General features: G+C 68.4%; 865 protein-coding genes, 5 tRNA genes, 42 pseudogenes, 7 riboswitches and 1 other annotated feature (2 of these 920 only partly in view). Of the genes and pseudogenes, 384 read left to right on the top strand and 528 right to left on the bottom strand.

Going from position 1 to position 922746, the window contains the following annotated elements:
- Positions 1-323 carry the end of an acyl-CoA carboxylase subunit beta gene (locus KXD97_RS15080; protein WP_260757660.1) on the top strand. The gene continues 1318 nt to the left of window position 1, outside the view, so the window shows 323 of its 1641 coding nt (coding positions 1319-1641); the start codon falls outside the window, past its left edge; the stop codon is at positions 321-323.
- Between the two features lie 37 nt (positions 324-360).
- Complete coding sequence (locus KXD97_RS15075) at positions 361-642, top strand: acyl-CoA carboxylase subunit epsilon (protein ID WP_260757659.1); 282 nt, start codon at positions 361-363, stop codon at positions 640-642.
- 69 nt (positions 643-711) lie between these two features.
- Here the strand turns inward: KXD97_RS15075 and KXD97_RS15070 are convergent, their stop codons facing one another.
- On the bottom strand, positions 712-1122 hold the full coding sequence (locus KXD97_RS15070; RefSeq protein WP_260757658.1) for a hypothetical protein: 411 nt from the start codon (positions 1120-1122) through the stop codon (positions 712-714).
- Between the two features lie 328 nt (positions 1123-1450).
- Here KXD97_RS15070 and KXD97_RS15065 point away from each other — a divergent pair, with 328 nt between their 5' ends.
- A complete protein-coding gene (locus tag KXD97_RS15065) occupies positions 1451-2077 on the top strand; it encodes a nucleoside triphosphate pyrophosphatase (RefSeq protein ID WP_260757657.1) in 627 nt (208 codons plus the stop codon).
- A gap of 58 nt (positions 2078-2135) precedes the next feature.
- Here the strand turns inward: KXD97_RS15065 and KXD97_RS15060 are convergent, their stop codons facing one another.
- From KXD97_RS15060 to KXD97_RS15050, 3 genes are all read right to left on the bottom strand, one after another.
- On the bottom strand, positions 2136-2477 hold the full coding sequence (locus KXD97_RS15060) for a hypothetical protein (RefSeq protein WP_260757656.1): 342 nt from the start codon (positions 2475-2477) through the stop codon (positions 2136-2138).
- Between the two features lie 516 nt (positions 2478-2993).
- The gene (locus KXD97_RS15055; RefSeq protein WP_260757655.1) at positions 2994-3362 is read right to left on the bottom strand and encodes a hypothetical protein; all 369 of its coding nucleotides are present in this window, start codon (positions 3360-3362) and stop codon (positions 2994-2996) included.
- 94 nt (positions 3363-3456) lie between these two features.
- Positions 3457-3828, bottom strand: coding sequence for a hypothetical protein (locus KXD97_RS15050; protein WP_260757654.1), 372 nt, complete (start codon positions 3826-3828; stop codon positions 3457-3459).
- A 373-nt stretch (positions 3829-4201) separates the two neighbouring features.
- Here KXD97_RS15050 and KXD97_RS15045 point away from each other — a divergent pair, with 373 nt between their 5' ends.
- The 7 genes from KXD97_RS15045 (at position 4202) to KXD97_RS15015 (ending at position 11209) form a co-directional block, all read left to right on the top strand.
- Positions 4202-5398: an acyltransferase gene (locus KXD97_RS15045; RefSeq protein ID WP_260757653.1), complete on the top strand. Its 1197-nt coding sequence runs from the start codon at positions 4202-4204 to the stop codon at positions 5396-5398.
- A gap of 272 nt (positions 5399-5670) precedes the next feature.
- Entirely contained in the window at positions 5671-6561 is an 891-nt protein-coding gene (locus tag KXD97_RS15040; protein ID WP_260757652.1) for a sulfurtransferase, read from the top strand.
- A 26-nt stretch (positions 6562-6587) separates the two neighbouring features.
- Positions 6588-6998 carry a SufE family protein gene (locus KXD97_RS15035; protein ID WP_260757651.1) on the top strand — a complete coding sequence of 137 codons (411 nt, stop codon included), beginning with the start codon at positions 6588-6590 and terminating at the stop codon, positions 6996-6998.
- Between the two features lie 85 nt (positions 6999-7083).
- Positions 7084-7410 (top strand): hypothetical protein, encoded by a 327-nt coding sequence (locus KXD97_RS15030; RefSeq protein ID WP_260757650.1) that lies wholly within the window; start codon positions 7084-7086, stop codon positions 7408-7410.
- A 146-nt stretch (positions 7411-7556) separates the two neighbouring features.
- Positions 7557-8678, top strand: a complete 1122-nt coding sequence (locus KXD97_RS15025; protein WP_260757649.1) for a GGDEF domain-containing protein — start codon at positions 7557-7559, stop codon at positions 8676-8678.
- A 158-nt stretch (positions 8679-8836) separates the two neighbouring features.
- Entirely contained in the window at positions 8837-10639 is a 1803-nt protein-coding gene (locus tag KXD97_RS15020; protein WP_260757648.1) for an acetyl/propionyl/methylcrotonyl-CoA carboxylase subunit alpha, read from the top strand.
- Between the two features lie 252 nt (positions 10640-10891).
- Positions 10892-11209, top strand: a complete 318-nt coding sequence (locus KXD97_RS15015) for a hypothetical protein (protein ID WP_260757647.1) — start codon at positions 10892-10894, stop codon at positions 11207-11209.
- A gap of 47 nt (positions 11210-11256) precedes the next feature.
- Here KXD97_RS15015 and KXD97_RS15010 read toward each other — a convergent pair whose 3' ends face one another.
- Complete coding sequence (locus KXD97_RS15010) at positions 11257-11796, bottom strand: NTP transferase domain-containing protein (protein ID WP_260757646.1); 540 nt, start codon at positions 11794-11796, stop codon at positions 11257-11259.
- Positions 11797-12074: 278 nt separating this feature from the next.
- Here KXD97_RS15010 and KXD97_RS15005 point away from each other — a divergent pair, with 278 nt between their 5' ends.
- Positions 12075-12509 (top strand): STAS domain-containing protein, encoded by a 435-nt coding sequence (locus tag KXD97_RS15005; protein ID WP_260757645.1) that lies wholly within the window; start codon positions 12075-12077, stop codon positions 12507-12509.
- On the opposite strand, the gene KXD97_RS15000 is transcribed toward KXD97_RS15005, so the two are convergent.
- Both KXD97_RS15000 and KXD97_RS14995 read right to left on the bottom strand, forming a co-directional pair.
- Positions 12480-13202: an RNA polymerase sigma factor SigF gene (locus KXD97_RS15000; protein ID WP_396885267.1), complete on the bottom strand. Its 723-nt coding sequence runs from the start codon at positions 13200-13202 to the stop codon at positions 12480-12482. The genes KXD97_RS15005 and KXD97_RS15000 overlap by 30 nt on opposite strands.
- Before the next feature lie 62 nt (positions 13203-13264).
- Complete coding sequence (locus KXD97_RS14995) at positions 13265-13699, bottom strand: ATP-binding protein (protein WP_260757643.1); 435 nt, start codon at positions 13697-13699, stop codon at positions 13265-13267.
- Positions 13700-13808: 109 nt separating this feature from the next.
- Between KXD97_RS14995 and KXD97_RS14990 the strand changes: the two genes are divergently transcribed.
- The 3 genes from KXD97_RS14990 to KXD97_RS14980 all read left to right on the top strand — a co-directional run bounded on the left by KXD97_RS14990 (position 13809) and on the right by KXD97_RS14980 (position 15786).
- A complete protein-coding gene (locus tag KXD97_RS14990; RefSeq protein WP_260757642.1) occupies positions 13809-13937 on the top strand; it encodes a hypothetical protein in 129 nt (42 codons plus the stop codon).
- 319 nt (positions 13938-14256) lie between these two features.
- On the top strand, positions 14257-14493 hold the full coding sequence (locus KXD97_RS14985) for a CsbD family protein (protein ID WP_260757641.1): 237 nt from the start codon (positions 14257-14259) through the stop codon (positions 14491-14493).
- 393 nt (positions 14494-14886) lie between these two features.
- On the top strand, positions 14887-15786 hold the full coding sequence (locus KXD97_RS14980; protein WP_260757640.1) for a DUF1028 domain-containing protein: 900 nt from the start codon (positions 14887-14889) through the stop codon (positions 15784-15786).
- 151 nt (positions 15787-15937) lie between these two features.
- Here KXD97_RS14980 and usfY read toward each other — a convergent pair whose 3' ends face one another.
- Entirely contained in the window at positions 15938-16246 is a 309-nt protein-coding gene (gene usfY, locus KXD97_RS14975; RefSeq protein ID WP_260757639.1) for a protein UsfY, read from the bottom strand.
- Positions 16247-16278: 32 nt separating this feature from the next.
- The gene (locus KXD97_RS14970) at positions 16279-16653 is read right to left on the bottom strand and encodes a hypothetical protein (RefSeq protein ID WP_260757638.1); all 375 of its coding nucleotides are present in this window, start codon (positions 16651-16653) and stop codon (positions 16279-16281) included.
- 100 nt (positions 16654-16753) lie between these two features.
- Here KXD97_RS14970 and KXD97_RS14965 point away from each other — a divergent pair, with 100 nt between their 5' ends.
- Positions 16754-17308, top strand: coding sequence for a restriction endonuclease (locus KXD97_RS14965; RefSeq protein ID WP_260757637.1), 555 nt, complete (start codon positions 16754-16756; stop codon positions 17306-17308).
- Here KXD97_RS14965 and lat read toward each other — a convergent pair.
- The gene (lat, locus tag KXD97_RS14960; protein WP_396885414.1) at positions 17295-18650 is read right to left on the bottom strand and encodes an L-lysine 6-transaminase; all 1356 of its coding nucleotides are present in this window, start codon (positions 18648-18650) and stop codon (positions 17295-17297) included. The two genes, KXD97_RS14965 and lat, sit on opposite strands and share 14 nt — an antisense overlap.
- 295 nt (positions 18651-18945) lie before the next feature.
- On the opposite strand from lat, the pseudogene KXD97_RS14955 reads away from it, so the two are divergent.
- A pseudogene (locus tag KXD97_RS14955) lies at positions 18946-23358 on the top strand (cation-translocating P-type ATPase); the annotation flags it as partial.
- A gap of 18 nt (positions 23359-23376) precedes the next feature.
- On the opposite strand, the gene KXD97_RS14950 reads toward KXD97_RS14955, so the two are convergent.
- The gene (locus tag KXD97_RS14950) at positions 23377-23511 is read right to left on the bottom strand and encodes a hypothetical protein (RefSeq protein WP_260757631.1); all 135 of its coding nucleotides are present in this window, start codon (positions 23509-23511) and stop codon (positions 23377-23379) included.
- A 62-nt stretch (positions 23512-23573) separates the two neighbouring features.
- On the opposite strand from KXD97_RS14950, the gene KXD97_RS33110 reads away from it, so the two are divergent.
- On the top strand, positions 23574-24071 hold the full coding sequence (locus KXD97_RS33110; protein ID WP_313901377.1) for a hypothetical protein: 498 nt from the start codon (positions 23574-23576) through the stop codon (positions 24069-24071).
- Positions 24072-24117: 46 nt separating this feature from the next.
- On the opposite strand, the gene KXD97_RS14940 is transcribed toward KXD97_RS33110, so the two are convergent.
- Positions 24118-24588, bottom strand: a complete 471-nt coding sequence (locus KXD97_RS14940) for an Lrp/AsnC family transcriptional regulator (protein ID WP_260757630.1) — start codon at positions 24586-24588, stop codon at positions 24118-24120.
- A gap of 23 nt (positions 24589-24611) precedes the next feature.
- On the opposite strand from KXD97_RS14940, the gene KXD97_RS14935 reads away from it, so the two are divergent.
- From KXD97_RS14935 to KXD97_RS14925, 3 genes are all read left to right on the top strand, one after another.
- Positions 24612-24782, top strand: coding sequence for a hypothetical protein (locus tag KXD97_RS14935; RefSeq protein WP_260757629.1), 171 nt, complete (start codon positions 24612-24614; stop codon positions 24780-24782).
- A complete protein-coding gene (locus tag KXD97_RS14930) occupies positions 24779-26323 on the top strand; it encodes an aldehyde dehydrogenase family protein (RefSeq protein ID WP_260757628.1) in 1545 nt (514 codons plus the stop codon). The genes KXD97_RS14935 and KXD97_RS14930 overlap by 4 nt, the downstream gene beginning before the upstream one ends.
- 89 nt (positions 26324-26412) lie before the next feature.
- Positions 26413-27222: an SDR family NAD(P)-dependent oxidoreductase gene (locus tag KXD97_RS14925; RefSeq protein ID WP_260757627.1), complete on the top strand. Its 810-nt coding sequence runs from the start codon at positions 26413-26415 to the stop codon at positions 27220-27222.
- Between the two features lie 12 nt (positions 27223-27234).
- Here KXD97_RS14925 and KXD97_RS14920 read toward each other — a convergent pair whose 3' ends face one another.
- Complete coding sequence (locus tag KXD97_RS14920; RefSeq protein ID WP_260757626.1) at positions 27235-28605, bottom strand: cytochrome P450; 1371 nt, start codon at positions 28603-28605, stop codon at positions 27235-27237.
- A 49-nt stretch (positions 28606-28654) separates the two neighbouring features.
- Here KXD97_RS14920 and KXD97_RS14915 point away from each other — a divergent pair.
- The 5 genes and pseudogenes from KXD97_RS14915 to KXD97_RS14895 form a co-directional block, all read left to right on the top strand.
- Positions 28655-28843 (top strand): annotated as a pseudogene (locus KXD97_RS14915) (helix-turn-helix domain-containing protein); the annotation flags it as partial.
- Between the two features lie 197 nt (positions 28844-29040).
- Positions 29041-29661: a helix-turn-helix domain-containing protein gene (locus KXD97_RS14910; RefSeq protein ID WP_260755034.1), complete on the top strand. Its 621-nt coding sequence runs from the start codon at positions 29041-29043 to the stop codon at positions 29659-29661.
- A gap of 89 nt (positions 29662-29750) precedes the next feature.
- Positions 29751-31240 (top strand): annotated as a pseudogene (locus tag KXD97_RS14905) (DDE-type integrase/transposase/recombinase).
- 38 nt (positions 31241-31278) lie between these two features.
- On the top strand, positions 31279-32052 hold the full coding sequence (locus KXD97_RS14900) for an ExeA family protein (protein ID WP_260757981.1): 774 nt from the start codon (positions 31279-31281) through the stop codon (positions 32050-32052).
- A 154-nt stretch (positions 32053-32206) separates the two neighbouring features.
- A pseudogene (locus KXD97_RS14895) lies at positions 32207-32680 on the top strand (TetR/AcrR family transcriptional regulator); the annotation flags it as partial.
- Between the two features lie 2 nt (positions 32681-32682).
- Here KXD97_RS14895 and KXD97_RS14890 read toward each other — a convergent pair.
- Genes KXD97_RS14890 through KXD97_RS14880 form a run of 3 tightly spaced genes read right to left on the bottom strand, consistent with a single transcriptional unit; the run spans position 32683 to position 33746 of the window.
- Positions 32683-32991, bottom strand: a complete 309-nt coding sequence (locus tag KXD97_RS14890; RefSeq protein ID WP_260757980.1) for a heme-binding protein — start codon at positions 32989-32991, stop codon at positions 32683-32685.
- Between the two features lie 42 nt (positions 32992-33033).
- Positions 33034-33372 (bottom strand): heme-binding protein, encoded by a 339-nt coding sequence (locus tag KXD97_RS14885; RefSeq protein ID WP_260757625.1) that lies wholly within the window; start codon positions 33370-33372, stop codon positions 33034-33036.
- A gap of 17 nt (positions 33373-33389) precedes the next feature.
- Positions 33390-33746, bottom strand: coding sequence for a hypothetical protein (locus KXD97_RS14880; RefSeq protein WP_260757624.1), 357 nt, complete (start codon positions 33744-33746; stop codon positions 33390-33392).
- A gap of 249 nt (positions 33747-33995) precedes the next feature.
- Here KXD97_RS14880 and KXD97_RS14875 point away from each other — a divergent pair, with 249 nt between their 5' ends.
- Genes KXD97_RS14875 through KXD97_RS14865 form a run of 3 tightly spaced genes read left to right on the top strand, consistent with a single transcriptional unit; the run spans position 33996 to position 36929 of the window.
- Positions 33996-34553, top strand: coding sequence for a hypothetical protein (locus KXD97_RS14875; RefSeq protein WP_260757623.1), 558 nt, complete (start codon positions 33996-33998; stop codon positions 34551-34553).
- Between the two features lie 28 nt (positions 34554-34581).
- Positions 34582-35904: a peroxidase gene (locus KXD97_RS14870; protein ID WP_260757622.1), complete on the top strand. Its 1323-nt coding sequence runs from the start codon at positions 34582-34584 to the stop codon at positions 35902-35904.
- Positions 35905-35912: 8 nt separating this feature from the next.
- Positions 35913-36929, top strand: coding sequence for a hypothetical protein (locus KXD97_RS14865; protein ID WP_260757621.1), 1017 nt, complete (start codon positions 35913-35915; stop codon positions 36927-36929).
- Here the strand turns inward: KXD97_RS14865 and KXD97_RS14860 are convergent, their stop codons facing one another.
- Positions 36930-39122: an AAA family ATPase gene (locus tag KXD97_RS14860; RefSeq protein WP_260757620.1), complete on the bottom strand. Its 2193-nt coding sequence runs from the start codon at positions 39120-39122 to the stop codon at positions 36930-36932. It abuts the gene before it with no gap.
- Positions 39123-39220: 98 nt separating this feature from the next.
- Here KXD97_RS14860 and KXD97_RS14855 point away from each other — a divergent pair, with 98 nt between their 5' ends.
- The 3 genes from KXD97_RS14855 to KXD97_RS14845 all read left to right on the top strand — a co-directional run bounded on the left by KXD97_RS14855 (position 39221) and on the right by KXD97_RS14845 (position 45634).
- Positions 39221-43771, top strand: coding sequence for an ATP-dependent helicase (locus tag KXD97_RS14855; protein WP_260757617.1), 4551 nt, complete (start codon positions 39221-39223; stop codon positions 43769-43771).
- The gene (nei2, locus tag KXD97_RS14850) at positions 43771-44523 is read left to right on the top strand and encodes an endonuclease VIII Nei2 (protein WP_260757616.1); all 753 of its coding nucleotides are present in this window, start codon (positions 43771-43773) and stop codon (positions 44521-44523) included. The genes KXD97_RS14855 and nei2 overlap by 1 nt, the downstream gene beginning before the upstream one ends.
- Before the next feature lie 184 nt (positions 44524-44707).
- Positions 44708-45634, top strand: coding sequence for a hypothetical protein (locus KXD97_RS14845; RefSeq protein WP_260757614.1), 927 nt, complete (start codon positions 44708-44710; stop codon positions 45632-45634).
- A gap of 33 nt (positions 45635-45667) precedes the next feature.
- Here the strand turns inward: KXD97_RS14845 and KXD97_RS14840 are convergent, their stop codons facing one another.
- The 5 genes from KXD97_RS14840 to KXD97_RS14820 all read right to left on the bottom strand — a co-directional run bounded on the left by KXD97_RS14840 (position 45668) and on the right by KXD97_RS14820 (position 51994).
- On the bottom strand, positions 45668-46093 hold the full coding sequence (locus KXD97_RS14840; RefSeq protein ID WP_260757613.1) for a hypothetical protein: 426 nt from the start codon (positions 46091-46093) through the stop codon (positions 45668-45670).
- A gap of 262 nt (positions 46094-46355) precedes the next feature.
- Positions 46356-47750, bottom strand: coding sequence for an IS1380 family transposase (locus KXD97_RS14835; RefSeq protein WP_260752496.1), 1395 nt, complete (start codon positions 47748-47750; stop codon positions 46356-46358).
- Positions 47751-47871: 121 nt separating this feature from the next.
- A complete protein-coding gene (locus tag KXD97_RS14830) occupies positions 47872-49518 on the bottom strand; it encodes an IS1634 family transposase (RefSeq protein ID WP_260757611.1) in 1647 nt (548 codons plus the stop codon).
- Between the two features lie 198 nt (positions 49519-49716).
- Positions 49717-50853 carry a fatty acid desaturase gene (locus tag KXD97_RS14825; protein ID WP_260757609.1) on the bottom strand — a complete coding sequence of 379 codons (1137 nt, stop codon included), beginning with the start codon at positions 50851-50853 and terminating at the stop codon, positions 49717-49719.
- A gap of 100 nt (positions 50854-50953) precedes the next feature.
- Positions 50954-51994 carry a ferredoxin reductase gene (locus KXD97_RS14820; RefSeq protein ID WP_260757608.1) on the bottom strand — a complete coding sequence of 347 codons (1041 nt, stop codon included), beginning with the start codon at positions 51992-51994 and terminating at the stop codon, positions 50954-50956.
- 69 nt (positions 51995-52063) lie between these two features.
- Between KXD97_RS14820 and KXD97_RS14815 the strand changes: the two genes are divergently transcribed.
- Positions 52064-52732: a TetR family transcriptional regulator gene (locus tag KXD97_RS14815; protein ID WP_260757607.1), complete on the top strand. Its 669-nt coding sequence runs from the start codon at positions 52064-52066 to the stop codon at positions 52730-52732.
- A 10-nt stretch (positions 52733-52742) separates the two neighbouring features.
- Positions 52743-53522: an enoyl-CoA hydratase/isomerase family protein gene (locus tag KXD97_RS14810; RefSeq protein ID WP_260757605.1), complete on the top strand. Its 780-nt coding sequence runs from the start codon at positions 52743-52745 to the stop codon at positions 53520-53522.
- 135 nt (positions 53523-53657) lie between these two features.
- Here the strand turns inward: KXD97_RS14810 and KXD97_RS14805 are convergent, their stop codons facing one another.
- The 6 genes from KXD97_RS14805 to KXD97_RS14780 all read right to left on the bottom strand — a co-directional run bounded on the left by KXD97_RS14805 (position 53658) and on the right by KXD97_RS14780 (position 60589).
- Entirely contained in the window at positions 53658-54803 is a 1146-nt protein-coding gene (locus KXD97_RS14805; RefSeq protein ID WP_260757604.1) for an aromatic ring-hydroxylating dioxygenase subunit alpha, read from the bottom strand.
- A 111-nt stretch (positions 54804-54914) separates the two neighbouring features.
- Positions 54915-55685 carry an SDR family NAD(P)-dependent oxidoreductase gene (locus KXD97_RS14800; protein ID WP_260757979.1) on the bottom strand — a complete coding sequence of 257 codons (771 nt, stop codon included), beginning with the start codon at positions 55683-55685 and terminating at the stop codon, positions 54915-54917.
- Positions 55685-56002, bottom strand: coding sequence for an RNA-binding protein (locus KXD97_RS14795; RefSeq protein ID WP_260757602.1), 318 nt, complete (start codon positions 56000-56002; stop codon positions 55685-55687). The genes KXD97_RS14800 and KXD97_RS14795 overlap by 1 nt, the downstream gene beginning before the upstream one ends.
- A gap of 475 nt (positions 56003-56477) precedes the next feature.
- On the bottom strand, positions 56478-57341 hold the full coding sequence (locus KXD97_RS14790; protein WP_260757601.1) for a pseudouridine synthase: 864 nt from the start codon (positions 57339-57341) through the stop codon (positions 56478-56480).
- Positions 57338-59083 (bottom strand): glycerol-3-phosphate dehydrogenase, encoded by a 1746-nt coding sequence (gene glpD, locus KXD97_RS14785; RefSeq protein ID WP_396885258.1) that lies wholly within the window; start codon positions 59081-59083, stop codon positions 57338-57340. The genes KXD97_RS14790 and glpD overlap by 4 nt, the downstream gene beginning before the upstream one ends.
- A gap of 90 nt (positions 59084-59173) precedes the next feature.
- Positions 59174-60589, bottom strand: coding sequence for an NAD(P)H-quinone dehydrogenase (locus KXD97_RS14780; RefSeq protein WP_260757600.1), 1416 nt, complete (start codon positions 60587-60589; stop codon positions 59174-59176).
- An 83-nt stretch (positions 60590-60672) separates the two neighbouring features.
- Between KXD97_RS14780 and KXD97_RS14775 the strand changes: the two genes are divergently transcribed.
- On the top strand, positions 60673-61146 hold the full coding sequence (locus KXD97_RS14775; RefSeq protein ID WP_260757599.1) for a gamma-glutamylcyclotransferase: 474 nt from the start codon (positions 60673-60675) through the stop codon (positions 61144-61146).
- Positions 61147-61711: 565 nt separating this feature from the next.
- Here KXD97_RS14775 and KXD97_RS14770 read toward each other — a convergent pair.
- Positions 61712-62092: a hypothetical protein gene (locus KXD97_RS14770; RefSeq protein WP_260757598.1), complete on the bottom strand. Its 381-nt coding sequence runs from the start codon at positions 62090-62092 to the stop codon at positions 61712-61714.
- A gap of 198 nt (positions 62093-62290) precedes the next feature.
- Here KXD97_RS14770 and KXD97_RS14765 point away from each other — a divergent pair, with 198 nt between their 5' ends.
- Positions 62291-62950, top strand: a complete 660-nt coding sequence (locus KXD97_RS14765; protein WP_260757594.1) for an SDR family oxidoreductase — start codon at positions 62291-62293, stop codon at positions 62948-62950.
- A 15-nt stretch (positions 62951-62965) separates the two neighbouring features.
- On the opposite strand, the gene KXD97_RS14760 is transcribed toward KXD97_RS14765, so the two are convergent.
- Entirely contained in the window at positions 62966-65839 is a 2874-nt protein-coding gene (locus KXD97_RS14760; RefSeq protein ID WP_260757593.1) for an RND family transporter, read from the bottom strand.
- 218 nt (positions 65840-66057) lie between these two features.
- On the opposite strand from KXD97_RS14760, the gene KXD97_RS14755 reads away from it, so the two are divergent.
- A complete protein-coding gene (locus KXD97_RS14755) occupies positions 66058-66630 on the top strand; it encodes a TetR/AcrR family transcriptional regulator (RefSeq protein WP_260757592.1) in 573 nt (190 codons plus the stop codon).
- Between the two features lie 81 nt (positions 66631-66711).
- Here the strand turns inward: KXD97_RS14755 and KXD97_RS14750 are convergent, their stop codons facing one another.
- A complete protein-coding gene (locus tag KXD97_RS14750; protein WP_260757590.1) occupies positions 66712-67887 on the bottom strand; it encodes a M20 family metallopeptidase in 1176 nt (391 codons plus the stop codon).
- Positions 67884-69065 (bottom strand): M20 family metallopeptidase, encoded by a 1182-nt coding sequence (locus KXD97_RS14745; RefSeq protein WP_260757588.1) that lies wholly within the window; start codon positions 69063-69065, stop codon positions 67884-67886. Before KXD97_RS14745 ends, KXD97_RS14750 begins: the two co-directional genes overlap by 4 nt.
- Positions 69066-69103: 38 nt before the next feature.
- Between KXD97_RS14745 and KXD97_RS14740 the strand changes: the two genes are divergently transcribed.
- A complete protein-coding gene (locus KXD97_RS14740; RefSeq protein WP_396885411.1) occupies positions 69104-69907 on the top strand; it encodes a purine-nucleoside phosphorylase in 804 nt (267 codons plus the stop codon).
- Here the strand turns inward: KXD97_RS14740 and KXD97_RS14735 are convergent.
- Positions 69853-70989: an AbrB family transcriptional regulator gene (locus tag KXD97_RS14735; protein WP_260757584.1), complete on the bottom strand. Its 1137-nt coding sequence runs from the start codon at positions 70987-70989 to the stop codon at positions 69853-69855. The two genes, KXD97_RS14740 and KXD97_RS14735, sit on opposite strands and share 55 nt — an antisense overlap.
- Before the next feature lie 88 nt (positions 70990-71077).
- On the opposite strand from KXD97_RS14735, the gene KXD97_RS14730 reads away from it, so the two are divergent.
- Together KXD97_RS14730 and KXD97_RS14725 are read left to right on the top strand one after the other, a co-directional pair.
- A complete protein-coding gene (locus KXD97_RS14730) occupies positions 71078-71536 on the top strand; it encodes a MarR family winged helix-turn-helix transcriptional regulator (protein ID WP_260757582.1) in 459 nt (152 codons plus the stop codon).
- Between the two features lie 29 nt (positions 71537-71565).
- Entirely contained in the window at positions 71566-73185 is a 1620-nt protein-coding gene (locus KXD97_RS14725; RefSeq protein WP_260757580.1) for a phospho-sugar mutase, read from the top strand.
- Between the two features lie 68 nt (positions 73186-73253).
- Here the strand turns inward: KXD97_RS14725 and upp are convergent, their stop codons facing one another.
- Positions 73254-73877, bottom strand: a complete 624-nt coding sequence (upp, locus tag KXD97_RS14720) for a uracil phosphoribosyltransferase (RefSeq protein WP_260757579.1) — start codon at positions 73875-73877, stop codon at positions 73254-73256.
- 51 nt (positions 73878-73928) lie between these two features.
- Here upp and KXD97_RS14715 point away from each other — a divergent pair, with 51 nt between their 5' ends.
- Together KXD97_RS14715 and KXD97_RS14710 are read left to right on the top strand one after the other, a co-directional pair.
- A complete protein-coding gene (locus tag KXD97_RS14715) occupies positions 73929-74237 on the top strand; it encodes a type VII secretion target (protein ID WP_260757578.1) in 309 nt (102 codons plus the stop codon).
- Positions 74237-75352, top strand: a complete 1116-nt coding sequence (locus KXD97_RS14710; protein WP_260757577.1) for a C40 family peptidase — start codon at positions 74237-74239, stop codon at positions 75350-75352. The genes KXD97_RS14715 and KXD97_RS14710 overlap by 1 nt, the downstream gene beginning before the upstream one ends.
- A gap of 16 nt (positions 75353-75368) precedes the next feature.
- Here the strand turns inward: KXD97_RS14710 and KXD97_RS14705 are convergent.
- Positions 75369-75562, bottom strand: a pseudogene (locus tag KXD97_RS14705) (glycerol acyltransferase); the annotation flags it as partial.
- A 227-nt stretch (positions 75563-75789) separates the two neighbouring features.
- On the opposite strand from KXD97_RS14705, the gene KXD97_RS14700 reads away from it, so the two are divergent.
- Complete coding sequence (locus KXD97_RS14700) at positions 75790-75933, top strand: hypothetical protein (protein ID WP_313901376.1); 144 nt, start codon at positions 75790-75792, stop codon at positions 75931-75933.
- Here the strand turns inward: KXD97_RS14700 and adhE are convergent.
- Together adhE and KXD97_RS14690 are read right to left on the bottom strand one after the other, a co-directional pair.
- Positions 75930-78550 (bottom strand): annotated as a pseudogene (adhE, locus tag KXD97_RS14695) (bifunctional acetaldehyde-CoA/alcohol dehydrogenase). The gene KXD97_RS14700 and the pseudogene adhE sit on opposite strands and share 4 nt — an antisense overlap.
- Complete coding sequence (locus KXD97_RS14690) at positions 78547-78981, bottom strand: hypothetical protein (RefSeq protein WP_260757576.1); 435 nt, start codon at positions 78979-78981, stop codon at positions 78547-78549. Before KXD97_RS14690 ends, adhE begins: the two are co-directional and overlap by 4 nt.
- A 252-nt stretch (positions 78982-79233) precedes the next feature.
- Between KXD97_RS14690 and KXD97_RS14685 the strand changes: the two genes are divergently transcribed.
- On the top strand, positions 79234-80142 hold the full coding sequence (locus KXD97_RS14685; RefSeq protein WP_260757575.1) for a 2-oxo acid dehydrogenase subunit E2: 909 nt from the start codon (positions 79234-79236) through the stop codon (positions 80140-80142).
- A gap of 38 nt (positions 80143-80180) precedes the next feature.
- Here KXD97_RS14685 and KXD97_RS14680 read toward each other — a convergent pair whose 3' ends face one another.
- The gene (locus KXD97_RS14680; RefSeq protein ID WP_260757977.1) at positions 80181-81050 is read right to left on the bottom strand and encodes an LLM class F420-dependent oxidoreductase; all 870 of its coding nucleotides are present in this window, start codon (positions 81048-81050) and stop codon (positions 80181-80183) included.
- Between the two features lie 136 nt (positions 81051-81186).
- Between KXD97_RS14680 and KXD97_RS14675 the strand changes: the two genes are divergently transcribed.
- Positions 81187-82434 (top strand): primosomal protein, encoded by a 1248-nt coding sequence (locus tag KXD97_RS14675; protein WP_260757573.1) that lies wholly within the window; start codon positions 81187-81189, stop codon positions 82432-82434.
- A gap of 7 nt (positions 82435-82441) precedes the next feature.
- On the opposite strand, the gene KXD97_RS14670 is transcribed toward KXD97_RS14675, so the two are convergent.
- From KXD97_RS14670 to KXD97_RS14660, 3 genes are read right to left on the bottom strand one after another with little or no spacing between them, the layout of a single operon-like run.
- A complete protein-coding gene (locus tag KXD97_RS14670; RefSeq protein WP_260757572.1) occupies positions 82442-83530 on the bottom strand; it encodes an adenosine deaminase in 1089 nt (362 codons plus the stop codon).
- Positions 83531-83541: 11 nt separating this feature from the next.
- The gene (locus KXD97_RS14665) at positions 83542-84843 is read right to left on the bottom strand and encodes a thymidine phosphorylase (RefSeq protein WP_260757570.1); all 1302 of its coding nucleotides are present in this window, start codon (positions 84841-84843) and stop codon (positions 83542-83544) included.
- Entirely contained in the window at positions 84840-85262 is a 423-nt protein-coding gene (locus KXD97_RS14660; RefSeq protein ID WP_260757569.1) for a cytidine deaminase, read from the bottom strand. Before KXD97_RS14660 ends, KXD97_RS14665 begins: the two co-directional genes overlap by 4 nt.
- A gap of 218 nt (positions 85263-85480) precedes the next feature.
- Here KXD97_RS14660 and sdhC point away from each other — a divergent pair, with 218 nt between their 5' ends.
- Genes sdhC through KXD97_RS14640 form a run of 4 tightly spaced genes read left to right on the top strand, consistent with a single transcriptional unit; the run spans position 85481 to position 88935 of the window.
- Complete coding sequence (gene sdhC, locus KXD97_RS14655) at positions 85481-85909, top strand: succinate dehydrogenase, cytochrome b556 subunit (protein ID WP_260757568.1); 429 nt, start codon at positions 85481-85483, stop codon at positions 85907-85909.
- Positions 85910-85923: 14 nt separating this feature from the next.
- Positions 85924-86397, top strand: a complete 474-nt coding sequence (locus KXD97_RS14650) for a succinate dehydrogenase hydrophobic membrane anchor subunit (protein ID WP_260757976.1) — start codon at positions 85924-85926, stop codon at positions 86395-86397.
- Positions 86398-86410: 13 nt separating this feature from the next.
- Positions 86411-88165, top strand: a complete 1755-nt coding sequence (gene sdhA / locus KXD97_RS14645; protein ID WP_260757567.1) for a succinate dehydrogenase flavoprotein subunit — start codon at positions 86411-86413, stop codon at positions 88163-88165.
- A complete protein-coding gene (locus KXD97_RS14640) occupies positions 88165-88935 on the top strand; it encodes a succinate dehydrogenase iron-sulfur subunit (protein WP_260757566.1) in 771 nt (256 codons plus the stop codon). The genes sdhA and KXD97_RS14640 overlap by 1 nt, the downstream gene beginning before the upstream one ends.
- Before the next feature lie 58 nt (positions 88936-88993).
- Here KXD97_RS14640 and KXD97_RS14635 read toward each other — a convergent pair whose 3' ends face one another.
- Both KXD97_RS14635 and KXD97_RS14630 read right to left on the bottom strand, forming a co-directional pair.
- Positions 88994-90178 carry an AI-2E family transporter gene (locus tag KXD97_RS14635; protein ID WP_260757565.1) on the bottom strand — a complete coding sequence of 395 codons (1185 nt, stop codon included), beginning with the start codon at positions 90176-90178 and terminating at the stop codon, positions 88994-88996.
- A gap of 85 nt (positions 90179-90263) precedes the next feature.
- Positions 90264-91130 carry an alpha/beta fold hydrolase gene (locus KXD97_RS14630; protein ID WP_260757564.1) on the bottom strand — a complete coding sequence of 289 codons (867 nt, stop codon included), beginning with the start codon at positions 91128-91130 and terminating at the stop codon, positions 90264-90266.
- 126 nt (positions 91131-91256) lie between these two features.
- Here KXD97_RS14630 and KXD97_RS14625 point away from each other — a divergent pair.
- Positions 91257-92662: pseudogene (locus tag KXD97_RS14625) on the top strand (IS1380 family transposase).
- A gap of 249 nt (positions 92663-92911) precedes the next feature.
- A complete protein-coding gene (locus KXD97_RS14620; RefSeq protein WP_260757563.1) occupies positions 92912-93424 on the top strand; it encodes a CGNR zinc finger domain-containing protein in 513 nt (170 codons plus the stop codon).
- A gap of 4 nt (positions 93425-93428) precedes the next feature.
- On the opposite strand, the gene KXD97_RS14615 is transcribed toward KXD97_RS14620, so the two are convergent.
- Complete coding sequence (locus KXD97_RS14615) at positions 93429-94655, bottom strand: glycosyltransferase (protein ID WP_260757562.1); 1227 nt, start codon at positions 94653-94655, stop codon at positions 93429-93431.
- Between the two features lie 47 nt (positions 94656-94702).
- On the opposite strand from KXD97_RS14615, the gene idi reads away from it, so the two are divergent.
- On the top strand, positions 94703-95263 hold the full coding sequence (idi, locus tag KXD97_RS14610; RefSeq protein ID WP_260757561.1) for an isopentenyl-diphosphate Delta-isomerase: 561 nt from the start codon (positions 94703-94705) through the stop codon (positions 95261-95263).
- Here the strand turns inward: idi and KXD97_RS14605 are convergent.
- The 6 genes from KXD97_RS14605 to KXD97_RS14580 all read right to left on the bottom strand — a co-directional run bounded on the left by KXD97_RS14605 (position 95245) and on the right by KXD97_RS14580 (position 103786).
- The gene (locus KXD97_RS14605) at positions 95245-96264 is read right to left on the bottom strand and encodes a Rieske (2Fe-2S) protein (protein WP_260757560.1); all 1020 of its coding nucleotides are present in this window, start codon (positions 96262-96264) and stop codon (positions 95245-95247) included. The genes idi and KXD97_RS14605 overlap by 19 nt on opposite strands.
- Positions 96261-97790 (bottom strand): FAD-dependent oxidoreductase, encoded by a 1530-nt coding sequence (locus KXD97_RS14600; RefSeq protein WP_260757559.1) that lies wholly within the window; start codon positions 97788-97790, stop codon positions 96261-96263. The genes KXD97_RS14605 and KXD97_RS14600 overlap by 4 nt, the downstream gene beginning before the upstream one ends.
- A gap of 84 nt (positions 97791-97874) precedes the next feature.
- Positions 97875-98822 carry a phytoene/squalene synthase family protein gene (locus KXD97_RS14595; protein WP_260757558.1) on the bottom strand — a complete coding sequence of 316 codons (948 nt, stop codon included), beginning with the start codon at positions 98820-98822 and terminating at the stop codon, positions 97875-97877.
- Entirely contained in the window at positions 98822-100327 is a 1506-nt protein-coding gene (gene crtI, locus KXD97_RS14590) for a phytoene desaturase family protein (protein WP_260757557.1), read from the bottom strand. The genes KXD97_RS14595 and crtI overlap by 1 nt, the downstream gene beginning before the upstream one ends.
- Positions 100327-101424 carry a polyprenyl synthetase family protein gene (locus KXD97_RS14585; RefSeq protein WP_396885244.1) on the bottom strand — a complete coding sequence of 366 codons (1098 nt, stop codon included), beginning with the start codon at positions 101422-101424 and terminating at the stop codon, positions 100327-100329. The genes crtI and KXD97_RS14585 overlap by 1 nt, the downstream gene beginning before the upstream one ends.
- 94 nt (positions 101425-101518) lie before the next feature.
- Positions 101519-103786, bottom strand: coding sequence for an MMPL family transporter (locus KXD97_RS14580; protein ID WP_260757974.1), 2268 nt, complete (start codon positions 103784-103786; stop codon positions 101519-101521).
- 108 nt (positions 103787-103894) lie between these two features.
- On the opposite strand from KXD97_RS14580, the pseudogene KXD97_RS14575 reads away from it, so the two are divergent.
- Positions 103895-104506, top strand: a pseudogene (locus KXD97_RS14575) (carboxymuconolactone decarboxylase family protein); the annotation flags it as partial.
- A 6-nt stretch (positions 104507-104512) separates the two neighbouring features.
- Here KXD97_RS14575 and KXD97_RS14570 read toward each other — a convergent pair.
- Positions 104513-105409 (bottom strand): sigma-70 family RNA polymerase sigma factor, encoded by an 897-nt coding sequence (locus KXD97_RS14570; protein ID WP_260757555.1) that lies wholly within the window; start codon positions 105407-105409, stop codon positions 104513-104515.
- 102 nt (positions 105410-105511) lie between these two features.
- Here KXD97_RS14570 and KXD97_RS14565 point away from each other — a divergent pair, with 102 nt between their 5' ends.
- From KXD97_RS14565 to KXD97_RS14550, 4 genes are all read left to right on the top strand, one after another.
- On the top strand, positions 105512-107023 hold the full coding sequence (locus KXD97_RS14565; RefSeq protein WP_260757553.1) for an APC family permease: 1512 nt from the start codon (positions 105512-105514) through the stop codon (positions 107021-107023).
- Between the two features lie 15 nt (positions 107024-107038).
- Entirely contained in the window at positions 107039-107902 is an 864-nt protein-coding gene (locus KXD97_RS14560) for a universal stress protein (RefSeq protein WP_260757552.1), read from the top strand.
- A 65-nt stretch (positions 107903-107967) separates the two neighbouring features.
- A complete protein-coding gene (locus KXD97_RS14555) occupies positions 107968-109515 on the top strand; it encodes an IS1182 family transposase (protein WP_260753369.1) in 1548 nt (515 codons plus the stop codon).
- A gap of 473 nt (positions 109516-109988) precedes the next feature.
- On the top strand, positions 109989-115115 hold the full coding sequence (locus tag KXD97_RS14550) for a PE family protein (protein WP_260757551.1): 5127 nt from the start codon (positions 109989-109991) through the stop codon (positions 115113-115115).
- A 71-nt stretch (positions 115116-115186) separates the two neighbouring features.
- On the opposite strand, the gene KXD97_RS14545 is transcribed toward KXD97_RS14550, so the two are convergent.
- The gene (locus tag KXD97_RS14545; protein ID WP_260757550.1) at positions 115187-116683 is read right to left on the bottom strand and encodes a gamma-aminobutyraldehyde dehydrogenase; all 1497 of its coding nucleotides are present in this window, start codon (positions 116681-116683) and stop codon (positions 115187-115189) included.
- A 123-nt stretch (positions 116684-116806) separates the two neighbouring features.
- Between KXD97_RS14545 and KXD97_RS14540 the strand changes: the two genes are divergently transcribed.
- The 3 genes and pseudogenes from KXD97_RS14540 to KXD97_RS14530 all read left to right on the top strand — a co-directional run bounded on the left by KXD97_RS14540 (position 116807) and on the right by KXD97_RS14530 (position 119825).
- Positions 116807-117328 (top strand): Lrp/AsnC family transcriptional regulator, encoded by a 522-nt coding sequence (locus KXD97_RS14540; protein ID WP_260757549.1) that lies wholly within the window; start codon positions 116807-116809, stop codon positions 117326-117328.
- Positions 117325-118713, top strand: coding sequence for an aspartate aminotransferase family protein (locus tag KXD97_RS14535; RefSeq protein ID WP_260757548.1), 1389 nt, complete (start codon positions 117325-117327; stop codon positions 118711-118713). The genes KXD97_RS14540 and KXD97_RS14535 overlap by 4 nt, the downstream gene beginning before the upstream one ends.
- Positions 118714-118829: 116 nt before the next feature.
- Positions 118830-119825, top strand: a pseudogene (locus KXD97_RS14530) (SMP-30/gluconolactonase/LRE family protein).
- Between the two features lie 72 nt (positions 119826-119897).
- Here the strand turns inward: KXD97_RS14530 and KXD97_RS14525 are convergent.
- A complete protein-coding gene (locus KXD97_RS14525; RefSeq protein WP_260757546.1) occupies positions 119898-120740 on the bottom strand; it encodes a LuxR C-terminal-related transcriptional regulator in 843 nt (280 codons plus the stop codon).
- Between the two features lie 60 nt (positions 120741-120800).
- Between KXD97_RS14525 and KXD97_RS14520 the strand changes: the two genes are divergently transcribed.
- Positions 120801-122492, top strand: a complete 1692-nt coding sequence (locus KXD97_RS14520; protein WP_260757544.1) for an AMP-binding protein — start codon at positions 120801-120803, stop codon at positions 122490-122492.
- The gene (locus KXD97_RS14515) at positions 122492-124108 is read left to right on the top strand and encodes an AMP-binding protein (RefSeq protein WP_260757543.1); all 1617 of its coding nucleotides are present in this window, start codon (positions 122492-122494) and stop codon (positions 124106-124108) included. The genes KXD97_RS14520 and KXD97_RS14515 overlap by 1 nt, the downstream gene beginning before the upstream one ends.
- 57 nt (positions 124109-124165) lie before the next feature.
- On the opposite strand, the gene KXD97_RS14510 is transcribed toward KXD97_RS14515, so the two are convergent.
- Both KXD97_RS14510 and KXD97_RS14505 read right to left on the bottom strand, forming a co-directional pair.
- The gene (locus KXD97_RS14510; RefSeq protein ID WP_260757542.1) at positions 124166-124345 is read right to left on the bottom strand and encodes a hypothetical protein; all 180 of its coding nucleotides are present in this window, start codon (positions 124343-124345) and stop codon (positions 124166-124168) included.
- A 98-nt stretch (positions 124346-124443) separates the two neighbouring features.
- Complete coding sequence (locus KXD97_RS14505) at positions 124444-125604, bottom strand: metallophosphoesterase (RefSeq protein WP_260757541.1); 1161 nt, start codon at positions 125602-125604, stop codon at positions 124444-124446.
- A gap of 206 nt (positions 125605-125810) precedes the next feature.
- On the opposite strand from KXD97_RS14505, the gene KXD97_RS14500 reads away from it, so the two are divergent.
- Positions 125811-126968 carry a D-alanyl-D-alanine carboxypeptidase family protein gene (locus tag KXD97_RS14500; protein WP_396885408.1) on the top strand — a complete coding sequence of 386 codons (1158 nt, stop codon included), beginning with the start codon at positions 125811-125813 and terminating at the stop codon, positions 126966-126968.
- Here KXD97_RS14500 and yhjD read toward each other — a convergent pair.
- Together yhjD and trpS are read right to left on the bottom strand one after the other, a co-directional pair.
- Positions 126965-128011, bottom strand: coding sequence for an inner membrane protein YhjD (gene yhjD / locus KXD97_RS14495; RefSeq protein ID WP_260757538.1), 1047 nt, complete (start codon positions 128009-128011; stop codon positions 126965-126967). The genes KXD97_RS14500 and yhjD overlap by 4 nt on opposite strands.
- A gap of 16 nt (positions 128012-128027) precedes the next feature.
- A complete protein-coding gene (trpS, locus tag KXD97_RS14490) occupies positions 128028-129041 on the bottom strand; it encodes a tryptophan--tRNA ligase (protein WP_260757537.1) in 1014 nt (337 codons plus the stop codon).
- Between the two features lie 94 nt (positions 129042-129135).
- On the opposite strand from trpS, the gene KXD97_RS14485 reads away from it, so the two are divergent.
- Positions 129136-130161, top strand: coding sequence for an alpha/beta hydrolase (locus KXD97_RS14485; RefSeq protein WP_260757536.1), 1026 nt, complete (start codon positions 129136-129138; stop codon positions 130159-130161).
- A 6-nt stretch (positions 130162-130167) separates the two neighbouring features.
- On the opposite strand, the gene KXD97_RS14480 is transcribed toward KXD97_RS14485, so the two are convergent.
- Entirely contained in the window at positions 130168-130980 is an 813-nt protein-coding gene (locus tag KXD97_RS14480) for an exodeoxyribonuclease III (protein WP_260757973.1), read from the bottom strand.
- 88 nt (positions 130981-131068) lie between these two features.
- Here KXD97_RS14480 and KXD97_RS14475 point away from each other — a divergent pair, with 88 nt between their 5' ends.
- The 6 genes from KXD97_RS14475 to KXD97_RS14450 all read left to right on the top strand — a co-directional run bounded on the left by KXD97_RS14475 (position 131069) and on the right by KXD97_RS14450 (position 137677).
- Positions 131069-131926 carry an alpha/beta fold hydrolase gene (locus KXD97_RS14475; RefSeq protein WP_260757535.1) on the top strand — a complete coding sequence of 286 codons (858 nt, stop codon included), beginning with the start codon at positions 131069-131071 and terminating at the stop codon, positions 131924-131926.
- A 116-nt stretch (positions 131927-132042) separates the two neighbouring features.
- Positions 132043-132162, top strand: a riboswitch (SAM riboswitch).
- A 35-nt stretch (positions 132163-132197) separates the two neighbouring features.
- On the top strand, positions 132198-133538 hold the full coding sequence (locus tag KXD97_RS14470; protein WP_260757972.1) for a bifunctional o-acetylhomoserine/o-acetylserine sulfhydrylase: 1341 nt from the start codon (positions 132198-132200) through the stop codon (positions 133536-133538).
- Positions 133538-134665 (top strand): homoserine O-acetyltransferase, encoded by a 1128-nt coding sequence (locus tag KXD97_RS14465; RefSeq protein ID WP_260757534.1) that lies wholly within the window; start codon positions 133538-133540, stop codon positions 134663-134665. Before KXD97_RS14470 ends, KXD97_RS14465 begins: the two co-directional genes overlap by 1 nt.
- Positions 134662-135402, top strand: coding sequence for a class I SAM-dependent methyltransferase (locus KXD97_RS14460; RefSeq protein ID WP_260757533.1), 741 nt, complete (start codon positions 134662-134664; stop codon positions 135400-135402). The genes KXD97_RS14465 and KXD97_RS14460 overlap by 4 nt, the downstream gene beginning before the upstream one ends.
- A gap of 510 nt (positions 135403-135912) precedes the next feature.
- On the top strand, positions 135913-136776 hold the full coding sequence (locus KXD97_RS14455) for a glycosyltransferase family 2 protein (RefSeq protein WP_396885236.1): 864 nt from the start codon (positions 135913-135915) through the stop codon (positions 136774-136776).
- 97 nt (positions 136777-136873) lie between these two features.
- Complete coding sequence (locus KXD97_RS14450; RefSeq protein WP_260757532.1) at positions 136874-137677, top strand: class I SAM-dependent methyltransferase; 804 nt, start codon at positions 136874-136876, stop codon at positions 137675-137677.
- A 9-nt stretch (positions 137678-137686) separates the two neighbouring features.
- Here the strand turns inward: KXD97_RS14450 and KXD97_RS14445 are convergent, their stop codons facing one another.
- Both KXD97_RS14445 and KXD97_RS14440 read right to left on the bottom strand, forming a co-directional pair.
- A complete protein-coding gene (locus tag KXD97_RS14445; RefSeq protein WP_260757531.1) occupies positions 137687-137980 on the bottom strand; it encodes a DUF3017 domain-containing protein in 294 nt (97 codons plus the stop codon).
- The gene (locus KXD97_RS14440) at positions 137977-138834 is read right to left on the bottom strand and encodes a bifunctional methylenetetrahydrofolate dehydrogenase/methenyltetrahydrofolate cyclohydrolase (RefSeq protein ID WP_260757530.1); all 858 of its coding nucleotides are present in this window, start codon (positions 138832-138834) and stop codon (positions 137977-137979) included. The genes KXD97_RS14445 and KXD97_RS14440 overlap by 4 nt, the downstream gene beginning before the upstream one ends.
- Before the next feature lie 58 nt (positions 138835-138892).
- Here KXD97_RS14440 and KXD97_RS14435 point away from each other — a divergent pair, with 58 nt between their 5' ends.
- Positions 138893-140098, top strand: coding sequence for an NADH:flavin oxidoreductase (locus KXD97_RS14435; RefSeq protein WP_260757529.1), 1206 nt, complete (start codon positions 138893-138895; stop codon positions 140096-140098).
- Here the strand turns inward: KXD97_RS14435 and KXD97_RS14430 are convergent.
- Positions 140082-140645, bottom strand: coding sequence for a TetR/AcrR family transcriptional regulator (locus KXD97_RS14430; RefSeq protein ID WP_260757528.1), 564 nt, complete (start codon positions 140643-140645; stop codon positions 140082-140084). The two genes, KXD97_RS14435 and KXD97_RS14430, sit on opposite strands and share 17 nt — an antisense overlap.
- 376 nt (positions 140646-141021) lie before the next feature.
- Between KXD97_RS14430 and KXD97_RS14425 the strand changes: the two genes are divergently transcribed.
- Positions 141022-143583: an FHA domain-containing protein gene (locus KXD97_RS14425; protein WP_260757526.1), complete on the top strand. Its 2562-nt coding sequence runs from the start codon at positions 141022-141024 to the stop codon at positions 143581-143583.
- A 227-nt stretch (positions 143584-143810) separates the two neighbouring features.
- On the top strand, positions 143811-144128 hold the full coding sequence (locus tag KXD97_RS14420) for a TetR-like C-terminal domain-containing protein (protein WP_260757525.1): 318 nt from the start codon (positions 143811-143813) through the stop codon (positions 144126-144128).
- Here the strand turns inward: KXD97_RS14420 and KXD97_RS14415 are convergent.
- On the bottom strand, positions 144117-145763 hold the full coding sequence (locus tag KXD97_RS14415) for an IS1634 family transposase (protein ID WP_260756015.1): 1647 nt from the start codon (positions 145761-145763) through the stop codon (positions 144117-144119). The genes KXD97_RS14420 and KXD97_RS14415 overlap by 12 nt on opposite strands.
- 97 nt (positions 145764-145860) lie before the next feature.
- On the opposite strand from KXD97_RS14415, the gene KXD97_RS14410 reads away from it, so the two are divergent.
- The 3 genes from KXD97_RS14410 (at position 145861) to KXD97_RS14400 (ending at position 147113) form a co-directional block, all read left to right on the top strand.
- On the top strand, positions 145861-146256 hold the full coding sequence (locus KXD97_RS14410; protein WP_260757524.1) for a TetR-like C-terminal domain-containing protein: 396 nt from the start codon (positions 145861-145863) through the stop codon (positions 146254-146256).
- 177 nt (positions 146257-146433) lie between these two features.
- On the top strand, positions 146434-146805 hold the full coding sequence (locus KXD97_RS14405) for a hypothetical protein (protein WP_260757523.1): 372 nt from the start codon (positions 146434-146436) through the stop codon (positions 146803-146805).
- Positions 146805-147113 carry a hypothetical protein gene (locus KXD97_RS14400; RefSeq protein WP_260757522.1) on the top strand — a complete coding sequence of 103 codons (309 nt, stop codon included), beginning with the start codon at positions 146805-146807 and terminating at the stop codon, positions 147111-147113. Before KXD97_RS14405 ends, KXD97_RS14400 begins: the two co-directional genes overlap by 1 nt.
- A 221-nt stretch (positions 147114-147334) precedes the next feature.
- Here KXD97_RS14400 and KXD97_RS14395 read toward each other — a convergent pair.
- Positions 147335-148629 (bottom strand): IS3-like element ISMysp3 family transposase gene (locus tag KXD97_RS14395; RefSeq protein ID WP_260757521.1). Its coding sequence is split into 2 segments (ribosomal slippage): positions 147335-148356 and positions 148356-148629, totalling 1296 coding nucleotides; the frame shifts between segments, so codons are not numbered across the junction.
- A 101-nt stretch (positions 148630-148730) separates the two neighbouring features.
- On the opposite strand from KXD97_RS14395, the gene KXD97_RS14390 reads away from it, so the two are divergent.
- From KXD97_RS14390 to KXD97_RS33290, 6 genes and pseudogenes are all read left to right on the top strand, one after another.
- Positions 148731-149054 carry a transposase gene (locus KXD97_RS14390; protein WP_396884579.1) on the top strand — a complete coding sequence of 108 codons (324 nt, stop codon included), beginning with the start codon at positions 148731-148733 and terminating at the stop codon, positions 149052-149054.
- Positions 149051-149749 carry an IS3 family transposase gene (locus KXD97_RS14385; RefSeq protein WP_260757520.1) on the top strand — a complete coding sequence of 233 codons (699 nt, stop codon included), beginning with the start codon at positions 149051-149053 and terminating at the stop codon, positions 149747-149749. Before KXD97_RS14390 ends, KXD97_RS14385 begins: the two co-directional genes overlap by 4 nt.
- An 83-nt stretch (positions 149750-149832) precedes the next feature.
- The gene (locus KXD97_RS14380; RefSeq protein ID WP_260754055.1) at positions 149833-150915 is read left to right on the top strand and encodes a tyrosine-type recombinase/integrase; all 1083 of its coding nucleotides are present in this window, start codon (positions 149833-149835) and stop codon (positions 150913-150915) included.
- The gene (locus tag KXD97_RS14375; RefSeq protein WP_260757518.1) at positions 150881-152797 is read left to right on the top strand and encodes a site-specific integrase; all 1917 of its coding nucleotides are present in this window, start codon (positions 150881-150883) and stop codon (positions 152795-152797) included. The genes KXD97_RS14380 and KXD97_RS14375 overlap by 35 nt, the downstream gene beginning before the upstream one ends.
- Positions 152794-153093 (top strand): hypothetical protein, encoded by a 300-nt coding sequence (locus KXD97_RS14370; protein WP_260754051.1) that lies wholly within the window; start codon positions 152794-152796, stop codon positions 153091-153093. Before KXD97_RS14375 ends, KXD97_RS14370 begins: the two co-directional genes overlap by 4 nt.
- A 55-nt stretch (positions 153094-153148) precedes the next feature.
- A pseudogene (locus tag KXD97_RS33290) lies at positions 153149-153352 on the top strand (integrase core domain-containing protein); the annotation flags it as partial.
- On the opposite strand, the gene KXD97_RS33105 reads toward KXD97_RS33290, so the two are convergent.
- The gene (locus KXD97_RS33105; protein WP_396885229.1) at positions 153333-153671 is read right to left on the bottom strand and encodes a type II toxin-antitoxin system death-on-curing family toxin; all 339 of its coding nucleotides are present in this window, start codon (positions 153669-153671) and stop codon (positions 153333-153335) included. The pseudogene KXD97_RS33290 and the gene KXD97_RS33105 overlap by 20 nt on opposite strands.
- Complete coding sequence (locus KXD97_RS14360; RefSeq protein WP_260757517.1) at positions 153668-153910, bottom strand: ribbon-helix-helix domain-containing protein; 243 nt, start codon at positions 153908-153910, stop codon at positions 153668-153670. Before KXD97_RS14360 ends, KXD97_RS33105 begins: the two co-directional genes overlap by 4 nt.
- A 108-nt stretch (positions 153911-154018) precedes the next feature.
- Here KXD97_RS14360 and KXD97_RS14355 point away from each other — a divergent pair.
- Positions 154019-154378, top strand: a pseudogene (locus KXD97_RS14355) (HNH endonuclease); the annotation flags it as partial.
- A gap of 40 nt (positions 154379-154418) precedes the next feature.
- Here KXD97_RS14355 and KXD97_RS14350 read toward each other — a convergent pair.
- From KXD97_RS14350 to KXD97_RS14330, 5 genes are read right to left on the bottom strand one after another with little or no spacing between them, the layout of a single operon-like run.
- Complete coding sequence (locus tag KXD97_RS14350; RefSeq protein ID WP_260757516.1) at positions 154419-154970, bottom strand: pentapeptide repeat-containing protein; 552 nt, start codon at positions 154968-154970, stop codon at positions 154419-154421.
- Positions 154970-155536: an ATP/GTP-binding protein gene (locus KXD97_RS14345; protein ID WP_260757515.1), complete on the bottom strand. Its 567-nt coding sequence runs from the start codon at positions 155534-155536 to the stop codon at positions 154970-154972. The genes KXD97_RS14350 and KXD97_RS14345 overlap by 1 nt, the downstream gene beginning before the upstream one ends.
- A complete protein-coding gene (locus KXD97_RS14340) occupies positions 155517-155894 on the bottom strand; it encodes a DUF742 domain-containing protein (RefSeq protein WP_260757514.1) in 378 nt (125 codons plus the stop codon). The genes KXD97_RS14345 and KXD97_RS14340 overlap by 20 nt, the downstream gene beginning before the upstream one ends.
- A gap of 7 nt (positions 155895-155901) precedes the next feature.
- Positions 155902-156291 (bottom strand): serine protease inhibitor, encoded by a 390-nt coding sequence (locus KXD97_RS14335; RefSeq protein WP_260757513.1) that lies wholly within the window; start codon positions 156289-156291, stop codon positions 155902-155904.
- Positions 156288-158603 (bottom strand): ATP-binding protein, encoded by a 2316-nt coding sequence (locus KXD97_RS14330; RefSeq protein WP_260757512.1) that lies wholly within the window; start codon positions 158601-158603, stop codon positions 156288-156290. The genes KXD97_RS14335 and KXD97_RS14330 overlap by 4 nt, the downstream gene beginning before the upstream one ends.
- A 312-nt stretch (positions 158604-158915) precedes the next feature.
- Between KXD97_RS14330 and KXD97_RS14325 the strand changes: the two genes are divergently transcribed.
- Positions 158916-159068 carry a hypothetical protein gene (locus KXD97_RS14325; protein WP_260757510.1) on the top strand — a complete coding sequence of 51 codons (153 nt, stop codon included), beginning with the start codon at positions 158916-158918 and terminating at the stop codon, positions 159066-159068.
- A 96-nt stretch (positions 159069-159164) separates the two neighbouring features.
- Here KXD97_RS14325 and KXD97_RS14320 read toward each other — a convergent pair whose 3' ends face one another.
- Positions 159165-159770 (bottom strand): bifunctional 2-polyprenyl-6-hydroxyphenol methylase/3-demethylubiquinol 3-O-methyltransferase UbiG, encoded by a 606-nt coding sequence (locus tag KXD97_RS14320; protein ID WP_260757509.1) that lies wholly within the window; start codon positions 159768-159770, stop codon positions 159165-159167.
- 17 nt (positions 159771-159787) lie between these two features.
- Between KXD97_RS14320 and KXD97_RS14315 the strand changes: the two genes are divergently transcribed.
- The gene (locus KXD97_RS14315; RefSeq protein ID WP_260757508.1) at positions 159788-160252 is read left to right on the top strand and encodes a tRNA (cytidine(34)-2'-O)-methyltransferase; all 465 of its coding nucleotides are present in this window, start codon (positions 159788-159790) and stop codon (positions 160250-160252) included.
- Positions 160253-160257: 5 nt separating this feature from the next.
- On the opposite strand, the gene KXD97_RS14310 is transcribed toward KXD97_RS14315, so the two are convergent.
- From KXD97_RS14310 to KXD97_RS14295, 4 genes are all read right to left on the bottom strand, one after another.
- Positions 160258-160899, bottom strand: a complete 642-nt coding sequence (locus tag KXD97_RS14310) for a nitroreductase family protein (RefSeq protein ID WP_260757507.1) — start codon at positions 160897-160899, stop codon at positions 160258-160260.
- Between the two features lie 110 nt (positions 160900-161009).
- Positions 161010-164303, bottom strand: coding sequence for an error-prone DNA polymerase (locus KXD97_RS14305; RefSeq protein WP_260757506.1), 3294 nt, complete (start codon positions 164301-164303; stop codon positions 161010-161012).
- 32 nt (positions 164304-164335) lie between these two features.
- Positions 164336-165484: a diguanylate cyclase domain-containing protein gene (locus tag KXD97_RS14300; protein ID WP_313901374.1), complete on the bottom strand. Its 1149-nt coding sequence runs from the start codon at positions 165482-165484 to the stop codon at positions 164336-164338.
- Between the two features lie 126 nt (positions 165485-165610).
- Positions 165611-166477, bottom strand: a complete 867-nt coding sequence (locus KXD97_RS14295; RefSeq protein ID WP_260757970.1) for a MaoC/PaaZ C-terminal domain-containing protein — start codon at positions 166475-166477, stop codon at positions 165611-165613.
- Positions 166478-166531: 54 nt separating this feature from the next.
- Here KXD97_RS14295 and KXD97_RS14290 point away from each other — a divergent pair, with 54 nt between their 5' ends.
- On the top strand, positions 166532-168466 hold the full coding sequence (locus KXD97_RS14290; protein ID WP_260757504.1) for an SDR family oxidoreductase: 1935 nt from the start codon (positions 166532-166534) through the stop codon (positions 168464-168466).
- Entirely contained in the window at positions 168463-169512 is a 1050-nt protein-coding gene (locus KXD97_RS14285; protein WP_313901373.1) for a nucleoside hydrolase, read from the top strand. Before KXD97_RS14290 ends, KXD97_RS14285 begins: the two co-directional genes overlap by 4 nt.
- Positions 169513-169595: 83 nt before the next feature.
- Here the strand turns inward: KXD97_RS14285 and KXD97_RS14280 are convergent, their stop codons facing one another.
- Positions 169596-171134, bottom strand: a complete 1539-nt coding sequence (locus tag KXD97_RS14280; RefSeq protein WP_260757968.1) for a DNA polymerase Y family protein — start codon at positions 171132-171134, stop codon at positions 169596-169598.
- Positions 171135-171171: 37 nt separating this feature from the next.
- A complete protein-coding gene (locus tag KXD97_RS14275) occupies positions 171172-171873 on the bottom strand; it encodes a hypothetical protein (protein WP_260757500.1) in 702 nt (233 codons plus the stop codon).
- Between the two features lie 166 nt (positions 171874-172039).
- Between KXD97_RS14275 and KXD97_RS14270 the strand changes: the two genes are divergently transcribed.
- From KXD97_RS14270 to KXD97_RS14250, 5 genes and pseudogenes are all read left to right on the top strand, one after another.
- Positions 172040-172876 carry an SDR family oxidoreductase gene (locus KXD97_RS14270; RefSeq protein WP_260757498.1) on the top strand — a complete coding sequence of 279 codons (837 nt, stop codon included), beginning with the start codon at positions 172040-172042 and terminating at the stop codon, positions 172874-172876.
- Between the two features lie 11 nt (positions 172877-172887).
- Positions 172888-173807: pseudogene (locus KXD97_RS14265) on the top strand (ferritin-like domain-containing protein).
- Between the two features lies 1 nt (position 173808).
- Positions 173809-175257, top strand: a complete 1449-nt coding sequence (locus KXD97_RS14260; RefSeq protein WP_260757497.1) for an NAD(P)/FAD-dependent oxidoreductase — start codon at positions 173809-173811, stop codon at positions 175255-175257.
- Between the two features lies 1 nt (position 175258).
- Entirely contained in the window at positions 175259-176125 is an 867-nt protein-coding gene (locus KXD97_RS14255) for a MerR family transcriptional regulator (RefSeq protein ID WP_260757496.1), read from the top strand.
- Positions 176126-176146: 21 nt separating this feature from the next.
- The gene (locus KXD97_RS14250; RefSeq protein ID WP_260757494.1) at positions 176147-176707 is read left to right on the top strand and encodes a TenA family transcriptional regulator; all 561 of its coding nucleotides are present in this window, start codon (positions 176147-176149) and stop codon (positions 176705-176707) included.
- Here KXD97_RS14250 and guaA read toward each other — a convergent pair whose 3' ends face one another.
- The gene (guaA, locus tag KXD97_RS14245) at positions 176708-178267 is read right to left on the bottom strand and encodes a glutamine-hydrolyzing GMP synthase (protein ID WP_260757493.1); all 1560 of its coding nucleotides are present in this window, start codon (positions 178265-178267) and stop codon (positions 176708-176710) included.
- Between the two features lie 170 nt (positions 178268-178437).
- Positions 178438-179118, bottom strand: a complete 681-nt coding sequence (locus KXD97_RS14240; protein WP_260757492.1) for a response regulator transcription factor — start codon at positions 179116-179118, stop codon at positions 178438-178440.
- 228 nt (positions 179119-179346) lie between these two features.
- Here KXD97_RS14240 and KXD97_RS14235 point away from each other — a divergent pair, with 228 nt between their 5' ends.
- A complete protein-coding gene (locus KXD97_RS14235) occupies positions 179347-181554 on the top strand; it encodes a sensor histidine kinase (protein WP_260757491.1) in 2208 nt (735 codons plus the stop codon).
- On the opposite strand, the gene KXD97_RS14230 is transcribed toward KXD97_RS14235, so the two are convergent.
- Positions 181518-183254: an FAD-dependent oxidoreductase gene (locus tag KXD97_RS14230; RefSeq protein WP_260757489.1), complete on the bottom strand. Its 1737-nt coding sequence runs from the start codon at positions 183252-183254 to the stop codon at positions 181518-181520. The two genes, KXD97_RS14235 and KXD97_RS14230, sit on opposite strands and share 37 nt — an antisense overlap.
- A gap of 72 nt (positions 183255-183326) precedes the next feature.
- Here KXD97_RS14230 and KXD97_RS14225 point away from each other — a divergent pair, with 72 nt between their 5' ends.
- Complete coding sequence (locus KXD97_RS14225; RefSeq protein ID WP_396885218.1) at positions 183327-183935, top strand: TetR/AcrR family transcriptional regulator; 609 nt, start codon at positions 183327-183329, stop codon at positions 183933-183935.
- A gap of 3 nt (positions 183936-183938) precedes the next feature.
- Here KXD97_RS14225 and KXD97_RS14220 read toward each other — a convergent pair whose 3' ends face one another.
- On the bottom strand, positions 183939-185066 hold the full coding sequence (locus KXD97_RS14220; protein ID WP_260757967.1) for a GuaB3 family IMP dehydrogenase-related protein: 1128 nt from the start codon (positions 185064-185066) through the stop codon (positions 183939-183941).
- 40 nt (positions 185067-185106) lie between these two features.
- Entirely contained in the window at positions 185107-186660 is a 1554-nt protein-coding gene (guaB, locus tag KXD97_RS14215; RefSeq protein ID WP_260757487.1) for an IMP dehydrogenase, read from the bottom strand.
- A 147-nt stretch (positions 186661-186807) separates the two neighbouring features.
- Between guaB and KXD97_RS14210 the strand changes: the two genes are divergently transcribed.
- Positions 186808-187212, top strand: coding sequence for a DUF5319 domain-containing protein (locus KXD97_RS14210; RefSeq protein ID WP_040540522.1), 405 nt, complete (start codon positions 186808-186810; stop codon positions 187210-187212).
- Between the two features lie 28 nt (positions 187213-187240).
- Here the strand turns inward: KXD97_RS14210 and KXD97_RS14205 are convergent, their stop codons facing one another.
- The 3 genes from KXD97_RS14205 to KXD97_RS14195 all read right to left on the bottom strand — a co-directional run bounded on the left by KXD97_RS14205 (position 187241) and on the right by KXD97_RS14195 (position 189883).
- The gene (locus tag KXD97_RS14205; RefSeq protein WP_260757486.1) at positions 187241-188359 is read right to left on the bottom strand and encodes an anti-sigma-D factor RsdA; all 1119 of its coding nucleotides are present in this window, start codon (positions 188357-188359) and stop codon (positions 187241-187243) included.
- Positions 188352-188930 (bottom strand): sigma-70 family RNA polymerase sigma factor, encoded by a 579-nt coding sequence (locus KXD97_RS14200; RefSeq protein ID WP_260757485.1) that lies wholly within the window; start codon positions 188928-188930, stop codon positions 188352-188354. The genes KXD97_RS14205 and KXD97_RS14200 overlap by 8 nt, the downstream gene beginning before the upstream one ends.
- A gap of 152 nt (positions 188931-189082) precedes the next feature.
- Positions 189083-189883 (bottom strand): hypothetical protein, encoded by an 801-nt coding sequence (locus KXD97_RS14195; RefSeq protein ID WP_260757484.1) that lies wholly within the window; start codon positions 189881-189883, stop codon positions 189083-189085.
- 392 nt (positions 189884-190275) lie between these two features.
- Here KXD97_RS14195 and KXD97_RS14190 point away from each other — a divergent pair, with 392 nt between their 5' ends.
- The 4 genes and pseudogenes from KXD97_RS14190 (at position 190276) to KXD97_RS14175 (ending at position 192660) form a co-directional block, all read left to right on the top strand.
- A complete protein-coding gene (locus tag KXD97_RS14190; protein WP_260757483.1) occupies positions 190276-190566 on the top strand; it encodes a WhiB family transcriptional regulator in 291 nt (96 codons plus the stop codon).
- A 137-nt stretch (positions 190567-190703) separates the two neighbouring features.
- A pseudogene (locus tag KXD97_RS14185) lies at positions 190704-191543 on the top strand (SH3-like domain-containing protein).
- A 79-nt stretch (positions 191544-191622) separates the two neighbouring features.
- A complete protein-coding gene (gene scnC / locus KXD97_RS14180) occupies positions 191623-192285 on the top strand; it encodes a thiocyanate hydrolase subunit gamma (protein ID WP_396885405.1) in 663 nt (220 codons plus the stop codon).
- An 18-nt stretch (positions 192286-192303) separates the two neighbouring features.
- The gene (locus KXD97_RS14175) at positions 192304-192660 is read left to right on the top strand and encodes a thiocyanate hydrolase (protein ID WP_260757481.1); all 357 of its coding nucleotides are present in this window, start codon (positions 192304-192306) and stop codon (positions 192658-192660) included.
- A 12-nt stretch (positions 192661-192672) separates the two neighbouring features.
- On the opposite strand, the gene KXD97_RS14170 is transcribed toward KXD97_RS14175, so the two are convergent.
- Both KXD97_RS14170 and KXD97_RS14165 read right to left on the bottom strand, forming a co-directional pair.
- Positions 192673-193212, bottom strand: coding sequence for a hypothetical protein (locus tag KXD97_RS14170; RefSeq protein WP_260757480.1), 540 nt, complete (start codon positions 193210-193212; stop codon positions 192673-192675).
- Positions 193213-193317: 105 nt separating this feature from the next.
- Complete coding sequence (locus KXD97_RS14165) at positions 193318-194370, bottom strand: 3-deoxy-7-phosphoheptulonate synthase (RefSeq protein WP_260757966.1); 1053 nt, start codon at positions 194368-194370, stop codon at positions 193318-193320.
- A gap of 253 nt (positions 194371-194623) precedes the next feature.
- Here KXD97_RS14165 and KXD97_RS14160 point away from each other — a divergent pair, with 253 nt between their 5' ends.
- Positions 194624-194902 carry a hypothetical protein gene (locus KXD97_RS14160; RefSeq protein WP_260757479.1) on the top strand — a complete coding sequence of 93 codons (279 nt, stop codon included), beginning with the start codon at positions 194624-194626 and terminating at the stop codon, positions 194900-194902.
- A gap of 346 nt (positions 194903-195248) precedes the next feature.
- Here the strand turns inward: KXD97_RS14160 and KXD97_RS14155 are convergent, their stop codons facing one another.
- The 3 genes from KXD97_RS14155 to groES form a co-directional block, all read right to left on the bottom strand.
- Positions 195249-195509: a hypothetical protein gene (locus KXD97_RS14155; RefSeq protein WP_260757477.1), complete on the bottom strand. Its 261-nt coding sequence runs from the start codon at positions 195507-195509 to the stop codon at positions 195249-195251.
- A 138-nt stretch (positions 195510-195647) separates the two neighbouring features.
- Positions 195648-197273 (bottom strand): chaperonin GroEL, encoded by a 1626-nt coding sequence (groL, locus tag KXD97_RS14150; protein ID WP_260757476.1) that lies wholly within the window; start codon positions 197271-197273, stop codon positions 195648-195650.
- An 88-nt stretch (positions 197274-197361) separates the two neighbouring features.
- Positions 197362-197664, bottom strand: a complete 303-nt coding sequence (groES, locus tag KXD97_RS14145) for a co-chaperone GroES (RefSeq protein ID WP_003929249.1) — start codon at positions 197662-197664, stop codon at positions 197362-197364.
- A gap of 243 nt (positions 197665-197907) precedes the next feature.
- On the opposite strand from groES, the gene KXD97_RS14140 reads away from it, so the two are divergent.
- Positions 197908-198897 (top strand): 13E12 repeat family protein, encoded by a 990-nt coding sequence (locus tag KXD97_RS14140; RefSeq protein WP_260757472.1) that lies wholly within the window; start codon positions 197908-197910, stop codon positions 198895-198897.
- 98 nt (positions 198898-198995) lie between these two features.
- On the opposite strand, the gene KXD97_RS14135 is transcribed toward KXD97_RS14140, so the two are convergent.
- On the bottom strand, positions 198996-199571 hold the full coding sequence (locus KXD97_RS14135; RefSeq protein ID WP_260751629.1) for a DUF6431 domain-containing protein: 576 nt from the start codon (positions 199569-199571) through the stop codon (positions 198996-198998).
- 343 nt (positions 199572-199914) lie between these two features.
- On the opposite strand from KXD97_RS14135, the pseudogene KXD97_RS14130 reads away from it, so the two are divergent.
- The 9 genes and pseudogenes from KXD97_RS14130 to KXD97_RS14090 all read left to right on the top strand — a co-directional run.
- Positions 199915-200169, top strand: a pseudogene (locus KXD97_RS14130) (HNH endonuclease signature motif containing protein); the annotation flags it as partial.
- A 54-nt stretch (positions 200170-200223) separates the two neighbouring features.
- Positions 200224-201122: pseudogene (locus KXD97_RS14125) on the top strand (IS3 family transposase); the annotation flags it as partial.
- Positions 200493-200627 (top strand) — a sequence feature (AL1L pseudoknot). Its footprint overlaps the pseudogene before it by 135 nt.
- Before the next feature lie 80 nt (positions 201123-201202).
- Positions 201203-202606: an IS1380 family transposase gene (locus KXD97_RS14120; RefSeq protein WP_260752814.1), complete on the top strand. Its 1404-nt coding sequence runs from the start codon at positions 201203-201205 to the stop codon at positions 202604-202606.
- 133 nt (positions 202607-202739) lie between these two features.
- Positions 202740-202928, top strand: a pseudogene (locus KXD97_RS14115) (IS3 family transposase); the annotation flags it as partial.
- Between the two features lie 101 nt (positions 202929-203029).
- Positions 203030-204112, top strand: a complete 1083-nt coding sequence (locus KXD97_RS14110) for a tyrosine-type recombinase/integrase (protein WP_260754055.1) — start codon at positions 203030-203032, stop codon at positions 204110-204112.
- Positions 204078-205994, top strand: coding sequence for a site-specific integrase (locus KXD97_RS14105; RefSeq protein ID WP_260754053.1), 1917 nt, complete (start codon positions 204078-204080; stop codon positions 205992-205994). Before KXD97_RS14110 ends, KXD97_RS14105 begins: the two co-directional genes overlap by 35 nt.
- Positions 205991-206290 (top strand): hypothetical protein, encoded by a 300-nt coding sequence (locus KXD97_RS14100; RefSeq protein WP_260754051.1) that lies wholly within the window; start codon positions 205991-205993, stop codon positions 206288-206290. Before KXD97_RS14105 ends, KXD97_RS14100 begins: the two co-directional genes overlap by 4 nt.
- A gap of 43 nt (positions 206291-206333) precedes the next feature.
- Positions 206334-206576 (top strand): annotated as a pseudogene (locus KXD97_RS14095) (integrase core domain-containing protein); the annotation flags it as partial.
- Positions 206577-206602: 26 nt separating this feature from the next.
- A pseudogene (locus KXD97_RS14090) lies at positions 206603-207037 on the top strand (HNH endonuclease); the annotation flags it as partial.
- Here the strand turns inward: KXD97_RS14090 and KXD97_RS14085 are convergent.
- The 11 genes from KXD97_RS14085 to glmS form a co-directional block, all read right to left on the bottom strand.
- Positions 207010-207471 (bottom strand): nuclear transport factor 2 family protein, encoded by a 462-nt coding sequence (locus KXD97_RS14085; protein ID WP_260757471.1) that lies wholly within the window; start codon positions 207469-207471, stop codon positions 207010-207012. The pseudogene KXD97_RS14090 and the gene KXD97_RS14085 overlap by 28 nt on opposite strands.
- Positions 207468-208490, bottom strand: coding sequence for a tRNA (adenosine(37)-N6)-threonylcarbamoyltransferase complex transferase subunit TsaD (gene tsaD, locus KXD97_RS14080; protein ID WP_260757470.1), 1023 nt, complete (start codon positions 208488-208490; stop codon positions 207468-207470). The genes KXD97_RS14085 and tsaD overlap by 4 nt, the downstream gene beginning before the upstream one ends.
- Positions 208487-208939, bottom strand: a complete 453-nt coding sequence (rimI, locus tag KXD97_RS14075) for a ribosomal protein S18-alanine N-acetyltransferase (protein ID WP_260757469.1) — start codon at positions 208937-208939, stop codon at positions 208487-208489. The genes tsaD and rimI overlap by 4 nt, the downstream gene beginning before the upstream one ends.
- A complete protein-coding gene (gene tsaB / locus KXD97_RS14070; RefSeq protein ID WP_260757468.1) occupies positions 208936-209568 on the bottom strand; it encodes a tRNA (adenosine(37)-N6)-threonylcarbamoyltransferase complex dimerization subunit type 1 TsaB in 633 nt (210 codons plus the stop codon). The genes rimI and tsaB overlap by 4 nt, the downstream gene beginning before the upstream one ends.
- Positions 209565-210029: a tRNA (adenosine(37)-N6)-threonylcarbamoyltransferase complex ATPase subunit type 1 TsaE gene (gene tsaE / locus KXD97_RS14065; RefSeq protein ID WP_260757467.1), complete on the bottom strand. Its 465-nt coding sequence runs from the start codon at positions 210027-210029 to the stop codon at positions 209565-209567. Before tsaE ends, tsaB begins: the two co-directional genes overlap by 4 nt.
- Positions 210022-211110, bottom strand: a complete 1089-nt coding sequence (locus KXD97_RS14060; protein ID WP_260757466.1) for an alpha/beta fold hydrolase — start codon at positions 211108-211110, stop codon at positions 210022-210024. Before KXD97_RS14060 ends, tsaE begins: the two co-directional genes overlap by 8 nt.
- On the bottom strand, positions 211107-212252 hold the full coding sequence (gene alr / locus KXD97_RS14055) for an alanine racemase (protein ID WP_260757965.1): 1146 nt from the start codon (positions 212250-212252) through the stop codon (positions 211107-211109). The genes KXD97_RS14060 and alr overlap by 4 nt, the downstream gene beginning before the upstream one ends.
- 32 nt (positions 212253-212284) lie before the next feature.
- Positions 212285-213691: a glutamate decarboxylase gene (locus KXD97_RS14050; protein WP_260757465.1), complete on the bottom strand. Its 1407-nt coding sequence runs from the start codon at positions 213689-213691 to the stop codon at positions 212285-212287.
- A gap of 10 nt (positions 213692-213701) precedes the next feature.
- On the bottom strand, positions 213702-215114 hold the full coding sequence (locus tag KXD97_RS14045) for an NAD(P)H-hydrate dehydratase (RefSeq protein WP_260757464.1): 1413 nt from the start codon (positions 215112-215114) through the stop codon (positions 213702-213704).
- Between the two features lie 29 nt (positions 215115-215143).
- On the bottom strand, positions 215144-215515 hold the full coding sequence (locus KXD97_RS14040) for an STAS domain-containing protein (protein ID WP_260757463.1): 372 nt from the start codon (positions 215513-215515) through the stop codon (positions 215144-215146).
- Between the two features lie 138 nt (positions 215516-215653).
- The gene (gene glmS, locus KXD97_RS14035) at positions 215654-217519 is read right to left on the bottom strand and encodes a glutamine--fructose-6-phosphate transaminase (isomerizing) (RefSeq protein ID WP_260757462.1); all 1866 of its coding nucleotides are present in this window, start codon (positions 217517-217519) and stop codon (positions 215654-215656) included.
- A 55-nt stretch (positions 217520-217574) separates the two neighbouring features.
- On the opposite strand from glmS, the gene KXD97_RS14030 reads away from it, so the two are divergent.
- Positions 217575-218420 (top strand): dienelactone hydrolase family protein, encoded by an 846-nt coding sequence (locus KXD97_RS14030; RefSeq protein ID WP_260757461.1) that lies wholly within the window; start codon positions 217575-217577, stop codon positions 218418-218420.
- Between the two features lie 61 nt (positions 218421-218481).
- Positions 218482-219522: an LLM class F420-dependent oxidoreductase gene (locus KXD97_RS14025; RefSeq protein WP_260757964.1), complete on the top strand. Its 1041-nt coding sequence runs from the start codon at positions 218482-218484 to the stop codon at positions 219520-219522.
- 1 nt (position 219523) lies between these two features.
- Here the strand turns inward: KXD97_RS14025 and KXD97_RS14020 are convergent, their stop codons facing one another.
- A complete protein-coding gene (locus KXD97_RS14020; protein WP_260757963.1) occupies positions 219524-220108 on the bottom strand; it encodes a TetR/AcrR family transcriptional regulator in 585 nt (194 codons plus the stop codon).
- Between the two features lie 35 nt (positions 220109-220143).
- Between KXD97_RS14020 and KXD97_RS14015 the strand changes: the two genes are divergently transcribed.
- Positions 220144-221286 carry an acyl-CoA dehydrogenase family protein gene (locus tag KXD97_RS14015; protein ID WP_260757459.1) on the top strand — a complete coding sequence of 381 codons (1143 nt, stop codon included), beginning with the start codon at positions 220144-220146 and terminating at the stop codon, positions 221284-221286.
- Here KXD97_RS14015 and KXD97_RS14010 read toward each other — a convergent pair.
- From KXD97_RS14010 to adh, 8 genes are all read right to left on the bottom strand, one after another.
- A complete protein-coding gene (locus KXD97_RS14010; protein ID WP_260757458.1) occupies positions 221261-221875 on the bottom strand; it encodes a hypothetical protein in 615 nt (204 codons plus the stop codon). The genes KXD97_RS14015 and KXD97_RS14010 overlap by 26 nt on opposite strands.
- An 11-nt stretch (positions 221876-221886) precedes the next feature.
- The gene (locus KXD97_RS14005) at positions 221887-223338 is read right to left on the bottom strand and encodes a hypothetical protein (RefSeq protein ID WP_260757457.1); all 1452 of its coding nucleotides are present in this window, start codon (positions 223336-223338) and stop codon (positions 221887-221889) included.
- Between the two features lie 5 nt (positions 223339-223343).
- On the bottom strand, positions 223344-223649 hold the full coding sequence (locus KXD97_RS14000) for an ESX-1 secretion-associated protein (protein WP_260757455.1): 306 nt from the start codon (positions 223647-223649) through the stop codon (positions 223344-223346).
- Positions 223650-223692: 43 nt separating this feature from the next.
- A complete protein-coding gene (glmM, locus tag KXD97_RS13995; RefSeq protein ID WP_260757454.1) occupies positions 223693-225030 on the bottom strand; it encodes a phosphoglucosamine mutase in 1338 nt (445 codons plus the stop codon).
- 140 nt (positions 225031-225170) lie between these two features.
- On the bottom strand, positions 225171-225689 hold the full coding sequence (locus KXD97_RS13990; RefSeq protein ID WP_260757453.1) for a hypothetical protein: 519 nt from the start codon (positions 225687-225689) through the stop codon (positions 225171-225173).
- A gap of 299 nt (positions 225690-225988) precedes the next feature.
- Entirely contained in the window at positions 225989-226402 is a 414-nt protein-coding gene (gene rpsI, locus KXD97_RS13985) for a 30S ribosomal protein S9 (RefSeq protein WP_260757962.1), read from the bottom strand.
- A gap of 86 nt (positions 226403-226488) precedes the next feature.
- The gene (gene rplM / locus KXD97_RS13980; protein ID WP_260757452.1) at positions 226489-226932 is read right to left on the bottom strand and encodes a 50S ribosomal protein L13; all 444 of its coding nucleotides are present in this window, start codon (positions 226930-226932) and stop codon (positions 226489-226491) included.
- 272 nt (positions 226933-227204) lie between these two features.
- Positions 227205-228728 carry an aldehyde dehydrogenase gene (gene adh, locus KXD97_RS13975; RefSeq protein WP_260757451.1) on the bottom strand — a complete coding sequence of 508 codons (1524 nt, stop codon included), beginning with the start codon at positions 228726-228728 and terminating at the stop codon, positions 227205-227207.
- A 138-nt stretch (positions 228729-228866) separates the two neighbouring features.
- Here adh and KXD97_RS13970 point away from each other — a divergent pair, with 138 nt between their 5' ends.
- Complete coding sequence (locus KXD97_RS13970) at positions 228867-229421, top strand: TetR/AcrR family transcriptional regulator (RefSeq protein ID WP_260757450.1); 555 nt, start codon at positions 228867-228869, stop codon at positions 229419-229421.
- Here the strand turns inward: KXD97_RS13970 and KXD97_RS13965 are convergent.
- The 6 genes from KXD97_RS13965 to eccCb form a co-directional block, all read right to left on the bottom strand.
- A complete protein-coding gene (locus KXD97_RS13965) occupies positions 229387-230298 on the bottom strand; it encodes an alpha/beta hydrolase (protein WP_260757449.1) in 912 nt (303 codons plus the stop codon). The genes KXD97_RS13970 and KXD97_RS13965 overlap by 35 nt on opposite strands.
- 87 nt (positions 230299-230385) lie before the next feature.
- Positions 230386-231684, bottom strand: coding sequence for a helix-turn-helix domain-containing protein (locus KXD97_RS13960; RefSeq protein ID WP_260757448.1), 1299 nt, complete (start codon positions 231682-231684; stop codon positions 230386-230388).
- 128 nt (positions 231685-231812) lie between these two features.
- Positions 231813-232109 (bottom strand): WXG100 family type VII secretion target, encoded by a 297-nt coding sequence (locus tag KXD97_RS13955; RefSeq protein WP_260757447.1) that lies wholly within the window; start codon positions 232107-232109, stop codon positions 231813-231815.
- Positions 232110-232118: 9 nt separating this feature from the next.
- Positions 232119-232451, bottom strand: a complete 333-nt coding sequence (locus KXD97_RS13950; RefSeq protein WP_260757445.1) for a WXG100 family type VII secretion target — start codon at positions 232449-232451, stop codon at positions 232119-232121.
- A gap of 81 nt (positions 232452-232532) precedes the next feature.
- The gene (locus KXD97_RS13945) at positions 232533-233648 is read right to left on the bottom strand and encodes a type VII secretion-associated protein (RefSeq protein WP_260757443.1); all 1116 of its coding nucleotides are present in this window, start codon (positions 233646-233648) and stop codon (positions 232533-232535) included.
- Positions 233645-237169 (bottom strand): type VII secretion protein EccCb, encoded by a 3525-nt coding sequence (gene eccCb, locus KXD97_RS13940; RefSeq protein ID WP_260757442.1) that lies wholly within the window; start codon positions 237167-237169, stop codon positions 233645-233647. The genes KXD97_RS13945 and eccCb overlap by 4 nt, the downstream gene beginning before the upstream one ends.
- A 58-nt stretch (positions 237170-237227) precedes the next feature.
- Here eccCb and eccD point away from each other — a divergent pair, with 58 nt between their 5' ends.
- Positions 237228-238484: a type VII secretion integral membrane protein EccD gene (gene eccD / locus KXD97_RS13935; protein ID WP_260757440.1), complete on the top strand. Its 1257-nt coding sequence runs from the start codon at positions 237228-237230 to the stop codon at positions 238482-238484.
- 47 nt (positions 238485-238531) lie between these two features.
- Positions 238532-239815 (top strand): type VII secretion-associated serine protease mycosin, encoded by a 1284-nt coding sequence (gene mycP, locus KXD97_RS13930; RefSeq protein WP_260757961.1) that lies wholly within the window; start codon positions 238532-238534, stop codon positions 239813-239815.
- Here the strand turns inward: mycP and eccB are convergent.
- Both eccB and KXD97_RS13920 read right to left on the bottom strand, forming a co-directional pair.
- Positions 239789-241171, bottom strand: coding sequence for a type VII secretion protein EccB (eccB, locus tag KXD97_RS13925; RefSeq protein WP_260757439.1), 1383 nt, complete (start codon positions 241169-241171; stop codon positions 239789-239791). The two genes, mycP and eccB, sit on opposite strands and share 27 nt — an antisense overlap.
- 44 nt (positions 241172-241215) lie before the next feature.
- Complete coding sequence (locus tag KXD97_RS13920; protein WP_260757438.1) at positions 241216-241767, bottom strand: CGNR zinc finger domain-containing protein; 552 nt, start codon at positions 241765-241767, stop codon at positions 241216-241218.
- A gap of 106 nt (positions 241768-241873) precedes the next feature.
- On the opposite strand from KXD97_RS13920, the gene KXD97_RS13915 reads away from it, so the two are divergent.
- The 4 genes from KXD97_RS13915 to KXD97_RS13900 are packed head-to-tail and all read left to right on the top strand — an operon-like array spanning position 241874 to position 244964.
- Positions 241874-242908 (top strand): DMT family transporter, encoded by a 1035-nt coding sequence (locus tag KXD97_RS13915; protein WP_260757437.1) that lies wholly within the window; start codon positions 241874-241876, stop codon positions 242906-242908.
- A 12-nt stretch (positions 242909-242920) separates the two neighbouring features.
- Positions 242921-243583, top strand: coding sequence for a cutinase family protein (locus KXD97_RS13910; protein WP_260757960.1), 663 nt, complete (start codon positions 242921-242923; stop codon positions 243581-243583).
- 51 nt (positions 243584-243634) lie between these two features.
- The gene (locus KXD97_RS13905) at positions 243635-244273 is read left to right on the top strand and encodes a cutinase family protein (RefSeq protein WP_260757959.1); all 639 of its coding nucleotides are present in this window, start codon (positions 243635-243637) and stop codon (positions 244271-244273) included.
- Between the two features lie 28 nt (positions 244274-244301).
- A complete protein-coding gene (locus KXD97_RS13900; protein ID WP_260757435.1) occupies positions 244302-244964 on the top strand; it encodes a cutinase family protein in 663 nt (220 codons plus the stop codon).
- On the opposite strand, the gene truA is transcribed toward KXD97_RS13900, so the two are convergent.
- The 9 genes from truA to dosR all read right to left on the bottom strand — a co-directional run bounded on the left by truA (position 244965) and on the right by dosR (position 250507).
- Complete coding sequence (gene truA, locus KXD97_RS13895; protein WP_260757429.1) at positions 244965-245867, bottom strand: tRNA pseudouridine(38-40) synthase TruA; 903 nt, start codon at positions 245865-245867, stop codon at positions 244965-244967.
- Positions 245851-246438 (bottom strand): 50S ribosomal protein L17, encoded by a 588-nt coding sequence (gene rplQ / locus KXD97_RS13890; RefSeq protein WP_260757428.1) that lies wholly within the window; start codon positions 246436-246438, stop codon positions 245851-245853. Before rplQ ends, truA begins: the two co-directional genes overlap by 17 nt.
- A 57-nt stretch (positions 246439-246495) precedes the next feature.
- The gene (locus tag KXD97_RS13885; RefSeq protein ID WP_260757427.1) at positions 246496-247548 is read right to left on the bottom strand and encodes a DNA-directed RNA polymerase subunit alpha; all 1053 of its coding nucleotides are present in this window, start codon (positions 247546-247548) and stop codon (positions 246496-246498) included.
- An 83-nt stretch (positions 247549-247631) separates the two neighbouring features.
- On the bottom strand, positions 247632-248237 hold the full coding sequence (gene rpsD, locus KXD97_RS13880) for a 30S ribosomal protein S4 (protein WP_067963613.1): 606 nt from the start codon (positions 248235-248237) through the stop codon (positions 247632-247634).
- 19 nt (positions 248238-248256) lie between these two features.
- Positions 248257-248667, bottom strand: a complete 411-nt coding sequence (gene rpsK, locus KXD97_RS13875; protein ID WP_260757419.1) for a 30S ribosomal protein S11 — start codon at positions 248665-248667, stop codon at positions 248257-248259.
- A gap of 6 nt (positions 248668-248673) precedes the next feature.
- The gene (rpsM, locus tag KXD97_RS13870; RefSeq protein WP_003929501.1) at positions 248674-249048 is read right to left on the bottom strand and encodes a 30S ribosomal protein S13; all 375 of its coding nucleotides are present in this window, start codon (positions 249046-249048) and stop codon (positions 248674-248676) included.
- 194 nt (positions 249049-249242) lie between these two features.
- Positions 249243-249356: a 50S ribosomal protein L36 gene (gene rpmJ / locus KXD97_RS13865; protein ID WP_003879483.1), complete on the bottom strand. Its 114-nt coding sequence runs from the start codon at positions 249354-249356 to the stop codon at positions 249243-249245.
- A 47-nt stretch (positions 249357-249403) separates the two neighbouring features.
- Positions 249404-249625 carry a translation initiation factor IF-1 gene (gene infA / locus KXD97_RS13860; RefSeq protein ID WP_003418601.1) on the bottom strand — a complete coding sequence of 74 codons (222 nt, stop codon included), beginning with the start codon at positions 249623-249625 and terminating at the stop codon, positions 249404-249406.
- Positions 249626-249862: 237 nt separating this feature from the next.
- Positions 249863-250507 carry a hypoxia response regulator transcription factor DosR/DevR gene (gene dosR / locus KXD97_RS13855; protein WP_260757417.1) on the bottom strand — a complete coding sequence of 215 codons (645 nt, stop codon included), beginning with the start codon at positions 250505-250507 and terminating at the stop codon, positions 249863-249865.
- Positions 250508-250639: 132 nt separating this feature from the next.
- Between dosR and KXD97_RS13850 the strand changes: the two genes are divergently transcribed.
- The 5 genes from KXD97_RS13850 to KXD97_RS13830 all read left to right on the top strand — a co-directional run bounded on the left by KXD97_RS13850 (position 250640) and on the right by KXD97_RS13830 (position 255723).
- Complete coding sequence (locus KXD97_RS13850; RefSeq protein WP_260757416.1) at positions 250640-252019, top strand: wax ester/triacylglycerol synthase family O-acyltransferase; 1380 nt, start codon at positions 250640-250642, stop codon at positions 252017-252019.
- Positions 252016-253017 (top strand): magnesium transporter, encoded by a 1002-nt coding sequence (locus tag KXD97_RS13845; RefSeq protein ID WP_260757415.1) that lies wholly within the window; start codon positions 252016-252018, stop codon positions 253015-253017. The genes KXD97_RS13850 and KXD97_RS13845 overlap by 4 nt, the downstream gene beginning before the upstream one ends.
- A 120-nt stretch (positions 253018-253137) precedes the next feature.
- Positions 253138-254013, top strand: coding sequence for a universal stress protein (locus tag KXD97_RS13840; protein ID WP_260757414.1), 876 nt, complete (start codon positions 253138-253140; stop codon positions 254011-254013).
- A gap of 40 nt (positions 254014-254053) precedes the next feature.
- Positions 254054-254278, top strand: coding sequence for a cation:proton antiporter (locus KXD97_RS13835; protein WP_260757412.1), 225 nt, complete (start codon positions 254054-254056; stop codon positions 254276-254278).
- On the top strand, positions 254224-255723 hold the full coding sequence (locus KXD97_RS13830) for a cation:proton antiporter family protein (protein ID WP_260757410.1): 1500 nt from the start codon (positions 254224-254226) through the stop codon (positions 255721-255723). The genes KXD97_RS13835 and KXD97_RS13830 overlap by 55 nt, the downstream gene beginning before the upstream one ends.
- On the opposite strand, the gene KXD97_RS13825 is transcribed toward KXD97_RS13830, so the two are convergent.
- From KXD97_RS13825 to KXD97_RS13805, 5 genes are all read right to left on the bottom strand, one after another.
- Positions 255702-257357 carry an HAD hydrolase family protein gene (locus tag KXD97_RS13825; RefSeq protein WP_260757406.1) on the bottom strand — a complete coding sequence of 552 codons (1656 nt, stop codon included), beginning with the start codon at positions 257355-257357 and terminating at the stop codon, positions 255702-255704. The genes KXD97_RS13830 and KXD97_RS13825 overlap by 22 nt on opposite strands.
- 86 nt (positions 257358-257443) lie before the next feature.
- A complete protein-coding gene (locus KXD97_RS13820) occupies positions 257444-257842 on the bottom strand; it encodes a hypothetical protein (protein ID WP_260757403.1) in 399 nt (132 codons plus the stop codon).
- Positions 257839-258747, bottom strand: a complete 909-nt coding sequence (locus KXD97_RS13815) for a universal stress protein (protein WP_260757402.1) — start codon at positions 258745-258747, stop codon at positions 257839-257841. The genes KXD97_RS13820 and KXD97_RS13815 overlap by 4 nt, the downstream gene beginning before the upstream one ends.
- 41 nt (positions 258748-258788) lie before the next feature.
- The gene (locus KXD97_RS13810; protein ID WP_260757401.1) at positions 258789-259067 is read right to left on the bottom strand and encodes a DUF1876 domain-containing protein; all 279 of its coding nucleotides are present in this window, start codon (positions 259065-259067) and stop codon (positions 258789-258791) included.
- Positions 259068-259150: 83 nt separating this feature from the next.
- Positions 259151-260857 (bottom strand): GAF domain-containing protein, encoded by a 1707-nt coding sequence (locus KXD97_RS13805; protein WP_396885195.1) that lies wholly within the window; start codon positions 260855-260857, stop codon positions 259151-259153.
- A gap of 126 nt (positions 260858-260983) precedes the next feature.
- Here KXD97_RS13805 and KXD97_RS13800 point away from each other — a divergent pair, with 126 nt between their 5' ends.
- Positions 260984-261232 (top strand): hypothetical protein, encoded by a 249-nt coding sequence (locus tag KXD97_RS13800; protein WP_260757399.1) that lies wholly within the window; start codon positions 260984-260986, stop codon positions 261230-261232.
- Here the strand turns inward: KXD97_RS13800 and KXD97_RS13795 are convergent.
- The 6 genes and pseudogenes from KXD97_RS13795 to KXD97_RS13770 all read right to left on the bottom strand — a co-directional run bounded on the left by KXD97_RS13795 (position 261229) and on the right by KXD97_RS13770 (position 266679).
- Positions 261229-261489, bottom strand: coding sequence for an acyl carrier protein (locus KXD97_RS13795; protein WP_260757397.1), 261 nt, complete (start codon positions 261487-261489; stop codon positions 261229-261231). The two genes, KXD97_RS13800 and KXD97_RS13795, sit on opposite strands and share 4 nt — an antisense overlap.
- A gap of 4 nt (positions 261490-261493) precedes the next feature.
- A pseudogene (locus tag KXD97_RS13790) lies at positions 261494-262701 on the bottom strand (dihydrolipoamide acetyltransferase family protein).
- Positions 262698-263675, bottom strand: a complete 978-nt coding sequence (locus tag KXD97_RS13785) for an alpha-ketoacid dehydrogenase subunit beta (protein ID WP_260757395.1) — start codon at positions 263673-263675, stop codon at positions 262698-262700. Before KXD97_RS13785 ends, KXD97_RS13790 begins: the two are co-directional and overlap by 4 nt.
- On the bottom strand, positions 263672-264646 hold the full coding sequence (gene pdhA, locus KXD97_RS13780) for a pyruvate dehydrogenase (acetyl-transferring) E1 component subunit alpha (protein WP_260757393.1): 975 nt from the start codon (positions 264644-264646) through the stop codon (positions 263672-263674). Before pdhA ends, KXD97_RS13785 begins: the two co-directional genes overlap by 4 nt.
- Positions 264646-266410: pseudogene (acsA, locus tag KXD97_RS13775) on the bottom strand (acetate--CoA ligase). The gene pdhA and the pseudogene acsA overlap by 1 nt, the downstream one beginning before the upstream one ends.
- Complete coding sequence (locus tag KXD97_RS13770) at positions 266407-266679, bottom strand: hypothetical protein (protein ID WP_260757390.1); 273 nt, start codon at positions 266677-266679, stop codon at positions 266407-266409. The pseudogene acsA and the gene KXD97_RS13770 overlap by 4 nt, the downstream one beginning before the upstream one ends.
- Positions 266680-266837: 158 nt before the next feature.
- Between KXD97_RS13770 and KXD97_RS13765 the strand changes: the two genes are divergently transcribed.
- Positions 266838-267266 (top strand): nitroreductase/quinone reductase family protein, encoded by a 429-nt coding sequence (locus KXD97_RS13765; protein WP_260757388.1) that lies wholly within the window; start codon positions 266838-266840, stop codon positions 267264-267266.
- Positions 267267-267449: 183 nt separating this feature from the next.
- Here KXD97_RS13765 and KXD97_RS13760 read toward each other — a convergent pair whose 3' ends face one another.
- Positions 267450-268277 carry a universal stress protein gene (locus tag KXD97_RS13760; protein WP_260757386.1) on the bottom strand — a complete coding sequence of 276 codons (828 nt, stop codon included), beginning with the start codon at positions 268275-268277 and terminating at the stop codon, positions 267450-267452.
- A gap of 176 nt (positions 268278-268453) precedes the next feature.
- On the opposite strand from KXD97_RS13760, the gene KXD97_RS13755 reads away from it, so the two are divergent.
- From KXD97_RS13755 to KXD97_RS13745, 3 genes and pseudogenes are all read left to right on the top strand, one after another.
- Positions 268454-268888, top strand: a complete 435-nt coding sequence (locus tag KXD97_RS13755) for a CBS domain-containing protein (protein ID WP_260757385.1) — start codon at positions 268454-268456, stop codon at positions 268886-268888.
- A 52-nt stretch (positions 268889-268940) separates the two neighbouring features.
- Positions 268941-269681, top strand: a complete 741-nt coding sequence (locus tag KXD97_RS13750) for a GAF and ANTAR domain-containing protein (protein WP_260757383.1) — start codon at positions 268941-268943, stop codon at positions 269679-269681.
- 107 nt (positions 269682-269788) lie between these two features.
- Positions 269789-270379 (top strand): annotated as a pseudogene (locus tag KXD97_RS13745) (dienelactone hydrolase family protein); the annotation flags it as partial.
- A 9-nt stretch (positions 270380-270388) separates the two neighbouring features.
- On the opposite strand, the gene KXD97_RS13740 reads toward KXD97_RS13745, so the two are convergent.
- The 6 genes from KXD97_RS13740 to KXD97_RS13715 form a co-directional block, all read right to left on the bottom strand.
- Positions 270389-272479 carry an adenosylcobalamin-dependent ribonucleoside-diphosphate reductase gene (locus tag KXD97_RS13740; protein ID WP_260757382.1) on the bottom strand — a complete coding sequence of 697 codons (2091 nt, stop codon included), beginning with the start codon at positions 272477-272479 and terminating at the stop codon, positions 270389-270391.
- Between the two features lie 12 nt (positions 272480-272491).
- A complete protein-coding gene (locus KXD97_RS13735) occupies positions 272492-272758 on the bottom strand; it encodes a DUF1918 domain-containing protein (RefSeq protein ID WP_260757381.1) in 267 nt (88 codons plus the stop codon).
- A 124-nt stretch (positions 272759-272882) separates the two neighbouring features.
- Entirely contained in the window at positions 272883-274307 is a 1425-nt protein-coding gene (locus KXD97_RS13730; protein WP_260757378.1) for an HNH endonuclease signature motif containing protein, read from the bottom strand.
- Between the two features lie 65 nt (positions 274308-274372).
- Positions 274373-276082, bottom strand: coding sequence for a GAF domain-containing sensor histidine kinase (locus tag KXD97_RS13725; protein ID WP_260757377.1), 1710 nt, complete (start codon positions 276080-276082; stop codon positions 274373-274375).
- Positions 276083-276139: 57 nt separating this feature from the next.
- Entirely contained in the window at positions 276140-277084 is a 945-nt protein-coding gene (locus tag KXD97_RS13720; RefSeq protein WP_260757376.1) for a 1-phosphofructokinase family hexose kinase, read from the bottom strand.
- Positions 277081-279138, bottom strand: a complete 2058-nt coding sequence (locus tag KXD97_RS13715) for an erythromycin esterase family protein (RefSeq protein WP_260757375.1) — start codon at positions 279136-279138, stop codon at positions 277081-277083. The genes KXD97_RS13720 and KXD97_RS13715 overlap by 4 nt, the downstream gene beginning before the upstream one ends.
- A 102-nt stretch (positions 279139-279240) precedes the next feature.
- Here KXD97_RS13715 and KXD97_RS13710 point away from each other — a divergent pair, with 102 nt between their 5' ends.
- The 5 genes from KXD97_RS13710 to KXD97_RS13690 are packed head-to-tail and all read left to right on the top strand — an operon-like array spanning position 279241 to position 283802.
- Positions 279241-280347, top strand: a complete 1107-nt coding sequence (locus KXD97_RS13710; RefSeq protein ID WP_260757374.1) for a 4Fe-4S dicluster domain-containing protein — start codon at positions 279241-279243, stop codon at positions 280345-280347.
- Entirely contained in the window at positions 280340-281179 is an 840-nt protein-coding gene (locus KXD97_RS13705; protein WP_260757373.1) for an FAD/NAD(P)-binding protein, read from the top strand. The genes KXD97_RS13710 and KXD97_RS13705 overlap by 8 nt, the downstream gene beginning before the upstream one ends.
- The gene (locus tag KXD97_RS13700; RefSeq protein ID WP_260757372.1) at positions 281180-281968 is read left to right on the top strand and encodes an oxidoreductase; all 789 of its coding nucleotides are present in this window, start codon (positions 281180-281182) and stop codon (positions 281966-281968) included.
- On the top strand, positions 281965-283266 hold the full coding sequence (locus KXD97_RS13695; RefSeq protein ID WP_260757370.1) for a Ni/Fe hydrogenase subunit alpha: 1302 nt from the start codon (positions 281965-281967) through the stop codon (positions 283264-283266). Before KXD97_RS13700 ends, KXD97_RS13695 begins: the two co-directional genes overlap by 4 nt.
- Positions 283263-283802 carry a hydrogenase maturation protease gene (locus KXD97_RS13690; RefSeq protein ID WP_260757369.1) on the top strand — a complete coding sequence of 180 codons (540 nt, stop codon included), beginning with the start codon at positions 283263-283265 and terminating at the stop codon, positions 283800-283802. The genes KXD97_RS13695 and KXD97_RS13690 overlap by 4 nt, the downstream gene beginning before the upstream one ends.
- Here KXD97_RS13690 and otsB read toward each other — a convergent pair.
- A complete protein-coding gene (gene otsB, locus KXD97_RS13685; protein WP_260757368.1) occupies positions 283761-287705 on the bottom strand; it encodes a trehalose-phosphatase in 3945 nt (1314 codons plus the stop codon). The two genes, KXD97_RS13690 and otsB, sit on opposite strands and share 42 nt — an antisense overlap.
- A 168-nt stretch (positions 287706-287873) precedes the next feature.
- Here otsB and ppsA point away from each other — a divergent pair, with 168 nt between their 5' ends.
- The 5 genes and pseudogenes from ppsA to KXD97_RS13660 all read left to right on the top strand — a co-directional run bounded on the left by ppsA (position 287874) and on the right by KXD97_RS13660 (position 294412).
- On the top strand, positions 287874-290153 hold the full coding sequence (gene ppsA, locus KXD97_RS13680) for a phosphoenolpyruvate synthase (protein WP_260757366.1): 2280 nt from the start codon (positions 287874-287876) through the stop codon (positions 290151-290153).
- Positions 290150-290572: a hypothetical protein gene (locus tag KXD97_RS13675; protein WP_260757364.1), complete on the top strand. Its 423-nt coding sequence runs from the start codon at positions 290150-290152 to the stop codon at positions 290570-290572. Before ppsA ends, KXD97_RS13675 begins: the two co-directional genes overlap by 4 nt.
- Positions 290573-290600: 28 nt before the next feature.
- A complete protein-coding gene (locus KXD97_RS13670) occupies positions 290601-291173 on the top strand; it encodes a universal stress protein (protein WP_260757363.1) in 573 nt (190 codons plus the stop codon).
- Between the two features lie 41 nt (positions 291174-291214).
- Positions 291215-292093 (top strand): universal stress protein, encoded by an 879-nt coding sequence (locus KXD97_RS13665; protein WP_260757362.1) that lies wholly within the window; start codon positions 291215-291217, stop codon positions 292091-292093.
- Position 292094: 1 nt separating this feature from the next.
- Positions 292095-294412 (top strand): annotated as a pseudogene (locus KXD97_RS13660) (heavy metal translocating P-type ATPase).
- A gap of 12 nt (positions 294413-294424) precedes the next feature.
- On the opposite strand, the gene KXD97_RS13655 reads toward KXD97_RS13660, so the two are convergent.
- Positions 294425-295894, bottom strand: a complete 1470-nt coding sequence (locus KXD97_RS13655; protein ID WP_260757361.1) for an AAA family ATPase — start codon at positions 295892-295894, stop codon at positions 294425-294427.
- Positions 295895-296021: 127 nt separating this feature from the next.
- Between KXD97_RS13655 and KXD97_RS13650 the strand changes: the two genes are divergently transcribed.
- Both KXD97_RS13650 and KXD97_RS13645 read left to right on the top strand, forming a co-directional pair.
- On the top strand, positions 296022-297005 hold the full coding sequence (locus tag KXD97_RS13650) for an Acg family FMN-binding oxidoreductase (protein ID WP_260757360.1): 984 nt from the start codon (positions 296022-296024) through the stop codon (positions 297003-297005).
- Between the two features lie 3 nt (positions 297006-297008).
- A complete protein-coding gene (locus KXD97_RS13645; protein WP_260757359.1) occupies positions 297009-297872 on the top strand; it encodes a universal stress protein in 864 nt (287 codons plus the stop codon).
- Here the strand turns inward: KXD97_RS13645 and KXD97_RS13640 are convergent.
- Genes KXD97_RS13640 through KXD97_RS13620 form a run of 5 tightly spaced genes read right to left on the bottom strand, consistent with a single transcriptional unit; the run spans position 297836 to position 301636 of the window.
- Complete coding sequence (locus KXD97_RS13640) at positions 297836-298585, bottom strand: universal stress protein (protein WP_260757358.1); 750 nt, start codon at positions 298583-298585, stop codon at positions 297836-297838. The genes KXD97_RS13645 and KXD97_RS13640 overlap by 37 nt on opposite strands.
- Entirely contained in the window at positions 298582-299169 is a 588-nt protein-coding gene (locus KXD97_RS13635) for a hypothetical protein (protein ID WP_260757357.1), read from the bottom strand. Before KXD97_RS13635 ends, KXD97_RS13640 begins: the two co-directional genes overlap by 4 nt.
- Before the next feature lie 29 nt (positions 299170-299198).
- Positions 299199-300092 carry a universal stress protein gene (locus KXD97_RS13630; RefSeq protein WP_260757356.1) on the bottom strand — a complete coding sequence of 298 codons (894 nt, stop codon included), beginning with the start codon at positions 300090-300092 and terminating at the stop codon, positions 299199-299201.
- 45 nt (positions 300093-300137) lie between these two features.
- Positions 300138-300938, bottom strand: a complete 801-nt coding sequence (locus KXD97_RS13625) for an HPF/RaiA family ribosome-associated protein (protein ID WP_260757355.1) — start codon at positions 300936-300938, stop codon at positions 300138-300140.
- A 32-nt stretch (positions 300939-300970) separates the two neighbouring features.
- Positions 300971-301636 (bottom strand): SRPBCC family protein, encoded by a 666-nt coding sequence (locus KXD97_RS13620; RefSeq protein ID WP_260757354.1) that lies wholly within the window; start codon positions 301634-301636, stop codon positions 300971-300973.
- Positions 301637-301796: 160 nt separating this feature from the next.
- On the opposite strand from KXD97_RS13620, the gene KXD97_RS13615 reads away from it, so the two are divergent.
- Entirely contained in the window at positions 301797-302468 is a 672-nt protein-coding gene (locus tag KXD97_RS13615) for a hypothetical protein (protein WP_260757353.1), read from the top strand.
- Here KXD97_RS13615 and KXD97_RS13610 read toward each other — a convergent pair whose 3' ends face one another.
- Complete coding sequence (locus tag KXD97_RS13610; protein WP_260757957.1) at positions 302469-303320, bottom strand: universal stress protein; 852 nt, start codon at positions 303318-303320, stop codon at positions 302469-302471.
- Positions 303321-303468: 148 nt separating this feature from the next.
- Between KXD97_RS13610 and KXD97_RS13605 the strand changes: the two genes are divergently transcribed.
- From KXD97_RS13605 to KXD97_RS13590, 4 genes and pseudogenes are all read left to right on the top strand, one after another.
- The gene (locus tag KXD97_RS13605) at positions 303469-305133 is read left to right on the top strand and encodes an FAD-dependent oxidoreductase (protein ID WP_260757352.1); all 1665 of its coding nucleotides are present in this window, start codon (positions 303469-303471) and stop codon (positions 305131-305133) included.
- A gap of 83 nt (positions 305134-305216) precedes the next feature.
- On the top strand, positions 305217-306695 hold the full coding sequence (locus tag KXD97_RS13600) for an ATP-binding protein (RefSeq protein WP_260757351.1): 1479 nt from the start codon (positions 305217-305219) through the stop codon (positions 306693-306695).
- A 79-nt stretch (positions 306696-306774) separates the two neighbouring features.
- Positions 306775-306948: pseudogene (locus tag KXD97_RS13595) on the top strand (LLM class F420-dependent oxidoreductase); the annotation flags it as partial.
- Between the two features lie 3 nt (positions 306949-306951).
- Complete coding sequence (locus tag KXD97_RS13590) at positions 306952-307809, top strand: LLM class F420-dependent oxidoreductase (RefSeq protein WP_260757350.1); 858 nt, start codon at positions 306952-306954, stop codon at positions 307807-307809.
- A gap of 3 nt (positions 307810-307812) precedes the next feature.
- Here the strand turns inward: KXD97_RS13590 and KXD97_RS13585 are convergent, their stop codons facing one another.
- A complete protein-coding gene (locus tag KXD97_RS13585; RefSeq protein WP_260757349.1) occupies positions 307813-308490 on the bottom strand; it encodes an LpqN/LpqT family lipoprotein in 678 nt (225 codons plus the stop codon).
- A gap of 90 nt (positions 308491-308580) precedes the next feature.
- On the opposite strand from KXD97_RS13585, the gene rfbB reads away from it, so the two are divergent.
- Both rfbB and KXD97_RS13575 read left to right on the top strand, forming a co-directional pair.
- On the top strand, positions 308581-309588 hold the full coding sequence (rfbB, locus tag KXD97_RS13580) for a dTDP-glucose 4,6-dehydratase (protein WP_260757348.1): 1008 nt from the start codon (positions 308581-308583) through the stop codon (positions 309586-309588).
- Positions 309585-310214, top strand: coding sequence for a dTDP-4-dehydrorhamnose 3,5-epimerase family protein (locus KXD97_RS13575; RefSeq protein WP_260757347.1), 630 nt, complete (start codon positions 309585-309587; stop codon positions 310212-310214). Before rfbB ends, KXD97_RS13575 begins: the two co-directional genes overlap by 4 nt.
- Before the next feature lie 18 nt (positions 310215-310232).
- On the opposite strand, the gene KXD97_RS13570 is transcribed toward KXD97_RS13575, so the two are convergent.
- Complete coding sequence (locus KXD97_RS13570; protein ID WP_260757346.1) at positions 310233-310988, bottom strand: HTTM domain-containing protein; 756 nt, start codon at positions 310986-310988, stop codon at positions 310233-310235.
- Positions 310985-311359, bottom strand: coding sequence for a hypothetical protein (locus KXD97_RS13565; RefSeq protein WP_260757345.1), 375 nt, complete (start codon positions 311357-311359; stop codon positions 310985-310987). The genes KXD97_RS13570 and KXD97_RS13565 overlap by 4 nt, the downstream gene beginning before the upstream one ends.
- A 327-nt stretch (positions 311360-311686) precedes the next feature.
- Here KXD97_RS13565 and KXD97_RS13560 point away from each other — a divergent pair, with 327 nt between their 5' ends.
- Genes KXD97_RS13560 through mmsB form a run of 3 tightly spaced genes read left to right on the top strand, consistent with a single transcriptional unit; the run spans position 311687 to position 315285 of the window.
- Positions 311687-313222, top strand: a complete 1536-nt coding sequence (locus tag KXD97_RS13560) for a CoA-acylating methylmalonate-semialdehyde dehydrogenase (protein ID WP_260757344.1) — start codon at positions 311687-311689, stop codon at positions 313220-313222.
- 8 nt (positions 313223-313230) lie between these two features.
- Positions 313231-314394 (top strand): acyl-CoA dehydrogenase family protein, encoded by a 1164-nt coding sequence (locus KXD97_RS13555; RefSeq protein WP_260757343.1) that lies wholly within the window; start codon positions 313231-313233, stop codon positions 314392-314394.
- 18 nt (positions 314395-314412) lie between these two features.
- Entirely contained in the window at positions 314413-315285 is an 873-nt protein-coding gene (gene mmsB, locus KXD97_RS13550) for a 3-hydroxyisobutyrate dehydrogenase (protein WP_260757342.1), read from the top strand.
- Positions 315286-315301: 16 nt separating this feature from the next.
- Here mmsB and KXD97_RS13545 read toward each other — a convergent pair whose 3' ends face one another.
- Positions 315302-316060 carry an HAD family phosphatase gene (locus KXD97_RS13545; protein WP_260757341.1) on the bottom strand — a complete coding sequence of 253 codons (759 nt, stop codon included), beginning with the start codon at positions 316058-316060 and terminating at the stop codon, positions 315302-315304.
- A gap of 105 nt (positions 316061-316165) precedes the next feature.
- On the opposite strand from KXD97_RS13545, the gene KXD97_RS13540 reads away from it, so the two are divergent.
- Positions 316166-316825 carry a response regulator transcription factor gene (locus KXD97_RS13540; protein WP_260757340.1) on the top strand — a complete coding sequence of 220 codons (660 nt, stop codon included), beginning with the start codon at positions 316166-316168 and terminating at the stop codon, positions 316823-316825.
- The gene (locus KXD97_RS13535) at positions 316822-318045 is read left to right on the top strand and encodes a GAF domain-containing sensor histidine kinase (protein WP_260757339.1); all 1224 of its coding nucleotides are present in this window, start codon (positions 316822-316824) and stop codon (positions 318043-318045) included. Before KXD97_RS13540 ends, KXD97_RS13535 begins: the two co-directional genes overlap by 4 nt.
- A gap of 12 nt (positions 318046-318057) precedes the next feature.
- Here the strand turns inward: KXD97_RS13535 and KXD97_RS13530 are convergent, their stop codons facing one another.
- From KXD97_RS13530 to secY, 6 genes are read right to left on the bottom strand one after another with little or no spacing between them, the layout of a single operon-like run.
- A complete protein-coding gene (locus KXD97_RS13530) occupies positions 318058-318555 on the bottom strand; it encodes a MarR family transcriptional regulator (RefSeq protein ID WP_260757338.1) in 498 nt (165 codons plus the stop codon).
- Positions 318556-318585: 30 nt separating this feature from the next.
- A complete protein-coding gene (locus KXD97_RS13525) occupies positions 318586-319206 on the bottom strand; it encodes an anti-sigma factor (RefSeq protein WP_260757956.1) in 621 nt (206 codons plus the stop codon).
- Positions 319206-319715, bottom strand: coding sequence for a sigma-70 family RNA polymerase sigma factor (locus tag KXD97_RS13520; protein ID WP_260757336.1), 510 nt, complete (start codon positions 319713-319715; stop codon positions 319206-319208). Before KXD97_RS13520 ends, KXD97_RS13525 begins: the two co-directional genes overlap by 1 nt.
- A gap of 52 nt (positions 319716-319767) precedes the next feature.
- Positions 319768-320565 carry a type I methionyl aminopeptidase gene (map, locus tag KXD97_RS13515; protein WP_260757334.1) on the bottom strand — a complete coding sequence of 266 codons (798 nt, stop codon included), beginning with the start codon at positions 320563-320565 and terminating at the stop codon, positions 319768-319770.
- Complete coding sequence (locus tag KXD97_RS13510; protein ID WP_260757333.1) at positions 320566-321111, bottom strand: adenylate kinase; 546 nt, start codon at positions 321109-321111, stop codon at positions 320566-320568.
- The gene (gene secY, locus KXD97_RS13505; RefSeq protein WP_260757332.1) at positions 321108-322445 is read right to left on the bottom strand and encodes a preprotein translocase subunit SecY; all 1338 of its coding nucleotides are present in this window, start codon (positions 322443-322445) and stop codon (positions 321108-321110) included. Before secY ends, KXD97_RS13510 begins: the two co-directional genes overlap by 4 nt.
- A 243-nt stretch (positions 322446-322688) precedes the next feature.
- Between secY and KXD97_RS13500 the strand changes: the two genes are divergently transcribed.
- The 4 genes and pseudogenes from KXD97_RS13500 to KXD97_RS13485 all read left to right on the top strand — a co-directional run bounded on the left by KXD97_RS13500 (position 322689) and on the right by KXD97_RS13485 (position 326325).
- On the top strand, positions 322689-323615 hold the full coding sequence (locus KXD97_RS13500; protein ID WP_260757331.1) for an SAM-dependent methyltransferase: 927 nt from the start codon (positions 322689-322691) through the stop codon (positions 323613-323615).
- Between the two features lie 12 nt (positions 323616-323627).
- Positions 323628-324279 (top strand): annotated as a pseudogene (locus KXD97_RS13495) (class I SAM-dependent methyltransferase); the annotation flags it as partial.
- 211 nt (positions 324280-324490) lie between these two features.
- On the top strand, positions 324491-325402 hold the full coding sequence (locus KXD97_RS13490; RefSeq protein WP_260757330.1) for a class I SAM-dependent methyltransferase: 912 nt from the start codon (positions 324491-324493) through the stop codon (positions 325400-325402).
- A 5-nt stretch (positions 325403-325407) separates the two neighbouring features.
- Positions 325408-326325, top strand: a complete 918-nt coding sequence (locus KXD97_RS13485) for a class I SAM-dependent methyltransferase (RefSeq protein ID WP_260757329.1) — start codon at positions 325408-325410, stop codon at positions 326323-326325.
- Between the two features lie 22 nt (positions 326326-326347).
- Here KXD97_RS13485 and KXD97_RS13480 read toward each other — a convergent pair whose 3' ends face one another.
- Positions 326348-327391 carry a LacI family DNA-binding transcriptional regulator gene (locus tag KXD97_RS13480; RefSeq protein ID WP_260757328.1) on the bottom strand — a complete coding sequence of 348 codons (1044 nt, stop codon included), beginning with the start codon at positions 327389-327391 and terminating at the stop codon, positions 326348-326350.
- Positions 327392-327592: 201 nt separating this feature from the next.
- Here KXD97_RS13480 and KXD97_RS13475 point away from each other — a divergent pair, with 201 nt between their 5' ends.
- From KXD97_RS13475 to KXD97_RS13455, 5 genes and pseudogenes are all read left to right on the top strand, one after another.
- Positions 327593-328750 carry a Gfo/Idh/MocA family protein gene (locus tag KXD97_RS13475; protein WP_260757327.1) on the top strand — a complete coding sequence of 386 codons (1158 nt, stop codon included), beginning with the start codon at positions 327593-327595 and terminating at the stop codon, positions 328748-328750.
- Positions 328751-328785: 35 nt separating this feature from the next.
- Positions 328786-329736 (top strand): sugar phosphate isomerase/epimerase, encoded by a 951-nt coding sequence (locus tag KXD97_RS13470; protein ID WP_260757326.1) that lies wholly within the window; start codon positions 328786-328788, stop codon positions 329734-329736.
- Between the two features lie 37 nt (positions 329737-329773).
- Positions 329774-330779 (top strand): annotated as a pseudogene (locus tag KXD97_RS13465) (substrate-binding domain-containing protein).
- Between the two features lie 5 nt (positions 330780-330784).
- The gene (locus tag KXD97_RS13460) at positions 330785-331816 is read left to right on the top strand and encodes a Gfo/Idh/MocA family protein (RefSeq protein WP_260757325.1); all 1032 of its coding nucleotides are present in this window, start codon (positions 330785-330787) and stop codon (positions 331814-331816) included.
- Entirely contained in the window at positions 331813-332796 is a 984-nt protein-coding gene (locus KXD97_RS13455) for a Gfo/Idh/MocA family oxidoreductase (RefSeq protein WP_260757324.1), read from the top strand. Before KXD97_RS13460 ends, KXD97_RS13455 begins: the two co-directional genes overlap by 4 nt.
- 80 nt (positions 332797-332876) lie before the next feature.
- On the opposite strand, the gene KXD97_RS13450 is transcribed toward KXD97_RS13455, so the two are convergent.
- Positions 332877-334112: an HNH endonuclease signature motif containing protein gene (locus KXD97_RS13450; RefSeq protein ID WP_260757322.1), complete on the bottom strand. Its 1236-nt coding sequence runs from the start codon at positions 334110-334112 to the stop codon at positions 332877-332879.
- A gap of 127 nt (positions 334113-334239) precedes the next feature.
- Between KXD97_RS13450 and KXD97_RS13445 the strand changes: the two genes are divergently transcribed.
- The gene (locus KXD97_RS13445; protein ID WP_260757320.1) at positions 334240-334695 is read left to right on the top strand and encodes an alpha/beta hydrolase; all 456 of its coding nucleotides are present in this window, start codon (positions 334240-334242) and stop codon (positions 334693-334695) included.
- Positions 334688-334918 (top strand): alpha/beta fold hydrolase, encoded by a 231-nt coding sequence (locus KXD97_RS13440; protein ID WP_260757319.1) that lies wholly within the window; start codon positions 334688-334690, stop codon positions 334916-334918. The genes KXD97_RS13445 and KXD97_RS13440 overlap by 8 nt, the downstream gene beginning before the upstream one ends.
- A 34-nt stretch (positions 334919-334952) precedes the next feature.
- Here KXD97_RS13440 and KXD97_RS33285 read toward each other — a convergent pair whose 3' ends face one another.
- The 14 genes from KXD97_RS33285 to rplN all read right to left on the bottom strand — a co-directional run bounded on the left by KXD97_RS33285 (position 334953) and on the right by rplN (position 342119).
- Entirely contained in the window at positions 334953-335135 is a 183-nt protein-coding gene (locus KXD97_RS33285) for a PIN domain-containing protein (protein ID WP_396885171.1), read from the bottom strand.
- A gap of 198 nt (positions 335136-335333) precedes the next feature.
- Complete coding sequence (locus KXD97_RS13435) at positions 335334-335561, bottom strand: type II toxin-antitoxin system Phd/YefM family antitoxin (protein ID WP_260757318.1); 228 nt, start codon at positions 335559-335561, stop codon at positions 335334-335336.
- Positions 335562-335603: 42 nt separating this feature from the next.
- Positions 335604-337379 (bottom strand): signal peptide peptidase SppA, encoded by a 1776-nt coding sequence (gene sppA / locus KXD97_RS13430; RefSeq protein ID WP_260757317.1) that lies wholly within the window; start codon positions 337377-337379, stop codon positions 335604-335606.
- A gap of 30 nt (positions 337380-337409) precedes the next feature.
- Positions 337410-337757, bottom strand: coding sequence for a DUF732 domain-containing protein (locus KXD97_RS13425; RefSeq protein ID WP_260757316.1), 348 nt, complete (start codon positions 337755-337757; stop codon positions 337410-337412).
- A 109-nt stretch (positions 337758-337866) separates the two neighbouring features.
- Positions 337867-338310, bottom strand: a complete 444-nt coding sequence (gene rplO, locus KXD97_RS13420; protein WP_260757315.1) for a 50S ribosomal protein L15 — start codon at positions 338308-338310, stop codon at positions 337867-337869.
- 5 nt (positions 338311-338315) lie between these two features.
- Positions 338316-338495 (bottom strand): 50S ribosomal protein L30, encoded by a 180-nt coding sequence (gene rpmD / locus KXD97_RS13415; protein WP_003929541.1) that lies wholly within the window; start codon positions 338493-338495, stop codon positions 338316-338318.
- Between the two features lie 3 nt (positions 338496-338498).
- Complete coding sequence (rpsE, locus tag KXD97_RS13410) at positions 338499-339173, bottom strand: 30S ribosomal protein S5 (RefSeq protein WP_260757314.1); 675 nt, start codon at positions 339171-339173, stop codon at positions 338499-338501.
- Between the two features lie 34 nt (positions 339174-339207).
- Positions 339208-339621, bottom strand: coding sequence for a 50S ribosomal protein L18 (gene rplR / locus KXD97_RS13405; protein WP_260757312.1), 414 nt, complete (start codon positions 339619-339621; stop codon positions 339208-339210).
- Between the two features lie 3 nt (positions 339622-339624).
- Positions 339625-340164, bottom strand: a complete 540-nt coding sequence (rplF, locus tag KXD97_RS13400; RefSeq protein WP_260757311.1) for a 50S ribosomal protein L6 — start codon at positions 340162-340164, stop codon at positions 339625-339627.
- Positions 340165-340179: 15 nt separating this feature from the next.
- A complete protein-coding gene (gene rpsH / locus KXD97_RS13395) occupies positions 340180-340578 on the bottom strand; it encodes a 30S ribosomal protein S8 (RefSeq protein WP_067961986.1) in 399 nt (132 codons plus the stop codon).
- A gap of 74 nt (positions 340579-340652) precedes the next feature.
- Entirely contained in the window at positions 340653-340838 is a 186-nt protein-coding gene (locus KXD97_RS13390) for a type Z 30S ribosomal protein S14 (protein ID WP_260757310.1), read from the bottom strand.
- Between the two features lie 4 nt (positions 340839-340842).
- Positions 340843-341433, bottom strand: a complete 591-nt coding sequence (gene rplE, locus KXD97_RS13385; RefSeq protein WP_260757308.1) for a 50S ribosomal protein L5 — start codon at positions 341431-341433, stop codon at positions 340843-340845.
- Positions 341433-341750 carry a 50S ribosomal protein L24 gene (gene rplX / locus KXD97_RS13380; protein ID WP_260757307.1) on the bottom strand — a complete coding sequence of 106 codons (318 nt, stop codon included), beginning with the start codon at positions 341748-341750 and terminating at the stop codon, positions 341433-341435. Before rplX ends, rplE begins: the two co-directional genes overlap by 1 nt.
- Positions 341751-342119 (bottom strand): 50S ribosomal protein L14, encoded by a 369-nt coding sequence (gene rplN / locus KXD97_RS13375; RefSeq protein WP_014814254.1) that lies wholly within the window; start codon positions 342117-342119, stop codon positions 341751-341753.
- 263 nt (positions 342120-342382) lie between these two features.
- On the opposite strand from rplN, the gene KXD97_RS13370 reads away from it, so the two are divergent.
- Complete coding sequence (locus KXD97_RS13370) at positions 342383-342976, top strand: RNA polymerase sigma factor (protein ID WP_260757305.1); 594 nt, start codon at positions 342383-342385, stop codon at positions 342974-342976.
- Between the two features lie 139 nt (positions 342977-343115).
- Here the strand turns inward: KXD97_RS13370 and KXD97_RS13365 are convergent, their stop codons facing one another.
- The 14 genes and pseudogenes from KXD97_RS13365 to KXD97_RS13300 form a co-directional block, all read right to left on the bottom strand.
- Positions 343116-345467 carry an arylsulfatase gene (locus tag KXD97_RS13365; protein WP_260757304.1) on the bottom strand — a complete coding sequence of 784 codons (2352 nt, stop codon included), beginning with the start codon at positions 345465-345467 and terminating at the stop codon, positions 343116-343118.
- A 245-nt stretch (positions 345468-345712) separates the two neighbouring features.
- Positions 345713-347605, bottom strand: a complete 1893-nt coding sequence (locus KXD97_RS13360) for a hypothetical protein (protein ID WP_260757303.1) — start codon at positions 347603-347605, stop codon at positions 345713-345715.
- A 178-nt stretch (positions 347606-347783) separates the two neighbouring features.
- A complete protein-coding gene (gene rpsQ, locus KXD97_RS13355) occupies positions 347784-348092 on the bottom strand; it encodes a 30S ribosomal protein S17 (RefSeq protein ID WP_260757302.1) in 309 nt (102 codons plus the stop codon).
- Positions 348092-348325, bottom strand: a complete 234-nt coding sequence (gene rpmC / locus KXD97_RS13350; protein WP_067962002.1) for a 50S ribosomal protein L29 — start codon at positions 348323-348325, stop codon at positions 348092-348094. Before rpmC ends, rpsQ begins: the two co-directional genes overlap by 1 nt.
- Positions 348325-348741 (bottom strand): 50S ribosomal protein L16, encoded by a 417-nt coding sequence (gene rplP, locus KXD97_RS13345; RefSeq protein ID WP_067962004.1) that lies wholly within the window; start codon positions 348739-348741, stop codon positions 348325-348327. The genes rpmC and rplP overlap by 1 nt, the downstream gene beginning before the upstream one ends.
- Positions 348742-348743: 2 nt before the next feature.
- Entirely contained in the window at positions 348744-349571 is an 828-nt protein-coding gene (gene rpsC / locus KXD97_RS13340; RefSeq protein WP_260757300.1) for a 30S ribosomal protein S3, read from the bottom strand.
- 31 nt (positions 349572-349602) lie between these two features.
- A pseudogene (rplV, locus tag KXD97_RS13335) lies at positions 349603-350047 on the bottom strand (50S ribosomal protein L22); the annotation flags it as partial.
- A gap of 2 nt (positions 350048-350049) precedes the next feature.
- Complete coding sequence (gene rpsS / locus KXD97_RS13330) at positions 350050-350331, bottom strand: 30S ribosomal protein S19 (RefSeq protein WP_003892827.1); 282 nt, start codon at positions 350329-350331, stop codon at positions 350050-350052.
- Between the two features lie 11 nt (positions 350332-350342).
- Positions 350343-351179: a 50S ribosomal protein L2 gene (rplB, locus tag KXD97_RS13325; protein WP_260757296.1), complete on the bottom strand. Its 837-nt coding sequence runs from the start codon at positions 351177-351179 to the stop codon at positions 350343-350345.
- A gap of 23 nt (positions 351180-351202) precedes the next feature.
- Positions 351203-351505, bottom strand: a complete 303-nt coding sequence (gene rplW / locus KXD97_RS13320; RefSeq protein ID WP_260757295.1) for a 50S ribosomal protein L23 — start codon at positions 351503-351505, stop codon at positions 351203-351205.
- Entirely contained in the window at positions 351505-352170 is a 666-nt protein-coding gene (gene rplD / locus KXD97_RS13315; protein WP_260757294.1) for a 50S ribosomal protein L4, read from the bottom strand. Before rplD ends, rplW begins: the two co-directional genes overlap by 1 nt.
- Entirely contained in the window at positions 352167-352847 is a 681-nt protein-coding gene (rplC, locus tag KXD97_RS13310; RefSeq protein WP_260757293.1) for a 50S ribosomal protein L3, read from the bottom strand. Before rplC ends, rplD begins: the two co-directional genes overlap by 4 nt.
- A 15-nt stretch (positions 352848-352862) precedes the next feature.
- Complete coding sequence (gene rpsJ, locus KXD97_RS13305; protein ID WP_003883485.1) at positions 352863-353168, bottom strand: 30S ribosomal protein S10; 306 nt, start codon at positions 353166-353168, stop codon at positions 352863-352865.
- Between the two features lie 286 nt (positions 353169-353454).
- Positions 353455-355041 carry a carboxylesterase/lipase family protein gene (locus KXD97_RS13300; RefSeq protein ID WP_260757261.1) on the bottom strand — a complete coding sequence of 529 codons (1587 nt, stop codon included), beginning with the start codon at positions 355039-355041 and terminating at the stop codon, positions 353455-353457.
- A 137-nt stretch (positions 355042-355178) separates the two neighbouring features.
- Here KXD97_RS13300 and KXD97_RS13295 point away from each other — a divergent pair, with 137 nt between their 5' ends.
- Positions 355179-356441 (top strand): cytochrome P450, encoded by a 1263-nt coding sequence (locus KXD97_RS13295; protein ID WP_260757260.1) that lies wholly within the window; start codon positions 355179-355181, stop codon positions 356439-356441.
- Here KXD97_RS13295 and KXD97_RS13290 read toward each other — a convergent pair.
- Positions 356407-357039 (bottom strand): TetR/AcrR family transcriptional regulator, encoded by a 633-nt coding sequence (locus KXD97_RS13290; RefSeq protein ID WP_260757259.1) that lies wholly within the window; start codon positions 357037-357039, stop codon positions 356407-356409. The two genes, KXD97_RS13295 and KXD97_RS13290, sit on opposite strands and share 35 nt — an antisense overlap.
- A gap of 113 nt (positions 357040-357152) precedes the next feature.
- Between KXD97_RS13290 and KXD97_RS13285 the strand changes: the two genes are divergently transcribed.
- Positions 357153-358745 carry an MFS transporter gene (locus KXD97_RS13285; protein ID WP_260757258.1) on the top strand — a complete coding sequence of 531 codons (1593 nt, stop codon included), beginning with the start codon at positions 357153-357155 and terminating at the stop codon, positions 358743-358745.
- Here KXD97_RS13285 and mftG read toward each other — a convergent pair.
- The 7 genes from mftG to mftA form a co-directional block, all read right to left on the bottom strand.
- Positions 358742-360151, bottom strand: coding sequence for a mycofactocin system GMC family oxidoreductase MftG (gene mftG / locus KXD97_RS13280; RefSeq protein WP_260757257.1), 1410 nt, complete (start codon positions 360149-360151; stop codon positions 358742-358744). The two genes, KXD97_RS13285 and mftG, sit on opposite strands and share 4 nt — an antisense overlap.
- Entirely contained in the window at positions 360151-361563 is a 1413-nt protein-coding gene (gene mftF, locus KXD97_RS13275; RefSeq protein ID WP_260757255.1) for a mycofactocin biosynthesis glycosyltransferase MftF, read from the bottom strand. The genes mftG and mftF overlap by 1 nt, the downstream gene beginning before the upstream one ends.
- Positions 361560-362324, bottom strand: coding sequence for a mycofactocin biosynthesis peptidyl-dipeptidase MftE (gene mftE / locus KXD97_RS13270; protein WP_260757254.1), 765 nt, complete (start codon positions 362322-362324; stop codon positions 361560-361562). Before mftE ends, mftF begins: the two co-directional genes overlap by 4 nt.
- Before the next feature lie 101 nt (positions 362325-362425).
- Entirely contained in the window at positions 362426-363601 is a 1176-nt protein-coding gene (gene mftD, locus KXD97_RS13265) for a pre-mycofactocin synthase MftD (protein ID WP_260757253.1), read from the bottom strand.
- A 6-nt stretch (positions 363602-363607) separates the two neighbouring features.
- Entirely contained in the window at positions 363608-364795 is a 1188-nt protein-coding gene (gene mftC, locus KXD97_RS13260) for a mycofactocin radical SAM maturase (RefSeq protein ID WP_260757252.1), read from the bottom strand.
- Positions 364792-365082: a mycofactocin biosynthesis chaperone MftB gene (gene mftB, locus KXD97_RS13255; RefSeq protein ID WP_260757251.1), complete on the bottom strand. Its 291-nt coding sequence runs from the start codon at positions 365080-365082 to the stop codon at positions 364792-364794. Before mftB ends, mftC begins: the two co-directional genes overlap by 4 nt.
- A 2-nt stretch (positions 365083-365084) precedes the next feature.
- Positions 365085-365177 carry a mycofactocin precursor MftA gene (gene mftA, locus KXD97_RS13250; RefSeq protein WP_222880338.1) on the bottom strand — a complete coding sequence of 31 codons (93 nt, stop codon included), beginning with the start codon at positions 365175-365177 and terminating at the stop codon, positions 365085-365087.
- Positions 365178-365281: 104 nt separating this feature from the next.
- On the opposite strand from mftA, the gene mftR reads away from it, so the two are divergent.
- The 3 genes from mftR to KXD97_RS13235 all read left to right on the top strand — a co-directional run bounded on the left by mftR (position 365282) and on the right by KXD97_RS13235 (position 367714).
- Positions 365282-365896, top strand: coding sequence for a mycofactocin system transcriptional regulator (gene mftR, locus KXD97_RS13245; protein ID WP_260757250.1), 615 nt, complete (start codon positions 365282-365284; stop codon positions 365894-365896).
- A 16-nt stretch (positions 365897-365912) separates the two neighbouring features.
- Complete coding sequence (locus tag KXD97_RS13240) at positions 365913-366437, top strand: RNA polymerase sigma factor (protein ID WP_260757249.1); 525 nt, start codon at positions 365913-365915, stop codon at positions 366435-366437.
- A 143-nt stretch (positions 366438-366580) separates the two neighbouring features.
- Positions 366581-367714: a VOC family protein gene (locus tag KXD97_RS13235; protein WP_260757248.1), complete on the top strand. Its 1134-nt coding sequence runs from the start codon at positions 366581-366583 to the stop codon at positions 367712-367714.
- On the opposite strand, the gene KXD97_RS13230 is transcribed toward KXD97_RS13235, so the two are convergent.
- The 4 genes from KXD97_RS13230 to KXD97_RS13215 form a co-directional block, all read right to left on the bottom strand.
- A complete protein-coding gene (locus KXD97_RS13230) occupies positions 367711-369357 on the bottom strand; it encodes a DUF222 domain-containing protein (RefSeq protein ID WP_260757247.1) in 1647 nt (548 codons plus the stop codon). The genes KXD97_RS13235 and KXD97_RS13230 overlap by 4 nt on opposite strands.
- A 326-nt stretch (positions 369358-369683) precedes the next feature.
- The gene (locus tag KXD97_RS13225) at positions 369684-371231 is read right to left on the bottom strand and encodes an IS1182 family transposase (protein ID WP_260753369.1); all 1548 of its coding nucleotides are present in this window, start codon (positions 371229-371231) and stop codon (positions 369684-369686) included.
- A gap of 65 nt (positions 371232-371296) precedes the next feature.
- Positions 371297-372505, bottom strand: coding sequence for an NAD(P)/FAD-dependent oxidoreductase (locus KXD97_RS13220; RefSeq protein ID WP_260757246.1), 1209 nt, complete (start codon positions 372503-372505; stop codon positions 371297-371299).
- A 41-nt stretch (positions 372506-372546) separates the two neighbouring features.
- Positions 372547-372993 carry an Lrp/AsnC family transcriptional regulator gene (locus tag KXD97_RS13215; protein ID WP_260757245.1) on the bottom strand — a complete coding sequence of 149 codons (447 nt, stop codon included), beginning with the start codon at positions 372991-372993 and terminating at the stop codon, positions 372547-372549.
- A 113-nt stretch (positions 372994-373106) separates the two neighbouring features.
- Between KXD97_RS13215 and ddaH the strand changes: the two genes are divergently transcribed.
- Entirely contained in the window at positions 373107-373955 is an 849-nt protein-coding gene (gene ddaH, locus KXD97_RS13210; protein ID WP_396885155.1) for a dimethylargininase, read from the top strand.
- A complete protein-coding gene (gene rocD, locus KXD97_RS13205; RefSeq protein WP_260757244.1) occupies positions 373952-375160 on the top strand; it encodes an ornithine--oxo-acid transaminase in 1209 nt (402 codons plus the stop codon). The genes ddaH and rocD overlap by 4 nt, the downstream gene beginning before the upstream one ends.
- On the opposite strand, the gene KXD97_RS13200 is transcribed toward rocD, so the two are convergent.
- The 10 genes from KXD97_RS13200 to KXD97_RS13155 form a co-directional block, all read right to left on the bottom strand.
- Positions 375157-376008, bottom strand: coding sequence for a mycofactocin-coupled SDR family oxidoreductase (locus KXD97_RS13200; protein ID WP_260757243.1), 852 nt, complete (start codon positions 376006-376008; stop codon positions 375157-375159). The two genes, rocD and KXD97_RS13200, sit on opposite strands and share 4 nt — an antisense overlap.
- A 48-nt stretch (positions 376009-376056) precedes the next feature.
- Positions 376057-376884, bottom strand: a complete 828-nt coding sequence (locus KXD97_RS13195) for an SHOCT domain-containing protein (RefSeq protein ID WP_260757242.1) — start codon at positions 376882-376884, stop codon at positions 376057-376059.
- Positions 376885-376909: 25 nt separating this feature from the next.
- The gene (locus KXD97_RS13190; protein WP_396885401.1) at positions 376910-377689 is read right to left on the bottom strand and encodes a cutinase family protein; all 780 of its coding nucleotides are present in this window, start codon (positions 377687-377689) and stop codon (positions 376910-376912) included.
- A 210-nt stretch (positions 377690-377899) separates the two neighbouring features.
- Positions 377900-379090 carry an elongation factor Tu gene (gene tuf, locus KXD97_RS13185; protein ID WP_067961228.1) on the bottom strand — a complete coding sequence of 397 codons (1191 nt, stop codon included), beginning with the start codon at positions 379088-379090 and terminating at the stop codon, positions 377900-377902.
- Between the two features lie 85 nt (positions 379091-379175).
- Complete coding sequence (gene fusA / locus KXD97_RS13180) at positions 379176-381278, bottom strand: elongation factor G (RefSeq protein WP_396885152.1); 2103 nt, start codon at positions 381276-381278, stop codon at positions 379176-379178.
- Between the two features lie 81 nt (positions 381279-381359).
- Positions 381360-381830, bottom strand: a complete 471-nt coding sequence (gene rpsG, locus KXD97_RS13175) for a 30S ribosomal protein S7 (protein WP_260757240.1) — start codon at positions 381828-381830, stop codon at positions 381360-381362.
- On the bottom strand, positions 381830-382204 hold the full coding sequence (gene rpsL / locus KXD97_RS13170; protein WP_003929602.1) for a 30S ribosomal protein S12: 375 nt from the start codon (positions 382202-382204) through the stop codon (positions 381830-381832). Before rpsL ends, rpsG begins: the two co-directional genes overlap by 1 nt.
- 285 nt (positions 382205-382489) lie before the next feature.
- On the bottom strand, positions 382490-383065 hold the full coding sequence (locus KXD97_RS13165; RefSeq protein ID WP_260757207.1) for a TetR/AcrR family transcriptional regulator: 576 nt from the start codon (positions 383063-383065) through the stop codon (positions 382490-382492).
- Positions 383066-383121: 56 nt separating this feature from the next.
- Positions 383122-383652, bottom strand: coding sequence for a DUF3558 domain-containing protein (locus KXD97_RS13160; RefSeq protein WP_260757206.1), 531 nt, complete (start codon positions 383650-383652; stop codon positions 383122-383124).
- Position 383653: 1 nt separating this feature from the next.
- Positions 383654-384205: a DUF3558 domain-containing protein gene (locus tag KXD97_RS13155; protein ID WP_260757205.1), complete on the bottom strand. Its 552-nt coding sequence runs from the start codon at positions 384203-384205 to the stop codon at positions 383654-383656.
- Positions 384206-384323: 118 nt separating this feature from the next.
- Here KXD97_RS13155 and KXD97_RS13150 point away from each other — a divergent pair, with 118 nt between their 5' ends.
- The gene (locus KXD97_RS13150) at positions 384324-384650 is read left to right on the top strand and encodes a DUF3060 domain-containing protein (RefSeq protein WP_260757952.1); all 327 of its coding nucleotides are present in this window, start codon (positions 384324-384326) and stop codon (positions 384648-384650) included.
- 2 nt (positions 384651-384652) lie between these two features.
- Entirely contained in the window at positions 384653-385063 is a 411-nt protein-coding gene (locus KXD97_RS13145; RefSeq protein ID WP_260757204.1) for a DUF3060 domain-containing protein, read from the top strand.
- A 6-nt stretch (positions 385064-385069) separates the two neighbouring features.
- Here KXD97_RS13145 and KXD97_RS13140 read toward each other — a convergent pair whose 3' ends face one another.
- From KXD97_RS13140 to KXD97_RS13130, 3 genes are read right to left on the bottom strand one after another with little or no spacing between them, the layout of a single operon-like run.
- Positions 385070-385828 (bottom strand): crotonase/enoyl-CoA hydratase family protein, encoded by a 759-nt coding sequence (locus KXD97_RS13140; RefSeq protein ID WP_260757203.1) that lies wholly within the window; start codon positions 385826-385828, stop codon positions 385070-385072.
- Positions 385825-386538 carry a PaaX family transcriptional regulator C-terminal domain-containing protein gene (locus KXD97_RS13135; RefSeq protein ID WP_260757951.1) on the bottom strand — a complete coding sequence of 238 codons (714 nt, stop codon included), beginning with the start codon at positions 386536-386538 and terminating at the stop codon, positions 385825-385827. Before KXD97_RS13135 ends, KXD97_RS13140 begins: the two co-directional genes overlap by 4 nt.
- A gap of 9 nt (positions 386539-386547) precedes the next feature.
- Positions 386548-387486, bottom strand: a complete 939-nt coding sequence (locus tag KXD97_RS13130) for a crotonase/enoyl-CoA hydratase family protein (RefSeq protein ID WP_260757202.1) — start codon at positions 387484-387486, stop codon at positions 386548-386550.
- A 179-nt stretch (positions 387487-387665) separates the two neighbouring features.
- Between KXD97_RS13130 and KXD97_RS13125 the strand changes: the two genes are divergently transcribed.
- The gene (locus tag KXD97_RS13125) at positions 387666-388043 is read left to right on the top strand and encodes a DUF2267 domain-containing protein (protein WP_260757201.1); all 378 of its coding nucleotides are present in this window, start codon (positions 387666-387668) and stop codon (positions 388041-388043) included.
- Positions 388044-388058: 15 nt separating this feature from the next.
- Here the strand turns inward: KXD97_RS13125 and KXD97_RS13120 are convergent, their stop codons facing one another.
- Positions 388059-389744, bottom strand: coding sequence for an acyl-CoA dehydrogenase family protein (locus KXD97_RS13120; protein ID WP_260757200.1), 1686 nt, complete (start codon positions 389742-389744; stop codon positions 388059-388061).
- Between the two features lie 86 nt (positions 389745-389830).
- Between KXD97_RS13120 and purU the strand changes: the two genes are divergently transcribed.
- Positions 389831-390712, top strand: coding sequence for a formyltetrahydrofolate deformylase (gene purU / locus KXD97_RS13115; RefSeq protein ID WP_260757199.1), 882 nt, complete (start codon positions 389831-389833; stop codon positions 390710-390712).
- On the opposite strand, the gene KXD97_RS13110 is transcribed toward purU, so the two are convergent.
- The 13 genes and pseudogenes from KXD97_RS13110 to KXD97_RS13050 form a co-directional block, all read right to left on the bottom strand.
- The gene (locus tag KXD97_RS13110; protein WP_396885146.1) at positions 390644-391780 is read right to left on the bottom strand and encodes a phosphatase PAP2 family protein; all 1137 of its coding nucleotides are present in this window, start codon (positions 391778-391780) and stop codon (positions 390644-390646) included. The genes purU and KXD97_RS13110 overlap by 69 nt on opposite strands.
- Before the next feature lie 106 nt (positions 391781-391886).
- Positions 391887-392636: a deoxyribonuclease IV gene (locus KXD97_RS13105; protein WP_260757198.1), complete on the bottom strand. Its 750-nt coding sequence runs from the start codon at positions 392634-392636 to the stop codon at positions 391887-391889.
- A gap of 37 nt (positions 392637-392673) precedes the next feature.
- On the bottom strand, positions 392674-393660 hold the full coding sequence (locus KXD97_RS13100; RefSeq protein WP_260757197.1) for a calcium/sodium antiporter: 987 nt from the start codon (positions 393658-393660) through the stop codon (positions 392674-392676).
- A gap of 93 nt (positions 393661-393753) precedes the next feature.
- Positions 393754-397704, bottom strand: coding sequence for a DNA-directed RNA polymerase subunit beta' (locus KXD97_RS13095; RefSeq protein ID WP_260757196.1), 3951 nt, complete (start codon positions 397702-397704; stop codon positions 393754-393756).
- A gap of 65 nt (positions 397705-397769) precedes the next feature.
- Positions 397770-401273: a DNA-directed RNA polymerase subunit beta gene (locus tag KXD97_RS13090; protein ID WP_260757195.1), complete on the bottom strand. Its 3504-nt coding sequence runs from the start codon at positions 401271-401273 to the stop codon at positions 397770-397772.
- A gap of 285 nt (positions 401274-401558) precedes the next feature.
- A complete protein-coding gene (locus tag KXD97_RS13085; protein WP_260757194.1) occupies positions 401559-403199 on the bottom strand; it encodes a hypothetical protein in 1641 nt (546 codons plus the stop codon).
- 70 nt (positions 403200-403269) lie between these two features.
- On the bottom strand, positions 403270-404937 hold the full coding sequence (locus KXD97_RS13080; protein ID WP_260757193.1) for an alpha/beta hydrolase: 1668 nt from the start codon (positions 404935-404937) through the stop codon (positions 403270-403272).
- Between the two features lie 324 nt (positions 404938-405261).
- Entirely contained in the window at positions 405262-406335 is a 1074-nt protein-coding gene (locus tag KXD97_RS13075) for an ABC transporter ATP-binding protein (protein WP_260757192.1), read from the bottom strand.
- A 188-nt stretch (positions 406336-406523) separates the two neighbouring features.
- Positions 406524-406916: a 50S ribosomal protein L7/L12 gene (rplL, locus tag KXD97_RS13070; protein ID WP_260757191.1), complete on the bottom strand. Its 393-nt coding sequence runs from the start codon at positions 406914-406916 to the stop codon at positions 406524-406526.
- A gap of 40 nt (positions 406917-406956) precedes the next feature.
- Positions 406957-407496 (bottom strand): 50S ribosomal protein L10, encoded by a 540-nt coding sequence (gene rplJ / locus KXD97_RS13065; RefSeq protein ID WP_260757190.1) that lies wholly within the window; start codon positions 407494-407496, stop codon positions 406957-406959.
- A gap of 254 nt (positions 407497-407750) precedes the next feature.
- On the bottom strand, positions 407751-408674 hold the full coding sequence (locus KXD97_RS13060) for an ROK family protein (RefSeq protein WP_260757189.1): 924 nt from the start codon (positions 408672-408674) through the stop codon (positions 407751-407753).
- A complete protein-coding gene (locus KXD97_RS13055; protein ID WP_260757188.1) occupies positions 408674-409279 on the bottom strand; it encodes a malonyl CoA-ACP transacylase in 606 nt (201 codons plus the stop codon). Before KXD97_RS13055 ends, KXD97_RS13060 begins: the two co-directional genes overlap by 1 nt.
- Positions 409276-413411: pseudogene (locus KXD97_RS13050) on the bottom strand (NEW3 domain-containing protein). Before KXD97_RS13050 ends, KXD97_RS13055 begins: the two are co-directional and overlap by 4 nt.
- Positions 413412-413572: 161 nt before the next feature.
- Between KXD97_RS13050 and KXD97_RS13045 the strand changes: the two are divergent.
- Positions 413573-413923: a hypothetical protein gene (locus KXD97_RS13045; protein ID WP_260757186.1), complete on the top strand. Its 351-nt coding sequence runs from the start codon at positions 413573-413575 to the stop codon at positions 413921-413923.
- 16 nt (positions 413924-413939) lie between these two features.
- Here the strand turns inward: KXD97_RS13045 and KXD97_RS13040 are convergent, their stop codons facing one another.
- Positions 413940-414893 (bottom strand): YafY family protein, encoded by a 954-nt coding sequence (locus KXD97_RS13040; RefSeq protein ID WP_260757185.1) that lies wholly within the window; start codon positions 414891-414893, stop codon positions 413940-413942.
- A 62-nt stretch (positions 414894-414955) separates the two neighbouring features.
- On the opposite strand from KXD97_RS13040, the gene KXD97_RS13035 reads away from it, so the two are divergent.
- Positions 414956-415492: a DinB family protein gene (locus KXD97_RS13035; RefSeq protein ID WP_260757184.1), complete on the top strand. Its 537-nt coding sequence runs from the start codon at positions 414956-414958 to the stop codon at positions 415490-415492.
- A gap of 1 nt (position 415493) precedes the next feature.
- Positions 415494-416099 (top strand): DinB family protein, encoded by a 606-nt coding sequence (locus KXD97_RS13030; RefSeq protein ID WP_260757183.1) that lies wholly within the window; start codon positions 415494-415496, stop codon positions 416097-416099.
- Between the two features lie 94 nt (positions 416100-416193).
- On the opposite strand, the gene KXD97_RS13025 is transcribed toward KXD97_RS13030, so the two are convergent.
- Entirely contained in the window at positions 416194-416790 is a 597-nt protein-coding gene (locus KXD97_RS13025; RefSeq protein WP_260757949.1) for a TetR/AcrR family transcriptional regulator, read from the bottom strand.
- Positions 416791-416925: 135 nt separating this feature from the next.
- Here KXD97_RS13025 and KXD97_RS13020 point away from each other — a divergent pair, with 135 nt between their 5' ends.
- From KXD97_RS13020 to KXD97_RS12995, 6 genes are all read left to right on the top strand, one after another.
- On the top strand, positions 416926-417936 hold the full coding sequence (locus KXD97_RS13020) for an oxygenase MpaB family protein (RefSeq protein WP_260757182.1): 1011 nt from the start codon (positions 416926-416928) through the stop codon (positions 417934-417936).
- Positions 417937-418001: 65 nt separating this feature from the next.
- Positions 418002-418319, top strand: a complete 318-nt coding sequence (locus KXD97_RS13015; protein ID WP_260757181.1) for a hypothetical protein — start codon at positions 418002-418004, stop codon at positions 418317-418319.
- 74 nt (positions 418320-418393) lie between these two features.
- Entirely contained in the window at positions 418394-419749 is a 1356-nt protein-coding gene (locus KXD97_RS13010; protein ID WP_260757180.1) for an AarF/ABC1/UbiB kinase family protein, read from the top strand.
- Positions 419750-420039: 290 nt separating this feature from the next.
- Positions 420040-420942, top strand: coding sequence for an alpha/beta fold hydrolase (locus KXD97_RS13005; RefSeq protein ID WP_260757179.1), 903 nt, complete (start codon positions 420040-420042; stop codon positions 420940-420942).
- Between the two features lie 107 nt (positions 420943-421049).
- The gene (locus KXD97_RS13000; protein ID WP_260757178.1) at positions 421050-421919 is read left to right on the top strand and encodes a cyclopropane mycolic acid synthase family methyltransferase; all 870 of its coding nucleotides are present in this window, start codon (positions 421050-421052) and stop codon (positions 421917-421919) included.
- A 143-nt stretch (positions 421920-422062) separates the two neighbouring features.
- The gene (locus tag KXD97_RS12995) at positions 422063-422959 is read left to right on the top strand and encodes a cyclopropane mycolic acid synthase family methyltransferase (protein ID WP_260757177.1); all 897 of its coding nucleotides are present in this window, start codon (positions 422063-422065) and stop codon (positions 422957-422959) included.
- 69 nt (positions 422960-423028) lie between these two features.
- On the opposite strand, the gene KXD97_RS12990 is transcribed toward KXD97_RS12995, so the two are convergent.
- Positions 423029-424603: a PE-PPE domain-containing protein gene (locus KXD97_RS12990; RefSeq protein ID WP_260757176.1), complete on the bottom strand. Its 1575-nt coding sequence runs from the start codon at positions 424601-424603 to the stop codon at positions 423029-423031.
- A 128-nt stretch (positions 424604-424731) separates the two neighbouring features.
- On the opposite strand from KXD97_RS12990, the gene KXD97_RS12985 reads away from it, so the two are divergent.
- Positions 424732-425031, top strand: a complete 300-nt coding sequence (locus KXD97_RS12985) for a hypothetical protein (protein WP_260757175.1) — start codon at positions 424732-424734, stop codon at positions 425029-425031.
- A 368-nt stretch (positions 425032-425399) separates the two neighbouring features.
- On the opposite strand, the gene rplA is transcribed toward KXD97_RS12985, so the two are convergent.
- The 11 genes from rplA to KXD97_RS12930 form a co-directional block, all read right to left on the bottom strand.
- Positions 425400-426107 (bottom strand): 50S ribosomal protein L1, encoded by a 708-nt coding sequence (gene rplA, locus KXD97_RS12980; protein ID WP_260757174.1) that lies wholly within the window; start codon positions 426105-426107, stop codon positions 425400-425402.
- 64 nt (positions 426108-426171) lie between these two features.
- A complete protein-coding gene (gene rplK, locus KXD97_RS12975; RefSeq protein ID WP_260757173.1) occupies positions 426172-426600 on the bottom strand; it encodes a 50S ribosomal protein L11 in 429 nt (142 codons plus the stop codon).
- A 54-nt stretch (positions 426601-426654) separates the two neighbouring features.
- Complete coding sequence (gene nusG / locus KXD97_RS12970) at positions 426655-427470, bottom strand: transcription termination/antitermination protein NusG (RefSeq protein WP_260757172.1); 816 nt, start codon at positions 427468-427470, stop codon at positions 426655-426657.
- Between the two features lie 37 nt (positions 427471-427507).
- Positions 427508-427963 carry a preprotein translocase subunit SecE gene (gene secE / locus KXD97_RS12965; protein ID WP_260757171.1) on the bottom strand — a complete coding sequence of 152 codons (456 nt, stop codon included), beginning with the start codon at positions 427961-427963 and terminating at the stop codon, positions 427508-427510.
- Positions 427964-428067: 104 nt separating this feature from the next.
- Positions 428068-428140: transfer RNA gene (locus KXD97_RS12960), tRNA-Trp, on the bottom strand.
- 125 nt (positions 428141-428265) lie between these two features.
- Positions 428266-428793 carry a (3R)-hydroxyacyl-ACP dehydratase subunit HadC gene (gene hadC / locus KXD97_RS12955; protein ID WP_260757170.1) on the bottom strand — a complete coding sequence of 176 codons (528 nt, stop codon included), beginning with the start codon at positions 428791-428793 and terminating at the stop codon, positions 428266-428268.
- 14 nt (positions 428794-428807) lie between these two features.
- Positions 428808-429236, bottom strand: a complete 429-nt coding sequence (hadB, locus tag KXD97_RS12950; protein ID WP_260757948.1) for a (3R)-hydroxyacyl-ACP dehydratase subunit HadB — start codon at positions 429234-429236, stop codon at positions 428808-428810.
- Positions 429223-429702: a (3R)-hydroxyacyl-ACP dehydratase subunit HadA gene (hadA, locus tag KXD97_RS12945; RefSeq protein ID WP_260757169.1), complete on the bottom strand. Its 480-nt coding sequence runs from the start codon at positions 429700-429702 to the stop codon at positions 429223-429225. The genes hadB and hadA overlap by 14 nt, the downstream gene beginning before the upstream one ends.
- A gap of 16 nt (positions 429703-429718) precedes the next feature.
- Entirely contained in the window at positions 429719-429886 is a 168-nt protein-coding gene (rpmG, locus tag KXD97_RS12940) for a 50S ribosomal protein L33 (RefSeq protein WP_003929651.1), read from the bottom strand.
- 39 nt (positions 429887-429925) lie between these two features.
- Positions 429926-429999, bottom strand: a tRNA-Met gene (locus KXD97_RS12935).
- Between the two features lie 49 nt (positions 430000-430048).
- Positions 430049-430121: transfer RNA gene (locus KXD97_RS12930), tRNA-Thr, on the bottom strand.
- Between the two features lie 142 nt (positions 430122-430263).
- Between KXD97_RS12930 and KXD97_RS12925 the strand changes: the two genes are divergently transcribed.
- On the top strand, positions 430264-430989 hold the full coding sequence (locus KXD97_RS12925; RefSeq protein ID WP_260757161.1) for an MBL fold metallo-hydrolase: 726 nt from the start codon (positions 430264-430266) through the stop codon (positions 430987-430989).
- Between the two features lie 23 nt (positions 430990-431012).
- On the opposite strand, the gene KXD97_RS12920 is transcribed toward KXD97_RS12925, so the two are convergent.
- Positions 431013-431147 (bottom strand): hypothetical protein, encoded by a 135-nt coding sequence (locus KXD97_RS12920; protein WP_260757156.1) that lies wholly within the window; start codon positions 431145-431147, stop codon positions 431013-431015.
- Positions 431148-431314: 167 nt separating this feature from the next.
- Between KXD97_RS12920 and KXD97_RS12915 the strand changes: the two genes are divergently transcribed.
- Positions 431315-432016, top strand: coding sequence for a crotonase/enoyl-CoA hydratase family protein (locus KXD97_RS12915; protein ID WP_260757155.1), 702 nt, complete (start codon positions 431315-431317; stop codon positions 432014-432016).
- 19 nt (positions 432017-432035) lie between these two features.
- Here the strand turns inward: KXD97_RS12915 and KXD97_RS12910 are convergent, their stop codons facing one another.
- A complete protein-coding gene (locus tag KXD97_RS12910) occupies positions 432036-433139 on the bottom strand; it encodes an NAD(P)/FAD-dependent oxidoreductase (protein ID WP_260757153.1) in 1104 nt (367 codons plus the stop codon).
- A 42-nt stretch (positions 433140-433181) separates the two neighbouring features.
- Between KXD97_RS12910 and KXD97_RS12905 the strand changes: the two genes are divergently transcribed.
- The 9 genes from KXD97_RS12905 to KXD97_RS12865 all read left to right on the top strand — a co-directional run bounded on the left by KXD97_RS12905 (position 433182) and on the right by KXD97_RS12865 (position 450303).
- Positions 433182-433841: a DUF3060 domain-containing protein gene (locus tag KXD97_RS12905; protein ID WP_260757152.1), complete on the top strand. Its 660-nt coding sequence runs from the start codon at positions 433182-433184 to the stop codon at positions 433839-433841.
- Positions 433842-433896: 55 nt separating this feature from the next.
- A complete protein-coding gene (recC, locus tag KXD97_RS12900) occupies positions 433897-437160 on the top strand; it encodes an exodeoxyribonuclease V subunit gamma (RefSeq protein WP_260757151.1) in 3264 nt (1087 codons plus the stop codon).
- A complete protein-coding gene (gene recB / locus KXD97_RS12895) occupies positions 437157-440471 on the top strand; it encodes an exodeoxyribonuclease V subunit beta (RefSeq protein ID WP_260757150.1) in 3315 nt (1104 codons plus the stop codon). The genes recC and recB overlap by 4 nt, the downstream gene beginning before the upstream one ends.
- The gene (recD, locus tag KXD97_RS12890; protein ID WP_260757148.1) at positions 440468-442123 is read left to right on the top strand and encodes an exodeoxyribonuclease V subunit alpha; all 1656 of its coding nucleotides are present in this window, start codon (positions 440468-440470) and stop codon (positions 442121-442123) included. The genes recB and recD overlap by 4 nt, the downstream gene beginning before the upstream one ends.
- 165 nt (positions 442124-442288) lie before the next feature.
- The gene (locus KXD97_RS12885; RefSeq protein WP_260757147.1) at positions 442289-442600 is read left to right on the top strand and encodes a hypothetical protein; all 312 of its coding nucleotides are present in this window, start codon (positions 442289-442291) and stop codon (positions 442598-442600) included.
- 95 nt (positions 442601-442695) lie between these two features.
- On the top strand, positions 442696-445083 hold the full coding sequence (locus tag KXD97_RS12880) for a lysylphosphatidylglycerol synthase transmembrane domain-containing protein (RefSeq protein ID WP_260757146.1): 2388 nt from the start codon (positions 442696-442698) through the stop codon (positions 445081-445083).
- Positions 445084-445134: 51 nt separating this feature from the next.
- On the top strand, positions 445135-447855 hold the full coding sequence (locus KXD97_RS12875; protein ID WP_260757145.1) for an HAD-IC family P-type ATPase: 2721 nt from the start codon (positions 445135-445137) through the stop codon (positions 447853-447855).
- A gap of 85 nt (positions 447856-447940) precedes the next feature.
- On the top strand, positions 447941-449116 hold the full coding sequence (locus KXD97_RS12870; protein WP_260757144.1) for an LLM class flavin-dependent oxidoreductase: 1176 nt from the start codon (positions 447941-447943) through the stop codon (positions 449114-449116).
- A complete protein-coding gene (locus KXD97_RS12865) occupies positions 449113-450303 on the top strand; it encodes an SfnB family sulfur acquisition oxidoreductase (protein ID WP_260757143.1) in 1191 nt (396 codons plus the stop codon). The genes KXD97_RS12870 and KXD97_RS12865 overlap by 4 nt, the downstream gene beginning before the upstream one ends.
- A gap of 7 nt (positions 450304-450310) precedes the next feature.
- Here the strand turns inward: KXD97_RS12865 and KXD97_RS12860 are convergent, their stop codons facing one another.
- On the bottom strand, positions 450311-450532 hold the full coding sequence (locus tag KXD97_RS12860; protein WP_260757142.1) for a hypothetical protein: 222 nt from the start codon (positions 450530-450532) through the stop codon (positions 450311-450313).
- Positions 450533-450706: 174 nt separating this feature from the next.
- On the opposite strand from KXD97_RS12860, the gene KXD97_RS12855 reads away from it, so the two are divergent.
- The 5 genes and pseudogenes from KXD97_RS12855 to KXD97_RS12835 all read left to right on the top strand — a co-directional run bounded on the left by KXD97_RS12855 (position 450707) and on the right by KXD97_RS12835 (position 456374).
- Positions 450707-451429, top strand: a complete 723-nt coding sequence (locus tag KXD97_RS12855) for a M15 family metallopeptidase (protein WP_260757947.1) — start codon at positions 450707-450709, stop codon at positions 451427-451429.
- Positions 451430-451528: 99 nt separating this feature from the next.
- Positions 451529-453764, top strand: a pseudogene (locus tag KXD97_RS12850) (MMPL family transporter).
- Positions 453765-453772: 8 nt separating this feature from the next.
- Entirely contained in the window at positions 453773-454834 is a 1062-nt protein-coding gene (locus tag KXD97_RS12845; protein WP_260757946.1) for a type III polyketide synthase, read from the top strand.
- 5 nt (positions 454835-454839) lie between these two features.
- Positions 454840-455355 (top strand): isoprenylcysteine carboxyl methyltransferase family protein, encoded by a 516-nt coding sequence (locus KXD97_RS12840; protein ID WP_260757945.1) that lies wholly within the window; start codon positions 454840-454842, stop codon positions 455353-455355.
- Positions 455352-456374 (top strand): NAD(P)/FAD-dependent oxidoreductase, encoded by a 1023-nt coding sequence (locus KXD97_RS12835; RefSeq protein ID WP_260757141.1) that lies wholly within the window; start codon positions 455352-455354, stop codon positions 456372-456374. Before KXD97_RS12840 ends, KXD97_RS12835 begins: the two co-directional genes overlap by 4 nt.
- On the opposite strand, the gene KXD97_RS12830 is transcribed toward KXD97_RS12835, so the two are convergent.
- Positions 456339-458234: a diguanylate cyclase gene (locus KXD97_RS12830; protein WP_260757140.1), complete on the bottom strand. Its 1896-nt coding sequence runs from the start codon at positions 458232-458234 to the stop codon at positions 456339-456341. The two genes, KXD97_RS12835 and KXD97_RS12830, sit on opposite strands and share 36 nt — an antisense overlap.
- A gap of 150 nt (positions 458235-458384) precedes the next feature.
- Between KXD97_RS12830 and KXD97_RS12825 the strand changes: the two genes are divergently transcribed.
- Positions 458385-460910: a glycogen/starch/alpha-glucan phosphorylase gene (locus KXD97_RS12825; RefSeq protein WP_260757138.1), complete on the top strand. Its 2526-nt coding sequence runs from the start codon at positions 458385-458387 to the stop codon at positions 460908-460910.
- Positions 460911-461061: 151 nt separating this feature from the next.
- The gene (locus KXD97_RS12820; RefSeq protein WP_313901371.1) at positions 461062-462120 is read left to right on the top strand and encodes an esterase family protein; all 1059 of its coding nucleotides are present in this window, start codon (positions 461062-461064) and stop codon (positions 462118-462120) included.
- Here the strand turns inward: KXD97_RS12820 and KXD97_RS12810 are convergent, their stop codons facing one another.
- Both KXD97_RS12810 and KXD97_RS12805 read right to left on the bottom strand, forming a co-directional pair.
- Complete coding sequence (locus KXD97_RS12810; RefSeq protein ID WP_260757944.1) at positions 462121-462942, bottom strand: DUF4344 domain-containing metallopeptidase; 822 nt, start codon at positions 462940-462942, stop codon at positions 462121-462123.
- A gap of 88 nt (positions 462943-463030) precedes the next feature.
- Positions 463031-463462 (bottom strand): nitroreductase family deazaflavin-dependent oxidoreductase, encoded by a 432-nt coding sequence (locus KXD97_RS12805; RefSeq protein WP_260757137.1) that lies wholly within the window; start codon positions 463460-463462, stop codon positions 463031-463033.
- Positions 463463-463510: 48 nt separating this feature from the next.
- On the opposite strand from KXD97_RS12805, the gene KXD97_RS12800 reads away from it, so the two are divergent.
- Both KXD97_RS12800 and KXD97_RS12795 read left to right on the top strand, forming a co-directional pair.
- On the top strand, positions 463511-464524 hold the full coding sequence (locus KXD97_RS12800; protein WP_260757136.1) for an acetamidase/formamidase family protein: 1014 nt from the start codon (positions 463511-463513) through the stop codon (positions 464522-464524).
- An 11-nt stretch (positions 464525-464535) separates the two neighbouring features.
- Positions 464536-465264, top strand: coding sequence for an SDR family NAD(P)-dependent oxidoreductase (locus KXD97_RS12795; protein WP_260757135.1), 729 nt, complete (start codon positions 464536-464538; stop codon positions 465262-465264).
- 14 nt (positions 465265-465278) lie between these two features.
- Here KXD97_RS12795 and KXD97_RS12790 read toward each other — a convergent pair whose 3' ends face one another.
- Positions 465279-466109, bottom strand: coding sequence for a sulfurtransferase (locus KXD97_RS12790; RefSeq protein ID WP_260757134.1), 831 nt, complete (start codon positions 466107-466109; stop codon positions 465279-465281).
- Positions 466110-466215: 106 nt separating this feature from the next.
- Here KXD97_RS12790 and KXD97_RS12785 point away from each other — a divergent pair, with 106 nt between their 5' ends.
- The 4 genes from KXD97_RS12785 to KXD97_RS12770 are packed head-to-tail and all read left to right on the top strand — an operon-like array spanning position 466216 to position 470629.
- Positions 466216-466899 (top strand): TVP38/TMEM64 family protein, encoded by a 684-nt coding sequence (locus KXD97_RS12785; RefSeq protein ID WP_260757132.1) that lies wholly within the window; start codon positions 466216-466218, stop codon positions 466897-466899.
- The gene (locus KXD97_RS12780; RefSeq protein WP_260757131.1) at positions 466896-469280 is read left to right on the top strand and encodes an AAA family ATPase; all 2385 of its coding nucleotides are present in this window, start codon (positions 466896-466898) and stop codon (positions 469278-469280) included. The genes KXD97_RS12785 and KXD97_RS12780 overlap by 4 nt, the downstream gene beginning before the upstream one ends.
- Before the next feature lie 58 nt (positions 469281-469338).
- A complete protein-coding gene (locus tag KXD97_RS12775; RefSeq protein WP_260757130.1) occupies positions 469339-470370 on the top strand; it encodes a low specificity L-threonine aldolase in 1032 nt (343 codons plus the stop codon).
- A 43-nt stretch (positions 470371-470413) separates the two neighbouring features.
- A complete protein-coding gene (locus KXD97_RS12770; RefSeq protein WP_260757129.1) occupies positions 470414-470629 on the top strand; it encodes a hypothetical protein in 216 nt (71 codons plus the stop codon).
- Here KXD97_RS12770 and KXD97_RS12765 read toward each other — a convergent pair.
- Positions 470626-471279 carry a DUF6766 family protein gene (locus tag KXD97_RS12765; protein ID WP_260757128.1) on the bottom strand — a complete coding sequence of 218 codons (654 nt, stop codon included), beginning with the start codon at positions 471277-471279 and terminating at the stop codon, positions 470626-470628. The two genes, KXD97_RS12770 and KXD97_RS12765, sit on opposite strands and share 4 nt — an antisense overlap.
- 67 nt (positions 471280-471346) lie before the next feature.
- On the opposite strand from KXD97_RS12765, the gene KXD97_RS12760 reads away from it, so the two are divergent.
- On the top strand, positions 471347-472165 hold the full coding sequence (locus tag KXD97_RS12760) for a CHAD domain-containing protein (protein ID WP_260757126.1): 819 nt from the start codon (positions 471347-471349) through the stop codon (positions 472163-472165).
- 202 nt (positions 472166-472367) lie between these two features.
- Here KXD97_RS12760 and KXD97_RS12755 read toward each other — a convergent pair whose 3' ends face one another.
- A complete protein-coding gene (locus KXD97_RS12755; protein ID WP_260757125.1) occupies positions 472368-473114 on the bottom strand; it encodes an alpha/beta fold hydrolase in 747 nt (248 codons plus the stop codon).
- Positions 473115-473173: 59 nt separating this feature from the next.
- Here KXD97_RS12755 and KXD97_RS12750 point away from each other — a divergent pair, with 59 nt between their 5' ends.
- From KXD97_RS12750 to KXD97_RS12725, 6 genes are all read left to right on the top strand, one after another.
- Complete coding sequence (locus KXD97_RS12750) at positions 473174-474103, top strand: nitronate monooxygenase family protein (RefSeq protein ID WP_260757943.1); 930 nt, start codon at positions 473174-473176, stop codon at positions 474101-474103.
- A gap of 193 nt (positions 474104-474296) precedes the next feature.
- Positions 474297-475769 carry a DUF3375 domain-containing protein gene (locus KXD97_RS12745; protein ID WP_260757124.1) on the top strand — a complete coding sequence of 491 codons (1473 nt, stop codon included), beginning with the start codon at positions 474297-474299 and terminating at the stop codon, positions 475767-475769.
- Positions 475766-476458, top strand: coding sequence for a DUF4194 domain-containing protein (locus KXD97_RS12740; RefSeq protein WP_260757123.1), 693 nt, complete (start codon positions 475766-475768; stop codon positions 476456-476458). The genes KXD97_RS12745 and KXD97_RS12740 overlap by 4 nt, the downstream gene beginning before the upstream one ends.
- Positions 476451-479825, top strand: a complete 3375-nt coding sequence (locus KXD97_RS12735) for an ATP-binding protein (RefSeq protein WP_260757122.1) — start codon at positions 476451-476453, stop codon at positions 479823-479825. The genes KXD97_RS12740 and KXD97_RS12735 overlap by 8 nt, the downstream gene beginning before the upstream one ends.
- 35 nt (positions 479826-479860) lie before the next feature.
- The gene (locus tag KXD97_RS12730) at positions 479861-480919 is read left to right on the top strand and encodes a TIGR03617 family F420-dependent LLM class oxidoreductase (protein ID WP_260757942.1); all 1059 of its coding nucleotides are present in this window, start codon (positions 479861-479863) and stop codon (positions 480917-480919) included.
- Positions 480920-481003: 84 nt separating this feature from the next.
- Positions 481004-482596 (top strand): MFS transporter, encoded by a 1593-nt coding sequence (locus KXD97_RS12725; protein ID WP_260757121.1) that lies wholly within the window; start codon positions 481004-481006, stop codon positions 482594-482596.
- Between the two features lie 131 nt (positions 482597-482727).
- Here KXD97_RS12725 and KXD97_RS12720 read toward each other — a convergent pair whose 3' ends face one another.
- The 5 genes and pseudogenes from KXD97_RS12720 to fdh all read right to left on the bottom strand — a co-directional run bounded on the left by KXD97_RS12720 (position 482728) and on the right by fdh (position 489428).
- Entirely contained in the window at positions 482728-483273 is a 546-nt protein-coding gene (locus tag KXD97_RS12720; RefSeq protein WP_260757120.1) for a YceI family protein, read from the bottom strand.
- A 21-nt stretch (positions 483274-483294) separates the two neighbouring features.
- A pseudogene (locus tag KXD97_RS12715) lies at positions 483295-484262 on the bottom strand (NAD(P)/FAD-dependent oxidoreductase).
- Positions 484259-485200 carry an NrfD/PsrC family molybdoenzyme membrane anchor subunit gene (gene nrfD, locus KXD97_RS12710; protein WP_260757119.1) on the bottom strand — a complete coding sequence of 314 codons (942 nt, stop codon included), beginning with the start codon at positions 485198-485200 and terminating at the stop codon, positions 484259-484261. The pseudogene KXD97_RS12715 and the gene nrfD overlap by 4 nt, the downstream one beginning before the upstream one ends.
- Positions 485197-486129, bottom strand: coding sequence for a 4Fe-4S dicluster domain-containing protein (locus tag KXD97_RS12705; protein WP_260757118.1), 933 nt, complete (start codon positions 486127-486129; stop codon positions 485197-485199). The genes nrfD and KXD97_RS12705 overlap by 4 nt, the downstream gene beginning before the upstream one ends.
- Positions 486126-489428: a formate dehydrogenase gene (fdh, locus tag KXD97_RS12700; RefSeq protein WP_260757117.1), complete on the bottom strand. Its 3303-nt coding sequence runs from the start codon at positions 489426-489428 to the stop codon at positions 486126-486128. The genes KXD97_RS12705 and fdh overlap by 4 nt, the downstream gene beginning before the upstream one ends.
- Positions 489429-489510: 82 nt before the next feature.
- Between fdh and KXD97_RS12695 the strand changes: the two genes are divergently transcribed.
- Positions 489511-490536, top strand: a complete 1026-nt coding sequence (locus KXD97_RS12695) for a TerC family protein (protein WP_260757116.1) — start codon at positions 489511-489513, stop codon at positions 490534-490536.
- Positions 490537-490606: 70 nt separating this feature from the next.
- Here KXD97_RS12695 and KXD97_RS12690 read toward each other — a convergent pair whose 3' ends face one another.
- From KXD97_RS12690 to KXD97_RS12680, 3 genes are all read right to left on the bottom strand, one after another.
- The gene (locus tag KXD97_RS12690) at positions 490607-492301 is read right to left on the bottom strand and encodes a selenocysteine-specific translation elongation factor (protein ID WP_260757115.1); all 1695 of its coding nucleotides are present in this window, start codon (positions 492299-492301) and stop codon (positions 490607-490609) included.
- Positions 492289-493596, bottom strand: coding sequence for an L-seryl-tRNA(Sec) selenium transferase (gene selA, locus KXD97_RS12685; RefSeq protein ID WP_260757114.1), 1308 nt, complete (start codon positions 493594-493596; stop codon positions 492289-492291). Before selA ends, KXD97_RS12690 begins: the two co-directional genes overlap by 13 nt.
- A tRNA-Sec gene (locus KXD97_RS12680) sits at positions 493596-493690 on the bottom strand. Before KXD97_RS12680 ends, selA begins: the two co-directional genes overlap by 1 nt.
- Positions 493691-493730: 40 nt before the next feature.
- On the opposite strand from KXD97_RS12680, the gene selD reads away from it, so the two are divergent.
- Both selD and KXD97_RS12670 read left to right on the top strand, forming a co-directional pair.
- Positions 493731-494735 carry a selenide, water dikinase SelD gene (gene selD / locus KXD97_RS12675; protein WP_260757113.1) on the top strand — a complete coding sequence of 335 codons (1005 nt, stop codon included), beginning with the start codon at positions 493731-493733 and terminating at the stop codon, positions 494733-494735.
- A gap of 46 nt (positions 494736-494781) precedes the next feature.
- Positions 494782-495351 (top strand): TetR-like C-terminal domain-containing protein, encoded by a 570-nt coding sequence (locus tag KXD97_RS12670; protein ID WP_260757112.1) that lies wholly within the window; start codon positions 494782-494784, stop codon positions 495349-495351.
- Here KXD97_RS12670 and KXD97_RS12665 read toward each other — a convergent pair.
- Positions 495327-496172, bottom strand: coding sequence for a helix-turn-helix transcriptional regulator (locus tag KXD97_RS12665; RefSeq protein ID WP_260757111.1), 846 nt, complete (start codon positions 496170-496172; stop codon positions 495327-495329). The two genes, KXD97_RS12670 and KXD97_RS12665, sit on opposite strands and share 25 nt — an antisense overlap.
- A gap of 90 nt (positions 496173-496262) precedes the next feature.
- Between KXD97_RS12665 and ilvD the strand changes: the two genes are divergently transcribed.
- Positions 496263-498104, top strand: coding sequence for a dihydroxy-acid dehydratase (gene ilvD / locus KXD97_RS12660; protein WP_260757110.1), 1842 nt, complete (start codon positions 496263-496265; stop codon positions 498102-498104).
- Positions 498105-498135: 31 nt separating this feature from the next.
- On the opposite strand, the gene KXD97_RS12655 is transcribed toward ilvD, so the two are convergent.
- Positions 498136-498543, bottom strand: coding sequence for a RidA family protein (locus tag KXD97_RS12655; protein WP_260757109.1), 408 nt, complete (start codon positions 498541-498543; stop codon positions 498136-498138).
- Positions 498544-498902: 359 nt separating this feature from the next.
- Between KXD97_RS12655 and KXD97_RS12650 the strand changes: the two genes are divergently transcribed.
- From KXD97_RS12650 to KXD97_RS12640, 3 genes are all read left to right on the top strand, one after another.
- The gene (locus KXD97_RS12650; protein WP_260757108.1) at positions 498903-499481 is read left to right on the top strand and encodes a TetR/AcrR family transcriptional regulator; all 579 of its coding nucleotides are present in this window, start codon (positions 498903-498905) and stop codon (positions 499479-499481) included.
- 97 nt (positions 499482-499578) lie between these two features.
- Positions 499579-500157, top strand: a complete 579-nt coding sequence (locus KXD97_RS12645) for a TetR/AcrR family transcriptional regulator (protein WP_396885115.1) — start codon at positions 499579-499581, stop codon at positions 500155-500157.
- A 164-nt stretch (positions 500158-500321) separates the two neighbouring features.
- The gene (locus KXD97_RS12640) at positions 500322-500570 is read left to right on the top strand and encodes a hypothetical protein (RefSeq protein WP_260757106.1); all 249 of its coding nucleotides are present in this window, start codon (positions 500322-500324) and stop codon (positions 500568-500570) included.
- Positions 500571-500573: 3 nt separating this feature from the next.
- On the opposite strand, the gene KXD97_RS12635 is transcribed toward KXD97_RS12640, so the two are convergent.
- From KXD97_RS12635 to KXD97_RS12615, 5 genes are all read right to left on the bottom strand, one after another.
- On the bottom strand, positions 500574-502730 hold the full coding sequence (locus tag KXD97_RS12635) for a molybdopterin-dependent oxidoreductase (protein WP_260757105.1): 2157 nt from the start codon (positions 502728-502730) through the stop codon (positions 500574-500576).
- 104 nt (positions 502731-502834) lie between these two features.
- Positions 502835-504337 carry a SulP family inorganic anion transporter gene (locus tag KXD97_RS12630; protein WP_260757104.1) on the bottom strand — a complete coding sequence of 501 codons (1503 nt, stop codon included), beginning with the start codon at positions 504335-504337 and terminating at the stop codon, positions 502835-502837.
- Between the two features lie 21 nt (positions 504338-504358).
- Complete coding sequence (locus KXD97_RS12625) at positions 504359-505114, bottom strand: ABC transporter ATP-binding protein (protein ID WP_260757103.1); 756 nt, start codon at positions 505112-505114, stop codon at positions 504359-504361.
- Positions 505111-505992 carry an ABC transporter permease gene (locus KXD97_RS12620; RefSeq protein WP_260757102.1) on the bottom strand — a complete coding sequence of 294 codons (882 nt, stop codon included), beginning with the start codon at positions 505990-505992 and terminating at the stop codon, positions 505111-505113. Before KXD97_RS12620 ends, KXD97_RS12625 begins: the two co-directional genes overlap by 4 nt.
- A gap of 37 nt (positions 505993-506029) precedes the next feature.
- Positions 506030-507487, bottom strand: coding sequence for an ABC transporter substrate-binding protein (locus tag KXD97_RS12615; protein WP_260757100.1), 1458 nt, complete (start codon positions 507485-507487; stop codon positions 506030-506032).
- Positions 507488-507759: 272 nt separating this feature from the next.
- On the opposite strand from KXD97_RS12615, the gene KXD97_RS12610 reads away from it, so the two are divergent.
- Positions 507760-508125, top strand: coding sequence for a YidH family protein (locus tag KXD97_RS12610; protein WP_260757098.1), 366 nt, complete (start codon positions 507760-507762; stop codon positions 508123-508125).
- A complete protein-coding gene (locus KXD97_RS12605) occupies positions 508122-508442 on the top strand; it encodes a DUF202 domain-containing protein (protein WP_260757097.1) in 321 nt (106 codons plus the stop codon). Before KXD97_RS12610 ends, KXD97_RS12605 begins: the two co-directional genes overlap by 4 nt.
- Before the next feature lie 16 nt (positions 508443-508458).
- Here KXD97_RS12605 and gyrB read toward each other — a convergent pair.
- The 6 genes and pseudogenes from gyrB to KXD97_RS12575 all read right to left on the bottom strand — a co-directional run bounded on the left by gyrB (position 508459) and on the right by KXD97_RS12575 (position 514773).
- A pseudogene (gyrB, locus tag KXD97_RS12600) lies at positions 508459-510414 on the bottom strand (DNA topoisomerase (ATP-hydrolyzing) subunit B).
- An 8-nt stretch (positions 510415-510422) separates the two neighbouring features.
- The gene (locus tag KXD97_RS12595) at positions 510423-511778 is read right to left on the bottom strand and encodes an arylsulfatase (RefSeq protein WP_260757095.1); all 1356 of its coding nucleotides are present in this window, start codon (positions 511776-511778) and stop codon (positions 510423-510425) included.
- Between the two features lie 64 nt (positions 511779-511842).
- Positions 511843-512643 carry a GntR family transcriptional regulator gene (locus KXD97_RS12590; protein ID WP_396885109.1) on the bottom strand — a complete coding sequence of 267 codons (801 nt, stop codon included), beginning with the start codon at positions 512641-512643 and terminating at the stop codon, positions 511843-511845.
- A gap of 132 nt (positions 512644-512775) precedes the next feature.
- Positions 512776-513654, bottom strand: coding sequence for a formylglycine-generating enzyme family protein (locus KXD97_RS12585; RefSeq protein WP_260757093.1), 879 nt, complete (start codon positions 513652-513654; stop codon positions 512776-512778).
- A gap of 89 nt (positions 513655-513743) precedes the next feature.
- Complete coding sequence (locus KXD97_RS12580) at positions 513744-514487, bottom strand: MBL fold metallo-hydrolase (protein ID WP_260757091.1); 744 nt, start codon at positions 514485-514487, stop codon at positions 513744-513746.
- Entirely contained in the window at positions 514471-514773 is a 303-nt protein-coding gene (locus KXD97_RS12575; protein ID WP_260757090.1) for a hypothetical protein, read from the bottom strand. Before KXD97_RS12575 ends, KXD97_RS12580 begins: the two co-directional genes overlap by 17 nt.
- 133 nt (positions 514774-514906) lie before the next feature.
- Here KXD97_RS12575 and KXD97_RS12570 point away from each other — a divergent pair, with 133 nt between their 5' ends.
- On the top strand, positions 514907-516310 hold the full coding sequence (locus KXD97_RS12570) for an IS1380 family transposase (protein WP_260752814.1): 1404 nt from the start codon (positions 514907-514909) through the stop codon (positions 516308-516310).
- Between the two features lie 162 nt (positions 516311-516472).
- Here the strand turns inward: KXD97_RS12570 and KXD97_RS12565 are convergent, their stop codons facing one another.
- Together KXD97_RS12565 and KXD97_RS12560 are read right to left on the bottom strand one after the other, a co-directional pair.
- On the bottom strand, positions 516473-516814 hold the full coding sequence (locus KXD97_RS12565; RefSeq protein ID WP_260757089.1) for a hypothetical protein: 342 nt from the start codon (positions 516812-516814) through the stop codon (positions 516473-516475).
- Entirely contained in the window at positions 516778-517254 is a 477-nt protein-coding gene (locus KXD97_RS12560; RefSeq protein WP_260757088.1) for a hypothetical protein, read from the bottom strand. Before KXD97_RS12560 ends, KXD97_RS12565 begins: the two co-directional genes overlap by 37 nt.
- Before the next feature lie 112 nt (positions 517255-517366).
- Between KXD97_RS12560 and KXD97_RS12555 the strand changes: the two genes are divergently transcribed.
- Entirely contained in the window at positions 517367-518602 is a 1236-nt protein-coding gene (locus KXD97_RS12555; protein WP_260757087.1) for an alpha-hydroxy acid oxidase, read from the top strand.
- 341 nt (positions 518603-518943) lie between these two features.
- Here KXD97_RS12555 and KXD97_RS12550 read toward each other — a convergent pair whose 3' ends face one another.
- Together KXD97_RS12550 and KXD97_RS12545 are read right to left on the bottom strand one after the other, a co-directional pair.
- Positions 518944-520470 carry an HNH endonuclease signature motif containing protein gene (locus KXD97_RS12550; RefSeq protein ID WP_260757086.1) on the bottom strand — a complete coding sequence of 509 codons (1527 nt, stop codon included), beginning with the start codon at positions 520468-520470 and terminating at the stop codon, positions 518944-518946.
- Between the two features lie 207 nt (positions 520471-520677).
- Positions 520678-522831 (bottom strand): EAL domain-containing protein, encoded by a 2154-nt coding sequence (locus tag KXD97_RS12545; protein WP_260757085.1) that lies wholly within the window; start codon positions 522829-522831, stop codon positions 520678-520680.
- A 261-nt stretch (positions 522832-523092) separates the two neighbouring features.
- On the opposite strand from KXD97_RS12545, the gene KXD97_RS12540 reads away from it, so the two are divergent.
- The 4 genes from KXD97_RS12540 to KXD97_RS12525 are packed head-to-tail and all read left to right on the top strand — an operon-like array spanning position 523093 to position 525630.
- The gene (locus tag KXD97_RS12540; RefSeq protein ID WP_260757084.1) at positions 523093-524583 is read left to right on the top strand and encodes an EspA/EspE family type VII secretion system effector; all 1491 of its coding nucleotides are present in this window, start codon (positions 523093-523095) and stop codon (positions 524581-524583) included.
- A 24-nt stretch (positions 524584-524607) separates the two neighbouring features.
- Positions 524608-524916: a hypothetical protein gene (locus KXD97_RS12535; protein WP_260757083.1), complete on the top strand. Its 309-nt coding sequence runs from the start codon at positions 524608-524610 to the stop codon at positions 524914-524916.
- Positions 524913-525173: a hypothetical protein gene (locus KXD97_RS12530; protein ID WP_260757082.1), complete on the top strand. Its 261-nt coding sequence runs from the start codon at positions 524913-524915 to the stop codon at positions 525171-525173. The genes KXD97_RS12535 and KXD97_RS12530 overlap by 4 nt, the downstream gene beginning before the upstream one ends.
- A gap of 40 nt (positions 525174-525213) precedes the next feature.
- Positions 525214-525630, top strand: a complete 417-nt coding sequence (locus KXD97_RS12525) for a hypothetical protein (RefSeq protein ID WP_260757081.1) — start codon at positions 525214-525216, stop codon at positions 525628-525630.
- Here KXD97_RS12525 and KXD97_RS12520 read toward each other — a convergent pair.
- The 5 genes from KXD97_RS12520 to KXD97_RS12500 all read right to left on the bottom strand — a co-directional run bounded on the left by KXD97_RS12520 (position 525627) and on the right by KXD97_RS12500 (position 531423).
- Entirely contained in the window at positions 525627-527282 is a 1656-nt protein-coding gene (locus tag KXD97_RS12520; RefSeq protein WP_260757080.1) for an NERD domain-containing protein, read from the bottom strand. The genes KXD97_RS12525 and KXD97_RS12520 overlap by 4 nt on opposite strands.
- Before the next feature lie 87 nt (positions 527283-527369).
- A complete protein-coding gene (locus KXD97_RS12515) occupies positions 527370-528917 on the bottom strand; it encodes an adenylate/guanylate cyclase domain-containing protein (RefSeq protein ID WP_260757079.1) in 1548 nt (515 codons plus the stop codon).
- A 123-nt stretch (positions 528918-529040) separates the two neighbouring features.
- Positions 529041-530342, bottom strand: a complete 1302-nt coding sequence (locus tag KXD97_RS12510; RefSeq protein WP_260757078.1) for a sensor histidine kinase — start codon at positions 530340-530342, stop codon at positions 529041-529043.
- Positions 530324-530758, bottom strand: coding sequence for a response regulator transcription factor (locus tag KXD97_RS12505; RefSeq protein WP_260757077.1), 435 nt, complete (start codon positions 530756-530758; stop codon positions 530324-530326). Before KXD97_RS12505 ends, KXD97_RS12510 begins: the two co-directional genes overlap by 19 nt.
- Positions 530755-531423, bottom strand: a complete 669-nt coding sequence (locus tag KXD97_RS12500; RefSeq protein ID WP_260757076.1) for a response regulator transcription factor — start codon at positions 531421-531423, stop codon at positions 530755-530757. Before KXD97_RS12500 ends, KXD97_RS12505 begins: the two co-directional genes overlap by 4 nt.
- 115 nt (positions 531424-531538) lie before the next feature.
- Between KXD97_RS12500 and KXD97_RS12495 the strand changes: the two genes are divergently transcribed.
- The 4 genes from KXD97_RS12495 to KXD97_RS12480 all read left to right on the top strand — a co-directional run bounded on the left by KXD97_RS12495 (position 531539) and on the right by KXD97_RS12480 (position 536198).
- A complete protein-coding gene (locus KXD97_RS12495) occupies positions 531539-534070 on the top strand; it encodes an SEC-C domain-containing protein (RefSeq protein ID WP_260757075.1) in 2532 nt (843 codons plus the stop codon).
- A 103-nt stretch (positions 534071-534173) separates the two neighbouring features.
- Positions 534174-535100, top strand: coding sequence for a ribonuclease HI (locus tag KXD97_RS12490; RefSeq protein ID WP_260757074.1), 927 nt, complete (start codon positions 534174-534176; stop codon positions 535098-535100).
- Positions 535101-535188: 88 nt separating this feature from the next.
- Positions 535189-535578, top strand: a complete 390-nt coding sequence (locus KXD97_RS12485; RefSeq protein WP_260757073.1) for a ParD-like family protein — start codon at positions 535189-535191, stop codon at positions 535576-535578.
- 38 nt (positions 535579-535616) lie between these two features.
- Positions 535617-536198, top strand: a complete 582-nt coding sequence (locus tag KXD97_RS12480; protein ID WP_260757072.1) for a zeta toxin family protein — start codon at positions 535617-535619, stop codon at positions 536196-536198.
- Positions 536199-536222: 24 nt separating this feature from the next.
- On the opposite strand, the gene KXD97_RS12475 is transcribed toward KXD97_RS12480, so the two are convergent.
- The gene (locus tag KXD97_RS12475) at positions 536223-537905 is read right to left on the bottom strand and encodes an SWIM zinc finger domain-containing protein (protein WP_260757070.1); all 1683 of its coding nucleotides are present in this window, start codon (positions 537903-537905) and stop codon (positions 536223-536225) included.
- A gap of 65 nt (positions 537906-537970) precedes the next feature.
- Here KXD97_RS12475 and KXD97_RS12470 point away from each other — a divergent pair, with 65 nt between their 5' ends.
- The gene (locus KXD97_RS12470) at positions 537971-539299 is read left to right on the top strand and encodes a plasmid pRiA4b ORF-3 family protein (protein WP_260757069.1); all 1329 of its coding nucleotides are present in this window, start codon (positions 537971-537973) and stop codon (positions 539297-539299) included.
- 157 nt (positions 539300-539456) lie between these two features.
- Here the strand turns inward: KXD97_RS12470 and KXD97_RS12465 are convergent, their stop codons facing one another.
- Genes KXD97_RS12465 through KXD97_RS12450 form a run of 4 tightly spaced genes read right to left on the bottom strand, consistent with a single transcriptional unit; the run spans position 539457 to position 545986 of the window.
- A complete protein-coding gene (locus KXD97_RS12465) occupies positions 539457-540611 on the bottom strand; it encodes a Wadjet anti-phage system protein JetD domain-containing protein (protein WP_260757068.1) in 1155 nt (384 codons plus the stop codon).
- Positions 540608-543979 carry an ATP-binding protein gene (locus KXD97_RS12460; protein WP_260757067.1) on the bottom strand — a complete coding sequence of 1124 codons (3372 nt, stop codon included), beginning with the start codon at positions 543977-543979 and terminating at the stop codon, positions 540608-540610. The genes KXD97_RS12465 and KXD97_RS12460 overlap by 4 nt, the downstream gene beginning before the upstream one ends.
- Entirely contained in the window at positions 543972-544550 is a 579-nt protein-coding gene (locus tag KXD97_RS12455; RefSeq protein ID WP_011778402.1) for a DUF4194 domain-containing protein, read from the bottom strand. Before KXD97_RS12455 ends, KXD97_RS12460 begins: the two co-directional genes overlap by 8 nt.
- Complete coding sequence (locus KXD97_RS12450; protein ID WP_260757066.1) at positions 544547-545986, bottom strand: DUF3375 domain-containing protein; 1440 nt, start codon at positions 545984-545986, stop codon at positions 544547-544549. Before KXD97_RS12450 ends, KXD97_RS12455 begins: the two co-directional genes overlap by 4 nt.
- Before the next feature lie 124 nt (positions 545987-546110).
- Here KXD97_RS12450 and KXD97_RS12445 point away from each other — a divergent pair, with 124 nt between their 5' ends.
- Both KXD97_RS12445 and KXD97_RS12440 read left to right on the top strand, forming a co-directional pair.
- Entirely contained in the window at positions 546111-546338 is a 228-nt protein-coding gene (locus KXD97_RS12445) for a hypothetical protein (protein WP_105387169.1), read from the top strand.
- Positions 546329-546742 (top strand): annotated as a pseudogene (locus tag KXD97_RS12440) (PIN domain-containing protein). The gene KXD97_RS12445 and the pseudogene KXD97_RS12440 overlap by 10 nt, the downstream one beginning before the upstream one ends.
- Positions 546743-546878: 136 nt before the next feature.
- Here the strand turns inward: KXD97_RS12440 and KXD97_RS12435 are convergent.
- A pseudogene (locus KXD97_RS12435) lies at positions 546879-547899 on the bottom strand (patatin-like phospholipase family protein).
- A gap of 120 nt (positions 547900-548019) precedes the next feature.
- The gene (locus KXD97_RS12430) at positions 548020-548964 is read right to left on the bottom strand and encodes a hypothetical protein (protein ID WP_260757062.1); all 945 of its coding nucleotides are present in this window, start codon (positions 548962-548964) and stop codon (positions 548020-548022) included.
- Between the two features lie 231 nt (positions 548965-549195).
- Here KXD97_RS12430 and KXD97_RS12425 point away from each other — a divergent pair, with 231 nt between their 5' ends.
- Entirely contained in the window at positions 549196-549861 is a 666-nt protein-coding gene (locus KXD97_RS12425) for an RNase H family protein (protein WP_260757061.1), read from the top strand.
- Here KXD97_RS12425 and KXD97_RS12420 read toward each other — a convergent pair.
- Positions 549825-551555 carry a VanW family protein gene (locus KXD97_RS12420; RefSeq protein ID WP_260757060.1) on the bottom strand — a complete coding sequence of 577 codons (1731 nt, stop codon included), beginning with the start codon at positions 551553-551555 and terminating at the stop codon, positions 549825-549827. The two genes, KXD97_RS12425 and KXD97_RS12420, sit on opposite strands and share 37 nt — an antisense overlap.
- Positions 551556-551791: 236 nt before the next feature.
- On the opposite strand from KXD97_RS12420, the gene KXD97_RS12415 reads away from it, so the two are divergent.
- Positions 551792-552790, top strand: coding sequence for a hypothetical protein (locus KXD97_RS12415; RefSeq protein ID WP_260757059.1), 999 nt, complete (start codon positions 551792-551794; stop codon positions 552788-552790).
- Between the two features lie 4 nt (positions 552791-552794).
- Here the strand turns inward: KXD97_RS12415 and KXD97_RS12410 are convergent.
- Positions 552795-553071 (bottom strand): annotated as a pseudogene (locus KXD97_RS12410) (patatin-like phospholipase family protein); the annotation flags it as partial.
- Positions 553072-553178: 107 nt separating this feature from the next.
- On the opposite strand from KXD97_RS12410, the gene KXD97_RS12405 reads away from it, so the two are divergent.
- Positions 553179-554219, top strand: coding sequence for an HNH endonuclease (locus KXD97_RS12405; RefSeq protein WP_260757940.1), 1041 nt, complete (start codon positions 553179-553181; stop codon positions 554217-554219).
- A 282-nt stretch (positions 554220-554501) separates the two neighbouring features.
- Here KXD97_RS12405 and KXD97_RS12400 read toward each other — a convergent pair whose 3' ends face one another.
- The 3 genes from KXD97_RS12400 to KXD97_RS12390 all read right to left on the bottom strand — a co-directional run bounded on the left by KXD97_RS12400 (position 554502) and on the right by KXD97_RS12390 (position 557289).
- Entirely contained in the window at positions 554502-555077 is a 576-nt protein-coding gene (locus KXD97_RS12400) for a DUF6431 domain-containing protein (RefSeq protein ID WP_260751629.1), read from the bottom strand.
- 268 nt (positions 555078-555345) lie between these two features.
- Positions 555346-556233: a DUF732 domain-containing protein gene (locus KXD97_RS12395; RefSeq protein ID WP_260757058.1), complete on the bottom strand. Its 888-nt coding sequence runs from the start codon at positions 556231-556233 to the stop codon at positions 555346-555348.
- An 81-nt stretch (positions 556234-556314) separates the two neighbouring features.
- On the bottom strand, positions 556315-557289 hold the full coding sequence (locus tag KXD97_RS12390) for an IS630 family transposase (RefSeq protein WP_260757939.1): 975 nt from the start codon (positions 557287-557289) through the stop codon (positions 556315-556317).
- Here KXD97_RS12390 and KXD97_RS12385 point away from each other — a divergent pair.
- Positions 557227-557361 (top strand): hypothetical protein, encoded by a 135-nt coding sequence (locus tag KXD97_RS12385; RefSeq protein ID WP_260758300.1) that lies wholly within the window; start codon positions 557227-557229, stop codon positions 557359-557361. The genes KXD97_RS12390 and KXD97_RS12385 overlap by 63 nt on opposite strands.
- 27 nt (positions 557362-557388) lie before the next feature.
- Here the strand turns inward: KXD97_RS12385 and KXD97_RS12380 are convergent.
- From KXD97_RS12380 to KXD97_RS12370, 3 genes are all read right to left on the bottom strand, one after another.
- Positions 557389-558614, bottom strand: a protein-coding gene (locus tag KXD97_RS12380) for an IS3 family transposase (protein ID WP_260757937.1) whose coding sequence is annotated in 2 segments (ribosomal slippage) — positions 557389-558383 and positions 558383-558614 — 1227 coding nt in all. Because the reading frame shifts where the segments join, the coding sequence is not laid out codon by codon here.
- Positions 558615-558801: 187 nt separating this feature from the next.
- The gene (locus tag KXD97_RS12375) at positions 558802-559830 is read right to left on the bottom strand and encodes a hypothetical protein (RefSeq protein WP_260757057.1); all 1029 of its coding nucleotides are present in this window, start codon (positions 559828-559830) and stop codon (positions 558802-558804) included.
- 529 nt (positions 559831-560359) lie between these two features.
- Positions 560360-561331, bottom strand: a complete 972-nt coding sequence (locus KXD97_RS12370) for an IS630 family transposase (RefSeq protein WP_260757938.1) — start codon at positions 561329-561331, stop codon at positions 560360-560362.
- Here KXD97_RS12370 and KXD97_RS12365 point away from each other — a divergent pair.
- Both KXD97_RS12365 and KXD97_RS12360 read left to right on the top strand, forming a co-directional pair.
- Positions 561272-561439, top strand: a complete 168-nt coding sequence (locus KXD97_RS12365; protein ID WP_260758298.1) for a hypothetical protein — start codon at positions 561272-561274, stop codon at positions 561437-561439. The genes KXD97_RS12370 and KXD97_RS12365 overlap by 60 nt on opposite strands.
- A gap of 60 nt (positions 561440-561499) precedes the next feature.
- Entirely contained in the window at positions 561500-561805 is a 306-nt protein-coding gene (locus tag KXD97_RS12360) for a DUF732 domain-containing protein (protein WP_260757056.1), read from the top strand.
- A gap of 24 nt (positions 561806-561829) precedes the next feature.
- Here the strand turns inward: KXD97_RS12360 and KXD97_RS12355 are convergent.
- From KXD97_RS12355 to KXD97_RS12340, 4 genes and pseudogenes are all read right to left on the bottom strand, one after another.
- Positions 561830-562051: pseudogene (locus KXD97_RS12355) on the bottom strand (CoA transferase); the annotation flags it as partial.
- Between the two features lie 28 nt (positions 562052-562079).
- Positions 562080-562970, bottom strand: a complete 891-nt coding sequence (locus KXD97_RS12350; RefSeq protein ID WP_260754047.1) for an IS3 family transposase — start codon at positions 562968-562970, stop codon at positions 562080-562082.
- Positions 562967-563290, bottom strand: a complete 324-nt coding sequence (locus KXD97_RS12345) for a transposase (RefSeq protein ID WP_396884579.1) — start codon at positions 563288-563290, stop codon at positions 562967-562969. Before KXD97_RS12345 ends, KXD97_RS12350 begins: the two co-directional genes overlap by 4 nt.
- Before the next feature lie 120 nt (positions 563291-563410).
- The gene (locus KXD97_RS12340; protein ID WP_260757055.1) at positions 563411-566497 is read right to left on the bottom strand and encodes a DUF3427 domain-containing protein; all 3087 of its coding nucleotides are present in this window, start codon (positions 566495-566497) and stop codon (positions 563411-563413) included.
- Between the two features lie 339 nt (positions 566498-566836).
- On the opposite strand from KXD97_RS12340, the gene KXD97_RS12335 reads away from it, so the two are divergent.
- A complete protein-coding gene (locus KXD97_RS12335; RefSeq protein WP_260757054.1) occupies positions 566837-567214 on the top strand; it encodes a hypothetical protein in 378 nt (125 codons plus the stop codon).
- Here KXD97_RS12335 and KXD97_RS12330 read toward each other — a convergent pair.
- Together KXD97_RS12330 and KXD97_RS12325 are read right to left on the bottom strand one after the other, a co-directional pair.
- Positions 567211-568084, bottom strand: a pseudogene (locus KXD97_RS12330) (IS5 family transposase). The gene KXD97_RS12335 and the pseudogene KXD97_RS12330 overlap by 4 nt on opposite strands.
- A 193-nt stretch (positions 568085-568277) precedes the next feature.
- Positions 568278-568853 (bottom strand): DUF6431 domain-containing protein, encoded by a 576-nt coding sequence (locus KXD97_RS12325; RefSeq protein ID WP_260751629.1) that lies wholly within the window; start codon positions 568851-568853, stop codon positions 568278-568280.
- Between the two features lie 366 nt (positions 568854-569219).
- Between KXD97_RS12325 and KXD97_RS12320 the strand changes: the two genes are divergently transcribed.
- Positions 569220-574031, top strand: a complete 4812-nt coding sequence (locus tag KXD97_RS12320) for a RecQ family ATP-dependent DNA helicase (RefSeq protein WP_260757053.1) — start codon at positions 569220-569222, stop codon at positions 574029-574031.
- A 68-nt stretch (positions 574032-574099) separates the two neighbouring features.
- Here KXD97_RS12320 and KXD97_RS12315 read toward each other — a convergent pair.
- A protein-coding gene (locus KXD97_RS12315; protein WP_260757937.1) for an IS3 family transposase occupies positions 574100-575325 on the bottom strand; the annotation gives its coding sequence in 2 pieces (ribosomal slippage) (positions 574100-575094 and positions 575094-575325; 1227 coding nt in all).
- 41 nt (positions 575326-575366) lie between these two features.
- On the opposite strand from KXD97_RS12315, the gene KXD97_RS12310 reads away from it, so the two are divergent.
- The 5 genes from KXD97_RS12310 to KXD97_RS33280 all read left to right on the top strand — a co-directional run bounded on the left by KXD97_RS12310 (position 575367) and on the right by KXD97_RS33280 (position 585408).
- Positions 575367-581402, top strand: a complete 6036-nt coding sequence (locus KXD97_RS12310; RefSeq protein WP_260757052.1) for an SNF2-related protein — start codon at positions 575367-575369, stop codon at positions 581400-581402.
- A gap of 92 nt (positions 581403-581494) precedes the next feature.
- Entirely contained in the window at positions 581495-582853 is a 1359-nt protein-coding gene (locus tag KXD97_RS12305; protein WP_313901315.1) for an IS1380 family transposase, read from the top strand.
- A gap of 169 nt (positions 582854-583022) precedes the next feature.
- The gene (locus tag KXD97_RS12300) at positions 583023-583448 is read left to right on the top strand and encodes an FYVE zinc finger domain-containing protein (RefSeq protein ID WP_260757051.1); all 426 of its coding nucleotides are present in this window, start codon (positions 583023-583025) and stop codon (positions 583446-583448) included.
- Positions 583449-583619: 171 nt separating this feature from the next.
- Complete coding sequence (locus KXD97_RS12295; protein WP_260757050.1) at positions 583620-584933, top strand: IS256 family transposase; 1314 nt, start codon at positions 583620-583622, stop codon at positions 584931-584933.
- A gap of 178 nt (positions 584934-585111) precedes the next feature.
- Positions 585112-585408: a DUF732 domain-containing protein gene (locus KXD97_RS33280; protein WP_396885096.1), complete on the top strand. Its 297-nt coding sequence runs from the start codon at positions 585112-585114 to the stop codon at positions 585406-585408.
- Here KXD97_RS33280 and KXD97_RS12290 read toward each other — a convergent pair.
- Together KXD97_RS12290 and KXD97_RS12285 are read right to left on the bottom strand one after the other, a co-directional pair.
- Positions 585389-585637: a hypothetical protein gene (locus tag KXD97_RS12290; RefSeq protein WP_260757049.1), complete on the bottom strand. Its 249-nt coding sequence runs from the start codon at positions 585635-585637 to the stop codon at positions 585389-585391. The genes KXD97_RS33280 and KXD97_RS12290 overlap by 20 nt on opposite strands.
- A 301-nt stretch (positions 585638-585938) precedes the next feature.
- Positions 585939-587174 (bottom strand): IS256 family transposase, encoded by a 1236-nt coding sequence (locus tag KXD97_RS12285; RefSeq protein ID WP_260757048.1) that lies wholly within the window; start codon positions 587172-587174, stop codon positions 585939-585941.
- Between the two features lie 158 nt (positions 587175-587332).
- Between KXD97_RS12285 and KXD97_RS12280 the strand changes: the two genes are divergently transcribed.
- Both KXD97_RS12280 and KXD97_RS12275 read left to right on the top strand, forming a co-directional pair.
- Positions 587333-588223, top strand: a complete 891-nt coding sequence (locus KXD97_RS12280) for an alpha/beta fold hydrolase (RefSeq protein ID WP_260757047.1) — start codon at positions 587333-587335, stop codon at positions 588221-588223.
- Between the two features lie 131 nt (positions 588224-588354).
- On the top strand, positions 588355-591309 hold the full coding sequence (locus KXD97_RS12275) for a serine/threonine-protein kinase (RefSeq protein ID WP_260757046.1): 2955 nt from the start codon (positions 588355-588357) through the stop codon (positions 591307-591309).
- Here KXD97_RS12275 and KXD97_RS12270 read toward each other — a convergent pair.
- A complete protein-coding gene (locus tag KXD97_RS12270) occupies positions 591302-591919 on the bottom strand; it encodes an FHA domain-containing protein (RefSeq protein ID WP_260757045.1) in 618 nt (205 codons plus the stop codon). The two genes, KXD97_RS12275 and KXD97_RS12270, sit on opposite strands and share 8 nt — an antisense overlap.
- A gap of 129 nt (positions 591920-592048) precedes the next feature.
- Positions 592049-592456: a hypothetical protein gene (locus KXD97_RS12265; RefSeq protein ID WP_260757044.1), complete on the bottom strand. Its 408-nt coding sequence runs from the start codon at positions 592454-592456 to the stop codon at positions 592049-592051.
- 341 nt (positions 592457-592797) lie between these two features.
- Here KXD97_RS12265 and KXD97_RS12260 point away from each other — a divergent pair, with 341 nt between their 5' ends.
- The 3 genes from KXD97_RS12260 to KXD97_RS12250 all read left to right on the top strand — a co-directional run bounded on the left by KXD97_RS12260 (position 592798) and on the right by KXD97_RS12250 (position 594946).
- A complete protein-coding gene (locus tag KXD97_RS12260; protein WP_260757043.1) occupies positions 592798-594273 on the top strand; it encodes a hypothetical protein in 1476 nt (491 codons plus the stop codon).
- Positions 594274-594407: 134 nt separating this feature from the next.
- A complete protein-coding gene (locus tag KXD97_RS12255) occupies positions 594408-594692 on the top strand; it encodes a type II toxin-antitoxin system Phd/YefM family antitoxin (protein WP_260757042.1) in 285 nt (94 codons plus the stop codon).
- The gene (locus KXD97_RS12250; protein WP_260757041.1) at positions 594689-594946 is read left to right on the top strand and encodes a Txe/YoeB family addiction module toxin; all 258 of its coding nucleotides are present in this window, start codon (positions 594689-594691) and stop codon (positions 594944-594946) included. The genes KXD97_RS12255 and KXD97_RS12250 overlap by 4 nt, the downstream gene beginning before the upstream one ends.
- A 32-nt stretch (positions 594947-594978) precedes the next feature.
- Here KXD97_RS12250 and KXD97_RS12245 read toward each other — a convergent pair whose 3' ends face one another.
- The 5 genes from KXD97_RS12245 to KXD97_RS12225 form a co-directional block, all read right to left on the bottom strand.
- A complete protein-coding gene (locus tag KXD97_RS12245; RefSeq protein WP_260757040.1) occupies positions 594979-596124 on the bottom strand; it encodes a serine hydrolase in 1146 nt (381 codons plus the stop codon).
- Positions 596125-596239: 115 nt separating this feature from the next.
- Positions 596240-596707: a hypothetical protein gene (locus KXD97_RS12240; protein ID WP_396885091.1), complete on the bottom strand. Its 468-nt coding sequence runs from the start codon at positions 596705-596707 to the stop codon at positions 596240-596242.
- A 169-nt stretch (positions 596708-596876) separates the two neighbouring features.
- Positions 596877-597686: a DUF1206 domain-containing protein gene (locus KXD97_RS12235; protein WP_260757039.1), complete on the bottom strand. Its 810-nt coding sequence runs from the start codon at positions 597684-597686 to the stop codon at positions 596877-596879.
- A 91-nt stretch (positions 597687-597777) separates the two neighbouring features.
- A complete protein-coding gene (locus KXD97_RS12230) occupies positions 597778-599121 on the bottom strand; it encodes an MFS transporter (RefSeq protein WP_260757038.1) in 1344 nt (447 codons plus the stop codon).
- 73 nt (positions 599122-599194) lie between these two features.
- Positions 599195-600049 (bottom strand): SPFH domain-containing protein, encoded by an 855-nt coding sequence (locus KXD97_RS12225; protein WP_260757037.1) that lies wholly within the window; start codon positions 600047-600049, stop codon positions 599195-599197.
- A gap of 320 nt (positions 600050-600369) precedes the next feature.
- Between KXD97_RS12225 and ponA2 the strand changes: the two genes are divergently transcribed.
- Positions 600370-602850 carry a transglycosylase/D,D-transpeptidase PonA2 gene (gene ponA2, locus KXD97_RS12220; protein ID WP_260757036.1) on the top strand — a complete coding sequence of 827 codons (2481 nt, stop codon included), beginning with the start codon at positions 600370-600372 and terminating at the stop codon, positions 602848-602850.
- 99 nt (positions 602851-602949) lie between these two features.
- Here ponA2 and KXD97_RS12215 read toward each other — a convergent pair whose 3' ends face one another.
- Together KXD97_RS12215 and KXD97_RS12210 are read right to left on the bottom strand one after the other, a co-directional pair.
- The gene (locus KXD97_RS12215) at positions 602950-604443 is read right to left on the bottom strand and encodes a serine/threonine-protein kinase (protein WP_260757035.1); all 1494 of its coding nucleotides are present in this window, start codon (positions 604441-604443) and stop codon (positions 602950-602952) included.
- Positions 604444-604519: 76 nt separating this feature from the next.
- Entirely contained in the window at positions 604520-605890 is a 1371-nt protein-coding gene (locus KXD97_RS12210; RefSeq protein ID WP_260757935.1) for a wax ester/triacylglycerol synthase family O-acyltransferase, read from the bottom strand.
- A gap of 170 nt (positions 605891-606060) precedes the next feature.
- A riboswitch (Fluoride riboswitch) is annotated at positions 606061-606135 on the top strand.
- 102 nt (positions 606136-606237) lie between these two features.
- Between KXD97_RS12210 and crcB (KXD97_RS12205) the strand changes: the two genes are divergently transcribed.
- The 3 genes from crcB (KXD97_RS12205) to KXD97_RS12195 are packed head-to-tail and all read left to right on the top strand — an operon-like array spanning position 606238 to position 607648.
- Entirely contained in the window at positions 606238-606780 is a 543-nt protein-coding gene (gene crcB, locus KXD97_RS12205) for a fluoride efflux transporter CrcB (RefSeq protein ID WP_260757034.1), read from the top strand.
- On the top strand, positions 606777-607145 hold the full coding sequence (gene crcB, locus KXD97_RS12200; protein WP_260757033.1) for a fluoride efflux transporter CrcB: 369 nt from the start codon (positions 606777-606779) through the stop codon (positions 607143-607145). Before crcB (KXD97_RS12205) ends, crcB (KXD97_RS12200) begins: the two co-directional genes overlap by 4 nt.
- Positions 607146-607162: 17 nt before the next feature.
- A complete protein-coding gene (locus KXD97_RS12195) occupies positions 607163-607648 on the top strand; it encodes a universal stress protein (RefSeq protein ID WP_260757032.1) in 486 nt (161 codons plus the stop codon).
- 71 nt (positions 607649-607719) lie between these two features.
- On the opposite strand, the gene KXD97_RS12190 is transcribed toward KXD97_RS12195, so the two are convergent.
- From KXD97_RS12190 to KXD97_RS12180, 3 genes are all read right to left on the bottom strand, one after another.
- Positions 607720-608496 (bottom strand): hypothetical protein, encoded by a 777-nt coding sequence (locus tag KXD97_RS12190; protein ID WP_260757031.1) that lies wholly within the window; start codon positions 608494-608496, stop codon positions 607720-607722.
- A complete protein-coding gene (locus tag KXD97_RS12185) occupies positions 608484-609854 on the bottom strand; it encodes a hypothetical protein (RefSeq protein ID WP_260757030.1) in 1371 nt (456 codons plus the stop codon). The genes KXD97_RS12190 and KXD97_RS12185 overlap by 13 nt, the downstream gene beginning before the upstream one ends.
- Before the next feature lie 123 nt (positions 609855-609977).
- Positions 609978-610649, bottom strand: a complete 672-nt coding sequence (locus tag KXD97_RS12180; protein ID WP_260757029.1) for a TetR/AcrR family transcriptional regulator — start codon at positions 610647-610649, stop codon at positions 609978-609980.
- A 285-nt stretch (positions 610650-610934) separates the two neighbouring features.
- Here KXD97_RS12180 and KXD97_RS12175 point away from each other — a divergent pair, with 285 nt between their 5' ends.
- Together KXD97_RS12175 and KXD97_RS12170 are read left to right on the top strand one after the other, a co-directional pair.
- Positions 610935-611360, top strand: coding sequence for an MmpS family protein (locus KXD97_RS12175; protein ID WP_260757028.1), 426 nt, complete (start codon positions 610935-610937; stop codon positions 611358-611360).
- Entirely contained in the window at positions 611357-614278 is a 2922-nt protein-coding gene (locus tag KXD97_RS12170; protein WP_260757027.1) for an RND family transporter, read from the top strand. The genes KXD97_RS12175 and KXD97_RS12170 overlap by 4 nt, the downstream gene beginning before the upstream one ends.
- Here KXD97_RS12170 and KXD97_RS12165 read toward each other — a convergent pair.
- Positions 614268-615377 carry an acyl-CoA desaturase gene (locus KXD97_RS12165; protein WP_260757026.1) on the bottom strand — a complete coding sequence of 370 codons (1110 nt, stop codon included), beginning with the start codon at positions 615375-615377 and terminating at the stop codon, positions 614268-614270. The two genes, KXD97_RS12170 and KXD97_RS12165, sit on opposite strands and share 11 nt — an antisense overlap.
- A 412-nt stretch (positions 615378-615789) precedes the next feature.
- On the opposite strand from KXD97_RS12165, the gene KXD97_RS12160 reads away from it, so the two are divergent.
- Together KXD97_RS12160 and KXD97_RS12155 are read left to right on the top strand one after the other, a co-directional pair.
- Positions 615790-617424 carry a fatty acyl-AMP ligase gene (locus KXD97_RS12160; protein ID WP_260757025.1) on the top strand — a complete coding sequence of 545 codons (1635 nt, stop codon included), beginning with the start codon at positions 615790-615792 and terminating at the stop codon, positions 617422-617424.
- 19 nt (positions 617425-617443) lie between these two features.
- Positions 617444-618244, top strand: coding sequence for a GAF and ANTAR domain-containing protein (locus tag KXD97_RS12155; RefSeq protein ID WP_260757024.1), 801 nt, complete (start codon positions 617444-617446; stop codon positions 618242-618244).
- Here the strand turns inward: KXD97_RS12155 and KXD97_RS12150 are convergent.
- The 5 genes from KXD97_RS12150 to KXD97_RS12130 all read right to left on the bottom strand — a co-directional run bounded on the left by KXD97_RS12150 (position 618241) and on the right by KXD97_RS12130 (position 621823).
- Positions 618241-618996 (bottom strand): GAF and ANTAR domain-containing protein, encoded by a 756-nt coding sequence (locus KXD97_RS12150; protein WP_260757934.1) that lies wholly within the window; start codon positions 618994-618996, stop codon positions 618241-618243. The two genes, KXD97_RS12155 and KXD97_RS12150, sit on opposite strands and share 4 nt — an antisense overlap.
- 8 nt (positions 618997-619004) lie before the next feature.
- Complete coding sequence (locus KXD97_RS12145; protein ID WP_260757933.1) at positions 619005-619733, bottom strand: GAF and ANTAR domain-containing protein; 729 nt, start codon at positions 619731-619733, stop codon at positions 619005-619007.
- 122 nt (positions 619734-619855) lie between these two features.
- Positions 619856-620053 carry a hypothetical protein gene (locus KXD97_RS12140; RefSeq protein WP_260757932.1) on the bottom strand — a complete coding sequence of 66 codons (198 nt, stop codon included), beginning with the start codon at positions 620051-620053 and terminating at the stop codon, positions 619856-619858.
- A gap of 33 nt (positions 620054-620086) precedes the next feature.
- Positions 620087-620245: a DUF6307 family protein gene (locus KXD97_RS12135; RefSeq protein WP_260757023.1), complete on the bottom strand. Its 159-nt coding sequence runs from the start codon at positions 620243-620245 to the stop codon at positions 620087-620089.
- Between the two features lie 477 nt (positions 620246-620722).
- A complete protein-coding gene (locus tag KXD97_RS12130) occupies positions 620723-621823 on the bottom strand; it encodes a glycosyltransferase (RefSeq protein WP_260757021.1) in 1101 nt (366 codons plus the stop codon).
- 278 nt (positions 621824-622101) lie between these two features.
- On the opposite strand from KXD97_RS12130, the gene KXD97_RS12125 reads away from it, so the two are divergent.
- On the top strand, positions 622102-622245 hold the full coding sequence (locus KXD97_RS12125; RefSeq protein WP_260757020.1) for a hypothetical protein: 144 nt from the start codon (positions 622102-622104) through the stop codon (positions 622243-622245).
- 139 nt (positions 622246-622384) lie between these two features.
- Here the strand turns inward: KXD97_RS12125 and KXD97_RS12120 are convergent, their stop codons facing one another.
- The 9 genes from KXD97_RS12120 to KXD97_RS12080 all read right to left on the bottom strand — a co-directional run bounded on the left by KXD97_RS12120 (position 622385) and on the right by KXD97_RS12080 (position 632399).
- Positions 622385-623743, bottom strand: coding sequence for an IS1380 family transposase (locus KXD97_RS12120; protein WP_313901315.1), 1359 nt, complete (start codon positions 623741-623743; stop codon positions 622385-622387).
- Between the two features lie 189 nt (positions 623744-623932).
- The gene (locus KXD97_RS12115; RefSeq protein ID WP_260757019.1) at positions 623933-625411 is read right to left on the bottom strand and encodes a wax ester/triacylglycerol synthase domain-containing protein; all 1479 of its coding nucleotides are present in this window, start codon (positions 625409-625411) and stop codon (positions 623933-623935) included.
- Between the two features lie 20 nt (positions 625412-625431).
- Positions 625432-625884 carry a DUF5994 family protein gene (locus KXD97_RS12110; RefSeq protein WP_260757018.1) on the bottom strand — a complete coding sequence of 151 codons (453 nt, stop codon included), beginning with the start codon at positions 625882-625884 and terminating at the stop codon, positions 625432-625434.
- 181 nt (positions 625885-626065) lie between these two features.
- Positions 626066-628642, bottom strand: a complete 2577-nt coding sequence (locus tag KXD97_RS12105; protein ID WP_260757016.1) for a CocE/NonD family hydrolase — start codon at positions 628640-628642, stop codon at positions 626066-626068.
- A 105-nt stretch (positions 628643-628747) separates the two neighbouring features.
- Entirely contained in the window at positions 628748-629824 is a 1077-nt protein-coding gene (locus tag KXD97_RS12100) for a fatty acid desaturase (protein WP_313901370.1), read from the bottom strand.
- Between the two features lie 114 nt (positions 629825-629938).
- Complete coding sequence (locus tag KXD97_RS12095) at positions 629939-630142, bottom strand: cold-shock protein (protein WP_260757014.1); 204 nt, start codon at positions 630140-630142, stop codon at positions 629939-629941.
- Between the two features lie 141 nt (positions 630143-630283).
- The gene (locus tag KXD97_RS12090) at positions 630284-630769 is read right to left on the bottom strand and encodes a DUF5994 family protein (protein WP_260757013.1); all 486 of its coding nucleotides are present in this window, start codon (positions 630767-630769) and stop codon (positions 630284-630286) included.
- Positions 630766-630906, bottom strand: coding sequence for a hypothetical protein (locus tag KXD97_RS12085; protein WP_260757012.1), 141 nt, complete (start codon positions 630904-630906; stop codon positions 630766-630768). Before KXD97_RS12085 ends, KXD97_RS12090 begins: the two co-directional genes overlap by 4 nt.
- Positions 630907-631055: 149 nt before the next feature.
- Positions 631056-632399: a cytochrome P450 gene (locus tag KXD97_RS12080; RefSeq protein WP_260757011.1), complete on the bottom strand. Its 1344-nt coding sequence runs from the start codon at positions 632397-632399 to the stop codon at positions 631056-631058.
- A 161-nt stretch (positions 632400-632560) separates the two neighbouring features.
- On the opposite strand from KXD97_RS12080, the gene KXD97_RS12075 reads away from it, so the two are divergent.
- Both KXD97_RS12075 and KXD97_RS12070 read left to right on the top strand, forming a co-directional pair.
- Positions 632561-634756 carry an MMPL family transporter gene (locus KXD97_RS12075; RefSeq protein ID WP_260757010.1) on the top strand — a complete coding sequence of 732 codons (2196 nt, stop codon included), beginning with the start codon at positions 632561-632563 and terminating at the stop codon, positions 634754-634756.
- Positions 634757-634807: 51 nt separating this feature from the next.
- The gene (locus KXD97_RS12070) at positions 634808-635245 is read left to right on the top strand and encodes an ATP-binding protein (protein ID WP_260757009.1); all 438 of its coding nucleotides are present in this window, start codon (positions 634808-634810) and stop codon (positions 635243-635245) included.
- Here KXD97_RS12070 and KXD97_RS12065 read toward each other — a convergent pair.
- The 5 genes from KXD97_RS12065 to KXD97_RS12045 form a co-directional block, all read right to left on the bottom strand.
- Positions 635242-635481: a DUF6480 family protein gene (locus tag KXD97_RS12065; protein ID WP_260757008.1), complete on the bottom strand. Its 240-nt coding sequence runs from the start codon at positions 635479-635481 to the stop codon at positions 635242-635244. The two genes, KXD97_RS12070 and KXD97_RS12065, sit on opposite strands and share 4 nt — an antisense overlap.
- Complete coding sequence (locus tag KXD97_RS12060; protein ID WP_260757007.1) at positions 635478-636155, bottom strand: IF2 family translation initiation factor; 678 nt, start codon at positions 636153-636155, stop codon at positions 635478-635480. The genes KXD97_RS12065 and KXD97_RS12060 overlap by 4 nt, the downstream gene beginning before the upstream one ends.
- 24 nt (positions 636156-636179) lie before the next feature.
- Positions 636180-636716 carry a CsbD family protein gene (locus KXD97_RS12055; protein WP_260757006.1) on the bottom strand — a complete coding sequence of 179 codons (537 nt, stop codon included), beginning with the start codon at positions 636714-636716 and terminating at the stop codon, positions 636180-636182.
- A 73-nt stretch (positions 636717-636789) separates the two neighbouring features.
- Complete coding sequence (locus tag KXD97_RS12050) at positions 636790-638547, bottom strand: bifunctional serine/threonine-protein kinase/transporter substrate-binding domain-containing protein (protein WP_260757005.1); 1758 nt, start codon at positions 638545-638547, stop codon at positions 636790-636792.
- A 301-nt stretch (positions 638548-638848) separates the two neighbouring features.
- The gene (locus KXD97_RS12045) at positions 638849-639046 is read right to left on the bottom strand and encodes a hypothetical protein (RefSeq protein WP_260757004.1); all 198 of its coding nucleotides are present in this window, start codon (positions 639044-639046) and stop codon (positions 638849-638851) included.
- Between the two features lie 291 nt (positions 639047-639337).
- On the opposite strand from KXD97_RS12045, the gene KXD97_RS12040 reads away from it, so the two are divergent.
- The 4 genes from KXD97_RS12040 to KXD97_RS12025 all read left to right on the top strand — a co-directional run bounded on the left by KXD97_RS12040 (position 639338) and on the right by KXD97_RS12025 (position 643963).
- Positions 639338-640006, top strand: a complete 669-nt coding sequence (locus KXD97_RS12040) for a winged helix-turn-helix transcriptional regulator (RefSeq protein WP_260757003.1) — start codon at positions 639338-639340, stop codon at positions 640004-640006.
- A gap of 133 nt (positions 640007-640139) precedes the next feature.
- Positions 640140-641738 carry an aldehyde dehydrogenase (NADP(+)) gene (locus KXD97_RS12035; RefSeq protein WP_260757002.1) on the top strand — a complete coding sequence of 533 codons (1599 nt, stop codon included), beginning with the start codon at positions 640140-640142 and terminating at the stop codon, positions 641736-641738.
- A 32-nt stretch (positions 641739-641770) separates the two neighbouring features.
- Entirely contained in the window at positions 641771-642700 is a 930-nt protein-coding gene (locus tag KXD97_RS12030) for a 5-dehydro-4-deoxyglucarate dehydratase (protein WP_260757001.1), read from the top strand.
- Between the two features lie 3 nt (positions 642701-642703).
- Positions 642704-643963: a glucarate dehydratase family protein gene (locus KXD97_RS12025; RefSeq protein ID WP_260756999.1), complete on the top strand. Its 1260-nt coding sequence runs from the start codon at positions 642704-642706 to the stop codon at positions 643961-643963.
- A gap of 28 nt (positions 643964-643991) precedes the next feature.
- Here KXD97_RS12025 and KXD97_RS12020 read toward each other — a convergent pair whose 3' ends face one another.
- The gene (locus KXD97_RS12020) at positions 643992-644894 is read right to left on the bottom strand and encodes a metal-dependent hydrolase (RefSeq protein WP_260756997.1); all 903 of its coding nucleotides are present in this window, start codon (positions 644892-644894) and stop codon (positions 643992-643994) included.
- A gap of 138 nt (positions 644895-645032) precedes the next feature.
- Between KXD97_RS12020 and KXD97_RS12015 the strand changes: the two genes are divergently transcribed.
- The 3 genes and pseudogenes from KXD97_RS12015 (at position 645033) to KXD97_RS12005 (ending at position 647672) form a co-directional block, all read left to right on the top strand.
- Positions 645033-646052, top strand: a complete 1020-nt coding sequence (locus tag KXD97_RS12015) for a hypothetical protein (protein WP_260756996.1) — start codon at positions 645033-645035, stop codon at positions 646050-646052.
- Positions 646053-646084: 32 nt separating this feature from the next.
- Positions 646085-646630, top strand: a pseudogene (locus KXD97_RS12010) (TetR/AcrR family transcriptional regulator); the annotation flags it as partial.
- Positions 646631-646772: 142 nt separating this feature from the next.
- Positions 646773-647672, top strand: coding sequence for a LysR substrate-binding domain-containing protein (locus KXD97_RS12005; RefSeq protein ID WP_260756995.1), 900 nt, complete (start codon positions 646773-646775; stop codon positions 647670-647672).
- 308 nt (positions 647673-647980) lie between these two features.
- On the opposite strand, the gene KXD97_RS12000 is transcribed toward KXD97_RS12005, so the two are convergent.
- A complete protein-coding gene (locus tag KXD97_RS12000) occupies positions 647981-648934 on the bottom strand; it encodes a 2-hydroxyacid dehydrogenase (protein WP_260756993.1) in 954 nt (317 codons plus the stop codon).
- A gap of 309 nt (positions 648935-649243) precedes the next feature.
- On the opposite strand from KXD97_RS12000, the gene KXD97_RS11995 reads away from it, so the two are divergent.
- The 10 genes and pseudogenes from KXD97_RS11995 to KXD97_RS11950 all read left to right on the top strand — a co-directional run bounded on the left by KXD97_RS11995 (position 649244) and on the right by KXD97_RS11950 (position 660272).
- Positions 649244-650818, top strand: a complete 1575-nt coding sequence (locus KXD97_RS11995; protein ID WP_260756992.1) for an ABC transporter substrate-binding protein — start codon at positions 649244-649246, stop codon at positions 650816-650818.
- Positions 650819-650845: 27 nt separating this feature from the next.
- Positions 650846-651775, top strand: a complete 930-nt coding sequence (locus KXD97_RS11990; protein ID WP_260756991.1) for an ABC transporter permease — start codon at positions 650846-650848, stop codon at positions 651773-651775.
- Positions 651776-651796: 21 nt separating this feature from the next.
- Complete coding sequence (locus KXD97_RS11985) at positions 651797-652786, top strand: ABC transporter permease (protein WP_260756990.1); 990 nt, start codon at positions 651797-651799, stop codon at positions 652784-652786.
- 11 nt (positions 652787-652797) lie between these two features.
- Positions 652798-653820 carry an ABC transporter ATP-binding protein gene (locus KXD97_RS11980; protein WP_260756989.1) on the top strand — a complete coding sequence of 341 codons (1023 nt, stop codon included), beginning with the start codon at positions 652798-652800 and terminating at the stop codon, positions 653818-653820.
- Positions 653813-654826 carry an ABC transporter ATP-binding protein gene (locus KXD97_RS11975; RefSeq protein ID WP_396885075.1) on the top strand — a complete coding sequence of 338 codons (1014 nt, stop codon included), beginning with the start codon at positions 653813-653815 and terminating at the stop codon, positions 654824-654826. Before KXD97_RS11980 ends, KXD97_RS11975 begins: the two co-directional genes overlap by 8 nt.
- Positions 654823-655545: a sulfite exporter TauE/SafE family protein gene (locus KXD97_RS11970; protein ID WP_260756988.1), complete on the top strand. Its 723-nt coding sequence runs from the start codon at positions 654823-654825 to the stop codon at positions 655543-655545. The genes KXD97_RS11975 and KXD97_RS11970 overlap by 4 nt, the downstream gene beginning before the upstream one ends.
- A 10-nt stretch (positions 655546-655555) precedes the next feature.
- Positions 655556-656356, top strand: a complete 801-nt coding sequence (locus KXD97_RS11965) for an IclR family transcriptional regulator (RefSeq protein ID WP_260756987.1) — start codon at positions 655556-655558, stop codon at positions 656354-656356.
- A 16-nt stretch (positions 656357-656372) separates the two neighbouring features.
- The gene (locus tag KXD97_RS11960; RefSeq protein WP_260756985.1) at positions 656373-657710 is read left to right on the top strand and encodes an enolase C-terminal domain-like protein; all 1338 of its coding nucleotides are present in this window, start codon (positions 656373-656375) and stop codon (positions 657708-657710) included.
- Between the two features lies 1 nt (position 657711).
- Positions 657712-658677 carry a 2-hydroxyacid dehydrogenase gene (locus KXD97_RS11955; protein ID WP_260756984.1) on the top strand — a complete coding sequence of 322 codons (966 nt, stop codon included), beginning with the start codon at positions 657712-657714 and terminating at the stop codon, positions 658675-658677.
- Between the two features lie 190 nt (positions 658678-658867).
- Positions 658868-660272 (top strand): annotated as a pseudogene (locus KXD97_RS11950) (IS1380 family transposase).
- Between the two features lie 179 nt (positions 660273-660451).
- On the opposite strand, the gene KXD97_RS11945 reads toward KXD97_RS11950, so the two are convergent.
- Positions 660452-661621: a hypothetical protein gene (locus KXD97_RS11945; RefSeq protein WP_260756983.1), complete on the bottom strand. Its 1170-nt coding sequence runs from the start codon at positions 661619-661621 to the stop codon at positions 660452-660454.
- Between the two features lie 104 nt (positions 661622-661725).
- On the opposite strand from KXD97_RS11945, the gene KXD97_RS11940 reads away from it, so the two are divergent.
- A complete protein-coding gene (locus KXD97_RS11940; RefSeq protein ID WP_260756982.1) occupies positions 661726-662829 on the top strand; it encodes a DUF2855 family protein in 1104 nt (367 codons plus the stop codon).
- Here the strand turns inward: KXD97_RS11940 and KXD97_RS11935 are convergent.
- Positions 662779-663198, bottom strand: coding sequence for a helix-turn-helix transcriptional regulator (locus KXD97_RS11935; protein ID WP_260756981.1), 420 nt, complete (start codon positions 663196-663198; stop codon positions 662779-662781). The two genes, KXD97_RS11940 and KXD97_RS11935, sit on opposite strands and share 51 nt — an antisense overlap.
- A gap of 14 nt (positions 663199-663212) precedes the next feature.
- Positions 663213-663737, bottom strand: a complete 525-nt coding sequence (locus tag KXD97_RS11930) for a cupin domain-containing protein (protein WP_260756979.1) — start codon at positions 663735-663737, stop codon at positions 663213-663215.
- Positions 663738-663902: 165 nt separating this feature from the next.
- Here KXD97_RS11930 and KXD97_RS11925 point away from each other — a divergent pair, with 165 nt between their 5' ends.
- Positions 663903-664124 (top strand): hypothetical protein, encoded by a 222-nt coding sequence (locus KXD97_RS11925; protein ID WP_260756978.1) that lies wholly within the window; start codon positions 663903-663905, stop codon positions 664122-664124.
- 17 nt (positions 664125-664141) lie between these two features.
- On the opposite strand, the gene KXD97_RS11920 is transcribed toward KXD97_RS11925, so the two are convergent.
- The 4 genes from KXD97_RS11920 to KXD97_RS11905 form a co-directional block, all read right to left on the bottom strand.
- Positions 664142-664882: an SDR family oxidoreductase gene (locus tag KXD97_RS11920; RefSeq protein WP_260756977.1), complete on the bottom strand. Its 741-nt coding sequence runs from the start codon at positions 664880-664882 to the stop codon at positions 664142-664144.
- Positions 664883-664969: 87 nt separating this feature from the next.
- Positions 664970-666409 (bottom strand): UDP-glucose/GDP-mannose dehydrogenase family protein, encoded by a 1440-nt coding sequence (locus tag KXD97_RS11915; protein WP_396885070.1) that lies wholly within the window; start codon positions 666407-666409, stop codon positions 664970-664972.
- Between the two features lie 207 nt (positions 666410-666616).
- Positions 666617-667441, bottom strand: a complete 825-nt coding sequence (locus KXD97_RS11910) for a response regulator transcription factor (RefSeq protein WP_260756975.1) — start codon at positions 667439-667441, stop codon at positions 666617-666619.
- A 595-nt stretch (positions 667442-668036) separates the two neighbouring features.
- Positions 668037-669332, bottom strand: coding sequence for a PE-PPE domain-containing protein (locus KXD97_RS11905; protein ID WP_260756974.1), 1296 nt, complete (start codon positions 669330-669332; stop codon positions 668037-668039).
- Between the two features lie 188 nt (positions 669333-669520).
- Between KXD97_RS11905 and KXD97_RS11900 the strand changes: the two genes are divergently transcribed.
- Together KXD97_RS11900 and KXD97_RS11895 are read left to right on the top strand one after the other, a co-directional pair.
- Positions 669521-671299: a PQQ-dependent sugar dehydrogenase gene (locus KXD97_RS11900; protein WP_260756973.1), complete on the top strand. Its 1779-nt coding sequence runs from the start codon at positions 669521-669523 to the stop codon at positions 671297-671299.
- Positions 671300-671352: 53 nt separating this feature from the next.
- On the top strand, positions 671353-671511 hold the full coding sequence (locus tag KXD97_RS11895) for a DUF3349 domain-containing protein (RefSeq protein WP_260756972.1): 159 nt from the start codon (positions 671353-671355) through the stop codon (positions 671509-671511).
- On the opposite strand, the gene KXD97_RS11890 is transcribed toward KXD97_RS11895, so the two are convergent.
- Both KXD97_RS11890 and KXD97_RS11885 read right to left on the bottom strand, forming a co-directional pair.
- Positions 671477-671899 (bottom strand): nitroreductase family deazaflavin-dependent oxidoreductase, encoded by a 423-nt coding sequence (locus tag KXD97_RS11890; RefSeq protein WP_260756971.1) that lies wholly within the window; start codon positions 671897-671899, stop codon positions 671477-671479. The two genes, KXD97_RS11895 and KXD97_RS11890, sit on opposite strands and share 35 nt — an antisense overlap.
- An 80-nt stretch (positions 671900-671979) precedes the next feature.
- A tRNA-Tyr gene (locus KXD97_RS11885) sits at positions 671980-672062 on the bottom strand.
- A gap of 154 nt (positions 672063-672216) precedes the next feature.
- Between KXD97_RS11885 and KXD97_RS11880 the strand changes: the two genes are divergently transcribed.
- Positions 672217-672708 (top strand): YajQ family cyclic di-GMP-binding protein, encoded by a 492-nt coding sequence (locus KXD97_RS11880; protein ID WP_260756970.1) that lies wholly within the window; start codon positions 672217-672219, stop codon positions 672706-672708.
- 8 nt (positions 672709-672716) lie between these two features.
- Here KXD97_RS11880 and KXD97_RS11875 read toward each other — a convergent pair whose 3' ends face one another.
- Positions 672717-673193 carry a WXG100 family type VII secretion target gene (locus KXD97_RS11875; RefSeq protein ID WP_260756969.1) on the bottom strand — a complete coding sequence of 159 codons (477 nt, stop codon included), beginning with the start codon at positions 673191-673193 and terminating at the stop codon, positions 672717-672719.
- Between the two features lie 111 nt (positions 673194-673304).
- Here KXD97_RS11875 and KXD97_RS11870 point away from each other — a divergent pair, with 111 nt between their 5' ends.
- Positions 673305-674330 (top strand): NAD(P)H-dependent glycerol-3-phosphate dehydrogenase, encoded by a 1026-nt coding sequence (locus tag KXD97_RS11870; RefSeq protein WP_260756968.1) that lies wholly within the window; start codon positions 673305-673307, stop codon positions 674328-674330.
- 2 nt (positions 674331-674332) lie between these two features.
- Here KXD97_RS11870 and KXD97_RS11865 read toward each other — a convergent pair whose 3' ends face one another.
- From KXD97_RS11865 to grcC1, 3 genes are all read right to left on the bottom strand, one after another.
- Complete coding sequence (locus tag KXD97_RS11865) at positions 674333-674869, bottom strand: hypothetical protein (protein ID WP_260756966.1); 537 nt, start codon at positions 674867-674869, stop codon at positions 674333-674335.
- Between the two features lie 77 nt (positions 674870-674946).
- Positions 674947-675825 (bottom strand): zinc metalloprotease HtpX, encoded by an 879-nt coding sequence (gene htpX / locus KXD97_RS11860; RefSeq protein WP_260756965.1) that lies wholly within the window; start codon positions 675823-675825, stop codon positions 674947-674949.
- A 78-nt stretch (positions 675826-675903) separates the two neighbouring features.
- The gene (gene grcC1, locus KXD97_RS11855; protein WP_260756963.1) at positions 675904-676911 is read right to left on the bottom strand and encodes a nonaprenyl/(2E,6E)-farnesyl/geranylgeranyl diphosphat synthase; all 1008 of its coding nucleotides are present in this window, start codon (positions 676909-676911) and stop codon (positions 675904-675906) included.
- 21 nt (positions 676912-676932) lie between these two features.
- Between grcC1 and menJ the strand changes: the two genes are divergently transcribed.
- Entirely contained in the window at positions 676933-678189 is a 1257-nt protein-coding gene (menJ, locus tag KXD97_RS11850) for a menaquinone reductase (RefSeq protein ID WP_260756962.1), read from the top strand.
- 88 nt (positions 678190-678277) lie between these two features.
- Complete coding sequence (locus tag KXD97_RS11845; RefSeq protein ID WP_260756961.1) at positions 678278-678694, top strand: GAF domain-containing protein; 417 nt, start codon at positions 678278-678280, stop codon at positions 678692-678694.
- Positions 678695-678807: 113 nt separating this feature from the next.
- On the opposite strand, the gene KXD97_RS11840 is transcribed toward KXD97_RS11845, so the two are convergent.
- Together KXD97_RS11840 and KXD97_RS11835 are read right to left on the bottom strand one after the other, a co-directional pair.
- Positions 678808-679494, bottom strand: a complete 687-nt coding sequence (locus KXD97_RS11840; RefSeq protein WP_260756960.1) for a demethylmenaquinone methyltransferase — start codon at positions 679492-679494, stop codon at positions 678808-678810.
- Positions 679495-679600: 106 nt separating this feature from the next.
- The gene (locus KXD97_RS11835) at positions 679601-680845 is read right to left on the bottom strand and encodes an IS110 family transposase (RefSeq protein ID WP_260751312.1); all 1245 of its coding nucleotides are present in this window, start codon (positions 680843-680845) and stop codon (positions 679601-679603) included.
- Positions 680846-681102: 257 nt separating this feature from the next.
- On the opposite strand from KXD97_RS11835, the gene KXD97_RS11830 reads away from it, so the two are divergent.
- A complete protein-coding gene (locus KXD97_RS11830; RefSeq protein ID WP_260756959.1) occupies positions 681103-681927 on the top strand; it encodes an SDR family oxidoreductase in 825 nt (274 codons plus the stop codon).
- Positions 681928-681955: 28 nt separating this feature from the next.
- Here KXD97_RS11830 and KXD97_RS11825 read toward each other — a convergent pair whose 3' ends face one another.
- Positions 681956-683083, bottom strand: coding sequence for a glycosyltransferase family 1 protein (locus tag KXD97_RS11825; RefSeq protein WP_260756958.1), 1128 nt, complete (start codon positions 683081-683083; stop codon positions 681956-681958).
- 117 nt (positions 683084-683200) lie between these two features.
- On the opposite strand from KXD97_RS11825, the gene KXD97_RS11820 reads away from it, so the two are divergent.
- On the top strand, positions 683201-683887 hold the full coding sequence (locus tag KXD97_RS11820) for a thioredoxin domain-containing protein (protein WP_260756957.1): 687 nt from the start codon (positions 683201-683203) through the stop codon (positions 683885-683887).
- On the opposite strand, the gene KXD97_RS11815 is transcribed toward KXD97_RS11820, so the two are convergent.
- The 23 genes from KXD97_RS11815 to KXD97_RS11705 all read right to left on the bottom strand — a co-directional run bounded on the left by KXD97_RS11815 (position 683848) and on the right by KXD97_RS11705 (position 705972).
- Positions 683848-684366: a DUF3592 domain-containing protein gene (locus KXD97_RS11815; protein ID WP_396885391.1), complete on the bottom strand. Its 519-nt coding sequence runs from the start codon at positions 684364-684366 to the stop codon at positions 683848-683850. The genes KXD97_RS11820 and KXD97_RS11815 overlap by 40 nt on opposite strands.
- 5 nt (positions 684367-684371) lie before the next feature.
- A complete protein-coding gene (gene menD / locus KXD97_RS11810) occupies positions 684372-686009 on the bottom strand; it encodes a 2-succinyl-5-enolpyruvyl-6-hydroxy-3-cyclohexene-1-carboxylic-acid synthase (protein WP_260756955.1) in 1638 nt (545 codons plus the stop codon).
- Between the two features lie 2 nt (positions 686010-686011).
- Positions 686012-686794 carry an alpha/beta fold hydrolase gene (locus tag KXD97_RS11805; RefSeq protein WP_260756953.1) on the bottom strand — a complete coding sequence of 261 codons (783 nt, stop codon included), beginning with the start codon at positions 686792-686794 and terminating at the stop codon, positions 686012-686014.
- 75 nt (positions 686795-686869) lie between these two features.
- Entirely contained in the window at positions 686870-687601 is a 732-nt protein-coding gene (locus KXD97_RS11800) for a DJ-1/PfpI family protein (RefSeq protein ID WP_260756952.1), read from the bottom strand.
- Between the two features lie 17 nt (positions 687602-687618).
- Positions 687619-688584, bottom strand: coding sequence for a GlxA family transcriptional regulator (locus KXD97_RS11795; protein ID WP_260756951.1), 966 nt, complete (start codon positions 688582-688584; stop codon positions 687619-687621).
- 53 nt (positions 688585-688637) lie between these two features.
- A complete protein-coding gene (locus KXD97_RS11790) occupies positions 688638-689594 on the bottom strand; it encodes an o-succinylbenzoate synthase (RefSeq protein WP_396885063.1) in 957 nt (318 codons plus the stop codon).
- 14 nt (positions 689595-689608) lie between these two features.
- Positions 689609-689983, bottom strand: a complete 375-nt coding sequence (locus tag KXD97_RS11785) for a multidrug efflux SMR transporter (RefSeq protein ID WP_260756950.1) — start codon at positions 689981-689983, stop codon at positions 689609-689611.
- Position 689984: 1 nt separating this feature from the next.
- Positions 689985-690299, bottom strand: a complete 315-nt coding sequence (locus tag KXD97_RS11780; protein ID WP_260756949.1) for a multidrug efflux SMR transporter — start codon at positions 690297-690299, stop codon at positions 689985-689987.
- 11 nt (positions 690300-690310) lie between these two features.
- A riboswitch (guanidine-III (ykkC-III) riboswitch) is annotated at positions 690311-690377 on the bottom strand.
- A 128-nt stretch (positions 690378-690505) separates the two neighbouring features.
- Positions 690506-692068, bottom strand: a complete 1563-nt coding sequence (locus tag KXD97_RS11775) for a long-chain-fatty-acid--CoA ligase (RefSeq protein WP_260756948.1) — start codon at positions 692066-692068, stop codon at positions 690506-690508.
- A 73-nt stretch (positions 692069-692141) separates the two neighbouring features.
- Positions 692142-692729: a TetR/AcrR family transcriptional regulator gene (locus KXD97_RS11770; RefSeq protein ID WP_260756947.1), complete on the bottom strand. Its 588-nt coding sequence runs from the start codon at positions 692727-692729 to the stop codon at positions 692142-692144.
- A 7-nt stretch (positions 692730-692736) separates the two neighbouring features.
- Complete coding sequence (locus tag KXD97_RS11765) at positions 692737-693696, bottom strand: oxygenase MpaB family protein (RefSeq protein ID WP_260756946.1); 960 nt, start codon at positions 693694-693696, stop codon at positions 692737-692739.
- Positions 693697-693902: 206 nt separating this feature from the next.
- A complete protein-coding gene (locus KXD97_RS11760) occupies positions 693903-694463 on the bottom strand; it encodes a hypothetical protein (RefSeq protein WP_260757928.1) in 561 nt (186 codons plus the stop codon).
- 23 nt (positions 694464-694486) lie between these two features.
- A complete protein-coding gene (locus KXD97_RS11755) occupies positions 694487-695230 on the bottom strand; it encodes a mannan-binding protein (protein WP_396885388.1) in 744 nt (247 codons plus the stop codon).
- Positions 695231-695301: 71 nt separating this feature from the next.
- Complete coding sequence (locus tag KXD97_RS11750; protein WP_260756944.1) at positions 695302-695913, bottom strand: tetratricopeptide repeat protein; 612 nt, start codon at positions 695911-695913, stop codon at positions 695302-695304.
- Positions 695914-695940: 27 nt separating this feature from the next.
- On the bottom strand, positions 695941-697191 hold the full coding sequence (locus KXD97_RS11745) for an MlaD family protein (RefSeq protein WP_260756943.1): 1251 nt from the start codon (positions 697189-697191) through the stop codon (positions 695941-695943).
- Complete coding sequence (locus KXD97_RS11740) at positions 697188-698456, bottom strand: MCE family protein (RefSeq protein ID WP_396885057.1); 1269 nt, start codon at positions 698454-698456, stop codon at positions 697188-697190. Before KXD97_RS11740 ends, KXD97_RS11745 begins: the two co-directional genes overlap by 4 nt.
- Entirely contained in the window at positions 698456-699574 is a 1119-nt protein-coding gene (locus KXD97_RS11735) for an MCE family protein (protein WP_260756942.1), read from the bottom strand. Before KXD97_RS11735 ends, KXD97_RS11740 begins: the two co-directional genes overlap by 1 nt.
- Before the next feature lie 22 nt (positions 699575-699596).
- Positions 699597-700643: an MlaD family protein gene (locus KXD97_RS11730; protein ID WP_260756941.1), complete on the bottom strand. Its 1047-nt coding sequence runs from the start codon at positions 700641-700643 to the stop codon at positions 699597-699599.
- Positions 700636-701691, bottom strand: coding sequence for an MCE family protein (locus KXD97_RS11725; protein WP_260756940.1), 1056 nt, complete (start codon positions 701689-701691; stop codon positions 700636-700638). The genes KXD97_RS11730 and KXD97_RS11725 overlap by 8 nt, the downstream gene beginning before the upstream one ends.
- Positions 701688-703361 (bottom strand): MlaD family protein, encoded by a 1674-nt coding sequence (locus KXD97_RS11720; protein ID WP_260756939.1) that lies wholly within the window; start codon positions 703359-703361, stop codon positions 701688-701690. Before KXD97_RS11720 ends, KXD97_RS11725 begins: the two co-directional genes overlap by 4 nt.
- Positions 703362-704129: an ABC transporter permease gene (locus KXD97_RS11715; RefSeq protein ID WP_396885385.1), complete on the bottom strand. Its 768-nt coding sequence runs from the start codon at positions 704127-704129 to the stop codon at positions 703362-703364. It abuts the gene before it with no gap.
- 88 nt (positions 704130-704217) lie between these two features.
- On the bottom strand, positions 704218-705063 hold the full coding sequence (locus KXD97_RS11710) for an ABC transporter permease (protein WP_260756937.1): 846 nt from the start codon (positions 705061-705063) through the stop codon (positions 704218-704220).
- A gap of 255 nt (positions 705064-705318) precedes the next feature.
- Positions 705319-705972 carry a TetR/AcrR family transcriptional regulator gene (locus tag KXD97_RS11705; protein WP_260756936.1) on the bottom strand — a complete coding sequence of 218 codons (654 nt, stop codon included), beginning with the start codon at positions 705970-705972 and terminating at the stop codon, positions 705319-705321.
- A 47-nt stretch (positions 705973-706019) separates the two neighbouring features.
- Here KXD97_RS11705 and KXD97_RS11700 point away from each other — a divergent pair, with 47 nt between their 5' ends.
- The 3 genes from KXD97_RS11700 to fadD8 are packed head-to-tail and all read left to right on the top strand — an operon-like array spanning position 706020 to position 709839.
- Positions 706020-707240, top strand: a complete 1221-nt coding sequence (locus KXD97_RS11700; protein WP_260756935.1) for an oxygenase MpaB family protein — start codon at positions 706020-706022, stop codon at positions 707238-707240.
- A complete protein-coding gene (locus tag KXD97_RS11695; protein WP_260756934.1) occupies positions 707215-708117 on the top strand; it encodes an oxygenase MpaB family protein in 903 nt (300 codons plus the stop codon). Before KXD97_RS11700 ends, KXD97_RS11695 begins: the two co-directional genes overlap by 26 nt.
- Before the next feature lie 57 nt (positions 708118-708174).
- Entirely contained in the window at positions 708175-709839 is a 1665-nt protein-coding gene (fadD8, locus tag KXD97_RS11690; RefSeq protein WP_396885052.1) for a fatty-acid--CoA ligase FadD8, read from the top strand.
- Here fadD8 and KXD97_RS11685 read toward each other — a convergent pair.
- A complete protein-coding gene (locus tag KXD97_RS11685) occupies positions 709828-710499 on the bottom strand; it encodes a FadR/GntR family transcriptional regulator (RefSeq protein ID WP_260756932.1) in 672 nt (223 codons plus the stop codon). The genes fadD8 and KXD97_RS11685 overlap by 12 nt on opposite strands.
- Positions 710500-710546: 47 nt before the next feature.
- On the opposite strand from KXD97_RS11685, the gene KXD97_RS11680 reads away from it, so the two are divergent.
- Entirely contained in the window at positions 710547-711770 is a 1224-nt protein-coding gene (locus KXD97_RS11680) for an MFS transporter (RefSeq protein WP_260756931.1), read from the top strand.
- Between the two features lie 172 nt (positions 711771-711942).
- On the opposite strand, the gene KXD97_RS11675 is transcribed toward KXD97_RS11680, so the two are convergent.
- The 4 genes from KXD97_RS11675 to KXD97_RS11660 are packed head-to-tail and all read right to left on the bottom strand — an operon-like array spanning position 711943 to position 715020.
- Entirely contained in the window at positions 711943-712530 is a 588-nt protein-coding gene (locus tag KXD97_RS11675) for a nodulation S family protein (protein ID WP_260756930.1), read from the bottom strand.
- A gap of 32 nt (positions 712531-712562) precedes the next feature.
- Positions 712563-713330 carry a PIG-L deacetylase family protein gene (locus KXD97_RS11670; protein WP_260756929.1) on the bottom strand — a complete coding sequence of 256 codons (768 nt, stop codon included), beginning with the start codon at positions 713328-713330 and terminating at the stop codon, positions 712563-712565.
- Positions 713327-714268, bottom strand: coding sequence for an acyl-CoA dehydrogenase (locus KXD97_RS11665; protein WP_260756928.1), 942 nt, complete (start codon positions 714266-714268; stop codon positions 713327-713329). The genes KXD97_RS11670 and KXD97_RS11665 overlap by 4 nt, the downstream gene beginning before the upstream one ends.
- Positions 714265-715020 (bottom strand): glycosyltransferase family 2 protein, encoded by a 756-nt coding sequence (locus tag KXD97_RS11660; RefSeq protein ID WP_260756927.1) that lies wholly within the window; start codon positions 715018-715020, stop codon positions 714265-714267. The genes KXD97_RS11665 and KXD97_RS11660 overlap by 4 nt, the downstream gene beginning before the upstream one ends.
- 51 nt (positions 715021-715071) lie before the next feature.
- Here KXD97_RS11660 and KXD97_RS11655 point away from each other — a divergent pair, with 51 nt between their 5' ends.
- The 6 genes and pseudogenes from KXD97_RS11655 (at position 715072) to KXD97_RS11630 (ending at position 719686) form a co-directional block, all read left to right on the top strand.
- A complete protein-coding gene (locus KXD97_RS11655; RefSeq protein WP_260756925.1) occupies positions 715072-715779 on the top strand; it encodes an HAD family hydrolase in 708 nt (235 codons plus the stop codon).
- Between the two features lie 10 nt (positions 715780-715789).
- A pseudogene (locus tag KXD97_RS11650) lies at positions 715790-715867 on the top strand (deazaflavin-dependent nitroreductase); the annotation flags it as partial.
- A gap of 3 nt (positions 715868-715870) precedes the next feature.
- Positions 715871-716794 carry a 1,4-dihydroxy-2-naphthoyl-CoA synthase gene (locus tag KXD97_RS11645; protein ID WP_260756924.1) on the top strand — a complete coding sequence of 308 codons (924 nt, stop codon included), beginning with the start codon at positions 715871-715873 and terminating at the stop codon, positions 716792-716794.
- A gap of 56 nt (positions 716795-716850) precedes the next feature.
- A complete protein-coding gene (locus tag KXD97_RS11640; RefSeq protein ID WP_396885048.1) occupies positions 716851-717735 on the top strand; it encodes an SDR family oxidoreductase in 885 nt (294 codons plus the stop codon).
- Positions 717736-717741: 6 nt separating this feature from the next.
- On the top strand, positions 717742-719277 hold the full coding sequence (locus KXD97_RS11635) for a long-chain-fatty-acid--CoA ligase (RefSeq protein WP_260756923.1): 1536 nt from the start codon (positions 717742-717744) through the stop codon (positions 719275-719277).
- A 22-nt stretch (positions 719278-719299) separates the two neighbouring features.
- Entirely contained in the window at positions 719300-719686 is a 387-nt protein-coding gene (locus KXD97_RS11630) for a VOC family protein (RefSeq protein ID WP_260756922.1), read from the top strand.
- 107 nt (positions 719687-719793) lie between these two features.
- On the opposite strand, the gene KXD97_RS11625 is transcribed toward KXD97_RS11630, so the two are convergent.
- The 3 genes from KXD97_RS11625 to KXD97_RS11615 are packed head-to-tail and all read right to left on the bottom strand — an operon-like array spanning position 719794 to position 721666.
- Complete coding sequence (locus KXD97_RS11625) at positions 719794-720093, bottom strand: DUF3349 domain-containing protein (protein WP_260757925.1); 300 nt, start codon at positions 720091-720093, stop codon at positions 719794-719796.
- An 11-nt stretch (positions 720094-720104) separates the two neighbouring features.
- On the bottom strand, positions 720105-720392 hold the full coding sequence (locus tag KXD97_RS11620; protein ID WP_260756920.1) for a hypothetical protein: 288 nt from the start codon (positions 720390-720392) through the stop codon (positions 720105-720107).
- Positions 720389-721666 carry an inorganic phosphate transporter gene (locus tag KXD97_RS11615; RefSeq protein ID WP_260756919.1) on the bottom strand — a complete coding sequence of 426 codons (1278 nt, stop codon included), beginning with the start codon at positions 721664-721666 and terminating at the stop codon, positions 720389-720391. The genes KXD97_RS11620 and KXD97_RS11615 overlap by 4 nt, the downstream gene beginning before the upstream one ends.
- 224 nt (positions 721667-721890) lie before the next feature.
- Between KXD97_RS11615 and KXD97_RS11610 the strand changes: the two genes are divergently transcribed.
- The 4 genes from KXD97_RS11610 to KXD97_RS11595 all read left to right on the top strand — a co-directional run bounded on the left by KXD97_RS11610 (position 721891) and on the right by KXD97_RS11595 (position 725429).
- Positions 721891-722220: a DUF3349 domain-containing protein gene (locus KXD97_RS11610; protein WP_260756917.1), complete on the top strand. Its 330-nt coding sequence runs from the start codon at positions 721891-721893 to the stop codon at positions 722218-722220.
- A 44-nt stretch (positions 722221-722264) separates the two neighbouring features.
- Positions 722265-723344 carry an o-succinylbenzoate--CoA ligase gene (menE, locus tag KXD97_RS11605; protein WP_260757924.1) on the top strand — a complete coding sequence of 360 codons (1080 nt, stop codon included), beginning with the start codon at positions 722265-722267 and terminating at the stop codon, positions 723342-723344.
- A gap of 42 nt (positions 723345-723386) precedes the next feature.
- A complete protein-coding gene (locus KXD97_RS11600; protein ID WP_260756916.1) occupies positions 723387-724001 on the top strand; it encodes an MSMEG_1061 family FMN-dependent PPOX-type flavoprotein in 615 nt (204 codons plus the stop codon).
- An 81-nt stretch (positions 724002-724082) separates the two neighbouring features.
- A complete protein-coding gene (locus tag KXD97_RS11595) occupies positions 724083-725429 on the top strand; it encodes a hypothetical protein (RefSeq protein WP_260756914.1) in 1347 nt (448 codons plus the stop codon).
- 4 nt (positions 725430-725433) lie between these two features.
- On the opposite strand, the gene KXD97_RS11590 is transcribed toward KXD97_RS11595, so the two are convergent.
- From KXD97_RS11590 to KXD97_RS11580, 3 genes are read right to left on the bottom strand one after another with little or no spacing between them, the layout of a single operon-like run.
- A complete protein-coding gene (locus tag KXD97_RS11590) occupies positions 725434-726060 on the bottom strand; it encodes a bifunctional 2-polyprenyl-6-hydroxyphenol methylase/3-demethylubiquinol 3-O-methyltransferase UbiG (RefSeq protein ID WP_260756912.1) in 627 nt (208 codons plus the stop codon).
- On the bottom strand, positions 726061-726729 hold the full coding sequence (locus KXD97_RS11585; RefSeq protein ID WP_260756911.1) for a DUF2064 domain-containing protein: 669 nt from the start codon (positions 726727-726729) through the stop codon (positions 726061-726063).
- A complete protein-coding gene (locus KXD97_RS11580) occupies positions 726726-727382 on the bottom strand; it encodes a glycosyltransferase family 2 protein (protein ID WP_260756910.1) in 657 nt (218 codons plus the stop codon). Before KXD97_RS11580 ends, KXD97_RS11585 begins: the two co-directional genes overlap by 4 nt.
- Before the next feature lie 102 nt (positions 727383-727484).
- Here KXD97_RS11580 and KXD97_RS11575 point away from each other — a divergent pair, with 102 nt between their 5' ends.
- Both KXD97_RS11575 and KXD97_RS11570 read left to right on the top strand, forming a co-directional pair.
- The gene (locus KXD97_RS11575) at positions 727485-728168 is read left to right on the top strand and encodes a response regulator transcription factor (RefSeq protein WP_260756908.1); all 684 of its coding nucleotides are present in this window, start codon (positions 727485-727487) and stop codon (positions 728166-728168) included.
- The gene (locus KXD97_RS11570) at positions 728155-729180 is read left to right on the top strand and encodes a sensor histidine kinase KdpD (protein WP_260756907.1); all 1026 of its coding nucleotides are present in this window, start codon (positions 728155-728157) and stop codon (positions 729178-729180) included. The genes KXD97_RS11575 and KXD97_RS11570 overlap by 14 nt, the downstream gene beginning before the upstream one ends.
- An 80-nt stretch (positions 729181-729260) precedes the next feature.
- On the opposite strand, the gene KXD97_RS11565 is transcribed toward KXD97_RS11570, so the two are convergent.
- The 4 genes from KXD97_RS11565 to KXD97_RS11550 form a co-directional block, all read right to left on the bottom strand.
- Positions 729261-730391 (bottom strand): nitronate monooxygenase family protein, encoded by a 1131-nt coding sequence (locus KXD97_RS11565; protein WP_260756906.1) that lies wholly within the window; start codon positions 730389-730391, stop codon positions 729261-729263.
- A gap of 87 nt (positions 730392-730478) precedes the next feature.
- Positions 730479-731525 (bottom strand): NAD(P)-dependent oxidoreductase, encoded by a 1047-nt coding sequence (locus KXD97_RS11560; RefSeq protein ID WP_260756905.1) that lies wholly within the window; start codon positions 731523-731525, stop codon positions 730479-730481.
- A complete protein-coding gene (locus KXD97_RS11555) occupies positions 731522-732298 on the bottom strand; it encodes an S-methyl-5'-thioadenosine phosphorylase (protein ID WP_260756902.1) in 777 nt (258 codons plus the stop codon). The genes KXD97_RS11560 and KXD97_RS11555 overlap by 4 nt, the downstream gene beginning before the upstream one ends.
- Before the next feature lie 4 nt (positions 732299-732302).
- Entirely contained in the window at positions 732303-732515 is a 213-nt protein-coding gene (locus tag KXD97_RS11550) for a hypothetical protein (protein ID WP_260756901.1), read from the bottom strand.
- A gap of 42 nt (positions 732516-732557) precedes the next feature.
- Between KXD97_RS11550 and KXD97_RS11545 the strand changes: the two genes are divergently transcribed.
- The 7 genes from KXD97_RS11545 (at position 732558) to KXD97_RS11515 (ending at position 738418) form a co-directional block, all read left to right on the top strand.
- Positions 732558-733427 carry a 1,4-dihydroxy-2-naphthoate polyprenyltransferase gene (locus KXD97_RS11545; RefSeq protein ID WP_260756899.1) on the top strand — a complete coding sequence of 290 codons (870 nt, stop codon included), beginning with the start codon at positions 732558-732560 and terminating at the stop codon, positions 733425-733427.
- Between the two features lie 84 nt (positions 733428-733511).
- Positions 733512-734501 (top strand): MoxR family ATPase, encoded by a 990-nt coding sequence (locus tag KXD97_RS11540; RefSeq protein WP_260756898.1) that lies wholly within the window; start codon positions 733512-733514, stop codon positions 734499-734501.
- Positions 734502-734514: 13 nt separating this feature from the next.
- Positions 734515-735375, top strand: a complete 861-nt coding sequence (locus KXD97_RS11535; protein WP_260756897.1) for a DUF58 domain-containing protein — start codon at positions 734515-734517, stop codon at positions 735373-735375.
- Positions 735365-735838, top strand: coding sequence for a hypothetical protein (locus tag KXD97_RS11530; protein WP_260756896.1), 474 nt, complete (start codon positions 735365-735367; stop codon positions 735836-735838). Before KXD97_RS11535 ends, KXD97_RS11530 begins: the two co-directional genes overlap by 11 nt.
- Entirely contained in the window at positions 735829-736788 is a 960-nt protein-coding gene (locus tag KXD97_RS11525; RefSeq protein WP_260756895.1) for a hypothetical protein, read from the top strand. The genes KXD97_RS11530 and KXD97_RS11525 overlap by 10 nt, the downstream gene beginning before the upstream one ends.
- Positions 736785-737705 (top strand): VWA domain-containing protein, encoded by a 921-nt coding sequence (locus KXD97_RS11520; protein ID WP_260756894.1) that lies wholly within the window; start codon positions 736785-736787, stop codon positions 737703-737705. The genes KXD97_RS11525 and KXD97_RS11520 overlap by 4 nt, the downstream gene beginning before the upstream one ends.
- Positions 737702-738418: a hypothetical protein gene (locus KXD97_RS11515; protein ID WP_260756893.1), complete on the top strand. Its 717-nt coding sequence runs from the start codon at positions 737702-737704 to the stop codon at positions 738416-738418. The genes KXD97_RS11520 and KXD97_RS11515 overlap by 4 nt, the downstream gene beginning before the upstream one ends.
- Before the next feature lie 12 nt (positions 738419-738430).
- Here KXD97_RS11515 and KXD97_RS11510 read toward each other — a convergent pair whose 3' ends face one another.
- Together KXD97_RS11510 and KXD97_RS11505 are read right to left on the bottom strand one after the other, a co-directional pair.
- On the bottom strand, positions 738431-738808 hold the full coding sequence (locus tag KXD97_RS11510; protein ID WP_260756892.1) for an ester cyclase: 378 nt from the start codon (positions 738806-738808) through the stop codon (positions 738431-738433).
- Positions 738809-738920: 112 nt separating this feature from the next.
- A complete protein-coding gene (locus KXD97_RS11505; protein ID WP_260756891.1) occupies positions 738921-739259 on the bottom strand; it encodes a DUF4229 domain-containing protein in 339 nt (112 codons plus the stop codon).
- A gap of 49 nt (positions 739260-739308) precedes the next feature.
- Here KXD97_RS11505 and KXD97_RS11500 point away from each other — a divergent pair, with 49 nt between their 5' ends.
- Positions 739309-739488, top strand: coding sequence for a hypothetical protein (locus KXD97_RS11500; protein ID WP_260756889.1), 180 nt, complete (start codon positions 739309-739311; stop codon positions 739486-739488).
- Positions 739489-739513: 25 nt separating this feature from the next.
- Here the strand turns inward: KXD97_RS11500 and KXD97_RS11495 are convergent, their stop codons facing one another.
- From KXD97_RS11495 to KXD97_RS11455, 9 genes are all read right to left on the bottom strand, one after another.
- Complete coding sequence (locus KXD97_RS11495; protein WP_260756888.1) at positions 739514-740566, bottom strand: MinD/ParA family protein; 1053 nt, start codon at positions 740564-740566, stop codon at positions 739514-739516.
- A gap of 72 nt (positions 740567-740638) precedes the next feature.
- The gene (gene ccsB / locus KXD97_RS11490; RefSeq protein WP_260756887.1) at positions 740639-741613 is read right to left on the bottom strand and encodes a c-type cytochrome biogenesis protein CcsB; all 975 of its coding nucleotides are present in this window, start codon (positions 741611-741613) and stop codon (positions 740639-740641) included.
- 28 nt (positions 741614-741641) lie between these two features.
- Positions 741642-743234, bottom strand: coding sequence for a cytochrome c biogenesis protein ResB (locus tag KXD97_RS11485; RefSeq protein ID WP_260756886.1), 1593 nt, complete (start codon positions 743232-743234; stop codon positions 741642-741644).
- The gene (locus tag KXD97_RS11480; protein ID WP_260756885.1) at positions 743234-744022 is read right to left on the bottom strand and encodes a cytochrome c biogenesis CcdA family protein; all 789 of its coding nucleotides are present in this window, start codon (positions 744020-744022) and stop codon (positions 743234-743236) included. The genes KXD97_RS11485 and KXD97_RS11480 overlap by 1 nt, the downstream gene beginning before the upstream one ends.
- A complete protein-coding gene (locus KXD97_RS11475; protein WP_396885383.1) occupies positions 744019-744600 on the bottom strand; it encodes a TlpA disulfide reductase family protein in 582 nt (193 codons plus the stop codon). The genes KXD97_RS11480 and KXD97_RS11475 overlap by 4 nt, the downstream gene beginning before the upstream one ends.
- A 17-nt stretch (positions 744601-744617) precedes the next feature.
- Complete coding sequence (locus tag KXD97_RS11470) at positions 744618-745229, bottom strand: histidine phosphatase family protein (protein WP_260756883.1); 612 nt, start codon at positions 745227-745229, stop codon at positions 744618-744620.
- Positions 745226-746524 (bottom strand): glutamate-1-semialdehyde 2,1-aminomutase, encoded by a 1299-nt coding sequence (gene hemL / locus KXD97_RS11465; protein ID WP_260756882.1) that lies wholly within the window; start codon positions 746522-746524, stop codon positions 745226-745228. Before hemL ends, KXD97_RS11470 begins: the two co-directional genes overlap by 4 nt.
- A gap of 52 nt (positions 746525-746576) precedes the next feature.
- Positions 746577-746957 carry a nitroreductase/quinone reductase family protein gene (locus KXD97_RS11460; RefSeq protein ID WP_260756881.1) on the bottom strand — a complete coding sequence of 127 codons (381 nt, stop codon included), beginning with the start codon at positions 746955-746957 and terminating at the stop codon, positions 746577-746579.
- Positions 746958-747011: 54 nt separating this feature from the next.
- Entirely contained in the window at positions 747012-748460 is a 1449-nt protein-coding gene (locus KXD97_RS11455) for a cytosine permease (RefSeq protein ID WP_260756880.1), read from the bottom strand.
- 133 nt (positions 748461-748593) lie between these two features.
- Here KXD97_RS11455 and KXD97_RS11450 point away from each other — a divergent pair, with 133 nt between their 5' ends.
- Both KXD97_RS11450 and KXD97_RS11445 read left to right on the top strand, forming a co-directional pair.
- On the top strand, positions 748594-748740 hold the full coding sequence (locus KXD97_RS11450; RefSeq protein WP_260756879.1) for a hypothetical protein: 147 nt from the start codon (positions 748594-748596) through the stop codon (positions 748738-748740).
- 1 nt (position 748741) lies between these two features.
- Positions 748742-749122, top strand: a complete 381-nt coding sequence (locus KXD97_RS11445) for a nitroreductase family deazaflavin-dependent oxidoreductase (RefSeq protein WP_260756878.1) — start codon at positions 748742-748744, stop codon at positions 749120-749122.
- On the opposite strand, the gene KXD97_RS11440 is transcribed toward KXD97_RS11445, so the two are convergent.
- The 14 genes from KXD97_RS11440 to KXD97_RS11375 form a co-directional block, all read right to left on the bottom strand.
- The gene (locus tag KXD97_RS11440) at positions 749123-750487 is read right to left on the bottom strand and encodes a cytochrome P450 (RefSeq protein WP_260756877.1); all 1365 of its coding nucleotides are present in this window, start codon (positions 750485-750487) and stop codon (positions 749123-749125) included.
- Positions 750471-750971 (bottom strand): pyridoxamine 5'-phosphate oxidase family protein, encoded by a 501-nt coding sequence (locus tag KXD97_RS11435; protein ID WP_260756876.1) that lies wholly within the window; start codon positions 750969-750971, stop codon positions 750471-750473. Before KXD97_RS11435 ends, KXD97_RS11440 begins: the two co-directional genes overlap by 17 nt.
- 46 nt (positions 750972-751017) lie before the next feature.
- The gene (locus KXD97_RS11430) at positions 751018-751353 is read right to left on the bottom strand and encodes a hypothetical protein (protein ID WP_260756875.1); all 336 of its coding nucleotides are present in this window, start codon (positions 751351-751353) and stop codon (positions 751018-751020) included.
- Positions 751354-751395: 42 nt separating this feature from the next.
- On the bottom strand, positions 751396-751989 hold the full coding sequence (locus KXD97_RS11425; protein ID WP_260756874.1) for a TetR/AcrR family transcriptional regulator: 594 nt from the start codon (positions 751987-751989) through the stop codon (positions 751396-751398).
- Positions 751976-752872 carry an oxygenase MpaB family protein gene (locus tag KXD97_RS11420; protein WP_260756873.1) on the bottom strand — a complete coding sequence of 299 codons (897 nt, stop codon included), beginning with the start codon at positions 752870-752872 and terminating at the stop codon, positions 751976-751978. Before KXD97_RS11420 ends, KXD97_RS11425 begins: the two co-directional genes overlap by 14 nt.
- A 103-nt stretch (positions 752873-752975) precedes the next feature.
- On the bottom strand, positions 752976-753254 hold the full coding sequence (locus tag KXD97_RS11415; RefSeq protein WP_260756872.1) for a hypothetical protein: 279 nt from the start codon (positions 753252-753254) through the stop codon (positions 752976-752978).
- Positions 753251-753742: a DUF3093 domain-containing protein gene (locus tag KXD97_RS11410; protein ID WP_260756871.1), complete on the bottom strand. Its 492-nt coding sequence runs from the start codon at positions 753740-753742 to the stop codon at positions 753251-753253. The genes KXD97_RS11415 and KXD97_RS11410 overlap by 4 nt, the downstream gene beginning before the upstream one ends.
- Positions 753739-754185: a hypothetical protein gene (locus KXD97_RS11405; RefSeq protein WP_260756870.1), complete on the bottom strand. Its 447-nt coding sequence runs from the start codon at positions 754183-754185 to the stop codon at positions 753739-753741. Before KXD97_RS11405 ends, KXD97_RS11410 begins: the two co-directional genes overlap by 4 nt.
- Before the next feature lie 20 nt (positions 754186-754205).
- Positions 754206-754643, bottom strand: coding sequence for a hypothetical protein (locus KXD97_RS11400; RefSeq protein WP_260756869.1), 438 nt, complete (start codon positions 754641-754643; stop codon positions 754206-754208).
- Positions 754640-755620 carry a porphobilinogen synthase gene (gene hemB, locus KXD97_RS11395; RefSeq protein ID WP_260756867.1) on the bottom strand — a complete coding sequence of 327 codons (981 nt, stop codon included), beginning with the start codon at positions 755618-755620 and terminating at the stop codon, positions 754640-754642. Before hemB ends, KXD97_RS11400 begins: the two co-directional genes overlap by 4 nt.
- 77 nt (positions 755621-755697) lie before the next feature.
- The gene (locus KXD97_RS11390) at positions 755698-757413 is read right to left on the bottom strand and encodes a bifunctional uroporphyrinogen-III C-methyltransferase/uroporphyrinogen-III synthase (protein ID WP_260756866.1); all 1716 of its coding nucleotides are present in this window, start codon (positions 757411-757413) and stop codon (positions 755698-755700) included.
- Positions 757410-758348 (bottom strand): hydroxymethylbilane synthase, encoded by a 939-nt coding sequence (gene hemC / locus KXD97_RS11385; protein WP_260756865.1) that lies wholly within the window; start codon positions 758346-758348, stop codon positions 757410-757412. The genes KXD97_RS11390 and hemC overlap by 4 nt, the downstream gene beginning before the upstream one ends.
- A 25-nt stretch (positions 758349-758373) precedes the next feature.
- Positions 758374-759744, bottom strand: a complete 1371-nt coding sequence (locus KXD97_RS11380; RefSeq protein WP_260756863.1) for a glutamyl-tRNA reductase — start codon at positions 759742-759744, stop codon at positions 758374-758376.
- A gap of 145 nt (positions 759745-759889) precedes the next feature.
- A complete protein-coding gene (locus KXD97_RS11375) occupies positions 759890-760144 on the bottom strand; it encodes a glutaredoxin family protein (protein WP_260756862.1) in 255 nt (84 codons plus the stop codon).
- Between the two features lie 39 nt (positions 760145-760183).
- Between KXD97_RS11375 and KXD97_RS11370 the strand changes: the two genes are divergently transcribed.
- Positions 760184-761089, top strand: a complete 906-nt coding sequence (locus KXD97_RS11370) for an HAD family phosphatase (protein ID WP_260756861.1) — start codon at positions 760184-760186, stop codon at positions 761087-761089.
- A gap of 38 nt (positions 761090-761127) precedes the next feature.
- Complete coding sequence (locus tag KXD97_RS11365; protein WP_260756860.1) at positions 761128-761670, top strand: MaoC family dehydratase N-terminal domain-containing protein; 543 nt, start codon at positions 761128-761130, stop codon at positions 761668-761670.
- Positions 761671-761678: 8 nt separating this feature from the next.
- Here KXD97_RS11365 and KXD97_RS11360 read toward each other — a convergent pair whose 3' ends face one another.
- From KXD97_RS11360 to KXD97_RS11320, 9 genes are all read right to left on the bottom strand, one after another.
- The gene (locus KXD97_RS11360; RefSeq protein WP_260756859.1) at positions 761679-762746 is read right to left on the bottom strand and encodes a lysophospholipid acyltransferase family protein; all 1068 of its coding nucleotides are present in this window, start codon (positions 762744-762746) and stop codon (positions 761679-761681) included.
- 51 nt (positions 762747-762797) lie between these two features.
- Positions 762798-763910 (bottom strand): SDR family oxidoreductase, encoded by a 1113-nt coding sequence (locus KXD97_RS11355; protein ID WP_260756858.1) that lies wholly within the window; start codon positions 763908-763910, stop codon positions 762798-762800.
- 30 nt (positions 763911-763940) lie between these two features.
- Complete coding sequence (locus KXD97_RS11350; protein WP_003402602.1) at positions 763941-764042, bottom strand: 30S ribosomal protein bS22; 102 nt, start codon at positions 764040-764042, stop codon at positions 763941-763943.
- 133 nt (positions 764043-764175) lie between these two features.
- Entirely contained in the window at positions 764176-764448 is a 273-nt protein-coding gene (locus KXD97_RS11345) for a helix-turn-helix domain-containing protein (protein WP_260756857.1), read from the bottom strand.
- 139 nt (positions 764449-764587) lie between these two features.
- A complete protein-coding gene (gene proC, locus KXD97_RS11340; RefSeq protein ID WP_260756856.1) occupies positions 764588-765460 on the bottom strand; it encodes a pyrroline-5-carboxylate reductase in 873 nt (290 codons plus the stop codon).
- 80 nt (positions 765461-765540) lie between these two features.
- A complete protein-coding gene (locus KXD97_RS11335; RefSeq protein ID WP_260756855.1) occupies positions 765541-766413 on the bottom strand; it encodes a thioesterase family protein in 873 nt (290 codons plus the stop codon).
- Between the two features lie 20 nt (positions 766414-766433).
- A complete protein-coding gene (locus KXD97_RS11330) occupies positions 766434-767279 on the bottom strand; it encodes a sugar phosphate isomerase/epimerase (protein WP_260756854.1) in 846 nt (281 codons plus the stop codon).
- Between the two features lie 14 nt (positions 767280-767293).
- Complete coding sequence (locus tag KXD97_RS11325; protein ID WP_260756853.1) at positions 767294-768592, bottom strand: hypothetical protein; 1299 nt, start codon at positions 768590-768592, stop codon at positions 767294-767296.
- Positions 768593-768619: 27 nt separating this feature from the next.
- On the bottom strand, positions 768620-769657 hold the full coding sequence (locus KXD97_RS11320) for a Ppx/GppA phosphatase family protein (RefSeq protein WP_260756852.1): 1038 nt from the start codon (positions 769655-769657) through the stop codon (positions 768620-768622).
- 12 nt (positions 769658-769669) lie between these two features.
- On the opposite strand from KXD97_RS11320, the gene KXD97_RS11315 reads away from it, so the two are divergent.
- Complete coding sequence (locus KXD97_RS11315) at positions 769670-770473, top strand: hypothetical protein (RefSeq protein ID WP_260756851.1); 804 nt, start codon at positions 769670-769672, stop codon at positions 770471-770473.
- A gap of 10 nt (positions 770474-770483) precedes the next feature.
- On the opposite strand, the gene KXD97_RS11310 is transcribed toward KXD97_RS11315, so the two are convergent.
- On the bottom strand, positions 770484-771863 hold the full coding sequence (locus tag KXD97_RS11310) for a glutamate-1-semialdehyde 2,1-aminomutase (protein WP_396885381.1): 1380 nt from the start codon (positions 771861-771863) through the stop codon (positions 770484-770486).
- Positions 771864-771932: 69 nt separating this feature from the next.
- A pseudogene (locus tag KXD97_RS11305) lies at positions 771933-772916 on the bottom strand (class I SAM-dependent methyltransferase); the annotation flags it as partial.
- A 14-nt stretch (positions 772917-772930) separates the two neighbouring features.
- Here KXD97_RS11305 and KXD97_RS11300 point away from each other — a divergent pair.
- Entirely contained in the window at positions 772931-773485 is a 555-nt protein-coding gene (locus tag KXD97_RS11300) for a dTDP-4-dehydrorhamnose 3,5-epimerase family protein (protein ID WP_260756850.1), read from the top strand.
- On the opposite strand, the gene KXD97_RS11295 is transcribed toward KXD97_RS11300, so the two are convergent.
- The 16 genes from KXD97_RS11295 to KXD97_RS11220 all read right to left on the bottom strand — a co-directional run bounded on the left by KXD97_RS11295 (position 773469) and on the right by KXD97_RS11220 (position 791881).
- Positions 773469-774503 carry an NAD(P)-dependent oxidoreductase gene (locus KXD97_RS11295; RefSeq protein ID WP_260756849.1) on the bottom strand — a complete coding sequence of 345 codons (1035 nt, stop codon included), beginning with the start codon at positions 774501-774503 and terminating at the stop codon, positions 773469-773471. The genes KXD97_RS11300 and KXD97_RS11295 overlap by 17 nt on opposite strands.
- A complete protein-coding gene (locus KXD97_RS11290) occupies positions 774500-775159 on the bottom strand; it encodes a PIG-L deacetylase family protein (RefSeq protein WP_260756848.1) in 660 nt (219 codons plus the stop codon). The genes KXD97_RS11295 and KXD97_RS11290 overlap by 4 nt, the downstream gene beginning before the upstream one ends.
- Positions 775156-775956 (bottom strand): glucose-1-phosphate cytidylyltransferase, encoded by an 801-nt coding sequence (locus KXD97_RS11285; protein ID WP_260756847.1) that lies wholly within the window; start codon positions 775954-775956, stop codon positions 775156-775158. Before KXD97_RS11285 ends, KXD97_RS11290 begins: the two co-directional genes overlap by 4 nt.
- The gene (locus KXD97_RS11280; protein WP_260756846.1) at positions 775953-777197 is read right to left on the bottom strand and encodes a class I SAM-dependent methyltransferase; all 1245 of its coding nucleotides are present in this window, start codon (positions 777195-777197) and stop codon (positions 775953-775955) included. Before KXD97_RS11280 ends, KXD97_RS11285 begins: the two co-directional genes overlap by 4 nt.
- The gene (locus KXD97_RS11275) at positions 777194-779302 is read right to left on the bottom strand and encodes a hypothetical protein (RefSeq protein WP_260756845.1); all 2109 of its coding nucleotides are present in this window, start codon (positions 779300-779302) and stop codon (positions 777194-777196) included. Before KXD97_RS11275 ends, KXD97_RS11280 begins: the two co-directional genes overlap by 4 nt.
- The gene (locus KXD97_RS11270) at positions 779295-781367 is read right to left on the bottom strand and encodes a family 16 glycosylhydrolase (RefSeq protein WP_260756843.1); all 2073 of its coding nucleotides are present in this window, start codon (positions 781365-781367) and stop codon (positions 779295-779297) included. Before KXD97_RS11270 ends, KXD97_RS11275 begins: the two co-directional genes overlap by 8 nt.
- Positions 781364-782662, bottom strand: coding sequence for a glycosyltransferase family 2 protein (locus KXD97_RS11265; protein WP_260756842.1), 1299 nt, complete (start codon positions 782660-782662; stop codon positions 781364-781366). Before KXD97_RS11265 ends, KXD97_RS11270 begins: the two co-directional genes overlap by 4 nt.
- Before the next feature lies 1 nt (position 782663).
- Positions 782664-783653: a glycosyltransferase family 2 protein gene (locus KXD97_RS11260; protein WP_260756841.1), complete on the bottom strand. Its 990-nt coding sequence runs from the start codon at positions 783651-783653 to the stop codon at positions 782664-782666.
- The gene (locus KXD97_RS11255) at positions 783643-784545 is read right to left on the bottom strand and encodes a glycosyltransferase (protein WP_260756840.1); all 903 of its coding nucleotides are present in this window, start codon (positions 784543-784545) and stop codon (positions 783643-783645) included. Before KXD97_RS11255 ends, KXD97_RS11260 begins: the two co-directional genes overlap by 11 nt.
- A 23-nt stretch (positions 784546-784568) precedes the next feature.
- On the bottom strand, positions 784569-785402 hold the full coding sequence (locus KXD97_RS11250) for a glycosyltransferase family 2 protein (protein ID WP_260756839.1): 834 nt from the start codon (positions 785400-785402) through the stop codon (positions 784569-784571).
- A 477-nt stretch (positions 785403-785879) separates the two neighbouring features.
- Positions 785880-786566 carry a two-component sensory transduction protein RegX gene (gene regX, locus KXD97_RS11245; RefSeq protein ID WP_260756838.1) on the bottom strand — a complete coding sequence of 229 codons (687 nt, stop codon included), beginning with the start codon at positions 786564-786566 and terminating at the stop codon, positions 785880-785882.
- Between the two features lie 7 nt (positions 786567-786573).
- Positions 786574-787767: a cell wall metabolism sensor histidine kinase WalK gene (locus tag KXD97_RS11240; RefSeq protein WP_260756837.1), complete on the bottom strand. Its 1194-nt coding sequence runs from the start codon at positions 787765-787767 to the stop codon at positions 786574-786576.
- Between the two features lie 137 nt (positions 787768-787904).
- Complete coding sequence (locus KXD97_RS11235) at positions 787905-788657, bottom strand: phosphoglyceromutase (protein WP_260756836.1); 753 nt, start codon at positions 788655-788657, stop codon at positions 787905-787907.
- Positions 788658-788669: 12 nt separating this feature from the next.
- Positions 788670-789230, bottom strand: coding sequence for a YbjN domain-containing protein (locus KXD97_RS11230; protein ID WP_260756835.1), 561 nt, complete (start codon positions 789228-789230; stop codon positions 788670-788672).
- Positions 789227-790549 (bottom strand): D-inositol-3-phosphate glycosyltransferase, encoded by a 1323-nt coding sequence (mshA, locus tag KXD97_RS11225; protein WP_260756834.1) that lies wholly within the window; start codon positions 790547-790549, stop codon positions 789227-789229. The genes KXD97_RS11230 and mshA overlap by 4 nt, the downstream gene beginning before the upstream one ends.
- Before the next feature lie 36 nt (positions 790550-790585).
- On the bottom strand, positions 790586-791881 hold the full coding sequence (locus tag KXD97_RS11220) for an ROK family protein (RefSeq protein ID WP_313901369.1): 1296 nt from the start codon (positions 791879-791881) through the stop codon (positions 790586-790588).
- A gap of 225 nt (positions 791882-792106) precedes the next feature.
- Between KXD97_RS11220 and KXD97_RS11215 the strand changes: the two genes are divergently transcribed.
- Positions 792107-792865, top strand: coding sequence for an SDR family oxidoreductase (locus tag KXD97_RS11215; protein ID WP_260756833.1), 759 nt, complete (start codon positions 792107-792109; stop codon positions 792863-792865).
- Positions 792866-792942: 77 nt separating this feature from the next.
- On the opposite strand, the gene KXD97_RS11210 is transcribed toward KXD97_RS11215, so the two are convergent.
- Both KXD97_RS11210 and KXD97_RS11205 read right to left on the bottom strand, forming a co-directional pair.
- Positions 792943-794241 (bottom strand): Ig-like domain-containing protein, encoded by a 1299-nt coding sequence (locus tag KXD97_RS11210; protein WP_260756832.1) that lies wholly within the window; start codon positions 794239-794241, stop codon positions 792943-792945.
- Between the two features lie 15 nt (positions 794242-794256).
- Positions 794257-795306 carry a UDP-N-acetylmuramate dehydrogenase gene (locus tag KXD97_RS11205; RefSeq protein WP_260756831.1) on the bottom strand — a complete coding sequence of 350 codons (1050 nt, stop codon included), beginning with the start codon at positions 795304-795306 and terminating at the stop codon, positions 794257-794259.
- A gap of 26 nt (positions 795307-795332) precedes the next feature.
- Between KXD97_RS11205 and KXD97_RS11200 the strand changes: the two genes are divergently transcribed.
- Complete coding sequence (locus KXD97_RS11200; protein WP_260756830.1) at positions 795333-795839, top strand: DUF2505 domain-containing protein; 507 nt, start codon at positions 795333-795335, stop codon at positions 795837-795839.
- A gap of 22 nt (positions 795840-795861) precedes the next feature.
- The gene (locus tag KXD97_RS11195) at positions 795862-796659 is read left to right on the top strand and encodes a class I SAM-dependent methyltransferase (RefSeq protein WP_260756829.1); all 798 of its coding nucleotides are present in this window, start codon (positions 795862-795864) and stop codon (positions 796657-796659) included.
- Here KXD97_RS11195 and KXD97_RS11190 read toward each other — a convergent pair.
- Positions 796652-798175, bottom strand: coding sequence for a sodium:solute symporter family protein (locus KXD97_RS11190; RefSeq protein ID WP_260756827.1), 1524 nt, complete (start codon positions 798173-798175; stop codon positions 796652-796654). The genes KXD97_RS11195 and KXD97_RS11190 overlap by 8 nt on opposite strands.
- A 49-nt stretch (positions 798176-798224) precedes the next feature.
- Positions 798225-798334: riboswitch (guanidine-I (ykkC/yxkD leader) on the bottom strand.
- Between the two features lie 118 nt (positions 798335-798452).
- A riboswitch (guanidine-III (ykkC-III) riboswitch) is annotated at positions 798453-798521 on the top strand.
- Between the two features lie 10 nt (positions 798522-798531).
- On the opposite strand from KXD97_RS11190, the gene KXD97_RS11185 reads away from it, so the two are divergent.
- The 3 genes from KXD97_RS11185 to KXD97_RS11175 are packed head-to-tail and all read left to right on the top strand — an operon-like array spanning position 798532 to position 801396.
- The gene (locus tag KXD97_RS11185; RefSeq protein ID WP_260756826.1) at positions 798532-799680 is read left to right on the top strand and encodes an agmatinase family protein; all 1149 of its coding nucleotides are present in this window, start codon (positions 798532-798534) and stop codon (positions 799678-799680) included.
- A gap of 13 nt (positions 799681-799693) precedes the next feature.
- Complete coding sequence (locus tag KXD97_RS11180) at positions 799694-800524, top strand: carbon-nitrogen hydrolase family protein (RefSeq protein ID WP_260756825.1); 831 nt, start codon at positions 799694-799696, stop codon at positions 800522-800524.
- A complete protein-coding gene (locus KXD97_RS11175) occupies positions 800521-801396 on the top strand; it encodes a DUF2993 domain-containing protein (RefSeq protein WP_260756824.1) in 876 nt (291 codons plus the stop codon). Before KXD97_RS11180 ends, KXD97_RS11175 begins: the two co-directional genes overlap by 4 nt.
- A 19-nt stretch (positions 801397-801415) precedes the next feature.
- Here the strand turns inward: KXD97_RS11175 and deoC are convergent, their stop codons facing one another.
- From deoC to KXD97_RS11145, 6 genes are all read right to left on the bottom strand, one after another.
- Positions 801416-802096 (bottom strand): deoxyribose-phosphate aldolase, encoded by a 681-nt coding sequence (gene deoC / locus KXD97_RS11170; RefSeq protein ID WP_260757921.1) that lies wholly within the window; start codon positions 802094-802096, stop codon positions 801416-801418.
- Positions 802093-802503 carry a DUF2599 domain-containing protein gene (locus tag KXD97_RS11165; RefSeq protein WP_260756823.1) on the bottom strand — a complete coding sequence of 137 codons (411 nt, stop codon included), beginning with the start codon at positions 802501-802503 and terminating at the stop codon, positions 802093-802095. The genes deoC and KXD97_RS11165 overlap by 4 nt, the downstream gene beginning before the upstream one ends.
- Complete coding sequence (locus KXD97_RS11160) at positions 802503-802784, bottom strand: DUF2516 family protein (protein ID WP_067958449.1); 282 nt, start codon at positions 802782-802784, stop codon at positions 802503-802505. The genes KXD97_RS11165 and KXD97_RS11160 overlap by 1 nt, the downstream gene beginning before the upstream one ends.
- A gap of 62 nt (positions 802785-802846) precedes the next feature.
- Positions 802847-803506 (bottom strand): heparin-binding hemagglutinin, encoded by a 660-nt coding sequence (locus KXD97_RS11155; protein WP_260756821.1) that lies wholly within the window; start codon positions 803504-803506, stop codon positions 802847-802849.
- Positions 803499-804032: a helix-turn-helix domain-containing protein gene (locus KXD97_RS11150; RefSeq protein ID WP_260756820.1), complete on the bottom strand. Its 534-nt coding sequence runs from the start codon at positions 804030-804032 to the stop codon at positions 803499-803501. Before KXD97_RS11150 ends, KXD97_RS11155 begins: the two co-directional genes overlap by 8 nt.
- 92 nt (positions 804033-804124) lie before the next feature.
- Positions 804125-805468, bottom strand: coding sequence for a DUF445 domain-containing protein (locus tag KXD97_RS11145; RefSeq protein WP_260756819.1), 1344 nt, complete (start codon positions 805466-805468; stop codon positions 804125-804127).
- An 84-nt stretch (positions 805469-805552) separates the two neighbouring features.
- Here KXD97_RS11145 and KXD97_RS11140 point away from each other — a divergent pair, with 84 nt between their 5' ends.
- Both KXD97_RS11140 and KXD97_RS11135 read left to right on the top strand, forming a co-directional pair.
- Complete coding sequence (locus tag KXD97_RS11140; protein WP_260756818.1) at positions 805553-806257, top strand: TetR/AcrR family transcriptional regulator; 705 nt, start codon at positions 805553-805555, stop codon at positions 806255-806257.
- A 7-nt stretch (positions 806258-806264) separates the two neighbouring features.
- Entirely contained in the window at positions 806265-807134 is an 870-nt protein-coding gene (locus KXD97_RS11135) for a polyphosphate kinase 2 family protein (protein ID WP_260757920.1), read from the top strand.
- 36 nt (positions 807135-807170) lie between these two features.
- Here KXD97_RS11135 and KXD97_RS11130 read toward each other — a convergent pair whose 3' ends face one another.
- From KXD97_RS11130 to KXD97_RS11115, 4 genes are all read right to left on the bottom strand, one after another.
- Positions 807171-808046 carry a cyclopropane mycolic acid synthase family methyltransferase gene (locus tag KXD97_RS11130; RefSeq protein ID WP_260756817.1) on the bottom strand — a complete coding sequence of 292 codons (876 nt, stop codon included), beginning with the start codon at positions 808044-808046 and terminating at the stop codon, positions 807171-807173.
- Between the two features lie 171 nt (positions 808047-808217).
- Positions 808218-809072, bottom strand: a complete 855-nt coding sequence (locus KXD97_RS11125) for a 3-hydroxybutyryl-CoA dehydrogenase (protein ID WP_260756814.1) — start codon at positions 809070-809072, stop codon at positions 808218-808220.
- 264 nt (positions 809073-809336) lie between these two features.
- A complete protein-coding gene (aceA, locus tag KXD97_RS11120; RefSeq protein WP_260756813.1) occupies positions 809337-810623 on the bottom strand; it encodes an isocitrate lyase in 1287 nt (428 codons plus the stop codon).
- A gap of 265 nt (positions 810624-810888) precedes the next feature.
- Positions 810889-811665 carry an acyl-[acyl-carrier-protein] thioesterase gene (locus tag KXD97_RS11115; protein WP_396885379.1) on the bottom strand — a complete coding sequence of 259 codons (777 nt, stop codon included), beginning with the start codon at positions 811663-811665 and terminating at the stop codon, positions 810889-810891.
- A gap of 129 nt (positions 811666-811794) precedes the next feature.
- On the opposite strand from KXD97_RS11115, the gene ramB reads away from it, so the two are divergent.
- From ramB to KXD97_RS11100, 3 genes are all read left to right on the top strand, one after another.
- The gene (gene ramB / locus KXD97_RS11110; RefSeq protein ID WP_260756811.1) at positions 811795-813234 is read left to right on the top strand and encodes an acetate metabolism transcriptional regulator RamB; all 1440 of its coding nucleotides are present in this window, start codon (positions 811795-811797) and stop codon (positions 813232-813234) included.
- The gene (locus tag KXD97_RS11105; protein WP_260756810.1) at positions 813231-813773 is read left to right on the top strand and encodes a carboxymuconolactone decarboxylase family protein; all 543 of its coding nucleotides are present in this window, start codon (positions 813231-813233) and stop codon (positions 813771-813773) included. The genes ramB and KXD97_RS11105 overlap by 4 nt, the downstream gene beginning before the upstream one ends.
- A gap of 64 nt (positions 813774-813837) precedes the next feature.
- Positions 813838-814878 (top strand): alpha/beta fold hydrolase, encoded by a 1041-nt coding sequence (locus KXD97_RS11100; RefSeq protein WP_260756809.1) that lies wholly within the window; start codon positions 813838-813840, stop codon positions 814876-814878.
- Here KXD97_RS11100 and KXD97_RS11095 read toward each other — a convergent pair.
- The 14 genes from KXD97_RS11095 to KXD97_RS11030 form a co-directional block, all read right to left on the bottom strand.
- Positions 814860-815864 carry a diguanylate cyclase gene (locus KXD97_RS11095; protein WP_260756808.1) on the bottom strand — a complete coding sequence of 335 codons (1005 nt, stop codon included), beginning with the start codon at positions 815862-815864 and terminating at the stop codon, positions 814860-814862. The genes KXD97_RS11100 and KXD97_RS11095 overlap by 19 nt on opposite strands.
- 14 nt (positions 815865-815878) lie before the next feature.
- Complete coding sequence (locus KXD97_RS11090) at positions 815879-816157, bottom strand: hypothetical protein (RefSeq protein ID WP_260756807.1); 279 nt, start codon at positions 816155-816157, stop codon at positions 815879-815881.
- Positions 816158-817552 (bottom strand): dihydrolipoyl dehydrogenase, encoded by a 1395-nt coding sequence (gene lpdA / locus KXD97_RS11085; RefSeq protein WP_260756806.1) that lies wholly within the window; start codon positions 817550-817552, stop codon positions 816158-816160.
- A gap of 5 nt (positions 817553-817557) precedes the next feature.
- On the bottom strand, positions 817558-818175 hold the full coding sequence (locus tag KXD97_RS11080) for an ABC transporter ATP-binding protein (RefSeq protein ID WP_260756803.1): 618 nt from the start codon (positions 818173-818175) through the stop codon (positions 817558-817560).
- A complete protein-coding gene (locus KXD97_RS11075) occupies positions 818172-819017 on the bottom strand; it encodes an ATP-binding cassette domain-containing protein (RefSeq protein ID WP_260757919.1) in 846 nt (281 codons plus the stop codon). The genes KXD97_RS11080 and KXD97_RS11075 overlap by 4 nt, the downstream gene beginning before the upstream one ends.
- Entirely contained in the window at positions 819011-819811 is an 801-nt protein-coding gene (locus tag KXD97_RS11070; protein WP_260756802.1) for an ABC transporter permease, read from the bottom strand. Before KXD97_RS11070 ends, KXD97_RS11075 begins: the two co-directional genes overlap by 7 nt.
- Positions 819808-820866, bottom strand: coding sequence for an ABC transporter permease (locus KXD97_RS11065; protein WP_396885376.1), 1059 nt, complete (start codon positions 820864-820866; stop codon positions 819808-819810). Before KXD97_RS11065 ends, KXD97_RS11070 begins: the two co-directional genes overlap by 4 nt.
- The gene (locus KXD97_RS11060) at positions 820863-822437 is read right to left on the bottom strand and encodes an ABC transporter substrate-binding protein (protein WP_396885012.1); all 1575 of its coding nucleotides are present in this window, start codon (positions 822435-822437) and stop codon (positions 820863-820865) included. Before KXD97_RS11060 ends, KXD97_RS11065 begins: the two co-directional genes overlap by 4 nt.
- A gap of 57 nt (positions 822438-822494) precedes the next feature.
- A complete protein-coding gene (locus tag KXD97_RS11055) occupies positions 822495-822884 on the bottom strand; it encodes a hypothetical protein (RefSeq protein WP_260756801.1) in 390 nt (129 codons plus the stop codon).
- On the bottom strand, positions 822877-823155 hold the full coding sequence (locus tag KXD97_RS11050) for a putative holin (RefSeq protein WP_260756800.1): 279 nt from the start codon (positions 823153-823155) through the stop codon (positions 822877-822879). The genes KXD97_RS11055 and KXD97_RS11050 overlap by 8 nt, the downstream gene beginning before the upstream one ends.
- A 103-nt stretch (positions 823156-823258) precedes the next feature.
- Positions 823259-823750: a DUF779 domain-containing protein gene (locus KXD97_RS11045; protein WP_396885010.1), complete on the bottom strand. Its 492-nt coding sequence runs from the start codon at positions 823748-823750 to the stop codon at positions 823259-823261.
- The gene (locus tag KXD97_RS11040) at positions 823743-825077 is read right to left on the bottom strand and encodes a helix-turn-helix domain-containing protein (RefSeq protein WP_260756799.1); all 1335 of its coding nucleotides are present in this window, start codon (positions 825075-825077) and stop codon (positions 823743-823745) included. Before KXD97_RS11040 ends, KXD97_RS11045 begins: the two co-directional genes overlap by 8 nt.
- 23 nt (positions 825078-825100) lie before the next feature.
- Positions 825101-825880, bottom strand: coding sequence for an acetoin reductase (locus KXD97_RS11035; protein WP_260756798.1), 780 nt, complete (start codon positions 825878-825880; stop codon positions 825101-825103).
- Entirely contained in the window at positions 825877-826929 is a 1053-nt protein-coding gene (locus tag KXD97_RS11030; RefSeq protein ID WP_260756796.1) for a 2,3-butanediol dehydrogenase, read from the bottom strand. The genes KXD97_RS11035 and KXD97_RS11030 overlap by 4 nt, the downstream gene beginning before the upstream one ends.
- A gap of 141 nt (positions 826930-827070) precedes the next feature.
- On the opposite strand from KXD97_RS11030, the gene KXD97_RS11025 reads away from it, so the two are divergent.
- The 4 genes from KXD97_RS11025 to KXD97_RS11010 all read left to right on the top strand — a co-directional run bounded on the left by KXD97_RS11025 (position 827071) and on the right by KXD97_RS11010 (position 832002).
- On the top strand, positions 827071-828903 hold the full coding sequence (locus tag KXD97_RS11025) for an NAD(P)/FAD-dependent oxidoreductase (RefSeq protein WP_260756795.1): 1833 nt from the start codon (positions 827071-827073) through the stop codon (positions 828901-828903).
- An 89-nt stretch (positions 828904-828992) separates the two neighbouring features.
- Positions 828993-831029, top strand: a complete 2037-nt coding sequence (locus tag KXD97_RS11020; RefSeq protein WP_260756794.1) for a prolyl oligopeptidase family protein — start codon at positions 828993-828995, stop codon at positions 831027-831029.
- Positions 831030-831031: 2 nt separating this feature from the next.
- Complete coding sequence (locus KXD97_RS11015; RefSeq protein WP_260756793.1) at positions 831032-831685, top strand: LpqN/LpqT family lipoprotein; 654 nt, start codon at positions 831032-831034, stop codon at positions 831683-831685.
- Positions 831682-832002, top strand: a complete 321-nt coding sequence (locus KXD97_RS11010; protein WP_260756792.1) for a hypothetical protein — start codon at positions 831682-831684, stop codon at positions 832000-832002. The genes KXD97_RS11015 and KXD97_RS11010 overlap by 4 nt, the downstream gene beginning before the upstream one ends.
- Positions 832003-832060: 58 nt before the next feature.
- Here the strand turns inward: KXD97_RS11010 and KXD97_RS11005 are convergent, their stop codons facing one another.
- Positions 832061-832384 (bottom strand): hypothetical protein, encoded by a 324-nt coding sequence (locus KXD97_RS11005; protein WP_260756791.1) that lies wholly within the window; start codon positions 832382-832384, stop codon positions 832061-832063.
- 111 nt (positions 832385-832495) lie between these two features.
- On the opposite strand from KXD97_RS11005, the gene KXD97_RS11000 reads away from it, so the two are divergent.
- Positions 832496-835108, top strand: coding sequence for a LuxR C-terminal-related transcriptional regulator (locus tag KXD97_RS11000; RefSeq protein WP_260756789.1), 2613 nt, complete (start codon positions 832496-832498; stop codon positions 835106-835108).
- A 124-nt stretch (positions 835109-835232) separates the two neighbouring features.
- The gene (locus KXD97_RS10995) at positions 835233-835388 is read left to right on the top strand and encodes a hypothetical protein (RefSeq protein ID WP_260756788.1); all 156 of its coding nucleotides are present in this window, start codon (positions 835233-835235) and stop codon (positions 835386-835388) included.
- Between the two features lie 73 nt (positions 835389-835461).
- Here the strand turns inward: KXD97_RS10995 and KXD97_RS10990 are convergent, their stop codons facing one another.
- The 6 genes from KXD97_RS10990 to KXD97_RS10965 form a co-directional block, all read right to left on the bottom strand.
- A complete protein-coding gene (locus KXD97_RS10990; protein WP_260756786.1) occupies positions 835462-836328 on the bottom strand; it encodes a hypothetical protein in 867 nt (288 codons plus the stop codon).
- A 61-nt stretch (positions 836329-836389) separates the two neighbouring features.
- Positions 836390-837247 (bottom strand): polyphosphate kinase 2, encoded by an 858-nt coding sequence (gene ppk2 / locus KXD97_RS10985; RefSeq protein WP_260756785.1) that lies wholly within the window; start codon positions 837245-837247, stop codon positions 836390-836392.
- Positions 837248-837309: 62 nt separating this feature from the next.
- Complete coding sequence (locus KXD97_RS10980) at positions 837310-838839, bottom strand: aldehyde dehydrogenase family protein (protein ID WP_260756784.1); 1530 nt, start codon at positions 838837-838839, stop codon at positions 837310-837312.
- A complete protein-coding gene (locus tag KXD97_RS10975; protein ID WP_260756783.1) occupies positions 838823-839374 on the bottom strand; it encodes a PA-phosphatase in 552 nt (183 codons plus the stop codon). Before KXD97_RS10975 ends, KXD97_RS10980 begins: the two co-directional genes overlap by 17 nt.
- Before the next feature lie 47 nt (positions 839375-839421).
- On the bottom strand, positions 839422-839934 hold the full coding sequence (locus KXD97_RS10970; RefSeq protein WP_260756782.1) for a mycothiol transferase: 513 nt from the start codon (positions 839932-839934) through the stop codon (positions 839422-839424).
- Positions 839935-839944: 10 nt separating this feature from the next.
- Positions 839945-840322, bottom strand: coding sequence for a VOC family protein (locus KXD97_RS10965; RefSeq protein ID WP_260756781.1), 378 nt, complete (start codon positions 840320-840322; stop codon positions 839945-839947).
- A gap of 22 nt (positions 840323-840344) precedes the next feature.
- Between KXD97_RS10965 and KXD97_RS10960 the strand changes: the two genes are divergently transcribed.
- From KXD97_RS10960 to KXD97_RS10950, 3 genes are all read left to right on the top strand, one after another.
- Positions 840345-842102 carry an amidohydrolase family protein gene (locus KXD97_RS10960; protein ID WP_260756780.1) on the top strand — a complete coding sequence of 586 codons (1758 nt, stop codon included), beginning with the start codon at positions 840345-840347 and terminating at the stop codon, positions 842100-842102.
- Between the two features lie 46 nt (positions 842103-842148).
- Positions 842149-842520 (top strand): pyridoxamine 5'-phosphate oxidase family protein, encoded by a 372-nt coding sequence (locus KXD97_RS10955; protein ID WP_260756779.1) that lies wholly within the window; start codon positions 842149-842151, stop codon positions 842518-842520.
- A gap of 135 nt (positions 842521-842655) precedes the next feature.
- Complete coding sequence (locus tag KXD97_RS10950; RefSeq protein ID WP_260756778.1) at positions 842656-843969, top strand: MFS transporter; 1314 nt, start codon at positions 842656-842658, stop codon at positions 843967-843969.
- Positions 843970-843986: 17 nt separating this feature from the next.
- Here KXD97_RS10950 and KXD97_RS10945 read toward each other — a convergent pair whose 3' ends face one another.
- The 3 genes from KXD97_RS10945 to KXD97_RS10935 form a co-directional block, all read right to left on the bottom strand.
- Positions 843987-844844: an endonuclease domain-containing protein gene (locus tag KXD97_RS10945; protein ID WP_260756777.1), complete on the bottom strand. Its 858-nt coding sequence runs from the start codon at positions 844842-844844 to the stop codon at positions 843987-843989.
- A 139-nt stretch (positions 844845-844983) separates the two neighbouring features.
- On the bottom strand, positions 844984-846609 hold the full coding sequence (gene groL, locus KXD97_RS10940) for a chaperonin GroEL (RefSeq protein WP_260756776.1): 1626 nt from the start codon (positions 846607-846609) through the stop codon (positions 844984-844986).
- A 177-nt stretch (positions 846610-846786) separates the two neighbouring features.
- The gene (locus KXD97_RS10935; RefSeq protein ID WP_260757915.1) at positions 846787-847347 is read right to left on the bottom strand and encodes a TetR/AcrR family transcriptional regulator; all 561 of its coding nucleotides are present in this window, start codon (positions 847345-847347) and stop codon (positions 846787-846789) included.
- Between the two features lie 118 nt (positions 847348-847465).
- On the opposite strand from KXD97_RS10935, the pseudogene KXD97_RS10930 reads away from it, so the two are divergent.
- Both KXD97_RS10930 and KXD97_RS10925 read left to right on the top strand, forming a co-directional pair.
- Positions 847466-848370: pseudogene (locus tag KXD97_RS10930) on the top strand (SDR family NAD(P)-dependent oxidoreductase).
- Between the two features lie 153 nt (positions 848371-848523).
- Positions 848524-850248 carry a DEAD/DEAH box helicase gene (locus KXD97_RS10925; protein ID WP_260756775.1) on the top strand — a complete coding sequence of 575 codons (1725 nt, stop codon included), beginning with the start codon at positions 848524-848526 and terminating at the stop codon, positions 850246-850248.
- 41 nt (positions 850249-850289) lie between these two features.
- On the opposite strand, the gene KXD97_RS10920 is transcribed toward KXD97_RS10925, so the two are convergent.
- The 5 genes from KXD97_RS10920 to KXD97_RS10900 are packed head-to-tail and all read right to left on the bottom strand — an operon-like array spanning position 850290 to position 854533.
- Positions 850290-850760 carry an SRPBCC family protein gene (locus tag KXD97_RS10920; protein ID WP_260756774.1) on the bottom strand — a complete coding sequence of 157 codons (471 nt, stop codon included), beginning with the start codon at positions 850758-850760 and terminating at the stop codon, positions 850290-850292.
- Positions 850761-850789: 29 nt separating this feature from the next.
- Positions 850790-851722 (bottom strand): TIGR03621 family F420-dependent LLM class oxidoreductase, encoded by a 933-nt coding sequence (locus tag KXD97_RS10915; protein WP_260756773.1) that lies wholly within the window; start codon positions 851720-851722, stop codon positions 850790-850792.
- Positions 851723-852538 (bottom strand): HAD-IIA family hydrolase, encoded by an 816-nt coding sequence (locus KXD97_RS10910; protein ID WP_260756771.1) that lies wholly within the window; start codon positions 852536-852538, stop codon positions 851723-851725.
- A 46-nt stretch (positions 852539-852584) separates the two neighbouring features.
- Positions 852585-853994, bottom strand: a complete 1410-nt coding sequence (locus KXD97_RS10905; protein WP_260757914.1) for a PH domain-containing protein — start codon at positions 853992-853994, stop codon at positions 852585-852587.
- Between the two features lie 56 nt (positions 853995-854050).
- Positions 854051-854533 carry a PH domain-containing protein gene (locus KXD97_RS10900; RefSeq protein ID WP_260756770.1) on the bottom strand — a complete coding sequence of 161 codons (483 nt, stop codon included), beginning with the start codon at positions 854531-854533 and terminating at the stop codon, positions 854051-854053.
- Between the two features lie 42 nt (positions 854534-854575).
- On the opposite strand from KXD97_RS10900, the gene KXD97_RS10895 reads away from it, so the two are divergent.
- From KXD97_RS10895 to KXD97_RS10870, 6 genes are all read left to right on the top strand, one after another.
- Positions 854576-855493: an SDR family NAD(P)-dependent oxidoreductase gene (locus KXD97_RS10895; protein WP_260756769.1), complete on the top strand. Its 918-nt coding sequence runs from the start codon at positions 854576-854578 to the stop codon at positions 855491-855493.
- Positions 855493-856701, top strand: a complete 1209-nt coding sequence (gene glp, locus KXD97_RS10890; RefSeq protein ID WP_260756768.1) for a gephyrin-like molybdotransferase Glp — start codon at positions 855493-855495, stop codon at positions 856699-856701. The genes KXD97_RS10895 and glp overlap by 1 nt, the downstream gene beginning before the upstream one ends.
- A gap of 50 nt (positions 856702-856751) precedes the next feature.
- Entirely contained in the window at positions 856752-857453 is a 702-nt protein-coding gene (locus tag KXD97_RS10885) for a phosphatidylserine decarboxylase (RefSeq protein ID WP_260756767.1), read from the top strand.
- Positions 857450-858301: a CDP-diacylglycerol--serine O-phosphatidyltransferase gene (pssA, locus tag KXD97_RS10880; protein WP_260756766.1), complete on the top strand. Its 852-nt coding sequence runs from the start codon at positions 857450-857452 to the stop codon at positions 858299-858301. The genes KXD97_RS10885 and pssA overlap by 4 nt, the downstream gene beginning before the upstream one ends.
- A gap of 1 nt (position 858302) precedes the next feature.
- The gene (locus KXD97_RS10875) at positions 858303-860525 is read left to right on the top strand and encodes an AAA family ATPase (protein WP_260756765.1); all 2223 of its coding nucleotides are present in this window, start codon (positions 858303-858305) and stop codon (positions 860523-860525) included.
- A 147-nt stretch (positions 860526-860672) separates the two neighbouring features.
- The gene (locus tag KXD97_RS10870; RefSeq protein ID WP_260756764.1) at positions 860673-861104 is read left to right on the top strand and encodes a DUF1707 domain-containing protein; all 432 of its coding nucleotides are present in this window, start codon (positions 860673-860675) and stop codon (positions 861102-861104) included.
- Here the strand turns inward: KXD97_RS10870 and KXD97_RS10865 are convergent.
- Positions 861101-862597: a potassium/proton antiporter gene (locus tag KXD97_RS10865; protein WP_260756763.1), complete on the bottom strand. Its 1497-nt coding sequence runs from the start codon at positions 862595-862597 to the stop codon at positions 861101-861103. The genes KXD97_RS10870 and KXD97_RS10865 overlap by 4 nt on opposite strands.
- A 52-nt stretch (positions 862598-862649) precedes the next feature.
- Here KXD97_RS10865 and KXD97_RS10860 point away from each other — a divergent pair, with 52 nt between their 5' ends.
- The 8 genes from KXD97_RS10860 to KXD97_RS10825 all read left to right on the top strand — a co-directional run bounded on the left by KXD97_RS10860 (position 862650) and on the right by KXD97_RS10825 (position 870331).
- The gene (locus tag KXD97_RS10860; RefSeq protein WP_260756762.1) at positions 862650-863345 is read left to right on the top strand and encodes a TrkA family potassium uptake protein; all 696 of its coding nucleotides are present in this window, start codon (positions 862650-862652) and stop codon (positions 863343-863345) included.
- A gap of 87 nt (positions 863346-863432) precedes the next feature.
- On the top strand, positions 863433-866342 hold the full coding sequence (locus tag KXD97_RS10855; RefSeq protein ID WP_260756761.1) for a Na+/H+ antiporter subunit A: 2910 nt from the start codon (positions 863433-863435) through the stop codon (positions 866340-866342).
- Positions 866339-866806: a Na(+)/H(+) antiporter subunit C gene (locus KXD97_RS10850; RefSeq protein WP_260756760.1), complete on the top strand. Its 468-nt coding sequence runs from the start codon at positions 866339-866341 to the stop codon at positions 866804-866806. The genes KXD97_RS10855 and KXD97_RS10850 overlap by 4 nt, the downstream gene beginning before the upstream one ends.
- Positions 866803-868419 (top strand): Na+/H+ antiporter subunit D, encoded by a 1617-nt coding sequence (locus tag KXD97_RS10845; RefSeq protein ID WP_260756759.1) that lies wholly within the window; start codon positions 866803-866805, stop codon positions 868417-868419. Before KXD97_RS10850 ends, KXD97_RS10845 begins: the two co-directional genes overlap by 4 nt.
- Entirely contained in the window at positions 868416-868955 is a 540-nt protein-coding gene (locus KXD97_RS10840; protein WP_260756758.1) for a Na+/H+ antiporter subunit E, read from the top strand. The genes KXD97_RS10845 and KXD97_RS10840 overlap by 4 nt, the downstream gene beginning before the upstream one ends.
- Positions 868952-869239 (top strand): monovalent cation/H+ antiporter complex subunit F, encoded by a 288-nt coding sequence (locus KXD97_RS10835; RefSeq protein ID WP_260756757.1) that lies wholly within the window; start codon positions 868952-868954, stop codon positions 869237-869239. The genes KXD97_RS10840 and KXD97_RS10835 overlap by 4 nt, the downstream gene beginning before the upstream one ends.
- On the top strand, positions 869236-869604 hold the full coding sequence (gene mnhG / locus KXD97_RS10830; RefSeq protein WP_260756756.1) for a monovalent cation/H(+) antiporter subunit G: 369 nt from the start codon (positions 869236-869238) through the stop codon (positions 869602-869604). Before KXD97_RS10835 ends, mnhG begins: the two co-directional genes overlap by 4 nt.
- The gene (locus KXD97_RS10825) at positions 869585-870331 is read left to right on the top strand and encodes an SAM-dependent methyltransferase (RefSeq protein ID WP_260756755.1); all 747 of its coding nucleotides are present in this window, start codon (positions 869585-869587) and stop codon (positions 870329-870331) included. The genes mnhG and KXD97_RS10825 overlap by 20 nt, the downstream gene beginning before the upstream one ends.
- Positions 870332-870372: 41 nt before the next feature.
- Here the strand turns inward: KXD97_RS10825 and KXD97_RS10820 are convergent, their stop codons facing one another.
- Genes KXD97_RS10820 through KXD97_RS10800 form a run of 5 tightly spaced genes read right to left on the bottom strand, consistent with a single transcriptional unit; the run spans position 870373 to position 873656 of the window.
- Entirely contained in the window at positions 870373-871005 is a 633-nt protein-coding gene (locus KXD97_RS10820) for an LON peptidase substrate-binding domain-containing protein (protein ID WP_260756753.1), read from the bottom strand.
- Between the two features lie 3 nt (positions 871006-871008).
- Positions 871009-872151: a glutamate--cysteine ligase gene (locus tag KXD97_RS10815; RefSeq protein ID WP_260756751.1), complete on the bottom strand. Its 1143-nt coding sequence runs from the start codon at positions 872149-872151 to the stop codon at positions 871009-871011.
- Complete coding sequence (gene sodC, locus KXD97_RS10810; protein ID WP_260756750.1) at positions 872132-872836, bottom strand: superoxide dismutase[Cu-Zn]; 705 nt, start codon at positions 872834-872836, stop codon at positions 872132-872134. Before sodC ends, KXD97_RS10815 begins: the two co-directional genes overlap by 20 nt.
- Positions 872837-872846: 10 nt before the next feature.
- Positions 872847-873305, bottom strand: a complete 459-nt coding sequence (locus KXD97_RS10805; RefSeq protein ID WP_260756748.1) for a LytR C-terminal domain-containing protein — start codon at positions 873303-873305, stop codon at positions 872847-872849.
- Between the two features lie 42 nt (positions 873306-873347).
- Positions 873348-873656, bottom strand: coding sequence for a DUF3263 domain-containing protein (locus tag KXD97_RS10800; protein ID WP_067955004.1), 309 nt, complete (start codon positions 873654-873656; stop codon positions 873348-873350).
- Positions 873657-873806: 150 nt separating this feature from the next.
- Between KXD97_RS10800 and KXD97_RS10795 the strand changes: the two genes are divergently transcribed.
- The 3 genes from KXD97_RS10795 to KXD97_RS10785 are packed head-to-tail and all read left to right on the top strand — an operon-like array spanning position 873807 to position 876132.
- Positions 873807-874400 carry a peptide deformylase gene (locus KXD97_RS10795; protein ID WP_260756745.1) on the top strand — a complete coding sequence of 198 codons (594 nt, stop codon included), beginning with the start codon at positions 873807-873809 and terminating at the stop codon, positions 874398-874400.
- A 3-nt stretch (positions 874401-874403) separates the two neighbouring features.
- The gene (locus KXD97_RS10790) at positions 874404-875309 is read left to right on the top strand and encodes a GNAT family N-acetyltransferase (protein ID WP_260756744.1); all 906 of its coding nucleotides are present in this window, start codon (positions 874404-874406) and stop codon (positions 875307-875309) included.
- 4 nt (positions 875310-875313) lie between these two features.
- The gene (locus KXD97_RS10785; RefSeq protein WP_260756742.1) at positions 875314-876132 is read left to right on the top strand and encodes an exodeoxyribonuclease III; all 819 of its coding nucleotides are present in this window, start codon (positions 875314-875316) and stop codon (positions 876130-876132) included.
- Positions 876133-876202: 70 nt separating this feature from the next.
- Here the strand turns inward: KXD97_RS10785 and KXD97_RS10780 are convergent, their stop codons facing one another.
- Entirely contained in the window at positions 876203-876502 is a 300-nt protein-coding gene (locus KXD97_RS10780) for a hypothetical protein (protein ID WP_260756741.1), read from the bottom strand.
- Between the two features lie 395 nt (positions 876503-876897).
- On the opposite strand from KXD97_RS10780, the gene KXD97_RS10775 reads away from it, so the two are divergent.
- The gene (locus KXD97_RS10775) at positions 876898-877278 is read left to right on the top strand and encodes a hypothetical protein (RefSeq protein ID WP_260756740.1); all 381 of its coding nucleotides are present in this window, start codon (positions 876898-876900) and stop codon (positions 877276-877278) included.
- Here KXD97_RS10775 and KXD97_RS10770 read toward each other — a convergent pair.
- Positions 877278-877673 (bottom strand): annotated as a pseudogene (locus tag KXD97_RS10770) (hypothetical protein); the annotation flags it as partial. The gene KXD97_RS10775 and the pseudogene KXD97_RS10770 sit on opposite strands and share 1 nt — an antisense overlap.
- A gap of 171 nt (positions 877674-877844) precedes the next feature.
- A riboswitch (TPP riboswitch) is annotated at positions 877845-877955 on the top strand.
- On the opposite strand from KXD97_RS10770, the gene thiC reads away from it, so the two are divergent.
- From thiC to KXD97_RS10745, 5 genes are all read left to right on the top strand, one after another.
- Complete coding sequence (gene thiC / locus KXD97_RS10765) at positions 877946-879496, top strand: phosphomethylpyrimidine synthase ThiC (RefSeq protein ID WP_260756739.1); 1551 nt, start codon at positions 877946-877948, stop codon at positions 879494-879496. It overlaps the preceding riboswitch by 10 nt.
- The gene (gene thiD, locus KXD97_RS10760; RefSeq protein WP_260756737.1) at positions 879493-880329 is read left to right on the top strand and encodes a bifunctional hydroxymethylpyrimidine kinase/phosphomethylpyrimidine kinase; all 837 of its coding nucleotides are present in this window, start codon (positions 879493-879495) and stop codon (positions 880327-880329) included. The genes thiC and thiD overlap by 4 nt, the downstream gene beginning before the upstream one ends.
- Complete coding sequence (locus KXD97_RS10755) at positions 880326-880952, top strand: alpha/beta family hydrolase (protein WP_260756735.1); 627 nt, start codon at positions 880326-880328, stop codon at positions 880950-880952. The genes thiD and KXD97_RS10755 overlap by 4 nt, the downstream gene beginning before the upstream one ends.
- A gap of 14 nt (positions 880953-880966) precedes the next feature.
- Complete coding sequence (locus tag KXD97_RS10750) at positions 880967-881605, top strand: DUF4190 domain-containing protein (RefSeq protein ID WP_260756734.1); 639 nt, start codon at positions 880967-880969, stop codon at positions 881603-881605.
- Between the two features lie 30 nt (positions 881606-881635).
- Entirely contained in the window at positions 881636-883126 is a 1491-nt protein-coding gene (locus KXD97_RS10745) for an NAD(P)/FAD-dependent oxidoreductase (protein WP_260756732.1), read from the top strand.
- Here the strand turns inward: KXD97_RS10745 and KXD97_RS10740 are convergent.
- Entirely contained in the window at positions 883123-884184 is a 1062-nt protein-coding gene (locus KXD97_RS10740; RefSeq protein WP_260754080.1) for an IS630 family transposase, read from the bottom strand. The genes KXD97_RS10745 and KXD97_RS10740 overlap by 4 nt on opposite strands.
- 56 nt (positions 884185-884240) lie before the next feature.
- On the opposite strand from KXD97_RS10740, the gene KXD97_RS10735 reads away from it, so the two are divergent.
- Positions 884241-884507: a hypothetical protein gene (locus KXD97_RS10735; protein WP_260756730.1), complete on the top strand. Its 267-nt coding sequence runs from the start codon at positions 884241-884243 to the stop codon at positions 884505-884507.
- Here KXD97_RS10735 and KXD97_RS10730 read toward each other — a convergent pair.
- A complete protein-coding gene (locus KXD97_RS10730) occupies positions 884474-885700 on the bottom strand; it encodes a TetR/AcrR family transcriptional regulator (RefSeq protein ID WP_260756729.1) in 1227 nt (408 codons plus the stop codon). The genes KXD97_RS10735 and KXD97_RS10730 overlap by 34 nt on opposite strands.
- A gap of 22 nt (positions 885701-885722) precedes the next feature.
- Here KXD97_RS10730 and KXD97_RS10725 point away from each other — a divergent pair, with 22 nt between their 5' ends.
- A complete protein-coding gene (locus tag KXD97_RS10725) occupies positions 885723-886955 on the top strand; it encodes an APC family permease (protein WP_396884985.1) in 1233 nt (410 codons plus the stop codon).
- Between the two features lie 19 nt (positions 886956-886974).
- A complete protein-coding gene (locus tag KXD97_RS10720) occupies positions 886975-888252 on the top strand; it encodes a uracil-xanthine permease family protein (RefSeq protein ID WP_260757912.1) in 1278 nt (425 codons plus the stop codon).
- Here the strand turns inward: KXD97_RS10720 and KXD97_RS10715 are convergent.
- The 9 genes from KXD97_RS10715 to thiO form a co-directional block, all read right to left on the bottom strand.
- Entirely contained in the window at positions 888218-889675 is a 1458-nt protein-coding gene (locus tag KXD97_RS10715; protein WP_260756728.1) for a M20/M25/M40 family metallo-hydrolase, read from the bottom strand. The genes KXD97_RS10720 and KXD97_RS10715 overlap by 35 nt on opposite strands.
- A complete protein-coding gene (locus KXD97_RS10710) occupies positions 889672-891147 on the bottom strand; it encodes a M28 family metallopeptidase (protein WP_260756727.1) in 1476 nt (491 codons plus the stop codon). The genes KXD97_RS10715 and KXD97_RS10710 overlap by 4 nt, the downstream gene beginning before the upstream one ends.
- Positions 891148-891181: 34 nt before the next feature.
- The gene (locus KXD97_RS10705; protein ID WP_260756726.1) at positions 891182-892093 is read right to left on the bottom strand and encodes an alpha/beta fold hydrolase; all 912 of its coding nucleotides are present in this window, start codon (positions 892091-892093) and stop codon (positions 891182-891184) included.
- Positions 892094-892103: 10 nt separating this feature from the next.
- On the bottom strand, positions 892104-892859 hold the full coding sequence (locus tag KXD97_RS10700) for an ABC transporter permease (RefSeq protein ID WP_260756725.1): 756 nt from the start codon (positions 892857-892859) through the stop codon (positions 892104-892106).
- Entirely contained in the window at positions 892856-893761 is a 906-nt protein-coding gene (locus KXD97_RS10695; protein WP_260756724.1) for an ATP-binding cassette domain-containing protein, read from the bottom strand. The genes KXD97_RS10700 and KXD97_RS10695 overlap by 4 nt, the downstream gene beginning before the upstream one ends.
- The gene (locus KXD97_RS10690) at positions 893758-894522 is read right to left on the bottom strand and encodes an SGNH/GDSL hydrolase family protein (RefSeq protein WP_260756723.1); all 765 of its coding nucleotides are present in this window, start codon (positions 894520-894522) and stop codon (positions 893758-893760) included. Before KXD97_RS10690 ends, KXD97_RS10695 begins: the two co-directional genes overlap by 4 nt.
- Complete coding sequence (locus KXD97_RS10685; RefSeq protein WP_396884983.1) at positions 894519-895289, bottom strand: thiazole synthase; 771 nt, start codon at positions 895287-895289, stop codon at positions 894519-894521. Before KXD97_RS10685 ends, KXD97_RS10690 begins: the two co-directional genes overlap by 4 nt.
- Position 895290: 1 nt before the next feature.
- The gene (gene thiS / locus KXD97_RS10680) at positions 895291-895488 is read right to left on the bottom strand and encodes a sulfur carrier protein ThiS (protein ID WP_260756722.1); all 198 of its coding nucleotides are present in this window, start codon (positions 895486-895488) and stop codon (positions 895291-895293) included.
- Positions 895485-896501, bottom strand: a complete 1017-nt coding sequence (gene thiO, locus KXD97_RS10675) for a glycine oxidase ThiO (RefSeq protein WP_260756721.1) — start codon at positions 896499-896501, stop codon at positions 895485-895487. The genes thiS and thiO overlap by 4 nt, the downstream gene beginning before the upstream one ends.
- A riboswitch (TPP riboswitch) is annotated at positions 896492-896602 on the bottom strand. It overlaps the preceding gene by 10 nt.
- Positions 896603-896637: 35 nt before the next feature.
- Here thiO and thiE point away from each other — a divergent pair.
- Positions 896638-897300, top strand: coding sequence for a thiamine phosphate synthase (gene thiE, locus KXD97_RS10670; protein WP_260756720.1), 663 nt, complete (start codon positions 896638-896640; stop codon positions 897298-897300).
- Here thiE and KXD97_RS10665 read toward each other — a convergent pair.
- Entirely contained in the window at positions 897284-897775 is a 492-nt protein-coding gene (locus KXD97_RS10665; protein ID WP_260756719.1) for an NUDIX hydrolase, read from the bottom strand. The two genes, thiE and KXD97_RS10665, sit on opposite strands and share 17 nt — an antisense overlap.
- 157 nt (positions 897776-897932) lie before the next feature.
- On the opposite strand from KXD97_RS10665, the gene glnX reads away from it, so the two are divergent.
- The 4 genes from glnX (at position 897933) to KXD97_RS10645 (ending at position 903238) form a co-directional block, all read left to right on the top strand.
- The gene (glnX, locus tag KXD97_RS10660; protein WP_260756718.1) at positions 897933-899252 is read left to right on the top strand and encodes a protein kinase G-activating protein GlnX; all 1320 of its coding nucleotides are present in this window, start codon (positions 897933-897935) and stop codon (positions 899250-899252) included.
- Positions 899252-900226, top strand: coding sequence for a glutamate ABC transporter substrate-binding protein (locus KXD97_RS10655; RefSeq protein ID WP_260756717.1), 975 nt, complete (start codon positions 899252-899254; stop codon positions 900224-900226). Before glnX ends, KXD97_RS10655 begins: the two co-directional genes overlap by 1 nt.
- Positions 900226-902514 (top strand): serine/threonine-protein kinase PknG, encoded by a 2289-nt coding sequence (locus KXD97_RS10650; RefSeq protein WP_260756716.1) that lies wholly within the window; start codon positions 900226-900228, stop codon positions 902512-902514. Before KXD97_RS10655 ends, KXD97_RS10650 begins: the two co-directional genes overlap by 1 nt.
- Before the next feature lie 265 nt (positions 902515-902779).
- Positions 902780-903238, top strand: coding sequence for an STAS domain-containing protein (locus KXD97_RS10645; RefSeq protein ID WP_260756715.1), 459 nt, complete (start codon positions 902780-902782; stop codon positions 903236-903238).
- Here the strand turns inward: KXD97_RS10645 and KXD97_RS10640 are convergent.
- Genes KXD97_RS10640 through fgd form a run of 4 tightly spaced genes read right to left on the bottom strand, consistent with a single transcriptional unit; the run spans position 903158 to position 908400 of the window.
- A complete protein-coding gene (locus KXD97_RS10640; protein WP_260756714.1) occupies positions 903158-904300 on the bottom strand; it encodes an acetate kinase in 1143 nt (380 codons plus the stop codon). The two genes, KXD97_RS10645 and KXD97_RS10640, sit on opposite strands and share 81 nt — an antisense overlap.
- A 6-nt stretch (positions 904301-904306) precedes the next feature.
- Positions 904307-906385, bottom strand: a complete 2079-nt coding sequence (pta, locus tag KXD97_RS10635; protein ID WP_260756713.1) for a phosphate acetyltransferase — start codon at positions 906383-906385, stop codon at positions 904307-904309.
- A 17-nt stretch (positions 906386-906402) separates the two neighbouring features.
- Complete coding sequence (locus tag KXD97_RS10630) at positions 906403-907374, bottom strand: endonuclease/exonuclease/phosphatase family protein (protein ID WP_260756712.1); 972 nt, start codon at positions 907372-907374, stop codon at positions 906403-906405.
- 15 nt (positions 907375-907389) lie between these two features.
- Positions 907390-908400: a glucose-6-phosphate dehydrogenase (coenzyme-F420) gene (fgd, locus tag KXD97_RS10625; protein WP_260756711.1), complete on the bottom strand. Its 1011-nt coding sequence runs from the start codon at positions 908398-908400 to the stop codon at positions 907390-907392.
- A gap of 23 nt (positions 908401-908423) precedes the next feature.
- On the opposite strand from fgd, the gene KXD97_RS10620 reads away from it, so the two are divergent.
- Entirely contained in the window at positions 908424-909176 is a 753-nt protein-coding gene (locus KXD97_RS10620; RefSeq protein WP_260756710.1) for an MBL fold metallo-hydrolase, read from the top strand.
- A gap of 61 nt (positions 909177-909237) precedes the next feature.
- On the opposite strand, the gene KXD97_RS10615 is transcribed toward KXD97_RS10620, so the two are convergent.
- The 5 genes from KXD97_RS10615 to KXD97_RS10595 all read right to left on the bottom strand — a co-directional run bounded on the left by KXD97_RS10615 (position 909238) and on the right by KXD97_RS10595 (position 912518).
- On the bottom strand, positions 909238-910842 hold the full coding sequence (locus KXD97_RS10615; RefSeq protein WP_260756708.1) for an alpha/beta hydrolase fold domain-containing protein: 1605 nt from the start codon (positions 910840-910842) through the stop codon (positions 909238-909240).
- Positions 910843-910966: 124 nt separating this feature from the next.
- On the bottom strand, positions 910967-911230 hold the full coding sequence (locus KXD97_RS10610; protein ID WP_260757910.1) for a hypothetical protein: 264 nt from the start codon (positions 911228-911230) through the stop codon (positions 910967-910969).
- A 37-nt stretch (positions 911231-911267) separates the two neighbouring features.
- Entirely contained in the window at positions 911268-911759 is a 492-nt protein-coding gene (locus KXD97_RS10605; protein ID WP_260756707.1) for a GNAT family N-acetyltransferase, read from the bottom strand.
- Positions 911752-912189, bottom strand: a complete 438-nt coding sequence (locus KXD97_RS10600) for an SRPBCC domain-containing protein (RefSeq protein WP_260756706.1) — start codon at positions 912187-912189, stop codon at positions 911752-911754. Before KXD97_RS10600 ends, KXD97_RS10605 begins: the two co-directional genes overlap by 8 nt.
- Complete coding sequence (locus KXD97_RS10595) at positions 912186-912518, bottom strand: helix-turn-helix transcriptional regulator (RefSeq protein WP_260756704.1); 333 nt, start codon at positions 912516-912518, stop codon at positions 912186-912188. Before KXD97_RS10595 ends, KXD97_RS10600 begins: the two co-directional genes overlap by 4 nt.
- 87 nt (positions 912519-912605) lie before the next feature.
- Between KXD97_RS10595 and KXD97_RS10590 the strand changes: the two genes are divergently transcribed.
- Positions 912606-913334 carry a DUF899 domain-containing protein gene (locus KXD97_RS10590; RefSeq protein ID WP_260756703.1) on the top strand — a complete coding sequence of 243 codons (729 nt, stop codon included), beginning with the start codon at positions 912606-912608 and terminating at the stop codon, positions 913332-913334.
- 20 nt (positions 913335-913354) lie between these two features.
- Positions 913355-914203 carry an SDR family oxidoreductase gene (locus tag KXD97_RS10585; RefSeq protein WP_260756702.1) on the top strand — a complete coding sequence of 283 codons (849 nt, stop codon included), beginning with the start codon at positions 913355-913357 and terminating at the stop codon, positions 914201-914203.
- Between the two features lie 124 nt (positions 914204-914327).
- Here the strand turns inward: KXD97_RS10585 and KXD97_RS10580 are convergent.
- From KXD97_RS10580 to KXD97_RS10550, 7 genes and pseudogenes are all read right to left on the bottom strand, one after another.
- Positions 914328-915201 (bottom strand): annotated as a pseudogene (locus KXD97_RS10580) (IS5 family transposase).
- A 46-nt stretch (positions 915202-915247) separates the two neighbouring features.
- On the bottom strand, positions 915248-915652 hold the full coding sequence (locus tag KXD97_RS10575; protein WP_260756701.1) for a hypothetical protein: 405 nt from the start codon (positions 915650-915652) through the stop codon (positions 915248-915250).
- Positions 915653-916864 carry an O-succinylhomoserine sulfhydrylase gene (locus KXD97_RS10570; protein ID WP_260756700.1) on the bottom strand — a complete coding sequence of 404 codons (1212 nt, stop codon included), beginning with the start codon at positions 916862-916864 and terminating at the stop codon, positions 915653-915655.
- Positions 916861-917274, bottom strand: coding sequence for a rhodanese-like domain-containing protein (locus KXD97_RS10565; RefSeq protein ID WP_260756699.1), 414 nt, complete (start codon positions 917272-917274; stop codon positions 916861-916863). Before KXD97_RS10565 ends, KXD97_RS10570 begins: the two co-directional genes overlap by 4 nt.
- A 19-nt stretch (positions 917275-917293) precedes the next feature.
- Positions 917294-917749, bottom strand: a complete 456-nt coding sequence (locus KXD97_RS10560; RefSeq protein ID WP_260756698.1) for a lumazine-binding protein — start codon at positions 917747-917749, stop codon at positions 917294-917296.
- Positions 917746-918873 carry a formate-dependent phosphoribosylglycinamide formyltransferase gene (purT, locus tag KXD97_RS10555; protein WP_260756696.1) on the bottom strand — a complete coding sequence of 376 codons (1128 nt, stop codon included), beginning with the start codon at positions 918871-918873 and terminating at the stop codon, positions 917746-917748. The genes KXD97_RS10560 and purT overlap by 4 nt, the downstream gene beginning before the upstream one ends.
- Positions 918870-919385 (bottom strand): MarR family winged helix-turn-helix transcriptional regulator, encoded by a 516-nt coding sequence (locus KXD97_RS10550; RefSeq protein ID WP_260756695.1) that lies wholly within the window; start codon positions 919383-919385, stop codon positions 918870-918872. Before KXD97_RS10550 ends, purT begins: the two co-directional genes overlap by 4 nt.
- A gap of 62 nt (positions 919386-919447) precedes the next feature.
- On the opposite strand from KXD97_RS10550, the gene KXD97_RS10545 reads away from it, so the two are divergent.
- The 3 genes in view from KXD97_RS10545 to KXD97_RS10535 are tightly spaced (at most 9 nt apart) and all read left to right on the top strand, a layout consistent with a single transcriptional unit that may run on beyond the window.
- On the top strand, positions 919448-921484 hold the full coding sequence (locus KXD97_RS10545; protein WP_260756694.1) for an MMPL family transporter: 2037 nt from the start codon (positions 919448-919450) through the stop codon (positions 921482-921484).
- Positions 921485-921493: 9 nt separating this feature from the next.
- Positions 921494-922735 (top strand): cytochrome P450, encoded by a 1242-nt coding sequence (locus tag KXD97_RS10540; RefSeq protein ID WP_260756693.1) that lies wholly within the window; start codon positions 921494-921496, stop codon positions 922733-922735.
- 7 nt (positions 922736-922742) lie between these two features.
- Positions 922743-922746: the beginning of a ferredoxin gene (locus tag KXD97_RS10535; protein ID WP_260756692.1), read on the top strand. 200 nt of this gene lie beyond the right edge of the window; 4 of the gene's 204 nt are visible here — the first part of the coding sequence; the start codon lies at positions 922743-922745; its stop codon lies beyond the right edge, outside the window.

The raw sequence follows: 922746 nt of genomic DNA, 5'->3' as shown, positions 1-922746 counted from the left end.
AGGACATGGGCGCCGACGTGGTAGTCGCCTGGCCGACCGCCCAGATCGCGGTGATGGGCGCCTCCGGCGCGGTCGGGTTCGTCTACCGACAGAAGCTCAAGGAAGCCGCCGCCAACGGCGAGGACGTCGACGCGCTGCGCCTGCAGCTGCAGCAAGAGTACGAGGACACCCTGGTGAACCCGTACATCGCCGCCGAGCGCGGCTACGTCGACGCGGTCATCCCGCCCTCGCACACCCGCGGCTACGTCGCCACCGCGCTGAAGCTGTTGGAGCGCAAGGTCGTTCAGACCCCGCCGAAGAAGCACGGCAACATCCCGCTGTAATCCGGCCTGAACGCCTTCCCAGACAAGGACTTTGCGCATGAATCACGACTCCGACATCGTCGAGGTCTCCGACCCGCGCGAGATGACTATCGACGACCCACCCCCGCCCGACCCGCACTTCCAGGTGCTCAAAGGCGAGCCGACGCTCGAAGAGCTCGCCGCACTGGTGACCGTCCTGGGCGCAGCCGGTGGCGGCGCCCCAGCCGACCCCGGCCCGCAGGAACTCAACCCGTGGGGCCACCCGGTGGACAAGCTGCGCTACGACGTCACCAGCTGGCAGCGCGTCACGCTGCTGGAGCGCATGCACATGCGGCGATGAGCGAACCAGGACGCACGAAACTCCAGGCAGCGGTTCTCCGCTGCCTGGAGCTTTTTCGTGGGAAGAGTGTCAGCAGCCCCGGCTGTAGCCGAGCTTGGTGGTGCCGTAGGGGCCGATCGACAGCGTGATCCCGAAGATGCACGTCGAGAAGTTCAGGCTCTGGGTGAACCAGCTGTAGAGCGATTTGATCCAGTTCGGAATCAACGCCAACGGCGTGAAGGTGAAGAACGTGGTGGGGCCGTCCTCACCCGGGCCGGGGCCGTGGAGCCACCACCACTGCTCGGGAACGGCCGCGGCGCCCAGCGCCTGTGCGGCCATGATCTCGGAGATCATCGGAGCCGACGGGGCGGGCAGGGTGACGATATCGGCCTGCGCGGCGACGGCCGGCGTCAGGACCGCGGCCCCCGCAATGGCGCATGCGGCGGCGCCCACCTGAAACTTGGTGCCGACCGTCGAAAATCGCGTTGCCTCAGCAGACATATCGCCCGCCTTCCATTGTCGGGGCTGTAGGAAAAATGTTGGCAGAGGGTTGCGGCGACGTCAAAAGAAGGGACGGCGACGAAAAATCGGCACCGACGCGACTCTTTCTGACCGCTCTACCTGCGACAACGCTGCGGATCAAGGTGCTGCACGGGATGCCCGCCCACGCTTTTCGCGCATTATTTGCGGCCGGGGATTCGGAGAATTAATCTCGCGCAACCAACAATTAATCTGCCGTGCAGGCGAAAAGACCTCCGGCCCACTGATGTGCGGGAAATCCGTCGCACCGCGCCGGATAACATCGCCGCATGACCAGCGTGACTGATCGATGACGCGCGTCGTTCTCGCGTCGGCATCCCAGGGCCGGCTCGGTGTCCTGCGCCAGGCCGGTATCGACCCACAGGTGATCGTCTCCGACGTCGACGAGGACGCGTTGATCGCGTCCTTGGATCCGGAGATGCCACCCGAGGCGGTGGTGGCCAAGCTCGCCACAGCCAAGGCGGTCAGCGTGGCCGCGGCACTACCGGAGGATCTGCTCGCCGACTGCGTGGTGATCGGCTGCGACTCCATGCTGTTCCACGACGGAAACCTGCGCGGCAAGCCGGGATCGGCGGATGCGGCGCGCGCGCAGTGGGCGTCGATGGCCGGCACCACCGGGCATCTGCTGACCGGACACGCGCTGCTGCGCATCGCCGCCGGCGTGATCACCCACACCGAGGGCGACACTGGCAGCACCGCAGTGCATTTCGGAACCCCGACCGCTGCGGAGCTGACCCGCTACATCGACAGCGGTGAACCCCTTTATGTGGCAGGCGGGTTCACCCTCGACGGCCTCGGCGGCTGGTTCATCGACCGCATCGAAGGCGACCCGTCCAACGTGATCGGACTCAGCATGCCGTTGGTGCGCCGCATGCTGCAGGTTGCCGGCCTGTCGATCGCCGAGCTGTGGACGTGATGCGTCAACGCAAAAGGGACTGCCCGTGCGGACAGTCCCCATTGGTGAAGCTCGGCGATCAGCAGCCTCGGCTGAAACCGACCGATAGCGTGCCGTAGGGCCCGATCCTGGCGTTCAGGCCGAGGAAGCAGGCGGTGAAGTTGATGTTGGCGAACCACGAGAACAGCGGCTGGAGGAACCCCGGCACCAGAGCCAGCGGCGAGAACGACGCTACCGAAGTGTAGGTGGGGCCGTCATCCTTGGTGCGGCCGAACCAGATCCACGACCCCTGTTCGGCCACACCGACCGACGAGATCATCGGCGCGGTCACGAGGTCCGACATCGCCGGCGCAGCAGGCACCGGCAGCGCGATGTCGGCTTGCGCAGCCACCGCCGGCGTCAGCACGGCCGCGGCGGCCACCGCACACGCGGCGGTTCCGACCTGGAACTTGGTCCCTACCCTTGAGAATTTTGCAGCGACAGCGGACATGACCCCCCACTTCCTCCCGATTTAGTTAGCTGCAACCATCCCACTCGGGAAGCCCGATGTCAACCGTGAACCGCTGCGGGGACGGGTTCCGCCTATGCGCCGAAAAGTGCTGTTGCTAACGCCTTTTCACGTTACGAACGCCCTGGAGCCGGCCTTTGGACTGACGACGTGGGAACGCGTCACGAGTGCGACCCCGGCCATCGCTAAATGTTTGCTGGTTCGTCTGCGGCACCGCTTCGGGCGAGGTAGCGGGAGTGTTGAGGGCGCAGCACCGATCGCCATCGACGCATGGCGCGGTGCACGCAGGCGACGGCTGCGGATTCATGCACCCCAATGCCGTAAGTGCACATACGCGACAAAATCGATACGCGACCGCGCATCGGCACGACCATTGGGCGCGGGCGGTCGCCGCCTCAGTGCACCGGTCAGTGGAACAGGATCGGCGAATCAGCAGCCCGAGAAACGCCGCGCCAACGCGAAGGTTACCGTCCGCGGCTTCTCGCCGACCTTCACCGTGCTGCCGGCCGACGGCGACTGCCCGCACACCACCCAGTTGGTGTAGTTGTAGATCACCTGGTTCAGGTCTCGGTTGTACAGGTTGAAGCGGACGTTCTGTTCCCCCGCGTTCGCGATGACGTCGTCGATGGCGCGCTGCAGGACCTCATTCCGGTAGGTGCCCATCTCCCACGTGTCCCCCACGGTGGGCGCCGCCCCCGCGGTCGGCGCACCGATGCCGATACCCGACGCAAACATCCCGGCCGCCACCGCCGCGACCGCCATGCTTCGCCGCTGCCTCCTGAACCCCTTCAGCTCCATGCCGAGAAGCTTAGAGGTGCCTGGAAGCTCAACCCAAAGCGTTAGGTAACGATTTGCTCACGCCGGTTCCGCAGCCCGGTGGCGCAACCCCTCGTTACGCGCCGCAGGCCTTCCCGCCGGGCCGCTCGACCAGCAGCGTCACCGACCTCGTCTTCTCCTTCGACAGCGCGCTGCCCGCCTTCGGCGACTCACCGCACACCACCCAGTCCTCCAGGTTGTAGACGGCCTCGTGATTGGGCGCCAGGGTCTTGAACTTCAACGGCATGTTGTCGACGACGCCCTCAACGTCCTGTTCGGCGCGGTAAAGCACCTCATCCTTCAGGTCCGGCATCACCCACGCCGCGTTGGGCTCCTTGTACTGGATCTGCGCGTCGTCGGCGTGCGCTGACGCCGGCCCGGCACCCGCGACGGCGCCCGCCGCAACGGCACACATCGTCATGGTTGTCGCCACGATCACTCTGTTCATCACGGTCCCTTGCTGCCAATCGTCTTTCGCCCCAAGAGATCCGACGCCCCTTTGCTGGGAGTCTCGTGGAGACTGCCTGATCAGGCTAAGGCCGGAGGCACGCCAGCGGCCCGACCTCAAGCACACCGGCAGGATCTCCCCAGGAAGCACGCAGCCGCCGACAGTTGTCTCTCAGGCGTTGCGCGCGCATTTCCCGGCCGTGACGCGGAACACCTCGAGTTGCCAAAACTCCCGGAACCGGAATGATGGCGAAGAACTGTCGATGGCTTGCCGGGGGGCGAACATGGTGACAAGGCTCGATCAATGGCGTCAATCGGAAATTCGGCGACGCCGCCGTGCGAAACGAGCAAACCATCGACTGGACGTTCAAGGATTGCGCGCCGTCGCGGTCCTGGCCGTGTTCGCGCATCATCTGTGGGGCGCGCCCAGCGGCGGCTTCGTCGGTATCGACGTCTTCTTCGTCATCACCGGCTTCTTCGTCACTGAGAGTTTGCTGCGAATGGCCGCCGACGGCGGCGCACCCTCGCTGCGCAGCTACTACTGGGACCGCCTGCGCCGCATCGTCCCGGCCGCCACCGTCGTGCTCGTCGCGACCCTCGTCGCCGTCGTGTACGTGCTGCCGCCGCCGGCGCTGCGCACCACCGGCATCGACGCGCTGTTCGCGTTCTTCTTCGCCGCCAACTGGCATTTCATCGGCACCGACGTGCTGGCGGCGACCGACACCGCATCACCGCTGTTGCACTACTGGCCGCTGTCGATCGAGGAGCAGTTCCTGCTGGTCTGGCCGCTCGTGATCGTCGGGATCACCGTGGTGGCCATGCGCGGCGCCTGGAGCCACAACCGCAGGCTGGCGCGGATCGCCGCGGCCACCGGCCTGCTCGTCCTCGCGTCGTTCGTCTGGGCGGTGTACGCCACCTCGGCGTCGCCGGCCGCGGCGTACCTCGACACCGCGGCCCGCGCCTGGGAGCTCGGCGTCGGCGCGCTGCTGGCCACCGCGGCCGGTGCGTTGTCCCGCTTGCCCGACCCGGTCCGCCCGCTGCTGTCCTGGACCGGCGTCGCGCTGGTCGGCGCGAGCATGGTCGTCATCGACGGGTCGGCCGGGTTCCCCGCGCCGTGGGCGCTGCTGCCGGTGGCCGGCACCGCGCTGGTGATCGCGGCCGGGGTGGGGCACGAGCCCGCGCTGCAGGGTTTCCTGCGCAACCGGGCCATCACCTACGTCGGCGACGTGTCCTATGCGCTGTATCTGACGCACTGGCCGGTGATCGTGCTGCTGGCCGCGATGATGGAACCCGACGCGTACTTCTATGTCAGCGTGCTGACGCTGGCGTTCGGCTTGGCGCTGGCGCTGCATCACCTGGTCGAGAACCCGCTTCGCCACGCCGGTGTCGCCGCGTGGCGGCAGGCCCGCGAGGACATGCGGCACGGCCTCTACCACGCCGAACTGCGCACCAAGATCGCCGTCGTCGCCGCGCTGATCCTGTGCACGCTCAGCGTCATCAGCTACGCCATGCGCCCCGACGCGCTGCAGGACGCGCCGGCACTGACCGAGACGAGCAGCATCGGCCCGTGAGCCCATACCCTTGTGGCCATGGGCATGGATCAGCGCCCCGCTCAACATCCTGATGACTCCGCGAACCGGCAGGCGCATAAAGCCCGGGTCGCGAGGGCACTTCACCAAGTGCTGCGCTCGGAGTCCAGGCTTCTGGCCCGACTGAAGGACGCGTGAACTTCGCTGCGGCTCCCGATCCCCAGCGACCATGGCTGCAATCTCGTCCTCAGCTTCGAAAACTGGACACGCCGTCGCCCAAAACCACGCCCCACCTCCCCGGTAGGCTCGAAGACGTGCCGCTACCCGCTGATCCCAGTCCTGCTCTGCAGTCCTACGCCCACCCGGAACGGCTCGTCACCGCCGACTGGCTGTCGGGCAACCTCGGCCGGCCCGGGTTGGCCATCGTCGAGTCCGACGAGGACGTGCTGCTCTACGACACCGGCCACATCCCCGGTGCGGTGAAGATCGACTGGCACACCGACCTCAACGACCCGCACGTGCGCGACTACATCACCGGCGAGCAGTTCGCCGAGCTGATGGACCGCAAAGGCATCTCCCGCGACGACACCGTCGTCATCTACGGCGACAAGAGCAACTGGTGGGCCGCCTACGCGCTGTGGGTGTTCACGCTGTTCGGCCACCCCGACGTCCGCCTGCTCGACGGCGGCCGCAACCTGTGGATCTCCGACGGCCGCGACACCACCCTCGACGTGCCGACCAAACAGACCACCGGCTACCCCGTCGTCGAGCGCAATGACGCCCCGATCCGCGCCTTCAAGGAGGACGTGCTGACCGTCCTGGGCGAGCAGCCGCTGATCGACGTGCGCTCCCCGCAGGAGTACACCGGCGAACGCACCCACATGCCCGACTACCCCGAAGAGGGCGCGCTGCGCGGCGGCCACATCCCGACCGCGGTGTCGATCCCGTGGGCCAAGGCCGCACTCGACAACGGCAAGTTCCGCAGCCGTGCCGAACTCGAAGAGCTCTACGCCGACTTCCTCGATCCCGAGAACAAGACGGTGGTGTACTGCCGCATCGGCGAACGCTCCAGCCACACCTGGTTCGTGCTGACCCATCTGCTCGGGCTGCCCGGCGTGCGCAACTACGACGGCTCCTGGACCGAGTGGGGCAACGCGGTGCGGGTGCCTGTGGCCGTGGGTGACGAGCCCGGCCAGGCGCCGTAAGCGACCTAGCGAGAAACGATGAACCGATGAGTATGCCCCCCGCACTGGCCGAGGTGGTCTCCGACTTCAAAGAGGTTGAGGGACAAGACAAGTTGGCCCTGCTGCTGGAGTTCGCCGGTGAATTGCCGCCGCTTCCCGACGAACTCGAAGAGGCCGCGATGGAACCGGTGCCCGAATGCCAGTCACCGCTGTTCCTGCACGTCGACGCCGCCGACCGCGACAACGTGCGACTGTTCTTTAGCGCGCCCGCCGAGGCCCCCACCACCCGCGGGTTCGCCGCGATCCTGGCCGCCGGCCTGGACGGGCAGTCCGCCGACGACATCCTGGCCGTGCCCGACGACTTCTACAGCGACCTCGGCCTGGCCAAGCTGATCAGCCCGCTGCGGCTGCGCGGCATGTCGGCGATGCTGGCCCGCATCAAGAATCGCTTGAAGTAACACTCCCCTCCCGCCCGCGCGATAGCTCAGTGACCGGGCGCGACAACAGCATTCCCCCCGGGAATGCGCAGGGAGGGTTCAAGGAATGGCGAAGACCACCAGGGGGCGCGACCGCGCGCGCAAGATTGCGGCGTGGACGGCGGTGTTCGCCGCACCGGCCGCGCTTGTCGCGCTCTCCAACGCCACCGCGTCGGCCAAGGAGATCGGCGTCGACCGCACCGTCACCAGCCGTCAAGCCGGATCCGTCTCCGGCGACGCCACTTTCGGTGAAGTCCGCGGCCCCGACGGCGGCATGCTGGCCCAGGGTGAGATCAAAGAGTCCATGAAGGCCGTCCCCGACCGGATGGGCGGCACCCGCGCCCGGCCGTTCAACCCGAACTGGAAGCCGGGCCCCGGCATGGGCAACTGGTGAACTGACCCGCCAGTCGTTCGACACGCAAGCAGATTTGATCTTCTGTTCACTATCCGTTTTGGCGCCCGCTAGGCTCTAGCAAACCGCTCACACCGTCTGGACCACGGACCGGGGTGAGCGGTTGTGGGATCCGAGCGGGGGGTTTCGTGGGGGCGATCAGACGCTGGTGGCAGCAGCCGGATCAATACGACTGGCTGTCGAGCTACATGCATGCCCGCGGCTTCACCCGCCCGGCCCAGACCCTGATGGCGATCGTCGCCGGCTCCGGCGCGCTCGTTCCGCTCAACGCGATCTGGGGTCCGCCGCCAACCAACCGCGCCTTCCTGATCACCCTCGGCGCGGTCGCGGGCGTGGTCGGACTCGGCTACGCGGCGCTCTGGCTCACCCGCTGGCCCACCCGCGGCCAGTCCATCGGTTTCGCGCTGTTCCTCTGTGCGTGCGTCGGGCTCGGCAGCTGGACCGCCGCCCAGCCTGAGATCGGCTTGATGGCGTGTGCGGCGCTCGCGGTGTCCGGCGGCTATCTGGCCTTCTTCCACTCGGCCCAGCTGGTGGCCGTCAATCTGTTCGTCGCGCTCAGCGTGGCGTCGATGCACGTGATGCATCTGGTCGCCGACGGCGAAGCGGTGCTGGCGCTGACGATGTTTTTCCTCGTCCTCGAACTCAACGCCGGTGTCCCGCTGGCGATCCAGATCATGGTGCACGCGCTGGGCCTCGACCTGATCCAGTCCGACCGTGATCCGCTGACCGGGCTGCTCAACCGTCGCTCGTTCGAACGCACCGTCGTCGCGGCCGTCCTCGACGGCAAACGCATCGGCAGCCACCTGGCCTTCGCGATGATCGACCTCGACCGGTTCAAAGTGCTCAACGACACCCTCGGGCACAGCGCCGGCGACGACGCGCTCGTCGCGGTCGGCCGGGAACTGTGTGCGCACCTGCCGGATACGGCGATCGTCGGCCGCGTCGGCGGCGAGGAGTTCCTGGTCGCCGACATCATCTCCAGCCCCGTGGCCGAGGCCCTCGGCGAGCAGGCCCGCGAAGCCGTCGCCGCCACGCCCTACGAGCTGACCGGCAGCGTCGGCACCGCCACCGTCGCGGTCGGCACCCTCGACACCGGCACCATCGTCGACTCGCTGCACTGGCTCACCGTCCAGGCCGACGTGGCGATGTACAGCGCCAAGCGCGCCGGCGGAAACCGCGTCCGCCACCACGGTGTGTCCCTCCGGTGCGATCAGGACAGCCCTAGGGAAGGGGCGCAGCGAGGGCCCTGACCCGATGCGCCCACCGGTCGGCCGTCCTTACTCGGCGGTAACCGACACCGCTTGGCGGGGGCACGGCGACGGCGCTTAAACTGCCCGATAGATTCTTAAAGACGTTTCTTAGAGATGGCCGTTTTCGGCCAACAGAACCACGCCATCAGGAGGCGCCAGTGGCCAGTCACGCCAGCTCGAAGATCTCCAAGGTGCTTGTCGCCAACCGCGGAGAGATTGCCGTCCGAGTCATCCGTGCAGCAAGAGACGCCGGACTGGCCAGCGTGGCCGTGTACGCCGAGCCCGACGCCGACGCCCCGCACGTGCGGCTGGCCGACGAGGCGTTCGCTCTGGGCGGGCAGACCTCGGCCGAGTCCTACCTGGTGTTCGAGAAGCTGCTCGACGCCGCCGCCAAGTCCGGCGCCAACGCCATCCACCCCGGCTACGGATTCCTGTCCGAGAACGCCGATTTCGCCCAGGCCGTGCTCGATGCCGGGCTGATCTGGATCGGGCCCAGCCCGCAGTCGATCCGCGACCTCGGCGACAAGGTCACCGCCCGCCACATCGCCGCCCGCGCCAACGCCCCGCTGGTGCCCGGCACCTCCGAACCGGTCAAGGACGCCGACGAGGTCGTCGCCTTCGCCAAGGAGTACGGCGTGCCGGTGGCCATCAAGGCCGCCTTCGGCGGCGGCGGACGCGGCATGAAGGTCGCCCGCACCATCGAAGAGATCCCCGAGCTCTACGACTCGGCCGTCCGTGAGGCCGTCGCGGCGTTCGGCCGCGGCGAGTGCTTCGTCGAGCGCTACCTGGACAAGCCCCGCCACGTCGAGGCCCAGGTCATCGCCGACACCCACGGCAACGTCGTGGTCGCCGGCACCCGCGACTGCTCGCTGCAGCGCCGCTTCCAGAAGCTCGTCGAAGAAGCCCCCGCGCCGTTCCTGACCGACGCCCAGCGCAAAGAGATCCACGAGTCGGCCAAGCGGATCTGCAAAGAGGCCGGCTACTACGGCGCGGGCACCGTCGAGTACCTGGTCGGCCAGGACGGGCTGATCTCCTTCCTCGAGGTCAACACCCGCCTGCAGGTCGAGCACCCGGTCACCGAGGAGACCTCCGGCATCGACCTGGTGCTGCAGCAGTTCAAGATCGCCAACGGCGAGGCCCTCGACATCACCGAGGACCCCACCCCGCGTGGGCACTCCATCGAGTTCCGCATCAACGGCGAGGACGCCGGCCGCGGTTTCCTGCCCGCCCCCGGCCCGGTCACCAAGTTCGTCGCCCCCACCGGCCCCGGTGTGCGCATGGACTCCGGCGTGGAGAGCGGCTCGGTCATCGGCGGCCAGTTCGACTCGATGCTGGCCAAGCTGATCGTCAGCGGCGCCACCCGCGAGGAGGCGCTGGCCCGCTCGCGGCGCGCCCTTGACGAGTTCACCGTCGAAGGCCTGGCGACGGTCATCCCGTTCCACCGCGCCGTGGTGTCCGACCCCGCGTTCATCGGCGACGGCACCAAGTTCGACGTCCACACCCGCTGGATCGAAACCGAGTGGAACAACACCGTCGAACCCTTCACCGGCGGCGACCCCATCGATGAAGAGGACACCATCCCGCGGCAGACCGTCGTCGTCGAGGTCGGTGGCCGCCGCCTCGAGGTGTCGCTGCCCGGCGATCTCGCGATCGGCAACGGCGGCGCCCCGGCGCACGGCGCGATCCGTAAGAAACCCAAGCCGCGCAAGCGTGGCGGTGGCGGCGGCGCCGCGGCCTCGGGTGACGCCGTGACCGCCCCGATGCAGGGCACCGTGGTCAAGGTCGCCGTCGAGGAAGGTCAGACCGTGGCGGCCGGTGACCTGGTGGTGGTGCTGGAGGCCATGAAGATGGAGAACCCCGTCACCGCCCACAAGGACGGCGTGGTCACCGGGCTGTCCGTCGAGCCCGGCGCGGCCATCACCCAGGGCACCGTGATCGCGGAGCTCAAGAGCGCCGAATAAGTCTCACTTACTCGAAGAACGGGGCGCCATCGTCTGATGGCGCCCCGTTTTCAGGTTTTTTTGTCTTCACCGAAATTTGCTTGTTTTCACCAAAGAAACGCTGCGGTGACCCCGGTGGCGTTATGGTTTGCCCCAGAGTGGGTTCGTCGGGTTGCTGCACACAGGCAGTCAGAAGAGCCGAGGGGTGGGAACGGCCCCGCTGCCACGGCAGCGGGGCCGAGCCTCGTTTCGGGCCCATGGCAAGCTGTCGGGGTGGAGCCCGTCGAGATCAATGCCGGCGCCTGGTACCTGCGGGCGCTACGCGCCGATGACCGCGTCGACGACCGTCCCGCCCTCGCCGAGCTCGGCGAGCGCCGCGCTGACTACGTGGAAACCCTTGCTTCACAATGGTCTTCGGAGACCCTCTACTCCTGGGCGGTGTGTGAGCCGACGACCGGCGAACTGCTGGCCGAGGTGACCCTGGACCCGTCCACGCGCGAGATCTCGACGCGGGCCCGGCCCGGCCAGGACGACGCCGCCCGCACCGGCGCGGAGGCCGTGGCGCGGTTCGCCGCGGCGATGCTGGGCTGAGACATCCGCCGCCGCCGGCGCTGGTCAACGCTGAGCCCAACCGTGTGTCAGCGCGTGTCGATGTCGCGCCCGCTGCCCAGATGGGCGCAGTCGACGGCGACGGCGTCGTTGCGGCCGTTCAGGAACGGTCCGGCGCCGACGTCACCGGACAGCGTGTCCAGCAGGGCGGCCCAGTGCCGGCGCGCGATCGCCACCGGATGACCCGGTCGGCCGCCGTACCGCGCCCGCGCCAACCCCGACTCCTGCGCCGCCACCAGCACCCTTCGCACCGCCTCCGCGCCGACATCCGGGGTGTCAACGGTGGTCAGCACAACGAAATCCGTCGTGCCCGCGGCCCGCACTCCGGCCCGCACCGAGGCACTCAATCCGTCGGCCCAATCCTCGGCGACGACCGCGCGCGCGGGCGCGGGGACCTCGACGACCGCGGCGCCCAGCACCACCACCACGTCGTCGCAGCCGCCGCCGGCCAGCGCGGCGACGCTCGCCCGCAGCCAGGCGCCACCGTCGGCCAATACCTTCGGCATCCCGAAGCGTGTGCCCGCGCCCGCGGCGAGCACCACACCGGTAACCGAAATATTCTGTGCCACAGCTATTTACGACCTACCCGTGATCGTCATCGACTGTTCATGCCCTGCCCGTGATCGTCTGTACGCAGTGACGACGTTCTGCTGAGGATTTGCTTAAAGCTGGCATATTCGGGGTCCAAGATCACCGGATGAGCGTATGGTTCAAAGCAGGTTGATTTCCCAGCCTTTGAAAAGGTCATCGTCACCACACGGGGCTCCCAGGCTCCGTGGAGGCTTTGAGAACTAGGGCCCCACCTTGGCGTGAACCACCGCACCCGTGCTCCTGATCGGAGGCCATCGTGCATCACGTCCCAGAACACTCCCCTAATGAGGGCCGCGATAGCTTCGTCTGCCATACGGCGCTCTTCGAAATCAGTTGGCCCGAACCGTCCACCGTCGTCGTCGCGGGACACGGTGAACTCGACGCCGCCAACGGCAACGAATTCGTCAACTACGCGCTGCGTCACCCCGACAAGACACACTGGCTGGTCGTCGACCTGTCCGAACTGACGTTCTTCTCCACCGCCGGATTCTCGGCGCTGCACACCCTCAACGTGCAGTGCGTCAGCGGCGACATCCGGTGGGCGCTGGTGCCCGGTAACGCGGTCAACCGGGTACTGCGCATCTGCGACCCGGATTCCGCGCTGCCGATCTGCGAGGACGTTCCCGCCGCGCTTACTGAGGTGCGAAAAGACCCACCACAGTCACTCAAGCTGGTCGCGGAGCCGCGCTAGCGACTTCGCGAGCAGCCGCGAAACGTGCATCTGTGAGATGCCGACCCGCTCGGCGATCTGCGTCTGCGTCATCGACTCGAAGAACCGCAGCACCAGCACCGTGCGCTCGCGCTCCGGCAGCTGTGCCAGCAGTGGTCGCAGCGCCAAGCGGTTCTCGATCTGGTCCAGCGTCAGGTCCACATCGCCGAGCGTGTCGGCGATCGCAGGGGCGTCCTCGTTGCCGCTGCCGCCGCTGTCGATCGACAGCGTGTTGTAGGAGCTGCCCGCGACCAGACCCTCGATGACCTCGTCGCGGTCCATCTCCAGCTCGGCGGCCAGTTCGGTGGCCGTCGGGGCGCGGCCCAGCCGCTGCGACAGCTCAGCCGTCGCGGCGCCCAGCCGCAGATGCAGCTCCTTGAGCCGCCGCGGCACCTTCACCGACCAGCTGTTGTCACGGAAATGGCGGCGGACCTCGCCCATGATGGTCGGCACCGCGAACGACACGAAATCGGAGCCGGCATTGACGTCGAACCGGATCACGGCGTTGACCAGCCCGACACGGGCCACCTGGACGAGATCGTCACGCGGCTCGCCGCGGCCGTCGAACCGGCGCGCGATGTGGTCGGCCAGCGGAAGGCAGCGCTCGACGATGCGGTCACGCTGCCGTTGGAACGTTTTCGAGCCCTCTTCGAGCTCGGCGAGCGCGCGGAACATCTCGGCAACGTCCGCGTATTCAGAGCTCGACCGTGACGACGAACCCTGGGACGACGACCGGGTCACTGCAACGAACTCGCTCGCCTCGTCGTCATGGAGATGCCGAATACCTCGCTGTCACCGGAGGGCTGGCCGTCGGAGAACGTCGTGACCTCGTCGGTCAGCGAGCTCAGCACATGCCAGCTGAAGCTGCCCGGCGCGAGGATGTCCGTGTTGTCGCAGGTCGTCGATGCGTGCACGACCAGTGCATCGGGCTGAGGATCGACCACGACCAACAACGTCGAGTTGGGCAGGGCCGACCGGATCAGCCGGGTACAGGCCTCGTCGACAGCGAGCCGAAGGTCGGCGACGGCGTCGAAATCGAGGTCCTCGAAGGTGCCGATGGCGGCCACCAACGTGCGCAGCACCGCCAGGTTTTCCAGGGTGGCGTTCACACGCAGCTCTACCGACTGCGCGCCGCGACCCTGTCCATTGATGTGGCTCGCAACATCGGCCATCTGACCTCCCAGAAACTTGCCAGCGAGATTACCCCAGGCTGCGTCGCCGTTATTCATGGGCGCACCGCGGGGCCGTTACCAGCCTCCCCGTCCCGGGTAGCCCGAAAACATGAATCAGCACACCAACCCGCTGCGCCGGATCCTGGTGGCAGCCGGCATCGCCCTGGCGGTTCTGATCCTGACGTGCGTGGCGATCTATGTCGGCGCCTTCCTGATACTGGCGCCGATGATGCAGTAAGGCCTGCGGTGGGGAGCTTCTCATGGTGCCGCTTCCATACCCCGCGGTCCGTGCAGGCCAAACCCCTTTGTCGTGCGGGGTTTTTACGGTTGTGGCGCGACGCCGTCACCGGCAAACCCGTTGCCGCTGAGAGCGGTTCGCTGGAATGCGCTGAGAACGCTCTGCTGACATGCCGGCGAGAGCGGTTGCTGAGATGCCGCTGAGAGGGTCCCGTGAGACGCCGGTCACTCGTTTAGCGCCAGAGGGCTTCGGGAAGCCAGGGGGTGGCTCAATGACGGGGCGCTCCCGCCCCAACTCATCCATCCAGCGGAAGGCAGCCATGACTGAGAAGAACAGTGGTCCCGAAGAAGGCATCAAGGGCGTCGTCGAGGACGTGAAGGGCAAGGCCAAGGAAACCATCGGCACCGTCACCGGCCGCGACGACATGGTTCGCGAAGGCAAGGCCCAGCAGGACAAGGCAGACGCGCAGCAGGAAGTCGCCAAGAAGGAGGCCGAGGCCGAGTCGGCCCGCGCCGGCGCCAAAGCCGCCGAGAAGCGCCAGGAAGCCAACCAGTAGACGTCCAGACGTTGCCCCGACGGGCCCGACCGGGAGACCGGTTGGGCCCGTTGCGTCGTTCGGCCCTTTTTCGTGATGCTGTCCGTCCGGTCCTGTGGTGGCCAATCGTCGGCCCGGGGAGTGGCACGCCGCACCCCTCTTGCCCCTCTGGCGGGCGCTTCGATCACGCGGACCCACGCCAGATCATAGCCCGTTCGGGTTAGGAAATCGTGCAGTTGCGTTCCCGCGCAACGACATTCCGCGCTCTTGCCGAGCTGGAGAACCGCCATCCGCCCTCAGGTTGAGCACCAAGAGGAAGGCCGAAGATCGCGCCCCCTAGGCGCACGCCGGCGGGCTTGAGCACCGCCGGCCCGGGAGCGGTTTAATCCACCTTGGACCGGGTAGTGCACACGGGTGACGTACTCAATCATCGGCCGCGACGCCGACACCGGCGAAATGGGCGTCGCCACCCAATCACAGGCGTTCGCCGTCGGCAACAGCGTGCCGTTCGCCATGCCCGGTCACGGTGTGATCGCCACCCAGTCGATGGCCGAGCCCATGTACGGCGACGTCGGCCTCGACCTGCTGCGCAGTGGGTTCACCGCCGAGGAGTCGTTGACCGCCCTGCGCAGCGTCGATCCGCATCCGGAGCGGCGGCAGGTCGCCATCCTGGCGGTGACAGGAGAAATGGCCGTCTACACCGGCGATGGCTGCGTCGCTGAGGCTGGCCACCTTGTGGGCGAGGAATGCGCCGCTCTGGCGAACATGGTCGTCTCGCCCGACGTGTGGGAGGCCATGCGGAAGTCTTTCGAGTCGCACCCGGAACCACTCACCCAGCGGCTGCTGCGCGCCTTGCACGCCGCGGAGGACGCCGGGGGCGACTTCCGGGGGCGTCGGTCGGCCGCGGTCATGGTGGTTCGCGCCCACACCACGGGGCGACCCTGGCACGACCGGGTGGTGGACCTGCGCGTCGACGACTCCACCGACCCGGTCACCGAGCTCGACCGCCTGACCACCAAGTGGGAGCGCTATCAGCGGGTAGTCGCCGCCTTCCAGCTAGCGCTGAACGGGGATCCGGACACGGCCGACCGACAACTGGAGGAACTGCGCCCACAGGACCCCGAACTCGAGCCCGACCAGGCGCTTTGGCGGGCGGTCGTCGCGGCCCTAGCCGGACGGGAGGATGCCGCGCGGGAGATAGTCGAGCACCTCGGTGCCACCGCACCGCAGTTCGTGGAGGCGGCCCGTCGCTTCGCACCCGCGGGGCTGCTCCCCCGGGATGTGGTGGAACGAATACTGCCGCAGGCGCCCTGACTGCGGCCCGGCCGACCGGCACGGGCCCCGACAGTCCCCGTCCGCCACGGCACCTCGGCGGTGCTGTCTGGTCAGAAGACGGCGCCTCGGACAGCTGGTGCAAAAGCCGTCCGACCCGCGCGGGACTTGCCCGACGCATAGCGGCAGATGCTCAGCTGGTGGGGCGCTGCCTCGTGGTGCCGGGATGCTCGGCGTACCAGAGCTCCTCGAGGCGGCGGACGCGGTGATGTTCGAACATCAGCCAGCCGGCTCCGACCAGGAAGCCGGTGCCGGCGATCCCGGCGAGCACCAGACCAGAATCGTGATGCGACGTGGCGAAGGCCGCCAACGACGCGACGAAACTGACGAGGGCGAGACCGATCACCACAAGGCCCGGCATGATCTTGTTGTCCTTCATCGACTCACCCGCGTGCGTCCGCGTGGTGCGTGCATGGTCGACTGGATCGTTGGGACCCTTCATCTGAGACTCCTTAGAACTGCCCCCTCAGTGTGCTACCGACCGGGCAGAGAAGGAAGACTCACGACGGCACTGAGCACCATCAAAGCCAGCAGCGACCACCCGGCGCCCTGCCACGCCCACCGAGCATGCCCGTGCCGGACGCGGAAGCTGCGGACCAGCGACCACAGTCCGCCGACGAGCAGGATGGCCGGCGCGCCCAGCGCGAGCATCGTGCGCTGCGGGGCGCCGCAGCCGGCCGCCTCCGCGAGCGACCCGGTGCATGTCCCGATCCACACCATCGCCACGAAGAGGAACGTCGCGCCCGCGGCGGCGAAACCGAACCCGGCCCGGACGGCGTCGCGCACACCCGGTTCGGCATAGCTCGCGCCAGGCCGCAACTCCCGGGTGTGGTGGGACAGGTCCGTCATCGTGTCTTCTCCCGGTCGCGCAGTCGGTGATTTGCGGGGAGTTCCCGGGCGTCGACGTGGATAAACGCGAGCTGTCGGTGCTGCTGCCTACGATTCGGCCGTGACGAGGCTCAGGTGGAAGCTCTGTGCGGCCCTCGGTGTCGCCGCCGGGGCCACCGCCCACCTGGCCGGCGCAGACCTCGGCCTCAGCGCCGCGGTGGCATTGCTGGCTCCGGGGGTTGCCGTCGCCGCACCGCATTTCCTGCGCGCCGTGATCGTCGGGGCGGCCACCCCCACTGCGCGCGAACATCCCGTCGACGCGGACATGTCGGGCACCGAGTTCGAGGACTACATCGCACGGATCGCGCGCAGCTGCGGCGTGCCCGTGATCATGACGCCGCTGACCGGCGACTGGGGCGTCGACCTCATCGTCGGGCATCGGCCGAACCGGCTGGCCGTGCAGTGCAAACGCCAGTCACGACCCGTGGGCGCCGGAGCCGTGCAGGAGGTGGTCGCCGGGGCGCCCATGCAGGACTGCACGCAGACCATGGTCGTCACGAACCACCAATTCACGCCTGCGGCACGCAAACTCGCCGAACTTCACGGCTGCGAGCTGGTGGGCGGGGCGGACCTGCCGCGGCTGCGGTCGACGATCCGCCGGCTCACATCGACCTGAGCACCGCGCGCACCGCGTCGACCGCCGAGTCGAGCTCGGCCGTCGACACCGTCAACGCCGGCCGGAACCGCACGCTGTCCGCGCCGGAGCCGAGCATGATCACCCCGCACTCCCAGAGTCCGGCGATCAGCGCGTCGCGCTGCGCCGGGCTCGGCACGCTGAACGCGCACATCAACCCGCGGCCACGCACGTCGCGCACCAGCCCGGGAAATTCGAGTGCCAACCCGTCGAGCCGGCCGAGTAGATGGCGTCCGCTGTCGGCGGCACGCTCGAACAAGCCGTCGACCTCGATGACCTCCAGGATCCGGCGGGCGCGCACCATGTCGACCAGGTTGCCGCCCCACGTCGAATTGATCCGGGAGCTGGTGTGGAAGACGTTGGCGGGTACCTCGTCCACCCTGGTCCTGAACTGCTGCCCGTGTGCGCGGCCGCCCGCCATGATGCCGCACACCTGGGTCTTCTTGCCGAACGCGACCACATCGGGTTGAACACCCAATTGCTGGTAGGCCCAAGCGGTTCCGGTGATCCCGCACCCGGTCTGCACCTCGTCGAAAATCAGCAGCGCGTCGAACTCGTCGCACAGCTCCCGCATGGCGGCGAAAAACTGCGGCCGGAAGTGGCGGTCGCCGCCCTCTCCCTGGATCGGTTCGGCGATGAAACAGGCGATGTCGTGCGGGTGAGCCTCGAAGGCCGCGCGGGCCTGCCGCAGGGATTCGGCTTCCACCGAGTCCATGTCGGCACCTGGCCGCAGGTACGGGGCCTCGATGCGCGGCCAGTCGAACTTCGGGAACCGCGCCACCTTGTTCGGGTCGGTGTTGGTCAGCGACATCGTGTAACCGCTGCGCCCGTGGAAGGCGCCCGTCAGATGCAGCACCTTGGTGCCGAGTTCGGCGCTGCGGCCGTGCGCCTCGTTGTGGCGGCTCTTCCAGTCGAACGCGACCTTGAGCGCGTTCTCGACGGCGAGCGCGCCGCCGTCGACGAAGAACAGATGCGGCAGCTGCGGGTCACCCAGCACACGGGCGAACGTGTCGACGAAACGCGCCATCGGCACGCTGTAGACATCGGAGTTGCTGGGCTTGTTCAGTGCGGCGGCGGCGAGTTCGTCGCGGAAATCGTCGTCGCCGGCGAGCCCCGGATGGTTCATGCCCAGCGCCGAGGACGCGAAGAACGTGAACATGTCGAGATAGCCGCGGCCGGTGCGGGCGTCGACCAGGTGAGAACCGTTCGAACCGTCGAGATCGAGGACCAGGTCCAGTCCGTCGGCCAGAATGCTGCGCGCCAGCACCGCGTGCACGTCGGCAGGTGCGATGGCGGCGGCCCCTGACCGGACTGCAGCGCTGATCGACGGAAAAGTAGCGGTCATGGATCCACTTTAACGCATTTTTTACGGCACTGATGCCTTCTAGGGCGAATTTCATCGAAGTTGCAGCGGCCAGTCCGCTCGTGTCGGCAGGCGCTGCGTGTTTTCCGGGCCTAAAATCGGGCATCCGGCGCGACGATGCGTGCGGCGACTCGAAGCGCGGCCCGGATCGGCCGATGGTCGCGAGCGAAACTGGTCTTACGGTGGTGGTCGAGGTGGCTCAGTCCGCGCAGGCACGAAGCGCATCGATGCCGCGCGAGACGACAGGCCGACCGTCATGAATCTGCTCGGATCTTCACTCAAGCTGGCCCAAATCGCCGCCGGGACAGCACTTTTGGCCGGCGATGCCGCTCTCGGCGCCGGACGCGCCATCGCCGGCGTGGTCACCGATGCCGCGACAGGCGCAGCATCGACCGCCCACGCCGCAGCCGAGGCGGTCCAGGACGCGGCGGCCGGCGCGCCGGCGGCGCTGCAGACCGCCGTCGCGATCACGACCGAGGCGCTGGGCGGCCACCCCGTCAAACGCACCAGCCGGCTGAACTCGCACCACTGGATCGAGGTCTGCGGTCTGAGCGGTCCCGACGCCGACGCGATCGCCGCCGAGGTGCTCGCCGCCGTGACCGCCGTCGACGGGGTCAAGCACGCCGAAATCAACCGGTCGGTGGCGCGCGTCATCGTCACCACCGAGCCGGAAGGACCCGCCGAAGACCTGGCCGAGGTGGTGCTCGCCGCCGAACGTCGCGTCCGCACCGCACCCTGCGGTGAGCGGCACCGACCCCTCACCCTGCCCGGCGACGACGCGCTGCTGGCGGCACGGACCATCGGCGCGGTGGCCGCCGCCGTCGGCTTCGGCCTGTCCGTGACCGGCAGGGCGCTGCACGGGCCGAAAGTGTCGGAGCTGCTGTCGGTGGTTCCGACCATGGCCGCCAACGTTCCTCAGCTGCGCCGCCAGCTCGAACACCGGCTCGGGCGCGACAGCACCGACCTGCTGTTGAGCCTGATGGAAGCCGCGACGTCCGCACTGACCGCCTCACCGGCGTCCGCGGCCGCCGACGCCGCGACGCGCGCCTTGCTTGCCGCCGAGGCGTGGGATGCCCGCCTCGCGTGGCGCCGCCACGAGCCCCGACTGGCTGCTTATCCCCCCGACGGCGGCTTCCCCGATCGCGGCACCCTGGAGTGGAACTACGGCCCCGGCGAGCGCTACTCCGAGCGGATCGGCGAGGCCGGCATGGCCGCCGCGACGCTCATCGGGGCGGTCACCGGAAACCCCACGATCGCAGGCACTGCCGCGTTGGTGACCGCCGCCAAGCCGTCGCGAGCGGCGCGTGAAGCGTTCGGCTGCGCGATGACCCGCGGACTGACCGGCCGGCACGACGTCGTCGTCGTCCGCCCGCGAGCGCTGAGGCACCTGGACCGGCTCAACGCGATCGTCATCGACCCCCGCGTGCTCTATACCGACAAGCTCACCGTGACTCGCGTTGTCGGAGTGGCGAATTCGGGGCGAGCCCCGGCCTGGGAGGCGGTCCGGACGGCACTGGACACCGACGGCCTGGCGGCCGGCTGGCACAAGCTGTCCACCATCCCGGGAGCGGGGCGGGCGGGCAAGGCGCTGGTGAGCCCGGTGCGCGACCCCCTCGCCAGCGCCGTGGTCACCGAGGCGCGGCGCACCAAACCGCGGGTGGTGTCGGTCGCCGACGACGGGCTGCGCTCGCTGGCCCAAGGTTTCGATCGGCTCTATCCCGTCGACGGTTCGATCGACGAGGCGCTGGCCTCGGCGCTCGCCGAACTGAAAGCCGACGGCGCCACCGTCGCGCTGATCACCACGCCGGACATGGCGATGAACCAGGACGCCGACCTGACGATCGGGCTGGAACGTCCCGACTGGCGGCCGCCGTGGGGCGCCGACGTGTTCGTGCCGGACCTGCTGTCGGTCTGGCGCATCCTGCACTCGCTACCGACCGCGCGCGCCGTCACCGCCCGCGGTATCCGGTTATCGGTATCGGCCACCACGCTCGGCGCGCTGATGTTGATACCGAGCGTGCCGGGCAGCGGTCCGGAATCGGTGAACGTCGGCGTGGTGGGCGCGCTGTGGTCGGGGTTCACCGCGGGAAGCAAAGTGTTCAACGACCCGCCGCCCGAACCGGAGGTCGCGCACGACTGGCACGCCATGCCGGCCGACGAGGTGCAGCGACTGTTGCCCCGTCCACCCGACGAAATACCCGATGAGACAACAGGTTTGGCCGACCTCCTCGCGTTACGCGTGCTCGCGCGTGCCGGCTCCTGGGCATGGCACCTGACCCGCGATTTCGTCGGCGAGATGCGGACGGACCTCTCCGATCCCATCACGCCGCTGCTGGCCACCGGGGCGGTGGCCAGCGCCCTGCTCGGCTCCCCGCTGGATGCCGCGCTGGTCGGGGGCGTGCTGCTGGCCAACGCCGCGCTGTCGGCCGAACAGCAGCTGCACGCCGAGCGGATCCTGCGGCGGCTCATGGCCGTCGAGGAGCCGCTGGCCCGCCGGCGGACCGGTCCGCTCGATCAGCACGGCCACGAGAAGGTGTCGGCGCGCCGCCTGCGACCCGGCGACATCATCGAGGTCCACGCCGACGAGGTGGTCCCCGCCGATGCGCGGCTGATCGAGGCCACCAACGTCGAGGTCGACGAGTCGACGCTGACCGGCGAGTCGCTGCCGGTGCCCAAACAGACCGATCCCACGCCAGGAGCTGCACTGGCCGAGCGGGCCTGCATGCTCTACGCGGGCAGCACGCTGGTGGCCGGCACCGCGGTCGCGGTCGTTACCGCGGTGGGGTCCCGCACCGAGATGCGCCGCGCGCTGGCGATGGCTCCCGAGAAATCCCGGGAGATCGGCCTGCAGCGCCAACTGAGCCGGGTCACCAAGCGCGCCTTGCCGTTCAGCATGGGCGGCGGCACTCTGGTCGGGTTGCTCAGCGTGGCCCGCGGCACCCCGCTGCGCGAGGCCGTCAGCAGTGCGGTCGCGCTGGCGGTGGCCGCCGTCCCCGAAGGACTTCCGCTGGTGGCCACGCTGGCGCAACTGGCCTCGGCCCGTCGGCTCACCGGCGAGTCGGTGCTGGTGCGCAACGCGCAGTCGATCGAGGCGCTGGCCCGCCTGCAGGTGGTGTGCTTCGACAAGACCGGCACGCTCAGCGAGAACCGGCTGAGGGTCAAGGCCGTGTCCCCGGTCGACGGCTTCACCGAGGACCAGGTGCTCGACTCGGCCCTGAGCACGATCTTCGTCCAGCCCGGTCACCGTGCCCACCACGCCACCGACGACGCGATCCGCCGCGCCGTCCACGGCGAGGAGAACGCCGCGGACACCACCGCGATCAAGCGCGACGCGTTCCTGCCGTTCCAGGCCGGCCGGCCGTTTGCGGCCGCGATCGTCGGCCATCGCCTGACCATCAAGGGTGCACCGGAGGTACTCGCGTCGGCGCTGACCCGGGCCAACGGTCCGGTGGTGGCCGCCATCGACGACATGGCCGCCAAGGGACTGCGGGTGATCGCTGTGGCCGAGCGTCAGCTCACCCCGGAGCAGGCCGCCGCCGCGGCCGCCGACGCCGCCGCGTTCGAGGCGTTGTGCCGTTCGGAGCTGACGCCCATCGGCTTGCTCGGCCTGGCCGACACCCCCCGGGCCAGCGCCCGCCAGGTCCTTGAGGGGCTCACCGACCGGGGTATCGGGGTCCGTCTGATCACCGGCGACCATCCGGTGACCGCGATGGTGATCGCCGGCGAGCTCGGCCTCGACGTCACCGCCGAACAGGTGATGACCGGCACCGAATGGGAGCATCTGTCCGCGGACGAACGCGCCGACGCGGTCTGCTCGCGACTCGTGTACGCCCGCATGTCGCCCGAGCACAAGATCGACGTGGTGCAGACGCTGGAGCGCATCGGCATGGTGACGGCCATGGTCGGCGACGGCGCCAACGACGCCGCAGCCATCCGGGCGGCCAGCGTCGGGGTCGGCGTGGCCGCCCGCGGCAGCGATCCGGCGCGCACCGCCGCGGACGTGGTGCTGCTGGACGGCCGGATCGAGGCCCTGCTGCCGGCCCTCGATGAAGGTAAGCAGCTGTGGCGCCGCGTGCAGTCGGCGGTGTCACTGCTGCTGGGTGGCAACACCGGTGAGATCGCGTTCGCGCTCCTGACCAGCCTGCTGACCGGGCGATCGGCGCTCAACGCCCGACAGATGCTGCTGGTCAACATGCTGACCGACGCACTGCCGGCCGCGGCGCTGGCGGTGAGCCGGCAGACCGACACGACGGGACAGGTCGACCTGGACGAGGCGGCGATGTGGCGGGTGATCGGCGTGCGGGGTGCTGCCACCACGGTCGGCGCCAGCGCAGCCTGGCTGATGGCGAGCGTGACGGGCACCCCGCAGCGCGCGTCGACCGTCGCGCTGATCGGGCTGGTGTCGACGCAGCTGGCCCAGACTCTGGTCGACTCCCGCAGCCCGCTGGTGGTGGTGACCGCGCTGGGCTCGTTCGCGACGCTGGCGGGGATCATCAGCGTGCCGGTCGTCAGCCAGGTCTTCGGCTGCACGCCGGTGGGCCCGCTCGGCTGGGGTCAGGCATTCTCGGCCACGGCGGTGGCGACACTGCTGTCGGTCGCGGCGCCGGGACTGCTCAGCCGGGCCACCGACGCTGTGCGGGAGCGCGTCGCCGCCATGGTGGACGACGAGTAAGGTGTGGAGGACGAGTCAGTCCGCGTCGTCCACGACGACGATGCCGGCTTGGACGAGGAGGGCGTAGACCGCGCGGATCGGCGGCGTCAGCAGATGGACTCCGGCGGCGATCAGCGTGTCAGGGCCGGCGCTGCGCGAAAAGTCGGACACGCCCCGAAACGTAACGCCACCCGAGGGTGAATCCGGGGACATCCAGTTGAACGGGGTGCGAAATGTTCGATAAGGCGCGGTCGTTTGTCGCTTCTCACCGCGACGCCTCCCAACTCGTCAAGGACGCCGAGAAATTCGCGGTCCGGCTCCCGCTGATCGGTCGGCTCCCGGTCCCGCCGCCCGATCAGCTCGCGTTCTTCGGAGTGCTGGGCGCACTGGCGGCCATCGGTGCGATCGAATGGCCGGTGGCGGCGGCCATCGGTGTCGGGCAAGTGGTGGTCGCGCGACACTTCCACGACACGAAGCCGGCCGGACCGCCGCGTCCGGGCGCGGCGGCGAATGCCATCGTTGCCGGTCCCCCGCCGGCGAAGGCCGACGCCGAGCCGGCCCCGGCCACACAGGCACCCGCCAAGAAGTCCGCGGCCAAAAGGTCCGCAGTCAAGAAAGCGACCGCCACCAAGGCCGCGGCGCAGAAGACCAGTGCGAAGAAGGCACCAGCCAAGAAATCACCTGCCAAGAAGTCAGCCCCGAAGAAGGCGGGCGGCAGTTCCGCGTCGTGACGGCGGCACACCGTGCATTTTCGCTCATCAGGACTATTGGCAGTAATTAGTCCGGTATGAAGCGTCTACCACTGTAAAATTTCTGTAAGATGACCGTGCTGCGGGTCTTCACGTCGGCTGCGGTGCGGATCTTCTGCAGGAGGCCTTCCAGCGCCCGTGCCGACTCGACGTGGACCAGCAGCAGGTAGTTGTCCTCGCCGGCCACCGAGTAACACGCCTCGATTTCGGGGATGTGCTCCAGCCGCGCGGGTGCATCATCGGGTTGAGAGGGATCGAGAGGGGTGATGGCGACGAACGCCGACAGCTTGCTGCCGACGGCCTCCGGGTCGATGCGCGCCGTGTATCCGGTGACGATCCCCCTCGACTCGAGCCGCCGCACCCTCGACTGCACCGCCGACACCGACAGCCCCGCCGTCGCCGCCAGATGCGCCAGCGTCGCCCGGCCATCGGCGACCAGCTCACGGGCCAGCACCCGATCGATCTCGTCGAGCGGCTGCACGTCTACGGGGTCGGTCATTGGCGCACTGTATCGGAGCGCCCATGAGTAGCGTCGAAACCTGGCAGTTGCGCGCGCAATTCGCCAATCTGGACGGCGAGGCCGTCGTCGGATCGGGCGACGCCGCCGACTACAGCCACGAATGGATGGCCGGCCAGATCGGGCACCACATTCACAACCCTTACGACCTCTACGAGAAAGTCGCGTCCTCATGACCACCGTTCTGACCTCACCACTGCCCACCGCCGACGCGCTGCGCGCCCGCGTCCAAGACGCACTGACGGCGGTCGGCGCGACCGTCGACCTGCGCGCGGCCGGCGCGGAGGGGCTGCCCGCCAGCACGCCGATCTCCGGCGACGTGCTGTTCACGGTGCCGGCCGCGACGGCCTCCGATGCCGATGCCGCGATATCGGCTGCCGCTGAAGCGTTTTCGACGTGGCTCGTGACTCCGGCGCCGGTGCGCGGGGCGCTGGTGGCCCGGCTCGGTCAGCTGCTCGTCGAGCACAAGACCGATCTGGCCACGCTGGTGACCATCGAGGCCGGCAAGATCACCTCCGAGGCGCTCGGCGAAGTGCAGGAGATGATCGACATCTGCGAGTTCGCCGTCGGACTGTCGCGACAGCTCTACGGCCGCACCATCGCGTCTGAGCGCCCGGGACACCGGCTGATGGAGAACTGGCATCCGCTCGGCGTGGTCGGGGTCATCACCGCGTTCAACTTCCCCGTCGCGGTGTGGGCGTGGAACACCGCGGTGGCCCTGGTGTGCGGCGACACCGTGGTGTGGAAGCCGTCCGAGCTCACGCCGCTGACCGCGGTGGCGTGCCAGGCGCTGCTGGAAAGGGCCTGCACGGACGTCGGGGCGCCCGCCGCGGTGGGACGTCTGGTGCTGGGCGAGCGTGAGATCGGCGAGACATTGGTCGACGACCCGCGGGTGGCGCTGGTCTCGGCGACCGGCTCGGTGCGGATGGGCCGCGAGGTCGGTCCGCGGGTGGCGCAGCGGTTCGGCCGCGTGCTGCTCGAGCTGGGCGGCAACAACGCCGCGATCGTGACCCCGGCGGCCGATCTGAATCTGGCGGTGCGCGGCATCGTGTTCTCGGCCGCGGGCACCGCCGGTCAGCGGTGCACCACGCTGCGGCGGCTGATCGTGCACTCGTCGATCGCCGACGAGTTGGTGTCGCGGATCGTGGCGGCCTACCGGCAGCTTCCGGTCGGTGACCCGCTTGCCGACGGCACGCTGGTGGGTCCGCTGATCCACTCGGCGTCCTACCGGGACATGGTCCTGGCGCTGCAGCAGGCCGAGGCCGAGGGCGGCGAGGTGATCGGCGGCGAGCGCGTCGACGCCGGTGACGAGGGCGCGTTCTATGTGACGCCGGCGGTGGTGCGGATGCCCGCGCAGACGGCGGTCGTGCACCAGGAGACGTTCGCGCCGATCCTCTACGTGCTGACCTACGAGGCCCTCGACGAGGCCATCGCGCTGAACAATGCTGTGCCGCAGGGTCTTTCGTCGTCGATCTTCACGCTGGACATGCGCGAGGCCGAACGCTTCCTGGCCGCCGACGGATCGGATTGCGGGATCGCCAACGTCAACATCGGCACGTCGGGCGCGGAGATCGGCGGCGCGTTCGGTGGGGAGAAGGAGACCGGCGGCGGCCGCGAGTCCGGCTCGGACGCGTGGAAGGCCTACATGCGGCGCGCCACCAACACCGTCAACTACTCGGCGGAGCTGCCATTGGCCCAAGGCGTGCACTTCGGCTAGCCCCCATACATACGCGCGAACGTGCGTGTCTGCGGCCGACACGCCGCCCCAGAGACGGACTTCACGCACGCTCGCGGCAGACTCGTGCCATGGACCTCCACGGCAGAACAGCGATCGTCACCGGCGGCGCCTCGGGTATCGGGGCGGCGATCGCGAGCGAACTCGCCCGAAACGGCGTCAGCGTCGTCGTCGGCGACCTCGACGAGGCGGGCGCGCACGCGACCGCGTCGACGATCCGGGATGCCGGCGGTGCCGCCGTCGCGCTGCGCGCCGACGCGGCCGACGCCGTCGACATCGAAGGCTTGATCACGCTTGCCGCCCGCGAGTTCACGCCCGTCGATATCTACGTCGCCAATGCCGGCATCATCGGAAAGACCGGTCTGGGAACCGAATCCGACTGGGACGCGATCCTGGACGTCAATCTGCGCGCACACATCCGCGCGGCCCGCCTCGTGGTACCGCACTGGCAGTCCCGCGGGTCGGGGCACTTCGTGTCGGTGGCGTCGGCCGCCGGTCTACTGACCCAGCTGGGTGCGGCGGGTTACGCGGTCAGCAAGCACGCCGCGGTGGGCTTCGCCGAATGGCTCGCGATCACCTACGGCGACGACGGCATCGGGGTCAGCTGCGTGTGCCCGCTCGGTGTGGAAACGCCGCTGCTGCAAGCCGTGCGCAGCACCGAAGATCCGGACGCGCGGCTGGGCGCGTCGTCGATCGAGCACTCGGCCGGGGTGATCAGCGCCGCCGATGTCGCGTCCGTGACGGTCGAGGCCGTCCGGGACGGCCGGTTCCTGGTGCTGCCGCACGCCGAGCTGCTGGAGATGTACCGACACAAGGGCGGTGACTACGACCGCTGGATCAGCGGGATGCGCCGCTACCAGCGGACCCTGCGCGCGCTCTGAGCCTCCGGCGGATCAGCGCCGCCGCAGCGTGAGGTGGAAATCCTTGGGCATCAACGTCAGTCGCTGCGCGACCTGTAGCCGGTAGCCCGGATCGGGGATCAGCTCGTAGCGGCGCAACAGCACCGCCAGCAGCAGCACCGCCTCGTGCAGCGCGAACTGCCGGCCGATGCACGACCGTGGACCGGTGCCGAACGGCTTGTACAACCCCGCGGGCCGCGCCCTGACCTTGTCCGGCGCGAAGCGGTCGGGATCGAAGGCTTCGGGGTCGTCGCCCCACCGCGGATCCCGGTGCAATCCCATGGTCAGCGCAAGCACCCAGTCGCCCTTGCGCATCGGATGCACCCCGGCCAGCACGGTGTCCTCGCGGGCCGCCCGGTAATAGCCCGGTACCGTCGGCTGCAGCCGCAGCGCCTCATCGAAAATGCGCCTCACGTAGCGCAGTTTGGCGATCAACTCGAAAGCCGGGCGTTCATCGTCGCCCCACACCTCGGCGATCTCGGCGCGCGCCCGTTCGGCGGCCTCGGGGTGGCGCGACAGGAAGTACAGCGCGAAAGACAGTGCTCCTGAGGTGGTTTCGTGGCCGGCAACCAGGAAGTTGATCAACTGGTACCGGATGTTGGCCGCGTCCAGATCCGACACCAGCATCAGTTCGAGCAGGTCGTCGTGACGCCCGAGCCCGCTGCGCACCCGTTCGGCGATGATCTCGTCGGCGAGCGCGTGCATCTGCGCGGCATGATGGCGTACCACACGCTCGACCCTGCGCGCGAAGAATTCCGGCAGGAACGTCGCCCGCAAAACCCCGAGCCGGTCTGAGCCCTGCAGCCCCGCCACCATGTGCTCGACGAACGGGTGCGCGTCCTCAGAGGCGAAGCACCCGAACGGATAACCGGCCGCGCAGCGCCCGATCGTCTCCAGCGTCACCCGCGTGGTGTCGGCCGGGACGTCGATCGCCTCGCCGGTTCCGGCCCGCGCGTCCCAGCGAGCCAGCAGTTCGTCGGCCACATCGAACATCACGGCGTGATAGCGGTGCATCGCCTGCTTGCTGAACGCCGGCATCAGCACGTCGTGCGCGGTCTGCCAGTTCGGTTCGTGGTTGTAGGCGGTGAACAGGCCGTCGCCGCCCATGATCCGCAGCGCCTCGATGTCAGGACCGACGTGCTTGCAGAACCGGCTCTCGTCGCTGAGCTCGACCACCGCCTCCGCGCCCGCCGCCACAACGTATCGTGCTCCCAGGAAACGGAACTCGAACACCGGACCGGCGAGCTCCAACGAGGGTTGGGTCAGAATGTCCGGGCTGAAGCCGAGCACGTCGCCGAGGATGGGGACACGCCGCGGCGGGTGTGGCAGCTTCGGAAACGACACCCGGTCACCGACGAGGGCCATGCGCCCCAGCCTCCGCCGCTATTGAACATGTGTCAAGTAGTATCGGGCCATGGCTGAAGGTCGCCGCAGGCTCTCCCCCGAGGACCGTCGTAACGAGTTACTGGCCCTCGGCGCCGAGGTGTTCGGTCAGCGACCCTACGACGAGGTCCGCATCGACGAGATCGCCGAACGCGCCGGCGTCTCCCGCGCGCTGATGTACCACTACTTCCCGGACAAACGCGCATTCTTCGCCGCCGTCTGTTGACCGTCTCTCGGGATGACGATCACGGGGTATGTGGACGTCATTGAGCGTGCTGATGTGGCCTGTGCCGCCGTTGTCGAATTGATCTTGTTCGTGTGCACCGTCAGTGTGACGAGGAACTGATGGGTGCGCGGCACCTCGCTGAAGTCTTGGCGGGCTTGCGAGGTGCCGCGCTGTAGTGCTCGGAGGCACTGATGGTGACGGTAGAGGTCGATTCTGTCCGCGTCGAGTCCCGGCTGGCTGGTGGGGCGATCGCCTGTCCGGCTTGCCTGGACGGTGTGCTCGGCGGCTGGGGGTATGCCCGCGCCCGCCACGTCGAGGGGCTCGATGATCCGGTGCGGCCGCGCCGGGCCCGGTGCCGCTCTTGTCTGGTCACTCATGTGTTGTTGCCGGTCACCATGCTGTTGCGCAGAGCATATGCAGCCGAGCGGATTTGGATGGCGCTGTCGGCGCGGGCTGAAGGGGTAGGGCATCGCGGGATCGCTGCCCGGTTGCAGGTACCGCCGTCAACGGTGCGGGGCTGGCTGCGGCGGGCTGGGCAGCGTCTGGAGTCGATGCGGGCGTGGTTTGTCACGGTGGCGGTGCGTACGGGGATCGATGTGACGATCCCCGACGGACTCGGCTGTGGTTGGCGTGACGTCGAGGCGGCGGTCTTGGTCGCCGCGTCGGCGATCGGGCAGCGGTTCGGGTCGGCCGGGTTGCTGGGCGTGGTGACGCCGGCGCTGGTGATGGTGGCCGTCAGCGGCGGCCGGTTGTTGGCGCCCGGGTGGCCGCCGATGTCATCGGCGGTGCCACACAACACCAGTTGCCCCTGACGCGCTGTCAGGTGATCGGTGATCCTCGCCAGGGCGCCTGTCCGGCACCGGTTTCGGGTGGGGCCATCGACTGCGAGGAGGGCACTGCGGTGTCGTTGGAGGACCACAAGCGTCGGGAACGGGCCAATGCGATCGGGTTGTTCCGCTATCAGGTGATCTGCCCCGCGCTGGAAGAGGGCTCTCCACCCGCCAGCGCGGCCGGGTGGTCCGTGAGATCGCCGAACGCCGCCATATCGATCCGTTCGGTTCCCAGGTCCAGATCGCCCGCGCGACGCTGGATCGCTGGATCCGGCGTTACCGCGGTGGCGGGTTCGAAGCGCTGGTGCCTGAGCCGCGCCGGCTAGCCACCCGCACCGATGTCGGGGTGCTGGAGTTGGCCGCCTCGCTCAAGCGGGAGAACCCGGCCCGCACCGCCGCGCAGGTGGCTCGCATCCTGCGCACCGCGACCGGGTGGGCGCCCTCGGAATCGACCCTGCTGCGCCACTTCCATCGGTGCGAGCTGATGGGCCCGGCCGCAGGTCAGAGCACGGAGGTGTTCGGCCGGTTCGAAGCCGCTGACCCCAACGAACTGTGGGTCGGCGACGCTTTGCATGGCCCGCGGGTCGGGGACCGCAAAACCTACCTGTTCGCCTTCCTCGACGACCATTCCCGGCTGGTCGTCGGGCACCGGTTCGGATTCGCCGAAGACACCGTGCGCCTGGCCGCCGCGCTCAAACCCGCGCTGGCCGCCCGCGCAGTGCCCGCCGGAATCTATGTCGACAACGGCTCGGCGTTCGTCGATGCCTGGCTGCTGCGGGCGTGCGCGAAACTCGGGATCCGGCTGGTGCACTCCGCGCCCGGGCGCCCGCAAGGCCGAGGCAAGATCGAACGGTTCTTCCGCACCGTGCGCGAACAGTTCCTCGTCGAGGTCACCGACACCAGCAGCGAGGACCTCACAGCGGCCGGGGTCGCCCACACCGCGGCGTTGTTGGAACTCAACCGGCTGTTCATGGCCTGGGTCGAAACCGAATACCACCGACGGACTCATTCCGAGACCGAACAGGCACCACTGGCACGGTGGGAAGCCGGCTTCGACCGGCTCGGCGGGTCACCGGCATTGCCGACCGCCGCGGATCTGACCGAAGCGTTCTTGTGGTCGGAGTTTCGCGTGGTGACCAAGACCGCCACCGTGTCGCTGCACTCCAACACCTACCGAGTCGACCCCGCCCTGGCCGGGCGCCGCGTGGAGCTGGTGTTCTCCCCGTTCGACCTGCACACCATCGAGGTCCGCTACCGCGATCAAAGCTTCGGCGCCGCGGCGCCGCACACCATCACCCGCCACGCTCACCCGAAAGCCCGACCCGAGGCCGCTGGCCCAGCGCCTGCGCCGGCGGCGACCGGGATCGACTACCTGGCATTGACCGCCGCCGCCCACCACGCCCAACTGCGTGACGATGAACGCATCGGCTACCACGCCCTCTACGGCACCGAGGTCACAGCCACCGACGACATTGTGGTCAACGACCAGGTCCTCGGACAGCTCGCGTTGACCGACCTCGGTGCCGAGAACTCTGACCATGAAGGTGAGGCCTCGGCGTGAGTATTCAACGACTGCAATCACACTGGGGATTCTCCCGGATGCCGTTCGGACGCGACCTCGCCCCCTCGATGCTGCACCGCTATCCCGGACACAGCGAAGCGATCGCCCGGATCTCCTGGTGTGTGGACCAATGCGCCATCGGAGTCATCACCGGCGAAGTCGGTGCCGGCAAAACCGTGGCCATCCGCGCCGCAGCCACCTCCTTGGATCCGGCGCGACACGTCATCATCTACCTGGCCAACCCCACCATCGGCGTGCGCGGCATGCTCACCCACATCGTGGCTGCCCTCGGACACACCCCGGTCTTTCACACCGCCCGACTGGCACCCCAGGCCGCCGACGCTCTGGCCGCCGAACACGCCGAACGCGGCCGCAGCCCCGTGCTGGTCGTCGATGAAGCCCACCTGCTCGACAACCATCAACTAGAAGCGATCCGGCTGCTGACCAACCACGACATGGACTCCGGATCCCCATTCGCCGTCGTACTCGTCGGCCAACCCACCCTGCGCCACCGGCTACGTCTCGGAGTCCTGGCCGCCCTGGACCAGCGCATCGCAGTGCGCTACACCCTGCCCGGCATGACACCAGACGACACCGCCGACTACATCAACCACCACACCAAAATCGCCGGCCGCTCCGACGTCCTATTCGCCGACGACGCGATCACCTTGATCCACAATGCCTCGCGCGGGCACCCCCGCGCGGTCAACAACCTCGCCCTGCACGCCCTGACCGCCGCGTTCGCCGCCGGTCACTCCATCGTCGGAGAGAAAGCCGCACGCATCGCCATCAGCGAAACAGCAACCGACTGAACCCAAGTCGCTTCACCGCGACGAACACCACGTCACCACGACGACGACCCCGTCACGACGACGACCACGGCCCCGCTCACCACACCGAGCGGGGCCGTTCCCATCGGCCACTCGTCACCAAACTCGATGATGCCCATATCCTCATCCACAGCGACGGGCAACAGCCGTCGTCCGCGCGGAGGGCGAACGGATGTTCCAGGCCACCAACACCCCTCCCCTGCCCGGTCAGTCGCTGTTCGCTCAGGTCCGCACCGGCGTGCTCGCCTATCTGCGCTACGACGAGGAGCACCCGCACCGGGCCTGGGCGGCATACACGGGAACAGGGCGGTCCGATCCGGTGCTGCGCGGCATCGAAAACGTCGACAACGATCGGCAGGCCGACCGGATCATGGACCGCGTCACCGAAGCCGCCGGCCCGGTCGACGCGAAGGTGGAGCGCGATCTGCGCGCGACCGTCTACGGCTGGCTGGCGTTCACGTTCGAGATGTGCCGGCAGCGCCTGCTGGACGCCTCACTGGATGCAGACCTGATCGCCGATCTCTGTGCCCACGGCCTGATGGACGCGGTGGGCCGGGTGCCGGGCATCCCGGCCGTGCTCGTCGAGTCCGTCGCGCCGCACCAGCGCTGAGGTCAGCCCTGACAGCGGTTGCGGAAATCCACCAGCGGCTGCCGGATGTTCCGCAGGTCGGCGGCCACCTGCGGATTGGCATCCATGTACGCGGTCACCGCGGCCTTCTTCTCCTCGCGCGGCTTGTCCTTGAGCGTGGTGAAGAAGTCGTTGACCGGCGGGTGGGTGAACAGGTAGGCCGACGTGGCGGCGCTGACGCCGGTCATGACACCGGCGAGGTCGGCCGCCGTGCAGTTGGGCGCCGCCGGCTGGGCGTGAGCGGTGGCCGACGACAGGACGACGCCGGCCGCGCCGAGCGCCGCGGCGGTCATCCGCCGCACAGAGATCTTTCGCACCCAGCGATCGTAGGCTGCTCAGCCGCCGCAGCGTTTGCGAAAGTCCACCATGGGCTGCCGGATTGCCTGCAGCTCCGCCCGTACCTGCGGGTTGGCGTCCATGTAGGTCTGCAGCGCCGCGCGACGCGCTTCCGGCGGCTGCCCCTTGAGGCTGGTGAAGAAGTCGTTGACGGGCGGATGGGTGTACAGGTACGCCGACGTCGCCGCCATCACCCCGGTCATCGTCCCCGCCAGGTCTGCCGAAGAGCAGGTCGGCGGAGCCGGTGGCGGCGGCTGTGCGGCGGCGGACGCGGCGGTACCGAGCACGGCGGCGCAGCCGATCGCGGCCAGCACGGGTGCCAGGAAATGAGATGCCATGCGCTTCTCCTCGGTTCTCATCGTCCGCCGCGTCCGCCGCCGCCGCCGGGGCGGCCCCCGCCGCCGCCCGGCCGTCCCGGGTTGCCGATATCCGGACGACCGGGTCGTCCGATATCGGGCGGACGAGGATTGACATCGATATCGGCATCGAAATCGACGTTCCACCACTCGGTGCAGTCGTAGTAGTCCAGATCGCACGGGTAGGGCACGTACGGGCCTTCGCCCGGGCCGGCCCCGGTGTCGGAGCCGCGTACGGTGCCCTGCGAACAGATCGTCGTGCCGCCGGCACTGGTGCAATCGGCAACGGCGGGCGGCGCGATGGCGATGCCGGTGCAACACACCACCGGTGCGACGAGCAGGTAAACCAACCGCATCTTGCACACTCCCTGCGTTGGTTCGCGCACAGCCTCATTGGCTCACGGATCGCTGCGTCAGCGTAGGCAGCGGCCCCCGCCCACGGCATCCCCCACAACGGGTGAAAGAGTTTGCCGCTCTGAGGAATTACCGTAGGCAAGTATCCAAGTTCCTCACAGCCGGGTCGGCGCTTCCCCCGGATCGGGGGACGACAGCACCGCAGACAGCGCCCTACGCTGCGCCACAGAGGCGATCGGAGGCTGACCGCGATGGTGGACGAACAAAGCTGGACACGACCGGCGGCCATGGCGATCCCACCGGAGGGCTACCACGAGCTGGAGCGCGGCCGCTACGGTCCGGTATATCCGCGCACCCCCGCCTGCTACGGGTTCTCGATCATCGCGAAGGTCAAGGAGGGCCGCGAAGAAGCCGTGCGTGCCTACGGCAAACAGATCGAGGACGCGATCGCCGGTAGTCCCGACGTCCTGGCACCGTTACGGCTGCACTACCTACGCTGGGTGCTGTTCGACGTCGGATCCGGCCTGCACTTCCAGTACCAGGGCATCTTCGACACCGACTTCGACAAGTACACCGAGGACGCCGTCCGCCTGTTCAGCGCCACCGGGATCACCACGGTGTTCACCAATCTCGAAGGTTTTCCCGAGGATTGGCAGAGCAACCCCGAAGCCTTCATCACGTTCGTCCGCGAGCATCAGTACCCCAGTTTCCTCGAATATGGGGAGTACCCGTATGTGACCGCGGACGAGATCAAGAAGGCGTTGCGGCTGAAGGCGGCCTTCTCCGACATGCTCGACCAGATGCAGTGATGAGAGCTCGCGCGAAGATCCGATCGCAGTGACCCTTCAGCTCGACGACATCCAGCACATCCTGCTGACCCGCACACCCGCCATGACCGGGCGCTACGAGTTCCTGACGTTCGACCATCCGGCCGGTGGAAGAGCCTGGCTCACCGAGCTTCTCGACGTCGTTCAGTCGGCCGCGGACGTCACCGCCACCATGGACGCTTCGCGACGCTGGGTCACGGTCGCCTTCACCTGGGCCGGGCTGCGCGCACTGGGAGTCTCCGATTCGAGCCTGGCCACATTTCCCGACGAGTTCCGTGAGGGTATGGCGGCGCGGGCCGACATCCTCGGCGATACCGGCGCGAACGCCCCGGAGCACTGGGTGGGTGGACTGGCCGGAGACGCCCTCCACGCTATCGCGATCCTGTTCGCCCGCGACGACGAGGAACACGCCCGCTGTGTCGGCGAACACGATGCGCTGGTGGCCCGCTGCGACGGTGTGCGGACCCTGTCCTATCTGGACCTGAACGCCCACCCGCCGTTCAACTACGCCCACGACCATTTCGGATTCCGCGACCGGCTGTCCCAGCCCGTCATCAAGGGCTCGGGCGAGGAACCGACCCCGGGTTCGGGTGCGGCGCTCGAGCCAGGCGAGTTCATCCTCGGCTATCCCGACGAGGACGGCCCCGTCGCCGATCTACCGCAACCGGATGTTCTGTCCCGCAACGGGAGCTACCTGGCCTACCGCCGACTGCAGGAGCACGTCGGGGCGTTTCGCGCGTACCTCGCCGACAACGCCGCGACTTCGGAGGAGCAAGAGTTGCTGGCCGCGAAGTTCATGGGACGCTGGCGCAGCGGGGCTCCCCTGGTGCTCGCGCCCGACGCCGACGATCCCGAGCTGGGTGCAGACCCGATGCGCAACAACGACTTCAACTATAAGGAGATGGATCCGTTCGGCTATGCGTGTCCGCTCGGTTCGCACGCCCGGCGACTGAACCCGCGAGACACCGCGCACTACATGAACCGCCGCAGGATGATCCGCCGAGGGGCGACGTACGGGCCCGCACTGCCCGACGGGGCGCCCGAGGACGGCGTCGATCGCGGGATCGCCGCATTCATCATCTGCGCCAGCCTGGTGCGACAGTTCGAGTTCGCCCAGAACGTGTGGATCAACGACAAGACGTTCCACGAACTCGGCAATGAGCACGACCCTATCTGCGGCGCCCAGGACGGCACGCTCGACTTCACCGTCCCCAGACGTCCGATCCGCAAGGTCCACAAGGGTATTCCGGCGTTCACCACGCTTCGGGGCGGCGCCTACTTCTTCCTGCCCGGGCTCAACGCCCTGCGATACCTCGCCACGCTCGGCGGTTAGGAGTGTCGATGGCCACACGACCAGCCCGAACCTACAACCAGGACCACCTGCCACGGCCCCGCGACGGCCGGCGGCGGGTGAGCATCTACTGGACGTGGAGTTATCCCTGGGAATCGCAACGTGATCCGGCGGCAATGAGCAACCGCTTCTCGACCATGACCGAGGTTCGCAACGTCGCCTACCCCGCCTACGAGACCCCGGAGTTCGACGCGGCCCACTTCCTGCAGGGCATCGCCGGAACACTCGAGCTCTTCCACCGGTCCACGCTCACATTCCAGGATCTGGTAGGCGAGGTGACCGGACACCCGGTCGCCGTCTTCCAGCGCGTCGACCAGGCCGGCTACTACCAACCCCTCGACGAGCGGATCCTGGCCGACGCCGACACGCTGATGGTGTTCGGCCTCGACCACCTGGACTCCGAACTCGAAGCGGAACGCGACGAAGTGGAAGCGCTGCGCGAGTGGCTGCACCGTGAGGACACCTGCCTGCTACTCGCCCCGCATCACGATGTCGGCTTCACCGACGATCTCGGCCAGCGGCAGGTCGAGTACCTTCACCACGGGGACCGCCTAGTCCCGCGCCAGCAGCGGTTCAGCAGGTACACCCGCTCATTGATGCGCGCGCTGGGGGTGCCGGTGCACAACATCTGGGGACTGCGCCCTGCCGTGCTGAGCGGAACGCGAGACCCGGTACCGCTCAACGCCTATCACGAGTTCGACGAGCGTGGACTGCTGACCGATGTGCCGACGCTGAGCTTTCATCAGCACCTGCCGCACTACGAACTGACCGCACCGGAAGGCGCGACTCTGCGCGTCCTGGCCCGCCAGCCTATCGACCTGAACCGTCCCCATCCGTTCACCGACGCCGGCAATTCCGCGTTCAACGCCGTGGTCTGGATGCCCCCGGACGGGGACCGCGCCGGTGACATCGTGCTGATCGACTCGACGCACTTCACCACGCTGTTCGGCGGGACACAGAGTCTGCAGAACCTGTGGCGGAACCTGGCGACGATGACCGAGGGGTGATCAATCCGTGATCAGGCCAACCCTTTTCGCCTCGCTCACCGCGTCGGCACGTGACGACACCCCCAGCTTGCGGTAAATGGATGTCGCCTGACTCTTGGCCGTCTCACGGCCGATCACCAACTCCTCGGCGATCCGCTGCAGCGACAGGTGGCTGGCCAGATGCGGCAGCAACCGCAGTTCGGCAGCGGTCAACGGGCGGGCACCGCCGGCCGCCATCGCCTTGACGCGGTCGATGCGCTGGATCAGCGCGGTCGCGTCGGGCTCACGGTGACAGGTGCGCTCAGCGGCGGCCAGATGCCGGGCGAGCAGATCCGGATCCTGGATGACCGCCGCCGTCCACGCCAGCAGTCCGTGGCCGAGAAGTGCTGTGCGCGCGGACAGACTGCCCAGCCGGGCCAGCAGGGTCTCGGTCACGGTCACCGCCTGTCCGACGTCCTCACCGACTCGTGCGGCCATCACCGCGCTGGTGGCGTACACGACGATCATCGGCACAACGTCGCACAGGTCGTACTTGTCGGCCAGCGTCCGGGCCGCCTCGCTGCGCTGCACCGCGGCTTCGTCATCGCCGGCAGCGAGGTCGAGCAGCGCCAGGTGCGCCAGCGCCGCGGCATGGAATCCCGGCAGTTCGTCGATCACCGGCAGTGCGGCCTCCAGCAGACCGCGAGCGCGGGTGGCGTTGCCGCGCATGGCCTCCGCGGCGCCCTTCATGACGGTGGCCGCGCCCCACCACGGGTTCACCAGATTGTCCCCGGCCGCGCGGACGACGTCGGCCTGCCGCACCACTTCGTTGACCCCGTTCGCGCCCAGAAGCGAACTGATCAGCGCCACCGCCACTTTCACCGAGGGTGTGCCGTCGGACAGCGGGTGCCCACGGTCGGCGCGCACCGCCAGCATCAGTGACCGCTGGATCAACTCGGCGTCGGCCGTCGTCACCCCCAGCCAGGCGCGCGCGACCGCGGCGTCGGGGTGCTCGGCGAACGTGCGCGCATCCAGCATCGTCAACCGGCGCGCCAGCACCCCGGCCCGCCCGTCGAAGCCCAGTCGGACCGCCTCGCAGTTCACCAGGGCAGCGGCCCGCTCACGGTTCCCTGCGTCGACGGCGTGCACCAGCGCACCGTCGATGTCACCGTCCCGTTCCAGCAGATCTGCTGCGCGCGTGGCCAATTCACGGAAACGGGCCGGCGCGTTGAGACGCAGCCGGACGCGGAGCACATCGCCGAACAGGTGGTGGTAGCGATACCAAATCCGTTGGTGGTCAGTCGCCATCAGGAAGGGATTGCCCGATCCCGTCAGCGTCGCCAGCATGCGCGCGGAGTCGTCGCGGCCCAGCACGGTGTCGAGCTGCTCGGCGGTGAAGCGTCCGAGCACCGCCGACTCGACCAGAAACGTCGCGGTGTTCGCGTCGAGCCGGTCGATGACCTCTTCGACCACATAGTCGACCACCAAGTTGTCGCGTCCGGCCAGCGTCTCAAGCGTGGTGCCGTCCCGCAACGCCATCGCGGTCAGCACCACGCCCGCCGGCCACCCCTCGCAGAGGTCGACGACGGCTGAGATCGTCGCATCGTCACATGCACCGCTGACGGAGGTGAGCACGTCGACCGACTCCTGGGGGGAGAACCGCAGCACCTCTTGGTCGATCCGCACGACGGCGCGCTGCAGCCCGCGCCGCGCCAGGCCCAGCGGCAACACATACCGACCGACCAGCACGGCGGTGGTCGTCGGCGGCGCCTGGTCGAGCAGCATCTGCAGTGCGGTCACCGCTGCGGGGTCGGAGAGCTTGTGCACGTCGTCGAGCAGCACCACCAGCGCGCCGCAGCCGTCCAGCAGCTCGACCACCGCGGGCACCAGCTGAGCCTGCGGGCTGCGCCCGGGACCCCGCAGATAGCGCAGCAGATCGCTGTCTCCGCCGGTGAGCTGCACGACAGCCGTCGCGATGTGCAGCAGCAGGTGCACCGGGTCGTCGTCGAGATGATCGATGCGGACCCAGGCGAACGGCCGCGCGTCCGCGGCGTCCCACAGCGCGGCCGCGGTGGTCTTGCCGTAGCCGGCGGGGGCGGACACGACGACGACGTCACCGCCGTCCGCCGCCGTCAGCCGCCGGAGCACCCCCGGGCGTCGGATGACGCGGTCAGCGATCCTCGGCCGGCCGATCGTCGCGGCCGGAATCCGGGGCCGCCAGTCCCCCGCCAGCACGTCAAAATCCTAAACCCGACCCACGGTGACGTGCTCGTTTTCGCTTTATGGACTGGTGCACAGATCGGATGTCGGTGCCCGAGGGCACCATGGAAGCCATGTCTGTCACCACCGATGCGCTGTCACGCTTCTCCGCGTTGACGCGCGAATGGTTCGCGGGCACCTTCGTCGAGCCCACACCGGCGCAGGCGCAGGCCTGGAATGCGATCGCCGACGGCGACAACACACTGGTCATCGCGCCGACCGGATCGGGCAAGACGCTCGCGGCGTTCTTGTGGGCGATCGACGGGCTGGCCCGTGATCCCGAGGCCACCCGCGGCACCCGGGTGTTGTACGTCTCTCCGCTGAAGGCGCTGGCCGTGGACGTCGAACGCAACCTACGCACTCCGCTGACCGGTATCTCGCGGATCGCCGAACGTACCGGTGAGCAACCACCGGCCATCAGCGTGGGGGTCCGTTCCGGCGACACCACGCCCAGTAAGCGCCGCGAGCTGATCAGCAAGCCGCCCGACATCCTGATCACCACGCCGGAATCGTTGTTCCTGATGCTGACCTCGGCGGCCCGCGAGACATTGGCCGACGTTCAAACGGTCATCGTCGACGAGGTGCACGCGGTGGCGGGCACCAAGCGGGGCGCCCACCTGGCGTTGTCCCTGGAGCGCCTCGACGCGATGCTGCCCCGGCCGGCCCAGCGGATCGGGCTGTCGGCCACCGTGCGTCCACCCGAGGAGGTGGCCCGATTCCTGTCCGGTGCGGCCCCGACCACCATCGTCGCACCGCCCGCGGCCAAGACATTCGATCTGACCGTGCAGGTTCCGGTGCCCGACATGGCCAACCTTGAGGGCAACTCGATCTGGCCCGAAGTGGAGCAGCGCATCGTCGACCTGATCGAGGCTCACAATTCCTCGATCGTGTTCGCCAACTCGCGGCGGCTGGCCGAGCGGTTGACCGCCCGGCTCAATGAGATCCACGCCGAGCGGGCGGGTATCGAGCTCGGCGCACACAACCCCGGGGTGGCCGGCGGCTCCCCAGCCCACCTGATGGGCAGCGGGCAGACCTACGGCGCGGAGCCGGTGCTGGCCCGCGCGCATCACGGTTCGGTCAGCAAGGAGGCCCGCGCGGACGTCGAGGAGGCACTCAAGAGCGGCCGGCTCAAGGCGGTCGTGGCCACGTCCAGCCTGGAGCTCGGCATCGACATGGGCTCGGTCGACCTGGTGATCCAGGTGGAGACGCCGCCGTCGGTGGCCAGCGGGCTGCAACGCATCGGCCGCGCCGGCCACCAGGTCGGCGAGATCAGCCAGGGCGTGCTGTTCCCCAAGCACCGCACCGACCTGATCGGCTGCGCGGTCAGTGTGCAGCGGATGCTGGCAGGCCAGATCGAGACGATGCGGGTGCCCGCCAACCCGCTGGACGTGCTCGCCCAGCACACCGTGGCGGCGTGCGCGCTGGAGCCGGTCAACGCCGAGGCCTGGTTCGACACCGTGCGCCGTAGCGCCCCCTTCGCGACACTGCCCCGCAGCGCGTACGAGGCGACGCTGGATCTGCTGTCGGGCAAGTACCCGTCGACGGAGTTCGCCGAACTGCGGCCGCGCATCGTCTACGACCGCGACAGCGGCACCCTGACGTCCCGGCCCGGCGCCCAGCGGCTGGCCGTCACCTCCGGCGGGGCCATCCCGGACCGCGGCATGTTCACCGTGTACCTGGCCACCAATGCGGACTCCGAAAAGCCTTCGCGCGTTGGCGAACTCGACGAGGAGATGGTCTACGAGTCCCGGCCCGGCGACGTCATCTCCTTGGGTGCGACCAGCTGGCGGATCACCGAGATCACCCATGACCGGGTGCTCGTCATCCCCGCCCCCGGCGAGCCCGCCCGGCTGCCGTTCTGGCGAGGCGACGGTGTGGGCCGGCCCGCGGAGCTCGGGGCGGCCATCGGCGCGTTCAACGGAGAGCTGGCCCGGCTGGACCGGGCGGCATTCGAATCCCGCTGCCAGGAAGTGGGTTTCGACGCATTCGCCACCGACAACCTGTGGCAGCTGATCTCCGAACAGCGGGAGGCCACCTCGGCTGTGCCGTCGGACACCACGCTGGTGGTGGAACGGTTCCGCGACGAGCTCGGCGACTGGCGCATCATCCTGCATTCCCCGTACGGGCTGCGGGTGCACGGGCCGCTGGCGTTGGCGGTCGGCAAACGGCTCTACGAGCGGTACGGCATCGATGAGAAGCCGACCGCGTCCGACGACGGCATCATCGTGCGGCTGCCCGACACCGACGACACCGCCCCCGGCGCAGACATCTTCGTGTTCGAGCCCGACGAGATCGAGCCCCTGGTGACCGCCGAGGTCAGCTCGTCGGCGCTGTTCGCGTCCCGGTTCCGGGAGTGCGCCGCCCGCGCTCTGCTGCTGCCGCGCCGGCACCCGGGCAAGCGCTCGCCGCTGTGGCACCAACGTCAGCGGGCCGCCCAGCTGCTCGACGTCGCGCGCGGTTATCCGGATTTCCCGATCGTGCTCGAAGCGGTCCGGGAATGCCTGCAGGACGTCTACGACGTCCCGATGCTGGTCGACCTGATGTCGCGCATCGCGCAGCGGCGGGTGCGGCTACTCGAGGTCGAGACTGCGACCCCGTCACCGTTCGCGGCGTCGCTGCTGTTCGGCTATGTCGGCGCGTTCATGTACGAAGGTGACAGCCCGCTGGCCGAACGCCGCGCCGCCGCACTGTCTCTGGATCCGACGCTGCTGGCCGAACTGCTCGGCCGCGTCGAGCTGCGCGAGCTGCTCGACGCCGACGTGGTCGCCACCACGGCGCGGCAGCTGCAGCACCTGACACCGGAACGGCTGGCCCGCGACGCCGAGGGGGTCGCCGACCTGCTGCGGCTACTCGGACCGCTGACCACCGACGAGATCGCCGCGCGCTGTGAGCATTCCGAGATCGGCGGCTGGCTGGAAGGTCTGCTGAGCGCCAAACGGGTGCTGCAGGTGTCCTTCGCCGGGCAGTCCTGGTGGGCCGCCATCGAGGACATCGGCCGGCTGCGCGACGGTGTCGGTGTGGCGGTGCCGGTGGGTGTGCCGATGGCGTTCCTGGAGCAGGTGGTCGATCCGCTGGGCGAGTTGCTGTCGCGGTATGCGCGCACACGGGGCCCGTTCACCACCGCCGAGGCGGCCGCCCGTTTCGGGTTGGGGCTGCGCGTGGCCGCCGACGTGTTGGGCCGGCTGGCCGTCGACGGCAAGCTGGTGCGCGGCGAATTCACCGACGTGGCCGCCGATTCCGGGGAGCAGTGGTGCGACACGGAGGTGCTGCGCATCCTGCGCCGGCGGTCGCTGGCAGCGCTGCGGGCCCAAATCGAGCCGGTCAGCACCGCGGCGTTCGGGCGCTTCCTGCCCTCGTGGCAGATGCTCGGCGGCGATACGGTCACCGGTGTCGACGGCCTGGCCGCGGTGATCGACCAGCTGGCGGGAGTGCCGATGCCGGCGTCGGCGGTCGAGCCGCTGATCTTCGGGCAGCGGGTGCGCGACTACCAGCCCGGCATGCTCGACGAACTGCTGGCCTCCGGGGAGGTGCTGTGGTCGGGTGCCGGTTCGCTGTCCACGGCCGACGGCTGGGTCGCGTTCCATCTGGCCGAGACCGCTCCGTTGTCGCTGGCGCCGCCCGGGGAACTCGACCTCACCGACGTGCACCATGCGGTGCTGGGCGCACTGGCCGGCGGCGGGGCGTACTTCTTCCGGCAGCTATCGGTCGACGGCGTCACCGCGGCCTCGTTGAAAGAGGCGTTGTGGCAATTGATCTGGGCGGGATATGTCGGCGGTGACACGTTCGCTCCGGTGCGGGCGCTGCTGGCGGGCACTCGGGGCACCGGTCAGCGCCGGGCGGCGACGCCGTCGCACCGGCATCGCCGGGCTCCCCGGCTGAACCGCTACAGCTTGAGCACGTCGAACCTCAGCGCGCACCGCGACACCGACCCGACGGTGGCGGGTCGCTGGTCGGCGCTACCGGTCGCCGAGGTCGACACCACCATGCGCGCGCACTACCAGGCCGAACAACTGCTGGCGCGGCACGGCGTGCTGACCAGGGGCGCCGTGGCCGGTGAGAACTTCCGGGGGAACGTGCCCGGCGGGTTCGCGTCGATGTACAAGGTGCTGACCACGATGGAAGAGGCCGGCCGGTGTCAGCGCGGCTATTTCGTGGAGTCCCTCGGCGGCGCGCAGTTCGCGACGGCCAGCACCGTCGACCGGTTGCGCAGCCACGCCGACAGCATCGACGACCAGCAGCAGAACCTGCGCGCGATCGCGATCGCGGCGACCGATCCGGCCAACCCGTACGGCGCCGCGCTGCCGTGGCCGTTACGCGACACCGACGGCGACAAGGCGCACCGTCCCGGCCGCAAGGCCGGCGCGTTGGTGGTGCTGGTCGACGGAGAGTTGGCCTGGTTCGTCGAGCGGGGCGGCCGGTCGCTGCTGAGCTTCACCGCCGATGCCGGGATCAACAACGCCGCCGGTGCGGCGCTGGCGGAACTGGTGACGCGGCAACGGGTTCCGGGGCTGCTGGTGGAGCGCATCGACGGTGTGCCGGTGCTGGAGTCGCGAGATTCGGTGGTGGCCGAGGCGCTGACGACGGCCGGGTTCTCGCGCACCCCCCGCGGGCTGCGGTTGCGCTGATGCCCGAGGGAGACACCGTCTATCGGGCCGCATGGAAGCTCCGCGAGGCGCTGGAGGGACGTGAGCTGACCCGCTGCGATGTCCGCGTGCCCCGCTACGCGGCGGTGGATCTCAGCGGTCAGGTGGTCGATGAAGTGCTCAGCCGCGGCAAGCACCTGTTCATCCGGGTCGGGCAGGCCAGCATCCATTCGCATCTGAAGATGGAAGGGGCGTGGGTGATCGGCCGGGTCCGGGTGCCGGAGTACAAGATTCGGATCGTGCTGGAGACCGCGCAGTCTCGGGCGTCGGGTGTTGATCTGGGTGTCCTGGAAGTGCTGGATCGCGCCACCGACATGGACGCCGTCGCCCACCTCGGCCCGGATCTGCTCGGCCCTGACTGGTCGGCGCCGGTGGCGGCAGCCAACCTGATGGCCCACCCGGACCGTCCGTTGGCCGAGGCGCTGCTCGATCAGCGGGTGCTGGCCGGCGTCGGCAATGTGTACGCCAACGAGATCTCTTTCGTGTTCGGGTTGCGTCCGAGCACCGCGGTCGGCGAACTGACCGACCCGCTGCGCGTCGTCAACCGGGCTCAACAGATGTTGTGGCTCAACAGAATCCGCCTCAACCGCACCACAACGGGTAATACCAGGCCGGGTCAGGATGTGTGGGTGTACGGCCGGGCTGGTCTGCCCTGCCGTCGCTGCGGCACGCTCATCGAGACGGACAAGGGCGGCGACCGGGTCACCTATTGGTGCGCCACCTGCCAGCGCTGACCGCCCGCCCATATCCGCCGAAATCGCATTCCACGCGCCCACCTGTGCATAATTCCAGCGCCACACGCAATCTCGGCGAATCAGTCCGCGACGAAATCGCATTCCACGCGCCCACCTGTGCATAACTTCAGCGCTGCGTGCAATCTCGGCGAACCGTGTCGGGGGCCGGGTCAATCATTCGGCCATGAGACATGTCATCATCGGAACCGAGGCCGTCGCGACCGGCACCGTCACCAGTCACGAACTCAGACGCTGGTACCGCCCGATCTTCCCCAACGTGCACGCACCTGTGGACCGCGAACTCACACTGCGGGACCGGACCATCGGCGCGTGGCTATATTGCAGGCGCGAGGGCATCGTCACCGGGCTGGCCGCGGCCGCGTTACACGGTTCACTGTGGGTCGATGACGCCGTCGACATCGAATTGATTTTCAAGTGTTCACGTTCCCCAGCGGGGCTGGTCGCCCGCAACGAACGCATCGCACCGGACGAGTACCGGGACCTCGACGGTCTGCCGGTGGCAACGCCTGAGCGCACCGCGTTCGACCTGGGGCGATTCCGACCCGACTACGAAGCTCTGGCACGGTTGGACGCGCTCATGCGTGTCCGCCCCTTCGAGATTGACGACATCATGGTGCTCGCAGATCGATACAAGGGCGCACGCGGAGTTGCCCGGCTCAAGGCGCTGCTCCCCTACGTCGACGGTGGCGCCGAGTCACCGCGAGAATCGTGGTGGCGAAAGCTGCTCATCGACGCCGGCTTCCCCACGCCCGCCACCCAAATCCCGGTCGTCGACGAAGACGGCGTACACGTCCGCACCCTCGACCTGGGTTGGGAGGGTTTCAAGGTCGGGCTTGAATACGACGGCGACCAACATCAGTCCGACCGCCTGCAGTACCTCAAGGATCGGCGCGTCCTGCCTGAGCTTCGCCGCCTCAACTGGCATGTCACCTCAGTCGTCAAAGAAGACGATCCCGTCCTGGTGATCAACCGGCTGAACGCAGCCATGCGCTCGCGCGGCTGGCGAGGCGCGGTGCAGATCCCGTCGTACGCGTACGCCTACGCACGCCGTCTCACCGAGATTGCGCACAGCGTGCCCGCTTCGGCGTAGCGGCCGCGCGGAATGCGAGTTCGGCGTGCGGTGCTAGACCGTGCAGTCGACTCCCGCGACATCGGTGGCGATCACGCACGCCGACGGGTTGGACAGCTTCCACGCGCCGTCCTGATTCACCCAGTAGATGTTGTGGGTCTTGGTGCCGAAGATGGGGATGGTCACCGCGAGCTGCGCGTCGAGCTGGTCACCGTTGAGCACGGGGTTCTGCACCTGCCAGTTGACCATGCCGCCGTAGGTGTTCAGGCGATTGGCGATGTTGTCGGCGGTCGGCACGGCCGACTGTCCGCCGGCCAGCTTGGCGGCCCGTTCGCTCGCCGGCGCTCCGGTGTTGAGCACCTGCCGCAGCTCGGCGGTGAGCTGGCCGGCATCGGGCACCGACGGCTCGGCCGACGCTACCCCGACACCGCCCAACGCACCCGCAGCCACCACCGACATCGCCGCCAACGCAGCACGCATGAATTGCTTCCTTCCGCACAGAGGGTCCGACCCAGCCCACACCCCACCATGCAACCCTCCACGCCACAAGACCTACGTCCCCCCGAGTTGGGTCATTTGGCTTAGCCTCGATCCACCGATCAGCTGTTTGCGTGGTGATGAGTTCGATTGTGCGGCTTGATTCTGGTGTGTGCAGTGGTGTGCGTACCAGGGATCGCCCGGCCTCGCTGTCGGGTTGTTCCTGTTGGTCTTTCGCGTCGCGGGATGGGTTGAGAGGACCTGGTTAGGCGATGATGGGCCGATTTTGGTGAGACAGGCTGCCGAACAGGGTGTTCCAGGCATGTTCCCAGGGCCAGTCTCGTGGTAGGTGCAGGGTCAGCCGGCGGGCTGAGGACGCGATACGGGCTGGGACGCTGATCAGCGTTCGGCGGATGGTAGCGGTGCGGGCTTTGGCCAACGGTCCCCTGGTAAGGGTCGCGGCGGCGCGGGTGAGGTTGAACGCCATGGTGGCCATGACCAGCCAGGCGGCGTTGGCGGTGAATTTCCCTGAGGGCAGGTGAGCCAGGGCGGAGTTCTTCAGGTCGGCATGAACCTGTTCGATGATGGCGTGGCCGCGGTGGGTCTTGTCGGCGGTGACGGTGTCCAGATCAGTGGTGGTGAAGAACGCGTGGAAGCGCCAGGTGTCGAACAAGGTCTGCTGCCCGTCACTGCCGGTGGTGTTGAGGTCGGGGATGCGGCGCACCACCAACCGGCCGGGCACCTGCTGGCTGGCTTTCTTGGAACTGAACGCGGTGAATCCGATCTCGGCGACCTCGGCGCGGGAGATCCATCGCTTGGTGGGTTCGTCGTATATGGCGTCGGTGTACTCGATCGGTGTCCACGCGTCGTCGGGGATCTGGGCGATCGCGGTTTTGACTTTGGTGTCCATCCGCACCGTGATCGATACCTCAGCGCCGCCGCGCAGTGCTGCAGCGACGGTGGGATGGCCGTAGAAGGCTGAATCGGCTCGCAGCAGCGGCTTGCCGGTGGCTTCGGGGCTGCGCAGACGGTTCACGGTGGCCAGGGTGTCGGCGATGATCCGCTTGGCTCCCCGTGGTGAGCCGCACGATCCTTTGCGCAGACGGGCACCGGTGATCACCGGCGCACCGGCGGTAGTGGTGAGCGTGGCGATCAACGCGTTGAGCCCGCGGACCCGGGTGTAGCCGTATCCGGATCCTTGTTTGGCATAGCCGTGGACTTCGATGATGGTGTCGTCCAGATCGACCAGGATCGGGCCGTCGATCCCGGCCAGCAGCGGGGTGCGGGCATGCAGGCCCGCCAGGAACCGGGAGGCCACCGCGTCGAGTTGGCGGACATGCCCGAAGGTGAATGCGCGCAGGAACGACCCCAAGGTCGAGGGTGCATACGGGCGGTCGAACACGGTGCCCATCGCCCCGTGCCGCAATAAGGCCATGTCATCGATGCTGTCGGCTCCGGCCACCATGCCTGCGACCAGGCAGGCGACTTTCGCGCCACTGTTGGAGCCCTTGTCGGTCGGGACGCTGAGATGCTCATCCGCCAGTGCGGCCAGGCCGCACTGGCCGGCCAAGGCGGCCATCGGGACCAGCCCGGCGCACGACACCAGATTCGGGTCATCGAAGACTGCTGAGGCTACGGGCCGGGTGTGAGATAGTTGCATCTACGAGATGCCCTTCGTTGTGGCCGAATGTGATCTTAGAGAAATCTCATTCTTTCACCACGACAGGGCATTTCGGCGTTACAACCCACTCCGCGCCGCTACCTAATCGGTGTATCCAGGCTTAGTGCCTTGAATTCTCGGCGTTCAGTGCGTTGAGGATTGCGTTGACCTCGGTGTTTAGGGCTGGCGGGTAGGTGGCGATGACGCCGTTGAGGTCGATGGTGGCTGATCGCAGGGGTTTGAGGGTGCGTAGGAATCGGCGCAGTGACAGGCCGGTGCGGGTCTGGACTTCGCGGCTGACGGCCAGGGCGGTGAACACGATGGTCAGGTGGGCTTCGATGGCGTCGCGGGTGCGGGCGAACATGGGCCGGGCAGCGAGGTCGGATTTGGACATCCGGAAGGACGCCTCGACGTGCCAGAGGTCGTGGTAGCTGGCGACCACTTCGGTCGCGGGCATCAGTGCGGTGTCGATGTTGGTGACGTAGCCCTTGAGCCCGACCAAGCGGCGGGCGCGCTGCAACGACGCCTCGTCAAATTCTTGGGAACCGTTGCAGTTCTTGATGAACCGCGGTACCCGCGCGGCTTTCTCGCCGGCGACGACCGCGCGGGCCTTGTTCTCCTGCAGGTTGAGCGTCTTGGTGTCGCGCACCGCGCGTTTGGTCGAGTACGCCCACACCGCCCGCCAGGACTTGGTGTGGGTCGCCGGATCCCAGACGGGCTCGGCTTTGCGCTTGGGGTCGCTGGTCTTGGTCGCGGTGCCGCGTCGATCGCGTGGGGTGATGGTGTCGATGATCTGGCCATCGGTGAAGAAGTCGCCGTGCCAATGGAAGTGCGAGGCCAGATCGTTGGGCGCTTTGGTAACCCTCGATCCGACGATGAACCGCAACCCTGCCTCATCAAGTTCGCGCAGATTGCCGCTGGCCAGCATGCCCGCATCAGCGACGACGACAATGTCGGTGATCTCGTGGCGGGCTTGGAATGCCTTCACGATCGGCACGATCGTCAGAGTTTCGGCCTTGTTTCCTTCGAAACAGCCGATTTCCAAGGGGAATCCGCACCGATCGACCAGCAGCCCGACCACGATCTGCGGGTCCACTCGGCGTTCCTTGGAGTACCCCACGCGGCGTAGGTCGTCTTCCTTGTCGGCCTCGAAATACAGGGTCGTGACGTCGTAAAGCACCAGGCTGACATCACCGGCGGTGCGGGCGTGGGCGAAACACGCTGCGGCGATCTGGTCGCGGTAACCACCACCGCGGGCACGGCGCAGGGTGCGCTTGCGGGTCGACAGTGACGCTGAGGTACGTCCCAGCTCGGCGAGGACCCGATCGGCGTCGAGCAGGCTGGTCGGCTCGACCACCCGGGCGATGACCAGGTCACGGAAGACCTCATCGCCGACCGCGTCGTCGAACCCCAGGCTGGCATACACCTGCGCCAGGGCGTCATACAGCAGCCCGCTGCAGCTCTTGAGCACCCGCGGCCGCACCACCAACTCCCGTACTGCGGATTCTCCAGCATCCTCGGTGAACAGCATGCCAGCTGGCGGTGGAACCATATGGGCCCGAACGGCTTTCAGCGTGATCCCCAGATCCAACTCGCCTTGGGTGTCATCGGCCAACAGCCGGCGGGCCTCCTCGAGCAGCAGACCCAGCTCGGCGTCATCACGCGCAGAGCCCACATGGCGCACGATCCGGCGGCGGCCATCGACGGATTCGGCGATCTGGACCGCGGTCGCGCCCGAGGCCGTGCGCACCCGCCGAATCCACACCATCCAGGCAGCCTACTGACCCAAATTAGTGCCTAGCAGGGGCACTAAGCGGAGACATCACCCCAGCTCAAGACACCGCCACCCTACAAAACTGACCAAAGTGACCCAACTCAGGCCACAAGACCTACGTCCCCGGCGCCGAAACGCGCGTATCCACGCGGCCCCTCGCGTGGGGCCGCGTGGAATACGGTCTCAGGGGGGTCAGAACGGCAGGGCGAACTTCACGATCTTGCGCACCACCGTCGCGAACTGCCGCGGCAATGGCCCGGTGTTGTAGGGCACGCCGTAGCGCTCACAGATCTCCCGCACCTTCGGCGCGATCTCGGCGTGCCGGAACGCCGGAATGTCCGGAAACAGGTGATGTTCGATCTGAAAGCTCAAGTTGCCGGACAAGATGTGAAACAGCTTCCCACCGGTCAGATTGGCCGAGCCGAGCACCTGCCGGAAATACCACTGTCCACGCGTCTCGGCTTTGGTCTCCTCGATGGAGAACTCCTGGACATCCTCGGGGAAGTGCCCGCAGAAGATGATCATGTACGCCCACACGTTGCGCATCAGATTGGCGGTCAGGTTGCCGGTGAACACCCACGGCGCGAACGGGCCGGCCAGCAGCGGGAACGCGACGTAGTCCTTGAGTGTCTGCCGCTTCGTCTTGGCCCAGATCTCGCGCAGAATCTCGCGCTTGTCGGTCAGGGTGATCTCACCGGCGGCGATCTTCTCGCTCTCCAGCTCGTGCAACGCCACGCCGTACTGGAACAGCACCATCAGCAGGAACGCGTACACCGGGTTGCCCAGGTAGTACGGACGCCACTTCTGGTCGGAGCTCATGCGCAGGATGCCGTAGCCGATGTCGCGGTCGAGCCCGACGATGTTGGTGTAGGTGTGGTGCATGTAGTTGTGCGAGTGCCGCCACTGGTCGGCCGGGCAGGCGGTGTCCCACTCGAAGCCACGGCTGGAGATCGCCGGGTCGCCCATCCAGTCGTACTGGCCGTGCATGACGTTGTGGCCGATCTCCATGTTGTCGATGATCTTGCTCAGCCCCAGCATCGCGGTTCCTGCCAGCCAGAACGGCGGAAAGATGCCGCCGAACAGCAGAGCGCGGCCGCCGATCTCAAGTCCGCGCTGCGCCTTGATCATTCGCCGGATGTAGGTGGCGTCGCGCTCGCCGAGGTCGGCGATCACGCTTTCCTTGAGCGCGTCGAGTTCCCTACCGAATGCCTCGGCCTGCTCGGGGGTCAGGGTGACGGTCTTGCCGGCGACGGTCTTGGTGATGGTCTGTTGCGTCGGGGCGGCCGGGTTGGTGGTCGGGGTGGTCGGGGTTTCCAGGACTTCGGTCATGATCTCCCTCTCAGTTTTGGTCAGTTCTCGGGCGGGCGCCGAGATCGCGTCCAGCGCGGCGATTCGTCCACTTGACGCGCGTGGAATGCGATTTCGGCGGTTATAGGTCGACGTCGACATCGCCGGCCGGCGCCGACACGCAGATCTGGATGTCCTCCTCCTCCGTCGACGACAGTGCTCCAGTGATGACGTTGCGCACCGCACCGCTGGTCTTGCGACGAGTGCACGAGAAGCAGATGCCCATCCGGCATCCACTCTCCGGGGTCAGGCCCGCATCCTCGGCCTGGTCGAGCAGCGGACGGCCGTCATCGACGACGTCGAGTCCGCTGCCGGTGAATTGCACTCGGCCACCGCTGGATTCGCCGGTGAACACCGGTGGCACGAAGCTCTCCGCGACGGAATCGGGGTAGACGCCCCGGACCGCGTCGACGAGCGCGGGCGGTCCGCAGACGAACACCGCGTCGGCGTCGAACACGCGGTCGGTGAACCGCGGCGGCAGATCGGATCCGGTCGTGTCGCGGGTGTACCCGTGCAGGACGCGCACATTCGGCATCACCGCGGCGATCTCGGCGAGCTCGTCGCGGTAGCACGCCTCCGGTGCCGAACGCGCGTAGTGCACGAACGTCACCTCGCCGGCGTGCCGGCGGGCGCGTAGCGTTCGCAGCATCGACATCACCGGGGTGATGCCGCTGCCGCCGGAGACCAGCAGCAGGCGTCCCGGGGTGTCGGGCAGTGTGAACTCGCCGGCGACGGAGTCCAGACCGACAACCATGCCCGGCCGGGCGTGCTCGAACAGATAGGACGACACCAGTCCGCCGTCGTGGCGGCCGACGGTCAGCTCGATATGCCGATCGGTCTCGGCGTTGGCCGGCGAGTAGGGCCGGGTGCGGCGGCGGCCATCGATGTCGACGGAGACATTGATGTGCTGACCGGCCCGGAACCCCGTAAATGCTCGGTTGGGCGCCAGGGTCAGCGTCACACTGCGCGGCGTGCTGCGCCGCACGGCGACCACGCGGGCACGGGCGTGGCCCCGTGTCCATGTCGGGTCGACCAGCTCGGTGTAACGGTCGACGCCGTGCGGACCGGTCAGCAGGTCCAGCAGCGCGGACCTGCGCACCTTCGTGAGCGTTTCAGTGAACATATGTACACCGTGCGCGCCGAGGGCCGGGCAGGTCAAGAGATCGCTGCAGCGTGTGGTAGGTTTCACACAGTGAACAGTCGTACGCCCAGCTCACGATCGGGTCGGTCCCGGTCTCGCGAGAAGGAGACGCTGTCACGCGAGGAACGCAAGGAGGCCACCCGGCGGGCGATCGTCGCGGCGGCGCTGCGCCTGCTCGCCGAACGCAGCTTCAGTGGCCTGAGCCTGCGCGAGGTCACCCGGGAGGCCGGCATCGTTCCGGCAGCGTTCTACCGGCACTTCGAGTCGATGGAAGCGCTCGGCCTCGTGCTGATCGACGAGTCGTTCCGGGCGCTGCGCGAGATGCTGCGCGGCGCGCGGGCCGGCAGACTCGACCCGAACCGGGTGATCGAGTCCTCGGTGGACATCCTCATCGACAGCGTGCAGCAGCGCCGCGAGCACTGGCGCTTCATCGGCCGCGAGCGCTCAACCGGCGTCACGGTGCTGCGGTATGCGATTCGCACCGAAATACGGCTGATCACTTCGGAATTGGCGATCGACCTGGCGCGCTTCCCCAACCTGAACACTTGGAGCAGCGAGGACCTCAACATCCTCGCCAACGTGTTCGTCAACAGCATGATCGCCATCGCCGAATCCCTCGAAGACGCCACCGACCCGGCCAGCATCGCCGAAATCCGCCGCATCGCGATCAAACAGCTGCGAATGATCACTGTCGGCGTGGCGGGCTGGCGCAGCGGTTAACGTGACGGGCATGTCGTCCGTCGTCGAAGTCACCCACCCCAGGCCCGAAATCTCCGTGGTCACCCTGAACCGGCCGGACAAGCTCAACGCGCTGTCCCATGAGCTGGTCGAGGGCCTGCACGCCGTGCTCGACGGCCTCGCCGCCGACAACACGTGCCGCGTGGTGGTCCTCACCGGCGCCGGACGCGGGTTCTGCGCCGGACTGGACCTCACCGCGCCCAACCCCGAGCAGACCGGCGGCGGCACCGAATTCCCCCGCTCGGGCATGCGGTGGCAGGAACGCATCGCCGACCTGACGGCCAAGATCCATCGGCTGCGGCAACCGGTGAGCGCGGCGGTCAACGGCGTCGCTTACGGCGGCGGACTCGGGATCGCCGCGGCCTGTGACATTCGGGTGGCGTCGCCGACGGCGCGGTTCTGCACGCAGTTCATCAAGCTGGGACTCGGGGGGTGCGACATCGGCGTGAGCTACACGCTGCCCCGCATCGTCGGCGCCGGCCCTGCCTTCGACATGATCCTGACCGCGCGTGTGGTCGACGCCGACGAAGCGCTGCGGCTCGGTCTGGCCTCACGGGTGGCCGACCCGGCACTGGACGAGGCGCTGTCGATTGCCGAAACACTCTGCGAATACGGAAAATTCGGCGTCGAATCGACCAAGCAGGTGCTGTGGGCCAATCTCGAGGCGTCCAGCCTGGAGGCTGCGCTGCACCTGGAGAACCGCAGCCAGATCCTGGCCTCGACCAGCGGCGAGATGCGCGAGATGGCCGCCACGATTCTCCGCAAGTCCTGACCTCGTCCGCCAAGGGGGCTTAACCCGGCAGCCCGGCAGCCCGGCCCTGCCGAAATCGCATTCCACGTGGCCAATTTCGCCCTGGGGCCGCGTGGAATGCGATTTCGGCGGAAACCCGGCGGACAGGAGCCGGGGTCAGGCGAGGGCGACGCCGAGCTCGCCGGCGAGCACCCGGATCATGTGCTGGACGCCGATCTCGTTGCGGCCGATCAGCATGTGATCGTGCTGACCGTGCCGCACCCCTTCCCCACACTGGGGCAGCATCACGAAGTCCTCGTCGCGGACGGCGGCGTGCACCTGGTTGTAGATCTCGTCGTAGAACGCGCGCTGCGCGTCGTCGGCGGCGGGATACCGGGCCATCCAGCTGTGCCGGACCGTGCAACGGGTCGGCTCGCCGGCGGGCAGGATGTCGATGATCTCCACCCCGACGGGGCTGTTGGCCAGGATCAGGTTCGGGTAGATCCAGTAGATGACGCCCATCCGGAGCACGGGATCCCAGTCCTGCGAGGGGTTGTCGTTCAGCTCGGCGATGTTGTTGAACGGGAAGCCGATCCGGTGATGGCGCCCCCACTCGTCATAGACGTGGGTGTTGGCCACCGTGTTGAGCCCGATCACGCTCTGCCCGTGCACATAGGGGAAGTGGTACCCCTCGGCGAAGGCCTCCAGGGCACCCTTCCAGCTGGTCTCGGACTCGAACTCGCGGTCGTCGTGGTACCCGTACGTGCGGTAGTTCCACTGCTCGAGTTCTGCGGCGAAGCCGCCCAGATGGGTGTCCAGGTCGATGTCGGCACCGGCGGTCAGCACCGCCCACACAAACCCGAACCGCTCCTCGTTGGGTAGTTCGACCAACCCGTAACCCTCCGGGTCCACCTCGGCGAACCCGGCTTTGCCCGGGATACGCACCAACTTGCCCGCCGAGTCGTAATTCCAGGCGTGATAAGGGCATACGAAGCGACGGGAGTTCCCGCTGCCGCAGGCCGGCATCGCGCCGCGGTGGCGGCAGTAGTTCAGGAACACGTGCGCCACGCCGTCGGCGTCGCGGGTGACCAGCAGCGAGTCGCCGAGCACCGACCGCACCACGTAGTCGTGTCTGTTCGGAATCTGACTGCCCGGCACGATGGCCAGCGGGGTGCGCCGCAGGATCGCCGACTCCTCGATCTCGGTGATCTTCGGATCGCGGTAGTAGTGAAGCGGCACCCGCAGCACCGCGTCGGCCATGTCCGTCGTCTTTGCGTTGACCAGCGCCAGTCCGCGTTCGGTCAACGTCCGGTCGAGCGTCATGCCAGTGACCATACACCTACGACATTGCGTATGGCCACGATGCCGCCGAGATTGCGCCCGGTGCGGGAGAACGGGCCCGAGGGCCGCGTGGAATGCGATTTCGGCGGAGGGTCAGCGTGGGGTACCTCCGCCGTCGGCGATGATCACCTGACCGGTGATGTAGCTGCCGGCGTCGGAGGTGAGAAGCAGTGCCGCACCGACCATTTCGTCGGCGGTCGCCAAGCGACCCATCAGCGTGCCGCCAACCATCCCGTCGATGGCCTCCTGCGGGTTCTTGCGCATCATGTCGGTGTCCACCGGTCCGGGAGCCAGCGCGTTGACCCGAATGCCGTGATGTACGAACTCCGCGGCCATGGACCGGGTGAACGACATCATCGCGGCCTTCATCGACGCGTAGATCGACAGCATCGGCGCGAAGATGAACGCGCCCACCGACACCATGTTGAGCACCGCGGCATGCTCACTGGCCTTCAGGTGCGGCAACGCCTCCTGCACGAGCAGCACCGGCCCGCGCAGATTGACCTCGAACGACTTGGTCAACGCGTCGACGGTCATGTGTCCGAACGGTTGCGCGAGCGGGTTGGCGGCATTGTTGACCAGCACGTCGACTCCGCCGAACTCGGACACGGTGCGCTCCACGAGCGCCCCGAGGTCGTCGACCTCGCCCAGGTGGGCAGGGATCCCGATCGCGGTGCCGCCCAAGCCACGCAGGTGTTGGGCGGCCTGCCCGCAGGCGTCGGCCTTGCGGCTGGCCACCACCACCCGCGCGCCCGCCAGCACATAGCCCTCGGCCAGCGCCAAGCCGATTCCGCGGGTGCCGCCGGTGACGATCACGGTCCGGTCTGTCATGTCGAACAGCCGGTCGAAGGAAGCGCGGTCCACTAGATGCATCCACCCACGCTGATGCGCCGGCCGACGTCGGCGCAGACGCTGACGTTGGGCGCAGGGACGTACACCGGCGGGGGCGGGGGCGGGGGCGGCGGCGGGGGCGCGCCCGGCGGCGGTGGCGGGGGCGGCGGCGGGGGTGGCGGCGCTAGGGCCTCGTTGAGCTCAGAGAACGGATCGGCGCAACCGGTGATGTCGACGTGGACTCCGCCGACGGAACCACACACCGCCCCGTAGGCCGGAGCGGGGATCAGCACCGGGACCGACGCCCCGAGAAACAGCGACGCGGACGCGACCAGCCAGCTCTTGCGCAACTGCACTCCTTGTCGTCTCCGGTGCCCGTCACCGCAGACAGGCTGATTGTGACAGTCGGGCCGCCCACCCCGCGGCCGAACCCGCCCGATCCGCGCTCGCGGCCGCACGGACCGCGCGGGCATCGTGATTTGCCATCTGGGCGCGAATCGGAACGGATTCCGTATGTCTGCACAGCATCTGGCCGGTTCTGGTATGCCGCCGCTCCGCGCGCCGACGTAGCCGACAGTGTCACCAGGTGCGCAAAGGCCCGTCAACAGGGGTCGCCAAGCACAATGCCTAGTCAGCGCCAAGATTGACGATGATGTCTAATCGCTCAGCGAACTGTTGACAGATGAAGTACATTTTTCCACTGTGCGTCGCTAACGCGCCGGGCGACGCACGTGACACGGGAGCGGGAACGCTGCCGACGGTGTTCGTGTGCGCTCAGATCGCGATAGAGCGATCTTCGAGGGGAGTCGCGATCTGAGCGCACATTCAGATCGTCCGCCCGCTGGTGAACCGCTGTTGGACGCCCGTCACCGGGTCGGCGAACGTCAACGTATGCGCCAGGAGCTTCAGCGGGGTCGAGAAGTCCCCGGCCGCCACGTCGATCACCGAGGGGTACAGCGGGTCGCCATCGATCGGCAGTCCGAGTGAGTTCATGTGGACGCGCAACTGGTGGGTGCGCCCCGTGCGCGGGGTCAGCCGGTAGTGACCGTCACCGCAGCTCTGCACCAGAGTCTCGGCGTTCGGCTCTCCCGGCTCCTCCAACGCCTGTAATCGGCTGCGCTGCTTGATGATCCGGCTGCGAACCGTCTCCGGAAACTCCCGCTGCGTGGGCGCCGACGACCGCGCGAGGTACGTCTTGGCCGCCTCGCCGCGCGCGAACATCGTCTGATAGGCGCCGCGGACCGCGCGATGGGTGGTGAAGACCAGCACCCCGGCGGTCAGCCGGTCCAGCCGGTGCGCGGGGCTGAGTTCGGGCTCGTCGAGTTCGCGGCGCAGCCGGACGAGCGCGGTTTGCGCGACATGCCCGCCGCGCGGCATGGTCGCGAGGAAGTGCGGTTTGTCGACGACGACGAGGTTGTCGTCCCGGTGCAGGATAGGCATGTCGAACGGCACCGGTACCTCGTCGGGTAGGTCACGGTACAGGTAGACCACCGAATTGGGTTGCAGCACAGTGGCTGCCGTCACGGTAGTGCCGTCAGCGGTGAACACCTCGCCGTCGAGCACCTTCTGCGCCGCTGCCTGACCGAACCGGTCGGCGAACTCCACCAGCACCGCACCGCCGCGCACCCGCACCCGCGCCGGTCCGAGCCCGTCGCGCACCGGAAGCGGTGCGGGGCGGGGGCGCCTCAATTGAGCGGTACCGGCTCGAGGATCTCAGCGCGCGCCTCCGGGGCGGCGGCGCGCAACGCGTCGGCGGACTCGTCGTCGGGCTGCGTCTGCGAGAGCACCTCGGCCTCCACCCGCGCCAGGTAGGTGTCGACCTCCCGGTCGATGTCATCGGCGCTCCAACCCAGCACGGGCGCAACGATTTCGGCGACCTCACGGGCGGAGTCCACGCCCCGGTGCGGGTACTCGATCGAGATCCGCATCCGGCGCGCAAGGATGTCCTCGAGGTGCAGCGCTCCCTCCGCGGCCGCGGCGTAAGCGGCTTCCACCTTCAGATACACCGGCGCCTCGGTGATCGGCTCGAGCAGCTCTGGCCGGTGGTCAGCCAGCGAGAGCACCTCGCCGATCAGCGACCCGTACCGGTCCAGCAGGTGCCGAACGCGATACGGATGCAGACCGTAATGCGCACCGACACTTTGTGTTTGGTTGATCATCGCGAAGTACCCGTCGGCGCCCAGCAGCGGCACCTTCTCGGTGATCGACGGCGCCACCCTGGTCGGGATGAACTCGGCGGCCGCGTCGATCGCGTCCTCCGCCATCACCCGGTAGGTGGTGTACTTGCCGCCGGCGATCGCGACCAGACCGGGGGCGGGCACCGCGACGGCGTGCTCGCGCGACAGCTTGGAGGTCTCCTCGCTCTCGCCCGCCAGTAGTGGCCGCAGTCCGGCGTACACCCCGTCGATGTCGTCGTGGGTCAGCGGTGTGGCCAGCACCTTGTTCACCTGCCCGAGGATGTAGTCGATGTCGGCCTTGGTCGCTGCCGGGTGGGCGAGGTCGAGGTTCCAGTCGGTGTCGGTGGTGCCGATGATCCAGTGCGTGCCCCACGGGATCACGAACAGCACCGACTTCTCGGTGCGCAGGATGATCGCGACCTCGCTGACGATGCGATCGCGGGGCACCACGATGTGCACGCCCTTGGATGCGCGCACCCGAAACCTGCCGCGCTGCTTGGACAGTGCCTGGATCTCGTCGGTCCATACCCCGGTGGCGTTGACCACGACGTGCCCGCGCACCTCGGTGACCGAACCGTCCTCGGAATCGCGCACCCGCACGCCGGTGACCCGGTCACCCTCCCGCAGCAGCGCGACCACCTGCGTCGACGTCCGCACCACCGCGCCGTAGTGCGCGGCCGTGCGCGCCACCGTCATCGTGTGGCGGGCATCGTCGACGACGGTGTCGTAATAGCGGATTCCACCGACCAGCGAGCTGCGCTTGAGTCCCGGCGACAGTCGCAGCGCACCCGAGCGGGTCAGATGCTTCTGCGCGGGAACGGATTTCGCGCCACCGAGCTGGTCATAGAGGAAGATACCGGCGGCGACGTAGGGCCGCTCCCACCACCGGTTGGTCAACGGGAACAGGAACGGCAACGGCTTCACCAGATGCGGCGCCAGCGTTGTCAGCGACAGTTCGCGTTCGTGCAGGGCTTCGCGCACCAGGCCGAACTCGAGCTGTTCGAGGTAGCGCAGCCCGCCGTGGAACATCTTGCTGCTGCGACTGGAGGTGCCCGAAGCGAAATCGCGGGCCTCCACCAGCGCGACCTTCAGGCCGCGGGTCGCCGCGTCCAGTGCCGCTCCGGCGCCGACGATGCCGCCGCCGATGACGATCACGTCGAACTGTTCGCTGCCGAGCCGTTCCCAGGCACGGACCCGCTGATCAGGGCTCAGGAAGGTCTGGCTGTTGCCCGGAGCGGGGATCGGGTCACCCACGTAAACCGGCTCCTCGTTACTCGTCAGTACGGGTTGTCGCCTCCCAGGCTAGCCGGACGACGATCAAGCGGCGAGGAACGAGCCGCGTGCTCAGTCCAGATCGTCGTGGGCCATCAGCCGGCGCGCGGCTTCCACGATCGACCCCGACAGCGACGGATACACCGACAGCGTCTGCGCCAGATCGGTCACCGAGATGCGGTTCTGCACGGCCAGCGCGATCGGCAGGATCAGCTCCGAGGCGATCGGAGCGACCACCACGCCGCCGATCACCACCCCGGTGGCGGGCCGGCAGAAGATCTTGACGAAGCCGTGCCGCAGCAGCGACATCTTCGCTCGGGCGTTGGTGCTCAGCGGCAGCATCAAGGTGCGGGCGGGCACACTGCCGTCGTCGATCGCCGACTGCGGGATGCCGACCGCGGCGATCTCCGGCCGGGTGAACGTCGCCGAGGCCACCGTGCGCAGCCGGATGGGCGACACGCCCTCACCGAGCGCGTGGTACATCGCGATGCGGCCCTGCATCGCGGCCACCGAGGCCAGTGGCAGCAGCCCGGTGCAGTCGCCCGCGGCGTAGATTCCGGCGGCCGGGGTCCGCGACACCCGGTCGACGGGGATGTAGCCGCCGGGTTTGAGATCGACGCCGACTCGTTCCAGGCCCAGCCCGGAGGTGTTGGGCACCGAGCCGACGGTCATCAGTGCGTGGCTGCCCTCGACGACGCGTCCGTCGGCTATGGCGACCCTGACGCCGGTGTCGGTGCGGGTCACCGAGTCGGCGCGGGCGTTCTTGACCAGCGTCACGCCGCGCTCGTTGAACACCTCCTCCAACGCGGCCGCGGCGTCGGAGTCCTCGTGGGGCAGGATCTGGTCACGGCTGGCCACCACCGTCACCGTCACGCCGAGCTCGGTGTAGGCGTTGCAGAACTCCGCGCCGGTCACCCCGGAGCCGACGATGATCAGGTGCTCCGGCAGCTCGGTCAGGTCGTACACCTGGCGCCATGTCAGGATCCGCTCGCCGTCGGGGATTGCGTTGGGCAGCACCCGCGGGCTCGCGCCGGTGGCGAGCAGCACGACGTCGGCTTTGAGTACGCCGACCTTGCCGTCGTTGGTGGTGACCTTCACCCGGTGGTGCGCCATGCCGGCGATGTCGTCGACGAGCTCTCCGCGGCCGCCGATGATCGTGACGCCCTGGTTGAGCAGTTGGCTGCCGATGTCGGCTGACTGCGACGCGGCCAGGGTCTTGACGCGGTTGTTGATCTGCGGGAGCGAAATCCGGGCGTCGTCGATGCCGATGTCGTAGCCCAGGCCCTGGGCGCGTCGCAGCTCGGTGCGCACACCGCTCGATGCGATGAACGTCTTCGACGGCACACAGTCATACAGCACGCACGCCCCGCCCAGACCGTCCTGGTCGACCACGGTCACCTGAGTGACGTCGCGTCCCCGCGCGGCCGCGACCAGAGCCGCCTCGTATCCCGCTGGTCCTCCGCCGATGATCACGATGCGCGTTACCACGTTCTCAACCTAGGGCACGGAGGTGGCCGAGGCGTTCAGACACATGCTCCGCCCGATGGCGGCCGGGCGTCTAAGCTTCTCGCGTGCCGATCTACGCCGCCTACGGATCGAATATGCATCCCGAACAGATGCTGGAGCGGGCTCCGCACTCCCCGATGGCCGGGACGGGCTGGTTGCACGGATGGCGGCTGACGTTCGGCGGCGCGGACATCGCCTGGGAGGGCGCGCTGGCCACGATCGTCGAGGACCCGAACTCGAAGGTATTCGTCGTGCTCTACGACGTGACCAAGGAGGACGAGGAGAACCTCGACCGTTGGGAGGGCTCCGAACTGGGCTTCCACAAGAAGATCCGGTGCCGGGTGGAACGCACCTCCTCAGACACCGACACCGATCCGGTGCTGGCGTGGCTGTATGTGCTCGACGCCTGGGAGGGTGGTATCCCGTCGGCGCGGTATCTCGGCGTGATGGCCGATGCGGCCGAGATCGCCGGGGCGCCAGCTGAATACGTGCACGATCTGCGCACGCGCCCCGCGGGCAACGTCGGCCCCGGCGCGTAGGCGTCCTTTCCCTGAACCGCGCGTCGACCGAACCCACGTGTCGGTGCCCAGGCCTCGTCCGGGCCCCGGTTCCGCCGCGTCACCCGCGAAATCCTCGGGGCCGCCCACCCGTCGTCCTGGTGAGCGTCGGATCGCAAACTCCGTGACTGTTGACGGCTGGCCGGGAGTCTCCGGGCGTTGTCAACCACGTGGCAAACGCACTGGTGTCGTCCACGCCACGGATGCCAGGTCGACGGCATCGGCGAAAGTCCACCGTCGCCGGCGCTCCGCGCGTGCGCAGGTTCCGCGCGTCACCGCTGTCCGGGCGACAACTCAGCCTGAAACCCATCGCTGTTGACGGCGCCCAGTCACATACTCGCCCGTTGGTGACCGCGATGGGGCCCTACCCGGACTCGAAATCGCACGCGTACAACGCGGGTGCGGGGCCCGGGCGAAACATCGCGTCACTAAGTCCGCAGCGAATGCGACGTCGCTGTGCCTCAGCGCTCGTCGATCCCCCGAAGTGGGGCCACAACTGAACGTCACAGTGGGGCCAGCTCACATTGACATTGCCAGGTCCCTCTTCTCAGCTTTCATGGGCGCGAGGCTTGCCCATCGACCTGAGCATTTCCAGCATGCCGTGAAGGTGAGCGACCGCAGTCTCGATGTCGTAGTAGTTGCGTTGCCCTGCTCGGGACTCGGCCGCCAGAAGCCCGCAGCGATGAACGTCGTGGAAGTCGCCGTACGGAAACTTGTAACGGCCCTTGCGGTTCTCGTCCTGCAGGTCGTCGATCCCCAGATACCATTTGGAGTACTCCGCGATCCCGCACTTTTCGATGAACTCGTTCTCCTGCCGGGCCGACGGCTGATGCTCGCTCCATGCATCGCGGTCGTCGATCACACAACTGCCCGCCTCTATCAACTCCTGCGCATGCCTGTATGCCCTGTCGTTCAGTTTGACCGTCATGAATACACATTCGCTGTCACGGCAGCTCCTACCTTCGTCCCGGCGCGCCAGAATTTGTCACGCATGGTTCTCCTAGCGGGGTGAAGCCGCCTGTCGGCAATCGATTCATCGCCTTACTGTGACCTTATTTTTCTCTTAGTTTTCTTAAAAAGGGTGTAAGGTGGCCCGCAAGCGTTCGTCGCAAGGGAAGGAACCCGCATGCTGCAATCACCTGAGCGGATCGTCCTCATCACCGGCGCGTCGCGCGGCGTCGGCGCCGCAGTCGCCCAGCGGGTCGCCGCCCCGAACACCCACGTCCTCGTCCAGCATCGCGGAAACGCCGAGCGTGCCGAGTCCGTGGCGCAGGCCGTCCGCGACGCGGGCGGGGATGCATCGACGATCGCCGCCGACATCTACGACGAATTCGCCGTCGCGGCGATGATCGACACCATCCGCGCACGCTTCGGCCGACTCGACGTCCTCATCCTCAACGCCTCCGGCGACCTGGAGATGGGCGCCGGACCGAGCCACGCCATGCGGGCCAAAGGCGATGCCCAGCGCCGCCTCGCCACGCTGGCGATGCCGTTGATGCCTGCCGGCGCCCGGATCGTGTTCGTCACCAGCCATCAGGCGCACTTCTACCCAAACAAGGCGGTGCCGAAGGGCTACGCAGGCGTCGCCGCGAGCCAGCGGGCCGGCGAAACCGCGCTGTACGCACTGCGCTACGAGTTCGCGCACGCGGGAATCGGTTTCACCGTGGTCTCCGCCGAAATCACCCAAGACATCGTCATGGTGCCGGCCATCGCCGACGCGGCGACCGCCGCACGGCCGACCGGGATCGTGTACGTCGGCGGCACGGGTCACCTGATGACCGCCTGAATCGCGGCCGCAGAACTACCCGCCGGTGGTGTCGGCGACGCGCGGTCGCGGTGCGGGCCACGGGGCCGGAACCGGGCGGTAGCGGATCCGCTGCGGCCACCAGAACCACCGGCCCAGCAGCGCCGCGATCGACGGCGTCATGAACGACCGGATCACCAACGTGTCGAAAATCAGGCCCATGCCGATCGTGGTGCCCACCTGGCCGATGATCGTCAGATCGCTGACCGCCATCGTCATCATCGTCAGCGCGAAGACCATGCCGGCCGCGGTGACCACCGAGCCACTGCCGCCCATCGTGCGGATCAGACCGGTCTGCAGGCCCGCGTGGATCTCCTCCTTGAGCCGGGCCACCACCAGCAGGTTGTAGTCCGCCCCCACCGCCAGCAGGATGATCACCGCCATCGGCAGCACCATCCAGTGCAATTCGATGCCGATGATGTGCTGCCACACCAGAACCGACAGCCCGAACGATGCGCCGAGCGACAGCACCACCGTGCCGACGATCACCGCGGCGGCGATGATCGCGCGAGTCAGGATCAGCATGATGATGAAAATCAGTCCGATGGCGGCGATTCCGGCGATCAGCAGGTCGTAGCGGGTGCCGTCGGCCATGTCCTTGAAGGTGGCCGCGGTGCCGCCGAGATATATCTTCGACCCCTCCAGCGGCGTGCCCTTGATCGCCTCCTTGGCAGCCGTCTTGAGCGCGTCGATCTTTCCGATGCCCGCCGGCGAGAGCGGATCACCCTCGTGGGCGATGATGAACCGCACCGCGTGGCCGTTCGGTGAAATGAATTGCTCGATGCCGCTTTGGAAGTCGGCGTTCTCGAAGGCCTCCGGCGGAAGATAGAACGAGTCGGCGTTCCAGGCGTCGTTGAACGCGTCGCCCATCGCGCCGGCGTCGGCCTGCATTTCGGCACCAGCTTCCAGCTGGCTGTTCTGGGTCTGATACTGCGTCAGCATCATCTCCCGCTGCGACTTCATCGTCGCGATCTGCTGCGGCATCAGCGCGACCATCTCGGGCATGATCGCGGCCATCCGCTCCAGGTCCGGGACCAGGTCCTGGACATTGTCGGTCAGCAGATTCGTGCCGTCGATCAGGTCGAACAGCGAGCGCATCGAGTGACACACCGGGATGTTGTAGCAGTGCGGTTCCCAGTAGAAGTAGTTGCGGATGGGCCGGATGAAGTCGTCCAGATCGGCGATGTGGTCCCGCAATTCGGTGATGTCGGCCGCCATGGTCTTGGTCTTGGCGACCATGCTCTGCGTGATCTCCGCCATCTGACCCATCAGGCTCTGCATCTTCTCCATCGTGTTGATGGTGGTCTGCAGCGACTCCGCCTGGACGAGCATGTCGTCCATGCGGTCAAGCATGTACTTCTCGTTGAGCTGCTGGGTAGTGCCCTGCCGGCTCATGGCGTACGGGATCGAGGTGCTCTTGATCGGTGTGCCGTCCGGGCGGGTGATGGTCTGCACCCGTCCGATGCCCTCGACGGCGAACAGCGCCTTGGCGATTTTCTCGATCACGATGAAATCGGCCGAATTACGGAGATCGCGATCGGTCTCGACCATCAGCATCTCGGGGTTGAGCCGCGCGGGCGAGAAGTGCCGTTCGGCCGCGGCGTACCCGACGTTGGATTGAATGTCGGCGGGCAGGTAATTGCGGTCGTTGTAACTGGTTTGGTAGCCGGGCAAGGCCAGCAGCCCGATCAGCGACACCGCGACGCTGGCCACCAGGATCGCGCCGGGCCACCGCACGGTGACGGCGCCGATCTTGCGCCAGCCGCGAACCCGCATGGCGCGTTTGGGTTCCAGCAGCCCGAACTTGCTCGCGATCGTCACCACCGCCGGCCCGAACGTCATCGCCACCGCGATCAGCACCAGCATGCCCAGCGCCAGCGGCACCCCGAGGCTCTGGAAGTACGGCAGCCGGGTGAAGCTCAGGCAGAACGTCGCGCCGGCGATGGTCAGACCGGAGCCGACGATCACATGCGCGGTGCCGCCGAACATCGTGTAGTAGGCCTCTTCGGCGGTCGCCCCCGAAGACTTGGCCTCCTGATAGCGGCCGACCAAGAAGATCGCGTAGTCCACCGCGATCGCGATGGCCAGCGTCACCAGCAGGCTGGTCGCGAACGTCGAAAGCCCGATGATGTCGTGGAACCCGAGGAACGCCACCACCCCCCGCACCGTCATCAGGCTCAGCCCGACCATCACCAGGATCAGCAGCGTGGTGACGATGGAGCGGAAGAACAGCACCAGCATGATCGTGATGACCAGGAAGGTCAGCGCCTCGACCATCCGCATGCTGCTGTGGCCGGCCTCCTCCTGCTCGGCGGCCAGCGCCGACGCGCCAGTGACGTAGGCCCGCACTCCGTCGGGGGGCTGACTGTCGTACACCAGGTCCTGGACCGCGCGCACCGACTCGTTGGCCAGCGCCTCGCCCTGGTTGCCGGCGAGATAGACCTGAAAGTAGGTGGACTTGCCGTCAGCGCTCTGGGCGCCGGCCGCGGTCAGCGGGTCGCTCCAAAGGTCCTGGACGTGCTCGACGTGGGTGGTGTCGGCTTCCAGCCCGCTGATCAGGTCGCTGTAGTACGCGCGGGTGTCGTCGCCGAGGGGCTGCTCCCCCTCCAGCACGATCATCACCGAGCTGTTGGACTCGTACTCCTCGAACACCTCGCCGATGTGTTCCATCGAGATGACCGCGGGGGCATCGTCGGGACTCATCGACACCGACCGGAGCTTGCCGACCTCTTCGAGCTGCGGCACCGAGATGTTGAGGAAGGCGGCCAGCGCCACCCAGATCAGGATGATCGGGATCGAGCATCGGCGGATGAACCGGGCGACGCCGTAGAAGTGTGGCTTGTGCTGACTCTCTTCGCGCAAGCGGCTCATCGGCATCCGTCCACCGGCGACTCCTCCAGAGAGTTACTCGAAAGTCGTTACGGCACAGCCGCCCTCGACAGGAAGTTAGCGAACTACCGAGCTACACTAACCAATCGGCTAACTGGGCACAAGCCGATCGGCTAACTAGTGGCATGGCACGGAATCGGTCCGCACTGTGACGTGGGATACAGTTCGGCCCGGTTCGTCCGTGCGGCGGAAGGGGGACGATGGCCAAACCGGTGGCGACCCGCGGCTTCGCACGCGAGCGGGTACTCGACGCGGCACTGGCGCTTTTCGCCGACCACGGGGTGAGCGGCACGTCCCTGCAGATGATCGCCGACCGCCTCGGCGTGACCAAGGCCGCGGTCTACTACCAGTTCCACTCCAAAGACGAGATAGCGCTGGCGGTCGTCAAACCGGTGTACGACGACATCGAACACTTGCTGCGGATCGCCGAGACCTTGCCCTCGGCGGCGGCGCGGCGCAGCGTGTCGATGGCCGGCCTGGTGGAGTTGATCATCCGGCACCGTCGCATCTCGAGCGTGTTCTACGGCGACCCGACGGTGCATCGATTGCTCGAGGATTACGACGACTTCCGCCGCATCGGCGAGCGGCTCGCCTCGGTGCTGCTCGGTCCAGACCCCAACAACGCGACGCGGGTGGCGATCTCGATGCTCAGCGCCGGGGTACACGGCTGCGTCACCGACCCGACGATCGCCGACCTCGCCGACGCCGAGCTCCAGCAGGTGCTGCTGGACCTGACGAAGAAGTTCCTCGACGTGTGCGTGCCGACGGACTGACCCGGCCCGCGAGCGTGCGCAAACTTTGGAATTTCCCCGGCATGGCGCCCGCAGACACGCACGCTCGCGCGGAATAAGGGACTAGGGGGCGGCGGCGCTGCGCTCGACCAGGTTGACCATCAGCCGCACCCCGACTCCGAGGGCGCGCTCGTCGAGGTCGAACGTCGGCTGATGCAGATCCAGCTGTGGCCCCTGTCCGCTCCACACCCCCAGCCGAGCCATCGCGCCGGGCACCTCCTCCAGGTACCAGGAGAAGTCCTCGCCGCCGCCGGATTGCAGGGTGTCGGCGAGCACGTCGGGGCCGATCGCCTCGATCGCGTGGGTCATGATGCGCGTGGAGATCTCCTCGTTGACCACCGGCGGCACCCCGCGGCGGTACTGCACCACGTGCTCGATGCCCAGCGGCGTGAGTAGCGACGAGATCGATTCGTGCACAATGTCTTCCAGCGTCAGCCAGGTTTCCCGGCTCGCGGTGCGGATGGTGCCGGTCAGCGTGCCGGTCTGCGGGATCGCGTTGGCGGCCATCCCGGCGTGCACCGCACCCCACACCATCACCGTGCTGTGGCGCGGATCGATGCGCCGCGACAGCACACCCGGCACCCCGGTGATCAGCGTGCCGAGACCGTAGACCAGGTCGCCGGTCAGGTGCGGGCGCGAGGTGTGCCCGCCCGGCGAGTGCAGGGTCACCTCGACGTGGTCGGCGGCCGAGGTGATCGGCCCTGCCTTCACCGCGACCCGTCCGACGGGCAGATGCGGATCGCAGTGCAGCGCGAAGATCCGGGACACCCCGGTCAGCGCGCCGGCGGCGATCGCGTCGATCGCACCTCCGGGCATCAACTCCTCGGCGGCCTGGAAGATCAGCCGCACCCCGATCGGCAGCTCGGCCTCCGAGGCCATGGCCAACCCCGCGCCCAGCAGCACGGCGGTGTGCCCGTCGTGGCCGCACGCGTGAGCGACGTTGGGCACCTCCGACGAGAACGGCAGGCCGGTGCGTTCGGCCATCGGCAGCGCGTCCATGTCGGCGCGCAGCGCCACCCGCGGCGCGTCGTCGGGCCCGAAGTCACACGTCAGGCCGGTCCCCCCGGGCAGCACCTTCGGGTTGAGGCCGGCGTCGGCCAGCAACGACGCGACGAACTGCGTCGTCGCGAACTCCTGGCGCCCCAGCTCGGGGTGCCGGTGCAGGTGCCTGCGCCAGCCGACGAGGTCGTCGTAATGCTCGCTGAGCCACCGCGCGGCGGCGTGCTTCAACACGCTCATGACGCGCGCCTCTCCCACAGCTCGAGCACCCGGCCCCGTTCGGTGTTCGACTCGGCCAGCGCAACCACGGTGCGCGCCAACATGATCGACCCCTCGATCACCGCGGTGTCGGCGCTGGCGTTGACCGCCGCCGCGGCGAACTCCGGCTGGTGGATCGACGCGCCGCCGGCGTCGATGCCGACGACCGGATGAATCCCGGGCATCACCTGCGTGACGTTGCCCATGTCGGTACTGCCCAGCGGCACCGACGCCTCCAGCTCGGTCGGCAGCGGGGTGCGACCGACCCGGGTCATCTCGGCGCGGAACGTCTCGGCAAGCCACGGATCGGGGGCCAGTTCGGCGTAGGCCGGCGCCGTGTCGGTGACGATGTGCTCGCACCCGGTGGCCACCGCGCCCGCCGCGAAGCACCCGGCCATCCGGGATTCCAACGCGCGCAACGATTCCGAGTTGGTCGCCCGCATCGTGTAGCGCATCTCGGTGTGTCCGGGGATGACGTTGGAAGCCTGCCCGCCGTCGGTGACGATGCCGTGCACCATCTGGCCGGGCGCCAGCTGCTGCCGCAGCAGTCCGATCGCCACCTGCGCCACGGTCACCGCGTCGCCGGCGTTGAGCCCGAGATACGGGGCGACCGCGGCGTGAGACTCGCGACCGGCGTAGCCGATCGTCATCTCCGACAGCGCCAGCGACCGGGCGGCCGCGATGTCGACGGGCCCGGGGTGCAGCATCACCGTCGCGACGATGTCGTCGAACACCCCCGCGTCGAGCATCAGAGCCTTCCCGCCGCCCAGTTCCTCGGCCGGGGTGCCGAGCAGCACCACCGTCAGACCGAGCGCATCGGCGACCTCGGCCAGCGCCAGCGCGGTGCCCACCGCTGACGCCGCGATGATGTTGTGCCCACAGGCGTGCCCGATGTCGGGCAGCGCGTCGTACTCGGCGCAGACACCGACGACCAGCGGCCCGCTGCCGAAGACGGCGCGGAAGGCGGTGTCCAGGCCGGCGACGCCGGCGGAGATCTCGAACCCGCGCTCGGCGACCAGGGCCTGGGTCTTGGCGCAGCTACGGTGCTCCTCGAACGCCAGCTCGGGTTCGGCGTGGATGGCGTGCGACAGCTCGACCAGGTCGACGCGGCGGCGGTGCACTGCGTCTTCGACGCAGGTCGACGCGGCGGCGGTGGGCATGCAGGCAAGTATCTCACTGCACGAACACCCCAATTAAGCTGCCGCCTGTGGAAGACCCGTCAGCAGAGGCCACGCGGGCCGCCGATGCGCTGCGCACCCGCACCGGTGTCGACGCCTTCGACGTCGCCGTCGTGTTGGGCTCGGGATGGGCGCCGGCCGCCGCGCAACTCGGCGATCCCGGCGCGGTCGTCCCGATGGCCGAGCTGCCCGGCTTCACACCGCCCAGCGCGCAGGGCCACGGCGGCCAGGTGTTGTCGCTGCGGGTCGGCACGCACCGGGTGCTGATGCTGCTCGGCCGCATCCACACCTATGAGGGCCACGACCTGCGTCACGTCGTCCATCCGGTGCGCACCGCCTGCGCGGCCGGGGTGCGCACCGTGGTGCTGACCAACGCCGCCGGCGGGCTGCGCGAGGACTTCTCGGTGGGTCAGCCCGTGCTGATCAGCGACCACCTCAATCTGACGGCGCGCTCACCGCTGGTAGGCGCCCAGTTCGTGGATCTGGTCGACGCGTACTCGCCGCGGTTGCGCGCGCTGGCCCGCGACATCGAGCCCGGGTTGCCCGACGGCGTCTATGCCGGGTTGCCCGGCCCGCACTACGAGACCCCCGCGGAGATCCGGATGTTGCGCACGCTGGGCGCCGACCTGGTCGGCATGTCGACGGTGCACGAGACGATCGCCGCGCGGGCGGCCGGCGCCGAGGTGCTGGGGGTCTCGCTGGTCACCAATCTCGCGGCCGGGATGACGGGCCAGCCGCTGAGCCATGCCGAGGTGCTGGAGGCGGGCCGTCAGTCGGCGACGCGGATGGGCTCCCTGTTGTCGGCGGTGATCTCCCGGCTCTGATCGGGCGTGCTCAGCCGCCGACTCATCCACAAGACCGCGCGCGCCATGACCGGCGCGGCGAACAGCATCAGCAGGATCCGGACCACCTGCGCGGCGATCACGAACGTCACGTTGGAGCCGGTCTCCACCGCGGTGGCGAGCACCGCGTACACCCCGCCGGGACTGGTCGCCAGGTACCCCTCCAGCGGGGTCAGGCCCGCGACGTGAGCAAGCACGATGCCCAGCCCCGCCGTCGCCACGCCGATGAACACGATCAGCCCCACCGCCACGGGCAGAAGCCGGCCGACCGAGCGCAGCGAGTCCCGGGTGAACGCCAGCCCGGCCTGCCAACCGATCAGCATGTAACCGGCCTGCACCAGCAACACCGGCACCGACAGCCCGAACGACAACCCGCTGACTTCCAGCGCGACCGTCAACGCCAGTGGCCCGAGCAGCCCGGCGCCTGGCAACCGGATCAGTCGGCCGCCGGTCCCACCGACCAGCACCAGGGCGATCATCATCGCCACGCTCAGATACCAAGGCGCCGAAGGGCTACGGGTGGCGTCGACCGCGTTATGGGAACGGTCAGCGTGATAGATCAGCGTGACGACCACCGGCATCGACGCGGTCACCAGCGCCACCCGCAGGTACTGCACCACGGCAACCACGCGGTCGTCGCCGCCGAGTTCACGGGCGATGGCGACCAGCCCGGATGCCCCGCCGGCGACCAGGGCCAGTGATCCGGTCAACGGGGTCACGTCGCGGCGCAGCCCCAGCAGCGCGCCGGCGATCACGCTGAGCGCCAGCGTGCCGGCCGCGACGGCCAGCACGATCGCCCAGTCGTCCTTGAGTGTGCTCAGCGCGTCCTGCTGGACCATGGTGCCGATGTAGACGCCGAGCACCCCTTGGGCCGCGATGCCCAGCTTGCGCGGGACGCGCTCGGGGCCGCGGGAGGTCAGCGCCACCGCGATACCGACGACCAGCGCGGCGAACAGCGCAGCGGACGGCACTCCGACCAGCGTCAGCGGGACGGTGACCGCGACGGTCAGCGCAAGAAGGACCGCCCAACCGGGTATTTGCCGCCAAACCGCTTTCACCGTCATCGATGCCAAGTATGCTCTTGCCATGCCAAGATCTCAACGAGGAGTGATGCTGAGTGACGAACTGTAGTTACCAAGTTTTGACTTGGGAATGACCAGGCGGCCCGACCGGGCATTCACCGCGGCGACCGAATTGCGCGAGTCGCTGATGGCGGTGGCGCGGCAGCTGCGGCGGCATCGTCCGGACAACGGACTCACGTTGAGCCAGATGCAGCTGCTCGGTGAGATCAGCCGCACCGGAGTGACCACGCCCGCCGAACTCGGCGTGCGGATGCACGTCCGGGTGCAGTCGCTGACCGACTCGCTCAACGAGCTGGAGTCCCGCAGGCTGGTGAGCCGGCGGCCCGATGAGAACGACCGCCGCCGCCAGCTCGTGGAGATCACCGATGACGGGCTGGCGCTGCTGGAAGCCGACCGCGCCGAGCGCGACGCCTGGCTTCACCAGACCATGCGCGACACGCTGTCCGAGCTGGAGTTCGACCTGCTGATGCTGGTGGCGCCCATCCTGCGCAAGCTCGCCGAATCCGACGCCGGCATGCGCCAGGGCTGACGGGCGCGCCGTCAGGGCACAATGACGGGGTGACCTCGCCGTTGCGAACTGCTGTGCAGGAGTGGCTGTCTCACGACCCCGATCCGGCCTCGGCCGCCGAGCTCGCCGCCTGCACGGACGACGAGCTGGCCGAGCGTTTCACCGGGTCGCTGACATTCGGCACCGCAGGCCTGCGCGGGCCGCTGCGGGCGGGCCCCAACGGCATGAACCTCGCGGTGGTGCTGCGGGCGACGTGGGCGGTGGCCCGGGTGCTGACCGACCGCACACTGGGCGGATCGCGCGTCGTGGTGGGTTACGACGCCCGGCACCGCTCCGCCGAGTTCGGCCGCGCCGCTGCCGAAGTTCTTTCCGCGCAGGGCTTTTCCGTGACCCTGATGCCGTGCGCGGTGCCGACGCCGGCCGTGGCGTTCGCCGTCCGCACCACCGGCGCCGCGGCCGGGGTGCAGATCACCGCATCGCACAATCCACCGCAGGACAACGGGTACAAGGTGTACTTCGCCGGCGGGCTGCAGATCGTCTCCCCCACCGACCGCGACATCGAGCACGCCATCGCGTCGGCGCCGCCGGCAGACGAGATCCCGCTCCGTCCTGTCGACACGTCGGGCATCGACCTGCTGCGCGCCTATGCCGAACGCGCCGCCACGGTGCGCCGCACCACCGGCACGGCGCGGATCGCATTGACCCCGATGCACGGGGTGGGCGGTGAATTCGCACTCGACGCACTGGCGTTGGCCGGATTCGACGACGTGCACGTCGTCGAGCGTCAGTTCGCGCCCGACCCGGACTTCCCGACCGTGGCCTTCCCGAACCCCGAGGAACCCGGCGCGTCGGACGAGCTGACCGCCCTGGCCGCCGCCGTGGACGCCGACATCGCGATCGCGCTGGATCCCGACGCCGACCGCTGCGCGATCGGGGTGCCCACCCCGCACGGTTGGCGGATGCTCTCGGGTGACGAAACCGGTTGGCTGCTGGGCGATTACCTGCTCTCACAGGGCGACAACACCCACGCCGTAGTGGCCAGCACCGTGGTGTCGTCGCGGATGCTGGCCGCCATCGCCGTCGAACGCGGGGCCCGCCACGTCGAGACGCTGACCGGGTTCAAATGGCTGGCCCGCGCCGACGACGGCATGGAAGACGCGGCCCTGCTGTACGCCTACGAGGAAGCGATCGGGCATTGCGTGGACCCCGAGGCCGTGCGCGACAAGGACGGCATCAGCGCGGCTGTGCTAGCCGCTGATCTGGTTGTCGCACTGCGCAACCGGGGCCTGACAGTGCTCGACGCGCTCGACGACCTGGCCCGCCGCCACGGCGTGCACAGCACCTCGGCCGTCACCCGGCGGGTGGATTCACCGCAGGACGCGGCGGCGCTGATGGAACGGCTGCGTGCCGCGCCTCCGGCGCAGATCGCCGGATTCCCGGTCACAGTCGCCGATCTGGCAGCGACCGATCTGGCGGCGCGCACCGACGCCCTGGTGTTCACCGGCGGTAACGACACGACCTCGGTGCGGGTGGTGACCCGCCCGTCCGGCACCGAGCCGAAGCTGAAGAGTTACATCGAGATCCGGTGTTCCGGGGAGTTGGCCGCCGCTCGGGCCCGGGCCGCCCGGGTGCAGGACACGGTGGCCGCCGCGGTGCGCGCCTGGCCATGATCCGCCGAAATCGCATTCCGTGCGGAATTTTCGCGACTTGACGCGCGTGGAATGCGATTTCGGCGGTGTCAGCGGGGGCCGAACTGGCGGTCGCCGGCGTCGCCGAGGCCCGGCACGATGTAGGCGTAGTCGTTGAGGCCCGAGTCGATGGTCGCGGTGAACAAACGTAGCTCGGGAGCCACCTTCTCCAGCGCGCGCAGACCTTCGGGTGCGACGACCACGCAGATCGCGGTCACATCCACCGCATCACGCGCGTAAAGCAGTTCCAGCGTGTGAGCCATCGACCCGCCGGTGGCCAGCATCGGGTCCAGCACGATCACCGGCTGGTGACTCAGATCGTCGGGCAGCGATTCCAGATACGGGGTGGGCTGGTGGGTCTCCTCGTTGCGCGCCACCCCGACGAAGCCGACGCGGGCCTCGGGGATGAGAGCGTGCGCCTGGTCGACCATGCCCAGGCCCGCGCGCAGCACCGGCACCAGCAGCGGCGGGGCGGCCAGCCGCGTGCCGGCGGTCTCACACAGTGGGGTGCGCACCGGCACGGTATCGACGGCCAGTTCCCGGGTGGCCTCGTAGACGAGCATCAGCGTCAGGTCGCGTAACGCGGCGCGGAAACCGGCGTTGTCGGTGCGCTCGTCGCGCAGGGTGGTCAGCCGCGCCGCGGCCAAGGGGTGGTCGACAACGCGCACATCCATGGGTCCAGACCTTAACGGGAACCGCGCCGAGCTTCCCGGCGTCCTATCCATATGCCCGCCCCGCTGTCTGTGGACACCGACTCGATCCGCGAGTACGGCGCCGCCTGCTCCGCGCACGCCGCCCACCTCGATACGGCGGCGGCCCGGCTCACCGCGGCCGCCGGCGGGGCCGCACCGCTGCTGGGTCCCGTCGGCACCCGCTTCCTGGCCGCACTGGCGCGGGCCGCGGAGGATCAGGCCCTGCTCCTGACAACGGTCAGCAGGTCGTTGGAGGCGGGCGACGCCGCAGCGTCAGAGGCGGCGCACGCCTACGCCGGCTCCGACGACGCCGCCGCGTCCCGGATCACCGGCGGCCGGTGATGCCCAGTTCGACGGTCGCCGCACTCACCGCGCCGATCCGCCGGGTGCAGCAGCTCGTCGGGCCGGGATGGTCCGGTGCGGCCGATCCGGCGGCGACGCTCGACGGGGTCCGCGCGACGCTGACCGAGATCGCCGACGCGGCGGGCCAGGCCTGGCTGCGCGCCCAGGCCAACTGGTCGGGTGCCGGGGCCGACGCCGCCGCGGAGTTCGCGACGTCGACTGTGGCGGCGGTCGACGCCGCCGCCGAGCGCGCCGGCGGGCTGGGCGCCGCGGCGGCCGACGCGGCCTCGGCGGTGGCCCGGGCCCATCGTCGCCTGCAGCACATCGTCGACGAATTCGAATCCAAGGCAAGCGCTTTGGAGCCCCATCTGGACTCACCGGGGGTGGCACGGGAGCTGCTGGCCGAGGCGCGAGAGGCGCTGGCCCGTGCCATCGCGGTGGTCGAGGAACTCTCGGTCGAGCTGGACGGGCAGGCCGCGGCGTTGGGGGCTCCGGCCGCTTCCCCCGTTCCAGCCGCTCCCCAGGCCTCGGCGGCGACGGCACCGGCCGGATACCACTCCGGCGCGCCGAGTGTGGGCGCGCCGGGCCCCGGCACCGGATGGAACGGCGGGCTGGGCTCGGGCTTCGGTTCGGGTGCACCGGGCTCGGGCGCCCTCGGTGACTTCGCCGCGTTCACCCGACCCGACGACGCCGGGACACCGGACGCGGCGTCATTCGGCGAGGGCGTGGCCGTCCGGTTGCCCGACGGCACGATCGTGACGGCCCCCAACGCGGTGGCCGCCGGCGCCGTCCGGCACGCGCTGACCCAGCTCGGGGTGCCCTACCTGTGGGGCGGGACGACGCCCGGGGTCGGATTGGACTGCAGCGGACTGACCCAGTGGGCTTACCGCGAAGCGGGCCTGGACATCCCACGGCTGGCGCAGGAGCAGGACATCGGCGGCGCGGTCGCGGGGTCATCGGTGCTGCCGGGCGATCTCGCGGTGTGGGACGGACACGTCGCGATGATCGTCGGTGGCGGTCTGATGGTCGAGGCCGGCGATCCCGTGCAGTTGTCGCCGATCCGCACCGCCAACGCCGGCCAGGGATTCCAGGGGTTCTGGCGGCCGACGGCCTGATTACGCGCCGGGCCGCTCAGCCCAGGATGGGCAGCCGGCGTTGACGTGCCAGTTGGGCCAGGCCGTGCTGCATCACCGCACGGACGTGCGCGTCGACCCTGGCCACGCCGGGCTCGTCTCCGAACTCGCAGCGATCTCGATCGGCGGCAGCACCCGCGTGAGGATTTTGGTGGGCAGCGGCAGATTGACCGGCGCCGGGAGACCGGTTGGGCCCGTCGTCGTTCAGCCCGAGGTCGGCCACCAGCGCTTGTGCCGAAGCTGAACGCGAGATTGCTCTGACGGCCGTGATCTACTCACCACGACCCTGAGTGCAAACTCGCGTTCAGCCGCGCGTCAGGTACTAGCACTCGGACCGCCGGCCACCACACTCAAGCCGAACGGAAAGCCGATCGACACCGGCAGGATGTCTGTCCGAAAGAGTTTGCGTTCCAAGGCCGGTGTCGAACCACTCCGGCGGCCTGATGAACTTCGGCGTGTCGGTGTTCGCCGTCGACTACTACCAGAAGTGCGGCTACGAACGGCCGCTCTATGTGCTCGCTCACGACAGCTTCTTCCGCAGCCCGGATGGGTCAATCCCCTAGTCGCCGTAGTAGCCCAGCCTCAGCAGCGCCGTGATTTCCTCGACCAGCGGCATCCGGGGGTTGGTGCGATTGCTCAGGTCCTCGAACGCCGTCATCGCGAGTTCTGGAAGCACGGCAAGGAATTCGTCCTCCGGCACCCCGTACTCCTTCAACGAGCGTGGCATGTCGAGCCGGTCCAGGAGATCTTCGACGGCGGCGAAGAGCCGCTGCATGCTGTCCTCCGGCTCGTGACCGCCGAACACCAATTGACCGATCTGGGCATACTTTTCGGGCACCACGTACGCCGAGTAGCCGGGCGCGGGCATGAACTTGCTCGGCAGGCTCGAGTTGTAGCGCATCACATGGGGCAGGAAGATCCCGTTGGCCCGCCCGTGCGCGATGCCGAATCGGGCACCGACGGCGTGGGCCAGCGCATGGTTGGTGCCGACGAAAGCGTTCGAGAACGCCAGACCGGCAAGCGTTGCGGCGTTGGACATGTCGGTCCGCGCCGCCAGATCACCGGGATCGTCGTAGGCCCGCGGCAGCGCGCCGAAGATCAGCCGCACCGCCTGCGCGCACAGCGCGTCGGTGTAGCTGGACGCGAAGATCGAGATCACCGCTTCCAGCGCGTGGGTCAGCGCGTCGATGCCCGTGTCGGCCGTGAGCGCCGGGGGCATCGATGACGTCAGGACCGGGTCGACGATCGCAAGGTCGGGCACCAGGCTGTAATCGACGAGCGTCTCCTTCCGCCCCTGCACCGTCAGCACCGCCGCCGGCGACACCTCAGACCCGGTGCCCGACGTCGTCGGGATGGCCACCAGCTGGATGCGGTGCCGATCCTTCGGGAAGTCCGCCACCCGCTTGCGGGGATCGAGGAACGGCATCGTCAGCTCGTCGAGATCCATCTCGGGATGTTCGTAGAACAACCGCATCGCCTTGGCCGCGTCGAGCACCGAACCGCCGCCCACGGCGATCACCACATCGGGCTCGGACCGCTGCAGGAACGCGACACCGCGGCGGATCGACGCCTCGTCCGGTTCGGGTGTCACCTCGGTGAACACCTGCACGTGATGGGTACGCAGCTTGCCGCGCACCTGGTCCACCACGCCGCGTTGCTCACTCAGCGCGTCGGTGACCACCACGGCGGTCTCGCAGTCGAGGTCGCGCAGGTTGTCCAGCGCGCCCTCGTTGAAGTAGGTGTTCGACGGCACCCGAAACCAATGCGGCGGGGTCCGCCGGTGCGCCAGCGTCTTGATGTTGAGCAGCTGCCGGTAGTTGACGTTCTCGGTGGTGCTCGAGCCGCCCCCGGTTCCGCAACCCAGCGAGAAGGTGGGCGTCAGGTTGTTGTAGATGCCTCCGAGCGCGCCGACCGCCGTGGGCGCGTTCACCAGGATGCGCCCGGTGCGGACGGCCAGACCGTACCGTTCGACGACGTCGTCGTCGGCCGCGTAGATCGCCGACGTGTGCCCCAGTCCGCCGTGCTCGGTGACCAGCACCGCGGCGTCGATGGCGTGCTGCACACTGCGCGCGCGCACCACCCCCAGCACCGGCATCAGCTTCTCGGACACCAGCGGATGTGCGTCGAGCTCCGCGAGATCCGACGGTAATTGCGCCAGAAGAACTTTCACGGTCGGGGGCACGGTGAACCCGGCGCGGGCCGCCAGCTCCGACGCCTTCTGCCCGACAGCCTCCAGCGAGATCTTGTCGCCACAGCCGAACGCGAAGTCGGCCACCTTCGCGGTCTCGTCGTCGGTGAGCAGGCGAGCACCCATCCGCTCGAACTCGGCGATGGTGTCGTCATAGACGGCGTCGTCGACGATGCAGGTCTGCTCGGCGGGGCAGATCACCGACGAGTCAAAGGTTTTCGAGATCAGGATGTCGACGACGGCGCCCTTGACGTCAGCCGTCTCGTGAATGTAGATGGGCGCGTTGCCCGGTCCGACGCTGAGGCCCGGCTTGCCGGAGGCGTTGGCGAGCGCGACGATCTTCGGTCCGCCGGTCCCCAGACGAAGTCCACCTTCGGATGTTCGAACAGGTGGTGCGTCACCTCGTGCGCGGCATCCGGGATCACCTGCAGCGCCCCGCGCGGCATTCCGGCGGCCTCAGCGGCCTCACGCAGGATCTCGACGCTGCGTTCGCAGCAGCGCGTCGCGTACGGCGACGGACGGAACAGCACCGCGTTGCGGGTCTTGGCCGCGACGATCGCCTTGAACAACACGGTCGACGTCGGGTTGGTCACCGGGGTGATCGCCAGCACCACACCGATGGGTTCGGCGATGTAGCGGATGTTGTTCTCCACGTCTTCGTCGATGACGCCGACCGACTTCTTGTCCCGCAGGTAGTCGTGCAGGAACTCGGTCGCCACGTAGTTCTTGACGACCTTGTCCTCGAAGACACCGAACCCGGTCTCCTCGATCGCCAGCGCGGCCAGTTCGGCGGCGGCCCGCAGTCCGGCGCGCACCATCGCCTCGACGATCGCGTCGACCTGCTTCTGATCGAGCGTGCGGTACTGGCGGGCGGCGGCAGCGGCGACATCGACGACGGTGTCGACCTCGGCGATCCGGTGGGCGTCAGGCGCGCCCGCGCCGCTCGGCCGGCGGTCCGAGACCGCAGCGGCGCCCGTCTGCGTCCCGGTCATCGGGGTGCGCCGCTGCGTCGATGCGCGTCGTCGGCCACGACGCCGGGCGGTTGGGCCGGGACGACGCGCAGCGCCAGCGCGCCGAGCGCCGCCACCGACACCGCGGGGGTGAGGAACAGCAGGATCGCCCACACCAGCCCCACCCCTGATCCGCTGAGCGCCTTGACCAAGGTGAACACCGCGACCAGCCAGCTCACCGCGCCGGCGATCACCGTCACCGCCAGCGCGACCGCGACCGCGCGGCCGCGCCCGTAGTGCCGATACCCGCTCGCGGCCAACAGCGCCGCCGTCGGGACGACGATCACCACCGCGCCCAGCCACGGCCGGTCGGCGCCGAGACGCAGGCCCGGGACCAGCAGCAGCGCAGCCAGCACGGCGGCACCCAGGATGCCGGCGACCGCCACACCCCGGCCATCCGTCGGCTTCGGCATCGACATGGCACACCCCTGTTCACAGCTGACGACACGCCCGCACGGCCGTGCCCAGATCCTCGCGCAGGGCCGGTGCTCTCCACAGAGGAAAAGGTCCCGACTCTCGGCGCAGCCGTCGGTGAAGCGACCGCGTCCCGGTTCTCCCGAAGTGACCTTGTGCTCTGGCCTCGAGGCGGGCCGCGTTCTGACAATTGACCGCGCCGGCCCAGACGGCAGTTCCCGTCGGGGCCCGTGAGGGAAAGGGGATCGGCGATGATCGGAGCGCTGCTCGGGACGACGTCGTCGGTCCCGTTTTCCGTGTGGCGCAAGATCGCCATGGCCACGTGGCGGCCCCGGACGGACCCGATCATCTCGGCCACGATGGACGTCGAAGCGACCCGGCTCGAGGAGTACATCGGCGAGGTCCGCGCCGCCACGGGCGAGCACATCACCCCGATGCACCTGGTCGGCCGGGCCGCCGCCAAGGTGTTCGTGGCGCTGCCGGGACTCAACGGCCGGGTGGCATTCGGCAGCTTCCTGCCGTCGCCGACCATCGACTGCTTCTTCGTCGTGTCCCTGCGCTCCGATCCGGTCGCGGGAGTCGAGGCGTCCGCGACCGACCTGTCGGGGGCGGTGGTGCGGCGGATCGACGAGAAGCCCCCGTGGACCGTCGCCCGCGAACTCGCCGACCGCGCTGCGCGGATCCGGCACGGTGACGATCCCCAGTTCAAGCGGGCGAAGACGATCGCCCAGCTGGTGCCGCCGCTGGCCCTGCGCCGGATGATGGACGGCATCGGCTTCGTCACCGAGACCTTGCAGTTGCCCCTACCCCTGCTCGGGCTGGAAGCGCGCCCCTACGGCTCCGTCCTGGTCAGCAATGTCGGCACCTACGGTCTGGAGACCGCCGCCGCGCCGGTGCCGACGTTCTGCCACGTGCCGTTCGTGATCGTGGTGGGCGGGGTGATCGACAAGGTGGTGGCCCGCGACGGTCAGCCCGTGGTCCGCCAGGTGCTGCCGATGACGATGACGCTCGACCACCGATTCGTCGACGGCTACCAGGCGGCCACCATGGCACGGGTCTTCCGCGAGTACATGGAGGATCCGGCCGCGTTTGACCCGGTGCCCGCAGCCACGGCGCGACCGCGGCCGGCACCGCCGAAACTCCAGTCCACGCGGTCCTGACCCGACCCTTCTCCGACAGACGCGATCTGGGCGTGCGCTCAGGTGCGTACCCGCATCCATCTGCCGGCCAGCTCGGAGATCCAGGCCTCCGCGGCGATCGGGTCCGCGGGCGGGCCGGCCACCAGGACCAACTCGTCGATGCCCGCGTCGGCCAGCCGGCCCGCGTCGGCAGGCACCGGATCCCGCAGGGCGACCGCCACCTTCAGATCGGTCGGGTCACGGCCCATCTCTCGGCAGAGCGCGCGCAGCTTCGACACCCGTGACGCCGCTTCCTCGACGTCGGCGAGGTTGAAGCCGTACCAACCGTCGCCCCACTCGGCGACCCGACGCAGCGCCGCATCGGAGTTGCCGCCCAGCATGATCGGGATCGACCGGCCGTGCGGCTTGGGGTTGACGCGCACCCGGTCGAAGGCCACATACCGTCCGGAGAAGGACGCGACGTCGTCGCGCCACAGGGTGCGCATTGCCGCGACGTACTCTGCCATCCGGTCCGCCCGGCCCTCGAACGGCACCCCGAGCGCGTCGTACTCGGCTTTCGACCGCCCGATCCCGACGCCCAGCGACAGCCGCCCACCGGTCATGCGGTCCAGCGACGCGGCCTGCTTGGCGGTGATCACCGGGTTGTGCTCCGGCAGCACCAGCACCCCGGTCGCCAACTCGATCCGGTTGGTCGCCGCCGCGGCGAAGCTGAGGGCGACCATCGGGTCCAGCCAGTCGGTCTGCGGGGCCAGTTCGATCGCCCCGTCGTCGCGGTAGGGGCGCTGTGACCGCGGATCCCCGGGCATCACCACCCGCTGCCCCACCCACAGCGTCGCGAATCCCGACCGCTCGGCCGCGGCCGCCACCGCATCGATCACGGTGCGCTGCGCACCGGCGCCGATGCCGAGGCCGTGCAGGCCCAGTCTGATCACCCGGCGATCATGGCAGGCTTGACCAACATCCCAAGCGACGAACGGGTTGCGGTACGGCAACGGTGGGCCACGCCCGGGGTTAAGCACGGCCATGCCCACGATGCCTTTGGGCCAGGTCGTTAGGCTGTGCCGCATGGCTGCTGACATCGTGCCGATCGGACTGACGTTGACCAAGGGCGACGTGTACACGCTGTGGGCGCCGCGGTGGCGTGCCGACGGCGACGAGTGGGAGGCCTTCCTCGGTAAAGACGAGGACCTCTATGTCCTGGAATCAGTGGCCGACCTGGCGGCTTTCGTGCGTACCAGCACCGACAACGACCTCGTCGACCACCCGGCGTGGCAGAAGCTGACCGAGGCCAACGCCCACCGGCTGGCGCCGACCGATGAGAACACCCACGACCTGGTGGTCCTGGAGGAACTGCTCTCCAAGAAGCCGACCGAGGACAGCGTGCGCGCATTGCACGGCGCGCTGGCGGTGGTGTCGTCGATGGGTTCGGTGTGTGAACTGCCCGCGGTGACGAAGTTCTTCAACGGCAACCCCGTGCTGGGCACCGTCGGCGGCGGCGTGGAGGCGTTCGCGGGCCGTGCCGGCCGCAAGCGCTGGGCGGAGATCGAGAAGATCATCGCCAAGAGCTGGGACAACGTGATCGAGGCGCTCGACGCGATCATCACGATCCCCGAGGTGGACAGCGCCGCCGTGGCGAAGGCCCAGGCCGAACTCGACGAGCCGGCTCCGGAGCCCGACGAGGACGACCTGGTCATCGACGATGTGGTCGACACCGACGAGGAGGCCGACTCGCTGGCCGCCGAGGCCGCGACCAAGGTGCTCGGCAGCGACAAGGATTTCTGGTCGCGGGTCGGTATCGATCCGGTCCGGATCATGACCAGCCGCGGCACGTTCTTCACGCTGCGCTGCTATCTGAACGACCACCCGATCTTCCTCGGCCGCAACGGCCGCATCAGCGTGTTCCCGTCCGAGCGGACACTGGCCCGCTACCTGGCCGACGAACACGACCACGACCTGTCCGACCTTGCCACCTACGACGACATCCGCACCGCGGCCACCGACGGTTCGCTGCGGGTCGACGTCACCGATGACAACATCTACGTCCTGACCGGGATCGTCGACGACCTGGCCGAGGGTCCCGACGCGCTCGACCACGATCAGCTCGAGCTCGCCGTCGAACTGCTGCGCGACATCGGCGACTACTCCGAGGACACCAGCGTCCAGACCAAGCTCTCCACCGACACCGCGCTGGGCCGGGTGATCGCCCACGTGCTCGACCCGAAGACGGTCCGGCCGGGCGGACCGTACGCCGACGCGGTGGCGCAGTGGGAGTCGCTGGAGTCGTTCGCGGAGTCCCGCCTGCGCGAGGAGTGAGTTCGGCTTACCCCACCAGGACGGCGTAGCGCGGCTTGATCACCTCGTCGATGATCGCCAGCCGCTGGTCGAACGGGATGAACGCCGACTTCATCGCGTTGATGGTGAAGCGCTCCAGGTCGCTCCAGCCGTAGCCGAACGTCTCGACCAGCCGCAGCATCTCCAGGCTCATCGAGGTGTCGCTGATCAACCGGTTGTCGGTGTTGACCGTGACCCGGAAGCGCAGCCGCGCCAGCCGGTCGAAGGGGTGCTCGGCGATGCTCTTGACGGCACCGGTCTGCACATTCGAACTCGGGCACATCTCGAACGGAATCCGCTTGTCCCGCAGCAGCGATGCGAGCCGGCCCAGCCTCGCGGTGCCGTCGGCGTCGATCTCGATGTCGTCGACGATGCGCACACCGTGGCCCAGCCGATCGGCCCCGCAGAACGCGATCGCCTCGTGGATCGACGGCAAACCGAACGCCTCGCCGGCGTGAATCGTGAAGCGCGCGTTGTTGCTTCGCATGTACTCGAAGGCGTCCAGGTGCCGGGTGGGAGGATATCCGGCCTCCGCCCCGGCGATGTCGAAGCCGACGACACCCTTGTCCCGGAACCGGATCGCGAGCTCGGCGATCTCCCGAGAGCGGGCCGCATGACGCATCGCGGTCACCAGGCAGCGCACCGTGATCGTCCGTCCGTCGGCGGCGGCGGCCTTCTCGCCGTCGGCGAAGCCGGCCAGCACCGCGTCGACGACGGCGTCCAGGGACAGCCCGGCCTCGATGTGCAGTTCGGGGGCGAACCGGACCTCGGCGTAGACGACGTTGTCGGCCGCGAGGTCCTCGACGCATTCGCGGGCGACGCGCTGCAGCGCGTCCGGGGTCTGCATGACGCCGACGGTGTGGGCGAACGGCTCTAGGTAGCGCACCAGCGAGCCGCTGTGCGCGGCGGTGTGGAAGAACGTGGCGAGGCTGTCGACGTCGGTGGCGGGTAGGTCCTCGTAGCCGTACTGCTCGGCCAGCTCCAACACCGTCGACGGACGCAGACCGCCGTCGAGGTGGTCGTGCAACAGCGCCTTGGGTGCGCGCCGGATGTGGTCGAGCGTCAACGGTGTCGTCACGGCAGAACCTCCTACATGGTGATCCGATCGATGATGAGCGGGCGCGCGGGCGGCGGCTGATCGCCGACACTCCACGCCCCGTCGAGCTCGGCCAGCGCGCCGGCGAGCCGCTCGGGAGTGTCGGTGTACAAGGTGAACAAAGGTGCGCCGGCGGCGACGGGCTCACCCGGCTTGCGGTGGATGCGCATGCCGGCGCCGAACTGCACCCGTTCACCGGGCGCCGAGCGGCCCGCCCCGAGCCGCCACACCGCCAGTCCCACCGCCATCGCGTCGATGTCTCCCATGGTGCCACCGCGCGGCGCGCTGACGGTCTCGGTATGCGCACCCAAGGGCAACGCCGCATCGGGGTCCCCGCCCTGGGCGGCCACCAACTCTCGGAACCGGTCCATCGCGGTGCCGTCGCGCAGGGTCTGCTCGGGGTCGACCGCGTCCAGGCCGGCGGCGTCGCACATCTCGCGGGCCAGGGCCAGGGTCAGTTCGACGACGTCGCCGGGTCCGCCGCCGGCGAGTACCTCCAGGGATTCGACGACCTCGACGGCGTTGCCGACGGCGCGTCCCAGCGGTGCGTTCATGTCGGTCAACAGCGCGCGGGTCAGCACACCGTGCTCGGCCCCGAGCTCGACCATGGTGCGGGCCAGCTCCCGCGACTCGGCCTCGGTGCCCAGGAACGCCCCCGACCCGACCTTCGAGTCGAGCACCAGCGCGCGGGTGCCCTCGGCGATCTTCTTGCTCATCACCGAGCTCGCGATCAGCGGCAGCGACTCGGTGGTCGCGGTGACGTCGCGCAGTGCGTAGATCTTGCGATCGGCCGGCGCCAGCTCCCCGGCGGCGAAGATGGCCGCCCCGATGTCGCAGAGTTGTTGGCGGATCCGGCCTTTGGAGATCTCGGCGGTGAAACCGGGGATGGACTCCAATTTGTCGAGGGTGCCCCCGGTGTGGCCGAGCCCGCGCCCGGCGGCCTGGGGCACCGCGCCTCCACACGCCATCACCACGGGCACCAACGGGATGGTGATCTTGTCCCCGACACCGCCGGTGGAGTGCTTGTCCACCAGCTTCAGCGCCCGGCCGTCACGCCGCAGATCGCCGAAGTCCAACCGCTCCCCGGAGGCGATCATCGCGGCGGTCCAGCGCGCGATCTCGGCGTTGGTCATGCCGCGCAGGAAGATCGCCATCAGCAGCGCCGACATCTGCGCATCGGCGATCCGGTCGTGGGTGTACGCGTCGATCACCCAGTCGATCGCCGCGTCGGACAGGACGCCGCCGTCACGTTTGGTCCGGATGACGCTGGGCGCGTCGAATGTGAGGCCGGTCACGGTGTTTCCTCGGCGGGCACGCGATTTCGGGCCAGATCGTCGGGACCGAACGCGTCGGGCAACAACTCGCGCAGCGGGCGCGGGCCGAGCGGATGGTCGATGAGCATGTCGGGGCCGCCGTGCTCGAGCAGCACCTGCCGGCAGCGTCCGCACGGCATCAGCACCTCACCGTCGGGTCCTACGCAGGACAGTGCGACCAGCCGTCCGCCACCGCTGGAATGTAGGGCGCAGACCACTGCGCACTCGGCACAGAGACCTAGGCCATATGAGACATTCTCCACATTGCATCCGGCCACCATCCGGTGATCGTCGACGAGGGCGGCCGCTCCCACGCGAAATCGCGAATAGGGCGCGTAGGCATACTCAGAGGCATCAATTGCTTTACGGCGCAATAACTTCCAGTCGATCTCTGCCGTCACGTCACGCCGCCCGATCCGACTCTGAATCAATTCCGAACACCCCGTCCCGCGACCCGAAGTCCCAGATAGGCGACCCTAACTTCTACCCTGGAAGCAGCGCATACGCCCCCACGCTAGTTCGTTTGACAGTACGTAGGGGATTAGAGTCGCCCCGAGGTTTGGGGCTTCGGCAAGCAGGACCGAGCTTCGAACGTCCACCGATGGCGTTGGAGGGTCACATGAGTACGGCGACACCAGCCGATACCGACATACCGGCACCGCGATCACAGCCGATGCGTCGCCGCACTTTCTACCGTGGTGACCCGGGCATGTGGTCCTGGGTTCTGCACCGCATCTCCGGTGCCACCATCTTCTTCTTCCTCTTCGTGCACGTGCTCGACACCGCGTTGGTGCGGGTCAGCCCGCAGGCCTACAACGAGATCATCGAGACCTACAAGACCCCGATCATCGGGCTCATGGAGATCGGCCTCGTCGCTGCCGTGCTGTACCACGCGCTCAACGGCATCCGGATCATCCTCATCGATTTCTGGTCGGAGGGTCCGCGGCACCAGCGCAAGATGCTGTGGGTGGTCGCCGGCGTCTTCATCGCCGTGTTCATCGCGTCGGTCGGAGTGATAGGTATGCACATGGCGGAGAGGTTCCTGTGAGTACAGGAAAGAAGATGGCCGAGAACCCGTACGACCACATCACCGAGCGCGGCGGCCCGGCTCCCGTCATGCAGCGCAGCTTCGACCGCCCCGCGGGCCTGGACAACCCGCGCGCGGCGCGGCGCGGCGGCGGAATGCCCAACTTCGAGAAATACACCTGGCTGTTCATGCGGTTCTCGGGTGTGGTGCTCGTCTTCCTGGCCCTCGGCCACCTGTTCATCATGCTGATGTGGGAAGACGGCGTATACCGCATCGACTTCAACTACGTCGCCGAGCGCTGGTCGTCGCCGTTCTGGCAGACCTGGGACCTGCTGCTGCTGTGGCTGGCCCAGCTGCACGGCGGCAACGGGATGCGCACGATCATCGCCGACTACACCCGCAAGGACTCCACCAAGTTCTGGCTCAACACCCTGCTGGCGCTGTCGATGGCATTCACGCTGGTCCTCGGCACCTACGTGCTGCTGACGTTCGACGCGACGATTTCCTGACTGGGAGCGACACATGATTGTTGAACACCGCTACGACGTCGTCATCGTCGGCGCCGGCGGCGCGGGCATGCGGGCGGCCGTGGAAGCCGGCCCCCGGGTCCGGACCGCCGTGCTGACCAAGCTCTACCCGACCCGCTCGCACACCGGTGCGGCGCAGGGCGGCATGTGCGCCGCCCTGGCCAACGTCGAGGAAGACAACTGGGAGTGGCATACCTTCGACACCGTCAAGGGCGGCGACTACCTGGCCGACCAGGACGCGGTCGAGATCATGGCCAAAGAGGCCATCGACGCCGTACTGGACCTGGAGAAGATGGGGATGCCGTTTAACCGCACCCCCGAAGGCCGGATCGACCAGCGCCGCTTCGGCGGCCACACCCGCGATCACGGCAAGGCCCCGGTGCGCCGCGCGTGTTACGCCGCCGACCGCACCGGCCACATGATCCTTCAGACGCTGTACCAGAACTGCGTCAAGCACGACGTCGAGTTCTTCAACGAGTTCTACGCCCTCGACATCACGCTGACCGAGACGGCCTCGGGCCCGGTGGCCACCGGTGTGGTGGCCTACGAGCTCGCCACCGGTGACATCCACGTCTTCCACGCCAAGGCGATCGTGTTCGCCACCGGTGGGTCGGGCCGGATGTACAAGACCACGTCAAACGCGCACACGCTGACCGGCGACGGCCTGGGCATCATCTTCCGCAAGGGACTTCCCTTGGAGGACATGGAGTTCCACCAGTTCCATCCGACCGGCCTGGCCGGGCTGGGCATCCTGATCTCCGAGGCCGTGCGCGGCGAGGGCGGCCGGTTGCTCAACGGCGAGGGTGAGCGCTTCATGGAGCGCTACGCGCCGACGATCGTCGACCTCGCACCGCGCGACATCGTCGCCCGCTCCATGGTGCTGGAGGTGCTCGAAGGCCGCGGTGCCGGACCGAACAAGGACTACGTCTACATCGACGTGCGCCACCTCGGCGAGGACGTATTGGAAGCCAAGCTGCCCGACATCACCGAGTTCGCGCGCACCTACCTGGGCGTGGATCCGGTCAAGGAGCTGGTGCCGGTCTACCCGACGTGCCACTACGTCATGGGCGGCATCCCGACGACGGTCAACGGCCAGGTGCTCTCGGACAACACCACGATCGTGCCGGGTCTGTACGCCGCCGGCGAGTGCGCGTGCGTGTCGGTGCACGGCGCCAACCGTCTGGGCACCAACTCGCTGCTGGACATCAACGTGTTCGGCCGGCGCGCCGGGATCGCCGCGGCGAACTACGCCCTGGGTCACGACTTCGTCGACCTGCCCGACAAGCCGGCCGAGATGGTGGTCGGCTGGGTCGGCGACATCTTGAGCGAGCACGGCAACGAGCGCGTCGCCGACATCCGCGGCGCGCTGCAGCAGTCGATGGACAACAACGCCGCGGTGTTCCGCACCGAAGAGACGCTCAAGCAGGCGCTGACCGACATCCACGCGCTCAAGGAGCGCTACTCGCGGATCACGGTGCAGGACAAGGGTAAGCGCTACAACAGCGATCTGCTGGAGGCCATCGAGCTCGGCTTCCTGCTCGAGCTGGCCGAGGTCACCGTCGTCGGGGCGTTGAACCGCAAGGAATCTCGCGGCGGCCACGCCCGCGAGGACTACCCCAACCGCGACGACACAAACTACATGCGGCACACGATGGCTTACAAGGAGGGTTCGGACCTTCTGAGTGACATCCGCCTGGACTACAAGCCCGTCGTCATGACGCGGTACGAGCCGATGGAACGGAAGTACTGATGAGCGCGCCTGTTCTGGACAAGCAAGACACTCCCCCCGTGCCCGAGGGCGCGGTGATGGTGACGCTGAAGATCGCCCGGTTCAATCCGGAGTCCCCCGATGACGCCGGCTGGCAGAGCTTCCGCGTGCCGTGCCTGCCCAGCGACCGGCTGCTGAACCTGCTGCACTACGTGAAGTGGTATCTGGACGGCACGTTGACGTTCCGCCGGTCCTGCGCGCACGGGGTGTGCGGCTCGGACGCGATGCGCATCAACGGCGTGAACCGGTTGGCGTGCAAGGTGCTGATGCGCGACATGCTGCCGAAGAACCCGAAGAAACAGCTCACCATCACGATCGAGCCGATCCGCGGACTGCCCGTGGAGAAGGACCTCGTCGTCGACATGGAGCCGTTCTTCGACGCCTACAAGGCGATCAAGCCGTACCTGATCACCTCGGGCAATCAGCCGACGCGCGAGCGGATCCAGAGCCAGACCGACCGCGCCCGCTACGACGACACCACCAAGTGCATCCTGTGCGCGTGCTGCACCACTTCGTGCCCCGTCTATTGGAGCGAAGGGTCCTACTTCGGACCGGCCGCGATCGTCAACGCACACCGCTTCATCTTCGATTCGCGTGACGAGGCCGCCGCCGAGCGGCTCGACATCCTCAACGACGTCGACGGAGTGTGGCGCTGCCGCACCACGTTCAACTGCACCGAGGCCTGCCCACGCGGCATCGAGGTGACCAAGGCGATCCAGGAGGTCAAGCGCGCGTTGATGTTCGCGCGCTGACCCCGATCGCTCAGCGGCGTTCCTGCCCAGCGGCGAAATCGCATTCCGCGCGGTGTTCTCACGAATTCGCGCGCGTGGAATGCGATTTCGGCGGCTCGTCGGCGTCGTCCGGCTCGGCGGTGACATCGTCTGGCTCACGGTCGGGCGCAGGCCGGTCCTCCCCCGTGGCCGCGGCCACCTGCTCGTCGTAGTACCGCAGCACCACCGCGACCGCCGCGGCCACCGGGACGGCCAGGAACGCGCCGATCACGCCGAACGTCGAGGCGCCCAGCGTGACCGCCAGCAGCACGATCGCCGCGTGCAGCTTCATCGACTTCGCCTGCAGCCACGGCTGGAGCACGTTGCCTTCCAACTGCTGCACGGCCAGGATGATGCCCAGCACGATCAGCGCATTCACCGGGCCGTTGGCGACCAGCGCGACCAGCACCGCCAGACCGCCGGCGACGAACGCGCCGACGATCGGCACGAAGCCGCCGATGAACGTGATGATCGCCAACGCGTAGGCCAGCGGCACGCCGAGGATCACCAGCCCGATCCCGATCAGGACCGCGTCGACCAGGCTGACCAGCGCCTGAGTCCGGATGAACCCGCCGAGGGTGGACCACACCCGCTCCAGCACCGTGGCCAGGTGTGGCGCAGCCGGCATTCCGACCGTGCGGCGCAACCACGGGATGAACGCCGGACCGTCCTTGAGCACGAAGAACGTGACCACCACCGTGGTGAACAGCGTGACGAGCGCCGACGTCGCCGCGCCCACGCCGGTGAACAGCCCCGACGCGATCTGCGCGCTGCTGTTGTTCAGCGTGTCGTTGATCGCCGCGACCGCCGAATTCAGCTGGGCTTCACTGATATTCAGCGGTGGGCCGTCGAGCCAGTCGCGCACCTGCACCACACCGGCGGTGGCCTGTTCGGCCAGCTCGGTGGCCTGGTCGATGATCGCCGGCGCCACCGCCGCGATCACGGCCACGATCACGCCGAGAGCAACCAGCAGCGCGAGCAGCACCGCCGCGGCCGCGGGCACGCCCCTCCCGCGCAGCCACCGCACCGGCGGCCACAGCACGGTCGACAGGATCAGCGCCAGCAGCACCGGCAGCAGGATCACCCAGGTCTTGCCAACCACCCAGGACAGCACCCACAGGGCCGCGGACACCGCGAGGAACCACAGCGCAACGGTGGCGCAGGCCCGGAGATGGCTTCGGTAGATCGATCCGCGGCTGGGGGTCGCCGGCGTCGTAGCGTTCACCCGCCTCTTCTACCCCACCCCGGCACGCTTCAACTGGTGTTTGCGGGGTGAGAATGATCGCCCGGTGGCGACGGGCGCTCCGGGATCACGGCAGCCGGCGGGCCAGGAAGTCGCGGATCAGCGCGATCGCCTGGGTCAGGGCGCTCTCCAGCAGGAAGTGGCCGCCGTCGAGCAGGTGGATCTCGGGGTCGACGGCGTCGTCGGCGAACGCGCGGGCGCCGTCGGGCCCGAAGAACGGATCCTTGTCACCCCACACGGCCAGCAGCGGCACCGCGCTGGTGCGCAGGTAGTCGTGCAGCGCGGGATAGATCTTCGGGTTCGTCGCGTAGTCGAGGAACAGCTTGAGCTGGATCGCGTCGTTGCCGGGGCGCGACAGCAACGCGTAGTCGTGGTGCCAAGTGTCCGGGCTGACGACGGACTCGTCGGGCACGCCGGCCAGGTACTGCCGCCTGGTCGCCTCGAAGGTCAGCATCTCGCGCAGCGCCGCCGCGGTCTCGGGGGTCTGTTCGCGCTGGTAGTCCCACACGGGCACCCAGCCGTCGACCACGAAGCCGGCGTCGTAGCCGTTGCCGTTCTGGGTGACGATCGCGGTGATGGCCTCCGGGTCGCGCAGGGCCAGCCGCCAGCCGACCGGCGCGCCGTAGTCCTGGACGTAGATCGCGTACCGGTCGACGCCCAGTTGACTGAGAAGGCCGGCCACGGAGTCGGTCAATGCGTCGAAGGTGTAGTCGAATTCCTCGACCGGGGGTGCGTCGGAGTAGCCGAAGCCGAGGTAGTCGGGCGCGATCACGTGGTAGTGGTCGGCGAGCTCGGGGATCAGGTTGCGGAACATGAACGAGCTCGTCGGGAAGCCGTGCAGCAGCACGATCACCGGGTTCCCGGGCGTCCCGGCCTCGCGGTAGAACAGCCGGCGGCCGTCCACGATGGCGTAGCGGTGATGCACATCGATCATGACTAACCCGGATTTTTCGCGGAAGTTTGCGTTCGATGGGGTGTAGATACGCGAAAGTGCCTGTCCTGCAAGGAATAATTGGACTTCTCTAGGGTTCAATCGTTCCAGCGGGAAGGCACCTCGCAGGTGAAGAATATCGCGGCCGCATCGAGGGTCAAAGTGTCCGCCGACGGCCAGGGCGTCGTGTCGCATGCCGGGATGGCGATGTTGCGGGAACTCGCCGACCGAACCGGGCTATCGACGCAGGTCACTGCCGCGTTGGCCGACACCTACCGCGGCCCGTGGGTGTACGCGCCCGGCGAGGTGTTCGCCGATCTGGCCGCCGCGGTCGCCGACGGCGCAGACTGCATCGACGCCGTGGGCCAACTCTGCGGCGACCGTGAACACGCCTTCGGCGCGAAAGCCTCCACGACCACCATGTGGCGGCTGGTGGATCAGCGCATCGACGCCGCCCACCTGCCTGCCGTGCGAGCAGCCCGGTCCGCGGCGCGAGCAGCAGCGTGGGCTGCCGGCGCCGCCCCAACTGCCGGCGAGTGGCTGCACATCGACATCGACGCCACCCTGGTCATCGATCACTCCGACAACAAGCACGGCGCCACGCCGACGTGGAAGAAGACCTTCGGCCATCACCCGCTGCTGGCGTTTCTGGATCGCTCCGAGATCGCCGGCGGCGAAGCCCTGGCCGGGCTGCTGCGCACCGGCAACGCCGGCTCCAACACCGCCTCCGACCACATCATCGTCCTGGCGCAGGCGCTGGCAGCGTTGCCGCCACGATGGCGACCCGACCCCAGTGCTGGCGATGATCCCGACCAGCCGAGAGTTCTGGTGCGCTGCGACACCGCCGGAGCCACCCACAAATTCGCCGACGCCTGCCGCGATCAGGGGTGGGATTCTCCTTCGGCTATCCCGTCGATACCCGCGTCCAAGATGCCGTCGACACCCTCAACCTCGCCGACGGCTGGTACCCAGCAGTCGACACCGAAGGCGGGATCCGCGACGGCGCCTGGGTCGCCGAGGCCACCACCTTGGTCAACCTGGACTCCTGGCCGCCTGGGACACGGTTGATCCTGCGTAAAGAACGCCCCCACCCCGGTGCACAACTGCGGTTCACCGACGCCGACGGCATGCGCGTCACCGCGTTCATCACCGACACCGAACCCGGCATTGTCCCTGGACAGGTCGCGGGCCTGGAGTTACGGCATCGCCAACATGCTCGCGTCGAGGACCGCATCCGCGATCTCAAAGCCGCCGGACTGCGGAATCTGCCGTGCCACGGTTTCTGGCCCAACGCCGCCTGGCTCGAAATCGTCCTGGCCGCAGCCGACCTGGTCACCTGGTGCCGACTTCTGGGATTCCGTGAGCACACCGGTCTGGCTCGCGCCGAGATCGCCACCTTCCGCTACCGGGTCCTGCACGTGGCCGCCCGGATCACCCGCGGCGCCCGCCGAACCCGACTACGTATCGACGCCACCTGGCGCTGGGCCGCCCAGATCGCGGCCGCCTGGCAAGCCATCCGCACCGCCTTCCGATGACCGAAGCCCCCTGACCCACCGACCACGAAAGACCCACCGGCACTGGGAAAGCCCGCACCACCCGGCGACACGGGACCACCCCGCCATACCCAGAACCACACAACCGGATTCGCGACGCAATCGCATCTCAACGCACGACTGCCATCACCCTCGACGAAAAATCCGGGCTAACTCCTTAAATGGTTTTACCGGTTAGGTGCATTCAACGCCCGATCCTGTAACCTGTCAACAAGCTTTTGGAGGTTAGTGATGGATGTGTACGCGACCACGCCGGAGGACGAGGCGTTCCTGCTGGCGTTGCTCAACACCACCCCGGTCGTCGACGGCGTGCCGACCGACGCGCTGCCCGATCTCGCGACCGCGTCGTCGTGGATGCGTGACCACGGCGTCCCCGCCACCGGGGCCGAGTGGACCCAGCTGATTGACGCCCGCACCCGCCTGCAGGCGGTGGTCCGCGGCGAGCGGACCCCGATGGTGCTGCAGCGGTTCCTCGCCGACGCCCGCCTGGTCCCGACGGCGGACCGCTCCGGCGTGCACTGGCGACTTGACGGCGGCGACGCCTCCGGTGCGGTGCGCGCGGTGCTGGCCTGGGATGGGTTGCGGCAGAACGGCCCCGGGCGGTTGCGCCCGTGCGCGAACACCGAGTGCCGGTTGTTCCTGATCGACCGCAGCAAGCCCAACACCGCGCGCTGGTGTTCGATGGCGATCTGCGGCAACCGGATGAAGGCCCGCAGGCACTATCAGCGCACCCGCAGCGAGTGACCCGTCACACCGGGACCGCGTGCGCCTCCACGATGTCGGCGCCGCGGCGCATCCCACCCGTCGCGGTGAAGCCGGCGGCGACCTCGGCGGCCCCGTCGGACATGGCCATCGCAGCCTTCACCGCGGCGCGCAGCCGAGGCGCGCTGAGTCGACGCGCGGGCAACCGGATCCCGCACCGTGCCACCTCGATACGGCGGGCCACCTCGAACTGGTCACGACCGAAAGGCACTGCGCACACCGGTATCCCGCGGCTGAGAGCCTTCATCGTGACGCCCATGCCGCCGTGGGTGACCACGCACACCGCGCGGTCGAGCACCGGCGAATGTGGGACGAACCGGGTCAGCGTGACCCCGCGATCGCGGCGCAGCAGGCCCTCGCCGCCTTCGGCAGGCAGGCTCGCCACCACGTGCACAGGATCATCCTCGAAAGCGTGTATCGCCGCGGCGATCAGGGCGCGGTCAGCCTGCCCCACCGACGACGTCGTCACCAGCACGATCGGCTCGTCGATGTCGTCGAGCCACTCCGGAGGGTCGGCGGGCGGATCGAAGATCGCGGGGCCGATCAGATCCACCGTGGGGCCCCAGTCGGTGTGCCGGTACTCGAACGGTCTGGCGGTGGGCACCAGCACCCGCGGCGCGCGGCGCAGCAGTTCGTCGGCGGAGCGCACCTCGGGCAACCCCAATGCCGCACGCACCGGCCGCATTCCGGCGCGGAAGGGGCGGTCGAACACGAAGCGGGTGACAGCACCCACACCGAGATTGCGCACGGCGCCCAGCGGGCCGGGCCACGGGCAGGCACCTGCCCCGAACGGCGGCGACCCCGGTGAACGCAGATACGGGATGAACGGCGAGAACACCAACCACGGACGCGATTGGGTCTCGGCGGCCGACATCGCGCCCCAGCAGTTCGCGTCGACCAGGATCACGTCGGGGTCCACCTCGCGCACCGCGTCGGTGACATCGTCGACCTCGTGGGCTGCCCGTTCGGTGAGCACCCGCACGGTCTCCTGGGCCGACCGAAGCACGCCCCGCGTGGTCTCGGCGCTCTGCAGCGCCTCGATGCGCGGGTCGACCGGGGCGGCCTTGAATCCCTGCCCCAGACACAGATCCATCCCGGAAGCCATGGTGCGGACGTGGATCTCGTGCCCGCGGGCCGACATCTCCTGCAGCAGCGCCGAGAACGGGAACAGGTGACCGATCGCCGGGGCGGTGTAGGCCAGCACTACCGCCATCGCGACCCCCGACCGATCCGCGGCCGCGCCGGCGCCGAATCACTGCTATGCACACCCTCGACACCGCCGAGCTGGTGGTCCTTCTCGACGACGACGGCCAGAGCATCGGCACAGCGCCCAAGTCGCAGGTCCACCACGCGTCCACCCCGCTCCATCTGGCGTTCTCCTGTTACCTGTTCGACGGCGCCGGCCGCGTGCTGCTCACGCGGCGGGCACTGCACAAGCGCACGTTCCCGGGCATCTGGACCAACGCCTGCTGCGGGCACCCCGCCCCCGGCGAATCGCTGACCGACGCGGTGACCCGCCGCGTGGGCGAGGAGCTCGGGCTGCACATCGCCGACCTGCGGTGCGTGCTGCCCGATTTCCGCTATTACGCGGTGGCCGCCGACGGCGTGGTGGAGAACGAAGTGTGCCCGGTGTTCTGCGGCCGCGCGGTGGGTCCGGTGCGCCCGGCTCCTGACGAGGTCGCCGACCACGTGTGGGTGCCGTGGGCGCAGCTGCGGGCGGCTGCCGAGTTCGGGTGGGCGATCAGCCCGTGGGCCACCGAACAGGTTCCGTTGCTGGACAAGGCGGGAATCGGACACGGCGGCTACGACCTCAACTCGTAGAGCCGTTCGGCGTAGGCCAGGTCGTCGCGCCACAACCGGGTGGCGGCCTGGCGCATCAACGGCCGGATCAATGGCGCCGCGACCAGCCCGACGCCGAAGTTCGGCCGGTCGGAGTGGGCGATGACGGCTTCGATCACCGCGGTGCGGGGCCGACCGTCCGGTCCGGGGCCCAGCGGGGTGGCATGGGTCTCGACGACGCTGCCGCGGCCCTCGCCCTCGACGATGCGCATGACCACCGTCCGCGGTCCGGGTGTGGTGAACTCGGCGATGACGGGCACGCCCAACCGGCCGATGCGGAACGTGACCTCGACCAGGAACCGGTCGTCGTCGTCGGTGAGTTCGTCGTCGACGGCGGGTGCGCTGATCACCCGCAGCTGGGTGAACGAGTACGGGTGAAACCACGCGCCGTGCCAGGGGTCCAGACGGTTGGCGACGATGTCGCGCGGCTCGCAGACGCCCTCCAACCGGGTGACCGCGGCCAGCGCCGGTTCCCCGGGCCGAGCTGGGACGACGGGCGCCTCGGTCGGGCCCGAGAGCCGGCTGTCCGCGTCATCGGGATCGGGGTCCAGGCGCACCCAGCACAGCACACCGTCGTCGTGCGCGGGATAGGGCTTCCAGGTCCCGTGCCGGCGCTCGCCCAGCCGCAGCCCGTGCCATGGGCACACCAGGGTGCCGCAGTCCACCGGCGCGGTCGCCAGGTCGGCGCCCAGGTGCGGGCAGGCGCGCGGCGCCACCAGCAGGCCGCCGTCGCTGCCGCGCCAGGCCACCAGCGCCCGGCCGGCCACCGAGGTGCCGAAAGCCTTGGTGGTGATGTCCGAGCTCGCCGCGATCACGAACCAGTTGCCGCCGGGGCGGCGCAACGCCCGCTGCAGCGCCGCGTTGATCAGCGCCGGGCTGGCGTCCTGGTAGGTGGGGGTCTGGGCCGACCACGACGTCGACGGGACCACCTCGAACGGCCACGCCTTCGCCACTGCGGCCCGAAGACCCGACAGCGCGCTCATCGCACACTCCCGGCCGAGGTCGCCAGCCGGCGCAGCACCGTCGAGCGGCCTTGGTTCGGCACGGTGTGCAGGGTGTGTCCGGCCAGGCCGAAGCCGGCCAGCAACTCGTTGGCCGCCGTCCAGCCCGTTGTCGCCGCGCGTTCCATCAACGCCACCGGCAGGTCGATGCGGATGCCGTCGCCGGCGAGCACCAGCCGCGGATCGGGCGTCGACACCGTGGGCCGGTCCGCGAAATCCCCCGGCGCGAAACGGGGGCAGTCGGCGCGACGCAGCATCCGCTCCGCCACGATCGATGCCGCGGCGGTCTCGGGATAGAGCTCGTGCATGCGCGCGATCAGGGTGCCGCGCACGTCGTCATCACCTTCGGTGACCGAGTAGGCGTGCAGCTCCACCACCGAACCTCCTGTGCGCGCGGCCCATTCGGCGGCCTCGCGCTCGTAGCGTTCCAGCACGCTGATGTTGTCCAGCGGCTCGCGGCCCCCGGTGGCGACGAACGCGGCGCGGTCGCCGCGCACCGGGCGGTCCAGCCACAGCCGCAGCACCACGAACGGCGGCGCGGTGCCCATCACGGCGACCTTGCGGCGCCATCCCGGATCGCCGACATCCGGCGAGGCAGCCACCAGCCGTTGCAGCGCACCGACATCGGTGGCCAGCACCGCCGCGTCCCCGGACCACACCCGGCCGTCCGGGCCCGCCACCGTCACCCCGTCACCGACGGTGACCGTCTGCACCTCGGCGCCGGTGTGGAACGCCACCCCACGGCCCTCCAGGTAGCGGCGCAGCGGATTCCACAGCGCGACATCGAAATTCGCGTTAGCGACGTCGAAGATCAACCCCTCGCTGGAGCCGAGGAAGTAGATGTGGAACATGGTGACCAGCTCGCCCGCCGACAACGTCTCCGGACGTGCGAAGAAGCTGCGGGCGAACACCTCGAAGGCCAGGTGCCGGGCCGCCTCCGGGAAATTGATGTCACGCAGAAAGGTGGCCGCGTCCTGTTCGTCGAGCAGTTCGTAGGTCTCGGGCACCGACACCGCGGCCAGCGGGGCGGCGGCCTTGGCGTCCAACCGCACCAGGTCACGCAACCGGAACGTCGGGCTGCGCAACGCGAACGCCAACGCGTTCAGCGGCGGCGTCTGCGGCAGCCCGCGGAAGGTGTCCTGCCGGCCGGCACCGTCGATCAGCGGGTAGTCCTCGACCGCGGTGAGCGCCGACAGCCCGGGATCGCTGCGTCGCAGCAGCGCGCGCAGGTTGTAGTACTGGCGGAAGAACGCGTGGAATCCGCGGTTCATCGCGACGGGCGTGCCGTCCTCCAGCGCGTCCGACCAGCCGCCCACCCGGCCTCCGAGGTAATCCTGCTTTTCGACCACCTCGACCGCGACACCGCGCTCGACCAGTCCGGTGGCCGCGGCCAGGCCCGCGATGCCGCCGCCCACGACGACGACGCGGGGCCGCGCTTCGCCCGACGCGCTTCGGCCCGGGTGGGCGGGCCAGGTCTGGCGTCGACGATCAAAGCCGTTCCGGCTCAAGACTTATCCTCCTTCGGGCGGGCAGGCTAGCGCGAGCGCAGAACATGGCACCGGGATGTGGGCACGTGGCGCCACCGCTGCCCCTCACACTCTCCTGAGTCGCATTCGGTTCACCCACGCCTTACCGATGCCCGCTACGGCGACGGCCAATCGTCGTGGCTTGCCCACCGTCGCACGCCGACCGAAGATTTCGAAGTCGATCGCCTCGATGCGCGACAAGATGTCGGAGTACAGCGTCAGCGCGGCCGAGACGCACGGACGCGACGGCGGCGCCAGCGTGGCTATCCCGGGCCGGGCCTGGTCGTACACCTGCCGGGCGATGGCGTGCTGTTCGGCCAGCGCGGCGCGCACCCGCCCGTCGGTGCGCCGGTTGGCCTGGCACCACAGCAGCAGGTCGCGGTCCACACCGTGCGCGGCCAGTTCGTCGGCCGGCAGATACACCCGGCCTCGGGTGAGGTCCTCGTCGACGTCGCGCAGGAAGTTGGTCAGCTGGAACGCCTTGCCGAGTGCGGCGGCATACGGCGCGGACTCCTCGCGCGGGACCACGGTGCCGAGCACCGGCAACATCTGCAGACCGATCACCTCAGCCGAGCCGTACATGTAGCGCTCCAGGGCCGCCCGGTCGGGATAATCGGTCACCGTGAGGTCCATCCGCATCGACGCCAGGAAATCGTCGAACAGGTCCCAGCCGATGTCGTAGTTGCGCGCGGTGTGCACCACCGCCGTCAGCACCGGATCGCCGTCACAGGACTTCTCGTCGACCAGGCAGTGGAACAGCCGGGTCGACAGCTGCTGCAGCCGCTCGGCGCGCTGTTCGATGGTCTCCGTGCCGGCCAGGTCGTCGAGGATGTCGTCGGCGACGCGGGCGAATCCGTACAGCGCGTGCACCGCGGGACGCTGCTTGGGCGCCAGCAGGCGGGTCGCCAGGTAGAACGTCTTGCCGTGCTGAGCGTTGATGGTGCGGCACTGCCGATAGGCGTCGCGCAATTCGGGGTCGCGCACACCTGCGGCGTCGAGCTCGGTCTTGATCATCAGCGGTTGACCTCCGAGGTGAGATGGCGGGCGGGGATACCGGTGATCCGGTCGGCGGCGAGGCGGCCGGACAGGATCGCGGTCGGAACCCCGACACCGGGAACGGTGGAGGAACCGGCCAGCACGACGTTGTCGATGCCGCGCACGGTGTTGGCCGGCCGGAACGGCCCGGTCTGAGAGAAGGTGTGCGCCAACGCGAACGGAGTTCCCGCGGCCATCCCCTGCCGGCGCCAGTCGGCCGGGGTCACGACGTGCAACAGCTCGGCGTCGTCTCCGACCCCGGGCATCCGCTCACGCACCGCCGACAACATCTGTTCGACGTAACCGGCTCCCGCGGTGTCCCAGTCGAGAGTGCCGATGTCGGTGTTAGGCGCGGGGGCCAGCACGTAGAGCAGGTCGCGGCCGGCCGGGGCCAGCGACGGATCGCCCGCGGTGGGCCGGGTGACCAGCAGCGACGGATCCCCCATCACACGCCCGTCGTCGATGATGTCGCGGAAGGTCTGCGTCCATGCATCGCCGAACAGGATCGTGTGGTGACCGGCGCGATCGCCGACGGCCTTGCAGCCGACGTGGGCGACCACGGCCGACGGCGCGGGACGCAGCCGCAGCGGCCGCCGCGGTGTGCGGCCGATCAACCGGTAGGTGTCGGGCAGCTCGGTGGTCAGCACGACCGCGTCGGCCGGCACCCGCTCACCACCTGACGTGCGCACCGCGCTCGCGCGGGACCCGGTGAACTCCAGGTCGGAAACCGTTGCGCCGTAGACGAAGTCAACCCCGGCGCGGGTGGCGGCGGTGGCCATGGCGTCGGGCAGCGCCCGCATGCCGCCGCGCGGGAAGTACACCCCGGCGACGGTGTCCATGTAGGCGATCACCGCGTAGACGGCCAGCGCGCTCTGCGGCGGAACACCGGCGTAGAGGGCCTGGAAGGTGAACACCCGCAGCAGGCGTTCGTCGTGCAGGAACCGGCGCACCACCGATTCCCAGCGGCGGAACCCTCCGAGCGCGACCAGACGTGCCAGGGACGGGGTCAGCAGAGACAGCGGCGAGTCGAAGTTGTTGGCGATGAAGCCGTCGAATTCGGTGCGGTACAGCCGGGTCAGCCAGTCCCGCAGCCGCAGATAGCCGTCGGCTTCGGCACGACCGGCGAACCGTTCGACCTCCGTGGCCATCGCGGCGGCGTCGGTGTGCACCTGCAGCGCGCTGCCGTCGGCGAACTTGGCGTGATAGGCCGGGTGCACGGGGTCCATCGGCAGGCAGTCGGCCAACGACTCGCCGACGGCGGCGAACGCCTCGTCGATGATGTCGGGCATGGTCAGCACGGTCGGTCCGGTGTCGAGCCGGTACCCGAGGACGTCGGCCCGGCCCACCCGTCCGCCGGGGTGTTCACCGCGTTCCAGCACGGTGACTCGGCGGCCGCGGCCGGCCAGCTGCAGTGCCGCCGACAATCCGGACAGTCCGGCGCCGACCACGACGATGTGATCGGTCTTCCCGCTGAGCGCCCGCATCAGGCGGCCCGCTGGGTGCAGGCGACGGCCATCTCGGCCAGCGCGGCGCGCGGGGTGTCGGGGATCGCGACACCGTCGAGGAAGCGCAGCGCCGCGTCGTGGCGCTGGGCGATCTGCTCCTCGATCCACTGGACGGCGCCGCTGGCCACGATCAGGGTGCGCCACCGCTCCACGTCCGCGGCGTCGACCTGCGGGCTGCTCATCAGCTCGGCGAGCTGATGTCGCAACCTCGGACCGGCCAGTTCGTAGGCCGCGACGATGACACTGGTGGCCTTGCCCTCCTCCATGTCACTGCGCGCGGGTTTTCCTGTCAGGGAAGGAGTTCCGAATACGCCGAGGATGTCGTCACGCAACTGGAACGCCTCCCCGATCGCCGCGCCGTAGCGGGACAGCGCATCGGACACCTCGGCGTCGCAGCCGGCCATCGCGGCGCCGAGCTCGAGCGGACGGCGCACGGTGTAGTTGCCGGACTTGCGGCGGAGCACGTCGAGCACCTCCGGAAGGGTCGGGAAGGTCTGGCAGCTGTTGAGCAGATCGGACAGTTGACCGACGGCGAGCTCGGTGCGCATGTCGTCGTAGCGCGGCAGCACCCGGGCCAGCGCGTCGGCGCCGATCCCGCTGCGCCGCAACATCTCCTCGGCCCACACCAGACACAGATCGCCGAGCAGGATCGCTGCGGACTCGCCGAACCGGCTCGCCGAACCGGCCAGCCCGCGGTCGCGGTGCCAGCGGCCGAACACCACGTGCGCGGTGGGCCGGGCCCGCCGCAGCGTGGAGTTGTCCATCACGTCGTCCTGGATCAGCGCGAAGGTGTGCAGCAACTCCAGGCTGGCCGACGCGCGCAGCGCCGCGTCGTCCTCACCGGCGCCGCACAACCAACCCAGGTACATGAACGTCGAACGCACATACTTGCCGCCGTCGAGGAACCCGCACAACAGGTCACCGGCGACGTCGACACCGGCCCCGTCCAGCCGGCCCACACATTCGCCGCGCACGAACGTCTCCAGATGTTCGCGCACCGCGGTACGGACGTTGTCACGCCAGACCCTCAGGCCCGGCTCCGCCAGCTGCACGCCGGCACTCTCTGCCCTGCTCAAGCCCGACCCCTCCTCATCTCGACCCACGCCTGCCTTCCATTCGAAGCCGCCACCGAGGCGGATGGGTCGGATTCGTCATTTATTTCGGCACCGTCTATTCCGCCACCGCCGACCGGCGCCCCACCTGCCCCATCGCGTGCCGACCGGCAGGACGGCGACCTGCCGTGACACGCCCGTGCCACCGGGCCAGCGGCTCGGGCGACCACCAGTTCCAGCGGCCCATCAGATGCATCAGCGCCGGCAGCAGCACCATCCGCACCAGCGTCGCGTCGATCAGCACCGCGACCATCAGACCGAGGCCGAACATCCGCATGAACGACACCTGGGCCGCGATGAGTGCGCCGAACGAGATCGACATGATCAGCGCCGCGGCGGTGACCACCCGACCGGTATGCGCCAGACCGAGCGCCACGCTTTCGTCATTGTCCTCGCGCGTGCGTCCGCTGGCGAGCCAGAACTCCCGGATGCGTGCGATCAGAAAGACCTCGTAGTCCATGGACAGGCCGAACGCGATGCAGAACAACAGCACCGGCATGTTGACCACGAGCGTTCCCGTCGGCGTCGTGCCGAGGGCGCCGAGGTGGCCGTCCTGGAAGATCCACACCATCGCGCCGAAGGCCGCCGACAGCGACAGCGCGTTGAGCACCAGTGCCTTGACCGGCAGCACGACGCTTCCGGTCAGCAGGAACAGCAATACGAACGTGATCGCCGCGATGGCGCCCAGCACGATCGGCAACCGCGCGGTGATGGACGCGACGCTGTCGGAGTTGATCGCCGCGAGGCCGGTCATGTCGACGGCGCGGCCACCGGGCCCGCCGAGGGCGCGCAGCGCGTCGAGCTGCCGTTCGGACTGCGCCGAGAACGACGGTGCGGTGCTGCCGACGGTCAGAAACGCCGCGCCGTTGCGCTCTCCGGCCGCGCCGGTGGGCGGACCGACCCTGCGGCCGTCGGCGTAGGTGCCCGTCGGCGCGCTGACCAGGGACACGTCCGCGATCGCCGACGCCGCCACGGCGTAGCGGTCGAAGTCCTGCGGCGCCAGCCCCGCCGTTTCGGGCACGACCACCGTCACCGCGGCCTCCGAACTGTCGCTGAACTGGGTGCGCAGCATGTCCCCGACCTGATGCGCCGACGCCGACGCGGGCAGCACGCGGTCATCGGCCAGACCCCACGACACCCCGAGGAACGGCAGTCCCAGACTGATCAGCAGTGCAGCACCGGCCAGCCCCACCGGCACCGCCCGCGCGATGACGAACTTCGTCGAGCGGTACCAGAACTTCTGCTGCGGCGGGCCGTCGTACGCCGGGGCCCGCCGGACCAGACGGCGCACGTCGAACGCGTCGAGCCGGTCGCCGGCGAGCATGATCGCGGCCGGGGTGACCAGAATGGCGGCGGCGGCGCACAGAGCGACGGTCGCGACGCCGGCGTAGGCGAACGACTTCAGGAAGTACATCGGGAACACCACAAGGGTCGCCATCGACAGCGCGACCGTCAGCGCGGAGAACAAAACCGTGCGCCCGGCCGTGGTCATCGTCGTGACGAGCGCCGTCTCCCGGGAAGCCCCGGCGGCCACCTCGTCGCGGAAGCGGCTGACGATGAGCAGCGTGTAGTCGATGGCCAGCGCCAGGCCCAGCGCGGTGGCCAGGTTCAGCGCGAAGATCGACACGTCGGTGCCCATCGCGGTGAGGCGCAGCACCGACATCGTCGCGACGATTGCCAGGCCTCCGACCGCCACCGGCAGCGCCGCGGCCAGCAGACCCTTGAACACCCAGACCAGCACCAGGAAACTGAGCGGGATCGCGATTGCCTCCATCACCAGCACGTCACGCTGGGTCTGGGCGTTGATCTGCGCGTAGACGATCGTCGATCCGCCGGCGAGGATCGTGACGCCCTGGTGGCGGGGCGCCACCGTTGCGTTCACCTCGTCGACGAGCGCCTGCGCGCGGCGGGGCGCGACGTTCTCGTCGCCGCGCAGTTCGGCGATCACCAGTCCGGTGCGGCCGTCCTCGGAGGTCAGCGCGCCCGCCTGCCCGGGCGGCGCCGTCCACGGGGAGGTCACCGTGATGACGGCGGGGTCGGCGCGGAGGCGCTCGGCGATGTCCTCTCCGGTGGCGCGGGCCGCGGGGGCGTCGGCGCCCTGCGGATCGGTGACGGTGAACAGCAGCTGCATCTCGCCGCGGCCGAAGGTCTCGACGAGGGTGCGGGTCGCGCGCGCGGACTCCGTCGTCGGATCCTGGAAGCCGCCGGCGGTCAGGCTTCCGGCGACCGGCACGCCGAAGACCGCCGCGGCCACCATGACCAGGCCTGCGACGGCCACGATGCGGCGAGGTGCCGCAATGGCCCACAGGGCGATTCGGTGCAGCAGACGGCGCCTTCTCTCGATCACCGCCGGCTCCCGCGCCGGCCTTTGGCCCCAGCGTCTTCCCTGACGGCACCGCAGGGAAACACGCCGGGACGAAACGTCCGTCTTCTGTCACACATCGGACCCGCACGTCGTCTGACAGGTATGACCACACGTATCGAACCCCTGCCCCCCGGCCGTGCCTCGCTGCTGACGAGGTTGATGTGGCGCTACGCGAGACGCCGCTTCGGCGAGGTGCCCGAACCGTTCGCGATCTACGCCCACCACCCGCGCCTGTTGCTGGCCGGCGCGGTGCACGAGGGGATGCTTGAGCGTGCGTCCTCGACGCTGCCCGCCGCGGTGCGCGAACTGGCCGTGTACTGGACCGCCCGGCAGATCGGCTGCTCATGGTGTGTCGACTTCGGCGCGATGCTGATGCGCCTCGACGGCCTGGACATGGCACGGCTGACCGAGATCGACGACTACGCGACCTCGCCGCGGTTCACCGATGACGAGCGCGCGGCCATCGGCTACGCCGCGGCGATGACCGGCGACCCGCACACCGTCAGCGACGAGCAGATGGCCGATCTGCGTCGCCGGTTCGGCGCCGACGGGGTGATCGAGCTGACCTACCAGATCGGCGTGGAGAACATGCGGGCCCGGATGAACGCCGCCCTGGGGATCACCGAGCAGGGCTTCAGCTCCGGCGACGCGTGCCGCGTGCCGTGGACGGGTTCGGCGTAGCCGCAGCTACCTCAGCGGTGAGGCGGTGAACTTGTCGGGATTGGCGATGTCGTAGATCGCCACCACCCGCCCGTCGTGGACGGTGAGCGCCTGGATGCGCGGCGCGATCGCGGGACCGTCGTCGGTGGCGTCGGCGCCCGGTGAGTACAGCCCGAGTTCACCGTTGACCAGTCCGAGCACGCCGCGCTCGAGCAGGCGCTGCGCGCCGTAGCGCCGCTGCAGGCCGAGCAGGAAACGTGCGACCTTCTCACTGCCGTGGATCACCCGTGCCGCGGTGGGCGCCCTGCGGTTGGCGTCGCCGGTGAACGTGACATCCGGATGCAACAGCTCCACCACCTGGTTCAGTTCACCAGAAGCCATGGCCGACAACAGCTTTCCGACCACCTCGGCATGTTCGGCGGCGGGCGGTGGCGCGGCCGACACCGCGCGGCGGGCGCGGGAGGCGAGCTGGCGCGCCGATGCCGCCGACGATCCCAGCACCTCGGCGATCTCGGTGAACGGCACGTCGAAACCGTCGTGCAGCACGAAAGCGACCCGCTGGTCCGGGCTCAGGTTCTCCAGCACCACCATCGCCGCGAACCGGGCGTCCTCGGCGGCGACCACCGAGGCCAGCGGGTCGGCGCCGTCGAGTCCGGTCACCACCGGCTCGGGCAGCCACTCGCCGAGGTAGGTCTCGCGCCGGTGCGCCGCCGAGCGCAACCGGTCCAGTGCGAGCCGGCTGACCACCGTCGTCAGCCAGGCCTTGAGGTCCTCGATCGCCGTCGCACGGTGGGCATCCCAGCGCAACCACGCGTCCTGCACGATGTCCTCGGCATCGGCCAGCGTGCCGGTCAACCGGTACGCCACCGCGAGAAGCTGCGGCCGTAGCCGCTCGAACTCCCCGGCCCGCGCACTGACGGTCATGGCACGAGTCTAGAACCGGCGCCGTCGGCGGCAAAGACCAGCGGCGGCAATGAATTTGCCGTACCAGAAGTCTGGCGGGCACCCGAACCGTATATTGCGCCAATGGCTATCAAGGAGCAGCCGCCGACCCCTGCGGTGGGCGGCAAGGGCCTGCACGCCGGGGCACTCGGACTGGTGGGCAACGTCGTCATCGGATTGGCGGCCGTCGCGCCGGCCTACAGCCTGGCAGCCACGCTCGGATACGTCGTGCTGGCCGTCGGCGAGAAGGCCCCGTCGATGTTGTTACTGGCGTTCATCCCGATGCTGCTGGTCGCGTTCGCCTACAAAGAACTGAGCCAGGACACCCCGGACTGCGGCACCACATTCACCTGGGGCACCAAGGCTTTCGGACCGTGGATCGGCTGGATCGGCGGCTGGGGGCTGGCGGTCTCGGCGATCATCGTGCTGGCCAACGTCGCCGAGATCGCGGCGATCTACCTGTTCAATTTCCTCGGCCTCGATGACCTCGCCGAGAACGTGTTCGCGAAAGTCACTCTCGGATCGTTCTTCATCATCGCGATGACGTTGTTGTCGGCACGCGGCATCGTGGTCAGCGAGCGGGTGCAGAACGTGTTGATCGCGATCCAATTCGGTGTGCTGATCGTGGTCAGCGTCATAGCGCTGGTCCGGGTGTTCTCCGGCACCGCCGGGGCGCAGGCCATCACCCCGCAGCTGTCGTGGCTGTGGCCCGCCGGGCTGGACATGTCGTCGATCGCTGCCGCGGTGATCCTGTGCATCTTCATCTATTGGGGTTGGGACGCATGCCTGGCCGTCGGCGAGGAGACCAAGGATCCCGGCCGCACCCCCGGGATCGCCGCGTTGATCACGACGGTGATCTTGGTGTGCACCTATGTTCTGGTGGCGTTCGCGATCCAGTCGTTCGCCGGGTTCAGCGAAGTGGGCATCGGGCTGAACAACCCGAACAACACCGACGACGTGCTCACCGTGCTCGGTGAACCGGTCGCAGGCACCATCGCGGCGTCGGCGCTGCTGCTCACGGTGTCGGTGTCGGCGCTCTCGTCGACCCAGACCACGATCCTGCCGACCGCCCGCGGAACGCTGTCGATGGCGGTCTATGAAGCGATTCCGAAGCGGTTCGCCTCGGTGCACCCGCGGTACATGACACCGGCGTTCGGCACCATGGTGATGGGCGCTTCGGCCCTGTTCTTCTATCTGCTCCTGACATTCCTGTCGGAGAACGCACTGGCCGACTCGGTGGCGTCCCTGGGCCTGGCCGTCGCGTTCTACTACGGCATCACCGCCTACGCCTGCGTATGGTACTTCCGTCGCTCGGTGTTCAGTTCGACGCGAAACCTGTTCTTCCGCGGGGTTTTTCCGCTCCTCGGGGCGCTGGCGATGACGTGGGCGTTCTTCCAGAGCGCCTATGACATGATCCAGCCCGACTACGGCTACACCGCGTTCGGCCCGCTGGGCGGGGTGTTCGTGCTCGGGGTCGGGATGCTGGTGCTGGGCATCCCGTTGATGCTGGCGTGCTTCGCCTTCGGCACCAAGCGGTTCTTCCGCGGTGAGACGCTCAATGCGAGCACCGAGGTCAAGGTTCTTGATATCTACTAAAAGACAGGTCTTGCAATGCATTTGACAGTGGGATACCTCGCGACACCGACCGGTGACGACGGCATCGCACTGGCCAGCGCACTGGCCAGGACCTTCAGCGCCGAGGTCGACGTGGTGGTCGTGGTGCGGGAGGAGCTGCCCGACGGGCACCCGGGGCGGCTGGAGTATCAGCGACTGCTCGTCGAGCGCGGTGAACAGTGGGTCGCGAAAGCGGTGGCGGCGTTGGCCGCCGACGGGGTCACCGCGGGGTCGTCGGTGATCGTCGGAGAATCGTTCGCGCAGACGCTCGTCGAGTTCGCCGAGCAGAAGTCCTCGGATCTGATCGTCGTCGGTGGCGCCCGCGACGGGTTCTTCGGCAGGCACACCATCGGCCCGGTGACCGGGGCGTTGCTGCACTCGTCGTCGATCCCGGTGGCGCTGGCACCGCGCGGGTACGCCGAGGACCCCGACGACAGGTTCTTGAAGCTGACGGTCGCGGTGCCCACCCGGCCCGGCGACGACAACCCGCTACCGTTCGCGATCGCGCTGGCCTCGGCGGGTGAGTTGCGGATCCGGATGCTGTCGCTGGTGTCGGCGGAGAACCTCGCCGAGGCCGGCAGCGCGCGTGAGGTGCGGGCGCTGCAGCGCGAGGCCGCCGAGGAGAACCTGGCGCTCGCCGCCCGCGCCCTGCCCGACGCGCCGGACATCGAGTCGCTGGTCGCCGACGGCATGACGCTGGAGTCGGCGTTGAAGAAATTGCGCTGGGATGACGGCGATCTGCTGGTTGTGGGGTCGAGCCGGTTCGCCGCACCGCGCCGGATCTTCCTGGGGTCGACGGCCGCGCGGATCTTGGCCGGTGTCGACGTGCCGGTGATCGTGGTGCCGCGCGAGGACGGCTAGGAGTCTGCTGAATTAATCCGGCGTGGTGGCGGGGTTTGTGGCTGGGTTCTCGAGATGATTAATGGATGCAGGGGCATTCTGAGGATCAGCGTGAGCTGTTGGATGCGGAGTCGGTTGCCGGGCATCTGCTGAAGTCCGACAGCATGTTTGTATTCCTGGCCGAACACCGCCACGAGTTGTTTCCCGAGGCGATGTTCGCTGATCTTTTCCCGTCGCGGCGGGGGCGTCCGAGCGTGCCGGCCGAGGTGATGGCCTCGGTGATCACCTTGCAGGCCCTGCACGGGCTCTCTGATAGCGAGACCGTGGACGCGGTCACCTTCGATCTGCGCTGGAAAGCCGCGTGCGGGTTGGCGGTGACCGCGCCGGCGTTTCACTCGACCACGCTGACCTATTGGCGGCGCCGGCTGGCGGCCTCGCAGGCGCCGGACCGGATCTTTGAGGCGGTCAAGGCCGTCGTGGCGCAGACCGGTGTGTTGGCCAAAAAGACGCGGCGAGCGTTGGACTCCACCGTGCTCGATGATGCGGTGTCCACCCAGGACACCGTAACCCAGCTGATCGCTGCGATCCGCCGGGTCGGGCGCGAAGTCCCAGGGGCCGGCGAGGTGATCACCACTTACTGCACCGCCCACGATTACAGCGATCCGGGTAAACCGGCGATCGCCTGGAACGACAGAACCGCCCGCGACCAGCTTGTCGACGCCTTGGTCGGCGATGCGCACCGGCTGCTGGGGCATCTGCCCGACCAGGAACTGGGCCCGCGCGCCGCTGAGGCGGTGTCGTTGTTGGCGCTGGTCGCCGGCCAGGACGTCGAACCGGTCGAGGGTTCTGATGGCACCGACGGGCAGTGGCGCATCGCGCAGAAGGTGGCCGGTGATCGGGTGATCTCTACCGTGGATCCCGAAGCCCGCCATGCCCATAAGACGGTGCATCGCCGCCAGGACGGATACAAGGCCCACATCGCGGTCGAACCTGATACCGGGATCATCACCGACTGCGCGCTGACCAAGGCAAGCGGACAAGACAATCACGAAGCCGTCATCGGACTGGCGCTGCTGGCACACGAGACGACGGCGGTGCGGGTGCTCGGCGATTCGGCCTACGGCACCGGTCAGGCACGGGCGACGCTGGCCGAGCTCAAGCATGTCGCCGTGATCAAACCGCTCCCGCTGAGAACCCCGGTCCCGGGTGGGTTCACCAGCGATGACTTCACCATCGATTTCGCGGCCCGTACCGTGACGTGTCCGGCCGAGCACACCATCCCCATCGGGCCTAGCGGTGGAGCCGCATTCGAAAAGCATTGCCGGTCATGCGCTTTGAGGCACCTGTGCACCACCGCAGTGCGTGGGCGAAAGCTCACCATCAGCGAACACGAACCGCACCTACGTGCCGCCCGGGCCATCGCGCGCACACCCGAATGGCAGGCCGAGTACCGCCAACACCGCCCCATGGTGGAACGCTCGATCGCCTGGTTGACCCGCGGCAACCGCAAAGTCCGCTACCGCGGCGTCAGCAAGAACAACCACTGGCTGCACCACCGCGCCGCCGCATTGAACCTGCGCCGCCTGATCAGCATGGGCCTGACCCACACCGGCACCACCTGGGCCATCGCCTAAGCCCAGACATCCCGGCGGCCTTGCGGCGCGAACATCGGATTGCCACGCCCCAAACGGCGGGGCAATCCCGAATCTGTCGGCCTGCCTGTGACTTCACACACGCGCCGACGAGCGCTTGAGACGCCCCGCCCCATCAACCCACTAATTCAGCAGACTCCTAGGGGCAGAACTCCTCACAAACATCCACCCGTGGGGTAGCTCGCGCGCGCGACTACTACCGGAGGTACACGTTCGCGGTGCAACCGCACTGTCTTGCGGACTTTACGGCAGGCGCACGCCAATACGTCCAGGATAGACTTTCTAGCTAATTTGCTTAGGTCTCGTGATCGAGAATTGTCGTAACCGTAGAGCTACTGTTCAGCCGTAACTCCCTCCGCTGGCCGACTCGTCATATAAGGTCAGTTTCGTTTGCTCAGCTACTGCGTCGTCTGCAGTCAAATTCGGGATCTCGGGGGAAATTAATGCCTAAGGCGATGGATGTCGTTCGGGTCGGTGCTGCGGCGGCGGTGTTGGGACTGGGCGGTGCGGTGGTTGCTGCACCGACTGCGTGGGCCGACGAGGACGCGTCGAGCACGAACGAACCATCGTCGCGGTCGGATTCGCCGGACTCCGCCGCAGCCGACGGCGCAACCGCGGCCGATTCGGACGACGCCGACGACACCACCGACGCCACCGACGCCGCGGAGGAGGACAGGGAGGAACCGGACGACGTCGACACATCGGAGGACGATCAGGACCCGCCGGATCGGGACGACGCCTCGTCCGACGACACCGACGAGGCCGACGACGCCTCGTCCGACGACACCGACGAGGCCATCGCCGAACCGGAGGCCGCAGAAGAGAACGCAATCGCGAGGCCGGTACCCACCGTCACCCCCGAACCCAAAGCCGGCGGCGGCGCCACGCATGACGCCCGCCCCGTTCGCGACGTCCCCTCCGGCACGGTGGCACTGTTCGACGTCAAGACCACTCCTGAACCGCGTACGCTCAATACCATTCTGCTGCAGGGACTCTGGGCGTTCTATCGCCGTACCGAGTCACCCGTCGTCAGTCAGCGATCACACATCACCTTCACGGGCTACAACGCTGCCGCCGACGATGACGAGGTGGTGCGCCGGCTGTTCGGAAACGGCACCGCCGACAACCCCGACGGCGGCTGGCTGATCGGCAACGGATACTCCTGGACTGCCGAGACCTGCAACGCGGGCCTGGCCTGCAATGGTGGCAACGGCGGCCTGTTCGGCAACGGCGGCAACGGATTCAACGGCGGCATTGGCGGCGACGCCGGCTTCTTCGGCAACGGCGGCAACGGCGGTCACGGAGTCGCCACGGTCAACAACGGCCGAGGCGGCAACGGCGGACGTGGCGGCCTACTCGCCGGTGACGGCGGCAGCGGCGGCGACGGAGCAGAGGCCGCGATCCCGGGCGGCCGAGGCGGTGACGGAGGACGCGGCGGCGACGTCGGCGAGCAGTCGATCACCGGCGACGGCGGCGCAGGAGGCATCGGCGGGGCCGGAGCCGACGCCGGAGAAGCGGGTGACGGCGGTGCGGGTGGTCTCGGCGGAGACGGTGGCGACGGCGGCGGCACCGGCGGCGCAGGCGGACGGGGCGGAAACGGCGGCACTCTTATCGGCAACGGCGGCACTGGCGGCAACGGCGGCAACGGCGGCGACGCGGCCGGTGATTCGGAAGCCGGTCTCGGCGGGGCAGGCGGCTCCGGCGGTAACGCCGGCGAGCTCGGCGACGGCGGGGCGGGTGGTGCCGGTGGCCGTGGCGGCACCGGGCTCGATGGCGACGACGCCGACGATGCCGGAGAAGACGCAGCCTCCGGCGAGATAGGCGGAGGTGGTGGCGCCGGCGGCGCGGGCGGGCTCGGCGGTACGGCCGCCGGCAACGGCGGGCGCGGCGGTGCGGGTGGCACGGGCGGATATGGTGGCAATGGCGGAAATGCCCGCGCCGCAATGCGTCCCGGCAGCGCCGGCGGTCGCGGCGGCAACGGCGCAACCGGTGGTGCGGGCGGAACGGGAGGTGCCGCCGGAACAGCGCTGGGCGCGGGCATCAGCGGCGCCCACGGCGACGGCGGACAAGGCGGCAACGGCGGCCAGGGCGGTGCCGGCGGCGACAGCGCCGACGCCCGCACCCTCGGCGGCGATGGTATCGCCGGCGGCACAGGAGGCAACGGAGGTAATGCCGGAACCGGCGGCGCTGCAGGCGGCCTCGGCGCCGCCGCCGGCAACGCCGGAACGGGAGGAACGGGTGGCGCCGGCGGCGCCGGTGGCGACGCGGCTGATGGCCGCCCCGTCGGCAAGGGTCGTGACGGCAACACCGGATTCATCGGCGGCGCAGGAGGTTCCGGAGGTAACGGCGGCAATGCCGGAACCGGCGGCGTCAACGGCAACGGCGGACAGGGCGGCGAGGGCGGCCGGGGGGGCGACGGCAGCCGTGCCGGCACGCACGCCGGCGCGACCGGTTTTCGAGGTGGTGACGGAGGCGCAGGGGGTGCCGCAGGAGCCGGCGGTAACGCCGGAAGTGGCTTCGGCGCAACCGGACTCGTCGGAAACGCGGGCAACGGGGGTAACGGCGGAAACGGCGGCGCCGGAAGCGGCGGCGACAACGGGGACTGGATTGCCGCAGGCAAGGACGGCAACCCCGGATACGCCGGCGGCGCAGGCGGAAACGGCGGGGCCGGCGGCGAAGCGGGAATCGGAGGCACCAACGGTCATGGAGGCGAAGGCGGCACCGGGGGCACGGGCGGCAACGGCAGCAATGCCGGCTACCACATCGGTGGCGCAGGCTTCAACGGCGGCGACGGAGGTGCAGGAGGTGCCGCAGGAGCGGGAGGCAGCGCCGGAACCGGCTCCGGCGCAACGGGACTGACCGGAAACGCGGGCACCGGTGGAACCGGCGGCAACGGCGGTAACGGCAGCTACGGCGCGAATGCCATCCCGGCAAGGATCGGGAACAACGGATTCGCCGGTGGCACAGGTGGAAACGGCGGCACCGGCGGCGCAGCGGGGGTGGGCGGTGTCAACGGCGACGGCGGCCGTGGTGGCAACGGCGGCTACGGCGGCAGTGGTGGCCGAGCGGGCACGCACATGGGCGGAGCCGGCCTCAACGGTGGCTCCGGCGGCGACGGCGGTGACGCCGGCGACGGCGGGAAGGCTGGTGCTGGCGCGGGCGCCGCGGGGCTCACCGGCAACTCCGGTAACGGCGGTGATGGCGGCGGCGGCGCCGACGGCAGTGACGGCGCGGACGGCGCCGCCGTCGGCAACGGACAGGCCGGGAGTAACGGATTCGCCGGTGGCGCAGGTGGAAACGGCGGCAACGGCGGAAAGGCCGGTGTGGGGGGCGTCAACGGGCGAGGCGGCGCAGCCGCCAGCGGCGGCGACGGCGGTAAGGGCAGCCGCGCAGGCAGCAACACCGGTGGCGCAGGCTTCAACGGCGGCGCAGGTGGAAACGGCGGCAACGCAGGCACCGGCGGCAACGCAGGTACCGGTGCCGGCGCTGCAAGCACGGCCGGAAATGCCGGCCGCGGCGGCAGAGGAGGTGACGGCGGTTCCGGAAGCGCAGGCGCGAACGGCACACAGAACAGCGGCGCGGTCAGTGGCTCGGGCTTCGCCGGAGGTGCCGGAGGGGCGGGCGGTGCGGGCGGCAACAGTGCAGCCGGCGGCCGGAACGGTAACGGCGGCAAGGGCGGAGCCGGTGGCAACGGCGGCAATGGAGGAGACGGCCGCTCCGGTATCTACCCCGCCGCCGTCGCCGGCCTCCAGTTCGTCTCCGGCAGCGGCGGCGCGGGCGGTGACGGCGGTGTGGGCGGAAAGGGCGGCGCTGCCGGCAGCGGCGGTACCGGCGGCGCAGGCGGCCTCGGTGCGGTCGGCGGGTCAGGCGGTAAAGGGGGCTCGGGCGCCGACGCCGACCGGGCGATCGGCGGCATTACCAGCTACGACGCCGGAATCGGCGCCCATGGCGGCCGCGGAGGCGCCGGCGGCGACGGCGGGGCCGCCTACAACGGAGGCACCGCAGGTAACGCCGGCGCCGGCGGTAGCGGGGGCGCAGCCGGAGAGGGGGGCGACGCACAGCGAGATTTGGGGCCGGTAGCGCCATACACAAGCGCCGCAGGCAACGGGGGACATGGCGGTGACGGCGGCCGAGGAGGCGACGGCGGGGCCGCGTCCGGCGGCGGCATCGCGGGCCACGGCGGCGACGGCGGAAAGAGCGGGGCCGGAGGTAATGCCGGATCCGCGTCTTCGGACTCAGACATCTCCGGCCGTTCAGGCAACGGCGGCGCGGCGGGCGATGGCGGCAATGGCGGCAACGGCGGTGCCTCGTTCGCCGGTGGCGTCGCAGGCAAGGGTGGCACCGGCGGGGACGCCGCCAACGGGGGCGCTGCCGGAATTCCGGGATTCAACGTCAGGAACATCCCCGGAATCGGCGGATCCGGGGGTCGCGGCGGCAACGGCGGGAACGGTGGGAGCGCCCCCGACGGCGGTGTCGGCGGCGACGCAGGTGCCGGTGGTCGCGGCGGAGCCGGAGGCGCCAGACCCGCGGACAGCTTGTTCAGCATCGGCGATGCTGACGGCGGAGATGGCGGAAACGGCGGGCGGGGCGGCTCTGCCGGCTCCACCGAGAACCTTGCGGGTGGTACCGCCGGCAAGGGCGGCGACGGGGGCGCCGGTGGTGCCGGCGCAAGTGCCGGCCGATGGGGGTGGGGCGGACGCGCCGGAAGAGGTGGTGCCGGTGGCGCCGGCGGTAACGGCGGCAACCTCTTCGGTGACGGCCACTCCGGCAACGGCGGTGCCGGCGGCGCGGGCGCGTCCGGTGGTGACGGCGGCGGGGGACGACGCGACGAGACCAACGGCGCAGGCGGCAACGGCGGCGCAGGCGGCAACGGCGGGGTCGCCGGAACCGCGCTGGGCGGCGGCACCTCCGGCACATCCGGCGCCGGCGGCGCGGGCGGCACAGGCGGGGCCGGGGGCAGCTACAAGGGTGGCGCCCAGGATGCCCGACGCGGTGGCGTGGGTGGCCGAGGCGGCGACGGTGGCGCCGCGGCTCCCGACGGCATCGCCGGCAAGGGCGGCGCCGGAGGTAACGGCGGTAACGGCGGCACAAAGAGCCTTCGCGACCTGAACGACTTCGACGGCGGGCCCGGTGGCGCAGGCGGCGCGGGCGGAGTCGGCGGCGCTGCGCTCGCCGGCGGACGAGCCGGCGACGGCGGCACCGGCGGGAAGGGCGGCAACGGAGGGGAAGGCGAGTTCTCCCCTATCAACGCGAGTGACGGCGCCGCGGGCGGCGCGGGAGGGGCCGGCGGCGCCGGCGGCGCCGCGCTGGGCGATGCGCACGCTGGAAATGGCGGGGGCGGCGGGGCAGGCGGTACTGGCGGTCCCGGCGGCTCCGCCTCGTTGTACGGACCCGGCGCAGGCGGCGCCGGCGGAAACGGCGGCAACGGAGGCGACGGGGGCAGCGCGTCCATCGACACAAACGCCGGCACAGGCGGCGCCGGGGGCGCCGGCGGTGAAGGCGGGGCACGCGGCAGGGGCTACTTCAGCAGCGGTACCCCGGGCCCCAGCGGCGCTCCCGGCGCCGCGGGCGCCAACGGCTGAGCCGCCGCGGAATAGCATTCCTGGCTGCGATCCGGCCTTCGCCAGCGACCAGGAATGCTATTCCGCGGGGCCTAGCGCTTGGTGAAAATCGTTCGGTGCCAATCCTTGTCGGCCACGCCGGTGATGTCGCTCATCACGTGCTTGATCGACAGGTATTCCTCGAGCGAGTACTGGCTCATGTCCTTGCCGAAGCCCGACGCACCGAATCCGCCATGCGGCATCTCCGAGATGATCGGGATGTGGTCGTTGATCCACACGCAGCCGGCATGGATCTCGCGTGACGCCCGCTGCGCGCGGTACACATCACGCGTCCACGCCGACGCCGCCAGGCCATAGGCCGTGTCATTGGCCTGCCGAAGAGCGTCGTCGTCGTCGGTGAACGAACGCACCGCCAGCACCGGCCCGAAGATCTCGTCGCGCCACACCTCGGACGACTCCGACACGTCGGCGATCAGCGTCGGCCGGTAGAACGACCCGGGGCCGTCCGGGGCCACCCCGCCCGTCACGATCCGTCCGCCCTCCCCGGGCGCCCGCTCGACCATGCCGGCGACCTTCGCCCGGTGCGCGAGCGTGATCAGCGGCCCCAGGTCGGTGTCGGGGTCGTGGGGATCACCGACCACCACCTTGCCCATCACCTCGGCCACCCCGGCGACGAAGTCGTCGTACAGCGGCTGCGCGACGATTGCCCGCGTCGCGGCCGTGCAGTCCTGGCCGGTGTTGATCAGCGCACCCGCGACCGCACCCTGGATCGCGGCGTCCAGATCGGCATCGTCGAACACCACGAACGGGGCCTTGCCACCCAGCTCCAGCTGTGTGCGATGGCCGTGTGCGGCCGCCGCCACCATGACCTTGCGTCCCACCGGCGTCGAACCGGTGAACGTCACCATGTCGACGCCCGCATGCCCCGCCAGCGCGGTGCCGACGTCGGCTCCGGACCCGGTCACGACGTTGAACACCCCCGGCGGCAGTCCCGCCTCGACCGCCAGCCGGGCCAGCGTCAGCGTGGTGAGCGGGGTGATCTCGGCGGGCTTGATCACCACGGAGCAGCCCGCGGCCAGCGCCGGCAGCACTTTCCACACCGCCATCTGCAGCGGGTAGTTCCACGGGGTGATGGTGGCGACCACGCCGACGGCCTCGCGCCGGATCGAGGAGGTGTGATCACCTGAGTACTCCGCGGAGGCCTTGCCTTCGAGGTGGCGGGCCGCCCCGGCGAAGAAGTCGATGTTGTCGACGCTGCCGGGCACGTCGAATTCGGTGGCCAGCCGCACGGGTTTGCCGGTTTGGCTGACCTCCTCGGCGACCAGGTCCGCGGTGGCCTCGTCGGCCAGTTTGGCGAGCCTGGCCAGCACGGCCGACCGCTCGGCCGGGGTGGCTGTGGACCAGCCGCGCAGCGCGGCGCGCGCCGAGGCGACGGCGGCGTCGACGTCGCCGGGCTGAGCCAACGCGTATTCGGCCACGGGCGCGCCGGTCGCGGGGTTGATCACGTGATGAGCCGGTCCCCGCGTATTGACGGGGGCTCCGTCGATCCAGCTGCCTGCCAGGACGGGCGGGGAGGAAACTGTGGTCATGGCGTCAACGCTATCGCGCCCGCCGCGTCGAAGCTACGCATTACTGCATCGTGAGCGGCTTGATACGCGTGATTTCATGGTGATGGTTGCCTGTGACGACGGATTCCGTGCACAATCACTCACATGGCTAACCTGGGGATACCGCATGCCGTCGGCCCTGTCTCGTTCCGCGTGAACGAGTCTCGCCCGGGTGCCGCCTTCCAGCTCGACGAACTGTCCAAGGCGATCATCGAGAAGCTGCAGCAGGACGGCCGCCGTTCGTACGCCGGGATCGGGAAGGCCGTCGGCCTGTCCGAGGCCGCGGTGCGTCAGCGGGTGCAGCGCATGGTCGACGCCGGGGTGATGCAGATCGTCGCCGTCACCGATCCCATGCAACTGGGATTCGCCCGACAGGCGATGATCGGTATCAAGTGCACCGGGGACACCACCAAGATCGCCGAGAAGCTCGCCACGATGGAATCGGTCGACTACGTCGTGCTGACCGCCGGCTCGTTCGACGCCATCGCCGAGGTCGTCTGCGAAGACGACGACCATTTACTGGAACTGCTGAACACGCAGATCCGCGCCATACCGGGAGTGATATCCACCGAAACCCTTGTTTATCTGAAACTTGTTAAGCAGCAATACAATTGGGGTACACGATGACGATCATTTCTGAAACCGAACAGAAGGCGGGCACCGAGCTGGCCGCCAAGGCCAACCGCCACCTGTGGGGTCACTTCGCCCGCCACGGCGCAGGTATCACCCCTCCGATCATCACCCGCGGCGAGGGTGTGCACATCTTCGACGACAAGGGCCGCAAGTACATCGACGGCCTTTCGGGCCTGTTTGTGGTCCAGGTCGGCCACGGTCGCAAGGAGCTCGCCGAGGCCGCCGCCAAGCAGGCCGAGCAGTTGGCGTTCTTTCCGCTGTGGTCTTACGCCACCCCCACCGCGGTCGAATTGGCCGAACGGCTGGCGGGTTATGCGCCCGGGGACCTGAACCGGGTGTTCTTCACCACCGGTGGCGGCGAGGCCGTCGAGAGCGCGTGGAAGCTGGCCAAGCAGTACTTCAAGCTGACCGGCAAGCCGGGCAAGCACAAGGTGGTGTCCCGCTCGATCGCGTATCACGGCACCCCGCAGGGCGCCCTGTCCATCACCGGCATCCCCGCGTTCAAGGCGCCGTTCGAGCCGTTGGTGCCCGGCGGGTTTCGCGCGCCGAACACGAACTTCTACCGTGCGCCCGCCGAATATGCGCACGACGAAAAGGTTTTCGGCCGCTACTGCGCCGACCGGATCGCCGAGGCCATCGAATTCGAGGGGCCAGACACCGTCGCCGCCGTCTTCCTCGAGCCGGTGCAGAACGCGGGCGGCTGCTTCCCGCCTCCGCCCGGGTACTTCGAGCGGGTCCGCGAGATCTGCGACGAGTACGACGTCTTGCTGGTCTCCGACGAGGTGATCTGCGCCTACGGGCGCATCGGTTCGATGTTCGCGTGCAACGACTTCAACTACGTACCGGACATCATCACCTGCGCCAAGGGCTTGACGTCGGGCTACTCCCCGATCGGCGCGATGATCGCCAGCGACCGGCTGTTCGAACCGTTCAACGACGGCCAGACCGTGTTCGGGCACGGCTACACCTTCGGCGGGCACCCGGTGTCCTCGGCGGTGGCGTTGGCCAACCTCGACATCTTCGAGCGTGAAGGGCTCAACGACCGCGTCAAGCAGAACGCACCGGCGTTCCGCGCGACGCTGGAGCAGCTGCTGGACCTGCCGATCGTGGGCGACGTCCGCGGCGAGGGCTACTTCTACGGCATCGAGCTGGTCAAGGACAAGGCCACCAAGGAGACGTTCAACGACGAGGAGTCCGAGCGGCTGCTGCGTGGCTTCCTCACCCCGGCGCTGTGGGAGGCCGGCCTGTACTGCCGTGCCGACGACCGCGGCGACCCAGTGGTGCAGCTGGCCCCGCCGCTGATCTCCGGGCAGGCCGAGTTCGACGCGATCTACGACGTGCTGCGCGGCGTGCTCGGCGAGGCGTCGGCCCGTATGTAAACCGCCGCGCCGAAATCGCATTCCACGCGGCACATCCCGAGGAGGAACCGCGTGGAATGCGATTTCGGCCGAGGTTCTCGCTGCGCACCTTTCCAGGTCCGGACGCTAAGGTCGGCATGATGCAGACGCCGAAGCCGTCGATCGACCCGGTGCGGTGGCAGCCGCCGCCGGTACAACCGCTGCCGGAGTTCGGGCCCGCCGATCTCACGCTGGTGCCGGTGCCGGGCGGCGAACCGGAGGACGTCGTCGTCGACGCCGACGGCAATCTGTGGACCGGCGCGCTGGACGGCGGCATCGTGGCGCTGCGGCCCGACGGAACCTCACCCGAGGTGGTCTCGAACACCGGTGGCCGCCCGCTGGGACTGGCGTTCGGCGGCGACGGACGATAGCTGGTGGCCGACAGCCCGCGCGGACTGCTGGCCGTCGACACCATGAGCGGGCCCGTCGAGACACTGGTGGATTCGATCGACGGACGTCGGCTCATCTTCTGCTCGAACGTCACTGAAACAGCCGACGGCACAGTTTATTTCACGGAGTCCACATCGGCCTTCACCGTGGGTGACTACCTCGGGGCGATCCTGGAGGCCCGCGGCCGCGGGGCGCTGCACCGACTTGACCCCGACGGCACGGTCACCACGCTCGTCGACGGGCTGTACTTCGCGAACGGGTTGACGCCGACCGCCGACGGCTCGGCATTGGTGTTCGCCGAGACCCAGGGCCGCCGGCTGTCGAAGTACTGGCTGACCGGGCCGAAAGCCGGCACTGTGACACCGTTGGCGGTGAATCTGCCGGCGATGCCGGACAATCTGTCCACCGGCGCGAACGGCCGCATCTGGTGTGCGATGGTGACCCCGGCCAACCCGTTGGCCGACCGGCTCGCGGCCGGCCCGCCCATCCTCCGAAAGGCGCTGTGGCGGTTACCCTCCCGATTGCAACCCAAGCCGAAGGCTGTGGTGTGGGTGGTGGCGTTCGATCCCGACAGCGGGCAGGCCGTCGCGGGCATGCGCACCACCCATCCCCGATTCAGCATGGTGACCGGCCTGGTCGAGGGCGGCGGCCGGTTGTGGATGGGCAGCATCGGCTCCCCCAACCTCGGCTGGATCGCCCTCTGACTCCCGCCGAAATCGCATTCCACGTGGCTGAATCGCGACTTGACGCGCGTGGAATGCGATTTCGGCGGGGGGTCAGGGGATCAGGCGTAGCCGCCGTGCCTTCGACACCGCTTCGTAGCGGGTGCGGGTGCCCAGTTTGGTGGCCGCACTGCGCAAATAGCTCTTCACAGTCTCGGGTTTGAGCGAAAGACGCTGCGCTGCCTCGGCGTTGGTACACCCGAGGGCGACCTGTGCCAGCACGTCGAGCTCGCGCGGGGTGAGCGGTGCGGCGCCGGTCTCGTCAGCCTCGCCGGACAGCTTCTCGGCCAGCTCGCGCAGCCTGTCCTGCAGCTCTGCGGGCGCGTCGACGGCCAGCCGCCGCAGCTCGGCGTGTACCTCGCGGATCCGCTCGGCTCCGACCAGACCGTCACCGAGGTTGGCCGCGTGCGCGTCACGCAACCGCAGCCTGCGGTCCACCTCGTCGCGGATCCGGAACTCCTCGCTCAGCCGCCGCGCGGCGTCCACCACCATGTCGGCCACCCTGCCGCCGACCGGCGCGCCGGTGCGGTACGCGCCGTACAGCATCGCCCGGGTCCGCCCGTCGACCAGCACCGGTACGGCCAGCACCGACTGGATGCCCTCCGTCAGCACCGGTCCGTCGTAGTCGTGGGTGATGCTGGACGCGTTGCGGTAGTCGGCCACCGCCAGCGGACGGCCGGCAACCATGCTGGCCCCGCCCAGCCCCGAGTTCGACCGCACCGCCAGTCCGCGCAGCCCGCCGGTGCGCACTCCGTGGTACTCGGTGATCAGCAGGGTGTCGCCGTGCACCTCGCCGCCGAACAGCACCGGGACGTCACCGAGCACCGCGATACGGCGCAACTCCGCGCGCACCGCGTCGGCGTCACGGGGTCGCAGCAATGACGACGGGACGGGCACTGGGCTCTACCCTCTTTCGGGGGTGGTGGACGGACGACTGTGACCTAGATCCTATTAGGCATGGCGAGCAACACCGATCTCTTCCGTAGCGCACGCGACCGCCTCGTCGACGTCATGGCCGATTACGACAAGGCCGTGGAGACCTTCGAGTGGCCGCGGATCACCGGTACGTTCAACTGGGCCACCGACTGGTTCGACGAGATCGCGCGCGGTAACGACCGCGTCGCCCTGTGGATCGTCGACGAGGACGGCGCCGAGCGCCAGGTCACGTTCGACACGATGGCGCGCCGGTCCGACCAGGTGGCGTCGTGGCTGCGCAAGCTCGGCGTGAGCAGGGGCGACCGCGTCATCCTGATGCTGGGCAACCAGGTCGAACTGTGGGAATCGATGCTGGCGGTGGCCAAGCTGGGCGCGGTCATCATGCCCACCACGGGCGCGCTGGGACCAGCGGACCTCGCCGACCGCATCACCCGCGGCGGGGCCGGCTTCGTGATCGCCAATGCCGCCGACTCGGGCAAGTTCGCCGACGTGCCGGGCGATTACGTGAGGATCGTCGTCGGCGACGCGGTGCCGGGCTGGCAGTCCTATGCCGACGCCGCCGCCGTCGAGCCTGCCGGGCCGCACGACCCGCAGACCGCCGCCGAAGACCCGCTGCTGGTGTATTTCACCTCCGGCACCACCAGCAGGCCCAAACTCGTCGAGCACTCCCAGATCAGCTATCCCGTCGGGCACCTGACCACGATGGCCTGGATCGGCGTGCGCCCCGGCGACGTCCACCTGGCGATCAGCTCGCCGGGCTGGGCCAAACACGCGTGGAGTTGCTTCTTCGCGCCATGGATCGCCGAGGCCACGATCTTCGTCTACAACTACCGCCGCTTCGACGCCTCGGCGCTGCTGCACCAGATGCGCCGGGCCGGCGTCAACACGTTCTGCGCGCCGCCGACGGTGTGGCGGATGCTGATCCAGGCCGACCTGGGTGAGTGCCCGCCCGGGCTGCGCGAGGTGCTCGGCGCCGGGGAACCACTGAATCCCGAGGTGATCAGCGCCGTGGAGCGGGCCTGGGGCCTGACCATCCGCGACGGGTTCGGCCAGACCGAGACCACGCTGCAGATCGGCAACACCCCGGGCCAGCCGGTCAAGGCCGGGTCCATGGGCCGCCCGATGCCCGGTGTGCCGGTCGTGCTGGTGGACCCGCTGACCGGTGAGCTCGCCGAGGAAGGCGAGATCTGCCTGGACCTCGGCCAGACCCCACTGAACCTGATGACCGGATATCTCGGCGACGACGACCGCAACGCGCTGGTGATGCGGGACGGCTACTACCACACCGGCGACGTCGCCTGCCGCGACGCCGACGGCTACATCACCTACATCGGCCGCACCGACGACGTGTTCAAGTCGTCGGACTACAAGGTGTCGCCATTCGAGTTGGAGAGCGTGCTCATCGAGCACCCGGCGGTCGTCGAAGCCGCCGTGGTCCCGCAGCCCGACGACACCCGGCTGGCCGTGCCCAAGGCCTACGTCAGCCTGGCCGAGGGCTGGACCGCCGACGCCGACACGGCCAGGTCGATCCTGGAGTACTCCCGCGATCACCTCGCCCCGTACCTGAAGGTGCGCCGGGTCGAGTTCTTCGAGCTGCCCAAGACGATCTCCGGCAAGATCCGCCGCGTCGAGCTGCGTCGCCGCGAGGAGGACGCGCACGGCGCAGGCCGGCCGATCGCCACCGAATACCGCTACGAGGATCTGGTGCAGTGATGAGTGTGGCCTACGACGCCGGCCCGACCGACACCCCGATCCTGGAGGAGACGATCGGCGCGAACTTCGAGCGGATCGCCGCGGCGTATCCCGACCTCGAGGCGCTGGTCGACGTCGCCGGCGGCCGACGCTGGACCTACGCCGAGCTGGACCGCGAGATCGACACGGTGGCAAAGGGTTTGATGTCTCTCGGTGTCGACGTCGGGGACCGGGTCGGCATCTGGGCACCGAACTGTCCGGAATGGACGATCGTGCAGTACGCGACGGCGAAGATCGGCGCGATTTTGGTCAACATCAACCCCGCCTACCGCACGCACGAACTGCGCTATGTGCTCGAGCAGTCCGGCGTGGCCACGTTGATCTCGGCCACCGCGTTCAAGACCTCGGACTACGTCGCGATGGTCGATGAAGTACGTCCGGAAGTCCCTGCACTCCAACGGGTTCTGTTCATCGGCACCGATGACTGGGACCGTCTGCGCGCCGGCGGCGACCGGATCGACGACGCGCAGTTGCGGGACCGTGGCGCCGCGCTGTCCAACCGGGACCCGATCAACATCCAGTACACCTCCGGAACCACCGGGTTCCCGAAGGGTGCGACGCTGTCGCACCGCAACATCCTCAACAACGGCTACTTCGTCACCGAGCAGATCCGGCTGCAACCCGGCGACCGGCTGTGCATCCCGGTGCCGTTCTACCACTGCTTCGGAATGGTGATGGGCAACCTCGGCTGCACCACGCACGGCGCGACGATGGTGATCCCCGGGCCGGCGTTCGATCCGGACCAGACCCTCCGTGCGATCGAAACCGAAAGGTGCACCGCGGTTTACGGCGTGCCCACGATGTTCATCGCGATGCAGAACCGCGCGGACTTCGCCGAGCGGGACCTGTCGTCGCTGCGGACCGGCATCATGGCCGGCGCCGTGTGCCCGGTCGAGGTGATGAAGCGCTGCGTCGAAGACATGCACATGTCCGAGGTCTCGATCGCCTACGGCATGACCGAGACGTCCCCGGTGTCGTGCCAGACCCTCATCGATGACGACCTGGAGCGGCGGACGGCCTCGATCGGGCGGGTGCACCCGCACGTCGAGATCAAGATCGTCGACCCGCAGACCCGCGAGGTCGTCGAGCGCGGCAGCCCCGGCGAGTTCTGCACGCGTGGGTATTCGGTGATGCTCGGCTACTGGCGCGACGAGGAGAAGACCCGCCAGGCGGTCGACGCCGACGGCTGGATGCACACCGGCGACCTGGCCGTGATGCGGCCGGACGGGTACTGCAACATCGTCGGGCGCATCAAGGACGTCGTGATCCGCGGCGGGGAGAACATCTACCCGCGCGAGATCGAGGAGTTCCTGTACACCCACCCCGACATCGAGGACGCCCAGGTGGTCGGGGTGCCCGACGACCGGTACGGCGAAGAGGTGTGCGCGTGGATCCGGATGCGGCCGGGTCGCCCCGCCCTCGACGCCGCCGCGCTGCGAGACTTCGCCTCCGGCAAGCTCGCCCACTACAAGATCCCGCGCTACGTGCACGTCGTCGACGAGTTTCCGATGACGGTGACGGGCAAGATCCGCAAGGTCGAGATGCGCGAGGTCAGTGCCCGCCTGTTCACCTCGTAGCCGGCCCGGGCGCGAAAAAGGGGCGCCCCCACCACCAGAGGCGCCCCTTCCGCGCGTCTACACCCGCCGCAGGGGCGGGGCAGACGGTGGCATTCGGACCGGCAGCCGGGACTGGGACGCCGGATGCCTGCGCATCGCTTCCTCGAACTCGCGGGAGCGGCGCTCGGCCGCGCAGAACGCCGGGTGGGTGTCGAGCCGCACCACGGACGCGCTCTTGGTCGCCGTATTCGGGGCCATCGTCGCTCCTCCCGCGGAAGTCCTGGTCACTCCAGGTTGCTGATCGCACCTGAGCGTTACCGTCGGAGTTGGCTGAGATGTACCCGAGACTTCGGCCGTCAAACCCCGTCGGCGCGCAGATCCAGCAGGCTGATGTCCGGCGGGGCGCCCACCCGCACCGGCGGCCCCCAGAAGCCGGCCCCACGGGTGACGTAGAGCTGCGTGTCCCCCACCCGGGACAGCCCGGCCAGCGCGGGCTGGGCCAGTGCGACGGCGTAGTGGAACGGCCACATCTGGCCGCCGTGGGTGTGCCCGGAGAGCTGCAGATCGACCCCGCGCTCCGCGGCGCCGGCGACCGCGACCGGCTGGTGGGCCAGAAGGACGGTCGGGTCGCCGGGGTTCACGCCGTCCAGCGCGAGGTCGAGATCGGGCGGATCGGACCGCTGCTCGCCGGCGATGTCGTTGATCCCGGCCAGGTCGAACGCGGCTGTGCCGCGGCGGATACGGGTGTTCTCGTTGCGCAGCGGCTGCAGCCCGAGCCGTTCCAGTTCGCGGATCCACTCCGCGGTGTCCTCGACGAAGTACTCATGGTTGCCGGTGACGAAGAACGCGCCGTCGCGGGACTGCAGGTCCTGCAGCGGTGCCGCGGCCGCTCCCAGCTCGGCGACGGTGCCGTCCACCACGTCGCCGACCACGGCGATCAGGTCGGGCTCGGTCTCGTTGATGATCCGCACGATGCGCTCGGTGTGCGCCCGGCCCAGCAGCGGGCCGAGGTGGATGTCCGAGACCACCGCGATGCGGTAGCCGTCGAACGCCCGGTCCAGCCTCGGTAACCGGACCGGGACCCGCAGCAGTTGCGGCGGCTTCACCGCGGTGGCCACACCGGTGCCGACCAACCCGACGGCCGCGGCGCCGGCGGCCACCGCCGACGCACGGGCCAGGAACATCCTGCGATCGACCGCCGGAGCCTCGTCGGCTGCCGGTGCGGGCCGCGCCCACCGGCGCAGGACCAGCCGCACCGGCTCGAGCACCAGCAGGGTCAGGAAGAGGTAGACGACCAGGCCGAACCACAGGTAGCCCGGCCAGGCCAGCCAGCCGGACTCCGCGACACCGAACACCCGGGGCACGAGCAACGCCGCCAGCACGAGCAGCAACAGCGTCGCGACCAGGCCGGACAACAGCCACCGGGCGGGACCGCGGGCGGTGGTGTCCTTGACCATCCGCTTCCACACGTAGAGGTGCATCAACGCCAGGATCGAGCCGAGAACAAGAACGAACATGCCCGCCCTTCGCGCGGTTTCCGAGGTGGCACCCAGCCTAGTTCCGCGGCCGACGACCCCTACCCCGGCGAGTCACATCTGAAACTCCAACCACATCCGTCACCGCGTGGCTCCCGGCTACGACCTGCCCGATCGCCTAATCTGCCCAGACGATGGCGACTCTACGGACAGTCCTGACGCGGGCATCTGCGCTGGTCAGCGTTGCGATGCTGACGCTGGCGCCCGTCGCGGCCGCGCAGCCGGCACCTGAGGTGAACGTCTGTCCGTACCGGGAGACGACGCCACCGGCGGTGGATGCGTCCGAGGTTCCCAAACCCGGCGACCCGACGCCCGGCCCGCTGCCGGTGCCGGCCAAACCCATGGGCGGCGACGCGCTGTCCGGGTGCGGTGTGATCACCGCCCCCGGATCTCCGCCGGTGCCCGGCGACGTCTCCGCCGAGGCGTGGCTGGTCGCCGATCTCGACACCGGTGACGTCATCGCCGCCCGCGACCCGCACGGCCGGCACCGGCCCGCCAGCGTCATCAAGGTGCTGACCGCGATGCAGGCCATCAACGACCTGCCGCTGCACAAGGTCGTCCCGGGCACCGAAGAGGACGCGGCCCAGGAAGGCACCAAGGTGGGCGTCGGTCCGGGCGGGTTCTACTCGATCAACGACCTGCTGCACGGACTGCTGATGTACTCGGGCAACGACGCCGCGCACGCGCTGGCCATGCAGATGGGCGGCATGGAGACCACCCTGACCAAGCTCAACGCGCTGGCGAACAAGCTCGGCGCGCGCGACACCCGGGTGGCCACCCCGTCCGGGCTGGACGGCCCCGGCATGAGCACCTCCGCCTACGACATGGGGCTGTTCTACCGGTACGCCTGGAGCAACCCGGTGTTCAGCGACATCGTGGCCACCCGCTCATCGACCTTCCCCGGCCGCGACGGCGCCGGCTACCCCATCGAAAACGACAACAAGCTGCTGGCGAACTACCCGGGCGCCCTCGGCGGCAAGACCGGTTACACCGATGACGCCGGCCAGACATTCGTCGGCGCCGCCACCCGCGACGGCCGTCGGCTGATGGCGGTGCTGTTGCGCGGCACCCGGCAGCCGATTGCGCCGTGGGAGCAGGCGGCCCGGTTGCTCGACTACGGCTTCGCCGTCGCTGCAGGCACCAAGGTCGGCACGCTCATCGAACCGGACCCGTCGCTCGGCGTGATCCGGCCCGATCCCGCCACCGCCGCGACCGCCAACGCCAACGCGGTGCTGCCCGACGTCGACGCGATGCCCGTGCGGGTCGGCGTCGGGGTGATCGGCGCGGTCATCGTGCTCAGCTTGATCATGGCCGCACGCGCGGTGAACCGCCGGCCCGCCCGTTAAGGCTTAAGCCGGCGCGAAAGAACCAGCGCGCCAAGGGCTCCCATGGCAGCCGCGGCCGCTGCCTGCCACACCGGCAGATTCGGGCGCTCGAGGATCCGGTTGTTGATGACCGCGGGCCCCGGGGCGGGCACCGGTTCCTCGGTCATGTTCTCGGGCATCGTCGCCGCCCACGCGGTGGCGAACAGGATGAGCCGGGACACGATGTAGGCGAACACCATCAGGCCCAGCACCGGGCCGAACGTCGCACCGGCGGGGCCGGTGAGCACCCGCTGCAGATACACCGTCGCGAAGAACTTGAAGATCTCGAAGGCCACCGCCGCGATCAGCCCGGCCCGCACGCTGCTGCGGAAGCTCACCGACTCGCGCGGCAACCGGAAGATCATGTAGGTGAACAACATCCACGAGACCAGCACCGCCACGACGATGGAGGCGATGCGCAGCATCAGGTTCAGGCCCGGGGCGTCCTCGATTCCGAGCCGGTCCAGCACGTCGGCCATCACCGAGGTGTTGCCCAGTGCGGTCAGCGCGAGCGTGACGATGATCGCGGCGAACGTGGTCAGCAATGCCACCAGATCCGACAGCTTGGTCTTGAGGAAGCCGGGCCGCTCGTCGCGGTACAGCCCCCACATCTGGCTGAGCGCCTCCCGCAGGTTGGCCATCCATCCCAGCCCGGCCCATGCCGCCGTCGCCAGACCGATGACTCCGACGGTGCCGCGCGACTCGATCGCCGAGTCCATCAGCTCGATGAGCTGCTGACCGAGGTTCCCGCTGACAGACGAGCGGATGCGATCCTCCACCACCGCGAGCAACTCGGGTTGGTTGGCCAGCACGAACCCGCCGATCGAGAAACCGAGCATCAGCAGCGGGAACAGCGCGAAGATCGTGAAATAGGTGATGCCCGCCGCGTAGAAGTCACCATTGGAGTCGTTGTAGCGCTGCTGGGCGCGCATCACATGGTCGAACCAGGGCATCCGCGCACGCCACCGGTCCAGGAGCCCGGGCTTCTTCTCCTCGGACTCGGCCGGCACGGGCTGCACTGTCATCCGACCCCCTCGTCGATTAGCGAGCTGCCAGGAACCCTAGCCGGTCGTATACCCGGCGCAGCGTCTGTCCAGACACCTCACGGGCCCGCTCGGCACCCTTGGCCAGCACGCTCTCCAGCTCCGCGGGATCGGTGAGCAACTCGTCCACCCGGTTCTTGATCGGCGTGACGAACTCGACGACCGCCTCGGCGGTCTCCTTCTTCAGGTCGCCGTACCCGCGGCCGGCGTACCCGTCGACGAGCTTGTCGATGTCCGCGCCCGTCACCGCGGACTGGATGGTCAGCAGGTTGGACACCCCCGGTTTGGCTTCGCGGTCGAACCGGATCTCGCGCTCGCTGTCGGTGACGGCCGACCGAATCTTCTTGGCGGTCTTGGCCGGATCGTCGAGCAGGCTGATCAGCCCGGCGTCGCTGTCGGCCGACTTGCTCATCTTGGCCGTCGGATCCTGCAGGTCGTAGATCTTGGCGGTGGCCTTCGGGATCATCGCCTCGGGTACGACGAACGTGTCCGGGAACCGGGCGTTGATCCGCTGCGCGAGGTCGCGGGCGAGCTCGAGGTGCTGACGCTGATCCTCGCCGACCGGCACCAGCTGGGTGTCGTAGAGCAGCACGTCGGCGGCCATCAGCACCGGATAGGTGAAGAGTCCGACAGTGGTCGAGTCGGCGCCCTGCTTCTGCGATTTGTCCTTGAACTGAGTCATCCGCGCCGCCTGCCCGAAACCGGTGAAACAGCCCAGCACCCAAGCCAATTCGGAGTGCGTGGGGACATGGCTCTGCACGAACACGGTCGCCCGCTGCGGGTCCACGCCGAGCGCGAGGTACTGGGCCGCGGTGGCCAGCGTGCGGCGCCGCAACGTCTGCGGGTCCTGCGCGACGGTGATCGCATGCAGGTCGACGACGCAGAAGTACGCGTCGTTGCCGTCCTGCAGGCTCACCCACTGGCTGACCGCGCCCAGCGCGTTGCCCAGATGCAGGGAGTCAGACGTGGGTTGCGCGCCCGAGAAAACGACGGGCCTGGCTGTGTTGCTCATGGTGACACCCATCTTCTCAGAACCGGCCGCCCGGGTTTACCCGTGCCGCCCCGCTACCATCCGGCACACATTCACGCCGTCGTCAGGAGAGTCAGTGCGCACGTTGGCAGTCACCGTCGCGGTCTTGCTGATCGCGGCGCTGCTGGGCGCCGGCAGCGCCCACAGCGCACCGCACCCCGACGGACGTGCGGTGGTGATCGTGTCCGGCGGCGCCGCGGTGAGCCCGTTCACCACCCCGGAACGGGCCTGCACATCCGGGCTGGCAGCCGGTAACACCGACACCGCACTGCGTGAGTACCTGCTGGGCCACGGCTACCGGGTCTTCACGTCCCCGGCGATGGCCGGCCGCGGGCCGGTAGTCGATCAGGCCGGGTTCGGGGCATTCGGCGACTGCGCCGTCACCCTGTCCGACGTGATGACCGTCGACTCGACCGGCAGCATCGACCTCGCCGGTGAGCATCTGGCGCGGTTTCTGACCCATCTGCACGACGAGTACAGCGTCCGGGAACTGGACATGGTCGGTCATTCCATGGGCGGGCTGTATTCGCGGGCAGCCTTCCGGGTGCTGCAGCACACCGGGTCTGCGCTGCGCATCAGGTCGCTGACCACCATCGGCACCCCGTGGCAGGGGTCCTACCTGTCCGATTACGCCAACGGCATCACACCCAGGTCGGACTGCCTCGGCGACGCGTTCTGCGAATCCGCCATGGACGGTATGAAGGCCGAGGTGGATGGGCTCATGACCGGCTCCGGCCGCGAAGTCAACCAGCGCTATCTGATGGGACCCAACGGCTGGAACGAGTTCCAGGCCGGCGTGCTCGACGACATCCCGGTGACGCTGATCGCCGGTGACCGGTTCACCCGGCCCGGGCCGGTCAACCCCAGGGTCTGGCCGAACGACGGCATCGTGGCGGCATCCAGCGCGCTGGCCGTCGACGTCAGCGACCGCGTGCTTACCCAGCGGCGCTGCTTCACGTTCGACGACACCCACAGCATCTACGTCTCGAACGAGGCCGGCCTGCCGTGGGAGACGGGGCTGACGTGGGATCCGCGGGTCCACGACGTGGTCCGCACCGCGCTCGAGGGCGCCCTCCCCGAGCCAAATCGGACCAGATGCTGAGCGGAATCACTCGTAGCGGACCGTCACCGGGCAGTGGTCGGACCATCGCAGCGCGTACGCGGCGGGGCGTTCAGTGACGACGGACGTGACGCGCTCGGCCAGGCCCGGGCTGGCCAGCTGGTAGTCGATACGCCACCCCGCGTCGTTATCGAACGCCTTGCCGCGCCACGACCACCACGCATAGGGACCCGCGACATCGGGGTGGGCCCGCCGCACCACGTCCACCCAGCCGGCTGACAACAGATCGCTGAGCCACTGGCGTTCCTGCGGCAGGAATCCCGCCTTCTTGACGTTGCCCTTCCAGTTCTTGATGTCGTTCTCGGTGTGGGCGATGTTCCAGTCGCCCGACAGCACCGCCTGCCGACCGGGGCGGGCCGACTCCGCCAGCAGCACCGACATCCGCTCGGCCACCGCGGCCATGAACCGTTCCTTCTCCAGCTGGCGGTCCGTTTCGGCCTCACCGGTCGGCACGTACACGCTGGCCACCGTCACCCCGGCGGTGTCCACCTCGATGTAGCGGCCGTGAGCAGCGAATTCCCCTGCCCCGCAGCCGATCCGAACGTCACCGTGGGGTGTGCGGGACAGCACCGCCACCCCGTTGCGGCCCTTCACGTGCGGCGCCGCCGACGCCAGGTGCCAGCCGTCGGCCAGCACGGGGGCCAGCGCCTCGGCCAGCTGCTCGTCGTCGGCGCGGGTCTCCTGCAGACACACCACGTTCGACGCCGTCTCCTGGAACCAGGCGAGCAGCCCGAGGTTCTCCGGGGAGCGCTGCTTGACCGCGGCGCGGATGCCGTTGACGTTGATGGTGCTGAGCGTGATGGGACCCGTCACGGCCGCTGACCTTAACCGAGCGCGTCCCGACGGCGTCCTTGCGGTACCGCCGGTATCACCTTTATCGTCGGGCCCTATGAGCCTTCGCGCGCCGATCCACCTCGGATCAGGGGAGCCTGTCCTGCTACTGCACCCGTTCACGATGTCGCAGAACGTGTGGAAGAACGTCGCAGCCCAGCTGGCCGGGGTCGACCCGGCCAACCCGGCGGCACCGGCGACCGGCCGCTACGAGGTGCTTGCGCCCACCATGCCGGGGCACAACGGCGGGGTGAAGGCGCGGTTCTTCCTCGACACCGCCGAACTCGCCGACGACGTCGAACGCCGGATGGACGAACTGGGCTGGGAGACCGCACACATCGTCGGCAACTCGCTGGGCGGCTGGGTGGCCTTCGAACTCGAGCGCCGCGGTCGAGCCCGCTCGCTCACCGCGATCGCCCCCGCCGGCGGATGGCACCGGTGGTCGCTGCCCAAATACGAGATCGTGTTCAAGTTCCTCATGGGCGCCCCGGTGTGGATCGTCGCCAAGATGTTCGGCGCGCGCGCGGCCCGGCTGCCCGGTGCGCGCGCGCTGGCCAGCGTGCCGGTCAGCGCCACCCCGGACGGCATCACCGACGCCGACCTCCTCGACATCATCGATGACGTCACCCACTGCGCGGCCTACTACCAGCTGCTGGTCAAGGCGCTGCTGCTGCCCGGGCTGATGGAGCTCGCCGACACCAAGACCCCGACGCACATGGTGATCTGCGAGAAGGACCGCGTGCTGCCGCACCCGCGGTTCGTGAACCACTTCCGCAAACACCTGCCCAGGAGCACCCGCTACACCGAACTCGACGGCGTCGGCCACATCCCGATGTTCGAAGCGCCGGAACGCATCACCGACCTGATCCGCGACTTCCTCGACGAGCAGATCGACCCGGAGCGCACGACAGGCTGATTCGCCACTTCCGCGACGGGAAGGCTGATTCGCCGCTCCGCGACGGGAAGGCTGATTCGCCGGCTTCCGCGACGGGCGGTGGCACCCGCACAGCCGGGTGCGATACTCTCTGACACGGTCATGAGCGCCAGCGTCAAGCCCCGGCTTGCTGGCCGGCAACCCTCCAACCGCGGTGGGGTGCCCCGGGAGACGACCAGGTTGAGTAGCCGCACACGGCTATAAGGCAAGCGCGGGTCCGCCGTGAAACGGGCCCCCTGTTTCGTGGAGGAGCATCACGTTGTCCGACATCACCGCACATTGGTCGTTCGAGACCAAACAGGTGCACGCAGGTCAGAGCCCCGACAGCGCAACCAACGCCAGGGCGCTGCCGATCTACCAGACCACCAGCTACACCTTCGACAGCACCGACCACGCCGCCGCGCTGTTCGGCCTCGCCGAGCCCGGCAACATCTATACCCGCATCATGAACCCGACGCAGGACGTCGTCGAGCAGCGCATCGCCGCGCTTGAGGGTGGGGTCGCGGCGCTGTTTTTGGCCTCCGGGCAGGCCGCGGAGACCTTTGCGATCCTCAACATCGCCAACCACGGCGACCACATCGTCTCCAGCCCGCGTCTCTACGGCGGCACCTACAACCTGTTCCACTACACGCTGCCCAAGCTGGGCATCGAGGTCACGTTCGTCGAGAACCCCGACGACCTCGACTCGTGGCGAGCCGCCGCGCGCCCGAACACCAAGGCGTTCTTCGGCGAGACGATCTCCAACCCGCAGATCGACATCCTCGACATACCCGGGGTCGCCGGTGTCGCGCATGAGGTCGGGGTTCCGCTGATCGTCGACAACACCATCGCCACCCCGTACCTGATCCAACCGCTGAGCCACGGCGCCGACATCGTCGTGCATTCGGCGACGAAGTACCTCGGCGGGCACGGCACGGCGATCGCGGGCGTGATCGTCGACGGCGGCACCTTCGACTGGACCAACGGCCGCTTCCCCGGCTTCACCGAACCGGACCCGAGCTACCACGGCGTGGTTTTCGCCGAACTCGGCCCGCCGGCCTACGCACTCAAGGCGAGGGTGCAGTTGCTCCGCGATCTGGGAAGCGCCGCCGCACCTTTCAACGCGTTCCTGATCGCGCAGGGCCTCGAGACGCTCAGCCTGCGGATGGAACGTCATGTGGCCAACGCGCAACGGGTGGCCGAGTTCCTCGAGGCGCACCCCGACGTCGTCTCGGTCAACTACGCGGGCCTGCCGTCCTCGCCGTGGCATGACCTCGGAAAGAAGCTGGCGCCCAAGGGAACCGGCGCCGTCCTCGCGTTCGAACTGGCCGGCGGCGTCGAAGCCGGCAAGGCGTTCGTCAACGCGCTCACCCTGCACAGCCATGTCGCCAACATCGGCGACGTGCGGTCGCTGGTGATCCATCCCGCTTCGACCACGCATCAGCAGCTGTCCTCCGAGGAGCAGCTCGCCAGCGGCGTCACTGCAGGTCTGGTACGGCTGGCGGTGGGCATCGAGGGCATCGACGACATCCTGGCCGACCTGGAGCAGGGCTTCGCCGCGGCCAAACCGTTCAGCGCAGCCGGTGCCGATCCGAAGACCGTGGCGTCGTTCTGATGACAATCGTGGACATCCTCACCGATCGTGTGGCGTTGCCGCCCGAAGGGGAGATCGGCGTCGTCGACATCGGTTCGCTGACCCTGGAGAACGGCGAGGTCGTCGACGACGTCTCCATCGCGGTGCAACGGTGGGGTGAGCTCTCACCAAATCGGGACAACGTCGTCGTCGTACTGCACGCACTGACCGGTGATTCGCACATCACCGGCCCCGCCGGACCCGACCACCCGACCCCGGGCTGGTGGGACGGCGTCGCAGGACCGGGCGCCCCGATCGACACCGACCGGTGGTGCGCGATCTCGACCAATGTGCTGGGTGGCTGCCGCGGCTCGACCGGCCCGAGCTCACTCGCCCCGGACGGCAAACCCTGGGGATCCCGGTTCCCGACGATCTCGGTGCGCGACCAGGTGGCTGCCGACGTGGCCGCCCTGGAACGGCTCGGGATCACCGATGTCGCCGCGGTCATCGGCGGATCCATGGGCGGGGCAAGGGCTTTGGAGTGGATCATCGCCCACCCGCACAGCGTGCGTTCGGCACTGATCCTGGCTGTCGGCGCCCGCGCCACCGCCGATCAGATCGGGACGCAGAGCACTCAGGTGGCGGCGATCAAAGCCGACCCGGACTGGTGCGGCGGCGACTATCACGGCACGGGGCGCTTCCCCGGGTCCGGGCTGGAGATCGCGCGGCGCTTCGCCCACCTGACCTACCGCGGCGAGGCCGAGCTCGACGAACGGTTCGGCAACGACCCACAGCTCGGTGAGGATCCCGCCACCGGCGGTCGGTACGCGGTGCAGAGCTATCTGGAATACCAGGGCCGAAAGTTGTTGGCCCGCTTCGACGCCGGCACCTATGTCGCCCTGACCGACGCGTTGTCCAGCCATGACGTGGGGCGCGGCCGCGGCGGGGTGGCCGCGGCACTGCAAGGGTGCCCGGTGCCCGCGGTGGTGGGCGGGATCACCACCGACAGGCTCTACCCACTGCGCCTGCAGACCGAGCTGGCCGAGCTGCTTCCCGGTTGCGACGGACTCGACGTCGTGGACTCCGAATTCGGCCACGACGGCTTCCTGGTGGAGACCGACGCGGTGGGCAAGCTGATCCGGCGCACCCTGGAGCTGGCGTCACGGTGAACGGCTCCCCCGACCGCCGCTCACTGTCCTTCGGTGCGGAGGCGGCCGCCTACGAACGGGGGCGGCCGTCGTACCCGCCGGAGGCCATCGACTGGTTGCTGCCCGACGGCGGCTCAAACCGTCTGGAAGTCCTGGATCTGGGCGCCGGCACGGGCAAGTTGACCACCCGACTGGTCGAGCGCGGCTTGGACGTCGTGGCTGTGGATCCCATCCCGGAGATGCTGGAGCTGCTGAGCACGTCGCTGCCCGACACCCCGGCACTGCTCGGCACCGCCGAGGAGATCCCCCTGCCCGACGGCAGCGTCGACGCGGTGCTCGTCGCGCAGGCATGGCACTGGTTCGACCCGGAACGCGCCGTCAAGGAAGTGGCCCGGGTACTGCGGCCGGGCGGGCGCCTCGGACTGGTGTGGAACAACCGTGACGAACGGTTGGGCTGGGTCAAGGATCTCGGCGACATCATCGGCCACGAGGTCGATCCCTTCACTCAGACGGTCGACCTTCCCGCCGCCTTCAGAGATGTCGAACGCCACGAGGTGGAGTGGACGAGTTATCTGACTCCGCAGGCCCTGGTCGACCTGGTGGCCTCGCGCAGTTACTGCATCACCTCGCCGGAGAAGGTGCGAGCCCGGACCCTGGACCGGGTGCGGGAGCTGCTGGCAACCCACCCGGCGCTGGCGAACAGCTCAGGGCTGGCGCTGCCGTACATCACGGTGTGTATCCGCGCGACCCTCGCCTGAGCCGCCCTGAGCCCGCACGCCGAAAAGGGGCGATCCACCACCGCGCCGTGAGGTCCCACACCTGACCGCCGGCAGGGATTGCGCGCGAATTCTGTCGGCACGTCATCAGCACGGACACCACCTTCACAGTTACCTGGCAGGGACGTCGCGGCACCCGCTGGCGGACACCACCGTCCGACACGGTGGACGGCCCCGAATTCGGGCGTTACGACTGCTATTCGAATTTGCAGATCCGCAGGTCACGCGCGAATCACAAGTTTTCTTCGAAACAATATTCCTTGCATAATCACACAACATCGCTGAGTGCACTACAGCGAATATTTACTCCTGCGACTACGCGCCTGTTAAAGCCTGGGTTGCCGGCGAACAAAAGTCCTTTGAACTGTATTGCAAGCGGCAAATAGCGATGCTAGCGTGAGCCCGGTCATAGTGCTGCGGGACACGACGGCGCACAAACAGCTAATTAACTGTCATTCACTGAAAATGCAGTAGGTATACCGGGGGGTTTGAATGACTGAGCAACGAATTTCCCACGAGTATGTGCAGGATTCCGCGCCGTTGATGGCGCGAGTGGCGACCGACCCACTGGTCCACCTGGACGCACGCAGCAAGAAGGAACGCGCGATTCCCCAGGCATTGAGCGTCAGCCTGGTGATCCCCGTGAAGAATGAGGCGCGCAACATCGGGTGGGTTCTGCAACAGATCGCCGACGACGTCGACGAGGTCATCCTCGTCGACGGCAAGTCCACGGATGCCACGCTGGTCACCGCCCAGCGTTGCCGGCCGGACATCATGGTGGTCCCGCAGGACGGTGTCGGCAAGGGCAGCGCGTTGAGGACCGGTTTCCTCGCCGCGTCCGGCGACGTCATCGTGATGATGGACGCGGACGGCAGCATGACCCCCGACGAGATCAAGCACTACCTGCACTTCCTCGCCAACGGTTACGACTTCGTGAAGGGGTCGCGCTTCATCCCGGGCGGCGGGTCTCTCGACATCACCAGATTCCGGCGGCTCGGCAACCGGTTCCTGCTCGGCGTCTTCAACACGCTGTACCGGGCCGAGCTCACCGACCTGTGCTACGGATTCTGCGCGTTCCACCGCCGCTACCTCGATGCGCTCGCCCTGTCCGCGACCGGCTTCGAGATCGAGGCAGAGATGGTCGTGCACGCCATGCGGGCCGGCCTACGAGTCGCCGAGGTGCCCAGCCTCGAACTGCCGCGGCGGGCAGGCAAGTCCAACCTTCATTCGATCAGCGACGGCATCCGGGTGCTGCGCACGGTCCTGCGCGGGCACCAGTCGGGACTGAGCGGCCACATGGTGCAGTCGGTTCGCCGGCGGGTCCACGCCGGCGAACACATCGGGAATCCTGCGTGAGCTCTCCGGGCAGGCCCGGCTTCGATCCTGCAGCGGATGCAGCCAGCGTGACCACGAAAAACCGTCAGGATTGTCGTACTCAGAACCGGGGGAATGAATGTTGAAGAGCAGGGAGCAGGCTGCGCGGCCACTGGAGTTGATGGCCGGCGAGGACGAAACCAAGGTTCCGGCGAACCTGGGGCGCCTGCGCCGATTCGTCAGGTCCCAGGTTCTGCAGACCGAGGACGAGTGGGTCACACGCGGTGCCGTTCTCAGCCAGAGCCTGGCCGGCCTGGTCGATGAGTTCAGTGCGCTCGGCGCGGCCTATGGCATCGAGATCGGTTGCCAGCGGGGAGCATTGACCGACCAGATGGGGCAGTTGACTCGCGTGCCGAAATGGACCGGCATCGACCCGACGCTGCCCGGTGAACTCGTCACGCCCCGTGGCTGCGTGTTGCACCCCGCGCGGGCGAGCCGGCTCGAATTCCCCGATGCGACTTTCGATGTCGCGCTCTTCGCCAACGTCTTCGAACACATCCCCCCGGACGAACGCGACCCGAGCCTGCGGGAAATCTTCCGGGTGCTCAAGCCCGGCGGCGTCGTGGTGGGACAGATCCCGAACCCGCACTTCCTGATCGAGTCGCACAGCCGACTGCCGCTGATGGGTTGGCTGCCCACCACCCTGCAGCACCGCTACTGGAAGCTCTCGCCGGTGCACTGGAACCATGACTTCTACGTCGTGACGATGAAACACATCAGGCAGTCCGCCGGCCGCGCGGGTTTCGACGTCGCGCACGTCCGAAACTTCAACTATCCGCCCGAGGTCATTCCCCAGAAGGTCCGATGGATCGCCAGGGCGCTCGAACGGCCGATGCAGTACATACCGTGGGCCTGGCAATTCATTCTCCGGCGCCCGACCTGATACACCGGCTCAGCTCGTGCCGAGCGGATCGATAGTCCACGCGATGTAGAGCATCGCAGCGCTGACCGAGGCGGTGGTCACAAAGTCCACCGTGCGGCTGCGCACCGCCAGCAGTCCGGCGCGGTCGTCGGGCAGGGCCAACCGCAGCCCGGACGCGACGGCGACCCCGACGGCCATGACCAGCGCGCCACGCCGCCAGAAGCCCGCGGCCACCAGGACGAACGCCGCGGTCAGCAACAGCGCCACCACCAAAATGGGCCACTGCGCGGCGAACACCTTGCGCGCGAACTCCCTGACGGTCACGAGGCGGCGAGTGCCTCGGCGCGCTCGACGACGTTGGTCAGCAGGAAGGCCCGCGTCAGCGGACCGACACCGCCGGGATTCGGCGAAACGTGCCCGGCCACTTCCCACACGTCCGGATGTACGTCGCCGACGAGCTTTCCGGCGTCGTCACGGCTGACCCCGACGTCGACGACGGCGGCGCCAGGCCGGACCATCTCGGCGGTGACCATGTGCGGCACCCCGGCCGCGGCGATGATGATGTCGGCCTCGCGGGTGATCTGGGGCAGGTGACGCGTTGCGGTGTGACACAGCGTGACCGTCGCGTTCTCCGAGCGCCGGGTGAGCAGCAGACCCAGCGGGCGGCCGACTGTGACGCCACGGCCGATCACGGCGACGTGGGCGCCGGCGATCTCCACCTGGTAGCGGCGCAACAGGTGCACGATGCCCCGCGGGGTGCACGGCAGCGCCGCCGGCTCGTTGAGCACCAGCCGGCCCAAGTTCGTCGGGTGCAGGCCGTCGGCGTCCTTACCGGGATCGATGCGTTCCAGCGCGGCGTTCTCGTTCAGGTGCTTGGGCAGCGGCAGTTGCACGATGTAACCGGTGCAGTCGGGGTTCGCGTTGAGCTCGTCGATGGTCTCGAGCAGGGTCTCCTGCGAGATGTCGGCGGGCAGATCGCGCCGGATCGAGTTGATGCCCACCTTGGCGCAGTCCGAGTGCTTACCGCGCACATAGGCCTGCGACCCGGGGTCATCCCCGACCAGCACCGTCCCGAGGCCCGGCGTCCTGCCGGCAGCGGTCAACGCCGCGACGCGCTCTCTCAGGTCGACAAAGATCTCGTCGCGCGTGGCCTTGCCGTCCAAAGTGATTGCACCCACGCGCATCATTCTGACAGGCAGTGTTGTTCCGCCCCGAGGGCGTGGCATGCTCGACGACATGACAGTCGCACCCGATGTGTTCAGTCCGGCCAAGCTGGGGCCGCTGACCCTGCGCAACCGCATCATCAAGGCCGCGACGTTCGAGGCCTCGACTCCGGATGCGCTGGTCACCGAGGATTTGATCACCTACCACCGGCTTCCCGCCGCCGGTGGGGTCGGTATGACCACGGTCGCGTACTGCGCCGTCGCACCGGGCGGGCGGACCGACGGGTGGCAGCTGTGGATGCGGCCCGAGGCGGTGCCGGGTCTGCGCAGGCTGACCGACGCGGTTCATGCCGAGGGCGCCGCGATCAGCGCGCAGATCGGCCACGCCGGACCGGTGGCCAACTCGCGCACCAACAAGGCCCAGGCCCTGGCGCCGGTGCGGTTCTTCAATCCGCTCTCGATGCGGTTCGCCAAGAAGGCCACCCGTGAGGACATCGCCGAGGTGACCGAGGCGCACGCCAACGCGGCCCGGCTGGCCATCGACTCCGGGTTCGACGCGGTCGAGATCCACCTGGGTCACAACTACCTGGCCAGCTCGTTCCTGTCCCCGCTGATCAACCGGCGCACCGACGAATTCGGAGGGTCGCTGGAGAACCGCGCCAAGGTGGCCCGCGGCGTGGTGCTGGCCGTCAAACGCGCCGTCGGCGATCAGATCGCGGTCACCGCGAAACTGAACATGTCCGACGGTGTGCGGGGCGGCATTCCGCTGGAGGAATCTCTGCAGACCGCGAAGTGGCTCGAAGAGGACGGCGGCCTCGACGCGCTCGAGCTGACCGCGGGCAGCTCGCTGCTCAATCCGATGTTCCTGTTCCGTGGCGGCGCTCCGGTCAAGGAGTTCTCCCGGGCCTTCAAACCCCCGCTGTCGTGGGGCATCCGGATGACCGGCAAGAAGTTCATGCGCGAGTACCCGTACCACGAGGCCTACCTGATGCGGGACGCCAAGAAATTCCGCGACGAGTTGACGATGCCGCTGATCCTGCTGGGCGGGATCACCAACCGCGAGACGATGGACCGCGCGATGGCCGAGGGCTTCGACTTCGTCGCGATGGGGCGTGCCCTGCTCGCTGAACCTGATCTGCTCAACCGGATTCACGCCGACAGCAGCGTGACGTCGATCTGCGACCACTGCAACCTGTGCATGCCGACGATCTACAGCCACACCTACTGCGTGCGCACCGGCTCCCCAGGAACGCAGAAGCCGGTCAGCTCGGGGCGATGAGCGCGCGGGCGCAGTCCTCGACGATCGCATCGGCGGTCGCCGGGATGCTCTGACGCGCCCGCAGGTGACGCCGCACGATCGCCGCCGGCACGTCCATGATCGCGGCGTTGACGCGCGCGAGGTCGTCGGGCAGCTCGGAGAGCACCTTACGCAGCTTGCGCTGCAAGCGTTTCCGACGGCCCGTCACCGGGTCGGGCCACTCCCCCAGCCCGAGCTCGTTGGGCCCGGCGAGCAGAACCTGGGCCTCGACGGGATGCTCGCGGCACCACTGCACGATCCGCAGCGCACCGTTCACGCAGCGCTGCTGGGCATCGCCGTCGACCGACAACGCCTCGATCAGCTCCTCCTGGAACCGTTCCTCGGTGCGCACCCACAATTCGCCGCACAGCGCCGCGCGCGACGGGAAGCGGTGGTAGACCGACCCGCTCGGCGCGCCGGCGCTGCGCGCGACCGCCGACATCGTCACCGCGGAGACACCGTCCTGGGCCAGAAGCTGCGCGGCGGCGTCGAGAAGGGCGTCGACGGTGTATCGGGCGGGCCGCGGCATTGCTCCACCCTAAAATAGAGAGAAATCCCTAGAATTCGTCGAGCCGCCACGGGGGCTGCGCACACCTTGCGTCTTCGACCCCTCCCGATCTCGGAACAGTGACGCTATCCGCCTCTCTCACAGCGCATTTCGTACCTTCACTGAGTGCATGCATGCCGGAGGGCGTAGGTCGCCGGATCACGGGCGTGTCGCGATGATCGCCACGGCGCGGGGACCGGAGGGATGCCCAGCACGGCGGCTTGCACCACTGGCCGTAGAGAACAAGCCGGTAACAGCGCGGCAACAGATCATCGACACCGTCAGGTGGCACGTACCGGCATGACCGCCACCCGATAGAGTTGCGCGCGATGTCCAATGTCGCCGCCGGAGCGGCTCCGTGAGCCGACCAGCAACCCCTGCGCTGACCGTTCGGTATGACGGATCCACACGCTCCTTCGCGGCCGGCAACGACGTCGTCGTCGGCCGGGACCTGCGGGCCGACATCCGGATCGCCCACCCCTTGATCTCGCGGGCCCATCTGGTGCTGCGATTCGACCAGGGCCGCTGGGTGGCGATCGACAACGGCAGCCTCAACGGCATGTACGTCAACGGCAGGCGGGTTCCCGCGGCCGAGATCACCGACGGCGCACAGCTCCATATCGGCAATCCCGACGGTCCGCTGCTGGTCTTCGAGGTCGGCCGCCACCAGGGCTCGGCCGGCTCGCCACCCCCGACGGTCGCGGTCCCGGTGACCGGCAGGCCCAGCACGACGTGGCCGTCGCAACCTCCGCCTCCTACCGCGCGTCCGCCGGTGCAGCGGCCGTACCCGACCCGGCCACCCGGGCCGCCGTCGCACCCGCAGCCTCAGCAGTCCCGACCCGCCCCGCAGCCGATCTCGTCTCCGGCGATGGAGTCGGTGACCGTGATGGGGCCGGCTGCGGCGCCCCGGTCCGGCGGCGACGGCAACCTCGCCACCAGCATGCTCAAGATCCTGCGGCCCGGCCGGCCCGCGGAGGCGCCGCCCGGCTCGATCAAGATCGGGCGCTCGTCCGACAACGACATCGTCATCCCCGACGTGCTGGCCTCGCGTCACCACGCAACCCTGGTGCCGACGCCCGGCGGAGCCGAGATCCGCGACAACCGCAGCATCAACGGCACGTTCGTCAACGGCTCGCGCGTCGACAGCGCGATGCTCACCGAAGGCGACACCGTCACCATCGGCAACGTCGACCTGGTGTTCCGCGACGGGACGCTGGTCCGCCGCACCGAAACCGCCGCCGCGACCGCCACCGGTGGCCTCGACGTCCACGGCGTCACGTGGACCATCGAGAACAACAAGACCCTGCTCGACAACATCTCGGTGTCGGCCCGTCCGGGCACACTGACCGCGGTGATCGGCCCGTCCGGCGCCGGCAAGTCGACCTTCGCGCGCCTGGTGGCCGGGTACACGCACCCGACCACAGGCCAGGTGTCGTTCGAAGGGCACGACGTGCACGCCGAATACGCCTCGCTGCGCTCCCGGATCGGCATGGTCCCCCAAGACGACGTCGTGCACGGGCAGCTCACCGTCAGGCAGGCGCTGATGTACGCCGCCGAGCTGCGGCTGCCGCCCGACACCACGAAGGCCGACCGCGAGCAGGTCGTCAACGAGGTGCTCGAAGAGCTCGAGATGACCAAGCACCTCGACACCCGCGTCGACAAGCTTTCCGGCGGCCAGCGCAAGCGCGCGTCGGTGGCGCTGGAACTGCTGACCGGTCCGTCCCTGCTGATCCTCGACGAGCCCACCTCCGGCCTGGACCCCGCACTGGACCGCCAGGTCATGACCATGTTGCGCCAGCTCGCCGACGCCGGCCGCGTCGTGCTGGTCGTCACCCACTCGCTGACCTATCTGGACGTGTGCGATCAGGTGCTGCTGCTGGCCCCCGGCGGCAAGACCGCGTTCTACGGACCGCCGAGCCAGATCGGCCCGTCGATGGGCACGACGAACTGGGCCGACATCTTCAGCTCCGTCGCCGGCGATCCCGATGCCGCCGCGCAGCGCTATCTCGCCCAGAACGGGCCCCCGCCCCCGCAGCCGCCGGCGTTGACGCCGTCGGAGCTGGGCAACCCGACCCGTACCAGCCTGCGCCGTCAGCTGTCCACGATCGCGCGGCGCCAGATCCGGTTGGTGATCTCCGACCGCGGCTACTTCGCCTTCCTGATGCTCCTGCCGTTCATCATGGGCGTGCTGTCACTGTCGGTACCCGGCGACGTCGGGTTCGGCGTGCCGAAGACCGCCATGGAGGGCGGTGAGGCGCCCAACGAGCCCGGGCAGATCCTGGTCATGCTCAACGTCGGCGCGATCTTCATGGGGACCGCGCTGACCATCCGGGCATTGATCGGAGAGCGGGCGATCTTCCGGCGTGAGCAGGCCGTCGGCCTGTCGACCTCGGCCTATCTGCTTGCCAAGGTGGTGGTGTTCACCGCGTTCGCCGTCGTGCAGGCCGCGATCGTCACGGCGATCGCGATCGCAGGCAAGGGCTGGGGTGCGGGTGCGGTGGAAAGCGGCGCACTGCTCGGCAACCGAAGTCTGGAACTGTTCACCGACATCGCGGTGACCTGTGTGGCCGCCGCGATGGTCGGTCTGGCGTTGTCGGCACTGGCCAAGTCCGCCGAGCAGATCATGCCGCTGCTGGTGGTCGCGATCATGTCCCAGCTGGTGTTCTCCGGCGGCATGATTCCGGTGACCGACCGGATCGTGCTGGACCAGATGTCGTGGTTCACCCCCGCGCGATGGGGTTTCGCCGCGTCGGCGTCGACGATCGACCTCATCCGGTTGGTGCCGGGACCGCTGACCCCGCAGGACCGCCACTGGGAACACAGTTCCGGCGCATGGCTGTTCGACATGGGCATGCTGATCGTGATCAGCGTGGCCTACCTCGCTTTTGTGCGCTGGCGAATCAGGTTGAAGTCCGCCTAGATCTGACACAGACCCGCAGAAGTTTCCTGTAGCGCGTCGGTTCTGTCCCTGCGCAACGAAAATTCCCGAAACGACGGTAGATCGCCGCGGTTCTCGTAGGCTCGACACGCAGGCCATACCGGGGGGAATCAGGTGTCCGACGCCGATGCGTCGCAGCGTGATGCTGCAATCCACGCCGCATTAGCTGAACTTCAGCAGTGGGCGCGGATCGGTTCAGCATGGAAGGTGTGGCGCACCGGTCGGGGCTGAGCACCCGCTATCTGCATCAGACCTGGGACAGCGAACGCCAACTCGTCCTCGAAGCGCTGCTCTCCTACAGCGAAACCATCATCGCGGTGCCCGACACCGGATCGCTACGCGGCGACCTCACCGAGCTGACTCTGTCCTTCGCCGCCTATGTCAATGAGCCCGTGGGACGACGGATCGCCCGCATGATGGTGGTCGACACAAAAACTCAGGCCGCCGATTACGACACCCGAGCGCGGTTCTGGCACCTGCGGGTCGAGGCGATCGCCCGAGTTGGGTCATTTGGCTTAGTGCCTTGAATTCTCGGCGTTCAGTGCGTTGAGGATTGCGTTGACCTCGGTGTTTAGGGCTGGCGGGTAGGTGGCGATGACGCCGTTGAGGTCGATGGTGGCTGATCGCAGGGGTTTGAGGGTGCGTAGGAATCGGCGCAGTGACAGGCCGGTGCGGGTCTGGACTTCGCGGCTGACGGCCAGGGCGGTGAACACGATGGTCAGGTGGGCTTCGATGGCGTCGCGGGTGCGGGCGAACATGGGCCGGGCAGCGAGGTCGGATTTGGACATCCGGAAGGACGCCTCGACGTGCCAGAGGTCGTGGTAGCTGGCGACCACTTCGGTCGCGGGCATCAGTGCGGCGTCGATGTTGGTGACGTAGCCCTTGAGCCCGACCAAGCGGCGGGCGCGCTGCAACGACGCCTCGTCAAATTCTTGGGAACCGTTGCAGTTCTTGATGAACCGCGGTACCCGCGCGGCTTTCTCGCCGGCGACGACCGCGCGGGCCTTGTTCTCCTGCAGGTTGAGCGTCTTGGTGTCGCGCACCGCGCGTTTGGTCGAGTACGCCCACACCGCCCGCCAGGACTTGGTGTGGGTCGCCGGATCCCAGACGGGCTCGGCTTTGCGCTTGGGGTCGCTGGTCTTGGTCGCGGTGCCGCGTCGATCGCGTGGGGTGATGGTGTCGATGATCTGGCCATCGGTGAAGAAGTCGCCGTGCCAATGGAAGTGCGAGGCCAGATCGTTGGGCGCTTTGGTAACCCTCGATCCGACGATGAACCGCAACCCTGCCTCATCAAGTTCGCGCAGATTGCCGCTGGCCAGCATGCCCGCATCAGCGACGACGACAATGTCGGTGATCTCGTGGCGGGCTTGGAATGCCTTCACGATCGGCACGATCGTCAGAGTTTCGGCCTTGTTTCCTTCGAAACAGCCGATTTCCAAGGGGAATCCGCACCGATCGACCAGCAGCCCGACCACGATCTGCGGGTCCACTCGGCGTTCCTTGGAGTACCCCACGCGGCGTAGGTCGTCTTCCTTGTCGGCCTCGAAATACAGGGTCGTGACGTCGTAAAGCACCAGGCTGACATCACCGGCGGTGCGGGCGTGGGCGAAACACGCTGCGGCGATCTGGTCGCGGTAACCACCACCGCGGGCACGGCGCAGGGTGCGCTTGCGGGTCGACAGTGACGCTGAGGTACGTCCCAGCTCGGCGAGGACCCGATCGGCGTCGAGCAGGCTGGTCGGCTCGACCACCCGGGCGATGACCAGGTCACGGAAGACCTCATCGCCGACCGCGTCGTCGAACCCCAGGCTGGCATACACCTGCGCCAGGGCGTCATACAGCAGCCCGCTGCAGCTCTTGAGCACCCGCGGCCGCACCACCAACTCCCGTACTGCGGATTCTCCAGCATCCTCGGTGAACAGCATGCCAGCTGGCGGTGGAACCATATGGGCCCGAACGGCTTTCGGCGTGATCCCCAGATCCAACTCGCCTTGGGTGTCATCGGCCAACAGCCGGCGGGCCTCCTCGAGCAGCAGACCCAGCTCGGCGTCATCACGCGCAGAGCCCACATGGCGCACGATCCGGCGGCGGCCATCGACGGATTCGGCGATCTGGACCGCGGTCGCGCCCGAGGCCGTGCGCACCCGCCGAATCCACACCATCCAGGCAGCCTACTGACCCAAATTAGTGCCTAGCAGGGGCACTAAGCGGAGACATCACCGCAGCTCAAGACACCGCCACCCTACAAAACTGACCAAAGTGACCCAACTCAGGTCCTACAGCGAAACCATCATCGCGGTGCCCGACACCGGATCGCTACGCGGCGACCTCACCGAGCTGACTCTGTCCTTCGCCGCCTATGTCAATGAGCCCGTGGGACGACGGATCGCCCGCATGATGGTGGTCGACACAAAAACTCAGGCCGCCGATTACGACACCCGAGCGCGGTTCTGGCACCTGCGGGTCGAGGCGATCGAGATCATCTTCCGGCGGGCCACCGAACGCGGTGAGCTCCGCGACGACGTCAGACCGACCATCGTGCTCCAGTTGCTGACGTCGCCGCTGCACACCTACGCCCTCTACAGCGACAGGCTTGTCGATCCCGGCTACTGCCGGGTGATCGCCGATCTGGTCACCCGCGCCATCGAGCGGTGATTCGCGGGCCCCTGCCGGACCGTCCGCCCCGGTCGGCGAAGAGGCCAACCACTCCACCAGGGTGGCGCAAGATCGTGTGCTGTCGTGTCAGCAAGTTGCCTCATGTCAAGATGCGCGCGAAGGGGGCTCGTTGCCTCCACGTGAACGTGCGCGCTTGGTAACTGGAGTGGGGACGGCATGACGCTGAAGAAAGCCGCCCCGACCGCCGAGGCCCGGCTGCGTGCCGACCTCGACGCCGCGCAGAAAGCAGCCAGCACCGAGGTGGGCCGAGAGCTGGAATGGGACGAGGCCGAGCGCCATGTCATCGCCCAGGCCGCCGCCGACCGCGCCGAGGAGCTGCACCGCCTCTACGACACCGAGCTGACCCGCAAGCCCGAGCCCCGGCACCGCACCGTGGTGGCGCTCGCCGCCGAGATCCGGCTCACCGAGAAAGCCGCCGTAGATCTGGTGGCACGGGTGAGCCTCGGGCTCGGTGCGGCCAAGAGCCCGAGGCATGTTCGCGCCGCGCAGACCCGTTGGCAGAACATGGCGACCCGCCGGCGTGCCTGATGGCACGGGCGGCCCACCGAGTGCCCCGCGCCGGGCTTTACGCCGACCTCGCCGAGCGTGAACGCCGGGCGATGGCCACCGGCGGCACCGTGGTCAACACCACTACCGGCACGGCCTACACCGCGCACCCGGCGAGGGTGGCCGCCTTCCGCGCCGGCGCCCCGGTCTCCCTGCCCGCCTCGGCGATTCCTGAGACCGCGCGGCACGGCATCGAGTGCCGGTGGTGGACGCGCGCCATCGTGCACCCTGACGGCACGGTCGACTTCCTCGACGACCCCGCCGCCTGGCTGGCCGAGGCCGAGCTGTGAGCAACTGCGCCAACGGGTGCGCACGGTGCCCCATCGAGATCACAGAAAAGTGGTGGTTCGACCACCGGTACGTTAGAGGTCAGTCCACTCGTCAGTAGCGGGAAACTCTTCTGCCCATGCCTTCAAGACTGCGGCGATATCTGGGACTCCAATCTGACCCTCCGCGACATCGACGCACAGCCCGACTGAGGTTCCCCAGAAGTAGTGAACCGTCCCGGGTTTCATGCACCCTCAGGTTTCTGTGATCCGGCCGGTCTACCGGTCACGAGTTGGGAATAGTAGCGGGCTTCGGCTTCGGCCGGCGGAATGCGTCCGAGGCGGTGCATCAGGCGCTGCTGGTTGTACCAGGCGACGTAGTCGGCGGTGATGTATTCGACGTCGCCCACGGTGTTCAGTGGGCCGCGGCGAAACGGGGAATCCGCCCGGACACATTCGTTCTTGTACAGGCCGATGGTCGTCTCAGCCAGCGCGTTGTCGAAGGCATCCCCAACACTGCCCACGGACGGGCGAATTCCCGAAAGGCTCAGTGTCTCACCGAATCTCACACTCGTGTACTGCGAGCCGGCGTCGCTGTGATGGATTGCGCCGTCGACGGGATGGCCTTGGCGGGCACGCAGTGCAGCGGCCTGACGCAGCGCGGATTCGACGAAGCGGGTGTGCTTGGACGCCGAGGCTTCCCAGCCCACGATCGACCCGGCGTAGGCGTCGATGACGAACGCGACGTAGACGAACACGCCGGTGACGAGCTTGACGTAGGTGAAGTCGGCCACGAGCAGCACGTTGGGTGCGGCCACCCCGAACTGGCGGTCCACCAGGTCCGGCGGTCGCACCGCCTCCGGGTCGGGGATCGTGGTGCGGACCCTCTTCTGGCGGCGCACGCCTTGCCAGCCGTTCTTGCGCATCAGGCGTTCCACGGTGGACTTGGCCACCGGGATGCCCTGACGCTGCAGATGGGCCCACATCTTCAGCGACCCGTACAGCGACTCGGGCCTGCGGCGTCCGTGCTCATCAGGCTCGTAGTAGCCGGCTAGGATCTCGGTGATCGTGGCGTCCCACAGGGCCCGTTTCGAGGGCGCCCGCACCGCCCAGGCATGAAATGTCCGCGGGGCGATCGGCACGGCGTGCTCGGTGAGCACGCGGCAGATCGGAGCGACCCCGAAACGGTCCCGGTGGGCGGCGATGAACTCGCAGACCGTAGCGGTCAGCGGCGGCTGCGCGGGTCGCTCTCCCACACGAAGAAAGACGTTGCCGCCTTGAGGATTTCGATAGTCTGCTCCAGCTCGGCGTTACGCCGTTTCAACGCCCGGATCTCCGCAGCCGCCTCCGAAGAGACCCCGTCTCGATCACCGTCATCGACCTGTTGCTGGCGAATCCAATTACGCAGCGTCTCGGCGTTCATCCCCAACCGTTTGGACACCGCGGTAATCGCCGCCCACTCGCTCGGATAGTCCTCCCGGTGCTCGCGCACCAGACGGACCGCCTTCGCTCGGGTCTCCGGGTCGTACTTGCTCGGCATGACATGCACCTTCCCAAGGAAGGAGGTGCGCATCAAACGCGGGATGGTTCATAGTGGACATCTGAGATAGCGGGACGGTGGTCCCGTGGAAGGATGTTCGTATGTCTGGTCGTCGGCGTTCGTTTACCCCGGAGTATCGGGTGGAGGCCGCGCATCGGGTGATCGATGGGAATCGGCGGGTTGCTGAGGTGGCCCGTGAGTTGGATTTGCATGAGAATCAGCTGCACAAGTGGGTGGCTGATGAGCGGCGGCGGATGGCCGCTGCGGTCGGCGGTACTGTGCCGGAGCCTGGTGACAGTCAGCAGCTTTCACCGGATGAGCGGGCGGAATTGATACGGCTACGGGCCAAGGTTGCCGAGCAGTCCAAGGACATCGCATTCCTGGAAAAAGCGTCGGCGTACTTTGCGGGCAAGCATCTAAAGTGAGCCGGTTCGAGCTCATGGCCGCGGAGTGCGCCTCCCACGATGTCGTCAGGATGGCCCAGCTGCTGGGTGTGTCCACCTCGGGCTACTACAAGCATCGCGACCGTCTCCGGGCCAGCGAGCCCACGCCGGCAGTCCAGCGTCGACGGGACCTGGAAGTCAAGATTCTGACCCATCACACGAACTCCAACGGCACCTACGGGTCGCCGCGGATCACCGCCGATCTGCATGAGGCCGGGGACCAGGTTTCGCACAACACGGTCGCCAAGATCATGGCGGAGTTGGGCATCGAGGGCGTCAGTCCGCGCACCTTCAAGACCACCACGGTCGTTGATCCGTGCGCGTCGTTCCCGCCGGATCTGGTGGGTCGCCGCTTTGACCAGGGCCGTATCGACGCGGTGTGGTCCACCGACATCACCTACCTGAGCTGCGGTGAAGGCGACATGTTTCTGTGTGCGATCCGCGACGAACATTCCCGCCGGGCACTGGGCTGGGCGGTCGATGATCACATGCGCACCGAGTTGGTGACCACGGCCGTGGATCGGGCAGTGTTCACCCGCGGCGGCAACGCCAACGGCGTCATACTGCATTCAGACCGCGGGACCCAATTCACCTCGCACGGCATGGCTGAGGCCGCCGCCGAGCATGGTTTGCGCCGTTCGATGGGTGCCACTGGGATCTGCCTGTTGACCGGCTAATCCGGGAGAATGCAGGCACGTAAACGACACGCCAGCAAGGAAAATGCTTGACTGGCGGTAGGCGGCGGGGTTGCACTTGTCTTATGGCGATTCAGCATCAGCTGCGTCTGCACCCAGGCACCGATGTCGCCTGGGTGTTGTCCGGTCCGGGCTGTGAGAAGTACGCGTTGGTCAACGAGTACCTGGGGTATTTGGCCGACCGGAATTATTCTCCCCGCACGCTGCGGGCCTACGGCTATGACCTGCTGGCATTCTGCCGTTGGCTCGACGACGTCGATGTCACATTGAGTGCGGTGACCACCGAGACGGTGCTGGACTTCATGCGGCACTGCCGGCAGACTCCGATCGCGGGGCGCCCCGCCAATGTGGTGTCGATGACCGGCGCGGCCTACGACCACTACTCGTCGACGACCATCAACCACCGCCTTGCCGCATTGACCGGCCTGTACCAGTTCCGCGAACTGCGTGACCCCAGGCTGCGGAGCCCGATCCCTAGTGGCCGCGAAGCCCGTCGGGTCAGCGCTGAGGAACGCACCGGCTTGCTTGGACATTTGGTCCGGCCCAAACGCCGATCGGCGCTGCGGCTGCGCGAACCGCGTCGGCTGCCGCGGGCCTTGAATCGTCACGAGACCGCTCAGCTGTTATCGAGCCTGCGGACGTGGCGTGACCGGGCACTGGCTGGGCTGATGTTGTTGTCCGGGCTTCGATCTGGAGAACTGCTGACCCTCAACGTGACCGATGTCGATATCGGTGCCCGCTGGGTGAAGGTGATGGGCAAAGGCGCCAAGGAGCGCCGCGTGCCTCTCGATGTGGAGGTCGCCGGGCTGATCCAAACCTATCTGCTCGTTGAAAGACCCGAATCGGACAGCAACCTCCTATTCCTGGTCGCGAAAGGCCCGCATCGGGGCCAACCCTTGACCGCGGCCGGTTTACGCACAATCTTCCGGTATCACCGAGCCAAGACCGGGGTGCTCGCGGGTCACCCGCATGCGTTACGACATACCTTCGGCACCGCGATGGCCGAGGCCGGGGTGGATCTGGCGGTGATGCAAGCTCTGCTCGGGCACTCCCACATCGACACCACAGCCCGCTACATCCATCTGGCACCCATCCACGTCAAGGCGGAATACGATGCTGCCCGAACACGATTACGTTCCCGCCCCTGAAACACCGGCGCAGATCTACGCTGCCTACCTGGTTCACCTACAACGCCGGGACCGCGGCAACACCGCTTATGCCCAAGCCGCCCGATCGTTTCTACGGCGCTGGCCCCGAGTCCAGACCTGGGCCGACATCCCACTGCAGCAGCAGTTGGCGGCGAACTGTTCGACGCGGCCGTTTATCACGTTCCTGATGGTCAGCCGACGGCTGCAACCGGGTTACGACTACCTCGTGCACCGCAAACTCTGCAGCCTCTGGCACGAGCTGACCGACAGCTGCCTGCAACCCGACCTCGATCAGTTCCTGCGCGCAGCAGCCGAATTGGGTTTCAGTCAGCGGGTCGCTTCGGCGATCGGCTCGCAGATCATCGCCCGCCTGCTGATCCAGACCGCCCGCCCCCTGGCCGATCTGCGGGAACATGATCTGCAAGAGTTGCTGCACGCTTGCGATAGCCGACAGGAACGCACCGGCCGCGGTGCCAGGCACTATCGCAGCACCACCCACAGTGCCCGCCAGATCCTGTTCCACCTCGGCATCCTCGACGACCAAGCACCTCCGGCGGTCACCCCGTTGACCCTCGAGGAGCGCATGGCCGACGTCCCGGCGGCGCTGCGGCCGGAGTTCGTGGCCTATCTGAACCGCAAATACGCCACCTGCGTGCCCAAAACGGTCAGCTCCCTGGCCACCCGATTGGCACATTTCGGCCGCTACCTCGCCGCCACCGACCCCAGCCTGACCTCGCTGAACCAACTGGACCGCCGCCGGCACATCGAGCCGTTCATCACCTCGCTGACCACCGCCACCAACAGCGTCACCGGTGAGCCGATCACCATCGCCGACCGGATCCGACGCATCCACGCGGTGGGCAACTTCCTGGCCGAAATCACCGAATGGGGATGGGACGACGCCCCACCGCGGCGCCTGATCTTCCGCACCGACATGCCGCGCCCACCCCGCTGTCTGCCCCGATATCTACCGGTCGATGCAGACCGCACACTCACTGCCGCCCTGGCGAAATCACCTTACCGACTCGCCGCTGACGCCCTGCTGGTGCAGCGGGCCTGCGGACTGCGCATCGGTGAACTGCTCGACCTCGAACTCGACTGCATCCACGAGATCCCGGGCCAGGGATCGTGGCTCAAAGTTCCCCTCGGCAAGCTCAACTCCGAACGCATGATCCCCGTCGACGACGAGGTCCTCACCCTCGTGGACCGCATCACCACAACCCGCTCCTGCGGGCGACCGATGATCCATCCCCGCACCGGCGCCCCCGCCGACTTCCTGTTCACTCACCACGGGAAAAGACTGTCCCAGAACGCAATACGCGAAGAACTGAACCGGGCAGCCCAAGCTGCTGGCCTAGGACACATCACACCGCATCAACTGCGACACACCTATGCCACTGCACTGATCAACGCTGGAGTATCGCTGCAGGCCCTCATGGCACTGCTGGGCCACGTCTCCTCCCAGATGAGTCTGCGATATGCCCACCTCTTCGACCACACCGTACGCACCGAATACGAACGCGCCTTGGACCTGGCCAAAAGTCATATCGGAGCGCTGCCCACCACCACCGCAGTCGGGTTGCCGCTGACCGATATCACCGGCACCGGCTGGAAAGACACCCCGGCCATCAAATCCCGCCTGGCCGGCGGATACTGCCTACGCGCACCCGCGCAAGGGTCCTGCCCGTATGCCAACATCTGCGAACACTGTCCCAGCTTCCACACCGACGCCACCCACCTCGCTGTCCTTGCCGCCCAACGCATCGACGCCCACGATCTGGCCGTAGACGCAGAAAAACGGGGATGGATCAACGAAGCCGACCGCCACCGCAAGCTCGTCTCCCGACTCGACGCGCTCATCACCGCAGCGGCATCCGCATGAACGAACCCGCCCTGCTGCGCGTCGAACGGGTCTGCGCCAACCTCGCCACCGCCGGCCAGCCCATCACCTTCACCGCCGTCGCCGAGCACGCCCAGATCAGCCGCGCCACCCTCTACCGCGACCGCCAGCTCCGCGCCATCGTCGACGAACACCGCACCCGACAAACCGACGCCCGCACCCTCACCGGCCTGGCCACCGACGTCGCCCACCTACGCACCGCCGTCGAAGCACTCGCCGCACGCGTCAAACGCCACGACGAACAACTCCGCAAACTCACCACACCACCCCGACAATGAACCACTCCGCACGCCAACACAGCTCCCTGAGCCCGCATTAGCCGGTCAATGCTGGGATAACGCCGGTGCCGAATCGCTGTGGTCGACGTTCAAGCATGAGTTCTACTACCGGCACACTTTCGCGACGAAAGTCGAATTGATTGCAGCAGTTGACAATTGGATGCGATTCTACAATCATCAACGTAGGCACTCGGCGATCGGTCAGCGCTCACCAATTAGCTACGAACGCACCATGAGTGTCACCCTGGAAGCAAGCTAACCGCGTCCACTTTTTCTGGGGAACCCCAGACAATCTCGCCAGCCTCGGCGTTGAGGTTGTATCCGTTCAGCATGTAGAACATCGCAGTGGCCGTCCACGCCGTTCGCTTGTTGCCGTTCACGAACGGGTGTGAGCGGGCCAGCCCATGAAGGAGCGCCGCCGCCTTCTCATGGATGGTGGGGAACGCATCGCTGCCGTAGGCGCTCATCTGCGGTCGCGTGACGGCTGCATCCAGCAGGCCGAAGTCACGGAGCTGGTGCGGGCCGACGAAGCGCCGGTTGATCAGGGCTACATCGTCGGAGACCAAGTAGATGATCACATGTTCTCCAGCTTCTCCAGCGCGACGCTGTGCTGCCGGACGACGCGGTTAAACGCCGCTTCCATCATCTCGGCCCGGCCATGAACCTTCAGGTACTCGAAGAGGGCGCGCTTGATCACTTCGTTCGCCGAGGTCTCGGTAACGAAGGCGTAGTTCTTCAGCATGTCGGCCAGCTCGGCGGGCAGGCGGACTGTCAAGCCGGTGGTGCGTGAGGTGGGCTCTTGGGCGATCTCGGGCATGACACCATGATGTCACGGTGCAAAAGTTTATGTCCACGCGGAACTGTGGCGCAGCGGCGTGACCAGTACAAACCCGACGGCAGGCGGTCGCATCGAAACCTGTGCCTTAGATCACTGCCCGACGGCACCATCACCTGGACCGCACCCACCGGCCACACCTACACCACCCACCCCGGCAGCCGGCTGCTCTACCCCATGCTCTGCCAACCCACCGGCACCCTGTGGACCGGTGACCCACCCCAACCCACCCCCAGCAAGCACCGCGGCGCCATGATGCCCCGACGGCGAAACACCCGCGCCCACAACCGAACCCGAACCATCACCGCCGAACGCACACACAACCGCCGACGACGCAGATCAGAAAACCCACCCCACCGCACAGACCACCGGCCACCAAGTCCCGGCCCGAGGGAACCGTCCACCCGACGGCACGAACCCGACTACGGCGACGACCCACCACCATTCTGAGCGAGTCGACCCGAAGACAACGGTGCTGCAGCGGTGACGGTCAGCCCGAGATATCAAGACCGTGGGCCGCGGCGAAGGCCAACGCCTGCTCGATGTCGACTTTGGCGCCGCGCAGTTTCGCGGTGGTCCAGAAGGTGGGGTCTACGCGGGCGCCCCGCAGATCCGCATCGTCGAATCGGGCGTTCTGCACCCGCGCACCACCGAGATCGGCCCTCGCCAGCACCGCCTGCCGCAGATCGGTCCCCACCAGACTGGTTTCACGCAGCCGGCAGTCCGACAGATCGGTCTTGCGCAGATCCACTCCGGCCAACACGGCGAGCGTGAAGTCCACCTCGACCAGAGTCAGAGGCCGCAACCGACACTCGGTAAAGGTCGAACCGAGAAAACTGCAATGCCGAAACGTGCTGTGCCACAGCGAGGTCCGGCGGAACGTGCAATTGCGGAACGCTGACCCTGTGTGTTCGGAATCGGACAAATCGGCGCCGGTGAAGTCACATTCGGTGAACACCACACGTTCGGTGCGCAGCCTGCTGAGATCCTCGTCGCGAAAAACCTGCCCGTCGAACTCGCGGTCTGCCTCGAGGGCGTCCATCAACCCGTCGCCGCCAAGCGGGTCAACGCATACTCAGTGACGGTGATCAGGGCCGCTTTTGCCGACTCTCGACTTCGGGCGTCCACCGTCATCAGCGGCACGTGATCGGGCAGCGCCAGCGCCGTACGCACCGCCGACAGGGAGTGCTTTGGGGCGTCGTCGAATTCGTTGACCGCCACGAGGAAGGGGAGCTTGCGCGCCTCGAAGAAGTCCACGGCGGCGAAACTGTCGGCCAGCCGGCGAAGATCCACCAACACGATCGCCCCGATCGCACCGCGGATCAGGTCATCCCACATGAACCAGAACCGGCGCTGCCCCGGGGTGCCGAACAGGTACAGCACCAGGTCCTCATCCAGACTGATGCGCCCGAAGTCCATCGCGACGGTGGTGGTGGTCTTGTCCGGCGTGGCCTCCAGCCCGTCTACCCCCTCGGACATGTCGGTCACCAGCGCCTCGGTGCGCAGCGGCACGATCTCCGACACCGCGCCCACGAACGTCGTCTTGCCGGCGCCGAAACCGCCGGAGACCACGATCTTGGTGGAAGCCCTAGAGCGCCCTGAGCCCACGCAGTGTCCTTCCGATCAGTTCCCGTCGTTCGTCGGCCGTTGCGGCCTCTCCCAGGGTGGTGTGTACCCGCGCATAACCCTGCACCACCAGATCCCCCACGAGCACCCGCGCCACGCCGAGCGGAAGTGAGAGATGCGCGGCAATCTCGGCCACCGACGGACGTTCGACACACAAGGCGAGGATCTGACCTCGGATGTCATGAACCGGCCACCGTACCGGCTCCGCGGAAGCTGCCACACCGATCGGCGCCTCCAGCGGTAACTGGACAGAAGAATCGGTGCGCCCCGCCGTCAACGTGTACGGGCGCACCAGACTGGGCTCGGTGGTCTCGCGTTCCGGTTTGTCGTGCGCTCCCATACGCGGCTCACGGATGCCGCGCGGCACGCCGCGACGCCTGCACCACCGCACCGACCCGTTCCACGAGAATGGCCATCTCGTAGCCGATCTGGCCGATGTCGCAGTTGCGGGTCGCAAGTGTCGCGAGATGGGAACCGTCGCCGACCCGCATCAACAGCAGGTAGCCGTTCTCCATCTCGACAACCGACTGCAGCACGTGCCCACCGTCGAACAGCTGCGCCGCCCCGGTCGACAGGCTCGCCAGACCCGATGCCACCGCCGCCAGCTGATCGGCCCGCTCCGGCGGGATATGCGCGCTGGCCGCCATCCGAAGACCGTCCGCCGAGACGAGGATCGCGTGCGCCACTCCCGGCACGTCGTCGGCGAACTTGGCCACCAACCAGTCCAGCGAAGTCATAGCGAGTCGGTTCCTCCGGATTCCTGCGCCCGTCGACGGCCGGCCTGCACCCCACCGAAGTGATTGCCGATGCTGGCGCGGACCGCTTCCGGATCCCGGGAGACCGATGCTATCGGCTCGCCGTCGGCGTGGCCGGGCACGAAGCGCGCACCCGGCTGCCGGATCGGCAGCCCTTCCGGCGTGTGCTCCTGCACCGGAGCGGACGCTGCGGCTTCGGCCGCCGACCAGCCGTGGTCCCACACGGCCTTCCAGTCCAGATCCGTGCTGTGCGACAGCTCGTGCGGGTCAACCAACCACTCCGAGAGCATCGTCTGATAGATCGCGTCGTCCTCGGAGTCCTCGGGTACCTGCCGGCGCTGCGGGAGCACCTCGGCAACCCGTTCTGCGACGGCCGCAACAACCGGTTCAGGAGCGGGTTCGGGGACAGGTTCGGGTGCGTGACCGGGCTGCACGGGGACGGTGTGGATCAGTAGGCGGGGCGGGATGTACACCCCGGCCGTGGTGCCCGAATCGGCCTGTCCGGCCACGGTGCTGCGTAGCCGGACCACCAACCCGTGCGCGGCGGCGAGCCGGCCGACCACGAACAGCCCCATGTGCCGCGCGGTGTACGGAGTCACCTCGCCACCGGACTCCAACCGGGTGTTGGCCACCCGTAGATCGGCATCGGTCATTCCGAGCCCGGTGTCGCTGACTTCGACCACCAGTCCGCCGCTGCCCGTCGGCACCGCCGACACCTGGACCCGGGTTGTCGGTGGCGAGTAGCGCAGCCCGTTGTCCAGCAGTTCGGCCAGTAGATGCACGAGGTCGCCGGCGACCGTCCCGTCGATCTCGATGTCGGGCAGGTCGGCGGCGGCGACGCGGACGTAGTCCTGGACCTCCGACGCGGCGGCGTTGACCAGGGCGGTGACCGGCACCGAGTCGGCCTGCTCGCGGGAGACGTCCGCACCGGCCAGCACCATGAGATTGGAGCCGTTGCGGCGCATCCGCGCCGCGAGATGGTCCAGGCGGAAAAGGCTTTCGAGCCGCGCGGGGTCCTGCTCGTCGCGCTCGAGCCGGTCGATGAGCGTGAGCTGCTGATCGACCAGCGAGCGGTTACGCCGCGACAACGTCTCGAACATGTCGGTCACCTGCATCTGCAGGCGGGCCTGCTCCCCGGCGAGCATGACGGCCTGCTGGTGCAGTTCGTCGACCGCGTGGGCCACCTGACCCACCTCCTCGGTGGTGTGCACAGGGATCGGCTGGACCGGGAACTCCCTGCCGTCGCTGCGGACATGCTCGACTTCGCGCGCCAGGTCTTCGTGCGCGACCTTCAGCGCACTGTCGCGCAGCGTTCGCAGCGGACGCACCATCGAGCGCGCCACCAAAAACACGAGAAGCAGCGCGAGCAGGATCGTCGCACCGACCACGACGGCATCCCGGATCGCGGCAGTCCGTGCGTCATCGGCCTCACTCGCCACCGTCGCCGGAATGCCGGCTGCGGTCTGCGCAATCACGGCGTCGGCGATGTCGCGCGTGATCGTCTGCGACGCGAGCAGTTCGGGGTTGCCCACCAGCACGGTGGCCGGCTCGGACAACAGCGCCATGCGCTTGACCATCTCCGAACGCAGCGCCGCCGCCTCGCTCGTCGCGCCGCCGAGGTAGGTGCTGATCGCGGTGACGGTCGCGGGCTCGGTGCCCGCCACGGTGACCATCGCCGACCGCAGCAACGGCTCGGGGAGCTCAGCACCGCGGTTGACCAGCATTCGCTGCATCGCCATCTGGCCCCGCGCGCCGACGGCACGTGACAGCGTGTCGGCCTGGGAGCGCACCCGCGCGTCGTCGGTGTCTACCAGACCCGTGATGGCGGTCTGCGCCGTGATCAGCAGCGGAGCGTAGGTCATCACCCGGGTGCGCAGATCGATGGTGTCGGCATTGATCTCGTCGAGGAGATCCTGTCCGTAATCGATGAGGGTATTGACGGCCAGGCGCACGCTGTCGTCGACCGGGGTGATCTCGAGAAAATGTTGCAGTTCGGCCTTGCCGGCTTCGAAGGCCGTCATCGCCGGGCGCGCGTCGCCGCCTTCGGTCGCGGTGACCATGACGGCCTCGAGATCGCCCATGTAGTCGACGACGGCGGGCACCATGGCGGCGCGCTCGGCCGCGCGCCGAAGGTCTGCGGCATCGGTCGCGCTCGCAAGGATGCGCAACCCACCGAAGACACCTGCCAGCACGAGCGGCACGACGACCAAGGCGAGCACTTTCACCCGGACCGGCCAGTTGGACAGCGCCCATCGCCGCGGACGCGCACGAATCACTGATCGAGGGTCGGTCATACGCTTCCTGATGATGACGGCCTCAGGCCGACGGACCTGCTGGGCCTGGCAATTCGACGAGTATGACAGCCAGGATCGAGGGATTCCACTGTCGGCACTGAACACGCGTGCCTGCAGATTCACCGGTAGTTAGCCAAAACTAGTGCCGGCAAACCCTTTTCGGCGTCGTTCGAGCCCTACTCCACCGAAACGGTAGGTGATCGTTACGTGTTCGAGGCCGCCGATACCGCCGACACGCGAAGAATGGAACAACAAGTGAAGTGAGAACTGCGTCACAATGGGTAATGTTGCATTCACAATCGGAGGTGCGAAATGGTCCGCAACGGCGTGGAGGTGGCCACGCTGGCCGATGCCTCCGAAATCGGTGACTCCCCCTTGATGCGAGCGATGTGCGGCGAAGTGGTCGACGTCGACACCCTCGCCGGCCTGATCTCGATAGCCAGCTACGAAACCTGCCTGGACTGAGGCAGTACCCCAGCCGTAAAACGGCCCTCACATGCGCCGTAAAACGGCCCTCACATGCGCCGTAAAACGGCCCTCACATGCGCCGTAAAACGGCCCTCACATGCGCCGTAAAACGGCGACGAGAAACCCGGAGCCTTCGTCGAACGGGCGCAGGTCCCAGCTCGACAACAGCAGATCGGGCGTGAGCCCGGCACGTGCCGCGTCGTCGAAGAACTGCGCGAACTCGTAATCGCGGCCGGCGCCGAATCCGATCACCGCCCGGCCGTCGTCGCGCAGATGAGCCCGGAACCTCTCCAGCACCTGCGCCCGGGTGCTGGGTGCGAGAAATGTCATCACGTTGCCCGCCGACACCACGATGTGGAACGGCTCGACGATGCCGCGGGCCGGTAGGTCGAGCTCGGCGAGGTCTCCGACCAGCCACCGCGGTCCGGGGTGGTCCTGTTCGGCCGCTTCGATGAGCGCCGGGTCGACGTCGACGCCCACCACCTCATGTCCGGCTGCGGCCAGATAACCGCCCACCCGGCCGGGGCCGCATCCGGCATCGAGGACGTGGGCGCCACGCGGGGCCATCGCATCCACCATGCGCGCTTCGCCGTCCAGGTCGTCGCCGGCGCGGGCCATGGCACGGAAACGCTCGATGTACCAACGCGAATGACCGGGGTCGGCCGCAACCTTGCGCATCCAGAGACTCGTTTCGACCATGCTGGCATTATCCCGGTGTGTTCAAGGTGCTGTTCCACTCGCCGCGCATCGCGCCCAACACCGGCAACGCCATCCGGATGGTGGCGGGTACCGGGTGCGAACTGCATCTGGTCGAGCCGCTCGGCTTCGACCTGTCCGAACCCAAACTGCGGCGGGCCGGGCTGGACTACCACGACCTCGCGTCGGTGACTGTGCACGCCGACCTCGACGCAGCGTGGGCCGCGGTGACCCCCGCACGGGTGTTCGCGTTCACCGCGCACGCCACCACGTCGTTCGCCGACATCACCTACCGCCCCGGCGACGTGCTGATGTTCGGCCCGGAACCGACCGGACTGGATCAGGCCACGCTGGCCGACCCGCACATCACGTCCCAGGTGCGGATCCCGATGCTCGCCGGACGGCGGTCGCTGAACCTGTCCAACGCCGCCGCCGTGGCGGTGTACGAAGCGTGGCGCCAGCACGGGTTCGACGGCGCGGTCTGAGACCGCTACCAGGTGTCCCAGTGGGTGACCTGCTCGGCGGGCAGCCGCTTGGCCTTCTTGAAGTCGGTGCCCTTGGTGTAGGCGATCGGGAACAGCCCCGCCTGGCTGTAGTTGTGGAACGGAATCCCGAGAACCTCGGCGGCCTGCCGCTCGCCGTCACCGAGCAGGTGCAGCGTCGTCCACGCCGAGCCCAGGCCGCGCGAGCGCAGGGCCAGCATGAAACTCCACACCGCGGGCAGCAACGAGCCCCAGTAGCCTGCGCTGGCCCCCGACACCGCGTCCTGCGGTTTGCCTTCCAGGACCGGGATCAACATGACCGGGGCCTTGTCGAGGTGCTCGTTGAGGTACCTCGCCGAATCCTCCACGCGCGGCCGCTGTTCGTCGCGCATGTCGCCCTGCGAGGGCTTCGGGGTGTTCAGGTACGGCGTGGCGTTGGTCCGGTAAATCTCGGCGAGTGCCTTCTTCTTCTCCGGGTCCTCGACGAACACCCACTGCCAGCCCTGGTTGTTGGAACCGGTCGGCGCCTGCAGGGCGATGTCCAGGCATTCCATCAGCACCTCGCGCGGCACCGGCCTGTCGAAATCCAGCCGCTTGCGCACCGAACGGGTGGTGGTCAGAACGTCGTCGGCGGAGAGATTGAGCGTCATTGCGCCGAGCCTACCGTTCCCGTTTCCGTTTCCGTTTCCGCCGAAATTGCATTCCACGCGGTCGTTTCGCGAAAAGGCCGCGTGGAATGCGATTTCGGCGGAGTGGTTGCCTAGCGGAAGTCGCGGGACTTCGACGCCACCCGCAGACTGAGCTTGCCCATCCGGTCCGCGACCACGGTGACGGCCCCGGTGGCGTTCTGCACGATGCCGCGCACCACCAGCGCCGACGCCGTCTGCGCCAGCTTACGGTGGCGCGCCCAAACTCCTTGCGAGCACAGCACATTGACCATACCGGTCTCGTCCTCCAGGTTCATGAACGTCACCCCCTGCGCGGTGGCGGGACGCTGCCGGTGGGTGACCGCCCCGGCCACCAGCACCCGGGTGCCGTCGGGCACCGACAGCAGCTGATCGGCCGGGACCACCCCCATCGCCTCCAGATCCTCGCGGAGGAACTCGGTCGGATAGCGATCCGGCGACACCCCGGTGGCCCACACGTCCGCGGCGGTCAGTTCCAGTGCGGACATGCCCGGCAGTGACGGCACGTGTGACGCCGACCCGACCCCGGGCAGCCGGTCCGGGCGTTCGGTGGCCGCCGCACCCGCGGCCCACAGGCCTTCGCGCCGGGTGATCCCGAAGCAGCCCAGCGCGCCCGCGGTGGCCAGCGCCTCGGTCTGCGGCACCGACAGCTGCACCCGCCGGGTCAGATCGGTCAGAGAAGTGAAGGGCCCGTGTGCTTTCCGCTCCTCGACGACCTTCTGGGCCAGCTCGTCACCGATGTGGCGCACACTGCCCAGCCCCAGCCGGACGTCCAGCCCGTGGTTCTCCAGTGTGGCGTGCGCGAGGCTCGCGTTCACGTCGGGCCCGTGCACGACGACGCCGTGCCGGCGTGCGTCGGCGACCAGGGTCTGCGGTGAATAGAAACCCATCGGCTGTGCGCGCAGCAGCGCCGCGCAGAACGCCGCGGGATGATGCAGCTTGAACCACGACGAGTAGAACACCAGCGACGCGAAGCTCAGCGAATGACTTTCCGGGAAACCGAAATTGGCGAATGCCTCCAGCTTCTCGTAGATCCGCTGGGCCACCTCGCCGGTGATACCGTGTTTGGCGGCCATGCCGTCGAAGAAGCGCCCACGCAGCCGGCGCATCTTCTCCGTCGAACGTTTGGAGCCCATCGCACGGCGCAGCTGGTCGGCCTCGGCCGGGGAGAACCCGGCGCAGTCGACCGCCAGCTGCATCAACTGTTCCTGGAACAGCGGCACGCCCAACGTCTTTCGCAGAGCAGACTCCATCGACGGATGGTCGTAGGTGACCGCCTCCTGCCCGTTGCGCCGCTTGATGTACGGGTGCACCGAACCGCCCTGGATCGGCCCGGGCCGGATCAGGGCCACCTCGACCACCAGGTCGTAGAACATCCGCGGCTTGAGCCGCGGCAGCGTGGCCATCTGGGCCCGTGACTCGACCTGGAACACCCCGACCGAGTCCGCACGCTGCAGCATCTCGTAGACGGCCGGCTCGGACAGGTCCAGCTTGGCCAGATCGACCTCGATACCCTTGTGCTCGGCGACCAGGTCGATGGCGTAGTGCAGCGCCGAGAGCATACCGAGGCCCAGCAGGTCGAATTTCACCAAACCGATTGCCGCACAATCGTCTTTGTCCCACTGCAGAACGCTGCGGTTTTCCATCCGCGCCCATTCGACCGGGCACACGTCGGCAATCGGGCGGTCGCAGATCACCATGCCGCCGGAGTGGATGCCCATGTGCCGGGGCAGGTTGGAGATCTGCTTGGCCAGATCGATCACGGGCTCGGGGATATCGTCGGTGTGGGCGGCGTCGGACAGGTTGCCCCACTGGCTGAACTGCTTGCTCCACGCGTCCTGCTGACCCTGCGAGAACCCGAGTGCGCGGGCCATGTCCCGCACCGCGCTGCGACCGCGGTAGGTGATCACATTGGCCACCTGCGCGGCATACTCGCGCCCGTAGCGTTGATAGACGTACTGGATGGCGTTCTCGCGCAGGTCGGATTCGATGTCGATGTCGATGTCGGGTGGTCCGTCCCGGGCCGGGGACAGGAAGCGTTCGAACAGCAGGTCGTTGGCGATCGGGTCGACGTTGGTGACCTTGAGCGCATAGCAGACCGCGGAGTTGGCCGCCGATCCGCGACCCTGGGACAGGATGTCGTTCTCCCGGCAGAACCGGGTGATGTCGTGCACCACCAGGAAGTAGCCGGGAAAGTTCAGCTGCTCGATGACCGCGAGCTCGCGCTCGATCTGCGCGTACGCCCGGGGGGCCCGCTCAGGCGGGCCGTAGCGCTCACGGGCGCCCTGCATCACCAGATGCCGCAACCAACTGTTCTCGGTGTGCCCGGCGGGCACGTCGAACGGCGGCAGCTGCGGGGCGATCAACGCCAGACCGAACGCGCACTGCTCGCCGAGCTCGGCGGCCGCCGTCACCACCTCGGGGCAGTGGGCGAACATCCGCGCCATCTCCTCACCGGAGCGCAGGTGCGAACCACCCAGGGGCGCAAGGTAGCCCGCGGCCTCGTCAATGGAGTGGCGGGCCCGGATCGCTCCCATCGCCATCGCGAGCCGGCCCCGCGACGGTTCGGCGAAGTGGGCGGCGGTGGTGGCGACGACACCCACGCCGAACCGGGGGGCCAGCGCGGCCAGCGCCGCGTTGCGTTCGTCGTCGAGCGGGTGACCGTGGTGGGTGAGCTCGACGGTGACCCGGCCGGCACCGAACCGGTCGACCAGATCGGCGAGCGCGGCCTCGGCCGCTTCCGGCCCGCCGACGGCAAGCGCCCGGCGCACGTGCCCTTTGCGGCACCCGGTGAGGATCTGCCAGTGTCCTCCCGCGGCTTCGGTGAGCGCGTCGTAGTCGTAGCGCAGCACCCCTTTCTCCCCACCGGCCAGATGCGCCGCGGCCAGCTGTCGCGACAACCGCCGGTACCCCTCCGGCCCGCGCGCCAGCACCAGCAGGTGCGGGCCCGGCGGATCCGGGACGTCGGTGCGGGTGCCCCCGCCCAGCGACAGCTCGGCGCCGAACACGGTGGCCACGTCGAGTTCCCTGGCCGCCTCGGCGAACCGCACCACGCCGTAGAGCCCGTCGTGGTCGGTCAGCGCGATCGCCCGCAGATCCAGCCGGGCCGCCTCCTCGACGAGTTCCTCGGGCGTGCTGGCACCGTCGAGAAAGCTGTAGGCGGAGTGGGCGTGCAGTTCGGCGTAGGGCAGCGAGGCGCCGGGCCGGGCCAGCTCGGGCGCTTCGTACTGTCCCCGTTTGCGCGACCAGGCCGGGCTGTCGCCACCGTCGCCGATCTGGGCGTCGATAGGCCAGCCGGCGCGGCGCGGCTTGCCGTCCAGCACGCGCTGCATCTCGCCCCAACTCGGCGGTCCGGTATGCCAACCCACCCGGCCAGTGTATCGAACAGACGTTCGACAGGTCAGGCGGTCTTGCCGTCGAACCCGTCGCCGTCGCCGTTGCCGTTGCCCTCTTCGAGGTTGGGGCGCAGCACGTAGCGGACCTGGTTACCGCCGGCCATCCGGGCCTGCTCGATCGCCTGGGTGGCGATCCCGATCAGCTTGTCGAGGACCTCGTCGGGTGGTTCGGCGGCCAAGGGCGGCAACGGGGTGCAGACCACGCCGATGCTGGCCGTCAGCCGCTGCGGGGTGGCCGCGATCGCACCGCGGATGCGCTCCACCAGAGGGGACGCGTCGGCGGTGGTGAAGGTGTCGGCGATCAGGAAGTCGTCGTCGGAGACGTGCGCGACGATCGCGTTGTGCCGCACGGTCTCGCGCAGCGCCTGCCCGACCGTGACCCGCGCCCGGTTGCCGCCGCCCGAGCCCGACAACCCGAGCAGCAGCGAGAAGCTGTCGATGTTGACCGCGACGACCACCAGGTATTTGTCGTCGCTGCGGCTGCGCGACGCCAGCAGCGTGGCCACCGAGCTGTAAAACGCGTCGCGGTGCAGCAGACCGGTCAGCTGCTCGATGTCCCCGTGATGGGCGTCGGGCTGCAGCAACTTGATCACCGCGCGGCAGGAGAACGCGACGAACACATTGAGCAGCACCACCACCAGCACCGCGCAGACCGCGACCGCCAGGTCGATCGACGCCTCCCGCACGAACAGCACCGCGAGCACCGCCGCGGCGACCGACCAGGTCACCACGAGCAACCGAGGGGCGTGGAAACACACCACGAAGACCGTGAGCACCACATAGGTCGCGGCGCCGAGGAATCCCACGAGCGGACTGGCCACGATCACCGCGGCCGTGCCGATCGCCACCGACCCGAGAACCACGCAGGTCAGGGACAGCGCTCTGGAGGGCCATCGGTCACGCAGCCACACCGCCGCCATCGCCAACGAGGCCACCGCGATCGCGATCGCGATGATCCGCAGGTGCAGACCTTGCGGTCCCAACCGGCTGGCGGTCATGCCCAGGGGAAGCAGCCCCAACACCGCGATGCACAGCGCGACGACCCGGCACGTGACGGTCTGCAGCCCGCGCGCGGCGAGCACCGCAGTAAACCAGTAGTACTGATCGGAGCGCCACAGCGCAGGACCTATTCCGGCGGCGGACGAACTCCGCAAACCGTCAAACATCCGCTCACCCCCGTCGCAAGCGTCCAAGGTCCAGCACACCAGCCCCGCCCTGCGCGAAGGCTACCAGCCCAGCAAATCAATTTCCCAGCGTTTGCCACTACCGTCGAAGCGGGCTCAGGCGGTGAACTCCACCTCTCCGTCCTCGAGTACCGGCCGCGGATCGGATCCGTCCGGACTGGCCGCTTCGGTGCGGTACACCGCCCGGCCCTCGCCGACGCGCCAGATCGACGTCGTCAGCGCGTCCCCAGGGAAGACCGGTGAGGTGAACCGCGCCGCGATCGCGGTGATCTTCGACGCGTCACCACCGCCGAGTTCGGCGACGAGCGCGCGGCCGGCCACACCGTAGGTGCACAGCCCGTGCAGGATCGGTTTCGGGAATCCGGCCAGGGCGGCGAACCACGGATCGCTGTGCAGCGGGTTGCGGTCACCGGAGAGCCGGTAGATCAGCGCCTGGTCCTGCCGGGTGGGCAGCGCGACCCGGGCGTCGGGTTCGCGCTCGGGGATCTCGGGCGCCGGCGGGCGCCGGCCGGGCCGGCCACCGAAGCCGCCCTCGCCGCGGATCACCAGCGTGGTCAACGTCTCAGCGACGGCCTGACCCGTGTCCGGGTCGCTGCCGGTCGCCTTGAGCATCACGACGGCGTTCTTGCCCTCACCCTTGTCCTGGATGTCGGCCACCTCGCAGACCACGCTGAGCCTGCCGGCCGCGGGCAGCGGCGTGAACACCCGGACGCTCTGCGATCCGTGCAGCAACCGGCTGAAGTCGAACGAGCCGATCATGGCGGCGGCCGCGAACGGCGAGCACGCGATCACCGCATAGGTCGGAAGCACCTGCTGCTCGATGTCGTGGCTGTTCTCGGTGGTGAACGCGAGATCGTCGACACCCGCTCCGACACCGAGGGCGTACAGCAGCGTGTCCCGATCGGTCCAGGTGAACGGTTGCGGTGGCGTCGTCGCGCCGATGGCGTCGGGATCGAGCGGCATGGCCAGAGAGTAGCCGGTGTTGACGTCGCGACGGCCGGAGGTGAGCATGTCTGGATGCGCTATGTCGTTACCGGCGGTACCGGGTTCATCGGCAGCCGGCTGGTGAGCCGACTGCTCGAAGAATGCGACACCGACGAGGTGCACGTGCTGGTGCGCCGAGACTCGCTTGGCCGGTTCGAACGTCTGGCGCGGCGGTGGGACGACCGGGTCCGACCCCTGGTCGACGCCCCGGCGGCCGAGCTCGGTCCTGTCGACCACGTCGTGCACTGCGCGCCGATCCCCGACGGCACCGGCGCGGTGGTCGCGCTGGCCCGGCGGCTGGACGCGACGCTGCATCACGTGTCGTCGATCGCGGTGGCCGGCGATTTCCGCGGCACGTTCACCGAGGACGACTTCGACGTCGGCCAGGACCTGCCGGCGCCCGGTCACCGGGCCGCGTTCGAAGCCGAGCTGCTGGTGCGCTCGGCCGAAGGACTGCGGTTCCGCGTGTACCGGCCCGGGGTGGTGGTCGGCGATTCCCGCACCGGCGAGATCGACAGGGCCAACGGGCCTTACCGCGTCTTCGGGATCCTGTCGGCGCTCGCGGCACTTCCGAAGTTCACGCCGGTGGTGCTGCCCGACGTCGGCCGCACCAACCTCGTGCCGGTCGATTTCGTCGTCGACGCGCTCGTCGCGCTGATACGTCTCGACGGGCGCGACGGCCAGACCTTTCACCTGACGGCGCCGGCGACGACGAGTCTGCGCGGGATCTATCGCGGCGTCGCTGCGGCGGCGGGCCTTCCGCCGCTGGTCGGGTCGCTGCCCCGGGCGGTCACCGCACCGTTGCGGCATGTGAGCGGACCGGCGAAGGTCCTGCGCGACATGGCCGCCACCCAACTCGGCATTCCCGTCGCGGCACTCGATCCCGTCGCGCCGGTGGCGACGTTCACCTCCGAACACACCGCCGAGGCACTGCGCGGGAGCGGGATCACCGTGCCGGCGTTCGCGACGTACGCCCCGCAGCTGTGGCGGTACTGGGCGCAGCACCTCAACCCCGACCGGGCCCGCCGGGACGATCCGGCCGGGCCGTTGGTCGGCAGGCATGTGATCATCACCGGCGCCTCGAGCGGGATCGGCCGTGCTTCGGCGATCGCGGTGGCCGCCCGGGGCGCGACGGTGTTCGCGTTGGCGCGCGACGCCGAGGCGCTCGACGAGCTGGTCGCCGAGATCCGCGCCACCGGCGGCGACGCGCACGCGTTCACCTGTGACGTCACCGACTCCGCGGCCGTCGAGCACACGATCAAGGACATCCTCGGCAGGTTCGGACATGTCGACTACCTGGTCAACAACGCGGGCCGCTCGATCCGACGTTCGGTCATGGCGTCCACCGACCGTCTGCACGACTATGAACGGGTGATGGCGGTCAACTACTTCGGAGCGGTGCGCATGGTGCTGGCGCTGCTGCCGCACTGGCAGCAACGGCGGTTCGGTCATGTCGTCAACGTCTCCAGCGCCGGCGCGCAGGCCCACAACCCCCGGTACAGCGCCTACATTCCGTCCAAGGCGGCGCTCGATGCGTTCGCTGACGTGGTGGGGACCGAGACGCTCTCGGACCACATCACGTTCACCAACATCCACATGCCGCTGGTGAAGACACCGATGATCGCGCCGTCGGGCCGGCTCAACCCGGCGCCGGCCATCTCCGCCGAGCACGCCGCCGCGATGGTGGTGCGGGCCCTGGTGGACAAGCCCACGCGGATCGACACCCCGATCGGCACCCTGGCCGACATCGGGATGTACTTCACCCCGAAGCTGTCCCGGCGCGTGCTGCACCAGCTGTATCTCGGGTTCCCGGACTCCGCTGCGGCACGCGGCATCTCGCCGGACCCTGCGCCCCCGAGACGGTCACCGGTCCGCAGACCCCAGCGGCCGAGCCGGCCGGTGCCGGCGTTGCGGGTACCCCGCCCGGTCAAGCGGGCCGCCCGACTGATGCCCGGCCTGCACTGGTGAGCGGGACACGCCGCCCGGTCTTCGTCGACGTCGACACCGGGGTCGACGACGCGATGGCACTGGTGTACCTGTTCGCCAGCCCCGAGGCCGAACTCGTCGGAATCGCCTCCACCGCGGGGAACGTCGGGGTGGACGCCGTATGCCGCAACAATCTGGCGTTGCTCGAGCTGTGCGGGGTCACCGGCGTGCCGGTGTCGCGGGGATCGGAGGTCCCGTTGGTGGCGCCGCTGCGCACCGCCGAGGACACACACGGTCCCCAGGGTCTCGGGTATGTGCAGATGCCTTCTCCGACAAGCCGACTCACCGACTACGACGCTGCCGAAGCGTGGGTGCGCGCCGCCCGCGCCCACGCGGGCGAGCTGATCGGCATCGCGACCGGACCGCTGACCAACCTGGCGCTGGCGCTGCGCGCCGAACCCGCGCTGCCGCGACTGCTGGGCCGGCTGGTGATCATGGGTGGCGCGTTCGACTACCGGGGCAACACCACCCCGGTGGCCGAATGGAACGTCAGCGTCGACCCGGAGTCGGCGGCCGAGGTGTTCGCGGCGTGGAACGGCGCGGGGGCCGAGCACCTTCCGATCATGTTGGGACTCAACCTGACCGAGCACGCCGCGATGACCCCACAGTTGTTGAGCCGCTTGGCCGAGGCCGCCGGGTCGACGTCAACCCCGATGTCGGTGAGTGATCCCCGTGGCACCGCGTCGACGGCCTCCAATCCGCTGATCCGGGTGCTCGAAGACGCGATGCGGTTCTACTTCGAGTTCCATCACGACCAGGGCGAGGGGTACCTCGCGCACCTGCACGACCCGCTGGCCGCCGCCGTCGCGCTGGACACCGCGCTGGTGTCCTACCGGCCCGCACCGGTGGACGTCGAGCTGACGGGCACGCTGACGCGCGGCATGACGATCGCGGACTGGAGCCGCCACTGGGGCCGCGAACCCAACGCGCTCATCGGCGTCGAGGTCGATCCGGCGGCCTTCTTCGACCGGTTCATTGAGCGGGTGGGGGGGTTCGCGGCGCAGCTGGCCGGTGTCAGTCGTCGGTGACCCGGTGTCAGTCGTCGGTGACGACGAGCCTGACGTCGATGTTGCCGCGGGTGGCGGTGGAATACGGGCAGACCTGGGCCTTGCTACTCGTACACTCCTTCCAGGTACCACCGGCGTTGCCGGTAACACAGCAGCAGCGCCTGCGCCGGGTCAGCGTCGAGCAGCACCTGCACCCTCGCGGTCCTGCCGGCTTTGGCCGAGGCCGGATCCCACCATCGCTCGTCGACCGGCCAGGGACCCGCCCACCACGACAACCGGCCGGAGCGCCCCGGCGCGTTCAGTCGCACCGGGGCCGTGGAGAACAACCCGCGACCGGTGACTCGCACCGCGTCGCCTTGGGCGTCGAACAGTTCGACAGGGTCGTCGAGCAGCACCGTCGGCGACGGCTCGGGTAACCGCCCGGGCCACGGCTGGTTCGGATCCGACTGCGGCACAAGCTCATCGCCGAGCGGGGTGAAGGTGATGCGCTCGGCCGGCCCGCGGCCACCGCTGAGCACCGGCACCTTGACCGCCTCGGGACCGAGCAACCCCTGTACCCGCACCAGCGCCCGTCGGGCCCGCAGCCTGTCCTCCTCTCCGACACCTCCCCACAGCGGCAGTTGCAGCGCCTCGGCCGACACCACCTCCACCGGCCGCAGCCGCAGCACCGTGATCGGCGCCGTGGGCCGGTCCTGCGGGTTGCGGCGATTCAGCCATCCGTCGAGTTGCCAGCGCACCCGGTCAGCGGTGGCGTCCTCGGTCAGCGGCTCCGCGCAGCGCCAGACGCGTTCGAGCTCCTGCCCCGCGGCGGTCACGGCGTGGATAGCCAACCGGGTGCATCCCACGCCCGCGGCCTCCAGGCTGCGGTGCAGTTCGCCGGCCAGCGACCGCCCGGCGAACGCGGCCGCGTCGACCCGGTCGATCGGCGGCTCGCAGTTCATCACCGCGTCGAGTTCGGCCTCGGGCTCCCGCCCCGACGGTCCGCGGGCGGGCTCCCCGCGCGCGATGCGGTGCGCCGCGACCGCGTCGGCGCCGAACCGGGAGGCCACATCGCTGCGCGACAGTCCGGCGAACTGACCGATGGTCCGTATTCCCATGCGCCACAACAGGTCTGTTAGATCCTCGCGCGGGGCAGGCGCGAGGCTCGGCTCGGTGGCCAGCTGCCGGATGGACAGCCCGGACAGGAACGCCGCGTCCTCCCCCGCGCCGATGATCCGCCCCGCCCGGGCGGCGAAGACCGCGGTGGGCAGCTGGTCGGCGACCCCGACCTGACATTCGGCGCCCGCTGCGGCCACCGCGTCGACCAACCGCTCGGCGGCGGTCTGCTCGGATCCGAAGTACCGGGCCGCACCGCGCACCGACAACGCCAGCAGGCCCGGCCGCAACACCTCCGCCCGGGGCACGAGGTCATCCACGGCGGTCGTGACGTTCTCGAAGTGCCTGGCATCCCGGGCCGGATCGGCGGTGACGACGTGCAACTCCGGGCACCGGGCCTGCGACTCCCGGCGCCGCAACCCCCGGCGCACCCCCAGCGCGCGTGCCGCCGCCGAGCAGGCGATGACCCGGTTGGCCAGGGTGACCGCGATCGGCACGGTCGGGGACAGACCGGCGGCCGCTGCGGCGGCGACGGCGGGCCAGTCCATGCACCAGAGCGCCAACACCCTGGACGCACTCACCGCTTCACCCACCCACGGCGCGCGCCGGACGGCCGACGAACCGGCCCCGGGCACGCATCGACAGCCGCACCCGGCTGATCCGTCCGCACCCCGGGGTGGGCACCCCGTCCTCCTGCCCTCCCGCGATCTCGTACCCGCTGACCCTGGCCTCCAGCCGCGCGGAGGCCCCCTGCCAGTCACCATCGGTGACCAGCAGCGTGCACCCCCGCTGACGGGCCCGGGCCACCACCGCCCTGGCCCTGCTCGGGGGCACTCGCCGGCCGCCCAGCCCGAGCACCACCAGATCCATCCCGTCCATCAGCACCGCGGCCACCTCGACCGGATCGGCCCCCGGCTCCGGGATGACCGCGATCCTGCTCAGGTCGGCCCCCATCTCCACCGCCGCCAGCAGTCCGACGTCGGGCTGACCGATGATCGCCACATGGCCGCCCTCGGCGGTCACCGCCGCGACCATCCGAAGTTGCAACGATCTGGCCCCCGACAGGACCGCCACCGTGCCGCGGGGCAACGATTCGGGAAGCACTTCAGCCAGCGATTCGGACCTCGGCAGCAAAGAATCCGGAGCGGGTGACAGCGCCGGGTCGGGCGTCGCCATCCGGCGCGAGCCGCCCACCTTGCCCGACACCGACGCCATCTGCTTGCGAAGCTGTTCCACCTGCTCAGCACGGGTGACGGCGCACCGGGTCCGGCTCTTTGGCGTCGTCACAACAGCACCTTTCACCCCATCCGAACCATCCACTGTTCGAAACTTTGTTCGATGTAGCCAGTAAACACCCGCCCACCGACAAGCGTCAACATGACCGGAAGCGCCATCGCTGCCATTTAAAAATGTGACATTGACAAATGTCACCATTGGGAGTTGTATCCGTGTCGTGCTCTCGACGGCTCTCTTCGGAGCGAAGCGAACACACCGCGCCGATGCGGTGATCACCGGCGCGGGAAGCGGGATCGGCGCCGCGTTCGCCGCCGAACTGGCGCGCCGCGGCGGCCGGGTGGTGTGCAGCGACATCGACGTCGAGGCAGCCCGGCAGACCGCCGCAGCCATCACCGCAGACGGCGGCCAGGCCAAGCCGGCACCATGCGACGTCACCGATATCGGCCAGGTGTACAGCCTTGCCGAGGAGGCGCACTCGTGGTTCGGCGGACCCCCGACCCTGGTGATCAACAACGCGGGCGTCGGCGCAGGCGGGGCCTTCATCGGTGACACCGACCTCGACGACTGGACCTGGGTGCTGAACGTCAACCTGTGGGGCCCCATCCACGGCTGCCACGTGTTCGCCCCGATCCTGCGGGATGCCGGCCGTCCCGCCGGCATCATCAACGTCGCCTCCGCGGCGGCGTTCGGCGCCGCCCCCGGCATGGCGGCCTACAACGTCAGCAAGGCCGGCACACTGTCGCTGTCGGAGACCCTGGCCGCCGAACTCGCCGGAACCGGGGTGAACGTCACGGTGCTGTGCCCGACGTTCGTCAAGACCAGCATCGTGGCGTCGGGCCGGATCTCCACCGAGACCAGCCGATTCGCCGAGCAGTTGATGCGGTGGACGGGATTCTCGGCCGCCCGCGTCGCCCGCAGCGCGCTGGACACCCTCGACCGGGGCGGCCTGTATTGCATGCCCCAGCCGGAGGCCCGAATCGGCTGGGGCGTCAAACGTCTCACCCCTACCGTATTCACCCGAGCCGCCGGTATAGCCGCCCGTCTCACCACCTGAAGAGGACTCTCATGGCCATGGATATGGATTCGATGCTGGCGAAGATCAAGGACAGGCAGTGGGCCCTGGCCGACATCGACTGGGACGCTCCGGGGGCCGAGAAGATCACCGACGAACAGCGCCCGAAGCTCAAGGCGTTCATGGCCGACCTGTGCTGGATCGAGAACATCGGGGCACGGGGTTTCGCCGCGCTGGCCAAGAAGGCACCGACCCCGACGATCGCCGAGATCTACCGCTATTCCATGCCGAGGAGCAGCGGCACGCCAATGCCGAACTCGCGCTGATGAAACGGTGGGGCATGCTTGACGACGGGGAAATGCCCGAACCGAACGTCAACATCCGGCTGGCGATGGACTGGCTGGACACCTACGCCGACGGCATGTCGTTGTCGATCCTGGGCACCGTGATCCCGATGCTGGAGGTGGCACTGGACGGCGCACTGCTGAAGTTCCTGCTCGAGGAGGTCGACGATCCTGTCTGCCACCAGGTGTTCGAGAAGATCAACAACGACGAATCCCGGCACATCGCCGTCGATTTCGAGGTTCTGAACATGATCGGCCACGCCGATGCCCGTCGCCTGGCCATCGAATTCGTGGGCAATGTCGCCACCCCCGGCCTGATCATCGGCGCGGTCATGTACATCCCGCTGCTCAACCGCATCCGCAATGAGATCGTCGGTATGGGGTTGGAGCCGGAGCGGCTGTACAACGCGGTCAAGCGATTCCAGACCCTGGGTGAACGTGGGGAATTCACGTCCAGGGTGCCCACCTACCGGGTGCTTCGCCGGCACGCCGCGATGGTCGTCAAACCGCGCCATCCGTATCACCTGCTGGCCAACACGATGGTCCGACTGTCCGACCTGTATCCCCGGGCTCTGCTCAAGCCGATCCCGAGCTGGTTCACAGAACTCACCCACGAGCCAGCCGCCTGACATGATTCACGACACCCTGATCGTCGGCGCCGGATTCACCGGGCTGGGCACCGCCATCAAGCTTCGGCAGGCCGGCGTCGAGGACATCGTCATCGTCGAGCGCGGACACCGGGTCGGCGGAACCTGGCGCGACAACACCTATCCCGGTGTAGCGTGCGACATCCCGTCGCTGCTGTACTCGTTCTCCTTCGTCAAGAACCCGTCATGGTCACGGGCGTACCCGTCGGGGGCGGAGATCCTCCGGCACATCGAGGACATGGCCGACCAGCACGGCCTGACCCCGCTGATCCGGTTCGGCACCGAGGTCACCGGCCTGAAGTTCGACGATCAGACCGGCGTGTGGACGGTGAGCACCAAGCGGCGCAAGCGGTTCCAGGCCCGGACGGTGGTGCTGGCCTCAGGACCGTTGGCGGACCACAGCTTCCCCGAGATCCGCGGCATCGACACCTACCGTGGCCGCAAGATCCACAGCGCATCGTGGGACCACGACTACGACTTCGCCGGCAAGCGTGTCGCGGTGATCGGCACCGGCGCGAGCGCGGTGCAGATCGTTCCGGAGCTGGTCAAGACGGCCGCCTTCGTCAAGGTCTTTCAGCGCACCCCGGGCTGGGTGCTGCCGCGCCTGGATCTCCCGATGCCCACGGCGGTGCAGACGCTGTTCGCTAAAGTCCCTGCCGCCCAGGAGATCGCCCGCCAGGCCCTGTACTGGGGGCATGAGGCGAGCGCGGCGGCACTGGTGTGGAACACCCCGATGAGTGGTCTGGTCGCCCAGTTGGGCAAAGCCCATCTGCGTCAACAGGTCAGGGACCCGTGGATGCGTCGCCAGCTCACCCCCGACTTCACCCCGGGCTGCAAGCGGATGCTGATCTCCAGCGACTACTACCCCGCGCTTCAGCGTGACAACTGCAAGCTGATCGACTGGCCGATCGCCACGTTGAGCCCCGCGGGAATCCGCACCAGCGACGGCGTCGAGCACCATCTCGACGCGATCGTCTTCGCCACCGGCTACGACGTCCATCTGTCCGGCCCCCCGTTTCCGGTCACGGGCCTGGGCGGCCGGTCGCTGCAGCAGGACTGGGCCGACCACGCCGAGGCCTACAAAAGCGCCAGCGCGCACGGCTATCCGAACCTGTACTTCATGACCGGGCCGAACTCCGGCCCGGGACACAACTCGCTGCTGGTCTACGTCGAAGGCCAGATCGCCTACGCGGTCGACGCGATCACCGCGATCCTGAACCGGAACCTGCGCTATCTCGATGTGCGAGCCGACGTCCAGCGGCGCTACAACGAGCGCATCCAGCGGCGGCTGGCCAAGACCACCTGGATGTCAGGCTGCCAGAGCTGGTATCTGACCGCCGACGGATTCAACGCCTCGATGTACCCGGGGTTCGCGACGCAGTATCGTCGACAGATGCAGTTCCGCGCCGAGGATTACACCGCGGTGGCCTGAGATGTCCGGCCCCATCCAGACGATTCTGCGCCGGGTCCGACGCGGCTCGCGCGACGTGGTCGAGAACGCGGTGTCACAGCTGTTCGACGCCGCCGTACAGCCGCACGGCGCCGCCGATTCCGGCGAGTACCGTATCGACGACCTCGCGCGGCTCGCGGGCACCACGACGCGCAACATCCGGGTTTACCGCGACCGCGGTCTGCTGCACCCGCCGCTGCGGGTGGGCCGGATCGCGCTGTTCAACGACACGCATCTGACGCGGCTGCGGCTGATCACCTCGCTGCTGGACCGCGGTTACAACATCGCCCATGTCAAGGAGATGCTCTCGGCGTGGGAACAGGGCAAGGATCTCGGCGACATGCTGGGCCTGGAATCGGCGATCGCGGGCAGCTGGGCCACCGAGAAGCCGCAGCGCATGCCGCTGACCGCGGCGCGGCGTCTGATCGACGACGACGCCGGATTCGACCGGCTGGTGGCGCTGGGCATCATCCGGGTCGAGGACGACGCGCACGCCACCATCGTGCGCCCCACCTTGGTGGAGGCATTCACCGAAATCAGGCACTACGGCGTGGCTTTGGACAAATTGATCGACCTGCATGAGCAGGTGACTCCCCTGCTCGACCAGATCAGCGCGATCCTCGTGCGGGCCGGCCTCGAAGAGGTGGTCGACAAGGTCAACCCCGGCGCGGCCCTGCCCGACGACGTCGAGGTCGCCCAGCTGATCACGACGCTGGTGCGCTTCCGCACCCAGGCGGTGACCGCCGTCGCTGCGACGCTGGCGTTCTCGATCGAGTCGCAGGTGGAATCCACGGTGGCGCAGTTGCTCGGTGATCTGGTCGAGAAGACGGCAGAGGCCGCCGGCGAATAGCCGCCAAGTATCCTTCCGGGCGTGCTTGACGGACTCTGGGCCACGGCCACCCGCCACCGTTTCCTCGCCGATGTGCGGGAGGGCACCATCACCGACGCGGACTTCGACCGGTGGCTGGTGCAGGACGCGGTGTTCGTCGCCGATCTGCTGACGTTCCAGGCCCGGCTGCTCGCACGCGCACCGCGGCCGGCCCAGACCACGCTCGCCGGAGGCTGCGCCGCGCTGGTGTCCGAACTCGACTGGTTCGACGGGCAGGCGGCGCAGCGCGGTATCGACACCGACCAGCCCGCCCTGCCGGCCACGCTGAAGTACCGGGAACTGCTGCAGCGCCTCGACACTGCGCCCTACGAGGCGGCCATCACGGCGCTGTGGGTCATCGAGAAGGTCTACCTGCTGGCGTGGGCCACCGCCGCGTCGGACTCGTCCCCGTACCGCGAGTTCGTCGAGCACTGGACCGCTCCGGGTTTCGCCGACTACGTGCGTGCGCTCGAGGAACTCGCGACCCCGGCCGACCACGACGACGTCATCGCCGAGGTGCTGTCCCACGAGGTCGCGTTCTGGGACATGGCGCTCGGCGCGTGACTACTCCCATTCGATGGTGCCCGGCGGCTTGCTGGTGACATCGAGCACCACCCGGTTGACCTCACGCACCTCGTTGGTGATCCGCGTCGAAATCCGTTCCAGCACTTCGTAAGGCACCCGCGTCCAGTCGGCCGTCATCGCGTCCTCACTGGACACCGGACGCAACACGATGGGATGGCCGTAGGTGCGGCCGTCACCCTGCACCCCCACCGAGCGGACGTCGGCCAGCAGCACCACCGGGCATTGCCAGATCTGGTGATCCAGTCCCGCCGAGGTCAACTCCTCACGGGCGATGGCATCGGCCCGGCGCAACGTGTCCAGCCGCTCGGCGGTGACCTCGCCGACGATCCGGATGCCCAGGCCCGGTCCCGGGAACGGTTGGCGCGCAACGATCTCCTCGGGCAGCCCGAGCTCCCGGCCTACCGCGCGCACCTCGTCCTTGAACAGCAGCCGCAGCGGCTCGACGAGCGTGAACTTCAGATCGTCGGGCAGTCCGCCGACGTTGTGGTGGCTCTTGATGTTGGCGGTGCCGGAACCGCCGCCGGACTCCACCACGTCGGGATAGAGCGTGCCCTGCACCAGGAACTCGACCTCACCGCCGGACAGGTCGACGGCGTCGCGGACGGCACCCTCGAACGCGCGGATGAACTCGCGGCCGATGATCTTGCGCTTGCCCTCCGGGTTGGTCACCCCCGACAGCGCCTCCAGGAACCGGTCGGCCACGTCGACGGTGACGAGGTTGGCGCCGGTGGCGGCGACGAAGTCGCGCTGCACCTGGGCCCGTTCGCCGGAGCGCAACAGCCCGTGGTCGACGAACACACAAGTGAGCCGGTCACCGATGGCGCGCTGCACCAGCGCCGCCGCCACCGCCGAGTCGACCCCGCCGGACAGGCCGCAGATCGCCCGCCCGTCGCCGATCTGGGTGCGCACCTGCTCGATGAGGGCCTCGGCGATGTTGGCCGGTGTCCAGGTGGCGTCGATGCCCGCGAACTCGTGCAGGAACCGGCTGAGCACCTGCTGGCCGTGCGGGCTGTGCATCACCTCGGGGTGGTACTGCACGCCGGCCAGCCGGCGGTCCTTGTTCTCGAAGGCCGCTACGGGAGCCCCGGCACTGGTCGCGACGACCTCGAAACCGTCCGGTGCGGCCGTCACCGCGTCGCCGTGGCTCATCCACACCGGCTGAGTGTGGGGCAGGTCGGTATGCAGTTGTCCGCCAGCCACTTTGAGCTCGGTGCGGCCGTACTCGCTGGTGCCGGTGTGCGCGACGGTGCCACCCAGCGCCTGCGCCATCGCCTGGAACCCATAGCAGATCCCGAACACCGGGACGTCGAGGTCGAACAACGCGGGGTCGAGCCGGGGTGCGCCGTCGGCGTAGACGCTGGCCGGACCCCCGGACAGCACGACCGCCCGCGGGTTGCGCGCCTTGATCTCGTCGACGGTGGTGGTGTGCGGGACGACCTCGGAGAACACCCGCGCCTCGCGTACGCGTCGGGCGATCAGCTGCGCGTATTGCGCGCCGAAGTCGACGACCAGGACCGGGCGGGGAGCTGCAGATTCCACCGGGTCAGTCTAGTGAGTGCCCGGTCAACGTGATCGCCGGAGCGCTCCCGCGGTTCGGCGCACCCCCCGCTGCCGAACCGCCTCGCCACCGGCGATCACGTTGACTCCCCCGAGCACTGGCCACGCTATCGGCGCCCGGCGGGACTGTCTGTCAGCCGAACGGCCGAAATCTAGTAAAGGTCGTTGAGGCTGAGGATCCCGTCCTCGATCGCGCGCGCCAGCAGCGCCGACTTCGTCGGGGCCGGCCTGCCCACCCCCGCGTATTTGGCCCGCGCCCGCTGCAGATGAGTGCGCACGGTGGTCGGCGCGATGAACAGCCGCTTGGCCACCAGTTCCTTGCTCTCGGTCTGGAACCACGCGACCAGGATCTGTTTCTCACGCTCGGTGAGTTTGATCCGCCCCACCGTGCTGTCGTTGAGCATGGCCTTGCCCATCCGTGGACCCACGTAGGGCGTGGCGGTGTGCGCCGAGTGCACCGCCTCGATCAGGTGGCGCTTGCCTTCCGACTTCACCAGGTAGGTGACCGCGCCAAGATCCAGACACCGCAGGATCACCTCGTCGGCGGTGATGTGGGAGTACACGATGACGCGCTGGTCGCGATCGGCGAGCCTGGACAGCGTCTCGAAGTCCGGCCGGTGGCCTTCGATCTGCAGGTCGAGCAGCACCACGTCGACGTCGCCTCCGTCGGCCGGGTGCTTGTCGAAGTACTCGGCCGGACGCATGAAGCTGTCCACCAGTTCGATCGGCGGGTCGGCGTCCCCGCACCACGCCTGAATCCCTGCATGCACGACATCGTGATCGTCGATGATCGCGATTCGCACAGGTCGCCGCGCCTCGCCCTCGCGGGACATCCCCCCGGCACCTCCCCCTGGTAGACACACTCGTCAAACTGTCAGTCCGTGCCGGTATTTAATCCCAGCCCTGCGGCGGCCGCGAGGGAAAACCCGGCTGAAGTTGCCGAATATGGGCTTTCTGTCGCCGGCAACGACGAATTAGTACGTTCGACCGACACGACGGCGGCGATATGTTCCCCGGGCTAACGTAGCGGCGACAACGCATCGGGTTCGCTGGGGGGCGGCATGGCGACGAGCGGCACCAGGGTGGGTTCTGCCGCGCAACGGCATTTGATGAGGCGGGCGGCCACCGTCGGTCTGCTGATGCGCAACACCGTGAACCTCGGCGTCGCGCTCATCACACTCGCCGATCCAGGCGGCCTGGCCACCCCTGCCGGCAGGTGGCTGCTGGCGGTGCTCGCGGTGTGGTCGGCGGCGCGGCTGCTCACCCGGTCCCACCACCCGGCCTGGCTGGCGGTGGACTACGCCCTCGTGCTGGCCGTCTGTCTGGCCATCCCGGTACTGACGCCCGCTGCGGATTTCTACGCGTCGAACTCGGCTCCGCAGGCCATCGCCGGTACCGCGGTGGTGAGCATCTCGGTGTCGGTGCCGGCGCCGGCCAGCGTGCTGATGACCGCCGGAATCGCCGCGGCCTACGCCTGGGGCGCCGCCGCCGTCACCGGCTGGGAAAACCTGACCTCAGTGACCGCGCTGTTCTACTTCGTCGTCCAATGCGCCACGGCCTCGATCATCCGCTACATGCTGCTGCGGGCGGCGGGCGTGATCGACCGTGCCCGCAGCGAGCGCGACGAAGCGGAGGTCGCCCGCCGGGTGACCGACGCTCTCCGCGACTACGAACGCGAACAACTCGCTCTGCTGCACGACACGGCCGCATCGACCCTGCTGATGGTCGGCCAGGGCGGTCCGCTGCCCACGCGGCGCCTCGCCGCCCAGGCCCGGCGCGATCTGCGCCTGCTCAGCGACGGCGCCTGGGTGGCTCCGCCGGCGCGGGTGGAACTGGTTGCGGCGCTGCGGGAGTGCGCCCAGCGCCTCACCACACCGGTGGTGTTCGACGGCAGGGAACGCCTCCGGCTGCCCGGGGCGACGGCCGCTCCGGTGATCGCGGCGGCCCGCGAGGCGATGACCAACGTCGACCGGCACTCCCGCGCCACGCTGCTGCGGATCACCGTGTCCGGCAGCATGATCCGCCTCGAAGACGACGGAATCGGCTTCGACGTCGGCGTGCCGCGCCGCGGTCACGGCGTGGACGACTCGATCATCGATCGGATGGCGCGGGCGCGCGGCCAGGCACGCGTGATATCCAGCCCGGGCGCCGGAACGGTGACCGAACTGTGGTGGTCCCCTACCGACACCGCGGTGAAGTCGCCGACCGTGGACCCGGACCGTCTGCTGGAGCGCACCAGAACCCGCTACGGTCTCGCGCTCGCCGCGTACGCCCTGGTGAACCTCGCCGTGACCGTTCCCGCCGCCGATGCCGTACTCGGTGTCGTCGCAGCACTCGGCACGCTGGCCGCGGTACCCGGAATACTCTGCCAGCGATGGACTTTGGCCTGGCCGGCCGGACTGCTACTGCTGGCGGTCACGGTCGCCCAGCCTGCGCTACTGCCGCAGGACGCGCTGGTCGGGTACGCGCACTGGGCGCAGAGCGGTATCGGCTGGTGTGTGCTGCCGCTGCTTCTCGCACTGCCGACCAGGATTGGGGCCGCGCTGCTGGTCGGCTTCTGGGTGCTCAACAGCGCTGTCGTGGCCCTGCGGGATCCGTCCGCGGTTGTGCTCGTCAACATCGGTCTGGGCACCGCGAGCATTCTCGGCGTGCAGCTGTTCGCCTTCGTCTTCAACGGTCTGATGCGCGACGCGGCCAAAGTGGTGGAGGCCGAGACCCGGGCCCACCGTCGGCTGGTCACCCGGGACCGGGTCAGCGCCGCGCTGCGCACCGAATACCAGCGCCGCTACGCCACCATCGTCGACAACGTCGTCCCCCTGCTGGATGCGCTGACGCGTGGCGAACCCGTCGACGCGGCCATGCAAGCCCAGGCCCGCGCTGAATGCCGCAGGCTTCGAGCGCTTTTCGATCAGGCCGGCATCTTCGACCATCCGCTGATGCAGAAGATCCGGACGCTCGTCGACGACGCCGAAGCACGCAATCTCGGCGTGGCGTTCGACCTGTCCGGCACACTGCCCGACCTCGGCGACCAGCAGATCGCCGCACTGGTGGACCGGCTCTCCGAGGTGCTGGCTCATGCGTCGAGCACGGTGCGCATGGTGTTGTCCGGCACCGACGATGAGGTGGAGATCAGCGTCGTCATCGACACACACACCGATACCGAGGCCGCGCCCGCAGGTCTGGGTGACGCCGAGGTGGTGGTGTCCGGCCGGGAGATGTGGTGCCTGATCCGCTACCCGGCCGAGCTGACCGGTTCGATCGGGATCTGACGCAGCCCCGCCGGCGCATCCGCCGGCACCACAGGATTTTTCGGCGCGATCGGGGACAGCCGGCGGTACGGCTGCCCCTGTGCCGGCCGCAGATCGTCCTCGCCCTTGTTCGGCCACAGTGACGCGGCCCGTTCGGCTTGGGCGGTGATCGACAACGACGGGTTCACCCCGAGGTTCGCCGAGATCGCCGCGCCGTCCATCACCGACAGGGTGGGGTAGCCGTAGACCCGGTGGTACGGGTCGATGACGCCGTGCCCGGGACTGTCGCCGATCGCCGCGCCACCGAGGAAGTGCGCCGTGAGCGGGATGTTGAACAATTCACCCCAGGTGCCGCCGGCGACGCCGTCGATCTTCTTCGCGATGCGCCGGGTGACCTCGTTGCCCGCCGGGATCCAGCTCGGGTTGGGTTCGCCGTGGCCCTGCTTGCTGTCGAGCATGCGGAAACCGAACCTGGTCTTGCGGGTGAACGTGGTGATCGAGTTGTCCAGGTGCTGCATGACGAGCGCGATCATGGTGCGCTCGCTCCAGCGGCGCGGGTTGAGCAGCCGCAGTGTGCCGCGCGGGTCATCCCGCGCGCTGTCGATCAGCTGCCGCCATCGCGGCACGTCGGTGCCCTGCGGCCCGGTGCCGTCGGTCATCAGCGTCTGCAGCAGCCCCATCGCGTTGGAGCCCTTGCCGTAGCGCACCGGTTCGACGTGGGTGTCCGGCGTCGGATGGATCGACGACGTGATCGCGACACCGTGCGTGAGGTCGAGGTCGTCGCCGACCTTGAGCCGTCCGGCGCCGACGATCGACTCGGAATTGGTGCGGGTGAGCATGCCGAGCCGGTCGGAGAGCTCGGGCAGCTTGCCCTGATCGCGCATCTTGAACAGCAGCTTCTGCGTGCCGTAGGTGCCGGCGGCCAGGATCAGGTGGTTGGCGGTGAACGTCCTGCTTCGCCGGCGCAGCTTGCCTCCGGTGCGCTTGGTCCGCACCTCCCACAGCCCGTCGGGACGCTGCTCGAAACCGGTGACCATGGTCAGCGGGTACACGTCGGCGCCGGCCTTCTCGGCCAGGCCCAGGTAGTTCTTGAGCAGCGTGTTCTTGGCACCGTAGCGGCAGCCGGTCATGCAGGAGCCGCACTCGATGCAGCCGGTGCGGGCCGGACCGACCCCGCCGAAGTACGGGTCGGCCACGGTCTTGCCGGGCGTCTTCTCGTTGTCGGGGCCGAAGAACACCCCGACGGGGGTCGGCACGAAAGTGTCGCCGACGCCCATGTCCTCGGCGACCTCCTTCATGATGCGGTCGGCGTCGGTGAAGGTCGGGTTGGTGACGACGCCGAGCATTCGCTGGGCCTGGTCGTAGTGCGGCATCAGTTCCGCACGCCAGTCGGTGATGTTCTTCCACTGCGGGTCGTTGAAGAACGGCTCCGGCGGGACGTACAGCGTGTTCGCGTAGTTCAGGGATCCGCCGCCCACACCGGCGCCGGCCAGGATCATCACGTTGCGCAACAGGTGGATGCGCTGGATCCCGTACATGCCGAACTGCGGGGCCCACAGGAACTTCCGCAGGTTCCAGGAGGTCTTGGCGAATTCCTCATCGGCGTAGCGCCGGCCGGCCTCCAGCACGCCGACGCGGTAGCCCTTCTCGGTCAGGCGCAACGCACTCACGCTGCCGCCGAACCCCGAGCCGATGATCAGCACGTCATAGTCAGGCTTCATCGGCACATTATGAACTTACCGGCCGGTAACCAGCTAGAAAGGCGACCCTAACTTCGGTAGGCGATAGGGTCGGTGGCTGTGACCACTCGGGCCGGTTCGGGCATCACCGCGCGCGAGGCGAAGCGCCTGCAGACCAGAGAGCGGTTGTTGGGCGCGGCGATCGCGGAGTTCAAGCGCGCGGGCAAGGACGAGGCCGACGTCGGCGCCATCGTGGCCGCGGCCGGAGTCGCGCACGGCACCTTCTTCTTCCACTTCCCCACCAAGGAACACGTCCTTCTCGAGCTGGAGCGCCGGGAAGAGGACCGCATCGCCAAACGGTTCGCGTCGTTCGTCAAGACCCCTCACGACCTGGCGACCACCTTGCGCGAGGCCGCGCAGCTGGTCCTCGGGCTGGAACGCCGGCTGGGGGCCCTGCTGTTCAAAGACTTTCTCGCGCTGCACTTCTCGCCGACCCGACCACCTGCCGAGCACGGTGTCGACCACCCGCTGATCGTGTTGGTCGCCGATCAGATCGACAACGCCCGCCGGCGCGGCGAGACCGCCGCCGACGTCACGCCGATGAACAGCGCCATCTACTTCCTGCTGGGCCTGTACGCATTGCTGATCACCACCGACGACTCCACCGGCAGGGGCGAGCTCGTCGACGACTATCTGACCCGCACGCTGCGCAGCCTGCAGTAGGCCTCAGCGCCCGACGGTCAGCCCGACCTTCTGGAATTCCTTGAGGTCGCAATAGCCGGCCTTGGCCATGGACCGGGCCAGACCCCCGACGAGGTTCAGCGAGCCGAACGGGTCGTCGGACGGGCCGTTGAGCACCTGACTCAGCGCCGGCCGTTCCTCGTCGGCGACCTGCATCATCGCGCCGCGCGGCAGCGACGGGTGCGCGGCCGCGGCGGGCCAGAACCAGCCGCCGCCGAGCGCTTCGGCGGACACCGCCAGCGGCGTGCCGAGTACGACGGCGTCGGCGCCGCACGCGATCGCCTTCGCCAGATCGCCGGAGGTGTGGATGTCCCCGTCGGCGAGCACGTGCACGTAGCGCCCGCCGGTCTCGTCGAGGTATTCGCGCCGCGCCGCGGCGGCGTCGGCGATCGCGGTGGCCATCGGCACGCTGATGCCCAGCACCTCGTCTGAGGTGGTGACGCCGGCGGTGGAGCCGTAGCCGACGATGACGCCGGCGGCGCCGGTGCGCATCAGGTGCAGCGCGGTGCGGTGGTCGAGCACACCGCCGGCCACGACCGGCACGTCGAGCTCGGAGATGAAGGTCTTGAGGTTGAGCGGCTCACCGTCGTTCGCGACGCGCTCGGCGGAGATGATGGTGCCCTGGATGACGAGCAGGTCGATGCCCGCGGCCACCAGCGTGGGTGTCAGCGCCTGGGCGTTCTGCGGGCTGACCCGCACCGCGGTGGTGACCCCGGCGTCGCGGATCCGCGCGACCGCTGACCCCAGCAGGTCGAGATCCAGCGGGGCCGAATGCAACTGCTGCAACAGCCGGGTCGAGGCCGAGGGGTCGGGATCCTTCTCACCGGCCTCGATCACCTGCGCGATCTTGTCCTCGACGTCGGCGTGGCGACCGATCAACCCCTCCCCGTTGAGCACCCCGAGCCCGCCGAGACGGCCGAGCTCGATCGCGAACTCCACCGACACCAGCGCGTCGGTCGGATGCGCCACCACCGGGATCTCGAAGCGGTACGCGTCGAGCTGCCACGCCGTGGAGACGTCCTTCGACGACCTGGTACGCCGCGACGGCACGATGTTGATGTCGTCGAGTTCGTAGGTGCGACGGGCGGTCCGGCCCATGCCGATCTCCACCATGTCTCGCATGTTCACTCCCCTGTGTTGGCCCCTGCAGACCCTAGCGGGTGGTGTAGTTCGGGGCTTCCACAGTCATGGTGATGTCGTGCGGGTGGCTCTCCTTGAGCCCGGCCGCGGTGATCTGGACGAACTGCGCCTGCTGCAGTGCTTCGATGGTCGGCGAGCCCGTGTAGCCCATCGCGGCGCGCAGACCGCCGACGAGCTGGTGGATCACGGTCGACAGCGGGCCGCGGAACGGCACGCGGCCTTCGATGCCCTCGGGCACCAGCTTGTCCTCGGAGAGCACGTCGTCCTGGAAATAGCGGTCCTTGGAATAGGAACCACGCAGGTTGCCGGTGGCGCCCCGCCCCTGCATCGCGCCGAGCGAGCCCATGCCGCGGTAGCTCTTGAACTGCTTGCCGTTGACCAGGATCAGCTCGCCGGGTGACTCGGCGGTGCCGGCCAGCAGCGAACCCAGCATTGCCGTCGAAGCGCCTGCGGCCAGCGCCTTGGCGATGTCACCGGAGTACTGCAGGCCGCCGTCGGCGATCACCGGCACACCGTGCGGTGCGCACGCGGCTACCGCCTCCAAGATCGCGGTGATCTGCGGGGCACCGACACCGGCGACCACCCGGGTGGTGCAGATCGAGCCGGGTCCGACGCCGACCTTGACCGCGTCCGCGCCGGCCTCGACCAGCGCGGCGGCCGCGGCGCGGGTGGCGACGTTGCCGCCGACCACCTCGACGCGGTCCCCGATCGCGGCCTTGAGCCGGTGCACCATGTCGAGCACGCCCCGGTTGTGGGCGTGCGCGGTGTCGACAATCAGTACGTCCACACCGGCGTCAGCCAGCGTCATCGCGCGCGTCCACGCGTCCTCGCCGACCCCCACCGCGGCCCCGACCAGCAGCCGGCCGTCGCTGTCCTTGGTGGCCAGCGGGAACTGCTCGGTCTTGACGAAGTCCTTGACCGTGATCAGGCCGGTGAGCCTGCCGTGCCCGTCGACGATGGGCAGCTTCTCGATCTTGTGGCGGCGCAGCAGCCCGAGCGCGGCCTCGGCCGAGACTCCCTCCTGCGCGGTGATCAGCGGAGCCTTCGTCATCACCTCGGAGACCGGCTTGGACTGGTCGACCTCGAAGCGCATGTCCCGGTTGGTGATGATCCCGACCAGCGAGCCGGTGTCGTCGACGACCGGCAGGCCCGAGATCCGGAACCGGGCGCACATCGCGTCAACCTCGGCCAGCGTGTTGTCCGGCGAGCAGGTGACCGGATCGGTCACCATGCCGGCCTCGGAGCGCTTCACGGTCTCCACCTGACCGGCCTGCTCGGCGACCGGGAGGTTGCGGTGCAACACCCCCATCCCGCCGGCACGGGCCATCGCGATCGCCATCCGGGACTCGGTCACGGTGTCCATCGCGGAACTGACCAACGGGACCTTCAACCGGATCTTGCGGGTCAGCTGACTCGAGGTGTCGGCGGTCGCCGGGATCACGTCCGACGCGGCGGGCAGCAAGAGGACGTCGTCGAAGGTGAGCCCGACCATCGCGACCTTGGTGGGGTCGTCGCCGCCTGTGGGCACAGGAACGGCGATGGGGATGCTGCTTTCGGCGATCGACATGGGTGGGGCCTCCGGTAACAGATGCAGCCAGGTGACGGGACCACCTGAAAGCCACATCTTATCGGCTTCGAGCCTGCCGTTTTGATTCCCCGCGACGTGCCGGGTGTGCGCTGGCGCGATACCTGGGAGGCTGCGTAGTCTGGGAACGTGCGAGACCACCTGCCACCAGGATTGCCGCCCGACCCGTTCGCCGATGATCCGAGCGATCCGTCGGCGGCGCTCGACGCCCTGGAGCCCGGTCAGCCGTTGGATCCGCAGGAGCGCACCGCCGTGGAGGCGGATCTGGCTGACTTAGCTGTCTACGAAGCACTGTTGGCGCACAAGGGAATCCGCGGACTCGTCGTGTGCTGCGACGAATGTCAGCAGGATCACTACCACGACTGGGACATGCTGCGCGCCAACCTGTTGCAGCTGCTGGTCGACGGCACCGTCCGGCCACACGAGCCCGCCTACGATCCCGAACCCGACTCCTACGTCACGTGGGACTACTGCCGCGGCTATGCCGACGCCTCCCTCAATGAGGCCACGTCGGATTCCGACGGTTATCGCTGAGGGCGCAACCGCAACCCCGAGAGCTCGATCAGCCCGCGCCGCCCGGTAGCGGCAGCAGGATGATCGGCGTGGTCGTCGTCGGCACAGCCGGAAGCTGCTCGGTCGGCGTGGCCGGCGGCACCTCGTCGACCGTCGGCGCGGGTGTCGGTACGGGCGTGGCGCTCGGCGTCGGTACCGCCGTCGGGGTCACGGTCGGTGTCGGAGACGGCGCGGCCACCGAGGTCGACGTCGGCAGCTGTGCGCGCGCTGTCGTCGACGTCGGAGACGGGGCCCGCGTCGTGGTCGACTGAACCGTCGTCGACGTCGGAGAGGGGGTCGCCGACGTGCTCGACGGCGTGGCCTCGACCGACGTGGTGGTCGGTGAGCTGGTCGGCGGCACGGTCGTGGTGGTCTCCGACGAAGGCGCGGTGGTGGTCTCCGACGGTGCGGAGGTGGTCTCCGACGGCGCGGAGGTGGTGTCGCTGGTGTCGCTGGTCACCGGGGCACCCGGGTCCAGCACCACCGCCGGCAGCTCAGGGAAGGTCGGCAGCGGCGCACCGGGCGGGACGGTCGCAGCGGCATTCTGAGCTTCGACCTTGACGGTCAGCTCCTGCCACTGCGTGACCAGTTCCTGCCGGCTCTGAAGATCGTTCACGGTCGCGACCGTGGTCGTGACGGCTTGCAGCTTCTCCTGAGCCCCCTGCCAGTCACCCTGCTCGATGAGCTGCTGCACCTGCTGCATCTCGGTCTGCGCGGCCAGAATCACCGCGTCGTCCCGGGTCTGGGTCTGCTCCCCGAACAGCATGGTCCGCAGCCCGTACAGAGCGTCTCCGGGGCCTGACCCGGCGATCACCGCACCGAATCCTCCGATGGCCAGCATCGCCGCGGCGGCAGATCCGACCACCGCCAGCGAGAACCGGCGGCGCGGCGCCGGCCTGGTCGCACGGTCCAGCGCGGCGGCCGCGTCTTCCGGGGTCAGCACGTGCCCCATCGGGGTCTCGCGCACGTCGTCGCGCCAACCCGCCAGCAGGTGTGCCAGCTCGGCCTCACCGTGGTCGGTCGAGTACGGCTGCTGCTGCGCGGCCAGCGCGTCGAGGAACTGGTCGGTGCGATTGATCTCGTTGAGGGACGGGTCGCCGCCCGCATCCCAGCGTCCGAAGTCAGGCATGTTCGCGCCCGTTCGCCGTGATCTCCGCCTTCAACCGCGTCAGCGCCCGATGCTGGGCCACCCGCACGGCGCCGGCGGTGCTGCCGACCGCGTCGGCCGTCTCCTCGGCGCTCATGCCGACTACGACACGCAGGATCAGGATCTCGCGCTGCTTTTCGGGCAGCACCTGCAGCAGTTTGGCCATCCGGGCCGAGGATTCGGAGTCGATCGCCAGCTGCTCCGGGCCGGCTTCGCCGGAGAAGCGCTCGGGGACGACATCGATCGGATCCGCCTTGTTTCGCCCGGCGGCGCGATGCGCATCAGCAACCTTGTGCGCTGCGATCCCGTACACGAAGGCCAGGAATGGTCGTCCCTGATCCTTGTAACGCGGCAGCGCCGTGATGGCGGCCAAGCACACCTCCTGAGCTACGTCATCAGCTGAAAGACCGCTGCGTTCCGCGGTCCCCACCCTCGCCCGGCAGTAGCGGACGACGAGGGGGCGGATGGTCTCCAGCACCTCCCGAAGTGCATCTCGATCACCGGCGACAGCTTCAGCAACGACAGCATCGAGACGTTCTCCCGAAATTGTCATCGTGAGCAGGTTCTCCAGCGTTACGTCGGGGACACATCCCGGAGGGGAGGTGGCTTGATCAGTCGGTATCAGTCGGTACGAGTCGGTTATCGGTCGGTACCAGTCGGTGCCGGCTCAGCTAAACAATAACGATCGAGGGGGCCACAACCTCGTTACCTCGGGCGCCACACGCCGCCCCATCTGGTCACGGCCTCGGCCGCGCTGTCTCGGAGATGTCGGATCTGCGCCGCGGACAGGCTCTCAGACCCGATATCGACCAGCAGGGACGCCAGCGCCAACTGCAGCGGAATCAGAGCGTGCTCTCGTGCCCGGGTCAGCGCGGCCGCGGCCTCCCGGCGGGCGTCGTCCAGGTCACCGCGACTGCACAACGCGGCCGCGAGCACCACCTGCGACTTGACCGCATGCCGCAGCGACGCGTACCCGGCGGCGGCAGCCACCCCGCGCTCGGCGTGGCCGACCGCCTCGTCGCCGTCACCGCGGAACATCGCCAGCTCGGCCGACACCCACGCGAACCGCACCGACAGCCGCGGCGCGCCCCCCTTGTCCAGCACGGCGCCGGCGCGCTCCAGGGCGCGCGCCGACGCGGCGAACCGGCCCACCCCCAGCGCGTCCGCGGCCAGGCCGATCAGCGCGTCGGCCTCGGACTCATCCGTGTCCGCCAGAGCGGCCGCTCTGCCGTCCCACGCGCGGGCGCAGTCATGCCAGCCCAGCTGACGCAGGAACGACGCCTGAGTGCTCAGTGAAAGGGAGGTCAACCCGGCCGGGGCCGGACCGCGTCTCAGCCGCTGGAGGTCGGCCACGGCGCTCGCGTAGCGGCCCTGTCCGCCCGCCGCGACGGCGCGCAACCACAACTCGTACGGCCCCGACGCGGGCGGGAGCGGCCAGGCGCCGGGCCGGTCGCCGAACGCGGCGGCCCGGAGGCCGTTTGCGGGAATCGCGGCACCGGTGCTCATCGGACCGCGACGCTATCAATCCGAAAATCGTTTGAAAATCCCGTCAGTTAACAGTTCATGGATGGCGTGTTACAGCAATGTCAACGGCCACTTGGACAAACGTTGCCATATGTCCTCTCGCACGCGACGCCAACGGCCGAAATGACCGGTCACAACGGCGGGTGGACACGGCCTCTAGCACCGCTCGCATTGGCTGAACGTCGCTTGGATGAACGTGATGTAAATTTTCTGCCTGCGCATATGCGTTTTCGCACACAACGAGGGTATTGACGGCAATTCCGAAGCCCTTCTACGTTGTGTGCACGAGTGGTCATCGGCGACTGTGCTCGGATTTGTTCCAACGACTCGCGCGGACAGTGCCGCGAAAGAGTCTGCAGGGAGGGGTTTTTCCAATGCCGCAGCCGCAGCAGCTGCCCGGTCCGAACGCCGACATCTGGGATTGGCAGATGCAGGGTGTTTGCCGGGGTGTCGATTCCGCGATGTTCTTCCACCCCGATGGCGAGCGCGGCCGCGCCCGCGCACAGCGGGAAATGCGCGCCAAGGAGATGTGCCGACGTTGTCCTGTGATCACCCAATGCCGGTCGCACGCGCTGGCCGTCGGCGAGCCGTACGGCATCTGGGGCGGTCTCAGCGAGTCCGAGCGTGAACTGTTGCTCAAGCGAGGGATTCGCCGCAGCGCCTGAGACGTCAATCACGAGAGCCCGCCCCGGGTCGTCATCCCCGGGGCGGGCTCTCGTCGTCAATCCGGCCGAATTCGCCCCGCCCGGAGCCCCTGGTTGCGACCATAGAGCGACCACGGGTGCCAGACGAAGGGGATTACATGAGCACTGCGGCCGAGCGCGCGGCTCAGTTGGAACTCGTGGCGCGGCTGAAGTCCGCCTTCCCGGAGCTTCCCGACGCACCCACCCCCGACCTCCTCGACCACGCGCGAATCACGGCCTATCTCAAACCCGTTCACGATGTCGGCGGCGAACCGGACGCCCCGATGAAGTACGAGAACAAGCAATACGAGCAGTGGGAGGAGATGACCTACGTCATCTGTGAAGTGCTCGCCTGGCGCGGCATCTGGCTCTCCGAGGAGCGACGCCGGATGGGTAACGTCGACGTCGGACGCGCCCAGTATCTCGGCCTCCCGTACTACGGCCGCTGGCTGCTGGCCGTCGCCCGGGTCCTGGTGGAGAAACACCACATCGGCCTCGGCGAACTGAGCGAGCGCATGGCCGAGGTCGCGGCCCGATAGGCCGACGGCATCAAAGACGGGAAACTCGAGGCTGCGCCCAAGTGCGTGGGCGACGGTTCACAAGTCAGGCGCAACACCCACCACACGCATGCCGTTGGTAAAGGCGACCCGCAGGTGTATGCGGGTCTGGCCGGTGGGCCGAAGTTTGCCGTCGGCGACCCGGTGCGGGTCCGCGACCTTCCGGTGATCTTCTACACCCGCACCCCTGAGTACGTACGCGGTGCCGTCGGCGAGATCGCGACTGTCGCCTACGAGAGCCCCGCGGCCGAGGACGAGACCTGGGACCGGCCCGATGCCGAAGCGGAGTGGTTTTACGTCGTCGCCTTCCCGATGGCCGACCTGTGGCACGGCTACACCGGGACGCCGACCGACGTCCTGCGAACCGAGATCCCCGAACGCTGGCTTGAGCTAGCCAACTGAATCACCCAGCGCCCGAGAGGAATTCTGCGTGTCCCACGACCACCAGCATGATCACGACCACGACCGAACCGTGAAGCCGATGGTGGACGAGATCACCGACTTCGAGGTGCTCGAGATCGCGCTGCGCGAACTGTGCATCGAGAAGGGTATCTTCACCGCCGAGGAACATCGCCGCTTCACCGAGTTCGCCGAGCAGATCGGCCCGACGCCCGCGGCACGACTGGTGGCCAGAGCGTGGTTGGATCCGGAGTTCGAGCGGCTGGCACTGAACGAACCGATGACCGCCAGCAAGGAGGTCGGGGTCGACTGGATGGAGCCCACCGGATTCGGAACCCCCAGCGATTTCACCGCTTTCCAGATCCTCGCCGACACCCCCACGTTGCACAACGTGATCGTGTGCGCGCTGTGCTCCTGTTACCCGCGGCCGATCCTGGGCAACTCCCCTGAGTGGTACCGCACCCCGAACTACCGTCGCCGGCTCGTCCGGTGGCCCCGCCAGGTACTCGCCGAGTTCGGCCTGTACCTGCCCGACGACGTCGATGTCCGGGTCCAGGACTCCAACCAGAAGCACCGGTTCATGGTGCTGCCCATGCGCCCCGCCGGCACGCAGGACTGGGATGAGGATCAACTGGCCGAGATCGTCACGCGGGACTGCCTGATCGGCGTGGCACTCCCCCGGCCCGGGGTGACGACGAACGTCATCGTCGACACCCGGCCGGCCGTCCACCCGATCACCGATTGACCAGGAGCCCGCCTCGCGATGACGACATCACCGGACAGACCGGCCGCGCTCGAGCAGATCGTCGAGCGCAACCAGGTATGGCCGCGCATGGCGGCCAAGTACGGCGTGGAGAATCCGCTGCCGCCGTGGAAAACCAGCCTCGACGGCTTCTGCGACGCGCTCGACCGGGCCGCGTGCGCGGCCACCCCGGAGGTTCCGGGCTTCAAGGACCGCCGCGACGAGGAGGATGCGCTGTCGGCGACGCTGTACGCGGACCTGCCGTACCCGGAGAACCAGCTGATGTCGCTTGCCCATTCGCTCATCGCGCGGGGCGTCATCGACGAGGCGACGCTGGCCCGCCGGATGGCGGCCGTGCGCGCTCGTCTCGAATCCTAGGGCTGCCTCGCGCTACGGCGGCCCCATCATTCCGTGGCCCCTCATCATGGGCCCCATCATGGCCGGCATCCCGTCGTGGACGAATCCGGACACCTCGCGCGCATGTTCCCGGATCGCGGCGGTGATCGCCGGGTCAGCGGAGGTCTCCTCGGCGATGATGCCCGTCGGAGTCAGGGTGAGGGTCCGACGGTAGTCGGCGGCGCGCCGGAACAGCGTCGGCAGGCTCTCGCTCATGCACATGACCTCTGCGCCGCCGTCGACCCGTCCGTACATGTCGGCCACGTGCGCCTGCAACCGTGCGACGAGGTCCGGCGCATCCGATTCGGTGACGGTGCGGACGCCGCCCGGGGTCTCTTCGACAGAGCGCCGAAACTCGTTGTGGCGCCGGAACATTTCAATATAGGTCCGCATGTCCATCATGCCGGGGCCCTGGGTGAGCCGGATGTCCGGCATCGGCGGCCGCGCGAGCGCGCGCAGAAGGTATCCGATACCGAGAACGCTCCCGGCCGCTATCGCGCCGAGGGCGGCGCGCCGGGTCATCAGTTGCGCCATGTCGCATCCGTTCCGCTCGTCCGTGACTGCGATTCTGCGGCCACGGACGAGCGGTGCGATAGGGACTTTCGACCCCACCCCGCGCCGGCGCCCCGCGTGAGCGGGCTAGCGTCGAGCGAGCTCCCGCAGCGCCAGATCCGTTGCAGCCCAGTCCATACACTTGTCGGTCACGGACTGTCCGTAGGTGAGCGGGCTCGCCTCCGGCGCCTGGGCCCCGGCGACCAGGAAGCTCTCCAGCATGACTCCGGAGACGGGCAGCCCGTCACGCACCAGCTGCGCCACCTCGGCGGCCACCGCCGCCTGACGCAGATGATCCTTGCCGGAATTGGCGTGGCTGCAGTCGATCACGACCCGGCCAGGCAGCCCCGCCTTGACGAGCTTCTCGGCGGCCGAGTGCACCGACTCGGGGTCGCAGTTCGGTCCGGCGGTTCCGCCCCGCAGGATGACGTGGCAGTCCTCGTTGCCCGCGGTGCTCACCACAGCGCCGCGCCCCATATCGTCCATCCCGAAGAAAACATGCTGTGCCGCTGCGGATTTCGCCCCGTCAACGGCGACCTGGATATTGCCGTCGGTGCCGTTCTTGAAGCCGACCGGCATCGACAGTCCCGACGCCAGCTGGCGGTGAACCTGCGATTCGGTGGTGCGGGCGCCGATCGCACCCCACGCCACCGCATCGGCGATGTACTGCGGGCTGGTGGGCTCCAGGAATTCGCAGCCCACCGGGAGACCGATGTCGATGATGTCCAGCAGCAGTTGACGGGCGATGCGCAGTCCGCGGGCCACGTCGAAGGTGCCGTCCATCCCCGGGTCGTTGATCAGGCCCTTCCAGCCGATCGTGGTGCGCGGCTTCTCGAAATACACCCGCATGACGATCTTGAGCCGGTCCTTGAGCTCGTCGGCGATCTTGACCAGCCGGCCGGCGTACTCCAGCGCCGCCACCGTGTCGTGCACCGAGCACGGCCCCACCACGACCAGCAGGCGGTCGTCCCGCCCGGCAAGGATGTCGGCGATCTCGTCACGGTCGCGGGCCACCCGCTCGGCGCGCCGAGCGCCCAGGGGGAACTCCGTGAGCACCTCGTGCGGGCTGGGGATCGCGCTGAAACCGCGGATGCGCCGGTCCGACGTCGCGGGCGGGGTGGCGGTCTGCGCCAGAGTCATCTCGAAGGTGCCTTTCCGTGTAGTGGGCACCTGATGAATTATCCGGCGCCCTTGAATGACGAAAGGCAGCGACCTGCTGGTCACTGCCTGGGCTCCGGGTGGATGCGTTGCTTAGTGCTGCGCTTTATCGGCTCCGCCCGGAGCCTGGATAAAGCGCCAATAGCCGGCGCACACGCGGATGTTCACGTCGGCCAGGCTATACCCGTGCCTCGGCTCCGGGCAAACCGTCGTCGGCGGCGTACAGAATGGCCGGATGAGCGATTCACCCGAGAGCCCGCAGAACGGACCTGTTGCGGAGGACACCGACAACGAGGACGCCGCGCGCCAGCGGTGGCTGGCGGCCGTCGCCGAAGACTCCCGGACCGAGGAACGCCACCGTGCCGCCGCTGAGGTGATCGCCCACCGCCCCGAGGTGCCGGAAGAGCACCTCGCCGCGGCGGAGGAGCTGGTGCAGATGGGGCTCGCCTGGAGGAACGAGCTGGACGGCGCCTTCTCCTATACGCCGATCGACCCCGCCGGTAAGCCCGCCTAGCGATAACCGACCGCGATTCAGGTGACCCGGATCCAGGGTTGGCAGTTCCGCGATTCGACGGCCATCACCGTCGCGTTGATGTTCGCGTACATGGGACCGATCGACATGTTCGTCGCGACCACGTGATCCTTGTTCGCATCAGGACGGCAACGGATTCACAGGATCCGCACCGGGCTGGTGGCACAAGCGCAACCGCGGCCGCAACGGCGCCGACCCAGGTTGCTGCGTAAGCCAGTCGCATGACGCGCATAGGTCCCCGGAATCCATTGCCCGATGTCACGGGCAGCGACATGCTATCGCCCCTACTCCGCGGACGCGATATCGAGATTCAATTGTCCGGTGCGGGCTAGATGCACACAAAACCGCTGACATACCCGGACGGATCCGTCGCGCTGATGCATGCATCGACCCCCGCGTTCCAGCCCCACCTTCCACGACCCCACCCGGGGCCCCAGTCGTCGTGCTTCCAGTCGTCGTGGTGCGGCTTCTGGGCGATATCGACGCCGGGAGTGACCGGAGCGGCGTTCGCCATACCAGCGACCATCCCGCTCCCCAGGCCTAGGCCTATCGCAAAAATCAGTCCCGCAAACAGATAGTTGAGCTTCATGATTCCTTCTCTCCCATCGTGTTTGAGCGTACTGCGCGGAAATGCGAAACACACGGGCCCAGTGCTACCGAGCCATCAACGCCTCACACGAAAGCACCCCCGGCCTTTGGCGGACCGGGGGTGCTCGGTGGTCGTCACTTAGTGGTGGTGATGACCATGGCCATGGCCATGACCGTCATCCTCCGGTTCGGCCGGCTTGTCGACAACGGCCGTCTCGGTGGTGAGGATCATGCGGGCCACCGACGCCGCGTTGACCAAGGCCGAACGGGTGACCTTCACCGGATCGATGACACCGTCGGCGATCAGATCGCCGTACTCCATCGTCGCGGCGTTGAAGCCCTGTCCGACAGGCAGTTCGGAGACCTTGTTCACCACAACCGAGCCGTCCAGGCCGGCGTTGGTGGCGATCCAGTACAGCGGCGAGGACAACCCGGCGGCGAACACGTCGACACCAAGCGCCTCGTCACCAGACAGCTCCGAGCGCAACTTCTCCAGGCCGGCACGGGCCTGCACCAGAGCAGCACCGCCGCCGACGACGATGCCCTCCTCGACAGCAGCCTTGGCCGCGGCGACCGCGTCCTCGACCGCTTCCTTGCGCTTCTTGAGGTCCGTCTCGGTGGCGGCGCCGACCTTGATGACCGCGACACCGCCGGCCAGCTTGGCCAGCCGCTCCTCGAGCTTCTCGCGATCCCAGTCGGAGTCCGCCGCCTCGATCTCGGCGCGCAGCTGCGCTTTCCGGGCTTCGATGGCCTCCCGGGTGCCGCCGCCGTCGACGATGACCGTGCTGTCCTTGTCGACGACGACGCGCCGCGCGGTGCCGAGCACCTCGAGGCCCACGTCACGCAGCACCAGACCCACGTCGGGGTTGACGACCTGACCGCCGGTCACGACAGCGAGGTCATCGAGGAACGCCTTGCGCCGGTCACCGAAGAACGGCGCCTTGACCGCGACGGTCTTGAGTGTCTTGCGGATCGCGTTGACGACCAGTGTCGAGAGCGCTTCGCCCTCAACGTCTTCGGCGATGATCAACAGCGGCTTGCCCGCCTCGGCGACCTTCTCCAGCAGCGGAAGCAGGTCGGGCAGCGAGCTGATCTTCTCACGGTGCAGCAGCACGAACGCGTCCTCGAGCACCGCTTCCTGAGAATCGAAATCGGTGACGAAGTACGCCGACAGGAAGCCCTTGTCGAAGCCCACGCCCTCGGTGATCTCCAGCTCGGTGTTCAGGGTCGAGGACTCCTCGACCGTGACCACACCGTCGTTGCCGACCTTGGTCATGGCCTGCCCCACGAGCTCGCCGACCTGCTCGTCGCGAGACGACACGGTCGCGACCTGAGCGATGGCCTTCGCGTCGTTGACGGGGGTCGCCGAGGCCAGCAGCGCCTCAGACACGGCGTCAGCGGCCTTTGAGATGCCGGAGCCGAGCGCGATCGGGTTCGCTCCGGCCGCGACGTTGCGCAGCCCGGTCTTGACGAACGCCTGGGCCAGCACGGTCGCGGTCGTGGTGCCGTCGCCGGCGACGTCGTTGGTCTTGGTCGCCACCGACTTCACCAGCTGCGCACCGAGGTTCTCGAACGGATCCTCGAGGTCGATGTCACGCGCGATCGTCACGCCGTCGTTGGTGACGGTCGGCCCGCCCCACGACTTGGCGAGCACCACATTGCGGCCGCGCGGGCCGAGCGTCACCTTGACCGCATCAGCGAGCTTGTCGACACCGACCTCCATGGCGCGACGCGCGGTTTCGTTGAACTCAATCTGCTTACTCATGAATGTCTTTCCCTAGGAACGGGTGGAACGCGCGCCGCCCCGGACATCACCTGCGCATGCGGGACGTCCGGGGCGGAACACGATTCGCCTACTTGGAGACGACAGCCAGCACGTCGCGGGCCGACAGGATCAGGTACTCCTCGCCGTTGTACTTGATCTCGGTGCCGCCGTACTTGCTGTAGATGACGACATCGCCCTCCGACACGTCCAGAGGAATCCGCTTCTCGCCATCCTCATCCCAGCGGCCGGGGCCAACTGCGACGACGGTGCCTTCCTGCGGCTTCTCCTTGGCGGTGTCGGGGATGACCAGACCGGAAGCGGTCGTGGTCTCGGCCTCGTTGGCCTGAACGAGGATCTTGTCCTCGAGTGGCTTGATGTTCACGCTCGCCACGATGGAGCCCCTTCACTGATGTAGGTGTATGTACTCAGCGGCCGTTTCCGTCCTCGCGCCGTCGTCGCGGGTGTCGACACAAGGCTGAACCGGCTGCCGCCTAGCACTCTATACACGAGAGTGCCAGCACTCAAGGCTAGGGCCTGAAGCTCTTGCCGGAGGGGACCTCTGCGGCAGAACTTGAGGACGGCGGGCGCAAGATCGTGTGCTGGCGTGTCGGTGGGTGTTGGCATAATAGAACATGTGTTCGAGTTGATCGAGGGGGTGCCCGACCCCGACCAGCTGTCCGGGTTCTCGGCGGCCGAGCTGATCGACGCCGCCCGGGCCAGCGCCCGCGCCGAGAACGCCGCCTGCGCCCGCAAGCTGGCCGTGATGGCCGAAATCTTCACCCGCCGCACCGGCCTACCCGCCGGAGACCGCGAATCCTGGTGGATCGACCCCGAGGCCGCGGTCACCGCCGAACTGGCTGCCGCCCAGAACATCACCCAAGGCCTGGCCTCCCACCAAGCCCACCGCGGAGTCGCCCTGCGCGACCGGCTGCCCACAGTGTTCACCCTGTTCACCGCCGGACTGATCAGCGACCTGCTCGCCCGCACCATCATCTGGCGCACCTACCTGATCACCGACCCCGCCGTGATGGCCGCTGTGGACACCGAACGGGCCGACCAGATCAGCACCTGGGGCACCCTCTCGGCCGGCAAAACCGAACTGGCCATCGACGACATGATCGAACGCCACGACCCCGACGCCGTACGCAAAAAGAAGAACTCCACCCCCGGCCGCGCCCTGGAATTCGGCAGCCCCGTCGACCCACCCGGACTGACCACCATCTACGCCCGCCTCTACACCAGCGACGCCAACACCTCCGAAGAACTCATCAACGCCATGGCCCACAGCGTGTGCCCCGACGACCCCCGCACCCTCGACGACGACCGCCGCATCCAAGCCCACACCGCCCTGCTGACCGGAATCACCACCCTGGCCTGCCACTGCGGCACCGACAACTGCCCAGCCACCAACCGACCCCAACCCATCCGCAACACCACCATCTACCTCATCACCGACACCACCGGCGCCAATACCGACACCGCAGGTGAGGCTCAGGCCGACCAACCCACCGACCCGACCGGCGGCGAACAGTCCGCGGCTCAGGGTGTTGGCCGTCGCTCAGGATGCAGACGATGGCGTCACTGTGGATGCAGACGTGATTTCGGGGGTCGGTCTGCATTGTGACGGGGTAATCGTCGCGGCGACGCGGTGGTCGTCATGGTGACGACTGTCGGCAGGCATGGTGATGACGCCCCCGGCGGCAGCGCGGGGACGTCGGAGGGTCAGCCGGGTGGCGCCAGAAGGCGGCCGCGGGTGTACATCCCGATCAGGGTCCACGGCGGCTCACCGAGGGCGTAGCGGCGGCGGTCCCAGTAGGCCGCTGCCGACAACAGCGACAGCGCGTGGTGCAACATGTTCCCTCGGTAGCGCAGCGCGGTGAACGTGTCGGGGTCCAGGGCGAGCAGCTGCTCGGTCCCGTCGCGTGCGAGACGGTCCAGGTGCTCTGGCGGTAGTCGGCGAAGCCAGCGGCGCACGGTGGACACCGGCCGCCCCATGGTCGCCGCGATACGCCGGTGTCCGAGTCCATTTGCTTTGTGCAGCAATGCTGTTCCAATCACTGCGGTGGTGTCGGCATGGCGTGGCTGCAGAGCGGCGGGCATCACGATATGCGTTGACGAGCAGGACCGGCATCGCGTGCGGCGGGGGCGCACCGTGATCGTGGTCCCGTCGTGATCGCGCACAGAGCGCCGCCTGCCGTAGCCCCAAGAAGTCAGCTGGCCGTCGCGGCACCGCGGGCAGCGGAGTTCGCCGGCGGCGAGCAGTTTCTCGGCCAGTTCGCCGGTGCGCGCGACGATCACCGCAGAGCCAGTCCATGATCCACCAGCCTTACCTATCACCCGGGAACCGGGATAGGGGTCAGTTCGTGTTGGGCGACCGCAGAATCGACGCGTCCGCCGTCACCGATTGTGACGATCTCGGGATTCGGCATCGCGCCGGAGCCGAAATGGACTCTGCGCGAGCAGACCAGCGCGGGGTCCGTTCGTGGGCACGCTGATGATGCAGACGACCGCCGTCCCCGACCCGGGATTTCGACAACTTCAATGACGATCACCCCCGCCGTGGTCGTCACACAGAGGGACGGTCAACACTCAGGGCCAGGCACTCGTGGGCACGCGTGAACTGCGGCCCGGGACAACCGAACGGTCGACCTATGTGTTCGGCGCCGGCCTGACCCCGACCGCGTTGCTGGCCGGCATGTGCACCCAGGCCACCGTCCGCGAGATCATCCACCCCGGCCAGGCCGGACCCGAACCCCGCTACACCCCCTCAGCCGCACTGGCCGCGTACATCCGCTGCCGCGACCTGACCTGCCGCTTCCCCGGCTGCGACACCCCCGCCACCGACACCGACATCGACCACACCGTGCCCTACCCCACCGGACCCACCCACCCCTCAATGAAGCGCCCCAGGTTTGATGCCGCATCTTTCTGAGTTGGAAGGATGCAAACCATGCCGAAGAAGATCGACCCGAACGTCAGGGAGCGCTGTGTGCGGCAGGTGCTGGATACCTTGCCGCTGTACCCGTCGGTGACTGCCGCGTGTGAGGCCGTCGCGCGGCGTGAGGGCGTTGGGAAGGAATCGGTGCGCCGCTGGGTCGTGCAGGCCCAGATCGACGGGGGTCAGCGTCAGGGCGCTACGAGCGAGGAGCTCGCTGAGATCAAGGAGCTCAAGGCCAAGGTGCGCCGGCTTGAGGAGGATAACGAGATTCTGCGGCGGGCCTCGATTTTCTTCGCGGGGGAACTCGACCCCCGCAACCGATGATCGTCGCGTTCATCGACGAGCTGCGGGCCCAGGGCCACGCGGTCGAGTCGATCTGTCGAGTCCTGCGTGAGCAGGGCGCGCAGATCGCCGCGCGGACCTACCGTGACTGGGCACGGGCCAACCGGCCTGTCGCTGACCGGACGATCACCGACGCCATGGTCACCAATCAGGTTCGCGACCTGGTCTGGACGGTCGATCACGCAGGAGTGCGGCGGATGACCCCAGAAGGTCTCTACGGCCGCCGGAAAATGACAGCGCTCGTGAAGCGCACCACCCCCAACGCGTCGCCGGGCAGCGTGGACCGAGCGATGAGATTGCTTGGCCTGCAGGGTGTCCGACGCTCAAAGGGGATCCGGACCACTATCGCGGCCAAGGACGGTAAGCGCGCCGGTGATCTCCTCGATCGGGACTTCACGGCCCAAGCACCCAACCGCACCTGGGTCATGGACTTCACCTACGCCCGCACCTGGGTTGGATTTGTCTACGTCGCGTTCATCCTCGACGTGTTCGCCCAGAAGATCATCGCGTGGAACGTGGCACCCACTAAGCCTCGATCCACCGATGAATCGCCTGTTCGGAGGGTGTTGATGTAAGGAAAGTGCCCTTTGAGCTGGGATGATTGGAGTTACCACACTTCGATCAGCCCACGTTCAGAAAGGCACTTCCGGTGCAAGTGTCCCATAGGTTCGCCGTGTCGTCGGCGGTCTTCGATGATGCACATCTCGTGTCGTGCGCCGGGCTGGTGCCGGTGATGACCCTGGCCGACCAGACCGGTCTGTCGCAGCTATTGGCCGACAAGATCCGGTTCACCTGTGAGCGGATCCGTTCGGGTGCGGCCCATCCGTCACCGAAGCTGACCACGCTGATCGCCGGGATGTGCGCCGGCGCGGACAGCATTGATGACCTAGACGTTGTGCGCTCGGGTGGGATGAAGACCCTCTTCGGTGGTGTGTACGCCCCGTCGACGATCGGAACCTTATTGCGGGAGTTCACCTTCGGGCATGCCCGCCAGCTCGAATCTGTCCTGCGCGAACACCTGGCCGCGCTGTGCGGGCGTGTCGATCTGTTGCCCGGCGCCGACGGACGGGCGTTCATCGACATCGACTCACTACTACGCCCGGTCTACGGGCACGCCAAGCAGGGCGCCAGCTACGGACACACCAAGATCGCCGGCAGGCAGATCCTGCGCAAAGGCCTCTCACCGTTGATCACCACGATCAGCACCGACCACGGTGCGCCGGTGATCGCCGGGGCGAGGTTGCGGGCGGGCAAGGCCAACTCCGGCAAGGGCGCAGCCCGCATGATCGCTCAAGCGGCCGCTACCGCCCGTGCTGCCGGGGTCACCGGGCAGATCCTGGTGCGTGGCGATTCGGCCTACGGCAATAGCACCGTGGTCACCGCCTGCCACCGAGCAGGTGTCCGGTTCTCGCTGGTGCTGACCAAGACCGCCGCAGTTGCCGCCGCCATTGACGCAATTCCCGAGACCGCGTGGACCCCGGTGAACTATCCCGGTGCTGTGCGTGACCCCGACACCGGCGCCTGGATCTCCGATGCCGAAGTCGCCGAAACCACCTACACAGCCTTCGGTTCCACCAAGACTCCGGTGACCGCCCGGTTGGTCGTGCGCCGGGTCAAAGACGCGCGGTTCCTCGATGCGCTGTTTCCGGTGTGGCGGTACCACCCGTTCTTCACCAATTCCGACGAACCCGTCGACGCCGCTGACATCACTCATCGCCGCCACGCCATCATCGAAACCGTGTTCGCCGACCTCATCGACGGACCTTTGGCGCACATGCCCTCGGGGCGGTTCGGCGCGAACTCGGCCTGGATCCTGTGCGCCGCGATCGCCCACAACCTGCTGCGCGCCGTCGGCGTCCTGGCCGGAGGTGCCCACGCGGTCGCCCGCGGGGCGACACTGCGCCGCAAGATAATCACTATCCCGGCCCGCCTGGCCCGTCCGCAACGCCAACCTATCCTGCACCTACCAGCGCACTGGCCCTGGACAGAGCACTGGCTCACGTTGTGGCGCAACACCATCGGCTACAGCCCACCAGAAATCGCCACCACCTGACCATATGCCGAAAGGCCCGACCGGAGCGCACAGGAACAGCTGGACAGACCAGCAGATACCCCCTGCCCGCGACCAGGACCAGCCCTCAACAGCCCAGCGAGGCACACCTACCCCAATTCATCAGTGGATCGAGGCTAAGGCCGTCGAGCTGGTCGACGTGCCGCTACGCATGGCCTTGTGGCAGCGCGACCGTGAGGGTCACCCCGTGGTCCGCGGAGAGCTCATCGGTCACGCCGATGCCGGGTCGCAATACACCTCGATCACTTTCACCGACCACCTTGCCGAGGAGGGCATCTTGCCCTCGATCGGGTCGGTAGCCGACTGCCTGTTGACCGGCTAATCCGGGAGAATGCAGGCACGTAAACGACACGCCAGCAAGGAAAATGCTTGACTGGCGGTAGGCGGCGGGGTTGCACTTGTCTTATGGCGATTCAGCATCAGCTGCGTCTGCACCCAGGCACCGATGTCGCCTGGGTGTTGTCCGGTCCGGGCTGTGAGAAGTACGCGTTGGTCAACGAGTACCTGGGGTATTTGGCCGACCGGAATTATTCTCCCCGCACGCTGCGGGCCTACGGCTATGACCTGCTGGCATTCTGCCGTTGGCTCGACGACGTCGATGTCACATTGAGTGCGGTGACCACCGAGACGGTGCTGGACTTCATGCGGCACTGCCGGCAGACTCCGATCGCGGGGCGCCCCGCCAATGTGGTGTCGATGACCGGCGCGGCCTACGACCACTACTCGTCGACGACCATCAACCACCGCCTTGCCGCATTGACCGGCCTGTACCAGTTCCGCGAACTGCGTGACCCCAGGCTGCGGAGCCCGATCCCTAGTGGCCGCGAAGCCCGTCGGGTCAGCGCTGAGGAACGCACCGGCTTGCTTGGACATTTGGTCCGGCCCAAACGCCGATCGGCGCTGCGGCTGCGCGAACCGCGTCGGCTGCCGCGGGCCTTGAATCGTCACGAGACCGCTCAGCTGTTATCGAGCCTGCGGACGTGGCGTGACCGGGCACTGGCTGGGCTGATGTTGTTGTCCGGGCTTCGATCTGGAGAACTGCTGACCCTCAACGTGACCGATGTCGATATCGGTGCCCGCTGGGTGAAGGTGATGGGCAAAGGCGCCAAGGAGCGCCGCGTGCCTCTCGATGTGGAGGTCGCCGGGCTGATCCAAACCTATCTGCTCGTTGAAAGACCCGAATCGGACAGCAACCTCCTATTCCTGGTCGCGAAAGGCCCGCATCGGGGCCAACCCTTGACCGCGGCCGGTTTACGCACAATCTTCCGGTATCACCGAGCCAAGACCGGGGTGCTCGCGGGTCACCCGCATGCGTTACGACATACCTTCGGCACCGCGATGGCCGAGGCCGGGGTGGATCTGGCGGTGATGCAAGCTCTGCTCGGGCACTCCCACATCGACACCACAGCCCGCTACATCCATCTGGCACCCATCCACGTCAAGGCGGAATACGATGCTGCCCGAACACGATTACGTTCCCGCCCCTGAAACACCGGCGCAGATCTACGCTGCCTACCTGGTTCACCTACAACGCCGGGACCGCGGCAACACCGCTTATGCCCAAGCCGCCCGATCGTTTCTACGGCGCTGGCCCCGAGTCCAGACCTGGGCCGACATCCCACTGCAGCAGCAGTTGGCGGCGAACTGTTCGACGCGGCCGTTTATCACGTTCCTGATGGTCAGCCGACGGCTGCAACCGGGTTACGACTACCTCGTGCACCGCAAACTCTGCAGCCTCTGGCACGAGCTGACCGACAGCTGCCTGCAACCCGACCTCGATCAGTTCCTGCGCGCAGCAGCCGAATTGGGTTTCAGTCAGCGGGTCGCTTCGGCGATCGGCTCGCAGATCATCGCCCGCCTGCTGATCCAGACCGCCCGCCCCCTGGCCGATCTGCGGGAACATGATCTGCAAGAGTTGCTGCACGCTTGCGATAGCCGACAGGAACGCACCGGCCGCGGTGCCAGGCACTATCGCAGCACCACCCACAGTGCCCGCCAGATCCTGTTCCACCTCGGCATCCTCGACGACCAAGCACCTCCGGCGGTCGCCCCGTTGACCCTCGAGGAGCGCATGGCCGACGTCCCGGCGGCGCTGCGGCCGGAGTTCGTGGCCTATCTGAACCGCAAATACGCCACCTGCGTGCCCAAAACGGTCAGCTCCCTGGCCACCCGATTGGCACATTTCGGCCGCTACCTCGCCGCCACCGACCCCAGCCTGACCTCGCTGAACCAACTGGACCGCCGCCGGCACATCGAGCCGTTCATCACCTCGCTGACCACCGCCACCAACAGCGTCACCGGTGAGCCGATCACCATCGCCGACCGGATCCGACGCATCCACGCGGTGGGCAACTTCCTGGCCGAAATCACCGAATGGGGATGGGACGACGCCCCACCGCGGCGCCTGATCTTCCGCACCGACATGCCGCGGCCACCCCGCTGTCTGCCCCGATATCTACCGGTCGATGCAGACCGCACACTCACTGCCGCCCTGGCGAAATCACCTTACCGACTCGCCGCTGACGCCCTGCTGGTGCAGCGGGCCTGCGGACTGCGCATCGGTGAACTGCTCGACCTCGAACTCGACTGCATCCACGAGATCCCGGGCCAGGGATCGTGGCTCAAAGTTCCCCTCGGCAAGCTCAACTCCGAACGCATGATCCCCGTCGACGACGAGGTCCTCACCCTCGTGGACCGCATCACCACAACCCGCTCCTGCGGGCGACCGATGATCCATCCCCGCACCGGCGCCCCCGCCGACTTCCTGTTCACTCACCACGGGAAAAGACTGTCCCAGAACGCAATACGCGAAGAACTGAACCGGGCAGCCCAAGCTGCTGGCCTAGGACACATCACACCGCATCAACTGCGACACACCTATGCCACTGCACTGATCAACGCTGGAGTATCGCTGCAGGCCCTCATGGCACTGCTGGGCCACGTCTCCTCCCAGATGAGTCTGCGATATGCCCACCTCTTCGACCACACCGTACGCACCGAATACGAACGCGCCTTGGACCTGGCCAAAAGTCATATCGGAGCGCTGCCCACCACCACCGCAGTCGGGTTGCCGCTGACCGATATCACCGGCACCGGCTGGAAAGACACCCCGGCCATCAAATCCCGCCTGGCCGGCGGATACTGCCTACGCGCACCCGCGCAAGGGTCCTGCCCGTATGCCAACATCTGCGAACACTGTCCCAGCTTCCACACCGACGCCACCCACCTCGCTGTCCTTGCCGCCCAACGCATCGACGCCCACGATCTGGCCGTAGACGCAGAAAAACGGGGATGGATCAACGAAGCCGACCGCCACCGCAAGCTCGTCTCCCGACTCGACGCGCTCATCACCGCAGCGGCATCCGCATGAACGAACCCGCCCTGCTGCGCGTCGAACGGGTCTGCGCCAACCTCGCCACCGCCGGCCAGCCCATCACCTTCACCGCCGTCGCCGAGCACGCCCAGATCAGCCGCGCCACCCTCTACCGCGACCGCCAGCTCCGCGCCATCGTCGACGAACACCGCACCCGACAAACCGACGCCCGCACCCTCACCGGCCTGGCCACCGACGTCGCCCACCTACGCACCGCCGTCGAAGCACTCGCCGCACGCGTCAAACGCCACGACGAACAACTCCGCAAACTCACCACACCACCCCGACAATGAACCACTCCGCACGCCAACACAGCTCCCTGAGCCCGCATTAGCCGGTCAAGCCTACGACAACGCGTTGATGGAGTGCGTAATCGGGCTGTACAAGACCGAGTGCATCCGCACCACGATCTTCCACGCCGGCCCCTACCGCAACATCGGAGACGTCGAGTACGCCACCGCCGGCTGGGTCGACTGGTACAACACCAGGCGCCTGCACAGCAGCCTTGAGATGATGACCCCCGTGGAGTTCGAGCAAGCCCATTACGCGACCCTCAACCGAGAGCCGCAACCCGTATAGAAGCGGCGGAGAACCTGGGGCGGTTCACAAACCTCAAAAGCCTGTGCCGTTTTCACCACCTGCTGAAAACATTCTGGATCGGCGCCACCGGCTGGCGCGACCGACAACACCCCGACGGCACCATCATCTGGACCGCACCCACCGGCCACACCTACACCACCCACCCCGGCAGCCGGCTGCTCTACCCCATCCTGTGTCGGCCCACCGGCACGCTGTGGACCGGCGACCCACCCCAACCCACCCCCAACACCCACCGCGGCACCATGATGCCCCGACGGCGAAACACCCGCGCCCACAACCGAACCCGAGCCATCACCGCCGAACGCACACACAACCGCCGACTACGCAAATCACAAAGCCCACCCCACCGCACAGACCACCAGCCACCTAGCACTACGCCCTGGGCATCACCCACCCAATGGCACGAACCCGACTACGGCGACGACCCACCACCGTTCTGACCAAGTCGACCCGAATCCATCAGCAAGTGGTCGGATACATCACCGACCATCTCCACGTCGACGGTGCGGCCGGTGAAGTACCAGCCGTCCGCATCGCGAGCGAAGGTGTCGGCGTACCTCCCGACCACAATGGGCTGCAACACAACCGAGTCGGTGCGCTGGACGACACAGAACGTCGAGCGCCCCGTGGCCGTGTCACCGTCGATGTCGACGATCGGGTTGAGCACCAGGTGCCGGGTGCGCGGGGTGTTGCCGTGTTCGGGGAACCGGCGGGTGGTCGCGACGAACAGGCCGGCGATGGCATCGGCGCCGGCGACCCCCATGAAGTGGCCCCGCCCGAGTAGCGCTCCGACACCGTCGAAGTCACCGGCGTCGACCAACTCCGCATAGCGGTACAGCAGTTCGGTGATCGCAAGCTTGTCAGCCGCACTCACGCGACCTGCCCCTGCACCACCGGCAACCCCGGATCGCTGGCGGCATCGAGCGGCGACGGTGACGCCCCGGCCGCGATCAAATGCGCGGCGAACGACGCGATCATCGCCCCGTTGTCGGTGCACAACCTCGGCCGCGGAATCCGCAGCGTCATCTCGGCCTCTTCGGACCGCTGCGACGCCAGCTCGCGCAGCCGCGAGTTCGCCGCCACTCCCCCGGCGATCAACAGCGTCGACACTCCGAGGTCTTTCGCCGCGCGCACCGCTTTGGCGGTCAGCACGTCGGCGACGGCCTCTTGGAACCCGGCCGCGATATCGGCCTGCGAAGACTCCGGATGCCGCTCCACATACCGCGCCACCGCGGTTTTGAGACCCGAGAAGCTGAACGCGTACGGGTCGTCCCGCGGTCCCGTCATTCCTCGCGGGAAGGTGATCGCGGCCGGATCGCCCTCGCGGGCAAGCTCATCGAGCACCCGCCCACCCGGGTATCCCAGACCGAGCAGCCGGGCGACCTTGTCGTACGCCTCGCCCGCGGCATCGTCGACCGTGGAACCCAGCTCGATGATCGGCTCCCCCAGCGACCGCACGTGCAGCAGATTCGTATGCCCGCCCGACACCAACAGACCGATGCTCTCCGGCAGCGGGCCGTGGTCGTACACGTCGGCGGCCAGGTGCCCGCCCAGGTGATTCACCGCGTAGAACGGCACCTGCCACGCCGCCGCGTACGCCTTGGCCGCAGCGACACCGACCAGCAGCGCCCCTGCCAGACCCGGGCCGATGGTCGCCGCCACGACGTCGGGTCTGCTCACCCCGGCCGCCGCCAGCGCACGCCGCATCGTCGGCCCCAGCGCCTCCAGATGCGCGCGGGACGCGATCTCCGGAACCACCCCGCCGAACCGGGCGTGCTCGTCGACGCTGGAGGCCACCTCGTCGGCCAGCAGCGTCACCGTCCCGTCGTCGCCGAGTTCAGCGATACCGACACCGGTCTCGTCGCAGGAACTCTCGATGGCCAGAATGATCATCGCCGCTCCCTTTTCATCGTGTAGGCGTCTGCACCACTGACCCGGTAGTAGCGCTTGCGCACCCCGATCTTGACGAATCCTTCGCTCTCGTACAGCGCGATCGCCGCGTCGTTGTCGGTACGGACTTCGAGGAAGATCGTTCCGCCTTCGGCATGTTCGATCAGCCGGGTGACCATGTTCCGGCCGATGCCCTGACCCTGATACGCCGGGTCGACACCCACGGTGTGAATCTCGTACTCATACGGCTTGAACCGGCCCAGCCGGGCGATCCCGGCATATCCGACCACCTTGTCGTCCACCCGAGCTGCGACGTAGTAGTTGTGCTTGGCGGCCAGCTCCGCCAGGAAGGTGCGCTCGGGCCACGGGTCGTCGCCGTCGAACAGTTGCGCCTCCAATTCGGCACACCGCATGGCGTCACCCGGGGTCAGCAGGCCGTACTCGACGTTCACCGCACCACCGCCCGCGACGGCTTGGCATCGGGCCTGCGCAGGTACAGCGGCACCAGCGGTTCCGGATCGGACACCCAATCCGTCACCGCCGCAACGAGTCCCGCTGCGGTGGGATAGACCGGAGCGAGCCGCGGAAGGTCGAACAGCTCGACATGCTCCGGTGACCCGGCCACCGCCTCGGCACCTGGAGGTACGTCCACCGCCGCGTTCACCGCCGGTCCGTCGACCCGTCGGCCGTCCCGGTAACGCGCCCAGTACACCTCGCGACGCCTGGCGTCGGTGACCACCAGGACATCTCCGGCCGTTCCCACCGCGATCGCGTCCAGGCTGCACACTCCGCGCACCGGGACGCCGAGCGCATGCCCGAACGCCGCCGCCGTGGCCATCCCGACCCTCAGCCCGGTGAACGGGCCGGGTCCGCACCCCACCACCACGGCGTCGAGCCGGTCTACGGTGATCCCCGCACGACTGAGCGCCTCAACAGTATTGGGGGTCAGACGTTCGGCGTGCGCGCGGTTATCGACCGTGACCTGCTCGGCGAGCACCTGCACCGCGTCACCGTTCATCCGCACCACGCCCGCAGTCACCGCCGGGGTGGCCGTGTCGATGGCCAGGACCAGCCTGCTCACGGCCTGCTCCACTGCCAGATCGCGGTGCGCGCATCGGTGTCGGGGGCGCGCTCCAGCCGGATGTCGAGGTGGCTGTCCGACAGCCGTTCGGCCAGCCCCTCACCCCACTCGACCACTACGACGGCGTCGTCGAGATCGGTGTCGAGGTCCAGCGAGTCCAATTCGGCGAGCAGGTCCACCGACTCCTGGTCGAGCAGCCGGTACAGGTCGACGTGCACCATCGCCGGCGCTCCTTCCCGGCGGGGCCGGTGCACCCGAGCCAGTACGAAGGTCGGCGAGATCACCGGGCCCTCCACATCCAGGGCCTGCGCGATGCCCTTGGCCAGCACCGTCTTTCCGGCGCCCAAGGGGCCGGACAGCACCACCACGTCACCGGCATGCAGCCCACGGCCCAGCCTGGCGCCCAGCGCCATCGTCTCCTCGACGTTGAGCAACTCCATGTTGCCCGAACGATCATCCATCAGACCGCATCCGCTCCTTCACCCGCCGGGTCAACGCCACCAGCTTCGACGGCGTGGCCCGTTCCACCAGCCGTACCAACGCCTCGTTGATGACTTCCGGGCGCTCCAGCTGAACCAAATGCCCTGCGCCGCCTACGATCACAAGTTCCGATCGCTGCAACTTGTGCGCCATCTCCCTGGAGTACTCGACCGGTGTGAGCAGATCCCGGTCGCCACAGGCGATCAACGTCTGCACCTTGTTCAACGTCTGCAGGGCGGCCGTCTCGTCGTGCACCTCGAGCGCGTGCAGGAACTCCACCAGTGTGGTGATCGAAGTGTCGTGCATCATCCGCTCGGAGAACGACACCACACTCGGGCTGATCTTCTCGTCGCCGTACGACGCGGCCCGCAGAATCGGACCGATCACCGAGCGTGCGGCTCCGCGGCTGCGGTGCATCAGCTTCGGCGCGTACCTCGCCGCGAACCGCACCGCCTCCAACGCCGGGTTCTTCAGGATCTCACCGACCGGGGAGCGTGAAACACCTTCGGCAGCAGAGGAAATCAACGCCACGCCGACCACGCGAGTGGGATAGCGCTGCGGATACTGCCGGGCGTGTGAGAGGACCGTCATGCCGCCCATCGAATGCCCCACCAGCACCACGGGACCCTTCGGCGCCATCACCGCCAGCACGCTCTCCAGATCCTGGCCGAGCTGCTCGACGGTGTAGGTGTCCGGCGGCGCCTCACCGGACCGGCCGTGGCCGCGCTGATCGTAGAACACCATCCGGACCTGGGGTCCCCATAGCTCGCTCAGGCGAGCCCGCTGGAAATGGAACGATCCCATCCGCAGGCAGAAGCCGTGCGCGAACACCACGGTCAGCGGCGCGTCCACCGGCCCCACTTCGCGGACCGTCAGCGGGACGCCGTCAGGGGTCGTCACCACACAGCCCCGGTCGGCGTCGAGAAGCTCGAAATCCTCGTCACGGTGCGGGTCCTCGTCGGTCACCCGGCGGCGCAGCGACTGCGCCACCGACACACCCGCGGCGGAGCCGACGGCGGCCATCCCCGCCGCCCCGGCCAGCCAGCCCGCGCCGCGAATCATTGCAGACCACCGCGGTAGGACCGTACGAACCGTCCTCGCGGGCTCGTCACCACCTCGTAATTGATGGTGCCCAGCAGTTCGGCCCAGTCCTGCGCCGTCGGCTCGCCGTCGGTGCCCGGGCCGAACAGAATCGCGTCGTCCCCCTCGGCGACCGGCACCGGACCGGGCCCCAGATCCACCACGAACTGGTCCATGCAGATCCGTCCCACGTTCGGATACCGGCGGCCGTTGATCGACACCTCGAAGCGGTTGCTCAGCGCGCGGTACACCCCGTCGGCATAGCCGGCCGGGATCAACGCCAGCGTGGTGTCCACCGGCGCGGTCCAGGTGTGCCCGTAGGACACGGCGTCGCCCGCACGCACCTGCCGCAGCTTCGCCACCGGGCAGCGCACCGTCATCGCCGGCCGCAAGCCCATGTCGCCCCGCTCGGGTATCGGCATCTGCCCGTACACCGCGATCCCGGGCCGCACCATGTCGAATGCCAGGTCCGGACGGGTCAGCGCGGCAGGCGAATTCGCCAGGTGCACCACCTCGTAGGTGACTCCGCTGGACCGCGCCGTCACGGCCATGTCGGTCAGTCGGCGCGCCTGGACATCGTTGAAGGGGTGCTCCGGCGTGTCACCGTGGGCCAGATGCGACATCAGCCCGCGCACCCGCACCGCGCCATCGCTGCGCGCCCGGCGCAGGGTGTCGACGACCGCCGGATACTCGGCCTCGCTCACTCCGTTGCGGCACAGCCCGGTGTCGGCCTTGACGGACACGTTCGCGGTAACCCCGGTGCGCGCGGCGGCATCGAGGACGTCGCCGAGCTGGCGCTGCGACGACACGGCCACGTCGACGTCGGCCAGCAGCGCCGGCGCGAAATCGGTGCCCGGCGGGTGCAGCCAGGACAGCACCCGGGCGGTGACGCCGTCAGCGCGCAGCGCCAGCGCCTCGGCCAGCGTCGCGACCCCGAGCTCGGCGGCCCCGGCCGCCAGCGCGGCACGCGCCACACGGGTGGCGCCGTGACCGTAGCCGTCGGCCTTCACGACGGCCATCACCGCAGCGGAACCTGCATGTTCGCGCAGCACAGCGACGTTGTGGGCGATCGCATCGAGGTCGACGGACGCGGTGGGCACTGCCCGGGGGATGTTCATGGTCATGGTCACCGCCTGCGATTGTCCCAGGCGGGCGTTCAGTGGGCGAAATGCTCCTCGTCGGCGAAGCCGCCGACGCCCACCTTGTCGAGCTTGCCGAGCACCTCGACCAGGTCGTCGCGCAGCGCCCGGGCCAGGTTCGCCGAGAAGCCCTCCCGCACCACGATCCGCAGCACCGCGACGTCGGTGGCCTTGTCGGGCATCGTGTAGGCCGGAACCTGCCAGCCGTAACCGCGGAGCAGCGACGAGATGTCGAAGACCGTGTATCGGGTGCCTTCCACCAGCTTGAACGCCACCACCGGAATCGCCGAGCCGTCCGAGATCACCTCGAAGACCGCTAAGTTGTCCGGCCCGGTCATCGCGGCCAGCTCATGGGCCAGCCACTGCGCGGTCTCGGACAGCGTCCTCATCACCGTGACGTAGCCCTCACGCCCCAGCCGCAGGAAGTTGTAGTACTGGCCGACCACCTGGTTGCCAGGCCGGGAGAAGTTCAGCGTGAACGTCGGCATGTCGCCGCCGAGGTAGTTGACCCGGAACACCAGGTCTTCGGGCAGGTGGTCGGCGTTGCGCCAGACCACGAAGCCGATGCCGGGATACGTCAGGCCGTACTTGTGGCCGCTGACATTGATCGACACGACTCTGGGCAGGCGGAAGTCCCACACCACGTCGGGGTGCAGGAACGGCACCACGAAACCGCCGCTGGCCGCGTCCACGTGCACCGGCACGTCGGGGCCGCCGCCGCCGGCCAGCTTGTCCAGCGCCGCGCAGATCTCACCGACCGGCTCCAGCTCCCCGGTGAACGTGGTGCCCAGGATCGCGACCACTCCGATGGTGTCCTCATCGACGGCGTCGACCACCTGCTCGGGAGTGATCACGTAGCGTCCCTCCTCCATCGGCAGATAGCGAGCCTCGACGTCGAAGTAGCGGCAGAACTTCTCCCACACCACCTGCACGTTGGAGCCCATCACCAGATTCGGGGTGCGCCCCTTCCAGCCGTCGCCGTTCGCGCCGGCGAACTTGTCGCGCCACCGCCACTTCATCGCCAGGCCGGCCAACATCACCGCCTCGCTGGATCCGATGGTCGACACCCCGACCGCCGTCGACGGGTCGTCGTCGCGCAGGTTCTCGGCGTGGAACAGGTCGGCGACCATGCACACGCAGCGCTGCTCGATCGCGGCGGTGACCGGGTACTCGTCCTTGTCGATCATGTTCTTGTCGAACGTCTCCGACATCAGCCGGCCCGCTTCGGGATCCATCCAGGTGGTGACGAACGTCGCGAGGTTGAGGCGGGAACTACCGTCGAGCATGAGCTCGTCGTGGATGTAGCGGTAGGTCAGCTCGGGTTCCATCGACTCGTCGGGCAGGCGAAGCGCCGGGATGGGGTTGGTGGACATCCGTCCGGTGTAGGCGGGGGTCAGCGACGAGTGACGGGATACGTTGGGCATGGGCTCCTTTTTAGAGGATCGAGCCCAACGCCGTCCGCAGATGCGCCAGGATGCGTGACGCCGATGTCGGGGCGGCCGCCGGCCCGGGGTCACGGGCGGACAGGTCGGCGGCCCGGGCGTGGACGAATGCCGCGGCGGCCGCCGCCTCGTCGGGGGCCAGCCCCGCTGCCAGCAGCGCACCGATCACGCCGGACAGCACGTCCCCCGAGCCGGCGGTCGCCGCCCACGAGTTGCCTGCGGCGTTGAGGTGCACCGGCCCGCCGGGCGCCGCGACGATCGTGACGTTGCCCTTGAGCAGCACCGTGACGCCGAGCCGGTCGGCGAGCCTGCGGGTGTCGGCGATCCTGTCGGCGCCGGGCGGCGCCCCGGCCAGCCGGGCGAACTCTCCGGCGTGCGGGGTGAGCACGGTCGGGGCGGAGCGGCCCTCGATCAGCTCCGGGTGAGCGGACAGGATCGTCAGGCCGTCGGCGTCGACGATCACGGGCAGGTCGGTCTCCAGAGCGAATACCAGTGCGGCGGCGGCGGTCTCGTCGGTGCCGAGGCCTGGGCCCACGGCCCACGCCTGAACCCGGCCCGCGCTCGCGTAGCCCGGGGTGGCGATGACCTCAGGCCAGTGCGAGACCACCTCGGCGGCTGCCGTTCCCGCGTAGCGGACCATCCCGGATGTGGCGGCGACGGCGGCACCCGTGCACAGAATGGCAGCGCCGGGGTAGGTCTGCGAGCCGGCCATCACGCCGGTGACGCCCTGGGTGTACTTGTCGTCGGTCGGGCCGGGCACCGGCCAGCGGGCGGCCACATCCTCGGCGTCGAACGCGCGCAGGTCGGTCGGTGGCAGGTCGAGCCCGATGTCGACGAGCTCGACCCTGCCGCAGTCGCCCAGTACGTGAACGGGTTTGAGACCACCGAAGGTGACCGTGAGCGCGGGCCGCACGTGCGGACCGTCGGCGACACCGGTGTGCACGTCGACACCGCTGGGCACGTCGACGGCGACGACGGGGATGCCGGCCCGGGTGACGGCGTCGAACACCTCGGCCGCCTCGGGGCGCAACGGCCCCGACCCGGAGATTCCGACCACCCCGTCGATGACCAGATCCGTTGAGGGCATTACACTTTCGACGACGCGCCCGCCGGCGCGCAGGAACGCGTGGAGGGCTTTGCGGTGCGCCCGTTGCGGGTTGAGCAACAGCGCCGCGGCACCCGCGCCGCGCCGGCGCAGGAACGTCGCCGCCCACAGGGCGTCTCCTCCGTTGTCTCCGGAACCGACCACCGCGCACACCGTCTTGCCTGCGACCGTGCCCAGCTCGCGGGCGATCGCGGTGGCCAGTCCGAACGCCGCCCTGCGCATCAACGCGCCTTCGGGCAGCGCGGCGAGCAACGGCGCTTCGGCCTCACGGATGGCGTCGGCGCTGTAGAAGTAGCGCATGGCGCCTACGGTACGTGGATAGGCTGAGCTCAGCGCTGCCGGCCGCGCAGCGCGTCTTCGACCGTCGGGTACAGGTCGATGACCGTGTCGATCCGCATCAAGTGCAGGGGACGGCTGGTCGCGGGCCCCTCGGCGACGACGCGCAGGGAGATGTTCGCGCGTTCGGTGAGCCGGTGGGTCTCGACAAGCACGCTGATGCCGGCCGACGACAGAAACCCGACGTCGGTGATGTCGACGATCAGGACCGCCGGCGAGTCCGCCAGTGCCACGTCCAGATGCGTGACCAAGGTGGGTGCGGTGAGGACGTCGAGATCGCCCGCCACGTGCAACACCAGCAGGTCGCCGTCGCGGCGCGGTGTGACAGTGAACCTGCCCCTGTACGTCTGACCAGATGAAGTCATTGCCGTCCCCCGGCTTCTAGAAATACATGCGTGCACAGCCATGCCGACGGTTAGCGTGGTTCTGACGCCCCGCGGCGGCCACCGCTGCTGTTCAACGGCTCATTAAGAGGTGTATCGCCGAAACAGCGCCGCGTGTTACTACTCGACGGTGACCGACTTCGCCAGGTTTCGCGGCTTGTCCACGTCGTAACCGCGGGCCTGGGCCACCCCGGCCGAGAACAGCTGCATCGGGATGGTCGACAACAGAGGCTGGAAAAGCGTTGACACCGCCGGAATCTCGATCAGGTGATCCGCGTAGGGTTGCACCGCCTCGTCGCCCTCCTCGGCGATCACGATGGTGACGGCGCCGCGGGCCTGGATCTCGCGGATGTTCGACAGCAGCTTGGAGTGCAGCGTGGCCGCGTTCTTCGGCGACGGCATCACGACGATGACCGGCAGATCGTCCTCGATCAGCGCGATCGGACCGTGTTTGAGTTCACCGGCGGCGAAGCCCTCGGCGTGCATGTACGCCAGTTCCTTGAGCTTGAGCGCGCCCTCGAGCGCCACCGGATAGCCCACGTGGCGGCCCAGGAACAGCACCGTCTGCGAGGCGGCGAACTGCTTGGCCAGTTGCACCACCGGTTCGGCGGTGTCCAGCACCCGCGAGATCAGCTCGGGCATGGCCTCCAGATCGTGGTACTCGCGCGCCACCTCGTCGGGGTACTTGGTGCCACGGGCCTGCGCAAGCGCAAGTCCGACAAGGTAATTCGCGGTGATCTGGGCCAGGAACGTCTTGGTCGACGCCACCCCGATCTCCGGCCCGGCGCGGGTGTAGAGCACCGCGTCGCACTCGCGGGGAATCTGGCTGCCGTTGGTGTTGCAGATGGCCAGCACCTTGGCCTTCTGCTCCTTGGCGTGCCGGACCGCCTCCAGGGTGTCGGCGGTCTCGCCCGACTGCGAGATCGCGACGACGAGGGTGTGGCTGTCCAGAACCGGGTCGCGGTACCGGAACTCGCTGGCCAGCTCGACCTCCACCGGGAGCCGGGTCCAGTGCTCGATCGCGTACTTGGCCAACAACCCGGAGTGGTAGGCGGTGCCGCAGGCCACCACGAAGACCTTGTCGACGTCGCGCAGCTCCTGGTCGGAGAGTCGCTGCTCGTCGAGCACGATCCGGTTGTCGGCGAAGTGGCCGAGCAGCGTGTCGGAGACCGCGGCGGGCTGCTCGGCGATCTCCTTGAGCATGAAGTACTCGTAGCCGCCCTTCTCGGCGGCCGAGGTGTCCCAGTCGATGTGGAACTCGCGGTAGTCCTGGGTGTCGGCCCCGTGGAAGTCGGTGATCCGGTAGCCGTCCGCGGTGACGACGACGGCCTGGTCCTGACCCAGCTCCACCGCGTCTCGGGTGTGCTCGATGAACGCCGCGACGTCCGAGCCGACGAACATCTCGCCGTCGCCGACGCCGAGCACCAGCGGTGTCGAGCGACGCGCGGCCACGATGGTGCCGGGATCGTCGGCGTGGGCGAACACCAGCGTGAAATGGCCTTCCAGGCGGCGCAGCACCGCCAGCACTGACGCGGGGAAGTCTCCGGCCGTCTCACCGTGCACATACTCGCGGGCGAGCAGGTGGACGGCGACCTCGGTGTCGGTGTCGCTGGCGAACTCGACGCCGGCGGCTTCGAGCTCGGCGCGCAGCGGCGCGAAGTTCTCGATGATGCCGTTGTGGACGACGGCGACCTTGCCGGACGCGTCGCGGTGCGGGTGGGCGTTGCGGTCGGTGGGCCTGCCGTGGGTGGCCCACCGCGTGTGACCGAGCCCGGTCGCGCCGACCAGGTGGTCGGCTCCGCTCTCGGTGAGGGCGGCCTCCAGATTGGCCAGCCGGCCCGCCTTTCGGCGCACGGTGAGTCCGCCCTTTCCGTCGAGCAGCGCGACGCCGGCGGAGTCGTAGCCCCGGTACTCCATGCGGCGTAGCGCGTCGACGACGATGTCGCAGGCAGGGCGCTGCCCGACATAGCCGACGATTCCGCACATAGCCCACCAGGGTACGGCAGAAGACGCCCCGGGCCGGTTGGGCTACGGTCATCGGGTGGCCAGCACGAAGAAGCTCTTTGCCGCGTTGACTCGCCGTGGACCGCACCGGGTTTTGCGCGGTGACCTGGCCTTTGCCGGCCCACCGGGCGTCGTGTACACCCCGGCGGAGGGCAAGAATCTGCCCGGCGTGGCGTTCGCCCACGATTGGATCACATCGGCCGACCGCTACCACGGAACCTTGGAGCACCTGGCTTCCTGGGGAATCGTGGCCGCGGCCCCCAACACCGAGACCCGCCTGGCGCCGTCGGTGCTCAATCTCGCCTACGACCTCGGCACGACGCTCGACATCATCACCGGCGTGCGCCTCGGTCCGGGTGAGATCAGCGTGCACCCGAACAAGCTGGGCGTCGTCGGGCACGGGTTCGGGGCGTCGGCGGCGGTGTTCGCGGCGGCGGGTCTTCCGGTCAAGCCGCAGGGAGTGGTCGCGGCGTATCCGACGGTGTCCAGCCCTCCGGCCGAAGCGCCGGCCGCGGGGTTGACGGTTCCCGGCCTGATCCTGACCGATCCCGGCGACCCGATGACGCTGCGGTCCAACGCGGTGGAGATGGCCAGGGCGTGGAAGAGCGCGACGCTGCGAGCCACCTCCAACACCAAGTCCGGCGGTCTGGTCGAGGGCCGGCGACTGGCCACCGTGGTGGGACTACCGGGCGCCAACCGGGGCACACAGAAGATCGTGCGTGCGCTGATGACCGGTTTCCTGCTGCACACGCTGGCCGGCGACAAGACCTACCGCGATTTCGCCGACGCGCACGCCGAGCTGCCGAAGGCAACGGTGATGGATCCGTTCGCCGACGACCCGGTCGACTTGGAGAACAAGGTCGTCGCCCTCCTCAAACCCTGACCCCGGGCCGGAATTTCCCAACCAACCGGTTGGGTGCTATACCTGGTCCATGTCTCCTGCGATGCGGACCGGGATCTTCCTCAGCTATGCCGGCGGGTTTCTTGAAGCCGTCGACGAGGTCGTCGAATGCGAGAAGATCGGGGTCGACATCGCGCTGGTGGCCGAGGCGTACTCCTATGACGCGGTCAGCCAGCTGGGCTTCCTGGCCGCCAGGACCTCGCGGATCGAGCTCGGCACCGGCGTCGTGCCGATCTACACCCGTACCCCCGCGCTGATGGCGATGACGGCCGCGGGCATCGACTACGTCTCCGACGGCCGGTTCCGGCTCGGTCTCGGCACGTCGGGCCCGCAGGTGGTCGAGGGCTTCCACGGGGTGCCGTTCGACGCACCGCTGGGCCGCACCCGCGAGGTCGTCGAGATCTGCCGACAGGTGTGGCGGCGCGAGCGGCTGAGTTATGACGGCAAGCACTACCAGCTGCCACTGCCGGCAGACCGCGGCACCGGCCTCGGCAAACCGCTGAAGCTGATCAATCACCCTGTGCGCGAACGCATCCCGATCACCATCGCCGCCCTCGGGCCGAAGAACGTGGAGCTGACCGCCGAGATCGCCGAGGGCTGGCAGCCGGTGTTCTTCTACCCGGAGAAGGCCGACGAGGTGTGGGGCGACGCGCTGCGCGCGGGCGCGGCCCGCCGTGACCAAAAGCTGGGTCCGCTGGATGTGATGGTCAGCGCCAGCCTGGCGATCGGCGACGATGTCGATGACCGATTGGCTTGGGCCAAGCCACAATTGGCGCTCTATATCGGCGGCATGGGCGCCCGGGGTAAGAACTTCTATCACAACCTCGCGACCCGGTACGGCTTCGGCGAGGTAGCCGACCACATCCAGGACCTCTACCTGGCGGGCAAGAAGGCCGAGGCCATCGACGCGGTGCCCGACGAGCTGGTGCGCCAGGTGTCGCTGGTCGGCCCGGCCGGGTTCGTCAAGGAGCGGCTGGCCGCCTACGCCGAAGCCGGTGTCACGACGATGCTGGTCCACCCGCTCTCCGGCGACCGGCGCGAGACCATGAAGTTCGTCGAGGAACTGCAGAACCTGCTGCCCTGACTCACGCCTGGATGCCGCCGGTCAGAATGGCGGCAAGCTCACGGTAGGCGTCGGCGTCGTCGAGTCCAGTGTTGTCCCGCACCACGCGCTGCTGGATGCGCACCATCACCGTGGCCACCAGATCGGCCGCGAACGCCGCATGGACGTCCCGGAACTCCCCGGCGGCGACACCGTCGGCGATCAACTCCTGGACCCGGCGCGCGGCGATGCGAGTGTTCTTCTCGTAGATGGTGCGGGCGGGCGGGAACGCATCCAGATCCGACATGAACTGATCTGATGCCGGGTCGAGGGCTGCGCCCACCGCGCTCAGATAGGCCGCGATGCGATCCCGGGCCCCGGCGACGGCGACCACCGTGGCTTCGACCGATTCGGTCGCCGTCCGGAAGAAATGCACCGTGGCCGCCTGGACGAGCTGTTCCTTGCTGCCGGCCAGCGTGTACAGCGTGGACTTCGAGCACCGCAGGCGCGCGGCGATCTCGTCCAGCGTCAGATGCGCGAAGCCCTCGGCCAGAAACAGCGCAGTGAGCGCGTCGAACAACTCGGTGCGGCGCGGGGTGGCGAACGCGGGCCTGGTCACCGAGCCGATAGTACTAGAAGCTGTCCTGTAGTACTGTCCTGCGTATGGCTGTCGAGCGTCTCCTGCCCACCGACGAAGCGCGAGAGCTCATCGACCTCGCCCGGCAGATCGCCGACAAGGTGCTCGACCCGATCGTCGATCAGCACGAGAAAGACGAGACCTACCCCGAAGGGGTGTTCGCGACGCTGGGTGAAGCGGGGCTACTGAGCTTGCCCTACCCCGAACAGTGGGGCGGTGGCGGCCAGCCCTACGAGGTGTATCTGCAGGTGCTCGAAGAGCTCGCCGCCAGATGGGCGGCGGTGGCCGTCGCGGTCAGCGTGCACAGTCTTTCCTGCCACCCGCTGATGAGCTTCGGCACCGACGAGCAGCGTCAGCGCTGGCTTCCCGAGATGCTGGGCGGATCGACGATCGGCGCCTACAGCCTGTCCGAACCGCAGGCCGGATCCGATGCCGCCGCGCTGGCCTGCAAGGCCGTCGCCGCCGACGGCGGTTACCGCATCAACGGCGCGAAGGCGTGGATCACCCACGGCGGTATCGCCGACTTCTACAATCTGTTCGCCCGCACCGGCGAAGGCCCGCAAGGCATCTCGTGCTTTCTGGTTCCCAGGGACACCGAAGGGCTGACCTTCGGGAGACCGGAGGAGAAGATGGGGTTGCACGCGGTGCCGACAACCGCCGCGCACTACGACAACGCGTTCATCGACGCACAGCGCCGTATCGGGGCCGAGGGCCAGGGTCTGCAGATCGCTTTCAGCGCGCTGGATTCCGGGCGGCTCGGCATCGCCGCGGTCGCGGTCGGGCTGGCCCAGGCCGCGCTCGACGAAGCGGTTGACTACAGCCAGCAGCGAACGACATTCGGCCGCAAGATCATCGATCATCAGGGTTTGGCGTTCCTGCTGGCCGACATGGCCGCCGCGGTCGATGCCGCACGGGCCACCTACTTGGACGCCGCGCGGCGTCGCGACGCGGGGCTGCCGTACTCACGGCACGCGTCGGTCGCCAAGCTCACCGCCACCGACGCGGCGATGAAGGTGACCACCGACGCCGTCCAGGTGCTCGGCGGCGCCGGCTACACCCGTGACTACCGGGTGGAGCGGTTCATGCGCGAAGCGAAGATCACGCAGATCTTCGAGGGCACCAACCAGATTCAGCGGTTGGTGATCAGTCGCCACCTGGCGCGCGGCTGACGGTGTCGCACACCGGCGGGCCCGCCTGTGGCCGCCGAGCGACTGCAAGTTCGCCGATCAGCGCGGCGACCACACCGAAGGCGAAATACAGCGGCACCAGGAAGGGCGCGACGCCGAACAGACCGTCCGACGCCGGGTGGTAGGCGAACACGTCCATATGCACGAGCGCGATCTCCACGGCGGGGCCGATCACGGCGATGACGGTCCCGCAGGCCGCGCCCGGTCCGTCACCGAGTACACACCAGATGATGACCGCCGCCGCGCCGATCAGTGCGGTGACCGGGACGGTCGGGGCGGTGTGCACGAGCGCGGTGGTGACGTAGGCGCCCACGACCGCGGCGATGCCGGCGAGCGCCCGGCGGGCGGTGACGTCGGACCGGGGCGCGGGCAGGCGCAGCCGCAACTCGGCCAGCGACACCGTCGCCGCCCCGACCAGAACCGGAAACCACAGGGGACTGCTCCAGATGAACGGCACCGCGTCGGTGTAGTAGACGGTCGTCCCGGTCACGACGTGGCTGTGATCGCCGATCAGCGCCGCCGTGGCGCCGAGCAGGAACAGCGCCACGGCCTCCGCGATACGCAATCTCACGCCGGGTGACGCTACCCCGCCGGCTCTCCGACTTGAGGTACTTCGCCGGCGGCGATCTCACACGGTGTCTGCTCCCCGGCGACCGGGGCGGCCGGGGGTAACGGTTCGGCCGGCGGTGGTGGTTCGGCGGGCGGGGGTGCCGGCACCGCGGTGGGCACCGCAGGCTCGCAGGGCTCATCCGGTTCCTCGGCGGGTTCAGGCGCGACGTCCGTGGCGCGCTGGGCGTCCGCCGCGACACCGTCCTGTGCGGCCTCCTCCTCTTTGTCCTCTTTCTCCTCTTTGTCCTCTTTCTCTTCGTCTTCCGCGGCCTGTTCGGGCTCGTCGAGCTCCGGTTCGTCGAGGTCGGGCGCGTCGAGGCCCGGTGGTTCGGGAGGGTCGGGGAGGTCCGGGAGGCCGCTCCCACCCAGCAGACCGCTCAGCGTGTCGGCGAACTGTCGGCCCACCCCGGACAATCCCCCGCCGACGTCGGGGAAGGCTCCAGCCCCCAACCCCGGCCCCGCGCCTGCCGGCGGCGTGACCGGCGGTGCCACGGGAGGAGTGAACGACGTTGCGGGCATTGGGGTTTCGGGCGCGGTCCATGCCGACGGCACGGTGGCCGGGCCGGGAGCCGGGACACCAGCGGGAGACCCGACGGCAGCGGCAGGTGCGGCAGGTGCGGCAGCAGCGGGAGCCGAGGAAGCGGGGACGGCGGCGGCGACCGGTGCGGCGGTCGGCTGCGGGCACCGAGCGTCCTCGTCGCAGCTCTCGGTGACCGACGAGGTCCACACCGGCCCCAGGTCGCCGGGGATGCCGAACACAGGCGGCATCCCAGCGCCGATCTCGGCCACCGAACGCTCGAAGGCGGCCGACACCGCCGCGACGGACTGTCGCATCGCCGACAGCCAGTCGGTCGCGACCGTGCCGGCGACGAAGGGCCTCACCGCCTGATCCACCAGCTCGCTGGCCGCGGCGCGGTCCCCGACACCGGTGGTCACCGTCGCAGCCGCCGCGAGCCACTCGGCGCGCGAGGCGGCGGCGCGTCCTTCGACGCCGGTGGCGGCGTCGGCCTTGTCCCCCACCGCCTGCCAGAGGTTCTCCCCCAACGCGGCCAACGTGTGCGCCGCGCTGCGCAGCGCCGCCACAGCGGCGGTCGACGCCTCGTCGTGGCGGCGCAGAAAATCGCCGGCGGCCTGGGCACCCGGACCGTGCCACGCCGCCGACAACTGTGTGAGCTGCCGTCCCTGGACGTCGGCGGCATCCTGGGCTGCGCGCGCCGAGTCCTCCAGCGCGGCGCAGTCGCGCCGCAGCACCATCAGATCCATTCCGTCTTCAGTGCTGTACCAGTCGGGCACCTGCGCCGGGTGCATCGTCAGGTCGGGGTGTTGATAACCGAGCTGGCGGCATGCCCACACGTAGTGCGCCACGGTGTCCACCGCGGCCCGCCCCTGGTCCAAACGCGTTGCGACATCCGGGTTCCCGGTCATAGCCGCTAGCCCAACCGCTCGGCGGCCCGCAGGTCGGCGGCCTGGTAGCGGTCCGCTGACGCACGCAGTGCCGCGGCGATCTCCTGCGCTGCTCGCGACCACTCGCGTAGCGTGGTCACGACGTCGGACAGCTTGTCGCGCAACGCATCACCGTGGGCGACGTGAGCGCGACCCGCCGTCGCTCCGTCGAACGCAAGACCGCTCAGGTGGTGGCGCACCGTTGAGTCGAGGATCGACGCCGCCGTCTCGTATTCGCGCGCGATCGCACGCACCGCCGCCGTGTCGACACGGGCCGCGCCTGAAGTTCCCATATGAGATTGGACGCCGGCGGGGCCCAGCCGGTTCCCGCGGGTTTCAGCTCTGCGCGCTGACCGACTCCGCCACCCGCGCCGCCATCTGTCGAGCGGTGTCCTCGTCGGCGGCCTCCACCATGACGCGGACCACCTGTTCGGTTCCGGAGGGACGCAACAGGATTCGGCCGGTGTCCCCGAGCTCGGCCTCGACGCTGGCGACCGCGTCGCGCACCGACGGCGCGTCGGCGACGGTCGCCTTGTCGGCGACCGCGACGTTGATGAGCACCTGCGGCAACGTCTGCATCGGTTCGGCGAGGTCGGCGAGGCCGCGGCCGGTCTGAGCCATCCTGGCCATCAGACGCAGACCCGTCACGATGCCGTCTCCGGTGGTCCCGAAGCTCGGCAGCACGATGTGCCCGGACTGTTCGCCGCCGAGGGCGAATCTACCCGCGCGCAGTTCCTCCAGCACGTAGCGATCGCCGACGCCGGTGGTGCGCACCTCGATGCCGGCCGACCGCATCGCCAGGTGCAGCCCCATGTTGCTCATCACGGTCGCGACGAGGGTGTCGGAGGTCAGCTCGCCGGTTTCCTGCATCGCCAGGGCGAGCACCACCATGATCGCGTCACCGTCGATGACGCGTCCGTGCGCGTCGACGGCCAGGCACCGGTCGGCGTCGCCGTCATGGGCCAGGCCGAGGTCGGCGCCGTAGGAGACCACCGCCGAGCGCAGTGCCTGCATATGGGTTGATCCGCAGCCGTCGTTGATGTTCAGGCCGTCCGGTTCGGCGTGGATCGGGATGACGTTGGCGCCCGCGGCGCGGTAGGCGCGGGGGGCCGCATCCGAGGCGGCTCCGTGGGCGCAGTCGACGACCACGGTCAGCGCGTCGAGCCGCGTGGTCGCCGCCTTGCCGACGTGGCGCAGGTAGCGCTCCAGGGCGTCGTCGGCATCGACGACCCGGCCGACGCCCGCGCCGGTCGGGCGCGCGCCGGGGCCCTGCCGCACCAGCTCCTCGATGCGGTCTTCGGTGGCGTCGTCGAGTTTGTGGCCGCCGGGACCGAAAATCTTGATGCCGTTGTCGGGCATGGGGTTGTGCGACGCCGAGATCATGACCCCGAAGTCGGCGTCGTAGGCGCTGGTCAGGTACGCGACCGCCGGTGTCGGCAACACCCCGACCCGCAGGGTGTCCACACCTTCGCTGGCGATCCCGGCGATGACGGCCGCTTCCAGCATCTCACCGCTGGCCCGCGGGTCACGTCCGACGACAGCGACTCGCCTGCGGGTCTCACCGGATCTGCCGAGTCGCCGCGCCGCCGCCGCCCCCAGTGCCATCGCCAGCTCGGCGGTCAGGTCCTGGTTGGCGACGCCGCGCACCCCATCAGTGCCGAACAGTCGAGCCATCGTGACAACCTCTCACAGGTCTGGGCTCCCGAGCCAATTCCGCCTCGGCGTGATTATCCACGCCACAGTTGCGTTTCCGGCCCCAAAACGGCTCACCGCCCGCACCCTGTCGCGGATGCGGGCGGCGAGAAGAGGGTCAATTACCCTTCGTCGTTCTCACTGGGCAGCGGCGAGTTGCCGTCCTCGCCGGCCCCGGTGCCCTCGGGGGCGCCCAGGCCCTCGCCGGTACCGGAGGTACCCTCAGGCGCAGTCTCCTCAGCCGGCGCCTCCCCGGCCGGAGCCTCCTCGGCCGGCGCCTGCGGGGCAGGGGACTCTGCCGGAGCCGCCGGGGCGGCCACATTCTGGGTGACCAGGAGGTCACCACCCGGCAGTCCGGAGCACACCGTCTGCTGGACACCGTCTGCGTCGACCCGCGTCGCCGTCGTGGTCACATCAGCGGGCACCGCGCCACAGATCGCGGCGGCCGCGGCGGCGGCCCTGTCGACGGTCACGCCTTCAGCCAGCGTGACGTCCCCGATGGTCAGGTTCACCAGGCCGTCGGCGGCCGGGGCGGGCTGTGCGGGGTCGGCCGGCTGGGCATGCGCCAATCCGAGGCCGGCGGAGAAAAGCAGCGATCCACCGAGGACGGCACCCGCTGCGGCGTTCTTGACGAAGTTCATCAATCACTCCTTTGCTTTCGCGGAGCCGGGGGCGAGAAGGTCTCGCCGACGCAGTGACGCGCCCTGGCTCCAGATTTCGAGGGTTACGTACCCCGCCGACCGAATTCAAACCGCGCCGCTGCGCGAAAGCGGGTACCGGTGCGTGCCTAATTAACTATTTGCGTGACATTCCTGCACATAGGACCGCTGTGCTTTCCTGAAATAGTGATGTGTGACAGGACACATTTCGGCGCACGCACAAAAGACCGACGCCCGGCCGCTCGCATCGCGAGCAGACCGGGCGCCGGGACGTGAAACTGTCAGCGCTTGCTGTACTGAGGCGCCTTGCGGGCCTTCTTCAGTCCGTACTTCTTGCGTTCGGTGGCACGCGGGTCACGGGTGAGGAAGCCGGCCTTCTTCAGCGCCGGACGATCCTCGGGCTGGACCAGGATCAACGCGCGCGCGATGGCCAGGCGCAGCGCGCCGGCCTGGCCGGACGGGCCGCCGCCGTCGAGGTGGGCGTAGATGTCGAACTGATCGACGCGGTCGACCGTCACCAGCGGCGCCTTGATGAGCTGCTGGTGCACCTTGTTCGGGAAGTAGTTCTCCAAGGTGCGGCCGTCGAGGTTGAACTGTCCGGTGCCGGGGACCAGGCGGACCCGGACGACAGCCTCCTTGCGGCGGCCGACGGTCTGGATCGGACGGTCGATCAGCACGGGCTCGCGGGCGGCCACGTCGGCGTCGGCCTCGACGCTGTAGTCAGCGGTCTCGACGGCCTCGGGGGCGTCGGTGTATTCGGTCTCGGTTCCGATTTCGGATGTCACTGAGCCACCTGCTTGATCTCGTACACGGCCGGCTGCTGAGCGGCGTGCGGATGGTCCGGGCCGGCGTACACCTTCAACTTCTTCTGGACCTGACGGCCGAGCTTGTTGTGCGGCAACATGCCGGTGATCGCGTTCTCGACGACGCGGGTCGGGTGCTTCTGCAGCAACTCGCCGATGGAGCGCTTGCGCAGACCGCCGGGATACCCCGAGTGCCGGTAGGCGAACTTGTTGTTGAGCTTGTCGCCGCTGATGGCGACCTTATCGGCGTTGATCACGATGACGAAGTCACCGCCGTCGACATTGGGCGTGAATGTCGGCTTGTGCTTGCCGCGCAGCAGCTTGGCTGCTTCGACGGCGAGCCGGCCGAGCACCACGTCGGTGGCGTCGATGACGTACCACGAGCGCGTGGTGTCACCCGCCTTCGGCGTGTACGTAGACACAGCGTTACCTACTCTTTTCTCGGATGGATCCCGGGATCGACTCCCAGGTGCCGGTCAGGCGTGTGCATACCATCCGCCTCGGCGACCGGCAGGGACCCGAGGCGACCGACGACCGAAGGCCGGCGCACGCCAACGATGGAGCTTACCTGCGGGCGTCGCCGCAGGTCAAAACGCGCTGGGATACCATCGCCGGCCGTCAACGGTGCCTCCCCCGAAACACACATTCGCACGGACCGAGGGGGGTCCGTGCGAATGTGCGTCCGGTCAGCGGATCAGAAGAACCCGAGGGCCTTGTCGCTGTAGCTCACCAGCAGGTTCTTGGTCTGCTGGTAGTGGTCGAGCATCATCTTGTGGTTCTCGCGGCCGATGCCGGACTGCTTGTAGCCACCGAACGCGGCGTGCGCCGGGTACTGGTGGTAGCAGTTCGTCCACACCCGACCGGCCTTGATGTCACGGCCCGCGCGGTAGGCCGTGTTGCCGTCACGGCTCCACACGCCGGCGCCCAATCCGTAGAGGGTGTCGTTGGCGATCGAGATCGCGTCGTCGTAGTCGGTGAAGGACGTGACGGCCACGACGGGCCCGAAGATCTCCTCCTGGAAGATGCGCATCTTGTTGTTGCCGGTGAAGATCGTCGGCGCGACGAAGTAGCCGCCGTTGAGGTCACCGCCCAGCTCGGCGCGCTCGCCGCCGGTGATCACCTTGGCGCCCTCGCTCTTGCCGATCTCGATGTAGGACAGGATCTTCTCCAGCTGGTCGTTGGAGGCCTGCGCCCCGATCATCGTCTCGGTGTCGAGCGGATCACCCTGCCGCACCGCCTTGGTGCGGATCGCGGCCAGCGCGAGGAACTCGTCGTAGATGTCGGCCTGGATCAGCGAGCGCGACGGGCAGGTGCACACCTCGCCCTGGTTGAGGGCGAACATCGTGAAACCCTCGAGTGCCTTGTCCTGGTAGTTGTCCGCGGCGTTCATCACGTCGTTGAAGAAGATGTTGGGGCTCTTGCCGCCGAGCTCCAGGGTGACCGGGATCAGGTTCTGCGAGGCGTACTGCATGATCAGCCGGCCGGTGGTGGTCTCACCGGTGAACGCGATCTTGGCGATCCGGTTGCTCGACGCCAGCGGCTTGCCCGCCTCCACGCCGAAGCCGTTGACCACGTTGACCACGCCGGCGGGCAGCAGGTCGCCGATGACTTCCATCAGGTACAGGATCGAGGCCGGGGTCTGCTCGGCGGGCTTGAGCACGATCGCGTTGCCGGCCGCCAGCGCGGGGGCCAACTTCCAGACCGCCATCAGGATCGGGAAGTTCCACGGGATGATCTGGCCGACCACGCCGAGCGGCTCGTGGAAGTGGTAGGCGACGGTGTCGTCGTCGATTTCCGACAGCGAGCCCTCCTGGGCGCGGATCGCGCCGGCGAAGTACCGGAAGTGGTCCACGGCCAGCGGGATGTCGGCGTTGAGGGTTTCCCGGATCGGCTTGCCGTTGTCCCACGACTCGGCCAGCGCGATCGACTCGAGGTTCTCCTCGATGCGGTCGGCGATCTTGTTCAGGATCACGGCTCGTTCGGCGGCCGAGGTCTTGCCCCAGGCCGGCGCCGCGGCATGGGCGGCGTCGAGCGCCTTCTCGATGTCGGACTCGTCGGAGCGGGCCACCTCGGTGAAGGGCTGGCCGGTGATCGGCGTCGGGTTTTCGAAGTAGCGTCCGGCATTCGGCGCCACCCACTGGCCGCCGATGAAGTTGTCGTAGCGGGGCTTGAACGACATCAGGGAGCCGTCGGCCCCGGGGCGGGCGTACACAGTCATGGTGAAGTCTCCTGCTCGTGTGGTCTGCGTCACCGAAGCTACGCCTGCAACCGTTGCAGCACGGTTGCATCGTCGGACAGACTTGGCGACATCGACGCACCTCGCCGCACACCCCGCCAGCACCGTTCCCGCGAGACGGTGAACACGCTGGTGGAGGCCGCCGCGCAGGTGTTCTCCCGCGAGGGGCTGAACGCGACGACGAACCGGATCGCCGAGCGCGCGGGTCTGTCCATCGGCACGCTGTATCAGTACTTCCCGGACAAGTACGCGCTGTTGGAGGCGATCGCCGAGCGGCACGAGCGCGACGCCGACGGGCAGCTGACCGAGGTGTTTGCCCGGCTCCGGGCCGAGGCACCGCCTTTCGAGGCGACGATGCGCGTGGTGCTGGAGGCCGTGGTCGGCGCGCATGACGAGCGGCCACGGTTGCACGCCCTGCTGCACCGGCTGGTGCGGCCGACCGCCGATCAGCTCGCTGCGCTGACCGACCTCGAAGACCGCATCTGCGCCGAGGTGGCGTTCCACCTCAAGCGCTGCGGCCGCGGAGGTGACGACGTCGAGACGACGGCCCGGACCGTGGTCCATGCGATCGACGCACAACTACACCGGGTAATGCCGCGCGGCGAGTTCGACATCGGGGACGCGAGGGACGCGCTGATGATCACTGTGTGCCGGCTCGCTCCGCCACCCGGGTGACCGCGTCACGCAGCTGCGCCAGGCCGGGTTCCTCGATCGGGTAGTGCCCGCAGTTCTCCAGCAGCACCACCTCGGTGGGCGCCGAGATGCGCTGCAGGAAGCGGACACTCAATCCCGGCGGGGTCCAGGTGTCGGCAGCGGGCGCGACGAGCGTGACGGGTGCGGCATCGAACGACTCCGGTGCGGTGTGGCCGAAGTTCATCCAACTCGCCAGGAACCCGAGCGGGACGCTGACGCCGCCGCCGCGCGGGTCCGACGCGCACAGCTGTGACAGCCGCCGGTCGGTGCTCATCGCGGCCATGTCAGCGAGCCATCGGATCGGCACCCGTACCCGGCCCAGAACAGGATCGACCGCGCGCAGCAGCGCCGGCGCGGGCCTGCCCATCCAGGCGAAGCGGGTCGCCGCGGCGCGGGCCGCGGGGTCGGACAGGTCCAGCAGGCAGGTCGCGACGACGGCGGCGACCTGCCGGGTGCGGGCCGCGACCTCATAGGCCACCATGCCGCCCATGCTGGCGCCGAACAGGATCAGCGGGCGTGGGTCGGCGGCCCGTTCCGCGGTCACCAGGTCACACAGCAGGTCGATCCAGTCGTCGTAGCGCACGCCGGCCGGGTCGGGTACGACGGTGTCGCCGTAGATCGGAAGGTCGGGGGCGAGGACGTCGGCCCCGTCTCCGGCCGCGACCGCGGTGGCGGGCCACAGCGCGCCGCTGTATCCGCCGCCTCCGTGAACGAGCATGACGCGCACCGCAGCCTCGGCGACGACCGCGCGCGCGATGTGCACTGTGGCGCCGCGCCACGGCCACCACGTGCTGACCGGCGGGGTCATTGCGGCGGTGTAGGTGTCGGGGACGAACGCGGCGTAGCTGTGGATGTCCATCCCGATATCGTCGAATCACCTTGCCCACGTTGGCAACTCGCATCTGCACCGGCGTTGCGCTGGGCTTTTCGCGCGTTGCTCGGGTTTTCAGCCGAGTTCGAAGTCCAGACCGGCGAGGTGACCCCGGGCCCGGGCGCGGGCCACCGCGGTGAGTCCGGCGCTGTCGCGCAGCGCCTGCCACCCCTCGCGGTCGTCGCGCCCTTCGGGCAGCTCGAGCCACCGCCGCAGCAGATCGGTGCGGCCCTGCCGGCTCTCGGCGAGCATCGCATCACGCAGGGTCGTCGACAGCTGGGTGCGCAGCCGGGCGATGGCCGGGGACACCGACTGGGCGAGCAGCGGACCGGCGTAGCGGTTGAGCGCCGACTCGACATCGCCGGCGTCGAGGGCCTCGAACACCTCGCCGATATCGCTGGTGATCGGCGTCGACAGCCGGTACGGCCGGGACCCGAGGTTCTCGGCGCCGATGACTTTGCGCAGTCGCGACATCTCGGCGCGGACCGTGACGACGTCAAGGTCCTTGTCGTCGAGCAGCACCGCCAGATGGTCGGCCGACAGCCCCTCCGGATGACGGCTGAGCAGCACCAGGATGTCGGCATGGCGACCCGTCAGGTGGGTGGCCTGCAGGTGTCCGTACCGGTCGGTGGTCACCCAGCGCGGCCGGTCGCCCCCGAGCACCACCAGGTGAGGTCGGCGAGCGGCGGGCTCGGCCGCGGCTCCTGCCACCCGCAGCAGGGCCAGGTGATTCTCGACGGCCACCGCCGTGGCGCGCACCAGCGCCAGCGTCTGAGCCGACGCGACCTCCGAGCCCCCGGTCAGGTCGATGGCACCGAGCAGCGCGCCGGTGCTGGGATCGTGCACCGGCGCGGCGGTGCAACTCCACGGCTGGACGATGCGGGTGAAGTGTTCCGATCCGCGGATCTGCAGTTCACGGTCCAGTGCCAGCGCGGTGCCGGGCGCGTTGGTGCCGGCGCTGCGCTCACTCCAGTCGGCGCCGGGGACGAAGTTCATCGCCTCAGCCCGGCGGCACGCCTTCGGGTCGCCTTCAACCCACAGCAGTGTGCCGTCGGCGGCGCTCACCGCGACCACCACGCCGGAGTCGACGGCGTCGTCGACGAGGAGCCGCCGGATCACCGGCAGCGCGGGCGCCAGCGGATGGGTCTCACGCAGGCGCTCGATCGCGGTGACCGCCGCCCGCGCGCCGCCGAGGTTCGGATCCACCCCGACCGCGAGGCTGCGCTGCCAACTCTGCGCGACGACGGGGCGCACCGGAATAGAGCTCAGATAGGACGCGTCGACCTCGCCGGCAACGAACAATTCGTGGACAGCACGCAGCCCTTTCGACGGACGGGCGGATCCCCGTCCGGTCGATGTCTCTGAAGCTGCCACGTGGCGTTCCTTTGTGTCCGCCCTCACATGTGCTGCCACCCTAACGCAGCAACGCCGGTCAGAGTACTGCGCGACCCTCGATCGGCTCCCCTCCTTTCGAGGGCCGCGCAGTCCCGGGGTGAGGCGCGTCAGGCGCCCCAGGCGTTGGCGGCTCGGCGGTCGGTGTCGGCGACGTCGTCCGCGCCGTCCCGGACCGCGTTGCCGAGGCTGACCAGGATCTCGTTGAGCGCCGCCGCGGACTGTTCCCAGCGGGTCTGCTCGGCGCGGTACGCCTCGGCGGACTCCCGCGTCCACGTCGCCTGCAGCGGGGCGATCTGGGCGCGCAGGTCGTCGAGGGCGCCGTTGAGGCGGGCGGAGGTGCGGTGGATCTCCTGACGGACGGTGTACTCGATCTCACCGAAGTTGTAGGACAGCGTGTGGGTCATCGCCGCCGCCTACAGGTGCGCCGCGACGGAGGCGATCCGCTGCGAATGACCGTCGGCCACCTCGCGCAGGATTCGCTCGTTGTCCCGGATCGTCTCGGCGATGCGCGCCAGTGCGGCGTGCAACTTCATCGACTCCGCGTTCCAGCGCTCGACCACGTCGCGGAACCGGACCGCGGCCACGCCGCCCCACACCGACGGCGGCACACTGCTCATCGCGCCGATGAACGAGTGCAGCATGGCCCGGATCTCCTCGTTGCGCGCATCGGTCTTGCCTGCCACCGACAGCATGAGGTCGAGATCGGTGGTCAGCGCCGCCCCGGCGGCCCCTGACGGTGTCGGCATGTGAAGTCCTCTCGTAGCCTTGAAAAAGCGATATACAGATTGGACGCAGCGCAGCCGAGTTCGGTTCCCCTGTTTCGGTTTTCATCGCAGCGCGTGGGCGGAGCGCACGGCTTCGTCGCACACGTCCTCGACGAGCCGCCGCTGCTCCGGGGCGCTCTGACACCCGATCGCGATGCGCAGCGTGCCGTCGACCAGCACGGTCCACCATGTCTGGCTGTCGGTCCGCCGCTCCAGGTAGGTCACGGCCGCCCGGCCGGCGCGCTCCCCGTCGGGATCGAAGTCGACGAACACCCCGGGTGGCGCGGATCCCATTGCCCGACGGAGAGATTCGGCGACCTCCTCGACGGAGGCCGCGTCGCCGTCGGCCTGGGTGAGGTGCAGGGCGGGCAGGCCGCCGGCGGCGGCGACGCGGACCCGCGGCGAACCCGGCCCCGCGGTGACTCGCTCGACGGTCCACGAGGCGGGCACCGAGACACCGACCCGGCCCTCCCTCAGCAGCCGGCTGCCTGCCGGCGACGGCGGTGCGTCCGACACCGCCTGCGCCGCCCAGCCTCCTCCGGCGGCGGCCGCGGTCAGTGCCACGCCGGCCAGGACGGCGCCGGATCGCCGGTTCGGAGGCTTCCGCCGGCGCGGTTGCGCAACGGCGTTCCGCACGGCGGCGTGCAGGCCGATGCGATCGCCGTAGGTGAGCACCGCTGCGAGCCGGCCGAGGCGGGCAGCCGCGGTGGGCGACAGCGGCGCCACTGCGGCCGGGGTGTCGATCAGCACCGACGTCCCGGGGTGGAGGTGCGCGATGAGCGCGTCGTCGTCGCGGGACACCACCGCGGGCCCGGCGCCGGGCCTCGTCACCACGGCAACCTCCGCGGCCAGTTCCACCACCGCGCGTCCGCCGTCGCCGAGCACAGAGCCCCGTCGCAGCACGGTGACCTGTGGCGCGAGGCCGCGTGCGGCCTCGCCGACGACGCCGGCCCGACCGGCCGGCCACCACGTCGGCACCACCAGCACCAGGTGGCTCGCGGCCCCGCCGGCAGCCGCGCGCAGTACGTCCCGCCACAGCACCGCGACGTCGACGACCCGGTCCTGCACCAGAGCCAGCGGGTCGTCGATGCAGGCCAACGCCGCCGAAACCCATTCGCGCGGAGCGTCGTCGGGGCCACGGACCGCAGCCGGGCCGACCTCGACGACGACGGTGGTCACGGCGGCTCCACCCAGGCCGTCTGGACGAGTTCGTCCGGTCGGCCGCGCACGCTCAGCGTGGCCCGTCCCGGTGGCAGTGGTGTGGGCCGGGTGGCGCCCAGCAGCACACCCTCGTCCGGAGACGCGCTCATCATCACACCCGCGCACCCCATGTCGCGCATGCGGGCCAGCACGGGATCGAACATCGCCCGCGCCGCGCCCCCGGAGCGCCGGGCGACGATGACGTGCAGCCCGAGATCCTTGGCGTGCGGCAGGAAATCGGCCAGCGGGGCGAGCGGGTTCCCGGTGGCACCCGCCACCAGGTCGTAGTCGTCGACGATCACGTAGATGTCCGGACCGCTCCACCAGGACCTGTCCCGCAGCTGCTGTTGTGTGACGAACTCGTCGGGCATCCTGGCGTTCAGCCGTTCGGTCAACGCGGCCGTCCGTGACGTCGCCGCGACCCCCGACACCGCGTAGCCGACTCGCGGCCCACTCTCGACCACACCGAGCAGCGTGCGCCGGAAGTCGACGATCTCCAGATGTGGTTCGTCGGCGGCCGCGGCCAATTCGGTGCAGAGCAGTCGCAGCAGTGCGGTCTTGCCGCACTCGCCGTCACCGAGCACCAGCAGGTGCGGGTGTTCTCCGAGATCCATGGTGACCGGGTCGAGGTCACGCTCCCCGAGACCGAGCAGCACCTGCCCCCGGCGGCGGCCGGGGACATCGATCGCGGATCGGTCGACCCGCGCCGGCAGCAGCTCGACCGGCGGCGCGGCGCCCCCGTCCCGCATCGGCTCGACATCCGGTGTGGCGATCACCATCTCGCAGCCATCGGCGGTGATTCCGCGACCAGGCGGTCGGGCGGCGAGCTCCTTGGCACGTCTGCGGTCCAGCTCCGAGTCCGCCGGATCCCCGAGCCGCAGCTCGATCCGGGTGCCGATCTGGTCCTTCAGGGCGGGCCGCAGATCCGCCCACCGGGACGCCGTGACCATCACGTGTACGCCGTAGGCCAGGCCCTGCGCGGCCATGGCGGTGATCGCGCTGTCCATCCCGTCGAAGTCCTGCCGCAGGGTGACCCACCCGTCGACCACCAGGACGACTTCGCCGTAGGGATCCTCGCGGACTCCGCCCGCCGCCTCGCGCGACCGCAGCACCGCCTCCAGCTGGGCGACGATTCGGCGGCACAGATCGCTGTCCCGGCGCCCGGCCACGGCGCCGACGTGGGGCAGGTCGCGCACCGCCGCCAGGTCGCCACCTCCGAAGTCCAGGCAGTAGAACTGCACCGCGCCGGCGTCGTGTGTGGCGGCGAGCGCACCGATGATCGTCCGCAGCGCCGTCGACTTGCCCGAGCGGGGCGCCCCGACGACCGCGACATGACCTGCTCCGGAGGACAGGTCGACGATCAGCGGGTCCCTCCGCTGCTCGAAGGGGCGGTCCACCACGCCGATCGGCACCCGCAGCCGCCCCGCGGTTGCGGCCGACAACACCGCGTCCAGACGCGGCGAGCGGCCCAGCGGCGGCAGCCACACCCGGTGTGCCACAGCGCCGCGGCCGGCCAGCTGCCCCAGCACCGTCTCGAGCAGCGGGAGTCGCGACATCGACGGCGCGGGTGCGGCGCCGCCGGCACGGTCGATGAGTGTGAAGCGCCGGACCTCGGGTGCGCTGTCGCGCCTCTGCCGGCGGACGGGGAAACAGCCGGAGACGAACGCCGTCTGGAACCGCGTCAGGGTGCCCGCGGCAGTGCTGAGATAGGCCGCACCGGGCCGGGCCGGCAGCTGGTGGGCGTCGGGAACACCGAGCACAGACCGGGATTCGGCGGCGGAGAAGGTCTTCAGGCAGATCCGGTACGACAGGTGGGTTTCCAGGCCGCGCAGCCTGCCCTCGTCGAGTCGCTGGCTGGCCAGCAGCAGGTGCATGCCCAGCGACCGCCCCAGTCGGCCTATCGCGACGAACAGCTCGGCGAAATCGGGATGCCGGCTCAGCAGTTCGGAGAACTCGTCGACGATGATCAGCAGCGCGGGCAGCGGGGGCAGCGTCCGGTCCAGGACCCTGGCCCTGCCGTATTCGGTCAGGTTGGTGAGATTGCCTGCCGCACGGAGGATCTCCTGTCTGCGGTTGATCTCCCCGGACAGCGCGTCCCGCATCCGTGCGACCAGCGGCGCCTCGTCGGCCAGATTCGTGATCACCGCCGACACGTGACGCACGCCGTCCAAACCCAGGAACGTCGCACCGCCCTTGAAGTCGACCAGCACCAGGTTCAACGCTTCCGGCGGATGCGCGGTGACCATCCCCAGCACCAGCGTGCGCAGAAACTCGGACTTGCCCGAACCTGTTGCGCCGACGCACAATCCGTGCGGACCCAACCCGCCGGCGGCTGCCTCGTTGATGTCCAGGTCGACGACCGTTCCGTCGTCGGCCACCCCGACCGGCACCGGCAGCAGCCCGGCCGGGGACCGCCTCGACCACCGGGCTTCGGCGTCGACCGCCTGCGGGTCGGCAATGCCCATCAGCGCCGCCCAGTCAGGAACGCCGTCCGCGCGGGCGGACTCATGCGGACGGTGACGCGACAGTCGGCGCGCGCACGCTAACGCGGCGGGCAACGCGAGCTCGTCGAAGCGCGCATCCACCCGCTGCCCGTCGACGTGCACGGCGACACCTGTGCCAGGGCCGGGCCGCAGCGCGACGACCGTGACGCCGTCGGCGGGTTGCGGTGCCGCCCCACCGTCGACGATCAGCAGGTGGCGCCGCCCGCGTCGGCGCTCACCCGCATGCGGCAGCCATTTCATCCAGTCCCAGTGCAGTTGTGGGCCCGCCGCCGCGACCGTCATGAGGCCTGGGTCGTGGTGAACGGCCAGCTGACACACCATCGCCCTGACGACGGCGCGGACGTCGGCGGGGTCGCCGTCGACGGTGATCAGCCCGGCGGAGGCGAGCCGCACCACGACGGGCAAGTCAGCGACCATCGCGTGGTGCCGCACCAGACGGCGCACCGCGCCGGCGGTGACGGGGTCGGCCTCGTCGTCCGGTCCCAGGTCCGGGGCGACCACCGAGACGGCCGCCGGCTGCTCCCCCACGCCGATCCGGACCACACCGAAGTCCGGACCGTCCGCGGCGCGGCGGAACATCCGTTCTCCGCCCGCGATCGTCCACAGCGCTGCGGGTTCAGGATGCAGGTCGTGCTGGGACCGATACTGGGTGTCGCCGGCGGCCACCAGTGCGTCGTCGACGGTGCCCAGGTAGCGCAGATAGCCGGCGCGCCCAGTATCGAGGTCGCCGGTGCGGTCGCGCCCGGTGTGGGCCAGTGTGCCGATCAGCGAGACCAGCATCATCACCGGGAAGAACAGGAACATCGGGTTACGCGTCGAACCCGCCGAGGTCAGGTACAGCACGGTCATGCCGGCCATCGCGACGATCATCGCCACCGGCATCAGCCGGGCCAGCGGGCTCATCGGTGTCTGCGCCGGCGGCTCGGGTGGCTTGTCGAGGACGATCCGGCCGAGGTCCATGTGGAGTAGACGCACCAGTGCCGCGGCCCGTTCCATCCACAGCCCACCGATTTGGTGCGCTGCATCCTCATCAAGCCGAGTTACGTTCGAGCCCGTGCCGGATACGTTGCGCAGGATCGCCGTTCACGCCCTCGCGGCGCGCGGTCCGGAGGCCGTGGATCTCGTCGTGCCCGCCGGTCTGGCACTGGGTGAGTTGATGCCGTCGATCGTCGATGTCGTGCTCGGCGCGTCACCCGGACCGACGCACTGGCAGTTGACCCGCGCGGCCGGCGATCCCTTGGACCCGTCGATGTCATTGAGGGACAACGGCGTCGATGACGGTGAGGTACTGGTGCTCACACATGTGCGGATCCCGCCCCCGCGCCGGCTACCGGCCGACCCGTGCGCCGCCCTCGCCGCTTCCATGACGGCCGAGGTCGACGAGGAATCCGGAGGGATCGCCGGCGCGGCCGCCGTCCTGGTGGCTGCCGGGGCGCTGGCATGGGCCGGCGTGGCGGCGCCGACGCCCTGGCACTTCTGGTCGGCGGCCGGGTTGTCGGTCGCCGCCGCGTCCGGCGCGGTGGCCGCCTCACGCATCGACCGGCGCTCGGCCCTGGTGCTCGGCACCGCCGCGGTGTTGTTCGCCGGTGTGGCAGGACTTCTCGCGCTGCCCGGTACGCCGTGGGTGGCGGCGCTGCTACTGTCCGCGTCCTCGGGGTTCGCGATGGCCGTGCTGCTGGTGAGGGTGCTGCCGGACCCGGCGCCGCAGGCGGCGCTCACGGCCGCGGCGGGCGCGCTCACCGCCGCGGCAGCCGTGGGCAACCTTGTGCCCGGGTCCTCGGTGGTCGGCGCGGCGCTGTCGGTGGTGTCGTTGGCCGGACTGGCGCTGGCCCCACGCCTGGCCGCGCATACCGACGCACCGCATCGCGCGCTGACCGCTCTCGTGGTCGGCTGGGCCGGCGCGGCGGCGGCCGGCGCTCTCACCGTGGCGGCCACCGCGATCGCCACGGGTTCGGCGCGGGCGTTGGGCGCGGCGTTCGCGGCCGATATCGGGGTGGTGCTCGTACTGCGCCGGCGCGTGCATGCCGACCCGCAGAGACGGTCCGCGCTGGGCGCCGCCGGGCTGGTGTCACTGCTGGTGTCGGCGCTCGTCGTGACGGCGGCGGTGCCTGCGCAAGCGGGCTCGATCAGCGCAGGCGTCGCGGTCGCCGCCGCGCTCGCGGTGTACGGCGCAGCCCGGTCGTACTCACCGAACGCGCTGTCGCGGAGGTGGATTCAGTATGTCGAGTACCTCGCACTGGCCGCGGTGGCGCCGCTGGCGTTCTGGATCGCCGGGATATACGGCCTGGCACAGCAATTGAGCCTGACGTGACCGGCGCGGCCCGATGGTGGCGGGCGCCGGCCGTGGCGGTGCTGGCGATGTTTCCGACGGCCCCGTATGCGGCCGCGGTCGGGCCGCCCGCGGTGGACGAGTCGCTGCTGCCCGCGCCGGGCCCGGCTGCGCCGCTGCGCCCCACCACCCAGCACGACGCCTGCGTCACCGCCCCACCGGCCGCCGCGGCGGCCACGGGCCCCGGGCAGGTGCGCGGGCTCGACCTTCCCGCCCTGTGGGCGCTGACCCGTGGAGCGGGCCAGACTGTCGCGGTGATCGACACCGGGGTGGCGCGGCACCGCAGACTGCCGCACCTGGTCCCCGGCGGCGACTATGTGTCCCGTCAGGACGGCACCGCCGACTGTGACGGGCACGGCACGATCGTCGCCGGGATCATCGGGGCCGCACCGGACACCGCCGATCCGGACGCGTTCGCCGGCCTCGCTCCTGAGGTGTCACTGCTGTCGATCAGGCAGTCCAGCAACAAGTTTCGCGCCGTCGACGAACCGGGAGGCTCAGGTGTCGGGGATGTCGACACGCTGGCCTCTGCCGTGCGCACCGCGGCCGACCAGGGGGCCACGGTGATCAACATCTCGACAGTGGCGTGCGTCCCGGTCGAGGGGAGCCTCGACGACCGGGCACTCGGCGCGGCACTGGCCTATGCCGTCGACGTGAAGAACGTCGTCGTGGTGACCGCGGCAGGCAACGTCGGCGGTGCCGGGCAGTGCCTGGAACACAATCCGCGCGACCCCACGCTCGCCACGGCGGTCACCACAGTGGCGAGTCCGGCCTGGTACGACGACTACGTGCTGACCGTCGGCGCGGTGAACGCCGACGGAATCGCCTCGGAGTTCAGCCTGGCCGGTCCCTGGGTGGACGTCGCAGCCCCGGGCGAGGGGGTGATCTCCCTGGCGCCCGCCGGGGACGGATTGGTGGACACGTCGCCGGCCGGCCGGCCGATCTCCGGAACCAGCTACGCCGTGCCCGTGGTCGCCGCGATCGCGGCGCTGGTCCGGGCCCGGTTCCCGGAACTGACCGCACGGCAGGTGATGCGCGTCATCGAGGACACCGCGCACGACCCGCCCGGCGGCTGGGATCCGGTCGTCGGACACGGCGTGGTGGATGCGCTCGCGGCGGTGTCGGCGACCGGGGCAGGAACGGGCGAGACGGTCACCCCGGCGGCAACGCCGATCGCCGCCCCGTCGCCGCCGCGGACCACCTCACGCAGGACCGCGGTACAAGCCGCCGTGCTGTGCCTGGCGTTGGCCGGATGCGGGGTGGCGGTCTCGGCGGTCGTGCACCGGTCACGACACCCCGTCTCGCATGACTGACGCGGCGGACCCGCTGAGTTCGGGACCGCGCGGCAACGTCGCGAGCACGGGCCACGGCGCGGGCACCGCGGCCGCGGTGATCCCGAGTGCCCGCGCGCTGTCGGGGTCGCGGACCCCGAACAGCACCCCGGTGTCGGTCACCAGGAACAGCGAGCCGGTGCTGTGCCCCTCGCCGGTGAGCGCCACGGAACGGACGAAGACCGCGCGACCGGCGGGCACCGACACCGTGTCGACCGCCGGTCCTGCGCCGTCGGCCTGTGCGAGCCCGACCGGATGCGCGGCCGGCGGTGCGGCGTCCCCCACCAGAACGGCGGTGCGTGAACCGGTTTCACCGGCGTCGGGATACCAGGCGGCACACACCACCGGATCGTCGGTCACCCCACCGGTGTGCGGAAATGTCGACACGGCAAGAGTGTCCACCACCGGCAGCGCACCGACGACGTCAGCCGACACCGTCGGCATCTGTTCATCGATCCGGCTGTCGGTGTAACGGATCAGGTCGGCCGCGACCTCCCCGACGCGCTGCAGGCCGTCCGACAGCACCACGAAGTAGTCGACCGCCGCCCCTGCGCCGGGCACCTGTACCACGGTGCCCACCGGATGGCCGCGGAGCACCGCCGGCCCGGCGGTGCCCAGAGCGGGGATGCGTGGCGGTTCGATGGCGGGCGCCTCCGGCACCGCCGCCAACAGAGCGGGCGAAACCGACTGCGGCGTAACGCCGTCGAGCCGAAGCGCACGCACCACAGCGGGATGGCGCAGATCCACCCGGGACCGGCGGCCGTCGTGCAGCAGGTAGGTCGACGCGGCACTCTCCCCGCGGGGTGTCACCAGCACGCGGGCATCGGTCGTCATGGCCGACGTGTCGACCGGCCCCGCCGCGACGGAGGTACCGGACTCCCCGGCATCGCAGACTGTCCAGGCGGACTCCGGGGTGTCCAGTGGCGGCGAGATCTGGGCGGGCGCACCGGGAATGCCGACCTGCGGGCCTAGCGCCGACTCGCCGACGGACCGCTGCGAGACCAGCCGCGGCTCGACGGGGCCGCCCAGGATCAGCCGCGCCGAGGCCAGGTTGAACACCGGATGCATGACGTCGTCGATCCTGACGTACATCGCCCCGGATTCGCGGACCACGACCAGCCGCGCATCACCGACGGAACCGCCGGGGCGCACCACGGTCAGCACCGCGCACACCGCGACGGCGACAGTGGCCAGCACCGCACCGGCGATCAGCGAGATAGACTGTGCGCGAAGCGGATCGTCGAGCATCCGGGCGTCGCCGCGGATCAGCGCATGTTCCATCCGCCGCGCCTGGAAGCGGTGCCCACTGACGTGCAGGCGTGTCGTCGGTTGCGCCATCACACCCCCTCGGCCAGCGTAACGGCGCCACCTCGGGGGTCAGATCACTTGTTGGAGCGCCGTTCCCGGTAGGCCGCAACGTGCTGGCGGTTCCCGCAGTTGCCGGTGTCGCAGAACTTGCCCGACCTGTTGCGGGACAGATCGACGAGCACCGCGCCGCAATCCGGGGCGGCGCAGACCTTGAGCCGGCGCAATTCCCCGGCCCGGATCAGATCGGCCAGCGCCATCGCCATCTCGGCGCCCATCCGCTGCCACAGCGGGTCGTGGATCGACGCAAGATGCAGATGCCACTCGGGCATCTCGGGGTGCCGGGTCAGCCACGGCGACGCCTTGGTGTCGGCCAGCAGAGCGTTGACCTGATCGACGGCGCGCACCTCGTCGTCGGCGACCTCCCAGATGCGGCCCAGCCGGGCACGCAGCGTGTGCACCGCGTCGAGTTCGGCAGCGTCGTGATCGCGTCGGCCCGTCCAGCCGAAGTCGTGCAGGTACCGGTCGAGGGCGGCGAGGTCGGGCAGCTGCTCACCATCCACCCGGTCGCTGTTGATCAGGACACTCGCTGCGCGAAGGGTGAGCTCAGTGTCATGAGTGAAAAGCATTTGACCCATGACTCCTCTCGGCGGTAGTGTCACGACCAAAGTTGATTTTACTCATGTCACCCCTGTCACCTCCACGGAGGCGTCACGTCCACGGAGGCGGTTGCCCATGGCTGCGCTCGATACGAACCCGCGCGTTCGCGTCGACCATTTTCGTACAGGTCTGCTGTTCGCTGTCGGCTCCGCGTTCGCGTTCGGGTGCTCCGGGCCGTTTGCGAAGGCGTTGATGGAGGCCGGCTGGACGCCGACCGCGGCGGTCACCGCCCGGCTGGCCGGCGGCGCGCTCGCGATGGCGGTCTTCGCCTCCGTCGTCCGTCCCGGCTGGTGGCGGGAGGCGCGCTCGCACGCCAGGACGGTGGCGCTGTACGGCCTGGTGCCGATCGCCGGCGCACAGCTCTTCTACTACAACGCGGTGTCGCACCTGTCGGTCGGCGTCGCACTCCTGCTCGAATACACCGCACCGATCCTGGTGGTCGGCTGGCTGTGGGCCACCACCCGGAAGCGGCCCACATCGATGACGCTCTCCGGGGTAGCGCTCGCGGTCACGGGGATCATGCTGGTGCTCGGCATCGTCGGGCCCGGCGGGTTCACCGGCGCCTCCATCAATCTCGCCGGTGTCGGCTGGGGCCTGGCCGCGGCCGTGTGCGCCGCCTGTTACTTCCTGATGTCCGACAAGGTCGGCGCCGACGCCTCCGACGGCCGGCCGGCGCTGCACCCGATCACGCTGGCGGCGGGCGGTCTGCTCGTCGGCGCCGTCACGGTCGCGATACTCGGGGCCGCCGGCGTGATGCCGATGCGCTTCACCTCCGACGACACGGTGATCGCGGGCTGGACCACCCCCTGGATCGTGCCGGTGATCGCGCTCGGCCTGATCCCGACGGCGATCGCCTACACCCTGGGCATCGTCGGGATCGCCCGGCTGCGGCCCCGATTCGCGTCCCTGGTCGGCCTGTCCGAGGTGATGTTCGCGGTGCTGGCGGCCTGGGTGCTGCTCGGTGAGGCGATGACCCCCACCCAAGCCATCGGGGGCGCCGTCGTGCTGGTCGGGCTCGCGCTGGCCCGGCAGGGCGACCGCAGCGAACTCGATGAGGCCGAGACGGTGACCTGGCCGGATGCACCGGCGACGGGGACGTCGAGCGGCTAACATCGCCACGTGATGATCGATCTTGATCTCCGGCGGCGCCGGCTGACGTCGGTGCTCGCGGCCGTGCTGCTGGCCGTAGCAGCCCTGGCCGGGACGCCCGGCCGCTTGCCGGTGGCCCATGCGCAGGGATGTCCCGACATCGAGGTCGTCTTCGCCCGCGGCACCGACGAGCCCGCCGGCCTAGGCCGGGTGGGTGCGGCGTTCGTCGACGCGCTGCGTGACCGCGTCGGGGGCCGCTCGGTGGGCGCCTACGCCGTCAACTACCCGGCGAGCTTCGACTTCCTTGCCGCGGCGGCGGGCGCCAACGACGCCAGCCTGCACATCCAGTACATGATGGCCAACTGCCCGCAGACCCGACTGGTGCTCGGCGGCTATTCGCAGGGCGCCGCGGTGGTCGACGTGATCGCCGCAGTCCCGATCCCGGCGGTCGGGTTCACCGCACCGCTGCCGCCAAACGCGCCGGATTTCGTCGCCGCCATCGCCGTCTTCGGCAACCCGTCGGCCAAGGTGGGTCTGCCGATCACCGCGAGCCCGGTGTGGGGCTCGCGGTCCATCGACCTGTGCAACGTCGGGGATCCGGTGTGTTCGAACGGAAACGTGATCGCCGCGCACAGCAACTACGGGCCCGTCGGGCTCACGGACCGGGCCGCGGCGTTCGTAGCCGGACTTGTTTAACACAGCTATGCGTTACCGTGTCTTGTGCTTTCCGATCGACTGAGCCGCCCGATGCTGGCGGCCGCCGCTGCCGTGATGGCCTTCTTGGCCGCCGTGGTCCTTCCCGCCGGAACGGCTTCTGCTCAGCCGTGCCCCGACGTCGAGGTGGTCTTCGCCCGCGGTACCAGTGAGCCGCCCGGCGTGGGGCGGGTCGGCCAGGCGCTCGCCGACACCCTGCGCAACCAGCTAGGCGGTAGGACCGTGGGCACCTACGGCGTGAACTATCCCGCCAGCTACGACTTCCTGAACACGGCCAGTGGCGCCACCGACGCCACCGGACGTATCGCCTTCATGGCGGCCCAGTGCCCGAACACCCGCATCGTGCTCGGCGGCTACTCGCAGGGCGCGGCGGTCGTCGCGATGCTTGCCGGGGTGCCGCCGCTCGGCGACCGGATCGGCACCATCGGCTCGGCGCCTCCGCTGCCGGCGGGACTGGGCGGCAACGTCGCGGCCGTCGCGGTATTCGGCAACCCGTCTGCCAAGTTCGGAAGTCCGGTTTCGGGCCGCGGAGTGTTCGCCGGTAAGGCAATCGACCTGTGCGCCGACGGTGATCCGATCTGTTCCGGGGGCCGCAACCCGTTTGCCCACACCAGCTACGAGCGTTCCCCGCTCATCGGCCAGGCCGCCGGTTTCGCCGCTGGCCGGGTCTGAACGGCCGCGGCCGATTAAGATCAACACGGTGATTCGTCAGCTGCGAAAATTACGGGTCCTGTCGGCCACGGCTGCGCTCCTCTTCACCGCAGCCTCGTTCGTTGCGCCCCCGCTCGCGTCGGCACAGTCCTGCCCCGAGGCCGAGCTGATCTTCGCCCGCGGCCGCATCGAGTCGCCCGGCGCCGGCCAGATCGGCAACGCGCTGGTCAGCGCGCTGCGCAACAAGACCGGCAAGGACATCGACCTTTACGCGGTGAAGTATCCCGCCGACACCGAGGTCGACATCGGCGCCAATGACATGAGCCAACGCATCCAGTACATGGCCGGCAACTGCCCCGACACCCGACTGGTGCTGGGCGGCTATTCACTGGGCGCGGCAGTCACCGACGTGGTGGTCGCGGTCCCGATCGCCGCGTTCGGCTTCAAGAGCCCGCTGCCCGACGGTGTCGATCGGCACATCGCCGCCGTCGCGCTGTTCGGTAACGGCAGTCAGTGGGTCGGGCCGATCGCGAACTTCACCAACCCGGCGCTGCGCGACCGGATCATCGAGCTGTGCCACGGCGACGATCCGATCTGCAATCCGACCGCTCCGGAGAACTGGCAGGACTACTGGCCCGCGCATCTGGCCCCCGCCTACATCGGCGCGGGCATGGTGAACCAGGCCGCCGACTTCATCGTGGGCCGACTGTAGCTACAGCTCGTCGGCGGTACGCAGGTCCCGGGTCACCAGGTTGCGGGCCGCAAGCTCGGCGTCGGGCGGATAGTCGACACCGACGAGCGTCAGGCCCCGCGCCGGCGCCGCGGCGAAATCGCTGGAGCGTCGCGCCGAATCCAACAGTGCCGCGCACCACGCCGGGTCGCGGCGGTGCTCCCCGACAGCCAGCAGCGCGCCCACCAGTGAACGCACCATGTTCCAACAGAACGCGTCGGCGCTGACATGCACGGCGATCCGGTCGCCGTCGCGTTCGCAGTCCAGCCGCTGCAGTTCCCGGATTGTCGTCGCCCCTTCCCGGTGGCGGCAGAACGCGGCGAAGTCGTGCAGCCCCAACAACTCCCGGGCGGCGGCGGACATCGCCGCCACATCGAGCGGCCGCGGCCACGCGGTGACGAACCGGGTCTCGTGCGGCTCGGCGCCGTACGGCGCCGTCGTCAACCGATAGACGTAGTGGCGACGCAGCGCCGAGAACCGAGCGTCGAATCCAGGTGCGGCGCGGGTTATCTCGCGCACGCGTACATCCTCGGGCAGCATCCGTCCCAATCGGCGGACCAGTGGCCCGAACTCGGGCTCCCCTGGACGGCGGGTGCGCGGGGAGGCGTGCGGCAGCGCGTCGGCGGGCACGTCGACGTGGGCGACCTGCCCGGTGGCGTGCACCCCGGAATCGGTGCGCCCCGCGGCACGGGTGACCACCGGTGCCCGGAACACCGTGGACAGCGCGTCGTCGATCGCGCCCGCGACGGTGCGCTGTCCGGTTTGTGTCGCCCAGCCGGCGAACTCGGTGCCGTCGTAGGCGATGTCGAGGCGTAAACGAACATGCCCGCCACCGAAATCGATGGCGGGCATGCTCACGACGTTGTCGTCAGGACTTGTTGTCATCCTCGGCTTCGGCTTCGGCGACCTCTTCGGCGGCTTCAGCTTCCTGAGCCTCCTCGATCGCGGCGTCTTCTGGCTTGACCTCTTCGACGGTCTCCTCCTCGGCGGCCGGGCCTTCGGCTGCCTCGGGCTCGACCGCGGCCTGCGGCGCGGCAGCCGCGGCCACCTTTTGCGCCGCGTCCGCGCGACGCGCACGGTTCGCCTCGGAGGTGACGGTCTTCTCCCGCACCAGCTCGATGACCGCCATGGGGGCGTTGTCGCCCTTGCGGTTCTCGACCTTGATGATGCGGGTGTAGCCGCCGTTGCGGTCGGCGAAGAACGGCCCGATCTCGGCGAACAGGACATGCACGATGTCCTTGTCGCGGATCTTCTTCATCACCTCACGCCGGTTGTGCAGCGTGCCCTTCTTGGCGTGGGTGATGAGCTTCTCCGCGTACGGACGCAGCGCCCGTGCCTTCGGCTCGGTCGTCTTGATGCGGCCGTGCTCGAACAGCGAGGTGGCCAGATTGGCCAGCAGCGCCTTCTGGTGCGAGGACGACCCGCCGAGGCGAGGACCCTTGGTGGGCTTGGGCATTGCGCTATCTCCTAAATGGGGCCGGTCCCCGTATCAGGTAGGACCGGGACGGACTTCTTAGAGCTGTTCGGTTTCGGCAAAGTCCTGGTTGTCGTCCAGGTCGTAGCCGGCATCGCTGTTCCAGGTGCCGGTGGCGACGTCGTAGCCGGCGACCTCGGACGGATCGAAGCTGGCCGGGCTGTCCTTGAGCGACAGACCGAGCTGGTGCAGCTTGATCTTCACCTCGTCGATGGACTTCTGGCCGAAGTTACGGATGTCCAGCAGATCGGACTCCGTGCGGGCCACGAGCTCACCCACCGTGTGCACACCCTCGCGCTTGAGGCAGTTGTACGACCGCACCGTCAGGTCCAGGTCGTCGATCGGCAGCGCGAAGTGCGCGGCCTGATCGGCCTCGGCCGGCGAGGGACCGATCTCGATGCCCTCGGCCTCGACGTTGAGTTCTCGTGCCAGACCGAACAATTCCACCAGCGTTTTGCCGGCCGAGGCCAGTGCGTCGCGCGGGGTGATCGAGTTCTTGGTCTCGACATCGAGGATCAGCTTGTCGAAGTCGGTGCGCTGCTCGACGCGGGTGGCCTCCACCTTGTAGGTGACCTTGAGCACCGGCGAGTAGATGGAATCGACCGGGATCCGGCCGATCTCGGCGCCGGAGGCCTTGTTCTGCACGGCAGGCACGTAGCCGCGGCCGCGCTCGACGACGAGCTCGACCTCCAGCTTGCCCTTGTCGTTCAGGGTGGCGATGTGCATCTCGGGGTTGTGCACCGTGACGCCGGCGGGCGGCACGATGTCGCCGGCGGTGACCTCACCCGGGCCCTGCTTGCGCAGGTACATGGTGACCGGCTCGTCCTCCTCGGAGGACACGACCAGACCCTTGAGGTTCAGGATGATGTCGGTGACGTCTTCCTTGACTCCGGGGACGGTGGTGAACTCGTGCAGCACACCGTCGATGCGGATGCTGGTGACGGCCGCGCCCGGGATGGACGACAGCAGCGTGCGGCGCAGCGAGTTTCCGAGGGTGTAACCGAATCCGGGCTCCAGCGGTTCGATCACGAACTGGGAGCGGTTCTCGGCGAGAACCTCTTCGCTCAGGGTGGGGCGCTGAGAAATCAGCATGGTGTTTCTTTTCTCCTTCTCGGCACCCGCTATTTGATGCCGTTAAGTGGCCTGAGCCCCGGTGGATTCCGGGGTCAGGGTGACTACTTCGAGTACAGCTCGACGATTAGCTGCTCGGTGAGCGGCACGTCGATCTGCGCGCGCTCGGGCAGCTGGTGCACGAGGATGCGCTGACGCTCGCCGACGACCTGCAGCCAGCCCGGGATCGGACGCTCGCCGGCGGTCTGCCGCGCCACCTCGAACGGCAGCGTGTTCAGCGACTTGTCCTTGACGTCGATGATGTCGTACTGCGACACCCGGTAGCTGGGCACGTCGACCTTCACGCCGTTGACGGTGAAGTGACCGTGGCTGACCAGCTGACGCGCCATGCGGCGGGTGCGGGCCAGGCCGGCGCGGTACACGACGTTGTCCAGACGGCTCTCCAGGATGCGGAGCAGGTTGTCACCGGTCTTGCCGGGGAGGCGGTTGGCCTCCTCGTAGTAGCGACGGAACTGCTTCTCCATGACGCCGTAGGTGAAGCGGGCCTTCTGCTTCTCCTGCAGCTGGGTGCGGTACTCGCTCTCCTTGATCCGCGCGCGGCCGTGCTGGCCGGGCGGGTAGGGGCGCTTCTCGAAGGACTGATCTCCGCCGACCAGGTCGACGCCGAGGCGGCGCGACTTGCGGGTGACGGGTCCGGTGTAACGAGCCATGAGTCTCTAACTCCCTTTCCTAGACCCGGCGCCGCTTGGGCGGACGGCAACCGTTGTGCGGCTGCGGGGTGACATCGGAGATCGCACCGACCTCGAGGCCGGCCGCCTGCAGCGAGCGGATGGCGGTCTCACGGCCCGAGCCCGGGCCCTTGACGAAGACGTCGACCTTCTTGACGCCGTGCTCCTGCGCCTTGCGGGCCGCGTTCTCGGCGGCCAGCTGCGCGGCGAACGGGGTGGACTTACGCGACCCCTTGAAGCCGACGTGCCCCGAGGACGCCCAGGCGATGACGTTGCCCTGGGGGTCGGTGATGGACACGATGGTGTTGTTGAACGTGCTCTTGATGTGGGCTGCGCCGTGCGGGACGTTCTTCTTTTCCCTGCGACGGGTCTTCTGCCCCTTCTTGGGGGCGCCCTTCTTTGCCTGTGCCATCCGGGGTTACCTGGCCTTCTTCTTGCCGGCGATGGTGCGCTTGGGGCCCTTGCGGGTACGCGCGTTGGTCTTGGTGCGCTGGCCGCGCACCGGCAGGCCACGGCGGTGCCGCAGGCCCTGGTAGCAGCCGATCTCGATCTTGCGGCGGATGTCGGCCTGCACCTCGCGGCGCAGATCGCCCTCCACCTTGAGGTTGCCCTCGATGTAGTCGCGCAGCTGCGTCACCTGATCGTCGGTCAGGTCCTTGGTGCGCATGTCCCGGCTGATGCCGGTGGCTTCCAGGATCTCCTGGGACCGCGTGCGGCCGATGCCGTAGATATATGTCAAAGCGATCTCCATGCGCTTGTCGCGCGGGAGGTCGACGCCCATAAGACGGGCCATATGTGCCATTCCTCGAGTTCTGCGGAGGTCTGATCCCAGTCCGTTCCCGGGTTGACCCGGGGTCCGGCCTCCGTTCCGGACGTTATCGATGCTCTTCGCGCAAGCGCTCATCGATATCGAGCGACCGTATGCCGCTCAGTGGTGCTGGGAGGTCATCATTCAGTTGTGGGTACTGCTACTGCTCGGCTGCGTGACTAGCCTTGCCGCTGCTTGTGACGGGGATCGGAGCAGATCACCATGACCCGCCCATGCCGGCGGATCACCCTGCACTTGTCGCAGATCGGCTTGACGCTCGGGTTCACCTTCACGGCTGTGTCGATCCTTCTTCTCGTGGTTCTTCGGTGGTCTTCGGGGCTTACTTGTAGCGGTACACGATGCGGCCACGGGACAGGTCGTAGGGAGACAACTCCACCACCACACGGTCCTCGGGGAGGATACGGATGTAGTGCTGCCGCATCTTTCCGCTGATGTGGGCGAGGACCTTGTGTCCGTTCTCCAGCTCAATGCGGAACATCGCATTGGGCAGGGGTTCGACGACACGACCCTCAACCTCTATGGCACCGTCTTTTTTGGCCATACTTTGTAACGATCCTTGCTTTCGTTTCGTACCGGCTTTGCTGGCCTCTTCGGCGCAGCCTTCGGTCCGACTTGACAACGTGGGCCGGATCCGGGGAATTCCCGCTCGAAGGCGAAGGTTCCCGATGGGGCACGCAAAAAGTCGGCGCGGAAGCCGCACCGTTGATCCATGGTACTCGCCAAGAGCGCTCGCCCAAAATCTGCGCCGCCGGTCGGCGACCGGGGCCGCGGCGCCGGGCTAGAAACCCCGCTCGGCGCGGTCGAGGCGGGATACGAACGCCGCGGCCTGGGTGCGGCGCTCCATGCCCAGTTTGGTGAGAAGCCGCGACACGTAGTTCTTCACCGTCTTCTCCGCCAGGAACATCCGGTCCGCGATCTGCTTGTTGGTCAGCCCCTCCCCCAGCAGGTTCAGCAGCACCCTCTCCTGCGAGCTCAGCCCCGACAACGGGTCCGCGTGCTCGGCCGCGCTGCGCAGCTTCGACATCAGCGCCGCGGCCGCGCGATTGTCGAGCAGCGACCGGCCCGCACCCACTTCCCGGATCGCTGTCGCCAGATCCATGCCCTTGATGTCCTTGACCACGTATCCGCTGGCCCCGGCCAGGATCGCGTCGAGCATCGCTTCGTCGGAGGTGAACGACGTCAGCATCAGGCAGCGTAGCCCCGGCATCCGTGACAGCAGCTCCCGGCACAGTTCGATGCCGTTGCCGTCTGGTAGCCGGACGTCGAGCACCGCCACGTCCGGTGAGACGGCGGGTATCCGGGCCAGCGCCTCGGAGACGGAGCCCGCCTCGCCGACCACCTCCAACGCCGGGTCGGCGCTGAGCAGATCGATCAGGCCCCGCCTGACCACCTCGTGGTCGTCGACCAAGAAGACCCGGACCATCAGAGAACCTTTCCGCCGCCCTCGGTGTGGATCTTCGGCGCTGTCCCGGGCGGTGACTAGGGCCGCAGGTCCCCGACCGGCAGGGACCTCGGACTCTGCCACCGGCGTTCCGTTCCGGCCGATAGTTGTTTTGTGGACCGGTTGACCGCCTTCGATGCCGGCTTCCTCGACGCCGAGGACGCCGATCGGCACGTCAGCCTCGCGGTGGGGGCCGCGTCCGTCCTCGAGGGTCCGGTGCCTGATTTCCACGAGATCGTCGCGGCCATCAGCGAGCGGATCCTGATGGTGCCCCGGCTGCGGCAGGTGGTGCGCCGGCAGCGGTTCGACCTGTCGGCACCGGAATGGGTGAACGATCCCGCGCTCGATCTCGAGCACCACATCCGCCACGCCGCTCTCCCACACCCCGGCGACGACGCGGCACTGTTCCGGTTCACCGCGGAGGCGATGGAGCCGCGCCTGGACCGGGAGCGTCCGCTGTGGCAGGCCTGGATCATCGAAGGTCTGGCCGACGCCCGGTGGGCCATCCTGATGAAGGTCCACCACTGCCTGGCGGACGGCATCGCCGCCATGCACCTGATCGCCGGCCTCAGCGACGGTGGCGAAGGGGAAACCTACGCCGGAGCGATCCGCGCCGCGCACGAGGCCGCTGATCGCGGCCCGGCGCTGCCGACCCCGACGCTGAACCCGGTGCGGTGGGCGCGTGCCGGGTGGGACGCCGTCTCGGCAGTGGCCGCCACCGCCGCGGTGACCGCGCGGGGAGCCGTCGGGATCGTCGGCGGCCTGCTCCGGGATTCGGCATCCTCGCTCAACGGCCCGGTCACCACGTTGCGCCGGTACAGCGCGGTGCAAGTGCCTCTGGCTCAGGTGGCCTCTGTGTGTCAGGCCTTCGACGTGACGATCAACGACGTCGCACTGGCCGCGATCACCGACAGTTTCCGGTCCGCCCTGCTGCGGCGCGGCGAGCAGCCGCGCCCGGATTCGTTGCGCACCCTGGTTCCGGTGTCGGTGCGCTCCGGTCATGCGGCAGGCCGGCTCGACAACCGGGTGTCGATGATGCTTCCGTACCTGCCCGTGGACGAGCCGGACCGCGTGCGGCAACTGCGGACCGTGCACCGTCGGCTCGCCCGGGTCAAGGCCGGCGGTCAGCGCCAGGCCGGCAGCGCGGCGGTGGCCGCGATCAAGCTCGTGCCGTTCGCGCTGGCCACCCGCGCGATCCGGGTGCTGACGTCGTTACCGCAACGCGGTGTGGTCACGCTGGCGACCAATGTGCCGGGGCCGCAACACCGGTTGCAGGTGATGGGCCGTGACGTGGTGCGCATGCTTCCCGTGCCACCGATGGCGCTGCGGCTGCGGACGGCGGTGGCGATCCTGAGCTACGGGGACGAGCTGGTCTTCGGGATCACCACCGACTTCGACACCTTCCCGGACGTGGATGAACTCGCTTCGGGCATCGGCGCGGCGGTGGCCGCGCTGTCGGCCGCTTCGCGACGACCGAGCCAGGTCCACGCGTGACACCGACGAAGGCCGTCATCCCTGCTCAGATCGATCTGCTCGGCCCGGCCGACCGGGCGCTGCACCTCGCCACCCGCGAGGTCCCGACCTTCGCGCCGGACACCACGGCCGGCGAAGCGCTGACCGCCATGCGGGGGATGCGATTCGACAGTGCCGCCGCCATCGCGGTGCTCGACGCCGACGGGCGGCTGATCGGGATCGCGACTCTGGAGGCGGTGCTGGCCGCCTCGGCCGGGCAACGTCTGCGTGATGTGATGGACGCGGCGCCGCCGACCGTTGCTCCGGAGACCGATCAGGAGCATGCGGCGTGGCAGGCCGTGCACCGAGCGGAGCCATACCTCGCCGTCGTCGACGGCGGCGCCCGCTTCCTCGGGCTGATCACGCCGCACCGGTTTCTCGCGGTCCTGCTGCAGGAACACGACGAGGACCTCGCCAGGCTCGGCGGCTTCCTGCGCAGCGTGGAATCGGCGCGCTCGACGAGCATAGAGTCGGTGCGAAAACGGTTGTGGCACAGGGTCCCGTGGCTGGTGGTCGGACTGATCGGCGCGATGGCTTCGGCGATCCTGATGAGCGCGTTCGACGAACATCTCAACGCCGACCTGGCTATCGCGTACTTCGTTCCGGGCATCGTGTATCTGGCCGACGCGGTCGGCACCCAGACCGAGACGCTGGCGATCCGCGGTTTGAGTGTGGGTGTCGGCATCCGCCGGATCGCGGCCCGGGAAGCGCTCACCGGCCTGGCGGTGGGTGTCCTGCTGGGCACCGTGATGTGGCCGGTGGTGGCAGTGATGACGGCCAATCCTGCGCTGGCACTGGCTGTCTCGTTGACGGTCGTCGGCGCCGGCACGGTGTCCACCGTGGTGGCGCTGTGCCTGCCGTGGCTGTTGCACCGACTCGGCCGGGATCCCGCGTTCGGAGCCGGACCGCTGGCCACGGTGGCCCAGGACCTGCTGTCGATCCTGCTCTATTTCGGCGCCGTCAGCGTGCTGCTCACCTGAGCGCCCGCAATGACGGGCGGCCGAGGCCGAAGGTCTCTAGAAGCGGGCCCGCGCGGCCCATAACGTGGGGGTGCGGCGCGGCATCGGATCCACGCCGCCGACACGAGAACAGGAGACACGATGTCCGCTGCGGTTGAGATCGGCAAGGTAGTTGTCGGAGTCGATGATTCACCCTCGTCGCAGCCGGCCCTCGAATGGGCCGCCAAGGAGGCCGCGCTGCGCGAGGTCCCGCTTGTGATCCTGTACGCGACCACGCTGCCGATCGGGGCATGGCCGGTGGCGCCGGTGCCGACCGGTTTCCTGGACTGGCAGCGGGAGATCGGCCAGGACATCCTCACCGACGCCCGGCAGATCGCCGAGAAGCTCTCCGCGGGAACGGTGCCGGTCACCGCCGAGTTCGCCGTGGCGACACCGACCGCGGCTCTGGTGGAGCAGTCCCGCACCGCGGGCATGGTGGTGGTCGGCTCCCGGGGCCGGGGCGGGCTGGCCCGGAAAGTGCTCGGCAGCACCAGCATGGGCCTGGTTCACCGCGCCCACGGCCCGGTCGTGGTGGTGCGCGACGAAGCGCCGGCCGCCGGCGAGGGGGCGCCGGTGCTGTTGGGCTTCGACGGCTCGCCGGCAGCCGAACCCGCCGTCGACATCGCTTTCCAGGAGGCATCCCGGCGGAAGGTGGGGCTCGTCGTGCTGCATGCGTGGTGGTCGCCGGGAGCCTTCGAGATGCCGGGCTTCGACTGGAACGAGCTACGTCCCGAGGTCGAAGCGGAGGCGTCCCGTCAGCTCGCCGACTGGCAGCGGCGCTACCCCGAGGTGACGGTCGAACTCGTGGTTGTGCCCGACGAACCGGCCCGCCGCCTCGTCGAGCGGTCCGACTCGGCCCAGCTCCTCGTCGTCGGCAGCCATGGATACGGCGCGGTGACGGGCTCACTGCTCGGGTCGGTCAGCGCGGTCGCGGTGCAGGCAGCCAGGATCCCCGTGATGGTGGTGCGGCCCCGGTGAACGCCGCGGTGGTGACCCCCCTGGCCGAGACCAGTTCGTGATGCACCTTCACCCTTTCGCCACCATCGCCGTCGTCCTGGCGCTCGCCACCGTCGCAGGATTGATCGCCACCAGGCTGCGGCAGCCGCTGATCGTGGCCTTCATCCTGGTCGGTGTCGCGGCCGGCCCGGTCGGCGCGGGCTGGGTGACCGTCGACAGCACCCTGGCCAGATGGGGCTGGCGATCCTGCTGTTCCTGGTCGGGCTCCGGCTGGATCTGCACATGATCCGCAACACCGGTCCTGTCGCGGTGGTCGCTGGACTCGGCCAGGTATTCGTCACCTTCGCGCTCGGATTCCTGATCTCCCTCGGTCTCGGGATGGACACCGTCACCGCGGTCTATGTCGGCGTCGCGCTCACATTCTCGTCCACGATCATCATCGTGAAATTGTTGTCGGACAAGCGCGAGCTCGACACGCTGCACGGCCGGATCGCACTCGGCATACTCATCGTCCAGGACATCGTCGTCGTGGTGGTGATGATCGCCCTCACGGCGTACGGCACAGGCGGTGACGGCGGCGTCGCCGCGGGTATCGCGGCGGTGGCGCTCAAGGGCGTCGGTCTGCTCGCCGCCGTCTGGGTGCTGATGCGGTTCGTCCTGCCCTGGGTCATGCCGCAGATCGCGCGGTCGCAGGAGCTCCTGGTGCTGTTCGGCGTCGCCTATGCGATGTCGATCGCCTCGTTCAGTGAGTGGCTGGGGTTCAGCTCCGAGGTCGGGGCGTTCCTGGCCGGAGTGTCGTTGGCAGGCACCCAGTTCCGTGACGCACTCGGTGCCCGCCTGGTCAGCCTGCGGGACTTCCTGCTGTTCTTCTTCTTCCTGAACCTGGGCGCCGGCCTGGACTTGCGCGAAGCCGAGGGCCAGATCACCGAGGCGGTGTTGCTCTCTCTGTTCGTGTTGGTGGCCAAGCCGGTGATCGTCATCGCGATCATGTCGGTGATGCGGTATCCCGCGCGTGTCGGATTCCTGGTCGGTCTGCCGCTCGCCCAGGTCTCTGAATTCTCGTTGATCCTGGCCGCTTTGGGGCTGACGCTCGGGCACATCGACAACGCCACGGTCAGCCTGATCACGGTCGTCGGTCTCCTCACCATCGCCGTGTCGGCCTACATGACGACGTATTCGGACAGCATCTACGAACGGTCGAAGCGGTGGTTGTCCCACTTCGAGAGACAACGTCAGCGCGAGCACGTGGCCGCCGGCGCCGACGGTGACTTCGACGTCATCCTGTTCGGACTGGGTCGCTTCGGCAGTCATCTCGCCGAGCGTCTGACCGGCGCCGGCCACCGGGTCCTCGGTGTCGACTTCGACCCGCACGGCGTCAGCACGCACCGCCGCCGCGGGGTGTCGACCGCTTTCGGCAGTGCGGAGGACCTCGACCTCCTCGAGGCGCTGCCGCTGGACCGGGCCAGATACGTCATCAGCGCGATACCGAGCCTGCAAACGAATCTCGCTCTGCTGCACGGCCTTCGGCAACACCACTTCACCGGAGCCGTGGCGTTGACCGCACACACGCGCCATGACGCCGAACGACTTCGCGCCGCCGAGGTGGACATCGTCCTCGAGCCGTTCTCGGCCGCCGCGCACAGTACCTCGAACACGCTGCACGACCTGCTCACCGCCGGCGACTCGGGGAACGACGACGAGCAGAATCCTCAGCCGGGAGCTTCGAGGTAGCGCTTCTGCACCGCGTGCGAGATCCGGGTGCGGATCCGCTCGGCTTCGGCAGCGTGATGCGCGGCCAGTTCGTCCTCCCACGACGCCACCTCGGCCGCCAGCTCGGCGTCGGCGATGGTGTGCCGCAACCAGCGGGAGAAGTCGCCGCGCTCGAGGTGGAAGCGCAACGTCTCAGGCGCCAGCCGGATCATGGCCTCGCCGAACTCCCGCATCGTCGCCGCCGGTGCCGGTGCCTGCCCGTCGGTGGGTTGAAAGTAGAACCGGCGCTCCTGAGGAAGGGCGACGTCGGCGTACTTGTGCCGATGACGGATGTGGCTCGTGCGGCGGCCCGCGACGGTGAAGCAGCGCGGCCGGCCGCCGCCGTGCCTGATGACCGCGCGTGCGACCGGCCACGGTGCCGCTTCAGCGCCTTCCGGACTGAGGGTCTCCACGACGACGTCGCTGGCGTCGACCTCGTCGGCGGGCAGCGTCGCCGGCGCGAAGGACGACAACACGTAGCCGCCGCGGCGCACCCAGCGGACTTCCTGCTGGGGGCCCAGCAGGTGGGCCTCGTCCCAGATGACCCAGTGCGGGAAGCCGTACTGTTCGCGGTGCGCCTCGACGACGGCCCGGAGACGGTGGATGTACCCGCTCTTGGCGGCGGCATTCAGAGCCGACAGGTCCACCACGAGACTGGTTCGGGGGTGCAGCATCTCGACCAGATCGGGAGGTTCGAGCAGGTGCCGTCGGCTGTCGACGAGGACGACGCTGTCGAGATCCCTGAGTTCGGTGTGGTCGCCTTCGGGATCGACCACGAGCACGCCGTAGCCGGCGAGGATCCACTGCTCGGCCATCAGCCCGATCAGGTGGCTCTTGCCTGAGCCCGGAGGGCCGGTGACCACGATGCGGCCCTGGCTGCCCGGCAACCGCGCCGGTGTCTGATCCTCGAACACGCCGATGTCGATCCACCGCCGCATCGGGCACCATCGCCGGGCCCCGCTGACGATCGGCCCGTCCAGCAGCCGGGCGACCCCTTTTCCGTCCCGACCGTCGATGACGACGTCGGCGTGCGCCTTGACCGATGCGACGGCGTTGACCACCGCCACTCCCATCTCGGCGGCCGCCATCATCGACAGGTCGTTCTCGGCGTCACCGATCGCAATCGTGTTGCGCAGCGAGCGGTTCATCCGGGTGAGCAGGTTGTGCAACCCGCTGCCTTTGGTCACCCCCGCGGGCAACACCATCAACGCTTCACGGTTGCGGACGATCTGGCAGTCCAGACCGAGCATCCCGATCGCCTCGACGACCTCGGCGGCGTGCTTGCCGTCGCCGGCGATCAACGCCGCACCCCGCCGAAAAGGGATGCACCGCCGCGTCAACTCCGTGTCCAGGGCAGACTCCACCGGCGCCGACAGCGCGACCTCGCGACCGTCGATCACCGCCATGGCGCCGTTCTCCAGCACCAGCGCGTCGGCATGCTCGGCGATGCCGGGGAACTCGGCGTAGAGGTCGGCTCCGATGCGTCCGGTGACGAACACGATCGACAGTCCGCGGTCCCGGGCCCGCCGGATGGCACGCAGCGCATCGGAGGACAGTTCACCGGCCGATGTCAGCGTGCCGTCGATATCGGTCGCGACGACTTTATAAAACGCCATGGCACCCCGACCCTGAGCCGGCCGCGATCACTGCAAGTTCCTGCTGTGTCATCTGATTCCGAAGATGAACTTGACCGGCCCGCCGGTCAGCCGCGGGGTGACGAGCGCGACGGCTGAGTCAGGCTGCGGTTGACGATGGCCACCGCCGCCTTCAGATGCCGGTCGGCCTGGTCGATGTGCGTGCTGAACTCGGCATCGTAGTTGTTGAGGGTCTGCTTGAGCACGGCCAGGCACATGTGCGCGGCGTCGTGCGCATCCGTTGCGGCGGCGTCGAGTTCGGCGGTGAGGTCCGCATCGGGGGCAGGCAGGTGAGCGACAAGCCCGACGCTCTCGGACTGCCCGAAGATCCTTCGCGACTCCACCCGGCCGAACAGCACGACCGCGATGACGCCGGAGGCCATGACCACCGCGGCGAGGACCGCGAATCCGGCGATCGCCGGGAATGTCCGGTACCACGGTCGACACCCCGGCGCGGGCCCGGTCATCTCGGGCGCACCACCGTCACGGGGACGTCGACCGACTGGACGACCGCGGAACCCACTGAGCCGAGCAACATCCCGGCGAATCCGCCGCGGCCGTGACTGCCGACGACGAGCAACTGGGCTGTGCGCGAGGCGTCGATCAGGCGGCGGGCCGGGTCGTCGAACTCCACCCGACGATGCACCCGCACGTCGGGGTAGCGCTCCTGCCAACCGGCGAGACGCTCGGCGAGAACCTCTTCGGCTTGACGGCTCTGGTTGTCCCAGACCTGACCGTGCAGCGGTGGGCCGGCGATGTCCTTCCATACGTGGACCGCCACCAGGTCGACCTTGCGGGCCGCGGCTTCGTCGAAGGCGACCGCGGTGGCCTGCTCGGAGACCGGTGACCCGTCGATGCCCAGCACCACCGGTGCCGCCGGGTCCGGAAGCCGTCCGTCGCGGGTGTGCACGACGGTCACCGGCCCGTGCGCGTGGTGAACCAATCCGCCGCTGACAGAACCCAATACGAGCTTGGCCAGTCTTCCGATCCCCCGACTGCCCACCACGACCATGTGCGCCTTCTTCGACGCATCGACGAGGGCGGGCACCGGAGGCGAATACTGCACCTCGGTGGTCACCGCGATCTCCCGGCCGGCTTCGACAGCGATCGAGCGCACTGCCTCACGGGCGTGGACGAGCGCATCTTCAGCGTTCTGCCGCTGACATTCGGCGACGGTCTCCTGCAGCGGCGCCATCGGCCAGCTGACGACCGTCGGCGCCACGACGCAGAGCAGAGTCAGCGGGATCCCGGACAACAGCGCTTCCTGCGCGGCCCACTGCACGGCCGCCGCGGAATCCGGCGAGCCGTCGACTCCGACGACGATGCCGTACCCGTCCGTGTCACCGGATTTGGCGGCGGTCGGCCAGTCCATGGCACTCCTTCCCTGGGTGGTCGCCTTTACTGGTCCCGTCCTCAATGCAGCGAGACCACGTGTTCGTGCGTGACGTCCTCGATGTCCCTGGCCGTCAGCGCCAACAGCCGCTGCGCCAGATCCGAGAGTGCCCGTGCCACCGCGAGTTCGTCTCCGATGACCGGCACGTCGCGGTCGTTCGGATTGCGGCGGGCCAGGCCCACTCCCGTCACCTCCCTCTCGTCCCACACCAGCCGCGCGGTGGCGCGGGTTTCCCCGTCCTGCTCGTCGACCGACACTCCGACGGTCCACTTCTTTGGCTCTGGGATTGCTGTGGTCACAGTGCGCTCCTCTCCTCGGTGCCGGCCGGTGACCACGACGCTATCCACGGTGGTTCCGATCAGGTAGGGCCGAAATGCCCGAATCAGGCGCTGGACAGCGGTGCGCTCCAGGTCAGCCGGGTACCGCCCGAAGGGGGGAGGTCGACGGCGAAGTCACCGCCCGCCGCTCGGGCGCTGGCGGCCAGGTTGGCCAACCCGCTGCGGCGCTGATCACCGGGCGCCAGACCTCGGCCGTTGTCGCAGATCCCGATGATCAGGTCGTCGCCGACAGTGATCTCCACGCTGATCGCCGACGCGCCCAAATGCCGAACCGCGTTGCTGAGTCCTTCCAGCACAACGGCTTCGGCATCGTCGGCGAGCGGCGGGTCCACCGCTCCCATCGGGCCGGACAGTGACAGCGTCGCCGCCACGTCGCGATCTTCGGTCAAGCGGTGGAAGGCATGCCTGATCCGCTTGGCGAAAGCGCCGTGCACCGGCTTCTGCAGATTGAAGATCGTCGACCGGATCTCGCTGATCACCGCCTGTAGTTCGTCGATGCACGACGACAGCCGCTCCGAGGCCTCCGGGGGCCGCACGCGGGCGCTGAGCCCCTGCAGGTCCATGCCCACGGCAAAGACGCGCTGGATGACCTGGTCGTGCAGATCATGGGCGATGCGCTCCCGGTCGGTGAGCATCGCGAGCTCGGTCGCCGAACAGCGGGCCCTGGCCATGGTGAGCGCGATCGCCGCATGGTCGGCGAAGTCGCGTACCAGGTCGAGATAGGCCGTGTCGAAGCGGGGCCCGAAGTCGTTGCGGGCCACCGCCAGAACCCCCAGACACTGCTGTTCCGAGCGTAGCGGCACCACGATCGCCGGCCGCTCCCCGACGTCGGTGAAGGCCCGGATCGGACGGCGGAACGCCTCGGTGATCACCGGTTCCCCCGACCGGAACACCGCGCCGGTGGTCGAGCCTTCGATCGGAACCCGTTGATCGAGAACATCATCGACGTGGCAACCATAGGCGGCGGATACCACGAGAGTGTCCACCTCAGACTGCGGTTGCTCGGGATCCGCGGGAACGAGCACGATCCCCTGTTCGGCGTCGGTGAGCTCGCAGACGCGCCGGACGATCAGCTGCAACGGCCGCAGATACGGATCGTCGTCGCACAGCACCGCGGCGGTGATCTCGCGGCTGGCGTCCGTCCAACGCGCCGCAGCGCGCGCCTGACCGAACAATCGCGCGTTGTCGATGGCGACGGCCGCGACGGACGCCAGGGCTCTGGCCGACGTCTCGTCGGCTTCGGCGAAGGCGAAATCGCCCCGGTCGTCGGCCAAATAGAGGCTTCCGAACGGCTTCCCGCGAACCTGGATCGGCATTCCGAGGAAGGCGCGCAGCGGTGGGTGCCCGTCGGGAAGGCCTGCCGAAGCGGGATGCTCGGCGAGGTCCGACAGGCGCACCGGAGCGGTGCCGTCCCGCAGGAAACCCAACAGTCCCTTGCCCACCGGCAGGCCCCCGATGGCGGCCGCGGTTTTCTCGTCCATCCCGTCGTAGATGAATGAGGCCAGCGCGCCGTCCTCACCCCACACCCCGATGGCGCCGTAACGCGCTGCGGTCATCGTCTTGGCGGCGCGCACGATGCGGTGCAGCGTGGCGTCGAGTTCCAGACCGGAGTTGATCTCGATCGCGACCTGCAGAAGTTCCCCCAGCTGGTCACGATCAGCGGCCAGTTCGTCGAGTTGCTCGTGGATCCGCCGCAGGTCTTCTGGGCACCACCGTCCGAACGCGACGGAGTGTCGGTCACTCACATTCATCCCCTGTGCAGATGCCTCCGATTGTCCCAGTCCGCGCCGCCGCCGTACATGCTTGGCCGCTGTGAATTTCTGAGAAAAAGCGCAGATCAGAGGCTTGATCGTTACGGGTAGCGGTAACATCGGGCCATGGCCGCGGTGCGGTTGCAGTGCTGGGAATGCGGGCTCGCCTTCTACGGTCGCGCCGACGCCCTGTACTGCAGCGCCGGGTGCAAACAGCGCGCCTATCGCCGCCGGGAACGCCAGCGCGCGGCCGTGCTGCGCTCCAACGCCACCGTCGAGGAGGCACGCAGGATCCGGCAGGAGGCTGCCGACATCCGACGGCGTGCGCGCGCAGCCAGGGAGGCGGCGCACACCGCCCACCACCGTGACGCTTAGCCGACGACCCGGCCGGTGTGGCTCTCGACGTACCCCACCACATCGGCCAGCGTGCGCAGCTTCTGATAGTCGGCTTCGGGTATCTCGACCTGAAGCCGTTTGTGGATGCCGACGAGGAAGTTCAGCCAGTCCATCGAGTCGAGATCGACCTGGTCGCGCAGCAGGGTGTGGTCGTCGAGGTCGTCGGGTTCCACCTCCGGAGCTATCGAGGTGAGCACCGACAGGATGTCGGCGCGGATGTCCTGTTGTGTTCTCATGGCGTCACTTCTCGAGTTGTTCGGGTTGTTGGAGGAGTTGGTCGATCGCGGCGAGGAATAGTGCACCGCGGTGACCGTCGCTGGCGCGGTGGTCCGCGGAGAGTGTCGCGTGGACCGCTGTGGCGATGCGGATTCCGCCGTCCACGGCACACACCCGCTGCGCCGGCTTCCCGAATCCGACGAGCACCACCTGGGGCGGGTAGATGATCCCGAAGACCTCGTCGACACCCTGATCCCCGAGGTTGGTGACGGTGATCGTGGGGGCCGACATCTCGGAGCTGCGCAGCGAGCCGGCCCGGGCCCGGGCCACCAGGTCGATGAGGTCGGACATCACCTCGTCGAGCTTCTTGCCGGCCACGTCGTGGATCGCGGGCGCGACCAGACCGCCGCCGCGCAGCGAGATGGCGACGCCGACGTGCACACTGTCCGCCGGGGCGTAGCCGTCGTCGTGCCAGAATCCGTTCAGTTCCGGGAACCGTTGTGCGGCAAGAGCTACCGCCTTGATCTGCAGCACCGCCGGCAGCACCCGGTCGGCGATGGAACGTTGGGCGTTGCGGTCGGCCAGCCACTGCAGGGCCGGGTCCATCAGGATCTGATGGGAGAGGTAGTAATGAGGGATCTCGCGCTTGGAGCGGCCCATCGCCGCCGCGATCGACTTCCGCATCGCGCTCGCGCGGCTCTCGGCGGCGGAAGCCGGTTTGACCGGCTGGGCGGAGACGACCGGCTGCGCGGAGACGACCGTTACCTGCTCGGCCGAGGCGGCGGCGTGTTCGACGTCGGCGATGGTCACCGCACCCTGCGGCCCGGTCCCGGTGACAGCGTCGAGATCGACGTGCATCGAGGCGGCCAGCCGGCGCGCGGCGGGTGAAACCAGCGGCGGTGCGCGGCCGGGACGGCGGCGGGCCGCCCATCAGGCACGGCGGCGGGTTCGGCGACGGGCTGGGTCGCGGGTGGGGCTGGAGGACCGGCGATTTCGCCGGGGGCGAGCAGGGTGGCCATCGGGGTGCCCACCGACACCGTCTGCCCGATGGGCACCAGCAGTTCGTGCACGATGCCGTCGTGCCAGCACTCCACCTCCACCGCGGCCTTCGTGGTCTCGACCACCGCGACGACCTGCCCGCGACTGACCGTGTCACCGGGCTTGACCAGCCATTCGTTGAGTGTGCCTTCGTCCATGTCGGCGCCGAGTGCCGGCATCGCGAACTCGATCACCGTTGGCCTCCGAACATCTCGCGCACCTGTGCGACGATCGCGTCCCGCTGCGGCAACACCGCCTCTTCCAGATGGCGCGCGTAGGGCACCGGCACCTCGACGCTGCACACCCAGACGACGGGCGCGTCGAGATCGTAGAAAGCGTTCTCGGTGATCTGGGCGCTGATCTCGCCGGCCAGGCTGCCTGTCCGCCAGGCTTCGCCGACGACCACGGCGCGATGTGTCTTGCGCACCGAGGCGATGAAGGTCTCCGTGTCCAGTGGGCGCAGCACCCGCAGATCGACGACCTCGCAGTCGATTCCGGCCAGCGACAGCTCGTCGGCAGCGTCGAGCACCTTAGGCAGTGATCCGCCGTAGGTGATCAGCGAGACGTCCGAGCCTTCCCGGCGCACCGCGGCGCGGGCGATGTCCGTCGGGCCTAGGGATTCCACGTCCGCCGAGGTGTTGTACAGCTGGACATGCTCGAACATGATCACCGGGTCGGGGTCCTGCAGGGCCGCCGACAGCATGCCGTAGGCGTCCTCGACGGTGGCCGGGGCGACCACGGTGATACCCGGGATGTGGGCATACCAGCCCTCCAGGCTGTGCGAGTGCTGGGCAGCGAGCTGGCGGCCCGCGCCGGTCGCCATCCTGACCACCAGCGGCACCGAGAACTGCCCGCCGGACATGTGGCGCAGCGCGGCCGCGGTGTTGACGATCTGATCCAGCGCGAGCAGGCTGAAATTGACCGTCATGACTTCGACGATCGGGCGCAATCCCCCCAGCGCGGCGCCGATTCCGATGCCGACGAAGCCCAGTTCCGACAGCGGCGTGTCACGCACCCGGTCGGATCCGAATTCCTCGAGCAGACCCTTGGACGCGGCGTACGTTCCGCCGTAGCGGCCGACGTCCTCTCCCATCACAAGGACCCGCGGGTCGTCACGCAGTGCGTCGCGCAGCGCGTCGTGCACGGCGGTGCGGTAGCTGGTCTTCATCGCTGGCCTCCCGGCGTCGGCGTCATCAGATCGCGCTCGAGATCCGCGACGTCCTCCCAGGTTCCGGCCTCGGCGAACGCCACCGCGTCCCGGATCTCCAGGTCGACGTCGTCTTCGATCGCGGCGACGTCGTCGGGGCTCAGCAGCCCTTCGTCGGCGCAGCGGTCGGTGAACATCTGGATCGGGTCGCGCTGCCGCCACTGCTCCACCTCGGCCTTGTCCCGGTACAGTTCCCGGTCGAACATCGAGTGGGGCCGGAACCGGTAGGTGCGAAACTCCACGAAGAACGGCCCACCGCTGCGGCGGATGTGCTCGACGCCCTCCTGCGCGGCGGAGCGGCAGGCGGTGACGTCCATCCCGTCGGCGGCCAGAGTGGGCACGTTGTAGGCGGCCGCCTTCACGGTCAGGTCGGTCTGCGACAGTTCGCGGCGCAGCGCGGTCCCCATCGCGTAGAGGTTGTTCTCGCAGCAGAACAACACGGGCAGATGCCACAGCACCGCCATGTTCAGGGACTCGTGGAAGGCGCCCTCAGCGATCGCACCCTCACCGAAATAGCATGCCGTGAGCCGGTTTCGGCCCTGGTAGGCGTCGGCCAGGGCGAGCCCGACCGCCAGCGGTAGCCCACCCGCGACGACGGCGTTGCCGCCGTAGAACCGCCTGCCGGCGTCGAAGAGGTGCATCGACCCGCCACGACCTCGCGAGCAGCCCTGCTCTTTGCCGAACATCTCGGCCATGATCGACGTCATCGGGACGCCGCGCAGCAGCGCGTGGGCATGTTCGCGATACGTGGCTACCACGGCGTCGTCGGCGTCCAACGCCCGCAGTGAGCCCGCCGCCACCGCCTCCTCACCGACGTAGAGGTGCAGGAAGCCACGAATTTTGCTCGCGCTGTATAGCTCTGCGCACTTCTCCTCCATCCGCCGGACCCGCACCATGTCCGACAGAAGGGCGCGCGCGTCGTCGCGGTCCATCACCGCGTCACCGTGGTCGCGCCCACCCCGGCGGTGGCCTCGATGGTGGAGGTGTCGCCTTCGGGAAGTCCGAGTTCGCGCGCTTTCAGCAGGCGGCGCATGATCTTTCCGCTGCGGGTGTGCGGCAGCGAGTCGGCGAACTCGATCGTCTTGGGCGCCACGGCCGCACCCAGCTTCTTCCTGGCGTGCGCCAGTAACTCGCGGCGTAGGTCCTCGTCGGCGTGAAATCCGTCCCCCAGCGTGACGAAAGCCTTCACCACCTCGCCGACGGTGGGGGGTCCGGCAGTCCGATGACGGCCGCTTCGGCGATGGCGGGATGGTCGGTGAGCGCGTTCTCGACCTCGAAGGGCCGATCAGGTGCCCTGCGGACTTGATGACGTCGTCGGCGCGCCCCACGAACCAGAAGTAGCCGTCACGGTCACGCTTGGCCATGTCCCCGGTCAGGTACAGTCCGCCGGCGAACGTGTTGCGGTACCGCTCATCGGGCTTCAGTGCGAGTTCGCCTTCCACTCCGGGTTCCTCGACCACCTCGATGGACCCGTCGTCGCGTCGATGGACGATCGAGGCCTCCACCCCGGGCAGGGGCCGCCCCATCGAACCCGGTTTGATGTCGAACGCGGGCGTGTTGGCGATCATGATGCCGCCGGTCTCGGTCTGCCACCAGTTGTCGTGAATCGGCAGTCCCAGTACGCGTTTCCCCCACCAGACGGCTTCGGCGTTGAGTGGTTCGCCGACGCTGGCGACGAACCGCAGCTGTGGGAACCGGTAGTCCGCTGCGAGCTCCGCCCCGGCTTTGATGAGCATCCGGATGGCGGTCGGGGCGGTGTACCACACCGAGACACCCTGGCTCTCCAGGATGCGGTACCACCGCTGTGCGTCGAAGTCGCCTTCGTCGACGATCGACGTGACCCCGTGCAGCAACGGCGCGATCACCCCGTAGGACATTCCGGTGACCCAGCCGGGATCGGCGGTGCACCAGTAGATGTCGCCGTCGTGGAGGTCGAGTGCGTAGAGCCCGGTGAGGTAGTGCATGGTGACCGCGCCGTGGACGTGCAGCGCCCCCTTCGGCGTCCCGGTGGTGCCACTCGTGAAGTGCAGCAGCGCAGGGTCGTCAGGCGTCGTCGGCTCGATCGGTGCATCGTCGGAGGCCGCGTCCATCCACCGCCAGAATCCCATCGTCTGGGGCCCGGCATCCTCGCTGCCGTGGTCGTCGATCACGAAGACGTGCCTCAGTGAGGGCAACGTGTCCCGGATACCCGCGATCTTCTTGCGGTACAGCGCCTTGGTGGTGACCAGCACCTCCGCCTCGCCGATACTGAGCCGGGTCGCGACCGGCTCGGGACCGAACGCGGAGAACAGCGGCGACACCACGCTGCCGTTACGCAGCGCCCCAAGGATCGTGACGTACAGTTCCGGGCACCGGCCCAGCAGGGTGAACACCCGCCCGCCCTTGTTGACACCGAGCGACCGCAGCACGTTGGTGAATTTGCCGGTGAGGGTTCCCAGTTCGGCGTAGCTGAGGTCGCGAACACTCAGGCCGCCGTGCCAGCCGGCCTCCGACACGAACCGCAGCGCGGTCCGTGCTTGCGCCGGAACGCCGGTGTGGCGGTCCACCGCGGCGTAGGCGATGTTGCACAGACCGGGGCCCATACCGTCACACACATCGGGGGCAGCGTCCCAGTCGAAGTCCGCGCAGGTGCTTTCGTAATCAACGAAATTCGGGATGACGCGCCAGTCTTCGGGCGATCTGTGGATGACGGTCATGACGCTGCACCGGCGCTCGGCGGTCGCAGCACACCGATTCGCACCGCGGTGCCGAGGTTGGCCATCACACGTTCCAGCAGCGCGTCGCAGGCCGAGCCGTTGTCGTGCAGCTTCCGAAATCCGCGGTGCAGCAAAAAGACGTCGAGTCTGCGGTCGATGGGCCAGTGCGCATAGATGTCGCCGGTGAACTCGGAGCGGAGAAACTGCCATGCGACATCGTCGAGTTGACGCTGCGTCAGGGCGAGTTGGTCGGTCGACGTCGCGGGCATGGGCGCTCCCTTCCAAGGTGGATCGCTCTCATCGTTTTCCGAGCACACCGCGCCGCAATAGAGACGAAAGTCACCATTGCCGAACAGGTGCCTTTGGTCCCTCAAAGCGGGTCCGCCTTACCCTGCCCGGCCGGCATCCCCCTCGGTGAGCATCAAGTATGCGCATGCAATCCACCCGCTCCGCCAGGGACGCGGTGCGGACGTTCAACAAGCACGTCCTCAACCCGGTGATGCTCCTGTTGGCCGGCCGAAAGCACTGGTACGCCGCGACGATCCAGCACACCGGGCGCACCACAGGGCGGGTCCGTACCACGCCCGTCGTCGCCGACCGCGCGACAGATGGATTCATCACACCGCTGCCCTACGGCACCGACGTCGACTGGCTGCGCAATACCCAGGCCGCGGGGAAGGCGACGATCACCGTCGGCGGCCGCTCGTATCCGGTAGTCGCCCCGCGGATCATCGACGCGTCGACCGCAGCTGCCGAGCTGTCGGCCGGACGCCGGCGCACCTTCGACCGGTTCGGAATCGAGCGCTTCGTCAAGTTCACCTTGGCGCCCGACGGAGAGGCAGATCATGACATGTGACCGACTCCGCACACTCTCCGATGCGGCGCCGCCGTCGACCACGTCGGCGCTGTAATCGACGATGCGTGGGGTGAGCTGCTCCGGGTTGCTCGAATGCCCTAGCGCCACATGGGCAGGAGGACAGTCCGATGAAGCGAGTGCGACCGCGGATGGCGCGACCCCGTAGCACGGCGACTGCGGAGGCTACGTCCGCCGAACGACGATCACCGGGACGCGCGAACCTGCGGCCACCGCGGCGCTGACCGAGCCCAGCAACGTGCCGGCGACGGCGCCCCGGCCGTGACTGCCCACCACGACGAGCTGCGACCGCTCGGACTGGACCAGCAGCTGTTGGGCGGGATTCTCGAAGCGCACCAGCGGATGCATGGCCACCTCCGGGTACTTCTGCTGCAAGTCCTGAAGGGTTTCGCGCAGGAAATCCTCGGCTTCCTGTTCGGCCATCGTGATCTGCCGGCGGTGGGCACCCGGGGCGTCGGAGTCCTTGCACACGTGCAGCGCCAGCAGATCTGCCGACCGCCGGGAAGCTTCGTCGAAGGCGAACGCCGCCGCCGACAGCGATGTGTTCGAACCGTCGATCCCAACCAGGATCGGCCTGCGCCCCGGCCCCTGCCGGGGTGCGACGTCGTCGTGGACGATCGCGACGGGGTTCCTGGCGTGGTGCAGCAGACCGAGTCCCACCGAGCCTGCCAGCCGTCCGGAGCGGCCGCGGCTGCCGACCACCGTCAGCTGGGCCTCCCGCGACGCTTCGACGAGCTCGGGCACCGGCTTGCCCGTCAATCGCCGGCTCTCGACACCGGGACCCTCGCCATCGGAGGCTTCACGTCCGACGACCGTCGCCTCGGCCAAAACCGTGTCCCCGTTGGCGGTCTCGGCGACCTCATCGACGTGGATGACAGTCAGCGGCACGTGGCGTAGCCGGGCTTCGCCGGCCGCCCATCGGACCGCCGAGAGCGATGACGGCGACCCGTCCACCCCGACGACGACGCCGTGCGACCCCCCTGGTTCAGACATGTCGGCTCCCTCCGGACGTGCTGATGTCGTGACCGTAGATCCGCGGTGGGGCCCCCAATGGGGTCATTGGTCGCGAATCTGGTGCCAAAAGACCTCTGGGTCGGGCCCCCTGTCGGTCTCAAACTCAGTACAGGGCCCACGCGAATGCCCGGGCGTCCGACAGGGAGGAGAACACCATGACCACCGCCCGAGAGATCATGCACGCCGGGGTGACATGCGCGGGTGAGCACGACACCCTGGCCGCTGCCGCGCGCCGGATGGCCGAGATGGGTGTCGGAGCGCTACCCGTATGCGGTGACGACGACCGTCTGCACGGCATCATCACCGACCGCGACATAGTCATCAAATGTGTCGCCGAAGGCCACGACCCCGCCGCCGTCACCGTCGGTGAGCTCGCCCAGGGCACGGTCTATCACGTCGGGGCCGACGCCGGTGTCCAGGAGATGCTCGCCCTTATGGAGGAGCACCAGATTCGCAGGCTGCCCGTGATCGACGATCACCGCCTTGTGGGTATCGTCTCCGAAGCCGACATCGCCCGCCATCTGCCCGAATATGCTGTCGCGCAGTTCGTCAAGGCAATCTGTGCGCAACAGGCGATCCCCAGCCATTGAGCGTGACCATGCCCGCGTCCGTACGCCGGCGCCACCTCCGGGACGGGTAGCGGTGGACGGCAACCGGGCCGCCCGCATCTGGACCGCCGTCGCGCTCCGGGCGATGCGGGAGAAGACACCACTGTCGCCGACGCACGCATGTGTGGAATGCGTGGAAGCGCTGACCGTCGACGGCGCCGGCCTGATGCTCGCCGCGGGACCGGACACGCTGGAGCCCTTCTACTGCATCGGTGACCATGCCGGGCAGGCCGACGACGTGCAGGCGACGGTCGGCGAGGGACCGGGGATCGACGCGTCGGCCACCGGGCAGCCGGTTCTGATCGACGACCTGACCTCGTCGGTCGTCCAGCGCCGTTGGCCCGCTTTCACCGGCCAGGTCGCGCCGCTGGGTGTGCGGGCGGTACACAGCTTTCCCCTCGCCCTCGGCGCAATCCACGTCGGCGCGCTGAATCTCTACAGCGACGCTCCACGTGACCTCGGCCGGGACGACCTGGTCGACGCTCTGATCTACGCCGACACCGCGCTATTGCTGGTGCTCGACCAGCGCGTCGGGGTCGAATCCACGAACGGCGCGACGACGAACGGCCAGACACCGGCACTGTGGCGTGCCGAGGTGCACCAGGCGGCCGGCATGGTGTCGGTGCAACTGGGCGTCTCGGTCCTCGACGCGCTGGTACGGCTGCGGGCACACGCCTACCGCCATGATCTGCAGTTGGCGAGCGTGGCCCGTTCGGTGGTGGAACGCAAGCTTCGCCTTCAGCCCGATCTGGCCGGATCGGAGGGGTCGTCATGACTGACGGTGCACACTCATCCATCACCCACACGTCGGTCGAGCCGGCCAACAACCACGGCGGCCTGGACACTCCGGTCCGGGTGTCGACCGAGGCAGCGGAACTGGACGGTCAGCTCACCGTCCCGGACAACGCTTGGGGGGTGGTCGTTTTCGCGCACGGCAGCGGCAGCAGCCGACACAGCGTCCGCAACCGGTACGTGGCGAAGGTGCTCAACGACGCGGGGTTGGCGACCTTGTTGTTCGACCTGCTCACGCCTGCCGAGGAAGCCAACCGCGCCAACGTGTTCGACATCGGGTTGCTGGCCGGCCGGCTCGTCGACGTCACCGACTGGGTGAAGAGCCGGCCGGACCTGGCCTCGCTGCCGGTCGGCTACTTCGGAGCCAGCACCGGTGCGGGTGCCGCGTCGACCGCCGCGGCCGACGAGCGGGTCGACGTCGCCGCTGTGGTCTCCCGCGGCGGCCGGCCTGATTTGGCCGGAGCCCGCCTGGCCGACGTCACCGCACCGACCCTGTTGATCGTCGGCGGGCGTGACGAGACCGTGCTGGAGCTCAACCGCCAGGCCCAGCAATCGATGTCGGCTCCGTGCACGATCGCGGTGGTGCCCGGCGCGACGCATCTGTTCGAAGAGCCGGGAACCCTCGATCAGGCGGCCGAGCTGGCACGCGACTGGTTCGTCCGGCATCTCGGCCACCGGTGAGCGGCCGGATCACATCTCGCAGGACCGGCCGACGCACCCTCCGCTGAACTCTAGGTCGGCCTGCGCCAGGGCCGGTTGCGGCGCGGCATAGGAGAGCACCTGGCCCCGTCGACTTCCGTAGCGGTACACGGTGATTCCCTTGACCTTGGCCTGCCACGCTGCCAAGTAGGTCGCGCGGACATCGGCGACCGAGGCGTCCGCGGGCAGGTTCACCGTCTTGGAGACGGCGGCGTCGACATGCCGCTGCACCGCGGCCTGCATCCCCAGATGCCAGACCGGGGCGATCTCGCCGGCGACCGGAAACGCGGCGCGCACATCTGCGGGCAGCTGCCGGTAACCGCGGACGCCTCCGCGCTGGGCGATCTCGGCGGCCAGCTGCTCGGTGTAGAAGCCCCCGCGGCGTGCCAGCCGGTCGAAACACGGGTTGACCTCCAGCAGGTGCCTGCCTACGACGGCGCGGGTGTAGGCGATCGCGAACATCGGTTCGATGCCGGCGGTGGTACCTGCGATCAACGAGATGGTCCCGGTGGGCGCCACCGAGGTCAGCTGGGCGTTGCGGCGGGGCCGGTGACGGGCGAGCCTGCTTTCCGCGAAGGCGGGGAATGGTCCGCGCTCTTGTGCGAGCCGTCGTGAGGACTCGTGCGCGGTCCGCTGGATACGGCCCATGACCTGGCCGGCCAGTCGCACCGCTTCCTCACTGTCATAGGGAACTCCAAGGGTGGCAAGCATTTCGGCGAGCCCCATCACGCCCAGACCGATCTTGCGGGTAGCCCGGGTGGCCACGCCGAGCTCCTCGAACGGGTAGCGGCTGACGTCGATGACGTCATCGAGGAACCGCACCGCCAGCCCGGTGACCTCACGCAGCCGCTCCCAGTCGACCCCGTCGTCGAGGACCATGCGCGCCAGGTTGATCGAGCCGAGATTGCACGACTCGTTCGGCAGCAGCGGCACCTCCCCGCACGGATTAGTCGCCTCGATACGGCCCAGACGGGGAACCGTATTGGCGCGGTTGATCGCATCGAGGAACAGCAGGCCGGGGTCGCCGCAGGCGTGCGCGGCCTCGCAGATGGCGTCGAACAGCTCGGCCGCGGAGACCGTCGCGGCCGTGCGTCCCGTGCCGGGATGCACGAGCCGGTGCACACCGCCGCGTTGCACCTCCCGCATGAACGCGTCGCTGACCCCCACCGACAGGTTGAACTGCGACAACTGCTGCGGCGACTCGGCTTTCGCGGTGACGAAGGCACGGATGTCGGGATGGGACACGTCGAGCACGCCCATGCAGGCTCCGCGCCGCCGGCCGCCCATCGCGACGACCTTTGCGGCGGTGTCGAACAATCCCAGAAACGACATCGGACCGCTGGCACATCCGCCGGTGCTGGCGACCCGGTCGCCGGCCGGCCGCACCCGACTGAACGCGAACCCGGTGCCGCCGCCGCACCGCTGAATCTCCGCAGCGTGTCCCAGTGCGGTGAAGATCGACCGCAGCGAATCCTCGACTGGCAGGACCACACAACCCGACAGCAGACCGAGCTCGGTGCCGGCGTTCATCAGCGTGGGCGAGTTCGGCAGGAACTCCAGCCGTCGCATCGAGAATGCGAACCGCTCGGCCCACCGCGCCGACGACCGGGGCTGGTACGCGTCCTCGGCTGCAGCGACGGCGCGGGCGGCACGATCCATCATCTCGCCCGTCGACTCGGTCGGATGGCCGTGCTCATCGCGGCGCAGGTACCGTTCGCGCAGCACGGTCACCGCGGCCAGACTGAGTTTGAGTTCGTCGCGTACCCCCAGAAGCGCCTTGGCGGAGCGGAGTTCGGCGTGACGCTGCCGGTAGATGATGTAGGCGCGCGCCACGTCGTCCAGCCCCGCTTCCCCGAGCCGCGCCTCCACTTGGTCCTGGATCGTCTCGACCGCCGCAATCCCAGAACCCAACGCATCGGCCACAGCCGCCGCCACGGTAGCCGGCAGGTCCGGGTCCTCACAGCCCACCTCACGGGCGGCGAAGGACACGGCGGCCTCGATGCGCCCGATGTCGAACGGTACGAGGGTCCCGTCACGCCGCCGCACCTGCTCGGGCCGGCGCCGCCGCGACCGGGCCGCCATGGTGCGCACCCGCTAATGCGGCCCGGCGCGGTGAATCTCGGACCGGACCGCCCCGAACCGGCGCTGCGCTCTCTCGTCGGCCTCATGCTGTTGGTCGTCGGTGACGACGACGGCGTCCGGTCCCGGGAACACCAGGCATTCGTGCTCGGAGTCCAGCCATCGCACGACGTAGGGCGGTGAGCCGTCACCCGAGCGCACATCGGTGATCAGGCCTCGGTGTTCGGGCCGGTCGACCGTCAGACCCTTGATCACCAGCCAGTCGCCTGCTTTCGCCTTCATGCGGCCTCCCTTCCGATGCGCCGATGATCGCGGACGGAGGTGCCGTTGGCTAGGGCACCCGGCCCTCATTGCGGGGGCCGAAAGTCCCGGCAAGGGCGCGGGCTGACCCGGTGAACGGTGATACTCAGAACGGCGGCGGTTCGTAGGTGGCGGCGAGCCAGGCCTGATGCTGGCGTTCACGTTCGGCGTTGATCTCGATACGCTGTCGGCGTTCACGGGCGATGCGGGCCTGCCGTTCCTGCTCGCGGGTTCTGGTCCGTCGCGGCATCATCGCCGCCTTGTCCGGCGCCTCCGCGGGCACGTCAACATCGGGCAGGGCCGCCGACGGTGTCGCCAAGGTCGGAAACAACAGTCCGCCAAGCGGTTCGGTGACATAGACATGCCCGGTCGGTGCGGTCAGCACGACCGTGCCGTCGCGGCGCTGCTCGTCACGCCAGCCGTACACCCCGGTGAGGAACGTCTTGATCACGTGATGGGTACGGCAGTAATGCTTGAGCCCTGAGGCATGCGTGACCCCGAACGGCCACCGCGTCGTATGGTCGACATCGCAGCGCTCCACCGGGGCGTCGCAACCCGGGAACCGGCAGGTCAAATCCCGCCACTGCAGGAAATCCTTCAACCCGGCCGAGGGCCGATACCCCTTCTCCGGTGCGGCGGCAGGCAATCGCACCGGCGTGAGCTTCGCCGTCTTGGCCGCGGCACGAACCTCCTCGGCCGGCAGCACCCCGAACCCCGACAGGTATCCCGCCCTATCGCCGTTCCCGTCCACCGTGGCCTGCTCGGCAAGGATGTGGATGACCACCTGCGCCGCGGACTCCCGCAGCACCCCCGCCGCGCAATCTGCGGCGCCGCACTCACAAATCAGGCTCGACTCCCCCCGCCCCAACGCCCCCGCCGCGTCGGCCCGCAGATTGTTGTGCGAGCGCGGGTCATTACCGCACACCGTGGCAGCGATGGCCTCCAGACGCTGATCCAGCGCCGCGGCATCGCGGGCATTGAGCACTCCCCCGGCAAAGGCCATCCCCGGCACATCCGGTGTCACATCAAAGTAGCGGTTGTCCTTGGCCACCGGCGGCACCCGCACCGCAGCCGGATCGAAATCGGCCACATACAGATCCACCCGGTCCCGAAGCTTGTTCTTGGACAACCGCATCCACCGCGACAACCTCGCAGCGATGGCTGCATCGAGAGCGCCGATCACGTCGTCCTCAACGTTCTCGGTGCGGGTCAGCACCGTCTGCACCATGCGGAAATCGACATCGCCACGGGCGAACGCTTCGGCGACCTTGGGCAACCGGGTGTACAACGACACCGCCATCTGCACCTGGTTCCTGGACCGAGACCGGCTGATGTTCTGCGCGGCCGACACCTCAGCCGCCACCGCCTCATACACGTCGGTGTGATGAAAGCCGGCATCGGCGTAATCACGCTGGCGACAGTGGAACAACACAGCCACAGCTTCGAGCCGCTGCGCGATCGCCGCCGACTCGGCACGCGCCGCCGAACCCATCGCCTCGATAAGCTCCCGCGGCTCGACACCCTCGAACATACCTTCGATTATGGCAGGCAGCACTGCCACGATGACGCACCAAAAAGCGTGCGCGAAGGGGTGATTCACCGCAGCGGCGCACACCACCGCAGCCGGGTGCCACCGGAGGGCACCGGGTCGACGGTGAATGTGCCGTCGGCCTCGACCGCCCGCTGCTGCAGATTGTTCAACCCGCTTCCGGTGATGTCCGCGGGGATCCCCCGGCCGTTGTCGACGACCTCGATGCACAGCTGGTCCGAGGCGGTGACGCTGACGTCGAGCGTGGTGGCCGCGGCGTGGCGGACCGCGTTGCTGACGGCTTCGCGGAGAACGGCTTCGGCGTGGTCGGCAAGCACCCCGTCGACCACGGACAGCGGTCCTTTGTACTGCACCGTGGTGTGCAACGTGGGGGTGGTGAACTGGGCGACGGCCTCGTCGAGCCGTTGCCGCAACCGGGTGCTGCCGCCCTGACCGCCATGCAGATCGAAGATCGCGGTGCGGATCTCCTGGATTACCTGCTGCAGGTCGTCGACGCACTCGGTGAGTCGTTCCTGGACGTCGGCGGCGCGGGCCCGCGGAATCGTGCCCTGCAGCGCCAGTCCGACGGCGAACAAGCGCTGGATCACGTGATCGTGCAGATCGCGGGCAATGCGGTCGCGGTCGCTGAGCACGTCGAGTTCGCGCAACTGCCGCTGCGTGCTTGCCAGTTGCCAGGCCAGAGCCGCCTGGTCGACGAACGCCGCCATCATGTCGAGATCGTCGCCGTTGAACGGCGGCGCCGGCTGGGGCCGCACCGCCACCAACACGCCGGCGACCGTCTCGGCTGTCCGCAGCGGCAGCACCAGCGCGGGTCCGGGCCCCGAGTGCTGAAAGTCCAGCTCGTCGAAGCGGCGCGGCGTCCCGGTCGCGAAGACGTCCCCGACCGGGCTGTCCGCGATGGGGATCGCGGTCGAGGTGCTCACCGGGCTGTCACCGGCGGTCGCCGCCACCACCAGCTCGTCGACCGGGCCTTCCAGGTCATCGAGGTCGGGACGCACCGCGACCCAGGTGGTCTGCGCTCCGCTGAGGTGCCGCGATTCGTCGGCGACCAGCCGGAAGACCTTCGCGGGATCGACCCCGGAGAGCATCTCGGTGGCGATGTCGCGGGTGGCCTCGATCCAGGACTGCCGGATCTTGGAGTGTTCGTAGAGCCGGGCGTTCTCGATGGCGATGCCCGCCGCGGCCGCCAGCGCCTGGACCAGGACCTCGTCGTCCTCGCTGAACGGCTGCCCGCCCGCTTTCTCCGTCAGGTAGAGATTGCCGAACACCTCGTTGCGGATACGCACTGGTACGCCCAGAAACGTCCGCATCGGTGGATGGTGTTCGGGGAACCCGACCGAGGCCGAATGCTTCGAGATGCTGTCGAGCCTGATCGGCTTCGGATCGTCGATCAGCACACCCAGCACGCCGCGTCCCTCGGGGAGGTGCCCGATCTTCTCCCTGGTGGCCTCGTCGATGCCCTGGTAGATGAACTCGACCAGCTCGTGGTCGTGTCCGCGCACCCCGAGCGCGCCGTAGCGGGCGTCGACCAAGTCGATCGCGGTTCGTACGATTGTGCGCAATGTTTCGTCGAGTTCCAGCCCCGACGTCACCACCAGCATGGCGTCCAGCAGCCCGTCGAGCCTGTCGCGCCCTTCGACGATCTGCTCGACACGGTCCTGCACTTCGTTGAGAAGTTCGCGAAGCCTAAGCTGAGACAGCGTGTCGCGGAGCGGACGCGCGCCGGTTTCGGCGGCCGGCTTGCCCTTGCGGGTCACGCCACCATGGTGCCATCCGTGCGGACGAAACGTGCAACATCGGTCCGAATCCCCGTGTCAGGCATCCGAATGTGATAGTTGCGCCCGGAAATACCGCTCGGCGTCGTCGCGGTGGAACACCGAGGTGCCCGGGGTCTGCAGCTTCGCCGTGGCCGCCGCCATCCCGAACCGCACCGCCCGCTCCAGCGGCCACCGGCGGACGAGGCCGACGGTGATGCCGGCGACCATGGCGTCGCCCGCGCCCACACCACTGACCGACGTGACCGGCAGCGCCGGAAACCGTTCGCCATCAGTGGATGTGACCAGCAGCGCGCCCTGCGAACCCAACGACACCACCACCGCTTTCGTCACGCCGCGGTCGATGAGTTCGCGGGCGGCGGCGACTTGCTCCGGTTCCGTTGCCAGCGCTCTGCCGACACACTCGCGGAGCTCACGGACGCTGGGCTTGAGCAGGTGGACTCCGGACGTGACATGGCTCAGCCCGCTCCCGGACGTGTCCAGAATCAGCAAAACGCCTGTAGCCGTGCAGACGTCGGCGACCCGCCGGTAAAAATCGGGCGGCACCCCCGGTGGCAGGCTGCCGCTGGCGACGACGATCTGCGCGGACCTCGCGGAGCGCCGAAGCGCCTCGAGGCACCGCGCCTGTTCACCTGCACTCAGGACGGGCCCGGGGAGAATGAAGCGGTACTGCTTGCCGCTGACCCGCTCGTTGACGGTAAAGCTCTCCCGCGTCGCACCGTCGATGAGCACCGGGTCCTCCGGTACGCCGGAGGCGTGCACCAGATCGATGACCCGCGCACCGGTGGAGCCACCGGCGGTGAACACCGCCGACACCGACGCACCGAGTGCGTGGGCGAAGCGGGCCACGTTGACCCCGCCGCCGCCCGCGTCGTATCTCTCTGCGCGGCAACGGATCTTCTCGGTCGGAACGACTTCGTCGGCCTCGGCGGTGACATCGAGCGCGGTGTTCATCGTCAACGTGACGATCGCCGAGCCGCTCATAGACCGGTGGGGTAGGTCTCGGGAGTCTCGCCGGCCACCCAGACGCTGGTGACCTCCAGCGGCTCCAGCGCGGTGGTCTTGTCGATGTGGATGATCCCGTCGTACTGTTCGCCGGGCCGGACGTGATAGTAGTGGCTCTGCCGCTCGGTGGCGGGCAGGTAGATCACCCCGATGGCGCGCCCGAGCCGGACGTCGTCCAACGGTTCGGCGGCGGCGCGGCTGATCAGGGGCGACACCAGGTACTCGGGACGGTCGACCTCGTGGAACAGCTCTTCCACACTGCCGTTCAGCGCCGGGCGGACCACCTTGCGCTCGGCGACCCCACCCCACTCGCTCGCCGCTGTGACGGTGCCAGCGTAGGTGGTGAAGCCGATCAGGCGGGCCTGTTCGCCGAGGCTCTCGCGTGCCAGCTGCCCGAGAGTCAGCTGGCCGTCGGCACCGACCTCGGTGGCCCGGGCATCGCCGACGTGAGAGTTGTGCGCCCACACCACGAGCCGCGCCGGTTCGGTACCGCCGCGCTGTTCCAGATGCCGGTCCAGGTGGCGGAGCAGCGCCTCCAGTGTCGTGGCCATGTGCCGGTCGCGAAGATTCCATGACGTGACCCGGCCACCGAACATCGCCCGGTAGTACATCTCCGCGTCACGGACCGTCTGCGCGTTCTGCTGGGCGTAGAAGAGTTCGTCCTCGGCGAGCATCCCGTCGCGGCGCGCATACTCCAGGGCGTTGCGGTGCAGTTCGACGAGCTGTTCGACCGCTTGGCGTTCGCAGGACAGACCGGCACCGAACGCGGCGGCAAAACCGTAGGCCTGACCGTCGTCGGCCGAAGTGTAGTCGAAGCAGGAGTAGTGCTCGCGTGCCCGCTGCGCCGCAGCAGGATCGACGTTGTCCAGGAAGTGGACGACCTCGCGCATGGACCGGTGCAGGCTGTAGAGGTCCAGTCCGTAGAAGCCCGCCTCCCGGTTGCCGTGCGCGCGGCGCTCGGCATTGCTTGCCCGCAGCCATCCGACGAAATCCCGCACCACGGTGTTGCGCCACATCCACGCCGGGAAACGCTCGAAGCCGCTCAACGCCTCTTCGGCCGAGCCGTCACCGCCTTGCCCGCGCACATAGCGGTTCACCCGGTAGGCGTCGGGCCAGTCGGCCTCGGCGGCCACCGCGCAGAAACCCTTCTCCTCGATCAACCACTTGGTGATCTCGGCGCGGGCGTCGTAGAACTCGCTTGTGCCGTGGGAACTCTCGCCGATCAGCACGACGCGCGCGTCACCGATCAGCTCGTCGAGCGCCTCCCGCGGCGGCACACCCGCGGGGGCGTTCACGGCGCAGCGGCCGACGATCTCGGCGGGAGTCTCGGCCAGCCGGATCCGCGCCGTGCCCGTCCCGACGGTCGGGGTCTGGAGAAGTTCGCGCACTTCGTCGTCACTGACCTGCCGGAAGTCCCAGAACGACTCCCCCACTGCGAGAAACGGCGTCGGCATAGAGGCGCACACCACGTCGTCGACGAGGCCGGTGAACTCGCGGCACGTGGATTCCGGGGCCGCCGGCACCGCGATGACGATCTCGGCCGGGTCCATCTCGCGCAGCGCCTGCACAGCGGCCAACATGCTCGCCCCGGTTGCGACCCCGTCGTCGACGAGAATCACTGTCTTACCGGCCAATTCGAGCGGCGGCCGTCCGCCGCGGTAGGCCGCCTCACGACGGAGCAGTTCCCGGCCCTCCCGCTCGGCCACGTCCCGCAGCTGCTGGGGCGACACCCGCAACGCGCGCACCACGTCGTCGTTGACGACCACCCTGCCGCCGCTGGCGAGCGCGCCCATCGCGAACTCGTCGTGGCCGGGCGCGCCGAGCTTGCGCACGATGAACGCATCCAGCGGTGCGCCGAGCGCCGCGGCCACCTCCCAAGCCACCGGGATGCCGCCCCGGGCCAACCCGAGGACCACGACGTTCTCTCGGCCGCGATATCCGCCGAGCAGACCGGCCAACACCTGCCCCGCTTCGCGGCGATCGCGGAGCACTCGTCTGGGCCCGCCGCTCACGGCGCGTCGTGCAATCGTCATGAAGGGACGCTACCCACCGTCCCGGTCCCGAATCTGTGGCACAAAGTCACTTCTTTGGTCAACCATCGGCACCGGAGGCCGTCCAGGGGCACCATGGCTGGCATGGAGGTCGCGGTGATCGAGTCCGCGGGGCTGCAGCAGCTGGTTTCCGCGCTCAAAGACATGGGATTCCGGGTGGTGGGTCCGACCGTGTCCGGCAGTGCGATCGTGCTCGCCGAGATCGACAGCGCCGACGAGCTGCCGGCCGGGTGGGGGGTCGACGTCGCTCCGGGACACTACCGGCTGCGCCGCCGGGACGACGACGCGGTGTTCAACCATTCGGCCGGTCCGCAATCGTGGAAACAGTTCCTGCATCCGCCCCGGCAGAAGATCTGGAGTTCCGGGCCGGGCGGCGCCGACAGCGAGGACCCGCCGGTGCGCTACGCGTTCCTCGGGGTCCGTGGCTGCGACCTCGCCGCGATCGCCGTGCTCAACAGAGTGCTGGGCAGGAGCACCCATCCGGATCAGAGTTTCGCCGAGCGCCTCGGACGCGCGTTCGTCGTCGCGGTCAATTGCACCGAACCGGGAGGTTTGTGCTTCTGCGCCTCGATGGGTACCGGCCCGGCCGCCGGTCCCGGCTACGATCTGGCCCTGACCGAACAGACCGGACAGGACGGCCGCCGCTACCTGGTCGACGTGGCCAGCGACGCCGGCGCCGACGTGCTGCGCCGGGTGTCGCACCGCGATCCGCGCAGTTCCGAAATCGACTGTGCGCGTGACAGTGTCGCCGAGGCGGCACACCACATGGGCCGCCAGATGCCGGCCGGTGACCTGCGCAACCTGCTCGCGGACTCCCGCGAGTCACCGCACTGGGACGAGGTCGCGTCACGCTGCCTGACGTGTGGCAACTGCACCATGGTCTGCCCGACCTGCTTCTGCACCAGCACCGAAGACATCACCGACCTCACCGGCACGCATGCCCAACGGTGGCTGACGTGGGCGTCGTGTTTCGAGTTCGACTTCACGTTCGTCCACGAGGGCAGCGTGCGGCAGTCCGGGTCGTCACGGTACCGGCACTGGCTGACCCACAAACTGGGCACGTGGCACGACCAGTTCGGCACATCGGGCTGTGTGGGCTGCGGACGCTGTATCGCGTGGTGCCCCACCGGGATCGACATCACCGAAGAGATGACGACCTTGTCGGAACTGGCGGATCAGGGCGATGACTGAGACCGGCCGCCCGGCCATGACGCCGGTCCCCTACCGCGTGGTCAGCCGTGTCATCGAGAACCGCGATTCGGTGACCTTGCATCTGGCGCCGGTCGACGCCGCGCTGCCTCCGCCCGCGCCCGGCGAGTTCATGATGCTGTACGCGTTCGGGATCGGCGAGATCGCGATCTCGGTGAGCGGCCTGCCGGATCCGCCGGATCAGACCGTCACCCACACCGTGCGGGCCGTGGGCGCGGTCAGCCGGGCCCTCCACGATGCCGAACCGGATTCGGTGATCGGCCTGCGCGGACCTTTCGGCACCAGCTGGGCGCTGGCCGGCGCCACCGGTCGCGACCTCGTGATCGTCGCGGGCGGAGTCGGATTGGCGCCGCTGCGGCCGGTGGTGTGCGTCGCGCTGGCCGAACGGGACCGGTTCGGCCGGGTGACGTTGATCGCGGGTGCGCGGACCCGCGAGGACTTCCTGTTCGCCGACGAGCTCGACGGCTGGAGCCGGCAAGGGGTCATCGACGTGCACGTCACCGTCGACGTGCCGGTGCAGGGCTGGCAGGGCGAGACCGGCAACGTCTGCGAGCCGCTGCGCAGGCTGCCGCTGCACCCAGACACCACGACGGCATTCCTGTGCGGGCCGGAGATGATGATGCGCGGCGCAGCCGCCGAGCTGCTGCGAAAAGGACTGGCGCCGAACGCAATCGAACTCTCAGTCGAACGCAACATGCAGTGCGGCGTCGGCTGGTGCGGGCACTGCCAGCTGGGCCCGCTGCTGTTGTGCCGCGACGGTCCGGTCGTCGGCTACGACGTCGTCGGGCCGTTGTTGCAGGTCGAGGAGCTATAGATGAGTGTCCCCAGGCTCGCGGTGTGGAAGTTCGCCTCGTGTGACGGCTGCCAGCTGACGCTGCTCGACTGCGAAGACGAGCTGCTGACCCTCGCCGGGCAGGTAGAGATCGCCACGTTCCTGGAGGCGTCCAGCGCGATCGCCGCCGGCCCCTATGACGTCTCTCTGGTCGAGGGATCGATCACCACCGCGGCCGACGCGCGGCGGATCGCCGAGATCCGGGCCCAATCGCAGATCCTGGTGACGATCGGCGCGTGCGCGACCGCGGGCGGGATTCAGGCGCTGCGCAACTTCGCCGACGTCGACGAGTTCACCTCGCTCGTGTACGCGCAACCCGAGTACATCGACACCCTGGCGACCTCGACGCCCGCCTCGGCGCATGTCACGGTCGACTACCAGCTCCAGGGGTGCCCGATCGACCGCGGACAACTGCTCGACACCCTCGCGGCGCTGCTGGTCGGCAGGAAACCCCGGCTGCCCGCCAAGACGGTGTGCACCGAGTGCAAGAACCGCGGTGTCACCTGCGTCGTGGTCGCCGACGGCACCCCGTGCCTGGGCCCGGTCACACACGCGGGTTGCGGCGCGCTGTGCCCGTCGCTGTCCCGAGGGTGTTACGGCTGCTTCGGCCCGGCCGCTACGCCGAACACCGCGGCGCTGATCCCGGTGCTGCGCCGCGACGGGATGTCGGGCCCCGACGTCGAGCGGGTGTTCAGCACGTTCAACGTCACCCGCTTCGCCGGCCAACGCAACGACACCGCACGCACCGACACCGAGCGCAACGAGCCGTGAACGCCGGGAACAACGGAAGCCGCACCCTACGCGTCGGAGCACTGACCCGGGTCGAGGGTGAGGGTGCGCTGAACGTCACGCTGACCGGCGGTGTGGTCGACACCGTGGAACTCAACATCTACGAACCGCCGCGGTTCTTCGAGGCGTTCCTGCGCGGCCGCTCCTACACCGAGCCGCCCGACCTCACCGCCAGGGTGTGCGGCATCTGCCCAGTCGCGTACCAGGTCAGCGCGTGCAACGCCATCGAGGACGCCTGCGGGGTGACCGTCGACCCCGAGCTGGTCGCGTTGCGCCGGCTGCTGTACTGCGGCGAGTGGATCCACAGCCACGCCCTGCACATCTTCCTGTTGCATCTGCCCGACTTCCTGGGCTACCCCGACATCGTCGCGATGGCCCGGGACCACACCGAGCTCGTCGAGCGCGGGCTGGCGCTCAAGAAGGCGGGCAACCGGCTGATGGAGCAGCTCGGCGGCCGCGCCATCCATCCGGTCAACGTGCGGTTGGGCGGCTTCTACTCCGTCCCGTCCCGTGCACAGCTGCGGCCGCTGGCCGAGCTGCTGCGCCGCGCCCTCGACGACGCGCTGCACACCGCTGACCACATCACGCGGCTCGATTATCCGGACACCGAGTTCGACCACGATTTCCTGGCGTTGACCGCCACCGACCGCTACCCGATCGAGAACGGGACCGTCGCACGCAGCTCCGGACCGTCGTTCGACGTCCGCGACTTCGGCGACCACGTCGTCGAATCGCAGGTGCCGCATTCCACGGCGCTGCACGCGACCCTGGACGGCGCCCGCTACCTGACCGGCCCGCTGGCGCGGTACTCACTGAACTCGGCGCGCCTGTCCCCGTTGGCAGCCCAGACCGCGGCGGACGCCGGTCTCGCCGCGACCTGCCGTAACCCTTTCCGCAGCATCGTCGTTCGCGCGGTGGAGGTGGTGTACGCGCTCGACGAGGCACTGCGCATCATCGACAGCTACCAACCGCCTTCGCGTCCGCATGTCGACGTGCCGGCCCGCGCCGGGGTCGGGCACGGCGCGAGTGAGGCGCCGCGCGGACTGCTGTACCACCGCTACGAGATCGGCGACGACGGCCTGATCCGCGCGGCGACGATGGTGCCCCCGACGGCACAGAACCAGGCCGCGCTCGAACACGAGATGGGCATGCTGGTGGGCGCCAACCTCGACCTCGACGACGTCGCGCTGACGTCGCTGTGCGAGAAGGCGATCCGCAACCATGACCCGTGCATCTCCTGTGCCGCGCACTTTCTCACGCTGACGGTCGAACGCCGTTGAGCGCGTTGGTGATCGGTGTGGGCAACCCGTTCCGTCGCGACGACGGCATCGGCCCGGTCGTCGCCGCCGAGGTGGGCAAGCTGTCACTGCGCGGGGTGCGGGTCATGGTCGCCACCGACGATCCAGCCGAGATGATCGATGCGTGGGACGGGACCGAGCTGACTGTGGTGGTCGACGCGGCCGCCGGCGACGACGCCGTCCCGGGCCGGATCCGCCGCTGGACACCGGAGGCCGGGTTGCGGCCGGCAACGGTGAGCACACATGCACTGGACCTGCCCGCGGCCTATGCGCTCGGGCAGGTTCTGGGCCGTGCGCCGCGGCGGCTGGTGGTGCTCGCCGTCGACGCGGCCGAGGTGGCATTCGGTGATGGGCTGAGCTCCGCGCTCACAGCGGCGGTGCCGACGGTGGTTGCCGCGGTGGTGTCCGAACTGCGGGGCGGGCCACCTTGCGCCGGATCGTGTCAGGGACCGCCGGCACCCGGGTCAGCCCGGTCATCAAGTGAATTCCACCGTGCCACCGGCGACGAGATTCTGTGACTGGCCCCGGCATTCGACCAGTACCGGCGAGGCGTCACTGGGTTCTGCACTGAGCGTCGAGGACCGCCCCGACACCGTCAACCTGAGCCGGTGCCCGCGGTAGCGGAACGTATAGGCCAGCCTGCCCAGCGGCTCGGGCCACAGCGGGCCGACCACGATCCGGTCACGGCGCAGCTCCAGCCCGGTGAAGCACCGCTGCAACAGGTCGATGCTGCCCGCCATGGCCGCCAGATGGATGCCCTCGGGAGTGGTGCCGCGCTGGATGTCGACCACGTCGGAGGCCATCACCTGACGGAAGTAGTGCATGGCCTGGCGACGGTTGCCGCGGGCGAGCACCCAGGAGTGCACCACCGCGCTCAAGGTGGACCCGTGTGAGGTGCGCTGCCGGTAGTAGTCGATGGTGGCCGGGATCTGATCGGGCACGAAGTTGTAGCCGAGGCGGTCGAACAACTCGTACAGCTCGTCGGCGGACAGCAGGTAGAACAGCATCAACGTGTCGGCCTGCTTGCCCGCCTGGTAGTTGTTGACGCTGTCGCCCTCGGCTTCGAGAATGCGGTCCAGCCGCTGCAGGTTGTCGTAGCGGCTCCGGTACGCCTCCCAATCCAGTTCGCGCAGCTGCTCGTAACCCTCGAACTGGCTGATGACGCCATCGTGGAACGGCACGAACATCCGCCGGCTGACGTCCTCCCACTGCGCGAGGTCCTCGTCACCGACCCCGACCGTCTCCAGAAGCGCCAGCCGGTAGGACAGCGGCAACCGCTCGAGGGCCTCCAGGGTCCGCATGATCACCCACACCGCCATCAGGTTGGTGTAGGCGTTGTTGTCGATTCCGTCGTACTCCCGGCCCGGATAACCGGAGTGGAACTCGTCCGGGCCGATCACCCCGCGGATCACATACCGGTCCCGCTGTGGGTCCAGGCTCGCGGCGCTGACCCAGAACTTGGTGATCTCGACCAGCATCTCGGCGCCGTAGTCGATGAGGAACCCGATGTCTCCGGTGACCTGATAGTGCTGCCAGACGTTGAAAGCGATGGCCAGGCCCACGTGGTGGGCGCGGGCGCTGGCGTCGAGGTTCCACCGACCCGACCGCGGATTCAGATGCAGCCGTTGACTTTCCTCGCGGCCATCGCTGCCCGACTGCCACGGAAACATCGCCCCCGCGAACCCCGCCTCGAACGCAGCCCGTCGGGCCTCGGATAACCGCCGGTAGCGGTACAGCAGAAGCGAGCGGGTGACCTTCGGCAACCGCATGTTCATCACCGGGAAGACGAACAGCTCGTCCCAGAACACGTGGCCCCGGTAGGCCTCGCCGTGCAGTCCCCGCGCCGGCACGCCGACGTCGAGATCGGCGGTGTGCGGGGACAGCGTCTGGAGCAGGTGCAGCTGGTGCAGGCGCACGAGGCGCAGCAGATCGGGGTCGTGTCCCATGTCGACGTTGAACCGCTCCCAGAGGTGGGCCCACGCCAGCCGGTGCCGTTCCTCCAGTTCGTCGAAGCCGGGGGTGGCGGCCACTTCACGCTCGGCCGCAGTGACCGGCCCGGAGATGCCGTGGTCGCGGCTGGTGTACACCGCGACCACCTTCTCCAGTGTGACGGCACGACCGCCGGTGACCTCGACGGCGATGTCGTGGCCGATCCGGGTGTCGTCCCGGATGATCGCGCGGGCGACCGACGCGGGTTCCCCTCCGGTCAGGCGGTTGCGTGCCGCGACCGCGACCTGGATCTGCGACTCACCGGTCTGCGCCTCCAACAGCACGGCGTCATCGGACAATTCGCGCAGACCGTCGACCGTCAGGTGCCGCGAGGACAGGTCACGGTATCGCTCCACTCCGAGGTTCTCCACCCCTCCGTCGATCACCGAACGGAATTCCAGTCTCCCGGACCAGTTCTCGGCATGGACGGTGGTCCGCATCGCCGCCACGTGCGGCCGGTGCATCGCCACCAGCCGGCGCTGCCGGACATCCGTGATCCGCCCTTGCCCGTCCCGCATCACGAACTCTCGGGTCAGGGTGGCGCGGCGCAGGTCCAGCGTGCAGACGTAGGAGGTGAGTTCGACCGCGTCGATGTCGAACCACTCCCCGCCGTCGATGCGGAACGTCACCGGCAGCCAGTTGGGCAGATTCACCATGCTCTCGTTGTCGACGGTGGTGCCCGAGATCTCGTCGGTGAGACGGTTGTAGATCCCCGCCGCGTAGGTGCCCGGGTAGTGGGACCGCCCGGCACCGCACTCGGGCGCGGCGCCCCTGGCCGCCAGGTAGCCGTTGCCGAGCGTGCACAGCGCCTCCCGGAGCCGCTCGTCGTCGGGCAGATAGCCGCCGAACGTGAGCATCCACGGATCGTTGGTGATGTCCTGTTCGACGGCGAGCTGATCGGATAGCCGGGTGAGAAAGCGGCAGACGGCTTCTGGCCCGTCAAGGGCGAACCGCGCCGCGGACCGGCGGTCCCCCGATTCCGCGTTGCGGACCACCACTCCGATCCCCCGCAGGCGCACCGCGTCGAAGCCGTCCTCGTCGGTCAGGTCGTCACCGATGTACACGGGCAGCAGCAACTCGTCACCGTCGATGCGGTCGAGGATCCACTCGACCGCCTTGCCCTTGTTCCAGCCGGTGTCCGGTTGCAGCTCGATGACCTTGCGCCCACCGCCGGCGCGCAGACCGTGACGCTGACCGATGATCCGGACCGCCGCGACCACGTCGTCGACCGAACCGGGGTCGACGTTGCGATAGTGCACGGCGATCGAAAAACGCTTGTCCTCGATGAGCACGCCGTCGACTCCGCCGACCCGCCCGCGCAGCTCGGTCAGGGCACCGGCGAGCACGCGCACGGCTTCCAGGCCTGCTTCGTTGTCGTGACGCACCCCGTCCGAGGAGCAGAGTTCGAACCCGTGACTGCCGGCGTACCAGATGCCGGGGACCCCGATCCGGTCCCGGATGTCGGCCAGGCTGCGGCCACTGATCACCGCGACAGGGCAGCGTGCCGTGAGCGCTTCGAGCATCGCCCGGGCCCCGGGGATCAGCGTCGCCGTGGCGGGGTCACCGACGATGTCGGACAGCGTGCCGTCGAAATCGAGCAGCACGGCGGGCCTGCGCGTCTCGGCCAGTGGCACGATCTCGCTGTAGGACAGCAGCGCGTCGGACAGTTCGGAGATGTGCCGATAGTTGTCGCGCACGGTGACCGCGACCAGATCGGGTATCACGACGTCCGCACCACAGCGGCGCAGGTCCTCGGCGCGGTCGGCCCGGTCCACTCCGATGATCAACGCAAAGCCGCCTTCACGCGCGGCGGTGATTCCCGCGAGCCCGTCGTCGACGACGACGCAGCGCCCCGGATGGACCCCGAGCCGCTTGGCGGTCTCCCGCAGCATCGCCAGATCGGGTTCACCGGGCAAGCCCAGCTCGTCGGCCACGACGCCGTCCACCCGCACGGGGAACAGGTCAGAAACACCTGCTGCATCCAGCAATTCGGCGCAGTCACGGCTGGTCGAGAACACCGCCACGGCGATATCGGCCGCCAACAGCCGGCGCACCAGGTCCACGGTCGAGGCGAACACCGGCACCCCGTCGGCCAGCATGTCGGCGAACAGCTGCTGGCGGCGGTGAACCAGACCCCAGACGCTGGCGTCGTCCAGTCCCTCCGGCGCGCCGTCCGGGACGGCGATCCCGCGGCTCTCCAGGAATCCCTTCACCGCATCGAAAGGCTTTCTGCCGGAGATGAAGTCGCGGAAATCCCGGTCCGTCGCGGCGGACAGATCCTCGCCCGGCGCGGCGGACCGCCGGCTGAGGAAGTCGTCGAATGTGGCCTTCCACGCGGCGGCGTGCAGCGCCGCGGTGTCGGTCACCACCCCGTCCATGTCGAAGAGCACCGCGTCGTGATGGCGCGGATCGATGAACACCGGCAGCCCCATCTCCTCATGCCAGCGCGCCGGAGCCCGTCCCGGAAGGGGACGAAGTCCTTTTCCGCGGTTGAGTGTCCCAAAGAGGACCTAAGCCCCTACCAACTAAGGACTTTCGGCCCGGACGAAAGCGACCTCACACGCTACGCCGGGGCGACGGTGGGGGTGCAGGCTTGCCCCATGGACTCAGGAACCCGCCACTCCCACCTGCGCGACATCTCGGCCCTGACCATCGGTGACGCCGAGGAGGCCGGCGGCAAGGGCGCCAACATGGGCGAGCTCGTCGCCGCGAAACTCCCCGTGCCGCCGGGCTTCGTCCTGCTGCGCGACTGCTACCGGGACTCCATGCGCGCCGGCGGCGTCGAGGCGGAGCTGGCGGCGCTTCATCGCGAGGCGCTCGACAACGTTGCCGACACCACGCGGCTCGGTGAGCTCTGCGAGCGCATGCAGGGCCTGGTGCGCAAGGCCGGCGTCGACGACACCACCAGGTCGGCGATGCTGGCGGCTTATCACGCGATGGGCCCGGGCACCGTGGTCGCCGTGCGCTCGTCGGCCACCGGCGAGGACGGCGCCGACGCGTCGTTCGCCGGGATGAACGCGACCCTGACCAACATCACCGGCGACGACGGACTCGTCACCGCGGTGACGCGGTGCTGGATGTCGCTGTTCAGTCCGCGCGTCATCACCTACCGGGCCAGCCGCGGTTTCCTCGGCGATCCCGCGATGGCCGTGGTGGTGCAGCAGATGGTCGACTCGGACAAATCAGGTGTGGCCTTCACCGCCGACCCGAGCACCGGCGCACGGGACCGCGTGGTGATCGAAGCCGCGTTCGGTCTCGGCGAGGTGGTGGTCTCCGGCGCGGTGGAACCCGACACCTACGTGGTCTCCAAGGACACCATGCAACCGATCGACGTCCGGCTGGGCAACAAGGCTTTCAAGATTGTGCGGGGTGAGGACGGCACCGACACGCACGTGCAGCTCGACGACGCCACCGCGGCATCCCGGGTGCTGACCGACGGGGAGCTGCACTCGATCGCCGAGCTGGCGATCGCCACCGAGCGCCACAACGGCTGCCCGCAGGACACCGAGTGGGCCATCGCCGACGGCGCCGCCTACCTGGTGCAGGCCCGGCCGATCACCACGCTTGGGCACACCACCCCGCCGGCCCGGACCGAGCATGTGGTGCTGGCCCGCGGGCTGGCCGCGGCGCCGGGCATCGCGTCGGGCAAGGTGCGGGTGCTGCAGACACCGGACGAGGGGCATCGCCTGCAGGAGGGGGAGATCCTGGTCGCGCAGATGACGAACCCGGACTGGCTGCCCACGATCCGGCGGGCGGCCGCGCTGGTCACCGACACCGGAGGAATGACATGCCACGCCGCGATCGTGGCACGCGAACTGGGGGTCCCCTGCATCGTCGGCACCCGCACCGGGACCCGGGACTTGCACGACGGCACCACCGTCACCGTCGACGGCGCCCGCGGCGAGGTGGTGTCGGGCCGCGTCGAGCAGGCACCGCAGGTCACGGTGGCCGAACGCACCGCGCCGGTCGCGGCGACAGGGGAGGTCACCGGAACCAGGGTGTACGTGAACCTCGCGATGCCGGAGAGCGCGGAAACCGTTGCCGCCCAACCGGTCGACGGGGTGGGTCTGCTGCGCGCGGAGTTCATGCTGACCGAGGCGCTCGGCGGTCGCCATCCCCGTGACCTGATCGCGCACGGCGAACAGGACAGCCTCGTCGAGAAGATGGTGTCCTCGGTGGGCAGGATCGCGGCGGCGTTCGCGCCGCGGCCCGTGGTCTACCGCGCCACCGACTTCCGCAGCAACGAGTTCCGCGGACTCAAAGGCGGCGCCGAATACGAACCGGTGGAACACAATCCGATGATCGGGTTCCGCGGCTGCTACCGCTACATCAAGGAACCAGAACTGTTCGCGCTCGAGCTGGAGGCGCTGGCCCGGGTGCGGGAGCAATCGCCGAACGTCGCGCTGATGATCCCGTTCGTGCGCACCCGGTGGGAGCTCGAGGAGTGCCTGTCGCTGGTCGATGCGAGCCCGCTGGGCCGCCAACGCGGAGTGCACCGCTGGGTGATGGCCGAGGTGCCGTCGGTGGTGCACTGGCTGCCCGAGTACATCGGCATGGGGATCGACGGGGTCTCCATCGGCAGCAACGACCTGACCCAACTGCTGCTCGGCGTCGACCGGGATTCCGACGTGTGTGCCGAACTGTTCGACGAATCCGATCCCGCGGTGCTGCATGCCATCCGGCGGATCATCCAGACCGCCAACAAGTTCGGAATCACCTCGTCACTGTGCGGTCAGGCGCCGTCGACCAACCCGGCGTTCGCCGAGCACCTGGTGCGGCTCGGCATCACCTCGGTGTCGGTGAACCCCGACGCCGTGGACGCCACCCGCCGGGTGATCGCCGCCGCGGAGCGGCGGATCCTGCTCGCCTCCGCACGGTGACGGTCGACCGGGACCACGTGGAGCACCTCGACGACCACGAGCTCGAAGCGGCGGTCCGACGCACGACGATTTTCGCGCGCATCTCGCCGACTCAGAGCAGACCCTCCCCGGCACTGGTGGTCGCCACCGCGTCGGCAATCGTGGTCGGTGTCGCGCTCACGATCTCACCCCTGGGCCCCCACCTCGGATTCACGCCACTGCCCTGGCAGTTCTTCGCCGCGCTGGCGGCATTGACGCTCGCCTACCTGGTCCTGGTCGACGTCACCAAGACGATGTTTTACGGCGAACCCGTGCATGTGGCCGACGAGCCCCTGCGCACCCGTGGGCGTGCCCACCGGGTGCACCGGCGCGCCGCGCGGTTCAGTCACCCTGCAAGGACCAATGGCCCTAGGCCGGTTCCGCGCGGCTCCCTAACGTGAGAATCACACTCTGCGAACGGAGAACGCGATGACAACCGCGAACAGCTCCATGCCCGTGGTCGCCGGTGTCGACGGTTCGGCGGCGGCCCTGGGCGCTGCGCTGTGGGCGGTGCACGAAGCCGCCGCACGGGGGACCGCACTGCGGTTGGTCTACGTCACCAAGCCGGTCCACCGCAACGCCGCCGAGTACGCCTGCGAGTACGCCGAGGACGTGCGCCGGGGTCGTGAGAGTCTGCGTGAGGCAAAGGGGATCATCGTCGCGGTCAACGACCGTCCCCACAACGGCGTCGTCATCGAGCAGGCGCTGCAGGAGGCGGCACTGCGTCATGCTCCGGTGCTGGTTCTGGGCGACAGCGAGGCGGCGGCGTCGACTGACGCACTCGAACAACGAATCCGTCCCTGGCATCAGCGCTACCCGCAGGTGCACGTTTATCCGATCACCGACCGGGCCGACGTCGCGCACTTCCTGAAAAAGCACGACGAACCCGTGCTTCTCGCTGTGATCGGTGACGACGAGGCCCACGAGGTCGCACAGATCGTCGGCCACGGCCGCTCCGCGCTGCGGCACGGCGCGTCCTCGGCGCTCGTCGTCCGGTCCTGATGGTTTCCGAAACACCCGCCCAAACACACAAGGAGACAGCCATGCGCGAAGCCACCGATCTCGGGATCCTCGTCGGCGTCGACGGCTCATCCGAGTCGCATGCGGCGGTGCGGTGGGCCGCCCAGGAAGCGGTCCTGCGTCAGCGCCCGGTGACACTGATGCACGTCGTGTCGCCGATCGTGGTCACGTGGCCGATCGAGACGGTCGTGTCGAGTTTCTATGACTGGCAGGAAGACAACGCCCAGCGGGTGCTCAAGCAGGCCCAGGAGATCCTGGCCGCAGCGGTGCCGGACGGCGCGCCGCTGGCGGTAAACGTCGAGCTCCGCCACGACGGCATCGTGCCCGAGTTCACCGATGCCTCCAAACACGCCGACGTGCTGGTGCTCGGCAGTCGTGGGCTGGGCCCGGTCGGCGGCGCAGTGCTGGGGTCGGTCAGCCGCACACTGCTGCACCATGCGCGGTGTCCGGTTGTGATCACCAAAGAGGGTGTGGTGCAGAAGGACAGCGGCACACTGCCGGTGCTGCTCGGCATCGACGGTTCCCCGGCGTCGGAGAAGGCCACGGCGTTCGCCTTCGACGAGGCCTCCCGACGCGGCGCCGACCTGGTGGCGCTGCACGCGTGGAGCGACGTCGCCGTCTTCCCGATCCTCGGAATGGACTGGCAGCAGTACGAGCAGCAGGGACACGAGATCCTCGCCGAGCGGCTGGCCGGCTGGCAGGAGCGCTATCCCGACGTTCACGTCCGGCGCCGGATCGTGTGCGACAAGCCGGCCCGGTGGCTGATCGACGAGTCCCGGCAGTGTCAGCTCGTGGTCGTCGGCAGCCGCGGTCGCGGCGGCGTCGCGAGTCTGCTGTTGGGCTCGGTCAGCACCGCCGTCGCCGAGTCGGCGCTCGCGCCGGTCGCCGTCGTGCGCGGCTGAGATGCCCGGCGTGCAGCCGTCCCGCTGGCGCCCCCTACTGGAGCCCACGTTGACCGTTCTCACCGTCGGGGCACTGGCGGCCGGCGGAGTGGCGTGGCTGTCAGGGGCTCCCCGAGTTGCCGACCTCTGCTGGGCCGCCGGGACGGCCATCGCGATCGTGCCCGCCGTGCTGTGGGTGCTGCTCGCACTGCGCAACGGACGCCTCGGCGTGGACCTGATCGCGGTGCTGTCGCTGGGGGGCACGCTGCTGGTCGGCGAGTATCTCGCGGGTGCGCTGGTCGCGGTGATGCTGGCCGGCGGCCGCGCCCTGGATGCCGCGGCCTCGCGCCGGGCGTCGCGGGACCTCAAGGCGCTGCTGGAACGGGCGCCCCGCTTCGCACGGCGCCGCACCGGCGACGTGGTCGAGGTGATCCCCATTGGCGATGTCGTGGTGGACGACATCCTGGTCATCGCCCCCGGAGACGTAGTGCCAGTGGACGGACGCGTCATCGAGTCCGTCGCGGTGCTCGACGAGTCCGCGCTGACCGGCGAATCCCTCCAGGTGGAACGCCCCGCCGGGGACGCCGTGCGCAGCGGAGTGGTCAACGCCGGCGACGTGTTCGCGTTGCGCGTCACGGCGACGGCCGAGGACAGCACCTACGCCGGGATCGTACGGCTGGCGCAGCAGGCCGGGGCCGAGAGCGCGCCGGTGGTACGGCTCGCCGACCGCTATGCTGCCTACTTCCTGCCGCTCGCGCTGGCGATTGCGGGCATCGCCTGGCTGGTCAGCGGGTCGCCGGTGCGGGCCGTCGCGGTGCTGGTCGTGGCCACCCCGTGCCCGCTGCTGCTGGCCGCTCCGGTCGCGATCGTGTCGGGTCTGTCCCGCGCCTCCCGGTCCGGGGTGGTGATCCGCAGCGGCGGCGCCCTGGAGAACCTCGGCCACGCGAGCACATTGGTGATGGACAAGACCGGCACGCTGACGATGGGCCGACCCGAGGTCGTCGACGTGGTCACGGCTCCGGGCGCCGACACCGCCGAGGTGCTGCGCCTGGCGGCCTCGGTGGATCAGGTCTCCCCCCACGTGCTGGCCGAAGCCATCGTCGCGGAGGCACTGGCCCGCGGCCTGCGGCTGTCGCTTCCGGCCGAGGCAGCGGAGGAGCCCGGGCGCGGGGTCAGTGCGGTGCTGGACGGCCGGCGGGTGACCGTCGGCAAACTGGGCGACGTCGCCGCGCGATCGGAGTGGGCGCAGGGCGCGGTGAACCGGGCGCGCCTGGACAGCGCCGCGCTGGCGTGGGTGTGCGCCGACGGAGCACCGGTCGGTGCGGTACTGCTGCGGGATCCGTTGCGCCGACAGGCGCCCCGGACGATGCGGCGCTTACGGGAAGCCGGGTTCGATCGCCTGGTGATGCTCACCGGCGACCGGCCCGAACCGGCCCGCGAGGTCGCCACCGTGCTCGGGCTGGACGAGGTGTACACCCAGCAGACCCCCGCCGACAAGGTCGCCGCGGTGCAGCGGGAGCGCACGCGCGCGATCACGGTGATGGTCGGCGACGGCATCAACGACGCCCCCGCGCTGGCGGCGGCCACGGTGGGAGTCGCGATGGGGGCGCGGGGGGCCACCGCATCATCGGAGGCCGCCGACATCGTGTTGACCACCGATCGCCTGGACCGTCTCGCCGACGCGATGGACATCGCCCGGTGGTCACGCCGTATCGCGGTGCAGAGCGCGGCCGTGGGAATGTCGCTGTCCCTGGTGGCGATGGCCGCGGCCGCGATGGGCTGGCTGCCGCCCGCGGCCGGCGCGCTGTTGCAGGAGGGCATCGACGTGACGGTCATTCTCAACGCGCTGCGGGCGTTGCGTCACAACCCGCACACCAGGGTCGACCTGGCTGCCCGCACCGAGACGATGCTGCAGGGGTTCGCCGCCGAGCACGAGGAGCTTCGCGATGCGGTGGGACACATCCGCGACAGCGCGGACCGGCTGGCCGCGGGCGCCGACGCGGCCGCGTTCGAGTCGGTGCGGCAGTGCTACACGCTGCTCACCGACCGGATCCTGCCGCACGAGCGCGCCGAGGAGACCGAGCTGTATCCTGCGCTGGCGGCACCCTGCGCAGCGGCGAGGCCACCGCCACCATGAGCCGGATGCACGCCGAGATCCAGCGCCTGTCCGACCGCATCGGCACCCACGTGCACCTGGCCGAGACCGCGGGCGCAATCCAGCCCTATCAAGTCGACGACCTGCTGGCGTGCCTTTACGGCCTGCACGCGCTGCTGCGGTTGCACTTTGCCCAGGAGGAGGAGAGCTATTTCACGCTGGCGCAGGAGGACGCCGATCGGTGAGGCCGCCGGTGGCTACAGGCCGACGTACACCCGGTAGGCCTCGGCCACCGAGTCGGCCGGCGCTCCCGCGGTGTCGACCCTGTGTGCGCCCGGCCAGTCCGCTTCCCAGCCGGAAAGCTCGGCTGCCATCGCGGGGGTGGCGTCGGACGCCGACCCGGTCCTGTCCGCGATGCGTCGTTGCGCTTCGGAAGTCGGTAGTGCGCACCGCAATTCGACGATCGGCGAGTAGGTCTCGGCCGCCACGGCGTGCGCCTGGCTCCGGTGACCGGCGTCGCGCCACGTCCCGTCCACCACCACCGGGTGACCGGCGCCGAGCCAGGTGCGCGCCCGGTGGAGCACCTCGTCGTACACCGCCGATATCTTCTCGGGCGCATAGAGACCGGTGCCGAGCTCACCGGGCCGGCCCTCGATCTCACCACTGCTGATCAGCTCGCGCCGCACCTCGTCCGTGGAGATCACCTGCGCCCCGATCCTCTCGGCCAGCCCGTGGGCCACCGTCGTCTTGCCGGTGCCCGGCCCCCCGCCGATCACGACCAGCTTCACACTCGCCGACCGCAGACGCGCCAGCGCGATCGACAGGTGCAGCCGGGCGTCGGCCGCGGCGTCGGGATGCCCCTGATCGACCCGCACACAATCGACCTTGGCGCGCACCGTCGCGCGGTAGGCGATACAGAAGTGGCGCAGCGAGCGTGCCGCCACATCCTCGGCCCGGCGGCAGTACTCCTCGAGGAAGAGCGCGGCCAGATCGGGACGGCCGAGGAACTCCAGATCCATGGCCAGGAACGCCACGTCGTCGATCCCGTCGACGTACCGGAGCCGGTCGTCGAACTCCAGGCAGTCCAGCAGCATCGGGCCTTCACCGGTGCAGAAGATGTCCTGGCTGAGCAGATCGCCGTGGCCGTCGACGATGCGGTGCGCGGCGATCCGGGCCGCGAAGAGCGGCTCACGACCGGCGAGGTACTGCATCGCCAACCGCTCGATCTCGATGATCGACTCGTCGGACAGCACGGTGCCGGCGTGCCGCCGCAACTCCGCGAGGTTCTGCTGCCACCGGGCGGTCAGCACCGCCGGGGTGGCCTCCCGGTCGATCGCCGGTCCGCGCTCGGCGCGCGCGTGGAACCGCGCCACCACCTCGGCTATCGACACCAGCCACCGCTCGACGGGGGCGCCGGCGCGCACCAGCGCGGAGAACCGTTCGTCGTCGGGGTACCGGCGCATCACGATCACAGGTTCCGTGTCGCCCGACGGCGACTGGAACTGCCCCAGTCCGAGGTACGACGAGGGCGCCAGCCGACGGTTCAGCTCCACCTCACGCCGGCACGCGGCCTCCCGCCGGTCCTGGGTGCTGAAATCGAGAAAATCGGTGACCACGGGTTTCTTCACCTTGAACGCCCGGCCCCCGACCAGCGCGACCAGGCCGGTATGTGTCTCGTGCACTTCGGCGCCGAGGTCGCCGAGGGCCGTCGAGGGCATGCCGCTCATGGCGGTGATTCTGCTTCAGCACCGCCGCGCGCCGGCAGGGCCACCCGGTCCCGGCGCTGAGGACCATTGGCCCTGGACGCTCCGACCGGCTCCGGTCACAGTGGAGGGGCCGGACGGAGGTTTTCAGATGCGCGACACGGCCGTGGACATCGAGGTCATCACCGACGCCGTGGCCCTGGCCTCCCGCGCGCCGTCCCTGCACAACAGCCAGCCGTGGCGGTGGGTCACCGACGGTGTGGCGGTGATGCTCTTCCTCGACGACGCCGCGGCCCCGCGGCACACCGACCCCACCGGGCGGGAGCTGGTGATCAGCTGCGGAGCGGCGCTCGACCATTTCCGGGTGGCCATGGCGGCGGCGGGCTGGCGGGCAAACACCGACCGGTTCCCGAACCCGAACAACCGCGACCACCTGGCGTCCGTGGACTTCAGCCCCATGGATTTCGTCACCGACGCCCACCGCCGCCGTGCCAATGCCATCCTGCGCCGGCACACCGATCGGCTGCCGTTCGCCGAACCGCCCGACTGGGACGGATTTCTGCGGGAACTCGCCCAGGCGCCGGGCACCGCCGGGGTGTCCCTGCACGTCCTCCCCGACGAGGCGCGGGCCGCGCTCGTAAAGGCCTCGGAGCTGACCAGGGCGGCACGGCGCTACGACTCCGACTATCACGCCGAACTCGTCGGGTGGACCGCCGATGTCGAGGTGGCCGAGGGGATCCCGTCGTCGGCGCTGCTGTCCCCGGCCGAGCGCGATGACACCGACATCGGCCGCGACTTCCCGCCCGCGGGTCACGGTGATCGGCGCGCGGAGATCACCGAGGACCGCGCCAAGGTGGTCGTGCTGTCGACCGGGGATGACGATCGGGACAGTCTGCTGCGGTGCGGGGAGATGCTCTCGTCGTTCCTCCTCGACGCGACCATGGTGGGACTGGCGACGTGCACGCTGTCCCACCTGACCGAGATCGCGGAGAGCCGGAAGACCGTCGCGGGGCTGACCGGCGCGCAGAGATCTCCGCAGCTGTTGATCCGCGTGGGTTCGGCCCCTGCCGACCGTGGGCTCGAACCGCCGACCCCTCGCCGTGCGGTCTCGGACGTCCTCCAGGTCAGGGACTGAGCCGTGTCCAGGTCGCCGGCGGTGCTCGTCGGGATCGACGGCTCCCGAACCGGTACCGCGGCCGCGGTCTGGGCCATCGACGAGGCCACCAGCAGAGATCTCCCGTTGCGCCTCGTGCACGCCGTCGCCACGACGGCGGGCGGCCAGGTCGGTGCCGATGACCTCGCCCGCGCCGGCCACATCGTCCACAGCGCGCTCGCCGCCGTCGAGGCCGTCGGCACGCCGGTCCGGGTGGAGGCCCAGATCGTCTGTGGCGCAACGGCGCCCATCCTGGCCGCCGCGTCACGCGATGCGGCCCTGCTCTGTCTGGGCTTCACCGACCCCTCTCACGGGAACCGCCAGGTCAGATCCACCGTCGCCGAGGTGGCATCGTCGGCCCGCTGCCCGGTGGCGATCATCCACTCGACGGACCACCTCCGCAGCGCGCGCTGGGTGGTGGCCGAAATCGGCGAGTCCCCGCCCGACGACGCGACGCTGTCACGCGCGGTCGACGAGTCTCTGCTCCGCAACGCCCCGCTGCGCGTCGTGGCGGCGTGGCCGTCCCGCTACCCGGACATCTACGACGATCACGCGGTGGCCAGAAAGAACCGTCTGGTCCGGACCCGGTGGGAGCGCCGGCTGGCTCCGTGGCGCCGACAGCACCCGGAGCTCGATGTACACGTCACCGCGATCCCCGGAAGCATCCTCAATTATTTTGCCCGGCACCGTAAGAGCATCCGGCTGGCAGTGCTGCCCCACGAACGGGCGGCCGATGTCGCCGAACTGCTCACCCCGTGCGTCGATTGCGGATTCGACATCCTGATCTGCGATGGTCCCCCTGAACCCGCGCCTCAAGACCGGACCAGCAACAGCGAGCAGTCCGGGTAGCCGGGGATCGGATGGCAGTTGCACCTGCCCACCCCGGCCAGCTCCTGAGCGTCCCGGCGTCCCACCACGGCAAGTCCGACCCCGTTGCCGGACAGTTCGTTTCGGGTGTACTGCCGGCCGGTGCCCGCGGCGACCAGCTCGACGTGCACGTCCGGGTACCGCCGCACCCAGCTGCCGGTGCGCCGGTCGATCTGCCGCACGGTCGCGTGACGGAGCCGGCCCTCGTGCATCGCCAGGCCCACGGCGGCGTCGCTGTCGTCGTCGTCGGAGAGCACCACCGAGATCACGCCGTCGGTCCGCGGTGAACCGTCTCGTCCAGTCCTGATGATCGCGACCGGACAGCCCGCCGCTTCGGCCAGCGCCCGTGCGGTCGGGCCGACCAACTCCGACTCGGAGTCCTCGACCGGCCGGGAGCCGACACAGATCATCGACGCGTGCCGGGACTCCCGCAGCAGGATCTCCCCGGGTGTGCCGGGTTCCGACGCGGTTTCCACCTGCAGCCCGGACCGTCCCGCCGCGGCTTCGGCCCGCTCCAGGGCCCGCGCGAGCACGTCGTCGTCCGGCGCCGGTGTCGCGACGACGTGCACGAGGCGCAGGCACACGCCCAGGGCGAGCGCCTCGGCGGCGGCCCACTGCACGGCGTTGATCGCCGCCCGGGATCCGTCGACACCGACGACCACCGGCGCGTGAGCCAGCGGCGGTTCTGTGCTCATGTCGGGTTGTTCCTGCGGCCGCCGTTGTCGGCGAGGTCGTCGAGATCCCGGTCCCACGCCGCGAACCGAAGATGGTCGAGCCGCAGGCGCAGCAGCAGCCAGGTCGCCGCCCCCAGACCGGTCACCGCCGACCACACCCCGAGCGCGACGATGACCGCCTGGGCGGCGGCGTCCTCGTCGGTCTGCACCTTCTCGACCAGTTCCCCGGATTCGCGCACCGATATCGTCAGCTGCTCGCCGGCGCTCATCCGGTACGTCCTGATCCCGGCGGTGTGCGCGACACCCGCGAAGTTCCAGCCGACTTCGGTCAGGTACGGCTTCTCGTAAGGCTGAGGCGCCGCCCGGCTGTCCTGCACCACGGTCGCCTCGACTGCCCGGTAAGAGAGCCGTTGCGCGGCGAAAGCATGTGCCAGGCGGTCGTATTCGGCGGTGCCGACCGCCCCGGCGACCGGAACGGTCAGCACGCTCGCGACGACGATCAGCATCACCGCGGTCGCCTCGACGCGGTCGGTCGGCCGGACGAGAGGGCTGCGGGACAGGAGGCGACGTAGCCAGACACCGAGGCCGAGGGTGAAGGTCTGCATAACGGGCTCCGGTCTGCGATGGGTCGGCCTCAGTCAGCGCCGCGCGCCACGATCACAGGGATGCGCGCCGCCTGCGCCACGGCGCTGCTGACCGAGCCGAGCAGCAGGCCGGCGAACCCGCCTCTACCGTGGCTGCCGACGACCAGCAGTTGGGCCCGTCGCGACTCCTCGATCAGCCGGTGCGCCGGATGGTCCTGTGCCACCACCCGCCGAACCAGGACGTCGGGGTACCGCTCACCCCATCCCGCCAGGCGCTGGGCCAGTTCTTCGTCGGCCTGCGCCGCCAGGTCCCCGACGGCCACGTCGACGTAGAAATCGGCTCTGTTCATCCAGGTGTGCACCGCGACGAGCCCGACCCCGCGCCGTGACGCCTCGTCGAAGGCCAGCGCCAACGTCGGTTCCGAAGCCGGTGACGCGTCGACACCGACGACCACCGGCGCCGACAGATCCCCGTCGGTGCGCGGCTGCTCGTCATGGATCACCGCGACCGGGCACCGGGAGTGATGCAGCATCGAGGTGGTGGTGGACCCCAGCAGAAGCCGCCCCAGCGCACTGAGGCCCCGGCAACCGACGACCAGCAGGTCGGCCTGCTCGGACGCATCGACCAGCACCGCTTTCACCCGACCGGACAGGGTCAGTTCCTTGACCGGCACCTGACGCCGATCCTGCAGGGCCGCGGAGACGGCTTTGACCGATTCCGCGATGATCTCAGCCGAACGGCGGTCGAGCGCCTCGGTGTACTGGGGTGTCACCGGCACGTCCAGCCACGGGCCGATCTCGTCGGTCGGTTGGACATGGACCAGCGTGATGGGCACATCCCGCAGCGACGCCTCGCGTGCCGCCCACTGCGCCGCCGCCAGCGAGGTCGGTGAGCCGTCGACCGCCGCGACTACGCCGTACGGCCTGTTCACAGGGAGAGACACTGTGTCACCTTTCGTTCGGGATGTGAGCCGGCGAGACGGTCGTCATCACGGAGCCCCTGCCGGGGTGAGCAACCCGTAGTCACCGTCGAAGCGCCGGTACAGCACGCTGGCCCGGCCCTGTGCGGCGTCGACGAAGAACAGGAACGGCAGGTCGAGCAGGGCAAGGCGCTCGAGCGCATCCTGCTCGCGCAGGCAGGGAAGCGGGTGCGGGCTGATCGTCACGAGTTCCCGATACGGGGTTACCTCACCGGCCAGGGCCGGCGCCACCAACGCCAGACGGTATCCCGTGGGCCCCGACCGGTAGATGACCGCCGCTGTGCCCGAACCGCTTTCGGTGAACAGGTGGAAGTCGTAATCGAGCAGTTCCATCTCCGTCACGGCCTCGTCGACCGTGCACGGCGCCATGGCGTAGGACTTGCGGCGCACCAGCCTGGGCTCCGGCGCCGTCCTTTCCAGAGCCCGGGGACTCCGCTGCGCCTTCTCCTCGTGCCGCCACGGCGGAGCCGCATCCGGGCCGCGCGGCGCATCCCAGCGCTCGGCCAGGTGTTTCAACCGGCGACGCAAGCGCGCTTCCAGCTCGTCGACCGCCTCCCGCGCGGTGACCGCCTCGACCTGCGCGCGCACGAGAAACCCGCCGACCTCGAGATTCGCCTGAGCGATCACCGGTCGCTCCACCGCCGGGTCGTGCCGCCGGGTCAGTCGGACACGCGCGTAGGTCACCGGCCTGCGGGCCAGGCGGGACAATCCGCCGATCTTGGCCTGCGCGTAGTCGGCAGCGCCCGGAAACTCGCCGTGTGTCGTCACATCGACGTCGACGGCCGGAGACGCCTCTACTCGGTTGCTCATGACTCGTTGGTACGCCGTGGCGTCGCAGCACGTTAGGGCCGAAGGTCCTCCGTCGCCGTCGCCGTCGCCGCCACCGTGCTGCGTTCCGCGCGTCGTTTGACGCCGAGCAGGATGCCGCGGGTGACGAACGCCCGCGCCGGCCCGATCAGTTCGGCCAGCACCACCTCGCCCGGATGGCGCAGTGCCAGACGCGATCTGATCAGCAACCGGCAGTGGTCGTCCCGGTGCGGGATCAGCTGAAACGACCACACCATCTCCCACGGCAACCTCGGTGGCGCCGCCCGCAACACGATCGACTGCGGTGCGGTGATCCGCGCGACGGTCATCTCCACGCCGTCGGCCAGACCGAACCACTTTCTGGGCACCAGCCGGACGGAGTCTCCGACGGCCAGGTGCTGCCACTCGGGGTGGATGGTATCGGCGTTGTGGTAGTCCAAACCCGCTGCGTTCTCCAGCATTTCGAAGCTGTACAGCCCGCCGCGATCCTGACCCATCTGCACCAGCCACGGCCAGACCGCGTCGGCAGGCGCATCGATCGAGACCGCCTCGGTGGCCTGCAGCACCGGCGGACCCAGCAACTCGTCACCTGCGAGACGGCCCGATGACTCCTCCTTGGTGGTCCCCCAGTCGCGGAAATAGCGCCGCGCGCCGTACAGCACCGCTGCTGCCACAGCGGCTTTGACCATTCGGTTCGCCATGTCCTCACCTTCGCGCGCACGGCGGTCGCGCACTAGGGCCGGTAGTCCTTCGCGCGCTCGGGCCCACCGAACGGCCCAGGGCGCCACGGGACCATGGGTCCTGGCTCCGGCTGACTTTCGCCTCTACCGCGGACCGGCGTCGCAGCCATACCGTCCGGGTATGGGAAAGCAACGACCATTGTTGGCAGATGTCCTGGCGGCCATCGGTGTCGCGGCGCTGTACCGGGCGCATGTGCGGCCGTGGATCCACACCTGGGGCGCCGACGCCGACGAGGTTGCCGCCACCCTGCCCGGCGATGAACTCGTGGATCCGGCAACACCGCGGACGACCCGAGCGGTGACGATCCAGGCCCCACGGCACGACGTGTGGCCGTGGCTGGTGCAGATCGGAGAGGACCGGGCCGGCTTCTACAGCTACGCGCTGCTGGAGCGCGCAGCCGGCGCCGACATGCACAACGCCGACGCCATCCACCCGGAGTGGCAGCAGCTGCAGGTCGGGGACACGGTGTGGTTGGCTCGCAGGTACGGCCCGGACGCCCGGCAGATCGTGGCGGCCGTGGAACCGAGATCACACCTGGTTCTCGTGTCCCCGGCTGACTACGAGCTGATCAAGCGCGGCGAAAAAGCCTCCGGCTGTTGGTCTTTCATCCTGCACCGCGAGGTCGGCCGGACCCGGCTGCTGGCCCGCGGCAGCGGCGGCGCGGTCGGCCACTTCTGGTTCGACATCCCGCATTTCGTGATGGAGCAGAAGATGATGCGGGGTATCAGGCAGCGCGCCGAGCGTTCGCGCCGGCAGGAGATCGCCGCAGGCACTCCCGCGTACGTGATCTGATCAGCTGTGCACCACCAGCACCGGCCGTTGCGATCGGTGCACGACCCCGACGGCGACGCTGCCCAGCAGGATCTCCCGCGTCGCCGACCGGCCGCGGGAACCGACGGCGAGCACGGCGGCCCCGTGGTCGCGGGCGCACGCAAGCAGTTCGCCGGCGACCGCGCGTTCGCGTAACCGTCCGATGCCGGAGGGCTCCTTCAGCGGCACGATCTGCAGTCCCTGCGCCGCGGGGCCGGGCACGACATCGCCATCTTCGTCGGGCGCGGCCGCCAGGATCATCCGCCGGTCCGGGAACAGACGCCGGACACTGTCGACCGCCGCCTCGGCACCGGCCGACCCGTCGTAGCCCACCACGACGGGCCCGTGGGAAAGCGCGTCGACCTCCTCGGCCAGCAGCGGATACGGAACCACCAGCACGGGAACGGTGGCGTAGTGCACGACCATGTCGCACACGGCGCCGAGCACCGCGTCGCTGAGCTCAAGACCGCGATCCCCGACGATGATCACGTCGGTGTCCAGTTTCTCCGCCAGTTGCGCCAACCGCAGTCCGTCCGAACCGATCGTGCGTTTGACGATCGGCTCGGCATCCCACTCGGCGGCCGTGGCGAGCGCGACCCCCGTCGCGGCGATCGCCTCGGCCTCGCGCGTCCCTTCGCGCTCGATCAACTCCACCAGTTCGTCGGTGCTCTGCGCGACGCCACGCAGCCGCCGCCGCAGTTTCGTACTGGCGAACGGCGGCGTCCAGATGTGCGCCACCCACGCGTGCGCGTTCGGGAACAGCAACCCGCCGGTGTTGATGGCCGCATTGGCGGCCGGCGACCCGTCGTATCCGACCATCACGCTGACCGGCATCCGCACCTCCCCCGTCACGGTCGTAGCTGCGGCCATCAACACCGTCCGCACCGACGATAGGAATTCGCGCCCCGGCGTCGCTAGGGACTAAATACCTCTGTCGCCCCGCACCCGATTTGCGCTGGACAGACCGCGCATACTTGATGCGATGACCGGACCTGACCACCAGCCCCGCAAGCCTGTGATCCTGACCGTCGACGACGACCCCGCGGTGTCGCGCGCCGTGGCCCGCGACCTGCGCCGGCACTACGGCGAGAAGTTCCGCATCGTGCGCGCGGAATCGGGTCCCGACGCGCTGGAGACCCTCAACGAGCTGAAGCTGCGGGGTGAGACGGTGGCCGTGTTCGTCGCCGACTACCGGATGCCGCAGATGAGCGGCATCGAGTTCCTCGAAGCGGCGATGGACATCTTCCCGATGGCGCGCAGGGTGCTGCTGACCGCGTACGCCGACACCCATGCCGCGATCGACGCGATCAACGTCGTCGACCTCGACCACTACCTGCTCAAACCGTGGGACCCGCCGGAGGAGAAGCTGTACCCGGTGATCGACGCGTTGATCGAGGCGTGGCGCTCCACCGGGGACCGGGCGATCCCGCACACCAAGATCATCGGGCACCCGTGGAACGCCCGCTCGTCCGAGGTACGTGAGTTCCTGGCCCGGAATCGCCTGTACTACACGTGGTTCCGCTCCGACGAGCCCAAGGGTGCGGCGCTGCTTGAGGCGGCCGGCCAGGACGGACTGACGCTGCCGGTGGTGATCACCGAGCAGGGCGAGACGCTGATCGACCCGACCGACGCCGAGATTGCGGCGACGCTGGGCCTGACCACCACCCCGTCCGGGGATTTCTACGACCTCGTCGTCATCGGCGGGGGGCCCGCGGGGCTGGCCGCGGCGGTCTACGGCGCGTCGGAGGGGCTCAAGACCGTGCTCATCGAGCGCACCGCCACCGGCGGTCAGGCCGGACAGAGTTCGCGCATCGAGAACTATCTCGGGTTCCCCGACGGGCTGTCCGGTGCGCAGCTCGCCGAGCGGGCCCGCAGACAGGCCGAGAAGTTCGAGGCCGAGCTGATCACCGCCGCCGAGGTCACCAAGCTCGACGTCGACGGCAACGCCCGCACGGTGCACCTGTCCGACGGCCGCCTCATCGGCACGCGCGCGGTGATCCTGGCGATGGGGGTGGAGTACCGGCAGCTGCCGGCCGAAGGCTGCGCGGACCTGACCGGCGCCGGCGTCTACTACGGCGCGACGGCCTCGGTGGCCGCCGACTGCGACGACGACGAGGTGTACGTCATCGGCGGGGCGAACTCGGCCGGCCAGGCCGCGATGTACCTGGCGCGTACCGCGAAATCGGTGACGATCGTCAGCAGGCGCACGCTCGAAGACTCGATGTCGCACTACCTGATCCAGCAGATCCGGGCCCAGGACAACATCAAAGAGATGCCCCACACCGTGGTGCACGCGGTGAAGGGCGACGGCCACCTCGAGGGCATCTGCCTGGAGAACACCCAGACCGGGGAACGCGCGGACTTCTCGTGCGGACGGATGTTCATCTTCATCGGTGCCGAGCCGCGCACCGAGTGGCTCGACGGGGTCGTGGTGCGCGACGACCACGGCTTCATCCTGGCCGGGCCGGACCTGCGCGACGTCAGCGGCTGGATGCTGGACCGGCCACCGCACCACCTGGAGTCCAGCGTGCCGGGGGTGTTCGTCGCCGGCGACGTCCGCGCCGACTCGGCCAAACGGGTCGCCGCGGCCGTGGGTGAGGGGTCGATGGCGGTCATGCTCGTGCATCGCTATCTGGCCGAGACGTGAGCACATGCCCACCGTGAGGCGGGCGGAATCAACGCCCGGCGACAGGCGTTCACTACGTCACCGCCTCTGTAGGAAGGATCCACATGGGTGAGAAGTGTCTGCCCGAGGAACTGCGCACCCTGTTCCTGTTCGAGGCACTGACCGACGAGCAGTTGGCGACGTTGTGCGCCAACGGTCACATCGCGACGTTCGAGCCGGGACCGGTCCACACCGAAGGTGACCCGGCGACCTGCTTCTACGTACTCATCGAAGGTGAGCTGGTGATGTCGAAGCGCTCCGGCGGCGTGGACATCGAGACCAACCGGACCTCCCAGCGCGGCGTGTACTGCGGCGCCTGGTCGGCCTACATTCCCGGCGAGGAGCATGTCTACCAGGCCTCGGTGCGGGTGACGCGGCCGTCGCGGTTCTTCGTGCTCGATGCGGAGGCGTTCGCGGAGTTCATGCAGAAGGAATTCCCGATGGCGGTGCATCTGCTGGAGGGCCACATGGTCGGCGGTTTGCGGCAGCGTCAGATCCTCGGCCAGCGGGAGAAGCTGCTCGCGCTCGGGCAGCTGTCGGCCGGGCTGACCCATCAGCTCAACAACCCGGCCGGCGCCACCGCCCGCGCAGTCGCCGACCTGCGCGAGGGGGTCGGCAAGATGCGGCACAAGCTCGCGATGCTCGCCGACGGCAAGTTCACCCCGGCGGCGTTGAAGGTACTGGTCAGCATCCAGGACGAGGTGGCCGAGCAGGTCGCCAAGTCGAAGTCGCAGGAACTCACCGCATTGGAGACCTCCGACCGCGAGGATCAGATCGGCGACTGGCTGGAGGCGCACGGCATCTCGGCGGCCTGGGATTACGCGCCGACGTTCGTGGAGGCCGGTCTCGACGTCGACTGGCTGGAGCGGGTCGAGGCCTCGATCGACGACGTGGACTGCTCGGCGACACTGCCCGGGGCGATCGGCTGGCTGAAGTACACCATCGACAACGAGCTGCTGATGAACCAGATCGCCGAGGCCAGCAAGCGCATCTCGGCGCTGCTGGCCGGCGCCAAGCAGTACTCGCAGATGGACCGCGCCGAATATCAGAGCGCCAACGTCCACGAGCTGATCTACAGCACGATCAAGACGATCTTCGGCGACAAGGTCGGCAAGGACGATGCGGTCAAGCTGGTGTGGGACAAGGATCCCACGCTGCCCGAATTGCAGTGCTATCCAGGCGATCTCAACCAGGTGTGGACCAACATCATCGACAACGCGATCCAGGCGATGGACGGGCACGGCACGCTGACCATCCGCACCTACCGCCAGAGCAGCGACGCCGGCGTGGTCGTCGAGATCTGCGACGACGGACCGGGCATCCCGGAGGACGTCATCGACCGGATCTTCACCCCGTTCTTCACCACCAAGCCGTTCGGCGAGGGCACCGGCCTGGGCCTGGACCTGGCCTGGCGCATCGTCGTCGAGAAGCACCACGGCCACCTGACCGTGGAATCCGTTCCCGGCAACACCCGGTTCATCGTGTCCCTGCCGTGGCAGGCGCCGGCGCCGCGGAACCCGGCAGAGGCCGCCCTCAACGAGTGACATCAAGCCCGAGCTGGGCAGATTCGGCGTCGGCCACCGCGAGTCACATCAGGAGTAACGTAGACCGATCGATGCGCTCACCGATCAGAACGTGGCGAAACCGGGTAGTGACCGTCTGGTGGACGGCGTGGCCTACGGCTCCGTCGACTCCATCGCGGCCCGGCTCAGCGAGCACCTGGATGCAGGTCCCGACAAGCTGGTGCGTGCACTGGCCAAGCTCGCCGGGCCGCTCGGATTGCGAGGAAAGGGATAGAGCATGACCGAAAGTGAGGGCCCGTCGCTGAAGCCCGCCCTGGGCCGCTTCGGCGTCTGGACCGGTACGCCGGTGTCGCCGGATCAGGCCGTCGAGATCGAGAAGCTCGGGTACGGCGCGGTGTGGGTCGGCAAGTCACCGGCGGCGGACCTGGCGTTCGTCGAGCCGATCCTGGAGAAGACGGAGTCGCTTCAAGTCGCGACGGGCATCGTGAACATCTGGACCGCCGACGCCGACGAGGTGGCCGAGTCCTATCACCGGATCGAGAACGCGTTCCCGGGACGGTTCCTGCTCGGGGTCGGGGTGGGGCACCCGGAGCACACCCAGGAGTACACCAAGCCGTACCGGGCGCTGGTCGACTACCTCGACAAGCTGGACGCCGCGAAGGTGCCGACCAGCAGGCGGGTGATCGCCGCGCTGGGCCCGAAGGTGCTGCAGTTGGCCGCGCAGCGCAGCGCCGGCGCCCACCCCTACCTGACCACGCCCGTGCACACCGGCCAGGCCCGCGAATTGCTGGGCCCCAGAGTGTTTCTCGCCCCGGAGCACAAGGTGGTGCTGACCAATGACGCCGAGAAGGCCCGCGAGATCGGCCGGGAGGCCGTGGACTTCTATCTCGGGCTGTCCAATTACCTGAACAACTGGAAACGGCTCGGCTTCACCGACGAGGACCTGACCCGGCCCGGCAGCGACCGGTTCATCGACGCGGTGGTCGCGCACGGGTCGCCGGAGGACATCGCCGCGCGGCTGAACGAACACCTGGCCGCCGGTGCGGACCACGTCGCCATCCAGGTGCTCGGTGGCGACAACGAGTTGTTGTCGACCCTGGAGGAACTGGCCGGCCCGCTGGAACTGACCCGCTGAGCGCTACGGCGATATCGTGGTGCGCTCGTCGATGACGGCCATCGCATCCGTCAGCGCCTGCCGCTGATCCACCGGCCCCTGCGCGTCAAGGGCCAGCAGGAAGGTGTTCTCGGGACCGGGGATCACCACGGTCTTGCGCGCCACGAAGTTCGGTGTGCCGTCGACGTCGGCCTGCCCGGCGATCGCGGTGGCCTGGAAGCCGCCCAGCTCGCTCGGCGTGCCGGTGACCGGGCCGTCCCAGCCGGGAAGACGGGTCACCGCGTTCGGGGCCAGCTCCAGAATCGTGGCGACGTCAAAGGTGCCGCCGTCCAGCCGCGCCATCCGGGCCAGAATCGCCGGCGGGTTCTGGGTGCCCTTGCCCGCGCTCAGATAGATCGCGCCGTAGACGTCCTGCGGCACGTCACTGGCGTCGGTGACCGGTTCCCAGCCGTCGGGCATGGGCAGCTCCACGCCCGGCACCCCGGGGTCGCCGGCCTTGACGATGGTCTGGGTGACGCCGTTGGCGGTCAGGTAGTCGCCGACGGTCTGGCCGCCGGCGGCCGAGGTACTCGTCTCGGAGGCCGAACTGGCCGCCGTGTCGGTGGTCGCACCGCCATCACCGTCGCCGCCGGAGCCGCACCCGGCCACGCCGATCACCACCGCGAGGGCGCCGAGAACGCTCACCGTCGCCGAAATCCGCATGTGCTCTCCCCTGTGCTGACGGCCCACCGTCCTAGGAGAACACAGGGCGGTGGATGCCAGCGTCATTTGCGGTAGATAGGCTCGGTGGCCATGCGGTTGCTGGTGACCGGCGGCGCGGGATTCATCGGAGCCAATTTCGTGCGCCGAGCTGTGCGGCAGCGTCCCGACGTACGCCTGACGGTGTTGGATTCGCTGACCTATGCCGGTAGCCGCGAGTCGCTGCGCGGGGTGGACTCCGAGATCCGCCTCGTCGAAGGCGATGTCACCGATGCCGCGCTGGTCGGCACACTCGTCGCCGACGCCGATGCGGTCGTGCATTTCGCCGCCGAGACGCACGTCGACAACGCCCTGGCCGACCCGGAACCGTTCGTGCACTCGAATGTGCTCGGCACCTTCACGGTCCTGGAGGCCATCCGGCATGCATCCACCACGAGACCGATACGGCTGCACCATATTTCGACCGACGAAGTGTACGGGGACCTGGCGCTCGACGATCCGGCCCGCTTCACCGAATCCACCCCGTACAACCCGTCGAGCCCCTATTCGTCGACCAAGGCGGCGGCCGACATGCTGGTGCGCGCGTGGGTGCGGTCCTACCGGGTGGCCGCGACCCTGTCGAACTGCTCCAACAACTACGGGCCCTATCAGCATGTGGAGAAGTTCATCCCGCGCCAGATCACCAACGTGCTGACCGGACGGCGTCCCAAGCTGTACGGCACCGGGGCGAACGTGCGTGACTGGATCCACGTCGACGACCACAACAGCGCGGTGTGGCGGATCCTGACCGACGGGACGCTCGGGCGCACCTACCTGATCGGCGCCGACGGCGAACGCGACAACCTGACGGTGATGCGGACCATCCTGCGCCTGATGGGCCGCTCCCCCGACGACTTCGACCACGTGACCGACCGGGCCGGCCACGACCTGCGCTATGCCATCGACCCCACCCCTCTTCGGGACGAACTCGGCTGGCGACCGGAGCACACCGACTTCGAAAGCGGGCTGCGCGACACCATCGAGTGGTACCGCGACAACGAATCCTGGTGGGGCCCACTCAAAGACGCTGTGGAGGCAACGTACGAGGAGCGACGGCAGTGAACGTGCGCGAGCTCGACGTCCCCGGCGCGTGGGAGATCACGCCCGTGGTGCACAGCGACGCGCGGGGGGCGTTCTTCGAGTGGTTCACCGACCCCGGGTTCAGCGCGATCACCGGGCACCGGTTCGACCTTCGGCAGGCCAACTGCTCGGTGTCGCGGGCCGGGGTGCTGCGCGGGGTGCATTTCGCGCAGTTGCCGCCGGGTCAGGCCAAGTACGTGTCGTGCATGCGGGGCGCCGTCGTCGACGTCGTGGTCGACATCCGGGTCGGCTCGCCCACCTTCGGCCGGTGGGACGCGGTCGTGCTGGACGACACCGCGCACCGGTCGGTGTATCTCTCCGAGGGACTCGGACACGCTTTCCTTGCACTGCAGGATGATTCGATGGTGAGCTACCTGTGCTCGGCCGGCTACGACCCCGTCCGCGAGCACACCGTCGACCCGCTGGACCCGACCCTGGGAATCGACTGGCGGTCCTGGCTGACGGGCCGCTGGGCCGGCGAGCTGATCCTGTCCGACCGCGACCGGGACGCCCCTTCGCTCGAGCAGGCGCGCGCGGCCGGGCTGCTCCCGACATGGGAGCAGGCGCAGGCATTCGTCGCGGAACTGCGTCAGGAGCGGCGGCCATAGTTCCAGGCCGACGAACCGTCAGCTGTGTTCGACTCCTCCGCGAGCATCAGCAGGATGCCGGACCGGTGGAACCGCGGCCCGCGCCTCGGAGCGCCGGTTCCACCATGGTTCGATCTTGTCACTGAAGAACGGAATGTACAGCGTGTACATGAGTCCGCCGTAGACCAGCAGATTCACAAAACGGGCCAAGCTGTCGGAAAGCAGGATCATCATGGAACAGTGGAGCCCAACGCCGATCACGAGGGCGACCCAACGCGTGCTCCGGAACCAGAACCCGACGGCGAGAAAGCCTTCGGCGATGACGACGCCGATGCTCATCGGGATCAGCAGCGCTGAAGGAGCCGGCTGCCCGATGACGGTGGCCCATACAGACCGTTCCACCATCGAGATGTGCAGTTCGGTGCCGGAAAGGAAGACGTCGTTGACCTTCGCGAGAGTCCCGAACGCGTACACGATGGTGAGCTGAATCTTGAGGAGCAACGCGACCTCGATGTCGACCGCGAGGATCAACGCAATGAGGATCAACAGGTAGAGGTGGTGGTTGTACGCACCGAACGGGATCAGGAACATCAGGCCCGTGGCGACCACGACCGATGCTGCGAGGCGCCGGCGATAGCCGACGATGAGCGCGATGCCGGCCGCGGCCATCAGCAATCCGCAGGCAACCGCCAGTACACCAATGCTGAACGATCCCGCCGTCGCAACCGTGCCGATCAGCAAAGACACGGCCTTCAATGTGCACAAAGCACCAAACGCGCTGCGGAAGACGTTCAACATGAAACGAACTCGGTAAAGTCGTCAAGCTCGGGGTCATCCGCCCGCCGCTGCACCGCGACCAGCTCGGGGTTCGCGTCGCACAACATCGCAGGGACCGAGTAGTCGTACGCGACGCCGCGGAGGACAGGGGTGAGCCCCTCGGTGCTCAGCGCAATTTCTTCGCCGGCATCATCGATGCCGAAGTACTCGATACTCGAGGCCCTGCTGTACATCTGCCAGGAAAACGGGAACTCCGTGGTCGGCTGCGAACCCTCTTTCACCCAGCGGAGCCCAAGAAATCCGGCAGGAACGAGAATCTGGATGCCGACGAACAGCATGGCGAGAATGCGGTTCCGCGGCGAAATAGGGCGCTTCACTACATCGCGCATGACACGGTCCCCTCCGATATCCGACGCCGGACGATCCGCCCGAGACACGAACCGGATGGGCGCGTGCGCAGCGAATCCCCGAACCGCTGCGATCCCGCGTCCCATCTGCATGCCAATTGGGAGCCGACCAGCTGGGGCGCCGGATCGGGCGAAATGTTATGCGCCGACCATACAATTTTCAGCGAACACCGGTAGCTGATTGGCGCACCAAGTCGAAGCCACTCCGACCAGCTTCCGACATCTCTTGTCGTAGACGCCAATCCCGCCTCTTGCCAAGCGCGGTCACGATTACTAGGATATCCAAGTATCTACGCGGAAGGCTTCACCATGACCACACAGACAGCGGATGCCCGTATCCCCCATTTCATCGACGGGAAGCGCAGCGAGCTCTCGTCCACTCGTACGGCCGGCGTGCTGAACCCGAGCACCGGCGAGGTTCAGGCGCAGGTCCTGCTGGCCAGCAAGGCCGACGTCGACACCGCCGTCGCCTCGGCCGTGGAGGCCCAGAAGGAGTGGGCCGCCTGGAACCCGCAGCGCCGCGCCCGCGTGATGATGAAGTTCATCGAGCTGGTCCACGCCAACATCGAGGAATTGGCAGAACTGCTCTCCATCGAGCACGGCAAGACGGTCGCCGACTCCAAGGGCGACATCCAGCGCGGTATCGAGGTCATCGAGTTCGCGATCGGCATCCCGCACCTGCTCAAGGGTGAGTTCACCGAGAACGCCGGCAGCGGCATCGACGTCTACTCCATCCGACAGCCGCTCGGGGTCGTCGCCGGAATCACGCCGTTCAACTTCCCCGCCATGATCCCGCTGTGGAAGGCCGGCCCGGCGCTCGCATGCGGAAACGCGTTCATCCTCAAGCCTTCCGAGCGGGACCCCTCGGTGCCGGTGCGCCTGGCCGAGCTGTTCGGAGAGGCCGGGCTGCCCGCCGGTGTCTTCCAGGTGGTCCAGGGCGACAAGGAAGCGGTCGACGCGATCCTGACCCACCCCGACATCCAGGCCGTCGGCTTCGTCGGCAGCTCCGACATCGCGCACTACATCTACTCGACCGCCGCAGCGCACGGAAAGCGTTCCCAGTGCTTCGGCGGCGCGAAGAACCACATGATCATCATGCCCGACGCCGATCTCGACCAGGCCGTCGACGCGCTGATCGGCGCCGGCTACGGCAGCGCCGGCGAGCGCTGCATGGCGATCAGCGTCGCGGTCCCCGTCGGCGAAGAGACCGCGAACCGTCTGCGTAATCGCTTGGTGGAGCGCGTCAATCAGCTCCGGGTCGGCCACAGCCTCGATCCGAAGGCCGACTACGGACCGCTGGTCACCGGTGCTGCGCTCGAGCGCGTACGTGACTACATCCGTCAGGGTGTCGAGGCCGGCGCCGAGCTGGTGGTCGACGGGCGCGAGCGCGCCACCGACGAGCTGACCTTTGACGGAGCGGAGCTTTCTGCCGGATTTTTCATAGGCCCCACCCTGTTCGACCACGTCACCACCGACATGTCGATCTACACCGACGAGATCTTCGGGCCGGTGCTGTGCATCGTGCGCGCCAAGGACTACGAAGAAGCGCTGAGCCTGCCGACCAAGCACGAGTACGGCAACGGCGTGGCGATCTTCACCCGCGACGGTGACGCCGCCCGTGACTTCGTGTCCAAGGTCCAGGTCGGCATGGTCGGGGTGAACGTGCCGATCCCGGTCCCGGTGGCCTACCACACCTTCGGCGGCTGGAAGCGGTCCGGCTTCGGCGACCTCAACCAGCACGGGCCGGCGTCGATCCAGTTCTACACCAAGGTCAAGACCGTCACCGAGCGGTGGCCGTCGGGCATCAAGGATGGCGCCGAATTCGTCATCCCCACCATGAAATAGATTCGGAAATGGACTATTTCGGCATGGACGAGGACGAACGCGTCATCGTCGAGACGGCGGCCGCGTTCGCGGAGAAGCGGCTGGCACCGCACGCGCTGGAGTGGGACGAAACGCACCACTTCCCCACCGACGTGCTGCGCGAGGCCGCCGAACTCGGCATGGCGGCGATCTACTGCCGCGACGACGTGGGCGGCAGCGAGCTGCGGCGTATCGACGCGGTACGCATCTTCGAGAAGCTGGCGACCGCCGATCCGACCGTCGCGGCGTTCCTGTCGATCCACAACATGTGCGCGTGGATGGTCGACAGCTTCGGCACCGAGGAGCAGCGCAAGGAATGGGTGCCACGGATGGCGTCCATGGAGACGATCGCCAGTTACTGCCTGACCGAACCGGGCGCCGGATCGGATGCAAGCGCCTTGCGCACCAGGGCGGTTCGCTCTGGGTCGGATTTCGTCCTGGACGGGGTGAAGCAGTTCATCTCGGGTGCGGGCACCTCCGAGGTCTACGTGGTGATGGCCCGCACCGGCGATGACGGACCGCGCGGCATCTCGACGTTCGTGGTTCCGAAGGACACCCTGGGCCTGAGCTTCGGCACCGACGAGGTGAAGATGGGCTGGAACGCCCAGCCCACCAAGCAGGTCATCTTCGAAGGCGCCCGGGTGCCCGCCGACGCTCTGCTCGGCGGAACCGAGGGTGAGGGCACCGGGTTCGGCATCGCGATGAAGGGTCTCAACGGCGGACGCATCAACATTGCGGCCTGCTCGCTGGGCGGCGCGCAGGCGGCCTACGACAAGTCGGTGGCGTACCTGGCCGACCGGCAGGCGTTCGGCGGGTCCCTGCTCGACGAGCCGACCATCCGGTTCACGCTCGCCGACATGGCCACCGCGCTGGAGACGTCACGGGCGTTGTTGTGGCGCGCGGCAACGGCTTTGGACAACGAGCACCCGGAGCGCGTCGAGTTGTGCGCGATGGCCAAACGCTATGTCACCGACGCCTGCTTCGAGGTCGCCGACCAGGCCCTGCAATTGCACGGCGGCTACGGCTACCTGCGCGAATACGGGCTGGAGAAGATCGTGCGCGATCTGCGGGTGCATCGCATCCTGGAGGGCACCAACGAAATCATGCGCGTGGTGATCGGGCGGTCCGCCGCTGCCCGTGCCCGCGCTTGCTGACAAGGGAGGTCAGACTCTATGACGACGATCGCGTTCCTGGGCCTGGGCAACATGGGCGGCCCGATGGCGGCGAACCTTGTGGCGGCCGGGCACGCCGTGCACGCCTTCGACCTGGTCGACGACCTGAAGGCGGCGGCAAAAGCCAAGGGCGCGAGCGTTTTCGACAGCGCCGCGGCCGCGGTCGCCGACGCCGACGTGGTGATCACGTCGCTGCCCAACGGCACCATCGTCAAGACCGTGTATGACGAGGTGGTGCCGGCGGCCAAGGCGGGCGCCCTGCTGATCGACACGTCCACGATCTCGGTCGACGACGCCCGCGCCATCCATACCCAGGCGACCGACAAGGGACTGTCCCAGATCGACGCGCCGGTCTCCGGCGGCATCAAGGGCGCCACGGCGGGCACGCTGGCGTTCATGGTCGGCGGCGAGAACGACGCGTTCGAGCGCGCCAAGCCGGTGCTGGAACCCATGGCGGGCAAGATCATCCACTGCGGCGCCTCCGGCGCCGGGCAGGCCGCGAAGCTGTGCAACAACATGGTCCTCGCCGTGCAGCAGATCGCGATCGGCGAGGCGTTCGTGCTCGCCGAGAAGCTCGGGCTACCCGCCCAGTCGCTGTTCGACGTGATCACCGGTGCCACCGGAAACTGCTGGGCCGTGCACACCAACTGCCCCGTGCCCGGGCCGGTTCCGACGTCACCGGCGAACAACGATTTCAAGCCCGGCTTCGCGACGGCACTGATGAACAAGGACCTCGGCCTGGCGATGGCCGCGGTGAACTCGACCGGGGCGTCGGCGCCGCTGGGCACCCACGCCGCCGAGATCTACGAGCAGTTCACCAAGAACCACGCCGATAAGGACTTCAGCGCGATCATCGAGATGCTGCGCGGTTGAGCCCGCGCCGCACCGCTCAGGCGGCCGTTGGGCTGCGGTGCGTGTCGTTCCACGAGTCGTGCAGGCGCTGACAGTCGCCGACACACCGCGGGGCCGCTGCGTCGCTGTCGATCAGGACGGTCGCCACGCCGGTGGCCGCGGCCGCCCGTCGGCTCTCCTGCGACCCCGCGAACGCCAGACACTCCTGCGCAGGGGCGCCGAGTTCGGCCAGCATGGCCGCGTACAGCTCACCGCGCGGGGCGTCGTCGGTGGTGACGATCGTGGTCACCACGCCGTCGCCGACGAGTTGCCGCACCAGCGGTTCGACCCAGGTATGGCTGCCCGTGCTGATCAGCCCGACGCCGATGCCGGCACCGTAGGCCTCGGCGATGAGCTCCGCCATCCCCGGCCGCGCCGTGATGTCGGCGTCGAGCACCGTCTCGTCGAGGATCATCGCCTTCGTCGCGCAGATCTCGTCGACCAGCAGCTCGGCGAGCACGTCGCATTCGGTCATCACGCCCCGCTTGCGCAGTTCAGCGGCCACGCGGCGACGTTCGTCGGGCAGCGCCTGCAGTTGCCGGTAGCGCGCGGAGGTCCACTCGATGTCCAATCCGAGCTCGGCGAACGCCTTGTTGTAGGCGGGCCGGTGACCGGCGTCCTCGATGTCGGCGAGCGCGTCGAGATCGAAGATCACCGCGCGCAGCTTCTTCATCGGCTGGGCCGGGGCGCCGCTGGGCTGGGGCCAGTCCCACCAGAATCGGCCGGCTCGCCATGCTCTCTGCTCTGTCGATTGCACAATCAGATCGTGGCGCACGTCACACCTGATCCGCCTCCCCCGCGCGGGGGATTATCCGGGCCAAGTTGGGCAGCGACCCGCCGGCGCGCCTCTAAGGTGGGGGCCATGGCTGCCGATCCGGTGCGCATCGTGCTGGTCGACGACCACGAGATGGTCATCGAGGGCCTCAAGGCCATGCTCGCCGCGTTCAGCGACCGGGTCACCGTGGTCGGCCAGGCGGTGGGCGCAGACCACGTGCTGGGCGTGGTCGCCGGCCTGGACCCCGACATCGTGCTCTGCGATGTGCGCATGCAGGGCTCCAGCGGCTTGGACGTGTGCCAGCAGTTGCGCGAGCGCGACCCCGGCCGCAAGGTGGTGATGCTGTCGGTCTACGACGACGAGCAGTACCTGTACCAGGCGCTGCGGGTCGGCGCATCGGGCTACCTGCTCAAGAGCATCAGCAGCGAGGAGCTGGTCAAACAGCTCGAGTACGTGCACGGCGGCCAGACCGCGATCGACCCGAGCATGGCGGCCCGGGCCGCCGACACCGCGGCCCGGATGCAGCGCGACGAATTCTGGCCCGGCGCCCGGCACGGTCTGACCCAGCGGGAGAGCGAGATCCTGGCACTGGTGGTCAACGGACTGTCCAACCGCGCCATCGCCGCCAGGCTCATCATCGGCGACGAAACCGTCAAGACCCACCTGAGCTCCATCTACCGCAAGCTCGGCGTGTCCGACCGCACCGGCGCCGTGGCCACCGCGCTGCGGGAAGGCATCTACCAGTGACCCGGCCACTGCTGACCGCCGACCGCGAGCTCGCGCTGCTGCGCGAACTCATCAGGGCCGCATCCAGCGGTCCTGGCGTCGAGCCGCTGGCCGCCGCGGCGGCCAGGATGATCACCGCGGCCACCGACTCCGACGTGTGCTTCGTGCACGTGCTCGACGACACCGAGCGCTCGCTGACGCTGGCCGGCGCCACCCCGCCGTTCGACTCGGAGGTCGGCAAGATCAGATTGCCACTGGGACAGGGCATTTCAGGTTGGGTAGCCGGCAACCGGCAGCCGGTGGTGATCAAGAAGGACAAGGAGTCCGACCCTCGCTACCTGCCGTTCCAGTCGCTGCGCGGCCGCGATTTCACCTCGATGGTGTCGGTGCCGATGGAGACCGACCCGGGCGGACTGGTCGGCGTGCTCAACGTGCACACCGTGGCCGAGCGCGACTTCGGCGACCGCGATGTGGAACTGCTGCTGGTCATCGGTCGCCTGATCGCCGGTGCGATGCACCAGGCCCGGCTGCACCGGCAGCTGGTGGCGCGCGAGCGTGCGCACGAGAACTTCGTCGAGCAGGTGATCGAGGCGCAGGAACTGGAGCGCCGCAGGCTCGCCGGCGACATCCACGACGGCATCTCCCAGCGCCTGGTCACGCTGTCCTACCGCCTCGACGCCGCCGCTCAGGCCGCGAGATCACCGGGCGATCGGGACGCCCTGCACGAGCAGCTGGACCGGGCCCGGGAGCTCGCCGAGCTGACGCTGCAGGAAGCCCGCGCCGCGATCAGCGGGTTGCGCCCGCCGGTGCTCGACGACCTCGGACTCTCCGGCGGGCTGGCCAGCCTGGCCCGTTCGATCCCGCAGATCACGATCGACGTCGACCTCGACGACACCCGCCTGCCCGACCACATCGAGCTGGCCCTGTACCGCATCGCGCAGGAATGCCTGCAGAACGTCGTCAAGCACGCCCACGCCTCGCTCGCCCGGCTGGTCTTCCGGGTCGACGACAACACGGCCAGACTTGAGATCGCCGACGACGGAGTCGGTTTCGACACCTTCGAACATCCGTTGGGCAGTGACGAGATGGGCGGATACGGGCTGCTGTCGATGGCCGAGCGCGCGGAGATCGTCGGCGGCCGGCTCAACATCCGTTCCCGGCCCGGATCCGGCACCACGGTCACCGCGACCATCCCGCTGCCCCCGGTCACCCACCCCGCTGCGGACACCGACCGCCCGTGACCCGCTGACCCCTCAGAAGTCGCCGGCGCTGTGGCGCAGGGTCTGGATCGCCTCGGCCAGCATCCGGGACTGTTCGGTCGAGATACCGATGTCGGCGAACACGTCGGTGTTCAGCGTCACCGTCGCATCCTCGACCGTCGAGCGGCCCAGCTCGGTGATCCGCACCAGCGTGGTGCGGCCGTCGGTCGGGTGCGGCACGCGTTCGACCAGACCGTCGGCCTCCAACCGGCGGATCGCGTGCGTGACGCTGGTGACGTGCACCTGCAGCCGGTCGGAGGCCTTGGTGATCGGCAGCGCGCCGGTGCGGCTGAAGGCCAGCAGGCGCAGCAGCTCGAACCGCGAGAAACTCAGGTCGTAGGGCCGCAGCGCGGTCTCCACCCGGGCCAGCAGGATCTGATGGGCCCGCATCACCGAGGTGACCGCGACCATCCCGTCGGCGACGTCCCCCCACCCGGAGCGTTCCCAGTTCGCGCGCGCGGTGGCGATCGGGTCGCGCCGTTCGGATGCCACGCCTCTTCTTACCGCACGGCGCGCACCGGGTCACAACCGCCGTTCCAGCAGCACCGTCCCGTCGGCCGCCGACACCAATTGCACGGCCGCGATCTGCGTGACGGCCATCGGGGTGGTGGCGCTGGGCAGCGCGGTGGCACCCGAGACGCCCAGCCAGGTGGCGATCTCGCTGCGGCTCCCGTCGTGGCCGATCACCACCATGCCGAGGTTCTGTGGGGGCGCGTCCCGGCGTCCCCAGTCCCCGTACGAACAGGCCATGTCGATGCGGGTGCCCCATCCGTAGCCTTCGAGCGCGATGCTCGCGTTGATCGGCGTCTCGGCGACCTTGGTCATCTCCTGCATCTGCGCGACGGTCTGATCGGCCTGCGGCCGGATCGCGAGCACCAGCGCGACGGCCAGCGCCGCCGCGGCCACCCCGACGGCGGCCGTGGTGAGCCACCGGGTGCGGCGGTGCCGCACCGCGGCGCGCTCGATCGCGGTGACGTCGTCAATCTCCAGCCCGGCCAGCATCTTCGGCATGTCGCTGATCTCGGTGACCGCCGAGCGGCAGTGCCGACAGCCGGCCAGGTGGTGTTCGTACTCGCGACGTTCGTCGCCGTCCAGCGCGCCCAGTACATACGCGGCGTCCCAGGTCAGGTAGCGGTCCTGCATCACGGCGTCACCCCCATCTCCTGCAGTCCGAGCCGCAGCGCGCGGACTGCGTAGTGCAGCCGGGACTTCACGGTGCCCTCCGGGATCCTCAGGTCCGCGGCGATCTGTCCCGTGGTCCAGCCCTGGTAGTAGGCCCGCCGCACGACGGCCCGGTGTTCGTCGGACAGCCTGCCCAGCGCGGTGCGCAGCAACATCCGGTTCAGCGTGGTGTCCGACTCGTCGGGTGAGGCCCGGTCGGCGACATACTCGACGTCGGGCATCCCGGTCTCGTGACGGGACCGGGCGCTGCGGTGTTCGTCGATGATCATGTTGCGCGCGACGGTGAACAGCCAGGCCCGCGCCGAGCGGTCGGCGTCGGCGGTGACCTCGGGGTGGCGCCACGCCCTCAGCAGCGTCTCCTGCACGATGTCCTCGGCCCTGGCCCGATCACCGGTCAGCCGCAGCGCGTAACTCCAGAGCGCGGCCGCATGCTCGTCGTAGAGCGCCCGCATCGTCGCCGGATCGTCCATCACGTCCTCCGTCTACGACACGACGGCGGAGGACGATCGGTTCAGACCGGTCTCAGGCGGTCAGAATCCTCGGTCCGTCGTCGGTGACCGCGACAGTGTGCTCCCAGTGTGCCGCGCGGGAGCCGTCGGCGGTGACGACGGTCCAGCCGTCGTCGAGCACGATCGTCTTGCTCGTCCCGAGGGTGAGCATCGGCTCGATGGCCAGCACCGAGCCCGGGGCCAGGTACGGACCGCGGCCCGGTGACCCCTCATTGGGCAAAAACGGGTCCATGTGCATCTCGCGGCCAATGCCGTGGCCGCCGTAACCGGCGACGATGCCGAACGTGCGGCCGTGCCGCTTCGCCGCGGCCCGGGTGCCCTGCTCGATCGCGTGCGAGACGTCGGTCAGCCGGTTGCCCGGCACCATGGCGGCGATGCCGGCCTCCATGGATTCCCGGGTGGCGGCCGACAGCGCATCGTCGACGGCGATGACGTCGCCGACGCCGAACGTGACCGCGGAGTCGCCGTGCCAGCCGTCGAGGATGGCGCCGCAGTCGATCGACACCAGATCCCCGGCGGCCAGCTTCTCGTCAGCGGTCGGGATGCCGTGCACCACGCGGTCGTTCACCGACGCGCAGATCGACGCCGGGAAGCCGTGGTAGCCGAGGAAGGACGGAACACCTCCGCCGTCCCGGATCACTGATTCGGCGACGGCGTCGAGCTCGAGCGTGGACACGCCCGGCGCGGCCGCGGCCCGCACCGCGCGCAGGGCGGCGGCGACCAGCGCGCCGGCGGCGGCCATCGCGTCCAGCTCACCGGCGGTGCGCTGGGGAACGACCTTGCGGCTGCGGAGCCCGGGAATGGAGACCATTCAGCGGCCGAGCGCGGTGAGCGCCCGCTCGAAGACCTTGTCGAGCTCGCCGACGGCGTCGACGGTCTTGAGGTCGGCGGAGTAGTAGTCCAGCAGCGGCGCGGTCTCGTCCCGGTAGACCTTGAACCGGTTGCGGATCACGTCCTCGGTGTCGTCGGCGCGACCGCGGCCCTTCAGACGGGAGACCAGTTCCTCCTCCGGGACCCGGAACTCGACCACCGCGTCGAGCGCCTGGCCGCGCTTCTCCAGCATCTCGGCAAGGGCCTTGGCCTGCTCCACCGAGCGCGGGAAGCCGTCGAGGATGAAGCCCTGCTTGGCGTCCTCGTCGTCGAGGCGGTCGTCGACCAGCGCGTTGGTGAGCGTGGCCGGGACCAGGTCTCCGGCGTCGAGATACTTCTTGGCCTCGATGCCCAGCTCGGTGTTGTTGCTGATGTTGTGACGGAACAGATCGCCGGTCGAGATGTGCGGGATGCCGAGCTTCTCCGCCAGCTTCGCGGCCTGCGTACCCTTGCCCGCGCCGGGCGGTCCCAACAACACGATTCTCACTTGAGGAACCCTTCATAGTTGCGCTGCATGAGCTGGCTTTCGATTTGCTTGACGGTGTCGAGCGCGACGCCCACGGCGATGAGGACGGCGGTACCTCCGAACGGCAGGTTCTGCACCGAACCGGTGTTGCCGATCTCAAGGAACAGGTTCGGCAGCACGGCGATGATGCCGAGGTAAATCGAGCCCGGCAGCGTAATGCGAGACAGCACGAACCGCAGGTAGTCGGCGGTCGGCTTGCCCGGGCGGATGCCGGGGATGAAGCCGCCGTACTTCTTCATCTCGTCGGCGCGTTCCTCGGGGTTGAACGTGATCGACACGTAGAAGTAGGTGAAGAACACGATCAGGCCGAAGTAGATCGCTATGTAGACCGGGCTGCTCGGGTCGGTCAGGTACTCAGCGACGAAGGTCTGCCACCACCCGGTGCTCGGGGTGTCGCTGGCGCTGGTGATCAGCTGGGTGATCAGGTGCGGGATGTAGATCAGCGACGACGCGAAGATGACCGGGATGACGCCGGCCTGGTTGACCTTCAACGGCAGGTAGGTCGACGTGCCGCCGTACATCTTGCGGCCCACCATGCGCTTGGCGTACTGGACCGGGATACGGCGTTGACCCTGCTCGACGAAGACCACGCCGACGACGATCGCGACGGCCGCGAGACACACCAGCGTGAAGACCATGCCACCGCGGCTGTCCAGGATGTTCTTGCCCTCACCCGGGATCGACGCCGCGATGCTGGCGAAGATGATCAGCGACATGCCGTTGCCGACGCCGCGCTCGGTGACGAGCTCGCCCATCCACATGACCAGCGCCGCGCCGGCGGTCATGACGATGACGATGACGGCCAGGGTGCCGATGTTGAGGCCCTCGCTCTGTCCCTCGATGATGTCGAGCGCACAACCCTGCAGCAGCCCACCGTTGGCGGCCAGCGCCACGATGCTGGTCGCCTGCAGGATCGCCAGCGCGATCGCGAGGTAGCGGGTGTACTGAGTGAGCTTCGTCTGGCCTGCCTGCCCCTCTTTGCGCAGCTGCTCGAAGCGCGGGATCACCACGCCGAGCAGCTGCACGATGATGCTCGCGGTGATGTAGGGCATGATGCCCACCGCGAACACCGACAGCTGCAGCAGCGCGCCGCCGGAGAACAGGTTGATCAGCGAGTAGATCTGTCCGGACTCGCCGCCGCTGACCTGGGCGATGCACTGCTGCACGTTCGGGTAGTTCACCCCCGGCGACGGCACCGAGGCGCCGACCCGGTAGAGGATCACGATGCCGAGCGTGAACAGGATCTTTCGCCTCAGATCGACTGTCCGCAGTGATGAGATGAAAGCCGAGAGCACTCTTTCCTCCTGCACGGCCGGTCGATCTCGGCGTGCTCATGTGGCTGGCGGAACCAGCGTCGTGGTTAAGGCGTGGGCGCGACGGCACGAGCAGGCAGAACAGCCTGCGCAAGTCACGCGTTCAAACAGTCTACGAGACTAACAGTTGCAGGTTGGTTGCCCCGAATCCGGCGGCCCCGGAATCGGCGTACATTCGAAAGCAGTTATTAACCTGGCTAATTAATAGGAACAGGATTTCCGCGCATGCCACGTACCGACAACGACACCTGGGACCTCGCCTCGAGCGTGGGTGCGACCGCGACGATGGTCGCCGCCGCACGCGCGGTGGCCACCCGTGCCGAGCAGCCCGTGATCGACGATCCGTTCGCCGAACCGCTGGTGCGCGCGGTCGGGGTCGACTTCTTCACCCGTCTGGCCACCGGTGAGCTGACGACGGCCGAACTGGACGCCCGTGACGGCGGCGAGTCCCCCGTCGGGATGAGCCGGTTCGCCGACGGCATGGCCGCCCGCACCCGGTTCTTCGACGACTTCTTCGCCGCCGCGATCGCCGCCGGTGTCCGGCAGGGCGTCATCCTGGCCTCCGGCCTGGACGCCCGCGCCTACCGGCTGACGTGGCCGCAGGACATGACGCTGTTCGAGATCGACCAGCCCGAGGTGCTGGAGTTCAAGGCCCGGACGCTGGCCGACCTCGGCGCCGCCCCGTCGACGACGTTGAAGACGGTCGCCATCGATCTGCGCAACGACTGGCCCGCGGCGCTGGCCGAGGCCGGCTTCGATGCGAGCGCGCCGACGGCGTGGATCGCCGAGGGGCTGCTGGGCTACCTGCCGCCGGAAGCGCAGGACCGGCTGCTGGACACGATCACCGAGCTGAGCCCGGCGGGCAGCCGGCTGGCGGTCGAGGCCGTGCCCACTCATCAGGACGTCGACGACGACGAGCTGCGCGAGCAGATGAAGGAGTCCACCGACCGCTGGCGGGCCCACGGGTTCGACATCGACTTCTCCGACCTCGTGTTCACCGGGGATCGCGCGGAGGTCGACGAGTACCTGCGCGACCGCGGCTGGACCGTGGACGCGACACCCACCAACGACCTGCTGACCCGGTACGGCCTGACGTCGTTGAGCCCCGACGAGCGCTTCGGCGACGTGCGGTACGTCAACGCGAGCAAGTAGAGGGGACCGCAGATGGCACGCACCGAGGGCGACTCCTGGGATCTTACGTCGAGCGTCGGGGCGACGGCGACGATGGTCGCCGCTGCGCGCGCCATCGCCAGCCGCGAACCCGCGCCGCTGATTGACGACCCGTATGCAGCACCATTGGTGCGCGCGGTCGGGATCGAGTTCTTCACCAAGGTCGTCGCCGGAGAGATCGACTACGCCTCCGGTGACGACTCCGGGGGAGCCTCGTTAATGACGGACGTGATGGCAGTCCGGACGCGGTTCTTCGACGACTTCTTCGCCGACGCGTGTGGAGCCGGGCCGCAACAGATCACGCAGGCCGTCATCCTGGCGTCGGGGCTGGACTCCCGCGCCTACCGGCTGGATTGGCCGACGGGCACCACCGTGTTCGAGATCGACCAGCCCGCCGTCATCGAGTTCAAGACGGCGACGCTGGCGGCACTGGGCGCCCAGCCTGCTGCACAACTGCACACCGTTGCGGTCGACCTGCGCGACGACTGGCCGGCCGCGTTGCGCGAGGCCGGCTTCGACGCGGACGTGCCGACCGCGTGGATCGCCGAGGGGCTGCTCGTCTATCTGCCGCCGGATGCGCAGGACCGGCTGTTCGACGAGATCACCCACCTGAGCGCGCCGGGTAGCAGGCTGGCCACCGAGTACCACCCCGATGCCGGGGCGAGCATCGGCGAACGCGGCTGGGGCCTGCGCGATCAGTTTCAGGACCAAGGTCTGGATCTCGACGTGGCGAGCCTGTTCCACACCGCGGCCCGACGTTTTCGCGAAGTACGGCCGCAAGTTCCACGCCCCCGAACGCCTTGCCGCGCTGCGTGATTCGATAGCGCTTACCGCAGACCTCCCCGAAAGGAACTCTCATGACACGCACTGATGGGGACACCTGGGATCTGACCTCGAGCGTCGGCGCCACCGCAACGTCGGTGGCCGCGTCCCGGGCGTTCGCGAGCCGAGCTCCCGACCCGCTGATCCACGACCCGTATGCCGAGCTCCTCGTCGAGGCCGTCGGCATCCCGCACTTCGTCAAGGTCGCCACGGGCGAGATCGACTTCACGGTCGGCGCCGACGATGATCCGCTGTTCGGCGCCGACCAGATGAAGAGCCACATCGCGGTGCGCACCCGCTTCTTCGACGACTTCTTCACCGACGCGGGCGCCGCCGGTATCCGCCAGGCCGTCATCCTGGCCTCGGGGCTCGACACCAGGGCCTACCGGCTGGCCTGGCCCGCGGGCACCGTCGTCTACGAGATCGACCAGCCGTCCGTCATCGAGTTCAAGACCCGGGTCCTCGACGATGCCGGCGCAGCGCCCACCACCGACCGTAGGACCGTCGGGATCGATCTTCGCGAGGATTGGCCGAAAGCGTTGCACGAGACGGGTTTCGACCGGTCGACTCCGACGGCGTGGATCGCCGAGGGGCTGCTCATCTACCTGCCGCCCGAGGCGCAGGACCGGCTGCTGGACAACATCTCGGATCTCAGCGCGCCCGGCAGCCGGCTGGCCACTGAGCACATGGACATCAAGGCGATGACCGGCGACTGGGCCAAGGCGATGACCGCGCGCGCCCGCAGGCACGGCAGCGACATCAACCTCGAGGAGCTGTTCTACAACGGACCCCGCGCGAGCGCCGGCGACCACCTGCGCGCGCAGGGTTGGCAGACGGAGGTACTGACGAGCTCGCAGGCCTACGTCCAGAACGGTTTTGAGCCCGTCGACGACGCGCTGCGCGCGATGGTCGGCGATTCCGGTTACCTCACAGCGACGTTGGGATAGAACCCATGGCGCGCACCGCAGACGATTCCTGGGATCTGGCCTCCAGCGTGGGAGCGACGGCGACGCTGGTCGCGACCGGCCGGGCGGCGGCCAGTGCCGATCCCGACCCGCTGATCAACGACCCGTTCGCCGAACCTCTGGTTCGGGCCGTCGGCATCGAGTTCTTCACGAAGCTGCTCGACGGTGAGATCGACCTGTCGCAGTTCCCCGACAGTTCGGCAGAGCGTGCGCAGGCGATGATCGACGGAATGGCGGTGCGCACCAAGTTCTTCGACGACTGTTGCGTGGCGGCGACAGCCGCCGGTGTCGCGCAGGTCGTGATCCTGGCCTCCGGGCTGGATGCCCGCGCCTACCGACTGGCGTGGCCGGCGGGCACCGTCGTCTACGAGCTCGACCAGCCGAAGGTGATCGCGTTCAAGACTCAGACATTGAACGGTCTCGGCGCTGCGCCGACGGCGATCCATCGGCCCGTGGCGATCGACCTTCGCGAGGACTGGCCCGCGGCGTTGCGGGAAGCCGGGTTCGACTCGTCACAGCCCACCGCGTGGCTGGCCGAGGGGCTGCTCATCTACCTACCGCCCGAAGCCCAGGACGCGTTGTTCGACCGGATCACCGCGCTGTCCGCGCCGGGTAGCACGATCACCACCGAATACGCGCCCGGCATCATCGATTTCGACGCGGCCAAGGCGAGCGCGCTCTCCGAACCGTTGCGCGACTACGGTCTCGATCTCGACATGCCGTCGCTGGTGTACGCCGGTGCCCGCAGCCACGTCATGGAATATCTGAGCGGTAAGGGCTGGACCGTCACCGGCGCTCCTCGCCTCGAGCTGTTCGAGCGCTACGGCCGAACCGTGCCGGCGGGCGCCGAGGACACTGACCCACTCGGCGAGATCGTCTACGTCAGCGCGACTTTGGCTCAGTAACTGTCGCCGCCTGGCTGCCTTCTCAAATGTCGCGCGGCTCAGCCACAGTCGTGCGCGATGCCATGGCCGGGTCCAACAGAGTGACGGTGCGTGGGGCGGTCGGGGTCTCGATCCGCCGGATGAGCCGCGAGACCGCCAATCTGCCCATTTCGGTGTAGTTGTTGTCGACCGTGGTCAACCCGATGTATCCGAGTTGCGCCAGGTAACTGTTGTCGTAGCCGACGACGCTCAGGTCGTCGGGAACCGCGAGCCCGATCTCTCGTGCCTCTGACATCGCGATGACAGCCGCGTAGTCGTTGTTGGCGAAGATTGCCGTCGGGCGCCCCGTCGGCGCAAGCAGAGCGCGCGCCGCTCGGCGGTCGCCGTCTTCGCTGCGATCACTGATCTCCACCCGGATTTCATCGCCGATACCGTTGCGCTGCATAGCATCTCGATAGCCCTGAATGCGCAGTTCGGCAGCCCGGCCCGTACCGCCGAGGTGCGCGATCCGTCGATGGCCCCGCTCAACCAGATGTGCCACGGCCTTTACCGCGCCTTCGAAGTCGTCGCCGGTGACGACGTCGACCGTCGGCAGATCGGGTTCCCGACCCGATGCGACGACCGTAGGGAGCGATTGCGCGGTCCGCAGAAGTTGGTCAGTCGCGGGCAGCGTGCCCAGACACAGCAGCCCGTCCACGCCGGCATCGACAAATGCGTCGAGAACCGATGCGTCGGTTTCGATCTGCTGATCCTCGGCAAGGAACAAGTTCAGCCCATTGGCGGTGAGCTCGGCCCTGACGGATGCCAGCAGATCGATGTACCACGTGTTGTGCAGATCGCTGACCACGGCTCCCACCGTGAATGTCCGCTGCGAGACCAACGACCGCGCGGCGCGGTTGGGCTTGTACCCGAGCTCTTCGACGGCCGCGAGCACTGCGGCGCGCTTCGCGGCCGTGACGTTGTCGCCGTTGCGGAGCACCAACGACACCAGTGATTTGGAGACCCCGGCACGCTCGGCGACGTCGAAGATCGTCGGACGACCTCGTTGACTCCCACCGTTGACCGCGGCGCCGTCCTGCTTCGTCATATCGATGTCCCAGTTCACAGTATGGAGCGTTCTAAGCTAGAGAGTACCGCAGCCTACCTATGCTTGAGAGCCCCGCGTCGAGTTGACACGCCACCAATCCAATAATTGGCCAGTTCAGAGGCGTTCGAGATGTTGACACAGTTGTGTGACGTGCACTACATTCAGGCTTTGGAACGCTCCAAACTAGAGAAAGCGAATCAGATGACTGCACGACGCATTTTGCGCGTCGCCCTCGTCGGTGCGGGCGCCGCAGGACAGGCCCACGCCTTCGGATGGCGCAACGTGTCGATGGCTGCCGGCCTCGACCACGTCGACGTCGACCTGGCCGTCGTCGTCGACCCCAACGTGGGCCTCGCCCAGAAAACTGCCGACCGCTACGGCTACCGCACCGCCTCGGCGGACCTGCAGTCCGCGCTCGCCGACTCGACCATCGACGCCGTGAGCGTGGCACTGCCCAACAGCGTTCACGCCGACGTGTTGCCCGCGATCCTGGCGTCTGGCAAGCACGTCCTCACCGAGAAGCCCATCGGGCGCAGCGCCACCGAAGCGGCGCCGCTGGCGGCGGCGGCCGACCAGTCATCCGCGGTGACGGGTGTCGGGTTCTCGTTCCGCCGGTTGCCGGGCCTGGCGGCCGTCCAGGGCGCGGTCGCCGACGGCGCAATCGGCGACGTGCACAGCTTCACCGCGTGGTACAACGCCGACTACGGCTCCTCGCCCGAGGCGCCCTTCGGCTGGCGCTACGCCAAGGACACCGCGGGCGCGGGCGCCCTCATCGACATCGGCACCCACGCCATCGACACCGTGCAGTACGTCATAGCGCCGGTTCGCCGGGTGATCTCGTCGACGATGCAGACCGCCATCACACGGCGGCCGATCCCGGGCACCTCCGACTTCGGCGTCGTCGACACCGACGACATCGCGCTGCTCACCGTCGCACTCGAGAACGGGGCCGTAGGGCAGATCCACATCAACCGCATCGCCACGGGTATCCCGAACTCACTGGGCATTCAGGTCCACGGCTCAGCGGGCCACGCCCGTTTCGACTCAATCTCCGCCGGCGAGTTCCATCTCCACATCGACGACGGCGCAGGCGCGCTGTCCGGGCCGCGTCGCGTGTTCGCCGGACCTGCGCACCCCTACTTCTCCGACGTCGCCGCGATGCCCGGTGGCGGTGTGGGCACCGGGTATGCCGAGGCATTCGTCGCCGAGATCCAGCATTTCGTTCGCTGCATCCTCGCCGACCAGCCGATGGACACCAGCTTCGCCTCCGCACTGCATGTCATGCGTGTGGTGGACGCCGCCATCGCGGCAGCCGGCAGCGGCTCTCCCGTCGCGGTCGCCCAGCCCGTCAACGCCTGATCGCTTTCGAACACACACCAAAACGAGGACATTCGATGACCACCTCAGAAATCGCCGCCCCCGCGACTGCCAACCCTGACTACGCACGCCTGCAACTGGGCACCGCCCCCGACTCGTGGGGTATCTGGTTTCCCGATGATCCGCAGCAGCCGCACTGGTCGGTGTTCCTCGACGAGGTCGTCGAAGCCGGGTTCCGGACGATCGAACTCGGGCCGTTCGGATACCTGCCCACAAATCCCGAACACCTGAAGGACGAACTCGGCAAGCGCGGCCTGTCGCTCACCGCAGGCACGGTCGGCGCCGCAACTCATCGAGGGGCAGACGCGTTCGAGTCATCGCGACGCGACGCGTTCGAGGTCTGCGAACTACTCGCGGCGATGGACGTCGAACACCTCGTGGTGCTGCCCGAGATGTTCACCGACCTGCAGACCGGTGAGCTGAACCAGCCCGCCGAACTCACGGCCGAGCAGTGGGGTGACCTGGTCGGCGGGCAGAACAAACTCGGCCGGATGATCAAGGAGCAGTATGGCATTCAGCTCGCATTTCACCCGCACGTCGACACGCATGTCGAGACCCAGCAGTTCATCGACACGTTCCTCGACGACACCGACCCCGATGCCGTTGCGCTGTGCCTGGACACCGGACACGTCGAGTACTGCGCCGGCGACAACCGCGAGATCGTTCGTCGCCATCCCGACCGGATCAGCTACATCCACCTCAAGCAGGTAAATCCCGCCGTCGCCGCCAAAGCCCGTGCGGACAAGGTCGGTTTCTACGAGGCAGTACAGCGCGGCGCCATGGTCGAACCGCCGTTGGGTGCACCCGACATGAAGCCGCTCCTCGACGACCTCGCTGCATTGAACCGCGACCTGCGCCTGATCATCGAGCAGGACATGTATCCCGCAAAGCCGGGGAACGCCAAAGCAATTGCCACCCGCACGCGGGAGTACTTCACCAGCATCGGCCTGTTACCGGCCGAGCAATGACGCCGACAACGAAGTCGCGCCGGAAAGGAAGAACGAGATGAAACTGCTCTCTATCGGCCGCCGCACGGTGGTTCTCTCAGTCGCAGCGCTGACGCTCACCGCGTCGATGACTGCGTGCTCCAGCACCGGAGGCAAGCCCGCGTCGAACGGCAGCGGGATGACGGCCGGTACCGCTGACACCCCGCACAAGGTGGTGGCGATGATCGCACATTGGGGTCCCGGCGTTCCGTTCGCCGACCTGATCCGCAAGGGCGCCGAAACCGCGGCAGCCAAGGACAACATCGAACTGCGATTGTCGACAGATCCCGAGGCTCCGGCCCAGGCGAACTTCGTCCAGGCCGCGATCGACAGCCGGGTCGACGGTATCGCCGTCACCCTAGCCAAACCCGATGCGATGGCCCCCGCGATCCAAAAGGCTATCGACGCAGGCATTCCCGTCGTCGCGCTGAACTCCGGCTTCGACAACTGGAAACAGATGGGCATCTCGGCCTTCTTCGGGCAGGACGAGATCGTCGCGGGCACAGGCGGGTGAACGACTCCGAGCCGAAGGCGCCCAACGGACTCTCTGCGTCGTCCACGAACAGGGCAACGTGTCGCTGGAGGCACGCTGTGAAGGTGTCAAGCGGGGCCTGCAGGGCGGCGCCGTCGAGAACCTGTACGTCAACGGCAACGACATGCCGTCCGTCCAAGCGACCATCACCGCCAAGCTTCAAGAGGACCCCTCGATCGATCACATCCAGACCCTCTACTCAGGCATCGCGATGGCCGCGGTGCAGGCGAAGGAGCCCGCCGGTAGCGACGCGACCGTGACGACGTTTGATACCGACGCCCAGTTGGTGGACGCCATCAAAGCGGGTGACGTGGCGTGGCCGGTCGACCAGCAGCCCTTCCTGCAGGGGTATCTGGCTGTCGACAGTCTCTGGCTGCTGCTCAACAACCGCAACACCATCGGCGGCGGGCAGGCGGTGCTGACAGGCCCTACTTTCGTCGACGACAGCAACATCGATGTGATCGCTGACCTTGCCAAACAAGGAACCCGCTGAGCCTTATGCCAACAGCCCTACCGGCACCACGAACCCCGGATCCCACGACCGCACCGAAGCTCCGCTGGGCCGTCGTGGGACCGGGGTGGATCGGCCAACGCTTCGTCGAAGCGGTTACGACCCACACAGGCCAACACGTCGTCGCGGTGTCGTCCCGATCAGCCTCGCGCGCAGAGCGGTTCGCTGCCCAATGGGGCATCGACAAGTCCTACACCAGCTACGAGCTCATGCTGTCGGACCCCGATATCGACATCGTGTACATCAGCACCCCGCACATCGAGCATCACTCCTGCGCCCTCGCCGCATTGGCGGCCGGGAAGCACGTCTTGGTAGAAAAGCCGATGGGCATCAACGCTTCTGAGGCGCGCGAAGTCTTTCTGGTGGCTCAGCAGGCGGGCTTGTTCGCCGGCGAGGCGATGTGGTCGAAATTCCTGCCGAAGTTCGACGTCATCCGCCAGATCCTCGATGGCGGGGTCCTGGGCGAACTGCGCACGGTCGTTGTGGACAATGGCGAGTTCTTCAGGCCAGACCACCGCATTTACGATCCGCAACTGCTCGGAGGCCCGATGCTGGATATGGGGATCTATCCCGTCTCCTTCGCGCACTGGGTACTGGGCGCGCCCGAGGTGGTCCGCGCCATCGGGCAGCAGGCGAATGATCACATCAATGGCCAGTTCTCGGCCGTCCTGGGCCATGCCGGGGGTCACCAGTCGGCGATCAACACCACCATCATGGCCGACACCCCGCGCGACGCAACCATCGCCGGCGAGCTCGGCTACCTGTCGATACCCGGCCCCTATTACCAGCCCGGGCCGTTTACCATCCAGCTGCGCGATGCCGCGCCGATGACGTACGAGGAGCCCCGTGCCGGACACATCGGCGGGCTGCACTTCTCCGCTACCGAGGCGGCGCGAATCATCGGCGGCGGAGGAACAGCTTCGATCATCCATCCACCCTCGGCAGTCCTCGACACCCTCGACATGATGGACCGCATCCGCCACGACCTCGGAATAATCTACCCAGGAGAAGAACAGTGACCGTCCGCGTCGGTGTCATCGGAGTCGGCGTCATGGGCGCCGACCACGCCCGCAAACTGAACGGCTGTGTGGCGGGCGCGGCGGTCACCGCGGTTGCCGACGTCAATGCCGACGCCGCCGCGCGGATCGCCGCACAGATGCGCGGTGCGACGGTCCGCGAGAACGGCTTCGCGCTGATCGACAGCGACGATGTCGACGCGGTGGTCATCGCCTCGCACGATTCGACCCACGCCGACCTCGCGCTCGCCGCGGTGAAGGCCGGCAAGCCCGTACTGTGCGAAAAGCCTTTGGCACCGACGGCTTCCGAGGCGAGCATCGTGGTCGAAGCCGAGAGGGCCGCGCGCGGTTCGCTCATCGGCTTGGGTTTCATGCGACGGTTCGATCCCGCCTACACAGAGTTGAAGGCGGTCGTCGATTCCGGGGAACTCGGCCCGATCCTCGTGTCGCACTGCGTCAGCCGGACCGTCGAGGCCTACCCCGGCGGAGACTCGGCATCCACGGTCACCAACGCCGCCATCCACGAACTCGACGTGATGCCGTGGCTTCTCGGTTCGCCCGTCACGTCGGTCACCTGGCATTGCGGTAGGACCTCGAGCAGATCAGGGATGCGCCAGGACCCGCAGATCATGTTGCTGCGCACCGCTTCCGACGTTCTGATCACCGTGGAGGTATTTCTCAACGCCGGGTACGGTTACGACACCCGGTGTGAGGTCGTCGGGGAGGACGGCACCGCAGCACTGACCTTGCCCGCCCACGTGGTGCGGGATTCCCAGAGCACACGAGGTATCGGGTATCCGGAAAACTGGCTTTCCCGTTATGCCGACGCCTACCGCATCGAGTTGCAGGAGTGGATCGACTCGATCGAGAAAGGCCGGCCGTCGACATTGGCGACCGCCGAAGACGGACTGCAGGCCGCGCTCGTGGCCGACGCCGTCATCGAATCCATGAACAACGGCGGCGCCCCCGTGGCAGTCTCGTGAGGGCAATCATCCTCGACGGCACTGGTCACGAGGGCGTCGAAGAGATCCCGGACCCCAGTCCGGGCCCGACCGAAGTGGTCCTACGGGTCGACTTCTGGCGGCTGGAAAGGTTCGTACCACTTCCATTGTGCGTGTTCGCCGGTCGGGCCTTTACAGGGCGCGACGGCAGGGGGCGACGTGGTCGGTGGACGTGCCAGCGACCCTGGTGGTAGCGGGCCACCGTCGCTGTCGGTGACTGTCAGCTGGCCGGCCGTTCCCGTGATCGTGATGCCGCCGCGGTGGTGCAGCCGGTGGTGAAACGGACAGACCAGCACCAGATTCCACAATTCGGTGGGGCCGCCGTCCTCCCAGTGCACGATGTGGTGGGCATGAAGACCGCGGGTGGCTCCGCATCCGGGAACCACGCAGCAATGGTCGCGGAGCTCCAGCGCCAGGCGCAACCGACGGCTGATGGTGCGGGTCGTCCGACCCGCCCCGATCGGTTGGCCGGCACGTTCGAACCACACCTCGCAGGACGTATCACAGGTCAGGTATTGACGCTCATCTTCAGTCAGCAGCGGCCCTAGATGCAAGGAGCCCACGCGCCGTTCGACGTCAACGTGAACCACGACGGTGGTGTGCTGTCCGTGCGGGCGTCGCGCCACGTCGGCATCCCAACCGGCCTCCACCAGTCCCATGAACCCGTCGACGGAGGTCGGCATCGGGGGCACCTGATCCGAGGCACCGTCGGCGTGGTCGCGTTTCCATTCGGCGATCTGCGCATCCCGGTGCGAGGCCAGCGCGGCATCGAACTTCGCCGCCTCCACCCGCGACAGCCGGATCCGATACGTGGTGTACTCGCCGTCCTCAGTCCTGGTGATGGTGGGTTTCGGCGCGGGCTTCGGATCGGGGGGCCGCGGTTCGAGCTTCACCGCGGTACGCAACTGGGTGACCGTCGCCGATTCGGCGAACTGTGCGTAGTGCGCGTCCGAGCCGTCGGCGGCCCGCTCAGCGATGACCCCGACCTGGTCCAGCGACAACCTGCCCTCGCGCATTCCTTCGGTGCAGCGGGGAAACTGATCAACGCGGCGGGCGATCGCGACGACGGTTTCTGCGTTGCGCGGTGAGGTGCCCAATTTCCAGGCCACCAACGCCTCCATCGACCGGACACCGGTCATCCCCGCCAGCCCCTCTCGGTCGATCTCGGCGATGATCTCCACCAGCCGGCCGTCGATCGCGTTGCGCTGACCCGTCAGCTCCGCCACCTCCGCGAACAATTCCTCGAGACGCTCTTTCGGACCCACTTCAAGAGTGAAAGGTGCTGCGGTCGAGGACATAACGCCATCCTGGCAGAGGGGTACGACAATTCCGGCACACTGGCGAAGGTGGATCCGACGCCAACGACATGGACTTTGACGCAAGCAACAGACCTCCCCGAGGGGGTGGTCGGCTGGGACTCGTTCGGTGACGGCCCCGCGCGATATCGCGCCCGCACTCGCCCGACTCGGACGCCGCGTCTACGTCTTCGATTACCCCGGTAACGGGCAATCGGAGAAGCACGAACGCCAGGACCTCACGCTCGCGGCGCAGCAGGGACGCAACTTCGCCGAACTGCTACGGCAGTGGGGCTTGGACCGTCACAGCCTGGTGGCCTGCGACATCGGTGGCGCGACCGTACTGCGCGCACTACTGCTCGAAAACAGCGCGTATTCAGACGTCTTTCAGTTCGACGCCGTCACCGGCGGTGGCACTTGGGAACACGGCTTGTTCGGGCTCATCCGGCAGCACCACGAGGTGTTCGAACAACTTCCGGCCTACACCCACCCACGAAGCACTCGTCACCGCGCACCTGCGCAACGGCACCCACGCCGGGTACCGCCCCGGCGTCCTTGCGACATACCTGGCCCCGTGGTTGGGTGACGACGGCCAGGCGGCCTTCTACCGGCAGTACCGGCAACTCAGCCAGGGCGACACCGCCGACTACGAAAAGCTGCTGGGCACCGTCGACACCCCGGTGACGCTGTTATGGGGCCGGGACGACCGCATTCTTCCTGCGCCTCACGGTGATTGGATCGCACAGCGCATCCCCACCCGCAGCCTGACGTGGATCAGGGACGCCGGCCACCTCCTACCTGAGGATTAGCCCGCCCAACTGCTGGAGCGCCTGGTCGAACACCTCAGTCACAGTGAGAGCAGAGATACGGAGTAGGGGCCGAAGGTGTGACGATTGCGAGGTTCTCCAACTGCGCCTGTGCGATCAGCATCCGATCAAACGGATCACGGTGACGTGGCGGCAGTTCCGCCACCTGTAGCGCATGGCTGTGCCGGATCGGAAGGGCGACAACACCAGAACGACGCATACGGTCGGGGACGCACTCCGCCGAAGGCGCGGGCAACGCCAGTTTGCCGAGCCCGTACTTGACCGGTATTTTCCACCAGCTCGCCGAGATGCGACAACAATTCGTTGCTCATGTCTTCGAACATCGCCAGCACATCGTGCCGAATTCGGGTCGGCTCCGTCTGCAGCCCTAGCCAGACATGCGTGTCCAGCAGCAGCCTCATCCTTCAAACGCCCGTAGTTCGTCCTCTGGCTGCGGCGCGTAGAAGTTGTCGGGCACCGTGAACGAGCCTGCATCGATGCGGAACTCACGGCGCCTGCGCGCCCAGCTCGGCACCATCACCGCGACAGGCTCACCACCGCGGATGATGGTGATTTCCTCCCCGGCCTCGACCCTGCGCAGCAATCTGGACAGGTTCGTCTTGGCCTCGTGCACGCCGACTTCCATCCTGCCATTTTGGACTAAGTCCATGATGACGAATCGGACCCCCTAGTACCGCGTCTCCCCCAGCCACAGCACGTTTACACCGGTGAGTGAACGTTGCGTCTGATCGACCACACCCAGCACCGAGCGAATCGCCATGGCCCCCAGGAGATCCGGCAGCGATGCTGCGGCGGGTTGCGAAGAAGGCTTGGGCCGCAGCACGTCCCGCAGCGACGAGCCGGGCAGGTTCTCGATCTGCACCTTGGCGTCCACGTCAAGGCCGGCCAGCGCCTTGGCGCGCCGGATCGCGGTGCGCAGCCCGCCGAGCTCGTCGACCAGACCCCGCTGTAGTGCGTCGGCTCCGGTCCACACCCGACCCCGGGCGACCCGCTCGACGTCTTCGACGCTCATGCCGCGGCCGTCGGCGACCCGCGCGACGAAGTCGGTGTAGAACAGGTCGGCTTCGGCCTCGACGTGGGCCTGCTGCTCGTCGGTGAACGGCGCGTTGATCGACCAGGCGTCGGCGTTGGCGTTGGTACGCACCGTGTCCGACCCGACACCGAGACGGTCCTTGAGTTCGCGCGCGACGAACTTGCCCGTCACCACGCCGATCGATCCGGTGATGGTGCCGGGGTTGGCCACGATGGCGTCGGCGGCCATCGACACGTAGTAGCCGCCCGACGCCGCGACGGCGCCCATCGACGCGACCACCGGCTTGCCGCGCTCGCGGGTGCGCACCACCTCGCGCCAGATCGTCTCCGAACCGGTGACCGAGCCGCCCGGGCTGTCGACACGCAGCACGATCGCGGCGACGTCGTCGTCGGCGGCGGCCTGCCGCAGCGCCGCCGCGATGGTGTCGCCGCCGGAACTGGAGCTGCCCATCGGGGACATCTGCCGTCCGCCGCGGCCGCTGACGATCGGCCCGGCGACGGTGACGACCGCGACCTTGGGATGGCTCTTGATCGCCGGCACGGCCGGCTTCTTGGCGCGCGCGTAGCGCGCCAGGTACAGCCGGGGCGGGGCGTCGTCGCCGTCGGGATCGCCGGACTCCGCGGAGACACCCTCGGCGCCGACCAACTCCGCGATGCGGCCGTAGGCCTCGTCGCGGAAGCCGATGCGGTCCACGAGGCCGGCGGCCACGGCATCGTCGCGCAGCAGCGGCGCGCGGTCGGCCAGCGTGTCCAGGGCAGCACGATCCACCTTGCGTGAAGCGCTCACCGCATCCCACACCTGTGCGCGCAGCCCGTCCACCAGCGCGGTGTCGGCCTCGCGGTGCGCGTCGGTGTAGCGGTCCTGGGTGAAAAGGTTTGCCGCCGACTTGTATTCGCCGCGGGCGACGAACTGCGCTTCCACGCCGAGCTGGTCGAGCGCGTCCCGCAGGAACAGCGCGCTGGTGGCGAATCCGACCAGGCCCACGGTGCCCGACGGCTGCATCCACACCTCGCCGAACGCCGAGGCCAGATAGTAGGACAGCGTGCCAGGGTAGGTCTCGGCCCACGCCAGCGACGGCTTCTTGGCGGTGAACGCGACGATCGCCTCGCGCAGTTCCTGCACGGGTCCCGGTGGGGCGGCGTCGATCTGGACGCGGGCTATCAGACCGGCGACGCGGGGATCGTCGGCGGCACGGTGGATCGCGGCCACCGCCTCGCGTAGCAGCAGCGGTCTCCCGGCGCCGTTGATCAAGGCCATCGGGTCGAAGCCGGCCGATTCCGGCGGTGCGGTCTGCAGGTCCAGCTCGAGGACGCATCCGTCGGGCACGCCTTGGTGGCGGGCGGTGTCGAGCTTACGGGCGAAATCACGGACGTCGTCGAACCCGGGCACCCCGGACAGCAGAGAGAACATGGTTCGAGCGTACCGACGCCGAACGGGCGGTCAGCGCCCCAAGTACCGGCTGTACTGCGGGCAGTAGACGGCCACCGAGAGCCTGGTCAGGCCGACGGCCTGCTCGCGTTCGAGGCCGTTGCCCGCCAGCGTGTTGACCACCCCTCGCACCACCGGCACCGGGTTCGGGTTGCCGGTCAGCCCGGTGGTGAGCATCTCGCAGATCCGCTTGCCGACGGTCGGCGCGTCATCGTCGGCGCCCAGCGGAATCCCCATCGTGTTCACCGCATTGGTGAACTTCTCGTCTTGGGTCTCGGCGTGCGCGGTCGCGACACCGGAGAACATGGCGAGGCCGGCGGCGACCATCGCGGCGGCGAGGGTCCGACGGTGGCGAATCATGGCGTGCTCCTTGGCTGTATCCCCGGGCGAAGTGTAGTTCGTGATCGCCAACCGTGCCGTTACAGCAAAAACCCCTGCCGAAGCAGGGGTTTTTGTCGGACAGCCGAAATTACAGCTCGGTGACGGTGCCGCCGGCGGCGGTGATCGCCTCGCGGGCGTGAGCGCTGAACTTGTGCGCGGTCACGTCGACCTTGACGGTCAGCTTGCCGTCGCCGAGCACCTTGACCAGCACGTTCTTGCGAACCAGGCCCTTGGCCACCAGCTCGTCGACACCGACGGTGCCCCCTTCGGGGAACGCTTTGTTGATGTCGCCGACGTTGACCGGGGCGTACTCGGTGCGGAAGCGGTTGCGGAAGCCCTTGAGCTTGGGCAGCCGCATGTGGATCGGCATCTGGCCGCCCTCGAACGTCACCGGGACGTTCTTGCGGGCCTTGGTGCCCTTGGTGCCGCGGCCGGCGGTCTTACCCTTGGAGCCTTCACCGCGACCGACGCGGGTCTTGGCCTTCTTCTCGCCCGGGGCCGGGCGCAGATCGTGAAGCTTGATCGGAGCCATGGGTTCTAAACCTCCTCGACCGTCACCAGGTGGTGCACGGTCTTGATGAGTCCACGCGTCTGGGCGTTGTCCTCACGGACCACGGACTGGCGGATCTTGCGCAGCCCGAGCGTCCGCAGGGACTCCCGCTGCTTCCAGCGCGCACCGATGGTGCTGCGCACCTGGGTGATCTTGAGCTCTGCCATGATTTACGCCGTTCCCTCACGCGCGGCGGTGGCAGCCAGGGCCTCGGCCTCACGGCGGGCCTTGAGCATGCCAGCGGGCGCTACATCCTCAATGGGCAGGCCACGGCGCGCCGCGACCTCTTCGGGACGCTGCAGCAGCTTGAGCGCGGCAACGGTGGCATGCACCACGTTGATCGCGTTGTCGCTGCCCAACGACTTGGCCAGCACGTCGTGCACACCGGCGCATTCCAGCACCGCGCGGCACGCGCCACCGGCGATGACACCGGTACCGGGGCTGGCCGGACGCAGCATGACCACACCGGCCGCGGCCTCACCCTGGACCGGGTGGGTCACGGTGCCGCCGATCAGCGGAACCCGGAAGAAGTTCTTGCGCGCCTCTTCGACACCCTTGGCGATCGCGGCGGGGACCTCTTTGGCCTTGCCGTAGCCGACACCGACCATGCCCTTGCCGTCGCCGACGATCACCAGCGCGGTGAAGCTGAACCGGCGACCGCCCTTGACCACCTTGGAGACGCGGTTGATCGTGACCACGCGCTCCAGGTAGTTGCTCTTCTCGCGGTCGTCACGGCCGCCGCGGCCGCCACGATCGTCACGGCGTCCACGTCCGCCGCGGTCGCCCCTGCCACCGTCGCGGCCGTCGCTCGACGGCCCGCCGGCTCCTACAGCCTGCTCGGCCATCATGCATTCCTTCCGTTAATGGTCAGTCGGGACATCAGAACTTCAACCCGCCCTCGCGCGCGGCGTCGGCCAGAGCCGCGATCCGTCCGCCGTAGGTGTACCCACCACGGTCGAACACGACCTCGTCGATGCCCGCGGCCTTGGCACGCTCGGCGATCAGCTGACCGACCCGGGTGCTGGCGGCCTTCTTGTCGCCCTCGGTTGCCCGCACGTCGGCCTCGATCGAGGACGCCGCGGCCAGCGTGACGCCCGCAAGATCGTCGACCAGCTGCACGTGGATGTGCCGCGAGGACCGGTTGACCACCAGGCGCGGACGCTCGGCGGTGCCGGAGACCTTCTTGCGTAGACGCGCATGCCGGCGCAGCCGCGACGTGCGCCGCGTCTCGGAGATGCTCTTGCCGACCGGCGTGTGGCCGGCGGCCTCTTTGGCTTTGGTGTTGGTAGCCATCTACTACTTACCCGTCTTTCCGACCTTGCGACGGATCTGCTCGCCCTCGTAGCGGATCCCCTTGCCCTTGTAGGGATCGCTCTTACGCAGGCGGCGGATGTTCGCCGCGATCTGGCCGACCTTCTGCTTGTCGATACCGGAGATCGAGAACTTCGTCGGCGTCTCCACCGTGAAGGTGACGCCCTCGGGAGCGGTGATCAGCACCGGGTGGCTGTAGCCCAGGGCGAACTCGAGGTCGCTGCCCTTGGCCACCACGCGGTAGCCGACGCCGAAGATCTCCATCCTGGTGGTGTAGCCCTGCGTCACACCGGTCACCAGGTTGGCGATCAGCGTGCGGGACAGGCCGTGCAACGAACGGTTGCGCCGCTCGTCGTTGGGGCGGGTGACCACGATCGCGCCGCCCTCGTCACGGGAGACCGCGATCGGCTCGGCGACGTCGAGGGTCAGCGTGCCCTTGGGGCCCTTGACGGACACATTCTGTCCGTCGATCGTCACATCGACCCCGGTGGGAACCGGGACCGGCTGCTTTCCAATGCGAGACATGTATCTAGCCCTCCCTCACCACACGTAGGCGAGGACTTCGCCGCCGACGCCCTCGCGGGCGGCCTGGCGGTCGGTCCTCAGACCGGACGACGTGGAAATGATCGCCACACCGAGCCCGCCGAGCACGCGCGGCAGGTTGGTGGACTTCGCGTACACCCGCAGACCCGGCTTGGACACCCGGCGCAGGCCCGCGATGCTGCGTTCGCGGCTCGGGCCGTACTTCAGTTGCACCACCAGGGACTTGCCCACCCGGGCGTCCTCGGTGCGGTAGTCACTGATGTAGCCCTCGGACTTCAGGATCTCGGCGATGTTCGCCTTGATCTTGCTGTGCGGCAGGGTCACTTCGTCGTGATACGCCGAATTGGCGTTGCGCAGACGCGTCAAGAAGTCTGCGATCGGATCCGTCATGGTCATGACAGCCGGTTCACCTTTCTCGCGGCGGTTCCCGGTCGGGGCCTACCGCAACTGTCTTGTAGTGGTTGGCTGGCTTACCAGCTGGACTTCTGCACGCCGGGCAGCTCACCCGCGTGCGCCATCTCGCGCAGGCAGATGCGGCAGAGGCCGAACTTGCGGAACACCGAGTGCGGACGACCGCAACGGTTGCAGCGGGTGTAGGCCCGCACCTTGAACTTGGGCTTCTTGTTGGCCTTGATGACCAGAGCCTTCTTTGCCATGTGCTCAGTTCTCCTTGAACGGGAAGCCGAGCGCCCGCAGCAGCGCACGCCCCTCGTCGTCGTTCGTCGCCGAGGTGACGACGGTGATGTCCATGCCACGCGGGCGGTCGATGCTGTCCACGTCGATCTCGTGGAACACCGACTGCTCGTTGAGCCCGAAGGTGTAGTTGCCGGTGCCGTCGAACTGCTTGGGCGAGAGGCCGCGGAAGTCGCGGATACGCGGCAGCGAGATCGAGATCAGGCGGTCCAGGAACTCCCACATCCGGTCGCCGCGCAGCGTGACGCGCGCACCGATCGGCATGCCCTCGCGCAGCTTGAACTGGGCGATGGACTTGCGGGCCCGGCGGATCTCCGGCTTCTGACCGGTGATCAGCGTGAGGTCGTTGACCGCACCGTTGATCAGCTTGGCGTCGCGGGCGGCGTCACCGACGCCCATGTTGACGACGACCTTGGTGACGCCCGGGATCTGCATCACGTTGGCGTAGCCGAATTCCTTCTGCAGGGCGTCGCGGATCTCTTCGCGGTAGCGCTGCTTCAGGCGCGGCTGCGGCCGTTGATTCGACTCCGTCGAATGTGTCTTTTCAGTGGTGGTCATCAGATGTCCTTGCCGTTGGACTTGGCGATGCGGACCTTTTTGCCGGTCTCGTCGTCCTTGCGGAACCCGACGCGCGTCGGCTTGCCGTCGGAATCGAGCAGCATCACATTGGACACCGAGATCGGCGCCTCCTGCGTGACGATGCCGCCCGAGGACGCGCCACGCTCGGTGCGCGACTCGGGGGTGTGCTTCTTGATCCGGTTCACGCCCTCGACCAGAACCTTGTTGCGGTCGGGGTAGGCCACCAGGACCTTGCCCTTGGCGCCCTTGTCCTTGCCCGAGATGACGAGCACGGTGTCGCCCTTACGGACCTTCATCTACAACACCTCCGGGGCGAGCGAGACGATCTTCATGAAGCGCTTCTCGCGCAGTTCGCGACCGACCGGCCCGAAGATGCGGGTGCCGCGGGGGTCGTTGTCGTTCTTGATGATGACGGCGGCGTTCTCGTCGAACTTGATGTAGCTGCCGTCGGCGCGGCGGCGCTCCTTGACCGTGCGCACCACGACCGCTTTGACGACGTCGCCGCGCTTGACGTTGCCACCGGGGATGGCGTCCTTGACGGTCGCCACGATGACATCACCGATGCCGGCATAGCGCCGCGACGAGCCGCCGAGCACGCGGATGCACAAGATCTCCTTGGCGCCCGTGTTGTCGGCGACCTTGAGCCGCGATTCTTGCTGAATCACTAGATCTCCTCGACCTGGTTACTGTGTGCACGCAGGATTACCGACCCTGACGTGCGCGGTCTTTGTTCCCCAAGAGCACGCGGGGCTCTCTCCGCACGGAGACAACCGAGGTCTGCCCTAGGCAACCGTTACATACTAGGTGAGCTCGGGGAATGCTCCAAATCCCCGCGGAACGGACCGACACGGTGACCGGCACGAACTCTCCACGTATTCTCCACACAGCCTTCAAGCAACGCCCGCCGGTCCGGCGCAGCATCATTGTCGTGACGACCACACCGACCGCCAGATCCGAAGCGGCACAACGACTGCAGCACCCGTCCGGTACCGAGTTCGAGCGCGGGGTGCTGACTCTGGTCCCGATGCTGCACCGGCGTGCGCACGCCTACACCGGCAACACCGCCGACGCCGAGGACCTGGTGCAGGAGACCCTGCTCAAGGCCTATCGCGCGTTCCACACGCTGGGACCGGACCCCTACCTGAAGGCCTGGCTGCTGTGCATCCTGCGCAACACCTGGATCGCGAAGTACCGGGCCGCCCAGTGCCGGCCCGCCGAGGCGTTGACCGGGGAGTTCGACGACGACGCCGGACAGAGCACCTCCGCCGAGCAGCTCGCGCTGCGTGACGTCGCCGAACCCGGCCTGGTCGCGGCCATGGCCGAGCTGTCGGAACCGATGCGGCTGACCCTCTACTACACCGCGGTCGAGGGCATGTCGTGCCGCGAGGTCGCCGAGCTGATGGGGGTGCCCGAGGGAACGGTGATGTCGAGGATGCACCGGAGCCGGGCGCAGCTGCGCCGCCGACTCGGCCGGCGTACCACCACGCATCGCAAGCCGATGTGCGTGGCCGCGCTGTCCTGAGACTTGCGCGCGCGAAGGGCCGGCACCGGGGCTGCATGACGTGGCCGCGCCGTCGCTGCGGTACGGGAACCGGCCGTGCCAGGTGCCGGCCAGCGAGCAGCCGCCGTCGAGGTCGACGAGATCGGTCGGCAGGGCCCGGCTAGTCCTTGGCGAAGGCGCGGGCGAAGTCCCGTTCGAGGTCGGTGTACGGGGCGCCCGACACGTCCACGTTGACCCGCGAGATCGTCCCGCCGGTGAACGGGTTGGGCGGACGGTAGGCCGCCGATACCGGCGATCCGGTGTTGCGCCCGACGCTCAGCGAGGCCCCGGCGAGCCCGAAAGTCCCGGGGTGGACCCGCATCTCGGCCAACGCCGCGACCTGCGTGGTGTCGACGAACAGTGCCGCGTCGCCGATCGGAGTGTGGCTGCCCTCGGCGGTGCCGGTGCGGGTGAAGGTGAACCCGAGGGTGTGCGCACCAGGGGGCACCGGATCGGCCGCCGCGACGGTCTGCTCGTACTCGCCGAGGAAGTTGTAGCAGAAGTGCAACCGGCCGCCCTGCAGATACATGACGTAACCCCCGTGTGCCGCACCGTGTTTGACCACCACGCCGTCGGCACCGTCCGGACCGATGGTGACCTCGGCGAGCACCGCGAACGAGCGGCCGCGAAGTTCTACCACGGCGCCCATGCCGACGTCGGCGGTGCCGGGGTAGTACACGTAGGCGTTCCGCTCGCCGGCGAGGTAGGGACGCCACCGTGACATGGTCTCCAGGAGATTCAGGTCGCCCAACGGCAGTCCGTTGTACTTCTGAGCCTCGGCGAACCACAACGCCTTGAGTTCTTCGAGTCGTTCCGGATGTTCGGCGGCGAGGTCGCGGCACTGGCTGCGGTCGGCCTCGATGTGGAACAGCTCCCAGCGGTCGTCGTCGAAGTGCGACCAGCCGGCGGGCGAGGCCGCGTGAATGGTGTTGGCGAACCAGCCCCGGTGCCAGATGCCTCGCGTGCCGAGCATGGTGTAGAACTGCGTCTCCTTGCCGGTGGGTGCGGTCGGGTTATCCAGCGCCACTTTGAAACTGACACCGTCGAGGGGCTTCTGTGCGACTCCCCGCACCGTGGCCGGTGCGGTGATGTCGAGAAGGTCGTACACGGTCGGGGTGATGTCGCAGACGTTGACGTAGTTGTCCCGCACCTCGCCGTGCGCGGCAATACCATTGGGCCAGGAGATGATCGCCGGGTCGGCGATGCCGCCCTCATGTGAGGCGTAGCGCTTGAACAGCTTGTACGGCGTGTTGAACGCCATGGCCCACCCAGTCGGGTAGTGGTTGTACGTCGCGGTGCCGCCGAGTTCGTCATAGGCCTTCAGGCTCTCCGCCACCGAGTCGATGTAGCCGTTGAAGAACTTGACCTCGTTGACCGACCCGTTGGGCCCGCCCTCACCGCTGGCGCCGTTGTCCGAGATCACCACGATGATGGTGTTGTCCAACTGGCCGGACTCCTCCAGATAGTCCAGGATCCGCCCGATCTGGGCGTCGGTGTAGGACAAGAAGCCGGCGAACACCTCGGCCATCCGCTCGAACAATCGCTTCTCATCGGCGCTCAACGAGTCCCAGGGACGCACGGTGTCCTGGACCGGCCAGGGTTCTCCGTTGGGGCCCTTGACATCTGAGTACGGATTCATCGGCGAGAGTTCGGTGTCCGCCGGGACGATGCCGAGCCGCTTCTGGTTCTCCAGCACGATCTCGCGGTAGCGCTCGTAGCCCATGTCGAACACACCGGAATAGCGGTCGGCCCACTCCTTGAAGACATGGTGGGGAGCGTGGCCGGCACCCGGGCACACGTAGGAGAACCACGGCTTGTCCGGTGCGATGACCTTTGAGTCGCGGATGAACTCGATGGTCCGGTCGGCGAGATCAGCCGAAAGGTGGTAGCCCTCCTCGGGTGTCGCGGGCGGGGCCACGGGGTGGTTGTCGTACATCAGGTCCGGATACCACTGGTCGGTCTCACCGCCCATGAATCCGTAGAACCTCTCGAAGCCCCGCGACAGCGGCCAGTGCCGCTTGGTGGCGGCAAGGTTGGATTCCTCCAGCGGAGTCAGATGCCATTTGCCGATGCAATAAGTGTTGTAACCGTTCTCGGCGAGCACCTCCGAGAGCAGTGCGGTGTCGAACGGGATGCGGCCGTTGCAGTTCGGGAAACCGTCGGTGAACTCCTCGATGGTCGCCATCCCGACCGTGGTCGGGTTGCGTCCCGTCAGCAGCGAGGCCCGCGTCGGTGAGCACAGCGCGGCGGTGTGGAACTGCGAAAGCCGCACCCCACGTTCGGCGATGCGGCTCATGGTGGGCATCTTCACCAGCCCACCGAAGCAGTCCCAGGTGGCGATGCCGATGTCGTCCCAGACCAGGTACAGCACGTTGGGTGCGTCCGGTTGCGCCGTCGGCGCGGCGAACGGGCCCCAGTCCGGTTCAGAATCCCGGATGTCGACTTCGATCCTGCCCTTGAATTCCGACGTCACCTTCGGAGATTACACCGCTCGCCCGCTGGTCAGCCCGGGAACGAGAGACGATTGCGTCGGCGTACGTGCGAACCACAGGCCCACGGCGGCCAGCAGAAGCGTCCAGCCCAGCCACCCGCAGATGCCTGCGACGGCGTGTAACTAGCTGCCCTCACTACCCCGTAACCTGTTGTCCCACAACGGTTCAGTGCGATTATAGACACCGGGCTCAGGCATCACCGGGTGCACAGAAACCGCGCTCGTCGTCACGGACGTTCAGGACGCCGCCGCCTGCCACGCAACAGGATCGACACGACGGCCACGATGATCAGGATCGCCACCCCGGCTACCGCGACCCAGACCCACGACGGCGTCCCCGGGGCAGCGACCTGCGTGACGCTCTGTTCAGCCTCGATGACGGGTTCGGGCATGGTGTCGAGCATCACGGGTGGGGTGCCGGGCGCGCCGATGAGCGCCGTACCGGACAGCGACTGCCAGCGCCTGACATCGCTGCCCAGCCAGTCGAGCAACAAATCCAGTTGCTCGGGCGCGTTGTGGGACGTGGCAACCAGGACACTGCGCCTTCCGTCGTGGACCGTCTGCAGCGAACCGAAACCGAGCGCAGGATCGAGAGTCAGGGTGGTGGTCTCACCCGGCGCGTCGGCGCGCTTGACGGTGAGCTCGCCACCGTCCCCAGCCGCGACCGGGAGGGCGATTCCCGGATCTGTCCATTCATCAGGGCTGATAAGCACCGCCGGGGCACCGTCTGAGACGGCGTCGGCGAGCGACATCACCGCGGTGTCGATCGGTACCCCGCTGAGTCGCTGCAGGCCCACCATGATCGCGAAGGCCCGGCGAACGTTGTCGAACCCCTCGCCGACACCGACCACGGTCCGCGGCATGAGCGTCTGCGGCAGTGACTGAAACCCGCCCGGCACCGGCGAGGCAGCTGCTGTGCTCACGACCGGGCTGTCACCGTCGATGGTCAACGTTGCCGGCTCGAAGTCCTGGCAGTATCCGGTACCGCCGCTGATGTCGAGGGCGACCGTCATGTTCGTGAAGCGTTGCAGGAGGTGATCGGGGACATCGACCCACCGATCGATCTCGCCGCTCGAATCAGTGGGCCAACGGTCGATGTTCTCGTCACCGATGCTGATCACCACCTGTCCGCCGACGGATTGAGGCAGCGGAGTGGAGGACCCGCGCAGGTGCACCCGTATCCCGTGCACGGCGCGGCCGAGCCTGGTTTGATCCAGGCCGAGGTTGAGCTGAGGCTCCACAGCAGTGACAGAGCTACCAGGCTGACCGAGACCACGCAATGTCGTCTTGTCCCCCGGTAACTGAATATTCGAATCCGCCTGCCCGGCAACAGCCTTCGCTGAAAGCGCGAGCGGGGCGAGGTCGCCGGTCAGCAGTCGGGCCTGATTGGTCAACTCGTCGCCGGGGCCGCCGACACGCAGGGCGGGGACCCCGCCGGTGTCCAGCAACGAGAGACCGACGTCGTCGCCCTCGGCTACGACGACGTGGCGTGCGAGCGGACCGGATGGTTCCGTCGGGCCGGTTTGCCCGTTTGCCAGCGGAGCGACCGTCACGGTCGGATTCTGGGCGCCGTAGCGGGACGCGACGGCGGTCGCCAGCTGGACGACGGCATCGGACTCCGAGGGCGATGGTTGTTCGTCGACAAAGATCGTCAGCTGGCGCAGCACCGGGGGAAGGAAGTCGGCCACCGTCGAGGGCGTCTGCTCTGCCCCGGCGAAGGTGACGCTGGGGTCGCTGAGTTCGAGCGCGTTGGTCGGGTCCAGACAATATCCCTCCATCGGGAGCAGATATGTCCGCAACGTGACCGTGACCGCATTGTCGACGACATCGGCGCGGTCGAGCGGAATCGCGATAGGCGCTGGCGCACCTGGTGCGACATCGACTCGGCCGATCGTCCGTCCGTCCTGGATCGCGGTGACGGTCGCGGTCCGCACATTCACCGGCAGTTGCGTAAAAGCATTCAGTGCAACGGGTTCGAGTCCTTGCGATACGGGGAAGGTCACCGTCTGCGTGCCTTGGATTCCGTAAAACGCGAGGTTGGGCCGACCACCAAGCTGGACCAGCGGCAGGGTGGACTCCGACGAGACACCGGGGTCGCCGGGCGGCTGCGCACTTGCCATCGGGGATGTCAGCAAAATGATCGGGCAGATTGCGGTGAGCAACCGCGCAAGGATTGCAGTGTGGCGCTTCATTGCTGGTGAGCGTACCGGCATATGTCGCTGCGCAAACACTGTTATCACTGACGCGACGAAACCCCCGGCCGCCGGAGCGAACGGGGGTTTCGACGACGATCTGGTGCTACTTGGCCTTCTCGAGCACCTCGACCAGACGCCAGCGCTTGGTCGCCGACGTCGGCCGGGTCTCCATCAGCGAGACGCGGTCGCCGACACCGGCGTCCTCGTTCTCGTCATGGGCCTTGACCTTCTTGGTGGTCCGGATGATCTTGCCGTACAGGGGATGCGACTTACGGTCTTCGAGCTCGACGACGATCGTCTTCTGCATCTTGTCCGACACGACGTAGCCGATGGCGGTCTTGCGGCGACCGCGCGGCTTCTCGGTGGGCGGGGTGTACTTGGCGCCCTTCTGGGCGCCGGCGGTATCTGCCATCAGGAATCCTCACCTCCGGGTCCGGCGGCCAGACCCAACTCACGTTCACGCAGCACGGTGTAGACCCGCGCGATCTCCTGCCGGACCGTACGCAGCCGGCGGTTGTTGGCAAGCTGTCCGGTGGCCATCTGGAAGCGCAGGTTGAACAGCTCTTCCTTGGACTCGCGGAGCTTGTCGGTCAGTTCTTCGTCGGTGAGCTCGCGCAGTTCGCCGGGCGTCGTCCCAACTGCCATCAGAACTGCTCCTCTCTTGTGACGATGCGTGCCTTGATCGGCAGCTTGTGGATCGCACGAGTCAGCGCCTCACGGGCGATCTTCTCGTCCGGGTAGCTGAGCTCGAACAGGACACGGCCGGGCTTGACGTTGGCGACCCACCACTCCGGCGAACCCTTACCGGAACCCATGCGGGTCTCGGCGGGCTTCTTGGTCAGCGGGCGATCCGGGAAGATGTTGATCCACACCTTGCCGCCACGCTTGATGTGCCGGTTGATGGCGATACGCGCCGACTCGATCTGCCGGTTGGTGATGTAGGCATGGCCCAGGGCCTGGATGCCGTAGTCACCGAAGCTGACCGAGGTCCCGCCGCTGGCGATACCACGCTGCTTCGGGTGGTGCTGCTTGCGGTGCTTGACCTTGCGGGGAATCAGCATGACTAGCTCTCCGTATTCTGCGCTGCTGCGGCCTCGGTGCCCTGGGTCGCCTCGGCGACGGCGGGAGCCTCGGCGGCCCGGCCGGCATCGGTGCTCGTCGCGGTCGTGCCCGACGCGCCGCTGCGGCGCGGCCGGGTGCCGGACGGACGCTCACGACGCGGACGGTCCGCGGCGGGCGCGGCGGCGGTCAGCTCACGCTTGCCACCGACGATGTCGCCCTTGTAGATCCACACCTTGACGCCGATGCGGCCGAAGGTGGTCTTGGCCTCGTAGAGGCCGTAGTCGATGTCGGCACGCAGGGTGTGCAGCGGGACGCGGCCCTCGCGGTAGAACTCCGAGCGGCTCATCTCGGCACCGCCGAGGCGGCCCGAGCACTGCACCCGGATGCCCTTCACGTTGGGCTGACGCATCGCCGACTGGATCGCCTTGCGCATCGCGCGGCGGAACGCCACACGGTTGCTCAACTGCTCGGCGACACCCTGCGCCACCAGCTGGGCCTGGCTCTCGGGGTTCTTCACCTCGAGGATGTTCAGCTGGACCTGCTTGCCGGTCAGCTTCTCCAGGTCGGCGCGGATGCGGTCGGCCTCGGTACCGCGACGGCCGATCACGATGCCCGGACGCGCGGTGTGGATGTCCACCCGGACGCGGTCGCGAGTGCGCTCGATCTCGACGTCGGCGATGCCGGCGCGCTCCAGGCCGGTGGCCAGCAGCTTGCGGATCGCGACATCTTCCTTGATGTAGTCCGCGTACTGCTTGTCGGCGTACCAGCGGGACTTCCAGCCGGTGGTGATGCCGAGCCGGAAGCCGTGCGGGTTGATTTTCTGGCCCACTACTCCGAGCCCTCCTTCGAGTTATCGGCTGCTGCGGTCTTGGAGGACGCAGCCTTGCTGGCCTGCGCACGACGCGCGCGCGCCGCCGAAGCCGAAGCTCCCTGTTTCTTCTGCGGACGGCTTTCCACGATCACCGTGATGTGGCTGGTGCGCTTGCGGATCCGGAACGCACGCCCCTGGGCGCGCGGGCGGATGCGCTTGGCGGTCGGGCCCTCATCGGCGTGGATGGTGGCGACCACCAGCGTGGTCGGGTCCAGTCCCTCGTTGTTCTGCGCGTTGGCCGCGGCGCTGGCGATCACCTTGGCGACCGGCTCGCTGGCCGACTGCGGGGCCCAGCGCAGGATGTCGAGGGCCTCCTCGACGGTCTTGCCGCGTACCAGGTCGATGACACGGCGCGCCTTGGTGGCCGAGATACGCACGAAGCGTGCCTTGGCCTGCGCAGACGGATACACGGTGCCTTGCAATGCAGTAGTCATCTCTAGCGCCTCTTGGACTTCCGGTCGTCCTTGATGTGACCCTTGAAGGTCCGGGTGGGGGCGAACTCGCCCAGCTTGTGCCCGACCATCGCCTCGGTGACGAACACCGGGACATGCTTGCGACCGTCGTGGACGGCGAAGGTGTGCCCGATGAAGTCGGGGATGATGGTGGACCGACGGGACCAGGTCTTGATGACCTGCTTGGTGTTCTTCTCGTTCTGGACGTCGACCTTCTTGAGCAGATGGTCGTCGACGAACGGGCCCTTCTTCAGGCTGCGTGGCATCGCTTTACTCCCTAGCGCTTCTTGCCGGTGCGCCGGCGACGGACGATGAGCTTGTCGCTCGCCTTCTTCGGCTTGCGGGTACGGCCCTCGGGCTTGCCCCACGGGCTCACCGGGTGGCGGCCACCGGAGGTCTTACCCTCACCACCGCCGTGCGGGTGGTCGACCGGGTTCATCACGACACCACGGACGGTCGGGCGCTTGCCCTTCCAGCGCATGCGGCCGGCCTTGCCCCAGTTGATGTTGGCCTGCTCGGCGTTGCCGACCTCGCCGACGGTGGCGCGGCAGCGCACGTCGACGCGGCGGATCTCACCGCTGGGCATACGAAGTGCGGCGTAGGTGCCTTCCTTGCCGAGCAGCTGGATCGACGCACCGGCCGAGCGGGCCAGCTTGGCGCCGCCGCCGGGACGCAGCTCCACCGCGTGGATCAGCGTGCCCGCGGGGATGTTGCGCAGCGGCAGGTTGTTGCCGGGCTTGATGTCGGCGTTGGCGCCGGACTCCACGATCGCGCCCTGCTTGAGTCCCTGCGGCGCGATGATGTAGCGCTTCTCGCCGTCCAGGTAGTGCAGCAGCGCGATGTTCGCGGTGCGGTTGGGGTCGTACTCGATGTGCGCGACCTTGGCGTTGACGCCGTCCTTGTCGTGCCGACGGAAGTCGATCACCCGGTAGGCGCGCTTGTGGCCGCCGCCCTTGTGCCGGGTGGTGATCCGGCCGTGTGCGTTACGCCCGCCCCTGCCGTGCAGCGGACGAACCAGCGACTTCTCCGGGTGATCGCGAGTGATCTCGGCGAAGTCGGAGACGCTCGAGCCGCGGCGACCGGGGGTCGTCGGCTTGTACTTGCGAATTGCCATGATTCTGTGGGTCTCCCTGCCGGCTAGGCCGGCGCTCCGAACAGGTCGATGGGCTTGCTTCCGGCCGCCAGCGTCACGATCGCGCGCTTGGTGCCCTTGCGCTGGCCGTAGCCGATGCGGGTGCGCTTGCGCTTGCCCGGCCGGTTGGCGGTGTTCACCGAGTCGACCTTGACCTTGAAGATCTTCTCGATCGCGATCTTGATCTGGGTCTTGTTGGAGTCCGGGTGCACGATGAACGTGTAGACGTTGTCCTCGATCAGTCCGTAGGACTTCTCCGAGATCACCGGCGCCAAGATGATGTCGCGGGGATCGGTCACGGTAGCCATCAGGCCGACACCTCCTCGGTCTTGGTGTTCGCTGCGATGTACGCGTTGAGTGCCTCGACGCTGAAGATCACGTCATCGGCCTTGAGCACGTCGTAGGTGTTCAGCTGATCGGGCGAGATCACGTGCACACCAGGCAGATTCCGCACGCTCAGGACGCTGGTCTCGTCGGCGCGGCCGATCACCACGAGCACCTTGTGGTTTCCGGACGCGCGATCGGCTACAAGCGTGGCCAGGAACGACTTCGCGCTCTTGGTCGACGGGGTCTGACCCTCGACGATCTCGGTGACGGCGTGGATCCGGTCGTTGCGGGCCCGATCAGAAAGAGCCGAGCGCAAAGCCGCGCGGATCATCTTCTTCGGGGTCCGCTCGCTGTAGTCGCGCGGCTTGGGGCCGTGCACGACGCCGCCGCCGGTGAACTGCGGCGCCCGGATCGAGCCCTGGCGGGCGCGGCCGGTGCCCTTCTGGCGGTACGGCTTCTTGCCGCCGCCGGAGACCTCACCGCGGGTCTTGGTCGAATGCGTGCCCTGGCGCTTGGCGGCCAGCTGCGCGTTGACCACCTGGTGCATCAGCGCGATGTTAGGTTCCACGTCGAAAAGCTCGGCGGGCAACTCGATGTTGCCGTCCGTCTCCCCGGCGGGGGTCCTCACCTCAATGTTCAAAGTCATGCCTTCTCGCCTCGCTTGATTGCGCTGCGGACAACCACCAGACCGCCGTTGCGTCCGGGGATGGCGCCCTTGATCAACAGCACGCCGTTCTCGGCGTCAACCTTGTGCACCTTCAGGTTCTGGGTCGTCACGCGGTCGCTGCCCATCCGGCCCGACATGCGCGTGCCCTTGAACACCCGGCCCGGGGTGGCGCAGCCACCGATCGAGCCCGGCCGACGGTGCACGGCCTGGGCGCCGTGGCTGGCGCCCTGGCCACGGAAGCCGTGGCGCTTCATGGTGCCGGCGAAGCCCTTGCCCTTGCTGGTGCCGGTCACGTCGACGTAGGCGCCGTCGGCGAAGATGTCCGCCGTCAGCTCCTGGCCGACCTCGTAGGCGGCCGCTGCTTCTTCGCTGTCGAGCCGCAGCTCGGCGAGGTGGCGGCGCGGGTTCACACCAGCGGCCGCGAACTGGCCCGTCACCGGCTTGTTCACCTTGCGCGGGCTGATCTCGCCGTAGGCGAGCTGCACGGCGCTGTAACCGTCACGCTCCGGGGTCCGGATGCGGGTCACGACGTTGGGCCCGGCCTTGACGACCGTCACCGGCACGACCTTGTTGTTCTCGTCGAACACCTGCGTCATGCCCAGCTTGGTGCCCAGAATGCCGCGCCGCGGTGCGGCCGAATTGCTATTGCTAGCCATTTCTCGGGAATTCCTTTACTGGATGTTGACGTCGACGCTGGCCGGCAGATCGATGCGCATCAGCGCGTCGACCGTCTTCGGCGTGGGGTCGAGGATGTCGATCAGCCGCTTGTGGGTGCGCATCTCGAAATGCTCCCGCGAGTCCTTGTACTTGTGCGGGGACCGGATGACGCAATACACGTTCTTCTCGGTCGGCAGCGGCACCGGGCCGACCACGCTGGCTCCCGTCCGGGTGACCGTCTCGACGATCTTGCGCGCAGAGGCGTCGATCGCCTCATGGTCGTAGGCCTTGAGCCTGATGCGGATCTTTTGTCCCGCCACGCTTCTCCTACCTCACTACTAACAGCCCGAAATCGGGCCTGGCTGTGCCGCCGCTGTTTACCTGTCTGTGGTTCACCGGTCCACGCGGTCGGGTGTGTCGCCCGTTCGCACACTCTTACGCGGCTGAATTCGTCGCGATCAAGGTTGATGGACCGGATACGCCCCGCGAGGGGCGCTGGTCGCATGCCCGACCAGGCGAACCTGGCCCAAGGCAACCCGAACAGTATGCCTCAGAACCGGGCCTGCTCCAAATCCCTGGTGGTCGGCTTTCCCGGGCGACCGAGCGCTATTCCAGGCTTGCCCAGAACGGGCACTGATGCACCTCGCCGAAGTCACCCACCATACGGCTGCCGTCGGGCTGCAGCGACATGACCTGCTGCACGTCAGGACCGAGCGGCGGCCATCCCGGCAGCCCTGGGGCGCGGGGCGCTCCGGTCCTCACGAACGCCGCCCAGAAATCGATCATCTGATCACTGAGCCTGATCTGCGCCTCGTCGGGCGGTGAGGCGCCGCCGACATCGAACAGGTAGCGCAGTTCCAGCGAGTGGCTGGCCCCGACCGGGAACGGCAGCGTCCGCAGCGGCTCGGGCGCCGGCGCGTTGCGGTCGTTGAACTCGTAGAAGAAGACGTCGGCTGCCCGGCTCAGCTCCCGGGCCCAGCGCTCGTTGGGACACGCCAGGACGCCGTCGGTGACGGTCGCGGCGTAGGCCAGCGCGACGTCGGGGTAGGCGTCCAGCGGATAGCGTCCGGCGACGGCGTGCGCATCGGCACCGAAGGTGTCGGCGAGCAGACGCGGGTAGTCCTGCGGCAGGTAATCCCGGCCGTCGCGCAGGCGCTGCAGCGCGACGAACAGCGTCCACTCGTCGCGCGTCGTGCCCATCAGCACCGGCACCGGGGCCGCACGGCGTTCGCCGAACGCGTCGACCGGGTCTTCGGGTAACACGGCCGAACCGGTCACGGGCCCGCTCAACCGATCGTCGCCGATGCCGTAGTACCAGACCGGGGTGCGCAGCTTGTTACCCGCAAGCGCGCGCAGACACTCGGCGGCCGTCGCCGGATCCGCGCATCCCGCCCCGGCGGCGTACTCGATGCTGCGTTGCTCGGCGACCGGCAGCGGGAGCTGGGCCTGGCACGGTCCGCTCATGATGATCGCCGCGTCGAACAGGCCTTGCGAATCCGGTGCGACCAGGTGATCGCACACCGACATGCCGCCGGCGGACTCCCCCGCCACGGTGACCCGGCCCGGGTCACCGCCGAAGTTCGCGATGTTCTCGCGGACCCAGCGCAACGCGGCCTGCTGGTCGGCCAGTCCGTAGTTGCCGGCCCGCCCGGGCGCTGCGAGCGAGGGGTGGGCCAGGAAGCCCAGCGCTCCGAGCCGGTAGTTGACGGTGACCACGACGATGTCGCCGCGCGCGGCCAGCCGCCGCGCGTCGTAGATGCCGCCGCTGCCGGCGACGAACGAGCCGCCGTGGATCCACACCATCACCGGCCTCGGCTCATCGGTCCCGCCGGCCGGCGTCCACACGTTGAGGTTGAGGCAGTCCTCGTCGGTCTGCCTGCCGAGTTCCAGGTCGCCGGACAGGTCCTGCAGGCATCGCGGCCCGAGCGCGGTCGCGTCCCTGACGCCGTCCCACGCCACCGCAGGTCGCGGGTCCTGCCACCGCAACGGTCCGACAGGTGCTGCGGCGTAAGGGATTCCGGCGAACAGACGATGGTCCTCGGCGACGGTGCCGCGCACCGCACCCGCCGCGGTCGGCACCTGCGCGGGATCGCCGGACGGGGCCGTCACCGGGCCGGGGGCGCCCGCGTCGCCTCGGCCGCATGCGACCAGCAGCGCGAGCAGAGCCAGCACGGCGAGCCGTCGAGTGGGCACGAGTAACGAGCGTAGCCGCGATCTCCGGCGGGCTGCTCCGGCGATCCGGAATTCACTGCGCCGATTCCTCCGGCGTGGTGGCGCCGATCACATAGACTGTGCTTGACACCTGTCAAGCACAGTTTGTGAGGAGCCCCGTGAGCACACCGACGATGGACCGGGAGTCGCTGGAAGCGGCGAAGGTACTGGCGGACCCGACGGCCTACGCAGACGACGAGCGGCTGCACGCCGCACTGTCGCATCTGCGCGCCAACCACCCCGTCGCCTACGTCGAGCACGGCCCGTACCGGCCGTTCTGGGCGATCACCAAGCACGCGGACATCATGGCGATCGAGCGCGCCAACGACCTGTTCCTGTCGGAGCCGCGCCCGCTGCTGGTCACCGCCGAGGCCGACGACCTGGCCAAGGCCCAGCAGGAGATGGGGGTCGGCCTGCGCACGCTGATCCACATGGACGACCCACACCACCGCAAGGTGCGTACCATCGGCGCAGACTGGTTCCGCCCGAAAGCCATGCGGGACTTGAAGGTTCGCGTTGACGAGCTCGCCAAACGCTATGTCGACAAGATGCGCGACATCGGCCCGGAGTGCGATTTCGTCACCGAGATCGCGGTCAACTTCCCGCTGTATGTGATCCTGTCGCTGCTCGGTCTGCCCGAAGACGACTTCGGCCGGATGCACATGCTGACCCAGGAGATGTTCGGCGGCGACGACGACGAGTACAAGCGCGGCACCACCCCAGAGGAACAGATGGCCGTGCTGACCGACTTCTTCAACTACTTCGCGGCCCTGACGGCCTCGCGGCGGGAGAACCCGACCGAGGATCTGGCCTCGGCGATCGCCAACGGACTCGTCGACGGCGAACCGATGTCGGACATGGACACGCTGTCCTACTACGTCATCGTCGCCAGCGCCGGCCACGACACCACCAAGGACGCGATCTCGGGAGGCCTGCTCGCGCTGATCGAGAACCCGGGCGAATTGGCCCGTCTACAAGGCGATCTCAGCCTGATGCCGACCGCCGTCGAGGAGATGATCCGCTGGTCCACCCCGGTCAAGGAGTTCATGCGCACCGCCGCCGAGGACACCACGGTGCGCGGTGTGCCGATCGCCAAGGGCGAGTCGGTGTATCTGGCGTACGTGTCGGCGAATCGCGACGAAGAGGTTTTCACCGACCCGTTCCGGTTCGACGTGGGCCGAGATCCCAACAAACACTTGGCCTTCGGCTACGGCGTGCACTTCTGTCTCGGCGCGGCGCTGGCCAGGATGGAGATGAACAGCCTGTTCAGCGAGCTGCTGCCGCGGCTGGAGTCGATCGAGCTCGCCGGCCGGCCCGAGTTGTCGGCGACGACGTTCGTCGGCGGGCTCAAGCACCTGCCGGTCCGGTACTCGTTGCGCTGAGCGCGGCGGTCGCCAGGAAGCCGTCGACGGCGGCGATGGCGACGGTGCGGTAGTCGAAGTCGACCAAGGTGCTGATCCGGCCGAACGCCAAGGGACCGATCAGCAGCGCGAACGCCGTCGCGCGATCGACAGATCCCAGCGCCGCCGCCGCGTCCGGGCTGTCGAACACCGCGTCGAACGGCGCGGAGTACTGCTCGGCGATGCGTTCCCGCAGTGACCGCACCCCGTCTCCGCCGCCGGCGCTGGGCACCACGCTGATGTCGGGCCCCAGTGACAGCCACGCCATCGCGGTCAGCGTGGTCGGCGCCTCGGCGATCGAGTCGGCCCACCCCGCCACGATCGCGATCAGACGGTCCCGCAGGCTGCCCTCGGCCGGCGGCATCGGCGGCGGCGGGATCAGACCCGTGAACGCCGCCGCCACCAGATCGTTGCCGCTCGGGAAGTGGCGGTAGAGGGTAGCCCGCGCGACGTTGGCCTTGCGGGTGACGGCGTCGATGGTCACCGCGCTCGGTCCGCCGGCCCGCAGCAGTGCTGTCGCCGCCTCGAGCAGCCGGGCCTTCGATCGCGCCGGCCTCGGGTCACCACTTACCGCGGTCATGTTTCCTGCACCTCCACTGAGGGAACGAGACTACTGGTCTTGCTACGAGACTGATAGTCTCGATTCCACGCTTTTGAGACTGTCGGTCTCGAACCCTGCTGAAGAGAGACGACATGGTCGACACCCTTCCTCGCTCTGACCAGGATATGGATGCCGAGGTCGCCGCGCTGTCACGGCGGGCGCGAATCTGGCTGCTCATCGTCGCGAGCGTCGACGTCGTCATGGTCATCGCGTCGATGGTGGCGCTCAACGCCGCGCTTCCCGACATCGCGGTGCAGACCTCGGCGACCCAGACGCAGCTGACGTGGGTCGTCGACGGCTACACCCTCGCACTGGCATGTCTGCTGCTGCCCGCCGGCGCGATCGGTGACCGGTACGGCCGGCGCGGCGCATTACTGGTCGGACTCGCGATCTTCGCCCTCGCCTCGGCGGCGCCGGTGTTCTTCGACAGTCCGACTCAGATCATCGCCTCCCGGGCCGTCGCAGGTGTCGGTGCGGCGCTGATCATGCCGGCCACGCTCTCGCTGCTGACGGCGGCATTCCCGAAGTCTGAGCGCAACAAGGCCGTCGGCATCTGGGCCGGCGCCGCAGGGTCGGCGGCAATAGTCGGCTTCCTCGGCACAGGCGTTCTGCTGCACTACTTTTCGTGGCAGTCGATCTTCTACGCCTTCGCCGGCGGCGCACTGCTGATGTTTATGTTGACCTGCACCATCGGCTCGTCACGCGACCAGACCGCAGCCCCGATCGACTGGCTCGGCGGGGCGTTGGTCGGCATAGCGATCGCGGTGTTCGTGCTCGGCGTGGTCGAGGCACCCGTGCGCGGATGGACCGATCCCGTGGTCCTCGGGTGCATGGCCGGCGGCGTGGCACTGGCCGTGTTGTTCGCCGTCGTGCAGCTGCGCCGGACCCACCCGCTGCTCGACGTGCGACTGTTCCGACGACCGGATTTCGCGACCGGCGCGGTGGGGATCACATTCCTGTTCCTCGCAAACTTCGGGTTCTTCTTCGTCGAGATGCAGTTCATGCAGCTGGTCATGGGATACACAGCCCTGCAAACCGCATTCGCGTTGTCGCCGTTGGCTGTTCCGATTCTGATCTTCAGCGCCTGCCTGCACCTCTACCTTCCCAGGGTGGGGCTACGCTTCGCCGTCAGCGTCGGCCTGCTGCTGATCGCGGTCGGGTTGTTCATGATGCGGTACCTCGATGCGGACTCCACCTTCATCGACCTGATGTGGCCCATGCTGATCGCCGCATCGGGCATCGGATTGTGCACGGCGCCGACCACGTCGGCGATCATGAACGCGGTACCCGACGAGAAGCAGGGTGTCGCGTCGGCGGTCAACGACGCGACCCGCGAGGTCGGTGCGGCGCTCGGTATCGCCGTCGCAGGCTCGATTCTGGCTGCCGTCTACCACAGCTCCCTTGCGCCGAAGCTGACCGCGTTCCCGCAGCAGGTGCGGGACACCGCGACGGACTCGCTGGCCTACGCCCTGTCGATCTCCGATCAGCTCGGGCCGCAGGGTGACCATCTCGCCGGACTTGCCCAGAGCGCGTTCATGCACGCCGCGGACCAGGCACTTCTGGTGCTGGCTGGGGCCGTCCTTGCCGGATCTCTGTTCATAGCGGTGTGGGCGCCGGGACGCGACGGGCAACAGTGGGCGGCCCTGCGGCGGCGCCGGTCAGCGCCTGGCGAGGATGCTCCTTAATCTGCGCTGACGAACTCGGCGGCGCGGTGGCCCGCCATCACGATCGTCGCGTGCGGTCCCCGGCTGGGAATGTCCGGCAGGATCGATCCGTCGACCACCCACAAATTCGACACGCCGTACACCTGGCAGCGCTCGTCCACGACGGCGCCCATCTTGGCGGTGCCGCACAGGTGCTGCGACGTCGCCCAGGATGCGTCGGATCGGATTGTCGGGTCGGCGATTTCGTGTGCCAGCCGAGTGCCCTCGCGCAGCAGTTCGACATCGGCGGGTTCGCTGTCGTAGCGGTGCTCGATGACCGGAGCGGCCTCGGGATCGGCCGAGGTGATCCTCACCCGACCCCGGGAGCGTGGCCGCATCAGCGTGACACCCAGATGCGGCTGATCGGTCGGGTCGTGGCGGCGGCCGGTCATCATGGCGCCGAATCCCGCGGTGTAGGGCCGGATCTCGATGCCGTCCCCGGTCGTCAGCACCGCCTCCAGCGGCGGCACACCGTGGGTGGGCGGCCAGGTCACCGGCAGCACCCACTCTGGGTGGTCGATGGTGTCGACGCCGACGGGAAGGTCGATCTCGACGTCGACGCCTGCCGCCCTCAGGTCCCGCTGCGGGCCGACGCCGGACACCATCAGCAGCTGGGCCGAGGCGATGGCGCCGGCGCACAGCACGATCCGGTCCGCGGTCAGAGTCACCGCCCCATCGGGCCCTGAACAGTCCACCCCGACCACCCGCCCCGCCGAGAACCGCAGCCGTCGCACCCGGGTGTCGGTCAGCAGCTCGAGGTTGGCACGCTGCAGCGCCGGCTGCAGGAACGCTCCTCCGGGGCCGACCCGGGTGCCGCCGTTGATGTTCAGCGGCACCGCCCCGACTCCCGGCGGCACCGGCTCGCCGGGGGCCGATGCGTTCAGGTCCTCGATCCACGCGAATCCCGCCGAACGGCACGATTCCACGAATTTCGCTGTGCAACCATCGAATTCGGCGACCCTGCGCACGGCGATCGGCCCGGACGAACCGTGCAGCGGGCCGTCGAAATCCAGGTCGGTCTCGATCGCGACGAAGTGCGGGAGCACGTCGCGCCAGGACCAGCCGTCGAGTCCCCACCCGTCCACGTCATCCGGCAGGGCCCGGCAGAAGTACCCGCCGTTGACCGCGCCGGAGCCGCCGACCACCGCTCCGCGCATGATGTGCGCGTGCCGTTCGGGGTGGTCGGTGAGCACGGTCCGGTAGCGCCGGACCACCGAGCTGGCCACCCCGATCGGCAGCCGGAGGCCGTCGGTGATCTGGCTGCCCACCCTGGGGTCGAACGGTCCGGGGCCGGCCTCCACCACCGTGACCTGGCAGCTGTCGTCGGCGGAAAGACGTTCGGCAAGCACCGATCCGGCACTCCCGGCGCCGATGATCAGGAATCGCACTAGGTTCGGATCTGCGGTTTCAGGGCGCCGGCGTGACGCTCGCGGATGACACCGGTCCACAGGCCCAGCCCGTAGGCGACGTCGTCGAGCCGCTTGAGCAGCAGGTAGGTCACCGGCCCCACCCGCTTGGTGTCGTCGTCGGCGTGGCCGTGGCGGGAGGCCCAGTCGAACACGCCGTCGAGCACCGCGGCGACGACCACCACCCGGCGGCAGCGCCGCGACAGCACCGCGGCGACCAGTGCGATCGGCCAGTAGTGCCGGCAGATCGCCGACGCGAGCTGCAGCGCCGCCGACCACAGCCCCTGCGCGGCCACCACCGCCACCTCCATCGGCTCGGTCTGCACGCTCGCCAGCGACTTCGCGATCCGGCGGCCGGTGACCACGGCGACCACGATCGAGGCCAGGTAGCCGATCCCGGACCCGAGCGCGACGAGCATCCACACCACCAGCGTCCAGCCCGAGATCACCAGCGGTGCGGTCTTGCCGGGATGACGGATGGTCAGCGGAGCGGCCGAAGAACCATAGAAAGACTTGCGGGCGAACCACTTTCGTAGCTCAGTCCGGTGATCGTGGGCCACCATCGCGATCGGCTCGTAGCGCAGGCGGGCACCGGCCTCGTTGAGGCGCCAACACAGGTCGACGTCCTCTCCGGAAACCAGTGATTCGTCGAATCCTGCGACCTCCAGCAGCGCGCTGCGCCGGCAGATGATCGCGGCGCTGGGCACATAGGACACCGTGCCGAAGGGGACGACCGGGGCCTCGCGCAACCCCAGATCCAGCGACGAGCGCACCGCCTCGTAGCGGGCCACCACGCTGTCGGACTGGTTGAGCGCCACGATCCGCGGCGCCACCAGGGCCACGGCCGGGTCGCAGAAATGCCCGAGCAGCGCCTCCAGCCAGCCCTTGCGCGGGACCACGTCGGAGTCGAGGAATGCGACGAGATCGGTGGTGCACATCGCCAGCCCGGCATTGCGGGCCGCCGCTGGACCCTTGCTCCTGTCGTGGCGCAGCACCCGGACTTCGCAGCGCATGTCCGCGAAGTCGGATTCGGCCACGGGCACCGCCGAACCGTCGTCGACGATCACCACGCGCACCCCGCGCAGCGCCGCGACCAGCCTGATGAGCCCAGAAGCATTGTCACGCACCGGGATCACGACGGTGACGTCGCGGTGCGAAGGTCCGCTGAGCGGCCGCGGATGCGCGACGGTGGCGTCGAGCAGCGTGCGGGCGAGCTGGGCGCTGACCGCGTCGTGCACTTCCAGCCTGCCCCCGGTGAGCATGGTCTGGGCGGCCGGCGCGAGCCGCAGCAGGCGAGTCGGCGAACCACCGAGCAGGGCGGCGCCCTCACCGAGCACCCGCACCCGCCGGTCCACCTGGACGGCGAAACCGTCCGGAAGCCGAGGCCCCGTCATGTCAGCATCCCCTCGCGGTCAGGCGCCCATCGACGGACCCGAACCGCACACGCATCGACCATTTCGGCAAAGATCCTCCTCCCCTCCTCCGCGGTCGCCGTGGTGGGGTCCCCCAAGATCCCCAGCGAACTCACAGCGGCCACTCCCCTACGGAGCATCTCAGGCATCAGCTCCGACAGCGGCGCCCGATTACCGGGCACCAGTTCATCCTGCCTGACGGCTTCCGGTGAGATATGTAGCAATACGGATGTTTCGGTGTGCCCGGCATGCGCGTCGGCGTTCCTCGACGTGCAGGACGACCAGACCACGTCCCGTCCCTCGTACCGCAGCAGGCTCACCGCACGGCGCAGCGCCTCGACGTTCCCGCCGTGCCCGTTGACGAACACCACCCGCGGCGCCCAACGGCACGCGGAGCGGGCGAATTCGGTGAGCAGTTCCGCCAGTACCGGTGTGCCAATCGAGACGGTTCCGGCGAATCCTTCGTGCTCACCGCTGGCGCCGTAACCGACGGCCGGCGCGACGATCCACTGCGCCCGCTGCCCCCGGTTCTCGTCCCGCAGCCTGGTCACCAGCGCGTCGGCGACCGCTGTCGCGATCCGGGTGTCGGTGTCGAGCGGCAGATGGGGTCCGTGCTGCTCGGTCGAGCCGACCGGAACGATCAATGCGGGCGTCTGCTCGGTCAGTGTGTGGTGCAGCTGCCTCGACGTTGAGTTCCCGAGCTCACGGGGGAAGACCACGCGACGATGGTAGGCCGAATTCACCTGGCGTGCGCCGAATGTTGGTGCATGCGAAGCAACTTATTTCCCGAACTGCGCGAGGGGCCGGACGGGCAGCCCCGTCAGCCCCCTGCGCCCCGTCCGTATCAGGCGCCGAGCGTCCTGGTGAACCCGTCCGGAACCAGGATGTCCTCCCGGGTCAGCTCGTGGATCGAGGACTTGCCCAACCCCATCAGCGCCGAGTCGATGCCGCCGCGCAGAATGTCGAGCACGTTCTCCACACCCGCCTGCCCGTTGGCCGCCAGACCCCACAGGTAGGCGCGGCCGATCATGACCGCCCGGGCTCCCAGAGCAACGGCCTTGACGACGTCGCTGCCACGCCGGATCCCGCCGTCCAGCAAAACTTCGACCTGATCGCCGACGGCGTCGGCGATGGCCGGCAGGCAGCGGATCGCAGCCGGTGTGCCGTCGAGGTTGTTGCCGCCGTGGTTGGACACCGTGATCGCCGAAACCCCAGCGTCCACAGCGCGTTTGGCGTCGTCGACGCGGACGGTGCCCTTGAGCAGGAACGGGCCGCCCCACTGCTCGCGCAGCCAGGCCACATCCTCCCAGGTCGGCGGCGGCGTGCCCATCCACTGTCCGTAGGCCTCGAAGAACGTCGGACCGGGTTCGCCGCGGCGGCCCTGGTTGGGCACCCGCAGGTCCGGCGGCCGCAGATGCTTGGCGAAGCTGAGGAACCAGCGCGGCTTGGTGATGACCTCGGGCGACATCCGGATCATGGTCTTGAGATCCATCCGCTCCGGGATCGTCGGGCTGCCCCAGTCCCGGCCGTGCGCGAAACTCCAGTCGGTGGTCAGGATCAGGCCTTTGGCGCCCGCCGCCCTGGCCCGCTCCATGCGCGCCAGGATGTCGTCGCGGCTGCCCAGCCAGTAGATCTGGAAGAAGATCTTGTCGTTGACCGCGGTGACCTCCTCCATGGGCTTGCTCGCGAACGAGGACAGGCCCATCGCGGTGCCCCGCGCCGCGGCCGCGCGCGCCACCGCCACCTCGCCGTCTGGGTCGATGGCCTGGACGCCGGTCGGCGAGATGATGACCGGCAGCGAGATATCCTGTCCCATCACCGTTGTCGCCATCTCACGCTTCTCGGTCGCGCCGATGACGTGCGGCGCGAAGCCGAGCTCGGAGAAGGATTCGACGTTGTCGGAGACCGTCACGCCCTTCTCGCTGGCCGAGATCAGCGACGAGTACGCGGACTTCGGCAGCCGCTTCTTCGCGCGCTGCTGGGCGATGGCGACGGTTTCGAACCAGGTGTCACGTGCCATGGGGGTCTATACCGGGCTTTCGTTGCAGAATTTCTTGGGAGGAGCGCTCAGCAGGGTGAGCGGGATGGGGCCCTTCGGCGTGCGGCCGCCCGAGCGGGAATGGTCCACGCTGGACTTGGGCTTGTCGCGTTCGAGCGCCAGGGCGGGCTCGCCGTAGCCCTGCACGCACTCCGGGTCCGGCCCGTCCATCGGCAGGCCGGTGAAGAACTTCGCGGCCATGCAGCCACCGCGGCACGCGTCGTAGTGCCCGCATCCGCTGCAGGCGCCGGCCGACTGCGGCTCACGCAGCTCCCGGAACAGCTCGGAGTTCTGCCACACATCTTGGAAACCGTTGCTGGTCAGAATGTTTCCGGCGAGGAACTTGTCGTGGATGGCGAACGGGCAGGCGTAGACGTCACCGACCGGATCGATGAGGCACACGACGCGGCCGGCACCGCACAGGTTCAGGCCGGCCAGCGCGCCGGGCTCGCCGAGGCCGGACAGGTGGAAGAAAGAGTCGCCGGTGAGCACCCGCTCGCCGTGGGCGACCAGCCAGTCGTAGAGCTGGACCTGCTGAGCCGCGGTCGGGTGCAGTTCGTCCCAGACGTCGGCGCCGCGGCCCGACGGGCGCAGCCGCGTGATGCGCAGGGTGGCGCCGTAGGTGTCGGCGAGAGCCTTGAAGTCGTCGAGCTGGTCGATGTTGTGGCGGGTCACCACAACGGAGATCTTGGCGTCTTTGAAGCCGGCCTCTTTGAGGTTCTCCAGCGCGCGTACGGCCATCGCGAACGAGCCGGGACCGCGCACCGCGTCGTTGACCTCGGCGGTCGCGCCGTCGAGTGAGATCTGAACATCGACGTAGTCGCTGGCGGCCAGTTTCGCGGCTACCTCCGGGGTGATCCGGACGCCGTTGGTGGAGAACTTCACGCCCACATGGTGTTCGGTCGCGTAGTCGACGAGCTCCCAGAAGTCGCTGCGCACAGTGGGTTCACCGCCGCCGATGTTGACGTAGAACACCTGCATGCGCTCGAGCTCGTCGATGATGTCCTTGCACTGCTGGGTGGACAGCTCTCGCGGATCGCGTTTGCCCGACGAGGACAGGCAGTGCACACACGACAGGTTGCACGCGTAGGTGAGCTCCCACGTCAGGCAGATGGGCGCGTCCAAGCCGCGCTCGAACTGGTCAACCAGCCGGGGCACCGGGGCGGCGAGTGTCATGGGGTCTCTCCTGGGTCGGCGATGAGCATCTGCGACTGGACGAGCACACCCAGCGCATGGAAGTAGGGCGCCTGGGCGTCGTCGTCGATTCCGGCGGCGCGGCAGGCAGAACGAGCGTCGGGGTGATCAGAAAGCGAATTGATCACCTCGACGATCGTCCGGTTCTTCAGAAACGACAGCTTGCGGGTTCCGAAGTGGTAGAGCAGTGCGCCGAACGGCTCCGGCCGCACCGCCACCTGCGGATGCAACCGCCAGTGCCGGTCGGCATCAAAGGTCGGCGCAGTCATGCTCAGTAGACCCCGCACATCCCGTCGATCGAGACCTCTTCCACCAGGCTCTCGGTCACCAGCTCCTCGGCCTGAGCGTGCTGATTCTGATCCATTGATCTGGCCTTTCTACTGACTGGACCCCGGGTAGGGTCTCGACTTTGTGATGTAGGTCGCTAACAATATGGCATCGGGTGCCGGAACGGAAGAGGAAATCGCGATGACCGCCGCCAAGCCGCGCGTGGGCCGCCGCCGGTCCACGAGTTTCGAGCACATCAGCGACGTCGCGATCGACTTGTTCATGACCCGCGGCTTCGACGACGTCAGCGTCGATGACGTCGCGGCGGCCGCCGGGATCGCCCGGCGCACCCTGTTCCGCTATTACCCGTCCAAGAGCGCGCTGCCGTGGGGCGATTTCGACGCCCACCTCGAACGCATGCGGGAGCTGCTCGACGAACTCGACCCGAGCGTGCCGATCCGCGATGCACTACGCACCGCGCTGCTGGCCTTCAACGACTTCGACGACACCGACCGACACCGGCAGCGGATGCGACTGATTTTGGAAACCGAAGCGCTACAGGCATATTCGATGACGATGTATGCGGGTTGGCGCGCCGTGGTCGCGGCGTTCGTGGCAGGACGGCGGGGAGTGGACCCGGCCGAGCTGATGCCGCAGACGGTGGCGTGGACGATGCTGGCCGTGTCGCTGTCAGCCTACGAATACTGGCTGGCCGACGAATCGGTGTCACTGGCCGCCGCGTTGGGCGACGCGTTCGACATGCTCGCCTCGGGTCTTGCCGGTCTGGAAACTGGGGTGTCGGAGTTCGGCGCCTGACGGCGACGATAGGGATGTGAGCGCCCAACCGGATGGCGAGCACGCTCCGCGGGCACTGCTCGCGCTGTACGACGAGGCCCTACCCGCCGTATACGGGTACTTCGTCAGGCGCTGCGGTGACCGCGGGACGGCCGAGGACCTGACGTCGGAGACCTTTCTGGCGGCGATGGATGCTGCCAGGAAACCGTCCCCGCCGAACCTGACCGTGCCCTGGCTGATCGGAGTGGCCCGCCACAAGCTGGCGGACCACTACCGGCGGCGCCACGATCGGTTCTCGGTGCCGGTGGCCGAGCTGCCCGAACCCGCCGATCCCCACGACACATGGGATGGGCACGTGGACCGCATCGTCGCCGAGCAGGTACTGGCCCGGCTGCCCGAACAGCACCGCACCGTGCTCGCGCTGCGCTACATGGACGACTGCTCGGTGCCCGAGTGCGCCGAGCTGATCGGGCGCACGGTCCACGCCACAGAGGCGTTGCTGGTGCGGGCGCGGCGGGCGTTCCGGGCCGAGTACCCACAACTGGAAGGAGGACTGCCGTGACCGGACACGATCCGCTCGACGTACTTCGCGGCGGCGACCTCCCCGTGACGCCGGATCCCGAGTTCGCGCAGCGACTGCGCGCCAGGCTGGAGTCGGCGGCGAATCTCTTTGCACAGCAACCTGATCGAACCCAAGGAGTGACCATGAGCGGAACAGACACTGCACTCGCCGAGCTTTCGCGGCCCGCGCCGGTCTTGACGAGCGCCGCGGTCCCCTACCTGACCGTCGCCGACGCCCGCGCCGCGATCCGCTGGTACGGCGACGTCTTCGGCGCCGTGCTGGTCGGCGACCCGGTGGAGATGGACGACGGCCGGGTCGGCCATGCCGAGCTGGCTCTGTCCGGCGGCGTGCTGTACCTGGCCGACGAGTATCCCGAGATCGGACTGAAAGCGCCCTCGTCTGAGTCTGTCTCGGTGAGTCTGATGCTTCCCGTCAGCGACACCGACGAGACGCTGGACCGCGCCAGGATCAGCGGCGCGCGCATTCAGCGTGAACCCTACGAGGCCCACGGGGGACGCAACGCCGCCCTCTTCGACCCGTTCGGACACCGCTGGATGCTTACGGGGCCGGCGACAGGCGCCGCGCTGCCGATCCAGCACGGCGACGTCGGTTATGTGTCGGTGTGGACGCCGGATGCGCGCCGGGCAGCGGCCTTCTACGGCCATGTGCTGGGGTGGGTCGTCGATTCCGCGACGCAGACCGTCACCAACGTCGGGCAGCGGATCGGGCTCGCGTCCGCCCCAGAGCAGCACACGCTGTTCTGCTGCTATGCCGTGACCGATCTCCACGGTGCCCGCGACAGCATCGTGGCCGCCGGTGGGACCGTCGGCGAGGTTGAGGGATTCCCGTTCGGTGATCTGTTGCGCGCGAGGGACTCCCAGGGAGTCGAGTTCGGCGTGTATGTGCCGGCACGGACAGAACCGAGGCCGTTGCTGAACGGCGGAGGCCACGGCGACCTGTCCTACATCACGTATTTCGTGCCGGATTCGACTGTCTTCAAGGCGTTCTACGGCAGGCTGCTGTTCTGGACGTACGAGCCGGGCCGAATCGACGACGGCTGGGCCGTCGTGGGCGCCCATCCGATGTCGGGCGCTGCGGGCGGCACTACACCCGCGGTGATCGTGCCGATGTGGACCGTCGACGACATCGACGCAGCGGTGTCCCGCGTGCGGGAAGCCGGCGGCACCGTGATCGAGGAGCCCTCGGAGCAGTCATACGGCAAGTCCGCGCTGTGCGCCGACGACCAGGGCACGCGCTTCTATCTCGGGGAGCTCTAGAACGGTGGTGGATCGTCGCCGTAATCGGGTGGAGGCTGCGCCTTTCGGGGTTGCTGCTCGATGACTCGTCGGGCGGCGTTGTGTTCACGCTCAGCCTTGATGCGGGCAGCCCTGTCCGCGGCGCGGGTGCGTTGCCGTTTGGGCATCTGGACATCGCGGCCCGACCCGGGTGCAGGTGGGGACATCGGCGGCAGTTCCGCGGTCGTCGTGTTCCACGCCGGGAAGAACAGCCGACTCCCGGGCGTGGTGGTGTAGGTGTGCCCGGCCGGCGTGGTCCAGATGACGGTGCCATCGGGTAGTTGTCTGTCGCGCCAGCCGTTGGGACCACCCCAGAAGGTTTTCATCAAGTGGTGCGTTCGACACTTGCAGTGCATGTTCGACGCGTGAGTCGGCCCGTACGGGTAAGGCACGACATGGTCGATGTCGCAACGCTCGGCGGGAACACCGCAGCCCGGGAAGCGGCAGAACAAATCGCGGGCGCGGATGAACGCGGCCAGCTTCGCCGAGGGCTGATAGCGCGGTTCGGGATCAGGGCCAGGCAGCCACAACGGCTTGATCAACGCTCCCGAGCGGATGGCCTCAGCCAACGCCACGATCGGCAGCACCTGCGCCTGCGGAAGCAACGCCACCCCGGAATCCCTGGCACACGAATCAAGACCGGCCTCAACAGGGTCGGCCTCGGGCCGGGCCTCGGGTTCGGACTCGGGCCGGGTCTCGGGTTCGGACTCGGGCCGGGCCTCGACAGGTTCGGACTCGGCAGGTTCGGACTCGGGCCGGGGACGTTCGGATTCGACCCTGATGTTGTGCTGTTCGCGGTCCTCGGCGGCGATCAACTGCTTTGCGGCATCGATCGCCGCCTCGTCGGCGATCACGTGAATCACCACAGGCGATTTCGCCGGACCGCTCGCGGTGCAGGCCGAAGATCCGCACCGGCACCGCAGGTGGTCTTCGCCCCGACCGATCGCGCCCATGGCATCGGAGCGCCGCTCACCCATCGAACGCGGATCCGCCTCACACAAACCGTTGACCAGCCGGGCAATCCGCGCCTTGTACGCCGCGGCGTCCGCAGCCAACAACAACCCCCACAGCGACGTGACCGCCTCAGGGTCCTCATGTGCCCCGATCTGCACATCCCGCTTCTTGAGGACTTCCTTGGCGCTGCGCACCGCGTCGGGGTCGTGGCGCTCGATCACGGCGTTGATCTTGTTGACCAGTTTCTCCTCCGACAGCGGTCCCCACGTCTCGGCCTTACCCGCCAGCGCCGCGTCAACGACGGCGATGATGTCGTCGGTGACCAGATGGGTGCGCCAGGTGATCTCCGAAATCAACCGGGCGCTCAGGCGCCCCTGCAGGTACAGGGCCCCAACCTTGGGCAGCCGGTAACGCAGCGCCGTCGCAACACACATCTGAGCCGAGGCGCGCTGCTGGCTGATCGACAAAGCGGCCCCGACCTGGCACGCGGCGTTCTTCCACGGATCAAAAGCCCACAGGCCTCGTTCGTCATCCTCATCGACCGTCAGATTCACCAACTCGGCGATCGCGGCCAACTTGCGCGCCCCGGCCTGGGCTTCTTCACGCGCAGCCTGTTCGATCGCAGCGACCAGGGCCGGCTCATCCAACCCCGCATACACTCTATCGAACACATGTTCGATTCTATCTGGCCCCGCCGACAGGTCAGCGCACTGATTTCCTCCGGCGCCGCCCCCTTTGACCGGCCGGTTCCACCTTACAGTCGACGTCCGAGACATCGACTGAGACATCGACGCCCGCTCAGCGGCGACCCAGCAGGCGGCCTGTCGTGCGAACAGCTAGGAGTCTGCTGAATTAGTGGGTTGATGGGGCGGGGCGTCTCAAGCGCTCGTCGGCGCGTGTGTGAAGTCACAGGCAGGCCGACAGATTCGGGATTGCCCCGCCGTTTGGGGCGTGGCAATCCGATGTTCGCGCCGCAAGGCCGCCGGGATGTCTGGGCTTAGGCGATGGCCCAGGTGGTGCCGGTGTGGGTCAGGCCCATGCTGATCAGGCGGCGCAGGTTCAATGCGGCGGCGCGGTGGTGCAGCCAGTGGTTGTTCTTGCTGACGCCGCGGTAGCGGACTTTGCGGTTGCCGCGGGTCAACCAGGCGATCGAGCGTTCCACCATGGGGCGGTGTTGGCGGTACTCGGCCTGCCATTCGGGTGTGCGCGCGATGGCCCGGGCGGCACGTAGGTGCGGTTCGTGTTCGCTGATGGTGAGCTTTCGCCCACGCACTGCGGTGGTGCACAGGTGCCTCAAAGCGCATGACCGGCAATGCTTTTCGAATGCGGCTCCACCGCTAGGCCCGATGGGGATGGTGTGCTCGGCCGGACACGTCACGGTACGGGCCGCGAAATCGATGGTGAAGTCATCGCTGGTGAACCCACCCGGGACCGGGGTTCTCAGCGGGAGCGGTTTGATCACGGCGACATGCTTGAGCTCGGCCAGCGTCGCCCGTGCCTGACCGGTGCCGTAGGCCGAATCGCCGAGCACCCGCACCGCCGTCGTCTCGTGTGCCAGCAGCGCCAGTCCGATGACGGCTTCGTGATTGTCTTGTCCGCTTGCCTTGGTCAGCGCGCAGTCGGTGATGATCCCGGTATCAGGTTCGACCGCGATGTGGGCCTTGTATCCGTCCTGGCGGCGATGCACCGTCTTATGGGCATGGCGGGCTTCGGGATCCACGGTAGAGATCACCCGATCACCGGCCACCTTCTGCGCGATGCGCCACTGCCCGTCGGTGCCATCAGAACCCTCGACCGGTTCGACGTCCTGGCCGGCGACCAGCGCCAACAACGACACCGCCTCAGCGGCGCGCGGGCCCAGTTCCTGGTCGGGCAGATGCCCCAGCAGCCGGTGCGCATCGCCGACCAAGGCGTCGACAAGCTGGTCGCGGGCGGTTCTGTCGTTCCAGGCGATCGCCGGTTTACCCGGATCGCTGTAATCGTGGGCGGTGCAGTAAGTGGTGATCACCTCGCCGGCCCCTGGGACTTCGCGCCCGACCCGGCGGATCGCAGCGATCAGCTGGGTTACGGTGTCCTGGGTGGACACCGCATCATCGAGCACGGTGGAGTCCAACGCTCGCCGCGTCTTTTTGGCCAACACACCGGTCTGCGCCACGACGGCCTTGACCGCCTCAAAGATCCGGTCCGGCGCCTGCGAGGCCGCCAGCCGGCGCCGCCAATAGGTCAGCGTGGTCGAGTGAAACGCCGGCGCGGTCACCGCCAACCCGCACGCGGCTTTCCAGCGCAGATCGAAGGTGACCGCGTCCACGGTCTCGCTATCAGAGAGCCCGTGCAGGGCCTGCAAGGTGATCACCGAGGCCATCACCTCGGCCGGCACGCTCGGACGCCCCCGCCGCGACGGGAAAAGATCAGCGAACATCGCCTCGGGAAACAACTCGTGGCGGTGTTCGGCCAGGAATACAAACATGCTGTCGGACTTCAGCAGATGCCCGGCAACCGACTCCGCATCCAACAGCTCACGCTGATCCTCAGAATGCCCCTGCATCCATTAATCATCTCGAGAACCCAGCCACAAACCCCGCCACCACGCCGGATTAATTCAGCAGACTCCTAGCCGAGCAGTTCCGAAATCGGCGCGCCCGCAGCGATCTTGGCCCGCACCTTCATCACCTTGCCAGGGAACCCGCCTCCGACCACGCCGACCACAATGCCATCGCGCTCGTAGTAGGCCAGGAACTTGCGTCCGTCGTCCTCGACGATGTGCACGGTGTCGGTGGCCTCGGGCTCACCGAGGGCCTGGATCTTCACGTCGTACTGGTCGCTCCAGAAGTACGGCACCGAGACCGCGGCAGGCGGTTCCTGACCGAGCATGGTCGGCACCAGAACGCGCGCCTGGTCGGCGACGTTGCTCCAATGCTCAACGCGCACTTGACCGCCGACGGTGTCACGCCACGAAGCGACGTCACCGATGGCCCACACGTGTGGCGCGCTCGCCCGGCCGGCCTCGTCGCAGACCACACCGTTGTCTACCTCGATCCCGCTACCAGCGAGCCAGTCCGTCGCCGGATGCGAACCGATCCCGACGATGACGATGTCGGCATCGAGCTCCGAGCCGTCGCTCAGCGTGACCTTGCGGACGCGGTCGTCCCCGCTCACGCCCGAGACGCCGACACCGCAACGGACATCGACCCCCTCGGCCCGGTGCAGTCTCGTGACCAGCTCGCCGATCGGCTGCCCCAGCACCGACGCCAGCGGCGCGGGCTGCGGCTCCACGAGCACCACGTCGACGCCCATCTTGCGCAGGCTGGCAGCAACCTCGCAGCCGATGAATCCGGCGCCCACGACGACCGCGTGCCGCGCCGTACCGGCCTCCTGCCGGAGGGCGAGACTCTCGTCGAAGTTACGCAGTACGTGGATGCCCGGCAGGTCCGGAAAGGACGGAATGCGCTTCGGCACAAGCCCGGTCGCGATGACGAGCTCGTCGTAACCGAGCTGCGTTCCGTCGCCGAGGGTTACGGTCTGCGCGGCGGTGTCGACCGACTTCGCGCCGTTGCCGAGCAGCACGGTGATGTCGTTCTCGGCATAGAACTCCGCCGGCTTCAACGTCACGTCGTCGGTCTCGGCGCGCAGCACCTCTTTGGACAGCGGCGGCCGGTCATACGGCAGATGGTCCTCGTCGCTGACGATCGTGACGGCTCCCGCATACTCCGACCGACGCAGCTGCTCAGCCGTGCGCGCAGCGGCCAGCCCGCCGCCCACGATGACGACACCGCCTGCTGCCCCGGAAACCTCAGAAGTGCTCACGTGGGCTTTGTACACGATGGCAGCCGGACGATGTGCGCCACCCCACAACTACCCGCTCAGCGCGGCGCGCGCTCGATCAGGTTGGAGAGCACCACGATGCTCTCACTGCGCTCGATGTCGGCGCTGGCCCGGATGCGTTCCAGCGCCTCCTCCAGGTGGCGCATGTCGCGCGCGAGCACATGCAGGATCGCGTCGGAGGTGCCCGTCACCGTCGCGGCGCTGACCACCTCCGGGATGTCCTTCCAGGCCGCACGCAGCTGCGTGGGCGCGATCGTGCCGTGACAGAACACCTGGACGTAGGCCTCCGTGGTCCAGCCGAGCGCGCTGCGGTCGATCACCGTCGTGAATCCCTTGATGACACCGGCGTCCACCATGCGGTCCACCCGGCGCTTGACCGCCGGCGCAGACAGGTTCACCTGCTGTCCGATGTCGGCGAACGTCGCTCGCGCGTTGTCGGCCAGCTCGGCCAGGATGCGCTCGTCTGTCTCATCGAGACGGTCCATCACCACTCCCACGCAACAAAGCCCCACAGAACAGCACCCAGCACAACAGATCTGCGGTAGACACGCAAGATTCGTCGATTGATTGCGTCAACTACCCTCCTTATCGTTGATTCGTGACGACTGACCTCGCCGGCGCCCCGGATACCGCGCAGACCGTTGAACGCACCGCGCGCCCGCGCCGCTATGTCATGACCGCGCCCCTGTACTTCGCCGTGGAGTACGAAATCAACCCGTGGATGGACGCGTCGGCACCCGTCGATCCGGAGCGCGCGCTGTCTCAGTGGGAGGCGCTGCGCAACACGTATCTCGACCTCGGCCACACCGTCGATCTCGTGGAACCGCTGCCGGGGTTGCCGGACATGGTCTACGCGGCCAACGGTGGCACGGTCATCAACGGCGCAGCCGTGGTCGCCCGGTTCGCGCACCCCGAACGCGCCGGCGAGGCGGTCGCCTACGCGGAATGGATGTCATGCAACGGCTACGTTCCCGCGCGAACCCGGCACGTCAACGAGGGGCAGGGCGACTTCCTGACCGTCGGCTCCAACCTCCTTGCCGGTCACGGGTTCCGCACCGACCGGCGGGCGCACGCGGAGGTCGGCGCACACGTCGGCATGCCGGTCATCAGCCTGGAGCTCGTCGACCCGCGTTTCTACCACCTCGACACCGCGCTGGCCGTGCTCGACGACGCCACTGTCGCCTACTACCCGCCGGCGTTCGCGCCGGCCGCCCGTGCGGCACTGGCCGACCTGTTCCCCGACGCCATCGAGGTCGCCAGCGCCGATGCCTACGTGCTGGGCCTCAACGTCGTCTCCGACGGTCTCAACGTGGTGTTGCCCTCGGCTGCAACGGGTTTCGCCCAGCAGCTGCATCAGGCCGGCTTCCGGCCGGTGCCCGTCGACCTGTCCGAGCTGCTGAAGGGAGGCGGCTCGGTGAAATGTTGCACGCTGGAGGTACACCCATGACGGCCATGATTTCGCGCACCGCTTCCACCGTCGACCTCGACAGCCGTCACGTCGCGCACAACTACTCGCCATTGCCCGTTGTGGCCGCGAGCGCGGAGGGCGCCTGGATCACCGACGTGGAGGGTAGGCGCTATCTCGATTGCCTGGCCGCGTACTCCGCGGTGAACTTCGGGCACCGCCACCCCGAGATCATCGCCGCGGCGCACGCCCAACTCGACGCGGTGACGCTGGTGAGCCGCGCCTTCCACTCCGACCGACTGGCCCCGTTCTGCGCGGCACTGGCGGGGCTGTGCGGCAAGGACATGGTGCTGCCGATGAACAGCGGCGCAGAGGCGGTCGAGAGCGGCATCAAGGTGGCACGCAAGTGGGGGGCCGACGTCAAAGGGGTCAGCGACTCCAACATCGTGGTGGCACACAACAACTTCCACGGCCGCACCACGACGATCATCAGCTTCTCCGACGACGAGACCGCCCGTCGCGGATTCGGTCCGTATACGCCCGGCTTCCGGGCGGTGCCGTTCGGGGACGCCGACGCCCTCTCCCGCGCCATCGACGACGACACCGTTGCCGTGCTGCTGGAACCGATCCAGGGTGAGGCCGGCATCATCGTCCCACCCGACGACTACCTGCCGCGGGTACGCGCGCTGTGCACCCAGCGCGACGTGCTGATGATCGCCGACGAGATCCAGTCCGGCCTGGCTCGCACCGGGCGGACGTTCGCGTGCGACCACTGGGACGTGGTGCCGGACGTCTACCTGCTGGGCAAAGCCCTCGGCGGGGGCGTCGTGCCACTGTCGGCGGTCGTCGCCGACCGCGACGTCCTCGGCGTGCTGCATCCCGGTGAGCACGGCTCGACCTTCGGCGGCAATCCGCTGGCCGCGGCGATCGGCCGCACCGTCGTCGGCATCCTGGAGCGAGGCGAATTCCAGCAGCGTGCAACCGAACTCGGAGCCCACGTGCACGCACGGCTGCGGGGGCTGATCGGCCGCGGCGTGCTCGCGGTGCGCGGCAAGGGATTGTGGGCCGGTGTCGACATCGACCCGGTGCACGGCACCGGAAAGCAGGTCAGCCTGCGGCTGACCGAGCTCGGCGTGCTCGTCAAGGACACGCACGGATCGACGCTGCGCTTCGCGCCGCCACTGGTGATCACCGCCGACGAGATCGACTGGGCGGTCGACCGATTCGCCGAAGTGCTGGGCGCCTAGTACTTCATCGTGCCGCGGTCCACCGCGATCTGCGAGCCCGAGATCGTGGCCGACGCGTCGCTGGCCAGCCAGGCCACCACCTCGGCGACCTCCTCGGCTGTCATGAATTCCTGCAGGCCCGGCTTGCCGTCGCGGGCAACCGGTTTGAACGGCATCGGGGCGAAGCTGTGCAGGAAGGTGGGGTACTTCGAGAAGATCTGCATCATCGCGTCCTTCTCGATCATCGGGGTGTCGATGGAGTACGGGTGGATGGAGTTCACCCGGATACCGAACTCCCCGGCCTCCAGCGCCAGCGCGTTCGTCAGCGCCACCAGCCCGTGCTTGGACGCCGCGTAGTGCGCGTTACCCGGGGTGGCCTTCAACCCGGCCGACGAACTGACGATGACGATCGAGCCGCCGTTGCCGGCCGCGATCATCGCCGGCACCGCGGCGCGGATGGTGCGCCAGGTGCCGTTGAGGTTGACGTCGACGACGGTGTCCCACTGCTCCGCCGACAACTCCCAGATGCGGCCCCAGCTCAACACCCCGGCGTTGGCCACCACGATGTCCAGCCGGCCGAACTGCTCGACGGCGTCGGCGACGAGCTGCTGCTGGGCCGCCAGGTCACGGATGTCGACCTCGCGGGCGAGCACCTTGCGACCGGTCGCCTCCACCAGGCGCACCGTCTCGGCCAGATCCTCGGCTGTGGGCATTGCATAGGTGATGGTGTCCGAGACCGGCTTACAGACGTCGATCGCGACGATGTCGGCGCCGTCGGCCGCCAACCGAACCGCGTGCGCGCGGCCCTGACCGCGCGCGGCTCCGGTGATCAGCGCGACGCGACCTTCAAGGGGTGCACCTGATGCCATGGGGATCAGGCTAACAGCAGAATTAGAACGTGTTCTAGAGTCCGCCGATCACAGGTCCGCGATGATCTGCCGGCGCTTGGCGGCGTACTCGTCATCGGTGATCGAACCGGTGGCGCGGAGGGTCTCGAGCTCCTGAAGACGTTGCGCCGTGGTCGGTTCGGCCGACGGCGCCAGGTAGGCGGTGGCCGCCGGCACCGGTGGCGGCGGGACCTGCGCAGCGGCGGCTTGGCGGACGATGTTCTGCACCTGCTGGCGCGCCGCGGGATTGGAACGAAGGTCGATCATGGCGTCCATCCCGATGCCGTGGGCCTTGAGCACCTGCAGGATCTCCATCAGCGCGTCGGTCTGGCCGGTGAGGTCGTAGGTCCGGTTGTCGTCGGAGACGCTGAACGTCGCAGGCATCATCCCGCTCACCAGAGCGCTGCGCTCCCAGTCGATCTGGTAGTCGTTCGTGGTGGGGTCCACCAGCACAGCGAGCTTACGGCTGGTGATCATCGGCAGCCGGCTCACCGACGCGACGACCTGATCCTGCGTCGAGAACGGCGTGATGCCGGGGCCGGACACCTGCAGGTCGAGCTTGACCAGCGGCTGGTCGTTGATCCGGGTGTTGGTCTCGTGGATGCCGACGACCTGCCCCAGGGCCAGCACGCCGGAGGCCTCCAGCGCCTGCTTCTTGGCCGCCGAGCGGACCCCGAGGTTGGTGATCACCAGCGCGATCAGCACGTCGACGGCGGTGATCAACAGACCGACCCAGAACATCCACTTCATCAGCGGGTCACCGCCGGTCGCGAAGTAGATCACCAGGAAGATGGGACCGACGATGCCGCAGAGCAGCACGAAGAGCTGGATCTTCACATATCGCCAGAAAGTCGACATGCGGTGATTATGACCGTTGAAGGGCTCAGGAACCTGCTGTTACCTGCACGGGAGCCGCGGGCAGCGGCGCGGGAGCCTGACTGACGAGCTGGTACAGCGGCATCGTCCACGGATCCATCGCGCTGGCCCGGCGGGCGTAGCTGGTGTGCACCGCCACCGCCGCCGGGTTCATCTCGTCCTCGACCTCGGGATCGTAGTCGCACACCGCGTCGCCGAGATCGCACACGCTGATCGTCCGGGCGCCCATCGTGGGCGGCAACGGTGCAGGCGCATGAGCGAGGATCGGCCAGTCCTGCGCGACGCCCTTGCCGGCGCCCGGCACCGACACCACCGAGCCGATGTTGATGGTCGGGTCCTGCGGCAACCGGTCGCCGTCGGCGACGAGCAGCGCGGCCGCCAGGTTCGGGCTGGCGTCGAGGGAATGCAGGTTGCGGTGCACGACCATGGCGCCCTGCGAGTAGCCGGCCAGCACCACCTGGGTGGACGGGCACTGCGCGACGAACGCCTGGTACTGCTGGCCGAGCGCGGCCGTGCCGGTGTCGACGCTGCCGATGAAACCGGCCCAGTCCAGGATGCCGCCGTCTTCGGGCACCTCGGTGGCGGGATAGTTCACGGCCTCGGCGGTGATCGTCCGGCCGGTCTGCTGCACCAGCGACGCGAAGTCGCGGTAGGACTTGTAAACGACCCGCCCCATGCCCGCGTCGGCGGACGGGTCACCGGCGCGCTCGCCGGAACCGGCGGCGCCGATCCAGTGGACATCGGGACAGGCGGGCTGGGCGGATGCGGTACCGGCCGTCAAGCCCATGATGGCAGCGCCGCCGAGAACGGCGGCGCCCGCGACTGCGGCAATGCCAGAACTGCTCACTACGAACCTCTTCACTTCGAACCCGGCCGACCCCTCGACAGCCGTCGCACCATACATCGGACTTGCCGTCGGGGGCGTTACACGGCTTCCCCCACACAAAAGTGGCGCCCACCCGTTCGGGTGAGCGCCACCTTGTGTGGTGAAGCTAGATCACTTGATGATCTTGGTAACCCGGCCGGCGCCGACGGTACGGCCGCCCTCGCGGATCGCGAAGCGCAGGCCCTCGTCCATGGCGACGGGCTGGATCAGCTTGACGGAGATGTCGGTGTTGTCACCGGGCATCACCATCTCGGTGCCCTCGGGCAGGGTCACCACGCCGGTCACGTCCGTGGTCCGGAAGTAGAACTGCGGCCGGTAGTTGTTGAAGAACGGCGTGTGGCGGCCGCCCTCGTCCTTGGACAGGATGTAGACGCTGCCCTCGAACTCGGTGTGCGGGGTGGTGGTGCCGGGCTTGACCACAACCTGGCCACGCTCGACGTCCTCGCGCTTGATGCCGCGCAGCAGCAGACCGACGTTGTCACCGGCCTGGCCCTGATCGAGCAGCTTGCGGAACATCTCGACACCGGTGACCGTGGTCTTGGTGGTGTCGGGACGGATGCCGACGATCTCGACTTCCTCGTTCACGTTGATGATGCCGCGCTCGACGCGACCGGTGACCACGGTGCCGCGGCCGGTGATCGTGAAGACGTCCTCGACGGGCATCAGGAACGGCTTCTCGGTCTCGCGGACCGGATCCGGGATCGACTCGTCGACGGCCTCCATGAGCTCCTCGACCGACTTGACCCATTTCTCGTCGCCCTCGAGCGCCTTGAGCGCCGAGACCTTGACGACCGGAGCTTCCTCGTCGAAGTCCTGGGCGGCCAGCAGCTCGCGGACCTCCATCTCGACGAGCTCGATGAGCTCCTCATCGTCGACCATGTCGGCCTTGTTCAGGGCCACCAGGATGTAGGGCACGCCGACCTGGCGGGCCAGCAGCACGTGCTCGCGGGTCTGCGGCATCGGGCCGTCAGTGGCGGCGACCACCAGGATCGCGCCGTCCATCTGGGCGGCACCGGTGATCATGTTCTTGATGTAGTCAGCGTGACCGGGGGCGTCGACGTGTGCGTAGTGACGCTTGTCGGTCTGGTACTCCACGTGGGAGATGTTGATGGTGATACCGCGCTGACGCTCCTCGGGCGCATTGTCGATCTGGTCGAATGCGCGCGACTCGTTCAAATCGGGGTACTTGTCGTGCAGAACCTTGGTGATTGCTGCAGTCAGCGTGGTCTTGCCGTGGTCAACGTGACCGATGGTCCCGATGTTGACGTGCGGCTTCGTCCGCTCGAACTTCGCCTTCGCCACTGTGGTGTCCTCCTGGACTGTGTTGGTGCTTTCTGTAAAGCAGGGTTGATCTTTGCAGTTGTGGTTCTTCGCGAACCGACCGGGGTTACTGTCCGGTCGCCTTCGCGATGATCTCCTTCGACACGTTCGCCGGAACCTCGGCGTACGAGTCAAACACCATGGAGTAGTTCGCCCGGCCCTGGGTCTTCGACCGGAGGTCTCCGACGTAGCCGAACATCTCCGAGAGCGGAACCTGCGCCTTGACGACACGGGCACCGCTCCGCTCCTCCATGGCCTGGATCTGACCACGGCGGGAGTTCAGGTCGCCGATCACGTCGCCCATGTAATCCTCGGGCGTGGTGACCTCGACGGCCATGATGGGCTCCAGGATGACGGGCTGCGCAGCCTGCGCGGCCTTCTTCAGCACCTGGGAGCCGGCCACCTTGAACGCCATTTCCGACGAGTCGACCTCGTGGAACGCGCCGTCAAGCAGGGTGACCTTCACGTTGACCAGCGGGTAGCCGGCGAGCACGCCGTACTGCATCGCGTCCTGCGCACCGGCATCCACCGACGGGATGTACTCGCGCGGGATGCGGCCACCGGTGACCTTGTTCTCGAACTCGTAGGTGGCACCGTCCTCGCCGCTGAACGGCTCGAGGTCGATGAGCACCTTCGCGAACTGACCGGAGCCACCCGTCTGCTTCTTGTGGGTGTACTCGACCTTCTCGACCTTGCGGCGGATGGTCTCGCGGTAGGCCACCTGCGGCTTGCCGACGTTGGCCTCGACCTTGAACTCGCGGCGCATGCGGTCGACCAGGATGTCCAGGTGGAGCTCGCCCATGCCGCCGATGACGGTCTGGCCGGTCTCCTGGTCCAGGTGCACCTTGAAGGTCGGGTCCTCTTCGGCGAGCTTCTGGATCGCGGTGCCCAGCTTCTCCTGGTCGCTCTTGGTCTTGGGCTCGATGGCGACCTCGATGACCGGATCCGGGAACGTCATCGACTCCAGCACGATCTGGTCGTTGGGGTCGCTCAACGTGTCACCGGTGGTGGTGTCCTTGAGCCCGATCACGGCGTAGATGTGGCCGGCCGAGGCACGCTCGACGGGGTTCTCCTTGTTGGCGTGCATCTGGAACAGCTTGCCCAGCCGCTCCTTCTTGCCCTTGGTCGAGTTCACGACCTGCGAGCCGGACTCGACGGTGCCCGAGTACACGCGGACGTAGGTCAGCTTGCCGAAGAACGGGTGCACGGCGATCTTGAAGGCCAGCGCCGAGAACGGCTCGTCGGTCGACGGCTTCCGGGTGATGACCTCGTCTTCCTTGCCGGGCACGTGACCCTGCACGGACTCGACGTCCAGCGGCGACGGCAAGTAGTCGATGACCGCGTCGAGCATGGGCTGCACGCCCTTGTTCTTGAACGCGCTGCCGCACAGCACCGGGTACAGCTCGCTGGCCACGGTCAGCTTGCGGATCGCGCCCTTGATCTCCTCGACCGACAGCTCCTCACCGCCGAAGTACTTCTCCAGCAGCGCCTCGTCGGTCTCGGCGACCGTCTCGATCAGCTTGGTGCGGTACTCCTCGGCCTTGTCGGCCAGATCGGCGGGGATGTCCTCGACCTCGTACTTCTCGCCGAGGGCGGTCTCGCCGCGCCACACCTTGGCCTTCATCTCGACCAGGTCGATGATGCCGATGAAGTCGTTCTCGGCACCGATCGGCAGCTGGATGACCAGCGGCTTGGCGCCGAGGCGCTCCTCGATGGTGCGCACGGTGAAGTAGAAGTCCGCGCCGAGCTTGTCCATCTTGTTGACGAAGCAGATGCGCGGCACGTCGTACTTGTCGGCCTGACGCCACACCTGCTCGGACTGGGGCTCGACGCCTTCCTTGCCGTCGAAGACGGCGACCGCACCGTCGAGCACGCGCAGGGACCGCTCCACCTCGACGGTGAAGTCGACGTGTCCCGGGGTGTCGATGATGTTGATCTGGTTCTGGTTCCAGAAACAGGTGACGGCAGCCGAGGTGATCGTGATGCCCCGCTCCTGCTCCTGCTCCATCCAGTCGGTCGTGGAGGCACCGTCGTGCGTCTCACCGATCTTGTAGTTCACACCGGTGTAGTAGAGGATGCGCTCGGTCGTCGTCGTCTTACCGGCATCGATGTGGGCCATGATGCCGATGTTGCGGACCTTGCTCAGGTCGGTCAGCACGTCCTGTGCCACGGAAGTCTTCTCTCTCGCTTGATCGTTGCTGTCGTCAGCTGTGGCTACTCACGCCCGCGAGCATTGCCCGCGGGCGTGCGATCACCAGCGGTAGTGCGCGAAGGCGCGGTTGGCCTCAGCCATCTTGTGGGTGTCCTCGCGCCGCTTGACGGCGGCACCCAGGCCATTGCTGGCGTCGAGGATCTCGTTGGCCAGGCGCTCGACCATGGTCTTCTCGCGACGCTGCTTGGAGAAGCTGACCAGCCACCGCAGGGCCAGGGTGACCGAACGGTCCGGACGGACCTCGACGGGCACCTGGTAGGTGGCGCCACCGACGCGGCGGCTACGGACCTCGAGCGCCGGCTTGACGTTGTCCATGGCCCGCTTCAGCGTGACCACGGGGTCGGTGCCGGTCTTCTCACGGGCCTGTTCGAGCGCACCGTAAACAATGCGTTCGGCCAGCGATTTCTTCCCGTCCAGCAGCACTTTGTTGACCAGCTGGGTGACCAGCTGCGACCCGTAGACCGGGTCGTTGACCAACGGACGCTTGGGCGCGGGTCCCTTGCGCGGCATCAGCTCTTCTCCTTCTTCGCGCCGTAGCGGCTGCGGGCTTGCTTACGGTTCTTGACGCCCTGCGTGTCCAGTGACCCGCGGATGATCTTGTACCGCACGCCGGGGAGGTCCTTCACACGGCCGCCGCGCACCAGCACCATCGAGTGCTCCTGCAGGTTGTGGCCCTCACCCGGGATGTATGCGGTGACCTCGACCGCGCTGGTCAGGCGCACGCGCGCGACCTTGCGAAGTGCCGAGTTCGGCTTCTTCGGGGTCGTGGTGTACACGCGGGTGCACACGCCGCGACGCTGCGGGCTGCCCTTGAGGGCCGCGGTCTTCACCTTGGCGATCTTGTCGCGGCGACCCTTACGGACCAGCTGGTTGATGGTTGGCATGTACCGGCTTTCTCTGTTCCTCGTCGTTCTGACGTGCGTGCTTGGTTCGTTTTAAGTTCTCTGTACTGCTGTTATGCCCGCGAGGGTTACCCCGCGTCCGGGCGTGTCGCATGCGGCCGCCGCTGACTGCAGGACAGTTTCACGGCACCCCGCGAGAGCGAGACATGCGAATTCGCCCGGCGTACAGGCATGCTGCGCCGTATCAGCCAGGCACGAACGTCCACAATACCAGGGCCGCATACCTCAACAAAACCCGCTGACCTGCGAATCTCCGATCGTTACTGCTCAGCGGAGGCGCATACCGGCGGCCAGCCGGGCCACCATGTCGGTGAACACGGCGTCGGTGTCGATGCCCGCCATCACCCCGGTCATCTCCAACAGCACGAACCCGTGCATCGCCGACCAGAACTCCAGCGCGGCGTGGAACGCGGCCTCGCTCTCCAGCCCGAACGTGCCCAACACCTCGATGACGGGCGCCGCCGCGGCGTGCGTCGCCTCGGTGAATTCCGGGTCGTCGCCCCCGAGCGGCATCCGGGTGAACGCCGAGTACCGGCCCGGGTGGTGATGCGCGTAGCTGCGGTACGCGCTGGCCATGACCATCACCGCGTCGTCGGGGGTGCGGCCCTGCCCGACGGTGTTGAGCATGTCGATGATGTCGCCGACCACCCGCATGCGCACCGTGCGGCGCAGGTCGTCGAGGCTGTGCACGTGGTTGTAGAGCGACGGCCCCTTGGTGCCGAGCTGATTGGCCAGGGCGTTGATGGTCAGCGCATCCCAGCCCTCGCGGTCCAGGAAGGTCAGCGCGGCGTTGACGATGGTGTCGCGACTGAGCTTGGCGGATCGCGGCGGCCGAGCAGCCATGCCATCCCCCTCGCGTCGGTCAGGTCGCCCGGGATGAGCCGGGCCAGCGAGCAACTCTAGTTCACCCGCTGCTGGCTGAGCTGCGCCAGTTGTTCGATCACCCCGCACAGATCGGGCATGGCGGTGGCGTTCATCGTCTGGATCGACCAGGTGATCACGTCGGCCCCCTTGGCGACATAGATGCTGCAGGCGGTCTCGTCATAGGCCTTGAAACCCTTGTTGCCGTCGACGGTCATCTCGGTCAGGGTGCGGCCGGCGCGCTCTTCGAGTTCCCGCTCGGTGTTCATGTCGCTGCCGCGGTACCACCACGTGGAGATACCCATGCCGGCGCCGACGCTGTCGGTCATGGTGTCCTCCTGCCAGAAGCAGCCGGCGTCGCTGACCACCGCGGGTTCGTACATGTCGGGGCCGGTCGCGGCGGCGATGTCGGCGTCGGTGATGCCGTTGCAGTCCACGCTGTCGAAGCCCGCAGCGCCCGTCGGCACAGCCGGCCCGTCCGCGCCGTCGTGCTCGGGCCCGCCGCATCCGGCCAGCAGCACGCCGATCGCCAGGCCCGCGCAGAGGCGGGCGGTGATGCGAATGCTCACGTCACATGTCCGAGCGCAGTGTCGCCGACAGCAGTTTCTCGGCGTCGATGCACGGATCGCCGGTGGTTTGCCCCCGGTACTGCACCCACCAGCTCAGCACTCCCGAGCCCGCCGCAGCCGTGGCCGAGCAGGCGGCCCCGGTGGTGTCGCGGCGCGCGGCGAAGGCTTTGCGCCGCTCGACCACGACGTCGGTGACGGCGGCGCCGCGGGCGGCGGCCAGGTCGCGTTCGCGTTGCAGGTTCCCGGCGTCGAACCAGGAGAACGTCACGTCGACGGTCGCCGTCCCAGCCGCGCGGCGGGAGAGGATGTACTGGCACACCGCCCCGCTGTAAGGCCGGGTGATCGCGTCGGCGCCGAGCATGGCCGCGACGGTGGTGTCGTCGAGCAGGCCGCAGCGGTTCTCGAGGTAGCCGTAGCTCCGGTCGGCGTCCACGGCGACGACGTCGGCACGCTGCGCCGTGCCGGTCACGGTCTGCGCACAGCCCGCAACCGTCGCCGTCGTGGCGAGCGCCACGGCGAGGGACCGTCCGACACCACCAATCACCCGGAGCATCGCAGCTCACGCTACCTGTCTTGGTGAACCCCGACAGTGCGAGCGCGCGACGTCGTAGGCTGCCGGTGTGACTTCATCGGTTGGCGGGCGTCTGTGCACGGTGAGCGGACTTGTGGTGATGGCTGCACTGGCCTCGGTGAATCCGGCGGCGCACGCCAAAAACGGCGATACGCACATCACCGGGATCGGCATCGAGCAGACCATCGACTGCAATCAAGCCACGCTGATCGTTTTGGGCAACAACAACCGGATCAACGCGCTCGGAACCTGCTGGGCGGTGACGGTCCAGGGTTCGTCGAACGTGGTGATCGCCGACAACGTGATCAACGACATCACGGTGTACGGCTGGGATCAGACGGTGTTCTATAAAAACGGCGAGCCGGTCCTGTGGGACCGCGGCCGCGAATTGGGGATGACAAACCGCATCGATCGGGTACCCGCCTAGGCATGCTGCTTCGTCGCCTGCCACTTCTCGGACTTGCCGGCGCCGCGACCTTCGCGGTGGTACTCACCGGATGCGGATCCACCAGTGACGACACCAATAGGCCGACGGCGACGGCCGGAACGTCGGGGGCGCAGGTCGAGATCGGCAACACCATCAACTACGGGTCGTTCGGCACCACCGCGGAGATCGACTGCGCCGACGGCAAGTCACTGAATGTCGGAGGTTCCAACAACACGTTGACGGTGGTCGGTACGTGCGCGAACGTCAACATCGGCGGCGCCGACAACAAAATCTCCATCGACCGCGTGGACACCGAGCTGTCCGTGGTCGGGCTGAACAACACCGTCACCTATCGCGACGGCGATCCCAAGGTCAACGACACCGGCAGCAACAACAGCATCACCAAGGGCTGACCGCTGCTACGCCTTCTGGCCGTGCCGGCCGGCGCCGGACGCGAACCGGGCCGCGCCCTCCAGCGATTCGGGCGCCACCCGCGACAGACTGCCGAACTCGACGTCCATCGCTTCGGCCTCCGACATGCCCCACTGGCTCAGCACCGACATCCGGTCCGACCGCAGGCACTGCTGCGGCAGGGCGGCCAGCTCGGTGGCCAGTTCCTCGGCCCGGTGCCGCGCTTGCCCTTTCGGCACCACCCGGTTGACCAGGCCGATGGCGAAGGCCTCGTCCGCATCGACCGCGCGTCCGGTCAGGATCAGGTCCATCGCTCGGCTGTGCCCGATCAGCCGCGGTAGTCGCACGGTGCCGCCGTCGATCAACGGGACGCCCCAGCGACGGCAGAACACCCCCATCACGGCGTCCTGCTCGACCACCCGCATGTCGCACCACAGCGCCAGTTCCAGCCCGCCGGCGACGGCGTATCCGCTGATCGCGGCGATCACCGGTTTGGACAGCACCATCCGGCTCGGCCCCATCGGCCCCGGTCCGGTGCGGTGCACCGGATTCGACTGCGGCGTGCCCATCGCCTTGAGATCGGCTCCGGCACAGAAGGTTCCGTTGTCGCCCCAGAGCACGGCGACGGCGGCCGACTCGTCCTTGTCGAACTCCTCGAACGCGGCGTGCAGCTCCAGCGCCGTCGGGCCGTCGACGGCGTTGCGCGCGCGGGGGCGGTCCAGCACCACCGTCGTCACCGCGCCGTTCTTCTCCACCCTCACACTCATCGGGCCTCCGTCAGTTCCACACCGTCGCGCCGCGAGACCATCTCGGCGGCGAAGTCTTCGTAGGCGGCGCGCAACCGCGCGCCGGGCCAGTCAGCGGGCAGCAGGTCGTCGGGCAGCACCGGATCGGTGAGCAGGTGACGCACCATCGCCGCCGCGACCACGAACCGTTGTGGAACGTCTCGCGCGGCGGCCATCCGGGCGAGAAGTTCCCGTCCGCGCGCCGCCCAGCCGGCCAGATCCCACAGTTGGGCGGCCAGCGCCACCGGGTCACCGTCGCGGGCCCGCAGCACACGCACCCGTGCGGTGATGTCGGGGCCGAGGTCGAGGTCGACGTTCGCCGGGCGCATCCAGACACCCTCCCGCAGCTCACCGAAACGCCTGTCCTGCAAAGAGTTCCGCAACTGGGCCCGGGTCCTGGCGTCCGTGCCGACACTGGTGATGATCAGAGTGGTCCAGCTACCGTCCCAGTCGTGCCGCCGCGGGGTGATCGCGTCGTCCTGCCGGCGCTGGCGGGCCAGCAGCCGGTCCGAGAGCCGGTAGCCGTCCTGCGACCGCACCAGGTCTCCGGCGCCGACCATGCGCGTCAGGGCCACCCGCACCGTCGACTCCCGGATCCCGAAATCGCTGGTGAGCCGGATCAATTCGGCGGCGGTCGCCCACGCCGGGTGGGCGCCGAGCAGCACGCTCAGCACCACCGAGCGGGCCGTCATCCGCATCGGTCACACCCCGGAGGTGGTACGGCCGTGGTCACCGAACGGTTCGTCTCGTTGACGCACCGCCTCACGGAAGCCGTGTTCGCGGGCCTGCGCGACGAAATCGTGCCCCTCCGGCGTGTGGCGGGCGATACCGTCGAACACCGTCGAGATCATCGCGCTGTTGGCGACGCCCTGGTTGTACAGCGCGCTGTTCATCGCGAGCTTGACCATGATCAGCTGGTTGACCGGCACGGCGGCGATCCGTTCGACCAGTCGCTCGGTGCGGTCGTCGAGGTCGGCCGGGTCGGGGGCCTCCACGGCCAGGCCCCACTCGGCGGCCTGTGCGCCGGTGAGGCAATCCCCGGTCAGCAGAAGACGTTTGGCGCGTTGATCGCCCAGCCGGTGGGCCCACATGCCCGCCGCGGGCACACCCCACACCCGGGTGGGCGGATAGCCGATCTTGGCGTCCGCGGCGGCGATCACCTGATCGGCGTGCAGCGCGATGTCGGTGCCGCCGGCCACGCAGTAGCCGTGGATCTTCACCACGGTCGGCTTGTCGCACCGCATCAGGCTGGAGAAGCCCCGCACGAAACGGCTCATCATCTGATAGTCGATCATCGGATCCCACGGCCGATCGGGCAGATGGTTAATCGCCTGGGTCCTGCCGGACAACACGGTGTCGCGGTAGGGGCTGCCGCCACCCGCCGACGAGGATCCCTCTGCGTATGCCGACAGGTCGAAACCCGCACAGAAGCCTTCCCCGCGGCCGGATACCAGGATCACGTGGACGTCCGGGTCGAGGTCGGCGCGTTCGACGAGCGCCGAGAGCTCCAGGGGCGTGTCGGCGATGATCGCGTTGCCCTTCTCGGGGCGGTTGAAGGTGATACGGGCGACTCGGTCGGTGACCTCGTAGGTCATCGTCTTCAGGTTGTCGAAGTCGACGGGCCTGATCGCGTGGGTCATCAGGCTTTGACCATTGTCGGGTTGAGGTCCTCTAGCTGGGTATCTGGCATGTCTTTCATGTTACGTTTTCTCGACAGTCGCACAACAGCCGTAACAGCCATTTCGGGCCGATTCCCAAGGACGAATTTAGCTCGCGCGGGTGGAGAAATCGCGCGGCGGGCCCGACGATCCTGACGGACATGAAATATGACGAGTTCATCTCCAGAGTGGCCTCCGGAGTCGGTGTCAGCCAATCAGAAGCCGAGACACTCACCCGCGCGGTGCTGGCTACACTTGCCGAACGCATCACCGGCGGCGAGGCCCGCGACCTCGCCGCCCAGTTGCCTGTTCCGCTCCAGAACCCATTGCTGCCCGCGAAGGAAGAAGCCGAGGCCTTCGATTTCGTCGAGTTCGTTCGCCGCGTCGCCGACCGTAGTGGGACCGACGTCAATACGGCCGAGCTGGCTGTCGACGCGGTCTTCGACACCCTGCGCGATGCCGTCACACCGGGTGAGTTCAACGACGTCCTCAGTCAACTGCCTGACGACTTCAAGAGAGTGGGCATCCCGCCGCGGTAGGTGGCCACGACCGCGTCATGCCTTGACCAGAGCACGCTCGATGATCGGCGCCAAATCCAGGCCGATGGGCAGCGTGCCGAAGGCGCCACCCCACTGACCACCGAGCCTGCTGGCCAGGAACGCCTCGGCGACCGCGGGATGTCCGTGGCGCGCCAGCAGCGACCCCTGCAGTGCCAGCGAGATGTCCTCCGCGACTTGGCGGGCGCGGTACTGGATGGTCTCGGGATCGCCGAGCTGGGGCCGCAGACGTTCGACGTGGGCGTCCAGGCGGGCGTCGTGCCCCTTTGTGGTGGCGAGCTCGTCGAACAGCACGTCGACGCACTCCGGCCGGGTGGCCATGGCCCGCAACGTGTCCAGCGCGCTGACGTTGCCCGAGCCCTCCCAGATGCCCATCAGCGGCGCCTCCCGGTACAGCCGCGGCATCCCCGAGTCCTCGACATAGCCGTTGCCGCCCAGACACTCCATCGCCTCGGCGGCATGCGGCGTGGCTCGCTTGCACACCCAATACTTGGCGGCCGCCAATCCGATTCTGCGGAGCAGGGTTTCGCGTTCGTCGCCGCGGACGGCGCGGTCGGTGGCGCCGGCCATCCGCATCGCCAGCATGGTCGCGGCCTCCGCCTCGACCGCGAGGTCGGCGAGCACGTTGCGCATCAGCGGCTGGTCGATCAGGTACGCGCCGAACGCCTTGCGGTGCTGGGCATGGTGGGCCGCGCGCGTCAGCCCGTTGCGCATGCTCGTCGCGCTGCCCAGCGTGCAGTCCAGCCGGGTCAGGTTGACCATCTCGATGATGGTCGGCACCCCGCGGCCTTCCTCCCCGACCAGCCACGCCGTCGCCCCGTCATACTCCACCTCGCTGGACGCGTTGGCGTGGTTGCCCAGCTTGTTCTTGAGGCGCTGCAGGAACATCCGGTTGCGGGAGCCGTCGGGCAGGATCCGCGGCAGGAAGAAGCAGCTCAGCCCGCCTGATTTCCCGTCGCTTCGCTCGCCCCGGCCGGGCGTCTGGGCGAGCACCAGGAAGAGGTCGCACATCGGCGCGGACGTGAACCACTTGTGCCCGGTCAGCCGGTAGGTGCCGTCGCCTGTAGGGACAGCCTGCGTGGTGCCGGCCCGGACGTCGGAGCCGCCCTGCTTCTCGGTCATCGACATCCCCGCGGTGAGGCCGGGCTTGGTCGCCGGCACGGCGAGTTCGGGGTCGTAGATTCGGCTGGTCAGCAGCGGCTCGTAGAGCGCCGCCAGTTCCGGATTGTGGCGCAGGGCCGGGACGACGGCGTAGGTCATCGAGATCGGGCAGACGTGTCCAGCCTCCGGCGTCCACACCGACATCTTGGCGGCGCGCACCACGTGCGCACCCGGTCGGTCGTCGGCCCACGGTGCCGCGTGCAGACCGTGCCCGATGGCGACGCTCATCAGTTCGTGGTAGGCGGGGTCGTACTCGACCTCGTCGACGCGATGGCCGACGCGGTCATGGGTGTGCAGGACAGGACGGTTGCGGTCGGCGAGTTCGCCCCAGCGCTGGGCTTTGCGGCCGCCGGCCACTGCGCCCAGTTCGTGGACCTCGTCGACGCCCCAATCCCCGCCTTCGCGGATCAGCGCCTCGGCGAGGACAGGGGACGCGGCCGGGTTGAAGTCCTCCAGCAGGGGGACCTGATTGGCGACGACGTGCGTGCCCGCGGAGGTGTACAGCGTTGGAGCAGTAGGCATGCACACACTGTTACATTTTCTCGACGGCTGCACAAGAACATGTAACGTCGCCCTGATGGCCGGCGGGCCGACGTTAAGCTGCCCGAGTGGACGACCGCACGTCCGCGGTATCGGGCAGAGACGTCGGGCGCCTTCTGCTGCGCTGCGAGGACCGTCCCGGCCTGGTCGCCGCTGTCAGCGGGTTCCTCGCCGGTCGTGGCGCCAACATCATTTCCCTCGACCAGCACTCGACGGCGCAGTCCGGCGGGATTTTCATGCAGCGCACGATCTTCCATCTGGCGGGTCTGACGGCGGTGCGAGACGCGCTGGAACGATCCTTCGCAGAGCACGTGGCCGACGAATTCGGCATGGACTTCCGCCTCACGGAGGCGGCGAAGCCCAAACGCGTCGTGATCATGGCCTCGCGCGAGGACCACTGCGTGCTCGATCTGCTGTGGCGAAACCGCCGCGGTGAGCTCGACATGTCGGTGGTGATGGTGATCGCCAACCATCCCGACCTCGCCGACGACGTGCGCCCTTTCGGCGTGCCGTTCATCCACATCCCGGCGCACAGGGGGATTCGCGCAGAGGCCGAGCAGCGCCAGTTGGACCTGCTGCGCGGCAACGCCGACCTCGTGGTGCTCGCCCGCTACATGCAGATCCTGAGCCCGCGCTTCATCGAGGAGGTCGGGTGTCCGCTGATCAACATCCACCACTCGTTCCTGCCGGCGTTCATCGGCGCCGCACCGTACCACCGTGCGAAGGAACGCGGCGTGAAACTCGTCGGCGCCACCGCCCACTACGTGACGGACGACCTCGACGAGGGTCCGATCATCGAGCAGGACGTGGTGCGCGTCGACCACCGCCACGACGTCACCGATCTGGCGCGTCTCGGCGCCGACGTGGAACGGGCGGTGCTGTCACGTGCGGTGCTGTGGCATCGCCAGGATCGCATCATCCGCTTCGGCAACCAGACCATCGTCTTCTGAAGACCTGCGATTCTGCCGGCGCCGCTCGTACCAGCCGAGCAGGGCGATCACCGCCGCGGCCAGCGCCCAGCCGAGCAGCAGGTCGATCACGTAGTGCTCGGCGCTGTAGACGAGGGCGAACGCCATGATCAGCGGATACGCCACCAGCAGCGGGCGCCAGCCGCGCTGCACCCGGTTCCACAGGAACGCCGCGAGCGCCGCCGACATCCCGGCGTGCAGCGAGGGGATGGCCGCGACCAGGTTGACGCTCGCCTGCCCCTGATCGAGCAGCGCCGTGGCCGAGTGGAGGTTCAGCTTGCCCCAGCCACGGCCGACGATGCGTTCCACCCAGTCGTGGGCGCCGTCCTGACTGAACTGCATCGAACCGAGCACCCCGCCGTCGGGGACACCGCGGGCGGAACCGAACATGCACCGCGGACCGGACGGGCCGCCCTGGACGTCATCCGGTGTGCAGCGCGCCGCCGCCCACGGCGGCGCGGCGGGCAGCAGGACGTAGACGATCAGCGCCGCGAAGTTCAGGCCGACGAACAACCGTACGAACGCCTTCCATTCCTCGCGGTCGCGCAGCCACAGGATCCCCGCGATCACGTACGGGAGGATGAAGAACGACATGTAGACGCTGCTGATCACCACCTCCCACCACGGCGGGTACGGCAGCTTCAAGCGCTCCTGCAGCCATACGGTCGGCATGTTGCCGAAGAACATCCAACGGTCTGCGTCGGCCTGCCAGTGCCACAGTGTGGGCCGGCCGACGAGCGTGGCGGCACCCCTGCTGAGGTCGTAAGCAATCAGCACCAGCGCGAACGGCAGCCAGTCCCGCACGACGTAGAAGACCCGCCTACCCTGGCCGATGCTCGCGGCAGCAAGTCCGGTGCAGATATAGAGCAACAACAGTTCTCGGTTGAACGCGAACCCGTCGGTGACGGTGCGCCACACCACGACCGTCGCCCACACCCCGACGGTGACCCATCGGACGATCCGCAGCCTGCGGCCACGCCGGTCGACCGGCGGTTCGGTGGTGACCTCAGACGTCAGCGCAATCGACGGCTGATCGTCAATCGCGGACACGGAGGCCTTTCGACAGGGCGCGCCGGGTTCCCGGCGCTTCCCTATTTAACCGCCTCGCCACCAGGTGTTGGATAACCGTTCAGCGACAAAGCGGGTGGCAGGGCCTCTAGAGGTGTTCGCGGAGGAAAGCGATGTCGTCTTTGCGGCCCTCGTCGGAGGTCTCGCAGATGACCGGCGCACCGGCTGCCTTGACCACGGCGACCAGCAGTTGCGGGTCGATCTGGCCCGAGCCGAAGTTCGCGTGCCGGTCGGCGCCGGAACCGGCCGCATCGCGGGAGTCGTTGCAGTGCACCAGGTCGATGCGGCCGGTGATTCCCTTGATGCGTTCCACGGCGTCGACCAGCGCTTCGCCGGCCGCCCAGGCGTGGCAGGTGTCCAGGCAGAACCCGATGCCGGTGTCGCCGATGCGGTCCCATAGCCGGGCGATGGTGTCGAAGTGCCGCGCCATGGCGTGGTCGCCACCGGCGGTGTTCTCCAGATAGACCGGCACGTCGGTGTCCAGATGATCGAGCGCCTTGACCCAGCGCTCGAAGCCGGCCTCCATGTCGTTGTCGTCGGCGTGGCCACCGTGCACGATCACCGCGGTGGCGCCGACGTCGGCGGCCGCATCGCACGTGTCCTGCAAGATCTTGCGCGACGGGATGCGCACCCGGTTGTTGGCCGACGCGACGTTGATCAGATACGGCGCGTGCACATAGACCGGGATCGGCGAGGCCTTGAGCGCCTCGGCGTCCTCGCGGGGTTTGGGCTTCTTCCAGCTCTGCGGATTCCCGAGGAAGAACTGCACGACATCGGCGCCGTCGGACTGCGCCGCGGCCAGGGGGTCGTCTCCGTGGACATGCGAACCTATGAGCACGTCGCCGAGTCTAGTGACGGGCGCCGACGGACCGGCCTCATGTCTGCGCTGCGAGCAGGAAGCCCAGGTATGCCAGGTAGGCCCCCACCATGCCGCCGCCTTCCGCCCGGCTCACCCTGCGGCCCGACAGGAAGATCGGAATGCAGATCAGCGCGACCGCGACCATGATCGGGATGTCGATGTCGACCAGGCTGGAGGGCAGCCACAGGCCCTCGGCGGGCACCAGACACGTCACGCCGAGGATCAGCAGGATGTTGTAGATGCTGCTCCCGATGAGGTTGCCGATCGCTATGTCGCGGTCGCCGCGCACTGTCGTCACGACGGTGGTCACCAGCTCGGGCGCCGAGGTTCCGATGGCCACCACGGTGAGTCCGATCAGCGCGTCCGAGACGCCGAACTGCCGGGCCATCCCGACCGCTCCGTCGACGAGCCAGTCGGCGCCGATCACGACGACGACGATGCCGCCGATCGTCATACCGACGTGGGTCATGGTCCGGCGCCGGACGTCGGTGACCGTCGCCTGGACCGGCTCCGTCCCGAACTCGGCGGCAAACTCCTCGGCGATGGCCCGCGATTCGCGCCTCGCTGACCAGATCACCGCGGCGGTGTAGCCGACGGCGGCGGTCACCAGGATGGCGCCGTCGAGCCGGGAGAGCCGGCCGTCGGCGGCCAGCGCCCACAACAGCAACGCCGCCGCGGCCATCATCGGCAGCTCGAACCGGTTCGTGCGCATCTGAAGACTCAGCGGGACCAACAGCGCGCTCAGGCCGAGTATGAGCAGGATGTTGACGACGTTGGTGCCGGCGATGTTGCCGACCGCCAGCGCACCGTTGCCTCCACCGGCCGACACCACGCCAACGGCAAGCTCGGGCATGCTGGTGCCGATCGAGACCACGGTCAGCCCGATGATGATGGGGCTGATGCCCAGCCGGGCCGCGACCACGGCGCCGCCCCGGACCATGATCTCCGCGCCGGCGATCAGCACCGCCAGTCCGATCAGGAACCACAGCGCATCGACCAGCATTCCGGGAGATTACTCGCCGCAGCCCGGTCACACCTACCGTGCCCGCGCACGAAAAAGCCCCCACCCCGGCGGGGTGAGGGCTCTTTCGTCGACTTACCGGTAGTCCGAGTAGCCGTAGTCGTCCAGCGGCACCGCAGCGCCGGTGGCCTGACCGAAGTCCGGGCTGTAGTACTGATCCTCGTAGGACGGGATCGTGTACGCCGCGGCCCGGGCCTCCTCGGTCGGCTGAACCTGGATGTTGCGGTACCGGTTGATGCCGGTGCCGGCCGGGATCAGCTTGCCGATGATCACGTTCTCCTTCAGACCCTGCAGCTTGTCGCTGCGGCAGTTGATCGCCGCATCGGTCAGCACACGGGTGGTCTCCTGGAACGACGCCGCCGACAGCCACGAGTCGGTGGCCAGCGACGCCTTGGTGATACCCATCAGCACCGGACGACCGGCCGCGGGCTCGCCGCCCTCGGCGACCACCCGACGGTTCTCGGTCTCGAACTCGCCACGTTCGGTCAGCGAACCGGGCAGGAACTCCGTCGAGCCCGAGTCGATGATCGTCACGCGGCGCAGCATCTGCCGGACGATGACCTCGATGTGCTTGTCGTGGATCGACACACCCTGGGCGCGGTACACCTCCTGGACCTCCTTGACGAGGTGGATCTGCACCTCGCGCGGGCCCTGGACGCGGAGCACCTCGTGCGGGTCGGCCGAGCCTTCCAGCAGCTGCTGGCCGACCTCGACGTGGTCGCCGTCGGTCAGCAGACGCTCGGAGCCGTCGTCGTGCTTGAACACCTTCAGGCGCTGACGACGCGAGAGCTTGTCGTACACGACCTCCTCGCCCCCGTCGTCGGGAACGATGGTGATCTTGTAGAACTTGTCGCTCTCCTCCAGGCGCACGCGGCCGGAGACGTCGGCGATCGGAGCCCGGTTGCGCGGGATACGCGCCTCGAACAGCTCCTGCACGCGGGGCAGACCACCCACGATGTCGGCACCGCCGGTGACGCCACCCTGGTGGAAGGTACGCATGGTCAGCTGCGTGCCGGGCTCACCGATCGACTGCGCGGCCACGATGCCGACAGCCTCACCGATGTCGACCAGCTTGCCGGTCGCCATCGAACGGCCGTAGCACATCGCGCACACACCGGTGCCGGTGCCGCAGGTCAGCACGGAGCGGACCTTGACCTCGGTGATACCGGCGGCCAGCAGCGCATCGATGGCCGGGTCACCGAGGTCGTGCCCACGCTCGACGACGACGTTGCCGTCGGCGTCGACCGCATCGGTGGCCAGCGTCCGCGCGTACGCGGAGGTCTCGATGTGCTGATCGCGCACCAGCGAGTCGCCCTGCAGCTCGGCCAGCGTGACGGTGATGCCGCGCTCGGTCTCGCAGTCGGTCTCGCGGACGATGACGTCCTGCGACACGTCGACCAGACGACGGGTCAGGTAGCCCGAGTCGGCGGTACGAAGCGCGGTGTCCGCCAGACCCTTACGGGCGCCGTGGGTGTTGATGAAGTACTCCAGCACCGTCAGGCCCTCGCGGAACGAGGACTTGATCGGACGCGGGATGAACTCACCCTTCGGGTTGGTCACCAGACCCTTCATGCCGGCCAGCGTCCGCGTCTGGGTGAAGTTACCCGTGGCACCCGAATCCACGATCGTGATGATCGGGTTGTCCTTCGGGTAGTGCGCCCGCAGCGCCTGACCGACCTCTTCGGTCGCGTCCTGCCAGATCTTCACCAACGCTTCGTTGCGCTCGTCGTGGTTGAGCTTGCCGCGCTGGTACTGCTTCTCGATGCCGTCGGCCTCGGCCTCGTAGCGCTCGAGGATCTCCTGCTTCTCCGGCGGCACCAGCACGTCGGCCATCGACACGGTGACACCCGAACGGGTGGCCCAGTAGAAGCCGGCATCCTTGAGCTTGTCCACGGTCTGCGCGACCACGATCATCGGGTAGCGCTCGGCCAGATCGTTGATGATCCGCGCCTGCACCTTCTTGTGCATCTGCTCGTTGACGAACGGATAGCCCCGTGGCATCAGCTCGTTGAACAGCACACGGCCCAGCGTGGTGTCGGCGGTCCAGGCGTCGCCCGGGTTCCAGCCGTCCGGGAACCGCTCGGCCTCGACGTCGGCCGGCGGGCGCAGCTGCGTCAGCCGCACCCGGATCTTGGCCCGCACACTCAGCGCGCCACGGTCCATCGCCATGATGGCCTCGGCCGGCGAGCTGTACACACCGCTCTCCGGCTGATCGTCGGCTGCCGGGGTGTACTCGCCCTTGTCACCCTCGATCTCGGTGGTCAGGTAGTACAGGCCGGTCACCATGTCCAGACGCGGCATGGCCAACGGGCGGCCCGACGCCGGCGACAGGATGTTGTTCGAGGACAGCATCAGGACGCGGGCCTCGGCCTGCGCCTCCGCCGACAGCGGAAGGTGCACGGCCATCTGGTCACCGTCGAAGTCGGCGTTGAACGCCTCACACACCAACGGGTGCAGCTGGATGGCCTTGCCCTCCACCAGCTGCGGCTCGAAGGCCTGGATACCCAGGCGGTGCAGCGTAGGTGCACGGTTCAGCAGCACCGGGTGCTCGGCGATGACCTCTTCGAGGACATCCCACACCTGGGGGCGCTGACGCTCGACCATGCGCTTGGCGCTCTTGATGTTCTGCGCGTGGTTCAGGTCGACCAGACGCTTCATCACGAACGGCTTGAAGAGCTCGAGAGCCATCAGCTTCGGCAGACCGCACTGGTGCAGCTTCAGCTGCGGGCCGACCACGATGACCGAACGGCCCGAGTAGTCGACGCGCTTACCGAGCAGGTTCTGCCGGAAGCGGCCCTGCTTGCCCTTGAGCAGATCGGACAGCGACTTGAGCGGGCGGTTGCCCGGCCCGGTCACCGGACGGCCGCGGCGGCCGTTGTCGAACAGCGCGTCCACCGACTCCTGAAGCATGCGCTTCTCGTTGTTGACGATGATCTCGGGCGCGCCGAGATCGATCAGTCGCTTGAGCCGGTTGTTGCGGTTGATGACGCGGCGATACAGGTCGTTGAGGTCCGACGTCGCGAAGCGGCCACCGTCGAGCTGCACCATCGGGCGCAGTTCCGGCGGGATCACCGGCACGGCGTCCAGAACCATGCCCATCGGCGAGTTCGAGTTGGTCTGGAACGCGGCGACGACCTTGAGTCGCTTGAGCGCCCGCAGCTTCTTCTGGCCCTTGCCGTTGCGGATGGTGTCGCGCAGCGACTCGGCCTCGGCGTCGATGTCGAAGTTCTCGATGAGCTTCTTGATCGACTCCGCGCCCATGGCGCCCTCGAAGTACTCGCCGTACCGGTCCTGCAGCTCGCGGTAGAGCAGCTCGTCGACGATCAGCTGCTTGGGAGCCAGCTTGGTGAACGTCGTCCAGATCTCGTCGAGCCGGTCGAGCTCACGCTGAGCCCGGTCGCGCAGCTGGCGCATCTCGCGCTCACCGCCGTCGCGCACCTTGCGCTTGACGTCGGACTTGGCGCCCTCTTCCTCGAGCTCCTTCATGTCGGCCTCGAGCTTCTGGGCGCGGGCCTCCAGATCGGCGTCGCGCTGGTCCTCGATGGCCTTGCGCTCGACGGCCATCTCGGCCTCGAGCGTGGACAGCTCGTTGTGCCGCATCTCGTCGTCGACCGCGGTGATCACGTAGGCCGCGAAGTAGATGATCTTCTCGAGATCCTTCGGGGCCAGGTCCAGCAGGTAGCCCAGCCGGCTCGGCACGCCCTTGAAGTACCAGATGTGCGTGACGGGTGCGGCCAGTTCGATGTGGCCCATCCGCTCACGACGCACCTTGGCACGGGTCACCTCGACGCCGCAGCGCTCACAGATGATGCCCTTGAACCGGACGCGCTTGTACTTGCCGCAGTAGCACTCCCAGTCGCGAGTCGGTCCGAAGATCTTCTCGCAGAACAGGCCGTCCTTCTCGGGCTTGAGCGTGCGGTAGTTGATGGTCTCCGGCTTCTTGACCTCACCGAATGACCAGTTGCGGATGTCGTCCGCGGTCGCGAGACCGATGCGGAGTTCATCGAAGAAGTTGACGTCTAGCACGTAACTCCCTTTCCCCTTGCGGGATTTGTAGCCAATAACACTTAGCGCCGCGGCGGTGCCGCGAGTCAGGCGAGATCTTCGACGGAGGCAGATTCGTTGCGGGACAGGTTGATTCCGAGGTTGGCAGCGGCGCGCTCCAGGTCCTCGTCGTCGCCGTCACGCATCTCGATCGCCGCGCCGTCAGACGACAACACCTCGACGTTGAGGCACAGCGACTGCAGCTCCTTGAGAAGCACCTTGAACGACTCCGGGATGCCCGGCTCGGGGATGTTCTCGCCCTTGACGATCGCCTCGTACACCTTGACGCGGCCTACGGTGTCGTCGGACTTGATCGTCAGGAGCTCCTGCAGCGTGTACGCCGCGCCGTAGGCCTGCATGGCCCAGCACTCCATCTCACCGAACCGCTGACCACCGAACTGCGCCTTACCGCCCAGCGGCTGCTGGGTGATCATCGAGTACGGGCCGGTCGAGCGGGCGTGGATCTTGTCGTCCACCAGGTGGTGCAGCTTGAGGATGTACATGTAGCCGACCGTGACCGGGTACGGGAACGGTTCGCCACTGCGGCCGTCGAACAACACCGCCTTGCCGTCGGCGTTGACCATGGTCTCGCCGTCACGGTTGGGCAGCGTCGCGCCGAGCAGGCCCTGCAGCTCGCCTTCCTGCGCACCGTCGAACACCGGCGTGGCCACGATGCTGTCGGCCGGGGCCGAGAGCATGTGCTCGGGCAGCTTGGCCGCCCAATCCGGGGTTCCGCCGGCCACATCGATGTTCCAGCCGGCCTTGGCGACCCACCCGAGGTGGGTCTCCAGGATCTGGCCGATGTTCATACGACGCGGCACACCGTGGGTGTTCAGGATGATGTCCACCGGGGTGCCATCGGGCATGAACGGCATGTCCTCGACGGGCAGGATCTTGCCGATGACGCCCTTGTTGCCGTGGCGTCCGGCGAGCTTGTCGCCGTCGGAGATCTTGCGCTTCTGGGCCACGTAGACGCGGACCAGCTCGTTGACGCCGGCGGGCAGTTCGTCGTCGTCCTCGCGGCTGAACACGCGGATGCCGATGACCTTGCCGGACTCACCGTGGGGCACCTTCAGCGACGTGTCGCGGACCTCGCGGGCCTTCTCGCCGAAGATGGCACGCAGCAGGCGCTCCTCGGGGGTCAGCTCGGTCTCGCCCTTCGGGGTGACCTTGCCGACCAGGATGTCGCCGTCACGGACCTCGGCGCCGATGCGGATGATGCCGCGCTCGTCGAGATCGGCCAGCACCTCATCGGAGACGTTCGGGATGTCCCGGGTGATCTCCTCGGCGCCCAGCTTGGTGTCGCGGGCATCGATCTCGTGCTCCTCGATGTGAATCGAGGTGAGCACGTCCTCCTCCACCAGACGGTTGCTGAGGATGATCGCGTCCTCGTAGTTGTGACCCTCCCACGGCATGATCGCCACGAGCAGGTTCTTGCCCAGGGCCATCTCACCGTTCTCGGTGCAGGGCCCGTCGGCAAGGACCTGACCGGCCTCGACGCGCTGCCCGGCGTCCACGATCGGACGCTGGTTGGCGCAGGTGCCGTGATTCGAGCGGGCGAACTTGCGCATCCGGTAGGTGTGCCGGGTGCCGTCGTCGGCCATCACGGTGATGTAGTCCGCGGAGACCTCCTCGACCACACCGGCCTTTTCGGTGACGACCACGTCGCCGGCGTCGATCGCGGCGCGCAGCTCCATACCGGTGCCGACCAGCGGGGCCTCGCTGCGCACCAGCGGAACCGCCTGGCGCTGCATGTTGGCACCCATCAGGGCACGGTTGGCGTCGTCGTGCTCGAGGAACGGGATCATCGCCGTCGCGACCGACACCATCTGGCGCGGCGAGACGTCCATGTAGTCCACCTCGGCGGCCGACACGAACTCGACCTCGCCGCCCTTACGGCGGACCAGCACGCGCTCCTCTTCGAAGCGGCCGTCGGCGTCCAGCGGCGAGTTGGCCTGCGCCACGACGTGGCGGTCCTCCTCGTCGGCGGTCAGGTAGTCGATCTGGTCGGTGACCACACCGTCGATGACCTTGCGGTACGGGGTCTCGATGAAGCCGAACGGGTTGACCCGGGCGTACACCGACAGCGAACCGATCAGGCCGATGTTCGGACCCTCGGGAGTCTCGATCGGGCACATGCGGCCGTAGTGGCTGGAGTGCACGTCGCGAACCTCGAGGCCGGCACGCTCACGGGACAGACCGCCGGGGCCCAGCGCCGACAGGCGGCGCTTGTGGGTCAGACCCGACAGCGGGTTGTTCTGGTCCATGAACTGCGACAGCTGGCTGGTGCCGAAGAACTCCTTGATCGCCGCCACGACGGGACGGATGTTGATCAGGGTCTGTGGCGTGATCGCCTCGACGTCCTGGGTCGTCATGCGCTCACGCACGACGCGCTCCATACGCGAGAGGCCGACCCGGATCTGGTTCTGGATCAGCTCGCCGACGGTGCGCAGGCGACGATTGCCGAAGTGATCGATGTCGTCGACCTCGACGGGAACCTCAACGCCGCCGGGGGCGGTCATCGTGTGGTCGCCCTGGTGCAAGCGCACCAGGTACTCGATGGTCGCGACGACGTCCTCTTCGGTCAGCGTCGAGCTCGTGATCGGCTGGCCGGCGTTCAGCCCCAGCTTCTTGTTGACCTTGTAGCGGCCCACGCGGGCCAGGTCGTAGCGCTTCTCCTTGAAGAACAGGTTCTCCAGCAGGGTCTGCGCGGACTCCTTGGTGGGGGGCTCGCCCGGCCGCAGCTTGCGGTAGATGTCCAGCAGCGCCTCGTCGGTGCCTGCGGTGTTGTCCTTCTCCAGCGTGCTCATCATGATCTCGGAGAAGCCGAAGCGCTCGGTGATCTGCTCGTTGGTCCAGCCGAGCGCCTTGAGCAGCACGGTGACGGGCTGACGGCGCTTGCGATCGATGCGGACGCCGACGGTGTCGCGCTTGTCGACGTCGAACTCCAGCCACGCGCCGCGGCCGGGGATCACCTTGACGCTGTGCAGCGTCTTCTCCGTCGACTTGTCGATCGACTCGTCGAAGTACACACCGGGCGAACGCACCAGCTGGCTCACCACGACACGCTCGGTGCCGTTGATGATGAAGGTGCCCTTCTCGGTCATCATCGGGAAGTCACCCATGAAGACCGTCTGGCTCTTGATCTCACCGGTGTTGTTGTTGATGAACTCGGCCGTGACGAACAGCGGTGCCGCGTACGTCATGTCCTTGTCTTTGCACTCGTCGACCGGCGCTTTGACCTCGTCGAAGCGCGGATCTGAGAACGACAGGGACATCGAGCCCGAGAAGTCCTCGATCGGCGAGAGCTCTTCGAGAACCTCCTGGAGACCGCCCTTGGGGTCTACGTCGCCGCGCTCGGCCGCGCGCCGGAACCAGTCCTCGGCGCCGATCAGCCACTCGAACGACTCGGTCTGAACGTCGAGAAGCCCCGGAACCTCAAGCGGTTCGCGGAGCTTGGCAAAGGAAATTCGGTTTGGTGCTCCGGGAACGGAGTTGTTAGTGGTTGACTCGATCTGGCGGGACCCTGCCAAGATGCATCCTTCCAGCACCTAATGCGGCTGTTCGGGAACCGGAGGAGCCGATCCCGTATTCGCCGCGTTTCTGCGTCGGTTCGGCCGGCTTCACCAACCACCCGGACGCACGGCATGCGTCTAGATCGCTGAGCGGGGGCTCAGGCTAGGACCACATGATTAGTGCGGGTCGGAAAGAGCGAGGTGGGCAGGATTCAGCCAGCGCAACGTCCAACGATAGCGCAGGACGGCCTATTCCTCAACCCTCGAGGCAGCACGGTGCGCTACGGAACTCCGGTCGCTGGCCGGCGGTCCCAACTGCTGTCATCCATGCACACATTGCTGGCCAATAGATTGGCGCGGTTTCGCCCTTCCGTCAAGAGATGACGCGGTGTTTGTGGAGTTTTCTGTGAAGACTTCGTCCGGGTCGACCGCGCAGGTGGCGAAGTCGATCCCGAACAAGATCGTCGCACCGTAGCTGAACAGCCAGTCGAGAAAGGTCTGACGCTCGGCCGGTCCGGGAAGCACGTACGCGGTCGCCGCGCCCCGGCTGGTGTGGATCGTCAGGGTGTCACCGGGAGCGCCGTAGTAGCCCGACGACGGCGACGGCGCCCCGGCGAACATGTCGGTGAGCCACCCGGCGCTGATCATCTCGGCGGCCCTGACGTTGGCCGGCCTCGGCCATCCGGTGATCAGGTTCATCGACGCCTGGATCAGCAGGTTGCCGCCGGTCATCGTGTCACCGTGGGATCCGTGTGCGAGCTTGACGCCGTTGAAGCCGCCTGGCCGCCACTGCTCCAGCGCGGTGTTGGTCGCCCCGGACAGGTTCCAGTAGTAGGACTTCGCCCCGAGGTTGTAGATGGGAAAGTCGGCGGGCAGCTTGGCCAGGGCGCGCGGCGTGACGTCGCCGAAGCCGACACCGTCGAGCATGACCACGCCGGCGAGCTTGGTGAACGTCGCGTTCTGGCTCATGTATCCCGCGGCGCCGGCTGCGAGCCCGCCGCCGGCGGAGTGGCCCACCAGCGCGACCTTGCGCACGCCATCGAGCAGTGTGCTGCTGTAGCCGGCGGCCAGCGCGCTCTGCGCCAGCGCGGTGTTGCCGTCGGTGAACAGGCCGGCCACCGCCTTGTGCATCGGCGATCCCCCGACCCAGCAGCCGTCACAGGCCAGGAAGTTCGACGTCAGCGACGTGGCGACGACGATGCTGTGGGTGGCCTCGGCCAGCCGGGCCGCGGTGTGGCTGTAGAACGCGCCCGACGCGAGGAAGCCGTGCTGCAGATGGATGAGGCGCGTCGGCGGCGTACCTGCGGGCACGTACCAGTCGGCCGGAACCTCGTAGCCGTCCCCGCAGTCGATCGTCAGCGACGAGCTGCGGACGGTGACGGTGCTACCCCACGGCAGCAGCGGCGGACCGCCGAGGACGCGGACGGCGAAGGTATAGATGTTGAACACGACGGCGCCCAGGGCGCTGAGCAGTGTCTCTTGTTTCGGGGCCGCGGCCGTGGACTCCGCGGCCACTTCGGGTCGAGTCGCGGTGAACGAGGCCAGCGTCGTCTGGCCGGCCTCCCGAGCGGGCGCGGCCACCGCAATGTCATCGCGGCGTTCGGAAGCAGCGATCACGTCGGTCCGCCGCTGTGTGGGTTCCTCGGCTGGTTCCTCGGGGGCGACCTCGTCGGGTTCTTCGGCCTCCGCGGGTTCTTCGACCTCCGCGCGTTCTTCGGCCTCCGCGCGTTCTTCGACCTCCGCGGGTTCTTCGACCTCCGCGGGTTCTTCGGCTTCGTCGGCGCTCTTGTCCTCGTCGGTGTCGGTGGGCGCACTCGGTTCTGCCTGCGAGGACTCCGACGTGGCCGTCGCGTCGGCCGTTTCGGACTCCGCGGCCGCCACGCCGGCGCCGGCCAGCAATGCCGCCGACACCCCGGCGGTGATCACGCCGGCACCCACCAACACCGACAGCCGGTCGCCCATCGCTGACCCCTTCGTCCGATCGGGCAGAAACGTATCGCGGTGGCCGGGGCCCCGACGTGGTTTGCCTAAATCACACCCGGACGGGATCGCGGCGCGGCAGTGGATCCGTGCACACGGCCACGACCGGAGCCACCGGGCACACGTCCATCGCGGCTGCCGCATACGGGGTTGGGCCGTTGAGCTGCACGCTCGACGGCGGCGCGAACCAGGATCCGGTGACCAGGCTGACCGGTGACACCGACGACCGGTACAGCCGTTCGGTGTAGGTGCCGTCAAGCATGTCGTTGATCCAGCCGGCGGTCAGGATCTCGTTGGCCTCCACGTTCCACGGTGACGAGAAACCGGTCGCGAGATAGGCCATGAACTGCACGATCCCGCTGGCGCTCTGCATCGAGTCGGAGTGGTGCCCGCCCTGCACGAGCACGCCGGTGAACATGTCGGGCCGGGCCTGCTGCAGGCGTGCGCTCGCATGCCCGCGGTTGTTCCACGAATCGGGGACGGCGGCGAGGTTGTACACCGGAATCGATCGCGGGATCTTCGCCAGGTCGGCGCTCAACACGCCGACCAGGCCCGCACCGTCGAGCATTACGACCCCCGCGAGAGCGTCGGCTCCACCGCGCTCGACCAGGTATCGCGCCGCACCGACGGCCAGGCCACCGCCGGCAGAGTGGCCGGCCAGCACCAGCCTGGTCGGCAGCACGCCGTGAAAACCGGCCTCGCGCGCGCTGGCAGTGAGCGCGGCGCGGTCACCGGTGAACAGGTCGGCGACGACGCGGTGCGTGCTCGGCAACATCAACGGGTAGTCGTCGGTGTCGAAGACGTTCCAGGTCAGCGTCGGCGCGACCACGATGCTGTTGGTCTTCTCGGCGAGATACGCCGCGGTGGCGCTGTAGAACGCAGCACTCGCGAGCATGCCGTGCTGCAGGTAGATCAGGCCTTTCGGCTCGGTCTTACCGGGCGGGAAGTACCAGTCGGCGGAGACCACGACGCCGTTGGCCAGCGTCAGCGAAGACCGCTCCACCCGGACCCGGCTCCCGAACGGTGCACGTGGCGGCCCGGCCAGGAACTGCATCGTGCCGGTGTACCAGTTGTAGAACATCGTGCTGAGGTCCTCGACGACGTCGAAGAGGTTGAACGCCGAGGCGCCGGTCCACGGCGACCCGGTGGCGGCGACCCGCATGACCGCGGCGCCTTCGGGCGCCGCGAGGTCGGTCTCGATGGACTCCACCAGCGTCGACGGCGCCTCGGGCGCGGACTCCACCACATCGGGCGCCAATTCTGCGGCCGGCACCGGTTCTATGGCGACAGGCTCGGCCTCGGCCTTTGCCTCGGTCGCGGGCTCGGGTTCGGGTTCGGCGGAGGGGTCGGTCGCCGGGATCGCATCGTCGGGCTTGGGGAACTCCCCGGCGGGGGCGTCTTTCCCGTAGTCGCCGCCCTGGTCGTCGTCGCTGGACTCGTCGTCGTCCTCGGTCTCGTCGTCGTCCTCGGTCTCGTCGTCGTCCTCGGTCTCGTCGCCTTCGGTCTCTTCGCCGCCTTCGGTCTGGGTCTCGCCGTCCTCGGACGGGCCCGCGTTCGGCGCAGCGTTGTCGTTGTCGTCGGCCCCGGTCGAGGCCTGACTGCCGCCCGCGGACGGGGCGCCGTCATCGGCGGCCGCGACGCCGGCCCCGGCCAGCATCGCCGCCGAAACCCCGCCTGCGAGGACGCCTGCTCCCAGCCACACTCGATAGCGGTCGACCATCTCTCTCCCGGGTTTCGTGCGCCGACATGCGATTCTGGCAAACTGTATAGGCAAGCGGCTTAAATTTTCAAGAGGAAATTGACGCTGATGCTCATGTCGGTTGAAACCAGTGTTCTACGCGCTGCTGAAGCCGACTGCACCTACTCCTGGAGCAGGTCCGATGCGGATTTCGATTCCATCGACACAGAATCAGCAACGCCGGCGTCGGGCAATGGCGCGACAACGCGCTAGACGGACACAAAAAAAGACGCGCGCGCCACAGGGACGCGCGCGTCAGCGCAGCCCAGCAGACGCCGGGCGCAGGGACTTACCTAAGGACGGCGATCAGCGCTCGCCGGCGACCGGGATACGGCCGGTCGGAGCGTCGTCGTCGTGGCGGTGTGCCGGTTCCCCAGCGAACTCGTGGGTGGGGTACTGGTGTGTGCCTTCGAGGTCGTCGCGGATCGCGGCCTGCGCGGCCGGCGGCAGGGTGTGCATGATCTCGCGCACGCGGGCCTGGCGACGGCCCACGGCCTGGCGCTCCGGCATGCCCGGGGTGGCCTGGACCTGCGGCGGCACCCCTTCGATCTCCTCGACACCACCGTCGTGGTGACCGGCGTCGATCATGGCCTGCTCTTCGGCCATCGTCGACTCGTCCTTCTCCTCCGACATACCGATCGGGCCGATACGACGGCCGTTGAGGAACTGCTTGACCACCGGTTCATCGCTGGTCAGCAGCACCTCGCGAGGCCCGAACATCACCAGCTTCTTGCGGAACAGCATGCCCATGTTGTCGGGCACCGTGCGCGCGATGTTGATGTTGTGCGTGACGATCAGAATCGTGCAGTCGATCTGGGCGTTGATGTCGATCAGCAGCTGGGACAGATACGCGGTACGCACCGGGTCCAGGCCCGAGTCCGGCTCGTCACAGAGGATGATCTGCGGGTCGAGCACCAGCGAACGGGCCAGGCCGGCACGCTTGCGCATACCACCGGAGATCTCACCGGGGAACTTGTTCTCGTCACCTCCCAGACCGACCAGGTCCAGCTTCTCCATGACGATCTTGCGGATCTCGCTTTCCTTCTTCTTCGTGTGCTCACGAAGAGGGAACGCGGTGTTGTCGTAGAGGCTCATCGAGCCGAACAGCGCGCCGTCCTGGAACATGACGCCGAACAGCGTGCGGATCTCGTAGAGCTCCTTGGCCGAGCACTCGATGATGTTGGTGCCGTCGACGATGATCTTGCCGCGCTCGGGGCGCAGCAGGCCGATCAGCGACTTCAGAAACACCGACTTACCGGTACCGGACGGGCCCAGCAGCACGCTGACCTCACCGGCGGGCAGGTCGAAGGTGACATCTTCCCAAATTCGCTGGGCTCCGAAGGACTTGGTCAGCCCCTCAATCTGAATGCCAATGCCCACGCGAATTCCTTCCACCAAAGCCGAACATGTCGCCACAGAATTTCACACCTGTGGCTTGAGTCACTGTAACCTACGCGCTTGCGCGGCAACACTCGGTCCGCCGAGACCGCCTGCCCGCTTTCCGATCAGACAACTGTGGGGCCGGTCTGTTTGCCAGACCGGCCCCACAGCTTCGCGATTGCGGCGAACTACTTGACGGTGACCGACGCGCCGGCAGCCTCGAGCTTGGCCTTGGCGTCCTCGGCGGCCTCCTTGTTGACCTTCTCCAGCAGCGGCTTGGGGGCGCTGTCGACGAGGTCCTTGGCTTCCTTGAGACCCAGGCCGGAGACGATCTCGCGAACGACCTTGATGACGCCGATCTTCTTGTCGCCGGCACCTTCGAGGATGACGTCGAACTCCGACTGCTCCTCGGCGGCCTCGGCGGGGGCACCACCGGCGGCGGGGCCGGCAGCGGCGACGGCGACCGGAGCCGCAGCGGTGACGTCGAAGGTCTCCTCGAACTGCTTCACGAACTCAGAGAGCTCCAGCAGGGTCATTTCCTTGAACGCGTCGAGCAATTCGTCGGTGGACAGCTTGGCCATGATTGGTCCTTCCTAGTTACTTCTGTGGGTGGTCTTGGTATCAAGCAGCGGATTCTGCTGAATCCCCTGCGGCCTTCTTTTCCTGCAGAGCTGCGGCCAGGCGAGCGACCTGGGACGCAGGCGCCACGAACAGCGCCGCGGCCTGGGACTGCTTCGCCTTCATCGCGCCGGCCAGCTTGGACAGCAGCACCTCGCGCGACTCCAGGTCGGCGATCTTCTCGACCTCGGAGACGGACAGCGCGCGACCGTCCATGTAGCCGCCCTTGACGACCAGCGCCTTGTTGTCCTTGGCGAACTTCTTGAGCGCCTTGGCGGCGTCAACCGGCTCACCTTCGATGAACGCGATCGCGGTCGGGCCGGTGAAGAGCTCGTCGAGCCCCTCGATGCCGGCCTCTGCCGCGGCACGCTTCACCAAGGTGTTCTTGGCGACGGTGTAGGTCGCCGACGAACCCAGCGACCTACGCAGCTCGGCAAGGTTGGACACCGTCAGGCCGCGATATTCGGTGACGACGGTGGCCGTCGCCTCCTTGAACTTCTCGGCGATGTCGGCGACCGCGGTGGCCTTGTCAGCCTTGGCCATGCTTGCCTCCTCGTGATGGTTGGGACGTCCACCAACCGGCAGATCACGAGGGTCCGGGAAAACACAAGCGCCCCGACGCAGACAGGTCGGGGCGCATACAGAAGCACGTCAGAACGTGCCGGCCTCGTCCTCCTGCGTGGGCCGCCCGGGTGAACCCGGGACCTTCAACCGATACTTGAGCACTCGAAGCAAGCGCTCATCGGTGACCGACGGTCTTCGGTGGAACCGAGCCAGGATAGCGTGCCGTACCACGATCAGCCAAAACGGTGTGATCGCGCGCTGTGCCGCGCCAGTGCGGCGGCCCCCACCAGGCCGGCGTCGCCGCCGAGCGCGGCGGGCACGACCTGCAGACCGTGCAAGAAGTCCAAGCCGGCGTAGCCGGCCACCGCCGCGCGCAGCGGGTCGAACAACAGCGCGCCGGCCTTGGCGACCCCGCCGCCGACGACCACCAGATCGAGGTCGCACACCGCGCCCACCGACACGATCATCCGCGCCAGGGCGTCCGCGCCGCGTCCGAACGCGCGCAGTGCCACCGGATCCCCGCGGCCGGCCGCGTCGGCCAGCGCTCGGGCATCGGTTCCGCCCGCCCATCCGTTCTCCCGGGCCCACGCGGCCAGGTGTGGACCCGACGCAACGGTCTCGACGCAGCCGCGGCCGCCACACGCACACGGCGCACCGCCGGGTTCGACGACGACGTGCCCGACATGTCCGGCGTTGCCGCTGCGGCCGCGATAGGGGGCGCCGTCGAGCACCAGCCCGCCGCCGATCCCGGTCGACACCACCATCCCCAGCAGGAACCGGGCGTCCCGCCCGGCGCCCCTCCACCATTCGCCCAGCGTCATACACAACCCGTCCCCGCCGAGCGTGACCGGCAACCGGGTGAGCTCGGCGACGCGCTCGACGATCGGGAACCGCAGCCATTCGGGGATGTTGATGGGGCTGACGGTTCCGGCCGGGACGTCGATGGGTCCGGCGGACCCGACGCCGACCGCCGACACCGGGCCGGGTGCGGCGTCCACGGTCTCGGTGAGCAGTGACGCGACGACGGCCCACACGGTTTCGGCGTCGCCGTCGGGGGTGGGCCGCTGGGCGCGGTGGACCAGGGTGCCGTCGGCGGCAACGACACCGGCGGCGATCTTGGTGCCGCCGATGTCGAGCGCGAGGGTGAGATCGGACATCAATGCCTATGGGTGTTGTCGGGCTGCCGGGGATCCCCGGGGTGCTCATATCCCTCGTAGAGCGTGACCATTTCGGCACAACGGGAATCGAGCCACCTGCGATAGGCCCGCCGCCGGGCAGCGGCCAGCAGGTGCGTGGCGATCTCCGCGCGCACATCGCCGAGTGCCGCCGCGGTGGACGGACGGCGCCAGCCACCCCCGGCTGGCTGGGTGTGGCTGAACCGCAGGGGATTTCGGGCGTGATAGGCGGCGACGGCCTCGTCGGTGACGGTCACGTCGGAAGTGACCGCGACGTACACCGCGCGGGCAGCGGGGTCGGCCAGGGTGGCCGCGGCGACGCTGCCGATCTCCAGGCGGGCGACGGTGTCGGGCAGCAACTCGTCCTCGGTGGGCACGGCCGCCGCATCGAGTCCGGCCGACGCGGCCGCCACGACTCGTTCGGCGACGAGCACCTGGGTGAGCCAGCGGCGCAGTTGCCTCGCTTCGGCGGTGCCGGGCCGCGGCAGCGCGTACTGCCGGGGTCCGGCGCGCAGGGCCTGTTCGCGCGCGTCGATGTCGGCGACGGTGACGGTGTGCGCTCCGACCGTCGCCGCGATGGCAGTCACGACACCCTCACCCGGACCGCCGGGGAGTACACCAGCTCCCCGGCAGCCGCGACGCGGATCAGCGCCCACCACTGCCCCGGCTCGGTCCATCTCGGGGGGTGACGTCGAAGACCAGCTCGCACGTGCCCCGCGGGGGAATCACGCCGCCGGTGATGTTGGGCGTCAGCCACTCCCACGTTCCCCACGGTGAAATCAGGTGCGCCTCCACGGTCAGGTCGGTGTGGGCGTCCGTGCCGACCGTGACGCTCAGCCGCGCAGCTGACCCCGCCTCGACGTCGACGTCGCCGGGGTCGGCGACCAGTCGCAGCAGCCGGTCGTCGTGGCGCCCGACCGACAGCACCGCCACGTCCTCGACGGTCTGATGCCAGGACGTGGGGATCGCCGCGCCGGTGGCGGCGAGCTCGGCGCGCACCGGATACAGGCCGGGCGCGACGTCGGCGGGCACCGCGACATCGACAGTCGATTCCAGATGGTCTCCGGGCGGCAGCATGAACGGCAGGTCGACAACCCCGGTGTCCCAGCCGGGCGGTGCGAGGACGCGCACCATGCCGTGCAGCGCGGTGTCGGTGGCGTCACTGACGGCGGTGAGCCGGAGCGGGATGAGGGCACCGGCGGCGACGTCCAGGCGGTGCGGGTGCAGGTGCGCCACCGCGGGGAGTCCGCCCAGCGGCGCCGGCCCGCGGTTGTGCAGCCAGTACCTGGCGTAGAGGGGCTGCACCGGTTCGGCATCCGGGGCCAGTGACACCTGATCGGCGTGCGCCACCCGGGGAAAGTTCAATTGCGTTCTCAGGGTGGCGATCTCGTATCCGTCGAGCGGGCCGTGCGCTGCTGTCAGCGGCTCTTCGACGAGGTTCAGCCGCTGGGGTTCGGCGATGTGGCGCAGTCCGGACTGCAGCGAGACCCGGGCCGGGCGGCCCAGCATCTCGGCGATCCGCACCACGACGCCGTCGGCCGGGTCGGCGTGCCGGGCACTGCCGCGCGCCGTCGGATTGCCCGCCGCCTTGAGCGCGGTGACCCGCACCGCCCCCTCGGGCTGCACCTCCAGCAGCGAACCCCAGGGTGGCAGGCCGCCGGCGCCGGCGTGGCGGCGGGCCGACACGGCGACCAGCGGCTGACTGAATTCTGCACTGCGGGAGGGAATGTCGCAGTCCCGCCAGTCGCCGTCGCCGGCGACGAGTGCGTAGTCGAACCGGTGAGTCCAGTGCTGCAGCCCGAAGCCGGATCCGTCGGGGGCGGCGCGTCGGGGCGGGTCGATCCAGGTGCCCGACGGCCATCCGGTGCACGAGCGCATCAGCGACGAGTGCAGCGTGCCGTCGGACTCGACGGCGAACCCGGGCACACCGCGGGTCATCACCGCGACCGTGCGGGCTTCGAAGGGTTCCACGACGTCCTGGTCGACGAGGATCTCCGCGTCGGCCAGATCCTCGACCAGCGCCGCCACCGCCGCCGCGGTGTCCCCGACGGCACCGACGACCAGTACCGGCAGCGCGGCGGGATCACGTAGGTCGGCTCCGGGCACCCACACGTCGCGCAACGGCTGCGCGGCCGGCACCCACAGCCGCGCGGCCGCCGGGGCATCGTCGAGAACCTGTGCCGTGAAAGAGTTTTCGTCGACATGCCCGATGGTGATGCGCATATCGGGCAGGTTGGAGTCCACCGACAGGTCACCGTAGCGCGGCGCGTCGGCCAAGCTGCAGGTCGCGGTCACGCCGGCACGGCCGAGGGCGGCGATGAGAGCGCGGACGTCGTCGTCGACCACCGGGCAGACCACCTCGGCGACCGACACCGCGCGCACCGCGCCCCCGCGGAAACGCACCCGCATCGCCGAGGACAGGCCGAACCAACCGTGGGCCGGATTGTCCAGCGTGTACGGATGCACCGCGGTGTCGACCGACGTGGCGGATCCGGGCTCGTGGAGCAGGGCGAAACCGCGGCCGACCACCGCGGCCCCGGCCTCGCTGACCGGCATCGCGCCGGGCACGGGGCAGGGCCAGCGCAACCGCACCAGCTGGTCCCGACCGCGGAAGTCGTCGATCGTGGTCCGGCAGTCCACCCTGTCGACACCGCGCCACAACGTCACTGTCTGCGTGTAGCGCAGCAGTCCGGGGATCGCGCCGCGCACGACGACGCGTTCACCGAGGTCGCTGCGGAAGGCGCGCACCGCGGTGGCCGGATGTTCGGCGGATGTGACCAGCGGCCCCATCGGCAGCAGGTGCCAGGGACCCTCCCCGGCCACCGGATGCGCCGGATACTCCTGATACACGGCCAGCTCGTTGCCGACGCGGCCGTCGGCGATCAGTTCCCGCCCGCCGGCGCGCAGCGAGCTGATCCCGCCTCCGCGGGCGCCGTCGACGGCGAGCCGGTAATGCTCGTTACCGATGTCGGCGCCCCCGGCCGCTTCCCACGATGAGGACACGCCGTCACGCACCAGCCGGTAGGAGCGCCAGCCCATCGACGGCACGTCACGGGCGATCCAGGTCAGCGTGTGCCCGTCGTCCTCCACCAGCACCGGCACGTTCCGGCCGTCGCTGTCGACGAGGTGCCCGGCGAGCGGCTCGTCGACGTGAAGCGTAACCACGTCGGAGCGTTTGTGCGACAACGAGTTCCACACCACGATCGACCCGCCGACCACCCTGGACAGCAGTACCAGTGCCCCGTCACGGGCCGCCGACCCCAGCTGCCACGCGTCACGCCACCCGGTTAACAGGTCGAGGTAGACCTGGTCGGATTCCGATCCGGTGATGGCGTCGTGGTGGGCGCCGTACGCCAACTGCACCCAGGCCTTGGCCAGCGCGGCTTCGGGGTAGGTGGCACCGGTCAGCAGACCGGCGAAGACCGCGAACTGCTCGCCCTCGGACACGGCCAGTTCCGCGGCGCAGTTGGCCTGCTTGGTGTCGATGTAGGACACGTCCTTGCCGGTGTAGATCGGGTTCATGTCCCGGGTCTGTGGGGAAGCCGACCTGCCCGTGGCGTCGAGTTCGGCCCGGACCGCAGCAAAGAACTCCCGGGGCAGCGCGCACACGAACCGCGGCCAGGTGTAGCGCGCGTTCCAGTCCCGGTGGATGTCGGTGACCCACTTGTTGGGCGGGGTGTAGTCGGTGCCGACGGGCAGCAGCACGTTCCGGGTCAGCGCGACCTTCTTCATCCCGGTGAACAGCTCGTAGGTCGCGGCCTCGGCGTCACGCAGCGACGCCGACGAGTCCATCCACCAGCCTGCCGCGTAGTGCGCGGGCATGTAGTGGGTGAGCAGTCCGCGCCCGGACGGCGCCATCCACTCGAACTCGCTGGCGAACTGCATGCGCCCGGGGTCGCCGGCCCGGCCGTTCTCGGAGGCCATCGGACCCCACTGGTGGTGCGGTCCGCGTGCCCACGAACTCGACGTCAAGCCGGCGTCGGCGGCCATCGCCGGGAATTGGGGGTCGTGTCCGAACACGTCGAGCTGCCACGCGGTGGCCGGCGCGGCCCCCAGCACGTCGCGCTGGAAGCCACTGCCGTGCACGAAGTTACGGATGGCCGTCTCCGGTCCGGTCAGGTTCGTGTTGGGCTCGTTGTAGGTGCCGCCCATGATCTCGACACGGCCCTCGGCGACGAGTCTGCGCAGGTCAGCCCGGTCTTGCGGATGGGTGTCCCAGTACGGCTTGAGGTAGTCGACCTCGGCGAGCACGAACTTGTACTCCGGTTCACGTCTGGCCATCTCCAGGTGCGCGCAGACTAGTTCGAAGCCGTTGGTCTGCCGGCAGCGCCCGGGCGGGTCCTCGGTCCACACGCTGGTGTAGGCGGCCTGGGTGTTCCACCACACCGGGTCGTAATGGAAGTGGCTGACCATGAACATGGTCCAGCCGGGTTCGGCGTCGACGAAGTCGAATTCGGCCCAGCTGCCGTCGGCCTCCGCGCGGGCGGCGCGACGCCGGCCCGGCACCGGATCGGAAACCCGGACGGACACCTCGACGGTCGACTGGCCGGGACGCGCCGGCGGGTCGCCGACGGTCTGCAGACCCGGCCCCACCACCCGCACCGGCACCGGCACCGGCACCGGCACCGAGCAGTCCCGGTAGCTCACCCGCACCACCTGACACGGCATGTCGGACGGCCCGGTGAACAGCTCCGTCGACTCGGCGGAGGTGATGTCCACGCCAGCACCCTACGGCTTCCGGGAGGCCGAATATCGGTGATCAGTTAAGCCTGTGACCCGCGTGGCTGTGGATTAGCTGTATGTGAACAGACACCCTGTGGCATCATCTGCGGCGACCAGGTACGAAACGCTCGCTGACCCGTGACTGAAGGAGATTGCCGATGACCGCCCCCTCCCGAGCCCTCGCCCGCACCGCGAAAGTGCTCGGAATAGCAGCTATCGGCGCGTTCGGCGCGGCCGCGTTCATCGGCCTTGGCGCAGGCTCGGCAGAGGCGGACGTTCGGAAGGTGGCCCCCGGCCCGACCGTGAAGAGCCGGCAGGCCTCGGAGAACTCCGTGATCCGGATCAACGACTTCGGTGTCGCGCGCGGCATCTCCGAGGCGCGCGTCGCCGACGCCGGGATCGTGCACGCGCAGGGCGAGGTCCGCGACAGCACCAAAGCGGTCCAGGGCAGCAAGTCCCGGCCGTTCCGCGGCGGCTTCCCGACCGGCCCGGCCATCGGGGACTGGTGATCTGACGGGCTGACCGTCATCTGCGGGCCGCGCGCGCGATCCGGTCCGCCACCACCCGCACCGCGGCGATGACCTCGGGCGGTTCCAGCACCTCGAAGTCGCAGCCCGGCATGGCCAGCCACGGCACCATGCGTTCAGGGTCGTCGGCGCCGGTGGTCAGGATGCACGCGTACGGCCCGTCGGACTGCACGGTCACCGACGCCGCGGGGAACACCCGAGCGACCGCGTCCCGCGGGGCGAAGTACCGCACCCGCGCCACGTACGGGTAGGGCGACGACGAGATCGCGTGCTGCACGTAGGCGGCGGCGTCGGGCGCTTCCCGCGGCGTGAACGTCGTTCCCACCGCGTGCACGTCCGACATCCGGTCCAGCCGCAGGCTGCGCCAGTCGTCGCGGTCTCGGTCAAAGCACAGCAGATACCAGCGCCGCCCGGTCGTCACCAGCTGATACGGCTCCAGCCGCCGCCGGGTCACGTTCCCGCGGACGTCCACGTAGCCGGCGGTGACGTGCTCGTGGTCGCGGCTGGCGCGCGCGAGCGTCATCAGCACGTCGGGCTCAACCGGGGTGTCGGTCGCCGATCCCAGCGTCACCGTCGTGTCGTGGACAGCGGCGACCTGCGAGCGCAGCCGCGCCGGCATCACCTGATCCAGCTTGCTCAGTGCCCGCAGCGCCGACTCGCCCACCCCGGCCACGCTGCCTCCCGCAGCCACCCGCAGACAGACCGCCATGGCCACGGCCTCGTCCGGGTCGAGCAGCAGCGGCGGCAGCGCGGCGCCGGCGCCGAGCTGGTAGCCGCCGCCGTGCCCGGTGCTGGCGTGCACCGGATAGCCCAGCTCCCGGAGCCGGTCGACATCGCGCCGCACGCTGCGCGTCGTCACCCCGAGCCGCTCGGCGAGTTCCTCGCCACTCCACACCCGGCGCGACTGCAACAGACCCAGCAGCTGCAGTGTCCGGCCGGTCGTCTCCGCCATGTCGACAGTCTGCCTCAGTTGTAGGACAGAAACTGTCCTCAATGGCTGCCAGGGTGTACTCCATGAGCACCGACGTCGCTTCCTCCCTGGCCGAGCAGCTCGACTGGCACTGGACCCGTCAGCTCCGGCCCCGCCTCGACGGCCTCACCGACGAGGAGTACTTCTGGGAACCGGTGCCCGGCTGCTGGACCGTGCGCAGGGACGGCGCGCGGCTGTTTCCGGACTTCGCGTATCCACCGCCGCGGCCTGAGCCGTTCACCACGATCGCCTGGCGGATGGCACACGTGATCGTCGGCGTGCTCGCGATGCGCACCCACTCACATTTCGGCGGCCCGCCGGCCGACTACCAGACGTGGGACTACGCCGCGGACGCCGAGACCGCACTGCGCCAGCTCGACGACGCGTACCGCGGCTGGACGTCGGGCGTGCGCGTCCTCACCGACTCCGACCTCGCCGCGCCGTGCGGCCCCGCCGAGGGTCCGTACGCCGACGAGCCGATGGCGACGCTGGTGCTGCACATCAACCGCGAAGTGATCCACCACGGAGCTGAAATCGCTTTGCTCCGTGACCTTTTCATCCACACCTCCAAGGAGAACTGATATGCCTGCAATGCCCCCTCCGATCGCCGACGAGCGAGCCGGACTCACCGAGTACCTGCGCGCGCAGCAGTATGCTTTCCACGCGATCGCGTACGGCCTCACCGACGCCCAGGCGCGGTCCAAGCCGTCGGTGAGCGCGATGTCGATCGGCGGGCTGATCAAGCACGTCACCTTCTGCCAACGCGGCTGGATGGAGCGGGTGGCCGCCGCGCCGCACATGTGCGAGAGCGACACGCGTCCGATTCAGGATCAGGCCGCCGATTACGACGACCAGTTCGTGATGCGCGACGACGAGACCCTCGCCGACCTCCTGACCGCGTTCGACCGGCAGAACACCGAGACGCTGCACCTGTTGCAGACATGCGACCTCGGTGCAGCAGTACCCATTCCGCAGCAGGTGCCGTGGTTTCCCAAGGACGTGCCTGCCTGGTCGGTGCGCTGGGTGTTCTTCCACATGATCGAGGAGCTCGCCCGGCACGCCGGCCAGGGCGACATCATCCGGGAGAGCATCGACGGCGCCACCCTGTACGAGTTGGTCGCCGGGCTGGAGGGCTGGCCCGAGACCGAGTGGCTCAAGCCGTTCACCCCGGCGTCTTCCCCAGCCTGACTGACGAGCCGCCCTTCTCAAGCGCCGAAATCGCATTCCACGCGCGTCAAGTCGCCGAATCATCGCGCTGGGTGCAATTTCGGCGGCAGAGGAGTCAGCGCAGCACGAGCCGCAGCGCGTAGCCGACCACGGCTTCGAGGTCGTCACCGAGGTGCCCCGCCAGCCACTGCTGGGCGAGTTCGGCCATCGCGCCGGTGTACATCGCGGCGCCCACCACCGCAGCCGTCGGGTCGGAGTCGGGGTGCAGCCGCCACCCTTCGGTCAGCACCGCCTCCCGCAGCAGATCCTGGGTGGCGGCCCGTCGCGCCGTCAGCACCGGGTTGGCCCGCGCATCAGTGAACAGCAACCGTCCGCGACGCGGGTCGGCGGAACTGAAGTGCAACACCGCGGTCATCCCCGCGCGGGTGCGCGCGGGCAGGGACTCTCCGGCCCGGGACATCGCCTCCTCGACCACCGCGGCGAGTTCGGCGCTCACCCGGTCGTACACCGCGCCCAGCAGGTCGTCGGTGTCACGGAAGCTCTCGTAGAAGTAACGGGTGTTCAGCCCGGCCTCCCGGGACACCGAGCGCACCGACACCGCGGGCTCACCGCCGTCGCCGAACAGCCGGAACGCGGCTTCGACGAGCAGCGCGCGACGCTCGGCCCGTCGGTCGGCCAGCGACACACCGGCCCACCTCGTCGGGCTCGCCACCGGACTGGCCGCCGGCGGGGTCGCCGCCGATCTGGACGGGGCATTGGACACCGCTACAGCGTAGTGGTTCTGGCCACAGGCGTACCCAGACGATATTCTGGGCACACCCGTGACCAACTTTTCGGAGGCGCCCGAATGTTCCTGCCGCATCAGATCGCCCAGCAGGCCGTGCAGAACGTGGTGGACAAACGGTTCGACCAGGACATCCGTCGGCACTTCTTCAAGGGGATGGACTTCGCCGGTCCGCTCGGCGATCCCGGCTGGTTCGGGCCCCGCAGCGCCGTCTGGCACGTGCACTCGCACATGGAGGCGCTGGTGTTCGGGCTGCAGTGCGCGGCGTTCATCGAGCGTCTCGACCCGTCGATCTACTGGATGGGCATCCACCACTCGCGCCTCGTCAAGCCGGAGTCCAGAGACGATCCGATGCCCGAGATCGACCCCAAGGGCGCGCTGGTCCGGCTCGGCCATTCGGTCGCGTTCTTCATCGGCACCGCCTACGGCTCGACCGCGACCGCGGAACGCCTCGCGCTGGCGGTGCGCTCGATGCACCACACCGTCAAGGGAACCCGTCCGGACGGCGCCAGGTACGACGCCGACGACCCCGAGTGGCTGCGCTGGAACTACGCGACGGTGGTGTGGGGTATCGCCACCGCCCACGAGCTCTACCACCCGCAGCCGCTGCGCGGTAAGAAGCTCGACCGCTACTACGGGGAGTTCGTTCGGGTCGGGCACGCGCTCGGCGGCACCGACCTGCCCACCACCAAGGCCGAGACACTGGACTGCCTGAAGTCCTATCTGCCCAAGCTGGCGGTCACCTACGGCACCGCGATGGCCACCGGCCCGAATCTGCCGCTGCCGCAGGCCGCACTCAACTGGGCGATGCGCGACGCGATGCCGTCCTGGGCGAAAGGCCTGATCCAGCATCGCGATCCGAACATCCTGGAGCGCACGGCGCGGCGCGCCATGGTGTGGTCTGTCATCAACGGATTGCACGCCGCATCGGGCCCGGTCCCGGAATTCGAACAGGCCAGAGCGCGCGTCACCGACGGTCTCGACCCGGAGCTGGCGCCGCACACACTGCCGTCCTACCGGCCGGGCGACGATCCGGTGCGGACCCGGACCGAACTCGAAGACGCCTTCGCCTGAGCGCGGCACATGGGTTAGCGTGAGTGAGGGCCGGGGGGCCGAACCAGTCACCGAGGGGGAGATCGATGCGAAAGTTCCTCGCCGCGGGCTGTACCGCAGCCACGCTCACCGCCGCAGCGTTGGGAATGGCCAGCGCCACCGCGCAGCCCGAGCCGATGGAAATGCCCTCGTTCGAGGGCATGACGCTGCAGACCGCCAAGGAGATGTTTTCCGGGATCACCGGTCGCGAACTCGGCACCAGGGTCATCAACACCACCGCGCACACGCCGATGAACCCGGCGACGTGGGAGGTGTGCGGTCAGAAACCCTCACCGGGGGCCAAGCTGACCGACAGCACCTCCGCCGCGGTCGCCGTCGCCCCGCCCGGCATGTGCGCCGCCTGAGCGACGCGCTTTCTGCCGTGTGACCTGATCCACAGCTTTTTCGCCCGCCTCGCGGCTTTTGAGACACTGCAGAGATGACTGCACCGCGGAAACCATCCCACCGCGACGTTGCCAGGCTGGACCGGGTACCGCTTCCGGCCGAGGCAGCCCGCATCGGAGCGACCGGCTGGCAGATCACCCGGACCGGCGCGCGCGTCCTGACCAAACTCACCGGACGCGGCTCTCTTGCGCAGAAGATCGTCAAAGAGGTCCCGCAGGCATTCGCCGATCTCGGACCCACCTACGTCAAGTTCGGCCAGATCATCGCATCCAGCCCGGGTGCCTTCGGTGAACCACTCAGCCGCGAGTTCCGCAGCCTGCTGGACCGGGTGCCGCCGGCCGACACCGACGCCGTTCACAAACTGTTCAGGGAGGAACTCGGCAACGAGCCGCAGAATCTGTTCAAGTCGTTCGACGAGAAGCCGTTCGCGTCGGCCTCCATCGCCCAGGTCCACTACGCCACCCTGCACACCGGCGAGGAGGTGGTGGTCAAGATCCAGCGGCCGGGCATCCGCCGCCGGGTCGCCGCCGACCTGCAGATCCTCAAGCGCGGCGCCTGCCTGGTCGAGTTCGCCAAGCTCGGGCAGCGGCTCTCCGCGCAGGATGTGGTAGCCGATTTCGCCGACAATCTGGCCGAGGAACTCGACTTCCGGTTGGAGGCGCAGTCGATGGACGCGTGGGTCGCGCACATGCACGCCTCCCCGCTCGGCACGAACATCCGGGTGCCGCAGGTGTACTGGGACCTGACCAGCGAGCGGGTGCTGACGATGGAGCGCGTGACGGGTGTGCGCATCGACGACGTCGCCGCGATCCGCAAGAAGGGGTTCGACGGCACGGAGCTGGTCAAGGCGCTGCTGTTCAGCGTGTTCGAGGGCGGCCTGCGCCACGGCCTGTTCCACGGCGATCTCCACGCGGGCAACCTGTACGTCGACGACGACGGCAAGATCGTGTTCTTCGACTTCGGCATCATGGGCCGCATCGACCCGCGCACCCGATGGCTGCTGCGCGAACTGGTGTACGCGCTGCTGGTCAAGAAGGACCACGCCGCCGCGGGCAAGATCGTCGTGCTGATGGGCGCGGTCGGGACCGTCAAGCCCGAAGCCGAGGCCGCCAAGGACCTGGAGAAGTTTGCCACCCCGCTGACACTGAAGTCGCTGGGCGATCTGAGTTACGCCGAGATCGGCAAGCAGCTCTCCGCACTTTCCGACGCGTACGACGTGAAGCTGCCGCGCGAGCTGGTGCTCATCGGCAAACAGTTCCTTTACGTGGAGCGCTACATGAAGCTGTTGGCGCCGAACTGGCAGATGATGAGCGATCCGGCGCTGACGGGGTACTTCGCGAACTTCATGGTGGAGGTCAGTCGCGAGCATTCCGACGAACTGGAAACCTGACCGCTATCGCGCCCGCACGCTGAGCACGTCGGTGACGTCGGTCCAGTCCATGTTCGCGACGCGGCAAACCGGTGCTCCATGCCGTACCGGTTCCACGACGAGCCGAAGCACGACTCGACGGCGACTTCGGGCAACAGCCCACCGGCCTCGGCCGACCGCGCAAAACGCTACACGGGCAGGCGCGCTCTCACATCTCTTTCCTCACGGGGTACCTGCTGTTCGCCGCAGATGTCACACATTGTCATAGTGGTAAGCGGGCACATGAACAGCGACAAGACACTGGAGGTTTGGTGGAGGTCCGGGTAGGGACGGCGAAGTCGGGTGAGCTGGACATCCACTACGAGGACATGGGCGACGCGAACGACCCGGCCGTTCTCCTGATCATGGGCCTGGGCGCCCAATTGCTGTTGTGGCGCAAGGGTTTCTGCGAGAAGCTCACCGACCAGGGCCTGCGGGTCATCCGGTTCGACAACCGCGACGTCGGCCTGTCCAGCAAGCTGCCCCACCACCATTCCGGTGCCCCGCTGGTGCCGCGGATGGCGCGGTCACTGGTCGGGCTGCCGAGCCCCGCCGCGTACACGCTCGAAGACATGGCCGACGACGCGGCGGCGCTGCTCGACCACCTGTCAATCGACAGCGCGCACGTGGTGGGCGGGTCGATGGGCGGCATGATCGCCCAGATCTTCGCCGCCCGCCACCAGATCCGTACCAGATCACTCGGGGTGATCTTCTCCAGCAACAACCAGGCGGCGCTGCCGCCTCCCGGACCACGCCAACTCGCCGCAATTCTGCAGCGCCCCAAGGGTTCTGATCGCGAGGCGGTCATCGAGAACGCGGTGCGGGTGGCCCGGATCATCGGCAGCCCGGGTTATCCGGCGACCGAGGAGCGGCTGCGCGCCGATGCGATCGAAGGGTACGACCGCAGCTACTACCCGGCCGGGGTCGCCAGGCACTTCGCCGCGATCCTGGGCAGCGGCAGCCTGCGGCGCTACAACCGGCAGACGACCGCGCCGACGGTGGTCATCCACGGCAAGGCGGACAAGCTGATGCGGCCGTCGGGCGGCCGGGCCGTCGCCCGGGCGATCCCCGGCGCCCGCCTCGTGTTGTTCGACGGCATGGGCCACGAATTGCCCGAGCCCCTGTGGGACGACATCGTCGGAGAACTGAAGACCACGTTCGCCGAAGCTCCCTGACTTTCGCGTCAAAGCACGTTCGGTGAAGTGCGCGTAGCATCCTCGGCAGGGCACGACGCGCCGTCTTACAGGAGATTCTCTTCGGGCTGTGTCCGGGGAAGGCCCTCTTGGCCTCGAAACGCAATCTCACGCCTCACTTCGACGACGTGCAGGCGCACTATGACCTCTCGGACGAGTTCTTCCGCTTGTTCCTCGATCCGTCCCAGACCTACAGCTGCGCGTACTTCGAACGCGAGGACATGACTTTGGAGGAAGCGCAGCTGGCCAAGGTCGACCTCGCACTCGGGAAACTCGGTCTGGAGCCGGGAATGACGCTGCTGGACGTCGGCTGCGGCTGGGGGTCGGTGATGATGCGCGCCGTGGAGTCCTACGACGTCGACGTCGTCGGACTGACGCTCAGCGCGAACCAGAAGGCTCACGTCGAGCGGCTGTTCGCGGAATCAGGCGACAGCAGACGCAAACGCGTCCTGCTGACCGGCTGGGAGCAGTTCGACGAACCCGTCGACCGCATCGTCTCGATCGGCGCGTTCGAGCACTTCGGGTTCGACCGCTACGACGACTTCTTCGCCATGGCCGCCCGGGCACTGCCCGAGGACGGCGTGATGCTGCTGCACACCATCACCGCGCTGACGATGCCCCAGATGACCGAGCGCGGGATGCCGCTGACCTTCGAGGTGGCCCGGTTCGTGAAGTTCATCCTGACCGAGATTTTCCCCGGTGGCCGGCTGCCGTCCATCGAGAAGGTCGAACAGCATGCGAGACCAGCGGGTTTCGACCTCACCCGCACGCAGTCGCTGCAGCCCCACTACGCGCGCACGCTGGACTGCTGGGCCGCGGCTCTGCGCTCGCGCCGGGACGAGGCGATCGCGGTGCAGTCAGAAGAGGTCTACGACCGGTACATGCACTACCTGACGGGCTGCGCAAAGGGCTTCCGGGTGGGCTACATCGACGTCAACCAGTTCACCCTGGCCAAGTAGCGCGGGCCTGCGGGTTGGCTCCCGTGCCACGCCGAACGCTAGTCTGATGCCTTCAGGACGCGTGTTTGCAGAAGCGCCGAGCCGCGTCTTCGGTACGGTCTTGCACAGTTGATATGGACCGGAAGCGGCGAAGCAGGGGAAATATGTCTGACCAATCCAGCGGCACGAAGGATCTGACGCCTCATTTCGAGGACATCCAGGCTCACTACGACCTGTCCGACGACTTCTTCGGTGTCTTCCAGGACCCGACCCGTAAGTACAGCTGTGCGTACTTCACCGGGCCGAATGTGACCCTCTCGGAAGCACAGATCGCCAACGTCGACCAGCACCTCGACAAGCTCAACCTCAAGCCCGGCATGACGCTGCTCGAGGTGGGCTGCGGCTGGGGCCTGACCCTGCAGCGCGCGATGGAGAAGTACGACGTCAACGTCATCGGCCTGACCTTGTCGAAGAACCAGAAGGCCTACTGCGATCAGCTGCTGGGCAAGCTCGACTCCGAACGCACGTTCGATGTCCGGCTGGAGGGCTGGGAGCAGTTCCACTCCCCCGTCGACCGCATCGTGTCCATCGAGGCGTTTGAGCACTTCGGCTTCGAGCGCTACGACGACTTCTTCAAGATGTGTTACGACGTCCTGCCCGAGGACGGCCGGATGACGATCCAGAGCAGCGTCGGGTACCACCCCTACGACCTGGCCGAACGCGGGAAGAAGCTGACGTTCGAACTGGCCCGGTTCATCAAGTTCATGATCACCGAGATCTTCCCCGGCGGCCGTCTGCCCACCACACAGATGATGGTCGAGCACGGCGAGAAGGCCGGATTCGTGGTGCCTGAGACGATGTCGCTGCGCAACCACTACATCAAGACGCTCGGCATCTGGGCCGACCGCCTTGAGGCCAACAAGGACGCGGCGATCGCGGCGACCGACGAAGAGAACTACCAGCGCTACATGCGTTACCTCAAGGGCTGCCAGTACTACTTCATCGACGAGTCGATCGACGTCAGCCTCGTCACCTACCTGAAGCCGGCCGTCGCCGCCTAGTCAGACCGCAGAGCCGGACAAGAAGAATCCCCCGCACGCCTGAATGCGGGGGATTCCTCCTGTCGGCCCTCAGGCCGCGGCCGGTGTGCCGGTGTCGGCGGTCTCGGTCTCGGTGTCGGCGGTCTCGGTGTCGGCGGTCTCGGTGTCGGGGTCGGCGGTCTCGGTGTCGGCGTCGGTGGCATCCTGGTCTGCGTCGTCGATGTCCACCGCATCGTGGTCGACGGTGACCTCGTCCTCGTCGATCACCGTCTCGTCGTCGGTGACTGTTTCTTCACCGGTGGTGACTTCGTCCTCGTCGATCACCGTCTCGTCGCCGGTGGTCTCGTCGCCGGTGGCGGTCTCCTTCCCGGTACCCGCGGCTTCTTCCTCCACGGTGCCCTCAGTGACGGCAGTCTTTCCGACGTCGGTCTGGATGATCGTCGACCGGCTCTGCGATGCGATCGCCGCGGCGGCGTCTTCGGTGCTCTCGCCGACGTCCGGCGACTGCACCTCATTTTTCGGGATGAAGTTCTGGATGAAGGCCTCGACGCCCTTGACGGCGGCCACCACCAGGTCGACACCGACCTTGAGCCAGTTCTGGAAGAGGTTGAACGGCAGTATCGTCGAACCCCGGCTCACCGCCGGATTGCCGCTCCAGTCGTAGCCGAGGTCGACCAGCTCCCGCAGTACCGGTTCAGCCAGGTCGATGAACGGCTTGGCCAGCCAGCCGAGCCCCGCCGAGTCGGCCAGCGAGCGGACGAGATCGGTGAGCGGCAGGCTCGTCGCGGGAATCATGATGTAGCTGTTGCCGAAGTCGTCGAAGCGACAGTTGCCGGGGTTGACCCCACAGTCGAGCTGCGGCGCCAGGGTCTGGTCGGTGTAGCCGTACGGCATCGGCAGGTCATCTTCGGCGTTCGGCGCAAGGTAGTACCCGTGCACCGTGTCGAACGCGGCGATCATGTTCGCGATGGCGAACAGGTTCCCCCAGTAGCGGGGAGCGTAGACTACCGGGTCGTATTCGAAACCGATTGTGGTGGTTGCGATTCCGGTATCCGTCGGCATGGGCGGTTCGAAGGACAGGTCGAGGATCGGCACGGGATCCCCGAGCAGGAAGCGCAGCCAGGCCAGCCGCTGCCACAACCCGCCGTCGGGATTCTGGATCCCTCCGATGGTGACGACCTTGAGCCGGTCTTTCACGGCGTCGGGAAGATCGAGACCGGCGATTTCGGCCAGCGCGTTGGCGACCACGGCGCCGCCCTGGGAGTACCCGAAGATGTAGACGTCCTCGTCGGAGTCCCCGAGGAACGGATCCAGCGCCGCCATCAGGTGGTCGACGCCTTCGTCGACCGAGACGTCCCACTTCTCACACCGGCCCGGGACACACCACCCCGGAAGAAAGGACATCGGCCAGAACGAGGCGGGATACGGAATGCCGACCAGATCCGGATCGGCACAGTCGGTGGCGCACACCAGCGGCCCGATGTACCGGCTCCAGGCGTTTTCTCGGTAACCCTCGATATCGGGGTCCGGTGTCCCGGTGCCCGGCACGATCAGCGCCGTGGCGCCGTACGCCAGCGCCGATACGAAGGCGGAGGCGACGCCCAATGCCATGACAGTGACGAAGGAGACGATGACGAGCACCAGTGCACGGGCCTGAGAACGCACGTGACAACGATCACATACCGCGGGCCACGTCGGCGGCGATTTTGCGATCTCGCCAGACCCCGATCCGGCCGCAAAGCATAGGGAAATTCCCGATTCGTCCCCATCGGACGTTCGCTTACCGTCGGAGCATGGCCGACGTGCGGGGTGCGACGAACTTTCTCGCGGAGTGGTATCTGCCCGATCTCGCCGAGACGACGGTCGACGACATCGTCTCGCGGCTCGACGCGGCCACCGCCGCCGTCTCGGATGAAGGCAGGCGTGTCCGGCTGGTGGTGACGCTGTCGGTCCCCACCGATGAGGTGCTCTACGGCGTGTTCGACGCCGAGTCCCCCGATGCTGTCGGCGCCGCCTGCCGGCGCGCAGGAGTCCCCCATCAGCGGTTATCCACACACGTGGTGGCCCGCTTCGTCAGCACCGGAGCAGCCTAAAGGCACGCAGTGCCAATACTTTGCCGCCCGCGTTCACTCCTCGGGCGCTCCGGCGCCGGTCCCACACTGTGGCCCGTGAAACCACTGGAAGATCCCACTTCTGGCCGTCGGTGAGAATTTCTCGACGATCGATTACCGAATTGACGGCCACGGTGCTATGTTGCTGCGCGAGGGTGCTCTTCGGTCGTCGCGTCGCGGTAGGCCAGGGGGACACCGTCGACTTCTGGCCGAGATGCCCGAGTCTCCGTTCGTGGGGGACGGTACTCCGGCAGGGCCAGGAAGCCGGCGACCGAGGAGCACTCTCAGAAGCCAAATACCAAGAAGCCCCGCACCGGACAGGTGCGGGGCTTCTTGTCGAGCGTGGTGGCCTACTCCTCCGTGAAATTCCGGGTCACCGCCGGGTCGACCGGGATTCCGGGGCCCGTGGTGGTGGAGACGACGACCTTCTTCAGGTAGCGGCCCTTCGACGAGGACGGCTTGGCGCGCAGCACCTCGTCGAGCGCGGCGCCGTAGTTCTCGGCGAGCTTCTTCTCGTCGAACGACGCCTTACCGATCACGAAGTGGAGGTTGGCCTGCTTGTCGACGCGGAAGTTGATCTTGCCGCCCTTGATGTCCGCGACGGCCTTGGCCACGTCCGGGGTCACCGTGCCGGTCTTCGGGTTCGGCATCAGACCGCGGGGGCCGAGGATACGGGCGATGCGGCCGACCTTGGCCATCTGGTCCGGCGTCGCGATCGCCGCGTCGAAGTCGAGCATGCCGCCCTGGATCTGCTCGATCAGGTCGTCGCTGCCGACGATGTCGGCGCCGGCGGCCTGCGCCTGCTCGGCCTTGTCGCCGACGGCGAACACGGCCACCCGCGCGGTCTTACCGGTGCCGTGCGGCAGGTTCACGGTGCCGCGGACCATCTGGTCGGCCTTGCGGGGGTCGACACCGAGCCGGATCGCGACCTCGACGGTGGCGTCCTGCTTCTTCGACGACGTCTCCTTGGCCAGCTTCGCGGCCTCCAGCGGCGTGTAGAGCCGGCTCCGGTCGACCTTCTCGGCGGCTTCCTTGTAAGCCTTGCTGTTCTTGCTCATTGATTTCTCCTTAATTCAGAAGTTGTGGTGCGGGCCGATGCCAGCCCTTCCACGGGATGCGGTCCTACTCGACCGTGATCCCCATCGACCGGGCGGTGCCCGCGATGATCTTGGCGGCCTGATCGATGTCGTTGGCGTTCAGGTCTTCCTTCTTGGTCTCGGCGATCTCACGCACCTGATCCCACGTCACCTTGGCGACCTTGGTCTTGTGCGGCTCGCTCGAACCCTTCGGCACACCGGCGGCCTTGAGCAGCAGCTTGGCGGCCGGCGGGGTCTTCAGCGCGAACGTGAAGCTGCGATCCTCGTAGACGGTGATCTCCACGGGGATGACGTTGCCGCGCTGCGACTCGGTCGCGGCGTTGTACGCCTTGCAGAACTCCATGATGTTGACGCCGTGCTGGCCGAGCGCGGGTCCGACCGGCGGGGCGGGGTTGGCCTGCCCGGCCTGGATCTGCAGCTTGATCAGCCCGACGACCTTCTTCTTCGGGGGCATGGCTGTGCTTTCTCTCTTCTCTCGTTCTATCCGAAGTGCGGCTTGGGGCCCGCGTTAAATCTTGGCGACCTGGTTGAAGGTCAGTTCGACCGGGGTCTCACGTCCGAAGATCGACACCAGCACCTTGAGCTTCTGCTGTTCGGCGTTGACCTCGCTGATCGACGCGGGCAGCGTCGCGAACGGGCCGTCCATGACGGTGACGGACTCGCCCACCTCGAAGTCGACCTCGATGACGGGCCGCTCGATGCCGCCGGTCTCCGACGCCGCAGCCGCGGCGGACGACGCGGCCGCCTTGCCGGGCTTCTTGGCCGCGGCGGGCGGCAGCAGGAACTTCACCACGTCGTCGAGCGACAGCGGCGACGGCCGCGACGTCGCGCCGACGAAGCCGGTCACGCCGGGCGTGTTGCGCACCGCGCCCCACGACTCGTCGTTGAGCTCCATACGGACCAGGATGTAGCCGGGCAGCACCTTGCGGTTGACCTGCTTGCGCTGGCCGTTCTTGATCTCGGTGACCTCTTCGGTGGGCACCTCGACCTGGAAGATGTAGTCGCCGACGTCCAGGTTCTGCACGCGGGTCTCGAGATTGGCCTTCACCTTGTTCTCGTAACCGGCGTAGGAGTGGATCACGTACCACTCGCCCGGCTGCAGCCGCAGCTCCTTCTTGAGCGCGACGGCCGGATCCTCGTCCTCGGCGTCCTCGCCAGCCGCCTCGGCGACATCGTCATCGGCACCTTCAGCGGCGGGTGCGGCGTCCTCGTCGCTGCCCACGGCCTCGGCGTCGGCACCAGCGCGAACCTCGGCGTTGGTCTCGTCGACGTCGATGGTGTCGACGGTGTCGCCCGAAGGCGCTTCGCCGTCGAAGCTAGTCACGTGTTCAGTCCTCTCTCACTGTCTGCCTGGCCCGCGGTCAGCCGAAGATCCAGGTCACGAGCTTGGCCAGGCCCAGGTCCACGCCGCCGATCAGCGCCACCATGAACACCAGGAACAGCAGCACGACCGTCGTGTAGGTCACCATCTGCTTGCGGTTGGGCCAGATGACCTTCCGCAGCTCGCCAACAACTTCCTTCAGGTAGTTGAGGACGAACAGGAACGGATTACGGGACGGGCCGTCCTTGGGCTTCCGGGCCGTTTTCTTCTTGGCCTTGGGCCCCTTGCCGCCGTCCTTGGAATCAGAAGCCTCGGTGTCGGGCGCCTGCTCGGTGTCCGTGTCGGCGCCCTCGGTCCCGGCCGGGCGCCGCGACCGCTTGCCCGTGGGACGCAGCGGACGCGTCACGACCGCGGTCTGGCCGCGGGTGTCACCGTCGTCGGTCTGTGCGCCGCTGTCGGTGTCAGCGGAGCTGACACCGTCGCGCTCGTCGCTCACCGCATGCATCCCATCTCATCGTCGTCTGATCGTCGTTTCATGTCGACACCCTCCAGTATCCAGACCCGGCGGGTGACCACACTTGTCGAGTATTCAGTTTTGAGCAGGGGCGACAGGACTTGAACCTGCAACCTGCGGTTTTGGAGACCGCTGCTCTGCCAGTTGAGCTACGCCCCTTCACGGGTCCCTTGAGGCCCACACAATTCGCGCGCTCCCCGTTCGGTCGATCTGAGCCGACGGACAGCGCGCTTAACTGGGAAAACCCCGGACGCCCGAGTGTAGCGCGCCGGGGTCCCGAGTTACTAATCCACGTCCTCCAGGTCGTGCTGGACGGGCTTGCGGACCACTTGGCCGGTTTCGGGATCCCAGCCGGCCGAGATCGAGTTGTCGCCCTCATGGCCCATCAAGGTCGTGAACGCCTCCATCACGACCTCACCGTGCTGGTTGGTCAGCACGTTGCGCGTGGTCACGATGTCGGCGCCGAAACGCTCGGTGACGGTCTCGATGTGCATGACACCGGTGACCTCGTCGCCTTCTTTGATGTGCTGATGGAACAGGAACTTCTGGTCCACCTGCACGATCTGCATGGTTTCGAAGCCGACGTCGACGTGCTGGAAGAAGTGCCGCTGGATCATCACGGCGAAGATCGACAGAAACGTCGGCCCGGCGACCAGACCCGGATGACCGAGCGCGGCGGCGGCCTCCACATCGTGGGACGCCGGATCGGTGGCCTTGACCGCCTTCGCGTACTGGCGGATCTGCTCGCGGCCCACCACGTAGGGATCGGGGTACTTGTAAACCATCCCGCGGATGTCTGTCTTGAGTGCCATGGTCCGAAACCTGCCTATGCGAGCTTCGCGACAGCGACGGCGCGGCCGAAGATCTTCTTCCCACCGGCGGTGGCGCTGAGCGCGATCGTGACCGACTTGAACTCGGGATCAACCGATTTCACCCGGCCGTTGAACACGATCTCGGCGCCTCTGCCGTCGTTGGGGACGGGTACGACGGCGGTGAAGCGCACGTTGTACTCGGTGACCGCGGCCGGATCACCCACCCATTCGGTCACGTAGCCACCGCCCAGACCCATGGTGAGCATGCCGTGCGCGATCGCGGTGTCCAGACCGACCTGCTTGGCGATCTCGTCATCCCAGTGGATCGGGTTCAGGTCGCCGGACACGCCCGCATAGTTGACCAGGTCGGCCCGTGTGAGCGGGATGACCTTCTCGGGCAGCTGATCGCCGACGTTGACCGAACTGAACTCACGCAGTGCCATCTGAAAAGCCACTCTCTCCGTCTTCTTCGCTACGCCCCGCCAGGGTGGTGTAGGACTCCTGCACAACGTCGCCGTTGCGATTGCTGACGACGTTCTTGGTGACGATGATGTCGGTGCCGTGGGCCTGGCGCACCGAGTCGATCCACACGTCGCAGAACAGCTCGTCACCGGCCTTGATGGGGCGGACGAACTTGAGGACCTGGTCGACCTGGACGATCTGCGCGTCGGTGATGCCGATCCCGGCCGCGGCGAACATCGCCGACTGGGCCTGATAGCCGAACACCGAGATGAAGGTGAGCGGGGCCAGCAGCGCGTCGTAACCCAGGTCCGCGGCGGCCTGCTCGTCGAAGAAAGCGGGATCGTCGTTCTTGACCGCGGTCGCGTACTCGCGGATCTTCTCTCGCCCCACGACGTAGTGGTCGGGATGACGGAAGTGCGTCCCGACGTATCCGTCCAGAAAAGACACGGTCCAGTCGCGTCGCTTAGCGCGACTCTTTGTGCGCCTGGTGCTTGCCGCAGTTCGGGCAGAACTTCTTGATCTCGAGCCGGTCGGGATCGTTGCGGCGGTTCTTCTTGGTGATGTAGTTACGGTGCTTGCACACCTCGCAGGCCAAGGTGATCTTGGGCCGTACGTCAGTACTGGAGGCCACGTCAGTCGTCCTTCGTTAAACGTTCGTACTCGTCTTGTGTAGCGGTGGGGGGGCTCGATCCCCCGACCTCACGATTATGAGTCGTGCGCTCTAACCAGCTGAGCTACACCGCCCCGGACGGATCCGGGCCGGCGCACACGGTCGCTCCGCCCTTCTCCACCGAGCCCCCTAACGGAATCGAACCGTTGACCTTTTCCTTACCATGGAAACGCTCTGCCGACTGAGCTAAGGGGGCCTTCGCTCGCGGATGTGCCGCGAGCCTTAAAGAGGGTACATTCTCTGCGTTTACCGCGCCAAACCGCTGGTCATAACCGCTGTTAGACCCCGAATCGGGGCTGCTCGCGGCGGCGCGGGCCGGCACTGCCTACGCTGACTTCATGGCTGCCACGGACCACACCGACCGCCTCTACTTCAGACAGCTGCTCTCCGGCCGGGACTTCGCGGCCGGAGACATGATCGCCCAGCAGATGCGCAACTTCGCCTATCTGATCGGCGACCGGGAGACCGGCGACACCGTCGTCGTCGATCCGGCCTATGCGGCCCAGGATCTGGTCGACGCCGTGGAGGCCGACGGCATGCGGCTGTCCGGCGTGCTCGTCACCCACCACCACCCCGACCACGTCGGCGGGTCGATGATGGGTTTTGAACTCAAGGGTCTGGCCGAGTTGCTGGAGCGGGTCAGCGTCCCTGTTCACGTCAACGCCCACGAGGTGGACTGGGTCGCGCGGATCACCGGCATCGCCCCCAGCGAGCTGACCTCGCACCAGCACGGCGACAAGGTGTCCGTGGGCGACATCGAGATCGAACTACTGCACACCCCGGGCCACACCCCGGGCAGCCAGTGCTTCCTGCTGGACGGACGGCTGGTCGCCGGCGACACGCTGTTTCTCGAAGGATGCGGCCGCACCGACTTTCCCGGCGGCAACGTCGACGACATGTTCCGCAGCCTGCAGGCGCTCGCGCAGCTGCCCGGTGATCCGACCGTGTTCCCCGGGCACTGGTACTCCGCCGAGCCGAGCGCATCGCTGTCGCAGGTGCGCAACACCAACTACGTCTACCGAGCGAGCGACCTCGACCAATGGCGCATGCTGATGGGTGGCTGACGACCGGTTTCCCGGGCCGTCTACTACTTGAACGCCGAGCCGATCCCGCACTCCCACAGCCCCAGCTTCGGGACGCCACCGTACGGTCGCTCCCGGCGGCGCCGGGCACGCCGTTCCGACTCCACCAGCTCCGCAGGCCGATTCCGCTTCGCACGCATGGCTTCCTCCTCAGGTCTGGGCGCGATACCCCCCTCAAGCACCGCGCCTGCTCTCGACGCTACGAATGCGTGTCGGCGCCGGACCGCGTAGTCGGCTACCTGTTTCCGGCCCGTCGCCGGCAATCCCGGCTACGTAGTGGCGCGCGGCCCGCTGTTAGGTTCGAGCCATGACCAGCAGCGTCTCCTACGAACTCGCACACTCCGTGGCCACCATCACCCTCGACGACGGCAAGGTGAACGTGCTCGGGCCCGCGATGCAGGCCGCGATCAACGAAGCGCTCGACCGCGCCGAAGCCGACAAAGCCAAGGCTGTGGTGCTCGCCGGGAATTCGCGGGTTTTCAGCGGCGGCTTCGACCTCGCAGTGTTCCAGTCCGGTGAGGCCGCCGCGGCGCTGGGCATGCTCTCCGGCGGCTTCGAACTGTCGATGCGCACACTGACGTTCCCGGTCCCGGTGATCATCGCGGCCACCGGCCCGGCGATCGCGATGGGTTCCTTCCTGCTGCTGTCGGCCGATCACCGTGTCGGTCAGCCGAAGTCGCGCTGCCAGGCCATCGAGGTCGCCATCGGCATGACCATCCCGATCTCGGCACTGGAGATCATGCGAATGCGGCTGACCCCGGCGGCGTTCGAACGGGCCGCCGCGCTGGCGGCGACGTTCGCCGGTGACGAGGCGATCGCAGCGGGCTGGCTCGATGAGATCGTCGAGGCCGACCAGGTGCTGCCCCGCGCCCAGCAGGTCGCGGCCGAGGCGGCCGCCACCCTGCACACCGGCGCGCACCTGGCCACCAAGCTCAAGGCACGCAAGACCGCCCTCGATGCCATTCAGGCCGGAATCGACGGCCTGGCAACGGAATTCACGCTGGGGTGAGCTACGTCCGGGCGGACGTTCACGAAGCGGGACTGGATCTGACGTCGAGCGTGCCGACCACCCGACCGCCGGCCGCGTACACGACGGAGAAGCCGCCGTCCTTGTCCGTCACCGTCGACGTGTCGTAGCCGTCGCCCCAACCCCGGTAGGTCAGCACGAAATCTCCGATCCGGCAGGTGAATCCGGGCACCGTGTTCCAGACAGCGGGCCGGCCCGCCGCCGTGAGCCCGGCGACGAGCCCCTGTTGGGTGGCGTCCCGCCAGTGTTCCGCGACGATCGGCCGTCCCGCCGCGACGTTGTGCGCGATCGTGACATCCCCTGCGGCATAGACGTTGCGCACCGATGTGCGCATGTGTTCGTCGACCACCACCCGGCCCCGGCGGAGCGCCAGGCCCGCGTCGGCGGCCAGTCGGATGTCGGGGCGCACTCCGGTGGCCGCGACCACCACCTCCCCGCCGGCCCGGTCCCCCGACGACAGCGTCACCCCGGCGTCGTCGACCGCGGTCACCGTCGTCGACAGCACCACTCGCACACCGGCATCGGAGAGCATCTCGACGACGCGCTTGCCGACCTCGACCCCGAACCGGCGCTGCAGCGGCACCGATTCGGGCACCACCACGGTGGTCGCCGGCCCGAGCCCGGCCAGGCGGGCGGCGGCCTCGCAACCGACCAGCCCGCCGCCGATCACCACCGCGCTCGACGCGTGCCGGGCGGCCATCTTCAGCGCCACGGCGTCGGAGAAGCTACGCAACCGTTGGGCGCGATGCCCGCCGGGAACGTCCAGCGGCACCGCGGCCGCGCCGGGTGCGAGCACCAGATGCCAGTACGGATATCGGGCGCCGCCGGTGGTGACCACCTCCCGGGCGTCGACGTCGATGTGCTCGACCGTGACCCCCAGCAGCAGGTCGATGTCGTGGCGCCGGAACCAGCCGGCGCTGTGCAGGTCCAGATCGGTGTGCCCGCAGCCGAGGAACTCCTTGCTCAGCGGCGGTTTCGCGTAGGGCAGCGCCGGGTCGGCCGACACGATGCGCACCGGGATGCGCGGATGCCTGCTGCGGAACGTCTCGGCCGCGCTGACGCCCGCGGGTCCACTACCGATGGCCAGGAACCCGGGTGCCACCATGGGCTGGGGATACCACTTCGGCCGGTCGTCCAATCCGAACCGTTGAGCCGTGCTGACCTGGTGTGCGAGCATCTGCCCATGGAGCCGTTCGGGGACCCTGAAGCCCGCATCCGGGATCTGGAACGGCCCCTCGCCGATCAGACCCGGGCCAACGAGCTCGGCGCACAGCCGAACCTCTACAACGGTTCGCCGTACTACGCTCCCCCGCAGCGAGTGGTGCACAAGCGCCCGCACAGCACCGCGCTGTGGCTGATCCCGGTCGCGCTGGTCGCCGTGATCGCCGGCGCGGTCGCCGCCGCGGTGATGTTCTTCGACACCGCCGACTCGGACGGCCGCCCGGTGCCGATCGCCGGCGGGGGCGGACCCCTTGACCCGCCACCGGGTCTCGGCGCGCAGGCCCGTATCGACTCCACCGAGCAGATCGTGACGGTGGAAGCGGGCAGCTTTCTGAGCATCGGCGGCGTCGAAACCAGGCGGACGGTCATCTGCCAGGACGGCACGGTGAGCGTCTCCGGCGTGCGCAACGTCATCGAAATCCAGGGTGGCTGCCTGCTGGTCAACGTGTCGGGCGTCGAGAATTCCGTGACCATCGAGTCCGCGGGGTCTGTTCACGCATCCGGTTTCGACAACCGCGTGACCTACCGCTCCGGTGACCCCGAGATCTCGAAGTCAGGGGTCGGCAACGTCGTCGAACAGGGCTGAGGCCGTCTCCCCCGCGATCCCGTGGGCGACCGCCGCCGTCGTAGGCTGACCCACGATGGCGCTGCACCTGCACCGGGCCGACCGCACCGACTTGCTAGCCGACGGCCTCGGCGCGATGCTGGCCAGCCCACCCGCCGACCCGTTCGCCGAGGATCTGGTGCTGGTCTCGGCGCGCGGCACCGAGCGCTGGCTGAGCCAGCGCCTTTCCCACCTGCTCGGCCGCGGTGCCGGCGAGGACGGTATCTGCGCGGGGATCACGTTTCGCCATCCGCGGTCGTTGATCGCCGAGCTGACGGGCACCGATGAGGAGGACCCGTGGTCTCCCGAGGCGATGGTGTGGCCGCTGCTCGACGTCATCGACCGCTGCATCGCCGAACCCTGGTGCGCGACGCTGGCCACTCACCTCGGCCACTTCGCCGACGGCGAGGAGAGGTCACTGCGGCAGGGCCGGCGGTACGCCGTGGCACGCCGCCTCGCCGGCCTGTTCGACTCCTATGCCCGGCAGCGGCCGCAGCTGCTCATCGACTGGATCGACGGCCGCACCGAAGATCTGGACGAGGACCTGCAGTGGCAGCCCGAGCTCTACCGCGCACTGCTGCGCGCCGTCGCCGCCGACCCGCCGCACGTCCGCCAGGCGGAAGCCGTGGCACGGCTGCGTCATTCCGCCACCGAGCTGCCGGAGCGGCTGTCGCTGTTCGGGCACACCCGGCTACCGGTCACCGAGATCGAGCTGCTGGACGCGGTAAGCACCCATCACGAGCTGCACCTGTGGTTGCCGCACCCCAGCGCGCAACTGTGGGATGCGCTCGCCGACATCCACGGCGTCGCTGCCCGCCGAACCGACACCTCGCACCGCAGAGTCGGGCATCCGTTGCTGGCCACCCTCGGGCGGGATCTGCGTGAACTGCAGCGCGGGCTGCCCGCAGACGTCGGGACCGACGAGACCGTCGGCCCGGCCGGCCGGCCGGACACCCTGCTGGGCTGGCTGCAGTCCGACCTCATCGCGAATTCGGTGCGGCCGCAAGATCGTTCGTATCGCGGTGGCGATCGGTCGGTGCAGGTGCACAGCTGCCACGGCGCCGCCCGCCAGGTGGACGTGCTGCGGGAGGTGCTGCTCGGCCTGCTCGCCGACGATTCCACCCTGGAACCCCGCGACATCTTGGTGATGTGCCCCGACATCGAGACCTACGCCCCGCTGATCGTCGCCGGCTTCGGCCTCGGCGATGTCGTCACCGACGCCCACCCGGCGCACCGGCTGCGGGTCAAGCTCGCCGACCGGGCGCTGACGCAGACCAATCCGCTGCTCGGCGTCGCGCGCCAGCTGCTCGGGCTGGCGGGTGGGCGCGCCACCGCCAGTGAGGTGCTGAACCTGGCCGAGGCCGCGCCGGTGCGGGAGCGCTTCCGGTTCTCCGACGACGACCTCGACGCGATCGGCGACTGGGTGCGCGAGGCGAACATCCGCTGGGGTTTCGACCGTGACCACCGCCGCCCCTACGGCGTCGACTTCGTGCAGAACACCTGGCGGTTCGGCGTCGACCGGGTGCTGGCCGGCGTGGCGATGTCCGACGACTCCCGCGCCTGGCTGGACACCACGCTGCCGCTCGACGATGTCAGCAGCAACCGCGTCGAACTGGCCGGCCGGCTGGCCGACTACGTCGACTGTCTGCACCGGGTGGTCGAATCACTCACGGGCACAGCGTCGTTGAGCAGCTGGCTGACCCGGCTGTCGGACGGGCTGGACATGCTGACCGCGGTGTCGGATGCCGACCTGTGGCAGACCGCTCAGGTCCAGCGCGAGCTCAACGGCATCCGCACCGTCGCCGGCGCCCATGCCGGGATCGAGTTGCGGCTCTCCGATGTCCGGGCGCTGCTGGACCGCCATCTCGCGGGCCGGCCGACCCGGGCCAACTTCCGCACCGGCACACTGACCGTCTGCACCATGGTGCCGATGCGTTCGGTCCCCCATCGGGTGGTGTGCCTGGTGGGTCTGGACGACGGCGTGTTCCCGCGCGTCGGCGTGGTCGACGGTGACGACGTGCTGGCCCGCGACCCGATGACCGGCGAGCGTGACCTGCGCGCCGAGGACCGGCAGCTGCTGCTCGACGCGGTCGGGGCGGCGACCGAGAGACTCGTGATCACCTACACGGGCGCCGACGAGGTGAGCGGTCAGCGCAAACCGCCCGCCGTCCCGGTGATCGAGCTGCTCGACGCCCTCGACCTCACCACCACCGCCCCGGTGCGCGACCACGTGCTGATCGAACATCCGTTGCAGCCCTTCGACATCGACAATGTCACCCCGGGCAGGCTCGGCATGCCCCCTGACCTGCCGTTCACGTTCGACCCGACCGCGCTGACCGCCGCCCGGGCCGCGGCCGGGCACCGTGACGAGCGGCCGCGGCTGCTCGGTGCGCTGCTGCCCGCCCCGCCCCCGGCCGACATCGCCCTCGATGAGCTGGTCGGCTTCTTCAAGGATCCGGTGAAGGGTTTCTTCCGCGCGCTGGACTACACGCTGCCGTGGGATGTCGACGCAGTCGAGGACGCGATGCCCGTGGAGATCGACGCGCTGGCCGAATGGAAGATCGGCGACCGCATGCTCGACGACATGCTGCGGGGCATGAGCACGGCCGATGCGCAGCAGGCGGAATGGCGGCGCGGCTCGCTGCCGCCGGGCCGGCTGGGCTGGCGCAAGGCGCAGGAGATCGCGGCGCGCTCGGCCGCCCTGGCCGCCGAGGCACAGCGTCACCGCACCCAGGACCCGCGGGCCGTCGACGTCGACGTCGCGGTGGGGCCGTCGCGGCGGCTGACCGGCACCGTGCCGCGCCTGTACGGCGACCACATGGTGGCCGTCACGTATTCCAAACTCGACGGCCGGCACCTGCTGGAGTCCTGGATCCGCCTGGTGGCGTTGACCGTTCACCGTCCCGGCACCGACTGGACCGCGGTGTGCATCGGCCGGGGAAACAGCCGGGGCGGCAGGGACGGCGCCGTCAGGCAGCGGCTGCTCGGCCCGCCGGACTCCGCCGTCGAGGTGCTGCGGGATCTGGTCGCGATGTACGACGCCGGCCGCCGAGCCCCGATCCCGTTGCCGCTCAAGACGTCCTACGCCTGGGCCGAGACCGAGCACCACCGCGGTTCGCCAATGCGCGAAGCGGGCTGGAAGTGGCGGTCCGGTCGTTTTCCCGGCGAGGACGCCGACCGCGCCCACGTCCGGGTGTGGGGTCCGAATTTCCCGCTGTCGGGTCTGGTGGAGGCGGGCCTGCCCGATTTCGCCGCGCGGCTGTGGTCACCGCTGCTGCATGCCGAGAGGACACCGCCGTGACGGAGCCCTTCGAGCTGCTCGGCCCGCTGCCCGCCCCGCGCACCACCACGGTGCTGGAGGCCAGCGCCGGCACCGGCAAGACCTTCGCGCTCGCCGGTCTGGTCACCCGCTACGTCGCCGAGGGCGTGGCGACCCTGGACCAGATGCTGCTCATCACGTTCGGCCGCGCCGCCAGTCAGGAACTACGCGAGCGGGTGCGCCGCCAGATCGTGGACGCGGTGCGCGCATTCGACGATCCCGCCGGCGCCGCCGACAACGAGGTCCTCGCCCACCTTCTCGACGGCACCGCCGAGGAACTGGCCGACCGCCGGCAGCGGCTCCGGGACGCGCTGGCCGGTTTCGACGCCGCCACCATCGCCACCACCCACCAGTTCTGTCAGCTGGTGCTGCGCTCGCTGGGCGTCGCCGGCGACACCGACTCCGGCGTGGAGCTGGTGGAAAGCCTCGACGACCTGGTGACCGAGATCGTCGACGACCTGTACCTGGCGCATTTTGGGCAGCAGCGCGACGAGCCGCTGCTGTCCTACGACGCGGCGCTGAACCTGGCCCACGAGGTGGTCCGCAACGCGCACACCGAGTTACGGCCCGCCGACCCGCCGCCCGGCTTCGACCCGCACGTGCGGGTCCAGTTCGCCCGCGCGGTCTGCGCCGAACTGGAGACCCGCAAACGCCGGCTCGGCATCCTGCACTACGACGACCTGCTCTCCCGGCTGGCCCGGGCGCTGGAGCCGCAGGACTCCCCCGCGCGGGCCCGGATGCGGCGGCGCTGGTCGATCGTGATGGTCGACGAGTTCCAGGACACCGACCCCGTGCAGTGGCAGATCATCGACCGCGCGTTCAGCGGCCACGCCACGGTGATCCTGATCGGGGACCCGAAGCAGGCGATCTACGCGTTCCGCGGCGGCGACATCGTCACCTATCTGCACGCCGCCTCCACCGCCGGCGAGCAGAAGACGTTGGGCACCAACTACCGCAGCGACGGCCCGCTGGTCGAGAGCCTGCAGGCGGTCATGCGGGACGCGCAGCTCGGCGATCCGCGGATCGTGGTGCACCGGGTGCAAGCCCACCACAAGGAGCACCGCCTGCAGGGCGCGCCGCACAACGCGCCGTTCCGGCTCCGGGTGGTCAGCCGTGACCAGTTCGGCACCCATCCCGACAAACCCGTTCCGATCGACCGGCTCCGCCGGCACATCCCGAAGGACCTCGCCACCGACATCGCCGCGCTGCTGGCCGGTGGCGCGACGTTCTGCGGGAACCCGCTGCACCCCGGCGACATCGCGGTGATCGTGGAGAGCCACCGCGACGGCCACGCGTGTTTCGACGCACTCACCGCTGCCGGTGTCCCGGCGGTCTACACCGGCGACTCGGACGTGTTCTCCTGCCCTGCCGCCGATGACTGGCTGTGCCTGCTGGAGGCCTTCGACCAGCCGCACCGGTCCGGGCTGGTGCGCGCCGCGGCCACCACGATGTTCTTCGGCGAGACCGCTGAAACCCTTGCCGCCCAAGACGACACACTGACCGATCGGGTCGCCGAGACACTCAGGCAGTGGGCGGATTTCGCGCGGGAACGCGGGGTCGCCGCGGTGTTCGAGGCCGCTTCGCTGGGCGGCATGGGTGAGCGGGTGCTGTCCTGGGTGGACGGTGAGCGGCACATGACCGACCTCGCGCACCTGACCCAGGTGCTGCAGGCCGTCGCCCACCGCGAGCACTTCAGCCTGCCCGCACTGCGCGACTGGCTGCGCACCCAGCGCGACGAACGCAGCGGCGCCCCCGAACGCAACCGCCGGCTCGACAGCGACGCCGCGGCCGTGCAGATCATGACGGTGTGGGTGAGCAAGGGCCTGCAGTTCCCGGTGGTGTACCTGCCGTTCGCGTTCAACCGCAACGTCCAGACCCGCGACGTGGTGACGTTCCACGAGTCCACACCGGCCGGCGACGTCCGCTGTCTGCACATCGGCGGCGAGCTCAGCCCCGACCACGCCGCGGCCCAGCAGCAGGGCCGGCGCGAGGCCGCCGGCGATGACGTGCGCCTGACCTACGTCGCGATGACGCGCGCGCAGTCCCAGGTGGTCGCGTGGTGGGCGCCGTCCCACGACGAACCCAACGGCGGGCTGTCCCGGCTGCTCCGCGGGCGTGCGCCCGGCGAGGCCGCCGTGCCCGACCGGTGCGATCCGCCCCGCATCGACGACGCCGACGCGATGGCGCTGCTGCGCGCCTGGTCCGACGCGGGCGGACCTGCGCTGGAGGAGTCGGTCATCGCGCCTGCGGTCGAGGTCGAGCTGCCCACTGCCCCAGATGATCTGGACGTCCGGCACTTTCACCGGCAGATCGACACGTCGTGGCGGCGGACGTCGTACTCCGGCCTGATCCGGGCGGTGGAGGCCGAGCAGGGCGCCGGCGTGACCAGTGAGCCCGAGGTCGCCGAACTCGACGACGAGACCGGTGAGGTTCCGGTGCAGGAGCCGGCCGAAGCCGGCGAGCCGATGCCGTCCCCGATGGCAGAACTGCCGATGGGCGCCAAGTTCGGCACGCTGGTGCACGCGGTGCTGGAGACCGCCGATCCGTTCGCCCCCGATCTGGCCGCCGAGCTGGAGGCGAAGATCGGCGACCACTCGCTGTGGTGGCCCGTCGACGTGCCGGCCGCGGAGCTTGCCGCCGCGCTCGTACCGATGCACGACACCCCGCTCGGACCGCTGGCGCCCGGAGTCACCCTGCGCGACATCGGGCTGCGGGACCGGTTGCGGGAGATGGAGTTCGAGTTCCCGCTCGCCGGGGGGGACCGCCGGTCCTCGGCGCCGTCGATCACCCTGGCCGACGTCGGCCGACTGCTCGCCGAGCACCTGCCCGCCGGCGACCCGCTGGCGCCCTACGCCGACCGGCTGACCGACAGCGTCCTGGCCGCCCAGTCGCTGAAGGGCTATCTGACCGGGTCTTTGGACGCGGTGCTGCGGATCGGGGGGCGCTACCTGGTGGTCGACTACAAGACCAACTGGCTGGGCGATCCGTCCCGCCCCCTGACCGCCGCGGACTACGGCCGGGCCCGGCTGGCCGAAGCGATGCTGCACTCCGACTACCCGCTGCAGGCGCTGTTGTATTGCGTTGTGCTGCACCGCTTCCTGCGGTGGCGGCAGTCCGGATACGATCCGGAGCAGCACCTCGGCGGGGTGCTTTACCTGTTCGTGCGCGGCATGTGCGGTCCGCAGACCCCGACCGTCGACGGCCATCCAGCCGGGGTGTTCAGCTGGCGGCCGCCGGCCGCGCTGGTCGAGGCCCTGTCGGAGCTGCTGGACGCCGGGACGGCGGCCGCATGACCGTCGACGCGTTCGCCGCACTGTTCGAACCCGCGGATGTACAGGTGGCGCAACGGCTCACGACCCTGGTCCGGGACGACGACGACCGGGTGGCGCTGGCCGTCGCGCTGGCGGTGCGCGCGCTGCGCGGCGGCTCGGTGTGCGTCGACCTGCGCACGATCGCCGGGCAGGCCGGAATGCCGGAGCTGCCGTGGCCGTCACCGGATCAGTGGCTGACCGCGGTGCGGGCCAGTGCGCTCGCCGACCGACAGGTGCTGCGGGTGCACGGCGACCTGCTCTACCTGGACCGGTACTGGCGGGAGGAACAGCAGGTCCGCGACGACGTGCTGGCGCTGCTGGCCGCCGCGCCGCGCGGACCTGTCCCGGGCCTGGAGCGGCTGTTTCCCAACGGCTGGGAAGAACAGCGCGCCGCCGCCAAAGTTGCTCTGCAGCAATCGCTGACGGTGCTCACCGGCGGGCCCGGCACCGGCAAGACGACGACGGTGGCACGGCTGCTGGCCGCGATCGCCGAGCAGGCCGAGGTGGCCGGCGGCACGCCGCCGCGGATGGCGCTGGCCGCACCGACCGGCAAGGCGGCGGCCCGGCTGCAGGACGCGGTGCACGACGAGCTCGGCAGGCTCACCGAGGTCGATCGGAAGCGGCTGGCGGGCCTGCGGGCCACCACCTTGCACCGGCTGCTCGGCAGCAGACCGGGCACGTCGTCACGGTTCCGGCACCACCGCGACAACCGGCTTCCGCACGACGTCATCGTCGTCGACGAGACCTCGATGGTGTCGCTGACGATGATGGCGCGGCTGCTGGAGGCGGTGCGCCCGGACGCGCGGCTGCTGTTCGTCGGCGACCCCGACCAGTTGGCGTCGGTGGACGCCGGCGCGGTGCTCGCCGACCTGGTGGACGGTCTGGGCAGCGCCGGGGTGGTCGAGCTCAAGACGCCGCACCGCTACGGCGAGACCATCGGATCGCTGGCGCAGGCGATCCGCGCCGGCGACGCCGATGCCGCGCTGGCGGTGCTGCGCGCGGGCGGCGACGCGGTGGCGTGGCTGGACACCGACGATGCCGCGGGCCCGCTGCGGCCCACGCTGACGTCCCGCGCCGAGCAGCTGCGCCGGGCGGCGCTGCTCGGCGACGCCGGGGCGGCGCTGGCGGTGCTCGACAGTCACCGGCTGCTGTGCGCACACCGTCGCGGGCCGTTCGGTGTGACGCACTGGAACCGTCAGGTGGAACGTTGGCTGGCCGAGACCACCGGGCAGCCGCTGTGGGCGCAGTGGTATCCGGGCCGGCCGCTGCTGGTGACGGAGAACGACTACGGGCTGGGGGTGTACAACGGCGACACCGGCGTCGTCGTCGCCTCGCCGGACGGGCTGCGCGCCCACGTCGGTGCCCTGCGGTTCGCGCCGGGCCGGCTCGGTGAGGTCGAGACGATGTTCGCGATGACCATTCACAAGAGCCAGGGCAGTCAGGCCGACGAGGTGACCGTGCTGCTGCCGCCGCCGGAGTCCCGGCTGCTGACCCGCGAGCTGTTCTACACCGCGGTCACCCGCGCCAAGAAGCGCGTGCACGTCGTCGGGACCGAGGCCTCGGTGCGGGAGGCGATCGACCGTCGGGCCACCCGCGCGTCGGGCCTGGCCCAGCAGCTGCGCACCCGCCCCTGACCCCGCCGAAATCGCCTTCCCCACAACTCCGCCGAAATCGCATTCCACGCGGTCATTTCACGCTTTTTCGCACCGCAGACGCAATCTCGGTGATCGCTTTCTGCCACGGCGCGGCCAATTGCTGCCAACGGAAATGCCCGCGCCGGCCGGCCGGTTTCCCCGGACATGAGCAACCTGACCACCACCGCCGGGATCGCCACGGGTATCGCCACCACTCTGGCCGCCGCCACGCTCGGCCTGGCCGGCGCCGCCGCTGCCGCCCCCACGGCCACCGGCGACGCGCAGTCCACTATCAGCCGGCTGCAGGCCGAGGGCAACCGCGTGATCGTCAACAAGCTGGGCAGCGCGCCGCTCGCCGAGGCCGAGGTCGTCGGCATCCACACCGGCGGAAACGTCACCGAGTGGGTCAACGAGGGCGGAGACGACGGACTGGAACTTCGCGTCGTCGGCAAGGTGTATTACGTGACCATTCGCTGAGCACCGTCGCGCGTGTACCGATCGTCACCGAACAGTCGCTATTTTGTCGGTGAGCCGATGGCGGCTTGCAGCCAATCGAAAGAGATCGTTGACATATGCGAGTTGACGGGCAGGACGTCGCTGTCACAGGCAGCCTTCTGCAGCCGTTGACCCGCCGCACCAACGACATCATGCGACTGGCACTGGCCGCGGTGTTCCTCGTGGTCGTAGTGACCAGCTCGCTGATCACCCGCTACGAGTGGGAGGCGCTGGAGCGGTCGATCTCCGAGATCGTCGGCGTCCTGAGTCCGGCGCAGTCCAACACCGTCTACCTCATCTACGGCGTCGCGATCCTGGCGCTGCCGTTCATCATCCTGATCGGGTTGATCCTGTCTCGGCAGTGGAAGCTGCTCGGCGCGTACGCCGCGGCGGGCCTGCTCGCGATCCTTTCGCTGTCGATCACCGGCAACGGCATCGCGGCGCCACGCTGGCATCTGGACCTCAACGACCGCCTCGACACCGTGCTGTCGCAGTTCCTCGACGATCCGCGGTGGATCGCGATGCTCGCCGCCGTGCTGACGGTGTCGGGTCCGTGGCTTCCCGCCCGGTGGCGGCGCTGGTGGTGGGCGCTGCTGCTGGCGTTCGTCCCGATCCATCTGGTGGTCAGTGCCGTCGTACCGGCCCGCTCGCTGCTGGGCCTGGCGGTCGGCTGGTTCGTCGGCGCGCTGGTGGTGCTCGTCGTCGGCACACCGGCGCTGGAAGTACCGCTCGACGGGGCCGTGCGGGCGATGGCCCGCCGCGGGTTCCGGGCGTCGGCGCTGAACGTGGTCCGGCCGGCGGGGCGGGGCCCGATGATGCTCGACGCCACCGAGGATGTGCCCGCCGGCACCGTGCCCGGCACCGCGATCGTCGAACTGTACGGACCGCACCAACGCGGGGGCGGCTTCCTGCGCCAGTTCTGGGGCAAGCTGCGGCTGCGCGACAGCGAGACCGCGCCGCTGCAGACCTCGATGCGCCGCGCGGTCGAACACCGCGCGCTGATGGCGCTGGCCGTCGGCAACCTCGGCATGGCCAACACCACCCCGCTCGCGGTCGCGACACTGGACCGGGGCTGGACGGTGTACGCGCACAAGCCGGCCCGCGGCACACCGCTGCAGGATTGCGCCGCCGACACCCCGGTCGCCCGCGTGTGGGACTCGCTCGGCGTCCTGCACAGCCAGCAGATCTCGCACGGCGACCTGCGCGCCAAGTCCGTCACCGTGGTCGACGGCACCCCGCTGTTCGGCGGTTTCGCCCACGCCGAGTACGGCGCCTCGGACGCGCACCTGCACAGCGACATCGCGGCGCTCCTGCTCACCACCGCGCACCTGTACGGCGTCGGCAAGGCGGTGGCCGCCGCGATCACGGTGTTCGGCTTCGAGCCGGTACTCGCCGCGTCGCGGCGGCTGACCAAGACGGCCGTCCCGAAACGCCTGCGAAACTCGGTGCCCGACGCCGCCGCGGTGATGTCGGCGGTGCGCGACGAGGTGAAGAACCAGACCGGCGCCGACCAGATCAAGACCGCGACGATCACCCGGTTCACCCGCAACCAGGTGATCCAGATGGTGCTGCTGGTCGCACTGGTCTACGTCGCCTATCCGTTCATCAGCTCGGTGCCGGTGTTCTTCTCCGAGCTGCGGTCGGCCAACTGGTGGTGGGCGCTGGCCGGTCTGGCGGTGTCGGCGCTGAAGTACCTCGGAGCCGCGGCGGCGTTGTGGGCGTGCGCCGACCGGCTGGTCAGTTTCCGCGACCTGACCATCATGCAGGTGGCCAACACGTTCGCCGCGACGACGACGCCCGCCGGTGTCGGCGGTCTGGCGTTGAGCACCCGTTTCCTGCAGAAGGCCGGGCTCGGCGCGCTGCGGGCCACCACCGCGGTGGCGCTGCAGCAATCGGTCCAGGTGATCACCCACATCACGCTGCTGATCCTGTTCAGCGCGCTGGTCGGGGTGTCGGCGGACCTGTCGCGGTTCGTGCCGAGCGCGACGGTGATCTACCTGGTCGCCGGCGCGGCGCTCGGGGCCGTCGGGATCTTCCTGTTCGTGCCGAAGCTGCGGCACTGGCTGGCCACCGCGGTGCGCCCGCGTCTGGAGGAGGTCGTCAACGACCTGTTCGCACTGGCCCGCGAACCCCGGCGGCTGGCATTGATCGTGATCGGCTGCGCCGCAACCACTCTCGGTGGCGCACTGGCTCTGTGGGCGAGCATCGAGGCGTTCGGCGGCGACGCCAGCTTCGTCACCGTCACGATCGTCACGATGATCGGCGGGACGCTCGCGTCGGCGGCACCCACCCCCGGCGGCGTCGGCGCGGTGGAGGCCGCGCTGATCGGCGGGCTGGCCGCGTTCGGGGTACCCGCGGCCGTCGCGGTGCCCGCGGTGCTGCTGTACCGGATCCTGACCTGTTGGCTGCCGGTCTTCATCGGCTGGCCGATCATGCGCTGGCTGACCCGCAGGGACATGATCTGAGCCTGCGGTCCGCCGGTTGCAGCCCGGCCGCCGAGCCGACAGCATCGGGGTATGGCGCGAGAAACCACCACGGCCGACGTCCAGCGGGTAGCTGAGGAGGCCGATTTCGCGGGGCTGGCGCACGCCCGCAGCCGAGCCGACATCCTGGCGGCGCTGCGCACCACCGCCGCCGGCCTTACCTCGGTGGACGCGCAGACCCGACTCGCCGAAACCGGCCCCAACCGGCTGCCTGCGCCCCCTCACCGCTCGCCGTTGATGCGTTTCCTCGCGCAGTTCAACAACGTGCTGATCTACATCCTCATCGCCGCCGCCGTGCTTAAGGCGATCCTGGGCGGGTGGATCGATGCCGCGGTCATCGGCGCGGCGGCGATCATCAACAGCGTCGTGGGCTACCTGCAGGAGGGTAAGGCCGAGAAGGCGCTCGACAGCATCCGCGAGATGCTGTCGGTGTCGGCGCGGGTGCTGCGCGACGGACAGTGGACGAATGTCGACGCCGCGACCCTGGTGCCGGGCGACGTGGTGCGGATCGGTTCGGGCGACCGCATCCCTGCCGATCTGCGCCTGCTCGAGGTGAACAACCTGCGGGTGGAGGAGTCGGCGCTGACCGGTGAGTCGGTGCCCACCGCCAAGAGGGTCACCCACGTCGAGTCCGATGTGGGTCTCGGCGACCGCACCTCGATGGTGTACTCAGGCACGATCGTGGCTGCGGGCACCGGTGTCGGCGTGGTGACCGCGACCGGGACGGCCACCGAGATCGGGCGCATCCAGACGATGATCTCCGAGGTCGAGGGCATCGACACGCCACTGACCCGCAAGCTGGAGCAGTTCGGCCGCCAACTGTCGGTGCTCATCCTCGCGATGGCCGCGGTGATGCTGATCATCGGCAGGGTCATCCATCAGTTCTCCATCGAGGACCTGATCTCCGCAGCGATCGGCTTCGCGGTTGCGGCCATCCCGGAGGGACTGCCGGCGGTGGTGACGGTGACCCTGGCGCTCGGCGTGCAGCAGATGGCGCGGCGTAACGCGATCACCCGCAAGCTGCCCGCGGTCGAAGCGCTCGGGTCGGTCAACGTGATCTGTTCGGACAAGACCGGCACCCTGACCCAGAACGAGATGACGGTGCGCACCGTCATCACGTCACGCCACCGCTATGCCGTCACCGGCGCCGGCTACGCCCCGCACGGCGATCTCGAACTCGACGGCGCCGCAGCAGGACTGGCCGCGCACCCCGACCTGAACGCGGTGATCGTCACGATGTCGCTGTGCAACGACTCGCGGCTGGTGGAGGTCGACGGTCACTGGCGGGTGGTCGGTGAGCCGACCGAAGGGGCTTTGCGCGCGCTCGCGCACAAGGCCGGTATCGGGCGCCCCATGCGCCGGCTGGCCGAGATCCCGTTCGAGTCGGCACACAAGTTCATGGTCACCCTCGACGAAGCACCGGACGGGGAACGGTGGCTGCACGTCAAGGGCGCTCCGGACCGCCTGCTCGAAAGGGCGGCCACACAGCTTCGCGGCGGTGTGACCGAAGCGCTGGACAGCGCGTTCTGGCACGCGCGCGTCGACGAACTCAGCCATCAGGGGCTGCGGGTGCTCGCCGCGGCACGGCGCCCCGCCGGCACCGCCGACGGCGTCGCGATCGAGGACGTCGACAGCGGGCTGGAGTTTCTGGGCATCGTTGGCATCGTCGACCCGCCCCGCCCGGAGGCCATCGAGGCGATCGCCAACTGCCACAGCGCCGGAATCCGGGTGAAGATGATCACCGGTGACCACGTCGGCACCGCCAAGGCCATCGCACGCGAGATGGGCATCGGCGCCGAGGGCGAGCCGTCGGCGCTGACCGGAGCCGACCTGCAGGCCATGAGCCAGCCGCGACTGCGGGAGGTGGTCAACCAGGTCGACGTCTTCGCCCGGACCAGTCCGGAGCACAAGCTGCGAATCGTCAGCGCGCTGCAGGCCGAGGGCGATGCGGTCGCGATGACCGGCGACGGCGTCAACGACGCGCCCGCGCTGACCCGGGCAGACATCGGCGTCGCGATGGGGGTCAAGGGCACCGAGGCCACCAAGGAGGCGGCCGGCATCGTGTTGGCCGACGACAACTTCGCCACCATCGAGCGCGCCGTCGAAGAGGGCCGCCGGATCTACGACAACATCCGCAAGTCGGTGCTGTTCCTGTTGCCGACCAACGGGTCTCAGTCTCTGGTCATCCTGGTGGCGGTGCTGTTCGGCTTCGCGCTACCGTTGCAGCCGGTGCAGATCCTGTGGGTCAACCTGGTCACCGGGGTGACGCTGGCACTGGCGCTGGTGTTCGAGAAGGCCGAGGACGGGTTGATGACCCGGCCGCCGCGGCCGGCCACGCAGCCCGTGGTCCGGCTTGCCGACGTATCGATGATCGCGCTGGTGTCGGTGCTCGTCGCCGGTGCGGCGCTGGCGATCTTCTTCATCGGCCGGGCCAACGGCTATCCGCTGCCGGTGGCGCAGACCGCGGCGGTGAACATGCTGGCGATGGGTCAGCTGGCCTACCTGTTCAACTGCCGGTTCGTGTCGCGATCGAGCTTGCGTCCGGCCGTCCTGCGGGGCAACCCGTGGGTGTGGCGGATGGCCGCCGCGCTGCTGGCGCTGCAGCTGGTGTTCATCTACGCGCCGTTCATGAACGCGTGGTTCCACTCGGCGCCGATCACACTGCTCGGCTGGGGCGTCGCGCTGCTCTTCTCCGTAATGATCTTCCTGATGGTCGAAGCCGCCAAGGCCGTCGGACTGCGGCTCGGCTACTGACCCGCCGCCCCCTTTCCCTCGGGGGCTTCCAATCGCGGTGAGGTAAACCCGTGAGCGCCGGACGCGCGGCGGGGACCATCCCGTGGTGACTTCTGCGATCAAACTGCACTGGTTCCTTCCGACCTACGGAGACAGCCGGCTGATCGTCGGCGGAGGACACGGCACGCCGGCCGGCGCGGCCCGCGGCGATCGCGACGCGTCGATCGACTACCTCGCCTCGATCGTGCGCGCCGCCGAAACGTTCGGTTTCACCGGTGCGCTGATCCCGACCGGCGCGTGGTGCGAGGACGCGTTCATCACGGCGGCGCTGCTGGCCCGGGAGACGACGTCGCTGGCGTTCCTGGTGGCGTTCCGGCCGGGCCTGGTCAGCCCGACGCTGTCGGCGCAGATGGCGGCGACGTTCTCCCGGCACGCGCCCGGCCGGATCCTGCTCAACGTCGTGGTCGGCGGCGAGGCCCACGAACAGCGCGCGTTCGGTGACCATCTCGACAAGGACGGCCGGTACGCCCGCGCCGACGAATTCCTCGACGTGGTACGCCGGCTGTGGGACGGGCAGACGGTGACCCTCGACGGTGAACACATCCGGGTCGAGGACGCGACCATCCCGACGCTGCCGAACCCGTTGCCGCCCTTGTATTTCGGTGGCAGCTCCGCTGCCGCCGGCCCGGTGGCGGCACGCCATGCCAACGTGTATCTGACGTGGGGCGAACCGCCCGCCGCGGTGGCCGAGAAGATCGCATGGATCCGCCGGCTCGCCGCCAAGCAGGGTAGGCAGGTGCGGTTCGGGATCCGCTTGCACGTGATCACCCGCGACACCGCGGACGAGGCGTGGACACAGGCGGACAAGCTGATCGGTGCGCTCGACGAGGAGACCGTGCGCAGCGCCCAGGCCGGGCTGGGCCGCAGCGAGTCCGAGGGCCAGAAGCGGATGCTGGCCCTGCACGAGGCCCATCGCGCCGACGGCACCTGGCACGACGCCCGCACACTGGAGATAGCGCCCAACCTGTGGGCCGGCGTCGGTCTGGTTCGCGGCGGCGCGGGCACCGCGCTGGTGGGCAGCCACACCGAGGTGGCCGACCGCATCGCCGAGTACGCCGACGCCGGTATCGACGAGTTCATCTTCTCGGGCTATCCGCATCTGGAGGAGCTGTACTGGCTCGGCGAGGGCGTGGTGCCGCTGCTGCGCGAGCGCGGGCTGTTCGCGCCGGACGTGAAAAGTGCTGCGCCGGGCTCGATTCCGTTCCTCGGCGCGGCGCGGTGACACCCGGCGAGGCGATCGCCGTCGCGGAACGCCTGGCCGCCGACGTCGCCGCCGACGCGGCCGCGCGGGACGCCGACCGCACCCTGCCCCACGATCAGGTCAAGGCGCTCAAGGCATCCGGTCTGCTGACGCTGTCGGTGCCGCGGAGTCTGGGCGGTCCCGACGCGCCCGCCGCGGTACTGGCCGAGGTGTTCCGGCTGCTGGCCCAGGCCGACCCGTCGCTGGCCCAGATCCCGCACTCGCACTTCGTGTTCCTGGAGGCGCTGCGGCTGCAGGGCACCGCGGCCCAGCAGGCCTGCTTCTACGACCACGTGCGCCAGGGCGCGTTGTTCGCCAACGCCCAGTCCGAACGCGGGCCGCACCCCGTCGACGTGGACACCACCACGCTGGTGCGCCGGCCCGGCGGTGACTACACGCTGGCGGGCCGCAAGTTCTACTCCACCGGCGCGCTGTTCGCCGACTGGGTCGTCGTGCGGGCGTCACTGGCCGACGGCTCCGGCCACACCCCGACCGCATCTACGCCGAAGGCGCTGGCGTTCGTGCAACGCGACGCCGATGGCCTGGAGGTCGTCGACGACTGGGACGGGATGGGCCAGCGCACCACCGCCTCGGGCACCGTGACCCTCACCGACGTCGCCGTGCCCGGCGAGCACGTCGTCCCGTTCTCCCCGATCTTCTCGGGCCCGACCACCTACGGCGCGCGGGCACAGCTCTGGCACGCCGCGATCGACGTCGGCATCGCCACGGGGGCGCTCGCCGAGGGGGTGCGCCAGGCCGGCCGGGCCCGGCCGCACTTCGAGGCGGGGGTCGACGCGGCGGCCGACGATCCGACCCTGGTCCATCTCGCCGGCGAGGCGACGGTCACGGTGCGCGGCGCACAGGCGCTGCTGGCCGACGCGGCGCGGCAGGTGGACGCCGCGACCGAGAACCTCACCGACGAGACGGCGGCGGCCGCGTCGATCGCGGCGGCCGTCGCGAAGGTCGCGGCGGTGCGGGCCTCGCTGGAGGCGTCGAACGTACTGTTCGAGCTCGGCGGCACCCGCAGCGCGTCAGCGGCGGCGAACCTGTCCCGGTACTGGCGCGACGCGCGCACGCACACCTTGCACGACCCGACGCGGTGGAAACTGCAGCACATCGGCCGCCACACCCTGTCTGGGGTCAGGCCGCCACGACACGGCCAGATCTAACGCGTGCTCAGCACGCGACTCCGGCGAACACCGCGCCTGTGACCAGCGCGATCACCAGCGCCACGGTCGGCAGCCCGCTGTACAGCGCAACCACTACGCCGGCGATCGCTGCGATCAAAAGCGCCACCATGAGCAGCACGAGCGCCCAATTGACCGAACTGGACGCGTGCGATGCGCGGTGCGACTCGACACCCTGTGGGACCATCGCGCCCTCACCCATTCCGACCATGACCACGCCCTTCTGTGATGACGCCCACAATATAGCCCAGGCATGACGCACATCACATGAATGACGGCGATGTTGTGACCAAGCCGTCAAATTCGAAAGCTCAACTAACGGAACTGATTAGGGCTGCTAACCGCGACGTCGGCTCGGGTAGGTTGGTCGGCGGTGAGGTTCGCGATGCCGGCCGCGCTGGCGGTCATGACGGCGGTGCTGGTGCAGTGCGCGTCGGCGCCTGAGCCGCCGGCGCGGTCAGGGGACCCGGCCACGGGGTCGTCCATCGCGGCGTCCCCGCGGCTGTCCCCGGAGACCGTCCGCACCGTCACCGCGGCCCCGCCGCGGCCACGCGCCGCCCAGGTGCATCCGGTCACCGCCGCCGATCTCGGGGCGACGTGGCGCCCGGGCTGCCCGTTGGACCCCGACGCCCTGCGCCGTGTCGAATTGGATTACGTGGGCTTCGACGGGCAGACACACCGCGGCCGGCTCGTGGTGCACCGAGACGTCACCCAGGCGGTCATCGACGTCTTCGCCGAACTGCACCGCTTAAGGTATCCGATCGAGAAGATGGACACCGTCGAGCGCTATCCCGGTGCCTACGACGAACTTTCGATGCGCGACAACAACACCTCGGCGTTCAACTGCCGCGACATCCCCGGCACCGGCAGCTGGTCGCTGCACGCCTACGGCCGGGCGGTGGACGTGAACCCGAAACTCAACCCGTACATCGACCGGCGCGGCGACTTCCAACCCGCCAACGCCGGTCCCTGGGTGGACCGCGGCCGCACCGATCCCGGGATGCTGCACGACGGGGACGCCGCCGTGCGCGCGTTCACCGACCGGGGCTGGCGGTGGGGCGGGCACTGGCGCACCCCGCTCGATTACCAGCACTTCGAAATCGACTGACCCTCCCGACTTCGCGGGCGATCATGTGCAATACGTGAACCCCCGCAGGGCGTATTACGTGTCGTAGATTAAGGCGCTCTACGTGGACGGGAGACTCAGCTGCTTCCCAGAATCGCCTCACTGGCTCTGGCCGCCCCCCCGGCGGATCCTTCTCGCCGCGGCATTGTTGACCGTCGTGCTGGCGGTATTCGGTGTGCCGGTCGCCAAGAGCCTGTCGCCGAGCGGGTTCTCCGATCCCGGCTCCGAATCCGCCCGCGCCTCGGCGCTTCTCACCGACAGGTTCGGCCAGGGCGACGTGCAGATGCTGATCGTGGTGTCCTCGGCCGACGGTATCGACGCCCCCCGCGTGCGCGACACCGGACTCGACATCGTTCGACGCCTGGACACCGATCCCCATGTGACCGACGTGTCGTCGCCGTGGACCTCGCCTCCCGCGGCGGCCGCCGATCTGATCAGCCGCGACCGCACCGCCGGTCTGGTCGTGGCCGGTATCCGAGGCGACGAGGCCGAACAGCAGACCTACGCCAAGCAGATCTCCGAAGACGTCACCGGCGACCGCGACGGCATCACCGTGCGTACGGGCGGCACCGCGATGGTCAACGTGCAGATCACCGAGCACTCCCAGCGCGATCTGCTGGTGATGGAGGCGCTGGCGATCCCGTTGAGTTTCCTGGTGCTGGTGTGGGTGTTCGGCGGGCTGCTGGCCGCCGCGCTGCCGGTGGCCATCGGCGGCATGGCGATCATCGGGGCGCTGGCGGTGCTGCGGCTGGTCACCTTCGCCACCGACGTGTCGATCTTCGCGCTGAACCTCGCCACCGCGATGGGGCTGGCACTGGCGATCGACTACACGCTGCTGATCCTGTCGCGGTACCGCGACGAACTCGCCGCCGGCGCGGACCGTCCCGACGCGATCCGGCGCACCGTGGCCACCGCGGGGCGCACCGTGCTGTTCTCGGCGACGACGGTCGCGCTGTCGATGGCGGTGATGGTGCTGTTCCCGATGCACTTCCTGAAGTCGTTCGCCTACGCCGGGGTGGCCACCGTCGCGTTCGCCGCGGCAGCCGCCGTCGTCGTGACCCCGGCGGCGCTGGTGGTGCTCGGCGACCGCGTCGAGTCGCTGGACGTCCGCAGACTGGCGCGGCGCCTGCTGCGCCGGCCGGAACCGCAGCCGGTGCCCGTCGAACAGCGCTTCTGGTACCGCTGCGCGAAGGCGGTGATGCGCCGGGCGCTGCCGCTCGGGCTGGCCGTGGTGGCGCTGCTGCTCGTGCTCGGCGCCCCGTTTCTGGGTGTGAAGTGGGGGTTCCCCGACGAGCGGGTGCTGCCGACGTCGGCGTCCGCGCATCAGGTGGGCGACCAGCTGCGCGCCGGGTTCGCGGACAACACCGACACCGCGGTGACGGTGGTCGTGCCCGACAGTGCGGGGCTCAGCCCAGAAGAACTGTCGGGGTATGCCGCCGAACTGTCCCGCGTGCCCGACGTGCCCGCGGTGTCGGCGCCCACCGGCACGTTCGTCGGCGGCGTCCGGTCCGGTCCTCCGTCGGCGCCGGCCGGCGTGAAGGACGGCAGCACCTTCCTCACCGTCGCGAGCACGGCGCCGCTGTTCTCCGCGGCATCCGAGAGCCAGCTCGATCGGCTGCACGCCGTGGCCGGTCCCGGCGGACGAGAGGTGTTGCTGACCGGCACCGCCCAAGTCAACCGCGACAGCGTGGATGCCATCACCTCGACGCTGCCGGTGGTGCTCGCGCTGATCGCGGTCATCATGTTCGCGCTGCTGTTCCTGCTCACCGGCAGCGTCATCGTCCCACTCAAAGCCCTTGTGCTGAACATGCTTTCGTTGACCGCCGCGTTCGGCGCGCTGGTGTGGATCTTCCAGGACGGGCATCTGGGGGGTCTCGGCACCACCCCGACCGGCACGCTGGTGGCCAACATGCCGGTGCTGCTGTTCTGCATCGCCTTCGGGCTGTCGATGGACTACGAGGTGTTCCTCGTGGCACGTATCCGCGAATTCTGGCTCCGGACCGGCAATTCCGACGAGTCGGTGGCGCTGGGCATCGCCCACACCGGCCGCATCATCACCGCCGCCGCGCTGATCATGTCGATCTCGTTCGCCGCACTGATCGCCGCAAGCGTGTCATTCATGCGGATGTTCGGCCTCGGCCTGACCCTGGCCGTCCTGGTCGACGCGACACTGGTGCGGATGGTCCTCGTGCCGGCGTTCATGCGGCTGATGGGCGGGTTCAACTGGTGGGCCCCGGCCTGGCTCAAACGCGTACACGAACGCCTCGGCTTCGCCGAGGCACCGAGCCCCCAACCCGAACGGATCACGTCATCATGAACAACCCGATCAGCGTCATCGCCGGCGTGCAGGGCGCACTGCCGCCATACCGCTACACACAAGCCGAGATCACCGAACGGTTCGTCCAGGAACCGGCTTTCGCCGGCGTCGGTGAGCTGCTGCGCGGATTGCACGACAATGCGAAGGTCGACGCCCGCCACCTGGTGTTGCCGTTGGAGCAGTACCCGGACCTGGTCGATTTCGGCGAGGCCAACGATCTCTACATCGAGCATGCCGTCGAACTCGGCTGCCAGGCGCTGACCGCGGCGCTCGACGAAACCGGGCTGATGCCCACCGATCTCGACATCATCATGTCGACCACCGTGACCGGGATCGCCGTTCCGTCTCTGGACGCGCGCATCGCCGCCCGGCTGGGTCTGCGCCCCGACGTCCGGCGGGTGCCGCTGTTCGGACTCGGCTGTGTGGCCGGGGCGGCGGGCATCGCCCGCATGCACGACTACCTGCGCGGTGCACCCAGCCACGTCGCCGCGCTGGTCTCGGTCGAACTGTGCTCGCTCACGCGCCCCGCGCTCGAGCCGACCATCGGCAGCCTCGTCGGCAGCGCGCTGTTCGGCGACGGTGCGGCCGCGGTGATCGCCGTCGGAGAAGACCGGGTCGGCACGATGAACGCGGCAGGCCCGGCGGTACTCGACAGCCGCAGCAGGATGTACCCCGACTCTCTGGACATCATGGGATGGTCGGTGAACCACAACGGATTCCAGCTGCTCCTCTCGCCCGACCTGCCCGAGCTCATCGAATGCTACCTGCCCGACGACGTCGCGGGCTTCCTCGGCGAGCACGACCTCGCTGCCGAGGACATCGCCGCGTGGGTGTCCCATCCCGGCGGCCCGAAGGTCCTGGAGGCGATCTCCGGCGCGCTGCACCTGCCCGACGACGCGCTCGAGCTGTCCTGGCGGTCTCTGGCCGAGGTCGGCATCCTGTCCTCGTCGTCGGTCCTGCACATCCTGCGCGACACCTTGGCCAAGAAACCCCCAGCCGGAACGCCCGGCCTGCTGATGGCGATGGGCCCGGGCTTCTGCTCCGAGCTCGTGCTGCTGCGGTGGCGCTGACCGCCATGCTCGCCTACACCCTGCTTATCGGCGCGGTCGCGCTCGAGCGCGTGGCCGAACTGGTTGTCTCGCAACAGAACCTGAAGTGGAGCCGGGACCGCGGCGGTGTCGAGTTCGGCGCCGGCCACTACCCGGTGATGGTCGCACTGCACACCGCGCTGCTGGCGGCCTGCCTGCTTGAGGCCATGCACCGGGAGTTCATCCCCGCCCTCGGCTGGCCGATGTTCGCGCTGGTGCTGGCCGCCCAGGCGCTGCGCTGGTGGTGCATCAGCACGCTCGGGCGGCAGTGGAACACCCGGGTCGTGGTGGTTCCGAACGCCGGCCGGGTCGCCGCCGGGCCGTACCGATTCCTGTCGCACCCCAACTACGTCGCGGTCGTCATCGAGGGCATCGCGCTGCCGCTGGTGCATACCGCCTGGATCACGGCGCTGGTGTTCACCGCCCTCAACGCCGCGCTGCTGTGGGTGCGGATCTCGGTGGAGAACACCGCGTTACGGTCTCTGACACCGTCGCCGCCATGATCGACCTGCTGGTGGCCGGCGGCGGTCCGGCCGGTCTGGCCACGGCGATCCACGCCGCGCGGTCCGGCCTGCAGACCGTCGTCATCGAAGCGCGGTCCGGCCCGATCGACAAGGCCTGCGGCGAGGGCCTGATGCCGCACGCGGTCCGGCAGCTGGATCAGCTCGGGGCACGTCCCGCCGGGAGACACTTCGACGGCATCACCTACGTCGACGGCCGCCGCCGCGTCACCGCGCGGTTGCGCTCCGGGCCCGGGCTCGGCGTGCGCCGCACCACGCTGCACGCGTCGCTGCTGCAGGCGGCCGCCGAGGCGGGGGTGACGGTCGTGCACGACAGGGTCGGCCAGCCCACCCAGGACGCGGAGTCGGTGTCGGTCAACGGTTTCCGCGCCCGGTATCTGGCCGCCGCGGACGGGCTGCACTCCCCGATTCGCGCCGGCCTGGGCCTGGGGCTCCCCGCGGGCCGGACGCGGCGCTGGGGGATCAAACGCCACGTGGCCGTCGCGCCGTGGAGCGACAACGTCGAGGTGCACTGGTCACCGGACCCTGAGGCCGGGGAGATCTATGTGACCCCGGTGGCCGACGACTGCGTCGGCATCGCCGTCCTGACCTCCCGGCAGGGAGGGTTCGAGTCGCATCTGGACGCGTTTCCCGCACTGCGGCAACGCATCGCGGGACTGCCGCACCAGCCCGACCGGGCCGCCGGCCCGCTGCGGCAGCGGGTCCGCAGCCGGGTCGCCGGGCGGGTGCTTCTCGTCGGCGACGCGGCCGGCTACGTCGACGCGCTCACCGGGGAGGGGCTGGGGCTGTCCTTCGCCGCGGCCCGGCTGCTGGTCGAGTCCGTGCTGGCCGACCGGCCCGAGGACTATGAGCAGCAGTGGCGGCGGGCCACCCGCCGCTACCGGCTGACGACTGCGGGGGTGCTGCGGGCCGGTACGTCGCCGCTGCGCTCAGTCATCGTCCCGGCCTCGAGCACCTTTCCGGGTCTATTCACCGGGGTGGTGAACCTGCTCGCCGACTAGCAGCGCGTCGTCGTGGGCCACCGAAATCGCGTTGCGCCCTTTCGATTTCGCCGAGTACAGGGCCTTGTCGGCGCGGTCGAGCAGTTCACTGACCGCCGCGTCGGGATCGGCGCCGCCGAACCGGGCCTCGTCGCGCGGGAAGACGGTCGCGACACCGACGCTGACGGTGACCACCCCCGACGCGCACGCTGGGTGGCTGATCCCCAGCGCCCGGATCGCCGAGGCCAGCCCGGTCGCGAACGTGTACGGGTCGCCGCATCCGGACAGCACCACCGCGAACTCCTCGCCGCCGTACCGGGCGGCCACACAGCTGGCCGGATCGGCGAGATGGGCCAGCACCTCGGCGACCTCGCGCAGGCAGACGTCACCGGCCTGGTGCCCGAACCGGTCGTTGTACGCCTTGAAGTGGTCGACGTCGACGAACATCGCGGTCAGTGGCTCGTCGCGCTCCAGGGCGCGCAGCCAGATGTCGCGGGCCCGCGCCGCCAGTCCGCGCCGGTTCGGCAGCCCGGTCAGCGGATCGGAGTTCGCCATGTCGGTCAGCGACTCTTGCACCTCGCGCTCGAGTGTGACGTCGCGCAGTACGGCCGCCGTCAGCCCCTTGGCGGCATGGCGGGTGTGCATCACCAGCCAGCGCCACGACCCGTCGCGGGCCTTGATCCGGAACGGCAGCGACGCGCCGGGGCGGGCGGCGAACCAGTGCTCGGCGATGAGGTGCAGGTCGTCGGGATGCACCTGGTGACGCCATTGGTGGCGCCCGATGCGCCCGGCCGGCAGGTTGAGGTCGCTGTGCCCGGTGAACGCGTGATGCAGCACGTCCCCGCGGGCGTCGACGACGATCACCAGGTCGCCGGTCAGGTCGGCGACGAGGTCGTACACCTCGTGGCTGGCGTGGTCGAGCGCGGTCAGGCGGTTGCGTTCCTCCAGCGCCGCCGCCACCAGCACCACCATCGCGTAGCCGGTGAGCAGGAACACCTGGGTGTGGATCATCGCCTCGGTGCGGTCGACGGCGGTCGCCACGAACGGCCCCATCCCGGCGAACGTGGTGCTCAGCAGGATCACCGCGCCGACGGCCATCTGCCAGAACGCCGCCGCGATCCCGAACTCGATCAGCACCAGCAGGGCGGGCACCGCGGTCAGGAACATCAGCACGAAGTTCGACTCGTAGGCCGCGACGGTTCCCAGCACCACCATCAGCACCGTGAAGCCGCCGGTCATGAACACCTGGCGGGCGGTGTGCCGCCGCCAGTACCGGCGCCACCGCAGCAGCACCGGCGCCAGGAACGCGATGCCGACCGCCTCGGCGAGATACCAGATCAGCGCGACGATGCACAGCGACTTCGGATCCGTGCGGCCCTGCTGATGCACCAGCACGCTCAACGCCCCGATCGTTCCGGCGAACGCCGGCGCGACGATCACCGCGTACAGCACGAAGCGGCGCCAGCTGCGCAGGGAGTCGGTCCGGCCGTGGATCCAGTCCTGGTCGGAGTGCAGCGTCGCCGCGGCGAACACCACCGCGGTCAGCGTCGACAGCGCCGCCAGCTCCGGGGGCCGGTCCAGCAGCACCCAGGCCGGCACGTACTGGAAGAACGCGAAGGTCAGCAGATAGGCAGGCCAGTGCCGGCGCCGGGCCAGCAGTAGCGCCACCAACTGCGGGGCCGCCGCCAGCCACACCACCGTGAAGGTCCGGCCGTCGACCGAAGCCAGGAAGCGAACCAGTTCCGAGGCGGCCACCACGCCCGCGGTCCAGCCCACCAGACTCCAGAACGGGGGCAGCAGATCGGCCGCCGCCAACCGCGCACGCCACGACTGCCGGCGGCTCCTCGCGCCGGTCAGAGGCACCGCACGGCCCTTCGACATTCAAACAGTCAACAGCGTCAATATTGTCTCGGCAATCCTTGGCCGCAAATGGCGGCGTACGTGTCGTTCACACCCCCGACCCGCCGTGGAAACGCGCGCAGGACACAATGACGCGTCCGCAACCTCGAGTTCGCGACCACAGGAGAGCACGTGACCGACGTCGTCAACCCCGCCTCGGAGGCATTCACCGAGGTCAACGGCGCGCAGAGAGGCCCGACCGGGCAGACCCGGTCCGGGCTCACCGCCGATGCGCTGCGCGCGGCCATCACCGATCACCTGGTGTACTCGATCGCCCGCCCCGCCGCGGTGCTCACCCCCGAGCATTACTACCGCGCGCTGTCGCTGGCGGTGCGTGACCGCATGCAGAAACGGTGGATGGCCACCACCCAGGACTGGCTGGACCTGTCGGCGAAGGTCACCTGCTATCTGTCGGCGGAGTTCCTGATGGGCCCGCAACTGGGCAACAACCTGCTCAACCTGGGCATCGAGGACGCCGCGCGGCAGGCGCTGGCCGACCTGGGTCAGGACCTCGACGTGATCCTGGACTGCGAGGGCGAACCGGGGCTGGGCAACGGCGGGCTCGGCCGGCTGGCGGCGTGCTACCTGGATTCGCTGGCCACGCTGGAACGGCCGTCGATCGGTTACGGCATCCGCTACGAGTTCGGCATCTTCACCCAGGAGATCGCCGACGGCTGGCAGGTCGAGAAGACCGACAACTGGCTCGTCCACGGCAATCCGTGGGAGATCGACAAGCCCGACGCCAGCTACATCGTCAACTGGGGCGGTCACACCGAGACCTACGAGGACGTCACAGGCAGGCTGCGGGTGCGCTGGGTGCCCCAGCGCGTGCTCAAGGGCGTCTCCCACGACACCCCGGTGCAGGGCTACGGCGTCAACACCTGCAACACGCTGACGTTGTGGAGCGCACGGGCGGTCGAGTCGTTCGCGCTGGAGGCGTTCAACACCGGCGACTTCTACAGGGCGGTCGACGAGGAGGTCGTCTCCGAGACCGTGTCGAAGGTGCTCTACCCCAACGACGAGCCCGAGGCGGGCAAGCGGCTGCGCCTGTTGCAGCAGTACTTCTTCGTGACGTGCTCGCTGCAGGACATCCTGAACATCCATCTGCAGCGGGCGCACCTGCCGCTGCGCATGCTGCCCGACAAGTGGGCGATCCAGCTCAACGACACCCACCCGTCGATTGCGGTGGTGGAGCTGATGCGGCTGCTCATCGACGAGCACCAGCTCGGTTGGGACGAGGCGTGGGACCTCACGGTGCGCACCTTCGGCTACACCAACCACACGCTGCTGCCCGAGGCGCTGGAGACCTGGCCGCTGCACATGTTCGGCGAGGCGCTGCCGCGCCATCTGGAGCTGATCTACGAGATCAACGAACGGTTCCTCGACGAGGTGCGGGCCCGGTTCCCCGGCGACGAAGACCGGGTGCGCCGGATGTCGCTGATCGGTGAGGACGGCGGCAAGAGCGTGCGGATGGCGCACCTGGCCACCGTCGGCAGCCACGCGGTCAACGGGGTCGCGGCGCTGCATTCGGAGTTGCTCAAGGCCAGCGTGCTCAAGGACTTCTACGAGATGTGGCCGGAGCGCTTCGGCAACGTCACCAACGGGGTGACGCCGCGGCGGTTCCTGGCGCTGTCCAACCCGGGCCTGCGCGGGCTGCTCGACGACACCATCGGCCCCGGCTGGCTGACCGACCTTCAGCGCCTGCACGGACTGGAAGCGTTCGTCGACGATCCCGCGTTCCGGTCACGCTGGCGAGAGGTCAAGCGTGCCAACAAGTCCCGGCTGGCCGAGTACGTGCACTCAATCACCGGCATCGAGCTGGACCCGTCGTGGATGTTCGACGTGCAGGTCAAACGCATCCACGAGTACAAGCGTCAGCACCTGATGGTGTTGCACATCATCGCGCTGTACCACCGGCTCAAGACCAACCCGGGGCTGTCCATCCCACCGCGGGTGTTCATCTTCGGCGGCAAGGCCGCGCCCGGCTATTTCATGGCCAAGCGGATCATCAAGCTGATCACCGCCGTCGGTGAGACGGTCAACGCCGACCCGGGCGTCAACCGTTTCCTGAAAGTGGTTTTCCTGCCGAACTTCAACGTCAAGACCGCGCACCTGGTGTATCCGGCGGCGAATTTGAGCGAGCAGATCTCCACGGCCGGTAAGGAGGCCTCCGGCACCGGGAATATGAAGTTCATGATCAACGGCGCGCTGACCATCGGCACGCTCGACGGCGCCAACGTCGAGATCCGGCAGGAGGCCGGGGCGGAGAACTTCTTTCTGTTCGGGCTCACCGAGAGTCAGGTCGAGCAGGTCAAGGCCGACGGCTACCGCCCGATGAGCTTCGTCGAGTCCGATCCGGAACTGGCCGCGGTGCTGGAGCTGATCGCCCGCGGCGAGTTCACCCATGGCGACACCGAGGTGCTGCGCCCGATCGTCGACAATCTGCTGCACCACGACCCGTTCCTGGCGCTGGCCGACTACCGCTCCTACGTCGACTGCCAGGACGCGGTGTCGCGGGCCTGGCTGGATCGGGACGCGTGGTCGCGGATGTCGATCCGCAACACCGCGCGCAGCGGCAAGTTCAGCTCCGACCGGGCGATCAGGGAGTACTGCGACGAGATCTGGGGCGTGGGCCCGATGTCGGTCGACCTCGACTAGTTTTTCCGCCGAAATCGCATTCCACGCGCGTCAAGTCCCGAAAATCACACGCTAGACGCAATCTCGGCGGGGTCATGAGTCGATAACAAGCCGGTCACCGCCCCTGCGCGCCCGAGGAGTCCACCCCGCCGGCGCTGTTAACTTCGCGCGCGTGACGTTTCTCGCCCGCATCGCCGTCGCGGTGCTGCTCGCCGCCGGCCTGCTGACGGTGAGCACCCCGCCCTCGGCCCAGGCGTTCTCGCGGGCCGGGCTGCCGATCGAACAGCTCGACGTGCCCTCACCGTCGATGGGACGCACCATCCGCGTCGAATTCCAGGGCGGCGGACCGCATTCGGTGCTCCTACTGGACGGCCTGCGCGCCCAGGACGACTTCAACGGCTGGGACATCAACACCGCCGCCTTCGAGTGGTTCTACGAGTCCGGCGTCTCGGTGATCATGCCGGTGGGCGGTCAGTCCAGTTTCTACGCCGACTGGTACCGGCCGGCCAGGAGTCACAACGGGACGGTCACCTACAAGTGGGAGACGTTCCTGACCCGCGAACTGCCGACGTGGTTGGCGGCCAACCGAGGCCAGGACCCGTTCGGCAACGCTGTTGTGGGACTGTCGATGTCGGGCAGCGCGGCACTGACCATGGCCGCCTACTATCCCCGCCAGTACAAGTTCGCCGCCTCGCTGTCGGGGTATCTGGCGCCGTCGCAGAAGTTCTGGCCTCCGCTCATCGACATCGCGATGCAGGACGCGGGCGGCTTCGACTCTTTCGACATGTGGGGCAAACCCGGCTCACCGGCCTGGCTGCGGGCGGACCCGATGCTCAACATCAACCGGCTGGTCGCCAACCGTACCGCGCTGTGGATCTACTGCGGCAACGGAGTCGCCTCGGATCTCGACACCGGAACCGATCTCGGCGTCAACATCAGCGCCGGCTCGCTGGAGACCATCACCATCGCCACCAACAAGGAGTTCCGCGACAAGTATCTGGCCGCCGGCGGCCGCAACGCGATCTTCAACTTCCCGCCCAACGGCACGCACAGTTGGGGGTACTGGGGTGCGCAGCTGCAGGCGATGAAAGCCGACATCGTGCGGCTGCTGGCCCCGCCGCCACCGCCACCGCCTCCGCCGACGGCGTTGCCGCCGGGCGCACCCCTGCCGCCGGGCGCACCCCCGCTGCCGCCGCCGGCCGCCGCAGCACCGGCCGCGGCACCCCGCTGACTACCTGAAGTGCGGGTCGAGCAGCGTCGACCAGGCGTTGTCGAGCTGGCTCCATTCGTCCTCGCAGCCCTCGGCCCGGTCTGCCGGCAGCTGGCCGTCGCCGACGAGGTCGGCGTTGGACTGCGGGTCCGACCCGTAGATCCAGCACTGCAGGTTGTACATCCGGGCCTCGTCGAGGGTGTGCACGTCGGCGAAGTCCGCCTCGCCCGCCGCGCCGCGCTCGGCTCCGCTCGCACCGAACACCCACGCGAAGTCCTTGACCGCCTGCACCGATCCGGGATCGGCCTGGCCGTCCTCGCCGGGCTGCAACAGCACATAGGCGGCCAGCTGATCCGCGACGTCCTCTTCCCGTCCCGTGATCGGCAGGTCGTACACCGTGATCGCCATGTGGCCGACCTCGTGGTAGAACGTGGCCCACTCGGCGTTGACCGCCGCAGCCGCCGGATCGGGATCCCCGGCCTCGGCGAAGATGTCCTCGCTGGTGGAAACGTCTTCGTAGCAGATCGTGATGGACTTGGCGTCCGCGTCCCAGTACGCGTTGGCCTCGTCGCACTGCGCGCCGGTGAGCGCTATGTCGTACGGCAGGATCAGCGACTGGTTGAGGTCGTCGGCCATGTCCTCGAGCAGCTGCGCATCCTGCAGCAGCTTCCTGCCCCGGATCGCCTCGGGGCTGTCGGCGTCCTCGTAGGTCACCAGCATCGAGCCGCTGTCTTGCGGCGCCGAATCCACGTCGGGGTCGGCCGCCTGCGGGGGTTCGGGTGCGCCCGCGCATCCGACGACGAGCAGCCCGGAAGCCATCACCGGCACCACACCACGCCGCAACCAAGTTATTGACACGGTCGCAGATTAGCGGCCCGTGTCGGGTTTTTGGAGTAATCCGCGCTCAGCCAGCGTTGCGGCCGCATGCCCCTCAGCCGGCGGGCACCAGTTCGAAGACGGGTATGACGCGGTCGGTCTGGGTCTCGTACTCGGCGAATCCCGGGGCGCGTTCGGCGACCACCGCGTAGACCCGGTCGCGCTCCTCACGCGGCAGCTCACGGGCCGTCACCGGCAGCGGCGCATCGGATCCGATCTCCACGCTCGCGTCGGGGTGGGCACGAATGTTGAACGCCCAGGCAGGATCTCGCTCGCGGCCGGCGGAGGATCCGACAACGTAGATTTTGTCGTCGATGTCGAAGTAGGCCACCGGATTCACCCGCTGCCGCCCGCTCTTGGCGCCGGTGGAAGTGAGCAGCAGCAGCGGAAAGCCCTCGAACTGGCCCCCGACCTTGCCTCGGTTGGCGCGGAACTCGTCGATGATGCCCTGGTTGAAGTCGCGCTCCCCGGCGGACTGGTCTGCCATGTCGTCGATCGTATGGCGGTCCGACCGCTGCCGGGCCAGGATGGTCGGATGGACCACGTCACCTTCGTCCCGACGCCCGATCAATTCAGCTTCACCTTCGGCGGTGCGGAGCCGGTGCGACGGATCCGACCGGGCACCGTGCTGACGCTGTGGACCGAGGACGCCTTCGGCGGGCGCATCACCAGTGGGGACGATGTCGCGTCGATGGCGCTGGACACCGAGGACCTCAACCCGCAGACGGGTCCGTTCTGGATCGAGGGCGCCGAACCCGGCGACACGCTGGCCGTCCACCTGGTCGACCTGACCCCGGCGCGCACCTGGGGCGCGTCCACGCTGATCCCGTTCTTCGGCGGTCTGACCAGCGTGCCGGTCAGCCCGACCCTGCAGGACGCGCTGCCCGAGCGTACCTGGATCTACGAATATGACTCGGCAGCAGGCACTTTGGCATTCAATGCGAAAGGCAGCGATTTCAGTGTCGCGCTGCCGTCCAACCCGATGCTGGGCACCGTCGGAGTGGCGCCGGCCCGCCGCGAGGTACGGACGTCACTGGTGCCCGACGTGTTCGGCGGCAACATGGACACCCCCGAGATGACGACCGGCGCGACATGCTTCCTGCGCGTCAACGTGCCCGGGGCGTTGTTCTCCCTCGGCGACGGGCACTACCGCCAGGGCGAGGGCGAGTCGTGCGGCACCGCCGTCGAGGGGGCCATGCACGTGACCGCGATCGTCGACCTGATCAAAGGCGGCGGCCCGGCATGGCCGCGGTTGGAGACCGACACCCACCTGATGTGTGTCGGATCCGGGCGACCGCTGGAGGAGGCCTGGCGCGCCGGTCAGGTCGAGATGATCACCTGGCTGGGCGAACTCTACGGCCTCGACCGGCTCGACGCCTACCAGTTGCTCACCCAGATCTCCCTGGCGCCGATCGCCAACGTGGTCGACACCAACTACAGCTCGGTAACCAAGATCGACAAGCGGCTGCTGCCCTCGTCCTCCTCGTACGGCGGTATTCATGCTGAACTTCGTTCGGCGGCAAAGTCATTGGGTGCGATCAACTACTGAGAAGGAGTGCCATGGATCTGGGGCTTTCGGGTAAGCGGTTCGCGGTCACGGGGGGCACCCGCGGTATCGGCCGCGCGGTCGTCGAGGGTCTGCTCGCAGAAGGGGCGTCGGTCGCCTACTGCGCCCGCACCTACGAAGCCGTGCCCGGCGCGGTGGGCACCGCGGTGGATGTCGCCGACGGTGCCGCGCTCGCGACGTGGGTGGAGGCCACCGCCGAAGCGTTCAGCGGACTGGACGGCGTAGTCGCCAATGTGAGCGCGCTCGCCATCCCCGAGTCGAACGACAACTGGCGCACCACCTTCGAGGTCGACATGATGGGCACCGTCGGTCTGGTCGATGCCGCGCTGCCGTATCTGCTGGAATCCGACGCCGCGTCGATCGTGACGATCTCCAGTGTGTCGGGCCGCGAGATCGATTTCGCCGCAGGCCCGTACGGCACAATGAAGGCCGCCATCATCCACTACACCCAGGGGCTGGCGTTCAAGCTGGCCGGCAACGGGGTGCGGGCGAACACCGTCAGCCCGGGCAACACCTACTTCCCGGGCGGGGTGTGGCCGTCGATCGAGCAGAACGACCCGGAGTTGTTCGCCGCGGCGCTGGCACTGAATCCGACGGGCCGGATGGCGACACCTCAGGAGGTCGCCAACGCGGTGGTGTTCCTGTCCAGCCCCGCAGCCGGCTTCATCACCGGCACCAACCTGCTCGTCGACGGTGCGCTGACCCGCGGCGTCCAGTTCTGAATCCCCGGGGGGTTTCACTCCTCTCCGAGCGCCACCGGGCGGGCCGGATCCGAGCTCCACTGCGACCACGAACCCGGGAACAGTGCGGCGTCCACGCCGGTGACGGCCAGCGCCGCGACGACCAGCGACGCCGTCACTCCCGATCCGCAATAGACCGCGACGTCGGAGTGGTGGGCACCCAGACGCTGCGCGAGCCCGGGATCGGCCAGCAGCGTACCGTCGCCGGCCAGCAGGCTGGTGCTCGGCACGTTCACGGCGCCGGGGATGTGCCCGGCGACGGGGTCGACGGGCTCGTTGTCGCCGCGGTAACGCTCGGGGGGACGGGCGTCGATCAGCGCCGGCGCGTCGAGCGCGTCGTCGGCGGTGATGGTCCTGCGGGCACCCCGGTACAGGTCCTCGTGCGTGACGGTCACGTTGCCGGGGGCGGGAATCACTGTGCCGGAATCCAATTCGCGTGCCCATGCACCGAGGCCGCCGTCGAGGATGCGCACATCGGAGATGCCCGCCGCGGTGAGCACCCACCACGCACGGGCAGACCCGGCGCGGTTCCAGTCGTCGTAGACCACCACCGGCACACCGTCGCGCACTCCCCAGCGTCGGGCGGCGTCCTGGACGGCGGACCCGGACGGCAGCGGGTGGCGGCCGCGCCCCGGCACGGTGTGGTCGGACAGTTCGTCGTCCAGGAACACGTACACCGCGCCGGGGAGGTGCCCCGCCTCGTAGGCGGCGGTGCCGTCGGGTTCGGCCAGCGTCCACCGCACATCGAGCAGGGTGACGGGCTCACCGGCGTCGAGCAGCCGGGCCAGTTCCGTCGCGGTGATGAACACGTCGTCGCGGGCAGTCATGATTACCTCCAGGACCTGAGGCTACCTCCGCGCTTTCGGGGTGCCCGTGCTCGCCGACCGGCGATCTCGCCACCGCAATCGGGGGTTAGGGCAGGATTGCGGGGGCATGGCTGACATCGACGACACTCCCGGAACTTCCCGGCGCAGGCACATCACCCGGCTCGCCCTGTTCGCGGCCGTGCTGTCGGTGCTGTTCTATCTGACCGCGATCGAACGGGTCATCGACGTCGAGTACGTGCGCGGGCTCATCGAGTCGACGGGCCCGCTCGCGCCGTTGACCTATGTCGCGGTGTCGTCGGTGCTCGGCGCGCTGCTGGTGCCGGGCCCGCTACTGGCGGCCGGCAGCGGCTTCCTGTTCGGCCCTCTGCTGGGCACCTTCGTCACCCTCGGCGCGACGATCGGGTCGGCGGTGATCACGGCGTTCGCGGGCCGCCGCGCCGGCCGCGACAGCGCCCGCGCGCTGTTGGGCGCGGACCGTGCGGCGCGCGTCGACGGTCTCATCCGGCGCGGAGGCCTGTGGGCCGTGGTCGGACAGCGCTGGATCCCGGGCGTCAACGACGCGCTGGCCTCCTACACGTTCGGGGCGTTCGGAGTGCCGCTGTGGCAGATGGCCGCGGGCGCGTTCATCGGGTCGGCGCCCAAGGCGTTCGCCTACACCGCGTTGGGGTCGACGCTGGGCGAGTTCTCCGCGCCGCTACTGACCGCCGCGATCGTGGTGTGGTGCGCGACGGCGGTGGTCGGCGCATTCGCGGCGCGCCGCGGCTGGCAGCGGTGGCGGTCCCGGGAATGACGGGCCTCGTCCTCACCGACGAGTTCCGCCACGCGTTGGCGCGGCTGTCCGACGGTGAGCACCTGTTCCTTACCGGCAAGGCCGGCACCGGCAAGTCGACGTTGATCCGCCGCTTCCTGGCCGCCACCGACCGCACCACAGTCGTTGTCGCGCCGACGGGTATCGCAGCTCTGAACGTCGACGGCTACACCATCCACCGGCTCTTCGGCTTCCGGTCGACCACCACACTGGAGGAGATCCGCACCGGCGGTTACCGGCCGGGCCGATTCACCAAGACGCTGGCCTCGCTGCAGACCCTCATCGTCGACGAGGCGTCGATGGTTCGCGCCGACGTCTTCGACATGGTTGCCGCCGCGCTGCAGCGGTTCGGCCCGGTTCCGGGTGAACCCTTCGGCGGTGTGCAGATCGTGCTCGTCGGCGACCTGTACCAGTTGCCGCCGGTGATCCGCGAGGACGAAGCCCATTTCTTTTCGTCGGCCTCCCCACCTCGTTACGAGACCCCGTACTTCTTCTCGGCGCACTCGTTCGATCGCGCCGACTTTTCGACCGTGTCGTTGACGACGGTGTTCCGCCAGCTCGGCGATGACCGGATGACGGCCATTCTCAATGAGATTCGCGAAGGCGTGCTGCTCGGCCACGCGCAGGAGCAATTGAACGCCCGCGCCGACAACGACTTCGTCCCACCTGACGACGAGTTCTGGTTGACGCTGGCGCCGACCAACCGGCTCGTCACGGCGCGCAACCGGCAGCAGCTCGAGAGACTGCCCGGGGACGAAATGGTGCACCACGCCAAGGCATCCGGTGACCTGACGCTGTTCGACCCGCCTGTCGAGGAGACACTGCGCTTCAAGGTGGGCGCGCAGGTGATGATGCTCAACAACGACCAGGGCAACCGCTGGGTCAACGGCACGGTGGGCCGCGTCGTCGGCGTCGGCTATGACCGCTACGGCGCGGTGGTGGAAGTCGAGTTCCCGGACAGCACCAGTGCCGAGGTCACCCCGTTCACATGGGAGGTGACGCGGCCGGTGATGTCCGGTTCCTCGTTGGGCCGCGAGGTGGTCGGCTCCTATACACAGTTGCCGTTCAAGCTGGCGTGGGCGATCACCATTCACAAGAGCCAGGGCCAGACGCTGGACAGGGTGGTCGTCGACCTGACCGGGGGCATGTTCTCGACGGGACAGCTCTATGTGGCGCTGAGCCGGTGCACCTCGCTGGCTGGTCTGGTGCTGAAAAGGCCTGTGCTGCCGAAGGACCTGAAGACCGACCGGCGCATCGCCCGCTTCCTGCGTACCTCGGCGGCGGACCCGGCGGTGCGCCGGTACTGCGCGATCGGGATGCTGACCGTCGGCGACGAAGGGCGGATGTCGCGTCCACGGCCGGTGGAGCTGGCCGTCGCGTTCGACGACGGCACTGCGATCACCACGCTGGTCAACCCGCAGCGCGACCTCGCCGACGCGCGAACACGATTCGGGATCACCGTCGCCGACGTGCTGCTGGCCCCGACCCTTCGCGAGGCCTGGGCGGTGATCGCTCCGATGCTGGCGGGATGCACCCCGGTCGGGGTCGGGATCGACGAACAACTCGGGCTGATCGATTTCGAGCTCAAGCGCCTCGGCTATGTGACGGCGATGCCGCTGGGGGTCGAGCTTCGCGGCGCGCGAATGACGGGCCGCACCGCGCTGGAGCGCGCCCGCTCGGCGTTGCACGCCCATCGCGGCGCCGAGTCCCGGGCAGGCTCTTCGGCGTTCGACGAACCCGAATCCATCGAGACGGCAGGGCTTCTCGTGAGCCGGGATACGTCGGCGCCGACACCCATCGCCGATCACCTACCGGGTTTGTCGGCGGTGTTGCGGATCAGTCGGGACGTCGGTGCCGTGTTGTTGGGACGTGACGAGGTGTCACCCGACGGGGAGGGGACGGCCCCGCGCGGCGATACCGGGTGGGAACCGGCGGCCCGGCAGTCTGTGGCCGATCAATTGCGCGCGGCGGCGGCGCGGGTGCAGCTGACCGAAGACGTCGTGGATCGCCTGCGTCGCGTCGAGGAGTTGCTCGGTGTGGAGATCCTTTCCGGCACCGAGCTTCTGGCCCGCCATGACATCGGTGCGACGTTGACGCCGGGTATGCGCATCTGTTTCACCGGCACCGCACAGGATGCTTCGGGGCGCATCGTCGAGCGCGACGAGATGGAGCGCATGGCCGCCGCGGCCGGGCTGACACCGGTGAAATCGGTGACCAAGACCCGCTGCGACGTGCTCGTGACGGCCGAAGCGGGCACGCAGTCGGGCAAGGCCCGCAAGGCGCAGGAGTACGGCAAACCGGTGTTCGGCGCCGACGATTTCTTCACCTGGCTGCGCACCCACACCACCACCCCCGCGGAATAGCATTCCTGGCTGCGTTCAGCCCCTCGATCACAGCCCTGGCTTTCTCGCTCGGCGCACAATGGAGCGCGTGCCGTCTTCTGCCTTCGCCTCCGACAACGCCGCACCGGCTCACCCGAAGGTGCTCGAAGCCCTGCTCCGGGCCAACGCCGGGTCCGCCCCGTCGTACGGCAGCGACGCGCTCACCGCGGACGCGGCCGACGCGATCAGGACCGCGTTCGACTCCCCCGACGCCGACGTGCTGTTCGCGTTCACCGGCACCGCGGCCAACATCATCGCGCTGGCGTCGGCGGTGCGACCGTGGCATGAGATCTTCTGCAGCGACGTCGCGCACGTCCTCGTCGACGAGGCCGGCGGGCCGGTTCGGCTGTCGGGGGCTCAGCTCACCCGGCTGGCCAGCGACGACGGACTGATCGCACCGGACGAGCTTGAGCGACGAGTGCTGGGCCGCAAGGCCGTGCACCACTCACAACCGCGCATCGTGTCGGTCACCCAGTCCACGGAGAACGGCAGGGTGTGGACCGCCGCGGCGCTGGCCGAGTTCGTCGACCGCGCCCACGCGCTCGGCCTGCTGGTGCACGTCGACGGCGCGCGTATCGCCAATGCTGTTGCCACTCTGGGCGTCTCACCGCAGGAGGCGATCGCGGACGCTGATGTCGTCAGCGTGGGCGGCACCAAGAACGGTCTGCTGTTCGGCGATGCGATCCTGGTCCGTCGGCCCGAGCACTTCGACGGAATCCACTTCGTGCAGAAGCAGATCGGTCATCTGGCCAGCAAACACCGGTTCGTCGCCGCGCAGTTCGCCGCGCTGTTCGACGATGGGCTCTGGCTGCGCAACGCCGCCCACGCCAACGCCATGGCGCGCAGGCTCGGCACCGGCATGGAGGCGCTGGGTCTGCAACTGGCGTCGCCGACCGAATCCAACGAGGTCTTCGTCAAGCTCGACGCGGACGCCCAGCGCCGACTCAGCGCGGCGTACTCGGTGCACCAGCCCGACCCCGGGGTGCCCGTCGTGCGGTTCGTCTGCTCGTGGGCGACCACCGAGACCGAGGTCGACGACGCGCTCGATGCGCTGCAACGCGTCTGCGGGTGACCGGCCCGGTTACCCGGCGCCCGACCGCGGGTACGCCCCGGTCATGAACAGCACCTTGCACACCCACCCCGCGCGTCCGCTCGCCGCAGAACCGCCTGTCACGCGCGTCCTTCTGAACCGGTGCGACAGCGCGCCCGACGAACCACCCGAGCGGCTCACGCCCGTCGAGGTTCCCGAACGGCTCGTCCCCGAGGAGGTGCCCGAGTCGCCGATTGGACCGTCCACCACACCCGATCCGGGTCCCCCGCAGAAGACCTAAGCGCTGGTTTCGCGGGCGGGTTCGGCGACGGCCTTGGACTCCGCCGAGCCGCGCTGACGCAAGAAGATCGACAGCCCGACGATCGCCGCGACCGCGATGAACTCGCTCTGCCAGTTCTGCATCGACTCGAACCAGAACTGCGGTGTCGTCACATATTCGGCGATCGACACCGCAGATTGCCCGTGTTGCACCTGCTCGTCGTTGTACGCTGCGGCGCCGCCGACCGCGTGCAGTGCCCACGATGCGAAGAACAGCACGAAGAACGCGATCGCCAGGGAATGTTCGTAGATGCGGAGCGCCACGCCGCCGGGCTGCACCGGCCACGGCGCGCCGGGGTCGAGCCGGGCCAGGCGTGGATCGTCGTCCTGCGGCGGCTGCCCGTCGATCGGCTTGGACTCCGAGGAGCCCCGCTGGTACAGGAATGCCGTCAACACGACGTACATCCCCATCTGCAGGAACTCAGATTCCCAGTTCTCGAACGTCGCCTCCACGAAGTCACCGCTGGCCAGGTATCCGATCACCGAGACCGTTTCCGTCGAGCCGTGGTCGCGCTCTTCCTGGTTGTGATTCGCGGCCCCGGACACGATCATCGCCGCGAAGAACACCACGAACAGGCCAAGGCACGCCAGCAACAGACCATGGTCGTGCATCCAGCGACCGTTCCGGGCTTTCACCTGGTCACGTGTACCCCCGATCGGGTGCGGGTATGCGCTCGCCATGCCCGCGAGGACACCGCTGCATGGCTATCTGACCGAGCAGGCCGGCCTTGTGCTCGACGGCATGGCCGGGCTGCGGGACGGCACCGACCCGATCCACGACACCCGCGTCGCCATCCGACGCGTCCGTAGCACCATCCGCGTCTTCGGCAAGGCGCTCGATGACGACGCCGGCGCGCTCGAAGACGACCTGAAGTGGTTCGCCGGTGTGCTGGGTGAGGTGCGCGATCCGCAGGTGCAGCGGCGGCGGTTGCGGGCCGCGGTCGCAGAGCTGCCCGACGAGCTGGTGCTGGGGCGGGTTTCGGGCCGGATCAAACGCGACCTGCGGGGTGTGGAGGCACCGGCCCGGCGGCGGGTGACCGAGGCGATGGCGACGGCGCGGTTCGAGCACCTGGTCGGCGAACTTCAGCGCTGGCGGGAAGCCCCGCCGGTCCAGAGCAAGGTCGGCGCCAAGGTGTTGCGGAAGCGGGCACGCCGCGCCGGCGCGAAGGCCGACCGTCGGCTCCAGGAGGCGCTCGACGGCGCCGACGACGCGCTGCTGCATCGCGCCCGCAAGGCCGCCAAGCGTGCGCGGTATGCCACCGAGCTGATCGAGCTTGATGATCCGTCGACGAGGAACAAGCGGAACAAGAAGCGCTACAAGCGCATTCAGAGTGTCCTCGGCGATCTCCAGGACACTGTGGTGGCCCGGCCGATGCTGCGGCAGATGGGCGCACAAGCCGGCACCCGATCCGGTGAGAACGGCTTCACCTTCGGCCTGCTCTACGGCCGGGAGGAACAGCTCGCCCGGCAATGCCGCCGCGCCGTCGCCCAGCTGTAGGAAGCCTCCCCCGCGAACGTGCGTGTCTGCGGCCCTCCACCCGGTGTGTCCCCGACAAAGTCGCACGCTCGCACGCCGCGGTAGCCCTGTTTCGTGCCTGCCCGGCCGGGCAGCCCACGGTCGACACGGTCCACGGCGACACGCTCACCGGGACGCGACCGCCGGTACGCCATCTCGCACCCCCAGCCCGCGAGCGTGCGGCCTACCCCAGCGAGTCCCAGAACGCGGTCAGCGCCGCGGCGCCGCGATGCGGATCCTCGACCATCCACCAATGTCCCAGTCCCTCAAGCACTTCGACGCGGGCACCAGCACGTTCGGCGGCCCGGCGCCGGTTGTCGTGAGGCCCGATGAACGGGTCGTCGGTCGGCTGCAGCGACAGGCCCGGCCGCGCCGCGGCCGCCTCCAGAGCACGGCCCGCTTCGGCCATCGCCGGTTGTGCGGCCGAGCGGTACAACGCCAGGATCGCCTTCCGCATGTCGTCGTTCTGCTGTTCGGCGAGCGCGGCGCCGACGTCGGCCGGAATGCCGAAGGAGACCATCAGTTCCGTGCGCGCCGGCACTCCGCCGCCCATCATCGCGTCCAGCGACTCCTCCCCCGCTCCGGCCGTCTGCCACACCTGCGCCATGTCGTGCCAGACGTAGTCGGCGTCGAACAGGCCGACCGAGTCGCTGACCCAGCTGCGCACCAGTTCGGGCCGGTGCATCACCGCGTTGACGACGTGGCCGCCGCCCCAGTCATGGCCGACGAGGTCGATCGGGCCCTCGATTCCCTCCAGCGCGGACTCCAGCCAGTCCCGATACTCCAGCATCGTCGCGCCGAACCCGTCCGGCAGCGGCGCACCGAATCCCGGCGGCGACAGCAGCACCACGTCGTCGCGGCCCAGCACGGCCGTCAGCGGCCCCCAGATCGCGTCGGTTTCCGGATTGCCATGCACGAACACCACCGTCATGGCCCACATCCTGACACGGCCCCGATAATGGGCCGGTGCAAACGCAGTGGTCGACGGCGATGAACCTCGACGTGCCGATCGTCAACGCGCCGATGGGCGGCGTGGCCGGTGGCGAACTGGCCGCCGCGGTCAGCCGGGCAGGGGCGCTGGGCATGATCGGCATCGGCAGCTCCGGATCCGCGGCACAACTGCGCCAGCACCTCAGGCACACCGCAAACCTGAACCGCCCGTATGGGATTGGACTGATCAGTGGGGTAATTCAGAAGGAACCCGCACTTCTTGAGACGGCGCTGGACGCCGCCCCGGCGCTGCTGTCGGTCAGCTTCGGTGACGACTGGTCCTGGGTGCCGCGCGCCCACGACGCCGGCTGCGTGAGCGCCACACAGGTCGCCGACCTGGCCGACGCGCAGCGCGCCGTCGACGCCGGCGTCCAGGTCCTGGTGGCCCGTGGCGCGGAGGGCGGCGGGCACGGCCGGCCCGCGGTCGCCACCCTGCCGCTGCTGACCGAGGTCCTCGATCGGGTCGACGTGCCGGTGCTGGCTGCCGGCGGCATCTCCTCGGGCCGGTCCCTGACCGCGGTGCTGGCGGCCGGTGCGGCCGGCGCGTGGATCGGGACGGCGTTCGCGGTGTGCCCGGAGTCCACGCTGCCCGAGGCGGCCCGACAACAGATGCTCACCGCCGGCGACAGCGACACCGTCACCACCCGCGCCTTCGACGTCGCGCTCGGCTACCCGTGGCCGGCGACGATCCCCGAACGGGTGCTGCGCAACGCCTTCACCGACGCCTGGGACGGCCGTGAGGACGACCTCGACGCCGACGCCCGCGAGCAGCTGCGTTCGGCGATCGCCGCCGACGACTACCGGTGGGCGCCGGTCAACGCCGGGCAGGGGGTCGCCGACGTGACGACCGCCCAGGCCGCCGCGGCCGTCATCGGCCGGCTGGTCGGCGACGCGCGCGCAATCCTCGCGAGAACGCCACCAGCGTCGTGATTTCCCCCGCACCACTACCGTGGTGGCGGTCTCGCGAAACCCCAGCACGCACTGCAATCCCGCTGGTCACACGAGTCACACCGGCGGGCGAAAAGGCCGCGACACTCCCCTCCCTGCGCCCGGCGATGTCTGCGCCGTGCCCTATGTTGGGGCGTCCGGCAACGGACAAACGACGCACACATCGAGGGGCCAGGTGGACGACAACGCAACCGTGTCTGCCGTCGAGCTGTTCGAACTCAATCGCGACCTGCAGTCTTCGCGCGCGATCCGGCTGCTGGCCACCACCAACCTGAGCCTGTACGCGACGCTGATGGAGCGGCATCTGGCCGACGGGGTGATCCCGGAGACCGAGCTGGTGGTCCGGCTGGAACGCGACCTCGACGACCTCGGCGACGACCAGTCGGGCCTGGCGTTGATCAAGTCGTGGGCCAGCCAGGGCTGGGTGCACCGCATCGTGGATGACCGGGGACTCGCAGGCGCCGCAGGCCGCAACGTCTGCTACCTGACCCAGGACGCGCGCCGGGCGCTGGACTTCCTGCGCGGTATGCGCCGCCAGGACACCATCGCCACCGGCGGGTCGATCACCGGCATCGCGTCGCGGCTCAAGCATGTGGCGCTGAAGGTGGGCAACGACCCGGCCCGCATCCGCAAGAGCATCGAGGCCGAGATCGAGGCGCTGCGTCACGAGCTCGAGCTCCTCGACGCCGGCCAGTCGCCGTCGCCCGACGACGCCGACCTCACCGACGCCTATGACGAGGCCCGCGCGATCGCCATGCAGATGGAGCGGCTGATCACCGACATCGGCCAGTACGGCGCGATGATCGAGCAGGCCACCGCCGCGCTCGACGAGCCGATCGACTCCAATGTCGAGTACCGCGACCGGCAGCGCCAGATGTACGCCGACTACCAGGCCGCTTGGGATTCGCAGGGCCGGGACAGCCACCGGGCGTTCCTGCGGATGATCAACGATCCCGATCAGCGTGCCGAGTTCGAGGCCGATGTCGCCGCCGTCGCCGCCGCGCTGCCCGGGCTGGACCCAGCCCTGCGCAAGGTCATGGCCGGGTTCTTCGAGCTTGTCGGCCATCAGATCGACGAGGTCGAGCGGATCCAGCAGCGCTGCGCGCAGCGGGTCAAGCGGTTCACCGCGTTCGGCACGCTGGAGCAGAGCCGCGGCGTGGCCCGTCAGCTCAACGAGGCCATCGGCGCGGCACGCAATCTGCTCAAGTCGAGCCTGATCGACTCGCGGCTGGACATCGAGCTGCCGCTGGCCCGCCACGCGATCAGCTCCGTCGGGGCGCTGAGTTTCAAGATCGGCGACCTGTCCACCCCGAAACCGGCCAAGCCGGCGGCGGGCGAGGTCGACCTGTCCAGCTTCGCCGCGCTCACCACCCAGGTCGATGCGCCGGCGATGTCGGACATGCTCAACACCGCGGTCGCCAAGGGGCCGGTGTCGCTGCCGGAGGCCATCGGCATGCTCGGTAGTTCAGGCCAAGGGGCCTACCTCGGTCACGTCATCGTGTTGTGGTCGTGGGCGCTCAAGCAACCCGGCACCGAAAGCCCTGAGTCGACCACCGTGCGCTTCCGGTCCCTGGACGGCAAGGACCGCGAAATCGCCGTTCCCCAATTGATATTCACAGAACCGATCAGTGTCGGAGCCGCGCAGTGACCACCGAACACGACACCGACTTCGAGGCGTTCTCCTCGCTGCCGCAGGTCGACCAGACCGCCCGTCCCCCGCACCAGCGCCGCCCGCGCTTCGACGGCGACGCCTCCGAGCTGCCCGACCGCGCCTGCTGGGCGTTGCAGCACCTGCTGACCCGCCGTTACATTAGCGCCGAGACCGACAGCGACATCTACGCCTGGGTGCTCGAGTACCGCCACCAGCTGTCGGTCCGGCTGTCCGAGCTCGACTTGATCCTGCGGGTGGTGGACGGTACCGACGTCGCGTTCGTCGAGCAGGCCCGCTACGAATCCGCCAAGGGCATCAAGCTTCTGCGCCGTGAACCGCTCGGCACCTACGACTCGATCCTGGCGCTGCACCTGGCGCAGATGATGCGTGCGGCGGGCGGGCAGAGCGTGCTGATCTCCCGCGAGGAGATGCACAATCTGTTCTCCGGCGTGCTCAACGACACCGACCGCGACGCGGTCACGTTCGCCGGCCGCATCGACGCCGCGATCGCGCGGCTCGCCGGCCTGGAGATCCTGCGTAAGAGCCGCGACGACGAGGACAGCTACACCATCTCCCCCGTCATCACAGCGGTGATGACGGGCAGCGTGATCACCGAGCTGCAGCAGCAGTTCGAGCTGCTGTTGGGCGGCGGCACCCCGGCCGAGGAGGACACCAACCTTGACTGAACAGTTCCATCTGTCCCGGCTTCAGGTCATCAACTGGGGTGTGTTCGACGGCTACCACGACATCCCGTTCAGCCGGGGCGGCGCGCTGATCGCCGGCGCCTCGGGCAGCGGCAAATCCTCACTGCTGGACGCCATCTCGCTGGGGTTCCTGCCGTTCAACCGGCGCAACTTCAACGCCTCCGGCGACAACACCGCCGCGGGTTCCAGCGCGGGCCGGCGCACCGTCGACAAGTACGTGCGCGGCGCGTGGGGGCAGCGCAGCGACGGCGGCACCAGCCGGGTGATGTACCTGCGCGGCGACGGCACCGCATGGTCAGCGGTGGCGGTCACCTACTCCAGCGACTCGGGCCGCACCGTGACCGGCCTGGTGCTCAAATGGCTGACGGGCGAGTCACGCAACGACTCGTCGAGCCGCTTCGTCCTCGGTGACGGTGACCTCGACATCGAGGACGTCTGCAACCGTTGGGCGGCAGCACGATTCGACACCGGCGTGTTCAAAACTCACGGCTGGCGGTTCACCACCAAGGTCGAGTCGCAGTACCTGGCTCAGCTGTACGCGACCATCGGCATCCGCGCCTCCGACGCCGCCCAGCAGCTGCTCGGCAAGGCGAAGTCACTGAAAAGCGTTGGTGGGCTGGAACAGTTCGTCCGCGAGTTCATGCTCGACGAACCCGAAAGCCTGGCCCGCCTGCCTGAGGCGCTCAAGCAGATCGACCCGCTGGTGGAGGCCCGCGAGCTGCTCGCGGTCGCACAGAAGAAGCGCAAGATCCTCGGCGACATCGAGAAGATCCAGCAGCGCTACGCGTCGGAGTCGACCGATCTGGGCATCATCGACCTGGTCGATCTGCCGATGGTGCGGGCCTACACCGACCACATCCGGTTCGCGCAGTGCCCGGCTCAGATCGCGCAGCTCGACACCACCATCGAGCAGCTCGACAACGAGTACGAGGACGTCACCCGGAGCCTGAATCTCGCCAAGGCCGAGGCGGATTCGCTCAATGCGCAGATCAGCGGATCCAGCGCGAGCATCGGTCCGCTGCAGTCGCAGGTGACCGCGGCCGAGACCGAGGCCGAGCAGGTGTCGCGTCGGCGCGGCGCCTACGAGGACATGCTGGCCGCGCAGCAGCGCGACACCCCGGAGACGGCCGACGACTTCTGGAATCTGCGCGAGGAGCTGCTGGCCGAGGCCACCGAGCTGCTCGCCAAAGTGGAGCGCAACCGGGAGGCATCCACCGACGCGGAGTACGCGCAGAAGTCGGCGCGGATGGCCCGCGACGAGGCCGCCAAGGAACTCAAGCGCGTCGAGCACGTCGGGTCGGCGCTGCCGGAGTTCGCGCTGTTGATGCGGGAGCAGATCTGCACCGCCGTCGGGGTCGACGCGGGCGAGCTGCCCTACATCGCCGAACTGTTGGATCTGCGCACGGACCAGACCCGGTGGCGCACCGCGGTCGAGAAGGTGCTGCGCGGAGTCGGTCTGCGGCTGATGGTGCCCGATCAGCACTGGACCACGGTGCTGCAGTTCGTCAACGAGACCAACATGCGGGGACGGCTGCAGCTGCACCATGTGCGGGCCAAGTTCCTCGGCGCCGAGCCGGTCGCTCCGGAGCCGAACACGTTGGCGGGCAAGCTTTTCCCGGTCGACCCGAAGCACCCCTGTGCGGCCGAGGCCGTCGACGTGGTCGCCGCCGCCGGCGACCACGTGTGCGTCGACACCCCGGATGTGTTCGCGCGTTTCCGCCGCGCGGTCACCGACACCGGCCTGTACAAGGACTCCGACCGGCTCGCGATCAAGGACGACCGCCGTCCGCTCAAACAGTCGGAATACCTGTACCAGGGGGACGTGTCGGCGAAGATCAACGCGCTGACGGTCGATCTGGCCGCGGCCGAGGAGGCTTACCAGAAGGCGCGGCGCACCGCCGACGACATCGCCGCCCAGCGGCAGCAGTGGCGCGACCGGGCCGCGGCGTGCAAGGCGATCTGCGAGCAGTTCCCGCAGTGGAGCCAGATCGACACCGAGACCGCCGACGGGCACGCCGACCGGTTGCGTGAGCAGTACGAGCTGCTGCTGGCCGACCATCCCGACATCGAGGCGCTCAACGCCCGCGCCGACGAATGCTGGACGCAGATCCAGAAATTGATGACGCGCCGCGGCGCGATCCAGACCCGCCGTGACGACCTCGACTCTCGGCGCACGCAGCTTCTGGAGCTGCAGGAGCGGCTGCAGCCCGCGTTCGTGTCGGAACCGTTGACGGAGCTGCTGAACCGCTACGCCGCCCAGCTGCCGGTGCCGTTGGAGCTGCTCGATCCCGAGCCGCACCGCGACGCGCTTTTCGGCGCGATCAAGAAGGAACGCGAACAGCTGCGGGAGAGCCGGCGTCGCTCCTACGACGAGTTGGCTCGCATCCTGAACACCTTCGACACGTCGTTCCCGGACGCCATCCCGAACAACTCGGACAATTTTGAGGAACGCGTGCACGACTACGTGGCACTGTGCCGGCACATCGACGAACGCGAGCTGCCCGAGGCCTATGAGCGGATGATGCGTCTGGTCACCGAGCAGGCCCCGGACGCGATCCTGACGCTGCACCGGGTGGCCGAGCAGGAAGCGCGCCGCATCAGCGACCAGATCGCCCGTGTGAACACCGGTTTGGGAGCGGTGGAGTTCAACCGCGGCACCCGGCTGACGCTGCGGGCCACCCCGCGGGCGTTGACGGCGGTGTCGGAGCTGACCGAGATCGTGCGGGCGATCTCGCGGCGCATCGCCGAGGTGGGGCTCGGCGACAAGCAGGCCATCCTGGACCAGTACGCCGACATCCTGCGGCTGCGCAACCGGCTGGCGTCGACGGCGCCGGAGGACAAGGCGTGGACCCGCGACGCGCTCGACGTGCGCAACCGGTTCACGTTCGACTGCGCCGAGTGGGATGTCGCCAGCGAGGAGCTGATCCGCACGCACTCCAACGCCGGTGACAACTCCGGCGGTGAGCAGGAGAAGCTGATGGCGTTCTGCCTGGCCGGTGCGCTGAGCTTCAACCTTGCGGCGCCCGGACACGCAGGAACAGACGAAGCCAACCGGCCGGTGTTCGCGCAGCTGATGCTCGACGAGGCGTTCTCCAAGTCGGATCCGCAGTTCGCCCAGCAGGCGCTGCAGGCGTTCCGCAAGTTCGGGTTCCAGCTGGTGATCGTCGCGACCGTGCAGAACGCGACGACGATCCAGCCCTACATCGACAGCGTGGTGATGGTGTCCAAGACCGAAGCCACGGGCCGCAATGCCCGACCCGTGGCGACGGTCGCGACGCGCACCATCTCGGAGTTCGGTGCGCTGCGCCGCGAGATGCGGGCCACCGCGAAGGTGCCCGCTCCAGTCTGACGCGGGGAACGACTTTTCTGCGTAGGGTGCCGATGGTGCATGTCGACGTGATGACGACTCCCCAGCCGCTCCTGCAGACCGGCGATCTCGCACGCCGCACTCAGAAGGCCGGCTTCGACGGGCTGCTGTTCACCGAAACCGGCCGGACCGCCTACCTGAACGCGGCGATGGCGGCGCAGGCGGCGCCGGGACTGCAGTTGTCGACGGGCGTGGCGGTGGCGTTCCCGCGCAGCCCGTTCGTCACCGCCGCGACGGCGTGGGAACTCCAGGAGGCGACGGGCGGCAACTTCCGGCTGGGTTTGGGCACCCAGGTCCGCACCCATGTGGTCCGCCGCTACGGCGCCGAGTTCGCCCATCCCGGTCCGCGGCTGCGGGACTACGTGCTGGCGGTCAAAGCCTGCTTCACGGCGTTCCGCACAGGCACCCTCGACCATCACGGCGAGTTCTACACGCTCGATTTCATCACCCCGCAGTGGAGCGCGGGCCCGATCGACGCCCCGGATCCCAAGGTCGACATCGCCGCGGTCAACCCGTGGATGCTGCGGATGGCCGGCGAGGTGTCCGACGGGGTGCATGTGCATCCGCTCGGCGAGCCCGGCTACATCGCGCGCCACGTCGTTCCGAAAGTTGCTGAGGGAGCTGCGAGGTCGGGACGATCACCGCATGAGGTGGCGCTGATCGTGCCGGTGATGACGATCGTCGGCGATTCCGACGAGGAACGGCATCGCGAGCGCGAACTGGTGCGGGCGAGCATGAGCTTTTACGGCAGCACACCCAACTACGCGTTCATCTGGGACGAGGCCGGCTTCGAGGGCACCACGGCTCGCATCCGCGAGAAGCAGAAGGCCGGCGACTTTCAGGGCATGGCCGCGCAGATCACCGACGAGCACATCGCGACGTTCGCCACCGAGTCGACGTGGGACGGTCTGGCCGACGCGCTCACCGCCAGGTACGGCGCCACCGCGACCCGCATCGTGCTCTACAACGCCCTGGCCGACGCGGAGCGCTTCGAACGCTACGGCATTGTCGCGCAACGGTTGACCCTGCAGCCCCCACCGGGGACTGGCATGACCGCCGCTGCATCCCGCGCCTGAACGCAGCCCAACGCGTGAACCCACCCTTCGCCGGGTAAGCAGTCGCGGGCCTACAGTGTCCACGGAGCCGGTATGGGGAGACGGATGACATCGACAGAGTCGACCTCGACATGGGCGCCGCTGCGATCGCCGATCTTCCGCGCACTGTGGATCGCGCAATTCGTCTCGAACCTCGGCACCTGGATGCAGACCGTCGGCGCGCAATGGATGCTGGTCGACGATCCCCGCGCCGCGGTCCTGGTGCCGCTGGTGCAGACCGCCACCACGCTGCCGGTCATGCTGCTGGCGCTGCCGTCCGGCGTGCTGGCCGACCTCGTCGACCGGCGCCGGCTGCTGATCGCCACCCAGGGCGCGATGGCCGCCGGGGTAGGCCTGCTCGCCACCCTCACCGGTGCCGGGCTGACCACGCCGACCGTGCTGCTGACGCTGCTGTTCCTCATCGGATGCGGGCAGGCTCTCACCGCACCGGCCTGGCAGGCGATTCAGCCGGATCTCGTTCCCCCGCATCAGATTCCGGCCGCAGCGGCGTTGGGCAGCATGAGCATGAACGGCGCCCGGGCGATCGGACCGGCAATCGCCGGCGCACTGGTGTCAGTGGCCGGGCCGACGATAGTGTTCGCCCTCAACGCCGTGTCGTTCGTCGGGATCGTGCTGGTGCTCGTCTCGTGGCGGCGTCCGCCGGAGCAGAGCGACTTCCCGCCCGAGCGGGCGCTGGCCGCGCTCAGCGCCGGCGGCCGCTACATCCGCAGCTCCCCGGTCGTGCGCCGCATCCTGCTGCGGACCGTGCTGTTCATCGCCCCCGCCAGCGCGGTGTGGGCGCTGCTGCCGGTGATCGCCCGCGACCAGCTCGGCCTCGGCTCGGCCGGCTATGGTGTGCTGCTCGGTGCGCTCGGGGTCGGCGCGGTTCTCGGTGCGTTCGCGTTGTCGCGGCTGCGGGCCCGGTTCGGCCAGAACGTGTTGCTCATCGTCGGTGCGGCCGGGTTCGCCGTCGCCACCGGGGTGCTCGCGCTGGTGCACAACGTCGCCGCCGTGGTGGCGGGGCTGGTGGTCGGCGGCGCCGCATGGCTGCTGACGCTGTCCACGCTCAATGCGTCAATGCAGCTCAGCCTGCCGCGATGGGTGCGCGCCCGCGGGTTGTCGGTGTATCAGCTGGTCTTCATGGGCGGTCAGGCGATCGGGTCGCTGGTGTGGGGTGTGCTCGCCGGAGCCACCAGCAGTGTCACCAGCCTGCTGGTGAGCATGACGCTGCTCGTGCTCTGCGGTCTGTCCCTGCTGTGGTGGCCGCTGCACGCCAGCACCGGCAATCTCGATCTGACGCCGTCGTCGCACTGGCCGGAGCCGACGCTGCTCTTCGAACCCGAGCCGCTCGACGGGCCGGTGCTGGTGATCACCTCCTACCGGGTGGCACCGGAGAACGAGGAGGCGTTCCTGGCCGCGATGGCGGTGCTGGGCCGGTCCCGGCAGCGCACCGGGGCGTCGCTGTGGCGACTCTTCCGCAGCGTGGAACAGGAGTCGACGTTCGTGGAGACGTTCATCGTGCGCTCCTGGGGCGAGCACATGCACCAGCATTACACCCGGCTCACCGCGCAGGACCAGCTCATCGAGCAGAACGTCGAGCGCTACACCGAAGGCCCGGCGGTCTCCCAGCACTACCTCGCGGTGCGCGAACTCGACTGATTCACACACTGAACGCGAGATCGACACCACGGTCGTGGACACCCGGCACGGCGACAGCAACAGCCCTCACGTCGATCTCGTCCACAGCGTCGGGACAGCGATGCATGAGGCTCGCGTTTCGGCTGCGAGCCTCACCCGCGCTTGCGCTCCGCGGTGAACGACACCGTCACCTCGTCGGCGACTTTCATCGCGCCCATCATCATCGAATAGGGCTTGAGACCGAAATCGGAATGACGCACCGTCTCCTGGCACGACATCCGCCAGCGGTCGCCCACCTCCTCGACCCGGAGCTCCACCACCCGGTCGCGGACCTTGCCGTGGATCTCCAGCCTGCCGGTCAACCGGTAGCCGAGGTCGGCCCGCTCCACCGACTCAGTCCGAAAAACAATGTGCGGGAACCGTTTCGCATCCAAGATCTTCAGTGCGTTGGAGCGTGCCAGTGCCTTCTCCGGGCCGGACAGTCCGGCGACGCCACCCTGGCCGCCCAGCACCGCCAGGCTCCCGACGTCCACCGTCAGCTGCACCGAGGCCGGCTCGTCACCTGCCCACTGCACGGTGGCCCGCCACGTCATCGCGATGGTCAGCCGGTGACCCATCTTCGCCGCCGGGCCCGTCACACCCGTTCTCAGCCGAAGCTCACCGTCGGAGGAATCCAATTCCCACACCGTGTCCGCCACCGACAGAGGGTACCGATCTCGCTACTCCGGCGGATACGGCAACCCGAACTGATCGGCCAGTAGGCTCTGCACGATGATCATCGCCGCCTGCGAGCCCGACGCGATTGCGCCGGCGATGTGTGGCTGCTGGGTGCAGACGTCGCCGGCGGCGAACACCCTCCCGCACTGGTCCGCGAGATCGTGTCGACCGTCAGCGGTTCGGTGCCCAACGGGCCCGGCGTGCACGTCGCGCCCAGCTGTGCGGCCAGTGGCGACCGCTGCCGCACCGGCGCCTCGACCAGCAGCCCGTCCCGCTCCAACCGGGTCCCGTCCGCGAACGCGATGCTCTCCAATTGACCTTCCGTACCGATCAATTCGACGACGCGCCGGTCGTCGACAGTCACGCCGGCATCGTGCAGCAGCCGCTGGTCGTCGGGGCCGAGCTGCGATTGTCCGTCGGTCAGCAGCACCACGTCGTCGCTCCAGCCGCGCAGCATCAGCGCGGTGTGCACTCCCTGCTCCCCGGAGGCCAGCGCGGCCAGCCGGGTGTCGCGCACCTCCCAGCCGTGGCAGAACGGGCACTGGAAGACCGAGGTGCCCCACAGCTCGGGCAGCCCGGGCAACTGCGGCGGCGCGTACGCCATGCCCGTCGCGAGCAGCACCCGCCGCGCGTGCACCTGGCTGCCGTCGTCGACGTCGAGGACGAACCCGCGGTCGACCGCTCGCCCGCCCAGCACCTCCGCGCGCCGGTACTGCACGCTCGGATACTCCGTGAGCTCGTCGCGCCCGGCCGCGTAGAACTCGTCGGGCGGGCGCCGGTCGTAGCCGAGCAGCCCACCGATCACCGGGGCCGCGCGATTGCTCGGGTCGTCGGCGTCGAGGACGATCGTGGTGCGCCGGGCCCGGCCCAGCACCAAGGCCGCGCTCAGGCCGGCCGCGCCGCCACCGACGACTGCACATTCGAATTCCACAGACCGTCTGTTCCCCGAAAACGCGGGGTTAGACGTCAGCGCGCGTCGAGACGCTCCCGCTGCGGCACCACCACGTACTTCGGGTCCTTCGTCGAGGCCACGCCCGCTTCGAACACCCCGGACCGTTGTAGCGCCGCGCCGGCGAGCAGCGCCGCCCCCGACAGCGCGACGGCCCAGCGGCGCCGGCCCGACACCACCGCGCCGACGGCCCCGGCAAAGGTCAGGACCTCAGAGGCCCGCCTCAGCGTGTGCGGCCGGCCGGTGGTGTAGGCCTCGCCGGCCAGTCCCAGCCGGCGCTCCATGGTGCGCGACGCCGCCACCTCCAGCACCGCGCCCGTCGCCGCCATTCGCCGCGCCGGACCGCTCTCCGCCACCGGCGCCAGCAGCATGCCCAGGCCGCCGCCGCCGGCCGCGGCCGAACCGGTGAAAATGAACGGCAGATACGGGTGCGCCTCGTTCCAGGCCGGGACCGCGGTGTGCGACAACAGCACCGCCGTGTATGCCGCCAGACCCGGCGCCACCGCGGCGGCTTCCAGTCCGGCAGGCCGGGCCAGCCGAGAAACCAGGCGGCCCAACCAGGTTCGCCGCAGACGACGCGGCATCAGCTCCGCGGCGGCGGCGATGCCTGCGCCCGGGCCGTAGCCGAACAGGATCCAGGTGCCCACGCTCATCGGGGAAGTCGGCTTGGCCACCCGCAGCATGTGATGGAACCGCCCGGGCCGGCCCAGGTCGCCGATCAGGAAACACAGGCCGGCCAACAGGCCCGCCAGTGCACCGAGCCGGGACACCTTCCGCAGCCGCCGGCGTCCGGTCAGGTCGGCCCCTGCGGCCAGCAGCGCCGAGCCCGCCGACAACCCGCCGGCGAACAGGTACGCCGCGATCATCCAGTTCCACACCGGCGTCTTGAGGATCTGCCGGCCGTAGTATGACCGGAAATCAGCGGGCGGGACGGCCATGTCGCCGCGCTTTTCCTTCATGAGCGCCCCACAAACGCCGACACCACGACCCCGACCAGGGCCGACGCCGCGATCCCGGCGTAGCGCCACATCGCACCGGCATCGCGGGTGGGAACCACCGGATCCGGCGGCAGCCCATACACTTCCGGTTCGTCGAGCAGCAGGAAGAAAGCGCCGTCCCCGCCGACGCCGTCGCCGGGGTCGTGCCCGTACAGCCGCGCCTCGGTCACCCCGCGCTCGTGCAATTCGTCGATGCGCAGCGCGGCGCGCTCGCGGAGCTCGTCGAGCACCCCGAACTGGATGGAGTCCGTCGGGCAGGCTTTCGCGCAGGCCGGTTCCAGACCGTCGTGCAGCCGGTCGTAGCACAGCGTGCATTTCCAGGCCCGGCCGTCGCCTTCACGGCGTTCGATCACCCCGTACGGGCACCCGGACACGCAGTACCCGCACCCGTTACAAATGTCCTGCTGCACAACGACTGTCGAGAACTCGGTGCGGAACAACGCGCCGGTCGGGCAGACATCCAGGCAGCCGGCGTGCGTGCAGTGCTTGCACACGTCCGAAGCCATCAGCCAGCGGAAGTCCTGCCGGGTCTCGGCGCCGGTCGCATCCCCGGGACGTTCGAAGCCCGGCATCCCCAGATCCTCGACTGGGTGGCCAGGTTGCTCGATGAACGCCACATGCCGCCACGAGTTCGCGCCGAGGTTGCCGGTGTTGTCGAACGACATGCCGAGCAGGTCGAACCCGTCCCCATCTCCTGAGACGGGCACGTCGTTCCATTCCTTGCACGCCACTTCGCACGCCTTGCACCCGATGCACACCGACGTGTCGGTGAAGAAGCCGACCCGCGGCGGGTGCTCGTCGTAGCCGGCGTCAGCGGCCACGTCGTCGAGCGGCCCGTAGAAACTGGTGGGTCCGACGCGCGATCGGCCGCGCTTCCCGCTGGTGCTCATGGCGCCTCCTCAGTGTGGCCGCGCGACGGCGCGGTGGTGTCCAGAACGGTGCCGGTCGACGGGGTGATATGCGCGCGGTCGCGGTATTCGCGCAGGTACTCCAGCAGCAGCGGGCCACGCGGGCGGCGGCCGGGCTGGATGTCACAGGTGGCGACCTTGCTCTCCTGGATGAAGACGTTCGGGTCCGCGACGACACCGAGCAGATCGTTGACGACGTCGCCGTCGACCAGGCCCGCGTGGCCCCAGTGGTACGGCAACCAGATCTGGTGCACCACACGGTTTTCGACGTGCAGCGGGCGCATCCGGTCGGTGACGAACACCCGGGCGTCGACGGCGGCGCGGCTGGTCACCACGTGCGCCCAGTCCATGTGCGTCAATCCGCGGACCCGCGCCAGTTCGGGTGACACCTCGACGAACAGCGCCGGCTGCAGCTCGGCCAGGTACGGCAGCTGCCGACTCATCCCGCCGGCGGTGTGATGCTCGGTCAGCCGGGCCGCGGTGAACACGAACGGGAACACCTCCCCGTGCGCGTCCGGCCAGGACGGGTTCGACGGATTGTCGGCTCGCCCATACACTTTGCGCGCCGGATTACTCTGCTGCTGATACAGCGGGTTGCGCACCGGGGACTCGTGCGGCTCGTAGTGCGTCGGCAGCGGGCCGTCGACCACCCCGTTCGGCGCGAACAGCCACCCCTTGCCGTCGGCCTGCATCACGAACGCGTCGTCGCCGCGCAGCGCCTCCACACCGACCGCGCCGGGCTCGGGATAGTAGTCCGGCGGTTTGGTCTTCTCGAAATCGGGGACGTCGTGCCCGGTCCACTCGCCGGCCTCCCCCTTGTCCGGATCCCACCACACCAGTTTCTTGCGGTCGCTCCACGGCCGGCCCTGCGGATCGGCCGACGCCCGGTTGTAGAGCACGCGCCGGTTCAGCGGCCACGTCCAGCCCCACTCGTGGTCGTAGGGGCCCTCGTCTGATTGCCGGCTCTGCCGGCGGTGTTCGGTGTGCGGTTTTCGGCGGGCGGCCTGGTTCACCTCGTCGGCGTACACCCCGCTGTAGATCCAGCAGCCGCACGCGGTGGAGCCGTCGGCCTGAAGTTCGGTGTAACTGTTCACCGCCCGGCCGGTGGTCAGGTCCACACCGTTGATGCGGCGCAGCACGTCCGCAGCGGACGGCTCGTCACCGTCGAGTTCGTAGTCCCACCACAGGTCCAGCAGCGGCCGGTCACGGGGATCGGTTGAGGCGGCCAGCTTTTCGCGCAGGATGCGGCCCAGATGGTAGAAGAACCACAGCTCGCTGCGCGCGTCGCCCGGCGGTTGCACGGCCTGCTCCCGCCACTGCAGCATGCGCTGGGTCTGGGTGAACGTGCCGGCCTTCTCGACGTGCGACGCAGCCGGGAGCAGGAACACCTCGGTGCGGCAGGTCTGCGGCGAGACCTCGCCGGTCTCGATCTCGGGTCCGTCCTTCCAGAAGGTGGCGCTCTCGATCTCGACGAGGTCGCGCACCACCAGCCAGTCGAGGTTGGCCATGCCGAGCCGCTGCAGCCGTCCGTGCGCCGACCCGACCGCGGGGTTCTGGCCGAGCAGGAAGTAGCCGAACACCCTGCCGTCGACCATGTCCATCACGGTGCGGTAGGTGCCGTGGTCGCCGTTGATGCGGGGCAGGTAGTCGAAGCAGTAGTCGTTGTCCGCGGTGGCCGCCTCGCCCCAGTACTCCTTGAGCAGCGACACCATGTAGGTGTCGGCATTGCGCCAGAAGCCCTTCTGGTTTCGGCTCTTGATGCCGCCGAGGTAGTCGGCCAGTGTCTCCTCGCCGGCATGGGGCATCGCCAGGTATCCGGGCAGCAGGTTGAACAGCGTCGGTACGTCGGTCGAGCCCTGGATGCTGGCATGCCCGCGCAGCGCGAACACCCCGCCGCCGGGGCGGCCGATGTTGCCGAGCAGCAGCTGGATGATCGACCCGGCCCGGATGAACTGCGCGCCCACCGAATGCTGAGTCCAGCCAACCGAATACACCAGCGCGGCGGTCTTCTCGCGGCCTGAGTTCTCCGTCCACGCGCGCGCCACCTCGAGGAACACGTCGGCGGGGATGCCGCACGCCCGCTCGACCATCTCCGGGGTGTAGCGGGCGTAATGCCGCTTGAGGACCTGGTAGACGCACCGGGGATGCTGCAGCGTGGGATCGCTGGGGATGTCGCCGGCGCCGCCTTCGATCGGCGGGCCGCCGGACCCGTAGCGGTCACCGGCGCTCTGCTCCTTGGCCTCGGCGCCGCCCTCCTGCGCACCGGTGTTCTGGTATTGCCACGTCGACGGGTCGTAGGAGGCGGTCACGTCGTCGTAGCCGGAGAACAGACCGTCGAGATCCTCGGTGTCGGCGAAGCGTTCGTCGACGAGGAACGGCGCGTTGGTGTACGCGGTGACGTACTCGCGAAACTCCAGCTCGTTGCTCAGGATGTAGTTGATGACGCCGCCGAGGAACGCGATGTCACTTCCGGCGCGCAGCGGCACGTGCCGGTCGGCGAGCGCGCTGGTGCGGGTGAACCGCGGGTCGATGTGCACGACGCCGGTGCCCCGCGCCTTGGCCTCCATCACCCACTGGAATCCCACCGGATGAGCTTCGGCCATGTTGGAGCCCATGATGACGATGAAGTCCGAGTTGACGAGATCCTGCTGGTAGTCCGTCGCCCCGCCGCGACCGAAGGAGGCTCCCAGACCGGGAACCGTGGCGCTGTGTCAAATACGCGCCTGGTTCTCGATCTGGAGGGCGCCCAGCGCGGTGAACAGCTTCTTGATCAGATAGTTCTCTTCGTTGTCCAGGGTGGCGCCGCCGAGGCTGGCGATGCCCATGGTGCGGCGCAGCGTGTGGCGGTCCTTGTCGAAGTCCTGCCAACCCTTTTCTCGGGCCTCGAGCACCCGGTCGGCGATCATCTGCATCGCGGTGTCGAGGTCGAGGTCCTGCCACTCGGCGGCGTACGGCGCGCGATAGCGGACCTTGGTCAGGCGCTGCGGCCCGGTGACGAGTTGCTTGCTGGCCGATCCCTTCGGGCACAACCGCCCGCGCGAGATCGGGCTGTCCGGATTGCCCTCGATCTGAACGACCTTGTCGTCCTTGACGTACACCTTCTGCGCGCAGCCGACCGCGCAGTACGGGCACACCGAATACGCGACGCGGTCGGCGTCGGCGGTGCGCGGGGTCAGGGTCAGGCTGCGCCTGGATTGCGCGGCCTTGCCGCGACCGAGCGTGTCCTCACCGGTGAGCTGCCGGTACACCGGCCACGATTCGAAGAGTTTCCTGATGTCCACCCGTCCACCTTCGTCCGCCTCGCTGCCTCAAGGTACCCCTTGGCGGCCAGATCAACCCCGCACTCTCAGGTACAAAGGGACCATGCTCGAGATCAGCCTGATGACCTGGGCGGCAACCATCGGCCTCATCGTCGCGTTGCTGGCGGTCGACCTCGTTCTCGCGGCAGTGCGGCCGCACCGGGTGGGCTTCCGGGAGGCCACTGCATGGTCGGTGTTCTACATCCTGGTGGCCATCGGGTTCGGGGTGTGGTTCGCGATGACCTACGGCGGCGACTTCGGCACCCAGTACTTCGCCGGCTACGTCGTCGAAAAGAGCCTGTCGGTCGACAACCTGTTCGTGTTCGTGATCATCATGGCCACCTTCGCGGCGCCCGAGGAGCATCAGCACAAGGTGCTGACCTTCGGCATCATCCTGGCGCTGATCATGCGGGCCATCTTCATCGCGCTCGGCGCGACCCTGCTGTCGCTGTTCTCGTTCATGTTCCTGATCTTCGGGCTGTTGCTGATCTTCACCGCGATTCAGCTGTTCCGGCATCGCGACGAGGACCCCGACGTCGAGAACAACATCATGATCCGGGCCACCCGGCGGTTCATCCCGATCAGCGAGGAGTACGACGGCGGCAAGCTGTTCACCCGGGCCAACGGACGCCGGGTGGCGACTCCGCTGCTGGCGGTGCTCATCGCGATCGGCAGCGTCGACCTGCTCTTCGCGCTGGACTCGATCCCCGCAGTCTTCGGCGTCACCAGCGAGCCCTACATCGTGTTCGCCGCGAACGCGTTCGCCCTGCTGGGTCTGCGGGCGTTGTTCTTCTTGGTCAAGGGGCTGCTCGACAGGCTGGTGTACCTCTCGACCGGGCTGTCGATCATCCTGGCGTTCATCGGTGTCAAGCTGGTGCTGCACTGGGCGCATGTGGACATCAACCCGAGCATCCCGGAGGTCGACACCTACCTCAGCCTGGTGGTCATCGTGGTGATCCTGACCATCGTCACCGTCGCCAGCCTGATCAAGACCCGCAAAGACCCGACCGCCAAGGCGCATCCCGGTTCGCTGCGCGCCACGCGGCGGGACGCGGAGAAGCCCGACAGCGTGCGAAGACGAGCCGGGTGAGCCTCGTCAGGCGTTGTGTCCGCTGAGCACGTCACGCAGCCGATCGCGCCCGTACCAGCGCCGCTGTGAGTCACTGCTGGCCGCCGGCGATGACAACCCTCGTACCGTCTTGATTGCGCCGCGTAATCTGTTGCTGATCAAGGCTTTCCAGAAGCGGCACCGCGATCCGGCGGGTGGTCTGCAATGCGCGTTTGGCTTCGGCGACGGTGAACGGCTGCGGCAGTGTGGCCAGCACATCGGCGGCTCGGACGTGCGCGCGGGGTCCGAGCACCACGCCGTCGGCGATCTTGGCCAGCCGCCCGGCGCGCACCGCGGCGCCGAGTTCTTTCGGTCCCAGTCGCAGCTCGGCGAGTTCGTCGGCTTCGGGTGCGCGGAACGGCTCCGCGGCCAGCCGCTCCTCGATCACCCGAACCGCCTTGTCGACCCGTTCGGGCAGCGTCACCCCCGGTCGGCGCACCCGCCCGTCGGCCGGCACCAAACCGCTGTTCTCGAGCAGCGGCGCCAACAACTCCACCGACGGCAGGTCGAGTTCCCGGCGCAGAGCCTCCATCGGCATACCGGCGGCGATGTCGTGCTCGGCCGACCACGCCGTCACCGCCGCGGTCAACTGTCTGCGCCGCCCGGACCACCACCGCGCGTCGGCCACCCACTCGCCCACGGTCACGCCGTGCACGTCGAAACCCATGGCGCGCAATAGGTCCGACCGTTCGCACACCGGCGGCGCGACCCGCCCGGTCGCGAGTTCGGCGGCCCGCGCGCGGGCGTCGCCGCGACGGCGCAACGCAGGCGGTCGCACGTCGAGCACCTCGACGCCTGCCGCGATGCGGTGCTCGCCCGGATCGCGCAGCAGCCCGATGTCCCCGATACGCAGCGGCAGCGGCCGGCTCAGCCGCAGCCGGGCGCCGGTCTCGCCCAGCGGCCGCACCCGCACCGGCACCGCGGCCGAGCCGATGTGCAGCACCAGCTGCTCGTGCAGCTTCCCGGCGGTCCGCAGCCCGACGTCGATCTCGCCGGTCTCCAGCCATGCGCCGGGCGTGCGCACGGTGTCGCCGCGCCCGATGCCGCGGCGGTCCACCCCGCGCAGGTTCACCGCGACCCGGGCTACCGCCCCCACCTCGGCGCGGTCGCGTTCCAGCGTTTGCAGGCCGCGCACCGTCACCCGCCGGCCGGCGTGCTCCAGTTCGTCGCCGACGCGCAGCGTGCCCGCCGCCAGCGTGCCGGTGACGACCGTGCCGACCCCACGCACGGTGAACGAGCGGTCCACCCAGAGCCGGACGTCGGCCTCCCGGTCCGGCGGGGGCAACGCGTCGACCAGCGCGACAACCCGGGCGCGAACCTCGTCGAGGTCCCCGCCGTTCACCACCGGCGCATCGGGCAGCCGCTGCCGCACCTGAGCGGTCGCCGCACCCGGGTCGGCCAGGTCGGTCTTGCTGATCAACGCCAGCACGTGCCGCACACCGAGCGCCTGCAGCGCGGCCAGATGCTCCTCGGTCTGCGGCATCCAGCCTTCGGTCGCGGCGACCACCATCATCACCGCCGGCACCGGCCCGACCCCGGCGAGCATGTTCGCGACGAACCGCTCATGGCCGGGCACATCGACGAACGCGATGTCGCGCCCGTCGATCGTCGTCCACGCGAAGCCGAGGTCGATGGTCAGCCCGCGGCGCTGCTCCTCGGCCAATCGGTCCGGCCACATCCCGGTAAGCCGTTGCACCAGTGTGGATTTCCCGTGGTCGACGTGGCCCGCGGTCGCTATGACATGCATGCCCGCACCGCCTCCAGCAGCCGCGGGTCATCGTCCGCCGCGACCGTGCGCAGGTCGAGCAGGCAGCGGCCGTTCTCCAACCTGCCGACCACGGAGGGGTCACCGACGCGCAGGGCGGCGGCGCAGCACTCGGGCAGGCTGACCGCGAAGCTGGCCAGCTCGACTCCGGGCGCCCCGCCGCCACCGACCGCGGCGACACACGCGACGGCCTCAGCGCCCGGCAGCGCTGCGGCCAGGCCTTCGGCGCGCCGCCGCAGCACGTCCACGTCGACATCGAGCGCCTGCGCGACCGGCGCCGGTGGGCCGACGAGCGTCGCCTCCAGTGCGGCCAGCGTCAGCTTGTCGACGCGCAACGCCCGCGCTGCGGGATGACGACGCAGCCGCTCGATCAGCTCGCTCGCGCCGAACAGCAGACCGGCCTGCGGACCGCCGAGCAGCTTGTCGCCGCTGGCGGTGACCAGATCCGCGCCGTCGCGCAGCACGGTCGTGGCGTCGGGCTCGTCGGGCATCAGCGGGTGCGGAGCCAGCAGCCCTGAGCCGATGTCGACCACCAGCGGCACCGGGCCGTCGTCACGTTCGCCGTGGCACAGTCCGGCAAGCTCACGCACCGACACCCCCGAGGTGAACCCGCTGACCAGATAGTTCGACGGGTGCACCTTGAGCACGAAACCGGTGCCGGGGCCGATCGCGTCGGCGTAGTCGCGCACGTGGGTGCGGTTGGTGGTGCCGACCTCGCGGATGCGCGCACCCGTCGACTCCATCAGCGCGGGCAACCGGAAGCCGTCGCCGATCTCGATCAGCTCGCCGCGGCTGACGACGATCTCCCTGCCCGGCGCCAGGCTCAGCGCGGCCAGCAGCAGAGCGGCGGCGTTGTTGTTGACCACATGCACGCCCCGCGCGGTCGCCACGGCCGAAGCCAGCGCAGCGAGGGCGCCCCGGCCGCGCCGGGCCCGCCGGCCGGTGGCCAGGTCGAACTCGACGTCGGTGGCGCCGGCGGCGGTGACGATCGCGTCGACGGCGGCCTGCGACAGCGGTGCCCGCCCGAGGTTGGTGTGCACGACGACGCCGGTGGCGTTGATGACGGCGCGCAGGGTGGTGGCCCCGGCGGGCAGCGCGGCGACGGCATGGTCGGCGACGTCCTCAGGGCTGATGTCGCCGTCCCTGGCCCGCTGCTGCGCGTCGGCGATCACGCGCTTGACCAGGGTGCGGCCCAGCCGCTGCCCCGCCTCGGCCAGGCGCGGGTCGGCCAGCAGGGCGTCGGTGCGCGGCACCCGCCGCCGCGGGTCATCACCCATGGCGGAGGCGGACGGGAATCGAACCCGCCAGCGACAGCAACTGCCGCTCACCGATTTTGAAGATCGTGCCGGTCACCAGACCGGAAACGCCTCCCTGGCCCACCCGTCCATCATGACAGGGCAGGATGGACGCCATGGCTACCGCAGAGAGTTTCCGCCTGACGCAGTTCGCGCACGGCGGCGGATGCGCCTGCAAGATCCCGCCCGGCGAGCTCGAAGACGTGGTCCGCGGACTCACCGCGGCGACGCCGACGAACCCGGTCGGGGAACTGCTCGTCGGACTCGACGACGGCGACGACGCGGCCGCGGTGCGCATCGAGGGCGGCATCGCGCTGATCGCGACGACGGACTTCTTCACCCCGGTGGTCGACGACGCCTACGACTGGGGCCGGATCGCGGCGACCAACGCACTGTCGGACGTCTACGCGATGGGCGGGCGGCCGGTGGTGGCGGTGAACCTGCTCGGCTGGCCCCGCGGCACGCTGCCGTTCGAGCTGGCCGCCGAGACGCTGCGCGGCGGGCTCGAGGTGTGCGGCGTGGCGGGCTGTCATCTGGCCGGCGGGCACAGCGTCGACGACCCCGAACCCAAGTACGGTCTGGCCGTCACCGGAATCGCCGACCCGAATCGGTTGCTGCGCAACAATGCCGGCAAAGCCGGTGTGCCGCTGTCACTGACCAAGCCGCTCGGGATCGGCGTGCTCAACAGCAGGCACAAGAGCACCGGTGAGCGCTTCGATGAGGCGATCGCGGTGATGACGACCCTCAACTCCGGGGCCGCCGAGGCAGCGGTGTCGGCCGGTGTCGAATGTGCCACGGACGTCACGGGTTTCGGTCTGCTGGGCCACCTGCACAAGTTGGCCCGCGCCAGCGGTGTCACGGCGGTGCTCGAGTCGGCGGCGGTACCGTATCTCGACGGGGCGCGGGAGGCGCTGCGCGACGGCTACGTCAGCGGCGGCACCCGGCGCAACCTCGACTGGGTCGCCCCGCACACCGACCTGTCCGCGGTCGGCGAGGATGAGGCGCTGCTGCTGGCCGACGCCCAGACCTCCGGCGGGCTGCTGATCGCCGGCGAGATCCCGGGCGCGCCGGTGATCGGCGAACTCGTCGCGCGCGGCGACCACACCATCGTCGTCCGGTAGGCGGTGTGGCATCGTGGACGCTGGATGAGTCTGGGGAGGTTGATCCGTGTCCGTTGACCAATCGTGTGCTGACGATGAACACGAGCGGGTGATCGCCGCCGTCCATGACGAGGTCGCCCGCTGGGGCATCGATCGCTTCGATGTCGGCGCAATGGCGCACCGCCACGGGCTGGACATCGCGGCCATTCAGCAGCGGTGGCCGGATTCCGACACGCTGGTCTTGGAGGCGCTCGCACGGCGTCCGGGTGTCGAGCAGTCCCTGCCCGACACCGGTTCCTTGCGCACCGATTTGTTCGCGCTGGCCGTCGGGATGGCCGCGATGGTGACCTCCGACGCCGGCCGCAGATTGCACGGCGGGCATATGATCGCCGATTCCCATGTCGCCAGCGTCGAGGTTCGGCGGTCGGCGTGGCGATCCCGTGCAGACGGCCTTCGGGTGGTGTTCGAACGAGCCGGCCAGCGCGGGGAACTGCGCGACGGCATCGACCATTTCACCGCGCTGGAACTGTTGTTCGCACCGATCAACATGCGGGCGCTGTACACCGGCGAGCCTGTTGACGACGCATACTGCCGAACGGTCGCCGACCTGGTCTACCGCGCGGTGTCCGCCGCATGACCGGCGAGTTCCTCAAGGCGTTCTGACGCACCTGATCCCGGCACCGGGAGGTAGGCCACGATCTGCACCTCCGGCACATCGACGGGCGCGAGTTGGTGGTGCTCCAGCCTCAGCTCGCCGACCACCGGGTGGCGGAACCGCCGCTCGCGGGAGGTGAACCGCTCGATACTGGTGGCTCGCCACGCCGCCGCGAAGTGCTCACTGCCGGCCGACAACCGGGAGACCAGCGCCGTGTAGGACGCCTCCCCCACCCGCGGCCCGGCATCGGCGCGGAACTCGGCGAGGAAGCGCCGACTGTCGGATTCCCAGTCGGGCAACAGCTCTCGGATGTAGGGGTCCATGAACACCAGCCACAGCAGGTTGCGGTCGGCGACCGGCGCCTGCTCGATGTTCGGGTACAGCGCCGCGTACGCGGCGTTCCAGGCGGCGATCCCCCAGTCCGGGGTGATCGCGAACGCCGGATAGCCGTCCAGCGCGTCGAGGAACCGCTGGATCTGCGGCGGCAGCGGGCCGTCGGACACCGCCGGGTCCACCACGTAGCCACCCAGGGCCAGCACGTACTCGTGTTCGGCGGCCGAGAGCCGCAGGGTTTTCGCGACCGCGTCGAGCACCTGCTTGGACGGGTTGATGTCGCGGCCCTGCTCCAGCCACGTGTACCAGGTGACGCTGACCCCGGCCTGCACCGCGACCTCCTCGCGGCGCAGCCCGCCGGTGCGCGAGCGCGGCAGGTCGGGAAGTCCGAGGTCGGCGCGGGACACGGCGGTGCGGCGGGCACGCAGGAACTCGCCGAGGGCGTGGCGTTGCTGCGTGCGTCTGTCCACGCCTTCCGAGAGTATTCGACGGTGGTGGTGCCGCTACCAGTATCGGCACCGTCTTCCCGGCCTGCGGCGCGAAGCGGCAGCGTGGACGGTATGGAGCTGAGGTCACGGACGGTCACTCACGGACGCAACATGGCGGGGGCACGGTCACTGCTGCGCGCGGCGGGCGTGGACGGCGCCGACATCGGCAAGCCGATCGTCGCGGTCGCCAACAGCTTCACCGAGTTCGTGCCGGGCCACACCCATCTGCAGCCGGTGGGCCGCATCGTGTCCGAGGCGGTCAAGGCCGCGGGTGGCGTGCCGCGGGAGTTCAACACGATCGCCGTCGACGACGGTATCGCGATGGGCCACGGCGGCATGCTGTACTCGCTGCCGTCCCGGGAGCTGATCGCCGACTCCGTCGAGTACATGGTCAACGCGCACTGCGCTGACGCGCTGGTGTGTATCTCCAACTGCGACAAGATCACTCCGGGCATGCTGATGGCCGCACTGCGGCTGAACATCCCGACGGTGTTCGTCTCGGGCGGCCCGATGGAGGGCGGAACCGCGGTGCTGGTCGACGGCACGGTGCGGACCCGGCTCAACCTGATCTCGGCGATCGCCGACTCCGCCAGCGCCGAGGTGTCCGATCAGGACCTGGCGCGCATCGAGGAGTCCGCCTGCCCGACCTGCGGATCGTGTTCGGGCATGTTCACCGCGAACTCGATGAACTGCCTGACCGAGGCACTCGGCCTGGCGCTGCCGGGCAACGGCTCGGTGCTCGCCACCCACACCGCGCGGCGGCGGCTGTATGAGGACGCGGGCGCGACGGTGATGCAGTTGTGCCGCCGCTACTACGACGAGGACGACGTGAGCGTGCTGCCGCGCGCGATCGCCGACCGGAACGCGTTCGACAACGCGATGGCGATGGACATCGCGATGGGCGGGTCGACGAACACCATCCTGCATCTGCTGGCCGCGGCCCGCGAGGCCGAACTCGACTACACGCTGGAAGACATCGAGAAGCGCAGCCGGGCGATCCCGTGCCTGTGCAAGGTGGCGCCCAACGGGCACTACCTGATGGAGGACGTGCACCGTGCCGGCGGTATCCCGGCCATTCTCGGTGAGCTGTGGCGTGCCGGGCACCTGCACGAGACCGTGCACTCGGTGCATTCGCGCTCGCTGCCGGAGTGGTTGCGCCGCTGGGACATCCGCAGCGGACAGGCGAGTTCGGAAGCGCTCGAACTGTTCCACGCCGCGCCGGGCTGCGTGCGCTCGGCGTCGGCGTTCTCCCAGTCCGAACGCTGGGAGTCGCTGGACACCGACGCGGCCGAGGGCTGCATTCGCGATGTGCGCCACGCCTATTCGCAGGACGGCGGCCTGGCGGTGCTGCGCGGCAACCTGTCGGCGGACGGCTGCATCGTCAAGACCGCGGGAGTGGACGAGTCGATCCTGGCGTTCTCCGGGCCGGCCGTGGTGGTGGAGTCCCAGGAGGATGCGGTCGACGCGATCCTGTCGGGGCGGGTGCAGCCCGGCGACGTCGTGGTGATCCGCTACGAGGGACCCAAAGGCGGGCCGGGCATGCAGGAGATGCTGTATCCCACCTCGTTTTTGAAGGGCCGCGGGCTGGGAACGGTGTGCGCGCTGGTCACCGACGGCCGCTTCTCGGGAGGGTCGTCGGGTCTGTCGATCGGTCACGTGTCGCCCGAGGCAGCAGCCGGCGGCACGATCGCGCTGGTCACCGACGGTGATCCGATCACCATCGACATCCCGCACCGCACGATCGAACTCGACGTCGCCGACGCCGAATTGGCCCGTCGCCGTGCGGCGTTGGAGGCCGGCGGCGGATACCGGCCGAAGAACCGCGACCGGGTGGTGTCGGCGGCGTTGAGAGCCTATGCGGCGCTGGCATTGTCGGCGGACAAGGGCGCGGTGCGCGATGTGGACGCGGTGTGAGGCCACGACACGCGGTGCGCCGTCAGCCGCCTCACGACGGCACCCGCACCACCATCTCGATCTCGATCTGCAGATCCGGGCCCGCCAGTGCCTGCACGCCGATTCCGGTGAGGCTCGGTAGCGAGGTTCCGAAGAACTCGCCCAGCGCCGGGAACGCCTCCTCGAGCCGCTCCGGTGTCAGGTTCACGACGTAGATCCGCGCCATCGCGATGTCGTCGCGCGTGGCGCCGACGGACTCCAGACACACCTGCAGGTTGTCGGTCACCATCCGTGCCTGCTCGGCCAGCGAGGACGGCGGCGTCGGCCGGGCCGGGCTCCACGCCACCTGCCCGGAGAAGAACGCGAGCTTGCCTGCCTCCACCACGGTTCCCTGCGAGTGGTGGTTGGCGGTCGAGTCGAACAGCTGAGGTGGGTTGATGCGCTGAATCGGCTGGCTCACGGTGAGCTCCTCTCGGTGTCGTCGGTATTGTCCCGGACCTGGTCAGGGCGGGGCGAGCACGTGCCGCGCGGCGCCGGCCGCGGAGTTTGCGGCAGTACCTTGCCGGCAACCGCACAAGACTTCACGCCGACGCCGACTGACCGACACCGCCCCCACGAATGGACCCAGCCTGCAGTTTGCCCGACAAGTCATTTGTATTGGAAAGTTGGTCCAATATCTAAGGGCTTAACCGAAATCCGGTGATCCAGACGTTGTTATGGCAGTCTTTGGAGTATGTGCGGCTTCGCTGTACACCTGATCGGCGAGAAATAACCGCTTCCGGTTTTGGCGAATGGTCTTTGATAAGGGAAACTTACCTGGTGTCAAGGCCGGACAGCTCCGATAGTCTGCGGGAGCGCAAGAAGCGGCAGACACGTCTGGCGATACGCCGGGAGGCCTTCCGGCTGTTCGACAAGCAGGGCTTCGCGAACACCACTGTCGACCAGATCGCCGAAGCGGCCGACGTCTCGCCTCGGACCTTTTACCGGTATTTCCGGTTCAAAGAGGCCCTGCTGATATCGGACGACCAGAGCGCCCCCATCGTCGCGGCCTTTGCCGCCGCCCCGCGGGAGATGTCGGTCGTCGGCGCGTACCGGCACGCGGTGGAAGAGGTGTTCGGCAACCTGTCCGCCGACGAGTACGACGACGCCGTCACCGGGCAACGGCTGCTCTACCAGGTGCCCGAGGCGCGGGGTCTGATCTACACCGAATACGTCCAGCTGATCGACTCGATCGCCGAGGTTCTCGATGGCCGCCTCGGCCACGGCGCCGAACCTCTCGAGCGGCGGGTGATCGCCGGAGCCATCGTCGGGGTCCTCATCGCCATGTCGCACAACAATCCGCTGCCCCAGGAGGCGTTGTCGAAGGCGCTGACCATCCTGGACACCAAAATGTCGTGATTCAGCGCAATTCCTGTTCGATGTCAATGACTTATTTCGCAATCCTGGGAAACGTCGCCCCTGTTGGAGGGCGAGCCCGATGAGAGAAACTGGGAGAGTGTCAGCGCCGGTCCCGAGCCAGAGTTTGCGAGAGCGCAAGAAGCTCCGCACGCGCCTGGCTATTCGCCGGGAGGCTTTCCGCCTCTTCGATGAGCAGGGCTACACCAACACCACGGTGGAGCAGATTGCCGAGGCGGCCGAGGTCTCCCCGCGCACGTTCTACCGGTACTTCGGGGTCAAGGAGAGGCTGCTGCTCTCTGACGACAAGATCTCCCCGATCGTCGAGGCGTTCATCGCCGCGCCCACGGAACTGTCCATCGTGGCCGCCTACCGGCATGCCGTCGCCACCGTGTTCGGGCACCTGTCGCAGGAGGAACGCGACGACGTCCTCGCCGGCGAGCAGTTCATGTACGCGATCCCGGAAGCCCGCGGCCTCATCTACACCGAATACGTGCGGCTCATCGACCTCATCGCCGACGCGCTGACCGAGCGCCCCGAAGGGCCGGACGACGAGATGGAGCGGCGGGTGATCGCCGGAGCGATCGTCGGCGTACTGATCGCGGCGTCACACAACAACCCGTTCCCCGAGGAGGCTCTGGCGAAGTCGCTGGAAATCCTGGAACACCGGCTGAACTGACCGACCGCCGCAGACGGTTGACCTTGACGCGGCCAGATGAGCGATTCAAGATCAGCGGGTGAACGCCGAGTGACAGCGCAGAAGGCGCCGGCGTGTGTACAGTCTCCATCTCGCCGAGCGCGTTGGGCAGCCGTGAAAGAGAATGAGTTATGGACAGTTCCGAGTTGAGCATCGCGGCTTGGGATTTGGTGGAGCACTGCCAGACGGGGATGACTCCCACCGAGCGGAACACCGCGTATGTGCGTCTGGGGGTCGGTGACTACAACGACGCGATGGTCATCGCGCTGCAGTCGGCAGCCCGCGGCGACGAGCCGCTCCCCGGTCCACTGCTGGCCCGGCTCCTGACCCTGCAGCAGGTGTACTACTTCGATCGGGATCTCGCCGAGTTGCTCAGCACCGCTGCGCGGGCGTGACGCTCAGCTGGCGACGGCCTGCTCCTGGATCTTCTCCACCTCGACGAGGTTGTCGCCGTACACCCCGGCATTGCCCAGACCGCAGTGCCGGTCGGCGGTGATCGCGTTGACGGTGGTGCCCGAGGTCTTGCCCTGCCAGTGCCCGACGTTGGCCATCACCAGTCCGGGCATCAGGCCCGGTTCGTAGGCCGCCGGCCCCTGGAAGGAGCCACGGTCGTTGAAGACCCGCACGACGTCGCCTTCGGCGATGCCCCGCTCGGCCGCGTCGGCGGGGTGGATGAACACCTGCTGACCGCCCTGCACCTTCTGCTTGTCCGCGGCGTTGCCGTATTGGCTGTTGAGGAAGGCGTGCGGTTTCGGCGAGATGATCGACAGCGGATAACGTTCGGCCAGTTCCGGATTGGATTGCGGCGATTCGAACGGCGGCACGTAGTCGGGAACCGGGTCGACGTAGCCGCCCGGTTGCATGCCCTCATACATCGACCGCCAGACCGGGACGACGAAGTTGCCGCCCGCGGCGAGGCTGGACGTGAACTCGCACTTGCCTGACGGGGTCGGGAAGTTGCCCTCGGCGTGCGGCGCGCGGGTGTCGGGGGTGCCGACGGCCAAGCGCATCCAGCCGACCTCTTCGAGTTTCTCGTAGGTGATGCCGGCCAGGGCGGGGGCGTCCCAGTCGTGGAAGTCGATGAGCATCTCCCGGTCGGTGCGCTCCCAGTACGCCATGGACTCCTCGTCGAACTCCATGGTTCTGGCCAGTCGCCGGAACAGCTCCACGTTGGGCACGCACTCCCCGGGCGGCTCGATCGCGGGCTGGTTCAGCGAGATGTACAGGTGGCCCCAGGTCACCATGACGTCGAGTTGTTCGGCCTGCATGGTGGCCGGCAACAGCAGGTCGGCGAATTTCGCTGTGTCGGTGACGAAATGCTCGCTGACGACGGTGAACAGGTCTTCGCGCATCAGGCCGCGCATCGTCTTCTCCTGCGCGGGCCCCTGCGACACCGGGTTCGAGTTGTACACGAACAACGACTTGATCGGCGGGTCCAGGTCGAGCTCTCCGGTCAGCGCCATGCCGAGGTCGAGTTCGTTGACCACGCGGGTGCCCTCCGGGATCCACTCCGGCTTGCAGATCGCGTCGAACTTGGTGGGGAACTCCCAGATCGGCATCTCCATGGTGCCGCCGCCGACGTGCCGCCACGCACCGACCAGCGCGGGCAGACAGGTGATCGCCCGGATCGCCTGTCCGCCGCCGCGGCTGCGTTCCAGCGCGACACCCTGCCGGATCGCCGCGGGCTGCGTGGTGGCGTACTCGTAGGCCAGCCTGCGGACGTCGTCGGCGGGGATGCCGGTGATCTGCTCGACGCGTTCGGGCGGGTAGTTGGCGGCGCGGGCAGCGAGTTCCTCGTAGCCGACGGTGTATTTCTCGACGTACTCGGTGTCGACCAGCCCCTGCGCGATGATCTCACCGATCATGCCCATCGCCAGTGCGCCGTCGGTGCCGGGCCGGATCGGGATGTGCCAATCCGCCTGCCGCGCAGTGCGGTTGCGGACCGGGTCGATCACAACGATCTTGGCGCCGTTGTTCTTGCGCGCTTCCAGCAGGAAAGGCCAACCGTGCAGATTGGTGCTGGTCATGTTCATGCCCCACACGATGATGTACTTCGAGTGCGCCATCGATTCGACATCCAGGCCGCCGCTGCCGCCGACGGTCATGTGCCACGCGGTCGACGAGCCCGACTCGCAGTAGGTCTTCTCCGCGACGGTGGAGCCGAGCCGGTTGAAGAACGCGTCCCCGGACGTGAGCCCGTTGAGCACGCCCTGATGTCCGAGATAAGCGTGCGGCATGATCGCCTGGCTGCCGTACTCGTCGATGATCTGCGACCACCGCGCCTTGATCTCGGCGAGTGCCTCGTCCCAGGTGATGCGCTCGAACTCGCCGGCTCCCTTGGGGCCGACCCGGCGCATCGGGTACAGCAGACGGTCGGACTGGTAGTGGTGCTCGTGAAAGTTCTTGACCTTGACGCACAGACCGCCGCGCGTCATGGGATGGTTCGGATCACCCTGGACGTCAACGAGTTTGCCGTCTTCGACGTGGTAGAGCATGGCGCAGGTGTCGGGACAGTCATGCGGGCAGGCGCCACGCACGATCTTCAGTTCTTTCACGGTGGTGTCCTCGTGACGGGGGCTGCGGACATCTCCCAGTAGAAAACACCGGTGTGGCAGGGCAATTGCGCCGATATTACGATGCTGTGACCGCGGCGGGTGGGTTATACGCCCAGGCGGCCGGACAATTTGGTCAGCCGTTCCAGGCTCGCCCCGTCCACCCCGGAGAGCACGACGCTCTTGCCTCGCGCCTGGTACTTCTGCCGGATCGCGTCAAGTGTCGCGACCGACGACGCATCCCAGATGTCGGTGCCGGAGAGATCGATGACCACCTCGTCGGGATCGTCGGCGTAGTTGAACTGGTGAATCAGGTCGTTGCTGGACGCGAAGAACAACTCGCCGCGCACCCGGTAGGTCCTTCGGCCGGACGGCTCGTCGGCGCATTCCACAGTGGTCAGATGGGCGACCCGGCGCGCGAAGCCGACCATCGCGGCGACCACCCCCAGCGATACCCCGATCGCGAGGTTGCCGGTGGCGACGGTGCCGAGGACGGTCACCAGCATCACCGCGGTTTCACTGCGCGGCATCACCTTCAGCGTGCGGGGCATGACGCTGTGCCAGTCGAGGGTCGCCACCGATACCACGAGCATCACGGCCACCAACGCGGCCATCGGAATCATCCCGACCACAGGCCCCAGCGCGACGACGAGCACCAGGATGAACACCCCGGACAGCAGCGTCGACAACCGCGTACGCGCGCCGGCGACCTTGACGTTCATCATCGTCTGTCCGATCACCGCGCACCCGCCCATGCCGCCGAACATCGCGGTGACGATGTTGGCCGCCCCCTGCCCGAATGCCTCCCGGGTCTTGTTCGACGGGGTCTCGGTGATGTCGTCGACCAGCTTCGCCGTCATCAACGACTCCAGCAGCCCTACCAGTGCTGCACCCAGTGCATAGGGCGCGATGACACGCAGCGTCTCCACAGTCATCGGTACGGCCGGAATACCCAGCACCGGAAGTGAATCCGGCAAGGCACCCTGGTCGCCGACATCGGGAACATCCCACCCGAACAGCACCACCGCCGCGGTCAGCACCAGCACGACGACCAGCGGCGCCGGCACCGCGGTCGTCATCCTCGGCAGCAGCACCATCACGGCGATGCCGACCGCGGTGAGCGGATACACCAGCCACGGCACCCCCAGCAGGTGTGGCACCTGCGAGACGAACACCAGGATGGCCAGCGCGTTGACGAACCCGATCGTCACGCTGCGCGGGATGAACCGCATCAGCTTTGCCACGCCCCCGACCGCGAGCAGCACCTGGAACAACCCGGCCAGCACGATCGTCGCCACCAGGTACCCCACGCCGTGCTCACGGGCCACCGGCGCGACCACGAGTGCGACAGCCGCGGTCGCCGCCGAGATCATCGCGGGCCGGCCACCGGCGATCGCGATGGTGATCGCCATCGTCACCGAGGAGAACAACCCGACCCGGGGATCGACCCCGGCGATCACCGAGAACGCGATCGCCTCCGGGATCAGCGCCAACGCCACCACCAGTCCGGCCAGCACCTCGGTACGCAACAGCGCAGGAGACCGAAGTGCCTGCAGCACAGTGGGTGCCGCCGGGACACGGTCCCTCGTCCGGGCAAGGGTGGTGCTCACGATGATCTCCTGGTGATGACGTCAGGCGCTCTGCGCGGGACTGTGGCCGAGGAAGCCGAGGATGTCGCGGCGCAGCAGTTGGTAGTCCTCGTGGAACTGCGCCTCGGGCGAACGGGGCCTGTCGATGGTGATGACCTCGGCGACGGTCGCCGGTCGGTGGCTGAGCAGAACGACGCGGTCGGCCAGCAGCAGCGCCTCGTCGACGTCGTGGGTGACGAACAGGATCGTCATCTTCTGCGTCTCCCACACCGACATCAGCAGCTGCTGCATGTCGAGCCGGGTCTGGGCGTCGAGGGCCCCGAACGGTTCGTCCATCAGCATCACCCGCGGTTCGCACGCCAGAGTGCGGGCCAGCTGTACGCGTTGGCGCATACCTCCCGACAGCTGAGCGGGCAGATGGTCGAGATAAGCGCCGAGGCCTACCTGTTCGAGGCGCGCGGTGGCCGCCTTCTTCAGTTCCCGGCCACGGACCCCGCGCAGCCGGAGGGGGTACTGCACGTTTTTCAGAGCGCTGCGCCACGGGAACAGTGCATCCTCCTGGAAGACCATGGCGCACTGGGCCGCGTTGCCGGTCACCGCGGCGCCGTCCACCGTGGCGGTGCCACCCATCGGGGTGAGCAGGCCGGCCATCGCCCGCAGGATCGTCGACTTGCCGCAGCCCGACGGACCGAGGAAGACGATGACCTCGCCGGGGTCCACGGTCAAGGTGATGTCGGCGGCCAGAACGCCGTTGAATCCCAGCCTCAGCTTGTCGAGGGTGACGGCTCCGGTGCTCATCGGGCGGCCCTCGGCAGCCAGCGGTTGACCCGGCGTCCGACGTACTCGACGAGCCACGCGGTGGCCAGTCCGAGGGCGCCGATCGAGAGCATGCCGACCACCACGCCGGCGTAGTCGAGCAGTCCGTAGGACTGCCACGTGTAGTAGCCGATACCGAACTGTCCGGAGATCATCTCGGCGCTGACCACACAGATCCACGCGACGCCCATCGCCACCGACAGGCCCGCGAAGATGCCCGGCAGCGCTCCGGGCAGGATCACCTGGAACAGCAGCGACACCCGGCCGGCGCCCATCGTCTTGGCGGCTTCCTCCCACACCTTCGGCAGCGAGTCCATCGCGTGGATGGTGCTGACCACCACCGGGAAGAACGCCGCGAAGAACGTGATGAACACGATCCCCTGCTCGCTGGACGGGAACAGCAGGATCGTCAGCGGCACCAGCGCGATCGCCGGAATGGGCCGGATGATCTCGATGAACGGCCTCAGCGTCATTCGTGCGATCTCGGAGCGGCCCACCAGGATGCCCAGCGCGATACCGATCACGGCGGCCAGGCCGAAACCGAACAGGATGCGCTGCAGGCTCGCCAGCAGGTCGTCATAGTAGGAGCCGGAGCCGACCCGGGCGACGAACGCATCGAGAACGCTCGCCGGGGTGGGCATCCGGTTGAAGCGCAACCACGCGACCACCCCGTAGGTGGTGAGCAGATGCCACAGCACCAGGAAACCGGCGATCGGGATCAGCGGCAGCACGAATGCCGCGCTGCGGCTTCGTAGCCGGGCCGGCAACAGGCCGGCGAGGGATTCGCGCAGCGGGGTTCGGGGCGGGGCGGCCGGTGCCGGGGTGGGCACCGCGCCGAGGTCGTCGACGGTGAGGGTCATCTCGTGTCTCCTTCGTTGGGTGGGGGCGAGTGGTGGGTCAGCCGGACGATCTCGACTGCGAGACCGCGGTGTCGAATCCGATAGGCGTGGCCCGCGGATGGTCGGCGCGATAGGTGTCGGCGCCGGCGCCGGTGGCGAACGGCTTGTACCGCCGCAGCGGTGGAGCGTCCGGGTCGTGCAGCCACGCGGCATGGTCGGCGAACAGCCGGATGCCGGTGAGGGTGTCGGGGACGTAAGCGGCGCGCACCTGCTCGATCGCGGCGACCCGGCGCAACAGGCAGGTAGGGGTCGCGGCGACGAACGTGGCGTCGGCGCCGGCCGGCCACACCTCCGACGCCTGTCCCGGGTCGTCGACAGGCAGCCGGCACAAATCATCAGTGCCGCTCAGCGCCGCCGGGTTGGTGACGTCGTCGCGGCGTCGTTCGTAATCCGGCCCGTACAGCGCGCGTAGATAGCTGTCGTCGACGAATCCGGGGACGTCGAAGTCGGCGGTGACCGAACCGCGGTTCACCAGGAACTGCTTGACCTGATCGAACGCGGCGGCGAACTGCGTTTTGATCGTCATGTCGAACGACACCAGGCCGTTGGGCCCGTTGTAGAGATAGACCACCTCGGGCTCGATGCCGGTGAGCTCGCTGACCCGCTGCGCGGCCCGCAGCGGGTCGTCCACAATCGCCTCGGTGGTGGTCCTGACCGCCTGCATGAACGCGGACATCACCTCGGGGTTGTCGTCCGCGAAGTGCTTGCGGACGACCACGCCGTGGAAAGTGGGGACCTCGTTGTCACCACCGTCGTAGAGCAGCCTTCCCTGGTCCCGGAAGATCACCAGTTGGGGCCACGGGACGAACTGCGCGAGCCCATCGACCTGCCCGCCTTCGATCGCCGCGGCTCCGACCGCCGGGTCCTGGTTCACGACGTGCACGGCGTTCTTGTCGATGTCGTTGCGCTGCAACGCCGTCGAGAACATGCCGTCACCGGCGGAGCCCAGGCTGGTCGACACCCGGCGGCCGGTCAGGTCATCGAGGGTGCGAGCATCCGAGTTTTTCTGCACCACAACTTGATTGAGCGAGCCGCGCAGGCTGTAGCCGGTGGTCGCGATCATCTCGGCCTCGGCGTCGGCGTACCTGCGGGTCTTGGACCCGTTGGTCAGCAGAGGGTAGTCACCCATCGACCCGATGTCGACGTGGGTGGCCATCATCTGCGCGGTCAGCGGAGCACCGGACGAGAAATCCTGCCACACCACCCGGTATCTCTGGCCGGTCTCGGCGCCGAGGCGGCGCAGCGCCTGCTCGAACTCCTGGCTGTCACGCAGCAGCGTGCCGGCGTTGACGGTGTTTATGGTCTTCGACTGGTATCCGACGTTGACGGTCACGGTCGGTTCGGCCAGAAGACCACACCCGGTGAGCGCCTGGCTGCCCACCGTGGCCAGCGTCGCCAGCACGGCGGCGGCACGGCGACGCCGGGACGGGACATTCTGCGTTGGTCGTTCACGCAACCCAGAGTCGAGGTCTTCTGTTACCTCGCCGTCACTGGACGTTGCCTGACAGTTACGCCATCGGCGCTGTTCATCGTCCCAGGTCGAGGATGCAGCGGGCGACGGTTGCCCGCAGTTTCGCCGGGCGCACCACCGTCGTGATCGCCGGCGCGACCGTCGACGCCGTCTGATCACGCCCGCCGGGCGGTCCCGGCGCCCCCGCCCGGTGAAGACTTGGTTACGCCACCGACACCGTGCTGGCCATTCGCATCGACCCCCGGAACACTGGGACGGTGCAATCCGAACATGTTGTCGCCGAGGGAGACTCGGATCTCCTCGAGCCGGACTACCGGTTCACCCTGGCCAACGAACGCACGTTCCTGGCATGGCAGCGCACGGCGCTCGGGTTGCTGGCTGCCGCGGTCGCGGTGGTGCAGTTCCTGCCCGAGCTCGCTTCGCCGGGCCTGCGGCACGCTCTCGGCGCCGCGGTCGGACTGCTCGCTATGGTGACTGCCGCGGCGGGTCTGCACCGTTGGCATCAGGTCGACCACGCGATGCGGCGTGACCGTCCACTGCCCCGCCCGCGCACGCCGATCTGCCTGACAGTCGGCCTGCTGGTGGTCGGGGTCACCACAGTGGGTGTTGCGGTCGCCGCATGACCCGCGACGCGCTGGCTCAGGATCGCGGGCTGCAGCCGGAGCGGACGCACCTGGCCTGGACCCGCACCTCACTCGCGGCGCTGATGGCCGGTGGGCTGTTCATGGCCAAATACCACGGGTTCGAACAGCCCGGGCGGATCGCCGTCGGCGCCGCGGCCGCGGTGGTCACCGGCGTCGTGATTTTGATCGGGGTCGTGCGCCGCCGTACGCTTGCCGCCCGGCCGCGCACCGCACGACGGGCGGTGATGGGCACCGGGGCGGCGGTGCTCATCTTGGCGGCGCTGGTGGTCACCTATCTGGTGCTGCCGCTGCTGTGACGGGCACAGTCCGGATTCAGATGTCGAGGAACCGGGTGTCTTTGGCGTTGCGGGTGATGAAGCTGCGCCGTGCTTCGACGTCGTCGCCCATCAGGATCGAGAACACTTCGTCCGCAGTCGCGGCGTCGTCGAGCGTGACCTGCCGGAGCACGCGCACCGACGGATCCATCGTGGTCTCCCAGAGCTCCTTGGCGTCCATCTCGCCCAGACCTTTGTAGCGCTGGATGCCGTCCTCTGCGTTGATCTTCTTGCCCGCGGCGCGGCCGGCTTCGAGCAGACCGTCGCGTTCCCGGTCGGAGTAGGCGAACTCCGGCTCGCTGCGCTGCCACTTCAGCTTGTACAGCGGCGGCTGGGCCAGGAAGATATGGCCGTTCTCCACAAGCGGTTTCATGAACCGGAACAACAGCGTCAGCAGCAGGGTGGAGATGTGTTGGCCGTCGACGTCGGCGTCGGCCATCAGCACGATCTTGTGATAGCGCAGTTTGGAGAGGTCGAACTCGTCGTGGATACCGGTGCCCAGCGCGGTGATGATCGCCTGGACCTCGGTGTTTTTCAGCACACGATCGATACGGGCTTTCTCGACGTTGATGATCTTGCCGCGCAGCGGCAGGATCGCCTGAAACATCGAGTCACGACCGCTCTTGGCCGAGCCGCCGGCCGAATCACCCTCCACCACATACAGTTCCGACTTGCTCGGATCGGTGGACCGGCAGTCGGCCAGCTTGCCGGGCAGGCCGCCGATGTCGGTGGCACTCTTGCGCCGGACCAGATCACGAGCCTTGCGGGCTGCGGCTCGGGCCCGTGCTGAGGACGTGACCTTGGTGATGACGATCTTCGCCTCGGTGGGATTGGCCTCGAACCAGTGAGTCAATCGGTCGTGGCAGATCTTCTGCACGCAGGAACGCACCTCGGCGTTCCCCACCCGTGTCTTGGTCTGGCCTTCGAACTGCGGTTCGGCGATCTTGACCGCGATCACCGCCGCCAGGCCCTCGCGGATGTCGTCGCCGGTGAGGTTCGGATCCTTGTCCTTGAGCAGCTTCCTGTCCCTGGCGTACTTGTTGACTACCGAGGTCAGCGCCGCGCGGAAGCCCTCCTCGTGGGTGCCGCCCTCATGGGTGTTGATGGTGTTCGCGAAGGTGTGCACCGATTCGGAGTAGCCGGCGTTCCACTGCATCGCCACCTCGACCTCGATGCCGGGCCCGGCTCCGGTGAACCCGATGATCGACGGCTGGATGGGCTCCTTGGCCCGGTTGAGGTGCGCGACGAAGTCGATCAGGCCGTCGGCGTAGTGGAAGGTGCGCCGCTCGCCGTCGTCGTTTAAGTCGCCACCGTCATGGAGATCGCCACCGTCACGCAGATCACCGAGGGTGAGCGTGAGGCCGCGGTTGAGGAACGCCATCTCCTGCAGTCGGCGGGCGACGGTGTCGACGCGGTAGGTGGTGGTCTCGAAGATGTCGGGGTCGGCCCAGAACCTGACCGTGGTTCCGGTTGTTGTGGTGGGCGCACCTATGGCGAGCACGCCCGGCAGGGAGCGGTCGTAAGTCTGCGACCAGCAATGCCCGTCACGGCGGATCTCCACCTCAAGCCGGGTGGACAACGCGTTGACGACCGAGACGCCCACCCCGTGCAGACCGCCAGAGACGCTGTAGGAATCGGAGTCGAACTTGCCGCCGGCGTGCAACTGGGTCATCACGACGTCGATGGCGGGGATCCCGGTGGCGTGCTGCGCCACCGGGATCCCGCGTCCGTCGTCGATGACCTAGACCCCGCCGTCAGGAAGCAGGGTCACGTCGACCCGGCTGGCATAGCCGGCCATCGCCTCGTCGACGGCGTTGTCCACGACCTCCCAGATCATGTGGTGCAGGCCGCGTTCGCCGGTGGACCCGATGTACATCCCGGGCCGTTTGCGAACGACGTCGAGCCCTTCCAGGATCGTGATGGATTCGGCGCCATAGCTTTCCGACGAGGCCACGGCTGCTCCTACTGGGTGCGGGCCGGCACGAAGTCGAGAGGGGCACCGGCCGGGATCAGTTCCTCGGTCTTGACGCTCTCCTCGAACGCCTGGATGAAGCGGTAGGCGTGCTGCATCACCCACCACCGCACCCACGTCTGGTTGACGGCCTCGCGCTCCTTCGGGTCCTCGAGCAAGTTGGTGATGCGGGCGAACCCCAGCGGGATCTCCGGGTCGTGGAAGTGCTGCTGGCGCTTGAAGTTGATCTTGAACTGTGACCACTTCACGGCGTGCAGTTCCTCGTTGAGCCACACCATGCAGCCGTCGCGTTGGGATTCCTCCGTCTCGCCGGCGAAGAAGTCGCGCTGGTCGATGCCGTCGATGATGCGGTCCTCCGGGATGTCGGCGCCCGCCCAGCGCAGCAGGGTCGGGAACATGTCGGTGACGTGCACCATCTCGTTGCTCTCCCGCGGCGCCACCTTGCCGGGCCAGCGGATCAGGCACGGTGTGCGGATACCGCCCTCGGCCGAACTGAAGTAGGAGCCGTCGAAGAAGCCCGCGGTGCCGCGTCCGGCCAGGTGGTCCTCCGCTCCGTTGTCGCCGGCGAACACCACGATGGTGTTGTCCTCGATGCCGAGTTCGGTGAGCGCATCGAGGATGCTGCCGAAGTCGTGGTCGAGCATCAATAGCGAGTCACCCCAGGCGCCGTTGGTGCTCTTGCCCTTGAACTCCTCGCGCACCTCCATCGGGAAGTGCATCAGAGAATGGTTGTGGTACAGGTAGAACGGCTTGCCGGCGTCGACGCTGCGCTTCATGAACGCTTTGGCCCGGCGGTCGTACTCGCCGTCCATCTCACCCTTGAGCTTCACCGTCAGCTGCTGGTCGGTTGTCGTGACACCGTCGGCTTTGGTCCCGTCGTACATGTAGGAGTAGCCATCGCGCTCGCCGTCATACCAAGGGTCGTCCGGCCACAGGCATTCGTCGTAGGTGCGGGCCGGACCGTACCACTCGTCGAAGCCGTGGTCGGTCGGCCAGCGACCGTCCTCGGCGCCGATGTGCCACTTGCCGAAACATGCAGTGGCATAACCTGCTTCGGACAGGATGTCACCCATCGTTCGCTCCCAGGCGACGATGCCGCCACCGTTACCGCCGAGCGCGATGGTGTGGTTGCCGGACCGGATCGGGTACCGTCCGGTCATCAGCGCCGACCGGGTCGGGGTGCACTGCGGTTCGACGACGAAGTGCGACAGCTTCAGCGACTCGGCGGCGAAGGCGTCCGCACGGGCGGTGTCGGCGCCGCGCAGGATGCCGCCGCCGTAGCAGCCGAGCTCACCCATGCCGAGGTTGTCGACGTGGAAGTACACGATGTTGGGTTGTTCGGGCATGACGAATAGACCTCTCTACTCATTGCGGTGGATTCCCTGCCGGGCGCGGACGAGCGACGCTCGGTCAGGATGGAGGAGCGGTACCGCGGGTGGCGGTGGTCACCAATGAACACCTGTCGCCGCGGTACCGCACGGTCTCAAGGTCGAACGGGGTGCCGTCCTCGAGATGGGTGAGCCGGTGGAGCAACAACAATGGTGCGCCAGGGCGGATCTGGAGAAGTTCGGCGGTGGTGGCGTCCGCCGCTACGGATTCGACGGTGATCTCCGCCCAACCCAGGCGCACGCCGAGTTCCTGCTCGATCAGTGCGAACACATCCTGCTGGGTCAGTTCGGCATCGACGGGGATGGCACCGATCCGCAGCGATGTGGTGTCCAGCGACAGCGGCAACCCACCGACGGACCGCAGCCGTTCGATGAACAGGATCGGCGCGTTCTCCGGCAGCTGCAGTTTCGCGGCGACGAACGGGGTGGCGGTGGACTCGCGCACCGACAGCACCTCGTTGTCGACGGGAAGCTGATGTCCGGCAAGGGATTCCGCCAGGCCCTCCAAACGGTCCAGGTGCTGGCGCAGTTTGGCACCGGTGACGAAGGTGCCCGAACCCTGCACCCGGGTGATCAAACCTTCACCGCGCAACAGTTCCAGTGCCTCGCGAATCGCGTTGCGGCTCACGCCGAGTTCGGCGGCGAGCTCGGATTCTGAGGGCAGCGCCGGCCGGGCCGCCGCCAATCCACCGAAAGCTCCCTCCAGGATCTGGCTGCGCAGCACGTCGCGCACCCAGCGGGCGGCATCGGCCCGGGTACCCGCGTACTCGCGCACCGAGGGACGGGGAAAGTCCTTCGGGGGAATCTTCGGGCGGCGGGGCATGCCCTCACTGTGCCACTTCGCGGCCCAGGTGGCGGATTACCGAATGTTACGCCACCCGACGGGCCGGAAACGCGGAGGCCAGCGGCTTCACGGCGGCGGAAGTGACGGTGTTCCGCCACCACGCTTGGCGGGTCAGGCGATGCAGCGGAACCCGATGTGCGTGGTCGCGCTGTCCTGCGACTGCGACGAGCGGGCGGCCGGCCGGTAGCGGTGGCAGTATTCGGGCGCACACAGGTGGGATCCGCCTTTGAGCGCCTGGTGCACGGTGGGATCCCCGGCCGGCGGCGGTGCCGGGCAGCAGCCCCCGGCGGGTTGGTCGACTCGGTGGTGGCGCGTGTAGCGGGTCGTGGTCCACTCCCACACGTTGCCGATCATGTCGAGCAACCCGAACCCGTTGGGCGGGAAGGTGCCCACCGGGGAAGTGCCCTGCCAGCCCAGCGCACCCTCGTTGCGGTACGGGAAGTCGCCCTGCCAGGTGTTGGCCATGAGCGTCCCACTGGGTCGGACGTCATCACCCCACGCGTAGGCGGTCGTCGTGCCGGCGCGGGCGGCGTACTCCCACTGCGCCTCGCTGGGCAGCCGGCGTCCGGCCCAGCGGGCGTACGCCGCGGCGTCGGGATAGGCAATCTGCACCACCGGGTGATCGAGTCGGTCGTCGATCGACGAGCCCTGCCCGAACGGGTGTCGCCAGCAGGCGCCCTGCTCCCATGTCCACCACTGCCGCCAGTCGCGCAGATTAACCGGGCCTGGGGTTTGCCGGAACACCAGCGCACCGGGGATGAGCTCGGCCGCTGGAACCCCGGGAAAGTCGGCGGGGTCGAGTTCACGCTCGGCTACGGTGACATATCCAGTCGCAGAAACGAATTCGGCGAACTGCGCGTTGGTGACCGGATGGCGTTCGATCGCAAACGGGGCCACCGACACCGTGTGCGCCGGGGCTTCCTCGGGATAGAAATCCACCGATCCCATCCGGAATGAGCCACCGGGCAGATCGACCAATTCAGTAAGCACCACGCCAGGCTAGGTCGTCCCGGCCGGTGGCGGCACCCGACGCCCGCGTGAATGTGACGCACACGGCGCCGAGCCGGCGTGTGACCGCGTCAGCGGGTCGCGGACCAGACATCGCGCTGGTGCACCGGTACGCCGTGGCCCGGCAGCAGATGCTCGACCGTCAATGCCCGCAGCCGGCGCTCGCTGCGCGCGGCGAGCCCGTCGTCGACGGTCTCGGGGGTGAACCAGGCGCGACCGTCGGCGGTGAGCACCGCGTCGCCGGAGAGCAGGGTGGCGCTGTCGGCGTGCCAGAACGCCGTCGAATCGTCGGTGTGCCCGGGGACGCTGAGGACCTGCCAGCCGGGGACGGCCGGTAGCGGTTGGCCGTCGGACAGCGGACGCGCGGCCTTCAGTGGATCGCCGACCATGCCGGCGGCGCCGCCGTAGCCGGCGATCCGCCCGCCGCGCACGAAGCCGGTCAGGGCAGTGCGGTCCAGCGGCTGGCTCAGCAGCGTCGGCCAGATGCGGGCCACCTTGGACAGCGCCGGGGTACGGGGCCGTTGCGAACCGTCCAGGTATCCGACCGTGATCTCGGGAAGGTGCAGGGCCGCACCGGTTTCGGCGACGAGTGCGGGAGCGCCGGCGACGTGGTCGCTGTGCCCGTGGGTCGCGACGACGGCGGTGACGGTGCCGCCGAACACGGCCAGCACGCCGGCGATGTCGTCGGCACTGGCGGGCAGTCCGGCATCGACCACGACACAGTCGGTGCCGCTCCGGATGAGGTAGCAGTTGAAGATCCAGCGTGACAGCCGGGTGACCCCGAGGTCCGGATAGTCCTCAACGACCAGTGCCATCGGGTGCTCCTGGGGCATCCGGGTCAATCCGGACGACGGGGAGTCGTGCTGCGATGGATTCGAATTCGTCGACGGGCGCATGACGGCTGATCGGAAAGTGCGGGCGGGCACCGATGACGACCGGCACACTCACCATGGCGCCGCTCGTGAACCGGCGCACCTGCAGGGCGACGTCACGCCGACGCGAGAACAGCCGCGCGGCGAGCATGTTGGATACCCGGGCCGGCCCGTTCGGGCGGTTGCCGCGGTACATCCAGCGTTGCAGCTGGCCGAGTGGGCGGACCACGAGCTCATGCTAAGCCTCGATCCACCGATGAATCGCCTGTTCGGAGGGTGTTGATGTAAGGAAAGTGCCCTTTGAGCTGGGATGATTGGAGTTACCACACTTCGATCAGCCCACGTTCAGAAAGGCACTTCCGGTGCAAGTGTCCCATAGGTTCGCCGTGTCGTCGGCGGTCTTCGATGATGCACATCTCGTGTCGTGCGCCGGGCTGGTGCCGGTGATGACCCTGGCCGACCAGACCGGTCTGTCGCAGCTATTGGCCGACAAGATCCGGTTCACCTGTGAGCGGATCCGTTCGGGTGCGGCCCATCCGTCACCGAAGCTGACCACGCTGATCGCCGGGATGTGCGCCGGCGCGGACAGCATTGATGACCTAGACGTTGTGCGCTCGGGTGGGATGAAGACCCTCTTCGGTGGTGTGTACGCCCCGTCGACGATCGGAACCTTATTGCGGGAGTTCACCTTCGGGCATGCCCGCCAGCTCGAATCTGTCCTGCGCGAACACCTGGCCGCGCTGTGCGGGCGTGTCGATCTGTTGCCCGGCGCCGACGGACGGGCGTTCATCGACATCGACTCACTACTACGCCCGGTCTACGGGCACGCCAAGCAGGGCGCCAGCTACGGACACACCAAGATCGCCGGCAGGCAGATCCTGCGCAAAGGCCTCTCACCGTTGATCACCACGATCAGCACCGACCACGGTGCGCCGGTGATCGCCGGGGCGAGGTTGCGGGCGGGCAAGGCCAACTCCGGCAAGGGCGCAGCCCGCATGATCGCTCAAGCGGCCGCTACCGCCCGTGCTGCCGGGGTCACCGGGCAGATCCTGGTGCGTGGCGATTCGGCCTACGGCAATAGCACCGTGGTCACCGCCTGCCACCGAGCAGGTGTCCGGTTCTCGCTGGTGCTGACCAAGACCGCCGCAGTTGCCGCCGCCATTGACGCAATTCCCGAGACCGCGTGGACCCCGGTGAACTATCCCGGTGCTGTGCGTGACCCCGACACCGGCGCCTGGATCTCCGATGCCGAAGTCGCCGAAACCACCTACACAGCCTTCGGTTCCACCAAGACTCCGGTGACCGCCCGGTTGGTCGTGCGCCGGGTCAAAGACGCGCGGTTCCTCGATGCGCTGTTTCCGGTGTGGCGGTACCACCCGTTCTTCACCAATTCCGACGAACCCGTCGACGCCGCTGACATCACTCATCGCCGCCACGCCATCATCGAAACCGTGTTCGCCGACCTCATCGACGGACCTTTGGCGCACATGCCCTCGGGGCGGTTCGGCGCGAACTCGGCCTGGATCCTGTGCGCCGCGATCGCCCACAACCTGCTGCGCGCCGTCGGCGTCCTGGCCGGAGGTGCCCACGCGGTCGCCCGCGGGGCGACACTGCGCCGCAAGATAATCACTATCCCGGCCCGCCTGGCCCGTCCGCAACGCCAACCTATCCTGCACCTACCAGCGCACTGGCCCTGGACAGAGCACTGGCTCACGTTGTGGCGCAACACCATCGGCTACAGCCCACCAGAAATCGCCACCACCTGACCATATGCCGAAAGGCCCGACCGGAGCGCACAGGAACAGCTGGACAGACCAGCAGATACCCCCTGCCCGCGACCAGGACCAGCCCTCAACAGCCCAGCGAGGCACACCTACCCCAATTCATCAGTGGATCGAGGCTAAGGCCGCCGGGTCGGGCCAGAGCCGCTATTGCCCCGCCCGGGTTCCGCCTTCCGGCAGGCGCCCGGCCAGCCAGCGCAGCAGCGGCCGGCAGGCGGGCCACGAGTCCGACCGATCCAGGGACGGTTGTCTGAGGCCGGGCTGCAGCCACCCCCGCGCATCGGCGAGGCTCATCGCGACGAAGCGGGTGTCCGGGTCGGTGTTGCGGTCGGCGGCCGTACGGATCACGTCGTCGATCGCCTCGGGTACGACGAACGCGTCCTTGACCGCCGACGACGCGTCGACGAACGCCACCGCGGTCAGCTCCGCACCGCCGGCCAGCCGCGCCCCGATCAGCACCTCGTCACCGGCCCCCGGCGCGTGGGCCATCGCACCGCGCGGTACACCTCGACGCCGCCCAGTCCGGTGAGCCACCGCGGCAGGGTGTCGCGTCGCGCGTCGAGCTCCTGCCGGCAGCGCGCCCGCTGCCCGACGTCATCGAGGAGTTCGGCCAGCACGGCCAGCAGCGCGGTCGTCTCGGTGTTCGGCACGTCGACGAAGCCGTCGAGCAGGCGGTCCAGCTCGACGGTCTCCCGCTCGTCGCGTGACGGCAGCCAAGGCATCGAGTCGGGCGTGGTGGCCTCGACGATCACGCTGACCACCCCGAGCAGCTCCAGCGGGTGACCGGTCAGCGCCTCGCGCACCTCGTCGAGCAGCGGCGTCTCCTCCAGGACCTCGGCTTCCCATGTGCCCTGCGGGTCGCGGGTGTCCTGCCGCCGGGCCTCGCGGCGCGCCTGCTTGGCCTTGCGGCGCCTGCGTCCGTCGTTCATCCCGCGGACGCTACCCGCGGCCGCTGGAGCTGCGCGCCGGCGCTCCGGTCCTCGGCAATCTGGAAGAATCGCCGGATACGTCCGCCACAGCCGAGGCGCGAAAGGTACCCCGATGAAACGCCGTGTCCCCCGCGTCAGGGACCTCGCCCCGCTGATGCAGTTCAAGAAGCCCGAGTTCAACGCGAGGAAACGCCGGCTGGACCAGGCCCTCACCATCGAGGACCTGCGCACCATCGCCAAGCGCCGCACACCCAGGGCGGCGTTCGACTACACCGACGGCTCCGCGGAGGCTGAGCTGTCCCTCGCGCGGGCCCGGCAGGCGTTCCAGGACATCGAGTTCCACCCGTCGATCCTGCGCGATGTGTCCAAGGTCGACACCAGCTGCACGATCCTCGGCGGCCGTTCGGAGCTGCCGTTCGGCATCGCGCCGACCGGCTTCACCCGGATGATGCAGACCGAGGGTGAGTATGCCGGCGCCCACGCGGCCGCCCGTGCCGGTATCCCGTTCTCGCTGTCGACCATGGGCACCGCGTCCATCGAAGACGTCAAGGCCGCGAACCCGCATGGCCGCAACTGGTTTCAGCTGTACATGTGGAAGGACCGGGACCGGTCGATGGCGCTGGTCGAGCGGGCTGCCGCGGCCGGTTTCGACACCATGCTGGTGACCGTCGACGTGCCGGTGGCCGGGGCACGGCTGCGTGACAAGCGCAACGGAATGTCGATCCCTCCGGCGCTCACCGCTAAGACTGTGCTCAACGCGATTCCGCGCCCGCAATGGTGGATCGACTTCCTGACCACGGAGCCGCTGGCGTTCGCGTCGCTGGACCGGTGGTCAGGCACCGTCGCCGAGCTGCTGGACACGATGTTCGACCCGACGGTCACGTTTGAGGATCTGGCCTGGATCAAAGCCCAGTGGCCGGGCAAGCTGGTGGTCAAGGGCATCCAGACGCTGGAGGACGCGGTAGCGGTGACCGACCTCGGCGTCGACGGCCTGGTGCTGTCCAATCACGGTGGGCGGCAACTGGATCGGGCGCCGATCCCGTTCCACCTGCTGCCCCGGGTCGCGAAGGCCGTCGGCGAGCGCACCGAGATCATCCTCGACACCGGCATCATGTCCGGGGCCGACATCGTCGCGTCGATCGCGCTCGGCGCGCGCTTCACGCTGGTCGGTCGCGCCTACCTGTACGGGTTGATGGCCGGCGGTGAGGCCGGTGTCGATCGGGCCATCGCGATCCTGTCCGAACAGATCACCCGCACCATGCGGCTGCTCGGGGTCAACGCGCTCGACCAGCTGGAGCCCGGCCACGTGACACAGTTCGAACGGCTGGTGCCGCGACCCCGGCCGTAGATACACACGGACGGGTCGCCGCCGCCTTGAGGGCCGTCGCTGCCCATACGGAAGCTCCCGAGATACGCGGATGCGCTGACGTTTGGCGAATCCTGGCTAGCAATGAGCGGATTGCCAACTGGGAATGTCACGTTGCTGCTCGCTGACGTCGGGGCGTCGACGCGGTTGCGGGAGAGAGCCGCCGTCGCCGACCCCAAAAGACGCTGACCAAGTTGGTGAAAGCCCATAACCGGTTCTCAGGTGATGCCGGCACCAGCGCAGGCGGCGGCCACATGATGCCGGCGCCATAGAATCCGGCGGCCAAGCCATCCTGTTGCACGGGTCAACGAACCCCGCGACCGTCAGGCCGCTTGGTTGCCGGGTGGTGCGGGTCCGCCGGGTTCGCCGGGGTCATCGGCCGGCCGTGGAGGACCCGGTTCGGCGTCGTCGACCGTCCCACCATCGGCGGGTTGGGTTGGCGCACTGGTGTTCTGGCCCTCCGGTGGCAGATCCTCGGGGGGACGCAGCAGCCGTTCGGGGCGGTGGTAGTAGTTGAGCCGGGCCTGACCGGTGTCCAGGCCCGGAGGTGGAATCCATTCCACCTCACAACGGTCGTTCATCCGGGTCGACCAACCACCGCCGTCAGCGCCGACGCTGCGGTTATCCGGCCCGCACGCCAGGCCCATTTCATCGACGTTGGTGTTCCCGCCATCGACCCAGTCCGCGACGACGTGATGAGCCTGGGAGCCGTACGCGCCGACCGTGCAGCACGGCTTGGTACACCCGCCATCACGGGCGATCAGCATGATCCGCTGGGACGGGGAGGCGACGCGTTTGGTGCGGAACAACTCCAGCGCCGAGCCGGTGGCCCGGTCGAACACCGCCAGATAGTGGTTGGCGTGCCCGGCCATCCGGATCACCTCACTGATCGGCACCACCGTGCCCCCGCCGGTGACACCGACCCCGGCGCGGGACTCCAAATCCTGCAGCGTGGTACGGATGATCACCGACACCGGCAACCCGTTGAGCTGCCCCAGCTGCCCACTCATCAACGCGATCCGCCCGGCCGCAACGAGCGCATCATGCTGGCGCTGGGCCAGGCTGCGATGATCGTTGTCGATCTGGGCCTGCGACGGCGTCCCCGACGTACACGGCTCGGGATCGTCGGGATTACACATCCCCGGCGCGGCCAACCTCGCGAAAATCGGCTCCCACACCGCCCACGCCTCCGGAGTCAACGTCGCAGACAGGTCGACCATCGCGTCGCCACGCTGCTTGTGCTTGGTGACCCCGCGCTTGCGGGCACGTTCGGTGTCATCGGGTTCGGGACCGTCCTGATCGAGCAGGAACAAGGTGCGGTCGGCCGAGTCTTTCAGCTCCTTGGGTCCATTGCCCACCGCAGTGCGGACCAGGTCGACCTCGATGCGCTCCCGGGTGGCGCTGTCTACCCAGCCCGGCACCTTGTTGAGCGATCGGCGGATCACGTCGACGTGTTCGGCGTTGATCAGCCCGTGCGCTTGGGCGATCGCCGTGGCGGGCAGCACCGGCGGCAGGGCCGGGCCGGTCAACGACGGCCGCGGCGCCAACACCGCGGCCTCGGTCAGCCGGCGGTGGGCCTCACCAGCCGAGATCCGCCACCGGACGGTCAACACTTCTTTCCACGATTTCGCACCCATCTGCTGCGGTGTCGCCTCAGTCTGCAACCGCGCCAGCAACCGATGACCCACCGCCGGCAATCGGCACGACAACGTCTCCAGTTCATCCAGGGCCGCAACAAGATCAGGCCCGGTCAACAAATCGACGTCACAGCCGGCCACCTCATCGAAGGCAGCCCGCAAAGCGGTCACCGCGCCGAGTAGGTCCCCACCTGACATACTTCGAACATACATTCGACCACCGACAAGTACGGACATCGCGGATGTCACCCCGCGACACGGCCACAGTCCCGCATCACGACTTCGCTGAAACAGTTCCGAGTGGACGGGCGAAGACGCTCCAGCCTCCTGTGGCCACTGACCCACATCTACACCGAACTCGCTTTGACCTCGCGAGTGCAGAAAGCTGCCGAAGGCTCTAGCCTCTTCCGCCGGGTGATATCACTCGGCGAGCCAGCCGGTGTCGCCGCCGGCGTGCCAGTCGGTGCTGCGGCGTCTACGGCGCTGCTGGTACATGGCCTGATCGGCGGCGTCGAGGACGGCATCGACGTCGCGGCCGTCGCCTGGGCGGTGGGCGGAGAAGCCGATCGTCAACGTGACCGGCATCCGGGTGCCGTCGGCCAGCATGATCGGCGCGGTGTCGAACTGCTCGGTGATCTTGCGTGCCAGCAGCGCCAGTCCGTGGTCGTCGACGGTATCGGTGATGACCAGGAATTCATCGCCGCCCCAGCGGGCGACGAGGTCGTCGTCGCCGACGACGCACAGCAGCCGGGCCGCCACCTCGACCAGCAACTGGTCGCCGGCGTGGTGGCCGCGGCTGTCGTTGACGGCCTTGAATCGTTCGATGTCACAGAACAACACGCCGTAGCCGGCGCCGTCGGTGTCACGTTGCTCGAGCCGGCTCCATCCGGCGGAGCGGTTCGCGATCGCGGTGAGCGGATCGGTGGCCGCCTGATGGGCCAGCTCGGCCTCACGGATTCGGTCGGCGGTGACATCCACGACTTGGGAGACGAAGCACAGCGGTTGTTCTTTCGGCGCGTGCACCAGCACCACGGTCAGCGCGCACCACACCACGTGCCCGTCGGCGGCGATGTAGCGCTTGTCGATGCGATACGAGCGCCGCCTCCCGGCGATGCAATCAGCCATCAGGGCCAGGTCGGAGTCCAGGTCGTCAGGATGGGTGATTTGCTGAAAGTTCATCTCGCCCAACGCCCGCCGGTTGTAGCCGAGCATCGTGCGCAGCGCCCGGTTGGTGCGCAGGAACGTGCCGTCGAGTGCGACGACGGCCATCCCGATCGGGGAATGGGCCAGCGCGAGCTCAAACGGGCGCTCTCCCAACAGATCTACGGCCGACGACGGCGGGTCGGCTGCCGCGGCGATCGCGTGCGAGGTCGGGAAGCCGTGGGCGTGCGGCTTGGGCCGGCTGAGGCAGAAGCCCTGCGCCCAGGAGATACCGGAGGCGACGACGGCGTCGAGCTCGCCCTGACTCTCCACGCCCTCGGCGATCACGGTGGCGCCGATCTGACTGGCGAACTGCGCGATGGCCTGCGCGAGCCGGCGGCGCGCGTCATCAGTGTCCATGTGCCGGGTGATCGACTGGTCGATCTTGACGAATTCGGGGGCCAGTTCGAGCACGTGGGAGAACGACGCGAAGCCGGCTCCTACGTCGTCGACCGCAACGCGCATGCCGCGGGCCCGGCACGTATCGAGCGCGTCATCGAGGGCGCCGTAGTTGGGGACGGCGTCGTGTTCGGTGATCTCCAGGACGATGCGTGACGGGTCGACGTCGTCGAGCAGTTCGGACCACGGGGCGGCCAGAGCAGCGGCCGGGGAGATGTTCATCGAGACGAACACGTCGTCGGGCAGTTGGGGTATCAGCGACAGCACACGGCTGACGATGGCGGTCTCGAGCTCGATGTCGAGGCCGAGCAACGCGGCCTGTTCGAAGAACTTATCGGGTCGGAACGGTTCGCACGGGAACCGGGCGAGCGCCTCGACACCGACCACCTTGCCGGTTCCGGCGTCGTGGATCGACTGGAACACCACCTCGAAGTCCCGTTCGGCCACCACCCGGCGGATCGCCTTGCGCTGATCGGCGGTGGGGTCCTGGCAGCGGGCGGGAGTCTCGATCAACGTGCCGATCAGGTCGGCGACCTGCTGGACGATGTGGAGGTCCTCGTCGGCCAGATAGGGCTTGGGCTTCTCGCTTACCACGCAGACCATGCCAACCGTGACACCGTCCTGGCCGAGTACCGGGACGCCGACGTAGGCGCGGAGACCTGTTTCGTGCGTGATGGGCAGCGCGGCGGTGATCTGGTTGGCCGTGGTGTCAGGGATGACCGCCGGCAGCCGGCCGTCGATGACGCGCACACAGTAGGACTCGGACAGGTGCGAGCGCTGCCCCGGTGAGACGCCGAGCGTGTCGGCGTCACCGTCGAGCACCTCGATCACTTGCATGCCGTCGTGGAACACCGACAGCCACGCGGTATCCAGCCCGAGACGCTGCCGGAGGACACCGAGAAGGGTACGAACCAGGTCGACGGGGATCTCGGGTTCACGCCCCACGAGGGCCCCCGACACCTGCTCGACCGACATAGCAAAAAATAATAAGGCCGTTAATAACTAGCTGCTCGTTTTTGGAGGTTCCCGTTTCAATGACGTTACCCCGCCGTGACCGCGACTGAACTGCGGGAACTGTGGCAGTGCATGCCGCTTCCTCCAGGTATGCGCTGATCGCGGCGTTATCTCTCCACTGCCGCTGCGATTCCAGCAAGCGTCGGCGGTCCGGCCGGATTGGTGCAGTAGGGGCGGGTGGACCGCACCGATAATGAGAGTCATGGCACGGGCGGCAGCGGGGTGAGTGCACTCGAGGCGTTCCTGTCGACGTGGGCCAAGGCCCGGGCGACCTTCGGGTCGGGCGTTCCGCAGCCGGGTGCGTCGTATGACCACAGCGCCGCGCTGCGGCGGTTGACCGACGACCTCGACGCGGCGGCGCCGACGACGTTCTGGTCCGGCGGCGCAGCCACCGCGTACGGCGCGCTCAACACCGACCATCAGGGCGTCGTGCGCGAGCTGAGCGGCCTCGACCGGCGGCTGGCTGAACAGATAGACCGGTCCGCCCAGATCGTGACCGCCGGACGGCAGAACCTCGACGCGATCCGCGAGTGGGTGGTGGCCGCCGCGGCAAGTGTGCCCAAGAACCGGGCCGGCGAGCTGATGGTGGCGCCGATCGTGCAGAAGGGCCTGGCGCAGCTGACCGAGGTCGTCACCCGCGCCAACGGCGAGTTGAACGCCGTGGGCGGTGACATCGCCACCATCGGAGGCGAGTTCCAGGCGCTGGGCATGGGGCAGAAGTTCGGCGGGCCGCCGGAGGCTCCGGCGCCCGGAGACGACGAACTCGACGAGTCCGCAGAACCGGACGAGTCCGAACGCAGGAAGAACCAGATCGACGCGTTCCGCGAGGTATTCGGCCGGGACCCGGTCAGCGACAGCGACTGGCTGACCGCCTCGGCGCTCGACCCACACAGCTATGACCCGAAAAACCAGGGCGTGGACGCGAATATCGTGGTCGGGCGGATCGAGCCGGTGCCGGGGCAGGGCGTGGTGCGCACCAACCTGTTCATCCCGAGCGAGGACGTATGGGCGCCGACGGTCGGGATCCCGCCGTACGACAACAATCTCGGCGACAACCGCGGCTTCTCCCCCACCGCCGGACCCGAGGCATCGCGGGTGGCGATCTACACCGACTTCGACAACGGGATCATCGTGGCCCGCCAGAACCCGTCGATCAACGCCGACACCGGCCAGGTGCGCACCGGCACACCGTCTATCGGTGCGGTGCAGACCTCCGGCGGCGGGGTGCTGATCAACTACAACGCCGCGGATCCCTTCTCGCCCGGCGGTGAGGGTCTGGCCAAGGGTTCCGGAATCAGCGTGAACGGGACGCTGGGCATCGTGCCGTCAGACGCCGGGCCGCGGGTGGGCGGCGACGACGTGACCACGTTCCCGGCGCTGGAGATCTACAGCGATCGTGGCGGGACCACCACCACCGTGCTGCAGGAATGGCCGACGTTCTTCGACAACGCCGCCGGCCCGCTGGCCGGGCTGCCGTTCGACAAGGACGTCGGCGACCCGACGGTGGTGCCGAGTTTCAACAGCGTTGTCCCGCAGATCGTTCCGCCGGCGATTCCCAGTGTGGGTGTGGGTGAGCCGGCACCGATTCCGGTGACGCCGCCGATGTCGGTCGTGCCGCCGGGGAATTTCACGCCGTTCGGGCCGGCCGGGGACGCGCCGACGGTGCGGGTCTATACGCCGCTGCAGGGCACCGAGTTTCTGCCGGGCCGATGAGCGGCGCGTACCTACAATCGGTGAATGCGGGAGGCTGAAGCGGTGATCGACTGGACACGGGCGGCGGTGATCGGAGCGTTGGCGGGGGCGGCGTTCTGGGCGGGAGCGGTGTACGCGCTGATCGCCTCCGACGGGGCGGTGGCCGCGTGGGTGGCGGTCGGCGTGGTGGCGGTGACGCTACTCATCGTCGGCGCGGCGCTCTACCGCGGTGCCGGTTCGGCCGAGAGGCGCTGTTACGGTGCGGGACTGGTGCTGGCACCGCTCACCGGGCTGGTGCCGGTGGTGGTGTTCAGCGCCGCCGGGTTTCTCGTCGAGGCGGGGGCCTCGGTATGACGGAACATGTTCGCACGCAACGGCCGGGGGTGCTGCTGGCGGGATTCTTCGTCGGGTTCGCGTCGGTGTGCCTGACGCTGGGGGTGTTCTGGCCGTTCGCACCGCTGTTCCCGGCGGTCGTGGCCGCAGTGGCCGCGGTGATTCCGATCAAGGGGCACTTCGAGTTTGCGAAGGGCGCAATGATCGCGGTGCTGGGCGTGGTGGCGTTCGAGATTCTGTTCGTGGTGCTGATGTTTGTCGGGGCGGGGCTTCGTTGAGTTCTGACATGGATCGCTTCTGCTGCTTATGGTTGAGCACATGACCATCGACGAGTCGACGGATTCTCTACTCGCAGCCTTGACTAAGACCCGCATTCCTGCGGGGAACCACGAGTTCATCCGGAAACTCACGCAAGCCGTCGGCATCGCCGACTTCCGCGCGGTCGTGAGGGAGGACAAGTCCCACGTTGTTGCCAGAAGACGGGACGGTCGCCCCGATCTTCATATCTACTACGGCTACACGAACGGATTCACCTCCACGGACGAAATCCGCAGTGTGGCTGGGCCTGGGGTGGTCGGCCGGCCGAGTTCGCGGAAGGGCACCTGGTACGTCGAGCATCCCATCAATCACGTTCGCCCGGCGGGCGAGCGATCCCGTGATGTTCGGCGCCAATCCGGCTTTTGCAGGTGCGGCATGCAGTTGTCGCTGACAGGCGTGTGTGACAGCTGCGACTAATCCGGAATGTTCAGCCGCCGAGCCAAATCCGGGCCTCCGACTTCCCGCAGGAAGTCGGGATCTCCGCACACGACGAGTTGATCCCGGGCTCTGGACAATCCGACGTACAGCCGCTCACGGGAGCGCTCGAACGCGGACTCCTCGTTGACCACCAGCACCACCGCGCGGCGTTCCAGGCCCTTGAAGCCGAGCACGTGCCCGTAGAACACCTGCTCGGCGTCCCAGAAGCTGTCCCAGTAGGCGGCGCTGCCCGCCGCCTGCCGCTCCCGCTGCTCGGGGTGACGCGTTCCCGTCGTCAGCAGCGCGACATCCTCAGGCCGCCAGCCCTCCTCGAGCAGCAGCTCCACCTCGTCGTCCCCGGCGTCCATCGCCTCCGCCGGCGTGCACGGCACATACTTCACTGCTGGTCCTTCCCCGCCGAGGAACCGCATCGGGTGATCCACCAACGGCTGGAACGCATTCGCGATCTGGCGGGTGTTGCGCAGATTGTGGTCGAGCACCAGCGGAACCAACGGAACCGGCGGCGAGCCGTGCCGATTGAACACCCGCTGTCCCTCGTCGGTGAACACGTACAGCCCGCCGGTGTCTTCATCCTTCAGCGCCGCCAGCAGCGGATCCCACCAGGCGTCGGCGAAGTCCTGCGCTTCGTCGACGACGATCGCGTCGAACCGGTGCCCGTCGTCGAGTTGCGCTGCCAGTTCCGTCATCTGCGCCGGCAGATCATGCTCCCAGAACTGCACCGTCTCCTCGGTGCGCAGCGACTCGTCAGGCCCTTCCGGAGCACCCCAGCGCTTACCGAGATCGTGGAACTCGCCGACATAGGCGGGCTGCTGGCGTCGATTCCAGGCGGCGGTGATGCGCTCCAGATAGGACGCCAAACCGTGCGAGTAGCAGACCAGCGCCACCCGCTGCCCGGCGCGGGCCAACCGGCGGGCCTGCTCCATCGCCAGGAACGTCTTGCCGCTGCCGGCGCCGCCGCGGATCTCGACGCGGTGCAGCATCCGGATGGCGTCGAGGATCACCGACTGGTGCTCGGTGAGAATGTCGGCGGCGTCCTCGTTTTCAAGGGCACGGGATACAACGCTGCGCTGCGGCAGCCCGCGCCCGCTCAACGCTTCACCGAGCTGGGCGATACCGTCACGGCTCAGCAGCGGGCGGTCGAGTTCCTGGCCGTGCAGCACCGCGCGCAGCTTCGCGGCGATGTCGGACAGGTCGGTGCGGTCGATCACCTTCCAGCGCGGACAGTCGGGCAGTGCGAAGTCGTCGGGCAGATCGGTGTTGGGCAGCACCACAATGTGGTCCCAGCGCAGCCGGCCCTGGGTCCATCGCGGGTCGTTCTCGATGAAGCTGCGCAGTGCGTAGCACGCTTCGCGGGCCTGCCGGACGGGGTCGATATCGACCTCCCGGCCGCGGCGCTTCATCCGCCACGTCTCCCCGTCGTGCCAGACCTCCCCGCCCTTGACCTCCAGGCAGATGATGCCGGCGCCCTCGATCGCGACGAAGAAGTCGATCTCGTGGTCCTTGAGATGGTCGGTAACCCGCTTGCCCGGGATGACCAGATCACCCGGCTCGAGTTGGTCGATCAGGGCCTGCCACACCTTGCGCTCGGCGCCGTTGGCCAGCCGCGGCGTCTCTGCGGCGGTGATGGTCATGGTCGACGTCCCCCTTCGTCAGGGGTGATAGTAGCCAGCAAAGCCGACACCGGGTGCGAGGTCCACCGAGCCGCCGCCGTTACCCGCCTACTCCCCCAGGCGCTCCAGGGTGTACTGCCGCACCGTGTCGCTCAGCCGATACTGCGCGCGGCCGTCCCGGTCGTCCCAGCTCAGCAGCGACTTGTCCACCAATGCGATCACGACATCCTGCACCGCGCCGACGTCGAATCCGTCGGCACACCGCGCGAGATGGCACAGCACCGATTTCTCGCAGTCGGCGAGCAGCCGATACGACCAGTCGAGGCACGCGCGCAACGTCCGGTGTCGCGCCGCGACGCTGCGGCAGGCGGGATGCGGCGCATGAAGCCGGCCGCAAAGGCTGTCCCGAATACCGCTGAGCGACAGCGTCCGGACCCGCGATGCGGCGATCTCGATCGCCAGCGGCAGACCGTCGAGCCGGCGGCAGATGTCCGCTACCGCCGCCCGATCTTCAGACCAAACACTGAACGCCGCATCCACCCGGCGCGCGCACTCGAAGAACAACGCGGTCGCGTCCCCGGGTGCCAGCGGCGGCACGCGGTAGAGCTGCTCACCGCCGACCCCCAGCGGCTCGCGGCTGGTGGCCAGCACGGTCACCGCCGGGCAGCCCCGCAACACCGCAGCGATCAGCGCCGCGGAAGCGTCGAGCAGGTGCTCGCAGTTGTCCACGACCAACAGCAGGTGCCGGTCACCGATGTGTCGGGCCACCTCAGTCGTGCCGACAGCGTCCGACATCCCGAGCGCCTGGGCTGCCGCGTGCGGCACCTCGGCCGGGTCGGTGACGTCGGCCAGGTCGACGTACCAGGCGCCGTCGTCGAACCGGTCACGGGCACGGTCGGCGGTTTCCACCGCAAGCCGCGTCTTGCCGGCACCTCCGGGCCCGCACACGGTGATGAACCGGCGGCAGTCCAGAAGTTGGGATAGATCGTCCAGTTCGGTTGCGCGGCCGACGAAGTCGGACAGATAGCTCGGACGGTGGTGGAAAGTGTTGACCGCGCCGGCACGCAACGGCGGGAATTCGTTGTCCAGATCGGGATGGCACAGCTGCGCGACCCGCTCGGGCCGGGCAAGCCCGCGCAGCGCGTAGCTGCCGATGCCGGTGATCCACGCCTGCGACGGCAGTGCATCCTCGACGAGGGGTGTTGTGGTGGAGGACAACAGGATCTGGCCGCCGTGGCCGAGGTCGCGCAGACGCGCCGCGCGATTCACCAGCGGGCCCATGTAGTTGGCCTCGTCACGCAGGTCGGCGGCGCCGGTGTGAATGCCGATGCGTAACCGGATCGGCGACAGCGCGGCGAGCTGCAGATCGAGTGCGCACGCCACCGCGTCGCCGGCGCGGGCGAACGCGAGGACGAAGCTGTCGCCTTCCCCCTGCTGGACGGGGCACACACCGTTGTTCAGGTAGGCCAGCTCGTCGACGACGCGGTCCAGGGTGGCCAGCGCGGTCGCCATCCGGTCGGGCTGGGTGTCCCACAGCCGGGTCGACCCTTCGATGTCGGCGAGGAGCAGGGTGACGGTGCCCGTCGGGAGGCATGTCGTCCACGCAGTGTCCGGGCGTGTCCCTCGCAGCTGGTCTGCAGTCTTCAAGGTTGACATGCGATCTCCACCGGATTGAGAAGTGGTTCACCGGATTCGGGCGATGCCTCTCATCCTGCTGGGGCCGTCGCCGGCTTTCGACGGTGTGGGCAACACAATCGGTGGTGGTGCACGCACCACCTCTCATGTGTCCGCGACGTCGACGGTCGTGCTGACGCGGGTGCCGCGTCCGGGTGCGGTGTCGATGGCCAGGTGTCCGCCGATCGCCGACAGGCGGTCGGTCATGTTGGTCAGTCCGGTGCCCGCCGCGCCGGGCCGGAAACCGCGGCCGGTGTCACTGATCTGCAGCGTCAGCCACCGGCCGTCGACGCGGCCGGAGATGGTGGCGGTGGTGTCGGGACCGCCGTGCTTGGCGGCGTTCTGCAGCGCCTCGCTGCAGCAGTAGTACAGCGCTGCTTCGGTTGTCGGCGGGTAACGGCCGAGCTCGTGCAGATCCAGGTGCACCGGGATGACCGCCCGTGCGGCCAGTGCGGGCAGCGCCTTGGTGAGTCCTCCGCTAACGAGCAGCGGCGGATAGATGCCGTGGGCCAGACGGCGGATCTCGGCGATGGCGCTGTCCACCAGTCCGGACGCGTCGGCGAGCAGTTCCGCCTGCTTGTCGCCGTCAGTGTTGCGGGCCAGGCCGATCAGCACGGACAGCACGACGAGGTGTTGTTGGGCGCCGTCGTGCAGGTCGCGTTCGAGGCGGCGCCGTTCCTCGTCGGCCGCGGTGATCAGGCGGGTGCGGGAGGCGGCCAGTTCGGTGGCGCGTTCGGCGAGTTGGGATTCCGACGTCCGCAGCGCGGCGGCGTTGTTCCACACGATGATCATCAGGTGCAGCGCGTTGACCGGCACCGCCACCAGAACGAACGCCGTCGCCATCCACTGCGGCGCCTGCACCACGTGATCGGGGAAGGGATAGAACAGCGCGATCGCGGACGCCGCCAGCACACAGCCGGCGGTGATCACCGTGAAGATCAGCCCGCGTCGCAGGCTGATGTACGGCTCGGCGAACACGACCGGAACCAGCGCGAGCAGCGCCATCGCCGGCAGCAACGGCGGCGACACGAACACCACGCCCAGTACGGCAAGCCAGTTCCCGATGCACACCAGGGTGATGGATTGCTCGAACCTGTTGTGGCGAGCCAGGTTCAACGCGACCGCGAGCACGACGCACTGGACGGAGGCGACGGCGACGAAGCCCAGCATCCAGGGTGACCGGAAGATCCAGAAGTACTCCCACAGCGGCAGCACGATGCCCGCGCTGAGCCACAGGCCGAGGTGACCGGACAGGAACACCTCGAAGCGTTCGGCCCGGAAGCGGTGGATCAGATCGTGCCCGAACCACGACGACGATCGAAAGGCGGCGGTGAGAAGCAGTTTCGGGATCCGCCAGTCGGGGACGGATCCGGGCGCGGGCGCCAGTTTCAGCTTGCCGTTCGCCATATGTCGGTCAGCACCTCGGGGCACAGGCGTTGCTTGGGCAGGTAGGTCGCGCCGCACTCGGTCGCCGTGGCCGGGAGTTCGTCGGCGTCGTAGGTGGACATCAGCACGACGACGATGCGGGGATGGCGGGCGCGCAGCCGGCGGGCGGCTTCGATGCCGCCGATGCCGGGCATGTGGATGTCCATCAGGACCAGGTCGGCGTCGCCGTCGTCCAGGCGCTCCAGCGCGGATTCGCCCGTGGCGCTCTGGCCGGCGAGCACGAAGCCGTCGGTGGCCTCCAGCGTCGCTGCGCTGGCCCGGCGGAAGCTGGGCTGGTCATCGACGACCCAGACCCGAACCTGCTGGTTCACCACCGTCCCATCGTGGTCGCCGCTGGGCGGCCGCGCCAGGGTGTACACACCACTGTTGGCGGTCATGACGGCCCGCCGTCGAGGAACATCAGGACTGCCTTGACGCGCCGGTCCACCGAGTCGTCGACGGTCAGTTCCAGCTTGGCGAAGATCGAGTTGATGTGCTTCTCGACGGCGCGCTGGGACAACACGAGCCGCTGCGCGATGGTGCGGTTGCTGAAGCCGGTCGCCAATTCGCCGAGCACCTCCCGCTCACGGGCGGTCAGTCGGCTCAGCGCGGCGGCCTGCCGGAGCTGGGCGAGCAGGGCTTCGACGACGAGCGGGTCGAGCACGGTGCCGCCGGCGGCCACCTGGCGGACCGCCTCGCCGAGTTCGTCGAAGTGGGCGACCCGTTCCTTGAGCAGGTATCCGCGGCTGGCCGAGCCGCCGTCCAGCAACGCCGATGCGTAGGTGTGGTCAACGTACTGGGACAGCACGATCACGCCGACGTCCGGGTGTGCGGTGCGCAGCCAGTTGGCCAGGCGGATACCTTCGTCGGTGGATGTCGGGGGCATGCGCACGTCGGTGAGCAGCACAGTGGGCTGATGGGTGGCGACGAGTGCGGCGGCGGAGTCGTAGTCCTCGGCGACGCCGACGACGGTGGTATCGGGGTTCATCGACAGCGCACGGGCAACGCTGTCGCGCACCAACAGGCTATCTTCGGCGATGACGATCGAGATCTGATCACTCACCTGGGCGGCACCCCCTCCCCGCCGCCAGCCCCCACCGCGCAGCGATTCTCTGGTGATTATCCGCTGCGGGAAAGTATTCGGGGCGGTTAGCGCGGTTATCGCATACCGTGGTTGCGTGCCAGCGGACCCCGACCCAACCGAAGCCCTCGCGGCGATCCTGACCGAACACGGCCCCCTCCCCGAGGACGCGATAGCCCAGCGCCTGCGCGAGATGGGCGTCGCAAACCCGGACGATCTCCTCCCGCAGCTGCTGAACGAAATCGACTGTGCCGCTGTGGCATTGATCGACGACAGCTGGGTGTGGCTGCCTGCGCTGATCGCCAATCGGATCTTCACACACCGGCTCACAGCCCAGGAGCTGGCCCACGACGTCCTGATCGTGACCCCGGACCTCGGCGCGATCACGCACCTGTGCGAATTCGAGCAGTACGCGCGGCTGCCCGACGGTTCGCCGGTCAGCGTCGCGTTACCGGCGTTCGACGAGGATGTGCTCGACGAGCGGGGCGTTCCGCCGGAGATGGTCGACGACGGCGGGGCACTGCTTCTGCCGCCGGGCACGCTCGGTGACCTGGATGTCGTCGACGGCGATCTGGTGGGCCTGCGGTTGACGCCCGAGGGGCTCACCCTGGCGCGGGTCACTGCGGATCCGTCGCCGTCGGCAGGCGCCACGCTGGCGGCCACGCTGAACCCGGACGAGCCGGCGTCGTTCGACGCCGCGGTGTGGACGGCGTGCGTGGCGGACCCGACGCTGTTCACCGACCCCGCGCCGCCGTTGTCGGAGATCGCTGACGATCAGGGTCTGGCGCGCCGCGGAGATCTACTCGCACCCGCAGGTTTCGACGTCGACCGGTGGCGCTTCGATCTCGACTGCGAGGTGCTGCGCCGGCGGTACGACCTCGACGAGGGCGAGGCGCTCGCCATACGCATCCTAGTGTCGGTCTACGAGGACATGGCGGATCTGATCACGGCGTTTCCTTCGGACGAGGTCTCGGCAGAGGGCGGAGACGACGACACCCCTGCGCCGCCCCGCGATGAGTACCGGGAGCTGGTTGCGGAGTTCGGCGCCGACCTGGCCGATCCGCGACTCGCCGAGGTGCTGCTGGCCGAGACTCTGGGCCGCAACCCCGATGGCGCCGCGGCGCTGGGGTTGTTCGCCGAGACGCTGGAGTCCCAGGTGCCGCGGCGCGCGCGGGTGGCGTTTCGCTGGCTGCGGGCGGTGGCGCTGGAGCGCATCGGCGACATCGAGGCGGCCGAACGGGAGCTGCTGGCCGCCGAGTCGATGGACACCGAGTGGCCCCTACCGTTGTACGACCTGGCCCGGTTCGCCTCCGACCGCGGGGACGTCGAGCGTGGGTTGGCGTTGCTTCGCCGGGCAGGCGCCCCGCCGGGCGATCCGCTGATGGCGCTGCTGAGCAGCTACCAGGCCGAGGCACGCGCCGATCTGGGCCGCAACGAGCCGTGCTGGTGCGGGTCGGGCCGCAAGTACAAGAAGTGCCATCTCGGGAAGGAGCAGCCGTCGCTATCCGATCGGGTGGGTTGGCTGTACGCGAAGGCCGCGCAGCACGCGCTGATGGGCGGTTGGGGCGGGGTGGTCGCCGAATTGGGCTACGTACGCAACGAGTATCGCGATGCGTCCGACGAGACACCCGACCCGTTGCTGATCGACGCGGTGTTGTTCGAGGGCGGCGCGTTCGAGGAGTTCCTGGCCGTCCGTGGATCGCTGTTGCCCGAGGATGAGCGGCTGCTGGCCGGGCAATGGCTGCTGGTGGAGCGGTCGTTGTTCGAGGTCGAGGAGGTGCGCCCCGGCCACGGGGTGACGGTGCGCGACGTCCGCACCGGTGACATCCACGAGGTTCAGGAGCGCACCGCCAGCCGTCAACTCACAGTGGGACAACTGATCTGCACCCGGGTGCTGCCCGCCGGCGATGACACCGCACAGTTCTTCGGCGGGCTGGAACCCGTTGCGCTGCAACAGCGTGACGCGCTGCTTGCGATGCTCGACGAAGGACCCGACCCGGTGGACCTCGTCGCGTTTCTGAGTCGCCGGTTCGCTCCGCCGACGCTGACCAACACCGAGGGCGACCCGCTGACGATCTGCGAGGCCACTGTCCGCGTCAGCGATTCGGCGGCGATGGAGTCGGCGCTGGACGACGCCTACGACCGCGTCGAGGACGCTCAGCCCCCGCAGTGGTTCGAACACGTCACCACCAACGGCAGGACGCACATCCGCGCGACGTTGGTGCTCGACGGTGACACGCTGCAGGTGGAGACCAATAGCGAGGAACGGGTGGACCGGGTGCTGGCCGCCCTGCGACGAGTCGACCCGGCGATACGCATCCTTGAGGACACCCGCGAACCCGTAGAGGACCCGGGCACGATGGTTGCGGGCATGCCGGAAACTGCCAAGGGGGCGATCCATCCGGAAGACCCCCAGATCGCCGCGCTGCTCGACGCGATGATCCTGGACTACGAGGCCCAGTGGCTCGACGAACCCATCCCGGCGCTCGATGGGAACACCCCACGCCAGGCCGCTGACGACCCGACCCGCCGGCCCGACCTGATCCGGCTTCTGAACTCGTTCCCCACCGACGCGGGCCGGCACGCGATGAGCCCGGACCGGCTTCGGGCGGCGTTGGGGCTGCAGTAGGCCCCTCCGGTCCGCGGGATCGCCGTTTCACCTGCTCCGCGGGTGTTGTCGGACCTGCCCCATACAGTGCCGTCACCGCAATTCAGCTGGGGAGGAGACGGAGATGGCACCCAAGCCCGTGGCCACGGCCCGCCCGATCGACATCGGGCCGGCGCGGCCGCGCCCGATGACGTCGGTCGCGATCGCGCTCGCCCGGCGCGGCGAGTCTCTGTACCGGTACTCGGCGCGCTCGACCGGGCGCCGCTGGACCGGAACGGTGGACGCCGAGTCGGTCGACACCGCGGTGCTCGACGTCATTCGTCGTATCCGCGAGACCTCTGATGGGGAGCGGATCCGGTTCCTGGTGCAGGTGCCGCCGCGCAGCATGCTGTGGGCGCTGCGCGACGAGATCGCGCTGCTGATGCCCGGGGTGTGGATCGAGCGGCCGCGGTTGTCGGACGAGACGCTGGTGCGGCAGGCGTGCGCCGGGCTGCGGGAGGTTGAGCCGGTGCCGGCCGGTCCGGTGTGGGTCGCGACCGACGGCTCGGTGCGCGGCAAGATCACCGGCTACGGCTGGCTCGCGTCCACCGGCGAGTACGGGCTCCAGGGCTTCCGGCATTCGACCAAGCTGATCGGCCCGCAGGTGGTGCTGGTCGCCGAGCTGCGCGCCATCGGCGCGGCGGTGCAGAAGCTGCGGGGCCACGACATCACGGTGCTCAGCGACAGCCGGCTCGCGGTCGCGATGGTTCAGCAGTGGATGGCCGGTGATGACGTGCTGCCGGAGGGCTACGCCGTCTATCGGGAGAGCGGGAAGACGCCGGGACTGGTTCGCGCCCGGCAGATGATCTACGAGGAGCGTGACAAGATCACCCCGGTTTGGGTGAAGGGCCACCGCGGCGAGCCGCTCAACGAGGGCGCCGACGCTCTGGCCCGGTTGGCGTCGCGATATGCGTTGGGCGACAGCGACCTTGACGGCGTCGAGTACCACCGCCGCGCGCAGGACCTGGCTGAGACGTTCTCGCGGGAGTTCACCCGCGAGCGCACGGCGTAGCAGGTCGCGTTGTCAATCGACCGCCACTCAGCCCAGCGGTGTAGCATTCTGCTACGCGATGAAACAAATTGCTACAGCGGAGGGCTACATGTCCGACACCACTGATCGAGTGACCCGGGTCGCCGCGGATCTGATGGACAGCGCCGCCACCGAAGGTGCACGTCAGAGCAGATCGGCGAAACAGCAGCTGGACCACTGGGCGCGGGTAGGGCGAGCGGTTTCCAGTCAGCACAGCGTTGCCCGCCGCAGGGTGGAAGCCGCCCTTGCGGGCAACATTCATCTTCGGGAGCTCACCGATGAAGAAGGAGTCGTGTTCAACGCTGAGATCTCCGCGGCTGTCCAGGAACGCCTTGCGCGCGCCGACTACGGCGCAGTGCTGGCCGCGCGGGGAATCACCACGGTGGCGCTCGACGATGACGGCGAGATCGTGCAGTACGCGCCTGACGGCAGTTCGGTACGGCTGCACCGCGGGGCATGACACTTGTTGGTCAGTAAGGCGACGAATGCTTCACTTCGGTGAAGCGCCTCGACCTCGTCGTCGGATCCAACGGTGCCGGCAAATCGACGTTCATCGAGCTGACCCTCGCGCCGCTGCTGCCCCTCAGCATGTACGTGAACGCCGACGAGATCGCCAAGCGGCGCTGGCCCGAGGACCCTGCCGGACACAGCTACGAGGCGGCGCGGATTGCCGCGGACACTCGCGCACGGCTCATCGAACGTGGCGAGTCCTTTATCGCCGAGACAGTTTTCTCACACCCCTCAAAACTGGAACTGCTCGATGCCGCCCACGCGGCGGATTACACAGTGATCCTGCACGCGGTGCTGATCCCGGAAGATCTTGCCGTGCTCCGCGTCCGACACCGAGTCCAGGCCGGGGGTCACGACGTGCCCGAATCCAAAATCCGCCAGCGCTATCAACGGCTTTGGGACCTGGTCGCCACCGCCGCCAACCGCGCGGACGAAGCAACGTTCTACGACAACAGCACGACTCGCGGTCCGCGCATCGTCGCTCAGCTCGCCGCTGGAATCGCAGTGGGTTCAGCCACGTGGCCGTCGTGGACTCCGGCCCCACTCGCCCACCGCTGGGCAGGCAGGTGACGGGCCTGACCACGCAGATGGTCGTCAGAGCCCCTGGGCCTGAAGCGCCTTCATCAGCGACGGTCGGCGACCGTAGTCCTGGCGGATCTGCGCGATAAAAGCCACGAAATCCTCACCGCGCCCGCCACGTTCGTAGAGCTGCGCCATGGTCGCCAAAGTCGCGGCGATACCGGGATAGAGCCTGGTGTTGGCGTACCGAAGATCCTCCTCGAGTTGAGGCCGGTACAGGTCGGCAGCCGCTGCAGGCCTTGCCTCGGCGCCGCGATCGGCGAGCTCCTTCCATGCTCCGCCGGGCCCGTAGCGGTCGGCGGCCTCCCAGGCGGCGTCGACATCGCCTTCGCTCAACAACAGCTGCACCACGATCGCGCCGCCACCCGGACGGTCCGAGGCCAGCTGCCGCGCATGGTCGAACGCCCACTGGCGTTCAGTTTCGCCGCGGTCGATGCCTGCGGCGAAGCCGCACAGGGCCTGATACGAACGGATCGAGGGCTGCCTGACGAAGTCCGCGCGCAGGACAGCGATCGCGTCCTCGACGCGGCCGCGTTCTTGGTACGTCCTGGCGACCTCGGTGGGGCTCAGCCAGTACGCGTTGCTGCCGCCGTGCCCGCTGACGCGTCCGTCGGCGACGGCGCGGTCGATCCACGTCAGGGCTTCGTCGTCACGCCCGGCTGCGCGCAAACGGGCGATGATCGCCACGTACTGGGGATGGTCGCGCTCGTTCAGCAGCTGGATCGCCCGGTCGACGTCGCCGTCGTGGTCGGCGAGCTCCAGCAGCATCGTGTCGAGTTGAAGGCGTTTCCAGCGATCGCCTTCTGCGAGTTTGTGATCGAGTTCGGACACCGCTCGGCGGTAGGCAGCGAGCGCGTGGTCGTCGAACGCGTCGACGAAGTCCGCCAACGCCAGATCCGGCCATCCCGGCGACTCCGCACGGAAGTTCACCAGCCAGAGAGCGAGTTCGACAGGGTCGGGCGCACCTTGCCGACAGGCCCGCGCATACAGCTCGGCAGCCCGCTGGCATTCACCACCGATAACGCCTGATGAGTCGTCGGCTTGTTCGGTGATCGAGCGCAGCAGCGTCACCGCGGACAACAGAGCCGGCCGCACCATCTCGGCGGCACCATCGTTCACGTGATTTTCCAGCTCGTCGAGCACCTGCCCGGCCGTTTCGGCCACCACGAACGATTCCCGGTAATCGGTGAAGCCGTGGAGCTGCAGCGCGTTTCGCACATAGTTCTCGAACTCGGCTTTGACGGCGGTGTCGTCTCCGGACACCGACGTCGCACGTACCTCGAGCATGCGGCGCACTTCACCATCGCGCTCTGCGAGCATCAGGACGAGTTCGCGAAGCTCGTGCACATTCATAGCCTCCACGGCGGCCTGCACCCCCGATTCAGCCGTGCCGACGGGGCTGCCCTCATCGCGGTCGATCACCGCAAGCCCGACCGCGACCAGGTGCTTGCAGAAGTAGCCGTCGGCGTGATGGAGGCAGGTACACCAGCCGACGGGCAGTGGACCGGACCAGTCCAATTCCACGGTGTAGACCCTTTTGGCCTGGACCGACGCCTGGGCCTTGTCGGCCGCGACTCGCAGACCTCGGACGTAGCGGACGTAGTCTTGGCCTCGGGCGAAGACCCGGTCTCCGGCCACGTTCAGCAGCATCGTCTCCGATAACGCCATACCGGCATAGTGCTCGATCAGCACGGGCACCCGCCACCGCCGTCGCTCTTTACAGTGATCAGGATGAAGTCCGTGCGTCTTGATATGGGGATCCGATGACCGACCGCTCGCACCTGCGGCTGGTGACCGACCTGGAGTCGCGGCCCGATCTGCGGCACCCGCGGCGACGTGATGTCGTCGTCTACCGGGTCAGGGTGGACCTCGACGGCGCCGATCCACCGATCTGGCGACGGATCGATCTGCGCTCGGACCTGATGCTGGATTTCGTGCACCAGGTCTTGCAGGTGGCGTTCGACTGGACCGATTCGCATCTGCACCGGTTCTCACTCGGAGGCGGCCCTTTCGACCGTGACAGTCAACTGTTCCTGTGTTCGTACGACGTCGAGGAGGCCGATGTCGAGGACGACGGCGTTCCGGACACCGAAACGCGCCTTGACGAGACCCTGACCGAACCCGGCGATGTCCTGCATTACCTGTACGACTACGGCGACAACTGGGAGCTGACGCTCCGCCTGGAGCAGATTCTGCCTAACGAGAGTAGCGGTGCTGCAGCGGTGATCGTCGATGGTGAGCGTGCCGCACCGCCAGAGGACTGCGGCCATCTGGTGGACGCGAGCAGCTTGGCCGGAGTGCTGCCCGACCCCGCGCTCTTCGAGCCGGATCGGATCAACAAGGGATTGAGCGGCGCGTACTTCACGCTGCGCGAAGCGGGCGCCGACCCACGGCTGGTCGATCTGGTTCATCGACTCATCTACACCGCGCACGGCGACAGCCTGTCGGAGGCGGCGCTGACGCTCGCCGCGGAAACCGCGACGCCGGACGCAGACGACCTGACCAGAAGTCTGCGTGCATTCCAGTGGTTCCTGGACAGGGCGAACAATGGAGGCATCGCGTTGACGGCAGCAGGCTATATGAAGCCGGACGACGTGATCGAAGCATCGAAAGTCGTTCCGGTGATGGCGGGTTGGATCGGGACGAAGAACCGGGAGGCACACTGCTACCCGCTGTTGCGGTTCCGTGAGACGCTGCAGGACCTCGGATTGCTCCGCAAAGTGAAGGGTCAATTGCTGCTGACCAAGGCCGGTCAAACGGCTCAGGGCGATGCCAACGTGCTCTGGCAGCATCTGGCCAGCCGGCTGATCCCCAAACCCGCTGACAAGTTCGGCGTGCAGGCCACGCTGCTGATGCTCACCTACGCAGCGGCGTCCCCGAATGCGGACCTGGCCTTGCCCAGGATCGCTGCGACGCTGACCGACCTCGGGTGGCGTCACGCAGACGGGAGTCCCGTCACCGATTCCGCGCTGCGCCATCTCCTCGTGTACGAAGTCCTGACCAACGTCACCGAGCAGCGGGTCACCTGGCGTCGGCGGAACGTGATCAGTCCGGTGGCGGCCGCGCTGGCGCGCCGGGCGCTCGGCGTTTGAGGACGGGCGGGCTGGGCCAGCGATTCGGCGGGAACTGGATTGGTGAGCATGCTGGCCGCCTTCCTGGCTATATGGTGGGCTGCTTCGCGCGGAATCCCTCACCAAATTTCGCATCACCTTCGCAGACTCCGAAAGACGCCGCGGATCCGAGAGGTCACTAGGTGACCGAGCACAGTTGTTGCTCAACCCAATTCCAGTCGATCCGCTCCTGTTCAAGGCGAACCCGGTCACCCAACGCCGCCTCGACCAAATCCGTATAGAGGCCGAATTCGTCGACCGTCAGGCGGGTCAGCGCCGACCGCGCCGGGCGGTCTTCGGTCACCCACCGGTCGCGGTGCGTCAGCAAGGTCTCCCGGTCCATCAACACTGAACGGGTGTCCGGCAACCACGCCCGCAACCGGTCCAGGATCGCGAACCCGTGTGTGTCGATATCTCCCCAGTACACTACGTCAGCACCGCCCAGCCAGGGCAGTCGGCCTACGTTGTCGACGTCGAACCCTCTGCCCCACAGTACTATTCCATCCTTTGGGACTTTCACGCTCAGATAGCTGATCTCGTTCTCGACGATGATCGCCACCCGTGGTTGTACCGCAAGTTGGGCGAGCTCGTGAGTACGGACTGCGAGTTCGGTCAGCGCCGCGGGCAGACCCAACGAGGGAGACGGCCGCAGCCGGACCAGAGCAGGTTTGAGCCGCAGCCCGAGTTCGCTGATGAACCCCGACGAGGACGGTGCGACCCCCAGCATGGCCGCCAACTCCGGTCGGTGCCGCTCCACGAACTTCGTATCCACGCCCGGCGCGCTGATCTCACGGAGGTAGTGTCGGGACTGGCGGTGCGCGTCGAGCCATTCGTAGGCTGCTATCAGCTGGAGCATCTGCGGCGTCAACGCCAAAGCACGGTGCGGATTCTCAGTGATCCATTCCCGCACCCGGGGTTGCCGGCCTGACAACTCCAGGAGGTCGTCGAAACGACGCACTGTGCCGGTGACGCCGAGCAGCGTCCACACCTGTTCGCGTCGACGTAGCACCGCTCGGGCGGGTAGTTCGTTTCGGCCGATCTTTCTGCCGCCGACCGATTTCCACTCCAGCTCATAGCAGCTGTCGTCGCGCCGCCCGGCATCCAATGCGGCCACCCACTCTCGCACAGCGGCAATGTCATCGCCGATCGAGGCTGGTGTGGGGCCACGCAGCGGGAACTCGACCGGATCAAACGGTTCGGCCTTGGCGTGACCCGCGAGCAGCGAACCATCGTCCCATCGCCGCCTCAGCCTGGCGACGATATCCTCAACCGTGGTCCATGCGCGCGAATTCACCGTCGTGGCCGGTCTCGTCTGTCCCGGTATTCCTCGATGGTCATCGTCTGCAATCGTGAATAGGTTCCGGTCGGATTGTCGACGATGCCAATTGCTTTCACATAGGGCTCGATGACGTGCACCTTCTGCAAGGGTGTCACGATCAGCAGCTGCAGGCCTAGTGTCGCAAACAGATCGAGGGCATATCGTGTGGATACATCGGAACCCCTGCCGAAAGCCTCGTCGATGACAGCGAACCGGAAGTCACGTGACTGCTCGACGCCCCACTCCAGACCGAACTGGTAGGCCAGCGACGCCGCGAGAATGGTGTAGGCCAATTTCTCCTTCTGCCCACCGGACTTACCGTCGGAGTCGCTGTAGTGCTCCCACTCGAGATCGGTTTCGACATCACGCTCGGAGGCCGAGAACACAAACCAGTTACGCACATCGGTAACGCGACGGGTCCAGTTCTTGTCCGATTCGGCGTAACCGTCGCGACCCCGGAAGCGCTCGATAATTCGCTTCACGTCCAGAAAGCGCTGCTCGGAGTATTGGTCACCGTCGACGGTCAGCGTGTCGTTGGTGAGATTGCGGAGATCGGAACGAAACTGCGCGACGTCCTGATTGCTGGTCGGTTCCTTTTCCAGCTTGATGTATCGGCCCGGGTTGTAGGGCACTGCGCCCAGGGCGTCGTTGATTCGGTCGACACGCTCGTCGATGGCCGACGCCTGCCGACCCAACCAGTTGTTGAATCCCGCCAACTCTTGAATGGCATTCTTGTTGAGCTGTTCTTTGAACTCGCTCTCGAACCGGGGCAGGTCGTCGGTGGCGACCCGCTCCCGGAAGGCCAGGAAGTCTGCTCGGGATTCGACATTGACGTCCATGTCCGCCCGCAGCTCTTGCCATCGGTTCAGGACTGCCGTCATGTGCTGTGTCAGATTCAATGCGTGCCCGTTGAGCTGACCGGACAACCGCTCGATGCGCCGGTGCAGGTCATCGGACAATGCCGCCTCGGAGTCGGCGCAGTCCGCCGCACGGGCGGGCGGGCTATCCGCCAGTCGCGCGGTCAGGGCCGGGTACGACGCACGGGCCTTCTCCCGTTGATCCGGTGCATGCGCAGCGACGAACTCGTCGTCGCGGCTTCGCTCCTGCTTGGCCTGATTCATTCTCGATTGCGCGGTCGCCAACATGCCGGTGAGCTTCTTGATCAGATCCGTTACTGTGACCGCGTTCTCGGCGTTGCGCTCCAGCGCCTGCGTGATCTCCGCCAGCCGATTCGACCCGGCCTGAAGCCGAACCCTCTCGGCGTCATGCGCTTTCGCACGCGACTCGGCCTCGTCGGCGTCGAGATCTGCCCAGGAGCGGAACCCCTCGACACTCCGGAACGCATCCAGTCGACACTGCAGGGCGTCGCGTTCTTTTACCAGCCGCGCGGCTTGTGCCGCGGCCTCGTCACGTTGGCTTTCCAGCTCGGCCAGTTCCGCGCGCATCGCGGCGATCTTGCGTTCGTTGACCCAGCCCAGTACCCACCGTCTGGGGTCGTCGACCCGGTGCCGGTCGTCCTTCTCGTGCCGGTCCCCCGAGCGCACCTGACCCTCTCGGGTGACGGCACGACGCTCGGTGCGGAACTCGTCAAGTGTTGCTGCGCAGCGGAAGTCGGCGCGCTTCATCAGCTCGGCGCGCAGGTATTCCTCGAACTGCCCGTCTCGGACTTCGATGCAGTCGGCCAGCAACAAGCCGTCGTGTGCCGTCGGCTGCAGTCGTACCCGATGTTGGGGGACGCGTTCGTAGACCAGTTTGGCGCCGCGGCCGCCGACGGTGAGCCTGCGCCCGTTCACCCATGCGGTGACGGCGTCGTAGTGCCGCTGCGGCACCAGCAAGGACAGCGCGAACCCCCGCAGCACACGTTCTGCGGCGCCCCGCCACTGCGCGTGCTCGTCATGGACATCGAGCAACTCGCCGGCATATGGCAGGTCGTCCGGCGTCAACCCCAGCGCCGCGCACAACTCGGCCCGCACCACCACCTGCTCCTGTGGCAGGTTGTCGGTACGCTGCTCCAGGCTCGCGACCTCCTCGGCGATCACATCGCACCTGCGTTGGTGCTCCCGCTCGCGACCGATCGCGTCAACGGTCGCGGTGTCGAGGTCGCGTTTCTCACCGGTCAGCCGGGGGCGTTCGCCGGCGACCACGGCGCCGAGCGCGGCGAAGGCGTCACCGTCGGCGACGGGCTCCAGTCCGGCCTCTGCCACTGCGGCGTCGAACAAAGCCTTTGTCTGGCTTCGCGTTTTCGCCTGCTCGCGGGCGTCAGCGGCAAGTCGCTCCAGCTCGCCGATGCGGTCACCGCCCGCTTTGGCGCGCTCTTCGATCAGCGAGTCGCGCTCGCGGCCGAGCCTGCGCTGTTCGGCTTCGGCGGTGTCCAGTTGCGTCAGCAACGCCGCTCCGTCGGCTTCCAGCCGCGCGATCTCGTCGGTGAGCAACCCTGAGCGCAGCTCGGCGATGAACAGCCGGACCGCCGCGCGCTCGAGCTCCAAACCCGCACGTTCGGCTAGTGCCGCGTCGTATTTCGCTGCGGTGTCCACGATCGGTTGCAGCGCTTCGAGTTGCTCGCGGGCGCGTTTGACGGCGTCGTGCGCTTTGGTCAAATCTTCGAAATGTCCGATGATCTCGCGGACGCGTTCGGTCGAGTCGCTGGGTTCGAGCATGTGATCACGGACGAAATCGTTGAGATTCCCGACCGACTTCATCGATACCGTCTGGTGGAACAGTTCGAGGGCCTGCTCCGAGCGGATACCGAGCAGGCGGCGCAACGAGGTGGAGTACTTCGGGAACTCATCGAAGATCTCGGCCCCGGCGCCACGCAGCCGTCTGCGCAGTTCGCGCAGATCGGTGCCGAAGTCGGCGAAGTCGGTCGCGATGGACAGCTCCTTGGTGGCGGTCACGAAGAACCGGTAGGGCTGCCCGGTGCTCTCGCGCTGCTGGAACACCTGAGCCAGGGTGACCGTCTCGTCGTGACCGTGGTTGCGGAACACACCGAGAATCACCGAGTAGGTGCGCTTGTTCTCTCGTAGGCCTTTCGGACGGGATCTACCGGTTGATTCGTTGCGCTCGGATTTGTAGTGGCCCTCGACATAGGAGCGCAGCGTGCGCTCCTTGGCGTCGGCGCCGGCGGCCTTGTTGTAGGCGGCCTTGTGCGCGGGCACCAGCAATGTGGTGAGCGCGTCGACGATTGTCGATTTCCCTGATCCGATGTCGCCGGTCAGCAGCGCGGTGTCGGTGCCGGGGGTGAACCGCCAGGAATGGTCGTCAAACGTTCCCCAGTTGTAGACCTCGGCGTACTGGAGTCGGTACCCGGCCCCGGGTTGGGTTGCATCGCAGCGTGATTCAGTCATCGACGGTGGCCGCTCCGGCGTACTCGCGAAGTTTGGCGGCGAAATCATTGAGAGTCTGGGCGTCGACGTAGGCCTTGAGTATGCGTCGTACCTCCCAGTGATCGCGCTGACCACGAAGCTGACGCAGGAAACCGAGTTCGGCCGCCTTCTTGATGGTGGTCTCGGCCTGGTCGACGACGCGCGCGTCGTTGGTGGAGTCGGCCTGGAACAGCCGCAGCATCTCGACGATCTGCTCGGTGCTCAACACCAAGCGGCCCTCCCCGCCGCCGGTCTCGAACTCGACGAGCCGTTTGCGCAACAACACCAGCAGCAGACTGACGTTGTAGGTCAGGGCACGTCTGCGCACCAGTCGCGGCAACGCCTCCTCGCCGTCCTCCTCCGGACGTGAGCGCAGGTAGGCGTAGCCCTCGGTGTCGTCGATCACGACATCGACGCCGATGGTCGAGAAGTGGTCGCGGACACCGGCGCCCAGCCGTTCCAGCGTCAGCCAGGTGTCCTCATCGGAGGTGCGGTAGACGACGCCCTGCATGAGTCGGATGATGGCCGCGGCGACGGCACGTTCGTTGCTCATGGTTGTTGGCCCCCGTGCCGGCGCACCGTCACCTTCGGTAGCCGGGCGCGCTTGGTGACGTCGGGATGGGCCGGGTCGGGATAGTCCAGCACGGTCTCATCGGTGTCGTCCATGTCGACGCTGACGTCGTCGTCATTGAGGGCCAGATAGCCGACGATCTCCGCGGCGCCCTGCTCGATGGGATGCACCGCGATGACGTCGGACAGCAGCGCCGACGAGTTCTCCGGCAGGACGGCGCGGATGGTCTCGGCCAGCCGGACCTGGTCGACATAGGTCTGGGTGAACAGCAGGTCGGCGTCGACATTTTCGGTGCCGTCGGCGATACGGCTCTCGACGGCCACCGCGACCGGCGTTTGATAGAGCGGGCGCTCGAACGGCAGGGCGATGTCGATGCCCGGTTCATCGACCTCCAGCCCGAACGACGGCGGGGTGTCGCGGACGTCGAGGGCGGCGGCCTCGACGGCCCTCACCAGATCCAACACCCGCCGATTCTCCAGCCACACCTGGTCGTCGAGGAACCGGCGAAGCTGTTCGGAGATCTGGCGAACGGTGCGCTGGGCGCGGTCGGCAGCCTCGGACCAGTCGTGGTGGATACCCCTGATCCGCTCGTCGGCGTCGACGCTGTCCAGGGCGGTCACCTTGGCGAGCAGGTCGGCAAGCTCGGTTTGGCGCTGCTCGGAGAGCAGGAAGTCGAAGAAGGCCTGAAAGCTGCGCCCCTGGTCAGAGCCGGCAATCTCGGAGCGACTGCCGATCAGCTCGGCCAGCAGTTCCCCTTTGGATCCATCCCAGGCGGCGATCTTCTCCCGAGCGGCCCGGTCCAGCAGGCGGAAGTTCTCCTCGACCTCACGGAAATCGGACAACAACTCGCGCGCGGTGGTGGACAGCTGTTGGTAGCGGTCGCGGATTCCGGTGGCGTCCAAGATGGCGACGTGCCCTGCTTCCACCGCCGCGATCTCGGCGTCGAGTTCATCGCGGCGACGGCGCAGATCGGCAAGCCGGACTTCGGGCTCCGTCTCGGTGCCCTGCACAATCTGGCGCAGCAGTGCGATCACCGTGTGCAGCCGGGATTCGGTGCCCACGAAGGACCTGCCCTGCAGGCTGTGCACCCAGGCGTAGGCCTTCTCGAATGCCGGGGTGGCTTCGTAGTGGACCTCATCGTCGCCGGGCGGGTAGAACCTCCTGAGGTATCCGGCGTCGGTCGCGGCCCAGTCCTCCAGATACGCACGCGGCTGCTTCGGGTACCGCACCTCGTCGGCGTTCAGGGCGTAGAGGTGGTCGTCCAGGGCGTCGGCGAGCACACTGGCCGAGCATGCGCCGCGGTTGGCTTCGACGAAGAACTGGCCGAGGAAGGACAGGACCAGCGCGGCATTGCCCGCGCGCAACAGCCGCCAGGCGGGGTGTCGCTCGCGCAGCGTGGTGAGGGCCGAGTAGTCCACGACCTTGAGACTAGGTAGGCGCGGCGACAAGTTCCTACTGCGGATCGCCGGTTAACGCGTCAGAAGGTGCACCGCCCCGACCGGCCGCGGCGTACGGTGTCAGCGATATCGGGAGGTCAGGCGCATGGCAGATGTGTTGATCAGGGGTTTGTCAGACGCGGCCGTGGCACATATCGATGCCGCGGCCGCGGCACAAGGGCTGTCGCGGCAGGAGTATCTCAGGCGACGCTTCGAGGCCGAGCGCACTCATGGCGAGTCTCGCGGTCGGTTGACGATCGAGGATCTGCGCCGGGCGGCGGCAGCAGCTTCCGACCTTGATGACCCAGAGGTGATGGACCGCGCGTGGCGCTGAGATCGTGGCTGATCGACAAGTCGGCGCACACGCGACTCGCGGACTCACCCGACGTCGATAACTGAATGCAACGCATCGAACGCGGGCTGGTCCACATCAGCACGGTGACGTTCCTCGAGATCGGCTATTCGTTTCGCACAGCGGCGGAGGCGCACTTCGAAGTTGTCTCGCCGCCCTTGGCACTTATGCCCGTCGAGTACATGACGCCGGCCATCGAAGATCGCGTCCGTGAAGTACAGCTCATCCTCGCCGACCGCGGTTTGCACCGCGCGCCATCGATTCCCGACTTGCTCATCGCCGCCACGGCCGAAGTCGCCGGATTGACGGTTCTCGGCCTCGACAAGGATTTCAGCCTGATCGCACAGACTTCGGGTCAACCAGTAGAGGCGCTGCGGATTGCGTGACACCGCCCTACGGACGTCGCGGTCGTGCACCCGACCACGCGTCTCTCAGCGTCCCGTCACAGACACCAGCCGGTGAAGCGCCGCCCCGCTCGCAGAGCGCGTGCTCGCGACTCAAAGGAACGAGGAGCGCCCCACGTCACGTAGTGGCGCGCCGGAAGCGGTTCACGTACGCCGGCCAGTCCCAGGTTCTGAGGAACTCGGCAGCCGCCGCGTAGCCCTTGTCGTAGAGCGCGTCAGCCTCGGCGCGGGTGATGCCGAAGTCGAGGACGCCGACGTCGGTCGAGTCCACCTCGATGGCGCGCACCTTGACCCACGGTTGGTCGAGGTAGGCCTGGTCGTGGCCGACCAGCATGGTGGTGAGCAGACTTTCCAGGAACGTCGGCCCGTCCCACGGCAGCCGCAGGCCGGGAATGAGCTGTTCGGCGGTCGCGGCAGGCAGGTAGGGCAACACCGTCACCCCGAACGTCGGCCAGCGAGGCTCCGCGCCGTCGAGGCGGTCGAGCGAGTCGATCGGGAAATTCGACAGCACCCCGCCGTCGACCAGCGTGCAGCGTTGGCCGGCAGCGTCTTTCAGCGTGACCGGCCGGAACAGAAACGGTATCGACATCGAGGCCCGGACCGCGTCGGCGACGGACTGCTCGTCGGGGTCGAGGCCGTAGAGGCGCTCGTAGTCCCACGGCAGCCGCACCAGCTGACCGTTGGTCAGGTCGGCCACGGTGACCACCAGCCGGTACCGGCGCTCCGGCAACAGGCTGTCGTCGTCGATCGCCAGGTCACCGAAAGTGCTGACACCCAGGTTCTTCAGCTCACCGCGGATCCATTGGTGCGCGAAGTCGCCGCGGTAGATGCCCGGTCCCCCGCACCAGACCCCAGGTCGTACCGACCAGCGGGATGCGCTCGATCGGGCCGCTGTCGCTGAACCTGCGGTAGGGCACGTCCACCGCGAGGTCACGCAGCTGGTCGGCGGTGATCCCGCCGGCCTGGGTCGCCGCGGCCACCACCGAGCCGACCAGCGAGCCGGCCGAGGTTCCCGAGATGCGCTGGAGCGCATAGCCTGCGTCGCGCAGCGCACCGACCGCCCCGACCAGTCCGATCCCCTTGACCCCGCCGCCGGACAGCACGAGATCCGCGCGGTGCGAATTCCGCTTCGCAGTCATGACTCCAGGCTGACACGCGCCGCGTTCCGACCGCAGCCGCTACGGCGAATTCACCGAAATGTGGGATTGATCAAACCTGACCGCCGTCCGGGTCGATCGACGCCTCAGCGCACCGGCGGTTCACGCAGATCTTCTGTCACCATCCCTCCACGCGAGGGCAGCGATGGTCTGTGCGGTCAAGCGCTCGCGGATTCCACTTCGCTCGTGCGCAAACGGGATGAAAGCCCGCAGCAGGTCGGGCACATCCAGGAGCACCTTCAGCGCGTGCCTACTCTCCAACAGCGGTGATCCGAGAACCTGTTCCACGCGCGCCGCGCTCCAGCGGAAAGGGTCTGCCGTCCCCGATTCCATGAGTTCGCGTAGGAGGTCCCGGTGGTCGTGACTGTTGTAGACGGCTCCGGCCTCGGACGCAAAGAACTCATCGAGCAGCGCCTCGGTCGCGGCGTGATCCCAACTCGGTGGCCGATACATATCGCCGCCGTCGGGCAGTCGACTGACCAACCACTTCACCAACGGCCGGCAATCGGGCCATGACGCGGTCTCCCGAAAGAAGAATGGCCGCCTCAACCCATAGTCGATCCAGACCCGTGCATCGGCGAGGGTCATGTCGGAGGGTGAGACGTCAGGACCGGATAGCTCGGCCACGACATCGTCGAGCTTCGCGACACAAACTGCAGCATCGGCAATCTCATAGTCGTCGAGGTGATCGATCCAAACCCCACACGTTGCTTCCTGACCGTCGACGAGTCGGGCCCCGAGCAGGATCTGGTCGAAGTCTCCGAGGACGTGCGTGAGGCGCACGGCGCGGTACACGTCGACGTCGCGCAGTGCGGCCACCCACGGCACCAACGGACCGCTGTAGGCGTCCAACGCTTCCCGGAAGCGCAACTGCTGTTCGCCGTCCAGCAGTTCGGCGAACAGCGCTACGGCGGACGCGGACTCTGGGGTGGGGTCGTCGACGAGGCTCTTGATGAGGTAGTCGAAGTCGAGTAGATCTTCCTGGTGGGAACGGAAGTTCGCCAACGGGTCGGGCTTCGCTGCCTCGACCTGCTTGCTGGCGTACACCAGAAAACTCCATGGGCTCAGATGTCTCGTCTGGTCCTGTTGCGGAGGGTCAGGAGGCGGTTCAGAGCCTGCGTCAGCGCGACGTTTCCGTGCCCGCTGTGCGTTCCGACGCGCCTGCTTGGCTTTGTGTCGTCTGTGTCTGTCAGTCATGGCGCGGACGCTACCTGGGAGCAGTGACATGTCGGACCGCCCAATTACCGTCCATCTCAACGTCTTGGGGAGGAGACGCAGATGGCACCTGAACCACCGGGGGACGTACCGGCGATGCTGAACGGCGAGATGTCGTCCGGCGTCACGCCGACGGCGGCTCCTCTGTTTGTGGCGACGGACGGCTCGGTGCGCAAGAGGATAATCGCCGGCTCCGCCTGGCTCGCATCGTCTGGCGAGTACGGACTGGACGCTGTTCGGCACTCGACAAAGATGCACGGCTCAGCGGTGGTGCTGGTGGCCGAGGTACGCGCGATCGGCGCTGCCGTGCGGAAACTGTGCGGTCGCGACATGACGATCTACAGCGACAATGCCGCCGCGGTGGAGCTCGTAAATCGGTGGATGGACGGTCACGACGTGCTGCCGAAGAGATATCCGGCCTATCGCGAAAGCGGCAAGACACCTGGACTCGTCCGCATTCGGCACACGATCTACGAGCATCGGGATCAGATCACGGTGCACTGGGTCAAGGGCCATTCAGGTGAGCCGCTCAACGAAGGTGCGCACCGCCTGGCACGGCTGGCCTCGCGCTTCAAACTCCGCGACGGCACGCTCAATCGTGACGAGTACCGCTGCCGCGCCGAGGATTTGGCTGACACGTATTCCCGCGAGTTCAACCGCCGACGCACCGGCGACGCTCAGCTCACCGGCGGTCAGGCCCCGCACACCACCTTGGGGATCGGGTCATAGCGCACGGTGTGGGATTCTCGGCGGGTATCTCCGGTGACGATGTCACGCAGGGTGCGGGTGTCGGTGATGGTGAATCCCGGTGCGCCGCTGCTGGCGCTGCACGACTCCCCTGCCGGGATCGTGATCGTCCTCGGGCTCGTCGGCGCCGAGCGCGGACTCTGCGCCGACGTCACCTCGTAGCGTTTGATCCCCACCAACTGGACGGTGATCGCCGACGACGTCCACGTGGTCTGGATCTGCACCGGCGTCGGTCCGTCGTTGCGGAACTTGACGTCGATGGCGTCGCCGAACACGGTGGCCTCCCGGCCCGCCGGATAGCGGCTGATGTAGTAGCTGTGCTCCTGATGCTCGACGAGTTCCATGCCCGCGAAGTACGCGGCGTTGAACAGCGTGGTGGCCACCTGGGACACGCCGCCGCCGACGCCGCTGTCCGGTCTGCCGTTCAGGATGATGCCGGCCTCGACGTAACCGTTGGCGGCAGTGCGCGGGTTGGTGGCGCCGTTGAGGCTGAACGTCTCCCCGGGGGCGACGACGATGCCGTCGATGGCGCCCGCGGCGCGTTTGATGTTCACGCCGGAGTCACCGGAGAACCCGGACGTCTGGAATTCGCCGATGACCTCGACGGGGCCGAGCGCGTCGAGGTCGGCGGTGGTGAACGTCGCCGGCTCGTCCACATAGACGGCCGCGACCTCGCGGTCGGTGGTGTCGGTCAACACGTCCATCAGGTCGGCGAGGGTGTCGTCGTAGTCGATGCGACGGCCATCCTGCGACGGCACCTTCGCCGGCGGGGACGCGGTGAAGTCGATGGTCGCGTCGCGCCGCGGGACCTCCGAGGCGGCTAGCTGGGGCCGCGCCGCGTCGGCGATGACGTTCTGGTCGACGGTGGCCACGATGTCGCCGTCGTCGACGTCGAAGGTCAGGGCCGTGGCGATGACGTTCTCGGAGATGACGGCGCGGGCGTCGTCCTCGCCGGTGATGACCAGCGGCCCGGACACCGCGGGCGCTGCGATGTCGGCGACGGCGGCCTCGACGTCCGACGCTGTTGTGCGGGGCTCCAATTCGACCATCGGCAGGTCGACGGTGCTGCCGGTGGCCCAGTCACGCTTGAGCACTTCGGTGGCAGCGTCCACGTCGAGACGGCGGCCGGCCTCCGGGTTGACGCCGACGGGCTCGCGGGCCGCGAACCGCACCGTGCCCTCAACTGGATCCTGGGCGACGCGGGCGGCCAGTCCGTCGATCGCGGCGGTGAGCGCCGCGTCATCGGCGGTGGAGACGACGCCGATCTCCCGGGTGGTGAAGAACGACGACAGCCGGGTGATCGGGTTCAGCGGCTGCGCGCCGGCCTGGTCGACGGTGGCGCGCCAGTCGACGGACAGGCCGGCCGCCGTCGGGTCAATCTCGCGGCGCTCGGGTCCGGCGGTGACGGGGACCGGTCGGGTGGTGCGTGGGGAGACTGCGGCACGCAGTTGCTCCTCGGCGTCGGTCAGCGTCATACCACCGATGGGCACCCTTGCAGCGGTGGTCCCTCGGACCACCCGGTCTTTGCTGTACAGCAGATCGCCGAGGTATGCGGCGGCCAGCAGCGCGAACGGGGCGACGATGAGGGTCAGCAGTAGCTGTCGACGGCGGGGCCTTGGGGGTTCGACGGGTGCGGTCGCGGCGATGACCTGTGGTTGCGCTCTGTCGGCCCGCATAGCTTTTCGATCCTTAACCCATCGCTCGCGCTGCTCTCGCACACGTCGGCACGCAGCGCACTGCCGCCAGCCTAGCGATTCGAATTGGGCGGTGCCTTGGCGCGACCGGGCGACAGGCGCTTTCCGGGGCACCGTTCGCGGCTTGCTGTCGTTTGCTGCCGTCGTGCGGAACCGCAGATGTCAGACCCCGCTTCTATCGTGATGACTCCACGATCCGGCCTGGGGAGGAGACGGAGATGGCATCGAAGGGGCGCTATTCGCAGCCGAGCGACGGCTCGGTGTTCTGCGCCATCCTGCTGCTGCTCCTCGCGGTCGGGTTCGTCATCAAGTACATCTGGTGGTTCGTCGGCGGCGCGGCGCTCGTGGGTGTGTTCGCCGGGATCTATTGGCTCGCGCAGAAGGCCGAAAAGGAACGCCGGCTGGAGGCGGACGAGGCGGCCGAGCGGGAGTTCGAGATGACTCGCCGCGCCGAGCGGCAGAAGCGGTGGACGCTGATCGGCGACAAGCGGGCCATCTACGGGGAGGACGGCGCCCAGGCCATGCGCAAGGTCACCGACGACCCGGACGTCGATGCTGAAGCTGAACCGGCGCAGGATGATTCGTCGGTCGCGCGGTTGGCTACCACACCGGCCGAGCTGGATGCGCTGGCGCGGGACAAACCGAAGGCTTGGGAGCAGGCGTTGTTCGTATCGGTCCTGGTGCAGCGGGCGGCGCCGCTGCAGTCACGGTTGCGGGACAGCGAACTCGGCTTCACGTCGCCCAGTTCGGGTGTCCGGCTGTCGCCGGGGCATTTGGCGTCCACGGTGGTGGGTCTCATCGACGAGATGATCAGGACCGCCGAACAGTTGCACGGGTTCATGTCGGCGCCGGCGTTCATGGCGGCGTTCACGGGCAAGGGTGATGAGGAGGCTGATCCGGAGGCGATCAAGCACATTGCGCATCGCACGATGGACTACCTGGAACGGTTCCTGGAGCTCTCGGAACGCTGCCGGGCGCTGCCGGTGCGATCCGAGCACGTCGACATCGTCGCCGATTGCGCGCGCATGCTTGACGATCCGTTGGCGAGCTATCGGGAGTTCATCGCGGACTTCGTCGACATCATCGAGGCGCTTCCGAGGGTGCTCAAGCACACCACCGGCCCGGTCGACATGGGTTCTCTCGGACTGTATTTGAAGATCGACGACAAGCGGCACTCGCACATTCTCAAGCGGCTCGACGCGATCACCAAGGCGTAGCCGCGATCGGCAAGTTCGACAGCACTCCCCCGTCGACCAGCGTGCAGCGTTGGCCGCGAGCGCCTTTCAGCGTGACCGGCCGGACCAGGAACGGTATCGACATCGAGACGCGGACCGCGTCGGCGACGGAGTGTTCGTCGGGGTCCAGCCCGTGAAGGGCGCCTGTAGTCCCGCGGCCGTACCAATTGGCTCGTGGTCAGGTTGGCCAGGGTGACGACAGGTTGGTAACGGCGCTCCGCGAGCAGGTTGTCGTCGTCGACGACCAGGTCACCGAACGTCGAGTTTGCCCATCTTGTGCCCCATCCTCGTCATAATGCGTTGGTGCAGGTGTACCTGGCCGGGGCGATAGCGAGGTCCGTCGGTGACCTCTGAGGCGGTGGACCCGCTGATGCTCGGCCAGCGGGTGGTCGCGATTCTTGAGACCGGCCTGCGGACGGCGACGTACAAGCTGGCGACGCTGATGGCCCTCATCGAGCACTGCATCGAGAACCTGCCCGAGAACCCTGACGACACACTTCGGGTGCCGATTCCCGCGCTGGCGCACCGGGTGTTGGAGACCTACTGGCGGCAAGTACGACCGTTCGACGGGCATGAGCTGCGGCAGTCGACACAACCGCGCGCACGGATACTGATCGCCACCAACGAGTTCCGCACCGCCTCCGGCCAGGCCGGCTCGGTGGAGATCGCGCAACTGCGGGCACCGGTCGCCTACCAGAAGGCAATCGACGAGATCGTGCTGTGCCTCGCGCAACAGCCGTTGCACCGCTTGCAAAGGCTGCCCGGCGCGACGGGCAGCGACCCGTTCCTCTACGACGACGGTTTTCTGCATGACCATGTGTCACGCTCAACGCTGCGCGCGCACGGTGACGCGATCGAACTCCGGCCCGGGGTCGCGGCCGGACTGGCACGCCTGGCCGGCCTGTTGAAGCCGGCCCTGGAGATCATGTGGGTCGAGGACGTGCGCCGGATGAACAGGTTTCTCGACGCGGAGGTCCCCGACGTCGCCGGTCACCTGTTCGGGCGCGAACGGACTGCCCTGGCGGCGGTGCGTGAACCGTTCAAGGAGGCATTCGGACCGCACTGCTTCTACTGCCACACCCATTTGCCCGCGAACAACCCCATCGACCACGTCCTGCCGTGGTCCCTTGTGGGTATTGATGGACTGTCGAATCTGGTGTTGTCGTGCGCGCGATGCAACGGCGACAAGAGCGGAGCCCTTCCCGCGGTCCGCTTGGTCGACCGCGTACTGCAGCGCGACCAGGAGGTTCTGGAGGACATCGCTACCACGTTGCAGTGGCCGACCCAGCACCAGCGCGTCATCGCCGCCGCTCGAGGCATCTACCGCGGCCAGCCTCCGGGCGTGCCGACGTGGGCGGGATACAAGCAGCGGGAGCGCTTGGACGTCAGCTTTCCGACGTGGTGGGCGTAGGCGGCACCGATCGGCGCGGCAGGCATCTCATCCCAGGACCAGCGCCACGCCTCCGGCCTGAAGTTCGTCGAACGAGTAGCTCAACTCGCCCCGCTTCCCCACCGCTGTTGGCCGTCGCTCAGGATGCAGACGATGGCGTCACTGTGGATGCAGACGTGATTTCGGGGGTCGGTCTGCATTGTGACGGGGTAATCGTCGCGGCGACGCGGTGGTCGTCATGGTGACGACTGTCGGCAGGCATGGTGATGACGCCCCCGGCGGCAGCGCGGGGACGTCGGAGGGTCAGCCGGGTGGCGCCAGAAGGCGGCCGCGGGTGTACATCCCGATCAGGGTCCACGGCGGCTCACCGAGGGCGTAGCGGCGGCGGTCCCAGTAGGCCGCTGCCGACAACAGCGACAGCGCGTGGTGCAACATGTTCCCTCGGTAGCGCAGCGCGGTGAACGTGTCGGGGTCCAGGGCGAGCAGCTGCTCGGTCCCGTCGCGTGCGAGACGGTCCAGGTGCTCTGGCGGTAGTCGGCGAAGCCAGCGGCGCACGGTGGACACCGGCCGCCCCATGGTCGCCGCGATACGCCGGTGTCCGAGTCCATTTGCTTTGTGCAGCAATGCTGTTCCAATCACTGCGGTGGTGTCGGCATGGCGTGGCTGCAGAGCGGCGGGCATCACGATATGCGTTGACGAGCAGGACCGGCATCGCGTGCGGCGGGGGCGCACCGTGATCGTGGTCCCGTCGTGATCGCGCACGGAGCGCCGCCTGCCGTAGCCCCAAGAAGTCAGCTGGCCGTCGCGGCACCGCGGGCAGCGGAGTTCGCCGGCGGCGAGCAGTTTCTCGGCCAGTTCGCCGGTGCGCGCGACGATCACCGCAGAGCCAGTCCATGATCCACCAGCCTTACCTATCACCCGGGAACCGGGATAGGGGTCAGTTCGTGTTGGGCGACCGCAGAATCGACGCGTCCGCCGTCACCGATTGTGACGATCTCGGGATTCGGCATCGCGCCGGAGCCGAAATGGACTCTGCGCGAGCAGACCAGCGCGGGGTCCGTTCGTGGGCACGCTGATGATGCAGACGACCGCCGTCCCCGACCCGGGATTTCGACAACTTCAATGACGATCACCCCCGCCGTGGTCGTCACACAGAGGGACGGTCAACACCCACCGCCACGACGTAGCGCTCCTGGCCTTCAGTCACGTCGAAGGTGAAGCCGAAGGTGCATCGGAACCGTCCGCCCTTGCCCTCCTCCAGGTACGTGGTCGTGAGGATCTCGCCCTTGCCGTTCTTCACCGTCACCGGGGTTCCGGGATTGACGTCGGAATACCCGCCCGCTCCGACGCACGACGAGCCGTCGACTTCAATCGCCGGGAAGTACGGGTTGGGGTCGTCGTCGTTGAGCGTGAAGCTGCCCGAGATCGTCGCGGTCTGCAGCACGTGGAAGCCGTCGACGAACTGTGGGCAGAAGTACTGCACCGCAACCTCGTCGGCCGGCATCCCCTGCTGCGGGCCGCCGTCCTCGAGGGTCCTGCACACCTGCTTGCCGTGCGCGACAGCGTTGGCGTCGGAATTGAACTCGCCCGAGAACCCGGACTGCTTGAGCGCCACCAGGTAGCGTTCGTCCACTGTCGTCCGGTCGCGGTGGAGGTAGGCATACGTTCCCACCCCGGCGCCGACCAGCACCAGCAGAGCCAGGACCGCCGCGGCGACGATCCACCACCGCCGTCCCGTTCGAGCTTCGACCGGTGTCGACATTGGTCCAGCGCTAGACATTTCGAGCCGATGCTTTCCCATCGGGTCCAACGCCTCGACGCCGCCGTCGCGGATCAGATCGGTGGGCTGTCCACCGACGAAGTAGCGGCCCTCGTGCCGACCGGTCGGATCCGGGTGCCAACCGGCACCCACACCCGCTCCGCCGGACACGACGTAAGCCGACTCGTGCCAGGTGCCGCCCACGTTGACCGCTCCGCACGCGGTGCACCGCATCGTGTCGGTGAGCTCGCCACCGCAGAACACACAGAAGCCCATCCCCGACCTACTTCCGATACACCGTGGTGCCGTCGACACCGAACAGCGAGCTCACGAACTTGGCAAAACAGTCGTCGGCGCCTAGTGTCCTGAGTCATTAATTCGGCGGCAGTAGTTGGCGACGGATTCGAGGATTTGGTCGGCGGTCTTGGTCCAAACGTAGGGCCGTGGGTTGTCGTTCCAGGTGTCGATCCATGCGCGAATGTCGGCGTTGAGTTGGCGTACTGAGGTGTGGGTGCCGCGGCGCAGTTTTTTGGTGGTGAGTTCGGCGAACCAGCGTTCGACGAGATTAAGCCACGACGAGCTGGTCGGGGTGAAGTGCAGGACGAAGCGCGGATGGGCGATGAGCCAACGCTTGACCGCCGGCGTCTTGTGTGTGGAGGCGTTGTCGAGCACGACGTGGCAGTCCAGATCGGCGGGCACTGCGGCATCGATCTTCTTCAAGAACGCCAGGAACTCCTGGGAACGGTGCCGTGCGTGCAACGATCCGATCACCGTGCCGGTGGCCAGATCCAGAGCGGCATACAGACTGGACGTGCCGTGGCGGACGTAGTCATGGGTGGCCCGCGCCGGGGTGCCCGGCAGCATCGGGAACACCGGCGCAGTGCGATTGAGCGCCTGGATTTGGGTCTTCTCATCGACACAGAGCACCATGGCCCGCTCCGGCGGATCCAGGTACAGACCCACGATGTCGCGGACCTTCGCCACGAACAATGGATCCCTCGATAATTTCCACGAATCCTGTTTGTGTGGCGCCAATCCGAACGCTCGCCACACCCGGGACACCATCGATTGCGACAGACCCAGATGCTCGGCCATCGACCGCGTCGACCAGTGAGTGGCATCCGGCGGGGAGGTCTCCAACGTCGCGGTGATCAACGCTTCGATCTGCCCGTCACCCACGACACGAGGACGGCCCGGTCGCGGCTCGTCAAGCAGTCCATCACAACGCTTCTCAGCGAAGCGGTTGCGCCACTTGCGGATCGTGCCCCGATGCAGTTCAAGCCGATCAGCAACTTCGGCGTTGCCGCCGCCATCAGCACACGCCAACACGATGCGGGCCCGAAGGGCCAACCCAGCAGCACTGTTGCGCCGCCGAACCCAGCCCTCCAATTCAGCGCGTTCTGATCCACCCCGGCATGTCGGGAGGTTCTCTTATCTGAGTGCCTCCTCGGTATGAGGGTGCCGTTGGCGATGGTAATAGAGGGCTTCGGCCCGGTCCGGAGTCAGGTCCTGGCAGTAGCCATTCGGTCGCTGCCGGTTGTAGAAAGCCACCCATTCGGCGGTTGCCAGCGAGAGGTCGGCGGCACCGGGATACGGCGGCTGGTGGTCGATGAGTTCGGTCTTGTAGCTGCTGTTCACCGATTCGGCCAAGGCGTTGTCGAAGCTATCGCCCACCGATCCGACTGAGGGCAGGATCCCTTCAGCGGCCAAGTGTTCAGTGAACGCTACCGCCGTATATTGAGAGCCCGCATCGCTGTGATGGATCAGATCATCCAAAAATGTTGCACCAGAACGCTTCCTGGTATCTATGGCGTGGTTGATCGCATCGGTCACCAGCTTCTGGGTCATCTCGGTGGCCACCTTCCAGCCTACGATCTTGCGGGCGTAGACGTCGGTCACGAACGCTGTGTAGGCCCAGCCGGCACGGGTCCGGCAGTACGTGAAATCGGCCACCCACAAACGGTCCGGCGCGCCGGCGACGAAATGCCGCGCGACCCGATCCGGAGCTCGCGTTGCTGCCGGATCAGCAATGGTGGTGCGCACCCGGCGGCGCTTGCACGCACCCCGCCAACCCATCTCCCGCATGACCCGCTCCACAACACACCGTGAGACATCGAGTCCGTTGGTACGCAACACAATCCACGTCTTACGGGCACCCAGAACCGCGAACAGCTTGTTGGATCGGCGCAGCCGCCAGATGGCGTCGATCACCTGCGCATCAGTCCAGTCCGCCTTCGAGGGGCCACGGCGGGCGCGGTGGGCGTAATACGTCGACGGGGCGATCACGACGCCGAACTCCGAGAGCACGGCGCACATCGACTCGACACCCCACTTGAGACCATCAGCGCCCACACGCATGTGCTGGTGGGCGCTGATGAACTCCACGACTACTGAGACGGCCGGTCGAGCTCGGCAGCGAAGAAAACCGACGCCGCCTTCAAAATCGCGTTGGCCCGCTTGAGTTCGGCGTTCTCCCGGCGCAGCTTGCGCAGGACCTCGGATTCCTCGCTGGTCTGCCCAGCCCGATCTCCGGCGTCGATCTCGGCCTGGCGGACCCATTTGCGCACCGTCTCGGCGGTACCGACGCCCAGCAGATCAGCAACCCGGCCCATCGCCTCCCACTCCGAGACCGTGTCGCTGCGCAGATCGGCCACCATCTGCACCGCTCGCGCCTTCAGCTCGTCTGGATACCGCTTCGATGACTTCGTTCCCACGTGCCCATCCTTCCCAACAGAAGAACTCTCCGGACACGCCGGGGCGGATCATTCATCCTCAGTCAACACGATCTCGACAGCATGCGGTGACGGCATCACCCATACTACCAAGAGCCCACGAATTAATGACTCAGAACACTAGGCCGTTCGCGTCACACCACGCGTTCGCCTCGGGCGGTGACAACTTCGGCGCCCCGACGACGGTCACCCAGAAGTCCGCGGAGCTGAAGGTCGTCCACTGCGCCGACGACACCAACAGCACTCCGCTGTACCTGTCTCTCAGCTCGAGGTGGTCGCGTAGCACGTCGGCGCTGGTGAGCGTCCTGCCATCAACGACCAATCCGGACTTCTTCGCGCTGATCTGCGGCACCCAGCGATTCGCGAGTGACCCGGACACGTACCCGTAGTCCGCGTCCCGAAGTTCCCGCAGCACAGCTTCGGCCACCCCGTCGATGCTGCCGTGCTCGGGTTCGGCGGCGGACTGGGCGACCAACCGGTCCGAACCCGACGACGCGGCCGTCCTTGCTTCGGCCTGCTCGCCGGGATGGAATACCAGTTGCGGAGCGCCGGTGAACATCGCGGTGGTCCGCCAGTATGTTCCCGCGGGGAACACCAGTGTGCGACGCGCCGTCTCACCCGGCTTCATCGTCAAAGGTGCGGCGGAGAAGTCGAAAACCCCTGCCGCGATGTCCCGTTGGCCGTCGGCGACGGTGATCCGCGCAGATGGCGAGGCCTCGGTATTGCCGCCGGCGCACTGCGACATGAACGCGGCGTCGACGGTCATCCCGTCGGCTGTCATGGCGACCGACTCGGCCTGCACCAGCGGTGCCATCGTGCAGGCCGGCACCATGCCCGCCGGGTTCGCCGTGCCGGCCGTGAAACCGTCTGCCTGCGGGGTGGTTTCGTCATCTGTGGATGACCGGGTGATCAGAAACCCGACCGCGGCGACGACCGCCACCAGGAGCACCGCGGCGATCGCAGCGCCGATGACCAGACTGCGGCGCCGCAGCGGGCGTTCGTCTTCGGCGACAGCATCGTCGTCGGGAAACGCCACGACGCCGATCGGCGATCCACACTGTCCGCAGAACTTGTAGTTCCCCGCGTTGAGGTGCCCGTGCGGGCAGGCCACCATCGGTGCGCCGTCATACCCACTACTCACTGTGCACCCCCACAATCTGTGCCGGGCGCCGGCCGCAGCCCCACCCGACCGGACACCCGCGACACCCCCAGTGCCTGCTCTCTGTTTGCCGTCAACGATCAACTGCAGTCGTTCCGATTCCTTATGCACGATGATGCGCTTGCACACCGACAAAGGGAATCGGGGATTCCCCTCTTCGTAGGAGCTACCCGACATCAATTGCCCGATTAGCCACAGCAGTCACATTCGTCACGCTCAACCCCCGTCAGCGCGACGATCGAAGCGACTCAGCTCAGGCTCCCCCGATTCCCCCGCGGCGCGGTCACCCGTGATCCCCCGCAATCACTGATGTCGCCGACAGATGCAGCAGCGTTACCGTCATTTCCGCAACCCTTGCTCGCGCAAAAGTTAGCCGAGCCAATGTTGCTTCGCGGTTGGGCGGCATCCCTCATCGGCGCTACGATGCCGGGCAGAGACAGGAGCCTGCGGTCGCGGGCCACAGCTGCTGTGTTTGCTGAAGCCCGGTTGGTGCTTCAGCGGCTCGATCCACCTAGTGTCCTGAGTCATTAATTCGGCGGCAGTAGTTGGCGACGGATTCGAGGATTTGGTCGGCGGTCTTGGTCCAAACGTAGGGCCGTGGGTTGTCGTTCCAGGTGTCGATCCATGCGCGAATGTCGGCGTTGAGTTGGCGTACTGAGGTGTGGGTGCCGCGGCGCAGTTTTTTGGTGGTGAGTTCGGCGAACCAGCGTTCGACGAGATTAAGCCACGACGAGCTGGTCGGGGTGAAGTGCAGGACGAAGCGCGGATGGGCGATGAGCCAACGCTTGACCGCCGGCGTCTTGTGTGTGGAGGCGTTGTCGAGCACGACGTGGCAGTCCAGATCGGCGGGCACTGCGGCATCGATCTTCTTCAAGAACGCCAGGAACTCCTGGGAACGGTGCCGTGCGTGCAACGATCCGATCACCGTGCCGGTGGCCAGATCCAGAGCGGCATACAGACTGGACGTGCCGTGGCGGACGTAGTCATGGGTGGCCCGCGCCGGGGTGCCCGGCAGCATCGGGAACACCGGCGCAGTGCGATTGAGCGCCTGGATTTGGGTCTTCTCATCGACACAGAGCACCATGGCCCGCTCCGGCGGATCCAGGTACAGACCCACGATGTCGCGGACCTTCGCCACGAACAATGGATCCCTCGATAATTTCCACGAATCCTGTTTGTGTGGCGCCAATCCGAACGCTCGCCACACCCGGGACACCATCGATTGCGACAGACCCAGATGCTCGGCCATCGACCGCGTCGACCAGTGAGTGGCATCCGGCGGGGAGGTCTCCAACGTCGCGGTGATCAACGCTTCGATCTGCCCGTCACCCACGACACGAGGACGGCCCGGTCGCGGCTCGTCAAGCAGTCCATCACAACGCTTCTCAGCGAAGCGGTTGCGCCACTTGCGGATCGTGCCCCGATGCAGTTCAAGCCGATCAGCAACTTCGGCGTTGCCGCCGCCATCAGCACACGCCAACACGATGCGGGCCCGAAGGGCCAACCCAGCAGCACTGTTGCGCCGCCGAACCCAGCCCTCCAATTCAGCGCGTTCATCCTCAGTCAACACGATCTCGACAGCATGCGGTGACGGCATCACCCATACTACCAAGAGCCCACGAATTAATGACTCAGAACACTAGGAATCGACATGACGACACTCACCAGGCTCACGATCGCAGGCATGGCCGCGGCGGCGACCGTCGGGCTGGCAGCACCCGCTGCCGCCGCACCACAGGACGCCGCGTTCCTCGACCGGCTGCAGAAGGTGGGCATCACCAGTTCCAACCCGTACGCGACCGTCCACAGCGCGTACGCCGTCTGCCGTCAGCTGGACCTCGGTACGCCGCATTCGCAGATCGTCGGCTTCGTGATGAGCGACAACCCAGACCTCGACTGGGACAGCGCCGCAGACTACGTCGTGCTCGCGAACATGACGTACTGCCCGCCGGTGTAACCGTCATATCGGAAGCGCCGCAGCCTAATTTGGCGGCGCGATCCCGACCTCTGCGAGCACTTCGGCCGTGTGTTCCCCCAATCGTGGCGCACCACCGCGCACCCGGCCGGGAGTGCGCGAAAAGCCGGTCGGCACACCGGAAAACCGTACCGGGCCGGATGTGGTCTGCACGGTCTCGAAGAAGCCGACCGCTTCCAGATGCGCGTCGGTGAACAGCTCGTCGGTGGTGCGCAGCGGGGACGCCGGTGGGGTTCCCCAGAAAAAGTGGACGCGGTTAGCTTGCTTCCAGGGTGACACTCATGGTGCGTTCGTAGCTAATTGGTGAGCGCTGACCGATCGCCGAGTGCCTACGTTGATGATTGTAGAATCGCATCCAATTGTCAACTGCTGCAATCAATTCGACTTTCGTCGCGAAAGTGTGCCGGTAGTAGAACTCATGCTTGAACGTCGACCACAGCGATTCGGCACCGGCGTTATCCCAGCAGATCCCAGTGGCACCCATCGAACGGCGCAAACCATGCTCGGCGGCGGCCTCAGCCATGCCGTGCGAGGTGAATTGGGTCCCGCGGTCTGAATGCAGTATGACGCCGTTGGCGTTGCCGCCGCGGGTGAACACTGCCCGATCCACGGCCGTGGTCACCAACTCGGTGCGCATGTGATCATCGACCGCCCAGCCCAGTGCCCGGCGGGAATGTTCGTCGCGGATCGCACACAGAAACATGTCGCCTTCACCGCAGCTCAGGTAGGTGATGTCGGTGGACCACACCGCGTCGATACGGCCCTGGTCAAAGCGGCGACCCACCAGATCCGGCGGGAACGACGCGCACGGATCAACGACCGTGGTGGTCTTGAAGGTGCGCGGACTGACGCCCTCGATCCCCAACTCCGCCATGATCTTGGCGACCGTGTTGTGCGAAACCTGGTCCCCGGCCTCATGCAGATCGGCGGTGATCCGCGGCGACCCGTAGGTGCCGTTGGAGTTCGTGTGATGGGTCAGAATCTTGACTTCCAGGTCCCGGCGACGCTGGACTGCCGGCGTGGGCTCGCTGGCCCGGAGACGGTCGCGATGCTTGTAGTAGCCCGAGGTGGACACACCCAGCAGCTGGGCCATCCTGACGACATCGTGGGAGGCGCACTCCGCGGCCATGAGCTCGAACCGGCTCACTTTAGATGCTTGCCCGCAAAGTACGCCGACGCTTTTTCCAGGAATGCGATGTCCTTGGACTGCTCGGCAACCTTGGCCCGTAGCCGTATCAATTCCGCCCGCTCATCCGGTGAAAGCTGCTGACTGTCACCAGGCTCCGGCACAGTACCGCCGACCGCAGCGGCCATCCGCCGCCGCTCATCAGCCACCCACTTGTGCAGCTGATTCTCATGCAAATCCAACTCACGGGCCACCTCAGCAACCCGCCGATTCCCATCGATCACCCGATGCGCGGCCTCCACCCGATACTCCGGGGTAAACGAACGCCGACGACCAGACATACGAACATCCTTCCACGGGACCACCGTCCCGCTATCTCAGATGTCCACTACTTCTGGGGAACCTCAAGTAGCACAGCCACATCACCAGATCCCTGCTTCCCTCCTCTGATCTTTCTTGCGCTACGCCACCGCCGCCCGCGCCCCCAGGTACACCTCCGCCGGCATCGAACGCCGCAACCGCCAGGTAATCGCCATCGGCCGGTCCCCCTCATGCGAGACGTAGTCCGCCGGCCCCAGGAAGATGTACGGCGCCGCACCCAGCGCGTTCGTCTTCGTCTCCCGCACAAACAGCAGGATGTGTGAGCCACGCTCACTGTGGTGGATGTACCGCTGCCCTGTCGGTGACGCCGCCGACGTGGTCGACTGCGACTCCCAGTGGAACAGGTCCGAGCTCAGCGCGAAGTCGCGGTACATGGTCGTCGGCGAGTAGTCGGTATCGGTCTTCTTCAGTGTGATGAGGAAGGCGTCGGCATTGACCGCCGGACACCAGGCCACGCCCTCCCGCATGGTGGACGGCGTCCGCTTCTCCGACACCCAGCCCAGCCCAGCGAGGATCTCTTCGCGCGAGTAGGTGGCGTGCAGAGCCAACGGCACATCGGCCAATTTCGGGATCAGATCACCCAGCGCGTAGGTGCTGCGGTGCGCGGCGTCGAAGGCGATGTCGACGACCTGGCGCATCTCCGCCGCGACCTCTTCCCTGCGGAGGATGTCGAGTCCCGCTGCAGCACTGTCGAATCCCCCACCGTTGGGGTACAGCGAGTAGAACAGCATGTCTGCCAGCCGCTGCTCGGTGATGGCACCACCCGCCAGCAGAGCGCGATACGCCTCGGCCCGGTGGCGGTCATCCACATGTGCGAGCGCCTTCACGCGCTTCACCAGTTCGGACTCCCGCGAACCGGGCAGCGGCCCCAGCTTCCCGGCGGCGCGGCACAGCGTGGTCCATGACCGGTCGGTGCGCAGAACGTCCTCCAGACCGCGCCCGGACTCCTGCAGATACGAGGCGAGCAGGCTGTCGGGATGCGCGCGAATCTCCGAAACCAAAGTCGCCTTCTTCGGGGCGACCTGCTGTCGGACGTTCTCCAACACGATCCGTTGGGCGACCTCGTCGAGCACAATCTGGCTACCGGACGGCAGGAACGGAAAACCCTGCTCAATCTCCTTTTCCAGCCGTTTACGCCCGACCCCGGTCAATGCACGGAACCGCTGGTCGAAACGGAACTCTTTGCGCTGATGCCCCACGAAGTCCAGCGCCGTCAGCACCGACTTGCCCGGCGCCAGCCGCAATCCCCGACCCAGCTGTTGCAGGAAGACGGTCGCGCTCTCGGTGGGCCGAAGAAACAGCACAGTGTCCACCAACGGGATATCCAGTCCTTCGTTGAAGAGGTCGACGGTAAAAAGCACGTTGATGTCGCGGTTGCTCAACGCCGCCAGCGCCTCTCGACGCTCGGCGCTGTCATCGAGACCCACAACCGCACGCGCCGGAATGCCGGCTGCGACGAACTTGTCCGCCATGTAACGCGCGTGCTCGACGCTGACGCAGAATCCGAGGGCGCGCATGGCGCCGACATCGGCGATCTTGTCCCGGAGCTGATCCAGCACAATCCGGGTGCGTGCATCGCTAGCGGTATAGACCTCGCTCAGTCCGGCGAGGTCATACCCTCCGCGGCGCCACTGCAGTCGTTCCAGATCGGTGCCGTCGTACACCCCGAAGTAGTGGAACGGACAAAGAAGGTTCTGTTCCAAGGCATCCCACAACCTCAGCTCCGCGGCGACGCGCCCGTCAAAGAACGCGCGAACGTCGATGCCGTCGCCGCGTTCGGGTGTCGCGGTCAGCCCCACCAGTTCCATGGGTTCGATGTGGTCGAGCAGCCGCCGGTAGGACGCCGCCTGAGCATGGTGGAACTCGTCGATGACCACGACATCAAAGTGGTCAGGGTTGATGGTGGAAAGGCGGTCGGCCGTCAAGGATTGGATGCTGGCGAAGACATGGCGCCACTTGGTGGGCTGGTCTCCGCCGACGAGCAGTTCACCAAAGGTGGGGTCGGTGAGGACTTCCTGGTACATCCGCCGGGACTGCGTCAGGATTTCTTTGCGGTGTGCCACGAACAGCAACGTGAGATCCCGCCGGTGCACTTCACGGGCCAGCTGGCGGTAATCCAAGGCGGCGATCACCGTCTTGCCGGTGCCGGTGGCCGCGACAATCAGGTTGCGGTGACGATCATGGAGCGTTCGTGCGGCGTCGAGCTGTTCCAACAGTTCTGCTTGGTAAGGCTTCGGAGTGACTTCCAAGCCCGACAGCGTGATGGCCAACGGGTCCCGTTCCTTCTTCCCCGAGGCGACCTCCAGCGCGTTGCGCAGCCTCTCGCCATCCTCGTCCGGCCGGTAAGGCTCGAATTCTCGGTTTTCCCAGTAGGAGTCGAAGGTGGTGCGGAACTTCTCCAACAGATGCGGTGTCGCGATCGCCGACAGTCGTACGTTCCACTCCAAGCCGTCCACCAGCGCAGCGTGAGACAGATTGGACGAGCCGACGTAGGCGGTATGAAAGCCGGTGTTGCGCCGCAACAACCACGCCTTGGCGTGCAGACGTGTCATGTTGGTGTCGTAGGTGATGCGCACTTCGGCACCGAAGTCATTCACCAGGGCATCCAGGGCCCGGGCATCGGTGGCGCCGAGGTAGGTCGTGGTGATGACACGCAGCGGCACGCCACGCTGGCGCAACTCGGTGAGCTCCCGTTCCAGCAGCCGCAGGCCATGCCATTTCACGAATGCGCACAGCAGATCCACGTGGTCGGCACTCGCCAATTCCGCGCGCAGCTCGGCGGCGAGGGTCGGTTCGTTTCGGGCGTTGGTCATCAGTGCGGCATCCGACAGCGGCGTGGCCGGCCGCGGTGGCTGCACCCAGCCCAACGCATCAACCGTCACGGCGTCCAGGCGGCGAATCTTCGTCGGCTCGTCCTGATACGGCGCATCCTCTAAGACGTCGGGGTCACCGAGAGCCGCGAGAATCCTCCGGGCGAGGTGCGCGCGCTCTTCAGCACCGCGCGCGGCTCGCAGCTGCCGCTCGATCAGCGGGCTCAGGTGGCGGGCGAGGACGAGCGCCTGCTCAGCGTCGTCGACCGTGCTCAGCTCGGTGTGCAACCCCGATGTGTCATTAAGTGCTGACTGCAGCCGCGGGGTGAGCACAGATTCGTACAGTCCAGTCTCCACGCGGGGAGGCTAACGCGGTCCGGCGACAACTCCGCGCATGCCACTCTGAGCGTCTCGGGAGCCGTATCGGCCCGCAACCCAGCAGACGAAGCCTTACTCGCAATGTTTGCTGAATGCCCCCGGCGCCGCCGACCATGCGCTAAGCTTCCGGATCTGCCCTAATTGATACTGCCGCAGGACTCCGAGGTCAGCTTGTCGCACACGATGAGTATCGTCTGCCCGTTCGCGCTATATTGACGCGACGGGGTTTTTCAGGGGGCGTAGCTCGGTGATCGGTGCAGCGAGGACAGAGTGGTCTGGTGACGGGCGCCATCGACCCCGCGCGTTGTCGGTCCGTTGATGAGTACACCCAACCGTCCCCTGCCACCCGCCGCCGAGGCCGCACACCGCCTGCTCGCCGAGCACGGCCCACTGCCAGCACCCGACCTCAGAGAACAGCTCCGGAAGGAAGGTTTCGCCCAACCCCTGGAGCGGCTCCAGCAGTGGCCCGACCGGTTCCCGCACCGCTTCGCCGTCACGGACGACGGGCTGCTCTGTGTCGCAGTCGCCTACAAGAACGAGACCGAGACCCGCAACATCCCCGAGCCCGAGCACTGGTACTCCCCGGAGACAGCACGGGTTCCGCTGGACCGTGTGGCGGTGTTGGATATAGAGACCACCGGTCTCAACCGAGCCGCGGACTTCGTCACCGAGATCGCTCTAGGTAGTGTCTGTTAATTGCGGACGCGGTGATAGATGATGATCGCAGCTAGGGTGACGCCCCCGAGGTAGCTCAGCGCGTATTTGTCGTATCGGGTGGCGATACCTCGCCAGTGCTTGAAGCGGTTGAAGGATCGCTCGACGGTGTTGCGGTGCTTATAGATTTGCCCGGAGAACGCCGGTGGCCGTCCGCCTTTGCTTCCCCGGCTCTTTCGGCGGGCGATCTGGTCGCTGCGCTCGGGAATGGTGTGGGCGATTTTGAGCTGGCGCAGTCGGGCTCGGGTCGAGTCATGGGAGTACGCCTTATCGGCGAGTAGCCGAAACTTTGGGCCCTGATGGGCAGTCAGCAGTGGCCACAGCATCGGGTTGTCGCCGGCTTGCCCCGGCGACAGTGCCATGGTGACCGCGCTGCAGCGTTGATCGGCCAGCGCGTGGATCTTCGTTGTCAGCCCGCCGCGTGAACGGCCGATGGCATGGTCATCGGGCTCATCGGGGTGTTTGTTGTAATTCGACAGATCCCCCTGTGTGGCGACCAGGGCGGGCACCAGCGGCATGCTGATGTACACGCACGCTGGTCGAATCCACCGCCAGCAGCAGTTCGACCAGCTCAGCGTCAGCGTCATCGACATCGATGTCACGGGAGATCGCTGCGAAGATCTGCGCGTAGGTGCCGTCGGTGGACCACCGCAGGTGACGTTCAGCCACCGACTGCCAGGCGCCGAACTGCGCGGGCAGATCGCGCCACGGAGATCCAGTCCGGTAACGCCAGATAATTCCTTCCAGCGTCACCCGATGATCGTTCCACGGCCGCCCGCGCCGTCGACCCGAAGGCAGTACCGGCTCAATCACCGACCACAAGTCATCAGAAATCACATCAGTCCGTAACACTTAAACAGCATCAGGCTGTTGGCCGTCGCTCAGGATGCAGACGATGGCGTCACTGTGGATGCAGACGTGATTTCGGGGGTCGGTCTGCATTGTGACGGGGTAATCGTCGCGGCGACGCGGTGGTCGTCATGGTGACGACTGTCGGCAGGCATGGTGATGACGCCCCCGGCGGCAGCGCGGGGACGTCGGAGGGTCAGCCGGGTGGCGCCAGAAGGCGGCCGCGGGTGTACATCCCGATCAGGGTCCACGGCGGCTCACCGAGGGCGTAGCGGCGGCGGTCCCAGTAGGCCGCTGCCGACAACAGCGACAGCGCGTGGTGCAACATGTTCCCTCGGTAGCGCAGCGCGGTGAACGTGTCGGGGTCCAGGGCGAGCAGCTGCTCGGTCCCGTCGCGTGCGAGACGGTCCAGGTGCTCTGGCGGTAGTCGGCGAAGCCAGCGGCGCACGGTGGACACCGGCCGCCCCATGGTCGCCGCGATACGCCGGTGTCCGAGTCCATTTGCTTTGTGCAGCAATGCTGTTCCAATCACTGCGGTGGTGTCGGCATGGCGTGGCTGCAGAGCGGCGGGCATCACGATATGCGTTGACGAGCAGGACCGGCATCGCGTGCGGCGGGGGCGCACCGTGATCGTGGTCCCGTCGTGATCGCGCACGGAGCGCCGCCTGCCGTAGCCCCAAGAAGTCAGCTGGCCGTCGCGGCACCGCGGGCAGCGGAGTTCGCCGGCGGCGAGCAGTTTCTCGGCCAGTTCGCCGGTGCGCGCGACGATCACCGCAGAGCCAGTCCATGATCCACCAGCCTTACCTATCACCCGGGAACCGGGATAGGGGTCAGTTCGTGTTGGGCGACCGCAGAATCGACGCGTCCGCCGTCACCGATTGTGACGATCTCGGGATTCGGCATCGCGCCGGAGCCGAAATGGACTCTGCGCGAGCAGACCAGCGCGGGGTCCGTTCGTGGGCACGCTGATGATGCAGACGACCGCCGTCCCCGACCCGGGATTTCGACAACTTCAATGACGATCACCCCCGCCGTGGTCGTCACACAGAGGGACGGTCAACAATCAGGCACAACATCGTTCACATTAAGCAGACACGCCCTAGTCCGGCTGGACGGCACCACCCTGATGGATGTCGAGGTGGCGGTGCCAGACAGCCAGGCCAGCCGCGAGACCGTGACGCTGTCGCAGGCCCTCGACACCCTGTCCACCCGGTTGCAAAACGTCGACCTGCTGATCGGGCACAACCTGCTCGCCTTCGATCTACCGTTCCTCGTACAAGCCGCGAAACGTCAGGGGCTCGCTGTCCCTCAGTTCCCGCCGAGTGCAGACAGCCTTCACCTCTCGCTTCTGGTCGATGTGGCGATGCCCAACCGCCAGCTCGCCGACCTCACGCTGCGCTACGGCGTCACCAACGAAGAAGCGCATCGGGCCCACGCGGACGCGACGGCAACCGCGGCTGTCATCCGCGCGCTGCTGTCCGACATCGACATGTCAGAACCCAGCTGGCCGCTCACGATCGCCATCCTCGAATCCCACCGCAACCCGCTCGCCTTACTGCTGCCATCGCTGTCGGGCCCGCCCGACTTGTCCACTCTGCGCAGGGAACCCGACCCTCTCCTCCAGCCGAAAGGCCCCACCGCCTCCGATGCGTGGTCGGGTACCCGCGACACCTTCCCCGTGCTCCGCGAGCGCCGCAATCTCCGCGAACGGCACGCGCAGCAGGAAATGGCGCACGCGGTGGCCGAGGTGTTCGACGGCGGGGGCAACCTGGCGGTCGAGGCCCCCACAGGCACCGGTAAGTCACTGGCCTACATGCTGCCGGCCCTCGCCCGCGCCTCACGCCCCCGCCAACCCGTAATCATTGCGACTGCAACAAAAGCGCTGCAAGGTCAGTTACGCGCCGAGGCCGCCCGCCTGCAGCAGGAGGGACTCCTCGGCGCCCCGTTCCGGCAGCTGCAAGGCGTCGCCAACTACGTCTGCGCACGGGAACTCGAAGACGCCGTGTCCGACCGTGATACCGCCGGCCTCGCCCTGGCTGTCGCCTTCCGCGCCATAGCCCAATCCCCCACGGGCACCTGGGATGACGTCACCGACGACGTCCTCAAACGCGCCGACGCACGGTACGCCCGCACCCGCGCACGCCTGCGCACCAACGCGGCGGGCTGCGACCGTGCCGGTTGCACCTGGGCCAAAATCTGCCCAGTGGTGCAGCAGAGTGAGGACCTCGCCACCACACCCGGCGTGGTGTCGGTGAACCACGCCCTCATGGCGGCCTGGGTCACCGCCGCACAGGCACCCGGCGATATCCTCGCCGATCGCCGAGCCGACGTCGTGTTCGACGAAGCGCATGCCCTCGAAGATTCGCTGACCTCCGCATGGACCGGTCGCGTCGACGCCATCGACCTCGAGATCGTCGTCAACTCCCTACACCCGCGGGCCCGGATGATGCGCGATATCCGGGACCGGGCGGGCGGGAATCCCGAGGTGAAGCAGGCCAGTGACGATATCGCCAACAGCTGCAACGTGATACGCGCGGCCGGAACCGAGTTCACTCAAGCCGTATCCACATATCTCCATGAGTACGGCGGCCGAGCACACGCGGCCGTACTGCAGTACGGAATCGTCAACGCCCGACCAGAATTTCGGGTACTGCGTCAATCGGCGTCCGCACTGCGCTACGCCCTTATCCAACTGTCGAAAGTGGTCTCCACGCTCGATAGGTCGCTCAGCGACGTCAAGGGAGTCGGATCCGCGCGACGCCGCCTCAACGGGCACGTCGAGCGGATCGAAAATGCCATCACGATCCTCGAAACACTAGGACCGCTCCCGGACAGCCACCTCTGGGTGTACCGGCTCGCCGCCGAGGAGGACGATCCGGACGCCTGGGCGTTTGAGCGCCTGCCAATCCACGTGTTCCCCGAGTTCCAGCAGTATGTGGTCGACAAGATGCACTCCACGGTGTTGTGCTCGGCAACGCTCACCGTGGAAAAGCGCTTCGACTACCTGAGCTCACGACTCGGAATCACAATCGACGGCGCACCTGCGGATGGCACCTTCCGTGGACTTCAGCTGCGATCCCCGTTCGACTACGCAAAACAGTCGAAGGTGGTGCTCACCAACCACTTACCGATCCCGATCCCGGTCAATGAACGCGAGTTCTGCGAAGAGATGGCTGCCGATCAGGCCGGGTTCCTGTCCCTGTCCGGAGGGAAGACGCTGACGCTCTTCGCCGCGCGGACCCGTATGGAGATCGTTGCCGACGGGGTCCGCGCCAAAGCGGCCGAACTCGCCGAACGCGGCGTCGAACTGCTCGTCCAGGGTGAACACGGCCGGTCACAGATATCGCATCGTTTCAACGCGGAACCAGGCACCGTGCTCTACGGGCTCAAGTCGTACTGGGAGGGTTTCGACGCCCCCGGCGAAACCCTGTCCTATCTGTTCATCGAGAAGCCACCGTATCCGCACCCCGACGATCCGTTGGTCTCTGCACGTCAACGCGCCATAGCCGAACGCGGCGGTGATCCGTTCCTCGAATACGTCCTGCCGATGACCGCCATGCAGTTCACCCAGGGCTTCGGCCGGCTCATCCGCTCCGAGAGCGATATCGGCGCCGCGCTGATCTGCGACCGCCGGCTGCATTCACCGACTCAGGCGCAGCGGGTACTGCTGGGGTCCCTGCCCGGTCCGGCAATCCACGAGGCCGTCGACCGTGACGACGCATGGACGACGGCTATCGAATTCGTCACCGGCACAGCACCCGATCTCACCGCGGCCATTTCCTTCGGCCGAGACGACGTCAGCCAGCTGCTGGAGAATCTGCGCCTCATCGAGGGCGAGGATCCGACTGCGAAACTCATCGAAGCCGCCGAGAAACTGTTCGGCATCACCAACCTGCACCCCAAACAGCTCGACGTGATGCGCGCGATCATCGAGGGCCGTGACGTGATGGCCGTGCTCCCCACCGGTTTTGGAAAGTCACTGTGCTTCCAGCTGCCCGCGCTGCTCGCTCCCCAGGCCCGGGCCACCGTTGTCGTCTCACCGCTTATCGCGCTCATCAAAGATCAGGTCAACGACCTGCGCGGCCGCCGTGGTATCCGTCCGGTCCAGGGCATCACCGGCAACACATCCCGAGTGGTACAGACAGAAATCCTGCGCGACACCGCCAATGGCCAGGTCCGGCTGCTGTACGTCTCTCCAGAGCGACTGGCCCGAGACCCGGTCCTGCGCGGCGCATTGGGGCGTCAACAGCTCAACCGCGTCGTGGTCGACGAGGCACACTGCGTGTCGGTGTGGGGGCACGACTTCCGTCCCGAATTCCGCCAGGTACCCGCATCTGTGGCGACCTTCGACACTCGCCCACCCCGCGCAGGCTTCACCGCGACGGCCACGCCCGAAGTGGAGACCGACATCATCGGGGCGATGGACATGCTCGATCCGACCGTCGTGCGGGAGCCCAGTGACCGCCCTAACTTGCGTTTCCGCGTCCACCGATGCGCCGACGAACGCGATCGGGTCCGCGAGCTCCTCCGCTTCGTGACCTGGTCCGAAGACAAGGCCGGCATCGTGTACGTGACCAAACGTGCACTCGCCGAGGAGATCGCGGCCATGCTACGTCGTGCAGGTCATGCCGCCCGGGCCTACCACGCCGGCATGGTCCCCGAACAGCGCGATGCAGTCCAAGAAGACTTCGACTCCGACACCACCCGGATCATCGTGGCCACCAAGGCTTTCGGCATGGGCATCAACAAACCCAATATCGCGTGGGTGGTCCACTACGACCTTCCGGATTCCCTGGACGGATACGCTCAGGAAGCCGGCCGCGCCGCACGTGCCGCCCACGTCACCGGCGATTGCGTTCTTTTCTACACTCGGGGCGATATCGCCCGACGTCGCCGCCTGATCAACGCACACGAGTCGAAGACCGACGCACAGCTCACCCAACAACTCCTGACGGTGCTGTGGACGTGCCCCGAGCGCGGTGACAGTCGAGTCTTCGACGTCGACGAACTGGCCGACAAACTCGGCATCGACGACGACGAGGTCAATGTGCACCTGGCCCAACTCGAACGGGTCGGAGCACTCAAACTCGGCCTGGACTGCTCCGCCCGTGGCACCGTCGAAGTCGGTTCCCGAGAACCAACTCACGAAGAGGAACGACGTCTATTCCGCGAACTCTTCTACCAAGCAAACCGCGCAAAGCCCAATGTCCGCATGCAGCTGGACTTCCACCAGCTCCGCGATGAACGTGGCTACGACCCAGATCAGCTGGAACAGAAGCTGATCGACTGGTCCCTGGACCGGTTCGTCACCTTCTCCAGCTCTCGCCGGCTGCGCCGGGTCCGTCTGCTGTCCCGCGCCGCCCCGCGACATACGCTGGAACGCGAGTCCACCCGATGGAAGCATTGGCAGCAACGCCGCCTGCAGGCGATGATCGAGTACGCCGAACAAGCCGCGTCGTGCCGTCGGATCGCCATCGGGCAGCATTTCGGTGACACCGTCGCCGACTGCGCCAGCCGGGACATCGTCGCGTGCGACCGGTGCAACGACGAGCCACCACAGTGGGCAGCGCTGCCCGACCACATGGTCCCCGACCCGGAACTGCTCGTGAATGCCGAGCTGACCGTCTTGCAGGCTGTGGGGTGGGCATCGGCCTTCAAGAAGGGTGCTTACGGCGAAGCCAGCCTGCGTGCCGCAGTACTGGGTCTGGAATCGCTCGGCGAGGGCAGACCGCTCGGCGCGGGTGTCCTGAGTTGCCCCCAGTTCGGAGCTCTGCGCCACGTGCGCAACGGCGAGAAACGTTGGAATACAGCAGTGGAGAAGCTCCTCACCGATGGATTGATCGACCGGCGCACCGTGGAACGGGAGTCCACCCGCACGCCCTACCAAAGCCTCGCCCTCACGCCACGCGGCGCCCAAACACTCGGAATCACGGTGACACAGGATGCTTGAGAAGCGGATCACCCACCAGCTCCTCGAATCGGGCGAGCTGATCCACCCCGGCATGTCGGGAGGTTCTCTTATCTGAGTGCCTCCTCGGTATGAGGGTGCCGTTGGCGATGGTAATAGAGGGCTTCGGCCCGGTCCGGAGTCAGGTCCTGGCAGTAGCCATTCGGTCGCTGCCGGTTGTAGAAAGCCACCCATTCGGCGGTTGCCAGCGAGAGGTCGGCGGCACCGGGATACGGCGGCTGGTGGTCGATGAGTTCGGTCTTGTAGCTGCTGTTCACCGATTCGGCCAAGGCGTTGTCGAAGCTATCGCCCACCGATCCGACTGAGGGCAGGATCCCTTCAGCGGCCAAGTGTTCAGTGAACGCTACCGCCGTATATTGAGAGCCCGCATCGCTGTGATGGATCAGATCATCCAAAAATGTTGCACCAGAACGCTTCCTGGTATCTATGGCGTGGTTGATCGCATCGGTCACCAGCTTCTGGGTCATCTCGGTGGCCACCTTCCAGCCTACGATCTTGCGGGCGTAGACGTCGGTCACGAACGCTGTGTAGGCCCAGCCGGCACGGGTCCGGCAGTACGTGAAATCGGCCACCCACAAACGGTCCGGCGCGCCGGCGACGAAATGCCGCGCGACCCGATCCGGAGCTCGCGTTGCTGCCGGATCAGCAATGGTGGTGCGCACCCGGCGGCGCTTGCACGCACCCCGCCAACCCATCTCCCGCATGACCCGCTCCACAACACACCGTGAGACATCGAGTCCGTTGGTACGCAACACAATCCACGTCTTACGGGCACCCAGAACCGCGAACAGCTTGTTGGATCGGCGCAGCCGCCAGATGGCGTCGATCACCTGCGCATCAGTCCAGTCCGCCTTCGAGGGGCCACGGCGGGCGCGGTGGGCGTAATACGTCGACGGGGCGATCACGACGCCGAACTCCGAGAGCACGGCGCACATCGACTCGACACCCCACTTGAGACCATCAGCGCCCACACGCATGTGCTGGTGGGCGCTGATGAACTCCACGACTACTGAGACGGCCGGTCGAGCTCGGCAGCGAAGAAAACCGACGCCGCCTTCAAAATCGCGTTGGCCCGCTTGAGTTCGGCGTTCTCCCGGCGCAGCTTGCGCAGGACCTCGGATTCCTCGCTGGTCTGCCCAGCCCGATCTCCGGCGTCGATCTCGGCCTGGCGGACCCATTTGCGCACCGTCTCGGCGGTACCGACGCCCAGCAGATCAGCAACCCGGCCCATCGCCTCCCACTCCGAGACCGTGTCGCTGCGCAGATCGGCCACCATCTGCACCGCTCGCGCCTTCAGCTCGTCTGGATACCGCTTCGATGACTTCGTTCCCACGTGCCCATCCTTCCCAACAGAAGAACTCTCCGGACACGCCGGGGCGGATCAAGCTCTCACTCACCGAACGGGAACGTGAGGCACTCATGCTGCCCGCGCACAGCACCACACTCGCCCTCGAACTGGACAGCGAGACCTTCCACGCCCAATGGAGCGGCAAGAGCCGACAGCTGACCGGGGACATGCTGACCGAACGGATGCAGGACTACGGCCAAGACGGCGGCCTGCTGCGTCTACGTCTGGTCGGCGACGTCTATCGCCTGCAACTGTTGCCACCAGGCTCACCGATGCTCACCATCCACACGCCGCCACCAATCACTCCGATCCAGAACAAGACGGTGGCGGCGAAGGTTGCGCGACGCCGGACAGTTGATCGTCAGTTCCACGCAGACAACGAGTACGACTGGTCAGCGGGCGGCGGCAGAGCGATCGGCTTCCTCAGGGACGCACGGGTCCTGCTCAGCGAACAACTCAAGGCCGCAGGCTTCGACGACCTCGAGTTGGTCGAGCTTCGGCTGCAAGGTGAAGAACTTGCCACGCTCGATGATTTCGAGGAACTGCTGGCTGTCGACGTCGCCAACGTCGACCGTATGCCTCACCAGGAGGCCGTCGCCCGACATGCGTTGTCGCGTCTGCGCGGTCGCGCTGTCCTCGCCGATGAGGTCGGTCTCGGTAAGACCATCGAAGCCGGCCTGGCGGTCAAGGAACTCACCCTGCGGGGTTTGGCGAGACGGGTGCTCATCCTGTGCCCCGCTCCGCTGCGCGAGCAATGGCGCGAGGAGATGCACCAGAAGTTCGACCTGAACTTCGAGGTAGCCCTCCGCGGTCCCGATGTTCATAAGCAGGACAAGCTGATCATGAGCCTGCAACTCGGACTTCGGTCAGCTTCGAAACTGACCGCGGAACCCTGGGACATCGTCATCGTCGACGAGGCGCACCGCGCCGCCGGTGCCGGCGCCCGGAAAACCCGCGAGTTCATCACCTCTCTCACGACGGCGTGTCGGTATGCCCTGTTCCTCACCGCCACTCCGGTCCAGAACGATCTGCTGGAGCTCTATCGGCTGGTCGAGCTGCTGCGCCCCGGCACCTTCACGTCTGTGCAGGATTTCAAGCGGCAGTTCATGCGGGGATACGACCCACGCACCCCGAATGATCCTGCGGCACTGCGACGTTTGATCAGCAGCGCGATGATCCGCACGACCCGTGCGCAGGCCGGGGTCGATCGTGTCACCCGCCGCGCAGTCGACGTGCCGGTGACGCTCGCGCCCCGCGAGCGTGAGCTCTACGCGCTCTGCACGAACCTGCTGCGCAGCGTGATGACCGACCCCAGTGACACCATGCGCCGACGCAGCCTCGCACTCCGGCTCACGGCCAGCCCGTTCTCGATGGGGACCACCGCGCTGAGGATGGCCGAGAGGCATCCCGACCCCAAGGTGCGAGCAGTGCTCACCGAAGTCGGCCACCTCGCGATGGACATCAACGATTCCGCACGTGAGAACACCGCCGTCGAAATCACCCACAAGTGGCTTAAGGAGCACGGCCGAGTCCTGATCTTTACCCAGCACACCGACACCGTGACCGGTCTCCTTCGCCGCATGGAGGTCGAGGGGATCACCGCGCGCTCGTTCCATGGGTCGATGTCTGCCGGTGAACGCGCGGCCACGATCGCCGCATTCCGGTCAGGCGAGGCGCCAGTGATGATCTCGACCGACGCGGGTGCCGAGGGCCAGAACCTCCAGTTCTGCAACTGCGTGCTCAACTTCGACCTGCCCTGGAATCCGATGCGGATCGAACAGCGGATCGGCCGCGTCGACCGCCTCACCCAGCCCAAGGACGAGGTGTTCATCGCGAATCTGTACGCGCAGGGCACCATCGACGAGAGCGTGTATCGCCTGCTCGCCGAGAAGCTACGAATGTTCGAGCTGTTGTTCGGCCAGGTCACCACGATCCTCGGCGAACTCGACGATTCGAAGTCCGCCAGCTTCGAAACTCGAATTCTCGAAGCACTTTTCGCGGACAACGACAAGAAGATGCAGAACCTTTTGGGCCAACTCGGCACCGAGCTGGCACAGGCTCGCGAAAGCGCCTCCACACTCATCGCTGCTGACAGCGGCCTGAGCAACTGGATGGCCTCGGCATTCGAGCATCGAAAGGGTCTGTCCAAGGCGGGATCCAGCGACCTGGCGCCGGAGGTGAGTGAACGCGCACGTATGCGGCAGCGTCGAGTTCAGAACTGGACCCGCAATGTCCTCAAAGCCCTTGGCGCGGAGTTGCTGCATGACACAGGTGAGGGCGATGGGGCTTTCATCACCGCGCAGTTCGACGAAGAGTACGAACAGGAACTCGACGGCCGCACGCTGATGCACCTCGCGTTCGACCGCATCGGCATGGAGCACCATCCGGATGCCGAGCTGTGCGCCGTCGGCTCACCGGTGTTCGACGAGATCCTCGGGTTGCTTCGCATGCGTGGCGATATGCACGCAACCGTGCCGGTGGTTCCGGACGACATCGGTGACAGCCCGCTCAATCGCGCTGCCAACGTGACGTTGTTGCGTAGGCGTCTTGTCCCCTCGGGTTCGTGGAGCGGGCAGGCAACGTTCCGTGCGGCGGTGGGTGAGAGCGAGACGACAGAGCATCTGCTGACGGCGGACATCAACGGTCACCACGAAGTGCGGCTCCCCCGCAGACCATTGCAGGACGGCGAAACCCTTCCCGCGGCATTCGGTACCCCGACCGAGGTGATCGCTGCGTTCGAGAAAGCGGCGACCAGTCAATTGGAGAAGCTGCGGCGCGACCTGTCGGAGAAGGTGGAAGCCGATCAGGCCGCTGAGCTGACACGTATCCGTACCGGATACACCGCGCAGATTTACGAAGCCTCCTACGAGGACAGTATCCGACTGCAGCGCGCGTTGGATTCGGAAGAGAAGCGCCTCAGCCGGGTTCCGGACGTGCGTGCTCGGGCCAAGATGCTCGCACTCACCCTCGATGAAGATGACTGGCTGGTGGAGGAAACCTGGACCGGCCCCAACGACTCGGAAACCACTTTGACCTACGAGTGGGAGGATCCGGAGCCGCCGCTGGTCGAAAGCGATGCGTCCGGTGACCCGATCGAGGTGCTGGCGTTGTGCTCGGACTCGCATTGCGTCGACGAATCGGAGACGCAGTACTGCGAGTCGTGTGATCACGTGCTCTGCAGGGCCTGCGGTGAAGATGCCGTGTTCGCCGACTGCCCGGTCTGCGGACTGGCTAGCTGTGGTGCCTGCCGTGCTGCCGGCGGCGGACTGTGCAGCGGGTGCGCATCCCCGCAGCGGGTGCCTGAGTTGGACAGTGATTTCGTGGTCGGTTGGCGTTTAAACGGCGGAACTACCCTGCTGGTCGGCAACCGCGTTGCTGAACTGCACCGGCCGGACGGATCGTCGCACACTGTCGTTCGCAACGAGGATATCGATGACCCGAACCGGAAGCGGATGCGGTCATACGCCTTGACAAACGGACTGCCACTCGACTGCGGCGTCACGCTACGCAAGCTCATCGGGCGTCGCGATGCACAAGACCGCACCCGTGCGCGGCTCAGTTCGACATCAGCAGTTGAGACAGAGTTCAGTATCGCGGCGGCGCTGGGCTCGGCCATAGATGCTGCAGCAATCACCGACATTCCGAAGCTCGACGATGCAGTTGTAACGCCCGAACGCGCAATGAGTTTAGGGAAGCTGCTGCACAAACTCCGATCGGACGCACCACCCCCGGCGCCGCCCACGGTGATGGTCACACGTCGCTCCAGCTTCACGGACATCTACCTCGAAGCAGACGGTCTCGCCAAAGAGGTGTCCATGGTCGAGGATGACGGCAGCATCTCCGTTGCCGATCGCCAGTTCGAAGCGATCCAGTGGACGAAACCAACCCTCGACAGTCCAACAATCGGCCACGCAGTCCTCGCTGGGACACGAATTTCGCTGCAGGCTCGAAATGAGGCAGTACTTGTCTCTGTGTCGACGGACGGGAAGACGCAACCCGATACATGGACCGCATGCCCGGACGGCAGGAACCTTGCTTACGAGATCTCCTGCTTCGACTACCTCAACTCGATCAAAATGCCCGGCGGGAGACTCGGCAAGCGCATTAACGAAGTAACGTCCATCACTGCGCCGTTCCCTTCGCCGAGCGAGTGCACCCTTGTCGAACGTGAGCTTCACACCGTCGCGGAACCTGTCGGCTTGGCGCCCGGATTCGAACTTGAATCACCTGACGATGAATCATTGGGCAGACTCGGACTCCATCCGAACCGCGCACTCGCAAAGGCGACTCACCCATTACCGACAGAGTTGTGTGCCGCACTTCTGACCAAAGCGAGGCGCCCCTTCACCGCGTCACTGCGCAACGGGCTGGAAGTCAAGGAAATGTGGCGTGGGCACGGCACCGCCGTTCACACGTACCGGACCTTCGACGGCAAGCCGCGCAGCCCGCTGGGCCTGCCGGAAACCGACTTCGGTGTCTGCCGCGATGGCCACTTCTACCCGGGCGGCACCGCGGCGCTGTGCGGCTCGTGTCATTCCTGGGCGTGCCCGTCCTGCGATGAGCTAGGGCAGCAGGCGCTGTCGGACTGCCCCGGGTGCTCCGCTGCGGTCTGTCGCCGTTGCCTCGCTACCGGGCATACCGTGTCGGCCACTGCCTGCGTGTTGTGCGGGGATCATTCATGCGCAGACTGCGGACGTGATCCCGAAGTCACCGCATGTCCGATGTGTGACCGAACGGTGTGTGGCAACTGCCGGGTTGAGGACAGATGTCCTGCCTGCGCGCGCCTCGACGCCCCTGCCGATGCCCAGCGTGCATCGCTTCCCTCCTTGCTTGCCCTGTCGGGCGTCGACCTCCGTATCGGCTCCGACACCGATGCCGATGTCGTCCTCGTCAAGCGCGGTGACAGCTGCGAACAGGCCATTGTCCGCAATAACTCTGTCGATTCCTGGAAAGTATTCGGCAAGAGCACTCTTGACGACGCTGACCGATTGGCCTTGGCAGCGAGCGGCATCCTGGACGCCACGGTCGCGCCCAAAGTGCAAAACCTCGAACCCGAAGCGCCCCCCGACGTTACGCGCTTTGTTGTCAGTTCCGAGCGCACGTATCGTCCGGTTTGGTCGGTCGACGCGTTGCAGGCATCGGGTACTGGAACCCAGGAATTCGATAGCCCCGTTGGGGATCTGATCCGCATCATCTCTTCAGAGTTTCCGCCGCCGAGGCAAGAGCCGACTCCGACGCCGGCCACGCCGCCACGGTTGGCTCGCGAATTCGCGGCCATGCCAACGACGCCGCCTTCCGACCTTGAGATCTCGTGGGAACGCTTCGGTTACACCATCGGCGTCTCCACCCAAGGCCTATGCCGAACCATCGTCGAACACTCGGTAGCCCAGGAATCGACAGCAATATGGGCATCAACAACGGCCATGCCGCAATGGATCCGCGAGGACTGGGAGCCGCTCCCCGCGGTCCGGGCACTCGCAGTCAGCTATGGCACACCGATGGCCGAGGCCGCGATCGTCGAGTTGGCATCGCTGACTGTGCTTGGTCTCCGTATCGGAGAGCAGACCACTTGGTACGCGATCAACAGGTCCGAGAGTGCGCCCGCGGCAACGGCTTTGTCTCGGTGGCTGGGCTTGGGGGATGCTGATGCGGTCAGCGTGTTCACTGACCCGCATCAGGTACGACTGTCCACCGTGACCAATGCAGTGCAGTCCTCCGTGACGGTGGATCCGATCGGCGCACTGAATAGTGCGCCCAGAGGTGGTACCGATGTGTCGGGGGCTGCGCGTGTGGCGTGGAACCCGCCGGTTGAGGTTAGGACACCGCAGCTGGAAAAGCTTCCCGATCGGGTCCGGATCAACCTGGCTCAGGCTTTCCAGCCGACGAAAGCTTGGAGCCAGCTGGAGATCGGCGCACGCGTCGAGCAGCTCGTCACCGTCGAGGACGGTCACGACTGGCTGTACGAACGCACCCTAGCCTCGACGTTTCGTGAAATAGGCTGTTGACACGACCTGTAATGCACGGAAGTGCCTGTCCTGTTTGAGAAAATGTGACTTGTCTAGGGTCCATGTTCACAAAGCGGGAAGGCACTCCGTAGGTGAAGCGTAGCGCGGTTCGTTCTCTGCTGGTGGATTCAGGTCGCGAGTCGTTGGTCTCGTCGGCCGGCGGGCTGCTGTTGGCTCGGACGCTGCACGTCTCGGGACTGGAAAAGGCCATGTCAGAGGTCTTGAAGCGGTGGCGGGCACCACGAACCCTGCACGACCCGGCCAAGGTGCTCACCGATGTCGCGATCGCGGTGGCACTCGGCGGTGACTGTGCCGCCGATATCGCGGTGGTGCGTGCTCAGCCCGAGCTGTTCGGGGCGGTGGCCTCCGATGCCACCGTGTCACGTCTGATCGCCACGCTGGCCGGCGACGTCGATGCCGCCGTTGCGGCGATCCGCGCGGCCCGGGCAGCAGCCCGCGCGCACATATGGCGGCGCCAGCAACCGCTGGCCGGTACCTCAGGCAGCCAGGTCATCGTCGATCTGGACGCCACCCTGGTGACCGCCCACAGCGACAAACAGGGCGCCACCCCAACCTTCAAGTACGGATACGGGTTTCATCCCATGCTCGCCTTCGTCGACCACGGCAGCCACGGATCCGGTGAAGCCCTGGTCGGGTTGCTGCGACCCGGCTCAGCCGGCTCCAACAGCGCTGCTGACCACATCAGTGTCCTGGATGCCGCGTTGGCCCAACTGCCCGAACCCGAACGGGCCCGGGTGCTGGTGCGCACCGACACCGGTGGCGGGGTCAAGGACTTCCTGCACCACATCACCGACCTGGGACTGCAGTACTCAGTCGGGTTCTACGGCATGCCCCCGATCGTCGAAGCGCTGCGCCGGGTCCCGCGGCGGGCGTGGCGGGCTGCCCTCGACGGCGACGGCACACCACGCGAGGGCGCCCAGGTCGCTGAGTTGACCCGCTACCTGCCCGACACGCTGAAAGGCTGGCCGGCAGGGATGCGGGTCATCGCCCGCCGAGAACGTCCCCATCCCGGCGCGCAGTTGCGCCTGACCGATGACAACGGGTGGCGGATCACGTGCTTTGCGACCAACACCCGCGGTTGGTCGATCTGCGATCTCGAAGTCCGGCACCGTCAACGCGCCCGCGCGGAAGACCGCATCCGCAACCTCAAAGACACCGGACTGACCAACCTGCCGTTTCACGGGTTCGCCCAGAATCAGATCTGGCTGGAGATCACCCTGCTGGCCGCTGACCTGCTGGTCTGGACCCAAGTCCTGGCCTTCACCGGCCACCCGGCCAGAGGCTGGGAACCCAAACGACTACGCCTGCGCCTGCTTGCCGTCGCCGGACGCATCATCACCTCAGGGCGTCGCCGCTACCTACGGCTGCCAAGAGGCTGGCCGTGGAGCGACCTCATCGAATTCGGCTGGACCGCACTGCAACCCACCTAAAACACAGAAACCATTCCGACGAGCAAAGGACCCAGGAGCACCGGCGAGACGCAACGCCGGAACCCCAGGCCGCCCACGTCAGAACCGCCCACCCACGCCACGAAAAGACCTCAACTACCCGCCACGTGAAAGATCGAGGCTAGCGGCCGGGCAGACGGAGGCCAGGCGAGTGAATGCCAGCACGGGGTACCTGTTCGATTCCGGCGCGATCGACCGAGAGGGCCACTTCGGCACAAACTTCGAGTCCTGTAGCTACTGCGGCGGTACGACCTGCGCCGTGTGTCTCGACAAAGCGGTTGCATGCGACAGTTGCGGGATCAACATCTGCAAGGGCTGCGTAAGCGAGCCGCACGCCAACCTGTGGCTATGCCCGGCGTGCACTGCGATGCGCCCTCCGACGCGCAGTGAGGCTCGCGAGCACGGCCGGCTTCTGTCAACGCGACGGATGCTAATCGGCGCCGACGCGCAGCACACGGTGGTCGTCGAACGGTCCAAGAAGCATTGGACACGCAAGAAAGCCGACGGTGATAGCCAGGTGATCGCGAATCCATCCGTCAACGCTTTCCTGGATGAACGTCTGACCGCCAATAACTAAACGGGTCTGCTGCATGAATAGGTGACATCTTTCACCGAGCAATGATCAATACCTGTGGATGAGGCTCGGCGAGGTGGCCTGAAAGTGGGCGCACCTTCCCGAGGATGATCATCACGGAATCAGGTATTCGATCAAGACCGGCGTTGGCGCGCTGGTTGGGAAGGTACGCCCATGCTCACCGTAGTTCACGATGCCGAGGAGGCCAACGCCAGCGAGGCCGGCCGGTCGTTGTTGGACGAGATCGTCCGCGACGGCGCCCGGCAGATGCTGGCCGCTGCCCTGCAGGCCGAGGTCGCCGCGTACGTCGCCGCGTTCGCTGATCAGCGTGACGAGAGCGGTCATCGGTTGGTGGTCCGCAATGGCTATCACCAGCCGCGGGAGGTGCTGACCGCAGCCGGGGCCGTCGAGGTGAAAGCGCCGCGGGTCAACGATCGCCGTGTCGACCCCGATTCCGGCGAGCGGCACCGGTTCTCCTCGGCGATCCTGCCGGCGTGGGCGCGCAAGTCTCCGCAGATGAGTGAGGTGTTGCCGCTGCTGTATCTGCACGGCCTGTCCAGCGGTGACTTCGGGCCCGCACTCGAGCAGTTCCTGGGCTCGGGGGCGGGGTTGTCGGCCTCGACGATTACCCGGCTGACCAGCCAGTGGCAGGACGAGGCGGCGGCGTTCGGGCGCCGGGATCTGTCGGGCACCGATTACGTCTACCTGTGGGTCGATGGCATTCACCTCAAGGTGCGTCTGGACCAGGAGAAGCTGTGCCTGCTGGTGATGCTCGGCGTGCGCGCCGACGGCCGCAAGGAGCTCGTCGCGATCACCGACGGCTATCGGGAGTCCACGGAGTCTTGGGCGGATTTGCTGCGTGACTGCAAACGCCGTGGGATGACCGCCCCGGTGTTGGCCGTCGGTGACGGTGCACTCGGGTTCTGGAAGGCGGTGCGGGAGGTGTTCCCGAAGACCCGAGAGCAGCGCTGCTGGTTCCATAAGCAGGCCAATGTCCTTTCCGCACTGCCGAAGTCGGCGCATCCGGCCGCGCTGGCGGCAATGAAGGACATCTACAACGCCGAGGACATCGACAAGGCTCAGGTTGCGGTCAAGGCGTTCGAGGTTGCCTTCGGCGCGAAGTACCCGAAAGTGGTTGCCAAGATCGTCGACGACCTCGATGTGCTGCTGGAGTTCTACAAGTACCCGGCCGAGCACTGGATTCACCTGCGTACCACGAATCCGATCGAATCCACCTTCGCCACAGTGCGTTTGAGGACGAAGGTCACCAAGGGGCCGGGATCACGGGCCGCTGGATTGGCGATGGCCTATAAGCTGATCGACACAGCCCAAGCCCGTTGGCGTGCCGTCAACGCCCCGCATCTGGTCGCCCTGGTACGCGCGGGAGCGGTCTTCCACAAAGGCAAACTGCTCGAACGGCCCACCGACATCACCCCGCCGGCACCACCGTCAGACGGCGATCAACACACCGGAACGGAGGTCGCCTGAAACACCCCGATCCACAGGTATTGACAATTCCTCTCTTTCACCTGATGGTGCAGCAGACCCGCCCGGTTTCTGTGTATGTGGCATGCAGCTGTCGCTGACTGGGGTGTGCGACAGCTGCGAGTAGCTGACACCACAACGATTTCGGGGTGAGCGTCGGTGGTGGGACCGATTCACCCCGGTGTGGGTGAAGGACCACGGCGGCGAGCCGTTGACCAACTTCGGCATCACCTACGCGAACCCGTACGCGACGATCGCCCACGCACAGGCCGTCTGCCGGGAGTTGAGTTTCGGCACCCCGCATTCACGCGTGGTTGACATGGTGCGGGTCGACTATCCGTCCCCTCAGCTGGGACGGCGCCGCCGACTACGTCGTCACGGCCAACATGACGTATTGCCCCAAGTTTCAGTAAGACACACGCCCCGAATTCACCGCCCGCGTCCGAGAAGGCGGACTGCTACCGCATGCCCCGGATGACAAATGCGTCGATGTTCTCGTCATAACCGACCGTGTCGTTGACGACCAGCTCCCCCATCAGGCGGCCGTCCTCGGCCACTGCGATGAAGGTGGATTCCTCCTTGTCGTACCGCACCGAACCTTGCACGAACATCGCCGCGATCTGCTGCCCGTCCGCTCCGAGCACCACCAGCTTCAACCCTCCGGCGTCCTTGAGGTACTGCGCCGCTTCCTCACGTGTCACGACCATCGCCCGGGCCTCCTTCCTGACGGCCAACATCTGCACTGAGTAGTACCCCAAGAGCCGGACAAGACGACGGAAACCCCCGCGCACCTTCGACTCCGATATCGAGGCCCTTCGGCTCTAATGTCGCGCCCGACCGTCGGCAACCGTGGCATCTATGAGAGGACCAGGCCGGACCAGACCATTTCGCACGGCAGCGGGTGACGTCGTGCCCGAGAGCGTCGCCGAGGTGGGCTTCTGCCGGCTCGGGGTCAAGTCCAGGGGCGTGGTGTACGACGCCTGTCGTGTGATTCTTCGAGTTAATGGTTCAGGCGGTCAGTGCCGCGGGGGTGGCCTCCTGTTCGGTCGGGGTGTCGTTGACGGCGCGTGATTTGCTGAGGACGTCGAGTCCGAGGTAGCGCCGGGATTCAGCCCATTCGTCGTGTTGTTCGGCCAGCACGGCGCCGACGAGGCGGATCAGGGCGTTGCGGTCGGGGAAGATGCCCACGACGTCGGTGCGGCGGCGGATCTCTTTGTTGAGCCGTTCCTGGGGATTGTTGCTCCAGATCTGGCGCCAGATCTGCTTGGGGAACGCGGTGAACGCGAGTAGGTCTGGCCGGGCTGCCTCCAAGTGATCAGCGACCTTGGGCAGTTTGTCGGCGAGCGCGTCGATGGTCCGGTCATATTGTGCAGCAACGGATTCCGCGTCAGGTTGATCGAACACCGAATGCAGCAGCGTGCGTACCCAGGGCCAGGACGCCTTCGGTGTGACGCTCATCAGATTCGTCGTGTAGTGCGTGCGGCAGCGCTGCCAGGCCGCACCGGGCAGAGTGGCTCCGATCGCGGCCACCAGCCCGGCGTGGGCGTCACTGGTAACCAGCTTCACCCCAGACAGCCCGCGGGCGGTCAGCGACCGCCAGAACGTCAGCCAGCCCGCGCCGTCCTCGGCGGTGGTGACGTCGATGCCGAGGATTTCACGGTAGCCCTCCTTGTTGACCCCGACGGCGATCAGGGCGTGCACGTTGACCACCCGGCCCTGCTCGCGGACCTTGAGGACCAGGGCGTCGGCGGCGACGAACGTGTACGGGCCGGCGTCCAGCGGTCGGGTGCGAAACGCCTCCACGGCGGCGTCGAGTTCCTTGGCCATCACCGACACCTGCGACTTCGACAACGACGTGATGCCGAGAGTTTCGACGAGCTTGTCCATCCGCCGCGTCGAAACCCCGAGCAGGTAGCAGGTCGCCACCACCGTGGTCAGAGCCCGCTCGGCGCGTTTGCGGCGTTCCAGCAGCCAGTCCGGGAAGTACGAGCCGTGCCGCAGCTTCGGGATTGCGAGATTCAATGTTCCCGCGCGGGTGTCGAATTGGCGGTGCCGGTAGCCGTTGCGGGAATTGGTGCGCTCGGTGCTGCGCTCGCCGTAGCTGGCGCCGCACAGGGCGTCGGCCTCTGCACCCATCAGGGTGTGGATAAACGTGGCCAGCAGCTCGCGCAGCACGTCAGGGTGCGCTGTGGTGAGTCGTTCGGCAAGCACGGTGGGCAGGTCGATATTGTGGGCAGTGGTCATCGCGTCGATTCCTTTGCTCGAGTGACTTTGACGGGTCTCTCGAAGAATCACGCGATGACCTTCAATCAGTCGGCTACGACACGCCGGTACCGCTGATCAGGTCCGACTCGTACACCACTCTGCTGGACGCAACCCGGCTCGGCGGTGTCGACCAGTGGGTGCTGATCCGTGGCCGCGACCTGGCCAACCCGCCGCTGATCCACCTGCACGGCGGGCCGGGATTCAGCGAGACCCGCTTCTTCCGCCACTTCAACGCCGAGCTGGAGGACCGGTTCATCGTCGTCTACTGGGACCAGCGCGGCGCCGGCAAGTCCTTCCACCGCGGCATTCCGCCATCGTTGATGACCGTCGAACAGTTCCTCACCGACCTCGACGACCTGGTCGACATGGTCTGCGCCCGCGTCGGCCAAGAGCAGGTGGTGCTGCACGGCCACTCGTGGGGATCCCTGCTCGGCGTGCTCTACGCCGACCGCCACCCGGAACGCGTCGCGGCCTACCTGGGCACCGCCCAGATCGGCGACGCGGCGGCCGCCGAGTCCGCCTCGTACGCCTGCGCGCTCGCCACGGCCGAACGGCGCGGCCACCGCCGGGCGCTGAAGGCGCTGCGGGCCATCGGTCCGCCGCCGTATCCGGCATCCAGCGTCTTCTCCGAGCGCACCTGGCTGCAGCGCCTCGACGGGCAACTGTCGCCCCGGGCGTTGTGGAAGCTGCGCGGAGCGGTGTTCGGCGGCGGCCGGGAGGCCTCGCCGCTGGACCTGGTCAGTCAGATCCGCGGCTTCCGGTTCACGATGAACGCGATGTGGGAGGAAGCCTCCGCGCTGAACCTCATTACTGCCGTGCACGCGTTGCGCATGCCCGCCGTGTTCTTCGTCGGGCGACGCGACCACTGGGTGCCACCCGACACCACGCTCGCCTATTTCGACACGCTGGAAGCACCGTCGAAACAGCTGCTCTGGTTCGACGACTCCGGTCACGAACCGTTCGTCGACGAATCGGCCGCGTTCAACCGCGCTGTCGTGGACAGGGTGAGAGCGCTCGTCGCACCATGACTCGACAGCGCCTCGACCGTCGCGGACCGCCGCGATCAGCAAATCCCGGTGCGCTGCATTTCGAGCGCTCGCGCGGCCGCGTCCGAGTACCGTAAGCGCAGTACTCGCACTTCACCGGAGGATGTGAGGCGATGGCGGGCGAGATCGCGTACGAGCTGGCAGCTGCCGGATTCGTCGACGCCGTCGAAGTCGGCAGGGGCGGCGGCGGCGTGGTCTACCGCTGCCACCAGCAGTCCCTCGGCCGCACCGTCGCGATCAAGGTGCTCGCGTCTTCTCTCGACGAGGACGACCGTGAACGTTTCCTGCGCGAGGGCTACGCGATGGGCGCCCTGTCGGGCCACCCGAACATCGTGAACATCCTGCAGGTCGGCATGACCGAGCAGGACCGGCCCTTCATCGTGATGCCTTACCACGCAAGGGGATCGCTGGCCGACCAGGTGCGCCGCGAGGGCCGGATCCCGTGGCCCGACGCGCTGCGCATCGGCGTCAAACTCTGCGGAGCGCTCGAAACCGCGCACCGGACCGGTACTCTGCACCGCGACATCAAACCCGCCAACGTCCTCGTCAACGACTACGGCGAGCCGCAGCTCAGCGACTTCGGCACCGCCCGCATCGTCGGCGGGTACAAGACGGTGACCGGGTTCTTCACCGGCACGCTGTCCTACACCGCGCCCGAGGTGCTCACCGGTAAACCGCCGACCGTCGAGGCCGACGTCTACTCGCTCGGCGCCACGCTCTACGCGATGATCGCCGGGAAGGCCGCGCACGAACGCAAAACCGACGAGGAGCTGATCGCGCACTACCTGCGGATCACCTCCCAGCCGGTGCCGGACCTGCGCCACCTCGGCATCCCGTCCGACGTGTGCTCGGCGATCGAGAAGGCGATGTCGCTGGAGCCGGCCGCCCGGTTCGACTCCGCGGCCGAGTTCGGCCGCACCCTGCAGGAAGCCCAGCGCCACAACGGGTTGACCGCCGATCACATGGCGATCGGCGAACCCACCCCGCCTCCCGAGCAGCCTGAAGGTACACAGGCACTTCCGCTGTCGGAGCCTTCCAATCCCGCTGTGCCGCCATCGCTTCCGGCCACCGCCCCGCCGCCACCGCCGGCTCCTCCCCCGCCCGACATGTTCGCCCGCAGCCCGTCGAACGCGCCGTGGCCTGCCGCACAACCCCCTCCGCCGGTCCCCGCCGTCCCGCGGAAGGACCGCAGGAAGACCGTGCTCGCGCTCGCCGCCGCGGCGGCCGTGGTGCTGCTGGTGATCGGCGGGGCCGTCGTCGTGGCCTCGACGCGGGACACCGGCGGTGGCGCCGTCACGGCACCCGTGGCGCAGCCGACCGCTGAAGCGCAGCCCGGCTGGCGGCCGATCTCCGACGCCCGCACCGCCCTCGACGGGGCGGCCGCCACCCAGGCCGACGGCACCATCTGGATCTTCGGCGGGATGGGCGCCGACAACCGGGTCAGCGGCGCTCACGAGGGCTACGACCCGGCGATCGACAGCTGGAAGGGCGGTGAAGCACTCCCGGTTCCGGTGCAGCGGGCGATGTCGGTGACCTGGCAGGACACCCCCGTCGTGCTCGGCGGCTGGCGCACCGACGGCGCGGACACCAAGGTCGCCACCGACGCGGTGTGGCGGGTGGTCAACAGCCGCTGGGTGCAGTTGCCGCCGCTGCTGCAGCCGCGCGCCGCGGCGGCAGCCGCCGTGGTGGGCGACCGCATCGTCGTCACCGGCGGCGTCGACGCCGACGGCCGCGTGCTCGACACCACCGAGGTGTTCGACGGACGCGGGTGGACCCCGGCCGCGCCGATGCCGACGCCGCGCCAGCTGCTGGCCGCGGCCTCGGACGGCACGCGCGTCTACGCGATCGGCGGCACGAACGGGACGACGGACCTGACGAGCGTCGAGGCGTACGACCCGGCCGCCGACACCTGGACGTCCCTGCCCGCGCTGCCCGAGCCGCGCAGCGATTTCGGGGCGGCTGTCACCGACGCCCGACTGGTGGCGGTCGGCGGCACCGCCGCGGGGCGGCCGGTCAAGACCACGAGCGCGCTCGATCTGACGACGTCGACGTGGTCCGACCTGCCGGACCTGGGCACCGCACGCCGGGGCGCGGCCGTCGCCGCGGTCGGTAAGACGGTATACGTGATCGGCGGGTCGACCGGCGCCGGCGACGGCGTGGCCACGTCGACGGCCGAAGCGCTGAAACTGGCGCCACGCACCCCGCAACCCGCCGCACAATGGCGCTCGCTGCCGGACGCACCGACCCCCCGGCTGATGATGGCCTACACCGTGCTCGGCGACCAGATCTGGATCGCCGGCGGGATCCGGGAGGGCGAGACGCTGCAGACCGTCGAGACCTACGACACCCGCACCCAACAGTGGCAGGCGCAGCCGTCGCTGCCGATCCCGCTCAACCACGCGGCGGCGGCGACCTACCGCGGCGAGGTCGTGGTGATCGGCGGCGCCACCGACACCATCACGCAGGCCTCGGACAAGGTGTTCGCGTTCCGCGACGGCAAGTGGGTCGAGCTGGCGAGCCTGCAGCACGCGCGGGCCGCGCCGGCGGCAGCGGTGGTCGGCGACAAACTCATCGTCGTCGGCGGGCAGAACGACAAACAGCTCGTGCCTCAAACCGAGGTGTTCGACGGCACGTCCTGGACGCAGGCCGCCGACATGCCCACGGCGCGTGAGCATCTCGCGGCAGTGTCCGACGGCGTGTACGTCTACACCGTCGGCGGCCGGTTCCTGTCCGCCGACGAGAACACGGCCGCCTTCGAGCGGTTCGACCCGCAGTCCGGAAACTGGGAGAAGCTGCCCGACATGCCGACCCCGCGCGGCAGCTACGGCGCGGCCTACCTCGACGGGCGCATCGTCGTGGTCGGCGGCGAGGAACCGACGCGGGTGCTGCCCACCGTCGAGATGTACGACATCGCCAACCGCCGATGGAGCACCCAGGCGCCGGTCAACACCCCGGTGCACGGCCAGGCGGTCGCCGCGGTCGGCTCCACGGTGTACTGCATCGGGGGCGCCGACCGGCCCACTCACGAGGGGCCGGTGGCCACGGTCGAGGCGCTGGACTTCACGTAGCGTCGTCGCGCAGCTGGACGAGGGTGACCGCGCCGCGGCGCAGCGCCTCGTTGGCCAGCCGGACACGCCGGTCACCCTCGGTCGGGACGGCGAACTTGTCGTAGAGATTCTGCAGGTGCTGTTTGACGGCGGCCTCGGTGACGTAGAGCTCGCGGGCCATCGCCCGCACCGACGCGGGTTCGGGGAACGGGTCGTCGGACACCAGCGGCCGGCACAACACCACCAGCACGTCGAGTTCACGCCGGGTCAGCCGCGGCGCCGCCTCCACGGGTTGCGCGGCGACGGTCTCCTCGTCGCGGCGGCCGTCAGCGGATTCGTGGACCATCCAGAAGATCAGCCGCGACTTGCCCACGCGCACCTCGTCGCCGGAGCGCAGCACACGTTCGGCGGTGAGCTTCTCGCCGTTGAGGAAGGTGCCGTTGCGGCTGCCCATGTCGCGGATCGACCATGCGGCGCCAAGGTTTTCGAACACGGCGTGCAGCCGCGACACGGTGTCGTCGTGCTCGAGCGCGATCGCGTTGCTCGGGGCTTTGCCGAGGGTCACGCGCTGGCCGGCCAGTGGGACGAGCTCCCGTCCAGCCGGCCTGAAAACCTCCACATGGGAAGACATGCGCACCTCCTCTCCGGCAATTCTGGCGTAGCGACCGAGTCCGTGGCCCGGAACGTGGCGTTCACCGGCCGACGCCGGCACGCGACTCGGCCCGTCACCGGGGGCGGGTGACGGGCCGAGCGGGGGCGGTCAGGGCTGGGCGAACAGCGGGACGCGGTTGAACACCGGCGGCCGGATGCCGTCGTTCTTGGGCGTCGTCGGTTCCAGGACACCGCCGCTGGTGACCACCGGCGGTTGGAAGATGCCGCCCTTCGGTCCGCTCTGTTGGCCGGCGCCGCCGCTCTGGGGCGCCGTCGTGACGGTGATGGTGCCGCCCCGGCAGCTAACGATCTTGCCGTCGACGAAGACGTCCTGGCCGTCGTCGATCGGGATCTGGTAGCCGTCGGCGTCGGTGTAGGTGCAGCCGCCACCACCGGGGGTGGGCTCGTTGTCGGTGGCGAAGGCGGTGGCCGGGGCGGCGAGCAGGACGACGAAGGCGCCGACGACGGTGGCGGCGTACTTGAGGCCGGCCGGCTTGCGGGTGCTCGATGCGGTCATGATGGTGTCCTCTCGGGGGGTGCTGCGGTGTTTGGCTGTTGAGAGAAATCCTGCTGGGCGCAGCCCTCGGGCGTAATCGCCGGCAAGCCAGAGTCCGATACCGGAAGGGGAAGACTTTCCTGTCCTCCAGGTAAGGGTGTCGGACTCTGGTTTCGGGGCGAGCCGCCACGCAAGAAATCTTCAACAGCTCCAAGGGAATTGGCGGGCGCTGACTACGACTCCATGCCCCGGATGCGCGCCACACGAGCACGCCGACCGGCTTTCCGTCCCCTGGCACCAGTGCCGAGAACCGTTGTTGTGTCGTACCGTTGGGATCCACGAGCACCCCGAGGAGGTGCGTCATGGGTGAGCGTGTCGAACCGTCCGCCCTTGTGGACGGCGACGGCGACGCAGTGCAACTCAGGCTGGAGCGGTGTGTCGTCGCGTTGCGGCGCATGGTCGACGGCGGCTGGTTCGACGACCACGACGACACCATCGGCATGGAAGTGGAGTTCGATCTCGTCGACCCCTTGGGCCGGCCGCGGATGATCAACGACGCGGTCCTGGCCCGGCTGGGTCGGGCCGACATGCAACATGAGCTCGGCCAGTTCAACGTCGAGCTGAACCTGGCGCCCCGCCCGCTCCTGGGGCGCGTCCTGCGCAAGTGCGAATCCGACGTCACCGGCGTGTTCGACAGGTGCCGGGCGGCGATCGAGGTGCTCGGGGTCCGGCTGGTCGCGGTGGGCATGCTGCCCACCCTGAGCGCCGAGCAGCTGACCCCCGAGCACATCTCGCACAGCCCGCGCTACGAGCTGCTGGCGCGGCGCGTCCGCGCCGCTCGCCACCGCCCGTTCTCGGTGCGCATCGACGACGGGTGCGAGCCCGTGGAGTTCAGCACCGACTCGGTGGCCCCCGACGCCGCCGCCACCAGTCTGCAGCTGCACCTGCGGGTACCGCCGGACCGGTTCGCCGCCTACTACAACGCCGCCCAGACGATCGCCGGCGCCCAGCTGGCGGTGGCCGCGAACGCGCCCTACCTGCTCGGCAACCAGGTCTGGCAGGAGACCCGAATTCCGTTGTTGGAGCAGCTTCTTGACACCCGCCGCCCCAGGGACCTCCGGCGAGGCGCCCCGGCGCGGGTTCGACTCGGCGACCGGTGGATCGACGACCCGGTGGAGCTGTTCGACGAAACCGTCCGGGACTTCCCTCCGCTGTTTCCCACGCTGGAGGCCGAGGACCCCGACGCCGCCGTCGACGCGGGGTGCGTTCCGGGCCTGCGCGAGCTCCGGCTGCACAACGGTACGGTGTGGCGCTGGAACCGTCCCGTCTACGACGTCCAGGCCGGACGCCCTCAGCTGCGCATCGAAAACCGGGTGCTGCCCAGCGGACCGACCGCCGTCGACATGATCGCCAATGCCGCGTACTACTACGGCCTGGTCCGCGCGGTCGCCGACACCGACCCCGCCCCGTGGCAGAGCGTGCCGTTCGCGGTGGCCGAGCGGGACCTGCACCGTGCGGCGCGCGACGGGCTGGCGGCGCAGTTGAACTGGCGAGGCGCCGACCACCCGGCAGAAAGGCTCACCCGTGAGGTCCTGCTCCCCGCCGCCGCAGCGGGGCTCGACAACTGGGGCGTGGACGCCGAGGACCGCGACCGCTACCTCGGTGTCATCGAAGCGCGGGTGCGAGACGGCCGCACCGGCGCCGCCTGGCAGGTCGACACGGTGCGCCGGCTGCAGGAGCGCGGGCTCGATCGCGTCGCGGCACTGCATGAGATGACGCGGCGGTATGTCGAGCACGCGCACACCGGCGCCCCGGTGCACGAATGGCCCGTGTCGTGACCGACCGGTATCGCCCGGTACCGCCCAACATCGAAGGTGCGGAGATCACGGGTTCGTACCTGTCCGGGCCGTAATCGTACAGCTATCTTGTACATTTACCGTACGGTAAACCCGTACGAGAGGGCAGTATCCCCATGAGCATCAGTGCCAGCGAGGCGCGCCAGCGCCTCTTTCCACTCCTCGAACAAGTCAACACCGACCATGAGCCGGTACGCATCACCTCCAGGGCAGGAGATGCGGTGCTGATGTCCGCTGACGACTACGACTCGTGGCAGGAAACGGTCTACCTACTGCGCTCACCCGAGAATGCCCGCCGACTCATGGAGGCCGTCGCCCGCGACAAGGCCGGCCGGCACGCAACCCCACACCTCACCAAGTCGATCGACGAACTTCAGGAGATGGCCGGCGGCGAGGAGTGAGACACATCAACGTCGACCCCGACGCCTGGGAGGATTTCCTGTTCTGGCTGGCGTCCGACCGCAAGACGGCTCGACGGATCACGAGACTGATCGGAGAGATCCAACGCGATCCGTTCGGGGGGATCGGCAAACCCGAACCGCTCAAGGGCGAACTGTCCGGATACTGGTCTCGGCGTATAGACGACGAACACCGGCTCGTCTACCGAGCAGACGATCACCAAGTCACGATATTGAAGGCCCGGTACCACTACTGACAACGCCGGCCCGGGCTCGGAGCGGTACGGACTCAGGCGGCGCCGAGTTCCGCGTAGACCGCAGCCTCGAAGCCCAGGATCGTCTCGACCATCTTGCCGTCGAAGAACGGCAGGACCTGGGTCGCGATCACGGCGCCGATGCCCGCCCGGCGGTCGATCCAGAAGAAGCTGTTGAACAGCCCCGACCAGTCGGCCGAGCCCGCGCTGCGCATGCCGGGCAGGTCGACCAGATACAGGTGGAACCCCAGGCCCCACCCCTGCGGCACGTCGAGTAGCTCGACCGGGTTGGTCAGCTCGGGGATGGCCGGCTCCAGCTTCTTCGGCAGCGGCGCCCCGTCGAGGTGGTCCCGCAACGCGAGCTCCACCGTCTCCTCGTTGAGGATGCGCTTGCCGTCGAGCTCGCCGCCGTTGAGCCAGGCGCGCACGAAACGCCCGTAATCGGCCACCGTCCCGTAGGACCCGTGACCGGCGGCGTCCCACTCCGGTGTGGCGGGCAGGTCCAGGTCGGTGGGCACCAAGCTGCCGTCGGGCGCGCGAAAGCGGATGGGCAGCAATCGTTCTCGCTGCTCGTCGCTCGGCGCGAACGTGGAGTCCGTCATCCTTAGCGGGCCGTAGACGTGCTCGGCGAGGTAGTCGGCCAGCGTCTGGCCGCTCACCGCCTCGACGACCATGCCGAGCCAGTCGGTGCTGACGCCGTACTCCCATACTGTGCCGGGATCGTGCACCAGCGGCGCGCTGATACTCTTCTTGACGCCCTCCAGGGGGTTGGGGAAGTTCTGCCCGGCGCAGTAGGCGAACAGCTTCTCGTTGAGGAAGTGGTAGCCGCAGCCGGCGGTGTGGTTCATCAGCTGCCGCACGGTTGCCTGCGCGCTGGGCTCGCGCAGGACCGGCTCACCACCCTCGAAGCCGTCGAGCACCTGCAACTCCCCGAACTCGGGCACGATCGACGCGACGGCCACGTCCAGATCTACGCGCCCCTGCTCGACGAGCTGCAGCGCCGCGGTGGTTGCGACGGCCTTGGTCATCGACGCGTTCCGGAACATGGTGTCGGGCTTCGTATCTCCGGCCGCACCCTCGTAGAGGACGCCGTCGCGGCCGACCACTGTGGCGGCTACGCCGTGCAGCGACCCATCGGCGGTCACGGCGTTCAGGAGATCGTCGATTCGTTCAAACCCCATCTGAAGCTCCTTTGCATTCACGGGATACCGGGGCCATCGTCGCATGGACCGACAGGCGTGCCGCGACGTGGTTCAGCGACACATGCGTCGAGGCACGAGGTGGCGCGAACAGTCCCTAGGCGGCCGGGGTCACGTCCCGGCTCGCGTCCGTCGTGTGCGTGGCCGGTGGATGGTGCTCCGGCGCCCAGCCGACATACGTCAGGTAGAGACCGACCAGCGCGGCCACGCCGCACGCCGCGATCCACCACGCTGTCTTGCCGATCATGGTGTCGGCCAACGACATAAACGTATCCGGGAAAAAGAGCAGGAACAGCGCGCGCACGACGATCAGCCAGCCCAGCGCCGAGACGACGATCGCCGCGGGACCATGCCAGTGCTGGTGCAGTGCGACGACGACAAGCCCGGCGACGAGGATGAACGCCCCCGCCATCCACAGCCACGCCGAGTTCGCCGAGAAGTCCGACAGCAGCGTCTGCATGTCCGACGCCCGCAGCACCGCCGCGAGGTCGACGATCACCAAGAAGGGTCCGAGCACGCGAGCGAACATCCGCGTCCGGTCGTGGACCTGCTGTGAGGTGTTCATTGCGGACCTCCATCCGACTGGCGGCGCTGTCGGCCGATCCGAACAAGGCCGTCAGTTCGATCGCAGCACCGGGTTGGAGTTCCGGATAGGGACGGAAGTCACCAGGTTGGCGGGGCTGGTGCCCACAGCCCTGACAGCAATCTCGCGTGCAGCACTGAAAACTGACGGCTCACATCCGCGAGTACCGCGTCAACGCGATGCTGTACAGGCCGTAGGCCGCGAATCCTGTTGCGGCAACCAGCAGGATCTCATGGCCGAAGTGCGCGCGGCCGAGCGCCTCCACTGCCGCATCCAACCCTGTCGCCCGCGTCGGGTCCTGCAGGAAAGCCGCACCGATCACCGACAACCCGGCAGCGAACAACACCACACCCTCACCGACATGCCCGCACACCCCCAGCACCGTGATCAGCCGTCCACCCGGCACCGTCAGATCGCCGAGGAATTTCCGCGACGCGCCCTTGTACACGAAGTAGCCGCCTGCTGCGGCGACCGCCAAGCCGACTGCCACCAGGGCAGTCTTGCCGCTGGCGGACTGCATCAACCGCGCGCTCAGCCCCTCGGCCCGTTCACTGCCCTGCCGGCCGACCCCCAGCGCGAACTGGACAGCCGCGAACGCCAGTGCCAGATACACCACCGCCAGGCCAAAAGCCTTGAGCCGGTTGATCAGTGGCGACTCCCGCAGATGGGCGTGGCGGTGCTCACCCGGATGCAGACCCAACACCGTCTCGGCCAGCCGCCACATCGCCAGCGCCACCAGCCCCACCGCGACCACCCACAGCGACATCACCCCGCCCCGTTGCTCGGCCAGCGTCGCCAGCGCCCCGGTCTGGTCGGCGTCACCGGTGAAGCCGAACGCCATCCGCACGATGATGTAGGCGATGAGCAGATGCAGCAGCCCGCTGACGGGATAACCCGCCCGCGCGATCCATTCCACGGTGTGACTCTCGGTGGCCCGGTTGACCGCGCCCTTGAAACTCATGCCCTGGTCACCAGGTCCTGCCGAACACCGGACTCGGCTACCCGGCGTTCCGCAGGCCGAAACGGTGCGGACGAAGCGGCACAGCCCGGGGTTACACCCCGAACGCCGAGCCCCGCTCACGGTCCAGATGCGTCTCGGCCTTGTTCTTCAGGAAGAAGACGTAGACGACCAGCGACACCGCGATGCACACCGTCACGTAGCCGATGAACAGCGGCACCTGATCCCGTTCCTTGAGCGCCTGGTAGATCAGCGGCGCGGTGCCGCCGAAGATCGAGTTCGCCAGCGCATACCCGACGCCCACCCCGAGCGCCCGCACGTGCGCCGGGAACAGCTCGGATTTCACCAGCGCGTTGATCGACGTGTACCCGGTCAGAATCACATAGCCCACCGCCATCAGCGCGAAAGACAGCAGCGGCGAGTGGGTTTCGGGCAGATAGGTGATCAGCACATAGGTCCACACCAGCCCACCCACGCCGAAGAACACCAGCATCGGCTTGCGTCCGACCTTGTCGCTGATCATCCCACCGACCGGCTGCAGCAGCATCAGGAAGATCAGCCCGATCAGGTTGATCCACGTCGCGGTCATCGCGCCGTCGTAGGTGGTCTTGACGATCGCGGGCGCGTTCACGCTGTAGGTGTAGAACGCGACCGTGCCGCCCATCGTGATCAGGAAGCACAGCAGGAACGGACGCCAGTAGCTGGTCAGCAGTTCCCGCATCGAACCGGCGCCCTGATCCTTGCCGGAGCGGGCCGCCTCGATCACGTCCTCGGACAGCGACTCGTCCATCGTGCGCCGCAGCCAGAACACCACGACCGCGGCCACGCCACCGATGCCAAATGCGATGCGCCAACCGAATTCGCGCATCTGCTCCTGATCGAGGAACGACTGCAGGATCAGCAGCGTGAACTGCGCCAGCACGTGCCCGCCGACCAGCGTCACGTACTGGAACGACGAGAAGAACCCGCGCCGCTCCCGCGTCGCCGCCTCGGACATGTACGTCGCCGACGTGCCGTACTCCCCGCCCGTCGCGAAACCCTGCACCAGCCGCGCCAGCACCAGGATGATCGGCGCCGCGATCCCGATCGAGGCCTGCGACGGCACCAGCGCGATCACCGCCGAGCACAACGCCATCAGCGACACACTGACCGTCAGCGCCGCGCGCCGGCCGCGGCGGTCGGCGAACCGGCCGAAGAACCACGACCCGATCGGGCGCATCACGAACGTGATCGCAAAGATCGCGTACACGTACACCGTCGAGTTCTTCTCGGACTCGGCGAAGAACTGTCCCTCGAAATACGTTGCGAACACGGTGTAGACGTAGACGTCGTACCACTCGACGAGGTTGCCCGACGACCCGCGAATGGTGTTCCAGATCGCCCGCCGGGTCTCGGCGGCACTCGACTTCGGCAGCGGCGTATCAGTCCGTGTGGTCATGCTCGTCCCCCTCGTCAGCGGCACGCGCGCAACCCCGGGTCCGTCGACGCCACGCTCGCGACCTCAGAGCACGCTACCCGTTCGCGGGTTCGCCGAGCCTCAACAGGCCGATGCCTTCGGCGATTTTCGCGGTGATCGCCGGCGATGCCTCCTCGTCGGCCCCGGCGCCCTGTGGTGTCGAACGCTCGAGGAAACGCAGCAGTTCGACCGGGAACGGCAACACCAGCGTGGAGTTCTTCTCCGCCGCCACCTCGACGACGGTCTGCAGCAGCCGCAGTTGCAGAGCCGCGGGCTGCGCCGACATCACCTCGGCCGCCGCCGCCAGCTTCTGCGAGGCCTGCAGCTCGCCGTCGGCGGTGATGATCCGGGCCCGTCGCTCCCGCTCGGCCTCGGCCTGGCGGGCGATCGAGCGCTTCATGGAGTCGGGCAGCACCACGTCCTTGATCTCGACACGGTCGATGTGAATGCCCCAGCCCAGTGCGGGGCTGTCGATCATCAGCTCCAGGCCCTGGTTGAGGTGCTCCCGGTTGGACAGCAGGTCATCGAGGTTGCTCTTGCCGATGATCGACCGCAGCGACGTCTGCGCGACCTGCCCGACAGCCGACCTGTAGTCCTGCACATCGACCGCCGCGCGCACCGGGTCGGCCACCTGGAAGTAGATGACGGCGTCCACCCGCACGGTCACGTTGTCGCGGGTGATGCCGTCCTGGGCGGGCACCGGCATCGTGATGATCTGGACGTTCACCTTCTGCAGCCGGTCGGCGACCGGCACCAGCACGGTCAGCCCGGGAGCGCGCACCCGGGGCTGCACCTGCCCGAACCGGTACACCACGCCCCGCTCGAACTGCTGGATCACGCGCACGTTGGCCCCGACGAGCCAGAGCAGTATCAGGGTGACCGCACCGGCCACCGCGGCCATGGTGATCATGGCGTCTCCATCCCGCCCGACGCGGCGACGGCGCACGGAACGGCGGACCTCGCCGTCCACGCGTCGAGGTCCGGGGGCAATCCGACCGATCTCCGGCCCAGCGGGCCCGAGTCCATTCCTCGATTCTGGCACGCCCACCGCTCCGCGGAAACACTCTCGCCGATCAAGAACGCTTTGACCGGAACAGATTTCACAGCCGCTCCACAGCCGTGCTGCTCACCGGCGGCGTCACCGGCCCGGGCAGCCTTTCCGACGACGGCTTGTCGCGGAGACCACCGAAAGCGGTCACCGTACACCTGCCTCGGCCATAGGCTGGCGCCATGCACGACCGCCGTCGGGCACAGAGAATCGCCGCCGCCAAGTTGGCCGGCTGCTGTCTGGTCGCGGGCCTGCTGCTGGCCGCGATGATGTTCCCGTTCGTCGGGGGCGCCGGCACCGCGATCATGCGCGTCTCCGACTCGGCCACCGAGGAATCCGCGGACCTGTTCAAAGGTGAGGCGCCGATCGTGTCCACCATGGTGGACGCTGCGGGAAACCCCATCGCGTGGCTCTACGAGCAGCGCCGCTGGGTGGTGCCCAGCGATCGGATCGCCGGCACGATGAAGCTGGCCATCATCTCGATCGAGGACAAACGGTTCGCCGAGCACAACGGCGTCGACTGGCAGGGCACGCTCACCGGCCTCACCGGTTACCTGCGCGGCGACAAGAGCACCCGGGGCGGGTCGACGCTGGAGCAGCAGTACGTCAAGAACTTCAACCTGCTGGTGAAGGCCCGAACCGACGCGGATCGGCGCGCCGCGGTCGCGATTACGCCGGCACGCAAACTGCGCGAGATACGCGCCGCCCTTGCCTTGGACAAACTGTTGCCCAAGACCGAACTGCTGTCCCGCTACCTGAACCTGGTGTCGTTCGGCAACGGCGCCTTCGGCGTGCAGGACGCCGCGCGTACCTACTTCGGCATCGACGCCGCCGACCTGAACTGGGAGCAGGCCGCCCTGCTGGCCGGGATGGTGCAGTCCACCAGCCTGCTCGATCCCTACACCAACCCGGACGGCGCGCTGTCGCGGCGCAACGTCGTGCTCGACACGATGATCGAGAACCTGCCGGAGCACGCCGACGCACTACGCGCTGCGAAGAACCGGCCGCTCGGGGTGCTGCCCCGGCCCGCCCCGCTGCCACAGGGCTGCATCGCCGCCGGCGACCGCGGGTTCTTCTGCGAGTACGCGATGCGCTACCTGGCGCGCGCCGGCCTGACTATGGAGGACGTGGCCCGCAACGGCTACCTGATCCGCACCACGCTGGACCCGAAGGTCCAGGCCAGCGTCAAGACGGCCATCGACAAGTACGCCGAACCCACCACCCCTGGGGTGGCCAGCGTGATGAGCGTGATCCTGCCGGGCAAAGAGTCCCACCGGGTGGTGGCGATGGCCGACAACCGCAGCTACGGACTGGATCTCAGCGCCGGGGAGACGGTGCAGCCGCAGCCGTTCTCGCTCGGCGGTGACGGCGCCGGCTCGGTGTTCAAGATCTTCACCACCGCGGCCGCGCTGGAAATGGGCCTGGGCATCAGCGCCCAGCTGGACGTGCCCCAGACGTTCCGCGCCACCGGCCTTGGCGACACCACCGATCCGGGCTGCCCGCGAAAGACGTGGTGCGTGAAGAACGTCTCCGGGTACTCGGGCCAGCTCAGCGTCACCGATGCACTGGCGAAATCGCCCAATACCGCGTTCGCCAAGCTGATTTCGCAGATCGGGGTGCCCCGCGCGGTGGACATGGCCGTCCGGCTCGGGCTGCGGTCCTACGCCGAACCGGGCACCGCCCGCGTCTACGATCCCGACAGCAACGAGAGCATCGCCGACTTCATCAAGCGGCAGAACCTCGGATCGTTCACCCTGGGTCCGTTCGAGCTCAACGCGCTGGAGTTGACGAACGTCGCGGCGACGTTGGCGTCGGGCGGCGTGTGGTGCCCGCCCAGCCCGATCGACAAGGTCTTCGACCGCTACGGCAAAGAGGTGGCCTTAGCGACCCCGGCCTGCGAGCAGGTGGTCCCCGAGGGGCTCGCCAACACGATGGCCAACGCGCTCGGCAAGGACCACACCGGCGGGACCGCCACCGGGGCAGCGAGTTCGGTGGGATGGGATCTACCGATGGCCGGCAAGACCGGCACCACCGAATCGCATCGGTCATCGGCGTTCGTCGGCTTCACCAACCGGTACGCCGCCGCGAACTACATCTTCGACGACTCCCCCTCGCCGTCGGGCCTGTGCTCGTACCCGCTGCGCAAGTGCGGCGACGGCGATCTCTACGGCGGTACGGAACCGGCCCTGACGTGGTACCAGGCGATGGAGCCCATCGCCAACGACTTCGGGCCGGTCGCGCTGCCGCCCACCGATCCCCGCTACGTCGACGGCGGGCCGGGCAGCGAAGTGCCCAGCGTCACCGGGATGAAGCTCGATGCCGCGCGGAAGAAGTTGGAGGAAGCGGGTTTTCAGGTCGCGCCGGATCCGACCGCGGTCAATAGCGACTCCGCGAAGGGCGCGGTGGTGGGGACCTCGCCGCGCGGCAAGACGATCCCCGGCTCGATCGTGACGATCATGGTCAGCAACGGCATCCCGCCGGTGGTCTATCGGCCGCCTCCGCCGCCGAGCGCGCCGCCGCCTCCGGCGCCTGGCGAACTGCTTCCTCCCCCGCCGCCCAACGTGATCCAGATCCCAGGGCTGCCACCGATCATGATGCCCTGGCCGGCGCCCCCGCCACCCGCGCCTCTGCCGCCGCCACCGCCGCCACCACCCCCGGCGTGAGGCCCTCGGGTCTGGTGCCGAGATTGCGCCTGGCGCGGCAAGATTCGAGAAGAGTGCGCGGTAGATGCGATCTCGGCACTAGGTTGGCCTGGCGTGAGGTCACTCTGCTGCGCCGTACTCCAGGGCCGGCTCCGCTGAGTCCACGCTGCCGCCGCTTGAAATCGTCAACCGGTCCGGCTGCACGTCATAGCGCGCCCCGTCCGACCCGGTGACCGTGAATCCGTCACCGGAGCGTTGTGCGCCACGGATTTCGCGGTTCGCGCCGTCGCGCAACCGCTCGCCGCGGTAGTAGAAGTCACCGTCGCTGGTCTCGCAGATGACCGCCAGCGACAGCGAGGTCCGGATCAGCGCCGCCGGCGTGCTTTCCGAATCGCAGCGCGCCGTATGGCCCACGAAGCCTTGCGAATCCGTGCCAGACACCCCCTCCACGGCGGAGCGCGTCGTCGTGGTGGTGGGGTCCGTCGAGGACGGCGAGGACGGCGGCGCGGCGATCCGCGGCGTCGAGGTCCCCGAGTTGCCGCCGGTGAACACCAGCACCGCAGCCAGCACCAGCGCGGCGGTGAACAACACGATGGTCGCGATCACCAGCGCGATCTGCCCACGGCTGAACCGCTTGCCCGGTGGTGCGGGCGGCGGCAGTGGCGGCGAGGTGGGGTAGGCCGACGAGAACTGCCGCGTCGACGGCGGCGGCGTCGCCCGCACCACCGGGGGTGCACTCGCCGCCCCACTCGGCTCCGCCGACTCCGCACTCGGGGCGCCGTCGGCGGCCGCGACGGCGGCCCGCGCCAACTCGCCGGCGGTCGCGTAGCGGTCGCGCGGCTGCTTGGCCATGCCGCGGGCGATCACGTCGTCGAACGCGCGGCCGACCCCGCGGCGCATAATGCTCGGCCGCGGCGGCGGCGCGAACATGTGCGCGCTCCACACCTGCCGGACGTCGGCGGCCTCGAACGGCGCCCGGCCCGTCAGCGACTCGTACAGCAAGCACGCCAGCGAGTACACATCCGACGCCGGACCGCCGCGCTCCCCGCTGAACCGCTCCGGCGCCATGTACGCGCTCGACCCGACCACCAGGCCCGTCGACGTCACCGACGCCTCCCCGCCGCCGTGGGCGATGCCGAAGTCGACCAGATAGGCGAAGTCGTCCGGGGTCAGCAACACGTTCTCCGGCTTGATGTCGCGGTGGATCAGCCCGTCGGCGTGCGCGGCGTCCAGCGCCGCGGCGACCTGGCGCAGGATCGCCACCGCCCGCGCCGGCGGCAGCGCCCCCTCGGCGCGCAGCACCTCTTTGAGGCTGGCGCCCTCGACCAGGCGCATGTCGATGTAGAGGACGCCGTCGATCTCACCGAAGTCGTGCACCGGGATGACGTGCGGTTCCTGCAGCCGGGCCGCGACGCGAGACTCCCGGCGGAAGCGTTCCTGGAAGCTGCGGTCGGCCGCCATCTCCGGGCGCAGCAGCTTGATCGCCACCATGCGCTCACGCGCGGTGTCGTAGGCGCGGTACACCTCGCCCATTCCCCCGACCCCGATGATCGACTGCAGCTCGTAGGGCCCGAACCGGGTCCCCAACCGGGAGCCTCCTTTCGGGGTGCTCACATGCAATCCTTCCGTCATCGACCGACAGCGCCGAATAGGCTTCCCCATCGCGGCGCCGCCTAATCGGGCGGGGGGGTCAACAGCAGCTGAGCAGCTCCTTCAGCTCGGCGTCGAACCGGTCGGCGAGGTCCCACAGGTCGTCGACCAGTTTCGGGCACGAGATGATGCCGACGTCGAGCTTGTCGGCCAGCGACATCACCGTGATGTTGAGCCCGGAGCCGTGAAGGATCGGGCCGAGCGGATACAGCGCGGTGACGCGCGCACCGCAGCTGTACAGGGTGTCCGGCGGTCCGGCGACGTTGGAGATCACGGCGTTGTGGATCGCGGTCTTGGTCAACGGGGTGCGCGACAGCAGCCCCAGCAGCCACGCGTAGCCGGCGCGGGAGATGCTCTGCGCCAGGTCGACGAACAGGGTGGGGCCCAGCGAGCCGCTGTGCTCCTTGGCCTTCAGGTTCGATTCGGCGATCGCCTGCACGCGGTCGACCGGGTCGTCGATATCGGTGTGCAGGTTGCAGAACATGCCCGAGAGCTGGTTGCGGCCCGGCCGGTCGGACTGGCCGTGCACCGATGCCGGGACGACGGCGATCAGCGGCTTGGCGGGGAGTTCGCCGCGGTCGGCCAGGAAGCCGCGCAACGCGCCGGCACACAACGCCATCACGACGTCGTTGACCTTGATGCCGAAGTGGTTCTTCACCTTCTTGACGTCGTTGAGGTCGAGCTGGACGAGCGCGATGGTGCGCTCGGAGGTGATCCGGTCGTTGAACCGCGTGGTCGGCGCGGTGAACGGCGCGGCCATCGCATTTCCGGTGACCGCACGGTTGACGGTCTTGGCGAGCATCGCGGCAGTTTCCGGGAGCACCCGGGCGAACTGCAGCGGGCGGGTGACGAAGCGGACCAGCCCGTCGACGGTGATCGCCAGCGGCGAGGGGTTCCCGGGCCCGTCGACCGGGTCAGGCGGCGGCGCATCGGGCTCGACGTCGAGCAGCTGGTTGAGCAGATTGGCCGCCGACACGCCGTCGACCGCGGCGTGATGCACCTTGATCATCAGCGCCAGGGTGTCGGGCTGGGCGCCGCCCTCGATGACCCACATCTCCCACAGCGGTTTGCTGCGGTCCAGCTGAACCGACGCGATGTGGCCGCAGACCTCGGCGAGCTCCTCCCGCCCTCCAGGCGAGGGCAACGCGATGCGGCTCAGGTGGCGGGACAGGTCAAAGTCCTTGTCCTCCACCCACACCGGATGGTCGAGGTTCAGGTCGCTGTCGGCGAGCTTGGCCCGGAACTCCGGAACGGCGGGGATGCGCTTGGCCAGCTCGTCGCGGAAACGCGCGAAGCTGTAGCCGCCCGGCACCGTCGAGGTGTCCAATTCGACCACCGCGCACACGTGCAGCGGCACGGTGGCTGATTCGCTGTACAGAAGACCCGCATCAAGGCCACTCAGCCGTTCCATTCCCGTCACGTACCCAGACTGTGATCTGGATCAAACCGGACGCCCTCTCCTGCTTTGCCGAAATTGCATGCAGCGCGGAAAACCGCGTGAGAACACCACAGCGGACGCGATCTCGGCGACCGGATGGCCCCAATCCGCAATGACCCGGCCTCATCGCGCTCGGTATGGTGCAGTCGTACGGTGATGGATCTCGCCGGAGCGAACGACGCTCGAACCGCCCGCGGGCTGATAGTTCCTACCAATCGATTTGATCGTTGGGAGCTGCCCGTGTCCGTCGTTCCGCCATCCATCCGCTCGGCTACCGCCGCCGACATTCCTCAGCAGCGTCACGCCGTGGGAACGCGTCGATGAACCCGCCGCCGGCCGGTCCCGAGAATCGGCGACCGGATTCGCACGCGGAACTGCCGACCGACCCTGATGCACCCGACACGGATGTTGCCGCGCCGCCCATTGCGGGTGCACCCGCGCCCAGGCCGTTGCATCTGCAACCGATTGCTCTGCTGTGGGTGTTCGGCGGCGGGATCATCGGCACCGGCCTCCGGTACTGGGTGGAGAAGTTGTTGCCTCACGACCCGGCGCACTGGCCGTGGGGAACGTTCCTGGTCAATCTCGTCGGCGCGTTCCTGTTGGGCGCCCTGCTGGAGGGTCTGGCCCGCGCCGGCGAGGACGCCGGCTGGCGCCGCCGCGCCCGACTGTTCGCCGGCACGGGCGGGTGCGGGGCCTTCACCACCTACAGCACGTTGTCGTTGGAGGTATCGATGTCGGCAACGCACCATCAACTCGTCACGGCGGTCTCCTACGGGGTGGCCAGCGTCATCATCGGAACCCTGATGGCCTGGCTCGGCATCGTGACAGCCGCGGAGGTCCATCGACGGAGGGCAGCGGCATGATTGCGGCGCTCACCCTGCTCTTCGGTGCGCTCGGCGCGGTGACCCGGTTCGTCCTCGATGCCGCCGTCAAACGCCGGTGGCCCACCCCGTTCCCGTGGGCCACCTTCGGGATCAACGTCTCGGGGTCGTTTCTGCTCGGCGTGCTGGCCGCGGCCGTGCTGTTCCACGGGCAGCCCGCGGCGTGGCAGACCGTGATCGGCACCGGCTTCTGCGGGGGCTACACGACGTTCAGCACAGCGAGCTTCGAGACGGTTCGACTGGTCCAGCAGCAGGCGCGCTGGCGCGCCCTGATGAACGCATTCGGCTCGCTGCTCGCCTCGGTGCTGGCGTGCCTGGCCGGCCTGGGCCTGGTGTGGGCACTATGACCGATGAAGGAGGCGGAGTGACCGGCGACGTCACCTCCGGGCAGCGCCCGACGAACTCGCCGCAGCTGGTGCTGGGTTGGGACCTGCAGCCGACGAGTTCTTCGGCGTTGCGGTGCGCGGTCGACCTTGCGACCCGCCTTGGTGCCCATCTGCACGTGGTGCATGTGGCCGACGCCGAAGATCTCCCCGTCGATCCGGACGCCTGCGATTGGGAGGAGCAGCTCGATCAGCGGCTCGCCGATGTCGAGACCACCGCTCGCAGCCTGCTCGACGGGATGGATACGACGTGGACGTACCACGACACCCGGGGACGGCCCAGCGATGCCCTCGCCGAGCTTGCCGAATCCACCGACGCGCTGATGATCGTCGTCGGCGCGCAGCGCGGCGGCATGCACTCCTTCCTCGAATCTCTCGCCGGGGAATCGGTGTCGCGCCAGCTGACCCACCGCCACGGCCGGCCGGTGCTCGTCGTACCCGAACCGCGGGGCACCCGCCAGGCATAACCACCCCCCTCATTGAGATCGCGGTGAGGGCCGCGGTTGGTGGTAAACCTCCGCCAAGGCGATCTCGGCGATCAGGCGGACAGGTCGAACCTGCCCTCGGCCAACCGTTTCGGAGCGCGACCGTCGACCAACTCACTGCGGTCCTCGGGATGTTTCCAGTAATGGCGCACCAGCCAATAGAGTCCGGCACCGCCGGGCACGTAGAGGTCAGCCATGCCAATGATCTCTTCGCCGCCGTCGCGTAATCGAAGTACGACCGCACGAGGTGCTCGCCGCGACTCCGCGTGAGCGGTAACGTCAACGACGTTGTCCCATTCGAAGATTCGCACTGAACGGATGTCGGAGTTCTCGATCACTGCCGGAGTCAACGTGAGATGGCCGAATCCGCGTCGACGCCAAGCTGTGATCAATCCCCAGACCATCGTGCACAACACCGCCGCTGCGGCCCCCACCCACACCGTGCGCAAAGCTCGTGTTTCCGCGAACTCGATTGCACCCACCGGCGCAGCCACCACGAAGATCAGCAGACTTGGTACGGCCGCCACTACACCAGTGACTATCAGATTGCTGGTACGTCGGTCCAGCAATACGGTGAATCCTGTTGCCTTACTGGCTGTACGCAGTGTAGTTCGTCGCAAAATCACCAGCAGGATCGCGGAAGCGAACAGGATCAGAAAGGCGAAGAAACCTAGTGTGACCGCCAACGTGAGATAGCTACCTCGTGTTGAAGCTGTCACTCCGAGACCAAGGTAAGCAAAAGCGAAGCCGATGCACGCCGAGATCGCGACGACGGCAAACCTGCTGCCACGCCGCCATTCCACGGGCTCCGGCAGTTCTAGTACGGACATACGACCTCACCGATGAACTTGCCCATTTCCATGCCTCCGGCGGCACCGAAGCCACCGAGCACGACTGCCCCGAGCGGGACGGTCAACGGCGCGAGGGGACCGCCGAGCACGCCGATAGCAGCCCCGGCTTCGGCCATAGCCCAGCCCCCGCTTCCGCCGGCGACACCGGCGACAAGCGCGATGCAGCGGTCTTTCCCCGACTCCGCCATCACCATGTCGAACACGGTGGTCGCCGCGCTCAGCGCCGGCCCGCCGAACTTCATCGCCTTGCCGATGTTGTCGACCGACTCGGCGGTGAGTATCGGCAGCGAACCGCCGCGGGCGATGTGCTTCTCCAGGCCGCCCATGCCTGTTGTGGTCGCCATGGAAAGGTTGTCGATCAGCTCGACCGGCACGGCGCTGTGCCGTCCGTCCGGCGTCGTGAAACCGGCCGTCCGGTAGCCCGTCGGATCCATCGACATCGTCAGATGCGAACCGTCCGCGTAGGCGATGGTGGTGTAGTCGCAGTCGTTGCCCAGGTCGTGCCAGGAACTCGTCCTGGCGATGAAGTCACCGTTCTTGTCGAACTCCTCCATCTGGAAGAAGTTCTGTTTACTCGGCCACTCGAACGGATCCATCCGCGTGGTGATCGCCTTGCTTCCGTCCTGTTTGATCACCGTCGTCACCTCCTCGCCGTACCGGTTCGTCGAGTAAACGACCTCGCGGATGTGCTGCTGCTGATCGGCCGCGCGGATCGCCTCCTGACCTGCCAATCCGAGGGGATTGCGCGGATCGGGCACCTGGTCGGGCGGGCGCTGCGCTGTCGGCAGCAGCAGGCCCCCGAGATCGGCCGGCGGACCGGGCTCCACGAAACCGGCCTCCTTGCCCGCCGCGATGATCGCGTCGGCGGTCGCGTTGTCGGCGTCTCCCACCGCGCCGAGCATCGTGTTGATCTCTCCTTGTTCCTGCATCGCCAGGGCCTGCAGTTTCGCCATCTCCTCTTCCGACGTCATCATCGGGTCGATGAGCACGACCCACTGGTCGGTGACGTTGAGCGGGCCGGCATCTACCTGGTCAGCCTTGGCCAGCAGCGCCGCCCGGGCACCGCCGATCGTGTTGGCGCCGTTTTTCAGTGCTGCCGCCACTGCTTTCGCGTAGTCGGTGAATTGCTGTGCCTTGATGTCGGCGCGGCCGAACATCCCGGTCGCCGCGTCATGTGCCTCTCCCGACCATCCTTTGACCTCGGGAAGCCGATTGACCGCGTCGTCGATGCCGGATACCGCCGCGCCAACCGATGTGCCGCTGGAATCGACCGCGCCCCCGCTCGCGCTCAACGCGTCCGGGTCCCAGCTTTGCAGCGTTGAGCGGGAAGGCAGCACAAGGGTTGATTCTCCCTCAGCTTCGGAGGGGTTCGGCGCAACATTTGGCGCGGGGGTCTTTGTTTCCCAGATACCGCCATACCGGTTGCCGGACCAGCACGGGCGGCACCGAGGGCCCGGCGACTACGGCTCCACCGCAGCGGTGGGCGGCCAGCGGTTCATCGCGGCCTCCAACTCGGCCTGAGTCAAAGCGCCGACCGGCAACCGGTCCTGCCCCGCGTGACATCGCAAGCCCTGCAACAGGATCGCGACGTAACGTCGCCACAGGTCGGCCGACACCTCGGCCGAATACTCGCTCACTGCGCCTGCCATCAAGCCCAGCAGCGGCATATCCGTCGCCGACACCTCGGGACGCAGATATCCGTCCCGTTTGGCCCGCTCGACGAGTTTCGAAATCCGCGGGTGCAGCCGGGTTCGGCCGGCGTCCACCCGCCCCCCGCAGGACGCCCGACTGAACGCGATCTCGCGCAGGCCGCGGTCGGTCGCGGTCATCTCGCTCAGCTGCCAGACGAAGCTGGACAACCCCTCCCACGAGTCCTCGGCCTCCAGCGCGGACTCGGCCAGCACCACGAGTTGGTCGATCCCGTCCTCGAAGATGGCCTCGAACAACGCCTCCTTGGTGGGGAAGCGCCGGTACACCGTGCCGACACCGAGACCGGCGTGGTGGGCAACCTCGTTGAGCGTGGCCTCCAGCCCGCGCGTGGCACACAGCTCGCGGGCTGCTTCGATGATCCGTCGCCGGTTGCGCTCGGCATCCTTGCGCAGGCCCGACGCCTGCGGATCCCCAGCACTCATGACGGCGAGTCTACGGACCGCAGCCGCCGGCCTTCGGCACCCTTGCCCACGCCCCAGCAGCAATTGTCAAATCACCGGCCCAATTTAGTGATGTGCCTTACCAAAACACAATAACCGGATTGACTCTATCCACTTGCAGGCTTAGATTCCCTAACGATCGCATGTGCCGTCTGATGTCCCGCGGCGCCCCTCATCGAAAGGCACGACCTTGCCTGCCGCTTCCGCGTGCGCAGAAACTTCCCGGAAGACGCTGCACGGCAACCTCACTCACCTCCGGACTGAACGGTGATCGCCGTCGTCAAACGGGTGTGGCTGCCCATGCTGGTGGTGGCCGCGGTGGCGGTCGGCGTGCTGACCGTGTCGCAACTGCGCTCCGTGTTCGGATCTGACGGCGCGATCGTGACCACGGTGGACGCCGACACCGCAGAGTCGTTCAACCCGAAGGTCGTCACGTACGAGGTCTTCGGGTCCGGCTCCTCGGCGACCATCAACTACGTCGACCTCGACGGCAAGCCGCAGCGCACCGGTGAGGTGCCTCTGCCCTGGTCGCTGACGCTGGAGACCACGCTGCCGTCGGTGATGCCGAACATCATGGCCCAGGGCGACGGCCACACCATCGGCTGCCGGGTCATCGTCGATGACGAGATCAAAGACGAAAGGACGGCCGACGGGTTGAACGCCGCGACGTACTGCCTGGTGAAGGCAGCATGACTCTCCTCAGCAGGCGGACCGGCGACAGCCCGGACGACGCGCCCACCGACTCGATCCCGGCGACGCGGCATGCGGCGACCTCGCGGCCCCGGCTGCCGCGATTCATCCGCACCTTCGCCATCCCGATCGTCCTGGCCTGGATCGGTATCGTCGCGTTCCTCAACACGGCCGTGCCGCAGCTCGAAGACGTCGGCAAGCTGCGCGCGGTGTCGATGAGCCCCAACGACGCGCCTGCGCTGATCGCGACCAAGCACGTCGGCGAGAAGTTCCAGGAGTACGACACCTCCAGCTCGGTGATGATCGTGGTGGAGGGCGAGCAGCCGCTCGGGCCGGACGCGCATGCGTTCTACGACGAGGTCGTCCGCGAACTCGACGCCGACACCACCCACGTCCAGCACGTCCAGGATTTCTGGGGTGACACGCTCACCGCGGCCGGCGCGCAGAGCATCGACGGCAAGGCCGCCTACGTCCAGGTGTACATCGCCGGGGACCAAGGCGAGGCGCTCGCCAACGAATCGGTTCGGGCGGTGCGTGACATCGTCGAATCGAACCAGGCTCCAGACGGGGTCAAGGCCTACGTCACGGGTCCCGCGGCGCTCACCACCGATCAGAACATCGTCGGTGACGCCAGCATGAAAACCATTGAGGGCGTGACGATCGCGATCATCATCGTGATGCTGCTGATCATCTACCGGTCGGTCGTCACGATGCTCGTCACCATGACGATGGTCTTCGTCGGATTGTTCTCAGCCCGCGGCATCGTCTCCTTCCTCGGGTACCACGAGGCGTTCGGACTCACCACGTTCGCCACCAGCATGGTGGTGACGCTGGCGATCGCCGCGGCCACCGACTACGCGATCTTCCTGATCGGGCGCTATCAGGAAGCCCGGCGGTCGGGTATGGACCGGGAATCGGCGTACTACGACATGTTCCACGGCACCGCCCACGTGGTACTCGCCTCGGGCATGACGATCGCCGGGGCCACGGCGTGCCTGCACTTCACCCGGCTTCCGTACTTCCAGAGCATGGGTTTCCCGCTCGCGATCGGCATGACGATCGTGGTGGCCGCCGCGCTTACCCTGGGGCCGGCGCTCATCTCGATCGTCACCCGCTTCGGAAAAGTGTTGGAGCCCAAGGGCAACGGCCGTGCCCGAGGGTGGCGGCGACTCGGCGCGGCCACAGTGCGCTGGCCCGGAGCGATCCTCGTGATGGGAATGGTGCTGTGCCTGGTGGGGCTGCTCGCACTACCCGGCTACCACACCACCTACAACGACCGCATCTATCTCCCTGATGACGTGCCCGCCAATGTCGGCTACGCCGCGGCTGACCGGCACTTCTCCGATGCCAAGATGAACCCCGACCTGGTGATGGTCGAATCCGATCACGACATGCGCAACCCCGCCGAATTCCTGGTGATCGACAAGATCGCCAAGGCGCTGGTCCGCGTGCACGGAATAGCCTCGGTCACCACGATCACCCGCCCGGACGGCAAACCCATCAAGCATGCGTCGCTGGCCTACACCCTGGGCCAGAGCGGCACCGGCCAGTTGCTGAACAACGACTTCCAGCAGACCGTGCTGGAGAACACGCTCCAGCAGGCCAACGAGATGCAGGTGACCATCGACTCGATGGAACAGATGCAGCGCATCACCCTGGAACTCGCCGATGTCAGCCGCCGAATGGCCGACAAGATGAGAGACACGTCGGCGAACCTCACCGACGTGCGGGACCACCTGGCAGATTTCGACGACCAGTTCCGTCCGCTCCGGAACTACTTCTATTGGGAGCCACACTGTTTCAACATCCCGATGTGCTGGGCGCTGCGCTCGATTTTCGACAGCCTCGACGGCATCGGCACGATGTCCGACGATTTCACCGAGCTGGTCCCCGACATCGAGCGGATGGCGCAGTTGACGCCGCAGATGGCGGCGCTGATGCCGGCGATGATCCAGACGATGAAGAACCAGAAGCAGATCATGCTGAACCAGTACCAGGCGCAGAAGTTGCAGCAGGATCAGAACATCGCCATGCAGGAGGACAGCACGGCGATGGGCGAGGCGTTCGACACCGCGCGCAATGACGACACCTTCTATCTGCCGCCGGAGGCGTTTGAGACCGCGGACTTCCAGCGGGGGATCAAGCTGTTCATGTCACCGGACGGTAAGGCGGTGCGGTTCACCGTGTTCCATCAGGGTGAGCCGCTGAGCGAGGACGGCACCGAACGGATCGAGCCGTTGCGGATCGCCGCCGCCGACGCCATCAAGGGCACCCCGCTGGAGGGATCGACGGTCTATGTCGGCGGCAGCGCAGCGATGTACAAGGACATGCAGCAGGGCGCTGACTACGATCTGCTGATCGCTGCCGTCGCGTCGTTGATCCTGATCTTCCTGATCATGGTGATCCTCACCCGTGCTGTGGCCGCCGCAGCGGTCATCGTCGGCACCGTGGTGCTGAGTCTGGGGACGTCCTTCGGGCTTTCGGTGCTGATCTGGCAACACATCATCGGCATCCCGCTGGGTTGGATGGTGTTGCCGATGTCGGTGATCGTGCTGTTGGCCGTCGGCGCCGACTACAACCTGCTGCTGGTGTCGCGGATGAAGGAGGAGATCCACGCCGGGCTCGGCACCGGAATCATCCGGTCGATGGCCGGCACCGGATCCGTCGTCACCGCAGCCGGTTTCGTGTTTGCCTTCACCATGATCGGCATGATCGTCAGCGACATGATCGTGATCGGGCAGGTCGGCACCACCATCGGGCTCGGGTTGCTTTTCGACACGTTGGTCGTGCGCTCACTGATGACGCCGTCCATCGCCGCCCTGATGGGCCGCTGGTTCTGGTGGCCGATGCATGTGCGTCCTCGCCCGAAGCCGCAGCCGTGGCCGAAGGCACAGCCCGCCGAGAGTGCGCCTAGCGTGTGAAATCCGCGGAAAAGCCCGCGCTGAGCGCACTCTCGGCGAGGGCAGGCGGGTCCGGCAGCGCCAGTCGGTGGATGATCCGCAACGTCGACCCGTACTGGCGGGCCAGCGACCCCGTGAGGTAGGGCAGGCCGTACTTCTCACAGAGCGGGCGCACCCGACGCGAGATCTCGGCGAGGCGGTTACTGGGCAGGTCCGGGAACAGGTGGTGTTCGATCTGATAGCACAGATTGCCGCTGGTAAACCCCAGCAGCCGACCGGCCTTGAAGTTGGCCGCGCCCAGCATCTGCCGCAAGTACCATTCGGCCCTGGTCTCGCTATCCAGCACGTCGGCGGCGAACTTCTGGGTGCCGTCCGGGAAATGCCCGCAGAAGATCACCACGTACGCCCACAGGTTGCGCAGCAGGTTGGCGACCACGTTGGCCTGTAGGGTCCTGCGCCAGCGCTTGACGCTCAGCGCCGGCCAGAGCACGTAGTCCTTGATCCCCTGGCGGGTGATCTTTCCTGCCAATAACTTGAATTGCGAGTTCTTTTCATCCCGCGGGCGTTCCAGATCGACGCCGTGCAGGGCGATCCCCCATTCGAAAGTCAGTGCCAGGAAAAGGTTCTGTAGCGGCTGCAGCAGATACCTGCGCCGCCAGGGCTGATCGGAGGTCACCCGCATCACGCCGAACCCGAGATCGTCGTCGATACCGATCACGTTGCTGTAGACGTGGTGGCGGTAGTTGTGCGACCGCTTCCACTGCGACGACACCGCAACCATGTCCCACTCCCACGTGCTTGAGTGGATCTCGGGGTCGTTCATCCAATCCCACTGCCCGTGGGACACGTTGTGGCCGATCTCCATGTTCTCGACGCTCTTGGCAAAGCCGAGTGCGGCGGTCCCCACCACCCAGCCGGCGGTCGAGCGGGTGGTGGCGATCAGCAACCGCGCCGCGACGTCGAGTGCGCGCTGGAATTTGATGGTCCGCCGGATATAGGCGGCGTCGCGCCCACCGAGGGACTCCTCGATATCGCTGCGGATCTCGTCGAGCTCGCGTCCCAGACTTTCGATGTCCTCGGGACTCAGATGGGTGTAATGGGCGATGTCGGCGACAGCCATGGTGGGTCCTAGAGTCGTTCCAGCTGAGGGCGCGGAGACTGACCCTGAAACCGAAGAGTGCGGGAACCGGTCGACGGTGTGCGAGGAAGCGGCACCACGCGTCGGCGGGTTGACTTCACACTACCCGACGGCGCAGGGTGGGCACCGGCTCGACCGGCGCGCCGATGATCAGTTGCGCCCAATGCCCCGACACCGGGGCCGGGCGCGCTACGGTTTACCGAGGTTGACCATCCAGCCTCACGGAAGCGTCACGGCGGCGACCCTGATCCCCGCCGATCCACGCACGACGCCCTCCGTCCGTTTCTCGGCGTGCGACATACCAAGAGTCCGTGCCTCGGCGGCACCGCTCCCCGAAGTGGGCCATGCCCTCAATTCACCAGCGCGTGCGCGCTATAGCCGCAAAGGGCTGTCTATGAGCCGATTCACCGAAACCATGTTCGCCAACGCCGAGCGAAGTACCAAGGGCTTCCACACCGGCGAGCCCCACTCGCCGCTTCGGCAGTCCTGGGCAGCAGTGCACCAGCGCGCGCGCAGGATCGCCGGCGGGCTGGCCGCGGCCGGCGTCAACGCCGGCGATGCGGTCGCGATGCTGGCCGGTGCGCCGGTCGAGATCGCGCCTGCCGCTCAAGGCGTCTGGATGCGCGGCGCCAGCGTCACGATGCTGCACCAGCCCACACCGCGCACCGACCTGGTCCGCTGGGCTGACGAGACCACCGCCGTGATCAGCATGATCTCGGCCAGGGCCGTGGTGATCTCCGATCCCTTCATGGCGGCCGCCCCAGTACTGGCCGGCCTGGGCATCACCGTGCTGAGCATCACTGATCTGCTCGCCGGGGAGCCGATCGATCCCGTCGACACCGACGACGACGACGTCGCGCTGATGCAGTTGACGAGCGGCTCCACCGGGTCGCCGAAGGCCGTGCAGATCAGCCATGCCAACATCGTCGCCAACGCCGAGGCCATGACCGCCGGCTGCGCCTTCGACCTCGACACCGACGTGATCGTCAGCTGGCTGCCGTGCTTCCACGACATGGGGATGACGGGGTATCTGACAGTGCCGATGTACTTCGGCGCCGAGCTGGTCAAGATCACCCCGATGGATTTTCTCGGCGATATCTTGTTGTGGCCGAAGCTGATCGACAAGTACCGGGGCACGATGACCGCCGCGCCGAACTTCGCCTACAACCTGCTCGCACGACGGTTGCGCCGGCAGGCGACGCCGGGCGAATTCGATCTGTCCTCACTGCGATGGGCGCTCTCGGGCGCCGAACAGGTGGATCCGATCGACGTCGAGGATCTCTGCGCCGCCGGTGCCCCCTTCGGCCTCAAACCCGAGGCGGTCATCCCCGCCTACGGGATGGCCGAGACGACGGTCGCCGTGTCCTTCTCCGAATGCGGCGGAGGCATGGTCGTCGACGAAGTGGACGCCGACCTGCTCGCCGTGCTGCACCGCGCGGTCCCGGCGAGCCGGGGCCACACCCGCCGCCTCGTCACCCTGGGCCGACCGTTGCAGGGCCTCGAGATTCGGGTCGTCGACGAAGACGGCGCCGAGCTTCCCGCCAGAGGTATCGGCGTCATCGAGGTCCGCGGCGAGCCGGTGACCAAGGGCTACGTCACCGTCGCCGGCTTCATCGGCGCTCAGGATGAGCGCGGGTGGTACGACACCGGCGATCTCGGCTATCTGACCGAGACCGGCCACGTCGTGATCTGTGGGCGTCTCAAAGATGTCATCATCATGGCCGGCCGCAACATCTATCCCACCGACATCGAGCGTGCCGCGGGTCGCGTCGACGGGGTACGGCCCGGATGCGCCGTCGCGGTACGGCTGGACGCCGGCCGGTCGCGGGAGACGTTCGCAGTCGCGGTGGAGTGTAAACACTTCGAGGATGAAGCCGAGGTGCGCCGCGTCGAACGGCAGGTGGCCCACGAGGTGTTCGCCGAGGTCGACGTGCGACCGCGCAACGTTGTGGTGCTGGAGCCCGGCACCATCCCGAAGACACCGTCAGGGAAGCTGCGGCGTGCGCATGCGCTCTCGCTGGTGAACTGAGGAGTATCCTCCATTGGGCATGGCTGATTTCGATGCACAGCCCGGCCGGGCCAGGCAGTCAGATCTGTCGGCTGCGCAGCGCGAAGCCGACGAGATCGACTTGTACGTGGCACTGACTGGCGTGGCAAGCCTGGTCGCCGACGCCCGGCCCGCAAGGGAACTGCTCGGCGCCGTCGCAGAGTTCGCCACCCACGCCCTACCGGGCGTCGACGGCGTCAGCATCACGTTGGCCGAGTTGGGCCAATCCATGATGGACGTCCGAATGACCTCGGCCACATCAGGTTTCATTGCCGAGATAGACCGGGTGCAGTACGAGGAGTTACGCGAGGGACCGTGCATCACCTCCATGCGCACCGGCCGTGCCGCCGTCAGCGGCTCGCTGGGCAGCGATGACCGCTGGCCGCGCTTCGGCGGCCGAGTGGCCCGGATGGCGGTGCATTCGGCGCTGTCGCTTCCCCTGATCATCGACGATCGCGTGATCGGGGCCATCAATGCCTACGCCCGTGCCCGCGACGCCTTCGGAAACCACGCCGTGGAGGTGGGCACCCGCTTTGCCGTGCCGGCGGCGGCGTCGGTGTACAACGCTCAACTGCTGGCCAGTGCACGGGAGCGCACCGAGCGGCTGCAGCGGGCCCTGGGTAACCGCGCCGTCATCGATCAGGCCATCGGAATCATCCGGAGCCGCTCCGGTGTCAGCGTGGAGGAGGCGTTCGACCGGCTCAAGCGCCTGAGTCAGGCCGACAACGTCAAACTCGTGGCGGTCGCCGAGCGCCTCGTGGATGAGGCGGTGCGCCGGGCACGCGCCAGAAAGAACCCCTAATCTCGCACCTCGCCGGCGAACTCCAGAATCGCCGCGACCAGGACCGGGCGGGAGTACTTATCCGTCATCAGACGTCGGGCGACGTGACTCAGGTGTTCGCCGCGGGCCCGGGCATAGGCGCGCAGGATCTCGAACGCGTCCTCGACGGACACGCCAAGGACTTCGCGCAGGAAGCTGGTCGCCTGGTCCACCACGACCCGGGCGGCGAAGGCGGCGCGCAACTGGGGAAGCAGGGACGGGCGCGCCGGTGACAGATCCTGCACGATAGTCACGCACACGATGTGGGCCAGAGTCTGGGCGAGGTGGCGGTCCGCATCCGTGAGCGCGTCGGGTCTGACGGCGAACAGGCCCAGCGCCCCGACGACGTCACCGGCCGCGCACATGGGGACTGCGTCTACCGACCCGAAGCCAGCGTCCAGCGCCGCGGGCACAAACCTCGGCCACCGCAGGACAGCGCCGTGCAGATCGGCCACAGATACCGGCTCACCCGACGCGTAGCAGCCCAGGCACGGGCCCTCGTTTGCGCGCAGCTGGAACAACTCCAACTCCCGGGCCTGCTCGGAGCTGGCTGCCAGCAGATTCAGCTTGCCGAACTGGTCGGCGAGGAGAAAACCGGCGGCCACGTCGAAAAGCTCGGCACAGCGCTCGGTGAGTTCGATGAGCAGGTCCACCACGTCGACATCGACGAGCAGGCGGTCGACGAAGGACACCAGCGCGTCCAGAACCTGTGTTTCTCGCGCGTCGTCCATCAGGCTGCTCCCTATCCGGTGTCGTCGTGATGTCGGTCGTCAGGTAACCGAAGCCGGCGCTTGAGGATCTCGTGGGCAACCTCGGTGGCCGGACGACCGCTGGTATACGCGAAGGCACGCAATCGGATCAGGGCTTCGTCCGGCTCCACTTCGAGCTGGGCGACGAGCATGCCGGTGGCCTGGCTGATCTCGGCGCGCGACAGCTTGTTCAGCTCCGCCCAGGTGTCACTTCCGGGGTCGTTGACGGCGGCCTGCAGATCGGCGTCGAGGAGGTCCAGCAGAGGCGCTTCGGCCAGTTCGGCGGCGACCAGCGCCCCGTCCAGCTGATCGGCGGTGAGCGCACCGGGCCGGACCCGGAACAGATCGAGCGCACCGACGTATTCGCCGGCCACCGCCACAGGGATGGCACAGACGCCGCTGATCTGCATGTCCAGCAATGTCGGCCCGTAGAGGGGCCACCGTCGACCGGCCGGTGCGGCGAGGTCGGCCACCAGCACCGGCACCCGCCGCACCACCGAGTCAAGGCACGGTCCCTCGCCGAGGATGAACTGCTGCTCGTCGTAGTGCCTGGCCGGCGGGCCGCTTGAGCCGAGGGTGCCGGCGTTGGCACCGTCGAACACCAGCGAGATCGCCACCGCGTCGACGTCCAGGAGCGCCACGCACGCTCGACACAAACGGTCAGCGGCCTCGACGCCACGGCGGCCGCCGACAGCCGCGAGCAACTGCTCGGTGATCGACACATTCAGCCGGACAGAAGCCGGGCACAGGGCAGGTACACGCATCGAGCAACGGCGTTCATGCCGACCGCCTTTCATCAGACAAGCGTTCCGCTCCCTCCCGGGAACGGGCGGCTGGTCGGGTGTCAGCGCCAGAAAAGCGATTTCTTCCAACGCTTTTCGTCTCCGTCGACACCGACCCATTCACCGGCCGCGTAGCTGTAGCGGTGCGCTCCTCCGGTGCGGACGACATCGAGTGTGCCGTCGCCGTGTCTGACGTAAACGTCGCCGAATCGCATGTACTCATCGACACGGCCATTGGACAATTTCACCAGGACCGTCATCGTCACGCATCTCCCTGGTACTTGATCACGAGGTCAGCGCACTTTCTCGGGTATGGAGTCCAGCGCATGCAACACGCGCACCGCCAGTTCGCGTGCGGCGTCTTCGTCGAGTGCGGAGTGTTGCCTGACGGTGTCCTGGACGAGCGTTACCCGGTTCTGGTAGGGGGTTCGGAATCTTTTCGGCGCAGCCATCGATTTCCTTTTGACGTCAGGCGTTTTCGCTCGTGATCGAGCTACCCGATACCAACAACGTACGCCGATTATCAGCCCGCGGGGGTGGGCGATCGAAACACGTGTTCCACCTGTCGTCACTCATCACTTCGATTGGGAGATCCCCGTTGACGAATGCGCTCACAGGGAATTCGCCCAGTGACCCCTCGGTTTCACTGGGCGAGCCCCCGCCGGACAATGGCCCGGAGGTCTTGGTGCGCTGTCTCAGCGGCGGGTGTGTTGAAAGTCGGTGGTCGTCAGCAGATGCCGCGCCCGTTCTATTTGGTGGCCGAAGTGGCTGGGCTGTGCTGTGAACCCGAGTGAGTGCGGACCGCGGGCGGAAACGCGAGAGACGACGACCAGCGAGTCGGCGTTGTTCAGCTTAATGAGGCCGGACGTGGGTGGCAAGCCTGAAAAGAGTAGCCAAGAGGCCGAATCTCACTGAGTGTGCGCGGGGCGTTACACCCGTGTCCGCCGCTGCGCCATCAGCTGTGCTGCGACCTGGAGGTAGGCGTCGGCGACAACCGGCCACGCCATCGCCGGCGCCATTTGGCGGGCCTTGGCCGCCATCGCCCCGGCCAGCCGTGGCTGCGTCAGAATCCGACGCAAGGCGGCGGCGAGCGCTTCAGGGTCGTCGTGAGCCACGATGCTGCCGGCACCGTCGCGCAGCAGTTCCACCGCATGCGGGAACGCCGTGGCCACGACAGGCCGACCGCTTGCGACAGCAGCAACAAGGGCCCCCGAGGCCACCTGATCGGCACTGTCGTAGGGCAACACGATGACCGCGGCCGCCTGGTGGAGTGCTGCCAGCGATGCCCGGTCGATGCAGCGGCCGTCCAAGAGCACCGAGTCCGCGACGCCGCTTCGACCGGCCTGCTCCACCCGAGCGTCGCGGTAGGTCTCACCCTCGCCGGCAAGCACTTTCGGATGCGTCGGTCCGGCCACCAGATACCGGGGACGGCCAGGGACGCTCTGCAGCGAGGACATCACGTCGATGACGCGCTCGACACCTTTTCCGGGGCCCAACAGGCCGCAAGTCAGGATGACCGGTCTGCTACCGCGTTTCAACCGTGGACCGCTGGGAAGTACGGCGCCATGCGGAATCATGGCGATCTTGTAGCGGTCCACGCCATACTCACGACACAGTCTCTCCCGCGCCGCCTCGGACAACACCACCAGCCGATCGACCGTGGCCGCCACCCGCTCGAGGACCCAACGTTGGTGCGGAGCAGGGTTTTTGAGAACGTTGTGCACGACGGCAATCGACGGGACGCACAATCCGTCGATGACGTCGAGCAGAGCGTCTCCGTGTGCGCCACCGTAGAGGCCGTGCTCGTGGTGTATCACCGCGACGTCGCTCTGATTGAGCGATGCCACGCACTCGTCTGCCGACGATGCGGAACCGTTGACCAGCTCCCCGACGACCCGGCGGTCGGCAGATCGCGAGCCGTCGGCGACCCGCACGACACCGACGTCGGATCCACGAGCGCTCAACGCGTCCGTCAGCGCACAGATGAAACCGGCCGGCCCCCACGGCGCCGGTGGATAGGCGCCGAGCATCCCGAATCGAACGATTCCCGCGGGCGGACGCCTCGAAGCGGCAGCGAAGGAAGACTCAAAGGTGGGCACAGCGTTCACGACAATCCCGACGGACGGTGGTACCGGCGCGGCGGCGTGAGCGGTTGCTCGTCGAAATCAGCAGAAGTCAGCTGAACATCCCGGACCGGCAGGGTTCCCAGTAGCTTCGAGGCTACACCCGAAGCCGACCCCGCCGTCTCGACATCAGGAGTAGGGTCGAAACATCGGGACCACCCAGGCCCCTTGACGAAGGGCCACCAATGTCTGACAAGTCTCCGCGCCAAACGATGTCGAAGAAGTCCGGAAAGAGCCTGAAAGAGAAACGTGCCGACAAGAACGCGAAGTCGGCAGCCAAGACGGCAGCCGCCGCAACGGTACACGACATCAACATCAAGAGGCATTAACCTCGATCTTTCACGTGGCGGGTAGTTGAGGTCTTTTCGTGGCGTGGGTGGGCGGTTCTGACGTGGGCGGCCTGGGGTTCCGGCGTTGCGTCTCGCCGGTGCTCCTGGGTCCTTTGCTCGTCGGAATGGTTTCTGTGTTTTAGGTGGGTTGCAGTGCGGTCCAGCCGAATTCGATGAGGTCGCTCCACGGCCAGCCTCTTGGCAGCCGTAGGTAGCGGCGACGCCCTGAGGTGATGATGCGTCCGGCGACGGCAAGCAGGCGCAGGCGTAGTCGTTTGGGTTCCCAGCCTCTGGCCGGGTGGCCGGTGAAGGCCAGGACTTGGGTCCAGACCAGCAGGTCAGCGGCCAGCAGGGTGATCTCCAGCCAGATCTGATTCTGGGCGAACCCGTGAAACGGCAGGTTGGTCAGTCCGGTGTCTTTGAGGTTGCGGATGCGGTCTTCCGCGCGGGCGCGTTGACGGTGCCGGACTTCGAGATCGCAGATCGACCAACCGCGGGTGTTGGTCGCAAAGCACGTGATCCGCCACCCGTTGTCATCGGTCAGGCGCAACTGCGCGCCGGGATGGGGACGTTCTCGGCGGGCGATGACCCGCATCCCTGCCGGCCAGCCTTTCAGCGTGTCGGGCAGGTAGCGGGTCAACTCAGCGACCTGGGCGCCCTCGCGTGGTGTGCCGTCGCCGTCGAGGGCAGCCCGCCACGCCCGCCGCGGGACCCGGCGCAGCGCTTCGACGATCGGGGGCATGCCGTAGAACCCGACTGAGTACTGCAGTCCCAGGTCGGTGATGTGGTGCAGGAAGTCCTTGACCCCGCCACCGGTGTCGGTGCGCACCAGCACCCGGGCCCGTTCGGGTTCGGGCAGTTGGGCCAACGCGGCATCCAGGACACTGATGTGGTCAGCAGCGCTGTTGGAGCCGGCTGAGCCGGGTCGCAGCAACCCGACCAGGGCTTCACCGGATCCGTGGCTGCCGTGGTCGACGAAGGCGAGCATGGGATGAAACCCGTATCCGTACTTGAAGGTTGGGGTGGCGCCCTGTTTGTCGCTGTGGGCGGTCACCAGGGTGGCGTCCAGATCGACGATGACCTGGCTGCCTGAGGTACCGGCCAGCGGTTGCTGGCGCCGCCATATGTGCGCGCGGGCTGCTGCCCGGGCCGCGCGGATCGCCGCAACGGCGGCATCGACGTCGCCGGCCAGCGTGGCGATCAGACGTGACACGGTGGCATCGGAGGCCACCGCCCCGAACAGCTCGGGCTGAGCACGCACCACCGCGATATCGGCGGCACAGTCACCGCCGAGTGCCACCGCGATCGCGACATCGGTGAGCACCTTGGCCGGGTCGTGCAGGGTTCGTGGTGCCCGCCACCGCTTCAAGACCTCTGACATGGCCTTTTCCAGTCCCGAGACGTGCAGCGTCCGAGCCAACAGCAGCCCGCCGGCCGACGAGACCAACGACTCGCGACCTGAATCCACCAGCAGAGAACGAACCGCGCTACGCTTCACCTACGGAGTGCCTTCCCGCTTTGTGAACATGGACCCTAGACAAGTCACATTTTCTCAAGCAGGACAGGCACTTCCGTGCATTACAGGTCGTGTCAACAGCCTATTCCACGAAACGTCGAGGTTAAGGCGCAGCTGATTGCGCATGGATCCGGGCGAGTCAGCCCTCGGGTGGCTGTAGGGCGCAGGACGTCAGGATCGCCGTAAGTTGTAGGACGTCATTTCGGTGACCACCGACCGGCCTTCGCCGCGTGGTGATTTCGCCGCTGCAGCCAGAAGCACGTCGACCCCATCGACGATTCCGCCTGCAATGTCACCGATTTCAGGCACATTGTCAGGGCAGGCCGACACGCAGAGATCCATGACATCAGCGCGAGTGGTCACCGTGAGACTCAGACCCCGACCCTCCGCCAGTGGGGCGCTCGTATATGTTCCTGCGACCCTGGCCCCTCCGCAGTAGCCCGGTTGCGCCGACAGGAACGACACGCGGCAGTGGCGGGCCGGCGGCCGCCATGCCGGCACGTTCATGCCCGAGCGCAGAGCCGACGCCCACCGTAACGCCTCCGGTGGCAGAAGGGATGCCATCGACGCGAGATCATCTGCGGTCGAGCTCTTTTCGTCGTCGGTACAGCGATCGATGTTCAGCCTCTCGGTTGCCGTGTGCAGGTTGGTCAGGATCTGCACCGGATCGTCGAGCTGTACCGGAGCGCGCACCAGCCCCATCCTCGACGGGTTCGGTCTGTCGGCGGGATCTCCCGCAGGCTCCGAGAGCGGCACCTCGATCAACAGCGGAGCGTCCGGCACGTCTCCGTACCGGTGCAGCCAATCCCGCAACGACAGGGTCAAGGCGGTCAGGACGACGGTGGCCGTATTGGAACCGAACGCGTCGCTGACCGCCTTCACGTCGTCCAATCTCAGCCTCGCGAGGGCGACCGCCCTCCGCGCTGTCGGCGGGGCGTTCAACACCGTGATGGGCACCGGTCCGCGCATCGACGACACGGCCTCGGTGTCGGTGGGCGAATCCGGCACACCACGCACGGCGCGGCACACTGCGCGCACCGCGCCCGACACGGTGCCGACGATGACCCGTGTCCCGGCCAGTTGGCCCTGGACGATCTCACTCACCGTGTCCGCGACCAGGCCGCCGATCGACGGTGCAGGCCCGAAGCCCGTCTCGGCCGGGGGGTGGCTGAGGCGGTCGGGTTCGGTGGACACCAAGAGTTCCCACAGTGGCGTATCGGCGAGCACAGGCGACGTCATCACCGCCAACCCCCAGCGGCCACCTGCCAGACCATCGATCGTCCAGGCGTGCCACAACGCCCGGGAGCGGTGTTGCGCATCGACGCTCAACCGGGTGAGGACGTCGGCAAGTTCGCGCTCACCTCCGGGCCCAGGCGCCGTCGCCCTGTGGATTTGTGTGCTGGCGTCGTAGCCGTGGACATCGGCCCATACCGGGCGGCCGACGCCCAAGGGCTTGTGAACCAGTCGACTACGAAAACGTCGAAGCCGCGGCAGCGAGGTGGCGACGACCTCGCGAAGTGTCTCGTGGTCGAGATCGGCCGACGCCTCAAGGATTATCAGCGACATCGAGTGGGCGGACGCCGTCGCGGTCTGAAGGTTGAGCTTCAGCGCGTCGGCGACGGCCAACCTGGGCTCATCTGCACCCGCCATGGTCGGATCGTCGATGCTCGTCAGCGCTGACTCGCTGCCAACAGTTGATCGATCCGGGTCGCGTCGTCCGGCGCGGCGGCCGCCATCATCACCGCATGAGCGTGCTCATCGTCCGACTGCGCAGGGACGACGAGCAGGACGGTGCCCGCACCACGGGCGTCGATCACCCCCAGTGTGCTGGCCGGCTGACGGTCGTACCCGTCCAGCCTGATCACCTGGTCGTCGACTTTCAGCTTCCTCGGCGCGGCCTGCCACTCGCCGCGGTTGTACGTCACACGCGAGACGTCGCCCAGTCGTACCGAGAGAACTGCCAGCAGATCGGGCAGTTCTGCAGCGAGATCATCGCTTCGTGGCCACCATGCCCCGTCGACGTACCCGGTGGTGGGAGATTTCCGCTTCAGGCGTAGCCGCGGTGTGCTCTCAGGTCCGTTGTGGGGTTGGCCGTAGCCAGTGCCCCTGTGTTGCTGTGCCATCTGGCGTCCCGACTGGGTTGACGTGCGGACCCGGTTTGACCGGCGACGACGCGATCTCAAATATGCGCGTGCGACATTCCGCCGGTATGTCCACTGTACGCCTGCACGTGTTCCGCCGAGATCGCTTCTGTCGCGGTGATTTCGAGAAAGCGGCCGCGTGGAATGCGATTTCGGCGGGAACTCACGCGGCGTCGGCACCTGCCGAGAGGGACGGCGGCGGCGACGCGGACGATGACGCGACTGCGCTCACCGTCGGCAGCTTGATCGACATCCCCTCGACGGTCACATGCCCCCATGAATAGAAGTTCAGGAACGAGAACGTCGACGTCACGATCTGCACGGTCACCGACTGACCCGGCTGGAGCGTGTGTGCCACCTGCTCCATCGAGAACGTCACCGTGTGCGATTCCCCGTCCAGCTCAACCGGAATCGGTGTCGCCTGGTTACCCAGCACCAAGCCCGTCTCGTCGTCGACGATCTGGGCGTACACGTGCTTGGCCGTCCCCCGGCCCGAGTACGTCAGCGTCAGCTCCGGTGCCCCCACGATCTGAGTCTCGACGTCGACGTCGGGCACGCGCAGGTTCACCGCGTTCAGCGCCGGCGCCGCTGACGGCAGTCCGACCAGTGTGCGCACCAGTCCCCGCAACAGGATCGCCGGGTTCGGGCCCGAGCCGCCGATGAACGGCACGAAGGGCAGCGTCTTGCGGTCATCACTGGACGCCTCGATCGGCGCACCGGTCGAACCCACCGGATAGGTCTCCGACGAATACCATTCGCCGTTCTGGTCCACCCACTCGAACTGCGGTCCCGTTTCGACGTCCTCACCCTTGACGTAGCGGTCCAGCCACTCCAGCGTCTCGCCCCACACCTTGCGGCCGTCGTTGAAGCTGCTCAGGCATGCGCCGTGGCCTCCGCAGTACCAGAGCACCTTCGTCGTGGTTCCGGCCTCGATCAACTCCACCGCGTTGCGGTGCGCCTGGTCCAGCGTGAACAACGTGTCGACTGTGCCCTGGATCAGCAACGTGGGAATAGTGATGTCCTGCAATTGATCTTGATATCCGAAGCTCTCCACCAGCTCGATGTCGGCCGGATCGGCATAACCGAGCAGCACACCGGAGATCGCCACAGGGAAGATCCGCGGATGCTCGCGCGCCAACGTCAGGGCCAGCACCGTCGGCAGCAGCGTGCCCCAGCCGCTGTTCACCGCCTGGCGCGGGAACAGCACATCGGTGAGGTTGTTCCACGCGATGGTCGGCACGATCGCATCGATCCGGTGATCGATTGCGGCAGCGGCCAATTGGATGCCGCCGCCGTAGGACGCGCCGACCATACCGATCTTCGGATCACCGTCGACCTTCTCGACCGCGTCGAGTGTGGACAGCCAGCTGATGATGTGCGAGACGTCGCGGCCCTCGTAATCGGGCGAGTCGAGGAACATCGTGCCCTCGGAATGCCACTCCCCGCGCGGATCCCAGGTCACCACGTTGTAGCCCGCCTTGCGCAGCATGCCGACACCGACGACGTCGTTGGGCAGGAACCCGTCGATGTCGATGCCCAGCGTCGTCGCTCCGGGCAGCCCCAGCCCCGGGCCGGAGAGCACCGTCGGTGCGCTCTCGCCGGCCTTGAGTCCCTTGGCCGGCATGAAATGCACGTAGATCTTCGCGCCGTCGAACGACGTGACCCGCACGGTGCGCGGCTTCGGGTCACCGGGCGCCGCGTCGTGGTCCACCGGCCAGCCGATCAACGGATGCAGGAACTCCCCGACGAACGGCAGCGCGTGCACCAGATGCACCAGCGGCGTGACGACGAACCGGCCCAGCACCGGGACGTGCTGCAGCCACTCGAACGGCGGCTTGAAGTCCTCGACCACGACGTCGGTCGGAATCGGGTACTCGTCGGCGGCGAGGCTGGTGCTGACCTGGTCACCGACCGACTGCGGCGTCTCGTTGGTGGCCTCGCGTCCGGCGGCCAGCACCGACATCACCAACGACGCCAGCGCCCCGCCGGGCGTCTCGGGTTCGGCGGGCAGTTCGGGGACCGTCGCGTCCGCCAGTTCCCGGGTCTCGGTGTCGGGCTCGACCGGTCCCGACACGTCGTCGGCAACGACAGGCGCAACGGCCGGCTGATCGGCGACGGGGTTGACGGTGGGACCGGGGACGGGCTCGCCGGCGGTCTGACCGCCGGTCGGTTCTCCCGCCGGTCCTTCCTCGGTTGCCGCACCGTCGTCCGCAAGGACGACCTCGGCCGGCTCGCCGACGTCGCCGACCGGCTCGTCGTCCTCGACGACGACCGCCTCGTCGGATGGCGACTTCCGGTCCCCGTCGGCGGCTTGCCCGTCGCCGGCCTCGTCACCGCCGGCCTCTTCACCGCCCGGCTGCCCCGCGACAGCTTCCTCGTGCTCGGGCTCGCCTTCGCCGGCTTCCTCGTCGACACCTTCTTCGGCGCCCGGCTCGCCTTCGCCGGCTTCCTCGGCGACGTCCTCCGTGCCGCCGGGCTCCTCCGCCCCTGGTTCGCTCGCAATCTCCGCTGCTTCCCCTGCCGCGGAGAGATCTTTGGATTCCCTTGTCCCCGAAACGTTTTCGTTGGCAGCAGTTGACGCCGACGAGGTCGAATTCTCGGCGGACTGCGACGTCTCTGACTCCGCGCCGCCGCCACTGTCGTCAGCCTGCGCGACCCCCGCGCCGGTGAACACCGCCGCACCGATCCCCAGCGCGACCGCCAACCCACCAACTCGACCCACATACGCCCCGGCACCCATGACTTATGTGTTTACCCTGCGCCGGCCGCCTTGCGGAAGCCCTTTGCCGATATTTCTTACCGATGAGTCAGTTCGCGGGCGCCCCGCACTCTTCGCCGGGCCGACTCACCGCGGCCCGTCGGGTAGCGCCAGCCTGTTGATCGCGCACCAGACCTGAAAGTACTGCCGGGCCAGCGGTCCCGTGGTGTATGGCAGACGGTACTTCTCGCAAAGGGCGCGCACGCGCTCGGCGATCTGCGCGTAGCGGTTGCTCGGCAGGTCGGGAAACAAGTGGTGCTCGATCTGGTAGCACAGATTGCCACTGGCGAAGGCCAGAGCCGGGCCGGCGGTGAAGTTCGCCGAGCCCAGGATCTGCCGCAGGTACCACTCGCCGCGTGTCTCCGTGGCGAGCACGTCCTCGGTGAATTTCTCGGCGCCGTCCGGGAAGTGCCCACAGAAGATCACCACATAGGCCCACAGGTTGCGCGCCAGATTTGCCACCACGTTCGCGCCCAGCGCGCGGCGCCACCGAAACCCGCTCAGCGCCGGGAACACGACGTAATCCTTCATCATCTGGCGGGCGATCTTGCCGACGAAGCTCCTGCGCGCCCGGCTCACCGCGGCCGCATCGGGTGTCAACCGGTCCCGCTCTGAGTGCACGCCGTGCAGGCCGATGCCCCATTCGAAAATCATGGCCAGCAACACATTCCGGAACGGCTGCGCCAGATGCTCGCGCTTCCACGGTACGTCGCGGGTCACCCGCATGATGCCGAAGCCCAGATCGTCGTCGACACCGACGATGTTGTTGAAGACGTGATGACGATAGTTGTGCGAGTAACGCCATTGCGAGGACACCGCCACCATGTCCCACTCCCAGGTGTTGGAGTGGATCTCCGGATCGTTCATCCAGTCCCATTGGCCGTGGCTGACGTTGTGGCCGATCTCCATGTTCTCGACGCTCTTGGCGAACGCCAGCATCGAGGTCCCCAGCAGCCAACCGGTCCGGCGCCGGCTCGCACCGATGACCAGGCGCGCGAGGACTTCCAACGTCCGCTGAAATCGGATGGTGCGACGGATGTACGCGGCGTCCCGCTCGCCGAGAGATTCTTCGACGTCGCGGCGGATCGCGTCGAGTTCACAAGCGAGTTGGTCGATGTCCGCGTCGGTCAGATGCGCGTAGGCAGCGACATCAGTGATGGCCAAAGAAACTACCGAATCCGTTGTGGGTTCTGGCGATAACGTCGGTTTTTCGCCCTGAAAGGAGAGTGGGCTGACAGGATTTCTCCTGCCAGCCCACACTGCGGAATCTGAAGTCTGTTAGACCGCGGTCACTCGGACGGCCTGCGGCCCCTTGTTCCCCTGTTCCACCTCGAACTCGACGCGCTGATTCTCGTCGAGCGAGCGGTATCCGCTGCCGGTGATCTCCGAGTAGTGGACAAACACATCCGGTGCGCCGCCATCGGGAGCGATGAAGCCGAAGCCCTTATCGCCGTTGAACCATTTCACAGTTCCCTGTGCCATACATTTCTTCTCTCACTTTGATCGAATGTCAGACAGACATCCAAGATCAGGCTAGCACGGCCCGGGTGCACAACCTAGGCATGTGCAAATTCGCTTCCACATTCGCTGCAGCGCAACGCTTTCAATTTCGGCTGTCGCGCGCTAGATCGCGGCTGTCTCGCTCCACTTTCTGCTCTCGGCCTCGGCCAGACGCATCACCACACACGCGGTGTTGAACAGCCGTCCGTCGCCCATCCCCTCGGAGGTGGGCAGCCGTGCGGCGGTGCGTAACACCATCGCGCCCAGCGCCTGCGACGTCATGCTCGGTACCACCAGCAGTTTGACGCACGCGGTGCGGCCGTCGATGTTCATCAGGCGTGGGCGCCGGTGGTGTTCACCGGGAAGTTTGTGGGTGGAGGCCGTCGCGATGGTCTCCAGGTCGAGCTGCCCTTCGGTGGCCGACCAGTTGACCCGGATTCCGAGTACCTCGCCCAACTGCGGGTGTAATGCGCCGATCAGATCGGGCAATTCGCGCGCCATCGCCGCCGAGTGCGGCCACCACGCGCCGTCGATGCCGGTGCCGAGTTCTTTGGCCAGGGTCACCCTGACCGGTCTTGCCGCCCGCCGTGCGAGCGGTATTCCGTTCACCGCGAACGCGATTCGGTGGGTGAACCGTTCTGCTGAAGATCGGAGAAGATCGGGTTCTGCACCCGCTCGTCGGAGGTGTTGCCGAGTGGCTCGGCCTGCGCAGTCTGTCGATGCGAGAACAAGTCAGACGTGTCCATAGTGAAAATCCTTGAGTGGTGCCGGGCGTGCCCCGCACAGTGTCCGAGCGAAGAGAATCGCGTCGCGGGTCGAGTACATACCTGCCACGTTGTGGCGGCGGACCCACTGTCCGCGAACTCGACCTGTGTTCGAGAGTACACCTCGACCCTCAGCCGGGATGGCTGACCGGACAGGACGGTGCAGCGGATTGCGCCGCCGCGGGCGCCGTGTACCTGGCCCGGACCCTGATCCGTGCGCCGCGGTGCGGTTCGAAGATGACGGCCCGCAGCCGGCGCCGCTCCCCACGCGCGTTGGTGGTCTCCAGCTCGACGCGGCGCAGGATCTCGCGCAGCACCACCCGGAACTCGACGTTGGCGAACGTCGCGCCCAGACAGCGCCGGTTGCCGCCGCCGAACGGCAGGTACGACGACGGGCTGAGCGTCGCCCCGACCATCCGGTCGGGATCGAAGCGATGCGGGTCGGGATACAGCCGTGGATCCATGTGCACTAGCACCAGGCCGGGGATCACCATCACCCCGTCCGGGAGCAGGTGGCCGGCGAGCGGGACGGGCTCGGTGAGCACGCGGCCGACGTCGAACACCACCGACCGGTTCCGCAACGTCTCCTTGCCGACCGCGTCCAGGTACTCGTCGTCGCCGTCGCGCGCCGCGCGCACCGCCTTGGCCAGCAGTGCAGGGTGACGGGTGAGCCGCTCCAGCGCCCACGACAGGCTGGTCGCGGTGGTGTCGTGCCCGGCCGCCAGCAGCGTCATCAGCTGATCGCGCAGTTCCTGATCGGTCATGCCGTCGGCGCGGACCAGCATCGCGAGGGCGTCGGTGCGGCCGGCCAGGTTCGGGTCGGCGCGACGGTCGGCGATCTCGGCGTAGAGCAGCCGGTCGGCCTCGGCGATGGCGTCGCGCACCGAGCGCCACGGCCGCCGGCGGAGCAGGTCCGGGTTCGCGATGCCCAGTGTCTGCCAGGGTCCGACCCGCAGCACCCGGGGCATCACCGCCCGCAGCGCCGCCAGCCGGGCGGGGTCACTGGCTCCGATCACCGTCCGCAGGATCACTTCCAGCGTGATCTCCGACATCTTCGGCGCGGCCGGGAACGTCCGGCGCAGCGGCCAGCCGGCGATGTTGTCCGCGGCGATCTGCGCAATGGTCGACTCCTGCGCCGCGACCGCGTCGCGCGCGAACGGCGCGAGCATCAGCCGCCTGCGCTCGCGGTGAACGTCGCCGTCGATCACCAGCACCGACGACTTACCCAGCAGACCGGCCAGCATCGCGTTGGCCTCGCCGGCATGAAACACCCGCGGGTCCCCGGCGAACACCGTCTTGATGTCGGCGGGATCGGTCAGGTAGACCAGCGTGCCCATTCCTGCCACCCGCAGCGTGAAGGTCGCCCCGTAGCGGCGCCGGCACGCGGCCAGATAGCGCGGGCCGCATCTCAGCATCAGCGTGGCCTGCAGCGACCGGGGTAACCGCGGGCCCGGCGGCAATGACGTCGTCGTCATCGTCCCAGCGTACGAGCCGTCCGCGGGTGCGGAACGGTTATCCGGGCCTCAGGCGGGTAGCCCCGGTCGCACAGATCACACCGCGGCGCACGCGTAACCGGTCGGCGCAGCGGGCACAGACAGCCCAGATTTATCCGTCTGCATGAACCGTGAGGAACACCATGTCGCGCTACCTCTATGCGCTCGGTGCGTTCAGTTTCCGTCGTCGGTGGATCGTTCTGGGCGCCTGGCTCGCCGTGCTCGCAGCGGTGGCGCTGGCGTTCGCCGGATTCCGCGGGCAGCCCAGCGACAACTTCACCATCCCCGGGACCGAGTCCCAGCGCGCCGTCGAGCAGTTGCAGCAGAACCTGCCCGCCTACGGCGGAGCGCAGACACAGATCACGTTCGCCGCGCCCGAGGGACGCGCGGTCACCGACTTCACGCCGGCCATCGACGACGCCGTCGCGCGCCTGTCGACGCTCCCCGACATCGCCGCAGCCGCCGGCCCGGCCCAGACGCGGCAGGTCTCCCCCGACGGACGCGTCGGGCTGGGCACCGTGCAGTGGAAGGCCCCGATCGGCGAGGTGAGCGACCGGGCGCTGACCACACTCGAGGACACGATGAAACCGGTGCAGGACGCCGGTCTGCAGGTCGAATACTCCGGCGCGGTGTTCCCGGGCTACAAGGTCGCCGTCCCGCACCTGCCCGAGATCATCGGTATCGGCGTCGCGTTCCTGATCCTGCTCATCACCTTCGGCGCGATCGTCGCCGCCGGTCTGCCGATCCTGACCGCGAGCATCGGCGTGGGCATCGGCGCGCTGGGCATCTTGGTCGTCGCGGCGTTCGTCGAGGTGCCGACGGCGTCGCTGTCGCTGGCGTTGATGCTCGGCCTGTCCTGCGGCATTGACTACGCGCTGTTCATCCTGAACCGGTACCGCAACAATCTGCTGCTGCTGATGCCCCGTGAGGAGGCGGCCGGGCTGGCCGTCGGCACCGCGGGCGGGTCGGTGGTGTTCGCCGCGCTGACGGTCGTGATCGCGCTGTGCGGACTGTCCGTCGTCGGTATCCCGTTCCTGACGTACATGGGCGTCGCCGCGGCGGTAGCCGTGGTGATCGCGATGCTCATCGCATTGACGCTGCTGCCTGCGCTGTTCGGGTTCGCCGGCGGCAAGGTCGCCACGTTCATCGAACCGCCGTTGCAGCCGCACCGCCCCAAGGAGGTGGCCCAGGTCGCCGCCTACACCCCGCAGCGCACCCTCGGCGCGGCGTGGGCCCGATTCGTGGTGCGGTTCCGCAAACCTTTGCTGCTGGGCGGCTCGGCCGCGTTGATCGTGATCGGATTACCGGCGCTGTCAATGCATCTCGGCCTGCCCAGCGGATCGTCGCAGCCGGAGTCCAACACCTCCCGGCAGGCCTACGATCTGACCGCCGAACACCTCGGCCCCGGCTTCAACGGCCCGCTGCTCGTGGTCGCGGACCTGACCACCGCGTCCAGCCCGGACGCGGTGCAGACCATCGCGTCGAACATCGCCCGCGAAGACGGCGTCGTCGCGGCCGCTCCGGCCGGCGGCGACGCCCGCACCGCGGTGATCCAGGTCATCCCGGAGACCGGACCCAACGACACCGAGACCGCGGACCTGGTCAAACGCATCCGCGCCGACCGCGCCGCCATCGAAGCCGACAACGGGGTGCGGTTCCTGGTCGGCGGCACCACCGCGTCCAACATCGACACCTCCGACAAGCTGGCCGCGGCATTGCCGGTGTTCGTCGTCGTGGTCGTCGGGCTGGCGTTCCTGCTGCTGACCGTCGCGTTCCGCGCGGCGATGGTGCCGCTGACCTCGATCATCGGGTTCCTGCTGTCGGTGTTCGCCGCACTCGGCGTGCAGGTGGCGGTGTTCCAATGGGGTTGGGGTGCCGGCCTTCTCGGCATCACGCCCGGCGAGACGATCAGCTTCCTGCCGATCGTCGTGCTGGCCATCATCTTTGGGCTGTCCAGCGACTACGAGGTGTTCGTGGTGTCGCGGATCAAAGAAGAGCTCGCCACCCATTCCGGGCCGGACGCCGCGCTGGCCGCGGTCCGCACCGGGGTGGGCCTGTCGGCGCGGGTGGTGACGGCCGCGGCGCTGATCATGTTCGGGGTCTTCATCGCGTTCCTGGCCGGCGGCGACCCGATCATCAAATCGGTCGGCCTGACCTTGGCCGCCGGAGTGTTCCTGGACGCATTCGTGGTGCGGCTCACCCTGATTCCGGCGGTGATGGCGATGCTCGGCGACAAGATGTGGGCGCACTCGAAGTGGTTCGACAAGTACGTGCCCGACCTCGACATCGAGGGCACCGCTCTGGAGGCCAAGCATCGCAGTCCGGTGACGACGTCTTGAAGTGACGAAATCCGTTGTCTGATCTTGCAGGAAGTCGGGTAGCCCCAAAACATGACTGTTATCTCGCCGCTGACGTCACAGACCTCCGAGCAACTGACGGTCAGCCGTGCGGCGACAGCGACCAACGCCGCTGAGCTGCGGCAGCGGTTCAGCGAGTGGCTGCGTGAGCGCGGCGTCGCCGACGTCCAGCGCAACGACATCCTGATGGCGGTCAACGAAGCCTTGGCCAACTGCGTCGACCACGCCTACGCCGACCAGTCGGCCGCCGGGCCGATGACCGTGCGGGCCGACTTCGAACCCACCAACCAGTGCCTGAGTGTGTGCATCACCGACCACGGCAGCTGGCGTGCACCCGAGCCCGGCCCACAGCCTCGGCACAATCGCCGCGGGCGCGGGGTGGCGCTGATGCAGGCGCTCGCCGACCACTGCACGATCAGCGGGCGCCGCGAGGGCACCACGTTGTGCCTGGACTACCGCTGCTGTTCCTAGCCCACCACGTCGATCAGCAGATAGATCGCCGTCGCCACGAACAGCAGCACGAACAGCCCCACCACGACGAACGTGATGATCGCTCTCGGCGTCAGGTTGCGTCCGGCCGCGGGATCGGGGTTGGCCGTCGCCCGCGTCTGAGCAGAATCCGGAGGGGTGTCGCCCGGGGAAACACCCCCGGCACGCTCGGTGCCGGGGGTGTCCTTGGGATCGGGATCGGGAGGTAGCGCGGTCACAGGTCGCGCTTTCCGGCCGCCTGCCGCTTCTCCTTCTCGGTTTCGCTGAACTCCTCCAACCGGTCGGCGTGCGCCCGGGCCCCCGCGGCCGCACTGCGCTTGGACGCCGCGTCGTCGAGCTGCTTGTCGGCCGCCGAGGTGACGACCTTCTCGGCGGCACGGCTGCGGTTCTGTGCGCTGCGCTTGGCCAGTTCGGCGGCTTCGACCTTCTGGCCGGCCGCCTGGTCAACCTCCCGCTTGGCCTCCGCGGTACGGGAGGCGACGCTCTGCGCCACGTCCTGGGTGCGCTTGTCGGCCTTCTCCTGCGCGTTCTGCATCCGCTGACGGGCTTGCCGTCCGGCTTCCTGCGGTGCGGTGGCGGCCTTCTCGCGCTTTTCGCGCAGTTCGTCGGCGGCCTGCTGCTTCTTCTGGCCGGCCACCTCGTCGAGGCGCAGCGCCTCCCCGAGTGCGGCGGCCTTCTCGATCCGCACGATGCCCTGCTGCTCCAGTTCGCTGTCGCGCAGGAAACTCCCGGCGCTCGCGTCGACGGCGCCGATGGCACGCTCATAGAGCAGCTTTGCGGGTGCTTCGTCGTCGAACCGTGTCATGACCGTGTTTTCGAGCAGCCGCAGCGGCGTGCGCGCCAACCGGTACTGGAATCGCAGCACGGCGAACGGAAGGTCGGTGATCCTCATCGTCAACTCCTTGGTGTCGTCTGCTTAGTCGGTGCCCTCGGCGCGGGCCCGCAGCCGCTCAGCCTGGGCCTCGGCACTTTCGGCTTCCGCCGTCTGCTGCTGGTAGTCCGCAGCGGCCTCGTGGTACTCCTCGGCGGCCTCGGCGATCTGGGCCCGGCGCTCCGCGTCGGCCTGTCTGGCCTCCCTTTCGGCCGCAGCCTCGATCGTGTCCTGCGCCCGGGCCATGTCCTGGCGACCGGCCTGCTCGACCCGCTGCCGTTGCGCGGCCTGCTCGTTGCGCACCGCGCTCTCGGCGGAGGCGGCTTTCACCTCGGCCGTGGCGCGCTGCTGGGCGCCCTCGAGCTCGGCTTCACGGGCCACCGCGCGAGCCTCGGCGGCCTGCGCGTCGGCTTCGGCCTCGGTGCGGCTGGCTTCGCGGCGTTCTTTGGCCTCGGACTGCTGCAGCTGCCCCTCGGCGGTCAGGGAATCGTTGCCGGTGACCGCGCCGGCCACCTCTTTGGCCTTGCCCTTCACCGAATCCACGAAACTCTGTCGTGTCTGGGCGGCCTTGTCGTCGCTCATCGGCGTCTCCTTCGGATCGTCGTGAACCGCCGACGTACCCGCCCCGCGCCCGTTTACACCGGGGTGTGACGTATCACCTGGTGGCGCCGTTGACGACCGGCTCGTCGATCATGCCGCGCTCGACGCCCCACATCGTGGCGATGGCCCGGTACTCGCCGGTCTCCATCAGGTGCTCCAGCGCCAGCCGCAGCGGCTCGATCAATTCCGAGCCCTTGGCCACCGGCCACCCGTACGGGGCCGAGTCGAACACGTCCCCGGCGGAAACCAGGTCGCCGCGGCTGAGTTTGATCGCGAAACCGGTCACCGGGGAGTCGGCGGACATCGCGTCCACCTCACCCTTGATCAGCGCGGTGGTGACTTCGTCCTGGCTCTTGAAGACCACCATGTCGATCGGAGCCATCCCGGCCGCCGTGCACTGATCGCTCTTGCTCGGCAGTTCCTCGGTTTCCTGCAGGGTGGCTTCTGCTACACCGACTTTCAGTCCGCATGCCGATGCCGGCCCCAGCGCGGTGCCCGGCCTGCGTGCCCACTGGGTGCCGGCCTGGAAGTAGGTGATGAAGTCGACGAGCTCCTCACGCTCCTTGGTGTCGGTGACCGAGGACATCCCGACGTCGAACGTCCCATCCACCACCGCGGGCAGGATCGCGTCGAACGTGGTGTCGCGGTAGTCGGGCACCAGGCCGAGCACCCGCGTCACCGCATTCATCAGCTCGACGTCGAACCCGACGAGCTGACCGTCGGCGTTCTTGAACTCCATCGGCGCATACGGCACGTTCACACCGATGACCAGGCGTCCGGACCCGCGCACGTCCGCGGGCACCATCGACGCAATCTCCGGCACCGCGCCGGCGGGCAGCTCGGAGGCGTCGTCGTCCTTCCACGGCGACCACGCCCACATCCCGACCGCGGCCACCGCGACCGCCAGCGTCGTGGCCGCCGCGACCAGCAGCGCCCTGCGCGGCTTTCTGGGTTGCGACCGGGCCGCGTGCCGCGAGCTGCCGGCACCCCGGCGGACCGGCGCGTTGAGCGCCCGCTTGGCCGCCTGGGCGAGTTCCCCGGCGCTCTGGTAGCGCTGGGCCGGCTTCTTGGCCATGCCTTTGGCGATCACCTCGTCGAACGCCGACAGCCGAGAATCGACGTCGGACGGCCGCGGGATCGGCGAGACCATGTGCCCGGCGATCTGCTGCTCCAGGCTGTCGGCGGGGTAAGGCCTTGACCCGGTGAGACATTCGTAGAGCACGCAGGTCAGCGCGTAGATGTCGGAACGGGCGTCGACCTCGCCGCCTTCGAACCGCTCCGGCGCCATGTAGGCCAGCGTGCCCAGCGTGCTGCCCGCGGTGGTCAACCCCTGTTCACCCGCGCTGCGGGCCAGCCCGAAGTCGATCAGGTACACGAAGTCGCGTCCGGTGATCAAGATGTTGGAGGGCTTGATGTCGCGGTGGATCAGGCCCAGCTTGTGTGCGGAGTCCAGGCCGTTGGCAACCTGCTCGACGATCGACACCGCGAACGCCGGGCCCAGCGGCTTGTCGGATTCCTGCAGCATGGTGCCGAGGTTGCGGCCCTCGATGAGCCGCATGTCCAGGTAGAGACGGCCGTCGATCTCGCCGTACCCATGGATCGGGACGACATGCGGGTCGTTGATGCCCGCGGCGGCCTGCGACTCGCGGCGGAACCGGGCCTGGAACGTCTCGTCCTGGGCCATGCTGTGCGGCAGCACCTTGAGTGCGACGACGCGGTCGGTCTTGGTGTCGTAGGCCTGGTAGACCTCACCCATGCCGCCCCGGCCGATCAACTTCTGGAGCCGATAGCGCCCGAATGTTGTCGCATTCACCGGTGCTCTCCTCGGCTGCGGCCAAACGGACTGTCGGTCGACGCTACGTGACGTTTGCCGGGGCTGCCCGGACGCATGTCAGTCGCCTTCCGTCCCGTTGCCCGATTTGAACGGCCCGGTCCAAGACGACGCCGACGGCGTGCTTCATGGGTGCAGCATTCTTACCACGATGCGGTGTCAGACGACACGCTCTGCCACATGGTTCACGCGTGACTACGCGCCCGTTCGGGTATTCCGCTACGCCTTCCGTCCGACCGAAACGCCTCTGCCTCGCGTTTTGGTGCCGCCGAACCGGGCAGGGTCAGAGCCGGTACATCTCCCGGGCCATCGCCGAGCTCTCCATGAAACGGTCCCGCTGCGGCGGGTAGTGGCGCCTGCTGCGCAACTCCGGTCGCCCCGCGGCCGCGTCCTCGGCGTGGCCGACGGTGGTCGTGGAACGTTGCCAGAACCACGTCCAGCGCCAGCGTGGCCAGGGCCGCAAACCTGCGATCGATGCCATGTCGTTCACCCTTCTGTCGTGTGGTTTGTCCACGGGTCTGCGGTGGGGCTTCTCCACGGGTAATGCGGCAGCGCCGACTTCGATTCGCTTCGGGCGGCAATAGATGGCGCAACCGGGCCGACCACGCGGTAGGTCGCGGTCGGTGACGTCACCAGTGCGTTCATCGCGATGCCTGCCTGCAGGTTCAGGGCTTGCGCTTTCTGATGTTGAACGTAACATAAGATTTAGAAGTACCCAACAGATATATGAGTTTTAGTAGGAATCGTGAGTGAAGTGGCTAGGATCGGGTCTGTGTCCCGACGCACCTACGCGCAGTTCTGCGGTCTCGCCCATGCCCTCGACGTGGTCGGCGAGCGCTGGACGCTGCTGATCGTCCGTGAGCTCGCCTCCGGGCCGAAGCGCTACACCGAACTCGCCGACGCGCTCGCCGGCATCGGGACGAGCCTGCTGGCCTCCCGGGTGCGCCAACTCGAGGCCGACGGTGTGGTGGTCCGCAAGCTCGCGCTCGATCAGCCCGGATCCGCCGTCGTGTACGAATTGTCAGATGCCGGAAGGGAACTCGCGGCCGCGGTGGTGCCGCTGGCCATGTGGGGCGCGCGCCATCAGATGACCGACGCCGACGTCGACGCCGAGATGTTCCGCGCCGAGTGGCTGCTGAGCTTCCTGGCCGCCGACATCCGCAAGGACGGGCCGCACGACCTCGATGCCGTCTTCGAGTTTCACGTCGACGACAGCACCGCCTGTCTGCGACTGCGCGACGGGCGGGCTCGCGTGACGCCGGGCCCGAGCGCGACCCCGAGCGCGGTCACGGTGCGTTGCTCGGCGGCCACCATCGCCGCGGTCGTCGGGCGGCGCACGACGGTCGCCGACGCGCTGACCGACGGGCGCCTCGAGGTGACCGGGGACCCGGCCGCGGTCACGGCGCTGCTCGGCGTGATCGAGCGCGTGCTCGCCCGCTGATTTCTCCGGCGAACGTGCATTCCAGCCTGCCGGAACGCAATTTCGCGGATGTAGAGCATTGATTCAAGGCTGGTATCAGTGATCGGGGAATCGGTCTTGGACAGGCATGGATATGCCTCCTACGGTCGAAGGCATGACTGCCACGATCTCCGGCACCGCCAGCCTCACCGGCCAGATGCTGATCGCCGGGACACCGGTGCGCGGCACCGGCACGGAAATCCGCGCGTTCGACCCGGCGGCGGGCACCGACCTGGATCCGGTGTACCGCTACGGCGACGCCACGCACGTCGACGCGGCCTGCGCCGCGGCCGCCGCCGCGTTCGGCACGTACCGGGCGACCACCGCCGAGCAGCGCGCCCGGTTCCTGGAGGCGATCGCCGCCAACATCGAGGCCGTCGGCGAGACGCTGATCGCGCGCGCAGTCGCCGAATCCGGCCTCCCGCAGGCCCGCATCACCGGCGAGGTGGGCCGCACCACCGGCCAGCTGCGGTTGTTCGCCGAGGTGCTGCGCGAGGGCAGCTGGAACGGCGCCCGCATCGACACCGCGCTGCCCGACCGCACCCCGCTGCCCCGCCCCGATCTGCGGCAGCGATTCGTTCCGTTGGGGCCGGTCGCGGTGTTCAGCGCGTCGAACTTCCCGCTGGCGTTCTCGGTGGCCGGGGGTGACACCGCGTCCGCGTTGGCCGCGGGTTGCCCCGTGATCGTCAAGGGACATGACGCCCACCCCGGCACTTCCGAGCTCGTCGGCCGCGCCATCAGCGACGCCGTCGCCGCGTCCGGCCTGCCCGCGGGCACGTTCTCGCTGCTGTTCGGCGCAGGCCCCGACCTCGGCATCGCGCTGGTCACCGACCCGCGCATCAAGGCCGTCGGATTCACGGGGTCACGCTCCGGCGGGCTTGCTCTCGTCGCCGCCGCGGCGGCCCGGCCCGAACCGATCCCGGTGTACGCGGAGATGAGCGCGATCAACCCGGTGTTCCTCCTCGAGGGTGCCTTGACCGGCCGCGGCGACGAACTGGGCCGGGCGTTCGTCGCGTCGCTGACGATGGGCTCGGGCCAGTTCTGCACCAACCCGGGCCTCGTGGTCGCGGTCGACGGGCCGGGACTGGACTCGTTCGTCGCTGCCGCCCGCGATGCGCTGGCCACCTCGCCGGCCACGCCGATGCTGAGCCCGAACATCGCCCGCAACTACGCCTCCGGGGTCCAGGCACTGGCCGGCACGGCCGAGCTGGTCGGCCGCGGTGAGCCCAGTATCAGCGAAACCTCCTGCCATGCCGCGCTGTTCACCACCGACGCGCAGACCTTCCTGGCCTCCGAGGCGCTGCAGGCCGAGGTGTTCGGCTCGTTGAGCCTGATCGTGCGCTGCGCCGACGTCGAGCAGATGCGGGCCGTCGCCGAGGGCATCGAAGGCCAGCTGACCGCCACCGTGCACGCCGACGACTCCGACCTCGAGGAGGCGGCCCGGTTGTTGCCGCTGTTGGAACTCAAGGTCGGCCGGATCCTGTTCGACGGCTGGCCGACCGGGGTGGAGGTGTGCCACGCGATGGTGCACGGCGGACCGTTCCCGGCCACGTCGGACTCGCGCACCACGTCGGTCGGCTCCCGGGCGATCGAGCGCTTTTTGCGGCCCGTCTGCTATCAGAACGTCCCGAAGTCGTTGCTGCCCAGCGCGATCGCCGACGGCAACCCCGACAACCTGTGGCGGCGGATCGACGGCCGACTCACCCAAGCCTGACCTCTTACCTCCTCACCTCCGAAAGGCCCGTCATGCGTCCGACCTTTGACAGTGTGCTGTTCTTCCCCGTCACCCCGATGACCGAGTCCGGAACCGTCGACCTCGACGCGCTGGCCCGCCACCTTTCCAAGGGCGTGGAGGCCGGTCCGGGCGGGGTGTTCATCGCTTGTGGCACAGGGGAATTCCACGCCCTGGAGGTGCAGGAGTACACCGAGGTGGTGCGTACCGCCGTCGACGTGGTCGCCGGGCGCGTTCCGGTCTACGCCGGCGCCGGCGGCGCGGTGGCCCAGGCCAAGCGATTCGCGGCAGCGGCCGAGCAGGCGGGCGCCGACGGCCTGCTGCTGATGCCGCCCTACCTGGTCGAGGTGCCGCAGGCGGGACTGGTCGACTACACGCGGGAGGTCGCCGCGGCCGCCGATCTGCCCGTCATCGTCTACAACCGCAACAACGCCCGCTTCACCGAGGAATCCGCGGTCGCCGTCGCACAGATCCCCAACGTGGTCGGGTTCAAGGACGGCACAGGGAATTTCGACCTGGTCGCGCGCATCGTGCAGGCCGTCAAGACCAATGTCGACCCGGACTTCCTGTTCTTCAACGGGCTGCCCACCGCCGAGACCACACAGCTGGCCTACCGGGCCATCGGCGTTCCGCTGTACTCGTCGGCGACGTTCGCGTTCGCCCCTGATCTCGCGCTGGCCTTCTACAACGCGCTGGACTCGGGCAACGAGCAGCTCGCCGACGCGCTGCTCAACGCGTTCTTCATTCCGCTGGTCCGCCTGCGTGACACGGTGCCCGGCTACGCGGTGTCGCTGGTCAAGGCCGGCGTCACGATGGAGGGCGTCCCCGCCGGGCCGGTGCGCCCGCCGCTGGTGATGCCGAGCACCGACGACGTCGCCGAGCTCGCCGCGATCGTCGAGGCCGGCCGAGCGGTGCTGTCCGGTGCGCTGGCCCACGCGGTCTGACCGGTGACCGCGATCCGCATCACCGGCGCGCGCATCACCCCGGTCGCGTTCGCCGACCCACCGCTGCTGAACACCGTCGGGGTGCACCAACCGTACGCGTTACGGGCGATCATCCGACTCGACACCGATGCCGGGCTGGTGGGGCTCGGCGAAACTTACGCCGACACCCGCCACCTGGCCCGCCTCCAGGCCGCCGCCGACGCGATCACCGGTCTGGATGTGTTCGCGTTGAACGGTATTCGCGCGGCAATCGCTGACCGGCTGGAAGGCGACACCGCTGCTGTCGGCACCGCCGGGATGATCACCACGGCCAGCGCGGTAGACCAGGTGCTCTCACCGTTCGAGGTGGCGTGCCTGGACGTGCAGGGGCACGCGCTGGGACGGCCGGTGTCGGACTTGCTGGGCGGCAGAGTGCGTGACGCGGTGCCGTTCAGCGCCTACCTGTTCTACAAGTGGGCGGCCCACCCCGGCGCCGAGCCCGACGGGTTCGGTGAGGCACTCGACCCGGACGGGCTCGTCGCGCAGGCGCGGCGCATCGTCGGCGAATACGGCTTCACCGCAATCAAACTCAAGGGCGGGGTGTTCCCGCCCGAGGAGGAGATGGCCGCGGTCGAGGCGCTCTCGCGTGCCTTCCCGGGAACGCCGCTGCGGCTGGACCCGAACGCGGCGTGGACCCCGCAGACGTCGGTGAAGGTGGCGACCGGATTGGCCGGCATCGTGGAGTATCTGGAAGACCCGACGCCCGGGCTGGACGGGATGGCGGAGGTGGCCAGGCAGGCTCCGATGCCGCTGGCGACCAACATGTGTGTCGTCGCCTTCGACCAGCTGAAGCCCGCCGTGGCCAAAGACTCCGTCCGGGTGGTGCTTTCGGACCACCACTATTGGGGCGGACTACAGCGCTCCCGGCTGCTGGCCGGTATCTGCGACACGTTCGGGCTGGGGCTGTCGATGCACTCGAACTCGCACCTGGGCATCAGCCTGGCCGCGATGGTGCACCTGGCCGGCGCCACGCCGAACCTCACCTACGCCTGTGACACGCACTGGCCGTGGAAGACCGAAGACGTCGTCCGGGCCGGCACGCTGAGGTTCGTCGACGGGTCCGTACCGGTGCCCACCTCTCCCGGCCTAGGCGTCGAGATCGACGACGACGCTCTCGCCGCGCTGCACGAGCAGTACCTGCGCTGCGGGATCCGCGAGCGCGACGACACCGGGTACATGCGCACCGTCGAACCGTCGTTCGAGTTGCTCAGCCCCCGTTGGTGAATCGGCCCCGGGGTGCGTCGCCCGGGTTTTACCGTGAATACCACCGGGCCACAGCGGCGGGCTCGTCGTCGTACCTGCGGAGCCACCGCGCCGCGAAGGAGGGCAGAGTCTCGCGGTCGGGCTCGTGCCCGGGCGCCTGGGAGCGCACAAGGCCCAACAGCATCGCCGCCAGTTCGCGGCGCGGCACACCCGCATAGGTCGGCGTTTTGTTGACTTCTCTTGCCGCCGCGAGGCTTTCACGGATTGCGTGGTAGGACAGCCCCTTTGGCATCAAACGGCCGAGGTCGCCGCCGTCCTCGGCCGGCACGTGTGCCTGGAAGCCCTGGGAGACGATCGCAAGGATCTGAGCCAGGTGCCGAACCACGCCGGGCACCGCCTGTAACCGGTACAGGTAGCTGTCATGCACGGCGTTGTACACGATCAACGCCGAACTGCGGTGTTCGATCTCCTCGACGAAGTGCCAGAGGAACAGCGAGGCGACCCGGTCGTCGCCTGGACGAAAGAGTTTGTCCTCGTGATCGAGGAACACCTTGAAGTACGGCGTGAACGTTGCTTCGACGATTGCGGCGTAGGCCAGGCGCCAGGCGAGCGGCTTGGTCGCCGTCAGCCGATCGTAGGACTCGACGACCGCGTCGCGCGTCGCCTGCAACCCGGGCCACCGCTTGATCAGTGCTCTCAGATGACTTGCGTGCGCCGCCGAATGCTGCGCTTCCTGTCTGAGATAAGCCTCGGCTTCCTCGACATCGGCGGGACTGCGCATCAGCGGGATGGCCTCGCGGGTCGCATCGACGATGAACTTCTCGAAACCCGGCGCGAAGAAGGAGATCAGGTTGCACTGCATGCCGAATGCCGGGCGGTGCGGCTGCCAGTTGAAGGGCACCTCAGTGCTCGCGAAATCGAAGCGGACGCGCCTTACCCGTAGGTCCGTCATGAGTTTGAGGCTAAACAGACGGCCGACTCTTGACAAGACGTTATTCGATTTATGTATGGTCTATCTGTTTGGTCCTCCCTCCCAGAAGGACGCATTTGTCATACGTTGTGCAACTTTCGTCCAGGCAGGCAGGTAACCGTGGACCTCATCGTCTTCAACAACCCGGCCGAACTTCCGTGGCAGACCACCGTGTGGGATCTGATGCTGGTGACGATCTTCGCCGCAGCGGCGGTGTACAGCATCGACCAGTTCCGGCGAGGCCGAAGGATCTACAGCGTGGTACTCATTGCCGCGACGATCTACGGCCTGGTGCTGGAATTGGCGGGCATGGCCCTGCTGGACATGTATCAGCAGGGTGACTTCATGATCATGCTGAACTGGGAGGCTTTCCCGCTCTGGCACGACACCACCATGATGCCTGCGTACGTCGTCATCTTCTACCCGGTGTTCCTGTTCACCGGGTTCAAGGTGGTCGAGTCACTCGGAGTCCAAAAGCGTTGGCAGGCAGCAGTTGTGGGCGGCCTCTTCATGATCGCGTTCGACGCTCCCTACATCATCGAAGGCAACCTGCGCCATGTCGTCTGGTGGACCTGGGATCCCGATTTCGATCTGTTTCAGTACTGGGTCGGCTGGCCGCTGGTCGACCTGTGCTGGCAAGGCATCTGGGACGCGCTGTTCATCTATCTCATGCTGTGGGCGATGCCACGGATCGACACGACCGCAGAAGGATTCATGCCACGCTGGTCACATGCGAAGGCACTGTTCGCGTTTCCGCCACTGGCAGCGCTCACGGTGTTGATCGTCGGACCTATTCTGATGTCACCGGTCACCGTTGCCACTGCGCTCGGCCTACCCCAATGGCCTGTCGTCGTCGCCCTGATCGCGGGTTATGTGATCGTCGCCGCCATCGCGCTGCGCACGGCGAGGCCTCTTCCTGCAGAGAGATTCACGCTCGCCATCGTGTTCATCTACGTGGGTACGATGGCCGCGATGGCGAGCGGCAACATCGTCCACGAACGCGGGCTCACGCAGTACATCGTGGTCCAGGCCGTGGGGCTTGCGGTCGTGGCCGGCCTTGCGCTGCTGCCGGTGAGTCTCCGGCGCCGCGTGATCGCATCCGACCTCAGCGAGAAAGCGGAAACCGTTGATGGGACTTAGCGAACCGACAACCCTGCCCATAGAACTCATCGGTGCGTAGTCACGGCTGCTCGAGGAACGCACCCGCGACCGAGGAAGAGGACATCCGACGCATCCTCGACGCGACGGACGAGCGTGGCCGAAAAGGGCTCGGCGATGCGGATCTCGACACCGCGCGGGCTCTCGGCGTCACCCGACAGGCCGTCTACCGCTACTTCCCCGGCACCGAGTCACTCCTCGTCGCGAGTGCGATGCGCACACGCCACGGTTTCCTCGACCAGTTGGCTGACCACACAGCGGCCTCACTGAGCCCGCAGCCGCCCTCGTCGAAGGCGTGGCATTCGCCGCCGAGGCACTCAGCGGGGACCGCCAGATCGAGCACCTCCTGCGCAAGCGCAGCGACGGTGGGTGGTCGGTGTCACTGACGTCGGAAACCGCGCGCGTGTTCAGCCGCGCGGTGTTGCACCGCCTCGACGTGGACTGGAAGAAGAACGGGTGTGACGAGGCCGCGCTGGATGAACGCGCCGAGAGCGGTCTGCGCCCGCTGGCTGGGGCCTGTGATCATCTGCCCGCGGCTGGCCCGTGCGATGGATGCGTTGCGTCCACCCACAGGCACGCCGACCTCGCCCTCGCCACGACACGGCATGCTGACGACCGAATCCGATTCTGTGGCCATCGGCCGCACCTACACTGATGCTCGCTCGCGGCGCTTCGCGCGCCGCTGATACGAGGAGTGCATCAGTGTTTTCCCTGGCGAGGTTGTCCTGCTTCGTCGCCGTCGCCGAAGAGCTGCACTTCGGCCGCGCCGCGGAACGGCTGCACATGACCCAGCCGCCGCTGAGCCGTCAGGTCCAGCAGTTGGAGAACGAACTGGGGGTGCAGCTGATCGACCGCACCACCCGTGCCGTCACCTTGACGCCGGCGGGCGCGGCGTTCCTGCCCGACGCGCGGCGCATCCTGCAGCTCGCCGAGGGGGCCGCCCAGACCGTCAAACGCATTCCGGCCGGCGATCTCGGCACCGTCGTCGTCGGCTTCACGGCGGCCTCGGCGCATGCGGTGCTGCCCCGGCTGCTGGAGCGCGCCCGAGAGCGGCTCCCGGATGTGCAGCTCGACCTGCGCGAGATGGTCACCGCCGCGCAGATCGACGGATTGATGACCGGCGAGCTCGATCTGGGGATGGCCCGCCCCCCGCTGAAACGCCCCGGTCTGGTGTCACGGCCGCTGCTGCACGAGCAGTTGCTGGCCGCGCTGCCCGAAGGACACCCGCTGGCCGACATGACGCGGGAGCTGACGCTGATCGACCTGGACGGGCAGGACTTCGTCATGTATTCGCCCGTGCAGGCCCGGTATTTCAACGAGCTGCTGATCTCGACGTTCACCATTGCGGGCACCACGCCGCGCTACGTTCAGTACGTGACACAGGTGCACACCATGCTGGTGCTGGTCCGCTCGGGCATCGGTATCGCGTTGGTGCCGGCGTCGGCGGCGACACTGCATCCCGAGGGCGTGGTGTTCCGGACCATCGGCGCGTTCCGCGAGCGTCCGGTGGAGCTGGACGCGGTGTGGCGCGGCGACTCGACCAACCCGGCGCTGCTTCGGGTGCTCAGAGACGTGCTCCCGCAACAGGAATGGACCACCTGATACCCCCGCCGAAATCGCATTCCATGCGGCCATTTCGGGGTTTGACGCGCGTGGAATGCGATTTCGGCGATTACCGGAGCAGAGTGTTGAGCGCAGGTTCGGCGAGGTCTAGCGTCAAGAGGAGCCAACAAAGGAGTTCGTCATGGCCTCCAACAGTTCGAATCAACCAGTGAAGAATCGCGACAACAAGCGTCCGGCGCCTCAGACCGACGGTCACTGCCGGTGCCAGTGCGGCAACTGCAGATCCTCGGCGCACTGCCGCAACGTGGCCGCCGGCTGCGCCATGCGTGGCTGATCTCGGCGGATTCTCAGACGGGTGTGACGAGCGTGCCCGTCTTGAGAAAGCTGTCCAGGTTGCGCAGGGTGAGCGCTTCCATCGCGGCGCGGGTCTGCACGGTCCCGCTGGCCACGTGCGGTAGCAGCACCACGTTGTCCAGCCCGAACAGTTCCTCGGGCACCTGCGGCTCGTCAGCGAAGACGTCCAGACCGGCGCCGGCGAGCCGGCCCTGCACCAGCGCCGCGACCAGTGCCTCCTGATCGACGACGCTGCCGCGCGCGATGTTGATGAGATAGCCCTGCGGACCGAGCGCGTCGAGCACCTCGCTGCTCACCAGCCCCCGAGTGCCCGCACCACCCGCGGCCGCGACGATCAGCACGTCAACCCGCGAGGCCAGCTCTGCCGGTGACGCCGCGTAGGTGTACGGCGAATCCGTCACCTCGTGCCGGTTGTGGTAGCTGATGGTGCAGCCGAAAGCGCTGAGCCGCACCGCGATTGCGGTGCCGATCCGGCCGAGACCGATGATGCCGACGTCGGTGTTGCTGACCTGACGGGTCAACGGGTACATGCCGTCGACGGGCCAGCGGCCGGCCCGCACGTAGCGATCGGCCGCCGAGAACTGGCGCAACGTGTCGATCATCAGACCGACGGCGGTGTCGGCGACGCAGTCGGTCAGCACGTCGGGGGTGTTGCTCACCCCGATGCCGCGGGTGGCCGCGGCGTCGACGTCGGTGGTGTCGTAGCCGACGCCGAAGTTGATCACCGCGCCCAGATTGGGGAGTGCGTCCATCAGCACCGCGTCCACACCGGTGCGTCCCGACGTCACGACCGCGGTGATCTCGGCGCCGTGTTCGGCGAGGAACGCCGTCCGCTCGGCCGGCTCGATGGGCAGGCGGCGGGCCGCGTAGTCGTCGGCGAGTGTGCGCGCCAGCGACGGCATCAACGGCCCGACCTGCAACACGGAGCGGTTCTGTGCGGTGCTCATAGTGGTTTTCACGGTACGGCGAGCTGCGGATACCGGTCCACGTCCAAATTGGCATGGACTTATGCCCAAAGCGCATGCGTGCGCCGAGGGCTCGCGGCTCCGTGCATCACACGCCGCTCCCGCGGCGACAATCTGCAGCTCAGAGCGTATTTCCCGAGGTGCTGTGCGGATGCCCGGTGACCCCGCTGACCCGAAAAAGGGCCGTTTGAGCGGGGTTGACGCTGTTTTCCCGGCGCTCCTACGGTGTGGTTGCCATCACAGCCCGCATCTACATACGTGGACGTCACTATCCCCGGCCCGGGAGGATCGATGAACCCCAGCACCGTGTTCGAGCCCCGGCGGCAGGTCGCCGTGCTGGCCCTCGCGGCGGCCACCGTCGCGGCCGGCGGCTGCACCGTCGCCAACTCCGGCGGCGGCGGGTACGACCCCGAGACCCTGCGCATCGTGCTCCAGCAGGAACCCCCGACGCTGGAGCCCTGCGAGAGCTCACTGACCTCGACCGGCATCGTGGTCCGCTCCAACATCACCGAGCCCCTGCTCGAGCGCGATGCCAGCACCGGCGATCTGCGTCCGCTGCTGGCCACCGAATGGCAGCAGACCAGCCCCACCGAATGGACGTTCACCCTGCGCGACGGGGTGACCTTCTCCGACGGCGCCTCGTTCACCTCCGAGGACGCCGCGTTCTCGATCGACCGGGCGGTCAACTCCGATCTGCAGTGCAACGTCGACGGCTACGTCTTCGGTGACGAGGAGCTGAGCCTGCGCACCCCCGACCCCACCACCGTCGTGGTCGGCACCACCGAGCCCGATCCGATTCTGCCGCTGCGTATCTCGTTCATCGAGATGGTGCCGCGCACCACCAGCACCGTCGAAAAGGTCCGCGAACCCATCGGCACCGGGCCCTACGCGATCGAGCGCTGGGAGTACGGCCAGAAGCTCACCCTGGCCCGCAACCCGGGCTACTGGGGCAGCCCACCCGCCTTCGCCAAGGCCGAATACCAGTGGCGCAGTGAGGGAAGCGTGCGGGCGGCGATGATCACCAACGACGAGGCCGACATCGCGGTCGGCCTGGGCCCCGAAGACGGTGCCGGCGATCTCGGAGTGCCGTTCCAGAACAACGAGACCACCGCGCTGCGCATGCAGGCCACCGAACCGCCACTCGACGACATCCGGGTGCGCCAGGCGATCAACTACGCGGTCAACCGCACCGGCATCGTCACGGCGCTGTTCCGCGACCTCGGCCAGCCCGCCGCGCAACTCATCCCCTCCGGCGTCGTCGGATACAACGACGAGCTGCAGCTGTGGCCCCACGACCTGGACAAGGCCAGGGCGCTGATCGACGAGGCCCGGGCCGACGGGGTGCCCGTCGACCGCCGGATCCGGCTGATCGGGCGCACGGCGCAGTTCCCGAAGATCACCGAGACCATCGAGGTGCTGCAGAGTGAGTTCACCGAGATCGGGCTCAACGTCTCGATCGAGATGATGGACACCGCATCGCAATTGGAGTACCAGTTGCGGCCGTTCCCTCCGGACACCGGCCCGTATCTGCTGATGATCATGCACGGCAACCAGGCCGGCGACGCCGCGTTCACCCTCGACCAGTACATGCTGTCCGACGGCCCGCAGGCCGCTTACGGCACACCGGAATTCGACGCCAAGATCCGGGCGGCCGAGGCGCTGACCGGTCAGGCCCGCCAGGACGCGTTCGCCACGCTGTTCGCCGAGGAACCGCAGGAGATCACACAGATGGCCTGTATCGCCCACATGAAGGGGATCCTCGGCAAGTCCCCGCGCATCGACTACACCCCCAATCCGGCGACCGGCGACGAAATGCTGCTGGCCGCAATGACTCCGGTCGGCACCGACCGCACCGACCAGTCCTGACTCCGACGTTCAAGAAGGGCCGCCCTCATGTTCTCCTTCGTCCGGCGCCGGATGTACACCAGCGCACTGCCGTTGATCATCGTGTTGCTCGGCGTGTTCCTGCTCGCCCGGCTCACCGGTGACCCCACCAACCTGTACCTGCCCGAATCCGCGACGCAGGAACAGCGCGAGGCGTTCGCGGCCGCCAACGGGTTCAACGATCCGCTGATCACCCAGCTGGCTGACTACTTCTCCGGCGTCATCCACCTCGACTTCGGCTCCTCGCTGCGCACCGGCGAGTCCGCAGCCGAGATGGCGCTGCGCGCGTTCCCGGCGACCCTGCAGCTCGCACTGACCACGATGCTGCTCGCGATCGTCGGCGCCATCGTGATCGGCTGCTGGGCCGCCTACCGCCCGAACTCGCTCGCCGACCGGTTCTCGTCGCTGCTGTCGATGACGGCCGCGAGCATCCCCGACTTCTGGTTCGCCATCACCGGGGTGTGGTTGTTCGCGGTGCTGCTCGGCTGGCTGCCCACCTCGGGCACCGACGCCGGCATGCTGTCGTGGATTCTGCCGATCGCGACGCTGATGATCCGTCCGCTGGGCGTGCTGACCCAAGTCGTGCGCGGCGCAATGGTTTCCGCGCTGTCGGCGCCATACGTGCGGTTGGCGCGCAGCAAGGGTGCCGGCGACTTCCGGGTGGTCACCCATCACGCGCTGCGCAACGCCGCGGCACCCGCACTGACCGTCGCCGGCGACCTGGCGGTCGGCCTGATCAACGGCGCGGTCGTCGTCGAGGCCATCTTCGGCTGGCCCGGCATCGGCAAGCTGATGATCGACGCGATCCTGCAACGCGACTTCGCGGTGCTGCAGGCCGCCGTCCTGCTCACCGCGGTCAGCATCTTCCTGCTCAACATCGTCATCGACGCCTGCTACGCGCTGCTCGACGCGCGGGTGCGCGAGCCCGCCCGAGTCTGAGACGGCATAGGAGACCCCACCATGACTCAGATCGACCTTGTCCCGGTCAAGCCGACCACCGCGATCCTCGGCGCGGACGACACGGAAACCTCCCGCAAGCGGGGCGGATCCCCGTGGTTGCGGCTGCTGGTCCACGACCGCGTCGCCGCCGCCGCGGCCTGCATCCTCGGATTGGTGTTCCTCACCGCGATCTTCGGGCCGATGCTCGTCGGCGACCTGGCGACGAAGATCGACCTGGACAACTCCAACCAGCCCCCGTTCACGCTGACACACGGCTGGGCGAATGTCCTTGGCACCGACCCGCTGGGCCGCAGCATGCTCGCCCGCCTGATCGTGGCCTGCCAGACCACGCTGTCGGTGGCCGTTCCCGCGGTGATCATCTCGGCGGTCGTGGGTTCGGCGATCGGCATGTGGGCCGGCTACTACCGAGGCTGGCGGGAGACACTGGCGATGCGCGTGGCCGACGTGATCATGAGCTTCCCGTCGCTGCTGCTCGCCGTCGTCGTGCTCTATGTGTTCTCCCCCAGCGCCGCGAACATCGTGCTGGTGCTGGCGATCACCCGCATCCCGGTCTATCTGCGCACCGCCCGCGCCGAATCGGCCGAGTTGCAGAGTCGGGTGTTCGTCGACGCCGCGCGCACCTTCGGCGCCGGCGCCAACTCGATCATCTGGCGCCACGTGCTTCCGATCGTCCTGCCGACACTGTTGACGGTCGCGACGTTGGACTTCTGCTACGTGATGCTGGCGGAAAGCTCCTTGAGTTTCTTGGGCATCGGCATCCAGCCGCCCGACGTCAGTTGGGGTCTGATGGTCTCGCAGGGCCGCACCTATCTGCACAGCGCGTGGTGGCTGTCCTTCTTCCCCGGCCTGGCCATCGTGATCACCACGGTGTCGGCGACGATCCTTGCCGCGTGGGCCCGGATCGCGACCGACCCCGCCCAGCGGTGGCGGCTGACCGTCCCGCAGAAGCGTCTGAGCACGTTCACCAAAACCGGAAAGCGCCTGCCATGAAAGGTCCGAGCATGACCGCACTCGTTGATCGCGACGTTCCCGCGGACTCCGTGGACGCCACACCCGTGCTCGACGTCGAGGGCCTGACCGTCGAGGTGCGCACCATCACCGGAACGCTGCGCGCCGTCGACGGCGTCTCCTTTCAGGCCCGCCGCGGTGAAACCCTGGCGCTGCTGGGGGAATCCGGCTGCGGCAAGTCCATGACGGCCACCGCGCTGGTCGGGCTGCTCGAGCCCGTCGCCGACATCGTCAGTGGCACAGCCAGGCTCGCGGACGTCGACCTGCTCAGCGCCGGCCGCAAGAAGCGCCGCGAGATGGCCGGCACCGAGCTGGCGATCGTGTTCCAGGACGCGCTCACCGCGCTCAACCCGCTCTATACCGTGGGAACCCAACTGGCCGAGCCGTTCCGGATTCACCACGGCCTCGGCGCCAAGGAAGCCAAAGGCAAGGCCGTCGAACTGATGGCGCGCGTCGGGATCCCCCAACCCGAAACCCGGCTCAACTCCTACCCGCATCAGTTCTCCGGCGGCATGCGGCAGCGCCTGCTCATCGCGATGGCGGTGGCGCTGAACCCGAGCGTGCTGATCGCCGACGAACCCACCACCGCACTCGACGTGACGGTGCAGGCGCAGATCATGGCGCTGCTGCGGGATCTGCGCACCGAGTACCGCATGGCCGTCGTGCTGATCACCCACGACCTCGCGCTGGTCGCCGAGGAAGCCGACCGCGTGGCGATCATGTACGCCGGCAACATCATCGAGACCGGCACCGTGGCCGAGGTTTTCGCCGACCCCAAGCATCCCTACACCAAGGGCCTGCTGAACTCCGTGCCCGTCGACGCCCGTCGCGGTGACGCGCTCAAATCCATCGGAGGCACCCCGCCGGACCTGCACTCCATCCCTGAGGGTTGCGTCTACCAGGCCCGCTGCCCGCTGTCCGCCGACGTGTGCCGCACCACCCGCCCGGCGCTGACGGGCGTGGGTGCAGATCGCAAAGCCGCCTGTCACTTCCCGGAAGAGGTCTGCAATGTCTGAGATTCCCGACACCTTGCTCGAGGTCCGCGACGTCCGCAAGAGCTTCCGCGTGCCGCACGCCGGTAAGAACAAGCTGTGCGCGCTCGACGGCGTCACCTTGGACCTGCGGCGCGGCGAGACACTCGGGCTGGTCGGCGAGTCCGGTTGCGGAAAGTCCACGCTGGCGCGCACTTTGCTGATGCTTGAGCGTCCTGATGAGGGCAGCGTGCGGTTCGACGGGGTCGACCCGTTCAGCCTCAAGGGCGCCGACCTGCTCACGTTCCGCCGCCGCGTGCAGATGGTGTTCCAGGATCCCTACGCGTCGCTGAACTCCCGGATGTCGGCCGCCGAGATCATCGCCGAGCCGTGGCTCAGCCACAAGGGCATCATCAAGAATCGCCAGGACCGCGACATGCGGGTCCGGGGTCTGCTCGATCTGGTCGGCCTGGGCGCCAAGGCGGCGGACAAGTACCCGCAGGAGTTCTCCGGAGGCCAGCGTCAGCGCATCGGCATCGCCCGCGCCCTGGCCCTGAACCCAGACGTGATCATCTGCGACGAGCCGGTTTCCGCGCTCGACCTGTCGGTGCAGGCGCAGGTGCTCAACCTGCTCAACGACCTGCAGGAGCAGCTGCAGATCTCCTACATCTTCATCTCGCACGACCTGTCGGTGGTGCGCCATGTCGCCGACCGGGTCGCGGTGATGTACCTGGGCCGGATCATCGAGAACGGGCCCACCGAGGCGGTCTTCGAGCGGTCCAACCATCCCTACACCGCCGCACTGATGTCGGCGGCGCCGACGCTGGACGGCACCCGGCGCAGACAGCGGATCCTGCTCCAGGGCGAGGTGCCTTCCCCGATCAACCCGCCGTCGGGTTGCCGGTTCCGGACTCGCTGCTGGAAGGCCACCGACGTGTGCGCGACGGCGACGCCCGCCGCCGCTGTGGACACCGGTGTCCCCGGCCACAGCGCGCTGTGCCACCACCCGCTGCCGCTGGAAGGGAGTGCCCGTGAAACCGTACCGGCATGAGTGTCACGGCCTATTGCGTTCTCGCGACGGCGATCCTGCTTGCCTCTGCGCTGCAGGCGTCGATCGGATTCGGCATCGGGATGTTCGCCGCTCCGGTCGTCGCGCTGGTGGACCCGGCGCTGATTCCCGCCACACTGATCATGGTGGCGACGCTCGTCACGCTGATCGTCGTGGTGCGCGAACGGGAGTCGATCGACCTGCGGGGCACGGGCTGGGCGCTGGTCGGCCGGGTTCCGGGGACCGTCGCTGGGGCGCTGCTGCTTGCTGCGCTTCCGCACCGCGCGTTGTCGATCCTGCTCGCCGGCGTGGTGTTGGGCGGCGTGGTCCTGACCAGCAGCGGGTGGATCCCCTCGCCGCGGAGGCGCAATGTCGTGGCCGCCGGTGCGGCGTCCGGACTGCTCGGTACCGCGACCGCGATCGGTGGTCCGCCGATGGCGCTGGTGTGGCAACGCAGCAGCGGCGCGCAGCTGCGCGGCACGATGAGCGGCTTCTTCCTGGTCGGTTCGCTGCTGTCGCTGGGGATGCTGGGGTTCACCGGCGCGGTCGACCACCGCACCTGGTGGGGCTTCGCGGTGATGGCGCCCGCCGCGGTGGCCGGTTACCTACTTTCCACCGTCATGAACCGGCATCTGAATCCGCAGCGGTTGCGCTGGTTGGCGATCGGGGTGTCGGCGACGGGCGCCGTGGTGCTGATCGCGCGGGAGCTGCTCTCGATGTGAGGGGTGCGGCGTGACCGAACCCGACCTGTCGGTGCGCAAGGTCAAGTCCGCGGTCCGCACGGTGGAACTGCTCGAGTACCTGGCCGCCCGGCCCGATGAGCCGGCGCGGCTGCGCGAGATCAGCGACACACTGGGTATGCCCCGCAGCAGCGCCCACGCGTTGCTACGCACCCTGGTCCGCGAAGGCTGGGTGCGCTCAGATCCCACGGGAACGCTGTACGGCATCGGGATTCGCGCTCTGCTGGTGGGCACCAGTTACCTTGACAGCGACCCGTACCTGCCGTTGATCATCCCGTTCCTCGACGAGCTGCGCGCCGAGTTGGACGAGACGTTCCACCTCGGTCGCCTCGACGGCACGGACATCGTGTACCTGGCGACCCGCGAATCCACCAAGTACACCCGCACATCCAGCCGCGTGGGCAGGAGGCTGCCGGCCTACGCCACGTCGCCCGGTAAGGCGTTGCTGGCCGAACGATTCGGCGCCCGGCGTGACGAGCATGTCCCGTCCACCCTGAAAAGCCTGACACCGCGCACCATCACCGACCGCTCGCTTCTCGACGATGTCCTCGACGAGGTCAGGATCCGGGGCTACGCGTGTGATGACGAGGAGAACACCGTAGGCCTACGTTGTTTCGCGGTGCCGTTGCGCTACTGCAAGCCCGCCCAGGACGCCATCAGCGCGTCGGTGCCGGTGGGACGGCTCGACCCGCAACGTGAACGTGACATCGTCGACGCGCTGCGCACCATGGGAGACAAGGTGTCTCGCGTGGTGCGCCCGTTGGCCAACGGCGACAAGTGGTTCGCGTCATGACAATCGGAGGAAACGCATGAGCACACCCGTCGTCACCGACGTCACCGTCATCCCCATCGCGGGTCATGACAGCATGCTGCTGAACCTGTCCGGCGCCCATGGACCGTTCTTCACGCGAAACCTGGTGATCATCCAAGACTCGTCGGGGAACACCGGTGTCGGCGAGGTGCCGGGCGGCGAAGCGATCCGCGCCACCCTGGAGGAGGCGCGCGCGATCGTCACCGGCCGCCGCATCGGGGACTACCATGCCGTGCTCGGTGACATCCGCCGGGTGTTCGCCGATCGTGACGCCGGCGGCCGCGGCGCCCAGACGTTCGACCTGCGCGTCACCGTGCACGCCGTCACCGCAGTGGAATCCGCGCTGCTGGACCTGCTGGGTCAACACTTGGAGGTCCCGGTGGCCGCGCTGCTCGGCGACGGGCAGCAGCGTGAGCGGGTGCAGGCGCTGGGCTACCTGTTCTTCGTCGGTGACCGCACCCGGACCGACCTGGCCTACCGCTCCCCCGCCGATGAGGCGCCCGACGCGGACGAGTGGTTCACCGTCCGCCACGAGGAGGCACTGACCCCGGAGGCGGTGGTGCGGCTTGCCGAGGCCGCCCACACCCGATACGGTTTCGCCGACTTCAAGCTCAAGGGCGGTGTGCTGCCCGCGCCCGAGGAGGCCAAGGCCGTCATCGCACTCGCCGAGCGTTTCCCGGACGCCCGGATCACGCTGGACCCCAACGGTGGATGGCTGCTCACCGATGCGATCAGAACCTGCCGTGAGCTGACAGACGTGCTGGCCTACGCCGAGGATCCGGTGGGGCCCGAGGGCGGATTCTCCGGGCGCGAGGTGATGGCGGAGTTCAAGCGGGCGACCGGGCTGCCGACCGCGACCAACATGATCGCCACGGACTGGCGGGAGATGGGTCACGCCATCCGTTCCGGGGCCGTGGACATTCCGCTGGCCGATCCGCACTTCTGGACGATGGCGGGGTCGGTGCGCGTCGCGCAGCTCTGCGATGCCTGGGGACTGACGTGGGGTTCGCACTCCAACAACCACTTTGACGTGTCGTTGGCGATGTTCACCCACGTCGCCGCTGCCGCGCCCGGTGACATCACCGCGATCGACACGCACTGGATCTGGCAGGATGGCCAGGCGATCACCACCGACCCGTACCGCATCGTCGACGGCTACCTGACCGTGCCGGACGCTGCGGGCCTGGGCGTGCGGCTCGATGAGGCCGCGGTGGCTGCGGCCCATGAGCTGTATCGACGCGAAGGTTTGGGTGGCCGGGACGACGCGGTCGCGATGCAGTACCTGATACCCGGGTGGACGTTCGACGCCAAGCGGCCCGCGCTGGACCGGGACTGACGTGAACATCGTTGTCGCGGACCCCAACCTGGTACCGCATCGCGAACGCCTCGAAACGGCGGTGCCGTCGGGGTCCGAGGTGCACTGGCACATCGGTGGCGTGCCGGATCAAGCGCTGCGCGACGTCGAGGTGTTCATCGGTTCGCGATTCACCGCAGACATGGCCGCGATGGCCAAGACCCTGCGGCTGGTGCACCCCGCGGCCGCGGGGACCGACAAGATCGATCTGGCTGCACTGCCCTCGGACATACTGGTGGCCAATACTTTCCACCACGAGCGGTCTATCGCCGAGTACGTGGCGGGCGCTGCGGTGATGCTGCGTCGCGGATTCCTCGCCCAGGATGCGCAGCTGCGGCGGGGTGTCTGGGCTACCTCGGTGTACGACCGGTCGATTCCGCAACCCACCACACTGAGCGGCGCCCGCATCGGGTTCGTGGGCTTCGGGCACATCGGGCGGTACTCGTGGAAACTGCTGCGCGCGTTCGGATGTACGGCTGCGGCAGTGACCGGTTCAGGCCGCGTCGCCGATGAGTGCGGGCTGGACTGGGTGGGCGACACCGGCCAGTTGCATCGGCTGCTGCGCGACTGCGACGTTGCCGTGGTGTCAGCGCCGCTGAACCGTCACACCGAGGGCATGATCGGCGCGGGCGAACTGGAGGCGCTCGGCCCGGACGGGGCATTGATCAACGTGGGCCGCGGCGCGCTGGTCCAGGAGCGGGCACTGTACGACGCGCTGACCGGCGGCGCCATCAAGGGTGCGGCCATCGACGTCTGGTACCGGTATCCAGCCGACGGATCAGGTTGCCCGCCAAGCGTTCTCCCGTTCGGTGAGCTGTCCAATATTCTGATGACGCCGCATTCTTCGGGTGTCACCACCGACACGTTCACCGGCCGCGTCGATGACGTCGCCGCCAACATCGGGCGGCTGCAGCGTGGCGAACCGCTGCACAACCTCATCCCCCACTGACCGCCGAGATTGCGTCCAGCGTGGGATTTTCCCGACTTGACGCGCGTGGAATGCGATTTCGGCGAACTAGCCCGGATTTTTCGCGGAAGTTTGCGTTCGATGGGGTGTAGATACGCGAAAGTGCCTGTCCTGCAAGGAATAATTGGACTTCTCTAGGGTTCAATCGTTCCAGCGGGAAGGCACCTCGCAGGTGAAGAATATCGCGGCCGCATCGAGGGTCAAAGTGTCCGCCGACGGCCAGGGCGTCGTGTCGCATGCCGGGATGGCGATGTTGCGGGAACTCGCCGACCGAACCGGGCTATCGACGCAGGTCACTGCCGCGTTGGCCGACACCTACCGCGGCCCGTGGGTGTACGCGCCCGGCGAGGTGTTCGCCGATCTGGCCGCCGCGGTCGCCGACGGCGCAGACTGCATCGACGCCGTGGGCCAACTCTGCGGCGACCGTGAACACGCCTTCGGCGCGAAAGCCTCCACGACCACCATGTGGCGGCTGGTGGATCAGCGCATCGACGCCGCCCACCTGCCTGCCGTGCGAGCAGCCCGGTCCGCGGCGCGAGCAGCAGCGTGGGCTGCCGGCGCCGCCCCAACTGCCGGCGAGTGGCTGCACATCGACATCGACGCCACCCTGGTCATCGATCACTCCGACAACAAGCACGGCGCCACGCCGACGTGGAAGAAGACCTTCGGCCATCACCCGCTGCTGGCGTTTCTGGATCGCTCCGAGATCGCCGGCGGCGAAGCCCTGGCCGGGCTGCTGCGCACCGGCAACGCCGGCTCCAACACCGCCTCCGACCACATCATCGTCCTGGCGCAGGCGCTGGCAGCGTTGCCGCCACGATGGCGACCCGACCCCAGTGCTGGCGATGATCCCGACCAGCCGAGAGTTCTGGTGCGCTGCGACACCGCCGGAGCCACCCACAAATTCGCCGACGCCTGCCGCGATCAGGGTGGGATTCTCCTTCGGCTATCCCGTCGATACCCGCGTCCAAGATGCCGTCGACACCCTCAACCTCGCCGACGGCTGGTACCCAGCAGTCGACACCGAAGGCGGGATCCGCGACGGCGCCTGGGTCGCCGAGGCCACCACCTTGGTCAACCTGGACTCCTGGCCGCCTGGGACACGGTTGATCCTGCGTAAAGAACGCCCCCACCCCGGTGCACAACTGCGGTTCACCGACGCCGACGGCATGCGCGTCACCGCGTTCATCACCGACACCGAACCCGGCATTGTCCCTGGACAGGTCGCGGGCCTGGAGTTACGGCATCGCCAACATGCTCGCGTCGAGGACCGCATCCGCGATCTCAAAGCCGCCGGACTGCGGAATCTGCCGTGCCACGGTTTCTGGCCCAACGCCGCCTGGCTCGAAATCGTCCTGGCCGCAGCCGACCTGGTCACCTGGTGCCGACTTCTGGGATTCCGTGAGCACACCGGTCTGGCTCGCGCCGAGATCGCCACCTTCCGCTACCGGGTCCTGCACGTGGCCGCCCGGATCACCCGCGGCGCCCGCCGAACCCGACTACGTATCGACGCCACCTGGCGCTGGGCCGCCCAGATCGCGGCCGCCTGGCAAGCCATCCGCACCGCCTTCCGATGACCGAAGCCCCCTGACCCACCGACCACGAAAGACCCACCGGCACTGGGAAAGCCCGCACCACCCGGCGACACGGGACCACCCCGCCATACCCAGAACCACACAACCGGATTCGCGACGCAATCGCATCTCAACGCACGACTGCCATCACCCTCGACGAAAAATCCGGGCTAGTGCCGTGATCAGTACTGCGGTTCGTGGAAGCGGTTGATGATCGGGAGGCGCTCGATGATGCGATCGCGCAGACGCGGCTGCGGAGCCGGCGGCACCTGCGGCACCACGGCCGGCACCTGCGCGGGCGGGGCGGCCGGCGGCACGTAGGCCGGCGCAGCGGGAGCCGGCGGCAGGTAGTTGGCCGGCGGCGCAGGCGGCACATAGGCCGGTGCGGGCGGGATCACCGGCGCCGGCGCGGCGGGCTCCTCGTATACCGGGGGCGGGGCCTCGGGCAGTGGGGGCGCGACGGCCTCGGGGGCCGGCAGCTCGACGGCGACGGGCTCGGCCACCGGCGGCGGGGGCGGCGGGGCCTCCGGCTCGGGCGCCTGCGGGGCGGCCTTGGCGGGCTTGGGTGGTGCCACGGGCTCGGCGGTCGGCTCGGTCACCGCGCGCGCCATCTCCGGGGCCGGATCGTCGGGGGTCAGGCTCATGCCGACCGCCACCGACAGCGACACCACGAACGTCACCACCGCGGCGGCCAGCACCGAGACCAGCGTCGCCGTCGGTGACAACCTGCGCCGCCTCGGTGCGGCCTCCGCGTCGAGGAGCGACACCGCCGATCCGGACGCCAGCGCCGCACCGCGGGCCAGCGCCAGGTCAGCCTCGTCGGCGGAGACCACCGGCACCTGCAGCCGCTGCTGCAGCGCGGCCACCACGTCGGCGACGTCGCCGGAGCCGAGCACGAAAACGGCGTCGGGATCCAACCCGTCGACCTCGGCGAGCGCGGACGGGTCCACCCGGTCGGCCGTCACGCCGTCGGGTGTCACCGCGGCGATCAGCGAGGTTCCGGGCTCGGCGATGCACACCACCACCCGCTCCAGGCCGGCCAGGTCGGCGATACCGCAGGCCAGAGCCTCGGCGGCCTCGACGTCGGACACCGCGATGACGTTCTCGACCGCGCGGTCGGTCAGCGCCTGCCACACCGCGCTGGCGGTGCTCTCCGCTTCGATGGTCCAGGTCAAACCGATCGCGTGCACCGGCCGGTCCAGCAGCCGAACCACCAGAGCGGCGGCGCTGAAGGCGCCGTCGACGGGCACGGTGCCGCGGTCGACAGTGCGGCTTTCCCCGCTCATCGCATCGTCGACGAGGACCCAGCGGATCGATGACGCCGTCATCGACAAACCGAGTACGAGGTCCATAGTTGAGCTACCAATCTTCCTGAGACTGGTTCTCGACATTACAGCGAGAGATCGCCACCGCACAGCCGCCGCCGACCGGGCCCCCCGGGGTTACCATCGCTGCGGTGACGACGCGGCTCGTGATCCAGCGGCACGACATTCGGCAAACCCGCTGGCAGGACACCCCTTCGCCGGCTCTGGGCGACGGTGCCGCGCGGCTGCGCATCGACAAGTTCGCGCTCACTGCGAACAACATCACTTACGCCACGTTCGGCGAGCTGATGAACTACTGGCAGTTCTTCCCCACCGGCGATCCGGCCACCGGCTCGCTGCCGGTCTGGGGCTTTGCGGCGGTGGCCGAGTCGCACTGCCCGGGTGTGGCGGTCGGTGACCGGTTCTACGGCTACTACCCCGTCGCCGACGAGGTGGTGCTGTATCCGGAACGGCTCGACGAGGGCGGGTTCACCGACGGCGCCGGCCACCGCAGCGATCTGCACCCGGTCTACAACCGGTACGTGCGATGCAGCGCCGACCCCGGCTATGCCGCCGAGTTCGAGGATCAGCAGGCGTTGTTGCGTCCGCTGTTCTCCACGTCGTTCCTGCTCGACGACTTCCTGGCCGACAGCCGTTTCTTCGGCGCCGACACCGCGATCCTGTCCAGCGCGTCGAGTAAGACGGCCTACGGCACCGCGTTCTGCCTGTCGCGGCGTGCGGGGGACGTACGCACCGTCGGGCTGACGTCCCCGGCCAACCTGGATTTCACTCGCTCACTGGGCTGCTACGACGATGTCCTGACCTACGACGATGTCCTGACCTACGACGACGTCGAAGCGCTGCCCGAGTCGACGGCGGTGTACGTCGACTTCAGCGGCAGCGCATCGGTGCGGGCCGCGGTGCATCACCGGTTGGGCGAGCGACTGGTCTACGACTGCGCGGTCGGCGGCACCCACTGGGACGCGCTCGGCGGCGACGCCGGCCTGCCCGGTCCGGCCCCGATGCTGTTCTTCGTTCCGGACTGGGCCGCCAAGCGTGTCTCTGAATGGGGCCAGGCGGCGCTGCTGGAGCGCGTCGCGGCAACCTGGATCGCATTCATGGAACCGGTGAGCCACGCCGAGGACCCGTGGCTGACGGTGGTGTCCGGCCATGGCCGCGACGCCGTCGACGCGTGTTACGCAGCGCTACTGGACGGCACGGTTCCCGCCCGCGAGGGCCACATCCTGTCGCTCTGACCGCCCGCGGGCGAACTCCGTCGGCGAGCAGCCCGCCGCCCGGGTGAAGGCCGTGGTGAACGCCGTCGCCGACTGGTAGCCGACCCGCCGCGCCACCTGCGCCACCGACGGTCCTCCGCTGCGCAACAGATCCTTGGCCATCGCCACGCGCCACTCCAGCAGGTACTGCATGGGCGTCATTCCCATTGTGCGCGTGAACCTTTGGGCGAAAACCGCTCGGGACACCGCCGCCGCCCGGGCGAGTTGCTCGACGGTCCAGCCGTGCGCGATATCGGCGTGCAACTGCTGCAGCGCGGGGGCGAGCACCGGGTCGGCCAGCCCCGCAACCAGCCCGCGTCGGGGACGGTCGAGATCCGTCGCGGTGTGCACCCGGACCGCCTCGATCAGAAGCACTTCGACGAGCCGCGGAGGATGGCGTCCCGGCACGGGCCGTTGGCATCGGCTTCCTCGATGATCAGCTCAGCGAGGCGGTGCAAGCGCTGCGCGCCGGCCTGGTCGGCCCGCACCAGGATCAGTGGCGGCAACAAGGCGACCAGCAGCGTCGCGTTGGCGGGATCGAAGCGGAAGTAGCCGCCCAGCATGCGCATCGTGACCGGTTCCATAGCGCCGCCGTGCCGGGTGTGGCGGGAATGGTCGAGCGTGCTCGGCGTCGGGGCGATGCCGCTGTCCGCGCCGAGCGTGAACTCCGGGGTCTGAGGCAGCAGCAGGAAATCGCCCTGGTGCAGCTCGACAGGGTCGAGCCCGTCGGCATCGAGCAGGCACGAGCCCTGCAGCATCAGGCAGAATGCGGGGCCGCCGTAGCGAGGTTTGCGAACACTCCATCGACCGCCGCCGGTGATGACCTTCGACAGCACCGCCTCCGGGCTCAGCAGGGACATCAACTCGTCCATCGGCTCGGCGTTGCCCACACGCAGACGCTAGCGCGCCGTCCACCGATCGGGGGACAAACCTTTCCACCGGCGCATCCACCGGTAGGCGGACAGACGCCGCGGCGCCGGGCGGGCATTCTTGGTTCATCGCCGGAACACTCCGGCCGACAACCTCAAAGATCAACTCACACAGGAGAATCCACTATGAACAAGCTCACCCGCATCATCGCACTGCCGCTGGTCTCGGCCGGCATCCTCGCCGGAACGCTCGGTCTGGCCGGCACCGCCGGCGCGGCGGTCAGCTCCAACAGCACCAACGGCAGCCACTCCATCGTCGCCACCCCCGACAAGCACAGCAACAACCCGACCATCAACACCTGGAAGCAGCGGCACCGCCACCACCACAACAACCACTGGCGCCACTGAGGGCCGCGCCGGTTCGGCTAGCGGGCGGCCAGGGCGACGGCGTCCGCTCCGGCGGCGTACCGGAGCCGATCGGAGGGATCGGTGGCCGCTTCGAGAACGACGTCGGCGACATCGCCCGGGGTGGTCACCGCCCCGGGCGATTCGAATGCCGCCAGGATCGGCGCGGCGAAGGCCTGGTAGTCGGCGGGGATCAGGCCGGCCATCCGCTGGGACCCGTTGCCCGCGAACTGCGTCGACGGCCCGTAGCCCGGCTCGACGAGCTTGGCGCGCACGCCGAAGTACGCGAGTTCCAACGCGAGGGACCCCGTGAACCCTTCGATCGCGGTCTTGCTCGCGGTGTAGGCGGCTGCCAGTGGCATCGCCGCCAGGGTCACACTGGAGGTGACGTTGACGATGACGCCCGACCGCTGGGCCCGCATCTGCGGTATCACCGCCTGTGTCATCGCCATCACGCCGAACGTGTTGGTTTCGAACAACTCTCGGACGGTCCGCGCCGGGGTCGCTTCGAAGGCGCCAACCGCACCGATTCCGGCGTTGTTGACCAGCACGTCGACCGGGCCCGCGGCCTCGACGGCGGCGGCGATGCTGTCCGGTTCGGTCACATCGAGCGCGAGGATTCGCAGCCGGTCGGACCGGGGGAGCACGTCGACGCGCGGGGATCGCATGGTGGCGACGACCTGCCAGCCTTCGACGAGGAAGCGCCGGGCCGTGGCGAGGCCGTAACCGGACGAGCAGCCGGTGATGAGAACGGTGTTCATGATTGAGAAGTCAAGCCGTCGTGCGACCGCCGCTCAACGCCGCGGCGTCTGGAAGTTCTTCGCGATCGTCTCGGCTCCGATAATCGACTATCCGGTGTCGGCCACGTCGCCCCACGACCGGAGCCGCTGCATGACGATCTCACTCCACACCTTGGACGACGAAATCGACTGGGTCTGTACGGGGTGGCCGCCTTCGGGATAGGTGACACCCCTGCCCATTCCGCGGTACTGCCATCCCGCACCGCGCCACCGTTGCGGGTCCAGGCAATTCCGTCCGTCGATGATCCGGCGTTTGTGCACCACCGGCTCCAGGTCCGCGGGCCGGAGCTCCCGGAACTGCTGCCACTCGGTCAGGACCAGCACGACGTCGGCGTCCCGGCACGCCTCGACCGCATCTGGCGCGTAGTCGAAGTTCGGGAACACCGCGCGGGCGTTGTCCATGGCGCGGGGGTCGAACACGCAGATCGAGGCGCCCTCCGCGTGCAGCTGCCCGGCGATGTTCAGCGCGGGTGAGTCGCCGACGTCGTCCGAATCGGGGGTGAACGACGCTCCGAGCACGGCGACGCGGGCACCCGCGAGCCGGCCCTCGAGCACGTCTCGGGCCAGACCCACCATCCTTGACCGGCGCCGCACGTTGATGCTGTCCACCTCGCGCATCAGCATCAACATCTGATCCGCTCCCGCCTCGCCGGCGCGGGCCATCACCGCGCGAACGTCCTTCGGCAGCGCTCCCCCGAACCCGACGCCGGCGTCGAGCAGGTCGCGGCCGATCCGCGGGTCGCGCCCGACCGCGTCGGCCACGAAGCAGACGTCCGCACCGACCGCATCACACATCTCCGAGACCGCGTTGATGAACGAGATCTTGGCAGCCACAAAAGAGTTCGCCGTCGCCTTGACCATCTCGGCGGTGGTCAGGTCGGTCACCAGCAGCGGCACGCCGGCGTCGACGAACGTGGCGTACACACCCCGCAGCACCCGTTCGGCATAGTTCAACCGATCGGTCTCGACGCCGAGCACGATCCGGTCGGGGGCCAGGGCGTCCTGAACCGCGTGTCCCTTGCGCAGGAAGTCGGGATTCCAGCCCAGATTGACGGCGTATCCCGCCGGGGCGAGCTGGCGGAGCCGGGCACTGACCTGCCTGGCGGTACCCACCGGCACCGTCGACTTACCGAAGACCACCGCCGGCTTGGTCAACCGGGGCGCCAGGTGGTCGACGACGGTGTGCAGCGCGGTGAGGTCGGCGCCGAGTTCCCCGGCCTTCTGCGGCGTGCCGACGGTGATGAAGTGAACACGGGCGAACGTCGTGGCCTCGTCGTAGGAGGAGGTGAATAGCACGGCTCCGCGCTGGACGTGCCGTCGCAGCAGTTCTGCCAATCCCGGTTCGTAGAACGGTGTTTCGCCTGCCTGCAGGCGAGTCAATCTGGGCAGGTCGACGTCGACGACCATGACGTCGTGGCCGAGCTCGGCCATGCACGCCGCATGGGTGACACCGAGATGCCCTGCCCCGAAGACCGCGATCCGAGCCACTTCCGTCAAACCCCTTCGGCATAGCTCGGCAAACACCTGTGACGACTCATGTTGACCGCAGCCCCTCTCCCGCGAGTGGTGCCGGCCGGATCGAAGCGACGATCCCGTGGAGGCCGTAGCTAACGATCCGACCGACGTGCTCCACTATCCGGTGGCACCCGCAGGCGGTACATAGACCGTTGGAGCCAATTTCGGCTCAGATCTGGACTAGTCCGCCGGTTCCGTCTCGGTCACACGGACCGTCCGGAACCGCGCGGCGGCCTCCGCTCGATTGGCCACCCCGAGCTTGGTGAGGACGCTGTGGACATGGTTTTTCACGGTGTGGACCGCGATGCAGAGCCTGTCGGCGATGTCGCGGTTGGAAAGACCTTGCTCGAGCATCCGAAGGATCTGGACCTCGCGGGCGGTGAGGACTAGTTCCTTGGCCGCCGGTTCCCGTTGAGAGGCCAGGCTGGAAAGCCGGCGCAGCAGGATCGCCGACACTTTCGGCGAACAGAGCATCTCCCCTTGAGCAACCCGGCTCATGACGGTGAGCAGGTCGTCGAGTGATTCGTTGCGCAGGTGGTATCCGGCGACGCCGGCCTCCGCGCAGGCGACGATGCCGTCGTCATCGTCCTCGGCCATGCCGAGCACGATCACCCTTGTGCGCGGGTCGACCTCGAACACCGCGTGCAACAGCACCACACTGTCGCGGGTGTTGATGTTCAGCAGCACCAGTGCCGGCGGGCTGGCGGTCAGAGCGGTGAACAGCGAAGGCAGATCCCACGCCACGCACACCGAGCCCGCACCGTTCCTGCTGAACACCGCCGCCAGGTTCTCCCGGTTCAGTGTGCAGTCATCGATGATCAGCACACTCGAATCACACAACGACCGGCACTCGGCGCCGGACGCCGCGGCGACCGGCGAACCATTGGTGGTTGCCGGGGCCGGTGCCGGCTGCGTCGGCGGCGACTGCCATGCCACCCCGTCGCGCAGCGCATCCCGCAACGGGCTCGGCGACAGCGGGCGTTGATACACGCATTCGGTCGACATACCCCGCCCGTCTCGCCCCGGCCGGCGGCGCACCGCGATCACCGCCGAGCGCGACCCCCAGCCAGCTGGATTTGCTGATGATTGCTCAGTTCCTACAAGTTTCGCCGGCATTCCTAACCCCCGATAGGTCAAACCAACGTCCTGACATCATCGGACGCAACGTAATTGTGGCCCACGCAGGAGGTGGCTGCGCCGCTTTCGCTGCCGCCAATTTGCAGGTAGTTGCACATGATGCTTAGTTGCCAGATATTCCCATTAGCGTATGCATATCCGGTTGACGCCGGATGATACGGACATATTTGTATCTGGGATTGTCGTTACACACAGTGGTTGAACTGCAGAAATTGTGTTCAGCAGGTAGGTCCAGTACCAGATCTGCGGCCTCGATCAGATGTCCCAGATCCGATCTAGCTCTTGAGAAATGTTTGCCAGATTTGCAATCATCCGCACAAAATCGAGAGAAGCGGCGGGCGTTGCACCTTAGCCCCGCGGCTGGGAGCGGCCCCGGTGGGCAAGCCTGGAAGCCACCACAGCGACCATCCAGCAAGTCTGCAGGGCTCTGGCAGGTGCAATCGTTGCTCGTGGACCTGTGCCCTCAGGCGGCCTCGCCGGCGTCGGCACCGGTGTCCGACGGCGCCGTCGCCGGTTCGTCGTCCTCGGTCGACTCCTCCGGCCCGTCCTGCCCGTCGCTCTCCCCGGCCCCGTCATCGACCGGGGTGGTCTCCGACTCTTCGTCGACCACCGCCGACGTGTCGATGTCGTCCGCAACGTCGTCATCGTCGGCCTCGATCGCCTCGGTGGCGCTGTCGTCGCCGGGCTCTCGGACCTCGTCGCTGAGGTTCTGGACCTCGCTGATCTCGACGGCCTCGTCATCGCGGCGGCGCTGGGTGTCTTCGTCGGTATCTGCCGCCGGACCTTCGGGCACCTCGGACTGCTCCTCGACCACAGGCTCGGTCTTGGTCGGCGGCGTGAGCGGCGCGAAGAACGTGGAGCGCTTCGGCACGCTGTAATCGCTTCTGTCGTAGGCGAGTTCGATGAACTTGCGCAGCGGGGCGTCCAGCGCGGCGATGACCGGATCGGGCAGCCACGCCACCGGCATCAGCAGCGGCACCGGATAGGTCTTGAGCACGTAGTAGTGGGTGTTGGAGTCCGCGTCGAACTGGTAGTAATCCGAATCCCCGGACTCCTTGGCGTCTTCCAGCTCCCCGGCGGTCAGGTCAAGCTGAATGTTGCCGTGTACGAAGATGATTCCCATGATCGCGTTCGCGATTGCCACTGGGTTCCACAAATAGGTCGGGAAGTCGGCCCACCCGTCGTACTGGCGCACGACGTCGTGGGTGAGGTCCCCGTTGTTCGGGGTGGCGCCGTCGAAGGTCAAGTCCACGATCGGGACAGTGATCCCCTTGAAGCGCTGCATCACACCGCCGTTGGGCCGGTTCGGGTTCGCGACGAGAACGTAGGTGTTGCCGGTGTGCGCGCCCTTGTACTGAGATGCGACGACCGCGCCCTGGGAGAATCCGAAGATCACATCACCGGCGGCCGGGTCCCGGGCTTCCAGCGCCCCAACACCCTGGCGCACCGACTTGTTGAACGTCAGGTCGCGGAAACCGCCGTGTGAGACAGGCCAGAAACCGCCGTTGTAATCGACTTTCTGGTAAGGCGAGTCCGGCGGCGTCACTCCGGCGCCGTCGATCACCCTCCCGATGAAGTCCTGGTACATCTGCTCGCTGGGCAGGTAGCCGATGCTGGTGCCGCGCAGATAATGCAGTGACGCCGTCAGCGCAGGAGCGACCGACACCGCGGGCGCGACGCCGATCGCGGCGGCGCCGGCCAGTGCGACGCCGGCGGTACCGACCGCCGATACCGCTGCCTTGATGCTCTTCTTGCCCATATGTCCCCCTCCAGCGCCGCCGCTGTTCTGCAAGCCCACCGAGTGTAGGCAGATCAATTTGCTGACGCCAAGGACGGATTTTTGCTGGAACGCGGCGAAACGCAGTGATCTAGAAGCTCGGTGCCTAGAGTTCGATGAGTTGTGTACGTCGTGCTCGGACAGGCGGTGTGCTTTCGCGAGGAGGCGGCATGGGGGGATCGGGCGGGTACGCGCGGCACGTGGGGCGGATCGGTGGTCTGGCGTTTGCTCTCGGGGTGGGCACTGCGCTGCTGACCGGCACGGCGGTGGCGGCCGCGGGAACGGGTGAGCCGGGGACGCCGACGACGAACTCGTCGGCATCGGCACCGGACGGCACGGATTCGGGACCGGCCACCGACTCCCCGACAGCGTCGCTCGGCGGGTCCGAGGAGCCCGACGACGTCGAGGACGACACCGACGTCGCGGCCGACGATGCCGATGCCGAGGCCGAGTCGGAGGACACGAAGGCCGACGACGCTGCCGAACCCGAACCCGAACCCGAAACTGACAGCGAGACGGAGCCGGAAGCCGAGGGCGAGGGTCCGGATACGACGTCGCGTGCCGAGGGCGGGTCACCGGACCCGTCGTCCCGCACCGCCGCCGGAGTCGCCGCCGAGGTCGAGGAGCCGAGTTTCTTCGAGAAGCTGTTCTCCAACACGTCGCCCACACTGGATCACCGGCCCGCCGAGGACACCGTGATCGAGGGCCGGGTCGTCGGCGACCTGCGGGCCCAGGACCCGGACTCGTCACGGCTGACCTATACCGCGACCCGGCCCCAGCACGGCTCCGTCGTCGTCAACGCCGACGGCACCTTCCTCTACACACCCGACGACGACTATCCGGGGCAGGACACGTTCCAGGTCACGGTCAGCGACGCCCGCAGCGGCTTCCACATCCACGGCGCCGCAGGTCTGCTCAACTTGTTCACCTTCGGGCTGCTCGGTAGCAGCGGGCACCGCACCACACAGACCGTGTTCATCGGCTACGACCGCGCCACGGTCGTCGACGGCCTGGCCTCGCCGGTGGATTTCCGCTTCCTGCCCGACGGTCGCATCCTCGTCGCCGAGAAGGCCGGCGCGATCCGGGTCGTGGAGAACGGCGTGCTGCGCGCTGATCCCCTGATTCAACTGGCGGTGCGCACGGATTCCGAACGCGGCATCGCCGGGCTGGCCGTCGATCCGGCGTTCGCGACCAACGGCCGGCTCTACGTGGCGTACGTCGCCGCCGACACCACCCGAAACACGTTGGCCCGGTTGGTCGTCACCGGTGACACCGCGACCCTGGACAAGGTCCTGGTCGAGTCCTCGCTGTCAGCGGCGCCCAACCACCACGGCGGCGCGCTCGGTTTCGGCCCCGACGGCGCGCTGTACTGGGGTGTCGGTGACAACGCCGTCGGCGCCAACGCCCAGAACCTCGGCAACATCCACGGCAAGATCCTGCGGCTGCACACCGACGGCAGCGTCCCCGCCGACAACCCCGTGATCAACGGCGCGCGCACGCACATCTACGCGTACGGGTTGCGCAACCCGTTCCGGCTCACGTTCACCCCGACCGGGCAGCTGCTGGTGGCCGACGTCGGGAACGCGGGCTTCGAAGAGGTCAACCGCATCACCGCGGGCGGCAACTACGGCTGGCCGAGCTCGGAGGGCGTGTGCACCGCCGGGTGCGCAGGTAAGTCGGATCCGGTGTTCACCTATCCGCGCGGCGGCGGCGCGGCGATCACATCGGTGGCCGTGTACCAGGGCCGGGTGTTCATCGCCGACACCGTTCAGGGCTGGATCCGGACGCTGACCTGCACGCCGGACTACACCTCGTGCGGGGATGTGCGAACCTTCGACCCGGCAGCGGGTGCCACCGTCGTGCTGGCCGCGGGACCCGACGGCAATCTGTACCAGCTCACGTACTCACCGGGCCGGCTCGTCACGATCACACCGGCGACGTCGGTTTGACGACGGCCGCCGGCGGGAACATTGGCGCCACATTGGACCCGTAGGAGGTGGACATGCCTGGCCCGTTGCTCAAGGTGCTCGACTTCTGCCGCGCCGGATATCCGCCCACGGGCGTTCCGGCGCACGGGTACGTCCCGCTGATCGCGCTGTACGGACGCCGCGACGCCGACGCTGCGATCAGCTCGACCGCACCAGCTCGACGACGGGGATGACCCGGGAAGTCAACGTCTGGTAGTCACCGAACTGCGGTTCCGCGGCGACCTGCTTGGCGTAGATCTCGTCACGCTCAGCGCCCGTCAATGTGCGTGCCGTGGCCTGAAACGTCTCGGCGCCCAGCTCGACGGTGACGTGCGGATGCGCGACCAGGTTGCGGTACCAGTCGGGGTCGGTGTCGGCGCCGCCCTTGCTGGCGAACACGAAGATGCGGCCGTCGTCGAGCAGCGGGACCAGCGGCGCGATGCGTTCGATGCCCGACTTGGCGCCGATGTGGTGGACGAGCACGAGCGGCTTGCCCTCGAATATGCCGCCGGCCTTGCCGCCGCTGGCGCGGAACTCGTCGATCACCGCGCGGTTCATCTCGTCGAACGCTTGTTTGTCCATGTCCGGTATGGACGCCTCGGCCTGCGGTCGATATTCCCGCCAACGAAATCAGGCCCCCTCGAAAGGGGGCCTGATCAGCGTGGCAGGTAGTGGATTCGAACCACTGTAGGCGTAAGCCGACGGATTTACAGTCCGCTCCCATTGGCCGCTCGGGCAACCTGCCGGGGTACTGCATGTGCGCTGCACAGCGCGCTCAGCAGGATACAACGAGGACGGTGCCCGACTACAAATCGCCGGGTGGGGGGCGGTGTCCGGCAGGTCGCGGGCAGCGGCCAAGATGGACCCAGCACCGACACCACCAGGGAGGGACGAGTCTAATGGCGGATTCATCGTTCGACGTCGTCAGCAAGGTCGACCGCCAGGAAGTCGACAACGCGCTCAACCAGGCTGCCAAGGAGCTGTCGACCCGCTTCGACTTCCGCGGCACCGACACCAGCATCGCCTGGAAGGGCGAGGAGGCCATCGAGATCGTCTCCTCGACCGAGGAGCGGGTGAAGGCCGCCGTCGACGTGTTCAAGGAGAAGCTGGTCCGCCGGGACATCTCGATGAAGGCCTTCGATGCCGGCGAGCCGCAGCCCAGCGGCAAGACCTACAAGGTCAGCGGCACCCTCAAGCAGGGCATCTCCAGCGAGGACGCCAAGAAGATCACCAAGATCATCCGCGACGAGGGCCCCAAGGGCGTCAAGGCGCAGATCCAGGGCGACGAGATCCGCGTCAGCTCGAAGAAGCGGGACGACCTGCAGGCCGTCATCGCGCTGCTCAAAGGCTCCGACCTCGACGTCGCGCTGCAGTTCGTCAACTACCGCTGACGACCCACTCAGCGCAGCACGCCGCGCAGGCCGGCCGCGGTGCCGGCATCGATCCGGTCGAACAACTGCAACAGCCGCCGGATCAGCGCGGTGAAGCCCGGCTCGAACCCGCGGAGCAGCGACGGGAACTGCGGGGCGATCGCGTGACCGGCGTCGGTCACCGTCCACCCCGACGCCCGTAACGCCTCCACCAGCCCGGTCAGCCCGTCGCGCGCCTGAGCCAATTGCGCGCCACCGGAATCCAGTGTGCGGCGCACCGCCTCCAGCCGCTCTCGAAGTCGCACCTGCGCGGCCAGATTCTGTTCGGCCTGATCGACGGTCACCTCACCAGAGGCGCCGCGCCACGCACCACGCAGCCGTTGCACGGACCGGCGCTGCTGCGCGATCAGCTCGTCGAGCTCACCGATCTTGGCGCCCAGATCGGCCGCCGCGCCCGTCAGGCTCCGCGGATCGAAACCCTCGACCGTCGACACCGTGAACGGCACCAGCAACCCCCTCAGCAGTCGAGTCCCATTATCGCCGCCGCGAGGGCGGGGTTGGTGCACGTATTCCAAACCAGCCCTCGCACCGGGGGTCTCGTCCTAATGTGATGTCCCATGGCACCAGCGCAACGTGAGCCCAGAGTCGTCGTTCTCGGAGGGGGTTCGTGGGGCACCACCGTCGCCTCTATCTGCGCCCGGCGCGGGCCGACACTGCAATGGGTGCGCTCGGAGGAGACTGCGGCCGACATCAACGAGAACCACCGCAACTCGAAATACCTTGGCGACGAAGTGGAATTGGCGCACACGCTGCGCGCCACCACCGACTTCACCGAGGCCGCCGAGTGCGCCGACGTGATCGTCATGGGGGTGCCGTCGCACGGGTTCCGCGGGGTGCTGACCGAGCTGGCCGCGCACCTGCGGCCATGGGTGCCGGTCGTGTCGCTGGTCAAAGGCCTCGAGCAGGGCACCAACTACCGGATGAGCCAGATCGTCGACGAGGTCCTGCCCGGGCATCCGGCCGGAATCCTGGCCGGTCCCAACATCGCCCGCGAGGTCGCCGAGGGCTACGCCGCGGCCGCGGTGCTCGCGATGCCCGACCAGCATCTGGCCGCCAACCTCGCACAGTTGTTCCGCACCAAGCGGTTCCGGACCTACACCACCGACGACGTGGTCGGGGTCGAGATGGCCGGGGCGCTCAAGAACGTCTACGCGATCGCGGTCGGCATGGGCTACTCCCTCGGGATCGGCGAGAACACCCGGGCGATGGTGATGGCTCGAGCGGTGGCCGAGATGTCCAAGCTCGGGGTCGCGGTCGGCGGTAACCGCGACACGTTCGCCGGCCTGGCCGGCATGGGCGACCTCATCGTGACGTGCACGTCGCAGCGCAGCCGCAACCGGCACGTCGGCGAGCAGCTCGGGCAGGGCAAGTCCGTCGAGGAGATCATCGCGGCGATGAACCAGGTCGCCGAGGGCGTGAAGGCCGCCAGCGTGATCATGGAGTTCGCCGACAAGTTCGGCATCGCGATGCCGATCGCGCGCGAGGTGGACGGCGTGGTCAACCACGGTTCGACCGTCGAGCAGGCCTACCGCGGGTTGGTGGCCGAGAAGCCCGGCCACGAGGTGCACGGCACGGGGTTCTAGGCCTAGTTGAAGTACGGGTTGGTGCCCTCGGGCCGCGCCAGCAGCGGGTTCACCTGGTTGACGATCCAGGAGCCGCCCGGGCTGACGACGAAGCCGGCCTGGTTGCGGCTGTCGACGCAGGAGGTCAGGGTGCCGTCACCGCCGCAGCTGACGGTGCCGAAGCTCAGTCGCGTGTTCGGTGGCAGCTCGTTGACCGGCCCGCCGAAGATCGGCGCCGGCGCCGACGCCCATCCCGGCACTGAACCGGAGACACCGCTGACCAGGTTCGCGCCCTGCGGCGCGCCCGGCAGCACGCCGTTGCAGCCGTAACCGCCGGAGCGCTGCAGCATGCAGGTCAGGCCGTTGGAGCTGAACGCGTACGCGGTGCCTTCCAGCACGGCGTAGTCCTTCGGGTTGGCCGGCGGATAGGCGTTGATGTTCGGGGCGGGCGGAGGCGGTGGGGGCGGTGCCGGCTGCGCCGCGGCCACACCCGACGCACTGAGGACACCGGCCGCGGCCACACCCAGAGCACCCACGACGATTCTGCTGCGCACGCTCACAGCCTAGATGTCGCCGGAAACCCCGGCAGTGTTAGCGGAGGTAGTGAGCACAGGGTCGGCAGTGGGTGGCCGGTGTGTCAGTACTGGCCCGGTCCGCGTCCGGCCATCGCCTCCAGCCGTGCGATTCGATCGGCGACCGGTGGGTGGGTCGAGAACATCTTGCCGATCTTCTCGCCGGCCCGGAACGGGTTGGCGATCATCAGGTGGGCCTGGTCGGCCAGCTGCGGCTCGGGCGGCAGCGGGGCGCGCTCCACGCCGGCGCTGATCTTGCGCAGCGCGCTGGCCAGCGCCAGCGGATCGCCCGTCAGCTCGGCGCCGGACTGGTCGGCCTGGTATTCGCGAGACCGGGACACCGCCAGCCGGATCACCGTCGCGGCGATCGGTCCGAGCAGTGAAACCAGAAGAATAGCAAAGGGATTGGTGCCGCCGTCCCGGTTGCCGCCGAACATGCTCGCGAAGAACGCCAGGTTGGCCAGCGCGGTGATCACCGACGCCATCGCGCCGGCCACACATGAGATGAGAATGTCGCGGTTGTACACGTGGGACAGCTCGTGGCCCAGCACCGCGCGCAGCTCGCGCTCGTTGAGGAGCTGCAGGATGCCGGTGGTGCAGCACACCGCCGCGTTGCGCGGATTGCGTCCGGTGGCGAACGCGTTGGGCGCCGCGGTGTCACTGATGTAGAGCCGGGGCATCGGCTGACGCGCCGTGGTGGCGAGCTCGCGCACGATTCTGTACATCGCCGGCGCCTGCATCTCGTTGACGGGCTGGGCGTGCATCGCCCGCAGGGCCAGCTTGTCGCTGTTGAAGTAGACGTAGGCGTTCATGCCGATGGCGAACAGCACCGCCAGGAACATGATGTTGCGCCCGAACATGGCGCCGACACCGACGATCAGACCTGAGAACAGCACCAGCAACAGGAACGTCTTGGCCCTGTTGGCGTGCGGATGCCAAGTCATCTAGCGAGCCCTCCTCAACACCACCTGCATGATCTTCGTCCAGACAACGACCGACCACCCCGCCCGGGTTCCGCGCGGTCAACCGTGCCGATTGATGGTGTACTGCACCAGCGTGGCCAGCGCCTGGCGGCCGGGTCCGTCGGGCAGCAGCGCGAGCTCATCCTCGGCCTCGCGGGCGTAGGCCGCCACAGTCTCCTTGGCTTTCCGGATGCCGTCGGACGCGCGCAGCAGCCGCAACGCCTCGGCGAGGTCGCCGTCGTCGGTGACCGGCTGAGCCAGCAACTCCCGCAGCCGGTCGGCGTCGGGCCCGGTCTCGCGCAGCGCGTACAGAACCGGCAACGTGTGCACACCTTCACGCAGGTCGGTACCCGGCACCTTGCCGGACTCGTCCGGGTCGCTGTCGATGTCGATGATGTCGTCGGAGATCTGGAACGCGGTGCCGACGATGCCGCCGAGGCGGGCCAGCCGCTCGATCTGCTCCTCGTCGGCGCCGGAGAAGGTGGCCCCGAACCGGCCGGAGGCCGAGATCAGGCAGGCCGTCTTCTCGTAGACCACCTTCAGGTAGTGGTCGACCTCGTCGACATGGTCAGCGGCGCCGCGGGTCTCCCGCATCTGACCGGTGACCAGCAGCGCGAAGGTGTCGGCGATGATCCGCACGGCGTCGGGTCCCAGCCGGCTGACCAGCCGGGACGCGGTCGCGAACAGATAGTCGCCGGCCAGGATCGCGATGTTGTTGCCCCAGCGGGCGTTGGCGCTGGGGGCACCGCGACGGACCTGCGCCTCGTCCATGACGTCGTCGTGGTACAGCGTCGCCAGGTGCACCAGTTCGATGACAGAACCGGCGACGGTGACCTGCCAGGCGTCCGGCTCGGGGCCCAGTTGCGCGGACAGCACGGTGAACAGCGGTCGGAAGCGCTTGCCGCCGGCCTGGAACAGATGCTGCACCGCCTCGGCCATCAGCACGTCGGCCTTGCCGAGCTCTTCGGACATCAGTGCTTCGATACGGTCAACTCCGTCGCGGACATCCTGGGCGAACTCCGCGTCGCCGAAGTCCACTCCCGCCACCACGTTCGCCGGTGTCCTCACACAGCCAACATACTGGGAACCATGAACTCAGCGGCGGGCAGTAGCGAAGCGACCCGGGGTTCGGTCGCGGCCGATGTGGTCGTGGTCGGGGCCGGGCCCGCCGGCTCGTCGGCGGCGGCCTGGGCTGCCCGTGCCGGTAGCGAGGTGCTGGTGATCGACTCCGCGCAGTTCCCCCGCGACAAGGCGTGCGGCGACGGACTGACCCCGCGCGCGGTCGCCGAACTGCGCCGACTGGGGTTGCAGCCCTGGCTGGACGGCCGGATCGCCCACCGCGGGCTGCGGATGTCCGGGTTCGGCGCCGATGTGGAGGTGGCATGGCCCGGGCCGTCGTTTCCGTCGTTCAGCAGCGCGGTGCCGCGCACGGAACTCGACGAGCGGATCCGGCTGGTCGCCGTCGACGAGGGCGCGAAGATGATGCTCGGGGTCAAGGCCGTCTCGGTGGAGAAGGACACCTCGGGCCGGGTGACGGGTGTGGTGCTCGATTCCGGCGAGGTGGTGCGCTGCGCGGATCTGATCGTCGCCGACGGCGCCCGCTCGACGCTGGGGCGGGCGCTGGGTCGCGAGTGGCACAAGGAGACCGTGTACGGGGTGGCGATCCGCGGCTACATCGCGTCGCCGCGCAGCGACGAGCCGTGGATCACGTCGCACCTGGAACTGCGCTCCCCCGCCGGAGAGGTGCTGCCCGGATACGGCTGGATCTTCCCGCTGGGCAACGGCGAGGTGAACATCGGCGTCGGCGCGCTGGCGACCTCGAAGCGTCCCGCCGACGCCGCGCTGCGGCCCCTGATGAACTACTACACCGGGCTGCGCCGCGACGAGTGGGGCTTCTCCGGCGATCCCCGGGCCGGGCTGTCGGCGCTGCTGCCGATGGGCGGTGCCGTGTCGGGGGTGGCCGGCCCGAACTGGATGCTGATCGGCGACGCGGCGGCGTGTGTGAACCCGCTCAACGGCGAGGGGATCGACTACGGGTTGGAGACGGGCCGACTCGCGGCCGAGATGTTGGGTACGGGCCCGTACACCGCTGCCTGGCCGGCAGTACTGCACGAGCACTACGCCCGCGGGTTCTCGATCGCGCGGCGGCTGGCGCTGCTGCTGACGTTCCCGCGGTTCCTGCCCGCGGCGGGGCCGGTGGCGATGAGGTCGTCGGCGTTGATGAAGATCGCGGTCCGCGTGATGGGCAACTTCGTCACCGACGAGGACGCCGATGCGGTGGCGCGGGTCTGGCGGGGTGCGGGCACGCTGTCGCGCCGGATGGACGCCCGCCGCCCGTTCACGTGACACCCCCTCCCGTTGCGCGAGCGTGCGTGTCTGCGGGCGACACGCCGTCATCATCGGTAACTTCGCGCACGCTCGTCGGGCGACGGCCGTGACGTCCGTCTACCGCGCACCGTTGCGGTCGCGTCGCGACGACATCGATCCCGCGCTGACGTTCGAGCGCGCGCTGTCGTTGGGGCTGTGCGGGTTCGGCGATCACGGCGACGCCGAGCGGGTGGCGCGGCGGGTCGAGCGGTTCGCGGCGGTGCCGGACGGTTCGCTGGTGTGGACCCGCGGGCCCGAAGGGCTGTATCGGCTGGGACGCCTCGACGGTTCTTACTTCTACGACGCCGACGGCGAGGACGTCGACCTCGTCCACGTCCGGCCGTGCCGGTGGCTGGACTCCCCGGTCGACGAATCCCGTTGCCCGGCAGCCGTCGTCGCGACGTTCGGGCGCGGAGGACGCAACTTCCAGCAGATCCACGACGACCGCGTCGGCGAGGAGTCGACGCGCCTGTGGAGTGACTGAGCGGCGCGGGGGCGCGGCTGCGCGAACGTGCGTGTTGTCGTGCTTTTTCGCGGCGTGTCGGCCGCAGACACGCACGCTCGCGGGAAAGGAGGGCGGGGTCAGGGGAAGCGGGGTCAGGGTTTGGTGGCGGCGTGCAGCGCGACGATCCCGCCCGTGAGATTGCGCCAGCGCACCTTCGACCAGCCGGCCGCCTCGATGCGCCGGGCCAGCTCGCGCTGATCCGGCCAGGCCCTGATCGACTCGGCCAGATACACATACGCATCCGGATTGGACGACACCGCCGACGCCATCGCCGGCAGCGCCCGCATCAGGTACTCCTTGCACACCGTCGCGAAGAGCCCGTTGGTCGGCGTGGAGAACTCGCACACCACCAGCCGTCCGCCCGGACGGGTCACCCGCGCCATCTCCCGCAGCCCCGCCGAATGGTCGACGACATTGCGCAGTCCGAAGCTGATGGTCACCGCGTCGAACACCCCGTCGGCGAACGGCAGCCGGGTGGCGTCCCCGGCGACCTTGGGCACGTCGCGTGACGCGCCGGCCGCCAGCATGCCCACGGAGAAGTCCGCGGCCACACACCACGCGCCGGAGCTGGCCAGTTCGACCGTCGACACCGCCGTCCCGGCGGCCAGGTCCAGCACCTTGTCCGAGGGGCTCAGCCGCAGCGCCTCGCGGGTGGCGCGGCGCCAGAACCGGTCCTGTCCCAGCGACAGCACGGTGTTGGTCAGGTCGTAGCGGCGTGCGACCCCGTCGAACATCGACGCCACTTCATGGGGATCCTTCTCCAGCGACGCGCGGTTCACGCAGCCGAACGTATCAGGCAGACCGCTGGCAGTTGGCTGTGCGCTCGGTGCCCCGGGAATGGTTGGCGACCCGCCGGGCATTGATCCGGGCATGAGTTGCCCTGTGTCAAGCCGCCCTGGGTTGATCCTGGTTGATCAGCTTTTGGAGGGCCCTGTGTTGGGTGGGATCGTAGGCGACTTCGTCGTGCCAGCAGTGCCAGAGGATGTAGAGCCAGGCGCGGGCGAGGATGCGCACGGCGTGGGGGTGGTCGTGTCCGCGGGCTCGGGCGCGGTTGTAGAGATCGGCAGCCCAGGGGTTGGCTCGACGACTGTCACCGGCGAAATCGCATACGGCGTCGCGGAGTTGTTTGTCTGCAGCCCAGCGGAATCCGACGTGTTTGACTTTCCCGGACTGGCGGGTGGAGGGGGCGACTCCGGCCAGGCACGCCAGCGATTCGGGGGTGGGGAACCGTGCGCGGCAGTCGCCCATTTCGGCGAGCAGTCGGGCGGCACGGAAGGTGCCCGAGCGGGGCAGGCTGGTGAAGATATGAGCATCGGCGTGAGCGTCGAGTTGCTCGGCGATGCTCTGGTCGAGGGTTTTGATCTGGGCGCTCACAGTGCTCAACACCTCGACGAAGGTCGCGGTGATGGTGGCACCGTCGATACCGGTGGCGCCGCGAGGCGCGGCGGTGAGTCGTCGGTGCAGTTCACTGGCGTGGGTGCGGCCGCTGTAGCCAACGCTGGCCAGCCAGTTGGCCATCCGGGTGACCGAGAGCCAGTCGGCGCGGTCCTGGCAGTCAAAGCGGGCCAAAAAGGCCAGGCTGATCGGCGAGTCGATATCGGCGAACAGCCCGATCGCGCCGGGAAAGACGATCATCAGATGAGCCCGCAGCTGGTTGGCGATCGCCACGCGGTGAGCGACCAGATTTTTGCGGGCTCGACAGGTCTGACGCAGGGCGACGGTGGCCGGGCTGTCGGGCTGCAGGGGCCGCAGCCGGGTCCGGTCGGTGCGCAAGGTGTCGGCCAGGACGAACGCGTCGAAGCGGTCGTCTTTGTTGCCGGCCGATCCGTAGCGCCCGCGCAGGTTCTTCACCTGGTTGGGACTGATCACCACGACGGTGATCCCGGCCTCGAGCAGGGCATCTACAACCGGACCGTCGGGGCGTTCGATGGCGACTTCTCCGACACCGACGCGCTGCAGTGTGGTGAGCAGATCACGCAGCCCAACGGCGTGGTGACCGATCGTTTTGCGGGTGATCTCGCGGCCTTTGGCATCGACGATCGAGACCGCGTGATCATCGCGGGCCCAGTCGATTCCACAGGTGAGCCCATTGGTGGGTTCCGTTGGCAGGGTATTTCGGGCAGACTTCATGACAGCCTCCTCGCTGCTAAGCCCAGTGGGGAGGCACCCTTATGTGCAGGTTCCGGGGCACGACTGCCGGTTCGCTCACTGAGCGGCGCTCGGTGGCGCATAGCCCTGTCGACGGTCAACGCGCCCCGGGTAACCACTGGCCTCCGCAGAACTCATGCTGGACATCGAATGTGTCGAGCGAGCAGGGCGATAGATCAGCGGCACCTCGGGTGCATCGGCAATCCATCCAAGATCACCGACACAAGGATGGTGCACCAGTGAGCGAAAAAGTCTGGTTCATCACCGGTGCGTCGCGCGGCTTCGGACGCGAGTGGGCGATCGCGGCGCTGGCATGCGGTGACAAAGTGGCCGCCACCGCCCGTGACCTGTCCACCCTCGACGACATGGCAGCCGAGTACGGCGACGCGCTGCTGCCACTGAAGCTCGACGTCACCGATCACGACGCCGACTTCGCCGCGGTCGCGCGGGCCCACGACCACTTCGGCCGGCTCGACATCGTCGTCAACAACGCCGGCTACGGACAGTTCGGGTTCATCGAGGAGCTCTCGGAGAAGCAGGCCCGCGACCAGATCGAGACGAACGTGTTCGGCGCGCTCTGGATCACCCAGGCCGCACTGCCCTACCTGCGCGAACAGCGCAGCGGCCACATCATCCAGGTGTCCTCGATCGGCGGGGTCGTGGCCTTCCCCAACCTCGGCGCCTACCACGCGTCCAAGTGGGCGCTGGAAGGGTTCTCCCAGGCGTTGGCCCAGGAGGTCGCCGAGTTCGGCGTACACGTCACCCTGATCGAACCGGGGGGTTTCGCCACCGACTGGGCCGGGCCGTCGGCCAAACACGCCACCGCGCTGCCGGCCTACGCCGACGGGCACGCCAGGAACGAGCAGATGCGCGCGTCACGGACGGCACGCCCGGGCGATCCGCAGGCGTCGGCCCGCGCGCTGCGCAAGATCGTCGACAGCCCCGACCCGCCACTGCGGGTGTTCTTCGGGGAGCTGCCGCTGGAGCTGGCCAGGGCCGACTACCAGAGCAGGCTGGCGGAGTGGGAGAAGTGGCAGCCGGTGGCGATCGAAGCCCAGGGGTGAGGCGCGGCGCGCGATGTGACCGGGCCGCCTACGCCGCGCGCAGGCGGCGGGCCCCCAGCACCGCGTCGTAGTGCCCGAGCAGCTCGTCGCAGATCGCCGGCCAGCTGCGGCCCAGCACGCTGCGGCGGGCGGCCACCGAGTAGCGGCGACGTTCGGCGATCAGGTGGTCGACCGATGCCGAGAGCCGGTTCTCGAATTCGGTTACCGGGAGCAGGAATCCAGTGCGGTACGGGGTGACCAGATCGCGAGGCCCGCCGGCGTCCGGCGCGACCACCGGCAGTCCCGAGGCCATCGCCTCCTGAACCGCCTGACAGAAGGTCTCGTGCTCCCCGGGGTGGACGAACACGTCCATGCTGGCGTAGGCGGCCGCCAACTCGGGCCCATACAGGGCGCCGGTGAAAACCGCCCGGGGAAGCATGTTTTCGAGCTTGGCGCGGTCCACGCCGTCACCGACCACGACGAGCTGCAGATCGTCGCGCGCGTGCAAAGCGGCCAGCCGCTCGACGTGCTTCTCGGGCGCCAACCGGCCGACGAAACCGATGACGGGCTTTCCGTCGGGCGACCACGAGCGCCGTAGCTCCTCGTCACGTGCCGACGGCACGAAGCCCGTCACGTCGACCCCGCGAGCCCATTTGTGCACTCGGGGAATCTGATGTGCGGCAAGGCTTTCGATCGCCGCAGTAGACGGCGCCAGCGTGCGGTCGGCCTTGGCGTGCAGCCGGCGGGTCCAGGCCCATGACGCCTGCGAGAGCATCCCCACCCCGTAGCTCTGCGCGAAACCGGCGACGTCGGTCTGGAAGACGGCCACCGTCGGGACACCGAGACGCCGCGCGGCGTGCACCCCACCCCACCCGAGCAGGGCCGGGGAGGCCAGATGCACCACGTCAGGCGCGAATCCGCGCAGCACCCCGACCATCCGCGGCCGCGGAACCCCCAGCGGCAGCGAGGTGACCTTCGGGAGCATCATCGACGGAACCCGGTGCACCCGGACCCCGTCGTGCACCTTGTCGGCGACCGGCTGCCCGCGCGGGGTGTCCGGAGCGATCACCAAGGCTTCGTGGCCGGTGCGACGCAGATGCTCGATCACCCGGAGCACCGAGTTGGTGACCCCGTTGACATTCGGCAGGAACGATTCGGCGACGATGGCAACGCGCACACGCCGACGGTGACATCGTCAGCTGTCGGCGAGGTTGCGCGCAGGGATATGTCACACGAATACCCGGTGCGCGGCCAAAAGCGGGCCCCGAACCGTCATCGCGACAAGGATGGACCCATGCACTGGACACGCCCTCTGGCCGCGCTTGCGGCGCTCGGGTTGCTGACGACGGCGCTCGGATGCACCACCGAGATCAGCGGCGCCCCCCGCGTCGACGCGACCGCGACGCCGCTGGCGCTGACCGAGGACGGGTTCGGCATCGTCGCAGGCTTCGACGACGCGCCCGCCAAGATCGAGATCTACACCGAGCCGCAGTGCACGCACTGCGGCGACCTGCAGTACGACTTCGGCGACCAGCTCGCCTACCAGATCACCGTCGGCGCGCTGCAGGTCACCTACCGGCCGCTGACGTTCCTCGACACCAGCTACGACGGGTACTCGGCGCAGGTGGCCAACGCGCTGTTCCTGGCCGCCGACGCCGTCGACAACTCCGCGGCCACCGGCACCCAGCTGCAGCGCTTCGTCCACGAGCTGTGGGTCAACCAGCAGCCCGGCGGCCCGGAGTTCACCGGCCGGCAGCTGCGCGACATGGCCGGCAGCGCGGGTATCGCCGATGCCGTGGCCGACCACATCGCCAGCGGCTCGGAGGCCGTCGACGTCGTCGAGATGGACGACACCAACTTCGATCTGCTGTTCGACATCGACCGCACCGAGACCGGCACCCCGACCGTGTTCGACCTCAACGCCGGCAAGAGGCTCGACATCTACGACGACGACTGGCTGACCGACCTGGTCGCACCGTAGCGGCGTTCGATCAGCGCGGTGACGCCCAGCGCGGTACCCGCGATCAGCCAGCCGAGCACCGCGATGGACCCCGCCGGGATGATGGCCAGCGCGGCATTTCGGTCCTGCACCCGCACCAGATCCGGGTCGTTGACGTCGTATTCGACATAGATGCGCATGCCGTTCTCGAGCTCGGACGGGTACAGCACACCCAGTTCGGGACGGTAGGTGACCCGGTCCTTTGTGACGAACTCGATGGTCGAGCGCCGCTGTCCCGCGTCGAGCACAGTGGCTTCGGCCACCCCGAGATGGCGTTCGATCTGGCGGTCGTTGCGCCACGCGCCGAGCACCAGCAGCACCGACTGCAGTGTCACCAGACACGCGGCGACGACGATGCCGATCCGGACCCGGCGCACGATCCGCGCCCGCCGCGGCTCCCCCGGCTCGCCGTACAGGTGCGGAATCACGAACTGCCGCAACGCCTTGAGGCGTCGCACCAGGTCGGTCACAGCAGGGCAGCCCGGATCGACGCGTGCAGCTCCCGCAACGAGGACCTGTCCGCCTTGACCTCCAGGACGCGCATGCCGTCGGCGTCCTCGTCGAGCGCGTCGGCGAGCTGACCGGCCTCGATCTGGCGGCTCTCCACGTGATAGGCCCGGCACAGCGCACCGACGTCGACATCGTGCGGTGTGCCGAAGATGCGCGAGGACACGTCGGAGAACCGCGGGTCGCCCTGCTCCAGCAGCTCGAAGATGCCGCCGCCGTTGTCGTTGGACACCACGATGGTCAGGTTCTGCGGGGTCGGCTCGGTGGGCCCGATCAGCAGACCGGAGCTGTCATGGACGAACGTCAGGTCGCCGATCAGCGCGACCGTGCGCCCGCCGCCGCGCTCGTGGGCGAGCGCCGCGCCGATCGCCGTCGAGACGGTCCCGTCGATACCCGCGACACCGCGGTTGGAGCGCACCTTGACCTCGGCGGTGTTGAAGCCCACCAGCGCGATGTCGCGGACCGGGTTCGACGCGCCGAGCACCAGCTGATCGCCGGGCCGCACCGCGTCGGCGACCGCGGCGGCCACGTGCAGACCCGTCGTCAACGGATGCGCGGCGAGCTGCCCGCGCACCGCATCGACGGCGCGCCGGCCGGCCTCGGCACACCGGCGCATCCAGTCCTGCGACGGCTCGCCGGAGGTGATCGCGCGGGTGCCGGTGGCCTGGGAGTTACCCGACACGTCAGGCCAGCGTGGACCGGTGGTGAGCGCGAACACCGGCACCGCCGGGTCGGCCAGCAGCGCCGAGACGGGTCGGTGCAGCGTGGGCCGGCCCAGCATGATGACCTGCTTGGGACGCAGCAGCCGCAACGCCAGCGGATGCAGCGGATTCTGCGCGTACGGAGCCGTCGGCTCGGCGACCGTCGGAAGGTGGGCCAGGTTCGGGTGCACGCCCGCTCCGTGCCCGGCGATCACCACGGTGTCCGGCGTCAGGTCGATGTCCAGCGGCTGGTCGAACGTCACCGGGGGTGTGTGGGTCCACGGCCTGCCGTCGGGGCGGCCGTCCGGCGCGTAGGGCGTGGCGGGGTCCTGCGCGTCGGGCACCAGCGGCTCACGCAGCGGGATGTCGAACTGCACCGGGCCCGCGTTCGCCGACCGGGATCCAGTGGCCGCCACCAGGACTCGGCATGTCGCCGAGCGCCACTGGGCGTTGAGCGAATCCATGTCCGCCAAGTCCTCGGCCAGGCCGAGGCTGATAGTGGCGCGCACCTGGGTGCCGAAGTAGCCGAGTTGCTCGAAGGTCTGGTTGGCCCCGGTGCCCAGCAGTTCATAGGGCCGGTTGGCCGACAGCACGATCAGCGGTACCCGCGCGTAGTTCGCCTCGACCACCGCCGGGCCCAGGTTGGCGACCGCGGTGCCGGACGTCATCGCCACACACACCGGGGCCCGCTCCGCCACCGCGAGCCCGATCGCCAGGAAACCGGCCGTCCGCTCGTCGATCCGCACGTGCAGGCGCAGCCGTCCGGCCCGGTCGGCGTCGTGCAGCGCGAAGGCCAGCGGCGCGTTGCGCGAGCCGGGGCACAGCACAACGTCGCGGACGCCGCCGCGGATCAGTTCGTCGACGACCACCCGGGCCTGCGCCGTCGAGGGGTTCACCACTACAGGGTATCGGCGAAGAAATTGAGGATCGCGGTGTTGACGACCTGCGGCTTCTCGATGAAGCCCAGGTGGCCGGTGCCCGGGATCTCCAGGAACTGCCCGTTGGGCAGCGCGTTGGCGACCTCGCGACCCAGGTGGGACGGCAGCACGACGTCGTCGGCGAACCCGATCACCAGGGCCGGGGTGGTGACGTTCTGGTAGGCCGCCAGCCGGCTGCCCTGCGGGGCGATGTCGAGCTGGGTGCGGATACCGGGGGTGGGCTTCTGCGGCCACATGGTGAACATGTCGATCCAGTCCCGCACGGCGTTGTCATCGTTCAAGGTTTTCGGTGAAAAGCTCTCCAGCAGACGCACTTTCGCCTCGAACTCGACCGGGAGCGGGGCGCCGGCCTGGGCCAGTGCCCGCTCGCCCTGCCAGAAGAAGTCGCGGGTGCGGTCGTGGCGGCCGCGGGTGGCCATCAGCACCGCCGATCGGACCAGCTCGGGGCGGGCCACCATCAGCTCCTGGGCGATATAGGAGCCCATCGAGACCGCCACGATCCGCACCGGGCCGAGCCCGAGGTGCTCGATCAGCGCAGCGGTGTCGCCGACCATCGTCTCGGTGGTGAACCCCGATGCGTTCTCGGTCGCGCCGATGCCGCGGTTGTCGAACGTCACACACCGGTAACCGGCGCGGGCGAAGACGGGCACCTGGTGCAGATGCCATGTGCGCCCGGCGCCGCCACGGCCTGCGATGAACAGCACCGGCTCCCCCGAGCCGCGATCGTCGAATGCCAGATTCACCCCGCCGACGCTACTGGAAGCCCGCGAGGCGCCGAGAGTGCGCTCGACAGTGCCGGTCGGGCCGTCATCACGCTCTCAGCGCACTTTCGCGACCGGCTTTCCACGCCGAATCCGCTTGAGCGCGGCGTCCCACAGCAGCGCGGTGGAGGTGGCCAGCGCCGCCGGTTTGACCATCTCCTTGCCCATCAGCGCGGTGGCCAGCGCCTTGGTCGACGCCGAGGCCTTCGACATGTGCCCGGAGTCGAACGGCGGCTGCGGGTCGTACTCCATCGACAGCTGGATGGCCTTGGCTCTGGCCTCGCCGGCGATGCGCCCGGCCAGCCACAGGCCCAGGTCGATGCCCGCCGACACTCCCGCCGCGGTGACGGTCTTCTCGTCGGCGACCACGATCCGCTGGTCGCCGACCGGCTGCGCGCCGAGCGTCTTGAGCACCGGCAGCGCCGCCCAGTGCGACGTGGCGCGCTTGCCGTCGAGCACCCCCGCGGCGGCCAGGATCACCGACCCCGAGCACACCGACGTCGTCCACGTCGACGTGCGGTGCGCCCGCCGCACCCAGTCGAGCACCTTCTGGTCGCGGGCGTGCTCCATGGTGGCGAAGCCGCCGGGGATCAGGACGATGTCCGGCGACGGCGTCTCGTCGAAACTGTGGGTGGCGCCGATGAGCAGCACGTGCGAATCGGCGGCGATCGGACCCGGCTCGTGCCAGACGAATCGGACCTCGACGTCGGGCAGCCAGCGGAGGCTCTCGTAGGGTCCGATGAAGTCCAGGGCGGTATACCCGGGATACAGCATGATGGCGACCTGCATGGTCCCTCCTCGATCTCTCAGGCGAATGTTCTGCGGTACCGGTCAGGTGATACGCCCAAACGGCGAACGAAGCTGCGGCGCAACGTCTCCGCCGACCCGAAGCCGCAGCGCGCGGCGATCACCGTGACGGTGTCGTCGGTCTCCTCCAGTTGGCGGCGCGCCGCTTCGGTGCGGACCCGTTCCACATACGCGCCGGGCGCCTCCCCGACCTCGTCGGTGAACACCCGGGTGAAGTGGCGCGGGCTCATCGCGGCGCGCCGGGCGAGCTCCGAGATGCTGTGCGCACCACCGGGTTCGGACTCGATCGCCTCCTGCACGTCGCGAATCGGGGTGCGCCGGGCGCGGGGCATCCACACCGGCGCGGCGAACTGGGTCTGGCCGCCGGGCCTGCGCAGGTACATCACCAGGTAGCGGGCGATGGTCTGTGCGGCCTCGGTGCCGTGATCCTCCTCGACCAGCGCCAGCGCGAGGTCGATACCGGAGGTGACGCCCGCGGCGGTCCACACCTTCTCCGAACTGCGCACGAAGATCGGATCGGGATCGACGGTGACCGCCGGGAACTCGGCGGCCATGTGGGAGGCCGACGCCCAGTGCGTGGTGGCCACGCAACCGTCGAGCAGTCCTGCCTGTGCGGCCAGCACGGCGCCGTTGCATACGCTGACCACCCGGCGGGCGTTCGGTGTGACAGCCGCGACCCAGTCGATCAGCGCCGGGTCCCGGCGCGCCGTCTCGACACCCCAGCCGCCCGGCAGCACGACGGTGTCGACCGGGTCGCCGGGGTCGGGCAGCGGCTCGGCGACCAGGGTCAATCCGGTGCCGGTGCTGACCGCGACACCGTCGACGGACACGACCCGGACCGCGTATCCCTCACCGAGGCCCTGCCCGCTGACGTACACCGAGGCACTGGTGAACACGTCGAAGGGGCCGACGAGGTCGAGCGCCTGCACGCCGGGGAATCCGACGATCAGCACGGTGCGCGCCATGCCCCCAGTGTCGTCCAGGGGCGGGATGGCGTCCAGGCCATGCACCCCACAGATCAGGACAGCAGCGGAAAGCACTCCCGGACCCGGTCGATCCACCACTGCCTGCGGTCCGGCGGGGCGGCCAGCGCCGCGACCCGGTCGGGGTCGGGGGTGACGGTCGCGGCGGGCAGGTAGCCGTCGGCCGGGACGACGGACGCGGCGACGTCCTCGACGAACAGTCCGCCGGTGCCGAGCCCGCAGGCGTGCCCGAGTGTGGGCAGCGCGGCCGCGGCGACCAGCCCGACCCCGATGCCGACCGCGGAGTCCAGCGCGCTGGAGACCACGACGGGGATGTCGATCTGCGCGGCGATCTGCAGCATCGCGTGGACACCGCCCAGCGGGGCGACCTTGAGCACGGCGACGTCGGCGGCGCCGCTGCGGACGACGTGCAGTGGGTCGTCGGCCTTACGGATGCTCTCGTCGGCGGCGACGGGGACGTCGACCCGGCGGCGTACCTCGGCCAGCTCGGACACGGTGCGGCACGGTTGTTCCAGGTACTCGAGCGGACCGTCGGCCGTCAACGCCCGCGCCGCCGCGACCGCCTCCTCGACCGTCCAGCCACCGTTGGCGTCCACCCGCACCGTCGGCACCACGGCGCGCACGGCGTCGACCCGGGCCACGTCGTCGGCCAGCGTCTGGCCGGGTTCGGCGACCTTCACCTTCGCGGTGCGCGCGCCGGGGAAGCGCGCGAGCACGTCGGTGACCTGCGCCGCCGGGACGGCCGGCACCGTCGCGTTGATCGGGATGCGGGCACGGCGCGGCGCGGGCAGCGGGCGGTAGGCGGCCTCGATGCCGGCGGCCAGCCAGTGCGCGGCCTCCGGCGGCCGGTATTCGACGAACGCACCGAACTCGCCCCAGCCGGTGGGGCCCTCGATCAGAGCGAGTTCGCGCGTGGTGATGCCGCGGAAGCGGACCCGCATCGGCAGCGCCACGATGTGCAGCCGCTCAAGGACGTCGACGAGTTCCACCACCGCTTCATCGTGCCTCAGCGGCCGGCCTGCTCCAGCACCAGCGGCAGGGGTTCGGCGTCGGGCCTGTCGGCGCCCGACGGCAGCATCTTCAGGCCGACGACGGCGACGATGATGCCGCTCACGAAGATCAACTTGGCAGCGGAGACGGCCTCGGCACCGGTGGCCATCGCATAACCGACGGTCAGGGCCGCACCCAGGCCGGTCCACACCGCATAGGCCGAGCCGATCGGGATGTGCTTGACCGCCCAGCCGAGGCCCCAGATGCTCAGCACCATCGCCACCAGGAACACCACGGTCGAGCCCGGCCGGGTGAAACCGTCGGACTCGCCGAGCGCGGTCGCCCACACCGCTTCCATCACCGCGCTGACGATCAGGATCGTCCACGGCATGTCAGCTCACCACCTTCAGTCCGGCGACACTGCCGACGAGCAGCAACAGCAACAGCAGGCGCGCCGTGGAGGCCGCCTCCCTCTTCGTCGTGATCGCCCAGAGCACCGTCAGCGACGCGCCGATCCCGACCCACACGGCGTAGGCCGTCCCCGTCGGCAATGTCCGCATCGCGTACGCCAGGCCCGCCAGGCTCGTGGGCATGGTGATCGCGACGACCAGGACGGGCCGCCACCGCCGGAAGTTGTTCGACATGCCGAGCGCGGCCGCCCAGACGGCCTCGAAGAAGCCGCTGACCACCAGAACCAGCCAAGCCACAAGACCTCCTCAACGAGTCAGTCTTGTCGCTGCGGGTACTGCTCCCTCGTCCGCCAGCACCCGGAATTGGGCGCTGCACCGGCCACGTTACCCAACAGTTCCAGGCCGGTCATGTCCCGGAAACAAATGGTGACCGGCATCTCCGGGTGCGGCCGGAGGGGACGGGCGGCGCGGGGCCGCCGACTCACCGCAACCGGGGTCTGGGACTACACCGTGGTGCGGTCGCGGACCTCCCAGTGGGGCTTGCGCAGCTCCTTTTTCAGGATCTTGCCGGTGGGGTTGCGCGGCAGCTCGTCGGCGATGTCGACCGACTTCGGACACTTGTAGGCGGCCAGCCGCTCACGGGCGAAGGCGATCAGCTCGCTTTCGGACGCCTCGCCCTCCAGGACGACGACGGCCTTGACGACCTCACCCCACTTCTCGTCGGGGACGCCGATCACCGCGACCTCGACGACGGCCTCGTGTTCGGCCAGCACCCGCTCCACCTCGATGGAGTAGATGTTCTCGCCGCCGGAGATGATCATGTCCTTGAGCCGGTCCTCGACGAAGATGTAGCCGCCCTCGTCGACGCGGCCGATGTCGCCGGTGCGGAACCAGCCGTCGTCGGTGACGGCCTCGGCGGTCGCCTCCGGCTTGTTGTGATAGCCCTTCATCAATTGCGGTGAGCGGAACCATAGTTCGCCTTGCGTGCCGGTCGGGACGTCTTCCAGGGTGTCCGGATCGACGACACGCACCTCGGCGTTGGGCACCAGCGTGCCCGCACTGGACAGCCGCTCCTCTTTCCCCGGGTCGCGGTGCGCTTCGGGCAGCAGGTGGCTGATCACGCCGCACAGTTCGGTCAGCCCGTAGGCCTGCATGAAATCGGTGTCCGGCCAAGCCTGTAACGCCTGACGCAGCAGCGGCAGCGGCATCGGCGACGCTCCGTAGGCGAAGGTCTTGAGCGACGAGAACAGTTTCACTGCGTCCTCACCGGCCTCGAGCAGCTTGGCCAGCACCGCCGGCACCAGGAATGTACGGTTGGCGCCCTTGAGAATCGCCCCGGCCAGGGTCATGCCGTCAACGTCGCGGGTCATCACGCTCGGGAAGCCGTCGTGAATTCCGAACTGCACGTACGACGATCCGCCGACGTGGAACAGCGGCATCGCCACCATGTTCTTGTCACCCTCGTCGAACTCGAAGCCCTCGTGGGCATTGAGGGTGTGGGCGATGATGTTGGACTGGGTGAGCTCGACACCTTTCGGGCGGCCCGTGGTCCCCGACGAGTACATGATGATGCACACGTCGTCAGGCTGAACCTCCGACGAGCGTTCGGCGGGGGTGGCGGCCGCCAGCAGGTCCTCGTACTCGTCGTCTCCTTCGGGCTTGACGGAGATGACATGGTCGATGTTGGTGAGCTTGTCGCGGATGCCGTCGACCGCGTCCTTGAACTCCTGACCCACGATGAGCAGCTTCGCGCCGGAATCGTTGAGCACATAGTCGAGTTCGTCGGCGGCCAGCCGGAAGTTGATGATCGCGTTGGCCGCGCCCAGCGATGCCGCGGCGAAGGTGAGCTCGACGCACGCCGGGTGGTTCTTGTCGAGGAAGGCCACCACGTCGCCCCGCGTGACGCCCCGCTCCTTCAGCGCACCGGCGAGGCGGCGAACCCGTTCGTTCCACTGCGACCAGGTCCAGGACCGGTCGAGGTAATCCATGGCTTCGTCGTCGGGTTTGGTGGTCGCCCAGTGTGCGAGGCGTTCGTCGAGGAATTGCGGTGCGGACAGGTCGGCCATGGGCAGAAGCGTGCCACGCTGATGCGCGCCGCTGAGCGGATTCGCACAATCGCCCACAACGACTTCACAGAATTCAGTGCACCAGCGGCGCGAGGTGGGTGCGGGCGTAGCCGGCGACGGCCTCGTCATCTGTGACGTCGAGGACGGGGGTGCTGACCTGGACCAGTGAGGCGGCGAGCCGGATGTGGATGTCGGCGACGGCGAGCAGCTGATCGTCGGGCATGGTGGCCCCGGCCGCCCGCAGGGCCTTGGCCATCGCGGTGGCCGCACTGACCAGGAACAGCCTTGCCTCCTCGACCATCTCGGTGGTGGCGGTGAACTCGCCGTCGAGCTGAAGGAACCTGCGCATCACCGGTTCACCGGTGAGCAGCCGTACCCCTTCGCGGAAACAGGCGACCGCGGCCTGCTGGGGTCCGGAGTCGATGGCCACGGTCTGCAATCGCGCCATCGCGAAGTCGAAAGTCTGCCGCCCCAATTCGGTGATCAGTGCGTCGCGGCTGGGGAACCTCCGGTACAGCGTGCTGCGGCTGACGCCGGCCTGGCGGGCGATCACGTCCATGTTGAGGCGGCCGACGCCGACGAGCGCGACCTCTTCGGCCGCGGCCTTGAGGATCGCGGCTTCTTGTTCGCCGGGGGTGTTCCTGGTGCGCGCGCGCCGCATCGGCAGGTCAGCCCGCCGGGCAGCGGCCAGGTGGCGGCGCGAACGAATCAAGGGCGACTGAACGGTGCAGCCGTACCAGCTTCTCGTATTCGATCCTGTTGCGGGCCAACGGGATTAGCAGCACTCTGTCGGGCAGGGTGCGCCACGCCAACTGCAGCAGCCGGGTGTAGAGCGCGAACTCGCGGTCGTGGCGCGTATCCCACCGGAAGCCGGACATGTCGCGGATACCGGGGTGCAGGATGCCGAACGAGCACACGGTCACCACCCTGCCGGCCAGCGGCCGCAGCGCCAGCCAGCCGGGGGTCAGCGCCAACCGCAACGCCGGCGGCAGCATCAGCGTCGGCAGCGGAAGCCTGGTGAGGTTTTCGGTGACCTGGCGCAGGAACGGATTCGACGCGAGCTCTCCGTCGACCATCGACTCGTAGTACTGCTCGGCCTCGGTGTAGGTCGCGGGCAGCTTCGCGTTCTTTCCCGGCAGCTCCAGCGACCGGAAGCCCTCCAGCAGTTGCTGATACGCCGCTTCCCGCTCGTCCTCGGTCAACGTGATCCCGGTGCACGGGGTGAACGAGTTGAGCACCACGAACAGTCCGCTGACCGCGATCCAGTTCCACAGCTTGGGATCCAGCGCGCTGTAGCGCACGTCAGCGAAGTCCCCGGCCCCGCGACCGCGCACCTCCCGGTGCATCCGCTTGAGCCGCTCGCCCTCCGCCGCGCGGTCCGCCGCGTCGCCCCAGATCGCCAGCAGTGCCGAAAACCCGCTGCGCACACCGCGGTCAGCGAAGTTCGAGGCGAACCGCCCGGTCTTGTCGACCGCGGCCGCCACCGGCACCAGCGCGACCTCGTCGAATGCGGCAGCGCCGAAGAGTCCGCTCAGCACGCTGCCGGAGTGCTTGCGGAACTCGTGAAGGACTTTCGGCCGGATGTTCTCGGTGGAGCTGGGTGAGGACTGCTCGACGACCGCGACCATTGCGCCTCCCGAACCTTGTCGTTGACACAAAGACTAGCCATATGTGTCAACATGTCAATGGTGGGCGTCGCGGGCCGGGCGCGAGCGTGCGGCTTGCACGGTGCGAGCGTGCGCGATGTCGGTTATTTGCGCGGTGTGTCCGCCGCAGACACGCACGCTCGCGGGGGTGTGGTGCTTGCGGGGGGTGTGGTGCTTGCGGGGGTGGGCTATGCGCCGGTGCAGACGCCGGAGTCGCGGATCACGGTGCCGTAGACGTTGGCCGTCGCGATGTTGGCGTTGATCTGCCCCGATGGCATCCGCTGTTTGATCTTGTCGCTGATCTGGGTGAACTGATACCACAGCCGGTAGATCGAATCACCGTGGAACAACGGCGAATACTCGCTCTGGTCCGGATAGTTGACGATGAACAGGGTATGGGCGCGTGGGTCCAGAAACGCGGCGGACTGGTCGAGGTTGGCGGCGACGATGTCACCGGCCTGGGTGACTCCGGCCCGCGACCAGTCGTCGCCCTGTTCGGCGAGGAAGCGCTGGAATCCGTACACCTGGTCCATCAGCGGGCCGTACTGGGCATTGATCCACTGACAGGATTCGCGCTGGGCGGTGATCTGCTCAGGGGTGACGCGGATCTGCCAGAGGTTGTACGGGAACGGCGTGTAGTCGGGCTGCCAATCCGACGGGTAGGGGGTGAAGACGGGCAGTGTCGGCGTTGCAGGCTCGGCGTGACCGACCGGCGCAACAGCCAACAGCCCGGCCAATACTGCCGCCATCCCCGCCGCCCGTCGGAACACCGCTACGCTCCGCCGAATTCGGGACGCAGGATCGGCGCCAGCGCCGCCAGCGGGATGTGCGCCTGGACCGTGCCGCCGTCCATCGACCACTGCATGATCCCGGGGGTGAAATTCGTCGGACGGTCACGCCCCACCGGATAGTCCGGCATGTAGATGATCAGCTCCTGGGGCGTCAGCGCCCACGCCTTGTACGCACCGGAGTACACCTTGTCCGGGGTCCAGCGATCGATCACGAACGGGTACGTGCGCGGCTGGTGAGCCGGGGGCGCCACATCCAGTGCCTGCTCGACGAACGGCTGCGCCAGCGGCGGGATGGCCGTCAGCGGATCCAGCCCCGGCTTGACGAGATCGGCCAGTTGCAGCCTGCGGCCGTCGGCCATGTCGAAGGTGAAGGTGCGGTAGGCGTTGTTGAAGTCGGGTCCGTCGGCGTGATAGGTCTCGCGGAACACCACGCTCACCACGTCACCGCGGCGGAAGATCTGGTGGTTCCCCTCGCCGAAACTGTCCGCGACCATCTTCACGCCCGCGGTTCTCCAGTTGTTCATCAGCGTGCTCAGATAGTCCCGGATGACCGGCCCAGCCGCGGAATGGTCGACGAGATCGCCGGGAATCGCGATCTTGATGTCGCGGACCGCCTTGCGCTCGGACGGCACTGTGGTTCGACAGTACTGACCGTCCCACTGCCCGCCCATCTCGCCGCAGAACGACGGCGCCGATGCGGCGGCAGCGGGGGCGCCGATCGTCATCGTGGCGACCGTGGCCGCCGCGGCCAGTACCGGACTCAGCAGGCGCATGTGGCACGTCTCCTCATGGATCCTCAGGGAAGCTCGACTTTACTTGCGCGCCAACGGCCGTCGATGTAGTCCATGGTCATCTTGATGCGGCTGCGGTCGATGCGCGGATCCGGCACGTTGGTGTTGGTGACCGACTGGTCGACGAACAGCAGCACGACGGCCTTGTCCTTCGACGCCGACTGGACCGCAGATTCCAGCACTACGCCGTGGGCGGCCGCCTTGTTGTCGATCAGCAATTGCCGCAGCTCTGTACTCGACTGCGAATACATGTCCTTGAACTCGCCGGTCGCTCCGTCGAGCACTGCGTCGAAGTTCTCGTCGACCTTCGACGAGTCGATACTCGTCAAGACCTGCGCGTACTCCGCGGCTGCTTGCCGTGCCTGTTCGCCGGCTTGTGCGATCTGCCGCTCCTGCCACAACTGCCAGCCCAGGAAGCCGACCGCCGCCAGCAGCACGACGAACGCCGCGGCCACGGCTGCCCGCACCACTCGGCTTCGCCGACCGTCCCTGGTGCCGGTCGTGTCGGGCTCGTCTTTGGCCCCGGACTCGGCGGCAGGAGGTTCGGACTGCTCTGCGGCGTCTACGGCGTCCGGCTTCTTGCCGGTGTCGTGGTCTTCGTCGGTGCTCACGGACATCATCATCTCCTAGCGGACGGTCTCGGTTCAGCGGGGCGGCTCGATGGGAAGCGTCGGGCCACCGTAGGGCGTCGGAATCGTGTAGCGCCCCTTCGGGGTTGGATCGGTCTGCCGGCCGAGATCGGCGCCCGGGGGTGGTCCGGCGGTGTCGTCACCGGCGGGCCGTGGCGCGTTCTTGGCACCGCGGACCAGCACCCCGGGATGGTCGTCCCGGCAGTAGGTGTACATGAACGGTTCCGGGAAGTCCGCCGACGACGGAGGCAGCTTCGGGGTGCCGTAGTCGCAGGTGTAACGCGGATAGATCTCAGCGTTCCCCCACAGCCCGCCGTCGTGCATCGCGGTGCCGAGGGCGTCGAGAACCGACGTGCGGTGCGTCGGGAACAACGCGTTCAGCGCCGGTACCCGCAGATACAACAGCCGAGACGTGGTGGTGAGATTGCCCAGCAACTGGACCATGGTGTCGGAGTTGTCGAGGAACAGGTTGTCGACGGCCGCCAACGCGGCGGGAGTCTGATCGGTCAACCGGCGGTAGCCCTCGCGCATGCTGTTGATGCCCTCGAAGGTCTCGGCGAGATTGTCGGAGGCGACGTCGATTCCGGGGTTCTTGTCGGCGACCATGGTGAAAACCACCCGGCTGGTGCGCAGCAGGGAGCTGGTCTCGGGCAGGACCGAATCGAGGGTGGACAGCAGGAAGGTGCCGCCGTCGACGATGTCGGCGAGCTTCTGCGGCCCGGCTTCACTGAGGCTCAGTTCTCTCCTGATCAGTTCGAGCTTGCCGACGTCTGCCTGAGCCAGCGCTCCGTCGGCGTTGGCCAGCAGTTCGGCCAGGCTGACCGGGACGGTGGCCCTGCCCGACCCGACCACGGCGCCGTCGGCCAGGAACGGACCCGTCTGCGCCTCGGGGACGAAATCGATGTACTGCTCACCGGCCGGGGACAGCCCCGACACCCGCACCGCCGAGGATTCCGGAATCTGCACCGTCGACTCGACATTCACGATGGCATTTACGCCGGCCGGGGTGATGTCGAGCCGTTCGACCCGGCCGATCTGCACACCCCGTAGAGTCACGTCCTGGTTGGGCAGCAGCCCCGCCGACTCCGGCAACTCGACGGTGAGCCGGTAGCTCGACGCGAACGGATTCACCCGTAAGGCACCGAACAACAGGTACGCGACCGCGACGACGAGCGTCACGACCAGTGCGAGCGCCGACAGCCAGGTGCGACGCCGATAGCCGTACCGGACGACACCGACGATCCGGTCCGCGGCACCGGCGATCATCGTGGAGCCTCTGCCGGCAGAAGGGCCGGTGCTTGTGCCGGTGCCGGTGCTTGTGCCGGTGCTTGAGCCGGTGTCGCCGCCGGGGGGACGGCGATGATCTCGCCGGGTTCGGTCGGGCTGGGGATCACCGGGATCTGCGGGACGCCGGGCCCCTTGCCCACGACCCGCTCCTGCAGCCGCCACAGTGTGTACTTCAGCGTGCCGACCAGCTGATGCCAGTCGTGCCGCTTGGGTCCGTGCAATCCGGAGTCACCCGCGAACCCGATGTCGGGGATCGATCCCAGGACCAACCGGTCGAAGCTGGCATCCAGCGCGATCGCGTTGCTCGTCATCGACTTGATGAACGGCGGCATCAAGCGGTTGAGCGCATACAGGGTGGCATCCGGCGCCACCGCGACGTCGTTCCAGGCGCCGGCGATGGTGTTGGCGTCCGCGATCACGCTGCGTCCCGTGGTGTCGGTTCCTGCGATCGACGGGAACTTGCGCAACTGGTCGGAGACGTCGCCGACCTGGGTCAGCAGATCGGCGATCTGCGTGGTGTGGGCCGCCAGCGTGTCGGTGGCCGGACGCGCCTGCGCCATCACGTCGCTGATCACCTGGTTCTTGGCCGCGATCTCCGAGGCCAGCCGTGAGGTCTCGGTCATCGCGGTCGAGATCTCTTCCGATCGGGCGTTGAGCTTGCCGAGCGTCCGGTTGGTCTTGTCGATCAGGTTGCCGAACGCCTGGCCCTGGTCACCGGTCGCCTTACCCAGACCGTTGATGATGTTGGTGAAGTTGCGCACCGCACCGCCGTTGACCAGGATCGCCGCGGAGCCCAGCACCGATTCGACGGTCGCGGCGGCCGTCGTCGAGTCCAATCCGATGGTGTCGCCGTCCTTGAGCAGCGGGACACCCGGTTCGACGCGGCTGGGCGGTTTGATGGCGATGAACACATCTCCGAGTGGGGTCGCCGATCGCAGTTCGGCGGTGCTGCCCTGCGGCAGCGCCACCCCGTCCATGATCCGCAGGGTGGTCACCGCGGTGTAATTGCGCGCCGCGATCGACTCCATCTGACCGACGTCCGCACCGGCGAGTTTCACCTTCGCGTTGGCCGGCAGATTCAGGGCGTTGGTGAACACCGCATTCAGCCGATATCCGCCGGATCCCACGTTGGGTGCCGGGAGCGGCAAGCTGGCCAAACCCTCAGTGGCACAACCGGAAACGGTAAGACAGGTGGCCATCGCCAGGGCCGCGGCAACCCTGCGGCGACTCCTGATCGTCGCCATCACTTCTGCCCCATCGCCGCGAGCCCATCCAGCATGTAGCTCAACCCGAAATCCGGTCCGAAGTCCTGCAGAGTTCCCGTGCTGCACCCTAGTTGCCGCAGGCCCATCATGTTGCAGACCTCCTTGATCAACTGGTTGTCGAACAAGACCTTGTCGGTGACCACCTTCACCCTCAGGGCACCGTTCTTCTGGTCGGCCACGTTGTAGAGGTTGTCGAGCGTCATGGGCGCGACGTCGAGCAACTCCATGAGATCGCGCTCGTGATCGACGGCGGTGTTCAGCACGACATCGCCATTGGCCACCAGATCCTTGATGGAATCCCGGTGGGTTTCCAGCACCTCGCCGGCCTGGTCGAGCACTTCGTTGATCTTCTTACCGGTGGTGCCGCTGCCGAGATCCTCGTCAGCCAGGATCTGGCTCAGTGCGCGCACCGACGAGCCGAACTCCCGCATCATCGCGTCATTGCGCGCGGCGGCATCCGACAGCGAGCTCACATTGCGGACGATGGTGGTCAGCTGGTCCTTGGTCACGGTGCCCCGATCGGAGCTGAGCCGCAGCGCATTCGACAGTTCGCCGAGTGCGTCCTTCATCTGCTGGCCGTTGCCGTCGACGACAGCGGCGCTCCCGTCGACCACGTCGGCGATCGGCCCGTTGCCCTTCCCGTCCCCGCGCAGCGAGACCGCGAGCTTGTCGAGAACGTCGAGCACACGGGCGAATTCGACCGGTGTCCGGGTCCGGTTCAAGCCGATGGTGTCGCGGTTCTGCAATGTGGGGCCGTCCTGATACGGCGGCGTCAACTCGATCTGCCGATCGGTCAGGATCGAGTTCGAGATAGTGGCGGCTTGCACATCGGCGGGAATCTTGACGTCCTTGTCGACGGTGAAATCGACTTCGACGTATCCACCCTTCGGGGTGATCTTGGTGACCTTGCCTACCGGCATCCCGAGCACTGCCACCGTGTTGCCCTCGTACAGGCCTGCCGCGCTGTCGAATTGAGCGGTCACGGTGATGGTGTCGAGCCGGTCCGTGGTGAATCGCACGGCCATGGCGGTAACCACCACCGCCACCGCCACACCGATGGCGGCGATCGCGATGATCCTGGATCTGGCGCTTCTCACCCTCGCTCCTCGCGTGCGCGGCTCATTTGCAGTCCTGGAAGTACTCGATCAGGCCGAACTGCTTGGCTCGACCGCTGATCGCACACATCCAGGAGTCGATCAGCAGGCCGTTAGAGGCGTTGAAGTCGATCGCGTTACCGGTGCCGGTGATGTTGGTCAGGTTGCGCAGCGCGATCGGCGCGGTCTGCAGGATGCTGCGCACCATGGCGTCGTTCTTTCCGAGCAGGGTGGACAGTTCGCGCACGTTGGTGAGCAGCTCCTCCAACTCGGGACGGTCGTCGATCACCGTCCCACTCAAGTTCTGCACCAGGTTCGTAAGTGCGTCCATCATCGCCTGGAACGTGGCGCGTCGTGCGACGAACTCCCCGAGCAGCGAATTGCCCTGATCCACCAGATTTCCGATGGTCGCCTGCTGGCGGCGCAGCGTGGTGCTGACCATCTCGGTCGTCTTCAGCAGCTCACCCAGCTGGTCACGGCGCTGCGCGATGATCGTCGACAGTGTGTGCGTGTTCTCCAGCGCCTGCGGGACCACCGGGGGCAGGGTTTCCAACTGCTTGCCCAGGATCGCCAACGTCTTGGCGAACTGGTCGGAGTCCACCTGCTCGTAGGTGGTGGCGACGTCGGACAGCGCCTCTTGCAGGTCGTAGGGCACCTCGGTGTGCGTTAAGTCGAAGGTGTTGTCCGGCAACGATCCCGGACCGTCGGGATAGATCGCGAGGTAGCGCGACCCCAGGATCGTAGTGACCTTGATCGAGGCCCGTGAATCCTCGCCCAGGACGACGTCGTCGCGGATTTTCAGACCCGCCTCGACGTGATCCCCGGCGAGCTCCATGCTCGTCACTTCCCCTACCGGGATGCCGGCGACGGTGATCGGCTGGCCCGGTTGCAGCGCTGCGGCCTGCAGGAAGCGCGCGGTGTAGTGGCGGTAGCCGAAATCGGCGACTCTGAACAGCAGCAGCGTCGCGACGAGCACCACGACCACCGCGACGGCGACGACACCCAGCCAGATGGCGCTGTAGCTCTCCAGCGGGCGCCGCCGGCGCCGCGTCTTCGGGGTTTGATCAGCCATTGGCCATGTTCCTGCACTTCGGGGTGTAACGGGCTTTGTTGCCGGGCGTGGCGGCGGCGACGACGATCGGGGTGACGTCGTTGAGTCCCGGGAAGAATGCGGTGCCGTCCAGGTTGCACGCGTAGGCGTTGGCGTAGGTGCCTTCGCCGGTGATGCGCGCGAATCCCTTGAGCAGCAGCGGAAGATTGGCGCCGACGAACGCCAACTGCGGTTCGATCCCGACCATGTGCTTGGCGAACCCGGGCTGGCGCTGCACGAGTTCGTTCAGCGGCGTGTACACCTCGTCGGAGATCGTCGAAAGTTGGCGCATCACTTTGGCGATCGAGCCCATCGAATCGATCAGTTCGGGGCGCCGTGCGTCGAAGGTCGACACCACCGACCGGGCCTGGCCGACGATGTGGTCGAGATCGTCGTTGTGCCTGGCGAGATTGGCCACCACCACGTTGAGGTCGGTGATCACGCCGCCGAGTTCCTCGTCCCGGCCGGCGAACGCGTCGGTCAGCTGTGCCGTCTGGTCGATCAGCGCGGTGATCGAGCCCTCGTCGCCCTGCAGCGACTGGATGACGCCCTTGGTGAGGTCGTCGGCGTGCTTCGGGTCGAGCACGCTGAACAGCGGCTCGTATCCATTGAGCAGCGTGCCCACATCGAAGGACGGATCGGTCTGTTCGACCGGGATGACGCTGCCGGCCGGAAGCGGTTCCGGCTCGCCCAGGTTACCCAGCGACAGCCCGAGGTACCGCTGCCCGACGATATTCTGGTAGGTCACCGACGCCACCGTGCTGCCCAGCACCTGCTGGTCGGCCTGCACCACGAAGGAAACCTTGGCCTGTTTGCCTTGCAGCTCAATGCTTTCCACCCGGCCCACCCGCACGCCGGCCATTCGCACGTCGTCGCCTTCGCGCAGCCCGAACACGTCGGTGAAGATCGCCGCATACGGCACCGTGGATCCGGCGACGTCGCGGCGCAGCGTGACATAGACCAGCCAGGTCAACGTCACGGCCACCGCCATGAACAGCGACAGCCCGACCAGTGCGCCACGGGATCTCATCGGGGCTCCTCTCCCGGGGCCGGCGGTGCCGGCGAGACCGTGGTCCCGCGGGCGACCGGCCCGAGCAGCAACTGGGTCGCCGGAGTGACCGGCCGGCCGGTGATGACGCTGAGCGTCGTGCGCTCATACGGGCTGCCGACGGGGCCGACGTTCCCGCCGAACGACCCCGGCTGAGCCGGCAATACAGCAGACGCCGGGGCGGCTTCGGCGGGCAGCGGCGGGGCCGGCGCGGGAGCAGCCGGAGCCGGTCCGATGGGAGGCGGCGGCGGACGTCGGGCCGAGTCAGCGGGTTTGGGCGCCACCGGCGCCAGCGGAGACTGATTCACCGGAGGCGGCGGTATCGGGATCAGCGCGTCGTTCGCCGTTCCGGGAACCGGAGGCGCAGGCGACATCCACGGCGGCAGTGGCGGATTGGGGTCGGCCAGGTTCGGATTCGGGTTGATCAGCGGCGGTCCCACAGCCACCAGGTTCCCGTTCTCGCCGACCACGGTGCCCGGCGGGGGCGCCAGATCCGCGGGCGGCTGATAGTTCTGCGGCAACAGCACATCCGGCAACTCCGGCCGTGTGACCACCAGCGGTGCGGTGTAACAGCTCGGCCCCTTCAATTCCCCGTATCGCGGGCAGTCGGCGCGGGTGTAGGTGTAGGTCGGGGTCAGCGAGATATTCATGCGCATGTTGCCGATATCGCGCTCGGGTCGCCACACCTCGTTGAAGAACTTGTCGGACAGCCCGTTGATCTTGAGGAACGCCGGCAGCCAGTGATGCGACGTGTCGGCCAGATTCCCGATGACCGGCGTCAGCTCCGACGTGATCTTGACCAGCCGGTCGGTGTGGTTGTTCAGCGCGGTGTGGGTGGTCCCCATGGTGTGCAGACCGCTGCTGACCAGCGCGTCGAGCTGAGCCCTCTGCTCCACCAGGGTCCGCATCGGTCCGACCGCGATGTGCAACGCGTCCAACAACTCCGGCGCGGTCGCCCGCAGTCCCCTGGTGGCGTCGACCAGAGCCGACACCGTGGTCGGCCCGGGATCGGTCGCGACGATCCCGTCGATCTCGTCGACGAGCCGGCTCAGCTGTGCACCGCCGGCGAGCAGCTCGCTGCGGCGGTCCTCGGTCGCCGCGTTCACCGCGGCCAGGATGCCCACCGTCTTGTCCTCGCGGCCGCGCCCGGTGGCCGCCAGGATGTCGCGCAATTTGCTGATCGTGGTCTGGAACAGCACGGTGGGCAGTTCGGTGTCCTCCGGGATGTGCGCACCGGCGGTGATTGCCGCGCCCGGGCTCACCCCCTCCGGCGAACGGTCCACCAGCTGCACCGATGAGACCGCGAACACGTTGCTGGGCACCACCCTTGCGGTGACGGTGGCCGGTATCGACGCGGCGTACTCCGGGTTCAGGTTGATGTGAACGAAGTTCGGGTTGCCGTGCGCGGCCGGCGTGACACTGTCGACGGCGCCCACCAACACGCCGTGGTACTTGACGTCGGAGCGTTGCGGCAGCCCGTCGCCGACGTTGACGAGATTCGCCACCACGCGGACGAACGGGTCGAGGCGGCCCGTCGCCTTGACCAGCAGGGTCGACGTGATCAGCGCTGCCACAAGGACAACCGCGATCCCCCCACCGAACAACTGGCGATCGGTGGGTCCGCGCCCGTCCAGGTCAAAGGAATTCGCCACCTACCCTCCGAACCTCGCTCCGGCGTCGACGTTCCACAGCGCCATGGTGAGCAGCATGTTGACGATGATCACCACGGTGATACTGGCCCGCATGGCGTGTCCGGCGGCAACGCCGACGCCCTCGGGGCCTCCGCTGGCGTAGAAGCCGTAGTAGCACTGGATCGTCGTGGCGATCCACACGAAGACGATGGCCTTGAGCAGCGAGTAGAGGATGTCCTGACCCGACAGCATGAGCGTGAAGTAGTGCAGGTACGAGCCCGTCGCCCCGCCGCTGATCACCCGCACCACCACCTGCGTCGTCAGATAGCTGACCGCCAGGCAGACGACGTAGAGCGGGATGACCGCGATCACCGAGGCCATCAGCCGGGTGGTCACCAGATACGGGATCGGCCGGATGGCAAGAGAATCCAGCGCGTCGATCTCCTCGGCGATGCGCATGGACCCCAGCTGCGCGGTGAACCGGCAGCCGGCCTGGGTGGCGAACGCCAACGACAACGCGATCGGGGCCAACTCGCGGGTGTTCACCAGTGAGGAGATGATCCCTGTCGCCGGGCCCAGCCCCAGCAGGTCCAGGAAGTTGTATCCCTCGATGCCCACGAGCGCACCCACGGTCACACCGAGAACGATCGCCACCCCCGCGGTTCCGCCGCCCACCACCAGAGAGCCGTTGCCCCAGGCGATGTCCGACAGCAGGCGGACGAACTCGGCGCGATAGTGCCGCAGCGCCAACGGGATCGCCACGATCGCCCGCACGAAGAACACCAGCATGTGGCCGAGCCGCCCGATCGGCGGCGTGACCTTCCCGCAGAGGCGGACGAACGGGGCCAGCAGCGGCGGTACGAAGGTCGACGCCACGTCAGAGCCCAACCCTCGGGAACAGCATGATGTAGAGCTGGCTGATCGCGACGTTGACGACCATGAGGATGAGGATCGACTCGACCACGGCGGCGTTCACCGAATTCGCGACGCCGGTGGGGCCGCCCACCGTGGCCAGCCCCTTCTGACACGACACCACGGCGACGATGGCGCCGAAGATCACCGCCTTCACCAGCGCCACGATCATGTCGCCGGTCGTCGTGAACGAGGCGAAGGTGGCGACGAAGCTGCCCGGAGCACCGTTCTGGAAGTACACGTTGAACAGGTAGCTGGCGAGAAAGCCCACGAAGCACACGACTCCGGTGAGCGCCACGCCGATCATGATCGCCGCCGCGAAGCGCGGGACCACCAGGCGGCGGATCACCGAGACACCCATGACCTCCATCGCGTCGATCTCCTCGCGCATCGTGCGCGATCCGAGGTCGGCGGTGATGGCCGAGCCGACCGCCGCGGCCATCAGGATCGCCGCGGTCAGCGACGCGGCCTGCCGGATCACCGCCAGCCCGCTCGCGGCGCCGGCGAGCGAGGTGGCGCCCACCTGGCCGGCCAACAGCGCGAACTGGATCGACAGCGTCACCCCGATGGGCAGCGCCACCAAAACGGTCGGCAACACCGCCGTCCCCGCCATGAACGCGCCCTGCCGGATGAACTCCTGCCACTGAAAGCGCCCGGTGAACAGGTCGATCAGGAAATACTGGAGGGTGCGAACACCGAGGATGAACTGGTTGCCGACCGTCGCCAACGACGCCAGCGGGTGACGCTTGACGTAGCCGCCGGCCCAGTCGGTGATGACGGTGGCTCCGTCACCCTTTGCGTCGGCGCTCATCCGCGCTGAACGACCATTTACTTAATGCCTTCGATTTTGCTCGTGCCAACCTCGGTGGTCGGCGTGTTTTCTGCAGTTGAGAGCGTTAATTGACGCCTGCGGCACCCGCCGAACCCGTCGCATTCCCGCCCTGTCGGCATGAGTATGCCCATTAGCTTCTCCGATAGGCAAGGAATCAGCAAAATCCCCGCCTGCGGCGGACGAATTTCTGACACGAGCGGCGGCTCGCATTCAATTCGCGTTCTGAGGCGCTGGTCACCGCGACGGGAAACGGTCCGGCGGCGGGGCCGGCCAGGGTCGCAGATAGTTCAGTGCCATCAGCGTGATCTCGTCGATGAACTTCTCCCGCTCGATCGGCGGCTGGTCGAGGATGTAGCGCACACAGAGGTGTTCGACCATCCGAACCAGCATCCAGGCCGCGGTGTCGAGTGTCGCGTCGGCCCGGACCTGCCGCTTGTTGATCGTCAGATAGGCCACCGTCAGCTCTCCGATGCGCTGTTCGAACGCCACCAGCTTGCTGGCCGCACCCAATCGCGGCGTCTGTTCCATCACCGCCCGCAGGAACTCGGGGTGCACGTCGAGAGCGTCGACCAGTGCGGCGATCGACTCGCGGACGTAGTCGGGCGCGGGCTGGTCCAGCCGCTCGGACACCCGCGCCGCCACCCGGGCGGACAACTGGTCGCTGAACCGGTCGATGACCGCGGCGGCGATCGCGTCTTTGTTCGGAAAGTACTGATAGAGCGACCCCGGGCTGATGCCCGCCGCGGCGGCGATGCGGTTGGTCGAGGCGCCGTCAAATCCATGCGTGATCAGCATCTGCTCACCGGCGTCCAGGATGCGGTCCACCATGGCGCGGGACCGTTCCTGGCGGGGCGCCCGACGGAGCCGGGACGACGGATCAGCGCTCATGCGTACGCGAATTGAACGCGAATGATCGCTCGTGTCAGCATGGCGCCATGGTGACACAGGAAACCGCCGCCGTATACCCCCGCCGGTTCATGGAGGGGGAACGGCGCAACCGCAGGATGGGTCGGCCGCTGCGCGCACTCACCCGTACCGTCCGGCTCGACTCGACGCTGACCACCAAAATCGGCAGGCGCCTCATGCACCGCGACGAGGTCGGGGCGGCGCTGGTGGCGGCGATGAAATCCGAGGGCCCCGACCGGGTGAGCATGGGCCAGTTCAAGCTGGCCCTCGAGCACGGTGTCGACGCCGTGCCGAATTGCCCCGCACCGCTGCGCGATTTCTTCGCCGTCGTCGAGAACACCCCAGCCTGGGTCGATTTCGACCTCGTCAACCGGGGTGCCGCCGCGTACCGGCGCCTCGGCACCAACGCCGCAGACGTGATGCTGCAGCTGTCGCTGATCGGCGGGTACCGGTTCGGCGGTCCGACCGACCTGCTCGTCGAAACCGGCGGGCTGACCGGCCGCACGACCGTGCGACGGCTGGCCGAGACCCAGAAGTGGGCCGTCGCCGTCTCCGAGCCCGATGCGATGCGCCGCGACGGCGAAGGCTTCAAACTCACCGTGCACGTTCGGTTGATGCACGCACTGGTCAACCATCAGTTCGAGCGCAACGGCCGCTGGGACATCGAGCGTTGGGGGCTGCCGATCAACCAGACCGACCAGGCCGCGACCCTGGGCCTGTTCAACGGTGCCTTACTGCTCGGGGTGCGGATGCTGGGTGTGCGCGTCAGCCCCGCCGAGTCCCGCGCCATCATGCATCTGTGGAAGTACGTCGGCTGGCTGATGGGAGTCGACGAGGACTGGTTATGCGACAACGAAGCTCAGCAGCACCGGCTGAACTACCACCTGCTGGTCACCCAGTCCACCGTCAGCGCCGCCGGGCCGGCACTGGCCAATGCGATCGTCGACGCACAGCGCGAGCTGCACTACCCCAACGCCGCCGCGCTGCGCGGCGCCTACCACCGGGCTAGGCTGCTGAGCATGCTGCGGTTCTTCCTGCGCGCCGAGGGCATGGCCGACCTGGAACTACCGCGGGCACTGCCCTGGGCCGTGCTGCCGGCGATCGCCAAGAACACCGTCCGCTATCAACTGCTGTCCCGCACCTGCCGGGGCCGGGCCTACCTGGAGCGGTGGGGCGACCGGTCACGGAATCGCCAGCTGGACAAGTACTTCGGGGAGCAGCAGCATGACGTCGGCCGACTCCCCGGCTGAGGACGCCCTCGGTCCGTCGTCGCTGCTGTGGCGCTGGGCCGGGGACATGCGCATCGCGTTCGAAGGCGGCACCGCGGGGTTGCTGCAGACGATGCACCCGGCGATCGGGCAGGGGCTGATCGACCACTCCGACTTCTTCGACGACCCCGTCGACCGCGTCTTCCGTTCACTGCCAGGCATTCTCGGCACGGTGTATGACGGGGACCTGGCCGAGGCGACGGGACTGCGAGTCCGCGACTTTCACCACGACATCAAGGGCACCCTGGCGGACGGGCAGCGCTATCACGCGCTGCACCCGGAGACGTTCTGGTGGGCGCACGCAACCTTTCAGCGGATGGTGGATCGGCTGGCGATGCACTGGGACTCGCACGGGCTGACCACACAGGAGAGCGAGCAGCTCTACGCCGAGGGCCGCGAGTGGTACCGCCGCTACGGGATGACCGCGAGCGTCGTGCCCGCCGATCGCGCCGCGTTCGAAGGCGAGGTGGACCGCTACTGCCGTGAGGTGCTGCAGCCCAACCCGGCGTCGGATTATCTGGTCGAGTTCATCGGCAGGCGGGCGATCCCGGACATGAGTGCCTCCCCCTACTATCCGAGCCATCCCCGGCTGCGTCCGCTGGCCGACGCGCTGCTGCCCACCCTGCCGGTGCGGATGGCGCTGGCCCCGCCGATGCGGCTGGTGATCTTTGGCGGCCTGCCCGCCCTGGTGCGGGACCGCTTCGGCATCCGCTGGACGCGCGGCGACGAACGGCGCTACCGCGCGATCCGGTCGGCCATCCGCACGGGCTGGCGGTATCTGCCCGGGTCGCTCGCGTGGTATCCGGCGGCGCGCAAGGGGTGGCTGCGGGAACTGGGTCACGTCCCGGCCCGCTTCTGACCGTCCGCCGCCGAACTCGCATTCCACGCGCAAAAGTTCGCCGTAGCCCCACGTGGAATGCGATTTCGCGGGGACCGGCTGACTGGAATTGGAACACGTTCTAGTCTGGTCGGCATGAGTGATCAGCTGCGCCATTTCCTCCACTCCGGCCACCTCACCGTCGGCGCGCTCAAGCGCCACAAGGACAAGCCGGTGCTGTTCCTCGGGGACACCACCCTGACCGGCGGCGAGCTGGCCGACCGCATCAGCCAGTACATCCAGGCGTTCGAGGCGCTGGGAGCGGGAACCGGCGCGGCGGTCGGACTGCTGTCGCTGAACCGTCCCGAGGTGCTGATGATCATCGGCGCCGGCCAGACGCAGGGTTATCGCCGCACCGCGCTGCATCCGCTGGGTTCCCTCGACGACCACGCCTACGTGCTGTCCGACGCCGAGGTCACGTCGCTGATCATCGACCCCAACCCGATGTTCGTCGAACGTGCCCTCGGCCTCGTGGAGAAGGTGCCGTCGCTCAAGCAGGTGCTGACCATCGGGCCCGTCCCGCCTGAACTCGCCGCCGCCGGCGTGACCGCTGTGGATCTGACCGCCGAGGCCGCCACGTACCCGGCCAAGCCGCTGGTCGCCGCCGACCTGCCGCCCGACCACATCGGCGGCCTGACCTACACCGGCGGCACCACGGGCAAGCCCAAGGGCGTCATCGGCACCACGCAGTCGATCACCACCATGACCACGGTGCAGCTGGCCGAGTGGGAATGGCCGGAGAACCCGCGCTTCCTGATGTGCACGCCGCTGTCTCACGCCGGTGCGGCGTTCTTCACGCCGGTGATCGTCAAGGGCGGCGAGCTGATCGTGTTGACGAAGTTCGATCCGGCCGAGGTGCTGCGCGTCATCGAGGAGCAGAAGATCACCGCGACGATGCTGGTGCCGTCGATGATCTACGCGCTGATGGACCACCCGGATTCGCACACCCGCGACCTGTCGTCGCTGGAAACGGTGTACTACGGCGCCTCGGCGATGAACCCGGTGCGCCTGGCCGAGGCGATCCGCCGGTTCGGGCCGATCTTCGCGCAGTACTACGGCCAGTCCGAGGCGCCGATGGTGATCACCTACCTGTCCAAAAGGGACCACGACGAGAAGCGGCTGACCTCGTGCGGGCGGCCGACGCTGTTCGCCAAGGTGGCGCTGCTCGGCGAGGACGGTCAGCCGGTGCCCCAGGGCGAGGTCGGCGAGATCTGCGTGGCGGGGCCGCTGCTATCGGGCGGGTACTGGAACCTGCCGGAGGCGACGGCGGAGACGTTCCGGGACGGCTGGATGCACACCGGCGACCTGGCCCGGGAAGACGAGGACGGCTTCTACTACATCGTCGACCGCACCAAGGACATGATCGTCACCGGTGGGTTCAACGTGTTCCCCCGCGAGGTGGAAGACGTCGTGGCCGAACATCCTTCGGTGTCCCAGGTGTGCGTCATCGGCACCCCGGACGAAAAGTGGGGCGAGGCGGTGACGGCCGTGGTGGTGCTGCGGCCCGACGCCGACCGTTCCGAGTCCGCCGTCGCGACGATGACCGCCGAGATCCAGGAGTCGGTCAAGGAGCGCAAGGGTTCGGTGCAGTCACCCAAGCAGGTGATCGTGGTGGACTCGGTACCGGTGACCGCGCTGGGCAAGCCGGACAAGAAGGCCGTACGGGCGCAGTTCTGGGAAGGCGCGGGGCGTTCAGTCGGCTGAGCCGACGCCTGCCAGGATCCGGTCCAGGAACTCCCCTGCCGTCCGGCCGGCTCGTTCAGCGTCTCCGGCGGCGATCTGATCGAGCAGCACGCGGTGATCGCAGCGGTCTACCGGCACATGCTGCGTCGTCACGACGCTGGCGGTGACCGCCTCCATGAGTCCGCAGTAGAGCTCGATGAGGGTGCGGTTGCCGGAGGTGCGCACCACGGCGAGGTGGAACTGGGCGTCGACGCGGGCGTACCCCTCGGTGTCGCCGGCGGCCCCGTGCTCGTCGCGGCGGGCCAGCAGTGCGCGCATCTGGTCGACGTCGGCCTTTGTGCGATGGGCGGCGGCCAGGCGTGCGGCCTCCACCTCGAGCGCCCTTCGCACTTCGAGCACTTCGCGCAGTTCGGTGCCGCACAGGCGGCGCAACGCTCCGGACACCTCGCTGGTGGCGCGCACGTAGGTGCCGTCACCCTGACGGACCTCGAGGATTCCGGCGTGTGCCAGCGCGCGGACCGCCTCACGTACCGTGTTGCGTCCGACCCCGAGTGTCTGGACCAACACGGTTTCGTTGGGTATCCGCTCCCCGACCGGCCATTCGCCGGCGAGGACGGCATGCCTGAGTTGCTCGATGACCTGCTCGACCAGACCTGCCCGACGCGCAGTGCTCAATGGCACACGTAAACCCTTTCGTCCAATCATGGGATGTATGGCACGGTAGCAAGATGCACACCGACCGGCAGACCATCACCGCGGATTCGACGTCCCACGCGTCGAGCCGGGTACCCGGAGTCGCCGGCGGCGTGTTACTGGCGCTGGCCGTTGTGCTCACCGCGCTGAACCTGCGTCCCGCCGTCACCAGCATCGCGACCGTGCTGGGGGACATGCGCGCCGAGCTGGGGGTCTCGGCCACCTGGGCCGGATTGCTGACCACACTTCCGGCGCTGTGTTTTGCCGGCGCCGGCTTCGCCGCACCATGGCTGGCGTCCCGCATCGGCCTCGGACGGACCATCTCGGCGGCCATGGTGGCCCTGACCGCGGGTCTTGCGTTGCGCGTGGTGGACGGACCCCGGGTCGTCCTGGGCGCCACGCTGGTCGCGTGCGCCGGCATCGCCCTGGCCAACGTTCTGATCCCGGTCGTCATCAAGGGATCGTTCCCCGCCCGAATCGGGCTGATGACCGGCATCTACACCGCGGCGCTGCAAGGCGGCGGAGCGCTCGGATCGGCGGCCACGCCCGGCCTGGAGGCTCCGCTGGGCAGCTGGCGCGAGGCGCTGGCCGCGTGGGCGGTCGTCTCGTTCCTCGCGCTCGCGGTGTGGATCCCGGCCACGCGCCGGCACCGCGACGCCTGGGCGGCCCACACTCGGCCCACCGCCGGGCGTCGGTCACTGCTCGGCAACCCGCTGGCCTGGACGGTCACCGCGTTCTTCGGCAGCCAGTCGTTCCTGGCCTACATCGTGATGGGGTGGCTGCCCCAGGTCTTCATCGACAACGGCGTCGACAAGGTCAACGCCGGCCTTCTCGTCGGGCTGACCTCGCTGATCGGTGTTCCGTTGTCGCTGCTGATCGCACCGCTGGCCGCGCGCAGACCCAGCCAGAGCGCATGGATCGTCGCGGTCGGGGTGTTCGGGTTCGCCGGGGCGGTGGGCCTGATGGTGGCGCCGGGCGCACAGCCGCTGCTGTGGAGCGTGTTGATCGGCATCGGGATGAGCGCGTTCTCCATGGCGCTCGCGGTGTTGGGCCTGCGTGCCCGCACCGCCGAGGAGACCGCTCAACTGTCGAGCATGGCGCAGGGGTTCGGGTATCTCGTCGCCGGAACCGGACCGTTCCTGTTCGGACTGCTGCACGACGTGTCGCACGGGTGGACGGTGCCGTGGGTGATGTTCCTGGCCGTGTACGCCGTGCAGATCGTGGCCGGCGCGCTGGCCGGGCGCGGCCGCTACGTGTGAGGACGCCGGGGTACAGGATGATGACGAAATTGTTGAGTTTGTGGTCGAGGCCGGATGTGCGCGGGGTGCGGGGCTGCTGACTCCGTCGGCGCGAGCGTGCGTCGTTGCCGGATTTTTCGCGGCGTGTCGGCTGCCGACACGCACCCTCGCCCTCTGAAGGTGGGGAAGAGGGTCAGGCGCCGGGGACGGCGGTGCGGGCGGCCACCGACGTCGCGCCGGCGGTGTCGAACACGTCGATCACCACGTCGGTGTCGCGGTACCCACCCAGATGATGCAGTCCGTCGGTGGCGCCGATGATGTCGTGGGCGTGGTCGCCGTTCATCAGATAGTCCTCGACGTCGTGGCGCCAATGTGCGGCGAGCACGGTCGCCGCTGGTCGCAGGCGGGGTACCTCACGGTCCAGGACCTCCCGCAACGTCGCCGGCGCGAGGTAGTAGCAGACCTCCGAAAGCACCACCAGGTCGAAAGGCCCGGCGGGCCAGGGCCCATCGAGTGAGCCGCGCAGCAGCGTCACCTTGTCCCGCACACCTGCGCCGAGCAGTCGGCGGTGTGTGGAATCCAGTGCCGCCACACTGACGTCGGAGCTGGTGAGGTGATCACAGCGGCCGGTCAGCCTCTGGGTGAGCACGCCGATCGAACAGCCCGGCTCGAAGGCATGCCGGTAGCGGGCGTACGGCAGCAATGCCACGGTGATGTCGTACTTGCGCCGCTCATACCACCGGCTTTCCAGCCGCCATGGGTCGGCCGCCTGCGCATACATGCGGTCGAAATAGCTGTCGGGAAGCCGGGGAGTCAGCGGAAGACCACCTCCCCCACCGCCAACTGCCGCGACAGGACATACGGCGGCAACACCGGCTCCGCGCCGGGCGACGGTGGCGTGAACTGACTGAGAAAGCACTGCGCGGCAGTGAGTTTGCGTTGCGACGCGACCGGCGTGAGGGGCACGGTGTAGGTGCGCTGCCACGGCACCGCCCGGTCATCCGGCAGCGCCCAGTGCCACATCCACACCGGATACTCGACGAGCGTGACGCCGGTGCGCTGCGCGGCCACCGCGGCGGCCCGGCCGACGGCTTCGTGGTCAGGGTGCCCGTCGCCCCGCCATGTCGCGGCGCACCAGGTTCCCGGCGACCGGTCGGCCAGGATCTCGGTGAGCAGATCGGAGAGCCGCTGTTCGTGCTGCGCGAGCTGTCCGTCGGGCAGCCCCAAACTGATCGGCGGCGCTACCCCGAGAACATTTGCCGCGCTGTGCAATTCGGCCCTGCGGGTCTTCTCCAGCCGATACCGCTGCAGCGGTGACGCATCCGGAAACGCGGCGCCGCCATCGCTGGACGACACGATCTGCACCGGCACACCGGCTTCGGCCAGCGATGCCACCGCCCCGCCGAATCCCAGGGTCTCGTCATCGGGGTGTGCGCCGACGACCACCAGTTCGGCGCAGTCGCACAGATCGAGCCGGGGCAGCGACAAGCCGGCCGAAGTCCACACCTGTTCGGCGGTACCGCCTTCGGCGAGCGGGCAGGCGGCCAGCCTGGCGGTGTTGTCCAGCTGGGCGGTGGTCACGTCGCCTCCCCGGCCAGCGCGCCCAACCGCTCCAGATCGCGTTCGGCGTGACTTTGCCGGACGTAGACGCTCAGGTCGGCCACCCGCTGGGCGTGCACGGGGTCCGCGCACAACGGCGTCGGGCCGAGCGCGCGGGCGGTGCGGGTGAGGGTCTCGTCGACGGCTGTCTCCACCACGGCGCGCGCCCGGCGAGCCAGCAGTTCCGCGCGTCCGGCCTTGTCGGCCGGATCGGCGTCGACTTCGGCCGCGGTCACCGTCAGCGTCGCCGCGGCAGCACTCAGGGCGGCGTCGACCGCACCCAGATGCGCCGCGGTGTGCGCGTCGCCCCGGCCGCCACGCACCCGGTCGTACAGCGCCGCGGCGACGGCCCGGGCGCCGCCCAGCCAGCACGCCGCCACCCCGACCGCACCGTGCCAGAAGCCGGGCCGGCTCAAGTACTCACCGGGTGCACCGACGGGGGTGGCCGGTGCGCCGTGGAATTGCACTGAGCGCGTGTCAGATTCGGCCATGCCCGCATTGCTCCACCGGCCGGGCAGCCCCCGCACCCCGCGGCCGGACAGGTCGACCCCGTACAGGCCACGCTCTCCTGACGGCAGTCTCGCGGTGACGAGCGCATGTGAGCACAACCCCGCCCCGGAGCACCACGTCTTGGTGCCTTCGAGCAGCACCTGGGCTCCCTCGACGATGGCGGTCAGTGATGCCTCGCTGGACTCGGCCGCCCACACCCCCCACAGCTGCCCCGGCGGCGGCGTATCTCCGCAGAGTTCGGCCAGGATGGCGACCGCGTCAGTGTGGGCCTCGGCCAATCGTGCTGCGGTGAGGTCGAGTTCGGCGAGCGCGGTGAGCTGCGCCCACCGTTGCGCGGTGCGGCCGCGGCCGGGGAGCGGCAGGTCCAGGTCCCCTGCGGCGAGCCAGTCGCGAACCAGGCCGGCGTTCACGCGCTCAGCCCCGTTGGACACGGGTCGTCCGAGTGTTCGGCCCCGTCGAGGTCACGCAGGTACTTCGCGAAACCTTCTGGGGCGCGGCCGTTCCGACGATCCGACGTCGCCACCGACAGGCGCCGGTCGCGGTGCACCCGCAGTCCCGCCGCTTCGAATCGTTCCACCAGGTCGACGTCCTCGCTGCTGGGCAACGCGCGGAAGCCGCCGACGCTCCAGTAGGCCGATGCCGCGAAACCCATGTTGGCGCCGTGGATGTGACCGTGTCCCTGTCCGGGGGCGCTCTTGGCACGGTAGGCACGCAGATACCGGCGCGCCAGCGCCGGCGAGAAGTGGCGCCACACCGGGACATGCACCACGCCGAGCACCATGTCCGCGTCGGCGTGACGGTCCGGATCGGTCATTCGGACCAGCCAATCGGAGTCCACGACGCTGTCGGCGTCGGTGGTCGCGTACCACGCGTCGGCTCCGACGAGGGCCGGCAATGCGCGCGCGTATTCGAAGCCGGCGGCCCGGGCGGCCCCGACGTTGCCCGCGTCGATGGTCACGAAGTGAACGTCGGGGCCGAATCGCCCGGCCAGCGCGTCGCTGCCGTCGTCACACGAGTCCAGGACGACGACCGTGGTGACCGGGTTCGGCACGCACAACGCCGCCGTCGTCACCGCGCGCAGGCAGCCCGGCAGGTGGGCCGCCTCGTTGTGCGCGGGCACCACCACGACGACGGGTTCCGGCAGGTCGTCGAACACAGTCATGGGCGCTAATTAGCCAATCAGCGAAGTTTTCACACCTGGCAGGATGGTGGGGTGGCTGACCTGCAGGCGGTGCTGTTCGACTTCTCCGGGACGCTGTTTCGGCTCGAAGAGGACGACGGCTGGTTCGCCGAGATGGAACTCGACAGCCCGATGACCCCCGAGGGCAACCGTGAGATCGACGGGCATGTGCAGGCCGAGTTGATGCGCCGCCTGACCGCGCCGACCGGCAGGTCGGTGCCCATGACACCCGATGCGCTGCAGGCGTGGATGAGCCGCGATCTGGCCCCACACCTGCACCGTGAGGCCTATCTGCACGTGCTGCGTGAGTCAGGACTCGCCGATCACCACGCGGAGTCGCTGTACAGCAGGGTGATCGACCCGGCCTGCTGGACGCCGTACCCCGACACCGTGGCCGTGCTCGACGGTCTGAGCCGGCGCGGAATCAGAACCGCGGTGGTCTCCAACATCGCGTTCGACATCCGGCCCGCGTTCGGGGCGCTCGGCGGCCGGGCCCACGTCGACGAGTTCGTGCTGTCGTTCGAGGTGGGCGCCGTCAAACCCGGTCCGGCGATCTTCCAGACCGCGCTGGATCGGCTGGGCGTGCCCGCCGAGCGGGCGCTGATGGTCGGGGACAGCGACGAAGCCGACGGCGGTGCCCGCGCGCTGGGCTGCGCGTTCGCGCTCGTCGATCCGTTGCCCACCCGGGAACGCAGGGACGGGTTGCTCGCGGCCCTGCGGGCCCACGGCATCGAACTGTGACGACCGGGCCCTGGTGACCGGATCCCATCCCGACGAGTTCGAAGCGTTGGTCGGGCGCTGCCCGGTATTCCGCTTCGATAACGTTTGAGACGTGTCTGACCCTGCGAGCAATCCGTTCGACGCCGGCCTGTGGGAGCCGGTGGCCGGTTTCGATGACCTGACCGACATCACCTACCACCGCCACATCGCCGGCGGTGAACGCAAGCCGACGGTCCGGGTGGCCTTCGACCGCCCCGAGGTGCGCAACGCGTTCCGCCCGCACACCGTCGACGAGCTCTACCGCGTCCTCGACCACGCCAGGATGTCCTCCGACGTCGGGGTGGTGCTGCTGACCGGCAACGGACCCTCGCCGAAAGACGGCGGCTGGGCGTTCTGCTCCGGCGGCGACCAGCGCATCCGCGGCCGCAGCGGCTACCAGTACGCGTCCGGGGAGACCGCCGAGACCGTGGACCCGGCGCGGGCCGGACGGCTGCACATCCTCGAGGTGCAGCGGCTGATCCGGTTCATGCCCAAGCCGGTGATCTGTCTGGTCAACGGATGGGCAGCCGGCGGCGGGCACTCGCTGCACGTGGTGTGCGACCTGACGCTGGCCAGCCGCGAGCACGCCCGCTTCAAGCAAACCGACGCCGACGTCGGCTCCTTCGACGGCGGCTACGGGTCGGCGTACCTGGCCCGCCAAGCCGGCCAGAAATTCGCCCGTGAGATCTTCTTCCTGGGCCGGCCCTACACCGCCGAGCAGATGCACGCGATGGGCGCGGTGAACGAGGTGGTCGACCATGCCGAGCTGGAAAATGTCGCGCTGCAATGGGCTTCAGAGATCAACGGCAAGTCGCCGCAGGCCATCCGGATGCTCAAGTACGCGTTCAACCTGCCCGACGACGGCCTGGTGGGTCAGCAGCTGTTCGCCGGTGAGGCCACCCGGCTGGCGTACATGACCGACGAGGCGGTCGAGGGCCGCGACGCGTTCCTGGAGAAACGCGACCCGGACTGGTCGCCGTTCCCCCGCTACTTCTAGGCACCGCACCCCGTGGACGTGCAAGGCGATTTCGCGCTGGAAATAGACTCCGGTCCGTGAGTAGCAGGAACCCGCTGCGGCGGCTGGCCGAGCAGGTCGTGCTGACCAGCATGCGCCCCCCGATACTTCCCACGCTGCTGAACCGGGCCGGCCGGCAGCTCGTCGACCTGAGAGGCAAGCGCGTTCTGCTGACCGGGGCATCGTCGGGCATCGGTGAGGCCGCCGCGGAGAAGCTGGCCCGCCGCGGAGCCACCGTCGTCGTGGTGGCCCGGCGCGGTGACCTGCTTGACGAGGTCGTCACCCGCATCACCGCCGCCGGCGGGCAGGCGAGCGCGCACGCGTGCGACCTGTCCGACCTGGACGCCGTCGACGCGCTCGTCGCGACGGTCTCCGACCAGCTCGGCGGTGTCGACATCCTGGTCAACAACGCCGGACGGTCCATCCGACGGCCGCTGGAGGAGTCGCTGGAGCGCTGGCACGACGTCGAGCGCACCATGATGCTGAACTACTACGGACCGCTGCGCCTGATCCGCGGGTTCGCCCCCGGCATGCTCGAGCGCGGCGACGGCCACATCATCAACGTGTCCACCTGGGGTGTGAAGACCGAATCCCCGCCACTGTTCGGCGTTTACAACGCCTCGAAGGCGGCGCTGTCGTCGATCAGCCGCATCATCGAGACCGAATGGTCCGACCGCGGCGTGCAGTCCACCACGCTGTACTACCCGCTGGTGAAGACACCGATGATCGCACCGACACGGGCGTACGACGGGCTGCCCGGACTGTCCGCCGACGAAGCGGCGGGCTGGATCGTCACCGCCGCGCGCCACCGCCCGGTCCACATCGCACCCCGCATCGCGGTCACCGCGCACGCGATGAACAGCGTCGCGCCGGCGGCGGTGGACACCATCATGAAACGCCAACGGATGCAGCCCAAGGACTGAAAAGCGTTGTTCCGCAACCTCGCCGACATCGTCCGCGGCCACGGACGGCAGCGCCCCGGCGCGCCGGCGCTGGTGGCCGGTGACACCACGGTCACCTACGGGGAACTCGACGACCGGTCCAACAGGGTCGCCCAGGCGTTCCTGGGATCCGGTGTCGGATCCGGCGACCGGGTCGCGTTCGTGGAGAAGAACGGCATCGAATTCTTCGATGTTGCTTTCGGTTTGGCGAAGATCGGGGCGGTCGGCGTGCCGGTGAACTGGCGGCTGGCCGCCCCGGAGATGCGTCACGTCATCGTCGACTCCGGAGCCCGCATCGTCGTGGTCGGCGAGGAGTTCGCCGGTCACCTCGAAGCGATCGAGGCGGAGTTGGACGCCGACATCGTGGTGATCGGCAGCCACGCCCGCTGGCCCGCGTTCCACGAGTGGGTCGCGGAGCATCCGGCCGTCGACCCGGGCGTGGTCACCGGACCCGACGACCTGGTGTTCCTGATGTACACCTCGGGCACCACCGGCCTGCCCAAGGGCGTGATGCTGAGCAACACCAACTACGTCTGCAAGACCGGCGGGGTGGCCGGCCCGTGGCAGTTCGACGCCGACGCCGTCAGCCTGGCGGTGATGCCGCTGTTCCACATGGCCGGCTCCGGGTGGGCGCTGGCCGGTTTGTGGCAGGGCGCGAAGACCGTCGTGCTGCGCGACGTCGAACCGGCCGCGATCCTGGATTCCGTTGCACGGCACCGTGTCACCAACATGCTGCTGGTGCCCGCGGTGATCCAGTTCCTCCTCGACACCGACGGGGTCGACACTGTCGACTTCTCGCATTTGCGGGTCATCGTCTACGGCGCGTCACCGATCAGCGACGACGTGCTGGTCCGCGGCATCGAACGATTCGGCGGGATCTTCGCCCAGGTGTACGGCATGACCGAGACCACGGGCTCGATCACCCAACTCGACGGTCCCGACCACGTGCCCGAACTGTTGCGCTCCTGCGGCAAACCGTATCGGTGGGTGCAGATCCGGATCGTCGGCGAGGACGGCGCTGACGTCGCACCCGGGGCCGTCGGTGAGGTGTGGACCCGTTCGGCGCAGAACATGCTCGGCTACTGGAACAACCCCGATGCCACCGCGGCGACGCTGACCCCGGACGGTTGGCTCAAGACCGGCGACGCCGGCTTCGTCGACGCCGACGGCTACCTGTTTCTGCACGACCGGATCAAGGACATGATCGTCTCGGGCGGCGAGAACGTGTACCCGGCGGAGGTCGAGAACGTGCTGATGACCCATCCGGCCGTCGCCGACGTCGCCGTCATCGGGGTGCCGGACCCACGGTGGGGCGAGGCGGTGAAGGCCGTCGTGGTCGCCGCCCGCGGTGCCGATCCCAGCGAGGCCGAACTGATCGCGTTCGCGCGCGACCGACTGGCGGGGTACAAACTGCCCAAATCCGTCGACTTCGTCGCCGTGCTGCCCCGCAACCCGAGCGGCAAGCTGCTCAAACGCGCCCTGCGCGAACCGCACTGGGTCGGAGCGGGCCGACAGATCGGCTGAGTGGCGTGGTAGACACACTGGCATGGAGATCCTGGCCAGTCGCGTGCTGTTCCGTCCCAGGGACTACGCCCGGTCGGTGGCCTTCTACCGCGACGGCCTCGGTCTCGCAATTGCCCGCGAGTATCCGGGCGGCATGGTGTTCTACGCCGGCCAGGCGCTGATTGAGCTTGCCGGGCACGGCGCCCCCGCCGGCGGCGCGCCGCCGTTCCCGGGCGCGTTGTGGCTGCAGGTGCGCGACCTGTCGGCGACCCAGAACCAACTGCGGGAGTGTGGAGTGCCGATCATGCGGGAGGCGCGGCGCGAACCGTGGGGGCTGCACGAGATGCATGTCACCGATCCGGACGGCGTCACGCTGATCTTCGTCGAGGTGCCCGAGGATCATCCGCTGCGCCGCGACACCCGGGGCTGACTCAGCGGGGCGACGATCAAGCGGCGAGGCACGAGCCGCGTTGAGGAGTCCCGCAATCAAGTTCAGCGGGGAGGCAGGAGCCGCGTTGAAAAGTCCCGCAATCAGGTTCAGCGCGCCGGCGCCGCCAGCGGCCAGCCGACCGACGCCAGCCGCGCCGCGACCTGGTGCACTTCTTCGGGGTTGGGTTCCTTATCGGTGACCAGATGGATCGCCGCGCGGATCTCTTCGGGCGTCACCGTGTCGGAGTCGTTGCCCTTGAGCACCGTCTGGGCGACCTTGATGACCTCGTCCTCGGTCAGGGTCCGTGCCAGCAACGCCAGCAGGGCGAAGTAGTCCGTCTGCGGGACGCCCTGGGGGTAGCCCTGGTGCAGCCAGCCCAGGATATTGGTGAACGCGCTCTCGGCCATGGCCACTCAACTCACTTTCCAGGCAGGAACGGGAAGAGGTCGACGCCGGTGTGGTGGATGATCGTGGCCCGCGTGATCCACAGGACCGCGGTCAGAATCACCGCACCGACGAACACGAACAACGCCACCCCGAGGAACTTCAGCAACGGGTTCGACGCGGCCGCCGCGGTGCCGTCGGATCCGTCGGAGCCGTCGCCGCGGGAGAATGCCACCAGTCCGACGGCGAAGACGGCGGGCAGCCCCGCGCCGAGCAGGAGCCCGATGCCGAGCACCTTGAGGATGCTTTCCAGGTACGTCATGTCAGCGTGGTTTCCTTCACCGTCGCAGCAGGCTTGGCCGCCGGTTCGGTCTCGGTGACCGAGGCGCGCAGTTCGGCGGGGACCACCGAGTTGGTCGCAGCGTCCCAGTCGGCGTTGACGTTGCGGTGGTCGACCTTCTGATGCTGCGCGCGCCACCACAGGTAGAACGACAGGGCGCACAGCAGTACGAAGATCAGGCCGTCACCGGCCAGCGACGAACCGGTCAGCGACTCGACACCGTGAGACAGCCAGAACGACAGCGCGCCGACGACACCGGCGGCGGGCAGGGTGATCAGCCATGCCACCGCCATCCGGCCGGCGACGGCCCAGCGGACCTCGGCGCCCGGCTTGCCGACGCCGCTGCCCAGGATCGAACCGGTGGCCACATGCGTGGTCGACAGCGCCATGCCTGCGGCGCTCGAGCTCAGGATGATGGCCGCCGACGAAGCTTCGGCTGCCAGCCCCTGCGGCGACTCGATCTCGACAAGCCCCTTGCCGAGGGTGCGGATGACGCGCCACCCACCCAGGTAGGTGCCCAGGCCGATGGCCAGCGCGCACGACGCGATGATCCAGAACGGCAGGCCCTGCTCCTTGACGTCGCCGGTGAGGTGGCCGGTGGTGATCAGGGCCAGCGCGATCACACCCATGGTCTTCTGGGCGTCGTTGGTGCCGTGCGACAGCGCGACCAGCGACGCGGTGGCGATCTGACCCCATCGGAAGCCCTGTTCCCGGCGCTTCTTGGCGACGTTGCGGGTGATGCGGTAGACCAGCCAGGTGCCGCAGCCGGCCACCAGGCAGGCGATCAGCGGCGCCGCGATCGCCGGGATGAGCACCTTCGCGGTCACGCCGGACCAGTTCACCCCGGCCAGCCCGATGGCGGCCAGACCGGCGCCGATCAGACCGCCGAACAGCGCGTGCGACGAGCTCGACGGGATGCCGAACAGCCAGGTGAGCAGGTTCCACAGGATGCCGCCGATCAGACCGGCGAAGATGATCGTCAACCCCGTGGACGCGTCGATCGACGGGATGAGTTGACCGGTCTTGCCGTCCTGGATCTTCAGCACCGAGGTGGTCACCGTGACCGCGACCTCGACGGACAGGAACGCGCCGACCAGGTTCAGGATGCCGGCCAGGATGACCGCCGTCTTGGGCTTGAGCGCGCCGGTCGCGATGGACGTCGCCATCGCGTTCCCGGTGTCGTGAAAGCCGTTGGTGAAGTCGAACGCCAACGCGGTGGCGATCAACAGCACCAAGATGATCAGCTCTGCGCTCATGGCGTTAATTCTGCTGCCCGGCCAGCGGTTTTGACTAATCTTTGACAACTCGTGTCGAGGCCGCGACGTGGTCTTTTTCCGGCTGCCGGCGCGGTGTTCATCTACTGTTCATCTTCTCAGGGGTGCCCGTTCGTGCCCCGCAGCTCAGAGCGGCTCCCCGGCGGCGCCGCGGCTACCATCGAACTGCCGAGGGCTACTTCGCGCCCCCGGCGGGGAGTGGATTCGTGACCAGATTTCTCGCCAGAATCGTGGCGTGGATCGCGGCCGGATATCCGGAGGGGGTGCCGGGGCCGGACCGCGTGCCGCTGCTGGCCTTGTTGCGGCGCCGGTTGACCGACGACGACGTGATGACCGTCGTCAGCGAACTCGTCGCCCGTGCTGATTTCCGCGAGCAGGGATCGGCCGACATCGGCCCCGTCGACATCGGGGTGCTGATCACTGCGATCACCGACGAACTGCCCTCCCCCGAGGACGTCGAGCGGGTCCGCGCCCGGTTGTCGGCGCAGGGCTGGCCACTCGACGACCCGCGCGACGACATGGAGGAGGAGCGATAGCCGTCCTGAGCGCGGTCGAGTTCGGCGCCGGTGACGAACTCCCGATCGTCCGCGACGTCCTGGACGGCCGCGCCTGCGTCCTGCCGGTTCCGGCTGACGACGCCCGTCAGGCCGGGGTGCTCGCCGCCGCGCTGCGTGCCGGCGAGGCCATCGACGATGCCGTCGGGGTGGTGCTGTCCACCTCGGGCACTACCGGAACCCCGAAGGGCGCGATGTTGACGGTGCGGGCGCTGACGGCGAGCGCCGAGGCGACGCACGCCCGGCTCGGCGGGCCGGGACGCTGGCTGTTGGCGCTGCCCGGCTACCACGTGGCCGGGTTCCAGGTGCTGGTGCGCAGCGTGCTGGCCGGCACCACGCCGGTGGCGGTCGCCCCGTCGTTCACGGCAGCGGACCTGGTGGCGGCGATCGAGGCGATGGGTACCGGGCGGCGCTACACCTCGATGGTGGCCAACCAGTTGGACAAGGCGCTGCGCGACGCGGACGCCGCGCGGGCCCTGGGCGGCCTGGACGCCGTGCTGATCGGTGGCGGCCCGATGCCGCGCGGGGTGGCTGAAAAAGCTGCGGCGGCAGGGGTTTCGGTGGTCCGCACGTATGGCATGAGTGAGACATCCGGGGGCTGTGTGTACGACGGGACGCCGCTCGACGGCGTCACGGTGCGGGTGGACGACGACGGCCGGATCCGGTTGGGCGGGCCGACCGTCGCCGCCGGCTACCGCAACCCCGTGACCCCGGACCCGTTTGCCGAGCCCGGCTGGTTCCTCACCGACGATCTTGGCGCAGTGGATGATTCAGGGGTGCTTCGGGTACTGGGAAGGGTGGACGACGCGATCAGCACCGGCGGGTTGAAGGTGCTGCCCGGTGTCGTCGAATCGGCTCTGTCGAGTCACCCCGCGGTGGCCGAGTGCGCGGTCTTCGGTGTCGCCGACGAACGCCTGGGACAGCGTGTCGTCGCCGCGGTCGTCACTGCGGCGGGCACGTCGGTCACGTTGGAGCAGTTGCGGTCTCACGTCGCGGCCACCTTGCCGTCGACGGCGGCGCCGCGGCAGCTTCACATCGTCGACGCCTTGCCGCTGCGCGGCATCGGCAAGGTGGACCGCCGCCAACTCGTCAGGCGGTTCGGGTGAGGTGCGGCCCACATCCGCGCCCGGACCCCGCACAATAAAGACATGAGCCGTGAGGTCACCTCGGTCGAGGAACTGCGTGAGATCGTCGGGCATCCCAACGCCGCGGTGGCGAACAAGGTCCGCGACCGCCTGTCACCGGCCGTGCAGGACTGGCTGTCGCATTCCCCGCTGGGGTTCGTCGCGACGACGGATGCACACGGCCGGATCGACGTCTCCCCGAAGGGTGACCCGACCGGTTTTGTACACATCGTCGACGAGCACACCATCGCGATCCCCGAACGCCCCGGCAACAAGCGCGTGGACGGTTATCTGAACGTGCTCGAACGTCCCCGCGTCGGCACGCTCTTCGTGATCCCGGGCCGCGGGGACACGCTGCGGATCAACGGCAGTGCCCGCATCCTGGCCGACGCCGACTACTTCGACGCGATGACGGTGCGCGGCAAGAGGCCGATCCTGGCGTTGGAGATCGCCGTCGAAGAGGTGTTCTTCCACTGCGCGAAGGCGTTTCTACGATCGGGGGCGTGGCAGCCGGAGAGCTGGAATCCGACCGCGGTGCCGAGCGCGGCGGAGCTGGCCGCAGCGGTGTACGCCGGCGCCGACCTCGACGAGATGCGCCGGCGTCTCGACGAGGACAACATGCGCGAGGTGCTCTATTGACGGGCGGCGCGAGCGTGCGCGAACTCGCGACATCTGACGGCGTGGCGGCCTCTGACACGCACGCTCGCGCAGTATGGGGGGATGCGTAGGGAGGTCGGTGCGGCGGCTGCCGGTCTGGTGCTGGTGGTCGCCGCGTTCGTCGTCCCCCATCTCGACCTGGGTGTCGTCACCCCACTGATCAACGCCACCCCTGCGCGGATCCGCAGTTTCGCCGACACCGCGCCGATCTTCGGCTGGTGGAACGCCCACGTCGGGCCGGGCACGATACCGGCGGTCGCGATCGCGTCCGCCGCCGTGCTGTGGGGGCCGACCGTCGCCCAGCGGCTGCCGTGGCGGTGGCTGCCGTGGACGACCTGGGCGGTGTCGTGCGTATGGGCGTTCAGCCTGGCGTTGGTGGACGGCTGGCAGAGGGGCTTCGCGGGCCGACTGACAGCACGCCACGAATATCTGCGGCAGGTGCCGACCGTCGACGACATCCCCGAGGCGGTGCGCAGCTTCTCCGACAGAATCCTTGACTATCAACCGGATTCGTGGATCACCCACGTTTCCGGGCACCCTCCGGGCGCTTTGCTGACCTTCGTCTGGCTCGACCGCGTCGGACTGGGCGGCGGCGCCTGGGCGGCTACGCTGTGCGTTCTGGTCGGATCGAGCATCGCGGCCGCGATCATCGTGGCCGTGCGCGCCCTGGCCGACGAGGACACCGCACGCGCCGCCGCGTCCTTCGTGGCGGTGGCACCGACCGCGATCTGGATCGCGGTGTCCGCAGACGGCTACTTCGCCGGTGTCGCGGCGTGGGGCATCACGCTGCTGACACTCGCCGTGACGCGATCGGCACGACTGCCCGTGCTGGTGGCGGTGGGCTCCGGGCTGCTGTTGGGATGGGCGGTCTTCCTCAACTACGGCCTGGTGTTGATGGCCCTGCCCGCGGTGGCCGTACTGCTCGGTGCCGCGAACTGGCGGGCGGCTCTGGGCGCTGCGATCCCCGCGGTGGCCGCCGCGCTGGTCGTCGTCGTGGCGTTCGCCCTCGCCGGGTTCTGGTGGTTCGACGGCTACCTACTGGTGCAGGAACGCTATTGGCAGGGCATCGCCAACGACCGGCCGTTCCAGTACTGGGGCTGGGCGAATCTCGCCTCGGTGGTGTGCGCCATCGGCCTGGGCAGTGTGGCCGGCCTGAGCAGAGTGTTCGACATCGCCGCCCTCAAACGCCGCTCGGGCCTGCACCTTCTGATACTCGGCGCGCTGCTCGCGATCGCGTTCGCCGACCTGTCGCGGCTCAGCAAGGCCGAGACCGAACGGATCTGGCTGCCGTTCACGGTGTGGCTGGTGGCCGCCACCGCCTTGCTGCCGCGGCGTTCGGCGCGGTGGTGGCTGGCACTCAACGTGACCGGCGCGCTGGCCGTCAACCACCTGATCCTGACCAACTGGTAGCCGCTCACGCGATCAGCTGCGCGACGACCCGAGGGCCGATCCGGTGTATGCCGGCGACGGCGAACCCCGCCTCGGCCGCCAGCGACCCGACGCAGTCGACGCCCACCGAGGCCCAGCGGAACCATGGTCCGACAGCACGGACAGACTCGAGGCGAATCCATCCGATATCGATCCCCGTTGTGGCGCTATCGAATTCAGCGAGACATCGTCCGCCCCGGCAAAGTAGCTCCGCCGCTCGGGAGAGGATCCGGTGCGGGTCTGCACCCAGGCCCACGTTGCCGTCGGCGAGAAGCACCGTGTGCCAGCGCCCGGTGGCCGGCAGCCGCCCGAAAACGTCGCGGCGCAAGACCGGAGCGCCGCTGTCCCTGGCCAGCTTCACCGCCGTCGTCGACAGATCCACTCCCAGCGCGGGCAGTCCGCGCCGCACCAGCGTCGCGACCAGACGACCCGGGCCGCAGCCCAGATCGAGAGTCGGCCCCTGGCACAAGTCGAGCACCGCATCGTCGAATGCCGCGTCGGCGCCGGGCCCACCGAGCCAGCTGCGCACGGGCAGTCGTTCGACGCGGCCGTCGTCGCGGCGAACCCAGCAGTGCTCACCGCCGAGCGCGCGGTCGTAGAGTTGCCCGAACATTCAGCCCTCCCGAGCCGTGACCGTCGCGGTGACCCGGCGGAACCGCGAGGTCGGTGGGCAGACGTCCCGGACCGCGTCGATGTCGTCGATGGTGTCGACGTCGGTGAGCTCGTCCCCGAGTGCCACCTGCAATCCTCTGCGCCGCAAGGCCTCCAGGGTGCGCCGACCGGTGTCGGGTACCGACATCGGCACGTCGCGCAGGCACCCGGCACTGCCGGCGTCGCGCACGCCGAGCACCCACCAACCGCCGTCACGGGCCATGCCGAGGACCGCGTCGCGACCTGCCAGCAGGTCCGCGCACCCGGCGAGCAGATCCGGGCTCACCTGCGGCGTGTCCATCCCGATCTGCAGCACCGGCAGTCCCCCGGCGCCGGCATCGGCGTGTGCGTTGGCCAGCCTCTCGGCAAAGCCGGCGCCGCGCTGCGGGATCACCGCGAAATCGGCGAGCCGACAGCGGATCTCGTCGGTACAGCGCGCGTCGCGCAAATGACCTGTCAACGCCACCACCCGCGCCTGCACCGGACAGGCTGCCACCGCGTCGAGCGTGTCCAGCAGCGCGGCCGCGGCGATGTCGGCGGCAGCGCCGTCACCGACCGCGGCGGCCAGCCTCGTCTTCGCCAGCCCGGGCACCGGCGCCTTGGCGACCACCAGAACGCTGACCGGGATCATGACATCGCCCGCCAGAAGTCCCAGGCCGCGACCGCCGAGCCCCGCACCGATCCGCTGACCTTCGACGTGCCACCGGTGCGGGGTCCGTAGGCGACGTCACGCTCGGTGACCGACCAGCCCGCGGCGGCCGCGCGCACGAGCAGCTCGAGCGGATATCCCGAGCGCCGATCGGTCACCCCCAGCGACAGCAGGCCATCCCGCCAAGCCACCCGCATCGGGGCGATGTCGTGCACCGCCAGCCCGTGACGGTGCCGCAATCGCCAGCACACCGCGTCCGTGCCGAGGCGCGCATGCCACGGCCAGATCAGGCCCGGGACCGGGCGGCGCCTGCCGGTCGCCAGGTCGGCGCCCCGAACGAGGTCGGCGACCAGGGCGGGCAATTCACGGGGATCCAGAGACCCGTCGGCGTCGAGCACAGCCACGATCGGGGTCGCCGACGCGACCACCCCGGCGTGCACCGCCGAGCCGTACCCCGGCCGGGGTTCGGTGACGACGTCGGCGCCGTGCCGGCGCGCCACCTCGGCGGTGCCGTCGGTGCTGGCGTTGTCGACCACCAGCGGCGCATAGCCGTCCGGTATCGCCTCGAGGACGCCGGGCAGTGAGGCCGCCTCATCGCGACAAGGCAGCACCACCGTGACGGCGCATTCTGGCACTTCCTCCACGCTAGGCCGGCAGCGATGGCCGCGCGAGGGGCAACCCTGACGAAATGGTGACAGCACCGCAGGTCGGGACGTCTGCGCGCTACCCTCGGTGTGGTGACCCGGGTGCTCATCGCCGACGACGACGACGTCGTTCGCGACGTCGTACGCCGCTACCTGGAGCGTGACGGCCTGGAGGTGTTCACCGCCCACGACGGCACCGAGGCGCTACGGCTCCTCGGATCGCGGCGCATCGACGTCGCCGTGCTGGACGTGATGATGCCGGGCCCCGACGGTATGACGTTGTGCCGCACGCTGCGTCATCGCGGCGAACATTCCGTGCCGGTGATCCTGCTGACCGCCCTCGGCGAGGAGGAAGACCGCATCGCCGGGCTGGAAGCCGGCGCGGACGACTATCTGACCAAGCCGTTCAGTCCGCGGGAGCTGGTGTTGCGGGTCAAATCGGTGCTACGCCGCGCGCCGGTCGCCGGCGGCGCGCCGCCCGTCGACCTCGTTTCCGGCGATCTGACGGTGACGACGGCGTCGCGCACCGTGACCGTCGCGGGCACACCCGTCAGCCTCACCAACCGCGAATTCGATCTGCTGCTGTTCTTCCTGACCCACACCGACGCTGTCTTCACCCGCGAGGACCTGCTCAAACAGGTCTGGCACTGGGATTTCGGCGATTTGTCGACGGTCACGGTCCACGTCAAGCGACTGCGCTCCAAGCTGGGCGACCGGCACCGGGTGCAGACCGTCTGGGGTCGCGGCTACATGTGGACCTCCGGTGCCGACGGCTGACTTCTGGGAAATCGTCGGATGGGCGCTGGCGTGCTCGGTGCCCGTCGTGCTCGTCGGGGCAACGGTGATCCGGCTGGCCCGGTCGTGGTCGTTGGCGGTGAGCATGGTGGCGCTGGTGCTGATCCCGGTGCTCGCCACGCTGGCCGGGGTGCTGGGCGCCAGCGGATTCATGATCACCCAGACGTTCGAGCGCACGGCCGCCGTGTTGGTGGTGGTGTCGGTGGTGACCATCCCGGCGGCGATCATGCTGGGCCGGTTCCAGGCCCGGCGCACGGTGTGGGAGGCCGAGATCCGCGACTCAGAGCGCGCCGCCGAACAGTCGCGGCGACGGCTGATCGCGTTCGTCAGCCATGACCTGCGGACCCCGCTGGCCGGGATCCGCGCACTGTCCGAAGCGATCGCCGACGGGGTGGTCCCTGAGGACGAGGTCCAGGTGCACGCCAAACACATTGAGCACGAGTCGATTCGGCTTTCAGAGATGGTCGACGACCTGTTCGAGATGTCGAAGATCAACGCCGGTGCACTGACGCCGTCATTCGACCGGGTGGCGCTCGACGAAGTCGTCGACGACGTATTGGCCGCGCACCGGATCGCCGCCGAACGTGCCGGGGTTCGGCTGGTGGCGAACATCCCCGAGCAACCGGTGCGGACAGTCGGCAGCGACCGCGCGCTCGTGCGGGTGCTGTCCAATCTGGTGGCCAATGCGATCGCGCACACGCCGTCGGGGGGAACGGTCGAGCTGGCCCTGGGCACCGACGGGGACAGCGCCTGGGCCCGAGTCGACGACACCGGCGTGGGCATCGACGAGGCGGACCTGCCGCGGGTGTTCGACGTCGCCTACCGGGGTTCCAACAGCCGTGTGCCGCGCAGTGATTCGTCGCTGCCGAGCGGTTCGGGGCTCGGGCTCGCGATCGCGGCCGGGCTCGTGCAGGCCCACCATGGCACGCTCACCGCGCACAATCTGCCGACGGGCGCCCGCTTTGAGGTGCGCCTGCCCCTGGCCACCGACTAGCTTTCGCGCTTTCGCGAGACCGCCACCACGGTAGCGAAGCGGCCTCGGCAACTACCGTGGTGGCGCTTTCGCGAGGTGGCTCAGCCGGGCAGGGAGTTGTTCAGGCGTTCGGCGGCGGCCAGGTAGTCCTCGATGAACTCGCGTACCACCTCGCGGGCCGGCTTGACCTTGTTCATCAGGCCGACACCCTGGCCGACGAAATACGTCGCGAGCGCCTGCGCGCCCTGGTGTCCCTGCGAGGCCAGCACGTCGATGCGGCGGATTACCGGCTCGCACAGCATCGACTGCAGCGGCAGCCCCAGTGGCTGGTGCCCGTCCCTGGCCGGCGCCCAGGCATCGGTCCAGTCGGAGACCAGCTGCCGCGACGGCTTGCCCGTGCGGCCCGCCGACCGCACGGTGTCGCGCGACGTCGCGGCCAGCATCTTGGCCACTGTGTGCGGCGCCGTCTCGGCTTCCTCGGTGGTCAACCACACCGAGCCTGTCCACGCGCCGGATGCGCCCATCGCCACCATGCCCGCCATCTGGCGGCCGGTGACGATGCCGCCCGCCGCCAGCACCGGGATGGAAACGCCCAGCGCCGCCAGTCCTTCCAACACCTCGGGCACCACGACCAGCGTGCTGACCTCGCCGCAGTGCCCACCGGCCTCGGTGCCCTGCGCGACGATCAGATCCACCCCGGCGGCGGCCTGCTTGACCGCGTGCTCCTTCGCCCCGACCAGCGCCGCGACCGGAATCCCCCGCTCCTTGCCTGCCTCGATCATGTAATCGGGCGGCACGCCCAGAGCGTTGGCGATCAGCTTGACCGGGTGGGTCAGCGCGACGTCGAGCAGTTCACGGCCGGTGTTCCCCGACAGTGACGAGCCGCCGAGGCGCCGGTTCGGTTCGGGTTCGATGTCGTGGGCGCGCAGCAGGTCGTCGACGAAGTCGCGGTAACTCTGCGGGATCCGATCGGCGAGGTCTGCGCTGGAAAGCTTCTCCCCTTTGCCCTCGAACTTGGCCGGCACGATCAGATCGACGCCGTAGGGCTTACCGCCCACCGCGTCATCGATCCACGCCAACTCCTGGTCCAGTTGCGAGGGGCTGTACGCCGTTGCGCCGAGCACACCGAAACCGCCGGCATTGGTCACCGCGGCGACCACGTCTCGGCAGTGGCTGAAAGCGAAGAGCGGAAAGTCGATACCGAACTGTTCACACAGCGCTGTGGACGTCATCGGCCCAGTATGGCTTGACGACCGACGAGCGCTTGCGCGCGGAGCGACATTGACGACGAGCGCTTGCGCGCGGAGCGCCTACCGGTGTCACGATGCCGGTGCGGGTCCCCGCAACGGCGCCGTCGCGAACTCGCGCAACCCGTCGGCCGGGTCGACGACCGCGCGAAAGCCGAGGACCTCCGCGGCTTTGGCCGGGTCGGCGACGATGTGGCGGACGTCGCCGCTGCGGTACTGACCGGTGACCACGGGCGCGACGTCCCCGCGCGTCTCGCACAGTGTGGTGGCGAGGCCGAGAATCGAGACCGGTGTGCCCGAGCACACATTGACGGCCTGGAATCCGTCGAGGCCCCGTTCCACCGCCGCCACGTTCGCCGCGGCGACGTCGTCGACGTGGACGAAGTCGCGCATCTGCCCGCCATCCTCGAAAACCCTTGGTGCATCTCCTAATTCGAGAGCAGATCGGAAGATTGCCGCGACGCCGGAGTACGGGGTGTCGCGCGGCATGCCGGGCCCGTAGACGTTGTGATAGCGCAGCGCCGCCACCGATCCGCCCGTCGCCTCGCTCCAGGCCAGCGCGTAGTGCTCCTGGGCCACCTTGCTGGCCGCGTACAGACTGCGCGGCCGCAGCGGCGCGTCCTCGCCGACCAGGGCCCAGTCGACCCGCTCGCCGCCGATCGGGCAGCGGTGGTCGAACACGCCGCTGTCGAGGTCCTCACGTTGGCGCGGCACCGGGTCGACTTCCCCGTGGGCCGGGCAGACGTAGCGGCCCTGGCCGTAGACCACCATCGACGACGCCAGCACCAGCCGCCGGCAACCGGCGGCGAACATCTCCGCGAGCAGCACCGCGGTCGCGAAGTCGTTGTGGGCCGCGTAGGACGGGGCGTCGGCGGCATCCACCCCGGCGCCGACCACCGCCGCCTGGTGACAGACCACCTCGGTTCCCGCGACCACCTCGGCGACGGCGTCCGCGTCGCGCACGTCGACGCGGCGCACGTCGGCGGGCGGGGCGGCATCGTGGCCGTGCGCGGCGGGCAGCATCGCGTCGACGGCGACGACGTCTTGCCCTGCACCGGCCAACCGCTCTCGGATACGGGTGCCGATGAAGCCGGCCGCACCGGTGAGCAGCACCCTCATGGCAGGTCGAACGGCAGCTGCACGCCCTCGTGGGCCAGGCAGTGGGTACATGTGCGCTCGGCGTCGACCTGGTCGATCGCCTCGTGCACCAACTGCTTGAACGGCACCATGTTGCGTTCGAACTCCGCGAACACGTCCACCGCCTTGACCCCCTGCCCGCTCTCGATCCCCGCATCCAGATCGGTGACCAGAGCGATTGCGGCGTAACACATCTCCAACTCGCGGGCCAGCACGGCCTCGGGGTAGCCGGTCATGTTGACCAGCCGGAAGCCCTGGTCGGCGAACCACCGGCTCTCGGCGCGCGTCGAGAACCGCGGGCCCTGGATCACCACCATCGCGCCGCCGTCGACGACTCCCGGCAGAGGTGTCACCGCGGCGCGCAGCGTCGGGCAGTACGGGTCGGCGAACCCGACGTGGATGCCGCCGGAGTCGAAGTACGTGTCGGGCCGGCCCGTTGTCCGGTCGACGAGCTGATCGGGCACCACCATCGCCCCCGGGCCGAGCTGCGGGTCGAGGCTGCCGACCGCACACGGCGCGAAGATGCGCCGCACCCCGAGCGCGCGCAACGCCCACATGTTGGCCCGGTACGGCACCGTATGCGGCGAGAACTCGTGGCGCACACCGTGTCTGGGCAGAAAGGCCACCTCGTGGCCGCCGACGGTTCCTACGGTGATCGCCGCGCTGGGCGCGCCGTAGGGCGTGTCCAGGTCGACGGCACGCGCGTCGGGTCCGAAGAACGAGTAGAAGCCGCTGCCTCCGATGACTCCCAGCACCGGGTTACGCGTCGTCCTCGTCCTGCTGCGACGCGGCGCGGCGGGCGCCGTCGCGGATCTCGAAAACGTCGGTGGCGAAACCGCCGATCGTATTCGCGACGTCCTTGACCGCCGTGGTGATGATCGAGGTGACCTCACCGACAGCCGACGCGCCGGCCGCGACGATCTCCTGGACCGCGTCCTTGCCGATCTCGGTCTTGCTCAGTCGCTCGTCCATGCGCCCAGTCTGCCACGGTCGGCACCTGCAAGACTGACCGTCGTGGCCAATTTCGCCCAGTGGGTCGAGGGGGCGCGTCCCCGCACGCTGCCCAACGCCGTCGCGCCCGTCATCGCCGGCACCGGCGCCGCCGCGTGGCTGGACGCCGCGTCGTGGTGGAAGGCGTTGCTCGCGTTGATCGTCGCGCTCGGCATGGTCATCGGCGTGAACTACGCCAACGACTACTCCGACGGGATCCGCGGCACCGATGACGTGCGAGCGGGGCCGCTGCGGCTGGTCGGTTCGAAGCTCGCGGCGCCCAGGTCGGTGCTGACGGCCGCAGTGGTGAGCCTGGCGGTCGGTGCGCTGGCCGGTCTGGTGCTGGCGTGGTTCTCGGCGCCGTGGTTGGTCGCGGTCGGTGCGGTGTGCATCGCCGGGGCCTGGCTCTACACCGGCGGCTCAAAGCCCTACGGCTATTCCGGGCTCGGCGAGGTCGCGGTGTTCGTGTTCTTCGGGCTGGTCGCGGTGCTGGGCACCCAATACACGCAAGCGCTGCGCGTCGACTGGGTCGGGGTGACGCTCGCGGTCGCGACGGGCTGCCTGTCCTCGGCGGTGCTGGTGGCCAACAACCTGCGCGACATCCCGACCGATGCCCAGACCGGCAAGATCACGCTGGCCGTGCGGCTCGGCGACGCCAAGACGCGGGTGCTGTTCCAGGCGCTACTGGCGGTGCCGTTCGTGCTGACGCTGGTGCTGATCGCGGCCACCCCATGGTGTGCGGCCGGGCTGGTGGCGCTGCCACTGGCGGTGCGCGCCGCCAAACCCGTGCGCGCCGGCTCCGGAGGGAAAGACCTGATCCCGGTCCTCAAGGACACCGGCCTGACGATGCTGGTGTGGGCGGTCGCGGTGACACTCGCGCTGGTCCTCAGGTAGCGAATCCGGCGCGCTGGGGCACCCTGAGCGTCGGTTTGCGCGTCGGATTCGCGTGGTACAAGCAGCGGGATGAATGCTGCGCCGATGCCCCGCGAGTCCGCCGACGATGTCGACGAGGCGCGGGGGGTTCTCTCCGCGCTCGCCGACGCGTTCTCGGCCAAGGTGGTCGGGCAGGAACACCTGCGCGAGACATTGCTGATCGGGCTGCTGACCGGCGGGCACATCCTGCTGGAAAGCGTGCCGGGGCTGGCCAAGACCACCGCCGCGCGCGTCATCGCCGAGGCGATCGACGGGCAGTTCCGCCGTATCCAGTGCACCCCTGACCTGCTGCCCAGCGACATCGTCGGCACTCAGGTCTACGACGCGGCCACCACCTCGTTCGTCACCCAGCTGGGACCGGTGCACGCCAACGTGGTGCTGCTCGACGAGATCAACCGCTCCAGCGCCAAGACCCAGAGCGCGATGCTGGAGGCGATGGAGGAACGCCAGACCACGATCGCCGGTGTCGTGTACCCGATCCCCGAACCGTTCCTGGTGATCGCGACGCAGAACCCGGTCGACCAGGAGGGCACCTATGCGCTGTCGGAAGCGCAGACCGACCGGTTCCTGCTCAAGGAGATCGTGCGCTACCCGTCCCCCGAGCAGGAGGTGGAAGTCCTCACCCGCCTGGACGCGGGCCTGTTCGACAGGGAGCACCCCAGCACACCGGTCGCGTCGCTGGCCGACATCCGCCGGCTGCAGCGGGTCACGCGCGAGGTGTACATGAGCAGGGACCTGATGCTCTACGCCAGCCGCCTGGTCGGGGTGACCCGAGAACCCGGCCACTACCTACCCGGCCAGATCGCCCGGCTCATCGAGTACGGCGCCAGCCCCCGCGCCACCATCGCGCTGTGCACGTCGGCCAGGGCGCTGGCGCTGCTGTCGGGCCGCAACCACGTCATCCCGGGCGACATCGCCGATCTCGCCCACCGCGTGCTGCAGCACCGCCTCATCCTGGGGTTCGAGGCGGCCAGTGCCGGCGTCACCCCCGACGTGGTGATCGACGCCGTGCTGCGTGCGGTCCGGGTGCCCTGAGCGGCGGCTCCCGATGGGTAAGCTTCTCAACCGGGCCCGAGCCCAGTTCGGCGCCGACACCCGTGGCCTCCTGCAGGGCGGTCGTCACGCGCTACTGCACACCCGCACACTGGAATTCGACGAACTGCGACCCTACGTACCCGGAGACGACGTCCGCGACATCGACTGGAAGGCATCGGCGCGCTCCGGCGCGGTGCTGATCAAGCGCTTCGTGTCGGAGAAGCACCACAAGATCCTCCTGGTCGCCGACGCGGGCCGCAACATGCACGCTCTCGCGCCGGGGAGAGAACTCAAATGGACTGTGGCGCTGAATGTCCTGGGCGCGTTGGGGATGATCACGCTGGGCCGGGCCGACGAGATCGGGATGGTCTACGGAGATGCCCGCGGCAGCATCCGCGTGCGCCAGCGGCGCGGCGAGAACCACATCGAGAGCATGCTGCAGAACTACCAGGACCACACGGCGCGGCCTGGCCCCAGTGACATCGTGTGCCAGTTGACCTATGTGGCAACGCATTACCGCCATCCGATGTTGGTCGTCGTGGTCTCTGACGAACCGGAGCCCGACGACCGGCTCGGCGACGTGCTGGACCGGCTGACCGGGCGGCACGACCTGATGTGGGCGATGGTCGCCGACCTGCCCGCGGTGGACGCCGAGGACGGCGGCTACGACGTCGCGACGGGCCGCCCGGTGCTCGGCTCCGCCGCGGTGGATCCGCGCGTCGTCACCGCGTACCGCCGCGCCGAGGAGCGGCGAGTCCAGCACCTCGCCGAGTTCATGGCTGCCCGCGCCGTCTCTTATGCGACGATCCCGGGCAGTCGCCAGATCCGCCGGGGTATCACCGAGATGACCAGGGTGTGGTCGCGTGCCGGATGACCTGTTGGAATTCGTCAGCGGGCCGCCCCCCTTCTCGATTCTGTGGCTGTGGCTCGGACTTGTCTTGCTGCTTCTCGTCTTTGGCTGGTACACAGCGGTTTTGATTGCGACGATGCCGTCACAGAGCCTGCGGGGCATCCCCGGGGTGCGTGCGCTGCACGCCAGGGTGCTGCGGCAGCGCTTCGCGCACTCAGCGCGGGCGGTCACCCGGCGCCACCGGGCAGGTGAGCTCTCGACCGAGCAGGCAGGCGCGGCGCTGAGCCGCACGCTGCGCAGTTTCCTGCACCAGGCGACCGGCGTTCCGGCACAGTTCATGCAGCTGCGCGCGGTGGCTGCCGGTGATCTCGCCGCCGCGGCCCCCGTGCTGGAAGCGCTGGGCGAGGCGCAGTTCGACAAGGCGTCGACCGCGGACGTGGGCCGGCTCGGGGAACAGACCGAAGAGCTGATCCGATCGTGGAGCTGACATGGTGGCCGGTGGTGGCCTTCGGGTTCGGCGCCCTGCTGCTGGCCGCCGCTCTGACGGTGCTGGTGCCGGTCCGCCGCGGCCGCGAACGGCAACTGCCGCTGGCCCACACCGCACGGCTGACCGAGCTGCCCGAGTACCGCGCCGTGGTGCGACGGCAGACCCGCGCCGCGACGCTCGCGCTCACGCTCCTCGTCCTGCTGTTCGCGACGACCGTTCTGGCCACGGCCCGTCCGACCGGAACCTTCTGGAATGCGGAGGCTTCGGAACCGCGCGACGACATCATGCTGTGCGCGGGGGCCCCCGCCACCGACGAGGCCACGGCGGGGTTCCTCGACTACTTCGCCCGGCAGGCCACCGGATACGGGTCCGAGCGCATCGGCGCCACGTCGGTGAACCGGCGCCTGGTGCCGCTGACCCGGGACCACCAGTTCGCCGCGGGGCGGCTGGCTGAGTTCTCGCGCGGCGGCCCGGCGGCGCCGCGGTTCGCGGTGCCGGTGGAGTACGACGACTACGCTCCCACAGTCGCCGACGTGCTCGCCCTGTGCCTGACCGGATTCCCGGACTTCCAGCAGCCCGGTGACACCCGGCGGTCGCTGATCTACCTCGGGCCCGGTTCGCTGCGGGCACCCGGTGACGACCGGCCGTCGCTGTTCACCGACGCCCAGGTCACCGACATGGCACGGCGGGCCGGCGTGCAGATCAATGCGATCGCGACCCCGGGCCGCGACACGTCCGCGCTGAGTGCGGCGGCAGCGGCGACCGGAGGGCAGTTCTTCCGGTTCGACGCCGAGGCCGTCGACGGTCAGCTCGACGCGATCCGTGCGGCCCCGCCCGCCGGGCCTCCCGGCGGTGTCGACGCCCGGGTGGACTCCCCTGTCGTCGTCCTGGTGATCGCGCTGGGACTCTCGGCACTGCTGGGTGTGGCGTTGTTGGCGGTGCGGCGATGACGTTCGATCCGGTGCTGCCCCCGCTGGTGTTGGCCGCCGCCGCGGCGGCGCTGATCGTGCTGCGGCTGCTCGGTGTCCGGGCCGCCGCGGGCGCGGGAGGCCGCGCGGTCCTGCGGTGGTCGACCACGACGGTGGCGATGCTGCTGCTGCTACTGGCCGCCGCGCGACCGGTCAGCGCAGCGACCGCCGACACCGACACCGGGCATCCGCGGCCGGGCGGGGCCAACGTCTTCCTCGTGGTCGACCGGTCGGCGGACTCGGCGACCGTCGGCGCCGACGGCACCCCGCGGATGTCGGCGATGCGCGACGACATCGAGCGACTCGTCGACGCGCATCCCGGTGCCCGGTTCGCGCTGATCACGTTCGCCTCGCGGCCCGCCGTCGAGTGGCCGCTGTCTGACGACACCTGGAGTCTGCAACCCGTCGTCGAGACGCTCACCCCGATTCCCGGCCCGAGCGCGGCCGACACAGAGGTCAACGCCGCGGCGGCCGCGAACGTGCTGCGCTACCAGCTGATCGCGGCGGGCCAGCAGTATCCGTCCGCGGAGAACCTCGTCTACTACCTTGGCTCCGGGGCACCGGAATCGACGGCGCCCCAGGGCACGTTCGACACCCCCGCGGTCGACGGCGGAGCCGTGCTCGGCTACGGGACCGGACGCGGCGAGGCCACGCTGCGTGACATCGCCGGCCGGTTGGGGGTGTCTTACGTCCAGCGTGGCGGCGGGGACCCGCTGCCCGCGGCCGTCGCGCCGACGGACTCCGCGGCGGCGCCGTCCGAGGCCGCCGACAGTCCCGGACGGGTCGAGTACTACTGGGTGCTCACCCTGCTGGCCGGCCTGCTCCTGCTCGCGGAGATCTTCCTGACCGCCCGGGACCTGCTGCGCGCCAGGGCCACGCGCCGGGAGGTACTGCAGTGACGCGCACGCCGGCCCGGATTCGCCTGCGGAGACGCCTGCTGCTGGCGTCGGCGCCTATCGCGCTGGCCGCGATCGTCGTCGCCGTGAAGTTGATCTCGGTGGTGGTGGTCGGCGGTTCGGCGCAACAGCACTACGCGAGCGGGGACATCGGCGCGCTGCGCCAGGACGTGTCGCTGCTGCGGGTGTTCGACGTCGTCGAACCCGGCACCACCGCGTTCGCCGCCGGCGGGCTCGCGGTGCTCGAAGACCGGCTCGACGTCGCGGACACCGAGTTCTCCGCGGCGCTGGCGCGCACCGAGCCGGGCCGATCGTGCGCGGTGCGAGTGAACCTCGCGTTGGTGCGCGAACGGCAGGGCGACATCGACGCGTGGGAGGCGCGCCCGGAGGTGGCGCGGCAGCGGTATACCAGCGCGCTGACCGTGATCGCGGACGCGCCTGCAAACTGCTTCGACGGCAACGACGACCCCGATCGGGAGCGCCGCGCCATCCGCGAGGACGCCGACGAGCGGATCACCGCCAAGATCGAGGCTCTCGGCTCGGTGGCACCCCTCGCACCACCGGTGCCGCCTCCCGCTGCCGTCACCGTCGCCCCACCCGCGCCGCCGATCACGGCGCCCGACGTGGCCGGTCCGACGGGAGAACGTCGCCTCGACCGTGGCGGCGATCCGCTCGAAGCCCTGCGGCAACTGCTGCGCGACGCCGCTACCCAGTGACCGTCAAGCCCGTCAGGCCCTCGAGGTGCCGTTCCAGTACTCGACGATCCTGCCGTTGGCCACCCGCAGCAGGTCGTTGCCGGTGAAACGCGCCGGTCCGTCCCGCCCCGAACCGGTGGCGATCCACCGCGCCGCGACCAGGTCGCCGTCGGTGATCGGACCGACCTCCACCACGAACAGCAGTTCTTTGAGCGCGGCGCGGGTCTCGTCGACCATGGCCTGCAGTTCGTCCGGCCCGTGGACGTCCCTGGTCGGCCAATGGCCCACGAAGTCGGGTGACACCAGCTCCGCGGCGATGCTCTCGCCGGCCCACAGCTCCCGGATCCACCGCTGGTACAACCGCTGTCCGACCATGACCTTGGGGCTACTGATACCTCTGTGGCTCGTCATGCCCCCAGGACGGGTCATGACCTGCGGATTGTTCATGACATTTCTGTTACCCGCGTTCGGGCACAGCTAAGCCCACGAATTCACCGTGACGTTACGTTCTCGACGCGCAGCGTCAGGTGTCGGTCTTGCCGTCGCGACCGGCGGGCCGGCCATCGACGCCTCCGCGCAGCCGCGACTGCAGCTGCTCCCTGTCACGGCGCCGCCGTTCGTCCCACACCGCGATGCTCTCGTTGGCACGCCGCCTCAGCGGCGTGAACACCCAGATTCCCACCGGCAACCCGATCACGATCGCGAACAACAGCGCGACCACGACGGGGAATTCACGGATGCCGGCCAGGTGCCCGACACCGAGAATGGCCGCCGTCAGCGCGACGACGAGCACCAGCCGTGCGGCGGTGTAAGCCAGCACATCAACAATGAGCCGCGAGGTCGGGCGTGGGTCCTTCGACACGAAAGCGAGCCTACCGACGGCGCGTATATTGACAGGAAGGAGGTTTTGAGTGGCGTATTTGCTCCTGATGCTCGTTTTGGCCGCACTGGTCTACGTGGGCTGGCGGGTGAGCCGGATGAACGCGAACCGACCGCGGCACCGGGTGATCGGACCGGACGACGATCCGGAATTCCTGCGACGGATCAATCCGCGCGACGACCAGCCGCGTCCCGACCAGCCCCGGCCTTGACACTGATCGACGTTCGGTCCGACCGCTAACCCACCGGGTCGGCGCGCCGCGCCCGCGGGAAGCCCTCGGCGACCACTGCGGCCAACTCCAGCAACGATTCCCGGGTGTCCCCGCGCAGCCGCTCCAGGCTGATCTCGGCGCCCTCCTCCAGATGTGGGTCGAACGGCACCTGACACACCGCGCGGCACCGCCGGGCGAAATGATCCACGACCTTGTTCAGGTCCACCTTCGAGGCGCCACGCTTCGACCCGCGCCGCACGCCGTTGATGACGGCGATCGAGTTGCGCACCATGTCCTCGTGGCCATGCGCGTCCAGCCAGTCCAGCGTCGCGGATGCGCTACGTGCCCCGTCGACCGAACCGGAGCTGATCACCACCAGCACGTCGGCCTTCTCGATGACCCCTGACATCGCCGAGTGCAGCATGCCGGTGCCGCAGTCGGTCAGCACCACGCTGTAGAAGCGCTCGAGCACGTCGACCGCGCGGCAGTAGTCGGCGGCGCTGAACGCCTCCGACACCGCAGGATCGCTCTCCGAGGCCAGGACTTCCAATCGGCTCGGCCCCTGCGAGGTGTAATGCCGCACGTCGCTGTAGGAGGCGATCCCTTCGGCGTCGCGCAACAGATGGCGCACGGTGGCCGAGGTCTCGACCGGCACCTTCTGGCTCAGGGTGCCCCGATCGGGGTTGGCGTCCACCGCGATCACCCGGTCGCCGCGGGTGGTGGCGAACGTCGCACCGAGCGTTGCGGTGATCGTGGTCTTGCCGACACCACCCTTCTGCGACAGCATCGCGATGCGGTAGCAGCCCCGCAGCGGCTGTTGCACCTGCGCGACAAGGCTGTTGCGGCGCAGCACTTTCGGGTTCTCCCCGACGTCGATCAGCTTGCCCGAGCCCCAGTACAGCCACTTGCGCCAGCCCGAGGACGGGCCGCGGTTCGCGTGGCCCAGCAGCGCGACGGTCGACAGATCCAGATACGGCGCCGGGTCGGCGGCGACAACCGGCGGCGGGTCGGCGGCGACGACCGGCGGCGTCCCCTCGGGCGGGGTCGGCGCCGTCCATTCGGCGGGAACTGGCGCCATGGGATCGGAAAACCGTTGCTGTGCCCGAAAACTCCCCGGCGCGTCCACCAACAGTCAGTACCCTCTCCCGGCTCAGCCGACGCCCGCATACGAGTGCAGGCCCACCGTCACCAGATTGATGAAGAACAGGTTGAACACCATCGCGACGAACCCGACGATGTTGATCCAGGCCGCTTTTCTGTCCCGCCAACCGGCGGTCGAGCGGGCGTGCAGGTAGGCCGCGTAGACGACCCACGCGATGAACGACACCGTCTCCTTGGGATCCCAGCCCCAATAGCGGCCCCACGCCTCCTCGGCCCAGATCGCCCCGAAGATCACCCCGAACCCGAACACCGGGAAGGCGAAGATCGTGGTCCGGTAGGCGATCCGGTCCAATGTCTGGGCGTCCGGCAGCTTGGCCACGATCCGCCCGATCGCGTCGGCGCGGTCGGGGTCGCCCAGCCGCGACATCTTCAGCAGGAACAGGATGCTGGCCACGCCGGCCACCAGGAACACCCCGGAACCCAGGCTGACCACGGACACGTGGATCGGCAGCCAGTAGGACTGCAGCGCAGGCATCACCGGTGCCGCGTGCGAGTACAGCCACTTGCCGGACACGGTCAGCAGGATGAGCACCGGGACGAGCACGAACACCCACAGCGAGCGGTATTGCGGGCGGCGCAGCACCCAGGCCGCGGCCACCAGACCGCAGAAGCTGGTCAGGTTGATGAACTCGTACATGTTGCCCCACGGCACCCGTGAGGTGGACAGTCCGCGCAGCACGATGCAGGCCAGCAGCAGCGCGATCCCGACGTAGACCAGCGCCACCCCGGAGGTGCCCAGCCGCTCGTCGAACGGACGCCGCGGCGCGTCGATGACGACGCCGGGGGCCGCGCTGTCGCGGCCCACGCCTCCGGCGGTGACCAGCTCGCGACTCTCGGCCTTGCGGCTGCGGCTGTAGGACAGCTCCACGGCGAGCAGGAGCAGCGCCGCGAGCAACACCAGCACCGAGGACGTGAACGCCCAATCGGAGTACCGGGCCAGCCCGATGTCGATGCTCGTACTCACAGCCGCCTCATTCGCTCGCGAGCTTCACTCATGCGCGCTCCGCCTCCTCTTCCCGTGCCGGCGCGGTAGTCCCGGTGCCCTCCACGGCAGTGAGAACCCGCGCCGTCAGCCGTTCGAACTCGTCGCCCCACCCGGAGTTGTCGGTGCGGGCCAGGCCGCCCAGCTCGACGTTCACCGTACCCGCCGGTCCGTCGGTGATCCGCACCCAGACGCGGCGCCGGCGTATGACCAGCGAGACCAGCAGCCCGCCCATCATCGTCATCGAGAACACCAGCACCCAGATCTGGGCGGGGTCGTGGGAGACCTGCAGGTTGACGAACGGGACCGCGCCGTCGAAGCGGATCACGGTGCCGTCTTCCAGGCGGGTGTCCTCGCCGGCCTGGAGGTTGACGCGCGCCATCTTCGTCAGCCGGCCCTGGCCGATCATCCGCTCGTCCAGGGTGAACAGCGACTGGGGCCGGCCGGTGTCCAGACCCGTGTCGCCCTTGTAGATGTCGATGGCGACAGCCGGGTCGTTCATCTCGGGGAAGCGGGATGACAGCAGGGTGCCGTCGAGTTGCGCGGTCGGCGCGAACAGGCCCTGGATCGCGATCTGGCTGCGGCGGCGCTGCAGTTCGTCGGCGTAGGTGCCGCCGGGCGGATCGAAACGCATCGCCCCCGACGACAGGAACGTGATCTGGTCCTCCGGGCGCCACTGCAGAGTCTGCGTGCGGCTCTGCCCGTCCGGGAAGGTCACGGTGAACGTCGGCGCGTAGCCGTGGCCCTGCAGATAGACGCGGTCACCGCCGACCCGGAGCGGCTCGTTGACCTTCAGCAGGTACGGCCGCCAGGTTCCGGTGTCCAGATCGTCGCCGGCCTGGTATTCGATGTTGGCCTGGAAGCCGACTGCCTGCCCGTTCTCCAGGTAGGTGGCCTCGAAGTCATTGACCCGCACGCACATCGGGTACAGCGAGGTGCCGTCGACGGTGTTGCCCGCGCGGAAGGAGTCGAACGCGGCCGGGGATGCCGAGCAGAAGCCGGGGCCGCCGTTGGCGACGACGATGACGTTGCCCTCGTAGCTGAACATCTTTCCAGCGGCGATCGCGACGAGCAGGCCCAGCAGCGAGAAGTGGAAGACGATGTTGCCGAACTCGCGCAGGTAGCCCTTCTCGGCGGAGACCTCTGTCGCGTCGCCGTCGCGACGGGTGGTGCGACGCCAGCCGCGCAGCTCGCCCTCCACGGCGGCCGCCGCGGCTTCGGCGTCGGCGGCGGGGACCTCCGCGCTGTGGTGCTTGGGTAGTCGGCCGAGGTTGCGCGGCGCCGCCACCGGGGTGGCGCGCAGGCTGCGGACGTGCTCGACCATGCGGGGGGTCAGACAACCCACCAGCGAGACGAACAGCAGCACGTAGATCGCGGTGAACCAGAAGCTGGAGAACACATCGAAGGCCTGCAGCCGGTCCAGCAACGGGCCCAGGGTCGGGCGTTCGGCGATGTACTCGGCGACCTTGGCCTCGTTGAGGTTGCGCTGCGGCAGCAGCGCGCCGGGGATCGCCGCGAGAGCGAGCAGGAACAGCAGCACCAGCGCGGTGCCCATCGACGTCAGGGTCCGCCAGGTGTTGCGGATCAGGGCCAGGAGTCGCATCAGATCGGCAGCCTGACGTCGCTGACGAACGCGTCGCGCACCCAGGACACGAACTCGTTCCACAAACCGGTGACCAGTGCGGTGCCGACCAGGATCATCAGCACCCCGCCGAGCACCTGGATGGTGCGGGTGTGCCGGCGCAGCCAGCCCAGCCCCGCCACCGCGCGCTCCGACCCGAAGGCCAGCAGCACGAACGGAATTCCCAGCCCCAGGCAGTACGCCACAACGAGCACCACCCCACGCGCGACGTTGCTGCCCTCGGTCGCCGACGCCACCGCGATCACACCGGTCAGCGTCGGGCCCAGGCACGGGGTCCAGCCGAGTGCGAACACCGCGCCGAGCAGCGGCGCCCCGCCGAGCGTGGAGATCTGGCGCGGCGTGATCCGCGTGTCACGCTGCAGCACCGGCACCAGGCCGATGAACACCAGACCCATCAGAATCGTGACCACCCCGCCGAGGCGTTGCAGCAGAAGCTGATTGGTGATCAACGTCGTCGTCATCCCGAGCACGGCGACCGTGCCGAGCAGGAACACCACCGTGAATCCCGCCACGAACAGTCCCGCCGCGCCGGCGACCCGCAACCGCGCGCCCTGGATCGTCGTCTGGCCGGCGGCTCCGCCCGGTCGGTCATCGACCCCGACCACCGCCGCGAGGTAGGACAGGTAGCCGGGCACCAGCGGGATCACGCACGGCGAGGCGAACGACACCAGGCCGGCCAGCGCGGCCAGTCCCATGGCCAGCAGCAGCGGGCCGCTGGTGGTCAACTGATCGATCTGGTCTAGGTTCATCGTTCCGCCGCCAACCGCTCGACGATGGGCTGCAGGTCCTCGGCGAGCAACTCGCGAAGAAACACCGCCGCCACCCGGTGCTCCCGGTCCAGCACCACCGTCGACGGGATCACCGTGGTGGGATAGCGCCCGCCGAACGCGATCATCGTGCGCATCGGCGGGTCGTAGATCGACGGGAAGGTCACTCCGCGGTCGATGATGAAATCCCGTGGGGCGTCGATGTTGTTGTCGCGCACGTCGATACCGAGGAACGCCACCCCCTGGTCCCGGGTCGCCTCATACACCTTCTGCAGCTGGGTGATCTCGGTGCGGCATGGGCCGCACCACTGTCCCCACACGTTGATCACCACTACCTTGCCCGCGAAATCGTCCAGCGAGATGGTCTTGTCGGGATCCATCAGATCCGGGCCGGACAGCGGTCCCGGCGTGCCGCGGTCGCCGGGCGGGTCGTAGAAGATGTCGGTCTGACCGCCCGGGGCGACGAATTCGAAGCTGCCGCCCTGGGCGACGGCATCACTGCCGGTGGCGCATCCGGCGAGCACAGCGGTTGCCGCGCACGCTGCGAACAGCGCACGCATCAGGGCCACCACCCGGTTCACCGCCCGGCCAACTCCGCATACCCCCAGCCGACACAGGTGGCGCCGTGAAAATAGAACGACGTGACCGACGCCAGGTTGCACATCCGCCGGGTCGGGAAATGGTGCAGCGGACGGTCGGTCATCGCGCGGCGCAGCGTCTCGACGGGAAGCTGATGGCTCACGCACACCGCCTCGTGGCCGTCGGCGGCCTCCCTGGCCCGGAACACCGCGCGCTTCATCCGAGTGGCGATCTCGGTGTAGGGCTCCCCCCAGGACGGCAGGCGCGGGTTGCGCAGGTGCCACCAATTACGCGGATCGCGCAGCGCCCCGTCGCCAGGGGAAACTCGCTGCCCCTGGAAGACATTCGTCGACTCGATCAACTCCTCGTCGGTGTTGATCTGCAGTTCGTGGCGGGCGGCGATGGGTGCGGCGGTCTCCTGCGCGCGTTCCAGCGGAGACGCCACGACGTGGGTGATGTCACGGGAGGCCAACCAGTCCGCGACCGCGTTCGCCTGCGCCCGGCCCCGGTCGGACAGGTGATAGTCGGGCAGCCGGCCGTAAAGGATCTTTTCGGGGTTGTGCACCTCGCCGTGGCGCATCACATGCACCACCGTGTGATTGGTCGTCATGCGGTGGCCTGCGCGGCCGCACGCGCCGCACCCGGCAGGGCGGCGGCGATCTTGTCGAACGCGTCGTCGTCGAGAGCCGTTGAAACGAACCAGGTTTCGTATGCACTCGGCGGCGGGTAGACGCCCGCGTCGAGGAGGCCGTGGAAGAACGCCGGGAAGCGCCACGTCTCGGTGGCCCGCGCGGCGGCGAAGTCGGTCACCGGCTCGGCGCCGAAGAACACGCTGAACATGTTGCCCGCCCGCGGGATCTGGTGCGCCACACCGGCTTTGGTGAGCGCATCACCGATCAGGCCGACCAGCCGGTCGGCGTTGGCGTCCAGCGCGGCGTAGGCGGCGTCGTCGGCAGCGCGCAGTGTGGCCAGCCCGGCAGCCATCGCAACCGGGTTACCGGACAGCGTGCCCGCCTGGTACACCGGGCCCAGCGGGGCCAGCCGGTTCATCACCTCGGCGCGGCCGCCGAACGCCGCGGCCGGCAGCCCGCCGCTCATCACCTTGCCGAAGGTGAACAGGTCGGCGTCCACCGGATCGACGCCGTACCAGCCGGCGCGGCTCACCCGGAAGCCCGTCATCACCTCGTCGAGGATGAGCAGCGCGCCGTGGGCGGCGGTGATGCGGCGCAGTTCGGCGTTGAACCCGGGCAGCGGCGGCACGGTGCCCATGTTGCCGGGGCTGGCCTCGGTGATCACGCAGGCGATCTCGGCGCCGAAGCGGGCGAACACCTCCTCGACCGCGGGCACGTTGTTGTACGGCAGCACGATGGTGTCGGCGGCTGCCGCGCCCGTCACCCCTGGAGACGACGGCAGGCCCAGGGTGGCGACCCCCGATCCGGCGTCGGCGAGCAGGGCGTCGCTGTGGCCGTGATAACAGCCGGAGAACTTCACGATCTTGGCGCGGCCGGTGAAGCCGCGGGCCAGCCGGATCGCGCTCATGGTGGCCTCGGTGCCGGAGTTGACCAGCCGGAGCAGTTCGACCGGAGCCACGCGGTCGATGATCTCGCGGGCCAGTTCGGACTCCGACGGGGTCGGGGCGCCGAACGACAGCCCGTCGGCGGCCACCCGCTGCACCGCCTCGACGACGGCAGGGTGGGCGTGGCCGAGGATCATCGGGCCCCATGAACACACCAGGTCCACGTAGCGGTTGCCGTCGGCATCGGTCAGCCAGCACCCCTTGGCCGATGTGATGAACCGCGGCGTGCCGCCGACGGAGCTGAAGGCCCGCACCGGCGAGTTGACCCCGCCGGGGATCACCGAGGACGCGTCGGCGAACAACTTCGCGGACAGGTCGGTACTGCTCATGCCGACCAGTGTCGCAGCCGCGCCGAAATCGTCCAACTACAGGGTGTAGTGGTCATCCCGCCGGGGTGAGGGCGAACACAGGATGGTCGGCGTCTGCGGGCAGGCGCCGCCAGTAGCCCTGCACGGCCTTACCCGCCTGCGGGCGATAGACCGCCAGGATGGGCGCCCGCTGCTCCACCGGGATCTCGGTGGCCAGAAACGCCGCACCATCCAGCGTCACCTGCGGATGCGCCCGGACGTTCTTCACCCAGTCCGACTCACCCCGCGTGGATACCAGGTACTTGACGCCGCCGACCTCGGGCACCACCACCGGGATGCGGTGGGGCCGGCCACTGCGCCGCCCGGTCACCGTCAGCGTCTGCCCCACCCCGAAGGCCATCGCGAAGCGGTTGAAGATGCGCCTCGTGAACCAGGGAGGCTTCAAGTAAGCCACGACACACGAGTCTGCTCGTCGATGCCCATGCGCCGCAATGGCCGGAGGCTCAGTTCAGCCAGCGGTCACCCGCGCCCGACGGGCCCGCGGGATCTCCAGCGCGGCGTACAGCGTCCCGGCGGCCAGACCGCCGGCGAGCCAGGACAGGTCCACACCGCCCAGCGCGGTGGCGATCGGGCCCTGCATCACCGGCACCATCCCGTACATGAACAGCCAGGTGAAGACGATGCCGACCGCGAGGGAGATCAGCGCGCTGGGACGCACGACAGGCAACGCGGATTCCCCCGGCGGCGCGAGCAGCGCCTCGGCGTCGACCTGCCGGCGGGCCACCGCGAACCAGTGCACCAGCATCACCGCCGCCCACGGGGCGAGCCAGCCGACGATCCCGACGAGCCAGGCGTCGATGGTGTGCGCGAAGTCCCCGCTGAGCACGAAATACACCACACACGCCATGGCGACCACGCCGATCACGACGTTGAGCACCCGGCGGTTGACCCGGATGTCGAGCGCCTGCGTGGAGACCGCGCAGGTGTAGATGTTGAGAATGTTGGTGGCCAGCGGGCCGTGCACCACCAGCAGCAGCACCGGGATCGCCAGCACGCCGTAGGCGTCGACGATGATCTCGCCCGGGTCCGACGACGTGCTCAGGGTCGCCAGGGTGGCGCCCAGCGCGCCCAGCCACACCACCGGGATGAACTGACCCAGCGCGCTCGCGGCGAAGAGCTTGCGGGCCGGCACCGACGTCGACACGAACCGCGAGTAGTCGGCGGCATAGCCCAACCAGGTGATGCCCCAACCGATTCCGATCGCGGTCATGACCGCGGTGATCGCGGCGAGATGCTCGGCCGGCGTCAGCGCGGCATCGCCGGCGTAGCCCCAGTCGACGTCGAGACCGATCCAGGCCACCCCGGTCATGGCGACCAGCACAGCGACCGTCGGCGGCACCGGCCAGCGCTCGAACGCCGCGATCACCCGGTAGCCGAACCACGCGATGACCACCTGGATGCTCATGATGACGCCGGCCACGATGATGCGTGCGGCGTTGTTGCTCTGACCGGGATCGACCAGGCCGATGCGACCGAGCAGCGCCATCACCAGATCGAGCACGATCCAGGTGTTCACGGCGCACCACCCGATACAGACCAGCGCCTGCACGGCGGCGGGGACGTAGGCGCCCCGGCGGCCGAATACCGCGCGCGCCAGCACCATTCCGGTGACGCCGGTGCGCTGTCCGATCACGACGAAGATCCCGAACAGCGACATGCCGATCGCGTTGCCGACCGCCAGCACCAGGATCGTCTCGACCAGCCCGAGACCCATCGTCACGCCGAGCGCGCCGAGGATCCAGTTGATCGGGGCGATATTGGCCCCCGCCCAGATCCAGAACTGGCCGCGCAGGTCGGTGGTCTTCGCCGATTCCGGGATGACGGTCAGCTCGGCTTCCAGGTCGTGCTGCCCGTGTGGCGGACCCGGCGGCGCGGGCGCGGTGTCGACTGAGGTCATGGCGACTTCCTGATTCATCGGAGGGGTCGAGTCGCGCCACGCTGCGCCGGTGGATTCATGCTGAGCTCACTTCGATATCCCGGTCCGTGTACCGAACCTCAGCAGCTTCTCCACACTGCTGTGAGTTTCGTCCATGGATCCGGAGTCCGCATCTTTGAGCCTGCTGGTCAGCTTCTTACCCGTGTGGATTCGCCGGCCGACGTCGGCGCTGCGGGGCCGGCCGTGGAGCGGCGCCGGGGTCGCGGTGGAAATCGCCGCCGCGCAAGGAGGATCATGGTGACATGCAGTTGCCGCAGTGGCTGGCGCGGTTCAACCGGCACGTCACCAACCCCATCCAGCGGATGTGGGCGGGCTGGGCGCCGACGATGGGAATTCTCGAACACACCGGACGCCGCTCCGGCCGCCGTTGCCGCACCCCGCTGACGGTGTTCTCGACCGCCGACGGCGTCGCCATCCTGCTCACCTACGGCCCCGACCGGGACTGGCTGAAGAACATCGTCGCTGCCGGCGGCGGCACCATGCGCCGCCACGGCCGATCGTTTGCGGTGGTGAATCCGCGGGTGATGACGAAGGTCGAGGCGGCCCCGTCGGTGACCGGCGTGATGCGGCCGGTGTTCGGGCTGCTGCCGTTCGAACAGGCGGTGCTGCTCGACCGGGGTTGATCAGCGACGCGGGGTGATGCGCGCCCTGATCGGCCCCTTGGCGACCGTGGTCAACGGCACCTCGCACTCGAAATCGTCATCGAGCGACTCGATCCGGCAGGCGCGGACCACGGTGGCGAGCGCCAGCGTGGTCTCCAGCCGGGCGAAGTGCTCACCGATACAGGGGCGTCCCCCGCCGAGGAACGGCAGGAACTGCCAGCGGTCGCGGGCCTTGACGTTCTCCGGGCTGAACCTGTCCGGGTCGAAGGCCATCGGATCCGGCCACAGGGCCGGGTCGTGGTGCAGCCCGTAGAGCCCGAGGGCGACCAGGCTGCCGGCCTCCACCCGGTAGCCGTCGACCGCGATGTCGCTGGTCACCAGCCGCGCTACGCCGGCGGCGGGCGGGCACAACCGCACCGCCTCGTGCAGCACCTGAACGGTGTATCCCAACGCCGGCACGTCGTCGGGCGTCAGTTCGCGGTCACCGATCGCGGCGGCCTCCGCCGCGACACGATCCTGGATCTCGGGATGGTGGCCGAGCACCCACAGCGCGTAGGTCAGCGCCGTCGCGGTGGTGTCGTGGCCGGCCAGCATGAAGATCAGCAGGTCGTTGGAGATCTCTTCGTCGGACAGCGGACGGCCCGTCTCCGGGTCGGTGGCCGCGATCAGCGCCTGCACCAGCGGTGCGTCCCGCTGCGGGTCGTGCCGGCACGCCCTGACCATCTCGTCGGTGATCGCGCGCATCGCGTTCACCGCCGAACGGGCCCGCCGACGCGCCGGGGTGGCCAGCCAGCGCGGTGCCCGCACCGGCCGCAACGCGCGGTCGGCGGTGTAGGAGGAGGCCACATGCATGCATCGCGCAATGGTCTCGCCGCGTTCGTTCAGGTCGACGCCCAGCACCGACCGGCCCAGCGACTGCATGGCGACGCTGCGGCACTCGGCGTCGAGGTCGACCTCGCCGCCGGCGGGCCATCGGTCGACGAACGCCTGTGCGGCCGTGGACATGTGACCGCCGAAGGTGCGCACGCTGAATTTGGTGAACACCGGCGCCAGTGCCCGCTTGCGGGGCCGCCACTGTTCGTTCGGCAACACCCACAGGCTGTCGCCTGCCGTCTGTCGGACCTCGTCGTGGATGATGCAGCGATCCGAGGAGGCGTCGTTGCGCCCCAACACATCCCGCATCCCGGTCGGTGACATCACCGCCACGATCGGCGGCACCAGTTTCCTCGGGCCCAGCTGAATGCGGGTGATCGGACCGCCGGCGTCGCGGATCACCTCCTGGCCGGTGTCGAGCCGCCGGACCAGCTGCGCCAGCTTCCACAGCGGCAGCGGATTGCGCGGGACCAGCGGTAAGCCGGCGACGGCGGTGTCAGTTTCTGCGACCACTGCGATCACTCCACAGCAGCGGGGCACCTCGGCCCTGAGTCATCACGGTGCCGGGCATCACCCGCAACCGGTACGGCGCCAGCCGCAGCACGGCGAAATCGGCGCAGGTCGGGCCGTCGGTCCACATCGGGATGATGGCCGGGTCGTATCCGACCGGAGCCGGCGCCGTCGCGAACTTCTGCCACACCGCGGAGCGGGTGTCGTCGTCGGTGTACCACTCGGTGAGGCACTCGGCCGAGCACGTGTCGTGGTTGGTGGTCCAGTAGCTCACCGACACCTCGCGGTGGGCGGACAGATGGGCGCGCTTGATCGGTGTCGGCACCGTCGCGATCCAGCCGAACAAGTCTGTGCCGTCCCACTCCCAGAGGGGATGCAGGATGCGGGTGCGAGGTTTGCCGTCGTCGTCGACGGTGGCCACCGACGCCCAGACGATCGAGTGCGCCATCTCGACGAAGGCGGGGGCGATCTGATCGAGAGGTGTCACAGCAGTCAGATTAGGCAAGCGGTCTTTGTCCCCGCCGCCGGGACCGTCACTCTTCGAGTTTCTTGCGGAACTCCTCGGTCTTGCGGTACTCGACGTTGCCCTCGTCGGCCGACGTCTCGATCTTGCCCTTGTCCTTGTCGTCGACCCAGTCGGTGACGGACGTTCCGGAGACGGTGCCGCTGCTGCCGGGCAGCGTGGTGGTCTGCAGGTCCTCGGAGTAGGCCTTGGCCATCTCCTTGGCCTTCTCCCGGTGTTCGTCGGTGACCTCAGGCTTCTCCGTGAGCTTCTGGTTCTCCGAATTCGGTGTCTCGGTGACGTGATCGAGCTGGACGTCCGGTGTGTCACCGGACTGACGTTGCTGGGTTTTGTCATCGGTGGTCATGGCTTTCGGGCTGCCCGAAAGTGTGATCTGCGAAACACGGCGTCATGCGGGGACCGACCGCAGCGCCGTGGGCAGGCTCGTCAGGAAATGCCGGCGCGCGAATGCGCGGATGTCGTCGGCTGTCTCCAAGGGCTGCGCGCTGGGCAGCAGCAGCACCATCGCCGCGTACCGCAGGATGGTGTCGGCAAGGTCGTCGACGGCCTCGGCCCCGATGCGGTCGGCGAATCCGGGCGGGAAGATCGTCCGCAACGCCTCGGCCATGCGCTCGATCGCGGCGCGGTGGTGGCGGCCGGCGAGCTCGAGCACGAGTCCGGGTTCATCGGTGATCATCTGGTGCAGCACTCGGTGCCCGCGGAACTTCAGAATCGACAGCGTGAACGCTTCGACATAGTAATTTGATTGCGGCCCAGCCTGTTTCAGCTCGGCCGCGATGTCGGCGAAGAGTCGGACGTTCTCCCGCTCGATGACCGCGCCGACCAGTTCGTCCTTGTTGGCGAAGCGCCGGTAGATGGTGGTGCGGCTGACCCCGGCTCGCCGCGCGACATCGTCGAGGGCGACCCGGCGGAAGCCGTGCCGCTCGAACTCGACGACGGCGGCGTCGAGAATGTGCTGGGTCGCCGAATCAGGGCCGGACATCGGAGCGGGCATACCCCTTCACCGCGTATCCGCTGTAGCGCACGCGCATGGGCAGACGGTCCCAGGCCCAGTTCACCGGCCGCGACCGCCAGAACGCGGCGAAGCGCTGATAGCGGCGTTCCTGCTTGTCGGTCCAGGGCAGCCCGAGCAGGTCCCGCGCCCGCGGCGGCAGCCCTCCGGTGGTCAGGAACGCCGCGAGCGGGTTGAACACCGGAGCCACGAGTCGCCACACCAGCGGGTGCACCGCCTTGGGTTTCGGGAAGCCCTTGGTGACGTAGCCGACGCCGTACCTGGCCGACGGGTGGGCGACGAGGACCTCGGTCATCATCGCGTCCCAGTACTTCTCGAACTCGTCGTAGGTCGCGGGCATGGCGCGGTCGCTGACCCCGTAGCGGCGGTACCAGGTCTTGGACTCCAGCCAGATCTGTTCGCGTTCGGCGCGGGTCAGCCGCTTCACGAAGGTGTCGGCGAAGTAGTAGATCTGCTCGACGAAGGTGGCGTGCGCCCAGAAGTACGTGTCGGGGTCCAGCGCGTGGTAGCGGGAGCCGGCAGCACCGTCGGGGCCGGGCATCTCTCCCTTGACGTGATGGTGGAAATCGCGGACCCGCAGACCCGCATGGTCGTCGTCGGAGCCGTACACCGTGTTGAAGATCGGCGGGATGGTGCGCTTGAGGCGTTCGGCGGTGTCGGCGAAGAACGTCGAGTGGTCGTACACGCCCTGGCCGAGCTCGGCGAGCATGTTCTGCAGCACCGCCGGGCGCGGGCCGATCAGGTACATGCGGTTGTCGCCGAAGTAGCGCCACACCAGGGACCGGGGCCCCAGCGGCAGCGCATCCGGTTCCGCAGCGTCGAGGTGCTCGCTCTTGTCCGCCAACTCGGTCATGAGCAACAGTGTTACAGATTGTGCACTTTGTACCAAGACGCCTGTGGCGAGGGTCACTCCGGTTCGCGAGAGCGCCTTCCTGGTAGTCGAAGGCGGCTCATCACTACCGTGATGGCGGTTTCGCGGCGCCCCCGGCGAGGGGGACCCGGGTATGCGGCCCGCGCAGGCGTGCCACACCGAGGACGGTCAGCACGCCGGCCGCCGTCGCGAGCAGCAGAGACAAAGTCAGCATCGGGGCGTAATAGACCTGCGAGATCGTCGACGGTTCACCGGCCAGCACCGGGCCCACGACCACGTCGCTGCAGGCCGCCAGCCAGCTGAGCACGCAGCCCACCGCCGCGCCGGCCGCCAGCACCAGCTGCACGACGGCCCACCGGTTCACGACGCGGGCTCCGGCGGAATGCGTTCCTCGACCAGGCTGGTCAGCGCGGCGCGCAGCCGCTGGTGTTTGCGGGCCCACGCCTGGGCGGTGCGGTCGTTGGTCAGGCGCAGACCGATGCCGGTGCGACCGCGGGGCACCCCGGTCAGCTCACCGAGTGCCCGCGCGTACTGCCACTTGGGCGTCTCGGAACCGCTGGCTTCCGGGTAGATGCGCACGATCTCGTCGGTGAGCGTGATCTCGGTGCCCTGCCGTAGCTTCTCGGTGGTCAGCTCCACGGAGGTGTGGATCCGGGCCGCCTTCACCTGGATCGCCAGGAACAGCGACACGAGCACGAAAAACAGGCCCGGCACCATCCACTGGATTCCGTAGCCGGCGGAGAGCTGGATCAGAGCCATCGCGACACCCGCGGCCGGGCCCGCCAGCACCCACAGCCAGCTGGCGCCCTGTTCGTAGAAGAGCACCTCAGGGGTGTTGGAAGATTCGGTCACCGTCGGTCCTCCTGTTGGAACCAGAATCGCGCCGCGGGCTGCACGATGAGCAGCGTCCCGATCAGGACCGGCAGCAATCCGAGCAGGATCAGCGGCTGCGCGACACCCACCCCGAGCGCCAGCACACCGATGACGACCAGCGCCGCGAAAGCCAGAGCCAGCGTCGCCAGCCGGAAGCGGGAGTCGCCGTGCCGGGCGCGACCGGCCAGGAACGCCAACGCGCCGGCCACCAGCACCGCCCCGATACCGGTGAACCGGTAGACAGTCAGGTAGTTGCGCACCTGCTCGTCGGACACCGTCGTCGGGATCGCCGCCCGCGCGGCGTCGTAAGTCGCGGTCGCCGCCATCAGTCCGCCGACGATCATCAGCACCGCGCCGCCGATGAAGCACCAGAACGCCAGATCGACGATGCGCGGCCGGGCGGCGGGGGTGGGCGGGGTCATGGTCGGGTCAGCCTAGCGAATCAGCGGGTGAAGAACTCGTGGGAGTCTTTGCGGTGCAGCAGGTACACGCCGCCGCCGGTCAGTACGGATCCGATGATGACCGACGCGGCGTAGGCCATCGCCGCCGCGGTGGGCCGCTCGACACCGAACAGGTTCGACAGCGAGTACACCACCGACGCGATGGCGCCGGCGGTCAACAGCGTGCGCGCCCAGCGATAACCCTGCCTGAGCAGGAACAAGAACGTGAGCACGACTGCGGCAAGAATCCCGGCGAACACCAGCGACAGCGCCAGCATCAGGCTGTTCGGATGGTCACGGGTCACCAGCAGGTCCAGCACGTAGCTGCCGATCATCAGAGGCAGCGCGACCACCCACAACCAGAACGCCGTGTCGACGTCAGGCGGGCGGGCGGGCGACGGGCCCTCGATTCGGTGCGGCTGCTCGGCCGGACCGGTCACGACAGCCAGCGGGCCACGTCGGCGGCCCAGTAGGTCAGCACGATGTCGGCGCCCGCCCGCCGGATCCCGGTCAACGACTCCAGCACGGACGCCCGCAGATCGATCCAGCCCCGCTCGGCGGCGGCGGTGATCATCGCGTACTCGCCCGAGATCTGATACGCCGCCACGGGGACCGGGGAGAGCTCGGCGGCTTGGCGCACCACGTCGAGGTAGGACATCGCAGGCTTGACCATCACGATGTCGGCGCCCTCCTCGAGGTCGAGGGAGACCTCGTGCAGCGCTTCCCGCGCGTTGCCGGGATCCTGCTGGTAAGTGCGCCGGTCGCCCTGCAGGCTGGACCCGACCGCCTCCCGGAACGGACCGTAGAACGCCGACGCGAACTTCGCCGCATAGGCCAGGATCGCGGTGTCGGGGTATCCGGCGGCGTCGAGACCGTCGCGGATCGCGGCCACCTGGCCGTCCATCATGCCGCTCGGCGCCACCACATGGGCGCCTGAATTAGCCTGCGCCACAGCAAGTTCGATGTACCGGCGGTTGGTCAGGTCGTTGTCGACGCGTCCCGCGGCGTCGATCACCCCGCAGTGCCCGTGGTCGGTGAACTCGTCGAGGCAGGTGTCGGCCATCAGCACGGTGTCGTCGCCGAGATCCTTGGCAAGGTCGCGCAGCGCGGTGTTGAGGATGCCGTCCGGGTGGACGCCGACGCTTCCGGTGGGGTCCTTGTCCTCGCCCTTCGGGACGCCGAACAGCATCAACCCGCCCACGCCCGCGCTGACCGCCTCGGCAGCGGCCCGGCGCAGCGAGTCCCGGGTGTGCTGCACGACCCCGGGCATCGAGGTGATGTCTCGGGGTTCGTCGATGCCGTCGGCGACGAACAGCGGAAGCACCAGATGCCGTGGCTCCAGCGTGGTCTGGGCGACCAGCCGGCGCATCGCCGGCGTGGTCCGCAGCCTCCTGGGGCGGTGTCGTGGGAACGCCATGTCAACCTTCCACGAAATCGCATTCCAGCAGCCAAGAGTCGAGTGCCCACCTGCCGGAGTGCATTTTCGGCGAGTTCCTAGCGGCGGCGGCTCTTCTTCCGCGGCGGCGGCAACGCGCCCTCGGCGCGCAGCCGGGCCGCGTGCTCGGCGAGCGCCTCGACCAGCGGGCCCACCGCGGCGACCTCGGGCTGCACGTCCACGCGCAGGCCGAATTCCGCTGCGGTCTCGGCGGTCTTGGGGCCGATGCACGCGACGATGGTGCGCGCGTGCGGCTTACCAGCGATACCGACCAGGTTGCGCACCGTCGAGCTCGATGTGAAGCACACGGCGTCGAACCCGCCGGTCTTGATCATCTCGCGGGTGTGCGCCGGCGGCGGGGCCGCGCGAACCGTGCGGTAGGCGGTGACATCCTCGATCTCCCAACCGAGTTCACGCAGACCTTCGGCCAGTGTCTCGGTCGCGATGTCTGCCCGTGGTAACAGCACCCGGTTCACCGGATCGAAAATCTCGTCGTACGGCGGAAACTCGTCCAGCAGCCCCAACGAACTCTGCTCGCCGGTGGGCACCAGCTCGGGGTTGATCCCGAACGAGCGCACCTTCTCCGCGGTGGCCTGCCCGACGCAGGCGATCTTCACACCGGAGAACGCGCGGGCGTCGAGCCCGAACTCGTTGAACTTCTCCCACACCGCGCGCACCGCGTTGGTGGAGGTGAACACCACCCACTGGAACCGGCCGTCCACCAATCCCTTGACGGCCCTCTCCATCTGGGCCGGGCTGCGCGGCGGCTCGACGGCGATGGTCGGCACCTCGATGGGCAGCGCGCCGTGACCGACCAGTCGGTCGCTCATCTCGCCCGCCTGATCCTTGGTGCGCGGCACCAGAACGGTCCAGCCGTACAGCGCGCGGCTCTCCCACCAGTTCAGCTTCGCGCGGTGGGACACGGTGCGCCCGAGCGTGACCACCAGCGTCCCGGTCAGTGGGCCGGCCGGCTCGGTGACGGCCGGCTTGTCCAGCACGGCCTTGTCGAGCAGGCCGCCCAGCGTGGTCTCGACCGAACGCTGTTGGCACGTTGTCCCATTGGCGGTGACGACCGCCGGGGTGGATTCGGTCAGGCCGTACTCGATGAGGGTCCGCGCCGCCTCGGGAAGGTGTGACGCGGTGGCGTGCAGGATCAGCGGCCCGGGGGCGGCGGCCAGCGCCGCCCAGTCGACGTTGGGATCGCGGACGTCGGCGACGGTGTGCGACGAACCCAGCGGCAGACCGGCATAGGTGGGTACCGCCGAGGTTCCGGGCAGGCCCGGCACGATCTCGAATGTCAGCTGCGTCTTGGCCAGTGCGTTGATCTCGGTGATCACCGAGTCGATCGACAGCGGATCACCGGCGACGAGACGGACCACGTCCACCCCGGTGCGGGCCTCGGTGGCCAGGGTCTTGGCGACCTCGGCCGGGTCGCCCAGCGCCGGGCGCACATCGGGCCCGCCGGGGATCACGGCGTCCTCGGCGGGCTTGGCACCTTCGGCCGGCCTCGCCACGTCGGCCTCGTTCTCGGCGGGCTTCGCCGCGGCCGCGGATTTCTGCGCCGCGTCGGTGACCGGCGGCAACGGTCCTGACGGCGGCGGCAGCTCCGAGCCCACCAGGCCAAGTACCGCTTCGGGCACGTCGGGGTCGGTGAACACCAGCGCGGCGTTATTCAGCACCGCACGTGCCCTCGTCGTCAGCAGGCCCGGATCCCCGGGCCCGGAGCCGACGAACGTGATGCGGCCGGGCTTGCCCTTGCGTCCTCGCAAGCTCATCTGTCTCTCCCGCCTTCGTCCAACAAATCGCGCGCTCCTAGCCCGAACAACTCCTCGGCCACCGAGAGCCCCAGCTCCCGGGCCCGATCGGGTGTCCCGATCCCGGACGCGCGGATCACGTCGGATCCGTCCAGCGTCGCCACGCAGCCGCGCAGCGACAGCTCTTCGAAGACGCGGCCGTCCTCATCGATAGACTCGACCACCTCGGCGATCGCGCCCACCGGTGCGGAGCAACCCGCCTCCAGTTCGGCCAGCAGGGTTCGCTCTGCGGTGACCGCCGCCCGCGTGTCGGCGTCGTCGAGTTCTGCCAACACCCGCGCGAGCGCCGTGTCACCGGCGCGGCACTCGACGGCCAGTGCCCCCTGCGCAGGCGCCGGCAGCATCTGTACCGGCTCCAGCGCTTCGGTCACCGCGTCGAGGCGACCGATGCGGGCCAATCCCGCTCTGGCCACCACGATGGCGTCGAGTTCACCGCTGCTTACCCTGTTCAACCTGGTATCTAGGTTGCCTCGTAGGGGGCGGATTTCCAAACCGAGACCCAGTGCTCTAAGCTGTGCCGCCCGCCGCGGGGACGACGTGCCGATCACCGAGCCCGCCGGCAACTCACCCAGCACCAGTCCGTCACGGGCCACGAGCGCGTCCCGGGCGTCCTCGCGCACCGGGGTCGCCGCGATCACGAAGCGCGGGTCGGCCGCGGTCGGCAAATCCTTATACGAGTGCACGGCGGCGTCGACGACGTCGTCGGCAATGGCCTCACGCAGCGCGGCGGTGAACACCCCGACACCGATGTCGGCGATGGGCGCGTCGGCGCGGCGGTCCCCTTCGGTGGAGACGATGACCAGTTCGGCGTCATGTCCGGCGGCGATCAGGGCGTCGCGCACGGTTCCGGCTTGGGTGGTGGCCAGCAGGCTCCCCCGGGTGCCGATTCGAATCACGTAATGGCTTTCGGCGGGCCGAGCGTCACTCGGTCTTGTCGAGATCAATTGCATTGGAACCCATGTCATCACCTCCGGCAATGGGTCCCAGTTCGCTGCCGGCGACGGCGTCGACCGCGTGCTGGTCGAGCTCGAACAGCTCACGCAGCGCCTCGGCGTAGCTGTCGCCGCCGGGAGCGCTGGCCAGCTGCTTGACCCGCACCGTCGGCGCGTGCAGCAGTTTGTCGACAACCCGGCGGACCGTGTTGGCAACTTCGTCGCGGTGCCCGGCGTCCAGTCCGGGCAACCGGTTGTCCAGCCTGAGCAGTTCGGCCTCGACGACATCGGCAGCGCGCTGACGAAGCGCGGTGACGGTCGGGGTGACCTCGGCCATACGCTGCCCGGCCAGGTAGTTGGCGACTTCCGCCGCCACGATCGTGCGGGCGGCATCCGCGTCGGTGGCCGCGGCCTTGGCCGTCGGCTCGCGCAGGATGCGCTCCATGTCGACCACGAAAACCCCCGGCAGGCCGGCGACGGCGGGGTCGACGTCCCGCGGCATCCCGAGGTCGCAGATGACCAGGTCTTTGGGCTCCCGCACGTGCGCCAGTCCGCGGTGCACGTCGGCCAGCGAAACCACCGGCCGCACCGCGCCGGTACAGCTGATCACGATGTCGGCGTCGGTGAGCAGCGGCGGCAGGTGGTCGAACGGGTATGCGTCAGCGGCGAGGCCGTACGCGCGGATGTTCTCGGCGAGGCGCTTGCCTCGCGGCAGCGTGCGGTTGACCACGTGGATGCGTTCGACACCGGCTCGCGCCAGATGCTTGGCGGCCAGCGCCCCCATGGATCCGGCGCCGACGACCACCGCGCTGCGGCCGGCCAGCGATCCGACCTTCTGCTCGGCGATGTCGAGGGACACCGAGACGACCGAGGCGCCCGCGGCGTCGATCCCGGTCTCCGAATGAACCCGCTTGCCGACGGCCAGGGCCCGCTGAGACAGCTCGTGCAGGATGCGGCCCACCGAATGGTTGGCTTCAGCGGACGCATAGGCACGCCGGACCTGGCCGAGCACCTGCTGCTCGCCGATGACGGCGGAATCGAGGCCGCCGGCGACGGCGAACAGATGCTCGACGGCCGCTTCGGCGTAGCGCACGTAGGCGTACTTGGTCAGATCCTGCAGTGACATCCCGGAGTGCTCGGAGAGCACCTGGCCGATCACCGACAGCCCGCCATGGAACGCCTCGACGACGGCGTAGATCTCCACGCGGTTGCAGGTCGAGAGCACCATGGCCTCGGTGACCAGCGAGGAGCGCAGCACCTCTTCGACGATCTTGGCCTGATCGGATTCGTCGGTGCTCAGTTGCTCGAGAACGGACACCGGCGCGCTGCGGTGCGAAACCCCGAAGAGCAAGACGCTCATGGCTCCCTCACCACGCTCAGCACGACATCAAAGGTAGTCCTTCTCAGCTGGCCTACCAAATTTGCTCTCTCTGCGCTGAAACCGCATTCCACGCGGCAAAACGCGTGCCAACCCGTACCGGAATGCGATTTCGGCGGCGGGATCGTCAGCGCGCGAGGTCCTCGCGCAGCCTCGGCTCGTCGATCTCCCAGTAGCTGTGCTCGGCCCCGTCGAGCAGCACGACCGGAAGCCGGTCGCCGTATTCGGCGCGCAGGCCGCGCTCGCCGGCCGCGGCCGCGACGTCGACGTCCGTCACGGTCAGCACGAAGCCGAGCTCGGCGGCGAGCTCATGCAGCCGCGCCGCGGCGGCCGCGCACATCGGGCAGCCCTGGCGTGTGAGCAACTCCACCTGTCGATCCACCCCGCCAGTATTCCGACCAGGTGACCTAATCTGGTAGCCGTGTCCGTTACCGGGGGATCCGAGGCCGGGGCCGGCAGCCGGGCGCAGAAACTCGCCGGTCAGGTCAGCGCGGAAGTCGCCGCCGAGGGGCTCGCCCGCCCGCTGGAACCGGAGGCCGGCCCGCCGCCGCCACCGCCGGATCTGACCGCGGCCGCGTTCTTCGACGTGGACAACACCCTGGTGCACGGCTCCTCGCTGGTGCACTTCGCGCGCGGCCTGGCCGCCCGTGAGTACTTCACCTATCAGGACCTGGCCCGCTTTGCGTTCGCCCAGGCGAAGTTCCAGCTGACAGGCCGGGAGAACAGCGACGACGTGGCCGCCGGCCGTCGCAAGGCGCTGGCGTTCATCGAGGGACGTTCGACCGCGGAGCTGGTCGCACTGGGCGAGGACATCTACGACGAGATCATCGCCGACAAGATCTGGCCGGGCACCCGGGCGCTGGCGCAGATGCACCTCGACGCCGGCCAGCAGGTGTGGCTGGTGACCGCCACGCCGTACGAGCTGGCCGACACCATCGCCCGCCGGTTGGGGCTGACCGGCGCGTTGGGCACCGTGGCGGAGTCGATCGACGGGGTGTTCACCGGGCGGCTGGTGGGCGATATCCTGCACGGCACCGGCAAGGCGCACGCCGTGCGGTCGCTGGCGATCCGCGAAGGCCTGAACCTGCGTCGATGTACCGCGTACTCGGACAGTTTCAACGACGTGCCGATGCTGTCGCTGGTCGGTACCGCAGTCGCCATCAACCCGGACGCCGACCTGCGCGACCTGGCGCGGGAGCGGGGCTGGGAGATCCGCGATTTCCGCACCGCGCGCAAGGCCGCGCGGATCGGCGTCCCGTCGGCGCTGGCGCTGGGCGCCATCGGCGGCGCGCTGGCGGCCGCGGTGTCCCGCCGCGAAGCCAGGTAGGCTCGCGCCCGCTGACGGCAGAACGGAAAGACTTGGGCATGGCTATCGCTGAAGAGATCATCGGCACCCACTACCGGTATCCCGACTACTTCCAGGTTGACCGCGAGAAGATCCGCGAGTTCGCCCGCGCCGTCAAGGACGAGCACCCGGCCCACCACGACGAAGAGGCGGCCAGGGAGCACGGCTACGACGCACTGATCGCGTCGCTGACCTTCCTGGCGGTGGCCGGCAGGCGGGTGCAGCAGGAGATTTTCAATCAGTTCGACCTGCCGATCAACATGGAGCGGGTCCTGCACCGCGACCAGAAGCTGATCTTCCACCGCCCGATCCTGGCCGGGGACAAGCTGTGGTTCGACTCCTACCTGGACTCGGTGACCGAGTCGCACGGTGCCGTGCTGACCGAGATCCGCGGCGAGGTCACCGACGACAACGGCGAACGGGTGATCACCAGCATCGTCACCGTGATGGGTGAGGCGAAGTCGGACACCGAGGCCGACGAGTTGACCGCCCAGATCGCGGCGAAGCGGGACGCGGCGGCACTGTCGAAGTTCGTTGCCGGGCAAAGCCCGAGAGCGGACTGACCGGGCGGTCAGCCGAAGAAGGTGTTCCGCCGGTTCGCCAGCAGCTGGTACAGCGTCTGCTGAATCGTCTCGCGAACCTGGTCGGTCAGATCGAACGTGACCATCGGGTCGTCGGCCGCGGACTCGTCGTAGCCGGTGGTGTCAATCGGTTCACCGAACTGGATGTGCCACTTCGACGGCAGCGGCACCACGCCCAGCGGACCGGCCAGCGGGAACAGCGGCGTGACCGGGAAGTACGGCAGGCCCAGCAGGCGTGCCATCAACTTCACGTCGGCCATCATCGGGTAAATCTCCTCGGACCCGACGATCGAACACGGCACGATCGGCGCCTTGGTGCGCAGCGCCGCGGAGACGAAACCGCCGCGGCCGAAACGCTGCAGCTTGTAACGGTCCTTGAAGTGCTTGCCGAGGCCTTTGTAGCCCTCGGGGAACACCGCCGTCAGCTCCCCGGCGGCCAGCAGCCGGTGCGCGTCGTCGGTGCACGCCATGGTGTGGCCGGCCTTGCGGGCCGCCTCGCCCACCATCGGCATGTCGAACACCAGGTCGGCGGCGAGCAGGCGCAGGTTGCGATGGGCCGGATGCCGGTCGCGGACGGCGACCTGGGTCATCAGGCCGTCGAACGGCAGCACCCCGGCGTGATTGGCCACCACCAGTACCGCACCCGTCTCCGGCAGGTTCTCGACGCCGCTCACCTCGACCCGGAACCAGGAGTTGAAGAACACTCTCAGCAAAGGCAGAAAGATTGCGTTGGTGAGGTGCGGATCGAAGCCGAACTCATCGACGGGATAGTCACCGGTCACCCGCTTGCGCAGGAAATCGGCGACCGCGGAGATCCGCTGCGCCAGCTCGTTGGGTGTGTCGGCGACACCGGCGCCCGGGCTGGATCCGCGGCGCTGATCGATCTCGCGGACCACCGCGGCGATCTGCTCGGCCGACGCGCGGCCACCGGGATCGTTCAATACCGACGGATGTCGACGAGCCGCGTCGGCGCGCTGAGCCGCGGCACGCCGTTTGTTCGCACTGCGACCTGAATTCGCATGCAGCGGAATGACTTTCGCTTTAGGCTCGCCCGGCAACGTCTTACCTTCTCCCCCAAATCCCCCCGGCCTACAAACTGAGACGTGAGTTTACCGCCCCCAGCGCTGCGCCGCCGCAACCGCACGATTCTCCACAGCATGTATCCAGCGAGGGTCCACGATCGGTGTCAGACCGCGGCCCCGCACGTAGTCGTCGAAGGCCTCGGCCGTCGTCCACTTCGGGGTGTACCCGAGTTCGCTGCGCATGCGGGTGGTGTCCATGACGCGCCCGTAGCTCAGATAGTCGACCTGCTCCCGATCGAGCTCGGAGTTACGAGTGGCCCGCCATAGCGAATCGACGGCCACCAACGCCGACCGTGGGACGGGCAGCGCCAAACGCCCGGCCCGCCGGATCGCCTGACTCATCATGATCACGCCGGAGGCCCCGACATTGAACGTGCCGGCCTTGCCGGCCATCGTCGCGCGCTCCAGGGCGCCCAGCGCATCCTGCTCGTGCAGGAGCTGCAGCCGGGCGTCGTGGCCGAGCACCGACGGCACCACCGGGCCGGCCAGGTAGCGCGAGAGGGCGGTGTCCATCGCGGGCCCGATCATGTTGGCCAGCCGCAGGATCGTCACCGCGATGTCGGGTCGGCGCCGGCCCAGCCCGCGGGCGTAGCCCTCGATGTCGATGCTGTCCCGGGCGAAGCCCTCACCGGGTGGCCTGCGGCGGCTGGAGCTCTCGGTGAACAGCACCGGGTCCCTCGAGCTCGACCCGTACACCTCGGAGGTGGACTTGAGGATGACCCGACGCACCGACGGCGCCTTCTGGCAGGCCGCGAACAACTGGATCGCACCCATCACGTTCAGCTCTTTGAGCGTCGCGCGACCACCCGCCCGCGGCGCGTACGACGCCGCGGCGGCATGCACCACGGTGTCGACCTCGCCGTTGCGGATGACCTTGGCGATGAACGGGTTGCGGATGTCGGCCCGCACGAATTCCGCCCGGCCCATCCGGCGCAGCAGATCCTTGCTCGGCGCGACCGCGTCGACCGCGATCACATGGTTGATCAAGGGGTTCTGCGCCAGCCGGGCGGTCAGATACCCGCCTAGGAACCGGCAGGCGCCGGTGACCAGCACGACCTTCGGGTAGTTCAGACCGTCACGGGTGTTCGAGCCGTCGGCGCCACCCCGGGAACGACTTCCAGAGCGGGCGTCGGAATCCATCCAGACAGCCTAGCGAGCGGGGCGCGGGGCCTACTTGCCGAGTTTTCTGCGTTGCACCCGCGTGCGACGAAGCAGCTTGCGGTGCTTCTTCTTCGACATGCGCTTGCGCCGCTTCTTGATGACAGAACCCATGAACTCCGCTACCTAAGTGTGTGTGTAGATCCGTCGGATCTCGTCAGTCTCGACCGGTCACCTTACCTCGCGACCGCGCCGGCGCTGAAATCCCCTTCGGTCGGCGACCGGAGGGGAGCCGCGCCGTACGGCGCTATCCGGCGTCGAAGTACGAGCTTTCCAGCATGTCGTGGACTGCCTTGGCGTGCACCCGGAACGACCGGCCCACGCGCACCGCGGGCAGTTCGCCGTTGTGCACCAGGCGGTAGACGGTCATCTTGCTCACCCGCATCAGGCTCGCCACCTCGGCGACGGTGAGGAACTGGGCACGCTGCTGCTGCCCGTCGCCGGAGCTGGTCTGTCCGGCGTCTCGCGCCGCCTTACCGCCGGCCGAATCCCGCGAAGATGGCCCGTTCATAGACGTCATCGCAACCCAATCAATCAGGCGCGGGCAGTTCCAGCGGCTTCCCCACCGCTGGCACCAACCCGTGCTTACCACCAGGAGAATAGCGTGGCAGGTGTGGTTACTGCGACGGGTGTGGGTTATTCAGTTTCAAATTCCCGAACTACTCGGGTGTAATTCCGAGCTGCTCAGAGCGCGTTTTCGCGGCCTCGACGGCGTTGGCCACCGCGGCCCGCAGCCCGCCCCGTTCGAGTTCGCGCAGCCCAGCGGCGGTGGTGCCGCCCGGGGAGGTCACCGTGGCCCGCAGCTGGGCCGGTGAGGTGTTCATCGCAGCGGCCGGCGCCGCCTCCGCCGCGGCGGCTGCGACATCGAGTTGCTCGAGGAGCATCGCGGCCGAACCGGCCATCGTCTGCACCACCAGGTCGGTGGCCACCGGACGCGAAAGACCGGCGTCTACGGCGGCATCCACGAGCGCCTCGACCATCAGGAAGAAGTAGGCGGGCCCGGAGCCCGACACCGCGGTGACCGCGTCGATCTGGGATTCGGCGACCGTGAGCACACCGCCGACCGCGTCGAACAGCAGCGAAACCTCCTTGAGGTGCTCCGGGGTGGCGAACCGGCCGGGGGCGACCGCGCTGACGCCGCCGCCGACCAACATCGGGGCGTTGGGCATCACACGTACCACCGGCGAACCGGCGGGCAGTCTGTTCTCGTAGAACGCGGTGCTCACCCCGGCCGCGACGGACACCACAACCTGTTCGGCCGCGTCGCTTTCCGCGCGGGCCGCGGTGTCGGCGATGTCGCCGATGACGTACTGCACATCCCCCGGCTTCACCGCGACGACGACGTAGGTCGCGCTGTCCACCGCGTCGGACACCGTCGTCACCAGCACCGAGTACTTCTCGGACAGGTACTTCGCCCGGGCGGGGTTCTGCTCGGCGACGACGAGGTCCTTGACCTGCCTGCCGGCACGCAGCAAGCCCGCGAGCAGCGCCTCGCCGATGCTGCCGCCGCCGATGATCGCGATTCTGGCCATGCCGGACAGCATCGCACGCTGGCGGTGTCAGCCGCGTGGCGGTGTCAGCCGCTCCAAACCCGACTGGCGGTCCCGGCGGCTCAACCGGTCGGCACCATCGCCAGCTGCCGCGTCTGCACGATGATGCGCCCCTCACAGTCGACCACGATGTGGTCCTCGTCGAACCAGTCTTGACCGATCTGCGTGGCGGTGCACATCACGCGCAGCCAGCCGTCGGCCGGCCGGGCCCGCAGATACGCGGTGAGCTGAACCGTTGGCGCCCACCCGAACCGGTTGACCCCGAACGTCACCGGAGCCGACACGTCGCCACACAGCAGCGCGAACAGCACGTCCGGTGCAACCACCTTGGGGCGCACCCAGTATTCGATCACCGGCATCTGCTGATCCGCTCCTCGCGTACGCGGTCCGCCTTCCGCGCGCCGGTCGAACGTCGTCAGCGACGGCCGGATGTCGCACCCGTGCGCCAGGTGCACGATGTCGGCCATCGAATGGCCGGGGCCGATCGGTGCCAGCCCGGGCGGCGGCTCCGGCGTCATCAGCGGGACCACCGGATTGACCGACAGCAGCGGCGGCACATGGTGTTCCGGGGTGCCCAATGTGATCGCCGCGCGCAGGGCCGTGCGGTCGCCCTGGTTGAGTTCGACGTCGATCAGGCTGACCCGGCGGCCGCGCTTGCGCACGGTGGTGACGAGGTCCATCGGTCCCGGGTCGGGCGCCCACAGGAAGCTGCCCGACACCGCGATGGGCTCCACGTCGGGCTCGGCATTCTGTCGCGGCGCCGAGCCCGCCGCTCGGCCGAACTCGGTGCGTGCGGCATTCGCGCACAGCGCCAGCATCGCGCCGCCGTGCACCTTGGGCCCGATCGTCCAGTGCTCGTTGAGTTCTCCGCGATACACCCCGTCCGCTACAGAGGTCAGGGCCATGGCGTCGGTGAACAGCGTCGAACTCGTCACCGCGGCATCATCGCACGCGCTCAGCGCAGCAGATGCCGCCGCGCGAACTGCAGCGACTCGGTGAGCAGCGCCTCGCGTTCGGCGGCGGTGCGCGCGCCGGAGGTACTGACCTCCAGGATCACGTGGCCCACGAAGTCACTCGCGGCGAGCATCTCGCAGATCTCCACGGTCGGCTGGGTGCCGCGGCCCGGCACCAGGTGTTCGTCGGTGGACGCGCCACTGCCGTCGGCCAGGTGCAGGTGCACCAGACCGTCGCCCATCCGGCGGGCCATCTCTACGGCGTCGGTGCCTGCAGTGGCGGTGTGCGACAGATCCAGCGTGTAGTGCGCATGACTACCGTCGAGCGGATCGTAGGACGGCGCGAACGCCGAGATGCCGGGCCCCGGGTTGCCTCCGCGTTTGCGCATCCGCTCGATCGAGGTCTGGCCGGCGCCGAAGAACCGGTCGGCGCGGAACGGGAACATGTTCTCCACGGCGATCATCACGTCGCTGGAGGCTTCCAGCTCGGCCACCTGGTCGCTGAATCCTTCCGCGTAGCGCCGCTGCCACCGAAACGGCGGATGCACCACCACGGTCTGGGCGCCCAGCTGTTCGGCGGCGCGCACACTGCGCTCCAGTTTCGGGATCGGGTTCGCGCCCCAGACGCGCTGGGTGATCAGCAGACACGGCGCGTGCACCGACAGCACCGGCACGCCGTAGTGCTTCGACATCGCCTCGATCGCGGCCGTGTCCTGGCTGACCGTTTCGGCCCACACCATCAGCTCGACGCCGTCGTAGCCGAGCTCGGCGGCGTACTCGAAAGCGGCCTCGGTCTTGAGCGGGTAGACCGAGGCCGTCGACAGACCGACCTTGATAGCGGGACGCACCGTGCCGGTCGGCCTCAGCCGGACTGCAGCAGCGCGAGCGGGCCGAGGGTGACCAGCGCGCCGACCGCCACCGCGATCAGCGTGCTGCCGATGTCCTCGGTCTTGCGCACTACCCGCACCCCGACGACGAGGCCCAGGATCACCAACACCGACAGCACCAGCGCGACGATGTTGTTCCATTTCCACAGCTGGTCGAACGCGACGAACAAGCCGGCGCCGAAGATCACGGCGATCACGCTTTGGCCGACGATCCACAGGCCGCTCACGAACGACGACATCCGGCGGGGTTCGCCGTGCTCCTCGTCGAGCTCGTCGCGTTCGAGTTCGTCCCGATCGAGTTCGTCCCGGTCGAGCTCGTCGCGATCAGCGGTTTCGATGACGGCGTCGCGGTCCTCGCTGTCGGCGCTCGGGCCGCCGAAGAGCGGCTCCTCGGTCGAGCGGAGGTAGGACGGCAACTCGTCCTCGTCCTCGTCTTCGTCGAGGGCCCGTTCGACAGCGTCGTCCTCCTCGATATCGGTGTCGAAGCCGGTGTCGGGGTGCGCGTCGAGGTCGGTGGTCAGGGCGATCTCGTCGTCGAGGTCCTCGATCTCCGGGGCGTCTTCGTCCAGCAGATCCGCGTCCGGTTCCGTGGCGGCTTCTGCGCTGGGTCCGCTGGTGCGGGTGTCCTCGTCGACCGGGTCCGGGGTCCACTGCTCGGCGTCGACGGTCTGGTTCTTGCGGCCGAACAGGCTGAAGCCGAAGCGGCGGGTCGGTTCGGGCGCGACCTCGCGTTCGGCCTCCCGCTCCGCGACGTGGGCGCTGGGGTCGGCGCCAGCGTCGGCGTACTCGCCGTCGTCGGGGTCGGCCTCAACCGGGACCTCCTCGATGGCCCCGGGTGCGGCGTCCTCGTCAGGCGTGACGTCCTCTTCGCGGTCGACTTCGCGGTCGACAAGGTCGTCGGACTCCGCCTCGCGTGCGGCCTCCCCGTCCGCTGCGGCGTCGGGCTCCGTTTCGGCTTCGGGCTCCGTTTCGGCTTCGGGCTCCGTTTCGGCTGCGGCTTCGGGCTCCGGTTCCGGCACGAGCTCCGGTTCGGGTTCGGGCTGGGGTTCGGGCTCTGGCTCGGATTCGGGTTCGGCCGCGACGGGTGGCTGGTCGTCCGGACGGACGATCGGGATCTCACCGGTGAGCTCGGCGACGGTGACGGCATCGGCGTTGCCGCGCCGGCGGCGGCGCCGGCCGCCGACCGGGGGTGCCCCGATCGTGCCGTTGCGGGCCAGCAGCTCCGCGACCGAAATCGGCCGGGTGTTGCTGTGGTCGTCCTCAGATCCAGTCATCGCCTGCTGCCTTCGAGCCTCGCTGCTTCACCGTCCAGCATCGCGCACCGACATCGGCCGTGAGGCCGATTCTCCGCTCGCTCTGCCTGGTTTGCCAGAATCGTCCGATTCGCCGCTGCCGCCCACGAAGGCGCTACCGTCTGCCTCACTGTCGAGTTTCCGCAGGATGAGACCTTCACGCAACGCCCAGGGACAGATATCGACGCTCTCGATGCCGAGGGCTTTCATGCTCGCCTCCGCCACCAGCGCGCCCGCGACGATCTGAGGTGCCCGATCGGCACTCACCCCTTCCAGTTCTGCTCGGTCAGCCGCGGTCATCCTAGAGATGAAATTTATGAGTTGCCGAAGACCGGTGGCGGTCAGCGTGCGTTTGACCCGCGGACCGGCCCCCGACGGCGCGGCACCGGTGAGCCTGGCCAGCGAACGGAAGGTCTTCGACGTGGCCACCGCGAGGTCCGGAGGGCCCGCGTCGGCGATCGCCGACGCCGCCTCGGACAGCTCGTTGGACAGCCAGTCCCGCAGCATCGCCACCCGGCGCCGGCCCGGCGGATCCTCGGGCAGCCATTCCCGCGTCAACCGCCCCGCACCCAGCGGCAGCGACAGCGCGACGTCGGGTTCCTCGTCCACCCCGCTGGACAGCTCCAGCGACCCGCCGCCGATGTCGATGTTGATGATCCGACCGGCGCTCCAGCCGTACCAGCGGCGCACCGCCAGGAAGGTGAGCCGCGACTCGTCGACGCCGCTGAGCACTCTGAGCTCCACGCCGGTCTCGGCCCTGACCCGGGCCAGCACGTCCTCGGAGTTCGTCGCGTCCCGCACGGCGGAGGTGGCGAACGCCATCAGCTCGGCACACCCGGAACTGGTGGCGATCCGCGCGAACTCGTCGACGGTGCCGACAAGCCTGTCGGCGCCCCTGCGGGTGAGTTTCCCCGAGGTGTCGATGGCCTCCGCCAACCGCAGAGAAGCCTTGGTGGAACTCATCGGAGTGGGGTGGCCACCGCGGCGGGCATCCACCACCAGAAGGTGAACGGTGTTGCTGCCCACGTCGAGCACGCCTAGTCGCACCCAACCAACCTAATGGGTCTACCGTGGAAAACCGTGAGCGCATCGGCATCGCATCCTGGTGAGGTCGAATTGGATTTCGCCCGTGAGTGGGTGGAGTTCTACGACCCGGACAACCCCGAACATCTGATCGCCGCCGATCTGACCTGGCTGCTGTCCCGCTGGACCTGTGTGTTCGGCACCCCCGCCTGCAAGGGCACCGTGGAGGACCGGCCCGACGACGGATGCTGTTCCCACGGGGCGTTTCTGTCCGACGACGACGATCGCGCCCAGCTCGACGACGCGGTCAAACTGCTGACCGCCGAGGACTGGCAGTTCCGTGACAAGGGTCTGGGCCGCAAGGGTTACCTGGAGCTCGACGAGTACGACGACAAACCCAACTGGCGGACGCGAAAGTACAAGGGCGCCTGCATCTTTCTGAATCGCCCGGGTTGGCCGAAGGGCATCGGCTGTGCGCTGCACCAGAAGGCGCTGGAGATCGGTGTGGAGCCGCTGACGCTCAAACCCGAGGTGTGCTGGCAGCTGCCGATCCGCCGCACCCAGGAATGGGTGACCCGACCCGACGGCTCGGAGATCCTCAAGACCACCATCACCGAGTACGACCGCCGCGGCTGGGGCGAAGGCGGCCTCGATCTGCACTGGTACTGCACCAGCGACCCCGGCACCCACGTCGGCGCCAAACCGGTGTGGCAGTCCTACGCCCCCGAGCTGACCGAACTTCTCGGCGAGAAGACCTACGCGGAGCTGGCCGCGATGTGCAAGCGCCGCAGCGGTTTAGGGTTGATCGCCGTGCACCCGGCGACCCGCGCCGCCGAATGACCGGATCGCGCTAGCCCATCCGGCCGGCGGTGCGCCGCGGCTCCGCGGTGCGCCGGATCGCCGGTGCGACCGGTCTGCCCTGCAGCAGTCCACGCACGCTGCCCGCGTCGATCGCGTACCGGTAGACGGGCAGCGCATCCCGTACCGCCTGCACCGTCGCGTCGACGGCCTCGTCGGTGTGCGCGGCGGAGGTGACGAAAGACTGACCGAGCACGCCGCGGCGCAACAGTTCCTGTAGGAACAGCGTGCGGTAGGCCTGTGACGGCGTGCCGTCGGCGTCGCCGGTGACGAACACCAGACACGTTGGGCGCCCGATCACCCGGAGGTGCTCCTCCAGCCCGGCCTCGGCCACCGCCGCGCCGACGCCGGCGGCCAGCCGGCGGCCCGCGTGCTCCATCCGCGCGATCGGGTCCTCGCTGCGGTACGCCGCGGCCACCGCGCGGAACGCGGCCAGGGACGCCGTTTCCGGGCCGTGCGTGGTGGAGAGCAGGAAGACCCGGTCGGCGCCGGTGCGCAAACCCCCGAACTCCAGGTGACGGCGGAGTCCCGCCAGCGCCGACAGCGGGAACCCGTTGCCCATCGCCTTGCCCCAGCAGGACAGGTCCGGGGTGACCCCGTACAGGGTCTGCGCGCCGCCGGCCGCCCAGCGGAAGCCGGTGATCATCTCGTCGAACACCAGCAGCGTGCCGGTGCGGTCGCACAGGTCGCGGACCTCGTCGAGGAACCCGGCGGCGGGTTCGGCGGTCGCCGAGGCGGGCTCCATCACCACGCAGGCGACGTCCTCGGCGCTCAGCAGTTCGGCCAGCGACGCGGCGTCGTTGTACCGGAACCGGACCGTGGCCGCGGCGTGCTCGGCGGGCACGCCTGCGGCCATCGCGGTGGTGCCGATGAACCAGTCGTCGGTGGAGAAGAACGGTTGATCGCAGACCGCGACCTTGACCCGGCCGGTCACCGCGCGGGCCAGCCGCACCGCCGCGGTGGTGGCGTCGGACCCGTTCTTGGCGAACTTGACCATCTCCGCCCCGGGCACCAGTTCCAGGAAGTCCTCGGCGGCGGCGACCTCCAGCGCGGTCGGCCTGCTGAACCCGAGGCCGTCGGCCATCGCGCGGGCTGCCGCGTCGACGACCGGGCGATAGCCGTGACCGAGGGTCACCGCGCGCAGCCCGATCCCGTACTCGATGTATTCGTTGCCGTCGGCGTCCCACACCCGGCAGCCCGACCCTCGGGTCAGCACCGGCGGCATGAACTCCGGGTACTGGTCGGGCCCCCGCGCGTAGGTGTGCGCGCCGCCGGGCACCAGCTCGTGCAGCCGCTCCTGCAGCTGCCGGGACCGCGCGAAACTGCGTGCGGGCCTGACGAACCGATCATCGGGAACCCAGCGGCCGTCCAGTTGCGGCCAGCGCGCCGACACCTCGGCCCGCAGATCACCCAGCGTCAGCAGCACCCGGTCCGGGTCCGCCGCGACGAGCTCGTCCGGTGACACGATCGGCACATCGGTGCCCGGCATCCGGCGGCCCTGCTTGGCCGGTGCCGCGTCCGCGACCGCACCGATCAGCGTCCGGTCCAACCCGGCCCGGGCGAACAGCGCGACGGCGCGCGACGCGGCGCCGTACGCGTAGACCCGGCGGCCGGCCCGGCGTTCCTGCTCCAGCCAGCTACGCAGCGCGACCACCTGCGAATCGGCGGCGTCCTGCACAACGCCCACGGTGGCCGCATCGGTCAGCGCGGCTTCGGATTCCAGCAGGGACGCGACGGTCGGGCCGGGTTCGCCGGTGCCATGGACGGCCGCGACGAGCACGGTCCCGCCGTAGAGGTCGAAGGTCCACGCGTGTGCGGCGCGCATACCGACCCGCTCGAGCTGTGCGACGACGACCGGCGTGGAGTAGTAGGCGAAGTGGCCGTGCCGCAACGAGTTCCACTGCCCGTGCGCGACGATCGCGGCCAAGCTGTGGAACTGGATCAGCAGCACCCCGTCCGGCGCGGTGGCCCTGGCGCGCTCTTCGAACGCGGTCTGCTGGTCGGCGTCGTGCATGATGCCGAAACAGTCGAGCACGACGTCGGCCGTGCCCCCGCAGGTGGCGCGGTACCGGCGCTCGGCGAGAAGCGGCAGCCAGCTGCCGCCGTGCGGGCTGCCGAACTCGCGTACCGTGCCGCCCGCCACGTTCAGCCAGCCCGCGTCCTCGACGCGGCGGACCGCTTCTGCAGCTTGATCTTTGAGCGCCTGCGGCTCGACACCGCGGGGCTCAGCAGTGTCGGTGTCGTCCTCGGCGAGCTGAGCGAGCCCGCATGCGGCGCACAGGTCCATCGCCAGCGGGTGGGACACCTCCGCCGGATCGACGGGCAGGTCGGCCGGCGGGAAGTGGTCGGCGGCGGGCACCAGCCCCAGGTCGAGCACACGGTGCAGTCCGGGATCCCCGCATCCGCGGCAGTGGCCGGCCTTCATGCCACCATGTCCTGGTGCGTATCGAACCGGCCCAGCTCGCGGGTGTGGTCACGCTGGTGCCGCAACCGCACCACGACGACCGTGGATTGTTCACCCGCACGTTCGACGCCGAGGTTTTCGACGACTGGTCGGGTGTGCCCGGCGCCGCGGCCTCGTTCGTCCAGGATTCCCAGTCCCGCTCGGCCCGTGGGGTCATCCGCGGCCTGCACGGCCGGCGCGGCCGCGGCGAGGCCAAGCTCGTGCGCTGCGCACACGGTGCCGTGCACGACGTGCTCGTCGACGCCAGACCGCAGTCGCCGACGTTCGGCAGGCACGAGGTGTTCCTGCTCGACGACACCACATTCCGCCATCTCTACGTGCCGCCGGGCATGCTGCACGGCTTCCAGGCGCTCACCGACGTCGCCGACGTCTGCTACCGCATCAACCGCGCGCACGATCCGGCCGAGGACATCGCCGTGGCGCACGACGACCCCGACCTGGATATCGAATGGCCGCTGCGTCCGGCCCTGCTGTCGCCGCGTGACGCCGCGGCGGCCAGCTGGGCCCGGCTGCTCACACAACTTCACTGATCCTCCGCATCGCGTCGTCCAGCCGGCCGCTGTCGCGCAGCTGCGCGAGGCGGGCCAGCCGGGTGAACTTCGCCGCCATGTCTGCCGAAGTCAGGCCGTGGCGCAGATACGCCGAGCACAGCTCGGCGGCCCCTTCGGCCACCGACACGGCGGCCTCGAAGCCGAGTTCGGTTCTGGCCCTCGTGAAGTCGACCCGGTAGGAACGCGGGTCGGCACCGGTCTCGCCGGTGATCAACACCTGTGAGGCCGGCACGGCGTCGGCCACCTGCCGCGCGATCTGCGCCACGGTGACGTTGTTGCGCTCGCTGCCGATGTTGAAAGCGCGGCAGGCGACCGTCGGCGCCGGCGCCTCCAGGCACCGGATGAACGCCGCGGCGATGTCGCGGGCGTGCACCAGCGGACGCCACGGGGTGCCGTCGGACAGCACGCGCACCACCCCGGTCAGCACCGCGGATCCGACCAGGTTGTTCAGCACGATGTCTGCGCGCAGCCGCGCCGAGAAACCGAACGCCGTGGCGTTGCGCAGGAACACGGGAGCGAAGTCGCTGTCGGCCAGTGCCGCCACATCGTCCTCGACGCGGACCTTGCTGACCGCGTAGGGCGTGAGCGGGCGCAGCGGGGCGTCCTCGTCGACCGCCCCGTCCCCTGCCGCGCCGTACACCGAACACGTCGAGGCGTACAGGAACCGTTGCACCCCGGCCTCTTTCGCGAAGCGGGCCAGGCGCACCGAGGCGTGGTGGTTGATGTCGTGGGTGACCTCGGGCGCCAGCGCGCCGAGCGGATCGTTGGACAGGGCGGCCAGGTGGATGACCGCGTCGAAGCCGGCCAGGTGCTCGGGGCGGACGTCGCGCAGGTCGACTGCCAGGCCCACGGGGTCGTCCGGGCGGGGGCCCAGCACGCAGTCGGCGAAGTACCCGACGTCCAGACCGGTGACCTGGTGGCCTGCCGCGCGCAGCGCCGGCACCATGACGGTGCCGAGATAGCCCTGGTGACCGGTGACCAGTACGCGCCGGCTCATGCCGCACCTCGCCGCGGGAATCGCAGCACCGTCTTCTCCGCGACGAACGCCTCGGCGTGCGCGCTGCGGCACTGCACGCCGCGCAGTCGCGTCAACCCGAGGAACGACTGCTCGTCGAACCAGTCGCGGCCGGCCTGCGACGGGTAGTGCTTGTGCAGCAGCCTGACCTTCTCCTCGGCGATCTCGGCATCCACCGGGTGGAACACGTTGGGCGACGGGGTGTCCGACTCCCATTTGAGGATCTCGTAGCCCAGCACCACGTGGTCGCGGAACTCGGTGGGGGTCAGTTCGGCGAGCAGCCGGTGGTCCTGGTGGGCGTCATGGCGGTGCGGGCTGAACACCAGTTGCGGTTCGCAGCTGCGGCGCATTGTGCTGAGCCCGTCCTTGACGCTGTCCCAGTGGGCCGGGGTGCGCCCGTCGGGCAGGCCCAGGAGGGTCAGGTGCACCGTGGCGCCGGGGCAGAACGCCGCCAGCGCCGCCCGCTCCTCGGCTTCGCGTTCGGTGCCGGCGCCGCACAGCACCAGTGCATGGACCTGCAGTCCCGGGTTCGCCCGAGACAGCGTGAGAAGTGTTGCGCCTGCGCCGATCGCGATGTCGTCGCAGTGCGCGCCGAGCGCCGCCACCTCGCGGACGGGTCCTGCGGTGAGGTCGATCACGAGGCCGCCTTCGCGTGCTCCCACAGTGCCCACGGCCGGTCCCCGCTGCGGTAGGCGACTTCGAGCTCGGCACGCTCCTTGAAGGTGTCGGCGGGCTTCCAGAAGCCGAGATGCCGGTACCCGAACAGCTTTCCGTCGGCGGCCAGCCGGGCGCAGGTGTCCTCGACCAGATCGCAGTTCTCGGTGAGCAGGTTCAGGATCTGCGAGGACATCACGAAGTAGCCCCCGTTCTCCCAGATCGGCAGCCGGGACACCGGGGTGATCCCGGTGATCGCACCGCATCCCTGCCCGGAGTCGGCCACGTCGACGCAGTGGAACGACGACTGGGGCGGCACGATCAGCATCGACGCCGTCGCTCCCGACGCCTTGACCTCGTCGATGATGTCGTTGAGCGGCGCGTCGGTGAGCACGTCGGCGTAGTTGGCGAGGAAGTACTCGTCGTCCTCGACGAAGTGGCGCACCCGCCGGAGCCGTTCTCCGATCGAGGATTCCGTGCCGGTGTCGACGAAGGTGATGGACCAGTCGCTGATGTCGGTCTGCAGCAGCTCCACCTTGCCGCCGCGGATGACGAAGTCGTTGGACGCCGATTCCTGATAGGTGAGGAAGTAGTTCTTGATGTGCTCGGCGCCGTAGCCCAGGCACAGCACGAACTCGGTGTGCCCGAAGTGGGCGTAGTAGCGCATGACGTGCCAGATCAGCGGTCGCGGACCGAGCATCTGCATGGGCTTGGGGATGGTGTCGTCGCTGCTGTTGCGCATGCGCATCCCGTAGCCACCACAGAACAACACGACTTTCATTTCACGGTTCCTTCCGTCACGTCGACGACGTGCAGGGTGGGAAGTGGGAAGACCAGCCGCGCACCCCATTCGGCGGTGTACGCGAGCTGCTCGGTGATCTCGGCCCGCAGGTTCCACGGCAGCACCACGATCACGTCGGGGCGGTCCTTGTCGAGCTGGGCCGGATCGTGAATCGGGATCCGCGTGCCCGGGGTGAACCGGCCATGCTTGTACGGGTTCCGGTCCACGGTGTACTCGATCAGGTCGTCGCGGATACCGCAGTAGTTGAGCAGCGTGCTGCCCTTGCCGGGTGCCCCGTAGCCGACCACCCGCAGGCCGCGGGACCGGCAGTCGAGCAGGAAGCGCAGCAGGTCGTGCCGGATCGCCTCGGTCCGGGGCCGCAGGCCGAGATATCCGTCGAGGTGGTGCAATCCGGCCTCGTTCTCGGCCTCCAGCGCCGCGGTGACCCGAGGGCCCGGTGCACCGGCGCTCTCCGCGGGACGTGCCCACAGCCGGATCGATCCGCCGTGGGTCGGCAGCATCTCCACGTCCACCACCGTCAGCCCTCCGGTGGCCAGCGCCCGGATCGCCGAGAGCACGGTGTAGTACTGGAAGTGCTCGTGGTAGACGGTGTCGAACTGGCCCAGCGCAACCAGATTCAGCGCGTGGTGGACCTCGATGCTCAGCCAGCCGTCGTCGGCAAGCAGACCACGCAGCGCCCGGGTGAAGCCGAGCAGGTCGGGGATGTGGGCGTAGACGTTGTTGGCGACCACCAGATCGGCGGGCCCGTGCTGGGCGCGCACCTCGGCGGCGGTCTGTTCGTCGAGGAACGCCGACAGCGTCGGCACTCCGCGGCGGCGCGCGGCCGCCCCGACGTTGATCGAGGGCTCCACGCCCAGGCACCCGATGCCGGCCGCGACGACGTGCTGCAGCAGGTACCCGTCGTTGCTGGCGACCTCGACCACGAACGAATCCCGGCCCAGCCCGGCACGTTCGGTGGCGTCGGCCACGAAGCGCCGGGCGTGGTCGACCCAGGTGTCGGAGTACGACGAGAAGTACGCGTACTCGGTGAAGTTGTCCTCAGGCGTGATCAGCGCCGGAATCTGCAGCAGCAGACAGTCCTGGCACAGCCGCAGGTGCAGTGGGTAGGTCGGCTCCGCGACGTCGAGTTCGTCTGCGGTGAGGAACTTCGCGCACGGCGGCGTGGCGCCGAGGTCGAGCACACTGTGCATGCGGGCGGATCCACACAATCGGCATCTCATCGGCACACCTCCTGGTATCGGTACACGGTGGTGGTCTCGTCCTGCATTCGCAGGCACCACACCGGGCTTGTCGCGAACATGTCCTCGAAGCGCTCGACCGTGCCGGGTTCGGCGTGGCCGAGATAGGACAGCGCCGCCGTCGCCTCGTCGGAGAACACGAAGTACGTGTCCCCCGTCCCGGCCGCGGCCAGCGCGGTCACGTCGTCGAACTGTCCGGCGTCCGGGAAGCCGGTCTCGAAACCCGGCCAGCGTTCGAAAATGGTTCCGTCGTAGGCGCTGTCGGCGACAGCCAGGGACACCGCCGTCGCCGTCGCCCGCGACGGGAAGCCTGCGGTGTGCAGATTCCACACGGTGGCCGGGCCCCGGGACGCGTCCACACCCTCCACCAGGTTCGCCAACAGCGCCAGCTGGGAAGGCTTCTGCACGTTGAGCTGCCAGGTGCCGTAATAGCCCTGCAGCCCTGCGCCGGCGATCCCGGCCAGGGCCAGCGCGGCCACGTACCGGCCGGCACGGACTCTGATCGATGCGACCAGCAGCGGAGCGATCAGCACCGCGCAGCCCGGCAGTGCGTACAGGTAGACGCGGAAGATCGCCTCGCCCCCATAGCTGTTGAGCAGCAGCAGACCGAACGGACTGAACGCCAGCACGGCCGGGATCAGCACGCGGCGCCCACTGCGCCACCACACCACCACCGCGACCAGCGCCAGCAGCACCATCCCGGCCGACAGCCCGCGACACACGAGCGAGGTGAACATCTTCGCGGCCGACCCGGCGTACTCGGCGTTTCCGGCGCCGTTGGCCAGTGGGTTCATGCTCGACAGGCCGCCGTGCTGGAAGACGATGTAACTGCGCGGAATCAGGTATCCGATCAGCACTGCGGCATAAGGGATCACGATCCAGGCCGACCTGAGCCGACGCGCCGCCGCCAGCGTCACGACCACACCGAACACCCAGTACGGCGTGAGCTGGTGGGTGGGCACCAGCGCGGCGAACAACACCAGCGACAGCCATCCGGCCGCAGGGGCGGTGCGCGCGGCGAGCAGCGTGACGACGACACCGAGACCGAGCACCATCGCATAGGCCTGGGGGGCGAAGTAGTCCTGAGCCACCCAGTTCGCCAGTTCGACGACCATCACCGCGGCGAGCGTCTGCGGCCGGTCCAATCCGAGCGTGGCCGACAGGCCCGCAATGACCAGTGCCAGCACCACGTGGGTCACCGGCGCGAACCAGTGCGCGACGGTCACGGGATCCACTGCGGTGACGTCACTGAACCAGGCGAACGAGGTGAAGAACGCGGGCCATTCGCGGTAGACGTCGACGCCGGACGGCGGGAACCCGTGATGCTGTATCAGGTAGTCGACGATGCCGAGATGTTTGTAGGTCCACGGATACAACGGCAGGTCGGTGATCAGCGTGACGGTCAACCGCAGCACCACGATCACGGCGCCGACCGCCGCGGCGGCGACCACCAGCGCGTCGTCCCGCAGCGCGACCACGAACACCGCGACGAGCACGGCGGCCACCGCGACGAGCATCGGTCCGGTGCCGCTGAACAGCAGGCCGAACGGCGAGTCGGGGGCGGCTGCCATCCCGGGCAGCGCGGCTGCCCATCCGCACAACGCCGCGATGATCCACAGGTACGGCGCGGTCACCCGCCAATGCTGCGCGGCCGGCAGCGGCCAGGCGGTGGTGAAAGTGCCGCGGCGCCAGACTGACACCAGCGCCGACGCCGCGACGGCCGCCGTGGCCGACAGCAGCAACGGCACCGGGAGCCAAAGCCCCGCCCAGTTGCACACCGCGGTGGCCCCGGCCATTCCGGCCAGGCCGGTGACCGGCACGACCGCGACGACGGTGGCCGACGGCAGACGCAACCACAGCACCGTCGCCAACCCGGGACCGGTCAGGACGAACACCGCCAGCAGCACCGCCCGCAGCCACGGCGGCACCGGGGCCAGTGACAGCGTGCCGAGCACCGCCGACGCCAGCGCGAACGGTTCCACCGCCGGGGTGTCGAGGTGATGCGCGACCGGGGCGACCTTGCGGTGCCTGCCGCCGCCCGACGGCGGCGCCACGCGATGGACCGGGCGTTCGAGGAGATCAGTCACCGGTCACCCTCACCCAGTCGACCGTCATCTCGGCGGGAAACGGTGTGCCGTCCTGCACGGGCCCCGGCCAGTCCCCACCGACCGCGACGTTGAGCACGAGGAAGAACGGCTTGTCGAACACCCAGAGTTGTTCGGGGGAAAGGTCTGCGGCGTGGAACACGCCGGTGGTCCGGTCGTCGACGCCCATCGAGACGATGCCCGGTTCCCGCTGCACCCAGTAGGTGTGGAAGCCGTCGACGAAGGCCGGATCGATCGGCACGGCCGCAGCCAGCTTGTATTCCGTGCCGTCGGTGTAGGGGCCGATCGCGCCGGAGTGGACGAAGTGCGCCTCACCGATGGTCTCGACGACGTCGAGTTCTCCGCTGGCGGGCCAGCCCACACTGTCGAGGTCGGTGCCCAGCAGCCAGAAGGCGGGGTGCAGCCCCGCGCCCTGGGGCAGCTTCAGCCGCGCCTCCGCACGTCCGTAGGTGAAGGACAGACGGTCTTTGGTGGTCAGCCGCGCGGAGGTGATATGCCGGCCGTCGCGCCGGGCGGTCACCACGAGGTGGCCGTCGCCGTCCAGCGCCGCGTTGGCCGGATCGTCGGTGTACACCTGCACTTCGCCGTTGCCCCATCCGCCGCCGCCGACGTCGTGGCCCCACCGCGCCGGGTCGGGCGGCGTCCCCGCGGCACCGTTGAAATCGTCGAAGAGCACCAACGACGCTGCTGCAGTGGGACGTTCGATCACATAAAGCAGACCGACCGGCAGTGCCGCGGCCAGCAGCACCGCCCCGACGCGGATCGGGACCCGGTTCGACGGCGCCGCATGACGGGGCCGCGCGCCCGGTGCGGCACCGATACCGCGCAGCCACGCCACGGTCGGCCAGATCAGGATCAGCGCGGCCAGCGCTTCGGCCACCAGGTAGGCCCAGCCGACGCCGATGACACCGAGCGCGCGGGTGCCGTACCAGGATCCGGCGACGATCACCACGGTGACCAGTGCCTGCACGGACAGGTACAGCGCGAGTCTGCGCTGCACGCGGGCGAAGCCCTCGTAGACGGCGGCCACCGCCGACAGCGGCAGGAACGCCGCCGCCAGCCACAGCAGAGCTGTGCCCTCGGCACGGTATTCGTCACCGGCCAGGCCCAGCGTCAGCGGTCCCACCAGGAGCAGACCGGCCGAGGACAGCACGGCCACGGCGGCCATCATCCGCACCATGCGCCAGGACAGCGCCCGCACCTGGCCGGGGTTGGCCGCGACCTCGGCCACGTACGGTCCGACGACCAGGTGCATCATCAGGTACAGCGCGCTGATCATGGCCCAGCTGATCGCGAAGTACGCGTTCGCCGCAGGTCCGATCTGGGTGACCACGATCAGCGGCACCACCAGCGGACCGATCGACCACAACGACCCGATGCCCAGTGACGAACCGAAGTACGACCACATCTGTTTGCGCGGAGGCAGATCGGCCGGGCGGTGCCATCGGGGATGCCGCCGGCTGCGCCGGTGTAGCACCACGTAGGTGCACAAAGCGGCGACCGCGGCGGTGAGCGTCCAGCTCAGCACGATGGTGGCGGCCTGCTCCCAGACCGCCAGTGCGACGACCGCCACCAGCTTCGCCGCGGCGTGCGCCAGGTTCTTCACCGCCGACCAGCGCGCCACACCCAGCCCCGAAGTGGCCTTGTCGAGCAGGGCGAAAACAGCCAGCACCATCACCATTAGCGGGAAACCCGCCATCGCCCAGCCGGATTCGAACAGCGGCTGACGCGGGCCGACGACGACCAGCACCGCCCCGGTCAGCGCACCGGTGCCTGCGACCAGCAGGAAGCCACGGTGCAGCAGAGCGGGCGCGCGCGTTCCCGCCACCGGCAGGAAGCGCTCGTAGAGGACGTCGAGGCCGAGACACGACAGCGACGACAACAGCACCGCCGAAGTGATGAGCGCCGAGGCCAGACCGACCTCGTGAGCGGGGAACAGCCGGGCCGACACGGCCCAGAACGCCAGGCCGAGCACACCTGTCGACGCCGTCGACAGGATCAGCGCAACGGTGTTGAGCCGCAGGTTGCGTTCGGCGTGCAGGCTCACGTCGTCCCCAGAAGCGGTGCGGGGCTTCGCCCCTCGCGCAGCGCGGCGCGGTAGGCGCGGAAGCCGGCGAGGACCGAGCGCCACGCGGGCGTGGTCAGCCCGTCGGGCAGCAGGTCGGTCAGGTCGTCGGCGGGGCGGGCCGTGGACGCCGAGTACGACAGGTGCCCGACGAACGCAGGAGCCTTGCGCACCGCCGTCATCACGGCGTCGGGGGCCGTGCGGCGATCGCACGCGATCTTGGCGATCCAGGCCCCCAGGCCTGTCCCGTAGGTGCGGCTCTGCGCGGCGAGGCCGTCACCGTCGGCGCGGTGCCGGTGCCACACCAGCGCAGCCGGGTCGTACACCAGCTGCCCGCCTGCGGCCAGCACACGGAAGAACATGTCGAGGTCCTCCCCGCCGCCCGCCGGGGCGCCGGCCCCGAGGGCCTCGTCGAATCCACCCAACGCGAGGGCGACGGCCCGGTCGACGGCGAAGTTCGCGCCGGTGCCGTAATGCCCGACCGCGTACGGGAACAGCGGGATGTCGGCCGGCGGCGCGGACCGGTCGAACACCCGCGCGTCCAGACACTTCGACCACGCCACCCGGGCGTCGAAGTACGCCTGCGCCGGGGTGCGCAGTTCGGCGGCGGGCACGATCCCGGACACGCACGAGACCGACGGTCCGCGACCGAAGCCGTGGGCGATCGCGCTCAGCCAGTGCCGGTCGACGACGACGTCGTCGTCGGTGTACGCGACGACCTCGCCCCCGGCGGCCAGCAGTCCGGTGTTGCGCGCCCGGGACAGTCCGGGGCGTGGTTCCTCGACCACCCGCACCCGGGGGTCGGCCAGGCTCTCGACGTACCGCCGGGTGGCGTCCGTGGCACCGGCGTTGTCGACGACGACGATCTCGAAGTCCGGATAGTTCACGGCCAGAGCCGATTCCACGGCGGTACGCAGCATGGACACGCGGTCGCGGGTGCAGATCACGATGCTGATCGGCACGGCTCGCGCGCCGGGAACCGTCGATGCGGGGCCCGTCGGCGACGGGTCCCGCGCGGGCAGGTCGGCGACAGCCGCCCGCAGCTGCCGCGGATCGACGGCCCGGTCGACGATGTCGAGCTCGACGAAGCCGAGCGGGCCGGACTCGGCGCGCACCAGCAGGCGGGCCCGCCGGTATCCGTCGGCGGCGTGCAGCCGGTGCACGCCGCACGCGTCCGCCCAGATCTCGCCCACCCAGAGCGCGCCGTCCCAGTCCGGCCGCGCCGCACCGGCGAGCACGGGGCGTAGCGTCACGTCGGGGACGGTGAGGTCGGTCATCTCAGCTGCTCCGCCGGGTGAGCCTGCCCCGCAGGTAGCCGGCGGTGGTGACGCCGAGCCCCAGCACCATGACCGCCGCTCTGGCCCGGCCGCCGCGGCGCAGGGACACTGCTTCCCGGGCCACCGCACGCGGCAGAACCCTGGTGGTGTAGGCACGTTCGCTGTCGAGTGGCCGCGACGCCCGGGCCAGCCGGGTGACCACCGCCTTGGACAAGCCTTCGTGGTAGCAGCGGCTGACGAAGTACCGCAGCGTCGCCCGGTCGCTGCTGACGTAGTGCCGCACGGACGCAGCGGGATCCAGCAGCACCCGGCCGGTCGGTCGCATGGTGCGCAGCCGCAGGAACAGCTCGGTCTCCTCGCCGCCGACCGGCTTCTTTCCGACCCGGCCGACCTCCGGGCGGAATCCGCCGATGTCGTCGAGCGCGGACCTGCGTAGCGACATGTTGCAGCCCAACGGATTACGCACCGGTGCGAGACGCTCGGGTTGGCCGGTATAGCTGCAGCCGACCACCCAGTCGAACTCGGCGGGCATCCAACGGGGGCGGCCGTCCGGCCAGACCGGCGCCGCGGAGCCGCCGACCCCGAGCACGCGGGGATTGTCGTAGTGCCGCAGCAGGGCCCGGCTCCATCCGGGTTCGGCGGCCGCGTCGTCGTCGAGGAACGCCACCACCTCGCCGTCGGCGAAATCCACTCCGGTGTTGCGAGCCCCCGACAGCCCACGCGGACCGTCGCTGTGACGCACCAGGATTCGATGATCGTGGCCGAACCGTACGATTGCGCGCGCGTAGAGCTCGTCGTTGTGGTCGATCACCACGACGACCTGCAGCTGCGGGCCCCGGTCGGCCAGCACCGACTCGACCGACCGGCACAGGTCGTCCCAGCGTTCGGTGGTGTAGGCGCAGATGACGACGGACAGGCTTTCCACCGGCCGCAGTTCGGCCCGCCGAACGTGCGGCAGTACCCGGTGGTTGCGGACGTGCTCAATGGTCATGTGCGCTCCTGCGGCTGCGGATCGTGCTCAACGCGTAGAGACCGGTGCGCCGGAGCTGCATGTCGCAGGACCGGACACGGCCGTAGATGCGGTCGCCGACGGTGACGTTCCAGGCCGGGTCGGCCGCGAGCATGCCGGAGAACCCGAGGATCTGCCCGAGCTGGGACCGCGCGGAGGTCAGCGCCGTGGTGGAACCGCTGGCGATCCGGAAGGCCGCGAGAGTTCTCGGGACGCCGTAGAACTCGCCGCGGCCGAGCAGACGCACCCACAGGTCGAGCTCGCTGAGGAACGAGCTGACGTGCCGGAACCCGCCGCAGCGGTCGAAGTCGGCGCGCCGGAACATCGCGGCGACCGGCGGGCCGATCGGGTTGGTGCCGCTGCGGACGATGCGGCGCACGACGTGGTCGGCCGGCCGCCTGCCCTCGATGCCCGGCAGGCCCCGGTCGGGCCGGATCATCGTGCCTGCGTCGTCGATGAAGTCCGTCCGCGCCGAGACCAGCGTGACCTCGGGCATCGCCTCCAGCGCGGCCGCCTGTACCCGCACGCAGTCCGGCGCCAGAATGTCGTCGGCGCAAACGAGTTTGACGTAGCGGCCGCGGCTGCGGCGGATCGCGAGATTGAAGTTGTCGATCATCGGCACGGTCACGTCGTTACGCAGGACCCGAACCCGCGGATCGGTGAGCCCGTCGAGTAGTCGGCCGGTGCCGTCGGAGCTGTTGTTGTCGACGACCACGACCTCGAAGTCGTCGCTGTCCTGCGCCAGCGTGCTGTCCAGGGTCGCGCCCAGATGGCGCTGCGCCTGGTAGGCGGGGATGCAGATCGACACTGCGGGACGGGCTTTGCGCTCGCGCGGTGTTCTCGACGGCGACGTCGAGGCGATGATGCTGGTCACGTCGTCAACCCCCCGGATGATCGCTACGCCGAGCGCTTCTCGGCGGCCAGCGCCTGGGCCACGCGGCCCGAGACGCCCGACCGGTGGTTGCGCAACACCGTGCGCAGCACCCGGATCCCGTCCCGGATGGCGTGCAGGTTCGATGTGCCGTAGCGCCTCGGCATCTCCATGCTGGGCACCTCGGCGATGCGCAGCCCCGCTTGACTGGCGCGCACCGTCATCTCCGCCTCGATCTCGAAACCCGTTGCCTGCAAGGCCAACAAGTCGAGATACCGGCGATGGAAGGCACAGAACCCGTAGCACAGGTCGGTGAGCTCGCTGTCGAACAGCGAGTTGAACACCGCAAGAAGGAATTTGTTGCCGGCCCGGCGGAACGGTGTGATGTCCAGCGACCCGCCGCCGGCGATGAACCGCGAACCCTTGACGAAGTCGTAGCCGTTGGCCAGGAAGTGCAGGTAGTGCCGGATCTCCTGGGGGGCCATGCTGCCGTCGGCGTCCATCATCACTACGACGTCGCCGGTGGCGGCGGCGAAGCCGGCGCGCAGCGCATCCCCCTTGCCGGTCCCCTGCTGCGACACCACCGTGATGTCGGGGCGGTAGCTGCGCGCGGTGATCACGGTCGCGTCGGTCGATCTGCCGTCGACCAGGATGATCTCGTCCACGTCGTCGGTGATCTGTTCGAGCACCCACGCGACGTTGCGGGCCTCGTTGCGGACCGGGATGACCAGGCTGACCGTCATCGCCGACGCGGCAGGGGTGCGGCCCGCCGCCGTGCGCGCGCTTCGGCCGTCGATCAGGCCGGTGGCCCGCATCGTCGCGGTCGTGTCGTGCCCGTTCTGCGCCGCCAGTTCAGTCACTGCTCGACTCCCTCTGTTCCGGGTCAGGTTCCCGTGGTTCGGACCGGTCCGCCCGCGGCCGCACAGGTGCAGTCAGCACATTCGGCTGCAAACCTCACTGCGTTCGCTACGGCGACAGATCGTGGCCGTTCGGCGTTAGCGCGGGACGTTATCAGTGCGTCAATCGACGCGCTAGGCAAGGTATTTTGGATCTAGCTAACCGATTCTGAGAGTTAGCTGTGTATCGACATCCGCGTTAATACTCGGGCATGTACCAGCTGGTAGACCGTATAACCGTGGAAGTTCATGAGACACCGACGCTTGTGGTGTCGCGTAATTTTGTGCGATCTTGTGCAGAGTTAGCAAACAGAAGACAACGAAAACGACCTGTCGACTGTTACCAAGATCACGAATTAACGGTGGTTGCCATTAAGGGCGTCAGCACCGAGATTTAATCTCACCGCAAACCGGGATACCGGGGAGCGGCGCCGCGACGGGTCAGCCTTCGAGCTTGTAACCCAGCCCCCGCACGGTCACCAGGTGAACGGGATTGGCCGGGTCCGTCTCGATCTTGCTGCGCAGCCGCTTGACGTGCACGTCGAGTGTCTTGGTGTCGCCGACATAGTCCGCACCCCAGACCCGGTCGATGAGCTGTCCGCGGGTGAGCACCCGGCCGCTGTTGCGCATCAGGTACTCGAGCAGGTCGAATTCCTTGAGCGGCAACGTGATCGGCTGACCGTTGACGCTGACCACGTGCCGTTCGACGTCCATCCGCACCGGCCCGGCCTCCAGCACGCCGTCATCGATGCCGGCGTCGTCGTTGTCGGCGCCGCGACGCAACACCGCACGGATTCGTGCGATCAGCTCACGCGCCGAGTACGGCTTGGTGACGTAGTCGTCGGCGCCGAGCTCCAGGCCGACCACCTTGTCGATCTCGCTGTCGCGGGCCGTCACCATGATCACCGGGACGCTCGACCGCGACCGCAGTTGCTTGCACACGTCGGTGCCGCTCATCCCGGGCAGCATCAGGTCGAGCAACACGATGTCGGCGCCGGCGCGGTCGAACTCGGCCAGCGCGGCCGGCCCGTCGGTCACCACGGTGGTCTCGAAACCTTCTTTACGCAACAGAAAGGCCAGGGGATCGGCCAGGGACTCCTCGTCCTCCACGATCAGCACGCTGGTCATCGATGCATCAGCCCTCTCGCTCTTCGGGGTCGTCGGCACCGTCGGCGTCGGCGCCGCGGTGATAGGCAGGAATGGACAGGGTGAACGTCGAGCCGGTGCCCGGCTGGCTCCACAGTCGGATATCGCCGTTGTGATTGGCGGCGACGTGTTTGACGATCGCGAGCCCGAGACCGGTACCGCCGGTGGCCCGGGACCGCGCCTTGTCGACCCGGAAGAACCGCTCGAACACCCGCTCCTGGTCTTCCGGGGCGATGCCGATACCGCGATCGGTGACCGCGATCTCGATGTTGTCGCCACGGCGTCTGCGGCTGATGGAGACCGCAGATCCGTTGGGGGAGTATGCAATCGCATTGGACACCAGGTTCGCGAGAGCGGTCACGAGCAGCGTCTGGTCACCGAGCACCTGAAACCCGGTGGGTGCGTCGGTGGTGACGGCGATATCGGCGTTGTCGGCGGCGACTTTGTGCCGGGACAGCGCCTCGGAGACCACGGTGTCAACGTCGACGGCTTCCAGATCGGGCAGCCGTTCGGCACCCTGCAGCCGGGACAGCTCGATCAGCTCGCCGACCATGTCGGCCAGCCGGGTCGACTCCGCCACCATCTTGCCGGCGAAGTGCTTCACGGTGTCGGGGTCGTCGTCCGAGGCGAGCACGGCCTCCGCGAGCACCCCCAGCGCACCGACCGGGGTCTTGAGCTCATGGCTGACGTTGGCGACGAAGTCGCGGCGAGTCGCCTCCATCCGCGCCTGCTCGGAGTGATCGGTCACGTAGACCACCGCGAACCGCCGGTCCTGATCGGTGAGCAGCTGCGCGTGTCCGCGGATCGACAGCCCCGCCCGGACAGGACGGCTGCGCCGGCGAGGCGACAGGTCGAAGGTGATGGGCTCACCGGTGAGCAGCGTGCGTTCCGCGGCCCCCCATGCCTGGTCATCGAGTAGCCGGTCACGCACCAGGCCGAACTCCTCGGCCCGGTCGTTGGTGTAGACGACGTCACGGAACGTGTCCACGACCGCGATGCCGACCGGAGCCTGGGACACGATGTAATCCAGCATCTGCGACACCGTGAGGCCGATCTGTTCGCTGGATCGCCGTTGACGGCCGTCTCGAAGCCGGGGCGCCACCAGCACTCCGCACGCCACACCGACCGCCGATGCGAGCAGTGCCACCACCGCTACGAGAAGCAGCGCCGATCCGACACTCACGGGCAAATCGTACGCATTCGGTGAACGTCATCCCAGCGGCGAGCGGCCAAAACGGGACATGTCACAACGTCGGAGCCGGAAGTTCGGTCTCATGTCCCCGGTTGTTCACCCGGCGTTCGCCCGACGTCACCGCAGGATTACTTGGCGCCTTGGGCGGCCACGGCCGCGGCGCCCGCGGCCGCAGCCTCGGGGTCGAGGTAGCTGCCGCCGGCCACCGTCGGCTTCAGGTTCTCGTCCAGGTCGTACCGCAGCGGGATACCGGTCGGGATGTTCAGGCTGACGATGTCTTCGTCGGAGATCCCGTCGAGGTACTTGACCAACGCCCGCAGCGAATTGCCGTGCGCGGCGATCAGCACGGTCTTACCGGCCTTCAGGTCCGGCACGATCACCTCGGTGAAGTAGGGGACGAAGCGTTCGACGACGTCCTTCAGGCACTCGGTCAGCGGGGGGCCGCCGGGGATGTCGGCGTATCGCGGGTCGCGGTCCTGGCTGAACTCGCTGCCGGGTTCGATGGGCGGCGGCGGGGTGTCGTAGCTGCGGCGCCACGCCATGAACTGCTCTTCGCCGTACTTGGCCTTCACCTCGGCCTTGTTCAGCCCCTGCAACGCGCCGTAGTGGCGCTCGTTGAGGCGCCAGTCGCGGTGCACCGGGATCCAATGCCGGTCGGCCTTGTCCAACGCGATGTTGGCGGTGGTGATGGCCCGGCGCAGCAGCGACGTGTACAGCACGTCGGGCAACCGGTCCTGCGCCTTGAGGAGCTCACCGGCGCGTGCCGCCTCGGCCCTGCCCTTGTCGGTGAGGTCGACGTCCACCCAACCGGTGAACAGGTTCAGCGCGTTCCACTCGCTCTCGCCGTGGCGGAGCAGGATCAGCGTCGAGGTTTCAGCCATGGGCTGATCTTCTCACGGCCGGGTCCAGTCGTCGTCGCGGTCGTCGGTGATGAGGTGCTGGAAGGCCTGCAGGTTCTTCAGCGACTCCCCGCGCGATACCCGCCACTCCCATTCCTTCTGGATGGAGGTGCGAAAACCCAACTCCAGCAACGTGTTGAAGTCGGAGTCCACCGCTTCGAGCACCTGCCCGAGCACACGGTCGACCTCGTCGGGGGTGACGGAGGCCAGCGCCATCCGGCCGACGAGGTAGATGTCGCCGACGTTGTCGAGAGTGTAGGCGACGCCGTAGAGCCTGCGATTGCGCTTGAGCAGGAACCGGTAGACGCCTTCGTGGTTCTCGTCGGGCTTCCGGCACACGAACGCCTCGACGCGCACCGAGTGCTCACCGATGGAAAGGATCGTGTTGGTCTTGAGCCTGCGCTCTCCCGGCAGCGCGACGACCAGCCCGGGCAGCCCGCCGGCCCCGCCGTCATGGTGGCTGTACTCCAGGTCGTGTTCCTTGAGCGTCTGCTCGATCAGGTCCTGCACCGCCGCTGCGCTCTTCGCCCTTCGCGCAAGCTCATCGCCGCTCATGCCCGGACTCCTCTGCGCATTGAGAACCGACGCCCGCTGCGCCGAGCCGAAAGCTGGTGTGCAGCACGGTAATCGGCGATGGCCCGGCCGTACCCGGCCAGCAGAGCGTCGACGGTGTGAGACCAGGAGAACGTGGCGGCGTGGTCGAGGGCGGCGCGGCTCATCGCGGCCGCGTCGGCGGCGAGCACCGCCGACAGCGTCGACGCCCATGCGCGGGGGTGGTGGCCATCGACGAGGGCGCCGCTGACACCATCGCGCACCGCGACCGGGAGTCCGCCGACCGCGGCGGCCACCACCGGCGTCCCACACGCCTGGGCCTCGACGGCGACCAACCCGAAGGACTCCGAGTGGCTGGGCACCGCGACGATGTCCGCGGCCCGGTAGACCTGCACCAGTTGGTCGCGCGACTGTGGGGGAAGGAAGGTCACCCGCTCGGAAATACCCAGCTCCGCGGCGAGATGAACCAGGTTGTCCGGAGTGGCCAGTCCCGACCCCGACGGGCCACCGGCGATGACCACCTGCACTCCCGGCAGCAGGGCGGCCGCGCGCAACAGCACGTCGGGAGCTTTCAGCGGCTGGATCCGGCCGACGAACGCCACGATCTGCGCTTCGATGTCCAGCCCGAGAGCGGCCCGGGCGGCTCTGCGCTCGCCCGGTGTGAAGGTCTTCAGATCGACCCCGGGGTGCACCACGTCGATGCGCGACGGATCGGCCTGGTGCAGCGAAACGAGTTGGTGCTCTTCGTGTTCGGTGTTGACGATCAACCGGTCGGCCTCGTCGACCACCTGCTGCTCGCCGATCGAGCGCATCGGCGGCTCCGGGGTGTCGCCGTCCGCCAGCGACGCGTTCTTGACCGCCGCCAAGGTGTGGGCGGTGTGCACCAGCGGCACGGCCCACCGGTCAGCGGCCAACCACCCGACCTGGCCCGACAGCCAGTAGTGGGAATGAAGCACGTCGTAGTAGCCGGGTTCGTGGGTGGCCTCGGCGCGCAGGACCCCGGCGGTGAACGCGCACAGCTGCGTCGGCAGGTCGTTCTTGTCCAACCCCTCGAACGGGCCCGCCACGACGTTGCGCACCAGCACCCCGGGCGCGACCGGCACCACCGGCTGGTCGGACGACGAGGTGGCCCGGGTGAAGATCTCCACGTCGACCCCGCGGCTCGCCAGTTCCAGCGCGGTCTGCAGCACGTAGACGTTCATGCCGCCGGCGTCGCCGGTGCCCGGCTGGGCCAGTGGGGAGGTATGCACCGACAGCACCGCCACCCGGCGTGGCTGGGGCAGTCCGGACGGTAGGCCAGCCGGTTCGGTCGCTAGACGCACATCGTCATGTCTACACCGCCGGGCCGCGGGCCGACCTCAGGCACTGACTTCGGGCCTGCGAGCCGCCCGCCGCATCGCGCCGATCGGGTCCGCGTACAGCCCGCCGAGGGACACGATGCCCGCGCCGGCTTCCTGGATGCGGTTGCCGAACGCCGTCACCCGGATGTCGCGGTGCGGCAGCGCGGAGCGGGCGGCGAACGCGGATTCGACCAGTGGCATGCCTTCGGGGTATTCGGTGAAGGCCTGGCCGCCGACCACCAGGTCGTCGGGGTTGAGCATGTCGCGCAGCAGGGCGACGGCCTCGCCGAGGACCCGCGCCCGTTCGGCCACCAGCGCGGCGGCCTGCTCGTTGCCCTGCCGGGCCGCGCGCAGCACGGCCGTGACGGTCGACGCCGGCCCCTCGGCGGGCACGATGCGCGCCCTGCGAGCCGCGGTCAGTACCGCCTCGTCGCTGACAGTAGACTCCAATTGCCCTGTGCCGCCGAGGAGTTCAGAGAACGCGGGCAGTCCGGCGATGGTGCCCGGACCGCTGGCCGGCGAGTGCACCCGACCCCCGATGGACAGCGCGTAGCCGACGGTTTCGCGGGCGTACACGTACAGGCTGGTGGAGGTGGTGTCGGGCTGGCGGCGCACACCGAGCAGCAGTTCCGCGCCGGCCATCGCGTCGACGTGCGACGCGACCGACACCGGCAAGCCGATGGCCTCGGCGAGCACCGGGCCGACCGGCGCGTCAGACCAGCCCAGGCGCGAGTGGTCGAGATAGCCGGTGGTGCTGTCGACGACGCCGCCGGTGGCCACCCCGACCCACAGCGGGCGGCGACGGTGCCAGCGGCTCAGGTAGCGGCGGGCGCTGCCCGCGATCGCCGTCAGCGCGGCGGACTGGGGGCCGCGCGGGGTCGGCGTCTCCACGACGTCGAGCGTGCGGCCGAATAGATCGGCGGCCACGATGATCGTGGTGCGGGCGCCGATGTGGATGCCCAGCGTCAGGAAGGGTTCGTGGTTGACCTCTACCGGGACACGGGGCCGGCCGATGGCGCCGGACACCGCGAGATCGGCGCGCTCGCGCAGCATGCCGGCGTCCAGGAGCGCGGTGACCTGGCGGTTCACCGTGGCGATGCTGAGGCCGGTGACCTGGGCGATGACGTCACGGGCGATGGGCCCGCGCTGGCGGGCCGCGGCGAACACCGCCGCCGCGGCGGCCTCGGGGACGCGCAGCGCGGGGGCGACGATGTGGTGCAGCAGCGCCTGCGGGTAGCGGCCGCCCCCGGCAGCCGGCTTGACGCTCTTAGGCGGTGCGGTGCGGGAGCGTGGGGCGAGAGTGGCAGTGCTCACGGAGCTGTCCTTCGTCGAGTCGGGGATGGTCTGGCAGATGCCACACCTGGCGACTCAGCAGGACGTGATCAGTCCGGGCGCAGTCAGGCGCGGCGAGGTGCGCAACAACAACACGCACGCCGCGCGGCAGCGGGAACTGCCTGACTGTTCGGAGACATGGCGAGAACTTAGCACGGCTTCGCGGGCCCGCGCGACGGTCGGATGCGTGCGCCTAGGCTTGGCCTCATGACGACGCCATCAGATGCCCGCCGGGTCGCAGTGGTCACCGGAGCCAGCGCCGGAATCGGCGAAGCGACCGCGAGAACGCTTGCTGCACAAGGCTTTCACGTGGTCTGCGTGGCCCGCCGGGAAGCTCCGATCCAAGCGCTGGCCGCCGAGCTGGACGGGACGGCGATTGTGGCCGACGTCACTGATCCGACGGCCGTGGCGGCGCTCGCCGGACGGCTCGACCGCGTCGATGTGCTCGTCAACAACGCCGGCGGAGCCCGCGGACTCGAGTCGGTGGCCGACGCCGACGTCGAGCACTGGCGCTGGATGTGGGAGGCCAACGTGCTGGGCACCCTGCACGTCACCCGCGCGCTGCTGCCCAAGCTGATCGACTCGGGTGACGGGCTGATCGTCACCGTCACCTCGATCGCCGCGGTGGAGATCTACGACAACGGCGCCGGCTACACCTCGGCCAAGCACGCCCAGGGTGTGCTGCACCGCACGCTGCGCAGCGAGCTGCTCGGAAAGCCGGTCCGGCTCACCGAGGTCGCCCCGGGCATGGTGCGAACCGACTTCTCGCTCAACCGGTTCGACGGTGACACCGAACGCGCCGACAAGGTGTACGAGGGCGTGACGCCGCTGGTCGCCGAGGACATCGCCGAGATCATCGGGTTTGTGGCAAGCCGCCCGCCCCACGTCGACCTGGATCTGATCGTGGTCCGCCCGCGCGACCAGGTCAGTGGCGCGTCCGGGTCACGGTTCAACCGGGTGACCTGACCTCCGCCGAAATTGCATTCCACGCGCGTCAAGTCGCACTTGACGCGCGTGGAATGCGATTTCGGCGGGAAAACCGGTCAGCGGCCGGGGCGGTCGCCCACCGGCTGCGGCGCCTCCGACGGCGTCACCGGCGCGGTGCTGGGGATGTTCTCCGGAGCGTCGCGCTCCGACAGCGCCGACATCGAAACCCATTCGTCCCAGGGCACCGCCCAATCCCAGATGTCACCGTCGGCGTAGGACAGCGGGATGCGGGTGCCGGTCACCTCGACGGGATCGCCGTAGATCGCGACGTTGAAGTACTGCTCGGCGTCCTCGAGCGACAGGTTGATGCAGCCGTTGGTGACGTTGCTGTTGCCCTGGGCGCCCGAACTGGCCGGGTTGGCGTGGATGAACTCGCCGTTGTTGGAGATCCGGACCGCGAACCGCTCCCGAACGTTGGCGTAGCCGGCCGCCGGGTTGGTCATGTAGAAGTCCTCGTACTTCTCGGTGACCACGTGGATCCCGCTGCGGGTGACGTTGCGGTCAAGATCTCCCTCGCCGTAGCTGCACGGGAAGTCCATGATCACGCCGGCGTCGGTGAGGACCTGGATCCGGTGTGAGGACGCCTCGGCCTTCACCACCTGGAACCGGCCGACGGAGAAGTCCAGCGTCGAGTCCGCGGCCCCGTAGGCGCCGTCGCCGAACGGCACGCCGTAGAGCTTCGCGTCGACGTGCACGGTGGTGCCCGCCGGGTAGTACTCCCTGGTCCGCCAGTGCACCCGGGACCCCGCGGCCTCGTCGGGCAGCCAGGCCCAGCTGCCCTCCACCGGCGGCGTGGTCGTCACCGTCAGCGCCTTCTCGACTTCGGCGCGGTCGTCGTCGGCGATCGCGGAGTCGAACTGCAGGATGATCGGCGCCGCCACCCCGACGGTCTGCCCGTCGGCGAGCTGGAACCGGCCGTTGACCTGCACGGACGGGTCGACGGTGGTGAACGACGCCTCCACCGGCACCGACTTGCCGTCCTTGCCGACCGCGGTGCCCGCCCAGGTGTACTCGACGCCGTAGCCGAGCGGTTCGGTGACGGTGAAGACGTTGCGGTCCCGGTTCAGGGCGCCTTGGACCACCTTGCCGCCGGCATTGGTCAGGGTCACCTTCTGAAACCAGCCGTCGGTGACCTCGACGCTGACCGGCGTGTTGGGTTTGACGTCGTCGGACGCGTTCGCGGGCTCAAAGCGCAGCGTCGGCGCCTTCGCCGCCTCGCCGGCGTCGGATCCGCCGGGCGCGCCGTTGTCGCTGGACGCGCACGCTGCCAACGCACCGGGTACGACGACGCCGACCGCCAGGGCGGCGAGGGCACGCCGCCGCGTGATCGACGGCAGCGGTTCAGCAGGGCTCACGTGAAGCCACGGTACCTAGAGAGAGCAGCCGACCAGCACCGGCTCGGGTGTGAGGTCGATCCCGAACGCGGCCCGCACACCGTCGCGCACCGCCCTGGCCAGCGCGATCACCTCCGCGGAGGTGGCGGACCCGCGGTTGGTCAGCGCCAGCGCGTGCTTGGTCGACAGCCGGGCCGGCGCACCGTCCCCGGGATGGCCCTTGGCGAATCCGGCGCGTTCGACGAGCCAGCCGGCGGCGAGCTTCACCCCGCCCGGGACGGGATAGTTCGGCACCGGACCGTCGACGGACGCGGCGAGCCGGTCGAGTTCGGCACGGCTGACCACCGGGTTGGTGAAGAACGAGCCGACGCTCCAGGTGTCGTGGTCGGCGTCGTCGAGAACCATGCCCTTGCCGGCCCGCAACGACAGCACCGCCGCCCGCACCCGGGCCGGTTCCGCGCGCTCCCCCGGTGCGACGCCCAGTACGGTGGCCAGCTCCCCGTAGCGCAGCGGCGCGCTGCGACCCGACGGGTCGAGCGTGAACTCCACCTCCAGCACCACCCAGGCCGACGAGTGCTTGACAATGCTTGTGCGGTAACCGAACTGCAGGAATTCCGGGGTGACCCAGCGGTCCTCACCGGTGCGGCGGTCCAGCAGCCTGACCCCGGTGATGGTGTCGGCCACCTCGGCCCCGTAGGCGCCCACGTTCTGCACCGGCGTCGCACCCGCCGATCCCGGGATACCGGACAGGCACTCCAGACCGCCCAGACCGTGCGCCAACGACGCGGCGACGACGTCGTCCCACACCGCGCCGGCTTCGGCGCGCACCACGGCGCCGTCGATGTCGATGCCGGTGTTGGCCAGCCGCACCACCGTCAGATCGGCCAGGTCGTCGGCGATGACCACGTTGGACCCGCCCGCCAGGATCAGCGCGTCCGGTCCGGCCTCGCGAACCGCGGGACCGATCTGCTCGGTGGTCTCGCAGGTGATCAGGCAACGCGCCGAGGGACCGACACGCAGCGTGGTCAGCGGTGCGAGCGGCACGTGCTGGGCACACGGCACGCCGCCGGACAACGAACTGACCACGACAGCTAACGGTAGCGTGGCCAGCTATGCCTCGTTCATTCGACATGGCCGCCGAGTACGAGGGCACGGTCGAACAGGTACACAACGCGTTCAGCGACGAGCACTACTGGCTGGTCCGGCTCAGTGACTCCGGTGCCGATCACGCCTCGCTCGACGAAATGGTGGTCGACGAGGCGGGAAACGTCCGCGTCAAGACCACCCAGACGCTGCGCGCCGACCGTCTGCCCGCGGTGGTCACGCAGTTCCACCGCGGTGACCTGAGCTTGGTGCGTGAGGAGATCTGGACCCCGATCAGCGACGGGCGCGCCTCGGGGGTGGTGCGCGGCTCGATCCCGGGTGCTCCGGCCGAGCTGACCGGCGAGGCGCAGCTGGGGCCGGCCGGCGCCGGGGCGCGGATGACATTGACGGCCACCGTCGAGGTCCGGGTACCTCTGATCGGCGGCAAGATCGAGAACTTCATCGGCAGTCAGCTGGTGGATCTGGTGATCGCCGAACAGCGGTTCACCACGGTGTGGATCACCGAAAACAGCTGACCGGGTCTCTACCATTCACGCCATGGCTGCCCCGCTCGGACAGGTGACCCGGGGCACCACCGGCCACAACCGGCTTCGGCGCAGCGACCGTTGGCTGGTCCACTCCTGCCGGGTCCGCACCGCGCTGCAGTCGACGGCCGACCCGCTGGTGGTCGACCTGGGCTACGGCGCCAAACCGGTGACCACGCTGGAGCTGGCGATCCGGCTGCGCCGGGTTCGCCCCGACGTACGGGTGATCGGACTGGAGATCGACCCGGAGCGGGTGCGCGCCGGTCAGGCCGCGGTGCGGGACGGGACCCCCGATGGCGTCGAATTCGCTTTGGGCGGCTTCGAACTGGCCGGACACCGGCCGATCCTGGTCCGGGCGTTCAACGTGTTGCGTCAGTATCCGGTCGACGAGGTGGACGACGCCTGGGCCGCGATGCGCCGCGGCGTCGCCCCCGGCGGCCTGATCGTGGACGGCACCTGTGACGAGCTGGGCCGGCTGTGCTGCTGGGTGCTGCTGGACACCGCCTCGCCGGTCAGCCTCACGCTGGCCTGCGATCCGTTCGCGATCGAGCGGCCGTCGGATCTGGCCGAACGCCTGCCGAAGGTGCTGATCCACCACAACGTGCCGGGTCAGCCGATCCACACACTGCTGCGTGCCGCCGATCGCGCCTGGGCCAGCGTCGCCGGCCACGGCGTGTTCGGTCCGCGGATCCGGTGGCGGGCAATGCTGGAATTGCTTGCCGGCGAAGGGTTTCCGGTGACATCGCCGCGCCGCAGTCGGCGCGACGGCGTCCTCACGGTGCCGTGGGACGCCGTCGCACCGGTCAGCTGACGGGCTCGGGCTCGGGCTCCTTCTCGAAGCGGTCCGCATCGTCGAGGACGTCGTCGAGATCCTTGGCGACCTGTATGTCGAGACCCCGCATGTGCGCGGGCGGGGTCATCAGTGCCACCACGACATAGGTCAGCAGACCCGCGAGGAACGCGATGAACGTCGGCCAGCCGTCGAAGGAGGCGCTGATGAGGTCGTTGGGGATGTACAGGATGGTGTTCTCGACGCCGAACATCGTCGGGGTGAGCACGAAGAGCGCGATCCGGACCGCGAAACCGACGGCGATCGCGGCGACGGCCGCGGTGGTGGTCCCGCGCCGCCACACCAGACCGAGGATGAACGGCACGATCAGGCAGGCCAGCATCAGGTCGAATGCCAGCGTGAGCAGAATTCCCGTCTGCTGCACGTAGATCGCGAACAGGATGGAGAACAGGGTCATCGGCGCCATCGCGATGCGCGCGGCGCGCAGCAGTGGATCCTTCTTCCCGGGCACATGCACGCGCCGCACCCCGCCGAGGTTGCGCACGCACACGTTCGAGATCGCCAGGATCGCACCGTTGGCGGTCGACATCGACGCGCCGACCAGCCCGCACAGCACCAGCACCGTCAGCCCGGCCGGCGCGTACCGGTCCAGCAGCACGAACAGCACCGGCCCGTCGAGTTCCTCCGGCAGGAACGAATGCGCGGCGAGCTCGACCAGTCCGAACGGGATGCAGATCGCCACCGTGCCGGCCGCCGCGGTGAAGCAGGCCTTGCGGGCGGCCTCGGGCGACTTCGCCGAGAACACCCGCGCCATGAAGTCGATCGCGACGATGTCGCCGATCCCCAGCGCAATCAGTGTCGCCCAGTTGATCACCGCACCCTGAGCCGGGTCGGAGAGCTGACCGAGCGCTAATGGTCCTGTGCCCTCGGCGATGTCGAGCCCATGTGTGCTCGTCATCCAGATGAACAGCCCGATCGCGCCGACCAGGATCAGTGCCATCTGGATGATCGCGGTGTACGCGTCGGCGATCAGTCCGCCGGTCCCGGTGTAGGCCACCGCGATGGCCGCGATCAGCACCACCCCGAGCCAGTACGGCATACCGAGGAAGTAGTTGAACAGCAGGCCGCCGGCGACCAGGTTGCCGGCCACCAGCATGCAGAACGCGACCACGAGAAGCAGTGAGGCGCCGATCTCCACCGAGCGACCGAACCGCAGCCGGTAGTAGTCGGGGAACGACGTCAGCCCCATCCGGTTCATCGGCTTGGCGAAGAAGATGCCGGTGATCGTCAGGCACAACGCCAGCCCCAGCGGCAGACAGGCACCGGCCCAGAATCCGAATTCGAAGGCCAGATCGGTGTTTCCGAGGGTGGCGTTGGTGTCGACCGCCGCGCCCATCAACGCACCGCCGACGAGCCAGAACGGCAACATCCGGCCGCCGACAAGGAAATTCGCGCTGTCGCCTTCGATGCGCCGCGATACAGCGAAACCGACGGCCACCACGATGGCGATGCTGATCGCCACACCGAGAAGGATCATTGGGGATCTCCCGAGATCACGCGGAGACCGAGCCTCCACACTTGCGGAAGTCTCCCGGGTTTTTGTCCCGCCGTGGAGCGGCCGGGCTCCGGTGCCGGCCGCCTGCGTCTCTCGGACCAGACCCGGCTGCCTGCCGGCGGAACCCTAGGCGCGCCCCACATGCCGATGTGAGTCCCAGCCAGGAAAACTCCCGTGCATTACGTCCGGGCGCACCGGATGTAAACGATGCGTTTCCTGTTCCAGTGGACAGCAATTCACCGACGTGTTGACAATTGTCGCAGGCGCCGTGCGATCCGGCGCCCCGGACGAGGTGCGTCGTACCCGGTCAGCGACAAGACGGCGCGTTGGGAGCTTTCATGTCCGACTATCCCGACCCGTCGCTGCCCAACGCCGAGGGCGCGTGGGCTCAACAGGCCGAGGCCCGGCTCGGCGATCGGCGGCTGCGCGAGGAGATCGACCGCGGCCTGAGCTACGGCCTGGAGGCCGCGCCGACGATCAACGACCGGACGATCTCGACGTTCGTCCGCGGCGAGAAACCCCATTTCGCCGGTGAGCGCGGCACTTTCCTGAAGTGCCCGTTCATCGAGGACGTCAACGAGGTCGACGACGCCGAGGTCGCGATATTCGGTGTTCCGCTGGACGCCGGCGCCACCTACCGGCCCGGAACCCGGTTCGGCCCTCAGGGAATTCGCCGCTCCACCAACCTCTTCGGGACCTACAACTATGAGTCCGGTGTCGATCTGCGCGAACAGCTGAACATGGTCGACATCGGTGATGTGTTCACCATCCCGGGCAACCTGGAGAAGTCGTTCGATCAGATCAGCCAGGCCATGGCCCACGTCGCCCAGAAAGGCGTCATGCCGGTGGTGCTGGGCGGTGATCACTCCATCGGCTTCCCCACCATCCGCGGGTTGGCCCCGTACATGGACGGCAACATCGGCATCATCCACTTCGACCGGCACGTCGACACCCAGGAGACCGACCTCGACGAGCGGATGCACACCACACCCTGGTTCCACGCCACCAACATCAAGAACGCGCCGGCGACCAACCTGGTGCAGATCGGCATCGGCGGCTGGCAGAGCCCTCGCGAAGGCGTGAAGGTGGGCCGGGACCGCAAGTCGACGGTGATCACCGTCGGCGACGTCGAGCGCGTCGGCGTGGAGAAGATTGCAGAAGTCGCCCTTGAAATCGCGTGGAAGGACGCCAAGGCGGTCTACCTGTCCTTCGACATCGACGTCATCGACGCCGGGTTCGTCCCGGGAACCGGCTGGCCGGAACCCGGCGGACTGCTGCCCCGGGAGGCGCTCAACCTGGTCAAGATGGTCTCCGAACCCGGCCTGGCCGGCATCGAGGTGGTCGAATGCTCGCCGCCCTACGACTGGGCCGAGCAGACCGCGCTGATGAGCTCACGGGTGATCCTGGACAGCCTGGCCGCGCAGGTCCGGTCCGGCAAGCTCGGCAAGAAGGCGGCCAAGGCCAACCGCCCGGCCTGGGGGCCCTAACTAGTCTGGGGGCATGCGTATTGCCTTGGCCCAGATCCGCAGCGGCACCGATCCGCGCGGCAACCTCGCGCTGGTCGAGGAGTACACCGGCCGCGCCGCCGAGGCGGGCGCGTCCCTCGTGCTGTTCCCCGAGGCGACCATGTGCCGCTTCGGGGTGCCACTGGCCCAGGTCGCCGAGCCGTTTGACGGGCCCTGGTCCACCGCGGTGCGCGACGTGGCCGTCCGGGCCGGCATCGTCGTCGTCGCGGGCATGTTCGTCCCGTCCGCCGACGACGACCGCGTCACCAACACCCTGCTGGCCACCGGCCCCGGGGTGGAGGCGCGCTACGACAAGATCCACCTGTACGACGCGTTCGGCTTCACCGAGTCCGCGACCGTCGCACCCGGCCGGGAACCGGTGGTGATAGCCGTCGACAGCGGGTCGGGGACGGTGAACGTCGGTCTGACGCTGTGCTACGACATCCGCTTTCCCGAGCTGTACGTCGAACTGGCCGAACGCGGGGCGGAGGTCATCACCGCGCACGCGTCGTGGGGTACCGGGCCCGGCAAGCGGGACCAGTGGACCCTGCTGGCCCGGGCCCGTGCCATCGACACCAACAGCGTGGTCGCGGCCGTGGGGCAGGCGTATCCGGGTGACGAGATCGCCGCGCTCGGACCCACCGGGGTCGGCGGCAGCGTGGTGGCCTCCGCGCTCGGCGAGGTGCTGGCCTCGGCGGGCGACGAACCCGAGCTCCTGGTGTGCGACATCGACCTGGACGCCGCCCGCAAAGCCCGCGAGACGGTCGCGGTGATGCACAACCGCTCAGGATTGGCTCATCGCGGTAAGGCACAATCGCTGGCGTGACTGATCCCTGGGCCCGTCCGCCGCAGCAACCGCCCGGTCCGCCGCCGATGCCGTTTCCGCAGGACCAGCCCCCCGGCCATGCGCCAGGGCCGACCTCCGCCGCCCCGCAGGAAGGTTCCTCATTGCCGGCGAAACTGAAGAACCTCTTCAGCGACCCCCTTTCGATCGTGCTGGCCGTCGTCATCGTGCTTGCGCTGGTGATCGCGGGCCTGCTCGGCGGTGAGCTCTACGCACGCAATCGCGCCGACACCGTCGTCGCCGCAACCGTGGAGTGCGTGGTGCAGGACGACGCCACCGCGTCGTTCGGGGTGCTGCCGCCGTTCCTGATGCAGCACGTGTCCGGGCATTACACCAACATCCGGATCGAAACCGCGGGCAACCAGGTCCGCGACGCCAAGGGCATGAAGGTGCACCTGGACATCAACGACGTCCGGCTGCAGGACACCGCGAACTCCGCCGGCACCATCGGGTCGCTGGTCGCCAACATCACCTGGAGCGCTGAGGGCATCAAGCAGACCATCCAGGGCGCCATCCCGCTCGTCGGCAGCTTCGTCACCGGGGTGACCACCAACCCGAGCGACGGCACCATCGAGCTCGAGGGCGCCCTCGGCAGCATCACCGCGCGGCCCGAGGTCGCCGACGGCGGCATCGCGCTGCAGGTGCAGCAGGTCACCGGGCTGGGGTTCACACTGCCGCGCGAGGCCGTGCAGCCGGCCTTGGACGCGTTCACCTCGCAGCTGACGCAGGACTACCCGATGGACATCCGCGCCGATTCCGTCGAGGTCACCGATGCCGGTGTGGTGAGCCAGTTCTCGACCCGTAACGCGTCGATCCCGAAGCAGACCGACGATCCCTGCTTCGCCGGCCTGTAAGAGTCGGTCCCGGTAACGGTCAGTCGGGGAAACCAGCGAGCACCGCTCGGGTGCCGGACAATCCGAGCCGGGTGGCGCCGGCATCGAGCATGGCGGTCGCGTCGGCGGCCGACCGGATCCCGCCGCTGGCCTTCACGCCGAGCCGGCCGTCCACCGCGCCGGCCATCAGCTCGACGGCACGGACCGACGCCCCGCCGCTGGGGTGAAAGCCGGTGGAGGTCTTCACGAAATCGGCGCCGGCGTCCTCGGCGACCCGGCACACGTCCACAAGCAGCGGTTCACCGCTGATGCCGAGAATCGCGGCCGACTCGACGATCACCTTGAGCACCGCCCGGGGAGCTGCCTCGCGGACCGCGGTGATGTCGGCGCAAACGGCGCCGAGTTCTCCGGCCAGCGCGGCCCCGACGTCGATGACCATGTCGATCTCCCGGGCACCGGCCTCGGCCGCCAACCGGGCCTCCTCGGCTTTGACCACCGAAAGGTGCTTGCCGGACGGGAATCCGACCACGGAGGCAACGGTGGCGTCGGGCGCCAGCATGGTCACCGCGGTGACGAACGTCGGCGACACGCAGATCGCGAAGACGCCGAGTCCGGCGGCCTCGGTGACCACGGACTCGATGTCGGCCTCGGTGGCCTCGGGTTTGAGCAGGGTGTGGTCGACGAGCGCGGCGACCGCGCCGCGCGTGTAGGAACCCATCAGAAGGGCTCTTCGGTGCCGCCCGGATTGCACCTGGTGGCCATCATCTCGTCGGCGCTGACCTCGGGCCGCCACGGTTCCAGATTCCAGCTCGTCTTACCGGGCTGGACGAACTCGGCGAAGTTCCAGTGGCACAAGAACTGCTCCTGCATCCCGGGGATCGCGGCATCGGGAGACAGCGCGAGCACCTCGGCCCATGCCGCCGCGGCGAGCTCCTGGGTGCCGGCGTGACCGGAGATGCGTCGCGCCGACGCGGTCGGGTACACACGCAGGCTGGACAGGTCCCCCCACTTCGCCCACTCCACGTGGTCGACGTACGAGGGCGCCGCCGGAGCCGGGGTGGCCTGCGCGGTGGGAGCAAACGCCACAGCGGCCGCCGCCGCGGCGACGGCGATCACCACCGTGCGCACTAGCGTGACTTCCCTTGGATCTCCAGGATCTTGGGCCGGACGTCGACGAGGTACACGCCCGCGGCGACCGCGGCGATCGCGACACCGGTGATGCCGAGCACCAGCGCGAGCAGCACTCCGACACCGAGGATCACCAGCCACACCGGCTTGGTGAGCTTGTCGGCGGCCGTGTAGGCGTCGGGGCGCTGCATCGCGGCGTGCACGAACGCGTAGACCGACGTCACCAGGACAGCGACCTGCAACGCGAAGAGGACGTAACCCACAAGGCCTTGGAGCTCCACGCTTCACAGCCTATGCGGGTTACGTCCCCTTTTCGAACTCCACCGCTGACGCGGTGGTGTCGTTACTTCTGGGTGACCTTCTTGGCGGCGGCCTTCTTGGCCGGAGCCTTCTTGGCCGGGGTCTTCTTGGCCGGGGTGGCCGAGGTGGCCGAAGTCGCCTTGGCCGGAGACTTCTTGGCGGGCGCCTTCTCGGCGGCCTTCTTCACCGGCTCGGCGGCCGACTCGGCCCTCTTGGGCAGCTCCACGCCGACCAGCTTGGCGGCGCGCTCGCCGACCGCGCGGGTCTGCGACGCGACGTTGCCCAGCGCCTCCTGGGTCAGCTCGACGGCCTGGTCGGTGTACCCCTCGACCCGGCTGGCGGCCTCTTCCAGCGCCGGCTGGCTGCGCAGCCGCTCGATGGCCGCCTCGCCGCGCTCGATGAGCTTGGTGTAGGTGGTCTGCGCCGCCTCGGCGTAGCCCTCGGCGAACTTGCGCAGCTCATCGGAAGTCAGCTTGCCGCGGATGTCACCGAACTGCGAGGGCAGATCCTCCTGCAGCTTGGTGATCCGGGCCCGGCTCTCCTCGACGCGGCTCTCGGCGTCGGTGCGGGCGTCGCCGGCACGCTCACGCAGGGTCGCGACGATCTCGTTGACGCGCTCCAGCGCCAGGTCGGCGGCACCCACCGCGGCGAGCAAGGGGGCCTTCAGGTCGTCGATGTCGAGCTGGTTCTTGGTCTCAGCCATGGCTGTGTCCTTCCGTTTCAAGGTTGAGTTCTGTGATGGATTGCGGAGTCTCGGGGATCTCTAGAGGGCTCTTGTCTTGTTCAGTCGCGGGCTCCTCGTCTGCGTCGCTGACACTGTCCCCTCGCGCGGCGTCCGCTGCTGCGTTCGCTTCGGCGAGGGACGCCTCGTTCTGCTGGCAGAACGAGGTGTAGATGTCGAGCAGCACCTGCTTCTGCCGCTCGTTGATCGCCGTGTCGGTGACGATGGCGTCGCGAACCTGGTTCGTCTCGCTCGGTTCGAGGATTCCGGCTCTGATGTAGAGCACCTCGGCCGAAACCCGCAGTGCTTTGGCGATCTGGTTGAGCACATCTGCGGACGGTTTCCGCAGGCCCCGCTCGATCTGGCTGAGATACGGGTTGGAGACGCCCGCCTTCTCGGCCAGCTGCCGTACCGACACCTGTGCAGCTTCGCGCTGCACCCGGATGAACGAGCCGATGTCCTGTGCGGCGTTGGACACGACAGCGGCAAGATTCTCATCCTGCGACATGGGTTGCCCCCTCGCGCTGTGGGTTATCCGATTACCGACATCTGCCACCGTACGGCGGAGTGCTAACTTTTGCAAGCACTAGTTAGCGCAGGTCAGAAGAGTAGCTGGGCTACCGAATAGATGACCAGGCCCGCCAGCGAACCCACCACGGTGCCGTTGATACGGATGAACTGCAGGTCACGGCCGACGTGCAATTCGATCCGGCGACTGGCCTCGTCGGCGTCCCAACGTTCGATGGTGTCGGTGATGATCGTCGTGATCTCCACCCCGTACTCACCGACCAGATGCTGAGCGCCGCGCACGAGCCAGTTGTCGACCTTCTCCCGCAGCTCCGCGTCGTCGCGCAAGGACTCCCCGAGGCGCATCACGGTGTCGGCGATGCGGGTGCGCAGTGACGACGACGGGTCGTCCACAGACTCGAGGATGATCCTCTTGGCCGCGGTCCACGCGGTCTCGGCGGCCCGGGCCACCTCGTCGCGGGCCATGATCTGCTCTTTGACGTTCTCGGCCTTGCGGATCGTCACATCGTCGTGCTGCAGGTCGTCGGCGAACTCGAACAGGAACCGGGTCGCCGAGCGGCGCAGTTCGTGGTCGGGATCGCGGCGCACCTTGTCGGTGAAGTCCATCAGCTCGCGGTGGATGCGGTCCCCGACGAGGTGATCCACCCACCGCGGCGACCACGTCGGCGAATCGCGTTCGATGACCCGCTCGATCACCTCACCGGCGTTCAGCGACCACTGGAACGCCCGGTCGGCCAGCAGCTGCAGCAGCGCCTCCTGGCGTCCTTCGGCCAGCAGGCTGGCCAGCACACGGCCGATCGGCGGACCCCACTGCGGTTCGGCGATGCGTTTGACGATCATCCGGTCCAGCACCTGCTGGACGTCCTCGTCGCGCAGCATCTCGACCAGCACCCGCAGCACCGTCGCGGTTTCGGCGGCCACCCGCTCGGCGTGGTTGCGCTCACACAGCCATTTGCCCACCCGACCCGCCACATCGGCGTCGCGCAACTTGGTCTCGACGTTGGCCGGGGACAGGAAGTTCTCCCGGACGAAGCTGCCGAGTCCCTCCCCGAGCTGATCCTTCTTGCGCTTGATGATCGCGGTGTGCGGGATCGGGATGCCCAGCGGATGCTTGAACAGCGCGGTCACCGCGAACCAGTCGGCCAGGGCGCCGACCATGCCCGCCTCGGCCGCCGCGCGCACATATCCGATCCAGGGGGCCGCACCCCCGGATGCCGCCCCCCGCGACTGCGCCCACGTGCAGAGCAGGAAGACCACGCTGGCCCCCAGCAGGAAGCTGAGCGCGACGAGCTTCATGCGCCGCAACGAGCGCTTGCGTTCGGCGTCCGCCGCGGAATCCGCGCCGGCGATCGCCTCGGCGAAACTCGGACGCGCGCCGACGTGCCGGTTGTCGGGGGCGTCTAGTCGGTGAGCCACTCCCCCATCATCCCCGCGCGGGCAACCGGCGACGGCCGGCCACCGTATTATCGACACGGACTTAGGGAACGGATCACCGCGAACGTGGCACAACAATCCCCGCCGGTGGCGGTCAAAACCGACGGACGGAAACGGCGCTGGCACCAGCACAAGGTCGAGCGCCGAAATGAGCTTGTCGACGGCACCCTGGAGGCGATCCGCCGGCTCGGAAGCAACGTCAGCATGGATGAGATCGCCGCCGAGATCGGCGTCTCCAAGACCGTGCTGTACCGCTACTTCGTCGACAAGAACGACCTCACCACCGCGGTGATGATGCGCTTCGCGCAGACCACGCTGATCCCGAATATGGCAGCCGCACTCTCGTCGAGTCTGGACGGCTACGACCTGACCCGCGAGATCATCCGCGTCTACGTCCAGACCGTCGCGGCCGAGCCGGAGCCCTACCGGTTCGTCATGGCCAACAACTCGGCCAGCAAGAGCAAGGCGGTCGCCGACTCCGAGCAGATCATCGCGCGGATGCTCGCGGTGATGCTGCGCCGGCGCATGGTCACGGCCGGGATGGACACCGGTGGTGCGGAACCGTGGGCGTTTCACATCGTCGGCGGGGTGCAACTGGCCACGCACTCGTGGATGTCGAACCCGCGGATGACGGCCGAAGAACTGATCGACTACCTGACGATGCTGTCGTGGAGCGCGCTGTGCGGCATCGTCGAGGTGAACGGGTCGCTGGACAGGTTCCGCCAGAGTCCCCATCCTTCGCCGGAATTGCCCTCCCGGCTGCTTGACTAGAGGCATGATGCTTCCTGAGCCCGACGATCTGCCGTCGCTGTGGAGCCATGAACCCCACGACTACCTGGCGTTCCGCCCGGGAGACAAGGTGGCCGACATCGACGCCGACGCCACCCCCGGCTTCCGCGGCTCGAAGTCCGACGCACCGACCCTGCAGGCCGAGCGCAACACCCGCTTCGCCGAGCTGCAGGAGATGCTCTACGCCAATAGCCGTTCCGGGGACACCCGCTCGGTGCTGCTGGTCCTTCAGGGAATGGATACTGCCGGCAAGGGTGGAATTGTCAAACATGTTGTGGGCGGCTGCAACCCGCAAGGGGTGCAGTACCGCAGCTTCGGCAAGCCGACGGCTGAGGAACTGTCACATCACTATTTGTGGCGGATCCGCAGGGCGCTGCCGGAGGCCGGGCACATCGGGGTGTTCGACCGGTCGCACTACGAGGACGTGCTGATCGTGCGCGTGCACAACCTGGTGCCGCCCGACGTGTGGGAGCCGCGCTATGACGAGATCAACGCGTTCGAGCGCGAACTCGTCGACAGTGGAACCACATTGGTCAAAGTCGCGATGTTCGTCTCGCTCGACGAACAGAAGAAGCGGCTGGCGCAACGGCTCGAGCGGCCCGACAAGTACTGGAAGTACAACCCGGCCGACATCGACGAACGCCTGAAATGGCCGGCCTACCAGGAGGCTTACCAGGCGATGCTGGATCGCACCTCCACGCAGTACGCGCCATGGCACATCGTGCCGTGCAACCGGAAGTGGTACAGCAGGCTGGCTGTCACCGAGCTGCTGATCGAAGCGCTCAAGCGCCTCAACATGTCCTGGCCGCCACCGCATTTCGACGTCAAGGCGGAGAAGAAGCGGCTGGCCTCGGCCTGATCGCCGACGTGGGCGCTGTCGGAGGTCGCCGGGGCCTCAGCCTTTGACGAGGGTGAACTGCCCGACGTTGGTGATGCCGCGGCGGAAGAAGTCGGCACAGCCCGTCAGATAGTGCATGTAGCGCTCGTAGACCTCCGGCGAGGTCAACCTGATGGCCTCCTGCTGATTGGCCTCCAGGTTGGCGGCCCACATGTCGAGCGTGCGCGCGTAATGCGGCCGCAGCAGATGGGTGCGCTCGAGCGTGAACCCGGACCCGGCGGCGAGCTTCTCGATGTCCTCGACCGCGGGCAACTGCCCACCCGGGAAGATCTCGGTGCCGATGAACCTCATGAACTTCAGGTCCGAGATCGTCAGCTTGATGCCGTTGTCGCGGAAGAACTTCTGCGTGTGCGCGAGGATGGTGTGCAGGAGCATGCGGCCGTCGGCGGGCAGGATGTCGTAGGCCCGCTCGAAGAACAGCGGATAGCGCTCGGCCTTGAACGCCTCGAACGCACCGATCGAGACGATGCGGTCGACGGGCTCGTCGAACTCTTCCCAGCCCTGCAGCCGAACCTCGGCGTTGCGGTCGGTGTCGAGACCGGCCATCAGCGCCCTGCTGTACTCGAACTGATTGCGGCTCAACGTGATACCGATGACGTTGACGTCGTATTTCTCGACGGCGCGGCGTAGCGCGCCGCCCCAGCCGCAACCGACGTCGAGCAGGGTCATTCCGGGCTCGAGGTTGAGCTTGCCCAGTGCGAGGTCGAACTTCGCGATCTGCGCCTCGTCGAGCGTCATGTCGTCGCGTTCGAAATACGAACACGTGTAGCCCATCGTCGGCCCGAGGAAGAGCGCGAAGAACTCGTTGGACACGTCGTAGATCGACTGCGATTCCTCGTAGTACGGCGACAGATCAGATACAGCGTTCGACATGCGGCAGGCAACCCCTTGCGGTTCGTCCGCCGGCCGAGAACGCAGCGGACACCCGGGCGGGCCGCATACGTGCCCTACCGCAGTGCCGGCTACCTTCTGAACCGGCGCGTCAATATTCCGCTACGCACCCTAACGAAGTCGCCGGCGGTACGCATATCGCGATTCGGTGGGTCAGTAGGTGTAGAAGCCCTTCCCCGACTTCTTGCCCAGTTGTCCGGCCTCGACCATGCGCTGCAGCAACGGCGGCGGGGCGAAGTTCGGGTCCTTGTACTCGTCGTACATCGAGTCCGCGATCAGCTTCATGGTGTCCAGGCCGATCAGGTCGGACAGCCGCAACGGCCCCATCGGGTGCGAGAGCCCGGCCACGACAGCGGTGTCGATGTCCTCGACGGTGGCGACCCCGGCCTCGGCCATCCGGATGGCCGACAGCAGATAGGGCACCAGCAACGCGTTGACGATGAAGCCCGACCGGTCCCCGCAGCGCACCACCTTCTTGCCCAGCACCTCCCCGGCGAACCGCTCCACCCGCGCGATCGCCTCGTCGGAGGTCACCAGCGTGTTGACGAGCTCGACCAGCGGCAGCACCGGCACGGGGTTGAAGAAGTGCAGTCCCAGCACGCGGCTCGGGTTCTTGGTCGCGGCGGCGATCTTCATGATCGGGATGCTGGAGGTGTTCGACGCCAGCACCGCCTCCGGGTCGGTGACCACCTCGTCGAGCTGCGCGAAGACCTTGGCCTTGACGGCCTCGTCCTCGACGATCGCCTCGATGACCAGCTGGCGGTCGGCAAGGTCGGACAGGTCGGAGCTGAACGTCAGACGGGCGAGCGTGACCTCGAAGTCGTCGGCGGCCAGTTTGCCCTTGGCCCTGGCACGCTCCAGCGACGCGGTGATGCGGTCCCGGCCCGCGTTCGCGAGCTCTTCGCTGGGCTCGTAGACCACGACGTTCACGCCCGCCTTGGCCGCCACCTCGGCGATTCCCGAGCCCATCTGGCCGGCGCCGACCACACCTACGCGTTCGATGCTCATCTGTCCTTCGTCCTCCTAACGTGCGGGAAGTCCTCTGTTGGGGAAGTCCGCGGTTTCCCTGGCTCGCGGTGTCCCGCTTCTGTACGCGTACAGGTTATTTCGCGCCGACACGCGTCAGACCCCGCCCAAGATTCATGGGCGGGGTCTGCGCTGTCAAGCTCGCTGCGAACGCTTTTCGCGTACGCGTTCGTCGCGAGCGTGCACGTTATCTGCGTTTTGCACGGCGTGGCGCCTGCAGGCACGCACGCTCGCGAGCAAAGGGGCTTAGTGGAACTGGCCCTCTTCGGTCGAACCCGCCAGCGCGGTGGTCGAGCTGGTCGGGTCCACCGTGGTGGCGATGCGGTCGAAGTAGCCCGCGCCCACCTCACGCTGGTGCTTGGTGGCGGTGTAGCCGCGCTCCTCGGCCGCGAACTCGCGCTCCTGCAGGTCCACGTAGGCGCTCATCTGGTTGCGGGCGTAGCCGTAGGCCAGATCGAACATCGAGTAGTTGAGCGCGTGGAAGCCGGCCAGCGTGATGAACTGGAACTTGAAGCCCATCGCGCCGAGCTCCTTCTGGAACTTCGCGATCGTGGCGTCGTCGAGGTGCTTGCGCCAGTTGAACGACGGCGAGCAGTTGTAGGCCAGCATCTGGTCCGGGAACTCGCTCTTGACGCCCTCGGCGAACTTCTTGGCCAGCTCCAGGTCCGGGGTGCCGGTCTCCATCCAGATCAGGTCGGAGTACGGCGCGTAGGCCTTGGCGCGGGCGATGCAGGGCTCCAGGCCGTTCTTGACCCGGTAGAAGCCCTCGGCGGTGCGCTCACCGGTGATGAACGGCTTGTCGCGCTCGTCGACGTCGGAGGTGATCAGCGTCGCGGCCTCGGCGTCGGTACGGGCGATGACGACGGTGGGAACGCCGGCCACGTCAGCGGCGAGCCGGGCCGAGGTCAGGGTGCGGATGTGCTGCTGGGTCGGGATCAGCACCTTGCCACCGAGGTGGCCGCACTTTTTCTCCGAGGCCAGCTGGTCCTCCCAGTGCGATCCGGCGACACCGGCGGCGATCATCGCCTTCTGCAGCTCGTAGACGTTCAGCGCGCCACCGAAGCCGGCCTCACCGTCGGCCACGATCGGGGCCAGCCAGTTCTCCACCGAGGTGTCACCCTCGACCTTGGCGATCTCGTCGGCACGCAGCAGCGCGTTGTTGATGCGGCGCACCACCTGCGGCACCGAGTTGGCCGGGTAGAGGCTCTGGTCGGGGTAGGTGTGGCCGGACAGGTTGGCATCGCCGGCGACCTGCCACCCGGACAGGTAGATGGCCTTGAGGCCGGCGCGCACCTGCTGGACGGCCATGTTGCCGGTCAGCGCGCCGAGCGCGTTGACGAAGTCCATGTTGTGCAACTGCTCCCACAGCACCTCGGCGCCGCGGCGGGCCAGGGTGTGCTCCTCGACGACGTGGCCCTGCAGGGCGACGACGTCGGCCGGGGTGTAGGTGCGGGTGACGCCCTTCCAGCGGGGGTTGTGGTCCCAGTCGTGCTGAATCTGCTCGGGCGACTTCGGCGTGCCAACAGTCGACATCGGCTGCTCCTTCGGTTGTTGCAAATTGCAAAGGCTCTGTGAACCTCGGCGCCTTGTTAACGCTCCAGCATTTCGCTGGCTTGCTAATCCGAGGATGCCCGAAGCTGTTATCGCAGGTCCACCCGTTTCCCCTGCGAATTTCCGCCAAGCAATTCTGCCAAGTTGCAAATCTTGCGAAGACGGAACGACCTGAACCGGTTCAGAAGCTACCGACCAGTAGCGAATTCGCGCAGGTCAGTACGCCCGTACTGTTTGGCAACGACGATCAGACCGGAAAGATCGCCGCGACGGCCTTGGTCTCCTCGCCCACGGCGAATGTGAGCGTTGTAACAGTCCGATCGGCCAGTTCCTCGCCGAATTTGTCGGTGGAACCCGCCGGGTGGACGTGCCGGATGATCTCCAGCTTGTCGCCCAGCGCCACCGGCAGGTCGTGCTCGATCGTGACCCGCAGCGGCGACTTCATCAGCTCCGGCTGCGAGTAAAGGTAATCCTCCACGACGCTCCAGTACACGGAGTTGTTCATGTGGTCGAAGATGTCGATGTCACTGACCCGGACCGGGTAATCCCGGATGTGCTCGGCGTCGTCCCGGCTGCCCGGCTTCAGATACGGCTTCCAGCGCAGACGGCTCTCGCCGGTGGTGCGCCGCAGGCCTTCGATGAAGTCGTCGGAGATGCGCGCCGGGCCCTGGGTCTCCCGGTTGATGTTGATCCAGAACGCCTCGGATTCCACGAGTCCGCCCTTGCGGCCCTCGATGCGCACCCGCATCTCGCACCACCGGTTCGACGTGCCCGAACACCAGCGCCGCAGCCGCAACATGTCCTTGAACACGATCGGCTCGATCATGTCGATCATCGTGCGGCGCACGATCCACAGCGGATGGGTCTCCTCGTAGCCCATCTCACGCAGCTGATCGGTGCCGACGTCCTGGATGTGTCGGGTGGCCGCGTCGAATTTGAGCCGGCCCTCACGGTCCGCGTCGGCGACCCGCAGCGGCCACTGGACGTCGAAGACATCCGGGTGCGGATCGGGGACGGGCATCATTGTCTTGGCCAGGCCGGTAGCCCCCGGGGTGGTACTCACGAAGGTCGATACTGCCACACCGACCTCCGCTGCCAACGCTGCGAATTATCACTTAGCAGCCATGCTAGGTCCCGGCTAGGCTGACCTACCGTGGCCAAGACGTTCGTCGGCGCTCGCGTCCGGCAACTCCGCAGCGAACGCGGGTTCAGCCAGGCCGGGCTCGCCCAGATGCTGGAGATCTCCCCGAGCTACCTGAACCAGATCGAGCACGACGTGCGGCCGTTGACCGTGCCGGTGTTGCTGCGCATCACCGAGGTCTTCGGGGTGGACGCGACGTTCTTCGCCTCCCAGGACGACACCCGCCTGATCGCCGAGCTGCGTGAGGTCCTGATGGATCGGGACCTCGACGTCGACGTCGATCCGGCTGAGGTCGCCGACATGGTCGGCGCCCACCCGGCGCTGGCGAGGGCGATGGTGAACCTGCACCGCCGCTACCAACTGACCACCACCCAGCTCGTGGCCGCGACCGAGGACCGGTTCAGCGCCGGAAGCGGCAGCGGCACAAGCTCGGGCTCCGGCTCCATCTCCATGCCCCACGAAGAGGTGCGCGACTACTTCTACCAACGCCAGAACTATCTGCACGAACTCGACACCGCCGCCGAGGAACTCACCGCCGACATGCGGGTGCACCGCGGCGATCTGGCCGGCGACCTGACCGACCGGCTGCGATTCGTCCACGGCGTCACCGTGATTCGTCGCATCGACCTTGGCGAGGGGGTGCTGCACCGCTACGACCCGACGACCAGGCGCCTGGAGGTCGGCGCGCACCTGTCGGCGGGTCAAACGGTGTTCCGGATGGCCGCCGAGCTCGCCTACCTGGAATGCGGTGGACTGATCGACAAGCTGGTCGACGAGGGCAAGTTCACCAGCGAGGAGTCGCGCAAGCTGGCACGGATGGGATTGGCGAACTACTTCGCCGCCGCCACGGTGCTGCCCTACGGCCAGTTCCACGAAGTGGCCGAGAAGTTCCGCTACGACATCGAGCGGCTCTCGGCCTACTACTCGGTCAGCTATGAGACCACCTGCCACCGGCTGTCCACGCTGCAGCGACCCTCGATGAGAGGTGTGCCGTTCTCGTTCGTCCGCGTCGACCGGGCCGGGAACATGTCGAAACGTCAGTCCGCCACCGGGTTTCACTTCTCCTCCAGCGGCGGTACCTGTCCGCTGTGGAACGTCTACGAGACGTTCGCCAACCCCGGCAAGATCTCGGTGCAGATCGCCGAGATGCCCGACGGACGCGCCTACCTATGGGTGGCGCGCACCGTGGAGCGGCGCGCGTCGCGCTATGGTCAGCCGGGTAAGACGTTCGCGATCGGCCTCGGCTGCGAACTGCGGCATGCGCAGCGGCTGGTCTATTCGGAGGGGCTGATGACAGGTGACCCCAATGTCCCTGCGACCCCGATCGGTGCCGGATGCCGGGTGTGCGAACGAGACAACTGTCCGCAGCGGGCGTTCCCCGCGCTCGGCCGCGCGCTCGACATCGACGAACACCGGTCGACCGTGTCCCCCTATCTGGTGAGGCAGCAATGAGTACACCCGCCCGTATCCCGCCCGGCGGGTTCAAGCAACTCGGTCCGCTGAACTGGGCCATCGCCAAGCTCGGCGCCCGCGGTATCCGCAGGCCGCGGTTCAGCCTGATGAACGTGCTGGGCCAGCACCGGCTGCTGTTCCTGACCTGGCTGCCGCTGTCGGGGCATCTGCTGTATGCGGGCAAGCTGTCCCGCCGCGACGCCGAGATCGTGATCCTGAGAGTCGGGCACCTGCGCGACAGCGAGTACGAGCTGCAGCAGCACCGCAGACTCGCCCGCAGCCGCGGTCTCGACGCCACCATGCAGGCGCGCATCTTCGCCGGTCCCGATGCCGAGGGACTGACCGACAGGGAACGCGTCCTGATCACCGCCACCGACGAGTTCGTCGTCACCCGTGGGGTCTCCACCGAGACGTGGCAGGCGCTCGCCACCCACTACACCAGGCCTCAGCTGATCGAATTCTGCCTGCTCGCAGCACAATACGACGGCCTCGCCGCGACCATCGCCACCCTGCAGGTTCCGCTGGACTTCCCCGATTAGACGGCTCAGCCGCCGCTTTGACATAGCCGGCCACGGCTGTAAACCCCACGGCTACCATGCGTCCATGCTGTCGAATCCGTGGCGCCACCCGCCCGGGGTGCCGCGCTGTGCGCCACCCCGCGCCGAGGGCGCCGTCTTCCTGCCCGACGGTCGCCGCCTCGGTTACGCGGAGTACGGCAACCCGTCGGGGCCGCTGGTGCTGTGGTTCCACGGCACGCCCGGCGGCCGCAGACAGCTGCCCATCGTCGGGCGACGCGCGGCCGAGAACCTCGGGCTGCGGGTGGTCCTCGTCGAGCGCGCCGGTTCCGGGCTCAGCGATCCGCACCGCTACCACCGCATCGGTGACTGGGCCGACGACATGGCCCATGTGGCCGACGTGCTGGGCGCCGACAAGGTCGGCGTCGTCGGACTGTCCGGCGGCGGTCCGTTCGCGCTGGCCTGCGCCGGCACGCCGGCACTGGCCGACCGCGTCGCGGCCGTCGCCGTCCTGGGCGGGGTGACCCCGTCGGTGGGTCCCGACGCCACCTGCAGCGGACCCATCGAGCTGGCGCGCAGGTTCGCCCCGGTGACCTCGGCGCTGCGACGCCCGTTCGCCAGGGTCACCGCGGGGCTGCTCACCCCGGTGATACCGCTGGCGCACCTGGCCTACCGCGGTCTGAGCGCGGCGATGCCCGACGGCGACAAGCAGGTGTTCGCCAACCCTGAGATCGAGGCGATGTTCATCGACGACATCGTGCACGCCGCCGCCGGCGGGTTCCAGGCGCTCCTCGACGACGCCCGGTTGTTCGGCCGGGACTGGGGCTTCCGGCTCGCCGATGTGAAGGTGCCGGTCCGCTGGTGGCACGGCGACGCCGACTCGATCATCTCGCTGGCCGATGCCCAGGCCGCCGCCGAGCACCTGCCTGCCGTCGAACTGCTGCTGATGCCCGACGAGAGTCACCTCGGAGGCTTCGCCAAGGCCGACGACGTGCTCGCGTTCCTGGCGCACCACCTGAGGACCGACGGGTCAGCGCGCCCCGTTGGTGACGATGACGCGGTCCCCGCCGCAGGCCTTGGCCTCGTACATGGCCGAATCGGCGGCGACGATCACGTCGACAAGGGCTGACTCGGACGGCCGGCACGATGCCACGCCGATGCTCGCCGTGATGGCCGGATGGGCCGGCGCCGACACCGCGGAACGGATCCGCTCTGCGACGTCTCGGCCTGAGGTGCCGGGATCCGGTCCACCACCAGGAACTCCTCGCCGCCCCACCGGACCACCACGGCATCGTCGCGCACACTCTCGCGGATCCGCCTCGCCGTGCGGATCAGCACGTCGTCGCCGACCGCGTGCCCCAGGGTGTCGTTGACCTCCTTGAAACCGTCGACGTCGATCAGCAATGCGCATAGTTGCGCATCACCACGCGCGGCCTCGTTGAGCCGCTTCATCGACACCTCCAACCCGCGGCGATTGGTCAGCTCGGTCAGCGGATCGGTGAACGACTGCTTCGAGCTGCCCTGCAGCAACCAGAACCCGAACTGCAGCGCAGGCAGGACGCATACCGTCACCAGCAACGCGATCACGGCCCGGGAGACGGCCACCTGCAGCCCGTACTCCCCACTGACCGACGCCAGCCACACCGCGATGCCCACGACCGAGACGATGCACCAGCCGATGTGGGCCAGATGCAGCCGAGGACCGTGGAAGAACACCACGTAGCCGCCCGCGCACAACAGGATGGTGATGCCCGACATCGCCAGGTTCGGGTCACCGAAAAGCAGCGCCGACAACGTCATGAGGACGTCGACGAACACCACCAGCCCGGCGGAGGCCCGTGCCGTCGGCCACGGCAGAAACGCCCAGCGCGCCGCCCAGCCCAGCGAACCGATGGCCACCACTGCCCAGCCGATCCGAAACACCGCATCGACCGCTCCCGGCGGCGCGAAGGCATTCACGACCGACAGCGCGCCCATCGTGACGCCGATACCGGCGATCACCCAGCGCAGTACCGACAGCAGTCCGCGGCTCCGCAGAAAATCGATCCGCCACTGGTAGTCATCGCTCTGACGCCACCACTGACGTAGCAAACTGCCGACCGACCCGTCCCGCACCGGACCATTGTGGCCTAGAGGTAGGTCACACCAAGCACAATCAGCGACAGCAACACCGGAGAAACCGGAAGACCCCACAGAAACGCGGCCCAGATCTCGGACCGCCGGTCCTTACGCCGCCATGCCCGCCGGGCCAGCAGCGCCGAGATCAGCCCGATGCCCAGCGACGCAGCAGCGACGACCAGCACCCAGGTGGGCACGTTCGACGACGAGATGGCCGCGGAGATCCCCGCCAGCCACAGGATGTGACCCAGGATCAATCCGCCGACACCGGCAACCCAGATGGCTCTCAATTAGAAGTTGATCATGTGGCCGACCAGACCGTGGAAGCACTCTTGCATCGCTTCCGACATCGTCGGGTGGGTGTGCACGTTGCGAGCGAGTTCGTTGGCGGTCAGGTCCCACTTCTGCGCCAGGGTCAGCTCGGGCAGAAGCTCGGAGACGTCGTGACCGATCAGGTGGCCGCCCAGCAGTTCGCCGTACTTCTTGTCCGCGACGAGCTTGACGAAGCCGGTCGGATCACCGAGGCCGTGGGCCTTGCCGTTGGCGGTGAACGGGAACTTCGCGACGACCACGTCGTAGCCCTCGTCCTTGGCCTGCTGCTCGGTCAGGCCGAAGGAAGCCACCTGAGGCTGGCAGAACGTCGCGCGCGGCAGCATGCGGTAGTCGCCCAGCGCCAGCGTGTCGGCGCCGGCGATGGTCTCGGCGGCGACCACACCCATCGCCTCCGCGACGTGGGCGAGCTGCAACTTGCCGGTGACATCGCCAATCGCATAGATATGCGGCACGTTGGTGCGCATGTAGTCGTCGATGCCGATGGCCTTGCGGTCGGTCAGCTCGACGCCGGCCTTGTCCAGGCCGAAGCCCTCGACATTCGGCGCGAAGCCGATGGCCTGCAGCACCTTGTCGGCCTTGAGCTCGTCGGACTTGTCGTTCTTGCTCACCTTGACGGTGACCTGGCCGCCCTCGTCCTCAATGGACTCGACCTTGGTGCCGGTCAGGATCTTCACGCCAAGCTTCTTGTACTGCTTCTCGATCTCTTTGGAGACCTCGGCGTCCTCGTTGGGCAGCGCGCGCGGCAGGAACTCGACGATCGTGACATCGACGCCGTAGTTCTTCAGCACGTAGGCGAACTCCATGCCGATGGCTCCGGCGCCGGCGATGATGATCGAGCCGGGCAGCTCGCGCGACATGATCTGGTTCTCGTAGGTGACCACGTTCTCCGACAGCGAGGTGCCGGGCACCAGGCGGGTGCTCGAGCCGGTCGCGATGATCGCGTTGTCGAACTCGACGCTCTCGGTGCCGCCCTCGTTCAGGTCGACCTCGATGCTGTTGGGTCCGGTGAACTTGCCGTACCCGTGGATCTCGGTGATCTTGTTCTTCTTCATCAGGAAGTGCACGCCGGCCACGCGGCCGTCGGCGACCTTGCGGCTGCGGTCGAACGCCGCGCCGTAGTCGAAGGTGGCCTCGCCGCTGATGCCGAAAGTCTTGGCTTCCTTGGTGAAGATGTGGGCCAGTTCGGCGTTGCGCAGCAGCGCCTTTGACGGGATGCACCCGACGTTGAGGCACACGCCGCCCCAGTACTTGGGTTCGATGATGGCGGTGCTCAGCCCGAGCTGGGCGGCACGAATGGCCGCGACGTACCCGCCGGGACCGGCTCCGAGAACAACGACGTCATAGTGGGTCACGGTTCTCACCCTAATGGGCGCGGCAAGGCGAGTGCGTGCGCCGCCAGGGCGTCGACCAACGCGGGGTCGTGGCTGACGAGCACAACCGCGGCGCCGTCGGCGGCGAACTCGCCCAGCAGCGACACCACCGACCCGGTGGCGATCGGGTCCAGCATCGCGGTCGGCTCGTCGCACAGCAGGAAGCGGGCTCGCTGGGTGAGGACCCGGCCGAGACAGGCCCGCTGCAGCTGGCCGTCGCTGACCTGGCCCGGGTAGCGGTCCAGCAGTTCAGGATCGAGTCCGACGCGGCGGGCCACCTCGTCGACGGCGGGCCGCTGTCCGCGGATCACGGCGGGTTCGGCGAGGACCCGGGCCAGCGTCCAGCGCGGGTTGCACACCAGACGGGGATGCTGGGCCAGCAGCGCGACCGACCCCTTCGCCGGTGCGGGCGCGCCGTCGTAGCGGACCTCGCCCGCGTCGGCGGGGTGCAGCCCGGCCAGTACCCGCAGAAGCGTCGTCTTACCGCTGCCCGAGGTGCCGGTGACACCGGTGACCGCCCCGGCCGGCGCGTCCAGGTCCACACCCTCGAACACCGGCGCGCCGCGGAAGGACACCGTGAGGCCGCGCGCCTCGATCCCGCTCACACCGGCACCGTCCCGAGCAGCGCTCGCAAATAGGGGTCGGGGTCGGCGAGCGCGTCGGCCAGCGGTTGCCGGGACCGCACGGTGCCGCGGGTCATCACCGCGACGTCGTCGCAAACCTCGGCGCGCAGCAGCGACGGCATGTCGTGGGTGACCACCAGCACCGCCGCGCCGTCGGCGGCCGCGGTGCCGAGCAGCCGCCAGACCAGTGCGGCATTCTCGGGGTCGAGCGCCGAGGTGGGTTCGTCGGCGAGCAGCAGTGCGGGACGGCCTGCCAGTGCCGCGGCGATCGCGACCCGCGCAGCCATGCCGCCGGACAGTTCGTGCGGGTACCGGTGCACCACCCCGGCCGGCAGCGCAACGGCCGCGCACAACTGCTCCGGGGTGCTGACGCCCATTTGCTCCTCGCGTCCGCGGACACCGATTTGCTCCTCGCGTCCGCGGTCGCCGATTTGCTCTTCGCGTCCGCTGACACCCAGCCGTGCGCTGATCTCGGCGAGCTGGGAACCGACGGTGCGCACCGGGGTGAACGACGTCGCCGCTGACTGGGGTACCACCCCGACATGCCGACCCCGCAACGCGCGCCAGGACCGTTCGTCGTCGGGACGCAGTTCGCGGTCGCCGATGTGCACGAGGCCGCGGGCCCGGGATCCCGGTGGCAGCAGACCGGACAGGGCAGCCACGACAAGTGACTTGCCGCAACCGGATTCACCGATCAGGGCCGTGACTTGTCCCGCCGGGACCTCCAGGTTCACGTCGTCGAGGACGTTGACGGTGTCCGGGCGGCGTCCGCGTCGCAGCGCGATATCCACCGTCAGACCGGCCAGCCGCGCGCCGGTCACCAGACCCGGCCCGCCGGTGCGCGGTGTCGCTCGCGCACGGATGCGCCTGCCGCGGCGAAGGTCAACGCGGACGCGATGAGTGCCACCGCCGGCACCGCCAAAGTCCACCACGCACCGGTGAGTACGGCGCCACGGGCTTCGCTGAGCAGTGTGCCGAGGCTGGCGCGGTCCGGCGACAACCCGACCCCGAGGAACGACAGCGTCGATTCGTGCCACACCGCGTGCGGCAGCAGCACGACCATCGCGACCAGTGCCTGCGCCAACACCGCCGGCACCAAGTGACTGCGCGCGACGAACCATCGCGAGGCGCCGGCCAGCCGGGAGGTCTGTACCCAACCCGCCTCGGCGACCGCGAGCAGTTCGGCACGCACCACCCGGGCCACAGCCGGCCAGTGCGTCAACGCGATCGAGGCGATGATCGCCAGCGGGGCGCCCCGCCACATCGCGGCGATGACGATCCCCACCACCAGGTGGGGCAGCGCGTTGACGCCGTCGACCAGTCGCATCACCACCGCGTCGAGCCACCCGCCGACCAGCGCCGCGCAGACACCGATGGCCAGCCCGAGGACGGTGGCCGCAACCGCGCACACCGCGGCGATCAGCAGGGACATCTGCAGGCCTTCGGCCGTTCTCGTCAGCAGGTCATAGCCCGAATGATCGGTGCCGGCAGGATGTTCGGCGCTCGGTGACTGCAACGCGGCGGAGAAGTCCGCCACCTGGTCGCCGGCGGCCAGCGGGATCCCCACCGCGACGACGACGATGACGCCCAGCACGATCCAGGGCGCGTCCCTCTTCATGCGGCCATCCTGATCCGCGGGTCGATCGCGACCGCAGCCGCATCCGAGAGAGCCGATCCCGCCAGCACCGCCACCGCGGCGGCAACCGTCAACGCAGCGAGCAGCGGAAAGTCCAGCGCTGCAGCAGAATCCACCAGCACAGCGGCCATGCCCGGCCAGCCGAAAACGGTCTCCACGATCGCCGCGCCCGCGATGAGCTCCGGAAGCCGGGTGCCCAACAACGCGAGGGTGGGAAGCACCGAGACGGGGGCGATATGCCCGCGCAGCAGCGCCCACCCGTGCACACCGCGTGACCGGGCGCCGCGCACCGCGTCGGAGTCGGCGCTCGCCGCCACCGCAGCACGGGTGGTCAACAGCAGCCACGGGATCATCGCCACCGTGAGTGCGACCCAGGGCAGGATGCCATGGCGCACAATGCCTTCCACCGTGTAGTCGGCGCCCGGTGCAGCAGCTCCGGCGGCCGGCAGCCAGCGCAGACCCACTGCCACGACCACCACGAGAGCCAGCGACACCACGAACGGCGGCACGGCCGCGAACGTCACCGAAACCCCGGTGACGGCTCGGTCGATCAACCCGCCGCGGCGCATGCCGGCCACGCAACCCAGCGCGAGAGCCACCGCCGTCGCGCTCAGCAGCGCTGCACCGGACAATGTGAGCGTGAACGGCAGACGCTCGGCCAACACGGTGGCCACCGGCTGGGACTGCGTCGACGACCACCCCAGCTCACCGCGGACCAGACCGCCGAGCCACTGCAACCAGGCCTGGTACCAGGGCTGGTCGGTGGCATAGGCCGCGCGCATGGCGTCGCGTTGAGCCTCGGTGGCGAACTGGTAGTTGCCGCCGAGGTAGGCGGCCAGCGGGTCGAACGGGGACAGGGACGCGACGGCGAAGATCGCCGCCGAGATGGTCAGCGTCAGCGGGACCGCGATCGCGGTTCGGACCGCGAGCAACCGGACGGCCGCACGCGACCGCCGGACGGGCCGTCCCGCCGGGTATTGTTCGGCGGCTTCGGAAACCGCTGCCGAGGTCAGCGCGTCCACGCCACGGCTACCTATCGCGTCCACGCGGCGATATTCCACCACGGACCCCAGGACACCCCGTGCGAGTGCGGCTCCATGATCGGCGCCGTCTGGTTCCAGCCCCGGTCCCGATAGGCGTAAGCGTGATCGAGGAAGACCAGAAACACCTGCGACGGCTGAGCCGCGTAGCTCGACTGAATGTCGCGATAGAGGCGGTCTTTCGCGGGGCCGGGGGCCGATCGGCTCGCCTCTTCGAGCATCCTGTCCAGGCCCGGTGCGGTGAAGTTGCCGGGGTTCGAGTACGGCGACGAGTCGGGCACCCGGGTGTGCAAGGTGTCGTAGACCTGAGCATCGATGCTGTACGGCGTCGCGCCACCGCCGAGCAGCACCGCCGAGTCACCGAAGCGGGTGTCGATCTCGTCCCAGCTGGTGCCGCGGGGTCTGACGTCGACCCCGAGCGGTTTCATCGCGGCCGCATACGCGACGGAGAGGTCGCGCCGCAAGGTGTCCTGCGCGTTGTACAGCAGTTCGAAAGATGCTCTCGCTCCGTCTTTTTCGCGGATCTGCCCCGCCCCGGGGCGCCAACCGGCTTCGTCGAGAACGGCTTTGGCGCCCTCGGGATCGAATGCGTATTGCGCGTCGGGGTTGTAGGCGTCGCCGTACGCCGGCGCCACCGGGGTACTCGCGGGACGCCCGTAGCCCACCAACACGTCACGCACCATCGCCGCGCGGTCGACACCGAGATTCATCGCGAACCGGGCGCGCACGTCCGCGGTGAACGGGTTCCCGGCGGGCAGGGCCACGCCGCGCCAGTCCGCGGACTGCACACCTACGGTCTGGATGTCGTCGCTGTCGATCGAAGCGATCAGCCGCGGCGGCAGGGTGGTGCCGTCCACCGCGCCTGCGACCATGCTCTGGGCGCGGGCGTTGTCGTTGGGGGTGTAGGTGTACACAAGCCGCTTCACCTGAGCCGGCCGACCCCAGTAGTCGTCGCGCGCGACCAACACCGCCTGGTCAGGCCGCAAGCTGTCCAGCCGGTATGGCCCCGTGCCGACGGGCGCGGTGTTGACCGCCCAGTCCGCGGCCGGCGTCTCCTCGACCTTCTCCGACGGCAGGATGCCGATCAGCAGGTAGGGCTTCGGGTCGGCGGCGGTGTCCATCTCGATGACGACGGCGCCCGAACCGTCGGCGGTGATCGACACGATGGGGGCCACCGACGTCGATATCTGGGATGCCACCTGCGGGTCGCGCACGGCGGCGTAGGTCGCGACGACGTCGGCCGCGTCGAACGCGCTGCCGTCGGAAAACGTCACGCCGGGGCGCAACGGTATGCGCCAACGGTTGGGGCCCGCGGGTTCGGGTTCCGCACCGGCCAGCGCCGGTGCCAACCCGGGGACCGTGCTGTCGGCGTCCGCACTGGGGCGGTAGAGCCCTTCGTAGATCGGTGAGACCCCGGACTCGGAGTAGCCGTTGACCGGGTTGTATCCGCCGAGCTCGTAGCTCTCGGCGAGCACGATCTGCTCGGCCTGCTGCTCGTCCGGTTCGCCGGCGCACGCCGTGACGACAAGCGTGCTCATGACACAGACCAGCGCCGGACGCAATTTCATGTGTCTATCTGAACACATGAACTACATGACGGCGCAACTACCCGGGTGGACGGTTGCCTATCTGGGGATCCAGCCGAACACGTACGCGCCGTACAGCAGCGCCGCACCTGCCGCCGCGGCCAGCGGCGCCGACATCATCGCGAGCGCCATCGCGGCGATGCCGGGCCGCTCCTGCACCATCGCGGTCAGCAGACTGCCGACGACGCAGGCCACCACGAACACCAACACCGCGAACACCGGCACATCCTTGGCCGGCGAGTGAAACCACCAGAAGTACAGTCCGGCGCCGGCCCCGGCGCCGACGAGCCACACGCCGGTGAGGACGAGCAGGAAGCGCCACCGGCTCATGTACTGCGCGGCCGGGGGGATCGCGACAGGCTGCGCGGGTGGCGGCGGGATGGCCCCCGTGTCCGCCGGGTCGTCGAGGGCGACCTGATGCTCAGCCACCGGAAGCCACCTGGATCGCGGTCAGCGCGCCGAACCAGCCCGGACCGATGGCCAGGATCATCGCGCCGAGGGCGGTGACCCACCGCTTGCCCGACAGCAGGATCACCGACATCCCGATGACGCTCGGCACGCCGATCACCACGCCGATGGCGATGTCGGGACGGATGGTCGCGGTGACCTCGACGGCGGCGACGAGCGCGGCCATCATGCCGAGAGCGACGCCGATGATCATCACTCCGGCCAATACCGATGCTCGGGGCAGCGGGATCACGATGTCGACGATAACGCCGCGGCGGGCCCGAACCCGGGCGGCGCGCCCGAACGCGGAAGCGCGTTCCTGGTCGCGACCCGGGCCGGTTTGACCGCCAGGAATGCTATTCCGCGACGGGGAGCGCGCAGGCGTCGACCGCTTCGGCGACGACGTGCGTGCCGCTCGTCGCGGGCCGTTCCCCGCGTTCGTAGGCGGCCCCGGTGACCGGTGGCGCGCCTTCCAGCGCCCGGTTCTCGTCGCCGGTGAACGCGCGGCCCCGCGACAGGAATCGCTTGCCCTCGGGGGATTCCAGGCTGAAGCCGCCGCCGCGCCCGGGCACCACGTCGATCACCAGCTGGGTGTGCTTCCACGCGTCGAACTGCGGACCCGAGATCCACACCGGCACCCCGTCCTCGCCGACATCGAGCACCGCCAACAGCACGTCGCGGTCGCCGACCAGGAACTCCCCGGCGGGATAGCACATCGGCGACGACCCGTCGCAGCACCCGCCCGACTGGTGGAACATCAACGCGCCGTGCCGCTGCTGCAGTGTGCGCAGCAGTTCGGCCGCGGCCTCGGTCACCAGTGCCCGCTTCGGGATCTCCACGTCAGCCATTCTCGCCCTTCGTCGTCGCGGTTGCGCCGGCCGTGCGCGCAGTGCGGATCGCCGGGGCCACTGACGGTGGCAGCAGCAGCCGACAGTCGGCCGGGTAGTGCACCTGCAGGTCGATCGAGCCGGCGAACCGGTACGGCTGCGCCGCGAGCAGTCCGGTGAACTGTTTGCGCAGCCGCGACATCTCCGCGCGCACGGTGACCACCCGGGACCGGTCGCCGTACAGGTCCTCGGCGAGCTGCGGCGCGCTTCGACCCTGCGGTGAAATAGCCAGTGCACAAAGGATTTCCGCGTGCCGCAGGGTCAAGTCGTGGCGCCAGCTGCCGAAGTGTCCGGTCATCATCAGCGACGGCGAGTCCGGATCGGTGAAGTCGAGGGTTACCTGTGACACCCGCGCGTCCGCGCCGTCGGGCTCGGCCAAGCGCACCAGCCACCCACCGGGGAGCGGTTCGACGGCGCACATTCCCAGCGCGGTCAGCCAGACCCGTCCCGGCTCCATCTGTTCGGGTAACAGGATCCGGTTGTGCAAGGGCATCGCGTCGACGGCGGCCACCCAGCCCTCGGTGTCGACGGCCAGCGCGGGACTGCCCATCCGCGCCAGGATCGGGGCGGCCACCGCCCGCAGCCGGTTGAGGGTGCGGTCGTGTTCCTGCCGCAGGTGCGATTCGGCCAGCCGGGCGACGGCGTCGACGAGCGCGACGGTGGTCGGATGCACGGTCGCCGCCGGGCCGGACACGTCCACCACGCCGATGACCTGGCCGGTGCGGGGATCCCGGATCGGCGCACCCGCGCACGTCCACGGGTGATGGCTGCGCAGGAAGTGCTCGGCGGAGAACACCTGCACGGCGCGTTGCGACACCAGCGCAGTGCCGATCGCGTTGGTGCCGACCGCGCCCTCACCCCAGTTCGCACCTTCGACGAAGCCGAGCCGGTCGGCGTTGCTGAGCACCGCCGGCGACCCGGAACGCCACAGCACCCGACCGTGGGCGTCGGCCACGACGAGGATGTTGTCCCCGTCGGCGACCAGCGACTCCAGCCCGTGAGAGATCTCGTCGAGCACCTCCATCAGCCCCGACGACCGGCGCAGCATCTCCAGCGCACCGGTTTCGACGACCGTCGGCGTGTGGTCATCGGGGGTCCGGTGGTGCATGCCGCTGGCCATCAGGCGCTGCCAGGAGTCGCCGATGACGTCCCGGGGCCGCGCCGGCGCCCGGTGGCCGGCCATCGTCGCGTCGTAGACGGCCGACATCAGCCGCGCGTAGTCGCGCGGGTCTTCCCCGACGGCCACCGCGGGTTCAGGCACGGGCGAGCTGCCGACATTGCTGGGCATCGGTACCCATAGTGCTCCCCATCTCAGCGGTAGACCAGGCCGCCGTCGATCAAGCCGGACTGGCCGGTCATGTAGTCGGCGTCCGGGCCGGCCAGGTAGGACACGAAGCCGGCGACGTCCTCGGGTGTCTCGGCACGGCCGAGCGCGATACCGCCGACGAACTTCTCGTAGGTCTCGCCCTCGGCGGCGCCGGTCAGCTCGGCGAATCGCTTGTCGATCTCGACCCACATGTCGGTGCCGACGACGCCGGGGCAGTACGCGTTGACGGTGATCCCGTGGGCGGCGTGTTCCTTCGCGGCGGCCTGGGTGAGCGCGCGCACCGCGAACTTGGTCGCGCTGTACGGGCCGAGCATCGCGAAACCGTCGTGGCCCGCGATCGATGAGGCATTGATGATCTTTCCTTTGGTGCCGTTCGCCGTGAACTTCGCGACCGCGGCCTGGATGCCCCACAGCACGCCGTTGACGTTGATCGCCCACAGCTTCTCGACCTGCTCGGGAGTGACGTCGGCGATGGGCCCGACCAGCGCGATGCCGGCGTTGTTGACCATGATGTCGAAGCCGTCGAGCGCAGAGTCCGCATGGTCGACGGCGGCGAAGACCTGTTCGCGATCGCTGACGTCGGCCACGAACGTCGTTGCCTTGCGGCCGATCTCGGCGATCTCGTCGGCGACGGCCGCGATGCCGTCGGGCGCCACGTCGACCAGCGCCACGTCGGCGCCGTCGCGGGCCAGGCGCAGCGCGATGCCACGCCCGATGCCACGCGCGGCGCCGGTCACCAGGGCCACCTTGCCGTTGAGTGTCATGATTCTCCGTTCGGATCGACGAGCACTTTCATCTTGGTGCCGGCATGTAGTGCCTCGAAGCCTTCGTCGACCACGTCGTCGATCGGGATCCGGGTCACCCAGCCGGTGGTGTCATACCTGCCCTGCGCCATCAGCGCGATCACCGCTTCGAAGTCGGCGCCGGTGTAGCACAGCGACCCCTGGATTCGGGACTCGTTCATCACCAGATTCAACAGCGGTGTCTCCAGCGGCTTTTCGTAGATCGCGACGCTGATCATCGGTCTGCGCGAGCCGATGCAGGCCAGTGCCGTGCTGACGGCTGGGGCGACGCCGGCCGCGTCGAACACGGCGTCGGCGCCGTCACCGCGCGTGTGATCGGCGACGAACGCCGGCACGTCGACGCTCGTCGGGTCCAACGTGGTGGCACCGAGCGCCTCGATGGCGGCGCGCCGGGTCGGTGACGGTTCGACCACGAGCACGTCATCAAGGCCCTTGCCGCGCAACGCGAACCACAAACCGATCCCGATCGGTCCGGCCCCGAACACCATCGCGGTGTCCCCCGGCTTCACGTCGCCGAGCGTCGCGGCGTGGTAGGCGACCGACATCGGCTCGACCAGAGCGCCGAGTTCCAGCGACACATGGTCGGGCAGCTTGTGCAACATGCCTGTCGGCACCACGGTGTACTCGGCCATGCCGCCGTCGGACATCAGGCCGTGGAAGCCGATCTGCTGGCACACGTTGTAGTTGCCGGCCCGGCACGGGCCGCAGCGGTCGCACTTGTAGATCGGTTCGACCGCCACCCGGTCGCCTTCACTCCAGCCGCTCACCCCGGCGCCGACCGCGGTGATGGTGCCGGAGAACTCGTGACCCATGGTCAGCGGCAGTTGGGCACCGGTCAGTGGATGCGGCGAGGTCGGCACGAAGATCGGCCCGGCGTAGTACTCGTGCAGATCGGTGCCACAGATGCCGTTGAACCCGACCTTCAGCTTGACGGTGCCCGGCCCGGGTTCGGGTTCGGCGACGTCGCCGACTTCCAGCTTGTTCGGTCCGTAGTACACAGCTGCTCTCATGGCCGCATTTCTATGTGACCACGGCCACACCGGGAAAGGGTTGCAGGGGGTTGCAGCGGGAGTCGCCGCCGCACACTCGGTGTCATTGCAACGCTTCGCAACTCTTGCCGACCCGCACAGCAGCGGTGTGTCCTGGCTCACATGACTTCGACTCTTGACCCTCAGACCACCACCCAGCTGAGCCCGCAACAGCGGGTCGAGTACTGGCTGGCCGATTTCGAGGCGGCGCTGGCCGTCCGCGACATCGAACGCGCTGTCGGCATGTTCGCCATGGACAGCTTCTGGCGCGACCTGGTGTCCTTCACCTGGAATCTCAAGACCCTGGAAGGCCGCGATCAGATCGCCGACATGCTGGGCGCACGGCTGGCCGAGACGGACCCGACCGGCTTCCGGACCCGCGAGGACGCCACTGCCGACGGTGATGTCGTCTCGGCGTTCATCGAGTTCGAGACCGCCGCCGGCCGCGGCACCGGGCATCTTCGGCTCAAAGGCGACTCGGGGACCGACCAGGCCTGGACGCTGCTGACCGCGCTGCAGGAACTCAAGGGGCACGAGGAGCGCAAAGGGCCCACCAGGGTGCTGGGAGCGGTGCACGGCGACGCCCCGGACCCGCGGTCGTGGGCCGAGAAGAAGGCCGCCGAGGACGCGGAGCTGGGCCGGACGGTCCAGCCGTATGTGCTGGTGATCGGCGGCGGGCAGGGCGGTATCGCGCTCGGCGCCCGGCTGCGCCAGCTCGGGGTGCCCGCGATCGTCGTCGACAAGCACGAACGCCCCGGCGACCAGTGGCGCAAGCGCTACAAGTCGCTGTGCCTGCACGATCCGGTCTGGTACGACCACCTGCCCTACCTGCCGTTTCCGCCGAACTGGCCGGTGTTCGCGCCGAAGGACAAGATCGGCGACTGGCTGGAGTTCTACACCCGGGTGATGGAGGTGCCGTACTGGTCGAAGACCACCTGCCTGTCCGCGTCTTACGACGAGGCGTCGCAGACCTGGACCGTCGAGGTCGACCGCGACGGCGAGCGACTGACCCTGCGCCCAACTCAACTGGTGCTCGCCACCGGCATGTCGGGCAAGCCGAACGTGCCGACGCTGCCCGGGCAGGACGTGTTCCGCGGCGACCAGCACCATTCCAGCGCCCACCCCGGCCCCGACGCGTACGTCGGCAAGAAGGCGGTGGTGATCGGATCGAACAACTCCGCCCACGACATCTGCAAGGCGCTCTACGAGAACGGCGTCGACGTGACGATGGTGCAGCGGTCGTCGACGCACATCGTCAAGTCCGACACCCTGATGGACATCGGGCTGGGCGACCTGTACTCCGAGCGGGCGCTGGCGGCCGGGATGACGACCGAGAAGGCCGATCTGACGTTCGCGTCGCTGCCGTACCGGATCATGCACGAGTTCCAGATCCCGCTGTACGACCAGATGCGGGAGCGCGACAAGGAGTTCTACGACCGGCTGGAGGCCGCCGGATTCCAATTGGACTGGGGCACAGACGGTTCCGGGCTGTTCATGAAGTATCTGCGCCGCGGGTCGGGCTACTACATCGACGTCGGCGCGTGTGACATGGTGGCCGACGGCCGGATCAAGCTGGCCCACGGGGAGGTCGACCGCCTGACGGAGGACTCCGTGGTGCTCGCCGACGGCACCGTGTTGCCCGCCGACGTGGTGGTGTACGCGACCGGCTACGGCTCGATGAACGGGTGGGCCGCCGACCTCATCGGCCAAGAGGTTGCCGACAGGGTGGGCAAGGTGTGGGGTCTCGGTAGCGACACCCCGAAGGATCCGGGCCCGTGGGAGGGCGAGCAGCGCAACATGTGGAAGCCCACCCAGCAGCCCAATCTGTGGTTCCACGGCGGCAACCTGCACCAGTCACGGCACTACTCGCTGTACCTGGCGCTGCAGCTCAAGGCCCGTTTCGAGGGGATGCCGACCCCGGTGTACGGCCTGCAGGAGGTTCACCACCTCAGCTGAGCCTCGGCTCAGCTTCCGCCGAAATCGCATTCCACGCGCGTCAAGTTGCCTGACGCCCGCATGGAATGCGATTTCGGCGGTTGCGCAGAATGGGTGGCGTGACGGATACCCGCAGCGAGCACACCGACACCGACCCGCATCTCTGGCTGGAGGACGTCACCGGCGACGACGCGCTGAGGTGGGTGCGCGAGCACAACGAACCGACGCTGGCCGAGCTCGCCGGTGAACGCTTCGAGCAGATGCGGGCCGAAGCGCTGGAGGTGCTCGACACCGACGCGCGGATTCCGTATGTCCGCCGGCGCGGTGATTACCTGTACAACTTCTGGCGCGACGCCGAACATCAAAAGGGCGTCTGGCGGCGCACGACCCTGGACAGCTACCGCACCGAACAACCGGACTGGGACGTCATCATCGACGTCGACGAACTCGCGGCGGCCGACGGCGTGAACTGGGTGTGGGCCGGCGCGGACGTCATCGAGCCGGACCATTCACTGGCCTTGATCAGCCTGTCGCGGGGTGGATCCGACGCCGCCGTGGTGCGGGAGTTCGACATGCTCACCCGCAGCTTCGTCGAGGGCGGGTTCGAATTGCCCGAGGCCAAGTCACAGGTCTCCTGGGAGGACGAGAACACCCTGCTGGTCGGCACCGACTTCGGCGAGGGATCGCTGACCGAGTCGGGCTACCCGCGACTGGTCAAGCGGTGGCGGCGCGGGCAGCCGCTGGCGGAAGCCGAAACCGTGTTCAGCGGTGCGGAATCTGATGTGCTGGTGGCCGGCTCGCGCGACCGCACCGAAGGATTCGAGCGCACGCTGGTCAGCCGCGCGCTCGATTTCTTCAACGAGCAGGTCTACGAGTTGCGCGACGGCGAGCTGATCCGTATCGACGCCCCCACCGACGCCAGCATCTCGGTCCACCGCGAGTGGCTGCTGATCGAACTGCGCACCGACTGGACCTACGGCACCACGCCCTTCCCCGCCGGATCGCTGCTGGCCGCCGATTACGAAACATTCCTCGGCGGCACAGCCGAACTGCAGGTGGTGTTCACCCCCGACGAGCACACCTGCCTGCACCACTACGCGTGGACCCGAGATCGCCTGGTCGTCGTCACGCTGGCCGACGTCGCCAGCCGAGTGCAGGTCTACACGCCGGGGCCGTGGACAGCCGAGCCGGTGACCGGGCTGCCGGACAACACCAACACCTCGATCGTCGGCGCCGACAGCCTCGGCGACGAAATCTTCCTGGACTCTTCGGGTTTCGACACCCCCTCCCGGCTGCTACACGGCCCGGCCGGCGGTGAGCTCACCGAGATCAAACGGGCGCCTTCGTTCTTCGACACCGCCGACATCGACGTCTCGCAGCACTTCGCCACGTCCGACGACGGAACGCAGATCCCGTACTTCGTCGTCGGTCACCGGCATGTCGAGGCAGCCGGCCCGACGCTGCTCGGCGGGTACGGCGGTTTCGAGGTGTCCCGCACCCCGGGTTACGACGGAGTGCTGGGGCGGCTGTGGTTGTCCCGCGGCGGCACCTACGTGCTGGCCAACATCCGCGGCGGCGGAGAGTACGGCCCCACCTGGCACACCCAGGCCATGCGCGAAGGGCGCCACCGAGTCGCCGAGGACTTCGCCGCTGTGGCAAAGGATCTGGTGGCTCGCGGCATCACGACGGTCGAGCAGCTCGGTGCGCAGGGTGGGAGCAACGGCGGCCTGCTGATGGGCATCATGCTGACGAAGTACCCGGAGCTGTTCGGGGGCCTGGTGTGCAGTGTGCCGCTGCTCGACATGAAGCGGTTCCACCTGCTTCTCGCGGGGGCGTCCTGGGTGGCCGAGTACGGCGACCCCGACGATCCCGAGGATTGGGCGTTCATCTCCGAATATTCGCCGTATCAGAACATTTCGGCCGACAAGCGCTACCCGCCGGTGCTCATCACGACGTCCACCCGCGATGACAGGGTGCATCCGGGTCACGCGAGGAAAATGACCGCGGCGCTGGAGGCCGCCGGGCACCCGGTGCGCTACTACGAGAACATCGAGGGCGGCCATGCGGGCGCCTCCGACAACCCGCAGATCGCGTTCCGTTCGGCGTTGATCTTCGAATTCCTGCACCGAACGCTGAGCGGGCACTGAACATGACCGCGCCATGGAGGCCGCTATTCGCCGTCGCGGTGACGACGTTGACACTGACCGGTTGCGCAGAGCAGATCACCGGAACGGCGGTGACGGCGGTGGGCGATGCACCCGCGGCGGCGACATCCGGCGGCGGCGAGGGCCTGTGCACGGCGGTGGACGCGCCACTGGAGGACATCCCCAGCGACGACGCCCGTGAACCACGCTTGCGTATCCCGGTACCGGACGGCTGGGAACGCAACACCATGATGGACAGCCAGATCATCCGCTACACGATCGTCTCGACCGATCTGGTGGCCGACCGCTTCGCCACCAATGCCGTCGTCACCCTGGAATCGACGCGCGGTAATCCGTCGCCCGACGAGATATTCGAGCAGAACCGCGGCAACCTGAAGACCTTGATGGGCGCCTTCGATCTGGAGACCCAGGACAACACCACCTGCGGATTCCCCTCTGAGACAACTCACTACACGGCTCCCCCGCTGGGGCCGGCCCCGGAGCGGCCGATCATCATGCATGCGGTCGCGGCCGAGGCGGGCGGCGCTACGTACCTGGCGACGCTGACGATTCAGACCACCGACCCGATCAACCCGAAATACGTCAAGGATTCCCAAGAGATCGTCGACGGGTTCCAGATGCTGTTGCCGAGTTCATGAGCACCGTCTCGTGGGTGTTGCTGGCTTCGGGCGCCCTCGCGCTGCTCTTCGGCGCCGTCGTCCCGGGATGGGACACCGCCACGGTGGCGGCTCGCGCGAGGAAACGCCGAATCTACTGGGCTGGAACTGTTCTCGGAGTGTTGTTGCTGTTCCTGGGGGGTCTGCCCGACGTGCAGAGTTCGGTCGCGTTCACCGCCGCCGCGGTGATCCTGATGACCGGCTGGGCGTACTTCCGCACACCCAACATCAAGATCGGCGGACGAATTCACTCGGCCTACGCGCCGTACCGGCAACCCGATCCACCGCCCCGAGGGTGACGACGGAGGCCGCCGGGATCAGGCGGCGTCGAAGGCGACCGGAATACGACACTGGTTCTCAGCGGCTGTCCAGCGCAATGCCAGGAAGATGTCGTCGGTCCAGTCCGAGAACGCCTGCCAGTCCTCCGGACTGGATTCCCTGTGAAGACAGAAACACTCCCCGCGGCACCCGAAACCGGGGATCACGCAACACCCCGCGCGCAAGGTGATAGCTGAGCAATTCCGGTCCATGGGTACCGATCGCGATCGGGCCACACGCTCGCGCCGGCGCGATGAGCCGATGGGCTTCGAGCGGGTCTTCCACGTGGTGGTAAGCCAACATCGGTAGCCCGGCGTCGAAAAGACAAGGCAGAGCCCGCATGGCCGTCGTGTCAATCGTCATGGATTTCAGTGTTGCTGCGGCGCCGAGCCGGAACATCAGTACTCGGGTACCGAGATTTCGGTACCCGAGAACCTCTTTATCTCGCGCAGCTCAGGCTTCTAGGCTTGGCGTGTGCGGTTGACATGGCCGCTGACCGGCCGCTCCGACGAGACGCGACAGATCGAAGCCGCGCTGCTGGATTCCGCCTCGGCGGGCATCGTGGTCAGCGGTCCGGCGGGTGTCGGCAAGAGCCGCATCGTGCGGGACGCGCTCGCGGCGTTCACCGCTCGCGGATGGCAGGTGCGCTGGGTGGTCGGCACCTCGGCCGCGCGCAACCTGCCGCTGGGTGCGCTCACACCGTGGGCCCGAGCATCCGGCAACGACAGCCTGCAACTGATCCACGACGTGATCACGGCGCTGACCGCCTCGCCCGAGGGCGCCCCCGTGGCACTCGGGGTGGACGACGTCCAGCTGCTCGACGACCTGTCCACCGTCGTCGTCCATCAGACCATCCAGCGCGGACTGGCGCAGGTGGTGCTGACGGTCCGCGACGACGAACCCGTTCCCGCGGCCACCCAGGAGCTGTGGAAGTGCGGAGAGCTCGACCGGCTGGAGGTCGGCCCCCTCTCGGAGTCACAGACCGCCAGACTTCTCTCGGAAACCCTTGGCGGACAGCTGGATCCGGATGCCGTCAACCGGCTGTGGACGTTGACCCGCGGCAATCCCCTGTACCTGCGCAACATCGTCGAACAGGAGGTGTCCGACGGGCGGCTGGCGGTCCGCGGCGGTGTGTGGGCCTGGCACGGCAACCCCGTGATCCCGCGGCGCCTCGTGGAGCTCGTCGAGGCCCGCATCGGCGGGCTGTCCGACGCGGTCAGCACCGTCGTCGACGTCGTCGCCGTCGGCGAGCCGATCGCGATGCGGTCCCTGACCCGAATCACCGATCCGGCCGCAATCGAAGAGGCCGACCGCCGGGGGCTCGTCTCGTTCGAACCCGGCGGCGACACGGTCGAGGTCAGGCTCGCGCATCCGCTCTACGGCGAGGTGCGCCGGAGCCGGGCGCCGCAGACGACATTGCGGCGGCTACGAGGACTGGTAGGCACCGAGCTGGGTGGCTCCGACCACCACGACGACATCCACACCGTGGTGCGCCGCGGCGCTCTGAGTCTGGACTCCGATCTGCCGCCCGATGTCGATCTGCTGCTCACCGCCGCCCGCGGCGCGGCCTGGATGATGGACCTCGCACTGGCGGACCGGTTGGCGGAGGGAGCCATCCGCGCCGGCGGAGGACCCGAAGCGCGTATCGTCAGGGCTTTCGTGCTGTCACTGCAGGGGGCGGGCAGTGAAGCCGAAGAACTTCTCGCCGAGGTGGATTCGACCCGACTCACGGACAGGGACCGAGCCCGGCTGACGTTCTTGCGCGCGGTCAACCTGTTCTTCACGATGGCCCGGCCGCGGCGCGCCAAGGAGTTGATCGACGACGTCTCAGCCCTCGCGATCCCGCAACACCCGTCGCTCAACGCCTTCAGCTGCGTGTACTGGGCGGGCATGGGCAATCCGGCAGCCGCCCTGGAGTGCGCAGCGGCGTTCGAGCCGGCCCAGTTGCCCGACGACTTCCAGCGCAGATTGACCGCGTGGGCGTCCACGGTGGCGCACGGTGAGGGCGGACGCACCACCGAGGCCGTCGCCGCCGCCACGGCCGGATATTCGATCCCGGTGCGCGCGTTCATCATCATCGCGGACGCACACACCAACGCGCTGGCCCTGGCCGGTCGGATCGCCGACGCCGAAGCGGTCGCGGCGCTGATGCGCGACCAGGCGGTCAACTCCCGGGCTGCGCCGTTCGGTCAGGTAGCGGTCGCGGTCAGCGGTCAGGCCGCCCTGGCCGCCGGGGGCCTCGACCGGGCGTGCGCACTGCTCACCAAGGCCGTCGAGCGGGCGACGACGCGGAATCCGGCCACCGGTTTCAACTACCGCTATCGGATTCTGCTGACGACGGCGCTGGCGATGCGGGGACTGACCGAGCACGCCGCGGCCGCGCTGGAGCGCCTGGAGCACGCCGTCCATCCGAGCTGGCGGTATCTGGACTACGCCCGAGCGATTGCCGGCGGATGGGTGGCCTGCTGCCAAGGCGCCACCAGCGACGCAATCGAGACGGTCCGCGCCGCCGCCGAAACATCTCGCCGCCGACAGCAATTCGCCGCGGAGGTGCTGTGCCTGCAGACTGCGACCCAGTTCGGTGACAGCTCGACCGCCCCGCGCCTGGCCGAACTCCGCCGCATCGTCGAGGGCCCCCGCGTCGAGCTCGCCAGCCTGTTCGCCGCCGCCCTGGGGCGTGCCGACGCCCCGCAATTGGAAACTCTCTCAGGGAGTTTCGAAGAGATGGGCGACCTGGTCGCTGCCGTCGACGCGGCCGCCTATGCGGCCGTGTGCTTCCGTAAGCAGAGCCTGCGCGGATCCGCTCTGCGGTGTTCGGCACGCGCCGAGACCCTCGCCCGGACCGCTGGCGGAGCCTGCACACCCGCGCTTCGGCAGGCCGTCGAACGGCTGCCGCTGACCGATCGCGAACGCGAGATCGTCATGCTGCTCACCGAGCCGATGTCCAACCGTGACATCGCCGACCGGCTTCAGCTGTCGGTGCGCACCGTGGAGAGCCACATCTACAACGCCATGGCCAAGACCGGAACCACCAGCCGCGACGAGCTCGCCGGCCTGCTGGACCACGTCAAGCGTCAGCCGAGCTGACAGCTCGCCCCTCAGAAATCACGGGTAACGGGTGCGTCAAAGGTCAGTACGGCGCTACTGATGTCGAGTGCCACTGACGGGGACGACGATGACATAGACGCAACTGATCGAGGGGAGTACGACGATGACGATCACCATGCCTGCAAGAGTTGAAGCGCTGGTGCACTGGAGAAGTCATCATCCGAGGCGCGTCCGCACCGACTGGGATCTGCACGGCCACCCGCACCACCTGAACTTCGTCGAAAGTGCGTTGCTGTCGCGCGAGATGGACCGACTGTAGACGCACGCGTGCGCCGCCCCGCCGATGGTCGTGTAACCGGCCGAGGTGGAGGCGGCACTGCGGGGAGCGGTCGTCAGGCACGTACGGCTGGTGATGCGGGCCGGCGCAGCGCGCCGCCCACCGCGGCGCTGAGCACTCCGAGGATCACCAGCCCGCCGCCGGCGAGCAGGGTGTAGTTGAGCCACTGATGCAGGCTGTTCTCGGCGGCGGCCACCATCACCTCGGCCACGGTCCGGATGTTACCGGTCGTCCGGTTCAGCGCGGCGTCCACGTACCTACCGCCGACCTCGATGGCCGCCCACCCTGCGGCGCCGACGAGAAGGGCCGAGACACCAAGCGCGGTAAGTGCTTTGCCGCGTGACCGGGCGGCGGCAAGGGTCAGCAGCGCGAACACGCCGGTGAGCACCGCGGCGCCGACGCTGGCCCACGGCCCCCAGGTCGCCAACCACCTCAGCTTGCCGGGCTGCAACTGCGGGGTGTCCACGGTGATGGGCACCGTGAGAGTGGGCGGTATCTGCAGGTCCAGATTGCCGAGCGTGGCCGAGAACGACGGGTCGGACAGCATCGGCGCGACGTCGATGAGCCACTGGTCGGTGGAGTTGCCGCTGGGCACGGCCCCGGTGAACATCCACCGATGCGCGATGCGGTTGGCCTGCGCGAACTGTCCCGGGAAGCCCGAGTTGCGCGTATAGGACTCCGCCACCTGCCGAACCAGCTCAGGATTGAGCGGATAACCGTTGGCGGCGCCCAGAGCGACGATCTGGGTGGTCAGCTCGGCGGCCATCGCGTCCTGCAGCCGCCGGTCTCCGGCAGCCGCCGCGGCCAGCGACGCGTAGCCGTCCTCGGACACGACGTGGGTCTGCACCCACACCGCGGGCACCGCCGCGACCAGCGCGACCGTCGTGAGCAGCCACAGCAGCAGCGCGGCGAGAAAGCGCACGGACGCGTCCTCCTGTCTCCTGCTGCGGGTCGCCGCCGTGGCGGCTCCGGGACGCGCGGGCTCAGTCGGAAAGGGCGCGCCCCACGATGAGCGGATCGGGCCTGCCCACCACGTCATGGTCCTTGTTGTCGTAGTCGAATCTACTCAGCACGTGCCGCATCGCGTTGATCCGGGCACGCTTCTTGTCGTTGCTCTTGACCACCGTCCACGGCGCGGTCTCGGTGTCAGTCCAGGCGAACATGTCCTCCTTGGCCGCGGTGTAGGCATCCCACTTGTCCAGCGACGCCAGGTCGGTGGGCGACAGCCTCCACTGCTGCACCGGGTCGACCTGACGGATCGTGAAACGGGTGCGCTGCTCGGACGCCGTGACGGAGAACCACAGTTTGGTCAGGCTGATGCCGTCGTTGACCAGCATCTGCTCGAAGAGCGGCACCTGCCTGATGAATTCGGCATGCTGCTTCGATGTGCAGAACCCCATCACCCGCTCCACACCGGCCCGGTTGTACCAGGACCGGTCGAACAGGACCATCTCACCGGCCGACGGCAGGTGCTGCACATAGCGCTGGAAGTACCACTGCGTACGTTCCTTCTCGGTGGGCTTCTCCAGCGCCACCACCCGGGCGCCGCGGGGGTTGAGGTGCTCCATGAACCGCTTGATGGTGCCGCCCTTTCCCGCTGCGTCACGTCCTTCGAACACGATGACGTGCCGGTGCCCGTGGGATTGACTCCACTTCTGCAGCTTCAACAGCTCGATCTGCAGCAGGCGCTTCTGTTCCTCGTACTCCGGCCGGCTCATCCGCTCGTCATACGGATAGTTCTCGCGCCAGGTGTCGACGACCTGCCCGCTCGGCTGCAGCAGCAGGACGGGGTCGTCGTCATCGTCGTCGACGACGGTGTAGCCGGACAGGTCCAGAGTCACCGGCGCAAGCTACCCACCACGACGGACCGGGAGGTGACGCGCCGGTGAACAGCCGGGATGAGCTACTTCGCCACCCGCCGCGGACGGATCAACGCGAGTTTGGTCATCAGCGTGTTCATCCGCTTCAGCGCGCGCGGGGAGTTGTTGTAGTAGTTGCCGCCCGCGCCGACGCGCGTGCGCGGGCTGACCACCGTCTCGATCCGGCAGTACTTGCGCAGACCTTCGGGCCCGCCGAAGCGGGCACCGATCCCCGAGGTCTTCCAGCCGCCCATCGGGGCGGTGGTGCACATCAGGTTGGAGATCACGTCATTGACGTTCACCCCGCCGCAATCCAGTTGCACCGCAATCGCTTCAGCACGCTCGACGTCCTTGGAGAACACCGCCGCCGACAAACCGTAGGGGCTGTCGTTGGCCAGCCGGACCGCCTCTTCGACCGAGGACACCTTCATGATCGGCAGCGTCGGCCCGAACGTCTCCTCGGTCATGCAGGCCATCGAGTGGTCGACGTCGACCAGCACGGTGGGTTCGTAGAAGCTGCCGGGCCCGGTTCCGCGTTTGCCGCCCGTCAGCGCGCGGGCGCCCTTGGCCAGCGCGTCCTGAACATGGCGGGCGGTGATCTCGACCTGGCTGTCGTCGATCAGCGCGCCGAAGGCGTGCCCGTCCCCCGCACCCATCTTCAGGTTCTGCACGTCGCGGACCACGGCGGCGACGAACTGGTCGTAGACCTGCTCGAGCACATACACCCGCTCAACCGACACGCAGGTCTGCCCGGCGTTGAACATCGCACCCCACACCGCGGCGTGGGCGGCCAGGTCGACGTCGGCGTCTTCGAGCACGATCATCGGGTCTTTGCCGCCGAGCTCGAGGCTGACCGGGGTGAGCCGGCGCGCGGCCCGCTCCATGACCTTCGCACCGGTCGCGCTGGATCCGGTGAACTGGATGTAGTCGGAGTTGTCGATGACGGCCTCGGACACCTCGCGCGCGCCCTGGGCCAGCGCCAGCACGTCGGGGCCGCCGGAGTCCAGCCAGCCGCGCAGCAGCAGTTCGGCGGTCAGCGGGGTCCGCTCGGACGGTTTGAGCAGCACCGCGCAGCCCGCGGCGAGCGCGCCGATCGCATCCATCAACGCGTTGGCGACCGGGTAGTTCCACGGCGCGATGATGCCGACGACCGGGCGGGGCCGGTAGTGCACGGTGATCTTCTTGATCGACAGGAACGGCAGCGACGCCGGGCGGGACTCCGGCGCCAGCGCCTTGGCCATGGTCCGGACGTAGTACGACGTGATCATGATGATCAGCGGGACTTCCTGTGCCGCGTCCCCGGCCGACTTGCCGGTTTCGGCGATCAAGAGCCGCTCGATCTCGTCCCGGTGCTCGCCCAGCCACACCGCGTAGCGGGCCAGCACCTTCGCGCGTCCCTTGGCGCCGCGCGCCTCCCACTCTCGCTGAGCGGTGCGCAGGCCGGCCGCCACTCGGGTCACGTCGGCGGGATCAGTCCAGCGCACCTCTCCGGCGATCGCGCCGGTAGCAGGGTTCCTGATCGTTGCGGTGCCGGTGAAATCGGTGGAGGTGCCGGCGTCAGACGTCGCTGTCATTTCTCCATGCTAACGACCGGTGTGATCCAGCCCGCATTCGGGTTTGACGCCTGTCAAGTCTCGCGGCGGACACGGCCAGGCACGCCAGCGCGCTGCCCAGCAACAGAGCGCCGACCGCATCGGTGAAGTAGTGATAGGCGACGGCCTGCCCGATCACCGCGAGCGCCAGGAATGCCGCGGCGCCCACCACAGCCCACACCGTCACGCCCACAAGAAGAACCGTCATCGCCACCACCACGACCGTCACCGTCGTGTGCCCGCTCGGATAGCACAACCCGCCTTCCTTCACTCGCCCGAACAGGGTCTTGCCCAGTCGGGCGGCCAGCACGCCGGCAAGCGGCGTCACCGCGGCGATCACGGCGAGCCGCCGTCGCCGCTGGATGAGCGCCGCCACGATGACGACCGCCGACACCGCCATGAGCAGTCGGCCGTCGCTGGCCAGCAACAGGTATCTGAGTTCCGGGTGCCGACGGCCGAGTTCCTGAAACCAGTCGTCGACCGGTGTCGAACCCTTGCCGACCGCCAGGCCGAGCACGATCAGCCCGGCCAGACCGATCGCCGGCCACCACCTGATCAGCGGCCTCAGCGCACCAGACCCCGGATGTAGGCCGCCTGGCCGAGGTGCTGCGCGGCGTCGTCGATGATGCTGACCAACCGCGCGCTCGCCGTCACCGGTGGGGTCCACCGGCGGTCGACGATGCGGGCGAGTTCGTCGGCCGTCACCGACGCGACGTATTCCAGCGAAAGCTTGTGCACCGCATGGTAGTAGCCGGCGAGGAGTTTCGCCGGTGCGCGCACCTTGGCCACCTCGTCGGGGGTGTGCCCGTAGCCGTGCGCGTCGCGGGGCAGATCGAGGGCGAACTTGTCCACCCAGCCCTCACGGAACCACACCTGTTCCACGCCGGCAAGATCGCACAGCTGGGCGTCCTGGATTCGGGCGCTGTGCCAGATCAGCCACGCGATGGTGTTGGCGTCCGGCGCCGGCCGGTAATAGGCCAACTCGTCGGTCAGCCCGTCGGTGAGGTCGTCGACGTGCTCGATGAGGCGGGTGAACGAGTCGCGAAGCAGTTCCCTGGCGGCATCTATTTCGGCCATGCCCGCCAAGCTACGCCCCGTGGAAGACCGCCTCTAGGTTGTTGCCGTCGGGATCGCGGACGAACGCGCCGTAGTAGCCCGGGTGATACTCGGGCCACAGGCGTGGGGCGTGCAGCGACTCCGCCCCGGCTTCCAGCGCCGCGTCGTAGAACGCTTGCACGGCCCCGGTGTCGGCGGCCTCGAACGCGACGTGGACCTCGCGGTTCGGGCCCGCGGCGTCGCCGGCGGTCATGTCAGCGATCCAGAAGTCGGGCTTGCCGTTCCTGCCGTACCCGATCGCGACCTGATAGTCCATCTGCCGCGTGTAGCCGAGCACGCCGAGAACCTTGTCGTAGAACGCTTTCGACTTCTCCCAGTCCGCGCAGTTGATTCCGAGGTGATCGATCATGGGCTGACCGTACATTCGGGGTATGACATTTGATCTCGTGATCCGCGGGGGAACCATCGTCGACGGCCTCGGTGGCGCACCGTTCACAGGGGACGTCGCCGTCCGGGACGGCGTCATCTGTGACGTCGGCGCCGCGGCCGGCTCCGGGATCCGGGAGATCGACGCTACCGGCCTGCTGGTCACTCCCGGCTTCGTCGACCTGCACACCCACTACGACGGGCAGGCGATCTGGTCGGACCGGCTCACACCGTCGTCGGCCCACGGCGTCACCACCGCCGTGATGGGCAACTGCGGCGTCGGCTTCGCGCCGTGCCGGCCCGATGACCACGACGTGCTCGTCGACGTGATGGCCGGTGTCGAGGACATCCCCGGCGTGGTGATGGTCGACGGCCTGCCGTGGCACTGGGAGACGTTCCCCGAGTTTCTCGACGCGCTGGACGCGGGGCGCAGGGATATCGATGTGGCGGCGTTCCTGCCGCACTCGCCGCTGCGGGTGTACGTGATGGGCGGGCGTGGAGTCGACCGCGAACCCGCCACGGCCGATGACCTGATGCTGATGCGCAAGCTCGCCGCCGAGGCCGTGCGGGCCGGCGCGCTGGGCTTCGCGTCCTCGCGCTTCACCCTGCACAAAACCGAGAGCGGCAAGCCGATCCCGACATACGACGCCGACCACGCCGAGATCGAGGCGATCGCACGGGGCGTCGACGACGCCGGTGGAGGTCTGATCCAGTTCGTCCCCGACCTGGTGGCCGGCGACTACGAACCCGTCCTGCAGACGGTGTTCGACGTGGCCGCCGCGGTCGGCCTGCCGGTGACGTTCACGCTGGCGATCGGCAACGCCGGTGACCCGTTCTACCTCGACGCGCTGCGGATGGTGGAGAAGGCCAATCAGAACGGCGGCCGCATCAGCGCTCAGATCTTCCCGCGGCCCATCGGGCTGATGCTGGGACTGGAACTGTCCGGCAATCCGTTCGTGATGTACCCGTCGTACCGGGAGATCGCATCGCTTCCGCTGGCCGAGCGGGTGGCCGAGATGCGCAGACCCGAGGTGCGCGAACGCATCCTCACCGACACGCCGGCCTCCGACGGGCACCCGCTGATGTTCGCCGCGCAAGCCTGGAACTACATGTTCCCCCTCGGCGATCCCCCGAATTACGAACCTTCACAATCGGATTCGATCGGAGCCCGCGCACAGGCCCGTGGCGTCAGCCCGCAGGAGGAGGCCTACGACCGGTTGCTCGACGATGACGGTCACGCCATGCTGCTGGTCACGCTGGCCAACTTCCGCGACGGCTCGCTGGACACCGTCGCCGAGCTGATCCGGCGCGACGACGTGGTGCTCGGCCTCGGCGATGGCGGTGCGCACTACGGAATGATCTGCGACGCCAGCTTCCCGACCTACATGCTGACCCACTGGGTGCGCGACCGCGCCACGGGCCGGTTGTCGGTCCAGGACGCGGTGCGTGAACTCACCTCGGTGCCCGCGCGGGTGGCCGGGCTCGCCGACCGCGGCCGAATCGCTGTGGGCTACAAGGCCGATCTCAACGTCATCGACGCCGAGGCGCTACGGCTGCACAACCCGGTCGTGGTCAACGACCTGCCCGCGGGTGGCCGCCGCCTGGACCAGAGCGCGGACGGCTACGTGGCCACGATCGTCTCCGGGGAGGTGATCGCCGAGAACGGCGCCCCGACGGCGGCCCGGCCGGGCAGACTCGTCCGGGGCCGCCAGCCCGCGCCCGTGGCATCACACCACGATCGTGTTGAACCATCAATGGAATGACCGTGAAGCCGATCGAACCCCCAGGCGCTCTGAGTACCCTCATCCCATGAGCGTGAAGGTGGATCCCGACCGGCTCGCCGAGGTTCTCGGTGACTTCCCGTTCGCGTATCTCGTCACCGTCGGAGACGACTACCGGGCGCACACCGTCGCGGTCGCTCCCGTGGCGACCGACGGGATCCTGCGGATCGACTCCATCGGAAACAGCACTCGCCGTAACGCGTCCGCCCATCCGGCCGTCACGCTGGTGTGGCCGCCGCGCGAGCCCGGTGGTTACTCACTGATCGTCGACGGCCGGGCCGAAGCCGCCGGCGACGGCATGCGTATCCGTCCGGCCGGGGCGGTGCTGCACCGCCCCGCTACGCCGGGCGTCCCCACCGCCTCCGGCTGCGGGGACGACTGCGTGCCGCTGCGCGAGTGAGGACGACCTTTCCGGTCATTCCAGCGGTGGTCACGAACACACTGCACTACCCCACCACGGGATTTCATCCCGCGTTCGGATCAGCCCGCGCGAAAGTCTGGCGAAGTCCCGCCGAAGTTGGGCTGATAGATCCTCGTGACTGTCACGAATGCGCCCGCCCCCGATCAGCGGACGGTGACCCCGCAGGCCCGCACAGCCCTGTGGGCGAGCCTGGTCGGCACCACGATCGAGTGGTACGACTTCTTTCTCTACGCCACTGCAGCCAGCCTGGTGTTCAATCAGGCCTTCTTCCCCGACCAGACCACGTTCGTCGGCACCATGCTGTCCTTCGCGACGTTCGCGGTCGGATTCGTCGTGCGCCCGATCGGCGGCTTCGTGTTCGGGCACATCGGCGACCGCATCGGCCGCAAGAAGACTCTGGCGCTGACCATGCTGCTGATGGGCGGGGCGACCGCGTTGATGGGTGTGCTGCCCACCGCCGCGCAGATCGGTGTGCTGGCGCCGATCCTGCTGCTGCTGTTGCGTGTCGTTCAGGGCTTCGCGCTCGGCGGGGAGTGGGCCGGGGCGGTGCTGCTGGCCGTCGAGCACGGACCGCCCCGCAGGCGCGGCCTGTTCGGCAGTATCCCGCAGGTCGGGCTGGCGCTCGGGCTCGCCTTGGGCACAGGGGTTTTCGCGCTGTTGCAAGTGGCGCTGCCCAACGAGGCCTTCCTGACCTACGGGTGGCGGATCGCGTTCCTGTTCAGCATCGTGCTGGTGATCTTCGGCGTTGTGGTGCGGCTGAAGGCCAGTGAGACACCGTCTTTCGAGAAAGTACGGGAGAGCGACGACCGTGCCGCGGTCCCGGTGCGCGAGGTGTTCCGGCCGCCGATCCTGAAATCGACGGTGCTGGGCATGCTGTCTCGCTGGGGTGAGGGCGCGGCCTTCAACACCTGGGGTGTGTTCGCGATCGCCTACGCCACCGGCACTCTCGGGCTGGGGAAGGTGCCCGTGCTGCTCGTCGTCACCGTCGCGGCGCTTCTGATGGCGGCGCTGCTGCCGGTGTCCGGCCTGCTCACCGACCGCTACGGCGCCAAGCGGATCTACACCATCGGGATCGCCGCATACGCCGTGGCCGTCTTCCCCGTGTTCACGCTGTTCGGCACTGGGGACATCGTCTTCTACGCGCTTGCGATGGTGGTGGTGTTCGGTGTCGTCCACGCGCTGTTCTACGGCGCCCAGGGCACGCTGTACGCCTCGCTGTTCCCGGCCCGGATCCGCTACACCGGCCTGTCGACGGTCTACCAGCTCTCCGGTGTGTACGCGTCGGGCCTGACCCCGCTGATCCTGACCGCGCTGATCGGGGTCGCCGGCGGCAGCCCGTGGCTGGCCTGCGGCTACCTGGTCACCACTGCCGTCATCAGCGTGCTGGCCACCCTGGCGCTCAAACCCGCACCGCTGCATACGCTTTAGTCCGCCGAGCGTGGGCCCTATGCACGGAGACTGCCGGATATCTGCGCATAGGCCCCACGTTCGATCAGTTTGGCGCGAACGCGTTCGACGATGACCTCGGGCCGGCGCAGCATGTCACTACTGACCCGTATCACGGCCCATCCCGCAGCCTCCAGCAGTGCGAGTCTGTCGATATCCCAGGACCTCTGGCTGCGGTCGTTCCAGTGCTGGACACCGTCGTACTCGACGGCGACCTTCCACTCACGCCATCCCATGTCCACACGAATACGCAAGTCTTTGAACACGATCTGGGTCTTCGGGCGAGGCAGTCCACCGCGCACCAGGACAAGCCGCACCCTGGATTCCTGGGGCGATTCCGCACCGCCGTCGACGAGGTCCAGCAACCGGGGTATCCCCGCGACGCCGCGGGCACCCGGGTGCGCCGCAGCGACGGCTGCGATCTCAGCCGCAGAGACGCGTGTCGCGTTCATCAGCGCGTCGATGACCGGTATCGCCTGATCGGGTGGGCGGGTACGGCCGATATCGAAGGCGGTGCGTGCGGGTGTCGTCGCGTCGACGCCGGCAACGAGGCATGTCTCTTCAGCCGCCAAATGCCATGAGTGCGCGACAATGCCTGCGGCTGAGTGCCGGTCGGGGCGAACGATCTCTGCGGGTGCGGTCGCATCGATCCACTTGGTCCCGAAGACAGCGGCAGCCGACATCCCGCCGAGAACGGCGCCCGTCGCCAGCCACGCGCCTTCCGCTTTGATCCGGGCTGTGACTTCGACGTCCTTGGGAAGGTAGACATCACGGAAGATCGCGCGGTAATGGCGAGCCAGGCCACGGCGGGTGAGGCGGCCATTGCGCACAGCGGCACTGCCCAGAAAAGGTTCCATACCCCCGACCGTCGCCACGAGTGCCGACGAATGTGGGCCTCCTGCACGCTTTTCGATGCAATCCTGTGCATAGGACCCACACTGGGGATGACGAAAGGCCCGGCCCCGCGAACGGGACCGGGCCTCTTCGTACAGGGACTTAGAAGTCCATACCGCCCATGCCACCGGTCGGGTCGCCGGCGGGTGCGGCGGCCTTCTCCGGCTTGTCGGCGACGACGGCCTCGGTGGTGAGGAACAGCGCCGCGATGGACGCCGCGTTCTGCAGCGCCGAGCGGGTGACCTTCACCGGGTCGGCAACGCCGGCCTTGAGGAGGTCCTCGTACTCACCGGTCGCGGCGTTCAGGCCGTGACCCGCGGGCAGGTTCGACACCTTCTCGGCGACGACACCGGGCTCCAGACCACCGTTGAAGGCGATCTGCTTGAGCGGAGCCGACAGCGCGACACGCACGATGTTGGCACCGGTGGCCTCGTCGCCCTTGAGGCCGAGATCGTCCAGCGTAGGAGCCGACTGCAGCAGGGCCACGCCGCCACCGGCGACGATGCCCTCCTCGACGGCGGCCTTCGCGTTGCGGACGGCGTCCTCGATGCGGTGCTTGCGCTCCTTGAGCTCCACCTCGGTGGCAGCGCCGGCCTTGATCACCGCAACACCGCCGGCCAGCTTGGCCAGGCGCTCCTGCAGCTTCTCGCGGTCGTAGTCGGAGTCGCTGTTCTCGATCTCGGCACGGATCTGGGCCACCCGGCCGGCGATGGCCTCGGGGTCACCGGCGCCCTCGACGATGGTGGTCTCGTCCTTGGTCACGACGACCTTGCGGGCCCTGCCCAGCAGCGAGACGTCGGCGGTCTCGAGGGAGAGGCCGACCTCTTCGCTGATGACCTGGCCACCGGTGAGGATCGCCATGTCCTGCAGCATTGCCTTGCGACGGTCACCGAAGCCCGGGGCCTTGACGGCGACGGACTTGAAGGTGCCGCGGATCTTGTTGACCACCAGGGTCGACAGGGCCTCGCCCTCGACGTCCTCGGCGATGATCAGCAGCGGCTTGCCGGACTGGATGATCTTCTCCAGCAGCGGGAGCAGATCCTTGACGGTCGACACCTTGGAGGCGACCAGCAGGATGTAGGGATCCTCCAGGACGGCTTCCTGGCGCTCGGCGTCGGTCACGAAGTAACCCGAGATGTAGCCCTTGTCGAAGCGCATGCCCTCGGTGAGCTCGAGCTGCAGGCCGAAGGTATTGCTCTCCTCGACGGTGATGACACCCTCGTTGCCAACCTTGTCCATGGCCTCGGCGATGAGCTCGCCGATCTGGGTGTCGCCCGCGGAGATCGCAGCGGTGGCGGCGATCTGCTCCTTGGTCTCGACCTCCTTGGCCGACTTCAGCAGCGTCTGGGTGACGGCCTCCACAGCCTTCTCGATGCCACGCTTGAGGCCGAGCGGGTTGGCGCCGGCGGCCACGTTGCGCAGGCCCTCACGGACCAGTGCCTGGGCGAGCACGGTGGCGGTGGTGGTGCCGTCACCCGCGACGTCGTCGGTCTTCTTGGCGACTTCCTTGACCAGCTCAGCGCCGATCTTCTCGTACGGGTCCTCGAGCTCGATCTCCTTGGCGATGGACACACCATCGTTGGTGATCGTCGGGGCGCCCCACTTCTTCTCCAGGACGACGTTGCGGCCCTTGGGGCCGAGCGTCACCTTTACCGCGTCGGCGAGGCTGTTCAGGCCCCGCTCGAGGCCGCGACGGGCCTCTTCGTCATACGCAATTGTCTTGGCCATTGCGAAGTGTTTCCTCCGGATTGGGGATGCACGTCTTGTCGGTCGGAATCGATGCCCGCGACGGACGGCTGGGGCTGTGCTCGCAGATGCGGCCCCGACCTCACCGGCCCGACCTAGCACTCACCGGTCGCGAGTGCCAATTGCATTCTTAGCACTCGACCTGGGTGAGTGCAAGGTTCAGTCGGCTCCCGCCGGGGCCCGCAAGCCGTCTTCGATCACCCGCGCCACCCTGCCTGCGACATCGTCGCTGTAGAGCTGCGGCACCTTGCACACCACCAGCAGGGCCTTGATCTCAGCGACCCCCACGTCGGCCCGAACCGTACCCGCCCGCTGCGCGGCACCCAACAGGTCGCCGAGCAAGCCGAGGAACGCCTCCTCGGCCCCCGGCGCCGCGGTCTCCAGGTCGACGCCGTAGCCGACGAGCGCGTCGACCAGACCGTGGTCGGTGGCCCCGGTACGAATCATCTCGCGCAGAAACGAGAACAGGGCTTCACCGTCGCCGACGGTGGCAAGCAGGTCGCGCGCTCGCGCTTCGATCCGGTGCAGCCGGTCCTCGGCCACCGCGACGAACAGCGCCTCCTTCGTGGGGAAGTGCCGATACACCGTGCCGGCACCCACGCCGGCCCGGCGCGCGATCTCGTCGATCGGGACGGCCAGCCCTTCCGCGGCGAAGGTGTCGTAGGCGACCTCGAGGACCCGGGCGCGATTGCGCGCGGCATCGGCCCGCAACGGGCGCATCGACGTCACCGCGATTTCCCTTCAGGCGAACACGAAACGGGGCGTGCGTTCCGTATAGTCGGAGCAACCGGGGCGTTTGGCCCAGTTTACCGAGTGTATCGAGCCCCAGGAGACAGACATGACCCATTGGACCGCCGCCGACATCCCCGACCAGACCGGCCGCACCGCCGTCATCACCGGCGCGAACACCGGCCTGGGCTTCGAGACCGCCAAAGCGTTGGCCGCCCGGGCGGCGCCCGCGTGGTGCTCGCGGTGCGCGACACCGAGAAGGGCCGGCAGGCAGCGTCCCGCATGGACGGTGACGTCGAGGTCCAGGAGCTCGATCTGACGTCGCTTGCCTCCATCGGCGCTGCCGCGGAAGCCCTGAAGAACCGCTACCAGCGCATCGACCTGCTGATCAACAACGCCGGGGTGATGACCACCCCGAAGGGCACCACCGCCGACGGCTTCGAGCTGCAGTTCGGCACCAACCACCTCGGGCACTTCGCGCTGACCGGCCTGCTGCTGGAGAAGTTGCTCGATGTCCCGGGCGCACGCATCGTGACCGTCAGCAGCAACGGCCACAAGATGGGCGGCGCCATCCACTGGGACGACCTGCAGTGGGAGCGCAGCTACAACCGGATGGGCGCCTACACCCAGTCCAAGCTGGCCAACCTGCTGTTCACGTACGAACTGCAGCGCAGACTCGCCCCGCGTGGCAAGACGATCGCGGTCGCCGCGCACCCCGGGACGTCAACCACGGAGCTGGCGCGCAACCTTCCGAGGCCGGTCGAACGCGCCTTCCTTGCCGCCGCCCCCGTCCTGTTCGCCCAGACCGCCGACCGGGGCGCGCTGCCGACGCTGCGCGCCGCGACCGATCCGGGCGTGCTGGGCGGGCAGTACTACGGACCGGACGGCATCGGCCAGCAACGGGGCAACCCCGTCGTGGTCGCCTCCAGCGAGCAGTCCTACGACATGGCGTTGCAGCAGCGGCTGTGGTCGGTCTCCGAGGAATTGACCAAAGTGGTGTTCCCGGTCGGCTGAGGCGGCGAGCTCACACCGTGTCCCTGGTCGTGGGCGCCTTCCGGACACGCCGCGCCAGGACACGCCGCAGAAATGCGGTGGCGGAACCGCCTGCCCTAGACTGCATTCCGGTTTCGCCGTCAGAGACGGCACGTTCGTCGGGAGGAGTCGTGGGTGCGGGCTGATCCAGCACCCACGGCCGGCGCCGCCGGGACGCCCAGCACCCAGGCGTTGCGCGGCTGGCAGCGACGAGCCCTGGTCAAATACCTGACGGCCAAACCGCGCGATTTCCTCGCCGTCGCAACCCCCGGCGCCGGCAAGACCACCTTTGCGCTGCGCATCGTCGCCGAGCTGCTGGCCGAGGGCACGGTCGAGGCCGTCACAATCGTGGTGCCCACCGAGCACCTCAAGATCCAGTGGGCACAGGCCGCCGCCCGGCACGGCATCGCGCTGGACCCGAAGTTCTCCAACTCGAACTCACAGACGTCCTCGGAGTATCACGGCGTCGTCGTCACCTACGCCCAGGTGGCCAGCCACCCGACCCGGCACCGGGTGCGCACCGAGAACCGCAGGACGCTCGTGGTCTTCGACGAGATCCACCACGGTGGTGACGCGAAGAGCTGGGGCGACGCGATCCGGGAGGCGTTCGACGACGCGACGCGCCGGCTCGCGCTGACCGGCACCCCGTTCCGCAGCGACGACAGCGCGATCCCGTTCGTCACCTACGAAGAGGACGCCGCCGGGTTCAGGACTTCGGTGGCCGACCACACCTACGGCTACAGCGACGCGCTGGCCGACGGGGTGGTGCGGCCGGTGATGTTCATGGCCTACTCCGGCGAAGCCCGCTGGCGTGACAGCGCCGGCGAAGAACATGCGGCGCGCCTCGGTGAACCGCTGACGGCGGAGCAGACGGCGCGCGCCTGGAAGTCGGCTCTGGATCCGAAGGGCGAATGGATGCCCGCAGTGATCGCGGCCGCCGACAAGCGGCTGCAGGGCAAGCGTCAGCACGTGCCCGACGCCGGCGGCATGATCATCGCCACCGACCAAACGGCGGCCCGCGCATACGCCGACCTGCTCACCACGATCACCGGCGAAGTGCCGACCGTGGTGCTCTCCGACGACAAGGGCGCCTCAGACCGCATCTCGGAGTTCTCCGCGGGCACGTCGCGCTGGCTGGTCGCGGTGCGTATGGTGTCCGAGGGTGTCGACGTGCCTCGGCTGTCGGTCGGGGTGTACGCCACGAGCGCGTCGACGCCGCTGTTCTTCGCGCAGGCCATCGGACGGTTCGTGCGCTCCCGCCGGCCCGGCGAGACCGCCAGCATCTTCCTGCCGTCGGTGCCGAACCTGCTGCTGCTGGCCAGTGAGATGGAGGCGCAGCGCAACCACGTGCTGGGCAAGCCGCACCGCGAGACGCTGGAGGATCCGCTCGACGCCGAGTTGCGCGAGCAGAAGCGCGACGAGCCCGGCGAGGAAGAGAACAAGATCGAGTACCTCGGCGCCGACGCCGAACTCGACCAGGTGATCTTCGACGGGTCGTCGTTCGGCACGGCGACCCCGGCCGGCAGCGACGAGGAGGCCGACTACCTCGGCATCCCCGGCCTGCTCGACGCCGAGTCGATGCGGGATCTGTTGCGGCGCAGGCAGGAAGAACAGCTCACCAAACGCACCGAAGCCGGGGTGCCCGCCCCGAGGACCACGCACGGCCAGCTGCGCGAGCTGCGCACCGAGCTCAACACGCTGGTGTCGCTGGCTCATCACCGCACCGGCCGCCCGCATGGCTGGATCCACAACGAGCTGCGACGCCGCTGCGGCGGCCCGCCGGTGGCGGCCGCCACCCGCGAGCAACTGCAGGAGCGGATCGCCGCGGTCCGCGTGCTGCAACGCGAATTGACCGCATAGCGCGCCGTCAACGCGACGGGGCGCGAACCGCACTCTCCAGATCAGCCAACGGCCAGCTTGGCGAGGTTGGCCAGCGAGTTGTGCAGATGCTCTACGGGGAACGGCGGGAACTCGATGTGCTCGCGGAGGCCGGCGTCTACCGCCGACCAGTCGTAGGTCAGCGTGACCCTGGTCTGCCGCGGGCCGGCGGGCTCCAGGTCGTAGTTCCAGGTCCATCCGCCGTACTCGACGACCCCGTCCTCGCCGGCCTGTCCGGGCTCCCAGCCGATCGCTCGGTCGGGTTCGAAGGACAGCACCTTGTTGGCCATCTCGTAGTGGCCGTCGGGATGGTTTGGGTGATACATCGCCATCCGGAACATCTGTCCAGACCTGGTGATCACTTCGCCATCGAGGGACTCGCGCACCCAGCCGGTACCGTCGATCGCGGCGTGATTGGCGGGGTCAGCCAGCACCGCGAATACGGCGGAGGCAGGGGCATCGACGATCGTGTCAGTAATCAGTGTCTCGGTCATGCGGGTTAGACCGCCGCCGAGGGCAGGACTCATCGCAGCAGCGCGATGACCTCCGCGATGTCAGGCAGCGCCGACTCTCTCCCCGGTAGTTCGTCGAACACCGTCCAGTAGCCGATCCCGAACTCGCGCTGCCGCTGCACGAGTTGCTCGGCCATCTGCTCGTGAGTCCCGAGCAGCAGGAACGGCGAGTCCAGCAAGGTGTCCGGGTCGGTGTCCAACGTCTCCGCGAGCTCGGCGGCGGCGCGGCGCCGGTCGGTGGTGACGACCACCGCCTGGATCAGCGCGTTGAGTTCGATGTGTGCAAAACGCTGCCCCGCCGCATCCCGCACGACGGAGATCCGGTTGGCCAGGCCTGCACCGTCGAAGTGGCTGAGCCGCACTCTGGTGGCGTCCCGGTTGTGCGAGATTCCGGCGAACCCGACGATGTCGGCAACCCGACCGGCCAACCGCAGCACCCGGGTTCCGTTGCCGCCGACCAAGATCGGCACCGGCCGGGACGGCACGGCGACGATCTCCCCCGCCGCCGCGTGCACGTGGTAATGGTCGCCGTCGAAGTCGACGGCCTCCCCGGCGAGCAGCGCCTTGATGACGGCCACCGATTCGGCGAGCCGCGACACCCGGACGGCGCCGCCGTCGAAACGCAGTCCCGCCGCGTCGTATTCGGACTTCATGTGCCCGGCGCCGATACCGAGTTCGAACCGGCCGCCGGAGACGATCGCGACACCCGCACTCTCCCGCGCGGTCTCGACCGGATGGCGGAAGTCGTTGTTGAGCACCAGGGTTCCGACCCGCAGCCGGGACGTCACCGCCGCGGCGGCTGCCGCACCGCTGAACGGCGACACCGTCGGCGCCAGATGATCGGCGAAGGTCAGCACGTCTATTCCGGTTGCCTCGACCCGCTGGGCGAACTCCCGGGCGCAGACACCGTCGCGGGGCAGCGCGGTGGTCAGTCCGAACCGCATCTACAGCCCCAGCAACGCGGGCAGATCCGCCACCGAATCGATGACGTGGTTTGGCTGCATGGCGAATTCGTCTGCCGCCCAACGGTCCAGGGTGTCCTGGCGGAACTTACCGGTGCGCACCAGCACCCCCGTCATACCGACCACCTGACCGGCCAGCACGTCGTTGTTGAGGTCGTCGCCGACCATGTACATCTCCTCGGGGTCCACGCCCAGCCTGGCCGCCGCGGACAGGAAGCCCTCCGGCGCCGGTTTGCCGACGGCAGTCGCCTTGCGGCCCGAGGTCTCTTCCATCCCGATCAGGTACATGCCGGTGTCGACGCGCAGACCGTCGGTGGTGGTCCACGCGGTGCTGCGGTGCATCGCCACCACGGGCACGCCCTGGGCCATCCAGTCGTAGACCCAGGACAGCGTCAGGTGGCTGTATTCGGGGCCGGCACCGCCGAGCAGCACGACGTCCGGCGCCTCCGGGGCCCGGGGACCGGTGAACTCCGACGAGTAGACGATGTCGATGCCCGGCATGTCCTCGGCGATCTGGCCGCTGTTGACCAGAAAGCAGCGGGCGTCCGGATAGCGGTCCCGAACGTAGTCGGCGGTGAGCACCGCGGCCGTGATCACCTCGTCGGAGCGCACCGCCATCCCTGCCTCGGTCAGCAGATCGGCGATCTGCGCCCGCGTCCTGGTGGTGGTGTTCGTCAGATACGCGCACGCGATCTGGTTGTCCGCCAAGGTGCGCAGCGTCTCCGCGGCGCCCGGGATCGGCTTCCACGACGTGACCAGCACGCCGTCGATGTCGAAGAGAACCCCGCCGATCGCCATGTTGCGACAGTAAACCGCCGACGGGCGCACGCAACCTGAGACCCGGCTACCCGCGCGCCCACGACGTCGTACCGACCCACGGCGACGTCATCGCGGCGATGGACCAGGCGAGCTCGGCTGGAACGTCGACGACCTCGTAGCGCTTCACGCCCGCCGCGGTCGCGGCGATCAGGGTCGCCACCCCCGCCCTGCGCTGCAGCAGCGACTGCCGCACCGTCCATCCCACAATGCCGGCTGCGGCCACGCAGTCGCGGCGCCGCGCCAGACTGCCCGCCCTGGCCACCAGCCACCCGCCGCCGGCCCGGTGGCCCAGCGCCCGCGCCCGGTCGTGGGCCAGGCCGGCAGCGATCACCGCGAGCAGCACGGGCAGCGCCCAGGCCCACAGCGCGACATCGCCCGCCACCGCCGCCACGGCCAGCGCCAACGCGACACCGGCGGGCACAGCCATGGCCCGGGTCCAGCGCCGCCGGGTCGCCGCCGGACCATGTGTGCGCAGCGGTCCTGTCACCGCGCCGGGATCGTCGATCAGGTCCATCAGCACCGCTTCGGCGGTGCCGCGCGGGCACGGCGGAAGCAGCTGCGAGGCCTCCCCGGCGCCGGCAACCCCGGTCATCACCGCATCCAGGCGCGCGCCGCCGAACAGGCGCACCAGCAGCGGTTCTCGCAGGGTGCCGCCCCGCAGCCGGCGCATGTCGAAGGTGTGCTCGCGCAGCCGCACCAGACCGTGCGACAGGTGCAGCACCTCGGCGTCGCGCCGCAGAATCAGATTGCCGTACCTGAGCAGCGACTGCGTCACCGACAGCGCCACCGACGCGAACACCACACCCAGGACGACCGCGACCACCGCGCCGATCACGCCGAGGCGCTGCGCCACCCTTTCACCTTCCGCGACCAGTGCCGAATCGCGCACCGCCGCAAGTACTCCCGGCTGCGAGATCACTCCGAGTGCGGCGATGATCATCACCAGGCCGGCCGAGGTCAGCGGGCTGTACCGCAACCAGGACGGCTGCCACCGCGCCAGCAGCCGGGTCGGTTCGGCGCGCCCGGGTGGCTCCAGCGACTCCGCGAGCAGGGTCGCGCGCAGCCTGGCCACCTCGGAGGTCGGCACCGCGTCAAGCTCGAAATCGTTGTCCCCCTTGGCTTCCTGCCCGGTACTGACCCGAAGCACGGTCAGCCCCAACAGCCGGTGCAGCAGCCGGGCGTCGGTGGACACCGACCGGATCCGGTTGCGGGGCACCGACAGCACGTTCCGCTGCAGCACCCCGGTGCGCAGTTGCACATCCTCGGCACCGATCCGGTACGTCGTGGTGAACCAGCGGGCCAGGCCGTAGGCCACCACCATCCCGACCCCGGCCACCGCCCACAGCGGGTTCCCCGTCGCCGAGCCCAGCACCAGCGACCCGATCAGCACCGGGATCTGGCGGGCCACCTCGTGCACCGGATGCACGAGCAGCATGCGAGGGCTCAGCCGGGACCACGCGGTACCTGCATCGCTGTTGGCGTCCGGGGTGCTCACGTGGCGTCCTCGGCACCCAGGGCGGCGATGTCGGTCAGCCGGGCCACCACCTGATCGGCGACCTCGGCGTCCAGCGCGACGATGCGCACCGCTCCGGCCGACGACGCCGTCGTCACCGTCACGTTGGACAAACCGAACAGCCGGTCCAGCGGGCCGCGGTAGGTGTCCACGGTCTGTACCCGGGAGATCGGTGCGATGCGGCGCTCTTGCACCAGCCACCCCGACCGGGTGTAGACCGCGGTGGAGTCGAGATCCCAGCGGTGCACCCGGTACCGCCACAACGGCGCGACCGCCACCGACACCGTGGCGCCCAGCACGGTGCCGATCGCCAGCAGCACGTGCAGCCACGGCAACCGACCGTCGACGGCGAACCACACCGCCTGCGCGATCGCCGCCATCGTCCACGGGACGGCTGCCCCGATGGCCCAGACAAGCGGCGCTTTCCGGCTCGGCGGATGCGCCGGTTCGACCAGGTGCACGGCTCCGAGACTAGTTGCGCGCCCAGACCGTAAGTTAACCCCATGACTTCCAAATGGACCGCCGCCGATGTGCCCGACCAGTCCGGCCGGGTCGCCGTCGTCACCGGCGCCAACACCGGTATCGGTTACGAGACAGCCGCGGTGCTGGCGGGCAGGGGCGCGCGTGTCGTCATCGCGGTGCGCAACCTGGACAAGGGCCGCAAGGCCGCCGACGACATCGCACGACGGCATCCCGGAGCCGACGTCACGCTCCAGGAACTCGACCTGTCGTCGCTGGCCAGCGTCCGCGAAGCCGCCGACGCGCTGCGGCTGGCATTCCCCCGCATCGACCTGCTGATCAACAACGCCGGGGTGATGTACCCGCCCAAGCAGGTCACCGCCGACGGGTTCGAGCTGCAGTTCGGCACCAACCACCTCGGGCACTTCGCGCTCACCGGGCTGTTGCTGGACACGCTGCTGGACGTGCCGGGCTCCCGGGTGGTGACCGTGGCCTCCATCGCCCACAACATCCGGGCCGGCATCCGCTTCGACGACCTGCAGTGGGAGCACGGCTACAACAGGGTCGCGGCGTACGGCCAGTCGAAGCTGGCCAACCTGATGTTCAGCTACGAGCTGGCGCGTCGCCTGGCCGCCAAGGGCGCCCCGACGATTGCGGTCGCCGCGCACCCGGGAATCTCGAACACCGAGCTCATGCGCCACATCCCCGGCTCGGGCCTCCCCGGGTTCTCGAAGCTGGCCGGGCTGGTCACCAACAGCCCCGCCGTCGGAGCTCTGGCGACGCTGCGCGCGGCGACCGATCCGGGCGCGCGCGGGGGCCAGTACTACGGGCCGTCCGGCATCCGGGAACTGGTCGGCCACCCGGTGCTGGTGTCGTCGAACGCGATATCCCGCGACGAGGACGTGCAACGGCGGCTGTGGACGGTGTCCGAGGAACTGACCGGTGTGAGGTACGACCTCTGATGCGGTCGGTCGACGAACACCGGCGCGTGGTCGCGTCGCTGGTCACGGCGCGGCCTTCGGTGACGGTCCCGGTCGCCGACGCGCTGGGACTGGCGCTCGCCGACGACGTGGTGGCCCCGCTGTCACTGCCGGGCTTCGACAACTCCGCGATGGACGGGTACGCGGTGTTCTCCGAGGACATCGCGAGCGCCACCGAGGCCGCGCCGGTGCGGCTTCCGGTGGCCGAGGACATCCCCGCGGGCCGCACCGACGTCCCCACCCTGCGGCCCGGCACCGCGCACCGCATCATGACCGGCGCGCCGCTGCCCGCCGGGGCGACGGCCGTCATCCCCGTGGAAGCCACCGACGGCGCGACCGACACCGTGACGATCCGCGCCGCCACCCGGCCCGGGCAGCACATCCGACGTGCCGGTGAGGACGTCACCGCGGGCACCACGGTGCTGCGGGCCGGCCAGGTGGTCACCCCGGCCGCGCTGGGCCTGGCGGCCGCTCTCGGTATCGGCGAGCTGACGGTGATCCCGCGCCAGCGCGTGCTCGTGGTGTCCACCGGCACCGAGCTGGTCGCCGCAGGCCGGCCGCTGCAGCCCGGGCAGATCTACGAGTCCAACGGGGTGATGCTGGCCGCCGCCGTCCGGGAAGCCGGGGGCGAGGTCATCGCCTGCCCGATGACCGGCGACGACGTCGACGCGTTCCGTGACGTGCTGCGCCGGCATGCGGGCGAGGCTGATCTGATCGTCACCACCGGCGGTGTCAGCGCCGGCGCCTACGAGGTGGTCAAGGACGCGCTGACCGAGGGTGGCGTCGAGTTCACCAAGGTCGCCATGCAGCCGGGTATGCCGCAGGGCGCCGGCCGGCTCGACGGCCCGGCGCCCGGCGTCCCGATCGTCACGCTGCCGGGTAACCCGGTCAGCGCGCTGGTGTCCTTCGAGGTGTTCGTGCGCCCGGCGGTACGCGCCGCGATGGGCCTGCCCGACACCGAGCGGCCGCGCCGCACCGCGATGCTGACCGAGGACCTCGTCTCACCGCGCGGTAAACGGCAGTTCCGGCGCGGCGTATTCGACCCGGTCAGCGACACCGTCACCAGTTACGGCCCCCCGGCGTCGCATCATCTGCGCTGGCTGGCCTCGGCGAACTGCCTGCTCGAACTCGACGAGGACACCGCCGAGGTGGCGGCCGGGTCCCGCGTACAGGTCTGGGACCTGCGATAGCGGCGGGGGACCCTGCGACAGCGCCGGGGGACCGTAGAATCGCGGCCACGATGGCCAGACGCCCAGACCTCAAGACAGGACCAGCGCGCCTGGCGGCCCTGGTTCGCACCTCCGTTCCCCCGATGCACCCCGCGGGTGTGCCGTTCGTCGGCGCCAGCCTCGCGGTCGCTCTGGCCGGCGGCAAGAGCCGATGGCTGCGCCGCGCCGGGCTCGCCTCGGCCGTGGCCAACGCGGCGTTCTTCCGCCACCCGCCGCGGACCCCACCGACCCGTCCCGGGGTGGTCGTCGCCCCGGCCGATGGGCTCATCTGCCTGATCGAGGAGGCCGTGCCGCCCGCTGAACTGGGGCTGCCCGCAACGCCTCTTCCGAGGATCAGCATCTTCCTCTCGGTGCTCGACGCGCACGTCCAGCGTGCCCCGCTGGGCGGCGAGGTCGTCACCGTCACGCACCGCCCCGGGTTGTTTGGCTCCGCCGACCTGGCCGCGGCCAGCGAGGACAACGAACGCAACAGCGTGGTGATCCGCAGCCCGGACGGCGACGAGGTGATCGCCGTGCAGATCGCGGGACTGATCGCGCGCCGGATCGTGTGCGATGTCAAACCCGGTGACAAGGTCGGGCTCGGCGACACCTACGGCCTGATCCGCTTCGGTTCGCGGTTGGACACCTACCTGCCGGCCGGCTCGAAGATCCTGGTCAGCGTCGGGCAGCGGACCTTGGCCGGCGAGACCGTCCTGGCCGAGCTGCCCCGATGAGGCCGCGCATCAAGAAGTCCGTCGTCAGCGTGCGGATTCTGCCGAGCGCGATGACGGTCGCCGCGATCTGCCTCGGGCTCAGCGCGGTGAAGTTCGCCCTCGACGACCGGCCCACCGAGGCGATGGCCTTCCTCGCGATCGCGGCGATCCTCGATGCGCTCGACGGCCGCACCGCGCGCGCCCTGAACGCGACCTCGCGCATGGGCGAGGAGATCGACTCGCTCGCCGATGCGGTGAACTTCGGTGTGGCACCGGCGTTCATCGTCTACGCCACCCTGCTGTCGACGTCGCGAATCGGCTGGATCGTGGTGCTGCTGTACGCGGTGTGCATCGTGCTGCGGCTGGCCCGGTTCAACGCGATGCTCGACGTCGACCAGCCCGCCTACGAGAAGAAGTACTTCGTCGGGATGCCCGCTCCGGCCGGTGCGATCGGGGCGATCGGTCCGCTGGCGGCCAAGATGCAGTTCGGTGACGGTTGGTGGACCTCCGAACCGGCGGTCGTCATCTGGATGATCGGAATCTCGCTGCTGGTGGTCAGCACCGTGCCGATGCGCAAAATCCACACGTTCTCGGTGCCGCCCAACATGGTGGCGCCGCTGCTGGCGCTGCTGGCCATCGGGGTGGCCGCCTCGATCCTGTACGGCTACCTCGTGCTGCTGGTGATCATCGCGGTCTACTTCCTGCACATCCCGTTCGCGATCCGCACCCGCCGGTTCCTGGCGGAACACCCCGAGGTCTGGGACGACAAACCCCGCCAGCAGCGCGCGGCGCGTCGCGCGATCCGGCGGACCCAACCGCACCGGCGTTCGATGTTGCGCCTGGGCCTGCGCAGGCCGCCGAGAGGATGACGTGTCCGAACTTCACCGGTCCGCCGAGCACCGCCCGTCGCGCGCGCAGCTGACGCTGACCGCGCGGCTGAACACCTCGGCGCTGGACTCCCGCCGCGGGGTGATCCGGCTGCACCCGGAAGCCATTGCGGCCCTGGGCATCCGCGAGTGGGACGCGGTGTCGTTGACCGGCGCGCGCACCACCGCCGCGGTGGTGGGGGTCGCCCCGGCGGGCACACCGACGGGCACGGCACTGCTCGACGACGTGACGCTGTCCAACGCCGGGCTGCGCGAGGACACCCCGGTGCTCGTCGCCCCGGTCACGGTGCTCGGGGCCCGCTGCGTGACGCTGAGCGGCTCGGCCCTTGCCACCCGGTCGGTCTCCCCCGCCACACTGCGGCAGGCCCTGCTCGGCAAGGTGATGACCGTCGGTGACACCGTCTCGCTGCTGCCGCGCGATCTCGGGCCGGGCACGTCGACATCGCAGGCCAGCGCCGCCCTGGCGGCGTCGGTCGGGATCACCTGGACCTCGGAGCTGTTGACGGTGACCTCCGTCGACCCCGCCGGACCCGTCAGCGTGCAGCCGAATTCGTTGGTCGATTGGGGGGATTCGGCTGCTCCGGCACCGTCGGCCGGCACCGGCGAGCACGTGGTGACCGCGTCCGAGCAGTCCGGGACACCCGCGGTGAGCTACGACGACCTGAAGGGGTCGCACGCCCAGGCGGGTCGGCTCACCGAATGGCTCAAGCTCGCCCTCGACCAGCCCGAGCTACTCGAGAAACTCGGCGCCACAGCCAATCTCGGTGTGCTCGTGTCGGGGCCGGCCGGGGTGGGCAAGGCCACCCTGGTGCGGACGGTCTGTGCGGGCCGGCGGCTGATCGAACTCGACGGGCCGGGTGTCGGATCGCTGCGCGCCGAGGACCGATTGGCGAACGTGGCCTCCGCGGTCGCCGCGGTCCGCGACGGCGGCGGCGTGCTGCTGGTCACCGACGTCGACGCCCTGCTGCCGGTGCCCGCCGATCCGGTGGCCACGCTGATCCTCACCGAGTTGCGCTCCGCGGTGGCCACCCGGGGTGTCGCGTTCGTGGCCACCACGGCGGTGCCGGACAACGTCGACCCCCGGCTGCGCGCGCCGGATCTGTGCGACCGTGAGCTCGGGTTGACCCTGCCCGACGGTGCGGTGCGCGCCCAACTGCTCGAGGTGCTGCTGCGCGACGTTCCCGCCCAGGACCTGAACCTAGGCGAGATCGCCGAGCGCACACCGGGATTCGTGGTCGCCGATCTCGCCGCGCTGGTGCGCGAGGCCGCGCTGCGCGCGGCGGCGCGAGCCAGCGAGACCGGCGAGGCGCCGGCGTTGCAGCAGAGCGACCTGGTCGGGGCGCTCGGCGTGATCCGGCCGCTGTCGCGCTCGGCGACCGAGGAGGTGTCCGTCGGCTCGGTGACCCTCGACGACGTCGGCGACATGGCCGAGACCAAGCAGGCGCTGACCGAGGCGGTGCTGTGGCCGCTGCAGCATCCGGAGACATTCCAGCGGCTCGGGGTTCAGCCGCCGCGCGGGGTGCTGCTGTACGGCCCGCCGGGGTGCGGCAAGACGTTCGTGGTCAGAGCGTTGGCGAGTTCGGGCCGGCTCAGTGTGCACGCCGTCAAAGGTGCTGAGCTGATGGACAAATGGGTCGGTTCGTCGGAGAAGGCGGTGCGCGAGCTGTTCCAGCGGGCCCGCGATTCGGCGCCGTCGCTGGTGTTCCTCGACGAGATCGACGCGCTGGCTCCACGCCGCGGCCAGAGTTTCGATTCCGGTGTCACCGACCGCGTGGTGGCCGCGATGCTGACCGAACTCGACGGCATCGAACCGCTGCGCGACGTCGTGGTGCTCGGCGCGACCAACCGGCCCGATCTGATCGACCCGGCGCTGCTGCGCCCCGGCCGGCTGGAGAAGCTCGTGTTCGTCGAGCCCCCGGACGCCGAAGCCCGCACCCAGATCCTCAAGACCGCGGGCAAATCTGTCCCATTGGTCTCGGAAGGACCGGAGGCCGTCGATCTCGCGGCGCTGGCCGGTGAGCTCGACGGCTACAGCGCGGCGGACTGCGTCGCGCTGCTGCGCGAGGCCGCGCTGACCGCGATGCGCCGTTCGATCGACGCCGCCGACGTCACTGCCGCCGACGTAGCGGCCGCCCGCGAGGCTGTGCGCCCGTCGCTGGACCCGGTGCAGGTCGAGGCGCTCCGGGCCTTCGCCGACGCCCGCTGATTCTCGTAAAGCGCCAGTGCGGTGAGATCGCCGCATCGGACGTTTCGGCGACCTGGGCGCACTCTCGTTAGCGGAAACAAATCTTGACACTGACTAGTTAAGAGTGGCACTGTCAAGACTAGTCATTGTCAAGATTTGGGAGGGACCGTGAGCTCCACCGTCACAACCACCGTCCGGGCCGGCGACCGTGACCGCGACGCCACCGCGGCCTTGCTCGGGCAGGCGCTGGCCCAGGGATATCTGGACATGGCCGAGTACGAGACCCGCCTGCAGGCCGTGTACGACGCGCACACCAACCCCGACCTGCGCCGACTCACCGCGGACCTTCCCGTGGCCGAGCTACGGCGCAACGACCCGCAGCGTGCGGCCGCCCGCCGCGCCAGCGCACGGCGAGGCATGCACCTTCATCTGGCGGGGTACCTGGCCATGGTCGTCGTGGTGCTCACGGTGTGGCTGGTCGTCGGGCTGACCGCGGGGTCCTGGTACTTCTGGCCGATCTGGCCGATCCTGGGCGCGGGTATCGGCGTGCTCGGCCACGCACTGCCGGTCAGGAACGCGTTCGGGCCGTGCGGTCGCTAGGCCGGGTCGCCGTACTCGTCGAACCAGTAGGCAAGCTTGCCGCGACGGCTGACCGCGCGCAGCCGCCGCTCGGCGAGCTCCCGCGTCACCGACGTCGTCACGATCAGCAGTTCGTCACCGACCTGCAGGCGGGTCACCGGTTGCGGGACGAACGGCCGACCCGCCCGGATGATGAGCGTGATGACGCTCGGATCGGGCAGCCTCAGCTCGAGCACCGTCACGTTGTGCAGCCGCGACCCCGGCAACACCGTCATCGTCAACAGCTCGGCATCCAGCACGTCCAACGGTGCTGCGTCGATCTGAATCTCACGGGTGGTGTCGCGCGGGATCAGGTGCAGCCGCTCGGCGACCAGCCGCAGGCTCGGCCCCTGAATCACCGTGAAGAGCACCACGAGGATGAACACGATGTTGAGCAGGCGCCAGCTGTCGGGCACGCCCGCCACGATCGGGTAGGTGCACAGCACGATGGGCACGGCGCCGCGCAGACCTGCCCAGGACAGGAACACCTGTTCACGCCACGGAACCCGAAAACCGATGAGCGACACCACGACCGACAGCGGCCGAGCCAGCAGCAGCAGAACCAGCCCGGCCACGACGGCCGGCACCACCTCGTCGAGCAGTTCATCGGGCGACACCAGCAGACCGAGGATGACGAACACCCCGATCTGGGCCAACCAGCCGGCGCCCTCGGCGAACGAGCGCGTCGCCGACCGGTGCGGCAGACCCGAGTTCGCCAGCACCACGCCGGCCAGATAGGCGGCGAGGAACCCGCTGCCGTGCGCGGATCCCGCCGCGGCGAACGCGAGCATGCCCAGACCGAACGTGGCCAGCGGGTACAGCCCGGCCGCGGGTAAGGCGATGCGCCGCAACGTCATCGCACCGAGCACGCCGAAGCCGAGGCCGAGCACCGCCCCGATCGCCAGCTCGTAGGCCATCGTCCCGACGATTTCCACCGGGTCGAGGTCCAGCGGGACGACGCTGAACAACATCACCAGGATCACCGCCGGGGCGTCGTTGAAGCCCGACTCCGCCTCCAGCAGACCGCTCAGCCGCCGCGGCAGCGGCACCACCCGCAGCACCGAGAACACCGCGGCGGCATCGGTACTGGACACCACGGCTCCGAGCAGCAGTGCCAGCTGCCAGTCCATGCCGAGGATCCAGTGCACGGCCAGCGCGGTCACCGCGGTGCTCACCGCGACACCGACGGTGGCGAGCACGGCGGCCGGGGCCAGCACCTTGCGGATGTCCCCGAAGCGCGTCGTCAGACCGCCCTCGACCAGGATCACGGCCAGCGCCGCGGTGCCGAGATCTTGCGCGAGCTGGGCGTTGTCGAACTGCAGTCCCAGCCCGTCCTCACCGACGAGCACACCAACCCCGAGAAACAGCAATAGGCTGGGGAGGCCGATGCCGGTGGCCAGCCTCGTCGCGGCGACGCTCGCCAGGAGCACGAGCCCCCCGATGAACATCGCCACGTAGAGCTGGTGCAGTGTCACTGGAAAGAGTAAATCAGGACAGTCCTCACCCGGCCGGGCAAAAGGAGAGTCGATGCGGATCGCGATCGCCGGTGCGGGTGCCGTCGGCCGGTCCGTCGCGCAGGAGCTGGTCGAGTACGGCCACAAAGTCCTGCTCATCGAGAAGGAGCTCGGCCGCTACCAACCCGCGACGGTGCCCGGCGCCGACTGGCTGTGGGCCGACGCGTGTGAGGTCGCCTCGCTCGAAGAAGCCGAGATGCAGATCTGCGACGTCGCGATCGCGGCCACCGGCGATGACAAGGCCAACCTCGCGATGGCGCTGCTGGCCAAGTCCGAGTTCGGTATCGACCGCGTGGTCGCCCGGATCAACGACGCCCGCAACGAGTGGTTGTTCACCGAGGCGTGGGGGGTGGACGTGGCGGTCTCGACGCCGCTGGCGCTCGTCGCCGCGATCGAGGGCGCCATCGACGTCGGCCACCTGATACGGCTGATGGCACTCGGCAAGGACTCACGCGGCGATCTCGGGGCGCGCGCCGCCAACGTCGCCAAGATCACCCTGCCCGCCGACAGCCCGCTCGTGGCACAGCGCGTGCAGGACCTGCCGATGCCGGCCGACAGCGCGCTGGTGACGCTGACCCGCGGAAACCGTTTGATCGTCCCGGAACCGCAGGACGTACTGCATGCCGGCGACGAATTGCTGTTCGTGTCTGCGTCCGGCGTCGAGGAGCACATCAAAGCAATGGTGCGGGGTACCCGTAGACTGAAGTGACTCCAAAGTCAGTACGGCTGACACTTTTGTCCACCTGCCCGACGGTAAGCCCGCCCGACAGCGTGCCGCCCACGACGAGACGGAGCCATGCTCGCCATCCTCGCTGCCCATGCAGCCGCCGCCCTGCTGGCGCCCCTACTGGTGTATCGCTGGGGGCGAGCCGCGTTCTATCCCCTGGCGCTGGTGCCGCTGGCGTCATTGGTGTGGGTGGTGGCGAACTGGCCGGCGAAGGGCCAGTCGCACACGGTCGACGTGGCCTGGGTGCCGGGCCTGTCGATGGACATCACGTTGCGCTTCGACGCGCTGGCCGCCGTGATGAGCGTGCTGGTGCTGGGCATCGGCGCTCTCGTCCTCTTCTACTGCGCCGACTACTTCCGCCATCACGACGGTCGCGAGGAAAAACGCCTGCCCAGTTTCGCCGCCGAACTGGTGGCGTTCTCCGGCGCCATGTTCGGCCTGGTCACCAGCGACAACATGCTGGTGCTCTACGTGTTCTGGGAGATCACGACGGTCCTGTCGTTCCTGCTGGTGGGCCATTACGCCGAACGGGCGACGAGCCGGCGGGCCGCGATGCAGGCGCTGCTGGTGACCACGTTCGGCGGGCTGGCGATGTTGGTCGGCATCGTCGTCATCGGCAATATCGCAGGCACCTTCCTGCTGTCCGAGCTGATCGCGAATCCGCCGACGGGGCTGGCCGCCTCGGTGGCGGTGATACTCATCCTCATCGGCGCACTGTCGAAGTCGGCGATCGTGCCCATGCACTTCTGGCTTCCCGGCGCCATGGCCGCGCCGACCCCGGTCAGCGCATACCTGCATGCGGCCGCGATGGTGAAGGCCGGCGTCTACCTGATCGCGCGGATGACACCCGGGTTCGCCGACAGCCCCGAATGGCGCCCGACCGTCGTCACCCTCGGGCTGTTGACGATGCTCCTCGCCGGCTGGCGCGCGATCCGCGAGTACGACCTGAAGCTGATCCTTGCCTTCGGCACCGTCAGCCAGCTCGGCTTCATCACTGTGATGGTCGGTGTCGGCGGCAGCGAGATGATGCTCGCCGGCCTGGCAATGCTGTGCGCGCACGCGATGTTCAAAGCCTCGTTGTTCATGGTCGTCGGCATCATCGACCACGCCACCGGCACCCGCGACATCCGCAGGCTGGCCTGGCTGGGTGACCGCAGCAAGCCGCTGCTGATCATCGGCTGCGCGGCGGCCGCCAGCATGGCCGGGCTGCCGCCGTTCTTCGGGTTCGTCGCCAAGGAAGCGGACTTCGAGACGGTGCTGCACAGCCCGTACCTGGGCGCCGCGTCGCCGTTCGTGCTCGCCGGCATCGTGCTGGGCTCAGTGCTGACCACGGTTTACAGCCTGCGGTTCGTGTTCGGGGCCTTCGGCCGGAAAGGGCTGCCGCACCCGAGCACCCGGGTCGAGGAGATGCACCGCCCGGAGACGGGTTTCCTGATCCCGCCCGCGATCCTGGCCGCCGCGGGGCTGCTGTTCGGCCTGTGGCCGAAGCCGCTCGACAACGTGCTGCGCGACTACAGCGACACCGTGCCCGACCCACCGGGCTACAAGGGCGACTATCACCTGGCCCTGTGGCACGGGGTGAACCTTCCGCTACTGCTCTCGGTGTTGGTGCTGGCCACCGGCGTCGCGGTGTACTTCTCGCGGACCCGACTTCGTCGCGCACGCATGCCGTTTGTGCCGCTGGGCAACGCCGACCGCATCTACGACGCGGTGATCCGCGGCGCCGATGTGCTCTCGGTGCGCTTGACCGCGCTCACCCAGCGCGGGTCACTGCCGCAGACGCAGTCGTTCATCCTCATCACGCTGGTGCTCCTGCCGCTCGGTGTGCTGGTATCGGGCGCCCGCGACCGGCCCCACTTCCAGTTGTGGGACTCGCCGCCGGTGGTGGTGGTCGGGCTGCTGATGATCGCCGCCGCGCTGGCGGCCGTGGTGATGCGCAACCGTCTGGCGGCGGTCCTGCTGGTCGGTGTCACCGGTTACGGCTGCGGCGCGATCTTCGCGTTTCACGGCGCACCCGACCTGGCGTTGACGCAGTTCCTGGTCGAGACGTTGACGCTGGTCGCCTTCGTCCTCGTGCTGCGCACCCTGCCCGCCGAGACCAGTCGTGCGGAGAACACCCGCTTCCGGCTGCCGCGCGCCGCGCTCGCTGTCGCCGTCGGCGCGGCGGTGACGACGCTCGCGGCGTTTGCGATGGCCGCCCGCACCGGCCGGCCCATCGCCGAGCTGCTGCCCGAAGCGGCCTACGTGCGGGGCCACGGCTCGAATACCGTCAACGTGATCCTCGTCGACATCCGCGCCTGGGACACCATGGGTGAGGTTTCGGTGCTCCTCGTCGCCGCCACGGGTGTCGCGTCAATGGTGTTCCGCAGCAGGCGTTTCGGTGCCGCGCCACGCGTGTCCGACGCCGGTCAGCCCGACATCGGCCAGCTGCCCGCGGCGTTCAACACCAGTCCCGCCGCCGGGGACATCACCTGGCTGCGGGGCAGCGAACTGCGTGATCCACGGCACCGATCGCTGGTCCTGGAGGTCGCCACCCGGCTGATCTTCCCGGTCATGATGGTGCTGTCGGCGTACTTCTTCTTCGCCGGCCACAACGTGCCCGGCGGTGGATTCGCCGGCGGCCTGATGGCCGGGCTGGCGCTGGTGCTGCGTTATCTGGCCGGCGGGCGTTACGAACTCGGCGAGACGCTGCCGCTCGATGCGGGCAAGATCCTCGGCGCGGGTCTGACGCTGGCCGCCGGAACCGCTGCCGCCTCACTGCTTCTCGGTGCGCCCGTGCTGTCGTCGGCGGTCATCTCGTTCGACGTGCCGGTGCTGGGCACCGTCAAGTTCGTGACGGCACTGTTCTTCGACCTGGGCGTGTACCTGATCGTGGTCGGTCTGGTGCTCGACGTGCTGCGCAGCCTCGGGGCACGCATCGACGTCGAGATGAGCGAACAGCTGCGCCAGCGGACCGGCCGGACGGTGAGGCAGCCATGACCACATTTCTCGTACCGCTCATCCTGATCGGGGTGCTCACCAGCGCCGGGGTGTACCTGCTTCTCGAACGCAACCTCACCCGGATGTTGCTGGGTCTGTTGCTGATCAGCAATGCCATCAACCTGCTCATCCTCCACGCCGGCGGTCCGTCGGGTAACCCGCCTGTCCGCGGGCGCACCAGCGGCACGGAGACGGCAACCGCAGATCCGTTGGCGCAGGCCATGATTCTCACCGCGATCGTGATCACGATGGGCGTGGCCGCCTTCGTGCTGGCGCTGACCTACCGGTCGTACCGGATCAACACCATCGAGGAGGTCAGCAACGACCCCGAGGACATCAGGGTGTCCCAGCTCTCCGGCAAGGAGGACGACGAAATCGAGGAGCGCATGGTGCCGGACGTGTCCCGCGACACCGACCTGCCCGACGAGCTCGACGCTCTGCCCGGATACGAGGGGTCGCGATGATCGGCGCTCAGTTCGCGTCGGTACTCACACCGCTGCCCGTCCTCGTCCCGATGCTCGGCGCCGCGGCGACGCTGTTCGCCGGCCGCCGACCGCGACTGCAGCGCTCGATCGCGGTGTTCGGGCTGTCGGCGGTCGTGGTGGTGTCGGCGGTGCTGCTGTACCTGGCCGACCGCGACGGAACCATCGCCCTGCAGGTCGGCGGCTGGGGTCCGACCGAGGCCGGCATGGGTCCGTTGGGTGTGACGCTGGTGGTCGACAGGCTGTCGGCGCTGATGCTGGTCGTGTCGTCGATCGTGCTGCTCGCCGTGGTGTTCTACGCCATCGGGCAGGGCATCCGCGACGGCGACGAACGCCAGCCGGTGTCGATCTTCCTTCCGACCTACCTGGTGCTGTCGGCGGGCGTTTTCATGGCGTTCCTCGCCGGGGACCTGTTCAACCTGTTCGTCGGCTTCGAGGTGCTCCTCACCGCCAGCTTCGTGCTGTTGACCATCGGCGCCAGCAAGGAACGGGTGCGTGCCGGCATCTCGTACGTGATGGTGTCGATGGTGTCGTCGCTGGTGTTCCTCTTCGGCATCGCGCTGGTCTACGCGACCACCGGCACGCTGAATCTCGCCGAAATCGCGGTCCGCCTCGACGATGTGCCCGAGGGCACCCGGATGGCGCTGTTCGCAGTGCTGCTGGTCGCGTTCGGCATCAAGGCCGCTGTGTTTCCGCTGTCGGCGTGGTTGCCCGACTCCTACCCCACCGCTCCGGCGCCGGTCACCGCGGTGTTCGCCGGCCTGCTCACCAAGGTGGGTGTGTACGCGATCATCCGCGCGCACTCGCTGCTGTTCCCGGGCGGCGGGATGGACCGCATCCTGCTGGTGGCGGGTCTGCTGACGATGATCATCGGCATCTTCGGTGCGATCGCCCAGAGCGACATCAAGCGGCTGCTGTCCTTCACGCTGGTCAGTCACATCGGTTACATGGTGTTCGGCATCGCGCTGTCGACCCACCTGGGCATGGCGGGGGCCATCTACTACGTCGCGCACCACATCCTGGTGCAGACGACACTGTTCCTGGTCGTCGGCCTCATCGAACGCCAGGCCGGCGCGTCCACGCTGGAGCGGCTCGGCGGGCTGGCCGCGGCCAGTCCGCTGCTGGCGTTCGTCTTCGTCGTCCCCGCGCTCAACCTCGGCGGCATCCCGCCGTTCTCCGGATTCATCGGAAAGGTGGCGCTGCTGGAGGCCGGTGCCGAATCCGGATCTGTGCTGGCTTGGATCCTGGTGGCGGGCAGCGTCGTGACCAGCCTGCTGACGCTCTACGTGGTGGCCCGGGTGTGGACCAAGGCGTTCTGGCGGGCCCGCAAAGACGCACCCGAAGGGCACCTGTCGGGTCCGGCGCCGGCGGCTCTGCTGGACAACACCGAAGAAACCATGGACATCGAACTCGTCGACCGTGACGATGTGGGCCGGATGCCGGCCGGCATGCTCGCGCCCACCGGCGCCCTCATCGTGGTCGGCCTGTTGCTCACGATCCTGGCGGGACCGATCTTCGCCTACAGCGACCGCGCCGCCCATGAGGTGATGGACCGCGGCCAGTACATCGGGGCGGTCCTCGGGGGGACGCAATGAGAACAACGACCCTGCGCGTCTGGAGTGTGTGCTGGCTCGTGCTGGTGTGGGTCCTGTTGTGGGGCAACATCTCCGCGGCCAACCTTCTGTCGGGCCTGGCGGTGGCGCTCGTGATCACGCTGCTGCTGCCGTTGCCGCCGGTTCCCGTCGAGGGACGGTTCCACCCACTGTCGGTGTTGCGACTCGTCGCCACGGTGACGGGCTGGCTGGTCGTGTCGTCGTTCCAGGTGGCGGCGCTGGCCGTGAAACCCGGGCCGCCGCCGCTCACCGCGGTGCTGCGGGCGCACCTCCATGTCAAATCCGACCTGGTTCTGGCGCTGGCGGTCAACATCCTCAACCTGACGCCCGGGAACATCGTGCTCGAAATCGACCAGGCACGTCGCATGATCTACGTCCACGTTCTCGACGTCGGGTCCGACCGCACCGTCAACCGCTTCTACCACCAGATCGACAAACTGCAGAAGCTCCTGGTGGCGTCCTTCGAACGCGATGCGGACTGGAAACCCTCGGCGGATAAGGAGGTCGACCCCGCATGATGTACGTCTGGATCGTGGCAGGGGCGATGCTGTCACTCGCGGCGCTCGCCACCATGTTCCGCATGCTGCTCGGCCCGACCACGCTGGACCGGTTGGTCGCATTGGACACCCTGGTCGCCGTGACGATGTGCGCCATCGGTACCTGGGCAGCCTTCAGCCTCGACACGACCGTCACCTACAGCCTGACCGCGCTGGCGCTGATCACCTTCGTCGGTTCGGTGAGCGTCGCCAGGTTCCGTGTGCCGGACGTCGCCGACCCAGCCGACAAGGGGCACATCCGATGACCGTCTCCGACATCGTCGCCGCCGGGTTGATTCTCTCCGGTTCGGCTCTTGCCCTGACCGCCGCGATCGGCGTGGTCCGGTTCCCCGACACGCTGTCGCGGATGCACGCGGCCACCAAGCCGCAGGTGCTCGGTCTGCTGCTGGTGCTGGCGGGTGCCGCGATCCGGCTGCGCGGCAACATCGATGTCGGCATGCTGATCCTGACCGGCATGTTCACCGTGATCACCGCGCCGGTGATCGCGAACCGAGTGGGTCAGCTTGCCTACCGCGAGCAGAACATCCGCGACGACCTGCTGACCAGAGACGAAATGCATGATTTCGCCGCCGAACGGGAACACGGCGGCAATGACGGTTCTGGACGGTGACCCGGGCGCCATCGATGCCCGGCTGACGCCGTTGCGCGTGGCGAACGCACGTGCCGAAGAGGTGGAGTCACCCCGTCCGCTGTTCATCGATCCGTACGCCCGGCTGTTGGTCGAGGCGGCCGGATCCGGTGCACCGGAGCTGCCGTGGGTGACGAGTTACGTTGCGGCGCGGACGAAGTGGTTCGACGATTTCTTTCTGGCCGCAAGTTCGGCCGGGGTTTCGCAGGTCGTGATCGTCGGGTCCGCCCTCGACACCCGCGCGTGGCGGTTGCCGTGGCTCAGTGACACCGTCATCTACGAGGTGGAGCGGCCGGCACTGCTGGAGTTCAAGCAGCGCGTCGTGGCAGGGGCCGGCGCCTCCCCCGCGGCCCGGCATGTGCCGGTGCCGTCGGACCTTCGCGACGACTGGCCGCGGGCGCTGATCGCGGCCGGCTTCGACGCCGGCGAGCCGACGGTGTGGGCGGTGGAGGGTCTGCTCCCCGGTCTGTCAGTCGACGACCAGGAGCATCTGCTCGACAGGATCGATCTGTACAGCGCGCGGGGCAGCAGGATCGGGATCGAAGCACTCGCCGAAGGCCCCGACCACGCGTGCTGGTTGTGCGCGCGGATGTGGGAGATGAACGCGACGGCCACCGCCGATCTCATGGAGCGGTATCACCGCGCACTGCCGGCCGAGGCGGACGATCCGGCGACGCGGAGCGTGTTCCTCGACGGCCGAAAGCTCTGATTCGTCAATGGAACCGGTAAACGGTGACCTCTGCCGGGTGCTCACTCCGACAGCTGGAACATCACCATCGCCGTCACCGTGTCGACCGCCTCGGACAGTGCGGTGACGCGATCGGCCGCAGTCGGCGCGGCCAGCACCGAGTACCGGTCGGCCTGACCCATCGGAAGACGGGTCGCCAACGCGTACAACCACGTCGACGCCTCGCCGGACGCATCCGCGCCGGCCACGATGTCGCGGGCATTGACCTGCGCGCCCCGGGCCGTGGCAATCCGCTCGAACAGCGCCACCATCCGGTCCTCGATGTCGCGGATCGCGTCGACGTCCACCGGACGCCCCGGCTCATCGGGCCACACCTCGACCACCGCCCTCGGGTACGGGTCGTCGGGAAGCCATTCGAGCACCCGGATCCGCTCTCCCATCACGCATGTCAACCGGTACCGACCGGCCCCCAGATCAGCGTGTTCGGTGATGTGGGCCAACGCGCCCACATCGCTACGGCTGTCACCTCCGCCGACCTCCCGGCCCGCGGCGATCAGCACCGTGCCGAAAGCGGGATCGTCGGCGGCCAGGCACGCCTGTACCAGCGCCGAGTAGCGCGGTTCGAAAACCCGCAGCGGCAGCCCCTCCCCGGGCAGCATCGCCACCTCGAGCGGGAACATCGGCACCGTCGGCATCGGTTACAGCACCAGCTCACTCACCAGCGCGTCCACCACCGCGCGCAGGTCACCGTCATGCTCCTCGGCGACCCGACGCTGACGCTGGTACGACGCGCCGCGGTGGTAGATGTCGGGAACCCGAGACAACTCCTCGACACAGGACAGCCGTTTGGCCGCCGGTTGCAGACGTTCGACCAGGTCGTCGAGGTCCTCGGTCACCAGGCGTTCGTTGCTGTCGGCGTCCAGGATGATGATCGCGTCCAGCCCGTAACGCGCTGCGCGCCACTTGTTCTCCTGCACATGCCACGGCGGCATCACCGGCAGCGACTCCCCGGCGTCGAGCCGACGGTCCAGATCCACGATCAGGCAGTGGGTGAGCGCGACGAGGGCCGACAGCTCGTGCAGGTTGGAGACACCGTCGAAGACCCGGACCTCGATCGTCCCGAGATGCGGGGAAGGCCTTATGTCCCAGCGGATCTCATTCATATGATCGATGATGCCGGTCTTCTTCTGGTCGCTGACGAAGCGCTCGAACTCGCGCCATTCCTGGAAGTGGAACGGCAGGCCGGCGGTCGGCAGCTGCTGGAACATCATCGCCCGGTTGCTGGCGTAACCGGTGTCCTCGCCGTCCCAGTACGGCGACGAGGCCGACAGCGCCAGCAGGTGCGGGTACTGATGGAGCAGCGAGGTGATGATCGGCATCACCTTGTGCGCCGACGAGACGCCGACGTGCACGTGCACACCCCAGATCAGCATCTGCCGCCCCCACCACTGCGTCCGCTTGATCAGCTCCGCGTAGCGGGGGGCATCGGTGAGCTTCTGCACCGACCAGTCCGCGAACGGGTGTGTGCCGGCGCAGAACAACTCCATGCCCCGCTGCCGCACGACCGTGCGCACCGGCCGCAGCGTCGAGGCAAGGTCGTCCATCGCCTCGGCGGTGTTGTCACAGATGCCCGTGACCACCTCAACGGTGTTGCGCAGCAATTCCTTGTGCACGCGCGGGTTCTCACCGATCTCGGCGATCACCGACGCGGCTTCGTTGCTCAGATCGCGAGTCACCGCGTCGACGAGGGCGAACTCCCACTCGACGCCCAGGGTCGGCCGGACCGACCCGGCGAAGTCGATTCGACCGTCGGCCCTCTGGTCAGCGGCGGGTGATGACACCGCACGCCACCCGCGCTCCGGCGTCGCCGGTCGCCAGGGTGGTCTGATCCGGCGGCGGATCGCCGTTGATCTGCTGGTACCGCTCCGGCGGAATGTTGGCGAAATTGTCGGGCTTCTCGTGGATGATGATCGCCGTGCCCGCGCCGTCGAGCAGCTGCTCGGCGGTGAACGCGTCGGTGGTGGTCACCAGCTTCGCCGAGCCGTCCTCGCGCACCTGCAGCGACGACAGGTCGCCGCTGGCGGGGTGGCCGCTGTGGCCGGGCACCTGCAGGTGTCCGCCCGCGGAGTTGAAGTTGCCCGGTGCACCGCCGGTCGGGGCGACGGAGTTGGCCTCGCACTTGCCCACCGAGTGGATGTGCATGCCGTGGAAACCGGGCTCGAGTCCACCACCGGTCGCCTCGACCGTGACGGTCGCATAACCGTCCGAGAACGCGATGTCGGCGGTGGCCACGGTGGTGCCGTCGGCCAACTTCAGGTCGGCCTTCAACGTTTCCCCGGCGGCCGCCGAGCCGCCTCCGTGTCCGGCACCGTGCTCGTCCGGCCCCGCCGACGGCGAGGGCGAACCGGTCCATACCGGCGGCGTGGTGCCGGGTGAATCCGAGGGCACTTCGCCGGGAGGAGAGCACGCACTCAACGCAAGTGCGGGCACTGCGAACAAGGTGGCAGCAGCAACGGACCTGAGCATGAGCAAGAGCCTAGCCGGTGACCAGCACGACGACGCCCGGTGGCTGCTCTGTGAGCTCGGGCACCCGCGGAGCGACGGGCGCCTCCAGCACACGGCCCACCTCTTCGGCGGCCTCCTGCTCACCGGGCGTCTCGCCGAAGTACACCGTGGTCGCCGCGACGTCGGGCACGGTCAAGTTGCCGGTCTCGGTGACGTTCCACTCGGCGTCGCGCAACCTCGTGGCGGTCGCCTCCGCGGCCCCCGGGGTCTCGGAGATGTTGAAGACACGCACCTCGGGCCGGGCGGGCTCCTGCGGAGCCGCACTCGTGGCGGTGGTCGTCGACGTCACGGTCGCCGAGGACGCCGAGGACTCGTCGTCGTCGGAGCCACCCAGGGACTGGAGGCCGACGAGCAGGAATATGACACCGAGGAACAACAGCACCATCACCATGGCACGAATGGGCAGCCCGGAGGAATCTCGCTGGTTCATCGGCGCCTACTGTATCCCGGGCCCGCGTGTCCGGCGGTGACCCTAAGTGACCTCGAAACCGAGACGACGCGCCGCGCGCGCCTTCTGCCTGCTGGCGCGCAGCCTGCGCAGGCGCTTCACCAGCATGGGGTCCGCCGCAAGCGCTTCGGGCCGATCCACCAGCGCGTTCAGCACCTGGTAGTAGCGGGTCGCCGACATGGAGAACAGCTCCTTGATGGCGTCTTCCTTGGAGCCGGCGTACTTCCACCACTGCCGCTCGAAGGCGAGAATGTCATGCTCTCGACGGGTCAGTCCGTCGGTGGGCTCGGTGTCGTCCCCAGAACGCTCAGCCCGCGCGATGGCGCCGTCCATTTCGCTACTTGGACCCTTCCGGAAATCGAGAATGACATCAATGTGGTTTCGGCGAGTATTCAATCACGGTTGAGTCACGTGCACCGACAACATCGCCGCGAGTCGGCGGTGGAAACAACCGCGGACACCCCGCACCCTAAGCTTCCTCGCATGGCCGTTAGACCCATCCGCATCGTGGGAGATCCCGTCCTGCACACCGCGACCGAACCGGTGCCCGTCGGGGACGACGGTTCGCTGCCGGCCGATCTGGCCGATCTGATCACCGATCTGTACGACACGATGGACGCCGCGCACGGAGTGGGGCTGGCCGCCAACCAGATCGGGGTCAACAAGCGGGTCTTCGTCTACGACTGTGCCGACGCCCGCAAGAAGACCACCCGCCGGCGCGGCGTGGTGGTCAACCCGGTGCTGGAAACGTCCGAGGTGCCCGAGACCATGCCTGACCCGGATGACGACGACGAGGGCTGCCTGTCGGTGCCCGGCGAGTCGTTCCCCACGGGCCGCGCCGACTGGGCGCGGGTGACGGGACTGGACGCCGACGGTCAACCGATCACCATCGAGGGCACCGACTTGTTCGCCCGGATGCTGCAGCACGAGACCGGCCACCTCGACGGCTTCCTCTACCTCGACCGCCTGATCGGCCGCAACGCCCGCGCGGCCAAGAAGGCGGTGAAGTATCACGGCTGGGGCGTGCCCGGGCTGTCGTGGATGCCCGGCGAGGACCCCGACCCGTTCGGCCACTGAGCGATGACCGAGCTGCCTGAGGTCGGATCTCGGGTCAGCCTGCGTTACCGGCTCCCCACGGGTTCCGAACGGCCGATGTCCGACGTGGTCGGCCACATCATCGAATCCGGCGCAGACACCGGTGAGGTGGTGCGGATCCGCACCCGGCACGGCGACGTCGTCGAGGTTCTGCGTGAGGACGTGCTGGCAGTGCGGGTGGTGCCCGAGATGCCGGTGCGCACGGGGGAGATCCGCAACCTGGAGCACGCGGCGGCGCTGGGGTGGCCGGGCACCGAGCACCAGTGGCTGGACGGCTGGCTGCTTCGACACGGGCAAGGAGTCACCCGGCGCGCGAATTCGGCGGTGCCATTGAGGTTTTCGTCACACAGCGAGATCACACGGGTGATCGAGTGGTACTCGGAGCGAGGGCTGCCCGCGGTGGTTTCAGCTCCGGATCGGCTGCTGCGGTTACCCGCTGGTATCACCACTGATGCCGAGAATCTGGTCATGGCAACGGATGTCGCCGGCGGCCGAGCGACCGACGTGTCCGTCGCAGCGAGACCCGACGACACCTGGATGGCGCTGTACCAGCGGGACGTGCCGGTGGATGTTCTCACCGCGGTGGTCGACGGCGCAGTCGGCTTCGGCGAACTCTCCGGGGCCGCGGTGGGGCGGGTGGCGGTGACGGACGCGCCGGACGGTACCCGGTGGGCCGGGATCTCGGCGGTGCGCGTGTCGGAGGAGGCCCGGCGCCGAGGCCTGGCCAGGCGACTGTGCGAGGGGCTGCTGGACTGGGCGCACACTCGCGGCGCCACACGCGCCTACGTCCAGGTGGTGACCGACAATTCGGCCGCGCGCGCGCTCTACGAGTCGATGGGATTCCGCGTGCACCACCGTTCCCGGTACGTCCGCGCCGAGGGCCTACTGTAAGCCCATGCGACTGGCCACCTGGAACGTCAACTCAATTCGGGCCCGTGTCGATCGCGTCACCGATTGGCTGGAACGCGCCGATGTCGACGTGCTCGCAATGCAGGAGACGAAGTGCTCCGATGACCAGTTCCCGACCATGCCGTTCGCCGCGCTCGGCTACGAGATCGTGCACTGCGGTTTCAACCAGTGGAACGGAGTGGCGATCGCGTCGCGGGTCGGAATCGACGACGTCGAGGTCGGATTCGACGGCCAGCCCACCTGGAGCGACAAGCCCGAGGTGGAGGCCGCGGCCGAGGCCCGCGCGCTGGGCGCGACGTGCGGCGGGGTCAGGGTGTGGAGTCTCTACATCCCGAACGGTCGCACCGTCGGTTCACCGCACTATGCCTACAAGCTGGAATGGCTTGCGGCGTTACGCGACACCGCTTCGGCGTGGCTGACGCCAGAACCGTCGGCGCCGATCGCCCTCGTCGGCGACTGGAACATCGCTCCCCTCGACGATGACGTGTGGGACATTTCGCTGTTTCAGGACAGCACCCACGTCACCCCGCCCGAGCGGGCAGCGTTCAACGCGGTCGTCGATGCCGGGTTCACCGACGTCGTAAGGCCTTTCACGCCGGGACCTGGCACATTCACGTACTGGGATTACACACAGCTGCGGTTTCCGAAAAATCGCGGCATGCGCATCGATTTCATCCTGGGTTCCCCCGCACTGGCCGAGCGCGTCATCCACGCCGAGATCGCCCGAGACGAACGCAAGACCGGCAAGAACCGCGTGGGCACCCCCAGCGATCACGCCCCGGTCGTCGTGGATCTGACCGACTGATCGCACGAAGACGGGGCACCTCCGGTTGGAGATGCCCCGTTGCTCGTCGCTTACTCGACGATCTCGTCGCTCACTTCACGTCGACGTGGTACACGTAGCCCGTGACGCTCTGCTGGAAGGTCCGGTCGTAGCGGTAGTCGCGAACGGTCGAGCGGATCTCGCCGCCCTTGTTGATGCCGACGACGGTGGCTTCGCTCAGCGGAACGTCCGAAAGGCGATTGACCACGACGCGGTTGCCCTCAGCCTCCAGCTGGCTGATCGTCGCGTCGGCGTTGCCACCCGTCGGGGCAGCCATGGCGGGGGCGGCCAGTCCGAGGACGGCGGCGCTCAGGCCGGCTGTGATGGCGGAGGCCATGGTGAGTTTCTTCATTATTGTTGCGCTCTTCCCTTGGTCGGGTCGGAGCCGTCGGAACATGTCGCGCGGTCTCGACTTGTGATGTCTCGTTCGGATCCTCTGTGATCCGTCTCCTTGAACCAGCAGGTCAGGCGAATAATTCCCATGGCAGAAAGTTGCGGCCGGTTGGCATTACTACGCCGGTGAGACTTGTCGCAGCCGGCATCTAGCATCGAATGCATGTTCGAGTCGCGGTCGGAGGCGTCGGTGCTGGCTGAGCTGCTTGACCGGCGCATCGGCGCACAACCCGACCGCGACATGGAGGCAAGTCGATGATCACCGGTTTCGCCCTGGTCGCGCAACGGCCCCCACCCCCACAGCCCGACACCAACCCCGACCACAACGAACCCCCACCCGTCTAGGAGCAGCCGATGAAAATCCTTGTGGCTACCGGCCATACGCAGGGGACACACCCCGGTGACTATCACTTCTGCATCGAGCGGGAGCTGGTGTGGATACAGGAACCGTGCGACCGGGACCGCCGCGATCCCGACGGCCCGTGCGGATGTGGACGCGGGTTCGCCGGCGCGGCGTCGCACCGCGCGACCACGACTGCGATGGTCGTCGAGTCCGAGATGAGTCGCGACGACGTGGTCCTGGCATTCCAGACGAGTCTCGCCGACGGCGGCTGGCCCGTCTCCTGGGCCGATGACGTCGCCGACGACAACCTGGAGATCGCCGCACAATTGCCTGTCGGCGCGATCATCACACGCAGGCTCGAGAACTTCTTCTTACGCGGCGCACTGTTCTAGACGGCATGGGTGACGCTCGATCCTTGACACGCGGATGCGATCCAGCCGAAACACCCTCCTGCGATCGCGCCGCCGTCAAGATGAAACGGATCGAAGGACAACGCGATCGCCGCGACGGTGAACACCGCGAAACCGATGTTGTAGATACGCACCCGGCCGAACATGTCGCCGAGCCGCCCGAAGGGCACCACCAGCACCGCGGTCACCACGAGATAGCCCATCAACATCCAGAGCAGGTAGCTGATGTTGGCCGAGGCGAGGGGGTTGAGCCCGATTCCGCGGAAGATGGCCGGCAGCGAAATCAGCACGATCGACGCGTTGATCGTGGCCAGCAGCGTTCCCAGCGTGGTGTTCGACAGGACAATCCACTTGTAGTGGGGGTGCTCGGCATTCATCCGTCTGCGGCGTCCCTCTGTCTCCGCCGCCGCACCGGTCTGAATCGTCGTCGTCACCGCACCCAATTCGTCCACAAAACATACGTTAGCTATATAAATTTGGTCGGGGCAATTCGCACCGCGCCCGCGCGTGCTGTTCCCTGCGCCCGGTCGCTGCGCTAGCGTGGCACCGACACCACACGCGGGAGCGCGTACCGAGCGCGCTGAGAGGACGGGTAGGCCCGTCGACCGTACGAACCTGACCGGGTAATGCCGGCGTAGGGAGAACTCATATGTCTGACGTCGTCAATGTCACCACCGGGCCCATCCAGGGCAGCACCAAGGTGTACCGGAACGGGGTGCCGTTCCGCCGGGTGAACCTCACCAACGGGGAGCATCTCGACCTGTACGACACCTCCGGCCCGTACACCGACGGCAGTGCCGTCATCGACCTGGGCGCCGGTCTGCCCCGCCGCACCGTCGTGCGCGACCGCGGCACTCAGCTGCAGCGGGCCCGGGCCGGCGAGATCACCGCCGAGATGGCGTTCATCGCCGAACGCGAGGGCGTCTCGCCTGAACTCGTCCGAGACGAGGTGGCCCGCGGCCGCGCGGTGATCCCCGCCAACCACAACCACCCCGAGGCCGAGCCGATGATCATCGGCAAGGCGTTCGCGGTGAAAGTCAATGCGAACATCGGTAATTCGGCGGTGACCTCGTCGATCGCCGAGGAGGTCGACAAGATGGTGTGGGCCACCCGCTGGGGCGCCGACACCGTCATGGACCTGTCCACCGGCCGCGACATCCACCAGACCCGCGATCAGATCCTGCGTAACTCGCCGGTGCCCGTCGGCACCGTCCCGATGTACCAGGCCCTGGAAAAGGTCGGCGGCGATCCGGTGAAGATGACCTGGGAGGTCTACCGCGACACCGTCATCGAACAGTGTGAGCAGGGCGTGGACTACATGACCGTGCACGCCGGCGTGCTGCTGCGCCACATCCCACTGACCGTCGACCGCGTCACAGGCATCGTCTCGCGCGGCGGCTCGATCATGGCCGCGTGGTGTCTGGCCCACCACCGGGAGTCGTTCCTCTACACCAACTTCGAGGAACTGTGCGACATCCTCGCCCGCTACGACGTGACGTTCTCGCTGGGTGACGGCCTGCGTCCCGGATCGATCGCCGACGCCAACGATGCCGCCCAGTTCGCCGAGCTGCGCACCCTGGGTGAACTCACCACGATCGCGAAAGCCCATGGCGTGCAGGTGATGATCGAAGGTCCCGGCCACGTCCCGATGCACAAGATCGTGGAGAACGTGCGCCTGGAGGAGGAACTCTGCGAGGAGGCGCCGTTCTACACGCTCGGCCCGCTGGCCACCGACATCGCCCCGGCCTACGATCACATCACCTCCGCGATCGGCGCAGCCATCATTGCGCAGGCCGGTACCGCGATGCTGTGTTACGTGACGCCGAAGGAACACCTCGGGCTGCCCAATCGCAAGGACGTCAAGGACGGCGTCATCGCCTACAAGATCGCCGCCCACGCCGCCGATCTCGCCAAGGGCCACCCGGGGGCTCAGGCCAGGGATGACGCCCTGTCCAAGGCGCGCTTCGAGTTCCGCTGGGAGGACCAGTTCAACCTGTCACTGGACCCCGACACCGCCCGCGAGTTCCATGACCAGACCCTGCCGGCCGAACCGGCCAAGACCGCGCACTTCTGTTCGATGTGCGGACCCAAGTTCTGCTCGATGCGGATCAGCCACGAGGTGCAGGAAGCCATGAAGCAGAAGTCCCGAGAGTTCGCCGACCAGGGCAACAAGGTCTATCTACCGGTGGTGACGTCATGACTTTCCTGCCGCTCACCGCAGCGGGCCAGGCCCCGCGACGGGTGATGACCATCGCCGGATCGGACTCTGGCGGCGGGGCGGGCATCCAGGCCGACATGCGGACCTTCGCACTGCTCGGTCTGCACGGCCTGGTCGCCGTCACCGCCGTCACCGTCCAGAACTCAGTGGGTGTCAAAGGTTTTCACGAGATCCCGCTCGACGTCGTGGCCGGCCAGATCGAGGCGGTGGCCTCCGACATCGGGCTGGAGGCTGCCAAGACCGGGATGCTGGCGTCGCCGGAGATCATCGAGACCGTCTCCGACACCTGGGTCGAACAGGGGCTGCACGGCACGGTCCCCCTGGTCGTCGACCCGGTGTGCGCCTCCATGCACGGCGACCCGCTGCTACACCCGAGCGCATTGAACGCGCTGCGTGACAAGCTTTTTCCGCTCGCAACCCTGGTGACCCCGAACCTCGACGAAGTGCGCCTGCTCGTCGACATCGACGTGGTCGACCGGGAGTCCCAGCGCGCCGCCGCCCGCGCACTGCACGCGCTCGGACCGCAGTGGGCCCTGGTGAAGGGCGGGCACCTGCGCTCGTCGTCCCACAGCCCCGACCTGCTATTCGACGGCACCGACTTTTACGAGTTCGACTCCACTCGCATCGACACGGTGCACGACCACGGCGCCGGAGACACCCTGGCCGCGGCCACCGCGTGTGCCCTCGCGCACGGCTACACCGTCCCCGACGCGGTCGCGTTCGGGAAACGCTGGGTCACCGAATGCCTGCGCGCGGCCTATCCGCTGGGCCGGGGGCACGGACCGGTGTCAGCTCTGTTCCGGCTCGGGACATGACGGCGGGCCGCGATCTCGACGACATCGCGGGCATCGCGCACGAACCCGACGGCGCCCCCGCAGGCGTCGTCGCGCTGACGCACGGCGCCGGCGGCAGCCGGGAATCGCCGATGCTGGCGGCGCTCTGCGACCAGTGGGCACGCCGCGGCTGGCTCGCCGTGCGCTACAACCTGCCGTACCGCCGCCGCCGTCCCAAGGGCCCGCCGTCCGGTTCCGCGGCCGCTGACATGGCCGGCATCGTCGAGGCGGTCGCCGCCGTGCGCTGTCTGGCCGACGGCCCGGTGATCGCCGGCGGCCACTCCTACGGCGGCCGGCTCACGTCGATGGCGGTGGCCGACGGCCTGGAAATCGACGTGCTGACCTTGTTCTCCTATCCGCTGCACCCGCCCGGCAAGCCGGAACGCGCGCGCACCGAGCACCTGCCGCGGATCACCGTGCCCACGGTGTTCACCCACGGCACCGCTGACCCGTTCGGCACCCTCGACGAGCTCCGGCCCGCGGCCGCGCTCATCGCCGCCCGCACCGAGATCGTCGAGGTCACCGGCGCGCGCCACGACCTGAACTCCAAGAAACTCGACGTTGCGGCCCTTGCCGTCGATGCCGCCCTGCGGATGCTGGCCTGAGTTATCGTCGCAGCGTGACCGTGCCACCACCCGGCGGCTATCCACCGCCGCCTCCGCTGCCTTACCAGGGCGGGCCGGTTCAGCCTTTTGCGACACCCGCCCCGCGGACCAACTGGTGGGCGGTCGTCTCGCTGGTCTTCGGCGTCATCGGCGGGGTCCTGATCAGCCTGGTCTGCGGCTTGGTCGGCCTGAAGAAGGCCAAGCAGTACCGCAGCGGCCGCGGCATGGCGATCGCGGGACTCGTGCTCTCGGCGCTGTGGTCGGTCGGGATCGTCGTGCTCGCGATCGTCGCGGCCGTCTCCGATGACACCGTCGCGGCGACGAAGGTGAAGCTGGGCGACTGCCTGGCCGAGATCCCCGGCGGGGACCGGGTGCTCGACGTCACGACGGTCAGTTGTGACCAGCCCCACGCCGGTGAGGTGTTCGCCGTGCTGACCATGCCGGACGGCGTGTTCCCCGGTCAGGCCGCGGTCGAGGGCTATCACCAGAAATGCGCTCCTGAGCTGCGCAGCTACTCGCCGCAGTCCGTATCCGACGATTCGGTGCAGCTCTACGTGCTCTTCCCCACGGCCGAGACCTGGGCCGACGGCGACCGCGCCGTGACCTGCATCGCGACGGTCAACCCGCCGCGGGCGGGATCGCTGCGCGGCTGAATCGGCACGAACCTCGGGTACCGTTGCGCCATGGCTTCGGAGCACTTCGAGGCGGTCATCGTGGGAGCCGGCTTCGCCGGTATCGGTGCTGCCATCCAGTTCAGGCGGATGGGCATCGAGAACATCGTGATCCTGGACCGAGAGGATGACCTCGGCGGCACGTGGTACGTCAACCACTACCCGGGTCTCGCGGTCGACGTCCCGACGACCACCTATTCCTACTTCTTCGAGCCGAACCCGAACTGGTCGCGGCTGTTCTCCACCGGCGCGGAGATCAAGCAGTACGCCGACGACGTCGCCGACAAGTACGACGTACGCCGCCACATGCGCTTCGGGGTCACGGTCGAGGGTGCGCGCTGGGACGAGGACGCCAAGCTGTGGCGGGTCAACCTCGCCGACGGCTCCACACTCGCCACGCGGTACCTGGTCACCGCCACCGGATTCCTGTCCCAGCCCCGCATGCCCGACATCCCGGGCATCACCGAGTTCGACGGCCGGATCATCCACACCACCGCCTGGGACGACTCCTACGACCCGACCGGCGACAGGATCGCCGTCATCGGCACCGGTGCCACCGCGGTGCAGTTGATTCCCGAACTCGCGGACAAGGCCGCCGACCTGACGGTCTACCAGCGCACCCCGATCTGGGTCGCACCCAAGGTCGACTTCCGGTTCTCCGAACGCGCCAAGCGGCTGTTCGCCCGAATGCCGTGGACGCAGCGCATCATTCGCGCGATCACCGACACCGTCTACGAGACGATGATCAACGTCGGTGTGGTGCACTACCGCGTCCCGTTGTTCCGCCGCCTGAACATCTCCGCGATGGACCTGTGCAAGATCAACCAGTTCATCCAGATCCGGGACAAGGACCTGCGCCGCCGGATGACACCGGACTACGACATCGGATGTAAGCGGCCGACCTTCTCCAATAAGTACTTCCGCACGTTCACCCGCCCGCACGTGCACCTGCAGAGCGATGGTATCGAGCAGGTCACCGCCGACGGGATCGTCAACGCCGACGGCTCCAAGACCGTCATCGACACCCTGGTGCTGGCCACCGGATTCGATCTGTGGGAGGCGAACTTCCCGGCCATCGAGGTGATCGGCCGGGACGGCCGCAACCTCGGGAAGTGGTGGCGGGAGAACCGGTTCCAGGCCTACCAGGGCGTGTCGATGCCCTACTTCCCGAACTACCTCAGCCTGGCCAGTCCGTACGCGTTCCTGGGTCTCAACTTCTTCAACACCATGGAGTACCAGATGCGGTTGATGGACCGGCTTTTCGGTGAGCTCAAGCGCCGCCACGCCACCACCTTCGAGGTCACCGAGCAGGCCAACACCGCGTACCTGGACAAGATGACCGAACTGCTCGGTGACTCGTTGTGGACGCTGGGCAATTGTGCGGCATCGCGCTCGTACTATTTCAACCCGCACGGCGAACCGAGTCTGCTTCGGCCGATGTCGACGCAGGACGCCATCACAGAAGCTTCGACCTTCCCGCTCAGCGACTACCAGATCGTCTAGTGTCTCGCGTCTGAATTTGGTTTACGGGTATGGGGCAGGATGTCGTCTGCGGATTTGGTCCACACGAATGGGTGGCAGCGCTGATTCCAGCCTTGGATGAACGCGGCGATGGCGGCCATCAGTTCTTTGACGCTGTTGAACGAGCCACGGCGGATGGCTTGGCGGGTGATGATCGAGAAGAACACCTCGACCATGTTCAGCCAGGATCCTGAGGTCGGCGTGAAATGCAGTGTCACGCGGGGGTTCTTGTCCAGCCAGGCGTTGATGTCGGCATGCTTGTGGGTGTGGTAGTTGTCGCACACCACGTGCAGTTTCCGTCGGGGGTAAGCGCGGGCGACCGCTTTGAGGAAGTCGAGGAACTCCGCTTTGCCGTGCCGCTCATAGCAGCGGTCGGTCACCTTGCCGGTGGCGATCTCGAGTGCGGCAAACAAGGTGGCGGTGCCGTTGCGCTGGTAGTCATGGGTCGCTTTTTCGGGCAACCCGGGACGCAGCGGCAGGATCGGCTGGGTCCGGTTGAGGGCTTGAATCTGGGACTTTTCATCTACGCACAACACGATCGCGTTGGTCGGCGGGTTCAAGTAGAGGCCGATTACGTCGCGGACCTTGGCCTCCAGCTCCGGGTCGGTGGAGAACTTGAAGGTCTCCCGGCGCCAGGGTTTGACCCCGTAACGGCGCCAGGCCCGGGCGACCGTGGCGTCCCCCACGCCGAGGTGTTTACCGAGCAGTCGACTCGACCAGTGGGTGACCGCCAGAACCTCCGGCGGCGGCTCCAGGGTGGCTGCCAGGATCGCCGCGTCGTCGACAGTCTTGGGTCGACCGCTGCGAGGCTCGTCGGCAAGTCCATCAATCCCGTACGCGGCGAATCGATCCCGCCATTTGATCACCGTCGGTCGCGAGACTCCCACCTGCCGGGCTGCGCCAGAGGTGCCGGCACCATCAGCCACCGCCAGCACGATCCGGGCCCGCTCGACATGACCGGCAGATGCCGTCGTCGACCGCGTCCACGACTCCAACGTCACGCGATCCTCAGAACTGATCACCAGCGCAGATGACGGCATACACCATCATCCCACACTGTAAACTAATTAATGACGCATGACACTAGTATCCGGTTGTGCCCAAAGAAAACTCACGCGTCGCCACTATCGCCGGACTGCTCCTCGCCGGTGCCGGGGTCTCGCACTTCGTCGCCCCCGCTCTCTACGAGGGTCTGACCAAGCCCGCGTTCCCGACCGACACCCGGCAGCACGTGTACATCGACGGCGGCATCGAGACCGCCGTCGGTCTCGGCCTCGCCTACCCGAAGACGCGCAAGCTGGCCCTGTTCGGGCTGGTGGGCTATCTGCTCTACTTGGCCGGCAACGTCGCCCGTAACCGGTAGCGGCCCAGCAGCGTCACGTCCACCAGGCCCTGCACGGTCTGCCTGGCGTCCTCGGAATCCGTGTAGCGGACCAGGCGTCCCAGGTCGACCACCAGGGCCATGGCGGCGTGCACGGCGAAGCGCGCCTCGGCGGCGCTCCACTCCGGCCGCACCGCGACGACGAGCTCGACCCAGGACTCCACGGTGGCACGCTGCAGGTCCCGCACGATGCGTTGGTCGGCGGCGGACATGTTCAGGCGCTCGCTGTAGTAGACGCACTCCAACTCGGGTTGATCGAAGGTCCGCTCGACATAGCCGTCGATGACCGCGGTGAGCGCCTCCTCGGGGTCTGACACCGTCGCGACGACCGACGTCAGTTCGGCCGACACTCGATCGGCGGCGCGCCGGAAGATCGCGGCGAGGATGTCACTTTTGCCCGAGAAGTACTTGTAGATGCCGGAAGTCGGTATCCCGACAGCCGAGGCGATCTCCTCCATCGTGGTGTCTCGGTACCCGTTGCGGTTGAACAGGCGCATCGACTCCGTCAGCAGCGCTTCGTATTTCGACGCCTCAACCGCCGGCCGCACCGGCGCCGGCCCGACGCGGACGCGCGGCGGGTCACCCGTCGGCTCGGCGGCCAGCACCTCGCGGCAGATCTGCGCGAACAGCCGGTGCACCTGCGCGGCAGGCAGTTTCGCGCGATGGTCGACGATGCTGCCGACGATCGAGAGCACCGCCGTCGACCGGATCGACAGCTGCCCGTCGCTCAGCTCCGGCCGCAACACCGCCAGCGGCCGGTGGATCCGTCCATGCACGGTCTGCATCTGTTCGAGCAGGGTCGCCTGGTCCTCACCGCGCAGATACCGGTTCTCCCAGCGGTACAGGCCTCCCGAGCTGCGGTTGGCCAGCGCGGTGTCGGTCAGCGCGGACACCAACCGGTCGAGCACCTCCTGCGGGTCGTCCCCGTCGATGTCCGCGGTGGCGTCCACCAACTGCTGACCGAGGTTGAGTACGGCGTCGCGGAACAACTCGTACTTGCCGGCGTAGTGCCGGTACAGGGCGGCGGCGGAGATGCCGACGCGGGAGGCGATCATCTCCATGCTCACGCCGTGGTAGCCCAGCGCGCTGAATGCTTCGGCCGACGCGCGCGCGATCTGCGCTTTACGGTCCTTGGGCCGACGTCGGATGCCGTTTTCCCCGGCGGTGCTCGCCACCGTCCCACGATATCGTGGGCCCGTGAACTCGCCCGATGAGTCGGCATTGCGGCGGCGTCTCGGATTATTCGACACCGTCACTCTCGGGCTCGGGTCGATGATCGGGGCAGGCATCTTCGTCGCGCTGGCGCCGGCCGCGGCCGCCGCGGGCGACGGGCTGCTCGCCGCGCTCGCTGTCGCCGCCGTGGTCGCCGTCTGCAACGCGATGTCGTCGGCCCGGTTGGCGGCGCGCTACCCGCAGTCGGGGGGCACCTACGTCTACGGCCGGGAACGGCTGGGGCCCTTCTGGGGTCACGCCGCGGGCTGGAGCTTCATCGTCGGCAAGACCGCGTCGTGCGCGGCGATGGCACTGACGGTCGGGGCGTACGTGTGGCCGGCCCACGCCCACGCGGTGGCGGCCGCATCGGTGATCGCGCTGACCGCGCTGAGCTACGCCGGGGTGCAGCGGTCCGCCGCGCTCACCCGCATCATCGTGGCGCTGGTACTGGCGGTGCTGACCGTGGTGGTTGTCGTACTGTTCGGCGCCGGCCACGGGTTTGAGCTGGTGCCCGGTCCCGGCGTCAGCGCCTACGGCGTGCTGCAAGCGGCGGGGCTGCTGTTCTTCGCGTTCGCCGGCTACGCCCGCATCGCCACCCTCGGCGAGGAGGTGCGCGACCCGGCGCGGACGATCCCGCGGGCGGTCGCGCTCGCACTGGCACTCACACTGGCGGTGTACGCGTTGGTGGCGGTCGCCGTGGTCGGTGCACTCGGCGTCGCGGGACTGGCGTCGGCCACCGCGCCCTTGTCGGATGCGGTGCGCGCGGCCGGTTTTCCGGCGCTGGCCCCGGTGGTCGGTGTCGCCGCGGCGGTCGCGGCGACAGGTGCACTGCTGGCGCTGTTGCTCGGGGTGTCGCGCACCGTGCTGGCGATGGCGCGCGACGGGCACCTGCCGATGCGCCTGGCCGCCGTGCATCCGCGGCACGGCACGCCGTACCGTGCCGAGGTCGCCGTCGGGCTGGTCGTCGCGGTGGTCGCCGCGCTGGTCGACGTGCGGGCCGCGATCGGGTTCTCGTCGTTCGGAGTGCTGCTCTACTACGCGATCGCCAACGCGTCGGCATGGACCCTGGGCCACCGCCTGGTGCCTGCCGTCGGCCTGGCCGGCTGTCTGGCCCTGGCATTCACGCTCCCGCCGGCGTCCGTGCTGGCCGGCGCGGTGGTGGTCCTGATCGGCGTGCTCGCCTACTGGACTGGCGGCGCGCACCGTCATGGTGTGTAGTCGCACCGTGGCTTTCCCAATGAAGACGTGGCAGCAGGTGGATTCGCGCTCGGATCCGGATTTCGTCGTCGCACCGGGCGAGCGGCTGAGCTGGCCACGCACGGTCGGCCTCGGCGCCCAGCATGTCGTCGCGATGTTCGGTGCGACGTTCCTGGTGCCGGTGCTCACCGGGTTCCCACCCGCCACGACCCTGTTGTTCTCCGGGGTCGGCACCATCCTGTTCCTGCTGATCACCGGCAACCGGCTGCCCAGCTATCTGGGGTCGAGCTTCTCGGTGATCGCTCCGGTGACGGCGGCGGTGGCGTCGGAGGGCACCGGCAGCGCGCTGGGCGGGATCGTCGCGGTGGGCCTTTTGCTCGTGTTGGTCGGCGGTGTCGTGCACGTGGTGGGTACCCGCTGGCTCGACATCGCGCTGCCTCCCATCGTGACCGGTGCGATCGTCGCGCTGATCGGGTTCAACCTGGCGCCTGCGGCGAAGACCAACTTCGAGCGGGGTCCGCTGCTCGGGTTGGTGACATTGGTGCTGCTCGTCGCCGCGCTGGCATTCTTCCGCGGGATGATCGGCAGGCTCGCGATCTTCGTCGCGGTGGCCGCCGGATACGTGCTGGCGCTGCTGCTCGGCGAGGTGGACACCTCAGGCATCGCGGCCGCGCCCTGGATCGGTCTGCCCGAGTTTCAGACGCCGACGTTCACGCTGTCGGTGCTGCCGATGTTCCTGCCCGCGGTCATCGCGCTGATCGCCGAGAACATCGGGCACGTGAAATCGGTGAGCCAGATGACCAAGACGGACCTCGACCCGTTGATGGGGCGCGCCCTGGCCGCCGACGGTGTCGCGACGACGCTGGCCGGGTTCGGCGGCGGGTCGGCGACGACGACCTACGCGGAGAACATCGGGGTGATGGCGGCGACGCGGGTGTACTCGACGGCCGCGTACTGGGTGGCCGCGCTGGTGGCGGTCGCGTTGTCGCTGTGCCCGAAGGTCGGTGCGGTCATCGTCGCGGTCCCGGCCGGGGTGCTCGGTGGAGCGACGGTGGTGCTCTACGGCCTGGTCGGCATCCTGGGCGTGCGCATCTGGCTGACCAACCAGGTCGACTTCTCCAAGCCGATCAACCAGATGACGGCCGCCATCCCGCTGATCATCGGCATCGCCGACTTCACCTGGAGCGCAGGATCATTGACGTTCACCGGGATCGCGCTGGGTTCGATCGCCGCGTTGCTCATCTACCACGGCATGCGGCTGCTGGGATTCCGGCAGCGCGAGGCTACGGCGTCCGCCGGTCCCGTTGCTCACGGGTAGGCACGCCGTTGACACCCTCGATCGACTGCGCGTAGGTGCCGACGGCGAATGCGACCGACGACGCCATCACCGCGAGAGCCTCGCGGTCGATGTTGTCGATGGTGTCGCCGCGGGTGTGGTAGTTGGGGTCGAAGGGCGCTCCGGCCTTGCCACCCCAGAGTCGGGCCTGCACATCGGTTTTGCGCTGCGACGAGCCGGTGGTGAGGCCGCCGACCGGGATGCCCGCGGCCAGGAACGGCTCGTAGTCGGTGATCCGCTGCAGCGGGATGTCCGCCGGGCGCACCCCCGCCGTATTCAGCCTGGCGGCCAGGGTGCGTTCGATACCCGCCGAACCCATTGGCGCCGGGACGATCTCACCGGTCTGTGCGGACTGGTCGCCGTCATCGGTGAAATATCCGGGATTCGGCGAGCCGAGCATGTCGAAGTTCAGGTACATCGCGATGTCGTCAAGCTGCTCATCACCCAGTGACGCCAGGTACTTCTTGGTGCCGTCCATCGACACTTCCTCGGCGCCCCAGAACGCGAAACGCACCGCGTTGGCGGTGTCCGGCGCGCCGCCGAGTTGCAGCGCCGTCTCCAGGACGGCGGCCACGCCGGTGCCGTTGTCGTTGATCCCAGGACCGGAACGGACGCTGTCGAGGTGGGCACCGACCATGACGACGTTGCGGGTGTCGCCGGTTGTGGTCTGGGCGACGACATTCCGGGATTTCGTCATCACCGGCTCGTTGTCCAGAACCAGGGTGACCGGCGATTCGGTGCGGCGCAGCGCGGCGTCCGCGGCCGGGTCGATGACCCCGACCGGGATGGTCAGCTCGGTGTAGTACGCCGTGGTGAACAGCGTCGGCGGTGAGCCGGTCGGCCTCGTCGGGGTGGCCTGGCTGACCACGAGCATGCCGACCGCGCCTTCCTGCAGCGCAACCCGGTGTTTGTCGACGACCGAGCATCCGGTGTCGTCGACGACGGCGATGGCCTTGGCGACCGACACGTCACCGTAGTCGGCGGCCGCGCACCCGGCCGGTCTGCGCGGCCGCAACGTGGGCGCCTTCAGCCCGCCGGGCACGGTGGTGATCAGCAGCGAGGCCTGGTCCACTCGGAAGTCGCGGCCGGCCACCGTCAGGGCGGGACTCCCGCCCTTCGAGCCGGACAGCCGCTCGAACTCCGGGGTCTGCACGTCGAAGCCGTTGTCGCGCAGGAGTTGGGCGACGTAGTCGACACTGGCCTGATAGCCGGGTGTGCCGTCGGCCCGGTTGCCGTCGTGTGCGTCGGCGATGTTCTGAAACTCGACCAGGTGCCGGTAGACCCCGTCGATCGTGACCTTGTCGGCGAGTTCGGGTCCCAGCTGCGGCGCGGGCGGCGGGCTGCCCGGCGCGCACGCCGCGACCAGCGCGCCCACCACGACCACGGCCGCCCACCGGCCGGTCATGGTGTGGTCAGCTTGTGCCGGACGCGGTCCTCGCGCACCGGAATCCCGTTGCGCCCGCGCTGGTCCTGGGCATACAGCCCGACCGCGAAGGCCACGCCGCCGCCGTGGATTTGCAACGCGGTCCTGTCGATGTTTCCGATCGTGTCGGTGGCCTTGTGGTAGTTCGGGTCGAACGGCTGGTCGGCCTCACCGCCCCACAGCTCGGCCTGTTCGGCGGACTTCTTGTCTTCGGCCCCCGAGAACAGGCCTCCCACAGGCACTCCCGCTCTGGTGAAGCCGTCGTAATCGGATCGGCCGTCGAAGGAGGTGTCCTGTCCCGGTTTACCGGCCCGGTCCAGGTAGGCGGTCAGCGTGCGCTCGATGCCGGCCGACCCCTCGGGCACCCGGGGCACGCCCTCACCCGGTCCGGGCCTGGTGGACTGGTTGCCGTCCAGGGTGAAGTAACCCGGGTTCGGGGAACCGATCATGTCGAAGTTGAGGTACAGCGCGATGTCCTTGAGCGCCTCGTCGTCCAGCGACGCCACATAGTCGGTGGAGCCCAGCAGACCTTGCTCCTCGGCGCCCCAGAACCCGAACCGCACCGCGTTGGCCACATCCGGCGAAGTGCCCAGCTGCAGCGCGGTTTCCAGTACCGCGGCCACCCCGGAACCGTTGTCGTTGATCCCGGGCCCCTCCTCGACGCTGTCGAGGTGGGCACCGACCATCACGACGTCGGCGGTCGAGCCGGTCGTGGTCTGGGCGATCACGTTGCGGGTCCGCTCCTGGCGAACCCCGGCGTTCAGGTTGATCACCGTGGTCGCCCCCTGCTGCGCGCGCAGCTGCTCACCGACCTCCTTGCTGACTGAGATGACCGGGATCTTGACGTCGGTGGTTTCGCCGAGGGTGCCGGCACCCATGTCGGGACCGCCCTCGTTGTTGGCGACGATCAGCGCCACCGCACCGCGCTCGGCGGCCACGGCCTGTTTCCCGCCGAACGGGCAGGCGCCGCGGTCGACGAGCACGACCGCGCCCCGGACCGGCAGCCCGTCGTAGTCCTCGGCGGTGCAGCCCGGGGTGTCCTCGGCACGCGCCGCGACCAGCGGACCGGAGACCCCTTCGGGCCCGGTGCCGATCGTGAACTGCAGCGGCCGCGCCTCGGCCTTGCTGCCCGCCACCGTCAGCGACGGCTCCTCGGCCCACGGTATCCGCACCTCGAACTCCGGCGTTTCAACCTGGAAGCCTTTGTCCCGCAGAGCTTTCGCGATGAAGTCGACGCTCGCGTCGTATCCGGGTCTGCCCAGGGCGCGATTGCCGCCGTGTTCGTCGGCGATCTCCTGCAGCCGGTCAAGGTGCGCCATCAGCGCGTCGGCGGTGATCTTGCGCGACAGCGCGTCGGCGAACTCGGTGGCCGCGCCGGTGTCCCGGACCGGCTGGGGCGCCGGGGCGGCGTCGCGTCCGCAGCCCGCGAGGGCCAGCACGGGGACGGCCGCCATGGCCACGAGTCTCGTCCGGATCACGACCCCCACGTTAGCGCGGACCGGTGCGGTCACCGAGAAAGCCCAGAACCGCCGACGCGGTGTCCTCGGGTCGCTCGATCTGGACGAAGTGCCCGGCCCCGGGGATCATGACGACCCTGCTGCCCGGGGGCAGCGCCGCGCCGATCGGTTCGACGTACTCGGCCCGCATCGCGCCGTCCTGCTCGCCATGGACGTGCAGGACCGGCACCCGCGGCATCGCAAAGCAGTGGTGGTGCAACTCGGCATACTTCTGCCCCGGCCGCGACGGCCGCACCAGCGCGCGGTAGTAGCCCACCGCCGCGCGGCGGTGGACCGGGCTGGGCAGCGCGGCCAGCGCGTCGTCCAACTCGGAGCCGGTGTCATGGCCGGCGGGTCCCCAGTCCTGCCACAGCCTCGGAATGACGCGCGACAGAACGCGTTCGGGCAGCTGCGGAAGTTGGAAGAACAGGATGTACCAGCTGTTACGCAGCTGACGCGGCATCATCCGCAGTTGCCGGCCGAGCGAACCGCGCATGCGCCTGACCGCACCGATCGGCGGTACGGCGATCGTAATGTGCTCGGCGAATGGCGATTCCGGGTACGCCGCGAGGGCGCCTGCGGTGAACCCACCCCAGTCGTGGCCGATCAGCACCGCGTCCTCGGGCGCACCGAGCCCGCGGTGCACCGCCAGCGCGTCGTACATCAGCGCACCGATGTGATAGTCGCCGTCGGGCGCGGGTCCGGTCGGCGCGTACCCGCGCGAGAACGGCGCGACCACCCGCATACCGCGTTCGGCCAGCAGCGGAGCCAGCTTTCGCCACCCCCACGCGCTATCGGGGAACCCGTGCAGACACAAGGCGAGCCGACCGTTTGGCGGACCCCAGGCCAGCGCGGTCACCTTCAGGTGCGGCAGATCGAGTTCGAGCGTCTGCGGTGCGGTCACCTGCGCCATGCTAGGCGTCGCGCCGGTTGACGGTGATGACCGCCGCGACGAACACGGCGCCGGCCAGGACCGCAAAGCACACCAGCGAGCCCGCCGGGCCCCACCGCATGACGAACCCCGGGTACAGCCACTGCACGTCGAGGAATCGCAGCGCGTTGCCGAACGGCAGGTAGGGGCCGAGCTGCCAGCCGCGGCCGGGCAGGTTGGCCAGCAGCGGTTCCACCAGCAGAGGCCACAGCAGCAGCACGGTCACCGCACCGGCGGTGTGCCGGAACAACACCGCGACCCCGACTCCGAGCACGGCTGCCGACGCCGCGTACAACGCCACTTTCGCGGCGAAGCCAAGCGTGGCCGGCACCGTCAGCGCGGCCGCGACGCCGGGATCGGCGGTCAGCCGCGCGGCCGACACCGCGCCCAGCACCATGACCGCCGCCCAGGCCGCTGAGAAGACGGCGCTGACAACAGCTTTGGCGCATATCACCAGTGTGCGGCCAGGCGTGGCCAGGAAGGTGAGCGCGATCAGCCCGCTGCGGTACTCCCCCGTCACCGTCATCGCCGCGACGATCATCAACACCGGAATGCCGAACACCGCGACTCCGAGCGCCGCCTCGGGCACGGTCAGCCGGGCGTAGCCGGAGGCGACCGAGGTCTGCAGCGCGGCGAGCCCTACGCTCAGCGCGGTGGCCGCCAGGGCCGCCCACAGCGGTGAGCGCAGCGTGGTCAGCTTGATCCGTTCGGCGTCGAGGACGGCGGCGGCGCGCCTCATCGGGACCCTGCCCGGAACTCGGTGGCGTCGTCGGTGGAAGCCAGGTAGGCCTGCTCGAGCGAGACGTGGTGTGCGCTCAGTTCGTGCAGCGCGATCGACTGCGCCGCGGCGACCTCACCGACGGCGTCGGTGGTGGCGTCCCGCACGGTCAGGGCGTCTGGTTCGGCCGCAACGGTGAACCCGGCCGCGGTGAGCGCGGCGTGCAGCTCCGGCAGCCGCGGACTACGCACGCGTACCGTCGCGGCACCGGAGCGCCCGACGAACTCCGACACCGTGGTCGACGCGATCAGCCGGCCCTTGCCGATCACCACCAGCCGATCGGCGGTGTTGGCCATCTCCGAGAGCAGGTGGCTGGACACCAGCACAGTGCGGCCTTCTGCGGCCAGCGTGCGCATCAGGGTGCGGACCCAGTGGATGCCCTCGGGATCGAGGCCGTTGACCGGTTCGTCGAACAGCAGCACCGGCGGATCGCCCAGCAGCGCCGTGGCGATGCCCAGGCGCTGACTCATCCCGAGCGAGAGCGTGCCGGCACGGGAGCCGGCCACCGAGGACAGCCCCACCGTCTCGAGCACCTCGTCGGGACGGCGTCTGCCGAGCCCGTTGCTGGCGGCGATCCAGCGCAGATGGTTGCGCACCGTGCGGTTCGGATGGATCTGCCGGGCGTCGAGCAGCGCACCAACGGTGCGCAGCGGGTCACGCAGCCGGCGGTAGGCGCGGCCGTCGATGGTGGCGGTGCCCGAGGTCGGGTGGTCGAGGCCGAGGATGATCCGCATCGTGGTGGTCTTGCCCGCGCCGTTGGGGCCGAGGAACCCGGTCACGACGCCGGGTTCGATCGTGCACGTCAGCCCGTCGACGGCCCGCGTCGAGCCGTAGGTCTTGCTCAGCGCGGTCAGTTCGATCACGCGGCGGCCACCACAAGGTCGGCGACCGCGCGCATGCCCGCGGCGTTGGGATGCAGCGGCGCCGGCCGGCCCGGCACGGGCAGCCCGAATCTGGCAGGCAGGGTGGTCCAGGGCTGCGCTGACCAGGCGTGGTGATCGCGGCTCGCTTCGGCCGCGCGCACCAGGCCGCACCCGCTGGCCCGGGCGGCGTCGGCCGTGAGCTGTTCCAGCGTGTCCGCAATGTGCCTGCCCAGCGTCAGCTCCGCGGCGCGCAGCGGCGGCGCGTCGCCCGTGGCCGGCAGCAGCGTCAGATAGTCCACGAACAATACGGTGGCCCGCGGTGCCCGCCGCCGGATCTCGTGTCCGACCTCGATCAGGGCACTGCCGGCTTCCCGGAGCGCCAGGTAGCGGGCCGCCGGGTCCAGCAGGTCGCGCAACCGGCTGCCGAGCAGCGGCACCGACCGCAGTGCCCGCGGCAGCCCAGCCGCGAAAAGCATCGGGACGTAACCGGCGTCGTTGCCGCCGATCGTCACCGTCACCAGCGACTCGGTGCCGTCGAGCGCGCGGATCTGCGGTGGTGCGCCGTGCTGGGTCTCGCGCAGCACGTGCGCCGTCGTCGCCCCGGAGAAGGTGACGTCGGTCAGGTCCAGACCCAGCGCGTCGGCGACCAGGTGCGGATAGTTGCGCGCCGATCGGCCCGCCGCGCGCGGGGAGCCCGGTGCCCGCGGCCCGATGCCCGGCCCGGCGGCCATCGAACTGCCCAGGGCCACATATCTGTTCACAGGGCCGGGCTGCTCGCCCGCGCCCAGAACCTCTTCGGGATGCGGCCGGCCCGGCGGGCCAGATACCCGGCCCGCACGGCGGCGGCCATCGCCGCGGCCATCGCGGGCGGATCGGCGGCGCGGGTGACGGCGCTGGCCAGCAGCACCGCGTCACAGCCCAATTCCATCGCCAGCGCCGCGTCGCTGGCCGTGCCGATGCCGGCGTCGAGGATCACCGGGACCTCGGCCTGGTCGACGATCATCTCGATGTGGTGCGGGTTCGCGATGCCCAGGCCGGTGCCGATCGGGGAACCGAGCGGCATCACCGCCGCGCAGCCGGTGTCCTCCAGCCGTTTTGCCAGTACCGGGTCGTCGTTGGTGTAGGGCAGCACCACGAACCCATCGTCGACCAGTTGCTCTGCGGCCCTGACCAATTCGAGCGCGTCGGGCAGCAGGGTGCGTTCGTCGGCGATCACCTCGAGTTTGACCCAGTTGGTGTGCAGCGCCTCGCGGGCCAGTTGCGCCGTCATCACCGCTTCGGCGGCTCCGCGGCAACCGGCGGTGTTGGGCAGCGGCGTGATGCCCAACCGGGTCAGCAGATCCAGCACGCCGGTGCCGCCGTCGGCGTCGACGCGGCGCATCGCCACCGTGGTCAGCTCGGTCTCCGAGGCCACCAGCGCCGACTCGAGCACCGCGAGGTTCGCGGCGCCGCCGGTGCCGAGGATCAGCCGGGAGCCGAACTCGCGGCCGGCGATGCTCAGCTTGCCCGCCGAGAAAGAGGTGCACACGTCAGCCACCCTGCACCGCCGTCACCACCTCGACCTTGGCGCCGTCGGAAAGCGCGGTGTCCCACTGCGAGCGCGGGATCACCGACCAGTCCACCGCGACCGCGATCCCCTTCTCGGGGAAGCCGAGGCCGTCCAGTAACGAGGCGATCGTCGTGCTCTCGTCGACTTCCACCGTTTCGTCGTTGACCGTGACCTTCATCGAACCAGTGCTCCTTCCAGCTCGGCGGCGATCGTCTGCGCCGTCCACGGCGCCAACAGGAAACCCGACCGACCGTGCCCCGCGGCGACAAGGGTGCGCTCGTCGACCCTGCCGACAAGCGGCAGGTTGTCGGGCGTCATAGGCCGCAGACCGGCGCCGACCTCGGCGAGCTCGTACTCGCCGAGAGCGGGCATCACCGCGCAGGCGTCGTCGAGCAGATCCCGCACGCCGCTCACCGTGGGCGCGGTGTCGCGGCCGTGTTCGTACTGCGTCGCGCCGACCACGACGCCGTCCGCACGCGGCACCACATAGACCTGACGGCCGTGCACCCGGGCGCGCACCACCAGTTTCGGCACCGGCAGACACCCGCGACGCCAGCGCAACCGCAGCACCTCGCCCTTGACGGGGCGCACCGGCAGCCCGGGCCACAGCGTCGGGGCGTCGATGCCGTTGGCGATCACGACGCTGTCGGCGGCACCGGTCTCGGCCAGCGAAGGCACCGGCGGGGCCCACTGCACGCCGAGCCGTTCGCACTCGGCGGCGAGGCCGGCGACGACGGCGCGGTTGTCGACGGCGAGTTCGGTGTCGGCCACAAAGCCGTGCCGGATACCTTGGGCGAGAAGGGGTTCGATATCACGCGCCGACGTGGTCGGCGTCACCGGGTGACCTTGTTCGGACAACCACCCCGCAACGGTCCTGAGGTCGGCGGCGTCCGCGCGGTCGACGGCGACGACCAGCGACCGGCGCGCGGTGACGACCTCAGGCGGCAGCCCGTCGAGGAAGCCGTCATGCCACAGCTGAAGGGATTCCAGGCCGATCCGCAGCAGTTGTTCCTCGCCGGGCCAGCCCTCGCTGTGCGGGGCGAGCATGCCGCCGGCGACCCAGGACGCGCCGGCCTGCTCGGCACGGTGCACGCGGACCGCCCAGCCGTCCTGCAGCGCCCGCCGTGCCACGGCGAGCCCGATGACACCGCCCCCGACGACGGCAAGCGTCCCGCGGGTCTGGGTGGGCATTCACTGGCTCCCTTCGCCGGCATGACCCGGATCAGGTGTGACGGTAAGAGTCGGCGGACTCACTCTCAGTCCCCGTACCCGGGACTCCCGTGTGGTCGGCTACCAGCCTACGTCGCGCCGGCGCTAGCGTTCGAGTGTGCGTGAACCCCGACTAGCGAGCGCTTCGCTGTACCTGTGCACCGACGCCCGCCGTGATCGCGGCGACCTCGCCGAGTTCGCCGACGCGGCGCTGGCCGGCGGCGTGGACATCATCCAACTCCGCGACAAGGGGTCGCCGGGCGAGCAGCGGTTCGGGCCGCTGGAGGCGCGCCAGGAGCTCGACGCGCTGCAGGTGCTCGCCGACGCGGCCCGCAGGCACGGGGCGTTGCTCGCGGTCAACGACCGCGCCGACATCGCGCGCGCGGCCGGCGCCGACGTGTTGCACCTCGGTCAGGACGACCTGCCGCTCAGTGTGGCGCGGGAGATCATCGGCGACCGCGTGGTCGGGCGCTCGACGCACGACCTGGACCAGGTGCGGGCCGCGGCGGCCGAAGACGTCGACTACTTCTGCGTCGGGCCGTGCTGGCCGACGCCGACGAAACCGGGCCGACCCGCCCCGGGGCTGGACCTGGTGCGGGCGACCGCCGCGCTGGGCACCGACAAACCGTGGTTCGCGATCGGGGGCATCGACGCCGACCGGCTGCCGGAAGTGCTGGCGGCCGGGGCGCGGCGGGTGGTGGTGGTGCGGGCGATCACCGCGGCCGACGACCCGAAGGCGGCGGCCGAAACGCTGGCCGGACTGCTCAGCGCTGCGGGTTGACCAGCAGCGGGATCGCGGCCGTGACCTCGCGCAGACGCTGCCAGCTCGCGGCGAAGCCGGGATGCAGGGGAAGGTCGGCGACCTCGTCCTCGGCGACCCAGCGCAGCTCGGCGCTCTCCCGGTTGGGGATGGTGTCGAGTTCTTCGGAGGTGTCGGCGATCACCGTGGTGTAGGTCCATCCGGACACCTCGGCGGTGACCACCGTGGTCCGCACGGTCAGTTGCTCCGGAGGCAGCCCGGCCTCTTCGTGCGCCTCCCGCACCGCCGCCTGTTCCGGGGTCTCGTGACTGTCACGGGCACCGCCCGGCAACCCCCACGTGCCGCCCTGGTGACTCCACGGCGCGCGGTGCTGGAGCAGTACGGCGGCCGACCCATCCGGGCGGGGCGCCCGCAGGAGCAGCCCGGCGGCGCCGTGCCGGCCCCAGTAGGCATTGCCGGTCGCCGACACCACCCAGCCGTCCCCGTCTCCACGCACGCGTTCAGGATAGGGAACGCGTCCGGATTCTTGACACGTGAATCCCCGCACGCCGACCGATGAGCTCTTAGAATTCCCTCATAGAATTCGCGGTAGCTAGAGTTTGTGGCCGAACGACCACCGGAGAGATCGAGACCAGGATGAGGTCCGCGCAGACGTGACTGTGGAGTTGGCGCACCCCTCGACCGAGCCTCTTGCGTCGCGGTCGCCGACAGCTGCGTCTCATCCGCGGTGGTGGTTCCTGTGGACCACGCCCGGACGCATCCTGACCATCGGGCTGGTGCTCGCCGCGCTGGTCGTCGCGAGCGCGTTCGCGACCTCGACCACGATCAACGACCGCCAGCAGGCCCTGACGACGGTGCTCAACCACACCGAGCCGCTGTCGTTCGCGGCCGGGCAGCTCTACACCACGCTGTCGGTCGCCGACGCCGCGGCGGCCACCGCGTTCATCGCCGGCGCCGAGCCGCGGGCGGTGCGGCAACGCTACGAGCAGGCCATCACCGACGCGTCGGTCGCGGTGACACGGGCGTCCAGCGGCCTCACCGAGGAGTCCCTGGTCCAGTTGCTGGGCCGGATCAACGCACGGCTGGCCGTGTACACCGGGCTGGTCGAGACGGCCAGGACCAACAACCGTGCCGGAAATCCCGTCGGCTCGTCCTACCTGTCGGAGGCGTCGGCGCTGATGCAGGAGAAGATCCTGCCCGACGCGCAGCGGCTCTACGAGGAGACCTCGGCGCGGGTGGACGCCGAGACCACCGCGTCGACCCGCATCCCGACGCCGGTGATTCTGGTGGTGGTCGCGACGCTGCTGTTCGGGGTGTTCGCCAACCGGTGGCTGGCCAAGCGGACCCGCCGCCGCGTCAACATCGGTTTCGTCGCCGGCGGGCTGGCGGTGCTGATCATGTTGATGTGGGTCGGCACGGCGCTGGTGATCTCGACCGCCGACAGCCGCAGCGCCAAGGAGACCGCGGCCGAATCGCTGAAGACGGTCACCACGCTCGCGATCACCGCGCAGCAGGCGCGAGCGGACGAGACCCTGTCACTGATCCGCCGCGGTGACGAGGACCTGCGGAAGCAGTCCTACTACCAGCGCATCGAGGACATGAAGGAGCAGCTGGCGAGGTATCTGGCACGCGACGACTCGATCGACAAGACCGACCTCGCCGATGCCGCCACACTGCTGGACCGGTGGCGTGCGGCCGACGACCGGATCTCGGCCTACATCGCGGTCGGCAACTACCAGGCCGCGACGCAGGTGGCGCTGGGCACCGGCGAGGACGACTCCACGCCCGCGTTCAACAAGCTCGACGAGGCGCTGAGCAAGGGCATCGAGCAGAGCCGCACCCAGCTGCGCAACGAGATCGTCAACGCCCGCCGGGTGCTGTCCGGCGCGACCGTGGGGGCCGCCGCGCTGTCGGTCGTGGCGGCCGTGGCGGTGGCGCTGGGGATCTGGCCGAGATTGAGCGAGTACCGGTGATGAGCGCTTGCGCGAAAGTCCTGGGCGCGGCGCTGGCGGCGGTGCTGCTGCTGCTAGCCGGGTGCGCGCAGACGTCTCCGGTGGTGCCCACGCCGACCGTGATCCTCGCGCCGCCCACCCCGGCCGGTTTCGAGGAGATGCCGCCGGAGCCGGCGAAGCCGCCGGCCCGGGCCGACGACGACTGCGACCCGAGGGAGAGCCTGCGCCCGTTCGACAACGAGAAGGACGCCGAGAAGGCGGTCGCGAACATCAAGGCGCGCGGACGCCTGATCGTCGGTCTGGACATCGGCAGCAACCTGTTCAGCTTCCGCGACCCGATCACCGGTGAGATCACCGGCTTCGACGTCGACATCGCCGGCGAGATCGCCCGCGACATCTTCGGCACGCCGTCGCAGGTGGAGTACCGCATCCTGGCCTCGGCCGACCGCATCGCCGCGCTGCAGAACAACGAGGTGGACGTCGTGGTCAAAACCATGACGATCACGTGCGAGCGCAAGAAGCTGGTGAACTTCTCCACCGGGTACCTGACTGCCAACCAGCGCATTTTGGCGCCGCGGGATTCGAACATCCGCCAGTCGTCGGACCTGTCCGGCAAGCGGGTCTGCGTGGCCAAGGGCACCACGTCGCTGGAACGGATTCAGCAGATTACGCCGCCGCCGATCATCGTCGGGGTGGTGACCTGGGCCGACTGCCTGGTGGCGCTGCAGCAGCGGCAGGTCGACGCGGTCAGCACCGACGATTCGATCCTGGCCGGGCTGGTGTCCCAGGATCCGTACCTGCACATCGTGGGGCCGTCGCTGAACGAGGAGGTCTACGGCATCGGGATCAATCTGGAGAACACCGCACTGGTGCGTTACGTCAACGGCACGCTGCAGCGCATCCGGAGCGACGGCACCTGGAACACGTTGTACCGCAAGTGGTTGACCGTGCTGGGACCTGCTCCCGGGCCCCCTGTCGCGAGGTACACGGACTGATGGCCGAACATGACGACACCACCTTAGACGGCGATCCGGGTACCCAGCCCGCGAACTTCTCGGACCTGGCCGACGACACGATGTCGACGGCGCGGCCGATGGCGACCCAGGCGGTGTTCCGGCCCAACTTCTTCGACGACGACGATGACGACGACGACGCGCAGTTCCACACCGGAGACACCGAGCCGCAGCTGAACACCACGACGGTGACCCGCTACATGTCGCCGACCCGCAGACTGGGCGGCGGGCTGGTCGAGATCCCGCGGGTCCGGGCCCGGGATCCGTTGGCCGCGTTGATGACCGATCCCGTGGTGGCCGAGTCGAAACGTTTCTGCTGGAACTGCGGCCGGCCCGTGGGCCGGTCAACCAAGGATGGCAAGGCCCCCTCCGAAGGCTGGTGCCCGCACTGCGGCAGCGCTTATTCCTTTCTACCGCAGCTGAATGTCGGCGACATCGTCGCCGACCAGTACGAGATCAAGGGCTGCATCGCCCACGGCGGGCTGGGCTGGGTGTATCTGGCCTTCGACAAGAACGTCAACGACCGCCCGGTGGTGCTCAAGGGACTCGTGCACTCCGGTGACGCCGAGGCGCAGGCGATCGCGATGGCCGAGCGGCAGTTCCTGGCCGAGGTGACCCATCCCGGGATCGTGAAGATCTACAACTTCGTCGAGCACGACGACAAGCACGGCAACCCGGTCGGCTACATCGTTATGGAGTACGTGGGCGGGACGTCGCTCAAACAGGCCACCCACCACCGCAAGACCGAACGGACGCTGCTGCCCGTCGCCGAGGCGATCGGCTTCATGCTCGAAATCCTGCCCGCCCTGGGCTATCTGCACTCGCTGGGCCTGGTGTACAACGACCTCAAACCCGAGAACATCATGGTGACCGAGGACCAGCTCAAGCTGATCGACCTCGGCGCGGTGTCTCGGATCAACTCCTTCGGATACCTGTACGGCACACCGGGTTACCAGGCGCCGGAGATCGTCCGGACCGGCCCGACGGTGGCCACGGACATCTACACGGTGGGTCGCACGCTGGCTGCGCTGACACTGAAGCTGCGCACCCGCAAAGGCCGTTACGTCGACGGACTGCCCGAGGACGATCCGGTGCTGCGCGAGTACGACTCGTTCGGCCGGCTGCTGCGGCGCGCGATCGACCCCGATCCGCGGCGGCGGTTCCAGAGCGCCGAGGAGATGTCCAGCCAGCTGATGGGTGTGCTGCGCGAGGTGGTGGCCAAGGACACCGGGGTGCCCCGGCCCGGTCTGTCGACCACCTTCAGCCCGTCACGCTCGACGTTCGGGGTCGATCTGCTGGTCGCCCACACCGATGTGTACCTCGACGGTCAGGTGCACTCGGAGAAGCTGACCGCCCAGGAGATCGTCCGGGCTCTCCAGGTGCCGCTGGTCGACCCCACCGATGTCGGGGCCACCGTGCTGTCGGCGACGCTGCTGAGCCAACCGGTGCAGACGCTGGACTCGTTGCGCGCCGCCCGACACGGCGCGCTGGACTCCGACGGCATCGACCTGAGCGAGTCGGTGGAGTTGCCGCTCATGGAGGTCCGCGCGCTGTTGGATCTCGGTGACGTCGCCAAGGCCACCCGCAAGCTCGACGAACTCGCCGAGCGGATCGGATGGCGCTGGCGGCTGGTCTGGTTCCGGGCCGTGTCGGAGCTGCTGACCGCCGATTATGACTCCGCCACAAAGCACTTCACCGAAGTGCTGGACACCCTGCCCGGCGAGCTGGCCCCGAAGCTGGCGCTGGCCGCCACCGCCGAACTGGCCGGCACCGCGGACGAGCGCAAGTTCTATGACACCGTGTGGTCCACCGACCACGGGGTGATCTCCGCCGGTTTCGGATTGGCCCGTGCGCAGTCGGCTGCTGGAGACCGGGACGCCGCGGTCCGCACACTCGACGAAGTACCGGCCACCTCAAGACATTTCACCACCGCCCGGTTGACCAGCGCGGTCACGCTGCTGTCCGGTCGGTCCAGCGGTGAGATCACCGAACAGCACATCCGTGACGCCGCGCGCCGGGTGGAGGCGCTGCCCGACACCGAACCCAGGGTGCTGCAGATCCGCGCGCTGGTGCTGGGCACGGCGATGGACTGGCTGGCGGACAACACCGCCAGCACCAACCACATTCTGGGCTTCCCGTTCACCGAGCACGGGTTGCAGCTCGGGGTCGAGGCCTCGTTGCGGAGCCTGGCCCGCGTGGCGCCCACCCAGGCCCACCGGTACGCGTTGGTCGACCTGGCCAACAGCGTGCGCCCGATGTCGACGTTCTGATCCGGCACCGCCCGGCACCGCTCCGGCAACTACGGAATCCGTTGCTGGAGGTCCAGATATTGACGCCTTCGCCGGTTGCCGCGACTCGCCAGGACTGACATATGGCCAAACGTGCTGGTTAACGCACATACATGTGATTCACAACGGCATATGGTCAGCCCACTGATTCCGTAGTATCGTGGCGCCACTACCAGGTGACTTCATCGGCGCAGCTTTGAGACCCAGGGCCTGCCACCTGACTTCGACTTCGTCCAGGGGAGTCCACATGTCCGCACCAGATCCACTGCCGGCCCCCAGCACACAGCGGTTCTTCCGGCCGGATCCCACCTCGTTCGAACTGCGCGAGGAACACCACCGGGCCACGTTCTCCGCCTGCGAACTGCCACCGTCGAGCGTCCTGGTGACGATCCACGGGGAGATCGACGCCGTCAACAGCATGGCGCTCGCGTGCTACGTGGAGAAGCGTCTGGCGGGGGCCCGCAAGCTGATCCTGGACCTGCAGACCGTCGAGTTCTTCGCGGCCTCCGGCTTCGCCGCACTGTCGAACATCAACGTGGTCTGTGCCCGAAGCGGCGTTCGCTGGAGACTGCTCGCGGGAACTCACGTCCGCCGCCTGCTCCGGATCTGCGATCCGCAACGTGAGCTACCCGTCGCCGAGCCCAGCGCCAAGTACTCCCGCACACGCCCGAGCAATCGCCAACTCCTCGTTGGTGGGTATAACTAGCACCGCCGTCGGCGCCCCCTCCGGGCAAATTCGCCTGGCCGTCCGGGCCGGGCTCTCGTTGAGGTGCTCGTCGAGTTCGATGCCGAACGCCGTCAGACCGGAGAGCGCGTCGCGCCGGACCGCCGCGTCGTTCTCGCCGACGCCGGCGGTGAACGTGATGACATCGGCTGAACCCAGTACCGCCAGGTAGGCGCCGATGTACTTGCGCAGCCGGTGGATGTACACCTCGTAGGCCAGTTGCGCTGCGGGGTCACCGGACTCGATCTTGCGGTGCAGTTCCCTGAAGTCGACCTCACCGCCGAGACCGCGCACCCCGGAATGCCTGTTCAGCATCGTCTCGATGTCCTCGACCTTCATCCCGGCCGTGCGCCACAGGTAGAAGATCACGCCGGGATCCACGTCACCGGAGCGGGTTCCCATCACCAGTCCCTCCATCGGGGTCAGCCCCATGGAGGTCTCGACCGGCCTTCCCCCGACGATCGCCGACGCCGATGCGCCGTTGCCGAGGTGCAGCACGATCTGGCTCAGCGAGTCCAGCGGCTCACCGAGGAACTCGGCGGCCCGTTCGCTGACGTACTGGTGCGACGTGCCGTGGAACCCGTAGCGGCGGATGCGCCAGGACTCGGCGACGTCCGCGTCGATCGCGTAGGTGGCCGCCGCAGGCGGCAGGTCGTGAAAGAACGCGGTATCGAACACCGCGACGTGGGGCAGGTCCGGCAGCGCCTTGCGGGCCACCTCGATTCCCAGGATGGCCGGCGGATTGTGCAGCGGCGCAAGGGCGGACAGTTCCTGTAGGCGGGTGATGGTTTGGTCGTCGATGACGGTGGGCTGATAGAGGTCGGGACCGCCGTGCACGACGCGGTGCCCGACCGCGACCAGCCCGAGGTCATCGAGGTGGTGGCCGTCAGAGGCCAGCGACTCGAACACCACCTGCATCGCCGCGGCATGGTCGGTGACCCGCTCGACGATGCCGTCCGCGACGAGCGCACCTGAATCCGGGTCCACCACCGCGTATTTCACCGACGACGAACCGGTGTTGAGCACCAGCACCGAGCGTGTCATCGCCAATCACCCCTGCGCCTGGATCGCGGTGATGGCCACCGTGTTGACGATGTCCTCGACCAGCGCGCCACGGGACAGGTCGTTGACCGGCTTGTTCAAACCCTGCAGCACAGGTCCGATCGCGATGGCGCCCGCGCTGCGCTGCACCGCCTTGTAGGTGTTGTTCCCGGTGTTGAGGTCGGGAAAGATCAACACGGTGGCGTGGCCGGCCACCTTCGAGTCGGGCATCTTGGTCTCGGCCACCGACGGTTCCACCGCGGCGTCGTACTGGATCGGCCCCTCCACCAGTAGCTCGGGCGCCCGCGATCGCACGAGTTCGGTTGCCTTACGTACCTTTTCGACTTCTTCGCCGGCACCTGAGGTGCCGGTCGAGTACGACAGCATCGCCACCTTCGGCTCGATGCCGAACTGTGCGGCGGTACGCGCCGACGAGATCGCGATGTCGGCGAGCTGCTCGGCGGTGGGATCGGGCACGATGGCGCAGTCACCGTAGGCGAGCACCTCGTCGGCCAGGCACATGAGGAAGATGCTCGACACCGTGGAGACATCGGGCCGGGTCTTGATGATCTCGAAGGCCGGGCGCACCGTGTGCGCCGTGGTGTGCCGCGCACCGGACACCATGCCGTCGACGATGTCGTTGTGCACCAGCATCGTGCCGAAATACGACACGTCGTGCATGATCTCGCGGGCCTGCTCCACCGTCACGCCCTTGTGCGCACGGAGCTTCGCATACTGCTCGGCGAACCGGTCACACAGGTCGCTCGTCCGCGGGTCGAGCACGGCCGCGTCCGACAGATCCACGCCGAGTTCGGCTGCCCGGGACCGGATCTGGGCTTCGTCGCCGAGGATGGTGAGGTCGGCGACACTGCGGTCCAGCAGTCTGCCGGCAGCCTTGAGGATGCGGTCGTCGTCGCCCTCGGGCAGCACGATGCGCTTGCGGTCCGCCCGTGCCTGGTCGAGCAACTGATAGGTGAACATCTGCGGGGTGACCACCGACGGGATCGGAAGGGCCAGCTGCGCCAACAGCTCGGCGGTGTCGACGTGGGTCTCCATCAAGGTCAGCGCGGTGTCGATCTTGCGGTGCGACTTCGAAGTGACCCGGCCGCGGGTGGCCGCCACCCGGCTCGCGGTCTCGAAGGTGCCGAATCCGGTCTCGATGATCGGCACCCGCAAGCCCAGTCCCGACACCAGCGATCCGATCGCCGGGTGCAGAGTCAGCCCGCCGTTGAGTATCACCGTCGACAGCGACGGAAAGCCTTCTGCGGCATGCGCGCTGAGCACGGCCAGCACCACGTCGGAGCGGTCCCCCGGCGTGATCACCGCGATGCCCTCGGTGAGTCGTTCCAGCACATGCTCGGCCGTCATACCCGCGACGAGCACGTCGAGCACCTCGCGGTCGAGCAGCGCCGAATCCCCCTGCACCTGGGTGCCATCGACCGCGTCCCGCAGCTCGGCCACCGAAGGGGCCACCAGCAGCGGCTCCTCGGGCAGCACGTAACTGCGCGGCTCGACCGCGGTGAGCGCCTCGGCCACCGCGGTCATCTGCGTCGGCTCACAGCGGTTGGCCACCACCGCGGCGGTGTGGGCGTGTTGCGCGGCGATCTCGTCGATGCAGACCTCGGCCACCTGGACGACCTGCTCGGGGGTGCGGTCCTTGGCCTTGATCGCGAGCACCACCGGCGCACCGAGATTGGCCGCGATGCGCGCATTGGTGGACAGCTCGCTCGGCGCGGCCACGTCGGTGTAGTCGCTGCCGACGATCAGCACCGCGTCGCTGCGGTCCGCGACACGGTGGAACCGGTCCACGATGTCGGCCAGCGCGGCCTCGGGGTCGTCGTGCAGCTGCTGATAGCCCACACCCACGCAGTCCTCGTACGGCAGCTCCGCGGTCGTGTGATCGAGCAGCAACTCCAGGATGTAGTCCCGGTCCTCACCGGTCCTGGTGATCGGCCGGAACACCGCGACCCTCGGCACCGTGGCGGCGAGCCTGTGCAGTATGCCCAGCGCGATGGTCGATTTTCCGGTGTCGCCCTCCGGCGACGCGAGGTAGATCGAGGAGGTTGCTCCCGTCGAGGCGTCAGGCACGGGTCAAAGCCTGCCTGTCAACTGGCTGTCATGTCCACCGGCACCTGCAGGGTGGCCACCAGACCGCGGTGGTCGGCGCCCGGCACGGTCACCGTGGTGGCGCCGACGGTGGAGCAGTTCTTGGTCAGGACGTGATCGATGCCGAGCAGCGGCGGGCGCATTCCGCGGCCGGGATAGGTGCGGACCAGGCCGGCTCCCGCGTCGGCACCGGCGTCGCCGTAGCCCTCGTCCAGAAGGCGGCGGAACGGCGCCATGTCGGAGGTGGCGTTGAAGTCCCCGGCGACGATCACCGCGCCCGCGCCCGCCGTGCGGCCGACATCGCGCAGGGTCTCGGGCAGGCGGGCGATGTCGTCGCGCCACCCGTCGATGGGCGCCGGCCAGGGACCGGGCAGGTGTATCGACAGCACGGTGGCGTCGACACGCACGCCAGGGATCCGGATCCGCGACCCGACCATCGGCATCGTGTAGCCGTCGATGCGGCCGGAGTGCACGATCGGATACCGGCTCCAGATCCCGATGCCGGAGGCGTTGCGGGCCGGCAGGATCACCCGGTACGGAAAGACCCCGTCCATGCCCGCCGCCGACAACCCGTCCGCGGATTGCTGCGTCAACTCCTGCACCGCGACGATGTCGGCGACGTTCCGGGCCAGCGTGGCGAATGCAGCCGGATCGGCTTGCCCGAGATAGAGATTCGCGGTCAGCACGCGCACGTCGACCGCCGCGGTTTCGGGAGCCGCCGAACTCAGGTACCGCGGCACGTACATCCACATCAACGCGACGGTCAGCGCGACCGAGACCAGGGTGAGCAGCCAGCGCCTGCCGACGGCAAGCAACAGCATCGCCGCCGGCGCCGCGAGCGCCAGGTAGGGCGCCGCGGCGGCGACGATCAGCATGGGGTGCCCGGTGATGGGCAGGTAGCGGGCGGCGAGGCCTACCACCGCGGCGGCCAGGGCGCCCACGCCCAGCACCGTCGCAGGAATGCGGATCATGCGCGGTGTCGCTGCTCAGCCGAGCTTGCGCAGCCTCGGTTCCAGGTCGCGCTGGAACAGTTCCAGGAACCGCCTCTGGTCATGCCCGGGCGCATGGAACACCAGATGGTTGAGGCCCCAGTCGACGTAGTCCTTGACCTTGGCGACGGCCTCGTCCGGGTCGGACGCGACGATCCACCGCTTGGCGACCTGCTCGATCGGCAGTGCGTCGGCGGCCTTCTCCATCTCGATCGGATCGTCGATCGAGTGCTTCTGCTCGGCGGTCAACGACAGCGGGGCCCAGAACCGGGTGTTCTCCAGCGCCAGTTCGGGATCGGTGTCATAGGAGATCTTGATCTCGATCATCCGGTCGATGTCGTCGGGGTTCTTGCCGGCCGCCTCGGCGCCTTCCCGCATCGCCGGGATCAGCTTCTCCTTGTAGAGCTCCTCGCCCTTGCCGGAGGTGCAGATGAAGCCGTCGCCGGCGCGGCCGGCGTACTTGGCGACCTGCGGCCCGCCCGCGGCGATGTAGATCGGGATACCGCCCTCGGGCACGTCGTAGATCGAGGCGCCCTTGGTCTTGTAGTACTGGCCCTCGAAATCGACCCGGTCGCCGAGCCACAGTTCGCGCATCAGCTGCACCGCTTCGCGCAGCCGCGCGAAGCGCTCCTTGAAATCCGGCCACTGGCCCTCGTAGCCGGTGGCGATCTCGTTGAGTGCCTCGCCGGTGCCCACTCCGAGGAAGATCCGGTTCGGGTACAGGCACCCCATCGTCGCGAAGGCCTGGGCGATGACCGCCGGGTTGTACCGGAAGGTGGGGGTGAGCACCGACGTGCCCAGCACCAGCCGCTGGGTGCGCTCCCCCACCGCGGTCATCCACGCCAGCGAGAACGGGGCGTGCCCGCCCTTGTGCCGCCACGGCTGGAAGTGATCGCTGACCGTCGCGCTGTCCATGCCGTACTCCTCGGCCGCGACACCGAGTTCGACCAGTTCCCGCGGGGCGAACTGCTCCGCCGACGCCTTGTAGCCCAGTTTCAGTTCAGCCATAACTATGTTTCTACACTCGCCTGATGGCACCGGTACTGACGGCCGTCACCGACCGCGTCCACTTCGCCCAGACCGACCTGGTGAACTGGACCCTGGTCACCGGAGGTTCGGGCTCCCGGGAGGGCGTGGTGCTGATCGACGCCGGATTTCCGGGCAGCCGTCAGGATGTGCTGGATTCACTGGGACAGCTGGGGTTCGGGCCGGCCGACGTCCGCGCGATTCTGTTGACCCACGCGCACATCGACCATCTCGGGTCGGCGATCTGGTTCGCCCGGGAGCACGGCACCCCGGTGTACTGCCACGCCGACGAGGTCGGCCACTCCAAACGCGAGTATCTCGAGCAGGCCTCACCGCTGGCTGTCGCCGCGCAGGCGTGGCGGCCCAGGTGGCTGGCCTGGTCGGTGGCGATCATCCGCAAGGGCGGACTCGACCACTCCGGCATCCCCACCACCGCCACGCTGACCGAGGACGTCGCGGCGGGGCTGCCCGGCGCCCCCCGGTGCGTCCCGACTCCCGGGCACACCGGCGGGCACTGCTCCTACCTGGTCGACGGCGTGCTGATCAGCGGGGACGCCCTGGTGACCGGTCACCCGGTGTCCACGCGGCAGGGCCCGCAGCTGCTGCCGTCGGTGTTCAACCACGACGAGGACGCGTGCCGGCGCAGCCTCGAGGCGCTCGGCATGCTCGACACCGAGGTGCTGCTGCCCGGGCACGGGCCGGTGTGGCGGGGACGGGTCAGGGATGCGGTGAAGCAGGCGGCCACGGCGCAGCCGTGAATTCAGGAGCACGGCGAGCCGTGAATTGAGGACCACGGCGAGCCGTGAATTGAGGCAAGCGTCAGAGCAGTCCGAGCTGCCGATAGATGTCCGGGAGTAGGGCCTGCGCTTCGGGAAGCCAGAAGATTCCGGCCCAGGCGTGGAGTTGATCCTTCCGCAAGACGAACGTGACATCCGATCCCTTCGTCGCGATCGCCTTGTCCTGCAGGACCAGGACGTCCGGGGCGAGCAGATCGAGACTTCCGGAGTAGATCGCGGTCGGCGGCAGGCCCGCCAGCGATCCGTACAACGGGCTCACCAACGGGTCTGTCAGCTCCAGGTCCCCGGCCCACTGCTGGGCTCTGCGCACGGTGGTCGACGTCAGAATCGGATCGTCGACGAACTGGATCGCCGGGTTGCTCACCGTCAGATCCAGTGCGGGCGAGGACAGCACCATGTGCGACGGGACCTGATCGCCGCGACGCACCAGTTCCTGTACTGCGGTCAGAGCGATGCCGCCTCCCGCGGATGTACCTGTGACGCTGACGTTTCGGGCGCCGTGTTGCTCGATCTCGTTCGAGATGAGGTCGGCGATGACGGGGACGACTGTGCGCGCGGTGCCGCCCGGCGCCAACGGGTAGAGGGGCATCAGGACTGTCGCGCCGGTGTCGCGGGCCCACGAGGCGTACTGGAGCCATTCGAAGACAGTGGGTTTGACGACGTAGGCGCCGCCGTGCACGGCGACCACATACTTGCCGGACGGTCGTGGCGGACCCAGGGCGACTACCGGCATCCCGTCGAACTCGCTGCGCCGAACCTTCACGCCGATCGTGGTGAACCACGGTGGCGACTCGCTGGCGATCAGCGGCCCGATGTCGGTGACGAACTCCAGTCCCAGAACGCCGGTGACCGCACGGATCGCCCGGAACACGGCCGTGGTGACCTTCGATGCCGCCGAGGGTTCCCCTGTGAACGACGCCGGTACAGCAGGGGCGGTCTTTCCATCCGCATCCTGCTCGATCTCGGTGGTCGTCCGGCTGAACTGCAGGTGCTGCCTGCTTGACATCTGCTCGGTGTCGCGGCCGACCGAGGTCACCAGTGTCAGCAGCGCCGGATGGGTGCCGGCCGGGTTGGGCGTGTCGTCTGTCGCACGATTGACCGGTGTCCGGTCGGCCGGCACTGCGGTCGGCATCGAGACGACCCGCCGTGAGGTCGGCGGGCCCGACCGATTTTCGTGGTCGTCACTCGATCCGGTGGTGGCATGGCGGATGCTCCGGATCACTTCCGGTGGCGGCTCTGTCGGATGGTCCGCTCTCGGTGAGCGCGGCGGCGGGCCGTCGCCGTCTTCGTCGACCTCGTCGGCGTCTTCCTCGCCGTCACCGCCGGGGTCCGCGCCCCGTTCGGTCCCGGCGTCCCCGAGGCCGGCATCCTGGCCCACGGTTTCGTCGTGGCCCACGGTTTCATCGTCGGCTCGGTCGACGCGGGCGGGCCCGGCGTCTTTCCGTTCGACGTCCTCTCGTGTGAGCGACGAGTCCGAGGACGATGGACACGACGCGTCGTCGCTCTCCGCCCAGGCAATCCCGCAGCCCAGACCGGTCGTCACTCCGGCACCGATGCCGAGGGCGACCACCCACCCGCCGATCCGGCCGAGCTGATCGGTGCGGCCTGGATGATGTCTGCTCGCCATCACGCACCTCTTCCGGCTTGCGCACATTGACGAGTGGAATCCTCGTGCCTCTGCGCTCGAACGGACTCGGTAGTCGGCTACTGAAACTGCGCACCGACCGCTGTTCGTCCTCCCTACGACTGCATCAGGCCAGGCTGTCGTAGCCGAGCAGGAACAGCGCGGTCAGGGCCAGGCCGCACGCGACGACGATCGCCGGCATCAGGATCATCGTGTCGAGTTCGTCGTCGTCGAGGACGTCGGACTCGAAGCGCCCGAACAGCACCCGGGCGATCCCGGTCCTGCGGAAAATCTTCACCAGCAGTCGCACCGGCTTGCTGTCACGCCGGCGGCCGACGAGCAGCCGAGATACCCCGCCGATCGCGAACGTCAGTGCGGCAGCGGCCAACATCAGCCAGCCCACGGTCGCCTGCGACACACCGGCCAGCCTATAGCGCAAGCACCTTCAAGAACGCGATCGGATAGACCTCGCCCTCGCCCGGCAACGGTTCGGACAGCCGCCGGTACCCCATCGACACGTACAACGCCTCCGCCTCGGGCTGCCGGTCTCCGGTCGTCAGATAGATGCGCGAATAGCCTCGCGCGGCGATGTCGTCCTCGAGTCGCGAGACCAGCGCGCGGCCGTACCCGCGGCGCCGGTGGGCGCTGTCGGTCCAGATGCGCTTGAGTTCGGCGGTGGCTTCGTCGAAGCGGCGGAACGCCCCGCCGGTGACCGGTCGCCCGTCGAGCACGCCGATCAGCAGACCACCGTCGGGGCCGACGAACTCGTCGGCGGGGTAGCCGCGCAGCCAGGCGTGGACCCGGTCGCGTTCGCCGCCGTAGCGGTCGGCGTATTCGACGGCGAGCTCGTCGATCAGCGGTGCGGCGAGCGGATCGTCCTGGCCCACCGCCACGAACCGCAGTGCGGCCCCTTCACCCACGCGCCAGCACCGCCGCGAGTTGCTCGACGGTCAGCGCCCACCCGGAGTCGTGGTCGGAGAACGCCTCCGGCGGCAGCAGCGAATGCTCGACGGACATCAGTGTCGCGCCGTCGCCGTGCGGCTCGAACGCGACATCGACGATGCTCGTCGCCGTCGGATCCGCCCAGCCGGAGTGAGTCCACGTGAAGCGCAGCCGGTTCGGCCGGTCGATCTCGAGGAACTGCCCGGTGATCAGCACCGACCGTCCGGAGTCGTCGACGTCGAACCGCACCCGGCCACCGACGTGCGGTTCGACGGTCACCGCCACGCACCGGGACGGGCGCGGGCACATCCAGTCCACAAGGGCCACCGGATCCAGCCACTCGTCGAAGACGACCTCGGGCTCCGCGGGCATGACGCGGCGCACCCGGACTACCGGAGCTTCGGTCACCGGCGGTCCTGCTTCCTGCGCAGGCGTTCTGACAGCGCCTCGGCGCGGGCCGACCAGAATTCGGTCTGTTCGTCCATCCACCGCTGGGCCGCCGACAGTCCGTCGGGCTTCAATGAGAGCCAGTGCTCGCGGCCGCGCACCTCGCGCCGCACCAGACCGGCGGCCTCGAGCACCCCGACGTGGCGCGACACCCCGGCGAACGTCATCGGCAGCGGCGCAGCCAGGTCGCTGATCCGCGCGTCGCCGTCGCGTAGCGCTTCCAGCAGCCGTCGGCGCGTGGGATCGGCGAGGGCCGCGTAGGTCCGGTCCAGCACCGGATCTTCAACCATTCTGTTGACTATAGCCGGGGCGCGTGGTCTGCTGAATGTCCGGATCGTTCAACCAATCTGTTGAATGTTGGTCGGAAGGAGGGTGTCATGGAACTCCCGCGGATCGTGTCGGCGCAGGACTGGGATTCGGCGCTGGCCGAGATGCTGGTCAAGGAGAAGGAGATGACGCGGGCGCGGGACGCGCTCGCCGCGCTGCGGCGCCGGATGCCGTGGACCCCGGTGGACAATGAGTACCGCTTCGAAGGACCGGACGGCACCGTCACCCTGCCGGACCTGTTCGCCGGCCGTAGACAGCTGATCGTCTACCGGGCCTTCATGGATCCCGGCCCCGACGACTGGCCCGAACACGGTTGCGTCGGCTGCTCATTGATGGCCGATCACATCGGCAACCTCGCCCACCTCAACGCGCGGGACACCACCCTGGTGTACGTCTCCCGGGGCCCGCAATCGGACATCACCCGGATGAAGTCCCGGATGAGATGGGCCATCCCTTGGTACACAATGCTTCCCGATGACACACGTGCGTTCGACGTCGACTTCGGTGTCGACCAGTGGCACGGCACCAACGCGTTCATCCGCTGGCCCGACGACGCCGGCGACCGGGTGTACCGCACCTACTTCGTCAACCGCCGCGGCGACGAGGCATTCGTCAACACCTGGAACTTCCTCGACATCACCGCCCTCGGGCGGCAGGAAAACTGGGAGGATTCGCCGCCCGGACACCCGCAGTCGGCGCCCTATCGGTGGTGGCGTTGGCACGACGCGTACGGCCCCGGGCCCGGCGACCTGCCGAGGGCTCTTCCCAGAGAAAGTTGACACATGTAAAGTTCGCGCGCATGGACAACATCCGGGGTAAGACCATCGCGATCACCGGAGCGGCCCGCGGTATCGGATACGCGACCGCCGAAACCCTCCTCAAGCGGGGTGCGCGCGTCGTCATCGGCGACCGCGACGTCGCTCTACAGGAGTCGTCGGTGGCCAGGCTGGGCAACCTCGGGCCGGTGTCGGGCTATCCGCTCGACGTCACCGACCGGGAGTCGTTCTCCACCTTCCTCGACAAGGCCCGCACCGACGGCGGTGGCCACCTCGACGTGCTCATCAACAACGCCGGCGTGATGCCGATCGGCCCCTTCCTGGAGCAGTCCGAGCAGGCCGTGCGTTCGTCCATCGAGGTCAACCTGTACGGGGTGATCACCGGCTGCCAGCTCGCGCTGCCGGACATGATCGCCCGCGGGCGGGGCCACATCATCAACATCGCGTCGCTGTCCGGGCTGATCCCGGTCCCCGGGCAGGTGGTCTACGTAGGTGCGAAGTTCGGCGTCGTCGGGTTGTCCGCCGCCCTGGCCGACGAGGTGGCACCGCACGGGGTGCATGTGTCGGTGGTGATGCCGCCGTTCACCAAGACCGAATTGATCTCGGGCACAAAGGAAACCGCTGCCATCAAGCCGGTGGAGCCGGCAGAAATCGCCGCGGCCGTGGCCAAGACGCTCGACAAGCCCAAGACCCATGTGTCGGTGCCGCCGTTCCTGCGCTTCACCGCACAGGCGGCGCAGATGCTCGGGCCGCGGGGACGCCGCTGGATGAACAACAAGCTGGGCCTGGACAGCGTGTTCCTAGAGTTCGACACCGCCGAGCGGCAGGGCTATGAGCAGCGGGCACGGTCCGCGCAGGGGCTAGCCGAATGACGATCAAGCGGCGAGGCACGAGCCGCGATGAGGAATTCGGCAGTCGGATCTAGCCGAATGACGATCAAGCGGCGAGGCACGAGCCGCGATGAGGAATTCGGCAATCAGATCTAGGTAGTGTCTGTTAATTGCGGACGCGGTGATAGATGATGATCGCAGCTAGGGTGACGCCCCCGAGGTAGCTCAGCGCGTATTTGTCGTATCGGGTGGCGATACCTCGCCAGTGCTTGAAGCGGTTGAAGGATCGCTCGACGGTGTTGCGGTGCTTATAGATTCGCCCGGAGAACGCCGGTGGCCGTCCGCCTTTGCTTCCCCGGCTCTTTCGGCGGGCGATCTGGTCGCTGCGCTCGGGAATGGTGTGGGCGATTTTGAGCTGGCGCAGTCGGGCTCGGGTCGAGTCATGGGAGTACGCCTTATCGGCGAGTAGCCGAAACTTTGGGCCCTGATGGGCAGTCAGCAGTGGCCACAGCATCGGGTTGTCGCCGGCTTGCCCCGGCGACAGTGCCATGGTGACCGCGCTGCAGCGTTGATCGGCCAGCGCGTGGATCTTCGTTGTCAGCCCGCCGCGTGAACGGCCGATGGCATGGTCATCGGGCTCATCGGGGTGTTTGTTGTAATTCGACAGATCCCCCTGTGTGGCGACCAGGGCGGGCACCAGCGGCATGCTGATGTACACGCACGCTGGTCGAATCCACCGCCAGCAGCAGTTCGACCAGCTCAGCGTCAGCGTCATCGACATCGATGTCACGGGAGATCGCTGCGAAGATCTGCGCGTAGGTGCCGTCGGTGGACCACCGCAGGTGACGTTCAGCCACCGACTGCCAGGCGCCGAACTGCGCGGGCAGATCGCGCCACGGAGATCCAGTCCGGTAACGCCAGATAATTCCTTCCAGCGTCACCCGATGATCGTTCCACGGCCGCCCGCGCCGTCGACCCGAAGGCAGTACCGGCTCAATCACCGACCACAAGTCATCAGAAATCACATCAGTCCGTAACACTTAAACAGCATCAGGCACAACATCGTTCACATTAAGCAGACACGCCCTAGCCGAAGACCGGTAGGGGTGCGCCCATCCTGTAGGCCTCGATCGTGTCGAGGTGCTCGAACAGCTCGTCGAGGTTGAACTGGTAATCCTCGGCCGTCCCGACAAACACCACGTGCGCGATCTGGCCGCCGTCGTCGGGGGTGAGCAGCACCACCGTCACGTTGACGGCCTCGTTCTCGTCTGGGACCTCGGCTTCGGAGGCCGGCCAGTACCAGGCGGCGCCGGTGTCATCCTCGACGTCGAGCGAGAACTCCCAGCCGCGCTCGGTCAGCTTGGCATCGAATTCCTCAAGGTCCGAGGCGATCTCGAGTTCGTCGGCGACCCGCGCCGGAAGCCAGGTCTGGTCCCGGACGGCCTGACGTTTCCTGCGTCGGGCCTTCTTCGCATCCGACCGTCTGGACAATTACCCGAGCGCCCGGTCCAGGTCGGCGATGAGGTCCTCGGTGCCTTCCAGCCCGACCGAGATCCGCACCACGCCGTCGCCGAGGCCGATCGCCGCCCGCCCCTCCGGCCCCATGGCCCGGTGCGTCGTCGTGGCTGGGTGGGTGATCAACGACTTGGCGTCGCCGAGGTTGTTGGAGATGTCGATGATGTGTAGCTTGTCGAGCACCTCGAAGGCCCGCTCCTTGCTGCCGCCCACCAGCTCGAAGGTGATCACCGTTCCGCCGCCGGACATCTGACGCTTGGCCAGGTCGTACTGCGGGTGCGATTCCAGGAACGGGTACTTCACCCAGCTGACCGCCGCATGCTGCTCGAGGAACTCGGCGATGCGGTGGGCCGACGCATTCTGGTGCTGCACCCGCAGGGACAGCGTCTCCAGCCCCTTGAGCAGGGTCCAGGCGTTGAACGGGCTCAGCGCCGGGCCCGTGTGACGCATCAGCTTCTGCACCGGCCCGTCGATGTACTCGGCGTCGCCGAGGATCGCCCCGCCCAGCACACGGCCCTGGCCGTCGATGTGCTTGGTGCCCGAGTACACGACGACATCGGCACCCAACGGCATGCCCCGTTGCAGCACCGGGGTGGCGAAGACGTTGTCCAACACCACCTTCGCGCCTGAAGCGTGCGCAAGATCGCACACCGCGGCGATGTCGACCAGCGACTGCATCGGGTTCGACGGCGTCTCGAAGAACACCGCTTGGGTCGGGACGGACAACGCCCGTTCCCACTGCTCGAGGTCATCGCCGTCGACGAACACCGTCTCGACGCCCCACCGCGGCAGGATCTCGTTGCACACCACGAAACACGAACCGAACAGGCTGCGTGCGGCCACCAGCCGGTCGCCGGCGCCCAGCAGCGCCCCCAGCGCGGTGAACACCGCCGACATGCCGGTCGCCGTCGCGAAGCACGCCGGGGCCCCCTCGAGCAGCCGCAGCCGCTCCTCGAACATCGCGATCGTCGGATTGCCGTAGCGCGAGTACACGAAGCGGTCGATCTCGCCGGTGAACGCCTTCTCCGCGGCGGCGGCCGACTCGTAGACGTAGCCCGAAGTCAGGTACAGCGCCTCGGCGGTCTCCTCGAAGCCCGACCGCAGCAGCCCGCCGCGCACCCCGATGGTGTCCAGGCTGACCCCCTCGGGAAGCGGAGCGGGGATCCGGACGGATTCGCCGTCGCTCATGACTGGGCCCACGGCAGCCCGACAGCCTTCCAGCCGGTGGCGCCGCGGTGCTTGTGCTCGTCGAGGTTGCCCTCGAAACCGTCCAGGATGTTGTAGGACGGGCCGATGCCGGCCTCGGTGGCAGCTTCTGCGGCCCCGATGGAGCGGTTGCCGGAGCGGCACAGGAACAGCACGGGACGCTCGCCCGGGGTGAGGCCCGCCGAGACCAGGTCGTCGACGAAACCGTCGTTGCGGGTGCCGTCCGTGCGATTCCACTCGATGTAGATCACGTCGCGCTGCAGCGAAGACAGATCGGGCACCCCGACGAATCGCCACTCGGCGTCGGTGCGGACGTCGACCAGCACCGCATCGGGGTTCTCGCTCAGCAGCGACCATGCCTGTTCAGGCGTGATGTCTCCGGCATAGCTCACGGTCGTGAGTGTCCCACAGCTAGCTGGGACCGGTCGAACAGACCTTCCAGCTTCCGCCCTCGCGCACGAAGGTCATCTCGACCGTCTCCTTGGCGTCCTTGTCCTTGTCGAAGTAGTAGGTGATATCGGCGGTGGCACGGTCGCCGTCCACTGCGACGCCGGCCACCCGGTCGACGAACCGCTCACCCCGCCGTAGGACCGAGGAACGTTGTGTATCAAGAACTTTGGACTCGGCGGCGTGCTGCTCGGCGCAGGTGAACACCTTGAAGTCGGCGTAGTCGCCGCGTTGCAGCGCGTCATTCTGGCCGGACGCGGCCCGCGCGATCTGCTGGTCGTCGGTCATTCCGTCGCCGGAGAACACGTTGAACAACCAGATTCCGATCACGACGGCCGTAATGATCGCCAGCGCCCCGAGGAACGGTGCGACTGCCGAGCCGCTGGACTCGGTGCCGTCGGTCTCGTCGCGGCCGCTCACCGGAGCCTGCGCACGGCGGTCGCGACGCGGCGGGCGCGATCGCGCGCCACGATCGGGTCCTGGGCGGTCGCCGTGGACCAGCTGCGCCAGGGCGCCTCGCCGCCGAACACCCGGACATCGCTTTCGGCGACCGCGAGCGCATCGGCCAGCACTGCGCGCATCTCGGCGCTGGACACGTCCCTGTCCTCTCCGTCGGAGTAGCCCACCTCGACCGCGCCCGGCGAGATCATGATGGTGTCGACCGGAAGCCCGAGGATGGCGCGCGCGTGCAGTTCGAACTGCGACAGCCGTTGCGAGCGCAGCGTCACCAGGCCGCTGTCCTGCAGCCGCGGCCTGACGTCGGAGAAATACACCTCGTCGCCACGCACCAGCAGTTCGACCGCGAACACCCCTCGGCCCCCGAGGGAGTTGACGATGCGTGCGGCGATCGACTTCGCCGAGTCCAGTGCGACAGGCGAGAGTTGCTGTGGCTGCCAGGATTCCAGCGCATCGCCGTCGCTCTGGTGATGTCCGATCGGCTCGCAGAAATGCACTGTGGGCCCGGCCGGCCCCGTCGTGCGCACCGTCAGCAGGGTGACCTCGAAGTCGACTTCGACAACCGTCTCAGCCAGGACGCGCTGCGTGCTCGGTGCGCCGCCGCCCACCGCCCGCTTCCAGGCCGGCTCCACGTCGGCGGGTCGCAGCAGCACCGACTCGCCCTCGCCCGGTGCTGCGGCAACCGGTTTGACCACCATCGGGAATCCGGCGTGCGCCGCGATCGCGGTGAGTTCCTCGACCGATCCCGCGAACCAGAACGGCGCGGTGGGCAGCCCGAGTTCGTCGGCGGCGAGCTTGCGCAGACCCTCGCCGTCCTGGGACAGACGGGCGGCCCGAGGCGTGGGGAACACCTCGACGTCGTCGCGTTCGGCGATCGACAGCAGCGCGTCCGTCCCCACGGTCGCCGTGTCGAGCACCACGTGGCCGGGCCGGTGCTCGTCGATCAGCGCCGTCAGCGCGTCCGCGTCTGGTTGGTCCGTGGCGGTGACCACCTCGGCGCCGAGCCGCCGGAACGCCAGCGCGAGCTCACTGCTGCGCGCGCCCACGCCGAGCAGCAGCACCGTCTCGCCGTACCTCGTGTCAGTCATCGAGTTTCCAGCCTGCCAGACGCGTCGCCGGAATCAGAACATGACGTGAGCGCCGCGCGGAACGTGCCCATCGCGTCGGTCAGGGCGGCGAACACCCTGTGCGCGGCCGCCAGGTCGCTGTCCGGCAGGTCGGACAGTGCCCGGTGGGTGTGCTCGGCCAGCGGAGTGAAGAACTCGCGGGCGACCTCCATGCCGGGCTGGGCGACGCGCAGCATCACCTTGCGCCGGTCGGCAGGGTCGGAATCCCGCAGCAGATGGCCCGACGCGATCATCCGCTCCACCAGGTAGGTGATGGCCGCCCCCGAGGTGCCCATCCGCTCCCGGAGCTCGCCGGCCGTCAGCGGCGTGCCGGCGTTCTCGGCGACCGTGACGTAGAGCAGTGCCCGGAAATCGTTGGCGGTCAACGCGTGCAGACCTGCGAAGCGGTGTCCTATCCGGTCAGATTCCGCCGTCATGGCCCGCACATCGGCGGCGATCGACGCCTCGAGCGCGACCCGGTCGACATCCTGCACGGCCCCCACCCTACCCGGAAAATTCAGTTGATTAATTGTTAATATTCTGAAATGTTAATCTGATGAACCGTCGATACTCGTGGGTGGTCGCGCTCCTGATCGTCCTTGCCTCCGGCGCCCTGACGGGGCTGCTCGGCAGCGGAGACTCCGGGTCGCAATCGCCGGTCGCGGTACCCGCCGACGCGGAGTCCGCACGCGCCGACGCCGTCAGGGAAACGTTCCCGGGCGGAGATCAGGTACCCGCAATCCTGGTAGTGACACGCACCGATTCCGCGCCGCTGGATCCGGCCGACCTGGACGCCGTGAACGCCGCGCGCGACCGCATGCTCGCGGCTACCGGCGGCGACGCCGTCGGCCCGCCGCCGCAGGTCTCCGACGACGGCCAGGCCGCGGTCGCGACGGTGCCGCTGTCGGGCGATCTGTCCGGCTTCGCGCTCACCGACAAGGTCAAGGAGCTGCGGTCCGCGGCGGCCGACGGACTGCCGGGCGACCTGCAGGCCGAGGTGACGGGCGGACCCGCGTTCGGCGCCGACATCGCCGCTTCGTTCTCCGGCGCGAACTTCACGCTGCTGGCGGTCACCGCGACCGTGGTGGCCCTGCTGCTGATCATCACCTACCGCTCGCCGGTGCTGTGGCTGGTACCGCTGCTGGTCATCGGTTTCGCTGACCGGGTCGCCGCGGTCGTCGGGGCGTCGGTGGCCGACGCACTGGGGATGAGCCCGGACGGTTCCACCTCGGGCATCACCAGCGTGCTGGTGTTCGGCGCGGGCACCAACTACGCGCTGCTGCTGATCTCCCGTTATCGGGAAGAGCTCGGCCGCAACGAGTCTCATCACACCGCGCTGCGCACCGCGGTCCGCCGCGCCGGGCCGGCGATCATCGCCAGCAACGCCACCGTGGTGCTCGCGCTACTGACCCTGCTGCTGGCGTCGTCGCCGAGCACCCGCAGTCTCGGCGTCCAGGCCGCCTCCGGCCTGGTGATCGCCGCGGTCTTCGTGATGCTGGTGCTGCCCCCTGCTCTAGGGGTGTTCGGCCGAAAACTGTTCTGGCCGTTCATCCCTGAAGTCGGAGCCCAGCCACTGACCGACAGCGGTGTCTGGCACCGGATCGCCGATGCGGTCGCACGCCGGCCCGCCCGGGTCGCGGTGGTGTCGATCGGCGCCCTGGCCCTGCTGTGCACCGGGCTGTTCGGCACCCCCGTCGGCCTGTCGCAGACCGAACAGTTCCGGGTGCAGGCCGAATCGGTCAGCGGGTTCGAGACCCTGGCCGACCACTTCCCCAGCGGCCTGACCGACCCCGCCCGGGTGATCGCGTCGACCGATCGCGCCGCCGAGGTGCAGCGTGCGATCACCGACACCCCCGGCGTCGTCTCGGTCGTGCCCGCGGGCAGCTCCCCGGACGGACTCAGTCAGTGGTCGGTGGTCCTGGAGGCCGCCCCGGCCACCGACGAGGCGTTCGACGCCGTTGACGCACTGCGCGATTCGGTCCACGCGGTGGACCCCGACGGTCTGGTCGGCGGTTCGGACGCCACCGCCCGGGACGCGGCCGCAGCGGCCGCCCACGACCGCGCGGTGGTGATTCCGGCGATCCTGCTGGTGGTGCTGATCGTGCTGTACGTACTGCTGCGGGCGGCGCTGGCGCCGCTGGTGCTGATCGCGGCCACGGTGCTCAGCTCGGTGGCGGCGCTGGGCCTGGGCAGCTGGGCCAGCGTGCATGTGTTCGGCTTCCCCGGGCTGGACAACACCGCCCCGCTGTTCGCATTCCTGTTCCTGGTGGCGCTCGGCGTGGACTACACGATCTTCCTGGTCACCCGGGCCCGGGAAGAGACTCCCGAGCACGGCACCCGCGACGGCATCGTGCGGGCCGTCTCGGCGACCGGGGCGGTGATCACCAGCGCGGGCATCGTGCTCGCCGCGGTGTTCTGCGTGCTGGGTGTGCTGCCGCTGATCGTGCTCACCCAGGTCGGCATCATCGTCGGACTCGGCATCCTGCTCGACACCTTCGTCGTGCGCACGGTGATCATCCCCGCGCTGTTCACGTTGATAGGGCCGAGGATCTGGTGGCCGGCGCTGCGCGGGGAGGCCACCACCGGCGGGTAGCGTCGAAACATGAGTCAGGCCACCGAACCCGTGCTGCCTCCGGTGCACATGCGCCGCGACGGGTTCGATCCCACGCCGCAGCTGCGCGAGATCCGTGAGACCGAGGGCGTGCGGACGGTGACCAACGCGTTCGGGATGACGGTGTACCTGGTCACCCGGTACGCGGACATCAAAACGGTGCTATCGGATCACGTCCGGTTCGCCAACGGCCGCCCGCCCGGGTTCGTATTGCCCGGTGCACCCCCGATCGACGAGGATGAACAGGCCCGCAGCCGGGCCGGGAACCTCCTCGGCCTCGACCCGCCCGAGCACCAACGGTTGCGCCGGATGCTCACCGGCGAGTTCACCCACCGCCGGATGACGCGGTTGCGGCCGCGCATCGTGGAGATCGTCGACGCGCAGCTGGACGCGCTGGGCGCGGCCGGCGAGTCGCACCGGACGCCGGGAGGAAGACGAGCAGTCGACCTGGTCGAGCATTTCGCCCTGCCGATCCCGTCCCTGGTGATCTGCGAGCTGCTCGGGGTGCCCTACGCCGACCGCGACGCCTTCCAGCGCCGCAGCGCCCGCCAGCTCGATCTGTCGATCCCGATCCCTGAGCGCCTGGAACTGGCGCGCGAAGCACGTGCCTACATGGACAGTCTCGTCGCCGGCGCGCGGGCGCGGCCCGGTGACGACATTCTCGGGATGCTGGTGCGCCAACACGGCGGCGAACTGACCGACGACGAGTTGATCGGCATCGCCGGTCTGCTGCTGCTGGCCGGCCACGAGACCACGTCGAACATGCTGGCGCTGGGCACACTTGCGTTGCTGCGCCATCCCGACCAGCTCGCCGCGGTGCGCGACGACCCGGCCGCGGTGGCGCCCGCGGTGGAGGAACTGCTGCGCTGGCTGTCGATCGTGCACACCTCGATCCCGCGCATCACGACCACCGACGTCGTCGTCGCGGACGTGGAGATCCCGGCCGGGCAATTGGTCTTCGCGTCTCTGCCCTCGGGTAACCGGGACAGCGAGTTCATCGACGCGCCAGATCATCTCGACATCAGCCGGGGAGCGATGGGGCATCTGGCATTCGGGCACGGCGTGCATCACTGCCTCGGCGCCCCGCTGGCCCGGATGGAGATGCAGATCGCCTTCCCGGCCTTGCTACGCCGCTTCCCGACGCTGGAGCCGGCCGAGGACTTCGCCGATGTGCAGTTCCGGTCGTTCCACTTCATCTACGGTCTGAAATCGTTGCAGGTCGCCTGGAAGTGAGGATCACATGA

It is taken from the genome of Mycobacterium sp. SMC-8 (assembly GCF_025263565.1).
Lineage (GTDB): Bacteria > Actinomycetota > Actinomycetes > Mycobacteriales > Mycobacteriaceae > Mycobacterium.
The sequence above is the reverse complement of the archived record's forward strand: the minus strand, read 5'-3'. Positions and strand labels throughout refer to the sequence as shown.

Excerpts from the sequence above, each read along its gene's own strand:
- KXD97_RS10595 (WP_260756704.1), bottom strand. The coding sequence starts at position 912,518 with ATGGTTGAAGATCCGGTGCTGGACCGGACCTACGCGGCCCTCGCCGAT.
- KXD97_RS11475 (WP_396885383.1), bottom strand. The coding sequence starts at position 744,600 with ATGCGTGCGCTGTTCGCAGCGTGCGCGGCAACCGCTGTGCTCGCCGGA.
- KXD97_RS10820 (WP_260756753.1), bottom strand. The coding sequence starts at position 871,005 with ATGCCGACGGTGCCGATGTTCCCGCTCGAGGTGGCGATGCTGCCCGGG.
- KXD97_RS14885 (WP_260757625.1), bottom strand. The coding sequence starts at position 33,372 with ATGGCATCTCATTTCCTGGCACCCGTGCTGGCCGCGATCGGCTGCGCC.
- KXD97_RS14535 (WP_260757548.1), top strand. The coding sequence starts at position 117,325 with ATGACGATCATTTCTGAAACCGAACAGAAGGCGGGCACCGAGCTGGCC.
- eccCb (WP_260757442.1), bottom strand. The coding sequence starts at position 237,169 with ATGGAACGGGCCGCGGCACTGGTGCGTCTACTCCACATGGACCTCGGC.
- KXD97_RS13700 (WP_260757372.1), top strand. The coding sequence starts at position 281,180 with ATGAGTGTCCCCAGGCTCGCGGTGTGGAAGTTCGCCTCGTGTGACGGC.
- KXD97_RS14465 (WP_260757534.1), top strand. The coding sequence starts at position 133,538 with ATGACAATCGTGGACATCCTCACCGATCGTGTGGCGTTGCCGCCCGAA.
- KXD97_RS12135 (WP_260757023.1), bottom strand. The coding sequence starts at position 620,245 with ATGGCTGCGCCGAAAAGATTCCGAACCCCCTACCAGAACCGGGTAACG.
- KXD97_RS10800 (WP_067955004.1), bottom strand. The coding sequence starts at position 873,656 with ATGGACGGCGCCATCGCGCGGGCTGAGCGTTCTGGGGACGACACCGAG.
- KXD97_RS12180 (WP_260757029.1), bottom strand. The coding sequence starts at position 610,649 with ATGAGTGCTGGGGATCCGCAGGCGTCGGGCCTGCGCAAGGATGCCGAG.
- KXD97_RS11070 (WP_260756802.1), bottom strand. The coding sequence starts at position 819,811 with ATGAAGAGGGACGCGCCCTGGATCGTGCTGGGCGTCATCGTCGTCGTC.
- KXD97_RS14510 (WP_260757542.1), bottom strand. The coding sequence starts at position 124,345 with ATGGCCCCGAATACGGCGACCAAGAGCGCGTCCGTGGTGCGGCTCGAC.
- KXD97_RS10610 (WP_260757910.1), bottom strand. The coding sequence starts at position 911,230 with ATGTTGGCCGCTGCCGCACTGACGTTCGCGATCGGCGGGGTATCTCGG.
- KXD97_RS14175 (WP_260757481.1), top strand. The coding sequence starts at position 192,304 with ATGACGACATCACCGGACAGACCGGCCGCGCTCGAGCAGATCGTCGAG.
- KXD97_RS14330 (WP_260757512.1), bottom strand. The coding sequence starts at position 158,603 with ATGACCGACCCTCGATCAGTGATTCGTGCGCGTCCGCGGCGATGGGCG.
- KXD97_RS13620 (WP_260757354.1), bottom strand. The coding sequence starts at position 301,636 with ATGGCGAACCGAATGGTCAAAGCCGCTGTGGCAGCAGCGGTGCTGTAC.
- KXD97_RS11660 (WP_260756927.1), bottom strand. The coding sequence starts at position 715,020 with ATGACTGTGTTCGACGACCTGCCGGAACCCGTCGTCGTGGTGGTGCCC.
- KXD97_RS11035 (WP_260756798.1), bottom strand. The coding sequence starts at position 825,880 with ATGACACTCAACGGCAAGGTGGCCCTGGTGACCGGCGCCGCGCGTGGC.
- KXD97_RS11725 (WP_260756940.1), bottom strand. The coding sequence starts at position 701,691 with ATGAGATCCCGTGGCGCACTGGTCGGGCTGTCGCTGTTCATGGCGGTG.
- trpS (WP_260757537.1), bottom strand. The coding sequence starts at position 129,041 with ATGAGCAACACAGCCAGGCCCGTCGTTTTCTCGGGCGCGCAACCCACG.
- KXD97_RS11980 (WP_260756989.1), top strand. The coding sequence starts at position 652,798 with ATGACCGCACTCGTTGATCGCGACGTTCCCGCGGACTCCGTGGACGCC.
- KXD97_RS12920 (WP_260757156.1), bottom strand. The coding sequence starts at position 431,147 with ATGCGTGCGAAGCGGAATCGGCCTGCGGAGCTGGTGGAGTCGGAACGG.
- rpsH (WP_067961986.1), bottom strand. The coding sequence starts at position 340,578 with ATGACCATGACGGATCCGATCGCAGACTTCTTGACGCGTCTGCGCAAC.
- KXD97_RS11060 (WP_396885012.1), bottom strand. The coding sequence starts at position 822,437 with ATGAAATTGCGTCCGGCGCTGGTCTGTGTCATGAGCACGCTTGTCGTC.
- KXD97_RS12310 (WP_260757052.1), top strand. The coding sequence starts at position 575,367 with ATGACTTCGTTCCCACGTGCCCATCCTTCCCAACAGAAGAACTCTCCG.
- KXD97_RS11390 (WP_260756866.1), bottom strand. The coding sequence starts at position 757,413 with ATGAGCTTGCGAGGACGCAAGGGCAAGCCCGGCCGCATCACGTTCGTC.
- KXD97_RS13885 (WP_260757427.1), bottom strand. The coding sequence starts at position 247,548 with ATGCTGATTTCTCAGCGCCCCACCCTGAGCGAAGAGGTTCTCGCCGAG.
- KXD97_RS11185 (WP_260756826.1), top strand. The coding sequence starts at position 798,532 with ATGTCCGACTATCCCGACCCGTCGCTGCCCAACGCCGAGGGCGCGTGG.
- KXD97_RS14155 (WP_260757477.1), bottom strand. The coding sequence starts at position 195,509 with ATGAAGCTCAACTATCTGTTTGCGGGACTGATTTTTGCGATAGGCCTA.
- KXD97_RS12260 (WP_260757043.1), top strand. The coding sequence starts at position 592,798 with ATGGGTGAGCGTGTCGAACCGTCCGCCCTTGTGGACGGCGACGGCGAC.
- KXD97_RS11900 (WP_260756973.1), top strand. The coding sequence starts at position 669,521 with ATGGGGGGATCGGGCGGGTACGCGCGGCACGTGGGGCGGATCGGTGGT.
- KXD97_RS14050 (WP_260757465.1), bottom strand. The coding sequence starts at position 213,691 with ATGCCCAACGTATCCCGTCACTCGTCGCTGACCCCCGCCTACACCGGA.
- KXD97_RS10655 (WP_260756717.1), top strand. The coding sequence starts at position 899,252 with ATGAGCGCTTGCGCGAAAGTCCTGGGCGCGGCGCTGGCGGCGGTGCTG.
- KXD97_RS10855 (WP_260756761.1), top strand. The coding sequence starts at position 863,433 with ATGCTCGCCATCCTCGCTGCCCATGCAGCCGCCGCCCTGCTGGCGCCC.
- KXD97_RS10945 (WP_260756777.1), bottom strand. The coding sequence starts at position 844,844 with ATGGAACCTTTTCTGGGCAGTGCCGCTGTGCGCAATGGCCGCCTCACC.
- KXD97_RS11485 (WP_260756886.1), bottom strand. The coding sequence starts at position 743,234 with ATGCGACTCCTGGCCCTGATCCGCAACACCTGGCGGACCCTGACGTCG.
- KXD97_RS12840 (WP_260757945.1), top strand. The coding sequence starts at position 454,840 with ATGCTCGCCTACACCCTGCTTATCGGCGCGGTCGCGCTCGAGCGCGTG.
- KXD97_RS11535 (WP_260756897.1), top strand. The coding sequence starts at position 734,515 with ATGGGTAAGCTTCTCAACCGGGCCCGAGCCCAGTTCGGCGCCGACACC.
- KXD97_RS12750 (WP_260757943.1), top strand. The coding sequence starts at position 473,174 with ATGAACCTCGACGTGCCGATCGTCAACGCGCCGATGGGCGGCGTGGCC.
- mmsB (WP_260757342.1), top strand. The coding sequence starts at position 314,413 with ATGACGACGATCGCGTTCCTGGGCCTGGGCAACATGGGCGGCCCGATG.
- rplQ (WP_260757428.1), bottom strand. The coding sequence starts at position 246,438 with ATGCCCAAGCCCACCAAGGGTCCTCGCCTCGGCGGGTCGTCCTCGCAC.
- KXD97_RS11585 (WP_260756911.1), bottom strand. The coding sequence starts at position 726,729 with ATGATCCCGGTCAGCGTTCTGGTGGTCGCCAAGGCGCCGGTGCCCGGG.
- KXD97_RS10785 (WP_260756742.1), top strand. The coding sequence starts at position 875,314 with ATGCGACTGGCCACCTGGAACGTCAACTCAATTCGGGCCCGTGTCGAT.
- KXD97_RS11325 (WP_260756853.1), bottom strand. The coding sequence starts at position 768,592 with ATGACTGGATCTGAGGACGACCACAGCAACACCCGGCCGATTTCGGTC.
- KXD97_RS11195 (WP_260756829.1), top strand. The coding sequence starts at position 795,862 with ATGGCTGCCCCGCTCGGACAGGTGACCCGGGGCACCACCGGCCACAAC.
- KXD97_RS12445 (WP_105387169.1), top strand. The coding sequence starts at position 546,111 with ATGGCAGATGTGTTGATCAGGGGTTTGTCAGACGCGGCCGTGGCACAT.
- KXD97_RS15050 (WP_260757654.1), bottom strand. The coding sequence starts at position 3,828 with ATGAACAGAGTGATCGTGGCGACAACCATGACGATGTGTGCCGTTGCG.
- KXD97_RS12755 (WP_260757125.1), bottom strand. The coding sequence starts at position 473,114 with ATGACGGTGGTGTTCGTGCATGGCAATCCGGAAACCGACGCGATCTGG.
- ponA2 (WP_260757036.1), top strand. The coding sequence starts at position 600,370 with ATGCACGACCGCCGTCGGGCACAGAGAATCGCCGCCGCCAAGTTGGCC.
- KXD97_RS13820 (WP_260757403.1), bottom strand. The coding sequence starts at position 257,842 with ATGACCGGGCCCGCGCCGGGGTGTCGACCGTGGTACCGGACATTCCCG.
- KXD97_RS10590 (WP_260756703.1), top strand. The coding sequence starts at position 912,606 with ATGGAACTCCCGCGGATCGTGTCGGCGCAGGACTGGGATTCGGCGCTG.
- KXD97_RS14750 (WP_260757590.1), bottom strand. The coding sequence starts at position 67,887 with ATGAGCGTGTTGAAGCACGCCGCCGCGCGGTGGCTCAGCGAGCATTAC.
- KXD97_RS13760 (WP_260757386.1), bottom strand. The coding sequence starts at position 268,277 with ATGTCTGAACCAGGGGGGTCGCACGGCGTCGTCGTCGGGGTGGACGGG.
- KXD97_RS13955 (WP_260757447.1), bottom strand. The coding sequence starts at position 232,109 with ATGACCCACACGCTGTCCTACAACTTCGGTGAGATCGAGTACACCGTC.
- KXD97_RS12985 (WP_260757175.1), top strand. The coding sequence starts at position 424,732 with ATGGCCGACGTGCGGGGTGCGACGAACTTTCTCGCGGAGTGGTATCTG.
- KXD97_RS11350 (WP_003402602.1), bottom strand. The coding sequence starts at position 764,042 with ATGGGTTCTGTCATCAAGAAGCGGCGCAAGCGCATGTCGAAGAAGAAG.
- pdhA (WP_260757393.1), bottom strand. The coding sequence starts at position 264,646 with ATGGACCGCGACGACGCGCGCGCCCTTCTGTCGGACATGGTGCGGGTC.
- KXD97_RS12590 (WP_396885109.1), bottom strand. The coding sequence starts at position 512,643 with ATGCCCCGCCGCCCGAAGATTCCCCCGAAGGACTTTCCCCGTCCCTCG.
- KXD97_RS13145 (WP_260757204.1), top strand. The coding sequence starts at position 384,653 with ATGCTGCTTCGTCGCCTGCCACTTCTCGGACTTGCCGGCGCCGCGACC.
- KXD97_RS13835 (WP_260757412.1), top strand. The coding sequence starts at position 254,054 with ATGCACCTTCACCCTTTCGCCACCATCGCCGTCGTCCTGGCGCTCGCC.
- KXD97_RS14565 (WP_260757553.1), top strand. The coding sequence starts at position 105,512 with ATGGCTATCAAGGAGCAGCCGCCGACCCCTGCGGTGGGCGGCAAGGGC.
- KXD97_RS11285 (WP_260756847.1), bottom strand. The coding sequence starts at position 775,956 with ATGAAAGTCGTGTTGTTCTGTGGTGGCTACGGGATGCGCATGCGCAAC.
- KXD97_RS13585 (WP_260757349.1), bottom strand. The coding sequence starts at position 308,490 with ATGCGGATTTCGGCGACGGTGAGCGTTCTCGGCGCCCTCGCGGTGGTG.
- KXD97_RS15055 (WP_260757655.1), bottom strand. The coding sequence starts at position 3,362 with ATGGAGCTGAAGGGGTTCAGGAGGCAGCGGCGAAGCATGGCGGTCGCG.
- KXD97_RS10615 (WP_260756708.1), bottom strand. The coding sequence starts at position 910,842 with ATGGCGAGCAGACATCATCCAGGCCGCACCGATCAGCTCGGCCGGATC.
- KXD97_RS14615 (WP_260757562.1), bottom strand. The coding sequence starts at position 94,655 with ATGGCGGTAGTGCTGGCCTACACCGCCCCGGCGATCGGTCACCTGTTC.
- KXD97_RS11990 (WP_260756991.1), top strand. The coding sequence starts at position 650,846 with ATGTTCTCCTTCGTCCGGCGCCGGATGTACACCAGCGCACTGCCGTTG.
- KXD97_RS12550 (WP_260757086.1), bottom strand. The coding sequence starts at position 520,470 with ATGTATGTTCGAAGTATGTCAGGTGGGGACCTACTCGGCGCGGTGACC.
- rplL (WP_260757191.1), bottom strand. The coding sequence starts at position 406,916 with ATGGCCAAGCTGTCCACCGACGAATTGCTCGACGCGTTCAAGGAAATG.
- KXD97_RS14765 (WP_260757594.1), top strand. The coding sequence starts at position 62,291 with ATGCTGCAATCACCTGAGCGGATCGTCCTCATCACCGGCGCGTCGCGC.
- KXD97_RS11455 (WP_260756880.1), bottom strand. The coding sequence starts at position 748,460 with ATGACCTCAGTCGACACCGCGCCCGCGCCGCCGGGTCCGCCACACGGG.
- KXD97_RS13195 (WP_260757242.1), bottom strand. The coding sequence starts at position 376,884 with ATGTCGACTTTCTGGCGATATGTGAAGATCCAGCTCTTCGTGCTGCTC.
- KXD97_RS14550 (WP_260757551.1), top strand. The coding sequence starts at position 109,989 with ATGGATGTCGTTCGGGTCGGTGCTGCGGCGGCGGTGTTGGGACTGGGC.
- KXD97_RS14970 (WP_260757638.1), bottom strand. The coding sequence starts at position 16,653 with ATGACGGACCTGTCCCACCACACCCGGGAGTTGCGGCCTGGCGCGAGC.
- rplB (WP_260757296.1), bottom strand. The coding sequence starts at position 351,179 with ATGGCAATTCGCAAGTACAAGCCGACGACCCCCGGTCGCCGCGGCTCG.
- KXD97_RS12110 (WP_260757018.1), bottom strand. The coding sequence starts at position 625,884 with ATGGCACAGCAACACAGGGGCACTGGCTACGGCCAACCCCACAACGGA.
- KXD97_RS11130 (WP_260756817.1), bottom strand. The coding sequence starts at position 808,046 with ATGTCGAACGCTGTATCTGATCTGTCGCCGTACTACGAGGAATCGCAG.
- KXD97_RS11100 (WP_260756809.1), top strand. The coding sequence starts at position 813,838 with ATGCTGTCGAATCCGTGGCGCCACCCGCCCGGGGTGCCGCGCTGTGCG.
- map (WP_260757334.1), bottom strand. The coding sequence starts at position 320,565 with ATGGTCTCCATTCCCGGGCTCCGCAGCCGCAAGGTCGTTCCCCAGCGC.
- KXD97_RS12760 (WP_260757126.1), top strand. The coding sequence starts at position 471,347 with ATGCCCGCGAGGACACCGCTGCATGGCTATCTGACCGAGCAGGCCGGC.
- KXD97_RS14375 (WP_260757518.1), top strand. The coding sequence starts at position 150,881 with ATGCTGCCCGAACACGATTACGTTCCCGCCCCTGAAACACCGGCGCAG.
- KXD97_RS13225 (WP_260753369.1), bottom strand. The coding sequence starts at position 371,231 with ATGCAGGGGCATTCTGAGGATCAGCGTGAGCTGTTGGATGCGGAGTCG.
- crtI (WP_260757557.1), bottom strand. The coding sequence starts at position 100,327 with ATGCGGGCGCTCAGCGGGAAGACCGATCACATCGTCGTGGTCGGCGCC.
- KXD97_RS14555 (WP_260753369.1), top strand. The coding sequence starts at position 107,968 with ATGCAGGGGCATTCTGAGGATCAGCGTGAGCTGTTGGATGCGGAGTCG.
- truA (WP_260757429.1), bottom strand. The coding sequence starts at position 245,867 with ATGACAACAAGTCCTGACGACAACGTCGTGAGCATGCCCGCCATCGAT.
- KXD97_RS12240 (WP_396885091.1), bottom strand. The coding sequence starts at position 596,707 with ATGAACACCTCACAGCAGGTCCACGACCGGACGCGGATGTTCGCTCGC.
- KXD97_RS11910 (WP_260756975.1), bottom strand. The coding sequence starts at position 667,441 with ATGTCGACCGAATGCGTGTATCAACGCCCGCTGTCGCCGAGCCCGTTG.
- mftB (WP_260757251.1), bottom strand. The coding sequence starts at position 365,082 with ATGACTGCGCCGACCTTTGATGCCGACCGGCACTGGCGGTTGCATCCG.
- glmM (WP_260757454.1), bottom strand. The coding sequence starts at position 225,030 with ATGGCTCGACTGTTCGGCACTGATGGGGTGCGCGGCGTCGCCAACCAG.
- KXD97_RS11425 (WP_260756874.1), bottom strand. The coding sequence starts at position 751,989 with ATGTCCGGCCCTGATTCGGCGACCCAGCACATTCTCGACGCCGCCGTC.
- KXD97_RS12140 (WP_260757932.1), bottom strand. The coding sequence starts at position 620,053 with ATGACGGTCCTGGTGAAATTGTCCAATGGCCGTGTCGATGAGTACATG.
- KXD97_RS11155 (WP_260756821.1), bottom strand. The coding sequence starts at position 803,506 with ATGGCTGAGACCAAGAACCAGCTCGACATCGACGACCTGAAGGCCCCC.
- KXD97_RS11765 (WP_260756946.1), bottom strand. The coding sequence starts at position 693,696 with ATGGTCGCGGTCGTCGAGCAGTCCTCACCCAGCTCCACCGAGAACATC.
- KXD97_RS14110 (WP_260754055.1), top strand. The coding sequence starts at position 203,030 with ATGGCGATTCAGCATCAGCTGCGTCTGCACCCAGGCACCGATGTCGCC.
- KXD97_RS14000 (WP_260757455.1), bottom strand. The coding sequence starts at position 223,649 with ATGGGAACTTCAGGCGCGGCCCGTGTCGACACGGCGGCGGTGCGTGCG.
- KXD97_RS10775 (WP_260756740.1), top strand. The coding sequence starts at position 876,898 with ATGAAAATCCTTGTGGCTACCGGCCATACGCAGGGGACACACCCCGGT.
- ilvD (WP_260757110.1), top strand. The coding sequence starts at position 496,263 with ATGGAGCTGAGGTCACGGACGGTCACTCACGGACGCAACATGGCGGGG.
- KXD97_RS10795 (WP_260756745.1), top strand. The coding sequence starts at position 873,807 with ATGGCCGTTAGACCCATCCGCATCGTGGGAGATCCCGTCCTGCACACC.
- KXD97_RS13765 (WP_260757388.1), top strand. The coding sequence starts at position 266,838 with ATGCGCATGCAATCCACCCGCTCCGCCAGGGACGCGGTGCGGACGTTC.
- mftF (WP_260757255.1), bottom strand. The coding sequence starts at position 361,563 with ATGACGGGGCCTCGGCTTCCGGACGGTTTCGCCGTCCAGGTGGACCGG.
- KXD97_RS11945 (WP_260756983.1), bottom strand. The coding sequence starts at position 661,621 with ATGGACCTCGTACTCGGTTTGTCGATGACGGCGTCATCGATCCGCTGG.
- KXD97_RS11520 (WP_260756894.1), top strand. The coding sequence starts at position 736,785 with ATGACGTTCGATCCGGTGCTGCCCCCGCTGGTGTTGGCCGCCGCCGCG.
- KXD97_RS15065 (WP_260757657.1), top strand. The coding sequence starts at position 1,451 with ATGACGCGCGTCGTTCTCGCGTCGGCATCCCAGGGCCGGCTCGGTGTC.
- KXD97_RS14015 (WP_260757459.1), top strand. The coding sequence starts at position 220,144 with ATGGCTGTCGAGCGTCTCCTGCCCACCGACGAAGCGCGAGAGCTCATC.
- KXD97_RS12115 (WP_260757019.1), bottom strand. The coding sequence starts at position 625,411 with ATGGCGGGTGCAGATGAGCCCAGGTTGGCCGTCGCCGACGCGCTGAAG.
- KXD97_RS13815 (WP_260757402.1), bottom strand. The coding sequence starts at position 258,747 with ATGGACTGGCCGACCGCCGCCAAATCCGGTGACACGGACGGGTACGGC.
- scnC (WP_396885405.1), top strand. The coding sequence starts at position 191,623 with ATGGTGGACGAGATCACCGACTTCGAGGTGCTCGAGATCGCGCTGCGC.
- KXD97_RS12055 (WP_260757006.1), bottom strand. The coding sequence starts at position 636,716 with ATGAGCGACGACAAGGCCGCCCAGACACGACAGAGTTTCGTGGATTCG.
- KXD97_RS14520 (WP_260757544.1), top strand. The coding sequence starts at position 120,801 with ATGGCGAGCAACACCGATCTCTTCCGTAGCGCACGCGACCGCCTCGTC.
- KXD97_RS14545 (WP_260757550.1), bottom strand. The coding sequence starts at position 116,683 with ATGACCACAGTTTCCTCCCCGCCCGTCCTGGCAGGCAGCTGGATCGAC.
- crcB (WP_260757034.1), top strand. The coding sequence starts at position 606,238 with ATGAACCCGCCGCCGGCCGGTCCCGAGAATCGGCGACCGGATTCGCAC.
- KXD97_RS12425 (WP_260757061.1), top strand. The coding sequence starts at position 549,196 with ATGGCACCTGAACCACCGGGGGACGTACCGGCGATGCTGAACGGCGAG.
- sdhA (WP_260757567.1), top strand. The coding sequence starts at position 86,411 with ATGATTGTTGAACACCGCTACGACGTCGTCATCGTCGGCGCCGGCGGC.
- KXD97_RS12075 (WP_260757010.1), top strand. The coding sequence starts at position 632,561 with ATGTCGCGCTACCTCTATGCGCTCGGTGCGTTCAGTTTCCGTCGTCGG.
- KXD97_RS14925 (WP_260757627.1), top strand. The coding sequence starts at position 26,413 with ATGGACCTCCACGGCAGAACAGCGATCGTCACCGGCGGCGCCTCGGGT.
- KXD97_RS13710 (WP_260757374.1), top strand. The coding sequence starts at position 279,241 with ATGGAGGTCGCGGTGATCGAGTCCGCGGGGCTGCAGCAGCTGGTTTCC.
- KXD97_RS12125 (WP_260757020.1), top strand. The coding sequence starts at position 622,102 with ATGTCTGACAAGTCTCCGCGCCAAACGATGTCGAAGAAGTCCGGAAAG.
- KXD97_RS14400 (WP_260757522.1), top strand. The coding sequence starts at position 146,805 with ATGGCACGGGCGGCCCACCGAGTGCCCCGCGCCGGGCTTTACGCCGAC.
- KXD97_RS13435 (WP_260757318.1), bottom strand. The coding sequence starts at position 335,561 with ATGGAAGTCGGCGTGCACGAGGCCAAGACGAACCTGTCCAGATTGCTG.
- rplP (WP_067962004.1), bottom strand. The coding sequence starts at position 348,741 with ATGCTGATTCCCCGCAAGGTCAAGCACCGCAAGCAGCACCACCCGAAG.
- KXD97_RS11560 (WP_260756905.1), bottom strand. The coding sequence starts at position 731,525 with ATGAGGGTGCTGCTCACCGGTGCGGCCGGCTTCATCGGCACCCGTATC.
- KXD97_RS12860 (WP_260757142.1), bottom strand. The coding sequence starts at position 450,532 with ATGGTCGGAATGGGTGAGGGCGCGATGGTCCCACAGGGTGTCGAGTCG.
- KXD97_RS13080 (WP_260757193.1), bottom strand. The coding sequence starts at position 404,937 with ATGGTCGACCGCTATCGAGTGTGGCTGGGAGCAGGCGTCCTCGCAGGC.
- KXD97_RS11995 (WP_260756992.1), top strand. The coding sequence starts at position 649,244 with ATGAACCCCAGCACCGTGTTCGAGCCCCGGCGGCAGGTCGCCGTGCTG.
- KXD97_RS11870 (WP_260756968.1), top strand. The coding sequence starts at position 673,305 with ATGGCACCAGCGCAACGTGAGCCCAGAGTCGTCGTTCTCGGAGGGGGT.
- KXD97_RS13030 (WP_260757183.1), top strand. The coding sequence starts at position 415,494 with ATGCCTGCAATGCCCCCTCCGATCGCCGACGAGCGAGCCGGACTCACC.
- KXD97_RS14805 (WP_260757604.1), bottom strand. The coding sequence starts at position 54,803 with ATGACGCTCGACCGGACGTTGACCGAACGCGGACTGGCGCTGGTCAAC.
- KXD97_RS14475 (WP_260757535.1), top strand. The coding sequence starts at position 131,069 with ATGAGCCTTCGCGCGCCGATCCACCTCGGATCAGGGGAGCCTGTCCTG.
- KXD97_RS12855 (WP_260757947.1), top strand. The coding sequence starts at position 450,707 with ATGCCGGCCGCGCTGGCGGTCATGACGGCGGTGCTGGTGCAGTGCGCG.
- hadC (WP_260757170.1), bottom strand. The coding sequence starts at position 428,793 with ATGGCACTCAAGACAGACATCCGCGGGATGGTTTACAAGTACCCCGAT.
- rplO (WP_260757315.1), bottom strand. The coding sequence starts at position 338,310 with ATGGCTCCGATCAAGCTTCACGATCTGCGCCCGGCCCCGGGCGAGAAG.
- KXD97_RS33285 (WP_396885171.1), bottom strand. The coding sequence starts at position 335,135 with ATGCGTCGTTCTGGTGTTGTCGCCCTTCCGATCCGGCACAGCCATGCG.
- KXD97_RS12880 (WP_260757146.1), top strand. The coding sequence starts at position 442,696 with ATGCGAGTTGACGGGCAGGACGTCGCTGTCACAGGCAGCCTTCTGCAG.
- KXD97_RS14710 (WP_260757577.1), top strand. The coding sequence starts at position 74,237 with ATGCCCAGTTCGACGGTCGCCGCACTCACCGCGCCGATCCGCCGGGTG.
- mftR (WP_260757250.1), top strand. The coding sequence starts at position 365,282 with ATGACCGCCGCCAAGCCGCGCGTGGGCCGCCGCCGGTCCACGAGTTTC.
- KXD97_RS14630 (WP_260757564.1), bottom strand. The coding sequence starts at position 91,130 with ATGATCGATGTGCATCACCGCTACGCCATCGTGGACGGCCGCCGGCTG.
- KXD97_RS14255 (WP_260757496.1), top strand. The coding sequence starts at position 175,259 with ATGTCCGGCCCCATCCAGACGATTCTGCGCCGGGTCCGACGCGGCTCG.
- KXD97_RS13990 (WP_260757453.1), bottom strand. The coding sequence starts at position 225,689 with ATGAACTTCGTCAAGAACGCCGCAGCGGGTGCCGTCCTCGGTGGATCG.
- KXD97_RS11675 (WP_260756930.1), bottom strand. The coding sequence starts at position 712,530 with ATGTATGCGCAGGCGGCCGACCCATGGCGGCTGGAAAGCCGGTGGTAT.
- KXD97_RS13755 (WP_260757385.1), top strand. The coding sequence starts at position 268,454 with ATGACCACCGCCCGAGAGATCATGCACGCCGGGGTGACATGCGCGGGT.
- KXD97_RS14595 (WP_260757558.1), bottom strand. The coding sequence starts at position 98,822 with ATGATCAAGACCGAGCTCGACGCCGCAGGTGTGCGCGACCCCGAATTG.
- KXD97_RS14505 (WP_260757541.1), bottom strand. The coding sequence starts at position 125,604 with ATGTTCGTTCTTGTTCTCGGCTCGATCCTGGCGTTGATGCACCTCTAC.
- KXD97_RS12470 (WP_260757069.1), top strand. The coding sequence starts at position 537,971 with ATGACCGACCGCTCGCACCTGCGGCTGGTGACCGACCTGGAGTCGCGG.
- KXD97_RS14515 (WP_260757543.1), top strand. The coding sequence starts at position 122,492 with ATGAGTGTGGCCTACGACGCCGGCCCGACCGACACCCCGATCCTGGAG.
- KXD97_RS14205 (WP_260757486.1), bottom strand. The coding sequence starts at position 188,359 with ATGCCTGACTTCGGACGCTGGGATGCGGGCGGCGACCCGTCCCTCAAC.
- KXD97_RS12460 (WP_260757067.1), bottom strand. The coding sequence starts at position 543,979 with ATGACTGAATCACGCTGCGATGCAACCCAACCCGGGGCCGGGTACCGA.
- rplW (WP_260757295.1), bottom strand. The coding sequence starts at position 351,505 with ATGGCTACCGTGACCGATCCCCGCGACATCATCTTGGCGCCGGTGATC.
- nrfD (WP_260757119.1), bottom strand. The coding sequence starts at position 485,200 with ATGAAGGAAAAGCGCGGCGACATGGCCGTCCCGCCCGCTGATTTCCGG.
- KXD97_RS14900 (WP_260757981.1), top strand. The coding sequence starts at position 31,279 with ATGCCGTTCGGACGCGACCTCGCCCCCTCGATGCTGCACCGCTATCCC.
- KXD97_RS13565 (WP_260757345.1), bottom strand. The coding sequence starts at position 311,359 with ATGCGCGATGTAGTGAAGCGCCCTATTTCGCCGCGGAACCGCATTCTC.
- KXD97_RS12365 (WP_260758298.1), top strand. The coding sequence starts at position 561,272 with ATGCAGTTCAAGCCGATCAGCAACTTCGGCGTTGCCGCCGCCATCAGC.
- htpX (WP_260756965.1), bottom strand. The coding sequence starts at position 675,825 with ATGACTTGGCATCCGCACGCCAACAGGGCCAAGACGTTCCTGTTGCTG.
- KXD97_RS14760 (WP_260757593.1), bottom strand. The coding sequence starts at position 65,839 with ATGAGCCGCTTGCGCGAAGAGAGTCAGCACAAGCCACACTTCTACGGC.
- KXD97_RS12130 (WP_260757021.1), bottom strand. The coding sequence starts at position 621,823 with ATGCTCGGCGCCTATCCACCGGCGCCGTGGGGGCCGGCCGGTTTCATC.
- pssA (WP_260756766.1), top strand. The coding sequence starts at position 857,450 with ATGAGGCCGCGCATCAAGAAGTCCGTCGTCAGCGTGCGGATTCTGCCG.
- KXD97_RS13425 (WP_260757316.1), bottom strand. The coding sequence starts at position 337,757 with ATGATTCGCCACCGTCGGACCCTCGCCGCCGCGATGGTCGCCGCCGGC.
- KXD97_RS14360 (WP_260757517.1), bottom strand. The coding sequence starts at position 153,910 with ATGCCCGAGATCGCCCAAGAGCCCACCTCACGCACCACCGGCTTGACA.
- KXD97_RS11355 (WP_260756858.1), bottom strand. The coding sequence starts at position 763,910 with ATGGATTCCGACGCCCGCTCTGGAAGTCGTTCCCGGGGTGGCGCCGAC.
- KXD97_RS13910 (WP_260757960.1), top strand. The coding sequence starts at position 242,921 with ATGATCGATCTTGATCTCCGGCGGCGCCGGCTGACGTCGGTGCTCGCG.
- KXD97_RS10920 (WP_260756774.1), bottom strand. The coding sequence starts at position 850,760 with ATGACCGAGACACTGATTACTGACACGATCGTCGATGCCCCTGCCTCC.
- KXD97_RS11200 (WP_260756830.1), top strand. The coding sequence starts at position 795,333 with ATGCCTCGTTCATTCGACATGGCCGCCGAGTACGAGGGCACGGTCGAA.
- KXD97_RS13140 (WP_260757203.1), bottom strand. The coding sequence starts at position 385,828 with ATGAGTGTGAGGGTGGAGAAGAACGGCGCGGTGACGACGGTGGTGCTG.
- KXD97_RS11315 (WP_260756851.1), top strand. The coding sequence starts at position 769,670 with ATGGGTCTACCGTGGAAAACCGTGAGCGCATCGGCATCGCATCCTGGT.
- KXD97_RS14455 (WP_396885236.1), top strand. The coding sequence starts at position 135,913 with ATGACTGAGCAACGAATTTCCCACGAGTATGTGCAGGATTCCGCGCCG.
- KXD97_RS13560 (WP_260757344.1), top strand. The coding sequence starts at position 311,687 with ATGACCACACAGACAGCGGATGCCCGTATCCCCCATTTCATCGACGGG.
- KXD97_RS12295 (WP_260757050.1), top strand. The coding sequence starts at position 583,620 with ATGCTCACCGTAGTTCACGATGCCGAGGAGGCCAACGCCAGCGAGGCC.
- rpsE (WP_260757314.1), bottom strand. The coding sequence starts at position 339,173 with ATGGCCGAGCAGGCTGTAGGAGCCGGCGGGCCGTCGAGCGACGGCCGC.
- KXD97_RS10915 (WP_260756773.1), bottom strand. The coding sequence starts at position 851,722 with ATGCGGTTCGGACTGACCACCGCGCTGCCCCGCGACGGTGTCTGCGCC.
- KXD97_RS12605 (WP_260757097.1), top strand. The coding sequence starts at position 508,122 with ATGACCCGCGACGCGCTGGCTCAGGATCGCGGGCTGCAGCCGGAGCGG.
- KXD97_RS12070 (WP_260757009.1), top strand. The coding sequence starts at position 634,808 with ATGACTGTTATCTCGCCGCTGACGTCACAGACCTCCGAGCAACTGACG.
- KXD97_RS11740 (WP_396885057.1), bottom strand. The coding sequence starts at position 698,456 with ATGGCGACGATCAGGAGTCGCCGCAGGGTTGCCGCGGCCCTGGCGATG.
- KXD97_RS11970 (WP_260756988.1), top strand. The coding sequence starts at position 654,823 with ATGAGTGTCACGGCCTATTGCGTTCTCGCGACGGCGATCCTGCTTGCC.
- KXD97_RS14170 (WP_260757480.1), bottom strand. The coding sequence starts at position 193,212 with ATGGCGCAACTGATGACCCGGCGCGCCGCCCTCGGCGCGATAGCGGCC.
- KXD97_RS14230 (WP_260757489.1), bottom strand. The coding sequence starts at position 183,254 with ATGAAGCCTGACTATGACGTGCTGATCATCGGCTCGGGGTTCGGCGGC.
- KXD97_RS11215 (WP_260756833.1), top strand. The coding sequence starts at position 792,107 with ATGACGACGCCATCAGATGCCCGCCGGGTCGCAGTGGTCACCGGAGCC.
- KXD97_RS10980 (WP_260756784.1), bottom strand. The coding sequence starts at position 838,839 with ATGACAGCGACGTCTGACGCCGGCACCTCCACCGATTTCACCGGCACC.
- KXD97_RS12105 (WP_260757016.1), bottom strand. The coding sequence starts at position 628,642 with ATGGGTGCCGGGGCGTATGTGGGTCGAGTTGGTGGGTTGGCGGTCGCG.
- KXD97_RS12515 (WP_260757079.1), bottom strand. The coding sequence starts at position 528,917 with ATGTCAACCTTGAAGACTGCAGACCAGCTGCGAGGGACACGCCCGGAC.
- KXD97_RS10835 (WP_260756757.1), top strand. The coding sequence starts at position 868,952 with ATGATGTACGTCTGGATCGTGGCAGGGGCGATGCTGTCACTCGCGGCG.
- KXD97_RS12910 (WP_260757153.1), bottom strand. The coding sequence starts at position 433,139 with ATGGTGGCACCCGGGTTCCTGGCCATCGGTAGTGGACCCGCGGGCGTC.
- KXD97_RS12545 (WP_260757085.1), bottom strand. The coding sequence starts at position 522,831 with ATGTCGGTCGAGCAGGTGTCGGGGGCCCTCGTGGGGCGTGAACCCGAG.
- KXD97_RS12620 (WP_260757102.1), bottom strand. The coding sequence starts at position 505,992 with ATGACCCTCACCGTCGACGACCTCGGCGCGGTGCCCACCCCGGCACCG.
- KXD97_RS12035 (WP_260757002.1), top strand. The coding sequence starts at position 640,140 with ATGACTGCCACGATCTCCGGCACCGCCAGCCTCACCGGCCAGATGCTG.
- KXD97_RS13130 (WP_260757202.1), bottom strand. The coding sequence starts at position 387,486 with ATGACCCACGCGATCAGGCCCGTCGACTTCGACAACCTGAAGACGATG.
- KXD97_RS14005 (WP_260757457.1), bottom strand. The coding sequence starts at position 223,338 with ATGACCGGGAACCCGGATGTCGCAACGCGTTTGGACCAGGGGCGGGCC.
- KXD97_RS11480 (WP_260756885.1), bottom strand. The coding sequence starts at position 744,022 with ATGAACCTAGACCAGATCGATCAGTTGACCACCAGCGGCCCGCTGCTG.
- rpsS (WP_003892827.1), bottom strand. The coding sequence starts at position 350,331 with ATGCCACGCAGCCTGAAGAAGGGCCCGTTCGTCGACGACCATCTGCTC.
- KXD97_RS14350 (WP_260757516.1), bottom strand. The coding sequence starts at position 154,970 with ATGGACGCCCTCGAGGCAGACCGCGAGTTCGACGGGCAGGTTTTTCGC.
- KXD97_RS11540 (WP_260756898.1), top strand. The coding sequence starts at position 733,512 with ATGCCCCGCGAGTCCGCCGACGATGTCGACGAGGCGCGGGGGGTTCTC.
- KXD97_RS12190 (WP_260757031.1), bottom strand. The coding sequence starts at position 608,496 with ATGTCCGTACTAGAACTGCCGGAGCCCGTGGAATGGCGGCGTGGCAGC.
- KXD97_RS12290 (WP_260757049.1), bottom strand. The coding sequence starts at position 585,637 with ATGGTCGTGACACGTGAGGAAGCGGCGCAGTACCTCAAGGACGCCGGA.
- KXD97_RS12020 (WP_260756997.1), bottom strand. The coding sequence starts at position 644,894 with ATGACGGACCTACGGGTAAGGCGCGTCCGCTTCGATTTCGCGAGCACT.
- KXD97_RS14685 (WP_260757575.1), top strand. The coding sequence starts at position 79,234 with ATGATCGGAGCGCTGCTCGGGACGACGTCGTCGGTCCCGTTTTCCGTG.
- KXD97_RS12875 (WP_260757145.1), top strand. The coding sequence starts at position 445,135 with ATGGCGCGAGAAACCACCACGGCCGACGTCCAGCGGGTAGCTGAGGAG.
- KXD97_RS13520 (WP_260757336.1), bottom strand. The coding sequence starts at position 319,715 with ATGGACGATCCGGCGACGATGCGGGCGCTCTACGACGAGCATGCGGCC.
- KXD97_RS12555 (WP_260757087.1), top strand. The coding sequence starts at position 517,367 with ATGAAACGCCGTGTCCCCCGCGTCAGGGACCTCGCCCCGCTGATGCAG.
- KXD97_RS14745 (WP_260757588.1), bottom strand. The coding sequence starts at position 69,065 with ATGCCCACCGCCGCCGCGTCGACCTGCGTCGAAGACGCAGTGCACCGC.
- KXD97_RS14390 (WP_396884579.1), top strand. The coding sequence starts at position 148,731 with ATGTCTGGTCGTCGGCGTTCGTTTACCCCGGAGTATCGGGTGGAGGCC.
- KXD97_RS14295 (WP_260757970.1), bottom strand. The coding sequence starts at position 166,477 with ATGCCGCTCGATCCCGACGCCATCGGCGCGACGACGCCACCGCAACCG.
- KXD97_RS12420 (WP_260757060.1), bottom strand. The coding sequence starts at position 551,555 with ATGCGGGCCGACAGAGCGCAACCACAGGTCATCGCCGCGACCGCACCC.
- KXD97_RS12525 (WP_260757081.1), top strand. The coding sequence starts at position 525,214 with ATGACCATCGACGAGTCGACGGATTCTCTACTCGCAGCCTTGACTAAG.
- KXD97_RS11265 (WP_260756842.1), bottom strand. The coding sequence starts at position 782,662 with ATGACCGACCTCACCGTCCCCGACGTGACGCTACGCCCCGTGCTCGCC.
- KXD97_RS12595 (WP_260757095.1), bottom strand. The coding sequence starts at position 511,778 with ATGCCCGAACAACCCAACATCGTGTACTTCCACGTCGACAACCTCGGC.
- KXD97_RS11550 (WP_260756901.1), bottom strand. The coding sequence starts at position 732,515 with ATGGACGAGCGACTGAGCAAGACCGAGATCGGCAAGGACGCGGTCCAG.
- rplK (WP_260757173.1), bottom strand. The coding sequence starts at position 426,600 with ATGCCCCCGAAGAAGAAGGTCGTCGGGCTGATCAAGCTGCAGATCCAG.
- KXD97_RS12780 (WP_260757131.1), top strand. The coding sequence starts at position 466,896 with ATGACGGGCCTCGTCCTCACCGACGAGTTCCGCCACGCGTTGGCGCGG.
- KXD97_RS12520 (WP_260757080.1), bottom strand. The coding sequence starts at position 527,282 with ATGACCATCACCGCCGCAGAGACGCCGCGGCTGGCCAACGGCGCCGAG.
- KXD97_RS14240 (WP_260757492.1), bottom strand. The coding sequence starts at position 179,118 with ATGTCCCGCGAGGGCGAGGCGCGGCGACCTGTGCGAATCGCGATCATC.
- KXD97_RS12230 (WP_260757038.1), bottom strand. The coding sequence starts at position 599,121 with ATGACCACACGGACTGATACGCCGCTGCCGAAGTCGAGTGCCGCCGAG.
- KXD97_RS14500 (WP_396885408.1), top strand. The coding sequence starts at position 125,811 with ATGCTGACGCTGGCGCCCGTCGCGGCCGCGCAGCCGGCACCTGAGGTG.
- KXD97_RS11880 (WP_260756970.1), top strand. The coding sequence starts at position 672,217 with ATGGCGGATTCATCGTTCGACGTCGTCAGCAAGGTCGACCGCCAGGAA.
- KXD97_RS14340 (WP_260757514.1), bottom strand. The coding sequence starts at position 155,894 with ATGGGAGCGCACGACAAACCGGAACGCGAGACCACCGAGCCCAGTCTG.
- KXD97_RS14380 (WP_260754055.1), top strand. The coding sequence starts at position 149,833 with ATGGCGATTCAGCATCAGCTGCGTCTGCACCCAGGCACCGATGTCGCC.
- KXD97_RS11750 (WP_260756944.1), bottom strand. The coding sequence starts at position 695,913 with ATGTCCGTGAGCACCGACGAAGACCACGACACCGGCAAGAAGCCGGAC.
- KXD97_RS11785 (WP_260756950.1), bottom strand. The coding sequence starts at position 689,983 with ATGCCGTGGACGATCCTGATCGTCAGCGCGGTGATGGAAGCGGTGTGG.
- KXD97_RS12385 (WP_260758300.1), top strand. The coding sequence starts at position 557,227 with ATGCAGTTCAAGCCGATCAGCAACTTCGGCGTTGCCGCCGCCATCAGC.
- KXD97_RS12885 (WP_260757147.1), top strand. The coding sequence starts at position 442,289 with ATGAGCAACCTGACCACCACCGCCGGGATCGCCACGGGTATCGCCACC.
- KXD97_RS12060 (WP_260757007.1), bottom strand. The coding sequence starts at position 636,155 with ATGAGGATCACCGACCTTCCGTTCGCCGTGCTGCGATTCCAGTACCGG.
- KXD97_RS13795 (WP_260757397.1), bottom strand. The coding sequence starts at position 261,489 with ATGAGAACACAACAGGACATCCGCGCCGACATCCTGTCGGTGCTCACC.
- KXD97_RS11015 (WP_260756793.1), top strand. The coding sequence starts at position 831,032 with ATGACCGCGCCATGGAGGCCGCTATTCGCCGTCGCGGTGACGACGTTG.
- KXD97_RS13800 (WP_260757399.1), top strand. The coding sequence starts at position 260,984 with ATGGCCGCGGTGCGGTTGCAGTGCTGGGAATGCGGGCTCGCCTTCTAC.
- KXD97_RS11105 (WP_260756810.1), top strand. The coding sequence starts at position 813,231 with ATGAGTACACCCGCCCGTATCCCGCCCGGCGGGTTCAAGCAACTCGGT.
- KXD97_RS13045 (WP_260757186.1), top strand. The coding sequence starts at position 413,573 with ATGACCGCCCCCTCCCGAGCCCTCGCCCGCACCGCGAAAGTGCTCGGA.
- KXD97_RS10960 (WP_260756780.1), top strand. The coding sequence starts at position 840,345 with ATGACATTTGATCTCGTGATCCGCGGGGGAACCATCGTCGACGGCCTC.
- KXD97_RS13590 (WP_260757350.1), top strand. The coding sequence starts at position 306,952 with ATGACCGAAAGTGAGGGCCCGTCGCTGAAGCCCGCCCTGGGCCGCTTC.
- KXD97_RS13485 (WP_260757329.1), top strand. The coding sequence starts at position 325,408 with ATGGCGCGCACCGCAGACGATTCCTGGGATCTGGCCTCCAGCGTGGGA.
- KXD97_RS14715 (WP_260757578.1), top strand. The coding sequence starts at position 73,929 with ATGCCCGCCCCGCTGTCTGTGGACACCGACTCGATCCGCGAGTACGGC.
- KXD97_RS11230 (WP_260756835.1), bottom strand. The coding sequence starts at position 789,230 with ATGAGCGGCGATGAGCTTGCGCGAAGGGCGAAGAGCGCAGCGGCGGTG.
- KXD97_RS13965 (WP_260757449.1), bottom strand. The coding sequence starts at position 230,298 with ATGGACATCCACAGCTACGCCGCGTTCGTCCCCGACACCTACACCGCC.
- KXD97_RS12790 (WP_260757134.1), bottom strand. The coding sequence starts at position 466,109 with ATGACTGCCCGCGACGACGTGTTCATCACCGCGACGGAACTGGCCCGG.
- KXD97_RS13920 (WP_260757438.1), bottom strand. The coding sequence starts at position 241,767 with ATGCTTTTCACTCATGACACTGAGCTCACCCTTCGCGCAGCGAGTGTC.
- KXD97_RS13805 (WP_396885195.1), bottom strand. The coding sequence starts at position 260,857 with ATGAATGTGAGTGACCGACACTCCGTCGCGTTCGGACGGTGGTGCCCA.
- KXD97_RS14620 (WP_260757563.1), top strand. The coding sequence starts at position 92,912 with ATGGATGTGTACGCGACCACGCCGGAGGACGAGGCGTTCCTGCTGGCG.
- rpsD (WP_067963613.1), bottom strand. The coding sequence starts at position 248,237 with ATGGCTCGTTACACCGGACCCGTCACCCGCAAGTCGCGCCGCCTCGGC.
- KXD97_RS10710 (WP_260756727.1), bottom strand. The coding sequence starts at position 891,147 with ATGGCGGCCGTCCCCGTGCTGGCCCTCGCGGGCTGCGGACGCGACGCC.
- KXD97_RS11595 (WP_260756914.1), top strand. The coding sequence starts at position 724,083 with ATGCGTAGGGAGGTCGGTGCGGCGGCTGCCGGTCTGGTGCTGGTGGTC.
- thiS (WP_260756722.1), bottom strand. The coding sequence starts at position 895,488 with ATGAAGGTCACGGTCAACGACGAAACGGTGGAAGTCGACGAGAGCACG.
- KXD97_RS12835 (WP_260757141.1), top strand. The coding sequence starts at position 455,352 with ATGATCGACCTGCTGGTGGCCGGCGGCGGTCCGGCCGGTCTGGCCACG.
- KXD97_RS14690 (WP_260757576.1), bottom strand. The coding sequence starts at position 78,981 with ATGCCGAAGCCGACGGATGGCCGGGGTGTGGCGGTCGCCGGCATCCTG.
- mycP (WP_260757961.1), top strand. The coding sequence starts at position 238,532 with ATGTTTCCGACGGCCCCGTATGCGGCCGCGGTCGGGCCGCCCGCGGTG.
- KXD97_RS13020 (WP_260757182.1), top strand. The coding sequence starts at position 416,926 with ATGTTCCTGCCGCATCAGATCGCCCAGCAGGCCGTGCAGAACGTGGTG.
- KXD97_RS11125 (WP_260756814.1), bottom strand. The coding sequence starts at position 809,072 with ATGAGCATCGAACGCGTAGGTGTGGTCGGCGCCGGCCAGATGGGCTCG.
- KXD97_RS12695 (WP_260757116.1), top strand. The coding sequence starts at position 489,511 with ATGCTCGAGATCAGCCTGATGACCTGGGCGGCAACCATCGGCCTCATC.
- selA (WP_260757114.1), bottom strand. The coding sequence starts at position 493,596 with ATGGGTGATGACCCGCGGCGGCGGGTGCCGCGCACCGACGCCCTGCTG.
- KXD97_RS14820 (WP_260757608.1), bottom strand. The coding sequence starts at position 51,994 with ATGTTCACTGAAACGCTCACGAAGGTGCGCAGGTCCGCGCTGCTGGAC.
- ppsA (WP_260757366.1), top strand. The coding sequence starts at position 287,874 with ATGGACTCAGGAACCCGCCACTCCCACCTGCGCGACATCTCGGCCCTG.
- KXD97_RS10805 (WP_260756748.1), bottom strand. The coding sequence starts at position 873,305 with ATGAACCAGCGAGATTCCTCCGGGCTGCCCATTCGTGCCATGGTGATG.
- KXD97_RS14025 (WP_260757964.1), top strand. The coding sequence starts at position 218,482 with ATGCGGACCGGGATCTTCCTCAGCTATGCCGGCGGGTTTCTTGAAGCC.
- KXD97_RS11450 (WP_260756879.1), top strand. The coding sequence starts at position 748,594 with ATGGATCCGGAGTCCGCATCTTTGAGCCTGCTGGTCAGCTTCTTACCC.
- KXD97_RS13650 (WP_260757360.1), top strand. The coding sequence starts at position 296,022 with ATGCGCGACACGGCCGTGGACATCGAGGTCATCACCGACGCCGTGGCC.
- otsB (WP_260757368.1), bottom strand. The coding sequence starts at position 287,705 with ATGGGGCTGCCGGTGTTCATCGATCCGCGCCATCACGACGCGGTGCTC.
- KXD97_RS14220 (WP_260757967.1), bottom strand. The coding sequence starts at position 185,066 with ATGGTGGAGATCGGCATGGGCCGGACCGCCCGTCGCACCTACGAACTC.
- rplF (WP_260757311.1), bottom strand. The coding sequence starts at position 340,164 with ATGTCTCGCATTGGAAAGCAGCCGGTCCCGGTTCCCACCGGGGTCGAT.
- KXD97_RS11345 (WP_260756857.1), bottom strand. The coding sequence starts at position 764,448 with ATGACGTCTATGAACGGGCCATCTTCGCGGGATTCGGCCGGCGGTAAG.
- KXD97_RS14045 (WP_260757464.1), bottom strand. The coding sequence starts at position 215,114 with ATGCGCTACTTCTACAGCGCCGACGCCATCCGTGAGGCCGAAGCGCCG.
- KXD97_RS14940 (WP_260757630.1), bottom strand. The coding sequence starts at position 24,588 with ATGACCGACCCCGTAGACGTGCAGCCGCTCGACGAGATCGATCGGGTG.
- KXD97_RS12415 (WP_260757059.1), top strand. The coding sequence starts at position 551,792 with ATGGCATCGAAGGGGCGCTATTCGCAGCCGAGCGACGGCTCGGTGTTC.
- KXD97_RS12285 (WP_260757048.1), bottom strand. The coding sequence starts at position 587,174 with ATGACCACTGCCCACAATATCGACCTGCCCACCGTGCTTGCCGAACGA.
- KXD97_RS14435 (WP_260757529.1), top strand. The coding sequence starts at position 138,893 with ATGACAGTCGCACCCGATGTGTTCAGTCCGGCCAAGCTGGGGCCGCTG.
- hemB (WP_260756867.1), bottom strand. The coding sequence starts at position 755,620 with ATGGCGTTCCCACGACACCGCCCCAGGAGGCTGCGGACCACGCCGGCG.
- KXD97_RS14875 (WP_260757623.1), top strand. The coding sequence starts at position 33,996 with ATGGTGGACGAACAAAGCTGGACACGACCGGCGGCCATGGCGATCCCA.
- KXD97_RS11135 (WP_260757920.1), top strand. The coding sequence starts at position 806,265 with ATGCTTCCTGAGCCCGACGATCTGCCGTCGCTGTGGAGCCATGAACCC.
- KXD97_RS13135 (WP_260757951.1), bottom strand. The coding sequence starts at position 386,538 with ATGACGGCCCGCTCGGTGGTGCTGAGCGTGCTGCTCGGCGCCCACCCG.
- adh (WP_260757451.1), bottom strand. The coding sequence starts at position 228,728 with ATGACTGTGTACGCCCGCCCCGGGGCCGACGGCTCCCTGATGTCGTTC.
- KXD97_RS11960 (WP_260756985.1), top strand. The coding sequence starts at position 656,373 with ATGAGCACACCCGTCGTCACCGACGTCACCGTCATCCCCATCGCGGGT.
- KXD97_RS14320 (WP_260757509.1), bottom strand. The coding sequence starts at position 159,770 with ATGGTCGAAACGAGTCTCTGGATGCGCAAGGTTGCGGCCGACCCCGGT.
- KXD97_RS12485 (WP_260757073.1), top strand. The coding sequence starts at position 535,189 with ATGTCCGACACCACTGATCGAGTGACCCGGGTCGCCGCGGATCTGATG.
- KXD97_RS14990 (WP_260757642.1), top strand. The coding sequence starts at position 13,809 with ATGAATCAGCACACCAACCCGCTGCGCCGGATCCTGGTGGCAGCCGGC.
- thiO (WP_260756721.1), bottom strand. The coding sequence starts at position 896,501 with ATGCCCACCCAGACCCGCGGGACGCTTGCCGTCGTCGGGGGCGGTGTC.
- KXD97_RS14430 (WP_260757528.1), bottom strand. The coding sequence starts at position 140,645 with ATGCCGCGGCCCGCCCGATACACCGTCGACGCCCTTCTCGACGCCGCC.
- KXD97_RS15075 (WP_260757659.1), top strand. The coding sequence starts at position 361 with ATGAATCACGACTCCGACATCGTCGAGGTCTCCGACCCGCGCGAGATG.
- KXD97_RS10790 (WP_260756744.1), top strand. The coding sequence starts at position 874,404 with ATGACCGAGCTGCCTGAGGTCGGATCTCGGGTCAGCCTGCGTTACCGG.
- KXD97_RS12255 (WP_260757042.1), top strand. The coding sequence starts at position 594,408 with ATGAGCATCAGTGCCAGCGAGGCGCGCCAGCGCCTCTTTCCACTCCTC.
- KXD97_RS11895 (WP_260756972.1), top strand. The coding sequence starts at position 671,353 with ATGCCTGGCCCGTTGCTCAAGGTGCTCGACTTCTGCCGCGCCGGATAT.
- KXD97_RS13840 (WP_260757414.1), top strand. The coding sequence starts at position 253,138 with ATGTCCGCTGCGGTTGAGATCGGCAAGGTAGTTGTCGGAGTCGATGAT.
- KXD97_RS11045 (WP_396885010.1), bottom strand. The coding sequence starts at position 823,750 with ATGGCTGACGTGGAGATCCCGAAGCGGGCACTGGTGACCGAGGCCGCG.
- KXD97_RS11470 (WP_260756883.1), bottom strand. The coding sequence starts at position 745,229 with ATGACGACCAATCACACGGTGGTGCATGTGATGCGCCACGGCGAGGTG.
- KXD97_RS13605 (WP_260757352.1), top strand. The coding sequence starts at position 303,469 with ATGACCGGACCTGACCACCAGCCCCGCAAGCCTGTGATCCTGACCGTC.
- KXD97_RS10995 (WP_260756788.1), top strand. The coding sequence starts at position 835,233 with ATGACGATCACCATGCCTGCAAGAGTTGAAGCGCTGGTGCACTGGAGA.
- KXD97_RS12155 (WP_260757024.1), top strand. The coding sequence starts at position 617,444 with ATGGCTGATTTCGATGCACAGCCCGGCCGGGCCAGGCAGTCAGATCTG.
- KXD97_RS11190 (WP_260756827.1), bottom strand. The coding sequence starts at position 798,175 with ATGATCCTTCTCGGTGTGGCGATCAGCATCGCCATCGTGGTGGCCGTC.
- KXD97_RS12765 (WP_260757128.1), bottom strand. The coding sequence starts at position 471,279 with ATGCACGACCATGGTCTGTTGCTGGCGTGCCTTGGCCTGTTCGTGGTG.
- KXD97_RS11760 (WP_260757928.1), bottom strand. The coding sequence starts at position 694,463 with ATGGCGGCAGTATTGGCCGGGCTGTTGGCTGTTGCGCCGGTCGGTCAC.
- KXD97_RS11680 (WP_260756931.1), top strand. The coding sequence starts at position 710,547 with ATGCACACCGACCGGCAGACCATCACCGCGGATTCGACGTCCCACGCG.
- KXD97_RS13490 (WP_260757330.1), top strand. The coding sequence starts at position 324,491 with ATGACACGCACTGATGGGGACACCTGGGATCTGACCTCGAGCGTCGGC.
- sodC (WP_260756750.1), bottom strand. The coding sequence starts at position 872,836 with ATGCTCAGGTCCGTTGCTGCTGCCACCTTGTTCGCAGTGCCCGCACTT.
- KXD97_RS13735 (WP_260757381.1), bottom strand. The coding sequence starts at position 272,758 with ATGAAGGCGAAAGCAGGCGACTGGCTGGTGATCAAGGGTCTGACGGTC.
- KXD97_RS13600 (WP_260757351.1), top strand. The coding sequence starts at position 305,217 with ATGGGTGAGAAGTGTCTGCCCGAGGAACTGCGCACCCTGTTCCTGTTC.
- KXD97_RS13615 (WP_260757353.1), top strand. The coding sequence starts at position 301,797 with ATGGGAAAGCAACGACCATTGTTGGCAGATGTCCTGGCGGCCATCGGT.
- KXD97_RS14040 (WP_260757463.1), bottom strand. The coding sequence starts at position 215,515 with ATGACTTCATCTGGTCAGACGTACAGGGGCAGGTTCACTGTCACACCG.
- KXD97_RS12095 (WP_260757014.1), bottom strand. The coding sequence starts at position 630,142 with ATGGCACAGGGAACTGTGAAATGGTTCAACGGCGATAAGGGCTTCGGC.
- crcB (WP_260757033.1), top strand. The coding sequence starts at position 606,777 with ATGATTGCGGCGCTCACCCTGCTCTTCGGTGCGCTCGGCGCGGTGACC.
- KXD97_RS14200 (WP_260757485.1), bottom strand. The coding sequence starts at position 188,930 with ATGACAATTTCGGGAGAACGTCTCGATGCTGTCGTTGCTGAAGCTGTC.
- KXD97_RS14540 (WP_260757549.1), top strand. The coding sequence starts at position 116,807 with ATGGCTAACCTGGGGATACCGCATGCCGTCGGCCCTGTCTCGTTCCGC.
- KXD97_RS14105 (WP_260754053.1), top strand. The coding sequence starts at position 204,078 with ATGCTGCCCGAACACGATTACGTTCCCGCCCCTGAAACACCGGCGCAG.
- KXD97_RS12405 (WP_260757940.1), top strand. The coding sequence starts at position 553,179 with ATGCTCGGCCAGCGGGTGGTCGCGATTCTTGAGACCGGCCTGCGGACG.
- KXD97_RS10905 (WP_260757914.1), bottom strand. The coding sequence starts at position 853,994 with ATGCTGCTCGTGCATCCGGTGCACGAGGTGGCCCGCCAGATCCCGGTG.
- KXD97_RS14675 (WP_260757573.1), top strand. The coding sequence starts at position 81,187 with ATGGCTGCTGACATCGTGCCGATCGGACTGACGTTGACCAAGGGCGAC.
- KXD97_RS13085 (WP_260757194.1), bottom strand. The coding sequence starts at position 403,199 with ATGGGCGACCGGCTGTCGGTGTTGGTGGGTGCCGGCGTGATCACCGCC.
- KXD97_RS13120 (WP_260757200.1), bottom strand. The coding sequence starts at position 389,744 with ATGCCTACTGCTCCAACGCTGTACACCTCCGCGGGCACGCACGTCGTC.
- KXD97_RS12165 (WP_260757026.1), bottom strand. The coding sequence starts at position 615,377 with ATGGCTGTCGCCGACATCGCCCATTACACCCATCTGAGTCCCGAGGAC.
- KXD97_RS14810 (WP_260757605.1), top strand. The coding sequence starts at position 52,743 with ATGTCGTCCGTCGTCGAAGTCACCCACCCCAGGCCCGAAATCTCCGTG.
- KXD97_RS14890 (WP_260757980.1), bottom strand. The coding sequence starts at position 32,991 with ATGACCGCCGCGGCGCTCGGCGCGGCCGGCGTCGTCCTGTCGTCGGCC.
- KXD97_RS13905 (WP_260757959.1), top strand. The coding sequence starts at position 243,635 with ATGCTGGCGGCCGCCGCTGCCGTGATGGCCTTCTTGGCCGCCGTGGTC.
- KXD97_RS12510 (WP_260757078.1), bottom strand. The coding sequence starts at position 530,342 with ATGGCGAACGGCAAGCTGAAACTGGCGCCCGCGCCCGGATCCGTCCCC.
- KXD97_RS12775 (WP_260757130.1), top strand. The coding sequence starts at position 469,339 with ATGGAGCGCGTGCCGTCTTCTGCCTTCGCCTCCGACAACGCCGCACCG.
- tsaE (WP_260757467.1), bottom strand. The coding sequence starts at position 210,029 with ATGGATGATCGTTCGGGCAACATGGAGTTGCTCAACGTCGAGGAGACG.
- KXD97_RS11420 (WP_260756873.1), bottom strand. The coding sequence starts at position 752,872 with ATGACCGAGTTGGCGGACAAGAGCGAGCACCTCGACGCTGCGGAACCG.
- KXD97_RS14190 (WP_260757483.1), top strand. The coding sequence starts at position 190,276 with ATGCCGCAGCCGCAGCAGCTGCCCGGTCCGAACGCCGACATCTGGGAT.
- KXD97_RS12800 (WP_260757136.1), top strand. The coding sequence starts at position 463,511 with ATGGACCACGTCACCTTCGTCCCGACGCCCGATCAATTCAGCTTCACC.
- groL (WP_260757476.1), bottom strand. The coding sequence starts at position 197,273 with ATGAGTAAGCAGATTGAGTTCAACGAAACCGCGCGTCGCGCCATGGAG.
- KXD97_RS14195 (WP_260757484.1), bottom strand. The coding sequence starts at position 189,883 with ATGAGCACCGGTGCCGCGATTCCCGCAAACGGCCTCCGGGCCGCCGCG.
- sppA (WP_260757317.1), bottom strand. The coding sequence starts at position 337,379 with ATGTTCTCTCTGCTGTCCGGGGTGCCCGGGTTCGACGACGTCCGTGAT.
- KXD97_RS13825 (WP_260757406.1), bottom strand. The coding sequence starts at position 257,357 with ATGGCGTTTTATAAAGTCGTCGCGACCGATATCGACGGCACGCTGACA.
- KXD97_RS13285 (WP_260757258.1), top strand. The coding sequence starts at position 357,153 with ATGGTCGACACCCTTCCTCGCTCTGACCAGGATATGGATGCCGAGGTC.
- rocD (WP_260757244.1), top strand. The coding sequence starts at position 373,952 with ATGACGGCCATGATTTCGCGCACCGCTTCCACCGTCGACCTCGACAGC.
- KXD97_RS11150 (WP_260756820.1), bottom strand. The coding sequence starts at position 804,032 with ATGTCGCAGGATGAGAATCTTGCCGCTGTCGTGTCCAACGCCGCACAG.
- rpsQ (WP_260757302.1), bottom strand. The coding sequence starts at position 348,092 with ATGGCAGATACCGCCGGCGCCCAGAAGGGCGCCAAGTACACCCCGCCC.
- KXD97_RS12690 (WP_260757115.1), bottom strand. The coding sequence starts at position 492,301 with ATGCATGTCATAGCGACCGCGGGCCACGTCGACCACGGGAAATCCACA.
- KXD97_RS11235 (WP_260756836.1), bottom strand. The coding sequence starts at position 788,657 with ATGGCTGAAACCTCGACGCTGATCCTGCTCCGCCACGGCGAGAGCGAG.
- KXD97_RS12345 (WP_396884579.1), bottom strand. The coding sequence starts at position 563,290 with ATGTCTGGTCGTCGGCGTTCGTTTACCCCGGAGTATCGGGTGGAGGCC.
- KXD97_RS10715 (WP_260756728.1), bottom strand. The coding sequence starts at position 889,675 with ATGACCGGCCGGTGGGCGGCCGTGGTCGTGGTGGGCGCGCTGGTCGCG.
- KXD97_RS10840 (WP_260756758.1), top strand. The coding sequence starts at position 868,416 with ATGAGAACAACGACCCTGCGCGTCTGGAGTGTGTGCTGGCTCGTGCTG.
- KXD97_RS13730 (WP_260757378.1), bottom strand. The coding sequence starts at position 274,307 with ATGTTCGAGGGTGTCGAGCCGCGGGAGCTTATCGAGGCGATGGGTTCG.
- rpmD (WP_003929541.1), bottom strand. The coding sequence starts at position 338,495 with ATGGCAGAGCTCAAGATCACCCAGGTGCGCAGCACCATCGGTGCGCGC.
- KXD97_RS10745 (WP_260756732.1), top strand. The coding sequence starts at position 881,636 with ATGGCTTCGGAGCACTTCGAGGCGGTCATCGTGGGAGCCGGCTTCGCC.
- KXD97_RS10650 (WP_260756716.1), top strand. The coding sequence starts at position 900,226 with ATGGCCGAACATGACGACACCACCTTAGACGGCGATCCGGGTACCCAG.
- KXD97_RS11405 (WP_260756870.1), bottom strand. The coding sequence starts at position 754,185 with ATGACCCCGCCCACCCCCGCCGCCCGGCCGCGCATCGTCGATCTGGCG.
- KXD97_RS11820 (WP_260756957.1), top strand. The coding sequence starts at position 683,201 with ATGCACTGGACACGCCCTCTGGCCGCGCTTGCGGCGCTCGGGTTGCTG.
- glp (WP_260756768.1), top strand. The coding sequence starts at position 855,493 with ATGCGGTCGGTCGACGAACACCGGCGCGTGGTCGCGTCGCTGGTCACG.
- KXD97_RS13740 (WP_260757382.1), bottom strand. The coding sequence starts at position 272,479 with ATGGCGGCCCGGTCGCGGCGGCGCCGGCCCGAGCAGGTGCGGCGGCGT.
- KXD97_RS14920 (WP_260757626.1), bottom strand. The coding sequence starts at position 28,605 with ATGGCCCTCGTCGGTGACCGGGTGTCGTTTCCGAAGCTGCCACACCCG.
- KXD97_RS12535 (WP_260757083.1), top strand. The coding sequence starts at position 524,608 with ATGCGGGAGGCTGAAGCGGTGATCGACTGGACACGGGCGGCGGTGATC.
- KXD97_RS13705 (WP_260757373.1), top strand. The coding sequence starts at position 280,340 with ATGACTGAGACCGGCCGCCCGGCCATGACGCCGGTCCCCTACCGCGTG.
- KXD97_RS11975 (WP_396885075.1), top strand. The coding sequence starts at position 653,813 with ATGTCTGAGATTCCCGACACCTTGCTCGAGGTCCGCGACGTCCGCAAG.
- KXD97_RS11115 (WP_396885379.1), bottom strand. The coding sequence starts at position 811,665 with ATGATGCCCGTCCCCGATCCGCACCCGGATGTCTTCGACGTCCAGTGG.
- KXD97_RS14160 (WP_260757479.1), top strand. The coding sequence starts at position 194,624 with ATGAGCGATTCACCCGAGAGCCCGCAGAACGGACCTGTTGCGGAGGAC.
- KXD97_RS11040 (WP_260756799.1), bottom strand. The coding sequence starts at position 825,077 with ATGCCCAGCAATGTCGGCAGCTCGCCCGTGCCTGAACCCGCGGTGGCC.
- KXD97_RS13155 (WP_260757205.1), bottom strand. The coding sequence starts at position 384,205 with ATGCTCCGGGTGATTGGTGGTGTCGGACGGTCCCTCGCCGTGGCGCTC.
- KXD97_RS14605 (WP_260757560.1), bottom strand. The coding sequence starts at position 96,264 with ATGAGCGCGCTGTCGGGTCTTCGGGCCGCAGTGGCGAAGGCGTGGCCG.
- recD (WP_260757148.1), top strand. The coding sequence starts at position 440,468 with ATGACCGTCGACGCGTTCGCCGCACTGTTCGAACCCGCGGATGTACAG.
- KXD97_RS12275 (WP_260757046.1), top strand. The coding sequence starts at position 588,355 with ATGGCGGGCGAGATCGCGTACGAGCTGGCAGCTGCCGGATTCGTCGAC.
- KXD97_RS14935 (WP_260757629.1), top strand. The coding sequence starts at position 24,612 with ATGAGTAGCGTCGAAACCTGGCAGTTGCGCGCGCAATTCGCCAATCTG.
- KXD97_RS14825 (WP_260757609.1), bottom strand. The coding sequence starts at position 50,853 with ATGACCGAAGTCCTGGAAACCCCGACCACCCCGACCACCAACCCGGCC.
- KXD97_RS14100 (WP_260754051.1), top strand. The coding sequence starts at position 205,991 with ATGAACGAACCCGCCCTGCTGCGCGTCGAACGGGTCTGCGCCAACCTC.
- KXD97_RS11835 (WP_260751312.1), bottom strand. The coding sequence starts at position 680,845 with ATGAAGTCTGCCCGAAATACCCTGCCAACGGAACCCACCAATGGGCTC.
- KXD97_RS15035 (WP_260757651.1), top strand. The coding sequence starts at position 6,588 with ATGAGTATGCCCCCCGCACTGGCCGAGGTGGTCTCCGACTTCAAAGAG.
- KXD97_RS13290 (WP_260757259.1), bottom strand. The coding sequence starts at position 357,039 with ATGACCGCGGTAAGTGGTGACCCGAGGCCGGCGCGATCGAAGGCCCGG.
- KXD97_RS12395 (WP_260757058.1), bottom strand. The coding sequence starts at position 556,233 with ATGGGCTTCTGTGTGTTCTGCGGTGGCGAGCTCACCGACACGATGCGG.
- hemL (WP_260756882.1), bottom strand. The coding sequence starts at position 746,524 with ATGAGCAGTACCGACCTGTCCGCGAAGTTGTTCGCCGACGCGTCCTCG.
- KXD97_RS13785 (WP_260757395.1), bottom strand. The coding sequence starts at position 263,675 with ATGAAGACCAGCTACCGCACCGCCGTGCACGACGCGCTGCGCGACGCA.
- KXD97_RS14310 (WP_260757507.1), bottom strand. The coding sequence starts at position 160,899 with ATGACGCTCAATCTCTCCGCCGACGACGTTCTGACCACCACCCGTTCG.
- KXD97_RS13500 (WP_260757331.1), top strand. The coding sequence starts at position 322,689 with ATGCCACGTACCGACAACGACACCTGGGACCTCGCCTCGAGCGTGGGT.
- KXD97_RS12490 (WP_260757074.1), top strand. The coding sequence starts at position 534,174 with ATGGCACCCAAGCCCGTGGCCACGGCCCGCCCGATCGACATCGGGCCG.
- KXD97_RS14730 (WP_260757582.1), top strand. The coding sequence starts at position 71,078 with ATGACCAGGCGGCCCGACCGGGCATTCACCGCGGCGACCGAATTGCGC.
- KXD97_RS10570 (WP_260756700.1), bottom strand. The coding sequence starts at position 916,864 with ATGAGCGACGGCGAATCCGTCCGGATCCCCGCTCCGCTTCCCGAGGGG.
- KXD97_RS12830 (WP_260757140.1), bottom strand. The coding sequence starts at position 458,234 with ATGTCGAAGGGCCGTGCGGTGCCTCTGACCGGCGCGAGGAGCCGCCGG.
- KXD97_RS13715 (WP_260757375.1), bottom strand. The coding sequence starts at position 279,138 with ATGACGATTGCACGACGCGCCGTGAGCGGCGGGCCCAGACGAGTGCTC.
- KXD97_RS10545 (WP_260756694.1), top strand. The coding sequence starts at position 919,448 with ATGAACCGTCGATACTCGTGGGTGGTCGCGCTCCTGATCGTCCTTGCC.
- rplC (WP_260757293.1), bottom strand. The coding sequence starts at position 352,847 with ATGGCTAGCAATAGCAATTCGGCCGCACCGCGGCGCGGCATTCTGGGC.
- KXD97_RS13665 (WP_260757362.1), top strand. The coding sequence starts at position 291,215 with ATGCGCGAAGCCACCGATCTCGGGATCCTCGTCGGCGTCGACGGCTCA.
- KXD97_RS10970 (WP_260756782.1), bottom strand. The coding sequence starts at position 839,934 with ATGGCCGAAATAGATGCCGCCAGGGAACTGCTTCGCGACTCGTTCACC.
- mftC (WP_260757252.1), bottom strand. The coding sequence starts at position 364,795 with ATGACACTCGCCGCCCCGGTGCCCCGGCTGGTTGACCAGTTCGAGCGC.
- KXD97_RS11985 (WP_260756990.1), top strand. The coding sequence starts at position 651,797 with ATGACTCAGATCGACCTTGTCCCGGTCAAGCCGACCACCGCGATCCTC.
- hadB (WP_260757948.1), bottom strand. The coding sequence starts at position 429,236 with ATGGCACTGCGTGAGTTCAGTTCGGTCAACGTCGGCGATCAGCTGCCC.
- KXD97_RS10630 (WP_260756712.1), bottom strand. The coding sequence starts at position 907,374 with ATGATCCGCATTCCTGCGACGGTGCTGGGCGTGGGCGCCCTGGCCGCC.
- KXD97_RS11615 (WP_260756919.1), bottom strand. The coding sequence starts at position 721,666 with ATGAGCGCAGAGCTGATCATCTTGGTGCTGTTGATCGCCACCGCGTTG.
- KXD97_RS14165 (WP_260757966.1), bottom strand. The coding sequence starts at position 194,370 with ATGACTCTGGCGCAGACCGCCACCCCGCCCGCGACGTCGGACCGGCGC.
- KXD97_RS11920 (WP_260756977.1), bottom strand. The coding sequence starts at position 664,882 with ATGAACACCGTTCTCATCACCGGCTGCTCGTCCGGTTACGGCCTCGCC.
- dosR (WP_260757417.1), bottom strand. The coding sequence starts at position 250,507 with ATGGTCCGGGTCTTCTTGGTCGACGACCACGAGGTGGTCAGGCGGGGC.
- KXD97_RS10780 (WP_260756741.1), bottom strand. The coding sequence starts at position 876,502 with ATGAAGAAACTCACCATGGCCTCCGCCATCACAGCCGGCCTGAGCGCC.
- KXD97_RS10645 (WP_260756715.1), top strand. The coding sequence starts at position 902,780 with ATGTCCGCACCAGATCCACTGCCGGCCCCCAGCACACAGCGGTTCTTC.
- KXD97_RS13655 (WP_260757361.1), bottom strand. The coding sequence starts at position 295,894 with ATGAGCGGCATGCCCTCGACGGCCCTCGGCGACCTCGGCGCCGAAGTG.
- thiD (WP_260756737.1), top strand. The coding sequence starts at position 879,493 with ATGACTTTCCTGCCGCTCACCGCAGCGGGCCAGGCCCCGCGACGGGTG.
- KXD97_RS14640 (WP_260757566.1), top strand. The coding sequence starts at position 88,165 with ATGAGCGCGCCTGTTCTGGACAAGCAAGACACTCCCCCCGTGCCCGAG.
- KXD97_RS12210 (WP_260757935.1), bottom strand. The coding sequence starts at position 605,890 with ATGGAACGGCTGAGTGGCCTTGATGCGGGTCTTCTGTACAGCGAATCA.
- KXD97_RS11180 (WP_260756825.1), top strand. The coding sequence starts at position 799,694 with ATGCGTATTGCCTTGGCCCAGATCCGCAGCGGCACCGATCCGCGCGGC.
- KXD97_RS12225 (WP_260757037.1), bottom strand. The coding sequence starts at position 600,049 with ATGATCACCATGGCCGCGGTGGCCGGTGCGGTCACCCTGATACTGCTC.
- KXD97_RS13200 (WP_260757243.1), bottom strand. The coding sequence starts at position 376,008 with ATGGCATCAGGTGCACCCCTTGAAGGTCGCGTCGCGCTGATCACCGGA.
- KXD97_RS11775 (WP_260756948.1), bottom strand. The coding sequence starts at position 692,068 with ATGGCCGACCTGTCCGCACCGCAATTCCTCGACGAACGCCTCGCACAC.
- KXD97_RS13540 (WP_260757340.1), top strand. The coding sequence starts at position 316,166 with ATGGCTGCCGATCCGGTGCGCATCGTGCTGGTCGACGACCACGAGATG.
- rpsG (WP_260757240.1), bottom strand. The coding sequence starts at position 381,830 with ATGCCGCGCAAGGGACCCGCGCCCAAGCGTCCGTTGGTCAACGACCCG.
- KXD97_RS12560 (WP_260757088.1), bottom strand. The coding sequence starts at position 517,254 with ATGAACGACGGACGCAGGCGCCGCAAGGCCAAGCAGGCGCGCCGCGAG.
- KXD97_RS14650 (WP_260757976.1), top strand. The coding sequence starts at position 85,924 with ATGGCCGAGAACCCGTACGACCACATCACCGAGCGCGGCGGCCCGGCT.
- KXD97_RS11710 (WP_260756937.1), bottom strand. The coding sequence starts at position 705,063 with ATGAGCGCCGACGCAAAGGGTGACGGAGCCACCGTCATCACCGACTGG.
- KXD97_RS10845 (WP_260756759.1), top strand. The coding sequence starts at position 866,803 with ATGATCGGCGCTCAGTTCGCGTCGGTACTCACACCGCTGCCCGTCCTC.
- thiC (WP_260756739.1), top strand. The coding sequence starts at position 877,946 with ATGTCTGACGTCGTCAATGTCACCACCGGGCCCATCCAGGGCAGCACC.
- KXD97_RS15030 (WP_260757650.1), top strand. The coding sequence starts at position 7,084 with ATGGCGAAGACCACCAGGGGGCGCGACCGCGCGCGCAAGATTGCGGCG.
- KXD97_RS14855 (WP_260757617.1), top strand. The coding sequence starts at position 39,221 with ATGTCTGTCACCACCGATGCGCTGTCACGCTTCTCCGCGTTGACGCGC.
- KXD97_RS12705 (WP_260757118.1), bottom strand. The coding sequence starts at position 486,129 with ATGAGCACCAGCGGGAAGCGCGGCCGATCGCGCGTCGGACCCACCAGT.
- KXD97_RS12785 (WP_260757132.1), top strand. The coding sequence starts at position 466,216 with ATGGCTGACATCGACGACACTCCCGGAACTTCCCGGCGCAGGCACATC.
- KXD97_RS13610 (WP_260757957.1), bottom strand. The coding sequence starts at position 303,320 with ATGCCGGTCAGCGTGATGGTCGGATACGACGGGTCGCCGGCCGCCAAT.
- KXD97_RS14840 (WP_260757613.1), bottom strand. The coding sequence starts at position 46,093 with ATGCGTGCTGCGTTGGCGGCGATGTCGGTGGTGGCTGCGGGTGCGTTG.
- KXD97_RS10895 (WP_260756769.1), top strand. The coding sequence starts at position 854,576 with ATGACTTCCAAATGGACCGCCGCCGATGTGCCCGACCAGTCCGGCCGG.
- KXD97_RS13555 (WP_260757343.1), top strand. The coding sequence starts at position 313,231 with ATGGACTATTTCGGCATGGACGAGGACGAACGCGTCATCGTCGAGACG.
- KXD97_RS14405 (WP_260757523.1), top strand. The coding sequence starts at position 146,434 with ATGACGCTGAAGAAAGCCGCCCCGACCGCCGAGGCCCGGCTGCGTGCC.
- KXD97_RS12270 (WP_260757045.1), bottom strand. The coding sequence starts at position 591,919 with ATGTCTTCCCATGTGGAGGTTTTCAGGCCGGCTGGACGGGAGCTCGTC.
- KXD97_RS14415 (WP_260756015.1), bottom strand. The coding sequence starts at position 145,763 with ATGGTGTGGATTCGGCGGGTGCGCACGGCCTCGGGCGCGACCGCGGTC.
- KXD97_RS14260 (WP_260757497.1), top strand. The coding sequence starts at position 173,809 with ATGATTCACGACACCCTGATCGTCGGCGCCGGATTCACCGGGCTGGGC.
- tsaD (WP_260757470.1), bottom strand. The coding sequence starts at position 208,490 with ATGATCATTCTGGCCATCGAGAGTTCCTGCGACGAGACCGGTGTCGGT.
- idi (WP_260757561.1), top strand. The coding sequence starts at position 94,703 with ATGCACACCCTCGACACCGCCGAGCTGGTGGTCCTTCTCGACGACGAC.
- KXD97_RS13100 (WP_260757197.1), bottom strand. The coding sequence starts at position 393,660 with ATGCTGGTCGATGCGCTGTGGTTCCTGATCGGACTGGCGGTGCTGATC.
- KXD97_RS13830 (WP_260757410.1), top strand. The coding sequence starts at position 254,224 with ATGGGGCTGGCGATCCTGCTGTTCCTGGTCGGGCTCCGGCTGGATCTG.
- KXD97_RS14845 (WP_260757614.1), top strand. The coding sequence starts at position 44,708 with ATGAGACATGTCATCATCGGAACCGAGGCCGTCGCGACCGGCACCGTC.
- KXD97_RS11715 (WP_396885385.1), bottom strand. The coding sequence starts at position 704,129 with ATGCTGGTGTTCTTCGTGCGGGCGATCGTGGCGATCCCGTTGGCGCTG.
- KXD97_RS13040 (WP_260757185.1), bottom strand. The coding sequence starts at position 414,893 with ATGGCGGAGACGACCGGCCGGACACTGCAGCTGCTGGGTCTGTTGCAG.
- KXD97_RS13480 (WP_260757328.1), bottom strand. The coding sequence starts at position 327,391 with ATGACGAAGCAGGACGGCGCCGCGGTCAACGGTGGGAGTCAACGAGGT.
- KXD97_RS13635 (WP_260757357.1), bottom strand. The coding sequence starts at position 299,169 with ATGCAGACCTTCACCCTCGGCCTCGGTGTCTGGCTACGTCGCCTCCTG.
- KXD97_RS14735 (WP_260757584.1), bottom strand. The coding sequence starts at position 70,989 with ATGACGGTGAAAGCGGTTTGGCGGCAAATACCCGGTTGGGCGGTCCTT.
- rpmC (WP_067962002.1), bottom strand. The coding sequence starts at position 348,325 with ATGGCAGTTGGGACGACGCCCGGCGAACTGCGCGAGCTCACCGACGAA.
- KXD97_RS12455 (WP_011778402.1), bottom strand. The coding sequence starts at position 544,550 with ATGAGCAACGAACGTGCCGTCGCCGCGGCCATCATCCGACTCATGCAG.
- rfbB (WP_260757348.1), top strand. The coding sequence starts at position 308,581 with ATGCGGTTGCTGGTGACCGGCGGCGCGGGATTCATCGGAGCCAATTTC.
- rpsL (WP_003929602.1), bottom strand. The coding sequence starts at position 382,204 with ATGCCAACCATCAACCAGCTGGTCCGTAAGGGTCGCCGCGACAAGATC.
- KXD97_RS13235 (WP_260757248.1), top strand. The coding sequence starts at position 366,581 with ATGAGCGGAACAGACACTGCACTCGCCGAGCTTTCGCGGCCCGCGCCG.
- KXD97_RS13770 (WP_260757390.1), bottom strand. The coding sequence starts at position 266,679 with ATGCCCGCGACGTCGACCGACCAACTCGCCCTGACGCAGCGTCAACTC.
- KXD97_RS12045 (WP_260757004.1), bottom strand. The coding sequence starts at position 639,046 with ATGGCATCGATCGCAGGTTTGCGGCCCTGGCCACGCTGGCGCTGGACG.
- nei2 (WP_260757616.1), top strand. The coding sequence starts at position 43,771 with ATGCCCGAGGGAGACACCGTCTATCGGGCCGCATGGAAGCTCCGCGAG.
- KXD97_RS11295 (WP_260756849.1), bottom strand. The coding sequence starts at position 774,503 with ATGAGCCGGCGCGTACTGGTCACCGGTCACCAGGGCTATCTCGGCACC.
- KXD97_RS10640 (WP_260756714.1), bottom strand. The coding sequence starts at position 904,300 with ATGACACGCTCGGTGCTGGTGCTCAACACCGGTTCGTCGTCGGTGAAA.
- KXD97_RS11625 (WP_260757925.1), bottom strand. The coding sequence starts at position 720,093 with ATGGCCGAGAGCGCGTTCACCAATATCCTGGGCTGGCTGCACCAGGGC.
- KXD97_RS11730 (WP_260756941.1), bottom strand. The coding sequence starts at position 700,643 with ATGGCTGATCAAACCCCGAAGACGCGGCGCCGGCGGCGCCCGCTGGAG.
- KXD97_RS14335 (WP_260757513.1), bottom strand. The coding sequence starts at position 156,291 with ATGACTTCGCTGGACTGGTTGGTGGCCAAGTTCGCCGACGACGTGCCG.
- KXD97_RS12000 (WP_260756993.1), bottom strand. The coding sequence starts at position 648,934 with ATGAGCACCGCACAGAACCGCTCCGTGTTGCAGGTCGGGCCGTTGATG.
- KXD97_RS11600 (WP_260756916.1), top strand. The coding sequence starts at position 723,387 with ATGAGCCGTGAGGTCACCTCGGTCGAGGAACTGCGTGAGATCGTCGGG.
- KXD97_RS11030 (WP_260756796.1), bottom strand. The coding sequence starts at position 826,929 with ATGAGAGCAGCTGTGTACTACGGACCGAACAAGCTGGAAGTCGGCGAC.
- KXD97_RS11795 (WP_260756951.1), bottom strand. The coding sequence starts at position 688,584 with ATGGCGCGCACCGTGCTGATCGTCGGATTCCCCGGCGTGCAGGCGCTC.
- KXD97_RS14830 (WP_260757611.1), bottom strand. The coding sequence starts at position 49,518 with ATGGTGTGGATTCGGCGGGTGCGCACGGCCTCGGGCGCGACCGCGGTC.
- KXD97_RS13950 (WP_260757445.1), bottom strand. The coding sequence starts at position 232,451 with ATGCCGACACCGTCAGGGGCCGCCGGGGCGGCGCTGACCACCGATCTC.
- KXD97_RS12245 (WP_260757040.1), bottom strand. The coding sequence starts at position 596,124 with ATGGGGTTTGAACGAATCGACGATCTCCTGAACGCCGTGACCGCCGAT.
- KXD97_RS13360 (WP_260757303.1), bottom strand. The coding sequence starts at position 347,605 with ATGGCAAGTGCGCAGCCGCCCGGCGACCCCGGTGTCTCGTCGGAGTCC.
- KXD97_RS14325 (WP_260757510.1), top strand. The coding sequence starts at position 158,916 with ATGGTCCGCAACGGCGTGGAGGTGGCCACGCTGGCCGATGCCTCCGAA.
- KXD97_RS14570 (WP_260757555.1), bottom strand. The coding sequence starts at position 105,409 with ATGACCGTCAGTGCGCGGGCCGGGGAGTTCGAGCGGCTACGGCCGCAG.
- KXD97_RS12160 (WP_260757025.1), top strand. The coding sequence starts at position 615,790 with ATGAGCCGATTCACCGAAACCATGTTCGCCAACGCCGAGCGAAGTACC.
- KXD97_RS11705 (WP_260756936.1), bottom strand. The coding sequence starts at position 705,972 with ATGAGCGCTGATCCGTCGTCCCGGCTCCGTCGGGCGCCCCGCCAGGAA.
- KXD97_RS10540 (WP_260756693.1), top strand. The coding sequence starts at position 921,494 with ATGAGTCAGGCCACCGAACCCGTGCTGCCTCCGGTGCACATGCGCCGC.
- sdhC (WP_260757568.1), top strand. The coding sequence starts at position 85,481 with ATGAGTACGGCGACACCAGCCGATACCGACATACCGGCACCGCGATCA.
- KXD97_RS11510 (WP_260756892.1), bottom strand. The coding sequence starts at position 738,808 with ATGACGAGCCACAGAGGTATCAGTAGCCCCAAGGTCATGGTCGGACAG.
- KXD97_RS14560 (WP_260757552.1), top strand. The coding sequence starts at position 107,039 with ATGCATTTGACAGTGGGATACCTCGCGACACCGACCGGTGACGACGGC.
- fgd (WP_260756711.1), bottom strand. The coding sequence starts at position 908,400 with ATGGCTGAACTGAAACTGGGCTACAAGGCGTCGGCGGAGCAGTTCGCC.
- rplX (WP_260757307.1), bottom strand. The coding sequence starts at position 341,750 with ATGAAGGTCCGTAAGGGCGACACCGTGCTCGTCATCTCGGGCAAGGAC.
- KXD97_RS13915 (WP_260757437.1), top strand. The coding sequence starts at position 241,874 with ATGGCTGCGCTCGATACGAACCCGCGCGTTCGCGTCGACCATTTTCGT.
- recC (WP_260757151.1), top strand. The coding sequence starts at position 433,897 with ATGGCGCTGCACCTGCACCGGGCCGACCGCACCGACTTGCTAGCCGAC.
- KXD97_RS13060 (WP_260757189.1), bottom strand. The coding sequence starts at position 408,674 with ATGTCCGATCTCACCCTCGCGCTCGACATCGGCGGCACCAAGATCGCC.
- KXD97_RS11770 (WP_260756947.1), bottom strand. The coding sequence starts at position 692,729 with ATGCGGCGCGCGCGCACCAGGAACACCCCCGGCGAACAAGAAGCCGCG.
- KXD97_RS12805 (WP_260757137.1), bottom strand. The coding sequence starts at position 463,462 with ATGGCAGACCAGTCCGCCGGGGAGCGCGACTTCAACCAGGGCATCATC.
- infA (WP_003418601.1), bottom strand. The coding sequence starts at position 249,625 with ATGGCCAAAAAAGACGGTGCCATAGAGGTTGAGGGTCGTGTCGTCGAA.
- KXD97_RS33110 (WP_313901377.1), top strand. The coding sequence starts at position 23,574 with ATGTTCGATAAGGCGCGGTCGTTTGTCGCTTCTCACCGCGACGCCTCC.
- KXD97_RS10910 (WP_260756771.1), bottom strand. The coding sequence starts at position 852,538 with ATGGCGATCGGCGGGGTTCTCTTCGACATCGACGGCGTGCTGGTCACG.
- KXD97_RS11025 (WP_260756795.1), top strand. The coding sequence starts at position 827,071 with ATGACTTCGACTCTTGACCCTCAGACCACCACCCAGCTGAGCCCGCAA.
- KXD97_RS12925 (WP_260757161.1), top strand. The coding sequence starts at position 430,264 with ATGGCTGCCACGGACCACACCGACCGCCTCTACTTCAGACAGCTGCTC.
- KXD97_RS14910 (WP_260755034.1), top strand. The coding sequence starts at position 29,041 with ATGGTGACGGTAGAGGTCGATTCTGTCCGCGTCGAGTCCCGGCTGGCT.
- mnhG (WP_260756756.1), top strand. The coding sequence starts at position 869,236 with ATGACCGTCTCCGACATCGTCGCCGCCGGGTTGATTCTCTCCGGTTCG.
- KXD97_RS12725 (WP_260757121.1), top strand. The coding sequence starts at position 481,004 with ATGACATCGACAGAGTCGACCTCGACATGGGCGCCGCTGCGATCGCCG.
- KXD97_RS14770 (WP_260757598.1), bottom strand. The coding sequence starts at position 62,092 with ATGACGGTCAAACTGAACGACAGGGCATACAGGCATGCGCAGGAGTTG.
- regX (WP_260756838.1), bottom strand. The coding sequence starts at position 786,566 with ATGACCAGCGTGCTGATCGTGGAGGACGAGGAGTCCCTGGCCGATCCC.
- mftA (WP_222880338.1), bottom strand. The coding sequence starts at position 365,177 with ATGGATCAGAATCAGCACGCTCAGGCCGAGGAGCTGGTGACCGAGAGC.
- KXD97_RS10720 (WP_260757912.1), top strand. The coding sequence starts at position 886,975 with ATGAAGACGTGGCAGCAGGTGGATTCGCGCTCGGATCCGGATTTCGTC.
- KXD97_RS13475 (WP_260757327.1), top strand. The coding sequence starts at position 327,593 with ATGACTGCACGACGCATTTTGCGCGTCGCCCTCGTCGGTGCGGGCGCC.
- upp (WP_260757579.1), bottom strand. The coding sequence starts at position 73,877 with ATGGATGTGCGCGTTGTCGACCACCCCTTGGCCGCGGCGCGGCTGACC.
- rplR (WP_260757312.1), bottom strand. The coding sequence starts at position 339,621 with ATGGCTACCAACACCAAAGCCAAAGAGGCCGCCGGCCACACGCCGGTC.
- KXD97_RS11280 (WP_260756846.1), bottom strand. The coding sequence starts at position 777,197 with ATGAGATGCCGATTGTGTGGATCCGCCCGCATGCACAGTGTGCTCGAC.
- KXD97_RS11020 (WP_260756794.1), top strand. The coding sequence starts at position 828,993 with ATGGGTGGCGTGACGGATACCCGCAGCGAGCACACCGACACCGACCCG.
- yhjD (WP_260757538.1), bottom strand. The coding sequence starts at position 128,011 with ATGACAGTGCAGCCCGTGCCGGCCGAGTCCGAGGAGAAGAAGCCCGGG.
- KXD97_RS13165 (WP_260757207.1), bottom strand. The coding sequence starts at position 383,065 with ATGGCTGCTCGGCCGCCGCGATCCGCCAAGCTCAGTCGCGACACCATC.
- KXD97_RS13470 (WP_260757326.1), top strand. The coding sequence starts at position 328,786 with ATGACCACCTCAGAAATCGCCGCCCCCGCGACTGCCAACCCTGACTAC.
- KXD97_RS12235 (WP_260757039.1), bottom strand. The coding sequence starts at position 597,686 with ATGAGTTTCAAGGGCGCGGTCAACCGGGCCACCGAGAGTCACACCGTG.
- KXD97_RS13625 (WP_260757355.1), bottom strand. The coding sequence starts at position 300,938 with ATGAGCAACCGAGTAGAGGCGTCTCCGGCCGTCGACGTCGATGTGACG.
- KXD97_RS12030 (WP_260757001.1), top strand. The coding sequence starts at position 641,771 with ATGCGTCCGACCTTTGACAGTGTGCTGTTCTTCCCCGTCACCCCGATG.
- KXD97_RS13460 (WP_260757325.1), top strand. The coding sequence starts at position 330,785 with ATGCCAACAGCCCTACCGGCACCACGAACCCCGGATCCCACGACCGCA.
- KXD97_RS11620 (WP_260756920.1), bottom strand. The coding sequence starts at position 720,392 with ATGACGTACCTGGAAAGCATCCTCAAGGTGCTCGGCATCGGGCTCCTG.
- KXD97_RS13720 (WP_260757376.1), bottom strand. The coding sequence starts at position 277,084 with ATGAGCGGCTCGGCGATCGTCACGTTGACGATGAACACCGCGCTCGAT.
- proC (WP_260756856.1), bottom strand. The coding sequence starts at position 765,460 with ATGGCCAGAATCGCGATCATCGGCGGCGGCAGCATCGGCGAGGCGCTG.
- KXD97_RS10885 (WP_260756767.1), top strand. The coding sequence starts at position 856,752 with ATGGCCAGACGCCCAGACCTCAAGACAGGACCAGCGCGCCTGGCGGCC.
- KXD97_RS12080 (WP_260757011.1), bottom strand. The coding sequence starts at position 632,399 with ATGACGACGACGTCATTGCCGCCGGGCCCGCGGTTACCCCGGTCGCTG.
- KXD97_RS13450 (WP_260757322.1), bottom strand. The coding sequence starts at position 334,112 with ATGTCCTCGACCGCAGCACCTTTCACTCTTGAAGTGGGTCCGAAAGAG.
- KXD97_RS13150 (WP_260757952.1), top strand. The coding sequence starts at position 384,324 with ATGGCTGCACTGGCCTCGGTGAATCCGGCGGCGCACGCCAAAAACGGC.
- KXD97_RS11590 (WP_260756912.1), bottom strand. The coding sequence starts at position 726,060 with ATGTTCGGGCAACTCTACGACCGCGCGCTCGGCGGTGAGCACTGCTGG.
- KXD97_RS13125 (WP_260757201.1), top strand. The coding sequence starts at position 387,666 with ATGAAATATGACGAGTTCATCTCCAGAGTGGCCTCCGGAGTCGGTGTC.
- rpsM (WP_003929501.1), bottom strand. The coding sequence starts at position 249,048 with ATGGCCCGTCTTATGGGCGTCGACCTCCCGCGCGACAAGCGCATGGAG.
- KXD97_RS11890 (WP_260756971.1), bottom strand. The coding sequence starts at position 671,899 with ATGGACAAACAAGCGTTCGACGAGATGAACCGCGCGGTGATCGACGAG.
- KXD97_RS14290 (WP_260757504.1), top strand. The coding sequence starts at position 166,532 with ATGCGCTATGTCGTTACCGGCGGTACCGGGTTCATCGGCAGCCGGCTG.
- KXD97_RS12505 (WP_260757077.1), bottom strand. The coding sequence starts at position 530,758 with ATGACCGCCAACAGTGGTGTGTACACCCTGGCGCGGCCGCCCAGCGGC.
- KXD97_RS12995 (WP_260757177.1), top strand. The coding sequence starts at position 422,063 with ATGTCTGACCAATCCAGCGGCACGAAGGATCTGACGCCTCATTTCGAG.
- guaB (WP_260757487.1), bottom strand. The coding sequence starts at position 186,660 with ATGTCGATCGCCGAAAGCAGCATCCCCATCGCCGTTCCTGTGCCCACA.
- KXD97_RS11260 (WP_260756841.1), bottom strand. The coding sequence starts at position 783,653 with ATGACCATTGAGCACGTCCGCAACCACCGGGTACTGCCGCACGTTCGG.
- KXD97_RS10620 (WP_260756710.1), top strand. The coding sequence starts at position 908,424 with ATGGCACCGGTACTGACGGCCGTCACCGACCGCGTCCACTTCGCCCAG.
- menJ (WP_260756962.1), top strand. The coding sequence starts at position 676,933 with ATGAACTCAGCGGCGGGCAGTAGCGAAGCGACCCGGGGTTCGGTCGCG.
- KXD97_RS13215 (WP_260757245.1), bottom strand. The coding sequence starts at position 372,993 with ATGGACCGTCTCGATGAGACAGACGAGCGCATCCTGGCCGAGCTGGCC.
- KXD97_RS12265 (WP_260757044.1), bottom strand. The coding sequence starts at position 592,456 with ATGACCGCATCGAGCACCCGCAAGCCGGCCGGCCTCAAGTACGCCGCC.
- fadD8 (WP_396885052.1), top strand. The coding sequence starts at position 708,175 with ATGCGATTTCGCGGGGACCGGCTGACTGGAATTGGAACACGTTCTAGT.
- KXD97_RS12625 (WP_260757103.1), bottom strand. The coding sequence starts at position 505,114 with ATGAGCACCGGAGCCGTCACCCTCGACAAGCTGAGGCTGGGATTCAAC.
- KXD97_RS11905 (WP_260756974.1), bottom strand. The coding sequence starts at position 669,332 with ATGGGCAAGAAGAGCATCAAGGCAGCGGTATCGGCGGTCGGTACCGCC.
- KXD97_RS11010 (WP_260756792.1), top strand. The coding sequence starts at position 831,682 with ATGAGCACCGTCTCGTGGGTGTTGCTGGCTTCGGGCGCCCTCGCGCTG.
- KXD97_RS13015 (WP_260757181.1), top strand. The coding sequence starts at position 418,002 with ATGCGAAAGTTCCTCGCCGCGGGCTGTACCGCAGCCACGCTCACCGCC.
- KXD97_RS13390 (WP_260757310.1), bottom strand. The coding sequence starts at position 340,838 with ATGGCAAAGAAGGCTCTGGTCATCAAGGCCAACAAGAAGCCCAAGTTC.
- KXD97_RS11745 (WP_260756943.1), bottom strand. The coding sequence starts at position 697,191 with ATGATCGCCGGTGCCGCGGACCGGATCGTCGGTGTCGTCCGGTACGGC.
- KXD97_RS10860 (WP_260756762.1), top strand. The coding sequence starts at position 862,650 with ATGCGGATCGCGATCGCCGGTGCGGGTGCCGTCGGCCGGTCCGTCGCG.
- usfY (WP_260757639.1), bottom strand. The coding sequence starts at position 16,246 with ATGAAGGGTCCCAACGATCCAGTCGACCATGCACGCACCACGCGGACG.
- KXD97_RS11430 (WP_260756875.1), bottom strand. The coding sequence starts at position 751,353 with ATGACCACCGATGACAAAACCCAGCAACGTCAGTCCGGTGACACACCG.
- KXD97_RS10955 (WP_260756779.1), top strand. The coding sequence starts at position 842,149 with ATGAGCGTGAAGGTGGATCCCGACCGGCTCGCCGAGGTTCTCGGTGAC.
- KXD97_RS10965 (WP_260756781.1), bottom strand. The coding sequence starts at position 840,322 with ATGATCGATCACCTCGGAATCAACTGCGCGGACTGGGAGAAGTCGAAA.
- KXD97_RS12580 (WP_260757091.1), bottom strand. The coding sequence starts at position 514,487 with ATGGCACTGGTCGTTGAGGACTATCCGGACCTCGGGGTCACCCGGCTG.
- KXD97_RS11005 (WP_260756791.1), bottom strand. The coding sequence starts at position 832,384 with ATGACGATTGACACGACGGCCATGCGGGCTCTGCCTTGTCTTTTCGAC.
- eccB (WP_260757439.1), bottom strand. The coding sequence starts at position 241,171 with ATGGCGCAACCGACGACACGCCTGCACGTCAGTGGGCACCGCTTCCAG.
- KXD97_RS11445 (WP_260756878.1), top strand. The coding sequence starts at position 748,742 with ATGCAGTTGCCGCAGTGGCTGGCGCGGTTCAACCGGCACGTCACCAAC.
- rplD (WP_260757294.1), bottom strand. The coding sequence starts at position 352,170 with ATGACTTTGAACATTGAGGTGAGGACCCCCGCCGGGGAGACGGACGGC.
- KXD97_RS11495 (WP_260756888.1), bottom strand. The coding sequence starts at position 740,566 with ATGGCGCCAGTTCCCGCCGAATGGACGGCGCCGACCCCGCCCGAGGGG.
- glmS (WP_260757462.1), bottom strand. The coding sequence starts at position 217,519 with ATGTGCGGAATCGTCGGCTATGTCGGGCAGCGCCCTGCCTGCGACATC.
- purT (WP_260756696.1), bottom strand. The coding sequence starts at position 918,873 with ATGACTGACACGAGGTACGGCGAGACGGTGCTGCTGCTCGGCGTGGGC.
- rpsK (WP_260757419.1), bottom strand. The coding sequence starts at position 248,667 with ATGGCACAGGCAAAGAAGGGCGCCCCCAAGAAGGGGCAGAAGACCCGT.
- KXD97_RS14235 (WP_260757491.1), top strand. The coding sequence starts at position 179,347 with ATGGCGACGAGCGGCACCAGGGTGGGTTCTGCCGCGCAACGGCATTTG.
- KXD97_RS13640 (WP_260757358.1), bottom strand. The coding sequence starts at position 298,585 with ATGAGCACAGAACCGCCGCTGGCTCACGCGCCGGTGGTCGTCGGTGTC.
- rplE (WP_260757308.1), bottom strand. The coding sequence starts at position 341,433 with ATGACCACCACTGAAAAGACACATTCGACGGAGTCGAATCAACGGCCG.
- KXD97_RS12530 (WP_260757082.1), top strand. The coding sequence starts at position 524,913 with ATGACGGAACATGTTCGCACGCAACGGCCGGGGGTGCTGCTGGCGGGA.
- KXD97_RS11800 (WP_260756952.1), bottom strand. The coding sequence starts at position 687,601 with ATGCAGGTCGCCATCATGCTGTATCCCGGGTATACCGCCCTGGACTTC.
- KXD97_RS15000 (WP_396885267.1), bottom strand. The coding sequence starts at position 13,202 with ATGTTCCGCGCGCTCGCCGAGCTCGAAGAGGGCTCGAAAACGTTCCAA.
- KXD97_RS11365 (WP_260756860.1), top strand. The coding sequence starts at position 761,128 with ATGGCTATCGCTGAAGAGATCATCGGCACCCACTACCGGTATCCCGAC.
- KXD97_RS14755 (WP_260757592.1), top strand. The coding sequence starts at position 66,058 with ATGGCCAAACCGGTGGCGACCCGCGGCTTCGCACGCGAGCGGGTACTC.
- KXD97_RS11695 (WP_260756934.1), top strand. The coding sequence starts at position 707,215 with ATGACGTCGGCCGACTCCCCGGCTGAGGACGCCCTCGGTCCGTCGTCG.
- groL (WP_260756776.1), bottom strand. The coding sequence starts at position 846,609 with ATGGCCAAGACAATTGCGTATGACGAAGAGGCCCGTCGCGGCCTCGAG.
- KXD97_RS12565 (WP_260757089.1), bottom strand. The coding sequence starts at position 516,814 with ATGGCCCACGCGCCGGGGGCCGGTGACGAGGTGCTGATCGGGGCGCGG.
- KXD97_RS14985 (WP_260757641.1), top strand. The coding sequence starts at position 14,257 with ATGACTGAGAAGAACAGTGGTCCCGAAGAAGGCATCAAGGGCGTCGTC.
- KXD97_RS14060 (WP_260757466.1), bottom strand. The coding sequence starts at position 211,110 with ATGATTCGCGGCGCGGGCTGGCTGGCCGGGGCGGCGGGGATGGCCGCC.
- rplA (WP_260757174.1), bottom strand. The coding sequence starts at position 426,107 with ATGAGCAAGAACAGCAAGGCTTACAAGGAAGCCGCCGAGAAGGTCGAC.
- KXD97_RS10700 (WP_260756725.1), bottom strand. The coding sequence starts at position 892,859 with ATGAGGCGCGCCGCCGCCGTCCTCGACGCCGAACGGATCAAGCTGACC.
- KXD97_RS11700 (WP_260756935.1), top strand. The coding sequence starts at position 706,020 with ATGGTGACACAGGAAACCGCCGCCGTATACCCCCGCCGGTTCATGGAG.
- selD (WP_260757113.1), top strand. The coding sequence starts at position 493,731 with ATGGCTACCGCAGAGAGTTTCCGCCTGACGCAGTTCGCGCACGGCGGC.
- KXD97_RS13670 (WP_260757363.1), top strand. The coding sequence starts at position 290,601 with ATGACAACCGCGAACAGCTCCATGCCCGTGGTCGCCGGTGTCGACGGT.
- aceA (WP_260756813.1), bottom strand. The coding sequence starts at position 810,623 with ATGTCGACTGTTGGCACGCCGAAGTCGCCCGAGCAGATTCAGCACGAC.
- KXD97_RS14370 (WP_260754051.1), top strand. The coding sequence starts at position 152,794 with ATGAACGAACCCGCCCTGCTGCGCGTCGAACGGGTCTGCGCCAACCTC.
- KXD97_RS12795 (WP_260757135.1), top strand. The coding sequence starts at position 464,536 with ATGGATCTGGGGCTTTCGGGTAAGCGGTTCGCGGTCACGGGGGGCACC.
- KXD97_RS11380 (WP_260756863.1), bottom strand. The coding sequence starts at position 759,744 with ATGAGCGTCTTGCTCTTCGGGGTTTCGCACCGCAGCGCGCCGGTGTCC.
- KXD97_RS10585 (WP_260756702.1), top strand. The coding sequence starts at position 913,355 with ATGGACAACATCCGGGGTAAGACCATCGCGATCACCGGAGCGGCCCGC.
- KXD97_RS15070 (WP_260757658.1), bottom strand. The coding sequence starts at position 1,122 with ATGTCTGCTGAGGCAACGCGATTTTCGACGGTCGGCACCAAGTTTCAG.
- KXD97_RS10935 (WP_260757915.1), bottom strand. The coding sequence starts at position 847,347 with ATGCGCCCGTTGCGGGCCGATGCCGCGCGCAATCGCGCCCGGGTCCTC.
- KXD97_RS14450 (WP_260757532.1), top strand. The coding sequence starts at position 136,874 with ATGTTGAAGAGCAGGGAGCAGGCTGCGCGGCCACTGGAGTTGATGGCC.
- KXD97_RS10755 (WP_260756735.1), top strand. The coding sequence starts at position 880,326 with ATGACGGCGGGCCGCGATCTCGACGACATCGCGGGCATCGCGCACGAA.
- KXD97_RS12335 (WP_260757054.1), top strand. The coding sequence starts at position 566,837 with ATGAGTACACCCAACCGTCCCCTGCCACCCGCCGCCGAGGCCGCACAC.
- KXD97_RS12915 (WP_260757155.1), top strand. The coding sequence starts at position 431,315 with ATGACCAGCAGCGTCTCCTACGAACTCGCACACTCCGTGGCCACCATC.
- KXD97_RS14835 (WP_260752496.1), bottom strand. The coding sequence starts at position 47,750 with ATGCAACTATCTCACACCCGGCCCGTAGCCTCAGCAGTCTTCGATGAC.
- KXD97_RS11630 (WP_260756922.1), top strand. The coding sequence starts at position 719,300 with ATGGAGATCCTGGCCAGTCGCGTGCTGTTCCGTCCCAGGGACTACGCC.
- KXD97_RS13525 (WP_260757956.1), bottom strand. The coding sequence starts at position 319,206 with ATGCAGGACCGCTACCTGACCTGGGACGCCGCGTATGTACTGGGCGCG.
- KXD97_RS14930 (WP_260757628.1), top strand. The coding sequence starts at position 24,779 with ATGACCACCGTTCTGACCTCACCACTGCCCACCGCCGACGCGCTGCGC.
- KXD97_RS10850 (WP_260756760.1), top strand. The coding sequence starts at position 866,339 with ATGACCACATTTCTCGTACCGCTCATCCTGATCGGGGTGCTCACCAGC.
- KXD97_RS12170 (WP_260757027.1), top strand. The coding sequence starts at position 611,357 with ATGACTCTCCTCAGCAGGCGGACCGGCGACAGCCCGGACGACGCGCCC.
- KXD97_RS12360 (WP_260757056.1), top strand. The coding sequence starts at position 561,500 with ATGACGACACTCACCAGGCTCACGATCGCAGGCATGGCCGCGGCGGCG.
- KXD97_RS11925 (WP_260756978.1), top strand. The coding sequence starts at position 663,903 with ATGAACAAGCTCACCCGCATCATCGCACTGCCGCTGGTCTCGGCCGGC.
- KXD97_RS11565 (WP_260756906.1), bottom strand. The coding sequence starts at position 730,391 with ATGACGTCCACAGCGCTGTGTGAACAGTTCGGTATCGACTTTCCGCTC.
- KXD97_RS10825 (WP_260756755.1), top strand. The coding sequence starts at position 869,585 with ATGACGGTTCTGGACGGTGACCCGGGCGCCATCGATGCCCGGCTGACG.
- KXD97_RS13035 (WP_260757184.1), top strand. The coding sequence starts at position 414,956 with ATGAGCACCGACGTCGCTTCCTCCCTGGCCGAGCAGCTCGACTGGCAC.
- rplJ (WP_260757190.1), bottom strand. The coding sequence starts at position 407,496 with ATGGCCAAGGCTGACAAGGCCACCGCGGTCGCCGACATCGCCGAGAAG.
- KXD97_RS12085 (WP_260757012.1), bottom strand. The coding sequence starts at position 630,906 with ATGGACACGTCTGACTTGTTCTCGCATCGACAGACTGCGCAGGCCGAG.
- alr (WP_260757965.1), bottom strand. The coding sequence starts at position 212,252 with ATGACCATGAACATCCCCCGGGCAGTGCCCACCGCGTCCGTCGACCTC.
- KXD97_RS13190 (WP_396885401.1), bottom strand. The coding sequence starts at position 377,689 with ATGGGCTTGACGGCCGGTACCGCATCCGCCCAGCCCGCCTGTCCCGAT.
- KXD97_RS13010 (WP_260757180.1), top strand. The coding sequence starts at position 418,394 with ATGACTGCACCGCGGAAACCATCCCACCGCGACGTTGCCAGGCTGGAC.
- mftD (WP_260757253.1), bottom strand. The coding sequence starts at position 363,601 with ATGGCACGTGACACCTGGTTCGAAACCGTCGCCATCGCCCAGCAGCGC.
- KXD97_RS14880 (WP_260757624.1), bottom strand. The coding sequence starts at position 33,746 with ATGCGGTTGGTTTACCTGCTCGTCGCACCGGTGGTGTGTTGCACCGGC.
- KXD97_RS11755 (WP_396885388.1), bottom strand. The coding sequence starts at position 695,230 with ATGACGATCGGCGCCCCCGCTGCCGCCGCATCGGCGCCGTCGTTCTGC.
- KXD97_RS14995 (WP_260757643.1), bottom strand. The coding sequence starts at position 13,699 with ATGGCCGATGTTGCGAGCCACATCAATGGACAGGGTCGCGGCGCGCAG.
- KXD97_RS10740 (WP_260754080.1), bottom strand. The coding sequence starts at position 884,184 with ATGCCGTCATCTGCGCTGGTGATCAGTTCTGAGGATCGCGTGACGTTG.
- KXD97_RS14280 (WP_260757968.1), bottom strand. The coding sequence starts at position 171,134 with ATGGACTGGCCCGCCGTCGCCGCCGCAGCGGCCGCCGGTCTGTCCCCG.
- KXD97_RS14865 (WP_260757621.1), top strand. The coding sequence starts at position 35,913 with ATGGCCACACGACCAGCCCGAACCTACAACCAGGACCACCTGCCACGG.
- KXD97_RS12770 (WP_260757129.1), top strand. The coding sequence starts at position 470,414 with ATGAACAGCACCTTGCACACCCACCCCGCGCGTCCGCTCGCCGCAGAA.